This window comes from Sulfidibacter corallicola (assembly GCF_017498545.1).
GTDB classification, from domain to species: domain Bacteria; phylum Acidobacteriota; class Holophagae; order Acanthopleuribacterales; family Acanthopleuribacteraceae; genus Sulfidibacter; species Sulfidibacter corallicola.
Window position 1 is genome coordinate 7,522,130 of the sequence record NZ_CP071793.1, and the last position, 922,746, is coordinate 8,444,875.

General features: G+C 60.1%; 492 protein-coding genes and 6 pseudogenes (2 of these 498 only partly in view). 235 read left to right on the top strand and 263 right to left on the bottom strand.

Annotation, left to right across the window (positions count from 1 at the left end):
- The 15 genes from J3U87_RS23140 to J3U87_RS23210 form a co-directional block, all read left to right on the top strand.
- On the top strand, positions 1–1,485 hold the 3' portion of the coding sequence (locus J3U87_RS23140; RefSeq protein WP_237378147.1) for a universal stress protein. It extends 582 nt beyond the left edge of the window; the window shows 1,485 of its 2,067 coding nt (coding positions 583–2,067); its start codon lies beyond the left edge, outside the window; it ends in the stop codon at positions 1,483–1,485.
- 100 nt (positions 1,486–1,585) lie between these two features.
- Complete coding sequence (locus tag J3U87_RS23145; protein WP_237378148.1) at positions 1,586–4,096, top strand: cytochrome ubiquinol oxidase subunit I; 2,511 nt, start codon at positions 1,586–1,588, stop codon at positions 4,094–4,096.
- A gap of 3 nt (positions 4,097–4,099) precedes the next feature.
- A complete protein-coding gene (locus J3U87_RS23150) occupies positions 4,100–4,876 on the top strand; it encodes a c-type cytochrome (RefSeq protein ID WP_237378149.1) in 777 nt (258 codons plus the stop codon).
- A complete protein-coding gene (locus tag J3U87_RS23155) occupies positions 4,876–6,549 on the top strand; it encodes a c-type cytochrome (protein ID WP_237378150.1) in 1,674 nt (557 codons plus the stop codon). Before J3U87_RS23150 ends, J3U87_RS23155 begins: the two co-directional genes overlap by 1 nt.
- Positions 6,549–7,064: a hypothetical protein gene (locus J3U87_RS23160; RefSeq protein ID WP_237378151.1), complete on the top strand. Its 516-nt coding sequence runs from the start codon at positions 6,549–6,551 to the stop codon at positions 7,062–7,064. Before J3U87_RS23155 ends, J3U87_RS23160 begins: the two co-directional genes overlap by 1 nt.
- Before the next feature lie 133 nt (positions 7,065–7,197).
- Entirely contained in the window at positions 7,198–7,905 is a 708-nt protein-coding gene (locus J3U87_RS23165) for a carboxypeptidase regulatory-like domain-containing protein (RefSeq protein WP_237378152.1), read from the top strand.
- 100 nt (positions 7,906–8,005) lie between these two features.
- Complete coding sequence (locus tag J3U87_RS23170; RefSeq protein ID WP_237378153.1) at positions 8,006–9,769, top strand: cytochrome c oxidase subunit I; 1,764 nt, start codon at positions 8,006–8,008, stop codon at positions 9,767–9,769.
- Between the two features lie 2 nt (positions 9,770–9,771).
- Complete coding sequence (locus tag J3U87_RS23175; RefSeq protein WP_237378154.1) at positions 9,772–10,362, top strand: cytochrome c oxidase subunit 3; 591 nt, start codon at positions 9,772–9,774, stop codon at positions 10,360–10,362.
- Between the two features lie 9 nt (positions 10,363–10,371).
- Positions 10,372–10,677 carry a cytochrome C oxidase subunit IV family protein gene (locus tag J3U87_RS23180; RefSeq protein WP_237378155.1) on the top strand — a complete coding sequence of 102 codons (306 nt, stop codon included), beginning with the start codon at positions 10,372–10,374 and terminating at the stop codon, positions 10,675–10,677.
- Positions 10,677–10,892 carry a hypothetical protein gene (locus J3U87_RS23185; protein WP_237378156.1) on the top strand — a complete coding sequence of 72 codons (216 nt, stop codon included), beginning with the start codon at positions 10,677–10,679 and terminating at the stop codon, positions 10,890–10,892. Before J3U87_RS23180 ends, J3U87_RS23185 begins: the two co-directional genes overlap by 1 nt.
- Positions 10,889–11,143, top strand: a complete 255-nt coding sequence (locus J3U87_RS23190; protein WP_237378157.1) for a hypothetical protein — start codon at positions 10,889–10,891, stop codon at positions 11,141–11,143. Before J3U87_RS23185 ends, J3U87_RS23190 begins: the two co-directional genes overlap by 4 nt.
- A gap of 21 nt (positions 11,144–11,164) precedes the next feature.
- A complete protein-coding gene (locus tag J3U87_RS23195; RefSeq protein WP_237378158.1) occupies positions 11,165–11,941 on the top strand; it encodes a cytochrome c oxidase subunit II in 777 nt (258 codons plus the stop codon).
- Positions 11,942–11,981: 40 nt separating this feature from the next.
- On the top strand, positions 11,982–13,520 hold the full coding sequence (hemG, locus tag J3U87_RS23200) for a protoporphyrinogen oxidase (protein ID WP_237378159.1): 1,539 nt from the start codon (positions 11,982–11,984) through the stop codon (positions 13,518–13,520).
- A 4-nt stretch (positions 13,521–13,524) separates the two neighbouring features.
- Positions 13,525–14,874, top strand: coding sequence for a radical SAM/SPASM domain-containing protein (locus tag J3U87_RS23205; protein WP_237378160.1), 1,350 nt, complete (start codon positions 13,525–13,527; stop codon positions 14,872–14,874).
- Positions 14,875–15,288: 414 nt separating this feature from the next.
- Positions 15,289–16,140 carry a GNAT family N-acetyltransferase gene (locus J3U87_RS23210; RefSeq protein ID WP_237378161.1) on the top strand — a complete coding sequence of 284 codons (852 nt, stop codon included), beginning with the start codon at positions 15,289–15,291 and terminating at the stop codon, positions 16,138–16,140.
- 333 nt (positions 16,141–16,473) lie between these two features.
- Here J3U87_RS23210 and J3U87_RS23215 read toward each other — a convergent pair whose 3' ends face one another.
- The 5 genes from J3U87_RS23215 to J3U87_RS23235 form a co-directional block, all read right to left on the bottom strand.
- Entirely contained in the window at positions 16,474–17,082 is a 609-nt protein-coding gene (locus J3U87_RS23215) for a hypothetical protein (protein ID WP_237378162.1), read from the bottom strand.
- A gap of 266 nt (positions 17,083–17,348) precedes the next feature.
- On the bottom strand, positions 17,349–19,754 hold the full coding sequence (locus J3U87_RS23220; protein ID WP_237378163.1) for an efflux RND transporter permease subunit: 2,406 nt from the start codon (positions 19,752–19,754) through the stop codon (positions 17,349–17,351).
- A 114-nt stretch (positions 19,755–19,868) separates the two neighbouring features.
- Positions 19,869–21,113: a hypothetical protein gene (locus tag J3U87_RS23225; protein ID WP_237378164.1), complete on the bottom strand. Its 1,245-nt coding sequence runs from the start codon at positions 21,111–21,113 to the stop codon at positions 19,869–19,871.
- A gap of 375 nt (positions 21,114–21,488) precedes the next feature.
- Entirely contained in the window at positions 21,489–22,283 is a 795-nt protein-coding gene (locus J3U87_RS23230) for an outer membrane lipoprotein-sorting protein (protein ID WP_237378166.1), read from the bottom strand.
- A gap of 94 nt (positions 22,284–22,377) precedes the next feature.
- Positions 22,378–23,136 carry a TetR/AcrR family transcriptional regulator gene (locus J3U87_RS23235; RefSeq protein WP_237378169.1) on the bottom strand — a complete coding sequence of 253 codons (759 nt, stop codon included), beginning with the start codon at positions 23,134–23,136 and terminating at the stop codon, positions 22,378–22,380.
- Positions 23,137–23,576: 440 nt separating this feature from the next.
- Here J3U87_RS23235 and J3U87_RS23240 point away from each other — a divergent pair, with 440 nt between their 5' ends.
- The 4 genes from J3U87_RS23240 (at position 23,577) to J3U87_RS23255 (ending at position 28,124) form a co-directional block, all read left to right on the top strand.
- Positions 23,577–23,996 carry a universal stress protein gene (locus J3U87_RS23240; RefSeq protein WP_237378170.1) on the top strand — a complete coding sequence of 140 codons (420 nt, stop codon included), beginning with the start codon at positions 23,577–23,579 and terminating at the stop codon, positions 23,994–23,996.
- A gap of 153 nt (positions 23,997–24,149) precedes the next feature.
- On the top strand, positions 24,150–25,295 hold the full coding sequence (locus tag J3U87_RS23245; RefSeq protein ID WP_237378172.1) for a helix-turn-helix domain-containing protein: 1,146 nt from the start codon (positions 24,150–24,152) through the stop codon (positions 25,293–25,295).
- A gap of 254 nt (positions 25,296–25,549) precedes the next feature.
- Positions 25,550–27,235, top strand: a complete 1,686-nt coding sequence (locus tag J3U87_RS23250) for a DPP IV N-terminal domain-containing protein (protein WP_237378173.1) — start codon at positions 25,550–25,552, stop codon at positions 27,233–27,235.
- Positions 27,236–27,248: 13 nt separating this feature from the next.
- Positions 27,249–28,124, top strand: coding sequence for a TolB family protein (locus tag J3U87_RS23255; protein WP_237378174.1), 876 nt, complete (start codon positions 27,249–27,251; stop codon positions 28,122–28,124).
- Positions 28,125–28,158: 34 nt separating this feature from the next.
- On the opposite strand, the gene J3U87_RS23260 is transcribed toward J3U87_RS23255, so the two are convergent.
- The 8 genes from J3U87_RS23260 to J3U87_RS23295 all read right to left on the bottom strand — a co-directional run bounded on the left by J3U87_RS23260 (position 28,159) and on the right by J3U87_RS23295 (position 37,215).
- Entirely contained in the window at positions 28,159–28,641 is a 483-nt protein-coding gene (locus J3U87_RS23260) for an Lrp/AsnC family transcriptional regulator (protein WP_237378175.1), read from the bottom strand.
- 105 nt (positions 28,642–28,746) lie between these two features.
- Positions 28,747–29,796 carry an aspartate-semialdehyde dehydrogenase gene (asd, locus tag J3U87_RS23265; RefSeq protein WP_237378176.1) on the bottom strand — a complete coding sequence of 350 codons (1,050 nt, stop codon included), beginning with the start codon at positions 29,794–29,796 and terminating at the stop codon, positions 28,747–28,749.
- 140 nt (positions 29,797–29,936) lie between these two features.
- A complete protein-coding gene (locus tag J3U87_RS23270; protein ID WP_237378177.1) occupies positions 29,937–30,572 on the bottom strand; it encodes a nucleoside triphosphate pyrophosphatase in 636 nt (211 codons plus the stop codon).
- A 116-nt stretch (positions 30,573–30,688) separates the two neighbouring features.
- Positions 30,689–31,432 (bottom strand): pyridoxine 5'-phosphate synthase, encoded by a 744-nt coding sequence (locus tag J3U87_RS23275; RefSeq protein ID WP_237378178.1) that lies wholly within the window; start codon positions 31,430–31,432, stop codon positions 30,689–30,691.
- Entirely contained in the window at positions 31,429–32,730 is a 1,302-nt protein-coding gene (locus tag J3U87_RS23280) for a phosphohexomutase domain-containing protein (protein ID WP_237378179.1), read from the bottom strand. The genes J3U87_RS23275 and J3U87_RS23280 overlap by 4 nt, the downstream gene beginning before the upstream one ends.
- A gap of 58 nt (positions 32,731–32,788) precedes the next feature.
- A complete protein-coding gene (locus J3U87_RS23285) occupies positions 32,789–33,913 on the bottom strand; it encodes a CdaR family protein (RefSeq protein ID WP_237378180.1) in 1,125 nt (374 codons plus the stop codon).
- A gap of 188 nt (positions 33,914–34,101) precedes the next feature.
- Positions 34,102–35,238, bottom strand: coding sequence for a diadenylate cyclase CdaA (gene cdaA / locus J3U87_RS23290; protein WP_272932410.1), 1,137 nt, complete (start codon positions 35,236–35,238; stop codon positions 34,102–34,104).
- A 585-nt stretch (positions 35,239–35,823) separates the two neighbouring features.
- A complete protein-coding gene (locus tag J3U87_RS23295) occupies positions 35,824–37,215 on the bottom strand; it encodes a trypsin-like peptidase domain-containing protein (RefSeq protein WP_237378182.1) in 1,392 nt (463 codons plus the stop codon).
- A 733-nt stretch (positions 37,216–37,948) separates the two neighbouring features.
- Between J3U87_RS23295 and J3U87_RS23300 the strand changes: the two genes are divergently transcribed.
- The 3 genes from J3U87_RS23300 (at position 37,949) to J3U87_RS23310 (ending at position 63,922) form a co-directional block, all read left to right on the top strand.
- On the top strand, positions 37,949–59,332 hold the full coding sequence (locus J3U87_RS23300; protein WP_237378183.1) for an isopeptide-forming domain-containing fimbrial protein: 21,384 nt from the start codon (positions 37,949–37,951) through the stop codon (positions 59,330–59,332).
- 403 nt (positions 59,333–59,735) lie between these two features.
- A complete protein-coding gene (locus tag J3U87_RS23305; RefSeq protein WP_237378184.1) occupies positions 59,736–61,430 on the top strand; it encodes a hypothetical protein in 1,695 nt (564 codons plus the stop codon).
- A gap of 1,430 nt (positions 61,431–62,860) precedes the next feature.
- Positions 62,861–63,922 carry an IS110 family RNA-guided transposase gene (locus J3U87_RS23310; RefSeq protein ID WP_237377302.1) on the top strand — a complete coding sequence of 354 codons (1,062 nt, stop codon included), beginning with the start codon at positions 62,861–62,863 and terminating at the stop codon, positions 63,920–63,922.
- A gap of 334 nt (positions 63,923–64,256) precedes the next feature.
- Here J3U87_RS23310 and J3U87_RS23315 read toward each other — a convergent pair whose 3' ends face one another.
- Positions 64,257–65,231 carry an alpha/beta hydrolase family protein gene (locus tag J3U87_RS23315; protein ID WP_237378185.1) on the bottom strand — a complete coding sequence of 325 codons (975 nt, stop codon included), beginning with the start codon at positions 65,229–65,231 and terminating at the stop codon, positions 64,257–64,259.
- A gap of 334 nt (positions 65,232–65,565) precedes the next feature.
- Positions 65,566–67,602 carry a winged helix-turn-helix domain-containing protein gene (locus J3U87_RS23320; RefSeq protein WP_237378186.1) on the bottom strand — a complete coding sequence of 679 codons (2,037 nt, stop codon included), beginning with the start codon at positions 67,600–67,602 and terminating at the stop codon, positions 65,566–65,568.
- Positions 67,603–68,229: 627 nt separating this feature from the next.
- On the opposite strand from J3U87_RS23320, the gene J3U87_RS23325 reads away from it, so the two are divergent.
- Positions 68,230–70,581, top strand: coding sequence for a pre-peptidase C-terminal domain-containing protein (locus tag J3U87_RS23325; protein ID WP_237378187.1), 2,352 nt, complete (start codon positions 68,230–68,232; stop codon positions 70,579–70,581).
- A 169-nt stretch (positions 70,582–70,750) separates the two neighbouring features.
- Here the strand turns inward: J3U87_RS23325 and J3U87_RS23330 are convergent, their stop codons facing one another.
- The 4 genes from J3U87_RS23330 to asd (J3U87_RS23345) form a co-directional block, all read right to left on the bottom strand.
- Positions 70,751–72,298, bottom strand: coding sequence for a right-handed parallel beta-helix repeat-containing protein (locus J3U87_RS23330; protein WP_237378188.1), 1,548 nt, complete (start codon positions 72,296–72,298; stop codon positions 70,751–70,753).
- Between the two features lie 1,112 nt (positions 72,299–73,410).
- Complete coding sequence (locus J3U87_RS23335) at positions 73,411–75,117, bottom strand: aminotransferase class III-fold pyridoxal phosphate-dependent enzyme (RefSeq protein ID WP_237378189.1); 1,707 nt, start codon at positions 75,115–75,117, stop codon at positions 73,411–73,413.
- 684 nt (positions 75,118–75,801) lie between these two features.
- Positions 75,802–76,401 carry an Mpo1-like protein gene (locus J3U87_RS23340; RefSeq protein ID WP_237378190.1) on the bottom strand — a complete coding sequence of 200 codons (600 nt, stop codon included), beginning with the start codon at positions 76,399–76,401 and terminating at the stop codon, positions 75,802–75,804.
- Between the two features lie 264 nt (positions 76,402–76,665).
- Positions 76,666–77,526 (bottom strand): archaetidylserine decarboxylase, encoded by an 861-nt coding sequence (gene asd / locus J3U87_RS23345; protein WP_420038318.1) that lies wholly within the window; start codon positions 77,524–77,526, stop codon positions 76,666–76,668.
- Between the two features lie 233 nt (positions 77,527–77,759).
- Here asd (J3U87_RS23345) and J3U87_RS23350 point away from each other — a divergent pair, with 233 nt between their 5' ends.
- The 3 genes from J3U87_RS23350 to J3U87_RS23360 all read left to right on the top strand — a co-directional run bounded on the left by J3U87_RS23350 (position 77,760) and on the right by J3U87_RS23360 (position 82,819).
- Entirely contained in the window at positions 77,760–78,677 is a 918-nt protein-coding gene (locus tag J3U87_RS23350) for an ADP-ribosylglycohydrolase family protein (RefSeq protein ID WP_237378192.1), read from the top strand.
- A gap of 657 nt (positions 78,678–79,334) precedes the next feature.
- Positions 79,335–82,187, top strand: a complete 2,853-nt coding sequence (locus tag J3U87_RS23355) for a TonB-dependent receptor (RefSeq protein WP_237378193.1) — start codon at positions 79,335–79,337, stop codon at positions 82,185–82,187.
- 392 nt (positions 82,188–82,579) lie between these two features.
- The gene (locus tag J3U87_RS23360; protein WP_237378194.1) at positions 82,580–82,819 is read left to right on the top strand and encodes a hypothetical protein; all 240 of its coding nucleotides are present in this window, start codon (positions 82,580–82,582) and stop codon (positions 82,817–82,819) included.
- Positions 82,820–83,878: 1,059 nt separating this feature from the next.
- Here the strand turns inward: J3U87_RS23360 and J3U87_RS23365 are convergent.
- From J3U87_RS23365 to J3U87_RS23425, 13 genes are all read right to left on the bottom strand, one after another.
- Positions 83,879–87,331 carry a PKD domain-containing protein gene (locus tag J3U87_RS23365; RefSeq protein ID WP_237378195.1) on the bottom strand — a complete coding sequence of 1,151 codons (3,453 nt, stop codon included), beginning with the start codon at positions 87,329–87,331 and terminating at the stop codon, positions 83,879–83,881.
- Positions 87,332–87,971: 640 nt separating this feature from the next.
- Entirely contained in the window at positions 87,972–90,380 is a 2,409-nt protein-coding gene (locus tag J3U87_RS23370; protein ID WP_237378196.1) for a hypothetical protein, read from the bottom strand.
- A gap of 3 nt (positions 90,381–90,383) precedes the next feature.
- The gene (locus J3U87_RS23375) at positions 90,384–92,081 is read right to left on the bottom strand and encodes a hypothetical protein (protein WP_237378197.1); all 1,698 of its coding nucleotides are present in this window, start codon (positions 92,079–92,081) and stop codon (positions 90,384–90,386) included.
- A gap of 9 nt (positions 92,082–92,090) precedes the next feature.
- A complete protein-coding gene (locus J3U87_RS23380) occupies positions 92,091–93,062 on the bottom strand; it encodes a glycosyltransferase family 2 protein (RefSeq protein ID WP_237378198.1) in 972 nt (323 codons plus the stop codon).
- A 181-nt stretch (positions 93,063–93,243) separates the two neighbouring features.
- Positions 93,244–95,502 carry a hypothetical protein gene (locus tag J3U87_RS23385; protein WP_237378199.1) on the bottom strand — a complete coding sequence of 753 codons (2,259 nt, stop codon included), beginning with the start codon at positions 95,500–95,502 and terminating at the stop codon, positions 93,244–93,246.
- A gap of 15 nt (positions 95,503–95,517) precedes the next feature.
- A complete protein-coding gene (locus tag J3U87_RS23390; protein WP_237378200.1) occupies positions 95,518–96,546 on the bottom strand; it encodes an SLBB domain-containing protein in 1,029 nt (342 codons plus the stop codon).
- Positions 96,547–96,597: 51 nt separating this feature from the next.
- Entirely contained in the window at positions 96,598–96,906 is a 309-nt protein-coding gene (locus tag J3U87_RS23395; RefSeq protein WP_237378201.1) for an STAS domain-containing protein, read from the bottom strand.
- A gap of 152 nt (positions 96,907–97,058) precedes the next feature.
- Complete coding sequence (locus J3U87_RS23400; RefSeq protein ID WP_237378202.1) at positions 97,059–98,537, bottom strand: sugar transferase; 1,479 nt, start codon at positions 98,535–98,537, stop codon at positions 97,059–97,061.
- On the bottom strand, positions 98,538–99,275 hold the full coding sequence (locus tag J3U87_RS23405) for a sugar transferase (protein ID WP_237378203.1): 738 nt from the start codon (positions 99,273–99,275) through the stop codon (positions 98,538–98,540).
- A gap of 190 nt (positions 99,276–99,465) precedes the next feature.
- Entirely contained in the window at positions 99,466–100,845 is a 1,380-nt protein-coding gene (locus J3U87_RS23410; protein WP_237378204.1) for a WecB/TagA/CpsF family glycosyltransferase, read from the bottom strand.
- 168 nt (positions 100,846–101,013) lie between these two features.
- Positions 101,014–101,682, bottom strand: coding sequence for a class I SAM-dependent methyltransferase (locus tag J3U87_RS23415; protein WP_237378205.1), 669 nt, complete (start codon positions 101,680–101,682; stop codon positions 101,014–101,016).
- A 1,006-nt stretch (positions 101,683–102,688) separates the two neighbouring features.
- Positions 102,689–104,107, bottom strand: a complete 1,419-nt coding sequence (locus tag J3U87_RS23420; protein ID WP_237377403.1) for an IS1182 family transposase — start codon at positions 104,105–104,107, stop codon at positions 102,689–102,691.
- A gap of 797 nt (positions 104,108–104,904) precedes the next feature.
- Positions 104,905–106,470 (bottom strand): response regulator, encoded by a 1,566-nt coding sequence (locus J3U87_RS23425; RefSeq protein ID WP_237378206.1) that lies wholly within the window; start codon positions 106,468–106,470, stop codon positions 104,905–104,907.
- A 291-nt stretch (positions 106,471–106,761) separates the two neighbouring features.
- On the opposite strand from J3U87_RS23425, the gene J3U87_RS23430 reads away from it, so the two are divergent.
- The 3 genes from J3U87_RS23430 to J3U87_RS23440 all read left to right on the top strand — a co-directional run bounded on the left by J3U87_RS23430 (position 106,762) and on the right by J3U87_RS23440 (position 110,513).
- Complete coding sequence (locus tag J3U87_RS23430; RefSeq protein WP_237378207.1) at positions 106,762–107,589, top strand: class I SAM-dependent methyltransferase; 828 nt, start codon at positions 106,762–106,764, stop codon at positions 107,587–107,589.
- Positions 107,590–108,421: 832 nt separating this feature from the next.
- Positions 108,422–108,898 carry a GNAT family N-acetyltransferase gene (locus tag J3U87_RS23435; protein WP_237378208.1) on the top strand — a complete coding sequence of 159 codons (477 nt, stop codon included), beginning with the start codon at positions 108,422–108,424 and terminating at the stop codon, positions 108,896–108,898.
- 430 nt (positions 108,899–109,328) lie between these two features.
- Entirely contained in the window at positions 109,329–110,513 is a 1,185-nt protein-coding gene (locus tag J3U87_RS23440; protein WP_237378209.1) for a hypothetical protein, read from the top strand.
- A gap of 657 nt (positions 110,514–111,170) precedes the next feature.
- On the opposite strand, the gene J3U87_RS23445 is transcribed toward J3U87_RS23440, so the two are convergent.
- Entirely contained in the window at positions 111,171–114,848 is a 3,678-nt protein-coding gene (locus tag J3U87_RS23445; RefSeq protein WP_237378210.1) for a serine/threonine-protein kinase, read from the bottom strand.
- A 1,274-nt stretch (positions 114,849–116,122) separates the two neighbouring features.
- Between J3U87_RS23445 and J3U87_RS23450 the strand changes: the two genes are divergently transcribed.
- Positions 116,123–116,638: an RDD family protein gene (locus tag J3U87_RS23450; RefSeq protein WP_237378211.1), complete on the top strand. Its 516-nt coding sequence runs from the start codon at positions 116,123–116,125 to the stop codon at positions 116,636–116,638.
- Positions 116,639–117,690: 1,052 nt separating this feature from the next.
- Here J3U87_RS23450 and J3U87_RS23455 read toward each other — a convergent pair.
- On the bottom strand, positions 117,691–121,305 hold the full coding sequence (locus J3U87_RS23455; protein WP_237378212.1) for a serine/threonine-protein kinase: 3,615 nt from the start codon (positions 121,303–121,305) through the stop codon (positions 117,691–117,693).
- A 1,148-nt stretch (positions 121,306–122,453) separates the two neighbouring features.
- Between J3U87_RS23455 and J3U87_RS23460 the strand changes: the two genes are divergently transcribed.
- Positions 122,454–123,140 carry a tyrosine-type recombinase/integrase gene (locus J3U87_RS23460; protein ID WP_237378213.1) on the top strand — a complete coding sequence of 229 codons (687 nt, stop codon included), beginning with the start codon at positions 122,454–122,456 and terminating at the stop codon, positions 123,138–123,140.
- Positions 123,141–123,456: 316 nt separating this feature from the next.
- Here the strand turns inward: J3U87_RS23460 and J3U87_RS23465 are convergent, their stop codons facing one another.
- Positions 123,457–124,749 (bottom strand): helix-turn-helix domain-containing protein, encoded by a 1,293-nt coding sequence (locus J3U87_RS23465; protein WP_237378214.1) that lies wholly within the window; start codon positions 124,747–124,749, stop codon positions 123,457–123,459.
- Positions 124,750–126,352: 1,603 nt separating this feature from the next.
- On the opposite strand from J3U87_RS23465, the gene J3U87_RS23470 reads away from it, so the two are divergent.
- From J3U87_RS23470 to J3U87_RS35345, 6 genes are all read left to right on the top strand, one after another.
- Complete coding sequence (locus J3U87_RS23470; RefSeq protein WP_237378215.1) at positions 126,353–127,348, top strand: hypothetical protein; 996 nt, start codon at positions 126,353–126,355, stop codon at positions 127,346–127,348.
- Positions 127,349–128,110: 762 nt separating this feature from the next.
- Positions 128,111–128,467: an IS66 family insertion sequence element accessory protein TnpA gene (gene tnpA, locus J3U87_RS23475; RefSeq protein WP_237378216.1), complete on the top strand. Its 357-nt coding sequence runs from the start codon at positions 128,111–128,113 to the stop codon at positions 128,465–128,467.
- Position 128,468: 1 nt separating this feature from the next.
- The gene (gene tnpB / locus J3U87_RS23480) at positions 128,469–128,816 is read left to right on the top strand and encodes an IS66 family insertion sequence element accessory protein TnpB (RefSeq protein WP_237378217.1); all 348 of its coding nucleotides are present in this window, start codon (positions 128,469–128,471) and stop codon (positions 128,814–128,816) included.
- A gap of 36 nt (positions 128,817–128,852) precedes the next feature.
- The gene (tnpC, locus tag J3U87_RS23485; RefSeq protein WP_237378218.1) at positions 128,853–129,950 is read left to right on the top strand and encodes an IS66 family transposase; all 1,098 of its coding nucleotides are present in this window, start codon (positions 128,853–128,855) and stop codon (positions 129,948–129,950) included.
- 283 nt (positions 129,951–130,233) lie between these two features.
- Positions 130,234–131,353, top strand: a protein-coding gene (locus J3U87_RS23490; protein WP_420038222.1) for an IS3 family transposase whose coding sequence is annotated in 2 segments (ribosomal slippage) — positions 130,234–130,523 and positions 130,522–131,353 — 1,122 coding nt in all. Because the reading frame shifts where the segments join, the coding sequence is not laid out codon by codon here.
- 47 nt (positions 131,354–131,400) lie between these two features.
- Complete coding sequence (locus tag J3U87_RS35345) at positions 131,401–131,676, top strand: IS66 family transposase (RefSeq protein WP_420038319.1); 276 nt, start codon at positions 131,401–131,403, stop codon at positions 131,674–131,676.
- A gap of 475 nt (positions 131,677–132,151) precedes the next feature.
- Here the strand turns inward: J3U87_RS35345 and J3U87_RS23500 are convergent, their stop codons facing one another.
- Positions 132,152–134,014, bottom strand: coding sequence for an ATP-binding protein (locus J3U87_RS23500; protein WP_237378220.1), 1,863 nt, complete (start codon positions 134,012–134,014; stop codon positions 132,152–132,154).
- A 1,320-nt stretch (positions 134,015–135,334) separates the two neighbouring features.
- Between J3U87_RS23500 and J3U87_RS23505 the strand changes: the two genes are divergently transcribed.
- From J3U87_RS23505 to J3U87_RS23560, 14 genes are all read left to right on the top strand, one after another.
- Positions 135,335–135,682 (top strand): hypothetical protein, encoded by a 348-nt coding sequence (locus tag J3U87_RS23505; protein WP_237378221.1) that lies wholly within the window; start codon positions 135,335–135,337, stop codon positions 135,680–135,682.
- Between the two features lie 671 nt (positions 135,683–136,353).
- A complete protein-coding gene (locus J3U87_RS23510; RefSeq protein WP_237378222.1) occupies positions 136,354–137,958 on the top strand; it encodes a hypothetical protein in 1,605 nt (534 codons plus the stop codon).
- Positions 137,959–138,151: 193 nt separating this feature from the next.
- Complete coding sequence (locus J3U87_RS23515) at positions 138,152–138,721, top strand: hypothetical protein (protein ID WP_237378223.1); 570 nt, start codon at positions 138,152–138,154, stop codon at positions 138,719–138,721.
- A 780-nt stretch (positions 138,722–139,501) separates the two neighbouring features.
- A complete protein-coding gene (locus J3U87_RS23520) occupies positions 139,502–140,062 on the top strand; it encodes a recombinase family protein (RefSeq protein ID WP_237378224.1) in 561 nt (186 codons plus the stop codon).
- Positions 140,063–140,133: 71 nt separating this feature from the next.
- Positions 140,134–140,412 carry an antitoxin of toxin-antitoxin stability system gene (locus tag J3U87_RS23525; protein ID WP_237378225.1) on the top strand — a complete coding sequence of 93 codons (279 nt, stop codon included), beginning with the start codon at positions 140,134–140,136 and terminating at the stop codon, positions 140,410–140,412.
- A complete protein-coding gene (locus tag J3U87_RS35350; protein WP_420038223.1) occupies positions 140,409–140,690 on the top strand; it encodes a type II toxin-antitoxin system RelE/ParE family toxin in 282 nt (93 codons plus the stop codon). The genes J3U87_RS23525 and J3U87_RS35350 overlap by 4 nt, the downstream gene beginning before the upstream one ends.
- Before the next feature lie 566 nt (positions 140,691–141,256).
- Complete coding sequence (locus J3U87_RS23530) at positions 141,257–141,592, top strand: trypco2 family protein (RefSeq protein ID WP_237378226.1); 336 nt, start codon at positions 141,257–141,259, stop codon at positions 141,590–141,592.
- A 6-nt stretch (positions 141,593–141,598) separates the two neighbouring features.
- The gene (locus tag J3U87_RS23535; protein ID WP_237378227.1) at positions 141,599–143,362 is read left to right on the top strand and encodes a S1 family peptidase; all 1,764 of its coding nucleotides are present in this window, start codon (positions 141,599–141,601) and stop codon (positions 143,360–143,362) included.
- 23 nt (positions 143,363–143,385) lie between these two features.
- Positions 143,386–144,507, top strand: coding sequence for an AAA family ATPase (locus tag J3U87_RS23540; RefSeq protein WP_237378228.1), 1,122 nt, complete (start codon positions 143,386–143,388; stop codon positions 144,505–144,507).
- Positions 144,504–147,443, top strand: a complete 2,940-nt coding sequence (locus tag J3U87_RS23545; RefSeq protein WP_237378229.1) for a formylglycine-generating enzyme family protein — start codon at positions 144,504–144,506, stop codon at positions 147,441–147,443. The genes J3U87_RS23540 and J3U87_RS23545 overlap by 4 nt, the downstream gene beginning before the upstream one ends.
- Positions 147,440–147,955, top strand: coding sequence for an HRDC domain-containing protein (locus tag J3U87_RS23550; RefSeq protein ID WP_237378230.1), 516 nt, complete (start codon positions 147,440–147,442; stop codon positions 147,953–147,955). Before J3U87_RS23545 ends, J3U87_RS23550 begins: the two co-directional genes overlap by 4 nt.
- A gap of 82 nt (positions 147,956–148,037) precedes the next feature.
- A complete protein-coding gene (locus J3U87_RS23555; protein ID WP_237378231.1) occupies positions 148,038–148,934 on the top strand; it encodes an RNA-directed DNA polymerase in 897 nt (298 codons plus the stop codon).
- 34 nt (positions 148,935–148,968) lie between these two features.
- Positions 148,969–149,106, top strand: coding sequence for a hypothetical protein (locus tag J3U87_RS35355; RefSeq protein WP_420038224.1), 138 nt, complete (start codon positions 148,969–148,971; stop codon positions 149,104–149,106).
- A gap of 149 nt (positions 149,107–149,255) precedes the next feature.
- The gene (locus tag J3U87_RS23560) at positions 149,256–150,173 is read left to right on the top strand and encodes a formylglycine-generating enzyme family protein (RefSeq protein ID WP_272932518.1); all 918 of its coding nucleotides are present in this window, start codon (positions 149,256–149,258) and stop codon (positions 150,171–150,173) included.
- Positions 150,174–150,972: 799 nt separating this feature from the next.
- On the opposite strand, the gene J3U87_RS35040 is transcribed toward J3U87_RS23560, so the two are convergent.
- Positions 150,973–152,709: a tetratricopeptide repeat protein gene (locus J3U87_RS35040; protein ID WP_337249542.1), complete on the bottom strand. Its 1,737-nt coding sequence runs from the start codon at positions 152,707–152,709 to the stop codon at positions 150,973–150,975.
- A gap of 63 nt (positions 152,710–152,772) precedes the next feature.
- Entirely contained in the window at positions 152,773–153,573 is an 801-nt protein-coding gene (locus J3U87_RS23570; protein WP_237378233.1) for a carboxypeptidase-like regulatory domain-containing protein, read from the bottom strand.
- 1,212 nt (positions 153,574–154,785) lie between these two features.
- On the opposite strand from J3U87_RS23570, the gene J3U87_RS23575 reads away from it, so the two are divergent.
- Entirely contained in the window at positions 154,786–157,605 is a 2,820-nt protein-coding gene (locus J3U87_RS23575; RefSeq protein WP_237378234.1) for a tetratricopeptide repeat protein, read from the top strand.
- A 278-nt stretch (positions 157,606–157,883) separates the two neighbouring features.
- Here the strand turns inward: J3U87_RS23575 and J3U87_RS23580 are convergent, their stop codons facing one another.
- The 3 genes from J3U87_RS23580 to J3U87_RS23590 all read right to left on the bottom strand — a co-directional run bounded on the left by J3U87_RS23580 (position 157,884) and on the right by J3U87_RS23590 (position 162,666).
- The gene (locus J3U87_RS23580; protein ID WP_237378235.1) at positions 157,884–158,549 is read right to left on the bottom strand and encodes a phage tail protein; all 666 of its coding nucleotides are present in this window, start codon (positions 158,547–158,549) and stop codon (positions 157,884–157,886) included.
- Between the two features lie 132 nt (positions 158,550–158,681).
- Positions 158,682–161,084: a hypothetical protein gene (locus J3U87_RS23585; RefSeq protein ID WP_237378236.1), complete on the bottom strand. Its 2,403-nt coding sequence runs from the start codon at positions 161,082–161,084 to the stop codon at positions 158,682–158,684.
- A gap of 598 nt (positions 161,085–161,682) precedes the next feature.
- The gene (locus J3U87_RS23590; protein WP_237378237.1) at positions 161,683–162,666 is read right to left on the bottom strand and encodes a tyrosine-type recombinase/integrase; all 984 of its coding nucleotides are present in this window, start codon (positions 162,664–162,666) and stop codon (positions 161,683–161,685) included.
- Between the two features lie 242 nt (positions 162,667–162,908).
- Here J3U87_RS23590 and J3U87_RS23595 point away from each other — a divergent pair, with 242 nt between their 5' ends.
- Positions 162,909–165,569 (top strand): tetratricopeptide repeat protein, encoded by a 2,661-nt coding sequence (locus tag J3U87_RS23595; RefSeq protein ID WP_237378238.1) that lies wholly within the window; start codon positions 162,909–162,911, stop codon positions 165,567–165,569.
- Positions 165,570–166,109: 540 nt separating this feature from the next.
- Here the strand turns inward: J3U87_RS23595 and J3U87_RS23600 are convergent.
- A complete protein-coding gene (locus J3U87_RS23600; protein WP_237378239.1) occupies positions 166,110–166,325 on the bottom strand; it encodes a hypothetical protein in 216 nt (71 codons plus the stop codon).
- A gap of 299 nt (positions 166,326–166,624) precedes the next feature.
- Here J3U87_RS23600 and J3U87_RS23605 point away from each other — a divergent pair, with 299 nt between their 5' ends.
- A complete protein-coding gene (locus J3U87_RS23605) occupies positions 166,625–166,765 on the top strand; it encodes a hypothetical protein (RefSeq protein WP_237378240.1) in 141 nt (46 codons plus the stop codon).
- Positions 166,766–167,193: 428 nt separating this feature from the next.
- Here J3U87_RS23605 and J3U87_RS23610 read toward each other — a convergent pair whose 3' ends face one another.
- Complete coding sequence (locus J3U87_RS23610; protein ID WP_237378241.1) at positions 167,194–167,814, bottom strand: hypothetical protein; 621 nt, start codon at positions 167,812–167,814, stop codon at positions 167,194–167,196.
- A gap of 594 nt (positions 167,815–168,408) precedes the next feature.
- Here J3U87_RS23610 and J3U87_RS23615 point away from each other — a divergent pair.
- The 4 genes from J3U87_RS23615 (at position 168,409) to J3U87_RS23625 (ending at position 172,057) form a co-directional block, all read left to right on the top strand.
- Positions 168,409–169,965 (top strand): transposase, encoded by a 1,557-nt coding sequence (locus tag J3U87_RS23615; protein ID WP_237378242.1) that lies wholly within the window; start codon positions 168,409–168,411, stop codon positions 169,963–169,965.
- Between the two features lie 260 nt (positions 169,966–170,225).
- On the top strand, positions 170,226–170,615 hold the full coding sequence (locus J3U87_RS35360) for a transposase family protein (RefSeq protein WP_420038320.1): 390 nt from the start codon (positions 170,226–170,228) through the stop codon (positions 170,613–170,615).
- 7 nt (positions 170,616–170,622) lie between these two features.
- The gene (locus tag J3U87_RS23620; RefSeq protein WP_237378243.1) at positions 170,623–170,916 is read left to right on the top strand and encodes a hypothetical protein; all 294 of its coding nucleotides are present in this window, start codon (positions 170,623–170,625) and stop codon (positions 170,914–170,916) included.
- 307 nt (positions 170,917–171,223) lie between these two features.
- Positions 171,224–172,057, top strand: coding sequence for a DDE-type integrase/transposase/recombinase (locus tag J3U87_RS23625; RefSeq protein ID WP_237378244.1), 834 nt, complete (start codon positions 171,224–171,226; stop codon positions 172,055–172,057).
- A 230-nt stretch (positions 172,058–172,287) separates the two neighbouring features.
- Here J3U87_RS23625 and J3U87_RS23630 read toward each other — a convergent pair whose 3' ends face one another.
- Positions 172,288–172,530, bottom strand: a complete 243-nt coding sequence (locus J3U87_RS23630) for a hypothetical protein (protein ID WP_237378245.1) — start codon at positions 172,528–172,530, stop codon at positions 172,288–172,290.
- 171 nt (positions 172,531–172,701) lie between these two features.
- Between J3U87_RS23630 and istB the strand changes: the two genes are divergently transcribed.
- Entirely contained in the window at positions 172,702–173,469 is a 768-nt protein-coding gene (istB, locus tag J3U87_RS23635; RefSeq protein WP_237378246.1) for an IS21-like element helper ATPase IstB, read from the top strand.
- Positions 173,462–173,611, top strand: a complete 150-nt coding sequence (locus J3U87_RS23640) for a hypothetical protein (protein WP_237378247.1) — start codon at positions 173,462–173,464, stop codon at positions 173,609–173,611. Before istB ends, J3U87_RS23640 begins: the two co-directional genes overlap by 8 nt.
- 342 nt (positions 173,612–173,953) lie before the next feature.
- Here the strand turns inward: J3U87_RS23640 and J3U87_RS23645 are convergent, their stop codons facing one another.
- Together J3U87_RS23645 and J3U87_RS23650 are read right to left on the bottom strand one after the other, a co-directional pair.
- Positions 173,954–174,700, bottom strand: coding sequence for a hypothetical protein (locus J3U87_RS23645; protein WP_237378248.1), 747 nt, complete (start codon positions 174,698–174,700; stop codon positions 173,954–173,956).
- Between the two features lie 150 nt (positions 174,701–174,850).
- On the bottom strand, positions 174,851–175,213 hold the full coding sequence (locus J3U87_RS23650; protein WP_237378249.1) for a helix-turn-helix transcriptional regulator: 363 nt from the start codon (positions 175,211–175,213) through the stop codon (positions 174,851–174,853).
- Positions 175,214–175,717: 504 nt separating this feature from the next.
- Here J3U87_RS23650 and J3U87_RS23655 point away from each other — a divergent pair.
- Positions 175,718–176,101, top strand: a complete 384-nt coding sequence (locus J3U87_RS23655; protein WP_237378250.1) for a hypothetical protein — start codon at positions 175,718–175,720, stop codon at positions 176,099–176,101.
- Positions 176,102–176,205: 104 nt separating this feature from the next.
- Positions 176,206–176,493, top strand: coding sequence for a hypothetical protein (locus J3U87_RS23660; RefSeq protein WP_237378251.1), 288 nt, complete (start codon positions 176,206–176,208; stop codon positions 176,491–176,493).
- A 227-nt stretch (positions 176,494–176,720) separates the two neighbouring features.
- Here J3U87_RS23660 and J3U87_RS23665 read toward each other — a convergent pair whose 3' ends face one another.
- Positions 176,721–176,927 (bottom strand): hypothetical protein, encoded by a 207-nt coding sequence (locus J3U87_RS23665; RefSeq protein ID WP_237378252.1) that lies wholly within the window; start codon positions 176,925–176,927, stop codon positions 176,721–176,723.
- A gap of 274 nt (positions 176,928–177,201) precedes the next feature.
- Here J3U87_RS23665 and J3U87_RS23670 point away from each other — a divergent pair, with 274 nt between their 5' ends.
- The 9 genes from J3U87_RS23670 to J3U87_RS23710 all read left to right on the top strand — a co-directional run bounded on the left by J3U87_RS23670 (position 177,202) and on the right by J3U87_RS23710 (position 186,166).
- Positions 177,202–177,552, top strand: coding sequence for a hypothetical protein (locus J3U87_RS23670; protein ID WP_237378253.1), 351 nt, complete (start codon positions 177,202–177,204; stop codon positions 177,550–177,552).
- Positions 177,553–177,696: 144 nt separating this feature from the next.
- On the top strand, positions 177,697–178,176 hold the full coding sequence (locus tag J3U87_RS23675) for a hypothetical protein (RefSeq protein ID WP_237378254.1): 480 nt from the start codon (positions 177,697–177,699) through the stop codon (positions 178,174–178,176).
- Between the two features lie 478 nt (positions 178,177–178,654).
- Positions 178,655–178,855, top strand: a complete 201-nt coding sequence (locus tag J3U87_RS23680; RefSeq protein WP_237378255.1) for a hypothetical protein — start codon at positions 178,655–178,657, stop codon at positions 178,853–178,855.
- An 803-nt stretch (positions 178,856–179,658) separates the two neighbouring features.
- On the top strand, positions 179,659–180,204 hold the full coding sequence (locus tag J3U87_RS23685; protein ID WP_237378256.1) for a hypothetical protein: 546 nt from the start codon (positions 179,659–179,661) through the stop codon (positions 180,202–180,204).
- A 65-nt stretch (positions 180,205–180,269) separates the two neighbouring features.
- Positions 180,270–180,680: a hypothetical protein gene (locus tag J3U87_RS23690; protein ID WP_237378257.1), complete on the top strand. Its 411-nt coding sequence runs from the start codon at positions 180,270–180,272 to the stop codon at positions 180,678–180,680.
- A 194-nt stretch (positions 180,681–180,874) separates the two neighbouring features.
- The gene (locus tag J3U87_RS23695; RefSeq protein ID WP_237378258.1) at positions 180,875–183,271 is read left to right on the top strand and encodes a hypothetical protein; all 2,397 of its coding nucleotides are present in this window, start codon (positions 180,875–180,877) and stop codon (positions 183,269–183,271) included.
- A gap of 61 nt (positions 183,272–183,332) precedes the next feature.
- Positions 183,333–183,710 (top strand): hypothetical protein, encoded by a 378-nt coding sequence (locus J3U87_RS23700; protein WP_237378259.1) that lies wholly within the window; start codon positions 183,333–183,335, stop codon positions 183,708–183,710.
- A complete protein-coding gene (locus tag J3U87_RS23705) occupies positions 183,707–185,608 on the top strand; it encodes a hypothetical protein (protein WP_237378260.1) in 1,902 nt (633 codons plus the stop codon). The genes J3U87_RS23700 and J3U87_RS23705 overlap by 4 nt, the downstream gene beginning before the upstream one ends.
- A gap of 111 nt (positions 185,609–185,719) precedes the next feature.
- On the top strand, positions 185,720–186,166 hold the full coding sequence (locus J3U87_RS23710) for a hypothetical protein (protein WP_237378261.1): 447 nt from the start codon (positions 185,720–185,722) through the stop codon (positions 186,164–186,166).
- A gap of 198 nt (positions 186,167–186,364) precedes the next feature.
- Here the strand turns inward: J3U87_RS23710 and J3U87_RS23715 are convergent, their stop codons facing one another.
- The 4 genes from J3U87_RS23715 to J3U87_RS23730 all read right to left on the bottom strand — a co-directional run bounded on the left by J3U87_RS23715 (position 186,365) and on the right by J3U87_RS23730 (position 201,832).
- A complete protein-coding gene (locus J3U87_RS23715) occupies positions 186,365–186,643 on the bottom strand; it encodes a DUF2235 domain-containing protein (RefSeq protein WP_237378262.1) in 279 nt (92 codons plus the stop codon).
- 185 nt (positions 186,644–186,828) lie between these two features.
- A complete protein-coding gene (locus J3U87_RS23720) occupies positions 186,829–187,305 on the bottom strand; it encodes a hypothetical protein (protein WP_237378263.1) in 477 nt (158 codons plus the stop codon).
- A 293-nt stretch (positions 187,306–187,598) separates the two neighbouring features.
- Positions 187,599–188,282 (bottom strand): hypothetical protein, encoded by a 684-nt coding sequence (locus J3U87_RS23725; protein ID WP_237378264.1) that lies wholly within the window; start codon positions 188,280–188,282, stop codon positions 187,599–187,601.
- Positions 188,282–201,832: a phospholipase effector Tle1 domain-containing protein gene (locus tag J3U87_RS23730; protein WP_237378265.1), complete on the bottom strand. Its 13,551-nt coding sequence runs from the start codon at positions 201,830–201,832 to the stop codon at positions 188,282–188,284. The genes J3U87_RS23725 and J3U87_RS23730 overlap by 1 nt, the downstream gene beginning before the upstream one ends.
- 944 nt (positions 201,833–202,776) lie before the next feature.
- Here J3U87_RS23730 and J3U87_RS23735 point away from each other — a divergent pair.
- Entirely contained in the window at positions 202,777–203,952 is a 1,176-nt protein-coding gene (locus J3U87_RS23735; protein WP_237378266.1) for a hypothetical protein, read from the top strand.
- 255 nt (positions 203,953–204,207) lie between these two features.
- Here the strand turns inward: J3U87_RS23735 and J3U87_RS23740 are convergent, their stop codons facing one another.
- On the bottom strand, positions 204,208–205,236 hold the full coding sequence (locus tag J3U87_RS23740) for a tetratricopeptide repeat protein (protein WP_237378267.1): 1,029 nt from the start codon (positions 205,234–205,236) through the stop codon (positions 204,208–204,210).
- 1,457 nt (positions 205,237–206,693) lie between these two features.
- Between J3U87_RS23740 and J3U87_RS23745 the strand changes: the two genes are divergently transcribed.
- From J3U87_RS23745 to J3U87_RS23875, 27 genes are all read left to right on the top strand, one after another.
- Positions 206,694–207,560: a PP2C family protein-serine/threonine phosphatase gene (locus J3U87_RS23745; RefSeq protein WP_237378268.1), complete on the top strand. Its 867-nt coding sequence runs from the start codon at positions 206,694–206,696 to the stop codon at positions 207,558–207,560.
- 415 nt (positions 207,561–207,975) lie between these two features.
- Positions 207,976–211,056, top strand: a complete 3,081-nt coding sequence (locus tag J3U87_RS23750) for a hypothetical protein (protein ID WP_237378269.1) — start codon at positions 207,976–207,978, stop codon at positions 211,054–211,056.
- Positions 211,053–212,234 (top strand): hypothetical protein, encoded by a 1,182-nt coding sequence (locus tag J3U87_RS23755; RefSeq protein ID WP_237378270.1) that lies wholly within the window; start codon positions 211,053–211,055, stop codon positions 212,232–212,234. The genes J3U87_RS23750 and J3U87_RS23755 overlap by 4 nt, the downstream gene beginning before the upstream one ends.
- On the top strand, positions 212,231–217,372 hold the full coding sequence (locus J3U87_RS23760; RefSeq protein ID WP_237378271.1) for an RHS repeat-associated core domain-containing protein: 5,142 nt from the start codon (positions 212,231–212,233) through the stop codon (positions 217,370–217,372). Before J3U87_RS23755 ends, J3U87_RS23760 begins: the two co-directional genes overlap by 4 nt.
- A 153-nt stretch (positions 217,373–217,525) precedes the next feature.
- The gene (locus tag J3U87_RS23765; protein WP_237378272.1) at positions 217,526–218,119 is read left to right on the top strand and encodes a DUF4465 domain-containing protein; all 594 of its coding nucleotides are present in this window, start codon (positions 217,526–217,528) and stop codon (positions 218,117–218,119) included.
- Between the two features lie 534 nt (positions 218,120–218,653).
- Positions 218,654–223,273, top strand: a complete 4,620-nt coding sequence (locus J3U87_RS23770; protein ID WP_237378273.1) for an SNF2-related protein — start codon at positions 218,654–218,656, stop codon at positions 223,271–223,273.
- 195 nt (positions 223,274–223,468) lie between these two features.
- Positions 223,469–224,161: a hypothetical protein gene (locus tag J3U87_RS23775; RefSeq protein WP_237378274.1), complete on the top strand. Its 693-nt coding sequence runs from the start codon at positions 223,469–223,471 to the stop codon at positions 224,159–224,161.
- Between the two features lie 252 nt (positions 224,162–224,413).
- On the top strand, positions 224,414–224,605 hold the full coding sequence (locus J3U87_RS23780) for a hypothetical protein (protein WP_237378275.1): 192 nt from the start codon (positions 224,414–224,416) through the stop codon (positions 224,603–224,605).
- 14 nt (positions 224,606–224,619) lie between these two features.
- Positions 224,620–225,015, top strand: a complete 396-nt coding sequence (locus J3U87_RS23785) for a hypothetical protein (RefSeq protein ID WP_237378276.1) — start codon at positions 224,620–224,622, stop codon at positions 225,013–225,015.
- Positions 225,002–227,743, top strand: coding sequence for a hypothetical protein (locus J3U87_RS23790; protein WP_237378277.1), 2,742 nt, complete (start codon positions 225,002–225,004; stop codon positions 227,741–227,743). Before J3U87_RS23785 ends, J3U87_RS23790 begins: the two co-directional genes overlap by 14 nt.
- A gap of 48 nt (positions 227,744–227,791) precedes the next feature.
- Positions 227,792–228,295: a hypothetical protein gene (locus J3U87_RS23795; protein ID WP_237378278.1), complete on the top strand. Its 504-nt coding sequence runs from the start codon at positions 227,792–227,794 to the stop codon at positions 228,293–228,295.
- Positions 228,292–228,888: a hypothetical protein gene (locus J3U87_RS23800; RefSeq protein ID WP_237378279.1), complete on the top strand. Its 597-nt coding sequence runs from the start codon at positions 228,292–228,294 to the stop codon at positions 228,886–228,888. The genes J3U87_RS23795 and J3U87_RS23800 overlap by 4 nt, the downstream gene beginning before the upstream one ends.
- A complete protein-coding gene (locus tag J3U87_RS23805; protein WP_237378280.1) occupies positions 228,885–229,856 on the top strand; it encodes a hypothetical protein in 972 nt (323 codons plus the stop codon). The genes J3U87_RS23800 and J3U87_RS23805 overlap by 4 nt, the downstream gene beginning before the upstream one ends.
- A 3-nt stretch (positions 229,857–229,859) precedes the next feature.
- The gene (locus J3U87_RS23810) at positions 229,860–231,176 is read left to right on the top strand and encodes a hypothetical protein (RefSeq protein ID WP_237378281.1); all 1,317 of its coding nucleotides are present in this window, start codon (positions 229,860–229,862) and stop codon (positions 231,174–231,176) included.
- Positions 231,176–232,759, top strand: a complete 1,584-nt coding sequence (locus J3U87_RS23815; protein ID WP_237378282.1) for a hypothetical protein — start codon at positions 231,176–231,178, stop codon at positions 232,757–232,759. The genes J3U87_RS23810 and J3U87_RS23815 overlap by 1 nt, the downstream gene beginning before the upstream one ends.
- Positions 232,760–232,901: 142 nt before the next feature.
- Entirely contained in the window at positions 232,902–233,813 is a 912-nt protein-coding gene (locus J3U87_RS23820; protein ID WP_237378283.1) for a hypothetical protein, read from the top strand.
- A gap of 148 nt (positions 233,814–233,961) precedes the next feature.
- Positions 233,962–234,192 (top strand): hypothetical protein, encoded by a 231-nt coding sequence (locus tag J3U87_RS23825; protein WP_237378284.1) that lies wholly within the window; start codon positions 233,962–233,964, stop codon positions 234,190–234,192.
- An 8-nt stretch (positions 234,193–234,200) separates the two neighbouring features.
- Positions 234,201–234,431, top strand: a complete 231-nt coding sequence (locus J3U87_RS23830; RefSeq protein ID WP_237378285.1) for a hypothetical protein — start codon at positions 234,201–234,203, stop codon at positions 234,429–234,431.
- Between the two features lie 86 nt (positions 234,432–234,517).
- Positions 234,518–234,880: a hypothetical protein gene (locus tag J3U87_RS23835; RefSeq protein WP_237378286.1), complete on the top strand. Its 363-nt coding sequence runs from the start codon at positions 234,518–234,520 to the stop codon at positions 234,878–234,880.
- On the top strand, positions 234,873–236,204 hold the full coding sequence (locus tag J3U87_RS23840; protein ID WP_237378287.1) for a hypothetical protein: 1,332 nt from the start codon (positions 234,873–234,875) through the stop codon (positions 236,202–236,204). Before J3U87_RS23835 ends, J3U87_RS23840 begins: the two co-directional genes overlap by 8 nt.
- Positions 236,205–236,217: 13 nt before the next feature.
- The gene (locus J3U87_RS23845; protein ID WP_237378288.1) at positions 236,218–237,336 is read left to right on the top strand and encodes a hypothetical protein; all 1,119 of its coding nucleotides are present in this window, start codon (positions 236,218–236,220) and stop codon (positions 237,334–237,336) included.
- A gap of 32 nt (positions 237,337–237,368) precedes the next feature.
- Positions 237,369–237,983, top strand: coding sequence for a hypothetical protein (locus J3U87_RS23850; protein ID WP_237378289.1), 615 nt, complete (start codon positions 237,369–237,371; stop codon positions 237,981–237,983).
- A gap of 380 nt (positions 237,984–238,363) precedes the next feature.
- Positions 238,364–239,725 (top strand): type IV secretory system conjugative DNA transfer family protein, encoded by a 1,362-nt coding sequence (locus J3U87_RS23855; RefSeq protein WP_237378290.1) that lies wholly within the window; start codon positions 238,364–238,366, stop codon positions 239,723–239,725.
- Positions 239,722–240,795: a GGDEF domain-containing protein gene (locus J3U87_RS23860; RefSeq protein WP_237378291.1), complete on the top strand. Its 1,074-nt coding sequence runs from the start codon at positions 239,722–239,724 to the stop codon at positions 240,793–240,795. The genes J3U87_RS23855 and J3U87_RS23860 overlap by 4 nt, the downstream gene beginning before the upstream one ends.
- Positions 240,796–240,948: 153 nt before the next feature.
- On the top strand, positions 240,949–242,004 hold the full coding sequence (locus J3U87_RS23865; RefSeq protein WP_237378292.1) for a PriCT-2 domain-containing protein: 1,056 nt from the start codon (positions 240,949–240,951) through the stop codon (positions 242,002–242,004).
- Positions 242,005–242,243: 239 nt separating this feature from the next.
- Positions 242,244–242,582: a hypothetical protein gene (locus tag J3U87_RS23870; RefSeq protein ID WP_237378293.1), complete on the top strand. Its 339-nt coding sequence runs from the start codon at positions 242,244–242,246 to the stop codon at positions 242,580–242,582.
- 52 nt (positions 242,583–242,634) lie between these two features.
- Positions 242,635–244,143 carry a tyrosine-type recombinase/integrase gene (locus J3U87_RS23875; RefSeq protein ID WP_237378294.1) on the top strand — a complete coding sequence of 503 codons (1,509 nt, stop codon included), beginning with the start codon at positions 242,635–242,637 and terminating at the stop codon, positions 244,141–244,143.
- A 987-nt stretch (positions 244,144–245,130) separates the two neighbouring features.
- Here J3U87_RS23875 and cysC read toward each other — a convergent pair.
- From cysC to J3U87_RS23890, 3 genes are all read right to left on the bottom strand, one after another.
- Positions 245,131–245,889 carry an adenylyl-sulfate kinase gene (gene cysC, locus J3U87_RS23880; RefSeq protein ID WP_237378295.1) on the bottom strand — a complete coding sequence of 253 codons (759 nt, stop codon included), beginning with the start codon at positions 245,887–245,889 and terminating at the stop codon, positions 245,131–245,133.
- A 78-nt stretch (positions 245,890–245,967) separates the two neighbouring features.
- Positions 245,968–247,368 (bottom strand): FAD-binding oxidoreductase, encoded by a 1,401-nt coding sequence (locus tag J3U87_RS23885; RefSeq protein WP_237378296.1) that lies wholly within the window; start codon positions 247,366–247,368, stop codon positions 245,968–245,970.
- 76 nt (positions 247,369–247,444) lie between these two features.
- A complete protein-coding gene (locus tag J3U87_RS23890) occupies positions 247,445–248,764 on the bottom strand; it encodes an aminotransferase-like domain-containing protein (protein ID WP_237378297.1) in 1,320 nt (439 codons plus the stop codon).
- A 339-nt stretch (positions 248,765–249,103) separates the two neighbouring features.
- Between J3U87_RS23890 and J3U87_RS35365 the strand changes: the two are divergent.
- Both J3U87_RS35365 and J3U87_RS23895 read left to right on the top strand, forming a co-directional pair.
- Positions 249,104–249,589: pseudogene (locus J3U87_RS35365) on the top strand (ligand-binding sensor domain-containing protein); the annotation flags it as partial.
- Positions 249,590–250,429: 840 nt separating this feature from the next.
- Positions 250,430–254,248 carry an ATP-binding protein gene (locus J3U87_RS23895; RefSeq protein ID WP_420038321.1) on the top strand — a complete coding sequence of 1,273 codons (3,819 nt, stop codon included), beginning with the start codon at positions 250,430–250,432 and terminating at the stop codon, positions 254,246–254,248.
- 74 nt (positions 254,249–254,322) lie between these two features.
- On the opposite strand, the gene J3U87_RS23900 is transcribed toward J3U87_RS23895, so the two are convergent.
- Complete coding sequence (locus J3U87_RS23900; RefSeq protein WP_237378299.1) at positions 254,323–255,105, bottom strand: SDR family NAD(P)-dependent oxidoreductase; 783 nt, start codon at positions 255,103–255,105, stop codon at positions 254,323–254,325.
- Positions 255,106–255,248: 143 nt separating this feature from the next.
- Between J3U87_RS23900 and J3U87_RS23905 the strand changes: the two genes are divergently transcribed.
- Positions 255,249–255,614 (top strand): winged helix-turn-helix transcriptional regulator, encoded by a 366-nt coding sequence (locus J3U87_RS23905; protein WP_237378300.1) that lies wholly within the window; start codon positions 255,249–255,251, stop codon positions 255,612–255,614.
- 942 nt (positions 255,615–256,556) lie between these two features.
- Here the strand turns inward: J3U87_RS23905 and norR are convergent.
- Positions 256,557–258,077: a nitric oxide reductase transcriptional regulator NorR gene (gene norR / locus J3U87_RS23910; RefSeq protein WP_237378301.1), complete on the bottom strand. Its 1,521-nt coding sequence runs from the start codon at positions 258,075–258,077 to the stop codon at positions 256,557–256,559.
- 251 nt (positions 258,078–258,328) lie between these two features.
- On the opposite strand from norR, the gene J3U87_RS23915 reads away from it, so the two are divergent.
- Positions 258,329–260,614: a nitric-oxide reductase large subunit gene (locus J3U87_RS23915; protein WP_237378302.1), complete on the top strand. Its 2,286-nt coding sequence runs from the start codon at positions 258,329–258,331 to the stop codon at positions 260,612–260,614.
- A gap of 423 nt (positions 260,615–261,037) precedes the next feature.
- Here the strand turns inward: J3U87_RS23915 and J3U87_RS23920 are convergent, their stop codons facing one another.
- On the bottom strand, positions 261,038–263,356 hold the full coding sequence (locus J3U87_RS23920) for a beta propeller repeat protein (RefSeq protein ID WP_237384551.1): 2,319 nt from the start codon (positions 263,354–263,356) through the stop codon (positions 261,038–261,040).
- 231 nt (positions 263,357–263,587) lie between these two features.
- Positions 263,588–264,529 (bottom strand): outer membrane protein assembly factor BamB family protein, encoded by a 942-nt coding sequence (locus tag J3U87_RS23925; protein ID WP_237378303.1) that lies wholly within the window; start codon positions 264,527–264,529, stop codon positions 263,588–263,590.
- A gap of 433 nt (positions 264,530–264,962) precedes the next feature.
- On the opposite strand from J3U87_RS23925, the gene J3U87_RS23930 reads away from it, so the two are divergent.
- The 4 genes from J3U87_RS23930 to ftsH all read left to right on the top strand — a co-directional run bounded on the left by J3U87_RS23930 (position 264,963) and on the right by ftsH (position 270,401).
- Positions 264,963–266,120: a hypothetical protein gene (locus tag J3U87_RS23930; RefSeq protein WP_237378304.1), complete on the top strand. Its 1,158-nt coding sequence runs from the start codon at positions 264,963–264,965 to the stop codon at positions 266,118–266,120.
- 227 nt (positions 266,121–266,347) lie between these two features.
- On the top strand, positions 266,348–266,983 hold the full coding sequence (locus J3U87_RS23935; RefSeq protein WP_237378305.1) for a sigma-70 family RNA polymerase sigma factor: 636 nt from the start codon (positions 266,348–266,350) through the stop codon (positions 266,981–266,983).
- A gap of 87 nt (positions 266,984–267,070) precedes the next feature.
- On the top strand, positions 267,071–268,360 hold the full coding sequence (gene tilS / locus J3U87_RS23940) for a tRNA lysidine(34) synthetase TilS (protein ID WP_237378306.1): 1,290 nt from the start codon (positions 267,071–267,073) through the stop codon (positions 268,358–268,360).
- Positions 268,361–268,463: 103 nt separating this feature from the next.
- Positions 268,464–270,401 (top strand): ATP-dependent zinc metalloprotease FtsH, encoded by a 1,938-nt coding sequence (gene ftsH / locus J3U87_RS23945; protein WP_237378307.1) that lies wholly within the window; start codon positions 268,464–268,466, stop codon positions 270,399–270,401.
- A 674-nt stretch (positions 270,402–271,075) separates the two neighbouring features.
- On the opposite strand, the gene J3U87_RS23950 is transcribed toward ftsH, so the two are convergent.
- Both J3U87_RS23950 and J3U87_RS23955 read right to left on the bottom strand, forming a co-directional pair.
- The gene (locus J3U87_RS23950; RefSeq protein WP_237378308.1) at positions 271,076–271,939 is read right to left on the bottom strand and encodes an alpha/beta hydrolase; all 864 of its coding nucleotides are present in this window, start codon (positions 271,937–271,939) and stop codon (positions 271,076–271,078) included.
- Positions 271,940–272,106: 167 nt separating this feature from the next.
- Positions 272,107–274,269, bottom strand: coding sequence for an ATP-binding cassette domain-containing protein (locus J3U87_RS23955; protein WP_237378309.1), 2,163 nt, complete (start codon positions 274,267–274,269; stop codon positions 272,107–272,109).
- A gap of 315 nt (positions 274,270–274,584) precedes the next feature.
- Between J3U87_RS23955 and J3U87_RS23960 the strand changes: the two genes are divergently transcribed.
- Entirely contained in the window at positions 274,585–276,102 is a 1,518-nt protein-coding gene (locus J3U87_RS23960) for an ankyrin repeat domain-containing protein (RefSeq protein WP_237378310.1), read from the top strand.
- 246 nt (positions 276,103–276,348) lie between these two features.
- On the opposite strand, the gene J3U87_RS23965 is transcribed toward J3U87_RS23960, so the two are convergent.
- On the bottom strand, positions 276,349–277,479 hold the full coding sequence (locus J3U87_RS23965; protein ID WP_237378311.1) for a serine hydrolase domain-containing protein: 1,131 nt from the start codon (positions 277,477–277,479) through the stop codon (positions 276,349–276,351).
- Between the two features lie 780 nt (positions 277,480–278,259).
- On the opposite strand from J3U87_RS23965, the gene J3U87_RS23970 reads away from it, so the two are divergent.
- The 7 genes from J3U87_RS23970 (at position 278,260) to J3U87_RS24000 (ending at position 288,367) form a co-directional block, all read left to right on the top strand.
- Positions 278,260–279,774, top strand: a complete 1,515-nt coding sequence (locus J3U87_RS23970; protein ID WP_237378312.1) for an SLC13 family permease — start codon at positions 278,260–278,262, stop codon at positions 279,772–279,774.
- A gap of 9 nt (positions 279,775–279,783) precedes the next feature.
- Positions 279,784–280,149, top strand: a complete 366-nt coding sequence (locus J3U87_RS23975; protein ID WP_237378313.1) for a hypothetical protein — start codon at positions 279,784–279,786, stop codon at positions 280,147–280,149.
- A 390-nt stretch (positions 280,150–280,539) separates the two neighbouring features.
- Entirely contained in the window at positions 280,540–281,721 is a 1,182-nt protein-coding gene (locus tag J3U87_RS23980) for an efflux RND transporter periplasmic adaptor subunit (RefSeq protein WP_237378314.1), read from the top strand.
- Positions 281,721–284,855 carry an efflux RND transporter permease subunit gene (locus J3U87_RS23985; protein ID WP_237384533.1) on the top strand — a complete coding sequence of 1,045 codons (3,135 nt, stop codon included), beginning with the start codon at positions 281,721–281,723 and terminating at the stop codon, positions 284,853–284,855. Before J3U87_RS23980 ends, J3U87_RS23985 begins: the two co-directional genes overlap by 1 nt.
- Positions 284,852–286,315 carry an efflux transporter outer membrane subunit gene (locus J3U87_RS23990; RefSeq protein WP_237378315.1) on the top strand — a complete coding sequence of 488 codons (1,464 nt, stop codon included), beginning with the start codon at positions 284,852–284,854 and terminating at the stop codon, positions 286,313–286,315. The genes J3U87_RS23985 and J3U87_RS23990 overlap by 4 nt, the downstream gene beginning before the upstream one ends.
- Entirely contained in the window at positions 286,312–287,124 is an 813-nt protein-coding gene (locus tag J3U87_RS23995; RefSeq protein WP_237378316.1) for a MipA/OmpV family protein, read from the top strand. Before J3U87_RS23990 ends, J3U87_RS23995 begins: the two co-directional genes overlap by 4 nt.
- 514 nt (positions 287,125–287,638) lie before the next feature.
- On the top strand, positions 287,639–288,367 hold the full coding sequence (locus J3U87_RS24000) for a TetR/AcrR family transcriptional regulator (protein ID WP_237378317.1): 729 nt from the start codon (positions 287,639–287,641) through the stop codon (positions 288,365–288,367).
- A gap of 155 nt (positions 288,368–288,522) precedes the next feature.
- Here J3U87_RS24000 and J3U87_RS24005 read toward each other — a convergent pair whose 3' ends face one another.
- The 10 genes from J3U87_RS24005 to J3U87_RS24050 form a co-directional block, all read right to left on the bottom strand.
- Positions 288,523–289,230: a LytR/AlgR family response regulator transcription factor gene (locus J3U87_RS24005; protein ID WP_237378318.1), complete on the bottom strand. Its 708-nt coding sequence runs from the start codon at positions 289,228–289,230 to the stop codon at positions 288,523–288,525.
- A gap of 1 nt (position 289,231) precedes the next feature.
- Entirely contained in the window at positions 289,232–290,968 is a 1,737-nt protein-coding gene (locus tag J3U87_RS24010) for a histidine kinase (protein ID WP_237378319.1), read from the bottom strand.
- 489 nt (positions 290,969–291,457) lie between these two features.
- On the bottom strand, positions 291,458–292,135 hold the full coding sequence (locus J3U87_RS24015) for a DJ-1/PfpI family protein (protein ID WP_237378320.1): 678 nt from the start codon (positions 292,133–292,135) through the stop codon (positions 291,458–291,460).
- Positions 292,136–292,327: 192 nt separating this feature from the next.
- Positions 292,328–292,741, bottom strand: a complete 414-nt coding sequence (locus J3U87_RS24020) for a hypothetical protein (protein ID WP_237378321.1) — start codon at positions 292,739–292,741, stop codon at positions 292,328–292,330.
- A 16-nt stretch (positions 292,742–292,757) separates the two neighbouring features.
- Positions 292,758–293,144 (bottom strand): VOC family protein, encoded by a 387-nt coding sequence (locus J3U87_RS24025; protein WP_237378322.1) that lies wholly within the window; start codon positions 293,142–293,144, stop codon positions 292,758–292,760.
- 547 nt (positions 293,145–293,691) lie between these two features.
- A complete protein-coding gene (locus J3U87_RS24030) occupies positions 293,692–294,732 on the bottom strand; it encodes a hypothetical protein (RefSeq protein ID WP_237378323.1) in 1,041 nt (346 codons plus the stop codon).
- A gap of 318 nt (positions 294,733–295,050) precedes the next feature.
- A complete protein-coding gene (locus J3U87_RS24035; RefSeq protein ID WP_237378324.1) occupies positions 295,051–296,304 on the bottom strand; it encodes an RNA polymerase sigma factor in 1,254 nt (417 codons plus the stop codon).
- Positions 296,273–296,665 carry a YciI family protein gene (locus J3U87_RS24040; protein ID WP_237378325.1) on the bottom strand — a complete coding sequence of 131 codons (393 nt, stop codon included), beginning with the start codon at positions 296,663–296,665 and terminating at the stop codon, positions 296,273–296,275. Before J3U87_RS24040 ends, J3U87_RS24035 begins: the two co-directional genes overlap by 32 nt.
- Before the next feature lie 115 nt (positions 296,666–296,780).
- Positions 296,781–298,808 (bottom strand): TRAP transporter permease, encoded by a 2,028-nt coding sequence (locus tag J3U87_RS24045; RefSeq protein ID WP_237378326.1) that lies wholly within the window; start codon positions 298,806–298,808, stop codon positions 296,781–296,783.
- A gap of 8 nt (positions 298,809–298,816) precedes the next feature.
- Positions 298,817–299,806, bottom strand: a complete 990-nt coding sequence (locus J3U87_RS24050) for a TAXI family TRAP transporter solute-binding subunit (protein WP_237378327.1) — start codon at positions 299,804–299,806, stop codon at positions 298,817–298,819.
- A gap of 551 nt (positions 299,807–300,357) precedes the next feature.
- Between J3U87_RS24050 and J3U87_RS24055 the strand changes: the two genes are divergently transcribed.
- On the top strand, positions 300,358–304,605 hold the full coding sequence (locus J3U87_RS24055; RefSeq protein ID WP_237378328.1) for a DEAD/DEAH box helicase: 4,248 nt from the start codon (positions 300,358–300,360) through the stop codon (positions 304,603–304,605).
- A gap of 126 nt (positions 304,606–304,731) precedes the next feature.
- Here J3U87_RS24055 and J3U87_RS24060 read toward each other — a convergent pair whose 3' ends face one another.
- The 7 genes from J3U87_RS24060 to J3U87_RS24090 form a co-directional block, all read right to left on the bottom strand.
- Positions 304,732–307,551 carry a hypothetical protein gene (locus J3U87_RS24060; RefSeq protein ID WP_237378329.1) on the bottom strand — a complete coding sequence of 940 codons (2,820 nt, stop codon included), beginning with the start codon at positions 307,549–307,551 and terminating at the stop codon, positions 304,732–304,734.
- 84 nt (positions 307,552–307,635) lie between these two features.
- Complete coding sequence (locus J3U87_RS24065) at positions 307,636–308,118, bottom strand: CesT family type III secretion system chaperone (protein WP_237378330.1); 483 nt, start codon at positions 308,116–308,118, stop codon at positions 307,636–307,638.
- 53 nt (positions 308,119–308,171) lie between these two features.
- Positions 308,172–310,007, bottom strand: a complete 1,836-nt coding sequence (locus tag J3U87_RS24070) for an SET domain-containing protein (protein WP_237378331.1) — start codon at positions 310,005–310,007, stop codon at positions 308,172–308,174.
- 736 nt (positions 310,008–310,743) lie between these two features.
- On the bottom strand, positions 310,744–311,178 hold the full coding sequence (locus J3U87_RS24075) for a hypothetical protein (protein WP_237378332.1): 435 nt from the start codon (positions 311,176–311,178) through the stop codon (positions 310,744–310,746).
- Between the two features lie 126 nt (positions 311,179–311,304).
- The gene (locus J3U87_RS24080; RefSeq protein WP_237378333.1) at positions 311,305–319,272 is read right to left on the bottom strand and encodes an RHS repeat domain-containing protein; all 7,968 of its coding nucleotides are present in this window, start codon (positions 319,270–319,272) and stop codon (positions 311,305–311,307) included.
- A 34-nt stretch (positions 319,273–319,306) separates the two neighbouring features.
- Positions 319,307–319,600 (bottom strand): hypothetical protein, encoded by a 294-nt coding sequence (locus J3U87_RS24085; RefSeq protein ID WP_237378334.1) that lies wholly within the window; start codon positions 319,598–319,600, stop codon positions 319,307–319,309.
- Between the two features lie 551 nt (positions 319,601–320,151).
- Positions 320,152–322,623 carry a serine/threonine-protein kinase gene (locus J3U87_RS24090; RefSeq protein ID WP_237378335.1) on the bottom strand — a complete coding sequence of 824 codons (2,472 nt, stop codon included), beginning with the start codon at positions 322,621–322,623 and terminating at the stop codon, positions 320,152–320,154.
- A 311-nt stretch (positions 322,624–322,934) separates the two neighbouring features.
- Here J3U87_RS24090 and J3U87_RS24095 point away from each other — a divergent pair, with 311 nt between their 5' ends.
- Together J3U87_RS24095 and J3U87_RS24100 are read left to right on the top strand one after the other, a co-directional pair.
- The gene (locus tag J3U87_RS24095; RefSeq protein ID WP_237378336.1) at positions 322,935–324,482 is read left to right on the top strand and encodes a sigma-54-dependent Fis family transcriptional regulator; all 1,548 of its coding nucleotides are present in this window, start codon (positions 322,935–322,937) and stop codon (positions 324,480–324,482) included.
- An 18-nt stretch (positions 324,483–324,500) separates the two neighbouring features.
- Positions 324,501–325,088 (top strand): hypothetical protein, encoded by a 588-nt coding sequence (locus J3U87_RS24100; protein WP_237378337.1) that lies wholly within the window; start codon positions 324,501–324,503, stop codon positions 325,086–325,088.
- Between the two features lie 222 nt (positions 325,089–325,310).
- On the opposite strand, the gene J3U87_RS24105 is transcribed toward J3U87_RS24100, so the two are convergent.
- A complete protein-coding gene (locus J3U87_RS24105) occupies positions 325,311–325,949 on the bottom strand; it encodes a class I SAM-dependent methyltransferase (protein WP_237378338.1) in 639 nt (212 codons plus the stop codon).
- A 201-nt stretch (positions 325,950–326,150) separates the two neighbouring features.
- Here J3U87_RS24105 and J3U87_RS24110 point away from each other — a divergent pair, with 201 nt between their 5' ends.
- Complete coding sequence (locus J3U87_RS24110) at positions 326,151–327,032, top strand: LysR family transcriptional regulator (protein WP_237378339.1); 882 nt, start codon at positions 326,151–326,153, stop codon at positions 327,030–327,032.
- Between the two features lie 873 nt (positions 327,033–327,905).
- On the opposite strand, the gene J3U87_RS24115 is transcribed toward J3U87_RS24110, so the two are convergent.
- The 3 genes from J3U87_RS24115 to J3U87_RS24125 form a co-directional block, all read right to left on the bottom strand.
- Complete coding sequence (locus tag J3U87_RS24115; RefSeq protein WP_237378340.1) at positions 327,906–330,137, bottom strand: bifunctional alpha,alpha-trehalose-phosphate synthase (UDP-forming)/trehalose-phosphatase; 2,232 nt, start codon at positions 330,135–330,137, stop codon at positions 327,906–327,908.
- A gap of 278 nt (positions 330,138–330,415) precedes the next feature.
- On the bottom strand, positions 330,416–332,215 hold the full coding sequence (locus J3U87_RS24120; RefSeq protein ID WP_237378341.1) for a glycoside hydrolase family 15 protein: 1,800 nt from the start codon (positions 332,213–332,215) through the stop codon (positions 330,416–330,418).
- 240 nt (positions 332,216–332,455) lie between these two features.
- Entirely contained in the window at positions 332,456–333,931 is a 1,476-nt protein-coding gene (locus tag J3U87_RS24125) for an aminotransferase-like domain-containing protein (protein WP_237378342.1), read from the bottom strand.
- A gap of 246 nt (positions 333,932–334,177) precedes the next feature.
- On the opposite strand from J3U87_RS24125, the gene J3U87_RS24130 reads away from it, so the two are divergent.
- Entirely contained in the window at positions 334,178–334,975 is a 798-nt protein-coding gene (locus J3U87_RS24130) for a PhzF family phenazine biosynthesis protein (protein ID WP_237378343.1), read from the top strand.
- 21 nt (positions 334,976–334,996) lie between these two features.
- Here J3U87_RS24130 and J3U87_RS24135 read toward each other — a convergent pair whose 3' ends face one another.
- Positions 334,997–336,187 carry a DUF6348 family protein gene (locus J3U87_RS24135; RefSeq protein ID WP_237378344.1) on the bottom strand — a complete coding sequence of 397 codons (1,191 nt, stop codon included), beginning with the start codon at positions 336,185–336,187 and terminating at the stop codon, positions 334,997–334,999.
- A 598-nt stretch (positions 336,188–336,785) separates the two neighbouring features.
- Here J3U87_RS24135 and J3U87_RS24140 point away from each other — a divergent pair.
- Entirely contained in the window at positions 336,786–337,319 is a 534-nt protein-coding gene (locus tag J3U87_RS24140) for a hypothetical protein (RefSeq protein ID WP_237378345.1), read from the top strand.
- Positions 337,320–338,258: 939 nt separating this feature from the next.
- Here J3U87_RS24140 and J3U87_RS24145 read toward each other — a convergent pair.
- The 7 genes from J3U87_RS24145 to J3U87_RS24175 form a co-directional block, all read right to left on the bottom strand.
- Entirely contained in the window at positions 338,259–338,834 is a 576-nt protein-coding gene (locus J3U87_RS24145) for an HD domain-containing protein (protein WP_237378346.1), read from the bottom strand.
- 298 nt (positions 338,835–339,132) lie between these two features.
- The gene (gene purD / locus J3U87_RS24150; RefSeq protein WP_237378347.1) at positions 339,133–340,389 is read right to left on the bottom strand and encodes a phosphoribosylamine--glycine ligase; all 1,257 of its coding nucleotides are present in this window, start codon (positions 340,387–340,389) and stop codon (positions 339,133–339,135) included.
- Between the two features lie 127 nt (positions 340,390–340,516).
- Positions 340,517–341,701 (bottom strand): acetyl-CoA C-acetyltransferase, encoded by a 1,185-nt coding sequence (locus J3U87_RS24155; protein ID WP_237378348.1) that lies wholly within the window; start codon positions 341,699–341,701, stop codon positions 340,517–340,519.
- Between the two features lie 158 nt (positions 341,702–341,859).
- On the bottom strand, positions 341,860–343,134 hold the full coding sequence (serS, locus tag J3U87_RS24160; protein ID WP_237384534.1) for a serine--tRNA ligase: 1,275 nt from the start codon (positions 343,132–343,134) through the stop codon (positions 341,860–341,862).
- Positions 343,135–343,364: 230 nt separating this feature from the next.
- Positions 343,365–344,474, bottom strand: coding sequence for an AmmeMemoRadiSam system radical SAM enzyme (gene amrS, locus J3U87_RS24165; protein WP_237378349.1), 1,110 nt, complete (start codon positions 344,472–344,474; stop codon positions 343,365–343,367).
- Complete coding sequence (gene amrA / locus J3U87_RS24170; RefSeq protein ID WP_237378350.1) at positions 344,471–345,007, bottom strand: AmmeMemoRadiSam system protein A; 537 nt, start codon at positions 345,005–345,007, stop codon at positions 344,471–344,473. The genes amrS and amrA overlap by 4 nt, the downstream gene beginning before the upstream one ends.
- On the bottom strand, positions 345,004–345,804 hold the full coding sequence (locus J3U87_RS24175) for a class III extradiol dioxygenase subunit B-like domain-containing protein (RefSeq protein WP_237378351.1): 801 nt from the start codon (positions 345,802–345,804) through the stop codon (positions 345,004–345,006). Before J3U87_RS24175 ends, amrA begins: the two co-directional genes overlap by 4 nt.
- A 539-nt stretch (positions 345,805–346,343) precedes the next feature.
- On the opposite strand from J3U87_RS24175, the gene J3U87_RS24180 reads away from it, so the two are divergent.
- The 7 genes from J3U87_RS24180 (at position 346,344) to J3U87_RS24210 (ending at position 355,760) form a co-directional block, all read left to right on the top strand.
- Complete coding sequence (locus tag J3U87_RS24180; protein ID WP_237378352.1) at positions 346,344–347,885, top strand: DUF4301 family protein; 1,542 nt, start codon at positions 346,344–346,346, stop codon at positions 347,883–347,885.
- Between the two features lie 275 nt (positions 347,886–348,160).
- Complete coding sequence (locus J3U87_RS24185) at positions 348,161–348,841, top strand: hypothetical protein (protein ID WP_237378353.1); 681 nt, start codon at positions 348,161–348,163, stop codon at positions 348,839–348,841.
- A gap of 1,297 nt (positions 348,842–350,138) precedes the next feature.
- The gene (locus tag J3U87_RS24190) at positions 350,139–352,220 is read left to right on the top strand and encodes an ATP-binding protein (protein WP_237378354.1); all 2,082 of its coding nucleotides are present in this window, start codon (positions 350,139–350,141) and stop codon (positions 352,218–352,220) included.
- Positions 352,221–352,814: 594 nt separating this feature from the next.
- Positions 352,815–353,195: a hypothetical protein gene (locus J3U87_RS24195; protein WP_237378355.1), complete on the top strand. Its 381-nt coding sequence runs from the start codon at positions 352,815–352,817 to the stop codon at positions 353,193–353,195.
- On the top strand, positions 353,192–353,683 hold the full coding sequence (locus tag J3U87_RS24200) for a hypothetical protein (RefSeq protein ID WP_237378356.1): 492 nt from the start codon (positions 353,192–353,194) through the stop codon (positions 353,681–353,683). The genes J3U87_RS24195 and J3U87_RS24200 overlap by 4 nt, the downstream gene beginning before the upstream one ends.
- A gap of 61 nt (positions 353,684–353,744) precedes the next feature.
- Positions 353,745–355,010 (top strand): 6-bladed beta-propeller, encoded by a 1,266-nt coding sequence (locus tag J3U87_RS24205; protein ID WP_237378357.1) that lies wholly within the window; start codon positions 353,745–353,747, stop codon positions 355,008–355,010.
- A gap of 537 nt (positions 355,011–355,547) precedes the next feature.
- Positions 355,548–355,760 (top strand): hypothetical protein, encoded by a 213-nt coding sequence (locus tag J3U87_RS24210; RefSeq protein ID WP_237378358.1) that lies wholly within the window; start codon positions 355,548–355,550, stop codon positions 355,758–355,760.
- A gap of 243 nt (positions 355,761–356,003) precedes the next feature.
- Here the strand turns inward: J3U87_RS24210 and J3U87_RS24215 are convergent, their stop codons facing one another.
- The 3 genes from J3U87_RS24215 to J3U87_RS24225 all read right to left on the bottom strand — a co-directional run bounded on the left by J3U87_RS24215 (position 356,004) and on the right by J3U87_RS24225 (position 363,635).
- On the bottom strand, positions 356,004–360,005 hold the full coding sequence (locus J3U87_RS24215; protein ID WP_237378359.1) for a sensor histidine kinase: 4,002 nt from the start codon (positions 360,003–360,005) through the stop codon (positions 356,004–356,006).
- Positions 360,006–360,152: 147 nt separating this feature from the next.
- Positions 360,153–362,780, bottom strand: coding sequence for a hypothetical protein (locus J3U87_RS24220; RefSeq protein ID WP_237378360.1), 2,628 nt, complete (start codon positions 362,778–362,780; stop codon positions 360,153–360,155).
- Positions 362,781–362,960: 180 nt separating this feature from the next.
- Positions 362,961–363,635: a response regulator gene (locus tag J3U87_RS24225; RefSeq protein ID WP_237378361.1), complete on the bottom strand. Its 675-nt coding sequence runs from the start codon at positions 363,633–363,635 to the stop codon at positions 362,961–362,963.
- Between the two features lie 452 nt (positions 363,636–364,087).
- Here J3U87_RS24225 and J3U87_RS24230 point away from each other — a divergent pair, with 452 nt between their 5' ends.
- Entirely contained in the window at positions 364,088–366,058 is a 1,971-nt protein-coding gene (locus tag J3U87_RS24230) for a hypothetical protein (RefSeq protein WP_237378362.1), read from the top strand.
- A gap of 1,034 nt (positions 366,059–367,092) precedes the next feature.
- Here J3U87_RS24230 and J3U87_RS24235 read toward each other — a convergent pair.
- The 4 genes from J3U87_RS24235 to J3U87_RS24250 all read right to left on the bottom strand — a co-directional run bounded on the left by J3U87_RS24235 (position 367,093) and on the right by J3U87_RS24250 (position 376,568).
- The gene (locus tag J3U87_RS24235) at positions 367,093–368,481 is read right to left on the bottom strand and encodes a SulP family inorganic anion transporter (protein WP_237378363.1); all 1,389 of its coding nucleotides are present in this window, start codon (positions 368,479–368,481) and stop codon (positions 367,093–367,095) included.
- 870 nt (positions 368,482–369,351) lie between these two features.
- Positions 369,352–370,539: a 6-bladed beta-propeller gene (locus J3U87_RS24240; RefSeq protein WP_237378364.1), complete on the bottom strand. Its 1,188-nt coding sequence runs from the start codon at positions 370,537–370,539 to the stop codon at positions 369,352–369,354.
- Between the two features lie 1,558 nt (positions 370,540–372,097).
- Positions 372,098–372,523 (bottom strand): hypothetical protein, encoded by a 426-nt coding sequence (locus tag J3U87_RS24245; RefSeq protein WP_420038322.1) that lies wholly within the window; start codon positions 372,521–372,523, stop codon positions 372,098–372,100.
- Between the two features lie 859 nt (positions 372,524–373,382).
- Complete coding sequence (locus J3U87_RS24250) at positions 373,383–376,568, bottom strand: right-handed parallel beta-helix repeat-containing protein (protein WP_237378366.1); 3,186 nt, start codon at positions 376,566–376,568, stop codon at positions 373,383–373,385.
- Positions 376,569–377,055: 487 nt separating this feature from the next.
- Here J3U87_RS24250 and J3U87_RS24255 point away from each other — a divergent pair, with 487 nt between their 5' ends.
- Positions 377,056–377,463 (top strand): MerR family transcriptional regulator, encoded by a 408-nt coding sequence (locus J3U87_RS24255; protein ID WP_237378367.1) that lies wholly within the window; start codon positions 377,056–377,058, stop codon positions 377,461–377,463.
- Between the two features lie 54 nt (positions 377,464–377,517).
- On the opposite strand, the gene J3U87_RS24260 is transcribed toward J3U87_RS24255, so the two are convergent.
- Genes J3U87_RS24260 through J3U87_RS24285 form a run of 6 tightly spaced genes read right to left on the bottom strand, consistent with a single transcriptional unit; the run spans position 377,518 to position 381,922 of the window.
- A complete protein-coding gene (locus J3U87_RS24260; protein WP_237378368.1) occupies positions 377,518–378,042 on the bottom strand; it encodes a hypothetical protein in 525 nt (174 codons plus the stop codon).
- The gene (locus J3U87_RS24265) at positions 378,020–378,811 is read right to left on the bottom strand and encodes a ParA family protein (RefSeq protein WP_237378369.1); all 792 of its coding nucleotides are present in this window, start codon (positions 378,809–378,811) and stop codon (positions 378,020–378,022) included. The genes J3U87_RS24260 and J3U87_RS24265 overlap by 23 nt, the downstream gene beginning before the upstream one ends.
- Positions 378,808–379,701, bottom strand: a complete 894-nt coding sequence (locus J3U87_RS24270) for a response regulator (RefSeq protein ID WP_237378370.1) — start codon at positions 379,699–379,701, stop codon at positions 378,808–378,810. The genes J3U87_RS24265 and J3U87_RS24270 overlap by 4 nt, the downstream gene beginning before the upstream one ends.
- Complete coding sequence (locus tag J3U87_RS24275) at positions 379,698–380,462, bottom strand: oxygen-binding di-iron domain-containing protein (RefSeq protein ID WP_237378371.1); 765 nt, start codon at positions 380,460–380,462, stop codon at positions 379,698–379,700. The genes J3U87_RS24270 and J3U87_RS24275 overlap by 4 nt, the downstream gene beginning before the upstream one ends.
- A 57-nt stretch (positions 380,463–380,519) precedes the next feature.
- Positions 380,520–380,885, bottom strand: coding sequence for a roadblock/LC7 domain-containing protein (locus tag J3U87_RS24280; protein WP_237378372.1), 366 nt, complete (start codon positions 380,883–380,885; stop codon positions 380,520–380,522).
- Positions 380,882–381,922, bottom strand: coding sequence for a two-component system sensor histidine kinase NtrB (locus tag J3U87_RS24285; protein WP_237378373.1), 1,041 nt, complete (start codon positions 381,920–381,922; stop codon positions 380,882–380,884). The genes J3U87_RS24280 and J3U87_RS24285 overlap by 4 nt, the downstream gene beginning before the upstream one ends.
- A 651-nt stretch (positions 381,923–382,573) precedes the next feature.
- Here J3U87_RS24285 and J3U87_RS24290 point away from each other — a divergent pair.
- From J3U87_RS24290 to J3U87_RS24300, 3 genes are all read left to right on the top strand, one after another.
- On the top strand, positions 382,574–383,605 hold the full coding sequence (locus J3U87_RS24290) for a tetratricopeptide repeat protein (protein ID WP_237378374.1): 1,032 nt from the start codon (positions 382,574–382,576) through the stop codon (positions 383,603–383,605).
- 24 nt (positions 383,606–383,629) lie between these two features.
- The gene (locus J3U87_RS24295) at positions 383,630–383,863 is read left to right on the top strand and encodes a hypothetical protein (RefSeq protein ID WP_237378375.1); all 234 of its coding nucleotides are present in this window, start codon (positions 383,630–383,632) and stop codon (positions 383,861–383,863) included.
- Positions 383,864–384,129: 266 nt separating this feature from the next.
- Positions 384,130–384,480 (top strand): DUF2200 domain-containing protein, encoded by a 351-nt coding sequence (locus tag J3U87_RS24300; RefSeq protein WP_237378376.1) that lies wholly within the window; start codon positions 384,130–384,132, stop codon positions 384,478–384,480.
- 720 nt (positions 384,481–385,200) lie between these two features.
- Here J3U87_RS24300 and J3U87_RS24305 read toward each other — a convergent pair.
- The 6 genes from J3U87_RS24305 to J3U87_RS24330 all read right to left on the bottom strand — a co-directional run bounded on the left by J3U87_RS24305 (position 385,201) and on the right by J3U87_RS24330 (position 395,913).
- Positions 385,201–388,509 carry a serine/threonine-protein kinase gene (locus J3U87_RS24305; protein ID WP_237378377.1) on the bottom strand — a complete coding sequence of 1,103 codons (3,309 nt, stop codon included), beginning with the start codon at positions 388,507–388,509 and terminating at the stop codon, positions 385,201–385,203.
- A 303-nt stretch (positions 388,510–388,812) separates the two neighbouring features.
- A complete protein-coding gene (locus J3U87_RS24310) occupies positions 388,813–390,045 on the bottom strand; it encodes a sensor histidine kinase (protein ID WP_237378378.1) in 1,233 nt (410 codons plus the stop codon).
- Entirely contained in the window at positions 390,035–390,763 is a 729-nt protein-coding gene (locus tag J3U87_RS24315) for a response regulator transcription factor (RefSeq protein WP_237378379.1), read from the bottom strand. Before J3U87_RS24315 ends, J3U87_RS24310 begins: the two co-directional genes overlap by 11 nt.
- 574 nt (positions 390,764–391,337) lie before the next feature.
- Entirely contained in the window at positions 391,338–392,660 is a 1,323-nt protein-coding gene (locus J3U87_RS24320; protein ID WP_237378380.1) for a trypsin-like serine peptidase, read from the bottom strand.
- 10 nt (positions 392,661–392,670) lie between these two features.
- The gene (locus J3U87_RS24325; protein ID WP_237378381.1) at positions 392,671–394,350 is read right to left on the bottom strand and encodes a dockerin type I repeat-containing protein; all 1,680 of its coding nucleotides are present in this window, start codon (positions 394,348–394,350) and stop codon (positions 392,671–392,673) included.
- A gap of 621 nt (positions 394,351–394,971) precedes the next feature.
- The gene (locus J3U87_RS24330; protein ID WP_237378382.1) at positions 394,972–395,913 is read right to left on the bottom strand and encodes a DMT family transporter; all 942 of its coding nucleotides are present in this window, start codon (positions 395,911–395,913) and stop codon (positions 394,972–394,974) included.
- Between the two features lie 280 nt (positions 395,914–396,193).
- On the opposite strand from J3U87_RS24330, the gene J3U87_RS24335 reads away from it, so the two are divergent.
- Positions 396,194–397,648, top strand: coding sequence for an aminotransferase-like domain-containing protein (locus J3U87_RS24335; RefSeq protein WP_237384535.1), 1,455 nt, complete (start codon positions 396,194–396,196; stop codon positions 397,646–397,648).
- A 548-nt stretch (positions 397,649–398,196) separates the two neighbouring features.
- On the opposite strand, the gene J3U87_RS24340 is transcribed toward J3U87_RS24335, so the two are convergent.
- The 3 genes from J3U87_RS24340 to J3U87_RS24350 all read right to left on the bottom strand — a co-directional run bounded on the left by J3U87_RS24340 (position 398,197) and on the right by J3U87_RS24350 (position 405,568).
- A complete protein-coding gene (locus tag J3U87_RS24340) occupies positions 398,197–398,430 on the bottom strand; it encodes a tautomerase family protein (RefSeq protein WP_237378383.1) in 234 nt (77 codons plus the stop codon).
- A 96-nt stretch (positions 398,431–398,526) separates the two neighbouring features.
- Positions 398,527–403,284, bottom strand: coding sequence for an AAA family ATPase (locus tag J3U87_RS24345; RefSeq protein ID WP_237378384.1), 4,758 nt, complete (start codon positions 403,282–403,284; stop codon positions 398,527–398,529).
- Between the two features lie 520 nt (positions 403,285–403,804).
- Positions 403,805–405,568 (bottom strand): right-handed parallel beta-helix repeat-containing protein, encoded by a 1,764-nt coding sequence (locus J3U87_RS24350; RefSeq protein WP_237378385.1) that lies wholly within the window; start codon positions 405,566–405,568, stop codon positions 403,805–403,807.
- A gap of 936 nt (positions 405,569–406,504) precedes the next feature.
- Here J3U87_RS24350 and J3U87_RS24355 point away from each other — a divergent pair.
- Positions 406,505–408,253 (top strand): AMP-dependent synthetase/ligase, encoded by a 1,749-nt coding sequence (locus tag J3U87_RS24355; protein ID WP_237378386.1) that lies wholly within the window; start codon positions 406,505–406,507, stop codon positions 408,251–408,253.
- Between the two features lie 159 nt (positions 408,254–408,412).
- Here the strand turns inward: J3U87_RS24355 and J3U87_RS24360 are convergent, their stop codons facing one another.
- Together J3U87_RS24360 and J3U87_RS24365 are read right to left on the bottom strand one after the other, a co-directional pair.
- Positions 408,413–409,816, bottom strand: coding sequence for an MATE family efflux transporter (locus tag J3U87_RS24360; protein WP_237378387.1), 1,404 nt, complete (start codon positions 409,814–409,816; stop codon positions 408,413–408,415).
- Between the two features lie 272 nt (positions 409,817–410,088).
- Positions 410,089–410,463: a translation initiation factor gene (locus tag J3U87_RS24365; protein ID WP_237378388.1), complete on the bottom strand. Its 375-nt coding sequence runs from the start codon at positions 410,461–410,463 to the stop codon at positions 410,089–410,091.
- Between the two features lie 520 nt (positions 410,464–410,983).
- Here J3U87_RS24365 and J3U87_RS24370 point away from each other — a divergent pair.
- On the top strand, positions 410,984–411,286 hold the full coding sequence (locus tag J3U87_RS24370) for a hypothetical protein (protein ID WP_237378389.1): 303 nt from the start codon (positions 410,984–410,986) through the stop codon (positions 411,284–411,286).
- Positions 411,287–411,713: 427 nt separating this feature from the next.
- Here J3U87_RS24370 and J3U87_RS24375 read toward each other — a convergent pair whose 3' ends face one another.
- The 3 genes from J3U87_RS24375 to hisS form a co-directional block, all read right to left on the bottom strand.
- Complete coding sequence (locus J3U87_RS24375) at positions 411,714–412,637, bottom strand: TolB family protein (RefSeq protein WP_237378390.1); 924 nt, start codon at positions 412,635–412,637, stop codon at positions 411,714–411,716.
- A gap of 415 nt (positions 412,638–413,052) precedes the next feature.
- Entirely contained in the window at positions 413,053–414,306 is a 1,254-nt protein-coding gene (locus J3U87_RS24380) for a tetratricopeptide repeat protein (RefSeq protein WP_237378391.1), read from the bottom strand.
- 699 nt (positions 414,307–415,005) lie between these two features.
- Entirely contained in the window at positions 415,006–416,370 is a 1,365-nt protein-coding gene (gene hisS, locus J3U87_RS24385) for a histidine--tRNA ligase (protein WP_237378392.1), read from the bottom strand.
- A 458-nt stretch (positions 416,371–416,828) separates the two neighbouring features.
- Here hisS and J3U87_RS24390 point away from each other — a divergent pair, with 458 nt between their 5' ends.
- Positions 416,829–417,521, top strand: a complete 693-nt coding sequence (locus J3U87_RS24390) for an ABC transporter ATP-binding protein (protein WP_237378393.1) — start codon at positions 416,829–416,831, stop codon at positions 417,519–417,521.
- 15 nt (positions 417,522–417,536) lie between these two features.
- On the opposite strand, the gene J3U87_RS24395 is transcribed toward J3U87_RS24390, so the two are convergent.
- The 3 genes from J3U87_RS24395 to J3U87_RS24405 all read right to left on the bottom strand — a co-directional run bounded on the left by J3U87_RS24395 (position 417,537) and on the right by J3U87_RS24405 (position 420,287).
- On the bottom strand, positions 417,537–418,607 hold the full coding sequence (locus tag J3U87_RS24395; RefSeq protein WP_237378394.1) for a transporter: 1,071 nt from the start codon (positions 418,605–418,607) through the stop codon (positions 417,537–417,539).
- A gap of 111 nt (positions 418,608–418,718) precedes the next feature.
- Positions 418,719–419,174: a hypothetical protein gene (locus J3U87_RS24400; protein WP_237378395.1), complete on the bottom strand. Its 456-nt coding sequence runs from the start codon at positions 419,172–419,174 to the stop codon at positions 418,719–418,721.
- 60 nt (positions 419,175–419,234) lie between these two features.
- On the bottom strand, positions 419,235–420,287 hold the full coding sequence (locus tag J3U87_RS24405; protein WP_237378396.1) for a zinc-dependent peptidase: 1,053 nt from the start codon (positions 420,285–420,287) through the stop codon (positions 419,235–419,237).
- A 500-nt stretch (positions 420,288–420,787) separates the two neighbouring features.
- Here J3U87_RS24405 and J3U87_RS24410 point away from each other — a divergent pair, with 500 nt between their 5' ends.
- The 3 genes from J3U87_RS24410 to J3U87_RS24420 all read left to right on the top strand — a co-directional run bounded on the left by J3U87_RS24410 (position 420,788) and on the right by J3U87_RS24420 (position 427,119).
- Complete coding sequence (locus J3U87_RS24410; protein WP_237378397.1) at positions 420,788–422,533, top strand: FG-GAP repeat domain-containing protein; 1,746 nt, start codon at positions 420,788–420,790, stop codon at positions 422,531–422,533.
- Positions 422,534–422,713: 180 nt separating this feature from the next.
- Entirely contained in the window at positions 422,714–426,229 is a 3,516-nt protein-coding gene (locus tag J3U87_RS24415; RefSeq protein ID WP_237378398.1) for a hybrid sensor histidine kinase/response regulator, read from the top strand.
- 122 nt (positions 426,230–426,351) lie between these two features.
- Positions 426,352–427,119 carry a response regulator transcription factor gene (locus J3U87_RS24420; protein WP_237378399.1) on the top strand — a complete coding sequence of 256 codons (768 nt, stop codon included), beginning with the start codon at positions 426,352–426,354 and terminating at the stop codon, positions 427,117–427,119.
- Positions 427,120–427,168: 49 nt separating this feature from the next.
- Here the strand turns inward: J3U87_RS24420 and J3U87_RS24425 are convergent, their stop codons facing one another.
- The 3 genes from J3U87_RS24425 to ehuR form a co-directional block, all read right to left on the bottom strand.
- Positions 427,169–428,581: a right-handed parallel beta-helix repeat-containing protein gene (locus tag J3U87_RS24425; RefSeq protein ID WP_237378400.1), complete on the bottom strand. Its 1,413-nt coding sequence runs from the start codon at positions 428,579–428,581 to the stop codon at positions 427,169–427,171.
- A 1,258-nt stretch (positions 428,582–429,839) separates the two neighbouring features.
- Positions 429,840–432,863, bottom strand: coding sequence for a penicillin acylase family protein (locus tag J3U87_RS24430; protein WP_237378401.1), 3,024 nt, complete (start codon positions 432,861–432,863; stop codon positions 429,840–429,842).
- A 117-nt stretch (positions 432,864–432,980) separates the two neighbouring features.
- Positions 432,981–434,354 carry a MocR-like ectoine utilization transcription factor EhuR gene (gene ehuR, locus J3U87_RS24435; RefSeq protein ID WP_237378402.1) on the bottom strand — a complete coding sequence of 458 codons (1,374 nt, stop codon included), beginning with the start codon at positions 434,352–434,354 and terminating at the stop codon, positions 432,981–432,983.
- 117 nt (positions 434,355–434,471) lie between these two features.
- On the opposite strand from ehuR, the gene J3U87_RS24440 reads away from it, so the two are divergent.
- From J3U87_RS24440 to J3U87_RS24450, 3 genes are all read left to right on the top strand, one after another.
- Positions 434,472–435,986, top strand: a complete 1,515-nt coding sequence (locus tag J3U87_RS24440; RefSeq protein ID WP_237378403.1) for a pyridoxal phosphate-dependent decarboxylase family protein — start codon at positions 434,472–434,474, stop codon at positions 435,984–435,986.
- Positions 435,987–437,191: 1,205 nt separating this feature from the next.
- The gene (locus J3U87_RS24445) at positions 437,192–437,728 is read left to right on the top strand and encodes a PadR family transcriptional regulator (protein ID WP_237378404.1); all 537 of its coding nucleotides are present in this window, start codon (positions 437,192–437,194) and stop codon (positions 437,726–437,728) included.
- Positions 437,729–437,744: 16 nt separating this feature from the next.
- Entirely contained in the window at positions 437,745–438,359 is a 615-nt protein-coding gene (locus J3U87_RS24450; protein ID WP_237378405.1) for a GyrI-like domain-containing protein, read from the top strand.
- Positions 438,360–438,598: 239 nt separating this feature from the next.
- Here J3U87_RS24450 and J3U87_RS24455 read toward each other — a convergent pair whose 3' ends face one another.
- From J3U87_RS24455 to J3U87_RS24510, 13 genes and pseudogenes are all read right to left on the bottom strand, one after another.
- Positions 438,599–439,066 carry a GyrI-like domain-containing protein gene (locus J3U87_RS24455; protein WP_237378406.1) on the bottom strand — a complete coding sequence of 156 codons (468 nt, stop codon included), beginning with the start codon at positions 439,064–439,066 and terminating at the stop codon, positions 438,599–438,601.
- A 150-nt stretch (positions 439,067–439,216) separates the two neighbouring features.
- Positions 439,217–439,564: pseudogene (locus tag J3U87_RS35370) on the bottom strand (helix-turn-helix transcriptional regulator); the annotation flags it as partial.
- A 213-nt stretch (positions 439,565–439,777) separates the two neighbouring features.
- Complete coding sequence (locus J3U87_RS24460; protein ID WP_237378407.1) at positions 439,778–439,963, bottom strand: hypothetical protein; 186 nt, start codon at positions 439,961–439,963, stop codon at positions 439,778–439,780.
- 24 nt (positions 439,964–439,987) lie between these two features.
- Positions 439,988–440,518: a YcjF family protein gene (locus J3U87_RS24465; protein ID WP_237378408.1), complete on the bottom strand. Its 531-nt coding sequence runs from the start codon at positions 440,516–440,518 to the stop codon at positions 439,988–439,990.
- Positions 440,519–441,079: 561 nt separating this feature from the next.
- Positions 441,080–441,643 (bottom strand): ATP-binding protein, encoded by a 564-nt coding sequence (locus J3U87_RS24470; RefSeq protein ID WP_237378409.1) that lies wholly within the window; start codon positions 441,641–441,643, stop codon positions 441,080–441,082.
- Positions 441,644–441,733: 90 nt separating this feature from the next.
- Complete coding sequence (locus J3U87_RS24475; RefSeq protein ID WP_237378410.1) at positions 441,734–442,867, bottom strand: fused response regulator/phosphatase; 1,134 nt, start codon at positions 442,865–442,867, stop codon at positions 441,734–441,736.
- Positions 442,864–444,492, bottom strand: coding sequence for a response regulator (locus J3U87_RS24480; protein ID WP_237378411.1), 1,629 nt, complete (start codon positions 444,490–444,492; stop codon positions 442,864–442,866). Before J3U87_RS24480 ends, J3U87_RS24475 begins: the two co-directional genes overlap by 4 nt.
- A gap of 196 nt (positions 444,493–444,688) precedes the next feature.
- Positions 444,689–445,567: a CheR family methyltransferase gene (locus tag J3U87_RS24485; RefSeq protein WP_237378412.1), complete on the bottom strand. Its 879-nt coding sequence runs from the start codon at positions 445,565–445,567 to the stop codon at positions 444,689–444,691.
- Between the two features lie 9 nt (positions 445,568–445,576).
- Positions 445,577–446,635, bottom strand: coding sequence for a chemotaxis-specific protein-glutamate methyltransferase CheB (gene cheB, locus J3U87_RS24490; RefSeq protein ID WP_237378413.1), 1,059 nt, complete (start codon positions 446,633–446,635; stop codon positions 445,577–445,579).
- A gap of 56 nt (positions 446,636–446,691) precedes the next feature.
- A complete protein-coding gene (locus J3U87_RS24495; RefSeq protein ID WP_237378414.1) occupies positions 446,692–447,153 on the bottom strand; it encodes a chemotaxis protein CheW in 462 nt (153 codons plus the stop codon).
- A 72-nt stretch (positions 447,154–447,225) separates the two neighbouring features.
- Positions 447,226–449,271 (bottom strand): methyl-accepting chemotaxis protein, encoded by a 2,046-nt coding sequence (locus J3U87_RS24500; protein WP_237378415.1) that lies wholly within the window; start codon positions 449,269–449,271, stop codon positions 447,226–447,228.
- A gap of 56 nt (positions 449,272–449,327) precedes the next feature.
- Positions 449,328–452,585, bottom strand: a complete 3,258-nt coding sequence (locus J3U87_RS24505; RefSeq protein ID WP_237378416.1) for a chemotaxis protein CheW — start codon at positions 452,583–452,585, stop codon at positions 449,328–449,330.
- Positions 452,586–452,685: 100 nt separating this feature from the next.
- The gene (locus tag J3U87_RS24510; RefSeq protein ID WP_237378417.1) at positions 452,686–452,988 is read right to left on the bottom strand and encodes an STAS domain-containing protein; all 303 of its coding nucleotides are present in this window, start codon (positions 452,986–452,988) and stop codon (positions 452,686–452,688) included.
- 680 nt (positions 452,989–453,668) lie between these two features.
- Here J3U87_RS24510 and pckA point away from each other — a divergent pair.
- The 6 genes from pckA to J3U87_RS24540 all read left to right on the top strand — a co-directional run bounded on the left by pckA (position 453,669) and on the right by J3U87_RS24540 (position 464,249).
- On the top strand, positions 453,669–455,249 hold the full coding sequence (gene pckA / locus J3U87_RS24515; protein ID WP_237378418.1) for a phosphoenolpyruvate carboxykinase (ATP): 1,581 nt from the start codon (positions 453,669–453,671) through the stop codon (positions 455,247–455,249).
- A gap of 241 nt (positions 455,250–455,490) precedes the next feature.
- Positions 455,491–456,354, top strand: a complete 864-nt coding sequence (locus J3U87_RS24520) for a tetratricopeptide repeat protein (protein WP_237378419.1) — start codon at positions 455,491–455,493, stop codon at positions 456,352–456,354.
- A complete protein-coding gene (locus tag J3U87_RS24525; protein ID WP_237378420.1) occupies positions 456,354–457,133 on the top strand; it encodes a tetratricopeptide repeat protein in 780 nt (259 codons plus the stop codon). The genes J3U87_RS24520 and J3U87_RS24525 overlap by 1 nt, the downstream gene beginning before the upstream one ends.
- Before the next feature lie 124 nt (positions 457,134–457,257).
- A complete protein-coding gene (locus J3U87_RS24530; protein WP_237378421.1) occupies positions 457,258–458,112 on the top strand; it encodes a tetratricopeptide repeat protein in 855 nt (284 codons plus the stop codon).
- A 132-nt stretch (positions 458,113–458,244) separates the two neighbouring features.
- A complete protein-coding gene (locus J3U87_RS24535; RefSeq protein WP_237378422.1) occupies positions 458,245–458,496 on the top strand; it encodes a hypothetical protein in 252 nt (83 codons plus the stop codon).
- Positions 458,497–458,975: 479 nt separating this feature from the next.
- Positions 458,976–464,249 (top strand): AAA family ATPase, encoded by a 5,274-nt coding sequence (locus J3U87_RS24540; RefSeq protein WP_272932415.1) that lies wholly within the window; start codon positions 458,976–458,978, stop codon positions 464,247–464,249.
- Positions 464,250–464,955: 706 nt separating this feature from the next.
- Here the strand turns inward: J3U87_RS24540 and J3U87_RS24545 are convergent.
- The 3 genes from J3U87_RS24545 to J3U87_RS24555 form a co-directional block, all read right to left on the bottom strand.
- Complete coding sequence (locus J3U87_RS24545) at positions 464,956–465,369, bottom strand: hypothetical protein (protein ID WP_237378424.1); 414 nt, start codon at positions 465,367–465,369, stop codon at positions 464,956–464,958.
- A 303-nt stretch (positions 465,370–465,672) separates the two neighbouring features.
- Positions 465,673–467,199 carry a Vgb family protein gene (locus tag J3U87_RS24550; RefSeq protein ID WP_237378425.1) on the bottom strand — a complete coding sequence of 509 codons (1,527 nt, stop codon included), beginning with the start codon at positions 467,197–467,199 and terminating at the stop codon, positions 465,673–465,675.
- Complete coding sequence (locus J3U87_RS24555) at positions 467,196–467,714, bottom strand: hypothetical protein (protein WP_237378426.1); 519 nt, start codon at positions 467,712–467,714, stop codon at positions 467,196–467,198. Before J3U87_RS24555 ends, J3U87_RS24550 begins: the two co-directional genes overlap by 4 nt.
- A gap of 185 nt (positions 467,715–467,899) precedes the next feature.
- Here J3U87_RS24555 and J3U87_RS24560 point away from each other — a divergent pair, with 185 nt between their 5' ends.
- Together J3U87_RS24560 and J3U87_RS24565 are read left to right on the top strand one after the other, a co-directional pair.
- A complete protein-coding gene (locus J3U87_RS24560; protein WP_237378427.1) occupies positions 467,900–469,471 on the top strand; it encodes a sensor histidine kinase in 1,572 nt (523 codons plus the stop codon).
- Positions 469,468–470,166, top strand: coding sequence for a response regulator transcription factor (locus tag J3U87_RS24565; protein ID WP_237378428.1), 699 nt, complete (start codon positions 469,468–469,470; stop codon positions 470,164–470,166). The genes J3U87_RS24560 and J3U87_RS24565 overlap by 4 nt, the downstream gene beginning before the upstream one ends.
- Positions 470,167–470,297: 131 nt before the next feature.
- On the opposite strand, the gene J3U87_RS24570 is transcribed toward J3U87_RS24565, so the two are convergent.
- Positions 470,298–471,233 (bottom strand): AraC family transcriptional regulator, encoded by a 936-nt coding sequence (locus tag J3U87_RS24570; RefSeq protein ID WP_237378429.1) that lies wholly within the window; start codon positions 471,231–471,233, stop codon positions 470,298–470,300.
- A gap of 204 nt (positions 471,234–471,437) precedes the next feature.
- Between J3U87_RS24570 and J3U87_RS24575 the strand changes: the two genes are divergently transcribed.
- On the top strand, positions 471,438–471,911 hold the full coding sequence (locus tag J3U87_RS24575; RefSeq protein ID WP_237378430.1) for a YHS domain-containing (seleno)protein: 474 nt from the start codon (positions 471,438–471,440) through the stop codon (positions 471,909–471,911).
- A 188-nt stretch (positions 471,912–472,099) separates the two neighbouring features.
- Here J3U87_RS24575 and J3U87_RS24580 read toward each other — a convergent pair whose 3' ends face one another.
- The 14 genes from J3U87_RS24580 to J3U87_RS24640 all read right to left on the bottom strand — a co-directional run bounded on the left by J3U87_RS24580 (position 472,100) and on the right by J3U87_RS24640 (position 490,128).
- Complete coding sequence (locus J3U87_RS24580; protein ID WP_237378431.1) at positions 472,100–472,537, bottom strand: nucleotidyltransferase; 438 nt, start codon at positions 472,535–472,537, stop codon at positions 472,100–472,102.
- A 532-nt stretch (positions 472,538–473,069) separates the two neighbouring features.
- The gene (locus tag J3U87_RS35045; protein WP_272932416.1) at positions 473,070–473,204 is read right to left on the bottom strand and encodes a hypothetical protein; all 135 of its coding nucleotides are present in this window, start codon (positions 473,202–473,204) and stop codon (positions 473,070–473,072) included.
- A 31-nt stretch (positions 473,205–473,235) separates the two neighbouring features.
- Positions 473,236–473,661 carry a gamma-glutamylcyclotransferase family protein gene (locus tag J3U87_RS24585; RefSeq protein WP_237378432.1) on the bottom strand — a complete coding sequence of 142 codons (426 nt, stop codon included), beginning with the start codon at positions 473,659–473,661 and terminating at the stop codon, positions 473,236–473,238.
- A 307-nt stretch (positions 473,662–473,968) separates the two neighbouring features.
- Positions 473,969–477,697, bottom strand: a complete 3,729-nt coding sequence (locus J3U87_RS24590) for a carboxypeptidase regulatory-like domain-containing protein (RefSeq protein WP_237378433.1) — start codon at positions 477,695–477,697, stop codon at positions 473,969–473,971.
- A 227-nt stretch (positions 477,698–477,924) separates the two neighbouring features.
- The gene (locus tag J3U87_RS24595) at positions 477,925–479,307 is read right to left on the bottom strand and encodes a hypothetical protein (protein ID WP_237378434.1); all 1,383 of its coding nucleotides are present in this window, start codon (positions 479,305–479,307) and stop codon (positions 477,925–477,927) included.
- A 111-nt stretch (positions 479,308–479,418) separates the two neighbouring features.
- The gene (locus J3U87_RS24600) at positions 479,419–480,210 is read right to left on the bottom strand and encodes a hypothetical protein (RefSeq protein WP_237378435.1); all 792 of its coding nucleotides are present in this window, start codon (positions 480,208–480,210) and stop codon (positions 479,419–479,421) included.
- A 7-nt stretch (positions 480,211–480,217) separates the two neighbouring features.
- Positions 480,218–481,249, bottom strand: coding sequence for a type VI immunity family protein (locus J3U87_RS24605; protein ID WP_237378436.1), 1,032 nt, complete (start codon positions 481,247–481,249; stop codon positions 480,218–480,220).
- A gap of 66 nt (positions 481,250–481,315) precedes the next feature.
- Positions 481,316–481,933: a hypothetical protein gene (locus tag J3U87_RS24610; RefSeq protein WP_237378437.1), complete on the bottom strand. Its 618-nt coding sequence runs from the start codon at positions 481,931–481,933 to the stop codon at positions 481,316–481,318.
- A 72-nt stretch (positions 481,934–482,005) separates the two neighbouring features.
- Positions 482,006–482,536 carry a DUF4150 domain-containing protein gene (locus J3U87_RS24615; RefSeq protein ID WP_237378438.1) on the bottom strand — a complete coding sequence of 177 codons (531 nt, stop codon included), beginning with the start codon at positions 482,534–482,536 and terminating at the stop codon, positions 482,006–482,008.
- A gap of 91 nt (positions 482,537–482,627) precedes the next feature.
- Positions 482,628–483,734 carry a hypothetical protein gene (locus J3U87_RS24620; RefSeq protein WP_237378439.1) on the bottom strand — a complete coding sequence of 369 codons (1,107 nt, stop codon included), beginning with the start codon at positions 483,732–483,734 and terminating at the stop codon, positions 482,628–482,630.
- A 97-nt stretch (positions 483,735–483,831) separates the two neighbouring features.
- Positions 483,832–484,842 (bottom strand): DUF2169 family type VI secretion system accessory protein, encoded by a 1,011-nt coding sequence (locus tag J3U87_RS24625; protein ID WP_237378440.1) that lies wholly within the window; start codon positions 484,840–484,842, stop codon positions 483,832–483,834.
- 83 nt (positions 484,843–484,925) lie between these two features.
- The gene (locus J3U87_RS24630; protein ID WP_237378441.1) at positions 484,926–486,791 is read right to left on the bottom strand and encodes a type VI secretion system Vgr family protein; all 1,866 of its coding nucleotides are present in this window, start codon (positions 486,789–486,791) and stop codon (positions 484,926–484,928) included.
- Between the two features lie 931 nt (positions 486,792–487,722).
- The gene (locus tag J3U87_RS24635; RefSeq protein WP_237378442.1) at positions 487,723–488,163 is read right to left on the bottom strand and encodes a hypothetical protein; all 441 of its coding nucleotides are present in this window, start codon (positions 488,161–488,163) and stop codon (positions 487,723–487,725) included.
- 297 nt (positions 488,164–488,460) lie between these two features.
- A complete protein-coding gene (locus tag J3U87_RS24640; protein ID WP_237378443.1) occupies positions 488,461–490,128 on the bottom strand; it encodes a thrombospondin type 3 repeat-containing protein in 1,668 nt (555 codons plus the stop codon).
- 991 nt (positions 490,129–491,119) lie between these two features.
- On the opposite strand from J3U87_RS24640, the gene J3U87_RS24645 reads away from it, so the two are divergent.
- The 4 genes from J3U87_RS24645 to J3U87_RS24660 all read left to right on the top strand — a co-directional run bounded on the left by J3U87_RS24645 (position 491,120) and on the right by J3U87_RS24660 (position 494,519).
- The gene (locus J3U87_RS24645) at positions 491,120–492,628 is read left to right on the top strand and encodes a DUF418 domain-containing protein (protein WP_237378444.1); all 1,509 of its coding nucleotides are present in this window, start codon (positions 491,120–491,122) and stop codon (positions 492,626–492,628) included.
- A gap of 73 nt (positions 492,629–492,701) precedes the next feature.
- A complete protein-coding gene (locus J3U87_RS24650; RefSeq protein WP_237378445.1) occupies positions 492,702–493,109 on the top strand; it encodes a GntR family transcriptional regulator in 408 nt (135 codons plus the stop codon).
- A complete protein-coding gene (locus J3U87_RS24655) occupies positions 493,102–493,788 on the top strand; it encodes an ATP-binding cassette domain-containing protein (RefSeq protein WP_237378446.1) in 687 nt (228 codons plus the stop codon). The genes J3U87_RS24650 and J3U87_RS24655 overlap by 8 nt, the downstream gene beginning before the upstream one ends.
- A complete protein-coding gene (locus J3U87_RS24660; RefSeq protein WP_237378447.1) occupies positions 493,788–494,519 on the top strand; it encodes a hypothetical protein in 732 nt (243 codons plus the stop codon). Before J3U87_RS24655 ends, J3U87_RS24660 begins: the two co-directional genes overlap by 1 nt.
- Before the next feature lie 256 nt (positions 494,520–494,775).
- Here the strand turns inward: J3U87_RS24660 and J3U87_RS24665 are convergent, their stop codons facing one another.
- The 11 genes from J3U87_RS24665 to J3U87_RS24715 all read right to left on the bottom strand — a co-directional run bounded on the left by J3U87_RS24665 (position 494,776) and on the right by J3U87_RS24715 (position 560,573).
- Complete coding sequence (locus J3U87_RS24665; protein WP_237378448.1) at positions 494,776–496,272, bottom strand: transposase; 1,497 nt, start codon at positions 496,270–496,272, stop codon at positions 494,776–494,778.
- A 1,016-nt stretch (positions 496,273–497,288) separates the two neighbouring features.
- On the bottom strand, positions 497,289–501,950 hold the full coding sequence (locus J3U87_RS24670) for a non-ribosomal peptide synthetase (RefSeq protein WP_237378449.1): 4,662 nt from the start codon (positions 501,948–501,950) through the stop codon (positions 497,289–497,291).
- Between the two features lie 340 nt (positions 501,951–502,290).
- A complete protein-coding gene (locus J3U87_RS24675) occupies positions 502,291–508,917 on the bottom strand; it encodes a non-ribosomal peptide synthetase (protein WP_237378450.1) in 6,627 nt (2,208 codons plus the stop codon).
- Positions 508,914–515,696, bottom strand: coding sequence for a non-ribosomal peptide synthetase (locus J3U87_RS24680; RefSeq protein ID WP_237378451.1), 6,783 nt, complete (start codon positions 515,694–515,696; stop codon positions 508,914–508,916). The genes J3U87_RS24675 and J3U87_RS24680 overlap by 4 nt, the downstream gene beginning before the upstream one ends.
- Entirely contained in the window at positions 515,693–519,061 is a 3,369-nt protein-coding gene (locus J3U87_RS24685) for a non-ribosomal peptide synthetase (RefSeq protein ID WP_237378452.1), read from the bottom strand. Before J3U87_RS24685 ends, J3U87_RS24680 begins: the two co-directional genes overlap by 4 nt.
- Positions 519,058–523,716: a type I polyketide synthase gene (locus J3U87_RS24690; protein ID WP_237378453.1), complete on the bottom strand. Its 4,659-nt coding sequence runs from the start codon at positions 523,714–523,716 to the stop codon at positions 519,058–519,060. The genes J3U87_RS24685 and J3U87_RS24690 overlap by 4 nt, the downstream gene beginning before the upstream one ends.
- Positions 523,713–530,192, bottom strand: a complete 6,480-nt coding sequence (locus tag J3U87_RS24695) for a non-ribosomal peptide synthetase (protein WP_237378454.1) — start codon at positions 530,190–530,192, stop codon at positions 523,713–523,715. Before J3U87_RS24695 ends, J3U87_RS24690 begins: the two co-directional genes overlap by 4 nt.
- A 72-nt stretch (positions 530,193–530,264) precedes the next feature.
- Complete coding sequence (locus J3U87_RS24700) at positions 530,265–544,055, bottom strand: non-ribosomal peptide synthetase (protein WP_237378455.1); 13,791 nt, start codon at positions 544,053–544,055, stop codon at positions 530,265–530,267.
- A gap of 4 nt (positions 544,056–544,059) precedes the next feature.
- Entirely contained in the window at positions 544,060–557,139 is a 13,080-nt protein-coding gene (locus J3U87_RS24705) for a non-ribosomal peptide synthetase/type I polyketide synthase (protein ID WP_237378456.1), read from the bottom strand.
- On the bottom strand, positions 557,136–559,364 hold the full coding sequence (locus J3U87_RS24710; RefSeq protein WP_237378457.1) for an AMP-binding protein: 2,229 nt from the start codon (positions 559,362–559,364) through the stop codon (positions 557,136–557,138). The genes J3U87_RS24705 and J3U87_RS24710 overlap by 4 nt, the downstream gene beginning before the upstream one ends.
- Positions 559,365–559,646: 282 nt before the next feature.
- Positions 559,647–560,573 carry a TauD/TfdA family dioxygenase gene (locus tag J3U87_RS24715; RefSeq protein ID WP_237378458.1) on the bottom strand — a complete coding sequence of 309 codons (927 nt, stop codon included), beginning with the start codon at positions 560,571–560,573 and terminating at the stop codon, positions 559,647–559,649.
- Between the two features lie 976 nt (positions 560,574–561,549).
- Here J3U87_RS24715 and J3U87_RS24720 point away from each other — a divergent pair.
- Positions 561,550–563,211: a cyclic peptide export ABC transporter gene (locus J3U87_RS24720; protein WP_237378459.1), complete on the top strand. Its 1,662-nt coding sequence runs from the start codon at positions 561,550–561,552 to the stop codon at positions 563,209–563,211.
- 81 nt (positions 563,212–563,292) lie between these two features.
- Here J3U87_RS24720 and J3U87_RS24725 read toward each other — a convergent pair whose 3' ends face one another.
- From J3U87_RS24725 to J3U87_RS24750, 6 genes are all read right to left on the bottom strand, one after another.
- Complete coding sequence (locus J3U87_RS24725; protein ID WP_237378460.1) at positions 563,293–564,987, bottom strand: two-component system response regulator; 1,695 nt, start codon at positions 564,985–564,987, stop codon at positions 563,293–563,295.
- A complete protein-coding gene (locus J3U87_RS24730; protein ID WP_237378461.1) occupies positions 564,984–565,439 on the bottom strand; it encodes a response regulator in 456 nt (151 codons plus the stop codon). The genes J3U87_RS24725 and J3U87_RS24730 overlap by 4 nt, the downstream gene beginning before the upstream one ends.
- Before the next feature lie 2 nt (positions 565,440–565,441).
- Positions 565,442–568,000, bottom strand: coding sequence for a CHASE domain-containing protein (locus J3U87_RS24735; protein WP_237378462.1), 2,559 nt, complete (start codon positions 567,998–568,000; stop codon positions 565,442–565,444).
- 614 nt (positions 568,001–568,614) lie between these two features.
- Entirely contained in the window at positions 568,615–569,712 is a 1,098-nt protein-coding gene (locus tag J3U87_RS24740) for a 6-bladed beta-propeller (RefSeq protein WP_237378463.1), read from the bottom strand.
- Between the two features lie 585 nt (positions 569,713–570,297).
- Positions 570,298–572,490: a hypothetical protein gene (locus J3U87_RS24745; RefSeq protein ID WP_237378464.1), complete on the bottom strand. Its 2,193-nt coding sequence runs from the start codon at positions 572,488–572,490 to the stop codon at positions 570,298–570,300.
- 363 nt (positions 572,491–572,853) lie between these two features.
- Positions 572,854–573,411 (bottom strand): CesT family type III secretion system chaperone, encoded by a 558-nt coding sequence (locus J3U87_RS24750; RefSeq protein ID WP_237378465.1) that lies wholly within the window; start codon positions 573,409–573,411, stop codon positions 572,854–572,856.
- Positions 573,412–574,906: 1,495 nt separating this feature from the next.
- Here J3U87_RS24750 and J3U87_RS24755 point away from each other — a divergent pair.
- From J3U87_RS24755 to J3U87_RS24770, 4 genes are all read left to right on the top strand, one after another.
- On the top strand, positions 574,907–576,358 hold the full coding sequence (locus J3U87_RS24755; RefSeq protein WP_237378466.1) for a VWA domain-containing protein: 1,452 nt from the start codon (positions 574,907–574,909) through the stop codon (positions 576,356–576,358).
- 165 nt (positions 576,359–576,523) lie between these two features.
- Positions 576,524–578,227, top strand: coding sequence for a sensor histidine kinase (locus J3U87_RS24760; protein WP_237378467.1), 1,704 nt, complete (start codon positions 576,524–576,526; stop codon positions 578,225–578,227).
- Positions 578,224–578,925, top strand: coding sequence for a response regulator transcription factor (locus J3U87_RS24765; RefSeq protein WP_237378468.1), 702 nt, complete (start codon positions 578,224–578,226; stop codon positions 578,923–578,925). The genes J3U87_RS24760 and J3U87_RS24765 overlap by 4 nt, the downstream gene beginning before the upstream one ends.
- A 227-nt stretch (positions 578,926–579,152) precedes the next feature.
- Positions 579,153–579,707 (top strand): CesT family type III secretion system chaperone, encoded by a 555-nt coding sequence (locus J3U87_RS24770; protein ID WP_237378469.1) that lies wholly within the window; start codon positions 579,153–579,155, stop codon positions 579,705–579,707.
- A gap of 86 nt (positions 579,708–579,793) precedes the next feature.
- Here J3U87_RS24770 and J3U87_RS24775 read toward each other — a convergent pair whose 3' ends face one another.
- The 3 genes from J3U87_RS24775 to J3U87_RS24785 all read right to left on the bottom strand — a co-directional run bounded on the left by J3U87_RS24775 (position 579,794) and on the right by J3U87_RS24785 (position 589,019).
- Complete coding sequence (locus tag J3U87_RS24775; protein ID WP_237378470.1) at positions 579,794–586,141, bottom strand: nSTAND1 domain-containing NTPase; 6,348 nt, start codon at positions 586,139–586,141, stop codon at positions 579,794–579,796.
- A 123-nt stretch (positions 586,142–586,264) separates the two neighbouring features.
- Positions 586,265–586,843: an ECF-type sigma factor gene (locus J3U87_RS24780; protein WP_237378471.1), complete on the bottom strand. Its 579-nt coding sequence runs from the start codon at positions 586,841–586,843 to the stop codon at positions 586,265–586,267.
- A gap of 349 nt (positions 586,844–587,192) precedes the next feature.
- The gene (locus J3U87_RS24785; protein ID WP_237378472.1) at positions 587,193–589,019 is read right to left on the bottom strand and encodes a cytochrome-c peroxidase; all 1,827 of its coding nucleotides are present in this window, start codon (positions 589,017–589,019) and stop codon (positions 587,193–587,195) included.
- A gap of 1,216 nt (positions 589,020–590,235) precedes the next feature.
- Here J3U87_RS24785 and J3U87_RS24790 point away from each other — a divergent pair.
- Complete coding sequence (locus tag J3U87_RS24790) at positions 590,236–590,829, top strand: lysozyme family protein (RefSeq protein ID WP_237378473.1); 594 nt, start codon at positions 590,236–590,238, stop codon at positions 590,827–590,829.
- Positions 590,830–591,695: 866 nt separating this feature from the next.
- Entirely contained in the window at positions 591,696–592,856 is a 1,161-nt protein-coding gene (locus J3U87_RS24795; RefSeq protein WP_237378474.1) for a trans-sulfuration enzyme family protein, read from the top strand.
- Positions 592,857–593,622: 766 nt separating this feature from the next.
- Here J3U87_RS24795 and J3U87_RS24800 read toward each other — a convergent pair.
- Positions 593,623–594,468, bottom strand: a complete 846-nt coding sequence (locus J3U87_RS24800; RefSeq protein ID WP_237378475.1) for an alpha/beta hydrolase — start codon at positions 594,466–594,468, stop codon at positions 593,623–593,625.
- A 486-nt stretch (positions 594,469–594,954) separates the two neighbouring features.
- On the opposite strand from J3U87_RS24800, the gene J3U87_RS24805 reads away from it, so the two are divergent.
- Positions 594,955–595,758, top strand: coding sequence for a M43 family zinc metalloprotease (locus J3U87_RS24805; RefSeq protein WP_237378476.1), 804 nt, complete (start codon positions 594,955–594,957; stop codon positions 595,756–595,758).
- A gap of 1,758 nt (positions 595,759–597,516) precedes the next feature.
- Here the strand turns inward: J3U87_RS24805 and J3U87_RS24810 are convergent.
- Both J3U87_RS24810 and J3U87_RS24815 read right to left on the bottom strand, forming a co-directional pair.
- On the bottom strand, positions 597,517–598,935 hold the full coding sequence (locus J3U87_RS24810; protein ID WP_237377403.1) for an IS1182 family transposase: 1,419 nt from the start codon (positions 598,933–598,935) through the stop codon (positions 597,517–597,519).
- Positions 598,936–599,460: 525 nt separating this feature from the next.
- Positions 599,461–603,153: a VPS10 domain-containing protein gene (locus J3U87_RS24815; RefSeq protein ID WP_237378477.1), complete on the bottom strand. Its 3,693-nt coding sequence runs from the start codon at positions 603,151–603,153 to the stop codon at positions 599,461–599,463.
- A gap of 1,363 nt (positions 603,154–604,516) precedes the next feature.
- Here J3U87_RS24815 and J3U87_RS24820 point away from each other — a divergent pair.
- From J3U87_RS24820 to J3U87_RS24830, 3 genes are all read left to right on the top strand, one after another.
- Entirely contained in the window at positions 604,517–605,881 is a 1,365-nt protein-coding gene (locus tag J3U87_RS24820; protein WP_237378478.1) for an AlkA N-terminal domain-containing protein, read from the top strand.
- A complete protein-coding gene (locus J3U87_RS24825) occupies positions 605,878–606,402 on the top strand; it encodes a methylated-DNA--[protein]-cysteine S-methyltransferase (protein ID WP_237378479.1) in 525 nt (174 codons plus the stop codon). The genes J3U87_RS24820 and J3U87_RS24825 overlap by 4 nt, the downstream gene beginning before the upstream one ends.
- A 213-nt stretch (positions 606,403–606,615) precedes the next feature.
- Positions 606,616–607,410 carry an isocitrate lyase/PEP mutase family protein gene (locus J3U87_RS24830; RefSeq protein WP_237378480.1) on the top strand — a complete coding sequence of 265 codons (795 nt, stop codon included), beginning with the start codon at positions 606,616–606,618 and terminating at the stop codon, positions 607,408–607,410.
- A 275-nt stretch (positions 607,411–607,685) separates the two neighbouring features.
- Here J3U87_RS24830 and J3U87_RS24835 read toward each other — a convergent pair whose 3' ends face one another.
- Genes J3U87_RS24835 through J3U87_RS24845 form a run of 3 tightly spaced genes read right to left on the bottom strand, consistent with a single transcriptional unit; the run spans position 607,686 to position 610,389 of the window.
- The gene (locus tag J3U87_RS24835; RefSeq protein WP_237378481.1) at positions 607,686–609,230 is read right to left on the bottom strand and encodes an MFS transporter; all 1,545 of its coding nucleotides are present in this window, start codon (positions 609,228–609,230) and stop codon (positions 607,686–607,688) included.
- Positions 609,231–609,233: 3 nt separating this feature from the next.
- On the bottom strand, positions 609,234–609,692 hold the full coding sequence (locus tag J3U87_RS24840; protein WP_237378482.1) for a VOC family protein: 459 nt from the start codon (positions 609,690–609,692) through the stop codon (positions 609,234–609,236).
- A gap of 22 nt (positions 609,693–609,714) precedes the next feature.
- Complete coding sequence (locus J3U87_RS24845) at positions 609,715–610,389, bottom strand: isochorismatase family protein (protein WP_237378483.1); 675 nt, start codon at positions 610,387–610,389, stop codon at positions 609,715–609,717.
- A 196-nt stretch (positions 610,390–610,585) separates the two neighbouring features.
- Here J3U87_RS24845 and J3U87_RS24850 point away from each other — a divergent pair, with 196 nt between their 5' ends.
- The gene (locus J3U87_RS24850; RefSeq protein ID WP_237378484.1) at positions 610,586–611,473 is read left to right on the top strand and encodes a LysR family transcriptional regulator; all 888 of its coding nucleotides are present in this window, start codon (positions 610,586–610,588) and stop codon (positions 611,471–611,473) included.
- Positions 611,474–611,978: 505 nt separating this feature from the next.
- Here J3U87_RS24850 and J3U87_RS24855 read toward each other — a convergent pair.
- Positions 611,979–612,575, bottom strand: a complete 597-nt coding sequence (locus J3U87_RS24855; RefSeq protein ID WP_237378485.1) for a pentapeptide repeat-containing protein — start codon at positions 612,573–612,575, stop codon at positions 611,979–611,981.
- 332 nt (positions 612,576–612,907) lie between these two features.
- On the opposite strand from J3U87_RS24855, the gene J3U87_RS24860 reads away from it, so the two are divergent.
- The gene (locus J3U87_RS24860) at positions 612,908–613,069 is read left to right on the top strand and encodes a Uma2 family endonuclease (RefSeq protein WP_237378486.1); all 162 of its coding nucleotides are present in this window, start codon (positions 612,908–612,910) and stop codon (positions 613,067–613,069) included.
- A 115-nt stretch (positions 613,070–613,184) separates the two neighbouring features.
- Here J3U87_RS24860 and J3U87_RS24865 read toward each other — a convergent pair whose 3' ends face one another.
- Together J3U87_RS24865 and J3U87_RS24870 are read right to left on the bottom strand one after the other, a co-directional pair.
- Positions 613,185–614,525: a lipase family protein gene (locus J3U87_RS24865; protein WP_237378487.1), complete on the bottom strand. Its 1,341-nt coding sequence runs from the start codon at positions 614,523–614,525 to the stop codon at positions 613,185–613,187.
- 365 nt (positions 614,526–614,890) lie between these two features.
- Positions 614,891–615,601 (bottom strand): hypothetical protein, encoded by a 711-nt coding sequence (locus tag J3U87_RS24870; RefSeq protein ID WP_237378488.1) that lies wholly within the window; start codon positions 615,599–615,601, stop codon positions 614,891–614,893.
- A gap of 517 nt (positions 615,602–616,118) precedes the next feature.
- On the opposite strand from J3U87_RS24870, the gene J3U87_RS24875 reads away from it, so the two are divergent.
- Positions 616,119–616,760, top strand: a complete 642-nt coding sequence (locus J3U87_RS24875; protein ID WP_237378489.1) for an ECF-type sigma factor — start codon at positions 616,119–616,121, stop codon at positions 616,758–616,760.
- A 20-nt stretch (positions 616,761–616,780) separates the two neighbouring features.
- Positions 616,781–619,534, top strand: coding sequence for a serine/threonine-protein kinase (locus J3U87_RS24880; protein WP_237378490.1), 2,754 nt, complete (start codon positions 616,781–616,783; stop codon positions 619,532–619,534).
- Positions 619,535–619,573: 39 nt separating this feature from the next.
- Here J3U87_RS24880 and J3U87_RS24885 read toward each other — a convergent pair whose 3' ends face one another.
- From J3U87_RS24885 to J3U87_RS24905, 5 genes are all read right to left on the bottom strand, one after another.
- Positions 619,574–620,920 carry an ATP-binding protein gene (locus J3U87_RS24885; RefSeq protein ID WP_237378491.1) on the bottom strand — a complete coding sequence of 449 codons (1,347 nt, stop codon included), beginning with the start codon at positions 620,918–620,920 and terminating at the stop codon, positions 619,574–619,576.
- A complete protein-coding gene (locus J3U87_RS24890; RefSeq protein WP_237378492.1) occupies positions 620,913–621,620 on the bottom strand; it encodes a response regulator in 708 nt (235 codons plus the stop codon). Before J3U87_RS24890 ends, J3U87_RS24885 begins: the two co-directional genes overlap by 8 nt.
- Positions 621,621–622,577: 957 nt before the next feature.
- Positions 622,578–624,659 (bottom strand): flavin monoamine oxidase family protein, encoded by a 2,082-nt coding sequence (locus tag J3U87_RS24895; protein WP_237378493.1) that lies wholly within the window; start codon positions 624,657–624,659, stop codon positions 622,578–622,580.
- A 549-nt stretch (positions 624,660–625,208) separates the two neighbouring features.
- Entirely contained in the window at positions 625,209–626,747 is a 1,539-nt protein-coding gene (locus tag J3U87_RS24900; protein WP_237378494.1) for a hypothetical protein, read from the bottom strand.
- A 9-nt stretch (positions 626,748–626,756) separates the two neighbouring features.
- Complete coding sequence (locus J3U87_RS24905) at positions 626,757–628,733, bottom strand: leucine-rich repeat domain-containing protein (protein WP_237378495.1); 1,977 nt, start codon at positions 628,731–628,733, stop codon at positions 626,757–626,759.
- 663 nt (positions 628,734–629,396) lie between these two features.
- On the opposite strand from J3U87_RS24905, the gene J3U87_RS24910 reads away from it, so the two are divergent.
- Positions 629,397–630,341 (top strand): formylglycine-generating enzyme family protein, encoded by a 945-nt coding sequence (locus tag J3U87_RS24910; protein ID WP_237378496.1) that lies wholly within the window; start codon positions 629,397–629,399, stop codon positions 630,339–630,341.
- Positions 630,342–630,615: 274 nt separating this feature from the next.
- Here the strand turns inward: J3U87_RS24910 and J3U87_RS24915 are convergent, their stop codons facing one another.
- The 4 genes from J3U87_RS24915 to J3U87_RS24930 form a co-directional block, all read right to left on the bottom strand.
- Complete coding sequence (locus J3U87_RS24915) at positions 630,616–631,077, bottom strand: GNAT family N-acetyltransferase (protein ID WP_237378497.1); 462 nt, start codon at positions 631,075–631,077, stop codon at positions 630,616–630,618.
- A 374-nt stretch (positions 631,078–631,451) separates the two neighbouring features.
- Complete coding sequence (locus J3U87_RS24920) at positions 631,452–632,078, bottom strand: carbonic anhydrase (RefSeq protein ID WP_237378498.1); 627 nt, start codon at positions 632,076–632,078, stop codon at positions 631,452–631,454.
- Positions 632,079–632,341: 263 nt separating this feature from the next.
- On the bottom strand, positions 632,342–633,640 hold the full coding sequence (locus J3U87_RS24925; protein WP_237378499.1) for a hydroxymethylglutaryl-CoA synthase family protein: 1,299 nt from the start codon (positions 633,638–633,640) through the stop codon (positions 632,342–632,344).
- Positions 633,641–633,664: 24 nt separating this feature from the next.
- Positions 633,665–633,913, bottom strand: a complete 249-nt coding sequence (locus J3U87_RS24930) for an acyl carrier protein (protein WP_237378500.1) — start codon at positions 633,911–633,913, stop codon at positions 633,665–633,667.
- Positions 633,914–634,470: 557 nt separating this feature from the next.
- Here J3U87_RS24930 and J3U87_RS24935 point away from each other — a divergent pair.
- From J3U87_RS24935 to J3U87_RS24950, 4 genes are all read left to right on the top strand, one after another.
- The gene (locus J3U87_RS24935; protein WP_237378501.1) at positions 634,471–637,305 is read left to right on the top strand and encodes a serine/threonine-protein kinase; all 2,835 of its coding nucleotides are present in this window, start codon (positions 634,471–634,473) and stop codon (positions 637,303–637,305) included.
- A 298-nt stretch (positions 637,306–637,603) separates the two neighbouring features.
- A complete protein-coding gene (locus J3U87_RS24940; RefSeq protein ID WP_237378502.1) occupies positions 637,604–638,341 on the top strand; it encodes a hypothetical protein in 738 nt (245 codons plus the stop codon).
- Positions 638,342–638,579: 238 nt separating this feature from the next.
- On the top strand, positions 638,580–639,302 hold the full coding sequence (locus J3U87_RS24945; RefSeq protein WP_237378503.1) for a hypothetical protein: 723 nt from the start codon (positions 638,580–638,582) through the stop codon (positions 639,300–639,302).
- Positions 639,303–639,521: 219 nt separating this feature from the next.
- The gene (locus tag J3U87_RS24950; RefSeq protein WP_237378504.1) at positions 639,522–640,118 is read left to right on the top strand and encodes a sigma-70 family RNA polymerase sigma factor; all 597 of its coding nucleotides are present in this window, start codon (positions 639,522–639,524) and stop codon (positions 640,116–640,118) included.
- Positions 640,119–640,883: 765 nt separating this feature from the next.
- Here the strand turns inward: J3U87_RS24950 and J3U87_RS24955 are convergent.
- A complete protein-coding gene (locus tag J3U87_RS24955) occupies positions 640,884–641,459 on the bottom strand; it encodes an ECF-type sigma factor (protein WP_237378505.1) in 576 nt (191 codons plus the stop codon).
- A 661-nt stretch (positions 641,460–642,120) separates the two neighbouring features.
- Between J3U87_RS24955 and J3U87_RS24960 the strand changes: the two genes are divergently transcribed.
- The 4 genes from J3U87_RS24960 (at position 642,121) to J3U87_RS24975 (ending at position 646,847) form a co-directional block, all read left to right on the top strand.
- Positions 642,121–642,648 carry an RNA polymerase sigma factor gene (locus J3U87_RS24960; RefSeq protein WP_237378506.1) on the top strand — a complete coding sequence of 176 codons (528 nt, stop codon included), beginning with the start codon at positions 642,121–642,123 and terminating at the stop codon, positions 642,646–642,648.
- Positions 642,645–643,469, top strand: a complete 825-nt coding sequence (locus J3U87_RS24965) for an anti-sigma factor (RefSeq protein ID WP_237378507.1) — start codon at positions 642,645–642,647, stop codon at positions 643,467–643,469. Before J3U87_RS24960 ends, J3U87_RS24965 begins: the two co-directional genes overlap by 4 nt.
- A gap of 24 nt (positions 643,470–643,493) precedes the next feature.
- Positions 643,494–646,598: a CHAT domain-containing protein gene (locus J3U87_RS24970; protein WP_237378508.1), complete on the top strand. Its 3,105-nt coding sequence runs from the start codon at positions 643,494–643,496 to the stop codon at positions 646,596–646,598.
- A 78-nt stretch (positions 646,599–646,676) separates the two neighbouring features.
- Complete coding sequence (locus J3U87_RS24975; RefSeq protein WP_237378509.1) at positions 646,677–646,847, top strand: hypothetical protein; 171 nt, start codon at positions 646,677–646,679, stop codon at positions 646,845–646,847.
- Positions 646,848–647,196: 349 nt separating this feature from the next.
- Here the strand turns inward: J3U87_RS24975 and J3U87_RS24980 are convergent, their stop codons facing one another.
- The 3 genes from J3U87_RS24980 to J3U87_RS24990 all read right to left on the bottom strand — a co-directional run bounded on the left by J3U87_RS24980 (position 647,197) and on the right by J3U87_RS24990 (position 652,956).
- Entirely contained in the window at positions 647,197–649,707 is a 2,511-nt protein-coding gene (locus J3U87_RS24980; protein WP_237378510.1) for a M4 family metallopeptidase, read from the bottom strand.
- 1,409 nt (positions 649,708–651,116) lie between these two features.
- Positions 651,117–651,950 (bottom strand): LytR/AlgR family response regulator transcription factor, encoded by an 834-nt coding sequence (locus tag J3U87_RS24985; RefSeq protein WP_237378511.1) that lies wholly within the window; start codon positions 651,948–651,950, stop codon positions 651,117–651,119.
- Entirely contained in the window at positions 651,922–652,956 is a 1,035-nt protein-coding gene (locus tag J3U87_RS24990; RefSeq protein ID WP_237378512.1) for a sensor histidine kinase, read from the bottom strand. The genes J3U87_RS24985 and J3U87_RS24990 overlap by 29 nt, the downstream gene beginning before the upstream one ends.
- Positions 652,957–653,159: 203 nt before the next feature.
- On the opposite strand from J3U87_RS24990, the gene J3U87_RS24995 reads away from it, so the two are divergent.
- Entirely contained in the window at positions 653,160–654,413 is a 1,254-nt protein-coding gene (locus tag J3U87_RS24995; RefSeq protein WP_237378513.1) for a hypothetical protein, read from the top strand.
- A 120-nt stretch (positions 654,414–654,533) separates the two neighbouring features.
- On the opposite strand, the gene J3U87_RS25000 is transcribed toward J3U87_RS24995, so the two are convergent.
- Together J3U87_RS25000 and J3U87_RS25005 are read right to left on the bottom strand one after the other, a co-directional pair.
- Positions 654,534–655,970 carry a C25 family cysteine peptidase gene (locus J3U87_RS25000; RefSeq protein WP_237378514.1) on the bottom strand — a complete coding sequence of 479 codons (1,437 nt, stop codon included), beginning with the start codon at positions 655,968–655,970 and terminating at the stop codon, positions 654,534–654,536.
- Between the two features lie 2,155 nt (positions 655,971–658,125).
- Positions 658,126–660,405: a S9 family peptidase gene (locus J3U87_RS25005; protein ID WP_237378515.1), complete on the bottom strand. Its 2,280-nt coding sequence runs from the start codon at positions 660,403–660,405 to the stop codon at positions 658,126–658,128.
- Between the two features lie 312 nt (positions 660,406–660,717).
- On the opposite strand from J3U87_RS25005, the gene ggt reads away from it, so the two are divergent.
- Positions 660,718–662,415, top strand: coding sequence for a gamma-glutamyltransferase (gene ggt / locus J3U87_RS25010; RefSeq protein WP_237378516.1), 1,698 nt, complete (start codon positions 660,718–660,720; stop codon positions 662,413–662,415).
- A gap of 72 nt (positions 662,416–662,487) precedes the next feature.
- Here the strand turns inward: ggt and J3U87_RS25015 are convergent, their stop codons facing one another.
- The 4 genes from J3U87_RS25015 to J3U87_RS25030 form a co-directional block, all read right to left on the bottom strand.
- Positions 662,488–662,688, bottom strand: a complete 201-nt coding sequence (locus J3U87_RS25015; protein ID WP_237378517.1) for a hypothetical protein — start codon at positions 662,686–662,688, stop codon at positions 662,488–662,490.
- 34 nt (positions 662,689–662,722) lie between these two features.
- On the bottom strand, positions 662,723–662,938 hold the full coding sequence (locus J3U87_RS25020) for a helix-turn-helix transcriptional regulator (RefSeq protein ID WP_237378518.1): 216 nt from the start codon (positions 662,936–662,938) through the stop codon (positions 662,723–662,725).
- Entirely contained in the window at positions 662,931–663,413 is a 483-nt protein-coding gene (locus tag J3U87_RS25025) for a hypothetical protein (protein WP_237378519.1), read from the bottom strand. Before J3U87_RS25025 ends, J3U87_RS25020 begins: the two co-directional genes overlap by 8 nt.
- 368 nt (positions 663,414–663,781) lie before the next feature.
- Positions 663,782–668,122 (bottom strand): two-component regulator propeller domain-containing protein, encoded by a 4,341-nt coding sequence (locus tag J3U87_RS25030; RefSeq protein ID WP_237378520.1) that lies wholly within the window; start codon positions 668,120–668,122, stop codon positions 663,782–663,784.
- Between the two features lie 617 nt (positions 668,123–668,739).
- Here J3U87_RS25030 and J3U87_RS25035 point away from each other — a divergent pair.
- Positions 668,740–669,258: a hypothetical protein gene (locus J3U87_RS25035; RefSeq protein ID WP_237378521.1), complete on the top strand. Its 519-nt coding sequence runs from the start codon at positions 668,740–668,742 to the stop codon at positions 669,256–669,258.
- Positions 669,259–669,427: 169 nt separating this feature from the next.
- Positions 669,428–672,124, top strand: coding sequence for a serine/threonine-protein kinase (locus J3U87_RS25040; RefSeq protein WP_237378522.1), 2,697 nt, complete (start codon positions 669,428–669,430; stop codon positions 672,122–672,124).
- 14 nt (positions 672,125–672,138) lie between these two features.
- Here the strand turns inward: J3U87_RS25040 and J3U87_RS25045 are convergent, their stop codons facing one another.
- Positions 672,139–672,726 (bottom strand): ECF-type sigma factor, encoded by a 588-nt coding sequence (locus J3U87_RS25045; protein WP_237378523.1) that lies wholly within the window; start codon positions 672,724–672,726, stop codon positions 672,139–672,141.
- 741 nt (positions 672,727–673,467) lie between these two features.
- Here J3U87_RS25045 and J3U87_RS25050 point away from each other — a divergent pair.
- A complete protein-coding gene (locus J3U87_RS25050) occupies positions 673,468–684,117 on the top strand; it encodes a Tc toxin subunit A-related protein (protein ID WP_237378524.1) in 10,650 nt (3,549 codons plus the stop codon).
- A gap of 91 nt (positions 684,118–684,208) precedes the next feature.
- Entirely contained in the window at positions 684,209–692,467 is an 8,259-nt protein-coding gene (locus tag J3U87_RS25055; RefSeq protein WP_237378525.1) for a SpvB/TcaC N-terminal domain-containing protein, read from the top strand.
- On the opposite strand, the gene J3U87_RS25060 is transcribed toward J3U87_RS25055, so the two are convergent.
- Complete coding sequence (locus J3U87_RS25060; RefSeq protein WP_237378526.1) at positions 692,461–692,751, bottom strand: hypothetical protein; 291 nt, start codon at positions 692,749–692,751, stop codon at positions 692,461–692,463. The two genes, J3U87_RS25055 and J3U87_RS25060, sit on opposite strands and share 7 nt — an antisense overlap.
- A gap of 577 nt (positions 692,752–693,328) precedes the next feature.
- Between J3U87_RS25060 and J3U87_RS25065 the strand changes: the two genes are divergently transcribed.
- From J3U87_RS25065 to J3U87_RS25075, 3 genes are all read left to right on the top strand, one after another.
- The gene (locus tag J3U87_RS25065) at positions 693,329–695,335 is read left to right on the top strand and encodes a hypothetical protein (protein ID WP_237378527.1); all 2,007 of its coding nucleotides are present in this window, start codon (positions 693,329–693,331) and stop codon (positions 695,333–695,335) included.
- On the top strand, positions 695,335–697,266 hold the full coding sequence (locus tag J3U87_RS25070) for a DUF3857 domain-containing protein (protein WP_237378528.1): 1,932 nt from the start codon (positions 695,335–695,337) through the stop codon (positions 697,264–697,266). The genes J3U87_RS25065 and J3U87_RS25070 overlap by 1 nt, the downstream gene beginning before the upstream one ends.
- Positions 697,267–698,253: 987 nt before the next feature.
- Positions 698,254–700,263 carry a trypsin-like peptidase domain-containing protein gene (locus tag J3U87_RS25075; RefSeq protein WP_237378529.1) on the top strand — a complete coding sequence of 670 codons (2,010 nt, stop codon included), beginning with the start codon at positions 698,254–698,256 and terminating at the stop codon, positions 700,261–700,263.
- 268 nt (positions 700,264–700,531) lie between these two features.
- Here the strand turns inward: J3U87_RS25075 and J3U87_RS25080 are convergent, their stop codons facing one another.
- Both J3U87_RS25080 and J3U87_RS25085 read right to left on the bottom strand, forming a co-directional pair.
- Entirely contained in the window at positions 700,532–701,137 is a 606-nt protein-coding gene (locus J3U87_RS25080) for a sigma-70 family RNA polymerase sigma factor (protein ID WP_237378530.1), read from the bottom strand.
- A gap of 92 nt (positions 701,138–701,229) precedes the next feature.
- Positions 701,230–701,709 carry an ArsI/CadI family heavy metal resistance metalloenzyme gene (locus J3U87_RS25085; protein WP_237378531.1) on the bottom strand — a complete coding sequence of 160 codons (480 nt, stop codon included), beginning with the start codon at positions 701,707–701,709 and terminating at the stop codon, positions 701,230–701,232.
- 133 nt (positions 701,710–701,842) lie between these two features.
- Here J3U87_RS25085 and J3U87_RS25090 point away from each other — a divergent pair, with 133 nt between their 5' ends.
- Complete coding sequence (locus tag J3U87_RS25090) at positions 701,843–702,289, top strand: TerB family tellurite resistance protein (protein WP_237378532.1); 447 nt, start codon at positions 701,843–701,845, stop codon at positions 702,287–702,289.
- A 132-nt stretch (positions 702,290–702,421) separates the two neighbouring features.
- Positions 702,422–702,631 carry a hypothetical protein gene (locus J3U87_RS25095; protein WP_237378533.1) on the top strand — a complete coding sequence of 70 codons (210 nt, stop codon included), beginning with the start codon at positions 702,422–702,424 and terminating at the stop codon, positions 702,629–702,631.
- Between the two features lie 1,053 nt (positions 702,632–703,684).
- Here the strand turns inward: J3U87_RS25095 and J3U87_RS35375 are convergent.
- The 4 genes and pseudogenes from J3U87_RS35375 to J3U87_RS25110 all read right to left on the bottom strand — a co-directional run.
- Positions 703,685–703,980: pseudogene (locus tag J3U87_RS35375) on the bottom strand (hypothetical protein); the annotation flags it as partial.
- 626 nt (positions 703,981–704,606) lie between these two features.
- Complete coding sequence (locus J3U87_RS25100) at positions 704,607–706,358, bottom strand: sigma 54-interacting transcriptional regulator (RefSeq protein ID WP_237378534.1); 1,752 nt, start codon at positions 706,356–706,358, stop codon at positions 704,607–704,609.
- A gap of 93 nt (positions 706,359–706,451) precedes the next feature.
- Positions 706,452–713,816: a non-ribosomal peptide synthetase gene (locus tag J3U87_RS25105; protein ID WP_237378535.1), complete on the bottom strand. Its 7,365-nt coding sequence runs from the start codon at positions 713,814–713,816 to the stop codon at positions 706,452–706,454.
- Between the two features lie 326 nt (positions 713,817–714,142).
- Positions 714,143–714,715: an ECF-type sigma factor gene (locus tag J3U87_RS25110; protein WP_237378536.1), complete on the bottom strand. Its 573-nt coding sequence runs from the start codon at positions 714,713–714,715 to the stop codon at positions 714,143–714,145.
- Positions 714,716–714,854: 139 nt separating this feature from the next.
- Here J3U87_RS25110 and J3U87_RS25115 point away from each other — a divergent pair, with 139 nt between their 5' ends.
- The 5 genes from J3U87_RS25115 (at position 714,855) to J3U87_RS25135 (ending at position 722,530) form a co-directional block, all read left to right on the top strand.
- Positions 714,855–717,551: a serine/threonine-protein kinase gene (locus tag J3U87_RS25115; RefSeq protein ID WP_237378537.1), complete on the top strand. Its 2,697-nt coding sequence runs from the start codon at positions 714,855–714,857 to the stop codon at positions 717,549–717,551.
- A 538-nt stretch (positions 717,552–718,089) separates the two neighbouring features.
- Positions 718,090–720,855 (top strand): hypothetical protein, encoded by a 2,766-nt coding sequence (locus J3U87_RS25120; RefSeq protein ID WP_237378538.1) that lies wholly within the window; start codon positions 718,090–718,092, stop codon positions 720,853–720,855.
- 16 nt (positions 720,856–720,871) lie between these two features.
- Complete coding sequence (locus J3U87_RS25125; RefSeq protein ID WP_237378539.1) at positions 720,872–721,393, top strand: hypothetical protein; 522 nt, start codon at positions 720,872–720,874, stop codon at positions 721,391–721,393.
- Positions 721,386–721,871, top strand: a complete 486-nt coding sequence (locus J3U87_RS25130; protein WP_237378540.1) for a CesT family type III secretion system chaperone — start codon at positions 721,386–721,388, stop codon at positions 721,869–721,871. Before J3U87_RS25125 ends, J3U87_RS25130 begins: the two co-directional genes overlap by 8 nt.
- 176 nt (positions 721,872–722,047) lie before the next feature.
- On the top strand, positions 722,048–722,530 hold the full coding sequence (locus J3U87_RS25135; RefSeq protein WP_237378541.1) for a CesT family type III secretion system chaperone: 483 nt from the start codon (positions 722,048–722,050) through the stop codon (positions 722,528–722,530).
- Positions 722,531–722,794: 264 nt separating this feature from the next.
- Here J3U87_RS25135 and J3U87_RS25140 read toward each other — a convergent pair whose 3' ends face one another.
- Positions 722,795–723,226 carry a hypothetical protein gene (locus tag J3U87_RS25140; protein ID WP_237378542.1) on the bottom strand — a complete coding sequence of 144 codons (432 nt, stop codon included), beginning with the start codon at positions 723,224–723,226 and terminating at the stop codon, positions 722,795–722,797.
- Positions 723,227–723,239: 13 nt separating this feature from the next.
- Positions 723,240–728,534 (bottom strand): RHS repeat-associated core domain-containing protein, encoded by a 5,295-nt coding sequence (locus tag J3U87_RS25145; RefSeq protein WP_237378543.1) that lies wholly within the window; start codon positions 728,532–728,534, stop codon positions 723,240–723,242.
- Between the two features lie 715 nt (positions 728,535–729,249).
- On the opposite strand from J3U87_RS25145, the gene J3U87_RS25150 reads away from it, so the two are divergent.
- Entirely contained in the window at positions 729,250–734,505 is a 5,256-nt protein-coding gene (locus tag J3U87_RS25150; RefSeq protein WP_237378544.1) for a two-component regulator propeller domain-containing protein, read from the top strand.
- A gap of 7 nt (positions 734,506–734,512) precedes the next feature.
- Here J3U87_RS25150 and J3U87_RS25155 read toward each other — a convergent pair whose 3' ends face one another.
- Together J3U87_RS25155 and J3U87_RS25160 are read right to left on the bottom strand one after the other, a co-directional pair.
- A complete protein-coding gene (locus J3U87_RS25155; protein WP_237378545.1) occupies positions 734,513–738,604 on the bottom strand; it encodes a protein kinase domain-containing protein in 4,092 nt (1,363 codons plus the stop codon).
- A gap of 7 nt (positions 738,605–738,611) precedes the next feature.
- Positions 738,612–740,426, bottom strand: a complete 1,815-nt coding sequence (locus tag J3U87_RS25160) for a protein kinase domain-containing protein (protein ID WP_237378546.1) — start codon at positions 740,424–740,426, stop codon at positions 738,612–738,614.
- A gap of 1,164 nt (positions 740,427–741,590) precedes the next feature.
- Here J3U87_RS25160 and J3U87_RS25165 point away from each other — a divergent pair.
- A complete protein-coding gene (locus tag J3U87_RS25165) occupies positions 741,591–742,652 on the top strand; it encodes an IS110 family RNA-guided transposase (RefSeq protein WP_237377302.1) in 1,062 nt (353 codons plus the stop codon).
- A 325-nt stretch (positions 742,653–742,977) separates the two neighbouring features.
- Here the strand turns inward: J3U87_RS25165 and J3U87_RS25170 are convergent, their stop codons facing one another.
- The 4 genes from J3U87_RS25170 to ltrA form a co-directional block, all read right to left on the bottom strand.
- Positions 742,978–743,265, bottom strand: coding sequence for a DUF3349 domain-containing protein (locus J3U87_RS25170; RefSeq protein WP_237378547.1), 288 nt, complete (start codon positions 743,263–743,265; stop codon positions 742,978–742,980).
- A 1-nt stretch (position 743,266) separates the two neighbouring features.
- Positions 743,267–747,862, bottom strand: coding sequence for an RHS repeat-associated core domain-containing protein (locus tag J3U87_RS25175; protein WP_237378548.1), 4,596 nt, complete (start codon positions 747,860–747,862; stop codon positions 743,267–743,269).
- Between the two features lie 476 nt (positions 747,863–748,338).
- A complete protein-coding gene (locus tag J3U87_RS25180; protein ID WP_237378549.1) occupies positions 748,339–748,617 on the bottom strand; it encodes a hypothetical protein in 279 nt (92 codons plus the stop codon).
- Between the two features lie 210 nt (positions 748,618–748,827).
- Entirely contained in the window at positions 748,828–750,135 is a 1,308-nt protein-coding gene (gene ltrA, locus J3U87_RS25185; RefSeq protein WP_237378013.1) for a group II intron reverse transcriptase/maturase, read from the bottom strand.
- A 1,469-nt stretch (positions 750,136–751,604) separates the two neighbouring features.
- Here ltrA and J3U87_RS25190 point away from each other — a divergent pair.
- Positions 751,605–752,090: a CesT family type III secretion system chaperone gene (locus tag J3U87_RS25190; RefSeq protein WP_272932418.1), complete on the top strand. Its 486-nt coding sequence runs from the start codon at positions 751,605–751,607 to the stop codon at positions 752,088–752,090.
- A 460-nt stretch (positions 752,091–752,550) separates the two neighbouring features.
- Positions 752,551–753,711 carry a hypothetical protein gene (locus J3U87_RS25195; RefSeq protein ID WP_237378551.1) on the top strand — a complete coding sequence of 387 codons (1,161 nt, stop codon included), beginning with the start codon at positions 752,551–752,553 and terminating at the stop codon, positions 753,709–753,711.
- Between the two features lie 238 nt (positions 753,712–753,949).
- Here J3U87_RS25195 and J3U87_RS25200 read toward each other — a convergent pair whose 3' ends face one another.
- Complete coding sequence (locus J3U87_RS25200; RefSeq protein ID WP_237378552.1) at positions 753,950–754,837, bottom strand: LysR family transcriptional regulator; 888 nt, start codon at positions 754,835–754,837, stop codon at positions 753,950–753,952.
- Between the two features lie 104 nt (positions 754,838–754,941).
- Here J3U87_RS25200 and J3U87_RS25205 point away from each other — a divergent pair, with 104 nt between their 5' ends.
- The gene (locus tag J3U87_RS25205; protein ID WP_237378553.1) at positions 754,942–755,625 is read left to right on the top strand and encodes a type 1 glutamine amidotransferase domain-containing protein; all 684 of its coding nucleotides are present in this window, start codon (positions 754,942–754,944) and stop codon (positions 755,623–755,625) included.
- Positions 755,626–756,053: 428 nt separating this feature from the next.
- Positions 756,054–756,791, top strand: a complete 738-nt coding sequence (locus J3U87_RS25210; protein ID WP_237378554.1) for a GNAT family N-acetyltransferase — start codon at positions 756,054–756,056, stop codon at positions 756,789–756,791.
- Positions 756,792–757,093: 302 nt separating this feature from the next.
- Here J3U87_RS25210 and J3U87_RS25215 read toward each other — a convergent pair whose 3' ends face one another.
- Positions 757,094–758,260 (bottom strand): hypothetical protein, encoded by a 1,167-nt coding sequence (locus J3U87_RS25215; RefSeq protein ID WP_237378555.1) that lies wholly within the window; start codon positions 758,258–758,260, stop codon positions 757,094–757,096.
- A gap of 332 nt (positions 758,261–758,592) precedes the next feature.
- On the opposite strand from J3U87_RS25215, the gene J3U87_RS25220 reads away from it, so the two are divergent.
- Positions 758,593–771,714 (top strand): Ig-like domain-containing protein, encoded by a 13,122-nt coding sequence (locus J3U87_RS25220; RefSeq protein ID WP_237378556.1) that lies wholly within the window; start codon positions 758,593–758,595, stop codon positions 771,712–771,714.
- A gap of 5 nt (positions 771,715–771,719) precedes the next feature.
- Positions 771,720–771,878, top strand: a complete 159-nt coding sequence (locus J3U87_RS25225; protein WP_237378557.1) for a hypothetical protein — start codon at positions 771,720–771,722, stop codon at positions 771,876–771,878.
- Positions 771,879–771,984: 106 nt separating this feature from the next.
- On the opposite strand, the gene J3U87_RS35380 is transcribed toward J3U87_RS25225, so the two are convergent.
- Entirely contained in the window at positions 771,985–772,125 is a 141-nt protein-coding gene (locus J3U87_RS35380; RefSeq protein ID WP_420038324.1) for a hypothetical protein, read from the bottom strand.
- Here J3U87_RS35380 and J3U87_RS25230 point away from each other — a divergent pair.
- The 3 genes from J3U87_RS25230 to J3U87_RS25240 all read left to right on the top strand — a co-directional run bounded on the left by J3U87_RS25230 (position 772,078) and on the right by J3U87_RS25240 (position 776,451).
- Positions 772,078–772,662, top strand: a complete 585-nt coding sequence (locus J3U87_RS25230) for a hypothetical protein (protein ID WP_237378558.1) — start codon at positions 772,078–772,080, stop codon at positions 772,660–772,662. The genes J3U87_RS35380 and J3U87_RS25230 overlap by 48 nt on opposite strands.
- A gap of 631 nt (positions 772,663–773,293) precedes the next feature.
- The gene (locus J3U87_RS25235) at positions 773,294–776,221 is read left to right on the top strand and encodes an RHS repeat domain-containing protein (protein ID WP_237378559.1); all 2,928 of its coding nucleotides are present in this window, start codon (positions 773,294–773,296) and stop codon (positions 776,219–776,221) included.
- 20 nt (positions 776,222–776,241) lie between these two features.
- Positions 776,242–776,451 (top strand): hypothetical protein, encoded by a 210-nt coding sequence (locus J3U87_RS25240; RefSeq protein ID WP_237378560.1) that lies wholly within the window; start codon positions 776,242–776,244, stop codon positions 776,449–776,451.
- A gap of 139 nt (positions 776,452–776,590) precedes the next feature.
- On the opposite strand, the gene J3U87_RS25245 is transcribed toward J3U87_RS25240, so the two are convergent.
- From J3U87_RS25245 to J3U87_RS25295, 11 genes are all read right to left on the bottom strand, one after another.
- Positions 776,591–776,995, bottom strand: coding sequence for a HEAT repeat domain-containing protein (locus J3U87_RS25245; RefSeq protein ID WP_237378561.1), 405 nt, complete (start codon positions 776,993–776,995; stop codon positions 776,591–776,593).
- A 611-nt stretch (positions 776,996–777,606) separates the two neighbouring features.
- Positions 777,607–779,361, bottom strand: coding sequence for an ATP-binding cassette domain-containing protein (locus J3U87_RS25250; protein ID WP_237378562.1), 1,755 nt, complete (start codon positions 779,359–779,361; stop codon positions 777,607–777,609).
- Positions 779,358–795,929 (bottom strand): non-ribosomal peptide synthetase, encoded by a 16,572-nt coding sequence (locus J3U87_RS25255; protein WP_237378563.1) that lies wholly within the window; start codon positions 795,927–795,929, stop codon positions 779,358–779,360. The genes J3U87_RS25250 and J3U87_RS25255 overlap by 4 nt, the downstream gene beginning before the upstream one ends.
- A gap of 51 nt (positions 795,930–795,980) precedes the next feature.
- A complete protein-coding gene (locus tag J3U87_RS25260) occupies positions 795,981–813,779 on the bottom strand; it encodes an amino acid adenylation domain-containing protein (protein WP_237378564.1) in 17,799 nt (5,932 codons plus the stop codon).
- An 8-nt stretch (positions 813,780–813,787) separates the two neighbouring features.
- Positions 813,788–821,374, bottom strand: a complete 7,587-nt coding sequence (locus tag J3U87_RS25265; protein WP_237378565.1) for a non-ribosomal peptide synthetase — start codon at positions 821,372–821,374, stop codon at positions 813,788–813,790.
- Between the two features lie 67 nt (positions 821,375–821,441).
- Entirely contained in the window at positions 821,442–822,572 is a 1,131-nt protein-coding gene (gene hppD / locus J3U87_RS25270; protein WP_237378566.1) for a 4-hydroxyphenylpyruvate dioxygenase, read from the bottom strand.
- 149 nt (positions 822,573–822,721) lie between these two features.
- Positions 822,722–824,257: a 4-hydroxyphenylacetate 3-hydroxylase family protein gene (locus J3U87_RS25275; protein WP_237378567.1), complete on the bottom strand. Its 1,536-nt coding sequence runs from the start codon at positions 824,255–824,257 to the stop codon at positions 822,722–822,724.
- Positions 824,258–824,460: 203 nt separating this feature from the next.
- A complete protein-coding gene (locus J3U87_RS25280; RefSeq protein ID WP_237378568.1) occupies positions 824,461–826,008 on the bottom strand; it encodes a PepSY-associated TM helix domain-containing protein in 1,548 nt (515 codons plus the stop codon).
- A 175-nt stretch (positions 826,009–826,183) separates the two neighbouring features.
- Positions 826,184–826,474 carry a hypothetical protein gene (locus J3U87_RS25285; RefSeq protein WP_237378569.1) on the bottom strand — a complete coding sequence of 97 codons (291 nt, stop codon included), beginning with the start codon at positions 826,472–826,474 and terminating at the stop codon, positions 826,184–826,186.
- Positions 826,458–826,790: a hypothetical protein gene (locus tag J3U87_RS25290; RefSeq protein WP_237378570.1), complete on the bottom strand. Its 333-nt coding sequence runs from the start codon at positions 826,788–826,790 to the stop codon at positions 826,458–826,460. Before J3U87_RS25290 ends, J3U87_RS25285 begins: the two co-directional genes overlap by 17 nt.
- A gap of 25 nt (positions 826,791–826,815) precedes the next feature.
- Positions 826,816–829,245 (bottom strand): TonB-dependent receptor, encoded by a 2,430-nt coding sequence (locus tag J3U87_RS25295; RefSeq protein ID WP_237378571.1) that lies wholly within the window; start codon positions 829,243–829,245, stop codon positions 826,816–826,818.
- Positions 829,246–829,600: 355 nt separating this feature from the next.
- On the opposite strand from J3U87_RS25295, the gene J3U87_RS25300 reads away from it, so the two are divergent.
- The 7 genes and pseudogenes from J3U87_RS25300 to J3U87_RS35385 form a co-directional block, all read left to right on the top strand.
- Positions 829,601–830,890 (top strand): radical SAM protein, encoded by a 1,290-nt coding sequence (locus J3U87_RS25300; RefSeq protein ID WP_237378572.1) that lies wholly within the window; start codon positions 829,601–829,603, stop codon positions 830,888–830,890.
- The gene (locus J3U87_RS25305; protein WP_237378573.1) at positions 830,887–832,521 is read left to right on the top strand and encodes an alpha-keto acid decarboxylase family protein; all 1,635 of its coding nucleotides are present in this window, start codon (positions 830,887–830,889) and stop codon (positions 832,519–832,521) included. Before J3U87_RS25300 ends, J3U87_RS25305 begins: the two co-directional genes overlap by 4 nt.
- Positions 832,522–833,193: 672 nt before the next feature.
- Positions 833,194–835,215 (top strand): TonB-dependent receptor, encoded by a 2,022-nt coding sequence (locus J3U87_RS25310; RefSeq protein WP_272932420.1) that lies wholly within the window; start codon positions 833,194–833,196, stop codon positions 835,213–835,215.
- 33 nt (positions 835,216–835,248) lie between these two features.
- Positions 835,249–835,509 (top strand): hypothetical protein, encoded by a 261-nt coding sequence (locus J3U87_RS25315; RefSeq protein ID WP_237378575.1) that lies wholly within the window; start codon positions 835,249–835,251, stop codon positions 835,507–835,509.
- Between the two features lie 351 nt (positions 835,510–835,860).
- Entirely contained in the window at positions 835,861–838,098 is a 2,238-nt protein-coding gene (locus tag J3U87_RS25320) for a TOMM precursor leader peptide-binding protein (protein ID WP_237378576.1), read from the top strand.
- Positions 838,076–838,786: a phytanoyl-CoA dioxygenase family protein gene (locus J3U87_RS25325; protein WP_237378577.1), complete on the top strand. Its 711-nt coding sequence runs from the start codon at positions 838,076–838,078 to the stop codon at positions 838,784–838,786. The genes J3U87_RS25320 and J3U87_RS25325 overlap by 23 nt, the downstream gene beginning before the upstream one ends.
- 609 nt (positions 838,787–839,395) lie before the next feature.
- Positions 839,396–840,772: pseudogene (locus J3U87_RS35385) on the top strand (AAA family ATPase); the annotation flags it as partial.
- 282 nt (positions 840,773–841,054) lie between these two features.
- Here the strand turns inward: J3U87_RS35385 and J3U87_RS25335 are convergent.
- Positions 841,055–841,315, bottom strand: coding sequence for a hypothetical protein (locus J3U87_RS25335; RefSeq protein WP_237378579.1), 261 nt, complete (start codon positions 841,313–841,315; stop codon positions 841,055–841,057).
- Positions 841,316–841,372: 57 nt separating this feature from the next.
- Here J3U87_RS25335 and J3U87_RS25340 point away from each other — a divergent pair, with 57 nt between their 5' ends.
- Entirely contained in the window at positions 841,373–844,624 is a 3,252-nt protein-coding gene (locus tag J3U87_RS25340; protein WP_237384536.1) for a GAF domain-containing SpoIIE family protein phosphatase, read from the top strand.
- A gap of 70 nt (positions 844,625–844,694) precedes the next feature.
- On the opposite strand, the gene J3U87_RS25345 is transcribed toward J3U87_RS25340, so the two are convergent.
- The 3 genes from J3U87_RS25345 to J3U87_RS25355 all read right to left on the bottom strand — a co-directional run bounded on the left by J3U87_RS25345 (position 844,695) and on the right by J3U87_RS25355 (position 850,065).
- Positions 844,695–847,193, bottom strand: a complete 2,499-nt coding sequence (locus J3U87_RS25345; protein WP_237378580.1) for a methyl-accepting chemotaxis protein — start codon at positions 847,191–847,193, stop codon at positions 844,695–844,697.
- Between the two features lie 196 nt (positions 847,194–847,389).
- A complete protein-coding gene (locus J3U87_RS25350; RefSeq protein ID WP_237378581.1) occupies positions 847,390–848,010 on the bottom strand; it encodes a TorF family putative porin in 621 nt (206 codons plus the stop codon).
- Positions 848,011–848,739: 729 nt separating this feature from the next.
- Positions 848,740–850,065: a tetratricopeptide repeat protein gene (locus J3U87_RS25355; RefSeq protein ID WP_237378582.1), complete on the bottom strand. Its 1,326-nt coding sequence runs from the start codon at positions 850,063–850,065 to the stop codon at positions 848,740–848,742.
- Positions 850,066–851,149: 1,084 nt separating this feature from the next.
- Here J3U87_RS25355 and J3U87_RS25360 point away from each other — a divergent pair.
- Positions 851,150–851,995: a hypothetical protein gene (locus J3U87_RS25360; RefSeq protein WP_237378583.1), complete on the top strand. Its 846-nt coding sequence runs from the start codon at positions 851,150–851,152 to the stop codon at positions 851,993–851,995.
- Between the two features lie 21 nt (positions 851,996–852,016).
- Positions 852,017–853,021 carry an MAC/perforin domain-containing protein gene (locus J3U87_RS25365; RefSeq protein WP_237378584.1) on the top strand — a complete coding sequence of 335 codons (1,005 nt, stop codon included), beginning with the start codon at positions 852,017–852,019 and terminating at the stop codon, positions 853,019–853,021.
- A gap of 327 nt (positions 853,022–853,348) precedes the next feature.
- Here J3U87_RS25365 and J3U87_RS25370 read toward each other — a convergent pair.
- Both J3U87_RS25370 and J3U87_RS35520 read right to left on the bottom strand, forming a co-directional pair.
- Positions 853,349–854,517, bottom strand: a pseudogene (locus J3U87_RS25370) (IS3 family transposase).
- A gap of 392 nt (positions 854,518–854,909) precedes the next feature.
- Positions 854,910–855,137: pseudogene (locus tag J3U87_RS35520) on the bottom strand (IS1634 family transposase); the annotation flags it as partial.
- A gap of 309 nt (positions 855,138–855,446) precedes the next feature.
- Here J3U87_RS35520 and J3U87_RS25380 point away from each other — a divergent pair.
- Complete coding sequence (locus J3U87_RS25380) at positions 855,447–855,860, top strand: hypothetical protein (RefSeq protein WP_237378587.1); 414 nt, start codon at positions 855,447–855,449, stop codon at positions 855,858–855,860.
- Between the two features lie 138 nt (positions 855,861–855,998).
- On the opposite strand, the gene J3U87_RS25385 is transcribed toward J3U87_RS25380, so the two are convergent.
- Together J3U87_RS25385 and J3U87_RS25390 are read right to left on the bottom strand one after the other, a co-directional pair.
- Positions 855,999–856,814 carry an arylamine N-acetyltransferase family protein gene (locus tag J3U87_RS25385; protein ID WP_237378588.1) on the bottom strand — a complete coding sequence of 272 codons (816 nt, stop codon included), beginning with the start codon at positions 856,812–856,814 and terminating at the stop codon, positions 855,999–856,001.
- Between the two features lie 63 nt (positions 856,815–856,877).
- Positions 856,878–857,576 (bottom strand): ArsR/SmtB family transcription factor, encoded by a 699-nt coding sequence (locus tag J3U87_RS25390; protein ID WP_237378589.1) that lies wholly within the window; start codon positions 857,574–857,576, stop codon positions 856,878–856,880.
- Positions 857,577–857,741: 165 nt separating this feature from the next.
- Here J3U87_RS25390 and J3U87_RS25395 point away from each other — a divergent pair, with 165 nt between their 5' ends.
- Positions 857,742–858,239, top strand: coding sequence for a DUF2938 domain-containing protein (locus tag J3U87_RS25395; RefSeq protein ID WP_237378590.1), 498 nt, complete (start codon positions 857,742–857,744; stop codon positions 858,237–858,239).
- A gap of 815 nt (positions 858,240–859,054) precedes the next feature.
- Here the strand turns inward: J3U87_RS25395 and J3U87_RS25400 are convergent.
- Positions 859,055–859,948 carry a GNAT family N-acetyltransferase gene (locus tag J3U87_RS25400; RefSeq protein WP_237378591.1) on the bottom strand — a complete coding sequence of 298 codons (894 nt, stop codon included), beginning with the start codon at positions 859,946–859,948 and terminating at the stop codon, positions 859,055–859,057.
- Positions 859,949–860,299: 351 nt separating this feature from the next.
- Here J3U87_RS25400 and J3U87_RS25405 point away from each other — a divergent pair, with 351 nt between their 5' ends.
- Together J3U87_RS25405 and J3U87_RS25410 are read left to right on the top strand one after the other, a co-directional pair.
- Positions 860,300–861,673, top strand: a complete 1,374-nt coding sequence (locus J3U87_RS25405; RefSeq protein WP_237378592.1) for a metal-dependent hydrolase family protein — start codon at positions 860,300–860,302, stop codon at positions 861,671–861,673.
- Between the two features lie 195 nt (positions 861,674–861,868).
- On the top strand, positions 861,869–862,852 hold the full coding sequence (locus J3U87_RS25410) for a glutathione S-transferase family protein (RefSeq protein ID WP_237378593.1): 984 nt from the start codon (positions 861,869–861,871) through the stop codon (positions 862,850–862,852).
- 64 nt (positions 862,853–862,916) lie between these two features.
- Here J3U87_RS25410 and J3U87_RS25415 read toward each other — a convergent pair whose 3' ends face one another.
- A complete protein-coding gene (locus J3U87_RS25415) occupies positions 862,917–868,082 on the bottom strand; it encodes a non-ribosomal peptide synthetase (RefSeq protein ID WP_237378594.1) in 5,166 nt (1,721 codons plus the stop codon).
- Between the two features lie 653 nt (positions 868,083–868,735).
- Between J3U87_RS25415 and J3U87_RS25420 the strand changes: the two genes are divergently transcribed.
- Positions 868,736–870,214 carry a VWA domain-containing protein gene (locus tag J3U87_RS25420; RefSeq protein ID WP_237378595.1) on the top strand — a complete coding sequence of 493 codons (1,479 nt, stop codon included), beginning with the start codon at positions 868,736–868,738 and terminating at the stop codon, positions 870,212–870,214.
- A gap of 627 nt (positions 870,215–870,841) precedes the next feature.
- Here the strand turns inward: J3U87_RS25420 and J3U87_RS25425 are convergent.
- The 4 genes from J3U87_RS25425 to J3U87_RS25440 form a co-directional block, all read right to left on the bottom strand.
- On the bottom strand, positions 870,842–871,594 hold the full coding sequence (locus tag J3U87_RS25425; RefSeq protein WP_237378596.1) for a YqjF family protein: 753 nt from the start codon (positions 871,592–871,594) through the stop codon (positions 870,842–870,844).
- Between the two features lie 11 nt (positions 871,595–871,605).
- Complete coding sequence (locus J3U87_RS25430) at positions 871,606–873,843, bottom strand: TolB family protein (RefSeq protein ID WP_237378597.1); 2,238 nt, start codon at positions 873,841–873,843, stop codon at positions 871,606–871,608.
- 351 nt (positions 873,844–874,194) lie between these two features.
- Positions 874,195–875,178, bottom strand: a complete 984-nt coding sequence (locus tag J3U87_RS25435; RefSeq protein WP_237378598.1) for a cobalamin-binding protein — start codon at positions 875,176–875,178, stop codon at positions 874,195–874,197.
- 469 nt (positions 875,179–875,647) lie between these two features.
- On the bottom strand, positions 875,648–875,833 hold the full coding sequence (locus J3U87_RS25440) for a hypothetical protein (protein WP_237378599.1): 186 nt from the start codon (positions 875,831–875,833) through the stop codon (positions 875,648–875,650).
- 283 nt (positions 875,834–876,116) lie between these two features.
- On the opposite strand from J3U87_RS25440, the gene J3U87_RS25445 reads away from it, so the two are divergent.
- The 3 genes from J3U87_RS25445 to J3U87_RS25455 all read left to right on the top strand — a co-directional run bounded on the left by J3U87_RS25445 (position 876,117) and on the right by J3U87_RS25455 (position 882,478).
- Positions 876,117–877,472 carry an OmpP1/FadL family transporter gene (locus J3U87_RS25445; RefSeq protein ID WP_237378600.1) on the top strand — a complete coding sequence of 452 codons (1,356 nt, stop codon included), beginning with the start codon at positions 876,117–876,119 and terminating at the stop codon, positions 877,470–877,472.
- A gap of 459 nt (positions 877,473–877,931) precedes the next feature.
- Entirely contained in the window at positions 877,932–878,351 is a 420-nt protein-coding gene (locus J3U87_RS25450; RefSeq protein ID WP_237378601.1) for a hypothetical protein, read from the top strand.
- A gap of 14 nt (positions 878,352–878,365) precedes the next feature.
- Entirely contained in the window at positions 878,366–882,478 is a 4,113-nt protein-coding gene (locus J3U87_RS25455; protein WP_237378602.1) for a sensor histidine kinase, read from the top strand.
- A gap of 107 nt (positions 882,479–882,585) precedes the next feature.
- Here the strand turns inward: J3U87_RS25455 and J3U87_RS25460 are convergent, their stop codons facing one another.
- Positions 882,586–884,307 (bottom strand): diguanylate cyclase, encoded by a 1,722-nt coding sequence (locus J3U87_RS25460; RefSeq protein WP_237378603.1) that lies wholly within the window; start codon positions 884,305–884,307, stop codon positions 882,586–882,588.
- Between the two features lie 286 nt (positions 884,308–884,593).
- Positions 884,594–886,099, bottom strand: coding sequence for a DUF922 domain-containing protein (locus tag J3U87_RS25465; protein ID WP_237378604.1), 1,506 nt, complete (start codon positions 886,097–886,099; stop codon positions 884,594–884,596).
- A 910-nt stretch (positions 886,100–887,009) separates the two neighbouring features.
- On the opposite strand from J3U87_RS25465, the gene J3U87_RS25470 reads away from it, so the two are divergent.
- Positions 887,010–888,602, top strand: a complete 1,593-nt coding sequence (locus tag J3U87_RS25470; RefSeq protein ID WP_237378605.1) for a methyl-accepting chemotaxis protein — start codon at positions 887,010–887,012, stop codon at positions 888,600–888,602.
- A gap of 133 nt (positions 888,603–888,735) precedes the next feature.
- Here the strand turns inward: J3U87_RS25470 and J3U87_RS25475 are convergent, their stop codons facing one another.
- The gene (locus tag J3U87_RS25475) at positions 888,736–889,068 is read right to left on the bottom strand and encodes a hypothetical protein (RefSeq protein ID WP_237378606.1); all 333 of its coding nucleotides are present in this window, start codon (positions 889,066–889,068) and stop codon (positions 888,736–888,738) included.
- Positions 889,069–889,735: 667 nt separating this feature from the next.
- On the opposite strand from J3U87_RS25475, the gene J3U87_RS25480 reads away from it, so the two are divergent.
- From J3U87_RS25480 to J3U87_RS25490, 3 genes are all read left to right on the top strand, one after another.
- The gene (locus tag J3U87_RS25480) at positions 889,736–890,500 is read left to right on the top strand and encodes a ParA family protein (RefSeq protein ID WP_237378607.1); all 765 of its coding nucleotides are present in this window, start codon (positions 889,736–889,738) and stop codon (positions 890,498–890,500) included.
- A 413-nt stretch (positions 890,501–890,913) separates the two neighbouring features.
- Positions 890,914–892,956, top strand: a complete 2,043-nt coding sequence (locus J3U87_RS25485) for a carboxypeptidase-like regulatory domain-containing protein (RefSeq protein WP_237378608.1) — start codon at positions 890,914–890,916, stop codon at positions 892,954–892,956.
- A 138-nt stretch (positions 892,957–893,094) separates the two neighbouring features.
- On the top strand, positions 893,095–893,541 hold the full coding sequence (locus J3U87_RS25490) for a hypothetical protein (RefSeq protein ID WP_237378609.1): 447 nt from the start codon (positions 893,095–893,097) through the stop codon (positions 893,539–893,541).
- Positions 893,542–893,811: 270 nt separating this feature from the next.
- Here J3U87_RS25490 and J3U87_RS25495 read toward each other — a convergent pair whose 3' ends face one another.
- From J3U87_RS25495 to J3U87_RS25505, 3 genes are all read right to left on the bottom strand, one after another.
- Positions 893,812–895,797, bottom strand: a complete 1,986-nt coding sequence (locus J3U87_RS25495) for a hypothetical protein (protein ID WP_237378610.1) — start codon at positions 895,795–895,797, stop codon at positions 893,812–893,814.
- Positions 895,798–895,901: 104 nt separating this feature from the next.
- On the bottom strand, positions 895,902–897,659 hold the full coding sequence (locus J3U87_RS25500) for a serine/threonine-protein kinase (protein ID WP_237378611.1): 1,758 nt from the start codon (positions 897,657–897,659) through the stop codon (positions 895,902–895,904).
- Between the two features lie 68 nt (positions 897,660–897,727).
- Complete coding sequence (locus J3U87_RS25505; protein ID WP_237378612.1) at positions 897,728–898,345, bottom strand: ECF-type sigma factor; 618 nt, start codon at positions 898,343–898,345, stop codon at positions 897,728–897,730.
- Between the two features lie 320 nt (positions 898,346–898,665).
- Between J3U87_RS25505 and J3U87_RS25510 the strand changes: the two genes are divergently transcribed.
- Positions 898,666–900,189: an amidase gene (locus J3U87_RS25510; protein WP_237378613.1), complete on the top strand. Its 1,524-nt coding sequence runs from the start codon at positions 898,666–898,668 to the stop codon at positions 900,187–900,189.
- A 956-nt stretch (positions 900,190–901,145) separates the two neighbouring features.
- On the opposite strand, the gene J3U87_RS25515 is transcribed toward J3U87_RS25510, so the two are convergent.
- The 4 genes from J3U87_RS25515 to J3U87_RS25530 all read right to left on the bottom strand — a co-directional run bounded on the left by J3U87_RS25515 (position 901,146) and on the right by J3U87_RS25530 (position 907,941).
- The gene (locus J3U87_RS25515; protein WP_237378614.1) at positions 901,146–901,679 is read right to left on the bottom strand and encodes a CesT family type III secretion system chaperone; all 534 of its coding nucleotides are present in this window, start codon (positions 901,677–901,679) and stop codon (positions 901,146–901,148) included.
- 434 nt (positions 901,680–902,113) lie between these two features.
- Positions 902,114–903,364: a hypothetical protein gene (locus J3U87_RS25520; protein ID WP_237378615.1), complete on the bottom strand. Its 1,251-nt coding sequence runs from the start codon at positions 903,362–903,364 to the stop codon at positions 902,114–902,116.
- Between the two features lie 731 nt (positions 903,365–904,095).
- Entirely contained in the window at positions 904,096–906,117 is a 2,022-nt protein-coding gene (locus J3U87_RS25525) for a TonB-dependent receptor plug domain-containing protein (protein ID WP_237378616.1), read from the bottom strand.
- Positions 906,118–906,366: 249 nt separating this feature from the next.
- Entirely contained in the window at positions 906,367–907,941 is a 1,575-nt protein-coding gene (locus J3U87_RS25530; protein WP_237378617.1) for an FAD/NAD(P)-binding protein, read from the bottom strand.
- A 755-nt stretch (positions 907,942–908,696) separates the two neighbouring features.
- Between J3U87_RS25530 and J3U87_RS25535 the strand changes: the two genes are divergently transcribed.
- Positions 908,697–911,621, top strand: a complete 2,925-nt coding sequence (locus tag J3U87_RS25535; protein WP_237378618.1) for a serine/threonine-protein kinase — start codon at positions 908,697–908,699, stop codon at positions 911,619–911,621.
- Between the two features lie 215 nt (positions 911,622–911,836).
- The gene (locus J3U87_RS25540; protein WP_237378619.1) at positions 911,837–912,781 is read left to right on the top strand and encodes a TolB family protein; all 945 of its coding nucleotides are present in this window, start codon (positions 911,837–911,839) and stop codon (positions 912,779–912,781) included.
- A gap of 13 nt (positions 912,782–912,794) precedes the next feature.
- On the opposite strand, the gene J3U87_RS25545 is transcribed toward J3U87_RS25540, so the two are convergent.
- From J3U87_RS25545 to J3U87_RS25560, 4 genes are all read right to left on the bottom strand, one after another.
- On the bottom strand, positions 912,795–913,232 hold the full coding sequence (locus J3U87_RS25545; RefSeq protein WP_237378620.1) for a potassium channel family protein: 438 nt from the start codon (positions 913,230–913,232) through the stop codon (positions 912,795–912,797).
- 333 nt (positions 913,233–913,565) lie between these two features.
- Complete coding sequence (locus J3U87_RS25550) at positions 913,566–914,663, bottom strand: type 1 glutamine amidotransferase domain-containing protein (protein ID WP_237378621.1); 1,098 nt, start codon at positions 914,661–914,663, stop codon at positions 913,566–913,568.
- Positions 914,664–914,803: 140 nt separating this feature from the next.
- The gene (locus J3U87_RS25555; RefSeq protein WP_237378622.1) at positions 914,804–916,489 is read right to left on the bottom strand and encodes a hypothetical protein; all 1,686 of its coding nucleotides are present in this window, start codon (positions 916,487–916,489) and stop codon (positions 914,804–914,806) included.
- A 1,009-nt stretch (positions 916,490–917,498) separates the two neighbouring features.
- Positions 917,499–918,368: an NAD(P)-dependent oxidoreductase gene (locus tag J3U87_RS25560; RefSeq protein WP_237378623.1), complete on the bottom strand. Its 870-nt coding sequence runs from the start codon at positions 918,366–918,368 to the stop codon at positions 917,499–917,501.
- 124 nt (positions 918,369–918,492) lie between these two features.
- Between J3U87_RS25560 and J3U87_RS25565 the strand changes: the two genes are divergently transcribed.
- Complete coding sequence (locus J3U87_RS25565; protein ID WP_237378624.1) at positions 918,493–919,398, top strand: LysR family transcriptional regulator; 906 nt, start codon at positions 918,493–918,495, stop codon at positions 919,396–919,398.
- Between the two features lie 97 nt (positions 919,399–919,495).
- Here the strand turns inward: J3U87_RS25565 and J3U87_RS25570 are convergent, their stop codons facing one another.
- Together J3U87_RS25570 and J3U87_RS25575 are read right to left on the bottom strand one after the other, a co-directional pair.
- Positions 919,496–919,930, bottom strand: a complete 435-nt coding sequence (locus J3U87_RS25570; RefSeq protein WP_237378625.1) for a hypothetical protein — start codon at positions 919,928–919,930, stop codon at positions 919,496–919,498.
- A 152-nt stretch (positions 919,931–920,082) separates the two neighbouring features.
- Positions 920,083–920,493, bottom strand: a complete 411-nt coding sequence (locus J3U87_RS25575; protein WP_237378626.1) for a hypothetical protein — start codon at positions 920,491–920,493, stop codon at positions 920,083–920,085.
- 782 nt (positions 920,494–921,275) lie between these two features.
- Here J3U87_RS25575 and J3U87_RS25580 point away from each other — a divergent pair.
- On the top strand, positions 921,276–921,713 hold the full coding sequence (locus tag J3U87_RS25580; RefSeq protein WP_237378627.1) for a TerB family tellurite resistance protein: 438 nt from the start codon (positions 921,276–921,278) through the stop codon (positions 921,711–921,713).
- Positions 921,714–921,715: 2 nt separating this feature from the next.
- Positions 921,716–922,746: the 5' portion of a hypothetical protein gene (locus J3U87_RS25585; RefSeq protein WP_237378628.1), read on the top strand. The gene runs 658 nt beyond the window's last position; the window shows 1,031 of its 1,689 coding nt (coding positions 1–1,031); its start codon is at positions 921,716–921,718; the stop codon falls past the right edge of the window.

A 922,746-nucleotide genomic window follows, 5' to 3' on the forward strand; every position in this document is an offset into this window, starting at 1 on the left:
GCGCGGACACTCGACAAGAAGGTCGAACTGATCTCGGTCTACGATCCCTATCTCCATTACTCGGTGTTCAACGGCATCGTCGGCGTGCTCTCCCAAAAAGCCAAAAAAGTGTTTCGTTTCGAAGAGCAGAACCAGCTTCACGAAGAGATCATCGACACCGGCCTGGCCCAGATCTACCAATCGCACCTGAACGTGGCCGAATCCATCGCCGAGAACCACGGCGTCCCGGTGACCAAGACCCTGCTCGACGGAAAGGCCTTCCAGAAAATTCTCGATCACGTGCGCAAGACCGAGCCCTACCTGCTGATGCTGGGCCGGCTGGGTGTGCACAGCGAATCCGGCACGCCAGGACTGGGCAACGTCACCGACAACCTGCTGCGGCTCTGCCCCTGCGACGTGTACCTGTGCTCGCGGGTCGAGGTGCCCAAGTTGGATCAAAAGGCCGAGGAATCGATCGTGTGGACGCCCGAAGCCAAGGAACGCATGAACCGGGTGCCCTCCTTCGTGCGCGGCATCGCCCGAACCGGAATCCTGCGCATGGCGCTGGAACAGGGTCACAGCGTGATCACCTCCGACCTGATCACGGAGGCCATGGAACGCTACATGCCCAAGTACACCCGCCGGGTCACCGAGGATCTGGCCGAGAAATTGGCCATCGACTACGCCCAGGAGAACCGGGTCTCGGTGTGCCGCGCATGTGGCGTGGTCGCCAAGGTCGCCGATCCCGTCCAGTGTTCGGTGTGTGGCGCCACCGATTTCGACGTGGTCAGCGAGGAGATGGTGGCCCGCATCGCCGCGATGGAGGGCGGGGTCGAACCGGAAGACACCTACGACGGCCGCAAACTGAAGTGGAGCAAGGAGGCGCGCCTCGAATTGCGCGCCATCGAAGACAAGTACCAGATGCGCCGCGTCAAGGCGCGCGTCGAGAAGTCGGCGCGAATCAAACGCATCGACACGATCACCCTGGAACAGGTACGCACGATCATCGCCGAGGAACTGGGCAGCCTTCCGATCACGGTGTCGTCGGCGCGGAACTTGGCAGCGCACGCCGAAGCCCCAACGGAACCGGCCTCCGCCAATCGCGAGATTGGTCGCGACGACAGCGGCAACGCGCTCCTGTCCCGTCTCGACTGGGACGCGCAGGCCTTGGCTCGTTTGTTCCGCGTACCGGCCGGCTTCATGCGCGATCGGACCCAACTGAGGATCGAAGGCATCGCCGATCGCGATCGGGCCGAAACCATCACCCTCGCCATGGTGGAAGCGGGTCTGGAAGAAGGCCGCCAAATGATGGACGAGCTGCTCAGTGGCGGCGGAGATGCGGCCCTCGACGAAGTCATCGCCCAAATCAAATCCAGCGAACCCGCGACCTCGGCCGACATCCCCAAGGCCGTGTGTCCCTTCCATGCCGCACAGAAGCAAGCTGAAGAAAAAAAGGAAACTCCCGTCCTCAACGAGGTGGACAGTCTGCGGTACCCCACACCCTAAGCCGGACTGTCCGACTCATTCGCGCCGGATAGACCCTGTATCGATCGAGGAGCATGGGCGCATGAAAAGAACGGACTCTACCAGACGATGGATTTCATTTTTGGTCCTGGCACTCGTGATGTTGAGTGCGTGCGCGGTCTTTGCCCAGGTTCCGGAGGCCGGCGGCGAATACCGTCAGGTGGGCAAGTTTTCTTCGCGCAACATCGTGTGGATCGTGGCGCAGGTCAAACTGATGTTCGCCGCCTTCATTCTCGGTGTGCCCATGTTCGCCCTGATCATCGAGCTGATCGGGTTCCTCACCAAGGAGGAACGGTACGACCGCCTGGCCCGGGAATTCATCAAGCTCTCGTTGATCGGCTTCTCGGCCACCGCCGCCTTGGGCGGGCTGCTGCTGTTTCTGATCATCACCTTCTACCCGCGGTTCTGGAACTACATGGCCGGCGTCTTCAAACCCACCATGTGGATCTACCCGATCCTGTTCTTCTGTGAATCGTTCACGCTTTACCTGTACTGGTATGGCTGGGATTGGTTGAAGAGCGGCGGCCGCAAGGTGGTGCACCTGTTTTTGGGCCTGTTGCTGAACCTCTGGGGCACGGCATTGGTGTTCATGACCAACGCCTGGGCCACCTTCATGATGACGCCCAACGGCCTGGATCCCGAAACCGGGGTCGTGATCAGCGTCTGGGAGGCGATCAACAACGCCACCTGGCACCCCCTCAACATTCACCGCCTGATCGCCAACGCCGTGTTCGGCGGCGCCATCGCCGGCGCCTACGCCGCCTACAAGTTCCTGGTCGCCGAAAAGGACGAGGACCGCGCCTACTACGACTGGATGGGCTACGTGGGCAACATGGTCGCCGTCTCGGTCTTTCTGGTGCTGCCCTTCGCCGGCTACTGGCTGGGCAAGGAGATCTACGACCACAACCAGCAGATGGGCATCACGCTCATGGGCGGATTCCTGTCCTGGCTGTGGATCATTCAGGCGATCATGATCGGGATCCTGTTCCTCTCCGCCAATTTCTACCTATGGACCGGCATGGAGCGCATCGACGGTGCGGAGCGCTACAGCAAGTACATCAAGTACATGCTGTTCGTGCTCCTGGTGTGCGTCCTGGTCTGGTCGACCCCCCACTCGTTGGTCGCCAGCCTGGAAGAGGCGCGGCGCATGGGCGGCACCCACCACCCTCTACTCGGGGTGTTGGGCGTGATGTCGGCGAAGAACACCGCGGTCAACATCATGATCCTCACCACCTTCCTGAGCTTCATGCTGTATCGTCGCGGGAACAAAGAGGCGACGGTGAGCTGGCAGACCGCCGGCCTGACGATTCAGTGGGTCATCCTGGGGCTCGCCTCGGCCTGGGTCATCTACCTGGGCGTGCGCGGCTACTTCGTGGATGCGGCCACCCGCATCGGCTTCGCCCCGCAACAGGTGCTGGCCGTGCTGCTGGCGATCATCGCCTACACCGCCATCGATTTCCCGCTGTTCAAGAACGCCAAGCCGATGGGCTCGATCCATTGGGGTAAGATCCCGGAGCGTTCCCAGTACGCCCTGTTCCTGTTGGCCCTGACCTTCTGCTGGCTGATGGGCCTGATGGGCTACGCCCGCTCCGCGCTGCGCCAACACTGGCACGTGTACGGCGTCTATCGCGACACGTCCGCCGATGCCTTCCTGCCGACCCTGGGCCAGGCCTCGCTGCGGATCTCGCTGTCCGTGATCATCTTCGTGGTCATGATCAGTTTCATCTTCTGGCTGGGCGGTCTGGGCTCGATCAAGGAAGGTTTTTCGGGCATATCGCGGCGCGGGATCGCGGTCTTCGCCAAGATGGGTGCCTTCTGCATGGTGGTCATCGGCGGCTTTGTCTACTTCGCCAACTCGATTCCCCAGGTGGAACACCAGCCGCCGGTGGAGATCGGGGCCGACCAGGACGTCTGGTCCCTCGATCAGGCGACCGTGTCGGCCATGGGTGAAAAGCTGTTCTTCGGAAAGGGAACCTGCGGGCTCTGCCACGGTGTGGGCACCGCCGGACCGCGGGCGCCGGACCTCAAGGACGTGGCCAAGATCGCGGGCGAGCGGGTCGAGGGCGTGTCCGCCAACAAATACCTGGTCGATGCCCTGGTGGACCCCGGTGTCTTCCTGGTCGAGGGCTACGGCAACATCATGCCGCGCGTCGACAAGCCGCCGATCAACCTCACCCCCCAGGAACTGTACCTGGTGCTGGGGTACCTGCAGGGGCTCGGTGGCGGCGAGATCACGATCACCAAGGACGACATCCCCGGGTCGGACCAGGCCGCCGAGCCGAGCGACGAAGCGCCCAGCGGCGTGGTGATGCTGGGCAACGCCGAGCAGGGGCGGGACCTGTTCTTCGGGGCCGGTACCTGTTACGCCTGTCACCAGGTGGACGGCGAAGGCCAGGCGGTGGGACCGGACCTGTCCGAAATCGCGCGAATCAACACGGCGGCCTACATCTACGAATCCATCCTGGATCCCAACAAGGTGGTGGTTGGCGGCTATCCGCCGATCATGCCCGTGGGTTTCGGCGAAGCATTGGGAGGCAAGGATCTCAACGATCTGATGGCCTACCTCATGACCCTCGACGGATCGGGGAGGTGACCCATGCTGAAGCACCCGTTGTTCCAATTTTTCGTGTTGTTGATCGCTTCCTACCTGTTTTACACGCTCGGCATCCAAGTCCTCAGCAAGCCGATTCCCGCCACGCTCGTGAGCCAGTACATGGCGATCACGCTGGGCGTCCTGCTGCTGTACATGGCCACCGAAACCGAGCGCTGGGAGCGGTTCAAGTCACCGATCTACGAAGCCTTGATCGGGGCGACCGGCGTACATCGGATGCTGCGCAACGTCCTGTTCGTGCTCATCCCCCTGTTTGCGGGTTTCCAGACCTATCAGGCGGTCAAACCGCAGACGACGCCGCCGCCGCCGTTCCGCACGGTGCACCCGGCCAACCCGGAGTCGATCACGTTTCGCGGCGAGAGCTACGACCTGACCACGCTGACCAATCCCTTGCGCGCGGAGCCCGCAAAGTTCGACGAGCACCTGGAGGTGGGCAAGAAGGTCTACTACGAACGCTGCTTCTACTGTCATGGCGATACCTGGGCCGGCGACGGCCATTTCGCCAAGGGGTTCGTGCCGGCGCCGGCCAAGTTCACCGGCGACGCCACCTTGGCGATCCTGACCGAATCCTACGTGTTCTGGCGCATCGCCAAGGGCGGGCCCGGACTGCCGCGCGAGGCCACGCCGTGGAATTCGGCGATGCCCGCCTGGGAGGACCGGCTGACCGCCGACGAGATCTGGGCGGTGACCATGTACCTCTACGACGCCGTCGAAAAAGAACCGCGGACGGTCCTCAGCCAGACCGAATCGGGAGGGCACTGATGAACGGACCAACCCGAGTGCGACCCTTCGTGAGCTCCGCCCAGGCCGGAAAGGCCCGGCGAGGCCCGTTCCGGTCGATCTGTCGGCTCTCATGCGCCTTGATCCTGTTATTGGTGTCGGGGTGGACGTCGTCCCTGTTCGCCGCCGACGGCAAGGTCGTCTACGACAAGTACTGCACCCAGTGCCACGGCGACCAGGGCGACGGCCGGGGATACGCCGCCGATTTCGTGATCCCCAAGCCGCGCGACTTCACCACCGGTGTGTTCAAGTTCCGCAGTACCGGCTCCGAATACCTGCCCACCCGCGAGGATCTGGTCCGCGTGGTGCGCGACGGCATTCCCGGCACCAGCATGCCGGCCTTCTCCCACATCGGCCAGGCCGAAATCGACGCGGTGGTCGACTACCTGCCCAGCTTCTACCAGGACCGGCTCGAGCGCGACAAGGAAGACGGCTTCTGGCCGCCGAAGGTGATCGAGATGGGCGCACCGCCCAAGGTGACCGACGCGCTGATCGCCGAGGGCATGCAGGTCTACCTGTCCAGCGGTTGCGGCGACTGCCACGGTCACGACGGCCGGGCGGACGGTCCCTCCGCACCGGGTCTCGAGGACGATCTCGGCGATCCCATCAAGGCGGCCAATTTGGCTCAGTCCTGGCGGTTTCGCTCCGGCAACAGCCTGTCCGACATCTACAAGGCCTTTACCACCGGTATTTCGGGAACGCCGATGGCGTCCTTCGCCGATTCGCTGAAACCCGACCAGCGCTGGGCCCTGGCCGCCTACGTTCAAAGCCTGTCGACCCTGGCGGAGCCCGAACCCTCCTCGATTCTGATCGCCGGACGTGTCGAGGGCGACCTGCCCGAGTCACTCGACGATCCCCGTTGGGCCGATGCCCAAACCGCCTATTTTCCCCTGACGGCCCAAGTCATGTGGGAACCGATCAACATCAATCCGACCGTGTTGGGTGTGCACGTGCGCGGCCTGCACAACGACAGCGAGCTCACCCTGCTGTTGGAATGGGACGATCCCAGTTACAGCCTGGCCACCGAAGAGGAAGAAGAATCGGAAGAGGACGACTTTTTCGACGACGAGGAAGAGACGGTCGTGGCTCTCGACGACGGCTTCGCCATCCAGTTCCCGGCCGGTGAGGTCCAGTCCAACCAACGGCCCTATTTCGTGATGGGCGAAAGCGCTTCGCCGGCCAACCTATGGCGCTGGCGCAACCACGACGGCATCGCCCGTTCCGACGAAAAGAGCCCGCGCGAGGGCGACTGGCAAAATTACTTCGTGGCCTACGAGGGGTCACCTCTTCTCGCCAATCAACTGGCCAAGGGCCGTGAACAAACCTCGGAGATCACCGAAAGCGGGTTGTCGGGCACGATCCGGTATCGCAACGGCACCTACACGCTGCTGATCTCGCGGGATCTCAAGACCACCTCCGGCGACGTGATGCTCGATGTGGGGACCTTCATCCCCATCGCGTTCTGGGCCTGGGACGGTCACAACGAGGAAGAAGGCGCCAAGGGTTCGCTCAGTGCCTGGTATTACCTCCAATTGGAAGAGCCGCCCGACAGTTCGGTCTACCTCAAGTCCGCCGGCGCCGCGCTGCTCCTCGTCGTGCTGCAATTCATGGCGATGATCAGTGCCCGCAAGAAGCACCGAGGAGGCCTGTCCTGATGATGACCCTCGTCTGCTTTCTGTTGTTGCCCGCGTTCATGGGGGGCGACGCCGAACCCTTCCTCGAGAAGGGCGATACCCTGTGGGTCGGCCGCGGCATGGCCGAGGGATATCGGCTGACGTTTCTCAAACCCTTGACCGTCAAGAGCGTGCGCGTGCTCTTCATGAAAGAGGCGCGTGTCCGATTTCACGAAATCCCGGGTCGTCGTTTCTACCTGCGCACCGATTTCGGCGATGACTACGCCTTTCGGACCAATCCCCGCGACACCTATCCGTTCACCCCCGACCAATGGTCGGCCATCCAAGCGGGACGCATCCGGTTGGGCATGAGCAAATCGATGTTTCTCTGCATCATGCCCAAATCCGAGGAAATCCACGTGCAGCGGGACGCCGAAGGCCCCGTGGAACAGTGGATTTATCGCAAGGAACCGGTGCAGCTCTTTGGTGCCGGCCAGCAGAACCCACCCGTGGCCGTGTACTTTTTCCGCAACGAAGTACTGGTTTCCAAACTGTAGGCGCGGTAGTTTTGTAGGTGATATAATGCCTGAAATCAAAAGTTTAAATGGAAAGTTAACTTCAGTCGGTTGTTTTGTGGGGGCTGCCGGGGTCTCGCCACCACGAGGAACCGGCCTATCAAGGAGGTTCTCCGTGGCTAAGCAGATGATCAGTCTCGTAGTCCTATCGGTCCTGTTGGCGGCGCCGCTCGCGGCGGGTGAGGTCAGCGGCACGATCAAGTGGGAAGGCAAGGTTCCCAAGATGAAAGCGCTGCGTATGGATGCCGATCCGGTTTGCGCCAATCATCACCAGGAAGAACCGGCGCGTTCCGAAGTGCTGGTCTTGGGCGAAGGTCAAACGATGGCGAACGTGTTGGTTCGCGTGAAAAGCGGTCTCCCCGACAAGAAATGGGATCCGCCCAAGGAAGCCGCCGTGATGGATCAGAAAGGCTGCACCTACGTGCCCCACGTTTTGGCGGTCATGGTGAACCAGGACATCAAGATCCTGAATTCCGACGGTATTTTGCACAACGTCAACGTGCAGGCCAAGGTCAACCGGGGCTTCAACCTCGGCATGCCCAAGGGAACCACCGAAGCCGTCCGGAAATTTTCCCGCGCCGAGGACAAGATCGTTCTCAAGTGCAATGTCCATCCCTGGATGAAAGCCTATTTGGTCGTGCTGGATCATCCCTTCTTCTCGGTAACCGGCAAGGACGGTGCCTTCAAGATCGCCGATTTGGCGCCAGGCACCTATGAAATCGAAGCCTGGCACGAGAAGCTCGGTACCCAAACGGCCAAAGTGACCATCGGTTCCGACGGCGATTCCCAGACCGCGGACTTCACCTTCTCGCGGAACAAATGAGACGCCGTTTCGTTCGTGGGCCCGCGTCGCACCGTCGATGCGCGGCCCGAGACACTCGGCATCTCCGTTTCCGTGCTCCCCCCATCCTTTCGAGGTAGCCATGAATGATGTACATGCCCCCACGCACGATCACGATCCCGACCATGACCACGAATTAGGGTTCTGGCGCAAATATGTTTTCTCCGTAGACCACAAGGTGATCGGCATCCAATACGGGATCACCGCCCTGGTCTTCCTGTTCACCGGATTCTGCCTGGCGATGCTGATGCGTTGGCAATTGGCCTATCCCGGTGAGCCGCTTCCCATCATCGGCGGCCTGTTCAGCGAGGCGACCATGCCCAACGGGGTCATGTTGCCCGAGTTCTACAATTCACTGGGGGCGATGCACGGCACCATCATGGTGTTCTTGGGTATCGTTCCGCTGGCCGTCGGCGCCTTCGGCAACTACGTTCTGCCGCTTCAGATCGGGGCGCCGGACATGGCCTTCCCCAAGTTGAACATGGCCAGTTACTGGTGCTTCCTTGCGGGCGGGATCGTGATGTTGTGCAGCTTTCTGGCCCCCGGCGGCGCCGCCAATTCCGGGTGGACCGCCTACCCGCCGCTGGCCGACATCGCCACCACGGGCCAGACCGTCTGGCTGATCGCGATGGTGTTCCTGATTACCTCGTCGCTGCTGGGCTCGATCAATTTCATCGTGACCACGATCCAGCTTCGTGCCGAGGGATTGACCTTCTTCCGCATGCCCTTCTTCGTGTGGGCCCAGTTGGTGACGGCGTTCCTGCTGCTGTTGGCCTTTCCGCCGTTGGAAGCGGCCGCGGTGCTTCAGCTCATGGACCGCCTGGCCGACACCAGCTTCTTCCTGCCGTCCGGACTGGTGGTCGACGGCCAGCCGCTCGAGGTGGCCGGGGGCGGCAGTCCCTTGCTGTGGCAACACCTGTTCTGGTTCCTGGCCCACCCCGAGGTCTACGTCCTGATCCTGCCGGCGATGGGCATCGTGGCCGAGGTCATCGCCAACAACACCCGCAAACCCCTGTTCGGTTACCGCGGCATGGTGTACGCCACCTTGTTCCTGGGCTTCATGAGCTTCATGGTGTGGGCGCACCACATGTTCCTCACCGGGATGGGCACGTCCATCAGCGCCTTCTTCCAGGCGACGACCATGATCATCTCCATACCCTCGGTGATCATTCTGTCCAACCTGTTCATTTCCCTGTGGGGTGGATCCATTCGGTTTTCCATTCCGATGCTGTTCGCGCTCGGGTTCCTGCCGATGTTCGGTATCGGCGGCCTGACGGGCCTGCCGCTGGGCCTCACGGCGACCGACATTCCGCTGCACGACACCTACTACGTGATCGGCCACTTCCACTACGTGGTGGCGCCGGGCACCATCATGGCGCTGTTCGCGGGCATCTACTTCTGGTACCCCAAGATCACCGGACGCCACATGAACAAGACCTTGGGGCACATTCACTTTTGGGGAACCCTGGTTTGCATGAACGGCATTTTCTTCCCCATGCTCATTCAGGGCCTCAACGGGGTTTCTCGGCGCTTGTACGACGGCGGCGCCTCCTACGAATTCGCCGAACCCGTGCTCTACCTCAACAAGATCATGTCCCATTCGTCGTGGACGCTGGGCCTGTTCCAGTTCTTCTTCATCGTCAACTTCTTCATGTCCCTGCGCACGGGGGAACGCGCCGAAGAGAACCCCTGGCAGGCGACCACCCTCGACTGGCAGACCCCCACGCCGCCGCCCCACGGCAACTTCACCCAAACGCCCGTGGTTCATCACGGCCCCTACGAATACAGCCATCCCGATCTGAAACAAGGTGATTACCTGCCCCAAAACCTCGAGTTGGAGGCCTGAAGATGCAGATTCCCTACACCGTCGAGACCCGGCCCGATACCGGGCTGCACAATTCCAAGCTGGGCATTTGGCTGTTTCTCGCCTCCGAGGTCATGTTGTTCGGCGCCCTGTTCTCCTCCTACATTCTGCTGCGCATCAACAGTCCCGACTGGCCGGCCGGCCACGAGGTGCTCAACGTGCCCATCGCCGCGTTCAACACGGTGGTCCTGATTTCGTCCAGCATCACCGTGCTGCTGGCCTGGGGGGCGGTCAAGTTCAACGAATTCAAAAAGTTCCGACTCTACCTCGGGCTGACCATCCTGTTGGCGTTCGTCTTCATGATCGCCAAAGCCTACGAATACAACGCGAAGTTCAGCCACGGCCTCTATCCCAGTACCGACAATTTCCTGGGCATCTATTTCACGCTTACCGGGTTGCACGGGCTCCACGTCGTCGGTGGGCTGGTGGTCATGATCTACTTCTGGGGGCCGGGCAGCGGCATGTTCCACTCCGAGCCCAAACACTTTGCCGATCGCATCGAAGTGGCCGGCATCTACTGGCACTTCGTCGATCTCGTCTGGATCTTTCTCTTTCCGGTGCTGTACCTGCTTTAGGAGGTTTCCATGGAACACGGCAGCGTTGAAGACGTCAAACAACATCTCAGAAAGTGCATTATGGTTTTCGTGGGCCTGTTGGTCCTCACCGTGGTGACCGTCGCCGTCAGCTACGTGGATATCGGGACGAGCGGGAACATCGTGTTGGCCCTGATCATCGCCTCGGCCAAGGCGTCCCTGGTGGGCGCCTACTTCATGCACCTCATCTCGGAAAAGAAACTCATCTACAGCCTGTTGGTGTTGGCGGCCCTCTTTTTCATCTTCCTGATCGGTCTGCCGCTCTTCCACGATGCCGATCCGATCGAGGTGTCCTGATGTCCTTGAAAGCCTTTCACGTGTTCTTCATTCTCATTTCGATCCTCATGACCACCCTGGTGGTCGGCTGGAGCGTGCGCGCCTTCAAGATGACCAACGACATGTCGCACCTGGGTTTCGGGTGCCTGTTCTTCATCCTCGGCCTGGGCTTGACGGGCTATGCCGTCAAGATCCTCAAGGACGTGGGGCGCAACGGAACCGGGGGTGAGTCGTGAGCGGGAACGGCCGCGCCTGCCTGAAGTGGTTGGGGGTCGCGACCGCGATCGCGCTGTTCCAACCCGGCTCCTTGGCCTGCGAGGTGTGCTTCGGCAATCCCGAGGATCCACAGACCAAGGGAATGGCCTCCGCCATTCTGTTCATGCTGGTCGTCACCTACCTGTTGCTCGCCGGAATTCTGGCCTTTTTCATCTACCAGCTCAAATCGAGGAAAAACCGAATTCAAAACACGAAAACGTCACACTCCTAAACGGTTTAAGGAGCGATTGCCATGGTTGATTGGTTGGGCATGACCGAGAACGCCTCGGCCCACGGTGGCCGAATCGATGACTTGATGGTCATCATCCACATCTTGATGTTCGTCCTGTTGGTGGGGTGGGGGCTGTTTTTTGTCATCGCTCTTTTGAAGTTTCGCAGCTCCAAGCAGAAATCCGCGGATTACAAGGGGGTCAAGAGCAAGGCTTCCAAGTATCTCGAAATCGCCGTCGCCGCTTTCGAAGGCGTGTTGCTGATCGGCTTTTCGATCCCCATCTGGAGCGAGCGGGTCGACGCCTTTCCCAGCACCACCGAAGCCATCACCGTGCGCGTGGTTGCGGAACAGTTCGCCTGGAACATGCACTACCCGGGTGCGGACAACGTGTTCGGCAAGACCAGCGTGGAGTTGATCAACGCCGAGACCAATCCCTTGGGCCTGGATCGCGACGATCCCGACGCCAAGGACGACATCGTCACCGTCAACCAGCTCCACCTGCCGGTGAACAAGCCGGCGATCATCTACCTCTCTTCCAAGGACGTCATTCACTGCCTGAACCTGCCCGAGATGCGCGTCAAGCAGGATGCCATTCCCGGCATGGTGATTCCGGTGTGGTTCACGCCGATCAAGACCGTCAAGTCGGAGATCGCCTGTGCGCAGCTCTGCGGATTGGGTCATTACCGCATGAAAGGCTTCTACACCGTGGAAACCCAGGCCGAGTTCGACGCCTGGATGCAGAAGCAGATCGAGCTTTTGCAAGAGGAAGAGGAATCGGACGACTTCTGGGACGAATGAGCCGTCTCGAACCACCGCGCGACGAACAGGGGGGATTCGCGTGAGCGCCCAACCGATTTACGAACGAAACCGAATCGAAGCCGAACGGGGACCCCACCGCCGCATCGTGGTGATCGGTGGTGGGATCAGCGGGTTGAGCAGTGCCTGGTTCGTTCAGGAGAAGGCGCGCGAAAGGGGGATGCCGATCTCCCTGACCCTGCTGGAGGGGTCGCCGCGGTTGGGTGGTGTCATTTGCGCGGAGCGCCGCGACGGCTGCCTGCTGGAATGCGGACCGGACTCGATCGTGACCCAGAAGCCGGCCGGATTGGATTTGTGCCATCGGCTGGGCCTCGAGGACCAATTGTATTTTCCCGAAACCAACGGCGGCCTTCAGATATTGCGCGGAGGAGCACCCTATCCCTTGCCCGAAGGATTGCGTTTCGGCGTGGCGACCAAGATCCGGCCGCTGCTGGCCTCGCCCCTGTTCAGCATGCCAGGCAAGGTGCGGATGCTGTGTGAACCCTGGATCGGTACCCGCAAGGGCGGGGAAGAGGAGAGCGTCGCGCAGTTGATCCGGCGGCGCCTCGGTCACGAGGTGCTGGAACGGGTGATCGAGCCGATCATGGCCGGTATTTTCCTCACCGACGCCGAGTCGTTGAGCGCAAGGCGCGTGGCACCTCAACTGGTGGCCCTGGAAACGCGGTACGGCAGCCTGGTTCGTGGCTTGACGGAAGCGGGCAGGGAAGGGCCGCCCCGACCCGGTACGGGCAAACCGCCCGCGCCGATGGTGGCCGCGCTGCGCGGTGGTTCCGGCACCTTGGTCCGCCGCCTGAGCGATCGATTGGAGGGTCGGGTTTGCTGCAACACGCCCGTCGTGGAACTCGCTTTCGATTCGGTCGCGGCCCGCTGGCGGGTGGCGACCGCGGCGGGACATCACCACGAAGCGGATGCGGTCCTGATCGCGGGTCCGGCCCACCGCGCCGCCGCATGGTTTCCACGCGAGGATCCGCTGGCGGCCCAACTGCGCGGCATCCGCTATGCCAGTTGCACGACGCTGAACCTGATCTACCGCCGCGACCAATTGGCGAACGTCGCCCCGATCAACGGGTTTTTCGTACCGGCCTCGGAAGGGTTGTCCTTCTTCGCCTGCACCTATGTGCACCACAAATTTCCCTTTCGGGTACCCGCGGACAAGGCCGTGTTCCGGGTCTTTCTGCGCAATGGGCTCGCGGGGGCGCCGCGCTTGGATTTGGGGGAGTGGGTCGATCGAGTGCACGGCGATTTGGCGCCCATCCTCCAGGCTCGCGGCATGCCGCTGGATGCCTGCATCACCCGATTCCCGTGGGCCATGCCGCGTCAGGAAGTGGGCTTGACCGCCAGGTTGGCCCAGGTCCAGGCACTGGCGAACCAGAGGCCGGGCCTGTTCCTGGCGGGCGGCTGTGCCGGTGTGGTGGGTCTGCCGGACTGCATCACCTCCGGGGAACGCGCGGCCGCGGGTGCCCTCGATTTCCTGGCCGCCAAGGCGGAGGCCGCGGATCGCGGTTTCGCGGCGGCCGGTTCCGCCCTGGCCGCAAATCGAACCGAAATCGAAGCGAGGTGATCCGATGACGGCGTCCTCTGGTTCGAAACCCACTACTGCCGCCCTTTCGGTCGCCGGCGAGGCACCGCGTTCCGGCCTGGTCCAGACCCATGTGATCTCCTGGAACCTGACCCGGCGGTGCAACCTGCAATGCGAACACTGCTACATCGAGGGTGCCCCGCTCAAGAAGTCCCTGCTGAAGGGCGAGCTGTCCACCGAAGCGTGTTTTGCGGTCGTGGATCAAATCTGTGAGATCAACCCCAACGCGCTCGTGATCATGACCGGCGGCGAGCCCCTGTTGCGGCCCGACGTGTTCGAGATCGCCGACTACGCGTCGCGCAAGGGACTGTGGTGCGTGATGGGCACCAACGGCGTGCTGATCAGCGAGCGCCTGGTGGTGCGGATGAAGGAGGCCGGCATCAAAGGCGTGGGTCTTTCGCTCGATGCCTTGGACGAAGAGGTCCACGATCGTTTTCGCCGGGTCCGCGGAGCCTGGCGCAATACGGTCGAGGGCTCGCGCATCCTCGCGGAACACGACATGCCGTTCATCGTGCAGACCACGGTGGGCACCCACAATCGAAGCGAGGTCGCCGACATCGCGGCGTTCGCCCATCGATTGGGTGCGCGGGTCTTCAACCTCTATTTCCTGGTTCCCACCGGTCGCGGAACCTGGGTGACGGACATCGGCCAGGATGAATACGAGGCGGTGCTGCAAGAGCTGATGGACATTCAGAAATCTTTCGACGGCAAGATGTTGATCAACGCCAAATGCGCGCCCCACTACCAGCGCCTGTTGTACGAAAAGGATCCCGAGTCGCCGTTTCTCAAGGCCTTTTCGGCCGGCGCGGGCGGCTGTCCCGCGGGCACCCATTACTGCGGCATTCGGCCCGACGGCAACGTCACCCCGTGCCCTTACCTGCCCAGCTACGCGGGCAACCTGCGGGAGACCACGTTCAAACAGATTTGGGAGGAATCGGATCTGTTTCGCACCATCCGCGCCCGCAACCAAATGGCCGACCGCTGCGGCGCCTGCGAGTTCAGCCGCGTGTGCGGTGGCTGCCGCGCCCGGGCCTTCGCCGAGAGCGGCAATGTCATGGGCCAGGACCCCTTGTGCGAATACCAGCCGGGCCGGCACGGCACGGAACCGATCCAGTTCCGCTCGGGCAGTGCCTACGGCGAGGATGCGGTTCGGGAAGTCCGCTGGCATCCGGCGGCGCGGGCGCGTTTGGATCGCATTCCCTCCTTCGTGCGTGGGATGGTGGTCAAGCGGGTGGAGGCCTACGCCGCCGATCGGGGTTTGGACGAGATCGACGAGGCGCTGATGGACGAAATTCGCGCGCGGATGCCGGTCCGTTTCGGGAAGGGGCCTCGGTGAGACGTGGACAAAGATTCATGGGGACATGGGGGCTGGCCCGACGAAATCATCGGGTTGGGAGAAGGACTTCTGTCCACGGATCACACGGATGACACGAATGAATCTCATCCCCTGATGCGCTCAGGACTGGTATTTATTGGAGTGGAGCTTAACGTCAAAAAAATAAACACGTTACAGGTAGCTGCCCTCGGGGACTATAGGTTGGGACTTAACATAAATACATTCAATAGCTTCCAGGTGGCCGTCGCCGGCGAGCTCTCGGGACTGAGTAGTCCCCGGTTCTCAAATTCGTGTGGATTCGTGTGATTCGTGGACAGGCTTTTTAGCCAAAGATGACCCGGAAAGGAGTGGCTTCTTGGACGCTCAAAGAGAAAACGGATTTCGTTGATGACCCGATCTCATGGAGGTTGACGTTTGGTTTCCTATCGATTTTGCCGTCCCGACGACTTGCCGCTGTTGGTCGAGGCGATCAATCACTGCTGCTTGGTGCCCGAGGGGAAGGAGCCATCCTTGACCCTGGCCGAACTCAAGTCCCGCATCCAGGACCGGAATCTGTGGGCCAGCAGTTGCATGATCGCCATGGAGCGGGAGGTTCCGATCGCCGTGTTGGTGGGGGCCAAGCGGGCATCCCGTTCCCTGGTGATGAAGGTCGGCGTCGTACCGGAGCATCGAGGTCAGGGTCATGGCACGCATTTGGTTCAATCGCTCACCGCCAAACTGGCCATTCTGGGACCGCCGGACCTGATTTGCGAATTGCCCGTGGACCGGCCTCGATTGGCCGGTTTTTTTGCGCGGTGCGGCTTTCGCCGGACGTCCGAGTTGGTGGATTTCGAGCGGTCGGCGGCGGCGCCGCAGCCTGAAGACCAAGCTGCGATTCAGGAGGCGGCTCTCGGTGATCTGTTACCCTATGCGGACCTTTGGGGTCATCAGCCCCAGGCCTGGGATCGGGATCGCGAGGCCCTGATCAACCGCAAGGAATCCCTGCGGAGTTTGGCGGTGGTGTCCGAAACGCGGGTGGAGGCTTTTGTGGTGTACCAGCGAACGGAAGATGCCTGCCACATTCATCGATTCGGCTGGGGGGAACCGGATCCGGGCCTGCGCTACCTCGACCGGTTGATTCGCAGCCTCGCGGGGCGAGTAGCGGTGCCCCTGCAGGTGGCGCGGTTGGATCGCGGCGAGCTCCCGTTCGAGTTTTTGCAGGTAATGGGCTTTCGGGAGCGTGCGCGGGCCTGGCAATTCGCCATCGAAGCCGGCGCCACCGATTGAGGGCGTCCCTTCCTCGATGGGAGCCAAAATGGCGTGGCCGAATCTACAGAGAGACGTGGTGCCTGCCCCATCCATCGAAGTGATTCAAGCGAGGAGTGCCCGCAATTCTAGAGGGTCGGCACTGCAGTAGGTTGGTCAGGGGCGGTAAGCCCGCTGGGCCGACATTTCGGAGTCGTTCCTCTCGGAGTTCCCGCATCTCCGAGAGAGCCGTCGTGCCCGGTAGGTTCAGCGGCCCGCTGAACTTGTCGGAGTTACCTAGTCAAAGGTTCCCGCATCTTCGAGAGAGCCGTCGTCGCAGTAGGTTGGCCCGCTGGGCCGACAATTCGAAGCAACTCAAGCAACAATAAAACCATAGCCAAAGAGCGAAGCCCCAAGTTTCGCCGTCACACCACCCGCGAAGTTACCAATTTTCACAGTTCCCGCATTGAGAGGGAGTCGAGGTGCCTGTAGGTGGGGCAGGGGCGGTAAGCCAGCTTGCCCCACCAATCGAAGCGACGGCAGCTTCGAGCTGATATCGAGTAAAAGAGCGAAGCGCGCCTCCAGCGAGCAGGCCAAAGGGAAAAAACCAAACTCTCTCGAACGTAGCGTCGCGACGAAAGCAAGTCGCTTCGAATGGTTGAGCAGGCTGCTCAACCTACAGGCCTGGAACCACTTACGGAAAAACGGGAACTGCATGCTTTCGTCCGACCAGGCTGGCCAACACATCGGCGTGGTTCGGTAGGCAGTTCCCGCGTTGAGAGGGAGTCGAGGTGCCTGTAGGTGGGGCAGGGGCGGTAAGCCAGCTTGCCCCACCAATCGAAGCGACGGCAGCTTCGAGCTGAAATCGAGCAAAAGAGCGAAGCGCGCCTCCAGCGAGCAGGCCAAAGGGAAAAAACCAAACTCTCTTGAACGTAGCGTCGCGACGAAAGCAAGTCGCTTCGAATAGTTGAGCAGGCTGCTCAACCTACAGGCCTTACGTCCCCCTGACGGTGCGGGGACTGTGGACTGTGCGACTTCGTTGGTGCGCCGTGAGGGAAATGATCGGCTTCGCTCTTTAGCTAGGGTCTTGCTGCTGCTTGGGATACTTCGTTGAGTCGGCCCAGCGGGCCAACCTACAGACCTGGAACCACTTACGAACATGCGGGAACTGCTGTGAGCGATTCGCACCCTTAAAAAAACCGCCGGACCTGGCGATCCGGCGGTTGCTTGCGAACGATGTCAATCGAGGGTTACACGGTCGCTTCGATCACCTGGCTGCTGGGTTCTCCGGTCTCCTGCTCCTGGCTCTGCGGACCGATGATCAGCGCGGGCAGCAGGGTCGCGTCGGTGACCAGCGCCGTGGTCAGAACGATCGCCGTCAGGATCCCGAAGTTGATGTTCGGCACGAACGAGGCGAAAGCGAAGGTCCCAAATCCGGCCACCAGAATCAGGGTCGTCACGGCCAAGGCCGGTCCCGTGTGGGTGAACACGTGGGCCACCGCCACGTCGCGACTGACACCCGCCCGTCGCCAACGCAGGTAGTTGGACAGAAAGTGAACCGTGTCGTCGACGGCGATACCCAGGCAGGTACTGGCCACCAACACCGTGCCGATGTCGAGCGGTTTGCCCAGCATGGTCATGAACATGCCGCCGAAGATCAAGGGAACGGTGTTGGGAATCATCGAGAGCAGGCCGATCTTCCAGGAACGGAACACGAAGATCATCAGGATCGCCACCAGGCCGACGGCCAACAGGATCGACCGGATGAAGGTGTTGACCACGTACCCGTTCATGCGGTGGTACAGCGGCATCTTGCCGGTGAGCGTGGCGCTCAGGCCCAGCTCGCTCGCCTTGTCGATGATGGTCTGGAACTCCTTGGTGGATTCCTTGGTTTTGTGCAGGGTCGTCATGATCGACAGGCGCAGGCGGCGGTTGTCCAGCGTCATGCGATTGTTCAGATCCATGCCCTGCGGCAGGCTCATGGTGTAGAGGAACAGTTCCTGGGCCACCAGCTCCTTGTTGTCGGGAATCAGGTAGGCGGCCTGGTCCTCGTTGTTCAACGTGCGGTTGGTTTGCTTGATGATGTCGGTGATGGCGACCGTCTTGGTCACGTGATGGCGCTGCTCGACCCAGACCTGCAGTTCCTCGACCTTTTTCAGGAAGGCCGGGTCCTTGATGCCGTCCGGTTCCCCGCTGTCGATCGAGAGTTCCACCGCGGCGATACCGCCTACGTGGTCTTCCGTGAAGAAATTGGCGACGCGGGTGTGGATATTGGGTGCGAAGTACTTGAACACGTCGGAGTTGATTTCGTTGCGCAGGGCGACGAAGGTCGCGAAGATCGCCAACAGCGAGAAGCCGGCGATGACCGCCTTGCGGTTGCGCTGCAACCAATGGGTGTAGCGCAGGGCCAGCGGGTGGGCGTCGCTGACGGTGTGGGTGTCGGACGCCTTCTTGACCTTGATCGGCAGCAGCGAGAGCAGGGGGCACAGGATCAGGACCGTGATGAGCCAGGCGAACATGGTGCCCACGCCGGCCAACACGCCCATGCCGATGATCGGGACCAATTCCGCCGTGGCGAAGCTGAAGAAACCGATCATGGTGGACAAGCTGGTCAGGAAGGTGGGCTGCAGGTTCTTGACCAAGGTTTTCTGGACGCCTTCCTTGACGTCGTAACCCAGGCGCCGGAATTGGAAGTAGGTCACCAGGATGTGGACTGAATCGGCGATACCGATGGCGATCAGGATGTGCGGCACCGTCGAGGTGAGGTTGTTGAACTCGAACCCGGTCCAGCCCGCGAATCCCAAGGCCATCAACAGGCTCGGGAAGATGACCACGAAGGGCAGAATCAACCCGGAAACCCGCCGGAAGGAAAAGAGCAGGAAGATCAGGATGGCGCCCAACAGGATCGGGACCATGGTCTGCAGGTCGTGTTGGGTCACGTCTTTGAAGGTCTGGCTCACCGCCGCCGTACCGCTGAGGTAGATCGTGTGATCGCCGACGCTTTGGTAATAGGGCAGATACATGTCGTCGATGAACTGTTCGGGAAGTTCCTGATCCACCGTATACTTGCGCAGCATTTTACGCGTCCCGAAAACCACCTTCTCGAAATCGGGGGATCCGCCGATGGCGGGCTGCAGGACGCCGAAAATCAGTGCCGTTTTGCCGTCTTTGGAAACCAGGTACCCGGGAATCACCTCGTGGTTGAGCGCCACCTCGCGCCGTGCCGCCAGCAGCTCGGGCGTCAGTTCCTCGTCGTCCGGAATCAGGGGATCGACGAACATCTCGTCGTCCTCCGCGTGGACCCAGTTGTAGTTGGTCAGCGAATCGACGCGAATCACTTCCGGAATCTGCCACATTTCGTCGGTGAGGTTGATCAGCAATTCGGCCGATTCCTTGTCGAAGATGCCCGAGGGCGAGTGAATGGCGAGGACCACCTGTTCGTCGTTGCCGAACTGGCGCTCGAACTCGTCGAACGCCTTCAGCAGCGGATCGGACTCGCGGAACCACATGCGGTAACTGAAGTCGGCACCCAGGCGGGGCAGGCCCGCGGCGAGAATCGCGAACAACGCCACACCGATCGTCATGGATAGGAAGGGCCGGTTTACGAGGAAACTGGCGAGCTTGTAACTTAAGGTCTTTTGATCGAGGGAAGACATGGGAACGCTCCTTGGTTGAACCAGGTTGGCAGAGGCTGACGGGCAGAAGATAGGGGAGTGGTACCGCGAACGTGTGAGACAGGCGGCGAAGTCGAGGTGGGCGTGTGTGGATACCTACAGAAACTTGGACAATGTCAGGAAGACCTGATTGCTTTCGTCGAGGACCTCGAGACCGATCGGGTCTTCTTCCTTTTGGGGGGCGTCCACGTAGCGGGCGCCCGCGGTGATTTTCCAGGTGTCGCTCAGCCGTTGGGAGTACCGGGCGTTCACCAGGTATTCCTGGCTGCGTTCGACGTCGATGATGGTCGTGACCAGCAGTTGGCGGTCCATGCGGTCGTTCCAGGCGTGGCTGTATCCCACCAGCATGTCGCGCTGAAACGCGGTCAACTGGGCGCGGCGTTCTTCGGATGGACCGAACACGTTTTGCCCTTCGAAGATCAGAACCGCATCGGCCCCGCCCGGACCCGTCCAGCCGTACTCGATGCCGAACGCCGCCTGGGTGTGGTCGGGCAGCAGCGGAATGACGTTGAACCCTTCGGGCTTCACGAAATTCTTGTGGCTCAGCTCGAGTTTGAAGATCCAGGCTCCGGCCACCTGCAGGTAGGTGCCGCCCGAGTCGATCACCCGTTGGTAGATCGGCGTCAGTTCGGTGCCGTCCGGATCGGGAAACTGGTCCGCGTCCAGAGGCAGGACGCGCGGCTGGTTGCGCTCGATGTGGTCCACGTAATGGAAACTGAAATCGATGTCGCCGATGGTCTGGGTGAAGCGACCACCCCACTGGGTGACGTCGAAATCGTCGGTCAACTCGGCGTTGTCGTTGTCCTGCAGCAAGGCGTCGGTCAGGGTGAAGCCACTCGGCATCAGTTTCAGGCGCGACCGGACACCCGGCAGGTTGGGTTCTTCGAAGCGCGGCATGTAGTAGAGGGTCAACCCGCCGCGGCCCAACCGGTGGCTGACCGAAAGCATCAGTTCACCCAACTTCTCGGCGTTTTCGATGTTGCTGTCGAAGTTGCGACTGTTGATCATGTCGGCCGGGTGGAAGGCCTCGGTGGCCGTCCAGTTCAGCATCTGGTAGCCGGCGCGAATTTCCAGGCCCCGTTGGCGCCAGCCCAGCCAGGCCTCTTCGATGGCGTAGATCTCGCGATCCTCGTCCTCCACGTCATAGCGGCCGAATCCGCGAACCGCGCCACGCCATCCGCGGTGGCGCAGGCTGGCTTCCAGGCGGGTGAACAGGGCCACGCCCGCGTCGTGGGTGACCGCATCGTCGTCGTCCGTGAATTGACGTACTTCCAGCGCGGTCTCGCTCTTGAAGCTCCAGGTCGCGGCCTGAAGCGGCGCCGCAGCCATCACCAAAGCCATACATATCAATAACCCGGTTGCACGCGACCCGGCGGTGGGCTCGGCCGGCGTGGATCGCTCGGTGGATATACGAAAATGTACCAACAAAATGGTTCCTCCCCTTGTTCCGTCAGCTTGGATTCCCCGTATCTATGCCCGACGATCTGTCGGCAAAAACACGTCATACCTCGAAAAGAGCGATTGTAACAATAATCGACGGGGCTTCGCCGAAAGACCTTGAACGAAATACCTTCCTGAAATCAGGTCGTTCGGCGTCCGGCACCCGTGTCGCCCGCTTGCCGACGGAGGGTGTGTCGTCTCGGTCAGTGAATGGATCGGGCGGTCCCGGGGTTCGACGCACGTTCGGCATCGAGACCCCGCGAGGCGATGGCCGACTCAGTTCACCAGGCTGTCGCTCTCGAAATCGTATTCGCTGTATTTCTTGCCGATTTCGCGAGTGCTCCAGGTGATGATCGAGCGTTTTTTGGTTTGCACGTTGTCCATATCGATTTCGTGGACGCGCCAGAAGTCGCCCATTTCGCGATAGTCGCGGAACGTGGCGATCTTCATCAAGTCGCCCTTGCGGTCGAAATACTCGATCCGCAGCGGCTGGTGGTACTCTTTGTCCACATAGGTGATTTGCTTGCTGTAACCACTCTTCTTACTGGTGGGTACGCGTTCCATTTTCCAGATCTCGCGGCCGTCGAGGGTCGTTTCCTCGATAAATTTGTGGTGGTACTTTTCGACTTCCTGGCTGCCCAGATCTTCGTAGGCGAATTCGCTGCCCATGAAGGCGCCCGACTTGTTGCGCGAGCTGATGCGCTTGACCCGCTTGAGGGCCGGCATGTAGAGCCACTGGTCGTCGTCGTCGTCCTTGTGCGTCCAGGTCAGCATTTTGGTGCCCTTGACGTCGGCCGGCCACAGGAACACGGAAATACTTTGGTCGCCGTCGTCATTGGTTTCGCGCGTTTTGGTGGTCATTTTGCGCTCGACCTTGTCGCCGTGTGCGTTGATCAGCACCATGACCATTTCGGCATATTCGCCCTTGAACCCGTCGTTCTTCGACTCGTTGAGTTGGGCGATGCGCAGGCCTTTTTCTTCGGGGGTTTCGGCCAAGAGGGGCAGACCCTGCAGCAGGGTCAGAAAGAGAACCAGAGACAGAAGTGGAATCGAGAAACCGCGAAAGTTCATGTGTGATACTCCCATGTGAGACAGGTTTGTGAGTACATACTTAGTCGTGTTGAAAAGGTTTATGATTTCTTGGGTCCCGGAGCCGATCGATCCATCACGACTGCTCCTCGGCCGCCGGTCCGTGCGGCTTGGCGAACAGTCTTTGGGTAAACCATTGCAGCATCTCGGGGTTGTGATGGGCTTGGATGACTTCGTCCTTGAGCCCGAATCCGCGCAGGGCGAAGCGCACCGCGTGATTCAGCAACGCTTCGCGGTTCAGGCCTTCGTAATCGACCACGGGTGGGGTCGGCAGGTGAATGATTTTCAGGGCCATGGCGATGTGGTGGGTGAACCACCAACTGCAGATCGACGGAACGCCGGTGTCGACCATGTCGCCGGAAGCGCGCGAGGCCTCCACGCAGGCTTCCCATTTGGGGGCCCAGAGCGCCACGTGGGTTTCGTAGAAACTGCGCGCGAAGCGGCCGTCCTCGATGAAACTGTGCATCAGGAGGCGTGCGATGTAGTGGTTGGGATTGGGATCCGGAAGGGAGCCTTCCGGTTCGCCGATGAACACCACGGAGATGAGGAAGTGAACGCTGTTGACCAGGGTCGAGGTGGAGGGCTCCAGGGTTTCGACGATTTCCGAATATTTGTGGGACTTGGTGCAAAGCAGGCCCTGCAATTCGGAATACAAACTTTCTTTGCTGGGGAAGTGGCGGTAGAGGAGGGCTTCGGAAATGTTGGCTGCGGAGGCGATCTGCTTGGTGGTCGTGCCTTTGAACCCCTGCTGTGCGAAAAGGGGCATCGCCGCGGCGAGAATGGAAAGCCGCCGCTCGTCGGCACTCAATCGAGATCCTCGGGAACCTTTCGGCATGCAAACCTCCTTGCTCTCCATGCTAAGTAAGTGGTCACTCATCGTCAATGTTTAATCTTGCAAATATGGTCGTGCATATTTGTGGATACTCAGTGAAGTGCCTGCGTTGGTGCCCTGATCGGTGCAACCCATGATCGAGATGCTTGCTCCGCGCTTCCCCGCGGGGAATAATGAGTCATTCGAAACCCTGGTTTCCGGTTTCCCCCCCTGCCCGTCGGGTCGGGGTTTCCGCTATGTGTCTCCGGTCACGGCGCTTCGTCGCTTCGCGCGCTCGAAAGCGCGCCGGCGGAGCCCACGGGAAACCGAGGCTTGCCGGTCGTGCGCGAGCGCCGGTTCGAGGCACCCTGCCCGCGCTTGTTCCGGCACCTGATGTCATGAGCCTATTCTTCGCGTTACCTGTTGTACTTAAATCATTTCCGAGATGTACATTGGAGGTTCGAGTGTTCAAACACCTGCTGATTCCCACCGATTTTTCGGACGTCGCCGAAAAAGGCCTGAACATGGCCCTGCGCTTTTCGGAGCCGGGCCACACCCAAATCACCCTGTTGCACGTGATCGAAAGCATCGCCCACCTGTCGGAAGAGGAGAATCGCGAGTTCTACGACAAGTTGGAGGACCGATCTCGGACGAAGATGGGTGAGATCGCCCAAGCGTTGTCGGAAAAAGGCTACGAAGTGGTTTGCCGACAGGTGATCGGCAAACGTATCGAACAGATCGTCGGTATCGCCGCGGAACTGCAGGTGGACGGCGTCGTGATGGGTTCGCGAACGATGGATCTGGAACGACCGACGCTGGGACTTCACAGTATCAGTCACATGGTGGCGAGCCTGGCTCAGTGCACCGTGATTCTGGCTCGGTAGTGGGTGCCCATCCGGAAACGAAATCGATTCCATTACCCAAACGATCCGGCTGGATGGGCGCGGTATCTGGTGTCCGGCCGCTGCAAGATGTCTATCAATCAGTGACTCGCTGTTGGTGGCGCGGCCGTCGATCGGCTCCGGGATGGCAAGGCTATGGGTGTGATCTCATTGATATGTGCGCTCGCAGCGGGTCATGGCCTCTTCCTGGCGGTGACCATGGAAGTGAAAACCCGCTTCCGCATGGTGTCGGTCCATTTCTTCGCCATGCTGCTGGCGGCTCTGGCCTTCAAGATGCTGCACGATCTCGTCGTGTTCAGCGGGTTGATCGACCGTATGCCGCACTTTCTCTACACCGGGTCCCTGTTCACCTTTTTCTTTGGTCCGCTGGTCTACTTCCTGGTTGTCTCTCTCACGGACAAGGCGTTCAAACCCAGGTGGATTCACCTGCTGCATTTCGCCCCGTTCCTGGTTTTCAACCTATGGCGCCTGCCTCGCTACGCCCAGTCGGGGGCCGAAAAGTTGGCCGTCCTGCGCGCCTACGAGGCGGCCGTCGCCCATGGCGCGACCACCTCGGCGTCGTGGCCCGACATCATGCAGCACCTCGTCTCGTGGTACCTGCACCCCGCGCTCTATTTCGGTGCCGCCCTGGGGCTCACCCGTCGTTGGTACGCCCAGCGTCCCAAAAAGGCCGAACGCCCTTGGTTCCCCCTGCTCGTCGGCGGGTTTCTGGGCATCTTGGCCATTGATTTGGTTCAATACTGTATTTCCCAATGGATCTTCGACATCCGGGTCTTTTACTTCCCCATTTCCGGATTGTTCAAAACGCTGTTGGTCTTCGTCCTGGCCTTCAAAACCATCGGCGACATCGCCTGGCCCGATTTCGCGTCGCGCAAATCGAGTGTGGAACCCGAACTTTCCGACGCCCAAATCCAAGACATTCTCGCGCGGTTGGAACGGACGATGCGGGAAAAAGCCCCGCACCGAATACCCGATCTCACGGTCGCCCACCTGGCGGAAACGGTCGGTGTTTCGGAGCGCGTGTTGTCGCGTGTGCTCAATCAGGCCAAGGGTGTGAATTTCTACGAGTACGTGGGTGGCTGGCGCGTCGAGGAAGCCAAATCGATGCTGCTCGATTCGGGGAACGATCACCTCACCATCGACGCCATCGCCAGAGAGGCCGGATTCGGTTCGAAAACCGTGTTCTATCGAACCTTCAAGCGGGCCTGTCGCATGACGCCCACCGATTTTCGCAAGAGCCACCTGGAGGAGCGCGCTTCCACGGAGTCCCACGGCGGCTGAAGGGACGTGGTTCATTCTCGGGTGGCCGCGGCAGTGATGTCGATTCCCGTGTTTTTTGTACCGCTGCGCGCAACGGGAGAACTACAAGGCAACTGAAATCAGGGATTCGCGAAAAGATCTCGATAGACGGCTCGCGAACGCTTCGAGACCGGCCCAGATCCCCTGACGGGGTGGCGCTCTCGAGGCTCCGGAGCTTCCCGGTCCGGCGCTCGCGCTCGATCGGGGCGAGCTGACAAGCTGTTGGGAGGTTTTTTGTGTATCGTTCAAAACTGTTGTCGGCACTTTGGGGCCTGTCGCTCCTGATGCCCTTGCAAGCGTCCGAATACAACCGGTTTCAGAGCAGCGCCGACTTTCGGCCCGTGTTCTCGCCGGACGGTTCCTGGATCTACTTTTATTCCTATCGCCACGGCACGCCGGAGATCTACCGCATATCGCCCAGCGGCGGAAACGAAACGCGGGTGACGCGCGACGCCCACTTTTACGCCGGGGTGGAGATGTCGCCGTCCGGAACCCTGGGCGCGACCCTGTTCGATATGCCGGGCTGGCGTGCGAAGCCGGTCGCCTTGTCTGACGAGAAGGGCGGTGTCCAGCCGTTTGTCGGCCCCGACGAGCAATTCTTTCTGGGACGCTGGTCTCCCGACGGGCGCTGGGTGGCGCTGACCCAAAAGGCGAAGGGCGGCAACCTCTTTGTGGTGGACACCCGGTCCAACCAACGCCAGACGCTGGTGACCAGTCCCGAAACCGAATTCTTCTGTGCCTGGTCGCCCGACGGCGCCTGGTTCCTGTTCAGTCGCCAAACGGAGAAGGGCAGCGCCCTGTTCAAGGCGGAACGGTCGAGCGGCCGGGAAATGCGACTCACCTCCGGTGAACACCGCGACGGCAGTGCCGACTGGTCTCCGGATGGACGATGGATTGTCTTTCAATCGAATCGGAACGGCCAGGAAGGGATTTTCAAGATGTCGGCCGAGGGAGGGCCCGCCACACCGATCACCCGCGTGGGCGGCAACAGCTCGCCGCGCTGGTCGCCCGACGGTCGTTCGATCGCTTTCGATTCGACCCGGTTCGGCGGGTCCGAGATCATGATCATGAGTGCCGACGGTAGCGATGTGCGCCGCCTGACCCACGGATCGACGAGATTGACCGCCCCCCACGCATCGGGAGGCAAGCTGGTGCACGTGGGCAGGCAGCGGGGGAACTCGGATATCTGGCTGCGGGAGTTGAAGACCGGCCGCGCGCACGCGCTGACCGAGGGTGGGGAAGAGGATCTCTTTCCGAGTCTCAGCGCCGAGGGAACCCGAGTGGCCTGGGTTCGCGTGCACGAGGGCAATCCGGACATCATGATCCGGACCATGCCGGACGGGCGAGCCGAAAACCTCACGCCCTGGCCCAGCCAGGAGGTGGCGCCGGCCTTTTCGCCGGACGGCCGGAACATTGCCTTCGCCTCCGATCGCGATGGTTCGCTTTCCCTGTACACCATGGACCTGAAGCGTCGTGAGGTGCGGCGCTTGACGGACGGCACCACGACGGTCAATTCGCCGGCCTGGTCCCCGGACGGCGAGCGGCTGGCCTTCGAGGGTACCCGCGACGGCCAAACCAACCTGTACCTGATCGACCTGAAGGACGGGAGCTCGACCGCCCTGACCGAAGGGGCCGAGGGGGCCTTCGAGCCGTGCTGGTCGCCGGACGGCAAAACCGTGGCCTTCTGCAGCAAAAAGGACGGGAACTACGGCTTGTACACCCTGCTCCTGGATACCCGCGAAGTCCGGCGCGTGACCGACCATCCCGCGCACGAGTCACATCCCGCCTGGAGTGCCGACGGCGCCTTTCTCTACTTCGAATCCAACCGGGGTTTGAACTACCATATCTGGCGGGTACACCTCGAAACCGGCAAAACCGAACGCGTCACCGAGCTCCAAACGGGTGGGCGCCATGGCTTCTGAACGAGGAGGCACCATGAGACCGGTGATGGCCTTCGTGCTTCTGGGGGTGAGCGCCTCCCTTGCTTGGGCGGTTCCCCCTCTCCAGAGTTCCGAACCGCACATTGTTTTCCAATCGCGTCGCGACGGTTTTCGAGACCTCTACGCGATCGGGGTCGATGGTCGCGACATACGTCGCCTGACGCGGCACCGGGCCCATGACGGACATCCCAAGTATTCGGCCGACGGGCGGAAGTTGGTGTTCAATTCGGAACGTCGAGGTCCCTGGTCGATCTTCACGATGAACGCCGACGGGAGCGGCGTGCGCATCCTGCTGCGTGCCCGCCAATGGGATGCCTATCCCTGTTGGTCGCCCGACGGCAAGCATATCTACTTTGCGGGTAAGCGCTCGCGCAACGTGGAGATCTACCGCATGGATGCCGGGGGCGGCAGCCTGCGCAACCTGACCGAGCACGAGGCGGACGAGACCCATCCCGCGATCTCTCCCGACGGCACCAAGCTGGCCTTCAGTTCCAATCGCGACGGCCCGCTGTGGGTGTTCCTCAAAGATTTGGCGACGGGGTCCGAGGTCAAGCTGGTGGAAGGATCCCTGCCGAGCTGGTCGCCCGACGGGCGTCGCCTGGCTTTCACCTCCAGCCGCGACGGGGACAGGGAAATCTTCACGGTGGGCCGGGACGGGACGGGTTTGGCCCAGGAAACCCGGAACCGGGTGGCCGACGATTGGGCGAGCTGGTCGCCGGACGGCCGGTTTCTGGCGTTCGCATCCGAACGCGACGGGAACTGGGAGATCTACATCCGCGATTTGGGGTCGGGCACGGATCGGCGGCTGACGAACCATCCCTCGATGGACATCACGCCGAGTTGGCGACCTTACGCGGACGGCTCACGGTGACGCCGGCGGTGTCACCGCGGTCGCGCGGGGACCCTCAGAGCGGCAGGCGGGTCTCCGACTTGATTTCGTTGAGCACCATGCTGGTGTAGATGCGGCCGACCCCCGGCGTCGGTGTCAGTTGACCGATGAAGCGGGAAAGGTGTTGGCGGTTGCGCACCAACACCTTGAGCAGGTAGTCGTATTCGCCGGTCACGTGATGGCACTCCAGGATTTCCGGTAACTCGTTGAACCGGCTCAGAACGCCACGCACCTGGTCGGCCTGGTGATGCTGGAGACTCACGTGCACGAAGCACAGCATGTCGAAACCGGCCTTTTCGCGGTCGAGCAGCGTCACGAAACGGACGATCAAGCCCAGGTCCCGCAATCGCCGAATGCGTGCGTGAACCGCGGGCGGAGACAGGTGGACGCGGCGCGCCAGATCCGCGTTACTGATGCGGGCATCCTCCTGTAGGTACTCCAGGATCTTGCGGTCGATTTCGTCGACCTCGACGGGCGGCGCCGGCTGAGCGTCGTTCATGATGTTCCCTTCTCTCGGGTCCCGCGGGAGTCCCGGCCTCGCTGTGGTTCGCGCGGTGACCGAGTTCCCGGTGCGCCAACCGACGTTTTCGTTGGGACTCGGTACTTACAGATAGCCTTGGTGCAACAGCAGTTCCGCGTTGAGCAGGGCTGCGCCGGCCGCCCCGCGAACGGTGTTGTGCGACAGGATTACCATTTTCAGGTCGAAAATGGGACAGGGGCGGACCCGACCCACGGACACGCTCATGCCGTTGCCTTCCCACAAATCCAGCTTGGGTTGCGGCCGGTCGTCCTCGCTACGAACCACGACGGGCCGTTCGGGTGCACTGTGCAGGCCCATGCGCTGGGGTTCCCCGCGGAATTCGCCGAGAACGCGACAGATCTCTTCGATGGGTGCCGGCCGGGACAAATTGATGTTGAGCGCTTCGGTGTGGCCGTCGATGACGTCGACGCGGTGGCACTGGGCCGAAATCGCCATGTCGTGATGGCGAATGCCGTCTTCCTCGAACAGGCCCAGAATCTTCTGGGGCTCGCTCTCGATCTTGTCCTCCTCGCCGCGAATGAGGGGGAGCACGTTGTCACCGATGATTTCGGGGGCCGGGCCGGGGTAGCCCGCGCCGGATTTGGCCTGCAGGGTCACGACGTTGACTTGGCGCAGGCCGAACGCATCGTCGAGGGCTTTCAGGGGAAGGGCCAGGCCGAGGGTCGAGCAGTTGGGGTTGGTGACGATGTAGCCTTTCCAACCGCGACGGCGACGTTGAACCTCGATCAGCTTGGTGTGATCGGGATTGATTTCGGGAATGAGCAGCGGGATGTCTTCACCCATGCGGTAGGCGCTCGCGTTGGAAACCACCGGGATGCCGGCTGCGGCGAATGCCGGTTCCACTTCCTTGGCGCGGTCGCTGGGCAACGCCGAAAAGGCGATGTCGGCTTCGAAGTCGGGTTCGCATTTGCGCAGGACCAAATCGTCGACGTAGTGGGGCTGCTTGCCGGGCACCTGCCAGTTGACGGCATCGCCGTAGCGTTTGCCGGCGTTGCGATCGGAGGCGCAGAGGTGGGTGATCTCGAACTGAGGATGGCCTTCCAGCAATTGTACGAATCGTTGGCCGACGGCTCCGGTTGCGCCCAAAATGGCGGCTTTTTTCTTGGCGGTCATCAATACCCTCCAGCTCCGAATTTAAATTCGGCATTATAAAGGAACGGATGGGAATTGGAAGCCCTTTTGGGAGGAGGGATGTTTTTCTGGGATAGGGGTGGAAATGAACGATTTTTCACCGCTTGGGGGAAAATGGTCACTCAGTTCGCGAGCAACTTCGTCAGGGCCGCTTCCAACGCCTCCATCGGCAAACCGATGACGTTGGTCTCGCTACCGATCAGGCTCGACACGATCCATTCCGAATCCTGGTAGCCGTAAGCGCCCGCCTTGTCCAACGGGTTGACCAGTTCGAATACCTTTTGGATCTCGGCGGTTTCCATCTTGCGCAGCATGACCCGCGTCGCGTCCACCAATTGCGCTTCGCGGTCGCAGTTGAAATGGTACAGGTACACGCCCGTGTAGACGCGGTGGTAACGCCCGCCCAAGGTGCTGAGGAAGTGGTGGGCTTCGTCCAGGTCGCGGGGCTTGGGATAGACCTTGCCCTTCATGGCGACCAGGGTGTCGGCCGCCACCAGGACCGTCGGGGTCTCGGCTCCGGCGAATCCCGAGCGGATTCGGGCGACCACGTCGCGCCCCTTGATGGCGGCGTTCTCCATGACCACTTCCTCGACGGTGTGGAATTCGGCCTCTTTCTCCTCCGCTTGGCTGGGGATGGTTTCGAAGGTGTAACCGGCCTGTTGCAAGAGGTTGGCGCGGCGTGGCGACTGGGACGCGAGGATGAGACGAAGGCTTTCCCGATCGAAGGGCTTGGAGGCCGGTGAAGATGGTGACGTCATACGAACTCCCGAGTGATTGCAACGTGATTGAAAGGACATGGCTCTCGAGGAACCAGGGAACCGCGAGGTCGGCTTTTTGCGTCGCGGAGAGCGCGGACCACCCGCGACATCCCGGATCAGGCCTCCGGTGCCTGGCGCGCCAGGTGGTCGCGGAACCAGGCGACGGCGGGCCCGACGCCGACCTGAAGTGCGTGGGCGACCAGGGGATGGCCCACGTGGATGCCCGAAACGCCCTGGACGCGCAGGAGGTAGGGGATCCACGGCGCTTGGATGCCGTTGATCAGGTGCGCTTCCATGCCGTATTTGCGGCACAGCCGGACGCCGTCGCGCAGGGTCTCGAACTTCTTCTGGAAGACCACGGATTGAGGGTCCACCATCAGGTCACGGACGTTCAACGCCAAACCGTGAACCTTCAGCTTGGCGGCCGCCTTGATCTGATCCAGGTGCGGCTCCACCAACAGAAAGACCTTGGTCTGGTTCATATCGATGTTGCGCAGGATGCCGTTCAATTCGCGCGAGAGCAGGGCCACGTCGAGCCCCGTCTCGGTGGCTTTCTCTTCGCGACGTTCCGGTGCCAGGATCGCGTTGTGCGGGCGCACGCCGTTGACCAGGTGAATGATGTCCTGGTGTGGCGAGACCTGGAGGTAGAACTGGGTCTTGACCAGGCGGTTGAGCAGCTCCACGTCCTCTTCGACGATGTGGCGCCGGTCGATGCGGAGGTGGGCACGAATCCCTTCCGCTCCGGCGAACTCGGCCTGTAGCGCGAAATGGATCGGATCGGGGTCGCGTCCGTTGCGGGAGGCCCGCAGCAGGGCCACCTGATCGACAGAGACAATCAGTTTACAGGGGCCTGCGTTCATGCCAGCTCCTCGGCGATGGCGGATTCGAGTTGGGCGAGGCCCGCCTTGAACGGGGCCAGGTCCGGTGCTTCCAGGAAGACCCGCAATTTCGGCTCCGTACCCGAATAGCGCACGATCAGGCGACCCTGATCGGCCAACGCCGCGTCCAGCCGTTCCATGGCGGACCAGGTCTTGGGCTGGGTGAGCAGTTTCGGTTTATGGCGCACGGGATAGGCATTTTCGAATACCGGGTACATGGGCACTTCGGCGCGTGCTCTCGCCAGGAGGTCGGGTGTGCGGGTCAGGGCGCGCAACAGGCGCAAGGCGCCCAGCACGCCGTCGCCGGCGGGGAACAGATCGCATTGGAGCAGGTGACCGCTGGGTTCGCCGCCCAGCAGCAGATCGTCTTCGATCAGTTTCGCCAGCACGTTCTGGTCGCCGACGGGCGTGCGTTTCAGCGCGACGCCCTGGGATGCCCAACTCTGCTCCAACCCCTTGCCGCACATGATGGTGCCGACCACCGTGTCGATGTCGGCGCCCTCGGCCACCATGACCTTGCGAAGCGCGTACAGCACCAGATCGCCGTGGAGCGGCCCGTCGCGATCGACCACGATCAGGCGATCGCCGTCACCGTCCAGCGCGAAGCCGGCGAGATAGCCTGAAGCGACCACCGTGCGGTGCAGGGTTTCCGGGTGTAGCGCGCCGATGCCGGCGTTGATGTTGTCGCCGTCGGGGGTGGCACCGAGGATCTGCGCCTTGATGCCCAGCGCCTTGAGCAGCGGGGGGACCAGCTCCGAACCGGCGCCGTTGGCCAAATCGAACGCAACCGGGGTTTGGCTGAAATCGGTGTCGCCGAAGGTTTCTTCCAAGAAGGAGCGGTAATGGGTCGGTTGAGTGCGCACCAGGTCCGCCGATCCTTCGCATTGGCGGGGGTCCAGCGCCAACACGGCATCGCTCCAGGCCTTGGCCTGGTCGTAGCGAATCTTGAGACCTTCGCCGTCGAAGAATTTGAGTCCGTTGTCGTGGGCCGGGTTGTGGGAGGCCGTAATCATGATACCCAATTGCGCGCCGCGGGCCCGGGTCTCGAAGGCGACCGCGGGGGTGGGTACCAGGCCCAGGTCCCATACGCGAAGGCCGTCCATGGCGCTGGTGATCCAATCGCGGATGGTGGCGCAGGAACGGCGCGAGTCATGTCCCAGCACCACTTCGGCTCCGTCCGGCAGCCACGCTTTCAACACCTGGCTCAGTTTCTCGATGATTTCACGCGTGAGCGGGTAGCTGTCCATGCGCGCACGCAGACCGTCTGTTCCGAATATCATGGGCTCCTTTTCCTCCGTATTCATGCATTCATAACGCGAGCATACCGCAGGGCGAGAGTCATTCTCCTTTTTCTTTGGGCGCGCTCTCGTCCGGTTTGACTTCCTGGGGCGCTTTGTTGATCGCCACCTCTTCCGGCGTCCAGGTCAAGCGAAGTCGCGACACGCGATTCAGCCAATCCGGCGTGTCCGCCTTGATCTCGTCCGGAAGATTCCAACGGTGGGTGATCTGCAGCATCGTGCGGTCGGGCTCCGCCGGGGGCGACGATGCCTCGCCCTCGGTCGGTATCGCTTCGTCCACGGCCTCGTCGACGTCGTCGTCGGCGTCGTTCCCGTTCAGAAACGGGGGAATGGTCACTTCCGGAATGACCCATGCCGGATTGAACCAATGGAGCGCGCTCACCGGTCCCGTGATTTGGAGTTTGACCGTATCCGGCTCGGCGCGATAGCCCTCGCCGCCGATGACCTGGATCGGATAGTCCTCCTCGGGTTTGCTCTCTTCGGTGCGTTCCTTGATCACCACGCGATAATTGTAGTTGCTCAAATCCTGGGTGATGGTGTCCTTGGGAAGCACGTCCAACTGGATCTGGCCACGCAGCGTGCGGATGGCGCCGGTGACATCGATCGGTTTGATGGTGAGAAAAGCCAGGCGTTCCAACTGTTTGGGCGGACCTTCCAAGGTGATGGTCGAAGGGTTCAGCTCGATGTCTTCGATGAAGAAGTCGGGATGTACCTTCCCGGTCACATTCTCGATCAGGCTCAGTTCCTTCTGCATGATCTCGGTGAAGGTCACTTCCACGAAGTTGGGAATGATGCTGTCGACCTTCAGCGAGTCGAACCGTTTCGGGATTTTCACCGATTCGGGCGAGAGGGCGATGATTTGTTTCCCCTCCGCCGCGCGCCCGGCCAGGTTCAACTCCACCAGCAGGTCCTTGGGGCTGATCTTGTCCAACTCCTGCTGCTGGCCGCGCAGCGTGATGTTGAGCTGGTAGTTGTCGACGCGGGTGCGCATGTTGTCCGGCGAATTGGACGTGTTGAGCAGCACCTGGGAAAAGACCTGCGTCGTCTCCAATGCGGCTTCGTCCATACGGCCGGACATGCTGACCCACATGACCAGCGCCAGCAGCAGGGCCATCAATTTCTGAATGTTCTTCGAGTAGTTGGAAGAGTTCCGGGCGGTCGTCATGGTGTGCCGGCTCGTTTCGATGCTTCAGGTAGGGTTCGGTGGTATCGATGGATGGCGCTCCGGTCGGCGGGACCGAAGATCCGCTGGCGAGTTCTCGTGGGTGACGTTGGTGGGGTTCGAAAAGGGTGGGGGTTGGCACTGCCGAACCGGGTCGCGCCGTGTGGGCGCCGAGCGGAAGCGGGCAGGGTTTATTTCAAGGTTTCGGTCCCCGGGGCCGGGGCTTGAGTGGCTACCGAATCGGCCGCCGGTTTCGATGGAGAAGACGCGGTATTCTGGCGTTGGCGTTTCTTGCGACCTCGACGACGGGAGCTGGACGCCTTGGTCTCCGAATCGGAAGGCACCGACGACACCTCCGGGGCTTCGGGGGTCTCGTCCGCGGTATCGGAGGTCTCCGCAATCGCTTCTACCGGTTCGCGAGGGGGCTTGGCCTGGCCGGGCTTGCGAAAGCCGCGGCGACTCCAGCCTTTCTGCTTTTCTCCGTTCTTGTCTTTCGGCTCGCCTTCGCCGGACTTGGGCAGCTTGATCTTCGAGAGCGAGGCCAACAGTTCCGATTTCTCCTCGCTTTCCGGCATCATCAGGCTCTTGTACACCTGGTAGAGCTGGGAGAGCGAGTTCTCGCTGAGCCGGTGGATTTCACCGCCTTGCGCGAACGAAATGCGTCCCGTTTCCTCGCTGACGATCAAGGCCAGGCAATCGGCTTCTTCGGTGATGCCGATGCCGGCCCGGTGGCGGGTGCCGAAGGTGCGCGGCAGGGCCGGGTTGGAACTGAGCGGCAAGACGCAGCCGGCGCTGGCGAGCCGCGAGTTGGACACGATCACCGCGCCGTCGTGCAGGCGACTCTTGGGTTCGAAGATGTCGAGTAGTAGCTCGAAGCTGGGAATCGCGTCCAGTTGGGTGCCGCTGTCCATGTAGTTCCGCAGACCCTCGGTGCCCTCGAACACGATGAGCGCGCCGGTGCGATTTTGCGAGAAGTGGTGGACCGCTTGAAAAATGCGGTCGAGATAGGTGGACTCGGTGCTGTTGACGCGCGACCAGGGGGTGCTGCCGATGGAGGCCAAAACCTTGCGCGCCTCGTCCTGGAACAACACGATGATGGCGATCGGAATGATGCTGAACAGGCTTCCGATGGTCTTGCTGACGACAACCAGTTGGAACTGCTGGGCGAGAATTTGGGCGATGAAGAGGGCGAGCAGACCGAAGGCCATCTGCAGGGCCCGACTGCCCCGGATGAACCGGAACAAATAATAGAGCACCAGCCAAATAATCAGGATGTCGAAAACATCCGATAGCCCTATGGATTTAATTTTAAAAAATTCGAAAAGCATGTTCGAAAAACACGGTCGTAATGTGAATTTACCGGGCGGTGAGTCCCTTCGGCTTTCGGACCGAAACCGGATCTACCGGTTTCCGGAGTTCCCATCATAGATGAAAAACAGATCCTTCGCTCGGGAATCGGCGGCTCCGGAATTCGCGCCGGTGGACTTGCTGCCGCAGCGCTCTTCCACCCTTGCGATTCCTTTGCGCACAACGCTGGCAAACCTGGACTCATCTTAGCATTTGAAGCCCGTTCGGCGCCTCTATTTCCTATGAGAAATTCATGATTTTGGCGGGTCCAATCGCCACTTGGCGACCTGTGTCACGCCCCCGGGCAGAAACGGACCCTGTCATGGATGAAAATGTTCTGTTTCGGGTAACGAATTGAATTGCGATTCACGATGTTCGCTGGGTTTGTCGCGAATTTTTCGCGATCGATCACCGGTCACTGGGTTTCAAGTGGGTAACGAATTGAAGCCAGTCTCGCTGAGACCTGAGACCTGAGACCTGAGACCTGAGACCTGACACCTGGCACCGCGCCCATCCAGCCAAAGCAATTTGGGAGTCACGATCTTTTTCTGGATGGGCACAAACGGTCATTTCTTGCGCAGGAACACCGTTCGTTCGGTGCGTGAAACGCGGTAGTTGGTACGCAGCACCTGAACCACGCGTACTGGTACCAAGCCGCCCGACCGAACGTCACCCAGGACTTTTTTGAACTGGTCGACCGAAGTGATCGGTTGGCGGTTCAGGTGGGTGATTACCGTGCCCGGTGTGAGCTGTTTGGACTCGGCCAGGCTGCCGGGTGCCACACCCTCGATGAGCACGCCCTCGATCGGTTCCTCCAGGCCCATTTCCTCGAGCCGCTCTTCCGAAAGGGGAAGCAGCGAGAGGCCGATGCTCTCGAAGCCGGTTTCCTCGCGCGCCGGTTCGTCCGGAGCATCGGAGAAGAAGTTCGAGTCGGGATCCGTCAATCGGCGGCGATCGGTCAACTTGATCGTTTTGCGGGTCTTGCTGCCGTCCGACAGCAGTTCCAGATCCACGACCGATCCGGGCGGACGGTTGCCGATCAGGGCGATCACATCTTGGGAGTTCCGGACCTTTTGGCCGTCGACCGCGATGATCACGTCGTCCTTGCGGATACCGGCCTTGGCGGCGGGGAACCCGTTCGCCACGTTCTGGATCAGGGCACCGCCCTGGATGCCGTAATATTCGCGTGCTTCGTCGTCGAGGCTGGCCAGGGTGACGCCCAGTGCGCCGCGCCGCACCTCGCCGTGACGCTTCAACTGGTCGATGCTGTGTTTGAACAGTGCGCTGGGGATCGCGAATCCGTAGGTTTCGCCGCGCGATACGATCATGGTGTTGATTCCCACGACGTCACCGCGGTTGTTGACCAGGGGACCCCCGGAGTTGCCGAAGGTGATGTCCGCATCCGTTTGGATGTACGTGGCCAGATCCACCTGGCCCGCATTCATGTTGCGACCGATGCCGCTGATGATCCCGCTGGTGACCGAAAATCCCAGGTAGAGCGGGTAACCCAGTGCCAGAACCGTGTCGCCCACACGCATTTTGTCGCTGTTGCCGAGGCGCAGAAAGGGCAGGTTGCCCGCATCGATCTTCAACAGCGCGATGTCCATGCTGTCGTCGCTGCCGATCAATTTGGCCAGATAGCGTTTTTCGTCGTGGAGAATGACGGAGATTTCGTCGGCCCGTTCGACGACGTGGCGATTGGTGACCACGTACCCGTCAGAAGAAATCAGGAAACCCGAACCCGCTGAGTTGGTGTCCTGGCCGCGTGGCGTCTGCGGCTGGAAGAAGAAGTCGTAGGGGCTGTTTTGGCGGCGGTTGACCTGTTGGGTGGTGGATTGGATGTGAACAACGCTGGATCGAGTCTTTTCGACCAGGTCCGCAAAGCCCTCCAGGGGCTGTGCGATGGCAGTGGTGCTGACGATGATCAAACTCAGCGACAAGATCGAGAAAAGTTTCATGGCGACTCCTTTCTGCGTCCTTACTCGTGATGCCCTATGGGTTTTCTTATCGTGAAAACATTCTGGAAAGTTCGTTATTTCCTCGGGAAAACCACGGTGAATCCCACAGGGCAGGGAAGTGGTGGATTAAGTACTCGAGAGGCCGCTTGAGCAAATACGGGGCCAAGCGGGCGTGAAAGGGACGCGTTGATGAGACTGTTCCGTAATCGTTTGCAAATAATGGGAATATTGTGTGCCGTGTGATGAGAGGCTCCCTTGAAACATCGTTCCCGGTTTCCCCGTATGGCGCCGGTCTTCGACCGGCCTCGATCCCGGTGTCGTGGCCAAATTGTCGTTCGGGAACGGTAAAGAACCCCATTTTTTCACTTATAGGGAACAAAACACGATGAACCTTGGAAGTCTGCATGCAGAGTCGAGTGATCAAAAAAACAGTAAAACCGTCCGATAAAGCTTGCATTATGATCGAAATCACGGAAAAAATATGGCTTCTATCGGTTTCGCTGATGGGTTTTCCCTCGCACAGGTATTGGATCTAAAGCGGTAATTTTATTTTTTTCACATCTGAGCGTTGTTTCGCTTGGTTTTTGTGTTAATGCCGCTGTGATTGAATTCATGCGCTTTTTTAAATGGCAAGAATGTGTTTCGTTTCTTGAGGTGGCCCTTGTTTCGTTCTTTTTCATACTATTGCTCTGTCCTTTCTGTGCGCGCATTTACTTCTGTTTTGTTCTGTTTTTTGTTGACGTTGCCGGCCGCGGCTCAGACGCCCAATGTGGTCAACGGCACGCCTGCCGAAAATTTCGTCGGTGAGTCCTTTTGCTTCGACGTCCCTTGGACCAACACCGGCAACCCGGGATTCGGCCCCTACCTGCGTCTGGTCCTGCCGCCGGACATCACCGTCGACAGCGCCTCCTTCCTGGGAGCCGGGCTGACGGTCACGCCGCTCGGCACCTTTCCGGCTTCGCCCGGCAACCAGCTCACCGATCCCCTCAGCAACTCCTCGGTCACGGGACCGGATGGGGCCTCGCTGTTTTTGATCGTATTGCCGGTCGGATCGGTCGTCACGGGGGGTCCGGATCTCGTGACCCAGATTTGTGGCACCATTTCCACCATGGCGACCGTGGGTACGCCGCTGACCGTGACGGTTCAACCCGTCTACCGATTCGGCGATACCGCCACCGGCACCAACGGCCCGATCATCGGGACCGCCCAAGACGCGAACGTCACGCCCACGCTCTTCCGGCTCACCAAGAGCAACGACGCACCGGAGGGTGAACGCACGCCCGGCCCGGATTTCCCCATCACCTACACGCTCGCCGTCGACGTGGCCAACGGCCAGACGATCCAAAATCTCGATCTCAACGACGTGTTGCCGGCCAACCTCCAGTATACCGGCGGCCTTTCCATTACCGGCGGAACCGGCTGCTCGGCCGATACGGAGCCCAGTCTCGTCACGCCAGGCGGGACCCTGCGGGTGCTCTGCACTTCCGTGACGGGCACCACGGGCGCCAACGAGCTGACCGTCGAATATACCGCCCACGTGACCGACACCCTGGACGAAACCAATTGTGCCACCGCCAACGTGACCAACAACGCGACCCTGGACGCCGAAGACAATCTCGGTACGCCCCTGACCCAGGCTGCCGAGCAAAGCATGGTGACCGCCAAACACCTGGCCATCCAAAAGGGAGCCAGCCCCGGCACGGCCCAGCCCGGCGATACCATTACCTATACATTGAATATCCAGGTATCGGATTTCGCGACGGCCTCCGACCTGGTCGTCGTCGACGTGATGCCGGACGGCCTGACTTTCGCCGCCCATACCGGCATGACGGTCGGCGGTGTGCCGACCGCGATCACCCCCGCGACGTTGATCCTGGGCAACGACGACACCCAGATTACCTACGACATCCACGCGGTGACGGGCGACCTGCCCGCGGGAACCGTGGTGACGGTGACCTACACCGCCACCCTCAACCAGTTTTTCGTGTCGCCGCCCGACCAGATCCTGGCCGCGGACGACCTGACCAACACCGTCGCGATGACCTACGATCTCACCGCCGGTGCGGCCGCGTGTAACGACGGTTCTTCGGCCACGGTTTCGGTGGCGCCGATTCAGATCAGCAAATCGATCGTCAATCCCCTGGCCGAGTATGTGCCCGGGGACATCGTGACGTTCCGGCTCTCGATGTCGGTGCCCTCCGGCGACACCGACGGCATCATCTTCGAAGATTTTCTGCCCCTGCCGGTGTTCGACGCCACCAGTGTCAGCACCACCTTCGGCGTCGACATCACCCACGCCCCGGCGGATACCCTCGGCCTGACGCCCACTTCGATCACGCCCATTGCCGGCACCAACTCGGTGCGCGTCGAGTGGCCCGAAATCAACTCGATGACGCCCCAGACCCTCGCCATCGACCTGGCCGTGACGGTTCTGGACGATCCCTTTGCCGACGATCTCTTCCTGACCAACCTGTTCCAGGCCACCACGGTCAATACCGACTTGGAGCAGGCCTCCGATCTGACCCCGGTCCAGTTGCGGGTTCGGGCGCCTTCGCTGGTGTTGACCAAGGGGATTTCCGCCAGCACCAACCCCACCGCCGACGCCACGATTACGCCCGCACCGTCCAGCTTGCCGGTCGATGGCGACATTTCCGCGTCCGACGCCGGCGACACCCTGACCTACGTCATCACGGTCGAGAACATCGGTGGCGCCCAGGCGCACGAGGTGACGATCACCGACACGGTTCCCGCCGGGCTGACGAGCTGCGCGGTCACCACCGTGGAGGACGGGCTCGGCACGTCGCTGGCCAACAGCGGCGACCTGTTCGGGGCCGGTCTCGTGTTGACCAATCCGCTCGCGGCCAACGACGACAATCCCAGTGGCGGCGGCGCGCCGTTCAACACCGATACGGCCCTGGTGACCTGCACCTGCGAGGTGGACACGACCGTCAACCCGCGCGAGACGATCACGAACACCGCCTCGGTGACCTGGACCTCGCTTTCCGGTGCCGTGGCCTTCGAGGCGGTAGACGATTCGGCTTCGGTGACGATCGCCGATCCCAGCATCTCGAAATCGGTCGACGGCATCGCGCCCGGCGCTGCCGGTGGCGGCAATGCGACCTCGGGTGACGTGGTCACCTACCGCTTGACCGTGACCCTGCCCGAAGGCACCACGAACACGCTGACCTTGACCGACAGCCTGCCGGCCGGGTTCGAATTCCAGAGCGCAAATGTGGATACCACTGGCTTCGGCGGCACCGTGGATACCTCGCCGACCGTCAATACCAGCGGCACGGTCGACGCCGGACAAACCGTCACGATCACCTTCGACAGCCCCGCCGCGACCACGGTCACGAACGACAACAACGGCGCCAACAACAGTTTCTCCGTGACGCTCGGTGCCCGCGTCAACGGGACCAGTGCGTCCAATGACGGGCTGCCGACGGTCCAGGCCAAGTCGAACGGCGTTTCGCTCACCTACACCGGCTTCAGTGGTTCGGCGATCCAGGATTCGGTCAGTGTCGATTTCGCCGAACCGGAACTTGCGATCACCAAGACGATGACCCCGGACACCGGGCTCGATGCCGGTGATACGGTGACGATCACGCTGTTCGTGGAAAACACGGGCACGGCCCCGGCCTACGACATTTCGGTGACCGACACCCTCAACGACGACGGCGTGCTTTTCGATTTGACCACGATCGCGGAGCAGACCACGCCGGCGGGTTTCTCGTTCGGTTACGCCAACCCCACCGTGACCTGGACCCAGACCAGCGGGTCGCTCGCCGCCGGCGCGAACCGCACCTTCACCTTCACGGCCGCGGTTTCGGGATCGGTCATTTCCGGCTCGACCTTCAACAACACCGCGGCGGTGTCCGGCGACAGCCAGGACGGCGTCGTCACCGAGGAACGCACCAGCAACGACACAGGCAACGACAGTGCCGCAACCGCGACGGTCACCAACACCAAGTCGCTGGTTTCCGGGTCCGAAACCTGGACCAGCGACACCGTGCCGATCGAGTACGCCGTCGGCGAGGTGTTGACCTTCCGGGTCGTATTCGACATTCCCGAAGGCGTGACCCAGGAAGACGGTACCGATGCACTCATCGTCGACACCCTGCCGGCCGGGTTCAGCTTCCTCGCCGGGACCGCGACCATCCGCGGCGTGTTCGACACCTCGATGACCGGCAGTGTGTTCGGTGCGATCGGGACCGTCGCCGGAGCCATCGTGCCCAACGTCAACGGCCAGGATCTGGAGTTCGACATCGGCGACCTCACCAACGCCGACGACGATGCCGGAACCGAACAGGTGATCGTCGAATACGACGTCCTGGTGCGCAACACCACCGATACCAACCGTACCGACAGCAAGACCAACAGCGTCGACCTGAATTACCTGAACCGCGACGGCAACCCCCAATCGCAGAACAGCACCGTGACCGGCAACATCGCCGAACCGAACCTGAGCGTGACCAAAACGGCGTTGCCCGCCAGTGTCGTGGGCGGCGCCACGGTGACCTTCACCGTGACCATCACCAACACCGCCGGCACCAACGTAACCCGCGCCTGGGAAGTGACGGGTGTCGACGTGTTGCCGGCCCGGTTCAACTCGCCCTCGGTGACCAGTGCCACGCTGAGCCGCGGTGCCACCGACGTGACGGCCTGCGCCAACTTCACCGGCAACCAGTTGGACTTCGACATGACCTGTGTGGTGGCCGGCGAACGTTACCTGGCGGCGGGTGAATCGATCACCATCGTCTATACGGCCACCGTCGATCCCAGCATCCAGTTCGAAGAATCGGTCACCAACACCTTCGACGCGGCCGCCACCAGCCTGCCGGGCGGCAACGGCACCGGAGCCGCGACCCCGGGCGCACCCGACTCGAGCACGGGTGAGCGTACCGGTTCCGGAACCAACAACGAGCTGGCCCAGGCGGTCAACGATTTGGCGGCCATGGATTCCGGTACCGTCACGGCTGCCGCACCAAGTCTCACCAAGACCGGCGACGCCACCTTGCGGATCGGCCAGACCACCAACATGACGATCTCCGTGGACGTTTCGCCGGGCACGACCGACAACTTCGTGGTGACCGACAACCTGCCAACCGGATTGCGGTACACCGGCTCGGCGATTTCCATCACGTTGCCACCGTCCAATTTCACCAACAGCAACAATCCGTCGACCACGCCGGGCGCGGGCACCGACCCCCTGGTCTTCGATTTCGGCACCATTACCAACAGTGCGGCGGGCGCCCAGTCGATCACCATCGTGTATGAGGTGGAAGTCGAGAACGTACTCGGCAACCAGGCTTCCAGCACCCTGGTCAACACGGCGACCGCGACCTACCTGAACGTCAGCACGCCGCCCAGCGATACCGCGACCATCACCGTGGCCGAGGCGAACCTGGAGATCACCAAATCGATCACGGCCGGCGCCACGGGCAGCGATGCCGGCGACACGATTTCCTATCAGGTGGTGGTGAACAACACCAACGCCACGGCGACGGCGTTCCGGGTCGACCTGGAAGACGTCCTGCCTGCCGACCTGTTGGGTGCGAACGGCGGCTCCTCGCCCTTTTTCACCAGCATCGGGATCACCAACCCCGGCAACGCGGTGGTGTTGAACGGGACCGCCACCCCGCTCGCCGTCGGCGATGCGGCTTTCGCGACCACGACGAATACCGACGACACGCTCACCTGGCCCTTGTTCGAGCTGCCGCCGCTCACCAGCCTCACGATCACCTACGACGTGGTGGTGATCGATACCGCCGCCGTCGGGGCCATGCTGACCAACGACGTGACCGCGACCTACGACAGTCTTCAGGCCGGTGGTGGCCGCGACGGTTCCACCGCCAATAGCGACGACGACAACGACGCCGACCTGAACAACTACAACGAGTCCGATTCGGCGACCCTGACCCTCGATGCCTCCCTGGCGATCCAAAAGACGTTGAACGCCATTCACCCGAACAATGACTTCACGATCGGCGACCTGGTGGAGTTCGACCTGCGCTTGGACGTGCTCGAGGGCCTCACGAGTAACGTGACGGTCACGGACGTTCTGCCGGCCGGTCTGGACTTCATCACCCTGGTCTCGATCGTCGCCTCGCCGAACATATCGTTCAACGGCGCCGGGACCGCCGTCGAAGCGCCCGCGGGCACGATCACCGTGGACCTCGGCGACGTCACCAATACCGCCGATGCCAACAACGCCAACGACTTCCTGATCGTGCGGCTGCGCGCCCAGGTCGAGGACGTCGTGGGCAACAGTGCCGGCACCATGCTGACGAACAGCACCTCGGCCACCAGCGACGCGGGTCCTGCGGGGCCGGACACCCAGGTGATCGACATCGTCGAGCCGAACCTGGTCCTGACCAAGGTGCCCGACGACGCGACGCCTTCGCTGGGCGACGAGGTCACCTTCACCGTGACCGTCCGACACGATACCAGTACCGCCGATGCCTTCGAGGTCGTGCTGACCGACGTCATCCCCGCGGGATTGACCTACGTCCTGGGCTCCACGGCGGGCGCCGCCGCCGTCGACGAGACCGATCCGGCGGCCCCTGAATTCGATTTGGGCACCATCACCCTGGCCGAGGTGTCCAAGGTCTTCAGTTTCCGCGCCCGCGTCGATCTCGATGCGGTCGTGGGCACCGAAATCACCAACACCATCACGGGCGTCTACAGCTCCCAGTCGGGAACCCCGGCCGTGGAGCGGAATTACAACTTCAACGGCAGTGGCGGTGTGACGCCTTCGACGCCGACCTTCATCGACGCCGTCAAGACCGTGGCGATCGCGATCGATGGCGGCACGGCCGGCGTGGCCGATCCCGGCGATACCCTCGAGTACACCATCACCCTGACCAACGAAGGCACCTCCGCCGACAACGTGCGCTTCACCGACACGGTGCCTGACGAGACCACCTACGTGGCCGCCAGCCTGACCAGCTCCGTGGGCGGTGGCAACGACGCCGGCGCGCCCGACCTGGTCGTCGACGTGGGCACCATGGCCAACGCGGCCGTCGTGACCATCACCTTCCGCGTGACCGTGGACGCCGGCACCCCGGCGGGCACCGTGATCAGCAACCAGGGTTCGGTGGACAGCGACCAAACCGTACCCGAACCCACCGATGTGGACGGCGTCGACGAGAACGGCGACCAGCCGACCCTGATCACCGTGGGCGGCCCGAGCGGGGAAAATAACGCGCTCGAAGCCCAGAAGGTCGTCGACTGGTTCACCGATGCCGACGTGAGCGGCGACATCACCGCCGGTGACCGGATGCGCTACAGCATCGTGCTGACCAACGTGGGCGATACGGACCTCACCAACGTGAGCCTGACCGACACGATTCCCACCGGCCTGACCTACGTGGCCGCGACGGCGGTGATCAGCGGTGTGGGCAATTCGGTCAACGTGGTGGGTACGGCACTGAGTGCCTCCGTGCCCAGCCTGCCGGTCAAGAGCCAGGTCACCGTCAGTTTCGACGTCACCATCGACGGGCCCCTGTTCGACTCCGATGCGGATCCCACCCGCGAGGTGTTCAGCAACCAGGGCCAGGTGGACAGCGATCAGACCGATCCCTTCGCCACCGATGCCAACGGCAATCCCGCCGACGGGCGCCAGCCCACGGTGTTCGTCGCCGTGGATGGGGTCGCCTCGGCACCGGCCATCGACGTGGAGAAGCGCTGGGCGCTCGCGGTCGACTTCGACGGCGACGGCCTGGTCGATCCTGGCGATGTGCTGGAGTACTCGCTCAGCCTGACCAACACCGGGTCGGGCACGGCCGAAAACGTTCGCCTGAGTGACACCATTCCCGTAAACACCTCTATTGTTGTCGGTTCCGGGTTCACCAGCCAGGGTGTGGTGATCACCGAGGATCCCTTCCTGGTCAATATCGGTCAGGTCGATCCGGGCGGTTTGGTGACCCTGCGGTTTCGGGTCTCGATCGACGGCGGTACGCCGGACGGCACCATCATCGCCAACCAGGCCGTGACCACCGGCGACAATTTCGCCAACGAGAACAGCGACGACAACGGCGATGATTCGGACGGCAAGAACCCGACCCTGACACCCGTCGACACGGGCGGCGGCAGCAACGCCGGTTCGCCTACCGGACTCGTCAAGATCGTGCAATCGGACAGCGAGGCCGGTTCCGCCGCCGGCCAGGCGCTGATCGGCGAAGTGTTGACCTTCCGCGTGACCATCGCTGTGCCGGCCGGCCTGCTGGAAGAAACCACGATCACCGACACCCTGCCGACCGGTTTGACCTACATCGCGGGGACCGCACGACTGGCGCGCGCGTTCGACACGGGCCTGACCGCCTCCGAAAACCCCGGCGGTGTCAACGGTGCGGCGACCGGCACCTTCGTCAACCTCGCCGACGGTTCCGACATCGACATCGCCGGTCAGACGCTCAGCCTCTTCCTGGGCGATCTGATCAATTCCGACCAGGACGTCGACGCCGAAACCTACACGCTCGAAATCCAGGCGGTGGTCGCCAACATCGCCGCCAACCAGGCCGGCTCGCTGTTGACCAACTCGGCCGGTTTCTCCTACTTCAACGGGCTCGGCCAGATCGCCAACCTGACGCCGGCCACCACCGCGGTCACCGTGCTCGAGCCCAGCGTGGCCGTCACCAAGTCCGGTTCGCCGGCGGCGATGCTGGTGGAAGGCGGCGACGTGACCTTCACCGTCACCGTGACCAATCCCAGCGGCGGCAACGTGGCCACGGCCTACGACCTCAACCTGGTCGACAACCTGCCTGGCGATTGGGACAGCCTGGTGGTGGACAGCATCACGCCCAGCGGCGGGGTCAGTGGCGTCACCGACAACAGCGCCGCAACCACCGTGGACATCCAGGTGGACCAGTTCCCGCCCGACGGCCAACTGATCGTCGTCTACACCGCGACCGCCGGCGGCCCGCTGACCCCGGGTCCGCTCAGCAACACCGCCACCGCCACCTGGACCAGTTTACCGGGGGCGCAGGGCACCGGTTCGGCGACCCCGGGCGACAGCGGCGACGCCGACGGGGAGCGCAACGGCAGCGGCAGCGGTGCCAACGACTACAGCACCAACGACAGCTTCGACGTCACGGTCGGTGCACTGAACCTCACCAAATCGATCATCGGTCCCCAATCGCGCTACGCGGTGGGCGACACGCTGGACTATCGGGTCCTGATCGCGGTCCCCGACGATTTGACCTTCGACGACGGGGTGGTCACCGACGTACTTCCGGAAGGCCTCGCCTACGTGCCCGGCACCCTGAGCCAGGTCCCCGATCCCGGCCTGACCACGACCAACAACCCGGCTGATTTCGGCGTGTCCGCCGATACCCCGGCGGCCGGACAGACCACCCTGACCCTGAACTACGGCACCTTCACCAACAGCGACAGCGCCGTGCGCAACCTGACCCTCACCTACACCGTGATCGTCGAGAACCTGTTGGCCGTTCAGGACAACGCCTCCTTGACCAACGACGTCACCCTGGACCTGACCAATCCGGCCGGCGGCGGCGCCGAGCAATTCTCCGACGACACGAGCCTGACGGTGGGTGAACCGCACCTGACGCTCGCCAAGACGATCACCAGCGGGGCGGCGGGCCTGGATGCCGGTGACTCGGTATCCTTCCAGATCGTGGTCGGCAACGACGGCACGACCACCGCCTTCGAGGTCGTCGTGGCCGATGTCCTGCCCACCGGTCTCGATAACGCCACCAACCTGGTGGTGAGCGGAACGACGGGCGGCGCCGAAACGCCGACCTTCACCAACAACGGCAGCGATTGGACCACATCGGCCTTCGACGTACCGGTCGGCGGGACCGTGACCATCACCTTCGACGTGACCCTTACCAATGGCGTCATTCCCGGGCAAACCATTCAGAACGAGGCAACCGCCACGTTCACCAGTCGTGACGGCAGCGATGCCAACGAGCGCGACGGCAGCGATGCGAACTCCGATCAGGACAACGACGCCGACCTGGACAACTACAACGAATCGGCGCTTTCACCGACCATCACCGTCGCCGATCCCGTCCAGATCGACAAGGCCTTCCACAGCGATCCCACCGATACCGATTACACCATCGGCGAAACCGTGGGTTACCGACTCACCCTATCCCTCATCGAGGGCACCAAGAACGACATGGTCGTCACCGACACCCTGCCGGCGGGCCTGCGCTTCCTGAACGCGATCGTCGGGGTGGGCAACCTGGGGATCAGCCACAACTACACCGATCCTCCGGGTCAGGCCGGCCAGGTGCTGACCTTCGATTTCGGGACCGTCGTCAATCCCGGCAACGGCAACACGACCGACGATTTCATCACCGTCGACATCACGGCGGTGGTCGAGGAGGTCGTCGGCAACGTGGACGGTACCGTGTTGGGCAACCATGCGGACGTGACTTTCACCGGTCCTTCGGGTTCGGTGACCCGCGATTTCGACGACGATGCGGGCACGGCGGGAATCCAGCCGCTCGACCTGACCGTGGTCGAGCCGGTGTTGACCCTGACCAAAACCGCATCGCGTGCGACGGTGCCCCAGGGCGATGTGGTGACCTACACCGTCCTGCTCGACCACACCGTGGCCAGCAACGCCGACGCGTTCGACCTCCAGGTGATCGACACCCTGCCGGCGGGCCTGAGTTACGTGACCGGTTCGGCGACCATACCGGTCGCGGTCAACGGGCAAATGCTGACGTTCGACATCGCGGCACTGACCCTGGTCGACGACCAGACCAGCTTCACCTATCAGGTCCGCGTCGACAACGACCAGATGTTGGGCACGGTGTTGACCAACGACGCCGACCTGACCTACACCTCGCGGCCCGGTGCCAACGCCGACGAGCGATCCTACACCGATGGCGACGACGCGTCGATCACCGTTGCGACGAACACCATCATCGACGCCGTCAAGACGGTGGCGATCGCCATCGACGGCGGTACCCCCGGTCAGTTGGATCCCGGCGACACGCTGGAATACACCGTGACCCTGATCAACAGCGGCGCGATCGCCACCAACACCGTCTTCCTCGACGCGATTCCCGAAAACACCACCTACGTAGGCGGCTCCCTGATCTCCAGCGTCGGTGGTGGGGACGACAGCGGCGATCCGCTGCGCGTCGCGGTGGGCACCATGGCCGACACCGCAAGCGTGACCATCACCTTCCGGGTCACGGTCGATGCGGGTACGCCCGCCGGCACCGTGATCAGCAACCAGGGTTCGGTGGACAGCGACCAGACCGTGCCCGAACCCACCGACGTCGACGGCGTCGACGCCAACGGCGATCAGCCGACCCTGATCACGGTTTCGGGACCCAGCGGCCAGACCAATGCCCTGGAGGCCCAGAAGGTGGTCGACTGGTTCGACGATGCCGACGCCAGCGGTGACATCACCAGCGGCGATCGCATGCGGTACACCGTGATACTCACCAACGTGGGCGATGCGGACTTGACCAACGTAAGCCTGACCGACACGATTCCCACCGGTTTGACCTACGTGGCCGCATCCGCCGTGATCAGCGGCGTCGGCAACGCGGTCAACGTCGTCGGGTCCGCGTTGAGCGCAACGGTGCCCAGCCTGCCGGTCAAGAACCAGGTCTCGGTGAGCTTCGATGTCACCATCGATGGTCCCTTGTTCGACTCGGATGCCGATCACACCCGCGAAGTCTTCACCAACCAGGGCCAGGTGGACAGCGACCAGACCGAGCCGTTCGCCACGGACGCCAACGGCAATCCGGACGACGGTCGCCAGCCGACCGTGTTCGTCGCGGTCGACGGTGCCGCCGCCGCGCCGGCCCTGGATCTTGAAAAACGCTGGCTGTTGGCCGTCGACTTCGACGGCGACGGCCTGGTGGATCCGGGCGATATCTTGGAGTACTCGCTCTCGCTGATCAACACCGGCTCGGGCCCGGCGACCAACGCCATGCTCAACGACCCGATCCCCGCAAACACCTCGATCGTCACGGGTTCAGGGTTTACCAGCCAAGGATTGCTGGTCACCGAGGATCCCCTCCAGGTGAACATCGGCCAGGTGGATCCCGGTGGCGTGGTGACCCTGCGGTTCCGGGTCACGGTCGACGGCGGTACACCCGACGGCACCATCATCCCCAACCAGGCGACCGTCAGCGGCGACAATTTCGTCGATGAACCCAGCGACGACAACGGCGACGACGGCGACGGCAAGAACCCGACGCTCACGCCGGTGGACACCGGCGGCGGTAGCGGTGCCGGAACGCCGTCGGGCCTCGTCAAGATCGTGCAGGCCGACAGCGAGATCGGCTCGGGCGCCGGCCAGGTCCTCATCGGAGAGGTCCTGACCTATCGGATCACCGTTTCCGTGCCGGCCGGCCAATTGGACGAAGCGACGCTGAACGACACCTTACCCACCGGCCTGACCTACATCGCCGGAACCGCTCGACTGGCGCGGGCCTTCGATACGGGTCTGACCGCCTCGGAAGACCCCGGCGGCATCAACGGCACCGCGTCCGGTGTCTTCGTCAACTTGGCCGACGGCTCCGACATCGCCGTGGCCGGGCAGACGCTCAGTCTGTTCCTGGGCGACCTGATCAATTCCGATCAGGACGTCGATGCCGAAACCTACACGCTCGAGATTCAGGTCGTGGTCGCCAACATCGCCGCCAACCAGGCCGGCACACTGCTGACCAATTCGGCCGGATTCTCCTACTTCGACGGCCTCGGCCAGGCCACCAACCTGACCCCGGCCACCCATGCAGTCACCGTGCTCGAGCCCAATGTCGTGGTCGCCAAGTCCGGCGATCCCGCGGCGATGCTGGTCGAAGGCGGCGACGTGACCTTCACCGTCACGGTCACCAACCCCAGCGGCGGCAACGTTGCCACGGCCTACGACCTGAACCTCGTCGACAACCTGCCCGGCGCATGGAACAGCCTGGTCGTCGACAGCGTCACGCCCATCGGCGGGGTCAGCGGCGTCACGGACAACAGCAGCGGTACCAGCGTGGACATTCAGGTCGACGTGTTCCCGCCGGCCGGCCAACTGGTCGTGGTGTACACCGCCACCGCCAACGGACCGCTCACACCGGGCCAGCTCAGCAACACCGCCGCGGCCACCTGGACCAGTTTGCCCGGTACGCGCGGCACCGGCTCGGCCACGCCGGGCGACAGCGGCGATGCCGACGGTGAGCGCAACGGCAGCGGCGTCGGCGCCAACGACTACCGTACCGACGACACGTTCGACGTGACGGTGGGCGCCCTGAACGTCACCAAATCGATTCTCAACCCGCAGACCCGATACGCCGTGGGCGACGTCGTGAATTTCCAGGTCGTGATCGCGGTGCCGGCCGACCTGGTCTTCGACGACGGCGTGGTGACCGACGTGTTGGACGAAGGCCTGGCCTATGTGACCGGTACCTTGAGCGCGGTACCCGACGCCGGCCTGGCGACCTCCAGCACGCCGGCCGACTTCTCGGTGACGCCCGATACACCCGTGGCCGGGCAAACCAGCCTGGGACTGAACTTCGGTACCTTCACCAACAGCGACAGCGCGGTCCGCAACCTGACGCTGACCTACGACGTGGTGGTCGAGAACATCCTGGCGATTCAGGACAACGCCACCTTGACCAACAGCGTGACCCTGGATTTGACCAACCCGGCCGGCGGCGGTTCCGAGCAGTTCGGCGACACGACCAGCCTGACGGTCGGCGAGCCTAACCTGACCCTGGCCAAGACCATCACCAGCAACACGGCGGGACTGGATTCCGGCGATTCGGTGTCCTTCCAGATCGTCGTGGGCAATACCGGCACCACCACCGCCTTCGACGTGGTGGTCACGGACGTGCTCCCCACCGGCCTGGAGAATGCCACCAGCCTGGTGGTGAGCGGCACCACCGGCGGTGCCGAGACGCCGACCTTCGTCAACAACGGCGGGGACTGGAGCTCCTCGGCCTTCGACGTGCCGGTCGGCGCGACGGTGACCATCACCTTCGACGCCACCTTGAGCAATAGCGTGGTGCCCGGCCAAACCATCCAGAATCGGGCCGACTCCACCTTTACCAGCCGCGACGGCAGCGACGCCGGCGAGCGCGACGGCAGCGATCCGGGCTCCAACCAGGGTGACGACAGCGACCTGAACAACTACAACGAGTCGGACAGTGCGCCGACCATCACCGTGGCCGATCCGGTTCAAATCGACAAGGCCTTTTACAGCGATCCCACCGATTCCGACTACACCATCGGTGAAACCGTCGGTTACCGCTTGACCCTGTCCATACTCGAAGGAACCCTCAACGATCTGGTCGTCACGGACACCTTGCCCGACGGGCTGCGGTTCGCCAATGCCTCCGTCGGCGTGGGGAACATGGGCATCAGCCACAACTACGGTGGCGCCCCCGGCCAGGTCGGCCAAGTCCTGACCTTCGACTTCGGCGACTTGATCAACCCGGCCAACGGCAGCGACGCCGACGATTTCGTCACCGTCGACATCAACGCCATCGTCGAGAACGTGGTCGCCAACCTCGACGGCACCGTGCTGGGCAACCACGCCAGCCTGACCTACACCGGCCCCTCCGGCTCGGTCACTCGGGATTTCGATGCGGATTCGGGAACGCCCGGCATTCAGCCGCTGGATCTGACCTTGGTCGAGCCGGTGGTGACCATTGGCAAGTCGGCCTCGCGGACGACCGTGCCCCAAGGCGACGTGGTGACCTTCACCGTGCTTCTGGATCACGACGTGACCAGCAACACCGACGCTTTCGACCTCCAAGTGATCGACACCCTGCCCGTGGGCCTGACCTACGTGCCTGGTTCGGCGACGATTCCGGTCGCGGTCAACGGACAGGTCCTGACGTTCGACATCGCGGCCCTGACCCTGGCGGACGACCAGACCAGCTTCAGCTACCAGGTTCGCGTCGACAACGACCAATTGTCGGGAACCCTGCTGACCAACGATGCCGACCTGACCTACACCACCCAACCGGGCGCCAACGCCGACGAGCGATCCTACTCGGACGGCGACGACGCCTCGGTCACCGTCGCGGCGGACACCGTCATCGATGCCGTCAAGACGGTGGCCATCGCCATCGACGGCGGCACACCCGGGCAAGTGGATCCCGGCGACACCCTGGCCTACACCATCACCGCCACCAACACCGGAGCCACGGCCACCAACGTGGTGTTCCTGGATCCGGTCCCGGCCAATACCACCTACGTGGGCGGCTCGCTCAATTCCAGTGTGGGTGGCGAGGACGACAGCTCCGATCCCTTGCGCGTCGATGTGGGAACCATGGCCGACGGCGCCAGCGTGACCATTCAGTTCCAGGTCACGGTCGATGCGGGCACGCCCCCTGGCACCGTGATCAGTAACCAAGGCACCTTCGACAGCGATCAAACCGTTGCCGAACCCACCGATGCCGACGGCGTGGACGCCAACGGCGACCAGCCGACCGACATCCCGGTCGGTGGTGCGGCCGACGAAGCCCTACTCTACGTGCAGAAACTGGTCGGCTTCACGACGGATGCGGACCTGTCCGGTGACATCACGCCGGGCGACACCATGACCTACACGCTGTTGGTCCAGAACCTGGGCGCGACGACCCTGACCAACGTGACCGCGAGCGATACGATCCCCACCGGGTTGACCTACGTGGCGGCCTCCGCCGCGATCGACGGGGCCGGCAACACCATCGACGTGGTGGGCGACGCGGTTTCGCTGGCGATTCCCAGTTTGGATGTGGGTGCCACCGTCACGGCCACCTTCGCCATCACGATCGACGGCCCGCCGCTGTTCGACAGCGACGCGACGCCCACCAGCGAGACCTTCGTCAACCAGGGCACCGCCCAGGCGGACCAGGTCGGCCCGGTCGAGACCGACAGCAACGGCGACCCCGGTGACGGCAATCAGGACACGCGTTTCACGGCGGTCGACGGCATCGCCGGCAGTCCCGCGCTGGACCTGGAGAAACGCTGGGCGTTGGCCGTGGACATCGACGGCGATGGCCTGGTCGATCCCAACGATACGCTTCTGTACACCTTGGTGCTGCGCAATGACGGCGCGGCCACGGCCGAAAACGTGATGCTGCTGGATCCGATCCCGACCCACACCACCGTGGTGCCCGGATCCGCCGCGACCAGTGCCGGCATCGTGGTGACCGAGGACCCGCTCGACGTCAACTTGGGCGATCTGGCGCCTGGCGGATTCGTGACCATCGAGTTCCAGGTCACGGTCGACGGCGGCACGCCCGATGGAACCGTGATCGCCAACCAGGCGACCGCATCCGGCGACAATTTCCCGGATGAACCCAGTGACGACAATGGCGAGGACGGCGACGGCAAGAATCCCACCCTGACGCCGGTGGACACCGGTGGCGGCAGTGCCGCGGGCCAGCCCGGGCCGATGTCCAAAGCCGTGTTCGCCACCAGCGAGGCGGCCAGCACCGGCACCGATGTGTTGGTCGGGGAAGTGGTGACCTTCCGCGTGACCGTGCCCGTTCCCGCCGGCACGCTGCGATCCGCGACCGTCGTCGACACCTTGCCCGCCGGCCTGACCTACCTTCCCGGTAGCGTGCGCCTCGCCCGCAACTTCGGCACCGGCCTGACCGCGTCGCTGAATCCGGGTGGTGTGAACGGCGCCGCCTCCGGCACCTTCGTCGCCCTGAGCGACGGTGCCGAAGTCGACATCGCCGGCCAGATCCTGACCATCGCGTTGGGCGATCTCATCAATTCCGACAACGACCTCGACGAAGAGAGCTACGTAGTCGAGCTGCAGGCGGTCGTGGCCAACACCGGCGCCAACCAGGCCGGTGTGGACCTCACCAACAGTGCCCGCCTCGATTACCGCAACGCACTCAACCAAGATCAAAGCCTGACACCGGCCAGCGCGACAGTGGCCATCCACGAGGCCGCCGTCGCCGTGGACAAGAGCACTTCTCCGGCCGCATTGCTGCCCTCCGGCGGCGATATGGTCTTCACGGTGGTCGTGACCAATCCCGCCGGTGTCGATGGCGCCACCGCCTTCGATGTCCGCTTGACCGACGCCCTCGGCCCGGCCTTTTCCGCACTTTCCGTCGACAGTGTGGTGCCTTCCGGCGTGATCGGCGTGACGGACAACAGCGCGGGCACGACACTCGACATCACCGTCGACGTATTCCCGGCCGACGCCTCCCTGACGGTGGTCTACACGGCGACCGCGCCCGGCCCCTTGGCCGCGGCCACCCTCAGCAATACCGCCAACGTGGCCTGGACCAGCCTGCCAGGCGCCCAGGGGACCGGTTCCAGCACTCCGGGTGGCAGCGGCGATGCTGACGGGGAGCGCAACGGTTCGGGTGGCGTCAACGACCTGACCACGGCCGACACGGCCGAGGTCGCCATCGGCTCGCTGAACCTCGTCAAGACCGTCGAGGCGCCCCAGGGTCGCTATGCGATCGGCGACGAGGTGGCCTATCGCATCGAGGTCTCGTTGCCGGGTCTCGTCTCCGTGGACGACACCGGCCTGGTCGACGTGCTCGCCGAGGGGCTCAGCTACCGAAGCGGCTCCCTCCAGATCGCACGCGATGCCTCTGTCGCGACGACGCTCGACCCGGCGGACTTCATTCGGACGGACGATACTCCCGCGGCCGGCCAGGAATCCCTGTCGCTCGACCTCGGAACCCTGTCCAACAGCTCCGACCAATCGGCGACCCTGACCCTGACCTATCGCGCCGTCGTCGACAATCTGCTGGTCAACCAGGAGAACCACAGCTTGATCAACGCCGTGACCCTGACGTTCGACGATCCGGGCGGCGGGCCCGTGGTCGAACTCACGGACGGCACCGCCATCACGGTGGGCGAGCCCCACTTGACGTTGGCCAAGTCGGTGACCAGCCCGGTCCTGAACCTGGAGGCCGGCGACCAAATCGACTACGAAGTGGTGGTCGGCAACGACGGCACCACGACCGCGTTCGAGGTGGTACTCGGCGACACCTTGCCCGCCGGGTTGGAAAACCTCACGGCCCTTGCCGTGACCGCGGTCACGGGCGGCGCCGAAACGCCGGTGTTCCTCAGCGATTCCCTGAGCTGGCAAACACAACCGTTCGATTTGCCGCAGGGTGCGAGCGTGACCATCACCTTCACGGCTGACCTGGCCGACAGCGTGATTCCCGGCCAGCAATTGCAGAACCGGGTGGACGCGACCTTCGAGAGTCGTGACGACGGCACCGGCCGCACCGGTGCGACCCCCGATTCCAACCAAGACGACGACAGCGATCTCGACAACTACAACGTGTCGGCTCCGGCCGCTGCCGTGACCGTGCGCGACGTGATCGCACTCGACAAGGTCTTCCATCCCGATCCGACGGCCGACCGCTACACCATCGGCGACGAGGTCGGCTACCGCCTCACGGTCTCCCTGATCGAGGGCCGGACCAACGACCTGCTCGTGATCGACCGCTTGCCGGATGGCATGCGGTTCCTCGATGCCGTGATCGGCTCCGGTCACGCCGGGATCTCCTTCGACCCGGTGGTACCGAATCAGGTATCCGACGAGTGGCAATTCGATTTCGGCGATGTGCTCAATCCGGCCAACGGTTCCATGGACGACGACTTCGTGACCATCGACCTGCGTGCCGTGGTCGAGAACGTCGCCGGCAACCAGGCCGATGTGGCGTTGGGCAACCACGCCTCGCTCAGCTTCAGCGGGCCTGGCGGAACCGAAGAACGCTTCTTCGACGCCGACACGGTCACGCCCGGCATCCAACCGCTGGAACTGACGCTGGTCGAACCCGAACTGACGATCGCCAAGGCCACCAAGAACACGGTGGTCTCGCCCGGCGACGAACTGACCTTCACCATCACCTTGGATCACAGTGCCGACAGCGGCGCCGATGCCTTCGATATCGTGGTCATCGATCGCCTGCCCGCAGGCCTGACCTACGTGCCGGGCTCGGGTGTGCCGGAGCCTGGTTTGGACGCCGGCAACCTGATCTGGAACGTGGCCGTCCTGAGCCTGGCCCAGGATCAGACGACCTTCACCTACCGCGCTCGGGTCGCACCCGACGTGGTGCCCGGTGTGCTCTTGGAGAACCGCGTCAGCGCGGTGTTCAGCGGTCAGGCCGGCGACAACGACGACGAGCGCGACGGCGAAGGTGGGATCGACGACTACGTCACCAACGAAGCCATGGTGTCGTTGATCCCCACGGTGCCCGTGCTCGTCGCCGAGAAGATCGCGACCCTCGCCGTCGACGCCGACAACAACGGGTTCCCCGGTCCGGGCGACACGCTGACCTATACTGTCGCGATTCGCAACGACGGCAATGCCGTCGCCACCTCGGTAGTGTTCACCGATACGCCCGACGCCCATACCGCCCTCGTGACGGGTAGCGTGCAGACCACCCAGGGCAACGTGCTCGGCGGCAACGATGGGAACCCGCCCGTCCAGGTGGACTTGGGCAGCCTCGCGCCGAGCGCGGTGGCGACCGTCAGTTTCCGGGTGCTCATCGCGCCGGATCTGCCCGCCGAAGTCACCCAGGTCGTGAACCAGGGCATCGTGAGCGGCGACGACATCGTCGACGTGCCGACCGACGATCCCGACGAGCCCGGTGAGGACGATCCCACCATCACGCCGGTGGTGGTGATGCCCGCGGTGGACGCCGAGAAGACGGTCGTCCTACAGGTGGACGGCGACAACGACGGCGCCGTCAGCCCCGGCGACGTACTCCGTTACCAGGTGGACCTGCGCAACACGGGCAACGGCCCCGCGACCCAGCTCGTGTTCCTAGACACCCCCGACACCGCGACGCAACTGGTTCCGGGCAGTGTGAGCACGACCTTGGGCAGCGTCGTGGCCGGCAATGATGGGAACCCGCCGATTCGCGTCGAGATCGATACGTTGCCGGCCCTGACGGGTCAGGCCGTCATCGTCTTCGACGTGCAGGTCGTCGATCCGCTGCCCGCGGGTGTGACCCATATCGCCAACCAGGGTACGGTGGACTTCGACGAGGAGCCCGATCCGGTCCTCACCGACGATCCCGATACCGAAGAACCGGACGATCCCACGGTAGTACCGGTGGCCAGTGGGCCCGCACTCCAGGTGACCAAAGACGACGAACTGTTCGACGACGCGGACACCAGCGGCAACGTCAGTGCCGGCGACCTGCTGCGCTACACCCTGGAAATCGCCAATGTCGGCAACGCCACCGCGACCGACGTGGTCCTGAACGATGACTTGGAACCCAACCTCGAACTGGTGGTCGGCACCGTCACGACTTCGGTCGGTTCGGTCACCATCGGCAACGGTCCGGGCGATACCGCGATCCAGGTCGACCTGGGTGACTTGGCCCAGGGCGCCACGGTCACCGTGACCTACCAGGCACGCATCGTCGATCCGTTGCCTGCCGGTGTCGTACAGGTCGTGAACCAGGCCGTGGTCACTTCGCCGGACGTGCCGGATACGCCGAGCGACGACCCCGACCAACCGGGTGACGACGATCCCACCGTCACCCCGGTGGGCGATGTCGCGCTGCTGAACGCCACCAAAACCGACACCTTGCTGGTGGATGCCAACGGCGACGGCGTGGTCTCGCCCGCCGACGTGGTGCGCTACCGAGTTCGGGTGGTGAACAACGGCAACATCGAGGCCACCGGCGTGATCTTCACGGATACTCCGGACGCCCTGACCGCGATCGTGCCGGACAGCGTGACGACCAGCCAGGGCGTCGTGCTCACGGGCCGCGACGGGCTGGAGCCGCTGTTCGTGTCCCTGGGCTCGCTCGCCCCGAACGGTGGTTTCGCGACGATCACCTTCGACGTGCGCATCGCGCTGCCGTTCCCCGTGAACCTGGCCCAGGTGGGCAACCAGGGCGTTTTCGTCTCCAATGAAACCGATCCCGTCTCGACCGACGATCCCGAGACCGCGGCCGATGACGACATCACCTTGACGCCCGTCTTCCAAGCCGATCTGGCGGTGCTCAAGACCGGCCCCGGCGTTCCGGTCGTGGCCGGCACACAGTTCGACTACGGGATTGAAGTCTCCAACCTCGGTCCCAACGACGCCACCCAGGTCGTCATGACCGATGCGCTGCCCGCGGCCCTGGAATTCGTGACCGCCTCGACGGATCGGGGCGACTTCACCTTCGAGCCGGGTACCAACACCGTGACCTGGCAGGTGGGCTCGCTGGCCGTCGGTGAATCGGTGACCATGACCCTCACCGTGGGGCTGCTCAGCCAGGGCGAGGTGGTGAACCAGGCCCGGGTCGACGCGGTTCAAATCGATCCCAACGAGGCCAACAACGTCGAACCCGAAACCGTGGACGGCCTGCCGGGCATCGATCTGTCCCTGACGAAGACCGTCGATCCCGCCGACGTGGACTTCGGCGACGAGGTCACCTACACCTTGGTGGTCGCCAATGCCGGACCCGACGATGCGACCGGTGTGGTGGTCCAGGACCTGTTGCCCGACGGTTTGACCTTCGTGTCTTCGTCGACGGGAGCGGGCAGTTACGATGCCGGCACGGGACTGTGGAACCTGGGGTCCTTGGCGGTTGGTGCCCAGGCGACCCTGACCATCGTGGCCGAAGTCACCGGGTTGGGCTCGCTGACCAACATGGCGCAGGTCGTCGCGGCCGATCAGGACGACGTCGACAGCACGCCGGACAACGGCGATGCCGACGAGGACGACCAAGATTCGGTGACCCTCGTGGTCGATACGCTGGTCGACCTGGTGTTGTCCAAGGAAGTCGTGGATCACATCGTGTCGCCGGGCGACGAATTGGTCTACCTGCTCACCCTGTCCAACTTGGGGCCGAGCGACGCCACCGGCGTCGTCGTGACCGACATCCTGCCCGAGGGGGTCGTGTTCCAAGGGGCGACGGTGGATCAAGGCAGCTTCGAACCGGATACCGGTGAATGGCTCGTCGGCGACCTGCCGGTCGACCAGACGGTCTCGCTCACCCTGGTGACCCGTATCGATGGCAACCACCTCGGCGGTGAATTGGTGAACTTCGCGGTGGCTTCCGCCAACGAACCCGAGGACACGCCGGAGGACAACGAGGACGCCGTTTCGGTTCGGGTCACGGCACCCGTGCCCACGCTGGGTCCGGGCGGCCTGGCGGCCATGATTCTGGGCTTGATGCTCGCGGTCCTCTACCTGAGACGCCGCCGTGAGATGACTTGAGGTCCGGGAATCGGCGCCTGTTTCGGGTGCCGGTTCCCCCTCCGAATGTGCGCCACGACAACCCACGTTCTCTTTTTTGGGAAAAAATCGATCGAGCTGCATCCGTACCCAGGATGGTCGCGAAGAGGAAACATGTAACCGGTCGGAAATGACGAAAGTAAGGCCCTTGTCACCAAGCAACATCCTATGCAATTCAAGTTGCTTGGCTTTACGCTATCGAAAGTTTGGCGAAATTTAAGAAGTTCTGGAAAATTTGCCATGATCGATGACGCCTTCGCTTGTTTCCCCTCTGCCTTCCGAGTCTTCCGCTTCGGCCACCATCTGAGCGTGCCGGATCCTTCGCTGCATCGTGCACCCGCACGGCGCCAGGGGAGCGGTGCGCCCAAAAATAAAGGAGATTCACATGACGGACACAGTGATCGATGTAAACGGGACCTCGACCGATTTCTCGACGGAGTGGCCCGGCGTGGCGCCCGCATTCGACTTCTTGCGCCGGGTCGCCGGCCGTGCCGATGCGGTGGGCATCGCGTCCCAGCTCTTGGAGCAGCCTGGCGTGCGCAACGTCGACGAGGGCCTGCTCCGGAAAATGTTCGAAGAACTCAACAGCGAGGCGCCGCCCCGGAACCTCGCCGAACTGAAGCACAGGGTGGACGGGCTCGGCGACACGCTGGGCGATCGGCTCACGACGGCGCTCGCGTTCAACGGCGTGTTGAGGTGGTCCGATGGTCGGTTGCGGCCCGGTTTCGTCGAGGCGCTCGCCGACGAAGGCGTCGATCCCATTTGCGCCTGCCCGCAGCCCGAGACGGCGCTGGTTCCGCTGGATCTGGATCGGGTCTGTGAGCCGTTCTACCTGGACAAGGTGGGCGTGATCCAAAACCCGGGTTTCGGCAACACCGGCTTGGACGCCCTGATCCAGGCTTCGGCGTCGTTTGGGCTGGCCCGGTTGGCGCGGGCCCGAGTAGAGGACGATCCCGTGTTCGTGCCTTTGCTCGACGAGTTGGAAGAGGTCGGTTACCGGCTGCTGTGCCGTCGTCCCGAGATCGCGCAACCGCGTGCGGCGATACGGGCCCACATCGATGTCGCGTTGGAGCGATTGGCCCGGGGCAAGGCCTCGCGCAATGCCGACCAGCGCCTGGACGATGCCGTCATGCTGGCGTTCAGTGAGTTGTTGGTGGCTTCGCCCGGCCGCATCGTTCAGTTCCCGCCGGCCTGGAAGGACCGCTTGGAACCGATCGAGATACCGGACGGCGACGACGGCTTCATCGAGGGACCCGTACTGATCGGTCAGGACAAGGCGTACGAACTGGCGATCAACCTCAACCGCGTGCGCTGCGAAGTGGAGACGACGCCGAAAGCGGGCGAGGACGAATTCCGGATCCAAACCAAATCGACCGTTCAAAGCAAGAACGTGCTCTCGAAGAATTACGGTCACGATTTCGACGAAGCCGAGGAGGACATTCCCAATCTGGAAATCCTCAAGTTCGCGGTTCCCAAAAAGGCGGGAAGCACCCAAACCTTCAGGACCTATTTCCAGCCCTACGAAAGCGACGAGCTGACGGCCGGCGACATCACGAGGTTCCTGAACGTGCTGGCCAAAATCGTGGAGGCCATCGCCAAGGTGGCCGAGGCGGCGTCCAAGAAGAAGGCGGCCAAAACGGCCGAAAAGGCCGGGACCGGTGCGAGCGAAGCCCAATTGAAAAAGGTCAAGTCGGTGAAGGAGACGCTTGAAAAGCTTCCCGACAAGAAAGCCATCCAAAAGGCCGTCGAAGGTCTGGGAGAAGCGGGCGCCTTCGGGTTCTTGAGCTTCCTCAACGGGAACGATGCCTTCACGACGGTGACCATCTCCGGTTCGGTCACCAGCAATGGCCCTCAACTGGCGCCCGACTGGAGTTTCCAGGTGACCGGCGGCACCTTGAGTGCGAACCAGAAGCGCAAGGTGATGGTGAAAGCCAAGACGGGTGCGCGCAACATCAAACGGTTACAGGTCCACGAACTCAACGCCAAAGGCATCGGCCTGGCGCCGGGCAAGGATCCGGAAATCGGCGCCTACCTGCTCGATTTGGCCGTGGTCGTGCGTGAGAAACCGAAGACCACCTGATCGTGCGCTGGCCGTTCGCGGGAGTGTTCCCGCGAACGGCCATGTCCTAACGGGCATACCCAGTTCGTTTCCGAGAGAGAACAAGCCGATTCGAAGAGCCCGCATGAGCGTAAGCGACGTAAGGCCTGTAGGTTGAGCAGCTTGCTCAACCAATCGAAGCAAATCCCGCAGCGACATAACACCGTGCAAAAGAGCGGAGCGAACCCTTTTTGGTGAGGAGCATGCAAGGCGTGAATGTGCTTTGTTGTGAATTGTAATATACTGATATATAGCGGGTTGTGTTGGTGGGCCCGCCATGGGGCGGTAGCAAACTGATGAACCTACATGCCCGGCGGCTCTCATGGACTATCGGGCTCTGTCGGAATGCGTTTCTAGTGGTGGGGCGCTTCGCGTTTGTGCGTGAGTCTTTTTTGCCACATGGGTCGCTTCGACTGGTTGAGCAGGGCCGGTAAGGCAGGCTGCTCAACCTACAGGCCTTACGCCCCTCTCGTGATGCGAACTTCTCGCAGATTGGGGCTTCGATGAACGCGCGACTGCCAACACAAAACGCTTCGCTCTTAAAGAATTCGAAAAGTTGGAGTTACATCGCTTCGATTGGTTGAGCAGGGCCGGTAAGGCAGGCTGCTCAACCTACAGGCCTTACGACCCTCTCAAGATGCGGGTACTTTGGACTTCACGGCTTTCGATTGGGGTCGTGAGGGAAATGATCGGCTTCGCTCTTTGGCTCAATTGATTGTTGTTGCTTGGGTTGCTTCGACGCGTCGGCCCAGCGGGCCAACCTACAGGCCTTACGACCCCCTCAAGATGCGGGTACTTTGGACTTCACGGCTTTCGATTGGGGTCGTGAGGGAAATGATCGGCTTCGCTCTTTGGCTCAATTGATTGTTGTTGCTTGGGTTGCTTCGACGCGTCGGCCCAGCGGGCCAACCTACAGGCCTTACGACCCCCTCAAGATGCGGGTACTTTGGACTTCACGGCTTTCGATTGGGGTCGTGAGGGAAATGATCGGCTTCGCTCTTTGGCTCAATTGATTGTTGTTGCTTGGGTTGCTTCGACGCGTCGGCCCAGCGGGCCAACCTGTACCATAGAGTTCAAGCTCTATGGTTAATATTCAGTTCGTCACAGCCGTAGCCTTTTTCTTTTTTTGCTTCTTTTTTTCTTTTTGTGGAAACTGTGAATCTTGTGGAAAACTTTTTAGGTAGACGGTTAGGCGACTCCGGCCGGCCGACCAGAGTCGCCGGGTGAGATGAAGCCTTCGACCAACCTGAGCGCCCTGGTGGGTAGCTCGTCTGTAGGATTTTGCTCATCTCACCCTTTCCACACCGTTGAAAACCGCAGACTATCTGGGATTCTTCAAGTCCGTGTTTTTGCAGGTTTGGCTTTTGCGGTGTGTACCGTCCTTCACCTCTTCGGCATTGTGGAGGCTCTTCATGACCAAGACCCTAACCGCCTGGACCGGCATTGACGTTAGCAAAAACACCTTCGATATCGCTTATGTTTCCACCGAGAAAGGCGTCCCATTCGAGAAAGACATCCCATTTCACCGCATTCCCGCTCGTAAATTCCCAAGGACTCTCACAGGGGCAGAAGATGCCTTGACCTGGCTTGATGAGGCTCTTGGGTTTCCCGAACCTTTCAAAGAGCATGTCTGGGTCGTGATGGAGGACTGTGGAAGATACGCCGAGGAATTACGTTTGTGGCTGTCGATGAACAAGGGGCCATCCATCTGTATGATCACCCCCTCGCTCACGGCCGCTTACGCAAAAAGCCGAGGTCTTCGAAATAAAACCGATCGGGTGGATGCTCGATTGCTTGCCCTTTTCGGTCAAGAACGCAAACCTAAAATTCAAACGATTCCGAGTCGGACCTATCAGATTCTCAAGGACTTGTGGCGATGCAGGCAGGAGTATGTCGAACTCCAGGTAGCCGAGGGGAATCGGGCAGGTCAGCCGCTGCAAATCGAAGCGGTTCAGAAGATTCGAAAAAAACATCTCAAGGAGCTACAAGACCATATCGATCGGGTCGAGAAGGAAATCAAAAAGCTTCTCAACCGGACCCCAAAACTCAAGAAGGATGTGGACTTGTTATGCACGATAAAAGGGATCGGTTTCCTCACTGCTGTAATGGTCATCGCTGAAATGGGAGATCTCCGAAGATTTGCGCGAAGCCGCCAAGTCGGTGCATTTGCAGGGTTAAACCCGTCAAAGTTCGAATCGGGGACCTCGGTGAAAAAAACGACGATTATAAGTCGCAAAGGCTCAGCGGTACTGCGAGCGGGGCTTTACATGCCTGCGCTGACAGCCTGCCGTTTTAACGAACAAATGAAAACATTCTACGAGCGGTTGATACGCAAAGGAAAGTCGAAAAAGGCCGCTGTCGTGGCGGTCATGCGCAAATTGTTGGTGCTCATGCGGGCAATTCTAAAAACAGGAGTTCCGTACCAGGAGGATTTTCAAAAGTGTGCGTCTGCGGAAAAGATGTGCAAAACCTGACAAGATTTCCGCATTCCTCCCCCAATTTTAGGGTTGACACACAACAGACTATCCTACAGGCCTTACGCCACTTTCACGATGCGGGGGGCTGTGGACCTTGCGGCTTCGGACGCTCTGTCAGGGGAGAAAACGGCTTCGCTCTTTTCCCGCTCGATACTGCGCAGCCTTGATCCCTCGAAAAGTCGGGCTAGCGGCCATACCGGCCGTGCCCAACCTACTGCCGCGCCGACCCTCAAAGCATGCGGGAACTCCTCGCACGGGTCGCTTCGAAAAGTACATCCGGCGGATGTACCGACTGGGCACGACGAATCTCTCGGCATTCCAAACCAACTTGTCACGGCGCACTTTTGCCGCGTTCGATGCGCAGCAGCACCAGCTCGCTCAGGTCGGCGATGATGCTGGCCCGCGCGGCGTCGATGTGCCCCGTTTCGGTCCAGATCAATTCCTTTGGATCCCCCGCGGACGCATGCAGTTTCTCGGCCGACCACTGGGGGATGCGCACGTCGTGGCGGGCGTTGATCTGTACGAAGGGCCGCGGGCTGATGTGCTGAACGTGCTGGTACGGCTCCAGCCGCGTCAGCAGCACCTGGCCCAGCTTGACCAGGCACGCGCGCAGGGGCCTGAAACGGATCTTGGGCTTCATGGTGTGCTCCAAGAGCCCGGGAATGTCGGCGCCGCCCTGGAGGCTCCATATCCGGGTGAATCTTGGGTCGGCGGCACCGGCCACGATGGTGAAGAAGGAGCCCAGGCTGATGCCCACCAATTCGACCTGGCCGCCGTCCACATTCGGCAGCGTCAGCAGGTAATCCAGGGCCAGCAGGATCGCGGCGGGCGTGTCGTGCAGCCCGGCCCGCAGCTCGCGCAGGGCGATCAGGTACTCGACCCCGCTCATCCGCGTTTTGCCGCGGTAGGGATACGACAGGGCGACCACCACCATGTGCAGGTCTTCCTCCAGTAGCTTGATGGCGCGATGACCTCGATCGAAGCCACCGATCAGGATCACCACCGGCAGCTTTTCCGGTTGGGGCCCGAGCGGACGGCGCACTGCCATGCGAAAGTGCATGCCACTGCTGGAGGTGAGCTCCAGGTACTCGATTTCCGAGGATCGCCACGTTTCTGTCGCGGCGAAGGACGTCACGGAACTCAGGCTGCCGCGTCGTTCCTGGATGTAGTCGTCCAGGGGGCCGCTGTAGGCCAGGCCGTTGGGCCGCAGCCACAGCCAGGCGGCGACCATCAGGGCGATCGTGCACGGGGTTCCGATGAGGAGGGACCATTTGATCAGGCAGAATAGGCGACGCGTCGGCTTCACGGGAGACTCCTGGTCAGGTGACGGAGGATCGGCGGTAGTGTCGTGATCTTGAGCCGGGAAGAGGGGGGTTGCGCGGTTTTTGGGGAAATTTCCGGTGAAATGTCGGCGGATGCGGCGGTTGATCGGCCTGGCTGGGAACCCTATTTTCAATGTGTACAGATAATCTACATTATTTCGGGTATATAGGTCGATAGTTCAAAGCACATCCGTTCGAATCGCGAACAGATGCGCGGTTGGATCGCTTGGCAGGACGGAATTTTGGCCAAAAGCCCGAGCGTTTTCGGGCCGCCCCGAATCCCCTGGAATGAGCGGTGATCACCATCGGGGAAACCCGTTAGACGGATACCACCGCTTCGATCGCCGTCTCGGTGCCGAACCGGGCGTCCGGCCGATGCTCCGGGCACGCGGAGCCCGCGCCCTCGGCCTCGCAGCCTTTTTGGAGGGCGGCGATTCGGGCCTCGCTGGTGCGGTCCTGGAGTGCCGCGGCCAGCGATTGCGCTTCCTCCAGCAACAGGCGCGCTCGCGACCGATCTCGCTGCCTGATCGCCGATTGGGCTGACGCGATGGACAGGGCGAGCTCGGCGGCCCGGTCATGGAGCCGCGCGACCAGCGAACGGGTCTCGCGATAGATCGATGCCGCCTCGTCAACCTGGCCGATCCGGTCCAGGGTTTCCGCCAAGCCGATGTGGGAGGCCACGCATCGCGCGTCCTCGGGCCATCGGTGCCAGGCGTCGATGGCCAGGCGCCAACAGGCGACGGCTTCCGTCGCGTCCTGCCGCGCCGACGCGACGCGCGCCATGCGATCGTAAAGCAAGGCTTGGCCCACCAGGTCGCCGCACTGGGTGGCGAGCCCCATCGCTTCGCGCCATCGCGCTCCGGCTTTGGCCGAGAAGCCCAACGCACTCCAAGCTTCGACCAGTTCGGCGGAGAGGGCGGCGATCATGTTGGGATCGCCGAGGGATTGCCATTTCGCCAGGCTTTGCTCGTAACGGGTTGCGCGGGTCGCCTGGTCGCCTTGGATGCCCGCGATGTCGCCCTGAAGCCGCAGCAGGTTGGCCGCCAGTGCCTGATCGCCTCGCGTGAGGGACCGTTCCAGGACCGCGACACACCGGTCGGCTGCCCGCTCGGCCAGCCCGGTTTGCATCAGGCACCGGGCCAAGTGGTATTCGGCCCACAGAAAATCGGGCTCGCGCAGGATACATCCCTCGAGGAAAATCGCTGCCTTGGCGGCTTCGCCCCGCTCCAGCCAATGAAGTCCCTGGGCGAAGGATTCGTTGGCAAACGGGTTTTCCGTCAAGACCTCGTAGCGCAAGGTCCCCACGCCCGGCTGCACCAATCCCGCCAGTTGGTTCTGGAGTCGATCGGCGAGTTTTTTGATGGACGTGGTGCGAATCATCGATTCGCGAATGCCGAAGGTCGGACTGATGGCGCGGTAGGCGAGAAAGTAGTGATCCTCCTGGCTGTCGATTTCCCCCGAAACGACCCACTCGGCGCGGAGTTCCCGACTCAGGACGGTCAATTGGGCGATGGAGAGATCGGCCCCGATGTGCGTACCGTGGGCGCCCAGGGCACCGAGCACCTCGTCGGCGGGAATGGCCAGGCCGGGGGCGGTCAGGTGGAACCAGCGCGAGACCATATCCATCAAACCCAACTCGATCCACTGCAAATCCGGGTCTCCGCCGGCATTGAAAAACGGCAGGAAGGCGATGCGGGGTGCGCCGGTCTCGCGATGTTTGGCGTTGGGATGGGCGTAGATCGTCGGCATGGGTGCCAGGTCCAGTGCGAGCAGGGTGGAAGCCACCGGCAAGGCCTGGGTACCCAATCGCCGGAACAGGTCCCGTTGGGTCATGCCGCCTTCGACTCTCGGTCGTGGGGCGCGAGGGGGGTTTTCGGCGCAGCGAGAGGGGATCGAGGCAGGACGCGTGACCTCCTGCGCGGTGTCTTCCGCGCGACTTGGAGCCCTGGGGGACGGCGTTTCCAGTTCGGGTCGCCGCCATTCGGCGAGTGCCGACCGATGCGCCTCGGTGGCCTGCGGCGTCGATTTCGATTCGGCAGGGGTGGGGCGAACCGGGGCAATCCATTGGTAACCCTTGCGGGGTAGCGTTTTCAGGTATTTCGGGGCCTTCGGATCGTCGCCCAAGACATTGCGCAATTGGTTGATGCCTTGAAACACCGTTTGGTCGTTGACGTAGGCCCCGTCCCAAATGTCGCGCACCAGGTCTTCGCGGCTGACCACCTCGCCCTTGCGTTGGATGAGGAGCGCCAACAGGCGGCACGTTTGCGGACGAATTTTGATGGAGGAACCGTTTTTGATCAGTCGATCCGATTCAGTGAGGAACACGAAGTCGTCGAATGCATATGCGGGCATCATCGAGATCTCCCATTCATGTGATTGAAAGATGAGGAAGGAAAGCGGGATGTCGCGCCTTTCGCCAGCCGGCCCGTCGTCTGCGGGGTGGGTGCCTGATGCCGGTGTGGTGCGCATCCTTGCTTTCAAGACGCTGTCGCGTTTTCGGATCATCGAGCTTTGACCCGGAGAAACAACGTCGACAGGGGCAGTTACGGCCCATGGTTGTCGATCCCCCTATCGGAGGGGGCTTCGGTGACCGATTTTTCACGAATTGGTGACCTGTCATACGTGAGACAGCCGTGCGACGTGGGTGTTCGAGTCGTGTGTCTGACGTGATTTTGTGTCGCCGATCACCAGATACATGGCGTACGTATGACCCATCACCATCCTGAAAAAATAAGTAAGATGTATAAGTATAATGAAAAGAGTGCGTTGGGGTGGTTGTCCACATCTGAGTTTATCTAAGATCTTCTGAGGAGTTTTTTTGGGTGGCCTCGTTCATACTTCGTCCCACGAAGTTACATGCTTCGGATGAACCATCCTTGGAGGAAAATTATGAAATGTTTATCGGTTGATAGATTCCGATTCCCCATTCAAACCGTTAAAAGATTCCTGACCTTGAAAAGCCTGGATCTTCCGAAAATCGTGATGAAGCCTCTGTTGGCATCCTGCATTGCCATGGGGGCCGCCTCGGCCGCATTCGGCGCGGACCTGCCCGCGAACCGTTTCCACAACGACCACCGCGAGGGCGTTCAGAAAGTCGTGTTCGTCGCGCCCCAGGCAGCCAAAGCCGGGATCGAAGGCGAACAGGCGGCTTGGCACTATCTGCAAAACCACATTCGCCAATTCGGGCTCGCCGGCACCGACCAACTGGAACTGGTGCGCCGGAAGGAGAGTTTGTTGGGCGGTCACTACCACTTCAATCAGGTGATCGACGGCGTCTCGGTGCACCGCGGTGAGGTCGTCGTCTCCGTGTCGTTGGAGGACGGCCAGGTCTACCGCGTCTACAACAACCTCTACCCGGCCGGCGCGGCAAAGAACCTGCGCACCGAAGCGCAGCTCGACCTCGACGACGCTTACGACATCGCCTGGGAGCAATTGCGTGTCCACGGCGACATGACCTTGCGTCCGGATGCACGGCTGGTCTTGCAGCCGATCGGCGCCTCGTTGCGCCTGGTGTACCTGGTCGACCTCTCGGTGGAAGCGCCCTACGGCGATTGGCGCCACACCATCGACGCCCAGACCGGTGAGGTTTTGGAGGTCGAACGTCGCGGCGTATCGAGCAGACCGGAAGATGTGGATCCGGACGACTACGATGGACCGATTCTGGATCGGAGTGAGGCCTTCGCTCGCTTCGAAGCCCGCAAAAGTGCACGCAAGGCAAAGGGCGTGGCTGCCAAGGCGACGGTGGACGGTACCGGCGTGGTCTTTTTGAACGACCCGCGTACCGCGCTGATGACGGACGCACTCGAAGACACCTCGCCCGCGGCCGATTTCGATGGTGCCTACGTAACCCGCACCTTGCGGGACATCACGCTCGAGAGTGGTGAGTACCGCCTCGAGGGGCCCTACGTGCGCATCGTCGATTTCGAAGCCCCACCCACGCCGCCCAGCACCACTACCGACGGTAATTGGGACGCGCGGCGCGGCGACAACGCCTTCAACGAGGCCAATGCCTATTTCCACATCGATCAGAGCCAGCGCTACCTGCAATCGCTGGGGTTCTCCGGTGCCAAGGGCATTCAGGACGCCGGGATTCGGCTGGATACCGACGCGGTGAACGGCGACGACAACTCCTTTTACGTTCATGGTCCCAACGTCATCAAGATGGGTCGTGGATGTGTGGATGATTCCGAAGAGGCGTTCACGCTGCTGCACGAGTACGGGCACGCGATCCATTTCGACATCAACGACAATTGGAGCGGCGGCGACACCGGCGCCATGGGCGAGGGCTTCGGCGACTACTGGGCCGGTTCCTATCGCTACAGCACGCCCAACGGCAGGGCCTGGAATCCCAACTGGGCGTTTCCCTGGGTGGGTCACAACCCCTGCTGGGAAGGTCGGGTGCTGGACAATACCGTGGCCCAGTACGATCCCAGCGAGACCTACGACGCGCACGTCGACGTCCATGGTCACCTTTCCGACGAGCTGTGGTCGACCCCGCTGTTCCAGTCCATGAGAACCCTGATCGATCGCGGTGTGCCCCGCGAGGAAGTGGACACCTTGCTGGTGGAATCCCTGTTCGGCACCAGTGCCGACATGACGATGCGCGACATGGCGACCCTGATCGTCGACACCGCCGAACGACTGTACCCCGCCGGCCCCCACGCCGAAGTCTTTACCGAGAAGTTCCGCGACCAGAACATCCTCGAGGCCAACGACGGTCAGCTTCAGTCGGGTGTGGCCGTGACCGTCTCGGGTGATCGGAACAGCACCGAGCAATTCACCATCGAGGTTCCGGCGAATGCCCGAAAGCTCACCATCGAAACCAAGGGCGGCAGCGGCGACGCCGATCTCTACGTCAAGTTCGGGGCCGAGCCGGGCCTCTCCGATTTCGATCGCGCCTCCCTGGCCATCGGGAACGGGGAAGATCTGACGTTCCGACGTCCCAAGGAAGGCACCTACCACATCATGCTGCACGGCTACAGTGCCTACAGTGATTTGGAACTGGTGGCCACCGTCGAGGACGGCGGTTCCGGTCCGCGCGGTGGCTGGGTCTCGTCGCAGTCGTTCGCCTCGATTCTCCGTGGCGGCAGCCATCGTGATTACACCATCGACGTGGCGGGCGACTCCCTCTCGCTGGAGTTGGAATGGGGCGGTTCGGTCGATTTCGATCTGGTGCTCCTGGATGCCTCGGGCAACGAGGTCGGGCGCAGCGTGACCGGGAATCCCGAGACCCTCCAGCTCGACACGACCGGAAAGCACGGTGCCTACACGGCGCGCGTGATTAACAACGGCGGCAGCTACGCGTCCTTCTCGCTCAAGGCCACCCAACGCTGAGACATCGCTTCGAAGCCGGCCGGGCCCAGCGCCCGGCCTTTTTTGCGACGCCGGCGTGCCCCACGCATCACGCGACGAATCATTGAGTGTCCTGGCGCGGAGTGCGTCGAAATGCGGCGTGTCGTTCCGGCCGTTCCGGATCCGAAACGGCCGGGTTCAAGGTTACCGATTAAAAGTGGCAGGCTTCCTCGGCGCTACCGACCATGTTCATGGAACCCTGATCGACGACCCACCAGGCCTGATCCAGGTTACAGAAATCATTGTTGGCGATCGAAAAGCCGGATGTCGTCGGTTTCATCGAGATTCCCGCGGGCCATGCATAGGACGTCGGGATGGTGCTGCCGATCCGATTGTTGCTGATGTTGCCGAAGCTGGAGTGGGCGACATAGATGGCCAGGTTGCCCGAACTGATTTGGTTGTTCAGGATATCGGTGCCGTTGGCGTAGGCGCACTTGATCGAGAGCGCTTCGGGATCGCTGCCCCAAAACCCGTTGTTTACCAAATCGATACCGACCATTCTCAACCCCGGCTCGCCTTCGAGCACGATGCCCCCGTAGGTGTACCCGCGAAGCGTATTGCCGGTGACGGTGATATTGGAGACCGCGTTGGTCGAAAGGCTGTTGGCGATTCTGATCGCCGCGCCTTGGTAGGGGCTGCCCAGGTTCACGGTGTTGTTGGAGACGGTGGTGTTGGTGATGTCCCCTTCACGTGCGATCAGGCTGATGCCCGAGGAGGTACCGTTGATGGTGTTGCCGTCGATGATACTGTTGGTCAGCGTCGCGCCCTTGATGCCGTTGGTGGTCGCGCCGTCACCATCACCTTGGCTGGATCCGCCGCCGTACAGGGTGTTGTTGCGAACTTGGATGGCGTCGCCGTTCGCGCGGATGCAGTCGATGTTGACGCCGCTGACGTGATTGTAGGCGATGGCGATGTTCGAGACACTGCCCGGAGCGTCGGGTTGGGTGCGGATACCGTTGTCGGCGATATCGGTGAGGGTGTTCTGTTGAATGTCGATGTAGGAGCTGTACCCATTCTGCGAGCTCACGAAAATGCCGATCTGCCAGACTTTGGTGATGGTGTTGCTGCTCGCGGAACCGTTGTGGACGTTCTGAAAGATAATGGCGGACCCGATGTGGTTTCCGGCGAGGGTTCGGTGGTCGGCGCCGATGTTCCAAAAAGTATTGCCGTTGGCCCAGGCGTTTTCCAGGTTCCAGAGGACCAAACCCGATTGACTGGCGTTGATGAAGGTGTTGCCCGTAATTTGGGCTTGGTGCAGGTCCCTGATCACCAGGTTGTTGTAGGCACCGTCGGTGCCGAGGCCGCGGACTCCGTCGAACGTCATTTGGTAGATGTTGCAGCGCGTGGCGCTGTTGCCGGCTTCAAAGTTCAGCTTGAACGTCTTGGCGGAAAACGTCGGATTCCCGGTTCCCCGAATATGGACGTAGCGCAGGCCGGACATATCCAGGTCGTCGATGTTGTAAGTGGAAGTTTGGGAGGCATCGACCATCAGGGTGTAGTCCTGGCCGAATTGCTCGGTCAGGTTCTGTACATCCAGGATCGCGGTTTCCAGGGCCAGGCTCCAGTCTCCATTCGAGACCAGGTGCTGGTAATCGTGAAGATAGACGTAGGTTCCTTGAACGGATTTATCGTGGGTCTCGGCGGCTACGGGGACGAGCGCCATCGCGACGATGGCCAAAAGGATGGAATGGATTTTCATGAAAGACATGCTCCGTGTTGCATCTTTTTTCACACCTCCTGGCAAACGAGAGTTACCCAGGTGTGTCAACCCATGAAGTCCTTTTTCCGGTAAAAGTCCGCCAGTCAACTTTCGCTTTTTTTGAAAATCCCATGTGTTGTCTCGACGTGGATTCGGTGCTGCGCTCGAGTATTCAGCCCGGCAGGCGTTTTTTCGAGGTTACCCAGCCACGAACCCCTACATAGCGATGGATTCGGGAACTTCGGCCAGCGACCTTACCGGGCCTGCCCAACCCAGCCGAGCTTTCCGCGACGACACCACGCTTTTGGTACAAACCTGCTCGGAGTGCCCGAATGCCGAGAGATTCGTCGTGTTCGGTAGGGGCATCAGGGGCGGTAAGCCAGCCGAATGAACGCGCCGAAGTGATTCATACGAGGAGTTCCCGCATTTAATGAGAGTCGGCATGGCAGTAGGTTGGCCGGCCCGGCCGACACTTCGAAGCGATCCACGTTTCGCAAGATCGAGCGGGAAAAGAGCGAAGCGGATAAGTCGATCCTCTAGATATCTCGAAGGCATATCGGCCCAGCGCCCTGGATGGGCAGGGCCGGTAAGGCCCTGCACTCACCGCGACGACGGCTATCTCTGGATGCGGGAACTGCGAGGTTGAGTCGTTTCGAGGCGTCGGCCCAGCGGGCATACCGCCCGTGACCAACCTATCGCGACGACGGCTCTCTCGAAGATGCGGGAACCTTGTACTATGTAACTCCGACAAGTTCAGCGGGCCGCTGAACCTACCGGGCACGACGCCCCTCTCGTGCCTGCGGGAACTCCGAGAGGAACGACTCCGAAATGTCGGCCCAGCGGGCCAACCTACTGCGACGACGGCTCTCTCTGAATGCGGGAAATGCCGGCTTGTGTGTTTCGGTGAGCGGACACAACGTCTCTCTCTGGATGCGGGAACTGCGAGGCTGAATCGTTTCGAGGCGTCGGCCCAGCGGGCATACCGCCCGTGACCAACCTATCGCGACGACGGCTCTCTCTGGATACTGGAACTGCGAGGCTTGTGTGTTTCGGTGAGCGGACACAACGGCTCTCTCTGGATGCGGGAACTGCCGGGGGCGTGCTTCGGTGCGTCAGCGGGCGCGCTCGGGATCCAGGCCCAAGGGTTCCCGGCGCGGGGACTTTTTGCCGAAGCCGAAACGCTTGCCCAGCATTTCGCGGAAAAAGGCCTTTTTGATTGCCTTGTTGGTCAGGTTCGCCGGCGCATACCACCAGCCGTCCGTCGCCATCTCCTCGGCCGCGGCGACGAAGCGCGTCATCACCGCCTCGAAATCTTCGTCGCGGTAGTTGTGGCTGAAGATGAAACGACCCGTACCCGTCCAGGCCAGGGCCAAACCATGGGCGCGCAGGTAGTACTGGAACATCCAGTTGTAGCGACCGGGTTTGGTGTAGGTCACGGTCCAGATCGACACGAGGTTGACGACCCGGACGGGTAGATCCCGTTCCTCGAGGCGCCCGTTCAACGCTGCGGCGCGGTCGTTCCACAGCGTATCCAGGCCCTCGTAGGTGGCGCGGATCGCCGGCGTTTCGATGCGTCGCAGGAATTCGTTCATCGCGCCCATCACGTAGGGGTGCGAGTTGAAGGTACCTCGCGCGAAACACACCTGGGTGGGGCGATCCTCCCTGTAGCGTTTCATCAGGCGGCGCTTGCCGCATACCACGCCCACCGGCAGGCCGCCGCCCAGGGTCTTGCCGTAGGTCACCAGGTCGGCCTTGACCCCGAAGTACTCCTGGGCGCCGCCGTAGGCCAGACGGAACCCGACGAAGATTTCGTCGAAAATCAGGACGATGCCGCGCAGGCTGCAGATGGTGCGCAGTTCGCGCAACCAATCCGCATAGGCACGCCGGTCGAAACGGGCCTGGCGGTCGCTGGCGATCAGCATCGCGTCGCCGGGTGCGTTGGCGTTGGGGTGCAGCGCCTGCAGCGGGTTGACCAGGACGCAGGCGATATCCTTGCGGGTGGCCAACACCGCCAGCGTATCGCCATCCATGTCCTTCAGCGTGTAGACGTCGCGGTTGCTGCGCTGATTGCCGACGCCGGGCTGCACGCCGTCCCACCAGCCGTGATATGCCCCGCAGAAGCGGACCAGTTTCGGTTTGCCGGTGTGGTAGCGCGCCAGGCGCACGGCCTGCATCACCGCTTCGGTGCCGGACATGTGAAACGACACCTCGTCCAAACCGGAAATCTGCTTCAGTTTCTCCACGTTCTCGGCGATCAACGGGTGGTAACGGCCGAGCACGGGACCCAGATCGCGGACCCGCTCGATCCCGCGGTCCATACACTCCTTGTAGAAGTCGTAGCCGAAGACGTTGACGCCGTAGGATCCGCCCAAGTCGTAGGCCCAGTGATCGTCCAGGTCGCGGACCCGAACGCCGGCCGATTCCTCCAACACGGCGCCCACCTTGAAATGGGTGCTGACGAAGTTGCGAAAGGGGAAGGGGACGCGGTAGGCGTTGATGAAGGGCACGTCGGAAATGCCGTCCTCGAGGGCTTCGCTGAAGGCGATCGATTGGGGCGATTGGGTCGAAAAGTGCCGTTTCAATCGTTCGAAGCCGGCCCGACGTTGGGCCACGACGGATTCCGGTGCGCCGTCACAGGAAAACACGCGGGCCTCGTCGTACGCGAAGAAGGGAACCAGCTTCGCCATGTGGCGCGACATATTCGAGTGGCCGCGCAGCGAAGGATGTTTGGCTTTCGAGAGCCGCAACCGAAAGTAGGCTTTGCGGATCAGGTAGAGACCCGCCGCGGCAAACAGCACGTAGAGAAAATCGTGACCCACTGGGACATCCTTCCGGTTGCCCGGAACCCTTGCGAGGGCGGGCTCCGCGGCGACGAGGCGTTGTCATGCAGGCCGCGATTCTAGCACCGCTCCCGGGATGGAATTGTGAGCGGACGGTCGAACTTCGGTGAGATTTCGACGCGAGTTCTCTCCCGAAGCGATTCAACCCAGGGAGAGCCCGCATTCAGAGAGTGTCGTCGTGCCCGGTAGGTACATCCGCCGGATGTACCCGCCGAAGCGATCCAGCGAGGGTGTGCCCGGATCCAAAGAGTGTGGTCGTGCCCGGCGGGTACATCCGCCGGATGTACCCGCCGAAGCGATCGAGCCGGGGCGTGCTTGCATGTCGAGAACATCCGCCGGATGTACCCGCCGGAGTGATCCAGCCCCGGTAACCTCGTCTCTCGAGAGAGACGTCGCCCCGGCCACCCGCACACCGTTCGACACAGGCGGGAGGTGCCACCCTCCGGTCGCACCTCGCCCTCGGTCATGTGGTTCCTGGCTTATGAACCCAAAGTGTGCGATTCGGGTGGATGCAATCGTGCAAGATGCCGAAGCGAAACGCGTCGAGAAAAGCACGGGCGTACCAGTGAAGCACGTTGAGCATTTTCACGATGCGTTGCAGCTCGGCAGATGGTGCGAGTGCGCCGCCAAGGATCGCTCAATTTGGGTTTGACCCGAATGGTTCTAAAAACGGTTCACCATCGGATCGAACAACTCGCCTTTCAGCAACTGAATGGGCGACTTGTGGTAGATCTTGACGTCGTGGAAGGGATCCGTAAGGATTTTTGCGGCCCAGACGATTCCGGTCATCATGTCATACAACCAGAACAAGTGAATCGTTCGGAAGAGGATGGCTGCGGGAGCCAAGGCCAGCCACATGATGCTGACGTTGTTCAACCAGCCAAGTACGTCGTGGTGTGGGCGAAGCAGGCCGAACAGGCTCGGCTCGATGAGCAACACCAAGGGGGACAGCAACCACAGCGACAGCAATATGCGCTTCCGCTTCAGGTTGTACCCGATCTTGATATCTTCCTTGTGCTCGTGGGTCGCTTCGTTCACATCGTCGTACCCCTTGGGTTCGAAGAAGAAATGTCCGATTTGACGCAGGACCATGGCGACGATCCAACCAATCAGGGTCGCGGCCACCGGACTGACGAACAGAAGCACGTAGGAACACAGGAAACTAATCGCACTCAGAAAGTGAAGCGATTGATTGATTCGACTGTGGTGGTAATAGCGGTGATCATCCCACCGTTGTTCGCGAAGGTTCTCCAGAAATGTCATAGGTTTCATTCCCGTGGAGTCGATCTCGAATCACAAACCGAATGAAGGTTCGCGGGAAGAAAGATCTTCCGTTGGTTCGCCGGATTCGCTCCATTCGTATCGTTGGAACATCTTGCCAAAGTACCTCTCATGAAAACCGTTGTCGTGGAGAGGGACAATTCCTGAACTATACAAAAGGCGCCCGGCTCGATGGGTTAGGAAAGCGTTAGCTTTTTCATGGAAGCGGGATGATTTCGTCCGGCCGTGCGGTGGATGGAGCCGAAATCAGGGCAGCCGCAGCAGGGGTTGACCCATGCGGATCCTGTCTCCGAACGCGACGGCTTCGTGAAGCTGGTAGTCTTTGTGGGCGAGCACGACGATCGTGGAACCGTGCTGGAAATAGCCCATTTCCTCGCCCTTGGTGAAGGCGGCGTCGCACGCAATGCGGTTGGGGCCCTTGTAGCGCAGTTCGAGGTTCTGTTCGAGAAAGTGGAGCCGCAGGCTGGCGACCAGGATGGCGGCGATGGGGACCAGGGTCAGCGGCGGACGGGACTCGCTGACCTCGAGATCGATGACCGCCCGCTCGTTTTTACAGAAGAGGCGCTCGACGCGCTCCAGTGCGATCGGGTTGACGTTCCAGGTATCGCCGGAAATGTAGTTCACCTCGCGCACGGCACAGTCGTAGGGCGCGTGGAAGCGGTGGTACATGGTGGATTTGAGCCGAAGTGTGACGTAGGTGCCGTCGCGGAAACGTGCCACCCGCTCGGGGTCGCCCAGCAGGTCGAGGGCCTCGTAGGGAAAACCCTTGGCCTGAAAAAGCGTGTCGTTCTCGATGCGGCCGTGGGCGCCGACGACCGCGTCACAAGGGCTGACCATCACTTGGGGATCGGCGTCGATCGGCCGGGCGCCCTCCTTCAATTCGCGAATGAAACACTCGTGCAGGCTCTTGAACCGCGTCTGCTTGGACTCGTGCAGGTCGAGGTCGTCGGCGAACAGCTTCCACGCGGCGAGCGACACCTTGCAGAGCAATGGATTCTCGATGCGCGAAAACCAACCGAAAAATAGCGTGGCCCAACGTCGGGGGATGCGGTTGGTCAGCAGAAAATTGATGCGTTCTTGTTGGGTTAGCTGTTTGAGGGGAGAAATCGCGGCCTCTTCCTGTTTACGAATGACCCAATCCGGTGTGGAAACACCCCCATTCTACTCGGCTACCGGGTCGAATCAACCGCAAATGCGCGAACCGTACGGCCCCCGACAGGCCGTACCGGAAGGAATTTGAAAAATCCCCCCGAAAGGTCGACAGAGCAGCCATCAAAGGGGGCCGCTCGTGGCATAATCGGGGTACTCCATGAAAACAACCGGTGCAAAGGGAGCTGACCATGACTCAAGCGGACCCTCGTTATCTGGCAGCACGTGATGCGTTGAACGGCCTTTCGGTCGGCGACGCCTTCGGACAGACCTTTTTCCACACCAACGATCGAGCCGTCTGGTTTCGCGACCGAGCCTTGGCCAAGCCCCCCTGGCGCTGGACGGACGACACGGCGATGGCCCTGTCCATCGTCGAGATTTTGGGTGCTTCGGGCGAAATCGACCAAGACGCGCTCGCCGATCGCTTCGCCACCAAATACCGCGAGGAACCGACCCGCGGCTACGGTGGCGGGGCCCACGACATCCTGGCCCAAATCGGCAGCTTCACCCCCTGGCCGCAAGCTTCCTCCTCCGCGTTCGGCGGCACGGGCTCCATGGGTAACGGCGCCGCGATGCGGGTCGCCCCGCTCGGCGCCTTCTTCGCACCGGATCTGGATCAGGCCGTGGTTCAGGCCGAGGCGTCCGCCGAGGTCACTCACTTCCACACCGAAGGAAAAGCGGGCGCCGTGGCCGTGGCGGTCGCCGCCGCGTTGGCGTGCCGTGCGCGAACGGAGCGGATCGAACGCGGTGCGGCCTTCATCGACGCGGTGGCGGAACATCTTCCCGAGTGCCACGTTCGCGAAGGACTCGCCGAAGCGGCGCGGTTGGCACCGGATACACCGATCGCGGCAGTCGCCGAGAAGCTCGGCAACGGCAGCCGCGTGCTGGCTCAAGACACCGTGCCCCTGGTGATCTGGGTGGCCGCCCATCACCTGGACGATTACGAAGAGGCCCTGTGGTTGGCCGTTTCCGCGGAGGGCGACATGGATACCACCGCCGCCATGGTCGGCGGCATCGTCGCCTCCAAGGTGGGGACCGAGGGGATCCCGGCCGCCTGGCTGGAAGCGCGCGAAGCGCTTCCGCCTACCGCCCTCGACGAAGGCTTCTGATTCCCTAATTCTTCGTCCGTTATTGCGTTCCTGAACGTTAACCAATAGAACCCGACCTGAAGTTGGAAGAGGGCCCGGACGGATTGCAGAGACTGACTTTGAAGGACCCCAAAGGGATTCGCTTTGCCATTCCCCTCGAATGAATGGGCGCTCGCGACCCGGCCGACCGGTGCCCGTTCCGCATGATCCCATTGGCCCGGGGGTCGGGAGAAGTGGGTGAATACCCGCTTTTTGGATAAATATTTTGCGACCCATAACTTGTGCCCCTTCGGAAGCGGAGATGCCGGCACCTGATCATCCCGCGATTTTTCGGGCAATCCGCTGCCCTCGAGATGGGGACCCGGATCGACCGATGTGACGAGCCCCATCGGCGTCGCGCGATTGGGTACCTGCGATCGAGGTCCGCCGACATCCTGGCCGAAGCCACCTCGGGCAAGATTTAGTGGCGGTGTTTTTTGCAAAATGGCGAAAGAGTCGAGTGTAGCGGAAATCACGTAATTGCTTGACAGCGGGGAATGCAGCACTTAGTTTAATGGTAACGCTAACATAAACATCATGACGCCATCATGAAGCAATAGCGCTTGCCCTAAGCATTTTTCCGTCCTGGAGAATTGCTTCGGTGTGTTAGCGTTACCGTTCACATCCGAGAGGGTCATCATGAAACGTGCATTCATTTTTTTTGGCTTGTTCTCTCTTGCTTTGGCTTTCGGTCTTGTTCCGTTGGCTTTTGCCCAAGAGTCCGACCAAGCCGCCTCCCCGCAGCAAGGCTCGCCCGAGGAGGAAGAGGAGATAAAAATCGACGAACAGATGGAGGTTGTCGGCATCCGTCGTTCGTTGACTACCGCGGCTGAGATCAAAAAAGTCGAGGTCGGTGTGGTAGACGCCATCACGTCCGAGGGCATCGGCCGTTTTCCCGATACCAACCTCGCCGAATCGATGCAGCGCATTCCCGGCGTGTCCATCGACCGGCGCAACAACGAGGGCAACCAGGTTTCCGTCAGGGGATTTGGCCCCAGTTTCAACCTGGTCACGCTCAACGGCCGCCAAATGCCGGCGGCCGCGACCCAGAAACAAGAAGGGGACAGCACGGCCGAACAGAGCCGGGCGTTCAACTTCGCCGAAATTTCACCCGACTCGATCGCCGGGGTCAAAGTCTACAAGAGTTCGCGGGCCGATGTGACCACGGGCGGCATCGGTGCCACCGTCGACATCAACACGGCCAGGCCCTTCGACCTGGGTGAACGCACCCTGGTGGGTTCGATCAAGGGGTTGGCGGACACTTCCAATGCCGAGGGCGAGGATTTCACGCCGGAAGCGTCGTTCCTGGTCAGTGACATCTTCCTCGGCGGCCGTTTCGGCGCGCTGCTCACCGGGTCCTACTCGGTGCGCGACAGCCGCGAGAGTTTTGTGGGCACCGATGGCTGGTTGCGGGTGGGCAACGCCAACATCGACGACAGCGCCATCGATCGCAGCCTCAACCCGACCGGCCAGGTTTGGCTGCCGCGCAATCTGGTCGTCGACCAGAGCGACCACGAACGCAGCCGTTTCAACGGCCAGGCCGTGTTCCAGTTCGTGCCCAACAGCCGATTCAAGGCGACCATCGATTACACGGTGTCGGAGTACGAGGACACCATCGAGCGCAGCCAGACCGGGATTTGGTTCGAAAGCCCCAACCCTTCGGGTGCCACCGATGCCAACGGTACGGTCATCAATCCGACCATCAACTCGAATCCGGCCACCAACGTGGGCGCACTGGATTTCCAAGGGTACAGCGATGTCGTCAAGACCGAAAACGATTCGGTGGGCATCAACCTGGATTTTCAGTTGGCGGACAATCTCAACTTCACCCTCGATGTCCACGATTCCACGTCGGAAGCCCAGCCGGATGGCATCAGCAGCGACTTTCTGGTGATTCTCTCGGGCCCGTTGGGGGTGTCCACCACGGTCAACTACGATGGCGGCGACATCCCGAGCACTAGCATCAACGATTCGGATGTCCCGATCGTCAATCCCCACCTGTCCGGTGGTTACGACGATGCCCACGGTCTGCGACCCAATATCGACCTACTGCGCAACAAGGGCGTCAAAAACCAGGTCCAGCAGGCCCAGTTCGCTGGTCAATGGGCCAATCTCAGTGGCGGCGCCCTGCGATCGATCCATTTCGGTGCCGCGGTCACGGATTATGAAATCGATACCTCCTGGATCTTCGACCTGGGTGTCCAGGGCCAGCCGGCCTGTGCCACCTGCAACGACCTGGTCACCCTGTCGGAAACGGAATTTACCGAAGTGTTCCCCACGACCTTGATCTTCAATGCGCGCAGTGTGTTCGACGAATTCGTGGGTGGCCTGCCGTCGGTCTTCGATTTGACCAACGCCAACAAGCACAGGGTCAGCGAAGAAACCACCTCCGCCTACGTGCAATTCGACTGGGAGGCCGAAATCAGCGGCATGCCCTTCAAAGCGTTGGGCGGCATCCGCTACGAGAAGACCGACGTCACCGGGACCACCATCCAGAACAACCCCGAGGCCATGGTCTACATCAGCCCCACCGAATTCCGCGCTCAGTTTTCGGATGAAGAGACGGCCTACTCCCTGGCCGACGAATACGACGTATTTTTGCCGAGTCTGAGCACCAGCCTGGAATTGCGCCAAAACCTGATCACCCGTTTCTCCTACGGTCGATCCCTGGCCAGGCCCGACCTGAACAGCATGAAACCCGCTCTTTTAATTGGAGATGCACGGCCAGGAGGTCCCTATAACGCCTCGCAGGGCAACCCCGGGCTGAAGCCGTACATTTCCGACAATATCGACCTTTCGATCGAGTGGTATTACCAAAACGGCAGCTATGCGGCCCTGACCTACTTCCGCAAGTGGGTGGACAACTACATCGTCAGCGTCATCAACCAAGGCACCATCGTCGGTGATTTGGGCTTCGAGCTCACCGATCCCAATCCCCAGGACGATCCCAACTTCCCGGCGAACACGGCCGGCGGTCCCGATGACGAGGTCATCGTTTGGGACATCCTCTCCTTCGAAAACGGCGAGTCGGCTTCGGTCGACGGTTGGGAACTCGCCCTGCAGCACATGTTCCAGGGCACCGGTTTCGGTGGCCAGCTCAACTTCACCATGGTGGACGGCGACGTGGAGTACGATGTTCGCGCCTTGGACCAGTCCGTGGCCCTGACCGGGCTTAGCGATTCGGCCAACCTGGTGGTCTTCTATGAAACCTCCCGCATCAAAATCCGCACGGCCTACAACTGGCGCGACGAGTTCTTGCTGTCGGCCAACCAGTTGCGGCAGATGAACGAACCGGTCTTCATCGAAGCGTACGGCCAGTGGGATATCCGCCTGGGTTACGATTTGTTGATGAGAGGCGGGATGACCATCTATGTCGAAGGCCTCAACGTCACGGGCGAGCCCATGAAGGCCCACGGTCGATTCGACAACCAGTTCCTGCTGTATGCCGAGCAGGAGCCGCGTTACAACGTGGGGCTCCGCTCCCGATTCTGAGTTTGATTGGTCGCGGCCCGATGCTTACGTCTCGTGGGCATCGGGTTGCGGTGGTGACTGCTGTTTTTTTACCACGGAGGTCACAGAGGAATGTGAATTGAGCGTCTTTTTTTGAATGAGGCTATATTGTAATCTATAATGTTGTTTTGGTTGAAATGATTTCGTGTCATTGCTCGAAACTATGGTTGACAAATTATCTCGTAATTTGAAATTTTTTTAAGCAATAGTAATGTAATTTGTCTGAGATGGGTCTAGTCTCCGGTAAAACTATATAATCAAACAAGGAAGAAATGAAACCAAGGAGAGCATGGCCGTGGTGTGTCGCCAAATGCCTACCTTTCCTGGCTTTCGATGTTCATGGGTTCCTGCTTCATTTTTGGGAAGATGAACTCATGGCCCCCGATGTGGTGTATCTTTCTTCGAATCGAGCTGGATTCCTGATCCATTTTTCTGAAGCTCTCCTGAAACAAAATGGCACCTTTAATCTGAGCTGGGTCTTACCGTCGTCAAATCTTGATCAGGTAGACAGGAATGATCGAAAACAGGAAAAGCAGAACCATGACGTGTCACCAAATACCGATCCTTTCCTGGCTTCCAACCTTCCTGGTTTCCTGTTTTATTTTCTGGGTTGAATGACCTATGACCCATGACCCTACGCCAGAAACCGGGTATGTTGCTTCTTGCTCGAAATCGAGCTGGATATGCCCGCTGGCCCGGGGATCTTGTGAAGAAATGTATCAGGCTCAACTATGAAGTTGACATGGTGATTGGGTGTGTAAATCGAGCATTCAGTCAAACGATGTTGGCTCAGCGTTCTGGGCGAGCCTGGCGCCATTGGGACGGCGCCTCCCCCCAACATGTGGGGACATTCGTGCGCTTCACTCCGATTCATCTCCGACTCTGTGTTTTTCTGGGCAAAAGCTGGCGTGTATCATGGCTCGGGATGCTCTGTTCCCTCCGCCACCACGGGGGGACTTTGTGATCTCTGCGAACTCTCTTGAAACAAAGTCGCTCGGAGTTCCCGGATGCCGAGAGATCCGTCGTGCCAGGTAGGTTCATCCGCCGGATGAACTTGTCGAAGCGATCCATGATCAGAGTTCCCGCATGCTTTGAGGATCGGCGCGGCAGTAGGTTGGCCGGCCCGGCCGACACTTCGAAGCGATCCACACTCCGCAGATGCGAGACGCCAAAGAGCGAAGCACCAATAGAAGCAGGAGCTTTGGAATGTGCGACCAGCGGTCGCACCTACCTGGCATGACAACCCTCTCAGGCAGCCGGGACCACCATTCTAGCTCACTTCGCCTTGTTTCATTCTCGAAATCGAGCGGGTTAGCCCGCTGGTGCGTGGCTCTTATGTAACAAACTCTGTAAAGCTCGAAGATAAAGATAAAAACCTAAAAAGGCGGATGTGCAGGGAGTTCGTCGAAAAACGTCGGCCCGGCGGGCCAACTTACTGCAACGACGCCCCTCTCACAAATGCGGGAACTCCCAAACGATTCGCTTCGATTAGTTACCCACCTGAAACCCGGGCCCCCGGCCTGGGCGGCGACTCCGTGGTAAAAAATGCGTTCTCGAGCGCATCACTCCAGAAACTCACCGCCTCGAAAAAAAGGGCCGGCTCGTCGTGAACCGACCCCCCTTCGTGGTGTGTCGTATCGCGGGATGGTTCCCCAATCCCATCCGTTGCCGAATTATTGCAGGCCGACGTCCTGGTTGATCGTCGGACTACCGTTCAGCCACACCGAGCTGTCGCTCAGTTCGTCGATCCAGTTGTTGAGAATGACCGAATTGGCTTCGACCCGCGTGTCGCCCCAATAGCCTTCCGGATAGGGCGGACCCCAGGACCCCTGCGAATCCCAATCGGCATTGATGTAACTCACGGCCTTGATCACATCGCGGTTGTCGTGGATGTAGTCGAAGAGGGGAACGAACCAGGCGTTCCAGAGCCCGCCGGCGCTCAGGTTCTGTTGATTGCCACCCGCTTGCCCGTCCCAGACCGGGCTGATGTTGCGATTGGTCAGGACATTGATGTCGTAACCCTGGGCCGTCGATTCGGCGATCATCACCGCTTTCTGGTGGCTGCGTGCGAAATCGAGCACATCGTCGGCCAGTTGGCGCTGGGTGGCCGGACTGCCACCCACCGGCGGCAGTTCCTCGGGAAGCAGGAACCACGACATGCCCACCCAGTCCACGTAGTCGTCACCGGGATACCAGTCTCCGATGTTCTCGAAGGTGCCCTCGATGACGTCGTCGATCGGCGATGCGGAGGACTGCCAGACATAGGCCACGTTGTTCACGCCGCGCGCGCGCAACCCGTCGACGATGCGGCGGTAGGCCGCGATGTAGACGGACCTGTTTTCGTAGCCGTTGTTCCACAAGCCGTCGAACTCGTAACCGATGCGCAAATACACGGCGACGTTGGGAATCGCCTGGAAGAAGTCCGCCAGTTGGTCGATTTCGGCCTGACGTTGGCCGTTCGCCAATTGGTTCAGGCAGCCGCCACACCAAATGTTGCCGTTGTTGCCCTCGGCGATGTTCAATCCGATCTGGAGGGTGGATTGCGGCCAGCCTACGGCGGCGTTGTAGGCATTCAAGGGGCCGCCACCCCAATCGACGTCCACGTTGTTGGGTTGATCTTGCGTGTTGAAGCCAAGCGCGCCGTTGACCACGCCGTTGGCGCCGGAATCGTTGAGAATCTCATAAAAGGCCACGTAGGTCGTGATGCCGCCAGGCGTGGGCGTGCCCGACGCGTTGGCGTATTGCGACACGCTCAGCAGGTCCTGGCCCAGGATCATCAGGGTTCGTCCGTCGACCGGGGCCAGGTAGGTTCCGGTTCCCGGAGAAGTCGATACGGTGGCGGTGGTCTGGTCGCTGGAGGTCGCGCCCTGATTGTCGGTGACCTTCAGGGTCACGGTATAGGTTCCCGCCGAAGCGTAGGCATGGCTGGGGTTGGCCGAAGAACTGCCCTGGCCGTCGCCGAAGTTCCATTGGTAGGACGCGATGGTTCCGTCGGGGTCGTTGGAACCGTTGCTCGAGAAGGAGATACCCTGACCCGGCTGGCCTTGGTAGGGGCCGTTCGCCTGGGCGACGGGGGGCTGGTTACCTCCCGACGTGGTGAAACTCGCCACCAGGGAGACTCCCGAAAAACTCCGGTAGGCTCTGATGAACACGTACCACCGACCGCTGTTGGGGCTGGAGACGGAACAGGTCTCGTTGTTGCCGTTGAGGTACGGCCGGCAATCGTACGAGCCGGTCGTGGGTTCCTGCTGGAAGCGGGTATAGAGATCGGCATCGCCGCTACCGCCGGAGATGGAAACCTGGAAGTCGCTGGCGTCGCCGGGAAGGTCGATGTAGTACTGTAGCCAATCTCCCTGACCCGCGGCCAGGCCGCTGACGGGCACCCCGTTTTGGAGGGCGAGCGGACCGCCGGTGCCCGTGACGGTGACCGTGGCGGTATCGCTGGCCGATGCGTTTTGGTTGTCGGTCACGGTGAGGGTTACCGTATAGGTTCCTTCCGCCGAATAGACGTGGGAGGGATTGGCGCCGCTCCCCGTATTGCCGTCGCCGAAGTTCCACTGATACGAAGTGATGTTGCCGTCGGGGTCGTTGGAGCCGGCGCTGCTGAAGGCAATCGCGTTGCCGACCTGCCCACCGTAGGGACCGTTCGCTTCGGCAACGGGCGGCGTGTTGGACGACCCGCCGTCGAAGGACGCGACCAGCCGCACGCCCGAAAAGCTGCGGTAGGCCCGCAGGCTCACGTACCAGCGGCCCGCACTGGGGTTGGGTTCCGTGCAGGTTTCCTGGTTGCCGCTGGCGTAGGGCCGACAGGCGTAGGTATCGGTGGTCGGTTTCTGGTCGAAACGCGTGTAGAGATCGGCGTCACCACTGCCACCGCTCATGGCCACCACGAAATTCGTGGCGCCCGCCGGGATGTCGATGTAGAAATCCAGGGTCTCGCCCTGATTGGCGGATAGGTTCTCGACCGTCACGCCATTGTGCAATTCGGTGTCGGTCACCGGTGGTCCGCTTCCACCGTGGAGATAGCGGCTGTTCTCCCCATAGTTGTTCAGCCAATGGTTCAACACGCCGCCGCGCACTTCCACGCGAGAGTCGCCCCATTCCGGGCCCCACCCGTGGGCCGGCCAGTTGGAATTGATGTAGGCGAGCACGCGGACATCGTAGGTGTCGATGAAGTTGTCGAGCTTGTCGAGATATTCGATAAAGCCGGATTCGGTGTCGCTGAAAGGGGCTTGTACCGCCGCCTCGGCAACCATCAGGGGTTTGCCGCGACCTTGGGCGAATTGAATGGCTTGTGCGAGGTTGGGATCCACGTCCTGACCCTGGCAATTGAAGGTGCCGTTGACCTCGAGACAGATATCGTTGTTGAACACCGAGAACGCGACCCAGTCCACGAAGGAATCGCCCGGATACAGCCAGCGCGTGTCGTTGAATCCCCGAACGGGGTGATACACGAAATCCACATTGCCGACACCATTGACGTTGCGGAGGCGATTGGCCACGTAGTTGTAGGCGTCGATGTAGGCCTGGCGATCCAGCTCCGCGATGGCATCGGGGTTCTCGAACACGTTGATCCCGCTGTTCGCCATCTGGTTGACCCAGTCGACGACGAACTGCTGGCCGCGATAGGCGAACAACATCAGGCTGACCTCGTAACCGATGCGCAGGAAGAACTTGGTGTTGGGGCGGGCTTTCATCAGGTCGGCGAAGTCGTCGATCTGTGCATCCCACTGGCCCGAATTGATGTCGCTCATGGCTTCCCAAATGGCGTCGGGGTTGAATCCGGCGCCATTGTCGTCCACCATCTGTCCGTAACCGCCGGCCGCGGTATTGTCCTTGAAGCTCAAGGCGACGAGGGCGTGGTCGCCGTGTCCGTTCTGAATCACCCAGTCAAGGAAGGCGGCATTCGGGTTGTCGTCGCCCTGCTCGATGACCCCGAGGTAAAAGGTCGCGTAATGGGATGAGCCCTGGGGGGTGAGGCCAGTCCCATTGAGGTAGCCGGAGTACTCGCTTTGAAAGGTCTGTCCGACGAGGACCCGGGTCTTTCCGGGACCCGGGTCGAATTGGGCGGCGTAGCCGGCGACATAGGCCACCAGCAGACACCAAAAAATCGAAGCATTTTTCATCTGGTTCTCCTCAGTAATTTTCTGAAATGAAAGAAGGCGAATACTCGCCAAAACGAAACAAAAAAACGAAGACTTGTCTGAAACGAGAACGAAAGCAGGTAAAAAGACGATTTTTAGGCGATCGGGAACGATCGAGACATAAGTCAGGCCACAGAGATCGGAACCCAAAAACAAGGAGTGTAAATCGGGTGTAAAAATATTGTAAATGTTAGCGCTAACGGAAAGTCAAACATGCAGATCACATTTTGTCAATCGTTTTCGCCGGTTTTGTGTTAGCGCTATGATTCTCGCTTGTCAGCTTTTCCCTTTTGGCCAAATTCCGGCTTGTCTTTCATGACCCCGGGTGGGGATTTTTTCAAGCTTGCATGCGGGGAAATCCCGTGAAAACGCGCGCCATGGGCACAACCTCCCGAGTGTGGCCCGAAATCGATTGTTCGAAACGTAACTCGGGTTACGCCGAGGCCGGCTGTTCCTCCATCGTAGGTGGTCGTCACGAAGCTATGGAGGTTCGCCATCTTCGGCCAAGGGAAGGACGTCCTCACCCACGTGGCGCGGCACACGCGGCATCGCGAAGTTGTCACGACCGAACGCGTCGGGCAGGAGATTTCGCGTCACGGTACCCGATTCGTGTCCTGGTCGCTCACCACACCCAGACGTTGATGCTGGCCGGGCCCAGCGGCGTTTGGTACCCGTGCCCGAATTCCGGGACCTCGAAATCGGCGATGCGCACCTTTTCGTCGGTCTCGTTGTTGTCCGTCAGGTCGAGGTAGCTGAGCTGGTAGTATGTGGCCGGAAAGGCCGCGCCCTCCGGAAAGTTCAAACGGATCGGGATCGGCTCGTCCAGGTTGAGGTTGAACATCACCAGGGCGCCGCCGCTTTCGCCGCGAAAGGCGTAGGAGGCGAGATCCCGACCGTTCTCGAAGGCACCATTCTCCCAAACCACCCCGGGCCACTCCGGCAGGCGGCCGCGGTGGCGGGTCACCAACATGTCGCCCTGCAAGGCCATGTTACAGAGCTGTAGCGCCAGGAAGGTCGGGCGATCCAGCCGTGGTTCGCTGAAATTGCGCACGGCGCCCCACAGCAACACGGATTTTTGGTCGGCGCGACGGAAGCTGTATTGGCCCAGGTTGTAGAAGCATTGATCGCGGATGTCCAATTCCGCCAACAGGTTGAGCATGTGGAACGCCATACCGATGCCGGCCCCGGCCGAGGGGGTCAGGCGGTCCAGCCACGCCTGGGTGATCTCGCCCTCGGTGGTGTGCAGGTTGGTCTCGTAGACGCAAAGCGGAACGGGGTGCCCCGAGCCGTGCAGCATGTCGTGATTGGCGCGCATCATGCCGTCGCGGGTTTGGGTGCGTACCTCCTCGAACAGCTCCGCGAAAAATTCGCGCGCGCTGTCCGGCTCGTCCTCGTCGAAAGCGAGGTAGGGCGCGAGGGTGAAGGCGTCGTGCGCCGCGCTCTGCGCCTGGATGGTACGGTTTCTTTCGCCCGTGATGGGCTGGCCGCCGAGAATCACCTGATAGCGATCGGCCCGGTAGTGGGGTGACTGCCGGGCCCGGGTGAACAGCCGCAGGCCCCGTTGCCCGTAGGCTGCCGGATCTTCGAAGGTTCCGCCCCGGAAGGTGGGGTTCCAGGCCTCGTTGCCCAGTTCGAGGTGAATCTTCGGGAATGTCTCGATCCAGGGTTGCCTGAAGCCTTGGCGGCGGCGCAGGGAACCCATCGCGGTGTCGTCGGCACCGCCGAGATAGGCCAACAAGCGGGTGATCTCGTCCTCGGAGAAGGTGATCGGCAGGATGATCCAGGGCTCGGCTTCGATCTCGCCGCAAAGCGCCAGAAAATGGTGGAGCGGGTAGCTGATCGGATCGGGCTCCGGCGACCAATAGCTGTAACCGTGCATGCGGCGGCCGAAGGGTTCGGCCAGGAGGTTGTCCAGGGTGTCGCCCATATGGCCGATGTGGTAGCGAAGGATGCCCGGTCTCAGGTCGTGCAGGGCCGCGACCACTTCTTTCCGGAACGCGGTCGGGTTGGGCGGGTCTTCGGCGCGCGGCAGGCGGACGAGCGACACGTCGTCGAGCAGCACGTCGCCGGTCTCGACTTCGAAACTCAATTCGAGACTGCCGGATCGACTGTCGCGTGCGATGGTGAACGGCAGGTGAAACCGCTGCCAGGTTTCGCCGACCTCGGTTTTTCGTTCCAGCCAGGGTCGCAGCGGTTCGACCAACCGCTGAAAGGTGACGCCCAGTTCGGCCGGACCGGAATGCGATCGCGCCGAAAACGAGAGCCGGTAGTTGCCGCGCAGGCCCAGGAAGGGTCGATCGCCCGCTTTCAGGGTATCGGCCATGGCGCGCACCACCGCTTTGCCCGGTGGTCCCGGCGATCGCAGGCGCAGCGACTGGCGACCGGGTGAGTCCGGCCGGGCCTCACCGGTTTCCGTGGTGATGCGGCCGCCGTTCTCCGCTTCCGCCCACCAACCGCGATGACCGTCGCCGTCGCGACTCATGCCCAAGATCAGGTGATCGCCTGGCGCGAGGATCAAGTCTCTGGTGGACAAGGTGAAACGGCCGGGACGTCGGTCCTTGCCCGCTTTGAAATGGGCGATGGTCCCGGTTTTGCCGAGGGCCGCCCCGTGAATGACTTCGAAGGAGGCGCCGTCCCAAAAGTTCTCCGGCCAACCGGAAGCCGGCGGACTGGTCGAGAACCAGCCGGCCCCGCTCGCCGCCACATCCACCACGGATCGAAATTGCCACCCCTCGAAGCCTGGATTCAGGGAGACCAGGTTCCGCAGCACCTGTTCGGGTCCCCAATAGGGTTGGCCGGTCATGTTGATGCCGAAGCGCTTGACCTTCGCGACCCGCACCTCGTCCGTGATGTGGATGTCGATGGCGTCCTGTTCGGGTTCGAGATGCGCGGTGGTCGGTTCGCTGCCGAATTGGCAGCTCGCGCAGAGCACCAGCGCCAAGATCGGCATCGGGCAACGGCGAAGGCCGGAGCCGCGCGATTGGCGACGCCGGCGTGCTTTGCGTTGGAAAGGGAAGGAGACCAGAAACATGATTCAACTCCGGCGCGAGAACCTGCCGGTCAGCTTGGCGGACATCGAGCGAATGCGGCCACGTTCTTCCTCGTTGAAAAAGAACCAGGAAGCGAAACCGCTCAGCAGGCAGTAGGAGATACCCGCCGGGATCAGCAGGCCGAGCGTGATCCAGCGGTTGTCCAGGTAGGGTGCCATCAGCGGTCGGAACGGCAGAAAGACCAGGCCGCCGATCAGGTAGGGCACCAGGCCCGGAATCATGGCCTCCTTGAAATGCTGCCATTGGGAGATGTGGAAGCGCAGGTTGGCGTAGACGAGGTAGATGATCGAGGCCAGCAGTTGCGAGCCGCTGACGACGATGGCGAGGGTCACCGCCGACCAGCCCGACTCCAGGTAGAAGGCGGCCGGCAACATGACCGCCAGGACCACTGCGTGAATCAGCGGGAACAGCAATTCGCGCTGGGGCTGGCCGATGCCCTTGAACATCGAGCCGGCGGGGCCCGTCAGCGTGTGGAGGTGGACCGGCAGCGGGAAGAGACTCATCAGCAACACGGCCAGTTCGAATTTAGGATCGTTGCCGACCCAGGCGGCCATCACCGCGAACGAAAACCACACCATGAAACCCATGATGATGCCGGTGATCAGGCTGGTGTAGCGCGATCCGTCGAGGTAGAGCCGACTCAGGTCGCTCGGATCGCCGCCCTGTTCCAAATGGGTGGCGGCCGGGAACAGCGCGTGGTTGATGGCGGCGGGAATCGCGGTGGCCATGCGCGGAAATTTCTCGCCCAGGTCGAACAGCGCCACGGTTTCCACGTGGAGTTGGAGTCCGGCGATCAGGCGCTGAACGGAACCCAGGAACATCGAGAGCAGGCCGGTGAGCTGGACGATGCCGCCGAACCGCACGAAATAGTTCACGAACGAGCGGTCGATGTAGCCGAAGCCGATACGGAACCCGGGCAGGGCGCGATAGGTCAGCCAGGCGTAGGTGACGGTCGTGAAGATGTAGCGCGCGGCGAAGGCGTAGAGCAGGGCGTAGACACCGAAATCGAGCAGGAACAGCGCGATCACCAGGACCCATTCCAGCATGAAGGAGGCGATGTAGACGCTGCGTTCCGCCACCAGTCGATTGAGCCCGGTGAGCACGTACTGAAAGGCGCCGAAGGTCAGATCGAGCATGAAGACGGCCATGGTTCCGAAAAACAGGATGAAGGCCGTCTCGTGGAGCTCGGGCGCCACTTCCAGTTCCCGAATCAGGTAGGGCATGCCGAACCAGAGGCCGACCAGGGACACCGCGGCGCCGGTGCAGGTGATCGCCAGGCCGGTGGAGATCAGGCGGTTGATGCTCGTGATGTCGTCTCGTTTGAAAAACACGCCGACAAAGCGGATGTAGGCGTTGGAAATGCCGAAGGCGCCCATGCCGAAGTAACCGATCAGCATGAAGCACATGCCCCAGATCCCCAGGGTTTCCAAAGAGATGAACACCAACGAAATCGGGGGGATGAAAATTCGCGTCACCAGGTACAGCGCGTTGGCGACCATCGAGATCATCACGTTCTTGGAGAGCGAATCGCCGGACGGTGCCGCATCGGCGGCGGGCGGTGCGTCTTCCGGTTCGGGTGGTTCGGGGTGGGGAATGTCGTCGGATGCGAGGACCTGTTCCTGGAATTCGGGGTGAGAGGCGCTGCTCTCGTCGGCATTCAAATCACGAGGATCGCCGGCCATAAAGCCCTCTCATTTATACTCGATAATCTTGCCGCCGCGATTGCGCATGCGGTTTAGGTGGTACTGGATCTGGCCGCACATCACGGGCATCCACACCAGGTGGGCGTGCATGCCGTAGAGCAGGAGGGTGCCGAAGGGCAATTTGCGCCAGCGGTTCTTGGTGATGTTGCGCGCCACCAGCACCGCGTAGCCCAGGGCGATGGGGATCAGGGCCCAGAGCTTCAGCAGGGCCAGCAGGGCGATGGCGGCACCCATATAGACCAGTGACTGGACCCAGTTGTGCTTGCTCTCGCGGCCGAAGGTCTCGCCGGCGGTGAGCTTGGCGACCTCGGCGTAGGCGTGGCCGGCGCGGTAACACCGCTTCCAGTAGCCGGCGAACTTGGAGATGTTCAGGTCGTGCCCGGTCATCATGGCTTCGATGGTGTAGATCTTCCAACCGTTGCTGCGGATGCGATGGCACAGTTCGGGTTCCTCGCCGGCGATCAGATCTTCCTTGTACCCGCCGGCCTGTTCCAGGGCTTCCTTGCGCATCACCGTGTCCCCGCCGCAGTACTGGCTGTAACCCGGATGGTGGAGCCACTCCAGGTCCAGAATGCGGTTGTAGATCGAGGCTTCCGGGTGAATCTCCTTGCGGAACCCGGAGACCGCCGCCACGTCGTCGTGTTCTTCGAGGAACGCGGCCGCCTGGCTCAAAAACGAGGGCTCGACGATGGTGTCGCCATCGAGGAAAAAGAGCAGTGGCGCCTGGGCCGCACCACAGCCGGCGTTGCGCCCCTTGGCCGCGGTGGGCTTGTCCGTGTCCAGCTCGATCACGCGGGCGCCCAGTTTTTGCGCCTGGTCCACGCTGGCGTCGGTCGAGCCGCTGTCCACGTAGATGATTTCGTATTGCTCGGGATCGAAGTCCATGTCCTTGACGGACGTGATACAGCGAATGAGGCGTTCGCCTTCATTGCGGCCGATGATAATCACCGAAACCTGCACAATTCACCACCTTTGGCTTGGCCGCAAACGCGGCTCCCATGATATCGAGGATCGAAGATACCCCACGGTGGGGTGCCACACGCTACCGCCGGGGTCCGGCGCGTACCGGCGCCTTGACGGCATCGTCGTGCGCGGTGCGATCCGTGCGGGCCGGGCACCGCGGTCGGGGTGGGCGTGCCGTTCACTTTGCGACGTTCCCGCTGACCGCGGTCTTGGCGCCGGCGGTCTCGCTCTTCCCCAGAAGGCGTTTCAGGTCGGCGCGCAGGTCGAGCGCATCGCGCAGGGCGTTGACGACTTGACGGGCCAGGTGGAAGCGGGGGTTGCCGCCCTCGTACTCCACGATCGCCTTGGAAATGTAGCCGCCCGCGAACAGCGGCAGGTCGTTGGCGATGATGGCGCACTTCTTGACGCCCAAGCCGCGCAGAATGGTCATGCCCTTCTTCAATTCGCCCGGGTTGTTGTTGGGGGAGACGACCAGGATCACCACGTCCGAAAGTTTGCACAGCAGTTCCGCTTCCGAGTCCTTCAGCAACGGCGGGGCGTCGACGACCAGCAGGCCGGTTCGCTCGCGTAACTCGACCAGCAGGCGCCGCAGTAGCTGCTCGTTGGAGACCGAATCCTTGAGGTGGTGCTTGGCGAAATGCAGGAACTCGTTGCCCTGGGGCGAAACCCGGAGTTTGAGTCCGAAGAGTTGTTCCAGTTCGGGATCCAGATCCAGTTCCTTGGCCTTGAGTCCCCATCCCTCGGTGCGGTCCTGGAGTTCCTCGCCGCTGCCCGAGATCTCGATCAACGAACCGGGCCGGCTCATCCGCTCGAGGTGGGTCATGCAGTTCAGGGCGATCGAAGTGACGCCGCACCCGTGTGAGAGCGACACGACCGTCAGGATGTCGCGCCGGTCATCGGAACTCTTGGGGGTGAAGATCTTGGGGAAGAAGCGGCGGAACTGGTCGGCGTGGTAGCGTTCCGGCGCGTCGCGCAGCAGTTGGCCCGTGTCGTCGAGGTGCTCGACGTGGGGCAGGACCCCGGTAACCGGCGAGCCCACGATCTGGGCGATGTGGCGCGGATCCACGATGTTCGGTTTGAGGAAATCCAGGGCGAAGGCCAGGAACAGGCCGGCCGCGAAACTCAAGCCGCAGACCGCGATCAGCAGCAGCTTGCGCTTGTCCTTCTGGGGGCCGAGCGGCGAGGTCGCCCGCGAATTCTGGCGAATGCGGCTGGGTGCGTTGGATTCCAGCGAGAGATCGTCGATGCGAGACTGGATGACCTGGATCCGTTCCTCCAGGTTGGCCAGCTCGACCTTGGTCTTGGCGGCACGCAGGAAGTCGGTGGTCGTACCGATCAGCAACTGTTTTTCCGATTCCATGCGGGTCTCGAGTTCGCGTTCGGTGTTGCGGCGGGTGATCAACGAGGCTTCGGCCTCGGCCAGTTCGACCTGCTGCTCGATATCCATCCGGCCGCCGTAGATGTTCTGTGCCTCTTCACGCGAGGTTTGCTCGGCGTTTTCCAGGCGTATGCGGGCCAATTCCAGGCGTTCCACCATGCGCACGTATTCCGGGTGATCCGGCTTGTAGACCGTCTGTCCCTCGCGAACCGCGGTCTCCAGCTCCCGCAACGATTCGCGAATGCTGCTGATGCTGCCGTCTTCCTGCACGTACTGGCGGATCATCGGATCGATGCCGAGTTCCCGTTCCTTGGCGCCGGAAAAGGCCAGAGCCTCGTACTGGTTCTCGGCTTCGAGGCGGTTGATGTAGGCTCCGTTGAGGGCGTCGCGCAGGAAGGCGATGTTCAGGTCGTGGGGGTTGGCCTCTTCCGCGAAATTGTAGGTCCCCAGGTTGCGGGTGTACTGGGCCAGGCGCTCGTAGGTCTGCTGCAGTTCCCGTTGGCGCAGGTCCAATTCTTTTTTCAGGAACTCGATCCGGTTCAGGTTCTGGCCCCGCTCGCGGGCCTTGTGGCGTTCCAGGTAGGCGTCGGTGACCGCGTTGACCACCACGTCCAGGTCGCGCTGGACCGTACTCTCGGCCCGAATCGTCACCAGGTGGGAATCGCGAACCGGGGCGACGTTGAGCATGCCGCGCAGCAGGCGCAGGGTGTCGCCTTCCTTTTCACCGGGCGTCAACTGGGCGTTGGGCAGATCCATCTTCTCGATGGCGTAGGTCAGGGTTTCGTCGTTGACGATGTAACTGAGCTGGGTGTTCACGTAATCCGTGTAGGCCACCCGCGATGCGAACCGCTGTTCTTCCTGGAACACCAGGATCCGCGATTGGGTTTCGCCGATTTCGATCACCGCCTCGGCCTGGAAACTGGGTTTGACCTTCAACATCACGGCCATGCCCAACAGGAAGGTGCCGGCGATGCCGCACAGCACGATCAGCCGCAGGTGGCCCAGGACCGTGGCGATCGGGTGGATCGGTTTGAGTTGGAATCCTTGTTCGTCCGCCATAGCGTCGCCGTATCCTTAACGTTTCCCGGAGGTGCCGCCACCGTCGTCGGCAATCGCCTCGCGGATGACCAGCAGGCTGGTGAAGGGGCTGATGGCGCTCAACAGGTACTCGAGCCGGGCCAGGTTCTTGCGCCGCACGTAGAGGATGTCGCCATCCCGGAGGAGGAAATTCTTGCTGTAGTCGCCGCGGTAGAAGGCGCCCATGTTGATTTTGGTGACCTGGGCCTGACCATCCACCTGACGGATCAGGGCCACGTTGCGCTTCTTGCCGTCCTCGGTCAGGCCACCGGCCTGCATCAGCGCGTCGAGGAACGACATGTCGGCCGTGATTCGGTAGACCCCGGGATCGCGAACCTCGCCCATGACGTAGACCAGCGGGTCGCGTACGTCGGGGATGTACACCACGTCGCTGTTGGTGAGCGCCAGGTTGAGCGACATGTTGCCGCCGACCAACAACTCGTTGAGGTCGACCCAGATGATCTGGTCGCTGCCGCGAATCACGGCGCAGCGTTGCAAATGGTTTTCGCGATCGCCGGCGGGAATGGCTCCGGCCAGGGACAGGGCCTCCAGCAGGTTGGGGCGTCCGCGAAAGTTGATCATGCCGGGGTTGCCCACCCGGCCGAGCACGAACACCCGGTTGTTGTGGTATTCGCGAATGCCGAAATGGACCAGCGGGTTCACGTACCGTTCCGCGAAGGCCTCTTCCAGGATGAGTTGCGCTTCCCTGCGGGTTTTTCCGGCCAGCTCGAGCTCGCCCAGGATCGGAATCGCGATGTGACCGGTGGGATCGATCAGGTGTTCTCCCGAGACCCGTTCGTCGCTCCACATCCGCACTTCCACCAGGTCGCCCGGGCCCATGCGGTAGGCTTCGGAAACCGAGGCGTTCAGGCTCTCGATGGTCATTTGGTCGGCGAATTTGGTGAAGGCCGGGCGCACCGCCTTTTTGAACGAACCGTCGTCGTTTTCGTCCCCGAATCCAAAACAGGGGATCGCGGCACACAGGACCGTGATGACCGCCAACATACGAATGAGGCGTGATGACATGGTGGGTTGCATAATCATACCGGGGGCGCGGGCAGGAAGGTCGACAAAGACCTAGGCCTTCGCGCTTTCCATGGAATCGTGAATGTCGCAGATCCGGTCGAAACGCGTGATTTGCAGCAGCAGCCGGACTTCCTGGCCCACGTGCACGAGACGCAGTTTCTTGTTGGCCTTGCTGCTCATCTTCAAGGCGGACACGATCACGGAAAGACCTAGAGAGTCCATGAAGTCGCATGCCTGGAAGTCCAGAATGATCAGGTCCGTACCGGAATCGAACGCTTCGTTGACTTTCTTGCGCATTCCGGACAGGGCGGCACCATCCATTCGCTTGGGCATTTCGATAATCACTGGTTCATTGGCCATAATTGGGATCGTCCTTTCACCCGGGGCATGTGCATGCCCTAAATTCTGAGTTCTCGGGTTGCATGATTGAGAATGCCTAATACTAGATCGAAAACGGGATGGGAATCAACCAAGGGAAAGCCGGGATTCGACCTTTCTGTCGGCGCCCGGATTTAGGGGCGAAAGCGGTGTGCTCCGGGGATCAGGGCCTTGAAAAGCAGCCGCAGATCTTCCTTGAAGGATCGTGTCGCATTGTAAAAAATGGCGGTGGCGAGAATTTCGTCGCGGCCGTTGTTTTCCTTGCCGAGCTGTTGCACCATGCCGGTGCAACCGACCTTGCCCTTGAGCAGGTCCTCGCGCCATTCTTCTTCGAGCCCTTCCAGGTCTTCCCTGCGAAGCGGCGGATTGCCCACGAAACCCAAATGGCCCCTGGCGATGTCCAGCAGCGACGGCAGCACGTCCAAGGCGAACAGGCCGAAGTTGAAGCGGTGCCAGCGGCGCCACTGGAAGTCGTATTCGCCGCGCAGGTTCTGTTTGACCGGGTGGCGCAGGATCGTTTCGGTCACCGTCCAGCTTCCCCGGACCAGGCGATGCAGCACCGACAGCAGCAGGATCGGCACGAACATCAGGATGGCCAGCAGAATGGCGAGCGTGCGTTCCAGGCCCATGCCCCAGGGGGTCGGTCGGGTCAGGTCGCCGAGGATCGAGGGATCGTCCATGATCAACGAAGACTTGTTCTCCAGGTCCAGCACGAAGTTGCGGCACACGTACTTGCCTTCGAAGCTGGTGTTCTCGCCGATGTAGGTGCCTGGCGCCACCACCGAATTGGCGATGTGGGCACCGCTCTCGATGAACGAGGCGTCGCCGATGAAGGCGCCCGGGCCGATGTGGGCCGAGCCCTTGATGAAGGCACCGTCGCCCACCAGGGCCGGAGCTTCCAGGATCGCCCGGGACGAAATGTGGCAACGCCGGCCGACGCGCACGCCCTCGTGCAGCTCGGCGCCCTTGATTTGGAGGTAATCCGGGTGTTCCTGCAGGACGCGGTTCATTTCTTTATAGTCTTCCACCGACGAAATGCGTTGGTTGAACGCCTCGACCGTGACGCGCTCGATGTGCGGCAGGTGTGCCAACGCGGCTTCACACAGGTCTTCCATGAAGGCCGCCTCGGTTTTTTCCAGCAGCCTGTCCAAGTCCTCGAGCGTCAACAGGATGACCGGCAACTGCCGCGCCTCTTGGCCGTCCTCCCGCTTGCGGAAAAAGGCGGTGGAGGTGTCGATCTCGGCCGGGAAGTCGAATCGCATGACCGTGGCACCGTCCACGAGCAGGATGCGATCGCCCATGCCCGCCAGGTTCTTGCGGATCAGCGACGGCAGATCCAGGAAGTCGGGATCCAGCGAGACGGAGACGTCCGTGCCCCAGCGCGCGCCGCTGCCCACCAGTTGCTCGGTTTCGCGGGGGCGGTCGCCCAGGCTCAGGCGAATCGACTTGAAGCCGCTGTCGCTCAGCCACTCCAACTGGTGTTCCACCAGGTAGCGGTTGCCGACGCACAGCAGCGGCAGCGGCAGCATTTTGGTCAGGCTTTGGGCCGTGCGTTCGGCACGGTCGTGGATGAGTAAGCTCGAAACCCCGCGATCCGTGATTTCCAGGGGCATTTAAGAGGCTCCTTTTCCGAGAATTACCGCGGGAATCGTCTTGAGCAACAGCTTGATGTCGTTCCACAGAGACTCGTTTTGAATGTACTCCACGTCCAGTTTGACCTGGTCGTCGAAGGGGATGTCGCTGCGGCCGCTGACCTGCCAGATGCAGGTGATGCCCTGCTCGGCTTCCAGTCGGCGTCGCTCTTCGGAGGTGTAGAGGGCGACCTCGCGGGGCAGGGGCGGACGCGGGCCGACCAGGCTCATGTCCCCGCGCAGGACGTTCCACAATTGCGGCAGCTCGTCGATGCTCAGTTTGCGAATGATGCGGCCCACCGACGTGATGCGGGGGTCGTTTTTCATCTTGAAGATCACGCCGCCGGTGCTTTCGTTTTGCTGCATCAGTTGATCTTTCATCTTGTCGGCGTTGACGACCATCGAGCGGAATTTCCAGAACTTGAATTCGCGTCCGTGGCGGCCGATGCGGATCTGGCTGTAGAAGGCCGGGCCGCCGTCGCGTTTGATGATCAGGATCAGGAAGATGAACAGGGGCGAGAGGCACAGCAGCAGGAAGGAGGAGGCGAAGATGTCGAAGATCCGTTTGAGCCAGTAGAAGGACCCGGTTCGCATCTTCAATATATACTTGCGCCACATCACCTTCAGGACCATCAGGGCCGAGGTTCGATTGCCGTAGGTTTTGGTCAGGGTCCGCAACAGGCGATCGTGTTCTTCGGGTTCTGGTCGCGCGTCTTTCATGGTGTCAACCTCAGATCGTCGGCGCTTGCACCCGCTAGGCGGGTGGGGGTACGGTGGTTGCCGGTGAAACGCGGGGCGCGGTCCCGTTTCGGCCCGGCCGCGGCGGTACGGTGCGATGTACCGGAGTGGGCCGATGGCGATGGGGACGAATCATGGAGCCGAAGGCTGGACCTGGGTTTCACGGGATCACTCACTGATCGATTTTGGCTTTCGCATGCGGCAGCTTTTCCGGGTGCTTGCCAAAACGCATGACGTGCCATAAGAAGACGAAATTTCCGATGACGTATCTTTTCCACAGTCGGCCGGGCTCTTGAATTAGACGGAATAACCACTCCAGGCCAAGCTCGCGCATCCATATCGGCGCTCTGGGTATTCTACCCGAAACAAAATCGAAAAGCCCACCCACGCCCATGGCCAAATTGACGGTCAAGTTGGGCCAGTGGGTGTCGATCCACCGCTCCTGACGGGGAACGCCCATGGCCACCAGCAGGATGTGTGCACCGGAGGCGTTGATTTCCTCCACCACGGCGGGCATGTTCTCCGGTTCCACGAAGCCGTGGCGGTAGCCGCAGATGCGCAGGTCGGTATAGGCGGCGTTCAGGTTTTCCACCATGGCGTCCACCACGCCCGGCTGCGCGCCGAACAGGTAGATCCCGATTTCCGTGCCCTGGATCCGTTCGCACAGGGCGGGGAAGAGGTCGGTACCATTGAGGTTGTCCTTCATCTGGGTGCGCAGCAGCTTGCAGGCGACCTGCAGCCCGATGCCGTCCGGGAAGATGTAGTCGCTGCGTTCGAGGATTTCGCGGTAATCGGCCTCGCGGATGGAGATGTTGATGCAGTCGGGATTGACGAAGGCGATGCGCTCGTGCTTCCCGACGCGGCAGTGATCGATGATCTGGTCCAGGGCTTCCGGCAGGGTTTTGTTGGTCATCTGCAGGCCGAACATGTCCAGGGTATCCGGCGCCTCGACCTTGTCTTCCGGCGCGGTGCCCAACAGGGCCGCGGGCACGGCGCGGGCGGCCTTGCCCATCTGGGTCTTGAGATCCGCCCGTTCGGTATCCTCGACGGCCAGCTCGGCCTCGCTGGCGAAGGCGATGTTGGTCCGGGACTTGATGAAATAGGAATGGACCAGGCCCGGCCTGGCGTCGAGCCGGCGCAGGAAGCGCGTCGGCAGTTGGCGCGCCTGACCGGGTTCCAGCGGCGCGGGCCCCACCAGGCTCATGTCGCCGCGCCAGACGGCCCACAGATGGGGCGATTTGGCGACGATCGGGCTGTTGAACAATCGGACCAGCAACCCCCCGGGAAGTTGGGTGGCCTCGGCCAGTTTGAAGGTCCGGGCGCCGCGACCCATGACCTCGCGCCATACCAGCCAGTCGTGCCCCTTCAGCTTGGCGAGCAGGTAGTGGGCCAGCCAGAGCGGCCACAACAACAGCAGCAGCAGCAGGCTCACGACCCAATCCACCACGCGGGACAGCAGGCCGACCGTTCGAAAACGCAAGCGGGAAACAACGACTCTGAATTTATTGAAAGATGCGCCCATGATCTCACTTTGGGAGGCGAACTGAACCATGTGGAACTCTTTTTCAGGGAAAAAAAGAGGGGGTGTGGGAACTCTGGAAAAGGACGAACATTTGGAATCGCGACAACCTGAATAAACCACGTTTCTTTCCATGGCGTCAAGCCGTCGCCTCACCGGTTTTGCACCCGTCCCGCGCGAGGCCGTCGGGAGGGTGTCCCGTCAGCGACGCGGCCGGGCGCGCACCGCGTACTGAAGGTAGAGGGTATCGCTTAACCAGCCCAGGGTCATGAGGTTACACAGGCGTTCGAAACGGCTGGTGGACTTGTTGATGCCTTCGATGACTTCGATGTCGTAGTCCTGTTCGTCGAACATTTCGAGAATGCTGCTGTGGGTGAAGAAGCGCAGGTGGGTGCGGTCCAAAATGCCGGCATCCTCGTAGCGCCATTGTTTCTTGACGACCAGTTTCCACATGGTTTCGAAATGGCGCACGTTGGGAATGGAGGCGGTGATCACGCCTACCGGGGAGAGCTTCGATTTGATGAAGCGAAGGACTTCGTAGGGGTCGACGAGGTGTTCCAGGACATCGTTGAAAATGATGCAGTCGAAGTGGCCGTCAGGCAGGTCGTACAGCGAGTCGGGGGCGCCGCCCACCTTGACGTTGTCCAGTCGGGTGCGGGCGATTTCGGCGGCCTCGGGGTCCAGCTCGATGCCCCAGTATTCACAATCGTATTTGTCCTTGACCTGTTTGCCGAAGGTTCCCGCGCCGCAGCCCACATCGAGGAAGGTCTTGGCTTTGGCGGGCAGGAAGTCGAGCATTTCGGTGCGCGGATGTTCGAAGTACATTTCCGGTTTGTCGGAAATTTGTTGAGGGATTGCCTCTTGGCTCATGGGTGAAGCCTCCGTTGGGTTCCGGTCAGATGCGTCGTCCTGGCGACGGCGCACGCCTCGACCGGATGGCGACGTGGCGGTCGCATCGAGCCGAATCGAAGCGGATGTTTTTCCGGATGGCCAAGATTATAGCAGGGGCCATGAACCGTCTCTACACGATTATCCCGAGCGCTCGAATTGGGGGTGGCGGAGGGATAAATTTCCACCACGGAGGGCGCGGAGGACCCGGAGGCCATGGGGTTCGGATGCGGGCCGATCGCCTGCGGTATCCGACGAATCGGTCCGGAGTACGCAGTGGCGGCTCCTCCTGGTTTTTGGCGATTGGGCGCCAAGGGGGTAACCAACCGAAGCAAAAAGCTAGGGCGTTCCCGCATTTGAGAGGGCGGCGCCATCACGGTAGATGCCGGGCCCGCCCAGGGCGCTGCGCCGACTCTTCGAAGTAACCAATCTCCAAAGTCCCCGCATCACGAGAGGGGGCGAAAGGCCTGTAGGTTGGCCCGCTGGGCCGACACATCGAAGTAACGTATTCAACGGTAGTAGGTTACGCCAAAGAGCGAAGCGTTTCGTGTTTGCAGTCACGCGTTCATCGAAGCCCGAACCCGCGAGAAGCCCGCATCACGAGAGGGGTGCAAGGCCTGTAGGTGGAGCAGCTTGCTCCACCAATCGAAGCAAAGTAACTCCATATTTTCAAACTCTTTAAGAGCGAAGCGCTTCGAGCTAACAGTCACGCGTTCATCAAAGCCCGAACCCGCGAGAAGCCCGCATCACGAGAGGGGCGAAAGGCCTGTAGGTGGAGCAGCTTGAGGCTGTGTGAAAACCCTGAATTCCCTCGTTTCGGCCTGCACCGGTTCTTTTTCTTCACCGGCCGTTCCGGCCGTTCCGCAACTTAATCCTTATCTTGTTGGCTTTGGGGTGATGGTTTCTGTCTCCTTTTTCTGGTGAGGTAGCACCTGATCTTTTAATTAGCTTGGTTAAAACAACTTACAACTCAGTCGCGGTATTATTCTTACAGAGCTTCCATCAGTCTTTCTTGTCCCATGATGTTGAAGAACCTCTTCATGTTGTAGGCCAGGGCCGCCAAGTTCATTTCTGTCCTCACGTTCTCCATTCCTTTCGTTAAGAAACTCCCATACTGGAAGCTCGCCTTTAGCACCCCAAACGGATGTTCCACCAGCCCTTTTCGGGCCTTTTGCAGGAAGCCCTTTTTCTTGCTCTCCCGCTCTAACTCCTCGATTTGATCTTCATATGCGCTTCTCTCGATCTGTCGACCGCTTTTTGCGGTGGTGCATTGATCTCTGAGCGGGCATCCTTTGCAAGCCTTCGTTTTATAGATGGTTTTCGCTTGTTCTGAGCTCTTCTTTTTCAAGGGCTCCAACACCTCTCCGTTCGGGCACGTGTAGGTGTTCGCGTCCCTGTCGTAAACGAATGCCTCTTTCGTGAATCGACCCGATGTCTGCTGCCGGGTTCTACAGGGAGGCACCCTCGGTGTAATCCCTTCATCCAAACACTTCGCCATTTCCTGATGGCTGTAATATCCTTTGTCCGCTACAACCTCGCACTTTTCGATCCCCAGATTTTCCTTTGATTTTAGGCTGATCCCACTCAACTGGTCTTTATCGTTTCGCGCTTGGTTGACATCCACCGCCGCCACCAGCTTGTGCTTGTGATCCACTCCGATTTGCACGTTGTAACCCACTGTCTTCCCATGCCTTCCCCTCATTGCACGGGCGTCCTCATCTGTAAGAGATACCTGACTATCTTGGCTCTCCTTCAACCGAGTTTCGGCCTCCTTCAATTCCTCCTTTTGCTCCGTCAACTTGCGGATTTTTTCTCTCAGCTCTTTCTTGGTCGCCTTTTGAACCTTTGCCTCTTTCTCGTCCTGCTTGGTCAGCTTTTCCAGGTAGTCTTCGATGCGTTCTTCGATCTGGCTTATCACCTTCGCCAAACGCGAGGCATTGAAGTTCCGTGCCTGGCTGTTGACTGCTTTGAACTTGCTGCCGTCAATACCGAGCAATTCACAGCCGAACAATTGGTTCTTTTTGCAGAGTAGGGTGAACTGGCGAAATACCCCAGCGATCCCCTTTTTGTTGTTCTTGCGAAAATCGGCAATCGTTTTGAAGTCGGGTTTCAGACCACGCATCAGCCACATCAGCTCTACGTTCCGATGGGTTTCCTTTTCGAGGCCTCGACTGGAACGTATCTTGTTGAGATATCCGTAGATATAGAGCTTGATCAGGTCCTTGGGATCGTAGCCAGGGCGCCCGGTTTTTTTAGGTTCGGAACGTACGAATTTAAGTTCTTCCATGTCGAGCGAGTCGACAAAAGCATCAATAAACCGAACCGGATTCTCCTCAGCAACAAAGTCGTCCATGAGGGGAGGAAACATCTGGGTTTGATCACGAGGAGTGCCTGAAATGTATCTCATAAAACACGGATACCTCACTTGTTTTAAAAGACTTATAGCACAAAATTGCGCAAAAATAAACGTAAAATACTGATAAATATACATGTTATGAGTTTTCACACAGCCTCAGCTTGCTCCACCAATCGAAGCAAAGTAACTCCATATTTTCAAACTCTTTAAGAGCGAAGCGCTTCGAGCCAACAGTCACGCGTTCATCAAAGCCCGAACCCGCGAGAAGCCCGCATCACGAGAGGGGCGAAAGGCCTGTAGATTGGCCCGCTGGGCCGACACATCGAAGTAACATCTTCAGCAGTAGCAGGTTACGCCAAAAAGCGAAGCGCACTCTTTCCCCGATCGTACCAAAGCGGAGTGACCTGCTAGCGGAGTCCCCGCATACGGACAGAGACGTCGTGCCTGCAGGTGGAGCAGCTTGCCTCACCGGCCCTGCTCCACCAGTCGAACCGACCAAACCCAAATCGAAATCAATCATCGGCAGATCCAGGGGCCCCACTTGCCCGCTTCGCTCTTTTCGCACTCTATCTCGGGAAGCCTGGGCTGCTACGAAGTGTCGGCCGGGCCGGCCAAGGTACCCCGCCGACTCTCAAAGAATGCGGGAACTCCGGGGTACCTTCCTGGTTTCCTTCGTTCCTGGCTTCCGGCCTGGCTTCCGGATTTTATCGTTGGCGTGCGACGCGCCTTCGGGTTGGAAGCGACATTCACTCGTGCAGGGAATGGACGTCATGCATCACCACCGATTCCATGCCGATGCTCCTGGCTCCGGTTTTCGGCTCGGATTCCGGCAGGTGGCATCGTCTTTCCTATTCCAGCAACCCTTCCAACGCGAAGGCCAGGTCGGCTGCCGACTGGAACCGTTTCCCCGGCGAACGGGCCAGGCAGCGGGTCAGAATGCGGGCGAGCGGGCGCGGTAACTCGGGCGTATCTTTCCCGCTCGTCTCGAAGTCCGGCGGATCGTCGCGCAGCAGGGCAACCAGCGTTTCGGCCGGCGTCGTGCGGGCGAAGGGCGCGCGACCGGTCAGCATCTGGGCGAACACGCAGCCGAACGAGAACAGGTCGGCGCGGGCGTCGCCGTCCTCGCCGTCGAGCACTTCCGGGGCGCGGTAACCCCCGGCCAGGGAGCTGAGACGCAGGGCGGTCAGCCCGCGCCGCCAGGGTTCCTCTTCGCGAGCGACCCATTGGCGCCGCAACAGGCCGGGTCCGAAACCCGTCAACCGCAGGCCCTCGCCGGTCAGCAGAATCCAGCGCGGGCGTAAGTCGAGATGGTAGAGATCGATCTCGGCCAAATTGCCGAGGATCTCCACCAGGGCCAGTCCCATGGTGATCGCCTGCTTCATGTCCAGCGGGCCCTGGGCGAGCCGGCGGTCCAGCGGGTGGCCGTCGGGTTTGCGCGCGACCAGGTAGTGGTCGTCGTGGGCGTTGTGTTCCAGATGGGGCAGCACCAGGCCGTCCGGACTCAGGGCGGTACATTTCTGTAGATCCTGGATCAGGCGCTCCCGGATCGTCTCCTCCAGGTTGGGCAGGGGCGAAAGCAGCACCTCCTGGCCATCCGCGTCGTGCGCCAGGAAGGTGGACGGTTCGCCGCCGTCGTCGATGCGTCGTTCCAATCGGAAGGGACCCCACTGGTGGCCCACCGCGGCGCGGGGCCGGCCGCGATCGGATGGCGCATCGGGTTCGGTCGGTTCGTCCGGAATCTCGAAGCGGTACCCGATGTCGCGAATCGTTTGGATGAAGGTCGGGTGGGGTGGATCGGGTTCCACCTTCTGGCGCAGGGTGTTGATACAGCGGTCGACGCTGCGCGAGGTCACCACCAGGTCGGTACCCCAGACGTGGTCCATGATCGTGTCGCGGGTCAGGGCGCGGCCGATGTTGCCTGCGAAAAACTTCAGCAGGTTGAATTCCTTGGGGGTCAGCGGTGTTTCCGTGCCGCCGCGATACAGTTTATGGCTCGAGAGGTTCAATTCGTTGTCGCCGAAGCGCACGATCTCCGGGATCTTTTCGCGCCGCCGTTTCAGGATGCCCTCGGCGCGGGCCAGCAATTCGCGGATGCTGAACGGCTTGGTCAGGTAGTCGTTGGCGCCCAGGTTCAGGCCGCGCACGATGTCGTTTTCCGTGCCCTTGGCGGTCAGGATGATGATCGGCATGTCCAGGCCGGCCTCGCGAATGCGCTTGCAGACCTCGTATCCGTTGAGGATGGGCAGCATGATATCCAGGACGATCAGGTCGGGTCGTTCGCGGAGGGCGGTTTCCAGCCCGCTCTGCCCGTCCGAGGCCGTTTCCACGCGGTAGCGCTTGAAACGGAAGTTGTCCTTGAGTCCGCGGAGCATGGTGGGGTCGTCTTCGATGATGAGAATCCTCTGTTCCGTCATGCAGGTCCTCTTCGAGTGGGGTGCCGGCCCACGTTACCATGATCCGAACGATGGTTGGAATGCCCATCGCCGGTTCGTCGTTGCTCCGATGAATCACTTGATTCCCTGTCGCCCCTGTTTTAGCGTTGGGGCGAGTTTCTGTATCGTTCATGCACCGCGATCCACCGCACGGTTCGGCGTCGCCTCGGCCGAGGTCCCGCTTTGTGTTTCGTGCATCGACCGGTTCGAGCCGACGCCTGTCGCGGCCGATTGCGAGCCTGTTTCCATTCCCCTAACCATTGGAGTGATTTTATGTTTCGTCTACCCGTTCTTCTCGGCGTGGCGCTGATGTCCCTGAGCCTGTTCGACGGTGGCGCGGCCATCGCCGGTGACGAGGACGTCGCCGCCAAGCTCGAGGCCCTGGCCAAGGGCGACCACCGTTCCGAAGACAACAAGGCGCGCAACGCCCATCGCCATCCCGTCGAGACCCTTTCCTTCTTCGGCGTGCGACCCGACATGACCGTGGTCGAAGTGTCACCGGGCGCGGGCGGCTGGTACCTGGAAATTCTGGCCCCGTTCCTCAAGGAAGAGGGCGCCTACTACGCGGCCTCCTACAACCAGGACGACGACAACGAGCGCCTGGTGAAGGCCCGCAAGCGACTCGACGACAAGTTGGCCGCCCATCCCGACCACTATGGCAAGGTGATCCTGACCGAGTTCGCGCCGCCGGCCAAATACGGCCTGGCCCCTTCCGGCACCGCCGACATGGTGCTCACCTTCCGCAACACCCACGGCTGGATGCGCCGCGGTGCGGCTTCCAAGGCGTTCGCGGCCTTTTACGACGCCCTCAAGCCAGGCGGCGTTTTGGGTGTGGTGCAGCACCGCGCCGATGCCGGTTCCGAGGCGCATCCCAAGGCGCCCAAGGGTTACGTGAAAGAGGACTACGTCATCAAGTTGGCCGAGCACGCCGGTTTCATCCTGGTCGGCAAGTCCGAGGTCAACGCCAATCCCAAGGACACCAAGGACTACGAGAACGGTGTCTGGCAGCTTCCGCCGGTGTTGGCGGGCGAGGGCGACAAGGCCAAGTACGAGGCGATCGGCGAGAGCGACCGCATGACGCTCAAGTTCGTCAAGCCCTGACCGGGTGTTGTCGGAGGCGATCGGTCGCCTGTTCGGCCGATCGTCTTGGAGGGTCTGAGGTTTTTTTCACCACAAAGGTCACGGAGGGCCCGGAGAAAAAACAAAACGGCCAAAAGCCGAGGTCGCCCGGAGTGCCCGTATTTGCAAAAGGGGCACCGTGCCAGGTAGGTTGGCCCGCTGGGCCGACACGTCGAAGGCGCTTGACCTCGACATGCGCGAAATGCGACAGGGCGAAGCTTCCAAGCATGCCCCGCAGACCCTCCCCGAAGCGAGCAACCTCGAAGAGCCCGCGAAACGAGAGAGCGCCCAAGCCTGTAGGTTCATCAGCTTGATGAACCCTTCGAAGCAACGGAAGCCACAAAACACCCCAACCGAAAAGAGCGAAGCACCCAAGCTCGCCCCACAAAACATCCCCGAAGCGAGCAACCTCGAAGATCCCGCGAGTCGAGAGAGCGCGGAAGCCAGTAGATATGTCCGCTCGGCCGTGAGCGCATCTTGGCAGGACCCGCATTCCGAAAAGCATCTAAACGCTTGGCGGTGGAGCGGGGGCGGTAAGCCAACTTGTTGCCAATCCAAGCACGTCTTCCAGGAATTTCCCGATCTCGGAGAATGGTGCCCTGCAGTGGGTGCCGGGCCCGCCCAGGGGGCTGGTCCGTGCTTTCGAAGTCGTAACGCCGAGCGTTCCGGCAGGTAACCAAGTGCCGTACCGTGTGGGTCAACGGGGGGCAGAAAGCCCACCAGAGGTACTTCCCTCGGCCCCCGATCGGTTAAGATGTTCCCATGAACCGACGCCCGGGCCACGGGCAATGCAAGGTCACGCAGGATGAACACCATGAACACGCCGCCGACGATTCGAGCCGCCAGACCGGAAGAGGCCCAGGTGCTGACCGAGTTGGCGCTGCGCTCCAAAGCATACTGGGGATATGATCCCGAGTTTATGGAAGCCTGCCGCGAAGAGTTGACGATCGGGCCCGACAAAATCCGCGACGACGTCTTCCACCACTACCTGGCCCAGCGGGACACGGACATCCTCGGCTTTTACGCGCTGGAAAAGCTGGCGCCCGAGGGAACCTTCGAGCTGGACGCCCTGTTCGTAGCACCGGAGCACATCGGCCAAGGCGTCGGTCGCGCCTTGATCGAGCACGCCAAGCAGGTCGCGGCACGAGTGGGCGGGCGGCGCTTGATCATTCAAGGCGATCCGAATGCGGAAGCGTTCTACCGCGCCGCCGGTGGCGAAATCACTGGACAGCGGGAGTCCGGCAGCGTTCCTGGCCGGTTCCTGCCGATTTTTACGATCGCCCTGGGCTAGCGCCCATCCATCGTGCGAGCGTTTCTTTCGCTTTTGACTCCTGTTTTCCCGCTTTCCCGATGTCGTGCGGAAAATTGGAACCAATGCCAAGCGATGCGTGTCACGTGCGTTCCATCCATTCCCTGACGGAATTCAAAACGCCTTCGTCGTCTCCTACTTGGCATTTGATTGGTTCTGCTGGAGTGTGATGTACGTCACGAAATTGGGCGCGGTTCGATCAATGCTCGAGACCTCGACGTGCATATCCATGAAGCTCGCAACAACTTATGGGCAAGGCAGCGAGGCTGCCGGACATTCGTGTCCCGGTCACCCGGCACTGGGGAGAAACACCCAGCGGTCCCGGCACATGGTTTCCCCGACCATGGGCTGCCGGCCTCCAACGCAGGAAGCGACACTTATCTATATCGTTATTGTAAAAGGAGTATGCTCTATGGATCGGATCAGGGGCGGCAATCCCGTTCAACATGCACAGGGTGGTCTGCAACAGCACCAACCGCAGATCAATCTTCACGTACCGGGCGCGATCTCGCAGCGCTTCGGTTTGGGGGACATCCAGGCCGAAACGCCTCGGGCGTTCGCGGAGGCCCTGAGAGACGCCTTGCAGGGGCAGAACCTGCCTGTTTTCGGCGACGATACAGCCCCAGCGCCCCAGTCCAAGGAAAACATGGATAATGCGTACATGAATCCCGTGGACTTTTTGGCCGGTCCGGAACACGACATGGCGTTCGTCATCACGACCGACCAAGACGAGAACATCGCCGTGCATTACCTGCGTCAACCGAACGGTGCGGCCAACGCCGAGATCTGGAACGGTGAGGCGTTCGAGGCGATCACCACCGAGCAGTTCGACGAGCGGTTCGCCGACTACGAGTACACGATCATTGCGGCCTCCCAGCGGTCCCACCTCGATTTGGATGCCGAGACCCATCAAGCCCACGGTCAGGACCTGGAGTTCTACCACTATCGCGCGGCCAACGACAACAGTCCCGACGGGACCGCGCCGTTCCACCACGAACGCCAGCAGGGCGCCGCATCGGGGTTGTGTGGCTTGCACGCGCTCAACGCCTTCGTGGGGAAGAACCAATTTTCGGCCGAAAATGTGGGGGAGCGCCTGAAGGGCATCATTGCGGAGGACCAGGGCATCGAGGCGGAGGAGGCCCTCGACCAGGTCTACCCCCGCAGTGTGGGCAACCTGGACGAGCACGACACCACCAACCTGGTGGGCATCAACCCACCCGACATGAAAACCCTGCTCACGCAATTGGGGAACGAAGGCACGATTCCGGCGAACCTGGCCAATATCGAAGTGACCGAGGTGCGCGAGGTGTACAAGGACAACGCCGATTTGGGACCGGTGACCGACCAGATCGGCGACCACGTGGACCGTTTCATGGTGGGCTACAGTGGGTTGTCGAAGCACTACGTCACGTTCCGCAAGGACGACGATGGCAAGTGGTGGATCATCGACCCCCAACGGAGTCGGCAGGATTCGTTTCCCGACCTGGAAAGTGCGCTGAACCGCGTCAAGCACGACATGAGCGGGGAGGAAGGCAGCAGCGCGCTGTTCTTCATCCCGCAGCGGGTGCAGCAGCCCCCGCCGAACCAAATGGTCTGAGTGGCACGGCCGGCGGGTCCAAGGTGGTGTTTCTTGGGGCAACATTGATCAGGAAGTCAGGAACGAAGGAAACCTGGAAGGATTTGCTGGTGCTCCGGGGTGGGTGCTTGATCCTGTCCTGGTTTCCGTTCTTCCAGGGTTCCTGATGATTTGCTCGGAGTCAGAGATGCGCAAAACGCGAAGCGCTTTTTGTTCTGAGTCGGTCAAACGGAGTTGGAAGGTGGTGCTGTCGGCCAAGTGGTGCGTTTTAGGTCCAAATTGATCAGGAAGTCAGGAATCAAGGAAACCCGGAAGGATTTGCTGGTGCTCCGGGGTGGGTGCTTGATCCTGTCCTGGTTTCCGTTCTTCCTGAGTTCCTGATGATTTGCTCGGAGTTAGAGATCCGCAAAATGCGAAGCGCTTTGGGTTTTGAGTTGGTCAAACGGAGTTGGAAGGTGGTGCTGTCGACCAAGTGGTGCGTTTTGGGTCAAAATTGATCAGGAAGTCAGGAATCAAGGAAACCTGGAAGGATTTGCTGGTGCTCCGGGGTGGGTGCTTGATCCTGTCCTGGTTTCCGTTCTTCCAGGGTTCCTGATGATTTGCTCGGAGTCAGAGATGCGCAAAACGCGAAGCGCTTTGAGCCCCGAGTTGGCAGGAAAGTGCCAGAATCGGGGGGAGTCAATCGGTTTGGCGTCGTTCGAGACGTTTCTTGGCGTCCAGGGTGAGGTAGTGATCTTCGCCCATGCGATCGGCCAGAGCCTGGTGTGCGGCGCGAAGCAGGCTCTGGGCTTGGTCCTGTTGACCGAGACCGTGGAGGATGTGTCCCTTGATGGAGTTGGCGACCTGATGGAATTCGTGCTCCGGCGGCAGGCAGTCGGCATAGATGGTGGCCGCTTCCTCGATCATCGGGAGCGCTTCCTCGGATTGGCCCATGTCGGCCAGCAAATCAGAGAGATCGATCAGCGTATCGGCGATCAGCGGGTGCTTGGGGCGAAGGATCTCCCGGCGTTTGGTGAGGACGTCACGATATCGATTTTCTGCTTCTTGAAGTTGTTTTTGCTTGATAAGCAATCGAGCCTTCACGTGGTAGACTTCCTGTATGAGCAAGGGGTTTTGAGGTTGGGTAATTTGGGCCTCTATTTTCCTAATGGTAGATTTTGCTTTACTTATTTGACTGCTTTGAGAAAGTAAATTTGCGAGTGCTGCTTGGACGGATATTAATTCTATGTTTCGGTTTTTTGGAAGTAATAAACCATGCTTGAGAGCTTGGCGAAAATGATATTCTGCGCGGGTAAGATTGTTTGTGGAATGATAGAGCCTCCCTAGGAACTTATTGCACAGTATGAGTTTTTTGTGATTTGCTCCTAAGGTTTTTTGGTATGTATTGACTGCTGAGTTTAGTAATGATTTAGATTGTTGGTAATTACCTAGATAATAATTCAAAATACCTAAATCTCTTAAGCAGTTAGCTATTCTTGGGTGATTGCTTTTGAATAAATTTTGACGTATTGATAGCGACTGGTAGTAGAGCGTCTCTGCTTTTTTGTAGTTGCCGTTATAAAGATAGGTTTTGGCAAAGTTTCCTAATGTCGTTGCATAATGTGGATGCGTATCGTGAAAAGCTATTTTCATTGCCAATACTGAATCAGCAAACAGCTTCTCAGCGTTAACATAATCGCCTCGATCTCTAACCATAGCCGCTAAGTTATGAAGTGTAACGGCTGTATCAGGATGGTATTCTCCGAGCGTTTCTCTGAAGATTTCTAAAGAGTGGCGGAACATAGTTTCTGCCTTATCGTACTCCCCCATTTCATGTAGGAGCCCCGCAAAAGCATCCATTCTGTTGGCTGTATATGGATGCCGCTTTCCAAAGGTTTGATAATCGATGGATAGGGCTTGATGAAAAAGCGACTCAGCGACTAAGTATTCACCTTTTTCTTGATGCAATTTTGCTAATTCTTTTAGAGCTTCTGCTACTTTTTTATGAGTTTCCCCATATAAATCTCTGTACATTCTTAAAGATTCGCGTCTCAGTGCCTCTGACGAATTGATATCCCCTAGGTATTTGTATAATCCTGATAATTCGGCGATATTGTTAGCTATCAAGGGGTGTTTGGAACCAAACACTTCTCGGGCTTTTTCTAAAGCAATTTGAGCTTCAGACTTAGCCGCCGAATAATTACCAGTTTCTCGAAAGAGAACTGCTCGTTCGGTTTGGATATTGATCAGGTACGGGTGTTGATTTTCAAATAAGTGATTAATAACAAGTTCCGCAAGATTGAAACTATCGATTGCTCTTTCATGATCACCAAGCTGTGTATACTGAGTACCTAAAAGTGCATACGTTACTGCCACTTCAAGATGATGTTTCCCATATAGTTCTTGTTTTATTTTGAGCAGTGCTATTAAATCATTTACCGATTTTTGATAATTCCCAAAAGCTGATTCCAGTTCTGCTCTTTCTTGACGAAAGGTAAGCTGCTCTTCGATGGGTAGCTTGGTTAGGTGTTCTGGTGGGATGTCATAGGCGGCTTTGGATTTGATGTAATTGCCTCGGAGAAACCAAAGCCTGCCCTGTGCCTGATTTATTCGCATTAGGGTGATTGAATTGGGTGTTTTTGCCCAACGTTGCTCCAAAACATCGAGACGCGTGCTGGCTGTTTTGTAATTGCCTCGAAGTTGTAGCGTTCGAATCAACTCTAACTCTATGAGTAAAGATTGCTCGGCCTCCAGAATAGATTTCTCCACTGCGCTCTCGAACAACGCTTGCGATTGTTCCAGGTGGCCAAGCGCGCGGTACACCTTGCCCATTGTGGCCATGAGGCGGACTTTGACCTCGGGTTCGTCAATCAGGCCCGTTTCGAGCTGGCGGCGGCCGTTCTCCATCACCTCGAAGGCGCTCACTTCGCGGTTCTTCGACAGGTTCGGATCGGTCTGCTCGAACATCGAGACCAGGAAGTCGGTGACGTGCTCCGCCGTGCGCTTCTCGCGGGAGATCACCCTTTGCTGGTGCGCGGCGTACACGGAAAACACCACCAGGAACAGCACCAAACCACTGGCCAAGGACAACGGCCAAGGGTTGCGCAGGACGAACTTGCGGAAGCGGTAGAGGGTGGTGGCCGGGCGGGCCTCGATCGGGAGGCCGCGCAGGTAGGCCCGCACGTCGGCGGCGAAGGCCTCGACGCTGGCGTAGCGCCGCTTCAGATCTCTCTCCAGGGCCTTGAGTGCGATGGTGTCCAGGTCGCCGCGCAACTGGCGGGTGAAGCGGCCGGTGGCCTCGCCCTCCTTGCCGCGGACCCGGCTGGGCCTGGTGATCGGTGCCTCGTTGACGGCGTGCATCACCCTGGCCAGGTTGCGCGGGTTCATGCGGTAGGGGCGCTGGCCCGTGAGCATTTCGTAGAACAGGACACCCAGGCTGTACACGTCCGATGCCGCGCTCAGGCGCTGGCCGTTGACCTGCTCCGGCGAGGCGTACTCCGGCGTCATCATCGGGGTGGAGAGTGCGGTGACGGTCTGTTGCTCGCCCGTGTCGGGGTTGAGCACGGCGGCGATGTCGAAGTCCAACAGCTTGGGCTCGCCCTCGGGGCCGACCATGATGTTGCGGGGCTTGAGGTCGCGGTGGATGACCATGTGCTGGTGGGCGTGGCTGAGCGCGTCGCAGATCTTCAGGAAGAGCTGGAGCCGGTCCTTCAGGTCGAGGTCGTGCTTGGCAAGGTAGACGTCGAGGGTCTGGCCGGCCACGTACTCCATCGCCAACCAAGGCTGGCCGGAAGGCAGCACGCCGGCGTCGATCAGGTGGGCGATGTTGGTGTGCTGGAGGCCCGAGAGGATTTTGCATTCCTTGCGGAAGAGCGACATCATCTTGGGGTTCCAAGTGTTCAGGGTCTTCAGTGCGACCTGGAGGTCGAGATCGTCGGCGCGGGTGGCCAGGTAGACGTTGCCCATGCCGCCGCGGCCCAGCTTCCTCTCGATGTGGAAGGGCCCGCACGGCGAGCCGGGCCCCAGCTCCATCTGACTGCTGAAAACCTCGTCCGACGCGGCCTCACCTGGTGGCACCTTGTTTACCGCCTCCTGGCTATTCGCCTGTTCGGAGTTTCTGGCCTGCTCGCTCTCTGGCAATTCGGTGCGATCCGGTGCGTCGCGCATCTCGTCGGAGGAAGTGCCGGCACCGACGTCGCCCTCGGCGCTGTAGGCCTGCACCCAACGCTTCAGAGCCTCGGGATCCCTGGCCTGGACGAAGCGAAAGAGTTGATCGGCGCGGCTCTCGTCGGTTGGTGTATCGTGGTCCGACATTTCGTGGTCCGACACTTCGGTGCCCGGGTCCTGATGGGCGACGTTACGAGGTCTGTCGGTCATCGTGGCGCTCACTGCTCGATTCGAGAAAGTTCGTTCTCTGATTTCCGGGCTTGGCGTTCTCGCGTTTGAAGGGACGGCCTTTTCGTCGATTCGTCACTCAAAGAGGGAGCAGCAGGTGAATACGTTCAAACGCGGCGGGATCTAGGTGGTTTTGTGGACTGGGGTTCTGGACGTTTGTCGAGTAAGACGTCGTTGATGTGGTGAATAGTCTGTGGAAGACGTCGTTTGTACGATATTTTACATGAAAAATGACAGCCGGTATCTGTGAAATGTGCGAGTAGCAGGTCGTATTGTTCCCAGGTCAGAACTTTATCGAAGCGAGCCGCATTGGCGTCCTTGCATTCCCGAGAGGGGTGCCGCGACAGTAGGTGTCGGGCCCGTTCAGGTCGCTGGGCCGAGCTTCATTGATGATATTTCCAACCGCCGTCGTAGATCGCGTTTTCAACTATTTATTCGAACGTCACGCACTTTCATTCCAGAGTCGCCGCCCAGACCGGGGCCCGGGTTTCAGGTCAGCAACTAATCGAAGCGAATCGCATAGGTGTTCCCGCATTCACGAAAGGGGTGTGGTGCAGGGCCGGTAAGGCCCGGTAGGTGCGCCGGCCCGCCGCACATTTTGAAGCCGACTGTTTTAATCGCGCCGACCCTCGAAAATATGTTGGAACTCCTCGCCTGGATTACTTCGACTAGTTCATCCGGCGGGCTTACCGCCCCTGATGCCCCTACCTGGCACGACGAATCTCTCGACTTTAGGGCACTCCAGACGGATTTGTTTCAAGAGAGAGCTCTGCACTAAAGAGGCGGGTGGCCAGCTCAATTTTGAGATTGGAATAGGTCGAAGCCCGCAGTAGCTGTTCCCGACATCCGAAGAGGTTCATCGTGCTGGGTCGGTAAGACTGGTTCGTGCTCATCCAGAAACAGGGTTTTTTTGAAAAGGTACCTCCGCATCGGTCGGGCTCCAAGCCCAACCTGGTGTGAGCAGTCATGTATCCATCTTGAATCATAGAGGCTACGATGGCGAAAAGCAGAGCTAACGTGTTCGTGGGGTGCTATCGCATGGATAGGAACCCTTCGAGATGAGTTGCTGTTTTGACTTTGATGAAGTTGTTTATGGGGTCTTTGTGACGAAATAATGTGTCAAAAAGATTGATTTTATCTTGAAATTAACCCTGATTGATGGTTTTTTAGATGTGAGATCCATTGCTTGCCTGCTTCTGTCCCTAAGAAAGCTGGCTTGCCCCGAGTGAGTTTTCATGGTGCACGATTCGTGTAGCGTGAACTACCCGAGAAAAGGAGTCTGTGAGGTGAACTTGCAAAATCCCTATGAAGTGACCACCGTGACCTCTGTCGACGTTCAAACCGACCTGGGTTTGACAAATCTCGAGTCGGCGACATTGGGGAAACGGCTTGCCAACCATATCCTCGATTTGATCGTGATCCAGCTATTCTTGTTTGGGTTGTTCGTCATTCTGGGAGTTCTGGAAATATGGATCCATGGGCAACCGGAATCCACAGAGTCGACCTTGGATGCCTTGGCCACACCGATCAGTCTGGGTTTCTATTATCTCTACTACACTGGTTTTGAATATTATTTGGGGCGGACCCCCGGAAAATTCGTCACTGGCACGCGCGTGATCGATGAGTCTGGCGAATCGCTAACCCTGGCCCAGACGGCGATTCGATCCCTATGTCGTTTCATCCCCTTCGATCCGCTTTCGATTTTCTTTTCGGATGAAGATAAGTGTTGGCACGATTCGTTGCCCAAGGCCATCGTGGTCTCCACCCGCTAAATGGTCCAAAAGGTGACTTCGCATGGATCGAGGATCGGGAGATGACCTTTCGTCGGGTTGCCTTATGTGGGACCAGACGGAACTGATTGTCTCTGGTGTGGATCAAAGACTTTTCGGAGAACCTTTCTTCATGCCGCGTGCCTAAATACTCCAGTATTGCGACTCCTGCCGGGGGTGCCATCGTCAACGGAGCTCTATGGAATATCTCGATTTCGGGGAGGGCGCTTCCGGTTGGTGCGATCACCGATCTCGAGGGATTTCTTCAAAAACACCCTCGCCACGAACACAAAGCGACGATCGAAGGATTGATTGCGAAGCTGAAAACGTTCGTCGACCCCTGAATTCCGGTCGTTGCCTCTCTCTGGGCGATACTTCTCTCAAGCAATTCTCAAGCGCTAAATAGTTTAAAGTAGGCGTGTTGTGCATTTTGTGGGAGGAAAATATCAGGAAGTCAGGAACCAAGGAAGCCAGGATGGATTGGGTCGTTCTCCAGTGTGGCCGCTTTTTCCTTTCCTGGTTTCCGTTCTTCCTGAGTTCCTGATGATTTGCTCGGAGTTAGAGATGCGCAAAACGCGAAGCGCTTTGGGTTTTGAGTTGATCAAACGGAGTTGGAAGGTGGTGCTGTCGACCAAGTGGTGCGTTTTGGGTCAAAATTGATCAGGAAGTCAGGAATCAAGGAAACCTGGAAGGATTTGCTGGTGCTCCGGGGTGGGTGCTTGATCCTGTCCTGGTTTCCGTTCTTCCAGGGTTCCTGATGATTTGCTCGGAGTCAGAAATCCGCAAAACGCGAAGCGCTTTTTGTTCTGAGTCGGTCAAACGGAGTTGGAAGGTGGTGCTGTCGGCCAAGTGGTGCGTTTTGGGTCAAAATTGATCAGGAAGTCAGGAATCAAGGAAACCCGGAAGGATTTGCTCGTGCTCCGGGGTGGGTGCTTGATCCTTTCCTGGTTTCCGTTCTTCCAGGGTTCCTGATGAATTGCTCGGAGTCAGAAATCCGCAAAACGCGAAGCGCTTTGAGCCCCGAGTTGGCAGGAAAGTGCCAGAATCGGAGGTAGTCAATCGGTTTGGCGTCGTTCGAGACGTTTCTTGGCGTCCAGGGTGAGGTAGTGGTCCTCGCCCATGCGATCGGCCAGGGCCTGCTGCGCGGCGCGAAGCAGGCTCTGGGCTTGGTCCTGTTGACCGAGACCGTGGAGGATGTGTCCCTTGATGGAGTTGGCGACCTGATGGAATTCGTGCTCCGGCGGCAGGCAGTCGGCATAGATGGTGGCCGCTTCCTCTATCATCGGGAGCGCTTCCTCGTGCTGGCCCATGTCGGCCAGCAAATCCGAGAGATCGATCAGCGTATTGGCGATCAGCGGGTGCTTGGGGCGAAGGATTTCGCGGCGTTTGGTGAGGACGTCATGAAATAGGCTTGCTGCGTTTTTTTGATCCCCTTTAAGACATAACAAGCGGGCTTGCTGGTGGTTGATTTCTGGGAGAAGAAGTGGATCTTGGGAGTCCTTTGCGTTGGCATATACTTTTTTTAGGTGAGACTCAGGCTCGAGAATTTGCCCCCTTATAATTAACACAGTGGCTAAGTTTAATTGGATAGACATCACTTGGTGGTCGTTGTGTTGTAGGATGTCTTGAGCTAGGAGAAATGATTTTTGAAAATGAAATTCTGCTTTATTAAGTTTGCCAAGAAAATGTGCTGATTTCCCTAGTGATCTTTGAATGCGAAAGGCGCTAATGGGATCCTGATTGTCAGAGTCTCTTATTGTTTGGGCTGCTTTGGTTATGCGGAGCCTTGCTTTGTGATAACTGCCTGCCGCATTTAAAATGTCCGATAGAATCAATGAGTTATATATGAAATGGGGATGATGACTTTTTTGAGTTTGTTGCCGTGTGTGGAGAGCTTTGAGAATCCATTCTTTGGACTCATTGTAATAACCGTTTGAGAATAGAACTTTTGCAATATTAGCCTGGACTGTCGCTACGTGTGGGTGATGCTCTCCGAAATGTTTCTTGAACTCAGTTAGTGTCTGCCTGAAGAGTATGCTAGATGTTTGGTAGTTTCGTTTTTGTTTGTATAGATATGCCAAATCATTTCTTTTGGAAGATATGTAGTAATTATTGCTTTCGAATATTTTTTCTGATAACGCTAGTGATTTTTTTAGAAGTGGTTCCGCTGAAGCAAAGTCCATTTTGTCTAAAAATAACTTTCCAAGATTGTTGAGCCTGTTTGCAAAGTGGATATGATGTTCTCCATATAATTTTTTATCGATGTTTAATGCTTGGTGATAGTAGACTTGGGCTTTATTGTATTCTCCTTGCCTTCGAGCTATTTGCGCCAGGGCATCAAGGTTATTGGCAATGCCTATGTGAAAATCTCCGTAAATGTTTCGATACATTGTTAGAGATTGAGCGTGGAGGTCTTTGGCTTTCTGATAATTACCGCGATATTTTGCAAGTGTTCCCATGCCGCTGAGAACTTTGGCTGTGTAGTGATTCTCTTCACTTAAGTGATTTTCTGTTAGTGACTTTGTTTTTAGGAGCATGTTTTCGGCGGCTGCATAGTCTCCTCTGAAGATGTGTAAGTAACTGTATTGAAAATATGCTTCGATTTGGTGTGGGTTCTGTTCGCCAAAAAGATGCTGGTTGATTTCTATGGACGCTAATAAATCTGTCTCTGCCTGGTTGTAATTGCCTAGCCAAATTGAGAATGTTCCTCTAGAACAATATGCGGTTGCAGTGTAAGAGTGATGGTCACCATATATTTCCGTCAATGTATCGATTAGTCTTGAAAGCTCATGCACTGCCTTGTGATATTGGCCAAGGTTGGCAAGAACATCGGCGTAAGCTTGGCGAATAAGGCATTGTTCTCTTGTTGGTAATTCTACAATGTGGGGAGAGAGTTTTTCAAAAACCTCTGCGGCTTCTATTGGTTTTCCTGTTAAAAACAACTGGTGGGCTCTCATGAGTGCTAGACGCGTGCGGGAGAACTTATTTAGGTTTTTAACTTGTCTGTCGACCCAAGTTTTTAGGCGTTTCTCGGAAGCAGAATAATCACCATGTAACTGGAGTTTTCGAATCAGTTCCGATTCGATAAAAAACGCTTCCTCTGTATCGGACTTCACTTGTTGCGAAGCTTCTTCCAGCAACTCAATCCCTTGATCTTGATGCCCTAAAGCGAAATACACCTTGCCCATGGTGGCCATGAGGCGGACTTTGACCTCGGGTTCGTCGATCAGGCCCGTTTCGAGCTGGCGGCGGCCGTTCTCCATCACCTCGAAGGCGCTCACTTCGCGGTTCTTCGACAGGTTCGGATCGGTCTGCTCGAACATCGAGACCAGGAAGTCGGTGACGTGCTCCGCCGTGCGCTTCTCGCGGGAGATCATCCTCTGCTGGTGTGCGGCGTACACGGAAAACACCACCAGGAACAGCACCAAACCACTGGCCAGGGACAACGGCCAAGGGTTGCGCAGGACGAACTTGCGGAAGCGGTAGAGGGTGGTGGCCGGACGGGCCTCGATCGGTAAGCCGCGCAGGTAGGCCCGCACGTCGGCGGCGAAGGCCTCGACACTGGCGTAGCGTCGCTTCAGGTCCCGCTCCAGGGCCTTGAGCGCGATGGTGTCCAGATCGCCGCGCAACTGGCGGGTGAAGCGGCCGGTGGTCTCGCCCTCCTTGCCGCGGACCCGGCTGGGCCTGGTGATCGGCGACTCGTTGACGGCGCGCATCACCCTGGCCAGGTTGCGCGGGTTCATGCGGTAGGGGCGCTGGCCCGTGAGCATTTCGTAGAACAGGACACCCAGGCTGTACACGTCCGATGCCGCGCTCAGGCGCTGGCCGTTGACCTGCTCCGGCGAGGCGTACTCCGGCGTCATCATCGGTGTGGAGAGCGCGGTGACGGTCTGCTGCTCGCCCGTGTCGGGGTTGAGCACGGCGGCGATGCCGAAGTCCAACAGCTTGGGCTCGCCCTCGGGGCTGACCATGATGTTGCGGGGCTTGAGGTCGCGGTGGATGACCATGTGCTGGTGGGCGTGGCTGAGCGCGTCGCAGATCTTCAGGAAGAGCTGGAGCCGGTCCTTCAGGTCGAGGTCGTGCTTGGCCAGGTAGACGTCGAGGGTCTGGCCGGCCACGTACTCCATCGCCAGCCAAGGCTGGCCGGAAGGCAGCACGCCGGCGTCGATCAGGTGGGCGATGTTGGTGTGCTGGAGCCCCGAGAGGATTTTGCATTCCTTGCGGAAGAGCGACATCATCTTGGGGTTCCAAGTGTTCAGGGTCTTCAGCGCGACCTGGAGGTCGAGATCGTCGGCGCGGGTGGCCAGGTAGACGTTGCCCATGCCGCCGCGGCCCAGCTTCCTCTCGATGCGGAAGGGCCCGCACGGCGAGCCGGGCCCCAGCTCCATCTGACTGCTGAAGACCTCGCCCGGCGCGGCCCCACCTGGTGGCACCTCGTTTTCCGGGGTCGGGTCTTTCGCCTGCTTGCTGCTCTTGGCCTGGTCGTCTTCTGTTGATTCGATGGGATTCGCTGTGTCGTTCGTCTCGTCGGAGGAAGTGCCTGCATCGACGCGGCCCTCGGCGGTGTAGGCCTGCATCCAACGCTTCAGAACTTCGGGATCCCTGGCCTCAACGAAGCGAAAGAGCTGATCGGCGCGGCTCTCGTCGGTTGGTACATCGTTGTCCGACATTTCGTGGTCCGGTATACCGTTGTCTGACACTTCGTGGTCCGACCTTTCGGGGTCCGACCTTTCGGTGTTCGGTATTCCGTGATCCGACACCTCGGGGTCAGCGGGGTCCGGATCCGGATGGGCGACGTTACGAGGTCTGTCGGTCATCGTGGCGCTCACTTCTCGATTCGAGAGCGTTCTTTCTCTGAGTTCCGGGCTTGGCGTTCTGGCGTTTGAAGGGACGGCCTTTACGTCGATTCGTCACTCAAAAAGGGAGCGGCAGGTGAATAGGTTCAAACGCGGCAGGATCCGGTGGTTTTTGTGGGCTGGGGTTTTGGGCGTTTGTCGAGTGAGACGTCGTTTGTACGATATTTTACATGAAAAATAATGAGTTTTGCCGATGAAATGTGCTTGGGTCGGGTCTGGTTTGCCCGCGAAGGATACAACCGCTCCCGGTGAAGATCATGATCCAGGGGGATTCGACACCAGCCAGGGGAGAGCCAGGATTTTTACCACAGAGTCGCCGTCCAGGCCGGGGGCCCGGGTTTCAGGTGGGTAACTAATCGAAGCGAATCGTTTGGGAGTTCCCGCATTTGTGAGAGGGGCGTCGTTGCAGTAAGTTGGCCCGCCGGGCCGACATTTTTCGACGAACTCCCTGCACATCCGCCTTTTTAGGTTTTTATCTTTATCTTCGAGCTTTACAGAGTTTGTTACATAAGAGCCCCGGACCAGCGGGCAAACCCGCTCGATTTCGAGAATGAAACAAGGCGAAGTGAGCTAGCATGGTGGTCCCGGCTGCCTGAGAGGGTTGTCATGCCAGGTAGGTGCGACCGCTGGTCGCACATTCCAAAGCTCCTGCTTCTATTGGTGCTTCGCTCTTTGGCGTCTCGCATCTGCGGAGTGTGGATCGCTTCGAAGAGCAATCTGAGCCGGTAAACCTATTGCATGGGCTCAATAGGGTGTATTGTACAAGCCATTTATATCAAGATACTTGAGCTTGATGGCGACATCCTGGCTGACTTGTGTTATTTCCGTAATTAGCTTCGTTTGTCATCTTTATCTCAGGGACTTCGCGAGACCAAACACGAGACTTACAAAAATGCCCTCACCTGCCAAAATCATAACTGAGGCACAGCTTTTCTCTTGGGCCAGGTAATTCCTCGTTCACCATGGGCCAACTCTGCGGGCTGTGCAGAAAAAAGGAGGAACCGATACCAGATTGTTCAAGTGTTGAGCCGATTGAGAAAGGACAGATCAACGGAAAACCTAACCCCAATCATCCAAAAAAAGGCTCTTCAATCAAAGTTTCACCAATCAAAGACAAGACGGCTATCAAGGCAATAAAGGACTTTCTCGCAGGTCGCCCCCGTGACTTGTGTTTTTTTACCTTGGGGATAAATACGGCATTCCGGGCGAATGAGCTTCTGTCAATCAAAATTTATCAGGTTCGGAGATTGAGACCTGGTGATGATTTCGAATTGAAACTCCCGAAAACGAAGACTTATCGTAGGGTAACAGCGAATAGGGCCGTAGTGAATGCGATTCAGAATCTACTTAAGTCAGGCCACTTTGAGGATGAGGATTGGTTGTTCAAAAGCAAAACAACAAATGAACCGCTAAAGGTGTCCACGGTTTCAAAGTATGTAAAAAATTGGTGCCAAAAAGCTGGACTCGCGGGCAACTATGCTAGCCATTCGTTGCGAAAGACTTGGGGCTATTGGCAACGTGTCGGAAAAGATGTTCCCATTCCACTTTTGATGGTCGCATTTGGCCACTCCAATCAGTCGCAAACACTTCAATACCTGTGTATTCAGAGCGAGGAAATTGCTGGAATCTATATGGGTCTAGAACTTTAGGAATTTTTGGGGCCATATTAATGGCCCTCAATTTAAATTGTCAACCTTCTCCATTGAGGACATTTTGAAATCCCTAAGCGTGAGGAGAGTACCCTTTTCCCGGGGAATTAGCCAAGCACCCAACTTTTCCGTGAAACTTAGCAAGCGAAAATCCGTGCTTTAACTCCTATCCTCGAACTACTAGTTGGTACCTTTACTCAGAATTTCTAGGAGTTTTTGATGACTCTACCGCATAGTTTGATCCCTAACTTAGAGCAAATATCTGGAGTTATTTTGAAATCTAAAGTAATTGACCCATGGATAAATTCGAGTTTATTCATTCCTGAGTATTTGAAATGTGTTTATGATAATGAACTAATCTTGCTTTAGGAGTTACGAGAATCGTTTTCTTTCTTTTGTCAGAATCATCTTGGAGACTGGTAACTAGTCCACAATCTTCAAGGTCTTTAATGCTTGGCCTCATGGCTGGATAGGACCTAAAGCCGAATTCCGCAAAAGAACCTGGAGAAGTTTCACCTCCCAATTCGATAAGTTTATCAAATACCGACCAGGCGCGCGGCCTAAGAAAACTCGATACAGAACTAAAGATTTTCGAACTCTCAAAATCTAGCCACTCTTGGAAATATTCTTCTTTTTCTTCCTTGGTTTGAGGTTGATCATTATCACTTACCCATGTGCAATAGTTATCAGAGTAGCTAAGGACTGATCTAGTGTTTCCGTTTAAGATTTCGTATAGTAATCTAAAAGAATCGATAGTCAAAGGCATATATGGCTCGCTGATTACGGCGTAGTATTCGATTCGAGATTTCCAAAGTTCCTCAATGCATTCATCATCTATTTTTTTAATGTTTATCGGATCATGTAAAATACCCTCAATTCTTGGAGAAGAGAGAACGCTATATGTTACCCCTAGCGCACCGCAAACAACCCATCTCAAACCTGGAGATAATAAAATTTCGTCACGAAGTTGTTCAACAAACTCTCGTGCCTTGTTTGATGTCATCAGTAATTCAAGGTTATCAACAACACATAGAACACCGCCTGACGAATGTGAAGGAAAAAGTTCGCTTAACCAATCAAGAACTATCTTCTTAAAGCCGCTTCTTGAAAACCCAGATGAAGTATTGATCGCGTTTATTTTTCCTCCGCCAAAAAGCCCACTTATCGATGCTGAATAAGAATGGATCTGAGGAGAATTTAACCAGCTATTAAGATGTCTTGTATCAAGATTACCTGTAATTTTCTTTAATTGGGATTGATGTTCGATGAGTGCTTGAGCTACTTCCATCAATACGTCGTTAACAAATTCTTCAACGAATGAACTGGGATTAAGTTGAAAATTTTTATTCAAAGGTATTATAACAGGACTATTTCCTGATTCCAAAAAGCTCTTGAAGCATTTGTACGCAGCTACATTTATTAGGCTTGTTTTACCTATACCATTTGCCCCTTCAATTGAGGTTATTTTAGGTGGATTGTGTAGCCTTCTCTGGATTTTAATAATCTCAGAATTTCTACCAACTAGAAGTGCTTCCCCTTTTTCATCGGCTTCCAGCGCTTTAGTTTGAAAGGGTGACTCTGTAAAACCCCACTCTTGGTAAATATTCAAGGATAACTCCTCGGCTCATCGAGAGAGAATTTTCGACTTTCTCCATTCTAGATTTCATTTTGTTTTTAATCAAATCGAATTATTTTGAATGAAAAGCCGACACCTTTCGCAACAGGGTCGGTAAAGCCAATTATTGACTGTAGATTCCTCTAGATGTTTGCTTTTTCCGGGAAGAAGCTTGGAATGCAGACTGTTGATGATCAAGTGAGAGGCGAATCGCTCGCTCTTTAAACTCTGGTGAATAGCGCTTTGTACTTTTCATAACTCCATCCTAATCAAGAAATGGAGTCTCCGGCAATCCCGGGGCGATTCATATCCACTCCGTAGGTTTTACCCATCGCCGAAGAGAGCGCCGCGATCCCTATTCGCGAGGTCGTTGATCGCTTCCTGAACACAAAAACCTCGTGGGAGAAACAACGTGCCTACCGTCGCGAGGTGACAGGGCTCCTCAATCAACTGGGTCTCGACGGTGACAAAACTTTTGCCGATCTGATCAGTCTTGGAATTGGCTGATCGTTACAACAGTATTTATTTGTACTTGAGCGACTATCTTCGAATTGATCCACACACGAACCGAGTATGTAATGTACGAACTTATAACCGTCGATGAAACACGCTTCCATCATTTTTTGGATTTCTGGTCAAGCTCTACGAATTCCGTATTAATCCAATAATATATATGGAGACGCTTGATGTATCCAAGCGCAGCAATACTCATGACCTCACCGAAGATAAGGCTTTGGTAATCCTACACCACATGAAACAACGCGCCTCCCAGAGCGAGACCAGAGCTCGCGACTTTCTATTCGTTCTAGGACTTTTTTGGCCGCCCTCCGCCGTCGCGAAATCGCCGATTTGCGATGGGGCCAGATAGATTTTATCAATAAGTTGGCATGACTTACTCAAAAGGGAAACAAAGAGAAACTGATTCCGGTTCCTTCTGGATACCTAACTCTTCTCAATGAGTTTCGAGCTAAATAGGGCCAATCTTGTGACTTTATCTTCTATCCATTCCAAAACCACAGGTTCCGCGAAACATTAAAGCCTATTTCGGTCAATTATATCAACAATATCGTAAAACGAACTGCGACTATTCTTGTGCCAGGTAGAAACATATCGCCAAACTCTTTCCGCACAAACTTTGTAGCTCTTGGTCTCAAACGGAAAGCCGATATCAAAGCTACACAGAGCGGTACCGCTCATGGGTCAACGTAAATCGTTTCATACTACGATTAAAGGAATCCCCTTGAAGTCAATTTAATCCATCTACTTGGAGAATTTTTGTATAGATTTGAAATAGTCTGAACAACTGTAGCCGTTACGAATTGATTAGTTACCAATATAACTCAGGTTTAGTTTTACCAAACTATCTCATTTAGGCTCCTTTTGTATCGCCCCAAATGACTCCGATTCGACTACGAACAGATTTTTGCTAATGCACCCAATCATAAACCTCTGCCATCATGAAACTTGGGAATCTAGCACTGCGTTGGTCAAGATCTCTGAGATTTGACAATACCGGTCTTTTATGGGATAGTCGGAGATCTGCAAGCTTTTTCAGTTGAATTTTCTGCATAAACATTGTCGTGGGGAAGTGCTGGAAATGAGACAGGAAACTAATGGTGAGGTTTATTTGAGTTGGATTGAGAGAATAATCAAATTTCTTCCTCACCTTAAAACTCGTATACAATTAACCGGTCTTGTTGTGGCGATCAGTGCTGGGTTAATCCTTCAGCTTGTCGCTCCTGGAAATATACCAGCCTTAATTTGTGCAACTTCAGGAGGAGTTGCAATCATTATTTTTGGGCAGGTATTCCAGTTCATCCACCATTTTCCTGAAAACCAGCGAGCGTTCTTAGTTCTCGGTCTCTTTTTCTTTTTCACTTTACTAGAAGTCTCGTTGGCGATACTTCTCGTCTCATTAATTGTAGAGAAAGATCTTAACCTAATTAGCCCTGAAAATGGCCAGTCTGTCTATCAAGAATTTGAAGTAAATTGGGACCCACCACACTCAGCCTTGGTGACAATACTTCGTGGCGGTAAAGTAGTCGAAAGTACGAACAATTACGTGTCCCCCCCTACAAATTTTAATATTCCTCCTAGCGATCAATACGATATTCAAGTCAGAACTCGTTTCGCTGGCTCAGCTATTGGCTCCTTTTCTGTTGTGCCAGACCCAAAGCAACGAGCACTCGAAAGTATTTACTTGCCGGAGAAAAATGAAAGCGAGGCCTATATTGAGGGAACTCTTGAAATTCCAGAAGGGTACGGGATCGATGCCATCCTTGTTTTGGACACCACACCCCCAATCAGGGTCCGTATTTTTGGACGAGGAGATTCAAGAACCCGAAGTAGAACACAAAAAGTCTATGCTGGTGCAACTCGAAGATCGGAGATTTGTGTTTATGACTTTATGCAAATCCCTCACAACACTCGACAGGCAGTCACAATGAAATTGAGTGGTGTAATAATAGATCGATTAAATCAGAGACATCATTTTCAGATCGAACTTACGGTTGACTTTCGAAATGAACTGTCAAGTGTTAGCCTGATTGTCGGTTTCGACGGCACGGTTTTTTTCCATGAGGTACCTGGTTAGGGGGCAAATAAGAACATGTCAGGTCGCCAATTTATAAACGTTCACTTAAACACTAGGTTCTGGAATTCCCATCGGCCAAGCCATGCAACACAATGCCTCCCGAGGTTCCCGCTTCGATCTCTGCAGTCTCTGCAGTCTCTGCAGTCTCTGCGGTTTGAAATAAAGATATCAGAATAACAATTAATTGGAAATGATGGTACTCATATCATCAAATTATTTACGATGCTTTCTTAACAAAAAATACTAAACTAGATCGATTCATCAGATGATTTTCATATTCAAAAACTACCAATTGATCATCTTTCGAAATTTGTGTCAATTTGAATCTGGTAATGGTGATTCAAATTACCGTTACCGGTGTATTTTTTCCTTTTGGCCATATAAGCTTTTTTTGAACCTCTCATAGAGTGATCTCCCCATTCCTATCAGTGGAGGCTTTGTTTGTGTGGAAATAATGTCGGCCTGTTATTTTTTACTGAATTTATTTTTGCCCAAACTAACACAAATCTTTTTGCTATTCATTTTCCCTTCATGGCCATAAAAACTTTGCTTGCTGAAGATGACTTTCAGATCCAAGCCAAAGGTAAGAGCCAAGCGAACCGCATCTGGTCACGAAAAGAGCTCTAGCCTACACTTAGACCCAGTCACGAGGACCTGCTTTTCAGGCAGGCCAGGCCCCGGAAAGTTTAGGAAGACGTAAGGTAAGCACATCTGGAAAGAGATCACCACCTGGGCAAAAATGCTGACCAGGAGGTGAAAACCATGGAAGAAAGGCAACAAACGAGTGCTCGTGCTTTCAAAGCCGCCACTTGGGAAGCCCATATTCGTGCGTGGGAAATGTCGGGACTGTCCCAAGTTGAGTTCTGCCGCCAAAACGGCTTGAAGCACGCGACCTTCATGTATAGGCGCCAAAAGTTCCCCGGCAACCCAAGGCCGGATCAGGGTTTGAGGCTGGTCCCACTGCAAGAGAGCGCCTTGATGGATAAGGCGCCCCGCCAGCGTGATGGGCATGCATCTCGAGGCATCACGCTGATCGTTCGAGGGGTGCGCATCTCTGGCGATGAAGACTTCGACGAAGCGACGCTGGTACGGATCGTTCAAGCTTTGAAAGGAGTTTGACATGTGGCACATCGCCAAACGGGCCCGCGTGTTCCTCGGGCTCGATCCGGTAGACATGAGGAAGTCGTATGACGGCCTGGCGGCTTGGGTGGTGGCCCAACTGGATCGCCAACCGACCTCGGGCGATTTGTTCGTGTTTACCAACCGTCGCCGCAACATGGTAAAGGTGTTTTACTATGACCGAAACGGATTTTGTGTTTGGGGAAAACGATTTATCAAGCATCGGTTTACCTGGCCGAAAACCGAGTCGGCGGTGCGTGAATTGCGGAGGAATGAACTGGTGTGGCTGTTGGACGGACTGGACATCCGCCAGGCTCACGAAAAGTTGGATTACGATACCGTATATTAGTATGTAAACCCAGCGAGATACGCTATACTCGGAGGCATGAAACAGACCCGTAGTGATGTCGCCAAAGTGGCTGACTTGGAGATTGAAAACAAGCTTTTACGGGAAGAAAACCGCCTTCTGAAAGCGAAGTTGTTCGGCCGTTCGAGTGAATCGAAGAAAACGCTGTCCCAAGATTCGCAACCCAGTCTGTTCTGCGTCGCAGAGCTGGAAGCCGACGAACCGGACGAGGCATCCTCCGAAGAAACGGTGACCTACACGCGACGGAAACCCCGCGGGAAGCGCAAGCCGATCCCCGACCATTTCCCACGCCGCGAAGTCCTGCACGATGTCGCCGAAGAAGACAAAGTGTGCGCTTGTGGGGCAGAGCGAACACGCATCGGAGAAGAAACCAGCGAGCAGCTCGATCTCATCCCGGCCAAGGTCGAAGTGATTCGCCACGTGCGACCCAAATACGCCTGCCGGAGCTGCGAAGGCTTGGAAAGCACAGATGGGACGGTCGTGATCGCGCCGGCCCCGGAGAGCATGATCCCCAAGAGTTTGGCGGGGCCGGGCTTGTTGGCCGACGTGATCACCGCAAAATTTGCCGACGCGATTCCGTTTTACCGCCACGAAAAGCGCCTCGCCCGCCTGGGCATCGAGCTGTCGAGAACGGTGATGTTCCAATGGGCTGAAAAAGTGGCGAATCGCTGCCGGCCCTTGGTCGCGCTCATGAAACGAACCGCGCTTTCCTTGCCTTATCTCCAAATCGATGAGACACCGGTCCGCGTTCATGGCGAGGAAGACAAAGCCAACACCACGCAATCGTACATGTGGGAGATTCGCGGGGCACCACCTGATGGTCCACAGATCATGCTTGATTTCTATAGCCCCACGCGAAGCGCCGATTTCGCCAAAACGTTTTTGTCCGAATATCAAGGGCTCGTCCATTCCGACGCGTACAGCGGTTATGGCTTTCTGGAAAAGGTGCCCGGTATCGTGCATCTGGGCTGCTGGGCGCACGCCAGGCGGAAGTTCTCAGAGACAATATTGGCGACCAAGAAAGGCAAGGGCGGCAAGAAGCAGTCGAAAGCGCATCGAGTGCTGAGCTATATCGGCAAGCTGTATCAACACGAAAAGAAAGCGGATGCTGTATAATGGACCCCATAATCGAGACCAGGAGCTAAGCTTCAAAAGCGTTAAGGTGGGACCTCGGGTAAACAGCGGGGCAGAGAGCCAAGGGGGAGCATAAAGCGGGCGCTCCACCATAGTGTTGGGGCCCACCCCTCGTACCCCAGGGGACACCTTGACGGCCCAGCAAGCTGCGCCATCAAGATGTCCATGGTGCGCCAGGGGTCCACCCTAACACCATGGTCGTTCGTCCGTTTATATCCCCCTCGGCCAACAGCTACTGCGGAGCCGGAGAGAGGTAAACCGAGTTTTGGCTAGGAAGCGCAACAATCACGATCCCAAGTTCAAGTCCCGGGTGGCTTTGGAAGCGATCCGCGGCATCAAAACGGTCTCGGAACTGTCAGCCCAGTACGGGATCCACCCGACCCTGATCAACCGCTGGAAAAAGCAGGTGATCGAGTCCCTGCCGGAGATATTCGAGAGCGGGAAGGTTCCTCGAAAACCCGCCGGCGAATCACCGGAAATCGGCAAGCTTTACGAACAAATCGGTCGTCTCCAGGTGGAGCTCGACTGGCTCAAAAAAAAATCTGAATCCCTGCATTGAGGAGAAACGGCTGTGTATCGAACCCCATCACCGCCGGTTGAGCATTCGCCGGCAGTGCGCCTTGCTTGGGTTATCGCGAGCCTCGTACTACTACGAGCCGCGACCCGAGAGGCCCGAAAACCTGGCCTTGATGTCGGAGATCGATCGTATTTACCTGGATTTCCCCTACTTCGGCAGCCGACGCATGGCCGCCTTCCTACGAGATCGAGGGTATGCGGTCAACCGGAAACGGATTCAACGGCTAATGCGGTTGATGGCCCTGGAGGCCGTGTATCCCAAGCCCCGCACCAGCGCGGCCAACCCGGCCCATCGCGTGTATCCTTACTTGCTGCGGGACCTGACCATCACCCATCCCAACCACGTTTGGAGCACCGACATCACCTATGTGCCGATGCGGCGAGGCTACATGTACCTGACGGCGATCATCGACTGGTACAGCCGGTACGTGGTGGCTTGGGAAATCTCCAACACGCTGGATGGAGCCTTTTGCCGCGAGGTTCTGAGACGCGCGCTGCAAAACAAGAAACCTTCGATATTCAACACCGATCAAGGCGCGCAATTCACGAGCCCGAAATTCACCGAAATCCTTCAGGAGGCAGAGGTTCAGATCAGCATGGACGGCAAGGGACGCGCACTGGACAACGTGTTTGTCGAACGATTGTGGCGTTCGGTGAAATACGAGCACATCTACCTGCACAGTTACGAAAACGGCCTGGAACTGTACCATGGGCTTCACAGGTACTTTGAACACTACAACAACGAGCGGCCACACCAATCGCTCGGCAACCAGAAACCTTCCGAGGTGTACCACGCCACCGAAGCTTAAGATTGGCACTTTTTGGTCTAGACAACGGGGTCCACTATACTGCCGGCTTGCAGGGCGAGGCTCGTGCAGCGTTCCGTCGGGAAAAATCGGAACCCATGGCGCAAGCCTTGAAAGCGGAACTGGATGAGCTTCATCCCAAGGTGCCGCCAAACAGCAAATTAGGCAAAGCCATCGGTTACACGCTGAACCAGTGGCCCAAGCTGATGCGGTGCCTGGAACACGGTGAGGCGAGACTGGATACGAACCTCGTTGAAAACGCGATTCGGCCGTTGGTCCTTGGGAGAAAAAAATTGGCTACACTCCGGAAGCCCGAAAGGGGCTGAATCAAGCGCGATTCTGTTTTCAATGATCGAAACGGCAAAGGTAAACGGCTGGGAACCCTATGCCTAATTGCGGTTTCTGTTTGACCGCCTGCCGAACACCAGGCCAGGTCAATACAAGAGCCTCCTTCCATTCATCGCCAAGCCGTCTTCCTAAATTTTCCGGGGCCTGGCCTGCCTGAAAAGCAGGTCCTCGTAACTGGGTCTCAGTGTAGGCTAGAGTTCTTTTCGCGACCAGATGTGGTTCGCTTGGCTCTTACCCTAAGCTGAATCAGGATTTGAGACTGGTTCCGCTGCAAGAGAACACAGTGAGGCATGAGGCTCCCAGCAGACGTGATGGCATGCGTTTCGAGGCATCACGCTGATCATTCGAGAGATGCGCATCTATGCCAGCGATAACTATCCTGACACATAGGGAGAATACTGGGGGTTGCCCCATCAAGATATTGATACAAAGTTTAACCAGAATATACCTAGCTTAATGCTGGGCGAACTCTCCGAAACCAGATTTTAATATTTCCAAGAATGTTTTATTCCTTGCTTCAGCGTCGTGGATAAACGCTTGATAATCCATTACAAATATTCCTGTGGGAACAGTATGTGTACGATTTTGAAGAGAGGGCATTATTGGAAACTCTTTGTAAAAAAGATTCCCTGAGGAGTACAGTTCAATAAATTGGTCTTCCAGCAGAGATCTTTTGAACTCGTCATCGAAATCTACGATCCCGTAAAACCACATTCGTTGAATTTTTCCTGGGTAATGCAAGACAAGTTTCCTTGCTCTTTGACGCAACTGACTGACAACCTCTTCTTTTTTGGCCAAAGATAGCCCGAGCTTTTTCAACTCAACTACTACCACGTCCACCTTTGGAGATGAATCAATGTCAGATGAAAAAATAATTGTAATATCAGGTCGTTTTTCAGTTTTAAACTCATTATCTACAATCTCTAATTCGCCGGCGAGTCTTTTCAGATCACAATCGCTTAATATGGTACGAAAATTCATGTACTTATCATCTAATAGCCAGGCGTTGTTGAAAAAAATATGTTCGCTTATTCGTTCATTCTGAAGAACTTTTTTCATTGGGACAATAGTGTTGTGAATTTCGGCTTCCGAGTTAGTGTCGTCAAACTCTTTGAGCTTGTTGATTATTAGGGTCCTGTAAAGAATATACTCAGTCAATAAGCGAGAGGAAATTTCGATAGACTTTTCGTACCGTTCCTGGTTGATCGAATCTGCTTCAAGTATCTCCCGTTGTGCCGCAAAAAATTTTTTCTGAGCATCCTCGATCACTCGGCTCTTTTCTATCAGCCCAATAGAGTTCCTGTCAAAATATCCACTCAAGTGGGGGTAATGCTCTAGAAAGAAACTAACCGTTTTTTCGTTGTGGATTTGTATTTCTGGGATTTCTTCCACCAATATTTTGGAAAGCTTTTCAACAAGGATGGATTTTAAAGTCCTCGTCTCATAATCACTCATCTCCAAGTGTTGCCTTGAAAAATTTGATCTACCTGTAAAAAAATCAGAGTAAACCACAAAAATCAACTCGTAACCAGAAGGCAATTGCGATTTATTAATGAGAGAGAGCTGTATTGCTCTTCCGTCTGAGCAAATAGATGTAATGATACTTGTGTCATTCTTGACTTTTTTAATAGAATATAATATCTCTAGCGTATTAAGCAGATCAAGACCAGTGGCAGGGAACTCTGCTTTTTTCAAGTCATCTAAGGATGCTACGTCTAGTTGTTCTTCTTCAACATTTAATATTTTACCATCAGGCTCAACTCGTTTCTGAGAAAATGATATTTTGAGGTCCTGCCTTTTTATTTTTTTCTCATATAGAATTGGAAAGAAATGCCGCAATATTGAAACCCTCAAACTTGCTGGGGAAATCGTCTCATAGGATTTAATTCTACCTCTGTTATAGTTGAAAAAACGAAGAGAAGTATTAGAGCTTTCATTCTCTGCTTCGGAGAGCAGGCACTCATCCTTGAAATCTTTGTTGAAACGAAATTCGCGCTTGCCCCCCGAAAAAACACTAACAATGTCAACATCATCAAAATATTTTAAAAAAACTAGCCGTCCGAAACCATTATGATCTTCTGATTCTACCTCTAACAAGTTTGAAAATTTCTGGAAATTTTTATCATTAAATCCAAGTCCATTATCAGAAATCTCAACTTCTATAGACTTAGAACCCTTGCTAGGGTCAATAACATTTTCAATAAATATCTCTGTTGCTCCAGCATCAATCGAGTTTGCAATTGCCTCGAAATAGACCAGCTCAAATTTGGGGTTTGGAAAAAAAAGATTGGCAGCATTCAACGTTTTAATTTGCATGCTCATTCTCCAAGCAACTGATCTGCATTTCTCTATAACCAGCACACACCATGGAGGGGTGAAAAACTCAGCCTTATAAGCGATTCTAGCAACCCACACCAATTCGAGAAAGAAAAAATTTTTAGTTCTAGGAGGAACTCGTGGATAGACTCCTTAACTACCTGTCGTCATACAGCAGTACCAGATATTGAAAGGACACCTATAGTCAAAGACCCAACTTTCTCTCAGAAGTTGGGAATGAAACCACGGATTCGAAACCAGCCTGTGAATGTAGTGGGCGTTCACCCGCTATCGAGTATTGTGACGGCACGCGGTGAGTTAAAATCCTGAGGTCGCACCGAGCTCCGGTCGCGGTGTAGCCGCAGATGATGCAACGCCGGAGCTTGTGTGCGACGCCGACAATGAATTTCGTGAACGGCCCACACACTACGAGCAACCCGACCACCGTCCACGACTAAGTAGTGGTGTTACAGGCGATGTTGGCGGCCGGGTGGTATCATCCGAAGTTCACGAAATGGTTCTCTTGACGGCGATCAGGCCGTGCCTTGGAGAAGGCCTGAGGCGGAGGACGAGGTCCTCGTCCTCCGGTTGGCATCAGCGACTGTGGAGAACGATCTGATCAGTCTCGTGGCCGATCCGATTCAGAGATGAGAACCAAGCGGGGACGATCGAGTAGAGACCTCGCGTTCGTGAACCTGGAGGGCGGAGGGCGAGGGCCTCGTCCTCCAGGTGGAGTTTGTGGTCGTGGTGGGCATGGAAGAAACCGCCGCTGCACTGCGGCATGTCCAATCAAACGTTCGCTTTTTTACCTCAACACAACGCGACCGCGGGTTCGTAGAAAAGGATTAGGATGGGTAAACCATTCCCGTTTAGGTTTTCAAAGTAAAACCAGTAAACGATGGGAAATGTACCCGCTACCCGAGACCGAAACGAATTCGATCCTTCCGATGGTTGTGAACCACGCTAGGTCCTTTAACCAACTGAGTATCCTGGCCAGGCAGTTTGTGAACCCAAGCCCTGGCGGGGCCCCCATGGAGAAACCTTTCGAGATTGGGCAATAGAGGCCCTTGCTGATAGACTGGGGAACTTCTGAGGGCTTCTGAATGTACAGCTGAATTGGCCCAGTGCGCCGGCAGACTCTATGTAGAATTGTAAAATGAAACGGCTTTGAGTCAAAACTCCCCGAAGTAAAGGAAAAGGAGCGTTGCCGTGTGGTTCAAGCGCAATACAGGAATCGGAATGAATCACCCCGGGATTGCCTGTTCAGCTAAACGACCTTTTATGGGTAGGAAATGCGCCCGATAACCATGAGGTGCGACGATGACCAAGAGAACCTACCGCCAGATTATAGTTGGCAACCAACAATACCGGTACTCTATCGGAACCCCCAGTTTGGGTGCAGGCTATTTTCGTCTGAGGATTTGGATCTGGGAAAAGACGAGAACGGGCGCCGAACTGAAGGTGGAAGGCTCGTGGATTCGAGATTTTTGGCTGGATGCTCCCGGTGAGATCAAAAGGGACCGCTTCTGGTACAAACATCCAGCCATTCAGCCTCGACATATTGCGCGGATGATCCAACGGGCTTTGTACTTGGGATGGAAACCGATGGTCAAGGGATCACCCTTTATATTGGTCACGGAAGACGATCCATATTTTGAAAATCGTTGATGGTTGGCCGTTCCCCGCTTGAATAGACAGGAAATGGAGTAAAGGAAAAGGAGCGTTCACTGGTATCGTGGGCCAGTGAAGAGGGAGATTGTCAAGTGCTAAGGATGGATAGAAATCGAATTCACCCCGTTTCCACTTTTTTGGCCTTCGTTATTCTGTCGGTGTTGACTTATCAATTCCCTTATAGGCCGGATTGTTTTTACGGATTTGAGATGTTCCCATTAGTTTCGATGCCATGGCTTTTGCCCGTATGCATTTTGGGTGGATTGCCTAAGTCTTGGGCTCCGCCTCTTTCATTGGCCCTTCTTCAAGCGTCATATTTTCTTCTCTTCACGCTTTGGGCTTGGAGGGGCACCTTCAGGTTGGTGAAGACGTGCGTGTTGGTGGTTCAATGCTTTCTTTATTGGCTCTTCTTTGTTGCGTTGAGGATGACCTTCGTGCCGGTCAATTAGTGTATTAAGAACCCATTAGAATTTGGTATGTTGTCTACCACGATGACCGATGATCGATCGTCGAATTTGACCCAGACTGTAAGTGAAGTTGAACCTCGACTTTGGCAAATCACGCCTATTGAGGTAGGGGCTCGGCCCAGTTACCACCGACCGGGAACGGTCGCCACCACACGATGCTGCGCGTCGAGTCTCATCCGAAATAAAGGAAAAGGAGGGTCCGTGGGCACGACTCGTTTCGAGCAAATCGACGGTGACGTAACCGTTCTGCTGAAGATCTCGAAGCCAAACTTCGCAAAAGCCAGATTTAGGACCGAAACCAAAATGATATCTCCAACCGCTTTCTATTTCCTTTCCTTGCTATTTTTTGGCCCGTCAGCCTTCACCAATGCCAAGTCCCAGGCGGCTATTCCGGAGCATCTAGAGGTGTACGGCCTTCGCGAGATTGAAAAGTGGCCTACCCAACCCAGTGAAGGGCAATGGTTGTATCGGTTAAGCCCTGATGGAATGAGGCCTCTTTTCGCCTGGGAAGAAGACGACCAGGGACTTCAATCCTTCTTCAAGACGATTGAAAATTTGGTTCAAAACCCAAATGATGGGCGACTGGCATTTATTGGGCGCCACTGGATACTCAACGGACAAAGGCCCACTCTTTTTTTACTGTACCCTGACGGGCGTTTGACACTCGGAGTACACTATGCCGATGATGTAACCCCAAATTCGGATGGGCCCTTTGAAAGGGCGTTAGTTGCCCATGCAAAGCAAGTTCACCACGACAGTATTGGTATCACCCGACTCCCTTTTTCCAAGTCCGCTGAGATCTCCCGCCACTTCCGACGCGCAACGAGCGCCCTGTACAAACGGCTGACCTGGAACAACGACAAGAAAGGCCTGACGTTGATCGCACGAAACACGATCTTTACTATTGACCTTGCCAGCAAGGCTGTAAAAGTAGGGGGCGCGAAGTCCTACACCTACGAATTCGACGATCGAGCGGTGCCCAAGTGGTTGCTCAAAGGATCTGACCGATTCAAGTCACGCCTGAATACATTCCTGATTACCAGTAGGTCTTCACATTTTGGTGAACCGATCCACCTCTTACGGGGAAACGAGATTTTTCTCATAGATTGGAAGCGCCAGGCTGAACCTCTCTTCAAGATCAAAAAACAGAAAAAACAAATGGATTTGTTCGATACGCGAAAAATGAAGTTGGGCTCGGTTAGTGGATTTGATCTTCGAAACCGATATCTATATGCTCAGTTTAGTGGGAGAAATGGTGGTTTCTATAGTTTTCATTCGGGAAGATACTTGTTCATCAAAGATCGGATACTCTCCAATTCCGGGGACTTAGTCGCCGTAGTCGACCCAGAACATACCTTAGTGGATATGGCAAAGGAAGTACCAATTCTTGCAGCGTTTCACCAAAAAGAACAACGCTTGCTCGTCATGAATCTAAACCAGCGCCAAAAATTGGATGACCAACCCTTAGAGCACTTTGTCGTAGGCCTCAGTATTGCGCCCAACGGCGAAACCCTTTGCCTGGTCACCCAAACGCCTGATGGCGCCCCCGCTCTGTCGAACCCCACCCGAGACCTCCTCGTGTTCGACGTGACGCAATCGGGATTGTCACAACCGCGGGAAATACAAAATATTCAGTACGGCTCTGCCCTGGAAAAGGGATTCGTTTATGGCTCCGAGACTAAATTGGGTATTTATGTTTCTAACCAAATGATCGAGCCTCTTGAGTTCGATTGGCCTAAAGGTCTTACGCCGCACATCTTTTCGCGTGGACGGACCGTTTTTCCTTTTTCTCCGTTCGTTTGGTGACCTTTGACGGGACTCTCGAGTTGGAGAAGCGTTGGATGATTTAAAAAAATTCTCTGGCCGTTCCCTGCTTGAATAGACAGGAACGGAGTAAAGGAAAAAGAGGGGGATTGTCCTTGTTGGTGCTCAATGGTTGGGTGATCATTTTATACGGCCTGGGCGGTGAAGACAGTGTAGCGAGGGGAGTGAATGAGAAATGGATAATGAAGAAACTAATAACCTAAAGGGACGGGTTGATTTCAGTAAAGCGGCTCAATTGTCCGCAACTTTCTCGGTTACCATATTCATGTCCTTGTGCATACTTGTTAATAATGCACCAAAAAGTTGGAATCATATTCTAATACTACTTTGGGTTGCTTCAGGTCTTTTCGGTGCGGCTGCAATGAAGTTTGTCGATGAGTTATTCGATAGAGTCACCGATGACAACATTGATGCTAAAGAGAAAGGAGAGAGTAAGGAAAGTAAGGAAAGTAAGGAAAGTAAGGAAAGTAAGTATTTAAAACCTTATGGAAAACCTATTAATGGGATGTACTTCGTATGCTTCGATGAGAGGTTTTATGATATTGGCTTCACCTTATACTTTTCTTCATGGTTGATTTTCTTGGCTGCCTTTTACTCTGTTGGTTTTTTTATATATTCTGGCACCTGTTGTTTTCAAAATATGTTATGGGGCGTAGTCACATGGGACTTGTTTTTTCTTGTGGCTGTCGCCCATATCTATGGGACTGGATCTGCCGCAACTTATCATTTTTTGTGGACAAAATAACCCATATGACCCTGCTCGTTTTGTGTGGACAGGGTAGGAAGTAAAGAGAAAGGAGCCATGACCTCGGTGAATTACGCCTTTAGGGTAGGGGCTCGGACCAGTTACCGCCGGCCTGGAACGGTCGCTACATGTAGCGTTTGGGCAACCCCAAAGGCAGTTGAGTTCAATGACTATCGATTGTGGTCTAGACCTGGCCGATGTCGACATGGTAAGCCCAAATCTGCAGACAGGCTAAGATCAGAAAAATCGCACAAAACCCTATGTAATCAACTGGTTTTAGTCCTGGTAGAAGGTCGTACACCTCAAAACTGGGGTTGACCATGAGCTTGAAACCATATCTTAGGGACCAAGGGCCAATCCAAAAGTAAAAATTAAGCGCAGCCACGATCCCGAGAAGGGGTCCGAAAAAAAGCGTAGCCACAAAGGTGAAGATTACGCAAGGCAAGGAATAGAATAGAAAAACTGCAAATAATTAGTAGAGAATTCCTTTGTTGAAACCTTTGGATTTTGAGGAAAACCAGAAGAATGCTAGCGAATTAAAAACAAGGAAAAGCATCTCGAGCCCCTTTCGTTTAATGTGGTGATATTTTTTTATTGAACTATTTTATCCGAAATAAGAAAAAAAGGGAACGACCGGTGGTGTCAGGTTGACCTATACCCTAATCTGACGTCAGGATGGTCCCTTAAGAAGTGTCAGGAAAGAATCTGTTTTGCAATTTCTTGCCACACTCTCTTTAAGGTCATAGACTTCAACTTGACACTTTACGTTGGGGAGGCACTTTGAAGGGGCATCGTATTGGTTATGTCCGGGTCAGTAGTTTCGACCAGAATCCGGAACGGCAGCTGGAAGGCTCCGAGGTGGACAAGGTGTTCACGGAAAGCGCGTCCGGAAAGGACACCCAGCGGCCCCAGCTCGATGAGCTTCTCTCCTTTGTCCGGGAAGGGGATACCGTCGTTGTTCATAGTATGGATCGTCTTGCCCGGAACCTTGATGACCTCCGTAGGCTTGTGCAGCAGTTAACGGAGTCCGGCGTGCGTATTGAGTTCGTCAAGGAAAATTTGACTTTCACTGGAGAGGAATCACCGATGGCGAATCTAATGCTTTCGGTGATGGGCGCGTTTGCCGAGTTTGAGCGTGCTTTGATTCGGGAACGGCAACGCGAAGGCATCGCGCTCGCCAAACAGCGTGGTGCCTACCGGGGCCGCAAAAAGGCGCTTGCGCCGGAGCGAGCGTCCGAGCTGCGCCGGCGGGCGTTAGCTGGGGAAAAGAAGGCGCAGCTTGCCCGCGAGTACGGCATAAGCCGCGAAACCCTTTACCAGTACCTGAAAAATGAAGCCTGACCCAGCGCTGTGTTTGCTTTTCGCGTGATGAAAAGGTGTATACTTCATCATTACATCATGGGGAGGTCCTCTTGGGGAAAGAAGCTGTCTTCACAATGAAACTGGAACCTGATTTACGGGCTGAGTTCATGGCGGAGGCTGAGGCTGCTCACCGACCAGCATCCCAGATCGTACGGGAATTGATGCGTGAGTTTGTCCAACGCCAGCGTGAGGCCCGAGAGTACAACGACTTCCTGCGCCGGAAGGTCGAAGTCGCCAGGACATCGGTGCGCGCAGGCTTGGGCCAATCGAACGATGACGTGGAACTCGAATTCGCGGCACAGCGGGCTAAGGCGGCGACCGAGGCGTGAAGGTCATCTGGACACCCCAGGCACAGAAGGACCGTGCCGATATTTGGAACCACATTGTTAAGGACAAACCAGGAGCCGCGATCCGTTTGGACGAGCTGTTCGGGGATGCGGCAAGTAGCCTGTCGCATTCACCAACGCTTGGTCGAGTTGGGGGTGTCCCTTGTACCCGGGAACTCATCCCTCACCAAAGGTATCGACTGGTCTACGAAATCCACGAAGGGTCTGTGTGGATTCTAGCCTTAGTGCATACGTCCCGAATGTGGCCACCGCCTCAGTGATGTTATTTAGGGCCATAGCTGTAGCGGACCGCGATCAGTAGCGGCGGTTTTTTGCGACAAAAAGCTGAGACCCCCCAGAATTTAGCACTCTCCGAGTAGAGGAAAGGAAAATGACCAGGTCCGCGACAAGCCCTGTCGTCAGGGTCGGGAAGGGGTATGCCATGCAATGGGATCACTGGCCATCGGCCCTGGCACTGTTGACGTCGATGCCATGCTGATGGCCAGGTGTGACCGAACCACCATATTTGTGGATGACAAGCACGATCCGGCCCAACATTGAGACACCTTTGAATTATAGAAACTGAAGACCCCTGCTGCTTGGTGTTGGATTAATGGGGATATCCAAAATTTTCAGTTGGGAATTTCAACTTGAGAAAACTGTAGTTTTTGGGTCAGAATGATATCAACGAAATATTGGTGAATATCAATTGGACCTAGTGAACCAGGCGGCATGATCTGAGCGTGGATCGTTTGGCTTTATCTCGTCACGGTATGCCCCAAGCGCTTTAACTGCCAGTTAGGCATGTCTTTCGCTGGTCTCATTCATCGTGAAAAAGGGGCGATAAATGGAGAACTCTTCGGAAACCGAAACCGCCATCCCGCTTTCCAACATGGTCCAAGCTCTAAGAAGTGAATTGGAAAAAGCCATTGAAAAAGGAGCGAACCAGAACATTCGCTTTGGCATCCGAACCATCGAATTGGAATTGAAAGTCGCCGTCACCCATGACACGAAGGCCAAAGGTGGTTTCAAGTTCTTGGTGGTCGATGCCGGCGCCGACTACAACTATAAAAAAGAAACCATCCAAACCATCAAGCTCGTGCTCGAGCCACCCGTCGACACCGAGTCCGCGTCCGGGAGGGTCTTGCTCAATGATACCAAGTCCGGTGATGGACCCTTTTGATCGCGCATGGAAAAGAAAGCTCAGGTCGTTGAACGAACCGGATTGGTCATTGTGTGTTGGCCGCAGGAGCCAAAGAACTGGGCGATTTGCACCGGATACGCCGTGAGTTCGGCAATGGTCCTGACCTGTAAACACGTATTAGAGAGGGAGGGAGCTGGCGACCCTGGAGAAATCTATGCCAGCTTTCTTTTCGAGGGGAAAACCAAGCGGATTCCCCTTCCCCTCGAAATAGCTTGGAAGTCTCCCACGTATGATGTGGCCCTGCTTCGCTTCACCGAAGCAGTGCCCTTTGGGGTTCCAACCCCTATGCGATGGGGACTCTTGGACCACAGCCATGATTATCATGTCCCTTTTACCGCGCTCGGTTACCCGAAATGGAAAGAGGGAATGATCCCCCGTGATGGGGATAGCATCGAATTGCGCGAAGAACCCGTGCGTGACACGGATTCCGTGGGCGGGACCATCAAAACGGGATCAGGATCGTGTACCGCCGAATACAGCATGGACACGGACACGCGGTTCACGTTTGATCAATGGAAGGGATTTTCAGGAGCGCCCTGCTTCCATGAGGGTCATCTAATTGCGATCTTCAAAGGGGTGGATCGAGGCATCGGGGAAGGTAACAGCCATGCCGAAAAGGAAGCTTTTCACAAAAAGAAGATGAACATCCAGGCCCTCATAGAAGAAGGTCTCTTGAATAAGAATCACATCCTGGTTTCCTGTAAGTCATTCCTTGAAAACCCTAATTTCGTCAAGACAATGGGTCGAACCCTCCATTCCATCGAGCAATCGAATCAAGCCTACCGAGGGTACCAAAGCAGCTTTTTCCAAGCACTACCTCAGTCCCAAGAGAATCGGAAAAACCTGGTCGTGCTTCTGCGAAGTTTTACCAATACGGTACTCACCCAAATCAAAGAAAAACTTGGAATCCAATTACCTGGAACGGAGATCGCAGGCGACCCCGAGAACATCGCAAACGCCTTGCTCGATCAGGAACCAGACCAGGCGATTAATTTTCTCAAGAGGGTCATGGTTGGGGAAAAACAGAGCCTGGGTGACAACCTCGATAATCAAAATTGTGTTCAAGAATTTCGCGAACGCTGGCTTCGCTTACTCCAACATTTACTGATCAACGACTTTGGAGACGATTGGCAGCACCTTTACAAGGGTATGGCTGCTCAAGGCCCGCAGGAATCCGGTTCCGGCAACCACGTCAGAATTTCAAATTCACAAGGCCAGATTTTTCAACTCAAGCCGGCGATCCTTCATACGGCAGTAAGTCAAGCCCGGCTAAGTTTGGCATTTGAGGAATCCAGTGGAAAAATTCTCGCGGAAAACGGTTTTTTTACCTCGCATTCTCCCATTCCGCCAATGGGGCTGACCGAACTCGCGACCGAAGAAGAGCGGGCGATCAACCACGTACTGTGTTGGCTTTACAAGTTGAAAAATTGTGACTGGGCGGGGCCAGAAAAGCCGTTGTACAGCGACCATTTCGAAGACGTTCAGAAGAAGAGCCTGAAAAAACAGTTTAAAAGAGTACTCGAGGCCCTCAGCGAAGAAGAGAAAGCATTGATTCCCTTCGTCCTTTTCGACTTTTCTTCAGAAGGAACCGCTGGCTACAATGCCAACGCGCTTGCCGTCCTCAAACAGTACTTGCCAGATCTTTTCATCTACCAAAACCATGGTCGCCTTTGGACCACTGAAATATTCAAAACGGATCATGGCGATCTGATCGAAGACTTAATCGATTTCTTGAAAAGTCTACCCTGATCTTCTTTCTCGAGGACCACGCGATGCTAAATCATATACAACCCGGTGACGAACTCGATCTTGACCCGATGGGAACCTGGCGGGGGACCCGCCATATTTTCGAAAAAAAAGCGATATGGGCGATCCGCGCAGCCTGTGCCGCCCGGCGCCCCCTCCTGATTCAAGGGGAACCTGGTTGTGGTAAGAGCCAACTGGCTCGCGCCGTCGCCCAGGCCATGAAATGGCCCTTTATTTCCACCGTCATCCACCATCGCAGTGAATGCACTGATTTGCAATGGCATTTCGATGCGGTGGCCCGCCTCGGGCAGGCCCAACTGCTGAGTCAGCCGGGCGTGACAGTATTTTCGCGGAATGAGGGTCGGAGCACAACCGACGACGACGGTCACATCCGAGAGGTGCACTCGGAAAACGAGCCTCCGATTCGTGAGAAACGGCTCGCGGCAGAGCACTTCTTGGCGCCGGGCCCGCTGTGGTGGGCAGTCAATTGGGCTTCGGCGAGAGCGCAATTCCGTGCGTGTGACTTTGGGATCCAAAGTCAACCCCCTCATGTGCGTCACTGCCTAGATAAGAAACTGAAGGAAGAAGCGATTCAAAACCTCTCCGACGAACCGTATGCCATGCATGATCGCATTAACCCGACCGGCCGTGTGCTCCTCATTGATGAAATTGACAAGGCCAACGCGGACTTGCCCAATGGCCTCCTGGAAGTCCTCGATAACGGAGGCTTCTCGATTCCCTACCTTTCCAAGGGTCTGGTCACGCCAGATAAAGGCCGCCCGCTGGTGATTGTCACCACCAATCGCGAGCGCACCCTTCCGCCAGCATTCATGCGCCGCTGCTTCGTGTACACCATCAAAATGGACGAAGATCCGGAAGCCTTCAAATCTTGGCTGGTAGCGCGCGGGCGAGTTCACTTCGGCAAGTATGCTCATTGTCACGAGGAGGTTTTGCGCGAATGTGCCCATCAACTTTGGAAGTTTCGCAAAGAGGCCATTTCTCAGGGCCAAGGCAAGCCCGGCCAGGGTGAATACCTGGACTTGGTTCGGGCCCTTATGGAAATCGAGACTGATAAGGAGCAGCAGCGCAAACGTCTGAAGGACCTCGTCGAATTCGCCTTCGACAAAAGCCAACAGGTGGACTTGTGACGAAAACCCTTCCTCGTTCCCTTCTTCCGCCCTCCCATTCGGTGGGTCTGGGTGATTTGGTGCGCCTTTTTGATGCGTTCGGGAAGGAGGTCGGCAGAGAAATGGCGGAGTTCCTGGGGTTCGAACCTCAAGGTTCTCACAACCCATTCAAGAAAGAGGAGCAGGAACAGACGCCCTCCCCCCCTACAGGAGGGTCACCAACCCCATTCGAAGAAGAGGAGCCTGAACCGGTCGAACAAGTCACGGTTATCGATCTACCGATGTGGATCCTGAAGCACCGCGAGCGCATCGCCGAACCTTCCATGATTAGATCGGATGCCGCGGACTCCCAAAAACGGCAACCACAACGCGATCGAGCCAAGGTTGATGGTATTGCGATTCAGGATAACCATCCGCCTCTTTTTCCCTGGCGTGCCGTTGGGAAGGGGCTTCATCGGGTCTTGGGGGACATTCAATCCTCGCGGGCGATCGACGAAGCGCGGGCCGTGGCAGCGATCGCTCGGCTCGAACCGCTGTTAAAGGTGCCACGTCGCAAACATCATGATTGGCCGAACGATGTCATGGTCATCTTGGACGGCAGCTCTCACTTGACGCCCTATGCCAAGGATTATCTAGGGCTCGGCCAGGCCCTCGTGCGGTTGCTGGGGCAATCCGGTCAGACTCTGTGGTGGGTCGACATGGCGGGGATGGCCATTTTCTATCAAGGGACGTCCAAAGGGTTTCGCGAGGCGCCTGTTCCCATGCCTCGCCAGGACATGGTGGTTCTCGCACTTTCCGATTTAGGAACGCTGGCCCCGGGACAACGCCTGGCGACGCGCTGGCATCGAATCGGGCGATGGTACGCCAAGCATGGTGCGAGAACCTTCGCGCTACTGCCGGGAGAGCCACGTGCGCGAACTCCGAGGAGTTCGTGGACACGGTTGATCGGCTCGCTTCATACAGGTGTGGAACGCTATCGTATCCCATCCGAGGATGTCGTCCACGACGCCAAAAACCGTCGTCGCGAATGGGGCGTCGAGGTGTTGCTCACGTTGATGGCGGCCACCATTCGCGTGGAACTCGATTTATTACGTGCCTTGATGTTGTTACTGCCTTCCGATCTGTGGGGATTGGGTTTGGAATGCTTGGTCTGGCAACATGCGGATCTCGTCGGATCCCCTGAAATCAAGTGGCTTGACCCTGAGCGAAGACCGCACTATCGCAAGCGTTTCACCGACGAAGCCCTTTTCCGCGATCTTCCGGAGATCCGCGGCCAGGCCTTTGCACTCATCCGCCACTATCATCGGAACTTGGATGAGGCGATCGGGGAAGAGGAGCGGGTCGTCTTCCAAAGCGCAATAGGTGACGTCGAGAACGTCGATTTGGTCTTTTTCGAGGCGCTCGAAAGGCGGATGGTCGAACTTGCTGATCTCCGGGTTGCACGCTATATCCGTCGATTTACCCTGCGTCATTTCCACGACCCAGGACTCTGGGCATCAAGCGTCATCTTTCCCAGGTTGCTGGCGCTGCAGCGCCAACTCCTTGATACCCCCACCGACCCCATCCCTCCGGGCTGTGAACCCTATTTCCTGGACGAGGAAATAGCAGGAGTGATGCCGAAAACTGAATGGCGGATCATGTATTTCGGAGGGTCCTTGCAGCTCGTGCCTTCGGACTTGTCTTTGGTATCGCCAGACGTGGTGGCCCGGCGGACCCTTGCGACCTTCGAAACCGCGCGCGCCAGCCTGGTATGTGGCCCCCATTGGAACCGTCTCGAATCGAGAGCTTTGGATGGGGGCCAGCCGAGTTCGTTAGCCGATGGTCGAGGAGATCGCTTCTTCATTCGCACTGAGCGCGAGCGCATGAGTCTGACAAGACTCCGTCTGCCTGAGCCGGCGGTGGCCATGGGCGAGGACGAGCGCGGTGTTTGGATCCACCTGAACCAGACCCATAGTGGGCGGGATTTGTATTGGTTGGAGCCCCGCCGCTGGAGGTTGTCGTCCGGTCAATCCTTTTTTTGGAGGACCGGTGCGTGGGTCGACGCGGCGGTACACGCGATACTCGACAAGGAGTCGTTTCCCATTCCGCGCTGGGCCCAGCGGTCGGGTACCGACGAATACGGTCTTTTCGCCGATGTGATGATTGCGGGTGTTTCCCAGCGCTTCCGTTGGATCGGCCCTGGTGCCTTTAAGATGGGATCCACGGAAGCTGAAGATGGCGATGATGACGAACGGCCCCGGCATCCCGTCTGGATCACCAAACCGTTTTGGATGGCAGATACCGCCTGCAGTCAACGCTTCTGGACGGCGGTCATGGAAACCGAGCCCAGTCACTTCACGGGCAATGATCTGCCGGTTGATAGTGTTTCATGGAATGATGTGCGAACATTCCTCGATCGCCTCACCGAAACGTTGCCGGGAGCCGAATTTCGCCTACCTTACGAGGCCGAGTGGGAGTATGCCTGTCGGGCGGGAACCGCCACGCCTTTTGCCTTTGGCCATGCGATCACGACCGAACAGGTTAACTTCAATGGTCGGGCACACTTGGGCGGGGAAGTGCAGGGACAGAGCCGGGAGGGGACCACACCCGTGACGTCGTTTCCCCCAAACGACTGGGGTTTATTCCAAATGCATGGCAATGTTTGGGAATGGTGTCGCGATTGGGACGGGGCCTACACGGACGGGTTGGCCATTGACCCTCAGGGGCCCGATACGGGCCATGAGCGCGTGCTTCGCGGCGGTGGCTGGATCCGCTACGCCAGGCTCTGCCGGTCGGCGGCCCGGGACGCGGGCGGGCCTGGCGTCGGCTGGCTCGACTACGGCTTCCGCTTGGTCTCAGGTCATGGTGATTCAGAGGAAAAAGCGAAGCGTCCGGGAGTGCACCCAAGCAGCGATGACGGACAGGTGGCGGGGACCGACACCGGTCAGGCATCGCGGAAGAAGCGGGGGGCGTCATGAAATATCGATTCTTCCAGATTCCTGCTCAAAACAGCGAGGCGGAAGCCGAGCGCCTCAATGCCTTTTTGTCCAGTCATCGGGTGGTTCATGTGGATCGCCACTTTGTGGCGGATGGTGCCAACAGCTACTGGGCCCTTGCGGTGAGCTGGTTGGACGGTGCCGCCGCACCGAATCGGCCCGGAAAAGAACCGCGTGTCGATTATCGGCAAGTGCTGGATGACGCAGATTTCCAGGTATATGCCCGGCTCCGCGAAATCCGCAAGCAATTGGCAGAAGAGAAAGGCCTTCCGGCCTATGCCTTGTTTACCAACCAGCAATTGGCCTCGCTGGTATTAAAGCGGGTGACTTCCGCACGCCAGATGTTGGCGATTGAAGGGATTGGCAAGGGGAAGTGCGAGCAATTTGGCCCCGCTTTCTTGACGGTACTAAAAGAAGTATTCGCGTTGAACAATGGCACTAACCAGGGTGTAGGGGAGTCCCATGGGAAAACCGAGCGCCATTCGAATGAATGACATTGCGGCGTGGGATAACCTCACTCACGCTGCTTGGCGCGCCGCGAAGGGGAAGAGACATCGCCGGGAGGTATGGGCCTTCATGAGCGTTCTCGAAAAGAGTTTGCATCGCTTGCAAGTCGATCTTTTTTCAGGGCATGCGCCCTACGGCCGCGAACACCGGTTTGTGATTCACGATCCCAAGCGCCGAGTGATTCACGCGCCTTGCTTTGCGGATCGAGTGCTTCATCACGCCATGATGAACTGTGTCGGCCCGGTTCTGGATCGGGCTTTGGTGGACTCGACCTTTGCGTGCCGAAAGGGAAAGGGTGCCTTTGCCGCAGCCAACGCGGTGCTTGCCGGGGTGCGTCGGTTTCCCTGGTATGTTCGCATCGATATCTGCGCTTATTTCGACTCAATCGTCCACGAGATCCTTTTGCGATTGTTGCGGAAGAGGCTGAAGGGTAGGGGCTTTTTTCGGTTGGTCGAGAGGATTTTTTCGTTCCACGGCGGTGCAACCGGGGTGGGTTTGCCGATCGGGACCCTTACCTCCCAACATTTTGCCAATTTCTACCTGAACGGATTGGATCGTTTTCTGCTCGAAAAGCAGAAGGTGGCCTGGCATGTGCGATATATGGACGACAGTATTTGGTGGTGTGCGAATAAGGCTCAGGCACGGGAAACCTTGGCCGCCGCGCGGACTTGGCTGAGGGAGGAACTGAGCCTTCAAATCAAGGGGAAAGGCTGTGTGGGGAGATCTGCGCATGGCGTCGGCTTTTGTGGTTTTCGTATGGTCCGATCCGGTCTACGTCTGAGCCGAAGACGATGCCGTCGTTACCTTCAGGGGCGACAACGATTGGAGCGGGCCTATCGAGAAGACGCCTTGACGTCGGGCCAGTTGCAACAAGGTTTTTCCGCTGTCCTGGCGATTACAGCAGGTGTCGATGCGGTGGGTTGGCGTATCGCTGGTCATCACTTTTTTCAGGAACTCGATGTATGATCGGGTTGGGTTCCGGTCTTAAGGCCATAAGCGCGTGCTTCGCGGCGGTAGCTGGATCAACAACGCCAGGAACTGCCGGTCGGCGTACCGGAACGCGAACGAGCCTGGCAACGACTGGCACGACTACGGCTTCCGCTTGGTCTCAGCTCAGCTGCCCCAGTGTGGCGACTGACCCGACCTGGATCCAGTCCAGGGAGCGCGATGCGCTACCTTGGCAAAAACCCATTGGGCCCCGATCTGCGAGTAGGCGTGGGCGACAAAATCGCCTTAGGACACTGAAAGCTGGTCGGGCGCTCCCCTTACCGGTGGTGATTCTTGCGTTTGATCCAGCCATGTGTCCTGCGTCCGCCTAGCGACTTTCCTTATCGCTGGACGGCTGCCTATGGTCAAGACGTCTATGGGATTTGGCAAACGATCGTATTTCGCGATGTACCCCAATCCTACCGATGGATCCCCCCGGGGACCTTTACCATGGGTTCGCCCGAGGAAGAGCACTGCCGAGGGAATTATGAAGCACAGCGCCGGGTAACCCTGAGTCAGGGGTTTTGGATGGCGGACACCGCATGTACGCAAGCCTTATGGTCGGCGGTCATGGCGGAAAACCCAAGCCACTTTAAGGGCGAAATGTTACCGGTTGAATCGGTCACTTTCGATAGGGTCACCGCTTTTCTGGAGAAGTGGCGCGACATGTGTCCCGAGGTGCCCTTGCGTTTGCCTACGGAGGCTGAGTGGGAGTATGCATGCAGGGCGAACACGCAAACGCCCTTTTGCTTTGGGGAAACGATCTCCACCGACCAAGTCAATTTCGATGGCCGTTACCCCTATCGGTCCAGTGATGCCAAAGGCGCTTTCCGGGAAAAAACGATTCCCGTAAAAGAAGTGCCCCCGAATGGTTGGGGGCTTTATCAAATGCACGGCAATGTGTGGGAATGGTGTGCCGATTGGTACGGGCCCTACGACGAGGAGAGCATGCTTGACCCAACGGGTCCTGATAGCGGCCATGAGCGCGTGTTTCGCGGCGGTGGCTGGATCAGCGACGCCAGGTACTGCCGGTCGGCGTCCCGGATCGCGTACGGGCCTGGCTTCGTCTGGCTCGACAGCGGCTTCCGCTTGGTCTCAGGTCATGGTGATTTAGAGGAAAAAGCGGAGCGTCCGGGCGAGCACCCACGTAGCGGTGGCGGACAGGTGGCGGGGACCGACACCGGTCAGGCATCGCGGAGGGCGCGGAGGCAGCGGTGAGGGAGAGTGCTAAATACCGGGGGGTCTCAGCACTCTTGTCGCAAAAAAACGGTCGTTTGATGAGCGGGTTTTCGAAGGCCGCCGAAATCGCTGGGAACCCGTCCAAAATGCTCTCATTTTGCCTTCTCAACAATCAACCTATATGTACCCGCTCGATGTCCCTATGTGTCAGGATAGTTGTAGCGACCTGCAATCATAAACGGCCGGGACCGCAAACAAGAGATGTTTCGGGACCACATTAACTGATTCTATCCACCTGGCCGGGCCCACATTAAATGAGAATGGGACCACATTATTTGCAACTGGGCCCGCAATCATCTGATCGGGACCACATTATTTGCAACTGGGCCCATTATTTTCTTTCGCTCAAACGAATCTCGACGGATTCACCGGCCGGCAAGTAGCCGCTCCAACGAAGTTTGCCACGCTCTGCTGTGACGCGTACTTCCTCTCCGGGAGCAGCATGGGCTTTCAGCTTGTAATGGCCTTGATCGTCGGTCCGAATCCCATCCGGTTCATGGCCGAGGACGCTGACGGTTACCTGTAGCGACCCGCGAACATATTTGGCCGGGACCGCAATCAAAGGGTCTTTTGGGCTCACATTAATTGATTCTATCCGGCATGCTGGGCCCACATTTTTTGCAACTGGGCCCGCAATCATCCGATTGGGACCACAATATTTGCGAATTGGACCAGGTTGGTTCAGCGACAAATGCTTAACGTGCGTTAGACTGGGTGAGCAGGCCCAAATACAGGAGGCACCTTTGCGCCTTTTGGCCACAGAGGTGGCATATCGAAATTATTGAGCCTCTTCAGGCTCTCGTTCACCCTCGTTCTGAATCTCTTCTAAGAGTTGTTTGAGATGATTCCGAATGGTGCGGAGATCTGCGGATAGCTCTTTGTCCTCGGCGTCGAGGAGCCACATCAGAGTGGGAATCTTTTTCATGAACTCATCGGTTCTACCCGCCGTCCTATAAGTCAACAAAAGGCTCCAGTGGCTGATCATCGTGTCAGGATGCCTTTCCCCCAAGGTGCGTTGCCTGATCTCCAGGACCTTCTCTTCCAGGATGCGGGCCCCGGGCAAATCCCCTTGGGCTTTGAGGGTTCCGGCCAAGTTGTTCATGCAGATCAAGGTATCGGGATGCGCGTCCCCCAAGGTGCGTCGCCTGATCTCCAGGACCTTCTCGAGAAGAACGCGGGCCCCGGACAAATCCCCTTGGGCGTAGAGGGATTGGGCCAAGTTGTTCATGCTCGTCAAGGTATGGGGATGCTTGTCCCCCAAGGTGCGTCGGCTGATCTCCAGGACCTTCTCGAGAAGAACGCGGGCCCCGGCCCAATCGCCTTGGGCTTTGAGGGATTGGGCCAAGTTGTTCATGCACCTCAAGGTCTGGGGATGCTCGTCCCCCAAGGTGCGTCGGCTGATCTCCAGGACCCTCTCGAGAAGAACGCGGGCCCCGGGCAAATCCCCTTGGGCTTTGAGGGTTCCGCCCAAGTTGTTCATGCACCTCAAGGTCTGGGGATGCTCGTCCCCCAAGGTGCGTCGGCTGATCTCCAGGACCTTCTCGTGGAGAACGCGGGCCCCGGCCCAATCGCCTTGGGCGTAGAGGGATTGGGCCAAGTTGTTCATGCTCGCCAAGGTCTGGGGATGCTCGTCTCCCGAGGTGCTTATTCGCTCATCCAAAAGTTTCGAAAAAAGGGCTCTGGCTTTTTTATAGAGCCCCATATTTACCAGAGCGACCCCCAACCCATTTGAATAGGTATGGCGATGCGGTTGCAGATTGACGGCTTCTTGGTATTTAGCAAGTGCCTCCCGATATTTTCCTACACCGTTTAGGGCCTGCCCCAGAAAAAAGGCTCGTTCTGCGAGCGTCTCGCGCTCATCCTCAAGAGCCTTTTCCTTCTTCTTAAGGCGCTCTTTTGACCTGTTGTAGGATTGCACCAGCGGCGGTATGGCCTCGGGGAACCTTCTTTCATACAACGCTGCCAACCCCTCATCAAAGAGATCCCCGGTTTGGTTCCTCCAGACCCGAATCGCTTGGTCGATTTCTTCTGGGGGCAAGCCCAGGTTCTCAGCCACGGACGCCAAGGCGAGTCTTTGCCGTTCCGCGTCACCAACTTGAGATGTGACGTCGAAGTGGGCCCCGATCAAGGTGAGCAAGTTCCTTACGATTTCCCGCTTGGCCGCCGCGGAGGCCAAGATATCCCGGTCCCCCTTTTTGACCAAGACCACGGTCACCGGTTTTTCCCGAGGGTTGGGGCAGTTGATCCTGAAATGGGGCGTGAGAAACACCCAAACTGAATCACCTTCTACTTTGAGTTCGACTTCCTCACCCGGATGCAGCTCTCCAGTAATCAAAAGGACCGTTCTGCCATCGTCTCCGGTCGGGGCCTCGGCTTGACCGGGCTTGGAGAAGATAGAAACGCCGGGGATGGGGTTCCCATGCAGATCTTCTACATAGAGGTTGACACGGGAAACCTGGGCCCAAGCCAAGGTGGGCATGAGAAGGATCATCCAACCTTTCATCGGGTCCTCCATGGCGTCGCAAAAACGATCGTTTTTGGGGCATGGATCACCGCGCAGAAGTACTCTGCAGTGGGATCACTCATTTCTTTCATTCAAGCGAATCTCGACGGATCCACCAGCAGGTATGTAGCCGCTCCAACTGAGGTTGTCACTCTCTGCGGTTACTCGTACTTCTTCCCCAGGAGCCGCATGGGTCTTCAGTTTAAAATGACCTTGATCGTCGGTCCGAATTCCGTCCGGTTCATGACCCAAGACACTGACGAAAACCCCTGAAAGGGGATGCCCTCGCTGGTCGGTGACTCTTCCGGAGATGATGCCGTCTGTTCTTTTCTTTAAAGTGATCGAAATGCGATATTCCTTGTCACCACCAAGAACCACCGACTCTTTTCCCTGAGTGAAGCCGAAGGCGGCATAAATATTTACCGTATCACCTGCTTTTCGATCTCTAACCACCAACTCCCATGCATTGTCCAATTTGCGGATTTGTTCAGCTGTATCCGTCGTAATTTTTGCATTTGAAACGGGTAAGCCTTCTTGGTTGAGAACCGTGATGAACAAACGATATGGTTTTGAACCCGTTGGCATGCCTGCCGGAGCATAGAAGTAGACGATGACAAATACTGCAATAGCTCCGCCTGCTCTAATGATCTTTCTAATTTCCACATTAATCAAGCCGGGGATGAAGGTCGCAACTCCTGCAGCCGCAAGGGAAAGCACGATACGAAATACAGTATATTGAAAGGGAGTAGGGTCGGGAACAAAGATAATGAGACCCAGAAAAACAAACACAAGGATGACCCCAAAAACAAAAACTGCGGTCCGTTCCTTGTTGGAAGGGTTTGGTGCCAATTCCTGTGATTTGCGTTCTTCAGACATACCACCCACCAAATCTTCGTTAGAGACCTACCATCCAGTATTTTAATGGTATCAAAAGCAAGGAATGCTCTCAAGTTTTGCGAAAATGATAATGTTACGGGAAAGGTGAGCCGAATCTATATTGAAAGTGGGTGTGATACTGCGGGGTGGTCCATGCCCCAAAAACGATCGTTTTTGTGACGCCATGGTGACTTTATGGTCAAAGCATTAGGGCTTCTCTTGTTCCTGAGCACGCTTCCCCTCCTTCATGAAAAAGCCAAGGTGATGATCCTTTTAAAAGATACTGGGGGCCGCGCGGTCACGAATGTCCGAGTAGTCGGTGCGAAAAACGTCACGGGCGACGATGGAAAGTTTGTACTCCTCTTAGAGGGGGATTTCCAACCAGGTCGCCAGATTGAGATCACGCTGGAATCTCAGTCTGAATGGGTCTTCCCGACACCGCGGTATTTCATTCGCCTCCCAGCCAATCCGAATGAATGGGTGACTGTGGTTTTATTCCGGCCAGGAGAGATCGGGGACCTCCACGACCCAGATGTTAAAAGGCAGATCATCGATGAACTGGCGGCGCAGCGATCGTCACTCGCGGAACTGGCTGAAAACCTCGACTTGAAAATGGAGGATCTCAAGAGGTTTCTCGAAAACTCTTCTCCACAGACCGTAGAAACGAAAATCGAACCTTTTGACCGAAAGCCGGGTGGCTATTACATCCTGATTCTTCCTTTTTCGCCGGACAGGACCTGTCGAGATTCGGATGTTTACGTTGCGAAAAATGTAAAAAAGGGCCTGAAGAAATGGAGTGCCCAACTGGATTTGGGCCTGGAAGTTCGTTTGGTAGAAGGGGCCGGCTGTCCGGATACCTATGAAGAAGGAAGGGAAATCGGGAAAGCCCATAATGCCGACTTGGTGATTTGGGGCAACTATGCAGATGTATGCTCCTCCAAGATCGAAGCCTGTCTGGAATATGCGCTCATCGAAACCGCCCCTTTAGGGGCCCAGATGCAGGGCCAAACAACCGAGAAAAAGGTCGGGCTTTCAGATATTCGCCAGGGAAAACTCCATAAAGATATCGACTTTCTCGTCCTTTGGACCTTGGGATTAGCAGCTTACGAGAAGGATGACTACGAACGTGCTATTTCCTTTTTTGAAAAGTCGACACACGTCAAAAACAAGTGGCGCGATTTTTATTTAGGCTATGCACACCAAGAGGTTGGAATGGCTGGGAACGCCCTGAAATTCTATTCGAATGCCATCAACGAAGGCTTGAACCACCCTGCCGTGTTTAGCAACCGCGGCTCGGTGTACGTAACTATGGGGAATTTGGTGAAAGCAGAGTCGGATTTCACTCTTGCCCTCGCCATTCGAGAGAAGTTGGCGGAGGCCGATCCCACCAATGCCGGGTGGCAACGCGACCTTTCCGCCAGCCAGGCAAATGTTGGAGACGTGCTCCAGGCCCAGGGAGATGGTGCCGGCGCCTTGGCAAGCTACCGAGCCAGCCTCGCCATTCGAGAGAAGTTGGCGGAGGCCGATCCCACCAATGCCGGGTGGCAACGCGACCTTTCCGTCAGCCAGGCAAATGTTGGAGACGTGCTCCAGGCCCAGGGCGATGGTGCCGGCGCCTTGGCAAGCTACCGAGCCAGCCTCGCCATACAAGAGAAGTTGGCGGAGGCCGATCCCACCAATGCCGGGTGGCAACGCGACCTTTCCGTCAGCTTCAATAAGATCGGAGACGTGCTCCAGGCCCAGGGCGATGGTGCCGGCGCCTTGGCAAGCTACCGAGCCAGCCTCGCCATTCGAGAGAAGTTGGCGGAGGCCGATCCCACCAATGCCGGGTGGCAACGCGACCTTTCCGTCAGCCAGGCAAATGTTGGAGACGTGCTCCAGGCCCAGGGCGATGGTGCCGGCGCCTTGGCAAGCTACCGAGCCAGCCTCGCCATTCGAGAGAAGTTGGCGGAGGCCGATCCCACCAATGCCGGGTGGCAACGCGACCTTTCCGTCAGCTTCAATAAGATCGGAGACGTGCTCCAGGCCCAGGGCGATGGTGCCGGCGCCTTGGCAAGCTACCGAGCCAGCCTCGCCATACAAGAGAAGTTGGCGGAGGCCGATCCCACCAATGCCCGGTGGCAACGCGACCTCTCCGTCAGCCAGGATAGGATCGGAGACGTGCTCCAGGCCCAGGGCGATGGTGCCGGCGCCTTGGCAAGCTACCGAGCCAGCCTCGCCATTCGAGAGAAGTTGGCGGAGGCCGATCCCACCAATGCCGGGTGGCAACGCGACCTTTCCGTCAGCTTCAATAAGATCGGAGACGTGCTCCAGGCCCAGGGCGATGGTGCCGGCGCCTTGGCAAGCTACCGAGCCAGCCTCGCCATTGCCCAGAAGTTGGCGGAGGCCGATCCCACCAATGCCGGGTGGCAACGCGACCTTTCCGTCAGCTTCAATAAGATCGGAGACGTGCTCCAGGCCCAGGGCGATGGTGCCGGCGCCTTGGCAAGCTACCGAGCCAGCCTCGCCATTGCCCAGAAGTTGGCGGAGGCCGATCCCACCAATGCCGGGTGGCAACGCGACCTCTCCGTCAGCCAGGATAGGATCGGAGACGTGCTCCAGGCCCAGGGCGATGGTGCCGGCGCCTTGGCAAGCTACCGAGCCAGCCTCGCCATTCGAGAGAAGTTGGCGGAGGCCGATCCCACCAATGCCGGGTGGCAACGCGACCTCTCCGTCAGCCAGGATAGGATCGGAGACGTGCTCCAGGCCCAGGGCGATGGTGCCGGCGCCTTGGCAAGCTACCGAGCCAGCCTCGCCATTCGAGAGAAGTTGGCGGAGGCCGATCCCACCAATGCCGGGTGGCAACGCGACCTTTCCGTCAGCCAGGCAAATGTTGGAGACGTGCTCCAGGCCCAGGGCGATGGTGCCGGCGCCTTGGCAAGCTACCGAGCCAGCCTCGCCATTCGAGAGAAGTTGGCGGAGGCCGATCCCACCAATGCCCGGTGGCAACGCGACCTTTCCGTCAGCCAGGATAAGATCGGAGACGTGCTCCAGGCCCAGGGCGATGGTGCCGGCGCCTTGGCAAGCTACCGAGCCAGCCTCGCCATTGCCCAGAAGTTGGCGGAGGCCGATCCCACCAATGCCGGGTGGCAACGCGACCTTTCCGTCAGCCAGGCAAATGTTGGAGACGTGCTCCAGGCTCAGGGCGATGGTGCCGGCGCCTTGGCAAGCTACCGAGCCAGCCTCGCCATACAAGAGAAGTTGGCGGAGGCCGATCCCACCAATGCCGGGTGGCAACGCGACCTTTCCGTCAGCTTCAATAAGATCGGAGACGTGCTCCAGGCCCAGGGCGATGGTGCCGGCGCCTTGGCAAGCTACCGAGCCAGCCTCGCCATTCGAGAGAAGTTGGCGGAGGCCGATCCCACCAATGCCGGGTGGCAACGCGACCTTTCCGTCAGCTTCAATAAGATCGGAGACGTGCTCCAGGCCCAGGGCGATGGTGCCGGCGCCTTGGCAAGCTACCGAGCCAGCCTCGCCATTCGAGAGAAGTTGGCGGAGGCCGATCCCACCAATGCCGGGTGGCAACGCGACCTTTCCGTCAGCTTCAATAAGATCGGAGACGTGCTCCAGGCCCAAGGCGATGGTGCCGGCGCCTTGGCAAGCTACCGAGCCAGCCTCGCCATTGCCCAGAAGTTGGCGGAGGCCGATCCCACCAATGCCGGGTGGCAACGCGACCTTTCCGTCAGCTTCAATAAGATCGGAGACGTGCTCAAGGCCCAGGGCGATGGTGCCGGCGCCTTGGCAAGCTACCGAGCCAGCCTCGCCATTGCCCAGAAGTTGGCGGAGGCCGATCCCACCAATGCCGGGTGGCAACGCGACCTTTCCGTCAGTCTCATTAAAATGGCTCTTCACTATTCGGGCTCGGAAAAGTCTAAAGCCAAGGAATACATCTCTATGTGCCAAATGCAGATTCAAGTGTGTAAGGAGAAGAACGTTCCTGTGGACCCTCGAATCGAATCGTTTCTGAATCAATTCCTTGAGAATCTGGAATAAGACACACTCGCCTTCAGAAGGACAAGGCGAATCCCCAATTCATTTGCATTTAAAGTGGTCCGAGCGGGATGATTGCGGGCCCAGTTGCAGTTAGAGTGGGCCCATTCTCACTTAATCTGGTCCCGATTGGGTGGATAGAATCACTTAATCTGGTCCCAAGCTGTTGTTTGTTTGCGGTCCGGGCTGTTTATGTTTACAGGTCGCTACAATTAACCGCCACTGGGCCCACATTAAGTGCCACTGGACCCGCACACAAGGGACCAGACCCACATAAACCGTCACTTCGCTTTAATGATGAAGTTGACAGCCAACGACGGTTGCATGTTGTTGTGTGGCACACTTTCCCCCCACGCCAATTCCGAATGTCCACCACCTTCACCGGTCAAATCATTATCTGTACCCGTTCCGCCCCAGATGTATCTTCTACCCTTTTCCCCAGGGAAATGCCCCATGCTCTCCGGTTGTTTGGCCGAGTGTCGGTGCCTTGGCATTTCATTCTTGATGAGCATGTGTTTCTCTGCGCCAAGGGCTTCTCCAAGTAGCCGATCCGATAGGGGCTTTCCTTGACCGTCTGTTCCTTCACCTTTTCCAGCGCCAATGGGTCCCCGACCTCGGAAATCTGGAATCCGCGCTTCACCGCCGAACCGACTTCTAAGAATCGATTCAAGCTCTTTATAACCACTGGCTGGGAGGGTCCGTCCATCACACAACATCCACCCTTCCTCTGTGGGAACATCTTCCTTACTACCCGCAAAGGCAACAATAGTCCCAATTGGTACCCTAATACCTTTTACGGCGTTTTCTGCCTCATTTTTAGCTTTGGTTGTATCATCTTTAGCTTTGGTTACTTCCATTGCTCCCCAGACACTTACTCCAGCAGCGAGAACGGCAAAAACACCAGAAATGATAGGTGGAGCTAAGACGGCAAACTTATTAGGTGGCATGTTACCTCCTTTTCCTTTTTGAATTCTTGGACCGGTTTCCGAATTTTTGAATTCATGGGGGTTTTTCGTGCGAGCACCCCCTAAACCGGAACTCAGGGGGCGCCCGAAATCATGAGCAAAACAAGCGGTTCATCAGAAATCGAAAGTCGGGCTGTCGCCGCGCTTAAATTCGGCATGGATCTTTAGGTGGGTTGGCCCCACCAGAGCAACCAGCATGAGGTATTTTGCGCCTATCGGTTTGGTGCCTGCGGAGCCAACGGGTTTCCGCAACTTTGCGGCGAAGTAGCTCAGCTTCCGGTTTAACCTTTTCGGAGGGACGGAACGCGCTAGGGCTTTCCTGGCGCCGATGTAGCTGTCAATGAACTCTTTGAGTGTGTTCATATGGGACCAAAAACTCAATCTCTGGCTTGTGGGGATGCTCAACCTTGGACCTACAATCGCTTGTCTAAAATTGTGAGGGAAACGCATGATGTGGTCGATATTAGGCTGCAGGATTAAGGCAGAAAAGGGGTAAACCTTTGTGCCGCCACCGGAGATCTCCAGATCCGAGGCCCGAAGGCTCTCTCGGATCTTGGCCCAGCAAATGCGTGTCACGTCCTTATCCGAAAGAGCGGCCATGGGACCCAATAAGAACAGACTCTCCATCGTGTTTTTGGGAAAACCAATGCTTAGTCGATAATGATAATCTCCATTCTTTTTCTCGAGAAGTTCCAGCAGCTCATCAGCCTGCGCTTGATCCATAAGGCCCAGATAGTCACTGGCTGCCTGGATCTGAATGGGCATGATTTTCTCGATGGCTCGATCCTTTGTGAGGATGACCTCGTACTGTAAATCTGCCGTGATTGTGTCTGGGGTCAACGCCGAAAGGCCTTCTGGGGCTGCAACGGGTACGGCGAGATCCATCACAAAGGCCAGCGAGGTTTGGCGTCGCTTGGTCGATGCCTGAAGCGCTGCACCGGCCTGGCCAAAGATGGACATCGTTCCGTCGACCCCATCGGTTCGGTACTCGATTTGGTCGAACCGCTTTAGATCTCGGTTGAGTTTGAACCCGAAGAAATTGAGCTTGAGGCTTTGATGACGATCGATGCGGGTCGTTTTGGTCAAGCTCCCGCCCCGAATCCACACACTTTGTCCGGTTCGATGTGCATCAATCGCAGCCGCGACATCGCCGCGAACCACCCGCTGGTAGACATCCGCAGCCGCGGGTAGTTCGAAATCGATATCGAGCAGGGCTTCGGAGGTGCTTGTGCGATTGATACTCGCCCTGAGTTCGGCGGAGATCCCTTGCTCTGCTCGTTCGACAATCTGTTTTTTGATGCGGGCCTTCATCTCTTCGTAGCCGTCGAGCCACTTTTGAATTTTCTGTTGCACGCGATCGATGGGTTTGGCGATGGTTTCGAGGGTGTCGGTGAAGAAATCATCGACGGTTTCGGTGAGTTCTTGACGTTCTTCCTCGAGGGTGTCGACCACTGCCTCGACCCGATTGGAGAAGGGCGCCAGAACCTGTTGCACCTCAGCGGGCAGCTCATCGAGGCGGTCTAAAGCGTTTTGAATGTCATCAAGGCCCAATTCATCGAAGGCTTTATCAAACCATTCAGACAATGTGTCTTTGACCTCACCCGAGAGATTGTTCAAGTCGTTCTGAAGCGCGTCGAGATCCTGACTGGCGGCACGGATTTTGTCCAAGAACTCATCGGGATATTTGAGCGCTTTCGCGAGGGTCTTGTCGATGAGGTGGTCGACATTCGACACCGTGAAACCAACGTTTAACCCAAAGCCAGCACCGAGAAAGCCCGATTTTTTTTTGAACAACTGGACACGTACCATCGAGTGTTGGGGCGTTTCCGGCGGTGTTGAACTTGGTTCCACCAAGAATTTGAATTGGCCTTCGAGCCCGGCACGGAGTGCCACTTGGGCGGCGATCGCAGCTTCAAATCCCACCGCTTCAGTGAGGTCTAGGTCCTCTGAAAGATCAAATTCTTTGGTGATGCCATACTGCCAGGAGGCGACCGCGGAGAGGGAAACGCCGCCGCTGAAATTGACCTGTAGCACTTCTGAGGGGGCTAACTGGCGGACGAGCGGGGCGCCGAAGGGATGCTTGAGTTCCTGCAAAAAGGTTCTCAAGGCCTCAATGCCGTTTTCGCTCTGGGGGAACCGACGATGGAAGGCGATCTGTACCTGGGCGTTGGCCTTCGCGCCGATTTGTGTGTCCACCGATCCGAGGGGAATCGAAGCGGCCAGACCAGCTCCGGCTTTGCCTTCAAGCAGCAGCGAGGCATAAGCGAAGGAATGTTCGTCGGCTTCTGCTTCGAACACCTCGATTGGTGCTTCATCGGTTTTGGTCAGATGGAGGGAGACTTTGTACGCGCCGCTGTACTGAAACGAACCCATCTCTAAATCTGCATTCCCATCCATCGAGTTGGAGATTTCTTTTTGGTAATTATGACTGCTGATCACATCTGAAATGGGTCGGTTAAGTTCATCGATTTGATCCAGAATTTCCTGACTCTCCTGAATGAGTTCTTGCAACTCCACTGAGTTCCTCCTTTTTGTAGAACTTGATGAGCCCTAGCTGCGTTCAGTAACGGGGCAGGGTAGGAAGCCTGAAAACGGAATCGAGAGAGATCGAGAACGCAAGAAGCTTTACCTTGTTATGGCGTATCGCTACACGCTTTACAGGAAAGCACCAGTCAGGCATGACTGCCTTTCAAGTCCATTGCGTGAAGATGACCTCGATACTTTAAAGGCCTGAAACATGTGACTTTGTTTGAAGTAGCTGCATGAAAACATCGACGTAGGTGGAACTTCGTCGTCTGCTAGAACACAAAAAGAGACGGGATGCCAACAGCATCACCACATCAAGGTTGTTCTAGATGAAGAGAAGCATGAAGGCATAGATGGATGACCGGGATTTCGGGGTGAGTTATCCTAGCATCCATAAAACATGTGGACTAGATTTTTTATTCTAGTGACTGATAGAATTGGACTTACATCAGTTATATAGTTATCTAAAGTGAGACCCGAAGTATATACAATTTCACTATCTATTGTGATCTACGTCGAAAACATGCCTCACCGTAAAAGTGTCTCTTCGCGGAGAAAAAATGCGATGGACAGGGCTGATTCAGGTGCTCTAGATGTGCACGCGCTCAATATCCCCGCGCTTGATGTGGCGGTCGGTGCGGTCATACAGTCGCGTGGTCTTCGTGGAGGCGTGCCCGGCAATATCGGCGGCAATATCCAGGCTGCCGCCATTCTCCAAAAACACAGTAATGCCCGAACCACGGAGGCTGTGGTTACAGATCTCCGGATCGAGACCGGTTTGGCGCACGCGGCGCTTGATCATGTCCCAAGCCCGGCGCCGATTCAAGGGCCGCTCGGTGAAGCGTGCGTGGTGGCGGGATCCTTCGATAGCTCGGAACAGCCAACTGTCGGCCTCGTCGGCGATCCCCGAGGCCTCGAGATAGGCATCCATGTATTCCTGGGCGAGATGATGGACCGGTACCTCTTTTTGTTTGCCGCCTTTTTCAGAAAAACGGAACACCGGTTGTCGACCGTTGACGCGATAGTGTTTGACCTTCATGCCCACGACGGCAGAGATCCGCCCAAAGCTATACAGCAAGACTCCAAGCAATGCTCGGTCACGAAGACCGGCGCAGGTGGTGGTGTCGATGCAGGCAAACAACAGCCGTAATTCATCGACCTCCAAGATCGGTGTTTTCCCCCCGCGGACCTGGTGCTTGGGGCCGCGCACCGAAGCCGCCGGGTTGAACGACATCACCTGCCCCGTGACGAGGTAGTCGAACAGGCCTTTGATGGCGGCAAGATGTTGTTTGACTGAGGCCGGCTGGAGTTCCCGCGTCAACTGTTCGATGTAGGCGGCGACCATCAGGGGACGGATCGCAATCAGGTCGGTCTCGTGAATCTGAACCCATTGCAAAAACCGTTCGACCGCGCGGGAGTAGGCGGCTCGGGTATTCGGGTTTCGAATGGTGGCGGCGAAATATTCTAAAAAGCGCTCTTTGGCGTGAGTCCCTACGCGCTCGATAATCGCAGGCACGGCGACGGTCGAGAGGTACGGTACGGGCGATCGCAGTGGGGGAAGCAGCTCGGTCATGGTGACTCCGGAGTAAAAGCGGACATAACGTCCTTTATGTCCCCCTTTAACCTATCCTCTACTTCCGATTTAGGCAAAGGGTTGTCGTTAAAAAGCAATGAGACTACAGCTTAAGGAAGTCCTTGCCGATGGGGAAATATTGAAGCGTCCGTCAATTATTCCTTCTCGAACTTAATCGAAAAAGATCTCTGAGAGTCTATTATCATAAGGTAGACTCTGTGTCTGGCGGCAAGGAGAGAGGGATGCCCGAAGCTGGGATTCTAGGTTTGATCGTCAAACTTCTCGTAAAGGCCTTCTCCTTTATACGATTGAATCCGACCACCAAGGCTGCTCGCTATTTGGCGTTGGTGATCGGTCATCGCGATACAAAGGAAAAATTTCTTCACGTCACAACTGAGGCTGTGGAAGAGGTGGCCGCGACCTTCCAAGATGAAGATTGGGTGGTCGATACCCTCACTTCTGATCTGGTGTACCGATTTTGGTTTCAATTCAGCCAAGGTCAACCTTATGATGCTGCGTTCCAGAGAGAAATCGTTGCTTTCTGTCAGCGCCCACTCGGACCTGATGCGGCTCAGGAGAGCTTGGCACAAAGATCCGAATTTGCAATAACCCTAATGAAGGCGTTCGAATCCAACCTCCTGAATAAGTTTCCAGAGGGAGCTTGTTGGATGCAAGGAAACGATTGCCTGGCCCTGATGGAGAGGGTAGGCACTTCGATTTTGGAGCGCCTCCAATTCAGTCCACCTTACAAAATTCCGGCCCCGGTCTCCGAAGGGGATCTCAATTGGTTACTCTATCGGAATCCCTTGACGGAATTGATTGGTCGTGATGCTGAAATGGAAGATCTGGTTTCCTTTCGCGATGATCCCCAACCCTTTTTGTGGTGGTCATTTTACGGTTCGGGCGGGACAGGCAAGTCTCGACTGGGCTTAGAGTGGCTACGAGAATGTGAAAAAGCGGGGTGGCTTCCTGTTTTTTTAGACAGCCACAGTGCATGGTCAGGCCATCTACAGTGGATTCCAACCCATCCTACAGCCATCGTGGTGGATTATGCTTCATCCTTTGAAGATCTAGAACGTTGGATTGATCATTTAATCGGTCACGCGAAAGATGGTGCGGAAGTCCGCGTCCTATTTTTGGATCGTGGCGTACATCGGCCGTGGTGGATCGAGTTGCTTACCAAAACGGGCCACAAAACCGATGCGATACGGAAGGGTCAGGCCGGTCATCAATTTCGCAAACCCCAAAGGTTACAGAATGTACAGGAGCCTGAGCGGTTATTCGATGCTGCGGTGGAGAACCTAGAAGGCCCTCCGTGTGATCAGGCCGAGGACCGTGCGGCGCTTCAAAACTTTTTAACGAACTCTAAAGAACCGCTCTTCATCCTTGGTGCTGCAGGAATTTGGGCGAAAGGTGTAGATCGGAATCAGGCCTTCAGTTTGAACGATGAGGAAATCTTGGATCGTTGTTTGAAGCGAGAGGTCGAGCGTTGGTGTGATCTGATTCCAAATCCCCATGATATTGCCTGGATTAAAAAAGCGGTGGCCTTTGTGACACTGTGCCGAGGCTGCACTCTCGCGCACCTGAAACGGTGGTCTCTCATCCATAGTGGGAGTGAGACCGATGCGAATCGGCTGGAACAACTGGGGAGAATCCTTTTAAGTGTTAAGCACAAGGACGGGGAGGTGTTTATCTACCCTCTTGAGCCTGATCGAATGGGAGAACGTTATCTTGTGGTTGGGGAACCGGACCGCATGAATGGCAGTCCCCTGGTCGAGCCGGAATTTGATGTCCGCGATTGGTTGGGTTTAGCGACCGAGGTCCGGATCAAAGGGCTAGGTGAAACGCTCTTCCAGGTCTCGGAAGCCACGGCGAAGAACTGGCTCGCAATCATTTGGTGTGATTGCTTACCACCCTCTGGAGAGGATGAGCAAGACTGGTGGCTGGAGGCCAAAGGGTTGCTCCGCCTGTATTATCGATATCCCGATGTTCCAGGGGGTGAGCCTTTTATAATTCAGTATCAACAAAAGGCTCGAAAAATAGGAGCTTTGGCTTTGCAATTGGGAATAGTTAACCATTTTCCAGGAGAAGGATGGAGCGCCGATTTGGATACAGCCCGTTTTTGGTATTTGGAAGCCGCGAATGCGGATTTTCCCGATGCCAAGCTTCTTCTTGGGACGATGTTGCTCGAAGGAACTGGGGGGGAAGAAGACTTGGTGCAGGCTCGACATTTGTTTCAACAGGCTGCTGAGGCCAAAATCCCCGAGGCAATGACCAATCTAGGGGGAATGTTGAGGGAAGGTATCGGGGGGGGGCAAGATTTGAAGAAAGCTCGCTACTGGTTTCGTCAAGCCGCGCTGGCCAGTATCCCTGAAGCGATGTTTCATCTCGCGGACATGCTGCTCAAGGGTGAAGGCGGAGGACGAGATCTGGTAACTGCTCGCCACTGGTCCCGTCAAGCCGCTCAGGCCAATATCCCCGAAGCGATGTTCCTTCTGGGGAGGATGCTAAGCGAGGGGATGGCTGGTAAGCAAGACTTGGGGGGCGCTCGTTACTGGCTCTTGCGAGCTGCAAGTCTTGGTGATGTCAATGCGTTTATTCTCCTCGGCCGCTTAGCTGTCCATACGAGGGACTTCGACGAAGCCATTTCCTTGTTGCAGCAAGCAGTGCGTCACGGTGCTTGCGCCAAAGATTTCGAGAATGATTCCGAGTGGGAATCGCTTCGGGAGCGACCTGAATTTAAGGCCTTAAGTGAAGGAGCTCCGCAAGAAAGGGAATCCTCGGAGCTGAGCTCTGAGCAAACACCAATCATTTCACCAGAAGATATTGTGTTCCGCATTGGAGAGGTTTTGGTTCGCGAAACAATGGACGTGAATTTAGAACGTTATCTGAGAAACGGTTAGCAGACCGCTTGGAAACGGCCGTAAGTTGCTTCCGTAACCGGTCTCATTCGAACCCTTCCTGAGAGCATGTTCGGTTTTGTTTGCGACAGACAAACCAATGCCTGATCGAGCGTTGTCTCCCCTTTATGGAGCATGGCTTCAGTATTGGTGATGGCGTAGCTCTACACCATACCGCTTAATTAAACCAGCAGTTTACCTGATTTTCATCTGTCGATGTGAGGTTCAAAAAGGTTCCTGTGTTCCCACAGGGAACGAAAACCCGTTCCCATGAGGGTTTTTTATTTACTCATTCTTTTTGGCTGATCGGCCAAGAGCAAAGAAGGGCGCATGTTGCTTCTTTTCTTCGATATTCTTTTTCAATTATTTCTGGTGTGTTTGTGGCAATTCCGAAAAACTTCTTGTTTCGACTCTTGCCAACCTTAACTGAGTGGATTAACTTTAATTAGTTGCTTCGGGTGACTTTTTTATGGAAGGATTCGGTTTTTGTTGTGATGACCCTCTTGAGCCGGTTGGTGTCATGGCTCAGGTTGCCAGGAAATCTCAGATTAATCGGAGACGTTCGACATTCTTCCCGGAAGTGTCTGAGGTAAGAAGGATTCTTTTGTTATCAAACTGTTCTTCGAGTAAATAGGCGTAGAAAGCAAGAGCCCTTTTTACCGCCATGGCTGTTGTTGGGCATTCTGCGTGTTTCTTGACGATAGCAAGGCGCTCAAGGTCTTTTCCTGCAAAGGTGATACTAGTGGTTGATTTAGACATGTCGCTTCCCCTCAGAATGAAATTTTCGGTACATCTTTGGGACCTGATTCCGAGGATACGTGCGTGGGTACTGTCTGATCCTTGCTATTTTAAATCAGGGGGGCATCGCAAAAATGCACACGAAGGCTATTGTATTATAGTTTTTTTCACGCTTGTATTACATTTTTTTCGCATGTTTTTTTTGTATTTGTTATGCGGATCACAAATAAATCCTTGCGATTCCTGGTGGATGAGTATGTTTGTGTTGACTGCTGACAAGCCGTTTTATGGGGTCTAGAGGTCCGTGGAAAGGAGGACTCTTGAGTGATAAAGAAGAAACAGTTGTGGTGGTGGAGGATCCTGACGCGAAGGATCAACCAGATGAGGTTGAAGATAAGGATGTTGTGCGACGAGACCCAGTATCCCCAGAGGTCATAAGGCATCTCAATGGTTTCCGTTGACATCGATACTCTTTTCGTCGAGGTCAGGCCTGACTCAACTTCCCTTTCTGGAGGAATGTGAGGTAAGTGCTGAGCCTGGAGTTCCTACCCCTTTGCTGAAAGAGGAAAGGTCTGGGGAAGTTCGGGAAATGATTTGCTCGTCAAAGGACGATGCACTGGTTTTATCCATGATGCCGAGCATAGGAAAGCCTACTGCGGCGATGAAATGTTTTTCGTAGAGCGGCTCTAGGAGGTCCCTGGTGCTGCCATCACACTAACCAGTCGGAGGCTGGCATTCTCTAGAAGTCGTAAAACCGAGGGTCGAATGTGCGCAAAAAAAACCCCTCTCCTTCAGCAGGGGAAAGGGGCGTTTTACTTAAATGTAGAGCCCGAGACCATCATTCGCTGAATCCTAGTGCTGTACCTGCCTGGATGCCCGCTAATGCCGCTCAGGTTGCCTGGGGATATAAACCTCCTTCTTGCTGAATGGGAGTGTGTATCACGGAATCCGCACGAGAACTCCCGTGAACAACAGTTTCGACATGTACCACGCCTTGCGGATTGAGGACCACCAGGCCGTCTAGATGGTCCCTAGGTAAGGGAAGAACGTGAGGGTCGTGGACCCAGAGGAAAGAGACTCCTTCGTGGAGTGCTCTTCCCGAAAGGGAGGATGCGACATGATCAACGCCGTGTGGTGAAAGGGTCACGTGTTCCACTACGTGGTCCCTGAGGTGAACACCTCTGGTGTGCACTCCATCAACACTGGGAGGAGCCACTTGTTCAACGGAGTAGGCTCCTGGGAGGACTGGCGCAATGTGGGCGACATCGCCCATTTTGAGAGCCACCACTTCAACTGAGTGACTCTCGTGGTGGGTGCCCGGGGTGTAGACACCGAAGGTCGTGGGAATGACCTCCGCTTGTGCTGCAATGACCGCGTTGTGAATTGAAACAGGGTTTTCTACGCTGTCAGAAACGACAGAAAAGTGAGTGATGTGGCTGACTTCCGCTGCGGCGAGTGCGATACCAGAAAGAGCCAAGAGTGCCAGGAGCTTAGAGATGTTGCGTTGCATGTGAGCCTCCGTAATTAGTAATTTTGTAAGAGGTGTTCCTACCCTCTCTTTGCATCTAATGTATGCTTATAAAGATGCAAAGTCAATCTTTTTGGCATCAAAACCATGCAAAAAAAATATTTTTTATGTCTTTCAACCATGCAGAATTCCTGTAGGGCCATTAAAATTAGGCATTAAGGGGATGATGGAAACTGTGCGGACTCCGTGCGAAGATTGCGGGGTACAGTGAATGGTGCGAGGAAATAGCCTCTAGCCATGCAAAACGACCGATTGTCGCCGTTTCGACCAATACAAGCTGATAAAGGGGTCGAATTTTTTGGGAAAACATAGCAAAAGTTCTGGTTTACTTTCGATTCGGTCCATCGCCCGCACATCTGAATCGCTTCAGGGTTCGTGCGGTGTTAGGCGACACCGTAAAATGGGTCTTCCGCAATTTTGGTGAATGGAAGGTAGATGATTCGCCTTCAGCACTTTGGCGCGACTTATGCCTCTATCTAGACGCCAGCCCGAAAGGCTGGCGTCTTCCGATGTACGTATTTTGTTATTTTTTTAAATGTTCGGATGTGAGCCTGTTTTCGAGAACAATGTCGCGAGATGAGGTATTCTCTTCGGATCAACATCAATGTTTGCAGGATGCTATATTTCATGGACCCTATGACGCCTTTTCCATGCCAGCTCGAATTGATCGCCTTTCCCGATTCCGATTTTGCCTACGTGATTGACGAACTCCTCCATCTTCTCCATTCCTTTCCGGAGATCCTCGAACGGCTCGAAGCAGATCTCGACCGCCATGCATTGGTCTTGAAACAAGCGCGCCTCAACCACCGTCGTGCTTGCGCTGGAACCCCTCATCTTCCCGGTCTCGACGATCCCGACCCCGTCGAAGCCATAGCTCCCAGCGAACTAAAGCTAGGCATCGGCCGACGCCCAATGCCTGCTCAAGACGTCCTCTTCTGCTTGGTCTGCCGTTACTTTCTCGATGGCGTCAAATCCGTTTCGGCACGGAGTTTTTTTGCCGAATCTCGCACCGTTGCTCGCTATTTCTCGATGCAGGGACGTTCATGTCCGGCGGGATCGACCATCACCCACAACGTCAACCTCGTCAGTCAGGCCACGCTGGATCTGGTTTTGGACCGGATCATCACGACGATTCAATCTCGGAACCTCGATGATTTCGCCGAGGTCACCCTCGATAGCACCGCCGTTCGGGGCAACACGGCCTGGCCGGCTGATTCCGAGCTGATCGCCAAAATCGCTCGGCGCCTTCACCGAGGCCTCTGCCAGCCGATCCTGGAAGGCGTCGCCACTTCGGTGGCGTCCCGAATTGGCGCCCGGTGCGAGGACATCGAGGCAGCCCGCCAATCAATTGGTTTGGCTTCGGGAAAGGGGGCGAAAGAGGTACGCCAACACCACTACAGGCTCATGATCGATGCGGCCGAATACGTGCCCCAGGAGATGGGCGAGATCCTTGACCACCTCGCCACCTGGGAGCACGGTCATCGACCTGGCAGCCGGGGCTATCAGCGTTGGATGGAATTGCAAGCGCGGATGACCGAAGATGTGTCCCAGCTCGATTCACTGATTCACACGACCTGTCGTCGGGTGATCGTAGGAGAACATGTCGGGACAGCCGAACGGGTTCTCAGCGTGGCCGATCCGTCCGTTGCGTGGATCGAGAAAGGGGGACGCGAGCCCGAAGTGGGTTACCGAGTCCAGGTGGCCAAAAGCGCCCGTCAATTTGTGGTGGCAGTCTCGGTACCCGAGGGCAATCAGGCGGATGCCAGCATGTTCCAGCAGACGTGCCGAGATGCCTTCGAGCGGATAGGGACCACGCCCGCGACCTGCAGTGCAGACGATGGCTATGCTTCCAAGGCGAACCAGCAGTGGCAGGCGCAGCAAGGCGTACAGACGAAGTCGTTCAGCGGTGCCAAGGGAAAGAAGATCGCAGGCGAGGAAGCGTGGGAGAGCAAACCCTACCGCGAAGCGCGGCGGATGCGATCGGCAGTGGAGGGGCTGATCGGCCAATTGAAAGCGCTGTTTGGTTTTGGGCGGGTATGGCGGAGAGGGCTGGAAGCGGTGAAGGCGGAGCTGACAGGCAAAGCGATCGTCTACAACCTCTACCGGTTACAGCAACGGGTTCACACCTGTTGACCCTGCCAAGACGATAGCCCAACGGAAAAAGAGGAGGTGGTGGCCTTCGGCTGCTCAAATTTAAGGTGAAGGACGAAATATCGTGTCAAAAGCAACATGAAATCCAGGCGGGGCTGGAAAATAAATCTGCGAGCCAAGAAATCACGAAAAACATAAGTTTAACTCAAGAATTCGGCATAAGACGCGCCCCCTTTCGGGCGCGCGTCTATCTACTTTGTTTCTGAATGACATACAGGTACTTTTGGAAGGTGGTCGTCATGATGCCCTTCCCCATTTTACACACTGGAACCGATATTCGAGTGCTTTGTCTCTCCTATAGTGTTCGCGGTATCGAGATCCACTGCGGAAGCCCATGCACCGGCGACGCCTGCCCACGCTGCGGACGAGTTTCCCGTCGAATTCACAGTCGCTATGAGCGACTCGTTTGGGATGGTGCCAGGCAAGCCGTGGCAGTGGCGCTCGTCCTCAAGGTTCGAAATTTCTTTTGCGACAATCCCAGGTGCCCACGAACGGTCTTCTCTGATTCTTTTCCCGAAACTGCTCCGCCCTACTGTCGGCGAACTCAAAGGTTAACCTCGCAGCCCCTCGACCCCCTATGTGCCAATATGCGTGAGACACATGGTGTAACATTTACCGAGGGCACCATTTGAGGATCTCATGAGCAAGGAAAACAAGAACATCGACAACATCCACGCCAAACCGAAACGCCGCACGTTCACCACCGAATACAAACTGAGGATTCTGGAAGAGGTCGATAGCGCCGATCAAAAGGGGCAGATTGGCGGAAATGGCGAGAACAGCTTTCCTCTTCAGGTGAGGAGCCTCGTCCCAAGAATCAAGCCTCCAAACTCAAACGTGAAAACGAACGCCTCCTGCGCCAAAATCGACGGCTCCAAGAAAAGCTTTACCAAGCCAATCTCATCATTGACCTCCAAAAAAAACTCGAACTGAATCTGGCGATGATGGAGAGGCTCAACGACGACGAGCATGCGCCATGAGCCTGGTTGAAGAACACGCCAAACCGGGCTCTGTCAAAGCACTCTGTCAATCGCTGGGTGTCAGCCGTGCTACCTACTACCGCCGCAAGAAGGAGCCGTCTAACCCAAAACGACGCCCGCCCAATCAACGCCGCCTTTCCGAGACTGAGCGCCAGATCATTCTCGAAGTACTTTGTTCAGAGTAGTTTGCCGATCTGTCTCCCTGTCAGGTCCATGCAGCTTTACTCCAGCGCGGCACCTATCTGTGCTCGATTCGAACCATGTACCGCATTCTTCAAGAGACCGGGGCCGCCAAAGAACGCCGCGCGCAACGACGCCATCCGGCCTACATCAAACCTCAGCTCATCGCCGAGGCCCCCAACCAAATCTGGACCTGGGACATATCCAAGCTACCCGGCCACTGCAAAGGGATAATCTTCTGCCTCTATGTGTTGCTTGACAAGTTCAGTCGCTATGTGGTCGGTTGGACGATTGAAGAGACCGAATCCACGACCGCGGCCAAGCGACTCGTCAAGCATGCCGTCGACCACCAAGGCGTTGACCCCGATCAACTCACCATCCATGCGGATCGCGGTGCGCCGATGACCAGCAAGGGCCCCTACGCACTCTTTGATAGCCTCGGGGTTCGGGGCGCTCATAGCCGTCCTCGTGTCAGTAACGACAATCCCTATAGCGAGGCTCATTTCAAGACGGTCAAGTATCATCCTCTCTATCCCAAGCGCTTCACCGGCTTGGCTGAAGCGAGGCACTATTTCGATCGTTGGTTTGGCTGGTATAACCGTCAACATCATCACATCAACCTGGGCCTTTTTACGCCCGCTCAGGTTCATGACGGCTCTTACCGGGAGATCCAAGCCACTCGGCAGCAAGCGCTTGATGAGGCCTATCGACAGCACCCCGAGCGCTTTGTGAAAGGGCCACCTCGAGCGCCAACCGTTCCGCGACGCGTCGCGATCAACCCCGACAGCCACGACGAGGCCGCTAACCCGACACCGCGCTCACAGGATCATCACAATGCCCCGATGAACCGAGAACTCCGCAAAGCCCAGGATGCCACAGAGGCCCACCCCACCAGGCAAGGGGAAAAAAGTTGAACCGGCCGTTCGTGGCGCCAAAACGTCCCCAACTTTTTTCTCCGACCCTTGACACGTGGGGTGCCGCGCTACGATGGGGACAGCCGGCGGGGCGATTTTTCGCCCTAACCCAGTCTACCGCGTCGGCCCTGGTCTTCACCGCGCGGCGGGGCCCCGCTTGTGAAGGAATGGCGGCACACGCGACCCCTGCTTACTAGCCACCGTGTCTCATTTTCATTGACATATTCCGATTAGAGGTACATCGTACCCTCACCGATCTTAGGGTCTACTTTCGCGGCGAACTCGTCGCCGAACATCGTCTCTGTGAGAAGCCCAATCAGCGAATCACCTTGGATGCCCATCGCCGACGGCGCTTGCGCCTGGAACAGCGCCACGGGGGCTTGGCTCAAGAGAACCTGTTGCGCGGTCGCAATCCACTCCTCGACGCCTACCTGGACCAGTTGAAAACGCGCGTACCCGGATGCGGCGTTCACGCCATGAAGCGCTTGCTACACCCGATTCGGACCTACCCTGAGGACGCATTTTTCACCGCACTCCACCAAGTCTCACCACTACGGGCTCTTCGACCTGCATCGGGTCGAGAAGTTGATTCTCGAGCAAGTGGCCGGCGACTACTTTCAACTCGCGGGCGAGGAGGATTTCCAATGAGGTTGAAGCTCAAAACGATCTTGGATGATCTCAAGTTCCGGGGGATGGCAGAAGTGTTGGATCGCGAACTCGACCGTGCTCAGGTCGAAGGCCTGGCACAAGAGGACGTGCTGTACCATTTACTGTCCGAGGAGTCGCGTTATCGCGCCGAGCGGACCATGGCCTACCGGATCCGCCAGGCCAAGCTTCCTCGGGAATGGGCCCTGGAGAGTTTCCCGTTCGACCAGCAGCCGGGAGTCGATCGCGCGCGCATTTATTCCTTGGCGACCCTGGACTTCATCAAGCGGGCGCAGAATGTCGTGTTCATCGGCACGCCGGGGGAGGGCAAGACCGGCCTGGCGACCGGTTTGGCGCGCAAAGCCTTGCTCGACGGATATCGGGTTCGCTTTTACAACGCCCAGGACATGCTCGACGATTTGTTCGCTTCGCTGGTGGATCGTAGTACGTCGCGGATCTTAAAGTCGATGGCTTCCTTTGACCTGTTGATCATCGACGAATTAGGCTATCTCTCACTCAAACCCGAACAGGTCAACGCCTTCTTCAAGTTGACCGAAATGCGTTACGGCAATAAGGCCACGATCATCACTACCAATCTAGATTACGAGGAGTGGTACCAGTTATTCAAGTGCAAGCCCTTGGTGGATGCCTTGTTGGATCGACTTCGTCACCATTGCATCACGATCAAAATGGATGGACCCTCGTTGCGGACCCCTCAGCATTCCCACCGAATCGGATCAGCTGAGAAGGGAGAAGATCATGACTGATCGTTTCAAACCAGAATCATCAGAATCGATTTGGATGATCTGGAACATCCTCGAACAGTTGGAGGAAATCCACCGCTTGATCTGGGAAATGTACGAGGAATCCTTAGTTGAGCTGTTAACCCTCCCCGAAGATCCCACCTAATTCATCGAATCACATCACGACAACCCGATTTGAAACGCAGGCCCCCGCCAATGGGGGTCTTTTTTTGTGCCCAGGGTCCGGCCTCCCGTCAACCCAAACGCGTAACAAGTACGCATTGACCGGGTCTCGTCCTCTGAGGCAAAGGTGGGTTCTTTGCCGTTGGCGTCAACAGGCTTAGACATTCGCGCCGCAGGCGTTCATCAACGGCTGTGCGATTTGAAACTATGACTACCTCATCGTCCCTCGACGGCTGCGCGGATCCCATGCTTCCGACGACCTGTAAATCTCGATCTTGCAGTCACCTACGCCTAACGATATCAAAACCCAAGATGGGCGTTGCAATCATGGCGTCTTTTCAAGCGCCTTTTGCCATGTTCTCCCAAACCAGGCCGGGTATTGGGCGCGAGATCTCTCGCCTGCAGGAAAAAAACCCTCTGGCTCTTTGGGAAGATGCTTCGATACAAAATGAGCCAATGAGGAACGCGCATTCCTCATGGCATCCCTTTTCTCATGCTCCAAGAGTCGTTTTTCGGGATCGTCAAAGCTGAAGTCGAACAGCCCCTTTTCATTACAAAAAGCGATCACTCTTGCCGTGTGATAAAGCGCATCGGCATCGAGGGCACGGATAAGTTTGTCGTATTTCCAGGGGCGAGCCATGCGGAAATCCCCAAGGGCGCGCAGTTTTAGGGTTGTTCGCACCTCCGAATAAGGGTATCGTGAAATACGTTGTTCGCTCATGCGAACAACGTAGTAAAAATATTGGAGGAAGCTATGGGTCGACACATGAAGTACAGTGGCTTTTTGGAGATCTTGGAAGACGAAACCATTTATTCTCCAGCCACGATCGTTGCCGCGGGAGAAGCCATGGGGCTCTTGAACAATGATCCCGATTCCGAAGAACTCAAAAAGCAAAAAATAAAAATCCGCCATTCGCTCGGCCACTTCAGCAAAAACCACAACTTCCCACGTGAAGGTGACGGAATGATACCTGAACAACTGAAGGGCCAATCTCCTCAGCGTGGTTGGTACGGTCGCCGCTGGAAGGAACCACTTCAAAAAAAGCAACAACATCGACAGGATGCTGAGCAAGAGCACCCTCCTGCTTCACATCCCCTGGAAACTCCAAGCCACAGCCAATCCAATTAGTATCAGTGAGTTCATTTGAGAGAAAATGCCGAGTTCACCAGCGGCCAGTTGACATTCAATGCCAATGAACCGCTGGTGTCGCAAGCTAGGGAATCAACCAACTTGGTCTTCGGTTTCGATTCGGCATTTGGCCAAATAGATTTCGATATCCAGGCGCTTGTAGACGACTCGGCCGTTTCGGCTCCGGCTCAACTTGTGGTACGCCGGCCCGCGGCCTTCGTGTCGGAGTTGCTGGAGGGTCTTGACCCCAAGTGGGTATTGAGCGGCGACTTGACTTTCGCTTAACCACTCGGGTGGGACAGCGGCCTGATCGATGTCCTCTTCGATTTGGGCGATGATGCTCCTGACCGTTTCAGGATCATTGCGGACTTGGGAAAGCAGGGCGGCGAATCGCCACAAACATCCTTTGATCGTGCTGCGCTTCAAGACTTGATATTGTTTCTTTTTGTTGCTCATTTTCTTTCTCCGTGAGTCAAATGAGCGTCCTTTTTACCTCCATGCCGTGATTAGTATACGTGAATACAATTGAGAAAGGCGAAAAAATTTCCAATTTTTCCTCACGGCCCTTTCTTTCACAACCGCCACTCAGTTTAAACCTCTCTTTTCCTAAGGATGCGAATCCCGTTTTGGAATCATCGCTGACCATCAAGTTGATCATTCGGGGATTCTGGCTGGTGAGGTCCTTTTGCAGTCTCAACAGAACTCGCTATCGCTTGTGAATACATCGCTCTCGGTGCCGAATCTATGACCTTTTCCAGAAAGACCTTCCCGCACGCCGATGCGTTGCGCCTTCTACGTTCGACACTTCCTCGGTGCGCACCCCGGAACCGGCCCGATGTTGGCGAGTCAGCTAAAGCCGTCAAGACCGCGGCTCGCAGGCTCCCCGAATCTTGACGGCTCCGCCCGACCCGCCTTTTGGGCCGCCAATTCCGGGGGGCACCCCGCTTCAGGAGGTCGAACATGCAGCGTACATTCACTATCGTTGGGCAGATCGTCAGTTGGAAATCCGTCAAAAACGGCCTAATCATCACCGTCCGTGAGCGTCGTGCAAACGCCTTAAGCCATTCGAATTACGAACATCTCGCCATTTGGGGGCCGAAGGCCAAAGCCATTGAAGTCAAGCTTGAAAAGCGAGCCAGGTTCGAGTTTCGCGGAAGTCTGGATCGCGTTCGCCGCAACGGGAGAACCTATTGGAATCACACCGTCCAGCAATGGATACGGCTTCCAAACAACCAGTCCAATTACCGTCAACCTCGTGAGGAGATCTCCGAGGATTGGTTCGTTCCCGGGGTTCGCCAACGGGATTCTCGTGCGCAACGGCTCGAAGAAGGGTTTCAAGCTTGATGGATCTTTCGAGGCCAGGTGACTCTAAATCGCCTGGCCTTTTCTCGATGGTCGGTCAGACACAGGAACCATGATCGAAAAAAAACGATTGAAGGAGAAAAGTCATGAAGACCCCATGGAAACCGATCGCTGAAGCGCCAATCGGCCACGTCATTCTGGTCGCCGTCTGGGCGGATGACCATTTTTCCATTACCGAGGTACGGCAAATAGAAAAAAACGAATTCTTCGAATACCAATACCCAAACGACCGCGTCACCGGTGCCTATGCCTGGATGGAAATCCCACTTGTTCCTGACCCGCCGCTGCCTTCTTCTGAGTTTCCGATTCTCCCATCAAAGCCTTGTGAGCCGGCACCAGAGACCGACTTTTTCGACGAAGACATCCCGTTTTGAATGACAAGAAGGGAGTGGATCTTTGGGAGTCCAGGCTCAGCTCGTTGTGACATGAAGCCCAATTGACCGGGAAGGTTGGACATCTCTCGCATCGCGGTGTCTTGATGGTTGATGCCATTTGGGTCTTTGCATGGGTTCGATCCTCCATCTTTTTTTCGAAAGGGCCTTTCTGGACGAGAACCGACCTCGAAGAACCTTTCCTCAATCACGGAGCCGATCATCTCGAACTATCGCATCCCGCTGGCCGGTCCACGCAACATGGGTTTGCCTTTGACATCTCGTTGACTCCGTCGCGGATCTTCCTTACCACCATCGCCGTCTTCGATGCCGGAATATCCCGACCTGCCGGTGCCCCCCGATTCCCACGTGATGTTCCAGGTCACCACATCACTCGCAAGCATCTGGTTGTGGCAGCCACTTTGCGCGACTTGCATTCGGAGCTTCCACGGCCCTCGTTCATCGGCTTTCGGTACCTTTCCAGCTCGGTCCGGTGCGCGAATGCCAACATGGATGACTCCCCCTTGGATGACGGGCGCTTCGCCCTGTTGTTCCTGCGACGCTGACGAACAGAACCCACCCGGTCCACAAAAAAAGACACGGTTCCGCTTCGCTCCGCCGCATCGTTTTTTATGGACCGCGCGGAACCTGCCCGCCTCTTGGGTCGCAACAACAGGGGAAAACCCCCTGACACATCCAAGGAGGCACACCATGACTGTCAAATTCGCAACCACCGGAACCGTAGCTTGGAAAGGCGACCTGAAAACCGACAAGAACAAGGCACCTTACATCTCTGTCCTGATCAAGACCGACGCGAGAGGGGGCGCCCAAAGCCTGGATTGCTTCGTAGGATTCCGCGGCAACCTTGCCGAAGCCATCGAGACCGAAATCGAGGAAGGCGACACCATCAAAGTGGTCGGAACGCTCGGCCAATCGAAGAGGATCAAAGGCGCAAAAGGCAAAGAAGATCGACCCGAACGAATCTACTTCAACGGCGCCCAATTCAAACTGGAAGCTCACAACGAAGTGAATGTGTTCGACGAGCTGGCGGCAGCGGTTTAGCGCGAAAGCCCCTCGCAACCCGGGGGGCTCTTTCTTTTTGCCACGGGTCACTATGGCACCAAAGAAATGAGGCCATATATGCCCGGGTTGACCGCGACGACTGGCAGAAAAAAAGTAAGCCCACATCGAATAGGAAGGTGAAAAATGAATCGTAAGGAGCTGTTCGTCCAGACGCTTAAAATGTTTCCTTCAATCCGTGATCATTTCGAAATTCAACATGGTGTTTCCTACAAGCACTTGAAGACGATGCCTTTGGAATATTTTGGCCCAACGATGCCTGGCTATGGGGACATCGACACGAAATGGACCAGGCAACTGGCTTACCGCGACACCGAAAACATGGGGGACGGGGTGCCAATGCTTCTCGCACCAGACAAGCATTGTTTAAAGAAAGAAGTCTATCGTTTCTTGGCAAGCATCGACGAATTACAACCGTCTGAATCCGAGACCTACATGGACACCGCAATTCGATTGAGAAGGGAGACGCTACGCTTCCTCCACTGCACCAAAGGAATCGCGGTCTGGATTGGACAGGCCTACTTCCAAGCCGGAGGAAATATGCTAAAAGCCGTTGTAAGGTCGTGGGAAATCGATGATGACCAGGAAACGGCAATCTTCTTCTAAACGCTTGAGAGCGCTACTAGTTCAGAAAGAACCCTCGATAGCAATCCAACCAATCATCTAAAAATCGAACACCGCCACATGGCGAATGGTCCCCAGGGAACCATTCGCCATTTTTTGTGGTGAGAGAGAATCCCTATCGGAACATGAAGAGGCACTTCGTGCCGGTAGCGTTGCCCACCCCCAGTCCAAAGGCTCTGCCTGCAGGCATCCGGATCGGGCCTTTTTGAGCCTCCCCGAAACCAGAGTCACCCAACTTTAGGAAACGGCCCGGCTCTCATTTTTCCCGATTCACCCTTCTGGATTCCTTTGGTTTCAAGGCTGCCGGTGAATATTTTTGTTGATGGAACCAGCGGTTGTCCTTTGCGTATTCGGAGGGAGGTGCGGTCTTCTTTTCGCTGATGTTGCCCTCAAACTGAAGGCGCCACCGGCGTAAACTTGGCCACATCACCGACGCAACATGACGCATCGAGGAGGACATTTGACGTACGCCACCAAGCTGCTTACTCCGCCGCATCAACTCTCCGATCTTTCCGAAACCTTGACCCTGATTTACGAACCTTCCACCCGGGGTCTGGACCAAATTGCCCTCGCGGCCGTTGTCCAGTTCAAATCCATCAACAAATCGCGCCGGGCCAAATTCATGGAAGATCTCACCGCACTTTTGGAACGCTATTCTTGAGGATGATGGTCCCGGTCGAGAGTTCGACCAAGGTTGTTTCGTGCAAGGGCGGATCACACCCCGAGCTAACAAGGTCACCCTCTGCAATCAGTTTGAAACACAATTGAACGCGTTCAAATCGACTATCAACCCTCGAATCGAATCCAAACTAGCTCTTTTTTCGAGCCTCACCCCGGGTTTTTCGACCCGATTCACACCATCATCCCAATTTCAACTCAATACTTCAGCACCATCAACTAGCAGGAGCCGTTTTTGTTTTTGGTATTTTGCCTCCCCCTGATTGCCCAGGTTGTTCGGTACATATATGTCACCAATAAGTTTTTGGTGACATGTTTTCAGATAGTTAGGACAACGAGGGGGAGATGTACCCACAGATGATTGGCGCCCACTCAGCGTACTCGCCCTAACGGGCTGCGTCGCTTCCGGGCGCCAATCACGATCCATCACCTCATGCCCACAAATGACCCTTGGATTGAATGACCGAAGTTACCGTCATACCCCAATCCAAATGTTGCCACCTGTGGGCCTGAACTCGAAATAAATACAACTGATGTACCAATGACTCGTGCGGGCTTGTAGGTGCCATCATGATGTCCCGCCCTACATCAATCAGCCCGCATTCAACCGACCGAATATCCCGCACACCTCGCTGGGACTGGCTCCCGATCGGCGTCCATCGTGGTGCCGGCAACCCGACAGGTCAAGGCCTCCGTTCGCACGCTCCCTCCCGGCCTTGACCTGCCCGAACGCCGTCACCTCCGCCGCCTCAAATCGGGGCCAGTCCCCATATCGCGAGGTGTACCATGTTCAAAACCTATCTCAACTATGCCTGTTCCGAGTGTTCCCCCTGCTTTTACTGCGGGCCTTGTTCTCAACGCATCGACGACCTTCTGTGGGTGCACATTGAGCAGTTGCTCGCCAAGGGTGAAATCTCGGTCGACGAAATCGTTTTCGAGGTTCTCGGTGACCGTTTGACGCGAACCCATGCACGGGTAGCCCATCGTGTCGAACACATCCTCAGCCGCATGGAAAACCTGGGTACCGTCCGTTGCCAATCGAAACCCAATGGTGATTTCTGGGGCCTCCTAAATGAATACTTCCACCCCAATTTTCGAACCAGCCGCAAAGGGGTTCTCCTTCAAATACTCCCAGGCCATTTCGGTCGCTATCGGGTTGTCAACGCCGAGGGGAAAACGCGCGATCTGACGATCAACCTTTTTCTCCAATTGAGACAAAACGGACGCATTGTCCCCATCAACCCGAGCCTGGAAGAAGCACCGAAAAACCATCCCTACCACGAGCCCGATCTCTCCGCCACCGTCACCCTCGTTCGCCAGGGGGTGGCCTGATGGATTACCGCCAACGCTGCCCCAAATGCACTGAAAAAGCCCTTTGCGAAGCCTGTACGAAAACCATGACGGATCAACTCGATCCCATCGTGCTCGACTACCTCCAAAAACACCACGCCGCAACCGTCATCCGCCTGGTCATTTTTCTTCTCGGTGACCAATGGACCCTGGCCCACGAACGTATCGCCCATCTGCTGCAAAAGCGCCTGATCCAATTTGAACAAGGCGGAGTCGTGCGCACCATCGCCAGGTTCCAACACGCCAGGGTTTATCGATTCATTCCCGTCTTGGAACGCGCTGAAGAGCATCAACCGCAGGAGGTGGATTCAGACCTGTTCGATGACGAGGACTTCGACCTTGATGGAGATGGTTACAACCCGGATCTCGCCCCTCAAAAGAACGACGGCCTGCTTCACGACTGGTTCGATGAAGGAGCTGACATTCTCGAATTCAAACCACCGCGCAAACCCAAGTGAAAGGAGGTGAACGATGGACGCACTGGTCAAAATCTTCTGGCTGTTTTCGGTGCTCTTCGACCGTGATCTCTAAACCCTAAACCTGCAATCTCAGCCGCGGCTCATTGATTTGGGTCGCGGCAGTTCGCAAGGAGGTGTCTTCCTACTTTTCCTACCAACCGTGAAACGTGTTTCGCCCAACTCAGGAGGTGTGCATGCCGGAACTGGCCACTGTCCGAACGGAAATGCCAGAGAAACCAACCGACCACCGAACCAACCGATCCCAAGGCGAATTCACCTACCGATGGCAGGACCCCCAGCCGGATTCATTTCGAGATACGAGCATGGCGTCCCGCGATTCATTAACCTCTCAAAAAGCGCCTAATCCACTCCAAGCCGCCAAGGAACTTGTCCCCACTGAGCGCCATCGAACTCTTCGCGAAGGCCTGACGGAATACGAGCAAGACGTGCTCTTCGCCGTCGCCGCGCAACGCGAGGCGGCGCTTGGAAACCGCGTTGACTTGCGCCGCGACCTCCGCCGAAAGGGTCGCACCCTTCACGACGACGACACCGCGATTCGCTACCTGTACCTTCACTCAGGCCGCGAAAAAACCCTGAACGATTTTCTCCAGCGGGAACCTTGGACACGCCGGGTGCAGGTTGAGAAAATCGGTGACCAAATCCGTGCCTCCCTCAAGCATCCGCAGCGTGGTGACCAAACCCAGTTTTACCTTCAGAAGGGAACTACGGTGTTCCTGTCTGCCGGCGCCGGAGGCGATCGCGTCCGCCTCGAAAACCCAAAGAGCGATCAGCGTGTGGCACGCACCGGGGAGACCCGAATTCCTGCATCCATTTATGCGAGTTGGAAAGTCGACGGGGAAGCGCGTCGCATTCCGCTTTCTGACTATGTGGACCGCATGACCATGAGGCTTTCCAAAAACGAAGATCGGATTCACCATCACGTATCCTACACCGCTAAATCCTTGCTGAAACCCGCGCGAACATTTGACCTTGACCGCCATTTCAGCTTTTACACCGTGAATCGTACCGGCGAAATGGGTAGGGCCATGCTCAATCCCATGGACCAGACCTGGACCCGGGATGCACTTCGCATCCTACAAAAAAAAGGATTGGTTGGGTTCTCCGATCCCAAGCGAGCCTCCTTGCCCGAAACCCGACTCACACCGCTTGGACGAGAACTCGCGCTATTGATCCAGCGGGGTAAATTCGAGCCATCAAAACGACCCGAGAAACCCTTGACCAAATGGTCAGATCTGAATCGCGTCGAAAAGCAAATCCTTCAAAAAATGTCAGGCCAATTGACGGAGATTCTCACCGCGCAACGTGTCACCAAATCGGCCGAGACCCTATCCCCAGAGCACGCCATCCGGTATTTAACACTGCGGCGTGACAAGAATGAGTCCTACATGGATTTCCTTCGCCGAAGTCCTGACAACCGCCTGGACATCGTGAACGACGGCTTGTTCGTTCGGGCCGAGGCCCGAAATGGTGTCCACATCCCCCACCTCAAAGACAAATCGGCATCCATCCACGCCAACCACACCTATTACTGGGACCGGGAATCCGGAAAAGTCGAGGCCATCGATCCGCGACCAGAAATCAAAGGGCGATCCCTACACCCCTCGGCCGTGGTGGCCTATCAAGTGTTGCACGGTTCCAAAGGAGAGAGTCGGCAGGGTCCGATGCCACAGGAATTGAGTGAATTCGATCGTTACTTTCGCTTCAAACTCGAAACCGCGACCCGGCACAATCGGACCCATTTTCGCGAAAACATCGAAGGTCGAGTACCTTCGACTCGCAATTTCGACAGTTTCTATCTCGACAAATCCTTCCAAATCAAAACCCGCAAAATCCCCCCTGCCGGTATCAAAGAACTGGAAGCCGCTTTCCAGAATCTTTATCAAAAGGGCCTCGTTGCAGGGAAAACACCGGACGATGCCAAGCTTACGTCGCTTGGACGTCAACTGGTGTTTGAGCAAGAGAGATCCGAGCGGAAGATTTTCGCTCAAGAGCAACGCCATCTTGCCACCATGTTGCGACAATTCGGGATCCTACCAAAAAACGCTGCCACCCAGCGGCAAAGCCCAGCCTATGCGGCCTTCGAAAAAACGCTGTTGACCGAATCCCGCACTGCGACCATGGCCGATGGCCGCCAACTCCAGTTTTACCTTCCAGATCCGAGCATGGCTGAATTCAAAAACCTATCACGAGCGCCCGAAATGGGTCCTCGCTTCGAAGAAAAGTGGCTGCTTGCCTCGACCTACCACGAAATATCGAGCAGCCTTCGGAGCCGGGGCGTGGCCCAAATGGAGTTCTGGGACAGAGCCCGACTTATCGAGAAACGCCCTGAACTCGCCGAAAGGCCTGACCGCCTTCCCGACGGAATCCTTCTATATAAAACCCCCAAAGGTCAAAGCCGCGCCATCTCGCTTGTCGTCGATGGCAGAGAGCGGCAACGCGACCAACAATCATTCAAACAAGTATCGGCCTGGGCCAGTGAGCATGGCATGCCGACGATCATCGCGACTTCCAACTGGAAACGCGCACCTGAACTCGCCAAGGACCATCACCGCGTGTTGGTCCTCGACTAAACCATGACCGTGATCGGGTCGCGCGAAAGCGCGGCCCCTTTTTGACAGTGGAGGCGTCATCGTGAAAAAACATGCCAAGCCCGCCGCCGCCATCGATCGGTGGATGGCAGTGCGCGCCCTGTGCAGCCTCTTGATCCTCGTGCCCAATGGGTTCTTCATACTTCAACCAATTCTCGCGTTTTTGCAGGAATACGCGGTTCTTCACGGTTGGCTCATGGCCCTTTATGAGGGACTTCCCAGCTATTTCCAAGTAGTACACCGCCACATGGGGTCACGACTGTGGCTATCAGGCGCTCAATTGGTCCTGGCCTTCTTGCTGGGGCTGGCAGCGGCAAAATCGCTTCAAACACTTGTTTTCAAACTTTTTATTTTCCTTGGCGTAGGTATCCAGGCTCATGGTGGAAGCCACTTGCTCCACCCAAATAGGGAGGCAAAATGACACTGCGTGATGTCTTGAAATCAGGAATGGACGAGCGGACCACGGACTGGAAAGACAATCCCGAGGAGAACTCGCGCCGACCTCGTCGCTGTGGGGTCTATTCCTTACCAGCACCCATAAAGGGTAAAGTCAGAGCTCAGGACTCGCAAAGTTCGAGCACTTCTGGCCACCTCGGGTCAACAATATTGACCCGAAAGGAAGGCAAAAGACCAAAACGCCTATCTGAGCTGGAGCGCACAGTTTTGGCAGCGATCATGAGTAACTGCCACACTGTAATCCGGCCGCATGCCTCGGAAAAACGTCGTTTCAAAAAAGAAAATCCCCGCATTCGATTCATTTCCAACCGCATAGCCGCCATGTATTTGTTCCTGGGAAAAAATGGCGAGGCTTTTGTCGAATTTGAGAAGCGGTTACCAAATCGAGTAAGGATCACACCGATGGGTCGCGATTTCCTTGCGAACTTCACGCTTGGGGACGGTTCCGAGAGGGTGTTCAACTCTCAAGGGATCTCTAGCGTGATCATTGGCAAGCATGGCGAGGTACGAGTCTCCTCAAATGGGGATCGAACCAAGCAGGATGAGACGTGGGTGCCCACCTACACTTATGCAGCATGGAAGGTTGACGGTGAGCATCGAGGAATTGATTTGGCCGAATATAGTTCCATGAAGACCTTTAAGCTCAGACAAGAACGGACTGGGGAGGGAGCCCGGAGATTGACGCGAGTCCTTCCAGATGGTAGCCACGATGTTTTGACTTTTCCGAAACACGTCGCCTTTTATCTCGATACCAAAGGGGAAATCCGGTACATCCAAGAACAGCCCTACTTGGATGCCCATATCGCCGAGGCCTGTCGTCAGCTAATCGAAAGGGGTCTCGTCGTCAAAAAGGGCCGCAGCCCGGTCACCTTGACCAACTTAAAGCTGACGTCTGCTGGAGAAGCGGTCTACCTGGAGAACCCACGAAGGAAAAATGTTCCTAAGCGGCATCCTGCTTCGACCATCCCAGAGGCACGATTGAGCCCGCTCGACTGGCAACTGTTGTGGCGAGCTGTTGGCGAGGATCATACCCCCCTCCTCAGTCCCGAAAACCACATTGGGCAACCAGCGAGCAAGGTAAAGTCCCCTGCCACCAAAACGGAAATCGAAACTGCCCTAATCAATCTCAAAACCAGAGATTTGATTGTGACCCCCCAATTGCGTAGCCTGAAATTAACGGCCAAAGGCCGCCTTCTTCTAAACAGGCCGACCGATAAAGATCGGACCATTATCGATAAGCGAGAGAAACAGTTACATACCGTCTTAACCGCAGTGGGGTTTGTCCCGGAGCTGGCTCCGATGGATCCACATTCCAAGGAGGCATTGGAACAATTGAAGGGAAGCGCGAGTCTAAAGCGCATTCGAGAATACACCCATTCAGGCGTGCCCGTGAATTTGTGGGTTCCCAAATCGAAGGCGCAAGGAAACGCCCCTGCATACAAACGGAGGGAACTGGGTCACGACCTCATCCTGGCTGAAGGAATACGACAAATCATGTTGAAACTAGAAGCGGAAGGAGCCGAGGCGGTGGGTTTCCGATCCGAGCGGGACTTGAGAAGCGAACAAACCCGAATCAATCAAGGTACTCTTTCCCCGAACTCACCTGACCACTACAACGTTGGTTTGCCCGATGGAGTGATCACCTATCGCACAGCTTTCGCGGAAGAAAAGTCCCTGGGCATAGAGGCCGACGCCGGCCATAGCCCTCTGTCGAACTCCCGCGGATACCAGCGAGACGCCATTGCTGCGAAGGCAGGGTGGGCTAAATCTCGAAATATGCAGCTCGTATTCGTAGTCGACCATCCGGCAAGAGCCGCGAATCTTAGGAGGGATGGAAGAACCGTACATTTGTTGGTTCGATAGTCAGTTCTCAGAATCCGCTGCTTCTCGCCCACTGTGATACGTATAGGGGGATTTCTAGAGAATGTGGTAAAGTCAGGATCAAAAAGTGCCATTTGTGACCATGAGGGAGTCATGAACACAAAAACGAGGAACTATATTTTTTTGTTACCTTTTGTACTTTTAAGCTGTTCTAGTGAAAGGCTTCCAGAAGACAGGATTGTTATATCTCCAAAGAATAGCAAAACAGAAATAAGAAAGCATGCTTTGCAACACATCTCCTTGGGTTCTGATGTTGAGCTGGTAAAGGATTTTTTAAATAACAGGTTGTTTAGGAAGATTTACCGCGAGAACAAAAGTAAGCCGCGCTCTCTAGTTGAATACAAAAATGAAAAGCGATATCACAGCTTCTGTTACGAGAAGGAGTGGTGGCCAAAAGAAATACAAGCTGGCGGTTACATCTATGCTGAATTAGGATATTTTGGTTCCTTCCCTGCAAAGGTTGTAGGGATGTGGTGGTACTTCGATGAAAAAGATCGTTTAATTGAGCTCGAAATTTCTGTTTCAAGGGGAGCCCCTTGAATAACCAATAACCCTTCAGTCAAACAGTAACCATTTGTGGAAGTTTTTAAATTTGGAATAGCGCCTCATTTCAAGATTCATTGGATAAAGTAAAGTTTTTGGGACAAGCTCATCTCCAATGTATTTTCGAACACCTGAATATGCTCGATCAACAGACCATCGTGAGTCATGCATGCGTTTAAGCTGCATTTCCTCTGTTCATTCTGGGAGTTGAAGATACTCTGTTAATTCCTGAAGATGTAGGCCAATTTCCTTACCTTCTGAATGAACCCACTCAAGAGCAAAATGAGATAGCTCAGAATTGTCACTATATTCTATTTCAATATTAGAATGAAATCCAATAAAACTCTTTTCAAGTGCATCATTTAAATTGAAATCGTGCTTTTCAAAAATGTTAGCCAAAGGAAAGCCTAACCGACGTTCGTGTTCGGCAACCCCATGTCTCGTGGTTACCTTCGGATAAGTCTTGCCTGGCAAGCCACTATATTCATAGATAAGGAGAATAAGTCACCCTAAATGGCGGCCTAATATCTCATTTTGTCAAGCTTCTGTGTTCTTCGGCAAAGAACGAGATTCATTTTAAAAATTAGAACAGTAAGGCGCCACTGTAGTTTCCGGTGAGTCCCTCTGTGCTTACCCTAAATAAAAAGAAAAGGCAGAAACTAAGAGGTGTAATTTTTCACGGGCCTTAAGTCGTTTTCGTTTAAATAATATAGCTCTCCATCTCGCCAAGACAGGCATTCGAACTCAACGTCGCTATCCATAAGACTGAGAGCATTTGATGCCTTATAATCACTTGTGATAATAATCATTAATGCAGATTTATTTATCGGCTCTCGAGGATGGGAAAATACTCTTGAATTCAAGTAATACTTTATGCAGCCCTCATCGAATTCAACATTTACTATATCGCTTAGCTCGATTGAATCTATGATGGTTGATGACTTTCCAGGGCCTACATAACCCAATTTGAACTCTGAGTTATTTATTGATATTTTAACGTTTGACAGAAGTGTGTTTGTTCTGGTTGAAAATTTAAGCGCTGGATAGTATAGACGATAATCTCCTTGAGTACAAGACAGCGAGGCGAGCAAAAGAATCGCTTTGATTTTTAAAAGCATTGAGAATATAACTTTCACAGTGCACTCCTTGTGATTAATGAAACAGATCAGCTAGTTTCCCACAGATGGGATGGCACATAACACTGATATCAATTTCACAATCCGTTCTCCCCACTCTCCTGGAATATACCCAAATCGATCACCCTGCAAGAGCCGCGAATCTTCGAAGGGATGGGAGAACAGTACAGTTGTTTAATCGATAATTAGTTCTCATAATCCGTTGCTACTCACCCACTGTGACACATACGTAGATGTTTAGTATCAAATTTTTTAGAGGATTGTCGACAACTATCCTGACACGTCGGGACCCGTCAATGTTCTTTTATAATTAGAAAACGTATCTGAGTTTTTCTGCCAAGACACGATTCTTTGAACTCAGTTGTACTGTGAGGGATAGAGTCTGGCTTTCTCCAATCAGACCAACCTGATTTTTGAAGTTCTTTGACGTCAAAAGTAAATGCCATTTCTCCGGATTTGTAAAATATCGTCACTTCTCCGGTGTCTAAAACATCCATCTCTGAAGAAAATGTAAACTCTTGAGATAGAGAACGAGCTAATTCATCTTGTGAATAGGTTGTTCCCGAGAATCCATTGTACTCATCAATAGAGTAAACCTCTTCTAGTGGACAGTTGGAAGCAAAGCGGATTTCATACCTTACTCGATCCAAATTTCTGTTTTTTTTCAGCCCGAAATACAAAAAAATTGAAAAAATTAAAACAACAAACACTGAAAACCATGTTTTACTTTTACTTTCAATGTTAAGAAAACCATAAACAATGAACCCCGCCACTAAAGAGCCGATCAGTAATAGGAAGCAAGTAACAACCATAAACTCAGAAAAAGCTAACTTTCCGTCCCTGGATATTGCGGTTGTAATCTCCAGAGCATGATCTGTAAGAGATATTATTAAAGCAATCAGCAAGAGAGCGATCATGCTGAACGTAAAAGCGCCCAACATCCCCCAAAATATTCTGATCAAAGGTGCTTGAGACATTATTGCTCCCTAATCATTTTCATCAACCTGTTCAAATTACTGTCGCCAACATTTGGATCAAACGGGACTTCTTGGTTTTTCCAGCGCTCAAAGTTCGGGTAATGAATTTTTCTTTTTGACTTTTGGTAGGGTGAAAAAGATTCAAAAAATAATTCCAATCGATCTTCGATATATTTCCAATTGTACCCTATTGAATCATTAATATGATTCGCTTCATCCAATTTTGCTACTAAGATGCTATCATCTTTGTCTAGCTCAACTAGCTTTACGCCTGCTATTTGAGCTTGTCCTCTCATCCAGCTCAATGTTACGTTTGCAAGTAAACCTGGTTTATAGCCACCGCCTACATCTGAGTGAGCACCAGAAAACCACTGCTCCAAAATCCTAGGCTGTCCAGCTACTTCGTATATATCCACTTGGCCTTCATACTCTAAGACACTTTGAAGAGGAAAGTTTTTTCGATACTCATGTTTTGCTACAGCGTGTCTTGCATAGCGCACATTAGGAGGTATTGATAAATCAATATGTTTTGGAGTGAACTGGTATACATCTTTCCAAAGCCAAGTCATTGGTATACCTATCGATTGAACAGTATCATATACCCCTAAAAGTCTTATGCTTGGAGTAAAATGATAACTCCTTCCATCAATTTCAAACTCTACCCCTCTTTGATGGATCATATTGGCGAATGTTCTGGCAAGTACGCTACCCCTGCTAAAGCCGTATATCTCTAACTCTAAGTCGGCCTCCTCACCGGCTATTGCATTAGCAATTTGTTGCACATAATACTTTTCAAACCTTTGATACATCTCTTCTAGTCTCTCTTTTAATCCGTAGCCAGTGGCTCCTCCTATTGCTTTTCCATTTAATGTTTGTTCGACCCAATCGGCATCTGTAGCAATGGCTCCCGTTCCAGGTCCTCGGATGTATTCGGCATGAATTCGTGACTTTTTATAGAGATGCCAAAGCTTTACCACGTTGGTCTCCTGTTCGTCGATTGAAATATCTTTTTTGTTGTTCCATGTGCCATCGAAAAACCATCCAGAAAGCCCATTAGGGTCAATAAAGGAAAGCGGATTGCCAAACGCATAAGCATAAGGCTCTTTTGTTGAACTTGGGTCATACAAATCCGGCAAGCGATAGTCCGGGTTCAGAAAATGACCCAACCGCGGCGAGTAAAAGCGGTGATGCATGGAAATCAAGCCACTGGTGTGGTCGATGATATGCCCACTGAAGCCGAGGGGGCTGGTCTGAAAAACCCCATCAGGAGGAATTGAAAACCCTCGATTGGGAATTTGACCTCCCCACACTCCCAGATTCGATTTGGATGGGGGCTGTCCCCCATTGTCCGACTTAGTTGCCAACAGGTGCCCCCAGGGGCTGTACGGTGTGAAGAAAACGTCGCCACTTTCCGGATCCTTGTAAGCATAAGGAGTACCGAGATGATCAGTAAAGATGTAGTAACTGGGTCCCTTCTTTAGATTCTTCAAGATCACAGGGCCGAAGGGGCCATGTCCGATCGAATGAGTCCATTCAATGCGTGGATTTTCTCGAGAACCCCGTTGCAAGCCGATCGCAATCACCCGGCTACCGTGCCATGCGTACACGACCGGCACTTCTTGACCGGGCAATGCTGCACGCACCCTGCGGTGCTGTAAATCGTATTCGAACCGGTAAAGTGGACCCCCGATGTTCTCGATCTCGATGAGTCGGCGGAAGCCGTCCCAGCGATAAATCCTGGTATCATCTGAGCTTGTCTTTGCTTGAGTCAGGTGACCCAAATTTGGATTATAAGTGTACTTGTCTACCTCTAGAGTCGGAGATGGGGTTCCACCGCCCTCTTCATTTGTCGTACCGCAAATACCGTTACGGCGAATTTCGCTTACCCGCCGATTGTCGGCGCTGCTGTCTAAGCAGAACGCTTCATCCACCAGGGTTGCGCCGTTGAGGATTCGAGTCAGCCCAGCCAGGAGTTGGTTCTGAACTCCTCCGCTACCCGCTTGGTCATACCGTTCTTCGATCACGTCAGTGCCAAGGTCGCTGACGCGCTCGATATTTACTCCTGTAAGGGTCAAATCGGGGCTGTAGCTCGGTGTCCACACTTCTTCCAAGCCCGGGCCGCGTCGCCTTATCTGGGTAATCACCCGGTCAGGCGGGCCCCCAGTACCAGGCGCAGGGCACGTCTCATTCAAACCCCGGGTCTCCCAATCCAAGTCCAGGAGGTAAGCGCCTCCTTCCGATTGAATACTCTCCAGGTTGCCCTCAGTTGTACGGCTGATCGTGAACTCTGTGCCGTCACCCCAAATCATCCGGCCGAAAATTCCCTGCGACCAGCCTTCAAATGCCACACTCATATCACCGACGGTGACCCGCGTTTGGTTCCCCTGCTCGTTCCACAAAAAGCTAAAGCTCAAGGGATGATCTCCTCCCGGCGTGGAAAGTTCGAGTTTGTTCACATAACCATAAGGGTCATATCCATAAGTGGTTGTAATGCCGTTGGGGTCCGTCTTGCTGTGGATGCGGAAGGGATCTACCAGCGGATTTCCCCCCCCATCTCCTGCTTCTCCATTTGATCCGCTCCCGTTGTCGCCGCTTCCCGAACCACCCTGTCCGTTAGCATTGGATTCGCCATCATTACCACTTTCAGCCACATAGGTCCATTCTTGCCATGTTGCATTTCCACGGTTTACCGACTTGAGGCGACAGTCGACACCACTCGGGTAAACAAAGGACCACGTCTCACTCAGGTATTCATCCGTAATGCTATCGATTTTTACTCCCTGGTAATCATAGTGCCGAAGCCTCTGCCCCCCAACCAGAACATTTTTCACCCGACTGTTGGCATCATAAGTGTAGGTTTTGACCTGTAAGCCTGGGTGATGAACCTCGCTGAGACGGCCCTGTTCGTCCACTTGGACTTGCACCGCGCCAGGCAGGTTCAACAGCTCTCCTCCTTTCTGGAAAACCTGCAGTGTTGGACCAGCCCCTACCTGTAGCGTTTCCACCGCCCCCCATTCGTTATAGGTGTAGTGGCTTGCTGGTTGATTTCCCTGCTTCAAACACACCAAATCACCCTGGGGATTGAACTTCAGTTCGGTGGGTAAACCGCTTTTGGGTCGGTAGTTAACATTGGCGGGTTCTCCTCCTTTGTGGTAAGTGGCGTCGATAATCAAACGCCCCTGGCCCACGTCGATCCGCCTCGGTCTCCCCAGGTTCCAATCGCTGAAGGAAACCGGCTCGGCTCCCCCGGCGATGCTTTCCAATAGGTCGTTAGTTTTGTTGTAATTCATGGTCAACGAGCGGTCAGACGTTTCGAATCGAGCGACTCTACCAGTACCGTCGCGTGTGATCCGTTGCACGGGTTTCTCGTTGCGCTGAATCTGTGTCGGTTTTCCATAAGCGTCGAAGAGCACCGTGTGATCTTCGCAATTCGGTTTTTGGATGTTGACTTGACTACCGTATGATTCCCAATTAATTGCGTAGCGGTTGTATAGGTAGTCCTGCACTTCAGTCACTTCACTTTTGAGCGGATCCTCAGTGACTGTGGTACGGAAGCCCTTGCGGGTAGTCGCCGTCGTTCCGGTGGTCGCATCCCAAGAGATATTGGTTTGGGTTCGATCTCCCATCCAGGACCCGAATTGTGTGTTCAGCACAGAGGAGTTGCCGTCTCTTTGGAACAAAGTAGGAGTCCCGTCTTCACCACGGTAGGGCGCCCCAATCGACTGGATGTCTGCCACCAAGTTGGTTTGGTCATCATAACCATAGGACAACACCAGGCCGCGTGTATCCGTCATTGACGCCATCCGACTCTTGTTATCGTAGCTCGCGTTCCAGCTTAGGTTGTCCAGCGAGGTTCCACCTTCGATCCGACCCAAACTGTCGAACTGAAAACTTTGAGTGCCCACCTCGACAGAGCTCCCTTCGCTATAATCAAACAGTTTCACAATCTCGGGCGCACCAGTGAAGTGATAACTGTCAACCTTTATGCCCGCTATGCCTACATCCGCGGCGGCAAGGTTGCCATAGCCGTCGACCGAATACCGATCGATTAAAGTTCGGTTTTGATCCTTTTGCTCGATCATTAGTCGGTTTTCAAGCAGCGAGACTCGGCGAGAAAATGCTATGGGCTCGGCTAAGCCCCCTTCGTTTTCAGTGAAGGAGTAAGAGAGCCCGGCAGTGTCTGAATAGGCCAAGGTGCTTTTAGTCCCGCGAAAACCGTCAGCCGCCGTTACCTTCTTATTTGCGGCTTCATAAGAAAACACGATGGCCGGCTTCTGATTGTCATCCTCCGCCTTCCGTTTCGCGCCACTCGTACCAGTGCCATCGCCTCCGTCGCCACCATCCGTGCCACCGCCCTCCGCTTCAGCGATCTGGGTGACCCTGCCGAAGGGGTCGTAACTCAGTTTCACCTTGCCCACGTGGGGCATGGTGGTCTCCTCCACTCGGCCCAGGACGTCGGTCTTCAGGTGGATCGGAGGGCCAGGTTGGCCTTGCAGGGTGACCGTGGCACCCGCGACCGCGATGCCTTTGCCGTCCACGGGCGCGACCTCGTACTCTGTCCGACGGATCCGGTCGTCGACCGTGAGGATGTGATCCGTGTCGCCGTAGTACGTGTAGCTCACCAGCTCGCCGAATTCGTCGTGAATCGAACGCAACCGGCTCAGCGCATCGTAGTTGAAGGAACGCTGTTCCTCATCCACCCCCGGTGCGGTTCGGGTCTGCGAAACGATTCGGCCCATGGTGTCCAGCAGGGTCGTGGTTTTGATGTCGGTCCCCGCTTCCGTGATCACCATTTGGCGATGGTTTCCCACCACGCCGTAATCGTAGGTGACCTTGTGACCGAGGTCCGCGCGCTCGATTTGGGTGGGTCGCCCCAAGGCGTCCCGGAAGATGGTCGTGTGTTTGCCGAGGCGGTTGGTCGATTGCGTTTCGCCGAACGCATTGACCTTGGTGGTCGTCAGGTCCTGATCGGTTCCTGGCAACCGAAGCGTCAATGTGCTTGGCGACTTGAAGTGTACATCGCCGTTGATCGGTCGGTAGTGATGGGACCCCGTCGATCCGGAAACCAAACCGAGCAGGCCCGTCGTCTGGAGCGGGACGCCACTTTCGCTGATCTGGGTCACCACCGAGGCGGTCCCGTCCGCATCCCTGAGTGTCACCGTTTTGGGGACGACCTCGCGTACCAAGGCCTCGCCCAGCGGGTTGGTTTGGCTTGCGATGTCCCGCGCAAATTCAGGGGCCGTGTGCCACGTCCACTGCCAGGTTCCGCCGTCGATTTCGTGGTGGGTCTTGCGGCCCTGGGCATCGTAGTCAAAGGTCTGGTCCCGCATGCTGTTGCCCGTGAGGAACCAATCGAAACCCGCAACGGCCCCCGCCAATCCTTCCAGCGGGGTGAGGGCCCGGCGCGCCCAGGTGAGCGAGAAACTCCGGCTCTCCTCACCTTGAAAACTGTAACCGCTGCTAAGCCAAACACCTTCGGTCTCGCCGAAGGTCACGGTGTAGGCCGGAACCGCATCGATTTGCGCCAAGGTGGCCGACGTCACGCGGCCTGCGGCGTCCAGCGCCCGCGTGATCTGACGGCGGGCCGCCCCATCGCCGACCTCGCTCACCGTCAGGCTGTCCGCTTGACCATAGACCGCTTCGAACACCACCGGGTCCGCCACGCCCGACGCCTCGATGCGTTCCAGCCGTTTCAAGGCGAACCGGCCCACCTGCGCCAAGGGCGGGCTCCAGGTGAGCTGCACATTTCGGGGCTCGGGGTTGCCGTCCTCTTTCAACGAAACCTGGGTCAGGTAGCCCGAGCCGTCATAACCGTAGACCGCCGTCGCCGACAGGCTGGGCACCCGCTGGGTGGCGATCCGTGTCCCGGCCCCGTCGGAGAGGTAGGTTCGCGTCACGCGGCGTTCGCCACCGCCGTCGTTGGGCAAGTCGTGGAGCGTTTCGGGATACCGTTCCTTCGCGGTGGCCCACATCCGGTTGCGCCAGGGCCGGTCCTGCCGGGACTCGAGCAAGGTCTCGGTGAACAGCGGGGCCGGCGCCTCGCCCAGGAAGCCGGGTCGCATCAGCGGCAGACGCAATCCGTTGCCCTGTTCGTCGTCTTCCCGGAATCCCGTGTTGAGGTCGGCCAACACATGCTTGTACTCCGGCCAATCGAACCGGCTAAACAAGGTGAACGCGAGATTGCCGTCGTGGATCAGGACCCAGGGATCTTCTGCCTTTGGCCGGCGCAGACTGCTGAGGGGGTCGTGCCGCAGCCGCGCGGTCTTTCCTTCATCCGTGACGTCGGCTTCCAACTGGAACCGACCTGGCTGCTCCAGAATCAGGCGGGCGTGGACGTCGGCCTGAGCCAGCGCGGCCTGGTTTTGCGGCAACGTGCCGGGCCGCCACCAAGCCGGCATGGCCTGGTAGAGTCGGGTGCCGTCGAGCATGCCGACCCCGTACGCCCCCGGGCTGAACGCGTAGTCGCGGGCGTGGACCCGGGTCAGCGACAGGTCCACCCGCGGGTCCCGGGCGCTGAGCGCCAGATCCTGCTTGAACAGGTCCGGCGCGCCGGCCACCAGGTCGAGCCCCGCTTCGGTCCGGTAGGGGTCGCGGTATCGCGTGGCCGGCGGCCGCCAAGCGATCAGGAAGGCCGTCGATTTCTGGGCGCGAATCTGACCATTGCGGTTGACTTTCCAGTGGACCTTCCCCGCAAGGAAGCCGCGCTCACGTAGGGCCCGCGCCTGGGTCTGCAGGTACTCGGCCAAGGCTCCCGTGTGGAAGCCGACCATGCGGTTGGTTTCAATTTGGGCGCTGGTGAAAGTCTTCGACCATCCCGCGCCGCCTTCCACCTCGAAGGTCAATTCCAGGGTTTCCTTGGGGAAGAGCTCCACTTCGTAGCTGCCCACCTCGGTCGTGAAGGTCAGTTGCGGCGTGCCGCCGCCCTCACTGAGGTCGAGGTCGGTGGCGTACAGGACCGCATAGGGTTGGTGGGTCAGGAAGAAGCGCGGCTGGTTGCGCCGGTTGCCGCTGTCGTCTCTGAGCACTTCGCCGCTCTGCCATTGGGCCAGGTCGTAGGCCAGCCAGCCGAAACTGCGATAGTCGACCACCCGAAGGGGCAGGCGCTGCAGGCTTTGATCGCTGCTGCTGTAAAACAGGGCGCCATCATGCAGGAACAGGTTGTTGGCGATCGGCGCCCCGCCTCCCTGGCCAACAATGGTGGCCAAAAACAGCGCGTCCTCGGCAGGATCGGTAACCACGTGCTGTTCCGCGCCGGTTTCGAGGATGTGCTGGAACACGACTCGCAGATCGCAGACCGCGATCACCTGACCGCTGCCGTTCTTGGTGGTCACGGCAAGCAGACCGTGGTCGCGGTCCACTGCCAGATCGATCATCCCCTGGGGAAAGACCAGGGTAAAACGGGGCTTGGTGACTTCGTCGAGCAGCGGCGTTTCGGGCAGGTCGTAGAGATAGACGAACCCGCCCCGCGTGGCGCTGTGCTCGCCGTAGACCGCAATGTCGCGGTTCCGCGCGGCCAGCCCCGACTCGGTGCGTTCGATGAAGGCAACGTTCTCGGCCACGCCGACCCGCATTCGGCCCAATGCCCGGCGGCCCGGTGCTCCGTTCGGCGTGACCACATCTTGAACCGGCGGGAAGACCGTGCGCAGCAGCGCACGCGGGTCCCAGTGCTGGGCGACTGGGACCACCAAATCGTTGGCCTGGGTGTCGATCCGGTGGGCACCGGGATAGGCGTAGGCCACGGTGGCGAAGGCCAGTTCGAAGCCCTCGCGGGCGCGGTGGCGGAACCCGGCGACCTCACCGATGCCCGACGGGTTCAGGTAGCGCGCCACCGGTTGGTTTTGGTCCCAGAGATACTGGAACCGGTCCGGCGCCACCCCTTGTGGCGAGAGGGCCGCCTCGGCAGCGACCTGGGCCAGGAAGGGCCGGAGATCGCGCACTTCGGTGAATCCCAAGGGACCGGCAGCCTGGATATCCAACCACCCGGTGATCAAGTACGGCCCGATGGCATCCACGGCGCCTTCCTTGATCCACTGGCGCGCTCGCACCTGACCGAGCTTGACCAGTTTCCCGCCCTGAACCTTCAGCAGGTGGAGCAGCGAGGTCACCTGAAACGGCGAGTTGAACTTGACCAGGATCAGGGTCCCGCTCGGGAGGCGTTTGAGCCGCTCGCGGTTGCCGCGTTCGACGCCCAACACCTCTTGCCCCGTTTGGGCTTCCAACGACTGGGGTGCGAACAGGGCCACGTCGGCGAAGTGGAATCCCGGCGCGCGAAACGTGGCCGAGCTGATCAGCGCGGTTTGCCCGCTGGTTTCGTCATCCGCCCCCGTCGCACCGATGCCGTGGGTGTTGATTAAGTCCACGCGGTACTGGCTGGCCTCCGCGCCCGGGGCCGGGTAAGCATGGACCACGATGTTGCGGTAGGCCGTGTAGGCGTGGTCGGCGGTGGTCCGGCTGGTCACCTGGTCGCTGCGGGCATCCAAGGTGCGGAACCGAGCGCGGAAAAAGGGCTGCGCCTCGCCGCGAAGGTCATACTGGGTCAACCGGTCGCCGTCGCGGTCGACCAACCCGCTCACGTCCAGTTGGTACCCGGTCGCGAATTTCAGGCTTCCGGCCGGGTACATGACCAGCTCGGTGAGGAAATCGTCCGCCTCGATCGGGATCCCACGGCCGTCGGTGAACACCAGCGTGACCGGGTCGCCCCCCTGCGGTGTGACGACCACGGTTTCGGCGCTGATCCCCGAGACGGGTTCGCTGAACTCGAGGTACATCGGTTCGGCGACCAGGATGTCGGTTTCCCCGTCGTAGGGTTGGCTGGAAAGGACCATCGGCGCGACGTTGGCGATCGAGGCGCCGGCCTCCCCGCGTTTGAGAAACAGGTGGTGGACGAAGTCCTGACCCTCAGCGGAGGCTTGGTCGAACACGCGCAAGGCCGCCTTGAGATGGAGGTTGCCGGCCAGGTCGGCGGGGCCGATGGTGACCGGGATCTGGATGGGGAACTCGGTCGGCTTGAATTCGGTGGTGGAGGTCCGGTTCTCCAGTCGCAATTCGACGCGATCCAGCGGGCGGTCGGCCTTGACGATGGCGCGCAGGTGACGGGTGGGCGTGGGGTTTTCGGCACCTCCGAGGTGCAAGGCACCCGTGCGCTGAAAGATCTGGGTCTCGCGGTCAGCCACCACGAGGTTCCCCTCGTCATCTTCCTCCACGACCTGCCAGTCGATGCGCACGCGGGCCTGGCTGCGGGTGTCGCCTTCCTCCGGCCAAGGTAAAAGCCCCTCGTGGACCGAGAAGATCCCGGCGCCGGAAAGGCGCATGGGTGAGAACTGACCGGTCGCTGGGTCGAGGGCGTAGAGGGCGGGCAGCCGAACGCCGACCTCCGTAGCCAGGACGGCACTGCCATCGGTGCCGGTGACACCCAGGTAATCGAAGTAACGCGCGTCGCCCTGCGTACGAAGGCGATACACGTAGGCGCCTTGAATGGGGTAGAAGGCGGTGTCGCCGTCCATGAAGCGTTCGCGTTGGTACCAGTCCGGTGTATCTTCGACCCAAAACAGGTTGCCGTAGTTTTCTTGGGTGGCTTCCCGCACATCCTGGCGCAGGGACCGGGTGGTGACCGGCTGGAGCGGGCCGCCGGCATAGAGGGCGAAGGCCATGCGGGTGGCCCCCGACAATCCCAAACCAAAGGTCAGGATCAAGCCGCTGAACCGCTTGGCTTCGAGTTTCCGCTTGGCTGCGGAGACGGTTTGGCCGCGCTCGAAAGTGCCGCCGACGATCGCACCCCAATCCATTACGGCCATGGTCGGCCGCGTTTCCCGAAGCGCCGGTTGGTGGGGATCGAGGGGCACGGCGAGTTCGGGGCCCACGGCGAGCAGGGCCAGGTTGGGATCGGCCAAGGCTTCGGGGCCCAGGGTGAAGGAGAGCCTGCCGTTCAGGCGGGGCAAGGGGCCGCCATCCACCGTTTCCACTTCCAGCGCCTGAGCCACGGTGCCATTGGCTACCGCATTGGGGATCGGGAGGCTGGTGAGGCGGTTCAGAAGAGTTGCCGGGTCCGCGGCGCGAAACGCCACCTCGCGCCCGATGCCGTGCACGACGGCGTCGATGTGCACCCGGATCTGGGCGTTCAAGTCGAACTGAAACGGTTGCGCACCGAGGAGGTACTGGTTGGGCCCGGTCTGGACGGTGTCCAATTCAAGACGGGCGACCTTGCCGTCAGGCGTGGTGGCGACCAACTGGAAGCGATCGCCCAGGTCCCCCTGAAGGCCGCGTTGATAGCCGCCGGCGGTCAAGATTTCGGTAAGGGACCACGCCGATTCGAGGTTGACCAGCCGCAGTTCCGTGCCGGCCGGGTAGGCGTCGGCCGGCGCCTGAAGCGAGAGCTGGTCGCCGTCGGCCACGAGGGTGAAGCGCTGCAGGGAAAGCGAGCCCGCAACCGCCCGGTTCGCGGTTCGGAACGAGAAGCTGGTGGCTTGACGGAGGTGGACATCTTGTCGGTTGCGAAGCTGCGTGCTGATCTCGAGTCGGTACTCGGTGTCGTCGGCGAGCGGGGACCGGGGTCTCAGGGTCACCGACAGAAAGTCCTCGCTTTCGCGGACATGGAGCGGGACGGGCTCGTCGTTGGGTGCGCGGAGCACGATGACGCCAGGCCACTGGGCGTCCCCGTAGCGCAGGGGGTGGGAGAAGGTCAGGGAGATGGTGGCATCGCGGGCCACATGGGCTTGGTTGTGGGCCGGGCTATGAGATACGAGCCGGAAATCGGGGGGACCGAGGGTGAGTTGCACATCCGTGCGGAGGTCCTCGGCGCTGGTATCGTCGAACGCGGCTTCGGCGAGGCGGCCCGTGGCGGGATCGGTCGCGGTGACGGTCTGGGCATGGGGCCACTGCGGCAGGAAGAAGCGAAAACTGCCGGGGGCCGCGTCGGGTGCTGCTGCAAAAAAGGCGACTTTGGGCGTCGGTTTCCCTGCCCCGCCGAAGCCGGGATGCTCGGGTGCGTACTTGGAGAAGCCATAGGTCCTGAAGGGGTTGGGGGCCTTGGCCCGCGGTTTCTGGGTGGGTTGACGCTTCGGGTCGTTGGCGGTGCCCGCGGCCGTGACGGAGAGACCGACCCAAGGGTGGCGATCCGTGCGCACGACCACGTCGCCCACCGTCGCTCCCCCATCGGAAACGTGGCCGCGCAGCTCGGTGATCGGGAAATCGAGGGCAACCAGCGCGAAACTGCCACTATCGTGGAGGTCGGTCTGGGCGGGGTCGTTGACCCAAAGCCTGTCCTCCTGCCGGAGCCGACCCGCGTAGACCCACGTCTGGGCGTCTCGCCGCCGCAGGAGGATCAGGGACACGGCATCAGGCCCGGAAAATCGGAGCCGGGGCGCCGATGCAAGCGCCTGACTGGTGTGAAGCGTGAACCCCAGGGCATGGGCTGATCCGCCGACCAGGGGCGGGATCAGGCGTTCATCGAGTTGGACTTGGATGGCTCGGGGTGCCTCGGGGGTCGGCCCGAAATCAAGAACCAACCGCCCCAAATCGTGAACCGAGGCGTAGCTGAAGCTGGGCCGCTCCGAGGTAACGGGGAGCGGATTCATGAAAATGGAGGCGGAGGTGGTGTGGCCCCGCTCGATGGAGCTGTGGGCCCGTAGGCGCAGGGAGCCGGTGACCACGGGTTGGCCGTCGTCGAAATGGCCGTAGTGGTAGGCCAACAGGTCGAGGTCGTAGTCTGGCAGAATGGACTCGCCGCCGATGAAACGGTGCACTTCCCGGCAGCGAATCACGCCCAGGGCCGAGCCCGTCGGGACGCCGGAGGAGTGGAAGGTGACGCGGGTTTGGGGTTCGTCGAGGATCGAGACCCTTTTGGGGGAAAGGGAAAGGTCCAACCCCTCGCGGAAGGTGATGTATTCGGTGGTGTCCCAGATCAAGGGGTCACCGATCGCCGGTACGGGCTCGCCCAGACGAGGATCGCGGTAGACGGCCAGGTAGAGTCCGGGGCCGGCTTGGGTCCAGACGGCGTCGAGCCGGGACCCTTGCGTGGCCAGCCGAGCGGTGGTGGTCCAAGCGGGGCTGGGCGGCGGCGCTGCTTTGAAACGTTGCTCCAGGTTGTAGGCGGGATGGATTCGGGCAGCGATTCTTTGCTGTTTGGGGGCAAGGGCCGCGGAGCCTTGTTTGGGGTGTGGTGCGAAGGCTTTGGCCTGGGGAAGGTTGAACTGGGTTGGGTCGAGTTTGAGCAACCAAACGTCACTGTTGGGCGGCAGCGCGCTGGGCAAATGGGAGAAGCGGGCTTGAAGCGTGCCTCGGCCGGTGACGTCGGTCAGTTCGAAGCCGCCCAACGGCGCGTAGCCCAGCGGCAACAGGGCCGGCAGCGCCTGGGCCTCGAAGGGGGTGATGCGCGCCGTGCCGCTGAAGCCGGACAGCGTCAGAAGGAGCCCGGCGTCTTCGAAGGGCTGCTGGGTGGAGACCGGTTCGTTCCGGCGGGTCACGCGCAAGTCAAAGAAACGGGTGCCTTGGCCTGGCTCGGAAAAGCGGACCCGGGCGAGCGGCAACCACTCGGGGGCATTGACGCGGGCTAGGATCGGCGAGCCGGAGAGAAACGCTTGAAAGCGACCAAGGGCGTCGGTGGTGACGGTGACGGACGAACCGCCGGAGCCCGTCATCAACTGGACGGGCAGGTCGGGGACGGGGTAACTGGTGGCGTCGTCTAGGACCGTGCCGAAGACGTACTGCGGATGGGCCACCGCAAGGGTGCCTTCGAATTGGGCGCGGTTGCCGAACCGGTCGCGGACCGTCAAGCGGATCAAATGGCTTTCTCGGCTGCCATCATCTTCGAAGTCGGCGGAGAAGGCGGTGTCGTCCTGGCCTTGGTGGACCAGTGCCTCGTCGAGATAAAGGTCCCACCCGACGACCTGGTCGGCGGGGTCGAAGGCCAAGGCGACGGAGAAGGAACCGCGGGCGGCCACCGCGTCCGGAAGGCTTAGGGAGGCGTCCGGCGGGATGGTCTTGTGGTGAACAGCCAGGGTGTGGCTGATCGCGTTGCCGGCCTCGTCGATGGCGACATAGGTGAAGGATTGGGTTCCTGGCGTGAGTGGCAGGTCGCGGTCGATGAAGACCCCGTGCTGATGGGGAACGGGGGTGCCATCGCGGGTGAGGGCCAGGGATTCGGCCAGGAGATCGATGGCGCGGCCGGAGACGGTGATCGTGGGGGCGTTGGTGTAGGTTTCGGGGAGCGGGGCGGAAATCGAGATGTTGGGAGGTTGGGTGTCGCGGAACAGGACGAGCTGCTGCCGGACGGGTTCCTGGTCGGGCGCGGTCGCGGTGAGGTCGAAGGTGTTGCGCCCTTCGAAGAGGGTGACCGGCAGGCTGAAGCGGCCGTCGTGATCGAGGGTGAGGGCGGTGCCGTTAAGCGAAAGCGTGGCGTCGACGGGGGTGACCGTGCCGGAAATCGTGGCCTCGGCCTCGGCCCGGAAGCGGGCGATCTCGTCGAGCGCGATGGCAAGCGTTTCCTGAGCAAACGCCGAAAAACAGAGTCCGAACAGGAGGACCGGAAACAGGATCAATCGCTTGATGCACATGGGACATACCTCACAAGAAAATCATACAAAAGCTGCAGGGGTTTCAGGCGATCATAAGGTGGTTTTTCACGCAGAGCAATCAGACGGTTTTTAAAGGTATCCGGTGAAGCTGATTGATTTTTTTCATGAAAAGGTATCCAAGGTTGCTGGTTGAGGCTGCACTCCGTTGAGTTAGTACCCAGGCCTATTTATGTTGTCCCGCTAGGTTACCGGCTCATTTGGCGTTTAGTTTTTTTGGGTGGCATCTCTTCAGTTTAGATGATTCAGAGCTTCTTGGCCCCTACAGTTTGAACTATTCGGAGGTTTGGCCCACAGGATTTAGGTGTCAACCCATTTCGTCGTGTTCGGCCTTTTCCCCAAAAGGAAAAGTCGGTGGCTTTGGGGAATGGGGATGATCTCTCCCTATCGAGTTGCCCCTCTTACCCTTCTTGAGCCAGAAGCCGCGTTTGATACACGGGTCGGCGTTCACGGGACTTGGCCAACCGCGAAGCTACTGGGGGAGCATCTGATTTGGCCGATTTGGTCAGGAATCAACCGGAGGTTTTCTGGGAGTTTTGGTGGCAGGGTCGAAGGAGGGGATTCGGTTAAGACCACGTTGCTGGCGTGATGGTCGGCAAGCGAAACAGCTCTCCGAGTGGGCTCGTGTTCATCCTCGGTCAGTGCGCCGCTGAATCGACAGAGCGAATTGAGGTGAAAAGCAAGGCGACCGGCATCACCAAACCGCACGTTGTCGTGCAACGCACATCCTTCCTTTGGACTATCAGCATGAGGCCCTGTCAACCCACCGAGTGAACCAAACCCCGGTTACCATTTCACATGATGCATTTGGACCTGAATAAACCCCGCTTGTCGAAATGCCTTCTTGAGAAACCATGCTTGCTTATGGAAGAATGAAAACTTGCGCTTCGTTCAGTAAAAAATACAACCTCGAAAAATAAGACTCCATGGCTAAACAGCAGCTCCCATCAACCCTTCTTTTCTTGACTCTCGATCCTAGGTCTTTTTATACCCCGGCATCAATAGCCGATCTTGCGGCAGGAAATCGAGATCGGATCAGGCGATTGCTGTGTAACTTTTCGCAAAAAAACAATTTTCCGGGGTTTGAAATCAGAAAAGGCAGATCACCAGAAGATTATCGAAGAGAGCAGCGGTCATCCTACGGAAAGATTGGCGATTTCATTGATACACAGAAAATTTTGTATCGAGGTCGCGAGTTCTTGGGCTACTCAGGGGCTGTTTGGTGGGTTCAGTCGGGCCACGACGCTCTGAAGTGTGCTCTTTTTTGTTGTCTTGCAATCGATTACTGCGATTCGAATAGAGATTACGCTGCTGATGAGCTCTTGAACCTATTACCTTGCAACCCTTTTAAACCAAAAGAGTTAATGGCTTTAACCAAACAGCTCGGCAATTTTTTGAAGTTCCATGGCTATGTTGAAACATCGGTCTCAGGTCAGGGCTGGAAATCCATGGTGGGCCAAATGCCCATCAAAATTGCCAAAGAATGGGCTTTAGGAACAGCGGATCTGTGTTCTTTCGTTCCTCCACCAACGGAGCTTCAGCAAGCCTTACGAAACAGCATCATTCAGCAAGCGCCGCTGGATGTCCCTTTGGTTTCTGATTCTCCATCCACCGCACAAGTCGAGGGAGGCAAACCTGATCACCAGTTTGACCAGGGCCTTCCATGTTCACAGACTTTTAAAGTGCTAAATAAAAAGCATTCTGGGATTCCTTCTGAAAGTCGACAAGAGACGATCATAGGTCGCCGAGATCTACGAAAATGGAAAAAGGTCACTCTATGGTGTCTAGCTATCTTTAAGCCTACCAAGGGGCCTCAAAGCAATAGAAAGCGGGTCAGATCGGCATCCTTCATCGCCTTGCTTCTCATAATCAACCTGTTTCCTCAACTGACCGAAACAGAAAAACATACCCACTCAAGCAATGCAGGTGGTGATATGGTGTCGAACAGCCCCTTTTTCGAGATCGATCAAGTGAAAATTCCGCCTTCTTCGATTCCTCGCCGGGGAGCAGATCACCAAGAAAACCCAGAAACACCCAATGCAGACGAATATTCCTGGGTTGATTTGTGCGTCAACAAAGAGCTTTCAAACCCTACGCTTTAGTGGTCGTTTTATGGGAATTCGATAGGTGGATCTACGGGGGGGTCTAGTGGATTTTTCGGGTTGTTCGACTCGAGGGTACCGTTTTCTTGAGCCAATTTGATTGCTTCAGGACTAATGGTCGCAGAATCTAGATCAGAAAAACGAGTCTGATTTGCTGAAAACTCGGCGATGTTATCTGGTTGAGTTTTGGAAAGAGCATTTATTCCAAAACTGTTTCCTAAACCTTGTATTTGCAAAGAGTTCCTCCGGCAGCGGTCAATATTTTGGTTCTACGCAATCCCAATTCAGGGCTTCTTCAAGATTAGATAATACGTAGATCAAGCCGGTTTTTTCAATATGCTCCCTCACGCGATCTTCATGAGTGCTGAAATCTGTCCCCTTGCATTTTTTGATGTAAATCCAGTTTATTTCCTGAATGATATGCTTTCCGTCTAGCCCCAAAGTTGACGCAATCTTTTGCGCTTCTAGATTCAACCGTTCCGCTTCACCAATTTGACCAAGGTGGATTTTGTAATAGGCTAGGGTTAAAAGAGATACTGCTAGGTTTTCCGCCTTGGCTTCCCCGGCTTCTCTGAAGTGTTGAATTTCCTTTTGGCAAAATGCGATGGCTGCCTTGATATTGCCTTGAGCATAACTAACACGAGCTTTGAAGTGAAAGAAATCACCCTCATTCGGAATTGCGTCGCCCGCTAGAGCGTCTATCGCGAGGTCCAAAAAGCGCTCCGCATCTCTCGGTTGCCGGTCATGCAAGTACGCTGAACAGAGAAGCAGGTAACACCGATGGGCCATTGGCCTATATCCCAGAATGACGTAAACATCGGCTGCGGAGTGAAGCATTTCCTTGGATTTCTCAAGGTCACCTTGCTTCAGGTGTACTCTTCCCAAGAGGTTGAGTGTAGTTGCGCGCAAAAATTGATTTTCCGGATACGAATCCAAAATGTATTCACATTTTTGGATTGGTGAGTCGGATTTTCCCTGGCTGTGTTCCGCCCAAGCGATGCCAAGTAGGTAAAAATGACTCCCTGTCTCGCGAAGGAGCTTACGAAATTTTTCCTCGGCAGCTTCAAATCCAATGGTGTTCGCATCTTGAATGATCTTAAGGAATATCTGCTCGGAATTGGTAGGAGGCTCCATGCGGGGAGGTGACGGAAGTTCGGATTCGAAAACCCCTGCCGAAATAGGTTGTTGGATTTCCTCTCGTAAATTCCTGTTGTCAATGTACAGCAAGGTTGTCATTGCAGAAAGAATTACCAGCAATACTCCCAATACGATGTGGCTCTTCATTTCCCCAAGCTCCTGCTTGATACAAAAAAGAATTGGATATTCATACCCTATCAAGAGTGCTTTTTCAAGGATTCGCCAGTTTTCATCGCAGGTGATGCGCTTTCTAAAGAGAGTTTTATGCCAAGTTCGTCACACAGTTAGTATTGACCTCCATTTTTGCTCGGTGACCTCCATTCTTCCACTTGACATCCATATCTAACCGAAGATTGCCCTCTATCAAAACCTTGGCAAGGAGGCCCACCCGAGGTTTACTCACACTCACCTTGTCGGCGGCGCGGTAAGTTCCGAAAACGGCTCAATCGGTTACCGAACCTAAGACGGGGCTTCTTCAACCGCCTCGTGTCCCGAATGGACCGTTCCCAAAGGACACCCCATTTGGGGCATGAGGCACCCAGGTTCAACCAGAAAAATGAGTGTCCAATATCATTTACCCATAATCAATTCGGTTTCGAAAACTTGCCGGCACCCTGGCCGCAAAAACTCCTCCATGCCAACGCGTCCTTTACCGATGCGGCCTAAGGGTTCGGCCCTAACCCTCGTAAACCCAATTCACTATGGGTAAGATCAAGGAGTCAAAACTGATCTTCCCCATGCATCAATTTTCCGAAATGGTATTGCCACCTTTTTGTGGTCTCTTCTCCTCAGATTGAAGCGAGTCGTGGTTGCTGATACATCGTGGTTGGCAACAGCTCCCATGGGTCCACCATGTGCCGGGAGGGCAGTCTGAACCTTCAATGCCTTTTCCAGCCAGCGATCATGGCTCGTTTCCTTTCCACCAGCCTATTCTGGTGGTGTCATTCAGCCCTCTCGACCTTTTCCCTCCACAGTTGTCGACGACCTTGACCAGCCGAGAAAATGCCCGGCACACCCTACGGTATCTCGGTTTGGCTTCGGCAAACGGGATGGATGCGGTTTCTCGGACCCGTTGTTAGCAATCAGTTTGCTTCGTCCACCACAACGAATCAGGAATAAAACCGATTGCGTGACTCTTGGCCTTTGCGGCAGCCGTTTGACTGTGTCCATCCCACCTCTCACCGTATTGCCGCGGTGATGCCCTGTCCTCTCAGATTCTCGGTAGAGAAATGACCCCCGTCCCATGAACAGTGAGGTTCCTTTTGTCAGGCCTCGGTTGAGCAATGGACCCGGGACATCGCTACCGCGAATACCCTCTCACGCCATTGAGTAGAGACTTGGAGCTTTTACCGTCGAGGTCCCGAGCAGGTGCCATTCCTGAGCGGTTTTGGGGTGAATTCCATCGTTTGCCTGCTCAATGGCGGCGAGCTGCGTTCGGAATCCACGATAGCTGATTCTCACCTCAGGGGAGGTTTTGTCACGGTAGGGGATGACTCACTTGGTTCTTCGAACCGGGCTGGGTCACGACCCTCATGCCTGGAGTCAAGGGGCCCGAGCCGTCCCCTCCGTGACCCTTTTTCATCATTTTCGATTGGAATGGATTTATGACTCTATTCAAAAAATGGTTCGCTGGCGTACCCGATGCACTCCGATCCGCAATCCGACGGATCGGCGGACTGCCTTTCGCTTCCGCACCACTGAACGTGGACATTGCGGGGGACTCCCACATCGGCAAGCGCCGGAAATCCAACCAAGACGCCTTTTGGCACGACCCCATCCTTCGAGCCTTCGCTGTTGCCGACGGCATGGGTGGTGAAAACGCTGGCGAGGTGGCCAGTGCCCAAGCCATCCAGCATGTTGCCAGGCTTCTAGGCCAAGCCTTTCGGGAGGAAGGATGGATTTGGCCCGAAACCTGGCCCAAGGCTTCGTCTGATCCAAACCAAGGCCCGGAATCTACCCTTCTGAGGTATGTCACGCTTCTAGCCCATGAAGCGATTCTCCGAGCTTCCCGAGAAACCCGTGCTTGGCGCGGTATGGGAACGACGCTAACGATCGGAATCATCAGCGGCACTTCTCTTTTTCTGAGCCACGCCGGAGACTCTCGGGTGTACCTGCTTCGACGAGGGCAGTGGCGCCAACTTACCCGAGACCAGACTCGTGCCCAGCAGCTCATGGATGCTCGAATCGTGACCGTAGAGGTGGATCCTCGCCACCCGACCCACAGTCAGCTCGTCTCCTGCGTGGGAGGCACGAACTTAGAGATCCAAAGCCACCAAGAGTCGGTCGAACGCGGTGATCGCATCCTGTTTTGCACGGACGGCGTCTATCGGCCGATCCCGGCCGAGCGTCTGCCTCAGACTGTGGGCCAGCAAGATTTTCCGCTCGACAAAATCGTGGCTCAAATGATTGATGATGCCAATTCCCGAGGCGGACCCGATAACATCACCGCCTTGCTGGTGGAGGTGTTGTGATGAAGCCGAAAAAACCTGAGCTCAAAGCCAGTCGACCATATTTCTGCCGCAAGACAGGGGCTGTCCTTGCGGCCTGTTAGGATGCCTAGCACTCCTGGTCAACATGGGGCAAGGTTAATCCCCGTAAATCCTTTGTAACAGGTGATAGGAGCCCGCTTCAATCAACGCCTACCGAATATAGACCTTCCTGATTGATACCCGTTCTTCTGCCCTCAACTTCCTTCGCTCACCAGGCATAAGGCACTCGTTGCCCAGTATCACACAAGGACCCGATGACCCAACCGTCAACCCATCTCGGACGGCTTGGTCGGCGTGTGCCTCGGTATGCCAACATCCCGCCCTTCCCGCCAACACGCTCGAAATACGGCCCTTAACTCCTTCATCCATTTCATGAATTTCTCTGGAGTTTGACATCATGTCTGCAATTCCGATTCATCGACCCCAGCAACCCGGCTTTGCATGGCTGCTCGCCCTGCCGGTGCTGGTCGCCCTTTTGGCATTTCCCACACAAGCCCAAACACCGCCCGTCGACGCAGAACCCGGGTCGGCTCATTTCCTGGTCAGCGACGGTCGCGGTCTCTTCAGCGCCTTCGACCAGGAAGCTCTTCAGTACCAGACGCGGGACCTCCGCCTACATCCCACCGAAACGACCATTCCGCGTGCCATGGCGATCTCGCCCGATGGCCGCCACCTCGCGGTTGTCAGCGGATTCAGGCACTACCTGACCATTATCGACCGCGAATCCTGGCAGGTGACCAAACGGTTTCTTCTCGATCAGGAAGGCCTCGCGGTGGGCTGGTCCGCTGACAGTCAGCGGGTGTTCGCCACCACCGATGACGCCTGGCGCGTCAAAGCCAAGCTCTACCACTACCGCCTCAGCGACACCTACCCGCGCAAGCTCGATTTGGACCTGGATCAACCCAGCCGCATGGTCAGCTCACCAGATAATCGGACCCTCGCGATCATTGACGGCGCCTCCAATGGCAAGGTGACCCTGTTCGATCTGGAAAGCGATACGGTTTCGGCGACGGTCAATGTGGGGCACCATCCCCGTTCGCCGGTGTTCTCGCTGGACGGGAGCCGTCTGTATATCGCCAACCACGGCTCCAGCACCCAACCGGACACTACGATTTCGGTTATCGAGGTGACCGACACGCCAACCGTGGCGGCCGAAATCGAAGTCGGCGACAACCCGACCAGCCTGGCGCTGTCCCCCGACGGACGGTGGCTGGCCCTGGGCGTATACAAGCCGTGGAGCTCCGCGTCGAAACGTCGACTTCTGGCCTTCGTGGATACCCAAACCCACACACTGCTGCCCGATCACCATCAGATTTCCTCCGCCCCCAACACCCTCGCATGGACCAAGGGCAGGCTGGGCCTGTGGGCCGCCTTCGACGGCGATGTACGCCGTTTCGACCTTGAGTTGCTGGATCAGGACGATGAACCTCGAATGGTCGTCCAGTCCTATGACGCGATGCTCGGCCGCAATGGCCTCGCCCTTTATCGCGACCAGTTGCAAACACCCGACGCCCAGTACAGCGCGGTCATGGCGCCTGGCAAGGACAAGGTCTTCGCGTTCGACATCGCCAACCTGAACACCGAGCGCGCCCTGAACGTCGGCAACAAGCCTGTGGCCATGGTGCCCGGCCCCGATAGCCGATTCGTCTACGTCGCCGTGGCCAACACCAACGACGAAGCACAGAACTACATCCGCGAAATCGACTTGGCGTTCATGCGCGACATCCAGGAACGCGGTTTCGAGCGCGCCGAAGGCGATCCGGCTTGGATGCCCGACGGCGACACGGTGTGGTTTACCGACAGCAACCGCGGCATTTGGTCGACCAAGGCCAGCAACCTGTGTGTGACGGACGTGATCCCCAGCGCGACCCAATTCCAAGACATCGCCATCAGCCCAGACGGGACAACTCTCGCTGCTGTGCGCATGGGTTCGTCGCGGGTCAGCCTCTACGACCTCGACACCAAGGCCAAAATCACCGACATCACGGCGGGTTCGCAGTTGTCGGACGTGGCGTACACCGAGGACGGTTCGCGGTTGATCGCCACGAGCTACGCTTTCAATCGCGTGTACCAGATTGACACCACCACCAACCGCGTCGTCCTGACCGCCACGGTGGGCCGCAACCCCGACTCGGTGGTGGTCCACCAGGGCTTCGCCTACACCACCAACTATCGCGGCAACTCGGTCAGCGCCGTCGAGTTGGGTACGCGGAACCGGCCGATCACCATCGATCTCGGCAACCGGCCGGCCACTCTCCACCTGAACGAAGCGACCCAGCAACTCTTCGTGCTGCACGCCAACCGCACCCAAATCAGCGTGATCGACCTGACCCGTCACGAGTTGGTGACGACCTTGCGCCTGTCGCGCTTTTCGCCCAAGGTGGCGTTCAGTGCCGATGGATCGCTGTTGGCCGTCCCGGTGACGAGCCCCTACCAGGTCGCGGTATTCGACACCGCCAGCCTGACCCAGGTCGCCACGATCTCCGTGCCAAACTCACCGACCGCCGTGTGCTTTTCTCTCGATGGCGAACAGGTCCAAGTCCTGTCGAGCACAGCCAGGACACTTATGTCGTTCGACTTGGCCGACGGCTCGCAGGTCGGGAGTATTCCCGTTCAGGCGGGTGCCCGAAACCTGGTGGTTCGGCCTCGCCTCAAGCGCCAACCGCGACTTGCGTTCCCCGATCCGGGTTTCAAAGCCTACCTGGTGGCCCATTTCGACACGGACTGTGACGGCGAGTTGGACCAAAGCGAGGCCGAGGCGGTACGCGTGATCCGCTTGCCCGGCTCGATCGAAGAGCCTGGAACCGTGGCCGCTCTGACCGGCATCGAGGCGTTCAGCAACCTAGTGGCCCTGGACTGCCGAAACCAGGCCCTGACCACCTTGCCGACGCTGCCTCAAAACCTCCGCGAGTTGTGGTGCGATGGCAATCAGATCACCACCTTGCCGAATCTGCCCGAGGGGCTGCAACTGCTGTCAGCCAACCAGAACGACCTGGCCGAGTTGCCGGAACTCCCCAACGGCCTGCTGGCCTTGATGGCAACCCATAACCGTCTGGAGACACTGCCGCTCGAAACTGGCTTGGCGAGACTCCACATCCTCGATCTCGGCCACAACCCGCAACTGGATCTGACCGGATTGGTCTATCCCGAGCTTTGGTGGCTGGGGCTGAACGGGATGGAACTCGGCGCGTTCCCGGATCTCTCCGGCGTGCCTGAGTTGCGGTACCTCGACCTGGCGGACAACGTCATCGAAGCCTTGCCGTCTGTGGACGAGTTGCCTGCGGAGTTGTTGATCGTGCTCGACCGGAACCCGGTCGCGGGGACGCTGTGCGACAGCGGCGACGACGTCGTCGTGGCCACCAACCAAGGCGCCTACTTGCCGAGCTGCGGGTTTTCCAAAGTGATCGGTCGCCTGGAACCTGCTGACCTCGCCCAGTTCCTGATCGGATCGGAACTCAAGAAAGGGGAAGACCAATGAGCCTCTATCGATATGTACTTTATGCTTTATGTGTGTGGCTTCCCGTGGGAGTCCATGCCGCCAATGACTTGACCCTTCGCATCAAGCCAGGCACCACCGGCTTGGATACGGCAACCGGCATCCTGCACACCGACCAACTGCCGCCAGGAAGCGAATTCAGGGTCCAGGTCCTGCCCGATGACATCTCGCGACCCGTCAGTGCGATCCAGTTCAGCCTGCGCTACCCGGCCCATTTGATTCTGGTGGACACCGGCCGCGAAGCCGTGGGCGACCCGCCGGCGATCCTCGGCGCCGATGTCCCGACGGAACATGTGACATTGCTTCCGAAATCTCGCGATGGCCGCTTCTCGTCGGAAGGCATCGACAACGATCAAGGGACATGGACCTCGGCCTTGGTGATCGCCGATTTCGACAGCTTCCTCGAGCCATCGAGCCAGGTCCGGATTATCGCCGAGCTGCGGTTCAAGCTGGGCAACGGCGAGACACCGACTTGCGCCACCGAGGAAACTGAAATCGAACTCGTCACCTGCGATCCGGGTGAACGCATGGATTGCAGCCTGGTTGTCGACGGGCAGGGCCGGTTCATGTACAGCACCACATCGGCGGCAAAGCGAACTGTGACACTCCGCCATCAGGGTGCCGCGCAGAAGGGGAACTTAACGCGCTACCTGCCAGGCGGCGATGACCGTGTGGTCGACGCCGACGATTTCGCTGTCTTGCTGCGCTGTGTGCTGACGGGTCAGAACCGCTGTGGCCTGGCCGATCTGGACGAGACCACTTACGCTCAGGTTACCGACCTGAACTGTTCGGGCACCACCGACTTGGCTGACGTTTCCGCCTTGCTCGATCTCCTCTCGAAAACCGCGACGACTGCTGGAAAGAGAGCCACCGATGTTGGCCATGTCGCGGTATTCGTGTTGCCCGATGGCGGCCCAAGTGAACCTCTCGACCTGCTGGATGAAGCGGCTCGCGCGGCGGGTTGGCGGGTGGCCACCCCTCCCGGCCCCCAGGGACCGCCACGGTTGATCGTGTTTCAGGCGGATGGTCTCGACCTGAGGTTCCCCGCTCTTTCGTGGGGCGAAGCCGAGCCTGACCGCGTGATCTTCCTCGGGTCGGCCTCGCCTTCAATCCGAAATGACCTGCCGGCACTGCCTTCCCAAGAGGAGGTGAAGCGATGAAGACCCCGATGTTGGAGTTTAAAAAAATGCGTTTATCCCTGCTTACCTGGTTCAGTCTGTGTGTGTCTCTTTCATTGCCGGTGATGGCCCAAATCAAATCGGTCGGGCTTCCGGGTAAGGCGCCCGTCATCGCTCCCTTCGTGGAAGTGGATGCGTCCGAGTACGCCAAGCGGCTGACTAAATCCGACACCATCGTGACCGATCTGGACAAGCCAGACTTCGATCCCAACCACGCGTTCGATGCCGCCGCACCCAACGCCTCGATCGACCTGTACTCGGGCGCCTTGGTGATTCAGGAAACCGACCTGTTCTTTCCCGGCCCCTACGGCCTAAACCTGGAAGTCAACCGCGACTACCACGGTAAGATCTACGCGCCGCGCACCGAGGATCAGCGCCTGTTGAAGCCCGACACCTGGATCGGCGTCGGCTGGGAGATGAACTGGGGCATTCTCGAAGTGAAGAGCGACGAGGTGCTCACCTTCCGCCTTTCGGGCCATGCAACCCAAAACCTGTTCCTGGCCACCGACGGCACCGGCACTGATCCGGCCGGTCAACCGACACACAACTACACCTTTACCTCACCGATCAACGGTGAGCAAGTGGTGCCCTACATGTCGCCGAGCCTGTGGCGCGCCTGGAAGCACGCACCGTCTGATGACGGCGATGGTACGGACGGTTCTGATGACGGCGGTAGCGACTCCGATGGAGACGAGGACGACTCTGGGGACGGCAACGGGCCCAACGGGGAAGAAACTGATGCCATCTGGTACGTTCAAGACCCCTCCGGCAAGATCTATCAGATTCACTATGTGCTCGACAACATCCTGGGCCGCTGGCTGACCACCCGCATCTTCCATCCCAAGACGCAGGCTCAGATCACGTTTGACTATCAGCCCACCCAAATTCGCATCCTCCAAGACACTGGCACGCGCCTCAACGAGGTGTTCGTGCGCATCACCGATGGCGCCCTCGTTTCCGTGCAGGGTGGCGGCCGCACCATTCGTTACCGCGTCGAACCCTGCTTCCGCAGCCAGGATGACCCGCGCCTCTGCCTGCTCGAAGTCACCGATGCCGAAGGTCTCACCACGCGGTACAGCTACGGGACCACTGGCCTTAGCTGGCCCGGCGAGTTAACCGAGATTCACACCCCGCTCGGCGCCCGCTACACCTATCACTACGGCGAGGAAACGTTCTACCACCAGCTCAGCTCCACCGGGCAATTCACCACCCGTGTGGTTAAGCGCTGGGAGCGCGGGACCCAAACCTGGACCTACACCTACGACCACCCCATGCCGCTGGAAAAAGACGAAACCCACGCGTTTTTCCCCTCGGACCAGGCGTACCTCACCACGACGGTCGAGGGCCCCGAGAACGTGCGACGCGACCACGTCTTTTACACCTACGCGGGCATGATCGCCAACGACACCACCTACACCATCATCCCCGCTGCCATCGGCCACGAAGTCCTCAGCGTGACCTACCACCACGAGCACCTGGACGGCGAAGGCCAATGGGGCGGCCAGGTGGCATCGCACGGCTTGACCAATCAGGACGGTGCCTTCGAACTCCTGTACTTCACTCATTATAAAGACCCCGTCATTGGGGAGGGACCGAGCATTCCCTTGCCGTCGATTCAATCCAAAATGGCCATGCGGGGACAGCGCCTTGATTTCAATACTGGCGGATACCGCAACATGCAGGTCTTCTCCACCAGGCAGACGACCTACGGGACCGGCCCGACGACGGGCGATCCCGGCGTAAGCAAGTTCACCTGGATCCGCACCCCGTTTCCCAATCCCGAAAGGGTGACCACGCTGACCTGGGACTCCTATGCCGAGGACGACCAACACCAGGTTGAGGAGACCTTGACCTACCTGCGTACCGGCGAGCAGCTCATGCACAACCAGGTTGGCTTGGTGGCCCAGCGCGTCATCCGCCACAACCGGGCCGATGCCGACACGGGCCTCGATGGCAAGCGCGGTATGGCGAATGCGGTCACCTACACCTATCGCTACAACGCATTTGGGGACCTGACTCAAAGGACTACCCACGACCACGTGACCGGGCAAAGTGCCCAGACGCTCATCCTACGCGACTATGGCGGTCAGACCTACACCGCGATCCGACCCAACCGCGATCCTGTCACGGTGCATATGGATGCCAGTCTGATCGTTCGGATCATCGTGGACGGCACCACCCTGCGCTCGGCAACCTACGATCCATTCGGCAACATGCGCACCTTCACCAACAGTCTGGACCAAACCACCGAGTTGTTCTACGACGATGCCGACCGTATCGAGCGAATCGTCCCGCCCATGGGGCCGACCACGGAACATCATTACACCGTCGGTGTAGGTGCGACCGTGACCAGCCGGACCGGCAGCGGCCCGGCTGAAACCCTCACGTTTGATCCTTATGGTCGCAAGACGGGCCACACCCATGACTTAATCCCCGATGCACAGTTTCAATACGGGTATGACGCCCTGGATCGGCTCGCGTCCGTCACGCATCCACGCGGAGGCGTTACCACCTGGACCTACGACGAACTCGGCCGTACCCGAACCATGACCCGTCACCGGGATGGTGTGGCTGAAGTGCTGACTCGGGAGTACCACGACTTTCACGGCACGCGGACGGTGGATCCCAAAGGGAATGCGACCACCCTGTGGTACAACGGCCAAGGCGCACCCTACCGCCACATCGACGCATTGGGCATTCCCAGCGACTACCAACACGACGCGCTCGGACGCTTGATCCAAATCGACCGAGGCCGGATCACGCGGAACCTGAGCTACAGCGGCACAGGCCTTTTGTTGTCGGAGTCCCACCCAGAGAACGGCTATCGCAAATTCCACTACAACGATGCGGGCGATTTGATCACGACCCGGTTTTTCGGCGATGTGCCCAACGGTCAAAACGACCCTTTCCGAGTGGTAGGTCTGACCTACGACGGTCGCGGTCGGACCATCGAGGAGCGGGTGATGCCTTCGGGCCCCTCGATCAACTACACTTTCGACAGCGAGAACCTGACCCACATCGAGAACGAGCACAGCCGGTTCCACTTCGAGTACGACGGTGCCAATCGGCTGTCGGCCCGCCACGTGCTGTGGAAGGACGCGAACCAGGAACTGACGACCCGTTTCGACTACGACGAAGGAACTGGTCTCGTGTCTTCGATCGAGTACCCATCAGGGACGCGCGTTGCGTACCACATCGAAGAGGGGGCTGTACGCGGGGTCGAAGTGTCCGGCAATGGTGGCGCCAACGAGCTGGTGTCGCGCATCGACTACACGGCGGGCATGGGGAGCAGCCCAAACCCGATGGTCAAGAGCTTTGGCTTGGGCAACGGTCTGAACGAAACCCGCCTGCTGGACGACTACGCCCGCCACGCCGGAGCTGAAGTCACCGGCCAGGCGGGAACCCTGTTCCGCCGCGAGTTGGCCTTCGATCCGAACGGCATGGTCACCGGCCGCGCGACTTGGCTCGATGGCGACACGCAGCGCGAACCGGACGTCGCTGCCAGCTATCGGTACGATCCCTTGGGTCGGGTCACGTATGCCGATTACCGCAGGGCTGAATGGACGGATCCGGGTCACTCGAAATTCCAATTCGAAGACTTTTACTACGACATCCACGGCAATCTGCTCGCGCGCGGCGGAAACATCGAGCGAGCCCCACTACGCTACCTCAGCACGCCGGACCGCAACGGTGACGGCGACATGAACGTGCGCGACCTGTGGGGCATTCAGCTCGGCGAAGTGGATGGCGGCGAAGCGAGCGCGAGCGACGATCTGGACGGTGACGGCGTTGTGGACATCGGCGACTTAGCTCGGCAAGCACTGAACTTGGCGCCGTTCGTGAAGAAGCAGGACGCCAACCCGACGCGCCTGCCGGGCTGGGAATACAACGACGACGGCAGTGTGACCACCACGCCGGATGGCGAATCCTATAGCTATAACGATTGGAATCAACTGGTTGGCTACGGTGATGGCCGACGATTGAACTACGACGCCGAAGGACGCCGGCTGGCCGAGTGGAGCGAGGGTGAGCCCACGCGCAAGCTCACGCTGTTCAACGCGGGTGGCAAACCGATCGCCGAATACGAGCACGACGCCGAAAACCTGGTTTTGTTGCGGGAGATGTACCACTTCGAGGGCGCTCCGATCGCAGCCGACATCTACAGCCGGGATAGCGAGGCCTGCCCCGAGCGGGTGTACTACCACCGCGATTACCTGGGTAGCCCGGTCCACTACAGCGATGAGAACGGCGATCTGGTGGGTGGACAAGGTTTTACAGCGTTTGGGAGCACCTGGAACAAGGATTTGGATTGCGTGCCGGTGCAAGACGGCTTCACCGGGCATCAAAGCTTGTCGGGCGCCGAGTTGACCTGGATGCAGGCGCGGACCTACAACCCAAAATACGGCAGGTTTCTGCAAACAGATCCCGTGACGGTGACCAGTGAACGACTGTTCGATCCGGAGCAGTTGAACTTGTACGGATATGTCCGTAACAGTCCTGTTTCGGCAGTTGACCCTACAGGCGAGATTGCGTGGGCAGTTGCTGGCGCTCTCATTGGTGGAGGTGCTGACTTAACTTGGCAGCTCATTCAAAACGGAGGTGACTTCGGTAAGGTCGACTACATGAGTGTTGCTGTAAGCGCAGGAACAGGGGCCTTTGGTGGCGCAGGTCTCAAGGTTGCTGCGAAAGTCGGCGGTTCTGTGGTAAAAACCTTCGGAAAACAATTCGGGAAAGAATTCCTCGATAACGCAATCCCAATTCCGAGCACCAAAGAGCTAAGAGAGGCCGGGCTGCCAAAGATTGTGGGTAGCCAAAAAGGCCTGCGCGACCCAGGGTATGTGGATGTGCTTAAAGCAGATATGAAAAATGGTGACTTTGATTACAAATCATTGGACGGGAGGATTGGTATTAATACCGACCATTCTGGTACCGTCCAGATCAACGGAGGACATCACCGGATGACTGCTGCATTAGAGCACATGAAAGAAACCGGAGATTCGAAACCTGTAAAAGAGCTTCTAGATAACGCACGCCCTACCGAGGTCCCTAAGTTGACAAGTCAAGAAAGTCTTGGAAGAACAAAAAATCAAGCATCTTCTGCTAATCCGGAGAAAAAATAATCCTATAAAGTGTTGTGGCACGCGGTGCTTCGCGTGTCACAACAATAAAACGAACCTGCGCCTTTCTTAGGTTAAGCCCTTCTCTTTAAAGGAATGATTGCACATGCACAGTTTCTCTCAGTTTTTTTCAAGATCGCCAAAAAAGGAGAAATTATGAGCGTATTGATTCATTCAAACGGGTTCGAATTCTACAATAAATTCATCCCTCCGTTTCAATTAAGGGGTGGAGATAATATTCTGTTAAATATCAATATCCCTCTCTCTGGAAGAACAGGAAGGGGGTTGTCATCAATTTTAACGGGACAAAAGAGAGAACCACACCTGCATGTTTCTGGGAGGGGTTCTGTTGCACAAGTCCCTCTGTGTCAGTTTGACATCAAAAGACATTCTCTTAAGCACCCTCTTGATAAAAACATTATGGATGAGTTTAGACTATCTGACCAGGCTGTCCTTCGAAACATACAAAAGAACTGGCAGAAAGTTGACCTGAGAACGCTGGGATTCCTTGACAAGATAGTGTTTTCAATATCTTCTCTTCCGAACTGTGATTTTGTCGTTTTTTCTCAATCATGCTTAGATCCAAAAAATCGAAATAGCATTATGCGTGCAGTAAAGAAAAACGAGCGCTTTTCAGCTTCAATAGCCATTGATTTTAGCTCTACTTTCTCAGATTCGGAAGAAGGGTGGACCGAACTACATGCCGAACCTATACCCGATTTTCCCAAAAAACTATTTTATTTTTTTTAATATCACCCTCAAAAAACGATCGTCTATTTCTGTCAAACCATTGTGCATACTATGGTTTCGGCATCGGCCTCCCTGCTGAGTATTGCCCTAGTTATTGGTTTTCTTAACGAGGCCAGAACAACAACTCATGCGTTGTAGCTTGATTAGCCAACAGTTACGAGGGCTCCTGCAGGATCGTTGATGACGTATCTCGGCACCACCCCCAAGTCCGGACCCTACGATCGCGAACGAGCTGAAAGGTCGCTCCGGCTGCTCCATTGGTTTCAGGGGCTGCCCAAATCCTAATACCGAATTGTACCCGGTCAACTCTGACCGCGCTATCCGTGGCCAACAGCGGGTTTACGAGAAGCATGGATAAATAAAATCATCCGTCGCGCGGGCCCCGCCTGATTGGGCTCGATCCTGGGTGCGGAACCCGAGGCTGGGCCAGCCTCGCTTCGCTGTTCCGGCTTGCCCCACCTCGAAACCCGCCCCCGTGTTCCGCCCAAATCAGGGAGGCCCGCGCTTAGCTGCCTCCCGCAACGGGAGGAACACGTGACCGTTCAGTTCTATCCAACCAAGCCCATCGTCGCCTACCACCTGGGTGACCTTTTTTTCAGGCAATGCACCTCGTCCCTCGAATCGTTTGCCGATCTTGGCGCCGGTACCGGCAATCTCACCCGCGGTATTCTCAGCAAATACCCCCAAGCATGGGGTCAACCCACAGCCCACCTGGTCGAACCGGTTCGTCGTACCGACGGCAAAGGCCACTTTGAATTGCAATCCTTTGTGGATCAGTCGGACGCCCGACTCTACCAAACCACGGCCGAAGAATTCGCGGTGACCTATGCGACACCGGATATGGTCGACGCAGTGATCTGCAATCCACCCTTCGGTAAACGGATCGGAACCACGTCACTCGACGAGCTGGTCACCGACATCCACCTGCCGCAACTCTTCTGTTTCGAAAGCTATTTCCTGTTCCTCGCCAGCCAGATCGCCAAAACCTGGATGATGTTCATTCTGCCCGACAGTTTCGCCAATCAAGCGGAGAATCAATTCATGCTCAGGCGGCTGGCGAACATGGGTTGGAACCTGCAAGACCTTCGTCGCCTTCCGCTCGACGCCTGCGATAACTCATTGGTCCACATGAGCCTTTGGCTTTTCAAACGAGTGGGACCCACAGAAACGGTCTTCGACTGGGTTGACCGAGCGATTGCCACCGCCCAAGCTCACAATGGGTCACCTCTTTACCGACAGGTCACCGAGGAAACCGTCACCAACCGCCACGGCCCACTGCAGGGCTATCTGTTGCCGGAAACACCCCTCATCTCCTCTAGTCAGGCATTCAAGACCACCAAGGTTTGGGCACCCGATCTGACCGTTCCGGCAATCCACTGGACACCCGAGCCCCAACCGATTGGAACTCTTTGGGAACGCCAAGGATGTATGTATGCCTTGACGGATTCAGGCTGGGCACCCGCCAACGAGGGTGGCTACGCCGAGGGGCTACCCGTATCGAAACCCTTTCAGAGGGCTCGACGTGCCCATGCCTTATTCCGTGCGGGCTTGGCTTATACGGCGTACACCCTGCTGGAATGCCTTGATCTCGCCGCGCTTCGGAAAGAATACGGTACTTTCGGCTTTGGCAGCTTTCTGGCCGGTTTGGAAAAGGGCCCTTCGGTTCCAGATCCCATCGCCCGAGATCTGGCCAATCTGCGCCTGGTCAACATTGCGGCGGATCTTTTAACCGGGTTTGAACAGCCGGTGCACCTGGCCCGCATTGGCGATGCCTTGTTTGATCCTGATTCTCTAGATGTCCCGCAAATCGCGAGTTTGGCCGTGCGTTTTGGTGAAGACCGATTGCTTCCGCAGAATCGAAAAACCTTGGACGAAGCCCTGCAAAGCCATCAGATTCCACTGAGCCAGTTGAAGCTTCGGGCGGCCTGGATTCCTAGGCCGATGATCGAAACACTGTTCGGGCTCGCAACCGGCCGTGATGGGTTCTACTACTCGCCCCGAAGAAAAGCACCGATGCTGACGGCGTTGTACTCGGGTGTGGTGGCCTATTTGAACTACGGCCGTGGCGGCAAACGCATCAGGGAAGGTGATCCAGACATCTATGAATTGGCGTGCCGAGAGTTCGCAAGTTGGGCCAATGGTTGGGCACGCCCGGAAGCGCCTCACCTTCGCCGTCAACTTCACCTCCACTACTTGGCCACGAAAACGGAAAGCACGAATGTATTGGCCTGCCTTGGTTCCTTACAACCGAGCGTCCCCCCGCATTGGTACCAGAAGGAAGACGTCCCGTTCATGCTCTCAGGCGGACTGCTGGCTTGGGATGTGGGCCTCGGCAAGACCTTTGGTGCCATCCTCGCGGCCGTGTCACACGGAAGTAAAGCGGTGATCGTGGTGCCCTTGGCGGTCCTCTCGAAATGGGCGAAAGAAGTGCGCATTTTCTTCCCCGAGTTACCGTTTCGTGTGCTCGGATTTCGTAAGAGCAGGCGCGATTCGACGAAGTACGTACGCAGTACCGCCGACATGGAACAACAGGTGCGCGATTCGTTTTTCAACCCAACGATCCGAATCATCTTGACCACCTATGAGCGTTGGGCGGCGCTGACCTTGGACCCCCAAGAGCGGATCCGAGCCGACAAAGAGGAGGCCTTGGACCGCTACGGTTCAAGCGACAATGAGACGATCAAGAAACAGCGAGCGGCCTTCGTGCAATATGCAGCGGAACGGAACTACCACTTCGGTGGCCTGTTCAAATTCACCGATCTGCCCCTGAAAAACCTGCTCTTGATCGTCGACGAGGCCCACAACTACAAAAGCCTGTATGCGATGCCGACCGGTGGCTGGGGCGACTCGCTGGTCATGGCGGGCGGCTGCGGCGAATCGAAACGGGCCCGCGACTTGAGGATGAAGGCCGACCTGATTCGCGAAGCGGGCGGTAAGGTTTTGGGCTTGACGGCCACCCCGGTCACGAATTCGGTCGCGGAAGCCTTCAACATGCTGCGGCTGTTCTACCCAGACGCCTTGGCGAAACGAGGCATTTACTCGGTGCAGGCCTTCATCGACAGCTTCTGCACCATTGAGCCGATCTGCACGGTCAAGTTGAGCGGGCAGGCGGTGATCGGAAACACGATCACGGGCTTCACGAATCTGAACGAACTGAAATCGATCTGGCAGGAGGCCATGATCGCGCGCACGGCCAAAGATGCCAAGCTGAAGCTCCCCGAAGTAGAAGAAACCGTGATCCGCATCGAGCCCAAAGGCGACCTGGCCCTGTATATCGACGACCAGAAGGAGCAGCTCGCCGAGAGCCTCAGTCAAAATCCAAGTGACTCCGATACCAAGGTGCCCCACCTGTTTACCGTCATGGCCCGGTTGAACGCGGTGGCGGAGTACCCTGGTCTCTGTGATGTGGAGAGCAATCCGAAAATGACACGCATGGTCGACCAACTGATGCAGTTGTATCGCGAGACGACAGGTGGCCAAATCGTGTTCTCGGACATGACAGAGGCGCAACAGGCCATCAAGCGAAAGCTCGTCGAAGGAGGCATCCCAGAAGCCGAACTGGCGATCATTAACAGCAAGACCTGTAAAACGTTGGCGCAACGTCAGAAGATTCAGGACGATTTCAACAGTGGCCACACACGGGTCGTCATCGGCGGCGTGGTCGCGAGTGAAGGCCTGGACTTACAGAAAAACGCCGTGGCGATCCACTTCAACACGATTTGCTGGAACGCGCAGGCGATGCACCAGCGAACGGGTCGGGCGGTCCGGCAAGGGAATCCCCACCCACGGGTGCACCTCTTCTATTACTTGCTGGACGGGACCCTGGTTGTATACCGGTTCGCGACCTGTCAAAACAAAAGCCACTGGTGGGAAATGCTACGCAAAGCACAAACCGACAATATCCAGGAGTCGGTGTTCAGTGAGGGGATCTCAGATGAGATGATCGCGTCGCTGGCACCCGATCCGGTCGTGGCCCTGCTTGAATTGAAAAACCTACGCCGAGAGAAAGAACTGGCCAAGCAGATGAAGGACTTCAGGAAGCTGTTGCTTCAGATGTTGGAGTTTATGGGACCGATTCACCAAGGGGGTGGTGCGCCGGTCTTGAGCCAGTTGGAAGAACGGATTCGGACCTTGGAATGGATTCCAGAGCGTATCGTCCAAGAAGGTCTGCGACGGGTTTGGACCTACCACCATTTTGGGCGTGCCATCGTTCCTCCGAAAGTCGCGAACAAGGCCGAGCGATGGACACGGACCATCACCAACGCACTCAAGGATTACCAACACAGATTGGATCTTTGGGGGGATTCGATTCTGGGAACCGTGTTCGGATTGACGGTAGAAGAGGGCGAGGTCGTGTTCCGTTGTACCGTCGAATCCCTGGTCCCGGAGACCTTTCGGGATCGAATTCCGGAATGCCCGGAAACCTTCATCCTGCCACAGGAAACGAAGACATCGATCAGGGATAGATTTTTGGCGCAAGGTCGTCGCATGATCGTGCTGGGAGAGTTGGGTTCCACCACATCGGACATCAAACCAGAGACGGTTATAGATGTGTCTGCCCATGCCGAAGCGGAGGAACACTCTGATCAGAGGACTGCCCAACCTGCGGTCCAACCATCGGAGAAGTCCACATCACCACACCAGGTGCCCGCAGAAGTCGAGGAGCACGCCACGGCTGCGGCAATCCCAAAGGCATCGGATTCCGACGTGAAGGTTTCTCATCTTGAACCCGAACCTGTGAGTGCGTCAGCCGGATCCGAACTGGCGAAAATGCCTACGGTTGAAGACCCTGAACCGAACACCTCTGAACCTCTGGTTGTTTGTGCTGTCTCTGTGAAACCCGAGCCTCAGGCCGTGAGCCAGATCAAAGCCGAGCCGTCCGTCACAGCGCCGAAGGCTGGTTCCAAACCCCCACCGACGACAAAAACGACGCGGCCGAAAACGCGAAACCCCAGAGTCGCCAGCAAAAAGACCAAAACAGAACGCATCTCGATGGCTAAAAAACCAGCGCAGCCCAAGCGCAAGACCAAGGTCCCCCAGGGGCAGATGCTCTTGCCAGGCATGGACGCGTACCTGAAGGGTGTCGAACCCAAAGTGGCCGAGGTCAAACCGATGCCGAACCAAATGGAACTACCCTTGGCGAAGGCAAGTTGATCTTCAGCAGGGAGCGCATTCAAGGATGCGTTCCCGTTCTTCCTCTCTCCGCAGGCTTCCCGATGGGGCGCCAAGATCGGTGCTGAACCCGACACGGGCCAGCCACGCTTCGCTGTTCCGGCTTGCCCGACTCGGAACCTGCACCGGGATGCCGCCCAAATCGGGAAGCCGCGCGCTTCCCTTGGGAGGAAGACGATGTTCCACACAGTTCGCATCCATCATCAGACCTACATAACCTGCCGCTATCTGTGCCATGGTGATTACACCGGAAGTAGCATCGAAGCTGCCAACATCCGCTATTTGGAAGAACTCAAGTTTCTCAACCCGGTTCCAAGAACCTCTTCAGATCCGAGATTTGAGAAATACTGGCACCCCACCGACATTTCGGAACAACGGTTAATCAGGTTCAAAAAAGGGAGTGCGGCCGTTCCCGACATCGAAGCCATTCGCAAACCTTTGTTCAAAACCTACTTGGATCCCTGTACCTTCCAAGTTTGGATGGCCGAGGGCCTAGCCGCCAAGTACCGGATCGCGTCCCGCCTCGAACAATACCCCATCCTATGTGAGGACTTGGTTACAGAAGTCGAAATGGCCTGGGAAGCCGAGGACTTTTCCCTGTGGATCGATGGCGATATCGGTCGCCTTCTGGAGGATGGCATGGAAGGCGTGAATCCAGCGCTCGCCAAGGTGTGGGCCAACCTGTCCGAAGATGCCCGCTTCGCGTTGTATCACACCACCAAAGAGTCGATGGGCATCGATTACCTCGCGAGTCCAGGCGGGGAGCGCGGTCTTTCAACGGGGTTATCTTGCCTGATTCCCCGCATCGCAACCTCTCTGAGCCAACACACCCTAAACACCACGAGCCAAAAGAGTGACTTTCGCCAATGATGCCTTAAGCAGTCCGCACTCTCAGAATCAGCGTTCTCGTCGTTCAGGCGACCTGAACGCTTTTTTTCAGAAAATCGGCAACTTTAAAGATCTCCGGCCGCTGCCAACAAGTGACCTCCAAGTTTTCCTTTTTTTCCTCTCTGCTACCACTCGTTTCGTTTAAACCGTTTAATATCAATAAATTAAACCATATTTCTGCACTTTCGTCTACATTGGTGTTGCGCGCCACACACCACTTCAGCGAGGTGCCCCATGGATCTTCCCTACACCGACAACGACCTGCTCTCCTTCCAACCGCTCACCCCCGAACAAATCGCCCTCCACGATGCGGATCGTATCCAAACCCTTTTTGATCCTGTGGTCGATCCCACTACCTGGTCGGTGATTCCCCGCTCCACCCGTCTTCTGTTGGAACACCCCGGCACCCACATGATCGTGGCATAAGCGGGAGACGGACGATGCTGCCGCGTTATGTACTGATCGGCAAACAACTCACGATGATCAAAGGCAAAGTGACCGTCTTGGGTGGCCTGCTCTACGTGTTTACTTTTTTCGGTTGGTCGGCCTTACTGCTCACCTTCGCCAGTGAGTTCCACCTTCTCGCCGACTGGGCGCTTTGGCAAATCGGGCTCTTGATTCTGGCTGCCACCTGGATCACCACGCGCTTGATCGCACGTGTCCTGTTCCACCCGATGCCGCCCGCGCCCATGCCCCGCAACACGCCGAACAGGGTCGAACCCGGCATCCTGCTCCGCCTGTTGGCGTCACGACGCTACCGAACCTTGGGCCGTCTGACACCGGGTCAGCCCTTGGCACCCGTCATCTTCGAGGGAGTTCACCATGAATTTAATTAAGGAATATGGTCGCTTCTGCCTGCTCTTTGGCGCTGCGACCATCGGTGGTGGCATGATCATGGGCGAGCTGTTCCTGCTCATGCGCATCCACTTCAACCCGATTCCCATCCTCATCGCCTGTGCGCTGATCGGCTTGGCCGCGGGCTACCTGGTCCTGTTTCAACACTACGGACCCTTTGTGGCCACCTGGCTGGCCCAGGTCTCCGACACATCGCTGTCCCGATTCACGGCAGACTTCGAGGAGCGACGGACCCCCAAAGGGACGCCCTACCTGGTCACGCCGTCAGGGCCCCGTTTCTTTTTCCGGTTGGTCCTCGATCCGGTCGAGTTCGACAAAACCCGGGAAGCGCCGCCCCGCTTAGCTGGCCTACTGGAGACGCTCAACCACTTCGAGTCGGTCAGCTTGCTTTACAAAAAGGTCGCCATCCGCCACACAGGCTATGCCTGCCATCAGACCGGGTTTCTAACTGAGTTGGTGCAGCAAGTGAACGAGACGTTGCCCACCCCACGCGAGGCGTTGGTGATCGATGTCGCCGTCTCCGCTGAGCCGGACCAAATCGACAACATGAATCTATTTGGGCTACCGTTAAAACCCTTCAAACCCGCGACGATGTACCACACCGCCACCCCCTTGCCCATGCAGGACTACCTGGGTGGGTTGGGACTGACCCACGGCGTCCGCCTCGTGACCAAACCGGATACCGTGCCTTTTGTGCGGTGCATGGACGGCCGTCTTTGGACCGTGCTCGAATGTGCCGGGTTCCACGCGGCCGGTCACGGTGACACCGGTTCGTTCGATCGACTGCAAAAGGCCTTGGATGCAGAGTTGGTGCTCTTCACCCACTATGCCGTGCCGTCCCCGGACGAAGTGCGCCGCGCCTCGGCGGTCAGCTCGTTGACCCAAATCGCGGCGGGTTGGTTCTTCCGTCACACCGCCAAAGATTTTGAACCGGCTTCCTTGGAACGCGCCTTAAGTGACTATCGCGACCGCGTGCAAAGCGCGCCCACCCATTGCCCACGCCAATTACGCGGCCTGGTCCTCATTGGGCGCGAAGTCCCCTGGCAGAGCGTGGAAGGGATCCGCTATCAGTGCCGCGACAAGGTGGGCCTGGACGTGACGCCTCTTCCCGAAGGCGAAACCACGCGGGCGCTCTTGACCCTGATTCCCGGTTGGGAAGGCGCTGCGGCCGGCTTGGGCCGTCACAGCCTCGGTTTCAACGCCTGCCCTTCGGAAATCGTCGCGTGGTTGAGCCAGGTCACGGGTTCGTGGGTTGGCGACCTCGGTCATCCCGCCTACCTGGTCATCGAAACACCCGACGGTGATTCGTTCTCCTGGAGTCCGTGGCAGGACACCGCCTACAATTCGGTCGTGGTGGGGGAGACGGGTTCAGGCAAGAGTTTTTTGCTGAACATGAAGATTTTTGCCCACGTGGCTTCATCCCCGATGGCGCGCACGCTGTTGCTGGACTACGGCGAATCCTTTCTGAATCTGACCCGCCTGTGCGGTGGCCAGGTGATCGACAAACACCAACGCGACCCTGTCACCGGAGAGGCTTACCGGTTTGCGCCGCTGGCCTGCCTCGGCGAGGATGCGGCCGACCTGCCAGCCGCATCGCTGGACAGCCTATTGGAGGACGCGGCCATTTTGACGATGGATTTGTGGCTGTACCGAGTGAACTTGGCCAATTTCGCGCCACCGACCGACGAGGGTGGGTTGCGCAATCTCTTTGACGGTCATTTCAAAGAGATGATCAAGATCGCGGTTCGGGCGTTCTCGTTCGATGGCGAGACTTACGGACACTGTCTCAACCACTGCGCGGCTTACCTCGACGCCCAAGACGCTCGGCTGCGTCACGAGACCACGTCCGACGCCGCCAACGAACGCGAAGCTGTGATCCACCTGCGCCGCACCCTGAATGCCGTTCGTGCCTTGCGGCGCACCTACCTGACCGAGTCGGCAACGGCCTTGCGGTTCGCGGACCCTGGATCTTTCACCTATATCAACCTCGACGGATACCCAGACGCCGAGATCGCGGAACTGCTGCCGATCATGTTGATCAACGCGACCCAGCTCACCACGCGGACGGTGGGTGTTCCGACCCTGTTCCTCATCGACGAGTACAAGAAACTATGCGGATTCCAAGGTGGCGACCTGGTCGGCGACTTCGTGGAAGCCTACTTGAACATCGTCCGTAAGTACCACGTCGCCATGACGTTGTCGTCCCAGCGGGTGGCGCACTTCTCACCCGGTATCCTGGAGGCGACCCAAACCCACCTGGCACTGATTCAGGACATGACGGCCGCCCCGAGTGCGTGGCGGATCAAGGACCCGACCCTGGTCCGCCTGGCGCGCGACGCGAGTCCTGCCTCAGACGTAGGGTATTCCACGGTCACCCTGGCCAAAAAGACCGGCAGTGGGTCGGCGGTGCAGATCGGCGGCCGTCTCCGTGTGCCGCCCATCCTGGTGGAGCTGTTCGAATCCAACAAAAACCTGAAACGCCTGGCTGGCATCGTTGGCGAACGGTTGGGTGTCGCAACCCACCAGCTCGCGCTCGCAGCTCAAAAAGGCGATGCCTATCGACCCATCGCGTCTCCGGCCTGGTACAGAGCGTTGGCTGAAGCGTTCCCCGAGCAGGGCACCTGGTTACAGGAAGCCGCGCAGGTTCTTACCCCCGAAGGCATGCAGACGGGCAAAGCCCAGGGCTTTTTGGCGCGTACCCCTAGCTGATCCTCCGATCCCCGAACCCATACCTCTGAATAGAATAGGAGCCCTCTCATGAAATTGACGGTTGCAGCGGGATTCGTGTGCCTGCTTTCCACCCTCCACTTGGCCCTGACGCTTTTCGCGCTCGTGCAGTATGCTCCCCAAACCGAATCGATGAGTGTGCTGGACCCGGCCCGCCATGTCGCCAACCAGGCTGCGCACCTACCCGACGCGCCGCAGGCCCGCGATTTGGCGTTGAAAGAAGCACTCCGCCGCCATTTCCGCTGGGGTCGGTATCGATCCCAACCACCTGAATTCGTGAATGCCCGAGCATCGGCCTACTGGATTCAGGCGGTCATGGACGAGGCCTGCAAGCCGCTGGTCGGCAGTCAGGTGACGGTGACCCGCGTCGTATGGGGCGCCAATTATGCCAAGGTTGCCTTCCGCGATCACCCGCAATGGCTGCAACTCAACTTTTGGGCGATCGAGCAAGGTCCTCAGTCTTCAGAGAACCCGACCGGTTGGCGGTTCAGCGCTCGGATCAGTCTGATCGACGCGCGCGGGGTGACCCTATGAGTTCTCTGCGCCATGAGCGCTTCCAACTGGGTCTCATGGGCTTCGCGGCAGCGGTGATCCTGGGCGCGGCGCTGGTCCAAGTTCAGGCGATCCGCAATTTGCCGGTGCTTCTTCTCGACGAAGCCCGAGACCTTCCCATCCTAGCCGAGGCCGAGACCGGCATCGATGCCCAGTACACCCGCTGCAAAGCGGTTCTGGTGGCCTTGGGTGGTGTGCTCGCCGCGGTCGCGCCTTACGAGGACCCCACTCGGGCGGAGGCCGCCCTATCCGCCTGGACCCACAACGAGACGTTGATGCGTCGGCTCCAAGGCTACCGCCACAAGCTTTCGGCCGCGCTCCCCGACGAACCGCGCCGGGTGCTGATGCGCACCGACCCCAAGCAACACATCCAAATCTTCCGCACGCACGAGAGTGGGTTCACCGCCAACGTGACCTTCACCGTCGTGCGCGAATCCGATCACCGCGAGTGGTTCACCTGCCACTTTGAAGTCCGCTTGGACCGCGCCGACGTGACCCTCGCCAACCCGATGGGCTTCGCGCTCACCTACGTGAAACCGCTCGATCATTTCAGCTTTTGGGAGGAAACCCCATGACCACCTCGACATTACTTTGCTTACTGACTCTGGCTTTCAGCCCCAACGTCACCGTCACCGACTCGGCCCACACGGTCGAGGTCAATCCCGTGAAGCAGCGCGCGGCGGTTCACTTCAAAGTCCACCCGGATCGACCGACCCTCGTGACGTTCAGCCGTCTACCCGATCCACGGCTGATCGCAGGAAACGAGAGTCACTGGTACGTCACAACCCCGGCTCAGGGCCTTCCGAAAAACATGGTCCACCTCAAGCCCAAACTGCGAGAGGGCGGCCTGCTCAACAACATCCACGTGATGTTCAAGGGCTACCCGGTCGAGCTGGTGTTCGAATCCACACTCGACCCCAAGCAGGCCTCCAGCCAGGTCCAGGTGGTCATCGTCGGCGTGGAATCCCGCGAGGAGGTGGCCTTCGAGGAGCACCAACCGGAAATCGTCTCGTTGCAGGAGCCCGAGGAGTTGCCCGAGACGAGATCGTCCACACCGGCCCTGACCGATCTTTTTCCAGCACTTAGCCTCGAAAAGACATCGTCCACGGCTTCAACCGAGAACGCACCGACCCAACCCATTGGACCTCAGCGGACCCGTCACACGGTTGAAGACGACGAAACCAAGGATGCCGAGCAGAGCGACCCGCAAGCCAAGCCCATCAAGTGGCGTCAAAAAGAGACGCGCTACGGCACAGTTCGCTGGACGGTCAAGGGGACCACGCCCGCAGTCACGTTCCAAGCGCGACCGGACATGGCCGAGCTTTACAGCCTGGAAGTGGTCCGAGGCAAAAAAACCTTCCTGACCCGGCACATGCGCTACGCCGAACCTTTGGCGGTCCACCCCGAGCCCTACGTTGGCCAAAACCATGCCCTGACTTTTAAACGTGTCCATCTCGCGCCGCGAGAGGGCTACTACCTGAGGCTGTTCTTCGCCGGGTCCCGCGACCCCGTGTACATCAAATTGCGTGGGGTCAGGGGGTAAGGATTGAACACCATCAAGAAATGGATGCAAACCTTTCAGACCAAATCATGGGACCGGCGGCTCATCGCGCTGGTGGCGATCGTGCTGTTGCTGATGGCGGCCTTGTACGCCGCGTTCAAGCCACCCCACCGGATGCCCATCCAGGAACCCGCCGTCAGCACGGTGGGCGAACCCGAAACGGTCTTGCCCGTGCGACCCGGATTGCCGACTTCACCGGTTCGGCCTGCACAACCTGTCGATTTGATCCCGCCGAATCTCATCGCTGCCGACCGGCCGGTTCAGGTCGTAGACGCCTCTGGCTCCGGTTCGCATCGCGAACAGCCAGGGGCCGTAGCGACCCAACTTCCCAAGGAGAAAGATTTGAAACAACAAGCTTTGGCAACGCTGGCAGCACGCAAAGAAGCGCCGGCCGTCTTGACCCCTTCCGAATTGAACGAGGCCATCGCCGAGCTTGCCCGTCGCAACGGTGCCGAGCCCAACGAGGTCGAGGTGGATATCGAAGGCTATGAAGCGTCGAACCCCGACCTCTTTTCCTCGGCAGAGGGAAACGATCCCGTCGCGAAGACTGCCAAACGCGTGGAACCCAAAATGACCAAAGCGCCGGTGTTCGGCTGGGTCGGTCCAAAGGAGACGAGTCGCTTTCATTTTGGCCAAAGTTTACCGGCGCGTCTGCTCTCGGATGTGGTCGCGACGGAGGGCGTCACCCATGCCATCGCGCAGGTGTTCGACCCGCTGACGTTCCAACCGCTGGGCTTGACGCTCCTTCGCGTGACCAAGGCCACCGATGCGGCCCGGATTGGGTTGGAGGGCACCCGAATCGTCGAGGGCCGGGGGCACGAGATTCGCGGCCGCTTCGCCGCCTTCCGCGAGGACGGTGCCGAAGGCCTGATCGGTCGCACCAAAATTCACGTGGCGCGTCATCTCGGCCTGCGCCTCTACCGAACCGCGCTTGGCGTCCTTCCTCTGCGCGCAGCATCCGATGACAGCCTGGCCTCGGTCATTGCCACGGAGTCAGGGACCTCCATTCTCGACGACCTGGCCGGTGAGATCGGCGATGAGGGCCTGCCACGTACGGTCTTCCTGCCTCGTGGCACCCGCTTCCGCTTGGTGTTCCTCGGCGCAGCCTCGGTGGACGAGACCCTTGCTGGAACGACTGGATCGGCCTTGCCGTTTCCGGGCTTGGGCGCCACGCCTGAACCCGAAGCGCGAGAAAAAGCGCTCGGCGCCTACATGCGTCGATTGGCGACTTCACCCAAGGGTAAGGCCCCTTCGTTGGAGGCATTCTTGTCGGACCCCGGGTACCTCCAGGAGCTGAACTGATGGGACTGTTTCTACTTTTCTGGTGGCTGCAAGTCAAGTCACCGGCCCCCTGGGATGACGCGCGCGTGCTTCAGGTGCTCTGGCAACAAAAGGGCGCCGAGGCCGAATGGATGCGAGCCTATCTCACGGGACAATGGTCGCTCCATGATCTGCGTGCTGCTGCGGTTCGTCGCTCAGTCCCAGAGCGGAGTCTTCCCAAACGCGGCGACGGCGGCCTACCCGATGTGGCCATTCCCGAAGGGAGTGCGATGGGGTTCTATGGCGGCGACGCCCTGTGCGACGGTCCCGGTGTCCCCATGGCTCACCCGTTCCTCATTCCGAGCTACATCACCATCCTCTACCAGCGCCTGGCCTACGACCCCGGTGTGGCGGCTTGGACCGACGAGCGCCACGGTGTCGACGGGGATGTAGGTGTGGTGTATCGTGGCTACGTCCAACGCATATGGGGTCATGGCTTTTTCATCGAGATGGAGACCGATCCGTTGAATGGGGTCCACCAACGGATCGACCTGATTCATTTCCGTGAGGAGGATTGCCATCCCGATCCGCTCATCGAGATCCCCTGTATTCGTGACAAATCCTTGTATTCCTTTACCTGGGCGGTACGCGACGGCACCTACCAAATCCGCCGAGCCAAACCAGGTTGGCGCGACGTGCCCCAGTTGGCCGATTTCTACGTACCCGCACAGCACGTCCAGGTGGCGGGCACCCCCTGCATTGAGATGCGGGCCGTCCAAGGCATTGATGCTGGGTTTTTCGAAGGATCAAACTCCATCTGGACTACGGCACCGGATTTTCCTTACACCCCCTGTGGCGACTTCCCGTTCGACCTATTCCACCTGATCACTCAGCGACGGTGGAACCCCTGGCCCGGTTCGGGCATGCCGCTGCTCAGTTTCACTGCGGCCAACCCGACCGACAAACAGAGGGACCGTACCATGGCCGACTTCGAAGCGGCCCGGGCGCAACCGACCGCCTTGGACGAGGAGGCCGGATTCGATCCCGAACTGCTCGGTGCCGACCGACACACCCAACTCTTGGAGACGGACGACTACGCCCAGCGGGCCACCCGAGAGGCACGGGCCCGGCTGGCCCAACTGGAGGCCGAACTCATCCAACTCGGCGAAGCCTTTCCTGACTCCCCTTTGGCCGGATTCGCCAGGTTCGCAAGCCGGAATGTGGATCCCGACCATGTGCTGTACCTCTACGATCTGGCCGACGCCGATCAACTCACGACGTTGCGCGAGATGTTCCCCGCCTGGGTCGGAGAAACCATCCTGGGCAAACCCGATCGGGGGTTTACCCACGAAGTCGCGGTGTGGTTCGACATCGATTGGCGCCCGCCCTGGGAGTCGGAGCAGTACGAAGTCGCCTTCAACCATCCCAACGAGATCATTCCGTACCTGGACAACCTCGATGCGGAGCTGGTCGCGCAGGGAGCGCAAACCAAAGCGATCGTGACCACGACGAATCTGGTCGATCGTTACGACGATACCCATCGCGCCTCGGGTTGGCCTCAGTGGGGGTGGCCCGACATTGAGAACCCCGACACCTACTGGACGATCTACCTCACCTGGCGGTAGCGCTACCGCTACCGTCTGCCATCCCGCTAACCGTCCATCCGCCTGTCGACCAGTTCATCTGGTCGCATGGGGACCGGTGCGCTTGGTGCCCAGCCCCATTCATCGTTGACAACGAAAGTTAGAGGAGGACCCTATTTCGAATGTGATTGAACACCTGTTTCAACCTGCCGGATCCCTGTTGCTACTCACCACCGTGGCTACAGGATTGGCCTGGTACCGCAACGCTCTGGACATGCGCAGGGCGTGGCTCTGGACGATGTTTGTGAGCCTGTTCGCCTTCAACTGGCATGTCTGGTTGGTTTTCATGGAACCCCCGACCGTGCTCCAGAATCCCTTCCAGTTCATTCAAAACACCCAAGCCAACCCGATCGCCCGTTACCTCTGGTTGTGGATCAAATACATCTGCTACACCCTGGGCGGTGCGGCCGGATCGACGGGCGCCATTTTCGGGATTGGCGGGTTCTGGATCGGCCGCCAAGACCTCATGAAGCAAGGGGTCATCAGCGCCATTGCGGGGTTTGCGTTCATCCTCGTCATCCCCTTCGTGCGCATGGTGTTCGGCTCGTGGATCACCTTTGCCGAGCAGCAGCCTTATCTGCCGGAGGTGCAAGCACGCATGCCGGTGGTCGCAGAGCCGGTTTCGGAATCGTGGGTGTCGGATCTCGAATGGATGGTCGCAAAACGACGCGACGCCGGGAACCATAAGGACCCTCGTAAGCCCGGTGGACCTCGCCTTGCCATGGGCCGCAACAGCGGGAACCACAAGGACCCCCGCAAACCCGGTGGACCTCGCCTCGCCATGGGCCGCAACAGCGGGAACCACAAGGACCCCCGCAAACCCGGTGGACCTCGCCTCGCCATGGGCCGCAACAGCGGGAACCACAAGGACCCCCGCAAGCCCGGTGGACCTCGCCTCACCATGGGCCGCAACAGCGGAGACCACAAAGATCCACGAAAACCCAGTGACTATCGCGCCACTGCATGCCGTAAGCACGGTGGCTGCATCACAAATCCCTTTGACCGAGCAGGTAGGCCCCATGCCTTCGGTGTCTAACCGGCCACGATCCCCTTCGCGTGACCGCGGCCCGCGAGCGATCGATCGCTGGAAGCCGCAACACCAAGAATCGGGGAAGGAAGCTGATACCAAGCCAAAGCCACCCGCTGGGCTTGCCCACTTCGAGTTCCTTTTGGAACAGGGCCGATTGCCACCCTATCTCCAGCTCATCGAAGACCTTCCCCAAGCCTGCGATGCCCCTCCAACCCCCTGGGCGGTACAGGCCCGCCGTGAATGGCCCAAAGTCGCCAAACGGCTCTCACTCCCGGTCGGCAAGCACGCAGCCAACACCGAACGGGGCATCATCATCCGCATCCAACACCACCTGATCGCCTTTGACCTCGATGCCCTTTGGCGTCACCTCAACCTCTTTTATTAGGAGTCCCCATGTTCCAAGCCATTCGTGACTGGATCGAGCGCGAACCCACTCTCGCACAGCGGGAAATGCTTGCCCGTGATCTCCAAAACCCCTGGTTCCGCGCGGCCTGGACGATCGTCGACCTACCGCGTCGATACTTCATGCCCATCCTGTACACCTGCTTCGGCTTGTTCGTGTTCCTCGCCTTCCTGGGAACCGGCGTCCTTGATCCACTGCTTGATCTCATCTACTACCGCTAAAGCTTGAACCGGGCGCGGGTTCCCATTCCGGGGCCCCGCCCCTTTTTCTCCCGTCCCTTCCCAATAGGGCGGGCCAAGGAGGCTATGTGCAACAAACTCTCTACATCCAACGCGTCATCATCTGTGTTTTGGCCGTGACCAGCTTGGTCGGGATTGTTTTCTCCATCAAGGCGGGTCGCGACCTCGACGCTTACTGGTGGCAACTCCATTGGACTCAACGCGTCATGGCCCAAGCCGATCAGGAACGCCAAATCCAGAGTCAGGTCAATGCCAAGATCCGTGAACTCTTCCAGGGTCTGGAACACTGCAAGTGCAGCGGTGATCCCGTGGACCGCAACCGCCTCTGGCGCGAGTTTTTGGAACTGTTGACCATGGAGGAGGAGATCCGGTCCGGAGGGGATCGCCTGTTCCAAGAGTGGGAGAACCGGCTGGAGTTCGAGCATGAATGACTACAGCGTCTTCAACTCCGCCGAATCCATCCTCGACGTCAACGCCACCTTGATTCAGTGGCTCGGCGTGGGTTACTGGCTCAGTCTCTTTGCGGTCGGTGTGGCGATCTGGTGCATTCGCTACCTCAAAACCCATCTCTTCGCGCCACTTGAATCCAAGCCTGCCCTGAAAAACCGGGCCCTACTCAACGTCATCATGGGTGGGGTCATGTGCGCCATGGTCGTAGTGCCGGTTGGTCAGGTGCCGTATCTCAACCAAATGATCGATGTGGAAGATGGACAGCTTGTCACCCCGGCGGCCGCGTTCACCAAAGTGGTGTTGGCCGACGGTTCCGACTACCTCACCCTCGTGATCCTCATCAGCGCACTGGGCCTACCTCACGATTTGGCCCACAACAGCGAGTACCACGAGGTCACCGCCAACGAGCACGCCGAAAGCTGGTTCGGTGCGCGCACAGACTGGCTCCAAACCCTGATCACCTATGAAGTCACTGGCTACGAGGACGCTGAAGCCCTGGCATTTCGCGCCGGACAAACCATTGAGGAAACCGAAGACGATGAAGGCGGTATTGTCCGTGGCGTTAAAAATGCTGTCGGTGCCGCAAAGGTCGCCTACGATGCCGCTCAATCGGCGTTCACGATCTTTCTGGCGATGTTGGCCTCACCCTACACCGCCATCACCTACATCGTGGGTCTTTTCATCCTGGCGGTCGTAGCGTTGTGGATCAACCTTATCGCCTACGCGTTCCCCCTGTTGTTCGCGGCGGTGCTGTTCCTGCTCCCCATTGCCTACCTGTTTGATGGGTACGGTCGGTTGATGCCATTGATTAAGTTCTTGGTGGCGTTTGCCTTGGCCAAACCCTTGGCGATGCTGTTCGTGGCGTTGCCCTTCTCCATCATTGACGGCTATTTGCTCAACCTCTATCACACCTCCGGCATCGCGGGACCGCCACTCGATTCGGTGTTTACCGCTAGCTATTGGGAGGTCGTCACCACCACCCACGCCAATATGGATTACAGCCTACCGCTCATCTTGGGTCTCGGTTCGGCTGGAGCCTTGATGGCCCTGATCGCACCGATGGTGGCTTTTCTGATTCTTGGCGCCGAGGGCGGCACCCTCGCAGGGTTCGTCTCCAGCATGTACCTGACCGCTGCCAACGCTGCCGCCAAAGTGGCGGGTCGCGCTGCACCGCTTGTGGGTGGCCCCATGTCTGCGGCAACGAGCGCGACTCAGGCCGCCGGTGCTGCCGCGAGCACCATGCCCATCAATAGCCCCGGATCCCTCACCCCGGCCACACAACCAACCTCGTCCAAACCGACCTGACGAAGGAGGCAACATGACCCACGCGTCACCGCCAACCCCCGATGTGGCCGGACTGCTCGGCCCATTCGCGTTGCTGGGCATGGCCATCGAAAAACCCGTTGCATGGATGCACGCCCGTGTGGCCTCACGTGGCACCCGGACCTTGGTGGTCTGGTACCTCGTTCTGGCATGGTTCATCGCCATGCCGCTGCGCGCTGATTTCCTGGGATTCGATCTCATCCCCCTCGCCGGTATGCTCCTCGCCAATATTCGCGAGTTCTACATGGAGTACCAGAAACAAATCATTCTGCTCAAGAAAACGGCTCAGGCCTACTACTACGCCCGCGCCATCGACGTCGACCAACTCAAGCGAGACGTCGGCGAACTGGTCGCTCTCGAAACCGTCGACGGGTTCCGCGTGCTGCTCAACCGTACGGCGAGCGACTACGCCGAAGCCATGATCTACGACGGCCAGCAGCGCGAGGAGGGGCCAGCTCAACCTGCCAGCCATGATGGCCAGGCCCAAGTCGGGCTGCGCTTTCGGGTGACCTCTTCCGACGGCGAGGCCACCTACAAAACCAACTCCGAAATCTGGAACGCGCTGTTCAATCCCTACGATCCCGAGTGGGATCCGGCCATGACCCACGAGACCTTCCTCGTCTTGAAAATGCGCTATCGCTGGCTCAGTCGCGAGCTGGGCAAGTACCGGAGAGCCGTTCGGACCTACAAACAGTTGGCCGCACACTGGAAGAACCTCTTCCTCCAAGACATCGAGCAGGCCAGCATTCAGAGCGCCATTCGGTACGCCGTCTCGTCCTCCCTGCAAATGGACAGTTTGGCGGCCAAACTCAAATCCATCCGCGAGGGGCCAATCCAAGAATTTTTCCAGGGCCGCATCGAGTATTGGACCACCCGCTACAACGACGTCCATCAGGAACTGATCCGCATCGATTGGGCCATCGCCCAGATGCAGGAGGACATGACCTGGATGGAACGGCGTGCTTTGAACCAGGTTGCGGCCCGAATCCGACTCAAGAGCCTCAAGCGGTGGAACTATCTGTTGCCCGTGGGCAAGCGCAAAGCACCCGCGTCTCGACTCAAACCCGTCCCGCACCTGCATTGGAGCGCCTTTCCCAAGGGATGGGCCGCATGAGTGAGGTGAAACCAACAAACCAAGGAGGTTCTGTGATCAAAACGGTGAAAGGATGGCACATCCGCCTACTGCGCGAACAGGGGGTGATTGCCTCCGCCCTGTATCAAACCCTGACCCGGAACGCCTTCCCGTCTCATCGGTTTCCCGTGGACCGTCGGTTTCTCTATGGCGTGTCGCCGACCCGGCCGTACACGTTTTGGACAGCGACCGATCATGCCCGGTCCGTGATTGCCCGGGAAACAACCGCCTGGTGTCAAATCGGCATGGCCATCAGCCTGACCTGTTTGAAAGGGACGCATTGGGCGGCGTTGGCGGAAGCCGAGGGACGTTGGCTGCGCATGCCCTTTCCCAATAGTGCGATTCAGATGGGAAACCTGTTCATTGCCTGGGCCTACAAGTACCAGAACCAGACCTGGCCTCAGCTTCAACGTCAAATCCTCCAGCAACGGGAGGCGATGGCCAAAGAGGGGATGACCTCTCGGTGGATTCTACCCGCGACCCAAATGGAGCCCTTACCTCCAGACCTCGGTTTCAAGATGGCCGATCACACCACGCTCCCCTTCGTGCTGGATCCCCGCGTCCGCGATCCCATCATCGGGCTCGACATCGATGACATCACCCTCCAAAACCGCAAGGCACGTCCATGATTGGCCTTGCATGTTGGATGATCGTCTGGGGTGTGGGGTCATGGTTCTATCATCGGTACCTGTGGCCTTGCGTTTGGGCCCCGGTGCCGGTGGGCGGACCACGCCTCGTCTTCGACATTGCCCTATGCGGCCTCGTCACGCTGCAAGCCGAATCCCTTTGGCGCAAGCGTTCGGTTCGCCGCAATCCGCGTGCCCTATGGGGAAGCGTGTTTCGGGAACCCGAGTTTCGGCGTTGCGAGAAAAACGTGAAGGCGTTTCTTCAAAAGGAAGCCCAGGCCAACTGCACGCATTGCGGCGGGACGGGAAAGGTTTCCCAAGAAGACACCGAATGTCAAACTGCATGCTCCGCATGCGGCGGGACGGGATTTCCCGGTGGCCGCGTGCGGCCGCCTTTTTCCATTCGCTACCGCGATCGAAACAGTGTGTTCATTGGTTTCGATGCCCTCACCAAAGAACCTGTATTCCTTGCAAGCGAGGCCACCTATCGAGCAACCCATGTCTACGGCATTCAGGGAACCGGCAAAACCAAACGCATCGGTCGATTGGTCTTGAATCAACTGTTCGCCGATTCGCTGAGCAGCATCCTCTATTTCTCACTCAAAACCGAAGATGCGCGCGAAATGGCCAGGCTGGCCCGCGCTTCCGGCTGGCGCGTTCACGTCATGAAGGGTGTCTGTCTTCTGAATTCCTTCAGCCATTGGGGTCAGTTTGAGGCCGGGGTTCGCAAAGGCATGACGGCCGCAGGCTATCAGGCACGGGAATCATTTTGGTTCGACCGCACCATGCAGCTTCTCGGCGAGGCCTACCGCCACAGTCTCGCAACCCAAAAGGTCGCCCGCCTCGGCCCCACCATCCAGAAGGTATTGGCGACCCTGCGGGCAGAGGCGGCTGCAGGGAACAACGTCAAGGCGGACCAAATCGCCGTGTCGGACGTTGCCAGCTATCTTCTCGAATTCGACGATCCACTATCGCCGGTGCGTTGGGTCTACGATGCCCAGCCCGGTGACTTCGTGCCCGGTTGTACGCCAGGCGAGGTCCAGGCGTCGCAGTTCGCGGACTGGTCGCTCATGGCCCAGCCGCGAACGATGGTCATCGTCCCCCCGACGGGGACCAGCCGAGCCGGACTGGTCGCAGCGACCGCCCTGAAATACGCCTATCTCCTTTGGTTCGAGGACAACAAAGACACCTGGCAGGTATCCAGCCCCGATACCCGCCACCGCAAGGTCGTCTTCCAAGACGAGGGCGACAACTTTCTCATCATCAGCCCCCGCAAGGACTTCGACGACATTTACGCTACCAAGACTTGGCGCGAGTTTGGTCACTCTAGCTGGGTGTTCACCCAATCCAAGGAGGCGGTACGTTCTGCGGCGGGCAAAGACCGCGCCCAAACCTACCTCAGCGTGGTGGGCAATCAACTGACCTTCGCAATTCCAGACGAAGAGGTCGCCAAGTGGATCAAGGAACTCCCGGAATACGAGTACCAAACCCGAACCGTCAACCTCAACCGATCCGCGGAAGGCTATGAGGACGACGCCGACATGCTGCGCGGCAACCTCCAGGTCTCCCGTGGTGAATCGTTGCAAACAGCACGCGGGCCGTGGATCACGGGCGAGTGGTTCCAACGCCTGCCAAAGGGCTGCGCAGTCTTTCAACAAGCGGGTCAAACACCACGGGTCCTTTGGATTCCGTTTCATGGCCATGTTGCCATCGATGGGGCACCCCAGAACGAGGAGGAAGCATGAGTTCTGTTCGAGTTGAAACCAAACGTGGCGCGACGGTCGTCTCCGTCGCCGGGTCTCTGGATCCGGGAAGCCAACCCCAACTGGATCGCGTATTCCGCCACCTGTCCCGCGTGCGCCAATATAACATCCTCCTCCAGGCGAAGGCTGTGGATCGGGTCTGTGGTACCGCTATCACCAAACTACAAGCATGGTCGCAGACGCTACAAGACCGAGGTGGCTTTTTGTGGGTCGTAGAGCCTTCACCAAGCGCACGCCGCGATTTGGCGCTGCATACGCGGGGATCCATGGTGGCCTTTCCCTCCGAGCGAATGGCCTGGCATTTGGTGGAGCACATCCTGAACGCCAAGCTCATTCGCGAAATGTGCCGGGAAACCCATACTGACGCCAAGACAGGTTTACTGAATCAAACCTATGTACATACATGCTGGGCCCCGACCCATCCCCGACTCGGCGAGGATGAACACGGCCCGGTGCTTTTGGGCCTCATCGAAGCCCATGGGCTCGATTTCAGGAATGAGCACTACCGGGATCGAATCATGGTCGAGGCAGCGAAGCGCCTGTCTGTCCTGTGCGGACGCCGCGACCTCTTGATCCGCTGGGGGGCTTCTTCATTCCTAGTCATCGCGCGAATACAAAATTCGGATGCGATCCCTTTTGCAGGAAGGGTCATGTCCGCATTGCGTCACCCCGTGAAGACGACGTTTGAAGCAACCAGAACCGTTGTCTGGTCGTTTGGTCTGGTCCAGTGCCCGCTGCTGGTCGATCGGTCATTGACGTGTGCAGAAGGTCTCCGTTTGGTTGTGGAAGCGATGGCGCGAGCCAAAACGGAAGGAGGAGATCGCTGGATCGCGGCGACAAGTACCAAACGGCCTTACCCCTTTCTGAGCGGCCAGCTTCCCGACCTCTCCGTATTGGCTACCGCCGGATTGATCGAGATCCATCGAGAGGTGCCTCTCGAGGAACCGGAAACCCACCCCGCCGTGTCAAAACCCAAGACCTGGGTAAAGACCGGCAATTCCCAGCGAATCCGTACCCGAAGGACGCGTCTGAAACTCCTTCGCCGTCTGTGAGCGAAGCCACCCATCATCACGATCGCGTCGCTTGGGGCGCCAACCTATCGCGGCTGCGAGTCCGGTCAAGCCTGGCGGCTTGACAGGGCCCCGCGAGCCGCGAGGGTTCCGCCCGTGAGCGACGCCATCTCCATGATGAAGCAAGGAGGGTTCATGCGATTTGGACAGCACTGGTACCGACATAAGGATGAGTGGCGACCTGGCCCCTGGTTGCCCTTCCCGAATCTGGACCAAGCCTTGGACGCCGAATGTGATTTTGTCAGCGTTCTGGAACTCTACACCACGGTCGACGCATACCGCACTTGGCAGCAACACCATCGCGATCACGGCCGTAAACCCAGCGAGCAATCCCTATCCGTCCCGTTCAGAGGCCCGTTTTACGCCGATTTCGATAGTGCGGACCAGCCCGAGATCTTAAGAATGGAATTACACCGCGCTCTTGACCGATTGCGCCAACAATCCGGGATCGATCCACGTGCGTTTAGGTTGTGGTTCAGCGGCGGCAAGGGCTTTCACCTGGTCATCCCCGCGAGCTGTTTTGGTCTCGAAGGGTTCCAGCATCGGAAATTGCCCACCCTGTATCGGTATCTCACCAAAGAGTTGGGCTTGGGGGAGATCTGCGATCCAGCCGTGTACAGTGAAGGGCGAGGACGGTTGTGGCGCGTCTCGTGGAAGCGGCGCCCGAACGGCATGCGCAAGATCCCCATCACCTGGCAGGACCTCGCCCAAAGCACCTTCGACGATATGTGCCAATGGTCCGCAGGCAACACCACATGGGTTCCAGAGCACATGCACGCCAACGAACCCAATCCCTACTTGCGCCATGCGGTCAAACGGGAATGGGATCAATGGCGTCAAGATCGAAAAAACAGAAATGCCCACATTCAGCCAAACCCCGATCGCAACCTTGATCCGTTGAGGTGGACGACGGAACGCCACCAACACCAAGATCGACTCATTTCCGAGGCACTACAAAGCCTGCCCAGCACCTACGCAGACGACTACCAAACCTGGTTGACCGTCGGCATGGCGCTGCACCAAGCCTATCGTGGTTCCGACGAGGGGCTAAAGCTGTGGCGTGACTGGTCGGTGCAGTCTCCCAAATACGATGCTCGCGTGCTTTCAAGAAAATGGCGCTCTTTCAAGGTTGGGGGTCGCGACCGCATCACCCTGGGCACCCTGTTCTATTTGGCCAAAAAAGCCGGCTGATCCACATGGCTCCTCGTGGGGCTCGAAGGGCGCAATGTGGCACACGAACCCCGGGCGGGCAAGCTGCTCCTTCGTCGCTGTACGCTTGCCCGCCCGAGAACCGTGCGCCTCCGCGCACCCATCGAACCACCACTGAGGAGGCCTTCATGGATTCAACCTTTGTTCATTCGGATGTTCCAGGTTCTCGAAGTGACATCCATATCCAAAGACCCCAAGAGTTGTTCATCGGAGGTAATGAGATGGCGGTTCAAAAACCCAGTGAGTTGATTTTTCAAGAGTTGTCCAGCTTCGCCAAAAAACACAACCTCAATCTGTCGGTCAAAGAACTCAGCACTTGGGCGGAGCGGATGTTCGCGCGGCTCAACGGCCAACTCGTCACCCACAAGGAGGCCGCGGCCATGTTGGGGGTCAGCCCCGAGATGATGCACCACTACCGCAAGGACGCATTGATCGAAGGCATCCCCAAGAACCCGCACGCGGCCAAACCCCACTGGTTATACCAACTGTGCGACGTCCTCCAGCTCAAGAGCTACCGCGCTAGTCTCAGGGCCAAACGGCAGGCATCGGCACGGGTCTGAAGGCGAATGGCAACTCGGGAAATCCAATCAACAGGAATGGAAGGAGATAAATATGGCCAAAAAAGGAAAACGATATGTCGACCACTATTTAATGAAGGAGCGAGCCAAAGGAAGACGATTTTCCCAAGAACAGGAAAAACAGCTCGAGCGCCAATTCGAAGGGGTCTACCTGCACTCCGATGGGAGGCGTTTCATTGCGGTGGCCAACGTGCCCTACATCGACGCCAAAGGCCGGAAGCGTTACAAGCGACCGGAAAAGACCTTCAAGACGGTGACGGACGCGCGCAATTGGCTGGAAGAGAAGCGGGTCGAATCGCGCAAGGGAGTCGAGGCCGCCGAGACAGCCGACCCCACCTTGGCACAGATTATGGAGATCGCCCAACCCAAAAAGGAAATACTCCCCACGTGGAACCGAGTTCAGCGGTGGTGGCGGACCATCAATGAATATTTTGGATCGACGCGAAAGGTCTGCACCATCAAGGATCGCGACATCATCGCCTACCAGGCATGGTTGCTGACAAGACCCAATGGCAAGCTCTGTCGGAGCGAAGAGGGGGATGCGACCTGCCCGACCATCCAACCCATCACGGTGAATGCTTATTGCGGGGAGCTGTTATGGCTCATCCGAGAGGCCCATCGTCTCGGGTTGATCAAGGTCATGCCCCAGTACACACCCATCGCGACATTCAGTCATCGTCCATTGAATATCACGCTCCAAGATTTCCTAAAAGTGGTGGATGTCTTCCCGCAACATCGTGCACTTTTGCTGCTTGCCCTCAATACCGGGGCACGAAAAGGCGATATCTTTCGGCTGACCCTGGATCGAATTGCCAAGCGCGAAGTCTTGCAGGACGGAAAACGACTGATGAAGACGGTGGTCACGGTACGCTCGACCAAGACCAACAAAGAGAACATCCAGGTCCCGATGCTCCGCAAAGTGGAGGCGGCCTACGAGGCTCACATCCAGCAGCAGAGCGCCTGGTTGCAAAAGTTCTACAACGACATTGCCGATCCGAAGGCTCCCAATCACAGAAGGAGGGTCGCGTGGTACCAGCGGTGCAGGGCCGCCTTGCATCACAAGGTGCAGAAACAAAACCAGAGCAAGTGCCCCATCAAAGAAACGCTACCTGATCTCAAACCATTGGCAGAGTTACGAGGGCCCGGGGACTTGAATCCCATGGGTCTGGTATTTGTCAGCAAGCAAACGCTTCGGCCGTACAAATCCATTGGGTGGGCCCTGGATAGCGCCATCAAAAGAGCGGGTGTGGCCGAGTTCTCCATGCACTCGGTACGCCATTTGGCCACAACGGTTCTGCTCGATATCACAGGTGGAGATGTAGACCAGGTCCAGCGCATCATCGGTTGGTCGAGTACAGCCATGTTGCAGATCTACGGGCACATTGCGCACCGACACCTCAAAACCTTCGAGAAGTTCGACGAGTTGTTGGGCGATGCCGAAGAATGGGCCCAGGAAGATCAGACCGAATCCTCCCACCTCAAAGCCAAAAAGTGGAAGTGGAAAAAGAAAGCATTAGCGAAGAGCATGAACCGCGTGGCGTAGACCGAAAAAGGCTCCAGAATTGGACGCCAACCCATGAACCCGATTGAATCAAATTCTTGATATTCGGTATTTAGTAGGAAAAAAGTTGAAAGCATGTCACGAGACCAAGGTAAGACCTCAAAAAAATGGCACGTCGTCACTCATCATAACCTATATAAATTAAGCTATTTGAAGCGCCTTGGAAAATTCATATTTCTCCTTGGATCGCTTCGAAGTGTCGGCCGGGCCGGCCAACCTACTGCCGCGCCGATCCTCAAAGCATGCGGGAACTCTGATCATGGATCGCTTCGACAAGTTCATCCGGCGGATGAACCTACCTGGCACGACGGATCTCTCGGCATCCGGGAACTCCGAGCGACTTTGTTTCAAGAGAGGTCGCGGAGGAAACGGAGTCGGTGGGTGGTGCTATCGGCCAAGTGGTGCGTTTTAGGGCAAAAATGATCAGGAAGTCAGGAATCAAGGAAACCTGGAAGGATTTACTCGCGCCCCGGGGTGGGTGCTTGATCCTTTCCTGGTTTCGGATGTTCATGGGTTCCTGCAAAATTTTTCGGATGAATGACCCATGGCCCTTCGCGAGAAACCAGGTGGTCGTTTTCTTTCTTGAAATCGAACTGGCTATGCCCGCTGGTTCGCGGCTCTTTTTAAAAAACTCTGTAAAGTTGGAAGATAAAGTTTAAAATCCTTGGTGAAGCAAGTTCCGTTCGGCGCGCCCGAATGTCGAGAGATTTGTCGTGCCCGGTAGGGGCATCAGGGGCGGTAAGCCCGTCGGATGAACTTGTCGAAGTAATCCACGCGAGGAGTTTCAACCTAATTAATGTGCGGCGGGCACGGCCGGTATGGCACGGCCGGTAAGGCCGGCGCACCTACCGGACCATCGGCAATCCATGGTTCGGCATTCCGTGGTCCGGCACTCCGGCCCCCGGGCTGGGCGGCGACTCTGTGGTTTTAAGAAGTTTATGGATGAAGGGCTCTGCTGCTGCGAAGGAATTATCCTCCTCCCGACACCTTCGCCAGAATCTGGGCACAGGCCTCCGCCACCGTGACTTCGCTAGTGTCGATCCGCACCGCCGGCGCCTCCGGCTCCTCGTAGGGATCGTCGATGCCGGTGAAATGCTGGATCTCGCCCGCACGCGCCTTGGCGTACAGGCCCTTCACGTCGCGCGCCTCGCAGGTCGACAACGGCGTGTTCAGGTGGACCTCCACGAAGTGCCGGCACATGGCGCCCACCTTGGCCCGCGTCTCGCGGTACGGCGAAATGTACGAGGCCACCACCGTGATCCCGTGCGTTTCCAGGGTCCTGGCGATGAACCCGGTCTTCAGCACGTTGGCGTCGCGATCCGCCTTGGTGAAGCCAAGCTTGGGCAGGATGCCGCGCGTGATGTCGCCGTCCAGCCAGGCGACCCGGTGCCCCTCGCGCTCCAACAAGGGAATCAGCGCCTGGGCGATCGTGGATTTGCCGGCGCCCGACAGGCCCGTCAGCCAGATGACCACCGGTTGAACCGCCCGCTCACCGACCTCGGCGGCTGGTGCCTTCGCCCGCGTCAAACGGGCCAGAACGGCGTGGACCCCGAGTTCGAGCAGCGCGATGGCCAGGGTGAGGTCCCAGCGACGGGTTGTCAGCCAGACGGCCAGGGGCACGGGCGCCGCCAACAGCCATCGCCAATGTCGCGACGCGCCTCGTTCGGGTCGGTGGGCGGCCGGGCTTGGGTCCGCCTTGGGGGAATGGTGTTCCGGCATCGTTGCCATGTTCCGCACTTTCTCGCTCGAGGCCCCGATGCGCACTCGTGGTTACGGGCCGCTCCAGTCGACATGGATTCGGTTCGCTCAGATGGGCGTCTCGACGATTTTACCCGGATTCAGGATTCCCTGTGGATCAAACACCTCTTTAATGCCCGCCATCAGCACCAGCCGCGTCGAGCCCAGCGCCTCCTCGAGATAGGGCGTCAGGGTGCAGCCCACGCCGTGCTCGCCGGAGAGGGTGCCGCCCATGGCGCAAACCCGCCGATAGATGTCGGCGATCCCCTCGCGCACCGGCCCCTGCCAGGCCGCCTCGTCCAAGGCGTCGCGCAGCACGTTGACGTGGAGATTGCCGTCGCCCGCGTGGCCGAAAACCGCGGTTCGGAAGCCGTATCGACGGCCCACTTCCTTGACCATGTGGACGACATCGGCCAGCGCCGCGCGGGGGAAGCTGAGGTCCACGTCGCGGAAGGGGGTGGTCTCGATGACGGCGGGGCCGATGCGGTGGCGGTAGGTCCACAGGCGCCGGACCTGGTCGGGATCCGAAGCGAACAGCAGGTCCGCGCAGCCGATCGATTCGGCTAGGTCGGCCGCGCGCTCGGCGTCCGCCATGAGGAAGTCGGCCTCGCGGCCGTCGAAACCGATCCAGAGATAGGCCGCCAGGTCGGGATCGGCCGGAGCGTTGCACAGGGGTTGTGCCAGGGCGATGGCGTCGCGGTCGACGATTTCGACCTCGCTCGGTGTCAGGCCGCTGGTGAAGACACGGCAGATCATGTCGGTGGCCGCCTCCAGGGTGGTGAAGCCCATGCGCAGCAGGACCGACTCGGGCGCTGTCGGCACGAGCCGGAAGACGGCCTTCGTGATCACCCCCAGGGTGCCTTCGCTGCCCAGTATCAGGTGGGTCAGGTTGTAGCCGCAGGCGAACTTGCGCACGTCGGCCCCCGTCCAGATCACGCGGCCGTCGGCGAGCACCACCTCCAAGTTGAGCACGTAGTCGCGGAAGGCGCCGTACTTGACCGATTTGGGGCCCGCGGCGGCTTCGGCCAAGTTCCCGCCGACCTGGCACCAGTCGCGGGATCCGGGATCCGGCGGCAAGCGCAGGCCTTTTTCGGCCAGGCGGTCCTGCAGCGTGCCGGTCACCATGCCGGCCTCGACCGTGACGGTCATGTTCCGCGCGTCCAAGACGACGATCCGATTCAAGTGGCGCAGGCTCAGCACCAATCCGCCGTGAATCGCGGCGGCGCCACCGCTGACGCCGCTGCCGCCGCCCCGTGGCACGACCGGGATGCAGTGTTCGCTGCAGACCCGCAGCACCGCGGAGACCTGCGCGACCGAACGCGGGAAGGCGGCCGCCTCGGGGAGGTGGTGCAGGTCGCGCGTTTCGTCCCCGGAGAAGCTCGCCAAGCGATCTGGATCGGTGATCAAGTCGTTTGGATTCAGGGTCTGGCGCAATGACTCGAGCCAGGCTCGTTGGGTCGTTTGGTACATGCGAGGGCTCCTGGTTGCGATTGGGAAAGGACCGAATCGACGGGCACGATGCGCGCAATGATTCGTTTCGGTGGGCTCAGGCGATGCGGCGACGGATGAACTCGGCCAAGCGCGCGACGCCCCGATCGATCTCGGAAGGGGTGTTGGCGCAGAACGACAGGCGGATCTGGTTCGCGCGGCCCGGCGTCAGCGCGAAGTAGGACATGGGCACCACGATCACGCCGGCCTGGGCGGCACAGGCTTCCAGACAGGCGTCGTCGAAGGGGAACGGCAGCGTCATCGTCAGGAAAAAGCCACCGTTCGGACGGTTCCAGGTCACGCTTGCGCGCAGCGGGTCGCCTGCCGGGAAGGCTCCTTCGAGGGCGTCCAGCATGGCGTCGCGATTGGTACGGTAATGATCGCGGACCGGCGCGACGTGGCGTCTCAGCGAGTAGTCGGCATCGATGAGCACACCGCCCACCATGGCTTGAAGCAGGGCGCTGGTGTTCACCGTGGTCAGGCTCTTGATGGGCGAAAGCATCTCCGTCAAGCGCCGAGACGCGCCGTGCTCGTCCCGCACCCGGATGTCCGTAACCAGGAACCCGAGCCGCAGTGAAGGGAACAGGGTCTTGGAAAAAGTGCCCAGGTAGATCACCCGCCCGTGGCGGTCGAGCGATTTGAGGGTGGCGCGCGCCACGTCGTCGTAGCCGAACATGCCGTAGGGGTTGTCCTCCACGATCAGGAAATCCAGCTTGTCGGCCAGTGCGAGCAGGGCTTCGCGGCGATCGTGCGGCATGTCGCAGCCGAGGGGATTGTTGAAATCGGGAATCGCGTAAACCGCCCTGGGATTTTTGCCGGCAGCGCGGACCTTCGCCACCTGGCGGGCAAGGTCGTGCAGGTCGATGCCGTGCGCGCCGCAGGCCACGGGTACCACCTCGATGCCCAGCAGCCGCGCCAGACCCGTCATGCCGATGTAGGTGGGATCGGCGGTCAGCAACACGTCGTCCCTTCTCCTGAGCAACCCGATCAAAACCAGGGCCATAGCTTCCTGGCAACCGCTCGTGACGACGATGTCCTCGGGGTCGACCCGAATGTGCTCGTCGATCGCGAGGTGACGAGCGAGGTGGGGGCCGATGATGCCGTTGGTGCGCCCGTACTGGCCGATCGAACCCAGAATCGCGGCCTCGTCCAGCCCCGTCCGCCGGCATTCTTCTTCCAGAAAGCGGTCCATCTTGGCCGTGACCTCGCGGACGTGGAAGAAATCCTCGGCGGGCCTTCCGGCGGAGAAACTGATGGCCTGGGGATAGTGGATCTTGACCTCGTTGAGGAAGTTCATGACGGAAAGCTGGGGCTCGCCAAGTGCGGCATTCAGATCGCGAGGGGAGAGGGAGACGGCGACGAGGGGGGCGGTCTTCATGGAGACTCCGGAGGCGCAAGGAGATTTGATGATTGAGAATAAATCTCAATATCTACTAATGGCTCCGAAATCATACGTCATTTGGTCGGGTCGCGCGAGCACTTCCTGACCTTCCATCGATGCCGTCGACTCCGCGTTTTCGCGCCCGTCATCCTCCGAACATGCGCATCTCCTGTCCCGGTTTGGATTCCACCGGACTTCGGCCGCGCCAAATCGCGACCCGCAAGTCGCCTGCGGCCAGGATCATATGCCCAAAGAATCCAACAATGGCGAAAAAAAGTTACTGGGATCCCGCGAATTGGCGATACGTATTGTAGCTTATGTAAGGTGCTAGAAATGATGGCCTTGTCTTTGGTGTTCGACCGCTTTTTCGCGAGGCTTGGATTTATTGGAAGACTGTTTTTTCTGGTTGGGTCGCTGGGTTTTACGGGGCTCGCGGCTCAAGAAAAAACTCTCCATTTTACCCGCTATGACGAAAATCACGGGCTATCTCAGAACTCTGGCAACTGTTTGTTTCAAGATGCCTATGGCTACATTTGGATCGGTACCTGGGACGGGTTGAACGTCTTCGACGGGCTCTCCTTCAAGGTCTACCGCCAAGATCTCGACGACCCCACCAGCATTTCCGACAATTCCATCAACGTCATCGCCGGGAGCCGCAACGGGGATCTCTGGGTTGGCACGCGCAGTGGCGGGTTGAATCGCTTTCACCAACAATCGAAGCGTTTCACGCGGTTCGAGCCGAATTCCGAAGATCCCAGGTCCCTGCCGGACGAGTCCGTTTTCGCGGTGCTCGAAGATTCGCAGGGCCGCGTCTGGGTGGGTACCGAACAGGCCGGCTTGTACCGCCTCCTGCCCAGCGGCGACGGATTCGAAGCCATTCACGCCACGCCGCCGGGTGGTCCGGACCTCAGTCGGGCCTATATCAACGAATTGCTGGAGGACAGCCGCGGCCGTATCTGGGTGGGTTCCAACGAGGGGTTGCTGTATTTCGAACCTGGCAGGGAACGCTTGGTTCCGTTCCAGGCGCAGGTCCCCCTGCCGAGACGGCGCGTCGAGGGCTTGATCGAGGATCGTGACCAAAAAATTTGGTTTGGGACCTGTCGCAACGGACTGATGCGAATCGATCCGCAGACCGGGGCGCTCGACCGGTTTCTGCTGGACGAATCCGATCCGGACTACGTGGAAGGCAATTGCGTACGGGAAATCCTGCAAACGCGCGACGGCGACATTTGGGCGGCCACCAGGGGTGGCATCAATCGGCTCATCCTCGACGACCTGCGTTTGGTTTCCTACCGCTTCGATGCCCGCATTCCCGAATCCATTTCCTCCAACCAGGGCTCGTCGATCCTGGAAGACGAGACGGGCATCATCTGGTACGGGAGCCTGGATCGCGGCATCAACAAATTCAATCCCAGAACCGAGGTTTTCGGCCATTTCAAATCGGGTACCGATACCCGCCATTCGCTAGGCGGCGATCAGGTGCGCAGTATTTTTTTAGACCGGAGCGATCGTCTATGGGTCGGACTCGGCGGCGACGGGCTCGACCGTATCGATCGGCGAACCGGCGTCGTGCACCATTACCGGCACGATCCCGAGAACCCCAAAACCTTGAGTTCGGATCTCGTCGAAGTGGTCTACGGGACCCGGGACGGCAAGATCTGGGTGGGCACCCAGGACGGTCTCAATCGACTGGACCCCGAAACGGAAGAGATCAAGCGGTACATTTCTTTTCTCAATGACCGCTCCACCTTGGGGATTCCCTTCGTGGTGGCGCTGCTGGAAGATGCGGCGGGTCGATTGTGGGTGGGAACCTACGGAAAGGGACTGGACCTGCTGGATCGCGAAACGGATCGTTTCACCCACTACTGGCACGACCCACAGGATTCGACCACCATTGTGGGGCAGTTGGTGACGGATCTTCGCGAGCAGGACGATCGATATCTGTGGGTGGGTACCGGCCAGGGACTGAGCCGCATGGATCGCGATCACGGGACATTCGAAAATTGGCGGCACGAAGCCGGCAATCCCCGTTCACTGAGCCACAATTTCGTGATGGCGCTTTGCCAGACACGTCACGGCATCCTGTGGGTCGGCACCAATCGAGGCTTGAATCGCTACCATCCCGAGAGCGATGATTTCACGGTCTACAACGAGCGCTCGGGCATGGTCAACAGCTCGGTCTACGGAATCCTGGAAGACCTGCAGGGCATGCTGTGGATGAGCACCAACAAGGGTCTGGCGCGTTTGGACCCCCGCTCGAACACCTTTTCGACCTACACCTACGAGCACGGCCTGCAAGCCAACGAGTTCCACATGGGATCCTTTTACGGGGCCTCGGACGGGGAACTGTTCTTCGGCGGAATCAACGGGTTCACGGCTTTTTATCCCCATCGCATTCAAGATGATCGCGAGCCGCCGCGCGTGGCGCTCTCGGAATTCACCTTGGCCAATCGGGACGTGCCGCTGTCTCGACCCGCGAACCCCACGCCGCTGGATGTACCCATCGGCTTCGCCAAATCGATTACCCTGACCCACCGCGACAACGTGATCGGTTTCGGGTTCAGTGCACTCCACTTCGCCGACCCCAAGAAGAACCGGTTTCGCTACAAGCTGGACGGGTTCGACGCGGATTGGGTGACGACCAGTGGCCAGCGTCCCTTCGCCACCTACACGAACCTGGATTCGGGCAAGTACCTGTTCCGATTGAAGGCCGCCAATCTGGACGGTTACTGGAGCGAGGAAGAACACCAACTACGTCTGGTGGTGCGGCCACCACCCTGGCGAAGTTGGTGGGCCTACACGCTTTATGTCCTGGCTGGCAGTGCCGCGCTGGGGGCCGTCCTTCAAGCCCAACGTCACAAGCTGCGGTTGGAACGGCGGGTGGTGGAACGGCTCAAGCAGGTGGACGCGCTCAAGGACGAGTTCCTGGCCAACACTTCCCACGAATTGCGCACCCCGCTCAACGGCATCATCGGCCTCGCCGAATCCCTGCGCGACGGCATTGCCGGGCCCATGACCAAGGAGGCCGATTACAATCTGGGCATGATCGTCGCCAGCGGCCGGCGCCTGGCCAGCCTGGTCAACGACATCCTGGATTTCGCCAAACTGCGCAACCGCACCCTGGAATTGAACCTGACCCGGGTCGACCTGCACACGCTCTGCGACGTGGTGATCCACCTGTCGCGACCCTTGGTGGAGGGTCGCGAGCTGGTGTTGGAGAACCGGGTCGATCAGAGCCTGTTCGCCCTGGCCGACGAGAATCGCGTGTTGCAGATCCTGCACAATCTGGTGGGCAACGGCGTCAAGTTCACCGAGTCGGGACGCGTCTGGCTCGACGCCGACGTGCGGGACGACATGGTCTGTGTGGAGGTGGGTGACACCGGCATCGGCATCGCGCCCGAGAAATACGGAAAGATCTTCAACTCGTTCGAGCAACTGGATGCCACCACCGCGCGGGCCTACGGTGGGACGGGGCTGGGCCTCACCGTTTCCAAGGAATTGGTCACGATCCACAAGGGCGATATCTGGGTGGAATCGGAACCGGGCAAGGGGTCGCGCTTCTTTTTCACCTTGCCCCTGTGGCGTGAAGGTGAGGTCTCCGCGGCCAGATCCAAGATTTCCAAGGTACTCGAAGGTCCGCTGCCTACCAATCCCGAGAAGGCGACGCGTCGATCGACCGGTTCCAAACACCGCGCCCATATCCTGATCGTGGATGACGAGGTCGTGAATCGACGTGTGCTGTCCAACCACCTCTCCTTGCGGGGTTTCGTGTTGGACGAGGCCGGTGGGGGCCTAGAGGCGCTGCGCATGATCGAGGAAATCGGCACCTTCGATTTGGTGCTGCTGGACGTGATGATGCCGCGCATGAGCGGCTACAAGGTGTGTGAAGAGATCCGCAAGACCCGCGGACCCCACCAGCTCCCGGTCATCTTCTTGACCGCCAAGAACCGTGTCGGCGATCTGATGAGCGGTTTCGCCAGCGGTGGCAACGACTACCTCACGAAACCGATCCTCAAGCAGGAACTCTTGGCTCGGGTGGAGACCCAACTGGATTTGCGACACTTCAATCGGTCGCTCGAGGAAAAGGTCGCGATGCGCACCGCCGAGCTACGGGTCGCCAACGAGGAGCTGGAGACACTGGACAAGATCGTGCGCACCGTGAATCGCCAGGTGCACGTGCGCGACCTGTCGCAATCGCTGCTGGAGCAGGCCATCGACCTCATCGATCCGGCCGATCAGGGGTTCATCCTGGTGCTGGAGGAGGAGGCCAAACAGTTTCGCTGTGAAGCCGCGCACGGCTGCGAACTCACGGGCCGGTACGTGGCGGGTGAGGACATCGAACGGCTGCTGTTGCCCTGGATCGGCGGAAGCGACCGGAACGGCGACATCATTCATCTGGGCGGCGAGGTACTCACCCAACAGAATCTCGTGTTTCCCGCGGCCCGCTCCCGGCTGGTCATGGCGATGCCCTACGGCGGGCCGATGGGCGCCTTCCTGATTTTGGACAACCCCAGTCGCGAAGATGCGTTCCGCGATACCGACATCCACATGCTCTCCCGTTTTCGCGAGCACGTGATTTCGGCGATGACCAAGGCCAAGATGATTCGGGACCTGGCCGAGAGCCGTCGCAAATTGGTGGATGCGGCCCACATGGCCGGCATGGCCGAGATCGCGGTCAACGTGGTCCACAACGTGGGCAATTCGCTGAACAGCGTGTCGACCTCGGCCCAGATGCTCTCGGAACTGGTGGGGCAGGATCGTTATCTGGGCATTCTCCAAAGGGTGGTGGCCCTACTGGAGGAGGCGGAAGGGGACTGGAACCATTTCTTCGAGCAGGATGCCAAGGGCAAGATGGTGCCGGAGGCCCTGGGGCTCGTGGATCGCGGGCTTCGGGAGTATCGCGAGAAGCTGGAACAGGAAGTGACCCTGCTGACCCGTCACATCAAGGACATCCAGGGGTTTCTGAACGATCAGCAGCGCTACGCCAAGCCGGATTTGCCCTATGCCGAAACGGCCCATTTGGAAGATCTCATCGCGGAAGCGCTGGCCGGAGAGTTCTACCTGTTCCGCGAATTGGGACTCGAAATCGAGCGCGATCTGGAGCGCCTGCCGCCGATCCGCCTGAACCCCTCCAAGATGCGACGGGTCCTGCTGTGCCTGCTGCGCAATGCCTGGGAGGCGTTGGCCGTGGTCGATCACGACCGCAAGTGGATTCGGGTGCGATCCGCGCGGGAAGGGGATGCCGTGCGGATTTCCATTCGCGACAACGGGGTCGGGGTGGCGGCCGAGCACCAGGATCGGGTGTTCGGCCAGGGATACACCACCAAGCCGGAGGGCATGGGTTTCGGTTTGCACTATTGCGCCAACGCGGTTGCCGAGATGTCGGGTACCATCGAGCTGCGCAGTGACGGTGCGGGATGCGGCACGGAGGTGTCGATCCTGCTGCCGTTGGAGCCGGACGGTGTCGTGGAGCCGGGTTGAGGAAGCGGGTCCGCCCGCGTGGGTCGCCCACCGAACGAGGCGCCCACGCGGACGTTTTGGCCGGCGGCGTTCGATCAGGCCTGACGGCCCGCGGTGACGCCGCCGTCCACGGCGAGTACCGTGCCGGTGACCCAGTCCGCCTCCAGACCGGCGAGGTAGAGAATCGCCTTGGCCACGTCGTCGGGGCGGCCGTTGCGACCCAGGGGGTGGAAGCCGTGGAAAGTCGGCAGCACCTCGCGGACCTGCTCCGGGCTCATGAAGGTCTCGTAGACCGGCGTTTCCACGACGGCGGGCGCCACCGCGTTGACGCGAATGCCCTTGTCGGCGAACTCGATGGCCAGGTTGCGGGTGAGCGCGTGTACGCCGGCCTTGGCGGCCGAGTAGGCGGACGAGGGCGTGGCGCCGATGGCCTGCTCGGCCCACATCGAGCCCACATTGACTATGGAACCACCACCGGTTTTCGTCATTTCGCGAATCGCTGCCTGGGAGACCAGGAAGGTTCCCTTGAGGATGATGTCGCTGTAGCGATCGAAATCCTCGACGCGGTGGTCCAGGAACGGTGTCGGTTTGAATACGCCGGCGTTGTTGACCACCAGGTCCAGGCCGCCGAATTCGGTGACGGCCGTGGACGCCAACTCGCGGGCGACCTGCTCGTCGGCCACCGAGCCGGCCACCCAGCGGACCCGCCGGCCGTCGGGATCCAGTTCACGGGCCGTTTCGCGGAGTACCGCCTCGCGTCTTCCGTTGATCACGACGCGGGCGCCTTCCGCCAGCAACAGGGCGGCAGTGGCCTTGCCGATGCCGGTCCCGCCTCCGGTGATGATGGCAACCCGGTTTTCGAATCGTTGTTCGCTCATGTGTTCCTCCAAATTGGTCGGCGGTCCGCTTTTCGGTTAGAATGAAACCGCGACCTCGTTCATCGTTGCCTTAGAATCTAAGCAAGACCTTTGTTTTGAACCAGTAAGCACTTTCGGGTGTCCTAGGTACTTTTGGGTGTCAAATGGCGTCATCCACCGAAAAAAAAATTGAAAAAAATTACGAGCGAATGGTGCCGCCCCCGCACGTACGCGAGATCGTCGAGACGATTCTGGGCTGCAAATGGTCGCTCACGCTGCTGACGATGATGCGCGAGGGCATTCATCGACCGGGCAAGATGCACCGTTCGGTCGAGGGCTTGACGCCCAAGGTCATGAACCACTGCTTGGGCAAGATGTTGACGTTCGGCCTGATCGAAAAAACGGTGTTTCCCGAGGTGCCGGCGCGAGTGGAGTACCGAATCACGTCATTCGGCCAGAAATTCATGCGGGTGTTCGAGGTGATCGACGAGCTGGATCGCGAGTTGGCGCGCGATGCCACCTCGCGGTAGGTTCCGCAGGGGGCGGTGAACCCGCGCGCCCGAATGTTCGAACCAACCCGGAGCGAGTTCCATCGAAGAACCCGCATATTGAGAGTGACGTTGTGCCTGTAGGTTGGCCCGCTGGGCCGACGCGTCGAAGCAACCCAAGCAATTACAACCAATTGGGCCGAAGAGCGAAGCACAGAATCTCCCTTGCGAGCCCAATCCGAAGCCCAAAAGTCCAAAGGTCCCGCATTGTGAGAGGTGCGTCAGGCCTGTAGGTGGAGCAGGGCCGGTAAGGCAGCTTGCTCCACCAATCGAAACAACCCTAACAGCGAGAGCAACCAACGCAAAAAAGCGGAGCCCGGAATTCTCCCCATACGCCTATACCGAAGTGATCCGACCATGCCGTCCCCCCGTCGAAAGAGATTCGTCGTCGCTGTGCCTGGGCTGCCAGAGGCTGTGTAAAAACCTCGATGCGGCTTCGATTTGGGGGCTGCGAGGGAGATTCTGTGCTTCGCTCTTTGGCCTAATTAATTGTGGTTGTTTGGGTTGTTCCGTTTTGTCGGCCCAGCGGGCCAACCTACAGGTCTTACGCCACTTTCACGATGCGGGGACTTTGGGCTTTGGATTGGGCTCGCAAGGGAAATTTAGAGCTTCGCTCTTTGGCCTAATTGGTTGTAATTGCCTGGGTTGCTTCGATTGGTGGAGCAAGCTGCTCCACCTACATGCCTGACGCCCCTCTCACGATGGAGGGACTTTGGACTTCACGGCTTTCGATTGGGGTGGCGAGGAGAATGATCGGCTACGCTCTTTGGTGCAATTAATTGCTGTTGCTTGGGTTACTTCGGCGCGTCGGCCCAGCGGGCCAACCTACAGGCACAACGGATCTCTCGGCATGCGGGCACTTCGCTCGTGATCCCTTCGGGGATGGTCTGATAAGCGAGTTTATGGGTTCCGCCCTTGCCCGGGCTACTTCAACCCCAGGCGCTTGGCGAGGTGGTGCAGGTTGGAGCGATGCACGCCCAGGCGCTGCGCCGCCTTGGCCCAGTTCCCGTCCGCCCGCGCCACCGCTTGCCGGATGAGCTGGCGCTGAAATCCCTCCGTGGCATCGCGCAGGTTCAGCGATGGCTCCTTCTCGGGTTCCAATGTCGCGCCGGCCACCGGATCCAATCGCACGTGTCGGGGCTCGAGGACCGGGCTGCCCGGTCGCTCGCGGACGGCGCGCAGCAGTCCGCGCATCACCGCGTTGCGCAGTTCGCGCACGTTTCCCGGCCAACTCGCCCGCTTCAAGGCTTCGATCAGCTCGTCCTTGATCGTCACCTCGCGAATGCCCATCTGGCGTTTGTCCTGGGCCACGAATCGCGGCACCAATTCACCGATGTCCTCGCAATGGTCGCGGAGTGCCGGCACCGGGATCGGGTACACGTTCAGTCGGTGGAACAGGTCGCTGCGGAACCGACCCGCCTCGACCTCGGTCACCAGGTCGCGGTTGGTGGCCGCAATGATCCGCACGTCGACCGTCACCGACGTATCCGAGCCGACCCGTTGGATTTCACCCTCCTGCAGGGCCCGCAACAACTTGGGTTGGGTCGCCAGGGGCAGTTCGCCCACCTCGTCGAGAAACAGGGTGCCCTTGTGGGCCAGTTCGAACTTGCCCATGCGGTCGTTGTCCGCGCCGGTGAACGCACCCTTGCGGTGTCCGAACAGTTCCGATTCCACCAGGGATTCCGGCAGCGCCGCACAATTGACGTAAATCATGGGCTGGCGCCCGCGCAGCGATTGGGCGTGGATGGCCCGCGCCACCAGCTCCTTGCCGACCCCGGTCTCGCCGGTCACCAATACCGCCAGGTCGGTGTTGGCGACCCACTCGATCTCCTGTCGCAGCTTCTGCATGGGCGGACTGTCGCCCACCAACAGTCCACCCGAACGGCGCTGATCCGTGCGCCACAGCTCGTGGGCCAGGTCGGTTTGATGGCGGTGCTTTTCTTCGAGCTGTTCCATCAAGTGGGCCGTCTGCAGCACCGAGCCCGCCAGGGCTCCCAGCAGGGCCAGCAGGTGCCGGTCCAGGTCGTCGAACCGCCCGGGTTCCAAGGCGTCGGCCGTCAGCACGCCGACCACTTCGCCGTCAAGCGTCAACGGACAGCCCAGGCAGGAGTGCACGTCGCCGGGCGAATGGCCTTCGTCGCCGATCAGGTGGTCGAACGGGTCGGGCAGGGGACTGTCGGCCGCGAACAGAACCGGGTCCGCCGCCTGGCTGATGATGGCCAGCCGTGGGTGATCCCCGATTTCGTAGCGACGCGCCAGCGCTTTGGCGTGCAGGCCGATGGCGGCTCGCGGTCTCAACTGGCGGCCGTGCAGGGTCAAGAGGCAGGCGGCATCGTAGGGGATCAGCGCGGCGATGGCCTCCAAAAGGGCGCGGTAACGGTCGGTGGCGCGCATGGAGCGATTGAGATCGAGCGCGATGGTGAGCAGGACGTCGATTTGGTTCATGTTGTGAATTCTATAACGCAGTTGTGAATCAAACAACGGACGATGTTGTAAAAAACGCAACGTTGTCAGTTAAGTGTAATGAAATGAATTAGTTAAAAGGTGGCATGCTCCTTGGAATCTCACGCCATTGCCTGTGGTGCCCCTATGGGGCGTCCATGGGCCACACGCGATCTCGAGGCCGTGCCCATCCCTCCTCCTCTCCCGAGATCCGCTGAATCAATGGATGGGCGCCAGTTTTCAAGGAGCCTTACATGACACATAAATCGGGTTGGTTGATTTTGGCTTCCGTCTTGGTGGTGACCTTCGCCATTCTCGGCTTTTTCGGACGGGAGATTTACCGCCAGGCGCCGCCGATTCCGGCGGCCTACGTCGACGACACGGGCACACCGCTCTTCACCAGGGACGAAATCCTGGAGGGCCAGCGTGTCTGGCAATCCATCGGCGGCCAGCAGCTCGGGTCGGTTTGGGGACACGGAGCCTACCAGGCCCCGGACTGGACCGCGGACTGGTTGCACCGCGAGCTGGTCTGGGTGTTGAAGCAATGGTCGGAGCAGCGACACGGACAACTCTTCGAATCGTTGAGCACGGGCCAGCGCGCCGCCTTGGAGGCCGAGCTGACCGAGCTTTACCGCACCAACACCTACGACGCCGAAACCGAGCAGGTCCTGTTGGCGGGCATTCGCGTCGAGGCCGCACACGCCATTTCCGAATATTATCAAGGACTGTTCGGGGGCAACCCCCACCAGCGCGAATTGCGCGAGGCCTACGCCATCCACGAAAAGGTTTTGCCGGATCCGGAGCGGCGCCGCTTGATGACGGCCTTCTTCTATTGGAGTGCCTGGTCGGCCGCCACCGAACGCCCGGACCAGGCGATCACCTATACCAACAACTGGCCTCACGAACCCCTGATCGGGAACCGGCCCTCCACCGCCAACCTGTTCTGGTCGATCGTCAGCATCGTGTTGCTGCTGGCGGCGGTTGGCGCCCTGGTCTGGTACGAGTCGTTCAAACGCCACGAGAGCGAGGACGCGAGCGACCTGCCGAAACGCGATCCACTGGACGGTTTCGCGTTGACGCCGTCGATGCGGGCTTTGGGCAAGTACGTGGCCGTGGTGGTGCTGTTGTTCGGCCTGCAGGTGTTGTTGGGCGCACTCGTGGCCCATTACACGGTCGAAGGCCAACACTTTTTCGGGATTCCGATCGCGGAAATCCTGCCCTACAGCCTCGCCCGAACCTGGCACATCCAGCTCGCCCTGTTCTGGATCGCGACCTCCTTTCTCACGGCCGGCCTGTTTCTGGCTCCGATCATCAACGGTGGCAAGGACCCCGCCCATCAAAAGCTGGGCGTACAGGTGCTCTTCGGCGCCCTGCTGGTCGTGGTCGGCGGCAGCCTCGTGGGCGAATTCCTGGCGATTCACCAGAAATTGGACCTGGATTGGAGTTTCTGGATCGGCATTCAGGGGTACGAGTACACGGATCTCGGCCGCATCTGGCAAATCGCATTGCTGATCGGCCTGGGCCTTTGGCTGGTTTTGATGTTGCGGGGCATCCTGCCCAAACTCAAACAGCAGAAGAAAGGCCGCGACCTGTTGCTGATGTTCACCGGCGCCAGCGTGGCGATCGGGCTCTTCTACACCGCGGGGCTGTTCTACGGCGCCAAGACCCACCTTTCCATCATGGAGTATTGGCGGTGGTGGGTGGTGCACCTGTGGGTCGAAGGCTTTTTCGAAGTCTTCGCGACCACCGCGCTGGCGTTCATTTTCGCCAACCTCGGCCTGGTCCGTCAGGAGGCGGCCACGCGCGCGGTCCTGCTCTCGACCAGCATTTTCCTGGTGGGCGGCATTCCCGGTACCTTCCACCATATCTACTTTAGCGGCACGCCGGTATCGATCACCGCCATCGGCGCCTGTTTCAGCGCGTTGGAGGTCGTGCCCCTGGTGCTGATCGGCAAGGAGGCGTGGGACACCTATCGCAAACACCGCCTGACATCGTGGATGGAGGCCTATCGCTGGCCGATCATGTTCTTCGTCGGCGTGGCCTTTTGGAACCTGGTCGGTGCGGGCGTCTTCGGCTTCCTGATCAATCCGCCGATCGCGCTGTTCTACATGCAGGGTCTCAACACCACCGCGGTGCACGCCCACGGCGCGACCTTCGGCGTGTACGGCCTGCTCTCCCTGGGCTTGATCCTGTTCGTGGCCAGACGGATGACGGCGGGTCGTGCCTGGAACACGCGTTGGTTGGCGTTCAGTTTCTGGGCGCTCAACATCGGGCTGGGCTTGATGATCGCCCTGAGTCTGCTGCCGATCGGCCTGATTCAGACCTGGGCCAGCGTGGAGCACGGCCTGTGGTACGCCCGCAGTGCGGACCTGCTGCAGACCGAACTGCTGGAAACCCTGCGCTGGATGCGGATCATCGGCGATACGGTCTTTTTGATGGGCGTGGGTAGCCTGGCCTGGTTCATGGCCGGTTTGCGCGGCGGCTGGAGCTATGTGGAGGAGGAGCGGCCCGCGGCGACGCTGATCCCCGAACCCTCCTGAACGGAACGTCGCCCGACGACCCAGCCAACGGGGGCGAAAGAGATCGGGCATCAGGAATCGGGCATCAGCTAATCGCCTGTGAACAAGTGTCTTGCTGAGGCCTGAGACCGTGCCCATCCAGGCGAACCAACTTGGCCGTTCCGGTCTTTCCGAAGTCTGGATGGGTACAGGCGGGATCTCATTGATTCCGCCGAGTCCCCTCGTGCGAACTGTCATCGGCAGACGGGATCAGGTTTCAGCTAATTGCCTATGAACAAGTATCTTGCGGAGACCTGAGACCGTGCCCATCCAGGCGAACCAACTAGACCGTTCCGGTCTTTCCGAATCTGGATGGGTACAAGCGAGACCCCATCGAATCGTCCGGGTTCATCTCCGGTACCGTTCGATGGGGTTTGCTGGTTGCGGGATCCCGATCAGGCGGAATCAGTCGCAGTTGCCGTAGTTGTTGAAGATGAAGATCAGGTCGCGGATGTCGACGCTGCCGTTTTCGTCGATGTCGTAGGTAGTGCCGCGCCAATCCGCGAGGATGACCCGGAAATCGTTCTGGTCGATGACCTGGTCGCCGGTGAGATCGAGCCGGCATTCGGGGATCGGCAGGGTCCAGGCGCCGCGGCCCATCAAACCCGCCGTCAGGATGCCGTCGGCCGGGTCGTAATCCAGATCCATGGCCGGTGCGTTGGGCAGACCGGTACCGGCCACTCTCCAGACACTGAACCCGTCGCTGGCCCTGGCCTGGAAGACGCCGCGATCGGTGCCGGCGTAGAGGATGTCGCCCTCTTCGTGGGCGCGATAGGCCAGGGAGCGGTGGAAACCGGGATCGAAACTGGTGAGGTTGCCCGTGATTTCGACCCAGGACGCGCCGGCGTTGTCGGTGTGGAAGATGCCGATGCCGGTCAAGGCGAAGGCCGTGTTGCCGGCGTCCGGATCCAGGACGATGTCGCGCACGCTGAAGCCGACGCCCGTGCCCGGGAACGAGGTGGACTGGGTGAGGCCGGATCCCGGTGGGCCGGTACGCACGTGCAGGGTGTCGCTGTTGCCCACGTAGAGAATGTTCTCGTTGTCGGCCGCGCCGTAGGAGATCGGGTCGCTGCCCAAGGTGGCGGCGCTGGACACGGTGGTGCTGATCTGGGTCAGGGTGTCGCCTTGATCGAAGGATTCGAAGGTGCCGTTGTTGGCAAGAATGATCATGCGTGTCTGATCGACGCCGTGAAGCTCGATCGGCGTGAGGAAGGCCGGCTGGATCTGCTGGCCGGAGACCACGTTCAAACCGATGAACACGCTCGATTGAAACTCGTTGTTGGCGTTCCAGGTTTCGCGGCGGAACTGGCCCAGACCCTGGAAGCTCGTGTAGCGTACCGAAAGTCCCGGCGTGGTGGTGTCGTCGACCGCCACGTCGCCGCCGTCGGCCGTCTGGACACTGACCCAGCGTTGACTGCCCGTGGCGTCCTGGGCGCTGGAACCGGTATCCTGGGCGCCGCCCACGACCACGTTGGCGTTGGAATCATAGGCGATGTTGTGGAATTCGGTACTGGCCAGGGTGCCGTTGAGCGAAATCCAGTCGCCCTGGTCGCTGCGGGGATCGGTGCGTTTGTAGATGCCGCCGTCGTCGGTTTCGATCAGGTTACCGGCGGCGTCGAACGTCATCTCCCGCGAGTCGGCATGGGGCGAAGAGTTGGAGGCGGTGCCGCCGCCTTCCGGACCGCGACTGTTGTCGTGGGTCAGGTGGGCGCATTGACTGCCGCCCGCCGCCGATGCGTCGCAGCGGTAGAGGTTCCCGGAGAAATCGATGGCACCGATGCTGTTGGGAAAGGGGTTGTCTTGGCGATCGCCGCCGATGTAGACGATTTGGTCGTTGGTGGGATCGGCCGCGATCGAGAGGTGGATCGATGCCTGGCCGCCGGGGTGAATGGTCGGGTTCGGCAGATCCATTTGGGTCCAGTTGTCCCCGCCGTCGCCGGATCGGAACAGGCCCGAGAGTCGACCGTTGGTGCAGATGGCGGCGAACACGTTGTTGTTCTGACCGACGGCCATTTCGATGTTGGATGCGCCGGCCGCGATCAGCGATTCGATGGCCGCGTTGGAGACCCGGGTCCAGGTGGCGCCCGTATCGTCACTGCGGTAGATGCCGTTGACACCGCCATCGTTGTCCGAAAGACGCGAGGCGGTGAACAGCCGCGCCGAGTTCAGGGGATCGCCCACGAGGTCCATCATTTGCCCGCCCGGCAGGCCGGTGGTTCCGCCGTCGCCCAGCGATACCTGACTGAAGGTGGCGCCCGTGTCGGTGCTGCGGAACACCCCGAAGGTATTCGAGAGATTGCTCGCGGAACCGTTCGCCGAAATCACGATGATGTTGCCGCGGGCCGCGATCCCCGAGATGTTGGGTTCCTGTAAACCCGTTCCGGTCAACTGGGTCCAGGTCGTTCCCCCGTCGGTGGTGCGCAGCACGCCGATCCGGTCGCCACCGGTCGAGGCGAAGCTCGAAAAGCGACCGGTGCCGGCAACCAGGGTTTGGTGGCCGGTGTCGGAGGGGTCTAGGCTCATGGCGCCGAACGACAGCGATCGAAGGGACCCGCTCTCGGAATCCGTTTGCGAAACCCAGGTCGGCGCCGGCGAGGTGGCGTTTTCGGTTTTCCAGATGCCGCCATTCACGGCGCAGACCCACAGGACATCCGCGTTGGTGGGATGGGCCACGACCACGTGCACCGCACCGACCACCTCGTCGTCGGGTTCGACGTTCTCCACCTGGCCCTGGGTGTTGGGTGCCGGACCCTCGGGTTCCCAGGCAGGCCCCTGCGCCCATAGGCTACAGAAACCCGAGAATAGAATGAGACCGATCGTTTTCAGAGAGATACGTACATCGAGAGGGCCTCGGTTCGCCACGGCCCCTGAACGCTTTCTGTTCCATCCAAGCAAGTACAATGTCTTTCTCCTTGGCTTATATCTCGTAGTGATGGCACTTCGAAAATCCCTCTTCTAGGGAGGGAAGGGGCCGCGATACTCGGTATCGCGAAGGGCGCGTTCCCAGAGAAGGCGACCGCTGTCCAAATCGATGGCCCGCAGTCTCAGCGGGTCTTCCCGAAATTGGTCGCCATCTCGCCAGAAGTAGGGTCGCGCCACATAGACCAGGGTCTTGCCGGCCACGAAGAATGCGTCGACGGACCGGTCGGCGTCGAATCGTCCGAGCGGGTCGCCGGTGGCGCGGTCGTATAGCGTCCAGCGGTATTTGTTGCGGATGCGGTCGTCGCCGATGCGATTGCTGATCAGGACGGCACCCCCGTCGATCGAAAGGAACTGCCTGCCCTGCAGGTTCGGCAGGCGATCGGCCTCGTTCAACATCGTGAACCGCAGGCTCGGGGACAGGGGGGCGGTCCGGCTGACGGCGGTGGCCTGCCCGTTCTGGGCGTCGATCGCGAGACCGCCGAAGGCGATGTCGTCGTCGGTCGCGTCGCCGGGTCCCGGTGGGCGGGCCCGCACCGTTCGGGATTCCGATTGCCAGAGCAGGTCGGCACCGCGATCGGTGGTCTTCATGCTCAGGGTCAGGGATCGACCCAAGCCGTCGTCCACCCGAGTCCATGCGGTTTCCGGAAGGGAGAGCGACGCCGCGGTCCAAGGTCCCTCGCGACCGGTCTCGGGATCCAGGAACACGATCTTCGTGCCCGCCTCGCGATAGACGGCCAAATGGCCGTTCAAGAGCCCGACGGGTTTGGCGGCGTCGTCGCTTTGCCATTGCCGCGATCCGTCGGTTAGATTCAGGGCCACGATCCCGCCATCGGGAACCATGGTGTAGATTCGGGCGGCTGCGCCGTCGACCAGCGTGCCGGGTTCCAGCTCGAAAACGGATGGGTTCGCCGTTTGAGCCAATAGGGGTACAGGGGCCGACGCCAAACACAGCGCGGCCAGAAAAACGATTCTCAAGGCATCCTCCTGATGCGCGTACTGAACTGGGATCTTGCCGATTCATGAAGGGGTAGGTATGGAGATAACCTTATCAAGGCTGCAAAGAATCGTGGAGAAAAAAGTCAAGACAAATGAAAATAACCGGGAGGCGGAGAAACTCGCATATGGACGGGCGCCGTTCGAATGGCAGGCCCCGTCGAGGGAGGGTTCGTCGCGCAGGTGTCTCTCGGGTTGTCGCTGACCCTGGGGGCCGGTCCGGTCGCTGTCCCGGATAACCGAGATTCGTTTTTCATTTGTCCTGGCTGACTTGTAGTGGGAAACGACCGAACGCCGTGACGCTCCGTGATAAAACATGGCGCAATGGACGCACTTGTCTATAATTGCCCTATTCTTTCGCGACGAATCGGCCGCCCTTCGCGAGCCTGATTCCAAGGCATTCGGAGGGTAAGGCATGCAGCATTTGTCCAGGGCTCTGGGCTTCATCGGGTTGACGATTCTCTGTTGGGGCATGTACGGCCCGACGATGCACGCCGGCCAGGGTGCCATGGAGGGGGCCAGTCTCAGACCCTTCATTTGTGTCGGATTCGCTTATTTTCTCATCGCCGTGGTCGTGCCCATGGCCATTCTCAAGACGCGCGACGACGGTGGGCGCTGGACACGGGCCGGGGTTACCTGGTCCCTTTTTGCGGGCGCCCTCGGTGCGATGGGCGCCTTGGGCATCATCATGGCCTTCAAGTTTCGCGGCAATCCGGTCTTCGTCATGCCGCTCGTGTTCGGGTTGGCGCCCGTCGTCAACACCTTCGTCACCATGTTCCTGAGCAAGACCTACAAGGATGCGGGCCCGCTGTTCTTCCTTGGATTGGTGTTGGTGGCGATCGGTGCCGCCGGGGTCCTGTTCTTCAAACCGGCCGCCAAGAACGTGCGCATCGACGAACACGAGAACGGTGCCATCGTGGTCACCTTGACCGAAGTGCACGGCGGAGCCCGGGAGACCCACTCCTGGGAGGCGCGCAACCTTCGGGATCTGCGCGAGAACCCCGAGCTGTCGCGGGCCTACGCCCTCTACAATCGCAAAAAGCCGTTGGACTTCAGTGAGTTCCTGATGATTCTGTTGTCGGTCGCCATGACGGCCCTCTGCTGGGGCAGCTACGGTCCGACGCTCCACAAGGGGCAGGCCCATAGCGGGGGCAGTCGCCTGCGTCCCTTCGTCTGCGTGGGCATGGCCTATTTCGCCATGGCGGTGGTCATACCCCTCCTCGTGTTGGGGGCCTGGAACGAACCCGGCAGTTGGACGCCATCCGGCATCTTCTGGTCGCTGGGGGCCGGGGCCGTCGGCGCCATTGGCGCGCTGGGCGTCATCATGGCCTTCAACAGCGGTGGCAAACCGATCTTCGTCATGCCCTTCGTGTTCGGCGGCGCTCCGGTCATGAACACCTTCGTGACGATCGTCGGCGAGGGTACCTTCAGCCAGATCACGCCTTCCTTCCTGTTCGCCCTGGCGATGGTCATCGCGGGCGCGGTCACGGCCCTCGTGTTCGTACCCAAGGGGCCGCCGCCCGGTACGCCCGTCCCGCCTACAGGCGCCGAAGCCACCGCAAAAGCGGCATAAACGGCACTGTTCGGGAGCATTTTTGAACAATTTGGTTCAGAATAGGGTCTGATGCGATGATAGGGGCTTGGCTGACGGGTCGGTGTGTTGGATATCTTCGAACGCACCGTGGATTTCTCGGGCCGGAACTCGCGCGATTCGCCCGATTTCGGTTGGCCGCTCGCCGATCGTTCGAGCGCCGCCGATGCCCATTGCCGGTTCATACATATATCTAAGGAGGACGAAACATGTCGGAATCGGAAAAAGCACCTTCGGAGGTGACCCGCCTGATTCGGGCTTGGAGCGACGGGGACAAGGGCGCGCTCGAGAACCTGATGCCGATCGTGTTCGATGAACTGCATCGCCTGGCGCGCATTCGCTTTTTGGACGAGCGAAAGTCACACACCCTGCAACCCACCGCGCTGGTGAGTGAACTGTACCTGCGGTTCGTGGGTGAAACGAACATCAACCTTCAAGACCGCGCGCACTTTTTCGGGGTCGCCGCGCGTCGTATGCGCCAGATCCTCGTGGATCACGCCCGCAAGACGCGCGCCCAGAAGCGTGGTCACGGCAAGACGACCCTTTCGCTCGAGGTATTTGGGGAAATGGGCGACGGGTCCAGCAAAAAAGTGGTCGACCTGATCGCCCTGGATCAGGCGCTGGCCAAATTGAGCGAGATCGATCCGCGTAAATGCCGGCTGGTGGAGCTGCGCTTTTTTGCCGGGCTGACCATCCAGGAGGCCTCCGACATGATCGGCGTCTCGCTGCGCACCGCCAAACGCGAATGGACCATCGCCAAGGCCTGGTTGTTCAACGAACTCAAACACATCGACGACCCGCGCGAGGAACCGCCGGGCCGTGCGGGCGGCTCCACGGATGAATGATGGCCGGTCGAGGTGGCGGCGTGGTCCGCACCTCCGGCCGCGAAACGCCCGAGCCGAACCGAAGCTGACCGAACGACGGATCCGATCGTGAAGACACGCTTGATGAAAACCATGACGGCCACCTTGCGCCAGGCGCCGTATTTCGGCGCGTCGGGGCTGGTGGTTTCCGTTTCGGGCGGCGTCGACTCGATGGTCCTGCTGGATGTCCTGGTTCGCATGGCGCACGTGCATCGCGCCCCGATTCGCGTGTGCCACGTCCATCACGGGACCGGCCGGTTCGCCGACGTATCCGAAAAGGTGGTACGGCGCTTTTGCACGGAGCGCGAGCTGGCTGTGGCGGTTCATCGCTTCGAGGAGCCGGCCGGCGCCAACTTCGAGTATCGAGCCGCGGCCTTTCGGCGGCGGGTCCTGGAGGAAACGCGTCGCGAAGGGGAGTGGCTCCTGTTGGCCCATCATCGCGAGGATCAAGTGGAAACCCTGGTCATGGCCTTGACGCGCGGTGCGGGCATCGCCTCGCCGATCGCCATGCGGGCGGCGCGGGACTTTCGCGCCAGGCCCTTTTTGACGTTGGACCGCGAACTCGTGCTTGAGCACGCCAGGCTGGCTGGTGTCCCCCATGTCCTGGACCCTTCCAATTACCGAACGGACCATTTTCGCAATCGCCTGCGCCACCGCGTGCTCCCCGAAATCGCGACGGTACACCAGCGACCCTGGTCGCGTTGGGGGGCCTGGCTCGAGGATTTCGAACGGGTTCAGGATGGTTTGGCCGCGGAGGCCTGGCGCCGGCTGGACGCCTTCCTCGAGGGGTCCCTGCTGGCTCGCGCCGCCTTCGAGGAGGCGCCGCCCTACCGCTGGGACTTCCTGCTGCGCGCCTTCTGGACGCGTTTGGCGCTGCCCATGCCCCCGCGGGCCCGGCACCTGGCCCTGCGCCGGTGGATCGAGGAGAAGCGAACCGGATCCTTCCGTCACCATGGCGGAACCTGCTTCTACGACATCGACGGACTGACCTGGCACGACTGGCATTGGCCGGCTCGCCTGACCCTGGACCGCGGCGTTCCGGTGACCTGGGGACCCTTGCGCTTCGTATTTCACACAATGCCGCAAATTGCCCTGGAAAAGCGAGATTTATCACCAAAAACCATCTTTTTGGCTTGCCCCGCGCGCCTGGATCGGTATGTTGAAGGTAAGAAACGTGTAAAAGAAACCATGCGGCGTGCTCGGGTACCACTGAGGATCCGGCAAATGCTTCCGCTCGTGGAAATCGGCGAAGTACTGATACATTTTGACGAATTCTTGACCTTGTTACCCAATGATCGTGATTTCGAGTGGCTCGACGGAAGCGAGAACCTCATCAGGCCCTTTTTCGAACATAGCTGATACCAACTTAAAGGTATTCGAGACCCCCTGGTCGGGAAGTAGCTTTCTCGGGCGGATTGGGCTAGAATGCTATTTTTGTACAGACGAATTGGAGGACGCGCATTTGAACAACACTCTCAGGACCCTGACCCTGTGGCTCGTGATTCCTCTGACGGTAATCATGATCGTGGTTCAACTCCGCAAGTCGGGTGGATCCGTTGAAGAAGTCAATTTCAGTGACGTGGTCAAGTACGGCCAAAACGGTTTGATCCAATCCCTGACGATTTCACCGACCAAGATCGAAGGTGAATTCAAAAAAGCTGAGATTATCAACGACCATGAGGTCAAGCGGTTTTCCGCCTCCATCATTTTTTATGACGATTTGGTGACCCAATCGCTCGGTTGGGCTGAAGAGTCGGTGAAAACCGAGAACAGCAGTACCGGCGATTTGGTGCTCAATATATTTACCTGGGTCGTGCCTTTCGCCTTTTTCCTAATCCTATGGTTCTTTTTCATACGCCAGATGCAGGCTGGCGGCAACAAGGCGATGATGTTCGGCAAGAGTAAAGCCAAGCTCCTGACAGGCAGCCAAAAGAAGATCACGTTTGTGGATGTGGCGGGCTGCGACGAAGCCAAGGAAGAACTCCAGGAAATCATCGAATTCTTGAAGGAACCCCAGAAGTTCCAACGCCTGGGCGGCAAGATTCCCAAAGGAGTCCTGCTGATGGGCCCGCCGGGAACCGGTAAGACCTTGCTGGCGAGGGCCACCGCGGGCGAGGCCAACGTGCCGTTCTTCTCGATTTCGGGTTCGGATTTCGTGGAAATGTTTGTCGGGGTCGGTGCCTCTCGCGTGCGCGACCTGTTCGACCAGGGCAAGAAAAACGCGCCTTGCATCATTTTCATCGACGAGATCGATGCCGTCGGTCGCCATCGCGGTGCCGGCATGGGCGGCGGTCACGACGAGCGCGAACAGACCCTCAACCAGTTACTCGTGGAAATGGACGGTTTCGAGAGCAACGACGGTGTGATCCTGGTGGCCGCCACCAACCGCCCCGACGTGCTCGATCCGGCGCTGCTGCGTCCGGGCCGTTTCGACCGTCGGGTCGTCGTGGACCTGCCGGATGTCAAGGGCCGCGAAGCGATCCTCAAGGTACACACCGGACGGGTTCCGCTTTCCAACGATGTGGATCTGCCCATGGTCGCCCGTGGCGCACCCGGCTTCTCCGGTGCCGATCTGGCCAACATGGTCAACGAAGCGGCCCTGCTGGCCGCCCGCAAGGGCAAAAAAATGGTGTTCCGCACCGATTTCGAAGACGCCAAGGACAAGATCATGATGGGTGCCGAGCGCCGCAGCATGATTCTTTCCGAGGACGAGAAGCGCAATACCGCCATTCACGAATCGGGACACGCGGTCGTGGCCGCCATGATCGGCGAGGCCGATCCGGTTCACAAGGTCACCATCATCCCGCGTGGTCGCGCACTCGGGGTCACCCAGCAGCTTCCCCTGGACGATCGCCACAGCTACAACGCCACCTATCTCGAGAATCGCTTGGCGATTCTGATGGGCGGCCGTATCGCCGAGGAATTGTTCCTGAACCAAACCACTTCCGGCGCCCGCAACGACATCGAGGTGGCGACCAACATCGCCAAGCAGATGGTGTGCGAATTGGGCATGAGCAAGGCGGTCGGGCCGATTTCGCTGCGTGACAGCGGCGATCAGCCGTTCCTGGGACGCGATTACAACCGTCCCCACAGCACGTCCGAAAAAACCGCGCAACTGATCGATGCCGAGGTCAAGCGCCTGATCGAAGACGCCGATCGTCGCGCGCGCAAGATTCTCAGCGATCATCGCGACATCGTTCAGTCCATGGCCGACAAGCTGTTGGAGATCGAAACCATCAGCGATTGGCAGGTCCAGCAGATCCTTCAGGGTCAACCGGTCACCTTGCAGAATCCCAAGTTGGATCCGCAGAGTTCGCCGAACCCACGCGACAAGGAAGAGGGCAAGCCCACCACCGGATTGGGTGTCTTGCCGGATCCGCCGCCACTGGCACAGACCTGAGCGAACCAAAAAAACCCGCGTTTCGACGCGGGTTTTTTTATGCCCAATCGCAGGCCCTACTCGGCATCGAAGCGGGCGGGAGTCGTTGAATTTGTCGAAGCGATCCGTGCGGGGAGTTCCCGCAGGCTTTGATAGTCGGATCTGCAGTAGGTTGGGCTGCCAGCCCGACATTTCGGAGCGACGCATCCAAGGAGTTCCCAAACGTTGAAAAGGGGTACCATGCCAGATAGATACATCAGGGGCGGTAAGCCCGCTGGATGTACTTTTCGAAGCCACCAATGCACGCAGTTCCCGCATTTGCGAGAGCGGCGTCGTCGCGGTAGGTTGGGCTGCCAGCCCGACATTTCGAAGCAGTCACCTTCCCAAGATTGAGTGGAAAGGAGCGAAGCCGAAAAGTCGGGCCTCTAGAACTCTCGATGTTCGAATTCGATCTTTGCCCGGTTCCTTCGATTCGGTTTTGTCCTGAAACTCAGTGGTCGGAATGCCGAATCATCGGCAAAACGGCTCTTGGCCTGAGCAGCGACTCAGAGGTTGGATGGCTTCACTCTTTGGGCTAGGCTACCTGCGCGGCGTGAGTCGCTTCGATTTGTCGGCCCAGCGGGCCAACCTACAGCAAGGCCACCTCTCGTTAGAATGCGGGAACTGCCGGCTAACCGGCTTAGATCGGGGGGCGCTCACGGCGCCGTTTCGGCCTTCTTCCCCGCGAACATGATCCGCACCGCATCCAATGCGGCCGGGTGGAAGGTCGTGGCGTGGGTCTCCTCGGTCATCGGCACGAAGGTCCAGGTCATCTCCTTCGGCGCATGGGCCTTCAGGGCCGCCACCAACATGTCCACACCTGCCCGCATGGTGCCGCCCTCGTCGGCGATCGTCAGGTACAGGCGGCGATCCTTGGGAAACGCGGGTGCCTGGAGCGATTGTGCCGAAGCCTTGGCCAGCGCCTGATCGTTCCACCACAGGCTGGGACTGATCGCGATGTAGCCGCCGAACAGCTCGGGCTGGCGCAGCAGGGTCTCGGTCACGAAGAGACCGGCCGCCGATTCACCGATCAGTACCGATTCGTCCGTCAGCCTGAAGTGGCTCGACACATAGGGCACCAATTCTTTTTCCAAAAAGGCGCGAAACTTGGCCGAACCACCGCTGGTGGGCAGTTGTTTGCGGTCCTGGGCGACCTCGCTGGGCGGCGTCAGGTCGTGATAGCGATCGATGCCCTCGATACCCACCAGGATGAATTCTCGGATGTTGCGATAGTCGGCGGCCAACGAGGCGATGCCGGCGATGTGGAAAAAATCTTCCTTGGTACCGCCGTCCAGCAGGTAGAGGACCGGATAGCGACGATCGCCCGTTTCATAACCGGGTGGCACGTAGACGTTGATGCGGCGTTGCTGTTCGAGGATCTTGGAGGGCAGGGTATAGGATCGGGCGAGGACGACCGGTTGACCTTCCGTGGCTTTTTCGCCGGGTGAAGGTGCAGCCGTTCCCAGCAACGCCACGAGACAAGACAGGGTGCAGGCGGTCAGTCGATGCGAGATGTTCATGTTGGTTCCTTTTGCCGATGAATGAGGTAGGTTCTTCGATTCTAGTGAATTGCCATCCTGGAACAACCATTTTTCGATCGGGGCGCCAACCCGATTAGCCGCCCGGGGATGCCGCTTACGTACTCTGGCCGTCAGGGTGGGGAATCGTGCAGGTGTTCCGGGTGGGCTCAACTGGAAAGGGCGCGACGGACCTTGGCCTTGCGTTCCAGTTTGGCTCGGATGTCGGGCGAACGCGCCAGGAGCTGATCGAACCGGGTGCGGCCCAGCCGCAGGAACAGGGTCGGCCTGAGCGTTTTCACGGAGGCGCTTCTGGGTTTGTTGTCCAGCAGGGAAAGCTCGCCCAGAAAATCGCCGTTTTCCAACAGCAGTTTGCGGTATTTCGTCGTTTTCTCGTCGTACGGCATGACCTCGACCATGCCGTCCACCACGATGTAGAACGCTTCGCCAGGATCGCCTTTCGAGAACAGCAGCGTGTCTTGAGGCTGGTATCTGGACTCCATCAGGTCGGAGATTTCTTCCAAAAGATCCAGGTCCACCTCGGAAAAGAGGGGAATCTTCTGCAGGCGTTCGGGTTTGATGGCGGCATCCTGGCCGTCGGCGCTGACCTCGAAGCCCTGCTGTTTGTCCCAAAGTTCGCGGTAGAGACCCTCGGCCGCCAGCAATTCGGCGTGGGTGCCCCGCTCCACCACTTTTCCGTGGTCCATCACCAGGATCTGTTCGTAGCCCGAAACGGTGTGAAGCCGGTGTGTCACCGAAATCAGGGCACAATCCTTTCCGATGCGGTCAAAGGTGCCACATATGTCGCGTTCCGTGGCCGGATCGAGGGCCGAGGTGGCTTCGTCCAACACGAGGAACGCCGGTTTGCGCAGGATCGCGCGGGCGATCGCGATGCGTTGGCGTTGCCCGCCCGACAGATTGCTGCCGCGCTCTCGGACGATCGTGTCGTAGCGTTCGGGAAGCCCCATGATGAAGTCGTGAATCCCGGCGGCCCAGGCCGCGGCCTCGACCTCCTGATCGCTCGCCGAGAGCTTGCCCAGGCGGATGTTCTCGCGCAGGCTGGTCTGGAACAGGAACGACTCCTGGGGGACCAGGCCCAGGTGGTTGCGCCAGGCCTCCAGGCTGAAGTTCGTGACTTTGCCGCCATCCACCTCGAGGTGCCCCTTCAGGGGCTTCTCGAACCGCATAATCAGTTTCAGCAGCGTGCTCTTACCCGAGCCGCTGGGGCCGACGATGGCGCTCCGCGTGCCCAGCGGGCAGGTCAGGTCGACCCCGCACAGGGCTTCCACATGATCCTCGTATTCGAAGTGCAGATCGTGGCAGCTCAGGCCCGATTGCGGGCGGGGCATCGATTCGGCGCCGTTTCGGTCGCGCCAGTCCGGTTCCGAATGCAGGAACTCCTCGATGCGTTGCAGGCTGCCCGAGCCCTTGACCAACTGCGCGGTCGCCCCGGATCCGTGACTGATCGCCGCGACCAGGTTCTGCAACAGGGCCGAGAAGCCGACCAAGGTGCCGATGGTCAGCGAGCCGCCGATCACCAAATAGGCGCCGGTCCCCAGAATGACGACCTGAAGGTATGCCGCACTTTGGCTGCCGAGGCGGGAGACCATCGAATCGGCTCGATAGGCGATCATCGCGCGCCGGTCGAACGCCGCGACCTGATCGTCGAAATGACTGCGTTGCAGCGGACGCAGGTTGAAGGATCGCACCAGGTCCTGGGCCTGGATGTGTTCCTGAATGGTGCTGATGAGTTGACCCTCCTGGCCTTTGCGGCGGTAGTTGGCGCGTTTGGCGCGCTCGGAGGCCAGTTTCGGAAGGAGCAGGCTGATCAGCATCCCGCCCAGCGCGACACCGGCCAGGCGCCAATCCATGATGAACAGCAGGATCAAGCTGAGCGTGAGGTTCAGCATCGAAAAGACGAACACGTAGAAATGCTGGACCAAGGCCTGTTCCACGTTGGCCAAATCGTTGGAAAAGCGCGAAAGCAAATCCCCGCTGCTCTGGTTTTGAAGGCGTCCGGCCGACAGAAAATTGATCAGGTCGTACATGCGGGCCCGGATCTGGTTGATGATGTGGAGTCCGGCGCGGGCCGATGCCAGGTCTTGAACCACGCTGAAAATGGTTTGGATGATCCAGAGGCCGGTGACCACGCCGATAATGAGCATGAGACGCCGCAAATCACCCGGCGCGATGGCCTGGTCGAACACCGCCTGGAAGGCGAGCGGGACGGAAAGCCGAAAGCCCATCTGAATGGTGATCGCCAATAGGACCAGCAGGCTGAGCAGCCACTGGCGCATGAGGAATCCCGCGAGGGATCGTATGAAATACCCCATCCATGTTCTCCACTGGGTCCGAATCACGGGGCCTCGAAACCACGCGAATGGCCTCGCTGGTGACCGCGGTGTCCGGGTAGGATTCAAGTGGGCTTCAAGATAACACAAACCACCAAAACGAGGGCGACGCGGTGCCGTTCCCCCCGCGGCGGGATGGAATCCATTGGGGCGCGGGAGCGCAACCCATGTTACCGCTCACTTGTGAGGGAGCATGGTTTTTTTGTATGCTTGGGGACGACTCTCGCCTGGGGGAGACGAGAGTTCACACAAAATTGATTTGGCGAAGGCGCTTTCCCGGCTGGGAGAGATGGGGGCATGCTCATGCGAAGTAATTTCCGGACCTGTATGGTATGGGTCTACCTGATGGGAGGTGTGGTGCCTGGCGCGTTTGCCGCACCCCTGCAAACGAGTGATACCGGTGCCGCCACGGCCGATACCCAAGCGGCAGCGGCCGCCCTTCATGGTGCCGTGTTCATCGGTGACCTGGATGCGGTCGCGGAACAGTTGCGAATGGGCACCGATCCCAATCTCACCTTGTCCAACAGGGACACACCCTTGATCGCCGCGGCGGAAAACGGCCATATGGCGATTCTGACCGCGCTGATCCAGGCGGGTGCCCGCCTGAACCTCCAAGGGGAGGGCGGCCAGACCGCGCTCAACCGCGCCGTCATGAACGGCCGCCTGGAGGTCGTGCGGTCTCTCTTGGCGCGCGGCGCCTTCGCCCACGTGGCCGACGACCACGGCCAGACCCCTCTGATGAAGGCCGTCCAGCACCGCGATTACGCCCTCATCCGGCTGTTGGTGCCCAAAACGCCTCAGATCGACCATGCCGACCTGCGCGGACAGTCGGCCCTGATGCTCGCCGTCAAGGCCGGTGACCTGCGTGCCACGGGCATGCTCCTCGCAGGCGGCGCCTCGGCGACCACCTCGGACCAATGGGGCAACGTACCGGTCGAATACGCCCGGTTGCTGGGCAACAAGCGGCTCGAGGAGCTAGTCGCCGGCCGCAGGGCCTTGGTTCCCCTGGCGCCGGTCTACCAGGCGCTTTTCGAGAACGACACCGCCGCGGTCGCGCAGATGCTGGCCGACGGCACCGCCTCCAAAACCGCCGATCCCTACGGCCGCACCCTGTTGACCTTTGCCGCCGAGGCCTGTTCGCCGGAGACCATGGTGTTCCTGTTGGAGAAGGGCGCCTACATCAACGGGCCCGATCGCGAGATGGTCACCCCGTTGATGATGGCCGTGATGAAGAAACGGGTCTCGATGGTCAGGGTGTTGCTCGAGCGTGGTGCTCGCCCCAATTACGCCAATCGTGCCGGCCTGACTGCGCTTTCCTTCGCGATCGACAGCCGCGACGAGACCGTGACCCGGCTGCTCATGGGTGCGGGCGCGAACCGCCTGGGTCTGCCTGGCAACCATCCGCCCTTGGAGTTGACGAGCAACCGCATCGATTTCGCGCGCCTGCGTGCCAACCTGGTGAAGGTCGACCTGGACGACGACATTGCCAAGTGTCGTTACCGCATCGACCAGACCGAGAATCGGTCCGGCCAGGTGGAGTACCCCAGGATCACGAGAAAGAATCCCGACGTGCCGGCTCTGGCGGTGGGACGAAATTTCGAGGGCACCGTGATCGTGGCCGCGACCCTGGGCAAGAAGAAGGGTACCTTCCGCGATATCGAGGTGGTTCGCGGTGTGGGTGAATGGCTGTACGATTTCGAGCACCAGGCCGTGCTGGCGCTCAAAAAGTGGACCTACAAGCCCGGGCGCATCGACGGCAAGAAGGCCGATGTGCGCATGCTGTTGAAGGTGGAGTTCAAGCAGCCGGGAAGTTGACGCCGGCTGTGGTTCGAAACCAGTGTCCATTCAGAAGCAGGGTTTTCTGAAAAGGCGCCTCTGAATCGGCAGGGTTGCCGACACCAACTGGTATCAGGTATCAGGTATCAGGTATCAGGGATAGGTGTCAGTCAATCGCCTATGAACGCGTATCTTGCTGAGAGCTGACGCCTGATACCTGATCGCGTGCCCATCCAGCCGGACCACTTGGGGTGTAGAAATGATTTCGTTTCTGGATGGGCATAACTACGGGTCGCTGACCAATGCGGCCTGGATCCGCTCCACGAGGGCCGGAATCCGCCAGGTCGCATCGACGGCGAAGTTGGAGGCCGTCGTGACGATCACCATGTCGCGGGTTTCGTCGAAGAAGATGTGTTGGCTGCCCCAGCCGTGGGCGTAGGGGAGCAGGCCGACCGGGTCGCCCGTTTGCGGTTGGGCCAGCAGCCACCACTGATAGCCGTATCCGCCGCCGTTTTGAAAGCGCGAGTGGGCCTGGATGGATTGGTCGAGCCAATTGGCGCTGACTACTCGAGTACCGCGCCAATCGCCATTGTCGAGGCACAACTGGCCGATTTTGGCCATGTCCTCGGGCTGCATGTCCAGGCCCCAGCCCGTGTTGCTCAGTCCCCGGGGGGTGGTGGTCCAATCGTAGTAGAGGATACCCAGTGGCTGGAACAGGTGTTGGTTTGCGTACCGTTCGACGGTCATGCCGGTGGCCTTTTCCAGAATGCCCGAGAGCAGCATGGTGACGCCGCTGTTGTAGACGAAGGTTTCGCCGGGCTGTGCATCCATCGGTTGATCCAGCATGAACTTCATCCAATCCGGGCTGGCGGTGAGTGCCTGGGTGGGGTTGGCCGCATCGTTGTAGCTTGCAGAGAGCTCGTCCCACAGGTAGCCGGCCCGCATTTGCAGGAGGTGTTCGACCGTCATTTGCTCTTTCCAAGGGTGCGGATTCGCCAGGGATGTGTACTCTGGAAAGAAGGAGAGCACGGGGGATTGCAGGCTGTCCAGGTCGCCGCGATCGAGGGCGATGCCCACCAGCAGCGACGTCACGCTCTTGGTGACCGAGTAGATGGGGTGGATGCGCGTGCCGCCGCTCGGGTAGTTCTCGTAGACCAGCTTCTCGTTGCGGGCGATCAACACCGAATCCATGGGGCCGAACTCACCTTGGCGAATATCGTCGGTGATGGCGTCCAGCGCGGCCTCGTCGAAACCGACGGAACTGGGCGTGGCCCGTTCCCAAGCATCGGCGGGCTGGGGAATCGTGATGTTGTCCGGCACGAAATCGCTGCTGCTGCAGGCCGCCAGGATCAGGGCCAGAGAGAGCGAGAGGATGTGAAAGCTCGAGAAGCGGTGGGGAGGAAAAAAGTTCTTCAAGGGTACCTCGCTTTGGGTTTTTCTGGGAAAACCCAAAGCGAGGTTGCGAACATCCTACGGCTGAACGACGCCTGGGTCGGAACAATTGACGCTAACTTAATTCTAAACGCATAACTCCCTTTCTGCACTGGCTGTTGGAGGGCGGTCTATCCCGAAGCAAATCGATGTCGCGTCTGTATGGCCCACCCCAATGTGAAGCGAGATGCGATTGCAGGCCATGGCATCGCGGCTCAGGCCGGATTGCCGGACCACGAAATGTCGAACCACCGGCACACCGGCCACTGGGTTTCAGGTGGGTAACTAATATGAGAGCGGCTCTGAAGACTAAGTCTCCCCAGACAAAAGAAGAAACACTTGATTGGTTTGTTGGAAGAGGTAGCGTCGGCCGAACGCAAAGCTCGCCTTGCGCGCGCCAACGGCGACGACTCGTACGCATCGCGTCGCGTTTTTAAAGTTAGCCCGTTCACGTATCGAGAAATGTCATTCAGGCGGCGAAAGCTGATGGAATCACGGCATTTGCGGTTCCCGTCCGGTGGGGGCGCAGCGACTCGTGTTGCGAGTGCCCGAACACGGGAATCTGCTTCCTGCCATGCTGTCAACATGGCGGCATCTTCTTTCAATGATCCGGTACGGTATCGGTTTTTCGGGTAGCGATTGGGTAAATCTTGGTCACTCCCCAAAACTTGGGTGAGGTTTTTCTGAATAAAACCGGGAAATGTTCGATAGGTAGGGTAATGTCTCATCGAACAACTTTCAATTTCGCCTCCTACGTGGAATGCCATGTCTAGCGGTTTCGCCAAGTCCACTGTCTTTCGTTGGTTGGGTCTCGGTATGTGTATCTTCGGGATCGTGGGGTTCCTCATGCCTCTCCCCGAATCGATGCTCGACAACGCACGCGACATCTACATGGCCATGGACGAGGAGGCCCGCGCGCAAACCTCGGTGTACGATACCGCCCGCCGCATGCAATTGACCCTGGCGCTGCTGGCCATGTGCGTGATCTTTTTCGCCACCGAGGCCGTACCGCTCCCGGCCGTCGCCCTGATCATCGGTCTGGTGCAGCTCTTTTTCGGCATCACGCCACCGTCGCGCATCGTGGCCAGCTATGCCCACGACGCGGTCTGGTTCATCGCCGGATCGCTGGCCCTGAGCGGGACCTTCATCAAGTACGGCCTCGACAAGCGGATCGGCATGCTGGTCGTGCGCTTCTCGGGTACCCACGTCAAGGGCATGGTGTTCGGCATCCTGATCGGGACCTCGATTCCCTCGGCCTTCATCGGCGGCCACGCGGTCGCCGGCATGTTCCTGCCCATCATCATGGCGCTCTACACCCTGACCAACAAAACGGTTCCCGCGCCGAAGCTGGGCAAGCTGCTGGCCCTGTGCGTCGCCTACGGCTGCATGATGGGTGGGCCCATGGCGCCCACCGGCGGCGCCCGCAACGCCATCATGATCGGGTTTCTCACCGATTTCGGCATCGAAATCTCGTTTCTGCAATGGCTGCTCATGGGGTTCCTCTTCACCCTCGTGATGGCCGGCATCCTGGCCATGATCATGCCGCTCATCTTCAGGCCGGAGGTGCGCCGGCTGGATGTGGCCGCCCAACAACTGCGCAAGGATCTGGAGAAACACGGCAAGATGACGCGCAAGCAGTACCTGGTGGGCGGGGTGATGCTGTTCGTCATTTTCCTGTGGATGACCGACAAGACGCTGATTCGCGGCGTGTTGGGCTTTTCACTGGGGATGGGCGGCATCGCCATCACCGGCGCGGTCATCTACATCCTGATGGGCCTCACCACCTGGAAGGACTACGAGGAGGGCATCAACTGGGGCGTGGTAGTGCTCTACGCCGGCGCGATCTCGCTGGGCTCGGCCTTCAAGGCCACCGGCACCTCGATTTGGGTGGCGGACATGATTCGCGTCGTGATCGGCCCGCTGGGCATGGATTCCGGCATCCCGCTGCTCATGCTGGTCGTGTTGCTGGGGGCCGTCTTCACCAATCTCGTCAGCGCCGGGGCCACGGTCGCCATCATCGGGCCCCTGGTGTTGGGCATGGCCGAGCAGTCCGGCACCAGCCCCTTGATGGTGGGCCTGACGCTGGCGCTTTCCACCGCCACCGCCTTCTGGCTGGTCATCGGGACACCCGCCAGTTCGATCGCCTACAGCAGCGGCCTGTTGACCTCCAAGGACTACATTCGCGGTGGCATGTTCATCTGGCCGCTCGCGGTCGTGGTCATCATCGGCGTCATCTTGTTGTTCTGGATCCCCGTGCTGGGCCTTCCGGTGTTCGAGTAGGAGGCGGAGATGTGGTGGCTTTTCGCGCTCGCGGTCCTGGCCTTGTTGATCGTGGTGTTCGTCCTCGCCAAACGCGAATTGGTGACGGAGGCCGACAGCGAACGTGACGAGGTACTGCGCGAGAAAGAGAACTGGAATCGCCACAAGTACATGTCGGCCGGCGATGTGACGCGCGAGACGGAACGCCTGTTGAAGGCCGTCGACGCGCGCTTCGCCGACGATGCGTCCCTACGTGAAAGCCTGACCGAGGTCATCGAAGAGTGGTCGGAAGTGCGCATTCAGGCCTTCCAGGATCGGCGATCCTGGGTGCGCCGCCTCGACGAGAACGGGAAAGATTCGAATCCCCCGCCCGAATCCGGCGAGCATTTCTCATAGTGCTTTCTGATCATGTCGCCATACCGAAAACCTTCGAGAAAGCAACCACGCGACACGAGCCTGTCCGAAGAGCCCGCACGCGCATAAGGGGCGTAAAGCTTGTGGGTTGAGCACGGCCTTGCCCGCACCGGATTTCAAAGCCGCTGCCTCTATTGGTGCGTCACTTTTTGATGCTTCGTATCTTCGCAGCCTCGATCGCTTCGACACGTCGGGCTGGCTGCCTAACCTAACGCGATTCCGCACCTAGAGGATTGCGGGACCGCCTTACATGGGTCACTTCGGCGAGTTCCGCCATGACGATTCGCGAATTTCTTTTATTAAACTCTTGCGTTCACTAATTCCGTCGATTAGATTAGTGAACTGCAGAGTTTAGTAATTGAGATGGGTGGAATGAAACACAGATCCAGCAATAAAGGCAGAAGTTACACATCCAACGTCATCATCTACGGCGCGGCCTTCGCAGCTTTGATTGGGCTGCTCCTGCTGGCCAGCGCGGAAACGCCCTTTGGCGCGGATGCGCACGAAGGCACCATCGCGACAGCGCAGGTCGTGGCGACGCGGGCAGCGCATCATCAAGATCGATACACCTTGCAGCACGACTTCATCGGGCAGGTGGAAGCGAAACAAACCAGTTACTTGGGCTTCGAATTGTCCGGCGTCATCGATGGTTTGGCCGTGGAGGAAGGCGATCGCGTCAAAGGCGGCGATGTGCTCGCCAGTCTGGATACCACCCGATTGACAGCCCAGCGGGACGAGGTGAGCGCCCGATTGGCCCGTGCCGTTTCGGATCTCGCGCTCGCGGAATCGACATACGATCGCACGTTTGCCGCGTACGAAGTGAACGCCGTGTCCGCCCATGAAAAGGATGGGGCACATCAAGCGAAAGCGGCGCTCGCCGCAGAACTGGAAACGGTGAAGGCGCAATTGGAGCGCGTCCGAATCGATATTCACAAGTCGCGGCTGAAAGCACCCTTCGATGGTGTGATCATCGCCCGCGAGATCGATGAGGGTACGGTCGTTTCACCCGGGCAAACGGTTCTCACCATGCAACAGGAGGCCGGCTTGAATGTGCGCGTGGGTGTGACCCCCGGCATGTTGGATCAGTTGCGCATCGGTCAGACAAAAACGATCCACGTCGGCAGCCGGACGCTTCGAGCTCGGGTCCAGGCGATCGTGCCCGCGGTGAGTCGATTGCGCACCGTCGATGTGCTTTTCTCCATCGAAGAGGGCCTCGGCACCGTTCGTCCCGGAGACATGGTCCGCCTGCCTCTCGAACGAACGGTTCGGGAAAAAGGCTTTTGGGTTCCCATGCAGGCTCTGCGTGAAGGCCGGCGGGGCTTGTGGTCACTCTATGTGGTGGCGCCTCTCGAAACGGAAGACCGAAAAACGGGACCAAGCGAAGCGACACACCGGGTTTCGCGACGCAATGTGGTGGTCCTGAATCACAAGGGCGACATGGCCTACGTGAACGGCAGTGTCAACGAGAGCGAACGTTTCGCCACGCTCGGTGCCCACAAACTCGTACCGGGTCAACCCATCAGGCTCGCGCCGGAAAACGGGGGGTCGAAATGATGAAGACCCCTACGGAAAAAGGGCATGTGGCTTCTCTTTATTACCGCAATACCCATTTGCAGGTAGTAACGATTGTCGTGTTGCTGGTGGCGGGTATTTCGGCAATCAAAAATTTGCCCCGTCTCGAAGATCCCCGCATCACGCAGCGTAACGCAACGATCCTCACCTTCCTTCCCGGTGCCTCCGCATCACGCGTCGAAGCGTTGATCAACGAGAAGATCGAAGTAGCGCTGGAGGAAATCTCCGAGATCAAAGACATCGAATCGACTGCGCGCAGCGGTGTCTCCAGCATCCAGGTCAGTTTGGAAGACGACATCACGCGCCATACGAACGAAGCCGTTTTTTCCAAAATCCGCAGTCGGCTGCAAAACGTGCAAAGCGAGTTGCCGGAAGGGGCCACCATCCCTTTTCTCGACGATGAACGGGGAGCGGTCTCCTATTCCCTGTTGATCGGACTTCAGTGGCAAGGTGACGGCGATGGGCAACTGAACTTGCTTCAGCGCATTGCGCTGGATGTGAAAGACCACATGCGCAGGGTGCCGAACACCGAGTTGGTGCGCATTTTTGGCGATGTCCACGAAGAAATCATCGTGACCCCCGACCAGGCGGAGCTTGCGGAACTCGGCTTGGCAGTGGAAGACATCGCCCACATCGTGAAACAGGCCGACAGCAAGGTTTCCGCGGGGCAAATTCGCGGTGATCACCATGATTTGCCTATCGAGGTGGCCGGGGCCCTGGACAGCCTCGAGCGTGTCGGCGCCATTCCGGTGAAGGCGAATACTTCCGGCTCCACCTTGCGATTGGGCGACATCGCCGATATCCGACACGGATATCGCAACCCGCCCGACCAGATTGGATTGAAAGACCAAAAGCGCACGATTTACGTGGCGGTGAGGGCCGAAGAAAAGGTTCGCCTGGATACCTGGAACGACCACGCGACACGGGTCCTGGATCAATTGCGGAAGGAATACAGCGGCCGAATTCACATGGAGCCCATTTTTGTTCAGAGCACCTATACGGAGGCTCGGCTCACGGACCTGTCCAACAACCTCGTCGCCGGGGCATGTATCGTCATCTTGGTGGTGTTCCTCACCATGGGTTGGAAATCCAGTCTGATCGTCGGTTCGGCTCTTCCGCTTTCGGCGGCGGGCGCCCTTTTTTCGCTGAGCTTTTTTGATCAGGGCATTCACCAAATGTCCATTTTCGGAATGATCATCGCTCTCGGTTTGCTGATCGACAGCGCCATCGTGATGACCGATGAAGTGCGCAAACGGATCCGATCGGGCGCCTCCCGGCTCGACGCGATGGAAAGCTCGGTGCGACATTTGTTCGTTCCGTTGCTCGCGTCCACGTTCACCACGGTATTGGGATTCATGCCCATTTTTTTGCTGCCGGGCAATGCCGGTGATTTTGTCAGCCCCATTGCCATTAGCGTCGTGATGGCACTCTGTATCTCCTTCTTTCTGGCCGTGACCGTCATTCCGGCTCTCGCCGCGAAATTCACCAATCCCCATGACGACAAGCGAGCCTTGCCATGGTGGCGGATCGGCCTGCCGAAGCCCAAGTTCGTCGATGATTTCCACGCGTTTTCGGTGGCGGCGATAAAAAAGCCATACCTCTTTGCCGCATTGAGCCTCGTTCCCACTGTGCTCGGGTTTGCCTTGATGCCGACGATGTCCATGGAATTTTTTCCGGCCGGAGATCGCAACATGTTCGAAATCCAACTGTGGACCTCGAGCGAGAACGCCATTGACCGTACCGAAAAGATCATCGCCGAGATTGACGACGAGATCCGTGAACTCGACGGAGTCACCAAGAGTTACTGGCTTGCGGGAGCATCGGTTCCCGCCGTTTACTACAATCAAGTTCCCTCCCAGGACAAAAACAGCGCTTATGCCCAGGCGGTGGTGGTAACGGACAGCCCTCGACGTGCCGTCCAGCTCATAGCGGAAGCCCAAAATCTCATAAACGACCGATTCCCCGAAGTAAAAGCCGTCGTCAAGAGTTTCTCCCAGGGTCCGCCTGCAGCCGCACCGGTGGCCTACCGCATCATGGGACCCGATTTGCACCAGTTGAGAATCCTTGGAGAACAGGTGCGCGCGGTCATGCACGAATCGCCCGACATCGTTCATACCCGCGCGAGTATCGAAGGTGGTGAAGGCAAATTGTGGCTGAACGCGAACGAAACGGAGGCGGCCCTGGTCGGGCTGGACCTGCGCGATATCGCCACCCAGTTCCAGGCGAATTTAGAGGGCTTCACCGGCGGTTCCATCTTGGAAGACGTCGAAGAACTACCGATTCGGGTGCGGTTACCACGGGAACAGCGCCAAACCATCAGTCAAGCATTGGACCTTCCCCTGAAACTTTCTTCCTCGGCCGGCTGGGTACCGGCCAATGCACTCGGCTCTTTGACGCTACGTCCGGAATCGGGAACCGTTACGCGATTCAACGGACAGCGTGTGAACACCATCTATGGTTATATCGTTCCGGATGCCAAGGCGGTTAGTGTTTCAAGTCGAATCATGAAACAGATTCGGATGCATGTTTCCATTCCGGAAGGCTACATGATCGACGTGGCAGGGGATAGTGAGGAACAGGAAGAGGCCGTCGGAAATTTGGCGATATTCGCACCCATATTGTTTGTCATGATGGCGGCGACCCTGATCTTGGCTTTCAGAAGTGCCGCCCTTGCATCCATCGTGGGTTTGGTGGGGCTCAGCTCGGTTGGGCTGGGCATGCTCTCACTCAAAATTGCCGGTTATCCCCTGGGATTCAATCCGCTCATCGGCAGTATCGGGCTTGCCGGGGTTGCGATCAACGATACCATCGTCGTGCTGGCCGCGATCATTAGTAACGAAAAAGCCAAGTTCGGTCATGGAGCCGCGATTATCGAAGAAACCTATGGCTGTGGACGGCATGTATTGTCGACCACCGCCACGACCATCGGTGGGCTGATTCCCTTATTGTTACTATCCGGAGGCTCCTTTTGGCCGCCACTTGCGGTAGTCATCGCGGGAGGCATTGGTTTCTCCCTGATTCTGGCCATGTTTTTCACACCGCTCTGTTATCAGATCTATGCGAACTGGCGCTACGGAACCCGTTCAAGGGGCGCTCGGGTGGAGGTGCCCGCATGAAGAAATCGATCGCCGTGGCGGCCTCCATCTGTTTCATGATTTCTGCCTGCGTCGTTGGGCCCGACTATAAGAAACCCACGCTCGAAGTCGAGGGTTGGATCCATGCCGCAAACGAGGAACCCGTGGACCTCGCCTGGTGGACCTTGTTCGAGGATCCCATCCTGAACGGGCTGGTCGAGGAGGTCGCCAGTTCAAACCTGGATATCCAAATGGCGCAAAGCCGGTTGCGGGAAGCGCGCGCGTTACAGGGGATCGCGAAGGCGTCCCGATACCCGGTCATTAGCGGTAACGGCGGATTCACGGATCAGCAGCAAAGCCTCAATGGTCCTGGCGCGGCGCCGGCCCTGATCGAAAGCGGCCAGGCCGACCGGCGCTCCAGCCTGTATGAAGCTGGATTTGATGTGGCCTGGGAGTTGGATCTCTTCGGCGGCAAGCGACGCGCCCGTGAAGCGGCAGCGGCGCGGGTGGGTGTGGCGGTTGCCGGGAAACGCGATGTTGCGATCACGATGATTGGGGAATTGGCGCGCAATTACATCGAACTCCGAGGAAACCAGAAGCGCCTTCGTTTGCTGTCGAAGCACGTTGAGACGCAAGAAGAGACCCTTCGTTTGATCCGGCAAAAAGTAAAGTTCGGCTTGGCTCGGGAGGTGGATGAAACCAGGGCCAAAGCGCAGTTGGAACACACACGGGCGCAACTCCCCAATCTGGAAGCGGCCATCAGCAGCGCCAGTTACCGGATCGACATTTTGACCGGCAGGCAGCCAGGGGCTCTGTACCAAACCCTGGCGACGTCCATTCCCTTGCCGGCCCCACCGGAAGTGGTGCCCATGGGCCTCAAATCCGACTTGTTGCGCCGCCGTCCGGATATTCAACAGGCGGAGCGGGAACTGGCTGAAAGCACGGCCAATATCGGCGTGAAGGTGGCCGAACTCTATCCGTCCTTCAGTCTTACCGGAAGTGCCGGCTACCAGGCGGTGAACTCGCTCGGTGATTTGTTCAAGGGAGCCAGCGGGCTCTGGCTGCTCAGGCCGTCGATCGACATGCCCATCTTCGCAGGGGGTCGGCTCCGTGCCGATGTGGAAGCGGCGGAGGCACGGGAACGTCATGCGGCGCTCAGCTATGAGCGAACCGTCTTGAACGCCTTGCGGGAAACCGAATCGGCCCTCGTCAGCTACGCCAAGGAACAGGAAACGCGGATCGCCTACATGGAGAGCGTCCAAGCGAGTTCCCGTTCGGTCGAATTGACGAGCCGGCTTTATCGACAGGGCCTCATCGATTTTTTTGAAGTGCTTTCGGCGCAGCAATCGCTGCTCACCGTACAGGATCAACTTGCACAGTCGGAAACGCGCGCACTCAGTCATTTGATCGCGTTGTACAAATCTCTTGGCGGAGGCTGGGAGGTTATTGAGGAATCTATGCACATCAACCAAAACAAAGAGATAAAGGACGAAGAATCATGACTTTTAGATCTACTTTTCAAGGGGTTGTCTTAGTATGTGTCGTGGCCTTCGTGCCCCTGGCTACCTTTGCAGGGGACGGGGAAGATAAAAAATCGGTCAAGGGTTACCTGGCTTTGGGCGCGGCGGCCGTTCCGGATTTCGAGGGATCCGAAGACTATGAGGCGGTGCCCTTTGTCGCGGCGAAAGTGGATTTCGGCAAGTTATACATCGAAACTCGGGGTCTCGGTGCGCGAGCCAACCTGTCGCCGTTTGACCAGATCGAGTTCGGCCCGGCCCTTTCGTTTCGGAACAGTCGGGACGACGATGTCGAAAACGAATTGGTCGCCGGCTTGAGGGAAGTGGATTCGGCATTCGAGGCAGGTGCCTTCGTGAAGGTGCCGTTCAACGGGCTGCTTTCCAAAAGAGATCAACTGGCGTTCGATCTGGAAGTCGTCACGGACGTTTCGGACACCCACGACGGCACGCTGGCCACTCTTGGCGTGTCCTACAGCTATGCACCCACCATGAAGTTCAGGCTGAGCGGCTCACTCCAGGCTACCTATGCGGACGATAGTTATATGGAAACTTATTTCGCGATCGATGCGGACAACGCCTCGCGGTCGGGTTGGTCCATCTATGAGGCGGAAGGCGGGGTCAAGGACCTGGGTTTCTCCTTGGCGGCGAACTATCAGTTCAATGCCAAGTGGGGCCTGGTTGGTATCGCGGGTTACAAAAAACTGCTGGACGATGCCGCCGATAGTCCCATTGTCCTCGAAGCAGGTGACGAAAATCAGTATACCTTCGGGCTGGGACTATCCTACCGTTTTTAGTGGTGATGCTCATTCCTGATGGAATGTTTGGACTTCTGTCGGATTTCGCCGACATGCCTAAATCATCGAATTGTTTAGCGGGGTCACTACTCGGATGTGATGGTATGGTCAATCACCTCATTTCAACACAATGGTTGACATTTACATACTACTAAATCGAAAAAAAAATTGAAGGCGATTCTGAATCGAACGCTGGAGGATTTTGGCCAGTTACCTAGGGTTCTGGAGTAGGTGGCTGAAGTCGTCGCCCCTGTTTTTGACAAGGCGAACCATGAAAGTATCGTCGGGTTTCCAACCATTAGGAAACAGGAAGCGAGGAGGCATACCCTGGAAGCGAACGGCAATGCGCTTGACCCAAATCGATTGGCGATTTTGGCCGAGTGCATTGCCGACGCACTTTATCCGCACGACAGCAGGCCGATCTTTTCACCCAAGCCGAGTGCGCCCTTCGCTTGACTACGCCAGGTGAAAATTCGAGGAGGTAGGCCAGTGGTCTTCTGTTTAGAAAGCTGTTGTGATTAATGGTTTTAGCTGTATAATTGAGTGGCTTCGTACAAAGCATCCGGTACTTGAAAGCGTGATCGTTATGCAGAAAACTGGCGAAAAAGAAACAGTGAAAACAAAGAGCGGCGCCGGGCGTCCAAAAGACTTGGCAAAAAAGCAAGCCATCATGGACGCTGCAGGACAGCTATTCGTCAGATACGGCTTGAATGGAACCACCATGGATCATATCGCCAAAGAGGCTGGTGTCTCGAAGCTTACCGTGTACAATCATTTTGGTACCAAGGCCAACCTGTTCACCGAGGCCATCGTTGGAAAGTGCGAAAGCCATATGAGCCCTTCTCTTTTTGAACAAATGGACGGTGAAAACCTCGAAGAAGACCTATTCCAGATGGGTAACGCCTTCATGGATATCGTTTACTCCGAGGAGGCAATGGGAATTTATAGAATAGTGGTGCAGGAGAGCCAACACGATAAAAAAATCGCGCAACTTTATCATGATTCGGCACTGACCAGCGTGGCCACCTATCTCATAGAATATCTTGGGAAATTAGAGAAAAAAAAGAATATAAAGTTCGAGGACAAGGCTCGAACGGCAGGTATCTTCATATCCTTTTTCAAAGGCCGGAGGTATCTCATGACTCTATTGGGATTACAGCCGAGGCCATCAAGAGAAGAACAGGACCGTATGTGCAGAAATAGTCTGAAGCTGTTTATGAAACTATTCGATCTCAATGAGTAACGGATGGCGTGATCTCATCCGGTCGAAAATTAGGGTGTCGCCCGCTTTGCGCAGGCATTCCACGCCGCCTGAATTCGAAGCCTGACCGGACGAGACCCATCGCCACGCGGGCCTAGGCTCTACCGCCGTGCCTACCCCCGTGCCTACCGCCGTGCCTACCCCCGTGCTTCCAGCTCGGCGCGCAACGCCTTGTAGCGCATGCGGCTCACGGGTAGGCGTTCTTCGTTGGCCAGAATCAGCTCGTGTTTGCCGCCGGAGGCCGAGCGCAGGCCGCGCATCAGGGCCCGTATCGCCAGGTAGGACTTGTGGACACGGACCGCGCGATCGCCCAGGAGCTGTTCCAACAGGGCCAGCGTCTTTTCGCAGTACACCACGCGGCCGTCGCGCAGGTGGAGTTCCGAGTAGACGTCGGCTCCCTTGGCGTAACACAGCTCGTCCACCGGGACCAAGGTCACCCCCGAACCTTCGCGAACCGCCAGGAACCGCAGCTCGTGGCTTTGCACCATGCGGGGATCGTCCAATCGGATCAGGGCTTTGCGAAGGCGGTCCTCGCTGTAGGGTTTGGCCACGAAGTCCAGTACCCCGTATTCGAAGGCCTCCAGGGCGCGGTCGGTGTTGGCCGAAACGACGATGGTGTGGAACGAATGGGCCACCGCTTCCTTCAGCAGGTCGAATCCGTTGCGGCCGTGTAGGTTCAGGTCCAACAGCAGCAGGTCCACCGGCTTCTCCGCCAGGCTGTCCAAGCCGGCGCCCAGCGTGGTTTCGATGCGAATCGAAGTCAGCCGAGGGCCCACGATTCGGCTGACGAGCAGGCGTAGATCTTCCGCGATGGGCGGTTCGTCCTCCACGATCAGGATGCGCACGTCACGATCTCCGCGTCAGGGGGCTGGGTGCGCCCAGTTCCAGGGCGGCCGGTGCGGGATCGCGGTAGATCTCGAACGTGGTCTCCCAACCATCTTGGCCCGGTCCCGACACCAGGTTCCAATTCTCCCCGTAGGATTCCCGCAGCCGGGCGCGCACGTACTTCATCCCCGTGCCGCTGCCGGCGCGGGTGGCCTCGACGTCGCCGTCGTTGAACAGGCGATAGCGCATGCCGCGCGCCGTGGTTTCCAGCTCGAAGCGGAACCGACCCTCGCGGCGATGCTCGTAACCGTGGGTCAAACCGTTCTCCACCAGCGTGTGGAGAACCAGGGGCGGAATGTCCTCGCAGGCGGGGACTTCGGGCGCCTCCAAGCGGAACACGGCGTCCTTGCGCAGACTCATGATTTGGAGATGGCTTCGGCAGAGCTCCAATTCCTGGGCGAGCGGAATCGTCTTGCGATCGGCGATCTCCGAGATGGTTCGGTACTCGTCGGCCAGTGCCTGTACCAGATCGGCGGCCGTTTCCGGGTCGCGCCGCATCCAGGCCACGATCGAGGTCAGCGCGTTCATCAGGAAGTGCGGCTTGATCGAGCTCTTCAGGAGTTGGTTTTCCAGGCGGGCCGACCGCAACAGGGCGTCCTGCCGCTCCCGTTCCTTGTCGGCGAAGCGTTTGGCCAGTGCGTAGTTGAAGCCGAGCACGATCCAACTGCCGAGCCACGAGAGGGGATCGATGCCGGCCCGAATCGGCAGAAGTAAGGTGGCGATGCCCAGTGCCAGAACGGCCGCAAGGACGATCGCGCCGCTTTTGCGAAGGGCCCAGGCGCGTCCGCACATGGCGAACCCGGCCACGCCCAAATAGGCGGCTGCATCGCCCGGTGGTCTGAACGCGTAGAGGCTGCCGAAGAGGACGAACAGCGCGAGGGCACCCCAGCGCGACATCTGGAAATGGAACAGCAGCAAGGTGGCGACGGCGTAACCGGCCAGGAAGGTGGCGTGCTGCCGCCAGGCATTCTGGACGTCGTAGTAGGTCGTGTCCAACGTATCGAAGACCCAGATGTTTTCGAGAAGCAGGCGCCCGGCGAGGATGGTGCACACCAGCCCCACGAACAGGTAGACGCGCTCGTGCCGGGAATGGAAGAACAACCAGGTGTTGAGGATCAGGGTGACGAACAACAGGCCGACCAGGAAGTAGACCCGGACCTGCCAGATCCCGATCCCTTTCATCAGGTCGTCGTAGCGGCCGAACATGATTTGCGCGTCGTTCCAGAAATGGCGGTTGTGGTGGTTGGAAATGTGGATGGCGACGGTATGCGAGCCCGGTTTCACGAGGGCGGGATCGATCGGCACCGGTTCGTAAAACCGGCCCACCCGTTCGGCCGTCCGCTCGGCGCCGACCGTGCCGTTGCTGGAAAGAAGGTGACCGTCCCAGTAGACCTCGGTGGCGGAGGCCAGTCCTTCGGGACAGAGCGAGAGAATGCGGTTGCCGGCGAGGCGATCGTCCAGTTCGAGACGGGTTTGCAGCCACCAAACGCCCTGACCCCGATGGGGGGCCGCCAGGTAGGTCTCCAGCGGGATCCACTGATCTTCGGGTACCTGATCGGGATGCGCGAAACCCGCATCCTCGCAGATGTACCAACCGGTCAGGAGCGCCTGGCCGTCCAAGGCGTTGAAGAATCGGTTGGGTGTTTGGTCGGGAGTCGGCGCGACAAACCCGAAGAAGATGGCGAAAAAGAAAACCATGGCAACCGTCACTGATGGGTCGAAGCGTGGTTATTGTAGCACTGGGGTGCCCATCCAGCGGGAGGGGGGACCCGCATCGCGGGCATTCGCGCTGGATGGGCAGGGTATCAGGTATCAGGTCAGGTATCAGGGATCAGGTATGGGCGGAGACCCATGTGCCTGGATGAGGATCTGATACCTGAAAGCCGAAAGCTGAACGCGTGCCCATCCAGCCGGCCGACCCTGCCAAGGGTCGGAGTGTCTGCATCTGGATGGGCACCCATGGGCACCCAACTAGTGTCCATCCAGAAACAGGGTATTTCTGAAAATGCCCCTCTGAATCGGCAGGGTTGCCAACACCATCTGGTATCGGCAGTCAGGTATCAGGTGTCAGCTAATTACCTATGAACACGTATCTTGCTGAGACCTGACGCCTGATACCTGATCGCGTGCCCATCCAGCCGGACCGCTTGGGTTGTAGATATGATTTCGTTTCTGGATGGGCACTGACTAGTGGAGGTGGACCGCGTTCGCCTTGTTCAGGCGCGAAAGGTAGATGCGACCGTTCACGTAATCGGCGTGGGCGTCGCCGGCCAGTTGGCGCACCACCCACAGGCTGGCCTCGTAGCTCACGAGCGCGCCCTTGGAGGTGACCAGGTTGCCATCGACCACGAAATTGATCTCCTGACCCTGGACTTTCGCTTTTGGAAATTGTTGCTGTAACAATTTCTCACCGGTCAGGTAGGTGGTGGCACGGCGCCCGTCGAGCAGACCCGCGTTGCCCAGCACGAAGGCACCGGCGCAATGGCTGGTTACGTAAGCCACTTTTTTCGAGTGCTTTTGGAGAAAGGCGTGGACGCGCGGGTTCTTTTCGCCGACGGAGGCGTCCATGGAGCCCGGCACCACCAGCACGTCCAGTGGCGGGCAGGTGTCGAAGGTTACCTCCGGGAAGAAGCGCAAGCCTTCGTGGCTCTTCACCGGTTTCTTGGTGGCGCCGATCAGGACGACCTCGAACGGGCGTTCGCCGTTGGGGCCGGCCATGCCGTAGACTTCGAGCGGCGCGGTGATCTCGCTGATGGTCAGGTCGTCGTAGACCAGGACGCCGACTTTGAGCGGCGCCGCGGCCACGTGGGCCTGAATCAGGAACAACAAAGCCAGGGACGGAATCAAAAGGCGGGGAAACGTCATGTGCATCCTCCGGGATCGCTTGGTTCGGCCTCGAGGACCGTGTCGCCATGCTAGTCCCGATCGGGTGCTCGGTGCGCGTTTCGTTCGTCAACGGCATGCCGGCGTCGCGAACGGCATCCCTGCCCAAAAAAAGGGCGCGACATCGCTGGGCGTGTCGCGCCCCGAAAGGGAAGAGCCAACGGCGGTGGGCCGTCAGGTCTCGGTCGATTTGTTGTAGGCCATCGCCATGAGCGGGCCCGCCAAGCCGTAATGCACGATGTTGTAACCCGTTTCGATCAGTACGAAACCGGGGACCGAGGTCATGGAGAACTTGGCGGCGACGGCCAACGTGGAGTAGGTCCACCCGAACAAACCGGCGAGCAACCCGAACTTCAAGCCGTTTCGCAAGGCGCAGCCCGAGGGGAAAATCCGGGGATAGAGGTAGGCGAGCACCACCCCCTGGACCAGGATCGCCGCGAATCCGAAGGGGATGATCTTGTCATCTCGGTAGATCTCCAGCGTTCGGTAGTATCCGTCGAACACCACCAGGTGCCAGCCAAGGGCGGTCACGAAGGTGTAGACGACGAAAATGGCCGTGGCCGCGATGAAGGAGCGATGTTTGTTCATCACCGGTTCCTTTCGCTCACTTCATTTGCGATTCGTAGGTGATCAGCGCGAAGGAGGCGCCGAAGGGATCCTGCAACGTGGCCATGCGACCGACGCCCTCCACGGTTCTGGCGGGCTCGACGACCTTGGCGCCCCGCGTCTCGGCGGTTTTCACGCGCGCATCCACGTCGTCGACGGTGATGTAGGGCAGCCACTGGGCCGGGGTCTCGGTCACGGGAGGCAGGCCGCCCACCATTTGCTCACCGTTCTTGATCACGGTATAGGTGGCCCCGTTCGCCATCGTCTGATCGACCAGCTCCCAACCGATCAACGTGCGGTAGAAATCGGTGACCTCGCTGCGGTCGCCGCCGATGTGGCTCATCCAACTGAAGTTACCGTGGATCAAATTCGGATCTTGAGACATGTTGTCCTCCTGAATGGGTGTTCGAAGATCAATCTCGCGATTGATCACCCAGAGGACGTGGGTCGCGCGGCGATTCCGACATCGACCTCCGATTTTTTTTGAAAAAATATCGAAAGGCCTTTGTTTTGGAAGGTAACTTGTTTAAAAAGAGCTGCGAACAAACGGCGCGGGCGCCTAGCTCGATTTCGGGAAAGAAACAACGCGAAGCGAGCCGGCATGCTGTTCCTGGCTGCCAGAGAGGGTCGTCGTGCAGGGCCGGTATGGCCAGGTAGGTGCGACCGCTGGTCGCACATTCCGAAGCCGAATGCTTCAATGCTCTCCCAATGGGCAGTACTTCTTTCTTTCAAGTCTCGAACCTGCAATGCGCCGATCGCTTCGACAAGTTCAGCCGGCGGGCTTACCGCCCCTGCTGAACCTATTGGGCACGACGAATCTCTCGAAGTAAGGGCACGCCAGACGGATTCGTTTCAAGAGGGTAGGGTCAAACGAAAACGGCGCGGCTCCTCGAGGGGTGCCGCGCCGTCATTGATCAGGTCAATGGGCGGAATCAACGACCTTGCAGGTAACCCCAAGAGACGATCGGGTAGCGGTTGCCGTCGTTGGCCGAAACCTCGACGAAGACCATCTTGTCGATGCGACCGTTGATGTAGACGGGCAGCAACAGGGTTTTGTGGCCGTTGGCTTCTTCTTCGGGATCGTAGCAGTAGGGTCCGTAATCGGAGGTGGCGTTGCAGGTGGGGCCGCCACTGTCGTAGATGTGGCTGGTCAGGTAGCTCATCAAACTGGGCCAGTTGGCGTGTTGGTTGACCAGGAAGGAATGGGCGACCCAGGCGGAACGGCAGTTTTTAGAGTCGTAACCGTTGTAGAGCCCGCCGTAATTGCCGGGGGTTTGCAAATAGGCACCCTGGGTGTAGGCCAACAGGCCGTAGTCCGGATGGAAATTGAAGGGGATCGAGTGGCTGCCGTACTGATCGAGCGGGCCCAAGTCGAAATTGCCGTCGAAATCGTTGTCCTGGTTCAAGTACATGTCATAGGTGTCTGCCAGCTTGGTATAGTGCAGGTAACCGGCGCGTTCCGATTCGAAACCGATACTGACGATCTCGCTGCCCTGGGTTCCACTCGTCGACGAGACGAAGTTGAGCAGGCGCCACTGGTCGCCCAGCCTTTGCCAATAGTACTCGGTGTTGGAGACCTCGACGGTCAAATCGGCCGTATGGCCGGCGTTGTAGGTATAGGTGCCGACGACTTCCTGCATGCCGGAAGTGCGGGGGCGGGTGATTTCACCGGTTTCGCAAGGTTCGAAACGCCAATCTTCGTAATTTTCGCCATATCGCTCCACCAGGCGGTTGCGCAGGTCGGTGGGATTCTCGGAGGTGCCTTCGAAAACCGGCAGGTCGGTCAGGTTTTGGACGAAGTGGGGATTGTAGAGCCATCTCTGGCCGGTGCGTTCTTCGACCGCGCTGCGAGAGGTCGTGCCGGGGTTGATGTCGATGTATTTGTAAACGACTTCGCTGGCGCTCGTGAAATGGTATTGACCCAGGACGACGTGGGTCGTGGAGCCGGTCTTGTGAATTGTGGAAAAAACCATGTATTTACCGGTAAGATCGTCACCTGCCAAAACAGATATGGTACCGAATGCAAGAATAAGAAACGTGGTCAGTGCGAATGAAAATGAGAATCTCATGAGGGCTCACCTTATGTAAAAACGATGGAACACTGAAGCGCTTTGTCCGAGCTTCAATTAGAACAGGCCCTTTTAGAAAAGCTTCCCGCCAAGAAAATTACATTTTTCGAAACACCCCCGAATCAACTGCAACAGTGTGTTCCGGTGAATGCCGTCGTTTTCCCGGAATTTGCCGATAACATGCTCCGACCCGGTCGTGTAGCCGATCTCCTATGGGTTTTTCTATGCCGGTGGAGGGATGACCGGGTTGGCGCCCAGTTCCTCGATTTTTTGGCGGATGTGCGTCGTTTCCGCGGCCGTGCCGCCGTGGGTCAGCGCCAGCCGGAAGGCCGCGAGCGCCTCTTCGCGTCGCCCCAAATCGGCCAACAAGGCCCCGCGCACGCCGTGGTAATGGAAGTACCCGGACAGTTTCGCCTCCAGCGGTTCCAGGAGGGACAGGGCGGCCGCGGGGCCATCGACCTTGGCCACCGCGACGGCACGGTTGAGCACCACGACGGGGGAGGGGTGGACGCGTTCCAGCAGCGCGTAGAGCCGAACGATTTCCGCCCAGTCCGTCTGCTCCGCCGTGCGGGCCTGGGCGTGAACCGAGGCGATCGCGGCTTGGATCTGGAAGGGGCCCGGCTGCCGCTTGCGCAGCGCTTTTTCCAGCAGGACCGAGCCTTCCGCGATCAATCCGCGATCCCAGTGACCGCGGTCCTGGTGCTCGAGCAGCACGATGTCGCCGGACGCATCGAGGCGGGCTCGGTGGCGGCTGTGTTGGATCAGGCACAACGAAAGGAGCCCCATGATTTCGGCTTCGGTGGGGAAGAGGCGCAACAGCAGTCGGGCCAGGCGAATGGCTTCCTCGCAGATCGACACGCGGATGTGGGCCTCGCCTGCCGCGGCGGAATAGCCCTCGTTGAACAACAGGTAGATCGCGGTGCTCACCGCCTTCAACCGCTCGTCGCGCTCGGCCGAGCTGGGTGGGTCGTGGGAGATACGGGCCTGGCCCAGGGCGCGTTTGGCGCGCGTGATGCGCTGCTCCATCGTCTTGACCCGCACGAGAAAGGCCTTGGCGATCTCTTCGACGCGCAGGCCGGCGATGACCTTGAGCGCCAGGGCGACCTGTTGCGGTTTCGGCAGGGTCGGGTGGCAACAGGTGAACAGCAGCCGCAGCATGTCGTCTCGATAATCCTGGGCGTCCAGTTGGGCCACGTACTCCGTCTCGGGATCCGAGGCGACGGGCTCGGTCTCCTCGGAGGCCACGTAACGCGATTGCTTGCGGTAGCGGTCCAGGCCGATATTGCGGCCGACCTTGATCAGCCAGGAGATCCCGTCGTCCGGCACCCCGCGCTCGCCCCATGCGCGAAGGGCACGCAGCGAGGCCTCCTGAAAGCAATCCTCGGCCTCGTCCAGGTCGCGAAAGTAGCGGAACAGGGCCGCCACGACGCGCGGACGCGCGGCACTAAGGGTCGCTGATAACCAGTGGGGATCCATTCTTGAAGTTTCCGCCTTCAAAATAGGCTACGGGCCTGATTTCGACGGCCCCGGTCTCCAACGGCAGCTTCTTGACCTGCTGCACCGCGGCTTCCAGCGAAGGGCATTCGATCAGGTAGAACCCCAGCAACTGTTCCTTGGTTTCGGCGAAAGGGCCGTCCAGTACGGTGTCCTCGATGGGTCCGCCGCGCAGGGTGACGGCGGTGGTGGTCGGCATCAGTTTGACCACGGCGCCCAGCTCCTGTTGGTCGCGCGGATCGTCCTGAAAGTGGAGATGCCGGTCGAGACGCGCCTTGTGTTCCTCTTCGGAAAGGGCGTCGATCACCGACTCGGTGTCGTAGATGAGCACGGAATAAAGCATGGCCGAACTGCTCCGAAAAGTGGGAATTGGGTGTGTTTCAGCAAATCACGAGGGGCGCGGCGAAGTCAATAGGGCAGGGAAAACCGGTGGTGGGGAACGCATATCGCGTCCCCCGTCAGGCGACCGACTGTGTCGGTGTGGCGATCCGGGTGCGCCACAGGCCCAGACCGAGGGCCGCCAGCGCGGGTAACGCGGCCCACACGAGCGGGCCCAGCGTGCCGTTTTGCGGCGCCAGCAGCAGCAAGGCCAGGACGAACAACAGGCCGCGCACCCAGAGGGAAAGCGGGCGGAACCAATAGCCCGAAAGCGATGCGGCGAGCGCCAGGACCGCGCCCAACGCGAATATCAACCCAAGCACGACCGCACTCCAGGCGGCCGGTTCGTGGGTGGATCCCGGGGCCAGCATCAGCAGCTCGGGCCGGAAGATGAAGGCGTAGGGCAGCGTGAAGCCGGCGAAGCTGAAGCGGAAGGCCGCCCAGCCCGTGGGCATGACGTGACTGTCGGCGATCGAGGCCGCAGTGTAGGCCGCCAGCGCCACCGGTGGCGTGACCATCGAGAGCAGGCCGAAGTAGAAGATAAAGAAGTGGGCGGCCAGCGGCACGACGCCCAGGTCGGTGAGGACCGGGCCCATCAGCGAAGCGAGCAGGAGATAGCAAACGGCCGAGGGCAGGCCCATGCCCAGGATCAACGCGGCGACCATCATCAGTATCAGGGCCAGGACCAAATGCTTCTCGGCGAGCGGAATCAATTCCGCCGGGAATTTGATGCCGAGGCCGGTTAGGGTCACCACGCCGATGACGATGCCGACGCAGGCCGCCGCGACGACCAACGGGATCGCCTGGGAGGCCGCGCCGCGAAACACGGCCAGCAGCTCCCGCCACCCCAGTCGGGTTTCGGGTTTCAACCAACTCAGGACGAGAATGGCCGGAATCGTCATGGTTACCGAGCGAAAGGGACTGAAACCCCACAATAGCAATGCCACCAACACGGCAAACGCCGATGTGAAGATGAACACCTTGTGACGTTCGCCGGTGGATTCGGGCTCGGAGGATTCGTCGGCGGGGGCTGTCGGTGTGCCGGGGCTGGCGTCCTCCGTCGAGGCCGGCACCTCGGATGCCGCGGGAACCGATTCCGTCGAGGCGCCGCCCTCCGCAGCGAATCGGGCCGCCAGAAAGTGGACCAACAACAGCAGGGCCAGATAGTAGAGCAGGGCCGGGAAGACCGCGGCGCGCATGATTTGGAGGAAGGTCACCTGGGGCATGACCAACTCCAGCATCATGTAGGCACCGGCGCCCATGACCGGAGGCACCAGGGCCCCGCCGGAACTGGCCGCGGCCTCGATGGCCGCCGCGAAGGTTTTGGGGAAACCGGAGCTGCGCATGAGCGGAATGGTGAAGGTTCCGGTGGTGGCGGTATTGGCGACGGCGCTGCCCGAGAGCGAGCCCATCAACCCGCTGGCCACGACCGCGACCTTGGCCGAGCCGCCCTGGCTGCGGCGAAACAGGCGCTGGGCCAGGCGAATCAACGCCTTGGTCGCGCCGGTCCGCTCCAGGAAGGCCCCGAACAGGACGAACAGGAACACGAAGGTGAACATCACTTTGAGGGCGGGTCCGAACACGCCCTGGCTGTGCAGGAACGACTGGCTGACGAGCCGTTCCCAATCGTAACCGCGATGAGGAAACAGCCAGGACGGCATGGCGCGACCCTGCCAGCCATAGAGCAGAAAGGCGCTCGAAAGCAGCGGCAAGGTCCAGCCGATGGCGCGCCGCGTCGCTTCCAGGATGAGCAACAGACCCACGGCGCCCGCCAGGATGTCCCACCGGGTTTCGATTCCCGCGCGGTTGCCCAGCGGCAGGTCGTTCAACCACAAGGCGGCACACCAGGGTTCGGTCTGGACGACCAGGAACCCCAGCGACAGGATGCTGAGCCCCACCAGCCCGAAATCCAGGATTTGGGCCCAGGTGTGATCGGCCAGGGCCGGGTGGAGCGGGCGTTTCAGGAAACACAGGACCAGGCCGAACATGGCGAACAGCGCCAGTTGCGATTGGGGCTGCATCTGCGGGTAGTTGACCTCCGCCAGGACGAACAGGCAGAGGGCCACACCGGCCCCGATTTCAAGGCCGCTTTTCAGGCGCGCCAACATGCGTGCGCCTATTCGGAGGCTTCGGCGGGCGACGGCGTTTCCGGCCAGATGCCCGACTCGGTGTAGAACCGAATGGCGCCGGGATGGAAGGACAGGCCCGTCGAACGCGGTGCGTTTTTAGGGTTGATGGCCTTGCCGGCCGGGTGACGTCGCACCACTTCGTCGCGGTGCTCGTAGATTCGCTTCGTGAACTGGTAGACCAGTTCCTCGGGCGTCTCGGACGCGGTCACCAGGATCATCGAACCCACGTTCAGGCCCTTGAATTCCGTGTCCATGCCTTTGTAGGTGCCCGCGGGAATCGTGGCCCCCACGAAGAAGGGATAATCGGCGATCAATTTTTGACGGGCCTCTTCGTCGAAGGGGATGAAGTGGATGTCTTGGCCGGCACAGGCCTGGGTGATCGAGGCCGTGGGCACCGCGCCGCCGAGAAAGGCCGCGGCGGCGGATCCGTCCGCCAGCATGTCCACGGCACCGCTCTGGGTGGCGTAGACCGGGGTGAAGTCCTCGTAGGTCACCCCGTGAGCCTGGAGGATCGGGCGAATGAAGAATTCGAAGCCCGCACCGGCCGGGCCGACGACCACCCGTTTGCCTTTCAGGTCGGCGATGGTTTTGACGCCGGAAGAAGCGGGCGTCACGAACAAGGCGACGTTGGGGGCCAGGGTCATGACGGAGCGAATGGGATAGCTCTTGTCCCAACCGTCCTCACCGCGCACCGCGAAATAGGCGATGGCCGCGTTGGCGAGGGCCATGTCCAGTTCGCCCTTGTCCAGGCGGCGGATGTTTTCCTGCGTGCCCTTGGTGGCTTCCGCGCTGACTTCCCAATTCAGGTCGTCCTGGAAATCGCTGGCCGTTTGGGCGATGGCGCCGCCCACGACGAAAAAGGCGCCACCGGGCGGTGCGGTCCCGATGCTGAGAAAGGTGCGTTCGGGCGCGGATTTTTCCGAGGTTTGGGCCGTAGGGGTTTGATTACAGGCCACAAGGGTGATCAACGAACTCATGACCAGTAGGCGACCAAGGATAGTGGAAACATGAACGGAAAGATGTGTCTGCAATGGTTGATCCTCTAATTTGAACATTCGCACGTTCCCCTCGTCATTTCTCGTTCGGGACAGGTTCCGGCTGGGGGGGGTCGAAACGCGAAAAGGCGATTTGGGAGCGTACCGCAGGGGGGGTGAAACAAAGCCCCTGATCATCAATAAATGCTGGAAAACCACGGGGGAACCTGTTTAGAGTGAAGCTTTCATGTTAGAACCAAATGGTGTTTACGTCAATGCGGTGACAAGGGTTCCCAACACCGCATCAACAGAGCGATGAGCGCCGTTTCCGCTGAATTGCCAGACACTTCTCCGCCTTGGATGCCAAGGCGTGTCACGCGCGCTTGCGTTTTTTGAGAATTTCGTCAGAATTTGCGCTGAATCGGCCCTTTCCCCCTCGAAGCCCACCGCCGCGATGCCCCCCCGGCGGTGTTCCGATGAGTCGCGATTCGATCGTGTCCGGGTCATGGACACCGACATCGCGTTTCGCCACGGGTCGGTCCCGAAGAGCTGCCATGAATACCTCCGATACACCCTCCAAATTGGAGTCTTCCTATCAAGATCTCGAGGAACTCGACCGCCACGTGGTCCGCCTGCTGGTTCTCATGCAGCACGGCTTCACGTCGAATCAGGCCGTCAAGGTCCTGAACCGGCTCAAGATCTTCGGCCCGGATGGCGTCTATTTTTCCGTCTACACTTTCGACAAATACCTGAACGCGCTCTGCAGGCGCCAACCGGTTTTCGAGGAGCATCTTCGCCGAGCGCTGAACGGAAATCCCGCGCAGGGACGAAAAAAACGTGGATTTCGGGAGGCGTTACCGGACATTTTCGATGTACCGCTGCACACCCTGGTGATGTGGGACCTGGTTTCCCAGGGGATGTACGGTGCGTTCGCGGAGACCATTTGTCAGGTTTGTTTCGACCCCCATCGGTACCGGCGTCTTGACAGTGACATGCAGCGGCGGGAAATGATGCTCACGCTCTGGCTACCCGAACGCGAGCGCTTCGAGCCCTATTTTCACGAACTGAGGGCTATCGCCGCCAATCCCCACGTAGGTCGGTCGGTAAGCGAAGGACTGATCCGTTTGTTTCGGTCCTTTTCACCCGATTTGGTTCCCCTGATGAACCCGCACATCCAAGTGGATTATTTGAGTTTTTTCTTTCGGTACGCTTTGGATCGAGGGATGGACAGCGCCCCTTACCTGGGTCATGCCCACACGTTGTTGCACAGTGATTTTGCGCTGGACCGGAGAAAGGCCTTCGTACTGACCCAGCAGGTGTTGACCATCCAATTCCTCGAAGGGCAACTGTTCGAGCAATCTCCTTCATGGGAGGACCTGGATGCCCAAACCGGTCACTTTTGGCAGTGCTGCGTGGCGATGGCGCAGGGCCGCTTCGACGAGGCCCTGGACCATTTCGAACGATCGATGGCCGCGCCCGCTCCCGTGTCCCGGACCACCTGGTGCAGCCACAAGGGCCTGTTTGCCCTGCTGCCCATGCTACTTTGTATCTGCCGAAGCGATCGCGAAGGTGTGTTTCGGTTGGAACCCTTGCTGGAGGAGGCACTGAATCCCTTCCCCAGCCTTTTGGACGATTACTTCAGGGGTTTCCTGGCCTGGATGGCATCGGGCGGGAACGCTACGGTGATGTTTCCGTTGATGCGGCCCAGGCTCTCGGGGCCCGCCGTCGTCGACAGGATGCTGATCGATTGGATGTGCAACCTGATCCAAACCTGGACCGCCCCTTCCGCGAAAGCGCAACTGCAGGAGCGAACCTTGACCCGGGTCCAACAATTGGCGGAAGCGGAGACCTACCCGTGGCTCGTGATGGAAATGCAGGCGATCATCGGCGATCAGGGCCTGGCACTGACATCCGATGTCGTGGATGTGGCGGCGCAGATTCGCGATTTCGCGGAGCGAACCGGCACCCAACCCCTGCTCGGTCTGATGCGGGTGGTTCCCCGCTGGGAACGGTGCCTTTCCGTGCTCGAACGAATGAACGTGAGTGGCGCGGATGGGCCCGATGTGCACGATCGGCGCCTGATCTGGTGCATCGACCTCGACAAGCACGCCTACAACCAGGTTTACCCGCGCGTGCAGAAGCTCAATGCCAAGCGCGGTACCTGGAGCCGAGGGCGCGAGATGCGGCCCGAACGCATCGTCCTGGATCTGTGGGAGGAACCCTTTCTCAGCAATCAGGACCGCCACGTCATCAACCTGCTGGAAGCACTTCGCGGTTACGACGCGCGCCACGAGGGCATCACCGTGGGCCACCTGTTGCACGAATTGGCGGGCCATCCGCTGGTGTTCGAAGAAGTCAAGAAGCTGGTGCCCGTCGAACTGGTGCGCGGCGAGCCGCAGCTCAGCTTGGCCGAGGGCCCCGACGGCTATCGCGTGACGATGTCGCCCGCACCGGAGGAGTTGCGCGAGGAGAGATATGTCCTCGAGCGACAAGGGCAGTCGCGCCTGATCGTGACCCTGTTCGACGAGAAACATCTCCAGTTGGCTCAGGTGTTGAACGCGGGACTGACGGTGCCCAAAACCGAGCGATCCCGCTTGGAAAAGGTCGTCGCCAACTTCGCGCCGGTCATGACGGTGCACTCCGACATCGAAAGCGCGGAATTGCGGCAAGTGGAGGGCGACCCGACGCCGCACCTGCGTCTGGTGCCCCGTGGCGAGGGCCTCGAAGTGCTGGTGGTGGTCAAACCGCTCGGCGATCGGGGTCCGCACATGAATCCCGGCACCGGCAGGTCTTCGGTCATCGTGGAAGTCGACGGCGAACGGGTCTGCGCCATGCGCGATTTGGGCGCGGAGCAGAGGCTTCTGGACGAAGTGGTTCAGGCCTGCCCGCACCTGGCGCCCTTTGCGGACGACACGCCGCCGTGGTTCCTATCCGAGCTGGAAGAGTGCCTGGAGCTCCTTTTGGAACTTCACGAACTCGGTGACCGGATCCTGTTGGAATGGCCCGAGGGCGAGGCCTTCCGCGTGGTGGGCCGAGTGTCTTCCGGTGATATGAAGATCCAGGTGGGCTCGGCCCGCGATTGGTTCGCCATCAAGGGCAAAGTGGTGGTCGACGAGGATCGGGTGCTGGGGATTCGCGAATTGATTCGCATGTCTCTGGAGGGCGAGGGCCGATTCGTGGTTCTGGACGAGGGGCGGTTTTTGGCCTTGACCCAAGATTTCCGCAAACGCCTGGAGGAACTGGATGCCTTCTCCGAGCCCAACGGCAAGGAGGACCTGCGCGTGCATCCGCTGGCCAGCTTCGCCCTGGAAGACGTGCTCGCCGATGCGGGCGAAGTGACGACCGACGGCGCCTGGCGCCAGTTTCGCGAGCGGATCGCCGAGGGCGAAGTCCTCGAAGCCGAGGTGCCCTCCACCCTGACGGCGGAGCTGCGCGACTACCAGGTGGAGGGGTTCCGGTGGTTGGCGCGCCTGGCGCATTGGGGGATGGGTGCCTGCCTTTCCGACGACATGGGTCTCGGTAAGACGATCCAGGCCTTGTCGCTCATGCTGACTCGCGCGCCGCAGGGGGCGGCCCTGGTGGTCGCGCCGACCTCCGTCTGCCTCAACTGGGAGATCGAGATTCACCGATTCGCCCCCACACTCAGGCCGCGCATCCTGGCCCAGGCTTCGGATCGCGCCGAAACGATCGCGACCGCCGGTCCCTTCGACGTGCTGATCTGCAGCTACGGCCTCCTGGTGAGCGAGGCCGAGGCACTGACGTCGCGCACCTGGCATACGAGCGTGCTGGACGAGGCCCAGGCCATCAAGAACCCCGCGACGCGGCGCTCCAAGGCGGCGATGAAGCTCGTCGCCGATTTCAAGATGATCACCACCGGCACGCCGATCGAGAATCATTTGGGCGAGCTTTGGAACCTGTTCCGCTTCATCAATCCCGGACTGCTCGGGTCCCGCGATCGGTTCAACACCGATTTCGCGGCGCCGATCGAAAAGCTGGGCGACCGCCGCGCACGCATGCGGCTTCAGAAATTGCTGCGGCCCTTCATCCTGCGGCGCATGAAGCACGAGGTCTTGGAAGAGCTGCCGCCGCGCACGGACATCGTGTTGCACGTGGAGTTGAGCGAGGCCGAGCGCGACCAGTACGAAGCCCTGCGACGGGACGCGCTCGATCAACTGGCCGAGCCGACCACCAAAGGCCAGGGCGCCCGCCACCTGGAAATCCTCTCGCACATCATGCGCTTGCGCCGAGGATGCTGTCATCCCCGCCTGGCTTTGCGCGAGAGCCGGCTGGACTCGGCCAAGCTGAAGGTTTTCGGCGAGGTATTGGACGAGTTGCTGGTGAACCGCCACAAGGCACTGGTCTTCAGCCAGTTCGTCGATTACCTGCACATCATTCGCGACGATTTGAACGGGCGCGGCGTGGCGTACCAGTACTTGGACGGCAGCACCCCCCAGGTCGAGCGCCAGAAGCGAGTCAACGCCTTCCAGGCGGGCCAGGGCGAAGTGTTCCTGATCAGCCTGAAGGCGGGCGGCACCGGCTTGAATCTGACCGCCGCGGACTACGTCATTCACATGGATCCCTGGTGGAATCCGGCGGTCGAGGATCAGGCCAGCGATCGCGCCCACCGCATCGGGCAGCAGCGGCCGGTGACGGTGTACCGGCTGGTGGCCAAGGACACCATCGAGGAGAAGATCGTGGACCTGCACCGCCACAAGCGCGATTTGGCCGAGAGCCTGTTGGACGGCGCCGATGCCGGCACCCGCCTCAGCGCCGACGAGTTGCTGGCCCTGCTCCGCCAATGAGCGAGCGGTGGAACCTATTCGGTTTGGTCTCTCTCCAGGTCCAGATAAACGGCCAAATTGAAAAGAAAACGGGCAGCCGCCCCGCTCTTGCGGGACCGGCTGCCCATGGTTGCCCATCGAGTAGGGTTACTCCTGGGTTTTGGGTTCGAATATCGTTTTTATCTCTTCTTTCAGGTCTTCCTGTGATGCTTTGGCCGCGAGATTGGGCTTTTGTTTGGGGTTGGCAGTGGCTTCGGTTTTCGAATACTTCGGGATGGGAACCGTTTTGAGTTCCTCGCTACTGTCGTAGTCGGTATCCGAGTCGTTGGAAGGATCAGGCACGTAGGATGCCGACGGATATACATCGGTGGTGCTGAACTGGCGAATGGTCGGGTGATACATTTCCCGGAATGTCCGTTCATGAACACTGAGTTGCCCGTCGTTCAAGGTGACGGTGCGGCGCAATGCCTCATTGGCCTTTTGGGTATCCTTACCGATCCGGACATGGGAATAGTTGGTCCCTTTGGTCGACTCGTTGGTGCCTCGATTGCCATCGACTTCGACGGTCTGACTCGCCCCCTTGTAGTTGGCCTGTCCCGTTCGCAAGCCGCCTGAAACCAAAAGGTGAAGGTCTATAGGTTTTTTGGGGTCGTGTTTCAACCGTTGTTCCAGAACCCCATAGGAGGCATCGAGACAGATTTCGATCCCCATGTTCAAGTTATGATCGAATACCGGGGTAGGGGTGTTCTCGAGCACTTTGTCGATGTCTTTTTGCTCCGCTGCCATGGTGAGCCCGTTGACGCCGTTCACCACCCGCTGGAGGTTCATTTGGCCGGCATTTTTGAGCGCGTAAGAGTCGGGACAATCCGCGGTGGAAATAGATACCTTGGGAATGATCTGCGATTTTGCGTCTTTACCTTTTCCGCCTTCGACGGTCAGGCACTCGTTGGAGACACGCTTCCAGATATAGGCGTTTCGATCGGGAAGGGCCTGATCGTTCTTAACCAACTCCCCATTCTTTTTGAGGCGACTGTTAAACGAATCCGTCTCTTTTTGCAAATCAATCAATCTCTTGTTGAGGGTTTTAATATAGCGTTGATGGGTTTCAATTTTCCCCTTGTTTGCGATGAGTGTCTTGACCGCGGGGCTTTTGCTCCTGAGTTTACTCAGTTCGCTTTCCATAGTCTTGATGTCCGCTCGAAGCGCTTTGATGTTTTTCGAGTGATCGTTTGAACTCGATTTCTTAGTAGTATTCAATGATTTTTGGCGCAGCCGTTCTCTCAGGCTCATCTTGTTCCGGTTGTTGTTCGACTTCTTTGCGCCACTTTCCTGCTTGGCTTCCTGCAAAAGAACATTCAGCTTCGTTTTCGATTCAGCCACTCTGGAAAGGAGGGATTTTGCGGTTTTAAACTCGTCGCCGCCCTTGAGATCCTGGATTTCATTTTGAAGTGCCAGGATATTGGCTTTGCGGTTCTGTATCGAGGTTTTGGCATTCTCTATTTGATCGTTGTTCTCTTTGACTCTGTCGTTCCATTCTTGACTGCGTGTATTGAACGCCGAAATCTTATCGTTTTTCCATTTCATCTCGGGATAGGTCATGGTCGAGGGAAGGACGAAGTCATAGGCAAAATCGATGAGCGCTCGTGACGACTTGTCACCGCTGGTGACGAGTTTCAGCGTTTCGAGCACCTGGGTCGCCAGTTCACGCCTTGCCTTGTTGTGTTCCGCCGCGGAGGTCAGGTGAAGATAATTTGCGTTGAAACTCGATATTTTTTTACCAATGCCGCTTTTGGCGTGCCTCATCAGGCCGAGCAAGGCGTCGATCGCTTTCTCTCGGTTGGCAGGTGATGACTCGTCCGCGAAGAGCTCGAGAATTTGTTGGGTGTCTTTATCGCTCGTCAAATCCTTCGCCAAATCATCGAACCCGTCGGGCCCACCACTGTAATGATCGAAAAACCTCAGTCCTTTTTCGATGCCCACCGCTTTGATGGAGTTGGCCACCACCTCTTTGCTCAGTGACCCGATGCCCTGTCGGTCTTGAGGGGCATCGTTCTGCTCCTTGGACTCCGCAGGACCCTGATCCTGAGCTTTTGACCTCGCGATGCTCAGGTGAAGGCCAATCGTGTTCAACAATGCTCGCCCACTGGAAATATCGCCCTTGAACGTTTCGTGCTCGGGCCCGTGCATATGTTCGTAGGCCGCCTCCAACTCTTCCGTGGACACATTCAGGCCGCCCACTTCATCCACGGCTTGGGAAAGCTCCTTGAGGTCGTCGGCCTTGATGCATTCGGCAGCTTTGGGGGGCGCGATGCTGACCATGGTTCCGAACACGAAGATGACGTTTTTGAAATCTTCGGATTGACTGCCTTCCATGAGTAGGTTGTACACCAAATCCCTCTCGGACTTGGTGAGGGGTCCTCCGTCCGGGGCCATCCAAGTGAATTCTGGCTGAGCAAAAATCCGCGTGGTGCCATCTCGATGGGAAATCCCGGTCAGGTTCGCGTTCTTGGAATCCAGCAATACGCGCACGTTGTCAAAGTAACTTTTCACCTGATCCCTGAGCTTCTGCTCTCGCTGATCCTTGGTCAACCGTTTCTCGGGAGCCGCGAATTCCACATTTTGAGTCGTGGTATTCGCCGACATGACGACCTGAAATCTCTTTTTTCCCGATAGATCGTTTGCTTTATTGGAGATCAGTACCTGTTGGTTACTATGACCTTTGGTTTCCTTGAATTTGAAGGATTCTGTCGGGCCGCTCATCTTTGAGGGGGATTGAAGCGCAAGATTCTGATTCGAAGAATCTTCGAGACGGCTCGTCGCGGTCGGATCCGGTTTCGATTTTGAAGCGCTTGGGTTCCCACTCATGAAGCCGATTTGGTTGAGATTGTTGAGTGGTCTCATGACGATTCTATGGTTGTTATTGCCAATAGGCTGATAAGTTTTCATCATGGGGATTTTGTTTGCCATGCTATCCTCTGCTCTTTGAATAGTATTTTCGTGATACTAGGTTTATATTCGGTGCCCACCCTGAAAAGGGTCTTGTGAATCCCTTTAGGCGAAGTTCATGAAATTGACCAATTGGTGGTTTTCCCAGGGGGCGTCCCCCGCCGATGGAGACGGATCGGAAACTTCCTCGACCTTCAGCTCCCGCCGCATGTGTGAAGCCGTCTGGAACAGGTTGGAGACGATATTTTGAAACATCGTGGCATCGGTCTCCGAAACCGCTTTGGAAAAACAGAGCATCAAGCTTTCGTCGTTCGGATCGATCGCCACCGAAGCACCGCGCGTTTCCTGTTGGAACAAATTCAAGGTCAATGCTTGATAGAAGACTTGTTCCCGATTGGTATGCGGCAGGGCCAGGATTTTGGCGTTGAGGAAAAAGCAATCGCTGGTGGGCACCGCATGGACTTCCATTTCGGTTTCATCCGCGTCCACCAACGGGCAACAGCCGTGTTCATCCAAGGTCAAAGTGGCGCCACTTTCTGCGCCTAACTCACTCAGCCAAGTGTTGATTTGGTTCATGGTCTCGTTCATTTCATTACTCCTTGGTCGTGCCTATGATTTTTTCGTTGAGCGAATTCCGTGGATCATTGGGAGGCAAGGCACAGGGCCATTTCCCAATGGGTGGACTCCTGGATGGGCGCATGCCTGAGCCGGAATCCCCGGGATAGGTAGAGGTCGACCCGTTCCAGCCGTTCACGTGGGACGCGCGCGACCACGGAGCAGTCAGGCTGAAGTTGGGTCAGCGCTGCGAGAAATTTGTGCAGGACGATCTCCACGACGTCCTGTTGCGGTTGGGTGAGGTCAATGTGAATACCACCGAGTTGAATCGTTTCATCGGTTTCGATCTTGTAGGTCATCCAGCCAATGATGTGGGCGTCACGGAATATCGCCACGTTGTTCACCCTGCCGTCGGAAAAACAGGCAGCGGCCATGTGATGTTCGGGATGGTCCGTTGGTTGGTGGCCCGCGGATGACGTCCGCAACCGGTAGATTGAGGGCCACATCGCGGGTGTCACCGCGCTCAAAACCACCTGGGGGGAGATCGACTCATCGCGCACAGATGGGGTTCGCGGTGTTTTGTGGTGTTCGAATCTCGGGAACCGTTCTTTTCGCCAGCGGTCGAACCACGTTCGTTGGGTGTCGATTTCAAAGATTCGGGAAACTCGTGCCGCGAGGACCGAGGAGATCCCTCCGGCGGTGACGTCTCGTGCAAAGCCGGCTACCCCGTGGCAGAAATCTCGAACCGAGTGAAGCACCCGTTGCTCTGCGACGACCATGCGAAGCACCCGCAGGTCGCGATCGTCGTGGATCGCGTGACCTTCGGCATGCTTCAGTCGCGCTTCGTTTTCCGATAGCTCTCGAGTGAAGGACGCCAACTTGTCGTCGCAGAGAGCGGCCGTGATGTGCAGGGCCATGCGCTCGTGATCGATGTTCGTGAACTTTCTACCGAGTAGGGCATCGTACTCGCGCTCGGTTTTCGGGTTGGCCAGGGTCACGTGGATCGCGTCAAGCGTTTCGGCCAGGCCGTCGAAGTTCTTCGAGGAAAGTGTGAAAGTTCGCGTTTCTTCGCCTTGGAACAGGCCCCGCTTCGTGAAGTAGTGAGGATCGACGAGCGGCAGGGAGACCGTGATGCGTGTCTGGTCTTCCTCGATACCGTCGGGAATGAATCCATATCCCGCAAAGAATCGCGCTTTCGATTTCGCGCCGTAGTGTAAATAGAGCTGCTGGCCTGCGCGGACGGCATCCGTCACGTTCAACACCATGGCCGCCCGATCCTCTTGGTAAACCCACCGGGTCACGGCAGTTTCCGAATGGTTGCCCATGTCCAGAAACGGGATCATCGCGGGCACGACGCCGCCGCGGCGGGAAGGGACCGCAAAGGCGCGGGTATTGATGGCGGTCATGGCCCAGGAAAACTCGGCCAGGCTGAACACGAATCGGGGAACCGATGTTTTGAGCAGGGCGTGGTCCTGCTCGATGGCATCCCGTCGGGTTTGCACCCAATCCAAAATGTAGGATCCATTCAGGTCTGCGAGCCTTTCTTTGTCGAAGAAGAGCGGGACTTCGTCGAAGCTTTTGGGCAAGGTCGCCAGGTAGGGCGCCCAAAAGGAATCGGGCCGATGCAACTCCACCAGAATGAACGCCGCGAGTGTCGATTGTTTCAAGGCCGGCGTGATCCCGGATTTGACGATTTCCTGGCCGATCGGCGATTGGGAGGCCCTGTCACCGCACATCATGAACCGGCGTCGGATTTCGAGGACCTGATTGCCTTTCCGTACATCGCTTCGACAATAGAGGCCGCGATGTTCACCAGCGCTTGTTTTGATTTCCACCTCGGGGAACCGGCAGCCTCCCCGTTTCAACCATTGCTGCATGCGGGACATGGCGTCGGTTTTGGGTGGCATGATCGCGTGGCTCATGATGTCTCTCCTCACGTTGGTTTATGCGCGTCGTGCGACATCCCATCGATCCTGTCCCGCGGTTCCAAGGACGCCATCGAGGCACAGCGGTGCCGTTGAGGCGCCGGACCCATGGGTCGCGGCCTCCTGGGGTTTCGATGCTGCCTCATCCGGAACGGTGCGCTATCGCGCGGGCCGGTGAGTGCGTCGATCGAGGTCGATGTCGCCGGGGGGGCGGCTGTTTCCGCTTTCCTCGCCCCGTCATTTGGTAAGACCGGAAGGAGCCTGGGAAACTGCGCATTTTTTTTCAATAAAATTGGAAATTTTACAACTAGCTCAAATATAAGTGGTTATATCTGTGGGATGTCTTTCGTGGGATACGGATTCGGAGAACGTGCGCCAACGGCGGGGCGCAGTTGCAGAAATGATTCCCCGGCTGGGATCCCGAGGGGCTTCAACGGATAGGGCGAGTGCCTCGGGAGGTTCCGCCCAACATGTGGCGACCGCGAGCCCGTTTCTCTTGGATAGCTTCGTTGGGGCCGGTTTGAAAAGTAGGTGCTCGTTACTGGATCTCAGTGTAAGCCAGAGCTCTTTCCGCGACCAGATGCGGTTCGCTCGGCTCTTGGACCAGTTCGAATAGAGGGCGGGTGCGAAACGCGAACGCGACCCGATCCTCGTTGCCGGGGATCGGGTCGCGTGAACCGTCATGGCTCCGGAGCCAACGCGACGCCGGGTTGCCGATTGGAAAAAGGGGTGACTAGTTCCCCTCTAAGTTCTGGCCGTACCAGACGCAAAGATGGGCCTTGCCATCCTTGCGGTTGGTGAAGCCCACGTGGCATGAGAGCGCCTGGTCGTTGTCCAGGCCATTGATCGTGTCGAGCCCGAACCGATAAAGCTGGATGTAATCCTTATCGGAGTACTCGTCGGCATCCGTCCAGTTGGTCAGGAAGGCGGAGATATTGGAAATGTCGCCATTGGAGACGTAGTAGACGATGCCGCGAGCATTGCCGTCTTTTTTGTCGCAAATGGCAACCTTCGCCTTGCTTGCTTGGGCTGGGGATAGCTTGAGAAGGAAGTTGGTGACTTCCTTGATGACCTCTGAAATGTGATCGTGGCTGAAGTCCTTGTAGGCCCAGGTCAATTTGGTCATGCTGTCTTCCGAAGTGGTTTGAACTGAAGTCGTGGTCGTCATGCTTTATCTCCTTAGGATTCATCGTGGTAGTTGGTCGAGGTCTTTTGACCGGGGTGAACGATTGACAGGTATGAGGAAGCGGAACGGGATCAGGGGGTTTGGAAAACGTCGCTCGAGCCTCGAACTTTATGGCTCTCCCTTTTTCTTGTGGGCATTCCAGAGGGTGCCGGCTTCGCCTTTGCCGAGTTCATAGAGTCGGTTGCCGACGGGCTTGAGGATGTCCGTGCTGCTGCTGGGGGTTTTGCCCTTGAAGCCCCAGACCATGGGTTTTGACGGGGACTTGACCTCGCCGAGGGCCTTGTCCACCTTGCCGAAAGTAAGTTTGTCGATGACCGGGTTGAGCGCCTTGTTCGCCTCGACTTCGAAGGCGTTGTACATGCCGCTGCCGGTGTTGTAGGCCAAGTCAAAAGCGGTGGAGAGGGAGAAGGTCGCGTTGAGCGCGGCCCCGAAGTCCACCTGGCCGGTGGTGACCTCCTGGGTGATGACGTTGTTGACAAAACCGCTGGTTGCGGAGCCCGCGGTTTTGATCAGGCCTTCGGCACCCGCGGCCAGCAGCTTTCCGGTGGTTCCTTCGATGCTGGAGGTGATGCCCTGAACGGCAAGGTCCGCACCATAGGTTGCGACGGCGCCAATTCCGGCGGTGATGGCCCCGGTCGTGGCACCCAGGGCGTCTTGAATGGCCCATTCCTTGAGGGAGAATTCGCCATTCTGCATACCGATCATTTGCACGGTGACGTCGGTGAGTCCGGCAATGCCGGCACCGGAGAGCGCACCGCCGACACCTTCGGCAAGGGCACCGGCAGAGAGAATGTCCACAGTGATGCCCGCGACGAGTTCGGCGGTACTGACGGTGCCGGCGATCTCCATGCCCGCATAGCTCTTCCAGTTGAAGTCATCGCCCGCACGAAGGGTGTAGCCCATGCCAAAGGCACCGGCGACGGTGAGCACCTCAAAGCCGGGAATGGCCAGACCTACCATGAGTTCTGCCCCGGAAACCAGGAAACCGCCAAGGGAAAAGGCCCCGTTGGGGTCGACGAGGGAGAGGGGATTGCCGCTCACGTAGACGTAGGGGCTGGGATACTGCCCAGCGGGATCGGGCGTGAGGAAGCGCCGCGAGGCGGGGCTGTAGAGGCGCAGACCGTCAAGGTAGAGCTGGGTGGTCCGGTCGAATTCCATATTGGCGAAGCGGTAGCGAAAACGGTCGGCATTGGGGTCCGCGCTTCCCATGAGCATGCCATAGGGCTGGTAGTCGAAGGAACACGAACTCTCGCCGCTCCGGCCGTTGACCACCTGGCGCAGGCTGCCCAAATGGTCGTAGACGAGAAAGTTGGTGCCCTGTTCATCGATCATGGCGACGGGGCCGCCCACCCCCCAGACGGTATAACGGGTCTGGCAGTCGAAGGGCGTGGCTTCCCGTTCGGCGAGCAGGCGACCGTTGGCCCCCGCGATGTAACGGCGGTCGAGTACTTGGGCATCGCCGACACGCTTGGTCTTGCGCAACCATTGCTGGCCGGTGCCGTAGCGGTAGGCGATGGTGGTCCGCTCGGCGTCGTTGGCGCGCATGTGGCGCAGGCGACCGGTAAAGGGATCGTAGTCGAAATCACTGGCGACGGGGGCGTTTTGGGTCTTGCCGCCTGGCGTGTAGTCGAACCGCCAGGATTCACCGTTGGAGAGAACCGCCTCGTCGAGACGGTCGGTTTGGTGTTGAGGGGCGAATTTGGCTTCGAGGACCTGGTTTTGCGTGGCCTGGCTGAGGCTCAAAATGTTGCCGTTGGGATCGTAGCTGATGGGTGAGGGGTTGCCCACCTCGTAGCGGCCACCGGGCTCGAAGTTGGCAGTGGCGAGACGGCCGTTCGGGTCGTAGCCGTAGTGTCGGCTGAAGCTTCGATCGGGTCGCCGTATCCGCTCGCCGGTGATGAGCCCGCTAAAACGTGCGTACTCGGGCGCGTTGTCTTCATAGTTCAAGGTCTGGCTGAAGAGGGGCGATTCGAGGGATCGAGCCCATTCGGGGCTGTTGTAGGTGTAGCGGGTTTCCAGGAGGATTTCCTCGATGGAACCGAAGGCCTTCCATTCGAGGCTGCCTGCGGCGTTCCAACGGTAGCGGGCAATGGGGGTCTCTTTTTCGCCGTCCAGGCGATTGATGGCGTGTACCCTTCCGGTGGCGTCATAGTCGTAACCAATGCCGAAGGGCGAAGAGCCCTCCCCGGAGGCGTCGGGGTATTGGATCCGGGTGACGGCACCGAGATGGTTGTAGCGGTAGCCGGAGGTGTAGGTTCCGAGGTAGTCGAGGTTCTTGGCGATGACATTTCCCGCCACGTCGTAGCGAAGCGTTTCGGTGGCGACCTGACCGTCGGCATCACGGCTGTGGGTCTTCCAGAGCCTGCCCCGTGCATGGGGGCTGTCCTGATCGCCGTCATATTCGTAGCGGAAGGTCCAATTGGCGTTGGCGGGCGGTGTGCCGCCGTCTTCGGCCTGGGCCTGCAGTTCGGCACGGTCCCAGGTACCCGGGAAGGTGCCTTGTTCCACTTTGCGCCCCAGCGGGTCGTAGCAGGTGTACTTCATGCGATCCTCGCCGTCCAGGATGCCGCGACCGTCGGCGTCGAGCTGGAAACGCAAGCGGCCATTGATGTCGAAGACGGAGGTGAGCAGACCCGTGTCGGTAGCGGCTTCGGTTCCGTTCATGCTGCTGAGCAGACGACCGAAGGCATCGTAGTGGTTCACCACGGCGAAGGGGGCCGCTCCTCTGGTGGGTGGCCAGTCGGCGTTGGGCAGGTTGATCCGAACTTCGTAGTTGCGGGCGTCGAAGTGGCTGAAGGTAGCCATGGCTTCGTCCAGCGGCAGACCATTGGGGCCCTTGACCGTGCCGAGCTTGTTGCCGGTCTGGTCGAGCAGGGTGAGGGTCTGGTTGCCATCCGGGTTGGTTTTGAGCGTGACGGGGTACCGGCCCTGGGGCAGGGTGTCGTCCAAGAAGCCGCCGGTGCCGTTGACGCCGTATTCAAGGCGCGTGGTGTGCGGGTTTCCCGGACGAATGGCGAAGGCTTCACCGGGCAGGCCCAATTCGAGCAGGCGGGCACTTTCGTCGAGCTGAATCCGCTGGCGGTAATAGGGATAGCCCCCATCGTCGGAGCGTCCGTACTGGCCCTGGTAATAGTTGGTGGCATCACCGTTCATGAGGCCGGTCTCCCAATCGAAGCCGCTGATGAGATGCTTGCGAAAGCCTGGGAGGAGACTGTCGTAGGTGATCCACTTGGTGGCCACGACACCGCGCCCCAATTGGTCGTAGAGAATGCCCCGGGCGGCAAGGTCGTGATCCTGGAGCTGCTGTACCTGCAGCTTCTGGGCGTTGCCATTGAAGAGGGTGAAGGTCATGGCGGGGTTGATGGCGATCGCGAGGTTTCCCATGGCACTCTGGCTACCGTAGAAGGTGAGGTCCAGCGTGGCGGCGCCGTTATCGTTCCGGAGCTGTCGTGCCTCGAGGATCTGAAGGCCGTTGACGAAGAGCATGCTGCTGCCCTGGTGAATGGTCCAAAGCAGGTCCTGGCGTTGGATGATGTGGGTCTCGAGAGGGCCCGTGGCGACGGTTTCGGTGCCGTCCCAAAGTTCCCAACGGCTTAGGGCGCCATCCCAGCGCAGGCTGAGCTCGCCCAGGGAAACGGCCAGGTCATACTTGGGGTCGGCGAGGTCGAGACTGAAGCCGAGGGCCAGGCTTTCGAGGTCGAGCGGCTGTTTGAAGCGAACCGATTGAGGGCCGTCACCCACGAGCGTCAGGGCATGGTCTCGAACGACCCAATCATTGACCGAGCCGGTGACGAGTTGCCACCGCTCCTGCCAATCGGCATTGCGGAAGTCGTCGAAGGGGCCACCGTCGCGGGCTTTGATGAGGGCCTGCCAGTTGGGGCGATCCTTGTCGTAGTCCCCGTCGATGCTGCGGGAGAAACCGACGGCATTTAGCTGGCCGCTCTGTTCGTCGGGGCCCACCATGGCCTGCAGGCCGCCGCTGCCATTGTAGAATAGGCGCAGGGTTTCGCCGTTATTGCCAAGGGCGGCCCTGGAACGCCAGGTATCTGGGGCGAGCACGGTGGCGCTGAAATTCCCGGCCATGGGACCGTAGAAGAAGTTGTCCAGGAACAGGGCCTCGGATCCCAGGTTCGCGATGCTGCAGGTGAGGTCCCGATCGACGCTGGGGTCATCGAGGTCGAGGACGCACGTCTGGTAGGTCCAGGTTTCGCTGAGGGAAAGGTTCCGGCTCTGGCTGGCGAATCCCGCCTGGAGGGTGATGTTGAGCTTGTCCCGCACGTAGCCCTTGGGGCAGCGGGCCCAGCAACTGAAGATCACCCTTTCGATTCCGGCCCGCACCTTGAACTGGTTTTGGATGCAGGCTTGACCGTCGAGGAAGACGGCTTGCGTCCCGGTATGGCAATCCCGGCTGGTTCGAGCGGGGTCACCGCCGTCCGGGGTTTGCCAGCCCTGATCGAGTTCGTAGCTTTCGAAGCCGGTGTAGGAGACTTCCCGTCGAGAAAGGTCGCCATTGTCGAAGCGAGCCAGCAGGCGGCGCCCGCTGGTGTCGTAGAGCATGGAGGCGTCGGGTGCACCCTGCTCTCGCGTGAGCACGGGATAGCCCTGGGCATTGCGGCCTGCGACTTCGTTGGCGCGAATCCAGTTGGGACCGCCCGGGTCGTCGAAGTCGAAGTCGGGTCGGCCCTCACCATCCCACATCCAGGTGTCCTTCTCGTCCCATATGCCTTCGGCGTTCCATGCCTGGAACGTGGTCACGCTGCACTGCCGGGGTATGTCGTCGACGGAGCTTTGGGTTCGGACGATGGGGTTGAGGAAGTTGGCCTCACGCATCGCCTGATATTTCTCGTAGGCATAGGTGAAGTCGGTGACGAGAATCTGCGGCCGGCCGTTGGCGTCGTAATTCCAGGTCTGCCACCGGCGTGCGTAGCCGGTGGCATTGTCGTAGGTGACGATCTGGCTGATTGGAAGGTCGAGGTGTGTCTCGGAAATGCCACCGCCAAAAGAGAGGGTCGGTTGGTCGAGCAGGGTTGCGGTGGTTTTTTCGGGTTGGATTTGGACCACCCGGGCGAGGGGCGTGAAACCGCCTTCCCGGGCGGTTTGCAGGGTCACGGGTGTGTAGGTGTGGCGGCTGCTGCTAAATTCTTTGTCGTCAGCGTCTTTGAGTACTTCACAGAATTTCATGCCGTTGAGCAGGCTGTAATGGTCGCGCGGGTGTTCGGGGTCTTCGACACCAAGCCCGTTGAAAAAGAAGTTCTCCTTGGTGTTGTAAACCTGGTCACCGTCGGCGGAAGTGGCCCTGGCCGTGACGTGGGGGAACTGGACAATGGTCCCCGTTGAGTCGAACACGGCCCGTTCCAGGTCGTAGGTGTATTCGGTACGACGTCGCGAAGTATCCTGGTGGTCCATGCTGTCGATGGTGACACTGGTCACGACGGTGACCTCTTGAACCGCATCGGCGTTTTGATTTTGGATCCGGTAAAGCTGAAACACCGAGGTTTTGTCAAAACTGCTTTCGGCGGGGTAGGTGGCAAAGGCGGTGCGGCCCGTAAGGTTGAGGCCCGCGGCGTAACGTTCGTTCTGGATGCGCACGTTGCCCAGGTCTCGCGTGCCGACGACGGCGCCATTGTGAAGCAGCAGCAGGGTCGTGCGGGTGTCCTCGGGCAGTTGTGTAGGATTCTGGTACAGGATGTACTCGGGGCCTCGGTTGACGACGGATGCGGCGTCAGCGCCGCTCATGGCATTGGCGACCTCGATCCATTCTGCGTTGGGATCGCGGTGGTAGAGGGAAGTGTTCCAGGTCAGGTAGTTGGCGCTGATTTGGGGCGCACCGATACCCGGTTCGGGTTGTGCCTGGGGGAACGAATGGTGGCTCCAGGCTTCGCTTTCGTCGGCTGTGAAGGCGTTGTATGAAAAGAGCCGACTGTCCAGAATGTGACCCTCGGTATGGGTTTCGAGTACGGTGTCCTGGGCGAGGGCGTGCAGGGTCTCCTCACCAGTGCCACTCCGGGTCTGAACCCAGGTTTGGCCGTCGTAGCGGTAATAGAAGCCGCCCGAGGCCACCAGGGAGGGCCCGGCTTGGGTCAGTTGGTTGCCGCCATCGAGGTGTTGGACCCTGGCCTCCTCCAACAAGACATCCCAGCGGAGAACGCGCAACGCCGTGAGCTTCTCGTTTTCCGGGAGATAGGTGCCCACGGCGAAGCCGTCGCCAACCGACCAGTAGAGTTGGCTGTATGCAGCATCCCATTGAAAGGATTGACTGCGCGCCTGGAGCATCTCCAGGTTCCGCCACCCTCCCCAGGGCAGCAGGGCATAGGCTGCGTCGATGATTGTCTGGTCGCTGTCGTCGTAAAAGCCGGCAAGGAGCATGTTACCCGCGGCGGCAATGGGTATGTGCACGCCGTTGCCGTTGAAGGCCAACTGCTTCGCGTCAGACCAGGCCCAGTCCACGGGACTGTAGTCGAAGGTGAATAGGCTTTTGCTGCCACCCAGGTGGATCGCGATGAAATGGTCGCCCGAGACCAACTGGGTTTCTTCGGGGATGGCCTCCACCACATGGGGTTCGAAGGGCAGTTTGTGTTCATGCCAGGTGCCGAAGGCGAAGGGGTCCTTGTGGAAACTGTGGACAAATGCCTCGCCGTCACCCCTGTCCCCCAGGTAGAGCGCAAAGAAGTCGGGGGCCAGGGTGGCACGCAGGTGGTCCAAGTCGACCCCGACAAAGGCGAGATCCGTCTCCCAGGGTTCCGACCAACGGCCACCGTACTGGTAGACACAGAGACGCAGGGCGGGAGAGATGACCGCGTGCCAGAGCACCACTACATAATCGTCGCCGAACCAGATGCGGGGCACGGCATGGGTGAATTCGCTACTCTGGGGGCGTTCGGCCTGGAAGTTGAGGCCGAAGACGCCCTCGTTTCCCAGGGGCAGGGTGTCGTAGCACCAATGCACACTGCCGCCGCTGGGATAGGTGAGCCGCGTCAAGCAACCAAAGCTGTCGTCATCGCCGTCAAAGTTGTAATCGAAGACCATGGGCGGCACCGGGCAACCGGAAGCGTAGGTCTGCTGGGCACGAATCAGGTAGCGTTTCAAAAAACCATTTTTGGCCACGCAGCGCCAACCAAAGTCGATGGCGTAGTTCAGTTTTTGGGCACCCTGGGTACCGTCCGGGTTCATGATCGGCGCATTGAAGACTTCGACCTTGTCCAGGTAACAGGTCTCGTAGCGGTTCTGGTAGGCCACGCCGGGAGCACCTTCGGGAACGGCGTTCGGGTTGACGTATTCGGCGGCCTCCTTCTGCAGATAGCTGTAACGCACGCTGCGACCAAGGCTGTCGGTGACCGTTTTGGGGTATGCAGCGCGGGTATATTCGAGATCGCCGGCACCGATCGGTTCCTCGTCGCGATCATAGTCATAGCTCAGGCTTTCACCCCACTGGGTTGTGATGCGTTGAAGGTTCCAGCCGCTAACGAAGGTGTGGGGTGTACCACCGGGCGCTTTGTCGTTGACACTGCCGCCGACCCAGTTGCCCCAGCGCACGCTCTTCCAGAGCAGGTTTCGTTCATCATCCGGGCCGCCGAAGACGGCCGTAGAGCCGTCGTCGCGGCGAATGATCCAGGTCTCACGGCCGATCTGGTAGGTGATCTGCCAGAGTGGGAATTCTCGGGATGCAAAGCGCATGGTGTCCCCGTCTTTTTCGAGGGCAATCAACTTGGACGGGTTGCCGCCGCTTTGCAGGTTGAAGGTGTTGCCGAGCATGCTTGCCTGGGAAGTGACCTCCATTTGAATGCTGTCGTAGGGAAGGGACCAGCCAAGGCCGAGCACGCCGGTGGGCGCGATGAGATTGTCGCCGTCTACCTGCCGGGCCACGTTGCTGGCATAGCTCGCGGTGACCTTGATGCCCAGGTGTGGGGCACCGGGTAAGTTGACAAAATCCAGGGGGAAGTTGATGTTGCCGCGAAAGAGGTTCACGGACTCTGACAGGTTCCCGGTTGCACCGCTATCTAGTTGAAAAGCCCGCACTTTGGGAGCCTGGCTTTTGCCTGCGTCGTTGCGTGTCGATCCGTTGGCCGTGTTGGTCATGGGTGTCCTTCCATTGTGTTCCGGTTTGCCTGGCTTACTGTTTAGGGGTTCCCGTCACGACCACGCTGAACCTGGCGTCGATCGGGGTGCCATTGCGGTCGACGATCTGAAGCGTCGCATGCGTGGTGGCCAGACTTTTGGTGATGCAGGTGAGGTTGCTGTTGTGTTCGAAAATGGCGGTGGCGGTGACGGCGGGGTCGCTCAGGAAGAGATTGCCGAACTGGAGTAGATAGGTGCCGGAAGAGGTGCGTTCCGAGGTGATGCCGTTACCACTTTCGGATTTGCCCTCCAGATTGATCACGGCCCATAACTGCTGTTGATTGCTCACGTGACTTGCTCCTTGTAGGTCCAGATTTTGGACAAAGACACCCTGTGCCACGGTAGGTGGCAGACTGACATGTCAAGCCGTCGCTTGACGTGCTGCGTTCTTCTCGCCGGTGATGTCACCGGTAAGGGGCAGGACTCGTGCCAGTTTTGTTTCTTCTCTCGGGTCGTGTTTAAGTTGCTGAGAAAAAAACGTTTAGCAACCATTGTCCCTGTTGAGGGAGAGGCTGGTGGATGGCCCGCCTGTCTGTGGGCGACGAAGGCCTTTTTAGGGCGCCGGGGGGCTGGAGAAGGCGTGATCGTGTGGTCGCAAGGGGTCGGCCGCCAAAGGGTGGATGTCATTCGATCGACAGACTGTCAGTGGATGACCGACACCCGCGCAAATCGCGAGTTGCCTACCCGACACCGTTCGCGTGAATTCCAGGCGGAACACGACCGCAGTGGAACCTGATCTCCATGCTGAGGCAGGATTTCCACTGAATCGCCGTTTCCGTTTTTACGCCCGATGCGGCGAGCGCCGAAAACCAGTACGCCAAGAGTGCTTTCGGTTGAGCCCTAACCCGACTTTTGAAAGCTTTCAGAGAGCGCGATGTAGCGGGGGTCTTCTCGGAGGGCGTCCCATTCGGGTTCGGCCTGTACTTCGAAAAAGGGATAGCCGCCGTCAAGGGCCTGCTCCAGCAGCGGGAAAGCCTTGTCGGTTTCGCCGAGGATTGCGTATGCGAGGGCTTGTAGGTAGGTGAACAGGGGGCCACCGTTCCGGGGCAGGCGGGTCATTTCATCGCGGGCGCGGTCGGCCTGATTTGTTTTGGCCAGGTAGAGAATGAGATCGAGGCGCATCTCGTGTTGCTCGGGGTTGACGGCAAGTTCGGCATCGACCCGTTCGATGGCGCGCTCGTATGCCTGCCGGCTCGCGGCGTGATCCCCGGCCAGACGTAGGGCGTCGCCGAGGTTGCCCTGGTACATGTATTTGGTGTCTTTTAGTTCTACGGCTTTGGTAAAGCTCTGCGCGGCGGCTTGATAGTCTTTGAGGTAAAAGGCGATCGTGCCTTGGGTGGAGTACAAAAAGGCGTTTGGTTTGATCTCGATGGCGCGGTTGACGGCCTGCAGGCCCAACCGGGGGTTTCCTGAATAATAAAGGCTGACCCCAAGATTCCCTTGAGCGAATGCGTTTTCTGGAGCGAGTCGAACGAGGTTCTGGAAGATGGGAACGGCTTTTTCGAACTGGCCGCTGATGAAGAAGAAGCGACCGAATTCAGTCTGGCCAACCCAGTCGAAAGGAGCCAGTCGCGTGGCCTCGTTGTACGCCGCCTCGGCTTTGGCGGGGTTTCGGAGTTGGGTATGGACGCGCCCAAGACCATAGAAGGCCGCTGGGTTTTGGGGGTCGTACTCCTTTGCTTTGGTAAAAGCGTTCAGGGCTTTCTCGTAGGCACCTTGGGCCACGAGTATGTCTCCGTGAGTTGCGTGAACCAGGGAGAGGTCATTGCGAATTTGCAGGGCCCGCTCGATTTGGAGAGTTGCCGATGTGATGGCTTCCACATGTTCATTGAGGGCCCAATCAAGGCGATAGGCCTGGGCCAGGGCGAGATGTGCATTGATGAACTGTGGGCGCGCTGCGAGAACGGCTTCGAACCCGTCGATGGCACGCTGAAGATTGCCAGGACGGTCATGACGGTAGAGATAACCCTGAGCCTGCAAATATTGACGCCAAAAGACATCTCCACCGGCCAGGTAGTCAAGCTCGGTGTTTTCGTGTGGCCACACGAGTAGGTCTTGGATGCTCTCCAACAGTGCGAGCGGTTGCCCGATTAGCTGAACGTCTGTCAGGTCGAGGATTTGTTCCACCGATGCACGTGGGTTCTGGAGGTTCAGCCGGGTCAGTGTGATGCGGTAATGGTCCTGGTGGTAGTGGATGCTGCCGCTGATGACGGTATCGATACCGAAGTTGTCCGCCAGGTAGCGTGGTGTGGGCGGATCCTTGCCGTAGATTTGGGCGGCCGGCAATACCCAGTTCCCATTTTCCCGTGCCTGGGCCTGCAGGTGGCTGGTCAGTTCGGTGAAGGTGCCGGCGATGAGGACGTCCAAGGAAGAATCTCCGGTGAGATTCTTTAGGGGAAGCAGGGCGACGCTGTGCAAGGGCGCGACGTCCGGGGGCAGGGGTTTCTGCCAGTAGGCCAGGGCGAGGAGCACGATGGCCAGCGCGAGGCCGCCGCCGAGATAGAGCGCGCGAGGTTTGTTTTGCAAACGACGCGTTTGCAGGGTTTTGAGCTCACCGGCGATGGTGTTCATGTCGGGGCGTTGCCGAGGGTCCTTGTGGAGGCATGCCATGATCAGCCTGTCCAGGTCTTTGGATAGCCGCGGATTCACTTTTCTGGGCTCTTTTGGGCTTTCTTCGCCAATGGCTTTGAGGGTTTCCTCCAAAGTGTCCTTGGCGAAGGCTTTGGTTCCGGTGACCATTTCGTAGAACAGGAGTCCGAGGGAGAACACATCGCTGGCTTTGGACGCGCCTTGATGGACCAATTGTTCCGGTGCCATGGCGGTAGGGGTGCCTTGAAGCGGCCGAGGGCTTTCTGTGGGTTGCCGATGGTGATGGGCCAAGCCGAAGTCCAGCAGCTTGACGGTGCCTTGCCGGTCGATCATGACGTTGGAAGCTTTGATGTCGCCGTGGACGATACCCTTTTCGTGCGCCGCCTTGAGACCGTTGGCAAGGCCCAACATGTAATCGTAGATTTGGTTCGACCGGGGAGAAGGCAGGTGTTCGCCAAGGGTTTGGCCGTCCACCCACTCCATGGCGATGGCCATTCGCTCTTGTAGGGGATAGACTTCGTAAATGGTGACGAGATTGTGGTGATTGACCTTGGAGATCGCCCGTGCTTCTTTGAGGATGCGCGCCTCGTCCCGTTCACGGCCCACGGGAAAGGTCAGGCATTTGAGTGCGAGGTGGCGCATGAGACGCGTATCCCGGGCCTTGTAGACCACCCCCATGCCGCCGCGTCCGATCTCTTGGACATCCGTGAGATGCGCCGGCAATTGGAGGTCACCCTCGTTCGAGTTTGCCGCCGATGGGACTTGCCGTCGCATGGGTCGCGTAGGGTCCTCGAAAAAAACCGAGCTGTGCAGAGGACTGTTACAGGCATGGCAGTGAATGTTAAACTCTGAATTTTCGGTGGAACAGTTGGGACACGCAGGCATTTGGGGATTCCGAAAATAAGGATGAACTCAGGTCAGACATTATGACTGAAACAGCACTGTTTTGGGATGGAAATGGCCCGGTCTCCTCGCCTTGAAAAAAACGACTCGAGCGCGTTTGTGACCAAAGAAATATTTGGATGAGGATATTTTTGGATTACATTGCATCTTTCCTCAAGGTCCTGAGCATCATGCAGTCCGGCGTCGCGCAGCAGGAGCTGGCCAAACCGCTGCTGGAATGCGTGGTTGCCATGGTCGGTGCCGATCGCGGCTATATCGTGGTGCGCGATGGGGCTTCCTACGAAATGAAACATCGAATGAACATTGACGAGCGCGATACCGGAGCACGGTATTCCTTTAGCCGTAGCCTGGTTCGGGAAGCGATTCGGCGTGGGGACATGACCTTTTCGGAGAATTTGGGTCGAGACGTGCGTTTCCAAGACGCGCAGAGCGTCAATCCCCTGGATCGGCAGAGCGTGATTGCGGCGCCTCTGAAGATTGTGGAGGCGGTCTTTGCCGTGATCTACCTGGAACGCGACGAGCACAATCCCCCTTTTCTCGAAGAGGATTTGAATAAAGTGAAGTCGTTTTTGAATTCGGCTGGACTGAGTTTGAAGCGGGCCTTGCGCCTGGATGAGTTGGAGCGTTTTAAAAGGGAGTTCGAGGCGAAATTTGGCCAAGCCGACCTGTTTGGCGGCATTGTGTGTGTCTCGTCGGCGATGGGTGATTTATTGCGAACGGTGGCGCAGGTGGCACCCACGAATGCCACGGTGCTCATTCACGGTGAAACCGGAAGTGGCAAGGAACTGATTGCGAGGGCCATTTACCAACACGGTAGACGCAGGGAGAAACCTTTCGAGACCTTGCACTGCGGGGCTTTGCCGGAGACCCTGTTCGAGGCGGAACTCTTCGGTCACAAGCGCGGGGCTTTCACGGGAGCGGATCGAGATCGCCCGGGTCGCATTGCACAGGCCAGTGGTGGGACCCTGTTCATCGATGAAGTGGCTGAAATCCCCATGGCCTCCCAAGCGAAGCTGTTGCGCTTTTTCCAATTCGGCGAATTTCAGCGGGTAGGCTCGGATCGGGTCGAGCGGGTGGACGTGCGCATTGTCGCCGCGACCCACCGAGATTTGAAGGAGATGGTGCAGCAGGGCACCTTTCGAGAAGATCTTTATTATCGTCTCAACGTGATCGAGCTGCGAATTCCTCCTTTGCGGGAGCGGCGCATGGATATCCTTCCGCTCTTTCAACATTTCTTGAAGCGACACTGGCGTCTCGAAGAGCCCGCCGTGTTGAGTCCGGCTCTGGCCAATGTACTCGAAACGTATGACTACCCGGGCAATGTGCGGGAGTTGGAACACGCGGTTGAACGCCTGTGTGTGATGGCCACCGATGGGAACCCGGGTATTCAGTGTCTACCGCCCGCACTTCAGGAGCACAGCCGTAAGACCTTGGTCGCAACCACCGAATCAGAGGGGACCATGGTGTTCGGCTCCTACGACAGTGAGACCTTGAAACTCATGCGAAAGCGCCACTCCCGAGAAGCGGTGAACCGCGTGGAACGCGAATTTTTGAAGGGCCTTTTGGCTCAGGCGGAACAGAACGTGAGTGGCGCGGCGCGCATCAGTGGTTTGAATCGAACCTACCTGTACCAGTTATTGAATAAACACCGAGAGTCCATAGGATTTCGGGATACCTGAAGATGAAAGGAGCTCGTCGTGTCTGATACTATTTACACGGTCGACATCGATATTCAGCCTGTCAAAACGGTGGACCAGCAGAAGGCCGTGGTTCCACTACCAGACCTCAATGAACGCGTGGATACCCATAACCTGGTCAATTTCTTTTGCTATAGCAAATTCTTGAATACCGTGGATATGAAAGACTTCACTTTACGTCCCGGAGACGGCTTCGAGATAAGGGTCAACTTGGAGAAATCATATTTCGATACAGCACCCGATTCAGTGAAATTATTAAGCTTATTGGCAGTGTTCCTGAAGCCAAAATCAGGCATCGCTGTAAGCTGGATGCCCTTTGATCACGATAAGAGCGGTAATGTGGGAAAGGTATCCGGGATCTACGATCTCACCCATGATCAGAATCCCCCCATAGAACTCGACGACTACAGCTACACATCGGTTCCTCTATACATTGACACGAAGCTGCAACACATCGAGGGTATCAAGAAATTTGCGGTCGACCTGCAGATTTACGGAACCCTGGCGTTGAATTTCTCCAAGTTGGACGTGGCGTTTTTACTCCCCTTCTCGCACGATCCACGGATGACGATTTCTTGGGGAGATTAGGGCATTGTTTGTGAATCGCCCCGGGATTGCCGAACATGCCATTACTTGGCGGGGATGGCGTCACGAAACACAAACGGTCGTCCGTCGCATGTGAAGCGATGGCTTGGAAAGAAATCGAGGGGCCTGGAAGGCCCCGCCCAACCCGCAGCGACGGCGTCACTCGTGAGATGAGGGAACCGTGCGTTCGCAGCGCTTCGATTGGAAGCAGGCTGGCCTTCTGGTTTAGGAACGCTTCTTGGCGATCACGAACCAGGTCATGCCGCTTTTGTTGAGTGACTGGCTCATGGCGATCTCGAAGCCGGCACGGGTCATGGCGCCGGTGAGGTAATCGTTGTCGAAGATTTGCACCCGCGGAATCAGGCCCAAATTGCCGCCGATCGGGAGCAACCACTTCAGGAACAGGTTCGCGCGGGCAATGCACGAGGTGCTGGAGATGAAGACCCCGCCCGGCTTCAGCAACTCGTGACAGCGGGCGATGGTGGCCTCGATGTCGGCCACCAAATGGATGACGTTCAGGCCCAGGACCACGTCGAACGATGCCGCTTGGTGGGGAAGGTCGAACACCGTCGCCTGGCTGAAAGCGACATTGGTGACGCCTTTCGCCTGTGCCTTGGTCTGGGCGATCTCGATCATCCGGAGGGACGTGTCGATGGCGATGATGTGCTTGACCCGCGCGGCGTGGGTCAGCGCCGTGGAGCCCGTACCACATCCGAATTCGAGGACGGCGGACTCCGGCGTCAGGTATTCGCGGGTAATCGCGAGCTTTTTTTCGTACGCGTCGGGATCGTCGATGGCTTTTTTGGCATAGGAGTCGGCGTGGCGGTCCCAGAAACGCACGGATTTGTCGAATCTGTTCTTCATGGCGTGGCTCTTCATGGCATCGGACCTCTCGTGTGGGATGACGCGACCCGTATCCAAGCGCACCTTGTGCCTGAGGGGCTGGCGGGCTGGGGGGCCAAGCCCAGTTTAGGCAAGTGAAGTGGCAAACGACAGAGACAATTGTGTTCGATTGTGGTACGTTTTTTTACCACCCACCCGTAACTCATCCAGGAGTGCGCGGCCATGACCACCCTTCCCGACCTCAATTGGGATCACCTGCGCGTGTTTCTCGCCGTGATGCGCTCGAACAGCCTGCGTCAGGCCGCCCAACAATTGGGCACCAGTCATCCGACGATCCGCCGGCGCTTGGCCGCGCTCGAGGCCCAGGTGGGTATTCGCCTCTTCGATCGCCGCTCCGACAGCTTGCACGTCACGCCGGAGGCCGCCGCGCTTCTGGAAAAGGCCGAACAGGTCGAGGCATCGATTCACGCCTTCGAACGCTGTGCGAGCAGTGCCGATCCGTCTCTCCAGGGCACGATTCACGTCACCGCACCGGATCTCGTGATGAGTGACTTGTTGGCGCCGGACCTGGCCGCCTTCGCGGCCCGTTGGCCGCAAATCACGCTTCGCATCGAAACCAGCTACGAACTTGCCGATTTGGGGAGGCGCGAGGCCGACATCGCTTTCCGGTTGGTGTCCCCCGAGACCGTGCTCAACCACGAGTTGGCCGGGCGCAAGGCCGCCACCACCTACGCGGCGGTGTATGGCCGTGGCCGTCAGTGGATCGGATGGCCGGACCGGGAGCGCCAGCTTCAGTGGATTCGCAAGACGCCGTTCCGCGACTACCCCATCCACTGCGTGCTCAGCAACGTCTACCTGATGCGGGCCGCCTGTATCGCGGGGATGGGGTTGGCGATCTTGCCCTGTTTCATGGCCGAGCCCTATCTGGAACGGCGCACGCAGCCCGAGCCCGGTGGCGACCTGTGGGTGTTGGTGCACCCCGATCTGCGTCGCAATGCGCGCCTGCGCCTGTTTCGCGACCAAATGTTCGAAGCCATCAAGCGGCGCGAACCTCAATTGAAGGGCACCGCGAGCAATGAGCCTGAAGTCTGCGAGGGTTCCTAAGCCGCTCTCCATTCGTACTCCCTCGAAACCAATCCGCCTGGTGTTCCCGAATGCCGAGAGATTCGTCGTGCCTGGTAGGTTGGCCGGCCCGGCCGACATTTATTGACGAACTCCCCGAACATTCGCCTGTTTTGATTTTTAGCTTTACCTTCGAGCTTTACAGAGTTTGTTTCATAAGAGCCACGAACAAACGGGGCGTGCGCCTAGCTTGATTTCGAGAAAGAAACAACGCGAAGCGAACCAGCATGGTGATCCCGGATGCCTGAGAGGGTCGTCGTGCCAGGTAGGTGCGACCGCCGGTCGCACATTCCGAAGCCGAATGCTTCAATGCTCTCGCAATGGGCTGTATTTCTCTCTCTCAAGTCTCGAACCTACGATGCGCGGATCGCTTCGAAAAGTTCAGCCGGCGGCTGAACCTACCGGGCACAACGAATCTCTCGGCATTCGGGCACTCCGAGCAACTTTGTTTCAAGAGAGTTCACGGAGATCACAGAGCGGCACACCGGCCACTGGGTTTCAGGTCAGAAACGAATCGAAGCGAAACGCTAGGGAGTTCCCGCATTTGTGAGAGGGGCGTCGTGCCTGGCAGGTTGGCCCGCTGGGCCGACACTTCGAAGCGATCCGTGCTTCGCAAGATCGAGTGGTAAAAGAGCGAAGCGGATAAATCGGGCCTAAAAATCTCTCGATGATCGATTTTGAACCCTTCTAGATCGCTTCGATTGGTTGAGCAGGGCTTTACGTCGCTTATGCGAATGCGGGTTCTCCATTCTGATTCGCTTCGCGTCGTTTCTTTCTCGAAATCGAGCTGGGTGTGCCCGCTGCGGAGGGCCCGGCACGGAGCAAGGAACCGACCTGGCGGCCGGTTCCTTGCGCTCAGTGAGACAGGCGGTCGCGGATCTGGGCCAGGAACGAGGCCGTGTCCGTCGGCGATTCCAGGTAGTAGCGGGCGTAGGTGTTGGGCTTGCCCACGTGGATCGAGAGGTTGTGGTCCGGAAACACCTTGTACATGGATTCGTCCGTGGTGTCGTCGCCCAGCGTCAGGAACACGTCGGTACCCTGCTGGAATCCGTGTCGATCCAGGATGGTTTCGGTCGCCTGGCCCTTGTCCGCCACGATCGGCCGCACCTCCACCGTCTTCTTGCCGTGGAAGACCGAGAGCGCCGTCTTCCCCAACAATTGTTGTAGCGACTCGATCAGGACCTTGGCCTGCGATTCGGCGAACAACGGCTCCGCCTGGCGGTAGTGGAGCACCAGGCAGGCCTGCTTCTCCTCGATGTGCGAACCCGGCACGAAGCGCGTGAACATCTCGAACAGGTGGCGCACCTCGTCCTTCGTGTCCGAATGGTCTTCCACGTCGATCAGGTACTCCCAATCCACCTCGCCGCGCGACTGGATGAAGATGCCGTGCTCCGACACGATGTTGATCGGCAGGCTGGGGAAGTACTGTTCGCAATACTCCTTGGGTCGTCCGGTGACCAGGGTGACGTGCAGGCGTCCGAACTGGCCGAACTGGCGCAGGATGTCGAGCACGTGGTTCGGCGGAATCGCCAACTCGGGCCGCTTGGCGATCGGCGTGATGGTGCCGTCGTTGTCGAGGAACACGAAGATGCGACCGGCGCGGTCCAGTTGGCCGAGCACCTCCTCGCGCATCGACTCGACCAGCTTGACCGAGCGCTCGACGCGGTTTTCGTAACACTTGCGCCAGCTCTCCATGAAGGTCGAGCACCAGGAGTCGTTGTCGAACGCGACGATCCGCTTGCGCAGGCCGCGCATCCGGTGGCGTCGCTCCTCGCGCGGCATGACCGCGGCACGCAGCAACGTGGCGGCCATCTCCTCCACGTCGTAGGGATTGACCGACAACGCTTCGCCCATTTCCGCCGCCGCTCCGGCCAGTTCGCTCAGGACCACGACGCCGTCCTCGTCGTCGTGGGCGGCCACGAATTCCTTGCAGACCAGGTTGAGACCGTCGCGCAGCGGTGTGACCAACGCGATCTGGGCCTTGCGGTACAGCGCGATCACCTCGCGATGGCCGAGCGACCGGTACATGTAGTGGATCGGCGTGTAGCCGGGCCGGCCGAACTCGCCGTTGAGCTGGCCCACCAGCCGTTCCACCCGGGCCCGCAGGTCGCCGTAGCTTGGGATCTTTTGGCGTGAAGGCACGCATAACTGGACCAGCACCGCCTTGCCGACGTACTCGGGATTGTGGCGCAGGAAGCTGCCGAAGGCCTCCAGTCGCTCGGGAATCCCTTTGGTGTAGTCCAACCGGTCGATGCCCAGCATGACCAGTTCCGCATCCAACTCGGGGAACAGCTCCTGCTCCGGAGCCAGGGTGTCCAACTCCTTGCAGGTGTCCACGATCGAAGCCACGTCCACCCCGAGCGGGAAGGCCCCGATCTTGATCAGGCGGTCGCCGTGATTGACCTCGTCCATGTAGCTGTCGCACCCCAACAGCCGGACGGCGCTGGATACGAAATGTCGCACGTAGTCGTAGGTGTGAAAACCGATGAGGTCCGCCCCGAGCAACCCTTTCAGCAGGAGGTCGCGATTCGGCAGGGTCCGAAAGATTTCGGACGAGGGGAAGGGGATGTGGTGGAAATAGGCGATGCGCAGATCCGGCGCGGCCTCGCGCAACATGGCGGGCACCAGCATGAGCTGGTAGTCCTGCACCCAAACCCAATCACCCGGTTTGGCGAGTTCCAGGATGGTGTCGGCGAAAGCTCGGTTCGCCTGTGTGTATGCCCGCCAATCCTGGACCTGGTAGTGCATGGAAGCGGGAAAATAATGGAACAGCGGCCAAATCGCGTTGTTGGCCATGCCCTGGTAATAGCCTTCGTAGGTTTCGCGCTCGATGGGAACCGGCAGCAGGCGGTCCGGTTCCAGCTTGGCCTTCAGTTTGGCATATCCTTCCGCGTCGAACACGCCGCCGTGGCCGACCCACCAGGTGAGTGAACGTTCGTGAATGCCGCGCAGGCCGGCCACCAGGCCGCCCGCACTGCGCTGAATGTGAAAGCCTCCGTCGGTCGTCTTGACCGTGATGGGTAGTCGATTGGAAACAATGATGATCGGGTGCTTTTCTTCAGGGTTGGGGGAGTTCGTGTCATGCATCTGCAGTTTCCTTTGTCTCGAAATGGAGGAGGGTCCTCCGCCTGGACCGATGACGTGAGGGACGCTCGGACCCGGTGCCGGTTCTTGGTGGGGAAATGATGGGTCGACATCGATGGATGGGGGAATCGAACGTCGCATCGTCGCGTTCATCGCGCTTGGCGGGATTGACGGGTGCCGTGCCCGTGGCCCGACTGCCAGCACGTCGGCCCGAGGCATGGATGGGGGAAAGAGGGGGTTGTTGGGGAGTGCGCCCGCGTCGGGAAGAGGGTGGGGGCCCCTCAGTGGCGGAATCGCGACGGGTGGAAGAACCCGAGACCGGAGTCTTTGCGGGCGAGCGCAAAGGCCGCGTTGATCAGGCCCACATGTGAATAGGTCTGCGGGAAATTGCCCCACAGTTTGCCGGTGGCGGGGTCCAGATCCTCACTGTACAGACCCAGCGGATTGCCCAGGCTCAACAGTTTGCGGAACAGGGCCTCGCCTTCCTCGCGGCGACCGAGCCGTGCATAGGCTTCGGCCAGCCAGAACGAGCAGATCAGGAAGGCGTTTTCGGTGGATCCGAAGTCGTCGACCATCGTGTAGCGATGGATCAGCCCGTCTCCGGCCGAGAGCCCGGAGGCGATCGCGTCCAGATGGAGATTGGCGCGCGGGTCGTCGGCGCCGAGGTAGCCGAGATTGATCATCATCAGCAGCGACGCGTCCAGCGCTTCCACGTCCGCGGCGATGGTGAAGGCCTGGATGCGGTCGTTCCAGCACCGCGTATCGATGAGTTCCCGCGCCTGGCGGTGGAGCCGGGTGGCGCGTTCGTGGAGTTCGTCGAGCCGGTGGGCCTCCGCGATCTGGCAGGCCATGATCGCACCCGCCCAATGCATCAGCAACGTGAAGGTATGCAGTTGGGCGATGCCGCGAAATTCCCAGAGCCCCGCATCCTTGGCCTCGAGATAGGTCTCGATGCGATCCACCAGATGCGTCAACAGGCTGTGCGGCACGTTGTCGTCGCCGTCCATGAAGCGCTGGTCCAGGAAGAGCTGGCTGATGGCCAGCACCAATTCGCCGTACACGTCGTGCTGCAGGTGTTCGAACGCCTGGTTGCCGATGCGCACCGGTTTGTGGTTCTGGTAGCCGCTCAGGTGGCCGAGGATCCGTTCGGTGAGTTGCGCTTCGCCCGAGATGCCGTAGACCGGTTGCAGGCGTTCCCGGTACCGCTGCGAGGTTTCGGTCAAATTGCGCAGGTACAACACGAACCCTTCCAGCTCTTCGAACTGGGTCAACCGTTGCAGCGCCATTAGCGAGAACATCGCGTCGCGCATCCAGCAGAACCGGTAATCCCAGTTGCGCTCCGTCCCTTGCGCTTCGGGGATGCTGGTCGTCGTGCTGGCGATGATGGCGCCGGTGTCTTCGAATTGGTGGATTTTCAGGACCAGTGCCGAGCGAATCACCGATTCCTGGTACTCCAGCGGCAGGTAGCAGTGTTTGACCCAGGTTCGCCAATAGGCGCAGGTCCGCTCGAAGAACTCCTTGCTCGTGTGGATCAGGTTGGCCTCGAGCGGTTCGCCATAGGAGAGCACGAAGTACAGCGGTTGGCGCAGGACCATCGGCCGTCGTTCCGAAATCATGTTGAGCGAGGCGTTGGTGGTGAGCCGAAGCTCCAGGGGCAGGTCCTTGAAGCTGATGTGGTTGGAGCCGAACACCGGCTTCGGGGTGATTCGGCCGTAGTCGTAGGTGGGCGACAGGTCCACCTTGACGACCGGTTCGCCCGTCAGGGGACGCACGATGCGGAACAACTTGGTGGGTTTGTGATAGCGCTCGAACAGAATGAAGCGCGGCGCGAAGTCGATCACCTCGAAGCTGCCCTTGTCCGTCTCGAAGACCGTGCGCAACACGTTGGTGTTGGCCAGGTAGTTCTGTTTGCCACGCGTTCCGTCACCCGGGCTGATGCGGAAACGGCCACCCTTCATCGGGTCCAGCAGACCACCGAACGCGAAGCTCGAATCGAGTCGCGGCCAACAGAGCCAGACCACGTCTCCGTAAGTGTCGATCAGCGCGTTGTATTGGCAATTTCCGATAATCCCGTAATCCATCGAGAGCCCCTTTCGCGTCGATCGGACGGGAGGCGATCCCGCCCATGAGTGAGGTCGTTCAGTAGGTCGTGGACCCCATTCTAGAAAAAATGCCGCAGGAGGGCTAGGGCGGATGACGCAGGGCGGCAAGAGTTGGCAGTTCTTGAGAGTGGAAAAGTATATGCTTTTCCAATGATTTAAGGCATTCTTTTGCGATTTGGCCGTGAATCGGATGTCACTGCCTGACGATACGCGTCGAAGTCAGTTGGCCACGAGCAGGTCTTCGGACGGCGGGTTCGCCAACTCGTGCGTCAGGTGCCCGAGCGTCTTGAACGCGTTCTCCACCCGGGTATCCCAATGCACCCCGCAGTTGAGGCGGATGTGGTTGTTGTATTGATCGTCGGCCGAGAACAGTCGGCCGGGGGCGATGCTGACGCCGCGGTCCAGCGCTTCGCGGTACAAGCACATCGCGTTGACTTCCGCGGGAAGTTCGACCCACAGCACGAAGCCGCCGAGGGGGCGGGTGGCCTTGGTTTCGGGCGGGAACCATTCACCGATGGCCTGGATTGCCCGGCTCAGCGACGCGCAGAAGACGCGGCGCATGCGGCGAATGGCGTGATCGTAGCCGCCCTTGCGCATGAACTCGGCGATCGCCTGCTGTTGCGGGATGGCCGTGGCCAGCGAGTGGCCCAATTTGGCGCGCTGCACCTGGCGGAAGAACCGACCCGGCGCCACCCAGCCGATGCGGAGCTCGGGGGTCAGGGTCTTGGAGAAGGACGAACAGGTCAGCACCCAACCATCCCTGTCGTGTTTCTTCAGCAAATCGGGCGGGGGCGCCTCGAAGCTCAATTCCCCGTAGAGGTCGTCCTCGATGATGGGTACCTGGTGTCGGGTGCAGAGCGCGACCAGGTCGGCGCGGTCCGCTTCGGGCATGACGCAGCCTAGTGGGTTGTGAAACGAAGGCTGGACGAGCACCGCCTTGATGTCGTTGTGCTGCATGATGCGCTCGAGCGATGTGACCTGAATGCCTTCCGTGGGGCAGGTGGGGATCTCCAGCGCGCGCATGCCCAGGCACTCGATGATTTGCAGTGTGCCGAAATAGGTCGGCGACTCCACCGCGATCACATCGCCCGCTTTCGCCACCGCGCTGAGACAGAGCGTGATCGCTTCCGTGGCGCCGCAGGTGATCATGATGTCGTCGTCGGTCAGGTTGACCCCGCGGGGATAGACGCGGCGGGCGATCTGGTGACGCAGGGCGCGAATGCCGCGGGGGCACACGTAGTGTTTCGGATCCACGGCTTTGGAGCGCGCCGCGGCGGCCAGGAAACCGTAGATCTTTTCTCGCGGCAACAGGTCGCCGGCCGGGATGGCGGCGCCCAGCGGCACGATCGAGGAGCACGAGACCGAATCGAAGAATTCCAGCAGGAAATCCGAGATGTCCACTTCGCAGGGGTTGGACCGCGGCTCCGTCAGGCGCGGCCGGTTGGGCTGCATGAAAATCTGGGGGCGCACGTAGAAACCCGATTGGGGTTTGGCTTCCACCAGACCCTGATCTTCCAGCAGGCGATAGGCCTGTAAAATGGTGGTCGCGCTGATTTTCTTCTGCTGTTTGAGCTTGCGCACCGAGGGCAGCCGCTCTCCTGGCGCGAAGGTGCCCGCGCGAATCAGGCCGGAAAGTTCGCACACCAGTTGTTCGTAACGGAATCGCGCGGGGTCGTCGGAGGATTTGGGAGGCATCTCGGACTTCTCCTTCGAGAACTGTTATGGTGGAAAATGGATTCGACTGAATCTGTTCCCTTTTCCTTTCTTTACTTATATTAGAGAGATCCTAGAAGCGCAAGTTCGATATGCGGCCCGCGATCTCCCTCCGGGCCGGATTTTTTCTGGTCGCCCGCAGCCGCCGTCGGGTGGCCTGTCCCGAAAAGCGTTCCGGTGGGAAGACCTTTTGGCGCTCCAAATTAAAAATTCGAACGAGGTTGAGACATGCAACTGAAGCTCTTTCAAGTAGACGCCTTTACCAGTGAGCTGTTCGGCGGCAATCCCGCAGCGGTCGTGCCCTTGACCCAGTGGTTGCCGGACGAGTTGATGGTCCGCATCGCCATGGAAAACAATCTGTCCGAAACCGTCTTTTTCGTTCCCGAAGCCCACGCTTCGGCTGGTGACTTCCGGTTCCGCTGGTTCACGCCGAGTGCGGAGGTCGACCTGTGCGGGCACGCCTCGCTGGCTGCCGCGCACGTGCTTTGGCGGCACCTGGACTTTCCCGGCCAGGAAATTCGGATTCAGAGCATGTCGGGTCCCTTGTCCGTCACGCGCGAGGGGGACGGCATCAGTTTGGACTTTCCGGCCCGTCCGGGCGAACCGGTGGCTCTCGATCCGCGTTGGGGTGCGGCCATGGGTGCGATGCCGGTCGCGGCGATCTCCGACCGGAAGTTGATGCTGGTCTACGAGTCGCGCGAGCAGGTGGCCGCATTGACGCCGGACATGGCGGCCCTGAGCGAGTTCGATCACCTCGGCGTCATCGCCACGGCGCCGGCGGAGGAAGCGGGCTTCGATTTCGTCAGCCGGTTCTTCGCGCCCAAGATCGGCATCCCGGAGGATCCGGCCACGGGCGCCGCGCACTGCACCCTGATTCCCTATTGGGCGGAGCGGCTGGGCACGCAGACGTTGGCCGCGCGCCAGATATCGCCGCGCGGCGCCGTGTTGCGCTGCGTGAATCGCGGCGACCGGGTGACCATCACGGGTCAGGCCGTCACCTATCTGGAAGGCAAGATCTACCTCTGATTCATCCGGTGGACGCCGACGTCAGCGATACACGATACTTTCACCGAATTCGAAATCTTCAATTCGGTCGAGAGAATGTCCCTGGTGTGCCGCCTCGTTGAGGGCCTGCATGTAACCTGACATGGAGGCAACTGCGAAGACGCCTCTACGCCTGTCGGGATCCCGGGCCCAGCGATGACCGAGAAGCCTGGCTATGGCGTAGGTCGGCTCGGCGGATAGCCGGTACTGGCCCACGATCGATTCTCCATCGTGGAGTTGGTAGGTTTCCGGGATGGTGACTTGGGGAAAGCTCGCTTCGAAAAAGGCGATTGGCGCGAAAAGGGTCAACCGTTCGGCCATCTCGGAATCGTAGCCCTGGGCGATCAGTGCTTCGGCAACATCCTGGGGGAGATCTTCGTCGGCGCTCATCACCGCCAAAGCTTCGGCCATCGTGGCGATCTCGGGATGTTGGGTCTTCTGCTTCGGCTGCTTGTGAAGTACCGCGAAATGTCGTACGGAATAAGGCGTTTGTCGCCGTTGCCAGGCCAGTTCGCTCAAAGCGTTCTGGCCATCCGGACAGATGACGTTGTCGATGAGGAATTCCTCGATCGAAGGCGAATCCGATCCCCGTTCACAATGAAAACAGCGAACCCAATGGGTTTCGCCATGAGTGGGCTGGTGGTCTCTCAACGTCTGGCGAATCGTGCCGAGCAGGTCATCGGGAACGTCGGGAGATGGGTTGGCGCCACCGCCGTAGTCCCGAAAACCCAAGGGGCCCAGATGCCATTCCCAGGTTCCTGTTTCCGTCTCCATGCGCTCGATCTCCACCTGACCCTCTTCGGTCGTGCCGTAAAACGCCGAAAGCAACACGTGCAGGGAATTGGCCTGGAAGTTGACGAACGCATCGTGCAAGCGATCCTGGCCGGAGCTGCCCAGGCCTGCGAATCCTTCGATCAGCATTCCGGAACCGGGAACGAAGAGCGAGATCTCCAGCAGGCTCGCGGCATTGGGACCTTGATCGTGAAAGTGGGCTTGGATGGCCGGGAAATCCGGCCCGAGAACGACCCAATCGCCGCGTACGGAGGCCTTTAGACCGTGCGCCTCGAAGGCTTGGGCCAACAAGTCGGTGGCGCTGAATTGCTTCTGGTGGTCGCGAGAGGCATGATCGGCGATGTGCCGGTCGGGAACATCGGTCTTTTTGTTCTTTTTCTTTTTGAACCACTTGAAAACCATCGATCCTCCAGAAAGTCGTGAATCCCATTTCAACCGTCCTGTCCCTATGAGCAGGAGAGCGGCTGCAGATAGCCAAGGACTCTTTACCTGAAGGGCGGCAGTTCTCGACAAATGGTTCACGGGGCCTTGTAAGCGCATTGTATCAAAGTTCTTGCAGGTGACTGTCCCCAAGGGCCCTTGCACCAAGGGCCCTCGAAAAGTCTATGAGCAAGAAGTGCCCGATAGAATCCTGAAAGTGGGTGGTCCCGCGGCATCAAAAGAGGCTCTTCTAAATGTGCTGCATGATATCCGTGTGGAGTTGCTCCCAGGGGCTCTTCGACTCAATAAGTGGTGATCTGTTGAAAAGGGCATGCACTTTTCAACTTAAAGATAGTGCGCATCTTTACACTAAAAAGACCTCATTTAGACTAGCCGTCTTGGCGGCTAGGAACATGCGGTGTTTTTGATCGAAGCTTCGCTGTCCGTGCCATCAAGCTCAATTCCGCGATTCCCTAGTGTATTGGCTTGATGGTGACCGAGGTGTGGGGGATAATTTGCACTGCCAATCCCGGAAGATTCAAGGGTCGATTCCTGATCAGGAAATTGTAAGGAGATTTTGATGACTATATATCATTGGTATAGTGGAGAAAAATACGCTGGTTATGAATGTGCAGATGAAGAGTACGGGGATAAACTCCTTTTTCGAAAGGTTGAACTGGATATTAATTCCTGGATTCCTCCACGTTTGAAAATGGGCCCGGGCCCCCGAAAAAAAGGTGATTGTCATATTTATCCCGGCCTTATTCCCCCATGGATTATTTTGAGTCAACGCGCCACTCTGGAGTTGGAACCGTTTTTAAAAAATGCCGGTGATTTGTTGCCCGTCATCTTGGAAGATCGTCCCGATGAGCCTTTTTTTGTCTTTATCTGCCGAACAGTTATCGATTGTTTAGACACGGAGAAAACCACCGATGTTCTCACAAAGCCGATATTCCAAGATGATATCAAACTGGAAAGCCAGGTCTTTAGTATCCCTCAGGCCCACATGAGAAACTATGTCTCTAACCTATTTGTTGAAAAAGTTGTTGAGGCAAAGCTCAGGGGTTTTTCATTTACTCGAGAATATATGGATCCTAATGGGATTGTGACCTAAAAAGACGCCTTTCGCTGTGATCTCCTGCGAAAATGGAACCTCTTAATTCACCTGGTTGGATTCTCGATGGGTACCATCGCGGTCAACCGAATGCTCGATTGTTCACCGTTCGCGGCCAATCCTGAAAGGATGGCCGGCCGTATGTTTGGACCACAACCTGATTAAAACGCGGACCGGAGGTCCGCCACCAGCGGGCGTCCTGAAGGGACGACACAGTACAGCGAAGGCGGTCCGGCGATCCGGTTAAGGAGGCAGCGCCGACGCAACCCTGATTGTTGGGGGTTCCCGAACCCCAGCCCCAACGGGGCGGAACGATGCGGGCCGTCGCGGAGTTGACGTCACCTTCGAGGAGCCCTTCGCGGAGCCGCCCCTTCAGGGCTGGAGTTCGGGCTCCTCGAACAACCAGGGTTGCGTCGTCGTCCCGACTCCTTAACCCTTCGCTGCCATGTATGACCCTTACAGGGTCCCTGCTGGTGGCGGGCCGTTGGCCCGCGTTTTAAATAAGTTGTGGTCCAGAGGGACGTCCGGTCGCACCTTCAGCGCGACCCGGAACAGGTGCCCATCCCGAGAGACGTCCGGTCGCACCTTCAGCGCGACCCGGAGCAGGTGCCCATCCCAATCTTGCGGTATGCTGGGATGGGTACCATCGCGGTCAACCGAATGCTCGATTGTTCACCGTTCGCGGCCAATCCTGAAGGGATGGCCGGCCGTATGTTTGGACCACCATTCATAAAAACGCGTGCCGTCGGCACGCCACCAGCGGGCGTCCTGAAGGGACGACACAGTACAGCGAAGGGTTAAGGAGGCAGCGCCGACGCAACCCTGGTTGTTGGGAGTTCCCGAGCCCCAGCCCTGGAGGGGCGGGACTACGAAGCACCTCACCGGAATTCACGCCAACTCCGGGAGCCCTTCGCGGAACCGTGTCAGCGAGGCCCGAAATTACCGCCCCACCAGGTCCTCCGCGAAATGGTCGAGGAACTGGTGGTACACCCTGTCGAATACCCGTTCCAGGCCCGCGTTGGTGCCCCGCATCTGGTTGACCACGCCGGCCGCCCACTCGAAATAGTTGCGGCAGCGCCCCGGTGTCCATCTCACCGGTGTGCTGCGTGCGATGTCGCGCAGGTTGCTGATCTTGTCGCCGAGCTTGATCAGCTTGGCGCCGTGACTGATCTCGGCGGCCTTGGCCAGTTGGGCCGCTTTGCGCTCGTGACGGGAGAGGCTGGTATCGTCGGTGACCTCTTCCACGTACCGCGCCACCGCATGCCCGAACGCCAGCTTGATCTCGTCCATCGTCGTGTCGGTGTCCTCCACCGTGTCGTGCAGGATGGCGGCGGTCAACACGTCGATGTCGTGAACCTCGCCCTCGAACCACAGGATGTGGGCCACGTCGAGGGGATGGTTGATGTACGGGGTGCCACGGGGGTCCTTGCGGCGCTGATCGCGATGCTTGTGTGCGGCAAAGTGCATCGCTTGCAGTAATTTGCCCGAAATCATGATGTCTGCGGCGGTGTGCATAGCTGTTTCCTGTCCGGTTGGAATCGTTGCCGTGTGGGGACGGATATGACCAAAAAGGCCGGAAGGCGGGATCTAAGAGAATCAGGCCGGGAAACGCTCTGCCTGTTCGCGCAGGATCAGGGAAGATCGGGTTGGGACACCGTCGACGCCCAGGGGAGGGGCGACGATGGATCTCGCGACGCTTTCTTTAGAACACCTATCGGACCTCGTTCCCCATTTCCCAAGAAATAATTTGGGGGGAACGCGCGCCGGTGTGGGCGCGATCACCCACGCCGGCGACACGCTGGAACCGAGGTGGTCAGCGTGCACTGCCACCGATGTCACGGCGATAATGCTTGCCGTCGAACTTGACTTCCTCGACCTGGCGATAGGCCTTGGTGCGCGCGGTTTCCAGATCTTCGCCCCAGGCCGTGACACCCATGACGCGACCGCCCGCGGTTTCCAGGGTACCGTCCTGGCAGCGCTTGGTTCCGGCGTGGAAGATCTTGGTGTCCATGGCGGGGGCCAGCCCCGAGATGGTGTCGCCCTTGCGCGGTGACACCGGGTAACCCTCGGCCGCCAGGACCACACAGGCCGCCGAATCGTCGCGCCAGCCGTGCGGCCGGCTGGTGTCCAGTTTGCCGCGGGCCGCCTCGTGGAGTACCGGCAACAGGTCGAAATCCAGCAGCGGCATGATCACCTGGGTTTCGGGGTCGCCGAAGCGGACGTTGAATTCCAGCACCTTGGGCCCGTTCCAGGTCAACATCAAGCCGGCGAAGAGCACGCCCCGGAACGGGTGACCCTGGTCGCGCAGGTAGTTCAGGACGGGGATGCACACGTCGTTCTGAATGGTGTCGGCCAGCTCCGGCGTGACCAACGGGCTGGGGGCATAGGTGCCCATGCCGCCCGTGTTGGGGCCTTTGCCGTCCTCGTAGAGGGTTTTGTGATCCTGGGCGGAAATGAGCGGCAGGAAGCGTTCGCCGTCGCTGATCAGGTGGAAGGACACTTCGGTGCCGGTCAGGAACTCTTCGATGACGACCGAGTCGCCGGCCTTGCCGAATCGCTTGTCGGCCATGGCTTCCTGCAGGGCCGCCTGGGTTTGCGCCAGGTCCTGACAGATGGTGACGCCCTTGCCGCCGGCCAGGCCGTCGGCCTTGACCACCAGCGGATGGGGCTGCGATTCCGCGTAGGCGAGGGCCTCTTCCAAATCCTCGAAGGCGCGGTAGGTGGCGGTGGGCACCCCGGTCGCCTCCATGACTTCCTTGGCGAAGGTCTTGGAGCCCTCCAGACGGGCGGCGGCCTGATCGGGTCCGAAACAGGGGACGCCGATCGAATTGAGCTTGTCGGCCAAGCCATCGACCAAGGGCTGCTCGGGGCCGACGATCACCAAATGGATGCCTTCTTCGGCGGCGAACGCGGTGATCTCGGCGTGATTGGAAAGCTTGAGGTTGGTACCCAGTTCGGCGGTGCCGGGGTTACCTGGCGCGAAGTAGAGACGCGGAAGGGTGGGAGACTGTGAGAGTTTCCAGCCGAGTGCATGCTCGCGACCGCCGGAACCGATAATCAAAACCTTCATGTGAACCCTCTGGTTAGCTGTATCGCGACCGAGACCGCCTGTGTCGACCCCGGTCGCCAATTCGTGTTTCGATGAAGTGTGCCGGAACCGGGCCCGGCCCAGAGCCGGACCGCGGGACTCGTGCGCGTCAGGTCAATTCGATGCCCATGGCCAGCCCGTTGCCGCCGCCCATGCAGAGCGACGCCACGCCGCGCTCGAGGTCGTGCTGCTTGAGGGCGTAGATCAGGGTGGTCAGGATGCGCGCGCCGGATGCACCGATCGGGTGACCCAACGCCACGGCGCCGCCGTGCACGTTCACCTTGGCCTGGTCCACCTTCAATTCCTTGGTGACCGCGCAGGCCTGAACGGCGAAGGCCTCGTTGAACTCGAAGAGATCCACGTCCTCGGGGGTCCAGCCGGTCTTTTCGAAGAGCTTGGAGGTGGCGGGCACCGGCGTCATCATGACCCATTCGGGGGCCAGGCCGGCGGTGGTGTAGGCGGCGATGCGGGCCAGGGGCTTCAGGCCCAGTTCCTGTGCCTTTTCGGCCGACATGACGACCACGGCGCTGGCGCCGTCGTTGATGCTGGAGGCGTTGCCTGCCGTGACGCTGCCGCCCTTCTTGAACGCCGCGCGCATTTTGGCAAGGCCTTCATAGCTGCTCTTGGGTCGCGGCGATTCGTCCTGGTCGACCACGATCGGATCGCCTTTGCGTTGGGGCACTTCCACCGGTACGATCTCTTCCTTGAAGCGACCGGCCTCCATCGCCGCCACGGCCTTCTGCTGCGAGGCCAACGCGTATTCGTCCATCTGCTCGCGGCTGACCTCGTACTTGTCGGCGACCAGCTCGCCGGTCATGCCCATGTGGAAATCGTTGTAGATGTCCCAAAGCCCGTCGTTGATCATCGAATCGACCACCTGCTGGTGACCCATGCGCATGCCGGCACGCGCTTTGGGCAACAGGTAGGGCGCGTTGGTCATGGATTCCATGCCGCCGGCGACGGCCACGTCGTAGTCGCCGGCCTTGATGGCCTGGGCGGCCAGCATGATGGCCTTGAGGCCCGAACCACAGACCTTGTTGATCGTGAACGCGCCCACGGACTCGGGGATGCCGGCGTGGATCAGCACCTGGCGGGCGGGGTTCTGGCCCAGTCCCGCGGGCAGCACGTTGCCCATGATGACTTCTTCCACGACTTCCGGCTTGATGCCGGCGCGTTCCATGGCGGCCTTGACGGCGACCGTGCCCAACTGCACGGCGCTCAACCCGCTGAAGGCGCCTTGAAAGGAACCGATCGGGGTGCGTACGGCACTGACGATAACGACTTCTCTGGTCATGACAAACTCCTGGTAATCGACTTGGTAGTAATGGGGTTCTCGAAACTTCGCAAAAGGGCGTTGGCCGGCGCCGCGCGATGAGGGCGCGGTTTCGGCGAGGTCGGCACCGGTCGCGCAGGGGACCGAGCCCGTGGCCCGCCCGCCTGGCGGGGCGAACCTCAGCGCACTTGTTTTTCGATGGTGGCTTGATCGTTGAGGTAGGGACGCAGCGCGTCGGGCACGCGAATGCGTCCGTCCGCCATTTGGTAGTTCTCCAGAATGGCAACCAGCGTGCGGCCCACCGCAAGCCCGCTGCCGTTGAGGGTATGGACGAAGCCCTTGCCCGATGCGCCCTTGTAGCGAATCTTGGCGCGCCGGGCTTGGAAATCTTTGAAGTTGCTACAGCTCGAGATTTCGCGGTACTTGCCCTGGCCGGGCAGCCACACCTCCAGGTCGTAGCACTTGGACGCCGCGAAACTGATGTCGCCCGAGCACAGCGCCATGACCCGGTAGGGCAGTGCCAAACGGCGCAGGATTTCCTCGGCGTCGTCGCGCAGGCCCTCCAGCTCGGCGTCGCTGCGGTCCGGGTGGACGAACTTGACCATTTCGACCTTGTTGAACTGGTGCTGGCGGATCAGGCCGCGGGTATCCTTCCCGTAGGAGCCGGCCTCGGATCGGAAGCACGGCGTAAACGCCTGGTAGTGAAAAGGTAATTCTTCTTCTTTGAGCATTTCGTCGCGGTGCAGGTTGGTCACCGGAACTTCCGCCGTGGGAATCAAGTAATAGTGGGTCCCGGCCAACTGAAAGACGTCCTCTTTCATCTTGGGGAATTGACCCGTGCCGAACATGCTGTCGTCGTTGACGATGAAGGGGGGCATCACTTCGAAGTAGCCCTGCTCGGCGTGGACGTCGCACATGAAATTGATGAGGGCGCGTTCCAGGCGGGCGCCGTCGCCGCGGAGGACGGTGAAGCGCGCACCGGTCACCTTGGTGGCGCGCTCGAAATCCAGGATACCCAGGGCGGTACCCAGGTCCACGTGATCCTTGGGTTCGAAATCGAAGCGGGTGGGTTCCCCGTGTTGGGAGATCTCGACGTTGTCGTCCTCGCCGGCACCGATCGGGGTCTGGGGATCGAGCATGTTGGGAATGCGGGCGAGCAGGGCGTTCAGCTCCTCGACGACCTCGGCCAGTTCCGCATCCATCTCCTTGATGCGCTCGCCGATGCGGCCGACTTCTTCCTTGATCGGACCCGGATCCTCGCCGGCCTTCATCATGCGGCCGATGTCCTTGGACTTGTTCTTGCGGTCGGCCTTGAGTTGATCGGCTTCGGTGATCAGGTCGCGGCGTTTCTGATCCAACGCATTGAATGCGGAGAGATCCAGCTCGTTGTGGCGCGCCTCGAGCATAGCCTGAACGGCTTCAAAGTCATCGCGCAGCAATTTGACGTCGAGCATGTATTTGGTCCTCTGGTTCCTAGATTTACGGCGATCGAAGCGGCAACTTCGGCGCGTCGCACCCGTGCGGTGCGGCTCCCGCGTCGCGGAGGTGCCGGCCTGAATCGCGGGGACGTACCCCGGTTTGCCCATAGCATAGCCTTCCCGCGCGTGCATTCCAAGCGGTTGCTGGCCGGGTTTTCGGGGGCGGGGTTTTCCCGCGGGTTTTTTGCCGCGATGTGCGGCGACGCTCACATCAGGACCCGTTGGCGCTGGCCTTGCCAATTGCCCTTGCTGGTGCGGAAACAGCCGGCGATGGCGTGGCCGCACAGGCCGCAGGTACCGCCGTCGCCGATGCGGTAGACGCCGAGCTGATACCAGTCGCGTTCGATGACCACCTCGCCGCAACCGGGACAGTAGGTACTGCCGGCGCGCCAGTTGTGGACGTTGCCCACATAGGCGTAGTGGATGCCTTTCGACAACGCGATGTCGCGAGCGCGCAACAGGGTTTCGGCCGGGGTGCGCGACTTGTCGAGCATGCGGAAGTCGGGGTGGAAGGCGGTGAAGTGCAGCGGGACGTCGAGGCCCAGGTTCTCGACGACCCACTCGCTCAACTTGTGGAGTTCCTCGTCGCTGTCGTTCTCGCCGGGGATCAGCAGGGTGGTGATTTCGAACCAGACGTCGGTTTCGTGTTTCAGGTATTTCAGCGTTTCCAGCACCGGTTCCAGCGCGCCGAAACAGATCTTCTTGTAGAACTGCTGGCTGAAGGCCTTGAGGTCGATGTTGGCCGCATCGATGTAGCGATAGAAATCGGTGCGGGCGGCTTCGGTAATGTACCCGGCGCTGACGACCACCGTCTTGACACCGGCCTCGCGACAGGCCTGGGCGGTGTCGATGGCGTATTCGGCGAAAATGACGGGATCGTTGTAGGTGAAGGCCACCGATTCGCAACCGGCGTCGAGTGCGGCCTCGGCGATGCCGCGCGGGGTGGCGCGGCTGGCCAGTTTATCCATCGACCTGGATTTACTGATGTCCCAGTTCTGGCAGAATTTGCAACCGAGATTGCAGCCGGCGGTCCCGAACGAGAGGATCGAGGTGCCGGGATAGAAGTGGTTGAGCGGCTTCTTTTCGATGGGATCGGCGCAAAAGCCGCTGCTGCGGCCGTAGGTCGTCAGGACCATGGCGCCATCGACGTTCTTGCGCACGTAGCAGAAACCCCGTTGACCCGGTTTGATGCGGCAATACCGTGGACATAGGTCGCATTGGATGCGACCGTCGTTCAGGGTCGACCAGTAGCGTCCCGGGAACAGGCTGTCACCCTGCGCGTCGACGGGAATGGGGGGTTGGTCGCGATGGGTCATGGTCCCTCCCGAGTCGACACGCCGAGGTCCTCTCCTTCAATGTATTTGTCCACGACGAACTTCTCGATTTCGATCGGTTCGTCGGGACCGATCCGGGCCTTGCGGCGCGTGATCGCCAGTTGGTAGGCGACGGTGTCCACGCCTTCGATGTCGGGCAGCAACACGCCGCGCCGCGCGCCGCTGCGCACCACCACGCCGTAGCGTCGTGGATCCAGCTCCTCCAGGCTCTGCACCGGTTGGGGCGGTTGCAGGACACTGACCTCGATGGTCAGTTCGGCCAGTTCGGGGGCGGTCACCGCCGGGAAGCGCGGGTCCTTGGTGCCGGCCGAAATGGCGTTGGAGACGATTTCGTCGCCCAAGTCGAAATAACGCGGCTCGATGGTGCCGATGCAGCCGCGTAGTTCGCCGTGCGCGTCGTGCAGGGTCACGAAACAACCGGCCTGGAAACCCGCCTTGTGATGCGGTTCGATGCGGTTGCCGTCGCTCAGGTACTCGGTGAGCGCCTGGCGGGCCAAGGTACAGAATTCACTCATGTCATCCGCTCCACCGTGGCTGGGCCGCTGAATCTCATCACGGAATAGCCCACCCCGAAGGGACCCTCATACGAGTAGAAATGGTGGTTGTTGGCGTCGTAACCGGTGGCGGCCCAGGCGATCATGCAGGACTCGAGCACGTCCTGTTTGGCCTCGATCTGGAGATTGACGTGAATGTCGCGCGCCTTTCGGTAATCCGCATCCTTGATGGCGGCCACGAAGGCGTCGTCGAATTCCTGGCCGTGTTTGCTGTAGCCACAGGGCGCGTCCGGCTTGAGGCAGTGGCTCATGTCCCCGCTGGCGACCAGGGCCGTGCGCCTGTCGTCCGTGCAGGCGGCTGCGATCGCCTTGCCGATGCGGTCCAATTCGCCGTTGGCGCTCCAAGGCAGGCTGATCACCGCGGTGGGGCCGTTCCAGCCGGCTTCCACCAAAAAGTGGAGCGGAACCAGGGCGCCGTGGTCGAGAGGTTCCATTTCCAGATCGGTGATGTCGTGATAGTGGCCGCGGAAGGCCTTCATCCAGGTCACGTCGTTGTGGAGGCGGACCCGGCATCCGGCTGCGCTGAAGCGGCTGAAATCGCCGTCGATCTGGGAACCGAACCAGGAGGAGATCCCGTTGTGGGGACGGGGCGTATGGGGGGAGATGACGACGATGCGATCGGGTGTGGCGGCCAGGCAATCGGCGCTCCAACGACGCATGCTGTCGATGGTGGGGGCCACTTCTTCACAGCGCCATTTGCCGACTGCATCGACGATCACCGGGGGATGGGGTGCGAGTCCGCACCAAACAATGGCCATGGCAACTCCTTTGCGATAGCCGGGGCGGCACGGACTGCGCCGTGGGCCGACCTCGGAACGCAGACGATGATAGAAAAGATGCTACATCCAACCTAGCAGGAAAGCGGAGCCGAGGCAATTGGTGCTTGGTGGGCCGACCTGTGAGGAATCGATCAAATGTCGATGGGCCGTCCTCGCAGTGTTTGGCAACTTCGCCCGCATGTGTGACAATGACTTTTTCGTGTAAGCGATAGGTTTTTGCGCCTGGAGCCGGTGTTCGGACGACGAACTGCCCGCGCGAATCAGGGTTGTCTCGCCGGACCGCGTTCCGCAGGGTCCGCCTCGCGACGTGCCCGCTTCCGCGTGTCGTCCGTGCCGTTTGGTCGGCTCGAGGATCCTGGTCGAGGCCGGGCCGATCCGCGACCGACCCCGCGCCGGGATGGGTCGCGGTTGTACCTCTTACCGGCCCGCTGGCATGCCCGTCGATCGATCCGAACGGGAGCCGGGCTCCGGCCCGGATGTCGAACCCCGAATTCATGAACAAATGTCGAGAGGTCGTTGTGAACCATACCCAGTTTTCCCAAGAAGATTTCGCTCAGATCGAGAAAAAAGGCCACAAGTTCGAATTGATTCGCCAGCAACTCGCGATGTTCGAGAAAGGCGTCCCTTTTCTTCAATTGAATCGCGCCTGCACCGTGGGTGACGGCATCGTTCAGGTTCCCCCAGCCCAGCACGCGGCGTTGTCCGCCCTGGCCGACGAGGCCCAAAGCGCCGGACGGGCCACCAAGTTCGTGCCCGCTTCCGGTGCCGCATCGCGCATGTTCAAGGCGTTGCACGCGGCCAAGGAGGCCCTGGAGGCCGGCAACCCGGTCGAGGACGGCGCGTTCGGCACCTTCATCGACAATCTCCACCGTTTCGCCTTCTATCCCGAACTGTCCGAGCGGCTCGCCGAACGCGGCGTGACCTTGGCCCAGCCGGTGGCAGCGGCGCACCACCTGCCCGTCCTGCAAACCCTGCTGGACGGCGACGCGATGAATTACGGGAACCTGCCCAAGGGCCTGCTTCAGTTCCACAAGGAAGGGGACCGGGTGCGCACCTCCGTCGAGGAGCATTTCGTCGAGGCCGGCGCCTATGGTGTCGACGCCGAGGGGATCGCGCGGCTGCACTTCACCGTGTCGCCGGAGCATTTCGAGGCGTTCCAGGACCTGGTCGACGAGAAGCGCGACGATTACGAGCGAGAGGGCCTCAAGCTGGAGATCGGGTACAGTTTCCAGAAGCCGGCGACCGACACGATCGCCGTGGACCTGGAGAACATCCCGTTTCGCGAGGAATCCGGCCAGCTCCTGTTCCGGCCCGGGGGCCACGGTGCGTTGATCGAGAACCTCAACGACCTGGATGGCGACATCCTCTTCGTCAAGAACATCGACAACGTGGTGCCCGACCGTCTCAAGGACACGACGATTCTCTACAAGAAGATATTGGCCGGGCACCTGATGCGGGTGCAGCGGGCCCTGTTCGCCCACCTGAACTGGTTGGACGAAAACGAGTTGAACCCACAGAAGCGCGACGAACTGTTCGACTTCGCGGCCGTGGAGTTGGGCTACATCGCACCCGAGGCGGCGCGCGGTTTGGACGACAAGGAAGCGCACGACTACCTTCATCGCCTGCTGAACCGACCGCTGCGCGTGTGCGGCATGGTCAAGAACGAGGGCGAGCCGGGCGGCGGACCCTTTTGGGTAACCGGCAAGGACGGTGCCCAGAGCGTGCAAATCGTGGAGTCGTCGCAGATCGACCGCCACGACGCCGCACAGGCGGGCATCCTCGCCTCCAGCACCCACTTCAATCCCGTCGATTTGGTGTGCGCGGTTCGCGACTATCGCGGCAACCGTTTCAACCTGCCGGACTACGTGGACGACGAGGCGTGTTTTATCTCCGAAAAGTCGAAAAGCGGTAAATCACTCAAAGCTTTGGAGTTGCCAGGACTTTGGAACGGCGCCATGGCCAACTGGAACACCGTGTTCGTGGAAGTGCCGTTGATCACGTTCAACCCGGTCAAGACCGTCAACGATCTGTTGCGGGACGCCCATCAGCCCGGCAACTGAGGGATCCGATTTCAACCGAAGGGCGGGTGGGGCTTCGAGGCGAAGCCTGCGCGCCCTTCGCGCGACGCGCAACGGGATCGACCGCTTACGATAAAACGGTGTTCACGCCGTGATTTCGATGGAAAACACCCGCGGTCCCCGCTGATCGGGATAGAATACGACCCATTGGTGCATGTCTAGATGGCGCCCTAGAGGACGGACCACTTCGGTCGCCTCGATTTTTCCGTTTCCGGATGGGCACGAGATCCAAATCCCATCTCTGGAGTCGACCCGCATTGACATCCATCGCATTGCCCGACGACAAGGAAGCGAGTCTGTGGCTGGAGCAGATCGCCAAGAAACTGGGGGCGGGCCTGCCCCGCAAGTTCCCCCTGTTCCAGCGAATCAACAATCATCTGCACGCCCCGGCCTGGCTGGGTCAGGGCAGTGACGACCCGCTGACGCTGATCTACCATCACCAGGTCGATGTGTTCGAGCGGGGCCGTCTGGTTTGGGGCAACCTGGTACAGGCCCACAGTTTGTTGTTCAGCCCGGGCGGCGGCAATCATCCGATGGTGGTGGTGTACCAACTGGATCCGCCGGTGTTGCAGACGTTCGCGCGCGGGTTGCGGGTGGCCGAGACCTTGTTCGAGTTGCGCCGCCGCCAGGTGGATCATCCGGCCGGAGCGAGGCTTGCCGACATGCTGAACGACGAGCATCGGCATTATTTCCAGGTGACCGTGCCGGCCTCGGTGTTGCCGAGCCCGGATGCGGGCCGCCAATTCGCCTGTTCCACCCTCGTGTTGCACCGCGAGCACCTGCCGGTCGGGTATTTGGTGGTCAATTGGTTCCCGTTGTTGATCCAGACCCATCGACCCTTCGCGGGGGTCGTCGTCCCGCACTGGTATTGGCCGGACGCGATGGTCGAGCGGTGGTACCAAACCGACGAGGCCCATTTCCACGAAGCGGACGCTTGACCCTCCGAACCAACCCCGCCCGGAGTGCCCGAAAGCCGAGAGATTCGTCGTGCCCGGTAGGTTCATCAGGGGCGGTAAGCCCGCCGGCTGAACTCGCCGAAGTGACTCAGCCGAGGAGTTCCCGCATGCTTTGAGAGTCGGCGCGGCAGTAGGTTGGTCAGGGGCGGTAAGCCGGCCCGGCCGACATTTCGAAGCGACTCAGGCTTCGCAAGATCAAGTGGTAAAAGAGCGAAAGATTCGTCGTGCCCGGTAGGTTCATCAGGGGCGGTAAGCCCGCCGGCTGAACTTTTCGAAGCGACTTAGCCGAGGAGTTCCCGCATGCTTTGAGAGTCGGCGCGGCAGTAGGTTGGCCGGCCCGGCCGACATTTCGAAGCGACTCAGGCTTCGCAAGATCAAGTGGTAAAAGAGCGAAGCGGATAAGTCGGTCGTCGAGATCTCTCGATGTTCGATTTTGATCTTTGCCAAGTTACTTCGATTGGTTGAGCAAGCTGCCATACCGGCCGTGCTCAACCTACAGGCTTTACGTCTCTTACGCGCATGCGGGCTCTCCGATTTGGCTCGCTTCGCGTTGTATCTTTCTCGAAATCGAGCGGGTTTGCCCGCCGGCGTGCGGCTCTTACTGATACAAACTATGTAAAATTCAAAGATAAAGATAAAAACCTAAAAAGGCGGATGTGCGGGGAGTTCGTCGAAAAGTGTCGGCCCGGCGCCCTGGGTGGGTACGGCCGGTATGGCCCGGCACCTACTGCCACGGCGCCCCTCTCGTGAATGCGGGAACTCCCTAGCGATTCGTTGGTGGCCGGTGTGCCGCTCCGTGATCTCCGCGAACTCTAATATGTAACAAGCTCTGTAAAGCTCGAAGGTAACGCTAAAAACATCTGTTGGAACAAGCTGCGTTTGGAGCGCCCGAATGCGGAGAGATTCGTCGTGCCAGGTAGGTTCATCCGCCGGATGAACTAGTCGAAGTAATCCAGGTGAGGAGTTCCAACCTATTTTCGAGGGTCGGCGCGATCCTAAGTCGGCTTCAAAATGTGCGCCGGGCCGGCGCACCTACCGGGCACGACGCCCCTTTCGTAGATGCGGGCACACCTATGCGATTCGCTTCGATTAGTTTCTGACCTGAAACCCGGGCCCCCGGCCTGGGCGGCGACTTTGTGGTGAAATTCCCACCCGCCCGCTGCGCCCCTGATTTTCAAGTTTACCCACCCGCCTTCACACCAAAAATATGCCCTTTCCGCTCGGAGTCTGGTTACCATGGAACCACAGGTTCTTTTCAAGGTTTCGGTTCGAGGTGCTTTTGAACCAGAGTGAGTCGTCCGCGGGTTGGCCTCGCGGCATCGGATACGTACGGAAAGTGCTGCTGCTTGCCGTCCTGTACTTTTCGGTCTCCTGGCTGGGCTTCCAATTCAGCTTCGCCCAGAACCGGGTCGTCCTGGTCTGGCCTGCCTGCGGCGTGGCGCTCGCCGGCCTGTACGGATTCGGGCGCGGCCTTTGGCCAGGTATCTGGATCGGCACCTTTGCCGCGGCCATGGTTCAGAGCGGGGCGCCCCTGTTCGCCGTGCTGGCCGGCGCCGGCAACAGCCTGGGCGCCGCGATCGGCGCGAGCTGGCTGCGCAGTCGACCCTTCCAACCCGAACTGGGCCGCGTGCGCGACGTGGTCTGCCTGTTCCTCGTGAGCCTGGTCAATGCAGCGGTCAACGGGATCTGTGGCAGCTTGTCGCTGTGGGGTTCGGGCATCATTGCCCGCGAAGGAGTGACCACCGCCCTGGGCGTCTGGTGGCTCGGCGATGCGATGGGCATCCTGATGACCGCGCCGGTGCTGCTGGTTTGGTGTTTTCAGCCGCTGCCGCCCTTCTCCTGGCGAAAGGCGGGGGAGGCCTTCCTGTTGGCCCTGTCCCTGGCCACCGCCGGCTGGTTGGTCTTTGGCGACGCGCGCTCCTGGTTGGTGACCCACACGCTCACCTACGCCATTTTTCCCTTTATCGTGTGGGCCGCGCTGCGCTTCGGCCAACGCGGCGTGGTGGTCGGCATGCTTTTCGGGATTTCCTTCGCCATCGACGGAACCGCTCGGGGTCTGGGACCTTTCGCCATGGATTCCATCCACCAGAGCATGATCCAGTTGGATGTCTATATTTTCGTGGTCTGTTTTATTTCCATGGTTTTGGCGGCTTTCCTGGCGGAGCACGAGCGCTTGGAGGACGAGATGCGCCTCGCGCTGCACCGGGCCGAACAGGCGACCCTCACCAAGAGCCGTTTCCTGGCCAATATGAGTCACGAGATCCGTACCCCGATCAACGGCATCCAGGGCATGGCCGAGCTTCTGTTGGGTTCCAACCTCAGCGCCAAGGCCGAGGACTACGTTCACACCATCGTGCGCTCCAGCCGCGAGCTGTTGACGGTGATCAACGACATTCTGGACTTCTCGAAAATGGAGGCCGGCAAGCTTGAATTCCAGCGGAAACCCTTTCTCGTCCCGCAATTGACCCAGGATCTGGTGCGGCTTTTGGAGTGGAAGGCGCGCGAAAAGGAAATCGAATTGATCACCCGGGTCGACGATGAGGTGCCGGAGGTCATCGTCGGTGATCCCGCCCGCCTGCGTCAGGCCCTGCTGAACCTGTTGAGCAACGCCGTCAAATTCACGGACCGCGGTTCGGTGCACTTCGAGGTGAGCCGGCTCGAGGCGTCCCCGGAACAGGCAGAACCAACGGCCAACCTATGCTTCCGCGTGAAGGATACGGGCATCGGCATCGCCGAAGAAAAACTGGAAAGCGTGTTCGATCCCTTCAGTCAGGGCGATCCCTCCATGTCCCGCAAGTACGGCGGCACCGGCCTGGGCCTGGTCATCACGCGCGAAATCGTCGAGCAGATGGGCGGGCAGATCGAGGTGGAGAGCGCGTTGGGGGTGGGATCGACATTCACTTTCGAGGTGCCGTTCGCGCTGCCTACCGAATCGGAAGCCCGCGATGCCAGGCCTGCTTCGGCAACCCGCAAAAAGCGAAGAGCCGTCGAACCGCGCGGCGTCCACGTGCTGTTGGTGGAGGACAATGCGATCAACCGCAGGGTGGCTGGTGAATTTTTGAGAATGGGCGGATTTTCATGGGACGAGGCGAGGAATGGAAAGGAAGCGGTGATGCGCTTCGGTCAGGCGAAATACGACCTGATTCTGATGGATTGCCAAATGCCGGAGATGGATGGGTTCGAGGCGACGAAGCAGATCCGCGCGATGGAGCAGGGCCGTTCCCATATTCCGATCGTGGCGTTGACGGCGAATGCGATGCCCGAAGATCGGGCGCAGTGCCTCGCTTCGGGGATGGATGACTTTTTGGCGAAACCGGTTCGCAGCGGCCAACTCTGGGAAATGATCGAAGCGCATCTCTGATGGGTGGAGGGGGATTTTCATAGAGACGGGGTGTTTGGGTTGGGTTCTTTTTCTACCACAGAGTCGCCGCCCAGGCCGGGGGCCCGGGTTTCAGGTGGGTAACTAATCGAAGCGAATCGTTTGGGAGTTCCCGCATTTGTGAGAGGGGCGTCGTTGCAGTAAGTTGGCCCGCCGGGCCGACATTTTTCGACGAACTCCCCGCACATCCGCCTTTTTAGGTTTTTATCTTTACCTTCGAGCTTTACAGAGTTTGTTACATAAAAGTCCACGGAGAGCGCAGAGAGAGAAAACGGATTTTCGTCCTGAGGCCGTTCCTCTTCCAGGCCGCGCGCCGAGTCCAAGATGAGACCGGAACATCGCGTAAGGTGACATTTGGAACCATCCCTATCCAATTTTCATCCAGAGATCATTTCTATTTGATCGATATAAAAACTATTTGTTTTCAGGTTGTTGTGCTTGGTATGTGGTTTGGCTAAAAACTACAGGAGCCATCTATCGGGGCGTTGTTTTCTCTGCGTTCTCTGTGACCTCTGGGGTGAATAAAAAAACGAAATTTTGATGACTATATGTCTGTGTTTGGATCGATGTTTGTAGTTGCTCGTTCGTGTTTTTTTTGAGCGGTTTGGGTCTTTTTTGTGGTGTTTGGTTTGTGAAGCGGGTGATGAGGTGGTCTTGGATTGGCGCTCATGGCTTGGTCAAGCCGGTGGCGGTGTGCCGGTGGGTCGAATCTCGGTAGAAGAAACGCCTTCCGTTGACCGATATTGGGAAAAGTTCCGGTTGATGAATTGGAAATGGAGTCAAGGAGTCAATTTTCCCATTGACACTCTTTGTGAATTGACGCTAGGATTCAAATTAACCTCAATATTTTTTGTTTCTTATTTACTAGATGGTTGCTTATCTCGTCTCTTTTCTGTTGTTAAAGGGGATTTATGCGTTGTCGCCCAGGTATTTTATTGGGTTTGGCTATATTTATGAGTGTTTGTACAACTGAAACCGAGGACGGCTCCGCGGCCTCCTCGGTTTCAGCTACCAACCTCGCTTATGCCTTTGACTTTAACGCACTTGAAACGTTGACACCCTTCACCGCGTTCGATCCCCTAATCCATTGCCAGTCTGAATTTACCGTCATTCTGTATTTTTCAGAACTTAGCTGCACGACCTGCACCGACGAGTCGCTCGTCTATCTTGCCGAGTGGCATGAGGCTTTGGCCGACAAGGTCGATTTTCTGCTGGTAGTCCAAGGGCAAGATCCACTTTATTTGAACAATCTCAGACGTTTGGGGCGTGTGAAGTATCCCATTCTGCTGGAATCGGAGCCCGGTATGCTGGGCCTGCCCGAAACGGCGGTGTTGTTGGTTCGCAAAGGTGCTTCCGAGCCGGTATGGGGGTTTCACCCGGTGCCTGGTGGCGAGAACCAACGCCATGCCGAGCGGTTCCTCGCGAGATTGCACGAATTGATTTAATTCCGGATCTTTTGGGTTTTCGGCGCCGAACCCGTCGCGTGCCTGTAGAAATGAGGAAAACATGTCTCTATTCCCATGCCTCCGCACGGTATGTGTGGTGCTGGCGGCCGTGTTGTCGATCGCTTGTGGGAACGGCGATCCCGTGGCCGCCCTGGTTCAGAACGTGCCCACCCGACCTTCCGCCGATGTACCCCGGGTACCCGGAACCAAGGTGTTCGAAGCGGTGCGGGCGGTCCCGGATGTGGATCCCGGCATCGATCATTTTATGGAAGTTGCCGGGGTGGTTCCCCTGGAAGTCACCGAAGAAGCGATCGTGGGCGAAGTCACCAGCCTGGTTTGGCTCGACGGTCATTGGTACCTCACCGACAAATTGCAGCAGAAAGTGTTTTGCTTCCGTCAGGACGGCCGTTTCGTCCGTGCCTTCGGCGGTTTGGGTCAGGGCCCGGGCGAGTTTCAATCGGTGCGCACCATTCGGGTCGCCTTCGACGACCACCTCGCCATTGCCGATCTCCAATTCGGCGCGATCCATTTGTTCCGACCCGACGGGACCTTCGTCCGTCGCGTCCAACCCCATATCGACGGCAAGGTATTCCTGAGCCGCATTCAGTTCGAATGGCCACGTGAGGACCTGTTGATCATGGCCCGGTTCGCGAGTGCCGACCCTGTCGCGCCGCTCCACGTGGCCCTCGATCCGGATGCGTCGTCGCCGCGAGTGCTGTTCGGGTTCGGCAGGCGCAATCCGGCCGCGACCGAAGCGCTGGCACGTGGCGTGGGCCTGAAGGCGTTCACGGCCTTCGCTCGGGTGGGCGACACCATCTGGTCCGGTTCGCCCTACGAGACCGTGGTTTCGGTTTTCGATCTGGACGGCTATTTTCACGCCGATTTGGGGACCGACATCGCGCGCAATCCCGAAACCATGCTCCAAGCCGAGGATGTGGAGGGGCTGGCCGACGTCACCGATCCCCGCGGCGAAACGGTGCGCAACCTGGTGCAAAAGGGTGCCAACCATATGATCCTGCCGGTGGACGATCGCGTTCTGGTCTGGCTGGGCGAGGCGTTCGATCTCTACGATCGAGCCGGTAACCTGATTCACGGCAATTTGAAAACCCACCGGATGATCCCCGTCGGGACCGGCGACGGTTTGCTCGTCACGCGGGTGCCGCCAGGGCTCACGATCGACGAAGCCGTTCGCCACTATGGCGGGGAAGCGATACGCAATCATCTGGAGACACATGAATATCCCGGCTACGACAATCCCTTTCTGGTGTTGTATCGGTTCCGGGAAGAGGCCTTCACCCAAACCCGGGAATCACTGGACCTGAACTAGTGCCCTCCCAGAAGTGGAAAGATCGTGACAGCCGTGTTGGTTCGTCTGGGTGGGCCCGGTATCGGCTCTCAGCCGTCAGGCCTCGGCAAGGTGCTTGTTTGTAGGTGGTTCGCTGGCACTTGATACCCGAAAGCCGATACCAGTCGTACTTGGGGACCCGTTGATTCGGAGGAGTCATTTCAAAATCCACAGTTCCTGGATGGGCAATGAACCAGGTCCGGGAATTCTTCCGCCATGTGCGGGAGGGAAGGGGTTTCCGACGATCGGACCTAGACTCGTGAGGGCCAGGAGGTCATCGGGCCGCCTGCCCCCGCGCTGCAACCCCAACCCCGGCGATCGCCCTACTTTCGAGTCGTCCCGTTGGGGCGCGGAGGGCCCCGGTCTCCTGCCGACCGATGGCGCCCGACCGAACTCGCAGATTTTCGCGTTTTGCGGAAAACCGGGATGTGCCGCGAGGTGTGTCTCGGGTCTCGAGGGAGCGCGTGCTCGTTCCCTCCCTCGTCCTGATCTCATCTACATTTCATTAGGAGAAAACACATGAAAAAGCTGATGATAGGTGCCCTCGTTCTCATGAGTGCCGGTATTCTGGCGTTCAGCGCCAATGTCCAGGCCAATCAAGAGGAAGCTCGGGCCGTTCGGAATACGCCGATTTACGAGCCTTGCTACAACCCCAATCGCATGGTCGTGCTGTTCTGCGCGCCGGGCGGCACGCGTTCCTGTTTCCGCGAAACCTGCTACCTCTGGCCATGAGGGCGGAGGGCTCGGTGGGTGATTCGATGAGTCGGGTGCCTGTCCGACCATCGGGTCCGTAGCCGAGACCACCATCGTGAGCCACCGATTCGAACGGGAACCCTTCTGCATGTGCGGCAAGGGTTCCCGTTTTCGTTTCGATTTCCCGGGTCGTCGCCTTCGGCCTGAAAGGGCCTTTTTCATGGATTGAAGAAACCGGGGTTCTGCGAAGGGCGAAGCCGGCGGGCCTCGGTCCCGCTTCCGCTACGCGATCGCCTCTCGATTGTCGGACTGGGCGATGGCGACGCTGACCCGCGTTCCGCTGCCCGGCGTCGATTGAATCTCCAATTCCCCGCCGATGGCGCGCGCGCGCTCGGCGATGCCCATCAACCCGTAGTGGCCCGACTGCGACCACTCGTAGTAATCGCGTTGCTGGAAGCCCACGCCGTCGTCGCGGACTTCCAACCTCAGACGCTCGCTGTCCCACTCGAACAAGACGTGGACGGTTTCGCAGGCGGCGTGTTGGATGGCGTTGTTCAACGCCTCCTGGCAGATTCGGAAGAGCGCCAACCGCGTTTCCTGGCCCAGCGATTGGCCGTCGTTCATCAAGCGTAACTGGATGGCCTGCTTGGGGTGCTTTTGCTTCAACGCCTCCACGTGCGATCGAATCGCCACGCTCAGGCCGAACTGGGTGATCGCCGGCGGCCGCAGCTCGCCGCACAGCCAGCGCAACTGCTGGATCACTCTTCGTAAATAGGTGTCGGTTTCGCGGTGAACGCCGGAAGGCGTCAGCGAGAGCCGAAGCTGGATCGCGTGCAGGTCTTGAATGGGACCGTCGTGAAGATCCCGCGCGATGCGCAAACGCTCGTTTTCGCGGGCTTCGCTCTGGCCCCGGTTCATGGTCGCTTCGCGCTCGGCGCGCGTTTCCCACATCCGCACCTTGCGCAGCGACCACAGGTAGATCAGCCCGCCGGTGGACAACAGGGTGAGAACGAAACATCCGACGATGAAGCCCGTGCGTTTCCAGAACGGCGGCACCACGGTGATCGCGATCTGGGCCTCGTGGGCACTCCACTGCCCGTCGCTGTTGGTGGCCCGCACGCGGAACCGGTAATCGCCGCCGTCGAGGTTGGTGTAACCGGCAAACCGTCGCGAACCCGAGTCGATCCAGTCGCGGTCGAAACCCTCCATCTTGTAGGCGTACCCGTTTTGATCCGGGAAACTGAATTCCAAGGCGGCGAATTCGAAGGAAAAGTAGTTTTGGTCGTGTCGGAGGGTCAGGTGTTCGGTCCGGTGCAGGTCGCTTTCCAAGGATACGCGGCGATTGAAGATCCGAAAGTCGGTCAGCACGACCGGCGGCTCGTATCGATTGGGTTCGAGCCAGCTCGGATCGAAGTAGTCGAAGCCCTTGGCCCCGCCGAACATCATCAAGCCCTGATCGCCGGCGTCGAAGGCGCCGGCGACATACTCGTATTGAAGCCCTTGGGACGGGCCGTAGATGCGGCTTTCGTCCGTTTCGGGATGCAGCCGGGTGATGCCGCGATTGGTACCGATCCACAGGGCGCCTTCCCGGTCGAACAGGATGCCGTTGATGGTGTCGCTGGACAGACCTCGGTGACGGCTCCAGCGTTCGAATCGATCCTGCGCCTCGTGGTAGCGGTAGAGTCCGTCGCCATCGGTGCCGACCCACAGGCCGCCCGCCGCATCGGCCGCGAGGACCGTGATGCGTCGGCCCGGCACGGGGGATTCCGAGGCTGGGTCGGGCGTCCAGTGGCGGAATGCGGCCCGCTCGGCATCCAAACGATTCAAACCGCCGCCGACGGTCCCCACCCACAGTCGCCGGCGGTCGTCCAACAGCAGGGTCATCAACATGTCGTGGTTGAGTGCTTCGGGATTGTCGGGATCGGCCCTGAACCGCGTGAATTCGGCGCTGTCGCGATCGAAGGCGACCAGGCCACTGCCGTAGGTGGCCAGCCACAGGCGCGATCCTTCGGGAATGATGCGCACGATCGAGTAGGCCGGTCGTTCACCGGGGTCGGCCGGCCACTTGAACGACTGGATATCGCCGCTTTGTGGATCGAAGCGCAGCAGCCCTTGGCGCCAGGCGCCGAGCCAGAGGATGCCCTCGGTGTCGCGGTACAAATGAGTGATCAGTTGCGGGGTGGCCTCGGCTCGGTCACCCGCTGCGAAGGCGGTCGTCAGGCGTTCGGTCTCGAGATCGAACTGCAGGAGGCCCTGCCCCCAAGTGCCCACCCAAAATCGGTGGTCGCTGTCGGCCAGGACGCTCGTCACCACCAGGTCGTCTTTTTCCGCTGCGCCGGCCATGCGGGCCACGTGACGGAAGGGAGTTCGATTCGGCACGGCCTTGAGCAAGCCCTTGCCCGCGGTGCCGATCCAAATGATGCCCGCCGCATCTTCGTACAGCGACCAGATGCGGTCGCGGGTCTTCAACACGGCGGGTTGCCGGCTTTCCTGGAGTCGATAGAAGCGTTCGGATGAAGGATCGAGAATTTGCAAACCCTGGTTCATGGTGCCGATCAGCAATTGCCCGGAACGCGTAAAACCCAGGCACCACAGCCGATTGCCCGCCAGCCCCGTTTCGTCGGACGGGTCGTGTCGCCAGTGGCGAATCGTGCCCTGGCCGGGGTCGTAGCGGAACAGGCCTTGCCCGATGGTCGCCAGCCACAGCGCACCGTCGGGGCCGATGACCCCGTCGGCCACCTGAAGCACCGCTTCGGGGTCATCCGACAGCGGCACCGCTTCGGGCGTGGCGTTGGGTTGGGTCGAATCGTAGCGGAACAGGCCTTGTTCCGTGCCCAACCAGAGCGTGCCGTCCGCGCCACCCATCAGGCAGTGAACGTGGTTGGCGGCCGCCGTGGCCTCGTTCGGGGCACCGGGCCAGATCGGGCCGTTCACCTGGAGCGCGGCGTCCAGGGACAACAGGCCGGCACCGAGGGTGGCGACCCAGACGGTGCCGTCGGGGGCCTGCCAGAAGTCGCCGATCGCTTCGAAGGAGGGTGTGTCCGGCGCGCCCGGTTCCAGGCGGAACGCGACGTCGTTGGTGGTACCGTCCCAAATCGAGATGCCGCCGTCGCGGGTGCCGATCCATAGCCGGTCGTCCCGATCGATCATCAACGCCTGCATGACATTGCCCGAGAGGTGGATGTCGGCGGGGACCTCGGGGTCCTGCTTGCCGAAGACCCGAAAGGCGTAGCCGTCGTAGCGGTTGAGCCCGTTTTGGCTGCCGAACCAAAGGAAGCCGAAACGATCCTGCACGGTCGCGAGGACGCCGCTTTGGGAAAGGCCGTCCGCGACCCCGATCTCGCTGACGATCCACTGGGCTTCGGGCGGGTCCGACGGGGAGGGATCGGCGGTCTGGCCCCAGGCGGGCGCCATCGCGATCGCGAGCGTCATCAGGAGCGGCAGCGCCCAACGGCCCCACCGAAACGGAAAAAGCTCGAAGAACCCGGCAGGAGAAAGGGACGAGGTGCCAGGTAGGTTCATCCGCCGGATGAACGCATCGAAGCGATTCAGGCGGGGAGGCAGGTCCCGGCGACAGGGCGAAGCGTGGGTGCGCTCACGACGAAGGGACGCAAGCAGGGAGAGCCCGTACATGAAAAGGGACGAGGTGCCAGGTAGGTTCATCCGCCGGATGAACCCGTCGAAGCGATTCAGGCGGGGAGGCAGGTCCCGGCGAAAGGGCGAAGCGTGAGTGCACCATCGCCGAAGGGACCCAAACCCGAAGAACCCGGAAGGAGAAAGGGACGTGGTGCCAGGTAGGTTCATCCGCCGGATGAACGCACCGAAGCGATTCAGGCGGGGAGGCAGGTCCCGGCGAAAGGGCGAAGCGTGGGTGCGCTCACGACGAAGGGACGCAAGCAGGGAGAGCCCGTACGTGAAAAGGGACGAGGTGCCAGGTAGGTTCATCCGCCGGATGAACCCGTCGAAGCGATTCAGGCGGGGAGGCAGGTCCCGGCGACAGGGCGAAGCGTGATTGCGCTCACGACGAAGGGACGGAAGCAGGGAGAGCCCGTACGTGAAAAGGGACGAGGTGCCAGGTAGGTTCATCCGCCGGATGAACCCGTCGAAGCGATTCAGGCCGGGATGCTTGCGGTGGCGAAAGAGCGAAGCCGTTCCCTTCCCGCAATGATCGGCGGGGGAGAGGATGGGCCGGCTTCGTGGCATTGGAGCCAGAACGTTGCCTGATCGCATGAGCGAGTTCAGCAGGCTGCTGAACCTACCGGGCACGACGTCAATTGGTTTCATGCGGGAACTCCCGGGTGTGGGGTTTCGGTCGAGGGCCGTTCGGGTATGCCGGGGCCACGGCGCACGCCGACGAAAAATGGAATCCGGGCGGACGTGTGTCGCGGTCTCGCGAGTTCCGGGGCCGGCCTGTCACCGGTCCCGGATCCTTCATTCGATGCGAATCCGCAGCATGTCCAGTACGGATTGTTCCTCCGGCCAGGAGGGCAGCGTCAGGTGAAGGTCTCGGATATCGTTGACACCGTCTTCGTTGAGATCCACGCCGTCGGGGTTCACCAACAGGATGCCGGTCACGGTCGTCGAGCGCCCGCGGCGGTCCCGCACCGTCAAGCGGTAGATGCGGTCACGGGGTGGGATCGGATCCCAGATGATGGTGCGTTGCAGGCCGATGAGGGCGCCGGTCTCCATATCCTCCCAGCGGAAGGAAACGGGGTCAATGTCTTGGGCGATGCGCGCGGTGATTTCCACGGGCTCGATCCCCTGGACCGCCACCTCGGGCGAGATCGCGCCCAACAGGCCCTGGGCCACTTCCGGGAAGCCGAAGAACCGCATCGTTTGCTGCGCGCCGCGAACGATGTCGTCCTCGCTGGGCGCGGTCTCCACGCCGACACTGCCGAAATACGCCAACGGGTCGGTGGAGAGCAGGCCGTCCCAATTGGAACGGCGGGTGTCCATGCTGGCTTCGAGCAGGTCGACGGTGATGCGGGTGTCGGCCGGTACGTCGATGCCGGGCGGAATGCGCGTATTGGCCGCGAGGTTGGCCCAGCCGTTGATGTAGTCGTTCTCGTTCTGTAACAGGGACGTGTCGCCGGCGAATCCGAACGACCAAGTCACCGGTGTATCCGGCGTAGGGGCCAGCGGTTCGTCGGCATTGCCGAGGATCCAGTTCGAGCTGGACTGCGTCACGCGCAACCAGATGGCGCGTTCGCCGGCGACCCAGCGCACGACCGACAGGGCGTCGGATGCCGCGTTCAGGCGCAGGCCCAGCCGTTCGCCGCGCAGCCGCATGGCCAGATGGATGGGTTCCGATACGCCCGGCATCACCAACGAGTCGCAGAGCACGGCGTCACTTCCCAGCGCCAACCGCAGGTAGATGGGGGTGACGGTCGAGGCCTGGGGAAACAGGTCGTCGTTGACTTCCATCGTGTAGTTGCCGGTTTCCTCGCAGCGTCCGGTTTCGTCGACCTGCTGGATGAGACTGGTCACCAGCACGCCGCGGGTGGGTTCCTCGCCGTTGTCGTTCACGGTGGCGACGGGGCCGGTCGCGGTCAGACCGAGGAAGAAGCCCGGGTCGATGATGTCGTTGGGACCGTCTTCGACGCCCAGGCTGAGATGCCAGCCCTGGACCTGCACGTAGAGGTCCGGCAGAACCGAGGACAGGCTGCTCTCGCGCAGGTCCACTTGAAGCAATGAATCGGTGGGGGTATGGATTTCGGGATCGTTGGTGTTGGCGGGCAGGTTGGCCCGGTTTTGCTGAAAGAGAGGTTGCATCCGCGCCAAGGAGTCGCTGCCGCTCAGGCCCAACTGGGCGAAGAAGCGGACCTGGTCGCGGCCCACGGGTTTCCCTTCGGGAACATGAACCCAGTCGAACGGCGGCCTGCGAATCGCGACCCAGATCGCCGACTCGCCTTCCTTCCAGCGCACGATCGACATGTCGTCGGGCTGGCTGGTCATGAAGGCGTTGTCCGGCGCGCGGTCCAAACCGACAGCCAGGTGGATCGGATGACTTTCGGGGTTCAGCGGATCCACCAGCGTTTCGCACAAAAGGGCGCCGGACTCCAAGTTGATCCGCAGGTACACGGGTTCCTCGGGCGTGGCTTCGAAGAAGGCGATCCGGTCGAAGTTGATGTCGACCGAACCGGCCTGGCCGCAGGCGGTGCCCTTCTCGAGAACCGTGCTGGTGGTTTGGATGAAGAGTGGTTCCTGTTCCTGGCTGGGTTCCGAAAGCACCACGGCCAAGGGGACCGGCTCGATGAACACGTCCTCGACCTCGCTGCCTTCGTCGATATCGCCCGGCTTGGGCTCGGTCTCGACACCCTCGCTGTCGCGAAGCAGATCGACGTCGAGAAACAGGAGCTCACCTTCCTCGCCGCTGAATTGACTGAGGTCCAACACCAAGGGGGTCGGCGTTTCGCGCGAGAGGTCCTCACCGGCGGCGCGCACGTCGCGGGTGTTGAAGGGCAGGTTGGCCCAGCCGTTTTGGAAGAAAGGGAAGGTCATTTCATAAGATTCCAGTTCTTCCAGACCGAGACCGAGACTGAAGGCCAGGCTGTTGCCCGTCGGAGGTTCGCCATCGGGAATCTCGACCCAGAGATCGGAGGACACGCTGAAGCGCACCCAGATGGCGCGTTCACCGGCGATCCAGCGCACGATCATGGCACTTTCGGTGGGGGCGATCATGCGCAGATCGGGGAAGATGGGACCGAACACGCTCAGCGCCAGCCTGACCGGATCTTGACCGGGCGCCACCAGCGTTTCCTTCAAAAACACCTGGTCGGGCAATTGAAAGCGCAGGTACAGCGGAGATTCCTCGGAGGCCTGGCCGAGTTCGGGGCCGTCGATGAAGAGGTTGATGGATGGACCCGTGAATTCGGTTTCTCCCAACAGGATTTCCGCCGGTTCGGGAAAGATCTGGATCCCGCTCCACAGGTGTGCCGGCAGGAGCCACAGCGCGCAGAGCAGGAGGCGGCACGCTCTTCGGTCGCGGTGTTCGGCGTTTTGCCCGCTATGCGCAGCGTTCGTGGTCGTTCTCTGCTTCTGCTCACGGTGCGTCAACATCAACCTCCTCCATGCCAGACCCGACCCGAGCGAATATCGTGACCTAGGTCCCTGACCCTATCAAAGGATGGATGGGGGGTGGGCTCAATAGTACAAATGTCACAAATGTCGATAATGAGACCCGGTCCGGACCCCGATGGGCCCCAACTCATCCCGGAAACGGAACCCGAAGAGTGGCGTTCAGCCGTTGGTCTCCTTGATCAGGCCGAAGTCCCAGACCCAAGCCACCAGTTCCGCGCGGGTGTGGAACCCCAATTTGTTGTAGATGCTGGAGGCGTGATTGCGCACCGTGCGCTCGGAAATGTTCAGCACTTCGGAGATGGTCAGGTTGTCGTAGCCCTGGCCGATCAGCTTCAGGATTTCCAGCTCGCGTTCGGACAGCTTCGTCAACGGGTCGCCCGACTCCGTGAGATACAGCGCGCGCCGTTCCTGGACCCGCTCGCTGAGCCATCCCTTCTTGCCGCCGGCCACGCCGCGCACGGCCTCGATGATGGTCTCCGGCATCTCTTCCTTGATCAAATAGCCGTAGGCGCCCGCTTCCAAGGTACTTTGAATGAAGTGAATCGAGTCGTAGGCGCTCAGGGCGAGCACGCGAACCGGGCTCTTTTCGGCGTGAAGCCGTGCCGCGACCTGCACACCGTGGGTGCCGGGCATCTCCATGTCCAGCAACAACACGTCCGGCTGGAGTTCCCGGGCCAACGTATAGGCCTCGTCGCCGTTGGAGGCCTCGCCGACCACGGAAATGTCGGCGACGCGGTTGAGGTGATCGCGAATGCCGGCGCGAACGATGGGGTGATCGTCGGACAACACCACCCGGATGACGGGCGATACGGACGAAGCAGACGGTTCGGGCATCGGGGAAGCCTCCGCAAGGGGGGATCGGGGTCGAGATCCGTTCATCAAACCAGTCGTCAAGAGCAGGGTCAACAGAAGATCGACCTTTTCGACGACATTTTGACCTGGGTTACCAAAAAGAGGTTTTGTAGGCATTTTCACTTGATGAAATTTTAGCGGGAAAGGCGACCGGTTTGGAACCTGAAGATGCCCTGTGATCCATGTCAAGTGCATTTCGATTTGGTACTCGTGTCCTATTCCCGGCCTCGCGAGCAGGCCCTAGACTGAGATGCAAGCCAGGGAAGTTTGCCGTGGCGTTCAATACTCTCATAAGGATAAAGGCTATGGTTCATCGATTAGTGCGTGACGCAACGTCACCAGATTACTCAACCGCCCTCGATCGCTATCCTCGTTCCGGAAGATCCACGTCGTTCTCAAGGGTACTGTTCCCGTTCCTGCTTTTGGTTGGATCCTTGGTTCCGGCCTTTGCGCAACCCTTTGAATTGGTCGTGGAACCGCGAAGCGTGGTTCAGGGCGATCAACCCATGACGCTGACCGCTCAGGCGGCCGACAGTCGCGAACTCGTTTCGATTCAGTGGATGGATTCGTTCACTGGCGAAGTCCTCGGCGACGAGGCGACCATCACGCTGCAACCCGATTTCGAAATGACGACCCTGCTCCTGGTCGAGGCGCAAGACGCCAACGACAATCTCGGTCAGGGCATTGCCGTGATCGAAGTCGAGAATCCCAACGGGCCGGGATTGACGTTGTTCGTCGATCCACCCTACGTACTCCAGGGTGACGAGCCCATGACCTTCAAGGCCGTGGTCATGCCCGAAGACGCCGAAGTCTCGTACGAATGGGTTCGCGACGACACCGGTGCGGTCGTGGGGAACGAGGCGGAAGTGACCCTCCAGCCCGAGTTCACCGAATGCACCACGGTCACGGTGACCGTGAGCGATGGCGAGGGGATCACCCTGTCCAGCTCGGCGTTCATCGACATCGAGGGCCACAACGACATGTTGGAAGTCATGGTCGAACCGCCCTTCGTCGTGCAAGGTGACGAACCGATCGTGTTCGAAGCCGTGGCCCAGAGCGATGCGGCCATCGAGAGCTACAAGTGGGTTCGCGAAGACACCGGCGATGTGGTGGGCGAGACCGCACGTATCGAACTCCAGCCCGACTTCCGATTTCCCACCGGGATCAGCGTCGAGGTCAAGGACGCCGAAGGGCGCACCGGTTACGGTTTCGGCTTCGTCGAGGTCATGCCGCCCACGGACTTCATCGACGTCCACATCGATCCGCCGATGGTGGTGCAGGGCGAGGAAGACATGGTCTTCACCGCCGTCGTCAACCATGAGAAACCGATCGCGAGTTACGAATGGCGCCGCGACGACACGGGCGACGTCATCGGGGACGGCGAACAGGTCACGCTCGCTCCGGAATTCGAACGACCCACCGGCATCTCCCTGCTCGTCCGCGACGAGGACGGCGTCGAAGGCATGGCCTTCAGCACCATCTTCCTCGAAGATCCGGGTGGTTTCATCGATGTCTGGATCGATCCGCCCTTCGTGGTTCAATCCGACGAAACGATTCGTTTTACCGCGGTGGTGAACGACCGCGACGAAGAAGAACTCACCTACACTTGGACCAACGATTTGACCGGTGATGTGCTGGGCGACGAGGAGACCCTCGAGCTGGACCCCAATTTCACCGAACCCACCCCGATTTCGCTGCAGGTCGAAAACGAGAGTGGCGACAGGGGATTCGCGATCGCCTTCATCGAACTCGAGGGCAATCCCAACGGCAATGCCCCCGTATTCATCGATCCGCCGGTACAGTTGCAGGGCGAAGAGACCATGCGTTTCGCCGCCGTGACCGCGCCCGCGATCGAAGTCGTGAGCTACACCTGGGAAGACCTGACCAACCGCGAAGTCCTGGGTGACGGTGCCACGCTGGAGCTGGCGCCCGAATTCGAATTCGACACCATCATCGGTCTGACGGTGGTCACTTCCGACGATCAGACCTACACCGCCGAAGCCCTGATTCTGGTCGATCCCGAGTTTCCTGGCGAACTGCCGGTATTCGTCGATCCGCCCGTCGTGCTTCAGGGCGTGGACGCCTTGAGCCTGACGGCGGTGGTCTTCGAGGAAACCGAAATCGCCGAGTACCGCTGGATCAACGAACTGACCGATGAGACCGTCGGCACCGAGCGGGTTCTGTCCTTCGACGAGCCCCTGGCCGAAACCACGCCGTTTCGCGTCGAAGTGCGCGCCGAGGACGGCCGCAGCGGCGAGAGCTTCGCGTTGGTGTTGGTCTACGAAGGCGGGCACGACCCCAATGGCGACGGACACAACGACATGGACGACCTCTTGACCCAGTTACCCCAATGGAGCATCCAGGCGGCCGATGTCCTGGACCTGCTCACCATCCGTACCCGTTGACTCTTTCCACAAAGCAATCGCAAGCAAGCAGACGGTGTAAAGCCCGAGGTGCGTGTTCCAGCCGAATCGCTCGCCTCGGGTAGAAGCCGAAGCAGCTCCAACAGACGGGGCTCGGGGACGTCGTAGCAAGCCGGCCTCTTCGACCCGGATGTTATTCCCACCAACGGCCGGCGTGGCGACACGCCGGCCATTTTTTTGCGTCCGCATATCTCGTTAGATGTCGTCGCGAGAGGCTGAAAGCCTCTGTCCATTCAAGGCTTGCCTCCGAGAAAAACCGGAGGTGTACCGGGATGCTACGTCGAGGATGTCGACGGGTGGGCCCGGTCAGGGCAAACGTCGTCGCGGCGCTGGTCGTCATCTTCGTAACGGGAAATTCACGAGAAACGCGAGTTGGCACCCATCCAGAAAGAGTGGTTTTTTGAAAGGGATGTGCGGCGGGTCGCCGCACCTACCTGGTCATACCGGCCGTGCACGAGGCCCCACTTTCACTGCCGGGCTCCCTGGCTGGCTCGCTTCTGGTCGTTTCTCGTTAGAAGTCAAGCTGGGCGCCCGCTCCGTTTGTTCGTGGCTCTCTCGAAACAAAGTGGTGCTATCGACTGGAGATTGGTCTTGCCGGCGTCAAAACAAAATCAAAAAACCAGGAAAAGAACCTCGCAGTTTGCAGCCCGCAGATGCTTCTTTCCTGGCTTCCAATATTCATGGGTTCCTGGTTCGTTCTTCCGACAAATGACCCATGACCCTTCGCTGAAATCGGTTAAGTGTTTCTCTCTCGAAATCAAGCTGGGCGCCCGCCCCGTTTGTCCGGGGCTCACGTGAAATCCAGTGGTCGGTGTGCCGGTGGTTCGGCCTTCCGACCACCGGCAATCCATGGCTGGGCAATCCGTGGTCCGACATACCGGCGCTCGGCCCTAGCGACGACTTTGTACTCATCACAAGCACCCTGCCGCGACTTGAGGCCCGATACCCGATAAGGCACCCATCCAGGCGAACTGACAGGGCCCGTTTCCCTGTGTCCGGTCCTGGATGGGCACGAATCAGTCTTCGGCGCCCATCGCTCCGGTTTCTTCCACCGGTTTGAGGTCGCGGATGTGCCAGAACCGCTTGCCGATCATGAACAGGACCGAGAAGCCGATGACCGCGGCGTTCAGGTTGTAGACCACCGTCACCAGGGTGGTGCCGATGATGAAGGCCATCTCCAGGTGCGTGACGTGGATCGGATCCTGGTAACGCGTCTTGATGTAGGTGTGCAGTCCTTCGTGGCGCTTCTTGGCGCGTTCACGGGCATACAACCATACCGGCAGCCAATCGAACACGTCGTAGCCGACCTTGATCAGCAGGCCTGCGAACACCGCCTGGGGGATCAGCTTGACGTAGTTCTGGAACAACATCATTTCGATCAGCACGAACACGCCGACCATGATGCCCGCCAGGCGCAGGGTGGCGTTCTCCTTGAGGATCAGGACCGAGCGAATCGTGGCCTGGGCACCGGGGATGCCGGCCAGGAAACCCGTGACCAAGTTGGCCGCGCCCTGCGCCACCAATTCTTTGTTTTGTCCGGTCTGCTCGTCCGTCATCTTGTCGATGACCAGCGATGTCAGCAGGCTGTCGAGGTAGGCCAACAGCGCCAATTGCAAGGCGAACGGCATGACCGCCATCAGCAGGTCCGGCGCCCAGGAGGTGGGGAATTGGGCGGCCAGCAGGTCCTTGAAGTCGCCGAAGGACGAGAGTGTCGCCTCCAGGTGGACGCGTTCGATGTCCCATCCGGCCAGGTGAACCAACGCGCTCATGCCCACGATCGTGATCAGGGTCGCCGGGAAAAAACGGTGCTTGTCGCCCAACCAGCGGCGCAGCTTGATGGGCAGGATGAACAACAGCAGCAGGGTGCATATTGCGACGACGGTGTTCAGCAGGACGGGACCTTCGTAGGCCTTGGCGCCGCCGATACCGAAAATCTTGCGGATTTGGTCCATCCAAATCAGGATGGCGATGCCGTTCATGAATCCCGAGATCACGACTTTCGGGACCAGGGCGATGAACCGACCCAACCGGACGATCCCGGCGACGATCAGGATCAAGCCGGTCATGATGATGGCGAGGTTGATGAAGTGGTCGGCCGTGACGCCGGGCCACCGTGAGTAATCTTGTTGGCTCGCGGCTGTGACCACGATCAGGGTTACCGCGGTCATCGGGGCCGTGGGCCCCGAACACTGGATGCGTGTGCCGCCGAGCAGTGCCGTAATGAAGGCGATGACCCCCGCCGAGATGATGCCCGCGTAGGCTCCACGCCCGGAAAGGACACCGAACGCCGCCCCGAGACTAATGGCGACGAAGCTGACCGTTAATCCGGCCACCACGTTTTGAACGATTTCGGCTCCGTTGAAACCGGGCTTTTCGAGCTGGGTTCTTCCATTGTTCTGTGTCATATGAATGCATTCCCTCCGAGGGTTGAAAAAAACCCAAGATTTATATCACGGAGCCCAGCCCCGAACGGAAGGGGGAAATGCAAGTATTTACAGATAATTCACAAAAAATCTTGTGGTTTTGCGTGGTTTGTGTTAGCGGTTTTTGGAGTGGTTTGGTCAAAGGGGGTCCGCTGCTCCGTTTTCAAGATGGGTAATCTAGCGTGTTACGGTTTTCTGTCGGTCCGTTTTGGGTCGTCATCGATCCATCTCTCGTAAGAAGGGCACCGAAGCGTTTCTCGCCGAATCTACGCCTCCGCCACCCGAGACCCCGATTCGACGCGATCTTCGCCTTCGCCAGCGTTCGAATCACGGGTAACTCGCGTCGGGGTCGGGAAACCTCGAAATCTTGTCCAGGACAAGCGGCGCCGGTGTTTTGACTGTGTTCATTTCAAACAAAAGAGCTCGGAGTGCCCGAATGCCGAAAGATGCGTCGTGCACGGCCGGTATGGCCCGGTAGGTTCAGCAGGGGCGGTAAGCCCGCCGGCTGAACATTTCGAAGTGATCCATGCGAGGAGTTCCCGCAGGCATTGAAGGCCGGGATTGCAGTAGGTTGGCCGGCCCGGCCGACTTCTCGAAGCGGCCCAGGCTTCGAAAGATCGAGTGGTAAAAGAGCGAAGCAGATAAGTCGATCCTCTAGATCTCTCGATAATCAATTTCGACCTGTGCTAGGTCGCTTCGATTGGTCGAGCAGGGCCGGTAAGGCAGGGCCGGTAAGGCAGGGCCGGTAAGGCTTTACGTCTCTTACGCGCATGCGGGCTCCTGAGCTGGCTCACTTCGTGTTGTTTCTTTCCCGAAATCAAGCTGAGCACCCGCCCCGTTTGTTCGTGGCTTTCAAGCACCACCTGAAGATGTGTCGGTGACCAAGTCGGGATTGAGGGTGATTTCCAGGAAAAGCAGTACGATGCCTTCGGGTGGTGCCTGGAACCCCGGAAGTTCTTTGTTCAGATGCGCAATCAGATCCGGATTGGCCACGAATCCAATCAGCCGATCCTTTGTTTGGCCACAGAGCCCTTCCACGATCAACGGCTGGTGGGGATCCGGTTTTGATCCGAGTAGCTTGAATTCCGGAAGTTGAACCATCGTTTTACTTTCGGGCAGGATGACTCCTGGCACGAACCTGCGCTGTGCCATATCGGATTGATAGAAAAACGTCTTCCCCTCGAAAGCGAAGATCATCTCGAACCGATTCATTTTTTGAATCTCTGCTTCGAATTCCTTTCGATCTCGATGGGGGTGTTTGCCAGCCAGAGCGTCGAAATCGATGGCCGATTCTCGGAACGTCAGCGTCTCTTGTGGGGTTCCGTCCCGCGTATAGGTGGTGAGTTCCAGACCGAAAGGGCTGGCGAGATAAAGTCGGTCGTGGTGGCTGGTCATCATGCGCTTTGGATAAAAACCCAGTATCTCCAGGCGAGAGTCGAAGGGGTGGAACCTATTTTGTACTTCGAGGTCCGGGTTGAGAGCGACGACACCCTCGCTTGTCCGACGTGATGAGGAGTAGATGTAGATGGAATCCTTGTGCGCATGGATTTGGTAGCAGTTTCGGCGCTCGTCCGGGGCCAGGAATAATTTCGATGCGCGAAAGGTGCCGTTGGGATCGTAGGCGTGGATGCCAGCGACATCCAGGATGTAGATGTTTCCTTGGCCGTCGAGAGCTACATCGCGGGCATCGACGTATTCACCAGGTCCGTTCCCATCTCTACCTACGGACCCAAGGAAGGATCCGTCCGCAGTGTACCGATACACTTTTTTGGCGATACTGAAGTCGCCAACGACCAGGCTCCCATCGAGGGGGGAGACGTGAATTTGGTCCACGGTGGCCAGGCCGTCGGGCACTTCGTCAAGGAACACGGCGTGGGTAAGACGAATCACCTCATCTTGTGTTGCAGGGGTGGACAGGATGCGTGTTCCGGTAGTGTTGGTTTTGCCGATCCGTTGGTAGTTCGGACCAGTTGAATTACAGGCGATTATTCCGAATAGAGAGAACGCAAGGAGGATGATGTGGGTGATCTGGCTATTCATTGGTTCCTCGGAGACCCCTCTCACGGGGGAGAGGGGTTGGTTGGGTTCTAGCAACGTGAGGGATTACAGTCGTCATAGTCGAATTCGATATTGAGTCGGCATTCGATTCGGTAACTCATGTCATCTGGATAGTTACACCACTCCCATACAGGCTCCAGCCCCATACATATGGGGGCAGGCCAGAAGGGCGGGCAACGCAGTGCCATTACTGGCGCACCGATGAGCGTGAGGCCCAAACCAAGGACTAGAATACATTTTTTCATAGCTGTTCCTTTCGCGGTCGAAACGGAAAGACGCATCGACCTGCACATTAGCGGGCCCTCGAGAAAGGGCCGTTATGTCTTGAATGGCGGGAACGAAAATGAAAATGAATCAAGAATTTGGTGAAATTTGCCTGGTGGTGTGAGCCTCCTTCGGCAATCGTACGAAGGGCGGGTTCGGAGAACGTGCCTCGGCCGAGCACCCGAATCGCCACGATGACACCCACCAGCGATTTCGCCGTGGTTTCGGGATTCAGTGCAGTGGGAAAATCGCCGCGCGCCTGACCGACCTCCACGCAGCGACGCAGAAATGCCTGCTTGGGAGTGAAGCGGCGATCTCTCTTGAAACGAAGTGGTGCATTCAACCTGAGATGGGTCTTGCCGTCGTCAAATCTTGATCAGGAAGACAAGAACGATGGAAACCAGGAAAAGCAGAACCATGATTTGACACCAAAGCGGATCCTTTCCTGGTTTCCGATGTTCATGGGTTCCTGCTAAATTTTTTGGATGAACGACCCATGGCCCTTCGCCTGAAACCAGATGTGCCATTGGTGGCCGGCATTCCGTGGTCCGGCACACCGGCCACCGGCCTGGGCGGCGACTGTGTGCCACAAGAATCCCTTGATAATGTTGTTCAGGGATCAATGGATTGGCCCGAGTGGCGAGGCGTATGGCGTTACCGGCCACGTATGGCACCTTTCTCGGGAGGTGGATGTCCTACGGCTCCTGACTGGTGGGCAATCGTCGAATACGACCTCGACTGTTTTAATTGAGCCGCGATCGAGGCGAATTGCGCTTATTGGAGTAGGGGCTCGACCCAGTGACCACTGGCCGGGGACGGTCACCACCACAGGAGGCTGCGCGTCGGGTCCCTTTCAAGTAGGGGAAAGGAAGTGATATTGACAAACCCATATGAGCCTCCGGCCCTTCCGGAGGTACAGGAATCGAGATCGATATCGGATTGGATCAAAGACTCGATTCTGGTGCTGGAAGCGATTACGCTTCTGGTTTTGCTTCTCTGTTTAGCCGTGATTGATTTTGATGATGGGGTAACACTTTCTACGAGTGACTTCTTGATTCTTGTGCCAAGCGTAATTCTAGGTCTTTTCGTTTTGCAAGCGGTTTGGATCAAGTCGCCGTGGTCTAATCGGCAGCTCGCTCTGGATAAGGAGGTCTGTCTTCCTCATGAGGTAACAGCGAATGGGGGATTCTCCGGCTGCCTTGATCGACGAAGGAAAAGGGGCGTTTGATGAAGCTTCCTGCTGATAAGCACGATATTCAGGGGGTTAAGGATTCCGTTACGACGCGCTAGGTCGCGTTTTGTCGGCAAGGATGGCGCCGAGGTAACTCATGGGGATATACGCCACGAGAAGATCGACCACTTTGAACCACAGCGGGCCTCCGAACATGATGACCGCCGCAATGCCGCCCATCAAGAAAAATACGCCAATTCCGAGTGCAAAAGACATGTGGTGGCTCCCGGTAAACCTCGCGGCGATGAAGGCGGCAACCAGCGTTCCGAGCGCGTGAGCCAGAAAGGGGAATAGAAAATTCACGGGTGTGAACAGCTTCATGCTCTCTTGGAGGCTTTCCATCGTGGAAACGTCGGCACCCTCTGGAAGTGGGACCACTGAATAGCCAACGTTGACGAGTGACATGTTGACGATACTGCCGACAACCACACCGGCAATGATTACCAAGATATTCTTTACGACCGATTTCAGTTCCATGGTGTTCATCCTCGAGATACAGATGGGAATAGCGTGTTATATGGAGATTCCTGCGACGAAGAATCGAGTGCTCCCTTCGGTCATAGGTTCTCCCGTGGGATGACCCATCGCCGGAAACACCATTAATTAAGTACATTGGGAATCTTGAGATCGAGTGTCATTGGCAGCGTAACACTGGTCGTGTTGCGGTTCAATAGACAGGAGAGCAAGTAAAAAAACAAAAGTCGGGAAAGAATAGGCGTTTGCCTGCACACCATGGCCATGCTTTTCCTGGTTTCGATCATTCCTGGCTTCCTGATGCAGATTCGACGATGGCAAGATCCATCTCAGGTTGAATGCACGGCATTTTTCCGGAGAGCCACGACCCATCGGGCGATGGCCCCGCTCGATTTGGGGAAAGAAACAACCCGAAGCGAGCCAATTCGGAGAGCCCGAATGCGTGTAAGCGACGTAAAGCCTGTAGGTGGAGCAGCTTGCTCCACCAATCGAAGCGACTGAGCAAAGATCGAAATCGAACATTGAGAGATCTGGAGACCCGACTTTTCTGCTTCGCTCTTTTATCACTCGATATCGCGAAGCGTGGATCGCTTCGAAATGTTCATCCGGCGGGCTTACCGCCCCTGATGCCCCTACCTGGCACGACGAATCTCTCGACTTTAGGGCACTCCAGACGGATTTGTTTCACGAGAGTTCAACCTGGCGCGGTTTGCGAGCACGCACGAAAAAGGGCGTGAAGCCGGGTTGCGGCGCCACGCCTGAACATGCCTGGTGGACCACCGGCATTCACCTCCCGGTGTCCGCCCGGTGGTCGTGGTTGGGTGTTTTCACGTCCCGGCGGGATGCCGGACGCGGTTTAGAGCTCGTAGGCGCCGATGTCCCACGACCCGTCGATCGGACGGGCTTTGCCGTCCAAATCGACATCGATGTACGGGATCGGTGCGCCGGCGTTCACGGCCGGGCTGGCGCCGGTCGGCCGGTAGTTGCCAGGCGAACCGTCGAGTTGCGGATTGGCCAGGATCGAACTGGTGGCGGGCGTGTAGTTGTTCAGGGTGCCGGAGTACAGATTGTTGCCGGCGATCAGCCAGTCCAATTCACCGGAGACCCGAAAATCGAAGATGCCGTGGTTCGCGAACAGGTTGTTGCGCAAGCGCAGGTAGACCGGATCGTCCACCGCTGCGCCGTAATCGTCGCTGTCGGCGATCGTGGCGTTCTCCATCACGAGCCACGCGTTGGGGCCGGTGGTCAGCCCGTAGGCGCGGTTGCCGGTGTTCACCAACCCGTAGACGAGGTTGTTGATGAAGAACATGCTCCCTCCGCTGGAGATCGATACCCCGATCTGGGTGTCGAACACCACCGAATTACGGATGTGGCTGCCGTTGCCGCCCAACAGGATCCCGTTGCGGCTGGCACCGGAAACGGAAACGCCCGAGAACTGGAGGTTGTCGTTGCCCGAACTGGACAGGCTGATGCCGCGGTCGCCGCACTCCGCGATCGTGACCTCGTGGAAGTGGGCGTTTCTCATCGTGCCGAGGCTGACGCCCCGGTCGTCGATGTTGCGAATGGCCACGTGCTCCACCCGCAGGTCGCGGATCGAGCCGCCGTAGAGGCCCTGGTCACTGTCGTCGATGGTGGTGTTGAGGATTTGGATGTTATGGTGCGTGCCGCGGAAGTACAGGGCCTCGCCCTCGTTGCGAATGGTGAGGCCGTCGATCACGAGGTGCGACGCGTTGCTGTTGAAATTGAATGCCTCGGGACTGGAGAAACCGGCGCCGTCGAAGATGACTTCCTGGCCGGGCCCGGCCGCGATGACGATCGGGTTCTGCGCGGTTCCGGAAGCATCCATGCGGTGCGGGCCCGCGTACACGCCCGCGGAAAGTTGGATCAGATCGCCTGGCTGGGCGGCATCCAGTGCCGCGTTCAGCTCGGCGTTGGTCGCAACCGGCACGACGCGCAACGGGGGCGACGGCGAACCCGGCTGCTCTGGCAGGACCTGGACTTCGATGGTCTCTTCGGTCACCAGTCCGGTCGAAGTGGTTTCGGTGAAGGTGACCGTCACCTGGTGCACGGCTTCAGCGTCGACCAAGCCTTGGATCTCACCCGTTTCGGGATCGAGCGTAAGTCCGGCCGGCAGGCCCGTGGCCGCGAACGCGATGGGGTCTCCGTCCGGATCGATCGCATTCAGGAGGTACATGAACGGCCGGTTCTGGATCAGGCTGTAGCGGTCCTGACCGTTGTACCGGGGCGCGCGGTTGACGTTGTTGACGGTCACGGTGATCTCGACGGTGTCCAGCGGACTCGTGATGAAGGCATCGGCCACGGCCAGCGTCCATACATATGTAATGGAGGGCGACGCGCTGTCACCGCCCTGCTCGAAGTCGGGCGTGAATACCAAGGTCCCGGTTTCCGGATGCAGTGAAGCGTTTTCGGGCAATGCGGTTTCGGGCAGGAAAGAGAAGGCGTCGCCGTCGGCATCGGTCGCCGTCAGGGTCAGCTCCAGGGTTTCGCCCTCGTCGATGGTGAACTCGGTTACCGCCGGTGGGTCCAGTTGCGCGGGTCGATTGCCCGGCGGTACGGGCAGCTTCTCGGCGTAACCGAGATCCACGCCGTCGAGTTGGGGACGGGAGACACCGAAGAAGTCGGTAGCCGCATCGGCGTGATTCAGCTCGAGACCGGCGTCGATGGCCGGGCTTCCTTCCCGCAACCGGAAATCGCCGCCGCCCTGGGCGACGAACAACGGGTCCTGGTTCACGATCGAGGATGCCGCGGCCGCGAAGCCGTTGGTGTGGCCGCCGCGGTTCTGGTAGTAGAGGTTGTGGCTTTCCTCGAGCAAGTTGCCGCTGCGGAGGTCGACACCGAGACCGCCGTTGTCGACGATCATCGAGTTGACGATCTCCGAGGTCACCGGATCGTCCAGATCCGTGCCGCGGAAGGCGACACCTTCTTCGCCGTTGCCGTGAACGACGGAGTGGAACAGGTGGAGCTCGGCACCTTCGGTGATCTTGATGCCCGCTTCACCGGCGTTGCGGATCTTGCCGTTGATGATGGTGACGGTTTTGGGGGCGAAGCCGTCCTGCTCGCGGCGCCACAGTTTCACGTTGGCGGCCGAGTGACCCTCGGCGACGATGTTGACCAGCAGGGCGTTGGCGTTGAGATCGAAGCCGTCCTCGGAGTTGTTGCGTGCGACGCAGTCGATGAAGCGCACGTCGTCGCCGCCGATGGTGTGAAAGCCGTCGCCATCGCCGCTGGCCCCGCGCCCGTCGTCGTTGTAGCTCGATTCGACGCGGATGAAGGTGAGATTGGCGCCGTTGCGAATCGAAATCCCGGCCTCGTAGCAATGGTGGATGTAGCAATCGCGCATGACCAGATTGGTGATCTCGCGGAGGCGCAATCCGGTGGTGCGGGTTTGGGAGAATTCACATTGCTCGATGATGATGTCGGTCTTGGGGGCGAACCCTTCGGCGGCCTGATCGAAATTGCGAATCACGAAGCCGAAGAAGTGGTGGTAGGAAGCGTCGTTCAGGGCGATGCCGTCGCCGGAGCCATCGCCCTGCAGGATGACGGTATGACCGGGGAAATTGCGGAAGACGATGGGCTGTTCGGCCGTGCCCGGCGTTTGGATATCGAAACCGTTCACGCCGGAGCGGTCGTAGATGGCGTCGGCCGAATCGGGGTCTTCACTGCCCTTGACATAGACGAAATCACCGGGGCGGACCGAGGCGAAGGCCTTGTCCAGCGTGCGCCAGGGGGCGTTTTCGCTGGTGCCCGGATTGGCGTCGTCGGCGTTGGGGTGGTTGCGGTCGACGAAATAGGTGGGGGCGCCGTTGGGAACCAGGTCGATGAGGTCGACCAGGGTACCGATGTCGCGGACGTCGATCCAACCGCCGTCCAGGTTCAGGTCGAGATCGGGCACGTCGGCGGTGGACTGCATCCAGTTGGGGAGGGCGTAGTGCAGATCCGCGAAGTCGACGTAGCCGTCTTGGTTGAAGTCGCCGCGCGCGATTCCGGAATTCGCGAGCGAGGTTGGTGTGAGCGCTAACACGAGTGTGCAAAAAAGGGCATGGGTAGAGCGTCTGTCCGAAAGCAGTGGACATATCATAATCAAATCACCTCTAGTGAATCAGTGTTCATTGAATCGGAGTGTGCCGAGGAGCCGGAACCAAGTATCTATTCATCGAGTTCAAGGCGCTCGAGCCATTATGGCATCGGGGTTATGTTATTAAGATCACCAAACGACGTTTCGTGAGATGCAAATCGCCTTTTTCATGCGGTCCCGCTTCCTGGTTCGCAAGTCGTGCTACATTGAATGAGCACTTGCCTTTCCACGGATGGCCGTTTCATCGATAGGAATCGCCTTTCTGAATTACCGGGATGGACCGAATTTTCAGGTCGGGCGATCCAGCGGATCTCACCCACTCGGAAGCGTTGCCCCTGCTTCCTCACGGGTGGCCATGATCCATGGCAGATCCTGCGAACTCTTCAGCTCCCCGTCATCATAAGGTACGTACCCTAGTACGGAGTCAAGCGCTATGTCTGAAAAAGTTACTATTGGTGAGTTCGCGAAAAGATTCCATGTTTCTGTCGAAACTGTTCGGTTTTATCACCGAAAAGGACTATTACCTCTACCTACTGAAAAAGTTGGCGCCTTTCGGGTGTATGGACCGCATGAAAGGATGGTTTTTCAATTTATTTTAATGGGCAAGAAATCGGGTTTCACGCTCGAGGAAATCAAGGCCCTGATGGATTTGGAACCCCGAGCCGGAAAGCGTTTCTTACGCCAGTTGATCGCCCGCAAGATGGACGAGATCAACGCCACGATCGCGGGCCTGCTGGCCCAGGGAGAAGCGCTCAGGGGCCTTCTGGAAGGCTGCCGGCAGGATGGATCCGACGAACTCGCTTCGACGATGGATATCCTGATCCAGGCCGCCGAAGGCTGAGGCAAACGAAGCGCGTCCGTCGTGGGCCTCGCTTCGCTCGCCTCCGGTGACGGCTCAGCCGCTCAAGCGGGTGATCATCAGATCGCGCAGGTGGGTCAGTGCCGGCGGCGAGATCATTTCTTCCGAGACCAGGCCCAGCACCAGCGGCTCGCCTGCCAACAGCAGGTGGGCCGCGCCCAGCCACCAGTCTCCCGAGCGCCAGACCAGGATGTCCGGAGGCGTGCCTTCTTCGCGGCAGCGCGCCAAGACCTCGAAGCCTTCGGAAAGCTGGCAGGCCAGTCGATCCATGTGCCAATCGCCGGCCTCGCCCCGTTCGGCCACGACCAGGCCGCGCGTATCGGCCAGGAAGGCGCGGGCCATGCCCTTGGTGGTCAGGCTCCAATCCAAGAGATCGTTCAACACGTCCTGGCGATAGACGTTGGGGTCGTCGATGTGACGGTCGGGAACCGGACTGGACGGCAGCGACATGCGCGGATCCATCGGCGCCGGCCCCTCCATCTCCGATTGGCGGAATCGGCGTTGTAAATCCTCGGCCAGGCGCTTGGCCTTGGCGCGATCATACGAGCTGTCGAATTTCATGTGAGACCTCTCTTCCACCCACGCGTTCCAAAATTTCCTCGGCCAATTGTCGGAACCTGCGGGCTTCGGGCGAGGGCCCCATCAGCACCACGGGAAGTTTTTTGTCCTGAGCCACTTCGAAGAGTTCCGAGTGAGGCAGTACGGTATCCAGCACCAGTGGGATGTCGCACCACAGTTTGGTCACCACGCGTTGGTGGGCGTTTCGCTTTTTGTCGAACATATTGAGTATGAAACCGAGGAATTGGAGATTGGGGTTTTCCTCGGCCTGAATATAGGCGAGCGTTTCCATCAGTTGATTCATGCTTCGCAAGTTGAGGTGATCGGGGCGAAAGGGGGTCAGGACGTGGGTACCGGCACGCAGGGCGGCGCGGGTGATCATGCCCATGCCGGCCGGCGTGTCGAAGATGACGATCGAATCCTTCAGGCAAGGTGTCTCGATGATCTTCTCGGGAATGCGATCGTGGTAGAGGCGCAGCTCGAAGGCCGGCACGGCGTGAATCGCCAGGCGGCCCTTGGGCAGCAGGCGCAGGCGTGGATGGTTGGTGGGCAGCAGTGTTTCTTCGACAGTGACCTGGCCCATGATCACCTGGGCCAGCCCTTGAAATTGGGACTCGCCTTTGCCCAGGTTCAAGTTGACGGCCGATTGGGGATCGGTGTCCACCAGGACCGTGTCGTAGCCGATTTCGGCCAGGGTGAGGGCGAGGTTCAGGGCGACCGTCGATTTGCCGACGCCGCCTTTCTGACTGGCGATAACGAGTCCAAGTGTCATGGCAACTCCGTTTCTGGTTTGTTCTTGGCGTGTTGAATCAATTGAGCCAAACGATCCAAATTGGTGCGTACCAGGCGGTGCTCGGTGTCGATGCGGTGCGCCTGGGAAAAGGCGTCGTAGGCGGCCTGGTACTGTTTGGCGAGCATCAGCTCGACCCCGCGTTCGTAGAGCCGTTCGAAATCGGACGTATCGTCGAAGATTTCGGGCTGGTCGCGTTCGGTCTCGTCCACCTCGCGTACGGCGTCCAACAGCAGGCCGTCGAGCGAGCCGGAGAGGGTGGGTTCGTCGGAATCGGCGGCATCGAGATAGGTACAGGTAATCTTGACGGGGCTCGACCCGGTTTCACAATTGGCGACGATGCGTTTGAAGGCGTCGAGGCCTTCGCCCTCGGCGTCCTCGGCATGCCAGGGATGGCCCTCGAACACCTCGATCGTGCCCACGTCCGCGCAGTTCACCCGCACCGAGTGGCGTCCCATCGCAGCGATTTGGAGATAGTCGGAGAGTTTGAAAAAGAACTCTCCGGTCGTTTGGGGTTCGGCCAGTTTCTCTTGGGCGATATCGCGCAGGCGTTTGAGTGACAGGGGCTTCTCCAGAATCGTGATGTTTTGTCGGTCGGGGATGCGGTTGCGGTGCTCTTCCGCATAGGCGGAAATGAACACCAGCGGTACGGCCAAATTCAGCGACACCAATTCGTCCACCAGGCGGAGGCCGGAGCCGTCCGGCAGGCGAATGTCGGAAAAGATCAGATCGGGCGGATGTTCGCGCAGCCCCTTGCATGCGGTTTTCAGGTTGCTGTACCCGTAGACGCGCACGTCCGGGAGGCCGCGCAGATACTTGGTCATCGAGTCGAGGAGAAAGAACTCGTCTTCAAGTACCAGAATCCGTTTCATGGGGAGCCCACTTTACCGGCATTCTCGAACAGCACGTTGAGCAGGTCGATGCCGCAGTCAAGCGACTCGCACCACTCGATGAAGCGATGCACCATCTCCTTTCCGCGAAATGCCGCGCCATGCTGCGGTGCGATGATCTCGATGTCCAACCGTCTCGCCATGCGGGCCCAGGCTCGCATGGCCTTGTTGCACGCCATGTAGCGTTGGTGGAACGGCTCCATGTAGGCGCGGTGCGCCTCGAAGTCGCTGACGAAGGAATAGTCGGCGCCCAGGGAGGCCCCCAAATCGCCGGTGTAGAGAATCCGCGAGATGGGATCGTACACCTGGAAGTTCCCGGCGGAGTGGAGGAAGTGGGCCGGCAACAGGTGCAGTCTGGCGTCGCCCAGTTCCAGCATCATGCCTTCGTCGGGAATCGAATGCAGGCGGTGCTCCAGGTATTTGTCCAACCCGAAGTGGGGCACGAACCGCACCCACAGCTTGGAACAGTAGGCTTCGGCATCGGTGGCGAGCATCCAGCCGTTGAGGGCCGCCACGATATCGGGATCCTGGTGGGAGAGGAAGAGGTAGCGCAGGTCGGCGGTTCGCATCAGTCCACTGAGTTGGGCAAGTGTTGGCTTGAAAGCCTTGTGACCACCCGGGTCCAAGATCATGCCCACGCCGTCGTGGAGAATCAGGTGTTGATTGGCCTGAACCGCCAGGCCGTGGCCGAAATCGTCCAACCACACGTTGCGGTGAGTGTCGTTTTCAAACAAGATGTCCATGTCAGCCTCGGTTTCAAATGAATCGATGTGGAGAGAACCCTCGTCGAGCTCGGTGAATCAGAGAAGTCTTCCCAGTTGTTCGGCGGCTCGGCACATGTCGAGGAACACCAGGCCCAGTTTGGCGCGGGCATTGGTCAATGCCACCAGCACGGTGCCTTCGGAGGCGTTCATGGCAATCACGTAGCCGTCGCGCCCCTTGACGAACACCTGTTCCAGGTCGCCCCGATCCAGTTCCTGAGCGGTGCGGGTTCCCAGACTCAGCAGCGTGGACGTCATGCCGGCCACGCGGCCGTCGTCGTAGGCTGCGGGAAAGGCCGAGGCGATCATCAGACCGTCCTCGCTTACCACGGCACACCCTTCCACATCCGGGGTGCCCCCCTGCATGTAGCGCAGTATTTCGTTGATTTGTTCGATGCGGCTCATCGGGCCGTACTCCTTTCATGGGATCGCTGAATGGGAATCTCCGCCGAGACCCGGGTCCCTTTCCCCGGTTCGGATTCGATGCCCAACTTCCCGTCGAGTTTTGAGAGCGCGGTTCGGCATAACGCCATGCCGATGCCGCTGCCCATGGGTTTGGTGGTGAAAAACAGGTCCGTGCAATGGGCGGCCACCTCGGGCGGCATGCCCACGCCGGTGTCGGTGACCGAAAACCGGAAGACGTTTCCGGATTCGTTCATGCCGGCTTCGACGGTCACGCGGTCGCCCGCTTTACAGGCCTGTTTGGCGTTGGTCAACAGGTTGAACAGGATGCCGCGGATGCCACCCACCTGCAGCGGCAAGGGGGGCAGGGGTGCGACATCCACTTGGAAATCGATACTCAATCGTTCGAACAGCGGTTGAAAAATGCCGCAGGCCTCCATGAGCGCCAGGCCGATGTGGTGTTCCGTGCTGCAACTGAGGTTGCGCGACAGATTGCCCAGTCCTTCGAACGCGAGCTTCATGCGACGGGTCTCGTGAAGAATGCCTTCCATCGCCTCGCGGTTCGCACCGGCGGGAAGTTCTTCCAACATGAGCTCGGCGATCGCCATGACCGAGGCCAGCGGGTTTTTCAATTCGTGAAGGAAGGTCGGAAGGATGTCGTTCAGGGTGGCCATCTCCATCAGACGGTCGCGCTCCTGGTGAAGTTTGGAGAGCGCGCCTTCGTCTCGGAAATGCACCAACCAGGCTGAATCGATGCGATCTTGCAGTGCGGGCAAAGGTTTGATCCGAAAGGAGTAGATGGATGCTTCGCGGTTAGGGAATTGAAGGTCGCGGGTAAGCGAGAAAGGACGGCGTTGTTCGAGGGCGGAATCCTCCAGGGGAAAGAACAAGTCCGCGAACGGGGCGCCTTCCATGTCGGAAATCGAGATGCCGGTCACCGATTCGGAGGCTCGATTGACACGACGAATGCGTTGGTTGCCGTCCAGGAGCAACAATGCCTCGTCCAATGATTCGAATAGCAGGCGAAACCCTGTTTCCAATCGATCCTCCGCAAGGTGGGCCGAGGCCTCCGCATGGCTCGGCAGCGAGCGGTTGCGGGTTTTCTGAAGTGGCCCATTTTTCATTTCGGCTCAAAGAGCAACAGCTATGCCTGTTTGGAAAATCCTTGTGCCCCAAAGGATGGCTGCACGAGAGGGCATTCGAGGGCGAGGATGTGACCGCGCGCATTGCGAAAAATCTCCCAATCCGCTTCCGCGGTTGTGCAAAAAGACACAATTTAGCCCATTCGAAGCTGAGTCGATTCCCAGTAGTCGAGGTCGCACAGTCGGATCAGCCTACATGTTGGGGTTCCCGATGCGGGAATGTCCCGCCTACGGGACAAAATCCGTCCCCGAATCAGGCGCTGGCGTCCATGGGAAAAAAACCGTTCCATGAATCAGGTGACCGCTCCCAAGAGACATGCTTGCGTTTTGCTTTCAACCTTTTTTTGAATTAACGTGCGATTCTGTGCTTTCGGCATGTAGCATGGTCGCATGAGGCTGTGGTAGGATCCACAGTCAATAATTGCCGTTGCCGCGCGAAATGCCCGGCAGTCGCCTGCGCATTGCTTTGCTCGCTCTATGTGATTCCTGCCGGGTACCTGTTGCGAAAATTTCCCTGCCCTTGCTCATTTCATTTATGCCGGGGAGCCTATGAGACTCATCACTCTATATTTGTTTGTCATCGCCATCGGCCTCAACTGTTTCGCTTGGGATGACGAGACCGCCACCAAAGCGCTTGCCGTCCTGCAGGAACAAGGCGCGCCTGCCGCCATCGCGTTTGCCGACAAACACGAGATTTCGCCCTACAGCCTGGGCAACCGATTGCTGCGATCGGGCGATATTGCCGGGGCCAAACACTGGTTCGAAAGCTTGGCCGACCAAACCGACGAGGCCCAATATCGATACGGCCTCGCCTATGCCCAGTGGGTCAGCGGCAACCACGCCGTCGCATTGAAGGACGCACACTTCTTATTGGCCAGCGAGCCGCCCCCGAAAATCCGGGCGCGCACCTATTACCTCACCAGCCAAATCCACTTGGCTGCCTACGATCTGGAGGCCGCCGAGCAGGACAGCCTCTCCAGCTTGGCGATTTACCAATCCTTGGACGGCATGGCGGGCGGCGAATACCTGAATCACATGATCCTGGCCAATGTCCGTCTCAATCGGGGTGAATACGACGCCGCCCAGTCGCATCTCGACGCGGCCATCGAGGCCAACGGTCGCCTGCAGGCATTGGGCAAAAAGCCCTATTCGCTCGGCGCCTACTACGATCTGCTCGGCTCGCTCAATCTCGCCCAAGGCAACTATTTTCAAGCTCTTACCATGACCCGCCAAAGCTATGATGCCTTCGTCAACAACGGCAATCGCCTCTTGGCGGAACAGGCCGAGGCCAAAACCGCCCTACTGTTCCTGCTTGCCGGCAACCCCGAAAAAGCGTACAAGATGGCCCATACCATCTGGGAGCGCACCAGTCACGACGACCACCGCGCCTACGTTCGTGCACTCAACGACATCACCCTGATGAAGCTCTCCCAATGCAATAATCACGAGGCGGACGCGACTTCGCGCAAGCGGGCCACGCTCGCCTGGGCGAACGCCAATCCCGGCGGCCGCATGCTGAAAAAACTGTTGCAAACGATTGAAAACACCCCCTGTCCCGATCTCACCGCGCATCACCATTGATGTACTTTGTAAGGAGCAACCACCGTGTTAGACCCCGTCGACCTGTCCCTGACGCCCCTTGCCAGCCAAGCCACGCCCGTGGCAGTTACACCGAGCCAGGAGCCACAACCTGACACGGCCCTTTTTTCAGAAGACGATCAAGTGGAGCTTTCCGCCGGTCAGGAAAGCCCGACCTTCGCGACCTATACCGACACCGGCAATCTGGAATCATCCATTCCGCCGGTCAACGATCTGCCCGACGACGACAACGGCTCCTAAATTCCCGCTCGCGATCCTCATCCAGGCCTCGTCCCAACTCGGCATTTTTTCTTCTGCGCCCATGACCGGCGAACGGTCTCCGTGTATCCAGATTTTGGTGGGCAAAATTCGGGGTTCGTTAAATAATCGATCCACAGGAAAACACCGGTCCTTCCGGCTGTTGGCCGGCCAAGATCGTGGCCAAGGTTCAGGCATGTTTCTCGATGGGTTTCCCTCGCCGGGGAGGGACCCTGAGATCGGGAAGAGATTTGAATCAGGAAGGTGTCATGAAAAAACATCGGATTTATACGATGAGCTTCGCAAGTGTCTATCCCCATTACGTTGCAAAGGCGGAGAAAAAAGGACGAACGAAAACGGAAGTGGACCAAATCATTCGTTGGTTGACAGGGTATGAGCAGGAAGCGTTGGAGGCCCTGCTGGAGGCAAAGACCAATTTTGAGACCTTCTTTGCGGAAGCGCCGCAACTGAATCCTTCGCGAGAGTTGATCAAGGGCGTGGTTTGCGGTGTCCGAGTGGAAAACATCGAAGAGCCGACCATGCGGGAAATTCGCTACCTGGATAAGTTGATCGATGAGCTGGCCAGGGGGAAAGCGATGGAGAAAATATTACGAAAGTGAGCGGGCAGCCCCAATGTATCGGACAGTGAGCGAGGCAACCCGCGCGAACATGCAGATCTCTTTACATTCAAAGGCTGTGATTTCCCAACTGGAACGGGACAATATGGTCCACGAATCACTCGACTTACACGAATCAAAACATTTCCACGGAATGGTATCTCGCAGTACCGCCGGTCCTTCAAAAAATCAGGAATACAGGATTCGAGGATGGTTTTTTCATTCGTGTCAATCTGTGTGATTCGTGGACAGACTTTAAAGCAATATCAGGAAGCCAGAAAAAATCGAAATCAGGTAAAGCATGGCCGTGGTGTGCCGCCAAATGCTTGTCCTTTCCTGGCTTCCGATCTTCAAGGATTCCTGTTTCATTCCCAGGATAGGGTAAAGAGAGCCTGCTCCGCTACTTCGCACCCGCCTCCGCGATCTCCGAGAACTCTTATGTAACAAACTCTGTAAACCTCGAAGATAAAGATAAAAACCTAAAAAGGCGGATGTGCAGGGAGTTCGTCGAAAAATGTCGGCCCGGCGGGCCAACTTACTGCAACGACGCCCCTCTCACAAATGCGGGAACTCCCAAACGATTCGCTTCGATTAGTTACCCACCTGAAACCCGGGCCCCCGGCCTGGGCGGCGACTCTGTGGTAAAAAAGGACTTATGTATAAGGACCCCTGCCCCTACGAAGCATCCCCCTTACCCGAAACCACCTGCGCTTGTTTCCCGATTCAAGGAGATTTTTGCGAGCCGAGATCCCTCTTCTGAAAGGCGATCGCCTCCGCGATCGGTTGCGTCAGTGCGCTTTCCGGGGTGGCCACGGAGGCCAGGTGCTCGAACATGAACAGGGCGTCCGGGTCCGAAATGGAATGTCTGTGGAAGTAAGCCGCCGCGCGCTCGATCCGATTCGCCACTTCGCCCTGACCGCCCACCAGTTGGCACCAGGCCCCAATCAGATCCGCGTAGGCGATCAGGCCCGTCCAGCTCTTGCGGGCCAGATCCAACTTGAGGAGATGCAATCGTTTGGACGCCTCTTTCGGGTTGATGCGAGCGACCGCGTTCAGGGCGAGGTTCAGGCGCGGGTACAGTGCCTCTGCCGAGTCGATCGTGGTCAGGGTCGTCAGCGACGCCACGTAGAGCCGTTCCGCCAAATCGAAATCACCGTTCAGGCGCGCCAGATCGCCTCGGGCGTTTTGGGTTCGCGCCACCCCATAGCGGTTTCCTCGGGCACCGAAGATTGCTTCCGCTTCGCTGTAGGCGGCGCCGGCTCGATCCCACTCGCGGCGTTGTCGGGCCACATCGCCGCGACCCACCCAGACGTCGGCGACCCCGTGATCGTCGCCGATGGTGCGGTAGAGCCGGAGGCTGTCTTCCAAGAGTTCCAAGGCACGGGCGAAGTGACCCTGTTGGCGGAGCACGTCGCCCAGCCCCCAGCTCCCGGCGGCCAAGGCGTGGGGATCGGCCGCCTCCTTCAGGACCGTGACCGATTCGTACAATTCCGCCGCTCGGGAGAGATCGCCGCGTCGGCGGGCAGCATCGCCCAGGAGCCGCAGTGCCTCGACGCGCTCTTTGCGGTCCTGGGCACCCTCGTGTCGTCGGCAGGCGTCGACCACGCGCACGGCCCAGCTACTGGCCTCGTCGACCAGGCCCTGGTGAAGACAGATGCGCGAGCGCAGGATCCATCCCGGGAAGTGGGCCGGCTGCGCCAGTTCCTGGCGTTCGATGATGGCCTCGCGCGCATTCAGCAGGGCGTGACCGCGTTGGTAATCGCTGGATTCGCGCATCTCGTTGGCGCCGCAGAGCAAAGGCTCCAGTGCGTCCAAGGGCTCCTCCGTTTCGGCCAGGTAGAGGCCCAGCCGAGCGGCCGTGCCGCGTTCGCCGCGCTCGTAGGCGGGTTGCAGCACGGCGGCGCAAATGCGGTTGAAATGAGACCAACGCCCCTGTTCGCGGGCGATGCGTTCCAGGCTCTCGCGCAGCATGCCGTGAACGAAAGACCAGCCGTTCTCCTCGCGCACGGCCAAGTGGACGCGGGTCAGCTCCGTCCAGAGATCCTCGCGAGGGGTCAGGCCGGCGAGTCGGCAGGCCGTGTCCCATTCCGTGGCGAAGACCGTCTGGCCCAGGACCGCCGCCAACTCCAGGGCGATCTGGTCGTTGCCCATGGGTTCGAGAATCGCCGTCACCCGTTCGCGCCAGACCTGGTGCAGATCCTCGGGGAGGGAAGCGGCCTCGTGGGCGCCCTCGACCAGTTCGAACCCGTGACGCCCGGTGCGCAGCAGGTTGCGGTCGATCCAGTCGGCGATGAGCTGGGTGGCGAAGAGCGGATTGCCGGCGGTGCGGGTTTCCACTTGGGCGGCGAGCTGCGGGGCTAGGCCCAGGATGCGCCGGATCAGGGTCGCGCGGTCGGCCTGCGGCAGCGGGCCGACCTGGAGCCCGGTCACTCGGGGCGACCTGTTCAGGGCCTGTAGGGCCGCGAATTCCGGACTCTCCGCGGGCAGGGCCTCGTCGCGAGCCGTCAGGACGACCAGTACCGGCGCGTGCACGCGCTCCAAAATCTGGTGGGTGACCGTCAGGGCTTCCAGACCCCATTGCACGTCGTCCAGCCAGAGCACGACCGGTCGCTGGGCGGCCACGCCCTCGATCAGTCGAATCACGATTTGGTGACGCTCCGATGGGGAAAGCGGTACTTCGACGTCGAAAAAACGCTGCAAATCGCGGCTCAACGCCTCGTTCATCCAGGGACGCATGATCTTGAAATGATTCAGGTTTTGGATTACCGAGGCGTGGTCCAGGCCGATCGCCCGGCATTTGCGCCGCACCATCGATTCCATGCCGTGATAGGCGCCCGAACGTCCCGGATGGTGGGTGGCCCGAAAGACCGAGGCGCCCAGGGTTTCGTGGGCCTGCTCGCCGAGGGTGCGGGCGAGCCTGCTCTTGCCCGTGCCGGCCGGTCCGTGCAGGACAACCGCTCGTGGTTGGCGGTGCTCGATGGCGAGGCGCAGTGCATCCCAAAGGGCGCGGCGCTCGTCGACGCGGCCGACCAGGGGCACTTCCCGGTAGCTGAAGACACCGAGCCCGGTGGTGTCGGTGTCGGCGGTGAAGGTGGTCTCCTCCAGCCGTGGCGGGCTTACCGGAATCGGGGGCGTGAGCGGGGGAAGAAAGGCACCTCGCTCCGGAGGGGAGTCGGCCGCTGCGTGACCATCCAGGCATTGGAGGGCGTAGCCGGCTTCGGCGGCGCTTTGAAAACGTCGGCCGATGCCTTTGGCGAGGGTCGCCTGCAGCCATTGCGCGAGGCCGTCGGGTACCGGGAAGCGCGGCACCAGGGGCGGCGGGTCCTTGTGGAGATGGGCATAGGTGTAGGCGATGGGCGACACCTCCTTGAAGGGCGGTGCCCCGGAGACCCATTCGAAGACCAGGCATCCCAGGGCGTAGAGGTCCGTCCAGGGTCCGAAATCGCGCCATTCGCCCAAAAACTGTTCGGGAGCCATGTAGGTCGGCGTGCCCCAGGAAAGTACATCGCCGGCGATCTGGGTGTTCTCGATGGCGTGGGCGATGCCGAAATCGGCCAACTTGAGCGTCGGCCCGGCTTCGTGTAACTGGATCAACAGGTTGGCGGGTTTCAAATCGCGATGAATCAGCCCGCGGGCGTGGGCGTGCCCCAGGGCCGAGAGCAGGGCGGTCAGGTAATCGCGTACGGTCGGCCAATCGACGGGTGGGGTTCGTTCGTGCAGGGCGCCGCCTTGGGCCCACTCGCTGAGCAGGTAGGGCGTGTCGGCCGGGAGATCGAGCGAGGACAGCGCGGGGTGGTCGGCCGAAAGGCGACCGTAGTCGAGAACCCGCAGCACGTTGGGGTGATTGAGGGCGGCGGTGGCCTGGACCTCGTCGATCAGGGCCTGGCGGAAGAGGGGATCGCGCGCATTGTGCGCGGTGAGGAATTTGATCGCGATGGGATTGCCGTTCCGGTGCCGGCCACGCCACACGGAGGCCATCGTGCCCCTGGCCACGAGGCTGTCCAGGCGAAAGAGGTCGCGGTCAGATTCCATAGACGCATTCCGGTGGAGAGCTTTCGACAACCGAAAACGGGCATCGAAGTTGTGGGGTTTCGGCTGGGATGTGGGGATGGGCCGCTTCAAATCGGAGGGGGTGACACGGGAGGGACCCGCGGAGTGAAGGACGACGGCCGTGGCCACGGTGCGGCATCCACGCCGTGGCGAAGGGAAAGATGAATGGAACATCTAATATGTAGCACAAACGCCGTGAAGCGCCTAGTGTTGCGGGCTCCGGACGGGCGTCGCTCACCGCGGGCAGCGCGGCGGTGCGGGAACGGATCGTCGCTACCGTCGTGTCTATGTCTGCCGGTCAGGGAACTCCAGGTGGGCCGTGAATTCGGTCTCGGTTCGGCTGAAATGCAGCACGCCGTCGTGTGCCTCCGCGATTTGCTGGACCAGCCACAGGCCGAGCCCCGTACTGGCCATCCGTTGCGCCAAATTGGGGAAACTGCCCGTCGTGAACGGTGCGGTCATTCGGGATAGGTGTTGGGGGTCGAAACCCGGTCCGGGATCGATCACTTCCATAATCACGCGGCCTCGATCGCGACGCGCATGGATCTGAATTTTCCCGGGTTTCGCGTACTTGACCGAATTGGTGATCAAATTGGTCAGGGCCTGCTCCAGCTTGAGTCGATCCCCGTGGAAGACCAGGTCTTCGGCGGGGTCCCATGTCAGTTCACGCTGGTGGTGTTGCAACAGCACTTCGAGCCGGACCGAGAGATTCTCGATGAGGTCGGTCGCGTGGATTTGATCGAGGTTGAGGCGGTCGCTGCCGATGTCGAAGCGCGCCCGTTGCAGCAGGTCGTCGCTCAAATGGGACAGGCGCATGGCGTCCAGGTAGATCTTCTCCAATTCGCGACGTTCCCGAGAATCGCCTATCTTGGAAAGAACCAATTCCAGTCGCGACATCAAGCTGGTGAGCGGGGTGCCCAGCTCGTGGAACACCGATGCGAAAAAAGCCTCCTTGGCGCGGTCGAGCTCGTGGTAGAAGCGAATTTCACGCGTCACGGGATCGAGCAGGAACAGCAAGCCGCTGCGACGGTGCCAGATCATCACCATCACCAGCGAAGCCAGGACCCCGTAGGAAAGGAAGGTGAACCACAGCTTGTCGTTGCGGCGGCTGACGGCGAGCAGGCGTTCCTCGTGACGGGCGAGCCACAACAGCTTCCAATCACCGGCCAACAGGGCGATGGTCCAAGTCTGTTCCCCGTCTTCGAGACGGCCGTGCCAGGTGCTGAGGCGCTCCCTGAGTTTCGGTGTCGGCTTCACCCCCGAATCGTGAAGAAATTGTTCGTGGTCCCAGATCAATTGATGAAAAGTGTAGGTGCGGTTCAAATGGTCCAGAACGATGTCGTGCGCTTCGTCCTGAACCAGGATCAGCGTGGCCATCGCGGTGCGCAGATCGGCGATGACCAGCCGCCGCAGCACCACCAAAAACACCGCGGCCAAGGCCAGACAGGCAATCAGGCCGGTGAGCAACAGCAGGGCCGTGTGGCGCCGTTGCAGCTCGCGATGGGCATCAACTCTCAAGACGCCACCCGTAGCCCATGCCGTGTTTGGTGAATATGAACGGACGCCCGAACGACTTTTTGAGTTTTTTGCGAATGCGGGCGACCATGGCGTCGACCACGCGATCGGTCACGTGGATATCTTCCTCCCAACAGGCTTCGATGATGCGATCCCGGCTGAATATGCGGCCCGGGTGACGCACGAGCCACGAAAGGACCCGCAACTCCTGAGCGGTCAACGGGATGGTGGTGCCGTCGAATGAAACGGTGCAGGTGCCCTTGTCGAGCGAGAAATTGCCGCGCTCCCAGCGGTCTTCGGGCTCGGCGGTCTCCGCGGTGGTGGGTCGCGCGGTGTGGCGTCGCAGGATGGCCCGCATCCGGGTCTCCAACTCGCGGAGGGAGTACGGTTTCACCATGTAGTCGTCGGCGCCCACCTCCAGGCCGATGATGCGATCCATCTCCTCCTTGCGGGCGGTGAGCATGACCACGAAGGCTTGGGGAAAGCGGGCCTTGAGTTGCGGACACAGCGAAACCCCGTCGGCATCGGGCAGGTTGAGGTCGAGCAAAACGAAATCGGGCGGATCGCCGGAATCCTCGGTCGACAGCGCCTGCGCGCCGGTAAAGGCCTGCGAGACCCGATAGTTGCGGCTCGTGAGAAAGTCGGTCAACAAGGCCGACTGTTCGCGGTCGTCCTCGACCAGCAAGACCTGTTTTCCCAGGGGTTCCGATGTGGACGGCACTCGATGCCTCCGATGCCCGCGGCGCCGGGTGAGAACGATGCGTCCGTGCCGCGGAAGCGTTCATTGCGTGAGATTGTGACGTGTGTCGCTGCTTCCTACGTTTCACCATGCGGCAAGGCAGATGTCAAGCCTAGACGGCATGGAGACGCGCGACCTGGTAGGACGGCCGGCGGTGATGTGGCCAAGATCGGGGCTGGTCGAAGAAATTTGTCCACGAAGCAAAAGGACTGAAAAGGATTCCGGGAAGTCCCACAGATAACCGTGGGATTGATCGAGCGCTGGGGGGAATTGCGGGTTTGCGGGGGGGTTTGCGGGGACAGTCAAGTGGAAGCGTTTGATTTAAATAGCCTTAAGCTGGATTGTGAACCAAGAGGGGACAATCGTGGGAAATCGTGGATGGGTGCATATTCGTGTCATCCGTGTGATTCGTGGAAAAAATTTTTGCTCGATCAAACGGCCGTGAGACAGGGTGAAGAAGTTTGCCCACGGATCACACGGATTCACACGGATTTTCGAAGACGCTCCGGGAAAAGGACCGCCCCGGCAAGGGCGGCCCGAATGGTGGCAACGGGGATCAGTCGAGAATCACCGTGCCGTGGATGGGTTCCAGGACGATACCCTCACCGCGCAGCACGTCGGTCTGGTACGTTCCTGGCGCGATGAGCAGCCGGGTCCCGTCGGGGGCGAGGTCCACCCCGTCCTGCACGTCCGCGTAGGGGCCCAACAGGCTGCCGTTTCCGGGGACCGGATGCGCTCCGTCCACGTAGCGTTCGCCGCTGGTGGTTCTGGCGAGCGCCGCCTGCCACCCCAGGTTGCGCAGCGAGGTGCCGTGGTTGCGCAGGAAAATGTTCGAGTCGCATCCCCCGTTGGTGTGGATCGCGATCGAAACCTGCGTTTCACCGATGCGCTCGTAGAGCGGACTGCCCGAACTGCCCGATTCGGTATCGATGCGGTGTGTGACCGTCGTACCGGCGATTTCGAGCAACTCGCCCTCACCGGTCTGCATCGCCTTGTGGCGTTGCCGATGCCCGGAGGGTTGACCCTGGGTGGTGCCGAACCCGCTGTTGAACAACTCGTTCGACATGTCCTTCAGGTGGTCGCCCTGATCGCTGACCCGGAAGAAGGCCTGTTGCGCCTCGAGCGGCATCAGGCCCGTGTTGGGGTTGGGATAGACCCGGAAAATCATCCAATCGTCGCCGATTTCCCATTTAGGAACCCGTTCGATTCCGGCCGGGTCGAAGGCGTATTGGTGATCCGGGTGGGGATGGTTGATGTGTGCCGTGTTCGCATTCGTGGCGGGCACCTGGAATTCGAGGATCTCGAGATTGTCGAAGCAGTGTCCCGCACTGACCAGGTCGCCGCTGCCGATCAGCCAGGCGGTACAGGGACCCAGGCCGACGAAGCGGGCCACGGCCCGTTGCGCGCAGGTGTCATCGTCCGGATCGGCGCAGAGCTGGCGATCGTCCTGGCCGCAGAGATCGCGTTTGAGGCTGGTCAACTCGGCCTGCGGCAGGTAGACTTCCGCCTCGGCAAATGCCGCGGCGCCGGCGACGGCGTAAACCTGAACCTGCACCTCGGGTCCGCGAAGGAAGGCCGAACGATTCTGCCACTGTGCGGCGCTGACCGCGTCCAGGCGCTGGTAGTTCTCGGGATCGGTCACCGATCGAAGGATGACGAAGCTGTCGCCGCCCAGATCGAGCTGGGTGAAGCGAACGCGCAGCCAGTCCAGTTGCAGCGGATCGACGAGGGTGAAGCAACAGACGAGGGTACCTTCCGAGGGGTCGATGCCCAGGTCGACGCATTCGTTGGGGGTGTCGCAGCTCCCGTTCGACTGGGCCCAGGCGACGGGTACGAGGGTCAAGACCGCGAGACAGGTCGTGAAGAGTGTTCGCATCATCGTGGCCTCCTCACTGAAGTCCCACGAGCAGCAACACGGTCCCCTTGCCCTGATCCAGGCCCGTCATGGCCTTGCCGAGAATGGCGCCTTGGGCCAAGGCGTGATCGCGGACCGCCATGGCATATCCGGGGGTGGGGGAGGTGGTCAGCAAATCGCCGGGCCGAACGGCGCCGTGGGCGGCATCGACCTTGACGTAGACGCGACCGGTCAGGGCCACCGGCCATTCACCGTCGGCGACCGTGCCCGTCTGGCGCAGCAGCAGGCCCGTGTCGATGCCGTTGGCGCCGCTGATGACGCCGGCGACCGTACGATCGTAGGGCGTTTGGGTCAGGCGCATCTGGCCCGCGTTCTCCGGATCGATGGCGACCACGAACCCGGGCTCGACGGGGGTTTCGCCCGTGACGTGGAACGGCTCGGCCAGGTCGGCACCACCCACCAATTCCAGCGTGTGCACGCGGGCGCGACCGTTGACATCCAGCTTGGCTTGGGGTGCCGCGGTGCCGATGCCCACATTGCCGGTGTTGGTGTTGTAGACGTGGTTGCCGGTTTCAGCCCAGTTGGGATCGCCACCGCCGGAGCCATCGCCCACCGGTTCGCAATGGACCGAGCCGTCCCAAAGGATGGCGCGGATCGCGTAACCTTCGCCGCAGTCCTGGTAGACCCGTTTCTGGGTGTTGTCCCAGTCCATGGCCAGAATTACGTCGCCGCTGTCGCCGCCGCCGACGAAGATGCCCGAATTGCTGTTGGTCTGAATGCTGGTGATGTCGCCCTGAGCCCACTCCGTCACGCAATCGCCGCCGATGCAGAATTCGTCGGCGCGAACCGTGCCGTCGACGTCGAGCGCCGTACCCGGCGAAGCCAGGCCGATGCCCAGGCGGCCGGTGATGTTGGCATTGCCGAACACGCTGAGGCGGTTGCTGGGCGCAGTGCCACCGATGGCGACGTTGCCGGCCGTGTAATACAGGCTCGAACCGCTGCCTTGGCTCCAGAGCCCTTCGCCGATGCTCGTCTCGGAACCGTTCAGGGCGTGGCGGTAGTACAGTCGGCCGTCGTTCTTGACGTACAGTTTGCCGAAACTGCCGGTGTGGTTGGGCGATGTCGACTGCATTTGGAGACTCATGGCCCCGCTGACCGTGAGTCGCTCGTTGGGTTCCAGTCCGAGTCCCACCTTGACGTCGTTGTGGACGTAGAACGTGCTCTTGGACTTCATACCGTAACCCCGTTCGACATTGCGAATAGCTTCTTCGCGGGATCTACCGAAGGCGAGTTCGAGCATGATCCCGAAATCGTCCCAACTGAGGCGACCGTCGCCATTGATGTCCATGCGCGCGTATTCGGCCGGCGTAACGGCGATCTGGCCGTCGACGGCGCGGAGAAACGGCAGGATGTCGACCGTATTGACCAGCCCGTCGCCATTGGCGTCGCCGGTGCCGCCTTGAATGTAGGCCCCGCCGCGCACGTCGAGCTGGGCCTCCGGTTGGGTGGTGTTGATGCCGGTCCTGCCGTCGTTGTCGACCCAAACCGCGTTGGCCGGATTGCCGTCGGCGGCATCCAGGTGGTTGTTCTGTGCCAGCAGGCTCGGTGCGGCCACGCTGGAAAGAACGAAAAACCCGAGCACCGCCAGGGTGTTCAGGGTAGGAATGTTGGGTTTTGGTTTTGTCGCGGGGGAAATCCATGGAAGAGATGTCACGAAAACCTCCAGAAAAAGATATGACCTTAAAAAGTCAGAATGACGAATTTGAGACGTTTATGTGATCGATCACTGTATAGATAGCGTGAATTATTCTGAGAATGGTCCAACAATTTCTGGAGAAAAGTTGATTTGTGTGGCGTGTAAAAATGTAAGTAATTGAGATCAATATTATTACATTTCGTGAAAAAGTCGTCTTATGCGCGTGGTCTCGACAGGCGCCTGGAGAACACCCGTGGTGGGATTCTAGGCAGGGTCCTTCCATAAACAGCGAATTTTGAAAGGGTTCCTCTGGATCGACCCGGTTTCCAATGTAAGCTGCTTTCAGCGGGCAGGTATCAGATCAGCACATTTCCCATGGCCATGTATCATGCTGACATCCGACGCCTGAAACCTGATACCGTGCCCATCCAGCCAACCCACGTTGGGCGTCACGATCTTTCCGTTTCTGGATGGGCACGAGGTACCTTCGCAGCCCAAACGGGAAACGGCCCCGAGGAGCGGGGCCGTCCCATGGTCGAAACCGGGGCGTCCGTCATCAGGGCCGTGTTAGCGATGTCCGGCCGGCGTTCATTCAGAACGATCGGCGTGGCAGCCGTACCCTTTCTGGATGGGCGCGCGTTACCAGCCTCCGGCCAAGCGACGCTGCCGTGCGGCGTGGCGCCGCCGCGCGATGAAGCCATGGCCATCGTTGGCGAAAAACACGCCGGTGAGAATGACCGCCGTGCCTGGCAGGGTGGTGTTGCCGATCGGTTCATGCAGCACCAGGGCGCCGGCCAGAACCGCGATCACCGGCGAGATGTAGAGCCAGGTAGCGGCGAAGAGCGGGCTGATTCGCTGCATCAACCAAAAGTAGATCGAGGCCGCGACGACGGTTCCGAGCAGGGTCAGGTAGGCGAGGGAGGCCAGAGCGGGAAGACCGATGTCAAACGCGTCGACCGTCCAGCTCGCGGGTTCGAAGACGAGCGACAACAGGATTAGGATCACGCCGCCGAACAGCGATTGCCAGGCGTTGACGGAGAGGGGATCGATACCGCTGTCGCGAATCAGGCGCGCGCCCTGAACCGAACCGCTGGAGTAGAACAGCTCGCCGATCACCAGGACGACCAAGGCCAGCACGACCATGGTCGAGGCATTGAGATCCAGGGTCGGCCACACGACCATTAGAACACCGAGCATGGCCAGACCGAAGCCCAAACCTTGACCAACTGTTATACGTTTTCCTTGGCTGGCGTTATACAGTACTGCTATGGCCAGAGGCGATGCGGCCGAAACCAGTGCAGCCAATCCCGAAGAGACGTACTGTTCCCCCCAGTAGACCGCGGCGAAGCAGAGCGTGGTGGTGTAGGCGCCGATCTTGACCAGGTCCCACCACTGCCGGCCGGTTTTGGGGATGTGAAGTTTTTTGGTTAAATGCAACAAAAAAAGCATGATGAGGGCTGCCGCGAAAAAGCGGACACCCGAAGAGAACAGCGGTGCGAGACCGTGATTCAATCCTACTTTGATCGCCAGGAACGTCGTTCCGTAGATGGCGCACATCAGTGCGAACAGGGCATAAGCCATCTTTTCACCTCCACCCCAATTGGGTGTACTGTACTGGTGAGTGTTATATATCTCTCGTTGGAGGTGGTCAAGCGTCGCGGGCCGGTTTGGCCCTTTTTTGCTGGATTTTCTTGGAACTTTTACTTAAGGTTGGTTAAGTGTTCTAGTTGAGTTCCCAAAGCGGTGGAACAGATGGTGTGTCAACCGGACGCATCGGGTCGACTCCGGTCGCCATGTTCCCGCGTGGCGGGTCGCCGCGGCGCCCGGGTCGCGTAATTTCCAGGAGGTAACCTTGGACGCCATGGTGCTCGATCGCGACAACCCCGCGACCCTCACGGAGCAGATCGTTCGCGGCCTGCGCGAACGCATTCAGAGCGGAGGTCTCGCGGCAGGTTCGCGGCTCCCGTCGATTCGCAGCCTCGCCAAGGACATTCAGGTCAGCCCCATGACGGTCGTCAAGGCCTACGATCAGTTGGAATCCGCGGGCTGGATCTCGCGCGAACACGGCCGGGGCACCTTCGTGAAGGAACGGGTCAAGGGCCGGCGCGATCGCGGCGCCACGGATTGGCAGTTGGGTTTGATCGACGGGTTGCCGGAAGTGCCGGAAGTGGCGATGAACCCGGTGGCGCGCGGGCGGGTCAAGGTGGATCTGTCCAACGCGGTCATCGGCGAGGAAATGTTGCCCATGAGCGGCCTCGCCAAGGTTCTGGAATCGTTCGCCCGCCGGCCTGGCCGGTTGCTGGGGCATTACAGTCCCACGATCGGCGATCCCGAGGTACTGGCGGCGATGGGCGCCTACCTGAACCTGGATCCTGCCGAGCTGCTGGTGACCTCGGGTGCCCAGGAAGCCACCTATCTCGCGGGGCGGGCCTTCGTTCGCGCCGGGGAAGCGGTGGTGGTGGAGGCCCCGACCTACGTGGGGGCCATCGAGTGTTTCCGCGCCTTGGGTGTGCGGCTGTTACAGATCCCGGTCGACGAGGAAGGCCTGCGCACCGACCTGCTCGCCGCTGCCTGCGAAAACTATCCGGTGCGGTTGGTGTACACCATGCCGTCCTATCACAACCCCACCGGCGCGGTGATGAGCCGTCGCCGACGCGAGCACCTGCTGCAATTGGCGCAGGACCACCGGCTGGTCATTCTCGAGGACGATATCTGGAGCGATCTCTACTTCGACGGGCCGCCGCCGGAGTCGCTGTACCAGCTCGACCGGTTCGGGCACGTCATCTACACCAAGAGTTTCAGCAAGATCGTGTCGCCGGGCTGCCGCATCGCCGCGGTGGCGGCACGCGGTCCCTTTCACAAACGGCTGTTGCTTCACAAATCGGCCCTGGACCTGGGATCGCCCCAGGTAACCCAGATCCTGGTCGCCTCGTTTCTGCAGTCCGGGAAGTTGGAACCGGTGGTCGCGGGGCTGCGCACGCGGCTTCGCGAGCGCTATCAAATATGTGTCGAAGAGCTCAACCGCCACGCGCCCGACGGGTTGTTGTGGTTTTCGGTGGAGGGCGGCCTGACGCTCTGGATGCGGCTGCCCGATGGCGTGCGTGCGACGGAAACCGTACGCGAGCTGAGTTATCAGGGTCTCAACGTGCTGAGCGGCGATCTCTGTTATGCGACCGAGGTGCTGGGCCCCCACGTTCGCATCACGTTCAGCCATCCCGACAAGGACGAATTGGCGGCGTCGGTCCGCCTGTTGTGCGAGACCGTGGCGCGGTTGAGCCAGCGCGAGCGAAGCGCGAGCCCGATGCCGACGCTTTGAGGAGAGAGCTTCGCAGGTGCAGGGCAATGACTGCATTGGTTATTTTTTACCACGGAGTCGCCGCCCAGGCCGGGGGCCCGGGTTTCAGGTGGGTAACTAATCGAAGCGTATCGTTTGGGAGTTCCCGCATTTGTGAGAGGGGCGTCGTTGCAGTAAGTTGGCCCGCCGGGCCGACATTTTTCGACGAACTCCCTGCACATCCGCCTTTTTAGGTTTTTATCTTTATCTTCGAGCTTTACAGAGTTTGTTACATAAGAGCACACTGAGTACGCTGAGAGAGGTACGGAAAAATCGAGAAGGCAACGTGCTTGAATCACAAGGTTTAAGCTCGACCATCCTTTTTGGATCAATGACAGATCTTTGGATTACCTTCGCGTGCAGTATCCGAGATCGGGTTCACGATTCGTGAAAACAAGTGTGGTTCTTGGCGACCTCAGTCATTCTTCCCAAAAAATGGTGAACAGCGTCTCCTCCGGCGCTTCGCCGTCGCCTCCGTTACCTCTGCGAACTCAGTGGTAAAAAAAGACTTACACCTAAAATCCCCGCGCCTACGGAGAAACCCCTTCGCGGAACGCTTTTTCTCGTTCGGCCAAGGCCGGTTCGAGATCGGTGAGCAGTTTCCCGCCCACGGCGACGTTGTCGTAACTGTGCTCTTCGAAATGGATCACCAGGTGTTCGGCCGAGATGCCGGTCGTTCGTTCGAAGGCATGGGTGAGTTCCCGAGCGCAGGATACCTTCTTTTCTCGGGTCAGGCGTGGGCTGTAGACGACGATGTGGGGCATGGTTTCGATCTCCTTGCATGGATGGGATGGGGCGACCGTCCGAGTGTATCGCTTTCCCGCCGGATTTGCGCGTGCGAAACGCCGCCCGATGCGCGCTCAAGACGGATGGCGCCTCAACTTGTTCATCAGGTAGCTGGTCAGGTTTTGATTTCGGTTCAATTGAAGCTTCTTGCGGATGCGGCGCCGATGGGTTTCGATGGTGAAGGGCGAGACGTTCATCTTTTCGGCCACTTCTTTGGAAGACAGGTTGTTTTTGAGGTGATTGCAAACCGCGACTTCCGTGGGTGACAGCGACGGAAAAAGAACGCCAGCGTGTAGGAAGGGCGCGTTGGCCGCGTTTTCTTCCCGAGTGCTCTCGTCCGGCACTCGGTTCAAGGTCTCTTTCACAAGGCAATACACCCGTCGCGATAAGCTGTCGCGCCCATCGAACCGATCTTCATCACGCAGCAGGTCGAAAATCGCCCGCAGGCACCGCTGATAATCCCGAGGGCTGGATGGACGACTCAAAACGGGGCCGAGACCCTCTGGAAATGCACGGTGTCCGTGGTCGCCGTCCTCGGATGGGCTGGCGAGCCGAAACGCGTCGACCCCGTAGAGTTGCAGGATGAGTTGGCAAACCAAACGATTGAAGGGCCTGGTGTTCGGAGGCTCGGCGCCTTGGGGTCGTTCGATATAGAGGAAGCCCCGCGTACCACGGTGGTTTTGCGCGTGAACGAGCTCCAGGTGCATGGGCTCGACTTGGGCGAAATAGGGATCGCTCAGGCAATGCGGGGATTGTCGGCTATCCGCCACGATCAGGTCGTGGTTGAAAAAAGAAGCCTCCTGAAGGAAGGTCCACGGGACCTCCTTCCTCGATGGTCCCGCCCGAAACACCCGCGATTGGCCACCGGACGGATTGAACCGCGTCCTGCCGGCATCTCGGTACATCGCCAAAAGCAGTCTGGACGCCGGCTGCGATGAAGCCGCGGCCTGTAATAGATACTCGATGCGCTCGCCGACGCCGAGGTTTTCCAGGGACAGAATATCCACCCATGCTTGGAAAGGGGGCCGCGGGAGCGGGATCGTTGCCGTTTGCGGCTCCTCCGGCGGGGCCTCGGTCGATTTCCCCGTCTGCCGGATCACCTCGCCACCACCCCACACGGCGAGAACCTGTTGGGCCCGTTGGTCGAAAAATGCGTGGTTCCGGGTCTGGTCCTGTCGTTGAAAGGCAGTGGCCAGCATACGGCTGCACAGGCTTTCTACATAGGTCAGGCCCTGCAGGCCGGCCTGCCGCAGACATTCGAACAGGGTATCGAACGGCGGTGGTTGCCGGTCGAGTCCGGCTTGCAAGGCGGTCAACAAAAGGCACATGCAATGGCATTCCGCGACGCCGCCATTTTTCCAACGTTCGAGGGTGTGTCGGGCGGTTTGCAGGAAGGCATGGGCCTGGCGATCCCGGCAATCTTCGGCGACGAGGCAGTAGGCCGCGAATACATAATAGATGGGTTCCAAAATGGTTCCGTGCAGAAAACGCTCGTAGCTTTTCACCTCTTCGAAAAGGGTGATCGCTTGTCCGGTTCGGCCCAAGAGGACATGGACCACGAACCCGCGGAGCAGGAGCCAGCCGACCAATCCGCGGTACCCTTTTTCCCGCAGGTCATCGATCGACGTTTGCCACGTGGGCTCGCTGTCGATTGCCGGTGGGTGATCGGCACACAGGGACCACAGGTGTTTGGACACTCGGCCCGCCGAGGCGAGGTCGTGGTTTCTGGTTTTCTCGGCGAACTCGATTTGCTCGGTGGCCAGGTCCAGGAGGGTGTTCAGGGGGTCACCGCGAAGAAACGCCAGCGAGGCATGCCATTCCAGGATGAAGTTACAAAAGGCCCAATCACGCCCCTCGTGGGCTTGCCGGTACGCGGATTTCAGGAGCACCGCCACACCCGGCAACCCCTGGTCGAAGGCATACCATTGAATGGCGGCCGCGAATTTCACTTGATGGGAGAAACGGGCTTCGCCGCGTTCCTCTTCGCGCTTCAGCATCTGTAGGCTCGTTTTCCCCAATCGGATCGCCGTCGGAATGTCGCCGCGGATGCCGAACCGCCAGGCGGTCAGGGAACAGACGTAGGCCTTCGAGCCAATTTTTTCTGCAATGTGTTGGGTGTGAAAGAGTTGGAGAATCAAGTATTCCCACAGATCCGAATCGGCATTGAAGACCTGTGGGAACATTTCCAGAATGACCAACTCGCGGATCGGAAGCGTGTCCGGGCCGATTCGCACTTGGCCGGCGCGCGTGTCTTCCGATGCCAACCACGACTCGATCTCCCTTTCCAGACGCCGAATGGCTCGAGCCATCCGCTCGGGATCTTCGAGGATCTCGAACCCGTGAAACTTGAGCACTTTTAGGCCAAAAGTCACCGCTTCGCTCAATTCGCCACACTGGTGGTAGAGCCGGAACCGTCGGAGGAGGATCCGGGCGCGGTGGGCCGGGCTGGGTGCCTGGCGTTCCAAGCGCTCGAACAAGCGGCGACTCGGGCCTCGTTCGTTCTTGAGGTAGAGAATGACACCGAGTTCGGCGCCGAGTTCGAAACGGATGTCCCGGTGCTCGCGATCCGTCTCCTCCGAGAGGTTCAACGCCAATTCCAGACAAGCTTCGGCCTGGTCGAAGGCCATGAGGTCGAGGTGATGACAGGCGGCCTCGCGCAATACCCGAGCCGTGTTCAACGCCATCAACCGAGGATGTTTCCGCCGGTGTTTGCGCGCATCGCCCAAAAGCAGATGCTTGGCGATGGTTTCCGCGGGGCAAGCTTCGACGCGTGCCTCATGGAGCAGTCTCAGGGCGATGTGCAAGTGGATCTCGGCGGTGGCCACGTGCTTCAGGTTCATCACCCCGGCCCGGGTTTGGGGGTCGATGAACTGCCACAATTCGCCGGTTCCCAGGCTGCCGTAGAGGTCGATGGGTTCGCGGATGCCGACGAGCGATAGGGGACGCTCGTCGGATTCCAGCGATCCGATGAGACCGACGGTTTCCAACCAGTTCACGTGATGCGCGACGATGTCGTCGTCCTCACGACCCAAAAGGAGAAGTTCCACGGTGAACAGATCACCCAAACACGCGGCGACGACGAGCGTGCGCAGCACGTCCTCGGGCACGAGGGCGAGCTCGGCAAGGGCCGTTCCAAACCGTTGCCGGGAAGGGGCTTCGGGGGGCGTCCAACCCTTGTCCCATAACCAGGCCGAATGGTCTCCGGCCAGTTGCAGTGCGTGGTCTCGGTACATGTGCCTCAAGATATCCAGCACGGCGCCGGGTGTGCGGTGACCCCAGCGGTGGAACTGGGCGGTGAACGGATCCGCATCGGCCAAGGGCTTTTCGAGAACCCGGGCGATGAAATGCGCCGTTTCGTTTCGGGTGAGCGGCTTCAAGGAGAACCGATGCGTGCGTTTCGACCTGTCGAGCAAGGGGCTGGCTGCTTCCTGGGACCCGCGGCTGCAGGCGAGATACCAACCGGGCAGGTCGTCCTGAAGGTCGATCAGGCATTGAAGGGAGCCGCTGTCTACGCGCTGGGGGCTGTCCACCACGATCAGGGCGGGCGGCAAATGCGTGACCACCGCTTCCAACAGGTTTCGGAACACCGTGTGAAGCTGGTCCTCGCCGAACGAGGATTCACCGACGCTTGGCTGGGAACCGTCGTTGAGCAGGTCGAGCCCGGGAATCCGATCGATCAACCGATTCCAAAAATACCCCGCTTCCTGGCTGATTCGGTTCCGGATTCGATCCCAATCACCATGGTTCGAAGCACTTAGCAGTACCAGGCCCTCTTCGATCAAGAGCGAGACCAGCTCCATGGGACGCGGCGGACTGACCACATCCGTTCGAAAATCGAGCACGCGCAGATGGCGGTCGCGAGCCGAGCTCTGCAAATGCCTGAGGAGGGCCGTTTTTCCCGATCCAGGTTGGCCGGAAACCTCCAAAATGGTCAAACCGCTCGGTCGCCGCCGAAACAGCTTCGCGATCAAGCGGCGGAGTCGCGGCCGAGCCAGGGATAGATCCACATGCCGCCAGCGCTCGACTTCCACGTCCGCGGGAACCACCAAAGCCGCGCCGGACCGTTGCCGGAGAAGGCCCATCGTTCGTTTTACATCCAACAAGAAGTCGAAACCGCTTCGATACCCGAACCGATCTCCCGCGGAGACCAGTTTGCGCAGGATTTCCGCGAGCGCGGATTCATCGGGGAACCGTTCGGAGAGCATCGGCGCCAGGGCTTCGGGCGAGATCTTCACCTCTGATGTCGAAAGGGTCGGTCCTTGACCCTTGACCATCTCACGGATCAGGCGTAACCCGAGAAGACGCAGGTCGCCCAGGCCGTCAGCCAGGGTGGGGTTGTTCGCCTGGCGAAGTTCGGGGTCGTCGGCCTGATCGAGCACCCGGTATTCCAAACCGTCGACCAGGACGGTTCGGTGTTGCGGATCGAACCAGATCCGAGCTTGCAGCCAGTGGTGGTGGAACACGTCGTGTCGATGGCAGTCGTAGACCATGTCGGCAAGCGCCGCCACCACATCCATGAAGGCCCTGTCGTCAGCCAGGAGTCGTTCGGAAAGGGGGCGGTGTCCGCTGGTGCGTTCACGGCGCACGGCGGTGTAGACCGAGGAACGGGCCTGCATCACGGCTTCGGGCATCAGCCAGAACCGCGCATGGCTCAAGTGCTCCGCCAAATACGCAACTCGATCGACCAGGGCATTCAGGGAAAGGGGTCGCTGGAATGACTTCACCCAGTAACGGGACCCCGAGGGAACGTGGTAAGCCACATTGACGCGCACGAAGTGGTCCTCGTAGACAGCCTCCTCGAACAAAAATTGAGCAAGTGGAAGTAGCTCCATGGTCGCTCCTCATCGGGTCAAGGCGGGTGTGGGCTTGTCGAAAACGGGACGGTCGGGATGGTTTGGGGAAGGCCGGCCAACCAATGGGGAAGAGCATCCAGGCAGGGAAACCAACCTGAATGCTCGCGTGAAACCCAAAATGGGGGATCGGTTCGATGTGATGATTGCCGCCGTGAAGGGCCAAAGGTTCGGCGATGGTGGTCACGACCCATCGCTTTGATTTTGTCGGTGTTCCGTCGCCAACCATTAACTCGTATCCATCCAGCGTTGGACGGATTCCAGCATCCCCTGGGGTTCGACTGGATGGGCACGATCTCGGGTCTCGACTGGGCGGTCTCGGCAACGCGTTTATCTACAATTCATTAAATCATTAAATCATTAAATCATTGACGGATACGCGTCGCATGGCGCGCCTGGCCGGTTCAGTGGAAAAACGCGATACACCGCTGGTTGGGATGGGCACGGGTCGTGGTTTGTCGGTACGAGTCCTCCGGATCGCACTGGCCTTCATCGCATCGGGTCAGGGCCCCGTGCTTACCGGAACCCAATTGGTGCCGTCCCAGAGGTACGCCTCATCCAAGTCGCTGTCCCAAACCAGCGTTCCCGCATTCAGCTCGGCCGTGTTCAGGTCGTTGCGATCCGCGGTCGTGTAGGCCTTGAGCCCGACCGGACCGATCAGGTCCAAGCCGTTGGCGGGAGGATCGGGATGTGTCGCCGAGAACAGCGTCAGGTTGGTGAGGCTGTTGTTTTTGTAGACCATGACTTGACCGGAACCGGACTCGTCCTCGATCGCGCGGCCCGTGCCCGGTTGATCGATGAACTTGTTGTTGGAGATGCGGTTGCTCTCCCAGGAAACACCGAGGGACGTGCCGTTGGCGGTACTGTGGTAGATCTGGATGGAATAGGGTCCGCCCTGGAAGAAGGTGTTGCCGTCGATGACGTGCCCGCCGAAGTCGCTGGCCTCCAAGCGAATCCCCACGTTGCAGTTGGTGAAGGTATTGTTGAGAATGCACTGGCGTTGGGAAATCGCACCGCGAATCCCGCAAACCAGTTGGCCTTCGTAGGTCAGGAACCGGTTGTTGGTGATTTGGGTCATCCAGCCCAGGGTCTCCACCTTCGCGTCTTCACCCATGGACAGGAAGAAGGCGGGAGCGGGGTCGCCCTGCCCGTTCAGGAAAGGGTTGGCGTTGCCCACGAACATGTTGTTCTCGATGACCAGGCCTTCCCAATAACCGTAGACGTAGTAACAGTTCTCGAACAGGTTGTTGGAAACGATCGCCGGGCCGGCGAGGTGAAGCCGTTGGTTCTTGAAGCGGTTGTCGAAGATGGAAACGCGTTTGCTGTCGCCGTGAAGGATCAGCGCGGATGGCTGGTACTGGATCTCTTCGTCATGAGTGTAGGGGTTTCCGTGGAAGCGGTTCCGGGTCACGGTGACGTTGTCGACCGGATCGCCCAGGTAAATCGCGAAAGAGGTATGCCGATGGGGGTTGCCGATGTTCTCGAAAAGAGAATCGGCGATGCGAATGTTGGCGATGGTACCCGTGCCCACGCCGTGCACATAAAAACCGTAGGGCGTGGAGCCGACCGGTTCGAAGCCGCCCGGTTGAAAATCGTAGAAGCGGGTGATGTCGTGGATCCACAGGTTCCTCAAGGTGATGTTGTCGTTGTCGATCGTACTCGCCGTCGAGAACACCCGGATGCCGAAGTTGTGGAACCACTTGACCTCCACATCTTCCACGAGAAGGTTCGGGCAGCCGTCGCCGATGAAGATGCCGGTTGCCGCCACATCGGTGATGTCTTCGATCACGGTCTGGCCCGTGCCCGGCGGATTGTAGTCCGGATGCAGTTCGGGCAGCACTTCCACGTCGCCGCGGACCGTGAGGTCGCGAATGGTGACGCCGCTGGAGTTGGTGATGTTGAAACCGGTTGCGGTGCCCACCGCCTCGACGCCGGCACTGTCCATGTGATCGACGATGATGGTGCTGGCGCCCACGCCGTCGCCGCGAATGGTGAGGTTGTCCAGGTCGTCGATGCTCAGGGCCGCGCCGGTCACGCCGTCGAAGTTGAAACGGTAGGAACCGGCGGGGAAGTAGAGGGTGTCCCCGGCGCTCATCTGTTGGACGATGCTTCGCAAGGCCGGTAGATCGTCGGTGGTGCCGTCACCGGTTGCGGCGCAGGGTGCACACCCCGAATGCCCGTTTTTGACGTTTATTTCTTCCGCAAGGGCGGTGCCTTCGAGAAAAAAGAACCCTAGCAACATCGTTTGTAGAAAAAGTTTGGTCATGGAACGCTCCTTGGCGAAACGGCGACTGCCGAATGCGCTTTCTTCCGAAAAGGCTCCGTCATGCGGTATCTCGCCATTTTCAAGCGATTCGAGACTGACGAGCCGTTCGGTGCTCCATTTCTATGACGAGGCCGGAATTTTTCGAACCATTAAAAAATGAGTAATCTGATCGGGACACCCACGAATCTCGGGGATCGGCGAAGAAGTTCGTCCACGACTCGCACGGAGGCACACGAAGACATGTTCGTGCTCTGGGAGAAACCGCCCTGCTTTGCATGGCTGCGGGTGTGGCTCCTCCCCGCCCGTGCACCCGAGGTGGCGTTTTTTTGTGTAATATATTTGTATTAAATGTTTAATGTTTCGTGGTCTTCATTGAAAAAGCAGGACACCCGAGTCGTCTGGTGAGCGGGATCTGATGATGATGTCCAACTTCGGGTCATCTGTGTGATCCGCGGACACGTGGTTCCCGTGTGATGGGATATCCCCGAGCATCCCGTGGTTCAAGGGTCATTTTTCCTAAACCAGCCGCGATCGTGTACGCACTTTTCGCCATCGTGAAGTGTGTGAATCCGGGATAACCCGGCGAGGGCGAAAATTTGGTTGCCGACAAGTTGCGGCATGGCGAGGGATTTGTGTGGTGCGGCGAGGCTTGGTTTTGGTAAGATTTTTCCTGAAAACATTCAGGATAGACGTCTGATCCCGCAATCACCGTGGCACCGATCACGCCTTTTCATTTCGGCGACGATCCGGCTGCATCCGGAGACGCGGTGGATACGCTGTCACCATTCTTTCATTTCACCTCGATTGATTATGTCTGTTGCCGCTGCAGATACCAACGTGGAACCGAGTCCTCCCGCATGGCCATTGAATTCGGATTCAGTTCCAGCCGCGCAGGCAAGTTCTGGAGTACGTATGAAACCTGGAAATATTGCTCAAATGTTTTTTGAAACCTGTGAAAAGTATAAAAAACCCGATGCCGTCATGGTCAAGCGGGACGGTGCCTTTCAGCCCGTGTCCCACAAAGCCTGGCGCGATCGGGTGATTCATTTCGGTCGCGGCCTCATGACCCTCGGTGTGCAGGCCAAGGACCACGTGGCGATCTTGGCCGAATCTTCCTTCGATTGGACCGTCGCCGATCTGGGGATCATCAGTTCCGGTGCCGTGGATGTGCCGATCTATCCGACCCTCACCGGTGAACAAGCCGCCTGGATCCTGAACAATTCCGATTCGATCGGCCTGATCGTGTCGAATCGGGCCCAAGCCGAAAAAATCAATGTGGTACGCGGCCACCTGCCCATGATTCGCTTCATCATCGTCATGGATGGCGATTGCCCCGAGGGCACCATGTCCATGGCCGAAGTCGAGGAAAAGGGGCGTACCGCCGACAACGAAGTGGACTACAACAAGCGCTGGACCCACATCCAATCCGATCAATTGCTCACGATCGTCTATACCTCGGGTACGACCGGCAACCCCAAGGGCGTGATGCTGTCCCACGACAACCTCATTTCCAACATCATGAGCTGCATCCAGATCTGCCCGTTCGGGGCCGAAGACATTCACCTCTCCCACTTGCCGCTGAGCCACGTGCTGGAGCGCATGGGCGGCTATTACCTGACCCTGTACGCCGGCACCACCATCGCTTTCGCCGAAAGCATCGAGACCCTTTCCGACGACATGCGCGATGTGCGCCCCACGGTGCTGTTCTCGGTACCGCGCCTGTTCGAAAAAATCTATACCCGCGTGATCACCGGCGCGCGCGATGCCGGACTGCCCAAGCGCATGATCTTCCGTTGGGCGATGGGGGTCGGCAAGAAGGCGGTGCCGAAACTGACGCAGGGTCAACAACCCGAGGGCTTCCTGGCCAAACGTTGGAAGCTGGCCGACAAGCTGGTCTACGAGAAAATCCGCGAACGCACCGGCGGTCGCCTCAAGTACATGATCGCCGGTGGCGCCAAGCTCTCGGCCGAAATCGCCGAAATGTTCATCGGCATGGGCATGACCATCGTGGAAGGCTACGGTCTGACCGAAACCTCGCCCGTGCTGACGATCAACCTGCCGGAACACAACAAGCCCGGTTCGGTGGGCCCGCCGGTGCCCGACGTGGAGTTGGTGATCGCCGGTGACGGCGAAATCCTGGCGCGCGGCCCCAACGTCATGATGGGCTACTACAAGAATCCCGAAGCCACCCAGGAAGCCATTCGCGACGGTTGGATCTATACCGGCGATATCGGCCACATGGACGAGGAAGGGTTCATCACGGTGACGGATCGCAAGAAGGATCTGATCATCACGTCCGGCGGCAAGAACATCGCCCCACAGCCGCTGGAAAACGCGCTCAAGCTGAGCCCCTTCATCGAGCAGGCGGTGATCGTGGGCAACGACCGCAACTTCATCGCGGCCCTGATCGTGCCACCGTGGGAAACCATTCAGGACTGGGCCCGAAGTTTCGGGTGGTCGACGGAGCCGGAAAAGCTGGTCGGGGAAGAGGAGTTCCGCGACTTTCTGGCCAACGAGATCACCGACAAGATGAAGCACTTCGCCAAGTACGAGCAGGTCAAGAAATTCGAGATCCTGACCCGGCCGTTCACCTTGGAGACCGGGGAACTGACGCCCAGCATGAAGGTCAAGCGCAAGGTGGTCGCGGAAAAGTTCAAGAAGGAAATCGAGGGCCTCTACGTCTGACGGCTCTCGGGTTCCGAGCCGTGCGGCGGCGATGCGCTCCTGGATCGCCCCGCACGACCTCTCCCGCGATTTCCGGCGCGTGGCCGGATCGTACGAAGAGGTTTGCCCCCGAATCTCACGACCACACGCGAATTCCGGAGGCGAACGTTTCCGGCCTCGTCAACTGGCTTGGATCGAGGCGTTTTCCGCTTCGAGGGTGGCGGTTTGGGCCATGCGCCGTTCGCGGCATTGGGTCACGAACCGGTGGATGAGCACCCAGGCGAAGATGCCCACCGCGACGTTGGCCACCGAGGTCGCCGCGAAGATGCCGCGTTCGCCGAAAAATCGCGAACCCAGATAGGCCGCCGGGATGTACACCACCACCATGCGCAGGACCGAGATCAGGGTCGCCGGCAAGGGCCGCCCCATGCCGTTGAAGGCCGCATTGGCGTTCATGATCACCCCGTGCATGCCGTAGCTCAGCGGCACCAACCACAGGTAGGCGGCCACCATCTTGATGACCTCGCCCGAATCGGTGAAGCGGGCCGCGATCCAATTGCCGCCGAATCCCAGGACGACGGCCAACAGCGTGCCGTAGCTCAGGCAGAACAGAAAACTGACCGTAATCGACTCGCGGATGCGCTCGTGCTTGTTGGCGCCCAGGTTCTGTCCCACGAAGGGACCGATGATGGCCGACATCGAGTAGAAAATGATCAGGGCCATGGACTCCACACGTGAAGCCACCCCGAACGCGGCCACCGCATCGTTGCCGAACGAGGCCAGCAGGCGGTAGACGACCGCGGTACAGGCCGGGATGATCATGTTGGTCGCCGCGGCCGGCAAGCCCACGTGGAGGATGTCGCGCCAGGATTTTTTCAGGCCCGCCCAGGTGGGTCGCTCGAAGGTCAGCATGTGCTCCCGGAAGTGCAGCAGGTACATGGGCCAGAAAAACGTCAGCACGCGTACGGTGACCGAGGCCAGCGCCGCACCCTGCAATTCCATGCGGGGAATGGGCCCGAGCCCGAAAATGAAGATCGGGTCGAGAATGATGTTGCCCAGCGCGCCGACACCCATGATGAGGCTGGGCGTCCGGGCGTCGCCGGTGGCGCGGAGCGCGCTGCCGGCGACCATCGGCACGATCATGAACACCAGGCCCAGGTACCAGATCTCCATGTAGTCGCTGATCATGGGAAGCAGCGTATCGTCCGCGCCCAGCAATCGGAAGACGGGTTCGATCGTGAAGAAGCCGACGATGGCGATCAGGATCGAAAGCCCGGCGGACAGCAACAGGCTGTCGGTGACCAGGTGGCGAACCCGGCTTTGGTTGCGTTCGCCGATGGCGCGCGCGATGACCGAGGAGGTGCCGGCGCTGAGCCCGATGGCCAGCGAGATCAACAGCATGATGACCGGGAACGTGAAACTGACCGCCGCCAGTTGGGTGGGACCCAGTTGCCCCACGAAGTAGGTGTCGGCGAGATTGAAGGCCATCGTGGCGAAGAGGGCGCCGACCATGGGCGCCGTCATGGAAACAAGGTGCCGGGAAACCGGTCCTTCGGTCAATTTCGATTCCATGGTTCGACCCATGCTTCATCCTTGCATTGAAAAAAATGGAGATGCGCGCGACGTCCGTACCGGTCGTTCGGCCTCTATATCGATTCCTAGTTCTTACCCTTCGAAGCGGTCAATGGTTGCTTCGGACGGACAAAAGATCGTTTTGTCGTGCGCAGCGGGGCGTGGCGCCGACCAGGTGGGACCCGATTCGATAGCTTCGGGTGAGGCGCCATGACGAATACCGATACCTTTACCTTCAGGTTCGAACACCGTCCCCCCTTGCGCTCATTCCGGAAATGCGACAACTAACGAACTTTAAAGCCTTCGGCCCGGAAAAAGTCCTTGATCGGTTCACAATGATCGCCGCGCAGTTCCATGACGTCGTCCTGGATGGTGCCGCCCGTGCCGAATCGGGTTTTCAGTTTTTTCAGGTAGGAATGGGGGTCGAGGAGGTGGTACACGCAGGTGACCACCTTGCCCTTGGCCCGTTTTTCCTTGCGAATCAGGAGTGCGGGTTGCGGCTTGTGGGTCGCCGAGGATGAGTTGACGTTGGGCTCGTCTCCGGCAGGCGCGGCATTCGCGGGGGCGACCCCCAGTGACTGGGCCAGGTCCGCGAAGGGGTTTTGGCGCAATTCACCCATTTGGCTGAAGTCCAGGCGTTCTTTTTTCTTTCTTGCCATGTTCTTCCTCGCTCGGCTCATCCCGATCGAAACCGGTGCCCAAGCCCTTATCATAAACGGACTTTTCTTTCCGGACCACGCCTCTCTGGAGGGAAACCCCAACTGTCGCCTTTTACCCGCGAAAACAGCAGCAACACTTCTCCCGGAAATGCGGGAACGCCAATTTGGTTAAAAAAAGTCTGTCCACGAATCACACCGATTGACACGGATTTTAAAATCATCCTCCTAACTCGTATTCCCGATTCTTTGAAGGACCCGCGGTGCTGCGGGAGCCGTTCCGTGGCCGAGAGATTCGTCGTGCAGGGCCGGTAAGGACAGGTAGGTTCAGCAGGGGCGGTAAACCCGCTGGCTGAACTCGCCGAAGTGATCCATGCGAAGCGTTCCCGCATGCTGCGAGGGTCGGCGGGGCAGTAAGTTGGTCAGGGGCGGTAAGCCGGCCCGGCCGACACTTCGAAGTGATCAGGGCTGCGAAAATTCAGAACGCCAAAGAGCGAAGCTCCAATCAAAGCAGGGCTTCGGAATGTGCGACCAGCGGTCGCACCTACCTGGCACGACGACCATCTCAGGCAGCCGGGAACAGCATGCTGGCTCGCTTCGCGTTGTTTCTTTCTCGGGATCGAAAGGGTATGCCCGCGGGTGCGCGGCTCTTATGAAACCAAGTGGTGCATTCAACCAGAGCTGGGTTTTGCCGTCGTCAAATCTTGATCAGGAAGGCAGGAATAATGGAAACCAGGAAAAGCAGGACCATGATGTGTCACCCAATGCCGATCCTTTCCTGGTTTCTAATTTTCCTGAATTCCTGCTTAATTTTTCGGATGAATGACCCATGGCCCTTCGCCAGAAAAAGGTATGCTGTTTCTTTCTCGAAATCGAAAGGGTGTGCCCGCCGGTGCGCGGCTCTTAATGAAACAAATCACGTAAAGTCAGAAGGTAAAGATAAAAACCCGAGATGATCATTGTTCGGGACATTCGCCGAAAAATGTCGGCCCGACGCCCTGGGCGGCGACCCTGTCGGCGACGACGTCGACGAGACCAGCCCAGTGTGTATCGTTTAAGCATGGAGGCGTTCGACATATGGCACAGCGCCAAACGGGCTCGCGTGTTTCTCGAACTCGATCCGGTAGCCCCGGGGAAGTGTTAGACGGCCTGGCCGTTTGGGCGGTGGTCCAACTGGAAGACACAACCCAAGCAAAGCCAGCCGCAACGGCTGACTATGTCGGGTTCGTGCCACACTTTTGGGTGGGGGGACGTTAATTGTGGTTGATCGGGGACTGGCCTTTGGGCCTGAGCGTCTCGATGATCTGGGCATCGACCCACATAATGTTCATATTTCCCTTTCCTTCGCCTTGGTTTCTGTGAAAGAAAAGAAACTTGCCGTCGGGCGTGACGCTGGCTGAGATTTCCCCGACTTCCGTGTTTACCGTGCCGCCCATGTTGATCGCATCACCCCATGAGCCGTCTGGCTGTCGATAGCTGATATAGAGGTCGGAATGGCCATAGCCGCTCTCCCGCCTGCCGTCAAAGATCAAATAGGACTCATCCGGTGCGATGAACGGGTGGGCATTGAATTTTCCGGTGTTGATTTCCTTGCCGAACGGTTTGGGTTCTTCGCGTTTGCCGTCTATCAAGCGTGAATAACGAATCACACCATCCCCATCATCGGAACCGATCTCGTCAAAGACGTAGGTTCCTTTCAACGAGGCCGTCAGGCGCATGATTTCGAGGGCTAGGAAAGACGGGCCGAGTTTTTTAATATCTGACCATCCTGTTTCGGTGCGCTCCTTATAGCGCACACCCAGGTGCATGGTCTTTCCGTCGGGAGCGATGAAGGGTTGGCCCACTCGGCGAGATATATATGACTCGATCCAACGTTTGTTTTGATATTGAAAAACAAAAAAATCGTCCTCTTTGATGAAGTAGAACTCTTTCATGTCCGGCGTGAAGACGCCGCTATATTCAAACAGCTCTGTCGAAACAATACCGGGAGCGAACGCTTCAGGATTGGAGCCCGGCGGTTTTTGCCCGATATAGGGGCCCTTGATCGCTGGAAGGTCATCTTGGCCGAAACCTTGGCTGCCAATGACAGCAAGCGCCATCGTCGTGAGAATAAAAATACGTTTCGTGAACGGCATGAAAGACACAAAGCATAACGTGACAACATGTTTCAGGTTCAACAGGCTCTCCCTTTACAACACTAGCTTTTTTGACGTTCGTTACGTCAATGAACGAAACGAGGTGATTGTAACGGCCCGAACTTGAAAACACCTGAAGTCGTGCTGATTTCTTGCTGACTTCCTACTGGCGGTTTGGAAGTGGCTTGTTTGTCAGTTGTTTACGAAACCGAATGCGACTGGGATCAGAGCTGCTGCGTTGGGTAAACGATCGAAGTGCCCTGGGGCGGTTCCCGGCTAGGATGAGGCAAAGCAGGGGCGATCGAAAGGGAGATGGCACCGCCAAGTTTCGTTCGAAGCCGGACCATGGGAGGATTGGCGGTTTCGCGGAACGGAGTTCCATGGACACCGCATTGAAGGCCTCCTGGGTCAATGCAAAGATGAACTTTCCGCCCCAGGTTCGTTTTGGGCGCTCGGTCTATCGCGAAACCCAGGGGCGGCTTTCCAACCACTGGCGGTAGTAGGCGGACATCATCAGCGAGGTGAAGTGGCGGGTGTGGGTGAAACGCTCGATGTTGTGACCGAATCGATCCATCAAGACTTCCAGCCAGGGGAGCGCCTGGCGGTGATCACCCGTCATCAAGCTGAGTTCCAGCAGGCGCCAGTAACAGGCCTGACATTGGGGGACCTGTGAAGCGGCCTTCTGGAGAAGACTCTTGGCCTGGTGCATATCGCCGTGAGCGATGTGGACCTCCGCGCGGACCAGGTCCAGCAGGGGATCGCCGCCGACCAGTTGATCGATGCGGTTGATCAGCTCCTCGCTGGCGAACAGTTCCATGCGGTGCAGGGCCACCGAGAGCAGCAGCAGGTGGTAGGCGGGCTCCTCGGGCCATTTACAGTAGAACACCTCTTCCGCTTCGGTGAGCGCCTGGTCGTCCAGGTTCAATGCGATGCGCACCAGGTCCAGCATCACGTCCTTGCGGTAGCGGACCGGTCGCGGCAGGTTGGACCAAATGCGTCGCGCCGCCATCCACTGTCCGTTCTGCATCAAATCGCGCATCAGCGGATGTCCGCATTGGGTCAGATCGATCTCGGGTGCCGTCGGCGCCTCGGAAATATCGGGAATGGATGCGGGCTGGTTGGGATTTCGCGCCTCGCGATGTCGCTTCGCCAGGCGGTGGTGGTAGCGTTCCGAGAGGCTTTGGCCCAGGCCCAGGAAGTGGATGTCCGACCAGGTCCAGCCACCGCGAAAATTTTTGTCGACCACGATCTTCATGTAGGAGAGCGCGGGCGTGTGGTTTTCGGATTCGCCGTGAACGCGTTCGGCGCTGAGGTCGAGTTGGCGGAAGACCGCCACCGTGTCGTCCTCGTGCTGGAGGAAGCGCAGGAACTGGACCGGGGTTTCCATGGCCGGCCAAAGTGCCTCGCGCAGGGAAGGATCTTGGGTCATGGATATGTGGGGACGTGTCGGGGGTTCCGTGGGCTTGGGCTCGAGATCTGCCGTTGCATGGATTTGGAGAAACGCGGAAAACCCTGGTTTGTTGAGCAGGCTCATCACCTGTTCCAGGTCGCCGCGATTGAGGCAGAATTCGAGGTGCTCCACGAAAGCCCGCGCACTGCGGGGCTTGTGGGTGTGGTTTCTCAATGCCAGGTAGGCCACCAAGGCGAGGAGCGCCACGATCGGTCCGACAAACCACAATCCCTCCACCCAAGTGAGGAGTGGGAGGTTCATGAAGGCTCCAGAAAAGTATGGATCGAGAGTTTACGAGTTCATGATTTCAATGAATCGGTTTTGAAGACAAGCCTAATGGGGGATTCGATGGATGGGAGGGAGAGGTGCCCGCCTTTGCGCGCCGTCGTTGCCGATGTAGCGATACCGATGCACCCTTTGGGCGTGCCGGCGAATCGTTTCCGACGGGTTTCGCGGCCCGGCTGCGCGTCGTGACGCGAAAAGGACGCCGGAAGAAACTTTAGGTCGGATACATGTGAGGAGTTGCGGAAAACAGTGGCTGCACATGAGGAAGGCTGTCTAGGTCAGACCCCCGGGACCAGGTAAACCCCATTCTAAAAGAAAAACAATCCGATAACCGATCAAAAAACTGTAAAAGTCGACATATGCGTCACGGTGACGCCTGACGATAGACGAAGTGTGGTGGAAATGCGGGCGAAAAGTCGAAAATGGCGGCGGGATTCATTCGGGGGTTTGAAATGTCCCCAGATCACAGCTCCCTTCCTAAGCTTGAAATCGAACCTGATCAGCCAAAAAGGAGAGCCGTAAATGCTGGGTTACATCTGAATGAGTGCGTAATTGGCCGCGAAAACTTCTGAAATCTGAAACTCGAAACCCCAACAGGTGCCCATCCAGCCGAAAACTCGGTGTGTGTAGCGCCGGTCCTCTTTTGAATGGGCCGCACCGGGTGGGCCCGGTCTTTTAGTTGGAAGATTGGATCCGTTCGAGAATCGCCGCCGCGGCCCGATCGCGGGGTACTTGGAATTGATCGCTGGCGATCAGGTCCTTGACGGTGACCAGGTTTTGGTCGAGTTCGTCGCGGCCCATGATGACGGCGAAGCGGATCCCGGCGCGGTCCGCGTAGCGCAACTGCTTGCCGAATTTGCCCTTCTCCGCGTAGAGAATGGTGTTGACCCCGCCCTGGCGCAGTTCGGCGGTGAGGTTCAGGTATTCCTTGGAAAGGTCCGCATCCATTTGGGTGACCAGGGCCTGAATGGTGCTCTTGCCGGCTTGGATGATGCCGGCCGCGCACAGTTGGTAGAACAGACGGGTGGCGCCGATGGAGATCCCCACTCCCGGCAGTTTCGAGGAGGTGTAGTAACCGGCCAGGTTCTCGTAACGCCCACCGGAGCAGACGCTGCCGATCTTCAGGTGGTCGTCGAGAAAGGTCTCGTAGACCGTGCCGGTGTAGTAGTCCAGCCCGCGGGCGATCGAGAGGTTCAGTTTGAGGTGGCTTTCCGGCACACCCAAGGCCTCGATGGTTTCCACCACCTGGGACAGTTCCTCCAGGCCGGTCTGGAACAGGGGGTGGTCGATGCCCAGTGCGGCCACTCGATCCAGCACGGCGCGGTTGCTCTCCGCCTCCATCGCGATGAAATCCATGATGCGATGGACCTTGTCCGCTTCCATGCCGAAGTGCTCGCCGGTCAGGGTTTCCACCACGTAATCGCGGCCACGCTTGTCGATCTTGTCCACCTCGCGCATGATCAGCGTCTGGCGCTCGGGATCCTCGACGCCCAGTGCGGCGAAGAAGCCGCTCAGCAACTTGCGGTTGTTGATGTGGATGGTGAACTTGCCGACGTTCAACTCGGAAAACACGTGGTAGATGACCGAAGGGATCTCCGCATCGTAGTGGAGGCTCAGCTTGTCCTTGCCGATGACGTCCACGTCGCACTGGTAGAACTCGCGAAAGCGGCCGCGCTGGGCGGTTTCACCGCGATAGACGCGTTGGATCTGGTAGCGCCGGAAGGGGAACACCAGTTTGCGTTCGTGCTCGGCCACGAAACGGGCGGTCGGTACCGTGAGATCGAAGCGCATGGCCAATTCGGGATCGCGGCCCTGCTTCAGGCTGCCGCTGGATTGAACGAAATACACCTGACGCTCGGTCTCACCGCCGCTTTTGGTCAGCAGGATGTTGCTGTATTCCATGACGGGCGTCTCCAGCGGCAGGAAGCCGAATCGCTCGTAGCCGCGGCGAATGACGTCCAGCATGTTTTGAAACGCGATTTGCTCGTTGGGAAGGAGTTCCATGACTCCGGGCATGGTTTTGGGCTTGATCAGTTCCATAAGTCGCTTCATCCCCACTGTTTTTTTCCAAGTCCTCCGAACTATAGACCGGGTGGGGCACCCAATTCAAGAGCGCGAACCGGCCGGTTCGGCTACCGATCCGGTGGGGCGGTGGGCGGGCCGTCGCAAGGTCCCGATGGCAGGTGTCACTTCGGTGCACCCGATGGTTCCTCCGGAGTTGGCGATTGTCTCCGTTTCGGAGCGGTACTAGAATAGGGCCCATCCAGAAACGGAAAGATCGTCGCAGCCCAGGCGGTTCGCCTGGATGGGTACGGAATCGGGTTTCAGGTGTCGGGTTCCGGCAAGAAAATGAATCGCAGAAGATGAGCTGAACCCCGCGCGTTACGGCTGGGCCCGGCTCCCATTTGGGAGTCCCCGATTCCGAAGGATCGTTTCCAAAAAATCCCCGTTTCTGGATGGGCACTTGAATCTCTCTCATTCAGAAATGGACGGTTGTTGTGACGGAACACATTTTGGTCGCTCGAGATCTGTTCAAGTCTTTTGAAAATCCACCGGTGACGGTATTGCAGGGGATCTCACTGTCGTGGTCGCGCGGTGAGTCCATTGCGGTGGTGGGTCCCTCCGGCTGCGGCAAGAGTACGCTGCTCCACCTTTTGGGTACGTTGGACCGCCCCGACAGCGGCGAGTTGTCGATCGACGGCTGCAACCCGTTGGACATGGACGAGGTCGATCTGGCGCGGTTCCGCAACAACCTGATCGGATTCGTGTTTCAGGACCATCATTTGTTGCCGCAGTACTCGGTCATCGAAAACGTGTTGTTGCCGATCATGGCCTTCGATCGCATTGGCGACGAGCATTTGGTTCGCGCGCGCAGCCTGCTCGACCGAATGGGGCTGGGGCACCGGCTGGACCATCGGCCCGAACAGCTTTCGGGCGGTGAGCGCCAACGCACGGCGCTGGCCCGTGCGTTGATCAAGAACCCCGCGGTGCTCCTCTGCGACGAGCCCACGGGCAGCCTGGACGGCGAGAGCGCGCGCAACGCGGCCGATCTGCTGCTGGAGCTGCATCGCGAGGAACACACCTGCCTGGTGGTGGTGACCCACAGTCCGGACCTGGCCCGGCGCATGGATCGCGAGATGACGTTGCGCGGCGGCCAATTGCAGGAGGCCGCCGCGGCGGTGGACCCGTAATCGGGCCCGGAATCGTTACCAGGACTTTTGCCACCCCAACGTGGCGGCCAGATCGGTTTCCAATTGCGGGCCGTCCAGGTCTTGCGACACGGGCAGGGTGAAGTCCAAGGCCAGGCGATGGCCGCCCGGGAGTTTCACGTTCAGGCCGATGCCGCCGTCGAGGCGGGAACCGGCGCGCAGGTCGGTGCGAGCGGTGGGCACCATCATCGGGTTCAGGGCCGTATCGGCGCCGTCGTAGTCCTGCCAATCGGCGTAATCCAGCGAGAGCGACACGCTGGTGGACTGCCCCAGCGGCAGTGCACCCCAAATGAAGGATTCCAAGCGATCGCCGCGGGTGTAATCGCGATCGTTCTCACCCAGGTGGATCCTGTTCTTGAGCTGGACCCCCCAGGACAGTTTGTCGGTTTGGCCGAGCCAGGTGATGCCCGGGGTGACGTCGTAGGTGCCCGAACCGGTCTGCATGGGGTAGGGGAGTTGGGCGACCGCGGCCATCGGGGTGGCGTCGGTATGGTCGATGCTGCCGGTGGGCAGGCTCACACCGAAGTTGAAATGGGCCCGCATGCGGTTGTCGTCGAAGAATTTGTACAGGCCGGTCAGCGACATGTCGCCGATGTGGCTCGAGGAGGTGGTGAATTGGGCGCCCATGCGCGTCCGATGCGCCATGTCCATATCCAGGAAGGGCGCCATCAGCATCAAGGTGAGCTGATCGGTCGGGGCGTACATGGCGCCGAGCATGTGCATGTCCATGGTCATGTCGAGCGGCGTCACCATGAAGTTTTGCAGCACCTGTTCGGGAGTGAGGCTGTCCGTGCCGGCGCGGTTCCCGTCCATGTCCATGCGCATGAAGCGGTAGGAAACCATCCATTCGCCGCGGTTGTGGGTGTGATCGCCCATCACGTGGATCGGGGCGTGGCTGTCGGGACGGGAAGCGTCCCAGGAATTGGCCGACGGGTTGGTTTCGCCGTCGTGAGCGAAAAGCGGAAAGAGGCTGACCGCAAGCAGGATCAGTCCATGGAAGAGGCTGCGATGAAACGAGATCGTCGCGGGCAGACGATGCCCCTGCGAGGAGAGAGACTTGGTATTCACGTGATACTCCTGATATTTGATTGCAAAAAAATCCCGTTCGCGGAACCGTCGAGAGAAGGTCCGCGCAAAGGAGCCGGCCCCACCGTGGGCCGGAGATGTGGGTGGGAGGCATCAGGAGGCGATGGGGATTTTGTCCCTGGGTTCCGGTTCCCAAACCGAATGGCCGGGAAGAAAGAGTTTGGGGCTTGGATTGGGTCCGGTAAAGACGAAATGAACCGGGGTGCCGGGAACGTGCGGCGGCAGGGCGGTACCGGAGCGTTCGGGTGTGTTCCAACCGTCCGGCGCACATTGGGTCAGGGAGGGTCCGTCCGTTTCGGGGACCTTGACCACGTCGCCCTCGTGGGTGCCGGGACAGGCGTCGCCACACCGGCAGGCCACTTTACAGCAGCAGGCGACGGCCGCCGGGGCCTCGAGCGTTTCTGTAAGGTTCCGGAAGTCCAGCCAGGATGGTTGGAACCCCGTGCTGGCCAGCAGGTACGCGAGACACAGGCACAACCCGGCCGTGGCGCGGAGCGCTTTTCGGACCCGGAGCGTGGTCGATGCTGAGCGTCCTGGTATGCGAAACATGAGGTTGTTGTCCCTATGATGCTTGGTGCGAGACCGGAGCCGGCGCATTCTAACACAGTGTCAGTGTTTGCGACGCAGGCAGCAGCGCTTGTACTTCCGGCCACTGTGACAAGGACAAGGATCGTTTCGACCCAGCCGTTTCCGCGTTAGGAGATGATATTCCTCCGCGAAAATTTGAGCTGTATCTTGATTATAGATCCGGCTGAGCATCTCGTAGACCTTCGGATGCGCTTTTGCCAGTTTTTGGGGACTTTCGAAAAAGTATTCGGTGGTGACCGCCAGGAATTCCTGCTCGTTGGTTTTGCCGTAGGGGTCGATGGCGCCTTTCCCGCCTTTGCACACCTCGCGCATTTTCTCTTCCATCAGGTTCCGCCAGGGGGCGATCAGGTCGGGTGGCAGGGCCGCGGCGACGCCGTCGATCGAGCCGTCCCGCTTGTCCACCATGTGCGCGAACTCGTGGATCCCCACGTTGCGTTTGTCGTGGGGGTTGGCGAAGCCGGCGACCAGGGCCGGTTCGGAGAGAATCACCACGCCGTTGTTCAGCGAGCCGTGGACCATGCCCAGGATGCGTTGGTCCTCGCCCGAGCCCACATCGTAGTTCTTGTCGAAGTTGGCGGGATAGAGCAGGACCTCGCTGAGGTATTCGTACTCCCAGTGGGGGAAACCCATGACGGGGATGACGGCGCTGGCGGCGACTAGGATGCGGTGGTGGTCGGTCACCTCCAGATCGATGCCGGAGATCGGCGTTTCGGCCAGGAACACCTGCACGAGGCGCAGAAAGCGCGCCTGGCAATCGGGCTCCAGCGCATTGTAATAGGCCACGTGTTGCTTCAGCAGCGGCTCGTAGGCTTCGGGCACCGGCTGGGCCAGGATGTTCCAGCGACGGCGCACCTTGGCCGTGAACAAACGGTAACCGACCAAGGCGCAGACGCCCGCGAGGACGAGGAGGAGGATCGCGGCGGTGCGGTCGCGGTGTAGGTAGCCGGCCATCAACAGGATGGGCAGCGCGATCAGCGCCGACAATTTGAGCGAATTCAGTCGGTTGCGTTTTAAGGTTTGGGCGTCGACCAGCAATGGTGCCTCCGGGTTTCGGGCCAAAGATCGGCCTATCATATCAATTTGTATCCTTGCTTGATCGTGGGTTGGCACGTTCCTCTGTTTTTTTACCACCGATTCGACCGAGTTCCCGGAGTTGAGAGGATAGATACCAAAGCGGATCTCGAGGGATTTTGGAGATATAGGTATGTTAGTGAGTCTTGGGGGAGAAAATCACGAGATTATAGTTTTTTTGATGTGGTGTTTTATATCATGAGATTTATTGAGATACATCTGTCCAGTCGACACAACCTGATGGATGATGAGTATAATGAAAATGTGTCTCTCTCAGTGTTCTCTGTGAACTCAGTGGTGAATAACAAAAACCATGGAGCCCGCTGCACCACGATACCCGAATGGGCGCCGATCACGATGCAATTCAGGAAGGTGGCTCAAATGTGACAGTAAATGTCCAGCAGCGAACATTGTCACACGCCTCGTAGATCTAAAATGAATTTAGCGGATGAGCTGACTCATTGGACATCTCGTTCCTAACTATGCTTCGAGGTGTACCTTTTATGCGAATGTGGTTCCTCTTTCTTCTTTCCTTCAGTATCTTCCCACCCTGTTCCGGTCAAGTGAATATCACCGTTCCCGAATACAAGATCACTTCGCCATCCGGCCTGACGAACGAAAAATTCGGGCATATCATTAAAAAAGGGCACTTCAACGACGATGAATACGCCGATCTGCTGATCGTGGAGGCGGACTATCGAGAACGGCATGGGGAAAAGGTAGGACGGGTTTGCCTGTATTACGGTCGGGAAGGCGATTTCCCTTCTGCGCCCGACCTGTGGATCGAAGGAACCCACGTCATCCCCTTTGCCAACAAAAGGGGCATCCACCGCATCGCTGTCGGCGATCTCGATCAAGACGGATACGATGATTTGGTCGTGGCGAATCCCACTTATGGCTCGGACGATCACGTCAAGAAACGGGGTTATTTTTCCGTTTACCTCTCCCGTTCCGACGGATCGGGTCTTCAGGCGGAGGAACCCTTTTTCACCATGGAGGGCGAGGACGAACCGCGCAGCCTGGCCCAGCGCCTGGACATCGGCGACATCAATGGCGATGGTGCCGATGACTTGGTGGTGACGGGTCCCTATGGCTTGGTCGATGGACGTTCGTACTATGGAAAAATCTACATTTGGTTTGGCGGCAACGGCATCGATGCACCGCATACCTTCGATGAGACGGCGGATTTCGTGTTCGGCGGCAGCGTCGATGACGACAATCTCGGCTTGTACCTGGTGTTGGGCGATGTCGACGGGGACGGCGTTCGAGACGTCGTCACGACCTGGGGCGACCAGCTCGGTCGCAAGATCTATATCTATCCCGGCGGACCCGAATTCCTCTCGCAACCGACCTATCGCAGCAACAACTGGCACGACCTCCGCCTTCGATTGTGCGCGGATTTCAACGGCGACGGCCGGGATGACGTGATCTTCGAAGCGCGGAATGGTAACCGTTGGGAAATGTGGCTCTTGCCTGGCGGCGACACCATTGATTTCGATGCCGCGGTTCGTCTCGAATCGTTGAACGGGTTTTTGGCGACCCATGCCGAAGACGTCGATGGCGATGGGCTTCACGATATGTTTGTCAACGAAAGGACGGGCAACCGGCATTACGTCAATGCCTATCGCGGTCACCCCGATGCCTTCCTCGATCTGGCCAACCCCCACTTCGTGATTCAAGATCACGATGCCAGCAGGGGAGAGCTGGTGAACAATGTGGTGCCCGTGGTTCGCGATGCCTGCCGGATCGACCTGGTGGGCATGAGCAAAGCCGATCCCGACGGACAATTGGTTCACGTCTATCGCAGCGAGAAACGCCCGTTCTCGATTGACTCGGGGTGGATCGCCCAGGGGTTGGTACCCATCGAAGTCACCCTCATGCCCGGTTGTGTCGACTTGACGGATACCGAGATTCACTGGCGCGTCGACCCCGAGATCGCACACACCGCACAAGGGCCGACGATGACCTTTCTCTCGAATCCCGATCCCGGTGTCACGCATTGCGAAGCCACCATTACGGAGCCGGACGGCGGACAGGAACATTCGCTCGCGTTCCAGGTGATGGTGGCCGAAGACCCGGCCTATTTCGATTACAACGGCGATGGCTGTAACAGTCGAGCCGACATCCTGGCCTTCGTCGCCGACCGTTGGGGTTGGGATGAGGCCGACGCTGACGATCCCAACGGCGATGGACGTGTCGACATTCGCGATCTCTTCTATCTACCGATCCACGGACGGCCTTGCCCCTGAACTTGGGTGCGCGATGTGACCGGGCGCTTCATTCGACCCGGCTGTCGCGCCCGTTACACTTGGCGCAGGTGTGCTCGTGAACGAATCGCCGGCCTGTCCGTGCCGGGAAATTCCCTGGCGTTTTTCGAAGCCACTGGCTAATGTTTTGGTATCCGTTCCAACAATTGAGGACGAAACATCATGTTTCCGATCCACACCCTTCTTCTCTACCTGTGCTTTTCAGGCATTACTGTCGAGCGTCCGGGTCGGTATTTCCTCAAACACTACCTTCCGGAGCATATGTATCCCCAAACATGGGGCACCACCCAGGATGACCTGGGCAATGTCATCGTCGCGGCAAGCAACGGCGTCTTCGTGTTCAACGGCATCGAATGGCGGCATCTTTCCATCGAGAGCGATGGGCCCTATGCGCTTTCCATTCACAGGGCGGAAGACGGAAGGATCTATGTCGGTGGTTACAACGGGTTGGGTTATCTGGTGCGCGATGGGTTCCGTTACAGGTACCGATCCCTGACGGAAAGCCTGTCGCTGCCCGAACGGCCCACCTTCCGACAAATCGCCTCGACCGAAGAGGGCGTCTACTTCATCGGCGCCAAGATCCTGTGCCTGGTGAAACGGGAGCTTGCCGTGGAAAGCATCGTGCCGGCTTCGCCGATCGTCTTTGCCACACCGTGGCGAGGGGGGCTCCTGGTCCAGGAGAAGTCGCGCTCACCGTATCTCCTCGGGGTGGACGATCCGGACATCCTCGCGGCGCTGAAGCGGATCGGTGGAGAAGATCTCACCTGCGCCTTTCCCCTCGACGATCGAGGGCACGTTTTCGGAAAGGCGAATCGCCTCTACGTGTATCGTTCCGGACGCATGGAACCCTTCGCCGTCGACCACGCGCCTCTCCTGGCCCGGTCCGGACTCTATCGCGGGTGCGCACTTCCCAATGGCGACCTGGCCCTGGCCACCCGCAGCGAGGGTGTTCTCGTCTTTACCCGTGCAGGTCGGCTGCTGTCCAAAATCGATCGAGATGGTGGGCTTGCCAACGCGATCACCAACCTGTTCGTCGATGGGACCGGAGGCCTTTGGGCCTGCGCCAACAGCCAGGGACTGTTCCGAATCGAAGTGAATCGCCCGGTGACCTACTTCGACGAGCGCAGCTACGGCGGCGCGCATTTCTTCCGAAAGATGGCCACCTTTGGGGGAGACCACTACTTTGCGGCCATGGACGGGCTCTATCGTGCCGCTTCGATGAATGCCCATCCGACCATCGATCTGGCGCCTCAGCCGGGGATGCCGCCTGGAGAGGACTGCCGCTACCTCGTACCCACGGCCGGAGGACTGCTGGTGGCCAGCCGAAGTGGTTTTTGGCGGGTGAATGAAAGTGGCGTCGAAAAGGTGGTGGATGCCTCGTTCGGCCGGCGAATCATCGCTTCCAGAGACCGAGCGAACATTTACTTCGCCATTTCCTCCGAGACGCTACACGTTCTGAACGTTACCGAAACGGATGTGCGTGAGATCCAACGACTGGCGTTGCCCATCGATCCGGTGGTGTTGGGGGAAGATACAACGGGCGACCTGTGGCTCGCCACCGATGCACGGGGCGTGGTCCGTGTCGACTTCGCCGATCCCGTAGCTCCGCGTGTGGTAGACGTGACCGATCCGATTTTAGGGAGTCGCGAGAATTGTGAAATATTCTCCCCACAACGGGATTTGTGGCTACAGTGTGCCGACACCCCGGTCATCGCCGTCGGCGACCGTGGTTTACATCCGCTGGCATGGTCGAACCCCGACGCCGCTCCCGAATGGGCCACCTTGATGACGCTGGATGTGGATGCCGACGGCGTGTATTGGTTCAATGCCTTGACCGAAGATGGCCAACAAATTGTCGGGACCATCGACACCGAGCGATCCGCATTTTCCTCCGAGATCCTGCTGCGATTCGGTTCCCACAAGCTCCGGAATGTCCAGTTCTTTCAAGATCCCCGCGACCGATCCATGTGGATCACTTCCTCCTTCGGTCTGCACCGCTACCAACCCAACGGGTTCCCCGAGCGGCAACGAACCCGGACCCAAATCACCCAGATCCAGGTGGAAGCGGATTGGGCCCGCTTGTCGGCCATTCCCTTTCGACACAATTCCCTCAAGTTCTCGTTCACCAACCCGGAATACGAGGGGGAGGGCCCGCTTTTCTTTCGATATCGGTTGCTCGGTTCCCACAAGTCATCGCTGCGGGAATATTCCCCCTGGCAACCCGTAAAATATAAAGAATACAGCCATTTACCGATGGGCGACTACGTGTTCGAAGTTCAGGGGCGAAATCGTTGGGAACTACCGGCCCACCCTACCCGCGTGCCGTTCACCATCTTGAAACCCTGGTACCGGACATGGTGGGCCTATTCCGCCTATGTCGCGGCGCTCGCCCTTCTGTTCTGGTCGCTGCTGTCCTGGCGCACCGCCAAGACTCGCCGGTACAACCGACAGTTGCAGCACGAGGTCATGCTCAAGACCCAGGCATTGGAGGCCAACCAGCGAACCCTCGAGGTCAAGAACCGCGAACTCGTTGCGCTGCACCAGGTAAAAGAGAAATTTTTCGCCAATATCACCCACGAATTCAGGACACCGCTCACGTTGTGTCTGGGGCCGCTGGAAGAGGTCTTGGAAGACGGGCGCATGAACCCGGAACGGCGCCGTAAAAAGCTTGATCTGGCCTTTCGCAATGCGAACCGCTTGCTGCGTTTGGTCAACCAAATATTGGACCTCTCCAAAATCCAGGTAGATGGTTTGGCACTGGCCTTCCAGCCCGTGGAGATGCGTGCCTTTCTCACCGCGAGAATCGCGTTACTGGTCGAGGCCTCGAAAAAGCACGGTGTCTCCATCCATCTGAGCGGTGAGGAGCTTGTGCTTCCCATCAGTGAAGACAAGATGGGGATCGCCGTGGACAATCTTCTGTTCAATGCACTTAAATTCACGCCGCCGGGTGGCCGCATCGAGGTTGACATGGAACGCCGGCGCGATTCGGTCGCCATCCTTTTCCGAGACACGGGGATCGGGATCGTCGCGGAGGATTTGCCCCACGTGTTTTCTCGATTCTATCAGGGCTCGCAAAAGGCCCTGCGAGGGGTGGGTACCGGCATCGGATTGGCCTTTACCAAAGAGATCATCGAACTTCATCGGGGCACTGTGGAACTCTCTTCCCCCGAGGGCGGCGGCACCCTGGTGGAGATAAGGCTGCCCCTGCCGGAAGCGGCGAGCGGTCAACCCGTCCGGACGGATGGGCATCGGATGTCGTCAGAAGCTTCCTCCAATCTATCCCGTGGGCCGTCGGCAAGAGACATGGTGCTCGTCATCGACGACGAACCTGATTTCATCGATTACCTCACCGGCATCCTCGAGCCCCACTACCGGGTGGTGGTCGCGGCTTCGGGAAAACAGGGGTTGGCTCGATTCGAAGCGCATCGCCCCGTCTTGACGTTGGCCGATGTCATGCTCCCGGATGTTTCCGGTGACGAAATCTGCCGTATCATCAAGCGAAGGCCCGGAACCCAGCATCACTCGGTCGTGCTGACTTCCGCCCGAGGAGAACGCGACTTGGCAGCCCTGGCCGATCGTTGCCGTGCCGACGCCTATATCGCCAAACCTTTCAGGCCCGCCGAATTGTTGCATCTGCTCGCCACCATCCTCGACAAAGCGAACAACCGTCGCTCCTGAGACGTGCACGGCGAGGCCGCATCGCGAGTTGGCCTCTGCGAGCGTCATTCCGAAAGGGCCGATTTCGGGAGAATGTGTCGTAAACTTCGGATCATGCATTGGATTCTCGAAGGGTGTGCGTCATGAACCCGGAAAAAAACGTGCTGGTCATCGAAGACGACCTCGAATTGCTCGACTACATTGCCGAAGTGCTGGAAGACGATTTTTTCGTCGTCAAGGCCGAGTCCGGTGAGCGGGGCGTGGTCCTGGCCAACGAACTCATGCCGGACTTGATCATGGTCGATCTTTCGCTTCCCGGCATCAGTGGTCACGAGGTGTGCCGGCAATTGAAACGGAATGAAGCCACCAACCATATCCCACTGGTGGTCTTGACGGCGCTCTCCGACGAGAACAACCTCATGGAGGGCCTGGGTACCGGCGTCGTGGAGTATTTGACCAAGCCTTTCTCACCCAAGGAGTTGCGTGCTCGGCTGGTCAATTTGCACGCCAACATGTGCCGAATCAAGGAACGGTTCGGTGTGACGGCCCTATCCGGGGCGGCATCCGCGGACCCCCGTTCGGAGTCGAGCCGGTTTCTCCAGAAGGTGGTAGCTATCATCAAACGCAACATCGACAATCCCGCTTTCGACGTGAACTTCCTCGCAAGGGAAGTGGGTTTCAGTCGACGCCAGCTCCAGAGGAAGTTGAAGACCATCAACGACCAGACGCCCAACGAGCTCATCAAGGACATCAGGCTGGAAACGGCGGCCTCTCTGTTGAAAGGCCGCCAGAACAATGTCGCGGATGTGTGTTTCAGCGTGGGATTCGAGAACCCCAGCTATTTTTCGAAGAGTTTTCGGGAGAAATACAAGATGAGCCCCAGGGAGTTCATGGCCAAGCACCGCTCGTGATGCCCTTTTTGCGCGTGGCTCGCAAGGGGCTCGCATCGTGGGAAGTGGTTTAGCGTTTGGTATTTGGGGTATGTTCGAAGGCGCCGACATCGTGCTGGGCACCCTGCGGCCTGGGTTGGTAGTCGAAATCGAAGGAAACGCCGTAGGGTGTGGTGTCGATGCCTTGATCGATGGCCGGGGAACAGGGCGAGAGGTGGAGGTCATCCGCTTGAACATCGGTGAACAGGCAGGGAGGAGGCGTGTCGTACACCTGGTTCGCCTGAACGTCCACCTGGCCCTGTCCTTTGATTTTGATCACGTCGTAGTTGTTGTCTTGAATGATGAGGTTATTCGCGACCAGATGGGCGTCGCCACTTTCGGTGCGCAGTTTGATCGCATTTTTTGTCGGTGAAACGATGGTGTTGTTGAGAATGAACATTCCCGCTTCGTCGCCAGGAACGTTGTGATTCACCTCGATCCCCTGACGGGGACTGCCGCTACCGCTGCCGGGACGAATGATCGTGTTGTTAAATACTATAGAACCATTCGCGTTATAGTATAGAAATATGCCTTTTCCCTTACCATCCGTGATTCGGTTGTTGAACACTTCACAATTGCAGCCAGGCCCCAACGCAATGCCGCCATTTTGGGAATTGTTGTCTCGGAGACTGTCGCCTGTTACCCGGTTGCCCATGATCTGGCACGCCGCGACGGCCGACTTGACGTTGATGCCTTCGTAGCCGGTATTCTCGATGACGTTGTCATAGACCGCAATGTGCTCGGTCACCGGGCCGTTCAATGCGATGGGGCCTCCCTGACAGTTGTGAACATGGCCTTCGAGGTAGTAAGGGAGTCCCAGATACATGCCCTCGGTCAGGGTGTCGTGAATGTAGAGGTCGTGAAACACACCGTGGGATTGGGTGAAATTTTCACGAGAAACCACGTCGTTCAGGTCGCCGACGTCCTCGCCGTCGCCGTCGTAGTCGTAGGCGTAGGTGGTGTCGGAGCCGTCGGGGCAGGTGGCGTGGGTGTTCCAAACCAAGCCGATACCGTGGGAATCCGGATCCAGCCCGATGTTGGCGATCTCCACATGATCCACCTCGATGTGTGAGGTCTTGCGATTGAGTTGCATGCCTTTCTTACCGGCACCATCGATGCGGATTCCATAGAATTCACCTTCATCCCCGGTGCCCGAGATTTGGATGTACCGGCTGTTGACGACATGTAACCCGACATCGCCGTCGGTGCTGATCACGACTTGTCCGCCGACGTTGACGAATCGGATCGGGTCGGCCTCTTCTCCGTGGAAGTTCATGATTTTCAAGCGGCCGCGAAGCCCGCCGAGAATACACAGGGTATCTCCAGGTTGAACGAAGGAAAACTCGTCACGAAAATCGACGATTTGATCGGATGGATTTATATAACAGTCACATGAATCACCGACACCATAAAACAGTAATACGAAAAATGTGAACGTGGTCATACACTAGCTCCCTAACATCATTGTGGTGGCGCTTTCGATAAAAGCTCCTGCCGCTAGGAATTGTAGTGGGTGCCACGCCGGAACCGATAACAACGCCTGGCCAAAAAATAATACTTTTCGGCCAAATCCTCCTGCGATTGTGCCCATACCGGCGAATGCGGTTCCGTAACCACGCGAACGGCCGCTGAGCAGGTGGAACCGGCCGGCGCAGCCAAACAGCCGGCCATGGTGCCTCAACGGCTTCATCCCATCCGGATGCGGAGCCGTTGCAACAACCAGGTTAGTTCGCCGGCAGGGGTACGCGGTGATCGAAACGCCGGCGGTCGGTTAGCCGGTATCCGACACCCGGACCTCGGAAACCAGGACCTCGGCCTGAGCGGTGACTCACTCGAAACGAATGCGTTTGAGTTCCCTAATGCCGAGAGATCCGTCGTTGATCGGGGGCGGGAAACACTTCGAAGTGATCAGGGTTTCGAAAATTCAGAACGCCAATATGCGAAGCTCCAATAAGAGCGGGAGCTTCGGAATGTGCGACCAGCGGTCGCACCTACCTGGCCTTACCGGCCCTGATCGACCCCTTGATCAGGCAGCCGATACCACCCTGCCGGCTCGCTTCGCGTTGTTTCTTTCTCGAAATCGAGCTGGGTGTGCCCGCTGGTTCGGGGCTCTTGCGTAACAAATTCTGTAAAGTTCGAAGATAAAGCTATCAACCTAAACAGGCGGATGTTCGAGGCGTTCGTCAAAAAAGTCGGCTCAGTGGGCCTACCTACAGGCCTGATTCTCCTCTCACGATGGGGGGACCTGGACTTCACGGCTTTCGATTGGGGTCGTGAGGGAAAATGGCGGCTTCGCTCTTTGACGCAATTGATTGCTGTTGCTTGGGTTGCTTCGATTGGTTCACCAAGCTGGTGAACCTACAGGCCTGATTCTCCTCTCACGATGGGGGGACCTGGACTTCACGGCTTTCGATTGGGGTGGCGAGGGGAATGATCGGCTACGCTCTTTGGCGTAATTGATTGCTGTTGCTTGGGTTACTTCGATGCGTCGGCCCAGCGGGCCAACCTACCTGGCACCACGCCCCTCTCGTGAATGCGGGAACCCCCTAGCGATTCGCTTCGATTAGTTACCCACTTGAGACCCACCGGCCTGAGCGGGGATTCTGTGGTTTTAAACATCCTCCTACGCCAATCCCCTGGGACCGGGAACCGCCTCCAAGAGCTTCACGAGCTCGACGAGCCGGCTCCCGATACCAAATGGGTCATTGCTGCTTCGCGGGCGTGAACAGCGGGAAGGATCGATGGGAGAAATCGTCGAAAAACGGCGTCATGCTCAGAAAGTGGGTGTCCAGCTCGAAGGTCAGGCCCTCACCGTAGATGTTGCCCGATTCGCCGAGAGGGAACATGCTGTCGATCCGTACCGGTCCCGTTTCGCCCACCTCGATGCAGTGCGCGTAGGTGGACCGGTTGCTGAACGGGACCTGGTGCAGGGGCGCGCCCGTGAGCAGGGACAACAGCGGGTGATCGAATTGGAGGGTACCGCGCAGACCCTGACCCCAGGGTTGCTCGCCCAGTGCGGCCAGCGCATCGTCCAAGGCTTGGACGATCACGGCATTTCGCGTCTGGGGCGCGTTCGGGTCGGCGTTGGTGAACCAGTCGTAGCTGTTCTGGAGAGCCGTGCCCGTATCCAATCCGTGGATGAGCACATTCATATAGACCGGGTTGTCTATGTTGTTCACCTCCTCGAACGTCAGGTTCAGCACGCCGCGTATCCAGGAGTCCAACAACATCCAAGCGTCGGCCCGGTCGGCGCCGAGCGCCCAGGATGACGGTCCACCCTCGACGAAGTAGCCGTCCCAGGCGTTCAAGAGATCGATGGCGTCGTTGCGTGCGTCGCTGGGCTCTGCCGCAACGGCTGCGGTGAAGGCATCGCGAATCAGCGGCCAGGGATTGCCGCCGTCGCCGCCCGGTCCCAAGGGCGTCTCGGCGTTGAAGGGCACGGCCAGGCTCGGTGCCACGTGCTGTTCGGTGCTGGCGATGGCGAGCGCCACGCCGCGCACTTCCTCGAATTGGACGTCGCCTCGGTTCACCAGCTCGCGGAGGTGGTTTTCCACTTCGATTGCCCGGTGGTAAGGCCCGTAGTAACGACCGCCGTCCACGTTGCTGTTCGGCACGTCCTGGCGCGCCTTGTTGTTCCAGCCGCCGTAGAAACCCTGGGCGGTATTGCGATCGTGGACGAGCGGGTGGGTGACCGCGCTGTCGTACTCGAGCACGGGAACGCCGGCCAGGGCGCCCTGGGGCAGGCGATAGTCGCCCTCGGGGCGGACGGGATTGCGCCCGCTCATCCAATAGGCGATGTTCCCCTCGCGGTCGGCGTAACAAAAGTGCTGGCTGACGCCGACGCGTTCGAGCGCCGCGCCGAACGCATCCATGTTCTGGGCCGTGGCCATGTCGAAGAAGGCCTGAATGGTGCGGAACTCGAAATCCCAATGAGCGTATTTCCACGCGACCGCCGGCTCGAGGCTGATCAAGGGGCCGTGTTCGGTGCGGTAGATGTTCAGCGTTTCTTCTTCACCGTTGGGGCCGATGAAAGTTTCGGTCCGGTGCAGCTCGTTCTCCGTCGGTGTTTCCTCCATGTAGAGGTCCATGCTGTTGGCGTGCCCGACCTGCATCGACCAACTGTGGTGGGGCGTACGGCCGATGAGGATGCCGGGAATGCCGGGTACGGTTCCGCCGGAAATCTGGAGACCACCGCCGTTGATGGAACCTTCGATCACGATCGAAGGTGTCATGAATCCCATCTGCGGGCCCGAGTAGAGGATCGGGTTGCCCGACTCGGTTCGATCGCCGGCCACCACCCAGGCATAGCTGCCCATCTTGATTTTGGCATTCAGTGATTTCTGGACCTGCTCTCGAGACACATGGCGGTCCTCCAAGTAGTGGTGGAGTGCGACGAAATCCACGTCGGAACGGAGACGTCCGGCCGGTGCCGTCGAAAGCGGCGTCGTCATCTTGGCCGGCGAATCGGCTGGAATCATGGTGGGCGCGTCGGGGTCGTTGAACCAGCGCAGGTCCGCGAACATGTCACCGGCCTGGTCGGGAAACTGCGTCTGAAGTTGTTGCAGCAGCGCGGCGTTTTCCATTTGCCCGCTGCCGTAGTCTTGTTGGTCGAACGAGCGCAGCATGGCGATGATGATCGAGAGTACGTCGATTTCGCGCCAGGGTTCCACCGCCAGGCCAAGCGCCTTGAACTCGATCGGCATCAGGTTCGGGTCGGCCATGGCTTCGGCCCTCCGGCGATTGACGCCCTCGGTATAGGCCCTGACCATGGTTTTGGCTTCGGGTTCCAAATCTTCGAAGGCCTGCCAGTATTCTGCTTCGGAATAGCCGACCATGCGGGTGAATTTGTCTTGAGCCAGGGTCTCCTCGTTGGAGATCAGCGGAAGTTCCGAAAGGCGACCCAGCCCGAGTCGCCGGAAGGTTTCCATCTGCCAGAGCCGGTCGCTGGCGACGTTGTAACCCATCATCTCGATGACGTCGTACAACGATCCGTTTTCGATGAACCAGACGCCCTGGCCGTCGCGCGTACTCTCGGCGGTGCCGATCCCTCGGGTTTGGTTGGCCCACAGGTAAGTGGCGCCGGGAAGATTGCCGCGCAAAGCCGTCACGGCCAAGGGAACGGTCGCGTAGACTTCGTAGACGAAGCCGGCATCGGCGTCGAATTCGGAGCCATCGGGGCTGCCCAGCACATACAGCGCCTTGGCCATGGGCGCCAGCTCGGTCGCGATGCGCAGGGATTGGGTGATGGTCCCGTCGGATGCCTTCTGGGCGACCCAGACATCGGCCGCCTCCGCGCCCGTATTGACCACCGCGAAGCCGTCGAACACGGTCGACCAGTCGCCCGAGAAAAAGCGATGGCGGGTCGCGTGATCACTCGTTTCCGTGACGTGGGCCGGACTGCCGTCGCCCGTGGCGATCACGTAGGCCACCGAAACGGTGAGGTCCTCGCCCGTGATGGTGGCGTGAGAAGCCGTGGCGCCGAGCAGCTCGGCTGCGGACATCGAGGTGGTGGCGCGTCCGGCGAGGGTGCCGGTCACGGGATCCAAGGCACTGCCGGCGGCATCGTAGGGTGTCAACCGCCATTCCCGGTCATCGGCGGACTGGTTTTCTAAAATGACGGTGGTCTCGAAACCCCCGTCGGCGGAGGTCAGGTGAGGAATGATCCGCACTTGGGCGGCAAGCGGGGACATGAGGATACACAGATACAACAATCCGGTTAGGCGCATGGGGATACTCCAAGTCGTATGGTGGGTGTATCCCCGAGTATAACGCCATTGCCGGTTTTCTGACGCCCCCGTTCACGTAAATTTGGCCAAACGGGTATATGAGAATTCGGTGAAGACTCAATACAAAGGAGGCGCCTGGGCCCTGAGGATGTCGTCGAGGACCTTTAGGCCGCGTTCCAGGGCCGGCCGCGATGGCACGCCGATCGACAACCGAACGGCGTGGGGCACGTGGCGGCGGCTGACGGAGAAGGCTCCGGCGCCGATCACGATGACGCTTCGCTTGCGGGCCTGGGTGACGAATTCGTCGGTGTGCCAGGGCTCGGGCAGCTCCAGCCAAATCTGATAACCCAAAGGATGGCAGCGGTGTGCGTGCCGCGCCAAAATCTGTTGGGCAAGCTGTTGGCGCCGTTCCGTCTCCGCCCGCTTGGCGGCGATCAGGCGGTCGGCCGTGCCGTCGACGAACCAGCGGGTGGTCACTTCCACCATCAAGGGCGGTGGCATCCACATGGTGGTGTGAATGCCGGTGAGCAGGCGGGCGCGCAGGGCCGGCGGCGCCACGATGAACCCGGTACGCAAGCCTGGCGCCAGGCATTTGGCGACACTGGAGAGGTAGAGGGTGCGTTCGGGGGCGTAGGTCGCGATCGGCGCCGGCAGGTCGGGCAGCAAAAAGGCGTGGACGTCGTCCTCGACGATCCAGAGGTCGTGCTTTTCGGCGATGCGCCCCAGGGCTCGCCGGCGGGCTTCGGAGAGGATGCCACTGGTGGGGTTTTGAAGGGTCGGCACCAGGTAGAGCCCGGCGGGCTTCGGCTCCATGCGACAGGCCCGCTCGACGGCATCCGGACAGATGCCTTGATCGTCGAGTGCCACCCCGCGCAGCCGAACGCCATGAGTCCGGGCCTGGCTCTTGATCGAGGGGTAGGTGAGTTCGCCGGTGAGCACCACCTGGCCCGGTGCGAACAGGGTCGAGAGGGCCACGGTCAGTCCGTGTTGGGACCCGGCCGTGACCAGGATGTCGTCGGCGCCGGTATTCAGCCCCAATCGACCGAGCCACTTCGCCGCGGCAGCGCGCTGGCGGCAGTCGGCGGACTCGGGATGGTAGGCGAGCAGCTCTCCGATGCGGGCATCGCCGGCAATCTGGCGCAGTGTTTCGGCCAACGCCGTGGCCTCTTCGGGGATCGAGACCGGCAGGCTGAGGGTGAGATCGACGATCTCCGATTCGGTGGGCTGTTCCGGCCACGGGTCCAGGGACGTAGCGCCGCGCACGTAGGTGCCCCGACCCACCTCGCCGGTCGTCAGGCCGCGGCGCTCGGCCTCGGCGTACCCGCGGCTGACCGTGCCGACCGTGACGCCCAGGGCATGGGCCAGTTCGCGGTGGGTCGGCAGGCGGTCGCCCGGTTGGAGGCGGCCCTCGGCCACGTCGCTGGCAATGGCGTCCGCGATGGCTCGATAGCGGGGAGTGTCGTCTTCAAGTGTGGGTATCCATATTGTCATGGTGACAATATAACAATTGACTCAAATTGTTTCAAGACATATAACCAAAAAACAACACATTGAACCCCTTTTGTCTTTATTGTGCTGATGTATTCGAAGGGGACATTAGGAGGCATCATGGTTCATCTCGGTACCACGCAATCACCCATCGACACGGAAGACAACTTGACCCTCGATCCCGAAAATTGGTCCGCGCTCAGGGAGGTCGCCCATCGCGCGCTCGACGAGGCGCTCGATTTCCAGATGTCGGTTCGCGACAAACCCGTCTGGCGCCCGGTTCCCGAGCAGACCGAGGCGTTGCTGTCCTCGCCGGCGCCGAGTGCCGGTCAGGACGCGGAGACGGTCGTGGAAGACATGTTGCGCCACATCGTGTCCTATCCGGCCGGACACGCGCATCCTCGCTTCTGGGGTTGGGTGTGCGGGACCGGTACCCCGATCGGGATGTTGGCCGATATGTTGGCGGCGGGCGTCAACGCCAGCTCGGGCACCTTCAACGATGCGCCGAGTCGGGTCGAAGCGCAGGTGCTGCGGTGGATGCGGGATCTCTTCGATTTCCCCGAGGGTGCCAGTGGGATCGTCACGAGCGGCGCTTCCGTGGCCAACATCATCGGGATGGCGGTCGGTCGCGATGCCGTGTTGACGGAAGACGTGCGCGGCCAGGGTTTAGGATCCGTGGCCGGGACGCCGACGGTGTACGCCTCCGAGCAGGTGCACTCGTCCGTCGACAAGGCCATGCAACTGCTGGGTCTCGGCCTGAAAAACCTGCGCAAGGTACCGGTGGACGAGGCCTATCGCATGCGGGTGGACGTGTTGGCGACCATGATCGCCGAGGATCGGGAGGCGGGTTGCCGGCCGATCGTGGTGATCGGCAACGCGGGCACGGTCAACACCGGGGCCATCGACGACTTGGAAGCGATCGCGGCCCTCGCCCGCCGAGAGGCGTTGTGGTTTCACGTGGACGGCGCAATCGGCGCCCTGGCCGCGATCTCGCCGCGATTGCGGCCGCGCCTGCGCGGGCTGTCCCAGGCCGACTCCATCGCTTTCGACTTCCATAAATGGCTCTACGTGCCCTACGAAGCGGGCTGCGTCCTGATCCGGGACGGCGAGCAGCACCGGCGCAGTTTCTCGGCCGCGGCCAGTTACCTGGAAACCCCGGCCAGGGGCATCGCGGCATTGGCCGACTCCAGCAATACGCGCGGGCCCCAGCTTTCGCGCGGGTTCAAGGCGCTGAAGGTGTGGGCCCAGATTCGCGAGTTCGGCTTCGATCGGCTGGGGCGCCTGCACGACCAGAACGTGGCCCATGTCCAGCATTTGGCTCGCTTGGTGGACGCGGCGCCGGGCCTGGAGTTGATGGCACCGGCACCGCTGAACATCCTGTGCTTTCGCTATGTGCCGTCGTCTCTGCCGGAAACGGCGTGGGACGCGGTCAACCAGGAGTTGTTGATGCGATTGCAGGAAGACGGCATCGCGGCACCATCGAGCACCCGGCTGCGCGGGCACTTCGTGCTGCGGGTGGCCAACACCAATCACCGAAGTCGACGCGAAGATTTCGACCTGTTGGTCCGCGAAACCCTGCGCCTTGGCGGTGAGATCGAAGCGGCCTGGGCGGCGGGAGAAGTACCGGCTAGGTAAATGACGCAGTGGCGGGCCTCGGTCCGCCACGCTTTCTGGTGTCGAAGTCATCCACGAGAGCCACAGGCGAACGGGTGTGGACGCCCAGCTTCATATCGAGAAAGAAACAACGCGAGGTGAGCCGGCGCGTGGAGCCCGCATGTGCGTAAGAGACGTAAACCCTGTAGGTGCCGGGCGTTACCGGCCCTGCCCGCCTAGGGCGCCGGGCCGACGTGTCGAAGTACCTAATCACAAAGTTCCCGCATCTTGAGAGGGGCGTAAGGCCTGTAGGTTCACCAGCTTGGTGAACCAATCGAAGCAACCCAAGCAACAGCAATCAATTGCGTCAAAGAGCGAAGCCGCCATTTTCCCTCACGACCCCCATCGAAAGCCGTAAGGTCCAAAGTCCCCGCATCGTGAGAGGGGCGTAAAGTCTGTAGGTTGGCCCGCCGGGCCGACAAATCGAAGCAACGCGTGGACCAGAAGTGGGTTACGCCAAAGAGCGAAGCCGATGATTTCCCTCGCTGCGTGCCAACGAAGTCGCAAAGTCCAAAGTCCCCGCATCGTGAGAGCGACGTAAGGCCTGTGGGTTGGGCTGCCAGCCCGACAAATCGAAGCAACGCGTGGACCAGAAGTAGGCTACGCCAAAGAGCGAAGCCGATGATTTCCCTCGCGGCGTGCCAACGAAGTCGCCAAGTCCAAAATCGCCGCATCTTGAGAGGGGAGTAAGGCCTGTGGGTTGGCCCGCCGGGCCGACAAATCGAAGCAACGCGTGGACCAGAAGTGGGTTACGCCAAAGAGCGAAGCCGATGATTTCCCTCGCGGCGTGCCAACGAAGTCGCCAAGTCCAAAATCGCCGCATCTTGAGAGCGACGTAAGGCCTGTGGGTGAGCCGGGCCGCGCAGGCAGCTTGCCTTACCGGCCCTGCTCCACCAATCGAAGCGACCTGACACAGATCGAAATCGATCATCGAGAGATCTGGAGGCTCGACTTATCTGCTTCGCTCTTTTACCACTTGATCTTGCGAAGCCTGAGTCGCTTCGAAGTGTCGGGCCAGCGGCCCAACCTACTGCCGCGCCGACCCTCAATGCTTGAGGGAACTCCTCGCCTTGATCGCTTCGAAAAGTTCAGCCGGCGGGCTTACCGCCCCTGCTGAACCTGCCGGGCACGACGACTCTCTCGTAGAAACATTAGACAAAATCGGCTTATTATTCTACCCTTAGAATATGAAAGGTAAAAAGCTGACAGACAGTGAGTTATTGGTTCTTGGGCTCGTTTCGGAAATGCCTCGGCACGGCTACGAACTGGAGCAGGTGATCGATGGTCGCGGCATGCGTGAATGGACCCAAATCGGTTTTTCTTCGATCTATTTCGTATTGGGCAAGCTGGAAAAAGCCGGCTTCGTATCGGCTGAAAAACCGGCGGGGCGCAAGGCGAAAAAAGTCTTTTCCATTACCCGTTCGGGCCAGGATGCCTTGGCTGCGCAGACCGCCGAGGCGCTCGGCCATTACCGGCCCACCTTTTCCTCCGTGTTACTCGGCATGATTCACTGGGAAGTCCTGTCACGCGAAGCCTCGCTTGCCGCTCTCGATGCGCGAAGGACCGCCGTCGCTCGCGAGCTGGAGCGACTGGAGCGTATTCGATTTGAAAGTCAGCCGTTGCCAGACTTCATTGAAGCGCTGTTCGATTTTTCGGAGGGCCAGTTGCAAGCGGAGAAACAATGGATCGAAACAACCTCTGCGTACATGGAAGCCAAGCCTTGAAAGGAGTTGAATCGTTATGAGAGTCAAAATTGATCGCGCAAAACTAGTAGAGCTTTATCTACCCGGCACGGAGGGGTTCACCCTCGTGGACGTGCCCGAAATGCCGTTCGCCATGATCGACGGAGAAGGATCGCCCGACCACGGCGCCAGCGCCAAGGCGATCAAAACGCTGTTCACGGCCATCTACCCGATCCGGCGAGAAGCCCGAAAACGCATGGGGAAAAACTTCGTGGAAGCCCCGTTGGAGATGCTCTATTGGGCTGACGACATGCACGACTTGGCAGCGGGCAACAAGGAGAACTGGAAGTGGAAAGTGATGGTCGTGCTTCCCGACTGGGTCGATGATGAAATGTTTTCGCAGGCCGTCGCGGAAGCGAGGGGCCAGATGGACGAAGTCCCGGAATCGTTGCGGTTGGAAAAGTTTGCGGAAGGTCGATGCGCCCAGATCATGCATTTCGGACGGCAGCAAGAAGTCCCAGCAACGCTTGAACGGCTCTACACGGAATTCCTGCCACAGAACGAACTGGATCCGGCCGGTCCCTATCACGAAATCTACCTGAACGATTGGAGTCGGGTGCCGCCGGAGAAACGAAAGATCGTTCTGCGCCAGCCCGTACGCGCGGCCGACTAGATATGTTCTCTTGAAACGAATGGGTGGATCCAACCTGAAATGGGTCTTGCCGTCGTCGAATCTGTATCAGAAAACCAGGAAATATCAGAACGAGGAAAGCAAGCCCACGGTGTGCCACCAAATGCCTGCTCCTTCCTGGTTCCCGGTCTTCCCGGCTTCCTGCTTTTCTTGAGGAGAACGACTCATGGCCCTTCGCCTGTCGGCCGAGCGGGTTGGACGGGCCTTGCTCCCAGAGCCGATCAGGCTTTTTTCAGTGGGTACGTGATCTCGGTCAACCACTCGGAGGGGTCCGGTACTTCGCCCGGGTCGGTCAAGTATGACTCCCATGGTGCGCCGTCCGCCTGCTCGTTGTGTTCCGCGATCCAAACCTGAATCGCTTCGTGAGCCAGGTTGAGGCTGTCATAGGGACCCTTGTGGATGGTGGTGACCACGTCGCCGCCAAAGAGCGAACCGGAAGTGATGTCACCTTCAGCGTCGGCCTGCCCCGCGATGGGCATGCCGGCCTCGATCGTGACCAGGCCCGGCCCGTAACTGACGTATCGAGCTGTTGGGGGTCCGGCGAACGGGATGCCTCGAGAAGTGGCGAACTGAAACACGGGAACGAACATGCTCGCAAGCGCTTCGGCAATGGCCTCCGGCTTCGTTTGTTTCTTCATGAAAAGAAACGGGGTCGCGGTGATGACCTTTTTTTCGACCTGGTAGCTCATGGGTGTTCCTCCGGGAATCGCGGGTTTTGATTGACGGACCATCGAAATACGATACAGGCCGACACAGGGGGCAGCTCGCTTTGCCGTATCCAGATGATCGGGATGGTGCGGACTGCATGGGTTGGCTTGTCCGAATACCTCGCGGTATCTGCGAGGTGAGGTATCGAACATCGCTCGAAAGGCCCGGGTGAAACCCTCGTGGCTTTCGAACCCGGCTTCCAATGCCACTTCGAGTACGCTTTTCCGTGAACTCAAAAGGGTGGCCGCAGCTCGTTGCAGGCGAACGCGGCGGCTGTATCGAAGCGGACTCTCGCCCACTTCAGCGCTGAACACCCGCTGAAGGTGGCAAGGGGACCGGCCGTCCTCCCGGGCCAAGTCGGCAAGACTGACGACCTCGCCGTCGTTTCGGCCCAATCGAACGAGCAGTGGGAGTATTTCTGCAATCCGAGTCATCATGAGGGAAATCTTATCAGTCGGGCTTTCGCTTTTCTTGACCATTCTTGCGATTTGGCAAAATCGCCCAACCCTGTTCCCAATGTCGACAACGCGGAAGTCGAATCGATGAGGTGCGGATCACGGCATCTCGTTCGCGCTGATAGCTCGACCTATCCCTGGATGCGGGAACCCCGTGGCTTGGGTTACACGTGAAAACGGCCGCGATGTAACCGCGGCCGTTTTCCGAATTCGTCGTGTCGATACCTAGGGTGGTAACTATTCGGTCAGTTCTTCCTCTTTGGGACGCTTGGGTCCCGACAGGATTAGGATCACTAAGACCAACAGCGGGGATATCAGGAGCGACAAGACCAACGAGCCGAGAAAACCCAGCTTGCGGTCCATGCCGTAAAGCGCTGTGATCAAGCAAATCAGGATATAGACGAGGAGGGGCAAAAAGGCCATGTTTCAGTCCTTGGCGGTGATCTGTCAGGACGCTTGCGGCTGCTCTTCGGCGCTTTCGTCCTGAATGGATTCCGCCACCTTCTTACCTTCTTCGTACATCTCGCGGTAGTATTCGCGAACCGCCGCGGGATCGAATGACAGGAAGGTGCCGCCCGAGGCGAAGTGTTGAATGAATACCTTGCCGACGGCGTACGTGGAAGCGCCGCCGAAAATCGGCATCGCGGTAAAGGTGGTGATCGTTCCCACGACGGGGATGGTTTTCAAGAAACTGCCCATGACGCGCCAAGCGACCTGCTGGGCGCCGACCCCGCCGATGATGGCGGAGATCAGGGACTTGGCACGGTGCTCGGAAAACGGGACGTTGTACAGTTTGGCCAATTCGGAAAGCATCTTGATCTGGATGCCGGTGACCGCCACGATGTCGAGCAGTGGGATGGGGATCAAGCCGAGACCCATGGACCAGTAGACATTGCGGCGAATGACCTGGTTACCAAGCTCGTCGGTCGTGGGCACGTGAGATGTTGCGGCCGCGGTTTCTTCGTGCGTTTGTTCCATGATTCGTTTCCTCCATTAAACAATGTACAGAAGGGCGAGAGTGACGATGGATTCGGGTCAAACCGGGTCGAGCGGGCGATGCCTTCCACGCGCCACGATATCGCCGAAAAACCGAAAGGACCGAGGGCTTTGGTCTTGGCCCGACAGGAACGGTTTCGAGACAAAAACCGGCAAAGACCGCAGCGACTTGAGTAAAAGGGGGGCGGACTCATTATACCCGACGGCAACCCGATGACCAGGAAAAACCATTCATTTCAAACGAATTTGACGAGAATCGAACGACACGCTCGCACTCGTTGGGTTTCGAGGTCGCATCCAGGCCTCGCGGTCGAGGACGGTCCGGAATTATCCCGTACCCATCCCGTGGCCGATGGATCCTCACGACCACGTCGGTTTACTTGGAAAGGCACGGAATCGGCGCCCAGGTGTCGGATCTCGGCAGGACTCGTTTTCCGAGATCATCCGCTGCAACCCGATTGCTGACGGTGGATACCCGTGGGCACGATGGACCCGGCCGATCCCGAGGCACCGATTCAAAAGGTTCCTGGATCTGGATGGGTGCTATTCGCTGGTTTTCGATCCCATTAGCGTGCGATCCGCGGTTTCTTCGGCCGCTTCGGATGGCGAACTCGCCAGCGGTTTGGTCAGTTCCAGCTCGTTTCCCGCCTCGTTGTGTCGCATCCCAAACCCGTAGGCCTTCATGATCAGGAGCCCCCGGCCGCAGGTCTGATCCGGGGGAACCGAGCCTTGATCCATTTTGGTGCGCCAGTCGAAGCCCGGACCCTCGTCCGCGACGAACATGGTCAACCGGTCCGCCGTGACCCGACAATCGAAGCGCACCATCCGCTCGGGATGCTCTCCATTGCCGTGTCGCACGGCGTTGACGAGCGCTTCGCGCGCCACCACCTCCACTTCGAACAAGGCGATGCGGTCTTCGGCCTCGCCTGCAAGATAAGCCTTGAGAGAAAGGATCGCGCGATCCACCAGGTCGAATCGGGAACCGAAGTGCAAATGCAACCCCAGGCGATCGATCTTCTCGTTCACACCGGCCCCGGGGCAGGGTGCCTCGTTTGGGTCGGTCTTCGGTTCCTGGGGCACGGCCTGCGGCCTTTCTTCGGAACCCATGTCTCCATCGTTCGTTTCGATGTGCATCATGCGGTGGGGCGCCTGACTGGTCGCGAACGATCGGTGGTGCTAGGGGACCCGCTGGGTCGATTACACCTGAACGCCCAGGACGATGAGGTCGTCGTCCACGGGGCCGAACCGTTCTTTCGCCTTGGTTGAAAGGTTGTCACAAGCATCCTGGATAGGGTAGTCGGCCAGCCGGGCGATCATCTCGACAATGTGTGAAATGGTGGCGGTCCAAACCGTTCGTGCCCCGATGCGTTCGAGCAATCCGTCGCTGAACATGAAGAAGCGGTCACCGGGCTCGACCTGGAGCGAAACCGACTCGAACGTGACTTCCCCGAAGGCGCCGAGCACATCGCCACGAATTTCGATCAACCGTGGCCGTTGGTCCACGGGCTGATAGATGACCGGCGGGTGGGCCATGTTGACGATGGTGGCCGTGCCGGTCTGGCGGTTGAGAAGCAGGTATGCGGCGGTGAGGTACTTTCCCGAGGGCAGAATCTCGAGGAGCACCCGATTGATCATGCGCATGCTCTCGGCGGGTTGGTAGAGGGGCGTGCAGTTTTGTTTGAGCAGCACCTTGAGTGCGGCGGTCAGGAAGCCGGTCGCGATGTCGTGACCCGCCACATCGGCCAGGAAGTAACTGTAGATGCGATCGCCGATCGGCACCACCTCGTAGAAATCGCCGCCCGCCTCCAGCAGGGATTCGAAGACGGCCCCGAACCGGGCGTCGGGATGGTCGGCGGGTTGGGTGAGCAGCGACGTCTGGGCCTCGCGAATCTGCTTGAGCTTCTGGGCCTGGCTGGCGAGCATGGCGTGGGTGGCGATGGCCAGGCGCAGGTGCAGCCGGACCCGCGCCTTGACTTCGTCGAGGTGGAACGGTTTGGTGATGTAGTCCACCGCGCCCGCGTCCAACCCGGACACCTTGGTCTCTACCTGGTCGTCACCCGATATGAAGATCACCGGAATGTCCTGGGTCGCCGGATTCGATTTGAGCTGTCGAAGCGTTTCGAACCCGTTTTCCTCGGGCATGACGATGTCGAGCAGAATCAGGTCGGGCATGTGTTTCGCCGCCAAATACCTCGCTTCGCGGCCATTGTAGGCGACAAGGGTTTGGTAGCCCTCGCACATCAAGGCGCGTTGCAGGACGCGCACGTTGAGAGGCGTGTCGTCCACGATCAGCACGTTGAAGATCGGTCGTTCCAGATCGCCTTCGTTCATGAACACAGTTCCTCGATGACTTTTTGAAGCATGTCGGCACTGAAGGGCTTGAGGATGATTTTGTTGATACCCGCCTGACTGGCGTCGCGGTGATCGGCCTCCTCGTCCTGGGTGGTGACCAACACCATCGGCAAGCGGTCGGGGCCCTGTTGTTCCCGCACGGTGCGCGCCAGTTCGATACCCGTGGTTTCGGGCATGTTCAGGTCGGTGAAGATCAGATCGGGGGTCAGGTCCCGCATGGCGTCCAGCATTTTGGCCGCGCGATCGAACACTTTCAGGCGGATGCCCAGTTCGTGGAGATAGCGGCGATAGATGCCGAGGATCACCGGTGAATCGTCGACGACGAAGACCAGCGGGCCGGTTTCGGTTTCGCGAGCTTGCGGGCGGATGGCGGCCACCAAGTCGGTTTCGCCGCGTTGGCGAAGCAGCTCGAGGAAGCGGGTCCGCGTCTCGGGGTGGGCCTTGGTCGCCAGGAAGGACGTGGCGAAGCGACGGAAAATGGGATCCGCGATCAGTTGTCCGAACAGGTTGTCACAGTCGGACGCGATCAGGAGCCGCATCAGTTGCAGGGTCTCCTTGGTGTAGGTGGAGAGGATGTTCCGGATTCCTTCCAGGAGTCGTTCGTCGAGGTGCCGGTCGATGGCGCGCAGCGCGGCCACGCGTACGCTCTCGTCGGCATCCTCCAACCCGGCGGCCAAGGCGTGTGCCTGACTTTTGAACGGCAGGTTCGCGATGGCCTCGTAGGCGGCGAAACGCACGTTGGGATCGGTCGGATCGGCGTACAGCAGCTCGCGGATGGGACCCAGCGCATCGCCCGCACCGATTTCGCCCAGAAGGTTCAGGGTGTGGACTTGCAGGTCGGGCCGGTCCTGCCGGCGGAGATTGCGGAACAGGGCGGTCAGGACCTCTCGATCGCCCCGGGCTCGCAATCGGTCCTTGGCGCCGACGCGCAACTCGGCCCGCTTGGAGTCCAGCAGGCGGTTGAGGTTCTCCACCGACATGCGGTCGAGCGCGTGACGCAGGTGCAGGTGAACCTGCTCGTCGGATCGGGAGTCGCGGCCCAGTGCGTCGCACAGGCGATCCAGCGAGGCCTCGGTGCCCATGTCGCGCAATGCCCGTTGGGCGGCCTCGCGCAGGACCGGGTGGTTTTGCGCGAGGCAGGGCTCCAGTACCGCGATGGCTTCGCGATTGGGAACGGCGGCCAAGGATTCGATCATCGCCAATTTGCCGCTGAGATCCCGGTTGCCGGGCAGTTCCTTCTGGATCACGTCCACGAAGGCGAGTCCGGTAACCTGGTGCAGGTGGGAAAGCGTGATCAATTTTTCGTCATGGCTTTGCGTGGTCAGGGCCCGCGACAGGTCCAGCGTCTCGCGGCGGAGGTGGTTCTCCAGCACGGTGCCGGCGTGGAGGTCGCCCACCAGCAATTGCGGAAAGCCGCGAATCAAATGGGCCAACAGCGGGATCGCCACCGCCGAGGGGGCCTCCAGGAGCTGTCTGAGGATCCAGTGACGCACGCCGTCGGAATGGTCGGCGAATTCCGCCAGAAGCGCCTTGGCCTTCATCAGATCGCCTGAATCGATGTTGACTTTCAATTCGGAAAGGAACGTTCCTTGGATGTCGCTCATACGGTGTCCTATTCATTTCGTTCTTGGTTGCACACCCGCGGGATGGTGCGGGCGATTCGGGCCGATGCCGCGGCGCGCGCGGCAGCCGTGAAGAATCTCGATCGGCTGCCGGGTGCCGTTCGGTGCGATGCGAGCGCGCCGGCAACGCCCCGGGGCCTGTCGCCCAAAGATGCAGAAGGACAGGTGTTTGGAGAGGTCATCTGGTACTCCACGTGGTGGCTCGCGAGGCTTCGGATTTGGGTCCGGCGACCCGATAGTAGCTTTTTCCCTGGAATTCCAGCCGCGCGTAGCGGTCGCTCACACCGATCAGGTTTTCCGTGGCGCCGATGACCAGAAAGCCGGGATCGTTGAGACGGCCACTGATTTGATCGAAGAGCCTGCGGCGGTTTTCCTGGGAGAAGTACACCGCCACATTGCGGCAAAAAATGATGTCGAAGCTGCCCAGGCGTTGAAGCGAGTGATGGAGGTTGATGCGCTCGAAGCGGCACAGTTGGGTCAACTCCGGTTTGACGCGGTAACCGTCCTCGGTCTGATCGAAGTGGCGGCGCAACCGATCGAGCGTCATGCCCCGCGACAGTTCGAACTTGGAGTACACGGCCCTGCGCGCCCTGGCCAGCGCGAAGGGCGAGATGTCGGTGCCCAGAATGGCGATCCGGTAGCCGCTCAAATCCCGTAGCAGTTCCTTGCAGATCATGGCGATACTGTAGGCCTCCTGCCCGTAGGACGATGCCGCGCTCCAAATGCGGAGCTGCACCGGACCCTGTTTCCTTCTGCGTTTCTGGGCGTCGATGACGTCCGGGATCAGTTTGTGGAACGCGAGTTCGAAGGGTGAGCCATCGCGGAAAAAATACGATTCCTCGGTGGTCATGGCGTCGATGATCGCGTCTTCCACCTCGCGTTCGCCACGCCCGCGGAGCAGCAGCTCGGTGAAGGTGTCGCAGGCATAATGACGCAACAGGGGAAGCAATCTGGATTCGAAGAGATAGGCCTTGGTTTCGTCCAGCTCGATGCCCGTGAGCTGGTTCACGTATGCACGGAACTCTTGGAGTTCGTTTGGGCCGATCCGAATGCGCATGGGCGGGACCTAGCCGAAATACCGGTTGAGCACGTTGGGAATTTCCTCCAGTGAGAGAATTTCGCTGGCGACCCCCTGGCGAATCACCTCGCGCGGCATGCCGAAGACCACGCAGCTCGCTTCGTCCTGGGCGATGACGTGGCCGCCGCGGCGCTTGATCAACTGCGCGCCGCGGTTGCCGTCGTTGCCCATGCCGGTCATGACCAGGGCCATGACCCGGCCATCGTAGATGCGGGCCATGGAGCGAAACAGGTAATCCGCCGAGGGTTTGCAAAACACTTCGGGGGGATCGTCGGTGATGCGGATGATCTCGCCGTTGTCGCCGGCGTCGACGCACATCTGCGCGCCGCCCGGTGCCACGTAGACCCTGCCGGCCCTGACGGTCTGGCCGGATTTGGCCTCGACGACCTCGAGCTTGGATTGCCGATCGAGGCTTTCGGCGAGCGCCTGCGTGAAGAGCGGCGGCATGTGCTGCACGACCAGAATGGGCCGCGAAAAGTTGGGGTTGAGTTTGGCCAGGAGCCGGGCCAGGGCCGAGGGGCCGCCGGTGGAGATCCCGATCCCGACCGCCCGAATCATGCGGATATCCATGGGCATGGGCGCGACCGAGACTGGCGGGGGCGGCGGACTCCTTTGCGTGGAGCGCTCCGGCTGCGGCGTTCGGGTCTGCAACATGGGTTGGATCATGGCGGTGAGGCGATGCCCCAGTTTGGCCTGGGAGGTCTCCAAATCCTCGAAATCCGGTTTGGTCAGGAAATCGAAGGCGCCGGCTTCCAGGGCGCGCATCGTCACTTCCGCCCCGCTGCGGCTGTAGGCACTGACGATGATGACCTTGGCGTTTGGGTGTCGCGCGCGGATTTGCGGCAGGGTTGCCAGGCCGTCCAGGATCGGCATCTCCAGATCCAGGGTCACCAGGTCCACCGGTTTTTCGGCCATGCGGGCCAGCGCGTCTTTTCCGTTGATGGCGCGGGTGACCGAGTCGATGCCGTCCATGGCCGAAAACAGGTCGGCCAGGATTTTTCGATACAGTGCGGAATCATCTACGACGAGTACGGAAAGTCCAACCATGTTGCGTCCTGGGGAGAATCGGGTCACGGGCCGTGGCGGCGGCCGGTCGTTTCGTTCTAGTCGCTGTCGAGGCAGAGCAATTTCTCGATGTCGAGAATCGCCGCGAGTTGTCCCTCCATCTTGTAGATGCCGGAGAGGTAGGCTCCCGACTTCTGGCCTACGTGGGCTGGAGGTGGTTCGATATCCTTGGTCGACGCGGGAATGATGTCGTCGATCAAGCCGACGCTCAAGCCCAGGTTCTCCCCCTTGTAGTGCACGATGATGAAATTGTTGGGGCCCTCGTTGCCCGCGACGTCCTGCTCCATTTTCGCGCACAGGTCGATGATGGTCACGATGTCGCCGCGCAGGTTGATCACCCCGATCACGTAGGGCGGGGCGTGATAGACCGGTGTCACCTTTTGGCCCTTGAGAATTTCGCGGACGTTGAGGGCGGGCAGCCCGCACAGAATGTCGCCTGCGTAGAAAATGACCAGTTCCATCGAGGTGGCGCTGTCGGGTGTCTGGGTGTCGGTGGTCATGGATGGGTCCTCCGGAAGGGTTGTCGTCGCATGGGGAACCGGGACGCCGGCGGAAAGGGCGGGTCAGGTCCCTCAGTGGGCGTGGCGCGTCGATCCCTGAAAGGTGTTCACCTGTTGGGTGAGGGTTTCGCTGATCTGGTTCAGGTTGGTCGCGCTTTCCTGGACCTCGGCGCTGTCGGATCGAAGTACCTTGGTGTTTTGGTTGACGGTGGCGATGCTGGCGGCGATCTCCTTGGATACCTGGGCCATCTGCGACAGGTTGCGGGCGATATCCTGGTAACCGAGATTGGTGTCCGAAATGTTGTCCGAGATGGTCTTGGAGGTGACCGCCTGTTCTTCGACCGCGGCGGCGATGGTGGAAACGATTTGGTCGACTTGTTCGATGACCTTGGAAACCGAGCGAATGTTGGAGACGCTGTCTTTGGTGGATCCACTCATGGTATTCACCTTGCGGCGTATTTCGTCCGTGGCGGTATTGGTTTGTTTGGCGAGATCCTTGACCTCGGTGGCCACGACCGCGAAGCCGCGACCGGCCTCTCCGGCCCTGGCCGCCTCGATGGTCGCGTTGAGAGCCAGCAGTTTGGTTTGTTCGGCGATCGCCAGGATGATGTCGATGATCGAATGGATTTCCGTGCTGGCCTTGGCCAGTTCACCGATGCGGTTGGTGGCCTCCTGCACGCTTTGCACCGCTTCCCGCGAGATCTCGCGGGCGTCGGCCGAGCTGCGCGCGATCTCCTCGATGGTCGACTGCATGTCTTGGGAGTTGGCCGCCACGGTGTCCAGGTTGCCCTGGGCCTGGGCCGACGAACTGCTGATCGCCTGCATCGTGACGCTCATTTCCTCCGCCGAGCTGGCCACGATGCCGGCCTGCTCGTTCAGGCTGTTGGAGCCCGTGTTCATGCGGCCGGACACGGCATCGAGCTTGTGGGCCGTCTCGCCCATGACCTCGCTTGCGCGGTGCATTTCGCCGAGCGCTTTCTCCAGGTGGTCGAGGAACTGGTTGAGCGCGTAACCCACCTGGCCGATCTCGTCCCCGCTGTCCAGCGTGAAACGGCGGGTCAAGTCCCGCTGGTGGGCCAGAGCCTGTAGTAGGTCCACCAGGTGATCCAGCACCTGCATGATGGACCGCACGATGAGGTAGGAGAGCAGCAGGGTTCCGCCGATCACGAGGGCCAGCAGGATGAAGGTGCGGAACATGTCGGCCCGGGCCGCGGCGCGGATGGCGACAGCTTCGGTTTCCAACGATTGGGTGATCATTTGCTCCAGTTGAAAAACCAATTCGATCTTGCGCGTCTGGGTTTCGAACCATTGGGCGCTGTCCAACTGGAATTCTCCATCCAGGCCCTGGTCCAACATGACCTGGCGGATTCTGGCCGCGCGTGCGAATTGTTCGGAGGAACTGGCTTGGTCGTAGAACTCCCTCAATTCCTTGGAGGTGCGCGAGAGGAAAATGTCGAGATAGGTGTCTTCGGCGGCGATGATCTCCAGAAACTGGTGAAAGTGCTTCGCGTCGAAGCGCCCCCGGCCGATGGCGTAACTCACGGCCGCGCGTTCTCGGCCGGCCATTTCCTTGGCCCAGGCCAGATAGGTGAGCTGGCGTACCTGTCGTTTCAGGTTCGGCTGGATCACGATATCGGTCATGTCGTCGAAGGTGCGCAGGCATTTTTCGATTCCCTGGGTGTAGAACGTCACCACTTCATCGCGATTGACCGTGGCCGCGTCCACGCGCGCCCGAAAACCGGTGCGGGCCTCGAAGTGGGCGAGGGCCGTTTTGGTGTCGGCGATCAAGGTCCGGTTCGGTTCGGTCTCGTCGGGAAAAGATTCCAATAAGGCCTGCAAGGCCTGATAATATTCGTCCGCATTTCGGCGTTGACTCGCCAATTTCCGCTCGAAGGCCGCGGCGTTGGCCAGAAATCCCACCGAGAGGCCGCGTTCCTCCTGGAGGGCGTTGGTCAATTCGCTGACGTTCTCGATGATTGCGGTCGCGGAGCTGGCGAAACTCGCGTCTCTGATCATTGCCAGGTCCTTTCGAATCTGGCCTGTGGCGAAAAACATGATGACGAGAAGGGGTGCGATGATCAGCAGGATGACTTTCATGCGGATGCCCATGTTTTTCATACAATCGACTCCTTGAGGTCAATGAGGCGAGACTGGGAGAACCTCGGACAAAGGGATCAAAAGGCTTTTTGGGCGATGGTTCGGCCGTGTTTCATGAATTCGTGGGTGCGCTGAAGGATGATTTCGCGGTCCAGCTTGATCAGGTAATCGTCCATACCCGCCATTCTTCCTTTTTCGATGGCGTCCGTGGTGGCCATCGAGGTGATGGCTACCACGGGAATGTGCTTGAGGCGCGCGTCGCCGCGAATCGCCTCGGTCAGTTCGTAGCCGTTCATGTGGGGCATCTCGATGTCGGTGAGCACGAGGCGGATGTCTCCCGCGTGTTGGACCAGGAGCTCGAGCGCCATACGGCCGTCGTCGGCGGTGATCGCCTCGTAACCGGCCTCGGTGACGAAGGACTGGACCTGCTCCTTGAAGAACTCCGAATCCTCGACCACCAGCACCCGGTTGGCCTGGCCCTGGTCGTTGCGGTAGGCCCGCTCGAAATCCTCGATCCATTCCGGCACCTGGGCCCGCACCAGGCCGTGCAGATCCACGATCAGGGTGATCCGGTCGTTGATGATCGTCGATCCGAAAATACCGGATTGCTTGTGGGTGACCATGTCGATTTCGGTGTCGGTTTGAATGATGTCGAGAATGTCGGTCACACAGAGGCCGACCTCGCGCCCCGCGATCTTGAAAATGATGACCTTGAAGATGATGTCCTCGGCGCCGGGTTCGATCCGTAGATTGTCGTCCAAGGTGAACAACGCCAGGCTCTTGCCGCGATGTTTCAGGGCCAGGCGACCACCGGCGCGCTCTACCTGGCCACAGTTGGCGGTTTCGATGCGCAGCACCAGTTCCATCGGCACGCCGAAAATGTCCTCGTCGTTGCCGCTGACCAGCAAAAACCCCTGGATGTCGCTCACGGAATCATCTGCGGCCGCCTGATGGGTGGTTTTGGTGCGAATCGCCACTTCACGCAGTTTCATGTGGTGACAGATACCGTCCACATCGAGAATGCAGGCGACGTTGCCGGTTCCCAGAATGGTGGCGCCGGCATAGATCTGCGATTCTTTCAGGTGGCGCCCCAGCGGTTTGACCACGATTTCGGCCGAATCGAGAAGGTGATCCACGATCAGCCCGTAGCGCAGGTTGTTCGCGCTCACGACCGCGATGTTGAGCGCGCCGTCGGGGTGATGGCGACGATCGCGCTCTTCCTTCGAACGATTGCTGTCGGGCGGGCGAATCACATTTTCCACGGGTCCGCGGCGATCCACGATATTGTGGCGGCGATCCTTTTTGACGACGCCGGTCTCGGGATCGCGATAGGTGCCTTCGATGCCCAGGACGTCGCGCAACCGAACCAGCGGCAGCAGTTCGCCGCGCAGTCGAATGACCGGGGCGCCGCCCACCTGTTCCAGTCGATTGCGGACCTCGGCCTGGGGAATGCGCACCAGTTCCTGGAGATTGACCTGGGGGACGCAGAACTGCTGGTCTTCCACCTGGACGAGCAGGCTGGGAATGATGGCCAGCGTCAGCGGGAGTTTGATGCGGAACGTCGTGCCGCGACCGAGTGTGGAGTCGATGTCGATCGTGCCGCCGAGCCGGGTGAGATTGGTGTGGACCACGTCCATGCCCACGCCGCGACCGGAGAGTTCGGTGACCTCGGAGGCGGTGGAGAAGCCCGGCGCGAAGATCAACCGAATCACTTCCTTGTCGGGCATGGACTCCAGCTCGGCCTTGGTGTGCAGGCCGAGGCTCAGCGCTTTGGCGCGAATGCGGTCGGGCGGAATGCCACCGCCGTCGTCGGCGATTTCGATCACCACCATGCCCGCCTCGTGGTAGGCGCTCAGGCTCAGGGTGCCCGCCAGGGCCTTGCCGACGCTGCGTCGTTTCTCCACCGGTTCGATGCCGTGATCGCAGGCGTTGCGCACCAGGTGGGTCAAGGGATCGCCGATCGCCTCGATGATGGTCTTGTCCAACTCGACGTGTTCGCCTTCCAGCTTCAGGTTGATTTCCTTGCCCAGGCCGCGCGACAGTTCGCGCACGATGCGGTGGAACTTGGTGAAGATGATGCCGATCGACTGCATGCGCGTGCCCATGATCGCTTCCTGCAGCTCGGACGTGATGATGTTGACCTTTTGCGCCGTGCGATCCACCAGTTCCCAATTGCGGGAGTCGGTGTTCAGGATCAGTTCGTTGCGGGTGAGCACCAGTTCTCCGGCCAGGTTCATCAGGCGGTCCAGCAGGTGAATGTTGACCCGGATGTTGGCATCCACCTTCTTTGCCGACGAGGCACTCTTGCGTTCCGCTTTCGGGCGCTTGGGCGGTTGTGGACCGGAATCGGTCGCCGCCGGCGCGGTCGCCTCGGGTTGGGTGAGGGGTTCGACGCTGGGCCGCGGGGCCTGGGCCGGCTCGGCGGGGCGAGGGCTCGGCTCGGCTGGCGGCATCCACTCGGCAACCGGAGATTCCCGCGGCTTCTCGACGGGCGCCGGTGACGGGCTCGTCGGCTCCGCGCCTTGGTTTAGCAGGGTGCGCGGGTCCAGTCCCAATTCCTTTTCACCTAGTTCCATGACCTTGTTCGGTTCCAAATCGAGGAAGTGGGCGATCAGGTCGTGTTCCATCACCGAGGCCAGCAGCACGTAGAACGGCAGTTCGAAGGTCTCCAGGTCGTCGTGCAGGGTGCCGATCGCGCCGATATCCAGCGTGCTGTCGATGAAAAAGGCGAGTTCCTGGAGTTCGTTGATCACCTCCAGCGCATTTTTGCCTTTGCGTTCCACGTCGTAATAGAGATCGTATTTGACCAGGTAGAAGTGTTCGCCGCCCTTGTTGTCGCGTATGCCCTCCTCGAGGTCCAGCGGCGTCAGGGTCAGCAATACGTTGCCGTCCGATCGGCGAATCGGGATTTCCTGCGACAGGTTTACCTGGTTGTCGCCAGGCAGCGATTGCGATACGCAGTTGGCGATGGAGGCCACCAGGTCGGCGATGTCGGTGTCGTTCGAGGTGTCCGGTGCGTTGATCATCTGGGTCAGCACGTCGGCGCCGTCGAGCAGGACGCTGATGATTTGCGAATTGGGGACGACCAATTTCTTGCGAATCTGGTCCAGCAGGTGCTCCATCACGTGCGACAGGTCCTTGATGTTGTGCAGGCCGAAGAAACCGGACGCGCCCTTGATGGTGTGGATCGCCCGGAACACGTGATTCACCAGTTCCGAATCCATGTTGGGGCCCTGCCGCTCGATTTCCAACAGATCGGTCTCGATATCCTCCAGGTGTTCGCGCGATTCGACCAGGAAGAGTTGCAGGATTTCGTCGTCACCGCTGCGGCTCATGGGTGCTCCTTGGTTCGGTTCCGCCGAGACGGTCCTTCACCGGCCGGGTGGTGGGGTTCCCGGATGAAGCGACTCTGTGAAAGGATCGGGCTGGGCGGGATCACGAGGATATTTCGAAATGCTTGTCCAGGCGCATGATCTTCAACATGTTCTTGATGTGGGCGCTCACGTTGGTGAGCTGCAACCGGTTCTGGTAGGTGGCAAGGGTGTTCTGGGTGGCGATCAGCACACCCAAACCCGAGGAATCGATCGCTTGAACCCGGCTGAAATCGATGGTGAGGGCGTGTTCGCCGCGTTCGATCATCGCCAGGAGATCGGTTTTGAGCTTCTTGGCTTCCGAAGCGACAAGATCTTTGGTGAATTTCAGGACCAGACGATCGCCGACTCGCTCTTCTTCGTACATAGCAAAACCTTTCCATCGCAAACTGGATTTTTTGGGATCTCATATTTGCTACGGCAATAAAGAGAGAATACTTGAGTTGGCGAATTTTCGACAATATGATTTTAGTAGAGGTGTTGACTTTCAAGGTTGTTGATACCTTTGTGGGCTTCATCAATTTGTCCCGGGATTCTAAAATAAACACGTCTACCCGACGGGGAAAGAGAATCTGGGCGCGCGTTGCCAGGGAGCGCCCATTGCCATGTGGGGTGGAGTGGTTCGAGTTGCTGAGGGCATCGGCCAGCCGGCCGAAAAGCTTTTGTTTTTACCCCGACCGCGCTTGCAATCTCCGGATTCGACGGGATTTTCATCGCGTGCCCCCCCCGACGATGGGTCGCCTTTTGTCGAGGGCCCGGGTGCGTGCCGGGTGTGAATGTGCCGCACATTATTTAAATGGTCGGAGGGGAACTTCGTGGCGAGGTGCGGTGGTCGAGCCCGATTTCCAGGAAGCGCGCGAGCCGCTGGATGGCCGGAGTCCGCGCCAGGAGCCCGTCGGCAACCTATCCACCCGAATCGCATTCTTTGGGGTATAATCCCGGTGTTTGTTTTCAAGGGGCCCAGTCCGGGGGGGAAACGGCAGGACCGTTTACGACACTAAGTCGCTGAGTCACCGAAACATCAACAAAGAAACAAAAGGGGATTCCATGTCTGAGACCTATGGGTTGGACCAACTGGGCCTGAATCCGGCCGAAGTTCACCGCAATCTGCCGGTCGAGAAGCTGGTTGAGCACACCGTGATCAACCAAGAAGGTGTCATGGGCATGCAAGGTGCCACAATGTGTAAGACCGGAAAATTCACCGGTCGTTCACCCAAGGACAAATACATTGTCGACGAGGGTGAGGCTTCCCAAAACGTGTGGTGGGGTCCGGTTAACCAAAAGATCTCCGAAGAAGTGTTCGACAAGTTGCTGGCGAAAGTCCAGGGCCATTACGACGGTCAGGACTGCTACGTGTTCGACGGCCACTGTGGCGCCTCCGAGCGCTTCAGCCTGCCCATTCGCATCGTGACGCGCAAAGCCTGGCACGCGCATTTCGTCAACAACATGTTCATCCGTCCCAACCGCGAGCAGCTCGCGAATCACAAGCCCGAATTCACCATCATCAACGCCTGCGACATTACCGCCGAAGACTATGCCGAACTCGGCCTGCGCAGCGAAGTGTTCGTCGTCTTCCACCTGTCGCGCGGTCTCGCGCTGATCGGCGGCACCATGTACGCCGGCGAAATGAAGAAAGGTATCTTCAGCGTCATGAACTACCGCCTGCCGTTGGCGGGCACCATGAGCATGCACTGCTCGGCCAACATGGGCGACGACGGCGATACCGCCCTGTTCTTCGGCCTTTCGGGTACCGGCAAGACCACCTTGAGCGCCGATCCCAACCGCCACCTGATCGGCGATGACGAGCACGGCTGGTCGGACGACGGCATCTTCAACTTCGAAGGTGGCTGTTACGCCAAGTGTATCGACCTTTCCGAAGAAAAAGAGCCGGACATCTGGCGAGCGATCCGATTCGGGGCCCTGCTCGAAAACGTCGTCTACGACCAGGAAAGCCGCCAGGTGGATTTCAAGAACAGTTCCGTCACCGAGAACACCCGCGTTTCCTATCCCATCCACCATATCGACAATGCGGTCGAGCCCTCCTTGGGCGGCCATCCCAAGACCATCATCTTCCTGACCTGCGATGCCTTCGGCGTGCTTCCTCCGGTGGCCAAGCTCACGCCCGGCCAGGCCATGTACCACTTCATCTCCGGTTACACGGCCAAGGTGGCCGGTACCGAGCGCGGCGTGACCGAGCCCCAGGCGACCTTTTCCAGTTGCTTCGGCGAGCCCTTCCTGCCGCTGCACCCCACCAGATACGCGGCGCTGCTGGGCGAGAAGATGGAGAAACACGGCGCCAAGGCCTACCTGGTCAACACCGGCTGGACCGGCGGTGCCTACGGCACGGGCCACCGTATCGACCTGCCCCAGACGCGGGCGATCATTACGGCCATCCTGACCGGATCCATCGAAGACGTCGCCTGTACGACGGACAAATACTACGGTTTCGAGGTACCCACGGAATTGTCGGGTGTCGACAGCGGTCTGCTGAATCCCGTGAAGACCTGGGAGGACGAAGAGAAATTTCACGCGACCGCGCGCAAGCTGGTGCAGTTGTTCCAGAAGAACTTCGACAAGTTCGACGGCACGTCCCACGAGTACGCGCAGTTCGGACCCAAACTGGACTGACGCCGCGCCGTAACGCGAATCAGCCGAACGAAGCGACCGCCCGCGGGGAAACCCCGGGCGGTTTTTTTATATCCTGCGACGAGCTCCTGCGGCCAACATCAGCATTTCGTGGCAATTCCGACGATTTTGGGGTTTGGCATCCTTCGACGACCCCTGGTATAATGCGCCCATCTTTACCTTAACCCAAAGAATTCGAGACGTTTCTGATGTAGAGGCGGCTCGTCGTGGGGAGTGTGGTCGCATGTCCCGAACCGATTCAGAAAACGATGACCAAAGTCCGCGCGGCCTGGCGCATCACGGTGAAGCCCTGTTTCGCGCCGGTCGGTTGCCGGAAGCGCTGGTCTTTTTCGATCGCGCCCTGGCCGCCGCACCGAATTACGCTTGGGCCCTGGCCCACCGCGCCGACCTGTACCGCGAGATGAAGCGCTTCGGCGAGGCGCTCGACGACTTCGATCGCGCGCTCTCCCTGGAGCGGGATTACCCCTGGGCTCGCGCCCACCGCGGCGCGGTGCTGTACCACATGCGGCGTTATCCCGCGGCGCTGGCCGACCTGGATCACGTGATCGAGGGTGCGCCCGACTACGTGTGGGCCCTGGCCTATCGACCCCACATCTACATCGCCCTCAAGCGCTACGAAGCGGCCCTGGCCGACGTGGATGCCTTTCTCGCGCTGGACAAGTCGCTGTTGCCGTCCTGGCAAGGTGAGCGCGGCATGATTCTCAACTACCTGGGTCGCTTCGAGGAATCGATCGCGGGTTGCGAGGACGCGCTGGCCGACGATCCCCGGGACTACATCGCGGTCTACACCCGGGCGGTGGCCCTGGCCTGCGGCGCGACCGCATCCATGGCCTACGTGCCGGCCTGTCGCGACCTGCTGGTGCGGTTCGAACGCGAAGGCCTCGGCGAACCGGGTTTGGTGGCCTACCGATTGGGTGCGCTCGCCGCCCTGGAAGGCGATGTCGATACCGCGTTCAGCCGGCTCGAACAGGCGATTTCCCTGCATCACGAACCCATCGAGACCGCCCGTCACGATCCCGCCTGGCGCGGTTGCCACGACGCACCGCGCTATCGCGAGTTGATCGCCCCGGCCGAGGTCTCCTTTTGATGTCCGCAGAAGCCGTCGTCGCGACGCGCCGGCGCGCGCACGAACTCGCCCATCGCGGAGAACGGGCCCGCTTGCAGGGCGACCTGGCCGGCTCCCTGACGCTGTTCGACGAGGCCTTGGCCCTGTGCCCCGAGTACCCCTGGGCCCTGGCCCATCGCGGCGCCACCTACCGCCTGCTGGGCGCCGAGCGCTACCGAGCCGCCATGGACGATTTCAACCGGGCCCTGGCGCTCAAACCCGATTACGTGTGGGCCATCGCCTTCCGGGCCCGACTCCACGAGCTGTTCCGCGACTACGCCGCGGCCCTCGAGGACTTCGACCGTGCCATTGCCCGCGACGAACGGATCATCGGTCACTGGCGGGCCGAACGGGCCATGTTGCTGGGTTTCCTGGGGCGTTTCGAGGAAGCCGTGGCCCAGAGCGACGAGGCCTTGGCGGTGGAGCCCCGCGATCATTTCGCCGCCTACGCCCGGGCGGTGCATCTCTACCTCTGGCGTGGACCGGATGCGGCCGCCGAAGCTGTCGCCGCCGTGCGCGCCATGCTTCGACCCCTGGCGGCCGGTGGTCCCGAGCAGGGCATCGCCCTCTATCGACTGGCCGGCCTGGACGCCCTGCAGGGCCGACGCGCGTCCGCCCTCCACCTTTTCACCCAAGCCAAGCCTTTGGAAGCCGAAGCCATCCTGTTCGCCCGCCACGATCTGGCTTGGCTCGACTTCCGGCATGAATCCGCCTTTCAGGAAATGGTTCGCGACGTCACCGGCGATTTGACAATCGGATGATCCGGTGAGTCGACCTTTTCGGTCAATCCACAACCAAGCCAATACACGAATTAAAAATTGAGTTATAATCGAAAAACGATTTTCCCCGTGATTCATAACTGAGACCTGATTATTGGAGGAACTCATGAGTGGAATCCAAGAGCGGACTGCCGCCGGCTGGGCAAAACAGGGTGACATCTATCGCGAGATGCTCGCCCAAAACGAACTACTAACCGAAGATGAACGAGATCAAACCGCCCATCTCGGGCTTGCGGCGTTTGCCAAAGCACTCCAGCACTACCAACACGAAGTCCCGCAGAATCCGCATTTCGTGGCTTGGGTCGAAGCTCACAAGGGCGCACTGCTCACCCAGCGCAAAAGATTCACGGAGGCCATGGCGGCCTTCGACAAGGCCGTGAAGCTCAGTCCCAAATACGCCTGGGGTTGGGCGCACCGCGGGGATTGTCTGAGATTGCTCGGCGTCCAGAAAATGGCGGCCGGCCTGCTGCCGGATGCCCAGTGCACGTTCGAAGATGCGATCAAGAGCTTCCAGAACGCCGTCGACAACGAGCCCGGTTACGCCTGGGCCCATGCCCATATGGGTGCCGTTTTCCGCTTCAAGGGCGTCACGCCCGACGAGCGGTTCAAAAACAACAGCGAAGCCGTTCGTTGTTTCGAAAAGGCTCAGTTGCTCAGCGACGACTATACCTGGGCCAAGGTCTATGCCACCGTCTCCATGAAGGTGCTCGCCAAGCGCGAACCCCATTGGTGGCGTCCGGCCTACTTGGAACTGGCTCACGCGGCCAAGACCTATCCCGATATTTTCAAAGGGGCGTTGCACGATCAGTGCATCGATGCACTCTCCGAGCGGGTTTCCGACATGGAAGAATCCGACAACCCGGTCGAAGCGTTCTTCCGCGCCGGGATGCGGATGATCAAAAAAGAGCTGGATCCCGACGACGAGGATCTGAAGCTGGCCGAAGAAGCCTTGCTGTTCTAGTGTGCCGTTTTTGCGACCTCGGGCCCTCGTCCGAGTTCGCGCCGTTCCACGTGATCGAATGAACCGTGGTGTCGGGTGTCGATGTGATCTCTGCCGGCACCACGGGCGTTGACCCACCGAAAGGAGTTTGATTTGTCTACCGTGATCGACTTCATGACTGATTTGGTGCACGACCCCGCCGTGGTCGAGCGTTTCGAACAGAACCCGACCGCCGTGCTCGATGCCGCCGGATTGGACGCCGAAAAGCGCTACGCCTCGAGCGAGGCGCAACTTTGGACCCGCGATTTCGTGGCCGCGAACGGAAGCCTGACGCTTTCCGACCCCGGCCCGGATCCCTTGCCCGATCCCGATCCCTTTCCCGATAACCCCCTGGTTCATGCTTGAGGGGTCCATGTGACTCGGGGCGGTCCCTGCTTGCCGGGTACGCCACATCCGAATGTGAGGAGGCGCGTCGACATGTGTCGGTCGCGTCTCCTCTTTCTATTTTCCGGGAACTTTTTTGCGTGCGTCGTCCGCGAGATTCGTGAAAAGGGAAGATCGCGTCGAAGCGTGGTTCGCTCCGAGGAATTTGATCGTTGAAAATGACTCACGGAAGGGTTTTCTCGTTATCCAACTCCTTTAACGGGGGTATACTAGACCATCTGGAGCTTTCTCAACCGGAAGGAGTTTGAAGTGTCGGGCGTTGTCTTGGTGTCGCCTTGTCGCCCAAATACGGTCAACCCCTGAAGGAGGTCACCAAGTATTTGGGCTTACATGCCTTGTCGCTTCAATGGTTCCATGGATGGCTGTCGATGTCGGCCGAAGCGGGCGAAGGGAAAACGATAATTGCTGGATGAGATGGTTCTGATGAGGTGAGTCGTTCAATGTTGTCCTTGGATGGTTATGACATATCGGAAAGGGTTCACGAAGGAGCCCATTTCCTTGTGTACCGGGGTAGGCGCCTCCGCGATCACGTCCCCATCATTTGTAAGGTGCTGCGCGATCCCAATCCCAATCAAGGACAGATCGCCGCGTTTCGACGCGAATATGAACGCACGCGTGATCTAGGTTTCGAAGGGGTTCCCAACGCGCTCGAATTCCTGCATGCCGCCGACACTTGGGCGATGATGCTCGAGGATGTGGGTGCCAAGTCGTTGAGTCAATTGAACCTCGCCGGCAAGCTGTCGATCGAGACCTTTTTGGAAATGGCGATTCGGCTCACCGAAGTCCTGTTCAAGATCCACCAGAAATTTCTGATCCACAAGGATTTGAACCCCGTCAACATCGTGTTGAATCCCGAAACCGATCAGCTTCAGATCATCGATTTCGGCATCGCCACGGAGCTTTCTCGCGAGAACACGAGTTTTCGCGATCCGGAACTGCTCGAGGGCACCTTGCTCTACATGTCGCCGGAGCAGACCGGGCGCATGAACCGCAGCATGGATTACCGCTCCGATTTTTATTCTTTGGGTGCCACTTTCTACGAGCTGTTGACGGGTCATCCGCCGTTTCGCGCCAACGATCCCCTGGAATTGGTCCATTGCCACATCGCCATGACCCCGGTGCCGCCCCTGCGTCACGACTCGGAAATTCCCCGCCCGGTCTCCGATATCGTGCTCAAGCTGCTCGCCAAGGAAGCGGAGGACCGCTACCAGAGTGCCCAGGGCCTGGCCGAGGATTTGGGCGTCTGCCTGCGGCAATGGCGCGAATACGGCGCCATTCAGCCCTTCGATCTCGGATTGAACGACCACTCCGATCGTTTCCAGTTACCCCAGAAGATGTACGGCCGCGAAGAAGAGGTCGCCGAGCTGATTCAGGCCTTCGAACGGACGGCGCGCGGCAAGGAAGAAGTCATGATGGTGTCGGGTTTTTCCGGCATCGGCAAATCGACCCTGATTCAGGAAATCCATCGCCCGATCACCGCCCGCCGCGGCTTCTTCGTTTCCGGAAAATTCGACAAATTGAAGCGCGAGGTGCCCTATGCCTCGCTGTTCCCGCCGTTTCGGCTGCTGGTGCGCCAGCTCCTGACCCGTGAGGAGCGGGACCGCGAACGCTGGCGCCAAATCCTGCGCGAGGCCTTGGGCAACAATGCCGGCCTGCTGCTGGAAGTCATTCCCGAATTGGTCCATTTGATCGGGCGCCAGGCCTCGCCGCCCTCGTTGCCGCCGGCCGAGGCCCAGAACCGTTTCCAGTTGGTGTTCCAGGATTTCATTCGCGCCTTCTCCGGTTTCGACAATCCGCTGGTGCTGTTCTTGGACGATCTGCAGTGGGCCGATACCGCCACGCTCGATCTGCTCTGTTCCCTCATGAACGGCCGCTGCGACGATTGCCTGTTCCTGATCGGGGCTTTTCGCGCGGAGGAAGTGGACGGCGGCCATCCACTCCAGAACATGATCGACAAGATCCGCAACGCCGGCGTGCCGGTGCGCCATTTGTTGTTGAAGCCGTTGTCCGAGGAAGACGTGGCCCAGGAAATCGCCGATACCCTGCACCAGGATATCGATTCGGTCTTCCCGCTGGCGCGGCTGGTGCACGGCAAGACGGGCGGCAATCCCTTTTTCGTGGGGCAGTTCCTCAACTCGCTGTATTTCAAGGAATGTATTCGCTACGACCACGGCTCTCGTTGTTGGCAGTGGAACCTGGATGGCGTCAAGAGTCTCGACATTACCGATAACCTGGTCCACCTGCTGGTGGAAAACCTGGGCAACCTGCCGCGCGAGACCCTCGACAATCTGAAAATTGCCGCCTGCATCGGCGATCGTTTCGATCTGAGCACGCTCGCGCCGGTGACGGGCAAGGCTCCGCGTACCTTGGGTGTGGCGCTCTGGCAGGCCCTGATCGATGGGTTCCTCGTACCGCTGGATTCCGGCTATCGGTCGGTGACGGCCGAGATCAACGGCTCCGGCGACGGTGTCTCGGTGTCCTACCGCTTCGTTCACGACCGTATCCGCCAGGCCGCCTACGCCCTGCTGCCCCAGTCCGAGCGCGATCGCGTGCACCTCACGGTCGGGCGTCAGTTCCTCACCCGCCGGTACAGCGAGGAGGACCTGTTCGACATCGTCAACCACCTCAACCGCGGGCGGCACCTCATCGAGGACGACACCGAAAAGGTGCGCCTCTCGCAGTTGAACATGGCCGCCGCGCGCAAGGCCAAGCTGTCCACGGCGTGGGAACCCGCCTACCTGTACCTGCGCCACGGGATCGAGATCCTGGAGTCCAGCGCCGACGATCAGGACAAGCTGTGGCTCAGCCATTACGACCTGTTTTTGGAGCTCCACCTGCACGCCGCCGAAATGGCTTGTCTGCTGGGTGATTACGACCATCAGGAGCGGCTGACCGCCCTGGTGTTGACCCACGCGCGCGACATTCGGGTCAAGGTCTGGATCCAAGAGGGCATCATGAACGCCCACTATGCGCGCGGCAATTATTTCGAGTGCTTCGACATCGGGCTCAGTGTCCTGGCGATGCTCGACCTCGATCTGCCCAGGGATCCCGGGGCCGAGGACATTTACGCCGCCATGGCCAAGACCGAAAAGTTGGTGGCCGCGCAGAACCTCGACGAGCTGACCAATCGGCCCGCCTCCGAGGACGCGTTGGCCCTGGTCGCCATTCGCATTCTCAACAACCTGATCGGGGTCACCTGGAAGATCAAGAACCACATGTTCCCGTTGCTGGTCTGCCGCTTGGTGGAACACTGCCTGCGCTACGGCAACGCGCCGTCCTCGCCCTTCATCTTCGCCAATTACGGCGTGGTGGCCGGGTTGAACGGCGATCTACAGAAAAGCGTGCGCTTCGGACACGTGTCGCTGGACATGTTGCAGCATTACGCCAGTCCCGAGCTCAAGGCCAAGACCTACATGATGGTCTACTTCTGCCTGCTCCACTGGGAAAAACCGCTGCGCGACTTGTTGCCCTACTTCATCGACGCCTACCAGGCCGGCTTGGAGGCCGGCGATCTGGAGTGGGGCTCCTACGCCCTGGCCAACTACGTGCTCTTGATGGAGACCTCCGGCTGGAATCTCGTCGAGTTGGAACGCGAACTGGTTCGCTACCAGCACGCGATCGAGCGCATGCGCCAGGAGTCGGCCATCGGCTGGTACCAGATCCTGCACCAGGCCGTGTTCAATTTGACCAACAACGTCGAGGACCCCTGCCTGTTGGTGGGCGACATGTACGACGAACGCGACCGCCTGGGCCGCCACAAGGAAATCCAGGACAACGGATCGCTATATGCGTTCTATCGCATCAAACTCATGTTGCTGCTTCAATTCGGTCGCTACGACGAGGCCGCCGAGCACCTGCCCGGCCTGGAGGCCTCCTGGGCGGTGGGCATGGGTACCGCCTTCGAGGTTCAGTCCACCTTCTTCGCGGCGCTGGTGCGAATTTACCGTGCGGAGCACCTGGTCGGGGCCGAGCGCCAGGAAGAGATCGCCTTGGTGGAGTCCTACCGCGACCGAATCGCCGAGCGGGGCATCGTGTCGGAAGCCAACGTGTTGCATCGCCTGTTGCTGGTCAACGCCGAGTTGGCGCGCCTCAACGGGCATCACGGCAACGCCCGCGAGCTGTACGATCAGGCCATCGACCAGGCTCGTCGTCAGAGTTACCTCAACGATGCGACCATGGCCTGCGAAATGGCCGGGCGTTATTACCTTTCCCGCGACAACCGCCGGTTGGGTCGCTATTACATCGAAGACGCGCGCGCCATCTGCCGCGATTGGGGCAACACCGCCAAGATGCGCGATTTGGAGCGGCGCTACCCGCACGTGCTCTCCCACATGGAGTACATCCTGCCCGGGACCAATCCGCGCGGCACCATTCGGCAAACCGCGGCCAACCTGGACCTGACCAGTGTGCTCCAGGCATCGCAGGCGATTTCCGGTGAGATTCGCCTGGACCAGTTGGGTTCGCGCCTGATCAAGATCCTGATCCAGAGTGCCGGTGCCCAGCGCGGCGTCCTGTTGCTCAAGGAGCGCGAGCACTGGTTGGTGGAAGTCGAGGGCCGGATCGAGCAGAGCGGGGTCACCGTGCGGCGGGTCGGCCTGCATCTCGAAGATTACGAGCGGGTTCCCTTGTCCCTGATCAACTACCTGATCATGACCAAGGAAACCGTCATGTTGAACGAGGGGCCAGGGGAGCTGTTTCGCGAGGATCCCTACTTCCATACCATCGAGCCGCGTTCCATGCTGTGTATGCCGATCATCAAGCAGGGCAACCTGCGCGGTCTGTTGTACCTCGAGCACGCCGACAGCTCGGAAGTCTTCACCAACGACCGCATGGAGGTGCTGCACCTGCTCTCCGCGCAGACCGCCATTTCGGTGGAGAACGCCGAGCTGTACGCGAACCTGGAGCATCTGGTTCAGGAGCGCACGCTGCAGTTGAACAAGAAGTCCTCGGACCTCATGAGCAGCTTGCGCTACGCGGTGCGGATCCAGCAGGCGATGCTGCCGGTCGCCGGATCGCTGAAGCAGGCCTTCGACGAACACGTCCTCTTTTTCTCGCCACGCGACGTCGTCAGTGGCGACTTTTACTGGTTCCACGGCGTGGGTGACCGCGTCTTTCTCGCCGTGGTCGACTGCACGGGCCACGGCATTCCCGGCGCCTTCATGTCGATGATCGGCTACACCTTGCTCAACAAGATCGTACGCGAGACAGGCATCACCGATCCCGGCGAAATCCTGGCCGAGCTGCACGTGGGCGTGCGTCAGGCCCTGCGCCAGGAAGTGGAGAAGAACAACCTCAACGACGGCATGGAGGTCTGCTTCTGCCGCATCGACCGCGACACCAAGCGGCTCGTATTCGCCGGTGCCGGCCGACCGCTCTACATGGTGCGCAGCAAGGCCGAGCAGAACGAATTCGTATCGATCAAGGGTTCGCGCAAGCTGATCGGCGGTCGCCAGAAGGAGAAGCGCCGCACCTTCGAGACCCACGAGCTCGAATTCGGCAAGGGGGACATGCTGTACATGGTCACCGACGGCTTCATGGACCAGGGCGACGCGGCCGGCAAGAAATACGGATCGCGGCGTTTCAAGGGCCTGTTGCAGGAGATGGCGCGGTTGCGGGCAGGGGAGCAGAAGCGCATGCTCCAGGTGGAGCTGAACGAGCACCAGGGCGCGCAAAGCCAACGCGACGACATGACAATCCTCGGCGTGCGGCTGTAGCGGCTGTTCCACAAATGGCCGACGAGCTGGACGACGGCCGGGAAGGAACTTTTTGATCCCGATTCGCGGTGACTGCGGATTTTCACCACCGAGTCGCCGCCCAGGCCGGGGCCCGGATTGCCGATGGTCGGAATGCCGAACCACCGGCACACCGGCCACCGGGTTTCAAGTGGGTAACTAATCGAAGCGAATCGTTTGGGAGTTCCCGCATTTGTGAGAGGGGCGTCGTTGCAGTAGGTGCCGGGCCATACCGGCCGTACCCGCCCAGGGCGCCGGGCCGACATTTTTCGACGAACTCCCCGCATATCCGCCTTTTTAGGTTTTTATCTTTATCTTCGAGCTTTACAGAGTTCGTTACACAAGAGCCGCGAACCAGCGGGCATACCCAGCTCGATTTCGAGAAAGAAACAGCACGCCTGGTTTCTGGCGAAGGGCCATGGGTCGTTCATCCGAAAAATTTAGCAGGAACGCATGAACATCGGAAACCAGGAAAGGATCGGCATTTGGTGTCACATCACAGTCCTGCTTTTCCTGGTTTCGATCATTCCTGCATTCCTGATCGAGATTTGACGACGGCAAGACCCACCTCAGGTTGAATGCACCACTTTGTTTCAAGAGAGCCCACAGGGAAAACGGAGTTAAGTCAACCTTGCCAAGTTGACTTAGATGTTCAGGGTATGGGTGAAGCGAGGGTGATCGTGCCGGATCACGAGAGGAAACGACGCTGACCGAGCCATTGCTCGAGGGGAAGGTTTTCCCGCTTGTGAAATTCGGGTTGAGGCGCTGCCGGGAGAAGCGTTTCGACGGAAAGACCTTTTGGTAGGTCAGCCAAATTGACATGTTTCAAGAAGGCGGCAACCGCCCGTTTTTCGATGATGATGGTTCCATTTCCAAATGTGTGGCGGTTGGTTCCTCGCTTCTTGACACCGGACACCCAATACGCGTTGCCCGAAAGAAGGTCCCAGTAATTGGCTCTGTAGCCATCGGCCCCTCGTTTAAGCGCCATACCATTGAAGTACAGGGTTTTTCCGGATTTCGAACTTTTCGCAAATCCAATCCAAGCCGGACCATTGTGGAAATAGCCCGTCATGAGTTCGGCGTATATCAATTTTTCGGACATGGATGCCTCTTGTTTGTTAAAAAATACAGGGCTCCCTGTAGCAAGAATTAAAAAAAAGATGCCATCAAAAGAGTCTTTTGGATTGGAATAATGACTCTTGGGGATAACTATCGTGACATATAAAACACCGTTTATGTCGGGTTCACACGCGTGAACATTTGATGTGGCTTCCCTGGCCGGCGATGCGGGTTATTTTGGGGGGCAATCGCTGTACCGCGACTTGCGGTCGACAAGGCAGCTCGATGATCTTTGCCTTGCCGACCGGACTTTCTGCCAACGCCGACAGAGGTTCCCGCGGAAATGTCAGTCCAGGCGCACGTGGCGCACGATGGCGCTGGCGCTTGCGACGTTGTCGCGATAGGCGGTAACGTAAATGTCTCTGTTGTCTTCAGAAACCGCCAAGCCCCAGGTGCCGGCGAAGCTCGCTTGCAATAACTGGCCATCGCTGTCGTTTGCCGCGCCCGTGCCGGCGACGATTTCCCAGGCACCCGTTTCCTTGTGCACCCGATATAACACGTTATGGGTGTGCGAGCTGATGTATAGGTATGCACCCACGACGCGCACATAGCCCAACAGGGTGTTTGGAATGGTGGCCAACACACTTACTTGCCCGTTGCTGTCGATTTTGTTGACGACACCGTCTTCGAAGTTCGTGCTGTACATCATTCCAGCGTCATCGAAGGCAATGCCGATCGGTGTGCGGATCGAACCGCCTTCCGCGAAGGTGCTCACTTCGCCGTCTGGTGTGACTCGGTCGATCTGACGGCCCGATCCGTTCACACCGTAGTAGGTCACGTAGTAGTTGCCGTCCGGTCCCACCGCCACACCGTTCGGGCCGGAGAGAATGAAGGCCAGGCGCTCGACCGTGCCGTCGGGCGCAACCCGCGCCAGGGATCCCACGGTTTCGGTGACGATCATGTTGCCGAACCGATCGAAAGCCATGTCGATCGGCCCGCGCAAGCCGGAGGCATAGGTTTCCACCACGCCCTCGAGGCTGATGCGGAACACGCGGTTCCCCGCCCAACCCTCAGCGGCGTACATCATGCCGTCGGGCCCCATGGTAAAGCCGTCGATGCGCAAATCGGAGTCCATCGTGACGGTGGTGACGCTGCCCGCGACTTGGTCCACTAATTCTTCGGGCCCCTGGGCAACCACGAGCGCCTCGCTGACCGAGGGCTCCAGCAGTTCGTTGAAGGCGAAGCTCGTACCTGCCAAGGGCTGATCCGCTTGGACATGCAGGTAGATCGGCCCGCTTAGATCGGGAAACAAATCGCTGCTTACGGCGGCAAACGGCTCACCCACCGCCAGGGTGTGCTCGCGTTGGCCGAGGATGGCGCTGTCTTGATAGGCGGTCATGACTAAATTGGCGGTGTCCGTACCCAGGTTCACGACGACCGGTGCCGAAATCTGGGAGGCGGGGTCGGGCAAAAAGGGAAAGATCAGGTGTCGACCGGCCGTGCTCTGCAACTGGATGTTGCCTTGAGCGGGTGAAGAACCCGACGCACTTTGGGTGCCCACCACCATGTAGGAACCCAACAGCGCATCGCTTTCGCTGTTCATGTACAGTGCGAAACCCGCCCCTTCTTCGAGCTGGGGGAACAATTCGTTCACGGCGGCCACCCGTTGTGCCAATGGGTCCAGGGTCACTTGTGCTTCGAATGTTTCGCCGCCGTTGCGTTTGGCGACCAGATTCAAGACAAGCGCCTCGGCTGTGGGGTTGGTCCATATGATGTCGCTCTTGAATTGGCCGTTATGAGTGATCCAGGGGACGACCCAGTCGCCCGCGAACGCCATGGGGCACAGTAACAAACTCAAAAACCATACTCTCACTTCGTGTCCTCCTCGATACGCGTGTAGGTGATCTCGCCGATCAGGAAATCCCGATCCAGGCCCTCATAACGGCGCACCATCTTCCACCGGAACTGTCGTTGGGTAATGTGGTGAAAGCTGAGGTGGTCGCGGTATTTGCCGTGTTGGTCCTGGCCGTCGATCACGCCGGAGAACCCCGCCTCGTTCGCTGCCAGAAAGAAATCTTTTCCCAATACCCGCTTGCCGCCGTCATACCAGCGGCAAATCCAACGCCGGTTTTCACCATCGAAGATGCGCATTGCCGAGCCGAAATAGGTCTCGCGGCCTTCCTCCGGTTTGAAGTTGTCATCCTGAATGCCGTGCCCCTGCAGGATCTTGTAGACATGCGCCCGGTTGGTGAACGCGTTGTAAGTCATGTCCTCCTGCAACCAACGTTGGCTCGCCTGCCAATCTCCCAAGAAGAAGTCGAAGCCGTTCGGCCCCTCGAATGATTGGGTCGGTTGCAACAGTGTCAACACTAGGTAGATCCATTGCATGGTGTCACCTCGTCATGAAATGTGCCGCTGTCGATCAGCGACGTGTTTCACTCTAGGAAATCACCGCCGCGTTAGTCCTTAAGAGCCTGCTAAAGGGTTGTTAAAAATGTAAAATCGGCCCCTGCCCACCCCAGAAAGCGGAAGCGGCCACGTACAATGGAAGCTCGTCGAAGGGAGGAACGCTCATGCTCAAGTGGTGGTGGGTCGCCGGTCCGGCTGCGATTTTGATGGCGATGGCGGCGCTGCAGGCCTATTGGTTGCGGCAACTCCATGCTTCGAAAGCCCAAGAACGCGAGAGTTACCTGCAACGGGCCACCTTTCTGTTCGCCGCCGAATTGGACCACCGCTTGTCTTTGGTCGAAGCGCAGTTTCAGGAAGCGGGCGCCGACCCTCGACGCCTGCAAGGCACATGGCACGGTCTGAAGACGCCCGAACTGGTTGAAGCGATCTGGTTGGTCGACCCCGCCAACCGCGACACGGCCACCAAGCTCTCCGTGGATTCCCTGGTGACCCTGCCGCTGGATCGCGACCTACGAGCCTGGCTTTACGGCGCGGGGGCGTTGCGCGGGTTCCCGCCGTTGCTGCTCGGCAGCGGGACAATGGAGGAAACCATCGTTGCCGTGGTTTGGAATCGCGAATATTTCGGCCAAACCTTTCTGCCCTGGTGTTTCTCTCGGGCGCTGCCCAGGCCCACGGACTTTCACTACAACCTGATCAATGCAGCTTCCGGTGAGTCCCTGCTGGGTGAGGCCGACCTGGTTGCCGACGGCAGCAGCCATTTTTATCCTCAAACCCGCTTCGCCTCCCCGTGGCGAATCAACGATCCGGAGACCTGGGACAATCCTCGGTTCGCCCCCGACACGGCCGCGCTTCATTTTGAAAGCAATGGGGCGTTGCGTTTGGAGACACGGCTGGCCGCCGGCAGCTTGGGTGCCATCGAACGACGGCAACGCTTGCGCGATGGCCTTCCGGCGCTGCTGAGCCTGGTGTTTCTCGCGCTGGCCTTTGCCGCCTTTTACACCTACCTACGCCGGGCCAAGGCGCTGTCCCAGCAGCAGGCCGCGATGATGGCCGCTTTCAGCCACGAATTGCGCACGCCCCTCGCTACGATTGGCATGGCCGGTGAAAACCTGGCCGATGCCACGATCAAGGACGAAGACAAGGTACGCGCCTATGGCCGCTTGATCACCCAGGAAAGCGGCCGCCTGGGCACGATGGTGATGCAGGTGTTGCAGTACAGCAAACTTTTCGGCAAGGGGATTCAGGCGCACCACGCACATGCGGATGTGGCCGCCAGTCTTGCGCAGGTGGAACGGGAACTCACCCTGCTCTTGGAAGGCAAGCGCTGCAAATTGCGCATCGAATGTCGGGACACCCCTCCCAGCGTCGCCATCGAACCGGAAGCCCTGCATACGATTTTGCGCAACCTGATCAGCAACGCGATCAAGTTCGGACCAAGCGAGCGCACGGTCGAGATTGCGGTAGTGCCTGGAGTGCAACAACGGCGGGAGGGACTCAATATCCACGTGACGGACCATGGCTTTGGCATCCCCAAGCGCGAACGCCGCCGTGTTTATGAGCAGTTCTATCGCGGGGATCGCGCAAGGAAGGATCAGATTCAGGGTACGGGCTTGGGTTTGAGTCTGGTGCGTAAATTGGTGCAGAACGCCCGCGGCCGCATTCACCATCAAAGCGATGAACATCGCGGCACCACGTTCACGGTATGGCTGCCCCAGCCCCAGGATCCAATCTCATGAACGAGCACATTTTGTTGATCGAAGACGAACCCGGTCTCGCCCTGACGCTGGGTGACCGCCTCCAAGCGGAAGGCTATCGGGTCACCCACAAGGCCGATGGGATCAGCGGCGAACAGGCTGCCCACCACGACGGTCCCTTCGACTTGGTTCTGCTCGACCTGATGCTGCCAGGAAAAAGCGGGTTCGAAGTATGCCGCGACTTGCGTGCGGCAAAGGCAGACATCCCCATCTTGATGTTGACCGCACGGGATCAGTTGACCGACAAGGTCGTGGGCCTCAAACTCGGAGCGGACGACTACCTTACGAAACCTTTCGAGACCCCCGAATTGCTGGCGCGTATGGAAGCGCTCATCAGGCGACACAAGCGCGGGTCGGGCGGCACGACGGTGGGGGCACGGGTCGATCGCTTCGGTGACATTGAGGTGGACCGCCGTCAGGTCTTGATTCGCAAGGCGGGCGAAGAGGTGGAGCTGAGCGCGCGCTTGTATCAATTACTGCTGTACTTTCTCGACCACCCCAAGGAACTCCTGACCCGCGAGCGCCTGTTGGATGCGGTGTGGGGCTTCGATGCAGAGGTTGCCACGCGGACGATCGACGTGCACTTGGCCTGGCTGCGGCGCAAGCTGGAAACCGATCCGCAGCGTCCGCGACATTTCATTACCGTCTATGGGATCGGCTATAAGTTCGTGCCGTGAACGGTCGCCACCGGATCGCTCAGGCCAGGTTGGTCTTCTCAAATCCCAAGGATCGCCTGGCGACCCCAAGCCCGTACGCCGTGAGGCGGGATCCCCCGTTACTTTCATGCCAAGCTCGCTCAGGCGTGCACTTATTCGTCACGGTATTGCCGCCGAAACTTGCCCGGACCGAGGCCTACCGTTTTTTTGAACACCCGGCAAAACGCAGCGGGCGAATCGTAGCCCACCATTTCGGCGATCGACTCCACCGCCTCGCTTCCATCCGCCAGCAGACGCTTGGCCCGCTGCATGCGCCAATCGGTCAAATACTGCATGGGCGTTACGCCCAGGCAACTTCGAAATCGTTCGGCAAAACTGGAGCGGGACAACCCGGCCTCGCGGGCCAAACCCTGCAAATTCCAGCGCTTGGCGACCTGGCTGTGCATCGCCTGGAGGCTTCTCCCAATGCCCTCGTCCTGTAGGGCGGCCAGGAATCCCCGATTCAATCGAGTTTCTTCTTGCCAGACGCGCATCGCATGGACGAACAACACCTCCGTCAGTTTCTTGGCGAGCACGGCATGGCCAGGACGCCTGCTCTGGGCCTCGTAGGCCATCAGTCGCGCCGCCTGGTGGAACCAGGCGAACTCCAAGGCCTGTGTGCCCTTGACCGCGATGTAACTCGGCAATTCTCCCATCAATGGATGATCGAACCGAGTGTCGTACTCCAAATGTCCGCAGACCAATCGCGTTTGGTCCCTTCCTTCGTCGCTTCCATAGGTGAACACGCCGTTCTGGACACCTTGACTTTCGACCATGGCATGCTCCAAGTCTTGGATCGGTGCGTCGAGGGAGTTGCTGAGGATGTGCGGGGCGCCGTGGGGCACGATGATCATATCTCCGGGTGACAGCTTTTCGGGTTCCGTGGCGCCGTCGACCCGCACCCAACAATCGCCGCTCATGGTCACGTGAAACCTGGCAACCTTACTGAATTGAGGTACCTGGATGCCCCAAACACCTTGGAAGAGGGTGGTGTAGTAGACACACCCCTTGAATCTGAGCAGGTCCAGAATGTCGCTGAGCACGTCCATTGGCCACCTCCGCTGAGATTGATTTTAATCGATCGTAGCTGGAATTGAGCTGGTTTGGACGATCGGGCAAGAAACATGGACGAGAGGGCATGGATCGGATTTTCTCCTGTACCTAAGATGAATACCAAGTTAACGGGGCACGCTTCGGCTTTCGGAGCCGAATCGTCATCGCCCATCGAACCTCGATTATCAAGGAGTATGGACATGAACGTCATTTCTCGAACGATGTGGTTGCTCGTCTTTTGCTGCGTGGCCTTTGCCGCCAACGATACCAATACCACGAGCGGGCTCACCTCGAAGGGGCCTGGCCTTGCGCTTCACGGATACGACGCGGTGGCCTTCTTTACGGAGCATCGTGCGGTCGAAGGTACCGCCCGCCATGCCGTGGTCTACAACGAGGCGACCTATCGTTTTTCCAGTGAGGAGAACCGTGCGGCGTTCGCGCGGAATCCCGAAAAATACGTACCGCAATTTGGCGGCTTCTGCGCCTACGGTGTCTCCGTCGGTGCCAAATTCGACGGCGACCCGCGTTATTGGAAAATCGTCGGCGGCAAGCTGTATGTGAACCTCAACGGCGATATTCAACAAACCTGGCTCAAAGACGTGTCCGGCAACATTCACAAAGCCGAGAAGGCCTGGGGAAAAATCGCCGCGAAACCTGCGGCCGCCTTGAAATAGACGCGCTTCCCCGCGGCTGAGACCAAGGGAGGGACCCATTCGGTGGTGGCTTGCCGCCATAATGGGTCCCGTCTTTTTTGGGATCTCTCGGGAATGGGGGCTGGAAAAACCGAAACAAGCTGAAGCATGGCCATGGGGTGCTACCAACTGGCTGTTCTTTCCTGGTTTCCGGTCGGGGTGGGCACTTGCTAAAGAAGTTTTTCGATGTCGGCGAGGTCTTGCAGACGGTTCGACGCTCGCTTGTTCTTTATCAGGGCTTCTTTTCCGATGAACTGCACCGGGATGTCGTCGTAAAAGCCCTCGGTCAAATCCGGTTCAGCTTCGTTGAAGGAAACGCCGTCGATTTCGTTGAGGAGATCAATCCTCACAGGCTCCAGACCCATTTTGACGATATTTCCCGGTAGGAACAAATGGGGTCCAAGGTCTTCCTCGGGAAAACCAAACTGGACCAATGTCATTTTGAGACGAGCCACATTTTCAGCGTCCGGGTGGTAAAAAATGTCGAGGTCTTTGGTGAAGCGAGGGTGACCGTACCACGCAACGGCATATCCGCCGACGATCATGTAGCGCACGTTATTTTCTTTCAATAACTTCAATAACTCTTTGAAATCGGGCTGGATATTCATAAAGAAAGCACCCCGCTTGCAATCGCAGTTGTTCAACCATTTCGAGACGTTCTTCCGGTGATTTCGATAGCCAATAGGCTTTATCTTCCCGTTCAGACTGTTCGTGCGTGGTGACCGACAAAATCTTTTTTTTCATAAGCACCTTTGTCCTGCTGGTTTCCAATGATCCAAACCCAAGGGGGCGACCCAGGTCGAACTCGATCCGATTCAATCCATTTTTGCCTGGATGTCATCGCGAGTCGCCCCGAGCAATGTCGGGCCAAACTCAGTTAGTCAGCTTTGGCGCCATCCAGCGGTACGCGACCGCTCCTGCGGAAATTACCGGACCACGAGTCTTGAAAAACCTCGGTTGGCCGGTTCCTCCCCGCGGGCGCGGGGAACACAGACGGCGCTTGTTTGATCTGGTCAAACGAAGCGGTTCCTCCCCGCGGGCGCGGGGAACACGACCATAATGTTACTACATCTTCAAAAATAAACGATTCCTCCCCGCGGGTTCGGGGAGCAGGACTCGAAAAAACCGACCTAGGGGGCCTTATTTAAATGTTTGGAAGTGAATCAGCTCCATCCAGACGTTTTCTTCGCCGCTTTCCTTGTTTATGGACGTGCGCTTGATCAGGTAGGGTGGTTCCTTGATGACATAGCTCTGTTTCACCCATGGCGTATTCATCTCCGTCACACTTTCCAAAACCCACACCTTATCATTTTGTCACCCGCCCATACCGTGCGATCTCGTCGGCATATGCTGGTGGAAAACCCAATTCGAGAACCAGTTTCGAGAGCCGCATCGCATATTCAGCGTTGGTGCCTGTTCCCGCCGAATCGGGAGCTAGGTTGTAACACATCGCGTCAATGGTTTCGGAACCCTCGATGAGTTGGGCAAGTACGGGTTCAGGCTGGTAGTCGCGGACGCTGGCCTCGGAATACAGCGATCTGGCCTCTTCGGCGGAAAGCGCCATGACGACGCCGTACGAAACGGATCCCGCGCATGGGACAAGCGTCGCCCTGTTTCCTATCTGGATCCGGAAGTCAGGTAGTTTGGCCGACCCGACCCGACGCGGATGAAGACCCTTTTTCTCCAGGAGTTTCGCGTCCATGAAGAGACCGTAAAAGAAAATCGCGTTCATCAGGTGCCTCCTCCGACCATCGAGCGCCGGTTGGTTCGGGAAGAATCGTGTCGGCTCTGCGGGAAACAGAGGCCTGGTTCAATCAGCCGAGAGAATCAAGCGTAGGGGAGTGGCCTTGGGTTCACTTGGCCCGAGGCCCCAGGCGACCCCTCCGGCGTGGTTGGGATCGCCACCGGTCACGCGATGCCGGACCTGCTGGGCTTCGCTCGCCGGCATGTGCACGGCGTCACATAGTGTACCGCGCGGTTCGACATGCGGCAAAAGGCGGATCGGGGATCTTGCCCCCGATCCGACGCTTGATTGCGGGTCAACTACCCTTGGGCGAGCGTTCGACGGCGGGAATCTCCACGTCCAGCACCTCCCTCAGCTCGTCGGCGTGCTCGAGGCGGATCGTCTGCGTCTCGCGGCGTTCGGTGGCGCGACCGAAATCGCGGACGACGGTGACGGTACAGGTGGCATGCCCCGTCAATGCCGTGTTGTTGCTGCCGTAGTATTGGACGAACACCTTGTACGTGCCCGGCATCGCCCGGAAAAGGACGTAGCCTTCGGGGCCCAGGCCCTCCGTCAGGTCCGCGGTCATCAAACCGCCGATCCGCGTTTCCTCATTTTCCCAATTGGCCAGCTCACCGCTGGCTTCCACGACCCAGAGGTCCATGTCCGCGGTGGGGTCGTCCCAATGGAGCAAGACCATCAGGTCACCTTCCGCTCGGCCTTGGAGTCCGGTCGCCAGCTTGGCGAAGGGTTCCAGCGAGGTGGCCGATCCGAGCGCCCGGGACGCGGCCTGACGGATACCTTGGTATTCCAACGCCGCCAGGGTCGAAAACCCTTCGAAGCGCTCGTCTTCGAGGTAGAGCAGCGCCATGTGGTCGGGCACGTCGCCCCAAGGTGTCCAAATCGCTTCGCCCATCGCCTGTAGGGCCAGGCGGAAATGACGCTGGGCCATAGCCCGTTCGCCGCGTTCGAGGGCTTGATCGGCCATGGAGGCGTGCACCAGTGCGTATTCCCGCTTGACCTGGGGCCACTCGGGCCGCAACTCGATCAGGCGCAGGTAGAGACCTTCCGCATCCTCCAGCAGGCCCTGCTCCACCAGCACACCGGCCGTGACCCGCATCGATTGGGCGTCTTCCAGTCCCAGTTCCAGCAGGTTCGAGAGAATGCGGCGTCCCAACACCGGCTCGCCCTCCCGGAAAAACGACCGGGCGCAATCGAGAAAGAACGCCGGTGAGCGGCCATGCTTTTGCCGCAAAGCCAAGTAGCCGGCGTAACGGCGATCCGGGGTCAGCGCGGCGAGCTCGGCTACGTAGGAGACCTTGGCGTCCCAAGGGACCAGGGTCACCGTCGAACCGCCTTCGTCGCCCGACTCGTTCGATACGATGGTCTCCACGACGGCTTGCATCAATTGGTCGCTTCCGGAGACTGCCGCCATTGCTTCTAGGTGCAGGGTCCAATCCATGATGATCTTGATGGTCGACTCATCGGAATAGTCGATGCTGGTTGGAATGGCTCCCGGAAATGATCGGTGATCGACCTCGATGTGGTAGGTTTTGGCGGATGACCCCGAAAAGCGAAACCGTCCGTCGGCATCCGAAGATATGGTGCGCGTTGCGGTGCCCGGATCCTGGCCTTTTTCGGTGATTTTCAACTGGGCGCCTGGCAGCGTGGTGCCGTCTTTGGCCAGAACCGTGCCGGTGATCTCGACATGTTCCTTCGTTTCGAACGTCATTTTTATCTGTTCGTAGTAAGGGATTTTCCACATATGCGCATCGCAGCGAAACGTTCGGTCACCCACCAAGGTGAATGGTTGCTTGGAGGCGTTGTGGTACTCCTCTTTCTCGAACGACAGGGTGTAGCGCCCGAGAGCCAGTCCCGTCGCCTCGTAGGCACCCTGCTCATCGGTGGTCAATGTCACGGGTTTGCCCTGGCTTTCTCCGGAAACGGGCGTCACGGTGACCTGGACCCCCGCAACCGGTTGGCCCCTTGCATCGCGAAGGGTTCCCCGGACGCTTGGCTTGTCGGACGGGACCATGGCCACCACGGGAAAGGTATCGGCCGATTTGCGGCTGCCGGGGGAGGGAGTCGAGGATGGGCTTTCGGCATCTTCGGTGTCCCCAACCTCTTCGTCGCCGGCGTCGATAAAGGCCTGAGCCGCTTCCAATGCGGCCCGCCAGTCGAATCGCTTTTCGGGCTTCAGCGTTTCCAGCGGGTACTCGTCGGAGCGGTGCTCCTGCACGTACTCATATGAATCGAACACATCTTCGCGGTACTCCGCCACCTGCTCGTCGAATTCATGTTTCGTTTCTTTCAGGCTGGCCCGGTATTGAGCGCGCATGTCGGCCAACATCGCGGGCGGCTCCACCTGGTATTCGAGATATTGCGAGAGATCTTCGAAGACCATCGCCGTCGTGAAGGGAGAAACCTGGCCAAATCGTTGGGAAAGCGCCACGATTTTTTCGCGGTTGCGGTCGGGGAAGACCATCCATTCGCGCATCTGGCGTTGCGCCCAGATCTGGCCGGCAAAGCCGTCTTGGGTGGCCGTTTCCGGCTTCAAATCCAACTCGATCTGGCGCTCGGCGGAGGTACCGAAGCCATAGCGCAACACCAGCCGGGTCGGGTGGGATCCCGTCAGGGTGCCCGTCACCAGGGCCCGGTTTTCCAAACCATCGGTGGGTACGGGCAGCACTTCCCCGATGCGTCCATCCGGCAATTCGGCTTTGACCAACCGAAACGGCCTCCGCTTCATTTGCGCCAGGGCCGCTTCCGTTTTGGTCGCGCTCAGGTCGATGAAGGCGCCGCCCGATTCCTCGGCCAAATACCGCATCGTTTCGTTCTGACCCAATCTTTCGGTCTTGAGTGCGTACAGGGGATGGTCGAAAAGCGGCTGACCCGGGCCGTTGAGCGTGTCGCGACCGTCACTCACCAGGAGCCCGAGATCCGCTTCGGGAACCGGGGTCAACCCGAAGAAATCCGTCCCGCCGTCCTGCTCGATCCGCTTCAGTGCCGCGAACAGATCGGCGAAACCGCGATGCCCGCGGCGCCGGAAGGAACGCACGGGCTCGTGGACATCGCGAAACACCACCAGGTCGACCTGTTCGACCGTGGGCATCCCGCGCATGAACGCCTCGAGGAACGCCTGCGCCCGGGCCTGTCCGGCTTCGGTCACGCTCAGGGACCCGTCCCAATAGATGGCGACCCGCTTGGGGGCGAGGTCGATGGTGCGCGCTGAGGTGAGCCCGGGACTGACGGCAGCCGCGAACGCGTACTCGTTCGGGCCGATCTCGGCGAGTGAAATCAGGGGATCCGATCCCACCGGGCAACCCACGACCAGTTCTTTTTTCGGCTGGAACCGCTCGAACACCTTGTGAATCCGGTACCCCTTGCCATCAGCCAGCGCTTGAAGGTGCAACCCGTCAAACGGATCTCGGGTCAGCGTGGGCTTCGCGGGAAATCCTTCGATCGAGAGGTCGAGCGCGAAGCGGCCGAGCCGGGGATAGCCCTCCAGCGGCAGGCGATAATAGAGCCGCTGTTCCTTCAGGTAAAGTGGGTGAACGTAGCGAAGGCGAATGGTGCGGGTCCCGAACTCGGGAATCGGATAGACGCGGGTACGAAACACGTTGCCGTCCACCCATTCCGCGATGCCGGGATCCACCTTGCGGCGCGACTCCCGCTCGAAGGCGATGCGGGCCTGGTGTTTTTCCACCATCACGCCGTCCACCAGTTGGCCGTTGACGTCGAGGGCGTAGCCCGACACGGTTGCGCCTTCCGGCAGCGGGACCAGGAATTCGCCTTCAATCTCGAGGTCTCGTTCATTGAAAAAGGTACAGGTTAGCGTCGTTTCGGCCAGGAATCCGTGGATGCGGGCGGAAATATCCAAGTCCAAGAGTCGTGCGGCGGTGGTGGTTCCCTCATCGTGGGAAACCAACCGTGGACCCGGTCCGGTATCGACCGCCTGAATTTGGGCCAAGAGCGTGAATCCCGAAAGGAGCCACGCCAACGAAAGGAAGGGGAGCACGAATCGAGCGATGCCATGTACCTTCATATCTAACCTCCTGAGCGAAAGTTCGCTAACGAGAGTGCAAGCTGAAGGCCAGGTTTTTGCCGCTGTTCATAATCTTGTAACACGTAAATTTGACAAGTGTTTGCCGATAGGACGAGCCGTGATCTAACGAGAAAATCCAATTTTTTGAATCGAAAACTGGCTTTTTTCGGTTTTTTCTGAATCCTGGCTCATGCCTTGGCGAAGAGGCAAATCGCCGGCTCGGTCCGTCATGTTTGGTCGCAGGCCACCTGATTGCCATGGCGATACCAGGCACCCGGTTCGAAGTCTTTGATCTTCGCTTCGCCCCATTGCCGCAGCGCTTCGATCGCCGTGCATTGATCGTCGACGTACATGGTGGTTTCGAACGGGATTTCGGCGCCGTAACGAATGACCAGTTCTTCGTAGAACAGCGCTCGGAGCTGTTTGGGCAAAATCTCGTTCGCCAGATTGGCCACCAGGTCGCGGGGTTGCAAGAGCGCGCCGCACCGGTACCGGCGCCCCGCGGTGAACGAATCCTCGTGTTCCCGCCACCAGGCGCGCCACAGGTTGCCGTCCTGGGAAATTCTTCGAAAACTGCTCCTGTGGCGGGCCAGGCCCTCGACTTCGCCGCCTTGGTGCAGTTTGGCCCGCTCGTCATCGAAAAGTTCGTCCTCGTCGAACGGTTCCGGCACCCCGACATCTTCGAACAAGGGTGCACCAGCGATTAAATAGAGCGCGAGCGAAGCCGCTTCGGCCACCGGGTCGCTGCTCGTGGCGTCCAGCAGATCCAGCATCTGGGGAATCGCGACCGGATCGCCGAGCAGACCCAGCGCCAAGACCGAATCGGGATCGACGCGTTGGGCGAACGCGATGCGTCGAAGCAGGGTGCCGTCCGAGGCGTCACCGGCCAGACCCAGGGCCAGGGCCGGCCAGGGTTCCGTGCCGATGCGGTTTCGGCACCAGGTCAGCACCGCGGCGTCGCCCAACCGCAACAGGCTGAGCGCCAGCAGGGCGGAACCCGCGGGCTCGCCACACGCCGCCAAATGCGCCCTGAGCGCCGGACAGGCCTCTTTTCGACCCAGGCGGCCCAGGGCCCAGGCCTTCCAAAGCGGCGCCACCTCCTGGTTTGGCGAGGCATCCGCCGAAAGGGGTACCGCGCAAGAAGCGCGACGAAATCCGATGATCTGTGCGGCCGCGGCCACCTGTGTGCCGTCGCGTCCTTTCACGGTGTGTTCCAGCCAACCCGTTGCGGAACGCGGCATGAAGCGACAGAGCGCTTCCACCGCGGCCTGCCGCGATTCGTCGTCCATGGCGGCGGCCATCACTTCTTTCAGGCGGGCGTGATCGTCCAGGCCGCACCAGACGGCGACGGCCGCGAACACCTCGCCGGGTTCGCCCTGCTGGAAGGCGGCCGTCAACACATCGTCGATGAGCGTCGCACCCGGCAGGAGCGCCCGGAGGTGGGCCATCAGGCGAATTTCGATGTCGCGGGGGTCCCGCCACGAATGGCCGGGGTCGTTCAGCGACACCTGGCGCTGGTGATACAGGAAGGCCGCCTCTTCGAGATGCTCGGCGTAGAGGTCGTGGGCGAAAGCGCGTTCCGCGGCGGTGTAGGTATTCGGATCGGACATGGAAAAGGGCTCCTGGCATGCATGTCATCGAGATGGGGTGGTACGGCCGATACCGGCTATCGGCGATCGCCGCTGCCGACACGGAAGGTGGCCGAGTGCATCGTCGGTCACCTAGTACACGAGTACCCGTGCGACTTCGTGGCCCTGCCGATGAAGCCGATGGGCGTAGTGGACCAATGCCCACAGGGCCGCATCGTGGCTGGCGAAGATCGGGCACTCGATCCCCACCGACCAGGCATCGGGCTGAATCGGATGGTCGGGGAAGCCACCGGCCTGTCGCGGATGCGCGCCGACCCGTGGAAACCCGCCCAGAAGGAACAGGTGGGTCCAATGGCGCAGGTCCTCGAACAGGGTCTCGACGAAATCCGGCTCGGGATGGGCGGCGAACACGATTTCCACCCCACGGTCGCGCCCGCTGTGATCCGGTTCCTCGATCTCGCCTTCGAAACCCGGATTTTTTGGCAATCGGGGGTAATCGCGGTTATCGGGCGCTCGGAGCGGCGTCTCCGGGGGAATGCTCGTCCCAATGGTGCGGATGATGAGCGCTCTCGGGAGACGCGCCTGAAGCAAATGGATCAGGATCGTAAAGGCATCCGGATTCAGGTGGGTTGTCGTCATTGCCCAGGTTTGCCGGTGGTGTTCGGGCTCGAACGTCTTGCGATCCACCAGCACCGATGTCTCGTGGGCATTCCCGCTCGCCCCGAACATACCCCGATTGGCACATCGCGCGAAGACCTCGACCGGATCGGGCATGACCGCGTCGGGGTCCGCGGGCTCGCCGCGCACATTTTCCTCGAAAAGGTGTGTTTCATCCGCGACCAGGGCGATGGCCAACTGCTGGGAAGCGGCGTTGCGAATCTCGAGATCCAGGCGGGGATGGGGCGCGTCTGGAGAAACAGCCATGGAAACCTCAGTCATAATCCCGGTCGAAACCGTTCAGCCACTCGTCCTGGGCTTCGACGCCGAAGGCCTTTCCGGCGCCACCGAACGAATCGACGCGTATGGGACGAAGCACGCGGGCCACCGCGCGGTAGGCGGGCAGGAAGTCGCGACGACTCACATCGCCGATGGCCGGCGCGGGACCCGCCTGGAGGATCATGCCCGTATCGAGCGGGTGACAGGTCACCTTCGGCGCATCGGTCAGGGCCGATTGAACTGAATCCCGTCCCCCCAAGGCGGCCAGTTGCAGCGGCCCCAGCAGATTGAGCCAGTTGGCGCGCTTGACCAGGGGCGTGAAGAACTGGTGTTGGTCCATGAACGCCGGATCGAAACGCAGCAACCGTTCGGTTCCGGAAACCGGAATGTCGAATCCGGGATGGCGCAAGCAAAAGGCGCTCACCTTGTGCCAGACTTCGGATTGCAAGGGGCCCGATCCCGCCCAATGGTAGGCGTTCAGGGCGAAGCCGGCGAAGCCCGTGAGAAAGGGCAGCGCGCGAACCACCTCGAGATCGCGGATCCAAGCGGCGAACGCGTCGCCTTCGGCAAGGGAGTGATCCACCGGGAGGGTGATTTTCACCCAGGACAGGGGGGGCGTGATGCGCGCGCCTTGTTTTCCATAGAGCATGTTCCAGGTGGCCGCTCGCTGGGTGCGTTGCGCCTCGGGCATGGCACCTTCCTCGCGGCGCTTGACGCGCAGGGTCAGGGTCGCCGCCGAAGCCCCCTCTTTTTCACTGGTCAACTGAAAGTAAAAGTCCTGGTTGGCCTTGGGATTTTCCAGCCAGGTGGGCACCGTCGAAGTCGCCCGCCCCTTGAATGCCGCAGGGCGTTTGCCCTTGTTGTAGAAGGCCACGTGACCGTCCAGCAGCTCCAAACCCTTTTGGTAAAAGTCCATCAAGGGCCCGGCCGCGGTTTCCCAAAGGTACAGCTCGAACGTCAGACAGGGCTGCACCAGGTGCCCCGCTTCCGAGTTCACTTCGAAATCTTGCCAATTTGGAACACTCATGTCGCGAACTTCCTTCGTTTTCGTCTCATCGATCGATGCTCGGCCCTTCCGGCACCCCATCCGTGATCAGGGGAAGACCGGGATCATGGGTGGTGCGAAAGACGGCACCCCCAGGGCGCCTGGGGCGGGGAATGGCATGAAAAAGAGTTGTCCGGTCGGATCCATCATGGGATTCGGCACCATGACCGGAACTTCGACCGGATCCCCTTTGCCGTCACATCGGCAGGTCTCCGGATCGAGCTTTACGTCTTCCGGCGCATCTCCATCGGGATTCATCTGGCTGTTGATGTCGTTGTAATCTTCTTGTTGCAGGTTGCCGTTGCCTGCGCCGGGCCGGGTTCCCCAGTCGTCCACGGTACCGTTCGCACGGGTGAATTTGGTGTCGACAACCACCGTTCGGGACCCGCTACGGATGGTGACGTCCGGACGCCGAATCTGGATGGGGTAGTCGCTTCCCGGCGGACGGGGGGGCCGGTTACCGGCGATGATGTCCCAAGTCTTGCGGACGCTGTTGACCATGCTCCACCAGGTTTCGTTGCCGGTCGGGCTCCAGGTTCCGTCGATATCCTGGACCCACCCTTCCTGGAAATTGGCATCGATGGGATCGCGTGAACCACTTTGTTCGGCAACTTCGTTGTATTTTTCGAGCGCTTCCTGAAAGCATTTTTCCTTGTCTGAAGTCATGTCTGTTCCTTTCGATACCCCATCGGAGTGACCTTTGGGGAAGGGTACCGCTCTTTGACCGGTCGGCCGGAATCAGGCGCGTAAGGGCATCATGACCGGGCGGGTCTTGGCGAAATCGCCACCGTCACCGCCGTTGTCGCACCAGCAGAAGGCACGGCACAGGATGTCGGCGGCGTCCTCGCCGACCACGTTCTTCAAACCCTGCAATTCGGGGCCGGCGGTATTGGGCGCGTTGCCGTTCATGGTCATCATGTCGCTGAGCCGCGCCACGTTGTTGCCTTCGATCTTGACGTCCATGCTGTAGTTGACGAACTTGGCCTTGCCCTTGATGACACCGGAGATGATGCCGCCGCCGGCGGTGCCGCCCTCGTCGCCCGTGCTGGTGCAGAACTCGGAACGTTTGAGCGCGATCGAGGCGCCGTCGGCGCTGACCGTGCGGCTCCCGTTGACCAGGTCCTTGGAGTAGGCGAAGTTGGGGTAGGGGATCGGGATTTTGGGATTGGGACCGGGCGTCCAACAGACGTCCGGTGCCGAGTTGGTCGCCACCCCGTCGCTCTTTTTGTGAACGATGCTCAAATCGTTGACGTTGACGGTAGGTATCATGGTGAAAACTCCTGGAAGGGAAGGGAAGGGAAGGGAAGGGAAGGGGATCCGGGGAGAGGAATCCCACGTTCGAAAAATTGGGCGGGTGTAATCAGGCGGCGGCATCCTCCACCCATTTACCCAGGACGCAGGCCGCCCGGTAGGGGCTCTGGGCCGAGGCGCACCAAACCAGGCTGGATGCCGCGGGATGGGGATCGTGGTGGAGTTGGTAGGCCGCCAGCGCGGCGAGCGTGGCACCGGATGCGGCACCCAGGTCGCCCCAGCAATCGGCGGGGTGGAGAAGGTTCATGGGTTCGGGGTGGTGGGTCACCGAGCGCAGGTAGGTGTAGCTCCACTCCTCGGCGCGCCAGGCTTCGCCGTTCAAATCGGACCACACGCTGGTCACGGCCAGGTTCTCCGTTTCCGGTTCGGCGAATGCCGCCTGAACGGCTTGGGTCAGGCCCTCCGCCATATGGGCCTGGCCCGAATACCAGGGATGGGGTTCGCTACCGTGACCCACGGCCAGAAGCCGTGCCAGGGGTTGCCAGCCCCGTTCGCGGGCCAGGTCCGCTCGGCACAGGAGCAGAAAGCCGGCGCCTTCGCCGGGGGTGATGCCGTTCGGCCTACCTGGCCGTTTGAGGCGTTCGGTGCCGTCGATCCATTGCAGCGTGTCGATGTCCTTGTAGGATTCGACCCCGCCCACCAACACCGCCGGCACCTTCGAATCGCGAAGCAGTTGGGCGGCTTGGGCCAGGGCACCGATGGCGGCTTCCGCGCCGGTTCCTTGCAGGCCGCACCGACCGCGATCCAGGTGGATTCCCAAGCCCTGCATGACGGATTTCGCCAGAGCCGTCATGTCCGCGTCGGAGAAACCGGGACGTTTGGGCGGCACCGAGAGCAGGACCGGAATGGCCATCTGCCCATCCGCACGGACCGCGTCCCCGAGCGGGGCCAGGGCTTCGCGCGCCGCACTCCGGGCGAGTTGTTCCATGCGGGCCACGGCGAAAGTGTCTTCGGACAAACTGGTCAGCAGACTCATGACGATCGGGTGCCCGTCCGTACGGTCCCGCAAATAGGAAACCTCGCGAAACCGTTTCAATCCCGCCGCGACCGAATCGGCCGTCATGCGCATGTCCAGCCCAATGGCCGTTCGAGCCCCCACGCCCACCACGACCACGTCGTCATGCGCGGCCGCTGTCGTTTTCCGTTCGCTGGTCATTTGCGCCCTCCGGGAATGTCGGCTCGACGCCCGCTCGGGCGCCCGTCGGATCGGTGCCCGGCGAGGAGGTGTGGTGCCGCACCGTACCTATGGCCCTTCATCGTATCGATTCCTTGGTATATATAAGTGTATGGCTGACGTTCCGCGCGTGGGCGCCGCAATCCATACGGCCGCACCAGACCATGACCAGCTTGCGCCGGTCGGGCTCGATGATGACGCGCTCCAACTTGGTTTTTTGGCGGATTTTGCGACCGGCATTCACGGTTTCGAAGATCACGTGAACCCGGGGCAACCGAAACGTCCAGGGGGAGTGCGGGGTCAGGCCCTCCAGGTGGACCGGCTCGCCGCCGCGCAACGGCCTGGCGCTGTGCAATCCGAGCGGTGCCGTCACGAAGTGGCGCTCGTCGAAGTCGGCGGGCCACAAGGGCGCGCGCGAACGCTGCCAGTCCTGGTCGAAGGTCCCGCCGTAATCTCGGCGCGGGGCCCAATCGGGGGCGATCGCGCCCAAACCCACCGGAGGCGGCGGTTCTTCGCCCGCCACGATCGGCTTGGCGGGATCTTCGATGTTGGGCACCGGGGATTCCGCCAAGGTATCGGGATCCGTGCTGAAACCCTGGCCGATGGGGTTCTCGGCGACCTGCGCCACCTGACCGTCCTCGATCTCGGTTCCCCCATAGGCGCGTTCCCAGACGATCGGCATCTGGCGGAACGGGGTGGGATCCGAGATTTCCAGGCGATCGTCCTCGCGGATCCAGGTCCGGTCGCCGAAGACCTGCAGTTCGCGACGCAGCCGACCCACGCGAACCGATACCGTCATGCTGGCGATCGGCGCTTCGCCGGGCGCCTGGGCCACCGCGTTCAGGGTGACGTCCGTACCCGGATGGGTCGCCACCAACTCCGTGTCGCGCAACAGGCTGGAGCGGCCCGGCTCGCCGTAGTATTGGGGGGACAGGGTGACCGGTTCCTGCTCGGCGGCCAGGGTCACTTCGCCGGATTCCGCCAGATCGTAGGTGCCCTTGGCGGCCACCACCCAGATCTGGTGGCCGCGCGCGTCGGTCAGCACCGCGCGATCGCTGGCAAACGCCGTATGGTTTTTGATTCGCCACATATGTCACCCGTCGAATAGGTCGAAACCGCCGAGGCACACCGTGCCGCGGCGGCCCGTGAAGGCGCTGGTGCCGGTGCCGGCGATCAGTTCAGGGCGATGCCGCCCGCCACGACCTTGACGCTGCTGCGCGTCATGATCAACTTGCTGCTGCCGCACTTGACCACCACTTTCGGCGACTCGACCAGGACACCGCCCTTGGGGACCTTGACCACGTAGTTGCCGTCGGTCACCGTGTGCACGTTGTCGCCCTTGACCGTGATGGTCCGATGGCCGCCCACGCTTTCGGCTCGGTGCTGTCCGACCGCCACCTGTTCGGTGAGGGCGGTGGTGCGCATATAGGCGCCGCCGGTGGCGATCGCCTGGTTGGCGCCCACCGTGATCGTATAGCCGACGCCCACCTGGAGCAGTTGGTTGTTGCCGGTGCGGGTCGTTTTGTCGTGACCGATGGTCGCATTCGAATCGTTGACCACTTCCAGCTTCAGGTCCTTTTGGGAGCGGATGTCCATCAGCTCCTTGCCGTCGCTGTCGTCCATGATGATGTGGTGGTCTTTGATGGTTTTGATGGCGTTTTGGTACTTTTCCGTGGGGCCCAGGGGCGCCGTCATGTTGTCGTTGTAGACGCGGCCCACCACGATCGGATGGTCGGGATTGCCCTTGAGGTATTCCACCAGCACCTCGTGCCCCACGCGAGGAATGAACTGAATGCCGTAGTCCTTGCCCGCGTAGTTGTTGGAGACGCGAACCCACATGGACGACCGGTCGTTCATCTCGCCTTCCCGGTCCCAGTGGAACTGCAGTTTGCAGCGACCCAACTGATCCAGGTAGACCTTGCTGCCGGGGGGTCCCGTCACCACCGCCGTCTGCAACCCGAACACGCGCGGCTCCGGTGTCTCGAGCTTGGGGCGGTACACGCGCTGGGTGGTCACCGCGCGGTAGGTGCAGTGGAAATGCCCCTGCTCCACCGTGACGGCGAGGCCGCTGATCAGCCAGGAATCGTTGAGCTCTTCCAGGTAATGGCCGCGCATGTGGAAAATCGAACCGACGGCGAACGAGCGGCAGTTGGCGGTGCCGGTCAGTTCGGTGAGATTGGCCGCGATCGCCTCGGTCCGGCGTTTGGCCAGGCTTTGACCCAGATCGCCGGTGGTGTGAAGCGTGTTGTGGTCGTACACTTCGCCGACGCCGCCTGGCAGGTGGACCTTGTTCTGGCCCGCCAAATTCAATCGAGAGGTTTCGTGATTGTAGTCGTGGGTCATGACCGCACCGGTGCCCATCGAGACCGCGAACTCGGCCGACTGAACCACTTCGTCGTCCTTCTCCTTGATCTGATCCACTTCGTCGTACAGGGCCTCGGCGGTGGGACGGCAGGGTTTGTGGGCGCCCATGCTGTCGGCGATCACGACCGCATCGGCCACGTGATCCTGAAAATAGTACATGCCCTCGGCTTCGAGCAGTCGGGTCACGAAGTTCAGGTCACTTTCTTCGTACTGCACGCAGTACTCTCGTTCGGTTCCGGAAGCGGCGCGCCACGAAAAGGAAATGCCCGCTTCGCCGAGTACGGCGCTGACGATGGCTTGAACCGTCATTTTCTGGTAGACCCGCGAGCGTTGGGTGTGGGTCAGGACCCAAATGGGCGCGCGCAATTCGAATTCGTACAGGTAACTCTTCTCCGAAGCTTCTTCAATGTGCGCGTGCCCCGTGCGCAATTGGCGCGCTTTGGCCACGATCCCTCGAAAGGGGCGGGTCTCGGTCAGGTTCTCGCCGGCGGCGATCGTCACGCCGGCCGTCGCGCCCACCAATCCATAGGGGCTGAGGCAATCCGAAGTACGAACCACTGCGGTCATCGACGAGGGCTTGGAGAAGGATTCCTCGGTCGTGAAGGTCACCACGCTCGCATGAGCGCCTGGCCCCTGCCACAGGATGTCGCGGACGCGATGCGTCAAAGCTGTCATTGCGATCCTCCCTCTTGCGAACCGCGCCAAACGGGGAAAGCGCCGGTTGCGCATCTCCAGTTGGACCGTTCGGTTTTAGAGGTTTCAAAAAAATTCAGAACCGTGATCGTGAAGGCTCCTTCCCAAAAAGATCCCGCATCTTTTCGCGAAGAGGGCGCGCGGATTGTGGAATGAAGAACCGAAAGGGCCGAAAAGAGTGCCAATTCAGATTCGAGGAGGTTCGATCCCAATCCCATGTCCCGGGTGAGCCGAGGCCGGTGCGTGGTCCCATACCAAGGGGGAAGCCTTTTGCGTGTTCGAGACCACCGACCCTGTCCCGTGGGGATCGATTCGGTGCATTTCTATAACGACCGTGAAAACACCGAACAACCGGATAGGGGATGCACGGCGGCCAGCAATAAACGAAGTGAAACCATATTCTAAAGAAAACTCATACGTCGGCGATTCTAACCAGGGGTCTTTGGGGCAGTCAAGCACCTAATTTTCGCCTTTCTTGAATTGTGATATTTTATGCGCCCTGTTCAAATTTGTGACATTTGCATATTTGTAATTGTGCATTGTGTTCTGTTTTTATCGCGATCTTGCGGCCATTGCCACCACCAGGCGGCAGATACTAGCCAAATGGCTCATGGGGTTTTCGAAAACCGAACCCTGGTTACCAATTATCACCCATATTTCGACAAAGGAGTCTGTGCTTACCAGGTGTGCTTAAAATATCCATGCCCTCGATTTGACAAGATCAAGCAATTTTTGATGATTTAACACGTGGTTTGAATTTTCTTGTGGCTGTTTTAATCCACGTTCGGATTTTTCCAAAAACGGTCCTGTCCCCTGGGTCTCGAGAAGCCTCCCAAAACGCGCGATCCCGTGTCGAGGCTGTTTCCCGGCGTTTCCGGGACAACGATTTGGCGAAGGGGGAGCGCAAAGTCGGTCAATCCGAAGGGTGCCTGGCGCTCCGCCGGAGGATCAGGCTTCGCAGCCAAACGACAAGGGCGACGATCGCCAGGCAAGCCCAAACCCCCTGCAGGGGTGTCAGGCTCTCGATACCGTGGGCGAAGGTCCTGCCGGTCAACAGGAATAGGAACAGGCCGGCCGGCAGGGCGAAGACCGCGGACCAGCCCAACTTGGCCGAACGAATGACCACGGGAATGAAAAACAGACACCAAAATATTCCGGAACTTACGAAGAGAACCGCGTTCAAGGGATCCGGTAACTGAACCATGGCCAAGACGGGGATGGCGCCCAGGAACAATTCGATGGCCAGGATCAGATCGCGCAGGCGGTCCAGCGAGCTGCGGTCACGAAGTCGGGTCGGGGATTCGCCGAGTTCGCTTTCGGGCGGTGCGAAGGGGTTGTGGTCGCGGGGTGTCACCGTCTGTTCTCCATGGCGAGATTCATAAACCTACCATGGATGGTGGTGGTCGGGGCATGGCGTCGGCCCGGGAAATAAGATCAGGAAGCCCGGAAGGGTGGAAACCAGGAAAAGGAGATTGGGATCGTCGCGATCTGGTTGTGTTTGTCAGGATTGGGACGCACCTCGCGTGAATTTCGATCCCGTTGCCTGGGGCGGTCTTCCCTCTACCCCCTCGGTATTCAGGGGCGGGGAAGAACCGCCAGGAACGGGTTGAAGATAGGCGTGGTGATTCCAATCAGGAAGGCGTTCTCGCGATCATTCCGTGGAAATCGGAAATTCCGAGAAGCCCGCCTCGTCGAGGGAAAGCCACTCGCTCTTTTCGCTGAGGCCATCGCCATTGTGATCCACCCAAAGGTAGAGGCGGTACCAGGCCCAATCGCTCGGGGTCAGCATCCCGTCGCCATCACCCCAGTTCTCGGGCCGGTCCAACTCCCGCAGTACGAAATCGGGATCTACCGGGTACAGCGTTTTGCCGATCGTCCAGCTCGTCAGGAACTCGAATGATTCGGAAGCGAAACCGTTTTCATCGTAATCGTAGACGAGCGTTCCCATATGACCGAGATCCAAGGTTCCGAACAATGAGGCATTCGCGGGATGGTGTTCGGTCTTGCACGACTCCCATTCCAGGCAGACCGGAATAGTGTGGATGATCCCCCAGCGTGCACAACAGCCGGGGCCTCCGCCCGTGACGGGCAGGACACAGTGTCCGTCGTAAGTGCAGATCATGGGCGGAACACAGCCGCCGGTTCTATTGCAATTCTGGCTGCCGCCACCGGTGCCGCCATCGTTCGGTCTATCGTCGTGGGGATCGGTTAAGCAACAGCCGCCACCGCCACTGCCACCGCCACCGCCACCGGTGTCCGTCTCGCCGTTCGGATTGGCATCGCAGACATTGCCGACGCCGTCCATATCGTTGTCGGCCTGTTCCGGATTGGATTGTAAAGGGCAATTGTCACAGACGTCGCCATAGCCATCTCCGTCGCTGTCGAGTTGGTCGGTGTTGGGTGTATTCGGGCAATTGTCGCGATTGTCGGGGATCGTGTCGTGATCGGTGTCCATAGCTCTACTGCAGAGCTGTTGTTTCACATCGGTACTGAAATTTCGGCTGCTGGCGGCCGTTCCCGTTGGGCAGATATTCAGGACCGCGCCCACACCAGCCGGTGCCACATGAACTTGGGTACAGGCCAACAACTCGGATCTTTTAATTTCTTTCACCTGTCCGTTACTCGCGGATGTGGCCCAACCGTCCCAGTCAGGGCCGGCATTCTGGTTTAGCGTCTCACTGACGTTCGTCACTGCGTAGAAGTCGTGATTTTGATAGGAAACGAGGGTGGGAATCCGAATGCCACTGGCACTTTGGATCGTGATCCCGAGGGCGATCGCGACATCCATTTTTGTGTCAAAAACCGTGGCTTCGGGGTTGTTCCGCACCCATCCCGCCGAATAGACTCCGAGTTCGTAATACTCAAAAGAACCGGTGGTTCGCCACTCGCATTTGTGAAAGCGATGCCCCTGAAACGCGTATCTAAACCCGGCTTTGTTGAGATGAGTCGAGATACCGGTCGCGATGTTCTGGGTGAAATACCGAAGGAGTCGCGATTCGGTTCCCGAGGGAAGGTGGGCCCGAAATCCTTCCATCCATTCTCTTTCTACCTCTTCCCGATAGGCATGCCAACCTTGAAGGAACGCCTCGCGATATGCTGCGCGGGCATCCGGATCCTTGGGTAGATCGTCTTGGGAACGGCTGCGTACCTTGACGAGGAATTGTTCCAGGCGAGGCACGACATACTCTTGATAAGTCGGAAAGCCGGAAAGGTAGTCTTGTAGTTCCAGTTGTTGCGGGTTGTCGTCAAAGCCGGCCCTGGAAAGGAACTGGGGTGCAAGATTGCCCAATTCGTCCGCTTCGAAGGAGCGATAGTTCATGAGAAACCCGTTCAGGGTATCGATGCTGGAAATGAAGTGCGGGGCTTTCGACCCGTCGACGACGAGAGTATCTCCCTCGAGGCGAACCCCGGGCGCGATCTTGGTGACCTGGTTCTTTGCCAGCTCATCAAGGTTTGGTTGGTCTAGGAATTCGGTCTTTAGTGCCGCGATTTCACGCTGTTTTTGAAGACTCCAAAAGTGGTCGACAGGGGCAGTTTCTTCGCGAGATTCGATGCTTGGCCCAGATTCTTCCAAGACGTCCAAGTGACTCGGATTCCAGGCGGCCATGGCCAAAACAGTTGATGAAACAACGAATAATAGCGAAAGGCGCCACAATCGTTTTGTCGAAAGAATGGGTGCCATCCTTGCCTGATGGGATCGAGGGCTTCTCATGATGAGCTCCTTTTTTGAATGGGTTTGAGTATGGTGGGATGAACTCTTTTTTGAATTTTGGAAACGCTGATGGTTGGTTCGGCCCCGATCTGGGACGCACAGGGATCCTCTGTCCCGAACGATGCCGGTTCGAGATTCTGGATTTCTCGTGAATGGGGTGACCCGAACGGAAGCGGCACGCGATGGCCATGCCTCGGCCCGACAGCCGCACCGTTCTGCTGACTTTTCTTTTTTTGGAGGTCAGCTTTACGTCATTCCGCCGTGTGGGGGCGAGGTTGGGTTTGAGTGGGGTTCTTCCGACCTCGGGATCGGCCTCAATATTCAAGAGCGAGGGCCACAAACAAATACCAACACGATAGGTAGAAAAATTTTTTCAGACCCGAATAACGGCCCATTTTCATGGGTTCCTTCGTTCCTGGCTTCTCCATGAACCCACCATGCGAGACCGGGCTTGGATGGGGGGCCCTCAAAAAGCCTTCGATCTCTCGGGTTTGACGAAGAAAGGCGAACGTCGTTCAAGAGGGATAAACTTTATGATCGCTGTACTAGTTAAATAGTACAGTGGTTAAATTGACTCACCTTCCCGGGAGGCTTCTTCATGCAGCGGTTCACACCCGTAGGTAAGCGGGCCAGAATTGAGGGCCTGGATCTCTTGCGCGGCATCGCGCTACTCGGCATCGCCGTCGTCAACGTTCAACAAATTTTTCAACCTATGCCTCTTGCCGGTCTACCCATCGGTCTGGTTCCTGGCGAACGCGGCATTTGGGCGACCTGGGCAGTGACCCATACTCTATTCGATACCAAGTTTTTTACCCTGTTCGCCTTCTTGTTCGGGCTTGGGTTCTCCGTTCAACACGAGCGCTCTCGAGGAACGGATTCGAACTTCAGGTCGTTTTATTTGAGACGTTTAGGTTTTTTGGCCATCCTTGGGGTCTTCCATGGATTGTTACTCTATGCCGCGGATGTGCTCATTATTTACGCCCTTTCCGGAGGGTTGCTGCTCTGCTGCCGCAAATGGTCCGCACCAAAAATGATGCAGGTCGGCCTCGGCATGCTTCTCACGACCTTGGTCCTCTACCAAGGTTTGGTCGGTCCCACATTCGTGGTGTCCTTTACCTTCAAGTTGATGGTTCTGACGGTCTTGACGCTCTTCCTGATGCGTCGGCTTTCACCGAAATTCTATCTCTCCGGCACTGCAGGGTTGATGGCTTTGGTGTTCTCCGCTCAATTCATCTATTCCTCGGCTCTTGTGGGGCCATCCGAATGGAGCGATCCGTTACTTTGGCAACGAGAAGCGAGTGCCAAGGTCCACACGATGCTGGCCACGGGTCGATCGCCAGGGACGATCTCATGGGATGGTGCGGCGTTCCAAGCACTGTTCCTCGGAAACAAGGCGTCCGTTCCGTTGGAGACCATTGCCTATGGGCAGGGTCCCTATGCGTTGACGCTCATGGCGCGAACAGCAACTTTTCTGTCGTTTCTCGGCAAGACCCTGTTCTATTTTTTGTGGCGCACCTGGGGATTGTTCCTGTTGGCGGCCGGTTTGGCAAAATGGGGTTATCTGCAAATCCACCGCAAACCATACTGGCGCATGGCGGCCATATGGGGCTTCGGCATCGGATTGACGATGGCCGTATGCGCCACCGCTCTGAGAGGATTGGGGTTCACGGGCGTGGCGGTACCGGTTGGTTTGGCTCCCATGCTTCACGATCTCGCTGCCTATGCGATCGTCGCCGGATTGACCGGTTCTTTTTTGCTTTTCTCTCACACCGATAAGCTGCCCAAAATCAGGCGCGTCCTGGCCGCTGTCGGGCGGACGGCACTTAGCAACTATCTGGGACAGTCGCTGGTATTGGGCACTTTGGCCGCCTGGTATGGTTTCGGGCTCTACGGCCAAATGAGCCGCTTGATGCAGTTCCTGTTGGCCTTGGCCGTCTTTCTGGTTCTGGCCGGTTCGAGCGTCGCATGGCTGAAACGTTTTCGAATGGGTCCGCTCGAGTGGCTCTGGCGTTGTGTAACCTACCGCACCCATTTCCCGTTGCGGCACGAACCGACGGTGGCCCTGGGGCCACCTGGACCACCACTGAAAGGTGGTGTGGGTTCTTGAATCGCGCCGTGACCGCTGAAGTTATGTCACACTATGGGGAACCCGAAACTCAAAGTCGAGGGCTAAGCGCATCGTGCACGAAACATTCGACAACCATCGGCCCATCTACTTGCAAATCATCGAAGCGATCAAGAGGCGGGCTGTCCGCGGCGATTTCGGCCCGGGCGACCCCCTACCTTCGGTGCGGGAGATGGCGCGCAACATGAAAGTCAACCCCAATACCATGGCCCGAGCCTACATGGAACTCGAGCGCGAGGGTTTTACCCTCACGCAGCGCGGCACCGGCTCGTTCATTACCAAGGACGCCACGCGCATCGAAGATGAACGAGAGCGCTTCATCGCCATGGCGGTCGACAGGTTCTTGGATGAAATCGGCATGTTGGGGCTTGAAGAACCTCAAATCGAGGCCATCTTGGAGACCCTGATCGCCAAGATAAAAGATCCCACGACGCAGACCAGAGAGGAATCTTGCCATGATTGAAACCCGGAGCCTGGGTAAATGCTACGGCAAGCGTCAGATCCTGGAAGACGTGACCTTATCGATTCCCACCGGATCTTTTTGTTTGGTGCTCGGCCAGAACGGTAGTGGCAAAAGTACGTTGTTGCGGCTGTTGGCGGGCGTCACCGAACCAACCAGCGGGGCGGTTTTTCTGGATCGCCGGCCGATGACCGTGGCCACGAAGCAAACGGTTGCCTGGTGCCCGGATGTGGACCCCTTTGCTCCTGAAATGACGATCGACGAACTACTGGCTTTTCTGGCTCCTTTTTTTCCCGGTTGGCGAGAAGAAAAGTGTCAGTCATTGTTGAGCTTACTGGGGCTGGAACGGGAACGGTCCATTGCCGAGTTATCCGAAGGCGAGAAAGCGCGGTTGAAATTGGTGATCGTGTTTGCGAGGCCGAGTAAATTGGTGCTTTTGGACGATCCTTTCAAGGGTATTGACCGCGAATCTCGAAAGATCATTTTGGATACGTTGTTCGATGAGTTTCCTGGCGAAGGTCAGACGCTCGTCGTTTCGACCCATTTGATCAAGGAAATCGAGCATCTCGCCGACGAGGTCATCCTGTTGGGAGGCGGTCGCCTCTTGCTTCACGAGCAGGCTGAAAAAATTCGTTCGGAGCGTGGGTTGTCCCTGACCGAATTGTACGACGAGATGATTTGATGCATACCTGGATTCCCTTCTTCAAAAAGGAATGGCGGCGTTATCGCCGTATCTTTTTCTCGTTTTTCGCAGCCATGGCGGCGTTCGGGTTCGTTGGCTTGATCAAGTCGGGAACGATGGCCGCCACAGCGATGATGATGGCTGTTCCCCTTTACGTGGCCGTGGCGGTGTTGCCCTGGTTGTTTTCGCATTCGTTGAGTCGGGATTGGCAGACCCATCATCAATATCTTCTGATGTCCCTGCCTGTTCCCAAAATCCGCGTATTTCTCTGCAAATACTTGGTGTTCTTGGCGTTCATTCTCGTGATGTTCGCATTATATTCCACGATCGTGTTGGTGCTTCCGGTGGGCGAGGCCACGCGTGCCTCGGGCATGGGGTGGTCGGCCAAGATGACGATCTGGTGGCTTTTTTCAGGCTATACACCCAGTTTCGCCTTTGCGTTGTTGGGCGTAGCCGGCGTTTTTCATGGTGTTCACTTGGCATGTCGTCATTGGGCGGTCAAGCTTTCCAAGCCCATCGGCTTCGTGGGTTTGGCCGTTTTTGTTGCCTTGACCGTTCCGGTTGTCGCTCTGAGCGATGAATTTTGGTTATTCGAACTCAGGGCCGAATCGAACGCAATCGAAATCACTGATTACTATTTCCATCTCGGCTTTTGGATCTATGGCTGGCTGTTTGGTCTCGCGACCATTTGGGTGGCGACTCGAATGTATCGCAAATTTGCCGATATTTAGGCCACGGCAGGGTCGTCGGTCGCTCACGATTCCCGGCCGTTCGCTCGCTAGACGCGCGCCCGAAAGGGGGCGCGTCTTATGGCACATGCCCGAGTTAAACCTGAATTTCGCGTGATTTCCTGCATTGGAGGTTTATTTTCAACCCCTCTCTGGTCTTTAGGGGGGTTCTGTACGATTTTCCATCGTTCGCTTCAATTTTGAGCAGCCGAAGGCCACCGCTTCCTGTGTTCTCGGTTGGTTCATCGTTTTGGCTTCGTTAACAGGTCTGAACCAGTTGCTGTAACCGGTAGAGGTTGTAGACGATCGCTTTGCCTGTCAGCTCCGCCTTCACCGCTTCCAACCCTCTCCGCCATACCCGCCCGAATCCAAACAGCGCTTTCAATTGGCCGATTAACCCTTCCACCGAAGATCGCATTCGCCGCGCTTCGCGATAGGGTTTGCTTTCCCACGCTTCCTCTCCTGCGATCTTCTTTCCCTTGGCACCACTGAACGACTTCGTTTGCACCCCTTGCCGCGCCAGCCACTGCTGGTTCGCCTTGGAAGCATATCCGTCGTCTGCGCTACAGGTCGCGGGCGTGGTCCCTATCCGTTCGAATGCTTTTCGGCACGTCTGCTGGAACATACTGGCATCCATTGGGTTACCCTCGGGCACCGAGACCGCCACCACGAATTGGCGGGCACTTTTGGCGATCTGGACTCGGTAACCGACTTCGGGCTCGCGTCCCCCTTTCTCGATCCACGCAATCGACGGATCGGCCACACTGAGAACCCGTTCGGCAGTCCCGACTTTTTCTTGCTCGATCACCCGACGACACGTCGTGTGAATCAACGAATCGAGCTGGGACACATCTTTGGTCATCCGCGCTTGCCATTCCATCCAACGCTGATAGCCCCGGCTGCCAGGCCGGTGGCCGTGCTCCCAGGTGGCAAGGTGGTCAAGGATCCCGCCCATCTCTTGGGACAGATACTCGGCTGCATCGATCATGAGCCCGTAGTGGTGTTGGCGAACCGCCTTCGCGCCCTTGCCCGAAGCCAAGCCAATCGATCGACGGGCTGCTTCGATGTCTTCGCACCAGACGTCGATTCGTGATGCCATCGAAGTCGCGACGTCCTCCAGGATCGGCTGGCAGAGGCCTCTGTGAAGGCTTCGGGCGATCTGGGCGATCAGCTCGGAATCGGCTGGCCAGGCCGTGTTGCCCCGAACGGCAGTACTATCGAGGGTGACCTCGGCGAAGTCATCGAGGTTCCGAGATCGAATGGTCGTGATGATCCGGTCCAAAACCAGATCCAACGTGGCCTGGCTGACAAGATTGACGTTATGTGTGATGGTCGATCCCGCTGGACAGGGACGCCCCTGCTGCGAGAAATAGCGCGCAACGGTGCGGGATTCGGCAAAGAAACCTCGGGCCGAAACAGATTTGACGCCATCGAGAAAATAACGGCAGATCAAGCAGAACAAGACGTCTTGAGCAGACATGCGGCGCCGTCCGATGCCCAACTTCAGTTCGCTGGGTGTCATGGCCTCGAGGGGATCGGGATCGTCGAGGCCGGGAAGATGAGGGGTTCCAGCGCAAGCGCGACGGTGATTGAGGCGCGCTTGTTTCAAGACCAGTGCATGGCGGTCGAGGTCAGCTTCGAGCCGTTCGAGGATCTCAGGGAAAGTATTGAGAAGATTGAGGAGTTCGTCAATCGCGTAGGCGAAGTCGGAATCGGGAAAGGCGATCAATTCGAGTTGGTATGGGAATGGAGTCATAGGGTCCATGAGAGATAGCAACCTGCAAACATTGATGTTGACCCGAAGAGAATACCTCATCTCGCGGTGTTGTTACTCGGAAATATGCTCCCATCCGAACATTTAAGAAAATCACGAAATACGTTCGCAGGAAGACGCCAGCCTTTCGGGCTGGCGTCTCGCTAGTGGCTTGCTGAAACCTGTGATTGAATTTAATCGCATTGTCTCTCTCTTGAAACGAAGTGGTTTATTCAACCTGAGCTGGGTCTTGCCCTCGTCAAATCTCGATCAGGAATGCAGGAACATCGGAAACCAGGAAAAGCAGGACCATGATGTGACACCGAATGCGGATCCTTTCCTGGTTTCCGATGTTCCTGGGTTCCTGCTTAATTTTTCGGATGAACGACCCATGGCTCTTCGTGAGAAACCAGGTGGTCTGTTTCTTTCTCGAAATCGAGCTGGGTATGCCCGCTGGTTTGCGGCTCTTATGAAACAAACTTGCTCGGAATACCCGAATGCCGAGAGATTTGTCGTGCCCGGTAGGTTCATCAGGGGCGGTAAGCCCGCCGGCTGAACTTATCGAAGTAATCCATGCGAGGAGTTCCAACCTAATAAATGTGCGGCGGGCAGGGCCGGTATGGCAGGGCCGGTATGGCAGGGCCGGTATGGTAGGGACGGTATAGCAGCTTGCCTTACCGGACCTACTCAACCAATCGAAGCAACCTAGCATTAATCGAAATCGGACATCGAGAGATTTTGAGGTCCGGCTTATCCGCTTCGCTCTTTTACCATTCGATCTTGCGGAGCGCGGATCGCTTCGAAGTGTCGGCCCAGCGGGCCAACCAACCGGGCACGACGCCCCTCTGGTGAATGCGGTAACTCCCGACCAATTCGGCTCGACTAGTTACCCACTTGAAACCCAGTGGCCGGTGTGCCGGACCACCGGCATACCGGCCCACGGCCTGGGCGGCGACTCGATGGTAAAAAAAAGCGATCCCCGGTTCGGAGTGACCGGATCTCTCACGGCCCAAGTTACCTCAACCAAGCCGCGCCAGGCCTCGCTCGTAATCCGCCAGCAACTTCGCCACCTGCGCAGCCGTGAAGCGCTGCGGATCGTAGTGGGCCGTCAGCGTCACCCGGCCGTTGCCGGGGTTCACCGCCACCAACAGGCACAGCGGGTGGTGGAAGCGATCGAACTGGCGCACCGCCAACAAGCGGAAGTCGTCGCGTGCGTCGACGGCCGCGCCCTCCTCCGTCTGGCGCTGGTTGTGAAAGTGCACGAAGTTGAACGTGGAAAAGTACGGCGGCGCCTGGCTGGCCGCGGTCACCGGGAAGCGGACGTGCGGCTCCATCTCGACGATGGTTCGCTCGACCCGATTCGCGCGTTCGGCCGCCGACGCCTGCGCCAGATCCAGGCAAAACGGAACCAAGTTCCAGAACAAACCAAAGGCGGTCAGGGGGTTGCTCAGGCGCTCGGAGCGCCCGTTGGCCACCAGGCCCACCGACACCCGGTCTTCCCCAGCGATGCGGGCCACCAGCGGCAGCCACGCCGACAGGCACAGAGCCCGCAGCGAGACACCCAACCCGCGCGCGCGCCGCTGAAGGCGCGGTCCCAAATCCCCATCGGTGGCGTGGTCCAGCCAAGGCACCACCTCGTTCGAATCGCGCTGCGACGGCGCGGGTAGTGCGGCGGGCGCGAACCCCGCCGTGTGGGTGCGCCAAAACGCGGCGCTCTCTTCCGAAGCCGCGATCTCCCGCTCCAGCGCGATGAACTCTCGGTAACTGGGGCAGGGGACCGGATCCGCCAACACCGCGCCACCTTTGACCTTGCGGTACAAGTCGATCATGTCGTTCAGCAGGGCCACGTTGCCCCAGCCGTCTTCGAGCGCGTGGGGCATGGCCATGAACAACGACCATCGATCCGCGCCGTGATCGAACAGCCGGAACCGAACCAACGGTGACGCGATCTGCCGCACATCGAACAGGTCGCCCCGGTCCGCCGCCAAAAATTCGTCGATACGCGTTTCCTGGTCCGCGGCGTCCAGGTGGGCGAGGGAGGTGACCGGCAGCTCCGGCGAGAACGGACGCCGCACGAGTTGCAGCGGAGCGGCCTCTCCATCACCCGCGAAGACCGTTCGAAGGGTGGGGTGCTTCGCGATCAGGTGCGTGAGAACCGACACCAACAGTTCGGGCCGGAACGCCGGGTCGCTGAAAGTGAAACACTGCTGCGTGTGGTAGCTGCCCCATGGGTTGGGTCGATCGGCGTAGTGGTGCAGCATGGTGCGCTGCATGGCCGACTGGGGGTAGGCGTCCACGAAGGCCGGGCCCCAACGGTGGGCGATCTCCTCTGAGCTGGGCGCATCCGTCAGGTCCGGCGCCGTGGCGATCTCGCGCGGTCTCTCGGCGATCGCCGTGGCCAGGCCCGCCACGGTCGGGTGGGCGAACAGGTCGCGCACGCTGACCGCCATGCCCGCTTTGGTCGCCTCGAAGGCCAGTTGCACGGCGCGCAGCGAATCGCCACCCAAGGCGAAGTAGTTTTCGTGGATGCCCACCGGGCGCACGTCCAGGATTCGCTCGAACAGGGCCACCAACCGCGCTTCGTTCGCATTGCGCGGGGCGGTCCTGTTTGCCGGTCGTGGAACGCCGTCCAGTGGGATATCCGCCAGCACGCGGTAGTCGATCTTGCCGTTGGCGGTCAGGGGCAGCGCGTCCAGCACGCCGAATCGGGCGGGGACCATGTAGGCCGGCAGTGTCTCGGCCAGGTCGGCGCGCACCTGAACCGGGTCCAGAGTGCCGGACTCGGCCTCCAACACGGCGACCAGAAGCTGGTGGCCCGAGCCGTCCCGGCGCGTGGCGACCGCGGCATCGCGCACGGCCGGATGAGCCCGCAAGGCGGCCTCGATCTCGCCCAGCTCGATGCGGAATCCGCGGATCTTGACCTGGCGATCGATGCGCCCCAAATATTCGAGGCTGCCGTCGTTGCGGAAGCGGGCCAGGTCGCCGGTGCGGTAGAGGCGGTCGCCGCCGGCCGAAGAGAAGGGATCGGGTACGAACCGATCCGCCGTGAGGCCCGCCCGACCCAGGTACCCGCGCGCCAAACCCGCGCCGGCCACGAACAGCTCGCCCGCCGCCCCGTCCGGCACCGGGTTCAGGTGCCCGTCCAGCAGGTACAGTTGCAGATCCGGCAAGGCCTGACCGATCACGCTGGCCTCGCGCTCCAGATCCACCGGCCCGACGCGGTGGAAGGTCACGTGCACGGTGGTTTCCGTGATGCCGTACATGTTGACGAGCTCGGGGCCGTGGAAGCCGTATCGCTCGATCCAGGGTTTCAGCGCGCCGACGTGCAGCGCCTCGCCGCCGAACACCACGTAGCGCAGGGCCAGGCGCGCGGCGCCGGTGCGGCGATCGGCTTCGATCAGGGACTTGAAGGCCGAAGGCGTCTGGCTGAGCACCGTCACCCGCTCCTCTTCCAGCAGGCAACGGAAATCCTCGGGCGAGCGGCTCAGTGCGTAGGGCACGATCAGGCAACGGCCGCCCGAGAGCAGCGGTCCCCAGAGTTCCCAAACCGAGAAGTCGAAGGCGAACGAATGGAACAGGGTCCAGGTGTCGTCGGGCCCGAAATCGAACAGCTCCCCGCAGCCGCGGAACAGGCGCAGCACGTTGCGGTGGGTGACCTGGACACCCTTGGGCGTCCCGGTCGTGCCGGAAGTGTAAATGACGTAGGCGCGCTGGTCCAGATGAACCGCCGGGAGCGACGGAGCGCCTGCGTCATGGGGTTCCTCGAACCGATGGCGATCCAGGCAGAGGGTTTCCACCTCCGGCGTGGCCAATCGGTCTATCATAGTACTTTCGGTGACCAGCAGACGCACCCCCGAATCGGCGAGGATGAAGGCGGCTCGCTCGGCCGGCGTGTCCGGTTCGAGTGGGACGTAGCCGGCGCCGCATTTCAGCACGGCGAGGAAGGCGATTGGAACGTCCAGGCACCGCGGTAGGCAGATTCCGACCAGGTCGCCCGGCACCACCCCGCGCGCGATCAGCTCTCGTGCCAGCAGGGTCGACCGGCGGTCGAGCTCCCTGTAGGAAAGGGTCGTGGCGCTGCCGGCCTCGTCCAGATCGGTCACGGCCGGCGCATTCGGCGTCGCTGCCGCCATGGCCGCGAAGCGGTGGTGCAACGGCGCGTCCACTTCGTAGTGCCGGTGTACCGCCGCTCGCCGGCGTGCAGCTTGTCGCATGGCTTGGGTTTCGAGTTCGAAGTCGCGCAGGCGTCGTTCCGGCTGGGCTGCGGCCTGGGTGGCGAGAAGGGTGTAGAGCTGGGCCAGACGCTCGATCGTGGCCGCCTCGTACAGCGCGGTATTGAACACGAAGGTGCCCTGGCACCCGCGTCCGGTGTCGCGCAGATGGAGCGACAGATCGTAGAGCGCCACCGCCTCCGTTTCCTCCGAGGCCATCGGCGCCATGGGGGCGTCGTCGGCGGCTGGCGCGGTACCGCGAGTGCCACGTGGGGCCGTGCCCTCGTCGGCGTTTTGGAGCACGAAATTGATTTGAAAAAACGGCGTCCGCGAGGGGTCTCGCTGGGGCCGCAACTGCTCGATCAGGTGGACGAAGGGCACCTGCTGGTGGGTCCAGGCGTCGAGGGTCCGGTCGCGCGTGCGACGCAGGAGTTCCGCAAATGTCGGGTTCCCGGAAAGGTCCGCCTGCAGCACCAGCAGGTTGGCAAAACAGCCGAGCAAGCCCTGGCTCTCGGGTCGGTCGCGATTGGCGACGGTGGTGCCCAGGCAGCCGTCGGTGCGGCCCGTGAAGCGCGCCAACAGGATCTGGAAGACCGAAAGCAGGCCCGCGAACAGGGTGGCGCCCTCGCGACGGCAGAGCAGCTTCAAGGCCTCGGTCGTGCCCGCGTCGAGCTGGAAATGGAGACTTTGACCACGGTGGCCGAGCTCGGCCGGGCGCGGCCGGTCGCCGGTGAGCTCGAACGGGACCGCGTCCGCCAGTTGGGTTTTCCACCAGGCAAGGTGTCGTTGCGCCGCGGGCTCACCCAGCCATTGGCGCTCCCAGAGCGCGAAGTCCGCGAATTGGATTGGCAGGGGCGCCAGATCGGCGGCCCGGCCGGTGCGATGGGCTTCGTACCGGTCCCGGCACTCGCGGAGCAGGATTTGAACCGACCAGCCGTCGGCGATGAGGTGGTGCAGCACCAGCGCCAGAACGCGGGAACCGTCCGCCCGTGTTGCCGTGACGCAGCGCCACAGGGGCGCTCGGGCCAGGTCGAAGGGTCGGGTGCAGGATTCGGCAAGAGCGGCCCGCTCGGCCGAGGGTTCCAGCGTGCCGAGATCCAGTGGCCGGGTGTCGATCGCCTCGGTGGGAACCACCACCTGAACCGGCTTGCCCTCGTGCTCTTCGATTCGGGTGCGCAGGGCTTCGTGTCGGGCCACTAAATCGCGCAGGGCGCGTGCGAAGCAATCGATGTCGAAATCCGAAGCCAATCGAAACAGGAGCGGAATGTGGTAGAGCGCCGGGCCGCGCCGCTCGCGACACTGGAACCAAAGCCCCTCTTGGGTGATCGAGAGCGGAACCGGGCCTGCTTGCGTCCGCGGCTGCGGTCCCCGTTCTTGCGGCGGATCCGCCTTGCGCTTCTTGCGCTGAAGCGCGGCCAGCAGGCGTTGCTTCTTGTCCGAGAGTTCGGCGGGGGCTTTGGTCTGGCTCATGGGCGATTCCTTGTCGGGAGGATGTGGACGCTCGGTTATGGCTGTGTGTTTTCTTATGTGATCAACTCTGTAAAATTCGAAGATAAGGTTAAAAACCTAAACAAGGGGTTGTTCGGGGCATGCGTCAAAAAATGTCGGCCCAGCGGGCCAACCTACAGGACACGACGCCCCTCTCATAAATGCGGGAACTCCCTGGCGATTCGCTTCAATTAGTTACCCACTTGAAACCCAGTGGTCGGAATGCCGATGGTCCGGCACACCGGCCACCGGCACACTAGCCACCGACACACCGGCACACTAGCCACCGGCCTGAGCGGGCACTGGGTGGTCGCGCTCGAACTCATGCGAATTGTTCCAACGACTCGAGGAACTCCTCGACGCGGTGCTCGGGCACCTCTTCCACCAGCGCCGGCAACTCGTCCTCGTCGCAGGCCAGCGCACGTGCCTTGAGCACCTCGAAGGCGAAGGCCTCCAGCACCGGCGACTCGAACAGCACCCGAATCGACAGCTCGATCCCGAAGCGCTGCTGCAACTGGGTGACGATTTGAACCGCGGGCAGCGAACTGCCGCCCAGCTCGAAGAAGTTCTGACCCCGGCCCACACGTGCCAGACCCAGCACGCGGCACCACACCGATGCCACCATGCGCTCGTTCGGCGCCTGGGGCTCCTCGATCGGGGTCGCCGCGGGCAGCTCGCCGGGATCGATGGCCCGCAACGCCTCGCGGTCGATCTTGCCGTTGGGCGTCAGCGGCATGGCCGCCAGCGGGACCAGGGTTCGCGGCACCAGGTACTCGGGCAGAGCTTGGCGCAACTGATGGCGCAGCACCGACGGTGAGGCATCCCCGCGGTCGGCGTAGTAACCGACCAGGTAGGGAATCCCGTCGTCCGGTCTCATCACCAGGACCGCGGCCTGCTCGACGCCCTCCAACCCGGTCAACGCCGCTTCGACCTCGCCCGGTTCCACCCGGAACCCGCGAATCTTGACTTGGTCGTCGCCGCGGCCCAGGAACTCGATCTGGCCGTCGGCCAGGCGGCGCGCGCGGTCGCCGGTGCGGTACATGCGCGCTCCGGGCTCCGCGCCGAGCGGCAGGGGTAACCAGCGTTCGGCGGTCAGGTCCGGTCGGTTGAGATAGCCGCGACCCAGACAGGCCCCGGAGATGTACAGATCGCCCGGGATGCCCACGGGCAAGGGTTGCAGATAGGGATCGAGGATGTGGAGGTCCACCTGGTCGATCGCTCGGCCGATGGGCACCCGCGATCGGATCCGTCGTTCCTTCTCGAAGGGCCAGATCGAAGCGATCACCGTCGTTTCGGTAGGGCCGTAGGTGTTGCACAGGGCCACGCGGTCCTCGGCCTTTCCGACCCAGCGCGACAGTGCGCCCTCGGTGCACTCCTCGCCGCCGATGACGACCATGCGCAGGTTGGCGGGCAAGGCGCCGGGATGGCGCATCCAAAACGACCAGTAGGCGGTCGGCAGGTTGGCCACCGTGATCGTGCGCTTGCGCAGCCAGGTCTCGAATGCCGAGGGGGTCATGTCGCCGTCGTCGGGGTAGGGAACCAGGCAGGCGCCCACCAGCAGCGTCGGCAGGACCTCTTCCACCGAGATGTCGAAACTGACCGAACTGAATTGCAGCACCCGATCGTTCGGCGTGAGGCCGTAGACGTCGATCGCGTTGCGGTTGTGGTTGATCAGCGCGCCGTGCTCGATTACGACGCCCTTGGGTTTGCCGGTCGATCCCGAGGTATAGATCAGGTAGGCCGGGTGCTGCGGCAGCGTGCGGCGATCGGGATCGTGGTCCGCCGCGGCTTCGAGCATGCCGGCATCGCTTTCGAGGCACAGGGCCGGGTACCCGGCGCCGCGGAAACGGGCCGTGTAGGGCGATTTGGTGAGCACCAGCGTAGGCCGGGCGTCGGAGAGCATCCACTCCAGGCGCTCGGGCGGGTAGTTGGGGTCCAGTGGCAGGTAACAGGCGCCGGCCTTGAGCACCGCCAGCATGGCCACCACCAGATGGGGGCCGCGCTCGAAACACAGGGCCACTCGAGATTCGGGTCCCACCCCGCGCTGCCGGAGCACGTGGGCCAGGCGGTTGGCGCGGCGGTTCAGTGCCGCGTAGCTCAGTGTTTGGGTGTCGAAATCGACCGCGATCGCCTCGGGCGAGCGCGCCACTTGGCTCTCGAAGAGATCCGGCCAGGTGGACGGCGACTCGGCGGGCGTCGACTCGATCGGTGAGACCGGCCGCGGCAACGCGTTCGCCGGTTCCGCGATCGGCAGGAATCCAATCGGCCGCCGCGGATCGGCGGTGATCGCTTCCAAAAGATGGTGGTAGTGGCGCAGCATGCGTTGAACCGTTTCGCGCTCGAACAGGTCCGTGTTGTACTCCATCGAGCCGTGCAGGCCCGCGTCCGATTCCAGCAGCGCGAAGGTCAGGTCGAACTTGGCCGAGGTGTTCTCGAAGCCCCAGGTACTCACGTCCAGGCCGGCCAACTCGCTGCCGCCGCCCTGGGCGTGCTGCACGTTGAACATCACCTGGAACCACAGCGAGTGGCTCAGGTGGCGCTCCGGTTGGAGCACGTCGGCCAGTTGCTCGAAGGGCAGGTCCTGGTGGGTGTAGGCCCCCAGGCAGACTTCCTTGACCTGGGCCAGGAGCTGGAAGAACGAGGGGTTGCCCGCCAGGTCGGCGCGCAGCACCAGTGTGTTGACGAAGAAGCCGATCAGGCCTTCCAGCTCGCGCCGGGTTCGGTTGGCGATGGGCGAGCCGATCGCGATATCGTGCTGGCCCGAATAGCGCGCCAGCAAAATGTAGAAAGCGGCGAGCAGGGTCATGAACAGGCTGACGCCCTGGTCGCGGCTGATGGCGCGCAGGCGCTCGGCCAGATCCGCCGAGATGCGGAATCCCTCGTTGGCACCGCGGTGGGTCTGAACCGGCGGTCGCGGATGGTCGGTGGGCAACTCCAGCGGTGCCAGATCTTTCAACTGTTCCGACCAGTAGGCCAAGTGACGGCGGACCACTTCGTCCTGAAGCACGTCGCGCTGCCAGAGTGCGAAATCGGCGTATTGTACCGCCAGCTCCGGCAGGGGCGAAGGACGATCCGCCGCGAATGCTTCGTAGAGCGTCGTGAACTCGTGGACCAACACGCCCAGGGACCAGCCGTCGGAGATGATGTGATGCATTGTCGCCAACAGCACGTGGTCTTCCGAATCGAGCTGGATCAGCATGACGCGGAACAGGGCGTCGCGGGAGAGGTCGAAGGGGCGCATGGCTTCCCGCTGCACCAAATGGGCCGCCTCGGCCTCGCGCGTCTCGACGGGTAGGTGGCGCAGATCGACGTTTTCGAGGTCCAGGCCACCGGGTTCCGCGATCACTTGGACCGGGCCCTCCGCATCCTCCGCGAAGTGGGTGCGCAGACTCTCGTGGCGGATCAAGATCGTTTCGATCGCGCGAATCAGGGCCTCGCGGTGGAGGTCGCCGCGCATGCGCAGCGCGGCCGGAATGTTGTAGGTGGCGCTGTGGCCTTCGAGCTTTTCCAGGAACCACAGGCGTTGCTGGGCGAAGGACAGCGGAATCCGCTCCGGCCGTGGTCGCGGCTCGATTCGCTCCGGTTCGGCCGTGGAGGTCGCGGGGCGCAGGCGACCGGCCATGGCGGCCACGGTCGGCGCCTCGAACAGGTCGCGGACGGCCACCGTGCGGCCCAGCCGCTCCTGGATCAGCGACACCGCCTGCGTCGCCAAAAGCGAATGACCGCCCAGGTGGAAGAAATCGTCGTGAATGCCCACCCGAGGAACGCGCAGCAACTGGCGCCAGATCTCGGCCAGCGCCTCTTCCTCCGCCGTGGTGGGCGCCACGTAGGTTTGGGCCGGCGCGGTGGGGCCCTCGGGAGCGGGCAACGCCTTGCGGTCGAGCTTGCCGTTGGCGGTCAGCGGCAGCGCCGCCAGGAGCACGAAATCGGCCGGTACCATGTAGTCCGGCAGGTGACGGCTCAGTTTGCGGCGCAGCGCGTCCGGGTCCAAGGATTCTTCGGGCCCCACCAGCCAGGCCACCAGGCGCGGATCACCGGGGCGATCCTCGCGGGCCAGCACGACCGCTTCGCGTACATCCGCCAGTTCCAGTAACCGGGCCTCGATCTCGCCGGGCTCGATGCGGAACCCGCGCAATTTGATCTGGTGATCGACCCGTCCCAGGAACTCGATGTTGCCGTCGCGCAGATAGCGGGCGCGGTCGCCGGTGCGGTACATTCGCGCTCCGGGTTGTGGCGCGAACGGATCGGGCACGAAGCGTTCGGCGGTCAGTCCGGGTCGGCCCACATACCCGCGCGCCAGGCCGATGCCGGCGATGTGCAGCTCGCCGTGTACGCCGCGCGGAACGGGGCGGCCACGGCCGTCGAGGATGTAGAGCCGGATGTTGGCGATCGGCCGGCCGATGGGCACCACGCCGTAGGGGCGCGACTGCTCGCAGGGCCAGGCGCTGACGTCGATCGCCGCCTCGGTGGGCCCGTAAAGGTTGTGCAGCGTCGCCTTCAGCCGCTGGCGGAAGCGGCGGCAGGTCTGGTCCGGCAGCGCTTCGCCGCTGGCGATCACGCGCACCAGCGAATCACAGTCCGAAACTCCTGGCGTTTCCAGGAAGGCGCGCAGCATCGAGGGCACGAAGTGCATGGTGGTGACGCCGTGGCGTTGGATGAGCGCGATCAGGCGCAGGTTGTCGCGATGGTCGCCGGGCGCAGCCAGCACCAGGCGCGCACCTTGGATCAAGGGCCACAGGAATTCCCAGATCGAAACGTCGAAGCTGAACGGCGTTTTCTGGAGCACCACGTCGTCCGCGGTCAGGCCATATTCGGCCTGCATCCATTGGAGGCGGTTGAGGAGTGCGCGATGGGGAATGCCGGCGCCCTTGGGCACGCCGGTCGATCCCGAGGTGAAAAGCACGTAGGCCAGGTTGGCTCCGTCGACGGCAACCCTCGGTGGCTGGTCCGGTGCTTCCGGAAGTGGCCGATCCAGAAGGATCGAGGCCACCGAGCCGGGCAGCAGATCCACATGGCGGGCGTGGCCCAGGACCACACGGGGTTGGCCGTCCGCCACCAATCGCGCCAGACGGGCGGTGGGGTACTCCGGGTCCAGCGGCAGCCAGGCCGCGCCGGCCTTGAGGATCGCCAGAATCGAGATCACCATGTCCGGGCAGCGTTCCAGGCAGATGCCCACCCGATCCTCGGGTCGCACGCCGCGCGCCATCAGCACGTGGGCCAGGCGGTTGGCGGCCCGATCCAGTTCCGCGTACGTCATCACCGCATCTTCGAACAGTAGGGCGGGCGCATCCGGGGTGCTGTGTGCCTGAGCCTCGAACAGCTCGTGCACCCAACCTTCGTGCGGGAAGTCCCGATCGGTGCGGTTCCAGGACCGGATCAGTTCGAGCCGTTCCGGCCGGGCCAGCAACGGGATGTCGCCGAGTCGCGAATCCGGGTCCGCGATCGCATGGGTCAGCACCCGCACCAACATCGCCTGCATGTTGGCGACGCTGTCCCCATCGAACAGTTCGGTACTGTACTCCAGGAAGCCGTGCAGGCCGCGATCGTCCTGCTTCAGCGAGAGCAGCAGGTCGAATTTGGCCGTCACCGTGGGGCGGAACAGGGGGCGCTTGGTCAGTCCCGCCAGATCGAATCGATCGCCCGGTTCCAGTTCGAGATTGAACATCACCTGGAACAGCGGAGCCACGCCCAGTTTCCGCTCCGGCGCGACGATCTGGACCAACTGTTCGAAGGGCACGGCGCGGTGTTCGTTGGCTTCCAGGGCCACTTCCGCCACCCGCTCGGTCAGCGTCGAGAAGGACTCGCCCAGATCCAGTTGCGCTCGCAGGACCAGCGTGTTGATGAACATGCCGATCAGGTCTGCGCATCGGGCCTCCGCGCGATCGCTCACCGGCACCCCGACCACCAGGTCCGTCTGGCCGGAGAGGCGGGCCAGCAGGAGATCGAAGGCCGCGAGCAACACCGAGAACGGCGTCGTGGCGCGCTGCCCGCAAAAGGCGCGAATCGCGGTCCACAACTCCGCATCGATGCGGAACTCGTGCACGGCGCCCTCGTGGCCGCGTCGAGCCGGGCGAGGGCGGTCGGTCGGCAACTCCAGCAGGGGCGGCAGGTCGGCCAACCGGCGTTTCCAGAAGTGTAGCGATTGGGCCAAGCGCGGGCCGCCCACCTGGTGGTGTTGCCAGTGGGCGAAGTCGGCGTACTGGATCGGCAGTTCGGGCAGCGCCGCAATGCGGTCACCCTGTAGCGAGCCGCTTCCGGAAGCGCCGTAGAAATGGGCCAGCTCCACGAAAAACAGCTCCAGGGAGAGACCGTCGGCGATGATGTGGTGAATCGTCAGCGCCACCACCCAATCGTCGTCGGCCAACCGGATCAGCGTCATGCGCCAGGGAGGAGCGGCTTCCAGGTCGAACGGCCGGCGCATGTCGGCATCCAACAATCGGCTCAGGTGGGTTTCACGGACGGACGCATCGTGGCTGCCGAGATCTTCGAAGATCAATGCCGCGCGGGGCTCCGGATCGATGACCTGGACCGGTCGTCCCTTGTGGCGTTCGAAGCGGGTGCGCAGCGCTTCGTGGCGCCGCGCCACCGCTCGGGCGGCGTCTTCCAGGTCGGGACGGGACAGCACGCCACCGAACCGCCAGGCGACGGGAATGTGGTAGGCCCCGGTCGCGCCTTCCAACTGTTCCAGGAACCACAGTCGTTGCTGGGCGAAGGACAGCGGCAACGGCTGATTCCGATCAACCGGGCGCGGTCCCTTGGGGGCGGCCTCGCGGTCGGGCGCCTGGCGGCCGAGGAAGGCGACGATATCGGCCTTGGTCGCGGCCAGATCCGCCCGCAACGCCGCGGTCATGGCACCCTTCGGCGCCGAGAAGCGGAGTTTCTCGCCCTCCAGCCAGAGGTTGATCCCGGCCCGACGCAGCCGCGACAGCAGATCTTGCACGTTGCTCATATCTCCCCCAGTTCCAGGTCGTCATCGGATTCGGTACCGTGCTCGGCGCCCACTGCGGCCAACCGGCTTTCGGCCAGCCACAGCCGGTTGGCGACCTGCTCGGCCAGATCTTCCAGCACGGGCGTGCGGAACAGGTCCCGCATGGCCAAGGTCACGCCGAACCGGCGCTGGATGTCCGCCACCATGCGGGCCGCCGAGAGCGAATGACCGCCCAGTTCGAAGAAATGGTCGGCCAGACCGATGCGGGGCGCCTCCAGCAAGCTTTCCCAAATCTCCGCCAGGCCGCGCGCCACGTCGTTGTTGGGCGCTTGGAACGGTGGCCGCGTTGGAGGCGTCGATTCGGGTGCGGGCAAGGCCGCCCGGTCGAGCTTGCCGTTGGCTGTCAGCGGCAGCCCTTCCAGCGCGAGGAAGTCGGCCGGCACCATGTAGTCCGGCAGTTGGTTGGCCAGGCCTTCGCGCAGGGTGGCGGTCGCCACGGGCTGCGCCTCGAAGGTCACGTAGGCCGTGAGGCGCGGATCGCCGGGGCGGTCTTCGCGCAGCGACACCACGGCCTCGCCGACGCCGGGCTGTGCCCGCAGGCAGGCCTCGATTTCGCCCAGCTCGATGCGGAAGCCGCGCAGCTTGATCTGGAAATCGGTGCGGCCGAGGAACAGAATGTCGCCGTCGGGCCGGAACGCGGCCAGGTCGCCGCTGCGGTAGAGCCGTGCACCCGATTCGCCGCTGAGGGGATCGGGCACGAAGCGTTCGGCGGTCAGGGCCGGTCGGCCGCGGTAGCCGTCGGCCAAGCCAATGCCGCCGATGTGTAGCTCGCCCGGAACCCCCACGGGAACCGGGTTGCCCAGCGGGTCCAGCAGGAAGATGCGGGTGTTGGCGATGGGGCGACCGATCGGTAGCGGACCCGTTTCGGGCGCTTGTGTGGCGGGCCAGCAGGTGACGTCGATGGCGGCCTCGGTGGGCCCGTAGAGGTTGAACAGCGCCGCGTTCATGGTGGCGTGGAAGGCCTCGCGGGTCGCTTCGGTCAGGGCCTCGCCGCTGACGATCACGCGTTTCAGGCCGGTACAAGTCGACGCGCCTGGTGTTTCCAGAAAGGCCTGGAGCATGGGCGGCACGAAGTGAAGCGTCGTGACCCCGTGCTTGCGGATCAGCTCGATCAGGCGCGGGTTGTCGCGGTGTTCGCCGGGACCCGCCAGCACCAATCCGGCGCCGGTCATCAGGGGCCACAGGAATTCCCAAACCGAGACGTCGAAGGAGAACGGCGTTTTCTGGAGGACGCGATCGGTGTCGGTGAGCCCGAACCGCGCCTGCATCCACTGGAGCCGGTTGGCCAGCGCGCGGTGCGACAGGCGCACGGCCTTGGGACGGCCGGTCGAGCCGGACGTGTAGATGGTGTAAGCGGGCGATTCCGGCCAGACCGGGGCCCGAACGGGTTCGCTGGAGGCCTGGGACCATTGGGCTTCCGGCCCGTCCAGCATCATTTTCTGCGCCGGGGCGTCGGGCAACCGCGCCGCAAACGCCTCCTGGCAGAGCACGATCTCCAGGCCGGCATCCTCCGTCATCAGTGCCAGGCGTGCCGGTGGCAGTTCCGGATCCAGCGGCAGCCAGCAACGCCCACTCTTGAGAATGGCGAGCATGGCGACGACCATTTCGAACGAACGCTCGGCGCACAACCCGATCGGGAGATCGGGCGCGGGGTTGCCGTGCAGGATATGGTGGGCCAGTTGGTTGGCACACGTTTCCAGCTCCCCGTAGCTCAGCGAGCGGTCGCCCATGACGAGCGCCGTCGCCTCCGGTCTCCGGCTGGCCTGCTCGCGGATCCAGTCGTGAACCAGGCCCGTTTGCGGGTACTTTGTCCGGGTGTCGTTCCAGGTGGTCAGCAGGGTTTCGCGCTCCTCGGCAGAGAGCATTGTCAGTGCCGACGCCTTCGCCCCCGGTTGGGCGCAGATCTCCGCCAGCAGGGTGCGATAGTGGCGAGCCATGCGCGCCACCGTCTCCCGCTCGAAGAGTTCGGCGTTGAAGGCCAAGGTCGCGGTCACCTGATTGGGGCGCTGTTCGATCGTCAGGTGCAGGTCGAATTGTGCCGCGGGCAATGGCAACCGCTCCGGGCGCACCTTCAACCGCGGCGGAAACTGCCGGAACGCGCGTGGCTGGTCCAGCGCGAACATCACTTGGACCAGTGGTCCGTGGCTCAGGCTACGGCGCGGGCGGACCGCCTCCACGATCTGCTCGAACGGCGCTTCCTGATGGGCGTAGGCGTCCATGGCGGTGCGTCGGACCGCGTCGAGGATGGCCGTGAAGGGTTGCTGCTCGTCGATCTCGGTGCGCATGACGAGCGTGTTGATGAAACACCCGAAAGCCGATTCGGCGCGCGACTCGTGGCGGTTGGCGACGGGTGTGCCGACGGCGATGTCGGAACGGCGGGCGTAGCGGGCCAGCAAGAGTTTGAAGGCCGCCAACAGCACCATGTAGGGCGTCGCCTCGGCCTCCCGCGCCAGGTCGCCGACCTTGCGCCACAGATCGTTGGCGAGGGGGAACTGGTGCCAGTCGCCGGCCTGGCCCAGCTCGGCCGGACGGGGCTGGTCGGTGGGCAGTTCCAGGAGCGGCGGCAGGTCGGCCAGGTGTTCGCGCCACCAGGCCAGTGCCTCGTCGTGGCGGGGCCGCTCCAGCGAGAAATCGGCGAATTGCGCCGTATCTTCGGCCTGGCGCGGCTCGGCGCCGATCTTGAGCGCGGTGTAGGCGGCCCACAAGTCGTTTTGGAAGAGGTCCATCGACCAGCCGTCGGCGATCATGTGGTGGAAATAAGCCAACAGGCACCAGGATTTATCGCCGCGCTGGAACAGGCAGGTGCGCATCAGGGGTCCCTCGGCCAGGTCGAAGGTCTCGACCACGACGGTGCGCGTCAGGTCGCGCAGGGCCTCGTCGTCCGATTCCGCACTGGTGCCGCGCACATCCACCTGACGCAGGGTCACCTTGCTCGCGGGCAGGATGCGCTGGTAGCCGCGCCCCTCCTCCTGGTAGAAGACGGTGCGCAGGGACTCGTGCTGATCCACCAGCGCGGTCAGGGCGCGCTCCAGGACGGGCACGTCCAGAACGCCCTGGAGGTGGAGCAACAGCGGAATGTGGTAGGCGGGGCCGGCCGCGTCCATTTGGTCCAGCAGCCAGAGCCGCAGTTGGCTGGAGGACATCGGCAGAGGCCGGCCGTGGTCGCGGTGTTCCGCCGACGTTGCGGCAACCGAGGTGCCTTTCGCGTCGGCCTCTTGGGTTGCCAGCCAGGCCGCCAGTTGGCGCGGGGTCGGATGGGCGAACAGCGCTTCCAGGGTCAGTTCGAACTTGAAGCGCTCGCGCACCCGCGATGCCAATTGCAAACCGGGCCGCGAGGCGCCGCCCGCCCGGAAGAAATCCGTGTCGGCGTCGGCCTCGGCGATGCCCAGCACGTCGACGAACATGGCGCACACCCGGTCTTCCACCGTTTGCGGGGAGCCCGCGTCGGCCGTCGCCTCGGGGGAATCCTCGGGTGAGGGCGCCAATTCGGGGAAGCGTTCCACCATGCGCGCCGCCAGCTTTTCGACCGTCAGCGTCTCGAACAGCAGGTTGACCGGCACGTCGACACGCAATTCGTCGAGCATCCGGAACACCAAACGGGTGGCCAGCAGCGAGTTGCCGCCCAGGTGGAAGAATTCGTCGGTGATGCCCACGCGCGGGACCTTCAGCACCTCGGCCCAAATGGTCGTGAGCCGTGTTTCCAACGCGGTGCGCGGCACCACGTGGCGGGCCTCGGTGGCTTGTGCCGGCTCGGGAACCGGCAGGGCCTTTCGGTCGATCTTGCCGTTGGGTGTCAGCGGGAAGGCGTCCAGGTTCACGAACTGGCTGGGCACCATGTAGTCGGGCAGGGCGGCCTTGGCCCAGTCGCGCAGTTCGATGGCGACCACCGGCCCCGGCTGACCCACCAACCAGGCGACGAGCCGCTTTTCGGCCTGGTCCTCGCCGCCGTCGATCACGGTCACCACCGTCTCCTTGACGGCGGGGTGTTCCAGCAGGCGCGCTTCGATCTCGCCCAGCTCGATGCGGAAGCCGCGCAACTTCACCTGGAAATCGACGCGGCCCACGAAGACCAGCCGCCCGCCTTTTTCGTAGCGGCAGCGGTCGCCGGTGCGGTACAGACGCGCCCCGGGCTCACCGCCGAAGGGGTCGGGGATGAAGCGCTCTGCCGTGTGGCCTGGCCGACCGCAGTACCCGCGCGCCACGCCCGGGCCGCCGATGAACAGCTCGCCGGGCGCTCCGGTCGGGATCGGATTCAGGTCGGCGTCCAGCAGGTAGAGCCGGTAGTTGGGCACGGGTTGGCCCAGCGGCAGCGGTACCTGGTCTTCCGAGGCGATGGCCGCCACGGAAGCCCAGATGGTGGTTTCCGTCGGGCCGTAGAGGTTGTAGAGACCCGCGGTCTTCTCGACGAGCCGGCGGGCGAGCGGTGCGTTCAGCGCCTCCCCGCCGCACAGCGCCTTGAGACGCGGCAACTCGCCGTCGCCCAGGCTGTCCATGAGCAGGCCCCAAAAAGGCGGGGTGGCCTGGATGACGGTTACGTCGTGTTCGCGAATCGTCGCCAACATCCGGCGGCCGTCGAGCGTGTCCTCGCGGTCGGCGATCACGATGCGGCCGCCCTGGATCAGGGTCAGGTAGAAGTCGAGGCCGGCGATGTCGAACGACACCGAGGCCACCGCGAGCAGCGTGTCCGCGGCGTCGATGGGAAGCTGGGTCCGGGCCGCGGTCATGAAATGGGCAAGGTTGGCGTGGCTGATCTGCACGCCCTTGGGACGTCCCGTCGAACCGGACGTGAAGATGGTGTAGGCCAGTTGGTTCGGGAGCGGCGCGTTCGCGGCGGGCTGAACCGATTCGGCCTCGTCAGCGAGCGGATCGTCGAGGCAAAGGTGCGGCAATCCCGAAGGTAAGGCGTCCGTCAGCGAGCGCTGGGTCAGTACCAGACGCGGAGCTGCGTCCTCCAGGATCGTCGCGATTCGTTGGGCGGGGTAGAAGGGATCGAGAGGGATATAGGTCCCGCCCGATTTGAGCACCGCCAGCAGCGCGACCAGCAGGTCGGGTCCGCGCTCCAGGAACACCGCCACCGGCGTTTCGGCCGCGATGCCGCGGGCCGCCAGCGTCACGGCGAGGCGATCGGCCGCGCGGTTCAGTTCGCCATAGCTCAGATTGCCCCTGGCGCTGATCAGCGCGGGCCGGTCCGGATGGCTTCGGGCCCGATCCTCGAACAGATGGTGGACGAAGAGGCCCTCGGGCACTTCGACCGGCTCGGAGGCCAGCCCCTTGGTGAGGAAGGCCACCTCTTCGGGCGCCATGTAATCCAGGGAGCCCAGGCGACGGTCGGGATCGGCCGCGATCGCGTGGAGCAGGCGGGTGAAGTGCGCCAGCACGCGTTCGATGGTGCGCTCGTGAAAGATATCGGTGTTGTATTCCATTTCGCCCCAGATGCCGTCGTCCAATTCGCTGAGCGAGAGCGACAGGTCGAACTTGGAATACTGCAAGCCGCGAAAATGGGGTTCCACCGCCACTCCTGGCAGGGACAGGTCCCCGCGCGGCGCGTTTTGGAGCACGAACATCATCTGGAACAGGGGCGCGTGGGCCAGACTGCGCTCCGGATTGAGGCGCTCCACCAATTGTTCGAAGGGCACGTCCTGATGGGCGTAGCCGTCCAAGGTGGTGCGGCGTACCTGGGCCAGGAACTGGTTGAACGTGAGGTGGCCGTGGGCCTCGGACCGCATCACCAGGGTGTTGGCGAAGAGGCCGATCAGGCCCTCCAACTCGTGCTGGGTGCGGTTGGCCAGGGGCGTGCCCACCGCGATGTCGCTTTCACCGGAGTAGCGGAACAGCAGCGTCTTGAACGCGGCCAGCAGGGTCATGAACAGGGTGGCGTCCTGGGCCCGGCTGAGTGCGCGCAGCCGCTCCAGCAGGTCCTTGGGCAGGCGGAAGGGCACCACGGCGCCGCGAAAGCTCTGGACCTTGGGGCGCGGGAAATCGGTGGGCACCCGCAACAGCGGCGGCAGGCCGCCGAGCTGCTTCAGCCAGTAGTCGATCTGGGCCTGGAAACCCTCGTCGGCCACGCGATCGCGCTGCCACTGGGAGAAATCGGCGTATTGGATGCGCAGCGGCGGCAGTTCGACGGTGCGCTTCTCGAGCGCGGCGCCGTAGTGGGTCACGAATTCGCCGATCAGGACGCCCGAGGACCAGCCGTCGGTGACGATGTGGTGCAGCGTGATCAGCACCAGGTGATCTTCGGCCTCCGTGCGCACGACACTGACGCGAATCGGCGGACCCACCTCCAGGTCGAAGGGCTGCTGGGCCTCCTCGTGGGCCAAACGATCGCGTTCGGCCTCGCGCTCGTCCGGGGAAAGGTCGCTCAGGTCCACCAGCGGGATGTCCAACCGGTGATCGGGCATGATCTGTTGGACGGGATCGCCGCCGCGCGACAGAAACCGCGTGCGCAACGGCTCGTGACGATCCACCAGGGCCTGGAAGGCCGAACGCAGGGCCGTCATGTCCAGCGCGCCCTTCGCGCGCCAGGCCATCGGGATGTTGTAGGCCGCCCGCGACGCTTCCATGCGATCCATGAACCAGAGCCGCTGCTGGGCGAACGACAGCGCGAAGTCCGACCGTTCGCGGCCGAGGCTCGGGATGCCCGTCGGCTGGGCCCGGTCCGGATTCTTTTCGAGGCGCTTCAACAGCAGCGCTCGCTTTTCGGGGCTCAGCGCCGCGAGTCGTTGGCTGAGGTCTTTCATTTGGACGTCCTTTCTACGCGGGGCCGGCGCACCAGTTGGCGGCGTTGTTTCATGGCCGCCGCGCGTTGGCGCTGGGCGCGGTCGAGCGCCAGGTTGCGGCCGGGTTCGGCGCCGCCCATGCCGGTCAGGTACTCGGCCAGGGCGCTGATGGTGGTGTAGCGGAACAGGTCCAACAGCGAGCAGGGCTTGGGAAACGCCTTGCGGATGGCGGCGTGCACGCGCGCCAGCAGCAGCGAGTGGCCGCCCAGATCGAAGAAGTTGTTGTGAATGCCGATGCGGTCCAGGCCCAGCACGTCCTGCCAGATCGCCACCAGTTTCTGCTCGGCCTCGGAACCCGGCGCCACGTAATCGACCGCCGGCGCGGCGGCCCGGTCCGGTTCGGGCAGGGCCTTGCGGTCCAGCTTGCCGTTGGGGGTCAGCGGCATTTCGGTGAGTGGAATGAAAGCGGTGGGCACCATGTACTCCGGCAGGCTCTCGGCCAGGAAGCGCTTCAGCTCGGCCGCATCCGGTTCGTCGCCGCCGGCTACCAGGTAGGCCACCAGGCGCTTGTCCGTCTCGCGCTCGCCGTTCTGGTGCACCACGACCGCCGCCTGAACCACCTGGTCGTGGGCTTCGAGCCGCGATTCGATCTCGCCCAGCTCGATGCGGAAGCCGCGAATCTTGACCTGGAAGTCGACGCGGCCCAGGAAGGCCAGGTTCCCGCTGGGCTCGGTGCGGCTGAGGTCGCCGGTCCAGTAGATGCGCGCGCCGGGGCGGTTCGAGAAGGGATCGGGCCGGAAGCGGTCGGCGGTCATCGCCGGTTGGCCGCGGTAACCGCGCGCCAGGCCGTCGCCGCCGATGAACAGCTCGCCCGGGGCACCCGCCGGCATCAGGTTCAGGTGCTTGTCCACGATGTAGAGCTGGGTGTTGGCGATGGCGCGGCCAATGGAGACGGTACCGCCGTCGCTTTGGACCACCGGATGACAGGCCGACCAGATCGTGGTCTCGGTGGGGCCGTAGAGGTTGAACAGGGAAAAGCCGTGGGCCAGCATCTCGCCTGCGAGCGCCCCTGGCAGCGCTTCGCCACCACACAAAGCCTTGAGGCCAGGAAGCTTGCGCTCGCCAAGACCTTCCAGAAGCAGGCGCCAGCCGCTGGGCGTGGCCTGCATCGCGGTGATGCGGTGGTTCTGGATCAGGCCCAGCATGCGCCCGCCGTCCAGCGTGTCTTCCTTGCGCGCCAGCACCAGGCCGGCCCCGAGCGACAGCGGCAGGAACAGTTCCAGCACCGCGATGTCGAAGCTCATCGAGGTGACCGCCAGCAGCGTGTCGGCCTCGTCGATCGGCAGCTCGCGCTGCATCGCGTGGAGGAAGTTGGCCAGGGCGCGGTGCGGAATCTGGACGCCCTTCGGCCTGCCGGTCGAGCCCGAGGTGTAGATGGTGTAGGCGAGCTGCTCGCCGTGGCAGGCACGGCGCGGCCGTGGTGCGGGTGTGCCTTCCCCGTCATGGTTGGGCGTGGCGTCGAGGCACAGGGCCGTCAATGCGGTGGGCACGGCGCCGCGCAGGCTCGTCTGGGTCAGCACCAGGGCCGGTTGGGCATCCTCCAGGACGTAGCGAATGCGCTGCTCCGGGTAGAAGGGATCGATCGGAATGTAGCAGCCGCCGGCCTTGAGCACCGCCAGCAGCGCGATCACCAGGTTGGGGCCGCGCTCCAGGTAGACCGCCACCGGCGTCTCGGTGGTGATGCCGCGCGCGGCGAGGTGGTCCGCCAGCGTTTCGGCCGCCGCGTTCAGCTCGCCGTAGCTCATGGTGCGGCCCGCGAACGTCAGCGCCGGGCGGTCGGGTGTTGCCGCCACGCGCTCCTCGAAGAGCTGGTGCACGAAGACGTCTTCGCGGTAGGCGCTGCGGGTTTCCGCCTGGCTGGCGAGGAGTTGGTCGCGCTCGTCCGCGGAGAGCAGCGGCAGATCGGCCACCCGCTGGTCGGGATCGGCCACGACCGCTTGCAGCAGCACCTCGAAGTGGGCCAGGAAGCGCTTGATCGAGGCCGCTTCCCACAGGTCCGTGCTGTATTCCAGCGAGCCGCGCAGGCCGTCGCTGGTTTCCGACATCGACAACGACATGTCGAACTTGGAGACCTTGTGCTCGCGCTTGGGAATCGAGAGCTTGAGGCCTTCCAGGTCGTCGGTCTCGTCGGGCGCGTTCTGCAGGATGAACATCACCTGGAACAGCGGCGTGTGGGCCGTGTTGCGCACCGGTTGGAGCACGTCCACCAACTGCTCGAAGGGCACGTCCTGGTGGTCGTGGGCCTCCATCACGTGTTGGCGCACCTGGCTCAGCAGGTCGCGGAAGCCCATGCAGTCCTCGAAGCGCGTGCGCAGCACCAGCGTGTTGACGAAGAGCCCGATCAGGTCTTCGACCTCGCGGCGGGTGCGGTTGGCGATGGGCGAACCGACGGCCACGTCGTTGGTGCGGGCATAGCGGCCCAACAGGATCTGGAAGACGGTGAGCAGGATGATGAAGAGGGTGGCGTCCTGCTCGCGGGCCAGGACCGCCAGGCGCTGGGTCAGCTCCTTGGAGAGGACCAGCGGTTCGCTGCTGCCGCGGTAGGTCTGAACGGCGGGGCGCGGGTGGTCGGTGGGCAGTTCCAGCAGCGCGGGCAGGTCGGCCAAGTTGCGCTTCCAGAAGTTGAGCTGGCGTTCGAGGCGCGGCCCGGCCAGGTGTTGGCGTTGCCAGGCCGCGAAGTCCGCGTACTGGATTGGCAGCGGCGCGAGCGGCGATGCCTGACCGCGCGAGTAGGCCTTGTAGAGCAACACGAAGTCGCGCATCAGCACGCCCAGGCTCCAGCCGTCGGAGACGATGTGGTGCATCGTCAGCAGGATCACGTGGTCCTCGGCGCCCAACGCCAGGACCTGGGCCCGCAGCAGCAGGTCGGCGCTGAGGTCGAAGGGACGGCGCGCCTCTTCCGCGGCCAGCCGCAGGACTTCCGTCTCGCGCTCGTCTTCGCCGACGTGGCGCAGGTCGACCTCGTCGATGCGCGCCCTGGCTTCCGTCACGTTCTGCACCGGCACGCCGTCCTTCTCGCGGAACACCGTGCGCAGGCTCTCGTGACGCGCGACGAGGGTTTCGATGCAGCGGCGGAAGATCGCCACGTCGAAGCGGCCCTCGAGCTGGAACGCCAGCGAGATGTGGTAGGCCTCGCCCGCGCCTTCGAGCTGTTGCAGGAACCACAGGCGTTGTTGCGAGAAGGAGAGGGGGAAGTCGCCGGCGCGGTCGGCGATGGCCGGAATCGTATCGGGATTCTGCGCTTTCTTGTCCATGCCGAGGCGTTTCAGCAGGAGGGCTCTCTTTTCCGGTGATAGACCCGCGATGCGTTGGCTGATGTCGTTCATGGGACTTCGATCTCCTCATTGGTTTGGTTCGCCTGCGACGCGGCTTGTGCCTCTTCCTCGGCCAGCAGGGCGGCCAGGTCGGCTTCGTCCATGCCCTCCAACTCGGCCAGCATCGCTTCCAGTTGGTCGGCGTTGGTGTCCTCGGCGCTCTTCTGCAACACGATCATCGCCAGGCCGGCGATCGTCGGTGCGCTGAACAGCTCGTGCAGCGGCACTTCCACCTGGAAGTGCTCGCGGATGCGCGAAATGAGCTGGGTGGCCAGCAGGGAGTGCCCGCCCAGGTCGGCGAAGTGGTCGTGGATACCGATGCGGTCGAAGCCCAGCAGGTCCTGCCAGATTTCGGCGAGCCCTTCTTCGATGCTGTCGCGCGGGGCCTCGTAATCGTTGTCGAGTTGGGGGCGCGCATGGCCGGCCGGCTTCTCGATCTCCTGGGCCGTTTCGTGCTGGGGCTCCTGCAGGATCCACTGCCGCAGGCGGGTGTCCAGGTCACCGGTGGAAACCACCAGGCGCGGCGGTGCGACCTCTTGGAGCACGCGGTCCAGGGCGGCCATGCCGTCCACGGCGCCGATGGCCAGCTTGGTGCCGGCGGGGCCGTCCAATTGCCAGGCGTCCCAGTCGACGCTGATCCAGGTGTGCTCGGTTTCCAGGTGTTGGGTGAAGGCGTCCATGAACGTGTTGCCCGAGGCGTAACCCAGGTAGCCCAGGCCGCCCAGGATCGACGAGATCGAGGACATCAGCAGGCAGAAATCCAGGGAGCGGCCGCGCAAGAGGGACTCCAGCACCAGCAGACCCTCGACCTTGGCCTGGAAGTGGGCGGCGCAGGTGTCGGACGTGGTTTCGCCCACCAGCGTGAAGGCCTTGGGGCCCAGCAGGCCGGCCGAGTGAATGACGCCGTTCAGGGCGCCGAACTCGGTCTCCGTGGCAGCCAGGATCTCTTCCATGCGTGCGCGGTCGGTGACGTCCGCGGCCCAAACCCGGACCTTGGCGCCTTCCGCCTCCATCGCGCGAATCGCTTCGATGCGGCGAACGGTGGTCTCATTCGCATCGGAAGATTCCAGGTAGGTCGACCACTGCTCGTGGTCGGGCAAGGGCGTGCGCGCCGTCAGGATCAGGTTGGCGCCGCGCGTGCGGGCCAGGTGCTCGGCCATCACCAGGCCGATGCCGCCCAGGCCGCCCGTGATCAGGTAGGTGCCGCCGTCTTTGAGCAGCGCGCCGCTGCCGTCTTCGGCCGGTGCCTCCAACGCGAAGGGCTCGAAGGTCTGGATCCAGCGATTGCGGCCGCGCAGGGCCACCATCGGCAGGCGCGTCTCGACCGTCAGCTCGGCGATCAGGCCCTCGGCGATGGCGTCGGCCGAACCTTCGTCGGGGACGGGCACGTCGATCGCGGTCACGCTGAAGTTGCTGTGCTCCTGGGGGATCACGCGGGCCGCGCTCATGAGCGTCGATTTCTCCGGCTCGATGGGTTCACCGCCAAGCACGTCCTGGAGGTGGGTGCCCGCCGCGGCGATGCGCACGGGGCGACTGCCCACCTGGCCGGTGAGTGCCTGGGTCAGGTAGAGCAAGCTGTAGAGACCGCGGCTCTGGGCGCCGGCGAAGGCCCCGGCCACGGTGGCCGATACCGCGCGCGGCGTCGTCGACCACAGGTGAATCACGTGGTCGGGCAGCAGGTCGGCCTCGCCAAGGGTTTTGGCCAGGGTGCGGTAGTCCTCGGCGCGCTCCGGGTTCACCGTGAACCGGTGTGCGTCCAACTGTGCGAAGGCGTCACCGGCCCGGACGCGAACCACCTTCTGGTTCTCGGCCTCCAGACGGGCGGCCACGGATCGGTCCAGAGGTTGATCGGTCTCGAAGAGCAGCCAGGTCGACGGCGATGCCTTCAGGTTGGGACGAGTGCGGCGACGCGTCTCGATGCGCTTCCAGGTGGGCTGGTAGAACCACTCGTCGATGGCGAGCTTGCCGTCCCGTTTTTTCGGCTTTTGGGCGGCCTGTTCTTCCGGCGGTTTGGCGTCGATCCAGTAGCGCTGGCGATCGAAGGCGTAGGTGGGCAGGTGCAGGCGGTGGCGTGTGTCGTCCCCGTGGTGGGCGCGCCAGTCGATGGCGGTCCCGGTCAGCCACAGGCGACCGAGTGCGTCGAGCAGCACGGCCTGATCGGCGTCGGTGGACGTGGGTTTGCGGCACGAGGGAATCGACACCAGATCGCGTCCGCCGATACGTTTGACCAGCGCCGTCAACACCTGGCCGGCGCCCACTTCCAGGTAGACGTGGTCGGGGTCCTGGGCCAAGTGGCGAATGCCGTCGGCGAAGCGCACGGTGCCGCGCAAGTGGTCGGCCCAGTAGGCGGGATCGACGGCCTGCTTGTCGGTCAGCGGTGCGCCGGTCAGGTTGGAGATGATCGGGATTTGTGGCGGCTGGAGCGCGACGGTGCCGACTCGTTCGGTGAACTGGCTCAGGATCGGGTCCATCATGGGCGAGTGGAACGCGTGCGAGGTGTGCAGGGCGCGGGCGGCGTGGCCCTCGGCCTTCAGTCGGGCTTCGAGGGCCTCGATCGCTTCGGCACGTCCGGAAACCACGCAGAGGCCCGGTGCGTTGACGGCGGCCAGCGAGCAGTGTTCGTCCAGGAGCGGGGCCAGGGTTTCGGGCTCGAGCGGGACCGCGATCATGCGGCCCGGCGGCAGTGACTGCATCAGGCCGGCCCGGGCGCAGACGAGAGCCAGCGCGTCATCGAGACCGAAGACTTCGGCCAGGCAGGCCGCCACGTATTCGCCGATGCTGTGGCCGATCATGGCCGCGGGGGTCAGGCCCCAGGACATCCAGAGCTTGGCCAGGGCGTAGGACACGCAGAACAGGGCTGGCTGGGTATAGGCCGTCTGGCCCAGTTTCTCGGCCGCGGCTTCGACGGCGTCCTCGTTCGGATAGAGCAGGTCGCGCAGGTCCAGGTCCAGCAGCGGCTTCAGGCGCTCGGCGCAGTCGTCCAGGTGGCGGCGGAACTCGGGCTCGTCGCGGTATAAACCGGCAGCCATGTGCACGTGCTGGGCGCCCTGGCCCGGGAACATGAAAACGACCTTGGTCGATTCGCCCGCCACCGCGGCCGGCATGCGGCGCGATTCGGCGGCGTGCAGTGCGGCGATCGCGTCGCCGTGGCCGTCACAGACCAGGAAACGGCGGCACGGGAAGGCCGTGCGACCCGCTTGAAGGGTCCAGGCCACGTCGGCCAGATTGGCGGTCGCGTCGCCCTCCAGCCATTGGGCCAGGTTGGCGACTGCCGCGTCGAGGGCCGTTTCCGTCTTGGCCGAGAGCGGCAGCAGTTGGAAACGGCGACCCGGTGAGCTGGGCGGCAAATGGGGCGCTTCCTCCAGGATCGCGTGGGCGTTGGTGCCGCCGATCCCGAAGCTGCTCACCCCGGCACGGCGCGGGTGCTCGCCTGCGGACCATTGCCGCGCTTCGGTGTTCACGAAAAACGGGCTGTTGTCGAAGTCGATCTGCGGGTTGGCCCGCTGGAAATGCAGGCTCGGCGGAATCATGGCGTGTTTCAACGACAGTGCGGTTTTCATCAAGCCGGTCACGCCGGCCGCGTTGTCAAGGTGGCCGATGTTCGTCTTCACCGAGCCCAACGCGCAGTAGCCGGTTTTGTCGGTGCCGAGCCGGAAGGCCTCGGTCAGGGCCTCCATCTCGATCGGGTCGCCCAGTTGGGTGCCGGTGCCGTGGGCCTCCACGTAGCCGATCGTGGCCGGGTCGACGTTTGCGAAGGCCTGGGCTTCCGCGATGACCTCGCTCTGGCCCGTCACGCTGGGCGCCGTGTAGCCGATCTTGGCCGAGCCGTCGTTGTTGATGGCGGAACCCTTGATGACGGCGTAGATCGCATCACCGTCGGCCACGGCATCCTCGAGCCGTTTCAAGACCACCATGCCCATACCGCAACCGAAGATGGTGCCGCCGGCGTCGGCGTCGAAGGCCCGGCAGTGGCCGTCGGGCGAGGAAATCCCGCCCTTCTCGTGCCAGTACCCCGATTTCTGGGGGATGCGCAGCTTGGCCCCGCCCGTCAGCACCATGTCGGCCTCGTAACTCAGCAGCGACTTGCAGGCCATGTGGACCGCCACCAGCGTCGTCGAGCAGGCCGTGTCCACGTTGATGCTGGGCCCGGTCAGGTTCAGCTTGTAGGAGATCAGCGTGGCCGCGTAACCCTTGTCGTTGGCGATCATGGTGCGGTGCCCGCCCATCGGGATCATCACGTCCGGGCGTTGCAGCAGGTTCTCCAGAAAGTAGTGGGGCAGGCCCACGCTGGCGAAGACCCCGATGCGCCCCTCGTAGGTTTCGGGGTCGTAGGCCGCGTCCTGCAAGGCCTGATAGGCCGTTTCCAGCAACAGCCGCTGTTGGGGATCGGTGATTTCGGCCTCGCGTGGGTTGAACCCGAAAAAGGCTGCATCGAACTGGTCGATGTCGTCGATACAGCCGCCGGCCTTCACGTAGGAGGGATTGGCCAGCAGCTCTTCGCTGAAGCCGAGCTCCAGCAACTCCTCGTCCGAAAAGAACGTGATCGCTTCGATGCCCTCGGCCAAATTGCGCCAGAACCGCGCGACGTCGGTGGCACCGGGGAACCGGCCCGCCATGCCCACGATGGCGATTCCGGGGATCTCCTCTTGTTCCATTTGCTGACTCATGCTTCCTCCATGTTCGTGTTGTGTTTGCCCGATCGCATGGCGGGCAAATCCGATGCGCGCGTCGTGGCGGTTGTGCCGGACGGCGCGCTGCCATCGTCGGCGGGTTGATCGTGATGGGTTGCGTTGGGGTTGGGGGGCTCGCCCGACTCCCGTTCCAGTTGGTCGAGCAACGCGTGCAGGGTCTGTTCGTCGGCATCGGCGACCGAGTGGGCCAGCAGGGTCTCCAGCAGGCCCGCCACGGTGGGACTGTCGTGGACGGCGCGCACCGGGAGCGCGATGCCGAAGTGCTCGCGAATGCGGGCGACGAGGCGGGCGGCCGTCAAGGCATGCCCGCCCATGTGGAAAAAGTGGTCGTGGAGGCCGATGGGCTCGATGCCCAGGACCTCGTGCCAGAGGGCGGCCATTTCCTGCTCGGGCTCGGAAGTGGGCGCCGCGTAAGGGGTGTCGACGGACTGTTGCGGCGGCGGCAGCAGCCGCTGGGCCACGGTCCCGCCCGCCGTCCGCGGCAGGGCGTCGAGAAACACGAACACGGCGGGAACCGCATCGCCTGGCAGCACCCGTTCGAGCGCGTCGCGCGGGAAACCCGGCTCCGGTGCGACGCCCAGTTCCAGGACCAGGTAGGCCACCAGCATCGGTTCGCCGGCGGCGCTTTCGGCCGTGCCGACCCAGGCGTCGCGAACGCCGTGCTGGGCCTTCAGGTGGCGTGTAATCTCGGCCGGGTGGATCGGCATGCCGCGCAGGGTGATGCGGTCGTCGATCCGGTCGCACAATTCCAGGCCCGCGTCGGTCATGCGACCGATGTCCCCGGTCAGGAACAGGCGCGCGCCCGGCTCCTCGGCGAACGGGTCGGGCAGGAAGCGCGCGGCGGTCAGTGCGGGACGGTTCAGGTACCCGGCGGCCAGCCCCTCGCCGGCGATGGCCAGGGCCCCGAAGGCCCCGTGAGGCGCGGGATGGAAGCCCGCGTCCAACACGTAGACCCGGGTGTTGGCCACCGGCAGGCCCGCGTGTGCACGGCCCTCCGTGGCGTCACCGGAAGCCTCGACGGGACCGAACGAACAAAACGGTTCGATGCCCAGGATTTGGCGGCAGCGGTCGATCAGATCGGGAGATGGGGTTTCGCCCACCACCCGCAGGCCGCGGAGGGAGGAAAGGCGATCGGGGCCACCCATCTCCAGCACGAGCTGCAGCATCGACGGCGCCAGGTGAAGCCGTGTGACGTCGTGGGCTTCGACTGCCGCGATGATTTGGGCCGGGTCGCGGTGCAGGTCGGCGTCGCCGAAAACCGCTGCGCCGCCCGCCGCCAGCGGCAGAAGTGCGTCGCAGATGGCCTGATCGCGGTCACAGCTCGCCGTGACCAGCACGCGATCGTCCGGCGCGATGCCGTCGTCGGCGATCGTGCGCCCGAGCCGGTTGGCCAGGCCGCGATGGGAGATCACCACGCCGGCGAGGTGGCCGTTCGGATCGACGGTGTAGGTGACGTAGGCCGGCTGGTCCGGCAACGGATTGGGGAAGGAAACCTCGATCGCTTCGTCGTCGGCCGGCTCCCGGCGGGACGCTGCATCGAGGCAAAGGGTAGGTACGGTGCCCGGCACCCGACAGGCCACCGCTTCGCTGGTCAAGATCAGCCCCGGTTCGGCGTCGGCCAGCATGGCTTCGATGCGCGCGGCCGGATATTCGGGATTCAGCGGCAGCCAGACGGCACCCGCGCGCAGGACGGCCAGCGTGGCGATCGCCAGCTCCGGTGCGGTGGTCAGGAAGCCGCCGACCCGGTGGCCTGGTCCGATTCCGCTCGCGACCAGCTCGCCGGCCAGGCGGTCGACTCGACTCTGCAGTTCCGCGTAGCGCCACTGGGTCGCGCCCTGGACGAGGGCGGTGGCTTGCGGTCGCTCCCGCGCCTGGCGCAGGAAGCCCGCGATCGCGTTTTCGGCCGGCAGTGCCAACTTCTTCTCGTTGTTCAAACGCGACACCTGGCGCCGCTCCGCTTCGGTCAGCGGTGACAGGCGATGCAGCGGCCGATCGGAGCCCGCGCCGATCTGGCTCAGCAGCGTTTGGAACTGGGCCAACAACCGTTCCACCGTGGCGCGATCCCACAGGTCGGTGCGGTATTCCAGGGTGCCGCGCAAGCCCGTCGCGGTTTCCACCATCGACAGGGTCAGGTCGAAGCGGGCGGTCCGGGTGCCGATGTCCATGGGCGTCAACTGAAGGTCGGGCAGCACCGATTCGGGCTCCGGCGTGTTTTGCAGCACGAACAGGACCTGGAACAGCGGGGTGTGGGCCAAGTCGCGGTTTGGCTGCAGCTCTTCGACCAACTGCTCGAAGGGCACGTCCTGGTTGGCGAAGGCCGCCAGCGTCGCCTCGCGCACGAGGGCCAGCAGGTCGCCGAAATCACCTCGCTCGGGGATTTGGGTGCGCAGGACCAGGGTGTTGACGAAGATCCCGATCAGCGGCTCCAGTTCGGGTCGGCCGCGGCCTGCGATCGGCGTGCCCACCACGATGTCGCGCTGATGGGCGTAGCGGCTCAGCAGCAGCTTGAACCCGCCCAGCAGGGTCATGAACAGCGTCGCGCCGGAAGCGCGGGCCACCCGCACCAATCGATCGCGCAAATCTCCTGGCAGGCTGAAGCGGATCTGGTCGCCGCCGAAGCGCTGCACCGCCGGGCGCGCGCGGTCCGTGGGCAGGCGAAGCATCGTCGGACAATCGGCCAGTTGGCCACGCCAGTAATCCCGCTGGCGCGCCAGCTCCGCACCTGCCGCCATACTCCGCTGCCAGTAGGCGAAATCCCCGTACTGGATCGAAGGCGTTTGCAGGCGGGGCGCACGGCCGGCGACGCGGGCCCGATAGGCCTCGGCCACCTCGCGAATCAGGATGCCCGTGGACCAGCCGTCGGACACGATGTGGTGCACCGTGACCAGCAGCACGTGGTCCCGTTCCGCCAGGCGGAGCAGGCGGGCCCGGATCAGGCGTTCGCCGCTCAGATCGAACCGGTGGGTCGCTTCCGTCTCCATCAAGGCGCGCATCTCGGATTCGGCCGCGTCGGGCGAGAGTGATGTCAGATCGGTCAGCGGCAAGTCGAACGCGCCGGGTGGGTCGATGTGCTGGCAGGGTCGCCCGCTGTCGGCGACGAAACGGGTGCGCAGGCTTTCGTGGCGCTCGATCAGGGCGCCGAGCGCCCAGCCGAGGGCGTCCGCATCCAGAGGGCCGGTCAGGCGCAGCGCGCCGGGGATGTTGTAGGCCGCCGGGTTCTCGGCGAACTGGTCCAGGAACCAGAGCCGCTGCTGCGCGAAAGAGAGCGGCAACGGCTTGTCGCGCGGTGCGGGCTCGATCGGCGTGGTTTGCAGGCCCTCCTCGGTCGAGGCCGCCGCCACGAGTTCGGCCAGCTCGGCGATGGTCGGCGCCTGGAACATGTGGCGCACCGAAAGGTTGACCTTGAAGGCGTCGCGGGCGCGGGCGATGACGCGGGTCGCCATCAGCGAGTGCCCGCCCAGGTCGAAGAAGTTCTGGTGCACGCCGACGCGGTCGCGGTCGAGCACGTCGGCCCAGATCATGGCCAGCGTCTCTTCGGTCGGATTGCGCGGCGCCACCTGAGCGCGCGCCTCCTCCTGGGGGCGGGGCAGGGCGGCACGATCGATCTTGCCGTTTCGGGTCAGCGGCATGCACTCGAGGACCACCAGGTGGACCGGCACCATGTATTCGGGCAGGGACGTGGCGAGTGTCTCGCGAATGCCGACCTTGTCGGGGGCTTCGCTGCCAACGGTCAGCCAGGCCGTGAGCTGGGGGGCGCCGTCCGGTTCTTCGATGACGTCGGCGATCGCCTCGCGTACGCCGGCCACCGTTCGCAGTACGGCCGCCACCTCGCCCAGCTCGATGCGGAACCCGCGCAGCTTGACCTGGTGGTCGCGGCGACCGACGAAGACGATCGAACCGTCGGGCTGGTAACGGGCCAAGTCGCCGGTGCGGTAGAGGCGGGCACCGGGACCTTCGAAAGGGTCGGGCACGAACGACGCGGCGGTCAAGCCCGGTCGGTGGTGGTAGCCTCGCGCCAGGCAGATGCCGCCGATGTAGAGTTCGCCGACGCGGCCGGCGGGGAGCGGCGCCAGGTGCTCGTCGAGAATGTGGAGCCGGGTTCGCGAGACGGGGTGCCCGATCGGGATCGGATCGTGGCGGTCGTCGGGGTGGCAGTCGAAATGGCAGACCGCGATCGAGGCCTCGGTGGGCCCGTAGGATTGGTGCAGGGCCACGTCGGGCATCGCCCGGTAGACCCGCTCGCGCAGTTGGGCCGTCAGCGCTTCGCCGCCCACGATCAGGCGTCGCAACGATGGCGGCGCGATCGGCTGTTCCAGGAAGAGGTCCAGCATCGGCGGCACGAAGTGGAGCGTGGTCACGCGGTGGCGGCGGATCTCCTCGGCGAGCAGGTGCGGGTCGCGGTGGGCGTCGGGATGGGCCATCACCAGGACCGCGCCGGTGGTCAGCGGCCAGAACAGTTCCCAGATCGAGACGTCGAAGCAGAACGGCGTCTTCTGGAGCACGCGATCTTCATGACCGAGGTTGTAGGTGCGCTGCATCCAGGCGATGCGGTTGGCGAGGCCTTCGTGCGTGTTGGCGACGCCTTTGGGCGTGCCGGTGGAACCGGAGGTGTAGATGCAGTAGGCCGTGTTCGCCGCTGCAATGGAGATGTCGAGATCGTCCTCGGAGCCCTGGCTGTGGACCTCGAAGGCGTTCAGGCACAGCGTGGTGACCGGCGCAGGATCGAGCGCGGTTTGGGTCGTCGCATGGGTCAGGCACAGTTCGGCCCCGGCGTCGGCCAGGGAGAAGGCCAGCCGTTGCTGCGGCGATTCCGGGTCCAACGGCAGCCAGGCCCCGCCGGCCTTGAGGACGCCCAGGATGGCGACGACCATGTCCAGCGAGCGGGTCATGCAGATGCCCACCAACCGTTCGGGCCCGATGCCGTGTTCGGCTCGAAGGTGATGGGCCAGGCGGTTGGCGCGGCGATCGAGTTCGGCGTAGCTCAGCGATTCGGTGTCGAAGACGACAGCCGTCGCGTCGGGACGGGCGGCGGCCTGGGCCTCGAATGCGCGGTGAACCGGTAGATCGCCAGCGGGAACCGATTCCGCCTCGGTGGGCAGCGCACCCGCGCGGTTGTAGGCAACCAGGATTTCGCGGCGCTCCTGCTCGGTGGGTCCGAACCAGGATGCCAGCGACGCTCGGGCGCGTTGTGGGACCTGTTCGAGCAGGTCCGTCACTCTGTCGGCCAGCCATAGCGCCGTCGCCGGGTCCATGCAGCTCGCGTTGAAGTGAAGCTTCAAGCCGAGTCGGTCGCTGCCGGATTCGCATTCCAGCATGGCCGCGAAGCGCTGGCGGTAGCCGGCGAACGAAACTAGATGGAGGCGCAGTCCCCCAACCTCGACGGCGTCACTCGCCACCACGGGTTCGAACGCCAAGGCGCAGCCGCCTCCTGGCCATTCGCTCTCGTAGCCGGGAAGCTCCCAGGTGAAGCTTTCGGCGGCCGTTGTGGCGCGGTCCAGCGCGGCTTCGATCTCGTCCAGGTACCGATCGAAACGCGTGCCCGAATCGGTCTGGACGGGGATCGGCAGTTGGTGGGCCACCCGACCCAGTGCGTCGCGGAGGTCGTCGAATTTGCGGCCGTGGAACTCGTAGCCGACGGTGGTTTGCGCGGGCCCGCCGTGCCGGGCGGCGAGCAGTGACCAGATGGCGAACACGACGTGCTCCGGCGTGCGTTCGTGCGCGGCACACCAGGCTTGAAATTCAGCCGCGACGGCGGGCGCCAAGTGCGTCGTCAGGCATCGGGGTTGGAACGGGCCCTCGCCGCGCTCGATCTGCCACGGCAGGTGCGTGGCTAGCGGTTCGTCGCCTTCGCGGCGCTGCCAGAGGTCGCGCCCCGAGGCGTTTTCCTCGCCGTGCAGCATGTCCGTCAGCCAGCCGGCGAGATCGACGTACTGCAGCGGTTCCAGGGCCTCGTCGTCCTGGTAGCCGGCCAGGGCGACCGCGAGCTCGCGCACCATGATTTCGGTAGCTGCACGATCGCCGAGCAGGGACGAGAAGCAGAGCAGCAGCAGATGGCGGTCGTAGCCCGCGCGAATCAGCCGAAAGCGCAAGGGCGGGGCGGCGGCCAGGTCCCGGATGGTTTCGGCCATGTCCTCCAGCGATGCGGTGACCCGTGCGTCGCGTTCGGCAGCATCGAGATGGGCGAGATCCTCGAACGGCAGGGCCGGCGCCACCTCCTCTTCGATGACCTGAAGCGGGAAGTCCATGCCGGGAAAGCGTTCGAACCGGGTGCGCAGGATCTCGTGACGGTCGACCAGGTCGACCAAGGCGGCTTCCAAGGTGGTTGGATCCAGCGGACCCTCGATGCCGATCACCGCACGACAGGCGAAGGCGTCCGGGTTCAGGGCGCGGGCACGGTGCAGGACCCGTTGCTGGGGCGAGAGTTGGTAACCATTGATGTTCTGTGTGTGCATAGGCGTTCCGAAATGGGTGAGTTGCGATGAACGGTTGGGGGACGGTAAATGGGCGGGGTCGAGCCGCCGGAATCAGGTGGAAACCGGTTGAGGGACCTCCACCGGACGGGACGGTTGGGCCATGCCCACGACGATCTTACGGGGACCGGCAAACGGGTCTCGTCCGTGGGCGGTCAGCATGTTGTCGAGCATCAGCACTTCGCCCTTCCGCCAGGGAAAAGATTTCTTTTCAGAGAGATACGCGGATCGGACGGCGGCCAGGACTTCGTCTTCGAGGGGCGAGCCGTCGCCGTAAAACACGTGGCGCGGCAGCTCGTCCTCGCGCATCTCGGCGAGCAGGGCCGTGCGCACCGCTGCCGGCAGGGCCGACACGTGGAACAGGTGGGCTTGGTTGAACCAGACCGCTTCGCCGGTGCGCGGGTGCTGCGCGACCGCTTCGCAGATCTGGCGCGTGTGCAGGCGGTGGTCGTCCAGCCAGCGGTGTTCGATGCCGTTGCGGGCGCACCAGGCATCGACCTCGGCGCGGTCGTCGGTCTGGAAGGCGTCGCGCCAGGGCACGGCCAGCTCGCTGAAATTGCGCACGTACATCAGCTTTTTCGAGGCCACCCGCTCGCGCACCTCGGCCGGGATGCGGCGATAGACGGCGCGGCTGTCGACCAGCGGCGTGGCGCCGCCCTCGGCCGGTGCGATCATGCAGTGGAAGAAAATCTTCATCGGCCAGAGGTTGGTGTAGGCGTTCTCGTTGTGGAGCGGGATCTCCTGGTCGGGCGGGTAGTCGGTCGAGGTGTAGATGCGGCCGTGCAGGCGGCTGCGCGGCGTGGTGCCGAAGGGGTAGTCCATCGGATCCGAACCCGATGCGGCGCGGATGAAGCGCTCCAGGCCCACTTCGCCGTCGAGGTCGAAACCGCGGAACAGGATGGCGCCGTGGCGGGCCAGGTGTTCCTCGAGTTCGGTGCGGCGATCCTCCAGCCAGGAGGTCAGGTGGAAGTCCGGCATGCTGGGCGTAACCAGCAACGGCGACCATCCCTCGGTTGCCAACGGCCGCATCTCCACCAGGCTTCCCCGTTGAACCTGAATCGCCTGGCGGCGTCGGCCGCGCGGACCGGAAAGCGGTGAAGCCGTGCGGGGTTTGGGTTCGTTGGTCGCCTGCTTTGCCGGATTCGCCTGGGGAGGCGACGTTGCCGGGATCGCGGTGCGTGCCGCGGGTTCGCGACGGGTGCCGGGTCGGCGCGTGCGGCGCAGGCTGCGCAGCGAATCCGCCTTGCGGTTCTCCTCGCGCGCCAGACGGCGACGGCTGCGGGCCGCCAACACAGCGAAGAGATCGTCGATCGAGGCTTCCGGGTGCGCGGCCAGGTGGACGACCAACGTCTCGAAACCTTCCAGCATCGACTGAATGGTGGCCGCGTCGAACAAGGCCGTCCGGTAGACCAGGGCCACGTCCAGGCCGGTTTCGCCCGAACTGGTGTGCATCGCCAGATCGAAGCGCGAACGGGTCGTCTCCTGTTTGATCGGCGTCATGGCCAGCCCGTCCAGATCTGTCTCCGGCTCGGCCATGTCGTGGGTGTTGAACTGGACCTGGGTCAAGGGAGTCACGCCCCATTGGCGCCGCACGCCCAGCAGTTCGACCAGCATCTCGAACGGCAATCCGTGGTTCTGGGCTTCCAGGACCGTGGTGCGTTCCCGCTGGAGCAGGTCGCCGAAGCGCTCGTCACCGCGCAGCTCCGTGCGCAGGACCTGCTGGTTGACAAAAAACCCGATCAGGCCTTCCAGTTCCTGGGTGACGCGGCCCGCGTCGGGGGCCCCGATGGCGAAATCCGTCGTGTCCGAGCGGTGGGCCAGCAGCACGCGGAACAGCGCCAGCAGCGTCATGAACTGCGTGGTGCCGTGGTTCCGGCCGAACTCCAGCAGGGCCTGCGCCGGTTCCGCACCGATGGTCAGCGATCGTTCGGCGCCGGCCGCGTCCGGCCGTTCGCCGCGTGGCCGATCGGTGGGCAGCGCGGGTTTTTCGGGCAGGCCGGTCAACTTGTCGAGCCAGTAGGCGCGACGCTGGTTCAGTTCGCCGCCGGTCAGCAGGCGCCGCTGCCAGGCCGCGTAGTCGGCGTATTGGATGGGCGAGGGCGCCGGGACCTCCGTCTCGCCGCGAACGAACGCGCGGTACAGTCGCGCCAGTTCCGAAGAGAAGACGCCCACCGACCAGCCGTCGAAAGCGATGTGGTGGAAGGTGATCAGGAAGACGTGAGCTTCGGCCCCGATTCGCAGCAGGCGCACGCGGAACAGCGGGCCCCGAGCCAGGTCGAAGGGTTCGTTCTTCTCGCGCTCGGCCGCCTCGCGAATCGCCGTCTCGCGCTGGGCTTCGTCCGTGGCTTCGAGCGACGTGACGGGCAAGGTCAGGGGCTGGGCGGCCGCGATCACCTGGACAGGCTCACCGGCGACCTCCGCCACATGGGTTCGCAGAATTTCGTGGCGCGCGACCATGGCCGAGAGCGCGCGCTCCAGAGCTGCCGCATCGCAAACGCCGTCGAGTCGCAGGGTGAAGCCGATGTTGTAGGCCGCGTCGGCACCGTCGAGTCGGTCCACGAACCACAGGCGGCGTTGCCCGAAGGAAAGCGGCAGCGGCTGGGTGCGATCGACGGGGACCAGCGCGGGTCCCTCGCCGGCGGGGTCATTCTCGCGGATGCGCCGGATCAGCTCGCGCGGGGTCGGGTGGTCGAACAGGGCGCGAATCGGCAGGGCGATGTGGAAGCGGTTGCGTACCCGAGCGACGAGCTGTGCCGCGGCAAGCGAGTGGCCGCCCAGCTCGAAGAAGTGGTCGTCCAGCCCGGCGTTTTCGGTTCCCAGCACCTCGGCCCACAGCGCGCATAAGAGCTGCTCGTCGTCGTTTTGCGGCGTCGCGTCCCGAGTGGCCGTCGCCGCCGGTTTGGGCAGCGCGCGGCGATCCAGCTTGCCGCTGGCGGTCAGCGGGATGCGGGCGATCTCGACGATTTGCGCCGGCACCATGTAGCCGGGCAACGACTCACCCAGGTGGCTACGCAGCGTTTCTTCGTCGAAGGCCGCGCTCGGATCGGGCTGCACGTAGGCCACCAGGAAGGCGCGACCGGCGGCATCGCGGAAGGGGGTCACGGCGGCGGCCGTCACCGAGGCGTGGCGGCACAGGGCCGATTCCACATCGCCGGGTTCGACGCGGTAGCCGCGGATCTTGACCTGACGATCGACGCGGTCGAGGAAGTGCAATTCGCCCGATTCGTCGAAACGCACGCGGTCGCCGGTTCGGTACAGTCGCCCGCCTGGCTCGATCGCGAACGGGTCGGGCACGAAGCGCGCGGCAGTGCGGGCCGGGTCGTTCCAGTAGCCGCGGGCCAGGGGCACGCCGCCCAGGAACAACTCGCCGGGCACCCCGGCGGGCATCGGGCTCGAGGCCGCGTCGAGGACGTAGACCCGGGCGTTGTCGATGGGGCGGCCGATGGGCGGTTCGGTGGGCCAAACCGCGGGGTCGGCGACCAGCTCGTGGTGGGTCACCACGTGGGTTTCGCTGGGCCCGTAGTGGTTCGCCAAGGCGACGTGGGGCATGTGGGTGGCGAGGGTTTCACGGACCTCGACCGGCAGGCGCAACTGCTCGCCGGCGGTGATCACCTGGCGCAGCGCCGGCAGCGTCGTCTCGGTCTCGCGCAGGGCGGTGGCCAGGTAGTGGAGCGCCACCACGGGCAGGTAGCAGCGGGCGACGGCGTGGCGGGCCAACAGGACGGCCAGGCGGCGGCTGTCGCGACGGGCACCCTCGTCCACCAGGACCAGGCTGCCGCCGGTGGCCCAGGTGGTGAACATCTCCTGGAAGGACACATCGAAGCTGAGCGAGGCGAACTGGGTGGTGGTGCGGGGTGCGGGATCGCGGCGGTACTGCCAGGCGATCAGGTTGCTCAGCGCCTCGTGGCCCATGGTCACACCCTTGGGCGTGCCGGTCGAGCCGGAGGTGTAGATGATGTAGGCCGCGTCGGCGGGATCCGGATCGCGTCGGGTGGCGGCCCGATCGGTCGGCATCTTCGATTGCGGGGTGCCCGAGCCATCCAGCTCGAGTACCTGGGCCGGGGAAGTGGCGCACGAAGCGGCGTGGGCGGGCTGGGTCAGGACGACCGCCGGTTCCGCGTCGGCCAGCACCACACCGATCCGGTCGCTCGGGAACATCGGATCCAGCGGTACGTAGGCGGCGCCGCTTCGCAGAACCGCCAGCACCGCGACCGCCATGGCGGGTCCCCGATCCAAGAGGATCGCGACCCGCTCGCCGGGCCCGGCGCCCAGCGCGGTCACGTGATCGGCGAGAGCGGCGGCGCGTTCGGCCAAATCACCGTAGGTCATCGTCTCGTCACCCTGGACCAGCGCCGCCGCGTCGGGTGATTTGCGGGCTTGGGTTTCGAACCAATGGTGGACCAGGCTCGGACCCTGGGGGGCGACGGTCGCGCCGACGCCCGCTTCGAGGACCTGGCGGCGTTCCGCCTCGTCGAGCAGGGGCAGCAGGTCCAGGCGCGGTTCCGACTCGAAGTGATCCAACAGGTGGATCAAGCGGGTGCCCATCCGGGCGATGAACGCCGGATCGAAGTCCGTGAGGCGGTAGTCGAAGCGCAGGTCGAGCCGTTCGCCTGGCTGAACCACCAGTGTCAGCGGGTAGTGGGTGCGGTCGTGGCTGTCGCTTTCGCGCAGCCGCAGCCCGCCTGGCAGTTCCGTGGCCCGGTCGGGGTAGTTCTCGAAGACCAACAGGGTCTCGAACAGCGGCGTGCCGGCTGGCACCTCGGCGCACGATTGGATGTCCGAAAGCGGCGTCGCTTCGAACTGGCGATCCTCCACGTTGCGGCGCTGGACCTCCTTCAGCCAGGTGCCCGGTGCGGCCGCGGCGGGGATGGGCAGGCGCAGCGGCAGGGTGTTGATGAAGACGCCCAACATCGTTTCCATGCCGTCCAGGTCCGCCGGGCGGCCGGCCACGGTGACGCCGAACAGGACTTCGGCCTCGCCGGTGTAGCGCCCGAGCAACAGCGCCCAAGCCGCCTGGAACAGCGTGTTGAGCGTGACGCCGTGGCGCCGGGCTCGCTCGTTCAGGGCCTGGGTTTGGGCTTCGCTCAGGTGGAGGTGGAGATCGCCGAAACCGGTGCCGGCGGCGACGTCGGTGCGTTTGGGCAGCAGGGTGGGGGCTTCGAAACCCGCCAGCCGGGCCCGCCAGTGGCGCATCGCCTCTTCGCGATCGCGGCCCGCCAGCCAAGCGATGAAGTCCCGGTAGGGGTGCGGCTTGGGAGCGTGCCAGGGCGTGCCGCTCAGTGCCGCGCGGTACCGCTGCAGCACTTCCTCGATCAGGAGACCGGAACACCAGCCGTCCAGCAGCAGATGGTGGCGGCTCCACACCAGCACGTGGGATTGGGGGCCCGTGCGGAACAGGGCCAACCGCATCAGCGGTGCCTGGGCGAGCACGAAGCCCTGCTCGCGGTCTCGGGCCAGGTAGCGCCGGCAGGCCGCTTCCTGCTGGTCACGGGTCAGGTGGGACCAGTCTTCGCGGTGGATGGGCATCTCGGCGTCGCGGTAGACGAGCTGGAGCGGTTCGCCTGCGGTGTCCCAGGCGAAGCCGGTGCGCAAGATGGCGTGGCGGGCGACCGCGGCCTGCCACGCCGCCGCGAAGGCCTTCCCGTCGAAGGGGCCCTCCAGCTCGCAGCGGAACTGGTTGTGGTAGGCGTCGTTGTCGGCGTCGGCCAGGGCGTGGTACAGCATGCCGCGCTGCATCGGCGCCACCGGATAGGCGTCTTCCACCGCGCGCCAACGGCTCGGAGCCAGTAGGCGGTCCAAGGCCGCCTGATCCAGATCGAGCAGCTCGAAATCGGCGGGGGTCGCGCCGCCTTGGGCGGGATCGGCGGTGTGTTCGATCAGGGCGGCCAGCTCGGCGCGGTAGGCGTCGGCCAGCGCCTGCACGGTCTCGGCGCGATGGTGGGCCGTGCTGTAGGTCCAGTCGCACCGCCATTGGCCGTCGGCGATCTCGGCGGTGAGGGTCAGCAGGTGGCGGCGTCGGTTGTTCGGATCCTGGTGGGCACCGTCGAAATCGCGAACCGGTGTGGCCAGCGCGAACGAGGCGGCGCCCGCTTCGGTTTGGCCCAGGTAGTTGAAGCTGATCCGGGGGGCGAGGAAGCGGTCGGGTGTGCCGTCCAGGTACTTGATGGCTCCGAATCCGGCGGAGGGCGGCAGTTCGCGCATCTGTTGCTTGACGGCCTTGATCAATGCGTCGATGCCGGCCTCACCGGGTGTCAGGGCGACCGGGTAGCGGCTGGTGAACCAACCCACGGTGCGGCTGGGGTCCAGGTCGTCGAACAGGCCGTCGCGGCCGTGGCCCTCCAGCTCCAAATGGATCGTGGGGCTTTGGATCCAGCGGGACAGGACCCGAGCGAGCGGCGCCAGCAACAACTCGTCGATGTGGGTCCGGTAGGCGGCGTTGCTGGTGCGCAGCAGCGTCTCGGTGGGTTTGCGATCGAGGGTGATCCGCAGGGTTTCGGACTGGCCGTGCAGGACGGGGCCGCCCTCGAAGTCCAGTGGCAGGGCCTGGGGCTCGCGGCCGGTTTGGCGTTGCCAGGTCTCGGCCCAGGCGCGGGCTCGATCGGCAGTGACCAAGGCTTGGAGCCGGTCGACCCAGGCGCGTTGCGAGGTGCCCGGATCGGCGGCGGGAAGTGCGGCGCCGTCGGCGTGGTGGCGGTAGAGGGCGGAGAGGTCCTGGAGCAGGATGCGCCAGGAAACGCCGTCCACGATCAGGTGGTGGAAGATCAGCAGCAGGTAGTCGGGCCGGTCGGCCGCGGTCTCGATCGAGACCATGCGCCACAGCGGGCCCTGTTCCAGGTTCAGGCTGGCCTGCATGCGGCGGTCCAGATCCACCAGCTCGTGGCGAAGGACGTCCGCGTCGTGGGCGGCCGTCAAGTCGATGTGTGCGAAGATTTCGGCCTGGTCCCGCGCCAGGATTTTTTGGCGCGGTCGGCTCTGGCTATCTCGGTCGAAACGCGCCCGCAGCGCCTCGTGTCTGGCGGCCAACTCGGCGGGGATCTTGGCGAGGATGGCCGGGTCGAGCGATTGGCGGGTCTCCAACAGCAGCGATTGGTTCCAGTGGTGGGGATTGGCGGGATCGGTCTCGAAGAACCAGTGCTGGATCGGCGTGAGCGGCACGTCCCCACTGGCCGCTGCGGCATCGGGGGTGGGTTTCTTGTCCGTATCGGCGGGGGCCTGCTTCACCTTGGCGATCCGGGCCAGGTCGGCGACGGTCTGGTTCTCGAACAACTGCTTGGGAGTGAAGAGAATGCCTTGCTGGCGCGCCTTGGCGGTCGCCTGCAGGTTGAGGATCGAGTCGCCGCCCATCTCGAAGAAGCCCTCGTGGGCGCCGATCCGCTCGCGGCCCAGCAGGGCACACCAGATCTCGGCCAAGGCTTGCTCGACCGGGCCGTCCGGGTCGCGATCTCGCGAGGCGGGAGTGGCCTGCTCCGGTTCGGGCAGTTGGGCTCGGTCCACCTTGCCGTTGAGGGTCAGCGGCAACGCTTCCAACTCGATCAGGTAGGAGGGGACCAGGTAGTCCGGCAGTTCTGCCGCCATGCGGGCTTGCAGGGCGTTTTGGTCGAACGGCGTCTCCGCGGGAACCAGGTAGGCGGCCAAGCGAACGCCCTGGGGCAGCGCCCAGGCGCGCACGGCCGCGTCGCGGATCTCCGGCTGGCTGCGCAGCCAGGCCTCCAATTCGCCGGGCTCGACGCGGTATCCGCGAATCTTGACCTGGTGGTCGACGCGGCCGAGGAATACCAGCGCACCTTCGGCGTTACGTTGGACGCGGTCGCCCGTGCGGTACATGCGCGCCCCTGGCGAACCCGAGAAGGGATCCGGCACGAAGCGCTCGGCGGTGAGTGCCGGTGCGCCGCGGTACCCGTGGGCCAGGCAGGCGCCGCCGATGAAGAGCTCTCCCGGCACGTTCGAGGGCACGGGGTTCAGGTGGCGGTCCAGGACCCAGGCCGCGCAGTTGGCCAGGGGGCGTCCGATGGGGACCGCGTCGCCCGAAACGGCGCTCGTCGCGGTGGCGTCGAAGGTGAGCATGCCCACGGTGGCCTCCGAGGGGCCGTAGTGGTTGACGATGCGGCACTGGGGCGCCAGGTCACGCAAGCGCGCGGCCAGGGCGGCGCTCAGCGCCTCGCCGCCGAGCACCAGGATGTGGCGCGGCAGCAGGCGGGCCGGCTCGCGCGCGGCCAGCAGGCCTTCCAGGTGCGAGGGCACGATCTTGAGCACGTCGGTGGGTTGGCGTTCCAGTGCGTCGGCAAGGGCTTCGGCGTCGAACGCCAGTTCCGGCGCAAGCAGGCGCAGCGGGCGTCCCGTGCATAGCGCGCCGAACAGGGCCGTGTGGCCCAGGTCGGCGGCCACGGTGGCCAGCGTCGTGAGTTCCGCCTGCTCGGGCAGGTTCAACCGGGCTTCCAGGGCCTGGGCGTAGTTGGCGATGGCGCGGTGGCTGACGGCCACGCCCTTGGGCCGACCGGTCGAACCGGACGTGTAGATGATGTAGGCCGGATCCTCGGGGTCGACGTCGGCCCAGGCTTCGTCCAGCGGTTCGGCCGGGCGCGCGTCGAGGGCGACGGTGAACCACGACGTTTCGGTATCGAGCCAGTCGGGTTTGGCGCCCGCCCCGATCACCCAGCGAACGGCCGCGTTTTCCGCCGTGAAGGCCAGGCGCTGGTGGGGCAGGCGCGGGTCCAGCGGAACCACCACCGCGCCGGTGCGCAGGACGGCGAGCAGGGCGACGGCCATCTCGGCCGTGCGCGGCAGGCACAGCCCGACCGCAACGCCGCGCCGGATGCCGGCCCCGCGCAGGCGGTGTGCCAAGGCTGCCGTCAGCCGGTCGGTCTCGGCATAGGTCCAGCGCCGGTCGCCGTGAATCAGGGCGGGCTGCTCGCCGCGGCGCGCGACCTGGGTCGCGAACAACGTGTTGACGGTTTGTTCGGGGAAGCACCGTCGCGGTTCGCCGGTTGAGGCGGCCGTCAGCGCGGCACGGTCGGCGCCGGCCACCAGGCCGATGCGGTTCACGTGTTGCTGCGGTTGGGCGCCCATGTTGGCCAGAACCGCGGCCAATTGGTGCAGCAGAGCCGCCGGTTGGTCCTCGGCGAACCGCTGTCTTTGATAGAACGCCTCGATCGTCATGCTCGCGCCGGGCTCGACGATGAGGCTGAGCGGGAACTGGTTGTGACCCTGGTGGGTTTCGCGGATGTCCAGCGCCAAATCGCGGCTCATGCCCTGCACCCGGTCGTTGGTGGGCAGGTTCTTGAACGAGATGATGCTTTCGAACAGGGCCTGTTCGCGGCGCACGCCGCTCCAGTCCAGCACATCCGCGAGGCGGCTGTAGGCGAAGCGGTCGAGGTCGAGGTTGTGGGCCTGGATGGCGCGTAGCCATTCGTCGAGCTGGCTCGCAGCGGGCGTGACCAGGCGAATCGGCAGGGTGTTGATGAACACGCCCTGCATGTCGTCGATGCCGGCGACGTCGGCCGAGCGGCCCGCCATGGTGACGCCGAAGACAGCCTCGTCGCCGCCGTTGATGCGGGTCAGCAGCAGGGCCCAGCCGGCCTGCACGACCGTGTTGAGTGTGACCTTGGCGGTGCGGGCCAATTCTCGAAGGGCCTCGGTTTGGTCGCGGGTGAAACGGTAGGTCGCCACATCCACGCCGGCCTCGCCCGAGGGCGCGGTGCTGCCGGGCAACGGCGTCGGCTGTTGGAACCCATTCAATTCCGCTTGCCAATAGGCCTTCGCGGCGTCGCGGTCTCGTTGATTCAACCAAGCGATGTAGTCGCGGTAGGGCGGCGAGGGCGGAAGATCGGCTTTCTCGCCGGCCAGCCGGGCCTGGTAGGTGGCCAGCAGCTCCTCCAACAGCTTCGGCAGGCTCCAGCCGTCGAGGATCGCGTGGTGGTGGCTCCACACGAGCTGGGAGGAACCGTCGGGGAGATGGACCGCGGTCAGGCGCAGCAGCGGTGCCGCGTCCAGGGCGAAGCCGCGTTCGCGATCCGCCGCCATCAGGGATTCCAGGCGGGTTGTGGCTTCTTCGGCCGGGAGCTCGCGTAGGTCGTGGCTTTCGAAAGGTGTCGCGACGGTGCGGTGCACCACCTGGTGCGGCACGGTGAGGTCTTCCCAGGCGAAGGAGGTGCGCAGGATGGCGTGGCGTGCCACCGCGGCGGCCAGCGCTTCGCGCAGCGCGGCGTCGTCCAGGCCTCGCGGGAAGCGGCAGGCGACCTGGTTGAAGTAGGCCTTGTGGGCCTCGTCGTAGAGGCTCTCGAACAACATGCCCTGCTGAATGGGGGCGGCGGGATAGACGTCTTCCAAATCGTGGACGCGTCGCAGCTCGGCCAGTTGGGCCTCGCCGAGATCCGCCAGCTCGAAAGGCTTGGCCGACGATGCCGGTGAGGTGGATTCCACGTCGCGTTCGGTACCGACCAACGCCTGGGCCAGTTCGGCCACGGTGGGATGGCGGAAGATCAGCCCGGGTGTCAGGTTCAGGCCCTGCTGGCGGGCCATCGCGACCCACTGGAGCGCCACGATCGAATCGCCGCCGGCCGCATAGAAATGGGCGTGGCGGTCGAGCTCGGGCTGGCTCAACAGCTCGCGCAGCCCACCCAGCAAGTGTTGCTCGGTTTCGCGGTGCGGCCCACCGATCACGGTCGCCATGCCGGCCACCGTCGGGTTCGCGAACACCTGGCGCGGGGTCAGGCTGTACCCGAGCTGCTTGAGCTGCGCCATCGCCTGGAGGCAGAGAATCGAGTCGGCACCGGCGGCGTAGACGTTGTCGTGAATGCCGATGCGCGGTTGGGAAAGCAGGTCGCGCCAGCACTGGGCCAGGAGGCGCTCCACGGCGTCGCGCGGCTCGGTGAAGCTGGGTTCGTCGGGGCTTTGGGTTTCTTCCGGTTGCGGCAGCGCGCGCCGGTCCAACTTGCCGTTGGCGGTCACGGGCAACTCGGCCAGCGTCACGAACGCGGCGGGGACCATGTAGTTCGGCAGGTCGGCTTCCAGGGCGCGGCGCAGTCGATCGTGCAGATCGGACGTGGCTTGCTCGGTGACGACGTAGGCCACCAGGCGCAACGACCCGGTTCCCGGCGTTTCGGACGCGACGACGGCCGCCTGGCGGATACCGGCCCGAGCGCTGATGCGGCGCGCGACCTCGGCCGGTTCGACGCGGTAGCCGCGAATCTTGACCTGATCGTCCACCCGGCCCAGGAACTCGATGGTGCCGTCGGCGAGCAGGCGGCCGCGGTCGCCGGTGCGGTAGAGGCGGCTGCCGGCCTTGCGCGCGAAGGGATTCGGCACGAACTTTTCGGCGCTCAGCGCGGCCCGACGGTGGTACCCGTCGGCGAGGCCGTCGCTCTCGATGTAGAGTTCGCCGGGGAAGCCGATCGGCTGGGGATGGCCGTGAGGGTCCAACACGTAGACATGGCTGTTGGCCAGCGGGTGGCCCAAGGTGATCAGCGGGTGTTCGGCATCGACCCCGCCCAGGTCGTGGGTCAAGACGCCGATGGTGGCTTCGGTGGGGCCGTAGTGATTCAAGACGCGACATGTGGGTGCCAGCGCCCGGACTTCCTCGATGAGTGCCACGTCGCTGGCCTCGCCGCCGAGGATCAGAGTCTTCCGGGGCAGCACGCGCGCGGGACGGTCCACGCTCAGCAGGCCTTGAAGGTGCGACGGTGTGATTTTGAGGTAATCGACGGGCGTGCGTTCCAGGGCCTCGGCCAACGCGACGGCGTCCAATGCCAGCTCGTGCGACAGGATGTGCAAAGCGTAGCCGCCGCAAAGCGCGCCGAAGAGCGCCGTGTAGCCCAGGTCGGCGGCCGGCGTGGCGAGGCTGGCGAAGGTCGCGTCCGGCTCGGGTTCGAGCCGATCGAGCAGGCCGACCGCGTAGTTGTGCACCGAGCGATGGCTTTGGCGCACGCCTTTGGGCCGGCCGGTGGTGCCGGAGGTGTACATCACGTAGGCCGTGGCGCTGCCGTCGACGGCGACCGGCAATGGTCGAGCCCGATCGTCGGCATTGGTGGAGATGTGCGCCATGTCCAGCCAGGATGTGCCTTCGGGGAGCGGGAACGCGGCGGAACCGAGGCCGAGCACCAGCCGGGCGCCGCTGTCTTCGACCATGTAGCGGGCGCGTTCTTCCGGAAACTGGGGATCGAGCGGGACGAAGGCGGCGCCGGCCTCGAGAATCGCCAGCATGGCCACGACCCAGCGCGGTTCCCTGGGCAGGTGGATGGCGGCGGTGTCACCGGGAATAAGCCCATGATTACGAATGACTTGGGCCAGGAGTCGGGCGGCGCGGTGTAGCTCGCGGTAGGACATGCCGCCATCGGCATGGATCAGCGCGGTGCGGTCCCCCTGCGTTTGCGCGAACCGGGCGACCAGCCCGTGAATCGTCTCGCTCCGATCGTAGCCACGTCCTACGGAACCGGAGGCCAGGTGGCCGCGCAGCTCCGCGCCGGAAAGCGCGGGCACCGAACTCGTGCGCCGGTCGAGTCCTTCGACCAACTGACCCATCAAGATGTGGAGCCGGTCGAGCAAAGCGCGGGCGCGGCCGTTGTCGAGAAAGCTTCGATCGTAGGCGGCGATCAGGCGAACGCGCGGTCCGGGCACGATGACCAGTGTCAGCGGGTAGTGATTGCGGCCGTGCGTGATCACCGCGCCTTCTTCCTCGCCGAACCCCTCGTAACGGGGCGCGATGGTCAGGCCCGAGTTCTCCTGGAGGGCCGCGTCGATGGGGTAGTTTTCGAAGACCACCAGGTGGTCGAACAGGGTGCCGGTGCTCTCGGCATCGCGGTCGGACCACCACTTCTGGATGTCCACCAGGGGCGTGTGGCTGTAGTGCTGCAGCGCCAGGTGGCGCTCCTGGATGCGGCGCAACAGATCGTGTACCAGGGGATCGCCGGAAAAATCGATGCGCGCCGGCAGGGTGTTGATGAACATGCCGACCATCGCGTCGCTGCCCGCCAGTTCGGGGGGACGACCGGCGACCGTGGCGCCGAACAGCACGTCGTCGCGTCCGGTGTAGCGGTTCAACAGCAAGCCCCAGGCGGCCAGCACCAGCGTGTTGAGCGTGAAGCCGCGGGACCGGGCGACCCGTTCGATACGGGCGGACTCGGTTCCGGAAAGATCGCGCACGCATTCGCGGTAGGGCAGCTCGTCGGTGGTGGTCGGTTGCGGCTTGGCGGGAATGCCGGGTGAGGTGAGCGCGTCGAAACCCTGGAGGTATTCACGCCAGAACGTTTCTTTTTCCAGGTCGTTGCGGCCTTTCAGCCAAGCGATGTAGGACTCGAAGGGACGAACGGCGGGGAGTTGTGGCGCTCGGCCGGTCTGGGCCGCGTGCACCTGCTCCAGTACCTCGCCCAGCACGATCGAGAGGCTCCAGCCGTCGAGGATCAAGTGGTGGGCGCTCAGCACGAACCACAGCGCGTCCGGGCCGGTGCGGGCGGTGAAAAGGCGGATCAACGGCGGTCGATTCAAGTGGAAACCGGCCGCGCGGTCCTGCTCCAGCAGCGCGTTCAGTTCCGCTTCCTGGGCTTCGGGAGCCAGGTGCGACCAGTCCAGGTGCTCGATGGCGAGGGTGGCGCGCTTGGCCACGATTTGGAGCGGCTGCTTGACCTGCTCCCAGAAGAAGGCGGATCGCAGGATCGGGTGGCGATCCAGGGTGGTCTGCCAGGCGCGGGCGAAGTGGTCCAGGTCCAGCGCGCCGGTGAGATGGAAGCAGTGCTGGGCGTGGTAGGGGTCGTGGCCGCGCGCCTCGATCGCGTGGTAGAGCAGACCGAGTTGGAGCGGCGAAAGATTGTAGATCGACTGGATATTGTCTTTGCTGAGTGGGCTTCGCGTCATGGCATCAACCTAAGATCGTGAGGAGTTGGTCCAGATCGTCCTGGCCGATGTCGGCGTTGGGGAAGTCACTGGGAGTGAATGCGGGTCCGTCGGCATGGCTGCCGTGGTCGATCAGGCGGGTCAGGCAATCGCGGTACAGGTCGGCGAGATCGCGCATCGGTTGACCGCGGTGACGCAGGTGGCTGTAGCTGATGGCGATCTCGAGGCGGTGGTTGACGACCTCGGCCGAGACGTCCAAATCGCGGGTGCGCCGCGTTTCGGGATGGCGGTCGCCGCCGGGCGATTCGGGCGCGGGCGCCAGCAGGGCGCCTTCGTCGAGCACCTGATCGAGCTGACCCAGGTAGTTGAAGCTCACCTGGGGCTCGGGCAGGGCCGCCATGCGCCGGCGTACCGCGCCGCTGGGGTGGCGGTAACGCAGCAGGCCGAATCCGATGCCGCCGCGAGGCACCGAGCGCAGCGACTCCTTGACGGATTTGAGGCAGCGGTCGTGGTCGGCACTGCCGCACAGCGCGAGCGGGTACTCGACCGTGAACCAGCCCAGCGTGCGGCTGAGGTCCAGGTCGTCGAAGAGGTCCTCGCGGCCGTGGCCTTCGACCTCGATCAGGACGGTCTCTTGCCCGCACCAGGCGGAAAGGGCCTGGGCCAGTCCCGCCAACAACACCTCGTGAATGCGCAGGCCGAGCGCCTGCGGCAACTCCGTCAGCAGTGCCGCCGATCGCGTTTCGTCCAAAGTGACCGTGACACGCGCCATGTCGCCCACGCGGTTGGGTGCCGTGGGATCGTCGATCGGGAGGCGCGCGTCGCACTTGGCCAGGCCTTGCCAATAGGCCATTTCCGAGGCCAGCGCGTCGGAGGCCGCATACGATTGGAGCCGGTCGGCCCATCGCTTCAGTGAGGTGGTTTTCGGCGGCAGCGTTGGTGCGCGTTTCTCCAGCAGTTGGTCGTAGCACTGCAGAAGATCTTCCAGCAGGACCCGCCAGGACATGCCGTCGATGACGAGGTGGTGGCATACCAGCAACAATCGGGAATCCTGGTCGGGACCCAGGTCCAGATGAGCCAGCTTCCAAATGGGTCCCCGTTCCAGGTCCAAGCTACCCTGGAGCGCGCCACAGGTCCGCTCGATCTCGGCGGCGAGATCATCCGTCGCGGCACGGCCTTGCGGGCGGAGGTCCACGACCTCGAAATGTGCTTCGTGGTCCTGTTCGGGCAGCCATTGGTGGATGGCGCCGGTTTCGTCGCGATCGCAGCGCAGGCGCAGCGCGTCGTGGTGTTCGGCCAGGACTGACACCGTGGTGCGCAACGTCTCCAGGCACAGCGGTTGGGTAACCCGGAACAACAAGGCTTGGTTGAAGTGATGCGGATGGGGTTGTTCGGTCTGGTAGAACCAGGTCTGAATCGGCGTGGGCCAAACGGGTCCGGTCACCGTACCCTGCTCGGCCACGGCCGTTGCGTCCGTTCCGTCGGTTTGGGTGATCGGTGTATCGCGGCGGGCCACCTGGGCCAGTTCGGCGATCGTCTGGTGTTCGAAGATGTCTCGCGCCGTGAGAAGCACGCCCTTGCGGCGCGCGGCGGCGATGATTTGGAGGCTGAGGATCGAGTCGCCGCCCAGCTCGAAGAAATTGTCGTGAATGCCGAAATCGCTGCTGGGCAAAAGGCCGGCCCAAACCTGCAAGAGTTCCGTTTCCAGGTCGTTGCGCGGAACTGTCGAATTCGATACGCCGGCGCCTGTGCTTTCAGGACCCTGATGGGCGGGTGTCGTTTCTGGAAGAGGCAGCGCGCGCCGGTCCACTTTGCCGTTGTGGGTCAGCGGCAGGTGATCCAGGAACACGAACACCGAGGGCACCATGTAATCCGGCTGGGTGAGGGCCAGCCAGTCGCGCAGCGTGTTCTGGTCAGCCTCGCCCACGACGTAGGCCACCAGGAACTTGTGGCCGTCCTGGCCATCGCGGGCGACGACGGCCGCCTCGCTCACGGCTGCGTGGGCCAGCAACCGCGCTTCGATTTCGGCGGTCTCGATGCGGAACCCGCGAATCTTGACCTGGTGATCATCGCGCCCGAGCAAGTCCAGGGCGCCGTCGTGGCGCAGGCGGGCGCGATCGCCGCTGCGATACAGGCGCGCACCGGGTTCTTCGCTGAAGGGATGCGGCACGAACCGCTCGGCGGTCTTGCGGGGGTCGCCGCCGTAGCCGCGGGCCAGGCCCGGTCCGCCGATAAACAGTTCACCCAGGATCCCGACCGGAACCGGGTTCAGATGGGCGTCGAGCACCAGGGCTTCGCTCGCCGGGAAAGGTTTGCCGATGGGCAGGGCCCCGCTGGCCGTGAATGCCGAGTCGGCGTCGGCCTCGTCGGGACGGCTCTCGAACCAGGTGCTGTCGATACTGGCTTCGGTGAGGCCGTAGCTGTTGACCAGCCGGACATGGGCACCGCTGACGCGGGCCAGGGCCTGGTGATCGCGGCCATACCAGAGGTCCGAACCCGTGATCACCATTTCCATGAAGTCCAGGCGTTCGCCGTGGTCCGCGAGCCACTGGACCAGTTGGCGCAGGACTGCGGGCACGAATTCGGCGTGGCTGATCGATTCGCGGTGCATCAATGCGTGCAGGGCGGCCGGGTCCAGCAGGTGGTCGGCGGGGCAAAGCACCAGCCAGGCGCCGGTGCAGAGCGCGCGGATCAGGTCACCGACGAAGACGTCGAACGAGAAGGCGGCCATCTGGAGATGGCGGTGTTTGGATTCCAGCCCGTATTCGCGAACCCAAGCGGCGCAAGTGGCCGCCAGGGCACCGTGGCTCACCACCACGCTTTTGGGCGTGCCGGTGGAACCGGAGGTGTAGATGGCGTAGGCCGCGTGGTCGGGATCCAACGGGATCTCCGGATCGTGGACGGGCGAGACGGCCAGGTCCGCCTGGACCCGGTCCAGGTTCAGGCCGTGAAGGCTGCCGCCGATCTCTTCGAGCTCGGCCAGTGTCTCGGCGGTGCGGTCGTCGACGATCACCCAGCAAATGCGGCTGTCGGACAGCATGTGGGCCAGCCGCCGGGTCGGGAGTTTGGGGTCCAACGGGACATAGGCGGCACCGGCCTTGAGCGCGGCCAAGATCGCCACGATGGTGGTCGCCGAGCGATTCAGGCAGATGCCGAGTCGCTGCTCGGGGCCGAGACCGCGATCGATCAGGAGGTGCGCCAGGCGGTTGGCGGCCACGTTCAGCTTGCCGTAGGTCGTCGCGTGGTCGCCGTCACGAATCGCGATGGCATCCGGTCGCAGCCGGGCCTGGGCTTCGAAGCGCTGGTGAATCAGGTAGGCTCGTTCGCCGCAGTCCACCGGCGAACCGAGCCCATGTGCCAAGATGGTCTGCGCTCGATCCGGGGCGAGCAGCGCGAGGTCTTGGATCGGACGCTCCGGGGCGGCCGCGATCTGCGCCAACAGTACCTGGTAGGCCTCCAGGAATTGACGGGCGAAGGCCGCGGTGAAGATGTCGGTGTTGTACTCCAGGTCGCCGACCAGGCCTTCTTCCGTCTCACGCAGCGAGAGGGTGAGATCGAATTCGGATCGGGCGGTGCGCTGGTCCAGCGCCGTCGCCTCCAGGCCGGGCAGGTGCAGGTCGTCGAGCGGTGCGTTGTTGAGGATGAACATGACCTGAAACAGCGGCGCGTGGCTGAGGTCGCGACGCGGTTGGATCAGGTCGACCAGGCGTTCGAAGGGCATGTCGCCGTGATCGAATGCCGCCAGGGTCCGCTGCACGACCCGGTCCAGCAGGTCGTGGAACGAGCGGGCTCCGTCCAAACGGGTACGCAGGACCAGGGTGTTCACGAAGAAGCCGATCAGGCTTTCCAACTCGCTGTGGTCGCGGTTGGCGATCGGCGTGCCCACGGCGATGTCGGACTGGCCGGAATAGCGGGCCAGCAGGAGTTTGAACGCCGCGATCAGGGTCATGAACGAGGTGGCGCCACGGGCGCGACCCAAGTTCGCGAGCCGCGTGGCGAGGTCGGCCGGGACCCGGAAGGGTTCCACCGCGCCGCGATAGCTCTGTGCCGGCGGGCGGGGGTGATCGGTCGGCAGTTCCAGCAGATCGGGCAAGTCGGCCAGGTAGTCTCGCCAGAACCGGCTTTGTTCGACGAGCCGTCCCTCGTCCAGCCAGCGGTGCTGCCACACCGCGAAATCCGCGTACTGGACCGGCAGGGGCGCCAGTTGGGGTTCGACGCCCTGGCTCAGGGCCGTGTAGGCCGTGGTGAATTCGCGCAGCAGCACGCCCATCGACCAGCCGTCGGAGACGATGTGGTGCATCGTCAGCAGCAGGACGTGGTCGCGTTCGTCGAGCACGACCAGTCCGGCGCGAATCAGCGGACCCTCGGTCAGGTGGAAGGGCGTGTCGATTTCGCGGCGCAACACGCGCGTCAACGCTCCTTCGCGGGTCGGTTCGGGCAGGTGGCTCAAGTCGATGGTGAACGGGGCCAGATCGAGGTCGGCCTCGATCCGTTGTACGGCCGAGCCGTTCTCGTCGCCCACCCGGCTGCGCAACACGTCGTGGCGCGCCACGATGCGGTTCAGCGCTTGGGCCAACGCGGCCTGATCCAAGTCACCCTGGAGGCGCAGCGCCAGCGGCATGTTGTGGGTCGCGCTGGGGCCGTCGAACTGGTCCAGGAACCAGAGCCGTTGCTGGGCCGCGGAAAGCGGAGGCGGCGCCTCGTGGGTCAAAGGTTCGAGCGGCAGGGAACGCACCTTGTCGGTGCGGTCCAGATGCCTGGCCAGATCACCGAGAACCGGGTGTCGGAACAGCAGGGCCAGCGGCAGATCCCGGTCGAATCGCTCGCGGAATCGGGTGCGAACCCGGTTGGCCAGCAGCGAATGGCCACCCAATTCGAAGAAGTGATCCTCGGCGCCGATCTCGTCGAGGCCCAGTACCTCGGACCAGATCTCGGCGAGCTGACGCTCGCGCGGCGTACGCGGTGGTACGGTTTCCGCGCGTGGCATGCCCTGCTCCGGGCGCGGCAAGGCCTTGCGGTCCAGCTTGCCGTTGGCGGTCAAGGGCAGCGCATCCAGAATGGTAAAGGCTGTCGGGATCATGTGCTCGGGGAGCCGATCGCCCAAGTCGCGCCGCAGGTTCTCGGCACTCGGGCCCGGCGAGGCATCGCATACCAAATAGGCCGCCAGCATGGCCGGTCCTTGGCCATCGTCGTGCAGCACGACCGCCGCCCGCGCGACGGCCGGGTTGCGGCACAGGGCCGCTTCGATCTCGCCCGGTTCGATTCGGAACCCGCGCCATTTGAGTTGGCGGTCGAGGCGTCCACCGAACTCCAGTCGACCGTCGGCCAGAAACCGGACGCGATCGCCGGTGCGGTAGAGCCGGGCGCCGGGCTGGTCGCCGAAGGGGTGGGGGACGAAACGCTCGGCGGTCAGTCCGGGGTGGCCGCCGTAGCCGCGCGCCAGGCCCGGACCGGCCAGGTACAGTTCGCCGAACATGCCGGGCGGCAGCGGTTGCCCGGAAGGGTCCAGCACGTAGGCGTTCATGCGATCGATGGGGCGACCGAGGGTCAGCGGTTGGCCGGCGATGTGGGCGCAGGAGCTGGCGGTCACGGCGGTTTCGGTGGGGCCGTAGGCGTTGAAGAAGAGGCGCAAGGGCGCCCAGCGGGCCACGGTTTCCTCCGGGCAGCGTTCGCCGCCGGTGACCAGGACCTGGAGATCGGGCAGTTCGGCGGGCGGCCACTGGGCCAGCACCGCGGCGGGAACCTGGAGGTGGGTGACGGCGTGCCGCTTCATCAGCGAGATCGCGCGATCGGGGTCGCGCAGGGCCTCGCGCGGCGACAGCACCAGACAGGCGCCGCTGGCGAGCGTGACGGCGATGTCGGCCACGGCGACATCGAAATGGAAGGCCACCAGGTGCAGCAGCCGCGCCTTTGGTTCCAGCCGGTAGCGCTTCATCAAGTCGTGGGTGGTGTTGGCCAGGGCGCGGTGGGTCAGGCAGACCGGTTTCGGCTGGCCCGTGCTCCCCGACGTGTGGATCACATAGGCCAGTTGATCCGAGCACTCGACCTGGCCTGCCGCGGTTCCACCGAAACCGGGCGCGGCCGAGTCGCTGGACGCGGTGCCGTCGCCTTCGCGAATCCAGGTGAAGTCCGCAAGCTCGGTCGCGGCTTCCGTTCCCGCTTGTCCGACGATGTATCGAACGCCGAGCTGGGTCAGCATGGCGCGCGTGCGGGCGGCGGGCTGGTCGATATCGAGCGGGACGAAGGCGCCGCCCGCTTTGAGCACCGCCAACAAGCCCGTGATGCGTTCGGGGCCGGGCGCGCAGTGGATGGCGACGCGTTCCTCGGTTCCGACGCCCTGGGCTCGGAGTGAGCGGGCCAGAGATTCGGCGCGGTGGTTCAAGGTGTCGTAACTGATGGTTCGACTATCGAAAAGTAGCGCGTCGGCTTCGGGGCACCGAACGACCTGACGCTCGAACAGGGTCAGGAATCCTTCCGGCTCGGGCAGGCCTGTTTGGCTGGGATTCCATTCCGCCAGGACTTGGCGCGATTCGGCGGGCGTGGCGAGGGGAATGCTCGTCAGGAGGCGGTCCGGTTCGGCCGTCACACATTCCAGCAGCCATTTGAAGCGCTGCAACAGGGCAGTGATGGTGGCGCCTTCGAACAGCGCCGTCTGGAAGTCGCATTCCAGAAGCAGCGTGCCGTCCACTTCGACGGCGTTCAGAATCAGGGGAAAGGCGCTGAAGGCGACGGATCGCGGCAACGGCCGCACTTCCAGATCCTTCATGGCCAGGTCACCCTGGGCCCGATCCAAATTGAAGAGGGTCTCGATGCGGGTGTTGGCGTCCGGCCGCTCGCTGAGGATCTGGAGGGTGCGCGAGAACGGGAAGTCGGCGTTTTCGAAGGCGTCCAGCATGGTGGTGCGGGTACGGTGCATGCGGGCGCTGAAGTCCTCGTTCAAACCTCCGAGCGAGGGCATCGGCAGGAGGTGGGTGCAGTAACCGATCAGGCAATGGCTCTTGGACCAGCCGCGCCCGGCGGTGGGGGTCGCCACCACCAGATCGTCCTGCCCGGTGACCCGGTGCAAAAGGTGGGTCCACGCCGCCAGCATGGTCATGAACAGACTGCACTTGTTTGTCGCGGAAAGGGTTTTGAGCGCTTGCAGGAGCGCCGGTTCGAGGCGAAGGCTCAGCCGGGCGCCGCGGGGATCGACCACGCCGGTGGGTTGGCGATCGAAAGGCAGGTCCAGGCTCGGAAACCCCTTGGGGAATTGGGCGAGCCAGTGGTGTTCCTGACTCTTCCAGGTATCGTTCGCCAGTTGCTCGCGCTGCCAAGCCACGTAGTCCCGATAGGGCGTCGCCGGTTCCGGTTGGTAGGGCGATCCGCCGCGGGCGGCCGAATAGAAACCGGCCAATTCATCCAGGCACAGCGCCATGGACCACCCGTCGAACAGGATGTGATGGGCGGCCAGGTAGAGGACGTGGTGCTCCGGGTCCAGCCTGAAAACCTTCAGGTAGAACAGGGGATCGCGAGCCATGTCGAAAGTCTTCCATTCCTCGGTGGACAGCCGCTCGGCAAGCGCTTGCTTGGGGCGCGCGTCCTGCGAAAGGTCGACCAACTCGAGCGGCAGCGGCGCGTCCGTGGCGGGGAGTTGCCGCAGGTGTTCGGCGTCGATGCGCGTCGCGAGGGCGGGGTGGCGTTGGCGCAGGCGCTCCAGCGCGGTTTCCAGGGCGGTGATCTCGAAGGGGCCGCGCAGGTCCAGGCTGACGGAAAGGCGGTAGGCCAGGTCCTCGGACTGGGAGCGCGCGGCGGCCAAAAGGAGCTGCTCCTGGGCCGGGGCGAGGGGATGGGCGTCGTCGTCGAGGCGTGCCTGGTTCTGGGCGCGCGCGCCGCCGCCGCTGGGGTCGGGCAGGAATCCGCCTTCCCGCAAGGCCAGAACGCTGGCTTTGACGGCTTCGATGATGCGGGCGATGTCGGCGTCGTCGTGGGCGGTGGAGAGGAAGCAGTTGCGTCCCTCCCAGATGTAAATGCCTTGATCCAGGAGGTGATAGAAGAACAGGTCCAGGTTCTGGCGGAAGTCGAAGCGGAACAGCGAGCCGAAGTGGCGGATGCGCAACGGCACCTCCTGGCTTTCGAACCAGGCGTTCAGGGTGTCGGCCAAGTACTGGGTGCGCTCGTTCAAGCGGTTCTGGAGGGCCGGACCGGCTTGCTCCATCTTGCGGAAGACCGCCAAGGAGGCGGCCATGGTGAGTGGGTGCTTGCAGAAGGTGCCGGCGAAGAAGGTGGTTTCCACGGCCGGGTAACTGGCGTCGCCGTACTGCCAGGCGCCGCCGTCCAGGCAGTCCATGTAGGCCGCGTCGCCCGCGATCAGGCCGATGGGCATGCCGCCGCCCGCGATCTTGCCGTAGGTGGCCAGGTCGGCGCGAACCTCGAACCAGGCTTGGGCACCGCCCGGGTGGATGCGGAAGCCGGTGATCATCTCGTCGAAGATCAGGGCGATGCCGTGGGACTGCGTAAGCGCCCGCAGTGCGTGGAGGAATTCGCGGGGTTGGTGTTCCGGGTGGCGGCTCTGCACCGGTTCCACCAAGACCGCGGCCAACTCGCCGGCGTGGTGTTCGATGGCCTGCAGGGCTTCGGTGTCGCCGTAATTCAGGACCAGGGTGTCGGCCACCGCGTGATCGCCCACGCCGGGCACCGCCGAAACCGTGGCCGGCCCCGAGTGCGGGTCGCCGGCGACGGCCAGGGTGCCGTCGGCGTGGCCGTGGTAGGAGCCCGCGAACATGGCGATTTTGGGGCGGCCCGTCTTGGCGCGGGCCAGACGACAGGCGGTCATGACCGCTTCGGTGCCCGAGTTCACGAAGGCCACGCGGTCGTGCCCGGTGAGGCGGCAGAAGCTGGCGGCGGTTTCGCCGGCGAGGTGAGATTGCGGGCCGATTTGCATGCCCTCGTGCAAGGTGCGTTGCATCGCCTCGATCACGAAATCCGGCTGGTGGCCGAACAGCGTGGAACCGAAGCCCATGCTGATATCCAGGAATTCGTTGCCGTCCAGGTCCCAGAAGCGAGCGCCCTTGGCCCGCACGCCGACGATGGGGTACAGCATTTCCTTGGTGGAAAAGCGGAAGCCGGCCGAGGCGCGGTTGTCGGTCAAGTGGGGCCGGTGCTCGTCGGTCCAGGCCTTGGAACCCGCGGTTCGGGCGGCGTAGCGCGCGATCAGGGCTTCGAGGTGTGCCTTCTGGCGGTCGGTCAGGCCGCGCGCCCTGATTTCCGCCACTTTCCAGGCCGGCAGCGATGACTGGGGTTGCCCGGTTTGCCGGGATGAGTTGCCGACCTGGGCTGGCGATGAGGTTGCGGCAGACGGGGTCGGCAGGGGAGTGGCGGGCGGTCGCTCGGTGACCGCTCTCGACGGTGCGGCGCCCGATCCCGCGCTGCTCTGTCCACTTTGCGTGCGCTGTTCCAGCCAGTCCATTTGACGGCGCATGATGTCCAGTTGCTGCTGGAACAGGGATTGGACTGCGTCTATCTGCGTGTTCCCCGAAATGGGAACTCCCGGTTGGGACGGTGGCAGGCTCGGGGCATGTTCGATCGCTTGGGCCGGTGCGGGTACCGGCGCGGGGGCGACCGCCGTGTGGATCGCGATGAATCCGGCCAGGTCGCGCAAGCTCTGCAATTCCTCGAAGAACTGGCGCATCTGGATGTCGACGCCGTACTTGCGCACGATTTTCGTGGCCGCTTCGCCCAGCATGATCGAGTCCGCGCCCATCTCCAGAACCGAGGCGTCGGGATCGATGCGAGCGGGATCCTCGTGCATCAACGCACCCAGGATGCCCCGCAAATCCTCCAGCACCGCTTCCCCAAAATCTCCCTCAGCGTGCGTCGGCTGGGCGTGCCCGCCATGCGAGAGGGGCGTCGCGTGTGTAGGTGGAGCAGCCTGCTCCACCCCCGAAAGGCCCATAACCCCGCCAAAGGAAGACGGCTGGGCGTGCCCGCCATGCGAGAGAGGCGTCGCGTGTGTAGGTGGAGCAGCCTGCTCCACCCCCGAAAGGCCCATAACCCCGCCAAAGGAAGACGGCTGGGCGTGCCCGCCATGCGAGAGGGGCGTCGCGTGTGTAGGTGGAGCAGCCTGCTCCACCCCCGAAAGGCCCATAACCCCGCCAAAGGAAGAGGGTTGAGCGTGCCCGCCATGCGCGGGCGAGGGCGCGCCTGCCGCAGCAGCCTGCTCCACCCCCGAAAGCCCGAAAGTAGCATCGGAGTGTGGCTGTCGGCGTTGCAACGAATCGGACGCATCCTCACCGATCAACGGAAAGTCACTTCGCTGGAAGGGATAATTGGGTGCTGTCACTTTCTGCCGCCTGTAATCTTGGTCGAAACGGGCCCAGTCGATCCGGGCGCCGCGGGTGTAGAGTCGGCTCAACGCGTCGAGAATGTGGTTCCAATCGCCGTGGTCGATCGGGGCTGTGTTCGCCGGTGCGTCTTCCGGTGCCGCGCTGTCGCGCTTCGCGGTGCGTTTGTCGAGGCTCGCCAGCCAGAGCCGATCGCTTTCGGGACTGCAGGCCCGACCCATGGCCAAGAGCACCGGTTTTGGGCCGATTTCCAGGCAGACCGCGACGGCCCTGTGGTTCAGTTCCTCCATGGACTTCTGGAACTGGACTGGCTCGCGAAGGTGCCGCACCCAGTATTCGGGGGTGCAGATCTCGTCGCCGACCGGCTGACCGGTGCGATTGCCGATCAGCGTCACTTGCGGGACCTGGAAGCGAATCTCGGCCGCGATGTGGCCGAAGGGTTCGAGGATCGGATCCATGAGGCTCGAGTGGAAGGCATGGGAAACGTTGAGCCGCCGAGTGCGGATCTCCCCTGATTCCAATTGGTCGGCGATTTCGCCGAGCGCCGGGATCGAGCCGGAGAGCACCATCTGGCGGGGGCCGTTGATCGCGGCGATGGAGAGCCTGTCACCCCATGGTGCCAGCAACGGTGCAATGCGCGCGACGTCGGCCTGTACCGCGAGCATGCCGCCTGGCTCGACGAGCTCGTCCATCAACCGCGCGCGGGCGGCGATCAGGCGCAGCCCGTCCTCCAGGCTGAAGACACCGGCGACGCAGGCCGCCACGTATTCGCCCACGCTGTGGCCCAGCACGACTTCCGGTGCCACGCCCCAGTGGCGCCAAAGCTCGGCCAAGGCGTATTCCAGGACGAAAAGCGCCGGCTGGGTGTAGCGCGTGCGGTCGAGGCTGGCGCGTTCGCCGGACTCGGGAAACAGCAGTGCCGTCAACGGCTCGTCCAGTTCCGGTTCGAGGATTTCGGCGCACCGGTCGATGACCCCTCGGAAAAAAGGTTGGGTGCGGTACAGTTGCGCGCCCATGTGGGCGTACTGGCTGCCCTGGCCGCTGAAGAGAAAAGCGATTTTGGGCGGGCGTCCGGAGGGTAGCTGACCTCGATGCCAGGCACCGGAACCCCGACGATTTGTGTTCGGGGCCGCATCCTTCGATTCGGCTGGAGGATCCATACTAATATGTATGAATCCCGCCAACGCGGTTTCCACATCGGCCGCGCTCTCGCCCAGGACGGCCAGGCGGTGGGCGTAGTGATCGCGGCCGGCGTTGGCGGTGTGACACAGATCGGCGAGATCGGGGGCCCGATCGCTCGCCAGCAGGCTCTGGTAGCGCGTGGCCACGTCTCGCAGGGCCGCATCGTCCTTGGCGGATAGGGCCAGGATGTGGCGCGGCCGTGCCATGTCGGGTTTCTCGGGCCGATCGACGGCCGGTGCCTGCTCCAGAATGACGTGCGCGTTGGTGCCGCTGATGCCGAAGCTGCTGACCGCCGCGCGACGCGGCCGCTCACGGTCGGGCCAGGCGGCACAGGCTTCGTTGATCTCGACCGGAATGCGATCCCAAGCGATGTGCGGGTTGGGTCGGGTCACATGCAGGTGGGGCGGCAACTCGCCGCGCTCCAGCGAAAGGACCAGCCGAATCAGGCCGGCGATACCGGCCGCGGCTTCCAGGTGACCGATCGAGGTCTTCACCGAACCGACCGACACCGGATGGGTCTTGCCGAACACCCGGCCGAGGACGCCCACTTCGATGGGATCGCCCAGCTCGGTGCCGGTGCCGTGTGCTTCCACGTAGTCGATGGCGTCGCCGTCGAGGTCGGCGGCTTCGAGCGCTTGGCGGATGACCGCTTCCTGGGAGGGGCCGTTGGGGACCGTGAGCCCGGCGCTGGTGCCGTCGTGGTTGACCGCCGATCCGCGAATCACGGCCAAAATGCGGTCGCCGTCGCGTTGGGCGTCGCGCAGCCGCTTGCAGATCACGACCCCGCAGCCCTCGCCGCGCACGTAACCGTCGGCGGATGCGTCGAAGGTCTTGCAGCGTCCCTGGGGCGACAACACGCCGGCGTCGGTGAGGCTGAGGCTCGGTTCGGGGGTCAGCAGCAGGTTGACACCCGCCGCGATCGCGATGCTGCATTGGGCGTCGCGGAGGCCGGCACATGCCTGGTGCACCGCGACGAGTGAAGAGGAGCAGGCCGTGTCGAGGACCATCGAGGGGCCGGTCAGGCCGAGGATGAACGAGATCCTGCCCGCGGCGACACTGAGCGAGGCGCCGGTGCCGGTGTAGGCGTCGTAGCGGTCGGCGGCCTGATGTTTGCCGAGGCGGATGGCGTGGTCGAGCGCGCCCATGCCGACGTAAACGCCGCCCTGCCGGCCCTTCAACGCATCCGGTGCGATGCCCGCGTGTTCCAGGGCCTCGTGACAGACTTCCAGCAACAGCCGCTGATGGGGATCCATGGCCGCCGCTTCCCGGCGGGAAATACCGAAAAAGCGGGCGTCGAAACCCGTGACGTCGTTCAGCAGTCCCGCGCTCAGGGCGAGGGGTTTTCCCTGACCATGACGGTCGGGATCGACATAGGTCCGATCCCAGCCGCGTCGGCCCAAGTCGCCGATCGCGTCGCGACCTTCCCGTTGCTGCCGCCAGAATGCTTCCGGGGTCTCGGCCCCGCCCGGGAAGCGACAGCCGATGCCGATCACGGCGATCGGTTCGCGCCGTGCCGCGCGGGTCGACGTCAATTCCCCGTTGAGACGGTTCAGTTCACGCAGGGCCTGTTGCAGCAGTTGGCGTGTGTCGCGCGATCCGCTCATGGACGGCCATCCCCGATTTGGTTCAGGGTTTGGGCCAGGCGCTCGGCCAGGTCCGCGTCGCTCAGCGCATCCAGGTCGTCCTCCTCGGACGCGCTGGTCCGGCTGTCGCTTTTCGGTACCGGGATGGAGGCCTGCTCCGGAAAGACGCGACCGTGGACGTGATCGATCAGGGCGTCGATGGTCGGGTAGTCGAACACGAGCGTGACCGGGAGTTCGCAGCCGAGATCGTCTTCGACGCGAGCTTTCAGCTCCAGGGCGGAAATGGAGTCGAGGCCCAACTCGAACAGCTTCTGGTCGCCGCGCAGCGATTCCGGCCGACCGCGATCGAGGGCTTCCGTGATCAGGATGCGAACGTGGTCGGCGAGCAGGTCGCGCCGTTCCAGCCGCGGTGCGGCCCACAGCCGTTTGGCGATCGGGGCGCCGGTCGGGGATTGGGGGGCATCGGTTTCGGCTTCCGACGAAGCGGTTTCGGCCGCATCGGACCGGTGCCACTCGGCCAGGGGCTTCAATTCACCGGAGGCCAGCCGTACCCGGGTCAGGCGACGCTGGATTTTTCCGCTGGAGGTCTTGGGCACGGTACCGGGTTCCACCAGCAACAACTGGCCGACCTGGATGTCGTGGTTCTCCAATATGTCGCGGCGAATGGTTTCCATGACGTCATCCGCATCCATCGAGGCGATGGCGCCGCGCGCCACCTCTTGGACCACGACCAGTTGCTCGGTACCGTCCTTCGATACGGCGAAGGCCGCGCCGCAATTGGGGCGCAGGCCCGGAGCGGCCCGCTGGACCGTCGTTTCGATATCGGTCGGGTAGTGGTTGCGGCCGTGAACGATGATGAGGTCCTTCAGCCGGCCGGTCACGAACAGCTCGTCGTGATCCACGTAGCCCAGGTCACCGGTACGCAGGAAGGGACCCTCGCCGTCTTCGGTGTAGGCGCGGAAATAGGTCTCGGTTATTTCCGGACGCTGCCAGTAGCCGGTCGCCACGCTGGCACCCTGAATCCAGATCTCGCCGACCCGATCCGATGCACAGGGCCGTGCGGTCTCGGGATCCACGATCAACACGCGTTGTTCGGGATTGAGCGGACCCGAACTGACCATGGGCTGGGTGTCGCGTCGGTCGTTGGGATTTTTGATGACCCGGTGAAGGGCCAAACCGGCGGCGGACAGGTCCTGGACCGTCGCCGGTTGGGCGGGCTCGTAGCCGCAAACGAAGAGGGTCCCTTCCGCCAGGCCGTAGCAGGGACTGGCCGCGGATGCGCGAAAACCACAGGAGGCGAACGTCTTGGCAAAGCGCCGCAGCGTGTCCGCGCGAATCGGTTCCGCCCCGTTGAAGGCAAGTTGCCAACTGCTTAGATCCAAGTCGGCCAAGACGTCGGGGCTGGCCCGCTTGACGCAGAGATCGTAGGCGAAATTCGGGGCGCCGCTGATGGTGCCGCGATGCTGGCTGATCGCCTGAAGCCAACGCATCGGACGCTGGATGAAGGACGCCGGCGAGAATTGGAAACAGGTGGCGCCCGCCGCCACCGGTCCCAGCATGCACCCGATCAAGCCCATGTCGTGGAAGAGCGGCAGCCAACTGACCATGCGCGACCGTTCGTCGATGTGAAAGACCTTGCTGAACAGGGCCGCGTTGTGGAGCAGGTTCCCGTGGGTGACCTGAACGCCCTTGGGGTTCCCGGTCGAACCCGAGGTGTACTGCAGGAAGGCGATGTCCTCGCGGGACAACGGTCGTTCGCGCCAAAGGCCGGCATCATCCAGGGGAATCTCGTCGATCGCCACGGTCGTGGCGCGCGACAGGCTGGGCAGTTGATCGAGGCCCGCAGCCATGCGCTGGATCAAGTTGCCGCTGCTCAACACCAACGTCACGCCGGCATCGTCGGCGATGCGTTCCAGGCGTTGCCAATGGGCCTCGCGCGATTGCGGGGGGTAGGCGGGGACGGGGATGACGCCCGCGTACAGGCAACCGAAAAAGGCCGAGATGAAATGCTCCGAGGATTTGAAGAGCAGCAGTGCACGCTGCCCGGGTTCCGACTGGGCCTGAAGTGTGGCGCCGATGGCGCGTCCGACGCGGTCCAACTTGGCGAAGCTCATCTGTTTCGCCTCGGTTGGTTTGGCCTCCAAAAACTCGAAGGCCGATTTGGCGCCGTGGCGTTCGGCACGCCGGCGCACCAGCTCTACCCAATTGGAACATTCCGTACTGACCTGTGTTTCGGCAAAAAACATGGCATCCCCTTCGTCGGCGAGCCCGTCGTTCCCGGGGTAAACCAGCGCGGCCCGGCCATTCGCGGCCCGATCCGCCCCCCACGAGGAACCGGCATCGATTGATGGTGTCGGGTTGAACCGGGATCACTGGCCGCGGGTCGCGAACGAGGCGATCCAATACGGCGGGGCGCCCGCTCGGTCACGATGGTTTCCCGACCTCTACCGAACGGCAACGACCGGCTCGAAGACGAACCGGCCTCCCCCAGGCAATCCCGGAGAACATAGATTTTTTAATTCTGGATGCTATCGGAGTTCGTGCTCGTCGAGCGCGCCCGCCATGGCCACCACGATGCGGCGGTCTCCCTTGTAGCTGTTGCGGCCATGGGCATAGAGCATGTTGTCGAGCATCAGGATGTCGCCTTGGCGCCATGGGAAGCGGAGGCTGTTGGCCTCGTAGACCGCACGGATGTGGTCCAGGTGGGCTTCGTCGATGGGCGTACCGTCGGCATGATAGACATTGCGTGGTAAATGCGCCTCGCCAACCGTGGATACCAACAATTGGCGGAGTTGCGGTGCCAGCGCGGATACATGGAACAGGTGGGCCTGATTGAACCAGACCCGGACCCCCGTTTTGGGGTGGCGCGCACTGACCTGGCAGGTCTGACGAGTTCTCAATGCGTCGTCGGCTCCCCATTCGCACTCGATGCCCTGGGCGTGGCAAAAGGCCTCGACCTCGGCTCGTTCGTCGGTGCGGAAAACGTCGCGCCAGGCCACATCCAGACCGTCGCTGTAATTGCGGACGTACATCAGGCCTTTTCGCTCGAAGGTTTCTCGAACCTCGGGATCGAGTTGCCGGTAGACGGCGCGACTGTCGGCGATGGGTGTCTCGCCGTCTTCTTGGGGAGGTGTTTCGCAATAGAACCACAGAATGGCCGGCCACTGGCGGGTATAGGCCTGTTCGTTGTGGAGCGGAATCCTTTGGTGTGCAGGATATTCAGTCGATGTATAGAGACCCTCGCCGAGATCTTGCCTGGGCGTGGAACCGTAATCGTAAGACAGCAGGGGCAAGCCGAACCATGAGGTGAACTCGCGAAATTCGCGACTCGAAGGAACTTCGAAACCGCGAATCAGGAGCGCACCGGATTCGCTGAGATGCCTTTGGACAAGAGTTTGAAGGTCGCGCTGAAAACCAGGGAGCGAAGAAGTGGGTGCCGATTGCAGGCAAACCATTGATTTTTCTTTAAAAGTGAAAACACCAATATCGCAGGCAGTAAGTACGGAGTGAGCTTGTGCCATAAGTTTCCGATCCCCAGAGGAAAAGAATAGGCATGGGTATGTGTGTCTTAAATGGCTGTCTGAAGTCAGTGAAAGGGGTAAAATTTAGCCCCGTAAAAAAGATGATCCGAAATTAATTGAAGGAAAAGGAAAGAGGAATGCCTTGGCCACTCATGGATTTTTCGGGAAGGATGCGGTCAAGGTTCTTTCGTGGGCAACACTACCATCGGGAATTGTCGCGACTCAACAAAAAAATGCGCGAGCGAGGGTGGAACCAGTCACAAAAGGGAAAAATCTGAGCCTCCGAATCGACAAAAACCCTATTGGAAGGTTCTGCCGGCGATGGTCACCCAATTGCTTAACTTACTATGAAAAAGCGAGTTGGTCGTCACGACCCCTTGTTGGGTACGGCCGGTTTCACGGCTCTCTTCGGGACTGATCTAAAACGATCGAGGTATCGAACTCCCCCAGAATCACTGGTGAAGTTACGGTTGAGAGTGAGAAAATCGGCTTTTCATTGAAAGCTTGTGTTTTCCATTGGGCTGTGATTGGTTATAGAGGTCCTTTCGTGGAGTATGTGTGCTGATCGAATCGTCTTTTTGCCGGAAAAGGATTGGTTGGAATTGAGGTGGATGATCGGATATGTCCGACTTTCGCCGCACGGATCGAGCTTGGGAAGGAGCTCGAGGTCGTGATTTCCCGTTTTGGGATCGACAAATCATGTTCGGTTCTTGGTTTTTTCGATGTTGTTTGGAAAATAGTTTTTTGGAGAAAATGTATTAATCGCCATTCGTGATCAAAATTACCTGATTCCATAAATTCCCTTTTCCCAGCCCGTGCCGGGCCTTACATTCAGCGCCAAGTCGGCCGATGGATTGCGGATCCGCTTTTCTTCCCGCATGCGTCGTGCCTTGGATTCGATCGAGGAAACATGTCGCTCATTCGTGCTCTCTATCAGCGATCCAAAGTGTTGATGATCGTGGCTTTGTTGGCCAACGTGCTCAGCGCCACCCTGGGGGTGGTCCTGATCGCCATGATCAATCAGTCCGTGGCATCGGGCGATTTTCATTTCACCGGCGGCATTCCGCTGTTCGTGGCCCTGGCCCTGGCGCTGTTCGTTTCGGGGATCGTGTCGCAGGATCTGCTCAACCGCCTCGGCGCCCATATCGTGCGCGAGCTGCGGCTGATGATGGTACGGCGGGTCCTGGCGACGCCCCTGGCGCGCATCGAGCGCATGGGCGGACACCGCATCTACACCCTGTTGACCAACGACATCGGCAACCTCTCCTGGGCCTTCGGCATGGTTCCGGTGATCGCCATGAACGCCATGATCGTGTTGATGGGATTTTTCTATCTCGGCTATTTATCGCCGATCTACCTGGCCGCGACCGTGACCCTGATCGTCGTCGGCGTCGGCGGGACCCAGCTCCTCCTGCGCCGCATGCGCGGCCTCTTCGAAGAGAACCGGCGCCGTTTCGACGAGCTGTATCGCCATTTCGGGGCCGTGGTTCACGGCGGCAAGGAATTGCGTATCAATGCCTTGCGCGAAAGGCACTTTCTCGACCGGATGTTGGGTCCGACCGCCGATCAATTGTTCCACACCGGTCTGCGTTCGGACCTGTTCGGCATCGTCAGCAACAACTGGAACAACCTGATGCTGTTCGGTATTTTGGGTACGGTCATTTTCTCGTCGCAGTGGATTTCCGGAATCGGCCTGGATGTGCTGGTGGGGTACGTGCTGACTTTGATCTACCTGCGCGGCCCGATCAGCTCCCTGGTCGGCGCCCTGCCCGCCTATACCCGTGGCCAGGTTGCCATGAAACAGTTCGAGGACCTGGATCTGATTCGCCTGGAGGATTGGCGCGAAGGGGATCAGGCCCCGCCCCAGGCCGACGAATCCAGTTGGTCGACCCTGTCGTTGCGCGACGTGACCTACCGCTACCCGGGCAACGACGACGAGTTCGCCTTCCGATTGGGTCCGCTCAGCCTGGACTTGGAACCGGGGGAACTGGTGTTCTTCATCGGGGGCAACGGCAGCGGCAAGTCCACCTTCGCCAAATTGGTGACGGGTCTGTACCAGCCGACCGGCGGAGAGATTCGCCTGGACGGGAACCCGATCGTCGAAGAGAACCGCAAGTGGTATCGCAATCATTTTACGGCCGTGTTTTCGGACTTTTATTTGTTTTCGCAAGTCCTGGCTTCTTCCGGGAGCCACGGCGAGGACGACCAGGTCGTCGCCTATCTGAAACGGCTCTGCCTGGACCACAAGGTGGAAGTGCAGGACGGCGCCTTGTCCACGACCGAGTTGTCCACCGGCCAACGCAAGCGGTTGGCCTTTTTGATGGCCTACATGGAGGACCGACCCATTTTCCTGTTCGACGAGTGGGCGGCCGACCAGGATCCCATTTTCCGCGAGATCTTCTACACCGAGCTGTTGCCGGAACTGCGGCGTCGCGGCAAGGCGGTTTTGGTGATCACGCACGACGACCGGTACTTCCACCTGGCCGATCGCCTGTTCAAGTTCGAAAACGGCCGCCCGACCCAGTTGGCGATGGGCGACCGTCCGGAGACGACCGAAATGGCGGCGGGCTAGGCGCGACAGGTGGGGCCCGACGTCGTGCGGCCGTAGGAACCCCATTCAGACGATGGGAACGCGATCGGCGGCGTGCCCGCCTCATCGGAACAGGCGGCTCTCGATGTCCCGGGCCGGCAGCGGTCGATAGTAGTAGAAGCCTTGGGCCCGATCCACGTTGAATTCCTTGCAGAGGCACTCGTGCTCCTCTGTCTCGATGCCCTCGATCACGATGTCCAGCTCCAGTGATTGGATCATGGAGATCAAACCGCGCAGCAACGAGAGCTCCTTGTGGCTCTGGTCCTTGCCGGGCATCAGCGATTTGTCGACCTTGACCACGTCGATGGGGAATTTTCGCAGATAGGAAATCGAGGAGTAACCCGTGCCGAAATCGTCGAGCGCGATGTGGCAACCCATGTCGGCGAGGTTCTGGATGGTTTGGACGTTTTGCGAACATTCGTCCAGCAAGGCGGTTTCGGTCAGTTCGAAATCCACCAGGTAGGGGTCGATGTTGTGGACCTCGAGGTGGCGTTGGATGAAGCTGGTGAGACCGACGTCCTTGAGCTGCATGGCCGAAAGGTTGATGGCCATGCGCAGCGGGTGGCCGTGGCGATCGTTCCAGCGCGCCAATTGGGCCAAAGCGTGCTCGATCACCCAGCGACCCATCTCGAGGATGAGTCCCGATTCCTCCGCCACCGGAATGAACTCCGCCGGGCTGCGGACGGCACCTTCGTAGTTCCAGCGGATCAGGGCTTCGAATCCGGAGAAGTGGCCGTCGTGCGGGTTGACGACCGGTTGGTAGTACAGTTCGAACAGGCCCTCTTCGAGCGATTGCCTCAGTTGGATTTCGGTTTGGTAGCGCTGCGAGAACTGAATCTGCATTTCGCCTTCGAAAAAACAGACCTGGTTGCGGCCCTGCTTCTTGGCGCGGTACATGGCGATATCGGCGAATTTGAACAGCTCCTCGGCGCGATCGCAATTGTCGGGACAGATCGCGATACCGATGCTGGCCCCGGTCACGATCGAGTGGTTGCCGATGATGAAGGGCTGTTTCAGGGCGGTGAGGATCCGTCGTGCCACGCGGTTCGCGTGGGAAGGGTGCTCGAGATTGGCCAAGGTGATGGCGAATTCGTCGCCGCCCAAACGGGCGAACAACTCGTTGTCGCGAAGGTACTTGCGGATGCGTTCCGTCAACGCCATCAAGAGCAGGTCGCCCACGTCGTGACCGTGGTTGTCGTTGACGTACTTGAAGTTGTCCAGGTCGATCAGGAGCAGGGCGACCTTGGAGTTGTGACGGCGGTTGTTGGCGACCGCCATTTTGAGGGACTCGTCGAAGAGGTAGCGGTTGGCGAGGCCGGTCAAAGGATCGCGTTCCGCCAGTTGCTTCACCTTTTGGTAACTCTGGAAGAGCTTGCGCTCCAATTCGAAGCGGGTTTGGGCGAACAGGATCGATCGGTGGAGGCGCGCCGGGGTGATGTCCATCTTCAACAGGAAGTCGTGAGCGCCCGCCCGCAGGCAATCCATGGCGAGGTCCTCGTCCTCGGAGGTGCTCATCATGACGATCGCCATGTAGGTGTCCTTGAATTCGTTGCGGAGCTCGAGCACCATTTCGATGCCGTCTCGTTTGGGCATTTTGTAGTCCAACAACACCACGTCGAACTGGTTCTGGCGCACCAGGTGCAGACCTTCGTCCACCGTCGGTGCCTCCATGGTGCTGCAGCCGCGGTGGTGTGCTTGAAGCGAGCGTTTGATGTGGGCTCGATCGATGGAATCGTCGTCGACGACCAAAACGTTCATGACGGTACTTCCTCCGGATCACTGGTTGCTTTGGGAAAGGGGAACTGGACGATTCTCCAGAAACCGTCCAATAGGTTGACGACATCGAGGAACCCTTTGCCCGTTTCACTCTTGATGAAGTACCCTGCGATATTGTGTTTGTAGCATTTGTTGATGTCCCGGTCGTTGTGGGAGGTGGTGAGCACGAAAACGATGCTGTCCTGGTAGGTGGGATCGTCGCGAAGCCATCGCAGGAATTCGTGGCCGTCCATGCGCGGCATCTTGATATCCATCATGATCAGGAAGGGAGCCGGAACCTGTCCCGTCGTCAGAAGTTCCTTGGCTTGTTGGCCGTCGATGGCGCGAATGATGGGATTGGCGATGCGGGCTTTGCGAAACCCGCGCTGAATGTCCATGGCGTCCACATCGTCGTCCTCGATGAGCAGCAAATGTACGTCGGCTGTTTTTTTCATATTCAACTCGCTTGTTCGGTAGGAATTGAGACGGTTCCTACTGGATTTTCATCCGCAATCTTCGGCCAGCGGACAATCATGCTGGTGCCGCGGACGCCGTCGGATTGGATGGTGATTTCACCTCCGTAGTGCCTGACGATCTTTTGGGTGATGGCCAGTCCCATGCCGCTGCCTTCCACCTGGTCGCGCGGCTTCAGGGTCTGGAACATTTCCAACGCTTTTTCCTGCAAGGCAGGCGGGATGCCTGGGCCGTCGTCGGCAACCGTGATCACGTGGTTACCGTCTTGGGATCGATACTGGACATCGATGCGACCCTGTTTTTTGTCGTGGTGTTTGATTGCATTGGAGATCAGGTTCCGCAGCATCAGCTCGAACGGCGTTCGCGGTAGGACCAGATCTACTTCGGGGGACCTGAGCGTGAAGGATTCGGAAACGCCCATCAGGTGGGCCAGATCTTCCACCATCTCGTGAAGGTTGAAGGACACCGTCGAGTAATTGGCGCGGCCGACACGGGAATACATCAGCAAATCGTCCAAGAGTTTCATCATTCTCTGAGAGCGGGACCGCAGCAGTCCCAAGTGCTCGGTCGAGTCTTCCGGAAGGATGCCGGCGCAATCCTCCTCGAGCCAGCCCACGATCTTGTGAATCGCGTTCAGGGGCGCCTTCAAGTCGTGGGAGGCGATATAGGCGAACTGATCCAGGTCTTCGTTGCTCTTCTTGAGATCGCGGTTGGTTTGCACCAATTCCTTGTTGCGGTGGCGCAACTCCTCTTGCAGTGCTTTCTCCACTTGAATATCCATGAAATGACACACCGCACAGAGCGTTTGGTCCTGTGAATCGCGGACTTGGGCCGCGGAGAGCAGGCCCCACACCAGATGACCGTCCTGACGCTTGAAGGGCGTTTCCTGAAGGAGGTTTTGGTTGTCGCCGACCAACAAACCCTCCATCTGGTGCATCAGGGTGTCCGATTTATCTCGCGGCAGGAATTGAGCAAAGTGCATCCCGATCAGGTCGTCGCGGGTGTAACCCAGCCATGAGGCCAGTGCCTCGTTGACCTCGATGAGCTGGCCGACCCGGTTCACCATCGCGAACCCCGAAGACGATGCGTGCACCGCCGCATCCAACAACGCCTGTTGTTGGGCCATCGTTTCCTCCGCGCGTGCCTTCTCGGAAAGGTCGCGGACCGTGCCGATGAAATAACGCTCGCCGTGGGAGGTCGCCTCGTTGACCGCCAGCTCGATGGGGAACACTTCTCCCGATTTTTTGGTGGCTTTGACGATGCGGCGTTTGCCGATCAGTTTCTTTTCGCCGGTGCGAAGGTAGCGCGCCACGTATTCGTCGTGCTCGCTTTTGAAGGGCTCGGGCATGAGCCGGTTGACCGTTTGTCCGATGACCTCGTCGGGCGTGTACTCGAAGATGCGCTCCGCGGTTTTGCTGAAACTGAGAACCGTGCCCCTGGGATTGATCGTGATCAGGCCTTCCATCATTTGGTCGATGGTGGTTTGGAGTTTGGTTTCGCTGTCCTTGAGGTCCTTGGTGATCGTTTCCGCCAGTCTGTCCGCTCTCTGGCCCGAATGACCGAGGATCAAGAAGAGGCAGACCAGCATGCCTTCGATCACGATGCCGCCCACCAGGATGAGGGTGGGCTGGAGGGTGCTGTAGCGCTGCCGAAAGAGTTCCGTGGTTTGAACCGCGAAGACCCAGGTACGGCCGTACATGGGGGTGGTGATCTGAGTCTGAAACAGCGGGTCGTCATCGAAATCGGCGGAATCGGAACTCAACTCGTCGTAAAGCAGATCGGCTTCGTCGAAGATGCGGATATTGACGAGGCGGTTGCGGTTTTCCAGGGTGCCTCTCATGAGCTTGTGCATGATGAACGGGGCGTAGACCATACCTTCGAACCGTTTGCGGCGCTCGGTTTCCGTGTGGATGTTGCCCTCGCGAAAGTACGGTGCATACAACAGGAATCCCGGTGTTTTCTCTTCGTCCTGGACCAATACGATCGGGGCGGTTGCCTGGACGCGACCGCTGTCACGGGCTTTCAGGGCGGCCTCGAACCGGTGGCTTTCATGGGCCATGTCCAGGCCCACTGCCTGGCGGTTGATTTCCACCGGCTCCACGTAGGCGATCGGCCAGAACGCATCCTGATCGTGGTCGGGATGGATGTGAAAATCCGGCCGATGTTCCCGTTCTTTTTCCAGGTATTTCTCCAGTTGATCGGGCGTCACCCGGTGCACCACACCGATGCCGTTGATCCCGGGAAAACGGTTTTCGATGGAGAGCGTCGTGCTGAATTCTTTCCAGACGTTGACGTCGATGTCGTGCCCGTGGGACTGGATCGCGGCGACTCCGGCCCAAAGCGCTTCTTCGTATTTTTCCATGCGCTCGATGGTGAGCGCGACAATTTGACTGGATTGGAATTCGAACTGAAGCCGCCGTCGTTCCTCGGCTTCCCGTGAGGAAATGTGCCAGGCGCCCAAGGTGAGAAGCAGGGAGGCGGTCACTACCAACCAGTGGATGGGGCCCAATTTGCCGAGATTCAGATAATCGGGAATCTTCATTTGGTCTTCGTTCCGCGCTTGTGGCGACTCTTTTCCGAGAGCCGCGCCTTGGTTCTGGCTGAGGTTGGGGTTGGCGATGGAGAGGAAGGATCTCTGAGGTAATGCGATTGCAGGGCGAAGGCGCACACGGGAGATCTGCCCATGCCGCGATTGGCCGGGTCGATTCTCATGGTCGCTGAAGGGCTTCCTCAAGTGGCTCGATTCAAATAGGGGGATTCCGTGCCATCGCGGATCCCATCGAAGAAAAGGAAAAAGCCCAAGGCTGAAGGATCTCGATGAAGTTTCGGTCGGCATCCAAGGAATGGGTGCTTTACCGAGGTGGCCCTTTTACCTAGAGTCGCTTCATCGCCTGACCACTGAGATTGGGTCTCGCCTTTGGTTTTGTGGTCCTAACGGCTGTTTGAAGCTTGTTCTTTAATTTTTTATTTTATTTTTTTATCTATAGTAACTGTCTTGACTCTTAAAAAAGAAATAACCAGGGATAGATGTGAAGAGTATGTTTTTGGATCTGGTAACTCTGGTGCGCTTACATGATTTGGCGAAAAATGTCGAATTTTCTCTTGTGAGGAGGGCTGGCTTCCCCTGGCGCGGGTACCGGCCCTCCCGGTTCTCGATTAATGATCGAAGCTCATGGTGCGACCCGTGGGGCCGTCGTATTCGACCGGATGGGCCGCGATCCAGGCATCCACCTTTCCGCGCGGCACCCGTGCCACGGCCGCTTCTTCGGCCTCCGTGTCCCAGTAGGTGACGTAGGCGAATTCACCGTGCACGCCCACCTGGCGTTTCAGTCGTTCTCCATTCCATTCCTTTTTCACGACCTCGCCCTTGGGGGTCAGGGTCAGGAACCAATTCGTGTCGTCCGGTTTGCCGCGCCAGCGATCGACGATCAGGTTGCCGTCGGGGGCCAGGGTGAGGGAACGAATCGCGGGGAACTGTTCGGGGTAGATCTTGGTCCACTTGGTGCTGGCGCTGTGGCGTCCCTCGGTGTTTTCCTTGAATTTCGCTTCGGCCCAGTCTTCGTCGAATGGGATTCGCTTCACTTTGTGCTGGATGGTCTGAACGATTTTCTTTTGGTCGAGGTCGATCACCTGGATTTTCAAATCGTGGACGTCGGTGAGGTAGATGCGGGTCCCATCGGTGCTCGGCACGATCCGCGGTCGGGTGCGAATGGGATTGTAGACGCCGATACTTTCAGTGCCGTTGTTGGTGACGGAAAAGCCTTGGTCGTTGCCGACATCCGCGACGGTACAGAGGGTGGTCACCGTTTCGAAGGTTTCATCGGCCCAGACCAGTTCGTTCTTCTCGACGGCCTCGCCGAAGTTCTGCCAGGTGCCGTAGACCCACCCGCTGCGGACCTTGATCAATTCCAGGCCTCGGTTGGGGGCCGACCAGCGTTTCACGAACTTGCCCTTCTCGTCGAAGAGGCTGATCTGGCCGTTGTTGACGTCGAACACGTAGAGTTGGCGATCCTGGACCCACATCTGGTCCGGATAGATGAATTCGCCGGGGCCTTCGCCCTTGCCGCCGATGGTTTTGCGAAGGGTGCCGTCGGGCCCGTAAAAGCGGATGGTCGCTTCGGGGAAGGCCAGCACGTACAGCGAGCCGTCTTCGGAAACGAGGGCTTCACTGAGGCGCAGGGGTTGGTAGACGCCGGTTTCGGTGAAATGGGTCGCATCGATGGCGAGCATGCCAACTAAGAGAATGAGGGTCATGTTGTTCTCCCGGGTCGAAATGGAAATGGGGTTCTAATGTAGATAGTCGTTCGCAACCCGGAAAAAGTGGTTCGCATCATCGAAAAAATTTAAAAACGGTGGATTGACCGCGACGCCAACCGGGATGTCGCCTGGCTGTTCAATCCCTGGGGGGTTTCTTGAAAAGAAGTGTTTTGTCCACGAATCACACGACAGGACACGAATAGGATACTCCCGGCCTCGATCTCCAGGTCATCAGAGACGTTTCTCGGGAACCGGGAAGTCCCTGTCCACTAAAAACACGAAAAAACACGAACAGGATACTCCGGAGATTGCCTCTGCAGTGAATCGATCGGTTTTTCGAGTAAGGGCTAAGTATACATCTTGTTACTTACCAGAATGTTATACCTGTAAGCCGAGGTTGGTCCATCAGCTCCCAGCAAACCAATCTGCCAGCCCGGGAACGCGAGGGTCGAAGAAGGGTTTTTCGTGTTTTTTCGTGTATTTAGTGGACAGCCTTTTTGATGTCCGAGACCTGACGCCTGATCGCTGAAACCGGGCCCATCCAGACGAGCCAACACGGCACCGTTTCTGGATGGGCACCGATTAGAAGAAAAGCGATTTCCGTTGTTCCTGTTTGACCAACTTGTTGTATCGCTTGGTGAGTGATTCGAGATTTCGCTCGAGAGGACCCATACCGTTGCAATTCAAGTCGTGGATTTTCTCGGTGATCTTGGATTTGGCGGTACTCGTATCGTGGTATTTCACGTCGCCATTGAGGGCCAGAACCTGTTCATCCTCGTTGAGCCGCTTGAGGATGTCGCTCTCGTTTAGGGTGATCGCTTTTTTAAATTTCTCCAAATGGTCCATTTGTTCCTTGACGGGCTTCATCTTATCTTGGATGTCTTTCATTTCCTTTTCGAGTTGGTCAATGAGGCCCTTGTTGGTGTCGTCGTCGAACGAGTCGATGTCCGATTCCTTGGATCGCGTCAGGTGTTGCGGCATGCCGATTTCGACGGAGTAATGCTCCATTTTGCCAATCGGGAGTTTCTGTCCCATGGTGTTCTGCTCCATCGTGTTCATGTCTTTCATCACGAAGCCATCCTTCTGGCGGTCCACCACCACGCTGAAGGGATCCAACAGGCCGCCGCCGTCCTTGTCTTTCGGTTTGTAGAAGGTGTCGCCGCTGTAGCCGTCGTTGACGCTCACGCCTTGAAGGCCCATACCGAACTTCGATTTCATCGACTCTTTTTTCACCCCGCCCGAGGAAACGGTCAGGAGGTCGGGCTTTTGTTCTTTGGACAGATTTTTGTCGACGAAATCGTGGTAAAACCCGGAGCTGTAGTCCAGACAGATGCCGACCCCGATCGTGACTTCGTTTTTTTGGGATTGAAACAGGTAGTCTTGGGGTTTGAGACCGGACTTTTTCGTTTTGTCCAAAACCTGCTTTTTGGAATCACTGGGATTGGTCTTGGTCTTCTGGGACTGGGCCAGGTGGTGGGGGAAGTCCTCCTTCAGTCTGCGATTGAATCTTTCCCCCTCGTGAGATTGGTCGTTGTAGATCTTCAAGTCGATTTCCGACATGGAGGCTTTGGGGACCAACTTCATTTTGCCCTCGGGCCCGCCTTCCAAGACGATGGCCTGGTTGCTGACGGTTTTGAAGGCGGTACTCTTGTCCCCGATACTCATTTTGATACTGGCCCGCTTGCAGGCTTTGAAATGAAACTGGCGAGCCTTGTCTTCCATGGAGAAGGGTGCCACGGTGGTGCGATAGAACTTCAACAGCGATTTGACGTTCTTCACCTTCTTGCCACCCTTCAGGAAGAGCTTCTTGAGACCCTCGAGGTCTTCGGTTTTCATGCCGTTGATTTGGTCGTTTGTCAGAAAGGGCTTCATGAACTTTTTCAGCTCTTTTTTCGCCTTTTGTTCGTCCGGTTCGTTCATGGCGCTGACAAAGGCCTCTAAATGGCTGTCCTTGACCTTGCACTTGCTACTCAGAAGGAACAGCGAGTTTTGAAATGCCTCTTCGTTCTGGAGGCACTCCTTGACGTCGGAAATGGCTTTTTGAAGCAGTACGCTTCGGTCGGTGTCCGAATTGTCGTTTTTCAGCAACTCTCCCAAGGCCTTACCTACGGAGGCCAAGAGCATGCGTTCCTTCGAGTCGGCCTTGTCGTAGTTCTCCTCCTTCAGACTGGTGGCCGCCTCGTAGGCCTTCTCGAGTGCTTTGTCTTCCAAGCCCAAGACGTCTTTGAATGCCTCCTGAATGGTTTCGATATCCGAGGACTCGAGCGGCTTGATCGATTCGGGCTGGTCCTGGGTCATGATGGTGCCCAGCAGGAACACCGTATTTTTGAACTTCTCGTCCTTGGCCTTCTCCTGGATGTATTGCAGGGTTTGGGTCTTCAGGTCTTCATCGCAGAAATCGCCGAACTTGCTCCAAAAGAATTCCGGCAGGGTGAAGATCTTCACCGTGCCCTTACGCTGGTCGACCATGTTGTTGTCCATCAGGTCGCCGTAGGCCTTGAATACTTTGTCCGCTTTGAGCTTCATGTTGTCGAGGTTGTTCTCGAGGTTGGGTTTTTCGACGGTATCGACGCGGAATTGAACGACCTGCATGCGTTTGGTCGTTTTGCGAATCTCGGTTTTGATCGTCGGTTTCTTGGGAGACTTCCTCTTTTTGGACTTTTTGCTGAGCTTGGGGGACTTGTCCTTCGAGACTTCCTTGCTGCCCGATTTCGATTTGCGCACCTTCTTCGATTTGGTCAGGTTCTTGTTCTCGAGAGAAGGGGTCTTGTCCACATTCTTTGACCTGATCTTTTTGGGTTTCGTTTTGTGGTCTTTTCTTTTGTTCCGGGTTCTGGAGCGGGTCTTGGAGGGGCGAGTGCTGATCGTTGGATCCTGGGAAGTCTGAACTTTTGAACGGGACGAAACGGGACTGGACATACGAAAACTCCTTTTAACCTAAAGTGTGCGATTCGGGTGGATGTTATCGTGCAAGATGTTGGAGCGAAACGTGTTGGGGCGAGCGGAACCGTACTTGGAAAGTACGTTGAGCATCGCCACAATACGTTGCAGCCCAGCAGGTTGTGCGGGGTTCGGCCATCCGATAACGCCGCCAAGAATCGCTCAATTTAGGTTTTGATCAATTCATCACGGGTTCGATTAGGCGAAGTGCATGATATTCACGAGCCGACCGGGTTCCGGTGAAGGGATTTCCCATGGCTGGGGATCCGGGTCTTGACCGGTCGTCTCGGCGTAGGCGGTCCCGTCCGCGTCGAATGCGTTGGACCCATCCGGGGCGGGCGTGTCGTCGAGGGCGTGAAGTTGGAGTTGCATTTTCAATTGGTTGGCGATACGACCGAACTCGGTGAGCAAGGTGTCGAACGATTCGAAGTCCTGGTTTTCCAATTCGATCGCATTGCCGTACTGGAGCTCGCCGGACTGGGGATCCAGGGAAATGGCGCCGCCCTTCATGTCGTCTTGAAACAGGTTGAGGGTCAGCGCGAACTCGAGCATGCGTTCCGGGAATTCCCCAGATGCGGGGATGAGCGGGATGCTGACGTACAGACTGTCGCCATCGGGCAACAGATCCAAGTCCAGATCCAAGTCGTCCTCCGTCGTAAAAGAGCAATTTCCTTCCGGATCCAAGTACAGGCCGCCAATGACTTCTTCACCGATTTGCGATAACCACTGGTTTACTTTATCTGTATAGTGTTGCATGGATAATGTACCTTTCCATAATGCTCGATCCTTTAAGCGAATCGAGGTTACCGACACCTTTTAGGGCTAGTATGGAAATCTGAAACTGATGCCGTGGGTTGAATATTGAGATAGCGATATAGATCTGTCAGGGCATTGGGAGGGATAGTGAAGAATAGGAGCAGGTCTCGTTGGTTCGCTGAGTAATGTCTAAAATCATTGTGAAGAAAAAATGGTGAAAAAATGCAGGCAATGAGGAAACTTTCGCCCGATACTCATTGAACCTGCCGGTTCAATCCGTTTTGGTATCCAATGATATAAACGATGGAATGTTGTAATGAGCTGTAAAATATAGGGTTCTTTTCAAATTTTTATTATTCGAATCAAGAGATGGATGAGTTCGTTTTGCGCATTTCAAACGAGGGAAAACCGTCTTCGTGAAGGGTGATGATGTATATTTGTGTAACATGGATCACAAAATAGTGGCGGCACCAGTTGTACTGGAACTTTGAGAACATATGACATGCAGTGGTCCATGATTCACGATCGGTGTTCGGAATTGGCGAGCTGGTTTTTTTCCACAGGCTTTTCAGGGATCAGGGATATGGCGCATCGGTATTCTGGTCATCATGACTTAGAAAAGAAAATCAGGAATACCCGAACCAAGGAAATCCGAAAAAAACAATAGGCCCTGACCAAGTGTTTTCCCAATCCTGGTTTCCTCGGTTCATGGTTTCCAGATTTGCATCGCGGAGGGATTCGCCTGTACCCGCTCGAGGATGTGCCACCGTTCCAACTTGGGCTGTGCACTTAGGTCCCACCAGGCTCTCTTCGCCTTGAAACAAAATGGTGTATTCAACCTGATGTGGGTCTTGCCGTCGTCAAATCTTGATCGGGAAGGCAGGAATGATCGAAACCATGAAAACCTGGGTCATGATGTGACACCAAATGACGATCCTTTCCTGGTTTCCGATTTTCCTGGGTTTCTGTTTTATTTTTCGGATGAATGACCCATGGCCCTTCGTCAGAAACCAGGTGTGTTGTTTCTTTCTCGAAATCGAGGGAGTTTGCCCGCTGGTGCGCGGCTCTTATGGAATTAACTCTGTAAAATTCGAAGATAAAGATAAAAACCTAAACAGGCGGATGTGCGGGGAGTTCGTCGAAAAATGTCGGCCCGGCGGGCCAACTTACTGCAACGACGCCCCTCTCACAAATGCGGGAACTCCCAAACGATTCGCTTCGATTAGTTACCCACCTGAAACCCGGGCCCCCGGCCTGGGCAACGACTCTGTGGTAAAAATACCTCCTCCACCCACGCCTCCGACTCCGCCACCGCATACATTTTTTTTACAACTCTCTGAGGCCGCGATGACAATCCCCGCGGTATCCGCGCCTATACTGGAACCAAGCCTGACAGGTCCATTCCCCGGGAAGCGAACGGAACCGGCGCGGTCGGCCGCGAATTCGACCGCGCATCAACCCAATCGCCTTGCGATTGACCACTAGGAGAAATTCCATGATGCCGTGCTTCAGTGCCCTGCTCCCGTATCTCTTCCAGGTAAGTCTCGTCTTTGGTGGTGCCGCCTGTTTCGGCTACATGCCCAATTCCGGAAACGACGACCTGGTGCTGCGCGTCGAAAGTGAATATGAAAAAGTGTTGGAGGGTCCGCGCAGCAAGGTGTTCATCAAGGTTGCCTTGGATGCGCCCGCCACCGCCACCATCCGGCAGCGTCCCGATGTCAATTTGGCCCTGGTCCTCGATCGATCCGGTTCGATGAAGGGTCGCAAATTGCGCGAAGCCAAGCAGGGCGCCGTCCAGGCCGTCTATAGGCTCAACCCTTCCGATGTCTTCGCGCTCGTCGCCTACGAATCCACCGCCCAAACCCTGGTGCCCGCGACCCGGCTGGACGACATGAACAGCGTGCTGCAGGCCATCGAAGGCATTCAGATCGGCCAATCCACGGCGATTTTTGCCGGTGTCAGTCTCGGTGCCGCCGAAGTTCGCAAGAACATCGGAATGAGCGCCGTCCACCGCATCGTGTTGCTATCGGACGGCATCGCCAACGTGGGTCCCTCTTCGCCGGAAGACATGGTGCGACTGGGTGTCGCGCTCGGCAAGGAAGGCATTTCGGTCAGCACGGTCGGCATCGGCGACGACTACAACGAAGATGTGATGACGGCCCTGTCCCAAACCAGCGAGGGCAACACCTACTACGTGAAAAACGTGGAGGAACTGGTCGGTATCTTTTCGCGCGAATTGGGAGACGTATTGAGCGTGTACGCCCGTGACATCAGCGTTCGGGTCCTGTTTCCCAAGGGGGTTCGGCCCCTGAGCATCGTCAACCACAAAGGCACGATCGCGGGCAACGAGGCGTTGGTGGCGATCAACCAGCTCTACGGCGGGCAAGAGAAATTCCTCCTCTTCGAATGCGAAGTGCTCAACGCCACCGCCGGTGAACGGCGCAGCATCGCGGAAGCGCGGGTATCGTACACCCACGCCGGCACCAAACGGAGCCACCACCTTACGAATAGCCTGGCCATTCGGGTCACCTCCTCGCAAAACGCGGTCCTGGCCTCCGCCAACACGGCCGTCATTCGCGACAACGCCGTTTTTCAAAACACCTACGTCGTCGATCAGGCCATTCAACTGGCCGACGAGGGCAAGGAAGCGCAGGCCGTCGACGAATTGATCAAAGGCAGCAAGGCCCTGGAACAGTTGGGCAAGATCAACAAGGATCCGGCCCTGTTGAAGAAGTCCAAGGAAATGGAGTCCTATGCCCAGTCCATCGAGCAGCGCGGTATGGACAAACGCACCCGCAAGGAACTGCGCACCACCAACGTGCAGGAGAAGACCCAGCAGAAGATACTCCCGAAATTGCCGCGCTCTTCCGTGCCGGATCAACCGGAGAAGAAAGATCTTCCAAAGAAACAGCAAACCCAAAACCAGACACCCGAGCGGAAGAAATGAAACCGGGGATGGGGTCCTGGGGGGATCGAGGTCGTCGGTCCCCGCCATTTCCGGAGACCGCTTCCGCGGCGAGTGTGCGATGATCGAAGCCGACCTCCTGCGACACCCGATGTCAGCAAACCAGCGAGCGGCCCTCGAGCCGTCTTCGTCTTGCGAGCCGTGCCGATGTCCAAAAAATCGTGGTTGATGTACATGACGATGCTGTTGGGACCCGCGTTGGCCATCGGCATCGGGGCCCTGGTCCTGCTGGATCGCGAGGCCGATCGGTGGGGCGACCAGCTTCGCCGGGACGCGGCGTTTCGGGCCGGCGTCATGGCCGAAGATCTTTCGGCCGCGCTTGCCGTCCAGCGCGAGCCCCTGTTGGATCATTTGCGCGGCCTGGCCGGCGCCGACCTGGGCAGCGAGCTGGCCCGCTGGGAAGCTCGGGAGCCACTGGTGCGCAACCTCTTCGTCTGGCAACGGAACAGCGGGTTGCTGTACCCGGCACCCGAGCCCTCCACCAAGACGCCGGGTTTCGCCGATTGGCGACCGGCCTCGCGCGAACAGCAGCGCTTCATGCAGCGGTACGACTCCCTGTTTTCCGGCATTCGCGATTGGGATGTGGTCGGTGGCGGCGAATCGCAGGGCCAAACCGGCGCCTCGCTGTTGCCCAGTCAGAACCTGAAATCCCTGGATGACGGGCAGGACCGGCGCGGTTGGAAGTTCTGGTACTGGGAGGATCGACCCTACCTGCTGGGATGGATCCAATTACCGCACAACGATCTGGTGCTGGGGGTCGAGGTGGAGTTCGTGTACCTCCTCTCGCGGGTGTTGCCGGCTTTCAAGTCGAGCGACTACGCCGGCCATGGATTCGCGCTGGTCGATGCCAGCGGCCAGATCGTCCACGCCGTCGGGAACCTCGGCGGGGACGTGGCGAAACCCGATGTGTTCGTGCCCGTCGGCGAGCAACTACCCAATTGGCAGGTGGGCGTCTTTCTGGAGCCCACCGGGTCGCAACCGGGTCGCGCCTTCTTCTGGACGGCGTTGGTCGTGGTCCTGCTGCTGGTGGGCGCCACGGTGACCGGCGGGCTGGCCCTGATCCGCCAGACCCAACGCGGCATGCTGGAAACCCGCCAAAAGAGCAACTTCGTGTCCAACGTCTCCCACGAACTGCGTTCACCGTTGACGACGATCCGCATGTACACCGAAATGCTGGCCGAGGGCCGGGTCACCAAGGAAGCGCGACGGCGCCACTACCTCGAGGTCGTCGTGGACGAGAGTCGGCGCCTTTCGCGGCTGGTGGACAACGTGCTGACGTTCAGCCGGCTGGAGCGGGGCAAACAACGCTACCAGACCCACCGGGTCGACATCGCCGAAACCCTCGAGCGACAGCTCGATACCCAACTTCCAAGGCTCGATCAGGCCGGCATTCCGGTCGCGTTCCACCTGGAGCCCTGCTGGGTGCGCGTCGACGTGGACGCCCTGGAACAGGTGTTCCTGAACCTGATCGACAACGCCGCCAAATACGGGCCGCTGCCCGAGCAGGAGCGCCAAAACCGCATCGACATCCGGCTGAAGAAGGATCGGGACAGGCTGGAAATCTGGGTGGAGGACCGGGGCCGCGGTATCGATCCCGGAAATCGCGAGAAAATCTTCGAAAATTATTTTCGCGGCGACGAGGCACTGACGGCCGACCAGAGCGGGTCGGGCATCGGCTTGAGTGTGGCCCGCGCCTTGATGCGCGCCATGGGCGGCGACGTGCGCTACGAGTCGCGTGCGGACGGAGGCAGCCGGTTCATCATGGTTCTGGCCTTGGCCTCCGAAGACATCGATCGCGCCGAGGCGGGCAACGCGACCCCGGTCGATCTCGAAAAGGAGCGGGCACCATGAGTCAGGTACGCATACTGATCGCCGAGGATGACGAGCACATCCGCGGCGGCCTTGCGGATATGATCGAAAGCGAGGGCTGGGACGCGGAAACGGCGGCGGACGGCACCGAAGCCCTGGCCAAGGCCCTTCAAGGCGGCTTCGACCTGGTGATGCTCGACGTGATGATGCCTGGCAAGAGTGGCTACGACGTCTGCCGCGAGCTGCGCGCCCAGGATCCCCACACGCCGATTTTGATGCTGACGGCCAAGGGGGCGGAGATCGACAAGGTCGTCGGCCTGCGACTGGGTGCCGACGACTACCTCACCAAACCTTTCGGTATCCACGAGTTGTTGGCGCGCATCCAGGCCCTGTTGCGCCGGGCGAAGTTGGCCGAATCGCCACGGGACTCGGATCGAGCCATCCCGTTTCGATTCGCCGACTTGGAAGTCGATCCCAGTTGCATGATCGGTCAGGGCCGCGAACTGGAAGTCCACTTCACCGAACGGGAGCTGCACCTGATGCGCTGTTTCGCCAGCGCACCCGGCCGCGTGTGGCGTCGCGACGAATTGCTGGAAGAAGTCTGGGGCATGGCCTACCAGGGGACCACCCGCACCTTGGACCAGCACATCGCCCAACTGCGCAAGAAGGTCGAGCCCCGTCCCTCGGCACCCCGTTTCATCACCACGGTCCACGGAGTGGGCTACCAGTACCACGAGTGAAATGCCGGTACGACTTTTTTGGTGGAGATAACTCTTTTGAAACAAGTGTGCTGAGTTCTTTTCTTTCAAAAACGCCTCGAATTGATACAGGTTTTTCCCGCCTTTTCGGTTTTCCATGGTGAAGAGGGAAGGGCAGCCTCGAGACGGCCGCCCGCCTCTACCAATCATGGTCGGTCGGGGTCGCTTCGACGATGCCGCCAGGGCCGAAACCGAAAGGAAGGAAGATCATGCGTGAGCATTGGAATACGGTCAATCAGTGGCTCTCCCAATTTGGCGGAGACGGAATGGCGGCATTGGCATTGGACGCCGACGGCAGTTGTGCGGTCGGTAGCGAGGGTTTCGAGGTACACCTGCACGCGCTCTCCAATGACGAGGAGCTGTACGTGCGGGTGAACCTGTTGGCGTGTCCCGCGGATGGACAGGAGCAGTTGTTCGAACACGCCCTGATCCTGAACAAGTATCAAGAGGAAATGGGCGGTCGCGCCATCGGCTTCGACGCCGACAGCGGCGATTTGACGCTGTGCTCGAACCTGACCGTCGGGGAACACGATTTCGAAGGGTTCGAAGCCCATCTCATGCACTCGATCGAAATCGCCGGGCGCCTCAAGCAGCAGTTGGAAGTCGAAGCGGTCAACCAGGACCATGGCGGTCGCGCGGTTGACACGGCGCATCGCATTTCCCATCAGGTGGGCTTGACCGCCGAAGATTCCGATGCCTCGTCGCGTGGTGGCGCTTCGGCTTTCCAGCATTCCCAAACGGGTCCGATGCTGAGCTTCGTGTAATCGCGGTGGGGTGCGTTTCCCGTGCGGTGCCGACCTACGTTCATCTTCGCCCTGGCGGTAGCCGCCTCGCGAAGATGATCGTGCCGCTACTCCCGCTCAGCCGGTCGTTGCAGGCCATCCGGCACGAGCCGGCGCAGCAGGTCCAGATCGAATCGTTTGGGCCGGGTGAGGTCCTGGTTCGGGGGAGGTTCGGCGAAGCGGAAGTCGCCGATCGGTTCCATTTCGTAATGCGGCGCCGGAACCAGGCCCACACCGTCGAGCCGATACCCGAAGTAGAAAAGCGAGCGGTGCAGCCATTGGTTCATGGTCTGCCTGCTCTCGCTCTGTTTCTGGTAGGTCTCGAGTTTCGTCAGGTCCAAGAACACCACGCTTCCATCTGGGTTGTTGGTGGCCAGAACCTTGTCACCAGGCATCAACGCGAAAAACGGGAATGTCGGAGTGCCTCGCTTGATTTCGGCCAATGCACGCCGAGTTGCCGGGTTCCACAACCGAAAGTAACCATCGAAGGAGTGCGTGATCAGTCTTTCTCCCTGCTGAATAAAGGAGACCCAGGCGTAGTTTTCGTCCTGTCCCGGAAGTATGGTTTTCACTTTTTGAGTGCCGATATCCCATAGTTTGACCAACCCATCGGAATTTCCGATCGCCACGATTCGGTCGTCCGGTGACAGGTCGGCGCCTTCGACCCCGCTTCTGACGTCCTGATAGGATGCGACCAGAGCTCGTTTCGCCACATCCCAGACAAAGACTTCGCCATAGGGCGTCCACGAGAGGAGAAAGTGGCCATCCGAGGAAAAGCCGATATCGATGATTTGGGTGTCGTGGCCGGGGAGCCTTCCCGTCTCAGTGCCCTCGCGTGGATCCCAGAGAATGATCTGCCCGTCCGCGGAACTACTGGCAAGGGTTCGACCGTCGGGTGTAAACGTTACGTCTTCGACGGTGTCGGCGTGACCCTCGAGCGAAAACAGTTCTCGACCCTGTTGGCGATCCCATATCTTGATGGTCCGGTCTGCGGATGCCGTGGCGAGCAGTGATCCATCTGGAGAGAACGACATCTGCATGATGGTCTTCCCTCCGTGCCCGGGAAGGATCTGGTGGGGACGACGTTCCTTCAGTGACCAAATCGTGACCCGCTGCGTCTCGTCGACGGTGGCGAGCCAATGGGCATCGGGCGAAAAGACCATATCGGTCAATTGGCCGAACGGTAGGTCGAGTGCATTTGGGATGGGTCGCTGTTCCAGGTCCCAGGTTTGGATGGAACCGCTCTCCGCAACGGCGATCAACGTGCTGGCGTCCGGAGAGAACAGGAGGTTGGAAATCGCACTGATTTTGCCGGCCATGACCATCTCGAGCCGCCAATTCGAAGTGGACCAGAGCCGAATGACATCGTCGTTTCCGACGGTAGCCAGCATGGTACCGTCCGGTGAGAACGTGGACAAATAGACCTGGGCCGAATAGGGGATCCTGTGAATGCGTTCCCCTTTGGCCACATCCCAAATCGTGAACGCCTTTTCATTGACCGCGTTGACCATCAGCGCGCCATTCGGCGACAAAGCGGTATGGTAAACCGTTCCCAAATTGTCATCAGCCTCGAGAAGGGGCGTACGATCACGCAGGTTCCAAACCGTCGTAAATCCGTGGAAAGAACTGGATGCCAGGTACCGCCCATCCGATGAAAACGCGATCTTCATGATGTCGGACTGGTGGGCCTGCAGCGTTTCGTAGGGCACCTTCGTCGGTTTGGTCGGCGTTTCGCCCGGTCGTTGGAAAGCTTCGAATATGGCTTGCATCGACCAAATCTGGAGGATGCCTCTGGACCCGCCCGCAATCAAATAGCGACCATCTGGAGAGATGAGCGCGTGGTTCAGGTTACCCGCCTCGAACGACAGGGTACCGAGTAACGCGCGCCTGTCCACGGACCAGAACTTGATGAATCCATCGAAGCATCCGGAGGCGAGAAAGCGATCGTCCGGTGAGAAACTCACGTTAAGGACTTCGCTCGGATGGCCGGAAAGCTGTCCTAGTTTTGTCCCGTTGGTTACATTCCAGAGATCCACCTGTCTCTCGCTGGTGCCCACCGCCAGCAAACGCCCGTCTTTGGAGAGCGCCGAGCTCATGTTCGAACCGGCGTGGCCGGCGAGCTTGGCCGCAGGTCGGCCTTGCGCGACATCCCATAGAGACCAATCGCCGCCGGTGACCGAAAGAAAGGTACCGTCGGGATGGACCGCCAACTGAAACCCCATGTCGAGATCCTTCAGCCGGGAGGGAATGTCGCCGTTCATTTCGTGGGCGGTAATGGAGAGAGGTTCGCCGCCCGCGAGTCGGGTGCGATGAGGGACATCCCAAATGGATAGGCCGCCGCTTGTGTCGAAGATCGCCAATCGCTTTCCGTCGGGAAACGGCGCGAGCGTTGCCGGTTGACCCGAGCGATGGAAATCGAGCCGTTCGCGCTTGCCGCCTGAATAATCCCACTGAAATAGAGAGCCGTCTTCGTGGGAGACGAACCAGGCATCGTTCATGGCGCAGACATCGGAAATGGGTCCATGGTCCCCGGAGGTGATCGTTTTGAAATCCGGCTCGGCGATCCCATCGATTTGCAGCGATCCTGCCGCGGAGGCCCAGGCGGCGAGGCTGCCGTCCTCCGAAATCGCCAGAGCGGTGGCTGGCCCGTTCGTCCGGGGTGGAACGATGCGGGGTTGTTCGGGTACGAAATGGTCTCCGTCGAATCGCCAAATGCGGAGGGTGCCGCTTTCGGCCAGCGAAACCAGAAAGCGTCCATCGGGGGACCAGGCGAGGTCCACGACCGGCTCTCCGTGATCCAAGTTGTGGATCGGATCTTGGGAATGTCCCGATCGGAAGGTAGGTCGCCAAAGGAGAAGGGATCGGTCATCGCCGGCAGAGGCCAACAGTTGTGGCGTGTTCTCTTCTTTGCCGGGCCTGAATGCCAGAGCGCGAATCGGTAACTGGTGACCCGTGAGTACGCCGGCCTGGCCTCCATGGTGCAAATCCATCAGGTGGATGTCGTGGTCGCCGCCGGCAAGGGCGAGGACGCGGCCATCGTCACCGAACGCGGCGCGACGCACGCCGTAATGCGCCGGCGAGGTCCACATCAGGCGCGCCGCATCGACCATGGCGGGATGGCTCAAGCGGCCGACGGCGGAGGGGAGGTTCGTCCCAGCGGGCACCTCCATCGAGAGTGCGGCCAGGGTGTAGAGCCAGGATTCGGTGGGGTTTTGCTGATCCAAGGCGGCCTGCGATTTCTGGTCGTACATGTGGGCCAGGCTCAGGTTGCTCTCGAGGCGCTCCCGTTCGGCGACTTGCTGTGCCGCTTCGGCCCGCTCCTTTGCGCGACTCGCCTGGAAAAAAGCGTTGAGGGCCAGCGCGGCGAGCAGCAACGCCAGGACGGTGGCCGCGAAGGCCTGGTTGCGACGTCTTTTCAAACGCGCGGCCGCGGCCTCCTTGGCGCGCGCCTCGCGCGCCGCCAGCTCGACCCCTTCGGCCACGTAGCTTTTTTCCAGCGTGCCCAAGTGGCGTTCCTCGCGATCGACCAACTCCTTCATCTGTTCCAGCGGGCCGCCCCGCAACAGGAGGTCCTCGCCGCGTCCGCCCTGGTCCCAGAGGTGTGCGTTCTGGCGCAGCCGATCCAGCAGGCGCGCGGTTTCGCGGTCCTCCGTCATCCAGGCCGCGATCGGCTGCCAGTTGCCGATCAGGGCTTCGTGGGCCACGTCGACCAGGTCTCGCCCGCGTTCGGTATCGCGATAGGCGGTCAGCAGGCGCGCATCGGTCCAGCGCTGAACCAGGGCCTCGGCATCGTTGGAGGACGGACCCACCGCCAGCAGTTCTTCCCGCGTGGCGCGGCGCCGCGTGTCCCTGGTGCCTTCTCCGGGTTGGATCAGGCACAGCACGAACATCTTGCGCAGGGTGGCGCGGGCGGTCTGGTCCAGGACCGCGTATTCGGCGTCCGCGCGTTTGGTGAGGGCACCCTGAATGCCGCCGATCTCGTCGTAGGCCGCCTGGGTCATGGTGCCGTCGCGCTGTCGTTCGTAGAGCTCCAACAGCGCGTGTTCCAAGAGGGGCAGGTCACTGGGGTGTTCGGCCACATCGTCGAGGATCCGATCCAGCAGGCCTTCTTCCAGGCGGAGGCCCGCCAGGCGGGTCGGCGCGGCGATGGCGCGTGCGTAGTCCTCGCGTTTCATGGGCGGGACCTGTAGCGAACTTTCCAGAAAATGGGTGTTGAGATCGGGGTAGGCCGCGCATTTCCCCAAAAAATCGGAGCGCATGGTGACCAGGATCTTGACCGCCGCCTCGGGGGCGTCGACCATGCGGCACAGCACCTCGATGAAGGCCGCCGTCTTGGCCTGGTTTTTGGCCAGCGAGAAGACCTCCTCGAACTGGTCGATCACCAGCACCAGTCCGCACCAAGGCCCCGCCGAGACCAGTTCGTGGCCGATGAAGCCGCCGGCCGCGGGGTCCTGTTCGATGCGCTCCTTCAGCGATGCCGCGGCGATGTCCATCCCGGCCTGGACGAACAGGCGTTGCAGGGCGAAGGTCAGCTCCTCGAGCGGGTTTTGGGTGGGCGTGATCAGCAGAATGGCCTGGTCGCGCCGGCGAAGGACCGGCAGCACACCGGCCTGCACGATGGACGATTTGCCGCTGCCGGATGGGCCCAACAGGGCGCAGAACCGTTCCTGCGCCATCTTCTGCAACAGGCGTTGGGTGATCGATTCGCGACCGAAAAAAATGGCCGCATCCTGTTCGCGAAAGACCTGAAGGCCGCGGAAGGGGCACACGCCGGTGGGCTCCGCGGGCGCCTCGGCCTCCAGGCGGGCTTCCCGAATGGTCGCCCGAAGGCGCTCGATGCCCCCGGCATGGAAACCCTCGGGGAAGGTGAACCAGGTGCGTTCCCGCAAAAAGGAGGGCAGCCGCGATTGTTTTTCCGGGAACGGCGCGCCTGGCAGCAGGATCGGCACGATGCGCAGGGACTGGGCGCGGAAGGCGAGCGCATCGCGAATCGCGGGCTCGTGCTTCCAGGGTTGGTCGTCCGTCGAGCCCAGGCAGACCAGGCAGGTGTGCGTTTCGTCCAGTGCGGCCAGCCTCGCGTGCAGCGGGTCGCCATCGGCCGGGACCCGTTCGCTCTCCTCCCAAACCTCGATCGAGCCCGTCTCGCGCAGCCGATCCACCAGGTCCCGGACCCGCATGCGCTCGGTCGGGTGATACCACATCAGCGCGTCGAAGGATCGCTCGGTGGCGGTGGCGCTTTTGGCGGCGTTCGGCAGGATGGCCAACACCCGGTCCAAATCGCGGATCATGGCTTCCGCATCGGGGTAGCGCTGCTCCGGATCCCATTCCGTCGCCGTGCGCAACACGTAACCCAGCGCTTCCGGCACCGTTTCGTGGGCCGGCTCGGTTTCGGCGGTGTGCGACGGGTCCGCTTCGTTTTCATTGTCGGGTTCACTGTCGGGTTCGCGTCGCCGGCCCTCCGACATCAGCCGCGAGATCATGTGCTGCGGCGATCGCCCCATGTGCGCTGGCGAGACGCCGCAGAGCAACTGCAGCAACACCAGGCCCAGTGCGTAGATATCGGCGGTTTGGTTGACCGGCCTACCCGCCTGCTGCTCGGGCGAGGCGTATTCCGGCGTCATGGGCGACAGGCCGCTCTGGCCTTCGAGTTCGTGGGAGAATGCGGCGATACCGAAGTCCAGCAGTTTGGGTTCCGGGTGCGTGTCGCTCGCGCCCTGGGTGACCATGAGGTTGCCCGGCTTGATGTCGCGGTGGACGATGCCGCTGGCGTGGGCGAATCCCACCGCGGAGAGCACCTTTCGAAACAGTTGGAGCAGGTCGGTGAGGGATGGCGACCGGGCTTTGCACCAGGCGTCGATGGTCTGGCCCTCGATGAACTCCATGATGAAGTAGGGAAACCCTTCGGTGACCGTGCCCGCGTCCAGCAACATGGCGATGTGTGGGTGCTTCAGGTCGGCCAGCACCTGGCGTTCGCGGCGGAACCGGGCGACCAGGTCGGGCGAGGCCATGCGGGCCTGAATCAGTTTGACCGCCACCGACATCGTCAGCTCGTCGTCGTCGCGGCGGCCCAGATAGACGGCGCCCATGCCGCCCCGGCCCAGTTCGCGTTCCAACACGTAGGGACCGATGCGGCTTCCCAGGTAGGTATGCTGGGCGACCTGGCCTTCCGTGGTCAACCGCGTCATGGGGGTGCTGGCCTCGGTGGCGGTAGCAGATCCCGCGCTGGCCGCGAACATGTCGTCCAGCGGATCCGTGTACCCGTCGACATCCATCAGATCCAGGTACTCTTTGACCTCGGCCACGATGTCCGAATCATCGCCGACCTGGGCGTGCAGCCAGGCGTTCAGGTTTTCGGGATCCACATTTTCGGCTTCGCGACACAATTCGATAATGCGCCGCTCGCGTTCCACATCCATGGGCTCATCCTCCAGCGTGGCCATTGATCTGGCCCGCGGATCGCGTCATGTCCAGGGCCGGTGCATCGCGGTTCCGGCATGCGATTCGGTCCGCATCCCGTTCGCGACCGGCATGTTCCACCCCTAGGCCTCGCTGTCGGCCCCGTCCTGGGTCCTGGCTTTCAACTTCTTGTAAATCCAAGTTTTGGCGATCTTCAGGTCCTTGTACACCTTGGCTTCGGAAATGTCCAACAACTCGGCGATCTCGGCTTTCTTGAAACCGGCGAAATAGCTCAGACCCAGAATCTTGGCGAGATGGGGATGTACCGTCTCCAATTGTTCCAGGACTTCGTTCAGGGCCGCGAAATCCGCTTCCATCGACGGCACGCTGTCCCATTCCTGGAAGGTCACTTTCCAGACGTCGCCGCCGCGCTTTTGGGCCTTGGCGGCCTGCGCGTAGTTCAAGATCACCTGGCGCATGGCCACGGCCGCGTAGGCCAGCAGGTTCTGGCGATCGACGAACTGGTACTCGCCCTTGAAGAGTTTCAAATAAGCCTCGTTCACGAGGGCGGTGGGGGAGAGGGTGCCGTTCCTACTGCGGACCTGGTTTCTCGCGATGCGGTGCAACTCGTTGTAAAGCAGCTCCAGCACCTGATCACGAGCCTGGTCGTCCCCTTGATTGCTCTTTTCCAACAATTGGGTGATGGGCGTTGCCTTGCTCAATATCGTGCTCCTGAATCCTTTCAATCGACCTGGTTTGGCGCAACGAACGCGAAATGTGAGGGGGGCATCCCGCTTGATCTCTCGTCTGGAAAAAAATCGTTTTTCGAAACGACGTACCTCGATGCCGGTCGCGAGGACCGGATCCGGGAAATGGCAATTTCTCCGTCTCTGGATGGTCACTCGCTACAGATCTTAATAAATAATTTCCCGCCTTTCTAATCGAAATCGCATGGGGGCGCAGTCAAACGTCTCCTGAGTTCGCGATGACGACCACCTGGACCCGAGCCCATCCGGGATCCGATTTTCCCTTGGGAAAACCGGCGTACCCGAGATGGGCCGATGGTTTTCATCACGGGCAACCCGACCAGGAAGAGACCGCCTGGGTGAGGTCGGCACCGTCGACCGCGCCGCTGGCATCGATGTCGCCGGCGCAGGGAACGGGGCAGGGACGGGTGTCGTTGACGATGAACGCCAGGTCCAACACGCTGGTGGTGCGGTCGCCGTCGAAATCGGTGCCGCACCAGCTTTCCGAGGCGGCCCGGAATACGCTGAACCGGAAAACAGGAGTGACCGCGACGCCGCCGTCCGCGCCGTTGTCGCGCACGTACCAGCGGCCGAAGAACTGCCCATCGGCAGGCGAACGCCCCCCGTCGATCTGCAGACTTACCGAACCGTAGCCCTGGCCGGTGCCGGAACCCTGTAGCGTGATTTCCCGATAGGCGAAGGTGCCGCTGGTGGGAATGTCGGCAGTCACGCCGGGATCCCGATCGTCGATGACGAGCACCGCGGAGGCGCCGCCGAGGCCGTCGGTGACGGCGACGGTGAAGCTGTCGTTGCCGGCGATCGGCGGTTCGAGCGCGATGGCGCGTGGTTCCAGGTTCCCCGAACCGGCGCGGCCGGTTCCTTCGATGACGGGTACCCGGCTGGAGTCGGCGTAGAGGGTGGGCGGATCGAACGGGGCGAGACCGGCTGCCACGCGGGGATCGGTCAAGGGTCGCCGCATGAAGGCCACCAGCGCCGCTTTCTGGTTGTCGTCGAGGTTGAGCGGGCGAATCTGATTGGCCAGGTTGTTCGCATCGAAATCGCCGCCGCGGTCGTAGAACTCGACCACTTCTTCCAATGAATCGAAGCGACCGTTGTGGAAGTAGGGCGCGCGCAGGGCGATGTTGCGCAGGCTGGCCGTGCGGAAGGCGCCCAGGTCCTCCGGATCGCCGGTTTCCGCGAAGCGCCCCTCGTCCTCGTCGTTGGGTCGCAACCCGATGTAGTGAAAGCGGTTGTCCGCCAGAAGCGGGCCGCCGTGACAGGCGTCGCAGTTGGTGGCCACGAAGACGGCCATGCCTTGTCGTTCCAATTCGGTGAGGGGTTCGCCGCCGCTCAGTGCTTCGTCGAGCGGGGTCTGGTCGGTGAACAGCACGCGCTCGTAGGTGGCGATGGCCATCGCGATGCGGGCCGCCGTGATGTCGCTGCTGCCGAACGCTTCTTGGAACAGGGCGGGGTAGCCGCGGTCGCCGATCCAGTTGGCCAGGGCGGTCGGCACCGATTCGGCCAGAGCCAGAGGTTGGGATGCGCCGATGCGGGCGACGACATCATCCCATTCGCGGTTGACGTGACCCATTTCCGCGTCGCTCAGGGGTGGCCCGAGCACCTGGTTTTCCAGGGCGCCGCCGTTGTTGAGGATCACGGCGCCGGTGTCGGGGTCCAGGAATTGGCGGCCGGCGCGACCGTCCCAAAACAATTCGGGCGGATAGGCGGCATTGAGGGCCGGCGGCGATTTGCGGCCGGTGACCTGGGGATCGAGGTTGAAATGCTGGTTCCAGGCGTAGGTGCCGTCGTCGAAGTGAAGCGGGACGCCGGGGGAACCGATGACGTCGTCTTCGTTGCCGTAAATGCCGTCGACGCCGGGATTGGCGCGGGCCGCGACGGCCGCGAGCGGCCGCGGATCGGAACCGCCGGCCCCTGGCTTGTGGCAGGTACCGCAAGCCGCGGTACCGGTGGAGGACATTTGTTCATCCCAAAAAAGGGCCTTGCCCAAGAAGGTTTTGGCGGGGGTGATCGGGTTGGCCTGGGGCGCCGGTGGTGGATTCAGCGGCACCAGGGGGGCACCGCCGCCTGGCTGTGCCAAAAGCAACGAAAAGCTGCCGGTGATAAGAATGCTCCAGAACACACTTCGGACCATGATGACGCTCCGTCTCAAAAAAAATCCGCGCATCGACCATTGCTGCTCGGTATGAAACAAGGCTAGCGACCAAATATGGTGGAAAGATGGAGATGTTTTATCGTCTGAAAAATGTCAAAAAGAGACGTGATTAAGATCAAACATACCCAAAAAAGATGTAAGATCGACTCTCGGAGCTCGGACGGGTTCCAACGAGGTCACTTGCTCGAGAGCGCCGCACAAACGGAGCGGGCGCCCGGCTCGATTTCGGAAAAGAAACAGCGCGAAGCGAACCGATTTGGATAACCCGTACGCGCGTAAAAGACGTAAAACCTGTAGGTTGAGCACGGCCGGTATGGCACGGCCGGTAAGGCAGGGCCGGTATGGCACGGCCGGTAAGGCAGGGGTGGTAAGCCTGCAAGCCCGACCAATCGAAGCGACGTCGGCCTCGGCTGATCTTTGGGCTCAAAAGCGAAGCGCGGTCGCTCGGCGTGACCCCGTCACCGGAGCATTTTTTCCCAGAGTTCTCGACTCAGGAGAGAGTCGTGGTGCCAGGTAGGTCCATCCGCCGGATGGACTCGCCGAGGCAGCGTTTCTATGGCCGAGAGAGATAATTAAAACCGCGACCAAAATTCGATCTGGCCGATCGCCCTATCTTGTTCGTGCAAATTGCATAGTGTAGTTTGCAGAGCTACACGTTCAACCCTAATAGGAACGAACCACCAACTACCAAGGCGAAGTTCCACTTGAGTTCATGCCAGTCCCGGTAATAAATATAGAGAGGAAAGAACGGGATGAAAATGGTGGCGGCAGTCATGAGCAACCCATCACTAATACGTGAACTTTCGATTATCTTGCCAAAACCTGCGACAAACACTACCACCGCTCATTTGGCGAAAGTGTGGGCTCTCTTGAAGCAACCTACAGCTTGCGACCCTGCATCGGTCTTGCCGTCGTCAAAACTAGATCAGGAACCCAGGAAAAACGAAAGCCAGGATAAGAATCGCAATGGTGTACACGCAAGCGGGTGTTCTTTCCTGGTTTTCGGCGTTCCTGGCTTCCTGATTTATTTTCATCACAAATGGTCTAGGTCGCTTTTTCAGAAGTCAGGTATGATGTTTCAAAATTCCTATTGACATCGACTGATCATAAATTTCACGAGCGTCGTTATTTTAGTCGCTCCTGAGAATCGGATATCTCTTGGACCCTCAGATCATTTCATTTTGGGAGGATTGACATGGCGATCACACGAGGCTTACTGACCTACGAAGCGGAAGGCATGGAAGGCGGACCCTACCATAGTCGAAAGCTCCACGTTCCTTCCGCGTCTTCGGGACTTACCATTGGTCGTGGGTATGATATGAAGGAGAAACAGAGTTCCAAAATCGAAGGCGACCTCATCGAAGCGAAGGTTCCCGAACCCATGGCACAAACCCTTGCCCGAGCATCGGGTCTGGCGGGGCAAAAGGCCAAAGATTTCATCGTGGGAAATCAATTGGAGGATTTCGAGATCAGCATGGAATCTCAAGAGATCTTGTTCAATCTCATTTACGACGAGCTATCCAAGGATGTCCAGCGAATTTGCAATAAGCCGGACTGTGTAGCGAAATACGGCCCGGTGGATTGGACGAACTTGCACCCCAAGATCAAAGACGTACTCGTGGATCTCAGATTTCGGGGAGATTACACTCCCAAAAGCCGCCTTCTCATTCAGAAAATCGTTTCAGATAATCATTTGGAACGATTTACGGCGTCGTTGACGGATCAGGAAGCGTGGCGGCAGGTGCCTCCCGATCGGTTTCAACGGCGAGTCGACTTCCTGAACAACTAACACGGCCGGCAATTGTCATCGCGCCGTGCGGCGTTCATGAACAGGCCGAACCCCTGATTCGGCGGCATGTAGGCACCAGGCGGAAGCGGATTCGGGAGCGGCCGGTTGGGCGCGGGAGTTGAGCACGACCATTTTGTCGGACACCACGACCAGGAAGCGCCTAAAAAAGCGCACGTCATGCGGTGGAAAAGAAAGTGGACGATACTGCGAAGGTGCGCCGCATGCGCCTTAGGTAAAAATTGAAATTGCCCTTTTTGAGAAAGGCGGCGATTGCCCGCTGGATCGGCACTGCCTTGGTCGGCGTCGTCACCACCTTCAAGTTGACGATTTGATGGAAACAGCGGGCCCTGTGAACCCAACCCACGCGCAGGTCGGACGCCAAAACCTTGGGAAGTGAGCCAGAGTGGATCGATCGAAGGTATGCGGTACTGAGCACATGAGGCGGCAAAGGTCCGCTTGTTTTCCTCCGGCATCAAGGCACCCAACGGGCTCCGGAAGCTGGGTCAACAATCGCGGTTTGACATAAAAGCCTGACCGGGATCGCGCTTCCACCAGGCCGCGATCCTCCAAAACGCGCTACACCTGCAAGGTGGTCGATGCGCTAAGCCGTTTCTGCTGTTTCAGTTGGCGTATCGATGGCAAACGCTCACCCGGCGTAAAAGTGCCATCGCCGATTCACTGCTCCAGTTCGGCAACGAGGGCTTCGTAGCGAAGAGGTTGTGGACGCATTTCCGTCATGTGAACAGTCTGGCGAAACACGAACTGTTACGGTGGCAATTAAATTCACCTGTATCTGTTCCCCAATATCCCACCTGGGCTAAAGTGGGTGCAGAAACCCATACTGCCATTCTTTCGAGGAGGCCCCCATGAGTCAGCAGGCCCACGATTTCGAGACCCAACTCATCCACGCCGGTGAACCGCGACCCGGCATTTTGGGCTCGGTCGCCATGCCCATCTTCCAGACCAGCACGTTCGAAGACCCCCATGAACATGATTACAACGCAATTCGTTATACGCGCTTGTCCAACAATCCCAACCAGTTGGCCCTCCACGACAAGTTGGCCGCACTGGCCGGCGCCGAAGCGGCGTTGGTCTCAGCCAGCGGCATGGCCACGATTTCGAATCTGCTCCTGAGTCTGTTGTCCCCTGGCGATCACCTCTTGATGCAAAACTGCGTGTACGGGGGCACCCACACCTTGATCACGCACGAACTGGCGCGTTTCGGGATCACCCATCAGTTCATCGATGCCGGCGATCCCGCATCCTGGCCCCAGCCCATCCCGCCAAAAACCCGCATGATCTATGTGGAATCCATGTCCAACCCCCTCCTGGAAATCCCCGACTTCGAAGCCGTCGTCGCCTATGCCCGGAAGCACGGCTTGCTCAGTGTCATCGACAACACCTTTGCCTCGCCCTACAACTTCCAACCGATTCCGCTGGGTTTCGACCTGGAGGTTCACTCCGCGACCAAATACCTCAATGGCCACAGCGATGTCATTGCCGGTGCGTGCATGGGTTCGGCACGCTTGATCGAGACCCTGCTCCATAAACAGAACCATTTCGGCGGCTCGTTAGATCCCCATGCAGCCTTTCTTTTGCTTCGCGGATTGAAAACTTTGGCAGTCCGGCTCACCCATCAGAATGCGACAGCATTGGAAGTCGCCGGTTACCTCGACGGGCATCCCGCGTTGGCATCGGTCAATTACCCCGGCTTGGAACACCATCCTCGACATCGCATGGCTGCACGTCATTTCCGAGGGTTCGGGGGCATTGTCAGCTTTGAGTTGAAAGCCGGAAGTGATGCCGCTCGCCGATTGATCGACTTGCTTGACCTGATCCTATTCGCCCCCAGCCTGGGCGGCACCGAATCGCTGATCGTCAAACCGGCAACGGTCGTCCAATCAGGCTTGGACGCAGCGGAACGAAATGCCGCGGGAGTGGGAGAAGGACTGTTGCGTTTCTCGACGGGACTGGAGTCAAGCGCTGACCTGATTGCCGACTTGAAACAGGCCTTGGAAAAAATCTAAGCCGACCTTTAGCCAGAACAAACTAACGAACCAAAAAGAACCGGCCGCGCCGGTAAATCGGAAGGCGTGCGCCCAGACGTTGTGGCTTTTGCAAGTTCGTTGTCGATTCCTCGTTGCCAGGTGTTGAATCTTCCGAGGACCTTCTTCTCGAGACCCTGACGCGGACCACCGTTGCGAGCCTGCGCTATAAGTTCGAGTTCGGGGATTTCTTCGATGTGACTTTAGCGTTACCATCGAGCTTTACAGAGTTTGTTACATAAGAGCCACGCACCAGCGGGCATATCCAGCTCGATTTCGAGAAAGAAACAGACGACCCGGTTTCTTGATTTTGTTTCGATGACGGCAAGACCGATCTCCGGTCGAAAGTACCACTTTGTTTTCAAGAGAGCCCCGAACAAACGAGACGGGCGCCCAGCTTGATTTCGAGAAAGAAACAAGGCGAAATGGGGCGTCGTGCCAGGTAGGTGCCGACCGCTGGTCGCACATTCCGGAGCCCTGCTTTGGTTGGAGCTTCGCTTTTTGGCGTTCCGTATTTTCGCAGCCTTGACCGCTCCGAAGTGTCGGCCGGGCCGGCCACCGTACTGCGGTGCCGACTCTCAAAGCATTCGGGAACTCTGATCATGAGTCACTTCGAAAAGTACATCCAGCGGATGTACCTACCGGGCACGACGAATCTCTCGGTATTCGGGCACTTCGGGCAGGTTTGTTTCAAGAGAGCGCTCGTCATGCGGGAACCGCAGGCGGTGGCTTTGCGCCGGGAGTCTTTTCAGGAACCCTCGCCCTCCTCGGGGCGGAGCGGGATACCCGCCGATTCCAGAAACGTCAGCAGTTGCGGCCAGGGACGGGGGCAGTCGTTGTGGCCGCAGGCGCCTTCGACGAACGTGGCGTGGGGGGCGGCTTCCTGCAGAAGGTGGGCGTGGGAGATGGGAATGAGATCGTCCCTGGCTCCGTGATAGAGGAACACGGGAATCTCCAACTTCTGCAAGACGGTCAGGTTGTCGAATCGGTCCCGCAGCAGAAAGCCGGGATATCCGTGTTCGTAGGCCAGCTTCACCAGGGTCGAGAAACTGGATTCCAGGGCGAGCGCCGCGAGGGGTCGCCGATCGGCCAAGAGGCCGACGGCGCCGCAACCGATCGATCGCCCGTAGGCGAAAATCTGGCTTGAATCCACGTCGGTTCGCGCCGCCATGGCGTCGTAGGCCGAGAGGGCTCCGTCGCGCAACGTGGCCAGCGAGGGACTGCCCGGGGCGCCGCCGTAACCCGCGTACTCCAAGATCAGAACCGAAATTCCGCGATCGATCAAGTCTTCGAACGCATCGATCCAGTAGTGAGCCAATTCGCCGTTGCCATGGGCGAAGATCATGACCGGCCTGCGGTCGTCGGCATGCCGCGCGGCGTTCATGAACAGGCCGAATCCCTGGTCCAGCGGTACGTGGGCCACGCCAGGCGGGAGCGGATCCGGTAGTCGCTGGTTGGGCGCTGGGAAGAGCAGCCTTCTCTGAAAAACGAACAGCAGGGCACAGTAGCCCAGCGCCGCGAGGGCCGCCACTCTGAAGATCGCCCACAAGATGTCCAAAACCGACCTCAGCGATTGGGGAAGGGTTTCCCGCATGAACCCTACCTCCCTGATTGGAGATATCGCCCCAGTGTAGGTCGAACCCGGCCCTCGAAGCAATCGAAGGATGGGTGATGTGGTACCAGGTACCTGGCCCCCGGCTCCGATGTCTCGATGGTCCAGGCTGGATGGTTGGTCGCGTGTTGTGAGGATTTCGCGAGACGGACATTTTTCTGCTGAGTGGCCAAACGGTTGGTATCAAAGGATTCGTGGATTTTTGGGTGAGGAGTTATTTAGGCGCTCAGATAATTTGGCGGAATTTCGTGATTGGCGGGAATTCAAGGTGTAGACCCCTTCTGATCTGACAGGGATTGAAGATTTTTTCATGTGTGAATGACCAGGAGTTGATTTTATGGAAAAACTCATTTTGACTATTTTGACGATTTTTACCTTGCTGGCGAGCAATACCTATTTCGCCCAGGGTCAGGTTTCAAAAGTATGGTTCCACAAAGCGATTCATCCTACTTTCGGCCAGGATTCGAGATGTGTGGGACCCCAACCCCCGATGACGTGGGGATGCGAGAATGGGCATTTCGGGAATTGGTCGCCCAAAACACCAACCTGAAAACCCTCCATCACTACAAGCTCGTCTGGAGCGTCCCCATCATCTGGCAGGTCATTTCGGATCACCAATTGACGATGATCGAACAAGGTCGGTTGCGCCGCCAGTTCAACGATCAGATTTCCATTATGAACGATGCGTTCGTCGACACCCCCTTCAGCTTCTACACTTCCGACATCGTGTACACCGTGAACGTGGATTGGTTCACGGGCATGGTCCATGACGATACGGCCGAAGAAGCCAAAGGAGCCCTTCATCGCGGGGACAATTGGGCGCTGAACATCTACCTGGCCGAAGTTTCGGATTTGTTTTATGGACGGGCGACCTTCCCCATGGATCTTGCGCGCGATGGCGTCGACCAGGACGGCATCACCCTCGACTACGGATCCCTTCCGGGGGGCGGTAACCCGAACGGTGGCGAGGGCGACGTTCTGGTCCACGAAGTCGGTCATTGGCTGGGTCTCTATCACACTTTCCAGGGTGGATGCCTTGACGACGACATTTTCCCGGAGGTCGGTGATGGCGTCGATGACACACCGGCTCACGACCTTTGGGTATCGGGCAGGGAATGCGCTCCTTCCCAATCGTGCGCGGGTCTCCTCGATGCGCCCATCCACAACCACATGAATTACACCCCGGATTCATGCCGCGACGAGTTCACCGAAGGGCAAATCGAGCGCATGATCCAACAGACGCAACTCTACCGCTGCATTAACTGCATGTAACGGTCTCGTGCCGGCGTAATGCCGCGCCAAACGTCTGGCAACTTGCGCTTCGTGAATGGGGGCGCCGATCCGTATCGGCGTCCCTCGAGGCTCGTAGGCACCCCCGAGCTGCCGAGCCCGCCTGATCGCAAGCGCGGTCAGGCTTGTAGGTTGAGCAGCTTGCTCAACCAATCGAAGCAACCCAAGCAACAGCAAGCAATTACGCCAAGGAGCGAAGCCCGGAGTTGCCCTCGCGGCCCCAATCCGAAGTAGCCAAGTCCAAAGTCCCCGCATCGTGAGAGGGGCGTAAGGCCTGTAGGTTGAGCAGCTTGCTCAACCAATCGAAGCAACTCAAGCAACAGCAAGCGATTACGTAATTGAGCGAAGCCCGGAATTTCCCTCGCGGCCCCAATCCGAAGTAGCCAAGTCCAAAGTCCCCGCATCGTGAGAGGGGCGCCAGGCCTATAGGTTTAGCAGCTTGCTCAACCAATCGAAGCAACCCAAGCAACAGCAACCAATTACGCCAAAAAGCGAAGTCCAAATTCTCGCGTGTGAGACCCGATCGGAGCGATAGGTTCCCAAATTCTCACATCCCAAAAAGAGCCGTCGTGCCTGTGGCTCAAGCACAGTCGGTATTGCAGGGCCGTGGCATACCGGGCGTGCCCAACCGATCGAGGCGAATGGGTTCAGAGTTGCCGGCGTGCTCGAGAATGCAGGATTCTTGGCATCTGTCCGCACGGGAGAATTCTTGGCTTCGCTCTTGGGACCAAAGATCAGCCGAGGCTGATGTCGCTTCGATTGGTCGGGCTGACAGCCATGCAGGGCGTGCCTAGCCTACAGGCTCGACGTCTCCCTCGTGGTGCGGGAACCGAGAACGATGGTGCTTCGACAAAGGGCGAGCTGGTGGAGACTAGGGCTGCGCTCGGTGATGTAACCCGTTGTCGATGAATGGGTTGCTTCGATTGGTTGAGCAAGCTGCTCAACCTACAGGCTCGACGCCGCTCTCGAGATGCGGGGAGTTTGGACTTTTCGGCTTTCGATTGGGGTCGTGTGGGAAATGATCGGCTTTGCTCAATTGCGTAATTGAATGCTGTTGCTTGGGTTGCTTCGATTTGTCGGCCCGGCGGGCCAACCTACAGGCTCGACGTCTCCCTCGTGATGCGGGAACCGGGAACGATGGTGCTTCGACAAAGGGCGAACTGGTGGAGACTAGGGCTGCGCTTGATGCTGTAACTCATTGTCGATGAATGGGTTGCTTTGATTGGTTGAGCAAGCTGCTCAACCTACAGGCTCGACGCCGCTCTCGAGATGCGGGGAGTTCGGACTTTTCGGCTTTCGATTGGGGTCGTGAGGGAAATGATCGGCTTCGCTCAATTGCGTAATTGAATGCTGTTGCTTGGGTTGCTTCGATTTGTCGGCCCGGCGGGCCAACCTACAGGCTCGACGTCTCCCTCGTGATGCGGGAACCGGGAACGATGGTGCTTCGACAAAGGGCGAGCTGGTGGAGACTAGGGCTGCGCTTGATGCTGTAACTCATTGTCGATGAATGGGTTGCTTCGATTGGTTGAGCAAGCTGAGGCTGTGTGAAAACCCTGAATTCCCTCGTTTCGGCCTGCACCGGTTCTTTTTCTTCACCGGCCGTTCCGGCCGTTCCGCAACTTAATCCTTATCTTGTTGGCTTTGGGGTGATGGTTTCTGTCTCCTTTTTCTGGTGAGGTAGCACCTGATCTTTTAATTAGCTTGGTTAAAACAACTTACAACTCAGTCGCGGTATTATTCTTACAGAGCTTCCATCAGTCTTTCTTGTCCCATGATGTTGAAGAACCTCTTCATGTTGTAGGCCAGGGCCGCCAAGTTCATTTCTGTCCTCACGTTCTCCATTCCTTTCGTTAAGAAACTCCCATACTGGAAGCTCGCCTTTAGCACCCCAAACGGATGTTCCACCAGCCCTTTTCGGGCCTTTTGCAGGAAGCCCTTTTTCTTGCTCTCCCGCTCTAACTCCTCGATTTGATCTTCATATGCGCTTCTCTCGATCTGTCGACCGCTTTTTGCGGTGGTGCATTGATCTCTGAGCGGGCATCCTTTGCAAGCCTTCGTTTTATAGATGGTTTTCGCTTGTTCTGAGCTCTTCTTTTTCAAGGGCTCCAACACCTCTCCGTTCGGGCACGTGTAGGTGTTCGCGTCCCTGTCGTAAACGAATGCCTCTTTCGTGAATCGACCCGATGTCTGCTGCCGGGTTCTACAGGGAGGCACCCTCGGTGTAATCCCTTCATCCAAACACTTCGCCATTTCCTGATGGCTGTAATATCCTTTGTCCGCTACAACCTCGCACTTTTCGATCCCCAGATTTTCCTTTGATTTTAGGCTGATCCCACTCAACTGGTCTTTATCGTTTCGCGCTTGGTTGACATCCACCGCCGCCACCAGCTTGTGCTTGTGATCCACTCCGATTTGCACGTTGTAACCCACTGTCTTCCCATGCCTTCCCCTCATTGCACGGGCGTCCTCATCTGTAAGAGATACCTGACTATCTTGGCTCTCCTTCAACCGAGTTTCGGCCTCCTTCAATTCCTCCTTTTGCTCCGTCAACTTGCGGATTTTTTCTCTCAGCTCTTTCTTGGTCGCCTTTTGAACCTTTGCCTCTTTCTCGTCCTGCTTGGTCAGCTTTTCCAGGTAGTCTTCGATGCGTTCTTCGATCTGGCTTATCACCTTCGCCAAACGCGAGGCATTGAAGTTCCGTGCCTGGCTGTTGACTGCTTTGAACTTGCTGCCGTCAATACCGAGCAATTCACAGCCGAACAATTGGTTCTTTTTGCAGAGTAGGGTGAACTGGCGAAATACCCCAGCGATCCCCTTTTTGTTGTTCTTGCGAAAATCGGCAATCGTTTTGAAGTCGGGTTTCAGACCACGCATCAGCCACATCAGCTCTACGTTCCGATGGGTTTCCTTTTCGAGGCCTCGACTGGAACGTATCTTGTTGAGATATCCGTAGATATAGAGCTTGATCAGGTCCTTGGGATCGTAGCCAGGGCGCCCGGTTTTTTTAGGTTCGGAACGTACGAATTTAAGTTCTTCCATGTCGAGCGAGTCGACAAAAGCATCAATAAACCGAACCGGATTCTCCTCAGCAACAAAGTCGTCCATGAGGGGAGGAAACATCTGGGTTTGATCACGAGGAGTGCCTGAAATGTATCTCATAAAACACGGATACCTCACTTGTTTTAAAAGACTTATAGCACAAAATTGCGCAAAAATAAACGTAAAATACTGATAAATATACATGTTATGAGTTTTCACACAGCCTCAAGCTGCTCAACCTACAGGCTCGACGCCGCTCTCGAGATGCGGGGAGTTTGGACTTTTCGGCATTCGATTGGGGTCGTTAGGGGAAATGATCGGCTTCGCTCAATTACGCAATTACTTGATGTTGCTTGGGTTGCTTCGATTTGTCGGCCCGGCGGGCCAACCTACAGGCCTGACGCCGCTCTCGAGATGCGGGAACTTTGGACCTCACGGCTTTCGATTGGGGTCGTGAGGGAAATGATCGGCTTCGCTCTTTGGCGCAATTGATTGCTGTTGCTTGGGTTGCTTCGATTGGTTGGCCCAGCGGCCATGCCGGCCGTGCCCTGGCTCCTGCAACGCCGACCCTCTTTGGAGGCGGGCGCTGCATGCTTTCGTTGCTTCGGATTTGGAGTTTGCTCCGCGGCAAACACCGATCGCCACCTACCGACCGATCGCCGAGATGCCCGCCAGGAAGCGGCGGTGGTCCGCGCCATCGTCGCCCCAAAGCTGGAACCCCGCCAGGACCGGGCGCGTGGCCTCGATTTCCACGTGACCCCCGTCGATCGGAGCTCCCGGGAAGAGGTCCCGCACCAGCCGCGTGATTTTCTGGCCGGCCTGCACCGTCCCCAAGGGATTGCGGGCCACCGTTTCGCCGGCACGGTTGTAGAGAACCGCTTCCGCCTCCACCGCGCGATCATCGGTGTTGACGGCCACCAGGCCGGTCCACTGGGTGGGGTCGCTGCGCAGGAAGGGGTAGATCAATCGCGCGGCCGCGGCGGTGTTGCCCTGCAAACCGGCGAACAGCTCGTTGCCGCTCGAGGTGGGCGCGCCTAACAGCTCGTAGCCGATCAGCGGTTGGTTGGCCCGAATGCGCATCCACGCCGTGCCGGCCCGAATGCGGGGGTCGCCGCTGCGAACCGTTTCCCCGTCGAACAGCAGGGTCTGCTTGGCGTGGGGCGTAACCGCCAGGGTGTGGCTGCCGATCAGGTTGCCGGCCGCGTCGAACGATTCCTCGACCACTTCGGCCCTGTCGTTCCCGGTGTTGATGTATACCAACCCGGTCCAGAACTGGCCGGTATCCGCGGCCACGTGCAGCAGGTTCAATTCGGTGCCGCGCACGCCGTGGAGACCCAGCGCGGCGGTTTCCCGGTGGCCCGGCAGGCGGGTGAAACGCGCCATGGCCGCGAGCGGGGTCGTTCCGGAAAGGCGGGCCCAGGAGATGTCGCTGAGATCGCCGTCGAAGAGCCGCGCCACGTCGCTGGACGCCCGCGTCAGGCCGAGACCCAGGCCGATGGGACGTGCACTGGCGCCGGCTGGAAAGGCCTGGACTTCGACGTCCACTTCGCCGGTGGCGGGGTTGACCGCGATCAGGTCGGTGCGGAACTGGGCGGTGTCGCGCGCCACGTGGGGCAGATAGGTCGTGGTGGTGGCGGGATTGGCCAGGTAGGCCGAGCGGGTTTCGCGATCGCTCAACTCCGCGAAGACGATCAATTCCGAATCGCTCTCCACCCGAAGCCAGTGGACCGCACTGGGCAACTCGGGGAACAGCTCGGCCACGGGGACCAGCACACTCTGGCCTGGCTCGAGGTGGGTGAGCGCCTCGCTCTGGCCCAGCGATCCACCCGACCCGGTGAACCCGGAGATGCGGACATCGGCGATTTCGATGGGGTTCGCGCCACCCGGATGCAGGATCCCAATCAGGGTGTGGGCATCGCCGCCTTCCCGGATGTCCGGCAACACCGCGCTGAAGGGCAGTACCGCGCCGACGCCCCCTGGCAACGGGTCCAGCAGCGAACGCGTGTACAGGCCGTTGCCGTGGCTGCCCAGGTTCAGGGTGCGTGTCGCCGGATCGATGACCAGGTCGCCTACCAGGATCGCCTCCGGCAGGCCGTCCATCAGCGTAGACCAGGCGTGCCCGCCGTCGAGGCTCACGAACACGCCCAGATCGTTGCCGAGGTAGAGGTGCTGCGGATGCTCGGGATCGATGGCGATGGCGGTGGTGGGCAGGTCGGGCAGGTTGCCGCGATCCAGGCTCTCCCAAGTGGTACCGCCGTCGCGGGTGCGGTAGAGGTGGTCGCTGCCGAAACCCGAAACCGCGGCGTACAGGATCCGATCGTCGCGGGGATCGATGGCCAGGTCGGGCACGTAGCGGTCGGGCAGGTCGCCGGTGATCTCGGTCCAGGTGTTGCCGCCGTCGGTGGTTTTGAACAGGTGCAGCCGGTCGTGGTTGGGCGCGGTGGCTACGTAGACCACGTCTTCGTCGGTGGGCGAGACGGCCATGGCCAGCACGGGATCTGCGCCCAAGGGGACCCCGTCGTTGCCGGCCTTCCAGGTCTGGCCGCCGTCGTCGCTGCGCCACACGACGTTGCGGCCGGCGTAGAGGACGTCCGGGTTGCTGGGCGCCATGAGCACGGGCGCGTTGAAAGTCGCGGTCTGGTCATGGGTCTCGATGCCGCAGCCTGGCTGGACCGCGGTGCAGAGCGGAATCGGGCTCGAGCTGCCGTCGATCGATTCCAGGAAGGTGAGGTAGGGGCCGCTGGCGCGGATGTAATCGGGTTGGCGCGGGTCCACGACCACGTAGCCGGCCTCGTGCCCGAAAAAGAACTGGTTCATGACGGGTTGGCCGTCGTCGTCTCTCAGCAGCGCCAGCACGCCGACGATGTCCTGGGCCGTGCCGATCACGGTGTTGGGCGCGTAGGACGAGACGGCCATGCCGTTGTAGTACTGCACGGTGTGGTAGCCCTGGTTGGCGGGGATCCAGTTCAGGCCGCCGTCCTTGCTGACGGCCATGCCTTGGTCGCCGGCGAGGTAGGCCAGGTCGGGATGGTGCGGCGAAAAGGCCATCGCGTGCATGTCGCCCAGGTAGCCGTTCTCCCAGATCAGGGGGTCTCGCTCGAAGATGGTGAACCCGCCGTTGACCGTGAAGTTCAGGTGGAGCCCGCCGAGAAAGACGTGGTCGGGGTTGCGCGGGTTGACGTAGGGGAAGTGGCAGTACCAGCCCTGGTACTGGGAAAAATCCTTGTCGTTGACTTGGGTCCAGGTGCGCCCGCCGTCCTCGGAGCGGCACAGCCAGGTGGCGTTGTCGCAGGGCCGATCGAGCTTCGAAGGCTGGCCGTTTTTGTTCTTGCAGACGATGTGGCCGTTGCCGATGGTGGCGTACACGGTGTCGGGATGGCTTTGCGACGCGTGCAGCATGGCCTTGCCGCCGAAGAGCTCGGGCAGTCCGCCCTGGCGCTTGTGCCAGGTGGCGCCGTGGTCCTCGCTCAGGTAGAGCCCGTGGCCCGGCGACGCGAAGCCGCCGCAGGCGACCAGCACCCGACCGGGACGGTTGGGGAACAGGACCAGGCTGGTGGCCATCGGCACCGCCTGCACCTGCGTCCAGGTCTTGCCGCGGTCGGGGGAGCGATAGACCCCCTCGCTGGTGGCGGCCCAAACCCGATCGGGATCGTGGGGGTCGAAGGCCAGATCCTGCATGCCGCTGTCCTGGCGGTTGCGCCAGTCGAGGCTCATGGACCAGGTGCGGCCGCCGTCCTCGCTCTTCAGGATGCCGATGCCGTAGCTGCCGCGGGTCTCGCGGCGGGCGTAACTGGGAAAAGTCTCTTCGAAGCCGTAGACTTCGCCGGTGCCGATCAGCATCAGGTCGGGGTTGTCGGGATGGATGGCGATGGCGGCCACGCCGTGGATCGGGAACCCGGTGGGGACGCGTTCCCAGTGGGGCTCGGTGGTCGCCTGATCGGTGCGCCAGAGGCCGCCGCTGGCGGAACCCGCGAACAGCGTGCCCGGGCGGGTGGGGTGGAACGCCAACGCCAGGGTGCGGCCGCTGATCACGGCGGGCACCGGCGTCCAGGGATCGCTGTCCTTATAGTGGGCTTCAGCCTTGGCCATGTGTTGGCCGGCCTGTTGGAAGCCTTGCGCCAGACCCTGTTTGGGCAAGGTGTGGTGGGGATAGGCGCGTTGCCGATGCCAGGCCGAAAGGCCGTTGTAGGAGCCCGGCGTACGGGCTCGTGGGCGATCGGGGCGCTGGAAGAGGGCGGCGTCGTCGACGGGGAACAGGACGTGGCTGACCAGGGAGATGGCGCCGAAAAAAACGACGAGGATCGGCAGGGACATGGGATGAAGGGGAGAGACACGCATCGCGATCACCTTTTCAATCGGGGGGTTCCATCGGGGAATCAAGAGCAGGGTCTTGTCGCTGCCGGCAGTGCGGTCGAACCCGATCGAACGGTGATGTATGCGTGGGTCATCGGGACATACATCGGTGGGCGTCGGCTGGGGCTGATCGAACGAATCGAGCCCGAGCCGCACCGCGCGACGTAGATCCCGTAGGGCACACACTGTGCCATAGGGTTACTGGTTGGAACGGAAGGAGTTATCTGGTGAGGATGCGCGAGGTTGTCAGATTTATCGGTCAGGGGTGTTTTGAAAATGCTGACAGGGCCCGGTAGACCTGTTCATCCTTCCGCGATCGGGAGGTGACGAACTTGGAATGCTTGCCGATAGGCGATCAGATCTCCCTGTTCTCTCTTGAAACAAAGTGGTGTATTCAACCTGAGCTGGGTTTTGCCGTCGTCAAATTTTAATCAAGAAGGCAGGAATAATGGAAACCAGGAAAAGCAGGGCTATGATTCGATAGCAAATGCGGATCCTTTCCTGGTTTCCGATGTTCATGGGTTCCCGCTAAATTTTTCGGATGAACGACCCATGGCCCTTCGCCAGAAACCAGGTGGTCTGTTTCTTTCTCGAAATCGAGCTGGGTATGCCCGCTGGTTCGCGGCTCTTATGTAGCAGACCCTGTAAAGCTCGAAGATAAGGTTCAAAGTCTTTGGTGGAGCAAGTTCCGTTCGGAGCGCTCGAATGCCGAGAGATTCGTCGTGCCAGGTAGGGGCATCAGGGGCGGTAAGCCCGCCGGATGAACTTGTCGAAGTAATCCATGCGAGGAGTTCCAACCTATATTAATGTGCGGCGGGCAGGGCCGGTATGGCACGGCCGGAATGGCACGACGCCTCTCTCGTGAATGCGGGAACTCCCTAGCGATTGGCTTCGATTAGTTACCCACTTGAAACCCGGTGGTCCGGCACACCGGCCACCGGCAATCCGTGGTCCGGCACACCGGCCACCGGCAATCCGTGGTCCGGCACACCGGCCACCGGCCTGGGCGGCGACTCCGTGAGTTCCAGACCGCCTTGGATCACTTCCGAAATCCCTGGATCTTTTTCGAAGGGTTCCGAGCATGGGTCGAGAAAGTCGTTACGGTGCGGGCGCGATGGTAGCTGCCGGTCTTTCGAACCGTTCGCATGTGGAAAAGGAACCATTCGGGATCATTAGAATGATAGAGAAGGAAGGGAAGTCCATGTCGACGCGATCTTCCTACCGGAGACGGGGAACGGGTCACCACCGAGCGGGTCCAGCGAGTGGATGAAGGGTTCGGTTCCGAATCTGGCTAGTCCCGCCCTCGCGAGGGAGTATAGTCTTATCGAACCCTGTGATTGGAGGGACCATGCTCAGCGCCGAAACCTGTCGAAAGGCGAGGAAATCCCGCGATCCGCGGTTCGATGGCAAGTTCTTCATCGCGGTGAAGACCACGGGGATCTATTGCCGCTCGATCTGCCCGGTCATGAGCCCCAAAGAGGAAAACGTACGTTACTATCCCTCGGCCGTGGAAGCCGCGCAGGCCGGCTTTCGACCCTGCCTGCGATGCCGTCCCGACAGCGCGCCGGGCTCGCCGGTCTGGAATGGGGTGAATACGACTTTGGAACGGGCGATTCGGATGATTCATTCGGGATCCTTGCAGGACCAACCCGTGCCCGCTGTGGCTGCGCGATTGGGGGTCAGCGATCGCTATTTGCGGCGTCTCTTCCAAAAACACCTGGGGGTGTCGCCCAAGACCTTTGCGCTCTATCACCAATGTCTGTTCGCCAAACAGCTCCTGCACCAAACCCATTTGCCCATCCACCAAATCGCCCTGGCCAGTGGATTCAACAGTGTCCGCCGCTTCAATGACTGCTTTCAGAACCAGCTTGCATTGACCCCGACGCAGGTGCGCAGATCCGGGGCGGTTCGATCCCAGGAGCTTCGGCTTCACCTGTCCTACCGCCCGCCCTATGACTGGACCCACATGCGGAACTTTCTGCAGGCGCGGGCGATTCCCGAAATGGAATGGCTCGATGAGCGATCTTACGGTCGGACCTTTTCCTGGTCGGGTTGCCATGGGCACTTCACCGCCGAATGGGCGCGAGCGGAACACAAATTTCTCGTGACCATCGAGTGCGATGACCTGTCTCATTTCAAGCCGATCGTGCTCAATATCCGGCGCCTGCTCGATCTGGACGTAGACATCCAGTCGGTGGAAGACGACCTGCAGCAGGTCTTCGGGGACTCCCAGCCGGTGCGCAAGGGGCTGCGCTTACCGGGCTGTTGGAACATGTTCGAAGCGGGGGTTTGCGCCATTCTGAGCCAGCAGGCGACCGTCCCGGCAGCCGCAAACCCGGTGGCGAATCTGGTCCGTGAGCTGGGCAGGTCGTTGGGCGACAGGCGTTGGTTTCCAGCGCCCGAAGCCATTGCCGAAAGCGATCTCGCCTTTTTGAGCATCCCGAACGCACGCAGACGGACGCTCCAGGATTTTGCGCGACACTTCCGAAACCACGCCAATCCGGACGATCCCCAAACCTGGTCGATCCTGCGCGGCATCGGGCCCGGGACGGTCAAGGTGGCGCAAATGCGGGGCACGAGCCATCCGGATGTGTTTTTGGACGGCGATCTCGGGGTGGCCAGGGGAATGGCGCAACTGGACCAGCCGCTCGAGCCCCACGCGGCCTCTCCATGGCAAAGCTACTTAACCCTTCAGTTGTGGAGTTTGCAATGATGCACCGAGAGTTTTTGGCGTCCCCGGTTGGGGTGATCACCATCGAGGCTTCCGAGCTGGGGGTCACCCGGATTTCCCTTGGAAAGCCGCCCACGGATGCCCCGATGCCCAGTGACATCACCGGAATGGGCAGGCAACAGTTAGAGGCTTATTTCGCGGGCGAACGAACGCGGTTCGACCTGCCCCTCGACCTGCACGGCACAACCTTCCAGAGAAAAGTCTGGTCCTGTCTGTGTGCCATCCCCTTTGGCGAGGTTCGTTCCTACGGTGACATCGCCGCGATGATCGACAATCCCAAGGCTGTGCGGGCAGTTGGTGCGGCCAACGGCAGAAATCCAGTGGCCATTGTCGTGCCGTGCCATCGGGTGATCGGCGGTGACGGCACGCTGACCGGGTTTGCCGCGGGTATCGAGCGCAAGTCCTGGCTGCTGGCCCACGAGGGCGTGGCGGTAAAGCCCGTGAGACGTCGTCGCGTTTTCGATGCGGCAGACCTGGGTCAGGGAAACCTGTTCGGCGATTGAACGGCAAAACCACACCTTAATCTTGATCGGCAAATCGACGCTGGCCTGGTCTGCCGCGGGGATCGGGTATTCGTCCTGACTGCCTCACCCTGTGGGCGCGGCGGAAAAGCCCCCGAGGTCTCGACGCATGACCCATGCGGTAGATCTGGGTCAGGGGAAGTCTGTCCGACGATTGAACGGTAAATCGACACTTACACGAAATAGGAGGATTTTATGAACCAGCGAGTTCGGTTCCAGCAATTGCATCAAAAGGACGAGGTTTTGTTCCTGCCCAACGCGTGGGACTTATTGTCGGCGATCGTCCTGGAACAAACGGGCTTTAAAGCGATCGGCACCACCAGTTGGGGGATGGCCAACGCCATGGGTTTCAAAGATGGCGAGCGGGTCGGCTTCGACGATCTGTTGTCTTCGGTCGCAAAAATGGTCGCCGCCGTCGCGGTGCCGGTGACCGTCGATATCGAATCGGGTTATGGCGACGACGTAGCTGAGGTCGTGGAGAACGTGCTGAAGGTCGCCGGGCTGGGGGCCGCGGGCATCAATATCGAGGATTCGTTCAAACGAACCACCGGCCTTCGCGATCGGCGCGAACACGGTACTTGGCTATCGCGCATTCGAAGCGAACTGGACAAGCGTGGGTTCGCTGACTTTTTCATCAATGCCCGCATCGATACCTATTTCCAACTGGACAACCCCTTGGAAGAAACTATCGAACGGGCGCGCGAGTATGCCGCAGGTGGGGCCGACGGGATCTTCGTGCCGGGTGTCAGTGCTTTGGACGATATTGGCGAGATCGTGAGATCGGTAGACAAACCCCTCAATGTGATGTCTCTCCCGAACATGACGGAGGTAGCCGCCTTGGAGCGGATTGGGGTCAAGCGATTCAGCATCGGGAACGCGTTGTCGGATGCGACGGTGTCGTTCGTGGAGCGGCGGGCCCGTGCCATTTTCGAAACCCGAAACACGGCGGATTTGTATCTCGAATCGCGGGTACAGACTGTGTTTCAATGACCGCGTCGTGAACGGGACCGGTCGGAGGACCTCACCTGAAATCCTCCGGCATGCTCTCCGGTCAGGCTGGAAGTACGCGGTGCAGGCGTGTACGCCGTCCTCATGTCATCCAAGCGACCCTTGCCGCTCATCTTTCGACGCTTCGTGTGAAACGGTGGGCGGGTTTCCCAAGCCCTGGCGAGAAGGGTTACGCGATGTCGATAGGGGTCGCTCTTTCGCCCCTATCGGAAGCGTCGTGTTTTCGGATCCCGCCGGGGGATAGGCCTTCACCATTGTCAGGAAATCGCTTCGTGCGTGCTGCACCGCTCTTCGAGGTCGGGACACCAGGGCAGGGCACAGTCCGGAGTCCAGGCGTCCGGTGCCGCCTCGGCGGCCTTCTCGGCCTCCACCATCGCTTTCGAGGGGAGGGGCCACACGAACGACACTGCCAGGATTGCCACGAAAACCAGCACGGCGAAGGCGTTGCTGTAGGCGATGGCCTGTCCGCTGTAGAGCGGGTTCCACGCGTTGGCGGCCGTGCTGTCGACGGCGATCAGCGACGAGAACAGCGCGGCGCCCAGACTGCCGCCGATGAAGAACACCATCGTGTTCATGCTGAGGGCGGAGGCCAGCGCGGTGGGCCGCACGATGATCGAAATGATGGCCGCGATCGGCGTGTTCAGGAGGGCGAAACCGGAACCCAGCAGGCCGGCTACCACGGCGATGGCCAAGGGCGAAGCTCCGGAAAGGAACGTCATGGCGACCATCGCGGCCAGCATGCTCAGGGCGCCCAACCGGGTGGGCAGACGCGGCCCGACGCGGTCGACCAGGCGCCCGGCGAGCACGCCGCATAGGGCGGTGCCCATCGCCTCGGGCAGCATCACCAATCCGATTGCGAAGGTGCCGAGGCCGTTCTGGCTCGCCAGCATGAGCGGGAAGCCGATCAGGGCGGCCAGGTTCACCAGCGCCGCCAGAAATCCCAGCGTGACGAGACGCAGGTAGCGCGCGTGGTAGACCAGCTCCCTCGGGATGAAGGGATCGGGTGCCGAACGTTGCCGCAGGACCAGCCCCGCCAGGCCCTGCACGCTGAAGAACACCGCGACCAGAACTTGGGGATCCGACGCGCCCGCCTGGTTGACACGAGAAACGGCGAACAACAGGCCGGTGATGAAGAGTGCCATGCACCCACCGCCGATCCAATCGAAGGGACCTTCGGTTCGCGTCTCGTCGCGAGGCAACAGGCGCCAGGCCACCGGGAACACCGTGATGACCAGGGCACTCATGCCGAAGAACGCGTTCCAGCGCAGCAGGTTGGAAAGGACGCCCGCGACCAGCGGACCCACCGCCGCGCCCAGCCCCAGGGTGGCGCTGGTGGCACCGAGCACCAGCCCGCGTTTTTCCGCGGGGAAGGCTCGACTGGCGAGGGTCATGCCCAGTCCGGGAAAGGCGGCACCTCCGGCGGCCTGAAGAATGCGCGCGGCCAACATCGAGGCGAAGTTGGGTGCGAATGCACAGGATACGGAGCCGATCGAGAACAGCAGGATGCCCGCGAGGAAGAGCGGCCGGGCGCCGAGCTTGTCCGACAACCGGCCGTAGAACGGGATCGCGATCCCGTAGGTCAGCAGATACCCGCTCATCACCCAACTGAGCGGTCCCGTGTCGATCGAGAACGCCTGGCTCATCGCCGGCAGGATGACGGTGACACCGGAAGAGTTGAGCACCCCGAAGAAGAGCGCCGCACTCACGACGAGCACGACGCCGAGATTGCCTTCTTCGGGGGCCGTGCCCTCGGACCGGTCGATGGGCCGTGCCTTCCGGGCGGCCGAAGGTTTGGTGTTCATGGCTCAGGGATGCGCGTGATAGGCGTCGATGTCGTCGCCGGGCGTCATCAGCCTGGATGCGGGATCGTCACCCGGGTACTCGTCGAACTCGATCACGTTGCGGTCGGGATCGCGCACGAACAGCGAGTTCATGTCCTTGAAGGAGAACCGGCCCGTGATCGCGATCTGGTGTTTGGCCAGGAAGGCCTCCAGGTCGGCGAGCGATTTGACCTTCAGCGCCATGTGCGTGTAGCCCGCGTACTTGGGTGACACGTCCATCAGGATGTTGGTCTCGCTCGGCACGGTGGCCGGGCCCAGCAGGTTGAGCACGATACCCGAGGGATGGCGCATCATGATGGGATGGCCTTTTTCGAAGCCGGTATCGACGATCAGTTCAAAGCCCAGCAGTTCGTAGAATGTCGTGGCCCGCGCCTTCTCTTTGACGCGGATGCCGATATGGTCGATTTTCTCGATGGCGATCATGTCCGTCACTCCTTGTCGCGGGTTACTGCCAACCCTTGTCCGGGTCCATTTTGAAGAGGTACTCGAGGAAGATGCGCGTCGTTTCCTTCTCCGTGTCCTTGCGGGCGTGGTCCCGTTGCAGCTCGGCCAGAACCACGTTCCAGGTGAGCGCCTTGACGCCGGCCTGGATCATGCGCCGCATGCCGTTGTCGTGAGCCATTTGGGAGATGCTGCCGATCGTGTCTTCCGGTACATGGACATCGTAGCCGTTCCGGGCGGCCTCGATCGCCGGATAGGCCAGGCACACGTCCGTCCAGAGCCCGCCCATGATCAGTTTTTTGCGACCGGTGGCCTCGACCGCCGCCACGAATTCCTTTTCTTCCCAGGCGTTGACGTTGGTGCGATCGACGATCACGGCGTCGGGTGCCAGCTTGGTGAGTTCTTCGAGGAACGGCTGGGCGCCGGTAAGGCCCACGCCCACGTGGGAAAAAATGATCGGCAGGCCGAAATGCACCGCCGATTTGACCAGGCCGGTGGCGTTGTTGACCAGCTCCTCGTGGTCGATGTTGCGCACGCCCATCATGATGTGCGCCTGGTAATCGATGAGCACCAATGCGGCATTGGTGGGTGAGATGAAAGGGTCCTCTACCGGGGCACGGTGTGGGGTACCGGAATAACCCTCGGGGTATTGGGCGATGCCGTTCACGGTCTTGATCATGGTGACTCCTCTTGCCTTGGTGGCGGTCGTTCTGCGGGGAGCTTCGCGAAGCGGTCACCGAGCGCGAGCCGCATCTCGGTTCGGTCTTCGCCGGGTCCACTCTCCCGGTCCGTTCTGTTTTGCCTATGATGCGTCGTTCCGAAACTGGTGACTAGTGTGTGAAAATGGAATACATTGTTCTATGAAAGGAACGGCTGTGAACGATCTCAACGACATGCTCATTTTTGCGAAGGTGGCCGAACTCAGCGGGATCTCGCCCGCCGCGCGGGCGCTACGGATGCCCAAATCCAAGGTCAGCCGGCGCATGGCCACCCTCGAGGAGGCCTTGGGGGTGCGTTTGCTCGAGCGCAGCACGCGCTCGGTGCACCTGACCGAAGCGGGTCAGATCTATTACCGGCACTGCAAGCGCATCGTGGAAGAGGCGAACAGCGCTCGGGAATCGCTGAGCCAATTGCTGGAGACGCCGCGCGGCCATTTGCGCATCAACGCTTCGGTGGCGATCGGGCAACATCTGCTCGGGCCACATCTGGGCGAATTCTTGGCGAAGTACCCGGAAATCGAGCTCGAGGTGCATTTGGAGAATCGGCGTGTCGACCTGATCGCCGAAGGATACGATGCGGTGGTGCGGCTTGGTGATTTGGGCGATTCGGCCTTGATCAACACGCGGTTGGGCGGGGATCGCGCCGCCTTGTTCGCCGCGCCCGCGTACCTGGCCCGTGCCGGCACCCCGCGAATCCTGGCCGACTTGGCGGGCCACCGCTTTCTGGTGATGGGCGATTCGCCCAAGTACAATCAGTGGGTGTTGGTGGATGGCGACGGGCGCCAGGAGACGGTCGAGGTGGTGCCGTTCGCGGTCTTGAACGACTTGACGATGATCCGCCAATTGGCCATCGACGGCGGCGGGATCGCCATGCTGCCGAGCTACCTCAGTCGTGAGCCGGTGCGTTCGGGCGACCTGGTGCGGATCCTGTCGCCCTGGTGTTCGCCGACCTTTTGGTTTTACGCGGTGTATCCCAGTCACCGTGGGGCGACCCTGAAGCTCAAGGCTTGGCTGGATTTCTATCGGGACAAGCTGATGGGGTGAAGGTGGGTGTGGGGCCGTGCATGGCTTGATTTCGTGACTGGGGAATTTTCACCACAAAGTTCACGGAGTTCGCGGAGGTAACACAAGAAATAAGATTTCGGAGATTTTGGTGCAAGCGTGTTCAGGCGTTTGAGTTATGGAGGGAGATCGTGTTGGGTTTGTATTGGTTGGGTTATATTCGCTTTTTCGAGTAATGGAGGTTATGGAACTTCAGGCAATTAAACGGGAACCTAAATGGGATCAAATATTCCATAAGTCTAGTCAGTTCCATCTTCGTGGCCTCTGTGAACTTTGTGGTAAAAAAATTCCCATCATACTATGAAGCACGAACCTCCATCCTCAGATTGGACTTGCCGGATTGGACCTAGAAAATATGCCGTTAGGATCTAAAAAACGGAAGGCTCACTAATAAAACGTCACAATGGTGTTATGAATTAACTCTCCATGAACTCTGTGGCCTTTGTGGTAAAAAAATCCCCCTCATACTATGAAGCACGAGCCTCCATCAATTGATGTCGATGCCCAGCATGTACAGCAACGACATGGCCTCCGGCATCGAAAAGTGCGCCTTCTTGATCTTGTTGCGGGTGACGTCGATGCGGTAATTCTTGGCATCGCGCAGATCGGCACCCGTCAAGTTGGTCTGGTCGAATTCACTGTCAGTGAAATCGGTGTGGGTCAAATCGGCCTCGCTCAGATCGGCCTCGCGAAAGTCGGCGTTCCTGGCCATGCACCCGTGGATGCGGGTCTGCTTGAGGTTCATGCCGAAAAACGAAGCGTAGTCGAGCATGCAGTTGCTGAACGTCACCGGGCAATAGAGCCGGATTTCGGGTGTGGAGACCGCCGACCAATTCACCCCGCGCAGCGATGATGCCTCGAAGTGGGTATTGGAGAAAGTGCAGCCGTCGAGCTTGATCATGCCCAGGGTGCAATCGTGGAAGCGGCAGTCGACGAACCCGCATTTGAAAAAGGTGGTTTCGGTGAAATTGCAATTCGTGAACAGGCACTCCACGAATCGCTTTTCGTTGAACTCTTCGTAGGAAAGGTCTTCGTTTTCAAACTGTTGACTCTCGAATTTTTCGAGCGAACGATCAAGCGTCATGGGTCGTGCTCCAGGTAGTGTTCCGGCCAGTGGGCACGCTGGCTGTGCTCCGCCGATACCATGGCCGGCCTCCATCATCGGTGTTGCGATCAGGCGTTGTCTTCGACCAGGGGAATGGCGCGCCCGAAACAGAAAGGGAGAGCTATCGTGCTCCGATCATAGACGTTCCTGGTGGGCTTGTCGATGGGATGCCCTGTGGCAAAGATCGAAGATGGGATAATATTTATTTTCGAGTAAAAATGATTTTTTGAAGAAAATAATAATTATATTAAATACTCACGACGCATGTGAAGGGTATATGCTGTAGATAACCAACATCTCTTGGGGAGGCCGTGCCTTCGTACTGGATCGTCGACCCCGATCTCGACCGTATCGAAACGTTTCACCTCGAGGGGGCCGGCTACCAATCCGCCGGGGTTTTTGCCGCGCCTGAAACGATGCGACCACCCGAATTCCCCGAGCTGGAACTTGCCTTGGACCGCATCTTCGCGTGATCGGCAGGCCCGTTGTCTTCAACCTGCGATCCAAATTCACCCGGTCGACGATTGCACCCATGGCTTCCGGTCGTAAAACCGGTGCGGGAAACGTGCATCGCGACCGGGCGAGCGCTCAGGATTCTTGTTCGATTTGGGTCATCCGTGCCACGAGCTCCTGAATGCCCAGACTATAGAAATAGACCGTCACATGCTGGTAGCCTGCTTGGCCCAAAAAGGAAAGCAAGCCGCTGAATTGCTGTTGAAGCCAGGCCAGGAAATCGTTGATGTTCGGGAAGCTGGTTTCGCCCACCCGTAAGCTACCCGCACCCAAGGTGCTCAAATCGGCCGCGGTGTTTTCCTGTTGCATGCGGGCGGTGATTTCCGATTGGGGGACGTCAAACGCCGCCTCGCCCCATTTCTGTTTCAGTTTGGCGATGACCGCTTTGACATAAGCCTCGGCGATATCCAGCGTGATGCCGGACAAATGTTTCTTCAGAATCCCGGTCACCGTATCCTGGACCAGGTCCAGCAGCAGCGAGGAAAGGGGTGTCGGTGCAAACACCATGTCCAGGTTGACCTGGCTGGGGAGCCCTGGCATTTCTGCGTTGATCTGGGTATAGCCGTTACCCGCCGCAGCGGACGAAGCCAAGGCGACGAACCCGTTGATGAGCAGGTTGGGCGCAAGAAACGGGCTGTAGAGATTCGAGGCCTGAGCCAACAGACTCAGGTTCCAGGCGTGCGGCACGATGTCCAACGAATTCCAAATGCGGTTGGTGCGCAGGCCGAGCTGCTGGGAATAGTAGGTGGCGAAATCGGCGTCGCCGAGGGTTGCGCCGGCCGAGGGAACGGCCGCAACCACGGCTTTGCCGTCGGGGTTCCAGGTGGCTTGGGTGTCGAACAGGGCGAGTGCTGTGCCCGCCGAGAGGGCGCCGCCCAGGCTGTGGCCGGTGACGGTCACGTTCATCGTGCCGCTGGCTTGCGCGACCTGTTGCTCGAGAAAATCCTGAACCGTCAGACCTTGGTCCTGCATGGTCCACAGGATGTTCACGCCGACGGCGGTGCCTTTGGAAATGCGCGGTTCAAGCCCTGCCGGTGCGGTGCCGTACGGCCAGGGCACCGTTTCGCGCACAGAAAAGTCTTCCACGAACCAGCCGAACCAGGAGATGGGGTTGGTGCCGGCGGTGGCCACCACGTAATCCTGGCTGTCGTTGCGTTGGGCGACGAACATCAGGTTGTCGACCACGACTTTTTTGTCGGGTTGCGAAGGATCGGCGCTGTTGGAGAAGATGACGGGACCCCAAACCAGGTCCCATTGACCGATCATGGCTTGAACGGTGTTGTCGGCGAGCGTATCACCGATGCGTTGTCGTGCGAGGGTTTGCAGGGCATCGTACGTGTCGATTACCGAGGACACGGCGTTGGAAAGAAAGTTCAGTGACATGACCTGTTGTAGGGTGTCGAAGGTAGGGTTCATGATCCGTCCTTTGATGAAAAATTTCAGAACAGGACGAGGGGTAGGTAAGTTTTAAATTTACCCGTGGCGATGAATTGACTTGGGATGGATTCATTATACGGGAAAATTTGGCTCGTCGCGGGAAATACCTCCGTTATTTTCAATGATGGAAAGGTGCTTCCCGTGACCGAAGGGCGTTGGCCAAATCTCTCGAAAACGTGAGTGCCTCGCTTTTGGGAAAGGCCACCTTCGGGTACGGAGCATGCGACAACGAGCGGTCGAAAAAAACGACCGCTCGTCCCTGTTTCGGGTTTCCCTTCTCCGCGTCGATCATTACCCTGGCAGGTCGTGCAGTGACGCGTTTCAAAGGGACTTCGTTTTGTGGATTACCAGCAGTTGTTCATGTAAGTTCTGGCGTTGTTGAAGTTGATCCAAGCGTCCATGGCGGGGTTGAGAACCGGTTGGGCCTCCTGGCAGTTATCGCGGTTCAAGGCGTTGTTGGCCGCGATCCAGCCTTTGTAGGCGTTGTTGTAGGCTTTGCCCAACTTATCCTTGGCATCGGCGACGTCGGGATTGGCCGCGCAGGCCGCATCGCGGGCCGGACCCGCGAAGATCTCCGCCACGGCCAGGTACAGATAGGCGTGATCCGCCTGAGAAGAGCTTCGGCAGGCGTTCCAGGCGCTGTAGGCCAAGCCTTTGGCCACGCCCGTGTTGGTGACGCCGTCTTGAGCTTCGGCACAGGCTTGTGCGTTGCAGCCGCTGATGGCTTGCAATACGCCGTTCGCCGTCAACCCGGCCTTCAACACGTCGAAATCCGGTTGAAGCGCGTTGATTTCCCGAGTGATCGCTTCTCTCAGCGCGACCAGCCCTTCTTGGAACTCCGGATCCAGGGTGTCGTAATCGGCCATGATGTCGAGGTACTCTTCGGCCATGTTTGTGGCGATCGCTTTTTGTTGGGCTTTCAGCGACGCGTATGTGCCTTCCAGATTTTCGACCGTATCGAAATCGGCGGCCATGGCGAAGCAGGTGAGACAAAGGACGGGAACGATTTTCATCAGCTTGTTGAACTTGTTGAGCTTGTTGAACTTGTCGAACATGGTGACTCCATTCATTTGTAAGTTTGGTTCCGAGCGGAGAAATCCCACGAAGTCCCTGCCCGAGCGCGATCGGATCGGTGGGCACAGGGATGCCGTGATCCAGGCGATCCTTGGATTCGCTTGCGGCAAGCCCCGCCGAGCCCTGCTCGAGGCATGAAAGGTTCGAAGACGTTCTCCGAAATTCAGGGAGATGATCGAGGAAAACCAGCACGAGAACAGGGGTCTCGTTTGGCCTTGCGACGATCGAAAAAGGCGTATTTATCTGACTAGCCAAGCCGCAAAACGAAATGCTACCCTTGTGTCGATCGATAAAGTTACGCGTCTGAGTTTTTTTTCGACTTCGATAGTCGCTTCCCCATGGCGACAGCACCAACGTTACGATCGAATTTTTGCGTTTGGATACTGTCTTCTTGCTTGATCAAGCGAAATTGACGAGGTCCAGCGGACAAGTTTTTCCGGCATTTGCTCAAAAAAAATGCCTGGATGGGTTAACTTCACCTTTTGGAGTCGGTTACGGATGGCCGTCAATTCGGAGGATGCCTTGAATGGTGTGGATGCGGGTGTCGCGCGGGAAGAGTGGCAGCAGTTCCAAGGTGAGATCACCCACTTGCTACGCACCTGGAGCGAAGGGGACCGCGAAGCACTGAACCAGTTGATGCCACTGGTTTATCGGGACTTGTGGTTGATCGCCAAATCCCGTTTGAGGCATGAGAACCCGGACCACACCTTGCAGCCGACAGCCCTGGTCAACGAGGTGTTCCTGCGCTTGACGGAGAGTCGGCATCTTGAATTTCACAATCGGGCCATGTTCTTCAAGTTCACGGGACGCATGATGCGCCATATTTTGGTGGATCACGCACGTCATCGCCGTTCCCATAAAAAGGGCGGCGCGTATCGGCACGTGGAGCTGACCCGAGATCTGGAAAACGGTCTCGAACAGGACACGCCATCCGACCCGAACATGCTGATTTCCCTGGATTCGGCGCTGCGACGCCTCGAGCAAGTCGATCCGCAGAAGTGTGCGATCGTCGAATTGCGTTTTTTCGTCGGCTTGGAGTTCAAGGAGATTGCCGAGCTCCTCGACGCATCGTCCAAAACGATTCAGCGCAAATGGCAGGCGGCGAGTATGTGGTTGGCCAAGGCTCTGTCGGGGAGTTGAGCCCGACGAGGAGGACTTCGGTGGAACTGTCTTTTCTGAAGCGGGTCGACGAATTGGTGGAAGCTGCGTTGGCCTTGGAGGCATCGGCGCGTCCCGCCTTTCTCGACGAGGCCTGTGGGGACGACGCCGCCCTGCGCCTGGAGGTCGAGGCGGTTCTGTCGGCCGACATGGATCGGGTCGATTTTCTGAAACGACCGATCCTTCGGGGGCTGAACCCGAGCAACGTCGGTGCGGGACAGTCGGTCGGCCCTTACCGATTGACGAGAAAATTGGGCGAAGGCGGTATGGGTGCGGTGTTCCTGGCGGAACAGACGAATGGCGTCTCGCGTCAGGTGGCCATCAAGTTCACCCACATGGTGTTCCAAGCCGAGCAGCGGTTGCGGTTCATGCTGGAACAGCGCGTGTTGGCGCGTTTGCAGCACAGTTACATCGCGCGCTACTACGACGGTGGTGTCACCGACGATCGCTATCCGTATTTCGTGATGGAGTACGTGGACGGCCTGCCGATCACCACCTATTGCGATCGAAACCGACTTTCCCTCGAAAAGCGAATACAACTCTTCGGAAAAGTGTGTGATGCGGTGAGTCACGCGCATCTCGAGGGCATCGTTCACCGCGATCTCAAACCTTCCAACATTCTGGTCACCGAGGAATCCGGCGATCCCATACCCAAGATCATCGATTTCGGCATCGCCAAAACGCTCGAGACGGATCACGAAATGACCCGCACGGGCGATGTGAAGGGCACCATTCGTTACATGAGTCCGGAGCAGGCGGGTCACGGCGAAAAGAGCGGCGTCGATCAGCGCGCCGACGTCTACGCCTTGGGTACGGTGTTTTATGAACTGCTCACCGGCCGGACGCCTCACGACTGGGCGGCCGCCGTGCCCGCGTCGCGCAGGTTGCAGGATCTCCGTGAGAAGGAACCCGGTCTTCCCAGTAATACGGTCGCCCATTTCGATGAGGATCGGCGGAACCGATGGGCGGCGGAGCGGTCGGGTTCGGCGACGAAACTGGTGAAGGCCATTCGGGGCGATTTGGACTGGATTTGTATGCGTGCCTTGGAGAAGGATCCGGAGCGCCGCTATCGTTCACCGGCCGACTTGGGCGAGGACCTGCTTTGCCATGCCCGCGACGAATCGGTGAGCGCCGGTCCGCCCTACTGGTCCTACCGGCTTTTCAAGTGGATCAGGCGCCATCGACCCGCGGTGGTCGTAGCCGGCCTGTTGGCCCTCGTGTTGTTTCTGTTGCCGCTGAGTTTCTACCTGGCCAAGGCCCAGGAGCAGCGCCAAACCGCACTGGAACGGGATCGGGCCGAGCGTGCCTTGTTCCGGGCGGAATCGATCAGTCAACTGCTGCTCAGGGTGTTTCAGATGTCGGATCGCTATCAGCCGGGCAAGCAGGAGCCTACGGTTCGCGACATGCTGGATCGGGCCATCGAGGGCATTCGGGTGGATATCGAGGATCCCGTCACCCAGGCGACGCTTTACATCTCGCTGGGCATGACCTACTCCAGTTTGGACGATCACGAAAAGGCCGAGGAGCTGTTGACCCAAAGTGTGACCCTGTTTCGCGAACAGGCGGATCGCGAACCGGAAAAACTGGCCCATGCCCTGACGGGCTTGGGATGGAGTCGGTTTTTGCGCGGCGAATACGAGGAAGCGAAGTGCCTGGCCGAGGAAGGCCGGGTGCTGCTCGACGGATTGCCCGACGCGAACAAGGCTTTACTTGAATTCAATCACGGCGCGATGACCGCGATATTGGTGCGAATGGGCGATTATCGTCGCGCCGAGGCCTACGCCCAAAGTGCGCTCCATCTGTGCTTGGCCGAAAAAGGGTCCCAGCACCCGGTCTACGGCTCGCGGCTCAACGATTTGGCGGTGACCACCCTACAGTTGGGCAAGTACGTCGAAGCCGACCCGATGATGCGCGAAGCCCTGGACGTGAATTACCAACGTCTGGGCCCGCAGCACCCGCTGGTGGCGGTGACCCACGCCAATCTAGGCACCATCTTTTTGAAGCGCGGCCTCTATCTGGCTGCCGCCGACCATTATGCCGAGGCGGTTGACATCGCACGTCAATCCTTCGGAAAACAGCATTACGCCATGGCCATCTATCTCAAATCGCTCGGGTTGTGTGTCGACAACCTGGGGCGCCCGGACGAGGCGGAGGCCCTGTATCGCAAAGCCATCGCGATCGGGGAGCAAAGCCTCGGGCTCGCCCACCCGGAACAAGGGGTGCTCGTCAACTGCCTGGCCGTTCTCTGTTACGCCCAAAAGCGTTACGAGGAAGCGGAACCGCTTTTCCGACAAACGCTGGAACTCTACCAAACGGGCGGCCATCTCGGCCATCCCGGATTCTCCAAGTCCCTGGACGGCTTGGGCATGGTCCTCCTAGAAACCGATCGACCGGAGCAGGCAAAAGCGTTTTTGGAGCGGGCCAAGAATCTGCGCATCGAAAAGCGCGGTGAGGATCATCCCTCGGTGGCGGTCAGTCTGCGGCATCTCGGCGCCTACTATTTGGAAGTGGCGCACATGACGGAGGCCGAGGACCATTTGCGGCGCGCTTTGGATATCGAGATGCGCGCCCTGCGCGAGGATCATCCCGCCATCGGCAAGACCCTGCTCGTGTTGGCGGAGTTCCATCGGGCCAAGGGCGACCTGGCGGAGAGCCGCAAATGTGCGGCTCGTGCTGCTCTCCTTTTCGAGAAAGCCTACGGGCCATCGCACCGACTCACCCGGGAAGCGCGGGACCTGGGGCAACCGAGGTCCTGATCCGCTCGCCTCGGGCGGTCTTTTCGCGGGCGATGTCTTCTATTTGGGCGGTTCGGGATGGACGCCGGATCTTTGTGGATCGGCATCTCCCTGATCGGGCCATGTCAAACGCAGGCCCGCACCGCCCAGCGGGCTGTCCAAAATACGGGCGTTGCCGCGATGGGCTTCCATGATCCGCTCGACGATGGCCATCCCGAGCCCGAACCCGCCGCTGGATCGGGAGCGGCTCTCGTCCACGCAGGCAAACGGGGCGAAGATCCGTTCGCGGTCGTCGACGGGAATGCCCGGACCGTCGTCGTTGACCTGGATGTGAACCTCACCGGCTTCGACCGCGGCGTGAATTGCGATGGTTTTGGCGCCGTACTTTTGGGCATTGCGGATCAGGTTGCTCAAGGCTCGTTGCAGCAGGCTCGGATTGCCGTGGCAGGGGAGCGGTGACGTCGGCGCGAATCCAATGGGAATGGCCGGCTCGATCTGTTGCAGGCGTTCCACGGTTTGTTGGATCGTGTCGCGCAAATCCATCGGCCCCAGGGGCACTTTTTCCCGTGAAAAGGTGAGCTTGGCCCAGCCCAGCATTTCGTTCGAAAGATGTTCCAGATCGTCCACGTCGCTCTGCATGTTGGCGACGAAGGTTTCCAGCAGTTCGGGAAGCTCCAGGTCTTCCGCCATGTCGAGGGTCAGCCGCAATCGGGCCAGGGGTGTGCGTACCTCGTGGGAGATGGCGTGGGTCATGACTTCCTGGTGGGTTCGGGCGCGCTGGAGTTGGTGAGCCATCGTGTTGAAGGCGTTGCCCAGTTCCGCGATGGCGGTGGGACCGCCCTTTTTCACCCGAGCGCCGAGGTCGCCCTCGCCGAAAATCCGTGCGGCCTCGGTGAGGTTTTGCAGTCGCAGGACAATCGGCCAAAGAAGGAAAAAGATCGCGATGGCCGTGCAGGTGAACAGGCTGCCCAGGACCGTGGCCTCGTAAGCGAGCTCCGGTTTGTCGTAGTAGTCGCCAAGCGTGAAGTGCACCACGTGGTTCGGGTCCAGGTCGTTTTGGTACATTTCCAGGGTGTCGTCCCAGAAGCCGATTTCCACGCGCCAGACCGGGTTCCCCGCAGCGAGGTCCCGCCGTTCTTCGGCACTCAGATCCAAGGAAGCCAGAGGTTTGAGGGATGCGTGGTACAGCAGTTCCGAACTCTCACGCTCCAAGGCCGCCTTGCGTTTCGCGAAATCGGGGATGGCCAGTTCTTCATGGAGTGCTCGCGCCGTGGTCTCGGTGAGCACCTTGTTCTCCCACTCCAGAAATTCGGTGTAGGGGCGATCCAGCAGCAGGTCGGCGATCCACGCCGCGAGCAAGATGGTCAAAATCATGGCCAGATAGAGGCGAACGAACAAATTAGCCATAGGGACCCGCACTGAAAAGGTACCCTTTGCCGCGCACCGTCTTGATGAAGCGGTAGGGCGCCGTCGCGTCGTCGAGTTTTTTGCGCAGCACCGAGATGCGCATGTCGATCGCGCGGTCGAAATTTTGGTAGTGGCCGCCTTTGAGCGCGGCGTAGATTTCGTCTCTGGGGATGACTTCACCGGCACGGCGTGCGAGCAGCCAGAGCAGTTCGAATTCGGCTTCGGTGAGCTGCAGGGGCGCGCCGTCGAGCAGTGCCTCGCGTTGGCCGACGGCCAGGCGCAAATCGCCGAAGACCAGGTCTGGCGGACCCTGTGCCGCGATTTGGGTGGTGGCCGGGGCCGAGGCGCGCCGAAGCAGGGCGCGGATGCGGGCCTCCAGGACCCTTTTGCGAAAGGGTTTGGTCAAGTAGTCGTCGATGCCCAGGTCGAGCGCGCTGATTTCGTTGACGTCCGCCTGGCTGGCGGTCAGCATGAGAATGGGACCGGCGTAGGTGGGACGAACTCGGCGGCACACTTCCATGCCGTCGTAGCCTGGCAGCATCAGGTCGAGAACGACCAGGTCCGGGGTGTGTTCGTGGATCGCCTGCAGGCCGGCGGGCCCATTTTTTTCCCAATGGACTTGGAACCCCTTTCCCTCGAGAAAGAATTTCAGCAAGCCGCCCATGCGTTCGTCGTCTTCGACCAGGACCAAATGCGTCAAGGAAGTCTCCGTGTTGTCGTCGGTGTTCGTTCTGGCGATCGAACAGGCCTCGATTGCGTTTTGTCGTGTGTGCCGCGTCGGGTATTGTACCCCGAGTTGACGGGGAGAGGCCTCCGGCGATCACCCGGGCCAGATCGGTTCAAAGGCCGCTGTGCGTGCCTTTTCCCAATGCCTTCAGCCATGGTCCACGCCATGTAGTTCCCGGAACGAGAGTGAGACGTCGGGCAGGGCCGGTAAGGCAGGGCCGGTAAGGCATGGCCGGTAAGGCAGGGCCGGTAAGGCCGCCGGCCCGACCAATCGAAACAACCCAAGCAACGACAATCAATTGCGCAAAAGAGCGAAGCCGATAACTTCCCTCGTCACGCCCAACGAAGGCGCAGGGCCCATAATCCCCGCATCATGAGAGGGGCGTCAGGCCTGTAGGTGGAGCAGCCTGCTCCACCAATCGAAGCAACCCCTTCATTGGTAACAGGTTACAGCATCGAGCGTAGCCCTAGTCTCCACTAGCTCTCCGTTTGTTGAAGTACCATCGTTCCCGGTTCCCGCATCACGAGGGAGACGTCGAGCCTGTAGGTTGGCCCGCTGGGCCGACGCGTCGAAGTAACTCAGGAAACAGAAGTGGGTTACGCCAAGGAGCGAAGCCGATAACTTCCCTCGTCACGCCGCAACGAAGTCGCATGGCCCATAATCCCCGCATCTCGAGAGCGACGTAAGGCCTGTAGGTGGAGCAGCCTGCTCCACCAATCGAAGCACGTGTCCTAAAACCAATCATTTGGCCTAACAGCGAAGCGGCTGACTTCCCAAGCCCGAAAAACAGGCTTCGCCTGCGCGTACTGCGCCCATGAAATGGCCTGCCCCAACCAAGCGAAACAGCCGAAACCCGACACATCAAAGCGAGCCCATCCAGGCGATCACCCGGCTTGGAACCAAACCGGGGCGATCCTGGCTGGGCACGCCTCAGGGTTGCTCGATGGGCAGCGCCTTGGCCATCGAGGGCTCGCCGAAGTTGTTGAACACGAATCCGGTTCCCGCGAGCATTTGGTTGTCGCTGGTGGCGACGATCGCCGCATCCTGGGGGATGGGCCCCTCGAAAATGTCGCTCAGGACCTTGGCGAAGGGGCGATTGTCGGTCAGTTCGATGGTCGCCGCGTCGTGGGCACCCTGCTCGTTGTGGAGCGACAAGGTCACCCGGGTCACGCCGCTCGCCTGCGGTGCGGTCAGCACGATGGCGGCGTTCTCGCTACCTGGCACGTACCCGAAAAGCAATTGTCGCGACAACTCTTCCGCGTTGACGGCCCCGGTTTGAGCGGGAGATCGGCCGCTGGCGGCGCCGCGGTTGAACGTCAGGAACGAGGCGTGTACGTCGGGGTCCGGAGAGGAGACCGCGAGGCTGTAACCGGTCAACTCGGCAAAGATGTCGCCACTCTCGGCGGCGTAAAGGCCGTTGGCGGGAACCTCGACGTCGATGGCGCGCGAGGTTTGGTCCTGATCTCGAGGCACCGCGGTCAACTGCACCGAAACGGGATGGTCGTTGTGGTTGAAAATGGCGACCCGACTGGTCCAATCCTCGTTGTTCACCACCCAGGGGATCACTTGGCGCAGGGTCTTGAGCGGCGGCAGGGCGCTGATGCGATCGGCTTCCCGAATACCCGACATGTAGGCTCCGTGCACGGTGGCGGAGTGGGTGCGGTGGGTCGCCTCGCCCGCGAAAAAGACCTTGTTCTCGAGCGGTGCGGCCAGTGTTTCGCGATCCTGGCTGCTGCTGCCGAGTCGATGATAGGAGTAGGAACCCAGGGTGTAGGGGTTCGAATCCCAACGGGTGACCAGGTAGCCGTCGGGTTCGGGGAACGCGGGATCGTAGCTTTCGCGAATGGTGGCCAGCACGCGGCCGACCATTTGCGCGTCGGTTTCGCTTTCGATACGGCGCGCGAAATCCGCATAGGTGAACGCGAGCAGGGTGTTGGTGCCGGTGATGTGGCGCATGTTGAGCAGCGCCAGTTCTTCGTTCTTTTCGGCGCTCATGTAGGCGACGTTCTCGGTGGTGAACGGCCAGGGGGTGGCCGCGTCGTAATGCAGCACGATTTTGTTGAGGACGCCCATGCCCAGGCGCTCCATGCTTTGCAGCTTGCTGGCCGGCAGCGCGGGCGTGAATTGGATGCCGCCGGATTTCAGGACACCCAGGGAAACGGTGACCACCGCGTAGTCCGCGTGAAAGGTGCCCTGGTTGGTGGTGACGGCAACGCCGGAGCCGGCGTAATCCACGGCGCTGACCCAATGACCGGTGCGAATGTCCAGGCCTTTGGCCAGCGGCTCGATCAGTTGATGATAGCCGCCGGGGAAGACGACTTCGTCGCCCGGGAACTGTTCTGCATCGCGATAGGCCAGAAGGGAGACGTCGTCGAGATTGGCGGCGATCCCGCCGGTGATGTTGCTGGCGACCAGGAAGTCGAAGATGCGTCGCTCGCGCGGTGTCAGATCTTCACCTTCGATCGCCATGTTGAACGCCTGCTGGATGGTCACGTCGTTTTCGAGTGTGAAGGCAAGCATGAAGACCCGCTCCAGGACCCCTTGGAACTCGCTTTCGAAACGCGCCAATTCTGCATCGGTGATCGGGGTGCCGTCGGCCTCGAAGGCGCGGGCGTCTTCATCATCGGTTGCGTGGCGCTGCACGCCATGGGTGTCGGCGAGTGCGGTGAGCGGGTTGCCGTCGATGCCGTGAATCCAGGAAGCGCCCAGATCCATGGGCACGCCGAGGTCGTTGTTGGTGTAGACGCGGCCACCGATGCGGTCGGAGCCTTCGAGCACGGTGACGGTGTAGCCGCGATCGTGTAGCGCATCGGCCGCGGAGAGGCCGGCCATGCCGGCGCCGATGACGATGACCCGTCCTTCGCGTTTGGCGTCTGGTTTGGGCTCGGCGCTGCTCGGCCGACCGCCGAAGAGGGCGAGAAACGATACGGACAGGAGAACCAGGGCAAAGGTGAAGGCGCCGCGCTTCCTCGCGTTGCGCCGTATCGGTGGAATGTCTGTTTGGGGTCGCATGATTACCTCCGGAACGAATTTCGGAGTCGGTAGGGTGTCTCTGAGTCGTGCTGGGAACCGCTCCGCGACCTGAAAAGTACGCCGCAACCCCAAATGTCTCAAGATGGCTTACAAACTCTTACGAACGGCGCTGTGCCACCACGCGCGCAGGGCCCTGCCGGTGATAGTCATGCACAAGGTATTTGGTTGTCGCTAGTTGTGTGTGTCTGTCTCGCGTCGGAGATCGAGGAAGCCAATTCGGGGTCGGTTCAACCCGAGCTGGATCTTGCCGTCGCCGAAATGAATCACGAAGCCAGGAAGAGAGGAAACCGGAAAGTGCCGCGCGAGGCGAACCGAGTGTGCATCCATTCCTGGTTTCCGTCGTTCCTGGGTTCCTGCTTGATTGCCCGGATGAGACGCCCGCTCCCATTGGAATCCTCATGGCGAGAAATCGTCGTGACAGGTGGGTGCAACGCGTTTTGTTTATGTGGCTTGTGGTTGACGCAAAAGCACTGATAATAGAAATGATTGTCCGGAAAAGGAACTCCCGGTTTCCTGGTTATCGGTGAATCAGGGAGGGCAGGCTTGAAACTGTCCCATATCCAGCTCTTGCCCAGAAGGAGTGTAAGTAACGTACCTTTCAGAGGGCTGACAAGCGATATTTTGGGTCGCGAGAGAAAAGCGTGTGTCCGAATCCTGAGTCGAGTCGCGGTTCGTGAGATATCCAGTGCAACTGAGAATGATGTCGGCGGCCTGCCCATTGGCTGGGTGGTTCAAAATAAAGCTGAAATGAATGTCGAATCCAACGGGGTGGCCGGCGCCGAGGTACATGACCTCGGCACCTTTTGCCAACCAGACACCCTCAACTTGGACTAAATCCGAAGTGTCGGTATAGGGCGCCGAAAACAGATCGTTGCCATCGACCTGGCCAGAAAAGGCACCCGCGACCAGGAGCACGGTTTCCGCACGACCGGAAATATGTGCTGCGCCAAGGGGTTCGCCTTGATCATCTACGGAGACCTGAAAACCCATATCATGGGTTGTGGGGATCCTTAGTCGGAAACGCGAGTATTTGTGTACCCCACGGCCTTGGCCACATATGGAATGGGCCACGAAGTTGCCGCCGGCAGTAACCCAGGGAGTGTCATCAGAGCAGGTCGATACATAAACCGGCTCTGCGTTCGATATGTGCGTATCACAGTCGAAGGAGAATCCGCGGCCGATAAAAATACCTTCCGGGAGAGGTGTCCCATTCCATCCGGACAACTGCAGGGGAAAGACTCTCCCTTGGGGAAACGTCGCGGGTGACGAGATTGTCTGTAGCTCATCCAAGGGCCCTCTCCAAGCGGTCGGATTCAAATTCAAACCGGACACACTCTGGGGCTCGGGTAAGGCGCGCAGTGTGGAATTACTCAGATTCGTGCAGAGCATCAGGCTCACTGCATCCGGATAATCATGTTCCATAACTTCCAGGTTCCGGGTGGCGAATGGAAGATTGGCGAGACCATCTGCAAATGCATCATGATGTCTTTCCCAGCCTTCACTTGCAGGAACTCCCAAGACCATTTCCACGGCATGTTCCGGGGATGGCGGTTTCAATGCATCACCGATGCGAAGCCACGTCGAAGAAGAGTGCGAAACGCGAAACCAAATGCTGTCTTCGCCGGCGACCCACCGAACCACACTCAACGTATCTCCAGGAGCGGCGACGGTCATCTCGGGTGACTGGCCCGAATATCGAAGCATCAAGGGTAGGTACACCTCAGCCAAATCCAAGCCGATCCGATCCGCTTCGGCTTGATTGACTTCCGTGCGGCACAACCGCGCCTTTTTCTGCAATTGGAATTTCAAATAGATGGGTGTTTCAGGGCTGGCCGAAGAAAAATCGTCAGCTTCGAAGGAGAAAAAGATGATTCCATTTTGTTCGCAGGAGCCAGCTATGAACACTGGGTTTACGGTTTGGCGCATTTTTATTCCTGCATGTATTCGACTTGGTTGACTCACCATCATGATGGCGCATATCCAGGTCAATATCCCCGATAGGGGAATTTTCGACATGTTGCCGATTCTGGCCTTCATCTTTGTCGACGATTTCGTCTCGAGTATCATGGTTTTTCCTCATTCACATTCAAGTGGGTATTGCGGCAACAGATGAGCGCCATCGCGCTGTAGCGATATCATGTCTAGAACCGAATACCCTCCTTGTTCCGCCCACCTGGCTATTGTGGTCACAAAGGGTCGATCGCCTTGCCGCTGGTAGTTCAATGTGGCGTTGAATTGGTCGGCTCTGGCCTGCAAGATACTCAGTTGCTCGCAGGCTCTCGAGTTCAAGTAGTTCTCTTCGAGTAGGATGCGGTCCTCGGACGAATCTCCCACGGCAGGATTGTCGGCCAATGGAACCAAGTCGCGGATGCGATTGCCGAACAGTTCCAACACCCTCAAATGCGGCAGCTCATCGAGATCTTCGAGGGACGTAATTTTGTTGTTCCCAGCCAGCAGTGTATGGAGATTCGAGAATTCGGCCAGACCTGTCAACTGGCGTACACCCTGGCCACTGACGTCGATAGCATCGACCAAAGGGGCCTCCTCGAAATCCAAAACTCCGTTTTGGTTTAAATCAAAATGAGAAAGCAAGTACGTACGCAGAGCCGAGTCTTGAATGACGACGCTCTGGCAACGTTCGAATCGGCCACGCTCGGGCCATGGGATTTGGGGGGATCTGAAGAACTGGGTGCCACACCATGCCGGTTGTTCCGATCCTTGGAAGTCCGGGTCCAAATCGGTCGTCGTTTCGCGCATTACCGGTCTTGCCTCCAATCGGAAATAGGGGGTATCGGAAAAGTCGAGGTGGGGAGTCCACATGACACAGGCGAGCGTGCCTTCCAGGGCTTCAGGTGAGTCTTGGCTGCGGTAGCGGACTTCCACGGACTTTGCCAGGTATTGTCCCTCGTCTCCGATGATGGGGCCCTCCGAATAGGGAGCGCTTATGTCCAACGAGCTGGTCAACGACTCAGGATCGACCAAAAAGGTCCCTTCGCGGCCGGAGGCACTGAAGCCGTCGATGAGGTTTTGGTTTTCATCGACGAGAACGCGAAATCCCGATTGTTCTGCGCTTCCCAAGGTCAACCTGAGGCGGGTTCCACTCTTGATGGGTCTGCTGGAAAGGTCCGTAACCCTGAATTGTGCGTCGTGTCGAAGGGAATAAAGCCCGAAATCATCTTGATTTTCGGGACACATTTCGACACTTTGAGAGCTTATGGCGGTCAATTCGAGTTCCGCACCGAGTGGAGAATCAATCAACTGGCCGAGCGAAGTATCTGGTCCACCATCAATCTCCAGCTCCGGACCCAGGTCGATATAGAAAGAGGTGGTGATGCCGATAGTCTGTTGGTCAAAAAAGGTAAAATTTGCAAATTCCAGTGACGCATCTGTCGAAGGACTCGTGGTGGACAAGGTACTGTCTTTCGGATTCACGCAGAGCAATGTAGATAGCGTGTCACCTTTTCCCATATGCTCCAGGTCGCGAACGGGTGCCGGAAGATTCGCGTTTTCCTCGCGGAAGTGGGGCTCGGTGATCAACCAATGGGTGGCGGCGGCCAGCCCGAGGTCGATCCGAACAGGATGTTCGGCTGTTGGGCTCTGTGGACCATTGGGGCCATTGATCCAACTTGTGGAGGACCATCGGATGGCCAGCCAGACTTCACTCTCGTTTTTTCGCCACCGAATGATGGAGACCGAATCGGCAGGAGCATGGATGCCATAACCGGCCCCGCGTGTTGCAAGCTGGATGGGCAGATAGATCGGGCGATGGATCAATGGCCACGAGGGTTGGTCGATATCCACAAGAGTGTGGTTCAATCTACTTCCCTTGGTGAAAGAAATACGGAGATAGATCGGCGCCTCGGGGGAGGCAGCGGCGAAGTCGTCACCAGAGATCTCGAAGATCATAGGTGAAACCGGATTGTGGCTGTGGTCCGAGAAAAAATTTGGAATTTGGGTGTGAACTCGGAATTCGGAATAGGCATCCAGGCCCCATGAAAGGAGACTCAGGGCAAAGAGGAGATGAAATTGAACGATTCGGGGAAAGGGTTTCATAAGAAACTACCTCGATACTCGGGAGTAGTTTTGTCGAAATGCCCAAAAGGCCTTTCGGTTGGGAGACCTTGGATAGGCAAGAGTGAACAAGCAAATGTCGCGATCGATTTGTCTGCAAGCCGTGGGTAATCCAACATTCCGAATTAAGATGAGGCCTGGCTGCAGGGGGAACCTCACTTCCAAGACGCTACCGTTGGATCCATTTCTGTGGACGCCTCGGTTATGCTGTGAATTATATGTCTTTTTGGTGTCTTTGTGGCGTCTTTCGTGTGTCTTTATGCGTTTTTTTATTCGTTGACCACTGGGTTCGTTGAAAGTTCAATGGCTTCAGATCTTTGAAGAAAGCGTACACAGCATGCTCGATTCAAGGATTTGTGAATACCTGCACCAGGTAGGGGATCGAGAGATTCGGGGTCGGTTCAACCCGGGCGGGGTCTTGCCGGCGCCGAAATGAATCACGAAGCCAGGAAGGGAGGAAGCCGGAAAGTGCCGCCCGAGGCGAACCGAATGCGCATCCATTCCTGGTTTCCGTCGTTCCTGGGTTCCTGCTTGATTGTCCGGATGAGGCGCCAACCTCCCATCCAATTGGAGATCTCCGGCATCAACAAGGGATGGCGAGTATGTTAGGTTAGGAAAGGGCACGATGTCAGCGAGGGTGAAAACATGATTGACTTCCATCCTATCTTCGACCCAAGCGATTTCTGGAGATTTTTAAGTCCTGGCGTCTTGACCATGGGTTGTGACAACAGTGCTTTCGAAGAGGAAAAACCGGCCCATACCGTGCGCATTACCGAAGGTTTTTGGATGGGGCGATACCCGGTTACAAACGCTGAGTTTCAACGATTTATTGACTCAGGCGGCTATGAGGAACAAGCATATTGGTCGGAAGAGGGTTGGCGATGGCTTCATTTGAAGCAAGATGATTTTCAGGAATGGCTCGGGCAAATCGTCGAAAAGCACGAGGATGCGTTCGGACACTTTTTCAAGACCTATGATTCCAAGTGGTTGCGGTCAGACGTCAGACCGAAGTTTCGCCGCAACAGCGACTATAACGGCGGCCTCCAGCCGGTCGTCGGGGTCAACTGGCTGGAGGCGAATGCGTTCTGCAAGTGGTTGTCCAGCAACCTGGATCACGGTTACAAGGCCGTCCTGCCAACGGAAGCACAATGGGAATGGGCCGCAAAAGGCGAGCAAAACCGAGCATTTCCCTGGGGCAACGAACCACTGGACATTGTCGAAATTGGCTGTGACGCGTATTCAAAGCCCTCCGAATTGGTGAACTGCAATCTCGAGGTAGGCAGGACGACACCGGTCGATCACTACCCTAAAGGGCAAACCCCTGAAGGAATCCAAGATCTGTTGGGAAACGTTTGGGAATGGTGCCTCGACTCAGGGTCCGAGGACGTTGATCAAGAGCGGCTCGAGGGTGTAGAAAACCCGCTCGAAGAAGCTGACACGGTCGGTCGACCCCTTCGCGGTGGGTCATGGGAGCTTGACGTAGATTACATAAGTATCACATCTCGAGACTACCTGCCGCGTTGGTTTAGTTACAGTAACATCGGATTTCGCTGTTGCGTCACACTCGAAAAACCAGACGAAAACGCTTAGAGATACTACCGCAATGATGTCTGGGCGACAGGCGGGCGCACCGCGTTTGCGTTTCGCGGGTTGTGTGCGGCACTCAAGTTTCGGAGATCAAGGCATTCGATTCGGGGTCGGTTCGACCCGGGTTGGGTCTTGCCGTCGTCAAAACGAATCACGAAGCCAGGAAGGGAGGAAGCCGGAAAGTGCCGCTTAAGGCGAACCCAATGTGTTTCCATTCCAGGTTTCCGTCATTCCTGGATTCCTGCTTGATTGCCCGGATGAAGCGTCACGCCAACTGTCACTCGTGGTCCATGTTTCGATCTTCCCGGGGCTGGTATACATCGGGTCGGTGGATTTCCATGTATATCTCGGGCTTCGCCAACGAAGCGAATCCGAACTGGTGGTACAAACCATGGGCGGTCGAGGTACACAGGACCACCCGACGCAAATCCTTGAACTCCGGATCGTTCATCACGGTTTCCATGAGCCACTTACTCAAGCCGCGGCCGCGATAGGCCTCCAGGATGTACACATCGCACAAATAGGCGAAGGTGGCGCGGTCCGTCACCATCCGGGCGAAGCCGATGGTTTGGTTCCCATCGAGGAGGCCGAAACAGACCGAGTTTTGCGCGGCTTTTTCCACGCGGTCCAGGGAGATACCCGGTGACCAGGCACTTCGTGTCAAATACGCGTGCACCGCCTGCAGATCGATGTCCCGCAGGTCGGTGGTGATGCGAATTCCGGATCGACTCCATTGCATCCTCAGTGAACTCCTCGGCCGAGTGTGCGGGTGCTGCGGGCGGGTGCTGCGGGGACAGGCACGTGCAACGTGTTACGTTTTAATATGTTGTAAGAGCTTCCCGCTAACCGTCAATCAAAGGGGCAGGGAATGGGGACCCAGGGAAAGGGGACATCTTGGGTTGGGTCCAGTTGGCGGCCTTCCAAGATGCGCGCTTTTTGGCTTCGCGGCTCATTGAACCGCAATCAAGCGTCAACTCGCGTCGACATGACCTCGGAACAGGCCTCTTGAATTCGTGCCCCGACACGGTGCCGTGTTCGCGCTCGGGCGACAGGCACGTGGTGGCCCCCGTAGGGCGGGCACCACGGTTTGGCGTTCCAAATGACGCAGGGTCGTTACTGGTCGTCGCAGCCGTCGAAGAAGTCCACCTCGCCGGTTTCCAACGAATATTCGGCACCGATGACCATCAGGCCGTCGTTCTCAATCAAATCTTCCAGGATTTCCGATCCTTGACGCAGATGATCTGCCGCCAAGCGGACGTTGGCTCGCACCGATTGACGAACCAGGGCTTCCTGGTCGTTTTTCAGGTCGGTTTCCAGCAGGCTCTCCACCGCGGGTCGCACGCTGTCCACGATCGACAGCAAGTTGGGCGACTTCGTCTCGGATTTTCCCTGAAGTTCCTGGATCGTGGCGCCCACCGCGCCACACTGGGTATGCCCCATGACGACCACGAGCCGTGTACCAAATTTCGCCGCGGCGAATTCCACGCTGCCAATGAGTGGCGGCGAGATCACGTTACCGGCGACCCGAATCACGAACAGATCGCCCAAATCCTGATCGAACACCGTTTCAACGGGGACGCGCGAATCGGAACAGCCGACGATGACGGCGTAGGGCGCCTGTCCTGCAACCAGTTGGTCTCGGCGAGACTGGTTCTGCAGTGGATCGACACTGCGAACCCCCGAAACGAACCGTTGGTTGCCTTCTTTCAATTGCACAAGTGCTTCACGAGCTGACTTCATAGCATCTAATTCCTTATTATTCGATTCCATCACTGGGGTGTCGTGTGGTGCGGATGCAGCGATGCGTGGACACCACCCATGCCGGCAAACGCACACCGTGAAACCCCACTGGGATTGCTTGGACCCAGAGACGAGGGTCACCTTGGTTCCAACCTCTAGTGGCCCGAATCATAACTTTGGCCTTCCCTCGAATCCAAGCGAAAACGGAACGGATCGGGCAGATCGCGGACGGGAAATCCGGTACCGCGAATTCGCCCTGGCCGTCAGGGATTCCGCGAGCCTTGGGCGGGAAGGGTTTCGTTCAGGAACCCATATTCGCGGTGATAGGCCGTGATACGGGTCAAGACGAGGCTCCCCTTGGCCGTGGCCACTTCGACCGCGCGCGGCACGATCGCCTGTACGTCCAGGACCGCATCGCGCGTACCGAATCGGACCTGACCGCTGTTGGCCAGAATCTGGTCGTATTCGGCCATCGACAACCGATAGCGCTGGTCCAGTCCCGTACCGATCGCCATGCGGCCCAGCGCCTCACGGCTGCCGGGGTTGACCACACCGCTGAAGAACTCGGAACAACAGCCGGACCCGTAGGAAAACACGCCGACGCGGACGGGAACCCGGTAGTCGGCCGCATCGATGGTACCGGCCAAGGCCAGGTACACCGTACCGCCCATGATGTTGCCCACGCGGCGGCAATAGGTCAGACCGGGCGCCACCCGTCGCTCGAAGTCCGCGTCGATTTCGTCCCGTTTGGCACGGGCGACTCGCCGCATCATGGTGCGATGCGCGCCCTTGACCATGCCGCCGAACGGCGTGTGAAAGGCCAGGTAGTCGAACGTGTCGCGGAAATTCGTTTGCGGGACCCGCTTGGCGTACTCGCCGAAGGCCTGCTCGCAGCAGTCCAGGTACGACAACAGGGACAGGTCGGCGTCGCCCATTTCGCTGTCGGGCGTCGGCCGGCAGGTGTCCATCACCTCGTAGCCGTAATAACCGTGGGCGCCGCGATCGGGGGTGAAGATGACCGGGTTCTCGCCGATCAGCATGGCCACGGCGCCCGAGCCCGAACTGGGTTCCGCATAGGCCCACTCCGCCTCCTGGGCCTCGGCCACGTCCACCGCCATGAAACGCGAAATGTCGGTGGCGATCACCAGCGCCTTCGCGCCGGGCGAGGACTGCGCGGCCACGAAATTGATGGCCGTCTGGAAGCCGGCCGTTCCCGCGTAGCACGCGTTCTTCACTTCGAACAAACGGCAATTGCGGTTGAGGCCCAAATAATGGTGGACGTAGGTGCTCAGCGACTTGCCGAAATCGATGCCCGACTCGGTACAGGTCACCAGCATTTCGATGCGGTCGCGCTCCGCGGGGGACAGGGCGTCGACGATCGGTTTGGCCGCGTTCACCGCGAAGGTGACCGGGTCCTCGTAGGGCAGGACCACCGATTTCTGCGCCATCAACAGGTTTTCAAAGCGTTTGGGATCCAGCTCGCGATGGGTCGCCAATTCGGCCACGTCGCAATAAGCCGTTCCGCCGAAGACGTTCAGCGCCTCCACTCCGGCGAGGGTCATGGGATTCTCCTTGTCGGCATCGAATCAGAGGGCGAGGGCCTTGGCGTGGAGCAAATCGGCCAATTCGCCGAGGTTCTTGGGCCCGAAGACCTGCACCGCCGGAATGTTCAGGTTCATGTTCTCGAGCGTCATGATCACGATCTCGGAGCGTTCCACCGAGTCGACGCCCAGCTCGACGAGGGAATCGGTCAGTTGAAAGTCGTGTCCGGCCAGGTCGGGTACGACCTCGGCGACGTTTTTGACGACCATATCGAAAATGGTATGGCGATCCAAGCAGCACCTCCACGGCAAACACAGCCGCACGTTTCGTGAAAATCGACCCCGCCGATGGGTTTCGGAAAGGGTTTTTTGAGGAAGCCCCGGAAGGGGAACCGGGCGATTGACGCCGTCCAAAAGGCGCCGCCCGAAAGGAATGGGGAAGATGGCGAAATCCTATCACGCTTTTGGGAATTTGTATGTGGAGAGAAAGTAGTGGGTGGTCCCGTGACTCCGAGAGGCCCCAACCCGCCAGCCTTTGTTACTTCGGCGGAAGAAGGACGCGTGATGAAAACACCCAAGGGATTCTTCCCGCAAACCGTCGGAGACCTTTTGGGAAAAGCGGGGAATGTACTGGAACCAGACTGCTTCGATATGTTATTTATCCCGGGTTCTGGGCCGTCTTCCGGTGGGATGCCGCTTTGTCGCGTTCCTTTTTGATGGGTTTCTGGAAATTTTACTTGCCAAAAGAGTTTTGGCGAGTAAGCTTGGGTAGACGATGATTTGACGTTAATATTTGTCTTGTCATTGTCACCTTGTCGAAAAAAGGCGTCTTCTCGCGATAAGGGGATGTGGTGGAATTCGATCGTTGGGAAAAGGCGGAAGCCGCATTCCTCGAGGCCCTCGAGATGGATCCGACCGACCGGTCGCGTTACCTCGACCGTCTTTCGGCCGAGGATTCCGAACTTCACCGTGAAGTCGTCGAGATGTTGAAGGTCGATGCCGCCGCTTCCAGCGAGAATTTTTTGGGCAACGCCCTGATCGACTGGAACGATCGCGGCTTGGAGCTCGCGGCGGGCGACCACATCGGGCCCTACGAAATTCGCGAGACCCTGGGCGAAGGCGGGATGGGCATCGTCTACCTCGCCGAGCAAAAAGAACCGATCCAGCGCCAGGTCGCGCTCAAGTTGATCAAAGTCGGCATGGACACCCGCCAAGTACTGACGCGTTTTCAATTGGAACAAAATACCCTGGCGCGGTTGAACCACCCCTACATCGCCCATGTCTACGACGCCGGCGCCACCGACCAGGGCCGGCCCTTCTTCGTGATGGAATACATCCGCGGCACGCCGCTGACCACCTGGTGCGACGAGCAGGGTTACGACCTCGGCCGTCGCCTCGAGCTTTTCATGCGCCTGTGCGAAGCGGTTCACTACGCCCACCGGCGCGGCTGCCTGCACCGCGATTTGAAACCGGCCAACGTGCTGGTCTGCGAAAAAGACGGCGTCGCCATTCCCAAGATCATCGATTTCGGCATCGCCAAGGCCACCGGCGGTGAAGTGAATCCCGGCGTGACCGTGGTCCGTTCGGCCGATCCCCAATCGTTGGGTCTCACCCAGGTCGGTGGGGCGCTTGGATCCTTGGGGTACATGAGCCCGGAACAGGCGCGGGTCGGCGATACCGACGTGGACGTCCGCACCGATGTCTACTCGCTGGGCGTGATGCTGTTCGAATTGTTGACCGGCGTGTTGCCACACGATGTGGCGCGCCTCAGCGAATCCGGCTGGGAACGGCTGCTGGAGGTGATCCGTGAGGAAGATGCCCCCAAACCCAGTTCCCTGCCGGGCCTGGCCTACGCGGAGGCGACGGCGATCGCCGCCAAGCGTGGCCTCAACGCACTTCAACTCACAAGGTCGCTACGGCGCGATCTGGACTGGGTGGTTCTCAAGGCCCTGGCCAAAAACCGCGATCGCCGTTACGATTCCGCCTCCGACCTGGCGCGCGACATCCAACGCCACCTCGCCGACGAACCGGTCGCCGCCGGTCCGCCCGACGTGTCCTACCGCATCGGCAAATTCATTCGTCGCAACCGCTACGTGGTCACGGCCGCGGTCCTGCTGATGGCGGGGCTGATCATGGGCGTCGTCGGCCTGAGTTTCGGCCTACTGCGCGCCAAGACCGCCGAGAAACTGGCGCGCGACGAGGCCGACCGGGCCTCGCGAACCCTGGCCATGATGGACGAATTCCTGTCTTCGGCCAACCCCGAGGAAAAGGGCAAGGACCTGCGTGTCGTGGACCTGCTCCACGGGTTCTCCGAGCGGCTGGACAGCGAAGGTGAAGCGCGACCCGACGTCGCCGGCCAGGTGCACCGCACCATCGGCAAGACCTACCTGGGCCTGGGTGTCTACGATCTCGCCGAACACCATTTCGAAGCGTCCCATCTATTAATGGAAAGGGCCTACGGACTCGATCACCTGGAAACCGCGGAGAGCGCCTATCAATGGGCCAAAGTCCTGCGCCTCAAGGGCGAGCTGGCTCGATGCCGGGAATTGGCGAACCGGGTCGTCGTGTCCCGTGAGCGTCAATTGGGACCGTCTCATGTCCTGACTCGAGCGGCACAGGCACTGCTGGGCCGTGTGCTGCGCATGGAGGGTCGCAACGACGAGGCCCTGCCGATTTTCGAGCGCCTGTACCGAAACGCTCGCCAAGAAGCCGGTCCCGAGGCCAGGGAAACCCTGAATGCCATGAGCGGCCTGGCCGCTGTGTATCTGCGCAAATCGCGCTTTGCGGAAGCCGAGGAAATCTACACCGAGATCCTTGAAATCCGGCGAATGCTTCTTGGAGAACGGCATCCCCGCACGCTGGTCGCCATGGTCAATGTGGTGGTCGCCAGTCACGAACAGGGGAAATGGACCGAATCGGAAGCGCTCTGTGAATCGGCGATGGAGGCCATGCGAGAGGTCCTCGGCGAAGACCATCCCCACACCTTGCTGATCACCTCCCTACGGGCCAACGTACACTCGCGGCTCGGCCGTTACGAGCAAGCCGAAGCGATCCTGCAGGCCATCGTGGAAAAGCTCGTCCTCAAGTTCGGGCCGCGTCACGAAAGATCGCTGCAGGCGCGCAACAACCTGGCCAATCTCTATCTTTTCTGGGGGCGCTATGAACGCGCCGCCGAACTCCATCAAGAAGTGTATCGCGAGGCGCTTGCGGCTTTCGGCCCCGAACATGCCACCACGCTGGAGGGTAAGGGCAACTACATTTTCGACTTGTACAAATTGAACCGCCTGGAAGAGGCCGAATCCATGGCTCGGGAAAGCCTGGTCGTGTTGCGAAGGGTTCTTGGCGACGGTAATGTACGCACGTTGATGATGCACAAGATTCTCGGCGGCATCCTGGTTGCGGCCGGCCGTCCCGCTGAGGCCGAACACCATTTGCGCGATGCCGAACCGTTGACGACGTTGTTGTCGGCCGAGAGTGAAGATGTGATCGAGCTGAAGCGTCTGCTGGTCGTCGCCCTGGATCGTCAGGGCCGCAATGCCGAGAGTCGTCTCCTTGCCGGAGATATCCTGCCCGCCGCTCGTCAAATCTGGGGTGAGGGTGATCCTAAAACTTTGGAACTGGCCAGGTTGGCGGAACTAGCCCGCGATGTGGGAAACAGCGCCAACAGTCCGGATCATTGGCCGTGATTTTTTTGGGAGACGTTTTGGTGGTTTTTCACGAACTTACTGCGAACCTAGATAGAGGGTCGTTTGAGTATGAAAAAGGCGGCTTTTTGAGTGAAAATTGCCGGATTTTAAACTCGTTTACGCATTGCATTGTGTACCAGATCCATGGGGTGGCCTCGTCGAGATGAGGGCGGCTTCCCATACCACGCGAATCGATGATGACCGGACTTGCGTCGCACCGTTCAAAGCGCGTGCGCGCCACCTGGAAGAACCGAATCTTGCCCACGGGCAATTGTTGAAAAAAGTTGGAGAAACACGGATGACCTTTTCTTTTTTGAATGCTACCAAAACCAGAATCCTCTTTGCGCTGCTGCTGGCGTCGCTGATGCCCGGTCTGGCTGGTGGTTTGGTCGGCGCTGGGCCCGACCCCACCTTCGAAATCGAAATCTTCGACGATCGCGGTGCGGGCGCCACGAACAGCCCCATCGATCCCGATCTCGAAGGTGGATTGCTTTTCGACCAGGATCGAATCGAAGAAGGCTTCACGCTGATCTTTACCGAGATTGCGACGGGCGAATACATCCGAATCACTGTCGATGGGAATTACATCCAAATCGACACCAAAGACTCTCTCGGTAATGGTACTTTGCCCTTCCTGGGCCTGCAGGCCTCCGGTGATGGAAGCCAGGTCGAAGCAGCCGGTTTCGAGTACTTCTCTTCCAATGACATTCTGCTGGACGAGGATGCGGTCGCCCTGACCGAGCCCCTCAGCGTCGTTGCCGATACCTTCGAAGACATTCCCGTCTACGCGGCTTCCATTCGTTCCGAGGCATTTTTCCAGGCGCTGAGCGATGCCGCGATTCAGGAAACCTACACCACCACCGGAATCGCCTTTACCAACTGCCACCGAACCGTGATCGACGGCATGCCTTTCCTGGTCGACTTCCTGTTCGAGGATGGCAGCGATCTGGATGTGGTGAACGCGTTGAACGACCTGTACCTGGCCATGGAAGATTACCAGAACGCCTGTGACACCCCGCCGCCTTTCGGCCGCTAATTCGACAACCGACGCCCAACCGGAATCGGCGGCCACTGGCAACCAGGGCCTCTGGATCGGTTGGGTAACCAATGGGACCTGGTCTCAGCCGTCGGGCATCGACTCATTGCATGGGGACAGAAACCTCGCTGAGACCAGCGCCCCGAGAACCGATACCGCGCCCAATCAGCCGGAAAAACACCGATTTTTCCGGTTCCGGATGGGCGCCCACCAGTTACTCGAGTTTGGAGAAACAAACATGACCTTTTCTTTTCTGCGCACCGTGAAAACCCGATTGCTTTTTGCGGGCCTGCTGATCTCTGTGCTTCCCGGCTTTGCCGGTGATTGGGCTTTTGCTCCTGCCGATCCGACCTTCACCATCACCGCCCAGGACACGGGCGGCGTTGGCGCGACGACCGGCCCCATCGACGATGATTACGGGGACGTGCCTCTGGATCCCGATCGCATCTCCAGAGCCAAACGTCTGCAATTCACGGAGGTCGCGACCGGTGTGACCCTGACCGTCGAGGTATTCGGGAATTACATCGGTGTCAGCGGAAGAAGCCCGCTCACCATGTTTCAATGGACCACCGTTGGTTTGCAGACCTACGGAAACAGGGTTCAGGTTTCCGATGCCGGGTTTCACTACAAGATCGAACGCGTGACGCAAGATGGCGGTGTCGTCAGCATGAGTCAGCCCATCGATGTGGTGGCCGATACGTTCGAGGACGTCCCGCACTATACCCGGAGCATCTACTCGATCGCCTGGTTCGACAATTTGCGAACGGCCATCGAAGAGGAAACCTACGAGTTCGTGGGCAGTGGATACAATCCCTGCTACCAGGAGATCATCGACAACATGATCCCGGTGATCGATTTCCTTTTCGAGACGGGAACCGATCTCGATGTCGTCAATGCCTTGAACGATCTCTACCTGGCCATGGAGCGCAACCAAGACACCTGTTCGAGCAACGCCTGGTAAGTACCGGACCGCGGAAATACGACCTGAACGACCCCAGTAGCGGAGTTCGCTGACCGACGGGATCGCCGCCCAGTGCGTGCGATCCCGTTTCCTTTTGATAGGGCTTGGCAGAAGCCCGAGGCTGTTCCAAAATGGGACGAGCACCTGGGGAGGTACCGGCGCCCGAAATCCGCGTCGTGCTCCATGCTGGCTCGATCACCGAAAAGGAGCGGCCGTTTCATGAGCGAACCCACGCCTCCCGACGCGTCCCCCGATGTCACGATCCTGCTCCAGGCCTGGCAGGACGGCGACAAAGACGCGCTGGACCAATTGGTGCCCGTCATCTACAAGGAACTCCACCGCATCTCCACCTCCTTCCTGCGACGCGAGCGGGTCGGCCACACCCTGCAGGCGACCGCGCTGGTCAACGAGGCCTATCTGAAGCTGGTGGGCCAAAACAAATCCACCTGGCAGAGCCGCGCCCACTTCCTCAGCGTGGCGGCCCAGATCATGCGCCGCATCCTCATCAATCACTGGAAGGAGCGGAACGCCCTGAAGCGCGGCGGCGACGTCATCAACATCACCCTCGACGAGGCCTTGGCCGGATTCGAGCAGGGCAAGTTCGATCCGCTCACGCTCAACGAGGCCCTGGAGAAATTGGCCGAACGCGACCCGCGCAAGTCGCGACTGGTGGAGTTGAAGTTTTTCGGCGGCTTGAAAGAGGAAGAACTCGCCGAGGTGCTCGAGGTATCGGTCGGGACGGTCCGGCGCGATTGGAAACTGGCACGCGTGTGGTTGTACCGCTTTTTGGGCACGGAGGACGATGTCTCCAGTTAGGTCTGGGAAGGGGGTTTCTCCGTAGGTGCAGAGATGTTTATGTGTAAGTTTATTATTACCACTGAGTTCGCAGAGATCTCGGAGGTCGACTGGCCTGGAACGGAATGGCGGTGTTCGAATTCGTGTGGATCTGTGTGATCCGTGGACAAGTCCTCAGAGTTCGCCTGTGACGCGTCACCACCCAGGAACCGAATCCGTGGGCCTTTTGGGCGACTACCTAGTTCTCAGATCTAACACACTGTCCACGAAAAACACGAAAAAACACGAAAAACCTCGAGCAGGCTCGGAAGGGATTGGTTTCTCCCCGCGGTGGATTGCGATCGACCCATTTTGTTTGTCCACGAATCACACCGATTGACACGAATCGACAGGACCCATGGATGGCACACAACGGGGGCTCCGAGAGGAACTCGAGCCTAAAATCAAAAATATCAATCGCTTATGCAGGGTTTTTCTGTCCTTTTGAAACATCTGGATTTGTATTCAGCTTAGGAGAAAGCAACACCGTTGGCCTCGAACGGAATGGCGGTGTTCGAATTCGTGTGGATCTGTGTGATCCGTGGACAAGTCCTCAAATGTCGCCCGAGACGCGTCGCCACGCAGGAATCGAATCCGTGGGCCTTTTGGGCGACTACCTAGTTCTCAGATCTAACACACAGAGAAACAACAGAATGGGTTCCCAAAACCCATCGAAGAAGCGATCGCATCACTGAGCAGGGAATGCCGGGAATTTCTTGTTCGTGTTTTTTCGTGTTTTTAGTGGGCTCAGTTCGGGGACCCCTCGTCGAGCAGTCGATGGAAACGGTCGCGGCCCGCCCGCCACAGGCGATTGACGCGAATCACCGGCATGTCCAGCGCCGAAGCCGTCTCCGCGATGGTGAATTGAGGAATCCCGCGCAATTGGAGCACCTTGTCCATGTCCGGGTTTTCCCGCCGGATTTCAGCCATGACCCCTGTCACGATCAATGGGGTGTTGGGGCAGCGGTCGTCGATGACATGCGACTCCTCCAGGTCCGTGGGGATCAACCCGCCCCAATTCTTGGTGGCTTTGCGGCGACGGATCAAGTCGGTCAGGTGCCATTCCATGACTTGGCGAACGACGTGCACGAAATGCGTCGGGCTCTCCATGGGGAAGGGCGGCTTGGCGCGCATCAGCAGGTAGCTTTGATTCACCAGTTCGTCCGTCTCCATGTCGAGGTCGCGGTAGTCATCGGCCAGAATGCCCGCTGCGACGCGGGTCAGTTGGGCGTGCTTGACCTCGAACAATACATCCAATCCATGGGGCTCGCCTTGCATCCACCGGCGCAATGCCGAAGCCACCGATTCGTCGGTCGGACTCATGAACGCCTCCGAGTTGCTTTCGATAGGTCTCGAAAGTCATGAGCCGGATCGCGGTTCGGGGTTCATTCTCGATCCCGTTTTTTATGCCTTTTCTGAAAAAACCAAAATATCTCGTTCGCGCGATTCATCGGTTGGCTCGAGACCCGCTGGCAAGGGAAAAGGAAGACCCGGGTGTGGTTCACCCCAAGGGCGACCCGATCGGAGCGGTGCGCATGTTTTTGAGTCATTGCGGCCCTCGTTTGCGCAACAGGAATAGGGGCACCGAAGATCTCGATCGCGTTCGCGCAAGGGATCCGGGAGATTCGGGATGTCCAAAATGCCACAAGATAATGATTCTCAAGCGGTTGACAAATACTGACATTGACCTCTCGCCATCGAATGGTATCGAGAAGTCAAGATCACCATGCGTACCTATAAAAAATTTCGGAATCTTCGGACGGCCAAACATTCGAAGGTTCACTAACATTCGTGTGCTCAATGATCGATAAAACTTCTTTTAAACCAGATCTTTCGTGGAAAAATAGACCGATTTACCTTAAGCTAGGAAATTAATACGAGAATGAATGAAAAGGTATGATAATCTTTGATATTCATTCAGTAACGATTTAAGGGATATATCGTGTCTTTCTCGAAGGATGACTTTGGTAGGGAAATAGAGAAATTGGAAACGCTCATTTGCTCTTATGGTCGCAGCCGTGGGTTGGACGAATCCGATATCGGTGATTTTTGCCAACAGGTCATGACGATCGCCTTGGAAAAGCTCGGTCACTTGCGAGATTCCCAGAAGTTCTCGAGTTGGGTGATGGCGATCGCCCGCAATTTGGTCTCGAGGCACTATCGCGACAAGATCAAGCAACCCCTTTCCTTGGAGGTGCTCGAAGAGGATAATGGGGGCGATCCTCCCGCGAGGGATGAGGATCCGGAATCGGTTCTGTTGGACGCGGAGCGACAACGCCAGATCGACGACGATGTGGGTTGGCTGCTGGACGAAGCGCGACGCTTGCCGCCGCGCCAACAGAGTTGCTTCACCTTGAGGTTCTTTCAGGATCGCGATCTCCAGAGCATCGCCAAGACCCTGATGATTTCCGTGGGAACCGTGAAGTCCACGCTTGCCACCGTTCGCGAAAAACTGCGCAAGAAACGGGACGAACGCGACGCCCATTCGAGTGTGAAAGGCGGTGTCAGTTGAAAAAGCGATCCTTGGACGACATGCTTGCCCATGCCACCCCCGAACACCTGGACCCGAAAGGCGATCACCTCTCACTGGACGAGCTGGCCTGCTACCTCGATGGGATCCTGCCCAAGGCCCGGCGCGAGGAGATCGTGCTGCACCTGGGCCATTGCCCGCGCTGCACCGACAGGCTGTTGGAGCTCGAAGCCTGTTCCGCCGAAGTGGACGCGCTGATGGAGGACGAACCTGCCGAAGAACCTCCCGCCGGTGAAGTTTTCCGGTTGGCGAAGTCGGCGCCGACTGGTTCTGGCGCACAGCCGGGCCCGAAAGCCTCGGTCAGGGAGCCGGTTGGCCAATCCAGTCCGAGCCACCGCCTGCTCCAAGCATGGGCACTGGTGGCGACGCTTGCCGCCTTCGCCGTCGGGATCGCATCTTGGCACCGATCGGTTACCGAAGATCCGCAAATTCGGTTGGATTACTCTCTCGAAGTTGATTTGGAATCACTGGATGGGGGCGGCATTCAAATGGGTGAGCCTGAGCCTGAGCAACATGATATTGAACTGGTGGATCCCAGGACGGGTTTGCTGACGCTAAATCTGAACAGCGATGCCGTCGAATCAAGCGGTACTTATGAGGCTAGGCTTTATGCGTCGCCGGATTCTGACGGAACCCGGCTTCTCGTGGGAGGAGTTCTGTACCACGAGGACGGTTATTTCCCCTTCAATGTGCCCACGCAAATATTACCAACAGATGGTGCCTACCTCGTCGAGCTATGGCGCACCGATCAACTGCCAGAGGAACTCTCCGCCCGATTTATCTTCTGGGTTCGACGGCCCTGAGCGGATTCGAATTTGAGGTGAGTCATGAGCGATCGCCAGCCGATTCGCCGGGTGTCCTGTGCCTGTACCAACCACGTTCGATGGCTGGGCCTAGCCTGGCTGTTTGCCCTTGCGCACCTGTGGGCGGAAACCCCCGAGCCGGTGGAGATCCCGGTCCGGCTGCAGGAAGACCGATACGCCGAATCCGGTACGCTGAAGCAGGGCGAACGGCGATCGTTGCGCGTTGCCGGCAACAAAGGCGACCTGTTCGAAGTGCGCATCACCCAGGAAGGTGTGGACCTGAAATTCACGCTTCTGGGCAGTGGGGGCGAGACGATTCTGTCCAGTGACAAGTCGCTGGTCGGTGAACACGGCGACGAGTGGTACTGCTTCCAGGCGGAGGGGGGCGGAAACCTGTCTCTGGTTCTCGAATGCAAAGCCAGGGTGGGTGGGTCGCCTCGATATCACCTGGAGCTATTGCGAAAGTTGGCACCGGAGCCGTCGGATCGCGCACGCGCCGAAATTTGCCGCACGCTGTTTGGGACCGGCACCGCCTCACCCGACAAGCAAGCGCTCAAAGGGGCGCGGGCTCGTGCGACCAAAATCAAAGATGATTATTTGCAAGGCGTCGCGGAGTGGATGATGAGCGATCTGGCCCGAAGGAATCAGCCGGAAAACGCCCTTCGCCATGCCGATAGGGCAGTCGCCGCCTTCGAGCGAGCGGGTTTCTTCGACCATGCCGTGGCCCTTGCGTCGAACGTGGGTCGCTGGCAACAATCTCGATGCCTTCCCAGCAACGCCGGACGATTTCACAAGTTGGCTCTTGAGCTCGCGGCCAAGGCCCATCCCTACCGAGCGGCCGTGGTTCAGAACAATTACGGCGTTTTTCTCCAGAGGGGGGGCGATCTGTCCGCCGCCATCGAGGCCTACCGAAAAGCGCTGGCGGCCTATGAGGCGCTTCCCATGCCGGAAGCGTCACAGCGCACCCTGCTGAACCTGGCGGGAACCCTGATGGCGGCCAAAAGGCCGGAAGACGCCCGCGACGCCCTCCATCATGCAGGGGAACACATGGAGGAGCCCCCGGTAACCCAACGTGCCCGCGACCTGAAGGCCGAGTGGTTCATGCTGTCCGGATGGGCCGACCTGCAAGATGGCAACCTCGAGGAAGCGGTTAAAAAAATACGGGAAGCTAGATCGATTGAGCCCCTGACGCCCTGGGTCCGTGCGCTCTGCGACGATCGTTTGGGCACCGCGCTCCGCATGTTCGGCCAATACGACGAGGCGCTGGAGGCCCATACACGCGCGCTGGACTATTACCGCTCGCAAGGTTTTCTCAAGGCGGTGGCCGCCATTCAGTTGAATCTGGCCTGGGTCCATATGTCTCGCGGTGATCACGGAAAAAGCGATACCCTGATCAAATCGGCTTTGGCCGTTCTCGAGCAGGGTTGTGACGCCAGCGATCAGGTGGACGGTTTCAAGCTGATGGCCCAGGTGCAAATGGCCAAGGCGGACCATGCCGCCGCCGAACCCTGGTTCGACCGCATGCTCGGGGCGATCGAGTCGGATCGGGTCTCTCTGTACAACCCCCGATTGGCGCGCACCCTGTCCGATGCCCGTCAGGAGTATTTCGAAACCTATGTCGATTACCTGATCGATCAGGCCGAACGCGACCCCAAACGGGCGGAAGCCTTGCGTATCAAGGCGATTCAGGTGTTGGACCGCAATCGCGCTCGCGCCCTGAACCAAAGCTACCGCCACCGCATGGGTTTGGGGCCGTGGCGCGATCAGGAATCCTCTGAAATGCGTACCTTGCAGAGAAAGGTCGAAGCCCTGGCAGAAGTGCCGTTGGAAGATTTACCCTTCGAGGAGAAGTCTGCGGTGGAACGCGAACGACGCGAGCTTCTGCTGCAAATCAACGAGTTGCGCGACGAGAAGGCCCAATCACAAAACCCCCTCGGCGAGCCGACGGTGACGCTCGAAGCCGTGCGGGCAAATCTGCTCGATCGCGAAACCGCTGTCTTGATCTACCAATTGGGCGATCGCCGGAGTCACGCCTGGGTCATCACCCACGACAACCTGTTTCATGTGGTGTTGCCGCCGCGTCAAAAAATCGAGCGTGCCGCCCAGCAGTGGTCCAAATTCCTGAACCAAAGGAATCTGGCCAGCCAACGCATCCGCAAAGCGCTCCGAGCCAAGACCTTGACGGAGCGGATCCTCCAACCTGTCTGGCCCTATCTGGCGAAAAAGCGTCGCGTGCTGTTGATGGCCGACGGCAGTCTTCACCTGGTGCCGTTCGCCGCTTTGCCGATTCCAGGTGACGGCCAGCATTCAGATGTCGATGAATCGGCGGTTACCCTGGAACGGCTGGCTTGGGTACGCATCCCCTCGCTGTCCTTCTCCTTGGTTCAGCACGAGGTGATGGCCCAGGGCGCTGGGACGGCAGCCGAGACCATCGCTATTTTCTGCGACCCCGTCAATTCTCCCCGCGATGAACGCTTGAAGCTCATGATTCCCCGCGAATCGAGACACGAATCGCGTTCCTCCCAAAATCTCGCGCGCCTCGTGCATTCCGCCGAGTTGTGTCGCCAAATGCGCGATTGGTTCCCCATGAAAGGGGTCGCCCTGTACCAGGGTTTCGATGCCAACCGGGAACAGTTCTTCAAGGCGAACCTGGCGCGATACCGGATGATCCATTTCTCCGCCCATGCCGTGCTTCACGATCGCGAACCCGAGCTGTCACATATCGAATTGTCGGGCTACGACGTCCAGGGACGGCCCCGTGACTCGGCGCTCCGGTTGGGCACCCTTTTCGATATGTACCTCCCTGGGAACGAGTTGACGGTGATTTCCAGTTGCAAGATGGCCAGCGGTGAGGTGTTTCGGGGTGAAGGCGTCTTTTCCTTGTGTTCCAGCCTGCTGGCCACGGGAAGCCGGCGCGTCATCGCGGGGCTTTGGAGTGTGGACAACGAGAGCAGCGAACGCCTGATGGCGCATTTCTACCAAAATCTCAGTACCGGGAAACTGTCCGCGGTCGAGGCCCTGCGCCTGGCTCAACTCGAAGTGCGCAAGGTACCCAAATGGCGGGATCCACACTATTGGTCAGGCTTTGTATTTACCGGAAGTACGAAATCTTTTTCCATAAATCGATGAACCTTGGTTGTGTGAATGGCACTTAAAGAAAGGGAATCGTCATTCCCGAAAAAAATCACCATAATCAGGAGAGATCTTATGTCGAAAGAAGAGAACAAGACTGCTCGCAAATTGGAAGAACAGAAAAACGATCCCAAGACCAAGGGCCAAGATGGCGTGGAGTCCGGTGGCCACGGCGGTCATGGCGGCAACGATCCCAAAACGGGACAGCTCGACAGCACTGCCGGCAAGAACTTCTTGGATGGGTAGCATCGGAGTAACACAGCCTAAAAACTTAGTATGATGAATCTATCGGGTGACGCCGGCCGGAATGGCTGGCGTCTTTCTATTTACGTATTCTCGTATGATTAATAATGTTCGAGTGGTAGTGGTATTGCCCGAAGGTAGTCAGGCGGATGCCACTACATTTCAGCGGATAGCACGGAAATCATCGAGCGGACGGGAATCCTTCCGACGATCGGTATTGCAGAATGAGGCCGGTTCGGTGAGGCGAACCGGCCCATCGACATTGCCTGGGTTGACGGTGGGCGGTATCGACCCGGTCAGGTCGGGACCTTGGAGGCCTGCCCTTGTCGATCCCGCCCGTTGTGCCGGTCGCCTACAGTCCCGACCACAGCGAAGGCGCGTTGGGCGGTTCCCAGCCGGGATACGCGTAGTGGGTGATCAGACATTGATAGTCGGTGTTTTGGTAGCTGACGATGTCGCCGGCATTGTACACGACGTAGGGTTCCCATTCTGGGGCGGTGCTGCCGCCGTCGATCGTGACCGACCGGCTCACCGAGTCCCTCAAGCCGTCGTCGTCGGTGACCGTCAGCTCCACCCGAAAGGTGCCGTCCTCGCGGTAGCTGTGCTGGGGATTGGCTGCGGAAGAAGTGTTGCCGTCGCCGAAATCCCAGGACCACGAGACGATGCGACCGTCGTCGCTGCTGTGGTCGCTGAATTGAACCGTGCGACCGTCGACTCGGGTCTCGAACGCCGCCTCGGGTGCGCTACCGGAAGAGCCGGAATCCCACGAGGCCGATAGCCGTAGGTCGTCGAAGGCCGACCAGGCGTGCAGGCCGATGTAGTACCAGCCGGAGCGGGGCGAGGGGATGGTCACCTCTTCGTTACTGTCCGGGCTGGTGGAGCGGCCGTCGCTGTCGTCGGCGCTGGGTCGACTGCCGTACTTGACGTAGATATCGGCATCGCCGTTGGTGCCGGAGGTGCTGACGATCAGGTTGTCGTCGGCAAGCGGGGAGAGATTGGGTTGCACGTCGACCTTGTACCAACGCCAAGTGTCGGTTTCGGAAGAGACCGTGACCGACTCGCCGTTGCGCAGTTCGATATTGTCACCGGGATCGTTGGACACCGTGACGGTTTTGCGGAGCGTATCGGTTTGGCCTTCGTCGTCCGTCACGGTGAGTTCGACCGTGTAGGAGCCGGCTGCGGCATAGGTGTGGGAGGGATTTTGGGCGCTGGATGAGCCTCGGTCGCCGAAGTCCCAGGCCCAGGAGACCACCCGACCGTCATCGGTGCTGGCGTCGCGGAAGGACACACTCAGCCCGTCGAGGGTGTAGTCGAAGGCGGCCGTCGGCGCGGAGCCGGACCCGCCGCAATCGGAGGGAGCGGTGACCGTGATGCACACCGCCCGAAACGCCGCGACCACGGCGTCGCAGTTGTAGCCCAGTTCCTTGGCGGCGTCGAGCGCTCCTTCGGCACCGCGTTGGAAGTTCGAGCTGGGGGTCCAGTAGGCCTGGTTCGCCTTGACGAAGATATCGAACGCCTTGCGCGCATCCCAGCCGGAGGTGTTGGCCAGGGTGTAGTAGGCCTTGTTGAACACCCCGCTGCTGTGATGGACGTCCATGCCGTCGTAGTAGTCGTCGGCGCAACCGATGGACACGCCGTCCCGCGTGGGGTCGTCCATGTAGCGCATGGCGCGGCCCTGCTGCTTGAAGATCCGCGAACCGATGTCCCAGTCGGTCCGACTGCCGTCGAAATGCTCGCAGGCCTTGCCGGCCATGTCGGAAAAGGCTTCGTTGATCCCGCCGGATTGACCGCTGTAGGTCAGGTTCGAGTGCTGTTGCGTGAAACCGTGGCTGACTTCGTGGCCGACCACGTCCAGGCTGACCAGGGGGTGAACCGTGTTGCCGCCATCGCCGAAGGTCATGGCCTGGCCGTCCCAGAAGGCGTTTTCGTAGTTTCGGCCGTAGTGCACCCGCAACTCCAGTGTCTGGGTCAGTGGCGGGGTACCGTACCATTCGTCGTACAACTGGAACACGATGCCGCCGCCGTAGTGGGCGTCGTTGAGCGGGGAATAAGCGCCGTTGATTTCTTTATAAGTGTTTTCGTTGCAGTTGAATGTGTGGATCGAGCCGCCGCTGGTGGCGTGGTTGAGGTCTTTGGTGACGTGGGTCGCGGTGCTCATGCGGCACTGGCCGCCCGACTGCGTCACCTCGAAGGCGTCGAAATCGGTGCCGTAGTAAATTCGGCCATAGCGTTGGTTGCCGCCCGGGCCAACGCCCTCCGCGGTCATCAGCCCTTCGAAAGAGAGTAGGACTTCCTTGGTTTTGGCGTCGAAGAGGTAGGTCGGCATCGTGGGGTCACCGGTTTGGTTGTCGGAAAAGAAGCTGACCGCATAGGCCAGATGGGGCTTGCCGTTTTCGCCGATATAGATCACGAGCTCGCTGCGTTCGTTGCGGTAAGAGCGGGCCGTCAGGCTTTGTGTGTGGTGGAGTTTCTTGGCGTGTGTCAGAGCCGCTTTGGCGTCGAATTCCGAAAGCGATGCGACGCGGCGCAGTTCGGTGGAGAGGCCCGTAACCATGCGGCCGTTGAGGGCGTAGATGCTGCCGTCCCGATTGGTGGCGACCAGGACCTGCTCGCCCCAGATGGGAACACCTTGAAAGGTTTGACGGTAACGGGTGTGGGTAATGCCGTTCGCGGTTCGATGACCGCGCAGATATTTCAATTGATTGCCTTGGGAGAGGCCCAGGCTTTGGGCGAGTTCACCCGCGGCGAGTTGGGTGCGGTTCACCCGAATTTCGGCGTTGCGCAAATTGACCAGTTCCGCAGCGAAGAGGCTGGTGCAAAGCAAAAACGTAAAAACTGCCATCGAGGTAGCGTGTTTCAACAAAACGATATCTCCTTCTGGTGTAGGTGCGCTTCGGTTCGCGAATGGGGTCGAGGGTCGAGCGCGGTTCGGCAAGGGCGGTGATTTCTTCGGATGGGTGGTCGTCTCGATCGCGGGTGTCAAAAACGGGGAACCGCAAGGTGATCGCTCCAGGGCCGGACGCTCATGGGCGTCCCGATCGCTCCGGTTCCGTTGCGTCGACGATGTTCCGCAGGTCGGACCGCCACCGTGGATCACCCCTTTGAAGGGTTGAATTCCCGGCGTATGGAAAGAGCCTGGAATGGGCATGGGGAATCGATGGGACGGTCTCGCGCGGTGCCGATGGAAACGGACACGCACGGATCCCGACCCGAAAAAACGGGGAATGAGCTTCGCCGGCGTGCGCAGAAAAGCGAACGCGGGGCGCCGCGTAAAACGATTCGAGTGTGGGGGTTGGAGGGAAAACGCACCCAAATGGCCGCGCGTCGGATCCAGCCAGCGCAGACCACGGACCGACATCACCCGTCCGGTGCATGAAATGATTACCGAGGCCTTGGGTCAGGTGCCGTCACGGACGGGGCCGAAACCAGGGTCGGTTGCACAGAGAGGGCGACTCGATTGAGGTGCAATAGGATCGGAATCGGTTGAAATCGCGGGTCGAACCAAGGTGAGAATGGTGCCGGCACCTGGCTCGACGGGTTCAGGAATCGAAGGAATAGGCTCGGTCAAGGTCCTGTTCGAAGGTGTCCGGCTGCACTGAAGCCCCATCTCCAGGTGGTGGACACACGGTCGTCAGGTTCCAGGGGCGCACCCGACGCGTCTTCATGGAGAAACGCGATGGTCGCGCCATATAAAAGGCTCGAAACAAAGTGGAAACATAAATATCGACGTCGCGATGTACATGATTGGCGACGCGAGGCGGCTATGGGTCCCGTTCGCGAGGAAAGGGTGCTCGATGTGTGCACCTTCGCCGGCAATCGAGACGCGTCGGCCTGCAAGACTTTCGATCCGGAGGAGGGGACACGGCGCCGCGATGACGACAGCGGTGACCGCAGGGGCGGGAAGAGGTCTCCGCAAACCCGATCGACCCGAGAGATCCAAGCGCCCCAACGTGCTTCGAATCCGAGTCGTTCGCCCACTGCGATTCCAGCAATCCAATTGTGCTGATGCGACAGTCCACAGTCCGTCCTCCAGAATGACCAGCACCGGCCGCAACTCCCTGGAGAGGATGCGGGGCCTGAGTCTTCGAGAAAGGGTGGAGCCTGTTTTTGAAGGGAGGGCGTCAGGAATCATCGACGCAAAATAAAATTAGGACATCAATTGGATATCAGGAATCATAATCGCCTGGTTTGGTGAAGGCAAGAAGTTTTGTAATGAAAAAGTAAACAATTTTAAAATTTATGTAATGTGATCCGCCTTGGTGCCTTGCCCCGCTACTTCGGCGCGTCGTCTGGCGCGATCTCTTCGACCTGGTGCCACCGTTCCCTCAACTGCTGCCGAACGGAAGCCCGGTAGCGTCGACTGACCGGATGCAGGTCGCCACTGCGATTGACGAGGATCCAGTGACCGTCCCGTCGTTGGGTCCGCGTCAGGTGGCGGAGGTTGACCAGGTGCGAGCGGTGACAGCGCAGAAACAGGTTTTCGTCGAGGAGGGATTGCATTTCTTTCATGGTGGATCGGTGGTAGTAGACCTGGTCCGCTGTTCGAATGCGGAGGTAGTCCTTGTCGGAAACGATCGATTCGATTTGCGCAGCGTTCACCATGACGGTTTCCTGCTGATGGGTCAGCGCGATCCGGGTCACGTGGGACGGGGTTGCCACGGGCCCGGTTGCCTGGCCGTCTCGCTGTTGCAGGTCGCGCAACAGGTTCGCCAGCCTTTCCCGCTCCTCGAGGGCCGTACGCTGGTTCACCCGTTGGATCGTCTTCCGGACGACCTCGCGAAACTGATCGTCGCGAATGGGTTTGACCAAATAGTCCAGCGCGTCGAGTCGGAACGCCTGAACGGCGTAGTGGTTGTATGCGGTCACGAACACGACGTGCACCTGCGGTTCCGAGATCAGGTGGCGTGCTACCGCCAGGCCATCGAGGCCTGGCATCTCGATGTCCAGAAACACGACGTCGGGCTGCCACTGACGGACCAGGACCAAGGCGTCCAATCCGTTGTCGGCTTCCCGGCACGCCGCGAATTCTGGATGGTTTTGGATGCGAAGGCGAACGGCTTCGCGCGCCAGCGGCTCGTCATCGACGATGAGCACCTTCAAGTTCATGGTTGGGGATCTCCAGCGTCACTCGAAATCGGTCGGGTCGTTCGGTAACCGAGAGGTTCGCCGCGCCCTCGTAGAAGGTAGCCAGGCGCTGGCGGGTATGGTTCAGGCCGGTTCCCAAACCCTTATTGGTCGGGTTCGGGGCCACGGGGTTGGTGATGGTCGTGTGGATGTGGGTGGTCTTGGTGGTCACCGCGATTTCGACGGTACCGCCCTCGACGCATTGGGAGATACCGTGGGTGATCGCGTTTTCGGCCAGGGGCAGCAGGATACCACTGGGGAGTGGGACCTTCGGAAGAGTTTCCGGCAGATGCCAAACCAGGTGCAAGCGCGGGCCGTACCGCATCGATTCGATGGCCAGGTAGGCACGAACCCGATCGATTTCCTGGTCGAACGGTGTCGTCGGGGCGGGTGCCGATGCCAGCGAGCCGCGCAGAAATTGGGTGAGGTGACCCAGAATCCGGCGTGCCTCCACCGCGTCGTTTTTCAGCAGCAGGGTGTCGAGGCTGCCGAGGGCATTGAACAGGAAATGGGGATCCACCTGAGATTGGAGCAATTTTAAGGTGGCGCTCTTGGCCTGGAGCTCCGCGGCTTGTGCCCGTTGCTGGTGGCGCAGGGCGCGGTGGTAGTGGTGAACCATCCAAAATCCGGTGCTCCATGCAACGAGTTGGATGACGGCCGATTTGCCGTTGTGGAAATAGCCCCAAAACCGAAACGCGTTGTTGGCGGATTCGAGGACGTGGTATTCGAGCGTATTGAAGCAGAGACGCCAAAGGAGTCCGAGCACCAGGGAGCCGAGCGACGCTGCGGCGACCTGAACCGCAAACGACCGCTCCACCAGTCGACGGAAGATCCAGGCGAGGATCATGGAGGCGCCGTAACCGAGCCCCATGTAGAGCGCGATCCAGGTCCAGGAAGGCGGCCGAGTGTCCAACCAGGTATGGCGGGTGAGTATCCCAAAGCCGATCCAAATCGATAACTGTGTGATATGGAACCATTTATCAGTCATGGCCGGCAAGGCTCCCGGACGGTCGGTTTGGAACGGCCTCCCTACCATAGCATCGAGAAACCCCACGACCTATGCGAGCGCCGACCGAAAATCGCAATTTGGCGACCGAACGTCGCAATGGGGGGACGGGCGGGTTGGGGGCGCCCGTAAGCGAGAACATGCCGACTCTGACCGAGCACGGACGAATGAAAGGAGGCGTTTCGATGCGCGCAAGACACGTCATGTTTTGGATCCTGGTCCACGCGACCGCATTTTCCGGGGAGGTGGTCCGAACCGAATACTACGGGCAATTGCCTTTTTGGGAGTCACCCGTTCAACCCATCAAGGGTTCCATGCCGCTGAGTGCGGAGGAGGCGGCCGATCGCATTCACGTCGCCATCGGTTTCGATCGCGCGAACCGGGTCGTGGACATCCAGCTTCGATTGGGGTCGGTGTACAAGGAAACCCAACCGTTTTTCGGGTCGATGTACGTTCACGGGGCGCACACCAAAATCGAGTATGTCGATGGTCGCGAAATCCATCGATTCTACGATCGCTTCGGCAACCGGATCGAGGGCTGGGGTGATGTATGGGAAAAAATATACGAGACCGATGCACTGGGTCGTTATCGCCTGATGCGGTTCGTGGACAAGGCCGGTGCCGCGATCGAGAACGGTTGGGGCATTTTGCGCTACGAATGGGACTACCTTCCCGACGGCAGCGTGGTCGAGACGCGCTTCGATGGGAAAGGAGACTGGGTCACACACCGTCCCGGGTTTGAGTTCAAGCGCATCCGCATGGTGTTCGCCGCTGACGGGCATCTGACGCTCATGCAGAACGTCGACGGCCGGAACCAGTTGACACCATCCGCATCCGGGGCCGCACAGTACCGCTATTTCTACGATCGACAGGGTCGGTTTCTGCGTTGGGAGGTCTATGACGAAAGCGGCGAGCCGGCGTTGGGGCCCACGGGGACCGCGGGTGAGGATTACGTTTTTGAGGAAGGCGGCCGAACCCGGATTCTTTTCTTCGATCGCGAAGGCAAGCCCTCCTTTCACGATTCGGGATCGGTGCAGTGGGACTGGGATTGCGACCGATTCGGCAACATCCGTCACTTGCGGTTCCGAGGTCTCGACGGCGAGCCGGTGGCGGGCCGTTCTGGTTGGGCGACCGTGGCCTTCGAATGGGATCCAACCGGACGCTGGCTGATGGGCAGGACCTACTTCGACGTTCGGGGTCGCATGGTCAATACCGTCGATGGGTTCGCGCAGATTCGGTACCGTCGCGATGGATACGGACTTCTGCGGGAACAGAGCTTTCACGACGTCGAAGGCAAGCCTGTGGTGAGTGCCTACGATCGAGCGGCAATCATCCGATACGAATACGACGAGCGGCATCGACGGATCCGGACCCTGAAGCTCGGTCTCGATGGAAAGCCGATCGCCTCGGATCAGGGCAGCGCCGAACCGGCCAAATAGCCGAGGCCGCTTAATTAGGAGACTTGGGAGCCTCCCGAATCATGCATGGGGAACCCCGATGACGGGCTCCACCTCATCCGACGTGTCGATACATGGCGCACCCGACCCGAAACCGACGCATCAGGAGCCTGGCAGGCGAACGGCCGGATCGCCCATGAGCAGGTAGGTCCGCGCGTCGTTTTGGAACATCCACATTTCCAGAATTTCCTTTTCGTCCAGGTCGTCGTCCCAATCGAATCGCTCGATCATGCCGTTCAGTTCGGCGGCCAGGCTGGCGTAGCGTTGGTTCATCAGTTCCATCGCGGCGCCGACCGGGTAGCCTTCGAGCAGAAGATGCACGAGGCTTTCGTAGATGTCGATGTGCGGCTTCTGGTTCGGCAATTCCCAGGAACTGGCCCAGGCGCCGTCCACGTGACCGATGACCGCCAGCGCCGTACCGTTGGGATGGCCCAACATTCGGCGAGGGAGCTGGGCGGTGAACGATTGAGAGGCCAATTCGATTCGGTCCCGACCCTGGTATTTGGAAAAATAATCGAACTGGGGGGTGCCGGCGGAGTAGCACGCCACGTGAAAGCCGATCATGCCGCGGAGATCGCACCGATCTTCGAGGGAGGGGGCGGCGACGACATGTCTTAGGAATACCTGATTGCCGGGGCCTGCCCAGTCCGAGCAGACCAGGGCACCCTGGTAGTCGCGCTGGCAGGCATGGGTTCGGCCGAAACTGAGACCGTGGGTGGCCGAAAACAGGAAGGCCGGCTTGTCGGGGCCGCCCATCAGGTGGAGCAGTCGCTCGTGGGTGGCCGCGTTACCCAGATGGCAGTGAATCGCACGGGTCGACTTCTCGTTTTGGCCCAAGGTGTCCTTCAACCTTTGGCTGAGCGGTTCCACGAAACGGTAGGCCGAGGACTGCGTGATGTCCTTTTCGTGGGCGGGCGCGAAAAAGGCCAGGTCGCGTGGTCCCTGCCATTGGGATCGCTCGATCTCCACCACCGTTTCCGCGTAGCGGCGATAGGCGTCCGGATCGGGGAGGTCCAGTAGCCCGACCCCGTACTGGAGGTCCAGCGCGTGAAGTTCCCGAAAGGAAAAATGCGAGGCCCTTCCCACGGCCATCAGGTAATAGGGCATCAGGTCGGGATTGACCACGCCGTGTAACGGCACCTGTTGGCGCCGCAAAAACTCGTTTTTCGTTTCCAGTCGACCCGGAAACGCTTGGGAAGGTGCCAAGTCGAAGGTGTGGAAGCGGGACCCCGCCTGTTCGCGACGCCAGGCCAACAGCGGCGCGAGCGCCTCCCTCAGGGCCTTGCCCTCCTCACCGGGCGGGAACAGCGCCGCCCAGCCCGTTTCTCCGAGCTTGCGGTAGTCGCATTTCGGATTGAGGCCGAGCGTGGTGGAACCGCGACCCGCCGGTCGCTTGTTGGTCTTGGCGATGCGGGTCGGGCTCAGGGTTGCGACCAGGTCGGCCCCGGAGATGCGGTCACCAGCGTACCGACCCGTTTCGAACTGGATCCCCAGTGGCAGGGCAAAGGGGCTTTGCCTCGTGATTCGCATCCCGGACATGTGATCCTCCGTCTTCGGCGATGGCAATCGGCGATTGGGCGCCCGAACGGCAGCCAAAAAGAGCGGTCCCTTCGGTGCCGGCCGGAGCTTGGCCGATTCGCGTGCTGTTGGGTGGTGTTTTCCCTACTATTCTTGCGAAATTCGGCCAGGTTTTCTATCGCCATGTGGCGGTAGGTATTGAATCCTTGGCTGGAACGGAGGCTATCGAGTTGTGTTCCATCGTGATGAGCGGTGACTGCTGTTTTTCACCACAAAGTCGTTGCCCAGGCCGGGGGCCCGGGTTTCAGGTAGGTAACTAATCGAAGCGAATCGTTTGGGAGTTCCCGCATTTGTGAGAGGGGCGTCGTTGCAGTAAGTTGGCCCGCCGGGCCGACATTTTTCGACGAACTCCCTGCACATCCGCCTTTTTAGGTTTTTATCTTTATCTTCGAGCTTTACAGAGTTTGTTACATAAACAGAGTTTGTTACATAAGAGGTCACAGAGGAAACGGAGTTAAGTCACTTTTACCGTAGGTTGTTTTGAGTTTTGAGTTTTGAGTTTTGAGTTCGTGGAGTTTTTTAGATTTTTATTCTTTTGTTGGTTTGAAAGCGTAAGAAATGGATCATTAAGTAAAAAATGAACGAGCGCCTATTCAAAAACAGATGTTTTGAAAGGGTTCCTCTGGATGGGCCGGGTTTCAAATGCTAACGGGTATCAGTCGTCCATGCAGTCGTGTTTCATCTGGTTTTTTGAAACGGGACAATTTTGTCCACGAATCACTCGAATTACACGAATCAAAGCATTACCACGGAATGATTCTCGGAGTGCAATCGGTCCTTTAAAAAATCGAGAGCACGGGATCCGAAGATGATTTTTTAATTCGTGTCAATCTGTGTGATTCGTGGACAGACTTTTTTAGCCAGAGATGAGCCACAAGTGGATGGTTTCACGGAAGGTCACAGAGATAACCCAACCAAGTCTCATTGCGGTAAGCTGTTTTAAAAATTAAGGTAGTAGAAATATTTCAGATAACTGCTCTTTTGTTGGTTTGAAAGCGTAAGAAATGGATCATTAAGTAAGAAATAAACGAGTGCCTATCCGGAAACAGATGTTTTGAAAGGGTTCCTCTGGATAGGGCGGGTTTCAAATGCTAACGGGTGTCAGTCGTCCACGCAGTCGTGTTTCATCTGGTTTCTTGAAACGGGACAATTTTGTCCACGAATCACTCGAATTACACGAATCAAAGGATTACCAGGGAATGATACTCGGAGTGCAATCGGTCCATTAAAAAATCGGGAGCACGGGATCCGAAGATAATTTTTTAATTCGTGTCAATCGGTGTGATTCGTGGACAGACATTTTTAGCCAGAGATGAGCCACAAGGAGATGGTTTCACGGAAGGTCCCAGAGATAACGCAACCAAGTCACATTGCGGTAAGCTGTATTGAAAATTGAGGTAGTAGAGATAGTTCAGATAACTGCTTGATGAGATATGATGCCGTACCTATCCAACATTTCGGTCCACGGCCCCGGACGAGCCCGGTACCTAGTTTGACAACGCCTTCTCCGTGACCGCGAGCGCTCCAAACCTCCTCGCCACAACGGATTCCCAAGAGGTGATCCAACCTCCGGAAACTCCGTGGACTCTCTTGAAACAAAGTGGTGTATTCAACCTGAGCTGGGTCTTGCCGTCGTCAAATCTTGATCAGGAAGGCAGGAATGATCGAAACCAGGAAAAGCAGGGCCATGATTCGACACCAAATGCGGATCCTTTCCTGGTTTCCGATGTTCATGGGTTCTCGCTAAATTTTTCGGATGAACGACCCATGGCCCTTCGCCAGAAACCAGGTGGTCTGTTTCTTTCTCGAAATCGAGCTGGGTATGCCCGCTGGTTCGCGGCTCTTATGTAACAAACTCTGTAAAGCTCGAAGATAAAGATAAAAACCTAAAAAGGCGGATGTGCAGGGAGTTCGTCGAAAAATGTCGGCCCGGCGGGCCAACTTACTGCAACGACGCCCCTCTCACAAATGCGGGAACTCCCAAACGATTCGCTTCGATTAGTTACCCACCTGAAACCCGGTGGTCCGGCAATCCGGCCCCCGGCCTGGGCGGCGACTCAGTGGTAAAAAAAAGCAGTCACGAACCCAACCCGCGAAGCACCCAACCTCCGCCCAATCAGAGGGACAACTCGATGCGGTAGCCCGCCGGCGGGGTCTTCCCCTGCAAATGGGTGACAAAGTAGTCCCAACGCTTGCGCAGAAAGTAGGGATCGTCGTTCAGAAGGTGGCGCTTGTTGGGGATCAACAACAGGTCGAAGTCCTTGTTGTGCTTGATCAGCTCTCCGGCCAGGCGCAGGGTTGCCGCCGGATTCACGTTGTTGTCCATGTCGCCGTGTACCAGCAACAGGCGGCCCTTCAGGCGATCCGCCAGGGTGAGGTTCGACTGTTCGTCGTAGTGTGAGCCCTGCTCGCCCATCCACAACTCCGGCCACCAGATCTTGGCCATGCGGTGATCGTGATTGCCGGCCGACGACACACCGACCTTGTAGAAATCGGGGTGCGTCAGCATCGCGCGCACCGTGTCGTACCCGCCGGCCGAGTGGCCGTAAATACCCACCCGATCCAGGTCCATCCATGGCCGGGTTTCGGCCAATTGACGCATCGCACCGATGTGGTCCGGCGCGCCCACGTCACCCAGGTTCTTGTAGGAAAAATCGTGGAAGACCTTGCCGCGGCCCGAGGTGCCCATGCCGTCCACGTTGATCACGATGAAACCCAGGTTCGCCAGGGCCTGCTCCTGGCGGTAGATCAACTCCACGAAGGATTTGGGTGTGTACACCGCGTGCGGGCCGGAGTAGGTGCCGTCGATGACGGGATACTTGTGGTTGGGGTCGAAGTCGGCCGGTTTGTAGAGCAGCCCGTACAAATCGGTCTTGCCGTCTCGGGCCTTGACGCGGAACGGCTCGGGCGGGACCCAACCCGCCGTCAACAGCGGCTGGATGTCGGCTTCCGCGAGCTTCTTCAGGGTCTTGCCGTCACGAGTGCGTCGCAGCAGGACGCTGGGGGTGCGGTGCACCTCCGAGAGGTTGTCGACGAAATAGCGGTGGTCAGGGGAGAACCGCATGTAGTGGTTTCCTGGCTCCGGGGTCAAGCACGTCAGGTCGTTGCCGTCCAGGCCGACCTTGTACAGGCGACGGTAGTAGGGATCCTGGTCCTTCTCCACGCCACTGGCCGTGAAGGTGACCCAGCCTTCCGCTTCGTCGATTTGGGCGATGCGATTCACCACCCATGCGCCTCGCGTCACAGCGTTCTTGATCGCGCCGGTCTTGCCGTCGATGCGGTAGATGTGCTGCCAACCCGAACGTTCGGAGAGCCAGAGGATGTCGCCGGATTCTTGAAGCAGGCGGAACTGGTGATTGTTCGTATCCACGAACGTCTCGCTGGTTTCCTCCAGCAGGACGCGGATCTTGCCGGTTTCCGCGTCGATTTCCACCAGGTCCACGCCGCGAAAGGCGCGCTTCCAGCGAGGCCACAACAACTTTTTGCCGTCCTTCGACCAGACCGGCAGACTCCATTCCAGGTAGGCGGGCTGCGGCACCATGTCGACCGGGGTGCGCGTTCCTTTTTTCAGGTCGAACAGCACGAACGATTGGGTAGATAACTGGTCGTCGACCGGCAGGGCGCGTTCGTAGCCCCAAACCTTGGCCCGGAACCCTTCCTCCGGCGTGGACTGGAACAGGTAGAGCTTTTTGGCCTTGCGTCGATCGAGATGGATGCTGATCATCTTGGTCCCGTCCGGGGACCAACTGGCGGAGATATCGCCTTCCGATTCGCCTTGGGTATCCGGTTCGCCCATGGGTTGCATGGCATACCAGGACGGCCGAAAACCGTAGCCGAATCGAGCCGCCCCGTCTTCGGTCAGGGCGCGTTCCTTGTCCTTGCGGTGATCGTGTACATATAAATTATGGTCCCGCACGAAGACGCGCCGATGCCCGTCCGGTGAGACGACGTGCCGCTGCTCGTCCTTCTCTTCGTCCATGACCAACTCATGGGTCTCGGTTTGCCAACGCCAGGAGGCCGCGCCAAGGGAAAACGAAATCGATTTACGATCTTCCGAAACCTCGATGTCGCGAAACGGCAGCGCTTGCGGGTCCACCTCGAGGTCGCCGGCCTTGGCCAGCGCCTTGGCCAGCTTCTCGTGATCGAAGGCCGGTGCATCGGTCGCACGCTTCACGTCGACCCAGCGAAAGGTCCGTTGCCCGAAGCGGTTGTCCAGATACCAAAAACCCGATTCGTCCTCGGCCCAATTGGGTGCGACATAGGCATGTGCCACCAATTTCAGGACATTGCCCGGTAGAAACCGCTCGGCACGGCGGTAGGCTTCGGTGAGGTCGGCATCTCGAGCGGTCGCAAATCCGGAACACAACAGCAGCAATGGGAGACAAAGGGATCGCATGGAACACCTCGCGGGGGATGAGAGACGTGGAAATCGGAAACCTCGGGCGACCGGAGTGGGGGAGAGACACCACGGCGCCGCGTGCAGGCCGGTGGGCGTCAGGCGGAAGGACGCGCCGGAGAAAATGGAGGAAAAGAGGGCGGAAGAAAACATGAAACCGATCCGATCACGAGCTTTAATGTGTATTTTAGTGATATATCAATCGTGCGTCAACTCGCTTCCCCTCCGCCATCCGGATCTCTTCCCACCTGTGCTAAGCTGGCGCCAACACAGAATCACAATCCGATTTTCCGGATGTTGGGAGTACTTCGCTTGAATATCGGTTCCACCTTCATGCGTCTTCTCGTTCTTTCTCTCCTTTTTCAACCGCTTTCCCTTTTGGCCGCCATTCCCGATCCCGTCGTCGGCGAACACGGCATGGTCGCTTCGCGTTCCATGATCGCTTCCCAGGTCGGGGTCGACATCATGAAGCAGGGTGGCAACGCCATCGATGCCGCCGTTGCGGTGGGCTTCGCGCTGGCCGTGACCTATCCCTCCGCCGGGAACCTCGGCGGTGGCGGCTTCATGGTCGTTCGCCTGGAAGATGGTAAGGTCGTCACGCTCGACTTTCGCGAGACCGCGCCCGCCGCCGCCAGCCGCGACATGTACCTCGACGAGCACGGCGACGTCATCAAGGGGCAGTCCACCAAGACCCGCAAGGCCAGCGGTGTGCCCGGCACGGTCGACGGATTGCTGCGTGTCTTGGAAAAGCACGGCACCCTGTCGCGCCAACAAGTGCTCGCGCCGGCCATCAAACTTGCGCGCGAGGGTTTTGTCCTGAACCGCGACCTGGCCGGCCAATTCAAGAACCAGCTTCGGTTCATGAAGGACTATCCGGCGTCCATGAAGTCCTTCAGCAAAAACGGCGAACCCTACCAGGCCGGTGATCTGTGGAAGCAGCCGGACCTGGCCAAAACCCTCGAACGCATCTCTAAAAAAGGTAGCGACGGTTTTTACAAAGGCGAGACCGCCAAACTGCTGGTCAGCGAAATGAAGCGCGGCCTGGGTCTGATTTCAAAGAAGGATTTGGCCAAATACGAAAGTAAGTGGCGCGATCCGATCAAGGGTACCTACCGCGGTTACGACATTTGGGGCATGGCGCCGCCCTCGTCCGGCGGGGTGCTGGTGGTGCAGATGCTCAACATGCTGGAGCCCCACGACGTGCGCGCCATGGGGTGGGGGAGTGCGGCCCTGATCCACCTCATGATCGAGGCCGAACGTCGGGCCTACGCCGATCGCGCCGAGCACCTGGGTGACTTGGACTTCGTCGAGGTGCCTCTGGCCAAGCTGACCGACAAGGAATACGCCCAGGAACGCATGGGCGACTACTCGGCGGACAAAGCCAGCGACAGTGAAAAGATCGGCGCGGGGAGCTGGCCGTTGGAAAGCCGCGAGACCACGCATTACTCGGTGGTCGACGGCAAGGGCAATGCGGTCGCGTGCACCACGACCCTGAACTGGGGCTACGGCAACAAGATCGTGGTCGAGGGTGCCGGGTTCCTGCTCAACAACGAAATGGACGACTTTTCCGTGAAGGCCAACGTGCCCAACACCTACGGGCTCCTGGGTCGGGTCGCCAACGAAATCCAGCCGGGCAAGCGCATGCTCAGCTCCATGTCGCCGACGATCGTGTCCCGAGACGACGAATTGGTGTTGGTGACCGGTTCGCCAGGTGGTTCCACGATCATCACCACGGTGTTGCAGGTCGTCGTCAACACCATCGACCACGAGATGGACATCAACGATGCCGTCGGTTTGCCGCGTTTCCACCACCAGTGGAAGCCGAACCGCATCATCTTCGAACCCTTCGCCTATTCGCCCGACACGCGGAAGCTGCTCGAGCAGCGGGGCCACGTGGATTTGATGAAGTCGCGCTGGCGGCTGGGCGATGCCAACTCGATCCTGGTCAAGGACGGTGAGCTGCGTGGGATGAGCGATCCGCGCAACGCGGGCGGTGCCGCGGGCTATTGATTCGCCGGGCGGGGTTCGGCGACCGACGCGTCGGCGAATCCCGCATGCGGCGTTTCCGTTCGTCGCGATTCATCATTCCCAACGATCTTGATCGTCCGGTCGGGGGCAGGCTCCATCCAAGCTTTTCAACATCAGCAGCGCCGAAGCGAAACATGCACCGCTTATGAGAACACCATCTCTCATTACCCATTCTTGCGAACCCATCGCCTGAAAAATAAGTATGATTGCGATACTCGCAAAGCCAATACTAAATAATCTTAAAGTGACTTTCATTTTTTATCCTTTTCTATTCATTCTCATCGGTTGGTCAGTCTTTTTGTGATTTGAGCCAGAATATTTTCTCGACCGCAACGCCAAAGTGGCGCGCTATTTTTAATGCGATAACCGTAGAGGGTGTAAATTTTCCAACCTCGATCGTACTGATGGTCTTTCGTGTCACACCAATGGCTTCAGCCAAATCGGTTTGGCTCATTCGATGTTCGGCGCGAAAGACGCGTATTTTGTTTTCGAGCTCGTCATGCATCGCTACCCTCCCGCGATCCGAGCCGATACTGAACCAAATATGAAATGCCATAGGATCCGGTCAATATGGCCGCAATCGTCAATAAACAGAAGTCGGCGGGTAGTGGTTCTGCAACGGGCCTGTTTGCAGAGATGCTATACATGAAGATGATGCTCACCAAAGTAGCTTGAAAAGAAATGGTCATCGCCTGGCTCATCACCATTTCCATGAATCCGTCCTCTTGAAATGGAAATCTCCTGCCAAAAATAAGAGTTGAAAGGCCCATGCGCTTGAGAAGCCGACCCTTCCAAAAGATGTAGATGAGCAAGAGGAACGCGCCCGGAACCGCAACCAAGAGGAGGGCGATGATTAACTTGTTTGAAAAGAAGGATAATGACGCCATTAAGGCACAAGCGATGCCCATCATGGTGAAAAACACACTGCTTAAATAATTGAGATGTTCCAGAAGCTCACTTTCCGATATTGAATTGTTCACCTTTGAATCCTTTGTGTGTCATTGTGGAACCTTTGATGGTCATGATGATACCTTAAGGTTTCATTTAGATCAAGCCACAACTTGAAGAGATCGGGTTCTCGGAGGGATCGAACAACCATCTCGAGGGTGGTAAGTTATGAATTCCAAGGCTTTTGGAATTGTTTGCGGAGGAAATTCGACCTGAAGAAGCGCCTTTTTGCGGTGCTTGCGCTTCTCGCGAGAGAGGTGTGTCGCTTCTCGATGTCCATGGGTCATGGTGCTTCGATTCCAGGCACGTGACCGACCCTACCCAAGGTGCAGCGACGAGGCCCTCTGGTGGGACGGGGAGGTGGGAGATGCTCGTTTCGGTGAGACCCACCGAGACCCGGTCAACCGGCGGTTTCTCTCGGCATCCTTTCGGCCAAGTAATCCTTGTACTTCGACGGCGCCACGCCGAACACCTGGGCGAAAAGCCGCGAGAAGTGCTCCGGATTCTTGAAGCCCGCTCGATAGGCCACTTCCGCGACCGTACCGGCCTCCTGTTCGAGCAGGTCCGCCGCGCGTTGCAACCGCATGGTTCGCAGAAACCCGGCAGGGGAGAGGCGCGTGATCTCGCGAAGCTTGCGTTGCAGTTGGCGCTGGCTGAGTCCGACTTCCTCCGCGAGCTGTGCCACGCCGAACGCCGACGCTTCCATATGGGTTTCGACCACCTGCTGGATTTGGCGCAGGAATGCTTCGTCGGCCGATTCGGCCAGAATCCGCTTGGGACCCAGGTTCATCTCCTTGCTGAACCGCCGGCGCAGCGTTCGCCGAATCTCGATGAGGTTCTCGATGCGAATCGAGAGTTCCGCCATGTTGAACGGTTTGGCGAGGTAGTCGTCGGCACCGATCTGCAGCCCCTCGATCTTGCTGTGGTCGGACGCCTTGGCCGTCAACAGAATCACCGGTACGTGCGCCAGCGACGCGTCGGCTCTGAGTTCGCGGCACAACGCGTAACCGTCCATCTCCGGCATCATGACGTCGCTGAGCACCAGATCGGGAGGCTCGCGTCGGGCCTCCTTGAGGGCGACCTCGCCGTTCTCGCAGCCGATGACCTTGTAGCGCTCGGCCAGCCGTTCGAGCAGGTATTGGCGGAACGAGGGATTGTCCTCCACCACCAGGATGGTCGGCGCGCCGGAGGTCGGCTCGTCGATCGCGCCCGTGTCGTCGGTAACCGCGGCCAAGTCGAGATCCATGTCGATCGAATCGACCGCCTGCACCCCTATGTCCTCCTGGACCACCGCATCCAGGATTTCACCGGGGGCAAACGCCTCCCTGGCCAAGGGAAGGTCGATGCAGAAGGTGCTGCCGAATCCCGGTTCCGAGGCGATGGCCACCCTGCCGTGGTGCAGCTCGGTCAGCTCGCGCACCAGGGAGAGCCCCAGCCCGGTCCCGCGCCGGCCTCCCTTTTCGCGACTGACCTGATAAAACCGATCGAAGACCCGTTGGATCTCGTCTTCGGGGATCCCTTCGCCCGTGTCCTTGACCTGGATCTGTACCCATTCGCCGTCTTCCCCGTCCTTCCAAGCGATGCTCAGTTTGATCTTGCCGCCTTCGGCGGTGTACTTGAAGGCGTTGGAGAGCAGGTTGTAGAAGACCTTCTCCAATTTGTCGGGGTCGAAAAAGGCGATGATCTCGTCCCGATTCGATTGGAATTGCAAGTCGATGTGGCGCCGCTCCCCCAGGGATCGATAGAGCGAGACGATCCGCTCCAGAAAGGACACCAGATTGCCGCGACGCGCCCGCAATTCCATGGCGCCGGCCTCCAGTTTGGCCAGTTCGAGCAATTGATTGATGAGGCGCAGCAAGCGGGTGCCTTCGTGGTGGGCGACCTTCAGCATGCGTTGAAGGTTCTGCTGGAGGGGTCCGAATCGGTGATCCAGCGCGTCCTGCAGGGGAGGAAGGATCAAGGCGAGCGGAGTGCGCAACTCATGGGAAATGTTGGCGAAAAACCGCGACTTCAACCTGTCGAGTTCCAGCAGTTTTTTGGCTTGGTGCTCCGTTTTCTCCCGCTCCAGGGTCAGCGCCGCGGTTTGCTTTTCCAATCTCGCGTTGATCTGTGCCAGTTCTCTGGCCTTCGCCAGCTCCAGATTCTTGCGGGCGTTTTCCTCGCGCAACGCTTCCGCCGATGCCGCGGCTGCCCTGGCCTGCAATTGGGCCGCCTCGATTTGCATTTGTTTTTCGCGCTGTTGGTGGACGGCCCGCTCTTTTCTCAGACAGTAATTCTGCTGGAATCGGAAGGCCCAAACCAGGAGCGCGAACGACCCGACGAAGAACAGGAACCGAGCCAGGGTCGTTCGCCACCACGGCGGCGTGATGGTGATGGGGAAGGTCAAGGGATCTGCGCTCCACACGCCGTCCGGGTTGGCGGCCTTGACCTTGAACACGTAGTGGCCGGGCGGCAGGCGGACGAATGCCGCCTGCATGCCGATGCCCGCCGGTCGCCAGCCGGGGTCGAAATTCTCGAGCATGTAGGCATAGCGGTTGGCGCTGGGATCGGCGTAGGTGAGTGCGGCGAACTGGATCAGGAAATCGGCCTCGTCATGGGGCAGGGTGATGCCCTGACGGAGAATGTCGGAAGATAGAAAGTCGAGTGTTTCCACGATGTCGCGATTGGGATTGGCACACTCGAAATGGGTGAGGATGACCGGCGGCCCGGCGCGCGGTTCTTCGATGGTGGCGGGATCGAAAAACAGGAAGCCGGGATAGCCTCCGAAGAAAAGTTGATCCTGCCGGCCTCGATGAACCGTGGAAAAGCCGTATCTGTGGGCTTGGAAGTCGACGTCGATCCGGAAATTCCGAAACGTCGTGTTTTCGGGATCGAACTGGGAGATCCCCTTTGGGGTGTGCAGCCACAAGGTTCCCGCGCGATCTTCCTGAATGCCCCAAATCAAATTGTGGACGAGTCCGAGGCTCGAGTCGAACCGGCTCACCTGACGCGTTTCGGGATCGTAGCGCAGTAGACCGTTGATGGCGGTGCCGATCCACAACTCGCCACGATGATCGAGGTGGAGCGCGTTGATCTGAGGTGGTTTTTTCTCCGCAGGGAACTCGAAGTGAAACTGTTGCGATCGAGTGTCGAAGCGCGTCGGCGGCTCGTTCTTGCGGTAGATCCACATTTGGCCGTCGTGAACGTTGGAGGCCACCCGCACGTAACCGATCGGCAGAAAGGTCTCGGGATAGTCGATTTGGGTGAGCTCGCCCGTTTCCAGGTGAAGGCGTTGCAAATCGTGGCTGGCAAAAATCCAGAGCTCCCCGTCCGAACCCTCCTGCATGAATTTGATGTGGCGATTCGGCGTTGTCACGGTTGGCTGCTCGTCCCCCAGGGGCACGATTCGATCGCTTTCCGGTTCGTATTCACCGAGCCCGCCGCCCCAGGTCCCGATGCGCACGCGGTCGCTGCCGTCCACGTGGATCGCGGTCAGCCACGAGGGTTTTCCCGTCTCGGGATCGGTCGGCAACTCGGCATAGTGATCGAATCGATTGGTTTCCGGGTCCCAGCGACTGAGTCCACCGTACAAGGTGCCCACCCAGACCCTGCCGGCGCTGTCGTCGCCGATGGTCCAAGTGTGGTTGCCGCGCAGGGAATTGGGTTCATGGGGAAGGGCCCGTACCGGGTGAAACTGCAACTGGTTGGTGTCGAGTTTGTAGATGCCGGTGCCGTGGGTGCCGATCCACAGCCAGCCGTCGCTGGCGACATAGAACGTCGCGAACGAGGTCCCCAGAAGGCTACGGACCTCGCTGCGATAGGGGTGGATATGGGTCAGCATCTCCCGCTGGGGATCGAGCAGGGACAGGCCGCCTCCCATGAGATTGGCGAGGCCCACCCAGATTCGTTCGCGACCGTCGCGGAACAAGGCGCCGATATTTCGTATTTCCAGTCGTTGAGGGCCCGGGTTTTCGATGATGTGTTTGAAATGGGTGCGATTTGCGTCGAGCTTGGCCAGCCCGCCGCCTTCGGGGGAGACATGGTTGGGTGCCGCGCCAACCCACAGGTTGTCGGCCGCGTCCAGTGTCAACGCGTAGATTCCGCCGGGTATCAAGCTGTTGGGCTGCGCGGGATCGTGAACGTAATTGGTGAAGCGTTCGGTGTCCGGATCGAAGCGACTCAAGCCGCCTTCCGTGCCCAACCACAGGTGGCCGCCCCGGTCTTGACGGATCACGTACACCTCGTTTTGAACCAGCGAGTTGGGATTGGTAGGATCGTGTCGGTACACCGTGAAGTCGTCTTGATCGGGATTGTGCCGTGCGAGGCCACCATCGGTCCCGACCCAAAGTACGTCGTCACGGTCGAAGAAGAGTGAGAGCACCGTCTGGTGGGGCAGGCTGTTTTGCCGCTCGGGATCGGGGCCGTAACGCTTTAAATGATGCTCGCGCACCCGATAGTGCCAGAGTCCGTCTTGGGAGCCGATCCAGATGCCGGATTTCGGGTCGCGCGCCAGGGCCATGATGGGCGATCGATCGAGGTTCGAGGAGATCGGACGTGTTCCGTCGAAACGCCGGAAGCGAAAGCCGTCGTAGGTCACCAGACCCCGGTCGGTGCCGAACCACATCAACCCGGATGGATCCTGAACGATCGAAAAGACCGAATTACTCTGGACCACTTCCCACAGGTTCAGGTGAACGAATTCCGAATCGGCGGCACCGAGGAAACAGTGAGAAAAGAGCAGAACGGCGGATAGGAGCTTCATACGGAACGGTCCTGTGACGACGGCAAGAGAAGTGTCGGGCGTGAAAACGAATCCCGAGCGGATGAAAGAGATAACCTAATTATTTCAGGTTTTCGAGGTTTGTTGGAGTCAACAAAAAATAAATTCGGAGCAACTTCTGGTTGCTGGCTCCCGAACCCGTGCGTTGTGCTGAATACGTTGCCGGAACATGAAACGAAGGCTCGAGCAGGAAAAGCTTGGTACGGTGAGATGTGCACCTGAAAGCTGTTGATTTTCAAAAGATTAGCGGTGATCTTTCGGGTCCGGCGACCACTTGCTGGCGAGCGGGATGGTCGATGGATCGAACGTCATGGGTCAAGGGTTGCCTCTTTTGCCGACTGAAAAAATCGGCTTCGCGCAGGGAACGGCCTATTCAGGTTTTTTGCTTGGATCGCCCGATGGTTATTTGCTAGGATGCGTCTGGTTGATACCCCCTTTCCCAAAGAAATCAATTTTTCAAAGCACCGAGTGAGCTTCCGTCGACTGCGATGAATGGCATCGCCAGGGCGGAGCCATGCGTGTCCTTCCGGAATGGCGATCTTGCTCGCCCATTCGAGCCGGTGGGACTTGAACGCGATTCCAGGTGTTCAGGAGCGAACATGGCGACCTACGAATATCAGATGAACTACGACGTCGTTCCCAACCCAGTCATCAAGATCGGTCCGGTCGACGCGAAAAACGGGGATGACTCCGTCTGGATCCAGTACGTCAAGGACCAAGGCAGTTACGTCGATGGCGCGATCAGTAAAAATGAAAACCTCATTCCCGATTGTTGGGTGTTCGAACCGTTCAGCACCGTGTCATTCACGCTCAACAACCTGGATTGGCGGTTCGATTTCCCCCAAATCTATTGGGAAACGCCCACCGAGCCGCCGATCGCCACGACCTATCCCGCATCCCACACCTACGCACATCACCTGGCCCAGGCCGGTAAAACGGGCGAAGCGGTCGTGAAAGAAGTGATCTGTGATTTAGATGCCCAGGGCCGCACCCTGGAATTGACGCTATCCGACGACACCACCGTCAGTGAAGTCGCATTCCGTTTCAGACCCAACGACGGGCTTTCGCAGGACCGGATCGTCGATCCCCAAATGAGATGTCGCTTTCGGCCCAAGTGATCCCCTGATTTCCGCGAACCGAAAACCCTGAATCGATTGTGGCAATCTCCGCCGATTCAGTGTTTCGCAAGGGGCGGATCCCGGTTTTTGGGGACGACCAGGTGTTGCCGAAGCGCTGAATCGAACGAGGATCGATTTCTGACGGAAACGAATTTTTAGAGGAAGTCTCATGGATCCGCAACGATGGCAACGAATCAAGGCCATCGCGCTGGAAGCTCAGCGCCGCAGTGACACCGACCGCCGCGGTTTTCTGGTCGACGCCTGTGGCGACGACAGCGACCTGTTGCGCGAAGTGGAAACCTATCTTCATACCGCCCCAGAGGACCTACCCGAATATGCTCCGGGACTCGAAGGCGATTTGGAGGGCACGAGGCTGGGCGACTACCGTTTGGTGGAGCGGCTGGGGGCCGGCGGCATGGGCGTCGTCTATCGCGCGATTCGGGAAGGCGATTTCGACCACGAGGTTGCCGTCAAATTGTTACGGCCGGGTCTCCACCAGGATCACGTGCAGCGTTTCGAGAAGGAACGCCGCATCCTGGCCCAACTGGAGCATCCCCATGTCGCGCGGCTGCTGGGTGGTGGCCAAACCGATCACGGGCATCCCTATTTCACGATGGAATTGGTGATCGGGACACCCGTGGACCGCTTCTGCAACCGCCATCGGTGGGATCTGACCCGGCGACTCCGTCTCTTCGCCAAAATATGCAGGGCCGTGAGTTATGCCCACCGCAACCTCATCATCCACCGCGATATCAAACCGAGCAACATCCTGGTCACCGAGGGCGGTGATCCGAAGTTGGTGGACTTCGGCATTGCCGGGCTCTTGGATGATTCGGGCCATCCCAGCGAGACGTTGACCCAACCGGGTGGGCGGCCCATGACGCCTGAGTACGCCAGCCCCGAGCAGGTGCGCGGCGAGCGCTTGACCACCGCCACCGACCTTTGGTCCCTGGGGGTCGTGCTCTACCGCCTGCTCACCGGTCGAGGCCCCTTTCAATTTCCCAGCCGGCAACCCGAGGTCGTGGGTGTCATCCTGCGCGAACAAAGGCCGACGAAACCCAGCCAGGTCGTCAAGATCTCGCCAACCCGCCAACGTGATGCGACCGAACCGGCCTTTCACATCGGTCCAACGAGTCCGAAGGAACTGAGTCGCCATCTGCGCGGTGATTTGGATTGCATTCTTCTCAAGGCACTGGCCTACGATCCCGCGGAACGTTACGAATCCTGCGAGCAGTTCGCCGAAGACATCGAACGTTACCTCGACGGCTATCCGGTGCGCGCCAGACAATGGGCGACCCTGTACCTGATGACGAAATTCCTGAGACGGTACCGCGTGCCGGTTGCGGTTTTGAGTCTCGCGGTGGGAGCGATCACGACCGCGGCCGTCGTGGCCTTCGACGCCGAAAAGCGAGCCGATTTTCGGCGCGGCCAGGCGGAAGCCCTCGTGGGGTTCATGCTCGGCGATCTCAAAGACAAGCTGGATACCGTGGGGCGCCTGGACCTGCTCGAAGATGTCACCGATCAGGCGCAGTCGTTTTTTGCGACCCTGCCTCATGATGTGAGCGGCGAAACCGCCGCCCAACAGGTTCGATCCCTGCTCGCCATTGGGGAAATTCGACTGAAACGAGGCAATCCCAAGGGGGCGCTCGAGAGCTTCGGCGAAGCGTTGTCACGTGCCGAAGTGGCCGTTTTGCATCATCCGAACGATCAAACCCACCAGACCCATCTGGCCCACAGTCATTATTGGCTCGGCGAAGTCCACTTTCTCGATGGCCGCCTGGACCTGGCCACCCACCATTTTCAAGGGTACCAAGAGGTGGCGGATGCCATGCGCGCCCGCCATCCGGACAGCGACTATTGGCGCTTGGAAGCTTCCTACGCCCACAACAACCTGGGCGCCATCCACCGCGAATCGGGTGATATCGCACGAGCCATGTCCGCATTCGCCCACTCGGTCCGGCTCAAGCGGGAACTGCTTCGCGGCGCTCCCGATGACGCTTCGCTTCAATTGGATTTGGCCGACAGCCTCACCTGGTACGCCGAAACGGCCTGGGAGCAATTTGCATTGGCTCGAGCACTCGATTTGCGTCGCGAAGCCAAGGCCATCTATGAACGCCTGGTCACAAACCAGCCCGAAAACATCCCCCTGGCGATTTATTTGGCGGAAAGCTGCCAATTCGTCGCGCGAAGCCTGGTGTTTCAGGGAAAAGCCGACGAAGCCGTGGTCCTCAGTCGGCGTGGCCTGGATCTGGCCGCGAACCTGGTCACCCATGACCCCGCCAATGCGGATTGGCGCGAGGCGCGAGCACTGGCGCAATTGAACCTGGCCACGACCCTGTTGGCGGGTGGTCACCTCGAGGAAGCCGATGCCCAGAGTCTCGGCGCTCTGGAAGCCATGCAAGACCTGGCTTCGAAGCACCCCGACTTTGCCCGGTGGTCCCTGCCGCTGGCCGCGGCGTACAACGGTCGCGCCAAGGTGTTGATGGCACTCGGCGCGTGGGATCGCGCCCTGTCGGCGGCCCGTGAGGCCGAACGACAGTTCCCGGATCCATCGCCACCCTCGGCGAGTGGGGTGGCGGCGGTTCTTCTACAGGCCCGCATCGCCAAACATCTCGGTAAGGAACAGGTGGCGCAACCCCTGTTGAAACGGGTGCTGGCGCTTACCGACGATCACTACCTTCAGCGTTTTCCATACGCCATGCTGCGGGCAAAGGCACTCGTGTTGATGGGGGATTCCGGCCAGGCGCAGCCCCTGTTGGACCGCTTGGCCGAAAGTGGTGTGAACCATCCCGATCTCCGCGACCTGGTCACCCACCACCTCTCGGAAACGCGACCGCCGGCAGGCGCCGTGACACCCGATCCCTAGCCCACGCGAGGTCCTCACCTCTTCCCGTAGATGCGCTTGACCAGGAATTTTTTGATCAGCTTCCACTCGCGTTTCACTTTGCTGATTTCCATGGACAGGTGGTTCGATATTTCTTCGAAGGACAGGCCCAGGATTCTCAGGTCGGCGATCGGGGCGGCCACGGGGTCCATTTGGCGGAATTGTTCCAAGGCTTCCCCGAGGGCCAGATAGTCGGCCAAATCGGAGTGGTCTTTGACGCCCAACTCCCGCAATGGGATATCCCCGATGGGATCGGAGGAACCATGAGCTTTGCGCTGCCGCGACCGTGCATGGTCGATCAAGAGCCGGTTCATGCTCAAGGCCGCCGAATTGAGGAAGTGGAGATAGTCCTTCCATGGAACGTTTTCCGTCTGAAACAGCTTGAGGTAGAGGTTGTTCACCAGGGCGTGGGTTTCGAGGGTGTGATCCACCCGTTCGCCGCGGAATTTCAAATGGGCGATGCGCGCCAGGTCCTGATGCAGCAACTCGATCAATTCGTTGTAGGCGCCTTTGTCGCCTTCATGCCAGGCGGACAGCAATCCATTGATGCGGTCCACGTCGGGGGGATTGGAGGTAGGAAGCATGAGCGGGCCTCTTCGGATAAACAAATTCATCGTGGACCGTTCCATCTGGCGGAACGATTTCAGCGGCCAGGGGTGCCGATGGTTCTTTCCGCCGCACGGTCCAAACATCGGAGCGCCTGGTTTTTTATAAAAAAATTGACCCAAACCTGTGTTTCTGATCGCTTCACTTATAACACCTGGAAACGAAGCAAATCCAGCGTCGTGTGCATCCAGAGACAGGGTTGCCGTGAAAATGTTCCTCTGAAGCGGCAGGGTTGGCAATGCAAACGGGTGCCATCAGTCAGGTATCAGGTGCCAGGTGTCAGCTAATTACCTGAAAAAAAGTACCTTACTGAGACCTGAGACCTGAGACCTGAGACCTGAGACCTGAGACCTGAGACCCGAGGCCTGAGACCTGAGACCTGAGACCGGGCCCATCCAAACGGGCCGGCGTGACGGGTACGATCTGTTCGTTTCCGGATGGGTGCCGGCCTAGGGATTACCGAACGGTTGGGGCAGGCAGAGTCCGTGTCACGAGCATGGTTCATGACGGCCGCAGCCCAACAGATATGGTGCAGGGCCGGAGCGAGAATCGCGCACCTCGGGCGAGAACACGGCCATCGAACCAAAGCGTGTTCGGTGCTTCCGCGCATGATCCAAGGGTCCGTCGAATCACAGACGGATCGAGGGAAGCGGTGCGCCTCGAGATGGAACGCGTTCGTCGATATTCGAAATTTGGGATTCCAAAATAGGAGAAGAAACATGGCAGTGAAGCAGTCGGATCCAAAAATCACCGAACATGGAAACGGGCAGGCGCATCATCGTCTGACACCTACCTATGAAACGCTGTTCGGCAGCACCGATTTCTATTCGGTGGAGGATTGGCGTTCGGTGTTTTCCCCAGCGGCCTACCTGGTCGCTTTGTTGAATACCCAACAGAAGTACATCGCGCCGTCTTCAGGCTCGGGATCGCTGTATCGACGCCGGCCCGACCTGTGGACCCTGCCGTTGGATGAGCGGCATACCGACGTCATGGTTTCCAAGCTGGAAATCGTGAACGAGGTATTGCAGAAACAGCTCAAAAACCCGGATTTGGCCAAGCGTTCCTATCCTTTCAATCTGCCCTACAATGCCCCCTTGGATCAGGTTGGGGCGAGTCTGGGTCAAGCGGGGTCCAGCTTGCCCCGCCTGCGCAGAGACTTGGCGATCCCGCATGTGGATATGGACCAGGTGGCGATGGCACGGGAGGCCCTGAATCTCTCGCCGCAGCAATGGGCGCTCGTCAGCACGCCGCTGGACGAAACCAATCCGGTGGATGTCCAAAAGCTCTATGGTTATTATGGATTACCGGTGCCCAATTCTCCCTCGCCCGGCGATTTGACTTCCAAACTGAGTCGACTGGGGACCTTTCTCCAGCAAACGGACCTCTCCCGAGATCAATTGCAGGCGCTACTGTTTCAAGACCTGAGCGATGCCGAACTGCATCCGAGCCGAGGCAAGCCTGAAAACGCTGGCTTTTTTATCAACCGGGGTTCGGGTGATCCCCTCGGATTGGGGCCGGGCAGCCTCTCGATCAAGGCCGTATCCGATACCTCGTCGGGCACCGCCGCCATTACGCTCGATGGGGAGCAAGTGTGTGGAGGAACGCAACACGGTATGTTTGTGGCGGTGATCGATCCTGCGAGCGGCGCCTTGCGGAGCACCCGCCGGTACGACCTCTACGATTACGCTTTCGACCACAACGACGGGCCTGACCTCTCGCATGTCATGGAGCTTTTGGTCAATGACATCGAAGCCCTGCCCCGCGGAACCGTGGTCGTGGTGACCCTGGGCGACTACGGCACCGAAAATGTGTTGTTCTTCAAGGAGAACGTCTCCGAAGTGATGGTGACGCTGGGAAGTACCCAGATCTTCAACTTGAAAAAAGGGGACTCATGGGCGCTCATCGGCGTCAAAGGCGGCAAAGCGCTCTACGAAACCGTTCCCAGTCAGCAGTTAGCCACCGCTTCGGCGAACCTGTCCTACGCAAACGGTGCCCTGACGCAGGTTACGTTCGAACGGTTGGATCGCATCCATCGATTTATCCGCCTGGCGCATGCGCTCGGGTGGTCATTCGCGGATTTGGATTGGGCACTTCGGACGGCGGGCCTGATCGTCAACGCGGATCAGACGGTAGACACGGGTGCTCCGGTCATCAGCGACGCGGCCCTGCCTTTTCTGGCCTGGCTTCGCGGCCTGCAACGAACTCGCGGATTGTCGATCGGTCAAGCTTGTGCCCTGATCGGCACGCTCAAAAATTTCGGCACCAAATCGGGTCCCGCCTTTTTCCAGCAGGTCTTCAATGGGCCGGATGTCAAAAACCCGCCCAAGTGGTCGGATGATCCAACCTGGACGGTACCACAGCCCGGCGGCGCCGATCCTTCGCCGGCGGATCGAGCCATTCAAAATGCCTTGGCGGCCGCATTGAAACTCAGCCAGGACGACCTGCTCGCCATTGCCCGGTTGCTGGCAGCCAAAGAACAGACAACCGCCTTGAAACTCGATCCCCAGACCCTCGCGATTTTCTATCGGCTCAGCCTGTTGTCCCAACTCACGAACCTCTCGCTCGAGGAGAGCCTCACCGGCGCCGTCCTGATGGGCGATCCGACGGCAGGGTTGATGGACTACCTCAATTTCAATGGGCAATCCTTGCAGGGCAGCCAACTCCGGATCGTCGATCCGGCCAACCCTACCCACATCCTGGTCGATGGAACCGTCATCCAAAGCAAGGTGGCCCCGAATCCCAAGAGCCAAACCGTGACGATCACCATCGCGACTTCGGATTCTCACCAACTGGGCTTGGTCGCGAAGCAGCAAAACAGAATGCTTGTCTTTGAGTCTCTCGCGATCGACAAAGAGAAGACGACGATCACCGGCCAGAATGTCAATCGGTTTTGCTCGATCGATCTTTCGGGAAGCGGTGGCGACCCATTGGCCTCGAAGAACGGCGCCGAGGCCATGTGGACGATGCAGGCCTTGACCGAGTTCGTCACCTGGCAGGCATCCACGCCCTTTTCGATGCCCCAACTGCAATTCATCCTTCGGGGGTACAGCGAGGATCCCACCGTGCAAAACGAGGTGTTGGGTGCGGATGCGGTCACCAATTTCAAGGCGGGGCTGACGGTTGCCATCGAAAAAACACTGCTGACGCCCAAGGCATTTTTTCATGCGGTGAAGAACGAGCTCCAGGAAGCGCTCTCCAGCGTGTTGCAAAACGAGACCCTCATCGGCAATTTGGTGGGCGACGCAGGCTTTAAAAAGGAAGTCATCGATGCATCGGGCGGCGCCTTGACCCCGGGTGCCTCCAATGCCCAGGTCATCGCATATGTCGCCGCACAGTTCCAGGGGGCCCTGCCCCATGCCACGTCCCAGGCCGAGTCGATGGCTGGCGACCTCTACGCACAGTTCCAAAAGGTGGGTCCGCCATTCATCGATGCCGACGCGATCGTGGCCTTCTCGGGCGAAAGCGGGAATCGGGACGCCGTCGAAGCGGCGATAGTGGCCGTGTTCACCCAAACCATGGCCGCTCTACTGGGGCTGTCGGGTTCATCTCCCGATCACCTGTCGTTCCGCACCTCGCTTTTCCTCTTTGCCGAGGTACAACGGCGCAACGAAAGGCCGCAAAAAGGCGATGACCTGACGACCGGCATCGTAGGGACCTTGAACCGTTACCAAGCCCTGCAACAAAAGACGTTTACCGAGCACTTGGCGGCACTGTACCATCTCGCCACGCCGATGGCGGCGGTTCTCCAGGATTGGGCCGACCTAAACCTGGAGAACATGGTGGATTGGCAGACCCATCCCAAACCGCCGGAGCCTTCATTGCTCGGGTTTTTGGTCGGTCTCGTGCGCGAAGCGGGCGCGACCGCGGATCCCCGGAAGCAGGCGGCATTGGGGACGACCGTTCTGGAAACGCTGCGCAAACTCCAACAGGCGGCGATGCTCGTGACCGGGCTCTCCCTCTCGCCGGCCGAAGCCCGATTCTTCAAACACGATTACCAGCCTACGGCCACGTACCCCATCTCGTTGGCTTCCGTCGAGACCATGCAGCAATTCGCCAACCTCGTCCACGACTTTCAGGACACCCAAAACAATCTGTTGGGCATTTTGGCGAACACGACGGACGTACCGGACATCGCGGCCTTGGCGACCCTTACCGGATGGTCTCCCGGCTGGATCGATACCCTGAACGACGTGCTGTTTTCACCCGCTGGGTCGCCACGGCACCAATACACCGTGGCCGAGATCGCGCTGATGCAACGTTATGTGACCACCGCACGCCAACTGGGCGTCGATCTCACCACGCTGGTGCAACTGAGGCAGACGGATTACGCGACCGCAACCCCGACCGCCGTGGGCGGCTTGGCCGATGCGCTCTGGGCCGGCCTCCAGAAGCGAGGGAGGGCCAATTCCGACGCCGTGGTGAAGGTCCAAAACCAACTGAACGAAGCGTTGCGTGACCGCCTGGTGCCCCTGGCCATGGCCCAAACGGGCGTCTCGACGCCTCGTGCCCTCTACGAATACCTGTTGCTGGACGTGGAAGTCAGCGGTGTGGTGGAAACCTCCTGTGTCAAAGAAGCGATTGGTGCGGTTCAGCTCTACATCTATCGGTGTTTGAACCATTTGGAACCGGGGGTGACGGTCGATCCCGGTTTGAACGAGCTTTGGGAATGGATGCACGCCTACCGCACCTGGCAGGCCAACCGCGAGGTCTTCTTCTACCCGGAAAATTACATTCAACCCGAGCTGCGCAAAGACAAGACGGCGCTGTTCACCAAGCTGGAACAGGACCTGCGCCAGGTGGACATGACCAACCCGGACAACGTGACCGCCGCCTTCCAGGAATACATGAACGGCTTCGCGGAGGTGGCCCAGCTCGATATCGTGGGTGCGGCGGCGCATTCGTCCGTGACGGACGGCATGGTGACCAAGCAACTGTGTCTGATCGGCCGAACGGCGAGCCAGCCGGAACACTATTACTATCGGGTGGCCACCTTCGAGCGAGCGCCGAATTCAGATCAATACAGCCCGGCGGATTGGGGCCAGTGGCAAAAAATGAATGTGCATTTGCAGCCGATCCTCCATCATTCGTCCCAAGCAGATAATATTAAGATATCCGGATTGACACCCATTTACGCGTTCGGAAAGTGGTACTTGTTTTGGGTGGAAAAACAGAAGTCCGGTCAGGATTCGCAAAAAAATTCGATCTACACCTACAAGATACAGTATTCCCATATGGACTTTCATCGGCGATGGGTTGCTGCCCAAACCCTGGAGAAACTCGAAGATTCGGACTTGGGAACCGGTTGGTCCGGTCGCGTCTTTCCCGTGTATTTCTACTCTGTGAAAACCTTATATGTATGCCTCACGGATTTCCAGAAGAACGGCAGTAATAAAATGTTCAGTATCTCCGAATCCGAGCTTTTCAGCGGTGGTATCGCCAGCAAGTACATGTGGCCTGCATACCCGAAATGGCTGGATTTGCCCGGCGAATTACAGGATTCAACCGCGACTCTATGGTGCAAAGGGTTATACGGTCACTCCTGGCCAAGTCCGACCCAATCCGTATCACAGTGGTTTTCGGTGGGTCCGACTCAGAAACCCACAACGCTTTGCGGTAACTTGTCCGTCCAAGCCGGGGTAGGTGTGTTCATTGACGGTACCTTAATGGAAAACACCAGCTTTCCGCCCTATTCATGTAACCATTTATGCCTCGTAAAGGACCAAGCATATTTCAATGGGTCGATGATTGGACGTGTAACCCCTGCAAAAACGAAAGGGGCTCCCATTCAGGTGCCGGGCATCTCGGAAGAGTTTGCGGGGCAAGTTCAAGAGCAGGTGGCCCAAAACGGTGCCTTGACCTTCGATCAAATTCAAGCGATTTATGAAAATGGTAAAGACAAGGTTGTCGCGGATTTCGGTCGCGGTGGCTTTGCCCTTGCGAATAAGCAGAAACCTGAGATTCAGATCTTCGGGCAGCCCAACTGGTCTTTGGCTGCGTTCAGTGGTTCGGAATACTTGTTTGTCCCTCGCCCATTACCGGGCCACGGTGTGGCGCTGCAAACCCATCGCCTGAACAGTACTGCCATCCGCACGCTGAGTGAACTGCTGCACCAACCCGACGGTCTCGATGCCCTGCTTTCCATTCGAGCCCAACGGGCGGCCGAGATACCTCTCGACCCCGCTTCGATCGATCCCAACAGCGTTCCCCAGGGAAGCTATCCTTCGAACCAAATCGATTTCACCCTCGACAGTGCCATGAGCAACTACTACTGGGAGCTGTTTTTCCACGTGCCTTTCCTGGTCGCGAACGAGCTCCATACCCACCAGCATTTCAGCGAGGCCAGGAATTGGTATCAATACATCTTCAATCCCACCGTGCCCCAGCCGGATTGGGATCTTGGGGATGAGGACGGCAATCCCAACGACCGGTACTGGCGCTTTTTAGGGCTGCGAAGCTGGCGCAACACCAGCTTGGAAACCGAGCTTTTCGAAGGACCGATTCAGGAGTTGCTCAAAGATTCGAGCGACCCCACCCAGTTGAATCAATCCGATATCGATCCCTACGATCCCCAGGACATCGCCAAATACCGACCCATCGCCTACCAGAAATCCGTGGTCATGCACTACGTCGACAACCTGCTGGCATGGGGAGACATGCTCTTTCGCGAGAATACCCGCGAGACCCTCGCCGAAGCCGAAATGTTGTACGTGGCGGCCTACGACCTGCTGGGCCGAAAGCCGCAAGACCTGGGGCCTCAACCAACACATCCGATCAGGGATCCGGGATCGGATTCAGCCATGCAGCAATATCTCGAGGGGAAAGCCGTCAACGCAGTCTTTCGCGATGGCGTGACCTTGGTCGTGGGCACGGGAATTGGGGATGCTGACAGACGCGGCCAAGGCTTGTGGATCTCGAAGGACGAGGGATCCACCTGGCGACAAGTCACCCGAGTGGCGCGCAATGCCACCCAAAATGTGGCCAAACCCGATCAAGCCCTGATCGGCTCGATCTTCGCCTTTGATGGAAACCTGTACGCGGCGACGACCGCCGCCAAACAGCCGGCGATTGCCAGCAAAGGTCTCTGGTGCAGTTCCGATGGCGGCGATAGCTGGGCCCAGGTCACCAAACTGAAGAACGGCGATGTCCTGTCCCATTTCGTGCATGACGGCACCCTGTTCATCGGTACCAAAAACAACGGACTTTGGTCACTGAACGGTGGATCCTGGAGCCAAGTCACCCGGGTCACCGGGGTAACCAATCCCAAACAGGCCGAAATCGACGTGATCCATCGAATAGGAGACGTGACCTTCGTCGGTACCCAAGGCGAGGGGCTTTGGGTTTCCTCGGACGACGGCGCCAGTTGGGGCGTGGTCCTCGAGGTCGAAGGTCATCCTCGAAATGCGGCCCATGAACCCTACGAGGCCCAGATCAATGTGATCTACGACGTGTCCAATCGGATTTATGTGGGGACCACCACCATGGGTCTTTGGCTTTCGACGGATATGGGCACCTCCTGGCGTCAGGTCGTTGGAACCGAAAACCTCCACATCACCGCCGTCTTCAGTTCGGGGTCCCACGACTTCGCGGGGACCTTGGGGGACGGCGTGCTGCGCTCCGGAGAGCAGGGCAAACCCTGGCAGGTGGTGATGCAGGCCAAGGGCACCGGTACCCAAAAGAGCGGGATCAGCAGTATCTATGGCATCGGCAATACCGTGCTCGTAGGTACCGATGGCTACCGTACCGGACTTTGGATCACCAAAAACGCCGGGGACACGTGGCAACGAGTTTCCGAGGTCGAGGATGTGGCAGCGCCGAAGGAAACCGACATCGACAGGCTGTATGCCGTCGGTTCCGCGATCTACGCCGCCACGAGTCAAGGGTTGTGGGAGTCCGACGACGGAGGCCAAACATGGATCGCCCTGGTCCCTAGGCAACAGGGGATGCAAGTGCGGACGTTCCTCGCCACCGAACATGCCCACTATTTTGGTACCGGAACGCGTGGGTTATGGATGAAACCGGCGCCGGGTGCGAACCAAGACCCAATTCATGACTTCAACTACGGAAGCATCGCACCCCAATGGTGGCAGTTCCCGATTCCGGGCGAGGATCCAATCGAAGCCGTTCTCGAAGTTGGCGAGACCCTGTTCGCAGGCCTGGGTAAGGATGCGCACGGTTCGACCGGGAATGGTCTCTGGATTTCGAAGGATCTTGGGCTTTCCTGGAATCAGGTTACGAAGGTTTCCGGACTGAACCTGCCTAAAGATGCATCTATTCGGAGCATGTACCTTTTTCTGAACATAGTATGGGTCGTTTCAGATATGGGTTTGTGGTTTTCGCGGGATTTTGGTGCAACGTGGTCCTGGGATTCAAAGTTTGAGGACAAGGTGATTCATTCGATCCATGGCAGCGGTACCACCCTGTTCGTGGGAACCGCTGCACATGGTCTTTGGTACATGAATCCGGGTGAGCAATTTAAACAAGTGACCAACGTGGCTCATGCCGGTGGTCCAGAAAACGCGATGGTCAGTAGAATCATTAGTTCCGGCAAAATAATGTGTGTCAGTTCGACCATCGGAGGATGGTGGATTTCCGTCGATCATGGTGCCACTTGGACATCGACCTCCTACCTCGAGCAAAATGTCGTGACATGTGCCATCGTAGGAGATACGGTCTTCGCGGGAACGGGCGAGGGGAATGCAAAGATCCTGAAGTCCACCGATGGTGGAAAGACTTGGAGCGTACCCTTTAACCCTTCTTCTGGAGCGTACAAATGGGTTATCGAGATTGAGGGTTTCGATGGCGGAATATTGGCCGCAATGGAAGATGGAACCGCCCTGATAAAGTCCGTCGATCAAGGAGAGACATGGAAAAAAGTGTGGCCGATAGGCGCTCCTTCGACCGTCGGGATGGTGAGCGCAATATTCAGCTCGAACAATACGCTTTACCTAGGCTTGTCCAGGTATCCCCACGGCCTCTATGTTTCCCACGACTTCGGTGAACATTGGGAGGAGGTCGATAACCCGAACTTGGGAAGCCAAAATATCGTCGATTTTCATGCCATTGGCAGCAGCGTCTTCGCCCAAACCGAGGCCGGTCTCTGGGTTACCAAGGACAACGGGGCCACATGGCAGAGTGTGTTCCCGCCCGAAGGCCGGAACTTCGACATTTCGACCCTGTTCGTTTCGGATGATTCGATTCTCGTCGGCACCGAGCAGCATGGCCTCTGGATACAAGATTACCTGGATCCGTTCGGCATCCCCCGCAACCAGCAATTCCTCGCCTATTGGGACACCGTCCAGCAACGGCTCTACAACCTGCGCCACGGCCTGGACATCGAAGGGCGCAAGGACGTCCTGCCGCTGTTCCAGCCACCCATCGACCCCATGGCGCTCGTGGCGGCGGGAGCCGCCGGCGAGGGCGTCGACCAGGTACTTTCCGCCCATAACGCCGTCATTCCCTTTTACCGGTTCACCGTCATGGCGGGTCAAGCCAAGGCGGTGGCCCAAACGGTCGTTTCGCTGGGACAGACGCTGCTCGGCGCTCTCGAGAAAAAAGACGCCGAAAAACTGGCGCGCCTCTACAACAGCAACCAACAGAATATCCTCGATTTGACCCAGGCGACCAAACAGGACCAGGTACAGGCCGCCGAACAAAACCTCCAGGCACTGCAAGCGGGCCTGCAGGGAGCTTTGGCGCGGCAGAGTCACTACCAGGAACTCATCGCCAAAGGCTACTCCGCCGGCGAGACCGCCCAGATCGCCCTGCAGGGCGTGTCGATCGCGCTGCTGACCGCCGGCCAGATTCCCAAGGGATTGGCCATCGCGGGTTATCTCATGCCCACGATCTTCGGGGTGGCCGATGGTGGCTTCAAACCCGGGGACGCCATCGCCTCGGCGGGCCAGGTGCTCGAGGGCGTCGGCAACGCCCTGGGTTCCGCCTCGGGCCTGGCCGGCACCATTTCCACTTTCCAACGTCGCGGCGAAGACTGGCAGCTCCAACTGAGTCTGGCGACCCACGACGTCCGTCAGATCAGCCTGCAGATCCTGGCCGCGCAATACCAAAAGCGGCTCGCCGAACAGGAGGTGGCCCTGCTCCAAAAGAACATCGAGCAAAACCAGAAGGTGGCCGAGTTCTACAAGGACAAGTTCACCAACGGCCAACTCTACCAATGGTACATCGGCAAAGTTGCCGGGCTGTATTTCCAGGCCTACCAACTGGCCCACGACATCGCGGTCCAAGCGGAAAATGCCTGGAAATTCGAGCACATCGGCCGTGTCGACAACCCCACCAGTGCCGGTTTCATCAAGCCCGGCTATTGGAACGGTCTCCACCAGGGCCTACTGGCAGGGGAGTCCCTGATGCTCGACCTGCAGCGCATGGAAAAGGCCTATAACGATCAACACGAACGCCGTCTGGAGATCTCCAAAACCATCTCTCTCGCCGCACTCGATCCCAAGGCGCTGTTGGATCTCGTCAACGGGGGATCCTGTGTGTTCGACCTGGCCGAGCTGGATTTCGATTTCGATTTCCCCGGACACTTCTCGCGGCAAATCAAGACACTTTCCATCTCGATCCCCGCTGTGCTGGGACCCTACCAGAACATCCATGCCACCCTCACCCAGCTCTCCAACCGGATTGTCACGGCCGACGATACGGATGGGGAGATCGCCGTCAAAAGCCTGTGGGGCGCCGGGTCCGGAACGACGGAGCCCAATCAGGCGCTCAAGGTGGACGTGCGGCCCAGCCAGCAGGTGGCGCTGACTCGGGGAATCGACGATTCGGGACTCTTCACGTTGAATTTCAACGACGAACGCTACCTGCCCTTTGAAGGCACCGGTGCGGTATCCAGTTGGCTCCTGGAAATGCCCAAACCGGAAAACCCCTTTGATTTCAGTCAGATCACCGATGTGGTCATTCAAGTGAAATACACCGCAATGGCCGGGAACCGGGCCTTCAAGGCCTTTGTTCGAAACAACAGGCCCGCGTTCAATGGGGCCTCGTTGTTCTCCTTGGCCCAATTGCCCGGATGGCGTGCCTTCATCCAACCGAAGGGCGCGAAGCCGCTCTCGATCACCGTCGACCCGAGTCGGTTTCGACCCAACATGACCTCATGCGAGATCAAGGGCCTCGCCCTGTGGCTCGACGGCAAGCCTTCGAAGTCCCTGTCGCTCACCCTCGATGCGGGCCAGACACCGCTCGACTTCTCCTTCAGTGCCGACCAGCGGTTGGTTACCAGAACGAAGCAGTCTCTTTCCGTCGCCAAACCTACCCAATGGACGTTGGCGGTGACCCCCGGTTCGGATCTCGAGCAGATCGAAAACATTCTGCTCGGCATCCAATTCACCGACACCTCCAAATCGACGACCTGACGGTGGCGGTTCGGCGGGGCTCCAAGCGCTGCGCCGAACCGATCTCCGAGCGGAACTGCCTACCGACGACGCCATGACTGAGGGAGAAACGATGCGTACCACACACACGACGACCGGCTCCGAGCACCCCATCAAGGTCATCGAACCCAAGCTGCCCAAAGGAGGCGGCGACCTGAAGGGCCTCGGCGAAACCTTCACGCCCCACGAGTTCAGCGGGACCGCGGGCCTCGCGATCCCGATCTCCGCCACTGAATGTCGCGGATTCACACCGAGCCTGGCGATCCAGTACAGCTCCGGGGGCGGCAACGGCCCCTTCGGGCTCGGTTGTGATCTGTCCCTGCCCGAGATATCCCGGCAAACTTCCAAACGGATTCCCACCTACGACGATCGAGATACCTTCCTCCATTCCGGCGCGGATTGCCTGGTGCCGGTGCTCGAAGAAGGTGTGCCGGTGCAATCCACCCAAACCGTGAACGGCGTGGCCTACCTCGTCGACCGTTTCCGGCCGCGAACCGATGGCGCCCACGACCGCATCGAGCGCTTCACGCACCCCGACGATGCGACGGAGGTTTTTTGGAAGGTGACCTCTCCATCCAATGTGGCCAGCGTTTTCGGGTTCAACCCCGCGGCAAGGGTGGCCGACTCGAAGGATCCCGGTCGGATCTACAAATGGCTGCTCGAGGAGATTTGGGACGACAAGGGCAACCATCAGATGTACACCTACCTGGCCGAGAATGGCCAAAACATTGTCGATTCGGCGCTGGCCGCCAACCGCGATACCGCCGCCCAGCGCTACCCGGGCCACGTCTTCTACGGCAATGATCAACCCTATGCCGGCTCGATCCTGCTTGCGGGCGTCGACCCGGCCACCCTCGACTGGCATTTCGAAATCGCGTTCGATTACGGTCAATACAGCCTACCGCCGGAAAATCACCAACCCTACGAGAGGCTCTCGGCAAGTGAGTGGGCATGCCGCCAGGATCCATTTTCCGATTACCGGGCCGGCTTCGAAATCCGCACCTACCGACTGTGTCGACGAGTCCTGTCGTTCCATCGCTTCCCAGAGGCCGAATTCGGGACCGCCGATCCCGTGCTGGTCAGCGCGTTGACGCTGGATTACGAGGCGTCGCCCACCTGTTCGCTCCTGGCGGGCGTCACCCACAGTGGGTTTCACTACGATGCCGTGTCCAAGACCTACGCCCGCAAGAGCCTGCCGCCGCTGGAGCTTGGCTACAGCGCGTTTCCACCGGCCGACCCCGAATATCGGTCCCACCCCTTTGCCGAAATGACTCGGGAAGATGGTGCGGCGCTCAGCGGGCTGACGCGGGCGCCTCATTACCGAATGGTGGACCTTTTCGGGGGCGGGATTTCCGGCCTTTTGTACGCCGATGGACAAACCGTGCGCTACCGGGAGCCGAAGACGGTCGCGGCGCAGGGCATCGCGTACGGTGCTTCGGATGACCTCGCGTTCCCACTCGGTCGTCGCGATCGGGGCGCCGATCACACGCTCGCGGATGTCACGGGTGACGGGCATTTGGATCTCCTCGTGAGCGACCCCACCCGGACCGGATTTTTCGAAATGGAACAGGACGAAACCTGGAGCGCTTGGCACACCTTCGACACCTTCCCCTCCGACTTCCACGATCCGCTCAATCAACAGGTGGACGTGACCGGAAACGGGCAGGCGGATCTCCTGCAAATCACCAAATCGGAAGTCCGCGTCTACCCCGCCGAGGGCGAAAGGGGTTACGGGGAGGCCTTGCGACGAACCCACGCGGCGGACCTGCCGCTGTCCTCCGAATCCGGCCGACAAACGCTGCTGACGTTTGCCGACATGTGCGGCTTGGGACCGGCCCAGCTCGTGCGGGTCCGCAACGGGCTGGTCGAGTGTTGGCCGAGCCTGGGATACGGCACCTTCGGAAAACGCGTGGTCATGGCCAACGCACCGGATTTTGGGCCGGGTTTCGACAAGAGCCGATTGCGCCTCGCGGATGTGGACGGCTCGGGCACCACGGACCTGGCCTACATCGGCGTGGACCACGTGGACATCTACCTCAATCAAAGCGGCAACGGCTTTGCGAACCACCCCATCCGCATTTCGTTGCCCGTTCGCTGGACTCCCTTGGATCACATCGAGTTCGCCGACGTGCGCGGCGGCGGCACCCAGTGCCTCGTGATGACGACCGCGCAACCCGCGCCGAAGCAGTGGTACTACGATTTCAGCCAAACCCAATGGATCGACGAGGCCGGCAACGCGCAGCTCGTCTCGCAAAAACCTTACTTGCTGACCGAAACGATCAACAACATGGGGGCCAAGACCAGGATTCGCTATGCCAGTTCCACCGAGTATTACCTCGAAGACAAGAAGGAGGGCCAGCCCTGGATCACCCGGCTGCCATTTCCGGTTCAGGTCATCCAGTCCATCACGCACCTGGATTTGATTTCGAATACGACCACGACCCGTTCATATCGGTACCACCACGGTTTCTACGACGGCTTCGCGCGTGAATTCCGCGGGTTCGGCCGGGTGGATCGCACGGATGCGCGCGATTTCTCCGCATTCGATCCCGAGGTGACACCCGAACAGGACGCGCCTAGCACCCCGCCGACCCTCACCAAAACGTGGTATCACACCGGTGCCTGGCTGGAAGCCGACGACTTGCTGCGTTACTACCGCGAGCATGAATATTGGAACCGCGATCTGCAGGCCGACCCGCTGGCGCATGTACTGCCCGCCACGCTGTTTCAATGGTTGGATATTGCCGCGCTTTGGACCTTGTTGCGGCATCGCGGACTCATCGACGCGGCCGGTCGCGTGCTCGACCTGCCGTCCGACGCCGACGCCTTGCCTCTGAATCCCATGTTCGCGGCATATCGGACCCAGATCTATTCGGTGTTCCAGGGGAAAACCAAGGGGCAAACGCTGGGTCGGGAGGCCTTTGCCGACGCACTGGACCTGCCGTTGGCGACCGATCCCGACGCCGATGATTGGCACGAGGCCTACCGCGTGCTGCATGGCTCCGTGCTCCATAGCGAGTTCTACGGCAACGACGGTACGCGTTGGGCCGATGTACCCTACACGATTTCCGACGCCCAATTCGCGGTGGCGCAAGTGCAACCCAAAGCCGGAAACCATTACGGTGTGTATGGCCTGCACCGTCGTCAAAGCATCCATTACGACTATGGCCGAAACGCCGCAGATCCCCGTGTCGAACACGACTTCTCGCTTGCGCGGGACCCATACGGCCAGGTGCTCAAAGCATGCAAGGTGCGCTACCCGCGTCGCAAAGCTCGGGTGCCCACGTCTCTGGATCCCCAGACCGCCGCCCAGCAAACCGAACTGAGGGTGGTGGTCAGCGAGCACAAGGTCATCAATACGCCGGAACTTCCCGCGGCGGATTTCTACATGCTGGGCATTCCCGAGCAGAGCAAAAGCCTGGAGATCACGGGCGGGCTGACACCAGATGCACCCAACGGCTACTTCACGTTCGACGGCATCGCCAGCCACCTCGACAGCGCGGATCATCAGTTGTGGCACTGGTCGCGGAGCTACTATTTCGACGCCGATACCCAAACGGAATTGGCACTGGGGCGGGTCGCCGCGCCAGTCCTGCTCCACCGCAGTGAGGCCGTGGCGTTCGACAAAACCCAACTGGCCAAGGACCTCGGCGGTACGCCGGCGGCGAAGGATCCGGTCGCGCTGCTCTCCGATGCCCAGGTCGGCTACGTGACGATGTCGGAAACGGATCCCGATGGGGGACCGGCTACTCGATATCTCTGGAATCCCGGGAGCGCGCAGACCTACCGGGGATACCGCGACTTCTACGTGCCGGAGGCCGTGTTCGATCCCCTGCAGTACCCACACGTGGTCCATGGTGCACCGCCACTACCGGCCGATGTACCGCGGACCAGCTATGCCCACGATCCTTATCGCCTCGTGGTCACGGAAGTCACCAACCCCGTGGGGCATCGCACCCAGATCACGAGAATCGACTACCAGCGCTTGGCACCGGTCCAAATGCTGGACATCGATGGCAACACTTCCGAGGTGCTTTTCGACCCACTGGGCATGGTGGTGGCCTCCTCCTTTTACGGCACCGAGACCGGCCGTCCTGTGGGCTTCGCACCCTTGCGTCATTACGAGGTCCCGGCCGAACCGAACCTGGCCGACATCATGGCGAAGCCGGAAGCCTTTCTTCAGCAAGCGGCCACATTTTTCTACTACGATCTCTTTTCCTGGGCCGGTGGGCCCGTGAGCCAGGCCCAATTGGCCGAAGTGATCGGTGTCGATACGGCGGCACTTCGGCAGTGCCTGGTTCGGCAGGGGTATCTCGATGTCCGAGGAATGCCCACCAAGGCATTTCGGCGGCTCGATTCCGGTCTTCAGCTCCTGTTACCCGAACTCTCCTTGACGGCGACCCAGAAACGACAGGTGTTCGATCGTTTGTCGGGGACACCGAATCACTTCGCCGCCTTGGTGGCGGAAGATTATCCCGTCGACGACGTGCAGAAGGGAACCATCCGAAAAGCGGTGACCTACAGCGATGGATTCGGTCGCCACCTCCAGAGCAAGGCCTTTTTGAACGGCCCGGAGACGGTGCGTTCCTGGGATATCGCAACCCAACGCGTGGCGGAGCGCCAGGCCACTTCCTGCTGGCTCACTTCGGGGGCGGTTCGCTACGACGACAAGGGTCGACCGATCCAAAAATTCGAACCGTTTTTTTCGCCCGATTACCTGTATGTGAACGAGAAAGCGCTCAATCGGGTGGGGTCGACGACGACCTTGTTCTATGGCGCCACGGGTCACGCCGAGCTGACCCTCAGTCCGCAAGGATTTTTGACCAAAACGCTGGCCGGTTCCTGGCTGGTGGGCACGCCCAACCCCAAGGACCAAGCGGGTTTTGTGGACCGGACCCTGTACGGAAGCCTGCCTTGGGCCTTTGGGCCTTCGGTCTGGCAGGGGCTTGATTTCGATGCCAACGATACCGTGGAAGACTCAGGCTGTTACCGGACCTACCTGAAAACGGGAACCTCGCCCTCCCAGGACGTGGACGGCGCCAGCCTCGACAAAGCCAGGCCCTGTTTCAATACGCCGGTCTCGACCCGTTTCGACAATATGGGTCGTGTGGTGGAAAGCCGGCAGGTCTTCCCGCCCAATTGGCAACCACCTCTTGGTGAAACCATGGAAAACCAGCAGAACGCCACATTCCGGCAATACGATCTGTTGGGCAACCTGCTCGCGACGAGCGATCAGCGCCTGCGCGCCGCAAACAAAGTCAATTCGCAAACGAGCTACAGCCTCGCCAAACAGGTCGTCAAACAGTTCTCCGCCGATGGTGGGACCACTTGGACGCTCGTCAACGCGGTGGGTCACCCCTTTTGGCACTATGACTCGCGGGGCACCACCACCCGGCGTCGGTTCGATGTCTTGCAGCGCCCGGTCACCGTTCACGTGTCCAATTCGGGTGATATCGATCCTGGCCTGCAGCTCGACCAGATCGTGGAACGAACCCTGTACAGCGATTCGCGGCTTTCGGGCACCACGCCGTTTCTTCCCGACGCCTTTGCGGGGTCCCGCAATGTGGTGGGCCGACCGGTGCTTCATTTCGATGGCTCCGGTTTGTCGTTGAATCCTTTTTTCAGCCTGCACGGTCAACCGCTCGCCGCGGGCAAAGTGCTCACGACCCGTTACCAGACGCATCCCGATTGGGACCTCACGGATGCGACGCTCACAGCCGTGGCCGCAGCCCTGCAAGACCGAGATCTCAGCCAACCGGATGAATTGAACCAACTGGATTTGGGCAAGATCATCGCGGCATTGGAAGCCACGACCTATGCCACCACATCGCGCTACGACGCGCTTGGTCGACCACGGGAAAGTTCGGATCCCGATGGGAATACCCTCACGCCGCAGTACGATTCATTGGGCCGGGTCATCTCGTCGGTGACGACGGCTGGAACCTTGGCCGGTAAAGGGGGAAGCCAGGCGGGGATCGAGGCCACGCCGCACATCGACCAAATCACCTACAATGCAAAGGGCCAGCCCCTGGTCACCACCTACGGCAATGGGGTGGAGACCCGATATCACTACGATCCTCACAACTTCCGCTTGGTGAATTTGACCAGCGTGGCCACCTCCGGTGAAAAGGTGTTCCAAGATCTCACCTACCACCACGATCCGGTGGGGAACGTGACCAGCATTACGGATGAGGCCATGCCCAGGGTCTTTTTCAAGAATGCCGCGGTCCAGGCGAAGGGTGAATACCGATACGATACGCTCTACCGCCTGCGCTCGGCGTCGGGCCGCGAACACACGAGTATGTGGCAAAATATGCAGCAGCACCAAAACCGCATCCAGGGCCTCCAGGACCTGCCCACCGCGGCGGATCCCGTCGCGAACGGCAAAGCCTTGCAGAACTACACCCAGACCTATCGCTACGATGCCGCGAACAACCTCATCTCGATGCGACATCGCGGAGCCAACGTTTCAGGCCCCGGCCGAACCATGACCATTGCCCCGGACAACAACCGGTTGCACGCCAGCACCTTTGGCCAACAACCGACCAAGACCTACAGCTACGATGCGCACGGGAACCAGCAAACCCTGCTCGGCCTGGACGGCATTCGATGGGATTACCGGAACCGGCTCGCCCGGGCGACGACCATCGCCCGCACGGGCGCGCCATCGGATACCGAATATTACGTCTATGATGCCGGGGGCAAGCGGGTGCGCAAGGTCACGGAAAAAGTCGCGGGAGGTGGGGTGGTCCACATATCCGAAGCGATCTATCTGGGCCCTTTCGAAATTCGACGGAAAAGCCAAACCTCGGCAAAGGGCGCCACCGTCACCGAGGAATGGCATTGGACCCAACTGGTGGCATCCTGCCGGTGGGGCTATCAGGTCCTGGGCAAGCCCAAACGAGGAGCGAAGCCCTATCAATTGCGCTACCAGCTCACCAACGATCTGGGTTCCAACTGCCTGACCTTGGATCACCGAGGCCAAGTCATGAATTATGAGGAGTACTACCCGTTCGGCGGTACCGCGATCGTGGCGGCCAAAAGTCAGGTGGAGGTGAAGCAACGATACTACCGTTATTCAGGGAAGGAGGAAGACGACACGACCGGACTTTATTACTACGGCATGCGCTATTACTGCCCCTGGCTGGGGCGCTGGATGCGCCCGGACCCGGCGGGCGCGGTCGATGGCCTGAACCTCTTCGCATTTGTGGGTGGAAACCCCGTCACCCACCGCGATATCGGCGGCATGATGATGAACTCCCTGAAACAAAAGTTCGGCGGAAGCGGAGGGAGGAGCCGTTCTTCGGGGAGGGTCGGCGCGAGGGTCAACACCGGACTCAAGGCCGGCCTGGTCGCAAAAAACACGGTGGCTGCGTCCGGCACCCCATTCCCATCGCCAGTTGCCGAAATGGCCGGCATTGCGGGTGATTTCGCCTTCGCGAGGCTCGACTCGAGAGTCGCACCCGTCGCGGGTGGCCATCGGGTGGCAAAAATGCTCGACTTGGGTGGCTTGGCCATACCCTTGGGGATCGGCTACGAGCTCTTTTCCGTCCTTACGGGGGTCGAGGAAAACATGACCGCTCACCGATCCAGAAAAGTCCGGGGTGGCCTGCTGGAATCCTTGCAGGAATTCGAAACGATTCCGGAGCTGGCCGAGGCCGCGAACCACATGCGCGCCATCTTACGTCACGGTCGTAATGCAGACTTGTCGCTCCACGCCAGTGGCACCGCCGATATCTTGGGTGGGGCCGCGGGTGCCGGCGCCTTGATCATGCCACCCCTCGCCTCCGCTTTGGGGCCGGCGGCGGTCGGGCTCTATGCCGCCGGAGGTACCATCAGGCTTGGCAAGATGTTGGGTTTCAAGGCCCACGATGTCATCAAAATTCTGCGTGGAAGAACCGAAGGGAGACACGACAGTGTCACGGCGACATTGACCAAAAATCTCTTGGGGGGAGATCCCAGTTTACGCCGGAACTCGATGGATTTTCTGACGGTCATTTCTCTTGGAAGGCTCGATCGTGACCAATTGGTGGAAGATCTTCGAGGTTCCGATTACTACCATGACGCCTTCAGCCGCCATGGTGATCCCAGGGATCGCACGTCGCGGGATGCCTACGAGCGAGCCGTCGAAAAGCGAATCGCCGGAGCGGTGGATACCATTCACAGTAGATTGCCGGTACCGGGAGCGGAGGTCGAACTTATTCCGGCGGTGGGTGATTGGCTCGAGCACGGCCAGGATGCTGTTCGCCATGTCAGGGATCGTACCCGAGAATTTGTCCAAGGGGAGGTCGACTATTTCCGGAACGGCTTCGATGCCTATCGCCGCTACTGAGCGTTATCGGCCGGCGAGATGCCCGTCCACCCGACCAGTTGTTTGGCGTCCATGAAAATTCGGGTGGTCACCATTTGCTCGACCAATTGGTGACCGCTCGTTGTTGGGCCATTTGTCGGGATGCACCTTGAACATTTCCTTAAGGCGTCCTTGTGGGTGTCCACGATGGTGACCTTGTCGCAAATCACCTCCATTTTGTCTCCATCGCGAAAATCGGCCTCTATCATTTCTTCGAGCGTGCAGCCGGGTGTCAAATCGGCAGTCTGGATTTTCTGATTCGTCATGAAACGATCTTTTTGGTAAATGCAGTGATGGCAAGGCGGTTTTGGCTTTCTCGACGAGATTGGTGTCTCTCGGGAAAAAAACGGTCAGTTTAAGTTTGGTAAGATTTCAAATATTCGTGTATATTCATTGAGGTTCGAGAGTGAACATTCACCACGTGCCCATCCCTGAATTTCCTTTTTTCGGTTCGGGAAATCTCGCGCCAGTGCGTGAACGGATGGAGCGTGCATTTTTTCTAAGCCTTTTATTGGGCAATTTACGCCCTTTGCTAATGAATGCTCACTTATTGCGAATGACCCCAATCCGGCTACATCACTTTTCTTGGAACGCGTTTCAGGGATGGGTCGAGCATGTCTGTGAAGTATTGATCACAGTCCGTTGTTTTCGGCCAATCATCTGTGGGCGCTTGCCTTATCGCGTTCTGTAGGGCGCCGTTCCGCTAGGAGATACCCTTCTTGCGAACGGGAAAACACGCTCGTATCAAAGAATGTGGAGTGCCTGGATTTTGTCTGAACCCGTGCGGGCGCTTTTCCCGCTTTTAGGAGTGATTGCTCATTTATCACGAGTAGGAGTTATCTGTTGATCAACCGTTCATTGGTACTTTGTTTATTTTGGATCGGTTCGGGGCTGGCCTCCGCCTTGACTGCCGGCTCGCTGCCGGATTACGGCAAAACCCTGCCCGATTCGGTGTGGCACATTGACGAGAACCCGGAGAAAGACATTCGCGACGCCGTGATCGTCAACGATTACTGGCAGCTCAACGACATTTATGTTCGTCGCTACCGCATGATTCGCATCCTTTCCGAACGCGGCAAGGCCGCGGCCGAGCTGATCGACGAGGAAGGCCTCGTGCGCTCGATCAAAGGGCGCGTCATCGATCGCGACGGCACCGTCGTGACCTTCGACAAAAAGGAAGATTTCGTCGAGGTTCTGGCCTACAAGACCCGCTACGAAAAAAAGAAGTCGCTCTTGTTGGTGCCGCCGGGCCTGACCAACGATTGCGTGGTGGAACTGGAGTGGACCTACGCCTCCGACGACGGCTTGCCACAGGGCAGCCAGTATCACCGCTACTTCGTTCAAGAGCCGTTCTACGCACTGAAAAAGACGATCGAAATTCCCGTCCTGCGGAACAGGGGCGAATACCTGATGACCCGTTACGTCTGGAGTTCCGCCGCCGAGCCGGTCAAGATGACGAAGATCGGTGGCGGCAAGACGCGGCCCACCATCCTCACCTACGAGAACGTGCCGCCGGCCAAATGGCACCCCTTCGGAAACGCCCATTACGATCCGCAAATGGCCTTCGTGCTCGGCTTCAAGACCTACCCCGATACCACCAAGGAAACCGAGAAATTCTGGAAGAACTTTTGCCGCGAGCGGGTCAAGTCCTTCATGAACGAAGGCAAGCTGGGCGACGATTACCGCCGCTGGCTGAGCAATGCCAAGTCCCACATGGAGTTCGAAGGCAAGCGTCCGAAAAATATGATTACCGCCGCCCAGACCCTGTTGGAGCGGCTTCACTCGCGCCTGGCCTGCACGCGTTTGATGAATGCCGAACAATTGGCGGCCTACCGCGCCACCAAGAAGCGCGACAACGACACCCTCGAAACCTGTTTCGAACGCGGCTGGGCCGATACCTTCGAAATGAGCATGATCTATTTTCGGGCGCTGGAGGACCTGAAGATCGACCACCGCATTCTGTTTGCGACCCAAACCGACGAGGCACCGTTCCGGCCCAATGAACGCAACCCGTTCGTTCTCGCCTTCGGAAGTCCCTTTTTCGAGGTTCACGACGGTCAGAACACGGCCGTCTTCTGTGCCTGGGCCACCGAATTCCCCGCCGGCTATTTACCCACCTCTTTCCAGGGCACGCGCGCCCTGGCCGTGAACCCCGCCGACAAATGGGCCCACGAGCAGGTGGGTGTGCCCCTGTTCGGACCCGAGAACAACCGCCTGGTGCGTCATTTCCAGATGAACCTCTCCCAAAAGCGCCGATTGGACGTGACCATGACCCGTCAGGGCTCGGGCGCCCACAACGCCTTGATCAAATACCGCTATTGGGACTTGCCCGAGGAAGAACGGGTTCACGAGGCCAGACGCCGCTGGCGCCGTCGCCTCGGTCACGACTACGAAATCGACAATCTCACCATCGAGAACAACGACACCACCAAGAGCATCGTCAAGCTGACCTTGCAGGCCCACAGCCAGTTGGACTCCGAGTATAGCTGGCTCACCTTCGATCCCTTTCCCGGCACTTATCTGCCGTTCCAAAACCCCACCATCTGGCCCAAGGATCGCAACCAGCCGATTTTGCTGGACTATCCCTGCGAGCTGACCGATGTGGCCGAAATCACGCTGCCGGCGGGTTGGGCCCTGCGCGGCGACCCCAGTTGGACCAAGAGCAACGGGATCGGCAGTGTCTCCTATGTGGTCCAGGGATCGGGCCAGGGCGTGGTGGTTCAACGCAAGATCATCCTGAAGAACAGCATTCTCGGTCCGCAGCAGGAGCGCGATCTCAAAATCTTTCTGGCCTGGGTCGAGGAAGCCATCTTCCAGACCATCGCCGTTGCCAAAGAAGGAGTGAATTGATGCGATACCTGCCTCGTTTAATGGTGATTCCTTTTGCCGCCCTCGTTCTGGTGGCCTCTCTACAACCCGCAAAGGCGCAGTTCCGCTCGCTTCCCGATTGGGCCGACGCCGCCCTCCGTGAAACCGCCAGCGCCCAACCTCCGGAAGACGCCGACATGTGGCGCCTGCTCGACGAGACCGTGATCGAGGAAACCCGCCGCGGACACCTGGTGATTCGACGCCGCATCGTGCAGCGCGTCCTGCGCGAACGCGCGGTGGATTACGCTTCGGTGTTCTGGATCGACGGCGACACGGAGAGCACCAAGGTCAAGCGCCTGCGCGGCTGGCACCGTGCCGCCAGCGGCAAGATCAACACCCTGGACAAGGGCAACGTCATCACCGTCGGCGTGGCCGACAGCGAATACCTCAGCAACGAAAATGTCACTTTGGCCATGCTGGAAAAGGTCGGGCCGGGCTCGATCGTGGTCTTCGAAAGTAAGGAAGAGCGCCGCAGCTTCTTCCCTCAGGACCTCGTGTTCCCGGTCAGCTCCTATCCCATCGCCAAGCGCGTCATTCACGCCAACATCGCGGGTGCCTCGCTCAGGCCGGTCGCCTTCGAAGAGTGGGGCCTTCAACACCGCATCGAGGGCAACCGCCTCATGATGAGCTCGGTGCCGGGCATCAAATCCGAGCCGCTGGCGCCTTCGCTCGGCGAGAGTCTGCCCCATGTGTTCATTCTCTTCCCGAGCGGCGACGGCCAGTCCGCGCCGATGGAGAGCTGGGATGCGTTCGCGGCCTGGTACCACCGTTCGTTCGGTGCGGCGGTTGGCGCCGGCCAGGCTGGCGAACCCATTGCCGACGAGGCCGCCCTGCGCAAGGTCCACGAGGAACTCGTCGAGCGGTTGACCTACAAGCAGCGCTACCTCAGCCTGTCCCGTTCGTGGATTCCCGCCGCGGGCAAGGATGTCGAACGCCGCGCATACGGCGATTGCAAGGACATGGTGGGCTGCCTGATGTACCGCGCCGGACTTTCCAAAATCCCGGTCCTGCCGGCCCTGGCCACCATCGAATCCGATCGTTATCCCAATGCCGGCTCCCTGGTCAGCCCCTTCCATTTCAACCACGTCATCGCCGCGATCCCGCTCCAGAAGAGCCTGGGTCTGGCTGCCGAGGTGGAGGCCGACGGCCAACGGTTCCTGTTGGTGGATCCCACCTCCAAGAACACCACCTTCGGGTTCCTGCCCGACGTCTTTCGCGGGCGCAACGTGATGGTGTGCCTGCCCGATCGCGCGCTCTGGTTGGCGGTCCCCGACACCGGTTTGGAGTCGGAGGGGTTGAAGGTTCAGTTGACGGGTTCGTTGGACGCCGAAATGACCCTGACCGGCAAGCTCCAGGTTTCCGAGAGTGGCGATGCGATCGGCCTGCGCCGCGCCTATCGTGCGGGCGCCCTGCGCGATTGCGAATGGGCGGTTCGCCAACATTTCGATTTGCCTGCGGTGGTCGACCTCGTCTTGTCCGAGCACAAGGCGTCGGGCGGTGCCGAGATCCAGCTCGTGTTCGAGGTGATGTGGCCCAGCTTCCTGCGCCGCGACGCTGACGGGTTCCGCCTGCCTTGGGCCGTCACGACCTCGACCCGTGGCCACCTGCACGAACCGGATCGCGAACGGGCGATGCCGATCTTGCTGCCAGGCATCATTCCTACCCAGTGGCAGGTGACCCTGGACAGTCAGGTCGCACTCCAGCCTGGCGTTCCCGATTGGGATTGGTCCAGCGATTACCACCAACTCGCCTGGAAAGCGGAGGGTGGCAACCGGCTTTCGATTTCCTTCCAGAAAGAAGGGCAGAAGAAGCTGTTCGCCAAAAACGACCTGAAACAGGGGCTCGACTATTGGGCGAACTATCGCGATTCGTTCAACCGATTCTGGGTCAACGGCATGTTGCTGCGGCCTTGATCGAAGGCTTCATTTCCTAGTGGCCGTGGTGGTTTGACGAGGGATTTTCTTCTACCACAGAAGACCTGGTTTCGATTTTTCCTGGCTTCTTGAAATAGATTTGACGATGCCCAGGGAGCGCCGCTGGGTATCTGCTTCAGGAAGGGTCGAACTCCACGATCTCTGTGACCTCGGTGGTAAAAAAAATCCTTTGGAGTCACATCCAAGCAGGGCCATACACGCCACGCCTAAAACCAACGCTGTGTCAAAAAATCAGGCCGGTTCTCCGCTTTGGCGGGGAATCGGCCTTTTTCCGTTTTGCTGAAAAAACGAGCTGCGGAACCATTCGGCGCGAGTTGAGGCCCTGGACGATGCACAGGAGCGAGCCAGTTAGTGCCCATCCAGAAACAGGGTGTTTTTGTTAGGGATCCTCTGGATCGGTCGGGTTTCCAATGCAAGCTGCTATCAGCCTTCAGGTATCAGGTTTCAGCTAATTACCTTCGAACAAGTATCTTGCTGAAACCTGACGCCTGATACCTGATCGCGTGCCCATCCAGCCAAACCACCCTGGGCGTGGCAGCCTTTCCGTTTCTGGATGGGCACTAGTTAATGAAAATGTAAATGAAATCGGTGATGTTTTGATGAAATAAATTACGTGTATCACGTCGAGAAAACAATTTTATGATGAAAGCTATTGGCACTCAGTGCTTTGGTGAGGTCTGTCACCCAGAAACCGGTTTGTTGATTTGTAAAAGATATGTAAACATGAGGTTGCTTGCTGCAATCGATTCACTTTACATTCTTCATTGTTTTCTTCCGCCCGGGGATTGATCGCTGAGGTGTTTTGGTGCTTCCTTCTCCTGCGCTCCGGGCACTTGTCCTTTGTGATGCCACCCACTTTCGGTCCGCTTTTCTCCCCGAGAGACGGCTAAGGGCCGCCAGTGATTCCAAAGGACGGGGAAGACGATTGCAGCGGGCACTTTTGATCATTTTCGAGGAGAGAACCATATGGACTTTCGATTCAAGAACTGGTTATCCAGTGTGCTGATTCTATTGCTCACCGCCACGCTGGCGGTGGCCCAACAGCCCGACGCGGTTTCGGTCAACCGCGCCACGGCCCGCAACAGCGGCGCGGTATCGCCCGCCGTCAACCTGAAATGGGGATCGCAGCTCAGTCGCAAACGGGCCGAGCGGTATCTCGCCAATCTCGGTGCCGAGATACGCACCGACTATTTCGACGGCATGAACGATCAATTGAAGGCGGTTGCCGAGTCCAACCAGATCGGCGAAGCCTTTCCTTTGAACGTGGCCGCCAGTGACCGCATGCCGCGCGTCGCCAAACGCGCCGGCGATCTATTCAGTTGGGCGCTACCGGTCTCGTCCACCGGCGCCGAAGGTATGCGCCTCCAACTGGATCTGTCCCTGTTGGAATCCGACGACAAGGTCTACCTGTTGGATGCCGAAACCCTGCACGCGTTCGGACCCTACACCGCCGAAAAGGGCCTCTTCTGGGGACCCCTGGTGGAGGGCGAGACGACCTTCGTGCTCCTGGTTTCCGACGACGCCAAACGCGGTGACTTTTCCATCGTCGAAGGGTCGCACATCTTCAAGCGCCGTCGCGCCGCCAAACAATGTGAAGACGACTTGAACTGCGAAAACGAGCAAATCCGCCAAATCGCCACCGCGGTCGGGCACTACAGCTTCGTTTCCGGCGGCGGTACCTACGTGTGTACCGGCACCCTGCTCAACGCCCAGGACGGATCCTTCAAGCCCTATTTCCTGACGGCCAACCACTGCGTGCCCTCGCAATCGGTCGCCAACACCGTGCACGTCTACTGGGACTACCGCTCCACTTCCTGCGACAGCGGCCGTGGTGTCGACAAGTCCTCGCTGCCCCAGAACCAGGGTTCCACCCTGCTGGCGACCAACAGCAACCTGGACGCCACGCTCCTGGAACTCGACGGCAGCGTGGGTAGCCGTCACTTCATGGGCTGGAACGCCACCGCGGTACCCGCCCGCAACAGCAACGTGACCTGCATTCACCACCCCGCCGGCGACTACATGCGCGTCTCGAAGGGGACCATCACCGGTACCGGCCAGCGTGCTTGCGGTTCCTACGACAACGAGATTCGCGTCGATTGGATCGACAGCCTCACCGAGGGCGGCTCTTCCGGTTCCGCCATCCTGAACGACAGCTTCGAAGTGGTCGGCGACGAGTCCGGCTGCGGCCCCGAGAACTGCAACGGCAACTCCGCACCGGGCAACTACGACTGGTACGGCAGCTTCTTCCACTTCTATCCCCAAATCGAGCAGTGGCTCGGCGATTCCACCGAACCCCCTGGCGGCGACTCGCTCGCCAACGGAGAATCCCAGTCCTTCGATTTGGCCCGCAACGCCACCCGTAGCTGGACCATCGCGGTGCCCGCCAATGCATCCGACCTGGTGGTCACCATTTCCGGCTCCGGCGACGCCGACCTCTACGTCAAACGCGCGACCATCAATTGGCCCGGCGATCAGGGCAGCCACAACGAGGCCGAGTTCAAGGCGCCCTATTCCAGCGGCTCCAACGAATCCGTCAGCTTTCCCAGCCCCGCGGCCGATACCTGGAACGTGCTGGTTCACGGGTACAACGCCTCTTCCGGCACCATTACCGCTTCCTGGACCGTCGGTGGCGGCTCCGGTTCCGGCGAGGTGGATTGGGTTCGCGAAACCCCGCACAAATACGCCAACAACCAAACCTACGAGTACACCTACAGCAAGGCCGGCGCGAGCCGCGTGGGTGTTCACTTCGAAAAGCTGAACAGCGAATCCGGCTACGACTACCTGAGCGTGATCGACGAGAACGGCAACACCGTCTACCGCGTTTCCGGCAACCTGATCTCCAACGGGTCGGGCAACGCCTTCGGCCGCAGCGACGGTTGGGCCTACGTCGACGGTGACAGCATCACGATTCGGCTCGAAACCGATTACAGCGTCACCCGCTACGGATTCAAGACCGACAAGGCCTCTTTCCAGTAACCATCATCCAGTGGCTTGGCGATCCCCGTGATTCGGGGGTCGCCGTCTGGATGGGTTGGTATCGGGTTTCGACGGTCAGGTCTCGCGCATACCTACGCTGGCGGATATGGGATCGAGATTCGGATCGCGAGGCTCGATACCGACCTTCCCCGGACGGTGCGCTTCGGCAGCGAACCGCCCAAGCACCGTTCCTGCGGGAACACCTTCTCCCAACGGCACCCACGCCACTTTTCCGATGAGTGGTCGAGGGCATGAGCCGGGACGGCATTCAGCATGCCGTCCCTTTTTTTTGTGCGGTGTTCTCGGGGCGGCAGCGGTTGGGTTGGCAGCCTTTTGGATGGTTCCGTTGCCAATCCGAGACGCGGCCCTCGCGGTCGAACTGGAAACGGCAGCAGTCGGTGAGGGCCTCCGCCAGCAGGCGACGTCCCCGTTGGACGCGCGACTTGGCGCCGGGCACGCTCAGGTCCAGTTCCTCGGCCACCTGCTTCATCGAGCGATTCTGGAAGTCGGCGAGGTCGACCGCGATCGCGTACTTCTCCGGAATCAGCGACAGCATCGGTTCCAGCCAGGAGGCCACGCGCTGCTCCGCCTCGGTGACCTCGGTCTGGTCCAGGGCCGGCAGCGATTCGGCCTCCAGGTTCTCGTGGCGATTGGCTTTGCGGTGATGGTCGTAGATCAGGTTGCGCACCACCGTGAAGAGCCATCCGGTGGGGTTGCGGTTCTGCGGTGGGCGTTCCATCCAGCGCACGAAGGCTTCCTGCAGGATGTCTTCGGCCTCGTGGGGATCGGCGATCCGTTTGAGGATGTAGCCCCGCAATCGCTGGTGGAACTCCAGCCAGATTCGTTCGGTTTGTTCGGTCATGGGTGTCGACAAGATGATGGGTCCTCGTTGGGTGGGGCGGTGCACCGCCTCGTGGGGCAGGGGACCGAAGCGCCGAGCCGGCGTGGCGCTCGATCCCGGTCAGGTCAGGTACAACAGCCGGCTGGTTGTGCGGCCTGAGCGGCGATGACGGCGGGATCTGCGGGAGAGTTGGCATCCGCCTCCAGCACCACGAAAAACTCGAGCTGGTTGCCGTCCGGATCGGCAACCCAGAATTTATCTTGAAGGGCGTAGCAGCACACGTGGTTTTCCTCGACCGACTTGACCAGGCCGGCCTCTTCGAGTCGGGCGTGGACGGCCGCCAATTGCTGGGTGTTCTTCAATTGTACGCCCAGATGGGAAAGGGTGCCGCCCGAAACCGGTTGCCCCTGGTTGAGGGTCAGGTTGAGCGAGGGTTCGCGAACCTCGTATTTGGCGTAACCGGGGCGAACTTTGGTCGGCGCCTGGTCGAGGATTCGGGAATAGAAGGCCATCGAGCGGTCGATGTCGGCCACGGACAGGGCCAGGTGAAAACGGGCGTTACCTTCGAAGGAAACGGCGCTTTGGCGAACGGGTTGGGAGTCCATGTGATCCTCCGTGTTTTTGGATACTTCGTCTGATTAACGGATGAGGTCCGGGTTGGATGCAAGATTTTCCCGATGGGGTCGAAATTGGGTAGAATAGAACCTCGACCAATCGAAATGAACACAGGAGATCGCCATGGTGAGAGGGAATCGCGCCCGGGCTCGGGCAGCCGCGGTCAAGGTCATGGCGAAGATGGCTTTGATGGACGAACGTTTTCGCGCTTCGGAACGCGCGTTTCTGAGGGACATGATGCCACCGCCGGCGGATGACGCGGCCATCGATCGGCTGCTGGAATCGGTGCGGCACGAATCCCTGGACAGCCTGACCTCCGAGATTCGCACCTACGAGGACCGCTTTTTCATCGCACTGCGGGCCTTCGCCATGGCACACGTCGATCGCGATTACGACAGCCGGGAAGAAAAGGCGTTTCTTCGCCTGGTGACCCTGTTGGGGATCAAGCCGGAGGATCGCAAACTGATCGAGGAGACCCAACAGCGCGATCGCCACGAAACCGATTTCGAACCCAATCCGCGGTTGGAGCAGCTCTTCGTGCGCAGTTCCTTCGCGCCGATGGCCAAGTGAGCGGGACCGTGGCCCCCATTCCGCTTCTCGCTGCGATCGAGGTTCGAGACCCACACCTCCTGGCTCGGCAGACCCATGGCTGAACCGCAGCCATCGCGGAAGGCGCTTCGGCGCGGGTGTGGCGCAGGGTGCTTGACGGGCAGCGGCGGCCTGATCGTCGTGTACGCGATCATCGCCTTGGCCGTATCGCCCGTGGGCGAGGGGCCCGAGGAGATGGAGCGGGCGATCGAGACAGGCGTTTCCATCGGTCAGGTGGGCTTTCCCCTGGTATGGATCGCCGCTTGCGCCATCGGCTGGCACGTTTATCGGCGGGCGAAGGAAAAAGTCGACGATGGAGGATGAGTTGCCATCCCCACCAGCCGTGACTTCGGATGAACACCACCCAGCGCCTGAGAAATCATCGCTCACCAGAATGCGACCCAAGGATCCAGTGGTTTCGCGGCGGCGGGTGCCCCTGTAAGCACGGGCATTTGGTAAACAACCGAGGCCGCATGGATGCACACGGCCGGAAACACCATGCCATGGATCGTGGGGACAAAAAAATAGGGGTCTACGAGAGACCCCATAAGGTGGCACACTTAATGGTTTGTGAAAGAGCCACTGAGGAAATCGGGAAAAAAAGGGGTCCGAGAAGGACCCCTCAAGGGTGGCACACTTGTGGTGTGTGAATGAGCCACTGAAGGAAACTTTTAATTTGGGAAAAAAATGGGCCTGGGTTCGCCAGGCCCAAGATGGCACACAATGATGTGCGAATGAGCCACTGAGTTAATCGTTACAAAAAGTTGTTACTTGTTCTCGTCGAAAATAATGGAGGTGCCTTTGTCTCTGCCCTCCTTATAGCGAGCCTCGTGCCAATTTGTATGAGTCAATACTTTCAAGGGTTTAGGGGATTTTCGTAGCAATCGGATGAAAATGGCCTCTTTTTGGAAGTGCGATGCACGAAAATGCAATGTTTTGTGCGGATGAATTTTTCAAATAAACCTATGATCTTGCATTTACTTATGAGTTTTAATTTTTGCATAGTTTTTTCTTGCGACCCTCGAACGCGGTTGGACGTCCTTTTGTCGGCGACTTGACGCCTGCATGGTCGTGAAATCTTTTCATGTTCCTTTCGCAGTGATTCGGCCCGGGCAAACCCGTATCGATGTCGCGGACACTTCATCCTGACCGCTGGGAGTGACGAGCGAGAAGCCCGACGGTACGGGTTTAGCTAGAGATAGATAACACTATTATTTTGTGACTGTTAAAAAGACATAGGGCGTAAACAGAATCGTTCCCGGGCGACCCGGATGGACCTGCAGGGAGGAGTCGAACCCAGCGGGGATCGCGTGATCCTGGCCAAATCGGGGTTGATGCACGGTCGAAGTGCGAAACGCGCCGATTGCACACCAAAATTCATTTGCACGATTTTGCAAGGTTGGGGAACCGAACACTTGTTCTGCACGATTTTGCAATGTTTTGAATGGCTCCCCAGTAAACGGTGTCGATGGGAAGCGAGCGCACGTGCTTGCCCGTGGCCGCGAAGATCGCGTTACAGACCGCGGGTGCGACCGGCGGCGTGCCGGGCTCACCGACGCCGGTGGGGGGCTGTCGGAGGCGACCATGTGCACTTCGATCGTCGGCATCGCGCTCATGCGCAGCGCACGACAGTTGTGGAAGTTGGATTCTCTGACCTTGCCGTTCTCCAACGAGGTAACGGAGGAGGAGTTGCTACTGCGGATGATGGACCAGAGTCAGGGAAGTCATATTTAAATGGTTGTGTACGAAAGGTTTAATGTGATGGGCTTCGCAGATTTTTTTACCACGGAGTCCACAGAGAAAACGGAGGAGGAGTTGCTTCTGCGGATGATGGATTGGCAATTTGAGGAATGGAAATGTTTATGGTAAGGTGTTGTAATTGAATACTTTAAACCTTAGGCGTATGTTGGTCGTAGTTGCGGCTAAATATTAGAAATGAACATAGGAAGATAGTTGATCAAAATCATCGGCTGAATCGACAAGGTATTGAAAGATATTAGTAGATTGAAAACCATAATAAAATAGAAATATCTCAATGTGTTGTGTTGTGTTGAATTTTATAACGTCACAATGTACTAATTCAAAAAAAATGAAAATCTTGTTGAGTGCCAATGATTCTCGCCTCCATCCTGCACTTGAAGGAAATCACCCAACTGAACTCTTTCCCATGTCGGGAAGTGCCGTCTCCTCCGCAACTCCGTGTGTGTTCTTCTCCGAGAACTTCGTGAACTCAGTGGTAGAAAAAAAACCAACGCATGGTCACCCAAATACCTACGAAGCACCCCCCTCCAAGCAAACCTCAATCGATACCGAACTTCTTCATCTTGCGGTACAGCGTCGAGGGATTGATCCCCAACTTGGCCGCGGCCAAGCCTTTGCGGAAGTTCACGCTTTCCAGCGTGCGCAGGATGTGGTCCTTTTCCGTATTCGCCGGTGGCCGCATCTGCACCCCGGAAGTCCGCGTCTGCATTTCCTTGGGCAGGTGCTCCAGGTGCAGCGTGCTGTCCGAGCACACCGCGAAACTGTACTCCAGCACGTTGACCAGCTCGCGCACGTTGCCCGGCCAGTTGTGCTCCATCAACCGTTGCAGCACGTCCGAGGACATGTACTTGACCTGGGTGTGGCGGCGTTTCTTGAACACTTCGATAAAGTAGTGGACCAGGTGCGGGACGTCTAGGATGCGCTCCCGCAGCGGCGGCAGATGAATCGGGATGACGGCCAGGCGGTAGTAGAGATCTTCGCGGAACCGGTTCTCCTGAACCAACTTCTTGAGATCTTTGTTGGTGGCGGCCACGATGCGCACGTCCACTTCGATGGTGCGGTTCCCGCCGACCCGCATGAACTTGCGTTCCTGCAACACGCGCAGCAATTTGCCCTGCATGCCGTAGGGCATCTCGCCGATTTCGTCCAGGAACAGGGTGCCGCCGTGAGCCATCTCGAAGCGCCCGATCTTGGTTTGGCCGGCGCCGGTGAAGCTGCCTTTTTCGTGGCCGAAGAACTCGCTTTCCAGCAGCTCGGCCGGAATCGCGGCGCAGTTCACGGCCAGGAAGGTGTGGCGCTTGCGGTTGCTTCGGTCGTGCAGCTCGCGGGCCACGAGTTCCTTGCCCGTGCCGCTCTCGCCGATGATCAGCACCGTCGCATGGGTATCGGCGACCTTGTCGATCAGGTCGAAGACCTCCTTCATCTTGAGATCGCCGCTGATCATGCGTCCGAACCGCTCCTTGTCGGAAAGGGCGAACAGTTTGTGCTCCTCCTGGCGCAGGTCGCGAAACAGGAGAATCCAGCCGGGCTGTTTGTCGTTGGGCGAGAAGCGGTTGATGGTCAGCGCGATGGGAATGGTGGTGCCCGGACTGCGCTCCACGTGGGTCTGGATGTTGGTCAGCTTCGAATCGGTGGCCACGCAGCGGTCCAGCGGGGCACCGGGCTCGGTGAACGCCTCGCCCAACACCTCGTTGACGCGCAGGCTCAGCACCGCCGATTTGGGCACGCCCAGGATGGTGCAGGCCTTGGCCGAGATCATGCGCACCCGCAGGTTGTGGTCGAGCACGATCACGCCCTCGGGAATGCTGTCGAAAACCGTGCGCAGCAGGCGCGAATGGCGCTCGGTGGTCTGGATCTGGCGGCGCAGGTCGCGGGCGTAACGATTCAGGGCCAAGGCGCGTTTCACCTGGCCCTTGAGGATCAGGTAGTTGACCGGTTTGACCATGAAGGCGTGCACACCCAGTTGGTAGCAATCGGAAATCACTTGCTGGTCGTCGGTCGAGGTCAGCATGATCACCGAGTGGGACTGGACCCCCTCCGACTCGACCTGGCGCAGAAAGTCGATGCCGTTCATGTGCGGCATGTGGTAGTCGAGCAGGATGAGCTGGGGCTGGTGGCGACGCAGCAGTTCCAGGCCTTCCTTGCCGTCTTCGGCCTGGTGGACCACCAGGTTTTCCTGTTCCAGTTGGTCGACGACCAGGTGGCGGGTGACCGAATCGTCGTCGACGACCAGAACCTGGGCGCTGCTGTGGTCGAGTGGCTCGTCTCGAGAATCCAAAAGGGAGTTCATGAAATGATCCGATGTGAGAATCCTGTGTGATTTAAGAATAGCAGGAACGGTCGGCGATTGGGAATCGCTGGAGCCGTCCTCTGCACTTTCACATCAAATCTCGAGCTCCTCGCGGTCGTCGTCCTCCTCGGGGGCGATCGGCGTCCGGGCCGCCAGTTCCAGGGCCGTCACGTGTTCGGTCAGGGCCGCCGCGGTCTGCCGGTCGTAGATGACCCGAACCGACAGGTCGATTCCGCGCGCCTCACCGATGCGTCGGGCCAGCCGGACGGCCGTCAGACTGTCGCCGCCAAGCGCGAACAGGCCGGTATGGCGGCCGAAATCCAGATCTCGTTGGAGCAGCTCGGCCATGAAGGTGGCGATGTTCATTTCCAGGCCGGGGCGCGGCGGTGCTTCCTCCGCCTCGCGGAGCACGGGGTTCTCCGGCGCGGGCAGGGCTTTGCGATCCACTTTTCCGTTGGCGGTGAGGGGCAGTCGATCGGCGAACATCCAATGGTTCGGTACCATGTAGGTCGGCAGGCGTTCGCCCAAATGGTCGCTCAACCGGGATGCCAGGTCGGTTGGGGTCGAGCCGGTGGATTCCACGGGTTCTTCGAGCTGTGCGGCGTCGGTGGCCTCCGCCAAATCACCCGATGCCGGTTGGGCCGGCAAGGCCCCGCCCAGCATCGCGTGAAGCGGCCGGTAGCGTTCGTCCAAGTCGAGCAGAATGCGGCTTTTCTCTTCGTCGAAACCACCGATGGGGCAGGTACCCAGGCCGACGTGTGCGGCCTGCTCCATGATCGATTGAACCATGGCGCCGCATTCCACCAGGCAGAGGTCGCGCCAGCCGGATCCGTAGATCTTGGCGACCACCTCGCGATCGGCGGCCAGCACCAGGGCGAAGGCCGCGCTTGCGAAGATCGGCGCGTTGGTGCCGGTGAACATCCGGCCGATCTGCGCTTCGCCATCGGCTTCGGTGGGGCGCCGCACCAGCCGGCCTTCGCGGGGATCGTGGACGTACCAGCCGGGGTCCAGTCCCGCGATGCGCGCCCCGCGCACCCACAGGTGGGCCCGCACGGCGTACAGGCTGCCTGCCGATGGGTACCGGTACTTCGGCAGCGCCCGCCAGGAGAAGGAGCGTTGGTCGAGGCAGGCCAACAGCTCGGCCATTCGGGAGACCGGCAGGGGTTCGGTTGCGAAGTGCCTGTGACTGGCCCGCTGCAGGTAGCGCGCGTCGTCCTCCGCCGGAACCAGGCTGCGAAGCGATACGGATGGCCAATCCGGTTCCCAGCCGGAAAGGCCCGGCTGGCCGAGTTTGTAGGCTGCAAGCTCGGCCTCGCGTTCGCTAGGTTCGGCGGTGTCGCCCGCTCGAATCGCTTCTACCGCTTCTTGGGGCACCACGTGGGCCACCAACGATTTGCCGTCGAAGCGATTTCCGCTGACCACGACCGCCGCGGATTTGACATCCGGGTGCGCCGTCAGCACGGTTTCGATTTCGCCCAACTCCACGCGGAACCCGTTGATCTTGACCTGGAAATCGGCTCGACCCAGGAACTCGAGGTTCCCGTCGGCGAAATAGCGGGCGAGGTCGCCGGTTCGATACAGGCGCTCGCCCGTCTCGGGATGGGTCAGGAAACTGGCCGCGGTTTTCTCGGGATCTTGCCAATACCCGTCGGCCAGGCCCACGCCCGCGATGTACAAATCACCGCCGACACCGTCCGGGCGTGCGGCCAGGTTCTGGTCGAACACATGGAAACGCTGATTTGCGAGGGGCTTACCATAGGGGATCGACGGTCTGCCGGCATCCTCCGCCGCAATCGGGTGGAAAATCGACCAAATCGAGGCTTCGGTCGCCCCGCCCAGGCTGATGGCCTGCAGATCCGGTTGGAAGCGTTGCAGGCGCGGCACCAGGTCCGGCGGGATCCAGTCGCCGCTGAACATGGCCAACCGTAGCGGGAGTCGGTCCGGTGCCGCCTGTTCTTCCTGGTATTCCACCAGGAGGCGACCCAATGCCGGTACCGAGTTCCAAATCGTGACGCCGTGACGTTCCAGGAGTGCCATCCATTGGGCCGGGTTCGGCTCCGTGCCGGGCAGGACGAGCTGGCCGCCGGTGCCCAGGACCCCGAAGATGTCCCAGACAGAGAGGTCGAAACTCAGCGAGGAAATGCCCAGCACGCGGTCGTCGCTGTCGATCTGGAAGCGGCGGTTGATGTCCATGACGGTGTTGATGGCGGCGCGGTGGCGGATCATGACGCCTTTGGGGTCGCCGGTGGAGCCCGAGGTGAAGATCACGTAGGCAAGATCCTCGGCGCCCGCGCGCGGCAGATCGACTTCCAGGGAAACGGCCGATTCGGCGCCCTGGTGCGCAACCGGATAGAGGCGCAGGCCCGCCGGCCAGGTGTGGTGATCGGCTTCCAGATCCGGTTGCACCAGCACTTGGCGGACGCGGCCGATCTCCAGCATGCGCGCGATGCGGTGTGGCGGAAGGGACGCGTCGATCGGCAGGTAGGCGGCATCGGCCAACAGCACGGCAAGCGCCGCGACCACCTGCTCCCATCCCTTGTGCATCACGATCGCGACCAACTGGTTGGGACAGGCACCATCGGCTTTCAGGCGATGTGCCAAGAGCCGGGCCCGGTGGAGCAATTGCCCGCGCGTCAGGCAGTGATCTCCGTCCAAGACGGCTGGCGCGTCGGGGTTTTCGAGCGCGCGGTGAATCAGGGGACCGTGCAGCGGCAGACCCGGTTCGGCGCGGGCCGTGTCGTTCGCTTGTTCGCGGCGGGCAGCCTGACGGCGCGGCAACGGGACCGATAGCGGTTCCCGCGTCCAGAGCGAGGCGTCGAGCGCCAGTCGATCCAGCAGGCGCGTGTAGGAGGCGAACATGTCGTCCACCATGTCCGGCGGGAACAGAGATTCCACTGCGTCCCAATTCAGACTCAGGTCACCGTGCTGTTCGGTCACTTGGTGGTCCAGCCAGACCTGCGGCGTTTGCGAAACCGAAAACACCTCGTCCAGCCACTCGGGGATCGCCTGCGTATCCTCCGCCTGGAGGCCCAAGGTGCTGGTGAACACCACCGGTAGGACCAGCGGGCGACCACCGTGTCGGCGCGACCATTCGCGCATGACGGTGATCGAACTGACCTGGCGGTGGTCCAGATCGGACCAGAGCTGCCGTTGCAGGCGCTGGGCGCCGGCGCCGAACGAAGGCTCGGCATAGGGTTCACAGGCCACCAGCACGCCGGTCGTGAAATCGCCCAGAACCCGATCGATCTCGGGGTGGTGCGGTGGCCGGTTGAACAGGGTCAGGTTGAGGGTGAAACGCGGTTGCTCGCTCCACATGGCCAACACGCGGGCGAATGCGGCCAACAACAGGCCGGAAGGGGATAGGTTGTAGCCGGCGCCCAGCGCTTTCAGGCGTTGCCAACGGGCGCGGGGCATGGTGTGGCGACGCGACACGAAGTGCGGCCGATCGATCGTGGCCGGATCCACGGCCAACGGGAGCGCCGGCGCCGCCGGCAAGTCCGCCAGGCGATCGCGCCAGTAGGCCAGCGAGGTGTCGTAGCTCGCGTTTCGCTTGGTCTCGGTTTCGGCCAGCACGCAGTCTCGAAAGGTCAGGGTCAAATCCGGCAGGTGCGAATCGGGGTTCTGGTAGAGCTGCGACAGTTCACGACCCAGGAGGATCATGCTGGCGGCGTCGGCGATAATCGCGTCGAAACTGAAATGAAGTCGCGTGCGACCACCGTCCAGCAGGCTGGCGCGGACTTCCATCAACGGCCAACGTTCGGGATCGAACACGTGATGCGACATGTGCTCGCGGATCTCGGCCAGGGCACTGGCCCTGTGCGCGTGTTTGCGTCCGCGAAGATCCGCTCGCTGAATGCGGAACGGCGGCACGCTGGGCAACACGCGCTGCTCACCCTCCGCGGTGACCACCGCGCGAAGCATGTCGTGTCGTGCCACCAGGCGTTGCATCGCGGCTTCCAGGCGATCCACGTCCAGGTCCTGGCCTTCCAGTTCCACATAGCCGTGAGGCGCGACATTGCCGAGCGTGAACGCCGATTTGCGGCCCATCCAGTAGGCCTGTTGCATTTCCGTCATCGGGAAGGGCTCGAAGCGGCGTTCGGGATCGGGGCGTAACGCCGGGATGTCGGCCGAATCGCCGGTAGGCATCGCACCGCGAGTTCGCAGGTGGCGGGCCATCTGCGCCAGGGTGGGTGTGACGAAGAATTGGCGCAGGGAGAGGGAGACGCCGAGTCGGCGCGACACCTCGTGAATCACCTGAAGACCCAGGAGCGAGTGCCCGCCGCGCTCGAAAAAATCGTCCTCGCGTGCGAGGGCCGTGCAGCCCAGCGCCTCGCACCAAATGTCCTGCAGGGCGAGTTCGATCGGATCGTTCGGCGGTTCGGTGCCTTTTGTCGTACGTTGGGGTTCCCATTGGGGTGGGGGCAGCAGGCGCGCGTCGACTTTGCCGCGGGTGTCGGTCGGTAGGGTTTCGATCGGGGTGAACACCGCGGGAATCATCGCCGGCGTGCAGCGCGACTTCAAAAAGTTTCGCAGACATTGGGGCCAATCGGCGCGGCCCTGGAACGCGGGCTCGAGCACCACGTAGGCCGCCAGGACCGGGACGTCGGGATCGCGTTCCAGCCGGATGACCAGCGCGTCGCGCACGCCGGTACAGGCGCGGCAGGCGGCCTCCACCTGGCCCGGCTCGATGCGGATGCCGCGGATCTTGACCTGACGGTCCAGTCGGCCCAGGTAGTGAAGCCGACCGCGTGAGTCCCGACGAACGCGGTCGCCGCTGCGGTAACACCGCGCCCCGGGCCGACCGCCGAAGGGGTCCGGCACGAAGGCTTCCGCCGTTTCGCGGGGTCGGTTGAGGTACCCGATGGCCAGGGTTCCCGCGAGAACCAGCTCGCCGGGTACGCCGGCGGGTTGGGGGGTACCGTACCGGTCCCAGACTTGGGCGGTGCGGCCGGGCAGTGTCGTGCCCAACGTGATCGGATCAGCGGCCCGCAGCGCTCCGCTCGACGCGGTGATCACCGCTTCGGTGGGACCGTAGGCGTTGATCAGCGCGATACCGGACCCGCACCAGGATTCCCAGAGCTCGGCGCTCTCGGGTGGCGGCGCTTCGCCACCCAGGATACAGAGCCGCAGGTCTTGGGGCGGTTGTTCCGCTTCCCTCGCGTGACGCATCCAGGCGTGCCAATAGGTAGGCGGCAGGTTCATCACGCTGATACGGTGGCGTTCCAGAAACTCCGAAAATCGCGGGATCGGAGTGGGGTCCGGGCCGCGCAGGACTACGGAGGCGCCCGAGGTCAGGGCGGCCCAAACCTGCTCCAGGGCCGGGTCGAAGCCGGCTCCGGTGAATTGCAGCACGCGGTCCGCGGCGACGATGTCGTAGCGACGCGCGGCGGCGCGGCAGTGTTCGACCAATGTGCCATGGGCGACCCACACTCCCTTGGAAGGGCCGCTGGATCCCGAAGTATAGATCAGATAGGCCGGCAACTCGGGTGCCGGTTGCGGCAGGGATCCTTCGTGTCGGGTGGATCTTGGCGAAGCTGGATCGAGCAGGGGCACCTCGGAGGGCATGCCCGCCGGGCGGCGATCGGCCAGCAGCAGTGCCGGTCGGCTGTCCGCCGCGATCTGTGCCACCTGTTCGGCCGGACGATCGGCTTCCAGCGGCACGTACACCGCCCCCGCTTTGAAAAGGGCGAGCATGGCGACCAGATCCAGGGGATCCCGTCGGCTGAGTACGATGACGAAGTCGCCGATGGACACGCCCGCCGCCCGGATATCCGCCGCGAGATCGCTGGCGGCTCGATCCAAGGCCGCGTAGGTCGTGCAGGCACCCGCTTCATCCACGACGGCGACGGCTTGCGGGGTACGCGCCACCGCGCGCCGCCAATCCTCCAGGACCGATGTGGCCGGTGACGAGGTGGGTTCGATCGAAGGTGGGCCGGACGGCGGGGCCAGCGGCATCCGCATCACCGGTCGTTGCGGATGGGCCAGCAGCTCCTTTAAAAGGAAGCGCAGTTGATCCGCCATGGTCGAGATGGTCGAGGCCTCGAAAAGATCGGTGGCGTACTCCAAGAATCCGCGGATCTCATCCTGTTCCGGCCAAGCCGTCAGGGTCAGGTCGAAACGCGCGAACCGCGAGGGGATCGGTATTTCCCGGGCCGTCAGCTCCGCCATGGGCGCGAACGAGAGCGATTCGTCGTGCCAACTGATCATGGCCTGGAACAGCGGCGAGCGGCTGAGATCGCGTTTGGGATTCAGCGCCTCGACGATGTGGTCGAAGGGCACCTCGCCGTGGCCGATGGCGCTGGTGATGCGATCTCGGGTGGTGCGAACCAGCGTGCGGAAGTCGGGGTCCGCGTCGAGGCTGGCGCGCAGGACCAGCGTATTGGCGAAGAACCCGATCAACTCGGCGGTTTCGGACCGAAGTCGATTGGATACCGGGAACCCCAGCAACACCTCGTCTTGGCCGCTGTAGCGCGACAGCAGGGTGGCGAAAGCCGCCGAGAGGATCGCGAAGGGCGTGACCGACCAGAGACGTGCGCCGGTTTCGATGGCCGAACGCAGCGAGGGATCCAGGGTGAGCGGCAGGCGATCGCCGCGAAAGCTCTGGGCCGCCGGACGGGGGACATCGGTGGGCAGGTCGAGGACGTGGGGCGCTCCGGAGAGGCTGCGCCGCCAGTAGTCCTGCTCGTCGGAGAGGTGTTCGGGCGTAAAACGGGCGCGTTGTTCGCGAGCAAAATCGGCGTACTGCAGGTGAAGTGGCGGAAGTGGTTCGACGTTTCCTTCCCGAAAGGCCTGGTAGTGGGTCCGCAGTTCTTCGTAGAAGATGGGCCAGCTCGTCGCGTCCGAAATCAGGTGATGGGTGTTCACCACGAGGACGGTGCGATCGTCCGCCATGGCGCAGACACCGATGCGCACGGACAGATCCGATTCACAGTCGAAGGGGAAGACGGCTTCCTTTTCCAGCAGTTCGGCGAGCGACCGATCCCGGTTGGATTGCGATTCCTGGCGCCAGTCGCGCCAGGTCAGGACGTCCGCGGCCCGTTCGGGCGAAAGCACTTCCTGAACGGGTTGGCCGTCGACGCAGGGGAAGCGGGTCCGCAGGATCTGGTGTCTTTGGATCAGGGCCGCAGCGGCGTGTTCGAAGGCCGCGCGATCGAAGGGGCCGCGCAGTTCCAGGGCGGAGAGTTCGTTGTAGAGGCCGGGCACGGGCTCGATGCGGTGAAGCAGCCAGAGTCGCTGCTGTGTCAGGGAGAGCGGCTCGAGCGGGGCGGCGGGCTGTTCGCGTAGGTGGGCGATCAGGGCTTCGCGCGCTTCGGCGATCCGTTCGCGGAGCTGGGTGTCGAGCGCGCCGCGCGGTGCGCGGAACCGCAGCCGATCGTCCTCCAACCAAAGATGGATCTGCTTTCGTTCCAGCAAGGACCAGAGTTCGGAGAGCGAGGCGTGGGCGCTTTCGGGCGTCATGTGGGGCTCCTGAAGGGATAAGAGGGGAGGCAGAAGATGGCGGGCAAGCAGGGGAGCGAACCGAAACCGAGGCGGCGAAAAGCAGCGACTCGGATTCACGGGTGAAAAAGAGGGAGGTGTATTTCCATTCTAGTGCATGTTTTCCCTTGGCGGGGGCGAAATCCCACGGAGGATCCGGTGCAGCGGTGCCGTGAGCGGCGATCCGCCGTGCCGGGAAAGCCGGATATCCGGAAGCCGAGCCCCTCGGAACTCGAACGACTCGGAACTCGGGCATCAGGGGTGGTTCACCGGCAGGCCGCGGCAACGTCCCCGCGCTCGAGCCTCGATCAGTGTGGTTCCGCTTCCAATTTTTCCCGTAATAACGCCAATGCAAAGCCGTATTTTCGGTTGACCGTGATGACTGGCACTTCCAGCAGCTCCGCGACCTCGCGGATCGTGAAACCCGCGAAGGTTCTCATCTTGACGATGCGCACGAGCAGCGGATCCTGGGTTTCCAAATCCGTTAATAAACGATCCAGTACCAACACCGAATCGACGTCGAGGTTCCACGGCTCGTGCCCTTCCTCGATACTCACCCGCACCCATTCGCCACCGTGTTTCTGGGTCTTGCGCCTGCGCGATTCGTCGACCAGCCATCGATAGCATGCCTGGGATGCCACGTTCAAAAAATGGCGGCGATTCCTCATTTCCACCGATTGCTTGCCCATCATCAGGATGCAGGCCTCGTTCAGCAACTCGGTGGTGTCCAGTCCGGAGCCGCGGAACTCTTTGGCCAAGTTGCGACGCGCGATCGTCTTCAAACTGTCGTAAACGCGTTCGATCAAGATGTCGAAGGCTTGACCATCGCCACATTGCCATTGCCGGATCAAATCGGTAGTCTCTAAATATTTTGTGGACAAAGGGTTCCTCGCAACGGGTTCATCTTGCACATATTAGCAGTTGCGCGTGTATTGTTAACCCCGATCGTGAGTCGTTTTGTGGTGCGATTTCGCAAGTATCTCCGTGAGGTACACGATTTCTATCGATCGGGAGGGTTTTATGGATCTGAAAACGCTCGAGTCATATTATTTGCAGCTCCTTGAAATGACAGAGGCCGAACGCAGCGCCTTTCTGGATGATTTGGGGAAAACGCACCCGGATTCGGTTGCGCGCCTGCGGCGTTTGCTGTCGCCGCCCTCGTCGAATGAAGATCTCTTGGAACCCATTCTACCTGCGCATCTTCAGCCATTGCGCCACTTGCACGTCTGGGCTTCGCTGGGCGAGGACGCTTCCCTGGTTCAGGTGGGACCCTATCAAATCACCGGACTGTTGGGATACGGCGGCATGGGGGTGGTGTATCGGGCGGAGCGCGATGATCAGTATAAAAAAATCGCTGCCGTAAAAGTTATCAAAGCGGAGAGAAACCAAGATTTTTTCTATGAATTATTCGAAAAAGAATGCCAAACGTTGGCGCTTATGGAGCATGAGCATATCGCCAGGTTTTACGATGCGGGTACGTCGGAACAAGGTTATCCTTGCTTGGCGATGGAGTTTGTCGACGGTATTTCCATCAGCGACTTTTGCAGTATGCACAAACTCTCCCTGTCTGCTCGGATTCGATTGTTTCAGCAAGTATGTGACGGCGTGGCGTATGCCCACACCCAGGGCGTCATTCACGGCGATCTCAAACCCTCCAACATCTTGGTGATCCAGCGAAAGGAAGGTGCCCGGGCGAAAATCATCGACTTCGGGATCGCCAAGGTTGCCGGCCACCTTCTCGAGCAACCGCCCAATATGCTGATTGGGTCGCCGGCATACATGAGTCCGCAGTGGGCCGATGTGGGATCGCCCCTCGACACCCGCAGCGACATTTACGCGCTTGGTGCGGTACTCTTCGAATTGATTGCCGGGACCCCGCCGATCGATGTCACGAAGCTGGATCGCGACAAGGATTTGAGGGCACAGATCCTCCGCGTGCCGCGGCTCGAGTTGGACGAGGTCGTCGACGACGCGCGTGCCGAAGCCTTGGGAGAGTCGCCATCGCGCCTGAAGCGCAAGATCGCGGAGGACCTGAACTGGATTTCGAAGAAGGCCCTGGCCCTCGATCCCAAGGCGCGCTACCAGGTGGTGGAGGAGCTGAAAGGCGATCTACACCGCTTCCTGGTAGGGCTGCCCGTCAGGGCCGCGCCCGAGCGCTGGATCTATATATTTCGCAAGTGGCGCCGACGTCACAGGGCCGTGGCCTGTGCCGCTTTCGTTTCGGGGTTGGGACTGGTCACGGCCTTCGTGGCCTTGGCCTTGGCACTTCATCTGGCGAAGGTCGGGCTCGATTCGAAACAGAAGGTCGTCGAGACCCACGATTTCTACAACCATATCGTGACCCATTCGCATCCCGACCAGAGGGGACCCAACCTGAGTTTTGCAGATGTCCTGGCCCACTGGGAACACCACCTGGACACCCAGGTCGAGCTGGACTCGGAGCAGGTCGCCCGCCTGCGCATGACCTTGGGCAACACTTGTTATGGATTGGGGTTGTATCGCCGAGCGGAGCATAACTACGCGGCGGCCCTGGATTGGCGCAAGGCGAATTTGGGCGGCGCGCATCCGGATACGCTGGCGAGTTTGGAACGTTTCGCCCTGGTCAAGAAACATTTGGGTCAAGTTGACGACGCCGGGCGCGAATTTCAACGATTACTCGAACTCTCGGAACCCGGTACGCGGCTACACCTCATTGCCGAGTGTTCCCTGGCCGAATTGGCGATCGCCCACGGCGGCGCCGAGGAAGTGGAAACGCATATCGTGCGCTTGAAAGCCAAGCTGGCCACCCTCGCTCCGGACGATTCGGGCCGATTCCTGATCCAATCGGTGCTCATCGCCTATTTCAAACAGAAGGACGAGCACCGAGAGGCGGAACGCATGCTGAGAACCATGCTGGACGAACAGGAGCGCTTCCCCGGACAGGATGACTTTCAGATCATGCTCACCAGGCACAACCTGGCCAACGAGGTTCGCGCGGCTGGCCGCCACGGGGAAGCGCTCGTGATGTTCCAAGAGCTGGCGCGGATTCGAGCGGAAAACTATGGCGAGAATCACCTCTACACCATCAAGGCGGGCCACGTGGTGTCGGTCTGTTTGAAAAACGTGGGCAAAACCCGAGAGGCGTTCGCACTGATCGAGGACCTGTACCAGCGGGCGAAGGTGGTTCTCGGCGCTGACCACCCGGCCACGCTGGAAATCCACAACACCTATGCCCACCTGATCACCGACATCGAGGGGCCGGCGGCCGGGGTCATTCACTACCGCAGTATGATCGACGTCTACGGACGGTTGCCCGAACCCAAGCCGGAAGGTTATTTTTCAGCGTTTAATAACTTGGCACATGTTCTCAACGAGGCGGGGGCGTACGAAGAGGCGCTCGAAACGATCGACCGGACGATCGAGGAAAAGTCGGCCAGAGATGCGACACCTCCCACGAGCGTGCTGAACTCGCGCGTGACGCGTGCGGAAATATTGGAGAACATGCAGCGGTTCGAGGAGGCGCGACGTGCCTATCGAGAAGTCGTGGAGGATGCGCGGGAGACCGACCTGCCGGCCCATCACCTCGGCAGGTACGAAGGTTATTTCGGTCTTCATTTGGCGAGGACCGGGTTCGAGGAAGAAGCCATCTCGATATTGGAATCGAGTTTTCAGAAGCTGGACGATTCGAGCCGGCTGAAGCAAAAGGTCTCCAAACGGTTGGTGATGTTATTACCGTGACCCCGGCACATACAGGATGCGGAAACTGCGAGTTGGACGACTTCGTACAGCCGCAAACGTGTTTTTCGCGAACCTTCCGCGATCGATGAACCGAGTCGGGTTGGCCTTCTCTTGAAGAGTCTCGATCTTGTGCTGGAACGCTCACAAGGTCCCCGAAGCGCTCGCTCTTTTTCCGCTGCCGATCGTCGTTCGGTGGGGTTTATCACGCCCTCCTCGTCCAGGGATGGCGTCTCCGGCAATCTCGGTGCGATTCAATCTTATTAAAGCAAGAGTTTTACAGAAAGGCCCTCGAAGAACGAGTCGATCGGAGGACTGGTTGTTGGTGTGGCTTTTTTTTGTTGGAGCTGTCAATTTGCGTTGGGTGTAAATCTATTGAATATGGCGGAAAAAATGAGATCTCCATTTTGTCTCCATATTCGGCTTCTAGATTTTGCAACCAATCGCGACCTGACCTTTTCTTCACTAAAAACGCCGCCGAAAACGATGGCGATCATTTTCACCGGTAAGCCTATTTTCAAGACGCTACAGGAGGTCCATCATGCCTGGCATCGATACTCAGGTGCGACCCAAATTCGTGACGGGCACTTTTGCCGCGGGTGCACGCGCCGTTCCTTCGGGCAACGGCTACGGCAGTTCTCTTTTACGCGGCTTGAGGGGTTCCCCGGCCCCCACTACCCGCCTGGCACTCTACGATCCCGCAGTCGGTCATCACGTGGGCACTTCGGCCACCCAAACCAAACTGAACAACCTGAATTTGGTCAACACCGTGAACCACGTTGGTTTTTACCGAAGCGAGGACGTCAACACGGCCACCGACATCTTGGAATCGTTGAATATCAACGTGGACACCTGGTCCAACAGCCAGAAGATTCGCGCAGCCCAACTCGTGGCCTCCGGCGATGTGGGCGTCGGTTGGCTACGGCTCCACATCCAGGATGTCCGTCAGAACGATGCGACGGCCATCGCCGTGGGCAAGTTGTTGCAGGAAGACTACGACCACGCGCTGGCCCAGAACAAATCGGGCTTGCAGGATGCTTCGGTTTCCTGGAACAGCCACTCCGCGGTGAAGATGGCGGAGAAGATCATCGGTCCCGGTGGGGCCATCGACCAGAATTTCGTGGCCGAATTCTCGGCTCAACTGCAGAACGATCCACTGCGCGCGGGACACGGCCGGGGCCCTCATCAGGCGCACCTGCTGAAGATCCTCAACCTCTTGGCCAACGATGCCGGCTTTCAAAACGATTTGGGGGCGGTCCGTTCGCCACGTGGCAACGGCAACCCCGCACGGAACCTGATTCGCGCCACCTTGGGCCTGCCCACGGGCACGGCCGTGACCCGGACTCATACGAAACGAGCGGTTCTGGCCGCCTTGCTGGCCGAGGTCCGTCAGGGTGCCGTGGGTTCCTGTTTTGCCACCAGTGTGGCGGTCATGGTCCATGACGAACAACCGCGCAAAATGCTGAACATGTTGTCCCAAATGGTTCGGAACGGGTGCTTTACCGGAACTTATCGACCCAACGCCAATCGCCGCGTCGATGTGGCCCTGCCGTTGAACACGACACTGAACCGAGACAACTACACCCAAACCATCCGCCTGACCAGCACCGGAGACCTCACCCGCGTGGGCCGGCGCAACCTGGCGGATGCCCAACCATTGCACGAATTGCCAGGGGTGAAGGAAGCTCTTTCGGCTGCCGGATTCCCCGCCATCAACCACGCCGCCTTGGTGAACGGGGCGATCGGTCGCTTGATTCCACCCGACAATCGTTCCTATTTTCAACAGTATCAGGGAGTTCCGCATACTTTCGATACCACCGTCGAAGCGATCGTCAACGACATCATCCAAAATGCCGGAGTGAACGTGCCGGCTCGGACCGCCGCCGCGGAGGCAGCCTTTCACGCCCAAATGGAGAACCCGCTGATGCGTGCCGCCGAGTACACGATGGCCGGCTTCGCGGAAACACAGCACACGTCCAATGAAATCAGGAGAATTGCCGGCGACGCGGTCGGTGCTTTCGCCAACAATTTATTCATGGAAACGGCGACCATCCGCGCCGGCATCCAAGGCCAGGATGCCAATGAAACGCAACGACTCCAAACCGCCTTCGACAACTTCGACCAACGTTGGCAGGAAAACGTCTTTTCGGTATTTGACCAGAACTTGATCGTGGAGTACAACTCGGACTTCAGCCAAAACCATGTGGCCGACGACGGCCACTCCACCAAAGGCGGGTTCGAACTTTCGTGGCGCGATCCGGTGACCCGTCAGGTCACCCCGATTCGCACCCCCAACGATTTGCATCGAGCCTGTCTCTCCGGCATCAAACACGGCCTTCGCCTGACCAATGCCACCATTCCCAACCGTTCTCCCATTCGTCGCCAGATGCGCGCCTTGACCCGAGCGGTGGGCGAATTGGCCGAGGGGGTGCGGGGACCGGGCATCGATGCCACGAACATGATCCAACGCATCCGCCACATGCAGGAAAACCCGTTGGGCTTTGCCAAGGGCTCCAATGGGACCCCCGCCATCATCGGCATGATTTACGGGAAACAGGCTTCGGCACGAGCGCGACTGCAAGCCGGAAATCATCACCGCGCCAGTGGCGATGCCAAAGATGTCCTGCGATTCGCGGTTCAGCAGATGCGCACGATGCACGCCCGCATCACCAATCACGGCAACCATTTCGTGCAGCAGGATTTGCGGCAGTTCAGCGTGCCGACTTCCAATGGCCCCCACGCCTTTCTGTTGAAACCGGGCATAGACCCGAACTTCGTTCAAGCCTGGCAAGGCCACGCCAACATCGACACCTGGATGGGGAACACCCTGAACCCGGTGGCCCTTCAAACCTTTTCTGCCCAGCAAATCACCCCCCACAATGTGGCCACCGCCGTTCTCCAACTCAACCGCTATCCGGGTTTCAACGTGAATGCGGCCTCGGTCCTCCGGCGCTTGGGCAATCTCGGCGGTAGAACCCCCGCCAATCTGAACACGGCTCTGGTTGCCGAGCTCGGCGGAAACCCGACTGCCAATCAGAAAAAAATCATGGGGAAGGTGTTGTTCGAGGTCCTGAATCCGCCCGTCACGCCGGTGGTGATCGCCGATAGCAATTGGGGCGGAGGCGACGAAGTCACCCTGTTCGGGGTTTTGCGAAACCCCTTCACGGGCGACGACGAGCTGTGGGAACTCAGTTGGGACGGAACCCAACCCGTGAACCCAACTCCGAAATACCCCCTCGACCAAGACAAATACGTGAATACCGAGTGGAGTCTACTGACCGAACCGAAGAAATTCGGGATCCGCTAAGGGAAGGAGAGTAAGCATGATGTGGACATTCGCCCTTTTTTCGGCGCACGTAGATGGCATCCCGATTCACGTGCGAAGCGTGGATGGCGAGGTGGTGATCCTCTGTGGGGACCGGGCCGTGGACAGCTTGGAAGCGCTGGTGCACGCGGTGCCCGGGCTGCGGCGTGAAGAACATCTGATCGCCTATTGCCGGCTGGCCAACTACCTGAACACTTCCACCATGTTCCGGATGATCATGGAACCCGAATCCTATCGCCGCGAGTACGACGCCCTGCACGACCACGACGACAGCCCGGCAACGGTTACGCGGAACTACGGTCCCTTCGACCTGACCGAACTCGCGGAACCGGCCCTGGTCGACGGCGTGCCGGTTTTTTACGCGGAAAGTGCCGCCGGGCGCGTGCCCTACCAGGTTCTTGCGCCGTACCCAAACGCCGGGGAAACGTCGGTGATGTCCTACGAGCCGCTGGCCTATGCCGGCGATGACGAGGACGAAGACGAACACGAAGACGAGGAAGTAGGAGGCGATCATGCGTGAACATGCGGAGGCGACCCGCTGGCTGGCCGCTCTTTCCGAAGAGGTAGGCACCGAGCTCACCTTGAACGAGGAAGGGGTTTGCGGCCTGGGCGGCCCCGGGGGACCGGTGATTTGCCTGGCTGCCGGCGACGAGCGGGCACCGATCCATGCATGGGTCGACCTGAAGGATTTTGCGGCCCTGGACAGCGATCGGCGCGCGGCCCTGATCCAGCGCGCCCTGGTCTTGGACCTGGCCGGCCGCAAGACGCGAGGGACCTGTATCTCGTTGGATCCGAGCGGCCGACGCCTGGTGCTCGGCTATCGGGTGCCCACCGGCACCAGCGACGAGGCCTTCGTCAACCTGCTGGGCTGTCTTCTGGAAACGGCGCTCGACCTCCTCCCCAAACTCGATCCCGACAAGGTGTCGGCCCCCTTGCCGGAAACGGCCTCCCTGCCGCCTGTCGCCTCGGCGGCGTCCTGGCACCTGACCCGTTGTTGACGAACCCGAGGCAGCCAAACACTTCGGGGCCCCTTCACCGGCGTGGCCACGTCGCTGGCGGTTGGCCTGGCACGAAGTCCCGGTGATTCGCCCGACATCCGAACTCGCTCCCCGAATACCACCACCAATCCGGCCATCCGGAGCATGCAGCCACCACCACGGAAAGGAGACACACCATGAAGGCGACAGAAAAATTGAATTCCTGGCTGATTTCGATCGGCACGGATGTGGGTCTCGCCCTGGCCCTGAACCAGAACGGGATCTGCGCGGTCAAACGAGAGGAGGGGCCACCGCTGATCTTGGAGGCTGACGACGACGATCCCAACCTTTCGATGATTTCGCCGCTCGTGGATCTCTCCCGCTATTCGCGCACCGAGCGTCGTCGCTTGTTGGAAACCAGCCTGCAAATGAACCATGTAGGCGGCCTGGCCGAAATCGGCATGTTGGCCCTGGACGAGGCCGAGGACCGCCTGCTGTTGACCTGGTCCATGCCGTTGGCGCTGCTGGACGAGCCGAAACTGGCGGAAACCATGGACGCCCTGCTGCGCCTGGCGCAAACCCTGAAGGCCGGGTACGAAAGCGACTTCACGGCGGAACGGGAGGCTTCGGCCCAGCACCCCCCTCCCGAATTTCCGCCCCTGCCCGGTATGTTTGCCTGACGCGACCGTGCCGGCTCCGGCTCGGCGCCGGCACGGGTGCGAACGACCGTTCTCCGCTTGGATGAAGTGTTCGCTGCCGACAGGGCTGCCCCCCACTATGATGGGCAAGAAGGAACCGAAGCCTTTGTTAAATAAGGTTTGGCTGGTGCCCGTTTGCGGGTCACTATGACATCCAGATCACCTCATCGTCCCAAACGATCGATCTCGGTGCCTCGTGAAAGTTGAAATCTTGGTCATCCATTGTGACGTGATTCATTTCATCATTCACGCACACCCTAAATATTGAGAAATTGTTTCATGGCTTCGAACAACTTTTTCAGAAATGAGCAGCGCTTCTTGAAAGAGCGGGTGGATGAGGGCACTTTGTCTGGATATCATTTCTCCTAAAAGATCGGAGTTTGGCCACGGCGAGCTTTCTGGGCCGATTGCAGAAAACGTGACGTCATCCCGGTCGTCAGTGATTTGAAAGCCAAAACAAGTTCGATCGCGAATTGTTGAACTCGAATCCCAGTCTCCCAAAGAAATGGCAAACGATACTTGTTTTACCTCGTGTTCAGGAGACCACGCGGCATAATATACCCCGTAAGCGTCATTGTCTTTATAAACAAAACCATGACCGTTGTAAGATATTCGTTTACAGCAGTGGCAGGTTGATTTTTCTTCATTCTCACCAATTTCCACACTATACTTTGTCATGTTTGTTCCTTGTTTATTGCCATTGAAATTCTTCCGTTGTTTTTGCACCCTTGCTCCGATTGCAACCTCGGCAAGTATTCTGTGCATTGTCCAAAGTGTTATTCCCATTCCTTGATTTAGGAATGGCGTGGTCAATTTCTGACCTCGTAGGGCCTGGGGTGTCCGAGGTTCGTGTTCCACAGAACACACATGAATCACCGCTCTCTTTCCTCGCTTGTTCTCTGACTTTATCCGGAAACCGCTTGCCGGCTCCTTTCCCACCTGCGGAACCTTTTTTGGGAGAAGTTTTGGGAGTGGTCTTCGCAGCGTTCGCCGCATCATCGACCTTGTCCAGGGCTTTGGCAGTATCCCCCGCATTATCCAATGTATTGGCCGCTTTGCGAAGGTCATTTGCCTTGTCGGCCTTTGTCGCGGCATTGACCACCATCTTCCCGGCCCGCGACACCTTGATCGCCGTTCCCGCGCCGCCAGGCACGACTGGAACCGCTGCCGCCAAGGTGTCGACCACCACACCGCCGGCATCGATCGTGGCGTCGAGCCAGTTGCCTTCGCGGGCATTGTGGACGAACGAGGCCACCCCGATGCCGATGTTGGCCACGTCCCATACGGTTTCCAGGGCTTGGCCGTCCGGGTCCACCGCGTTCGCCGGGTTTTGGTGGGTGTAGCTGTACAGGTTGTAACTGTTTGGCTGGTACGGATTGAAATCACGGCCCGGATCCGGTTGGGTGAAGCAGCCGGCCACCGGGTCGTAGAACCGGGCTTTCATGTAGATCAGCCCGTTCGGGTCTTCGTCGTGACCGGTGAAGCCGTGTGCGCCCTTGTGGCGGGCTTCGGCAATGAACGGTTGCCCGTAGGGTTCGTAGGCGGAGGTCGTGGCCTCGTTGGTTTCTCCATCCCAGGTCACGACCGGGTTGCCCAACCGATCGCGGAAAAAGTGAGTCTTTTCCTTGTTCACGAGAAGACCGTTTTCGAAGTCCTCTTTTTCGAGATAGATGGCCTTGCCCTGCAAGGTGATGTACTGGCGCCGTTGCTTCAGCGCGTCGTTCGTTCCAAGGGCGAAGTCTTCCTCGGTGATGATCCGGCCGTCGGCGTGGCGGATTGAATACGTCACCCTTTCGGTGTCCTGGCGGACGGCGGCAACGCGTTGGCCGAAGGCGTCATACAGGAAGAATTGCTCACCCGATCCCGAACGGTTCCCGTTGACGCGCCGACTTGCCGTGATCCGGGAAACCTGGCCGGCTCGGTTGTACTGGACCTGATGGTTCGGTGTGCCCGTCAACCGGCCTTGCACGTCGTAGGTGTAACCACCGTCTCGGTGAAACGGGTTCCCCTGGCTGTAACCGGCTGCATGGGCACCCACGGCCAGCGTCGCATTCCCGGTGTGATAGCTCAGCGCGGTTCGGTTGGTGAGGTTCCCGACTAGGTCGTAGCCGTAGGTGATCGACGCGTTCCCGACGGCGAACGACTGCAACTGGCCCAGCTCGGTGTAGCCGTGACGAACCTCCGTCGCGGAAGGGAACAACCGGTCGTTTCGGGTGTAGGACGCCATGAAGCCCCACTCGTTGTAGGTGGTGAAGACACATCGGTACAAGTGCCCCATGCTTCCGCGAAGCTCGCAGGTCGCCGAGCGACCCATGGTGTCCGGCCACCAGTAGTTGAACAGCGAGGGACCCGTCCCCATGGCTTCCGCGGCAGCGACCTCGAGCGCGCCCTCATCGATCAACTGGTCCTCGGCGAGCGGGGGCCTGCTTCGCTCCTCGGCCGTGACCGGCTCCGCCATCCGCGCGAGTGCCGGCGCGCAGCTCTCCGACTGGCAATCGCCCAGATCCCAAATTGCCGCCAAAAGCTGACCGTTATAGGGATTGTATTGGCCGTGATCGATCAGGTGTTCGAAGTCGGGGCCTTCGGGATGGTTGGGACCGAACCCATAGAACACGCCTCGTGGCGAACCGAAATAGTCGTAGGTGTAGGACTCGAAGGCCCCATGGGGATGCTGGAACCACCGTTCCCGGCCGATCTCGTCGTATGCCACATCGATTTCGTAAGCGCGAGTTCCCGAAAGCGCTTCAACTGAGAGGTCTCCGTTTTCCAGGCTAGAGCCATCCAACTGCGGCAAGGTGATCGTCATGCCCATAAGCCGATTAGCGCCGTCGAATGACTTGTACGTGTAGGTGACCGGTAACCCGCTGTCGGACACCTGAACCGCTTCGGTCAGGCGGTTGCGGGCATCGTAGGCGAAGGTCGACAGCAATGATTCGTTGGGTTCGTTTAGAAGGCGACCGTATGTCTCCCGCAAGCGACCCAAGCCGTCGTAGACGAACCTGGTGGCGGCAGTGGGGTTCGCCTCGTCGCCTTGATACCGGCGCGCCAAGAGCCCGCGATTGTCATAGGCGAATCGAACCGGCTCACCGATTTCGGGATGGGTTTCCTCGAGTACCTGACCGAGCCAGGTGCGGATCGTCGTGCGGGCCAGCGCGTTATCTCCGAGGGGAAGAACCGTCGCCTTCAGACCCTTTGGATGCGCGGCGTACTGAAAAAACGTGCTTGATCCATTGGTGCCCGCCATGGTGATCCGACCCAGGAAGTCGGTTTCCCGAACCCGTTCCAAGGTGCTGTCTGTGTCGTAGGCTGACACACGTTGGGATAGGATCGCGCCGCCATCGGCGGTTCGGCGATATCCGAACAGGGTGTCCTGCAGGATGCGGTTCGCTTCGGTCCAGGTGAAATAGATGCGGGTTGGCCGACCGAAGGCGTCGTATTCGTAGGACCAATGGCCACCGAGGCCACTGGTCTTGCGCGCCACCAGGCCCAACGGCGTGTAGGTGGTGTCCCGTTCAAAGGTGATTCGATCGAGCGTGGCAATGCTTTCGCGGGTTTCCCGACCCCACACGTCGAACTGCCGGAACAGGACCGGGATGGTGTAGCCCGACTTGGTCCGGGTCACCATCGGAAACGCCATCCCCGATCGTCCGTGCTCCGGCGCTTGGAGCCGGTAATAGCTCGTGATGTAGGGCGCGGAAGCCCCTGGCCGAGCGTATTCGGTCACCAGGTCGGCGGTGTCCGGCCGCTGGACCAGCTCGACGCGGCCGTCATCGTCGTAATGGTAGGTCGTGGTGACGCCGTCGACGTTTTCGGTGGCCACCGAGCCGTCGGGGTTGAGGGTCCGGGTGGTGTCCACACCTTCGGGGTGATCGATGCGTGTCGACACACCAAAGACGTAGTCGTGGAAGCGGGTCGGGGCTCCGCTTTCACCACGGGTTTCCTGGAACGGCAATCCGCGGTTCGCGCCGGTCTGATAATAGGTGAAGGTGTCGCGCTCGGATTCGGTCGCATGGCGCCAGCGCCGAACCTCCGTCGCGAAGGGAAAGGCCGCGTCTTGGTATCTGTAGGTGGTGCGGCCGATCGTTTCCGCCACCGCGCTTCGTTGGAAGGTCTCGCGCTCCTCGGTAACAAGGCCGAGCACGTAGGACGCGTCCAAGACGTGGTCGTGTTCGCCGAACTCCCGAACCACCCGATGCGTGTAGTCAAACTCCCGGAGCAACAGGTGAGACCCGTTGCGTGCTTTGCGCATGACAGCCGTCGGCTGCAGGAAATGTAGATCGAAGTTCTGACCGTTCAGGCCGTTTTCGTCAAACCAACTGTAGTGGTAGTTGGTGTCGATCCAAACGCCATCCTCCAACTGGCTGTGCTGCCGCAGGGCATGAACCTGGATCAGGTCGCCGCCGGCATGATCGCCGATGGTGAGTGGCGGCGTGTAGGTCCAGGCCTCCCGATAACTGGCATCGCCGAAGGTGACGGTGCGTTCGCGCGGACGGCCGACCACATGGGCCTGGTCCCACGTCTGGAAGTAGGTTTCGAAGATGGGCGTGTTGACGTAGCTGGTCACCCGCCGAAAGGTCTGGTCGCCGTTGTGTTCCGTGACCGTGACGTCGATCCGGCCTTCCTGCTGCGGGTTGGTACGTTCCTCGTTGGCCGTCCACTGGCGGTAGTCAAAGGTATAGCGACCACCGGCAAAGGTCATCTCGCTCAGGCGCACGTATGGGCGGGAAACGGTGTGGTAGACCTCGCAGCCGTCATCGCGCGGGGTGCGGCAATCACTGGTGTCTACCTCCAGGTGATGGAAGTCTTGGGAGGCGTAGTCATACTGGACCGTGCCACCGGCGGGCAAGGTCATCGCTGTGACATAGGGGAAGCGCTCGCCGATGTGCTCGGTCGTGAAAACGGTCTCGTAGCCTTCGGGCGTGGTGACCTTGTGAAGGACCGTGAAGGTCTGGTTTCCGATGTGAATGGACCGATACGCAAACGACTTCAGGAGCTTGGAGCCTTGGGACGATTCGAGCGTGACCCGAATCAGTCGGTCGCCCTCATAGTGAAACTGCAATGCCCGACCAAAGGAGTCGGTGACGCGGTCGACCAGCGCCGAATCGGGCAAGGTCCCGTCGGGATCGCGGCCGCCAACATACGAAATGGAGATCGTGCGCTGGTTCGGAAGGCGGATTTCCACGGGGAAGAACTTGACCGCAGTCGCGTTGTGCCACTCGGTGACGCGCTGAACGGCCTGGAACTCGGTGCGCTGGCCGTTGGGGTCGAGCAGGTAGTAACTGTTTTGGGAAAACCCTTCGAGGGAAGTTCCGTCCAGCGTTCGCGCTCGTGTGATGCGGCGCAATTGGTCGTCGACGAAGTGGATGTCGGCATGGCGGGGCATGCAGCCGTCGAAATCGCAAACGTCTTCGGGCCCACCGTTTTCGGGATCGGCCTGAAACAGGCTGTCGCGGCCGAACACCGTGACGTTGCCGGCGGTATCGACGAAGCGGACGCGTTCCCAATCGGCGGAGGCCGGACCGGTTCCGTTTCCGAACACAGCGTTGCGGGCCAGGATGTAACCAAAGTTGAAGCGCCACCCGAAGCCCAAACCCTGGCCGGTGGGCGCCTCGTTCATGGGACACAGGCGGAAACCGTTTTCGTCGTCGCAATACTTTTCCTGCGGCGACTTGTAGATGGGTTGCAGGTACATGCCCGGAACGCCGATGGGATCGAGTGCGATGTTGAGCTTGCCGGTAAACTCGTTGACGGTGGTGAAGGGCGCTGAAGTACCGAGGCCCAGACGATCGGAGTCCGAAGAAAGGGAGGCAACGCCATTTTGAGGCTCGGTCAAGGCAGGGTTGCGGCGGTTCGAGTCCTCGGCATCCGCGTCAGAGGCGGAAATCGACGTGCTCATTAGGAGGAGAAGCCCGCCAATGGCGCAGGCCAGCGTCAGGCGGCATGCACGCCGAAAGCGCTGACCTCGAAGAGAGGGATAGAAAGACATGGTGTCCAACTCCAGACAAAATTCAATTCGATGGATGAAGGAGTTAAGGTCCGTATTTCAAGATCGTTGACGAAGAGGTCATGGTTCAGGTGCGCCAAGGCATACTTCGATCGAACCGGCCGATACGCGTTGGCAGTCTGGTCGATGCCTCGCGGACACGCAAAGCTCCCAAAGGATGTTGTCAGCGAGGGTTTGGTGTCCAGGTGCTGTCGAGATCAGGGCCTTTGTGAACCTCAATACAAGGACGCCGCAGAGGATGGTGAACTGAGGGTGTTACATTGGTAGGCGGCAAGAACTCACACTTTGAAGTGCCCATTACAGAGGATTTACAAGACGACGATTTACCTAGGTATTCAATTCGGTACACCTCAAGACTCTACCGGTTCACGATGTCAGCCCTTGTCTTTGGCGGCACATTGGTCAGCCGGAATTCACTTCAGGGCGTTTCGGAGTGCTTCGACCGAGGATCGATGGTGCCGGGGATGGTTCGGGCTCCTGGCTCAAACGAGAGGTAGCCTGGCCGTACCCATGCCGCTCAGCATCGGGAACCCTGGGTTCGCCACCCCAGGGCAGGGTAGGGGTCTCGTCCCCTAGGTAGGTTTCGCGGTGGAGGCCGCGTCCGAGGCGCTCGATTTCAAGTTCGCTGCACGGAAAGGCACACTTTTTTGGGAAGTACCGATAAGATAAGGTACTCCTCTCTTGGAAACGTCCTTTCATGATCATCTACGCTTCTCTTTCCTTCTCCACCTCGGCGCGTGCCTTGGGTCGCCACTGCCTGTTCGCGCTGCTGAGCCTGGCGCTGCCGTTGGCGCGGGCCCAGCCCGACCTCTACCACTTCGAGCGCATCACTCCCTCCGATGGGTTGCCGCACAGTGTGGTCAACGACATCGCGCAGGACGATGTCGGTTTTCTGTGGTTCGGCACCCAGGAAGGCCTCAGTCGCTACGACGGCTTCGAGTTCCGCGTCTTCAAACACGATTCGAGTGACGCCACCTCGCTTTCGGACAACTACGTGCGTTGTGTGCTCGTCGACCGCCAGGGGCGACTTTGGGTCGGTACCTCCAATGGCCTCAACCGTTTGGAGCGGAACACCCAGTCTTTCGTGCGTTACCTGCCCGACCGGGACCGCAAGGGTGCGCTCAGCTCCCCCGCCGTGCGCCAGCTCTTTCAGGATCGGGACGACCGGTTGTGGGTGAGCACCCTCGGCGGTGGCCTCAACCGATTGGATCCCGAAACCGGTACCTTCGAGGTCTTTCGCCACGATCCCAACGACCCCACCAGCCTCAGCCACGATCAAGTGGAAACCGTCTACCAAACTCGCGACGGCACCATGTGGGCCGGCTGTGTCAACGGCATCAACCGCTTGCGCGGCGGACGCTTCACCCTTTTCGCCAACGGTTCCGAGCAGCCGGACTTCGTGGCCATGAACCAAATCAAACGCTTCCTGGAGGATGATCGGGGACGTCTCTGGGTCGGCTCCTTCAGCGGTACCCTGCAGATGCTCGATCGCGATACCGGCCAACTGACGCACTATCCGCTGCCGGACGGCAAGGGTACCAACGTCATCAGCGATCTGCTGCTGACCGATACCGGCTCCCTCTGGCTGGCCACCTACAGCGGCCTGTTCCTCTTCGATCCGGATCGCGGCTACCTCCGTCAACTCACCCACGATCCCGCCGATCCCATCAGCCTCTCCGGCAACCTGTTGCGTTCGCTCTTCCGCGACCAATCCGGGCTGTTCTGGGTGGGTACCTTCGAAGCCGGCGTCAACAAGGTCAACCTGGAACAGCGATCCTTCATCCACTATCGCTACGCCCCCAATTCGAAAAACGGCCTGGGCGACAGCAGCATCCGCGGATTCCATCCCGACGGTCGCGGCCACATGTGGATCGCCACGGGCAAAGGCGTGGAACGACTCGACCTGGAAACCGGCACCTTCGAGCACTTTCGGCACGATCCGAACGATCCTGGCTCGCTCAGCAGCGACGACATCCTGGAAGTCTTCGTGGACGCGCAAGGCACGCTGTGGGTGGGCGCCTTCGGCGGTGGGCTCCTGTCCTATGACGAAGCCAGGGGCGCCTTTCGCCACTACCGCCATCTGCCGGGCAATCCGCGCACCCCTTCCGGCGACTACATCTCTTCCATCAACCAAACCGAGCCCGGCGCCTTGTGGATCGGTACCTTCGGCGATGGCCTCGACCATTTCGACCGCTCCTCGGGCATCTTCACCCGTTTCACCCACGACCCCGGCGATCACCGCAGCCTGGCGGCCAACCGCATCTGGCGCATCCTTCCCCGCGATCATCGACTGCTGCTCGGCACCTACGGCGGCGGGCTCTCGATCATGGATCCCACCACGAACACCTTCACCAATTACGACCACGATCCGAACGATCCCACCAGCCTCTCCCACGACAACGTGTACTCGATCTACCACGACAGCGGAGGCCGCCTTTGGGTCGGGACGTCCTCCGGACTCGACCGGGCCGTGGGTGATCTGGACGCGCTCTCGTTCCACCCGGGTCCGTTGCTTGCCGGTGGGGCCGGCAACTCGATCTACGGTATCCTCGAAGACGATGCGGGACTCCTGTGGATCAGTACCAACGCCGGCATCTCGCGCCTGGATCCCGAGACGCACGTGGTACGAAATTTCGACGAGAGCCACGGGCTCCAGAGCCTGGAGTTCAAGGAAGGCGCCTGGGGAAAGAGCCCCGACGGCGATCTCTGGTTCGGGGGATCGAACGGTTTCAACCGCTTTCGACCGGAGAAGGTGTTCCCCGAACGTCCGCCGCCGCCCGTCGTCATCACCGAAATGGAGCGCATCAACCGCCAGTGGATGGGGGAAATCGCGGGTGATCGGCGCGACGCGATCGTGCTCGACCACCGCGACGCCGTCATCTCCTTCAGTTTCGCCGCGCTCGACTACGCGGCACCGAAAAAGAACCGCTACGCCTTCAAGCTGGAAGGCTTCGACGAAGCGTGGGTCTACTCCGGCAACCGCCACCGCGCCAGCTACACCAACCTGGATGCGGGCACCTATCGCTTTCGCGTGAAGGCCGCCAACAACGACGGTGTCTGGAACGAGACCGGTATCGGTGTGCCATTGCGGGTCCTGCCGCCGCCATGGCGGACCTGGTGGGCCTACGGGCTCTATCTGCTGGCCGGAATCGCCCTGCTCGCCGTCCTCTATCGCGCCAAAACCCGTGAGCAACGATTGACCCTGGTTTCCCAGCAGGCCCAACTGCAGGCCATGGAGAAACTGGACCGCCTCAAGGACGAGTTCCTCGCCAACACCTCGCACGAGTTGCGCACGCCGCTCAACGGCATCGTCGGCCTCGCCGAATCCCTGCTGGAAGGGGCCCGTGGCTCGCTGGAGATTCCCGTGTGCCACGACCTGGACATGATCGCCTCCAGCGGACGTCGACTCGCCGGCCTGGTGGACGACATTCTCGACTTCTCCAAGCTGCGCCAGGGTGCCCTGAAGCTTCGGCTGCGGCCCGTGCACCTGGCTACCATCGTCGAGACCGTCTTCGGCTTGTGTCAACCGTTGGTGGCGGGGAAACCGGTGACCCTGGCGCATCGGATGGACGCGTCACTGCCGGACGTGCTCGCGGACGAGAACCGCCTCTTCCAAATCATGCACAACCTGGTGGGCAACGCCATCAAGTTCACCGAGCAGGGTGCCGTGACCGTCACGGCCGAGCCCCTGGACGGGCGGCTGCGGATCAGCGTCAGCGATACCGGGATCGGCATCGCACCGGAAGCCCAGGAACGGGTGTTCGAGACCTTCGAGCAGGCCGACGGTTCCGTGTCCCGCACCCATGGCGGTACCGGCTTGGGCCTCGCGATCGTGCGCCAGCTCGTCACCCTGCACGGCAGCCGGATCACGCTGGATTCCACGCCGGGCGAGGGCTCTACCTTCCGTTTCGAACTCGCCATCGCGAATCAGGCCGCCCTACGGGAGGTCCCGGTGGACGACGCTTGGCCGGAGGTCCGCACCACGGTGGGTACCGCATCCGAATTGACCCGTTTCCAGGCGGCACCGCAGCCGGAAGGAACCTGGGAACCCCAAATGGAACTTGCCGTCGACGGCGATGGCGTCCACATCCTGGTCGTCGACGACGAACCGGTGAACATCCAGGTCTTGATCAATCATCTGGCGCCCTGCAGTTTTTCCGTCGACAAGGCACTCGACGGTGCGGAGGCGATCCGCCTTCTCGACGGCGAGAAACGCTTCGACCTGGTTCTGCTGGACATCATGATGCCGCGCATGTCGGGCTACGAGGTCTGTACGGAGATCCGGCGGCGCTATTCGGCCGACGAACTGCCGATCGTGCTCCTCACCGCCAAAAACCTGGTGGCCGATCTGGTGCGGGGCTTCGAATCGGGTGCCAACGACTACATTCTCAAACCGGTCTCGAAGGGCGAGCTGCTGGCGCGCATCGAGATTCACATCGAACTGGCCAACGTGCATCGCAAACTGAAAACCTACAGCCGGCGCCTGGAAGCGGAGGTGGCCGAGCGCACCCGGGCCCTGGAAGGCCGCAACAACGAATTGGAGCAGCTCAACGAGATCATCAAGTCGGTCAACCAGAAGGTCAAGATGGACGAACTGCTCGAAACCATTGTCGAGCGTGCCACCGACCTGTTTCCCAAGGCCGATATCGCCATGTTCCTCCAGGTGGATCGAAAAATGGAGTACCTGCAATTCCGCCATGTGCGCGGCGAGCACGCCGAGGCGTGGGTGGGCCGGCGGCTCCCGTACCGGATGCTGCGTGAATATTTCGAATCCGGCAACACGCGGTTGGAGCGCGGCATCTACCTGCTCGACGTGGAGGCCGCCGGTCGCATTGGCGATCTACCCTGGACCGAAGCCATCCTGGCAATGACGCTGGCGTTGCGCGAGGAGCCCGAAGGCTTCCTGGTGCTGGGTAGCCACGCGCGCGGCGACGCCTTCCTCGATTCGGATGTGGAGCGCTGCCGCCGCTTCCGCGAACACGCCCTGACGGCCTTCGCCAAAGCCCGCATGTTCGCGGAGCTGGAAGAAATGACCAAAACCCTGTTCGAGACACAGCAGGAGCTGGTGCGGGCGGCGCACGGTGCCGGCATGGCCGAAATCGCTACCGAGGTGCTCCACAATGTCGGCAACGAGTTGAACAGCATCAATGTCTCGATCGAGAGCATTTCCTCGATCCTCGAGGAGGACCCGCTGCGTGTCGTGGATCGCGTGTTCGCCCTGATCCGTACCAACAACGACCGCCTCGCCGCCTACCTGGCCGAAGATCCCCAGGGCCGGAAGATCACGTCCCTGGTTCCCGAACTCATCGACAACCTGCGCGACATCCACGAAAGCCTGCGAGACGATGCCAAATCCCTGCGCGCCCACGTGAAGAACATCCGCCTCTTCATGCGCAACCAGAACGAACTGGCCGAAGCCGAACACTTCCTGGAACAAGCCGACCTGAACAACATGTTGCACGCCGCGCTGACCTTCCGCGAAAAAGAGTTGAAAAGGCACGGGATCGTGGTGAATCGCGAGCTGACCGACCTGCCGGGCCTGCCGGTCAACAAACCCCGGCTCCAAAAGGTTCTGGACATCTTGATCGAAAATGCACGCGAGGCGATGGCCGGCTTGCCGTCGACCGCCAGGCGGGAACTGAGGGTCGCCACCGAGCTGCGCGACGACCGCATCCTGGTGGCGATCGGGGATTCGGGAACCGGCATCGAGCCAGGCCTGCAAGCGCGCATCTTCGCCCAGGGCTTTTCTACCAAGGGACCGCGCCGAGGTGGTTCGCTCCACTACGCCGCCAACACCCTCAAACAGTTGGGAGGGCACATCCGGCTGCGGGAGCAAGACCGCGGGACCACCCTGGTGCTGGAACTGCCGCTCCGGTTCGAGACCCGGGCGCTCGACGAACCAACCTCACCCGAAACCGCCGACAGCATCGGGCCCTCCGAGCGATCGCCGTGAGCCGATCTCAATCTTCGCTCAGCCGTCCTTCGAAGAGCGGAGCGCGTTCGAGGGCGTCCAATTCGATGAAGCTGAGCGTGCCGTTGGCCGAGGAAACCGCGATCGACCGGTGGAGCGGGAGCCAGACCGCCGCGGTCGCGTCGCCCAGCGCGGTACTCAGCGCCATGGAGATCTCGTAGCGGAGTTCGCCGTCCACCCGTTGAAAACGATAACGAACCAGGGTGTCTCGCCCCACCAAGATGGCCTGGCGGCCGTGCACGGCCACGCCGTTGACCAGGTGGTCGGCGACCTGCTGCAACTGCCAGGAACGGTCGCGCTCCGGATCGTAGGCCCAAATGTCGTTGGGGTCGACACCGAAGATCAGGACCAGGCCCACGTCCTCCAGCGGCAGGATGCGGCGCACGGCTTTGGCGTCGGTGGCTTCGGTGCGTATCTTGGTCCAGCCCGAATCCCGTTTTTTCAGAACCGACCAGCTACCCGCCAGATCGCCGGCGATCGCCAATCCGCGAGCCTCGTCCACCCAAATCGAAACGGGTTCCGCAAGGTTCATGGCGGCCGATGCACCGGTTACCGAACCGTCGGGCGTCCAGCTCGCGATGCCCTTGTCCGTCGAAGCGGTCCACAGCGTTTGGGAGGCGGCACTGAAGAAGGTGTCGTCGATGGGCAACGATGTGTCACCTCCGGGCGTGGTGTTGGCCAGCGTTTCGCCGTCCAGCCAGATCGGCGGCTGGCCTTCCGCGGTGAGGAACACCTTGCCGGCACCGAACTGGAGGGCCTGAATGGCTTGGCGATCCATGGCTTTGCCCACCAGCTCGTTGCCGTCGAAACGATAGCGCGCGAGATGCCCGCCGTTGGTGCCCGCGTAGATGGTGGAGTCCTCGGGGTTGGCCGTCAGGGTCGCGATCGGATCCTTGTCCACCTTGATTTGGCGGGCGATGTCCAGGTTGCCGTAGGCGAAGCTCATAATTTGGTGATTGCGTTGGTCCCAGGCCAACAAACCCTGTGAAGCCCATTGGATGACCTGCATCTCGGCACCGGCGCGTTGAAAGGTCTCGGGCGGCAGGCGTCGCGGCCACATCCAGATGTGGTTCACGCCACCGATGGCGAGCGTGGCGTCCGAGAGAAAGGCCAGGCCGTTGTCCAGGCGCTGTCCCGGCAGGTTGTGGGAGCGGTGATGTTCGCGATTGTTTTGGTAGACGACGATTTCCTCGCCGCTGGCGATGGCGATATGCTCGGTTTGATCGTCGATCGCCACGGCCACGGCGTCCTCTTCCCAAACCCGGCCTTGCCAGAGGGTTTCGCCGCTATACAGCGAAATCCAGGTCAGGCCGCGGTCCGAATCGGTCTTGTCCAGGTAGGCCAGGCTGAGATTGCTGAGCACCAGTTGGAAGCGCTCGGGTCGGGGAATGGCGCGCTTGAACCGGCGCATCGCGCGATTGCCCTCGATGCGGAAGATCCGCAGGCGGTTGTGGTCGGCCTCCGCGGCGAAACGGCCGTTGGGGCTGAGGGCGACCGTGCTGCCCTTGGCCAGGGGCATCTTGACCTCGATGCGAAAATCCTTTTCGCCCTGATCCGGCGACCGAAAGCGGAGCCCGTTGGCGGTGCGGAAGACGATATCGCCGTTCTCCAACAAACCGACGATCTGTTCGCCTTTGGCCAGGGGAATCGGCGTGGGCGGCGATTTCTCGTCCATGTCCATCAGGTAATAGTGTTCCGGGGCGCTGATCAGAATGCGACCGGGCACGGCGGTCTCGCCCCAGACGCGGTCCACCGGCCCGGGAAGGTCCAACGCCCGCGTCAGCGACAGCTCGTGATGAAGGTCGACGAATTTGGGATTGAGACTGGTGCCGCTTTCCTGGCCGGTGGTCAGGCTGTGGTGCGGACCCCGCAAATCGTGGAGCCGACGCTGGAAGGAATCGGCCTCGGCGAACAGGTCCTGGCGGCGGAACATGATGACCATCGCCTGGAGTGCGGGGACCAGATGGGGATCCTTGGGGCCGTGATGGTCCTCGATGAGGCGAATGGCGCGGGCGAGTAGGTCGTGGGCCTCGAAGTAGCGGCCCTGCAGCGTGCGCAGTTGACCCATGGCGACCAGCAGGTCGGCCAAGTCTTCGTCCTCTTCGCCGAGCACCTCTTTTTGAGATTCGAGGGTACCGCTCAACAGCGATTCGGCCTTGTCGTAGATGCCGAGGCGCATGTAGGCCTTGCCCAGGCTGGTCATCAAGCGGGCCCGCGTCGCCGGTTGATCGACCAGCTCCCGTTCGAGGCGGCCGGCGGCTTGATCCAGCAGTTCTCGTGCGGTGATGGTGCTGCCGCGCTCGGGGTCGTTTTCGGGCACCGAGAAGATGTCGATGAGCAGTTCGCTGACCTCGCGAGCGGTTGTGGCTTCGCGGTTGGCACGCTCCGCCTCGTGCGCGACGCGTCTCGATTGGAACAGCATGGCCAATGCGAAAAACAGCACGATCGCGAACGCCAGGCCGGTGCGGCGGCGACGGGCCTGAATCTTGGAAAGCGCGTCCTTGGCTCGCTCCGCCTCTTCGAGTTTGTCCCGCTCCTCCTGCTTCTGGGTGCGGCGCTGTTCCAGCGAGCGCAGGTTGTGGGCGACCTCGGCTGCGTTGCCGATGCGGCGCTCGGGCGAGCCGTCGGTCATCAGCGCGATATCCTCGCGAAGTAGCGGGTCCTCGATCGATCGCTCCCAGCCGGGTGCGAGCGGCTTTTGAAAATCACCGACGACAATTTGGAACAAAACCACGCCGAGTGCATAGATGTCGGCGTGGGTGCTGGAGGGTTTGCCTTCCAGCAACTCCGGCGCCACGTACATGTGCGAGCCGCGCTTGCGGGCCTCTTCCTCGCTCCACGTCTCGGTGAACCCCATGACCGTGAACGCGGCCTGTTCCAATCGCTTGCGGTCGGTGACCACACTGACGCCGAAATCGTTGAGCTGGGCGCACAGATGACCTTCCAGGTCTTGGGTCAGCAGGATGTTGGCGGGCTTCAGGTCCTTGTGCAGAACGCCCACCGAATGGGCCGCGGACAGGGCTTCCGCCGCCTGGGCGATAATTTCCAGTCGCTCTTCGAGCGGGACCTTTGCGAGACCGCCTTCGCTTTTGCCCAGGTTGACGAGACTGCCGCCGCGCGTGTATTCCGATTCGATGAAGAAGGGCGGTTCATCGAAACTCCAATCGAGGATGCGCGTGATGTCGCGCCGGTTGCCCAACGATTCGCGCAGGAGCCGGAACAGGGTGACCTCGCGCTGGAGGTTGTGGAGGTGGGTCTCTTCGAAGCAGAACTTGAAGACGCGGGGGTCGCGGGTGTTCTTGTGGTGACTCAGCCAGACTTCGCCGAACGTGCTGGAGCCGAGCCGTTCGGTCAGGCGCCAGTTGGGACGGCGCGGGATTTCCATGCCCGGCGCCGGCCGCCAGCCCTGAATGGTGTCGTCCGATTCGACGCGCTGGGCTTTGCGGGAACCCGGTGGGGGGATTAGGGGCGAAAGCTCGTCAATTCCCACCTCGTAGACCTCGATCGGCTCGCCCACGCCCTTGAAGCGGTAGAACCCGTGGGACATCCAACGGACTTCCCGCTCGGGCAGGGTGCGGTCGGCGAAGGCGCGTCGGGCCAGGTCGAAGGCCCCGCGCGTCATCAGCGTCTGGCCGGGCGTGGCCAGGGACATCAGGCGCGCCGCCATCGGCTTGGCCAGGCCTTCCACCTCCACCGGCTTGGCCCCGCGAGCCACGTCTTCGATGGGGTTCTCGATCAGGTAGACTTCGCCCAGGTGGATACCCAGGTGGCCCTGCGGCGAGACCGCGTCCGAGGAGTCCTTGGCGCCGTGGAATTCGCGCATGCGGTTGAGGCTGGCGTGGTAGTTGAGCGAGAAGGAGACGGCGTCGATCGGGCGCCGGAAGACCAGCAGAAAGCCGGCCGTCTTGTCGATCACCGTGCCGCCGAAATTGGGCAGCAGGTCGTGGACCAGGTCGTCGTGGCGTTCGAAATGCGTGCGTGCGCCGTTTTGGCCCAATCGATCGATCATTTCGGTGCGGTTGGCGATGTCCAGGATGATGAGGGTTTTGAGTTCGAGGGAGCGGGTTCCGATTTCCGTCATCGCGACCTCAGCGCGTCGGCGCGGCGTCGTCGACTCCGGGTGCCGCGGTGTCGCTGGTGCGCTGCTGCTCCAGTTGATTCTTCAGGCTGCCGCGGTCGACGAGTACCAGGCCCAGCCCCAGCAAGGAGAGCAGGAGCAGCGCCGCCAGGGCGAAGGCGAACCACTTGTACCGGTTGCCGCGACCCAGCGCGCGCTGCAGTTCCGACTCGGCCACCTGCTTGGCGCGGTCCTCGGCCAGTTGCGTTTCGTGCATTTCCAGGCGCCGGGCTTCGAGCGTTCTCAATTGGTCGGCGACCCACAGCGGCCGCGCCTGGCGTTTGGCGGGATTGGCGTCCACCAAATCCGAGATGAGGTTGCGCAGCAGCGGGTCGTCCATGTTTTCCTGCCAGTAACCGGTCACCGAGATTTCGAAACTGCCTACCGACAATTGGTACAACAGCACGCCCAGCGAGTAGATATCCGATTGCAGGGTGGCGGTGTGGCCCTTTTGCACTTCGGGCGCGAGGTAGAGGGCGAGGTCCGAAACGCCCAACTGGGCGTTGAACAGGGTGGGGATCTTCATTTGGGCGGTCGATACGCCGACATCCTTCAGTCGTTCCGGTCGCGAAATGGCACCGAACCCGAAATTCGTCAGGCGCGCATGGGGTTTGCCCTTGCGATCCACCTGGATTTGAATGCTTTTGGGGCTGAGGCACTTGTGCAGCACGCTGACCGAATGGGCCGCGTCGAGCGTTTCGGCGATCTGGGCCACCAGCTCCAGGCGCAGGTCCAGGGGAATCGCTTTCAGGCCGCCCTGGGATTCGGCCCATTCGTGCAGGTACCCGCTCTCGCTGTAGGCGATCTCGATGAAATAGGGCGGGCGCTCGAAGTTCCAGTCGTTGATCGGGTTGATGTCGGCGCGGTCGTCCAGTTCCTCCTTGAGCAACCGGTAGACGGCGACTTCCCGCTTGAGCAACTTGAGTTGATCCGTGTCGGAGGTCAATTTGAAGACGCGCCGATCGCCGGTTTTCTTGTGCACGGCGACCCATTCGCTCAGGGTCTTCGATTTGCGGAGCCTGTCGTGCAGCGCCCAGTTCTTGCGGCCGGGGATCTCGGCGCCTTCCTTCGGCTGCCAGGGCAGGGTGGTCACGCCCGTATCGCCCAGGCTCGATTTCTGTATCGGGGCGGTGAAGGGGGCGTGCTCCGTGTTGCCCAGCTCGCAGACTTCCAAGGGGGGAGTGTTGCGCGAGAGCAGGTAATCCCCGTGGGAAACCCACTGAAAGGGTTTGTCGCTGAATGGCGTTTCCCTGGCGCCCGCCAGGCCCAACTCCAGGACGGGACGCGTCAAAAGCGTTTGGCGCGCGCTCGCCATCTCCATCAGGTTTTCCGTCAGGCGAATGGCGCGGCCGACCGCTTCCAGCGGCTTTTGGCCTTGGGCGATGCGTTCCGGGCTGTTGCGGTGGAGTTCGATTTCACCCAGGTGCAGGCCGACTCGGGTGGTGACCGTTTCCTTATAGACTTCCGTCACTTGTTCCAGCGCGAGGTGGTAGCTCAGCGCAAAACCCAGTGCTTGGACGGGCCGCCGAAAAACGAGGAAGAAGCCGTCCGTTCGGTCGATTTCGAGACCTTCCCATCGCTTCATGAGATCGCGGGCCAATCGATCGTGATGGCTGAAAATTTCCGAGGCACGTGCGTCGCCGATGCGCTCGACCAGTTTGGTACTGTCGACCAGATCGGTAAACACCAATGTCCAGAGCGCCGGTTTCGTCCGCTTCGCGTAGGTATCTTCCGCGACGGAGGAGGACGCACCGCTCGCTTGCTTTATGGAATTGGAATGATTCATTTTGAGAGCGCTCATTTACCATTGAGGTGAAACTGGATGCATTATAGCAGAGTCGCGTTGAGGGGTTGCGATCGAGGGCACACCCCTCGCGTGGGGAGCGGCGGGATTCGATGGAGTTAGGACGAGGATTCCGTGGCGTGGTATCTCGTCTCCGCCGATTTATTGCAGAATCGCCTTGGTCTGCCAACGGCGATTCGCTGGCATTGTACAATGGAGCTTTCGTGAATGGCCACCTTTGACGTGGATTCCTAAATTTGCACGAGAATGACGAGCCTTCGCGAAAGGGCAGCTCGAGTGGGAATGGAGGGCGGGCGGTTGTCCCGATCGACCCCCTGCATTGCTCGAAAAAAGGGCCGAGACTCTCCGATATGTACCTTTGAAAACAAACTTGCCCGGAGTCCCCGAATGCCGAGAGATTCGTGATGCCTGGTAGGTTGGCCGGCCCGGCCGACCATTCGAAGTATCTAGTCTCAAAGTCCCCGCATCGTGAGAGAGGCGTAACGCCTGTAGGTGGAGCAGCTTGCTCCACCAATCGAAGCGACTCAAGCAACGACAATAAATTGAGCCAAAGAGCAAAGCCCGAAATCTCCCTCGCGACCCCAATCGAAAGCGGTGAAGTCCAAAGTCCCCGCCTCGTGAGAGAGGCGTAAGGCCTGTAGGTGGAGCAGCTTGCTCCACCAATCGAAGCGACCAAACACTGATCGAAATCGATCATCGAGAGATCTAGAGGCCCAACTTATCCGCTTCGCTCTTTTATCACTCTATCTTGCGAAGCCTGGGCCGCTTCGAAATGTCGGCCTAGCAGGCCAACCTGTACCATAGAGTTCAAGCTCTATGGTTAATATTCAGTTCGTCACAGCCGTAGCCTTTTTCTTTTTTTGCTTCTTTTTTTCTTTTTGTGGAAACTGTGAATCTTGTGGAAAACTTTTTAGGTAGACGGTTAGGCGACTCCGGCCGGCCGACCAGAGTCGCCGGGTGAGATGAAGCCTTCGACCAACCTGAGCGCCCTGGTGGGTAGCTCGTCTGTAGGATTTTGCTCATCTCACCCTTTCCACACCGTTGAAAACCGCAGACTATCTGGGATTCTTCAAGTCCGTGTTTTTGCAGGTTTGGCTTTTGCGGTGTGTACCGTCCTTCACCTCTTCGGCATTGTGGAGGCTCTTCATGACCAAGACCCTAACCGCCTGGACCGGCATTGACGTTAGCAAAAACACCTTCGATATCGCTTATGTTTCCACCGAGAAAGGCGTCCCATTCGAGAAAGACATCCCATTTCACCGCATTCCCGCTCGTAAATTCCCAAGGACTCTCACAGGGGCAGAAGATGCCTTGACCTGGCTTGATGAGGCTCTTGGGTTTCCCGAACCTTTCAAAGAGCATGTCTGGGTCGTGATGGAGGACTGTGGAAGATACGCCGAGGAATTACGTTTGTGGCTGTCGATGAACAAGGGGCCATCCATCTGTATGATCACCCCCTCGCTCACGGCCGCTTACGCAAAAAGCCGAGGTCTTCGAAATAAAACCGATCGGGTGGATGCTCGATTGCTTGCCCTTTTCGGTCAAGAACGCAAACCTAAAATTCAAACGATTCCGAGTCGGACCTATCAGATTCTCAAGGACTTGTGGCGATGCAGGCAGGAGTATGTCGAACTCCAGGTAGCCGAGGGGAATCGGGCAGGTCAGCCGCTGCAAATCGAAGCGGTTCAGAAGATTCGAAAAAAACATCTCAAGGAGCTACAAGACCATATCGATCGGGTCGAGAAGGAAATCAAAAAGCTTCTCAACCGGACCCCAAAACTCAAGAAGGATGTGGACTTGTTATGCACGATAAAAGGGATCGGTTTCCTCACTGCTGTAATGGTCATCGCTGAAATGGGAGATCTCCGAAGATTTGCGCGAAGCCGCCAAGTCGGTGCATTTGCAGGGTTAAACCCGTCAAAGTTCGAATCGGGGACCTCGGTGAAAAAAACGACGATTATAAGTCGCAAAGGCTCAGCGGTACTGCGAGCGGGGCTTTACATGCCTGCGCTGACAGCCTGCCGTTTTAACGAACAAATGAAAACATTCTACGAGCGGTTGATACGCAAAGGAAAGTCGAAAAAGGCCGCTGTCGTGGCGGTCATGCGCAAATTGTTGGTGCTCATGCGGGCAATTCTAAAAACAGGAGTTCCGTACCAGGAGGATTTTCAAAAGTGTGCGTCTGCGGAAAAGATGTGCAAAACCTGACAAGATTTCCGCATTCCTCCCCCAATTTTAGGGTTGACACACAACAGACTATCCTACAGGCCCGACGCTCCTCTTGCGATGCGGGACTTTGGACATTGCGGCTTCGGATTGGGGTCTCGGGGGAGATTCTGTGCTTCGCTCTTTGGCGCAAAGGATTGCCGTTGCTTTGGTTGCTTCGATTAGTCGGGCTGGCAGCCCAACCTACAGGCCTTACGCCTCTCTGAAGATGCGGGCTCTCCAGGCTGGCACGCTTCGGTTGTTTTTTCTCTCAAGTAGGGCGCTCGCTCCGATGGGAACGCGCACGGCCTGCAGGGCAACACAAATACTAGTCCTCGTCCAGCCAGGCTTCGAATCCGTGTTCGTAGAGCACGCTTCGTACTCGCTCCAGGTCGCGATCCGATTCTGGGATGCTCGCGCTCCGGTAAATGTCGTTGAGCGCGGTTGCCGGCTCCCTTCCCGTGGTCAAGGAAATGACATCCGCGAGGTTCCTGTCCGATAGATGATCGTAGAACAACCTTAAAACAAAGGCGTAATCTTCGTCGCTGATGCCGTCGGGAAAGGCCTTGCGGATGAGATCGATCGTGCTGCGCAGGTGGGAAAATTCGCCGGTCATGTCACAAGCCCTTGAGCGGAACCGGATCGTGAACGATCGCGTCGAAATCGACACCCTGTGCCGATGCGCCGCGTAAAAATTTGGCATCGCCCGTCATGGTGGGAATGGACAGTTGATCGCCGGTTCCGAATATCACTTTATCATTCGCGCCGACTTTCTTCGTGGTGTTCAGGTCCATCGCCCGTTTCGAGGGGTTGTCGGGAATGATATTGACGCGCTTCAAGAATCGCTGTGCGCGCGCGGTTTCTTCCGGGCCCGCCACACGCAGCATGCCCTGGAACTCGGCCGCGGCGGTCTCGGTCATCACCATCTGTCGATCGCCCAGTTGGGTCTTTAGCTGGTGGCGAATGGGAGAGTCCTGGGAAATGAAGGCGGAGGCGCTGCCCGTATCGATATTTACCGCGTTGCCGGCATCCAATTCCTTGCACATCAACCCATAGGGGTCGATCCAGCCGATGGGGTTCGGGGCGTATTGATAGTGGTGCTCGCCACCGAGCAGCCCGATGGGATCGGGGCTGGTGAAACGGCCTACATCGGGATCGTAGTAGCGATGGTAATTGTAGTGGAGCCCGGTTTCGCGGTCGAAGTACTGACCTTGGAACCGCAGCGGGTTGTCCACCTGTTCGCGATCGAATTCGGTGATCTTCCCGAACGCGGTGAACTGGGCGGACCAGGCCAGGCCGCCGCGGTCGTCGGTCATGATGTGGGGCGTGCCGAGGTGATCCAGGTGGTAGTGGAAGGTACCCTCTTCGCGGATCTGGGCGAGCGGGAGAAAGGTATTCGGTTGGTAGACGTAGGTCGTCGCCTGGTCGTCGCGCTCCTCGCGCAGCAGCACGTCGCCGTTCCAGAAGAACCGCGTTCGTTCCGACAGGGTCTGCTTGGCGATGCGCCGACCGAGGGCGTCGTAGCGGTAGGTCGTCGCCACGCCATGGCGCACACTGCGGATCATGCGGTTTTCGGCGTCGTAGGCGAACTCGGTGATGTCGCAGCCGGCATGGCCCTGGACCCGCTTGACCAGGTTGCCCACGTCGTCGTATTCGAATTTTTTGTCCTGGTACACCAACAGCCGATTGCCCTTGACGTACCCGCCCTCCAGCGGCCTGGCCGGTTCGGTGGGTGTGCCGCCGTCGATCAGGTTGCCGGCCGGGTCGAATGCGAACAGTTCGCGCAGGATGCCGTCGGCCTCGATCAACCGGTTGTTGTGGTCGTAGTGGTACCGAGTGACGTGACCCGTCGCCAACTCCTTGATCTGGCTGAGGTTGCCCGCATCGTCGTAATCGTAGTCGCGACCGAAGAAGAGTTGGTTGCCCAGGGCGCCGGGCAGCAGGGTCTTCTGGCGTTTCAGGCGTCCCATGGGATCGTAGCTGTGTTCGGCGGAAAGCCCGTTGCCGAAGCGTCGGGTGACCTGGCCGGCGGCATCGTCGTAGGCCACCTGGTGGATCATCTGGCGGTCGCCGGCCACGCCGGCAAAACGGCCCAGGGCGTCGAAGTCGTAGTCCAACACCTGGCTGTCGAATCGCGTCTGGGTGGGCCGACCCGCGTCGTCGAAACCGTGGGTCAGGATGTGGTCGTCCTGCCACTCTTCCACTAGGCGGTTCGCTGGATCGTAATAGAAACGCAAGTCGCGGTGAGGGTTGGTGGCCCGGACCAGGCGGCCCAGACCGTCGTAGTCCAGTTCGGTGGTTTCCCGTTTCCCCGTTCCGGCGTGGTGGGACACTTTTTGGATCATCTGGCCCATGGCGTCGTGCCGGTAATCGATGGTGCGGAACAGGCCGTCTTCGAGGCGCACCAGGTTGCCCACTGGGTCGTAGTGATAGCGTTGTTCGCGGCCGTCGAAGCCCACCTCGGCGATCAGCCGCTCGTTGGCGTCGTAGCTCAAGCTGTAGCGTTCGCCGCGCTGGTTGATCAGGGCGGTCAGGTTTTGTTCCCGATCGTATTCGTAGCGGAACCTGGTGCCGTCCGGGTCGATGCGCCGCACGACCGCGCTCAGGCCTGCATATTCGTAACGCGTCTCGCGGCCCGCGGCGTCCACGAAGCGTGTCATCATGCCGTTTTCGTTGTAGGCGCACGATACGGTTCGGCCGTCGGGGCGCTCCATGCGGACAATCCGGCCCATGGCGTCCAACTCGAAGCGGTGACGCCCATCGTCGTGGCCCGTGATGGCGACCAGGTTGCCCTCGGTGTCGTAGCTGTAGGTCGTGGTGCGGCCGACCGCATCGGTCTCGGCCAGCAGTTCGCCGCGCGCGTTCCACACCATGCGCTTGACCACGTTCCCGGATTGGGCGATCTCGGTGATCTGACCGCGCGCGTCACGTCTGTACCGGGTTTCGCGGCCCAGCGCATCGCGTACGGCCTCCAGCGATCCCTTGGCGTCGTAACTGCGCTGCCAGTGTTGGTTGGCTGCATCCAGTACGCCGGTGGGGCGGCCCTGCCCATCGTAGTGAAACCGGGTGCGGTTGCCCAGTTTGTTGCGCACTTCCACCAGCCGGTCGCGGGCGTCGTAGGTGTAGCGCATGCGGTGACCCAGCGGATCGATGGTTTCGCAGAGATTGTTGGACGCATCGAAACGGTAGTGCGTGCGGTGGCCCAGCGGATCGCGAATTTCGACGATGTTGCCGTGGGCGTCGAAGCGGTAGCGGGTCTCGCCGCCGTTGCTGTCGATGATCGTGCTTTGCCGTCGGTCCGGTTGCCAATCGAACCGGTAGTCGTACTTGCCGTCATCGCCCCAGTTGCGCGTGCAGCGGGCCTCCGTGTCGTAACGATCCCACTCGAAAAAGTACCGGAATCCCGTTTTCAGCGTGCGTTGGACGAGGATGTGGTTGCGATAGCCGTACTGTTCCGAGTGACCCAGACGGTCGACGGCTTCGATCATGTCGGCCTGCGCATCGTAGCGATAGACAGCCAGCGGTTCATCCCCGATTTTGCCTTGGACGTCGGCGGGGGCGATGTGCGAGATGTGCCCGTTTTGGTCCCAAACCAAGGCGACGGCCCGGCCCGAGCTGGTTTCGATGCGCGCCAACCGCCCGCCTTGCCCGCGATGGAAGCGAACGACATTGTCGTGCATGTCGCGGATCTCGCTGAGCGTAAACCCGTCGTCCACGGCTTTGAAGACCTTGGTCGGTTTTTGGTCCGCTTCGAGAACCAGGGTGTCGCGATCTTCGCGGCGGAGAAACAGCTTGTCGATGGCCTGGTAGACCGTCTCGCCGACCTCGGGTTCGGGGAAAAAGATCTGGCGACCCTCTTCGTCGCGCAAGACCGCTTCCTCGCCGTGCAAATCGATGCGTTCCACACCCGGGTAACTCCAGCCGTGGCCCATGCCGAAGTCCGCGTCGTGGCCCGTCCGGTAGGTTCGCTCCCATACGAAGGGGAGCGTGCCGCGAAGCACGAAGTCTTTGTGCTGCAACAGCTCTTCGCCGGTGACGACCGAGATCGGACAGCCGGCGGTGGTGCATTTCTTGACCGGCGGGGTGCCTGGCTTGCTGACCTTCTTGCCGACCTTGATGCCGTCGGCGAGCGTGTCCGCGGCGGCCAATCCCTTTTTCCCGAATTTGGCGGCGGTGGCCGCGGCCCCGGCGAAGGGAATCATGGCGGCGGCCGAGAGGGCGGCGTCGGTGTAGTTGCCTTCGGCCAGGTAGATGAGCGCGTTCAGGCCGTCGGCGACCTCGCCCAGTCCGGGCACCAGGCCGACTACGTCGAGGGTCGTGTGCACGATGTCGGAAAGCGACATGTTGGAGATCGCGGAGGTGAGGCCACCCCACCAGGACGATTCTTCTTCCGTTTCGGGCGCCACGGGCGGGTTGGTGTCGCCGACGATCTCGCCGTTCGGTCCCAGGCTCGGTGCGGCGGTTTGGTTGGCGACCGGAGGTGGCGCCGGAGCGGGTCGGGGCGCGGGCGGCGGTTGAGGCTTGGACTTGGCCTTGGGTTTCGCATGACTGGTCGTGCGGCCGGAAGAAACGGAAGCGCCCCCGTCGTCCGATTCCAGTAATTCCGAAGTGCCCGAAAAGAAGATGCCGTTGCGCATGTTCTCGATGACCTGGTGCAGGGTGCGGCCTGCCAGAACTCCGGTTTTCGGCACGGGATGCGCGTGGTCGGTCGGGATTTCGATGCCCAGCGAGCGCAGGCGGGTGAGGGTGCGCCACCAGTGTTCGGTGCCGATGAACCGGCTTTCCGGGAAGCGGCCCAGCCAGGTGTAGTGGAAGCCGGCCTGGACCACCAGGGCCTCCAGCCGGCGGCGGCCGAGCCGGCCGCGAATCAGTTGTTCCAGTAACTCGTGGTTGAGGGCGAGCGCGGTGGCCATCTGGGCGCCATATCGCAGGATGTGACCGGGATCCTGGCAGAGAAGGATCTCCATGCGCTGTATTTCCAAGTCCTTTTGGAGCTTGATGGCACTTTCGACATGGGCGCTTTCGGTCAAGCCAGACTGCAGGTTCGAGGGCTGGCCGAGCTGGACGCGGGGCGGCGGTTCGATCCCCGAGACCACCGAATGCTCATAAGAAAAAGTGGGGAAGAGGTCGGGGGGTTCGAATCTGAAATGGTTTTTATCGAGGTCGACAAACTCCCATTTGCGAAAGGGACTCATGCCTTTAAAAGACGTCATTGGTACACCGTGGCGAGGGCTGTTAGAAAACATGCAATACATGTAAAAGGGCGGAATATGTAAAAAAAAGATCCCCCGAAGCGATTATTTCACCCGAAGCGATGCAGGAGATGCAAGCCCGACGAGGCGAACTTTGGGTAGAAGGTCGTTCGAGTGTGACCCCAATCACCGGGAATCGGGTCGGCGTGGGTCGGCGACGTTGAAAGGGGATTCAGGTGGGTAACCAATCGAAGTGAATCGCTTGGGAGTTCCCGCATTTGTGAGAGGGGGTCGTGCCCGGTAGGTTGGTCACGGGCGGTATGCCCGCTGGGCCGACATTATTCGACCAACTCCCCGCACATCCGTCTGTTTAGGTTTTTATCCTTATCTTCGAGCTTTACAGGGTTTGTTACATTTTAGAGCCGCGCAAGAGCGGGCAAACCCGCTCGATTTCGAGAAAGAAACACTATATCTGGTTTCTGGCGAAGGGCTATGGGTCATTCATCCGAAAAAATCAGCAGGAACCCATGAACATCGGAAAGCAGGAAAGGACCGGTATTTGTAGACATCATGGTCTTTTTTTCCTGGTTTCCATCATTCCTGCCTTCCTGATCAAGATTTGACGACGGCAAGACCCAGCTCAGCTTGAATACACCACTCTGTTTCAAGAGAGTGGCTGAGAGGACTAAGTCTCCCTGAACAAGGAAGAAACACTTGATGGGTTTCCTGGAACAGGACACTTGATGGGTTTCTTGGAACAGGACGATTTTGTCCACGAATCACTCGACTCAAAGAATTTTCATGGTGTGAAGTTCTCGCAGTGCCTCCGGTCTTTCAAAAAATCGGGAACACGGGATTCGAGGACGATTTTTTAATTCGTGTCAAGTCGCGGTAGGACTGCCGGTTGCCCGACAGCCCCCGCACAGATCCCGGCGTGCGGAACTACCGCACCGGGCTCTTCGATCAGATTCGCTTCCGTACTCGGCTCAACGGAGGAATGGTAGCTTGAGCTGATTGTCCCTCTCTTCGGTGATCCTCGGCCTCAATAGGCCCAGCCGTTTGATCATCCCTTCGAAGGTTTCCCAGTTGAAGCTCCGTTTCTGACTTCTGCGATTCAGCCACTTGAACAAGAGTCTCGTGACGATTCTCGCAAATTCCTGAATGCCTCGGCTGTTCCCGATCACCCCGAAATACTCGTAGTGACCTCTCAGCTTCGTATTCACTCTCTCGATCAGCTTCGGCAGCTTCAGCGAGCGATGAGCTTTGATGAACTCTTTCATCTCTCGGGCTCCCTGCTCCAGCTTCTTTCGCGAGGTCTTCCGTCGCAAGTAGGGACGGCCCTTACGGTCCTTATCCCACCTTAGGGTAAATCCCAGGAAGTCGAAGGCTTGCGCCATCTTTCCCCAGCACCAACCACTCTTCAGAATCCTCGTCTTGTCTTCGGCTAACGACAGGTTGAACTTCGCCAGTCTCACCGGCAGTTCTTCGTAAAACCGTTCCGCATCCATTTTGGACACGAATGCGCATACGAAGTCGTCGGCATACCGCACGTACTTCACCCGCTCGTGACAGTGATTCCCAAACGGCTTCATCGCCCACAAGTCCAGCACGTAGTGCAGGTAGACGTTCGCCAGGATCGGTGAGATGATTCCCCCTTGCGGGGTTCCCGTTTTGGGGTGAATCGTCATGCCTTCCGGCTCCAGCACCCCCACGATCATCCATTTCTTGATCAGCCGCAGCAGGCTCTTGTCGTTGATCCGATGAGCCAGCATCTTCATCAGCAGATCGTGATCCAGATGATCGAAGAATCCCTTGATGTCCGCCTCTACCACGTACCGGTACCCACCGAATTGCAGTTCGTCCCGCAGTTCTTTCACACAACCTTTCGCACTCTTTCCTGGCCGGTAGCCATGGCTCACCGCCAGGAAATCCTGCTCGTAGATCGCTTCCAGAATCATCACCGTGGCACGCTGCACCAATCGGTCCTCAAGTACCGGGATTCCCAAAGGCCGCATCTTCCCGTTACTCTTCGGGATGTACTGCCTTCGAATCGGCGTCGCCCTGTAGCGTTTCTCTTTCAGCCGCTTCACCAGCTCCTCGATGTTCTTGTCCAGATCTCGGCCGTACTCCGCAGCCGTCACCTTGTCGATGCCCGCTGCCGCCCTTTTGTTCAGTTCCTTCCAAGCCATGTGGAGCGATTCTTCGTTCAGCAACCGATACAGATTCACAAATCGGTGCGACCCGTCCCGCTTCGCCTTGTTCGCTATTCCTTCCAATGCTGTTGACACACTCACGGCCGACCTCCTTCTCAGTGGTGTGGTCCCTTGAAAGCTCCATCTGATCGCGACCCCCTTCCCCCTGTGAGCGGCTCTCCCGCTCTCCGAGTACTATGAGGTCGTCCGACTCCCCATTCCCCATCAGCGGGCCTCCCGTATGGTTGGTGCCGCCTTACCTGTTTCTATTCCAGGGGGGGTGAGGCCTCCCAAGTTCCTGGTTCGCAACTCCCCATTCGTGCCAGGCCCTTTGACCCCGCTCGCCCCTCACAGCCCTCACCAACGCGGACTGCTTGTGTTGGTTTCGCGCCACAAAACACGCTCACCGACGAGATTCACAATGTTATCGAGGCTGATTTGGCTTCAGGAGGTACGGCCTCCCTCTGGCCCAAATGGTTCCCTGTGTACACTTCGCACGAGTTGTTCGACTTGCTCCCCGCTGTTTACCTCGGTACCCCCCGCTGACAATTACGTGGGCCTGGTTTCCCAAGGGGAGCCTTTCGTTGTCTGGTTTCCTCCTTTCTTTCCGGTCTCCTTCCCGTGCGCAACACTCGGTAGGAGCGGGTGGTTAACCCCTTACTCCACTGGGACTTGAACCCAGTCAGTTTGCGCCAAGCTTTTCTTGGCGTTGTCTTTGCGTGATTCGTGGGCAGACTTTTTAGTCAAAGAGGAGCCACAAGGGGGTGGTTTCTTGGAAGTTAACGGAGATCGTGGAGGTAGGCCCGGAGCACAAAAGATACGGAGACAATTCCGGAAAGGCCGCGAAGATTCAGGAAGGAAGAACGGGCTGTGCCTATATTCTATGCCGGTCGGATTTCCACAAGCAAATGCAAGTTCCAATTGCCTGGATTTTAAAGATATATCTTCTCGACGGCAGATCATGAGACCCGTTACCCTGCCACGGGAACCTGTAACGAATCGAACGACGGTTGCTTGGCGTGTCGGCAAGCCGAGAGGTTCGCGGACCCGATGTTCTCGTCGAAGTGATCCATTTGAGGCGTTCGCTGTTTTGGAGGGTGGGGGTTCCAGCCTTGGACCCAGAGTGGAACGATCCATTTTTAAGGCGCTTGGCGGTGAACGAAAAAAAATGTCCATTCCTGTAGAGGTTTGTCTGCTCGATTTGGTTATCCCAGTTAGAAGGCGATCGATCACCTCGCGATCCAGGGACCCGTCGTCACGGGATGCTGCGATGTCCTCGTTCCCCGATCCTGCAAACTTCCAACTTATCAGGCCAGAACCCCGATCACCGAGTCCCATGAAGCTCGGTCGATGCATCGGGCGCCTTGTCGGAATCCTATTTGCCCGGCGGATGCATGACGCAGGAACTCTCGAGGAGGGTTCCTCCATGAAAAGTGACGCCGTCTCGAGTGTCGAGTACCACTCGATCACGCGATGTAACCAGGCGTCTGGTCGCCCTGCGTCCGCGTGAGGGGTGGCGTGTCGTTCGGGTCAAATAGCGGTGTGAAAGAAGAAAATTAAAAGGAGATATCGTGGAGACACCTTTTCACCAAGTAAATGCTTGGCTTCGGGACCTGGGAAACCAGTACGGAATGCCTCTTTCACTGAACGAGGAAGGAAGCTGTGCGCTGATCGGCGATCAGGACTTCGAATTGGAGATCTTCGCCCAGGACGCCTGCGACCACTTTTTCATCAATATCAAGATCATGGACTTACCGCATGGCAATCGTGCGGACATCCTGTACCAAGCCATGACCCTCAACCTGTTCCAGCAAGAAACGTTGGGGGGCTCGCTGGCGGTGGATCCCAAGAATGAGAGCTTGATGTACTGTTATTCCCGAGAAATCGAACAGACGACCTTTTCTTGCTTCGCCAACATCGTAGGGAACCTGTTGGATACCGCCTCGAAGCTGAGAGACGGCTTGAGCCAAGTGGAGCCCACCAGCTTCGAAGGGGTTCCCGAAACCATGTCGCCCCACGATATGACCAACATGTATGCGGTGATCAACTACGCCTGAATCCCAGTGTTACAGGCTATTCATACATAAGTATTTTTACCACAGAGCTCTTGGAGTTCACTGAGATAGCAACAGAACGCCTGTGGAGACAAAGTCTACCATTGAGAACCGGAAACCTGGCGAGATTTCATGGAAGCACACAAAGTGTATCGGATGAAATCATCATTTTCGAATCCCGTATATCGGACTTTTTGAAGAAACTTCGACACTACGAGAACCATTTTGTGGAAATTCTTTTAATTCGTGTTATTCGAGTGATTCGTGGACAAAACTATCCTGTTCTAAGCAACCAATCGTGTGTTTCTTCCTTGCTTAGGGAGATCTAGTCTTCTTAGCCACTCTGTAGTGAAATCCCATGGTCACCGTTGACCGGGAGAGAAATTTATATCTTAGATCTATACCAAGTTTAAAGTTTTTTAAAAAAAGTCAATGCTGATAATGAAATCCAAGGAGAATGATCATGGCAACAAAACCGATTATTAATAATATTTCAAGCAAGTCGACCGCTCCCACTCAAACAATTACTCCCAATTCTAACAAGTTGAAGCTGAATCCAAATCCATCCAATTCTACCAAACCTAACTTTGTTGCGAATTCCACAGCCAATATCGCAAACAATAAAATGCTTCAACTCAGTATGCTCAGTCAAGCTTTTGGTACGGGGGCTATGAAAACCGAAGAAACCAAGGAGAGTGACACCGACTTCAATAATGCATTTGGGCTTGGATCTAAAATATCCAATAATGTAAATGAAAATATCAAAGTACTTCTCAACAGTGTGAAAGGCTGTGGATTCGAAGGACCCAATTGCTACAATACGGCGATGTTGGCCTATGGCAAAGAGTTTGCCCTGTATGACAACTCCATGGAACTCATCAATCATTTTGTCAATTGTTTCTGTGAGGACACCGGCAACAAAGGAAACGTGTCCGACATTAAGGGGAACGAGCCCTTGCCCGCACCCAACGACCTAGTGGTGATCTCCCGCGAAAGTAATGGAAGCAAGGAACATGTTGCCGTACATATCGCCAATGGTAAGTATTTTCAAAAGGCTGATCAAAATCCAGACAGTTATAAGGAATTGTCCCTGGCCAAACTGACCGAGCCTTACAAAAATAATGAAACCAATGATAAATATACCTATACCCATTACAGAATGAAACCCGGAAAAATAAATCCGAAAAGTGAGCAGGCGCAAAAAATAAACAATGAAATCAAACAGCTTGAAATGACTTTTGGCGACTGTGTGAGCAAGGGTTGGAAGCATTCGGAAGATTATAAAAATGCACATCCAAATGCAAAAATAAAAAATGAAATGTTTGTCCCTCATAAAGAGACCGTTAACTCACTAGTGAATCAGAAAAAGGAGATTAATGCATTTGTTCAAAAATGTGACTTGACCCTTAAGGATCAAAATTCAAAATTAGAAGAATCCGATAAGAAACACATTGAATTTGCGAAGCTGCGAGCAGAAAGCCTGCTTACCCAACTGGAACATGTGGCCAAATCGATGAAGAACTTCATTTCGGAATCAAAGGAAATGTTCCAAAACGATAAAAAGGAATTCAAGATTATCCGCAGGTCGTCTTCGACATTTATGCATATGTTCGACGCTAAATGAGCCCTCGAGAATGAAAGTGGCCATGGTTTGAGATGGTGCGGTGACAGTCTGGAGAGGCGAGCTACACCATCTAGGCTGGCCATATCAAGCGGCTTATCGGGACACCCTCCACGATCTATCCACTGCGGTCGATCTCATGGAGGGTGTCCTCCTTTTCTCTCTCCGTGTTCTCCGCGAGCTCGGTGGTAAAAAAATTCTCCGCCAAACGACCCCCTCCGCACGCAAACCAACGCCACAATCACACCGAGGTCAACCCGCCCAGCTCTCGTTTCAGGTGATCGATCAGCAGTCGTACCCGCGAAGGCAGGTTCTTGCGATCCGGATAGACCAGCCAGGTACCGATGTCTTCGCCCCAGTGGGGTTCCAGCAAGGGCACCAGCCGACCGTCCTCCAAATATTCCGCAACGTAATACCTCGGCGTGTAGATGATGCCCAGCCCGGCAAGCGCGGCGGCGGTCAGCGAATCCGCCGAATTCTTGGCACTGAAGCGCCCGCCCACTTTCAGGTTGCGGTGTCCGTCGGGGAAACGCAGCCGCCAGAAGTTCGTGTTGCCGGTCAGGCAATCGTGGTGCGCCAGTTCTTCGGCGCGGGTCGGCGTGCCTCGCGCAGCCAGGTAGGCGGGGGCTGCGGCCATGCACAACTGGCGCCCCACCAAGCGTTGCGCGGCCAGGGCGCTGTCTTGCATCACCCCGTAGCGCACGGCCAGGTCGTAACCTTCTTCCACCAGATCTACGTTTCGCGCACTCAAATCCAGGCGGATCGAGATGTGCGGATATTGCCGCATGAACGCCAGAATCTCCGGAACCACCACCTGCTCCGAGAAGCGACCTCCCATGGTCATGCGGATCTCGCCTTTTGGATCTCGCTCTTCACCGCGTACTTCGTCCATCGCTTCGTTCAGTCCTTCCGCAAGATCTCGACATCGTTTGGCGAACCGCAGGCCCGCGGCCGTGGGTCGGACTTTGCGCGTCGTGCGGTACAGCAACCGCATGCCCAACCGCGTTTCCAGACGGTCGATCTGCCTGCTTACATAGGAAGTGGACACGCCCAAGTGACGCGCCGCGGCCGAAAAGCCACCGAACTTCACGACCGCATTGAATTCATCGATACCATTCCAGGTGCTCATTATTGTTCCTCAGCAAAAGAGTTTGAACTTTTTAACCATTCTCTCTTCATCGGAAAGAATTTACATTGACTGAGTCACAAACACCAACCCTGGAGGATGCACCCATGACCGCTCAAAAGATTCTCGTCCTGTTGACCAACGTCGAGACCCTTGCCGGAGAACCCAACGGCACCTATTTCCCCGAACTGAGCCATGCGGCCCACGAGCTGGAGGCTGCCGGCCTGGAACTGGTCTTCGCCAGTTTGACCGGAGGTGCGGCGCCCTACTACGGTGCGGACCGTGCCGACGAGCTGAACGCCCGCTACCTGGACGACCAGGCATTCATGCGGGCCCTGAGCCGAACCCATCGCCTCGATCAGGTGGATATATCTGATTTCAAAGGCATTTATGTGCCAGGAGGTTATGGATTGCTGTTCGATCTGTGCCGTGACGATTCGGCGGCTGCGGCGATTGCCGCGATCTACGATGCAGGCGAGGTCGTCGGCGCCGTATGCCATGGCCCGGCCGCGCTTGCCGGGGTCCGACTGGCCAGCGGTGAGGCCTTGGTCGCCGGGCGGGAGATCACCGGGTTCACCCGCGAGGAAGAGGTGGCCTTCGGCACGTTGGACAAGGTGCCCTTCCTGCTGGAAGAAACCCTGGCCGAAGCCGGCGGGCAGTTCCACAAGGCTCCCGAATGGGAGGCGCACGTGCGGGTGGCGGGTCGCCTGGTCACGGGCCAGAACCCCGCCTCCGCGGCCGGCGTCGGTCGCGCGATCGCGGCGAAGGTGAAGAACCCCGCCGGCGTGTGACCTTTGGTTTTGATCGGGATCTGTGGCCGGCATCGCGAGGGGAACGGACCGACCAGGGCGCGTCGCCCTGGATACGCGAGGAATCGGGGGAGGACAGCGCCGCCAAAGGTTGTTGTGCTGCATACGACAACATCGTAAGGCGGCGGATGTCTCCCCGGACCGGCGAAGCCCGGCCTCACCCACGAAGGAATTGATGCACGGCGGGTGAAACGGGACGGTCGAACGCCGGCACGTTGGACCTGGCCTCGTGGTAATACATACCAGGCAGAAGTGGAGGGATATGGGCGTGGTCTTTGTCACGGAAAAGGCATGGCTCCCGATTCGGTCAAAAACACGATCATGCCAGCCCGCGCATGAGGAGGGACCAGCTATCTTTGAGGCGGGTGACGGATCGAGATATACTCCAAAAACGCCAGATAGGAGAGGATATGCAAAACCCCGCATTCTATTTCAGGGATCATCCATGTTTGAGAGCCGTGATCGATGCCTGTTTGGAAGGCAGGGCCGGCCACATCATGTCCACCGGTGAGCATCCCGTAGCATTGCGGCTCGACGTCGGGTGTTATTCGATTTTGGGGGGCGACCCGGATTCCGAAGATGCGCTGTCCTTGGTGAAGGGGAGTGGTCTGGCCCGGGAACTCGTGTATTCGGGCTCGACATGGAAACACCTCATTCAAGCCGTTTTTCCGAATGCCGAAGACCGGTCCATGATGACCTTCATTCCTGGCGACCATGCCCGCGAATGGGCAAGCAGGCACCGCGGAGATGTATCCCCAAATGTTCACATTGCGCCCTTGACACCGGAGAGTCCCGCCCACGGGAGCCTGACCCCCCATGGGTTTCAGGTCCATGAAACCCCAGAGGCCTTCTTTAGACATGGCTTTGGTTTTTTCATTGGTCATGAGGGGCGGATGGTCGCCCTGGCGACGACGTACACCGCGGCGCGAGACAAAGCGGAGATTTCGATTTCGACGGATCCTCGATACCGCAACCAGGGTTTTGCCACGAGTCTGGCCGGCACCATGGTTTTAGAATGTTTCCGGAGAGGGTTGACCCCGCACTGGAGTGCATCCAATCCCGTTTCGCAAAGGATTGCCCGCCGTGTTGGATTTGTCGAAAACGGCGTGTGTCATGTGCTGGAATCACGAGGACCGAATCACGGCTGAGTCTGTTTGAACGTTCAAGCAACCGGCTGTCGGGAAACGTTGCTGCGCACACCGACGCTTCGAACCCAGATCGGCATTACCGTTGTGAAAAGTAATCAGGAAGCCCGACAACTACGGAAGTCCGGAATGAACACAGGGTTCCCGCATCCATTCGATACCTATTCTGGCCTAGGTGTTCTTCGTGACTCCGTGGAGCGCGCGCATGGTGTGTTGCCCCGAAACAGCGAACCCCTGACTCAAAAAGGAGCCGAGTCAGGGGTGTTGCGGATGACGTCAAAGGCGCGAAGCCCCAAGATCGGTTATTAGTGACTGCCTTTGCCGTAGCCGATTCCGACCGTGGGAAAATATCCCACATAGAGCGAAACTTCCACCGAAACTACGTTTGAGATTTTGGACCCATCCCACGCACCCAAATGAATTTTGATGTGGCCTTGCGTCCAGCGCGTATCCGAATCCGTCCAACAGTGGCGAGAATCGAAGGCTTCCTGGGATTCGGCACCCCAGGGGCTCTTGGGGGCCGCGTGGAAAATGTGGCCCACGTTGTAGAAGAACATGGTGGGGTAAGCGGGATAGTAGTTGGTCAATATCGAGTTCTGGACCATGGCGCCCTTGGTGCCGTCGAAGGAAGGCCCCATATTATCTTTCGCGTCCTGTAGGTCCTCCACGTTCATCAGGTTGTAATACCAGATGTAGCTATAGGCGTTGGGTTCGGGATTGGAGCCCCAGGCGGGGACGTTGCTGTAGTCGATGCTTCTGAGTGTGAAGGCTCTGTCGGGATCATCGTCGGAATTGACCTTCTGGGTGAGCCAGGAGGAGGCGTCGGCGGTCCTGTGTTTTTCCCAAATCTCGCCAGTGTAGCCGATGGACGTGTCGCCAATCACACCGGGAATTACGTGATTCTTGAAGTCCAACTGGGCGGGACCGACACCTCTGGAGGAATACCCGTAGCCCTTGTAGTTCTGTAAGGAAATACTCGAGTTCGCAAAAAATTTATCGACGAGATCCCACCGGTTCGTGGAGGAGGTATACTGCCACACACTGGTCACGCCATTGATATCGATAGTGAGATACCCGTTGTCATAGTCGTAATCACCGGTAGTGATCAGATTCGTCGAAATTGGGGCTCGCATGTTGCCCATATCGGCCATGGTGCAGTCCTGATCGAGGTCGTGAGGTCGATAGGTGCCGTACAGGTCCCGGATGGGCACATTGACGTGTTTTGCACCGAGTTTTCCGTTCGTGTAGGCATCGGTCACATCCATGTGCAGGCGACTGAAGGTCACCCCACCATTGCCGTCAAACCGATAATGGCCAATCGATACTTCGAAGTACTGGGCTCCGTTGGTCAGTTGGATCACTTGTGCGTTCATCAGGTGGTCGCCGAAGTTTTGGGTCAATTCATCGGCCTTGACCAAGTCGTTCAACGAGATAAGGAACATCAATCCCAATGTAATATTAAAAAGTTTCATGGTGAATCAGCCTCACATTTTTAAGGATCGGACCACAATGGCCTCTTTTTTCCATTCCCATTGCAGTGAGGAAGCCGTCAACAAATTGCCAAAAAAACGTTGTCCATCCGGACAAGCCGGGAAATCGGATTTTCACCAAACGACCCCTCTGGGCACGGTCACCAACTCCGCGTAACAAAAGGGCGAAGAAACTAATTGATTGAATAAAAATGGTCTAAATGACTAAAAATATAGTCTATTTAAGGTGTTGTTGGTGTATGATAGGGGTCTAGTGAGGGTTCGAGCTGTTTGCCCAGCCCGTTCCGATACGATGCTTCTGTGAGGTCTGCTCCATGTTTGCCAAGCGATTGATTCCGGGTCTCCTGCTCCTCCTCGGCCCCGCCTGGGCCGCCTTCGCGCAGGAAACCATCACCATCGCGCTCGACGACACCGCCCGCTTCCGCGCCGCGGCCACCGCCACCCTTTCCGGCACCGTCACCCCCGTCGACGCCAGCCTTTCGCTCGACGGTGTCGCCTTGGCCGTCGACGGCAATGGCCGCTTCAGTCACGACGTCACCCTCACCGAAGGCCTCAACACCTTTTTCCTCATCGCCACCGTGGACGGCCTGCCCGAAGCCCGCCTCAAACGCGACCTCTTCCGCGACACCGTCGCGCCCCATCTCGCTATTTCCGAGCCGCTGCCCGACCTGCGCACCAACCGGACCAGCCTCCACATCATCGGCGAGGCCGGCGACGCCCTGTCGAAACCGGTCAGCCTCACCCGCGACGGCCAGCCCGTCACCGTCCTCGGCGGCCGTTTCTACGATCGCGACGTCCCCCTCCAGCCCGGCGCCAACACCTTCCACTACACCCTCACCGACGCCGCCGGAAACACCGCCGAGCAGTCGCTGACCGTGCACCACAAAACCGAGCCGCCCACGATCGACCTCACCGCGCCCGCTTCCGTCGACGCCCGCGGCAGTTTCGACATCGCCGTGTCCTTCGAGCCCGCCAGCGAGATCGTCTCGGTTCGGGTCTACCTGAACGCCGACCTGGTTCGCGAAGCCAGCGACGGCAGTGCCCTGCAGCAAACCTTTCAGGACGACGGCAGCCGCGTCGGCCACCAGCTCCGCATCGAGGTCCGCGACGTCTACGGCAACCAGGCCCAGCTCGAGCGCGACCTGCCCGTGGCCCACCCCAACTTCGTGCACGGCCTGGTCCTCGACAGCGAGACCAGCCACCCGCTGGCCGGTGTCACCGTCCAGCTCGCCAGCCCCGCGGCCGCGACCACCGCCGTCACCGACGCCGCCGGCCGCTACGTCGCCTACCTGGCCGGCTCGCCCATCACCGCCCGCGTCACCGACCCCATCTACGTCCCCATCACCCGGACCCTGGACGTCCCGCCCGCCGGTGGCGCCCGGCTCTTCGACCTGCGCCTCGCCCGCCGCGGCCCGCCCCACTCCACCGCCCAGGTCTTCGACGACCCCTTCCTGCGGCTGCAGTTTGTCTCCGGCTTCAGCGGCACCGCCCGTGTCACCCCGCTCCGCACCCAGGCCCTGCCCGTCCTGCTCCCGCTCGGCTACGCTCCGTTGCGCGCCTTCGAACTGGCCGACGCCACCGGGTCCGGCCCGCTCCAGGCCCAGCTCCGCCGACCGCCGCGCGAACTCCCGCCCGCCACCGAAGTCCTGCTCCTGCGCCAGGACGGCGACGGCTGGCGCGTCTCCGAGCGGCTGACCGCCGGCGGGACCCGCATCGATGCCACCTGGCCCACCGCCGGGAACGGGGTCTACGCCGCCGTGCTCCGCGACACTCGCTTCGTCGGCGAAGCGCCCGCCGTCGGCAGCCTCCTGATCCGCGAAGGCCACGCCTGGATCCCGGGCGCCGATACCGCGGACGCCGTCGCCTTCCCCAAGATGGTCTCGCTGCTCGACACGCCGCGCACCGAACTCCGCTTCCTGGCCCACGGCCACCAGCCCTCCGGCGCCTTCGCCCGCCTCCGCGCCCGCGAGCACCACACCACCTTCGACGGCCAGCACCTGTTCCCCGACTACCTGCTCGACGTGACCTGCTACCACTACGGCGACCAGCTCGACGGTCGCGCCAAGCTGGTGGGCCGCCTGCCCATCGAGGCCCGTGGCGACATCGCCCGCGGCCACACCCGGGCCGCCTCGATCAAGTTCTACCTGGAAGGCGGGTCCCCGCCGCTCGGCGGCTTCCGCTACGACGCCGTGCACGACCTCGGTCCACTCCAGCTCGATTTCGGACCTCAGCCCGTCAATCCCCGCGCCGTCCGCACCCGGCTCGCCGATATGTCCGACGTCCCGATGCCCGCCGGGGCGGAGCGTCTCGCCTCGTTCACGCTCACCGTCGGCCGCGAGCTGGAAACTTCGCCGAACATTCGCTTCCAGCACGGCGACCGCGAGGCGCTGGTCCTGCTGCGCCGTCAGGACGCGCAAACCTGGGTCTACGCCGGCCGGCTCCGCTTCGTCGATGGCGCCTGGCAGGCGGCACCCCAGGACGTCGATGTCACCACTACCGGCGCCTACGCCCTGGTGGCCCTGCCGTTCCCGATCACCGAACTGCGCGGCCAGATCACCTTTGCCGCGAGCCCTGTCGCCGAGGTCACCCTCCAGACCGAAGTCCACCCCTGGCGGGCGACCAGCGCCGCCGATGGCGGCTTCCGCTTCGCCGTCGCCCGCTGGAACCAGCCCCAGACCGTGGACGCCTACGACCCCGCCACCACCCGCAGCGCCCAGTTCCACCTGGCCGAGACCTCGACCGACGACCTGCGCGACGGCCTCGACCTCGCGCTCCAGGCGCCCGACTTCCGCCTCCTCGACCACCAGCCCGCCGCCAACCAGGTCCACGTCAGCCGCCACGAGATCCCCAGCCTGACTTTCTCCCACGCCCTCGGTGGCAGCGTCGACGACTGGACCCAGGCGATCACGCTCCAGGGCGGCGGCACCACCGTCCCGCTCCGCATCCAGCGCCAGGCCGACTACCGCACCCTGACCCTCAACCCCCAGGCCCCGCTCTCCGACGACACCGAATACACCGTCACCGTCGGCACCGGTCTGCTCAGCCAACACGGCCACCCGTTGGTTTCGGCCGCGTCGTTCAGCTACCGAACCGCCGACCGCAGTGCCGTCGGCACCCTCGACCTCAAGAAGTTCTACCTCACCGCCAGCGGGGACGACCTCGTCGTCCACGCGCCGGCCGACACCTACCCGGCCCGCAGCCAGATCCGCCTGATCAACCGCCACACCGCCGCCACCGTGACCGACACCATGCTGGGCGGCGACTACCAGCGGGGCATCGCGGGCGAGATCGGAGACCGGATCCAGGTGGCCGTCACCCGGCCCGACGGCCAAACCGCCTCGATCGAGCTGGACAGCGTCCACACGGGTCCCGGTCAGGTCATCCTGGGCGGCCAACCCTTCGTGCTCGACCTCGGCGACGGCACCACCCTCCACGTCGAGCGGGTGCTGGACGGCGTCGGCCGCGAGGTCCGCTTCGCCCTGGCCGAGGAGGCCGAGGTCCGCGCCGAACTGGCCAAGGTCCCGCGCCACGGCGACGACCCCTTCGGGACCTTCTACGGCGGGCTGCGCATCACGCCGCTCGACGGTGGGCCCGTGCCCCGCCTTGTCGGCCGGTTCCAACGCGACCTCGACCCCGCCACCATCGGGACCGCCATGCTCTCGTTCGTGGCGCTGCAGCCCGAGGTCCCGTTCCCGGCCAACCCGCTCGAACCGGAGACCCTGACGCCCCACACCTTCGCTACGCTGGCCGATGCCGTCGCCGTCCGCGACGGCCAGCTCGGCAGCTCGACCAAACGGACCCGCACCAAGCGGTTCGGCGGCCGCATCGCCGCCTCGCTGGGCCAGGCCTACGCCCACCTCTACGGCCTGTTCCACACCGACAGCACCAGCTTCATCTTCGGCCAGAGCTTGCGCCAGGACGTCCGAAAGGACGTCAGGGACGACTACGGCAACCTGATGTGGGTCGAGCCGCCGCCGAGCTGGTACAACCCAAGCCTCTATACCCGCGGGACCACACCTTTCTATCCCTGCCAGAACGTCTACTTCTACCAACGCTTCGGCGACGGCGAGAACGCCTTCTTCAAGCCCCTTGGCCTCACCGGCCCGCTGGCCGACGGCGACTTCCTCGCCGAGCCCGACCCCGGCCAGCCCACCATCCTGGCCATGGACCCGGTCACCCACCGGCTCACCTTGCTCGAACTGCGCCCTTCCAGTGCCTCGTACTTGCTGGCCGGTTCCCGCGCCTACCGAGCCACGGCTTGGCTGCGCTGGCCCAAGCAAGGCGGCGCCGGCAGCGACGCCGAGCTGGAACTCGACTGGCGGGTCGTGACCCTGGACGGCGACGAGCCCGTGATCCACGCCGGCCTGACCGAGACCTTCCGGCAGACCGGCAAGCTGCTGCTCGACCCCGGCCAAACCGAAGGCAAAACGCCCCAGATCCAGGTGACCATCAAGGCCGATCAGCCCCTGAAACACGCCTTGGCCAAAATCCCCGAGGTCGACTGGAACGAGACCATCACCCGCGACACCCGCCACGATGCGATCACCGTCCTGCTGCCCGCCACCGCCTACGGCACCGAGCGCAAGCTCGACGTCGCCCTGACCGTGGTGGACGGTTTCGGTCAGAGCCAGGATGTTTACAAGCGGGTCTGGCTGGTCCGACCCGACCAGGCGGCGGGCATCCCCAACGTCGCGCCGGCCGTGCTCGCCAGCGCGCCCCAGGACAGGGGCACCGATGTCCTGATCGCGGACCCACTCTACCTCGAATTCAGCGAGCCGGTCCGCGACGTGGACCCGGCCACCGTGACCCTGACCCCCGACGGCGGCGACCCGGTCACGCTGGCCTTCTCCGACGCCAACGGCCTGCCGGTCGAAGCCGCGACCGAGGTCCGCCTGCTCACGATTCAACCGACCGAAGCGCTCAAGCTCGACACGGTCTACACGCTCGACGTGCGCGGCGTCCGCGACCAGGAGAACCGCACCCTGCTGCAACCGGCCGACACCACGGCCTCGGGCACCGAGCCAGCCAAGGACCACTACCGCATCCAGTTCCGGACCCAGACCAGCAAGCCCCAGACGGTGGTGCCGGAGGCGGGCGACCTGCGTGCCTACGCCGGGCTCCGCAACCTGCTGGTGGGCCTGGACGGGATCACGAACCCGGACGGCATCGCCTCCGGCTTCAAGCTGCGCGTCTACGACACCGACACCCGCCACGCCGAGCCGCGCCTGCTCACCGAGTACCGCGAGGCGATTCGGGCCCCGGGCATGCTGGCCCCCAACCTGGTCCTGATCACCAAGGAGGCGCTGGCCGCGGCGCCCGGCGCCGAGGTCTTCGCCATCGAGCGCGACAACCGCGAGCGGTTGCGGGCCCTGCCCGCCGGGACCCTGCTGGTGGTGCAGTACTACTCGTTCGCCCAGCACAGCTACGTCCTGATGTTCCTGCACTACGACGGGGCCACCTTCGAGGAGAAGGGCCACTTCCGCGTGCCGACCTCGGGGACCCAGGGCGGGTTCGCCGCGATCGGGCCCTACCTGATCCTGGGTGACTTCGACCTGACCGAGGCCGGCCCGGTCGGCACGGCCACCGTCCACGACGTGCGCCAGTACCTGGAACGGCTCGCCAACATTGACCCCGCCACGCTTCAGGACAGCCTGGGCGGTGGCCGCCACCTCACCGCTTGGCAGCAAACCAAGCCGGTGGGTCACTACGCCAACCCGCGCGGGGTGGTCCGCCTCGCGCCCTTCCTCCACCAGACCGAGGGCGGGCTGGTCCCGGCCTTCGCCGCGGCCGCCTTCGGCTTCCCGGGCCTGAACGCGATCGTGCCCCAGGCATCCGACCTGCTGCCACCCGACCACCCACCCTACGACCGCCGCGCCCTGGCCAAAACCGTCTGGCCCCACCGCGCCGGCACCGAGGCCGCGCCAGGCGAGCCGGGCCGCTTCGGCGTCTCCCGCCTGCGCTGCGCCGTGGTCGAGGCCTTCCCGACCCAGACCGCCCTGGGCGAGACGCTGACCCGCGACATCGCGATCTTCGGCGAGCGCGGCCTCGACCAGGACGGTTCCCTCTATATATATGAAGTCCCCGAGAAGGCCGACCTCGACCAGGCCACCCAGCCGCGCTTCACCCTGCACCTGCCTGGCGGGTTCCTGGGCCTGGCCGCCGACCGCGCCCACGGTTTGGTTGCGGTGCGGACCCGAATCGGCAACGAAGAGGTGGGCGTCGGCGTGCTGGACCTGCGCGCGCTCTACGCACGCGGCCGGGCGCAAGGTGTCAGCCAATGGACCCTCGATCAGGCCTTCGCGGAAGAGATGTTCCTGACCTGGATCGACGGTGACGCGGACCAAGCGCCGGTGGGGCGCCAGTTGTTCATGCACGACGGCGCGCTTTACTGGAGCCTGTCGGACGAGCGCCTGCGTCGCCTGCCGCTGGCGAGCAACCCCTACCGGACCTTCGGCTGGCTGACCTACGACCTGGCCCGCTGGCAGGCCGGCACGGCGCGGCACGACACGAGCGGCCGGATCCGCGACCCACAGGGCATGCTGACCCACCAGCCCTACGGTGTGCTCTACGTCACCGACCTGGACGTCGAGGGCGAAGTGCCGGCTGGCGGAACGGGCGAGGCCCAGACCGAGTTGGCCTTCACGGTAGAGATGGGGACCTTCGAGGTCGAGGTCTTCGCCCAGGAGAGCCTGAAGCTGGTCTACCGCCTCGAAGGCGAGTCCGGCGCGGCCGAGGTGGTCCACGAGGTCAAGGACGCGAAGGCCCGCACGCTGGTGGGCTTCGACACCCGGAAGCTGAACGTCGTGATCCAGAACCAGGCCAAGGCCCTGCGCGAGCACGGGTTCCTGAAGGGCGAGGTGGCCTTGACCCTCACCCGCCAGGGCACCACCGTGATGCAGCGGACCCTGCCGTTCCTGGTGGCCTGGCACAGCGTGCCGACCCGCTACGTGGACGACCTCCGCTTCCACGGCGGCCTCGACCTGCTGACCGGCTCGCCCGAGCTGCACCAGACCGACCTCGCCGTGAGCGCCCGCGATGCCCGGCTCGACCTGAGCTGGCGCCGCAGTTTCCACCGCGACTACGCCTTCGGCAGCGGGCCGTACGGGGTCGGCATGCTCGACGGTGCTCGGCTGTACCAGGCCATGCCGGTCTGGTGGCGGCCGCAGGACGTGGCCGCGGTCGACGGCGCCGCCCCGGAGCCGGGTGAAGGCGGTACGGCCACCAAATCCGAAGGCTCCATCGCCCGCGACTTCACGGGGGCAAAGGTCCACCAGCGGCTGATCTTCGAGCAACCGGGCCAGTTCCAGATCCAGGCCGGCCTCGCCGAGGACGGGGACCAGGTCGGCGTGCGCAACGACGCCCTCAGCCAGGTGCGCCGCTTCCCGGACCGCGGCCCTTGGCACCTGATCCACCGCGGCAACATGGTCTACAAGCTCCGCAGCAAACTCCGCTGGCCCGAGTACCGCGACCTGCTGGGCCAAATCAACGAGAAGACCCGCGCGAGCGACGAAACCGACCGGCTCCGGTTCCCGCTGATGCGCTTCCCGGGCTCGATGCAGGCGCCGGGCGCGCTCTACGGCGAGGTCCAGTTGACCGAACGGGTCGACTACCCCTGGAAGAACCGGATGGCGGCGGAGGACGCGGCCCGCTTCCCCACCGAGCTGTGGGACGCGCCCAACGACCGCGGCGGCCGGCGCACCGTCGACCGGACCTGGAAGATGAACCCGGCCGGCACCGTGATCGAGACCCAGACGATGCAGACCCGCAGCGTCCAGGGCACCTACGCCTACACGGACGACGGCTACCTGGCCCGGGTGGAACTGAACCAGACAAGCAGCGGCGGGGGGACACCGCGCGGTTACACCCTGACCTGGAGCGAGCCGGTGGCCGAAGTGGGCCACCTCAAACTGCGGCGGTTGGTCAAGGTCGAGGCGTTGCACGCGGGCGACGACGACGTAGTCTTCGAAGCCCGGTACCCGGAGAACAGCCTGGCCGCGTCGCACTTGGGCGACGGCTACTGCCTCCAGAGCCTCGACGTCACCCGCGACGGGACGAGCGGCCGCGTCGTGTCGGTGGCTCTGCCCGGCTGCGGTGAGGTGCCGGAACTGGGCCGGACCTTCGCCACGGTGGGCGGGGCGCGGCTGTCCTCGGGCTACACCTTCGCAGGGGTCGACGCGACCCACACCTTCTCGCGGACTTGGGAGCGGCGCAAGCTGGAGGGGTTCCGCTTCGATCCCGATCAGGGCGGCGCGGCCGTGGCGATGGGGGGCTCAATCCTGCCCATCCACCAGTGGCTGCTCACGGGCGACAGCTTCGGCGACCAGACCTTCGACTACGACGGCTTGGGCCGCCTGACCGCCCACCAGATCCACGGCGCCAGCCAGCGCTGGACCTACCAGGCCGCGCCCTGGTGGATCGAGACGCCCGCCACCACGACCGACGCCGTGGGCGGCACCCTGCGCTACGACGTGACCCAGGCGTTCCTGCGGGTCTCCGACGCCACCGCCTCGGGCGAGGGCGGCACCAGCGCGACCCACACCACCTTCTTCAGCACCAGCGGCGTGCCCATCCTCACCGAGGACCTCGTGGGCCGAATCCAGGGTGGGACCGCTTCGGTCCACTACCGGCCCAGCGGCAAGGACCTGGACGCGGATTCCTTTAGCGTGCGGACCCTGAACCTGCCTGGCACCGGCAAGGCCATGACCGAGCGCCGCCTCAACCCGTTCGGCGACGTGACCGAGGAGACCCACCTCGACGTCACGAACCGGTTCACCTACGACGGCTTGGGCCGGCTCGACACCGCGACCGACGTCACACTGGGCCGCACGCTGAACCTCGACTACGAGGTCGTTGCGGGGCAGGGGCCGCGGGTGGCGGTCGTGGACCAAAGCACCGAGGTCACCACCGAGACCGACTACGACATCTGGGGCCGGGTCACGGCGGAACGTCGCACCGCGCCGGACCCCCGCAACCAGACCTATGCCTATGACGCGCTGGGCCGGTTGGCGCGCACCACCGACAGCCAAACCGGCCAGACCGAAACCTACGCGTACTTCGGGACCACGTCCCTGCCGACACGGATCGTCACCGGCCAGGGGGGCACCAGTGTCACGACCGCCTACAACGTCGTGCAGGGCGGGGAAGGTCCGATCATCCATGGGATGACGGTTCAAGCCGAGGGGGAATCCTACGCGGAGCACCTGGTGACCGATGCGCTCGGCCGCGTCGCCGAAACCCAGATGGCCGATGTCGGCAGGGTGCGCATCGCCTACGACGTCTTCGGGCGGGCCACCCGCGTCGAGAAACTCCCCGAGGACCCGGCCAAGGCCGACGAGGGCGAAGACGGCGCCGAGCCCGCCCTCGTGATCACCTATGAAAAGGGCAAGATCACCGTGGCGGACGGGTTCAAGGACGTCACGACCGTGACGCGCTGGTCCGACCCGGCCGGGCAGACGGTGACCACCACGGTGTCCGGCAGCGGCGTCGACAAGGCGCGCGAAACCGAATCCATCACCACGGTTGCCGGCAGCCCGCGACGGCTGCGCGTGGTAACCGAGGAGAAGAGCGAAGGCCACACCGTGACCACCACGGCCGAGGTCAACGGACGGGGCGCGGTGGTCAAGGCCGGCTCGGGCCCGATCGAAGTGACCGCCGACGCGTTCAACAGCGCGGGCATGCCGACCCAGATGACGGTCGCCTCGACGCTGGGCGGCGGCCAGGCGAAACGGGCCCAGGCGGCCACGTCCGTGGCCTTCACGTACGACCGCTACAACCGCGTCACGGGCGGGACCAACGCCCACGGGCTGGACTGGTCGGTCGACGGCTACGACGGGCGCTGGCGGCCCACGGGCACGACCGACACCCGCGGCCTCAGCACCCAGCGCAGCTACGACGACTGGCAGGACACCCTGCGCGCGGTGACCACCACCGAGCCCAACCGTTCCGGCAACGAGACGCTGACCCTGTTCAGCCGCGAACGGGAGGGCCAGGCGGGCATGTCGCTGCTGACCGAACGCGGCACCTCCTGGCTGGGGGCGACCACCGAGGTCACGCGACACATCGCCAACGCGTCGGCCGGGGTCGACGTCACCCGCGACGGCAAGACCATGCGGGTCCGGCGCGACGCCGAGACCGGCCAGGTCCGAACGGTCGACGATTTCGAGAGCAACCGCACCCAAGTCGATCCCGAGCGTTTCGGCCGCCGGGTCCGGGCGACGCTGCCCGACGGCGCGGAGTGCGAGCTGGAGCTGAACGGCTTCGGCCAGCCGCGGGCGTTTCGCGACAACGGCGTGACCACGCGCGAGTGGGTGCGGGACGCGCTGGGCCGGGTCGACGAGGTCCGCACCCCCGACCGGGTCTACGACTTCGCCTACAGCGAGGAGAGCCAGGGGCTGGCGTCGATCACGGGCGGCCGGCACGACCTGAACTTCAGCAACTGGAGCCCGTTGGGTCAGCCGCAGACCATCGAGATCGGCGACGTGGCGCGGATCGAGGTCCAATACCATCCGGGCGGCCGGCCGAGCTGCGCGACCCTGACCCGCAAGGGCGGACTGCCGACGCAGATGAACTACAACGCCCACGGCGACCTGGTGGGCCTCAAGCGGGGCAACCAACCGCTAACCGAGTACAGCTACAACCGCTGGGGCGCGGTGGCGAGCATGACGGTGGGCAACGGCCAGCCGCTGCAGGTCTTTGGCAGCGGCGACAGCGCGACCGTCAACCTGCCGGGCGGGGTCACGGCCGACGTCGACGCCGAGGGCCGGCTGTCACAGGTGACCTACCCGGGCCTGGCCACCAAGGATTACGGCTACGACGGCCTGGGCCGGATGACCCGGGTGACGATCGGCGGGGTCCTGCTGCGCAGTTACCAATACGGCCAGGGTCGGCTGGAACAGATCACGGCGGGCGAGCCGGGCAGCGAAGAAGTCTACGTCTACGGGTACGACGCCGAGGGCCGCCTGACGAGCCTGACACGCGACGGCGTCGCCTGGGGAAGCTGGACCTATCCCGACCTGGCGGACCTGCGCCAACAGGAGGGACTGGCCGATCCCAACCGGGTCCAAAGCTACACCGACCCCAACGGAGTGACCCAGTCGTACGGCTACGAGGACGGCCAGGTCACCCTGATCGACATCGCCCAGGGGCCCAGCTTCCAGATGGCCTACGATGCGGGCGGCAACCAGACCCAGATCCGCGCGATGGGCATGGAGGCGACCTTCACCGAGTGGGCCAACGGCATGCCGACCCGGATCGCCTGGGGTGACGGCACCACCTTCGATTTGAGCCAGGACGAAAAGGGCCAGCTCGACAGCATCGCGGAGAGCGGTGGGGTTTTCCTGTTGGACCTCGACTGGGCGGACGTGCCCCGCGAGGGCCTGTGCAGCGAAGCGGGCGAGGCGGGTCCGCCGGACAAGAAGATCAGCAAGGTGACGCGCAAGGCGCCGGGCCTCGAAGAGACCTGGGAGCCCGCGTACACCGAGGCGCAGCAACTCCAGTCGATCCAGATCACGCGCACGGGCGGCCAGGGTACGGACACCCTGACCGAAAACTACGACGAAGTGCGGAACCAGCTTCTGGGCGGCCTGACCCGGGTGCTCAACGGCACGGTGGTGCGCGACGATGTCTTCACCCACGACGCCACGGCCGACCACCGCCGGGTGGGCAGCGTGGCGGGCACGGGCGGGGTCGACGTCTATGCCTACGATCCGGTCCTGGGCAACCTGATGCGGATCGACACCCGCGACGGCCGGGTTCGAGAATTCGCGTGGGACGGCTTCCGTCGCCTGACCGAGATCCGCGAGGACGGCCAGGTTTTGGGTGCATACGCCTACGACCACCAGAACCGCCGGATCCGGGCGGCGACGCCGGCGAGCGATGTGCCGTTGGTGTTCGCATGGCACGGCTCGCGGGTGATCGCGATCGGGCAGCAGCGCGGCACGGCGGAGGCGCCGCGCATCGCGTGGACGCACGCCATCGGCCAGGGCCCGCTGGGCCCGGCCTTCCTGAAGGACCTGACGGGCGGCGGCCACGACTACTACATCGCGACGGACCATCTGGGCACGCCCTACGCGTACAAGCACGTGGCCAGCGGGGCGGTGTACCTCAGCCCGCTGACGCCCTGGGGCGAGCGGGTCCAAAGCCCATCACTGGGTGTACAGGCGGGCGTGGTGCCGGACAGCGTCTTCGCCAGCGCCCCACTGGGCCTGGGCGGCCACCTGATGGACTGGGAAACCGGCCTGACGCAGATGCACCACCGCTACTACGACCCGAGCCTGGGTCACTTCCTCAACCCCGACTTCCGCGAGCCGGACCTCTATGACCCCACCACGGTCAAGGAGCCCTACGCCTACGCCGCCGGCAATCCCATCCTCTATTGGGACCCGGATGGTCTCGCAGTCGAATACGTTGGAAATGGGCGTGTAAAGATCGAAGCACGCGACATCTACGGTGTTCTGCAAACTCTGTACATGCCGCAAGAGCACTGGATCAAGCTGGTCACAGGCCAATCGGTGGGTTATGGCCATTACACAGGTGAATACTTCAAACTCAAGGCCGGTGCCCCGGATCTAACGACGGATCAAGGACAAGCGCTCTATAAGGTAAGAGCAAATGCAGTCTTGGAACACTTTTTTGGACCTGGTACCGAGATTACGAAAAGCGCGGGTGAGATCACTGAAGGTATCGGAATCACCGTAGTTAGTGGCAGTTTGCTTGTTTTTGGCCTTGGAGCTGGAACCAGCAGCGGATTCGGCTTTGTTCGAGGTCTCAGCTACACGGCCGAAGCAGGGCTTTCAGGGTACGCGATTTATGACGGCTCCATCCGTACCTATGAAGGTATTCAAGAGAGAGACGCACTCAAAACAAGTCTTGGAGTTGGCGAAACACTACTTGGAGGGCTAGGACTCTATGGCTCAACCCGAGCCCTTACAGGTGAATTAATGGCCCTAAGAGGTAATCCAGACAGCTTCAATGTCAACTTATCGGGGTTGAATTCATCCAGCAGTTCTCATGGTTTCTCAACTGAATGGAAAAACCTTCCCGGTGGTGTTCGAGTGAAAAAACGTGGAAATTACTGGATTAAGGAGGTAAACCCCAGCTCATCACGATTTGCTCAGTGGTGGGGGCGTGGTTCTCTCAACGCTCAAGCAAGGGCTTTGAGTAAACTGGAGGATTTGGCTCCTAGTTTTTTGTATAAAAACGGTAAAATGATAACCCGTGATGTAGGGGCATACGCTCCTGGGAATTTTTGGAGTACTTGGATGAAGGGTTCAGTGAGACTTCGCACACCTTTTAACGATATTAGGCCGCGCAATATTGGAGGGCCTAAGAATTTAATTTTCGATCCAGCTAAGCATCCATTGCAAGAAGGGCTCGAATGGTTTACTGCTGGGCTATCTGGATATGCCATTTATATTCTCGCAACAGAGGAGGATTAGTGTAAATGAAATGGTTAGTGCTTGTTTTGGGATTTATTTGGTATTTATCGATTGAAATTCACCGAGGAAGATCAAGAAATGGCAAGATTGATTCAGTACTGCCGTTAAGTATTATTGGAATAGCAGGGTTAATTATTTCAATTATAATTGCCTTGGTTATCTAACTTGCGTGCTTTAATAAGTAATACCATAACCTTATAAGGTTACTCAAACTCGGATCATTAGCTGAGGCTTCTTCAATTATTAAAATTCAGAGATAGAATTATTTAATCAAAAGATCAAAGGTTTTTTCTTGATTAATTTCTGAAAATAGGCCGTAGTCGCCCGAAGATAGATAGTTGTGGTCTTTATTTCGGAATGCTCTTGCATTTTGGACAACGCATAAATGTCGCAACCACTTTCAAGCATCATGATGGCAAATGTGTGCCGGAGCTTGTGGGCAGAAAAATTGATGTCGGTGGACAAATGGCGCTGGAAAACCGAGGCCTGAGCGAGGTGAATTGGGAGCGCTCCGCCGTTTCGGGCTATACATCTCTCCTTGCGGTTGGCTTGATCCAAAAAGGTTGGACCAGTGGCCAAATCGTTAGCGCCCTGACCAAGACTGGCACGGCAGGTCTAGTAGGGTATGGTATGTACCAAGGCCGCATGATCGGGATCGAAGGATACGAAGAGGGTAAAACCGGGAAGGCCGTTTACGTCGGTACTATAGCCCTATTAAGTACTTTTGGTGTATATCGTTCCATTCAGGCCCTCAACACAAATATCGCTCCGGGTGGGGCGTCTCTTTGGGAGAGTCGTCCGCCAGGTGTTCAAGTGCGGAGGTTTGGTGATTGGTGGGTAAAACGGATCAACCCCAAATCAAATAGGCTGATGCAGTGGTGGGCTCGTCAATCAGTCAACGCACCTGCGAAAATATGCTGGGTGATATGGCTCCTCAGTTTCAAATGAGAGGTGGCAACCTATTTGTTAAAAACGTCGGGCCTACTTCCCCGATGGGTATCGTTTCATGAATTCCCGTGTGTTTCAGCTTTATCTCAAAGGAAGCTTGCGTTTAATGACATTCAATCTCGAAATGTGGGTTTGAACGGCCAGATATTCGATCCAGTCCACGACCCCGTCACCGAACGCTTATTCTTGGGTTCACTCGGTGTTGATGGTGTTGGGACCTGGTACTATTTCCAGTAAGGAGCACGAATGCTGTTTGTGATTGGAGTGTTGATTATTGTTCTAGGATTTTCGTTAGACAAGATTGAGCGATTTCGACATTCATGGGCTCTAGGCCCTGCGTTTCCATGTATTTGCTTGGCAAGTGGTCTTACAGCCATTCTCATTCATTTTCAGTTAAAAAATATCGCTCTGGGGATTGGAGTAATTGCGCTCACTTTTCTGGTTTTAAGTTTTTTTCGAAAATAACTCGGCCATCACAGGTCTTATCCTGAAGGCTCGATGTGCACATCCAGGGTTGCCACATGACTTTCTTGAAGCAAAGCGGTGACTTTACATGGATCGAGGTCCATTACCATCTGGCGGCCGGCCGAGCTGCGCGACCCTGACCCGCAAGGGCGGACTGCCGACCCAGATGAACTACAACGCCCACGGCGACCTGGTGGGCCTCAAGCGCGGCAACCAGCCGCTGACCGAGTACAGCTACAACCGCTGGGGCGCGGTGGCGAGCATGACGGTGGGCAACGGCCAGCCGCTGCAGGTCTTTGGCAGCGGCGACAGCGCGACCGTCAACCTCCCGGGTGGGGTCACGGCCGACGTCGACACCGAGGGTCGGCTGTCACAAGTGACCTACCCGGGCCTGGCCACCAAGGAATACGGCTTCGACGGCCTGGGCCGAACGACCCGCGTGACGATCGGCGGGGTGCTGCTGCGGCGTTACCAGTACGGCCAGGGTCGGCTGGAACAGATCACGGCGGGCGAGCCGGGCAGCGAGGAAGTCTACGTCTACGGATACGACGCCGAGGGTCGCCTGACGAGCCTGACACGCGACGGCGTTGCCTGGGGAAGCTGGACCTATCCCGATTTGGCGGACCTGCGCCAACAGGAGGGACTTGCCGATCCAAACCGGGTGCAGCGCTACACCGACCCCAATGGCGTGACCCAGTCGTACGGCTACGAGGACGGCCAGGTCACCCTGATCGACATCGCCCAGGGGCCGAGCTTCCAGATGGCCTACGACGCGGGCGGCAACCAGACCCAGATCCGCGCGATGGGCATGGAGGCGAGGTTCACCGAGTGGGTCAACGGCATGCCGACCCGGATCGCGTGGGGCGACGGCACCACCTTCGATTTGAGCCAGGACGACAAGGGCCAGCTCGACAGCATCGCGGAGAGCGGTGGGGTTTTCCTGCTGGACCTCGACTGGGAGGACGTGCCCCGCGAGGGCCTGTGCAGCGAAGCGGGCGAGGCGGGTCCACCGGACAAGAAGATCAGCAAGGTGACGCGCAAGGCGCCCGGCCTCGAAGAGACCTGGGAGCCCACGTACACCGAGGCGCAGCAACTCCAATCGATCCAGATCACGCGTACGGGCGGCCAGGACACCGACACCCTGACCGAGAGCTACGGCGAAGTGCGGAACCAGCTCTTGGGCGGCCTGACCCGGGTGCTCAACGGCACGGTGGTGCGCGACGATGCCTTAACCCACGACGCCACGGCCGACCACCGCCGGGTGGGCAGCGTGGCGGGAACTGGCGGAGTCGACGTCTATAGCTACGACCCGGTCCTGGGCAACCTGACGCGAATCGACGATCGAGACGGCCGCGTGCGGGAATTCGCATGGGACGGCTTTCGGCGCCTGACCGAGATCCGCGAGGACGGCCAGGTTTTGGGTGCGTACGCCTACGACCACCAGAACCGCCGGATCCGGGCGGCGATACCGGCGAGCGACGTGCCGTTGGCGTTCGCATGGCACGGCTCGCGGGTGATCGCGATCGGGCAGCAGCGTGGCACGGCGGAGGCGCCGCGCGTATCGTGGACGCACGCCATCGGCCAGGGCCCGCTGGGCCCGGCCTTCTTGAAGGACCTCACGGGTGGTGGCCACGACTACTACATCGCGACGGACCACCTGGGCACGCCCTACGCATACAAGCACGTGGCCAGCGGGACGGTGTACCTCAGCCCGCTGACGCCCTGGGGCGAGCGGGTCCAAAGCCCATCACTGGGTGCCCAGGCCGGCGTGGTGCCGGACAGCGTCTTCGCCAGCGCCCCACTGGGCCTGGGCGGTCACCTGATGGACTGGGAAACCGGCCTGACGCAGATGCACCACCGCTACTACGACGCAAAGCTGGGCCATTTCCTCAACCCCGACTTCCGCGAGCCGAACCTCTACGACCCCACCACGGTCAAGGAGCCCTACGCCTACGCCGCCGGCAACCCCATCCTTTTCTGGGACCCGGATGGTCTTGCCGAGGAACCGGGTCGTGGCCCCCAATCACCACCAGGTTCAAGGGATTTTTTACTATATTATTTGCGCTACGCTCTTTTCTGGAAAAGCTCACATTCAGAGCGCTTTTACGAAGCGAGGGAAAAAGCAACCCAAGCCATTGCAGCCGCTCAAACCGCCACTCTGACTAAAAAAGATCAAGTGATTGCCAGCTTGGAGGAAAACCAAATCGAGGGAATGGAGCCTGGTTTTGAGCGGCTTTCTGCAGCAACCGATTTCTATGGAGACAGAGCCTTGCTTTGGGTATTGGGAGCTGGGCATGGAGGCCTAAATTTTGGGGAAAATTCTGTTGCTACTGCCAGCATGGCTCATAACGCTCTACTCCTGGGTGTTGATCGATTTGGAATTGTAGATCCTTCCCTTTCCAGGCAAGCAAGTGATGAATTAGCACCAATCGTTAGCGTGTTCGAGGAAAAAGGCGCTATTCCTGTCATTGTTGAAGGGGCTGCGCAACCCGTTGTAAAATTTGGCTCGAACATGATTCTCGCTCAGGAAGGCGACTTCCAAGCTGAATTTGATTTAGTTGCTGGCGGGACAGAGTTAGGTTTGGCATTGGCTCCTATGGTTCTATTGGGGCCTGAAGCTAGTGGTGCAGGTGTTCTTCCAAGGAGTGCTAATCTTAGTTTACGTTCGGCTTTATTTAATGCTAAAACAGGTCGTTTTGTGTTGCATCAGGCAATTCGTGATGCCAAAGCGTTTAAGCTCACTCAAGGAAGAAAGTTTCGTCAGTGGATATTGCAAGGAATTGAAAACGATAAATACTACTGGAATCTTGGACGTGCAGAGCGGGGGTTCTACATGAGAGGCCAGAAAACTTTTAGCGGTAAATTTTGGCGTAAAAATGAAGCCAAACTGGATGGGTTCACTGTCGGAAAAAGTGGAGAATTATATGTTTTAGGTGTAGTAGAGAGAGGGAAGTGGCTCAAGGCAAACTACCCAGTGCGAAGTTCTTCGATTAACCTCATTGATTTCGCTGCAGGAATTCGTACAACCATAGGTACAGGTCCTGATCCAGCAAGTAGGCAGATTTTAATGTTCCTGTTTAGAGTAAAACCATAAATGATGTAGCTGGAGGGGAAATGACTTTATTAGAAATGTCAGGGTGTGTGGCTGCAATTCTAGGAATTTCAGCGGGTATATTGATTGGGGTAATTAAAGGGTTCAATTTGATATGGATCTTCGCCTTCGCCGCAATAGGCTTGGTTTTGGGTTGGATCACAGGCAGCCTTATTGCACGAATTGTGGATGATTTTTTGGCAAAAAAAAACAAATCAAATAAAACGGACTAGCCTAAGATCTGGCCACTCCATTTGAACTGTTCCGAAAAAAAACGCCTGTTGGTGTGCTTATTGATAATTTAAACGGCGTATTGCCATGCCAAAGAAAAACTCGGCACTTTTCTTGGACCCTAACGGCATTAATCCGTATTCAAGATTGCCCGGATTCTTCCTGCTCCGAGGGTTGGGCTTCCAACAAAGAAACGTGACCGACTTCGGGCGAGGGCTCGGTCATGGATACCCAACCGCGATCACCTACCTGTTCCTTGGCCTGAATCTTGGAAATCGCGCGATCGAGCGCCCTTCGGAAACCGAACCGAGCACGGTCCCACACCTTGGCCAACCGCTCGATGGTGGCAAAATCTCCGTACTCGCCCAATAGTTGGGCGGCCGTCATGCACTCCTCGTCGCGACCGTTCGAGAGCACCTCGAACAGGAAACCGAGGACCCGTTCATCGTCGGGGCGACCGATGTACTTGACAATCGTCGTCCGCAACCACGGCAGATGGTAATAGGCGATTTGGTGGGGGTCGAGATTGACTCTTGTATGTCGCACAGCGTCTTGAGCACGGTTTTGGCCAGGATATGATTTTCCAAGGAGGACAGCATCAACGGAACCCCGATTTCCGGCGCGAGGGATCTGGCGATTTGAACGTGAAGGTAGCCGGTCACCGCATCCGTCGATGTAAAACCCATGCGCATCGTCGAAGGCGGGAGGCACTGGCCGCCAAAGACGCGCAGCAAGACGGCTTTCGGGTTTGGCGACCCATCACCTGCGCTGAGATCGAGTTTGGCGATGGCTTCCGGTGCATCATGCCGTACGACTTCCTGCAAACACAGTTGGCGGAATCTGGGCAGGGGATCCCACTGGATGTTCTCGATCAACGGGGGCAACAGCGGCCCCGATGACCAGTCTTGGGCGAACAATCGCTCCGTTTTTTCGACCACGCTTTGGAAAATCCAACGAACCCCGCCCACACCATCAAGCCCAGCAAGAAAAGAAACAGGAACGCCACCCGACGCCCCCCGAAAACCGCGAGCCCATCATCGGAACAGTCGCCCATGAATGGAACAAAACCCAGGCTGCCTGGCTTTTGCCACGCGTTGATGCCTGGGTTTTCTGGCGGGGAACGGAAGGGAAAGGGGCATCCCCGACGAGCCTCCGACTCAGCGAGCCAAGCCGCCGGCCACCAGCGATGCGGCCGCGGTCGGCGTCTCCTCCTCCGCCTGGCCCTCGCGCATGTGCACCATGCGGTCGGCGTGTCCGAAATAGGCTTCGTCGTGGGTAATCGCCACCACCGTGCGGCCCTCCGCCTTCAATGCGGGCAGCAAGTCGCGGTAGAAGTGGGCGCGGAAGTGTGGGTCCTGGTCGGCCGCGAACTCGTCCATCACCAGGATCGGCGCCGGTTCCAACATGGCCTGCACGAGCCCCAACCGTTTGCGTTGGCCTTGCGAGAGGTCCAAGGTCGACCAGCGTCCGTCGATCACCTCCACCTTGTGATCGATCTCCAGCGCCTTCAACCGATCGCCGATCGAGGCCGGTCCGTTTTCCGGCCCGTACAGCCGGTCGAACAGGTGGAAATCGGCGAACAGCGGCGCGAACAGGTGCCGGTGCGCGGCGCTTCCCGGGGTCCACGTGCGATCGTCGACCGTCAGGCGACCCGACGTCGGTTGGTACAGGCCCAGCAGGAGCTTGAGCAACGTGGTCTTACCGGAGCCGTTCCCGCCCACGATGAACAGCGTCTCGCCGCGACGCACCTCCATGTCGATGGGCCCCACCTGAAAGGGTTCGGCCCCCTCTTCGGCCGGGTAGGCGAAGCACACCCGTTCCAACCGCAGGACACGCCAATCCGACGGCGGCAGGGTTCCCAAGGCGTCCACCTCATCGGCGCCACGCGCGTCGCCCTGGCCGACATCGCCGGCCTCGGTCGGTGGTGACGAGCTGTCGCGTGCCGGCGTCAGGTGACCCGACACCGCGGGTTCGGCCATCGATGGCGGTTGGGGCCGAGCCAGGTCGTCGCGCAGGCGCTGGATCTTGTTCAGTGCGATGCCGAACCGATCCAATGTGGGCAGCAGGTCGACCGTCTGCTGGATCGCCGGGGTCAAGTACAGCATGACCAGAATCGTGGCCGCGAACGGCTGCGCCTCCAGGCCCAGCCAACTCTGGCCGGTGAAGGCGAAGAAGCCCAGCACGCCGTAGATCAGCACGCCGCTCACGATCACCGCCTGGATGTACTTCTCGCCGCCGCGCACGTTCAGGTCGTAGCTCTGTCGGCAGCGACCCAGCAGGTCGTCTTCGAAAAAGGCCATCCGCTTGGCGTCGTTCATCTTCAGCTCCTTGAACCCGGATAGCAGGTGATCCACGAACCGGAAGAAGTCGTCCTGGGTCCGACGGGCCATCTCCCAATCGTGGGCGGCGCGGCCGGCGACCTTGGTGTACAGTCCGCCGCCCACCAGAATGCAGGCCAAGATCAGCAGGAAGGCGGCCGGCGACAACCAGCAGAGGTAGACGAAGCAGGCCAAGACGGTGAATCCCGCCGTGAGCAGGCTGCTCAGGATCTCCGGAGAACGCGCCACCTCCGTCGTGTCTTCGGTGATCGAGGTGTAGACGTACTGGTTGGGCACCTGCTCGAAGCGCGTCAGATCGCAGGCGAGCACGCGCCGCAGGATGTCGGCCCGCATTTCGAAGACCGCGCGCTGGGTGGCGCGCAGCAGGGCGCGGTTGAACACGCGCGAGGCCAGGAGGTAGATTGCGATCGCGGCAGTGAAGATGCCGATCCGCGTCGCGTTGATCCCGCCGTGAATGACGTCGTTGATGGTCTTGATCATCAGGGTGTTGCACACACCGGTCAGCAGACTCAACAGCGCGACGAGGTAGATGCGCCCGCCCAGTTGGCGGTGCAGAAAGCGAAGCATGGTCATGATCGGGCCTCCTCGGCCTGGGATTCGCGGTTGTCCTCACCGGTACCGGTTCGGGCATCGGTGGATTGTCGGTCGGGCATGTCGCCCAGCATGGCAGCCTGGTCACGCAGGCGGCTCGTTCGGAACCAGGTGTCGAAGGGCAGCACCGCCTCGAACCGCTGGCGCACCCGGTCATCCAAGGCCGCGATCTTGAGCGAGTGGCCGCCTCGCTCGAAGAAGTCGTCCTCGGCACCGATCTCCGCGACCGGGACCTCCAGGATCTCGGCCCAGATCTGCGCCAGCGCCAGTTCCGCGGCGCCCGCCAACGGTTGGAACGCCTCGCGTCGATCGCGCTCCAGCAGGCGCCAGATTTGGTCGCGGTCGACTTTGCCGTTGACGGTCAGCGGAAGCTCGGCCGCTACCGCCCACGCCGTGGGCATCATGTAGGTGGGAAGCCGGCGCCGGAGCAGGGCCCGCACCGCATCGAGATCCAACGCTTCGGGGGCCATACTCTCGCGGGGGACCAATACCGCACCCAGCCGATTGGCGTCGGCCACCACGGCGGCGGTCGCTACCTCGTCACTGGCACGAAGGGCCGCTTCCACTTCGCCCAGCTCGATTCGGAAGCCGCGCACCTTGACCTGGAAGTCGCGACGACCCAGGAAGGCGAAGTCACCGCTGGGCAAACGGACGGCCAAATCCCCCGTGCGGTAGAGGCGGCTCCGGTGGTCGCCGTCCGCAGCGAAGGGGTTGGGACCGAAGCGTGACGCGGTCAGTTCCGGCCGCGCCCAATACCCGAGCGCCAAGCCCTCGCCACCGACCCAAAGCTCCCCTGGCACGCCCTCGGGCATGGGGTTCCCGGCTTCGTCGCAGACGATCATCCACATGTTGGCCATGGGTTTGCCGATCGGGGTCTGGCCGTGCAGGGGCACTTCCTCCGGCGGCGCCTCATAGAAACTGGTGTCGATGGTGGCCTCGGTCAGGCCGTAGCTGTTGACGATGCGGACCTCGCCGGAAAGTCGCTGGCGCCAGGTGCGGTAGACCGAAGCCGGCCAGGCGTCCGACCCGACGATCAACAGGCGCAGGTGGTCCAGCGGCAGGTTGCGGCGATGGACGTGTTCCAGCAGTGGGACCACCACCCCGGGAGTGCTCTCGAAAAGGTGGATGCGGCGCCGTGTCAGCAATGCGTACAGCGCGGCAGGATCGAGCCGCACCTGGTTTGGACACAAGACCAAGGTGCCGCCGTTCAGCAGGGCCCGGCCCAGGTCGCCGCTGAACACGTCGAACCCGACCGCGGCCATTTGCAGCGAACGGGCCGGTCGCCGACCCAGGTCGTAGTCCTCGCGCCAGGCGGCGACGGCGTTCATGAACGAGCGGTTGCCGACCAGCACGCCCTTGGGCACGCCAGTCGACCCCGAGGTGTAGACCATATAGAGCGGGTCGTCCGCGCCCGCGCGGCGAGGGGGATTGTCCACGGGCAGATTGAACCAATCGATGTCCTCGAGTGCGATCGTTTCGACGCCGGACGATGCGATCCGGCAGCCAAAGCGTCGCTGCACCAGGGCCAGGCGAACCTCGGCGTCGCGCAACATGAAGTGGATGCGCTCTTCCGGGAGCTGCGGATCGACGGGTACGTAGGCCGCACCGGTCTTGGCGATCGCGATCGGGGCGACGATCATCCACGATTCGCGGGCGGCCACGAAGGGAATCCGGTCGCCGGGACCGACCCGGAGCCTGGCGATCAACAGATGCGCCAGGCGGTTGGCACACCGATTCAGCTCGCCGTAGGTCCAGTCGCCTTGCTCGGTTTCCAGCGCCACGCGGTCGGGATGGGCCGCGACCATGGCCTCGAACCGCTCCGCGACGGTGGCCTCGATGGTGAACGGCCGCGGAGCGGGCGGGGTCGTCAGGCGTCGCCATTCTTCCGGCGAGAGCATGGCCAGTTCCGAAAGGCGACGGTCCGGCCGGGCCACGGCGTCTTCGACGATGTGTTCGAGATGCTCGGCCATGCGGGCCATCCGCGATGCCGAGTACAGATCGCGGTTGTACTCCATCATGAGGGCCAGGCCCTCGTCCAGGTCGTGGAAGCTCAGGGTCAGGTCGAAGTGGGCGGTTTCCTTGTCGAAGTCCACCCCGCGCATCTGCAGCCCCGCGCCACCGGCGTCGAATGCGTCGCGGCGCTCGCGCTCGAAGCTGACCATGCAGTCGAAGAGGGCGTTGCGGCTGGGGTCGCGCGGCAGGTTCAGTTTGTCCACCAGGCGATCGAAAGGATAGTCGGCGTGCTGCTGGGCCGCCTGGAGCTGGTCGCGGACCCGGTCGATCACATCACCGAACGCGTCGTTTCCGGCGAAGCGAGTGCGCAGCGCCAGGGTGTTCAGGTAGAAACCGATCTGGTCTTCGGTCCCTGGCTGGTCGCGGTGGGCGACCGGCAGGCCCAGGGTCTGGTCGGTCTGGCCGGTGTAGCGGTAGAAGAGCGCCTTCACCGCGGCGAGCAGCACGGTCAAGGTACTGCAATCGTGCTTTTTGGCCAATTCGGCCAACTTGGCGCCGAGCTCCGGCGCCCACAGGCGTTGAAGCTGGGCACCGCGGTAGGTTTGGACCTCGGGACGCGGTGCATCGGCGGGCAGGTCGAGCGCGGGTGCCGGGTCGGCAAACTGCGCGCTCCACCAGGACTCGGCTTCGGCGAGGGCGTCGGAAGTCAATCGTTCGCGCTGCCACACGGCGTAATCGCGATACTGGAACGGCAAAGGCGTCAACGCCGCCTCCGTTCCCCGGCACCGAGCGATGTACAAGGAGAGCCACTCCCGCACCAGGACACCCATCGACCAGCCGTCGGCGAGGATGTGGTGTATGTTGAACGTCAGCACAAACCGTTCTTTTGCAATTCGGTACAGCCAAGCGCGCCATGGCGGTGCTTGCGCCAGGTCGAAGACTTCGGCGGCGTGGCTGGCGGCCGTTTCCTCGATCCAGTGGGCATCGACAGCTTCCTCCACCATCTCGCGGTAGCTCAGTTCGGGAGCCGCCTCGGCGCCCAGCACCACCTGGCGGGGCATGCCCGCGCGGCGCACGAAGACGGTGCGCAGGATCTCGTGGCGGTGCACGAGGTCGGTCAGGGCGGCGCGGAAGGCCGCCACGTCCAAGGCGCCCTCGATCTCGACCGCGGCCGGGATGTTGTAGGCACGCGCGCCCTGAGGGAAGCGACTCAGGAGCCACAGTCGCTCCTGACCGAAAGATGTGGGATAGTCGGGTTGCTGGGGTTGTACCGGGATCGCCGTGCTGGTGGTCCACGGTGCCAGATCGGCCAGTTCCGCTTCGGCCAGGCCCGCGATGGTGGGATGGGTGAACAGGGAGCGAATGCTGATTTTCCGCCCGAACACTTCCTGGATGCGCGCCGAGACCCGCGTCACCTCGAGACTGTGCCCGCCCACATCGGCGAAGTGATCGTCGATGCCGAAACGATCGTGGCCCAGCACCTCGCGCCAGATCCGGTGCAGGTGGGCTTCGGTTTCGGTGCGCGGTGCGCGATGGTCGTCGCGTGGGATGGTTTCGGTTTCGGCCCGGAGCTTCGCGAGCGCCTTGCGGTCGACCTTGCCGTTGCGGTTCAGCGGGAACACGGGCAGGGGGATCCACACTTCGGGAATCATGTATTCGGGCAAACGGTCGCGCAGGAAGGTGCGCAGGTCCTGCTCGCTGGGGGGCCTGTCGGTTTCGAGCCATGCGGTCAGGCGCGCGATGCCTTGCTCCTTACGCACCATCACGACCGCCTGGCGGATGGCCCGATGGCCAGTGAGGGCGTTGGTGATCTCGGCCGGTTCGACCCGGAAGCCGCGCACCTGGATTTGGTCGTCGGCGCGGCCGAGGAAGGCCAGGTTTCCGTCGGGTAGCCAGCGGGCGCGGTCGCCGGTGCGGTAGAACCGGTCACCGTCGTCGTCGAGGAAGGCGGTTTGGGTGGCTGCGGGGTTGCGCCAGTAGCCCTGGGCCACGCCGGGCCCGCCGATGACGATCTCGCCCTCCGCGCCCGGGGGCACCAGCCTGCCCTGGTTGTCGCGCAATTGGATCACCACGCCTGGCAGCGGGCGACCGATGCAGTTGCCGGTGTGGCTTGGGGTTTTGGGGCTTGCTGGTTGGAGGGTGGGCGTTGGTGGTCGCTTCGTCTTTGGGTTTGGGGTGGATTCTTGGGTTGACGGCTTCGAAGTGTCGGCCCGGCGGGCCAACCTACAGGCTTGGTCGCTCTCTTGATTTGCGGGATCTTCGAGGTTGATTGCTTCGGGGAGGATCTGTGGAGCTTCGCATTTTTCGGTTTGCTTCTGTCTTGGCATTAGCGGTCTCGTGGCGCTGAACTCGAGGGCCGTGCAGATGATCGTCGCTTCGGTGGGTCCGTAGAGTTCCACCACTCGCGTTTGCGGGAAGCGCTCGGCCATTCGGGCGAGAAGCGTCATGGGCACTCGATCGCCGCCGGTGAACAGGATGCGCGGCACCATGGATGCCGCCTCCGCTTCCGGCAGGGCCTCGATGTGGGACAGCAGGCGGTCCATGAGGTGCGGGACCGCGTGGCATGCCGTCGCGTCCTGGAGCGCCCGAGCCAGGCGCTCCAGGTCCAGGACCTCATCCCGGTCCAGCATCTCCACGATCCCGCCCGAACACAGCGGGACCAGCAACTCGAACAGGGAAATGTCGAAGGCTTGCGGCGCGATGAAGGGCATGCGGTCGTCCGCCGTGAAGTCGAAGTTTCGGCGCGCGTGGCCGATGGTGTGCGCCAACTGCCCGTGACCGACCAGAACGCCCTTGGGCTTGCCGGTGGAGCCGGAGGTGAAAATCAGGTAGGCGGGCTGCTCGGGCTTCAGGGGTCGAGGCCGCACGGACGAAGCGGTGGTCGTCGCCTCGGCCGTGGTCAGCACGCGGTAGCGGTGATCGCGAAGCGACTCGGCGTGATCGTCCGTGGTCAACACCGCGCGCGGCCGCGCTTCCGCCAGTAGGCGGCGCAGCCGGTCGAGCGGTTGGCCGGGATCGAGCGGCAGGTAGATCCCGCCCAGTTGCCAAACGGCCCACATGGCCGCCACCAGGTCGAAGTCGCGGTTCAAGGCGACGCCCACGACATCGCCGGCACGCACGCGACCCGCCTTTTTGAGGAGCGTTGCCAGCAGGCTTGCGCGTTGGTGCAGTTCGGCGTAGGTGAGGGTCCGGTCGCCGCGAATCAGGGCCGTCGCCTCGGGATTTCGACGTACCCGCTCTTGCAGGACGGCGACGACGTCGCCCTCGGGCACGCGTACCGCGGATTTCGGCAGCAGGCGTCGCCGCAACAGGTCCAAATCGGTGTCGTCGAGGAAGTCGACCAGGCCGGCCGGCTGTTCGGGAGACGTCAGCAGGCGCGTCGCCAACGAGATCAGGTGACGCCCGAAACGAGCGACCGTGGCGTGATCGTAGAGGTCGGTGTTGAACTCGATCACGCCGTGAAGGCGGCTTCCGGTCAGCAGGAAATCGAAACTCAGGTCCAGTTTGCTGGTGCGGAACTCGGGTTCGATCGGCGTGACGCGCAGGTCGCGCGCTTCTTCCCCTGGCGCGTCATCCTGCTGGACCATGGAGATCATGATGTCGAACAGGGCGGCGTGTCCTGGCTGATCGCGGCTCCCGTCCTGCGCGGCCAGATCGTAGACCAGGCGGTCGAAGGGGTAGGCCTGGTTGGCCAGAGCCTCCGTCACCGTGCGTTGGGTCTGGCTGGCGATGTCCTCGAAGGGGAGATTCGTCGAGACCCGGTTGCGCAGTGCCAAGGTGTTGATGAAGACACCGATCTGATCGGCCAGGTCGGCGTGGTCGCGGCCGGCCACCGGCGAACCGAGCACGATGTCTTCGCGGCCGGTGTAGCGGGCGATGAGCACGTCGAGTGAGGCCAGCAGGAGGCTGAAGGGGGTGAGGTCGCGCTCGGCGGCGAAGGCCGTCAGCGTCGCGCCGAAGGATTCGGGAACCTTGAGCATGAGCCGGTCACCGCGGTGCGACTTGAGAACGGGACGCGGGCGATCGGTGGGCAAGGTCACCGGCGCGGGGGCGTCGGCCAGGAGGTCGAGCCAGAACGCACGTTGTTCGGCGAGCTGGTCGCCACTGGAGCGGTCGACGAGCCAGGCGGCGATATCCTTGAATTGCAGGCGCTTCGGTTCCATGGGCGGCGGCGTATGTCCCTCGGCACGCTGGTGGTAACGGTCCAGGACCTCGCCGATCAGCAGCTCCATCGACCAGGCGTCGGCCAGCAAGTGGTGCAGGTTGAGGCCGAACACCCAGCGGTCCGGGCCTTCCTCCAGCAGGACCGCGCGCAGCAGGGGCAGTGCGGCGATATCGAAGGGCGATTCGGCCAGCCGGCGCAGGACGGCATCCCGATTCTCCCCGCCACCACGGTGGATTTGAAGGAACGATGTCCGTTCCAATTGGGGCTCGACAACCTGGGCCGGTTCGCCGTCGATCTCGGGGAATCGGGTGCGCAGGATCTCGTGGCGTTGGACCACGTCGCCGAAGGCCTGGGCGAGCGCTTCGGGTTGGAGCGGGCCCTCGATGTAGACTGCGGTGGGCATGTTGTAGGCGATGCCGGTTTCGTCCAGTCGGGCAAGGATCCAAATCCGCTTTTGAGCCGGGGACAAGGTGTAGTGCGGCGCCGGCGCAACGGGTTCGATCGATGCCGCCCGCGCCCGGTGATCCAGTTCGCGGCGCACCGTGTCGCTCAGGTCCGCCACCGTGGGTGCGGTGAAAACCGCCTGTAGCGGCAGGCGCACCTGGAACAGCTCCTGAATGCGGGCGTTGAGCCGGGCGGCGATCAGCGAATGGCCGCCCAACGCGAAGAACGAATCGTGGGGACCGACGGCAGGTCGTGAAAGCAGCTCGCACCACAGCGCGCTCATGCGGTCCTGGATGCTCGCGTCGAGGGCCTCGGCCGTTTCGGGCGAGGGCTCACGGTGAGACACCGCCGGCTTCGGATATTTGGGCTGGGGTGGAACCGGTTCCGGGAGCTGGTCGGTCCATTCGGCGCGCAGGGGCAGTTCGGTCAGGCTCGTGTCCGCCAGGTCGGCGATCGCCGCCAGCCAGGTGGTGAAGGCCTCGCCCAGTTGGGCCACGGCGGCAGGCTCGAAGCGGCCCCGGTTGAACTCCAGGCGGATGCTTCCCAACTCGCCGGGCACGATCACCAGCGAGAGGTCGTAGTGGTTCCATTCCTCCACGTCCAGGTCCTCGATGCGCAGCTCGGTCTGCTCGGCACCGATCTCCTCGGGCGTCGGGTAACTCTCGAAGACCACCAGGTGGCGAACCAGGTCCGGGCCCAGCGGCGACAGCGCCTGAATCTCGGCCAGGGGGAGATACTGGTGGGCGTCGCGGGTGGCCGCCAGGTCCTGGAGCTGCTCGGCGAGCCGGGCGATGGTGCTGGCGGCCCCGACGGGACAGTGAACCGGCAGGGTGTTCAGGAAGAGGCCGACCATCTCGTCGGCCCCGGGCAGGTCGCTGGGGCGCCCGGCCGTGACCGCACCGAAGGTGACGGCCGGCTGGTTGCCGAGCTTCGCCAGAAGGGCGCACCAAACGGCCGCGCAGAGGTTGTTGAGGGTCAAGCGGCGGGATCGGCAGAAATCCTCGGCGGCGGCCAGGAGGGTCGCACCCTCCCCGCTGACCCAGGCTTGGGGTTGCCAATCGGCGTTCGTCCGGGCACGCAACGGGAGGGCGGTGGGTCGATCGGCCGGGGCCAGGTGTTCGCGCCACCAGCGGCGTGCCGCCTCACGAGGGCGACCTTCCAACCAGAGCAGGTATTCGCGGTAGGCCGGTACCGGCGGCAGGGCCAGCAGATCGCCCGCGGCCAAGCGGGTATAGAGATGTACCAGGTCGGAGAGCACGTGGCCCACGGACCAGCCGTCCATCAGCAAGTGGTGGAAGGTCCAGAGCAGGGTGCCGCCGCCCTCGCCGGTGTCGATCCAGGACCAGCGGCTGAGCGGTCCGCGCAGGGGATCGCCGCAGCGCAGACTCTCCTCGTGGGCGAACTCGACCAGGGCTGCCTCTGGGGCGGCCAGTTCGCCCAAATCCAGGCGGCGGGTAGTCACCGGATCGGCGGCCTTCACCACCTGCCAGACGCGGGGGCCGGCATGAGTCACGAACAGGGTGCGCAGTACCGGATGGCGTTCGTGCAGAAGACTCAGCGACATGTTGAGCGTGGGGAGGTCCAGCTCGCGATTCAGGCGGAGCCGCAGTTGGCTCACGTAAGAGGCACCGCCGCCCTGGGTTTCGCGTTGGGTCAGTGCCTGGAAGAGCATGCCTTCCTGCATGGGCAAGGCGGGATAGAGGTCTACCGGGCGATGACGCTCCTGGATCAGTGCCAGGGAGGCCTCGTCGAGCCCGGTGAAGGGCAGATCGGCGAGCGTCCAACGTGCTTCCGACGCGTTCATGCACAGCGTGGCGGTGTCTGCCAACGCGGTGGCGAACGCGTCCAGCAGGCGGCTCGCCCGCTCGGGACGGATGCGTTCCGGATGGAAATCGAGGAACAGCATCAGGCGGTCGCCGTCTTCGGCGGGGGTTACCCCGGCGCCGAATGCCCATTCGAAGGGGCTGCGATCACCCGGATGCTGTTCCGGTCCGGCATCTTCGAAGACGCGCGTCCCCGCGCCGGCTTCGAAGCGGCCCAGGTAGTTGAACGACAGGCTCGGCAGGGCCGGTAGCTTTTCACCGCCCAGGTACCGCAGGATGCCATAGCCGATGCCCTTGCGCGGTACGGCTCGCAGCACCGATTTGACGGCCTGCAGTGCTTCGCCGCGATCCTCTTGGTTCGCCAGGTCCAGGACGACGGGGAACATGCTGGTGAACCAGCCGACCGTGCGGCTCAGGTCCAGGTCCTCGTCATCGCTTTCGCGGCCGTGGCCCTCCAGGGTTACGGCCAGTCGGGATCTGCCTTCCTCCTGTTGGAAGGCAGAGACCAGACCGAACAACAACAGGTCGTTGATTTCCGTGCGGAACGCCCTGTGGGCCGGGCCCATCAAGGTCGCGGTCAGTGCCGCGTCCAGGGGCTCGCTCAGGCGCTGCTGACCGCCCACATGGCGGACAGGGCCGTCGTTGTCCACTACCGGGTTCTGCCAGCGGGGGAGTGCTCGCCAATAGGCCAGCTCCTCCTCGCGACAGCGCGGCAGCATGTTTTCGCGGAGGTGCCGGGTCCAGTACCCGAAGCTGGTGGGTACGGGCTCCGGCTTCGCGGGCCGGCCCTCGGCCAGGGCCGCGATCGCCGCCTCCACGTCTTCGAGCAGAATGCGCCAGGACACGCCGTCGACCACCAGGTGATGCGCCACCAACAACAGGAAACGGGCCTCGGGGGTTTCGATGTGGACGGCGCGGAACAGCGGGCCCTGCTTCGTGGAAAGACCCGCCTGGATCGCCGCGGTCGTTTCTTCCAGTTTCGCAGCGTCATCCAGGATGATATCCGACCAAATCCCCTCGGTCTCGTGCACCGGGTGCAGACTGCGATCGGAGAGCCGCGTCAGCGGGAGACCGTGATGGCGCAGTACCGCTTCCCAGGCCGCACGCAGGATCTCCGGCGCGTCGTCCGGACCCAGCCGCCACATCAGCGATTGGTTGTAGTGTTCGGGATGCAGCCATTCCAGGCCCAGGAACCAGAACTGGACGGGTGTCAGGGCCACCTCGGCCTTGTCCACGCGGTGGGCGACCGTCTTGCGCCGGGAAAGCTGTGGCGCCAATCGTTCGATGGTACCGTCGCGGAACAGGGCCTTCATGTCCAGCGCGAAACCGGCCCCGTGGAGTCGGGACCGAATCTGCAGGGCCTTGATCGAATCGCCACCCAGCACGAAGAAGTCCTCGTCGACGGGAACCTGGTCGTGGCCAAGCACCTCCGACCAAATCCGCGCCAATAGCCGCTCTTGATCAGTAGTTGCCGCGCGCGTACCGCGTTGGGTGGTGGGTTCCGGCAGCGCGTCGCGGTCGACTTTTCCGTTGACGGTCAGCGGGAAGCGCCGTAGGAAGACCCAGGCCTCGGGGATCATGTACTTGGGCAGGTGCTGCGCCAACGCCAGGCGCAACTCGGCATTATCCAGGGCCGCCGCCGTGCGCAGGTAGGCCGTGAGACGCGGCCGCCCTTCTGCCTGGCGTACCATGACCAGGGCCTCGTCGATGCCGTCCTGGTCCACCAGGTGACGTTCCACTTCGGCCGCCTCGATGCGGTACCCACGCAGGCTCAACTGGTCGTCGATGCGGCCCAGGAAGTGGAAGGTGCCCGACGTGTCGCGCCGGACCAGGTCGCCGGTTCGATAGGCGCGACGGCCGTCGGCCAGCGCGATGAAGCGTTCGGCCGTCCAGTCGGGTCGTTGCCAGTAGCCCTGCGAGACGCCTGGCCCGCAGATCGCCAGCTCGCCCGGATCGTCGGTCTCCAGGGGGCGGCCCCAGCGGTCGAGTACCACGGCTCCCACGCCCTCCATCGGATGACCGATGGTGATCTCGTCACCGGTGATCTCGGCCACGATGCAACCCACGGTGGCTTCGGTGGGACCGTACTCGTTGAAAATTCGCATCGCGGGGTTCAGGGCGCGCAGGGTGCGAACCGCCTCCGGGCTCAGCGCTTCACCGCCCAGAATGACGCGCGTCACCGGGGTTGGCGCCAGGTCGGTGAGCAGCGCCGCGTGGGCCGGCGTCAGTTTGATCGCGCGGGCCGGGCTGTCCGGCGCGAAACTGGCCGCGAGTTGTTCGTCGAGGTGCTCGCCGCCGGGGATGAAGATCGCCGCGCCGCGGGTCAGCGGCGAGAACAGCGTGGTCACCGTCAGATCGAACGCGGTGGAGGTGAACAAGGCCATGTCCGCTTTGGGCGCGTCGGCGAAGTAGAGGTTTTCGGCGCGGGCCAGGTACCAGGCGAGATTGGCGCGACTCACCGCCACCCCTTTCGGCGTGCCCGTCGAACCCGAGGTGAAGATGATATAGGCGGTCGTATCGCCGGAAACCGCGGCCGGAGCGAAAGTCGGCTGGGTCAGGTACTGCGAACCGTTTGATTCGGTGCACTCGCTCGGATCGAAATGGGGCCAGTCGGTAAGACCTTTGTCCGACAGCATGTCGCTGCCGGTCACGATCAGGGCGACCTGCGCTTCCTCGAGAATGCGGCGCATGCGGCGGGGCGGCGAGGCGGGGTCCAAGGGGACGTAGGCCGCGCCGCAGTACAACACGGCGAGCAGGGATTGAATCAGCTCGGGCCCGTGCGGCAGCATCACCGCCACGCGGTCGCCGGGGTTCAGGTCGAAACGGGCGCGCAACAGCATGGCCTGCCGGGTCACGCCTTCGGCCAGGCTCGCGTAGGTGGTGATCCGGTCACCGTGGCGAAGGGCCGGCTCCCCGGGGCCGATCCTCAGATGCTGGGCGAAACGGACCAGGGGGTCCGGGTCGGGCGTCCAGGGCTGCGAACGTGTCTTTCGATCGACCTGCGCTTTCGGCGGCCAGTCGCATGGGCGAAGATCGGGATGGGCGAACCAGTCGTTGAACAGGGTTCGCATGTCTTCCAGCAGGCGCGTCACTTTAGCCGGTGGAATCCGTGAACCGTCGAAGTCGGCCCGGAACAGGAAACGGCTGTCGGGCACCACGACCAGGGTCAGGCCGTAGTGGGTTTGTTCGTGGCTGAGCACGCCTTCGAGTCGCAGCCCGTCTTCGCTGTCCAGGAGCGCGTCGCCCTCGGGGTAGTTCTCGAAGACCAGGATGTGGTCGAACAGCGGCGTGCCCTGCTGGATCTCGGCCAGCGGGAAGTACTGGTGCGGCTCGACGCGGGCGATCTCCTCGCGCCGGCGCCGCAGCACCTCGGTCAGTGGTTCCTCGGCCTGGAACCGAAGGCGCACGGGCAGGGTGTTGATGAAGAGACCGATCATTTGGTCGATGCCGGCGATTTCAGCCGGGCGACCGGAGACGACCGCCCCGAACAGCGCTTCCTCGGCGAAACCCTGACGGGCCAGAACCAGACCCCAGAGCACCTGCACCACCTGGTTGGCGGTTGCACGGTGGCTGGCCGCGAATTGGAGAAGCCGTTCGCTTTCGTGTTCGGTCCAATTCTGTTCGTAACTCCGGCGGTCGGGCTCGGTGTGGGTCACCGTCGCGATCGGGGTCTTCTCGTGATCGCTCAGGTAGTCACGCCAGAACGAGGCCGAGGCCTCGTGGTCCCGTTGGTTCAGCCAGCCGATGAAACGGCGGAAGGGCGGTACCGGCGTGGGGTGCAGATCCCTGCTGATGCGCAAGCCGCGATAGGTTTCGATCAGGGCACGGAACAGCAGGGGCAGGCACCAGCCGTCCATCAGGATGTGGTGAAAGCTCCAAATCAGCCAGGCTCGATCGGAATCCAGGCTCAGGAGCTGGACGCGCAACGGCGTGCCCGCTTCCAAGTCGAAGCCTTCTTCTCGGTCCCGGTCCATGAAGGCCCGTGCGGCCGCGGCGGGATCGGGCGCTTCGCCCAGCTCGACGAGCGTCAGCGCCACACCCGTGTGCCGCGTCAGACCTTGGAGCGGTCGATCGCCTGCGTCGGGGAAGAACAGGGTTCGGCCGATCTCGTGACTTTCCATTACGCGTTCGAGACTTTCGGCCAGCAGGTCCACATCCAGGTGACCCGTCAACACCTGGCCGATCTGCTCCACGTAGCTGCCGGACTCGGCCTCCAAAGCGTGGTGGAACAGCAAACCCTGTTGCATCGGCGAGAGCGGGTAGAGGTCGACCAACTCGCGATCGGCCTGCAGTGCTTCCAGAGCGGCTCGGTCCAGGCGAGCCAGATCCAGATCGGCGGGACTGAGCCAGGATCGCGGTTGTGCACCGATTTCGGTCAAAAGGGTGTCGAGGGCCGCGACGAAGCCGTTCATCAGGCGTTGCATGCGGGTCTCGGTGAAGCGCGAGCGGTCGTAGGCCAAGCCCATCGTCAGGCGACCCTCCCGGACCATGCCCGAAAAGAACCAATCGAATTCGGGCGGGTCCGCCGGGTCGTGTTCCGGTCCGATTTCCAGCGGACTGAACCGGAAGGCCGGGTGGTCGTCGGCGTTTTCCGGTTCCTCGAACTGGCCGAGGTAGTTGAAACCGATGGCGGATTGGGCGGTTTCCAGTTCACCCCCGCTCTGCAGCAGGGAGAAGCCCAGGCCGCGCGCGGGAATGGTATGGCGGCGCTCCTTGACCGCTTCGATGCGCGAACGAAGATCGCCCGCGCCAACCTCCAAACGGAACGGGAACCAGGTGGTGAACCAGCCCAGGGTGCGGCTGAGGTCGGGGGCGCCGGGCTCGGGATCGCGGCCGTGGGACTCCAGCGTCACGAGCACGCGATCGAGACCTTCTTCGCGGCTCAGTGCATCGGCCAGGGCGGTCAGCAGCAAGTCGTTGATTTCGGTGTGGAACGGTTCATGGGCGCCAGTGAGCAGGGTGGCGGTCGTGTGCGCATCCCACTCGTGGTGGACGTGGGCCAGGCGAGGCCCGTCGTCGCAGTTCAGCGCCTCCGCATCCAACGATTCGGGGGGATCGGGAACGGGCTGGGCGACGTCGCGAACCTGGTCTTGCCAGAAACGGCGTTCCCGGGCACGACGGGTTTCGTCGAAGGTCGCTTCGATCCAGGCCCCGTAGGCGTCGAGACCGGGTCCGCGCGGAGAGGTCTCCGGTTCCTGCCCCAGGCGATGACGCTGAAGGATGCGGTGCAGATCTTCCAACAGGATGCGCCAGGAAACACCGTCGACGACCAGGTGGTGGGCGGCGATCAACAACCGGTCCATGTCGTCGCAGCGGAAGTGGACGAAACGCACCAGCGGGCCCTCTTCCAAATTGAAATGGCTTTGTACGTCGGCGGACCAACGCTGCGCCCGTTCGCAGGCGTCGGTGCGGCCACTCAGGTTCACCCAGGTCACGTCGGCGGCGCCATCGGCAATCCATTGGGTGCCCTCTTCGGCAGCGTCCGCGAATATCGCGCGCAGGCCATCGTGGCGCCGTACCAGGGCCGTGCAGAGGTGGGCCAGGACGGGCTCCTCGAACCGATCCACCAACTCCAACAGCATGCTCTGGTTGTAGGCGGGGCGATGGCCCGCGAAGGTGCGCAGGAAATGCGTTTGGGCCGGCGTCATCGCCACAGCACCGGAGAGAGGCTCGAAGTGGACCTGATCGTCGTGCCGGACGAGGCCGGCGGCCAGAGCGCCGAGCAGGGGTTCGCGGAACAGGTTGCCCACTTCCAGGCGCCACCCGGCCTCGTTGACGCGGGCCGTGATCTGGAGGGCTTTGATGGAGTCGCCGCCGAGCGCGAAGAAGTCGCTGCGGCTGGTGATGGTTCGATTGGGGAAGATCGCGGCGAAGGCGTCGCACAGGACTCCTTCCGCCTCGGTGGCCGGTGCCGTTGGGTGCTCGGCCGAGACGACAGGTTGGGGATCCGGCAGGGCCGCACGATCGACCTTGCCGTTGGTGGTCAGCGGCAGGCGCGGCATCGACACGAAGAAGGCCGGCATCATGTACAGCGGCAGGATCGTGGCCAGGTGGGTGCGCAGGCGTCCCTCGTCGGAAGCACCGGCACCCGTGACGTAGGCCACCAGGACCGGGGTGCCGGTCGGGCCCGGGCGCGCCATGACGGCGGCTTCGTCGATACCCTCGAGCGAGGTGAGGGCGATTTCGATCTCGCCGGCCTCGATGCGGTAGCCGTTGACCTTGAGCTGGTGGTCGTTGCGGCCGTGGTAGTCCAGCCGGCCGTCGACGCGCCAAGAGGCCAGGTCACCGGTGCGGTAGAGTCGACCCGCGCCGAGGGGATGTGGGCGGAAACGGGCTTCGTTCAAATCCGGGCGGTTCAGGTAGCCTTCGGTCAACGCCACACCGCCCAGCCACAGTTCGCCGCGGAAGCCGGGCGGCAGGGGACAATCGGCGGCGTCGAGGATCCAGGCTTCGGCATGAGGTGCCGGGCGCCCGATGGTGATGTCCTCGGGATCCTCGATTTCGGCGAGGGTGCAGCCCACCGTCGCCTCGGTGGGGCCGTACTCGTTGAACACCCGGATCGCCGGATTGAGGGCCCGCAGCCGACGAACCTGCTCGGGCAACAACGCCTCGCCGCCGAGGATCACGCGGCTCACGTGGGTTTGTTCGAGATGGGGCAGTAGCGCCACGTGGGCGGGCGTCAACTTGACAAGGTCGACGCGCCGATCGGCGAAGATTTTGGTGAGCAGTTCGTCCGCCGTTTCGTCGCCGTAGACGACCACCCGGTCACCGCAAATCAAGGGCAGGAACAGGGTCGTCACCGTCAGGTCGAATGCGGGCGTGGTGAAGAGCGGCATGCTTGCCGGACGGTTGCCGCGATAGGTGGACTCGGCCCACTGAAGATACTGGGCCAGGGCGGCGTGGTGGATGGGCACCCCCTTGGGGCGGCCGGTCGAGCCGCTGGTGTAGATCACGTAAGCGGTCGCGTCGGGCGTGGGATCCTGGAGCGGGACGGCATCGATGGCGGCCGCCTCCAGGTCGGCGTGCGTCGGCCGCCGGATGTCCGTCCCCATGGAGAATACGCCTTTGGGCGGCGCACCCAGGAGCAGGTCGGCCTGGCTGTCCTCAAGCATGTAGGCGATGCGGTCTTCCGGATAGGTCGGATCGAGCGGAACATAGGCAGCCCCCGCTTTCAGCACGGCCCATATGTTGACCACCAGATCCAGGTCGCGGTGGCCCCAGATGGCGACCCGATTGCGGGGACCGATGTCGAAGCGGCCGCGCAGGGCTTCGGCCCGCCGCGTCGCGAGCCGATCGAGCTCGGCGTAACTCAGGCGTGTCTCCCCGTATTCGACTGCGACAGCCTCGGGCCGGAGTGCCACCTGATCGGCGAAACGGGCCAACACGGTGGTTTCGGGGTAGGGTTCGGCCTGGCCGGAGGCCTCGCGCAGTTCCTGGATTTCCCCGTCGCTCAGGAGGCACGCGGCCTTCGCGGTTTGGCTGCCGTCCCGCAGCAGATTGCCCAGCAGGATGCAGAAACGCTTGGCGATTTCGCGTGCCAGCGCCGCGCCGCCCAAATGATGGGCGACAGTCGCGCGCCATTGCCAGACCCCATCCTCCTGTGCCGCCTGAAAGGCAAACGGTGCCTGCCAGGAGGGTTCCTCCAGCAGACCCGCTTGACTGTAGGTCACGGTCAACACGCGTTCCGGTGCGCCGCGCTCGTTGGCGTGCCAACAGGCCGCGAATGCTTCGAGCGATTCGGGAATCAGGCCCATGGCGTGGTTCAGCGCCTGGCGTTGGGTGGCCACCAACGCGCGGAAGGCCCCGTCCGGTTCCACTTGGGAGCGAACGAGCAGCGGGCCCTCGCGGCCTTCGTCGCGTTGCGCATCCGGCGATGGTGAGGCGATGACCAGGTCGCGGTCGGCACCCAGGCGGAACAACAGCAGACGCAGGGTCGCCGTCAACAGGCTGTATGCGGCCCAGGGATTGGCCTTGGTGACGGCAACCAGGCGTTGATTCAGGTCGTTCGGCAGAGACATTCCGAACGATTCCGGCGAAGGCGCCTCTGCTACGGAGGGTTCGTCCGTAAGCGGAACCGGCGTGGTTCCCGCCCAGGCGAGCTCCCATTCGGGAAGGTTTCGCAGAGATTGAATCAGGGCCAATTCGACGCTTAGCAGTGCATCCATGACTTCACATCCTTCAAAAAACGAGCGGTGCTCGGCAGCGCGGAGCGCGCATTAAAAGTCCAGCTCGAAATCGAGCTCGTCCGAGATCGGCGACTGCACTCGCGCAACCTGGATCAGTTGGGTGACCGGCGCCTCGGGATCTTCGACGATCCGGCTCAGCAGTTCGAGGTGGGCGCGCATGAAACCCTCGGCCGTGGTTTCCGAGAACAGCGCGGTACGGTACTCCAGGTCCAACAACCAGCCGTCCGCCGCGGTTTCGAGCGTCCAGGTCAGGTCGAACTTGGCGCCGCCGGTCGGCAACTCGATCGGCTTGGCACGGACCTCCGATCGTTCCGGCATGGCGACCTGGCCGTCCTGGTTCTGGAAGACCAGCATCACGTCGAAAAAGGGCGAGCGGCCGGGCTCGGCGGTTTCCCCGCGATCTTCGACCATTTGATCGAAGGGGTAGAGCTGGTGATCGAGGGCGCCCAGGACGTCGCGGTGCACGCGACGGAGCAGGCCGGTCAGCGATTCCTCACCGTCGAGTGCGATGCGCAAGGGCAGGGTGTTGACAAAGAATCCGACCAGGTCCTCGAGGTCCAGCCGCGGGCGTCCGGCGACGGGTGCGCCCACGGAGATCCGCATCTGGCCGCTGAGGCGGGCCATTGTCAGCGCGAGCAGGGTCAGGTGGAAGGAGAAATCGGATACCCCCAGCGTGCGTGCGCGGGTCTGAAACGCTTCGATCCAAGCCGGATCCAGCGCGGCGCGCACGTGGCCGCCTGCGAAGTCGGGTTGAGCCGTCCGCGGTCGATCTTGCGGGAGCTGGAGTACCGGCCACGCTTCGTCCAGGTAGGCGTTCCAGAAGCGCCAGAGATCGGCCCGTGGCCCCTCTTTCGCGCGCAGCCAGTTCGCGTAGTCCTCGTAACGGAGTTGTTGCGTGGCGATAGGACTCTGCGAATCGCCACTTTCCCGCCCCAAGAGATACTTCCAGAAATCCCGTTGGAGTTGCTCCATCGACCATCCGTCGACCACCAGGTGGTGGGCGCACAGCCAGAGTGCCACGACGCGGTTTTCCTCGTGGAGGATCAAGGCGCGCAGCAGCGGTGCCCGCGTAAGCTGGAACGGCTCGGTGGCCCAAGACAGCGCGCGTTCGCGGCGCCACTGGGCACGATGGCCCAGCGTGATCGGCGCATCGACCCGGTCGACCACGTGGGCGCGCGGCAAACCCTTCCGGGTCACGAACCGGGTGCGCAGGGCGCGGTGGCGATCGACCAGGTGCTGGATGGCATCGGCGACCCATTCGGCGTCGAGCGTACCTTCGAGTTCGAAGGCGGCCGTGACGTGATAGGCCGCAACCAATTGCCGGGTCTGGCTCAGCAGCCAAAGCCGTTCCTGCTGTGGGCTCAGCGCGTAGTCGTCTTGGTCCGGGAGCCTGGGGATGGGCGCCTCGGTGGCGTTCTCATCCGTTGAAAGCGTTTCGACCAGGGCCGCGAAATCTTCCAGGGCCGGTGTCTCGAACAGGACGCGTGGCGTCACTGTCCGGGCGCAGCGCTGTTGGATGCGACGGCACACCCGCAGGGCGCTCAGCGAGTGCCCGCCCAGCTCGAAGAAATGGCTCTTCTGCCCAGGGACGTGGCGCAGGTTCAGGATCTCCCGCCAGATGGCCGCGATCTCGATCTCCATCGGCGTCTGGGGAGGCCGCTGCGCTTCGGTCGTCGCGAAGGGATCGGGCAGGGCGGCCCTGTCGATTTTTCCGCTGGGCGTTCGCGGGAACTGGGCCAGCCAGTGAATGCGGTTGGGAATCATGTAGCTGGGCAGGGTCTCTCGCAGAACCTGTCGGGGATCGGGACCTTCGTCGCGGCCGATCAGATAGGCGACCAGGGTGCCATTGCCGTGGGCGTCCTTCGCCACGAGGACCATGGCCTCCGACACGCCGTCGATAGTCAGTAGGGCCGCCTCGATCTCGCCGCACTCGATGCGGTAGCCGCGGACCTTGACCTGATGGTCCGCGCGGCCCAGGTAGATCAGGCGCCCGTCGTTGGCGCGCCGGGCCCGGTCGCCCGAGTGGTAGATGGTTACGTCTTCGCGCGCCGGGTGCGGGGTGAACCGCGTCATGCTCAGCTTGCGCTGGTTGAGGTAGCCACGCGCCACGCCCAGGCCGCTGACGCAGATCTCGCCCGCGGCGCCGTCCGGTACCCATTCGCCGTTCGGACCCAGCAGGGAAATGGCCAGGTGCGGAAGCGCGTTGCCGATGTCGCTGAGACCGGAGGCCAGGGCCGCCCCGTCCAGCTCGCGGAAGGTCACGTGCACGCAGGTTTCGGTGATGCCGTACATGTTGATCAGGCGGCAGTCGGGATGGTTCGCCGCGAAGCCCTGCAGCGTCACGGGGTTCAGGGCCTCGCCGCCGAAGATGACGGCGCGCAGATTCGGAAGGGTCTGTGAAAAAACCACTTCTTCCGCGCACAGGGCGGCGAAGGCGCTGGGGATCTGGTTCAGGATGGTCACGCGCTCCCGGCGAAGCAGCGCGGCGAATGCGCCTGCATCGCGGGCGGTTTCGGAGGGAACCACGACCAGGGTTCCTCCGTGCAAGAGGGCGCCGAAGATCTCCCAGACGGAGAAATCGAACGAAACGCTGTGGAACAGCGTCCAAACGTCTTGCGAACCGAATTGGAAATGGGGTTGGGCGTGATCCAGCAGGCTCGACACCTGGCTGTCGCGGATCGGCACGCCCTTGGGTTTCCCGGTCGAACCCGAGGTGTAGATGATGTAGGCCTCGCCATCTTGGCGTTCCGGCATCTCGTGGTCTTCGGGCACTTCCTCGATCGCTTCCGACCAAGCGAGGCGCGGCAGTTTGCCGAGCGCTTCGTTCTCGGAATCGTCACCGATCCAGGCGGTCAGTCGCGCGTCCTTGGCGAAGAAGGCCAACCGCTCGGCGGGGTAGTCCGGGTCCAGCGGTACGTAGGCGGCGCCGGCGCGCAAAATACCCAGCATGGCGATGACCATTTCGCCGCGACGCCTGAAATGAAGGCCGACGCGCGGCCCGGGCCGGCCGCACACGTGGTTGCAGACGCATTTGCGCCGACCGACGCCGCAGCGGGTGGACAGTTGGCTGGCGATGCGCCGGCTGAGCCGGTCGATGTCGCCGTAGGTCCAGCGGCGGTCCCCATCGACGAGGGCGACGTGGTCCCGGTTTCGGGAGGCGATGGATTCGAAACGGGCAATCAGCGTGTCTTTGGGCGGTTCGAGCTGGGCGACGCGCTGCAGATTGGCGAGTTCCTCGGCCTTGCGCGCCGGTGACAACATGTCGTAATCGGCGATCGTCCGCGATGGATCGGCCGCCACCTGTTCCAGCAGGGAGGCGAAGCGTCTCAGCCAGCGGGTCATCGTTTCGGCCTCGAACAGCGCGGTCGCGTACTCGACGCTCAACCTCAGACCGGAGGGGGTCGGGGAGAAGTGGAAGGCCAGGTCGAACTTGGCCTGGGCCGTATCCAGCTCCTCGGCTGCGACCTCGATGCCGTCCGGCCCCAAGGCCGCCCAACCCGGACCGGCTTCCGTGTTTTGCAGGACCATGACCACCTGAAGCGGGGGAAGCGCCACGGGCGAGGCGGACATTTCGGTTGGGGAGGCGTTCTGGTCTTCCATCTCCTGGCTAGGGGCCAGGTCGGCGTACTCGAACGCGTCCAACGCATGTGTTCGGACCGCGTCCAACAGTGCTGCAAACGATTGATCACCCTGGACTTGGGCACGAAGCGGCAGAGTCTGGACGAACATGCCGATCATGGACTCCCATTCCGGTCGGTTCCGGCCTGCGTGGACCGTGCCCATCATGAGATCGTCGTTCCCGGTGTAGCGATAGAGGAAGGCGAAGGTGGCGGCCAACAGTGTTTGGAACTGCGTCGTGCCCTGGGCGCGTCCGAGTTCCGTCAAACGGTGATGGAGTTCGGCACTCAACTCGATCTGGCAGGTGGCGCCGGTACGATCCGGGATCGCGTTGGCGGATGGATCGGGGTAGGGCCGATCGGTTGGTAAGTCGAGTTTATCGGGCGGATCGGCCAGCGTGTTTCGCCACCATGCCGCCGCATCGCGACCTGCGTCGCTCTGCCTGCGGGCGTGCTGGTGGGCGGCGTAGTCCCTGAAGCGCCATGCCGGGGGTGGCGCGGGACGTCCTCCCGAAGACAGGTCGCGGTAGGCGGCCAGCCAATCGCTCAGCAGCAGGTCCAGCGACCAGGCGTCGGCGATCAGGTGGTGCAGCGTGACCAGGAGCAGGTGGTCCGCCTCGTCCAGAATCAGGAGCCGGGCGCGGAACAGCGGGGCCTGTGTCAAATCGAAGGGTTTGCCCGCTTCCTCCTCTGAGATCGCACGGGCGCGCAACTCGGCATCGTCGGCATCGCGCAGGTCCTCGACGCGCCAGGGCAGGACGACCGAGGGGGCGACGACCATGGCCGCCTCACCATGCACGTCGACGAAGCCCGTCCGCAGCGATTCCTGGTTGGCGGCGACCCGCGCCAGTGCGGTCGCCAAGCGGTCCCCGTCCAGTGGGCCGCGGAGCCGGTAGGCGCCCGCGAGCAGGTAGGCGGTCGAAGGGTCCTGAAGCCGCTCGTGCTGCCAGATGGCCTGTTGCGAGGGCGTGGCCGGGTAGTGTGCCGCTTCGGCAACCCGTTCGATGGGGGTGACATCGATTGCCTGGGCGGCATCGATCAGGGCGGCCTGTTCGGCGAGGGTCGGGTTCAGGAAGAGATCGGCCAGGCTCGGTGCGGCGGCGAAGTGCTCGCGCAAGCGGCCCAACAGCCGCACCGCTTTCAGCGAGTTGCCGCCGCGCTCGAAGAAGTGCGCCTGCGGTGCCTGGGCATCGGGCACACCGACTTCGCCCCAAAGCGCCGCGAGCTCGTGTTCCCGATCGCTCAGGGTTGCCGCTTCGGCTTCCGGTTCGCTCGCCGGATTGGGTATGGCGGCCAGGGCGGCGCGGTCGATTTTCCCGCTGGTGTTGAGCGGCATTTCGGTGACGGCGACCCAGCGCTGCGGCACCATGTAACTGGGCAGCAGGCGAGTCAGTGGTTGACGCAGTTCGGCAGCCGAGTGGCGCTCGTAACCTTCGCTCAGCGCGATGTAGGCGGTCAACACGGTGTCGGGTGCCGTGCCCTGCAGCAAAACCGCGGCTTGCGCGACCTCTGCTTGGCTTGTGAGGATGGCTTCGATCTCGCCAGGCTCGATGCGGTGGCCCTTGTGTTTGATTTGGTGATCGCGGCGGCCCAAAACGACCAGGTTCCCGCCGCCATCGCGGTAGCCCAGGTCGCCGGTGCGGTAGAGGCGGCCCAGCTCGGGGATCTGGGGCGAAACCGCGAATGCCGTTTCGGTCAAATCGGGGCGGTCGTGGTAGCCCTCGGCGAGGCCGGCACCCCCGATTGCGATCTCACCGCGTATCCCGGCCGGTAGGCCGCGTCCGCGGTCGTCCAGCAGATGGATGTGGGTATGGTCGATCGGCCCACCCACGTGGATACGGGACTCTTCTCCAGTAATCCGGGTGCAGGCCGACCACACGGTCGTTTCCGTCGGACCGTACATGTTCCACAAGACTTTCACATGTCGCGCCAGGATCCGGGCCAACGGCATGGGCAGGGCTTCCCCGCCGCACAGGACACGTAAGCCATGATAACCGCGCCAACCCGCTTCCAACAGTAACGCCAGATTGGCCGGCGTGCTTTGGAGCAGCGTGACGCCGCGCATTTCGAGTATGGCGGGATCGGCCAGCAGCTCTTCCCGGGTCGTGATCTCGACACGGGCACCGACGAAGGCCGGCAGCCACCATTCAAGCACGGAAATGTCGAAGGAAACCGGCGTGACGGCCGCGACCAGGTCGGATTCCGCCAAGCCTGGCTGGTGGGCCATGGATTGCAGGAAGTTGAAGAGCGCCGCGTGGCCGATGCGCACGCCTTTGGGGCGGCCCGTCGAGCCGGAGGTGTGGATCAGGTAGGCGAGCGCTTCTGGATCGCGGGGGACTTGCGGCAGGGATACGCCTGCCTGGGCAGGCAGGTCCTCGTAGCTCAGGATCGCACAGGGTGCTTTGTCGGGTCGGGTCTCTTCGGTGCAGACCAGGAGGTCGGCGCCACTGTCGGCCAGCAATAGCTCGCGGCGGGCGTCCGGCAGGTCGGACGTCAAGGGTTGGTAGGCCGCACCGCAGCGCCAGATGGCCAGCATCACCACGGCGAGGCGTGCGTCGCGCGGCATGGCCACCGCGACGATGGGATCGGTCGCTTCGGCCAGCATGGGCGTCAGTCGGGTCGCCAAGCGTTCGGCCGCCGCGACCCAGTCGCCGTAACTCAGGGTTTGATCGCCGCGTTGCAGGGCGATGCGGTTCGGCTCACGGCCGGCCCGATCGAGAATGCGGGTGAGTGGCGTTTCGTGCCGTGGAAGCGAGCGAGCCGCTGCATCGGTTTGCGGGGCGGGCGGGGCGCAGGCGGGTGCATCGATCAGTGGCGGATCGACCAAATGGGCTTGGGGCGCGGCCAACCACGCTTCCATCAGTGCGGCCCAGCGGGCCGCAAAGGTTTCGACGGTCGCCTGATCGAACAGGTCCGCGTCGTATTCGAGGTACAGAACCCATCGATCCGTTTCCCGACCGAACTGGAAACTCAAATCGAATTGGCTGGTGCGGTAGTCGGCCGGCTCCATCGACCAACCGGGCGGCAGCTCGCCGTCCTTGCTGAACATCGAAACCAGCACGTCGAACAGCGGCGAGCGACTGGGGTCGCGCGGTGGATTGACCCGCTCCACCAACTCGGCGAACCCGACGCTACCGTGTGCCTGTGCACCCTCCAATTCCGCGGCCACGTGCTTGGCAAGTGCGGCGAAGCCGGCCTCCGGATCGATCTGGAGGCGCAGTGCCAGCGTGTTGACGAAAAGCCCCACGATGCCTTCCCACTCCTCGCGGTCGCGGCCGGAGACCGGCGAACCGAAGGTGATGTCCGTCTGGCCGCTGTGGCGATGGGCCCAGCCGTACACGCCGGCCATCAGTACCGCGAACGGGGTGACGGCCTGGGACTCGGCGAAATGGACGAGGGCTTTCCACAGGGCCGGCTCGATGGGGAACGCCAATTGGTCGCCGCGGTAGGCGCGCCGGTTCGGGCGGGGCCGGTCCGTGACCAGGGCCAACGGTGCGGGCGGGGCGGGGAAGCGTTCGAGCCACCAGGCCAGGTCGCGGTCGCGATTTCGGGTTCGGGCTTGGCTCGTGTGATGGGCGTAATCGGCGAATTGCCGGGTCAGCGGCGGCAAGGGCGCTTGTGCGCCGCACTCTGCCCGATAGAGGTACCACCAGTCGGCGAGTAGCACGCCCATCGACCAACCGTCCGCGATCGTATGGTGCAGGTTGAAACCGAGCACCCATTCACCGGCGGCCGCGCGGATCAACAAGACGCGCACAAGCGGGCCGGTGGTCAGATCGAAGGCTCCGTGCATCAGGTTTTGGATGATCTCGCCGGTTTTGGTCCCGACGTCCGGATCTTCACACAAATCTATTGTCTCGAGATGAATGGCCGTGCTCGCCGTTCGAACGTAGGGGCCGCTGTCCGTAGATTCGAAGCGCGAGCCCAACAGTGGATGGCGCTGGCAGAGGGTCTGGAAGGCGCGCTCGAATGCCGCCTCATCCAGATCGCCCCGGAAGCGATAGGTCGCCGGCAGGTGGTAGGCTCGCGAGGCTTCCTCGAATTGGCTGAGCACCCAAAGCCGCTCCTGGTCCGCGGTGGCCTTGAAGTAATCGGTGTTCGGTGCGGATTCCAGGGCCGGTTCCGCATCTTCTGCCGCGGTTGCCGGCAGCGCCGACTCGATCTGGGCGGCGAGGGTTTCGATGGTCGGGTAGGCGATCAGGGTGCGGATGCCCAATTTGCGGCCGAACACGCGCTGGATGCGCAGCGCCACCTGGGTCAGCTCCAGGCTGTGGCCGCCGACTTCGGTGAAGTGGTCGTCGACACCGATGTCCTCGCGCTGAAGCACCTCGCACCAGATGTCGCGCAGTTTCGTTTCCACATCGCTGGCAGGTTGCTTGACGGCGCCCGCCGTGGTGTTGGCGGGTTCGGGCTCCAATCGGTCCAATGCCTTGCGGTCCAACTTGCCGTTGGGATCGCGGGGCAGCTCGTCGAGGAAGAACCACAGGGTGGGCACCATCGCTTCGCTGACCTTGCGGCTCAGCCATCCGCGCAACTGGTCGGGGCGCACACCGGCGGATTCGGTGGAGCCCTCGTCCCTGCGAACCAGGTAGGCCGCCAGTTGGGTCTTGCCCTTGGCTTGGCGCGGGGCGACGGCGGCAGCTCGGATCTTCGGATGGCTCGTCAAGTGGGCTTCGATCTCGCCGGGCTCGATGCGGATGCCGCGAATCTTGACCTGGTGGTCGGCGCGGCCGTGGTAGATCAGCAGCTCGTTGGACAGGCAGCGGGCCAGATCGCCGGTGCGGTAACGGCGGTGGCCGGTCCCGTCGACGACGAACCGCTCGGCGGTCAATTGCGGCTTGCGCCAGTAGCCGGGGGTGACTCCGGGCCCGGCGATGTGGATCTCGCCCACGCAACCCTTGGGTACCACGTTGCCGTGTCGATCGCGCAGGCTGATTTCGACTCCTGGCAGCGGCCGCCCGATGCAGGATTCACCGATGCCTTCTGCGGCTTCCGCACGCACGTCGAGCGTAGTGCAGATGATGGTGGTTTCGGTGGGGCCGTAGAACTCCAGCACTCGGGCTCCCGGGAAGGCCTGTTCGGCGCGGTCCAGAAGCTCCGCGGGGACGCGGTCGCCCCCGGTGAACACCCAACGCAGATTGTCCAGGGTTCGGTCCGGTCCCAGGTGGTTCAGGATTTGGTCCAGCAGAACGGGCACCGCGTGGAAGGCCGTCATGCGTGCAAGGGCCGCGACCAGGTTGTCCAGGTCGAGCAGATCCTCACGGGTCAGGACTTCCAGGGCCGCACCGCGTGTCAGCGGCAGGAGCAGCTCGAACAACGAGATGTCGAACGCGTGGGAAGCCAACCACGCCATGCGCGGTTCCGGGCCGTTCTCGATGGTGAGCGCGGCGGTGGCCGCACCCAGGGTGTGCCCGAAGTTGGCGTGGCTGACGGCGACGCCCTTGGGGACGCCGGTCGAGCCGGAGGTGAACATCAGGTAGGCGGTGTTTTCGGGGTTCGGTTCGCGCCAGGGGAGCGGTTCCAGTGCGGCCGCGGCAGCCCACCAATCGTCGAGGCTGGTCACCCGGCGGCTGGGGCTCTGAACTCGGGGGAGCCAGGCGTCGTCTGCCAGCACGTGACGGGGCCCGGCCTCGCGCAGGAGCAGGCGAACCCGATCCTCGGGATAATCGGGATCGATGGGAAGGTAGATCGCGCCGCTGCGCAGGAGCGCCAGGATGGCGGCGGGCAGGCGGGCGTCGCGCGGGGCGAGCAGGGCCACCGGTTGGCCCGGTTTGAAGCGCGGAAGGCGGGTCAGGGCACGTGCCAAGCGCCCGGAAAATTGATCCAACTCGGCGTAACTCCAGCTTTCACGGCGGAAATGCAGCGCCGGGCGATCGGGGTACCGTTCGGCTGTCGCGATAAAGGCGCCGATCGGACTGACGGGCTCGTGCAAATCCTTCTCTCCGGCTTCCGAGAGGGGCGCGCGTAGGGTGGAGAGCTCTTCGGGGGGAGCCAGTGCCAAGGTCCGGTGGTCGGGCCGGTCGGCCGTGGCCATGTGGTCCAGAATGCGGATCAGGCGACCGCCGAACCGGTGCGCGGTTTCGGGATCGAACAGGTCGCTGTTGTACTCGATCGAGAACTGCCAGATGTCCCCGGCGCGAAGGAAGTCGAAGCTCAGGTCCAGTTTGGCCGTGTCGAAATCGGTCTCCACGGTGCCGACGGTCAGGTCTCCCAGTCGCTCGGACAGGTGGCGTTCCTGTTCGACCAGCGAGAGCATGACGTCGTAGAGCGGTGAGCGACTAGGGTCCGGTGCGTGAGCCAGGTCGGCGACCAGTTGATCGAAGGGATAGGCGCCGTGCTCGAAGGCCGCCAGCGCGGTCTGGCGAACGCTCGCCAACAGGTCGTCGAACGAGGTGTCGTCGTCGAACCGGGTGCGCAGGGCCAGGCTGTTGATGAACAGGCCGATGTGGTTGTCCAGGTCGGGATGGGGTCGCCCGGCGGCCGGCGTACCCACGACCAGGTCGGTCTGGCCGGTGAGCCGGTAGAGCAAGATCTTGAGCCCACAAAGCAAGCCGATGAACGGGGTGACGCGGCGGTCGCGACAGAAGCCTTCGAAGCGGTCCATCAGGTTGGCGGGCAGCGGAATGGCGACACTGCTACCGCGATAGGTTTTCAAGGGAGGCCTGGGTCGGTCGGTGGGCAGTTCCAGGCGGGCCGCCTCGTCCGCGAACTGGGTCTGCCAAAAGTCCCGTTGCCGCTGGCCGATGTCGCCCGACATGACCGCTTCGAACCACACCGCGAAATCGCGGTACTGGAAGGGCAGAGGCGGCAGGCCTACCTCGGTTCCCTGGCCGAGCGCGGTGTAGGCGGCGCCGATGTCGCGGAACAGGATGTCCATGGACCAGCCGTCGGCGATGATGTGGTGCAGCGTGAACAGCAGCAGGTGTTTTTGTTCGGCCAGCACCAGCAACGTCACGCGGAACAGCGGCGCCTGGCCGAGATCGAAGGCGCGGTTGGCTTCGGCGTAGGCGTGCTCGCGTGCGGCGGCCATGGGATCGGCCGCGTCGGAGAGATCGATTCGCGGCAGGTCGACGACGACCTGGGGGACCACCATCTGGCGGGGTGCGTCCGCGACCGTGACGATCCCGGTTCGCAGGCTTTCGTGGCGGGCGACGGTGGCGTTGATGGCGCCTTGGAGGCGCGCCACGTCCAGCGGGCCTTCGAGCGTAAAGGCGCCTGGCACGTTGTAGGCCTCCACCGCCTCCATTTGGTGAAGGATCCACAGGCGGCGTTGGCTGAACGAAACGGGATAGTGATCCGCCTCGGGCTGGGCCACGATGGGCGGTAACGCGGTCGAGACCTGGCGCTCGTCGAGCAGGTCGGCCAACGCCGCCACGCTGGAATGGGCGAAGAAGTCGCGCGGGCTGAGGTCGTAGGCCAGCTCCTGGCGGATGCGGCCCAGGCAGCGCAGCGCGAGCAGGGAGTGCCCGCCGGCCTGGAAGAAGTCGAGGTCGATGTCGTGCCGATCGGGATCGCGCTGGAGCAGGTCGGCGAAAATCGACCAGAGTGCGGCGTCCAAGTCGTGGCGCGGCCCGCGACCGCCGCCATCGGCCAGGGGCGCTTCATCCCTGAGTCGCAGCGCGGCTCGGTCGATCTTGCCGTTGACGGTCAGCGGCAATTGGTCGAGCCACTGGAATCGCGCCGGAATCATGTATTCGGGCAACTTCGCGGCCAGATGGTCGCGGAGCGCCTGCGTGTCTTGGTCTTCGGAAAGGTCCTCTCGGTTTGAGACCAGGTAGGCGCACAACCAGCTCTGGCCGGAGGCGTCGGGGCGGGCGATCACGGCCGCGGCACGTACGGTTTCGGCCGTCGACAGGGCCGCTTCGATCTCGCCGCATTCGATACGGTAGCCGCGTACCTTGACCTGGGCGTCGCCGCGGCCCAGGAAGACCACGTCTCCCGACGGCAGGACCCGGGCCAGGTCGCCGGTAGCATAGCTCCTTCCGAGTTCGGGGAGTTCGCGAAAACGCTGGGCCGTGAGATCGGCTCGCGACCAGTAGCCCTCGGCCACCGCGGCACCGCCGATGAAGAGTTCGCCGACGGCATCGGTCGGCAATGGGTTGGCTGCTCGATCCAGCACGAGCATGTGGTTGTTGGCGAGCGGGCGCCCGATGGGAACCTGGCCCGTCTCGGGCAGGTCGGCGAGGCTGCGAATCTCGAAAAAGCAGGTGTCGATGGTGGCTTCGGTGACGCCGTAGCTGTTGATTAGCCGGCACTCGGCCGGCAGCAGCTCGCGGGCGAAGCGGGCGTCGGCCGCGGACCAGGTATCGCTGCCCACGATCAACAGGCGGAATTGCGGAAGACCCAGCCGTTGTTCGGCCATCCAGTGCAGCAGCGGCATGACCAATCCGGGCGTGCCCTCGAAGAGCGTGACGCGGTGAGATGCCAGTAATTGGAAGAGGGCCGGCGGATCCAACCTCACCTGCTCGTCGCAAATCACCAGCGTACCGCCCACGGGCAGTGTGCGAGCGAGATCGCCGGTGAACACGTCGAAGGCGAATCCGGCCACCTGGAGCGCGACGGGTGGCGTGGCGTCCAGCTCGTAGGCGCTGCGCCAGGCCGCGATCTGGTTGGCGAGGGCGCCGTGGCCGACGCAGACCCCTTTGGGGCGACCGGTGGAACCCGAGGTGTAGACGAGATAGGCCGTGTCCTCGGGCTGGGTTGCGCGTGGCGGGGCCTTCTCGGAGGAATCCTCCAGGACCAAATCGTCCAAGTCGAGTTGGGTACCTTCATGGGCGAACGCCGTGGCGTTCTCGACCAGGCACAGAATCGCTTCGCAATCGGTCGCGATGAACCGAAGGCGTTCCTCGGGCGAGGCCGGGTCCAAGGGGACGTAGGCCGCGCCGGTCTTGGCCACGGCCAGCACGGCGAGCGGCATGCGCACGGTTCGGCGCACACAGATGGCCACGCGGTCTCGGGGCGTGACGCCCGCCGCCTCGATCAGGTAATGGGCGAGGCTGTTGGCGGCGCGATCCAGGGCGCCGTAGGTCCAATGATCGGCACCGTCGATGACCGCGATCGCCTCGGGTCGCTCGGCGACCTGGGTTTCGAACAGGTCGAGCAGGGAGCCTGCGTGGGCAACTCCGAGCAGGGGCCCTTCGAGGATCAGCGGCCTAGGGGTCAGGGCCAGGTCGTCAAGGCGAAGGCTGTCGTCGGCCAGGACTTGGTCGGCGAGGAAGGTCAACTGGTCGGCGATGGCGCTCACGGCGGCATTGTCGATGCGGTTGGCGTTGGTTTCGAAGACCAACTCCAGGTCTTCACCGGGGTGGAACGAGAGGTTGAAATCGTAGGGCGTTTGTTCGAAGCTCTCCCAGGAACCGAGTCGCAGACCCAGCCGATCCATCAGGGCGTCCATGCGCCGCGAGACCGGGTAATTCTCGAAGACCAGGATGTGGTCGAACAGGTTGCGACCCAAGGGATGGCGCGCGAGGATCTCGTGGAGCGGGACTTGCTGGTGGGGCGTGCCCGCGTTCATCTGCTCGGCGAGATCCGCCGCCAGATCGGCGAAGGACCGAGCGCCGTCGACCCTGACTCGAACAGGCACGGTGTTCATGAACAGGCCGACCATGCGAGCCATGGCGGGGACTTCCGCAGGGCGACCGGAGACCACGGTTCCGAACAGGACCTCTTCGGCGTGGTTGAACTTGGCGAGCCAGACCGACCAGAGTGCCTGGACGAGATTGAACAGACTGATGTCGTGATCCGCCGCCCAGGCGCTCAGCGCGGCAGTCCGCTCCTGGCCGAAGCGGCGACTGGTGCGGGACCAGGCGTACGCCTCCGTGGCCGGACCCCTGACGGGCGAAGTCTGCTGCGTCGCGCCGTCCAACAGGGCTCGCCAGTAGGCATGTGAGCTGTCGTGGTCGCGGCGTGCCAACCAGCGGAAGTAGGGGCGGATGGCGGGATCGGGCTGGAGCTGGGGGCGGTGGCCTTCGACCAGGGCCGCGTAGCGCTCGAAAAAGGTATGGGTCAGGATGCCCAGGCACCACCCGTCCATCAGGATGTGGTGGAAGCTCCAAATCAACCAGGCGCGGTTGTCGTCGAAGGTCAGCAGGGTCATGCGCATCAGCGCCCCCTCGCAGAGGTCGAAGCGATCGGCGCGATCGCGTGCCTTGTATGCTTCCACCGCTTCCGGATCGTAGGTGCCGAGATGGTGGTGGCGGAATGCCGGCCCACCTTCGGGCAACACCAGTGCGATGGGGACCCCCGTTTCGGGTTCCACGTAACGGGTTCGCGTGACCGGATGGTGCGCGCCCAGGAAGCGAACGGCGTCGGCGCAGTGCGTCACATCGACGGGACCCTCCAGCAGGTAGGCCGTCTGTTCGAAGTAGGTCGCATCCGTGGACCAGCGACTCTGGAAGTAGATGCCCTGTTGCATGGGTGTCAGCGGCAGGATGTCGACGGGCCGGTGCGCGTGGCAAAGCTCGGCCACCGTGGATCGCGGCAGGTCGGCATGGGTGAAGTCCGAAGGGGTGCGCACCGGCGTTTCGATCGAGGCACACTGGATTCGGATTCGTTCGAGGCAGGTTTCCAGGGCCGCGAGAGCGCCGCTAATGGCTTCTTCCCCGAAATCGCCCTCGTGCCAGGTCAGCTCCAGACGGCACTGGCCTTCGTGGATCCAGCCGATCAGGTCGAGGCGGTGCGGGCGCCGGGCTTCGTCGGCTTGGATGGGGCCGACCGGCTCCCGCACCAATCGGAACGGGCCGCTCTCGTCGCCGCCGTCGAACGAGCCCAGGAAATTGAAGGAAATTTGTGCCGGTTGCGGATCCTCGAGCGGGTCTTCTTCCAGCCAACGCAGGACACCGTAACCGAGGCCCTTGTCGGGGATGCGGCGCAGGGTCTCCTTGGTGGTGATCAGGTGCTCCGCGAGGTCGTCGGTGTCGGGTCTCTCCAGTACGACCGGATAGAGCGCGGTAAACCATCCCACGGTGCGGCTGGAATCGACGTGACCGCTTTCGTCGCGACCGTGCCCTTCCAGGTGGAGCTTGAACCGGGACCCGCCGGTGAGTTCGTGCAGCGCGTCGAGGAAGGCGGTCAACAGCAGGTCGTTGATGTCGGTGCCGTAGGCGCGGTGGATGTCGCCCATCAGCGCACGCGTCAGGACTTCGGGCAGGTTGCGCCCAAGGGTCCGTTGATGCGCCACGGTGGGCGCTTCGTCGTTCTCGAAGCGGTAGGCGGGCAGCGCCAGTTGGGTCTGCCAGTAGGTGCGGTCCAGGCGAAATGTGTCGAGCCGGTTGCGCAGAGCCCGGGTCCAGGTCGCGAAGCTCTGGGTTCTGGCGGGAGCGGCGGTGGGCAGGCCGCGGCGGTGGATGTGGTAGCGCGCCGCGAGGTCCTGGAGCAGGATGCGCCAAGAGACGCCGTCGACAACGAGGTGATGGGCCACGACGAGCAGGCGTTGCCGCTGCCCGTCCTCGAACAGATGCCAGCCGATCAGGGGACCCTTGGCGAGATCGAAGCGCGTCTGGCACTCGGTCAACAGGGTCGTGTCGAGATGGGTGGCGTCGCCGACCTGGTGGCGTGTCAGCGCCGGAGGGTCGTTCCGGTGACCCGAGATTTGCCGGAGTGGCTCGCCTTCGAAGCGGACCCGCAATTGATCGTGGTGGGCCCAGAGATCGTAGATCGCGGCCTGGAGCGCCGCCGTGTCGATCGGCTCGTGCGGGGCCACCATCACCGCCTGGTTGAAGTGGTGCAGCGGTTCTCGGCCGCTTTCGAAGAACCACCGCTGGATCGGCGAAAGCGAAATGGTGTCGCCGGTTTCCTCCGTTGCGTCGGCACTGTCGACGCGGCGCAAGCGCAACGCCAGTTCCCGAATGGTGGGCGCTTCGTAGAAGTCGCGCACCGTGAGCCGCAATCCGGATTCGTTGAGGCGGCCGGCCACCTGAAGGGCCTTGATCGAATCGCCACCGGCGTGGAAAAACGATTGGGCCACGCCGTTGGGGGCCTCGTCAAGCACTTCGCACCAGAGGTCGAACAGCCGTTGCTCCATTTCCGATGCAGGGTTTTGGGCGGGCTCGCGCGATTCCCGAAGCATGGCGTGCAAGCGGTCGTGGTCGATTTTTCCGTTGGGCGTCAAGGGCCATTGGGTTAGCAGCAGGACGCGCTGGGGCAGGGCGAAATCGGGGATGCGCTGCGCCAGGCGCCGGCGGATCTCGGCTTCGTCGCCGGTACCGAGGGCGAAGGCCCAGGCCTGGCCGTCGCGGGCCTGGATCAGGGCATCCGCATAGCCGAGGTCGTGCAGCGCCGCTTCCAGCTCACCGGTCTCGATGCGGATCCCGCGCAATTTGAGCTGGCGATCGCGGCGTCCGAGGAAGACCAGGCGCCCGTCGGGCAGGTACCGCCCCAGATCGCCGGTGAGGTAGACCCGCGCTCCCAGTTCCGGCTGGATGACGAAGGCCTTTTCGGTCGCTTCCGGCTGGCCGAAGTACTGCAGTGCGAGCCCGGGTCCGGAGATGGCCAATTCACCCGTTGCGCCGGGTGGGAGCAGGCGCCCGTCGGGGCCCAGGATCAATACGCGTGTATGGCGGACGGGCGTGCCCATCGGAATCGTCGACAGGTCGGCGTCCCGGGGCGAAAGGCGGCCCAAGGCCACACAGACCGAAGCCTCCGTGGGGCCGTAGGCGTTGATGTAGGTCAGCGACTGGCTGTAGTGCGCCACCTGGGCCGGTCGCGGCGCCTCGCCGGCGGTGATCAGCACGCGCAAATGAGGGAAGGGGCGGTTGTCGAGCGAGGCCAGGAAGGCGGGAGGCAGGGTGGCGACCGTGATTGCCGCATCGTCCATATAAGCGGAGAAGGCGGATGTGTCCATTTTGGTGGAATCGTCGATCAGGTGCAGCGCGGCGCCGGCATGCAGGGCCAGGAAGGTTTCGTAGAGCGAGGCGTCGAAGCCCAGGGGGGCGAAAGCCAGGCAGCGGTCCTCGGCCGTGATGGACAGCCGGGCGATTTGGTCCGCGACCATGTTGACGAAACCGCGATGGCTCAGCAGCACGCCTTTGGGGCGCCCCGTCGAGCCCGAGGTAAACAGCAAGTAGGCCGGGTCTTCGGGCGCGACTTTGGTCTCCAGCGATCGTACCGGGGGGTCGTCGGCATGCGTCGCGTACCATGTCGCGAACGGGCAGGTGGTGTACCCGGAAGGTTCCGTCCCGTCGCCGCACAGGACCAGCACGGGTTGGGCGTCCTCCAGGATCATGTCGCGACGTGCGGCCGGGTAGCGGGTGTCGACGGGTACATAGACCGCGCCCAAGCTGAAGATGGCCAGCATGGCCGTGACCGCTTCGGGCGAGCGCGGCATCAGGACCGCCACGTGATCGCCTTTGTCGACGCCGTAGCGGGTGCGCAGGTGTTGCGCCGCCCCATGCACTCGGGTCACCAACTGGCTGTAGGTCGCCGTTCGCCCGCCGTGGACCAGGGCGGGCTCGCTCCCATGGGCGATCGCGGTGTCGGCGAAAACCTGGTGAATGGCGGCCTCGATGAGGGGTTCATCGACGGGACCCGAACTCGTAGCCAGCAGTTCGGCCCGTGTCTCGTCCGTCAGCATGGACAGTTCGGCGATCGGCAGGTTCGGTTCCCCCAAAGCCGAGCACAGCAAGTTCCTGAAATGTTTGGCGAAGGCCTCGGCGGAGAAGCCCGGATCCCGTTGGAATCGGATCTCGATGCGCAAGGCATCCGCAGCGTGGGTGAAGCGAGCCGACCAGGCCGCTTGCAGCCTCGCTTCCGCCTGCGAGGAGCCGAACTCCAGGATCCCCGCCACCTGGGGATCGCGGTTCGCGCCCAGCAGGTCGCGAAGGCGATCCGGGTCGTAGTCGCGGTGCGCCAACGCCTGTTCCAGCTCCTTTTTTGTCTCGGGGAGCAGGTTCCGTAACGAGATCGACGTATCGCCGCCAAGTGCGATGAAGACCGGCTCGCCCGTTTCGGGGGCGTCCGGCGGTGCCATGGCCAGCATGTGATCGCCCGAAATGCCGTGACGGCGCCAGCAGGCGCGCCACACCGCGATCAGGATCATGCGCCGGGCGAGCGGATTGGCGCGGCTTCGCGCTTCGAGACGTTCCTGCAGATCGCCGTCGATGACCAGCGAAGTGGCGCGGTCGATCGGTGCGCCCGAAGGAAGGCGGGACTCCTGGAGACGATCGCACCAGAATTGGGTGTTGGCGTGTTGGAGCAAGTCGGTGGCGGTAGTCATGGCGGTTCCTAAAAATCGAAATCGACGTCGAGCACGACGGCTTGTTCCCGTTCCTCGGGTGTTTGGAAGGGCAGTTCGGCGATGGTGAGGTCCGGGTCGGCCACGGCCGCCGTGGCCAACGCGTGCCAGCGGCCCATGAACAGGGCGATATCTTCTGGATTGAAGCGGCGGCGGTCATATTCGACCTGGATCTCCAGGCCCTCGGCCCCTTCGCGCAGGTTGAAGCTGAGGTCGAGACGGCTGGTGCGCGGGAAGATGGGTTCCGGTGTGACTTCCATGCCGGGGACCAGGAAGCCTGGATCGTCCTGTTCCGCGGTGTTCTGGAGCACGAGCACGACCTGGATCGGTGCGGCCGCACGACCGCCGTCGGCGATGTGGCTGTCCTTCTCGTCCTGGTGCGCCAGGGATCGAACGAGAGATCCCCGGACCTGCGCCAGCAGCTCGGCGAATCGGTCCTGTGGTTCGAGCCGGGCACGGAGGGGCAGGGTCTTCACGAAGACGCCGATCATGTCGCGGGTGTCGGGATGGATTCGCGCGGCGCTTGGCATGCCCAGGCTCAAATCTTCGCGACCGGTCCAGTGGTGGAGCGCGGCGAAGAGGGTGCCGGCGAATGCCGCGTAGGGCGTGGCGTCGTGATGACGCGCCAGCCGGTATAGCTCGGCCAGGGTTGAAGGGGACCACTGGAACAGGTCGGTCTGGCCGGTGAACGGGTGATTCGCGTCCAGTTCCAGGGCCGGCTCGAACAAAGCCGGTACCGTCGGATTTGAGGTGGTGGTTCTATCACGATCCGTTCCCGTTTCCCCCGTCGCCCGGTGTCGCTCCCAGACCGCGAAGTCGGCGTAGTGGAGCGCGGCCGGCATCAACGGGTTGGGGTGGCCCAGGCAGCGGGCGTCGTAGCTGGTCAACCACTCGCGAACGAGCAGATCCAGGGACCAGCCGTCGGCGACCAGGTGGTGGATCACGAAGGCGAGCAGGTGGCAAGGCGCGTCCCGGGTCGATCGATGGTGATCGACGATCAGCGCCGCGCGCAACAGCGGGCCCCGTTCCAGATCGAACGGGATTTCCAGGAACGCCTGGACGTGCGTGGCGGGATCCTCCCCGGGTTTCGCGTCCAGCAGGGTCAATTCGGGCCGGAACGGTGGTGCGACCACCTGTGCCGGCTGGCCCTCCCGAGTGATGAACCGGGTTCGCAGGCCCTCGTGACGGACCACGAGATCCGCGAAGGACCGTTCGAAAGCTTCGCGGTTGAACGGACCGCGCAGGTGGAACACGGCGGGGATGTGGTAGGCCAGTGAGCGGGCCGGGTTCTGGCAGGCGAGCCAGATGTTCATCTGCGCGGAGGAGAGCGGTGCCGTGGGTTCCACCGGCCGCGGCGGAATCGGGGAGAAGGTGCCCGCTTCGCGGTGGAAATCGATATGCCGGGCCAGATCGCAGAGGCGCGGGTGATCGAAGATCCAGCGCAGTTCGATCTGGAGGCCGTGATCCCGTTCCAACGCCAGGGCCAGGCGGCCCGCACTGATGCTGTGGCCGCCCTGCGCGAAGAAATCGTCCTCGCGGGCGGGGGGCCGATCGCCGAGGTGCAGCGTGCGGCGCCACAAGTCGGCCAAGAGCCGTTCGGTAGCCGTATGCGGGCTCCGATTTTGGCGATCGGCGGAATCCTCATCTGTGGGTGCCGTCGCATCGGGCCCGTTGGCTCCCAGAGGCAGGGCATCGACTTTGCCGCCGGCCAGCGCGGCCCGATCCACCTTGCCGCTATGGGTCATCGGCAGTCGGGTGACGGCGAAGATGTGGGCGGGCACCATGTAACTCGGCAGCCGCGCGGCCAGATGCCCGCGCAGCGCATCCTCGTCGGGCACCGCCTCGCCGGTCAACCAGGCGGCCAACTCGCAATCCGCCTCGTTCACGACCACCACGGCGTCGCGCACCCCTGGCCAATCCGTCAGGTGGTGTTCGATTTCGCCGCATTCGACGCGGAACCCGCGAACCTTTACCTGGGTGTCGATGCGGCCGTGGAAGTGGTAGGCCCCGCTTTCGTCGCGGTGGACCAGGTCGCCGGTGCGATACCAGCGCGGGCCTTCCGCGAACTCCTCCGGCACGAAGCGTTCGGCCGTCAGGACGGGCCGGTTCCAGTAGCCGTCGGCGACGCCGGGCCCGCCGATCCACAGTTCGCCGGTGGCGCCGTCGGGGAGCGGCTGTCCGTGGGCGTCGCGAACCTCGGCCCTGGTTTGGGCGATCGGCGTACCGATCGGTGGCAGGGTGGGCAACTCGGCTGCGGAGGCACTCAGGGAAAATGCCGTGACCACGTGGGTTTCGGTGGGCCCGTAATGGTTGTGGAGCTGCAGCTTGGGGCGCCGCCGCAGGCACTGCTTGAGGCCATCCGTCAGGACCAGCGCTTCACCTGCCGTGATGAGGTGCTTGAGGCTGTGACCCCAGCCGTCGGGGGCGTTTTCGCAGAGGTGTCTGAGGGCGGTGTAGGGCAGGAAGGCGACCGAAACGGTGCGCTCGTCGATCAAACGGCGCAAGGCCGCAAGGTCGCCGCGCTGCGCGGGATCGGGAAGGAGCAACGTCGAGCCGCCGCAGAGCGCGAACAGCGTTTCCTGGAGGAAGACGTCGAAGGTGAAGGCGGCGAACTGCAGCACCCGGCCGCAGGTCGGCAGGGACGCCAGTTGCCAGTCGACGAGGTGGTCCAGGCAGCCGTGGGTTTGCAGCACGGCCTTGGGGCGGCCGGTGGAGCCGGAAGTGTAGAGCAGGTAGGCGGGGTGGCGCGGTGCGGCGGCGAAGGGCGGCGGCGCCGAGGTGGCCCGTTGGGCTCGGTGCCTGGGGAGCACGACCGCGGCGGATCCGGCCCAGTCCAGGTGACTGTCGGCCAGGATCAGGCGCGCGCCGCTGTCGTCCAGGCTGAAGCGGCGGCGCGGCTCGGGCCACTCGATGTCGATCGGCAGGAACACGGCGCCAAGGCGCAGCGACGCCAACAGCGCGATCACGCGCTCGCTGGGGCGGCGGGTGGCCACGGCCACCACGTCGCCGGGCACCACGGCGTGGGCACCCGCCAGGTGCTCGGCCAAGGCCTGGACTTCGTTGCCGAGGCGACCGTAGGTCCACACCTGGTCGGACGTTTCCAGGGCGATTCGATAGGGGTGTGTCGCGACCATGGTTTCGAAGCGATGCGCCGTGTTGGTGTAGGAACACGACGTCGGTGCGGCGGCTTCCGACTGGAGATGGCGGGTTCGCTGAAGGTCGCGAAGCGCGACGTCGCCGCGCCGGGGGAGGCGTTCGAGCAGGTTCAGATAATGGTCGGCCACGCTCTCTGCGCGAGCCCGGGTGTAGAGGTCCGTGTCGTACTCGAAGTCCAGGAACAGCTCCCCGCCTTGCTCGCGAAATGAAAAGAGCCAATCGCATTTGGCGTGGCGAACGGGCGCGGTCAGGCGCCGGGCTTCGATGCCGTTCAGGCCTTCGTGGTGGTCGCGCGTGTTCAGCAGGACCAGCATGACGTCGAAGAGTTGCGTTCGGCCCGTTTCGTGAGGCGGATTGAGCGCCTCCACCAGCAGGTCGAAGGGATAGGCGGCGTGGTCGAAAGCGGCGAGGTCTTCGCGTGCCAAACGCGAAAGGAACGCATCGGCCGTCTCGGCAGGATCCACTTGGGTGCGCAGGGCCAGGGTGTTGGCGAAGAAGCCGACGCTGTGCTCCAGTTGGGGTAGGTCGCGTCCCGCGATCGGGGACCCGATGGTGATGTCGCGGGCGCCGCCGCAGAAGTGGTGGAGCAACAGGGTCAGGCCGGCGTGAAGTGCCATGAACCGCGTGGCTTGGTGGCGTGCGGCCCAAGCATCCAGCCTGGTGACGAGCGCCGTATCGACGCGACGGGTCAGGAGCGCTGCCGGGCGAGGCGAAGTGCCGCGGCGACCCTGAATCGGCAAGTCCAGCGGACGGGGGAGATCTCGTGCCTTTTGCAACCAGAAATCGCGAGCGGCGGCATAGGCCGCGATGCCTTCCGGTGCGCGTTGCCAAGCCGCGAAGTGTCTGGCTTGAAAGGGCTCCGACAGGGCTTTCGATTGGCCACCGTAGTGGGAGACCACCTCTGCGAGTACCAGGTCCACCGACCAGGCGTCGACCGCGATATGGTGAAACACGAGCACCCAGATCCCGTGTTCGGGTCCCAATTGCCAAAGGGAGCTGCGCACAAGAGGGCCGCGACTCAAGTCGAACGGGGTCAGGACGTCTCGCCGCAGGGCCGCGTCCAGCTTGTGGGCGTCCAGGGGACCGCCGCCCAGCGAGAGCCGTAGATCGGTGGAAATCCGTTGCACGGGTTCGCCGTCCTGGCGCACGAATCGGGCGCGCGGCGAGTCGTGGCGATCGATCGCCCATTGCATTGCCGCTTCGAGCCGGTTGCGGTCCAGCGGCCCGCGCATGTCGAGCACAAGCGCGATGTGGTAGGCCGTGTCCTCCGGCGTCCGTGACTGCAGGAGCCAGAGGCGTTCCTGGGCGTGGGAGATCGGGTAGTGGTCGGCCTCGTCCTGTAGGGGAATCGTCAGCGACGTGCGCGGTTCGGCGCGGTCGATCAGGGCCGCCTGGTCGTGGAGATTCGGATTCCCGAACAGGTGGGCCAGAGGCATGGCGACGTTCCAGTGGCGTTCGATGGCGCGCGCCAGTCGGGTCGCCTTGAGGGAATGGCCGCCGGCCTGGAAAAAGTGGGTGCGACGGTTGTCGATCGGTTGGTCCAGGATCTGGCTCCAAATGTCGGCGAGATCCCGTTCGGTATCCGTGGCCGGGGGATCGACCTGGCGGGGAACGGAAGCTTCGGCGGTGGACCGCAATGCGCGAAAGTCGACCTTGCCCGCGGTGTTGCGCGGCAGGGTTGGGTAGTGGACGAACCGCCACGGGATCATGTACTCCGGCAGCGAAGCGGCGAGATGATCGCGCAGGGTTTCGGTTTCGGGATGGCGGTCGCCGGAGAGGTGGCCGACCAGGTGCGCGTCCCCGTCTCCGTCGACTTCGGCGACGACGGCCGCGGCGCGCACATCGGGATGGGCTTCCAAGGCGGCTTCGATTTCGCCCGGTTCGATGCGGTATCCGCGCAGTTTGAGCTGGCGGTCGGCGCGACCGGCGAAGTGCAGCCGTCCGGATTCGTCCCATTTGCCCAGGTCGCCGGTCAGGTACAGCACGCGATCGTGCTCACCCCGAGCCCAGGGATTGGGAACGAAGCGTTCCTCGGTGAGATCGGGCCGGCCCAAGTAGCCCCGGCTGACCCCGCGGCCGGCAACGGCGATTTCACCCGTGACCGTCACGGGTACCAGCCGGCGACGTGAGTCGACCAAGTACACCGACACGCCTGGCAGCGGCCGGCCCAGGCCGTGGCCGTCCCGCCCCAGGTCGGTGTAGGTGGCGCACACGGTGGTTTCGGTGGGCCCGTAGCTGTTGAGCACCCGCACCTTGCTGGTCAGGTTCGCATAGTGCTCCGGGTGCAGCGCGTCACCGCCGGAAATGAGGACCCGAAGCGAGGTCTGGTCGGGAGCCTGTTCATCGAGAAGGCCGACCACCCCCGGAGTGGTGGAGAGCAGCGTCAATTTTTCGCGCTCGATGGTTCCCCACAGCGCGGCGCCATCCAGCAATTCTTTTCGATCGAGGAAGAAAAGCGTGCCGCCCGCGAGCAGAACGGGCACGATTTCCTCCAGGCTGGTGTCGAAGGTCAGGGCCGCCTGTTGGCCGAACCGATCGGACGGCTCGAGATCGACGTAGCGGGAAAAGACATCGGTGTAATGGGCGAGCGCCGCGTGATGGTTGCGCACGGCCTTCGGCGTGCCGGTCGAGCCCGAAGTGAAGATCAGGTAGGCGTCGTCTTCGAGGGATCGCGGTTCGACGGGAACCTCGATCGGCTGGGCTTCGAGTTCGGCAGCCGCCAGGGTGGCCACGCCTTGGTTGATCGCGAGGTCCCCGCCGATCATCAGGCGTGGCTGGGCCTGCGCGACGATGGTTTCCAGGCGTTGGGCGGGAATGGCGGGGTCCAGCGGTAAATAGGTCGCGCGAACCAGCCAGATGCCCCAGATGGCGGCGACGGCCTCGGGGCCGGGCGGCAGGCGCAGGGCGATGCGGTCACCGGCGACGACGCCGCGCGCGGACATGGCATTGGCGAAACGGGCGGCCCGTGCGTGCAGTTCGGCATAGGACCAACTGCCGTCGGACCAGGCCAGGGCGGCGCGCGCGGCATGACGGTCGGTCGTTTCCAGGAACTGGTCGACCACGTGACGCGGGGCGGACTGGGCCGGTTCCGCGCCACGGGCGAAGGCCATCAGTTGGGCGCGCTCGCGTTCGGGCAAGGGAGCGTATTCGGTCAAGCAGGTTTGCGTCTCATCGAGGATCTGGTCGATGAGCGAGACCATGCGTTCCCAGATCAAGTCGATGTTGTCGAAGACGTCGGTGCTGTAATCCAGGCTGAACTGGATGCCGCCTTCCTGAAAGTCGTTGATGTTGAACGTCAACACGTGCTCTTCGGCCTCGGAGAAGTACCAGACCGGATCGTGTGCGAAATGGCCGAAATTGGCATCGTACAGTGAGTTCTGGTAGTTGAACTGAACCGGGAGAAGCTGTGCTTCGACCATGTCCAGTGCGGTCAGGATGCGGTGGATGGGATGCCGCTGGTGGCGGAAATCGCGTTTGCTGACGGCGCCGACCTGGGCGATCAGCTCGGGGAAGGTGGCGCTTTCGGTCAGGTCCAAGATCAGCGGGATGAAGTTGGAGAACATGCCCACGGCGCCCTTGTGGGCCTTGCGTGGCCGGTTGAGCACCGAAACCCCGAGCGCCAGGCGGTCCAAGCCGCTGATGTGGTGCAGGTGAAGCCCGATCAACGCCGCGAAGAAGGTGTAGACCGAGACCTTGTGCCGCTCGCAATAGGCGTAGATCGCCGGCGACTGGGTCAATCGCCGTTCCTCGCGGCGGGAGCTGAAGCCGCGCTTTGGGCGCGGGAAGGCGCGATCCAGGGGAAATGGTTCCAAACCCTCGATCTTTTCGCGCCAGTAGGTGCGATCGCTTTCGAAGCGCGGCGATTCGAGGTACTGGGCTTCGAAATCGATGTAGTCGAAAAAGGCCAGGTTCTCGGGTTCGGTGTAGTTGGGGTCGGTCGCCAATTCGCGGTAGAGGCGGCTGACCTCGTTGTAGATGACGGAGGTTCCCCAAGCATCGCAAATGAGGTGGTGCACGTGCAGAAACCAGGCGAATCGCTCGGGGCCCAGGCGGATCAGGCGGGTGCGGAACGGCATGTCGCGGTCGAGCCGGAATTCGTGACGGCGCGCTTCGTCCAAGAGCCCCGCCAGGTACCGTTCGGCGGTTTCGGCGTCCACCGAACCGAGGTCGATGTAGGCGTAATCGGGCTTCACCGCATCGCGAATGCGCTGGCGGGGCCCTTCATCCGTGTCTTCGATGGCCAGGCGCAGCGCGGGCTGGGTGTGGTGCACCAAGTCGATGGCGCGCGCCATCAGGGCCGGGTCGAGCGGACCCTCGATACGGGAAATTCCCAAAATATAGTAGATTTGGGGCTCGCCCTGCCACTGCAGGCCATAGTAGATACCGCGTTGCGGTTCGGTCAGTCGGTAGCGACGCGACATGCCGTTCTCCTCGTGAAACTTGGGTGGTGGGCCGCACCGGGCGGCCCGGATCTCGATGTGCTGGGGATCAGGTGCTCACCAGGCCGGCGCGACGGGCTTGGTCCTGTTCGATGGCTTCGAACAAAGCCCGGACGTTGTCCTGGCCGAAGCCTTCGTAGCTGAAGCGGCGCTGAATGATTTCGTAAAAGAAGGTCGGACGATCGCCAAACGGCTTGGTAAAAGTCTGGAAGAGAAGTGCTTTGCCTTGGCGATCGCACAGGATGTGGTGCTCTTCCAGGCGGTCGACCAGGTCGTGCGGGATGTGGCCACGCCGCCGTAAATTGGCGTAGTAGGTGTCGGGATACGAGACGAAGGACACCCCGTTGCGGCGCATCGTGGCCACCGTTTCGAAGATGTCGTCACATGCGAAGGCGATGTGTTGCACACCCGAGCCGTGGAACGCTTCCAGGTACTCTTGGACCTGCGATGGACGTTTGCTCTTGACCGGTTCGACGAAGACACCGGTGATGCCGTGATTGGCGGCGCGCCACACGGCCAGTCGCATGCCCGAGTACTCGGAGCCGACACCCTCGTCGTCGTCCCATTTCTGGATCAGGGTGCCGCCGAAGAGGTCGGTGATGTAGCTTGTCCAGCGCGACATTTCGTTGGGATAGATGCCGAAGGCGATGTGGTCGATGTTTGACAGGCTGGAACCGAACGTCGCTTCGGTCGGCTCATCGGATTCATCCATCGGTTGGAAACCGGGGGCGAAGAGGCCCTCGTACTCACTGCGATCGACGAGGCTCAGCTCGTTGCTGTCGAGGAACTTGAGTCGGGCCTGGCGCACCTCGCCGTTTTCGTCGCGAAGGGTCTCCGGTTCGCGAAGGGGAATGCCGCCGCGAGCGGTGGCTTCGGCGAAGGCGGCATCGACGTCGTCGACCTCGATGGCCAGATGTTTGACGCCGTTGCCGTGGCGATCCACGAACGAGAGGATGTCGAAGGCGCTTGGATGGGCGGCCGAGGTGATCACCAGCCGAATTCCGTTTTTCTCGACGAGGTAGGACACGCGGTCGTGCACACCCGTTTCGGGTCCGGCATAGGCGGCCAGGCGGAAGCCCAAGGCGCGGGTGTGCCAGAAGGTCACCATTTTCGCCATGCCCACGAAGAGCTCGACGTGGTCGATGCGCGGGCTGTCCAGCTCACTGTCTTCCCTGATCATGATCTGCTCCTGGGAAAGGGTGGTTGGGATAGGGGAGGCCTATCGGGATGGTTACCGGCGGGCGGAGTTCGGCCATGCCCGATCCGAGACGGACCGGGTGGCCATTCATCGATGCTATGGGGTTGTCGCTGGAGGGCGGGAAATGCGGGTTAGGTGGGCTGCTGCGCCGTTTCCGAAGCAAGCGTTTGTTGCGCGGCGGCATGGGCTTCGGCCAGGTCCGGAGCCGTCCAGCCGTTCAGGTCGTACTCGTCCATGCAGTCCTCGACCATGTCGACACAGTCGTTCAAGTCGCCGTTGCCAAGGCTCGAGAAGAAGGCGTCCAGTCTGACGAACTCGTGACTACCCAGGTAGTTGCGCTCGTAAAGCTCGTGGCGGCCACCGAATTCCGAACCGGTGGCGTCCCACAACAGCTTCATGACTTTCATGCGTTCTTCGGCGTCGGACTGCGAACCGCGGAAATAGCGATCCAGATCGGGACGCAGTTCCGGGTTTTGGAAATCGGCGGCCGAGGAGTTGACGTAGATCAGGCCGCTGGCCACGACCTGCTGCACCACTTCGCGGTAGCGGGAATAGGCCATGGTGGACATGACGCGGTAGGCCAGGGCGTAGCGGCTGTTGGGTAACACCGCGCCGTTGACCCAGGGCTCCGGGTTGCGGGCCATGGCGTCCGAAAGCGCCCACAGCGTGTTGCGCCAGGCCAGGACTTCGCCGATTTGGGCGCGCACGCCGCGGAAGTCCAGGCTGCCGGTGGCTTCGACCCCTTTGACCAACAGGCCCGTCAGGAAGTCCAGCTTCACGGCCAGACGGGTGCAGGCTTGGAAACAGGAGTTCGGGACGAAGCCCGAGCGGCCCATGAACGATTTGGTCTTGGCCGTGTCGCGATAGATGAACACGTCTTCCCAGGGTACGAAGACCTGGTCCAGCACCAGTACCGAGTCGTTTTCGTCGAAGCGGCTGGAGAGCGGATAGTCGAAGGGCGTGCCGTTTTTCAGGGCGGACATGGGGTAGGAGGGGCGGCAGATCAACTTCACCCCGGGCGCGTGGATCGGCACGATGAAGGTCAGCGCCAGGTCCTCGTTGGTGACCTGACTGGTTTGGCCGATGAAGTTGTAGTGGGTCAGGGCCGAGCCGGTGGCCACCGCCTTGGCGCCGCTGACGATGATGCCGCCGTCGGTTTCGCGATCGAGCGAGAGAAAGACGTCGCTCGATTCGTCGGGGCTCAGGTTGCGGTCGACCGGCGGGTTGATGATGGCGTGGTTGAAGAAGTACACCCGCTCTCGGGCCTTTTGGAACCAGGCTCGGGCGTTGTCGGCGTAGTCTCCGTAAAAGTCGGCGTTGACGCCGAGGGTGGCGAGCAGGCTGGCCTTGTACTCGGGCGAACGGCCCATCCAGCCGTAGGACATCTTGGCCCAGGCGGCGATGGCGTCGCGGGACTTGATCAGGTCTTCGGCGCTGGTGGCCGGATTGAAGAAGCGGTGGGTGAAGCCACCGCCGTCGAGTGGCGTGATGAGGTCGTCGCGAACGGCCGGGTCATGCAGGGCATCGTACATGCGGGCCATCATGCGCGCGGCGGTGGCGAATGCCGGGTGGGTGGTGACGTCCTCGATGCGTTCGCCGTAGATCCAGACCTCGCGGGCATCGCGAAGACTCTCCAGATATTCACTACCGGTAAAGGGCAAAACCATGGAAACCTCGATGATCGAAAAGTGGGGGGCAGGTCGTGGGGAGCTGCCGTGTGTGGTTGGTGGTTGTGGGAGGGGTAAGTTTGTAATTGAGACTCGATATCAATTTGTTCGAGGCCGAGCCTTTCGCGTCGATCCCGTTGGATCGGTCGCGGTCTGCTCGAGTGTCCGCGAAGCTGTCTCCGACAGGGCCGCCCCGAGTGGGATCAGCTCTCCTGGGGTTGGGTGATCGAGTCCGCCATCTCCGTTTTGGCTGCGGGTGCCGGGTGGAATCGCCGCGCGTACCAACATGCGCCGAGGCCGAGGAGCAGGAAGGTGGCGTCGACGCCGAACACGTAGAACCAGTTCATGCGCCAACTGTCCCAGAAGAAGTGCCCGGTGGTCAGACCGTTGAGGACGGGTACGGCCGCGGCCGCCAGTCCCGAGCCGAGCAGCAGCGGGCGGGCCAGCGCCTTTGGCGGCGGACCGAAGCAGGCGACCAGGGTGAGTGCCAGCCAAACCAGCCAGAAAACCAGAGGGGCGCCGACCAGGTCGTGGTCATCGGCCCGCGGGTACAGCCGGTGGACCCAGAACAGGGCGATCGTGGCCGCCGGAAGCCCGCCGCAAATACCCAGTGCCACTCGCGCGAATCGCTCGGTGCTCGCCGGTGCGGCGGCCTTGCGGCGCTGGTTGAGGCGTTTCTCCAACCAGATCATGGTTCCGGTGGCGGAGAGCAGCGTCATGCCCAGGCCCAGGAAGAAGTAGAGCCATTTCATGGCCGTACCGCCGAAACTGGCGAAATGGAGGGGCGTGACCATGCCGAAGAGGCGGCTCCAGAGCCCGCCGGCCAACCAATCGACCCGGTGCACTTCGGCGCCGCTGTGTAGGTTGTAGATGAAGGTGTTTTGGAAGGTGAGCGTGCCGCGGACCGGGCCGCTGAACTCCACATGAGCGCCTTGATCGCCGTACTCGCTGATTTCCACGTACTGGATCTGCAACTTCGGTTGCTCCTGCAACGCGCGATCGCGCAGCGCATCCAGCGACAACATCCGGCCTGGCTTGTCCTGCTTCTGGGCGGCGGGTCCCGTGAAGGCCGCGGTGGCCGCCGCAACGTCGCCATCGTAGGAGGCGAGGGCCATGAATCCACCCAGAAAACCGAGCAGGCCCAAGATCGCACCAGTGAACGCGATGACGGTGATGAACGGTAAGCTCCAGGTTCCTAGTAGCTTGTGGAGATCGGTCAGCCACATGCGGCGCGTTTTGGGGCGGCGGGTCAAAAATAGTTCCGCCCATCGTTTGCGGTGGATGACGATGCCGGTGACCATCAGCAGCAACAGGAAAATGCCGGAAAACCCGATCAGGTAGCGGCCGAACGGGTAGGGCAGGTGGAGATCGGTGTGCAGATGACCCAGAAATTCGGCGATCTCGGCGTGGGTTTTGGGAAGGACGGATCCGTCGTGAGGGTCGAGGCGCAGTTCGTAGTGCTCGCCGTCGCTGAAGTGCATCAAATGGAGATAGGGCCGGGCCGGGTTGGGCATGCGCACGAACAGGTTCGGGTAGTTGAAGCCCGCGGCGCGCGCATCCTGCAAGCGAGACTCGAGGCTGAACGGGGCTGGGTTCCAGGATCGACGCAGCTCGGGGTGTTCCCAAGTGGCCAGTTCACCGACGAACAGGGACACCGATCCCGAAAAACAGATGACGAAAAGAAAGATGCCCAGAATGAGTCCGGCCCAGGCGTGGGTCTCATACATGATTTTTCGGGTACGCTGCTGCATGTCAGCTCCGTGAGGTCAGGGCAACCGTGAGGGGGCACGGGATTGGAGATGCGAGTGAGGCACCCAGCCTGTTCACCATTGGTGGGCTGGGGGGGGGGATGGATTGGGCGCGAACAGGCGGACTGTATCGAAGTGATGGGTGTGGGTGTCGTGGCGAGTGGGGAAGGTTTCGGCGTCAGGCTGCTTGGTGGAGATAGAGGCCGAGCGCGTCAAACGCGGTGAACACCAGCGAGAGGATGCCGATCGTCAACCATGCCCGCTTGCCGCTGTCGGCCGTGAATGCATAGAGCATGGCGGCGATCCAGATCAAGGGGAAGAGCAGGGCGCCCAGGAACATGCGGTCGAAGGGCTCGGAGGGCCAGTAGATCGAAAAGGTGACCCCCACGGCGAGCGCCAGCAGCAGGCCGCCGACCAGGCCGGCGCTGATCTGTCCCCAGGGACGCGAAACCTTAGATGAAGACGACATGCATACCTCCGGCGAGAACACAGGCCAGGACCCAGGTGGGCATCCAGTCCGGCGCGACCTTGGCGGTGACGATCAGTGCGGTACCGATCAAGGATGTCGCCCAGAGCGCCGTCACCAATCCGGGTCCCAAACCCAACATGAGAACCCAGCCCGTCGCGGCCGCGATCGCCGCGAGGGACGCCGCGATCACGAGCGGGAGGTGGGCGCGAGGTGGTTCGCTGTCGATCGGCCAGAGGCCTCGGGCGCGGAACCAGAGGAGCATGGCGGCTGTGTGGATGGCCAAGGTCAACGGCCAACTGGTGATGGGTTCGATCATGATCGCCTCCTCACGCCGGCCGCGGTTACCAGTTCACCTGGAGGTTGGCGCCGACGGTACGCGGGTCGCCGAGGCTGAACAGGGCGCCTTCGCGCACCAGCCCCACGGTCACGTACTCCTCGTCCAGCAGGTTGCGGGCATAGACGAACAGGCCCCAGTGCTTGTGGTTGTACCCGATGCGGGTGTTGACCAGCGTGCGTGCGTCCTGGATGCCGATTTCGCCGTTGTCCGGGTTGCGGTAGCTGTCGCCCAGGTAGTTCACGTCGCCCTGGACCAGGAAGCCGGACGCGTGTTGGTAGGCGCTGCCGGCCGTGATCGTCCACTCGGCCGCGCCGGGGAAGCGATTACCGGTGTAATCGCGGCCGTCGGGCGTGACGAAGGACTCGAAGCGCGTGTTGGTGTAGCCCGCGCCGGCGTAGATGTCCCAGTTGCGGTCGATCTTGCCGCGCAATTCCAGCTCGGCGCCGTAGAGACGGGACTCGCCGGCGTTGATGACGGTCGTGTCGAAGTTGTTGGCGGACAGCGCCACCGTGATCTGCTGGTCGGTCCAGTCGGTGTAGAAGGTGTTGGCGCTCAGCAGGAGTTGGTTGTCGAGCAGGTTGGCGCGGAAGGAAGCCTCGTAGTTCCAGGTGTATTCCGGATCGTACGCGTCGGCGGTGGCGCGTACCGCGTTGACCGAAACGCCTCCGGCGCGGTAGCCCCGCTGTATGGTGAAAGCCGCGTTCCATCCGTTTTCGTTTCGATATTGAATGCCGAGTTTGGGCAGGAAGGCGTCGAAGTCGGTGTCACCGACACCCTCGCCGTTAGCCTGCGCGATTTGGCCGCTGACCAATGCGTTGACCTGGGCGATACCTTCGGCCAGACCGACCGGATAGGGCGGTGCCCCGAAGTCGGCGGGATTCGGCAGGGTGGAAATCAGGCCGGCGCTGTTGTTCAACTCCAGGTCGAACGTTTCGCGGTCGTAACGGAATCCACCGACCAAGGTCCACCGATCGTCGAAATCATGGCTGAAGTCGGTGTACACCGCGAAGTTGCGGGTCTCGGCCAGGTTGGTGTTGCCGGTGCTGGCCTGAATCAGCTCGGGGTAGAAGGGCAGCAGGAACTCGGGAATGCCCAGCGCGGCCGAAGGCAGCACGACCCGACCCTGGTAACCGTCGTCGTCGTCCAGCGAGGCGCCATATACCCCGATCAGGGCCTTGGTGCGGTCACCCTCGAAGTGGAAACGCAGGTCCTGGGTGATGTTGGTGGTTTCCAGCTCGCGAACGGTGGAGCCGAGGTCCTGGGCGCTCAGGTCGTTGTCGAACTGTGCTTCGTAGTTGCCTTGGTTGACCGAGGTGACCGAAGACAGGCGCCAGCGATCGGACCAGCCGTACCCGATTTCGAGGGTGGCGATGTCGGTACTGTAATCGTTGTAGGTTTCGATGTCGAAGGGGGCGATGCGGTCTTCGAAGGGATCCGCCACATCCGAGCGCTGGCTGTCCCAGCCCTTGTCGGCCTTACCGTGGGTCAGCGTCAGCAGGAAGTTGAGGTCGCGATCCGAATCGGGCACGAACAGCAGTTTGGCGCGGTAGGTGGCGGTTTCGTGGCTGTCGGCGTCGGTGTCGATCTGCGGGTTGGTCACGAAGCCTTCGGCCTCGCGCACGTCCGCCGAGACGCGATAGGCGAGGCGTCCATCGATCAGGGCGTCCCCGTGGGCGAAGGCCAACTGGTTCTGTCCCGCTTCGCCGCCGGCAACCTTCAGGGCTCCGTCCATTTGGAACTGGGGTTGTTTGGAGCGCAGGAAGATGCTGCCGGCCAGGGCGTTGCGACCCTGGGTCGTAGATTGCGGACCGCGGAAGACTTCCACCTGCTCCAGGTCCCAGGTGCTCAGGGTGCCGCCTTCGATGGTGCGGCGACCCAGGACGGAGCCGTCCACGTAGACCGAGGCCAGGCCGTTGAAGCCGCCGCCGGACACGTCGACCGCGTCGATACCGCGAATGGTGAACCCGTTGTCGCCGTAGCGGCTGGTGACGTTCGCGGTGCGGTTGAGGAGGGCGTACATGTCGCGAATGTCGGCTTTTTTCATCTCTTGGTCGGTGGCCACGCGCACGCTGGAAAGCGTTTCGGAGAGGGTGCGCTCGGTTTTTTCACCTTTGACCACGATCCGTTCCTGAATGGAGGGCTCGCTATCGGCCTGGGTCATGGGCGAGTCCTCGGAGGTGCCGCGCTCGTCTGCATCGACTTCAGCCTCCGCGGCCAGCCAGGCGACCAGTTCGGGGCGCGCGATGGATGCGGCCAGGGAGGCGGGCCAGAGGGCGGTGGCGCTGGTAGACTCGGTGACCGAGTCGGCTTTGGGTGCTTGGGCCGAAAGCGGCGTGAGGGCGCAAAATCCGCAAAGTGCGAGTGAAACGAGGCGTTGCCGGTAAGGGCGGAGTGAAAATTTTGAAAACTTACGCTCCAAGGGCAAGATAGACATGCAAAAACTCCAGAAAAAAGTGCAAAATAAAGATAAATTATCAATAGAGTGCACTTCGCCAATGAGGCGAAAAAAGTGGGCGTCACATTGCGACGGAGCTATTGTTATTGAGACGCCGTCTCAATGTCAACGAAAATGTATTTATTTCAGCTACAACCGTTGACCCTCTTGCGTTTTCGCGCGGTCACCCTATTTTTGGCGACGGCGCCACGGCCTCGATCTTCGTTCCTATTGCCGGGCTCGGCTCCTTCCGCTTGTCGTCTCCTCCGCCGATCTCTTCGCGGGCTCGCCTTTTTGGCCGATAAATTGCCGTTATCCTCTAGAACCGCATCACTCGATTCTGGAGGCCTGGTATATGGATCTGGATGCAGCGCGCGATTTTCCCCATAACCCCGCACTTTTGAAACTGGCTCTCTACTGCGAAGGCTTGCGCATCGATGAGGACGCCACTGCGGAATTACACGAATCTCGCGGAATTTTACGCACTCGAGCCGGCCTGGGCAGCGGATTGGAACTGGTCCTGCCCGGGAACCTTTGGACCAATGCACCCGTCGCCGAAGATTTTTGTGCCCAGTCACCTTTTCTGCTGACTTTTCGCAAGGGACGTTTTCAGGTTCGCCACGAAAACGGCCTGGCCACCGACGTGGAGATCGCCCCCAGGCCGACCTGGTACGACCTGCGCTGCTCCACCGGCAAGCAGATGTCGCGGGTCGGCACGCTTCAGGGCACCTACCTCGGGATTTATGCCGCCAACGTCTGTGAGTTCTGGACGCGCAAGAACCGCGAGATGTGCAAATTCTGTTCGGTCGGCCTGAACCTGGGAGCCGACGACGCCTCGGACAAGACCCAACGCGAGGTGCTGGAAGTGGTCAGGATGGCCAAACTTCAATCGGGCATCACCTACGTGGATTTCAACACCGGTCACCACGAGGACGAGGGTTACCTGGACGTGCTCGAACCCCTGGTCACGGCGGTCAAGCGCGAGACGGGCCTGCTGGTGGGGGTTCAGACGCCGCCGCACTCGGATTTGGAACGCTATCGGCGGCTGCGCGAGTTGGGCGTCAACCGGGTGTCCTTCTGCTTCGAACTCTACGACCGCGAACGGTTCGACGAGATCTGTCCCGGCAAAAGCGCGACGTACGGGCTTGATCGCTATCTGGAAACCATGGATTTCTGCGCCGCGCTCGGCAAAAAGGTCAACATGCACGAGCCCTGGGTGACCAACGGAGAGATCATCGCCGGGTTGGAGGATCCGCAAACCACGATTGCGGCGATCGACCGGATCACTTCGGTCGGCGCGGTCCCGACGGTCTGTGTGTTCCGGCCGTTGAAGGGAACCGCCCTGGCGCATTTGCCGCCGCCGAAAACCGAAGACATGGTTCCGGTCTTCCGCCACCTGTACGAGGCCTGCATGCGTCACAACCTACCCATCGGCTTGGCGCCCAACGTACACGTCAGCCTGGTGATGCTGCCCGAAGAATGTGCTTGGCTGAGTCCCCGGCGCTCCAGTTGGTCGTTTCGGACCAAGCAGTGGCGGTTGGAAGTGAAAAAACGGGTGTTTCATCACCTGTTCGATCGGAAGGTGCGCGGTATTTCGCAGGACCCGGCTCCGGTGGGGTCCGCCGTCGATGGAGGTGAGGGATGAGTTCGGAAACACTGGCTGGTTATCTATTCAATCGTCTGAAACAACACGGGGTGATCCACACGTTCGGCATTCCCGGCGACTTCGCCTTGCCGCTCTACCGCGCCCAACAGGATGCCGGCGTGGACACGGTGGTGTGCAGCCACGAGCCCAACGCCCTGTTCGCCGCCGACGCCTATGCGCGGCTGCGCGGGTTGGGGGTCGCCGTGGCCACCTATGGACCCGGCGCCTTGAACATGGTGAATCCGATGGCGATGGCCTACGCCGAACATTCGCCCGTGCTGCTGATCAGCGCGGCGCCAGGGGTCGGTCAGCGTCACATGGCCCAAATCCACCACCTGGTAAAGACCCACGAGAGCCAGTTGAAGATTCTGCGCGAAGTGACGGCGGCCGCGGCGGTCCTGGACAATCCGAGCACGGCCCGTGACGACATCGATCGCGTGCTGGGCACCATTTTGTCGGAACATCGTTCCGGCTACCTGGAAATCCCCAGCGACATGACCTTCGCACCGTTGCCGGAACGGCCGGCAACCCCGTCACCCGTGGTGCAGGCGGTGACCGGGCCCTCTGCGGCCGGTTTGAACGAGGCGGCCCGGGAAATCGTCGACCTGGTGCGCGCGGCCCGTTCCGCGGTGGTGATGGTCGGCGTCGGCTTGCGCCGTAGCCAGGTGGCGCGCGAGGTGATCCGCCTGGTCGAGGCCTGGCAGGTCCCGGTGGTGTCCTCGGTCATGGGAAAAAGTGTGTTCCCCGAGCGCCATCCCCTGTTCCGCGGGGTGTTCATGGGCGATCTGGGTGATCCCGAGGCGCGTCGCATCGTTGCCGATGCCGATTGTGTCGTGAAGATCGGCGTCATCGACAGCGATGTGAACAACGGCTTCGGGACGGCCGAAATCCCGCCCGAGTGCTGCATCTCGCTTTGCAAACACGGGGTCTGGGTGCGGCACCATCACTATCCCGAGCACTACATCGCCGATGTGATGGGGGCCTTGGTGTCCGAGTGTGCCGAGCGGGACGTGGCGCCGATCGCACCAGCGATCCAGGCCAAGCCGGTCAGGCCCGCCGGGGATGTCGCGACCCTGGCCAGCCTGGGCGAAGAACTGCAGGCGCTGCTGGACGGGGGGACCCAGGTCTTGGCCGACGTGGGTGAGTCCTGGTTCCTGGGCCTGGAGCTGAAGGTGGATACCTTCATGGCACCGGGTTTCTACGCCAGCATGGGCTTCGCGGTACCGGGCGCCCTGGGCGCGGGTCTGGCGGATCCGGACAAGCGGCCGGTGGTACTGACGGGTGACGGTTCCTTTCAGATGACCGGTAACGATTTGGCGGTGATGAAGGCTCGTGGACTGCGTCCGGTGATCATCGTGCTCAACAACAGCTACTACGAACTGTTGGAGGTCATCGACGGGCCGCGCGACTACTTCGCCCTACCCAGTTGGGACTACGTGGGCATCGCCGAGGCGCAGGGCTGCGCGGGCCAGCGCGTCGAACGGGTGGGCGAGCTGCGGGAAGCGCTGGCACGAGCCTGGGATGCGAGCGAGCCCTTCCTGATCGAGGTGGTCATCTCGCGCCAGGATCACGCGCCGATGATGGAACGCATCCGCCAGTTCTTCGAGGAAAAAGCCAAAAGCCAGGGTTGAATCGCATCCTTGCACGGTTTTGGGCCAAAAACCCACCGGCAATTTGCACCATCGCACCAACTCGGATCGCGCCCAAAGCTCACTGTCCGTTGGAGTTACCGGCATTGAGGCCAGTCTCGATGGTTGCCCGTAACAGGGGCTTCCAGCGAACTGGCCTTTCCATTCTTTTTTACGCTTATCTTCCGGTAAATTAATGACTATAGGCTCTCGTGTTATTCGCAGCTTGGCACGAAAACACAACAGTGTATTCATTATTATTTGTTTTGTTTTAACCGAAAAAACTGGCGTTCATGAATTCCCCTTTACAGAAAGTCGCCACTCCGTTAAGCTTTGAGCCAATAAGACTTCAACAAATTGAAATGGTCAATTCCAAGAGAAGAGATTCTTGGTGGCGTGATGGAACTCGCTGTTGGATTGCGACAAATCGCAGAAAGGCTCGCACCGTTCGCTCCAGAGCAGGCGAGTGTACTCGATCTTGTTTTACTTCAGCACCTTGCACAAAACATCATACTTGTTCGAATTACCTTTTCTTGGTAGTGAGGCTGCTGGTATGTACTTCATGCTTGGAGCGTAACTGTGGTTGTGCGTACGTTCTGGTTGCTGGCTTGTCTCGGTGGATGGGTCCTTGGCCAAAGTTCCGATTTGGAAAAGTTGCCCGCTTCCGTTGAAGAAATGATTGTGACCGCACAGAGGAAAGAGGAAAGCGCACAGAAAGCGGCTGTTTCCGTGAAAGTCATAACAGGCGCAGCTTTGGAGTCTTCGGGAACCGGCGACACTCGAGAATTACAGAACCTCGTTCCCAGCTTGGTGTTCAGCAGTAACAGCGCGTTCGGGCAGCCCTACCTGAGGGGGGTAGGCAATGACATTCTCGCCATCGGCGCCGATCCCACCCTGGCCGTCTACGTGGACGACGTGTATCACACCCGACCGGTCGCCTCGATTCAGGACCTGTTTGATGTAGCGCGTGTCGAAGTCCTGAAAGGACCCCAAGGCACCTTGTACGGTCGCAATGCCACGGCGGGCGCGTTGAAGATCGTCAACCGGCAGCCGGAGGCAGCGCGACACTTCGAGGTAGGTGTCGATTACGGGAATTTCGAGACCACGAGAATGCGTGCCCTGGCCAATTTCCCGCTCGTCAGGGATCGGGTCCTGGCCCGTCTCGTTCTACAGAAATGGCAACACGATGGGTTCACCGAAAATCTCGTTGGCGAGGACCTCGATGACAAGGACACCTGGGCGGGCCGATTGACGCTGCGGTTTCTGGCAGGTGCCCATTGGGACCTGACCTTGGCCGTCGATCACAGAAATGAAGACGACAGCCGCCTCTTGGGTGCCAAGGTGGACAGTAGGGCATTTTCGCCGGCGGTGGCCCTTGGCGCGGTCATTCCCGAAGATGGACGTCACGTCAAATTCGATCAGCTCATGAACAATGATCTGGCCCAATACGGACAATCTCTGCGCATCGAAAGGCGCCTGGAGCATTTGGAGATCACCTCACTTACCGGGTTTCGGGTCTCCGACTACGACAACCATCTCGATATCGATGCCACGGATATCGACTTTTCCAGAAATCGTGCCTTCGAACGGTCGGAAGCCTTTACCCAGGAGTTCCAAGTCAGCGGTGAAGGCCGCCGGTTCTCATGGCTTGCCGGTCTGTTCTCGCTCAAAGAGGACGCCTCCCAAAATTTCAATTTCCTCATCACGCAGCCGGCGGAAACGACACTTTCTCCCGCGGCCGACAGTGAAGTACAGGCACACGCCCTGTTCGGCAGCGTCACGGGTTCGTTTGGCGAACACTGGAAGGGGACCCTCGGCGCCCGTTATTCCCATGAAGAAAAAGAAATGGTGATCAACCACGTGATTGATGGCGGATCGATTGGCACATCGCGAGTCGAGGATGATTGGGATGCGATCATGCCCCGCCTTTCTCTCGAGTACCATTTTGCGGAGACCATGTATTATTTCAATATCGCGCGTGGCTTCAAGAGCGGAGGCTTCGATGCCAATGCCTTCTTTCCGCCCGTCGCGACTTTCGAGCCGGAAACCTTGTGGAGCTATGAGGTCGGCCTCAAGACCTCGCTTGCCGAGGGACGGATTACGCTCAGTGGCGCCGGCTTTTTTTATGATTACCGCGATCTTCAAGTCAACCAGTTCGAAGGTGCCGCCAATCTCGCCACGATCCGCAACGCTGCCGCCGCCGAAGTCAAGGGTCTCGAGTGGGAGGTACGGGCGCGGCTACAGGACTCGCTTTCGGTCCAGGTGGATGTCGCTTTCCTGGATGCGACCTATCAGGATTATGTCACCCAGGATCCCGACGGCACCGATCCCGTAACCCCGATCAATCTCGCGGGGAATTCTCTGCCGCGAGCACCGGAATTCTCGTCGGTAACCTCGCTGCTTTATCGGGATCCAAACAGGGGCGGAGTGGGTTTCAGGCTGGATCACCGCTACCAATCACGCATCTACTTCAATCAATTCGAAGCGGATTTTGTCGAACAGGAGGCCTTCCACCTATGGAGCGCCCAAATCTCCTATGAACCACGCAACGCCAAATGGAGATTGAGCCTTACTGGTCAAAACCTTAGTGATGAACTGTACCGTGAATCTGTCGTCAGGAGTACCGGCCTGATTGGAACGTTGCAGTTCTTTGGGCCGCCCCGAACCTACTATGGAGGGGTAACCTATCGGTGGTAATCTCCGGTGCTCTCGTGAAAGGATATGCGGCACATGGCGAACAAGCAGAAATACCTAACTCCAGTACAGTTGGGACGTTTTATCGCAGAGGCGTGGCTCGACCCACAATTGGCATCCGACTACGAAAAGGACCCGACGAACACGCTCAAGAATTGGGCATTAAACACCTTGAATGTCGACCTCGAGCGAGCCTCGAAACTTGTTGATCGCCCTAACGATTTGAAAAACAATGATCTACAAGATATAGCCAATGGGACCACACCCTATCACGTGTATCCAAATCGCTTTTGCTGACCCATAACGATCGGTGCCCTATCGAGTTTGGCACAGGCCCTCTCGGATGGAAGGCGAGCGAAATCCCTGGGTTTCGTTCGCCGTATTCCCGGCGGATGCGATGCGAACGAAGGCGATCGGGTCGACCCCGTCGCTGGCCGCTCTTTCGCAAGGTTTCGGCGCAATCCATCATGGGAGAAATCTCGGCTCCAGAGGAAGCGTACCTGAATCGCTTGGCGCCACCCATAGTTCGCGGTTTTGTGAGAATGATCCGGTGCAACCCATCGTCGGAGTCGGGGTGGCTTTGCGCGTCGCCTCGGCAGCTTGCAACCCGTCGTTCGATTTTCGGGCATACGTTTTGGAGACCGGCTCATGAGATACCCACGACTCAAACCCAAGTACCGCTATGCCGTTTGCTCCGGCAAAGGCGTGTTTTTATGCGATGAAGATCGGGCCCATTTGATATCGGGCTCACTATACGAAGACCTGATTCCTCTTTTGGATGGACGAATGGATGATGAATCGCTGGTCGGTGCCCTGGCCGCCGACTACTCTTCCGCCCAGGTTTTCTATGGAATCGGCCTTCTCCACAAGCAGGGTTTTTTAGATGAACGGTCCTGCACGGAAGACCTCGAAGCGCAGGCCTTTTGGCAGGAATTGGGTGAAGGCGTCCATCCGAATCGAAAAGGGCTCGACCGTTTCACGATCGGTGTCGAGGACCTCGTGACGCAGGACGGCGGTACTGCCGGGACCTTCACAGATCTCGGGCTGGAGATCGGCGGCGAGCCCGCGTTGGTGGTCGTTCGCACCTCCAATTACCTCGATCCTCGTTTGGAAGATTACAATCAAAAATTTCTCGAATCGAATCAGCCCTGGATGGTACTCAACACGGAGGGGACAAGGCCCTGGATCGGTCCGATTCTGGTGCAGGGCAAAACGTCTTGCTGGACTTGTTTGACCCATCGCTTGAGCAGAAACCGGCCGATCGAGAAGTATTTGCACGACCTGGGCCCCGCGGAGGTGGACCTTTCGACGCCCCGTGCGGCCCTGCCCAGTACGCGCGCCGCCGCCATGGCCCTGGCTGCCACCGAAATCGGGAAATGGGCTGCGGGACTGCCCTCCTTGGAAAACAAGATCGCGGTACTGGACACCCGCGTCTTCGACATCCAGCATCACCAGATCACCAAACGGCTGCAGTGCCCCGCTTGCGGCCGGCCGGAAGGTTATCCTATCGGAACCGGCGACAAGCCACGGTTGTCCGGTCAGGCCATCGGTGACATCACCTTGGCGGGTTATCGGCGCGAGCCTCCGCAGCGAACCTATGCCCGGTTGGCACACCTGGTTTCGCCCATTACAGGTATTGTTCGGCAAATCATCGAGGCCAACGATGCCGAGACCCGCCACCATGCACCCGTCTTTGTCAGTCGTCATCAAATGGGGCGGACCTACCAGAGCTTCGATGCCCTGATGCGGGAATTGGCCGGTCGATCGGAGGGTAAGGGTATTGATCGCGATCAGGCCAGGACCAGCGCTCTTTGTGAATCGATCGAGCGCTACGCCGGCAGTTTTCAAGGGGACGAGACGCGATTGAGGGGCCGCTTCGAAGACATGAAGCCCGATGCCATCCATCCCAATCGGGTCCAGTTATTCAGCGCTCGCCAATACGCCGAACGCGATCGGTGGAATCAGCGCGAAATCGAAGCCTGTCATATTCCCCAGCCCTTCGACACAAAGGCCGACATCGAATGGAGCCCGCTCCATTCGATGGTGTCCGGAAAGACCCGCTACTTGCCGACAGCCCTCTGTTATCAAGGATATGCGGGTCTCTCGGGCTCGGAATTCGGGACCGCAAATTTCAATGGCTGCGCGGCCGGTAGTTGTATGGATGAAGCGATCATCCAAGGGTTTTTGGAACTTGTGGAACGCGATCAGGTGGCCATTTGGTGGTACAACCGTCTCGCCTGCCCAAGTGTGGACCTCGCCACCTTTACAGAGCCCTTCTTCGCGCAAATTCAGGCTTTCTACCGTTCGCTCGGTCGAAATCTCCACCTGCTCTTCATCTCGACGGATTTGGGAATTCCCACCTTTGCGGCCATTTCCTACTTGGACAAGGGACCCCAGCGCGAAATGCTGCTCGGGTTTGGCGCCCATTTCGATGCGAACATCGCCATGGCCAGGGCGTTGACCGAAGTAAATCAAAAATTATCTCTCGTTCGTAACGGTGCGCTCGAGCACCTCGAAGCCGACCCGAGGCATGAAGCGGAATTGACGCGGCGATGGTATCGAGACGAAAATCTGGAAACTCAGCCCTTCCTTCGCCCGGCCGGCCTGGTTTCACGCGACGATCTACCCCGTCGAGAGTTCACGCATTTCGGGCAAGCCATCGACGCCTGCATCGCCCTTTCCGCGCGACGTGGTCTGGATCTCCTGGTACTCGACCAGACCAGACCGGATATCGACCTTGCCGTTGTCCGTGTGGTGGTCCCCGGATTGCGACATTTCTGGCCCAGATTCGCTGCGGGGCGATTGTTCGACGCCCCGGTCGAGGCGGAGCTGTTCAGTAAACCGATCGAGGAGGAGTTGTTCCATGACTACTTTCCCATCTTTTGAATTTGAAGGTCCTTGCAACCCTGAATTGAGTGCCGGTCAATTGACCCGGTTTTGGGAAATGGGTTACGGCAGCCATCCCTTGCTGCTCGAGGGAGGGGAATTGGAGGGTTTGAGAACGAAATTCGAGGACATCCTCGTCGATGCATTCGGACTCGACAGCCAGACCCTCGCCACGACCCTGACGATCGAGAAGTACGTGCTGGAAATGACCCTTTCGGCCAGTCACTCCGACTATTTGAGCGACTCCCAGATCTATGGAAAGATCGTCGGCATCGGGGCCCAATTGTTCGGGCTCGAACCCGAAGACGTCGTTGCCGGATGGCGTATCTTCTTGAAGAAGCCCGGTTTCAAGGAAACCCCGTTTCATCAGGATGCCCTTTTCAGGCCACCGCCCTACGATTCGATTTCGTTTTGGATTCCCCTCGATGGGGCGAGCGAACGAAACGGATGCCTCTACTACATCGATCGCAGCCACGAGCGCGGTCTGTTGCCGCATCGGGAAATCGACGGTCAGCAAACGATCGAAGCCATCGGCTTCGAAGAGGCCCGAGCCTGTCCGCTGCCTCCCGGCGCGGTTTCCTTCCACCACTGTATGACGATCCATGGCGCCGCACCAAACCGAGATACGAAAAGTCGCCGATGCTTCGGCATCGTTTGCTCACCGGGTCGATCGACCGGCACGGTATGAAGCAGGCCCTCGCGGATGTCGGTGGGCCTGCTTTCCCGATGCCGCTGCGCAGGAGCGATCGCTCCCTGCGGGGTCGGCGTCGATCCGATCGATGGAATCCGCAGGACGAATCGGTCATGTCAGCCTGTTTCCGCCTTTCCTTTGTGGAGGTTACCTGGGGATTGGCTGTTCCTGTCAAAGCCGCTCTGCCGGGTCCACCATCCGGAGCCGGCCTCGAGGATCCCTTCGAAATGGCGCGCGGCGACGATGGAAATGCACCCGGCAGGAAGGATTTGCTGAACATGAGGGCCCATTTGGCCGATGATTGATTCTGAGCCATGATGACACTCTTACCCTCCCGGACTTCAATGTCCCATGGACGGTATCAATCTGCAGCGGGAGTCTTGACAAAGGCATAGACGCTAGAGCTGACAATAGGTCTCCATTCATCTACACTTAATTGCTAAGAGGATTGATTTTAATGCCTTTATGCGAAAAATGCTCCGCCGGGAAGAAACCAGGGAACACGAGATCGAGACTGCCGTCCCAAAGGGCCGCAGTACCTGTGATCCCAAAATCAAAGGGTTTGGGAGGTTGGTCGCCAGCTCTCCACGGAAGGAACCGACGATGATGAAAGGATTGCCCGGCTTTAAGATCGTTTCAGTCGCCCACAAGGGAAGAACCACGGAAATATACCGGGGTTACCGAACTGGGGACCAAGTTCCCGTCTTCATAAAAACTTCCACCGATCTCATTTCCTCAGCTCGGCTGTCCCATGAGTTCCGGGTCCTGCGTCACTTGGAACCCGAAAATGTCGATTCGTTGCCCCTCCTGGTCGAAGCTGAGCTGAACACGCTCGTGATGAAGGATTTCGGCGGCCAATCACTGGATCGCCTCGAGGGCAAGGTGCCGGGTAGCCTGGCCGAGCGCTTGAAGTTGTTGATCGGGTTGGCCGGGGAACTCGAAGCCATCCACGAAGCGGGCATCATTCACAACAACATCAACCCTTCCAACCTCGTGTGGAATCCAGCACGCGGCAACGTGCAAATCATCGACTACGGGATCGCCACCAAACACAGTTGGGGTGGCTCGCTGCTCGGCGACGATGTCATCGAAGGCTCCCTGGCCTTCATCGCCCCGGAGCGAACCGGCCGCATGAACCGCTCTCCCGACTATCGATCGGATTACTACTCGCTCGGACTCACGTTCTACCAAATCCTGACGGGCGTGCACCCCTTTGTCGCCCATGACCTGAATAGCTGGATCTATCAGCACCTGGCCGCAAAGCCTTCCGCTCTGTTCGAGCATGATCCCGGCATTCCCCGCGTCCTTTCCGACATTGTCCTCACCCTGATCCAGAAGGAAGTGGAGAAGCGCTACCAAAGCCTTCGTGGATTGATCTTCGATCTCGAAAAATGCCTCGATGCCCTCGACTCCCAGAACGAGATCGAGCCCTTTTCCGTCGGTTCGACCGATACCTCGGGAATGTTCCGCCTGCCCCAGGGATGTATTGGCCGGGAATCGGAAAAAGAAACCTTGATCGAGGCCGTCGCTCAAGTCCGTGACGGTCAAGTCTGCATGGTTTGTGTTGCCGGACTCCCTGGCGTGGGAAAAACGACCCTCATCAGAGAGACCCACAAGCCGATCGTCATCGAAGGTGGCTACTTCATTTCGGGTAAATTTGAACAGTTCAACCGCGATATTCCTTATGCGGCTCTCGTTCATGCCTTCAAAGGCCTGGTCTCGAAGTGGCTCGGCGAATCGGCGACTGCCATGGAGAAGCGTCGCCAACGGCTTCAAAAAGCATTTGGGATGAGTGGGAAATTGATCACCAACCTGATCCCGGAAGTTGAACGGATCACGGGCAAACAGCCACCGATGGCCGACCTTTCGATGTCGGCCAACTCCAATCGGTTCGAGTTGGTTTTTTCCAACTTTCTGTCGGCCTGTGCCACTCCCGAGGAACCGCTGGTTATTTTCCTGGATGATTTGCAGTGGATCGACCTGCCCTCGCTGAAATTACTTCGTTCCCTGATCGGCCACTCCCAAATCAAGAACGTGCTCTTTTTGGGGGCGTACCGCGATTCCGAGGTCGAGGAAGATCACCCGTTGGCCACCGCCTTGGGCGACTTGCAACGCCTCACCCAAAACATCGAGATCCTCAGCCTGGCTCCGTTTACCTTCGAACAAACCCTGAATTATATTTCCAAATCGATTGGCCAGAACCCGGCCGACTGTCGCGAACCCGCCCGTGCCTGTTACCAGAAAACAAATGGAAACCCCTTTTATTTAAAGCAATTCCTTCAAAGCTTGGCTGATGAGGGCATTCTTCACCATGAAAGGAAGAGCAGTCGCTGGGTTTGGGATTTGGTACGGTTGAATTCCCAGAAGATGGCTGAAAATGTTGCCGAATTTCTTGCGGAAAAAGTCAAGAAATTGCCCAAACCGACGCAAGATTTGGTGTTGTTGGGTGCTTGTATCGGCAACACGTTCGATATAGAGACCCTGGCCATGATTTCCAAGCAACCCAAGAAAGAGGCGGCCCTTCATTTGGAAAAAGCCTTGGAAGATCGGTTGCTGGCGCCTTTGGACGGTTCCCATTTCTTGGTGGATGCCGATTCACCGGAACTCGTGGCCAAATACCGTTTCCTGCACGATCGCATTCAGCAAACCGCCTATGAGTTGATGGGCGACACAGGGAGAATGGCGACTCATCTGGAGTTGGGACGATTGCTGGTCCGCAACGCCGGGGTGACGGGACCGAAAACGCTCGAGGCATGGACCAAGGTGACGACGGTCTTCGAAATAGCCAATCACTTGAATAAAAGCGTGACCCACATTTCCGATCCCGAGGAACGGGAGCAATTGATGATCATCAATTGGATCGCGGCAAAAAAAGCGATCGCGTCGGTGGCCTACCAGGAGGCCTTCGCCTACCTTCGATTTTCGCTGACACTGTTGCCCCAGAACGCTTGGCGCCACGATTACCAGACCGCTCTGGTCATTCACAACGACGCCGCCACCGCTGCGTTTCTAAGCGGCAACGATGCCCAAATGGAACACTTGCTGGCTGAAATAGTGGATAACAGCAATACCGATACCGATGCCGGCAGTGCGTACGATGTCTTACTGAAGGCCAGGATCTCTCAAAACCGGCACGCGGACGCGCTCGAAGGGGCCTGTTCGGTGCTCGGCCGCCTGGGTGTGGACCTCCCAAGCGACTGTTCCAGTGAAGAAGTGAATCGGGAATTCGACCTGCTGATAGCCGAGATCGACCGGGTGGGAACGGATCGGATCAGCGCCCAATCCAAAATGGACGATTGCCAAGCGTTGCTTGCAATGCGCCTCTTACGCGGCATCGTCCCGATCACCGCCGCAATCGGGCCGAGCCTTCATCAGTTGGTCATTGTCAGAATGGTCAGCCTGACCTTGAAAAGGGGGCTGTGCGAGGATTCCGCCATGGGCTTCGTTTCCCTCGCCATGTTACTTTGCCGCCGCCGCGATGAAGACCGCATGACCCAGATGAGCGATATGGCCACCTGGCTGAGCAAACGCTATCCGTCAAAGGAACTCCAAGTTTATATTGACCACATCGCTTCGACCTTGTGGGCTTGGAAAAAACCGCTCTTGGATGTGGGTGACGAAGAGTTGGAGATATCTTATGCGGCGGTGGAGGCCGGCGAATTCGGAATTGCCGGTTTTGCTTTGCTTTTCTATCTCACCTATCTGAGTTTGGTGGGCAAGGACCTGGATCACGCCTGCAAAGAGTTCGAAAAGTGCCTTCAATTGACCCACAGGATCAAGCAACATTATGTGGCCCAGTTCCTCCAAATCTTCTTTCAGGCCTTGGAGAACGTTCGCGGAACCCAGGAAAACCCTCATGATCTGGCCGGTCCACATTATGACGAGTCGGTCATGCCGGCTCAGCATCTAAAAAACAAAGACGTGTACAGCACGATCTATTATCACTACAACAAAATGTTTCTTTGCTGTCTCTTCGGCCGCTACCAAGAAGCCGTGGATCAAATGCGACCGATCGAATCGTTGCTTCCGTTCATCCAAGATCATGTTCTGCTCTACCAAGTTCATTATTACTATGGATTAGCTTGCCTCGCGCTAAGTCATGACGTTGCACCGGCTAAACGCGACATACTATTTGACGCGGCCGATCAGTCCATAGAAAAAGTTGAGTGGGCTGCCCAATGGGGGCCGATGAACTTCAAACACAAACACCATTTTCTCGCGGCGGAACGCGCCTGGGCGCTGTCTGACCGGCCGGGCGCGCGCACGCATTTCAAAACCGCCGCCAGGCTGGCCACCGAAAACAACCACATTCTGGATGCCGGCCATGTTTGGGAGCGTCTCGGTTTGTTATGGCTCGCCGAGGACGAGCCCGAGGCCGCGGGAGTGTTTCTCAATCGAGCCCATGGCGCATACCGGGCATGCGGCGCCAAGGCCAAAATTCTCATGTTGGAAAAACAATTCAGCATTTCGCTGGCGACCAACCATTTTTCCACCACAAAAAACGCTGGCGTGCGGGTCGAAGCCATCGATTTGAATACCTTTCTCAAAGCCTCTCGCGCCATCATGGGTAACATGGTTTTGGACAACCTACTCGAGTCCATGATGGTGATCATCTGCGAGAATGTATGTGCGCGAAAGGGCTCGTTTTTGATGGATAAAGACGGGAAGTGGACGGTTTGCGTGCGCTATGCCCACGAGCGGGGTCCTGAGATCTGTTCGAGGGAACTGAGCGATTTCCAACCCGGCGAGCTGCCCAAATCGCTGATCGAATTCGTGATTAACAGCAAGGACCCGATGGTGTTGGAAAATGCCTCGGAAAGCGGCGGCTATCTTTTTGATCCTTACATCAAAAAGCGACGCTCCAAATCGGTCATGTGCGTCCCCGTCATCAACCAGGGCAAATTGCTCGGCGTCCTCTTTTTAGAGAACAGTCTCAACGTGGGCGTGTTCACGACCCAGCGCCTCGAAGTGTTGAAAATGCTGGCCTCGCTGGCGGCTATTTCGGTCGAGAATGCCACCTTATATAGCAGGTTGGAACAAAAAGTCGCCCAGCGCACTGCCGAAGTTCGCAAGAAGAATCTCCAGCTAGTGTCGAGTCTTACCTATGCGAAGCGAATTCAGGATGCCATTCTTCCGGAGCTCGAAAACGTTCGTCACGTGTTCCCCCATTCCTTCTGCCTATTCCGGCCTTGCGGCTTGGTTTCGGGAGACTTCTTTTGGTTCAACAGATACCGTTCATACGCATTTCTGGCCGTTTTCGACTGTACCGGTCACGGTGTGCCGGGGGCCTTCATGTCGATGATCGGAAACACGCTATTGCACCATATCATCAGCCTTGAAGGTATTTTTGACCCGGCCATGATCTTCGAGTATTTGAACACCGAAGTGCGGCGCGTGCTGAAACAGGAGACGGGACAGGCGACCGATGGCATGGACGGCGCGCTTTGCAGATATGATCTGGAAGCCAAGACCCTGGTGTTTTGTGGCGCCAGAAGACCCGTGTATCTGAACCTGCCCCACCAATCGGGAATCGTGGAAATCAAGGGGAGCCGCAAGTCCATCGGTGGCAGGCAAAGGCGATCTCCCAACCACTTTGTCAATCACGAAATCGATTTGGTCGATGGGTTGACGATGTACCTTTGTACCGATGGATTTGCGGACCAGCCGAACGTCGACGGAAAAAAAATCGGAACCCGCCGCTTTAAGCAACTGCTCAACTCGATGTCGGGAGTCTCGATGTTGGACCAGGAACGGGTTCTTTCTTCTCAACTTGATTTTTTCACCCAAGGGATCGAACAGCGCGACGACATCACCGTGTTGGGTGTTCGGTTCTGAGGCCCGGCCCGTTCACGGCCGGGTGCCGTCCGGGGTGAACCCGAGCCATCGTTTTTCCCGCGAGCCGCCCTCATAGCTGGAACTTGGACACGATCTCGTCCAACGACTGGGCCATCTCGCGCATCTCGCGGGCGGCCTGGTTGACTTCCCGAACGAACTCGTAGGTTTCCTTCGATTTGGTGTGGATCCCCATGACACCGCGATTGACCGCGGTGGCCTCGTCCACCAACCGCACCGCACTGTGGTTGATCGATCGGGCGTTCTCGCTGGCCGTCACCGAGATCTGGTTGATCTCGGCCAGGCCTTGGGAAATGCCGCCGATGCTTTGCTCGATTTCCTCGGTATCGACCGTGGTTCTCATCAGGTTCTTGGCGACCTCGTGAATCGTCCGCTCCTGCTCCTCGACCATGGTCGCCACCGACAGGTTGACCTGGTTCAGCTCCTCGATCGATTCGCTGACCTTGAGGATTCCATCCTGGGCCGACGCCGAATCCTCCTGCAGCGCACGCACTTGTTTGAAGATATTGCCGGTCGCTTCACGGGTCTTTTGGGCCAGTTCCTTGACTTCGGCGGCGACCACCGCGAAACCGGCGCCCGCCTTGCCGGCCGTGGCGGCCTCGATGGTGGCGTTGAGCGAGAGCAGGTTGGTTTGCTCGGCGATCGACTTGATGAGGGTGATGACCGCATCGATCTTGCCCGCCGAATCGGTCACGGTCTGGATCTGTTCGGTCACGTTGCCCACGCTTTCGTTGCCCACCGAACTGGTTTCGGCGGCCCGGGTGCAGGTGGTGCTGATTTCGGCCACCGTCGCGTTGATCTCCTCCACCGCCGCCGAGATTTGTCGTGAGTTGGCGCTGATTTCGCCCACGGTGTGGGTGATCTGAGTGGCTTCCGAGGCCAGCTTCTGCACGGTCACCGAGACCTGCATCGCCTCGTTCGCGGTGTGATCCGCCTGGCCGGCCACTTCGCCGAAGGTTTGCGTCATGCCTTGGGCCCGATCGCTGATTTCCTGGGTTTCGTGCATGGTGCGCTCGGCCGAGTCTTCCAGCAGATCGGCGCGGGTATCCAGTAACTGAGCCTTGTCGAGCACCAGACTGGCGCTTTCCGCAGCGGTGCGAATGGTGCGGTTCAGGTGGTCGACCATGTGGTTGATGGCCTCGCCCAAGGTGCCCAGCTCGTCCTGCCGTTGTAGGGGTAGTCGATCGCTCAGGTCGCCGGCGGCCACCTTTTCGGCGAACGTCACCATTTGCTTGATGGGCCCGACCACGGTGCGCACCGCCAAAATCGCGAGGAAGATCACGATGATCAGGGTGGGGATCAGGATCAAGATCGCGGTCGTCAACAGTTTCTCGCGATACTCGTTTCCGCTGGTCGCCAGTTGTTGGGCCCGTTGAAAGGCCTCCTCTTTCGAGAGGTTGACGGCGATCCCCCATTTGAAGGGACCCAGGTCCACCGGGGCGAAGGCCGTCACCACCTCGCGACCCAGATAGTCGGTCGTCTCCGAAATACCCGTCTGGTTCTGCTGAAAGACCTGGCGCATGATCGGGAAGTTCATCTTCCCCGCCTCGCCCTTGCGGTAGGCGCTGTCCACGGAAAAGCGTGCGGGATCCATATGCGAATCGGAACGCGGCAGCATGTCGGGACCGATCAGGATGGCCTCGCCGCTCTCGCCTAGGCCGGTGCGCTCGCGCATGATCAGGTCGATGCGGTCCAGCGGGATCTGAAAGGCCAGGACCCCGATTTTTTGGCCGTCCACGACGATGGGAGCGGCGAGGAAACTGGCGGGGGCCTCGTAGGAGGGCGTGTACTGGCTGTAGTCGACCAGGTGATAGGCGTCGTGGCTGTCGCGCGCCATGGCGCCGCGGTAGGCTTTGGCCAGGCCGGAATCGCGATAGGGACCCGCTGCCAGCGAGGTCGCGAAATCCGCTTCCTTGAACACCGAATAGACCACGTAGCCGGTCTCGGCCTCGATCAGGAAGATGTCGTAGTAGCCGAAGCGCTCCATATAGGCCCGCACGACCGGGTGAAATTGCGCGTGCAGCCGATCGTAACTCGAGCCGCGCTCGCTGCGATCGAGCTTGTCCTTTTCTCCGGGCGGGTGGAGCGATGTGGCGATCCAGTCGTGCTGAAAGACCAGGCTGGCCGTTGGGAGTTCGGCGTACAGCGCGTCGCCGGGTGCCTCCTGCTTCGGGTTATGTTCGCGGTACTTTTCGGCAAAGGTGGTGTCGTAGAATTCGGCGACCTTTTCCTTGTAGGCATCGAGTCGACGGGGATTTCGTTCGACGGTGGAGGCCACCTCGAAAAAGGCCTTGGTGAGGTCGGCCATGTGGCTCGTGATCATGGGGTTTTCCGCGAACGACAGGTTTTGCTTTTGGAGGAAGCCGAAGTAGTCCTGGACCTGATTCCTCCTGCTGGTACGCGCCGAATGGAGCGCGTTGAACACCTGATCCTTGGACATTTGGATGGTTTCTTCCGAAAAATTCGATACCGTTTCCTGGGATCGGGTCAGGGTAATCGCGGCAAAGAGTAAGAGGGGCAGTACGCTGATCGAGACTATGAAGACCAACACTTTGGTTCTCAGTCCTAATTTTCTGTCAAGAGCTCCGAGGTCCGGCATCGATTCGTCTCCTCTACGATTTAGGGGCACGGGTTTCCCGGACGCGGATGTTCGCCCGGGTGGGTGGTCGGGTCTCGATCCGGGGAATGACCGAGAGATGGAAGTGGGTTGGTTGGGATGGGGAGGCCACGTTGCACCAGCGGAGAACTTACCAGCTCTTGGAGAGCGAAAGCACGACGCGTGCATCGGCCACGGCGGGTGGATCGTCGATGTTGGTATCCATGTAGGCGAGTTCCACGTCGAACACCTTGAACGCGTGACCGAGCAGGAAGGCCCAGTCGGTGTAGTCCCCGGCCACATCGAAATCGTAGTGACCGGCCCGTGCGGAAGCGTGCCACCGCTTCCCGAACTCGTGAGTGTAACTGCTTTCGGAATAGGCGTTTTCGTGGTCCGGGTCGATGGAGTACTTGATCTCGAAGCCTTTGAAGTTCAGGCCGAGATACGCTTCGCCGAATTCCATGGCGGCCGAACCCTCGAAGGTGTAATAGACGTATCCGAGATCCCAGGAAAACCCGCTGTCGTAGGCGCGTTTGTATCCCAGCCAGAAGTCCACTTCGAAATCGGTCTCGTCGCCGAAGTCGACGTTGGAAGTCCAAATGCCCGTGTACACACCGGTCTGCGAATGCCAATCGAGCTCCAATTGCAGGGCTGGGTTCTCGTCGGTTTGGGATATGCCGCGCCAGTAGTAGTCCGAGGTGACGGTTGCGTTGGCGCCGAATTGTGCATAGGCGGAGGGAAACAGCAGCAAGACCAGCATGGCGACACGCATGAGCAGCCCTCCGAGATGATTTTTTTGAACGGGTTCCTTCATTGTTCCTTTCGGGCATCGTTCGAACAACTTGAGAAATCGACTGTCCCCAGAGGGATGGGCCTGCAGGGAATCGTGAGCCGGAGGTCGGGGCCGTCCATTCGGGCGCGACGGGTGGCGTGGTGGAAACGGTTGGGTGTTCGCAATTAATCCAGGACGCCATGGTGGAGCGAAGCCGGAAAGAACGCACGTGCGCAAGCGGATTTCGGCCTTTGAACCGAAAGCCGAACCCGTGAACGGAACACGGCCTCGACGGGTGCGGGTGAACCGCGACAGCCTGTGACTGAGGGGGGCTTGGCCTGACTTCGGCAAAAAAACCAAGAAGTCATGAAGTACGGAAGCCGGAAAAAACTCGTGAGCGAGAGAGGGTCGCCGCCTTCGAGCCGGAGGCCTCATCGCAAAATGAAAAACGCCAATCGCTTCCTGGCTTTTGAACTTCCGGGATTCCTGATTGAATAGCGGACTCTCGACCCATGCTCGGTAGCAGACGGACATTCGGAAGAAAAGCGACCTTCCGCACCGAACTCATTTGGAGGTGCCGTCGCCTTGAACCGGAGACCTCATAACCCGAAGAGAATCGTGCACTTCCTGGCGTTTGAATTTCCGGGATTCCTGATTGAATAGCGGACTCTCGACCCATGCTCGGTAGCAAGACGGACATTCGGAAAAAAGCGATCTTCCGCACCGAAGTCACTTGGTTTGCACGACCTCGACGCGGTATCCGGTGGCGTTCCCGGCCAGGGACACGACCGTGTGCACCGCCCGTTTTTCCCCTGGCTGTAACGGCGGATGCGAACTGGGCACCGCATAGAGGGAGCGGCGATTCAGGACGCTGCCCTCGGCATCCGTGAACACGATGTCGAGCCGCAGCAGGGAAAAGGGGCCCTTCCCGGCGTTCACGATGTCCAGCGAGAGTTGGATCGTTTCGCGATCGCTGCCGGGGTGCTCGCTATAGCTCCGCTGCCAGACTTCCAGTTCGGCGTATTCGGGTTTGAGGGTGGTCCAGGTCAGCTCGACCGGGGTGGGCTTGTGCAGGCGGGCGGAGGGTTCGCGATCGGCGACCTCGACCACCAGGCGCACTTCCGCCAGGTCCGGAGTCGCTTCGAGCGTGTGCCCGAAAGGGACGGCTTCGCCAGGATGGACCCGGGTTCCGGCCATTTCGCGGAACAGCGTCACCGACTGGGTTTTCAGGGTCAACCGATCCTTGTCGATCAGCTCCAGGCGGCCCGTCAGTTGGGTCAGGTCCGTATCGTCCTCGTTGCGGACCAGGCCGCGAACCTTGTAGTAGGCCTTTTCGGAGTAAACACTCAGACGAGAGCGGACTTGGGTCAGGGCCAGGTGATCGGCGCCGTGAAGGTTGAGCGGGATCTCCCGCTTGCCGTGGTGGGCGGGATCGGTTTCCGTGGGTTCGGCCGGTTCGGCGGGGCCGTCCTTGGGTTGTTCCGTATGCGGCGTGGACGTTTCCGGCGATTCGAAGCCCGGAACGGGGAAGTGGGCCGGTTTCTGACCGCCTGGCACCAGCAGGAGAAAGAGCATGACGCCGCCGAGCACGAGGAAGAGCCCGAGCCCGCCGGCCAGAAGGCGAGGGTGAGAGACGGTTCCCATGGCCGAGCCGGGGTGGGCGCCGTCCAGTTGGTTGAGGATCTCCACGGCGCCGGCGTGGCTGGGATCCAGCGAGAGGCAATGGCGGGCATAGCGCTCGGCTTCCTGGCGGTGGTTGAGTGCGGCGTGGGCCTGGGCTAGGTCCAGGAAGACCTCGACCGATTCCGGCAGCAGGGGGGCGGCGAGATTCAGTTCGTCGATCGCGTCGCCGTAACGGCGGTGGATGAGGTAGGTGCGAGCGCGGGTGAGGTGGTCGCGTGCGGTCTTCTCGGCCTGTTCCAAGTCCTTTTCGGTGAGTCCGAGATCCAGCGCGATGCGGCGCATTTCTTCCTGATTCAATTCGCGGGTATGGGAGGATCTCAGATCGATCAGACGGGAGATGTAGGCTTCTAGGGGATCTTTTTGGGCGGCCAACGGAGCCTCGCTCGAAGTGGGATGGAGGGGGGAGCATTCAAGCCACGCCTGCGGTTGGAGTGCCGTGAGTGGGATCGATTCGGACCGCGTCCGACATATCGTGATCGAAATATGTCCCATCCTACCATGGGTCGCGACCCCAGGGGACGCCCGCCGTGATCCGGGCGCCGAGCCGCCGGTTCGCCAACCGTCAAAAACCTGATCGAAGACGAGGAGGTGGGTATGCCAGTGTGGTCAAGGGGGGGAACTGCCCTACGAATCATGAGGTAAGGGGCGACCTTGTGCGGGCTCGATCCGATGACTCGGTTCATCGAATCGCAGCGAACAAACGACTGTTTCAGAACTCGCCCTGTTTACGTAAATGCAAAAACATAAACCCACCATATAGCGAGGGTAGGGCGGCTCGCGCGGGCCTTTGCGCGCGGCGGGTTCGCCATGGCGACCAGAACCATGTGGAACCCGTCACGGCATGTCGCCGATGTGCTGAGCGACGTCTATGAGGCGATTCGCCGCGACATCGAGTCCTGGCGTACGTACTTCATGCCAATCCCCGAAGCGAAACCCATTTTGGATGAACGCCACAAAAGGTGGGCCTGGAATACCGCCGCGGTGTGCAACGTGTTGTCGACAATGTACCAACGCGTTGGAACTGAGGCGCTTTGGCGACACCCACTTGTGTCGCGAGCTGCTGGGATTATGGAGGTGAATCTAATCTATTTGAAATAAACAGCTTGCCTTCTGTTTTCTTTTGTTCGCGAGAGCGCGGTTAACCAACCTTGTTTGGCATTCATGTTGCCCTTTTTATGGAAAAACATCCGGGCTGGGTTGATGGCCGGTCTTCTTGTTGGGAATGGAAGGCAGAGGCGCTGGAGGGGAGTCATCCATGCGGCTTGCCTTTGCAAACTTTTCGCAATCAGGAAAAGTGAAAAACAGTTCGAATTTTACAATATTAAAGGAGCGTGTTGTGGCGAATGCCATGAAAACATTAATTACAACAAAAATGTCCCGAAGCACTTTGTCAATTAAGCCCGTAACCGTTTCAATTCTTCACAAAAATACAATTACTTGATAAAGGAGTACAGAAATGAGTTCTCAAGGAATTGTTTCAGGATTAAAGCTGTCTTCTCTTCACGGTACATGGAATGATGGAAATCAGTTTGGCACAAAGATAAAATTATTCAACAATTCATCGAATTATACAGTTGACAATTACTCACTTCCTCTATATATGGGCGATACGAAGTATAACAACAGTAGCCAATCAGGTTTTACCTGGACTTGGTCAAATATTGCCATTTTACCTTACCAAGAATCGTTATCTATTGGGTTTGAGGTGTTCGGTACTTCAATCTTAGGTCATCTTATTTCTCTTTATTATGGACTTGATCAAACTAGAATAATATATGGTTGTCAATCCCGTTATCCTGATTTTTCAGCATATGATACTCCTTTTCAAGCTGAACCAGAAAAACTTGAAGATACATGGGAAAATTACACCAATGCTCCATACGCACGTTTTGATACCAACTCTTGGAGTGGATCCAAGCCACCCAAAAATGTTTATCTGCCATATTTTCAATCGGACCATTTTACATTGACAATGTCTAGAATAACCGCTATTCACACCAAAGAGCTGACCTATAGAATTCTACCTGACGGTCAACTTGTTGTTGAACCAACATATGGCAGTGCAGATGAAAAAACAACCTCGGATCATGCCATTTCAACCGATATAAGTATCCCTATTCACAAAATCAAACCAGTAGGTTTAAATCCCAATAGGGGAGGCTCAGGTGATCCATACGGCACACTTGACTTTACTTTTGAAACCGAAGATTCTCAATCTATTTCTTTTGGCATTTTTCAGATTGCCGAGAGTCAAACCAGTAATTATGACGTTATCGTAGATGACTCAAATCCATTTGGATAAAAAAATATGGAGATTGATAAAATGAGTATTGCTGATTTGAACAATAAAAACTATGCAGCTTGGACTGTCGATCAATGGGAAAGTGTTTTTTTGAACACAAACAGTTTTAAGGGGATATTCTTTCACGATTCTCCAACCAGTCCTCTTGAGCCTTTGAGCGAATTCTCGGCTTTGGAAATAAATCCAATTTCATCATTTACCCGCGATATGGTTCACCAAACATCCACGTTTAATTACTACTTCTCCAGTATTTCCGATTATTCCTCATATTCTTTGGCAATAAACGACTATTATGGGTATTTTTCAGGCTCGATCTCTGCGAGCGTACCCCTTATTGGTGGAGGGACAATAGGACGCACCCGAACCTCCTCGGGACATCAGTCCAATAGTCATCAAAAGGATTATTCAGTCGCATCATATTTTATTCCAAAATTTTCATACGCTATTACAAATAACCTCTTCAGAACCACCAATGAGTTCAATCAAGATGTACTTGAAATTCTTGACAACGACTCGTCCGCAGATGAAAAACTTAATGATTTCATGAATTTGCTTAAAACAAAATGGGGAGAGTATATCTCTACAAAAGTGCTGCTTGGAGGTAGTTTTTCACGAATCTACTCCTTTAATTCAACTAGTACAACTAATATGATGAATGCGCACGAAATGATCAGGGCCAATTTTGACACCATAGTTAAGTTTATGGAAATTAGTGCGAACATTGAACACACGGCAGAATCCAGTCAAACGCTCAAAAGCCAGGTTGCAGAAAGCATCTCCGGAGTGGCTGTTTATGGAGGAAACATTTCTTCGGCATACAGTTTTAAAGATTGGTCAAAGTCTCTTGGTAGCGCTCAGTACTGGGGGAACATTGGACGTTCCGACATGGCACCAATTATCAATTTTCTTCCAGATCACATCCTCTATAAAGTAGGGGAGCTCTACGTAAGAAATGATACAAATGGAGATTACGAGAATAAGGCAGTAAAATACTTCTATTCACAACAAAGTAATCCATTTGGATAATCAAGCCATCTAAATATATACCCCATCTGAGAATGAAGAAAACATCCGGAAATTTGTTTGTCACCCGGAGTGCTCGTTAAAAACCGAACACTCCTTTTTTGCTTCGGATTGGGCAATCATGTTGACGCTTTCCTAAACGAACCCGGGTTTTGCTCGGTACAGGACCCTGGGTCCGTCTGCTGAGCAGGGTGCTCAAAACCTGACCCGGCATCGGCGCAGTCAGGTCGAACATATGAAAATGCGTAAGCGCTTATTGCGTCGCGTCAGGCTGTGCAGGGCTCGTGTTGGGTTCTGGAGTGGACCTACCCCGAATTGGTGGACAATGAGTTAAGCAACCCACGTGCAGATGGATTGCGTTTGTTCGTATTCATTCGGGCTCTGGTATCCCAACGCGTTCTGCAGCCGCTCTGGATTGTAAAACCCCATGATGTACTCGGATATTGACCCCCTTGCCTCCTCTCGGCTTCGATATTTCTGCCCCACCACCTGTTCCGATTTCAGCGTTTTGAAGAAGCTTTCCATCGGCGCTTTGTCCCAGCAATCGCCTTTCCCACTCATGCTACTCAGCATCCCGTTCTCGATCAACGCGTTCTGGTAGGCCTCGCTCGCATACTGGCTTCCGCGATCCGAGTGATGGATCAATCCCGGTTCCGGCCGCCGCTGTTTCACCGCCATCTCCAGGGCACGGGTGACCAACTCCGTTCTCATGTGCGCCGCCATGTGCCAGCCCACCACCCGCCGGGAGTACAGGTCCAGGATGGCCGCCAGGTACAACCATCCTTCGTGGGTGCTGATGTAGGAGATATCCGCTACCCAAACCCGGTTCGGCGCCGTTGTTTCAAAATTGCGGTTCAGGAGGTTTTCCTTCACCGGTAGGTGATGTCTGGAGTCCGTGGTGACCTGGTACTTCCGTTTGGTTTTGGCCCGGATTCCCGCTTGCTGTATCAATCGAGCGACGCGGTTCTTCCCACAGAACACGCCTTGCTTCACCAATTCGGCATGGATCCGAGGGCTTCCGTAAACCTGCCGTTTGGCGTGGTGAATCGTTCGGATTTGCGCCACGAGCTTCTCGTTGTCCACGGCCCTCTGGGACGACTTTCTCCAGCGAGAGGCATAGTACCCACTCCGGGATACCCCCATCACCTTGCACAGCAGCGCCACTGGGTACTGCCCACTTTGCATGTGTATGAACGCATGTTTCACAGCACTTCCTTGGCAAAGTAGGCCGTCGCCTTTTTTAGGATTTCGTTCTCCATTCGGAGCTGGCGCACTTCTTCTCGGAGACGATCCACTTCCCCGGCTTCCTCGCTCCGCTTTCCCTTGCCGGGAAAGGCTTTCTCGCCTTTTTTCAGGTAGTTCGCCTTCCATCGTGACAGCATGCTCGTGGAGATCCCCAGTTTTCGACACGCCTCCGCCAGCGAATAGCCGTGTTCCGTCACCAATTGCACCGCTTCGATCTTGAATTCCTCGGTGTACGCTTTTCTCTTTCTTGCCATGGAAACCATTCCTCTCCAGTCCGGGCCAGCCGTCAGGCACTCGAGCCGGCATGGGGCCTCGGCCTTTGCGGGAAGGATAAATCGGGGAAGCTCCATGGATCCGTGGGTTGGCCCCTTCGGTATCCTCCGCCCTTTCGGGCGGGAGGGAAAGCCCCCGCAGGGGGTTTTTGCTCCCGACCGGCAGGCTCGGGGGTGGCCGGAGGGGCGGGGCCCCCGGTCTATGGAGGAGTCCACGCTTTATGTTCACGCCAAAGTCCGAGGTCCACAGGCCGAACGGGTCTTGACCCACCCAAGCCTGTGATCCATGCTCGCCTTGATCTGGCATTCTACCCTCATGACTGCTTTTCTGGTCTGTCCAGAAAACCGGGGGAAGTCCGCTCGTCGAAGTCGACATCCTCTTCATCGACACGGAAGGAGACCGCGGTGGTGTCGTAAAAGATGAGGTCGACTTTGAGGTTGAAGAGATCGGCGGTCTTGTGGAAAACAGCCTGTTCCACAGCCCTGGCGTGCTCGTAGAAGAAACCCATGGCCTGATACATCTGTTTGAGTTTCAGGTCGTTGCACGTGGGAAGGTAGACTTTGTCAAGCCATCGTTCCCAAATCCCGAGCTTGGAATCGGGTTTTCGATTAAGGGCCGGAGCCCCAGGAAATCGCCAGCCTCGAACTGCAGCAGACCTCAACGAAATTGATCCTAAGTCTTTGATTCGGTTTTAGTTGTGAAGAGGGGCCTCTGCGAACCCAATTCGGATATCTAAATGGGTTGATGCGTGTTCTGCCGATATCTCGCCTATTTATACGAGCTGACATTTCTTGTCCAGCGCCTCTTCAATTGGGAATGACCCCCAATAGCAACGCTTGCCCAAATCGTTTGAAACATCCCCTATTGGGGGAGCAGTGGCCTGCCCCCGCCAATGAAAAGGAGTTATTCATTGAAAAACAATATTTTGGCACTGGGTGCCTGTGCCATTCTTGCCCTAATCATCACTCTTCCATTGGAATGGGCAATCCTCCCAGGACAAAAGGTGACCGGTCTGTCCGGTTCTATTTCGTTTGAGTTGTTTACACTGTCCTTAAAAGTGCCTTTCTGGCTGGCGGTAGTTGCAGGGGTAGTCGGCGTGAGCCTTGATCTGCTCAATTTCATGAAGGTAACCAGGCTTTCAAGCCCGTATTCGATAATCCTTTTACTGTTTGCCGCGCTTTGCATTCTGGCTGCAATTATCGTAACCCTTTTTGCCGGCAATGCTAAGTTTGCCATCGGATTGTTCATTGCAATTTTCGGGGTTTGTTTGGGCTTTAAGTTTGCGTTCGATTGCCGAACCACGGCAACGGAGTTAATTGATTAACCCGTCCACCATGCCTGATTATCAAAACATTGTTTGTCGACGAAGTTGTCGCATATCCGTTACCCAAACCCGGTTCGGCGCCGTTTTTTCAAAATTGCGGTCCAGGAGGTTTTCCTTGACCGGTAAGTCCAGGGCTGATTACCAAGACAAGTTGGGAAAAGTCAGGGGGATATCCATGTCAAAACGCAGCCCGAAATGGCGAGCGAGAATCTGGAGAAGGTCCTCTTTCGAAGTGATTTTCTGCTTGTTCGCCACGCCCGCGGCGTTGCGCATGTTGAATATGTCGTTCTGTATGGTGACCCGCCCGCCTTCGGGCGTGGCACGCGCGACGAGCAGACGATCCCGAAAATGGGACTCCGGATGGGTCGACGTGTACCAGTTGGCCACCTCGCGATCAATCAGGGGCATCTGCTCGAGGGTGAAATCACAGACGTCCTTCCAGCCGTCGTCGAGGAGGACCTGGTGAAAATAAAGATCGCCCTCGCGAACGATGCGGCGCGGTTCATGAGAAGAAGACTGGGTGACATCCAGCACGAAGCGAATAGCGCTGGTGGGGGTGAGGCCACCGACCCCCACATCGGCGAACCAACTGGTTCCCTCGATCTCGACTCGGGCGAATAGATGGGTTCGCGGTGGAATATGATCTCGCTCGGAACCGATGCGCACTCGGGCGCTGATCGGCGCTACCTCGAAACCCAAGATCTCCAACACCGAGATCAAGAGGCCGTTTTGTTCGAAGCAATAGCCACCGCGGTTATTTTCGATCAGCTTTTTCCGCAAGGATGCGTTGTCCAGGGCAATCTCCCGGCCAAGTAGGACGTCCAAATTTTCGAAGGGAATGCACTGGGTGTGGGCTGCAATGATGCCGTTCAAGGTGGCCAAGGAGGGCACGAGCGGCCCATCGTAGCCGATTCGTTCAAGATAAGCGCTGAGGTCGAGTTGTGCGTGTGTCATGGGGTTCCTTTCCATTCAGGGGGTCATTTCGTGTTGAGCGAAGGTTGGCGGGCGAATGTTCGATCAATCGTCGCTCTCGTTCGCGTTTGGTTGGGGGGATATGTCGAGATCGAGGCCGGCGGCCTTCCAACCCGGAATGCCGCTCTCCAAATGTCGCGCCCGGAGGCCCCTGCCGCGCAATGCGGCAACCGCCTGTAACGAGAGCGCACAAAAGGGACCTCGGCAGTAGGCGACAATCTCCCGATGAGGTGGTAGCTCGGCGAGGCGCCGTTCGAGTTCATCGCATGGGATGTTGAGTGCGCCGGGTAGGTGGCCCGTGGCGTACTCGTGTTCCGGCCGCACGTCCAACAGGGTCACACTGCCCTCTTTCATTCGCTCCAGCAACACGTCGAGCGGCATGGTCTGCAAGTGGTCTTTCTGATGAATCACGTCGGTAACGACCTGGCGCATCTGGGCTTGATTGTGATCCGCACAATGCCTGAGCGCGGCCAACAAGGCCACGATGGGACCGTCTCCGAGGCGGTACAACACATACTTTCCCGCTCGCCGCGTCTGAACGAGCCCGACCCGCCTGAGCCGCTGTAAGTGTTGGGAGGCATTGGCAACCGAGAGCCCGGATCGCTCGGCCAATGTCTCGACGGCACATTCCTCCTGGGTGATGTGGTCCAAGAGGACGAGGCGGTGGGCATGGCCGAGGGTGCGGGCCAATTCGGCAATCTCATCATGGATCTGGGTTTGTGGGTTGTGTTGAGGGGTCGACATGGCTCTCTCTTTTTCAAAAACATCATTCAATTGTTCGATTGAATGATATACTGCCTGCTCTTCACGAGCCTGTCAAGACCGGCGGACTCGATCCCGTAATTTCCTCACCCCCCGATTGCAACCACGAGTTGGAGGTGGGTGGCCTGAAACATCTAGGAGGAACACATGGTTGGATTTCTGGAATTCGGAGTGCGTGCGGTGGCCATCGGCGTTGGTGCCACTTTTGTAATGGATCTTTGGGCGATCTTTTTGAAACGATGCTTCGGGACGCCGTCCCTGGACTACGCCATGGTGGGCCGTTGGCTTGGACATTTCCCCCAGGGACGATTCCGACACTCCAGCATTGCCCAGGCCGACCCCGTTCCGGGGGAACGTATTTTGGGTTGGTGTGCCCACTACGCGATCGGTATCACCTTTGCCGCCTTGCTGCTCGCGATTTGGGGGCTGGATTGGGCTCGCCACCCGACATTCTTTCCAGCCGTGTTCATCGGAGTCGTGACGGTGGTCGCACCGTTTTTCATCATGCAGCCGGGAATGGGCGCAGGCGTGGCGGCATCGAAGACGCCCCATCCCAACATCGCCCGCATCCGCAGCCTCGCAGCCCACACGGTCTATGGCTTGGGGTTGTATCTCTCGGCACTGTTCTGGGCATTGCTGACCTAATCGGCCCGACTCATGCGGCCGAGAGCCGTTCTCTGGTTCGATTCGAGGTGCATGGATCCTTCCGTGTTTCGCGCACCCTTCCCCAGTTCTAGGGAGATTTTGTCTCCTCGGCCGCTTTCTTGAAACAAAACCGTCTGGAATGCCTAAATGTCGAGAGATTCGTCGTGCCTGGTAGGTTCATCCGCCGGATGAACTAGTCGAAGTAATTCAGGCGAGGAGTTCCCGCATGCTGCGAGAGTTGGCGGGGCAGTAAGTTGGTCAGGGGCGGTAAGCCGGCCCGGCCGACACTCCGAAGTGATCAGTGCTGCGAAAATTCAGAATGCCAAAGAGCGAAGCTCCAATAAAAACAGGAGCTTGGGAATGTGCGACCAGCGGTCGCACCTACCTGGCCATACCGGCCGTGGCACACCGGCCGTGGCACACCGGCCGTGGCACACCGGCCGTGGCATACCGGCCGTGGCATACCTACCGGGCCTTACCTGCCCTGCACCACACCCCTTTCGTAGATGCGGGAACACCTAAGCGATTTGCTTCGATTAGTTACCCATCTGAAACCCGGTGGCCGGTGTGCCGGTGGTTCGGCATACCGACCACCGGCATTCCGGGCCCCTGGCCTGGACGGCGACTCTGTGATGAACATCGGCAGCCGCTGTTGATCGGGATGGAAAACTACAGCTCTAGCCCGGGTTTAGCCGGGTTCCATCGAACTCGGTTCATTCGGTGGGCACGATTTCGCCCAATCGGGTTCGATCCGTTAAAAATGCCGGCTGTTCCAGTAGAGTCTGCACAGAACCACGACATCGCGGGGAGACCTCCTATCCCTCCTCGATCTCGCCCGAAACGAAGCGGTAGCTGGTCATGTCGCAGACCGGTCGATAGCCGATCGCCGCGTAGATGCGGTTGGACGTGGGATTGGCCAGGTCGGTGAACAGCACGCAACGCTGCCAGCCCTCTTCGAACAGCTTGCGGCTCAGCGCGCGAGTCACGGCCGTGCCCCAACCCTTGCCGCGTTCCTCGGGGGGCGTGTAGACCAACGTGACCGCGCAGCAGGTCACGCCCGGGCGCGATTTGCAGATCATGGCCACGGGTCGATCCCGCTCCCAGAAAAAGAGATGGCCGTCGTCGAGGCGGTGTCCGGTTTCGACATCCACGTTCCGGTCCGCCTCGTTGGGCAGGGCTTCCCGTTGAAAGGCACGGGCCCATTGGATGGCGAGGTCGCGGTCGGCGGGGTCGGCGGGGTCGGCGGGGCGGAATCGGCCCGGCGCACGCGGCGGATCGGGGATGTGGTCCAGCGTGTGGATCCGCTGGCGCATGTCCACCAACGGTTGCGGCGCGTCGGCCTGGGTCTCCGTCGCGCGCCAGAGGTCCGCGAACAGGTCGGCCGTGGCGGCTTCGGCCAAGAACGAGGGGAAGGTTCGGCCTTGCCCGCGAAGCCAGGCGATCAGGTGGACAAGGCAGGTGCGCGATTCGGATGCGGGCACGAACAGGGAGAAATGGAGCGGGAAGGGGGGCGTGTGCATGACGGCCGCAATCGGTCGCCCACCTCGCACGATCGCGCCGAAAAGCATGTCGGGCGGCGTGCGCTCGGGGTGCCGGGCGAGCCTCAGCGAAACGCCCAACAACACCTGATTCTTGGCTTCCGCTTGGATCAGGGGGTCCTTGACGACCTCGAGGAATTGGGCGGCATCGGGAAATCGAACGAATCGCATGGGCGGCTCCTGGCTATGGCGGGGATCATAAGTAACAAAAAGAGAAGCGGTTTGTTCCCGATATCGCGGTCAGGCTGGGTATACTGTTTTCATCGCGAAGCCATCAAACCACATTCGGATGCTTCCTTCACATTTTAGGTGAGTTCCACCCCTCCCGGCCATGCCGCATGGGCAAGAAGTCGCTTTCCTCGACGTGGAGGCCCGAACGGTTGGCTGTTTCGGCTCCGAATCTCGCGTGGAGGAAGGGGCCGGGACGCGTTGGTTCTTCGCGGTGCGCAGGGATTTCCATGACGTTCGTCGTGGAACCGACCCCTTACTTGTCGAGATTACGTTTACCGAGGTGTGCCCATCATGGCGAAGACCGCTGTTTCGTCTCCCCGATACTCCGTTTCCTTCGCGGCGATCCGTTGCCGTTTCCCAACCAAAATCACTGTCTTGGGTCTGGTGCTGTCGATGTGGCTCCTGACGCCGCCATTATGGGCCCAAACCGTGATCTATGCGGGAACCCTGATCGACGGGACCTCCGACAAGCCGCGGAACAAGGTGACCATCGTCATCGAGGACGGCAAGATCACCGGGGTGTCCAAGGGGTATTTGGTCTTCAAGAAGGCCGATCGGATCATCGATCTCAAATCGGCCACCGTCATGCCCGGCCTGATCGACCTGCACACCCACCTCAGTTTCGAGTTGGGGCCCGAATCCTACACCGAAAAATTCACGCAGAGCACGGCCGAAGTTGCCTTGCGTTCCGGCGTCTTCGCCGAGCGGACCCTGATGGCGGGCTTCACCACGGTACGCGATTTGGGCGATCGCGACAACGTGACGGTCGTCCTGCGCGACAACATCCAGCAGGGCTGGGTGGTCGGCCCGCGCATTTTCACTTCGGGTAAGTCCCTGGCCACCACCGGTGGGCACGCCGACCCGACCAACGGTTACCGCCGCGACAAGGCCGGCGATCCCGGCCCCCGCGAGGGCGTCATCAATGGTGGGGATGACGCGCGCAAGGCGGTGCGCCATCGCTACAAGGACGGCGCCGACCTGATCAAGATCACGGCGACCGGCGGCGTGCTGAGCGTCGCCAAAAGCGGCCACAATCCCCAATTCACGGAAGCCGAGTTGGAAGCCGTCGTGGGAACGGCCAACGATTACGGCTTTCATGTGGCCGCTCACGCACACGGCACCGAGGGCATCGTTCGCGCGGTGCGGGCCGGGGTCCTCACCATCGAGCACGGAACCTTTCTCAACGAAGAAGCGATGGTGCTGATGAAAGAAAAGGGAGCCTATCTGGTACCCACGCTGCTGGCTGGAGACACGGTGGTCGCCATGGCCAAGCAGGGCGGGGCCCTGCCGCCGGTCGTGGCCCAAAAGGCGCTCGAAGTCGGCCGCCTGATGCGTGAAAATTTCGCCAAGGCCTATGAAATGGGTGTACCGATCGCGTTCGGCACCGATTCCGGGGTCAGCAAGCACGGTATGAACGCGCGCGAGTTCGGCTTGATGGTGAACGGTGGCATGCCGGCCATGACCGCGATCCAATCGGCGACGTCGGTGGCCGCGAAAGTGTTGGACGAACCGAATTTGGGAACGGTGGCCAAAGGTGCCCACGCGGACCTGATCGCGGTCGAGGGCAATCCCCTCGAGGATATCGCCGTTTTGGAGAAAGTGGCCTTCGTCATGAAAGCCGGCCAGGTTTATAAGGAAAACGGTGCGCCGGCTCGATCACCCTGATGGGACGGCACCTTCATTTTGATCGGGCTTTGGTGAGCCAAGTGCCCATCTTACGCGTTTTTCGAAGTTGAACTCGTTTGTTTGTAGTGGGTTGTGTTAGCGGATCAATTCGGCACGGATTCTGTAAACCCATGGGGCATCGAACGAGAGGCCCCCTGGGGCCGCCACCAATCGCACGAGCAGAGGAGTCGCAACATGGGTTTGTTAGTCGATGGAGAATGGCGCGACCAATGGTACGCCACCAAAAAAACCAAGGGGCGCTTTGTCCGCGAGAGCGCCCAATTCCGCAACTGGATCACGGCCGACGGTGCACCCGGCCCCTCGGGCGAGGGGGGATTCAATGCCGAGTCGGGCCGCTACCACCTGTATGTCTCGCTGGCCTGTCCTTGGGCCCATCGCACCCTCGTCTTTCGCAATTTAAAGGGATTGGAATCGCACATCACGGTGTCCGTCGTCCATCCCCACATGATGGAGCACGGCTGGGAGTACCGCACGGACGACGAGGATTTTCGCGACCACATCAACGGATTTCGCTATCACCACCAGGTGTATACCGCGGCCGATCCGCAATACACCGGTCGGGTGACGGTTCCGGTGCTCTGGGACAAGCAGCGCCGCACCATCGTCAATAACGAGTCCTCCGAGATCATTCGCATGTTCAACAGCGCATTCGACGAGGTGACCGGCAACCGATTGGATTTTTACCCCGAAGCACTGCGAACGGAGATCGACGAAATCAACGACTTGGTGTATCCCAACATCAACAACGGCGTTTATCGTTGCGGGTTCGCCACCACCCAGGAAGCCTACGAGGAGGCCTTCGATGACCTGTTCTCGGCTCTCGATCGGGTGGATGCCCGTTTGGCGAAGCATCGCTACCTGGTGGGGAATCGATTGACGGAAGCCGATTGGCGGTTGTTCACCACCCTGGTCCGGTTCGATGCGGTGTACGTCGGGCACTTCAAGACGAACTTGCGGCGAATTGCGGATTATCCCAATCTTGCGCCGTATTTGCGCGATTTGTACCAGCAATCCGGTGTGGCCGAGACCGTGGATTTTTGGCACATCAAGCAACACTATTACTACAGCCACGAAACCATCAATCCGACACGCGTCGTACCCAAGGGACCCGAGCTGAACTTGGACGCGCACCACGATCGCACCCGATTTGGTGATTGATCCCGATCGCGGCCGTTTCTCGAGAATCGGCCGCGAACTTCCCGGGGCGGTTTTCGGGGAATGTCTAGGGTTTCGTTCCCGAGGCCTGTAAGGCGGCTTCCCGCTTGGGGTCCTCGGGTACCAGTGCCAATTCGCCCAATTGGGTTTCGGGCGCGGCCAGAATGCGGTCGACGACGGCGATGCAGGTTTCCTTGAGCGATCGAATCAGCGACTCCGGCAGGCGGTTGCGGTCGTAGGCGAAACGCAACTCCATGGTGGGGCCGCTGGTCACGAAGACGGTCAAGGGAAACGGGGTGTGCTCGTAGCTGGCGAGCTCCAAGATCTCCAGGCGGGTGCCTTCCAGACGGGGCTCGCGCGCCGGGCGCCGCTCAAGCAATAGCAAGTGATCGAACAGAATGCGCCGCTTGGGCGCCACGCTGCGGATCTCGTCGAGGGTGAGCGGGGTGGTGCCTTCCGCGATCGCGGCATCGTGCTGGACGCGGCGCATGATGTCGAGAAACCGATCTTGCGGATCCAGCCGAACCCAGAGCGGCACCGCGAATTGAAACAGGCCAAGCATTTCGGCACAGCCGGACAAGGCCGCCGGTCGACCCGATACGTTCACGCCGAACACCGGCGTGCGGGTTTGACCCTGACGGGCCAAGACCAGGCTCCACAGCGCCTTGAACAGGCTGTTCAGCGTGACCTGTACGCTCACCGCCAAATCGCACAACCGCTTCAGGTCGCGTTCGGGAATGACGTGCGACATGTAGCCGGGATGGTAGGACGGGGTGAATTCGGGCATCGAGGGGATCAGCCGGAACGGCCGCACGCTTTTCTGGTAATCAGCCCAATAGCGTCGCGCCGGTTCGGGATCGCGGCTCTGCAGCCAGCGCGTGTAGTCGCGGAACGGCGGTCGATGGCTCAGAGCCGGTGTCTCGCCGGCACGTTTGGCGCGATAGGAGCTGAACCATTCGTCGATCAACTGCTGGAGGCTGTCGCCCTCCATGACCAGGTGGTGACAAGTGACCACCATTTCGTGCAGGTCGGCGTGATGGCGGATGATCAGTACCCGGAGGAGGGGCGTCGTGGACGGATCGAGGGGCTTGATGTGCTCTTCGCGGATCAGCTCGTCGCGGCGGAAGCGCGCGTCGGCACCGCTCATCCCTTCCAGGTCAACCGTGCGAAAGGGCAGGCGCCGCTTGCGCTGAACGATTTGGAAAGGGCGATCCAATCCCTTTGAAATGAACAGGGTGCGGGGCAACGGATGGCGGTGGGCCAAATAGTGCCAGGCCCGTTCGGCGATATCCAACTCCAGCGGGCCGGCCAACGTGTAGATCGATTGGCGCAAAAAGGCGCCGTCGTGTGGGTTCTCTTCCAAGTGGCGCAATATCGACAGTTGCAGCGGCGCCAGCGGCACCATGTCCGCCACTTCCGACGGGTTGAGCCCGTGTGAGGCCAGTGCCATGTCGAAGGCTTCGATATCGAACTGGGACAGCCCGAAGTCGCTGGGGCTCGGGTAGGTCGATTTTTGGGTGCAGCAGTGTTCGATCATGTCCTCGAGCACCACGCGGTAGCGTTGGAGGTAATGACGGATTCCGTTGCGCGGCATGTTGGTCGGCAGGTCGGCATCGATGATCAACTGGTTCTTGATGACCGAGAGCAGGTACCGCGGCGCTCTGGGCGCGCGAGCCTGGGGTCCGGATATGGTGCGCGGCGGTGTGGCCAGGCTGCCCAGTAGGTGTTGATCGGGCGGCTCCGCGTCCAGTTGGCCCAGGTAATAGAACTGCGGGAACGAGTCGTCGTTGACCATGGCCAGCAGGCGCGAGCTGCCGAATCCGTTGTGAGGCAAGCGACGCAGGGTTTCCTTGACGGTTCGGATCCAGTCGGAGATGCGGTTGCGTCGGTTGGGGGCGGTCAGGGTGACCACGAAGTGGCGTTCCAGCGAGGCCACGGTGTGCGAGAGATCGGGGCCGCGCGGCGGTTGGCGGTCCTGATCGCCGGCGGTGAGCTGCAGGCATTCCTCGTTGGTGAGCAGGACGTGGGTGTGCAGCATCGCGGCCAGCATGATGTCGAAGGGTTTGCAGCGGTAGGTCTTGCCGGCGCGAACGAGGAGCGCGCGCGTCTTGGCGGGGCTGAGGGTGACCTGGTATTGCGTGCGATCGGCCGCGAGACCCAGGCCCGCACCGTCGCGAGACCGGGCCGGTACCGCGGACGCCAGCGCCTGGTGGTTTTCGGCATAGGCCAGCAACTCGCCGGGGGTCACCGGTTTGTGAGGGAAACTGGCGACCTCGCCGACCAGGCTGGCGCGGTAGGCGGTTTCCAGGTTGCGGTGCAGGACGAGCAGGTCGGTTTCGTTGGCCAGCGCGCGATGCGCGATGAGCAGTAATTGGTTTGGATGCCACTCCGGAGCCAGGATCACGCGCCACAAAGGACCCGTGGCCAGGTCGAAGGTGACCTCGGCGCCCTCGATGAGATCGTGCAGGGTCGCTTCCTCCACCAATTGCAGATCGGGATTGGCGGCGTTGAAATGACGGACCCAGGAACCTTCGGGCGTTTGCACGAAAACCTGCGTCAGGTTGGGTTGGTGTTGTTGCACCTGCTCCATCGCCATGCGCAGGGCGTTGACCTGAATCGGGTCGGGTGCCTCCAATCGAAGTCGAACGCTGCATTGATCGGTGCCGCCGTTGGTGAAAAAGAATCCCTGCGAGGCCAGTAATGGGAGCGGCTCGGCGGAGGGCGCGGTTTCGTTGACCTCTTGGGTCGTCGATGGGGCGTTTCCTTTGCTCAATACCGCCAGTTCCGCGATGGTCGGGCTCTGGAAGAGATCTTGGAAGCTCAGGTGCAGCAGGTCTTCGGGCAGAATGGAGACCAGTCGAATCACGGCCAGCGAGTCGCCGCCCAGTTCGAAGAAGTTGTCGTGAATGCCCACGTGGGTCACGGCCAGGACCTTTTCCCAGAGCGAGACCAGGTGACGTTCGACTTCGGTTCGCGGTGCGCGGTAGGGCGTGGTGCCTCGGCGGGTGACCTCGGGCAGGGCCTTCTTGTCCACCTTGCCGCTGGTATTGCGCGGAAAGCGATCCAGCTCGATGAAATGTGCCGGGATCATGTGCCGGGGAAGGCACCTGGCCAGGCAGGCGCGCAACGAAGTCGGGGCCAACGGGTCCTGAGCCTCGTTTTGATCGGCGAAGCGATTGGTGTCCAGGCGGGTGAAGTAGGCGCTCAGCTCGCGCCGGCCGAATTCGCGCGTGGTCGCCAACACCACCGCTTCCTCGATGCCCACGTGGCGGTTGAGGTGGTACTGGATTTCGCCGAGTTCGACCCGGTACCCGTTGATTTTGACCTGGTCGTCGGCGCGACCCAGGAACACCAGTTCGCCGCGCAGGTTCCAGAAACCCATGTCACCCGTGCGATAGAGGCGTTCACCGGGGCAGAAGGGATTCTGGACGAAGGTCGCGTCGGTCAGCTCGGCCCGGTTGAGGTAGCCGCGCGCCACGCCCTTGCCGGCGATGCAGATTTCGCCTTCCATACCCAAGGGCAGCAGTTCCAGGTCCGGCGACACGATGTAGATCCCCAGGTCCGGCAAGGGGCGACCGATGGGGATGCGGCCCTCGCTGTCGGTTTTGGGATCGACCCGATAGAAGGAGGCACAGACGGCGGTTTCGGTGGGTCCGTAGGCGTTGATGTAGATCTTGTGTTTGGCGATGCGCCGGGCGTCTTCGCGAATCGGGGCCTCGCCGGCGGTGATGATGACGCGCAGGGGCTCGATGGCCTCATCGCTCAGGCTGTGCAGGTAGGCCGGCGGAAAGGTGGCGTGGGTGACCTCGAAGCGTTCGATCAGGGCGGCCAGTTTCTTTTGGTTGGCCACGGCTTCCGGAGAGGCGAGCACCAGCGCGGCGCCGCTGAGCAGGGCCATGAAAATTTCGGAGAGAGAGGCGTCGAAGGAGGGCGAGGCCATTTGAAGGACGCGGTCGCCGCGCTTGACCTCGAATCCGTGAATCTGTGCGTGGATCATGCTGTGGAAATGGCGATGCTCGACCTCGACACCCTTGGGGTTGCCGGTCGATCCCGAGGTGTAGATCACGTAGGCCAGGTCCTCCGGTTTGCCGTGATGGCGGCACGGAGAGGTATCGGCCTGCCAGACCAGGCGATCCAGTTGGACCAGGCGGGCGTCGCATTCGTGGATGATGGCCGGGGGGTGGCCGAAACAAATGACGACCTTGGGTTTCGCGTCTTCCAAGATGAACCGGGTGCGCTGTTCGGGAAAATCGGGATCGATGGGAAGGTAGGCACCGCCCGACTTGAGGATCGCGAGCAGGGTCAGCGGCAGGTAGGCGCGTCGATCGGGGATGACGGCGATCAGGTCGCCCTCGCGGACGTCCAGCTCACCCCGCAGCAACGTGGCGAGTTGGTCGGCCTGGGCGTTGAGCAGTGCGTAACTCCAGCAAAGGTCTTCGCTGAGCACGGCCATGTCGTCACCGTGTTGCCCGACCCTGGCTTCGAATTGTTCGTGAAGCGGTTGGGGATCGATGCCCATGCCGGACCGCGGGTTGAAGGTCTTCAGCAGCATGTGGCGTTCGCTCTCGGGCAGCAGTGCGGTCGGGTCCTGCCATTGCTCGGGCGGCACGGTCGCGGCGTGCGCCACATGTCGGGCGAGGCGTTCGGCGTAGCCCGCGCCCAGGCTGGCGGCCCAGGTCGAAATGCGAATTTCGAGAGACGACGCGCTTGGCGTGACCACCACCCGAATGGGGCAGGCCTCACCCGGTTCCGCCAATGGATCGACTTGGTCTTTCCCATCCGAGGTAGATCTCCAGGAGATGGCGACCGCCGGGGTCGAATCGGGCTGCGCCCCATGGTCGGATTTGTCCGTTACGGGTGTTTCGGCGAAAGCGGCCTTTAGGTGCTCGACCAGTGATTCGACCGATCGCGTTACCGGTGGTTCAAGTCGACGTAGGCCGTCGTCGTCGAACCATTGGAGCGGAACCATGCCGCCATTCCCAAATCGCTGCAGCACGCGGGATAACACGGCCGAAAAGGGGAGGGCCGGCGATCCGGCATCCATGGCCGTGAAAAAGGAGGCCGTCATCGGAATCGTGAGGTCGTGGTGTTCGACGGGATCGCCGGATGTGTCGGCGAACGCCGGAAAGGGGTGGGCCGACCATGTCGCCGTGTCCTCCGCCGGGGGCGCCGTGGGTTGGGCTGCCGCGCCCGTATCGGTGCGGGATGGGGAAGATGAGCGGTTCGTGGACATGGCTACCTCACGAAACTTGGTAGAGGGACAACGCCCCATTTTTAGCGGATTCGACCTGCGGGGTAAACGCCAAAGCGCCCATTTTTCGAAATTCCGCCTGAGACGAAAGTCAAGTGTCACTCGACTTTCACCAATGGGTCCGACTCCGCGCAGGGAATCGCCTCCTTTTCGGTGGTCCGTTGCGCGATCGCGGTTTCGCCCTCTTCCTTCAAAAGGCCCATTGTTCGGTTCAGGACAGGGGCACTGGAAATCCACGACTTCCTGTTGGATGAATGACCTCCAAAGGTCAACCCATGGGCATGCATGTCTCGTTGCGATGACGATCACCGATGCCCTGGAAACTCGGTGGTACCGATCCCTTTGAGGGTGATTCTGTGATGTGTGTCACGGAATGGTGGTAGGCCCTAGCCTCTTGTCACCTGTCTTACGCCTTGAAAACAACGATCGTTCGCTTCCTGATCTTCTTCCAAAAACGCTTGTCCAGCAATGATCCGCTGTTTCTACCATGCGGTGGTCCGGCGACGACGGCCGACGGGGGAGGAGGGTCGGGGTGGTCGATGACCTCGTTTGCGGACGAACCCGATGGCATCGGTCGTGCTGTCCCGGCTTGTGTGAACACATTCCCATAATCCCGTGAATCGTGGAGGATTACGATGATCAAGCGAACCCCCATTTGCCTCGTCGCCCTTTTGGCTGTGTCCCTCGGCAGCTACCTCTTTGCTCATGATGAGCGTACCGTCACCGAGGAAATGAAGGTCAACCTCGTGGAGCTCGAAGTCCGAGCCCATACACTCGGCGGCAAGTCACTGTACGGCCTGAACGCGACGGATTTCGTCGTGAAGGAGAACGGCCGGGTCCAAGCCATCGACTCTTTTGAAGAGGTCGACCTCAACGCGTTGAACGCCGCGGAGCGCGATGCCCGCCGCAAACGCACCATGATTCTTCTCGATTTCAAAAATACCCAGTACGAAGTGATGCGGACTTCCTTCGAGCATCTTCGCAACTACATCACGATGTACGATCACGGGAACAGTGATTTCGGTTTGGCCGTCAACGCCGACGGCATCATCGAGTTTTTACCGTTCACCGCCAATCGCGAGCACTTTCTCGAGGCGGTCGACATGGCCGAGTCATACTATCGCAAGTCCCGCTACAAATCGTACACGTCCATCCGCCAGGGCCGGAATTTCGGCCATGGGTACGGACCTTTCGGCGTGCCCGGTTTCGGGCCTTCCGGGCATTACCGTTCTTCCCATCACCTGACCCAGGATTATTACCGCCGCGAGTTGGAGATTCTCGGCCAGTTCGTCAACTATCTCGGTGTCTGGTCCGGTGAGAAGAACCTGGTTCTGGTTTCCAATCCCTGGGACCTGCACATCAGCGACGACAACGAGGGTTCCAGCAACGATCCCGCGGTTCTCTCCATGAAGGACATCCAGACGACGGCCCTCTACAACAAGGTGACCGTCAACGTCATCAGTCTCGATCGCCACGTGGACATGACTTCGGCACGCTACGTGGTGCGCCAGGCACCGCGTGTTTTGGATCGCACCGCGGAAGTCGCGTCCAGCACCGCGGGCAGCTTTTACCACGCCAACCGCGCCGGATTGGCCAAGGTCCTGGAGCAGACCGTCGACGAGCTGACCCATTACTACCGCATTCGGTATTACAGCAACCAGGCCGGCGATCGCTACCGCCGCATTCAGGTGGTGGCCAAGGGTGTGAACCGCGTGGCGACTCACTTTTCCGGTTATTACCCGAAGGGGACCGGCATCGTTCCGGCCAACGTGAACGGATCGGCGGAGATGGAGCAGGGTCAGTGGACGCTGAGCACCGGCACCGATTGGATGGCGTGGACCCATTCGGGTTGGAAGAAGAAGCGCGCCAACTATGCGATCAGCCATCGCGTCTACGGTGTTTCGGGCGAGTTGCTGGCCGAGCGGGTTCGTTCCGGCGAGTTGAAGGTGCGCAAGCGCAAGGGTTCCTACGACTACCCGCAGTTGCTGCAGGAGGTGCGGTTCGACCTGGGCGAGGGCCACGAGCCCGCTCGGATCGAGACCACGGTGGTGGACCTGACCTCGGGTGAGCGATTGGTGCTGTCCAAGGACCTCGACCGCGACAATCTCGGCTAGGGCTTAATCGATGTGAAGCGATGCGGCGGTGGCCTCCGGGCTGCCGCCTTTTTTGTCCACTAAATCCACGAAAAAACACGAAAAAAACCCCCTCCGCCATGGCTGGATGAACATCCCCACTTGGCGGTACTTGAATCTGGGTTCTCGGCCGCATGATTGATTTCACCTTTTTATCGGCTGCCTCCGAGCTGTGACCTCTATGGTTCTCTTAAAATCCCTTCGGCCATGGACGGATGATCATCCCCTCGTGGCGGTACTTGGTTTGGGTTTTTAGCTGCGGGAACCTGCTACCTTGGAAAAGAATGATATCGGGAATCTCCGGCCCAGGGATGCCTCCCGAAAGCGAAAGAAACCCGCAACTCCTACGGATAAATCGGTTGTATCCCACAATCGCGTAGGGGAAGGATCTCCCCTAGGCCTCCTTCACCCGAGCAGGCTCTGATTCACGTGCGTGCCAATTCGGGTGATTCCTGGGCGAACACATTCACCAAAGCCACGGCGGCACCGCAGGGAAGGCATTTTTAGGAATCAATCCCTTTCCAAGTCTCGAACCAAAGCGATGCAGGGTCGAAGGGCGAGGCGGGCAGAAGGGTGTTCGTGTTTTTTCGTGTTTTTCGTGGACAGTTTTTAGTGGACGGGGTGGGGGGGGCACACCACCACTTCCAGTCGCCGGGCGAAGGCCAGGTGTGGCTGTTGATCCGTCGGCGTCGCCAAATCGATGGTTCGCAACACCGTGTTCTCTTCCACCTCGACCCAGGCCTTCTTTAGCGGCCACCGCGCGTGATGCACCTCGGCTCGGTACACCTGCCCGCGCTTCGACTGCGCGTACAGGCAGTAACGCTCGGTCAACCAGTGGGTCAAACCGCCCGGCGGCGCCTCGAGCGGATCGAAACAGGGGCCGTATCCCGCGCGAAACCCGATCTGGCGAGAATCGTCCTTGCGCCGGCTGAAATAGCCGATGTCGGCATCGTCCGAGCGGGTGACCGCCATGAAGGCGTGGCGGTAGGGGAGGTGGAAGAACTTTCGCGCCGCCCACACCGCCATCGCTTGGCTCGCGTCCAGGCTGAAAAACCAAACCCCGGGCTTGTCGCCGAAGGTCACGTAGGTGCGCAGGTTCAGCTCGGGGAAGTTGGACACACCCGGCATGCCTGGCAGGCCGCGCCACATGACGTCTTCCATGCGAAAGGGCACGATGCCCACCCAGGCGTGTCCCGAAAAGGTGTCCAGCGTCAGCCCCGGCGGAATCAAGGGGCGGATCTGTTCGGGGTCGAAGTGGTAGTGCATGAACAACAGGTCGCACCACGTCTGGCGCCAGCGCCACTCGGTGGTGGGCATCGGCCAGGGGCGGTGATCGGTGTGGTTCAGCGATGGGTGGGTCATGGCTGCCTGCCTCAGTTTGCCGGTTCACACAGCATGGGCATGAGGGTCAGGACGGTGTTGGTTTCTTCACCGCGCCAAGCTGCGACGGCGAGCATGAAGCCGGGACGGACACCCTCCAAAAACACCCGCTGGCGCAGGTCCTGGTTGAAACTGTAGATCAACTGTTTGGCGTCGGCCCCCAGATCGATACCTTCGAAACGCGCTTGGGTGGCCTGGTTGTCCGCGAACTCGGTCACCTGTTCGAAGGTGCCCGAACCCATCTGGGTGATGAAGAACTCCTTGCCCAGGTCGCCGTTCGTCCCGACCGGATCGAAGCCGTCGGCCACGAAGCCCAGCAGCCCGCGATTGTTGATGGCGGCATCTTCCACCGTGGCGCTCGCGCTGGAAGTCACCTGCGTGATGGGCAAGCCGCGTTTGGCGGAGAGGAAGTCGACCACATACAGCTCGGCGTTCATTTCGGGATTGTTGTTGTCGATGTTGTCACTGGAAATGAAGCTAATGCGCCGGCCGTCGCGGGTCCCGTCGATGCGCGTGTGATGGCCGGTTCGGATCAAATTGCCCGTACCCACACCGCGGTGCCATTGGAACAGATCGGCCGGGTCACCGCGAAGATAGGTGGCGGCTTCGCCGTCGCGATGCACGATCAACTCACCCACGTCCTCGGTGGGTTCGTTGGCGGGTCCCACACTGACTTGGGTGAAGCTCTGGCCGGCGATATCGTAGAGGTAGGCCTCCCGACTGCCGTCGCCGTTGGCACCGTCGAGGTCGTCGGCCGAGAGCAGCGCGAGCGTGCCGCCATCTTCGGAGATGCCGGCCGCCAAGGCTCCGTTCACATCGGTGGTCTGCGTGATCTGGGTGAAGGTGCCCAGCTCGTAGAGAAACACTTCAACCCGTCCGGCCGCATTTTGGCCGGTGAGATCTGCATCGCTGGAGAATGTCAGGCGCAAACCGTCGCCGCTCAGGAACGGCCGTGAAAAAAAGCGATCCGCGGTGTTGGTGATCTGTTGCTGAAGGAGCGTGGTGGTGTCGAACAGGAAGATTTCGGTGCTACCGTCGCCGTTGGTGCCCAACGGGTCGGCGGTGGACAGGTAGGCGAGCCTGCCTGCGTTGGAAGAGGCCGAAGGCATGCTGGCGTCGGCGTCGACTGCGTTGTCGTGGCGGAAGATGTCGCAGAAATCGTCCAGGTTGCCGCCCGGCAGGTCGTCCAGGGTGAACGAGGCATACAACAGGTCGTCGGTCACGACCGCGAACGTCACCACGAAGGGGCCGCCCGGATCGATGAACGGGTCGTCCATGCCGACCACCCGCACCGTCTGCTCCTGATCCCAATTGTTCGTGTCGAAGCTGACCGTAGCGGTGACACCGAGTGGATCTTCACCCACGACCAGTTGCGCCTCGCCCGGTTGAAGGGACGTCATTTGAATGTTCACCGTTTCGGTCGGGATCCCGTCCAGAACCAGGGTGAAACTCGTTTCGCCGCCCGCCTCGCTCGTGGTCAGCAGCGCCGGCGCATTGCGCGTGATGCCCGGCGTGACGCGCGAGCCGCCGATTTCGAAGGCGAGATCGCGCTCCGGTACGGAAACGTCGTCCGGGTCGGTGATGGCGCAATCGGTCACGCGTGCCCCCCACTGGTTGACACAGGCGCCGTTGCCGAGAATGTCGAAGTTCTCCATCCAGGCGCTTTCGTTGCCGATGGTCATGCCGCTGTTGGGCGCCGACGCGCTTTCGGTCCAAAGCCATTGGCCGAACAGGCTGGAATCCATGATGGGCTGGACGCCTACGAAGTACCGACCGGCGTCGAGGATCAGCGGCGCATCGAGGGCGATCACGAAATCACCGAAATCGGCATCCGTGAAGGGGAGGCCCTCGCCCAAAAACAGCACGTTCGGGTCGGCGTCGTTGAAGATATCGATCGTGTCGGGTTGTGTCCCCGCACCATTGGACGCCAATACGAACAGGTTCATGCCCTGCGGGCTGCCATTGTCGGTGAAGTTACCGACGACGCGGACTTCTTCGATGATCCAACGTTCGCCTTCGGGGATGATGAAATCGTCCACGCCGATCGTGAAATAGCGATTCGCCTTGGGGCCTTGATCCGGGAAAAACTGTGAAGTGATCGAGTTGGGGGAGTTGGTGATGCCGGCCAGGGTCGAAAACAGGGTCTCCGTTTCACCGCGCGCGTGGGGGTTGAAAGGGTCGCCTGGACCCGCGAAGACCAGGTGATCGGTCGATTGTGCCAAAGCGGCCAAAGGCACGACCAGGAACAAGCAAAACGACAAAAGGGGGCGGGGCCAAACGGTTCGATGTTTCCCAGCAACCCTGAAGCGAGTATTCATGAAGGATCTCCCGTTGCGATCTCGAAATTCAGTGGTCCGATCGCCCGCACACACATGCTTCGAAACACCGCCTGTGGGGGGCACTGCAACCGACAGTCGTCGCTGCCGTTGTCATGCCGTGGCAAGCCGCACCGAACGCATCTGAAACCCGAGTCCGCGGACGTGGAAGAGACGTACCGTTGTCGGGTCCTGTCGTGTGAGGATGACCCTGGCAGCATAGCATTTTTGGGCAGAAACCCGATCGAAAAAGGTACTTCTACCGCCTCATGAACCGCTTTCGGGTTCGGGGGCCGGCGCCTCGCTTTTCGGCGCTTCCTCGACGGGCGCCGCCATTCGGCTCCAACCGGTCCCTTCGTGGCCGAACGAGAATTCGCCGGGGTGCAGGATCTCGGATAAAATCTCCAGCGAGTCCACGATGCGCGGGCCCGGTCGGTTGAAGTAGGTGTGGCCGTCGATGAGGTAGACGCGCCCCGCTTGGACCGCCTTCAATTTGGGCCAGTTCTCGGTGTCGACCAGGGTGGCGACCTCGCGTCGCGTGCGCTCGAGATCGAAACCGCAAGGGAAGATGACCAGGACATCCGGGTCGATTTCCAAAAGACGCGCCCAATCGAGGTCGGGTGCGTTTTTGCCGACCACGCCCAGGGGGTCGTGACCCCCGGCCAAACGCACCAACTCGGGGACCCAGTGCCCGCCCCCCATCATCGGATCCAGCCATTCGAGGCAGACCACCTTCGGAAAATCGTGGAGCTCGTGGGTTCTGGCGTAGATCGCGTTGATGCGGGCCTTGAGATCGGTGACCAGCACCTCTGCCTTGAACGGCACCTCCAGCGCCTGACCCACCTCGTGCATGCTGTCCAAAATCCCCTGGAGATCTCGTGGCTGGACACTCACCACCTGCGTATCGCGATTGCAGATGCTGGAAAGGGCGTCTTGGACCTCCTGGACGGAGACCGCGCACACCGCGCACTGATCCTGGGTGACCACGTGGGTCGGCCTCAATTGCTCCAATCGCTCGGCGTCGACTTCGTACACCGAGAGCGCGTTCTTCACCAGATCGCGCACCTGGAGATCCACCTCGCGCGACGGCTTGGCCGGATTGAGATTGGGCGTGCTGCAGATCGGCAGCGTGGCCACGTCGGCGGGGTAATCGCATTCGTGGGAACGGCCGACCAGGCGCTGGTGAAGCCCAAGGGCGCAAACGATTTCGGTGGCGCTGGGGATCAGGGAAACAATGCGGGGCTTTCTCAAGGTCACGTCCTTACTCTAGGCGCAACCTCCCGAACATTTCGCGCGCGCATATATCAACACCGACAATGGTTCGATGCGACGGATCCATTCTGATGGGAGCGCCTGATGGGTGGTGTGGTCTTACTTGATCTCCACTTTATACCCAAATGCCAAAAACCACAAAAGGGAATCTGATTTTCGGAGAGATACCCGCGCGTCGGTAGGTTCCCCCGTTCGGGATTTTTCTTTACCAAATATGCCGAGTGCGGAAAAAATCCAGGACGCTACGTAGATGACTTTGCGAAAGGCGGAGGCGAGAGCAGTCCCATCGTGGGATTACGGTGAACGGGGCGCCGGGCGGCGATGGCCGGATTTCCGGTGGAACGGCGCGTGGATTCAGGCGCTTTATAATAATGATTATGTGTTCACTTTTTTCTTGTGCTTTGGTTTCTTTAAACTTGTGTTTTGAGTCAAAAAACTGAACGAATCCTCAAAAAAAGCCCTGTTTCCACCAGAAAAAAATTCCAAGACCTTTCGTTCGGTGATACACTAGGCCCGGTTCGTCAAGCGATTGAAAATGATTTCCGCCGAATTTTCCACCGGTTGATGCCTTGATTTTGGTCTCGGTTTCCACGTTGGTTGCCGTTCGGCTCGGGTTCATCACACGTGGTCTCATGGGACCTGGCTCCCATTTGTCCTACGTTTGACGATTCTTTTTATGCTTTCCTGGGTAGGCATGTTTTCCTTATGAATTGTTTACATGGGTTGTCACCGGATTCATGTTTCCTCCCGTCTCCGAATCGGGTCGGACGGGTTGGGGTGCGCCTCGTGAGTTCCGCGATCCCTTCCAATCGCTTCAGACCGCCGCCTATCCGGTCGTCGTTACGCCGCTCAGGAAGCTGCAAGGTACGAATCCAGGAGTATGCCGTACCGTCACAAGTTACTTAGGAGACTGGATTATGTGGAGTTATCGTATTAGCCTGCGTCATGTGGTCGTCTTGGCGCTGTGCTTCGTCTGCTTTCAATCATCCCTGATGGCCGGCGGCTATCAGGTTTCCGAGCAATCCGCCCGCGGTCTTGCCCGCGCCTTTTCCGGTGTGACCACCGGTTTGGGTGACGGCAGTTCTGTTTGGTTCAACCCCGCGGCCATGAGTCGCGAAGGCGATGTGGCCAGTTTTGCGGCCAACGTTCTTTCCATCGACGCCGAGTTCCAGAACCAGGGCTCGACGGTTGCCGGCGCTTTTCCGACTACCGGTGGAAGTGGCGGCAACGGCCCGGAATCGGCCGTCGTTCCTTCCGCGTACATTGTCAAAAGCTTTGGTGACAAGATCCGGATCGGCGGCTCGATCAACGCGCCGTTCGGTCTGGCCACCGAATTCGATTCCGACTGGGTTGGTCGCTATCACGCCACCGAATCGGAGCTGCGAACCATCGCCGTGAACCTCGCCCTGAGCTACGAGTTCAATGATCGCGTCGCACTGGGCGTCGGCATCAACTACTACCAAATGGACGATGCCAAAATCGCCCAGCACATCGATTTCGGCACCATCGGGTTCTCGGTACTCGGTCCCGCCCAAGCCACCGCTCTCGGTTTGGCGCCCCAAATGAACGATGGTTCCGTCGAGATCACCGGTGATGACAAAAAGGTCAGCTTCAACGTGGGTGGCCTGTTCAATTTCACCGACCATACCCGTCTCGGTATCGGTTACCGTCACGAAGTCGAGGGCAGCCTCGACGGTCGTGCCGACTTCACCATCCCCGCCGGCTACGAAGCCGTATTTTCGCAGTTCGTCGACCCCAACGGCCGTCCGCTCTTCGCCGATTCCGGTGGCTTCGTCGACATCACCCTGCCGACTTTGGTTTTTGTCGGCCTGACCCACGAATTCGGCAACGTGTCGCTCGGCCTGGACGTCCAGTGGGCCGATTGGACCGTGTTTCCCGAATTGCGCGTGGTCTACTCCGAAACCGGCCGTGTGGATTCCGTGGTCGAAACCGAGTGGGACGAGGCGACTCGCATCTCGCTGGGCTTCGATTGGCAAGTGAACGAGGATTGGGTATGGCGAGCAGGTATCGCCGATGAAGAAACCCCGATTCCCGCTCCTGAAAACCGGACGCCGCGCATCCCCGATAACGATCGCCTGTGGCTGACCACCGGCTTCACCTACAACCACGGCCCCTGGGCTTTCGATTTCGCCTATGCGTACATCGATTCCGACAATGCCGGCGTCAGCTTGCCGAGCTCCACCGACTTTCTCAACGGTGAATTTGAGCTTGGCGGTGACATTTTCACCCTTGGCCTGGTTTACAACTTTTAAGTTCCAGGCGGCCGATCGCAGCCGCCTGTCAACGAACACGGAGGTCGGAGCCACGGTGCTCCGGCCTTTTTTCGTTTTGGGGCCGCCTCCGGACACCTTTTTTTGAAAAATGCGTGAACGGTCGGTCAGGTTTTGGGGAGTGTATCAACGGTAGAGCATTTTGAAGGGAGCTTGAAAACTCCATAACGCATCCGCGTTACACTGTCAGCCCTCACCGAGAACCCTTCGGGGTGACATTGGTGAGGGCCATTTTTTTTGGCTGACGCTCCCTCGCTCGCCCTCATGGCCACAAAAATGCCGCAGTTCGCCGGTCCCGTCCCAAACCAGTGCCTGAATATTGCATAATGAACCGAGAGACCGAACGATTCGAAATGATTTCCCGTCAGGTGCTTGGATGCACGTTCCCATTGGCGGCGGGATTGCGCGAGTCGAAGCCTCGATCGCGCACGAGGTGGTTGCATGACTGGTGTTTTGAGCTTATGTGTCCTCGGTTGGATGCTTGGCAGTTTCGGGGGTGAGGGACTGCCCCCCCTGGACGACATCTTTGCCAAGAACAGCGGCAGCCGGTTCGCACGGCTGCTGGCCGATCAGGGGCGCGTTCACGTGGATTTGCGGCCCCTGCTCCAGGATCACGGCAATCTGAGCCAGCAACAGGTCAACTTGGGCTTTCAAAAAATTCACGATCGGTTTCGCGTCTCCAAAGCCCAAATCATCAATTCCCAGGGCGACACCAATTTCGCCTGGTTGGAAGTTCATCTTCAGTTGACTTTGAGTGACCGCAAGAGTGGACGCGAACACCGGGCCGTTTTCGCGTTTCACTTCAAACAACGATCCTCCCAATTGGCCCTGCAACGTTGGGTACTTCAAGACCTGTATTGATGGAATCGCCGTACATGGGATTTTTCAGAGCCTACAATCTGGTTTGCGTCTTCCTCGCGATTCAGGTCTTCACCGTCTGTTTTCCCCATTCGTTTCTGTACATCGCCCAGGCGCTCGTGGGCGCGTTCGCCTTCGCGGCGGCCATGCGCGAATGGAAGGGTCGCAGTTCCGGCCTGATCCTGATCCTCGTCGCCGCGCCGCTGCTGTTGTGGATCCCCGCCGAGACGATCCCGCAACCGGGTGTTCCCCAAAATGCCGCGCTTCATTTGATGCGCGACTTTCACCTGGAATCCTGGCTCGAAGATCGCGAGATGCAGGGCTCACTGGCCCTCTTGCGCGGCAAGAATCCCCGCCTCGGCAACCCGGAATCGGGATCTCTTTTTCGCCATGCGGACTTGCCCGCACACGACTCGGTGACCCTGTTCAACCTCAACATGGAACCGTTGGTCTGGCAGGGGAACTATTTCAGCGAATCCTACGAGGGATTGACGCCGGGCGCCCCTGCGCTTGGCATGCGCGACGGCCGGCTCTTCCTGCAGGTCCTGGTACCGCTGCCCAGTGCCGAACAGGCGGAGGGTTTTCTGTGTTTGGAAACGCTGCTGGTGTCCAGTCACTTCGAGGAGCGGTCCCATACCTGGCTGGTCGCGCAGGATCCGGCCTTTCGTCATTATCAACCGCGCGTGGTCGAGCCCGGAAAGGGCCGGTTTCTGGTGGATCTGGCCGAAACCCTGACCGTGCCGGCATTGCCCTACGACCTCAGCTTCTTTCCCGATCACGACAGTTCGCTCTTGTTCGATGCGGCCGCGCTCGGTTGGGTCTTGGCCCTGGTCGCGGCCTTTTTCCTGTTGTTCGGCAAGACCCCGGTTCGTTTCCGGTTCGTCCCGCCTCTGCTCGCCCTGGTGGCTTTGGGCTCGTTCGCGCAAATCCCGCCGGACGATACCACCGTCCTGGCCTCCTACATCTTCGGGACCACCGTGCTCGGGGGCCTGCTGATCAGCCCGTTCCACCTTTTTCTTTCCAGCTCCCTGGCGTTTCTCGTGCTCCTGGGAGGGCGGGGCGCCCTGGCGCCCAAGCACCCGCTGTGGAGCCTCGCGTTCCTGGTGCTGGCCGCCGGATTCGTGATGTTCGGTGCGGATGCCCTGCAACAGGCCAATGTCTTTTCCTACATTCATCCGCTCGAGGCATTGGACTCGCCAGGCGCACTACTCAGCTACTTGGGTTTCCTCTCTTTGCTGGCCTGTCTCCTCCACTTGATGGATCGGGCCCGTTGGGAACGAGGGCTTCATTTGGCGATCGCCCTCGGGTTGGTGGTGGGGGTCTGCCTGTTTCTGCAACCTGAACGGTGGCAGGCGCTCGGATCGCTGGCCTTGTTGGCGCTGGCGGGTTTCGTGCGAGCTCCGGCCTCCGTTCGTGCGGCGGTCGGCGTGTTGTTCTTCTATCCCAACATGGTCTTCACCGAGCACCGCCAGGAACTCGACTTCGTCCGCAACCAGATTCTCGACGAGATCACGCTGCTCGGGGAGCGCAACCATTTTCGGATCGGTCGCCTGATCGGTCAACTGGAACCGCTCACCGATCAAATCGATCACGCGCCTCACGAGCACCTGATGGAGATGTTCGCCCAGCGTTGCGGTCTCCTGGAAGAGCAGATCGATTTCGCCATGCGCTTGTCCAGTCCCCAGGGGGAGGCGGTCAGCGAGGTCGATCAGCATATTTCACTGGATCGCATTCCCTATTACCACGTGCCGCTGAACCAGGTCGAATCGATCACCAGCCTGGACCGATCCGGTTCCGATCGTTCCGGTCCCGGCTGGCTCGTGTTTCGAACCTTGTTGTCATCGGTTCGCGGCGATTACGAGCTGGTGGTCGTGCTGGGCAACGATTACCAGAATCTGTCGTTGGTTCGCCAGTTGGGTCGACTACAGGGGAGTCGCTACCCCTTCCGTTCACGCGACGCCTTTCCCTATTTCGCCTATATCCTCGACGTCTACGACGGCAACGGCCGGTCGCTGTACAACCAGGGCGATCCGGTCGCCCTGACCTTGGACGAACGCGAGCGTCTCAAAGAAGAAGTGTATTTTTGGAAACCGGATCCCAAGTCGCCGCGCAACACCCTGTTCTTCTTCTCCGGCTCGCCCTTCCTGTATCGGATCACCCACAAGGCGACGCCGCTCAGGATGATCTTCGTGCGTTATTTGGCGCTGTTCCTGGCCGCCTGGTTGATCCTGCGACTGATCCGGCTGGGACTGGGCCCCACCCGCAGCCCGCTGGCCAATTGGCGCCGTTCCTTCGCACTCAAGATGGCCGGATTCATGTTCCTGAGCAGTGTCCTGCCCACCGCGACCCTCGGTTATCTGTTGATCAAGTCGATTCGCAAGAACCAGGTACGTGAAGTGGAGGCGATCGCGCGTTCGAACATCCTCGCGGCCAAGAACCTGTTCATCCAGTATCTCGAGCCCCAAAACGACGAATTGACCGGAGGGGGCGGCGACGCCGAAGTGGAACAGCGCACCCGTGAATTCGAGCGATCCAATCCACGAAACTTGCCGGTGCAGCGTTTTTCGCGGATTCTGAACGAAGATCTGAGCCTTTATCTGGACGGTCGCGTGTACAAGACCCACCAACCGGAGGTCTTTCGCGAGGGTATTCTCAACCGGCGGCTTTCCTTCGACCTGGTGCGTTCGCTGATCATCGAGAACAAACCCTACACCTTCCAACAGCGCAACCTGCCCGACGGCAGTTCGATTTGGGTCAGCTATTCGCCGCTTCGCCTCACCGACAAACACACCGCGGTGCTGTCGATGACGATGATTCCCTTCAACCGGCGGCAATCGCTGCGTTGGGAGGAGCAACTGGAATTCAGTGTCACGGTCCTGGCCGGGTTGTTCTTCCTGATGGCGGGCCTGACGCGGTTCCTGGCTCAGAGCTTCCTGCGGCCCGTATCGGCGATCACGCGTGGCGCGATGCGCATGGCCAAGGGGATTCAAAACCGCCCGATCATCGTGCATCGCCAGGACGAGTTGGAGCGCATGGTCAGTGCTTTCAACAGCATGCAGGAACGCATCCAGCTCAGTCAATCGCGCTTGAAAGAGCAGTTGGACGTGCTCGACGAGACGCTCAAGGCGACCAGCGGCGGCCTGGTCGGATTCGATCGCGAAGGTCGCGTGCTGCTACAGAACCAAATGGCTTGGGAGCTGCTGGACATGGATTCCATCCCCCAAACCTTCGACGAATTGCTGGCGCGTGAGCCGCAATTGGTGCCGTTGCGCGAGGCGGTCGACGCCGAATGGGAAGGGGAGTGCAACGTGGGGCTGTCGGGGTCCACCGGCCGGCGAGAACTGTTGGTGAAGGCCCGCGCGGTGCCCGGCACCACCGAGCGCGGCATCCGCCTCATCCTGGCGATCGAGGACATCACCCACGCCATGGAGGCCGGTCGTTTCAAGGCCTGGTCCGAAATGGCGCGGCGCGTGGCCCACGAAATCAAGAACCCGCTCACCCCGATCCAGCTCGAAATCGACTACCTGGTCAAGCTCTATCAGGACGAGCATCCCGAATTCGGGCCCGCCCTGCTGGAGACCAAAGAGGAGATTTCCCGCCAGGTGGAGATCCTGCGGCGCACGGCCACCGAGTTCAGCGACTACGCCCGGCCCGTGACGCTCGCGGTCGAACCCTTCGACCTCACGCACCTGGTACACGACCTGGTGTCGCCCTACGAGAAGGCCATGACCGATCTGGAACTGGTCGTGACCATGCCCGACCGCCTCGAGGTGGAGGGTGATGCACGCCTCCTGCGGCGCAGCCTGCACAATTTGATCGTCAACGCGGTACAGGCGATGGAACGTCGCGGTCGCCTGCGTATCGAGGTGCGCGCGGAGCCAGACGCCGCCCTCATCACGATCGAAGACACCGGGCCGGGAATTCCCTTGGAGGACCAGCCACGCGTGTTCGAGGCCTACTTCAGCACCAAGGACCAGGGAACCGGATTGGGGCTCGTCATCGCCAAGCGGTACGTGCAACTGCACGAGGGTTCGCTGCACATCGATCCCGATTATCGGGAAGGTACGCGTTTTCAGGTTCGCATTCCGCTGCGCCAACCCGAAGTGGCCTCGGAGACGACTTTTACCTGAATCGGAACTCCCTGCCCGGTTTTTGACCGGCCCACGAGGTTCTCGCCCGAATGTCTCGTCAACCGAATAGAGGAACCATTTCCAAGAAGCCGCGCCCTATCCTCGATTCACTCCGGCGGTTCCGCCAACGGTGGCGTGCCGACCGGTGGCGCCTTGACGATGCGGTTACGGCCTTGGTGCTTGCCGGCGTACAAGGCTTGATCGGCAGCCATACAGAGTTCTTCCAGGTCTTGGTGGTTGGGGAAACAGGCCAATCCGCAACTGAAGGTCACGTGAAACGAAACCCCATCGGCGTCGTGGTTGATGCGGGCGAAGTTGCGGCGTATTTCGTCCATCACGTGGAAAGCCCGCTCCGCATCGGTGTCCAGCAGGATCACCGCGAACTCTTCTCCGCCGTACCGACCGATGATGTCACTGCGACGAAGCCGTTGCCGCAGCAGGCATGCGAGGCTTTTGAGGACCCGATCGCCTACCGCGTGACCATAGGTGTCGTTGACCGTCTTGAAATGGTCCAGGTCGAGCATGGCGAAGGTCAGGGGTTTGTTGTTGCGGTCTGCGATTTTGAGGCTGGAGGCGAGGCGCTGCTTGACCGTGGAGTGGTTCAACAACCCCGTCAAGCTGTCGCTGGTCATCATGGCCCGCAGGGCTCTGGCCCGAATCAACCGGGCACGCAGCGAAATGACCAACTGCCGCGGCGAAATGGGCTTGGTAAGAAAGTCGTCCGCTCCGGCGATCAGGGCGTGGTAGTGACGTTCCAGGTTCTCCTCGGTGGAAAGGAACACGATCGGGATCGCCATGTAGCGCGATTGCTGGCGAATCACCTTGGCCAATTCCAGGCCGGTACATTGGGGTAGGTGGTAATCGAGAAGCACCAATTCCGGGTTGAATTCACCGATCTTGTCCTGCAGTTTGAAGGGATCGGTCACCGCACAAACGCGAAACCCGGCCGATTCCAAGATGTTGCTCAGGTGCTCCGCCGTGTGGATTTCGTCCTCGAGGATCAGAATCCGAAAGGGTTCGGTAGGCGTGACCGACAGCACGTTGTCGACCTCGTCGACCAGGTCGTTGATTTCGATCGGCTTGGTCAGGAACGCGCGGCCGCCCATGCGCACCGCTTCCAGTCGCACGGTCAGGTCGTCGCGGCTGGCGGTGAACATGACCGCGGTCTCCATGCTCAACTGGGCCATGAAGCGGCGTTGTTCGCTGTTGCCGGGATCGCGCATCTGTTCGTCCAGGTTCAGCAACATCAGGCCCACTTCTTCGGTCCCGTCCAACTTTCCCTGGCGCCACCGCGCCCGAAGTTGGTCGATTTGCTCGAAGGAATGGACCTGAAACCCGAAGAGGGTCAGTTGCAGTTCCCACTCGCCGCGATTACGCGGGTCTTCCTCGACCAGACAGATGTGGAGCGCGTTCCCCGCGTCCTGGGGCTTGGGGCTCTTCGTTTCGCTTTTGGGTAACGGATCGTTGATCAGCGTGGTCTGGCGGGTGGGGCTCGGCGACGCGGCCGCCTTTTCCAGCCGCGCCAGAAAGTGGTTGAGCTGCTGGATCTCGCGATCGTCGACCGGGACCTCGCGCTCTTGCCAATCGTTCAGCACCATTTCGCACTCGCGCGCGATCAGGTTCATCTCTCCGTAGCCGAAATAGACCGCAGAACCGGAAAACGAATGGATCCGACGGACGATTTCGTCGAAGACTGCCGTATCGGTCCGGTTTTTTTCCAACCGATCCACCAATTCGTGAAGCTTTTGAAATCGTTCCGGTAACTCTTTGGCATAGTCCCCACGGAGTGCGGCCAACTTTTTGAGAAAGCGCTCTTGTTTCTCTTCCATGCAGTCCCACCGTGATTCATTCTCGGGGCATCTGGTGAACCTATCGGAAGAATGCTCCAAAACCAGAATTTTTGATGGGGGTTCTCGGAGCCATTCCGAACCGCATGTCGTCCCGGCGCGCTGCCGCATTGCGGAATGCCGCGGCGAACACATGCTGTTACAGCAGGTTTCGTCGTGGCGGGTACCGCGAGCGGGGCCGGTGGGTCGATGGGCGGCGTGTTGGGAAAAGCGTAACCCGCGGAAGATAACTTTGTAAAGAAAAGGTAAAACAGGGGTTCGCCACCCGTCACTTGGCCGAGATTCGATCGGCCTGGGCCGTTTGACCGTTGGCGGCTTCGCGTTCCAGCCTGATCAAGGCCTTGCGGGCGTGGGGGTTGCCGTCGGCGGCGGCCGTGAACCACTTCACCGCCTTTTCCTTCGAGGGTTTCACCCCGTAGCCGTGAAGGTACATGACCCCGAGATTGAACTGAGCGTAGGGGCTGCCGGCCTTGGCGCCTCTGCGGAACAGCCGGAAGGCCTTTTTCTCGTTTTGCTTCACGCCGTGTCCGAACAGGTGCATGCGTGCCAGGTTGTTGGCGGCGGCCGCCGATTCGCCGACAACGGCCTTTCGATACCACTTGGCGGCCAGGGTCAACGATTGGTCCGAACCCTCGATACCCAGCTCGTAGAGTTGGGCTTTGTAGAAATGAGTGACCGGGTGGAGACTGCTTCTGGGCCATTTGGGTTTCCAGTAATGGAGGTTCAGTTTTTCCAGGGCATCCGCGACGCTTTCCGCCCATTTGCTTTGCAATTCCCTGGAGATGCCGTGTTGGGTTTCGTCGTCGTAACGGGTTTGGGTGCGGTTCATTTCGTCGACGATGCGTCGGTATGCTTCGTTGGCCTTGTCGATCTCGTGTGGGGGGATCTTGGCGAGCGAGGCGCGCAATTGACGGGCGAAGATCTCGCTGATGTCGAAATGAAGCTGTTCGTGGGCGAGTCCATAGTCATTGCGCATCCCTGGCCGGCACCAGGAGAGGTTGGGTTCCATGTAGGCGAAGGCCAGGAAGCTGTTCCTGCTCGACGACAGGTAGATTCCGCTAAGGATATAGGCACCGGCGAATGATTTTTCTTCGCTGACGTTCTGGTTGGCGAAGTCGTCCCAGGTCAGGGGATGGGCTCGGTCCCAGGCTTTCATCCGAACGGGAAAACCACCCTGTTCGAGCAGGGTTTCCACTTTGGCCAAGCGGTCGCCGCGTTCTTCGCGGGCGCGTGCATGGAACTCGTCCTTACGCATGATGGTGCCGTCGGAAAGTTGAATCCAGCCCGATTCCCCTGTCTTCCGGCGGACCGGGTCCGACTCGATCTGTTGCGGTTGAAGCGCGGGAGCCGATGGTTTTCGGCTGGATTGGGTGGCCGGGTCGGGATCCGAGGCGGCCTTGGCCAGAAGCGCTTCATCGCGCATGTCGATGATGGGCGTTTCGTCGCGCGGTTCTCTGGCCGGTCTCGGAGCGGGGTTGGCTTGCTTGGGTGAAGAACCGGGGCGACCGTTCGCTTGGTCGGTGTCCTGTGGCGGTGTGTCGAACTGGAAACCGTGATGTTCGACGTAGGCGGCCAACTTCTCGATCGCAGGATAGGTTTCGCGAAGTTCCTGACGCTTGTCGGAACCGATCACGCCCCAGGCATACCAACTCGCCAGCCCGGCGATGGGGGTGAGCAGGATCAGGGTAAAGAAGAGTCGGCCGAGGCGGCTCCAAATCGACTTCTTTAAATATTGTTCGATCAAAGGATGGTCGTTTTGATGGTTGTCGCTCAATGAAAACTCCGGAACGCGATGCTTTTGTCGGGAAAGGCGGGGCTGAGGAACTCATTACTATATGGCGCGAAATCCGCGAAAGTGTCCCCAAAGAAATTGAAATTTTGGGTGTTCGAGAAAATTTGTTGGCCAACGTGCCGGAGACGGAGCCGTTTCGCGTGCCTTTCGCCATCGAAAGGTACCCTGCCTTCCGTATCCGAGAGGGTCGCTTAAGGATGTCCACCAAAACCCGTGAGCCTACTCGATCAGGCATTTGATGAGGCGTTAAAAGTCCACGAATCAAACCGATCCGCACGAGTAAAAAGTGCTTCGATGTATCTACCGCCCCAGCTAGCTGCTGGAAGATCACGAACCTAAAGCCAATGTTTTTAAGCGATTACATTTGCCTGTCCCCACCGAACTCGCCAACCTCGGGACAACCCCCGGAGGTGCAGGGAATTCGTGTGGATCCGTGTGATCCGTGGAAAAAAATCCTGGCTTCCGCTATTCCTGGATTCCTGCTTCTCTTCGTGGAAGGCAACGTGCCTGCAAGGTCGAGCATGAGGAAAACTCGCCCCTTTTCCCGCGAGATTCGCGAGATGCCACCAACGAAAACCTAGAGAGTTGCGGAACTCCGCCGGATCGGCTCATTCTTTTTGGAAAAATGCCGAAAAGGCAGGGGAATCCGCGCAACGAAAGCCCAAGAGATCGACTCTCGGCGAGACCATGGTGGGACCAGGGGTTCCAGTTTCCGGTAACGGATGGGACATTCCCCGGCAATGCATCCATGAACCCCCACGATCCTCGCGTATCACGGCGTCACCGGAACCGGCGAGTTCCCATCGCGCCTCATCCCCCCGACGATTCGGATCATGGGATCCGTCCGGATCCCGGTACTTGGGTCACGCGCGGCATTCGGGAGGCACACTTCATGGAGTTAATTGAAAAGCTGACGGACGCGATCGATCGCATGCTGAATTGGTTCATCCCGAGCGCCCACATGAATGATGTGGAAACGAAGCGCCAAGCCCGAATCGTGATCATCTTCTGCATGGTCGGCCAGATCTTCTTCCTGGTGACCGCCATCAAATGGCTGAAGGTCCACGAAACGGTACTGGCCATCAACCTTTTGTTCACCATGGTGCTGATTGGCGGGGTCGCCATGTTGCTCAAGATGTCGGTCCCACTCAAAATTCTCGGCCACCTGGTCGCCTTGATTCTCTTTTGGTATTTCAGCTTCTACACCTACCGGACCGGCGGCATCGAATCCAGCGCGATTTACTGGTTTTTGGTCCTGCCGCTGTTCACCGTCATTCTGACCGGGCTTCGCGGAACCGTGATCTGGCTCGTGCTGGTCTTGGTCGAGATCCTCTGGTACGCCTACCTCCAAAAGCAGGGAGTCGATTTGTACGCCTTGAACCTTCCCGTCGAGGACCTGCCGCGGATGCGCGCGGAAAACATCGTGAAACAACTGGCGGCCGTGACGGTATCGGTCACCGTGTTGGAACAGATTCGGTTGAAGATCGGGACCGCCCAGAAAAAGGCGTTGGAGCACATGAACGAGGCGGTCGAGGCCAACGAACGAGCCAAAGAGGAGATCGAAAAGAAGGCGGCCGCACTGGAGGAAGCGAGTCTGGCCCACCAGGACGCGGTACGCGAGCAGGAAGCGGCCCGCCAGGAAGCGGAACGGCGCGGCAAGCGATTGCAGGAAGTGTTCGGGCAGATCCTGGCCCTGGCCGAACGCTTGAACGACGAATCGGAACATATGCGGCAAAGCGGTGCGACGCTGCAGAAACAGTTGGAAATCAATTTGACCCAAAGCAAGGAAGTGGCCGGTCGGAACGATGAGATCCACGATCACCTGCAACGCATGACTCAGGAAATTCACGAGACCTCCAGTGCCATGGCGCATGTGACCAGCTCGGCCGAAGAGGCTGAATCCATTGCGGCCCAGGCCATCAGCCAGGCCAACGAGGCCGGCCGGTTGACTTCGGGCCTCAAGGAGAGTTCGCAGCGGATCGGCCAAATCATCAAGGTCATTACCGGCATCTCCACCCAGACCAACCTCTTGGCGTTGAACGCCACGATCGAGGCCGCCCGGGCCGGAGAGGCCGGTAGGGGATTCACCGTGGTGGCCGACGAGATCAAGAAGCTGGCTTCCAAGACGGGAGAGTCCGCCGAAGAAATCACGCGCCAGATCACGGAGAACAACGACAAGGTCGATACCGTGGTCGAAACCAGCAACGCCTTTTCGGGCACGGTCACGCAAATCGGCCAATTACAGCAAAGCGTCGGAACGCTCGTCAGGGGCCAACAGAGCCGCGCCCAGGAAATCGCCGATCGCATCGCGGTCTCGGCGAATCACAGCACCACGATCGTCAAGGCCTGTGATGTGTTGGGCCAGGGAATGGAACAATCGAACGAAGCCATTGCCACCCTGCGACGAAGCGCGCGGGAACTGGCCGAAATTGCGGCCACGCTGCACGATACCTGTCGGAGCGAGACCCTCGGCGACAGTGGATGACGTAAGGCGAGCCCTGTGGACCTGGCGGTTGGCGGCGGAGAGGCATGTAGCTCCGATCCACATCGGAGCCCCTGCCTTCGGTTTCGCACAACGCCATAGGTTTCGCCCGCTGTGAGGTGCCGCGCCGAATTTGTCAGCCGGTCACCAACTTGAATAGGGACATCAGACCTGTCTTTTGGGGTTTGCCGGTTCGATGGAGACCCAGGGCCTTCTCGATTTCGCGGATGAGAAACTCGCGGGCGCCGTTCTCGTTGCGGTTGAGATTGTATTTGGGGGCGCGATCTTTGAGAAATTCCAGCAGCGTTTCAAAAGTTTGCTTGCTGTTCACATCCTTCTTCAGATCGGAAATCGCTTTGCATATCAACGTTTTGGTTTGAGGAGAGTGTTCCAGGCGAACGATAGCAAGTGGTTTGTTTGCAATAAGGTACTTGATTTCGTTGAGATTGAGGGTTTTCTTGTCAGACATATATTGCGACCTCCGTGTGGCATGAATGTGGCGACGTCCTTGTCACCGAATAACCAGTGGCTGGTTTGTGAATTCTATCGGATCGAATGCATCGAGGTTGAAGCGACTTTGTGGAAAAAGAAAATGCCCGGATTGCGGTGATGTGGGAAGTCCCGATTTTTCGGGAGTTTTTCCGTGAAGGGCGGTGCAAAAAAATGTGGCGCCGACGATGCAAAAATGTTCTGGTTTCAGTTTCGAAAGGCCGGGAAGAAGGGGATGACTTCGTGGTTTGTCTTTTTTGTCAATTGAGACGCAAAATCAAAGAAAACAAAAGGTTGGATATGCAGTTGCGCAATGCCGACCCGTACTCGGCAAGCGAGTCCGAACGTTGCGGAGGCGTATAGCTCCCTGAACGCGTTCTCTTCGACCTTCCTGAAAAAAAATTTCCAAGCTCGAACCGGGCAAATGGTTTCGAATCAGGGATTGCCGCAATGTGGCGAGGTCCTCGAACCCCGACGACGGCGAAAGGTGTTGCGGAATCGGGTTGCGCGAAGGTATGATAACTACTTTAATTTAAACAGTTTGATGTGAGTTCGGGATTCGGGCGGATGTTCTCGGTGGGCGTTTTTCACCATTGCCGCATCGCTGCTTACCTTTTGGTCGATTCCGAGGAAGCGAGGTGTTCATCATGCGACGTGTGATTTTCAATCAGAAAGGGGGAGTGGGGAAGTCCAGCATCGCCGCGAACCTTGCGGCCATCAGCGCCGCCAAGGGCAAACGAACCCTGGTGGTCGACCTGGATCAGCAGTGCAATGCCAGCCATTACCTGTTGGGGCGCGAGGCTTCCGAGAAGGGCGACAACGTGGCGGGCTTCTTCGAACAATTTCTCTCCTTTCGTCTCCTGCTCAAGAATCCCGAGGAATACGTCGTCGCGTCGCCATATGAAAACCTGTCGGTCATTCCGGCCTCCCCGGCGTTGGGCGAGCTTCAGAGCCGCTTGGAAGCCAAGCACAAAATCTTCAAATTGCGTGACGCATTGCGGCGGTTGAACGAGTCGTTCGACGCCATCTACATCGACACGCCGCCCGCTCTCAATTTCTACACCCTTTCCGCGCTGATCGCGGCCGAGTGTTGCCTGATCCCTTTCGACTGTGATCAGTTCAGTCGCGAGGCGTTGTACACCTTGATGGAAAACGTGGCCGAAATTCGGGAAGACCACAATCCGCGCCTGAAGGTCGAAGGGATCGTGGTCAATCAGTACCTGCCGCGTGCGAACCTGCCGCAACGGTTGGTCTCCCAGTTGGAAAGCGAGGATTTGCCGGTCTTGAAAACGCGACTCTCCAGTTCCATCAAAATGCGGGAAAGCCACGAGGCGGGTGTGCCGCTGGTCCATCTCGCCCCCAAGCATAAATTGACCCAGGAATTCGTGGCCCTTTACGGAGAGCTCCACTAAATCCGTGCTCATCCAGGAAGAGCGCCACGGGTGAGTGTCCCTCCACGAGTGGAATCACTGCGGTTACCCAAGCGAGGTGGCTGGATGGGCCTGGTGCGGGTCTTGGGCGCCAGGTCTCCAATCCTTCATCGCTGTAAGCCGAGTTTTTTCCGAACTCCAGAACATCGGTGGTGACTGCCGATCGGGATGGAACACGATCGTTTCGGCTCTCGCCCCATCAACCGACTCGCCCCGTTTCCGGGCGGGGTGGTTTCGGCACGGCTTCGACGACCGGTGTCGCGGTAGGTCCCCAAAGGGAGATCCGTGGCACGAACCTGGTTGGCGTGGTTGCGACATCCCAATCGGCGGTAGAATGACATCGATCCTGGTGTTGCCAGGGCGCTTTTGTCGCCTTTTCTTACGAAGGGGGACTTATGCACAAAGGCCAATTCGCGCTGTTGCTGATGTTGAATCTCGCGCTTTGGGGATTTTTCTTTTTCCGATTCGCTTCTGAATCGCCGGGTAGGGAAGTCGGATCGACCGACAAGCCCATGCACACCGAGGTCGTCAATTCCGAGGAACCCGACCTGGGTGCCGATGGTGATCATTTGGCTGCCAACGCGGTACCGCTCGAGACGGATTCCGGAGAACTGGCGGCTTCATCGACTGATACGACCCCATCGGCCAGAATCCTGGGACGGGTCGTGGGCGAGAGTGGCCAGCCCATCGAAGGTGCCGAAGTCCGCGTACGTCTCGAGTCCGAGGCACGTCAACACTACCTCATGGCCACCGATGACAAGGGCCGGGTGGACATTGCGTTGCCCGTATATCGCACGGTCAAGGTCTCGGTCACGGCCAGTGGTTATGCCGACACTTCCGAACGCATGGCCTGGCCGCAAACCGAATTCGAGGTGCGCCTGAATGCGTTGCCGGGTCTCCTGGCCGAAGATGGCTCTCGCGAGATTTCCGGAATCGTGGCCGATGAAGACGGGCGGCCGATTGCGGATGTTCGAATCTATTGCACGCGGTGCCTGGACATGGAGAAGCCGAACACGGACGCGGAGGGTCGCTATCGACTGACCAAAGTGTTCGAAGGAGCCGAGGTGGTATTCCGACACAAAGCCTATGAACCGGAATCCCTCTACCCCTTCCAGGGTCCCGAAACCGACGTGGTTCTGCACAGAAAGCCGGTTCTCGTGGGGCGGGTGATGAATCGGCAGACCGGGAAGCCTGTCGAATCCTTCAAACCACGACTGGTCCGCGAGAACGGGCCATATGGTGCGTTCGAGACTAAGGGGCGACACTTTCCCGACGGGATCTTTCGCATCGAGGGTATTCCGCGGGACGAAGATTTGGTGCTGCGATTGAGCATGGGCAAAAAAGAATATTACGAGTTTCGCTATCGTTTCCGCGCTGGTGATACTGGTGAAGTGCAGGATTTTTGGATAGATGCCTCTCTGGGTAGGATCCAAATCCTGTTGTTGGATCAAGATGGTAAGCCGGCTTCCGGTTGTGCGGTTTCGCTGAAAACATTGCGTGGATCGCGTGGTCACACGAGCGATAAACATGGATTTGTCACCTTCTACAATCTCCGCGTGAGCCAGCGTTACGACATCCAGACCAGCGGTGGTGGTTATGTATCCAAAAACCTGGTCGGCGTGGTTCCCGAGCCGATCGACAGCGATGCCGATCCGATCGTGTTGCGTTTGAATCGCGGTACCAAGGTAGAGGGCTCCATCGATCCTGAACAATACGTCCAGGCAATTCGACTCACGATTGTGGATGCACTGGGCAATGTCATCAGGGTTCGGGATTTCGATCCCGAACGATACGCGCATGACGGCCTACCGCTGGGACATACCCGCTTCGTGTTGCAAGGCCGGGATTACGAAGAGACCATCGAAGTCGACATCGTCGATCCCGAATACCAAAAAGTGGATCTTGGAGACGTTCGTTCCTTCGCCGTAACCGGATCGATTTTCCGGAATGGCGAAGCCGTCGGAAATCGACGAATCTATCTTTATGAACCCAGCGGCGATAGTCGTTCGGTGGTTGGTGACGAACAGGGCAACTTTTCCTTCCAGGAAGTGAAGTTGGGGACCTACTATCTGGGGTTGGATCATTCGAAAGCATCTGCTTATCTGTCGGCCGGTTACGATATGCCTGGCTTCACGCGAATTCAGGTCGAGGATCGAGATCTGCTGGATCTGGAGATTCACGTCGACGAGTGGCATTTCGTCAGTGGATGTTTCGAGTCGGCCTCGCTGGTGAAGATCACGGGCACCATGACCAACGGCGTCGCATTCAGTGAGCTGGTCAAGGCGTTTCAAAACCAATTCTTTTTCAGTAATGTGCCGTCCGGGGATTACGAAATCTATTTCTCGACCGAGGCACGGCCCGAGGTTTTCGAACTCGGGTATGGTGGCCTCCAATTACGACCGTCCAAACGGGAATATCAATTATGCGAGGAACCTTGATCTCGAAACGGACGGGGACGATGAATTCAAAAAAAATCGAAAAAGTGTGATGGGGTTTTCGGCCTGCTTTCGCTTGTAGGGACGAGCCGCATCGCGAGTCGCGATGCATCCGAATACAACGAAAAGCAGGAGATTCAGATGAAATTGAAAATGATTTCCATGGTAATGGTCCTCGGCATGATCATGGGTTCGTCCGCCATCGCCGGCGGCTGCGATACCAACGAGTTGTGCGATATTGCGGGCGAATTACGCTCGTTTCACATCCCCTACATTCGTGGAGCCGCCGATGACGTCAACTGCCCGGGCAGTTACGACGAAGGCGCCCGTGCCTTCCTCGAGGCCGCCGTCGCCCCCGTCAAACGAGCGGAAACCCTCTTGTGCGCCGCCACACCCGACCTCAGCGAAGCCCAGGACGAAGTCAAAACCGCGCGCGACCTGTTGCGCAGCACCTACATCTACTTCCGCCGTGCCATCACCATCGACGGATGCACCGATCCCGATGCCGCCGCCGCCCGTGATCGCGCCTACGACGCTTGGGCCGAGCTCAACTACATGTACACCGTGTTGAGATACGACTGCGACTGATCTGAACGCGAACCGGTACCATCCCGCGGGGAATTCCTTCGCGCATCGCGTCAAGGTCCCGCCGGATGGATACCGGTTCTTTTTCCGAGCATTGCGGTACCCGTGAATCGGCCTGGGCTCTCGGCTGAACGTCACGAAGGATGGTCAATGCCCAACCCGCCTGGGCGAAACTTCATTCGTATATGCGGAAACCCTGAAGCGGGTCGCTGCGGTTGGTTTTTCTCGAAACGACGACGGCGATGCCGAGTCCGCGCCGAGGTGTCCGGCGCCTCATGGCGAGAAATCGATGCGGGACACGTTTCCGATCGCGGGTTCGTTGCCCGCATTGAAGACGAAGGCCACCCCCGTCAGGGGTTGTCCGCTGGAGGAAGCCACCATGTAGATGTCGCCGGTGCCTTCCGGAACCAAATCGTTGGCCACGGCGGCAAAGGGGCGGAAGGGTTCGATCGCTGCCAGGGTCGAGGCATCCTCGGCCACCAACCTTCCGGCGGAGTCGTAGAAGCGCAGTGTCACGTCCGTCGTCGTGTCGCCCACGTTCACGATGACCGGTGCCGAGGTGAAGGTGTCGGTCAGCGGCAGGTAGCCGTACAGGACGTCGGTCCCGTGACGGGGCGAGTTTGTCGCGTTCAGGTCGATGCCCACGCCTTGGGCGGGCGACGACATCGATTCGGTGATCAGGTTGTTGGTGACCCACCGGCCGGCGATCTTGTTCGCGCTCGTCGTGATCTCCACGGTGTAGCCGAACCCGTTGCCGAGAGTGGGGAACAGGGTGCTGGCGAACTCTTCCAGGAACCCGTTCGCGGGTATGGTGCGCGTCACCGTTTCCGGGTCACCCGTGCGGCGGCGACCGGTGAGCGTGACCACTTCGTTGCGAGGGCTGAAATTGTTGACGACGATGATGCTTTCGAAATTGCCGCTGTTGTTGGAGATCCACGGCAACACCAGGTGGGTTCCGCTCTGGCTGGATCCGGTCGAAAGCCCAGTCACGTTCCCGATCGAGGGTTCCCGGCTGGCGTTGAACACGAAGCCGACACCCGTAATCGTGGCGCCACCGGAGGAACTGGCGATCATGGCGAGGTTGCCGCTGTCGGCGGGGACCAGGTTGTTGGCGACCGCGGCGAAGGGCCGGTAGGGGGCCAGGCTGCGCAGGGTTTGGTTGTCCGAGAGGATCAGGTTACCGGCTTCATTGTAGAAGTCCAGCGTCACGTCGGTATCGTCCGCGCCCATGTTGACCACGACCGGTGCGGAGAACGAGGTGCTCGAGACGGGCAGGTAGCCGTACATGATGCGCGTTCCGGCGCGGTCTTTCGCGGAAAGGGAGCGGTCCAGCAGGTTGATGGCCACCCCTTGGGAAGGTGAACTCTTGGAAGTGGCCGTCAAGTCGTTGGTGACCCATCGTCCGCGAACGGCCGGCGATTCGGACAGGACCCGCATGCTGAAACCGCCACCATTCCCCAATTCGGGGAAGAGTTCCGCGGGCGCGCCCTTCAAAAACCCACGCGCCGGGATCAGGGTCGGCCGGGTGTGGAACTCGCCCTCCTGGCGGACGGCGGAGAGCCAGACCAGGGCTTCCATATCGCCGAAGTTGTTGACGACGATGACGCTTTCGAATTGATCGTTTTTCGAGATCCAGGGATAGACCAGGTGGGTGGCCGGCGCCACCACTTCGAAGTTGGCCAGGTCAGCGTTGTTGGAGGTGTCGGGATCGAAAAGGTCGCTGGAGACCCGGCCGGTCAGCGCGTATTCGCCCGTGGCCGCCGCGTAGAATCGAACGGCCACGCCCTTTTGCGATCTGGCGGCCACCGTGCCCAGGTTGCAGCGCACTTCCCGATCGACCACCTCACAGGGGAGCGTGGCCAGGAGCGGGACCAATCCCTCGGGGTATTCGAGGACCACCGTGGTGCCTGGCGCATCGAAAGGACCACCGCCGGTCGTACTCGAATTGTCGACCTCGAACTGCACATCGACGAAGGTGCCCTGGATGACGTTGAAGCCATCGCCGCGCTTGGATCTGCGGATCGGTAAATCACAATTCTGGTTGGGAATTTCGTTGTCGTAATTGCGGGGCAGGTAGGAGCCGTCGATATCGGAGTCGTCGCCGATCAGCAGGTAGCCGTCCAGGTCGCCGTCGAAGATGTCTTGGAATTCGGGGGTGAAGCAACCGACGACGAACAGGGACATGCGGGCTTCCTCATCCGAGGCGAACAGGCCGCAGGCAAAGCAGAGACAACACACCAGCCGAAAGAATTTGGTCACGACGCCCTCCTCGACCTTCAGCGATGATGAGACAGGTTTTTTTCTTGGTGAACTTTTTTACAAAGTAGGTCAAAGTTCGGGTTTGGGCAACAGGGCGGTCCCGGCTATTCGGGGTCTCGCTCGATTTGGGTGCGCAAGGCTTCCAATCGTTCGACCTTTTCCAACGGCAGTGGATCCTGTTGCAGGAAAAGGGATTCGGCCTGAGTCAGGAAGGCGCGTGCGACCTCGCGTCGCTCCATGGCTAGGTGGCTGGCGGTCAGGTTCATCAACAGGTCGCCAAAGGCCTCCGGGTTCGCGGTTCGCTGGCTTTTCAAGACCGGTAAGGCTTTCCGATAGTAGGAAATCGCGGTGGCGTGGTCTCCACTTCTGCGATACCAGTGACCCACCTGGATCCGCATTTCCGCGATCTGCGGGTCCTCTTCCGGATCGAGACCCTCCGGCAAATATTTCTCGCGCAGGTTCAGCGAGTTGACCAGCAGCCTTCGGGCCTGGTCCATGCGGCCCCGCTGGAGAAAGGTCACACCGAGGAAATGGTAGATGTAGGCGGCGTCCAACGGCTCGCCAGCGAAAACCCGATCGATGTCTTTTTGGGCCTTGTCGAGAAAGCGATCGATCTCGGCCTGATCGCGGTGGGGCGAGAAAGGGTCCTGCAGGGCGAACAGGTCCATGGCGAACTCGGTGAGTTGCTGGGACCGACCCTGTGCCCGCAAGGTCTGGGCCTTGTGGTGGGCGATGCGCACGAGCCCGGCGGCCAGGAGGAAGATGGCCGCCGCCGCCACCGACGCGAGTCGCCAATGCCGCGTCAGGAACTTGCCGGTTGCGTACAGGAAGCGTCGCCGCCGGGCCTGAACGGGATAGCCCTTTTGATGGCGCTCGAGGTCTTGCTTCAAATCCAGAACCGAGGCGTAACGGTCACCGGGTTCGCGACAGAGCGCCTTGAGCACGATGCTGTCCAAGTCGCCCTGGAGCAGTCGCCCGTGGTGACGGCGATGGTTGGCGCCCTGCACGACGGGGTCTTCCACCTCGTGTGGAGATTGCGAGGGGCGGTCCTGTTTCCAGGCGGCACTGGGTTTGGGCGGCGCCTTTCGGCTCACGATCCGCAGCCACTCTTGAATGTTGTCGAACTCGCCGGCGAACGGAATCGAGCCCGTCAGCAATTCAAACAATACCACGCCCAGAGAGTAGACGTCGCTGGCTACCGAGACGCGTTCGCCGGCAACCCACTCGGGGCTGGCGTAGCCGGGCGTGAGCATGTGAAACGCGGGATGGGTCTGCGAGGCGGTGTCGCTCTCTTGGCCGGGTTGAAGCAGTTTGGCCAGCCCGAAATCCAACAGCTTGGGATCGCCGCCGGGCGTGATCAGGATGTTGCCGGGTTTGAGGTCCAGATGGACGATCAGGTTGCGGTGCGCGACCTGGACCGCCTCGCATACCTTGAGGAACAGCGAGATCCGCTGTGGGATCGAGAAGCGATGCCGGGCGCAGAATCGAGTCAGGGGGAGACCGTCGATGTACTCCATGACGAGGTAAGGCTGCAGTTCCCGGGTTTGCCCGCCTTCGCGCCAGGCGACGATGTAGGGATGGCGCAGATTGGCCAGAATCTGGCGTTCGCGCTCGAAGTGGCGAATCACCTTTTCCGAATCGAAACCCGGCTTCAACACCTTGACGGCTACGGGCTGGCCGCACTCATCGTCGCGGTGGACCGCCTTGTAGACCACGCCCATGCCGCCCCGTCCGGCTTCCTCCAGAACGCGATAATCGCCGATCACCTCTGGTTGCGAGGGGGTCCGGTTCTGCTCGGATGCGGCGCCAAGCTCCGTTTGGTTCCTATCGGGTGGGCATTTACCTCGAGCTTCTGTGTCCATCGCGGCCGCCTTCCGATCCAAACGTTGCGTGACTGCTTTGGTCACAAGGTTCCACTGCCATCCAGGGGCTAGCTTTTGGTCGACAATTCGCGCATGAACCACAAACGGGCGACACGCCACTCGCGCTGAATGGTCGCCTCGGATACCTCCAGCGCAGCGGCCACTTCACCGGTATTCAGGCCGGCAAAGAAACGCAACTCGATGATCCGTGCCTGGCGGGGATCCAACCTATCCAACTTCTCGAGGGCCTCGTCGACCGCGAGTACCGAATTGAGGTCGCCTTGCTTGTCACTGATGACGCCGGTGATATCGCTCAGGAAGACTTTTTCTCGATCGCCTCCTCGTTTGACGGCCGCACGAGAGCGAGCGTGTTCCACCAGGATCTGCCGCATGAGGCGACCGGCGAAGGCGAAGAATTGGGCGCGGTTTTGGAAGGAGAGCCGATCGTTGGCCTGTAACCTTAGATAGACCTCGTTGATCAAGGCGGTTGGTTGAAGTGTATGGCATGCACGCTCGCCGTTCAGATAGTGGATGGCGGCACCCTTCAAATCGCGGTACACCAAATGCAGCAGTCGGTTCAGTGCCTGCGGATCGCCTTTTCGCCATTGGCCCAGATAAGCGGTCAACGACGCTTGGTTTGGAATGTCCTCGATGGGGCTGTTATCGCTGGCGGAATGGGTTCCCATGACATGCTTCCTGCTTCAGACCTTCCCATTGTTCCATATTTTCCTCGGCTTGTCGTTCCCGAACGAAGTCGCGTGGTCAGGAGTCGGTCGAGGTGCCTCGAACCGAACGACGACCGTCCGGTCACTTCGAACCGGATTCGTCGAGTCGGCGCTCGGCCTTGCGTATAGAACCCGGTTCTGAGAGGATATGTGACAAATCCACAGTGAGTTAGTCTCCATCCGGAAGCCGTGGTCTTCGGAACGAACCTCGGCGGAACATGGACCATCGGGTAGATGATCCTCAATCGGCTCTCGGATGGGCACTCGTCAGGAGTCCCGTTTTGTTGGATTACGCCCAATACGATGCCCTCGGCCTCGCCGAGCTGGTTGCCCGCGGAGAAGTATCCCCTTCGGAATTGGTCGAGGCCGCGATCGCCCGAATCGAACGTCACAATCCCACCCTGAATGCAGTAGTGACCGACATGTTCGAAGAAGCGCGACGGGTTGCGGCCGGACCGCTTCCGGAAGGCCCGTTCAAGGGGGTCCCCTTTTTGTTGAAAGACCTCGAAACGGTGGTGAAGGGGGTGCCCATGAGCATGGGGAGCCGCGCCTGTGCGGGATATATTCCCGGTCAGGACAGCGAGATGGCGCTGCGTTTGCGCCGATCGGGCCTGGTGTTCGTCGGGAAGACCAATTGTCCTGAATTCGGGTTGATGGGCGTGACGGAGCCCGAGCTTTGGGGCCCGACCCGAAATCCTTGGAACCCGGAGCACACGCCGGGCGGGTCCAGCGGTGGTTCGGCGGCCGCGGTGGCGGCGCGGTTCGTTCCCTTCGCCTCGGCCGGTGACGGTGGCGGCAGCATTCGCATTCCCGCGTCGTGCTGCGGTTTGGTGGGGTTGAAGCCCACCCGCGGACGTGTACCCCTGGGCCCGTTCAACGGCGAGCTCTGGAGTGGCGCGGTGGTCAGTCACGCCTTGACGCGGACGGTTCGCGATTGTGCGGCGATGCTCGATGTGCTGGCCGGAGCCGACGTGGGCGCACCCTACGAGATTCCGCCGCCTGAGCGGCCTTTTTTGGAGGAGATCGGCCGCGAGCCGGGATCCCTCCGGATCGCGTACACCACCCAATCGCCGCTGGGGGCGCCGGTGAATGCGGCCTGCCGGGAAGCGGTGGAACAAACGGCGAAACTATTGGAGAGCCTGGGTCACGAGGTTGCGGAGGATGCGCCCGACTACGACGGCCACTTGTTGGCCGAGTGTTACGTGACCATGTACCAGGGCGAGGTGGACGCCAGCCTTCGCAAGTTGGAAAAGGTGTTGGGGCGGCGAATTCGACCGGGAGACGTGGAGCCGGCTACCTGGGCCCTGCGCGTCATGGGGCGAAAACTGACGGCGGGTGATTTCGCGTTCTACAAATCCCACTGGAACGAGCCCACCCGTGCCGTGGGGCGTTTTTTCGAGGAGTACGATCTCTTTCTGACACCGACCCTGGCCGCACCGCCGCTCCGCGTCGGTGAGCTGGCCATGCCCGGATTCGAGCGCGTGGGTTTGAAGATCATCAATCGACTCGGGCTCAGCGGGTTGCTCAAGCGCAAGATCAAGGTGGAGAGTCTCAAGAACCTGGCCAAAATGCCGTTTACGCAGTTGGCCAACCTGACCGGCGTGCCGGCCATTTCCTTACCGCTCCATCGGGTGGGCGACTTGCCGATCGGGGTGCAGTTCATGGCGCGCTTCGGCGCCGAGACGACCCTGCTCCGCCTGGCCGCGCAACTGGAAACCACCGACCGTTGGCAGAAGGGCGAACCTCGGATGGTGGCGGCGGAGGCCGGCGCAACCGCGGTTTCTGAGGAGAGGATTTCTTCGTAGGTGCAGGGCCGTTTACATGTAAGTTCCTTTTTACCAATGAGTCGCCGCCCAGGCCGGGGGCCGGATTGCCGGTGGTCCGGCACACCGGCCACCGAGTTTCAGGTGGGTAACTAATCGAAGCGAATCGTTTGGGAGTTCCCGCATTTGTGAGAGGGGCGTCGTTGCAGTAGGTGCCGGGCCCGCCCAGGGCGCCGGGCCGACATTTTTCGACGAACTCCCCGCACATCCGCCTTTTTAGGTTTTTATCTTTATCTTCGAGCTTTACAGAGTTTGTTACATAAGAGCCGCGAACCAGCGGGCAAACCCGCTCGATTTCGAGAAAGAAACAGCACACTTGGTTTCTGGCGAAGGGCCATGGGTCGTTCATCCGAAAAATTTAGCAGGAACGCATGAACATCGGAAACCAGGAAAGGATCGGCATTTGGTGTCACATTATGGTCCTGCTTTTCCTGGTTTCGATCATTCCTGCCTTCCTGATCAAGATTTGACGACGGCAAGACCCTGCTCAGGTTGAATGCACCACTTTGTTTCAAGAGAGTACGCAGAGATTACGGAGTTTGGCTCGGTGTGGCTTCAAGCCGTGCTTCTATCGTGAAGTAAAGCGTGAGTTATTTTTTACAATTTGCGTAAGTAAGGTAGAAAATGAGATTTTTTGACGGAGGCCCCTCAAAAGGCCGGCGATGTCCGGAGCCGTCTTGTGGGCTCCCAGCGGGGTCTCGGTGATCTCGGTGATTCCGATGCCTTGCGTTCCTCGAAGCCATGTTGGACTGCGCTCAGTTCCTCCGATTTCCGAGACGCGGCTTCGTGTTTTCCAAGCTTGGGCAGGCCGTGCCTCCGCAACCTTCGTGTCGATCTGAACATGTCACACCTCATGATATGTGTGGGGCCGAATCTACGGCCCCCCAAGGGTTCCATTCGTCCTTGCCACTGTCGTCCGCCGTGTGCGGCTGTGGCGATCAGGCCATGTTCATGAAATGAACCAGATGGTCGGGGGCGTGTCCGCTCATGGCGGGTGCCGGCGCGTAATCCGAAGCCTGGGGGGCGGGTGCCGCCGGTGCCGAGGGCTGGGGCGCGTTGGCCGCATCGCGGACCGTTTGTTCGAGTTGGGTTCGCAACGATTTGGTCGTCTCGATCAGGTTCTGGACGATGTTGTTGAAATGGTTCAGCTCGGTACCCTCGATGGCGTGGGTGTAACACAGGACCATTTCGTTGGACTGGGGGTCGATCGCCAGACTGGCGCCGCGGGTATCCTGCTGAAACAGGTTGAATGTCAACGCTTGGCGGTAGAACAGTTCCTGTCCGCTCTCCGGCAGATCGACGACCGACAGGTTGATGAAAAATTGATCGCTGGTGGGAGTGGTGGAAACGACGAGCTCGACATCGTCCGCAACGAGCGTGCAGCGGCCGTCTTCGTCCAGTGTCAGCGGTTCCGCCGAACCCTGACTCAGCTCGTTCAACCATTGATTGATCTGTTGTGCCTGGATGCTCATGAGGGTCTCCTTATACGGTTCACGAAAATCTTGGAAATACGCGAAGGGTCGACTGTCGCGGGGTAATGGATCTCGGGGACCCCTGCCCCTTGCAGCGCCCTGAAAAACGAAAAGGACGGTTCCGTGCCATTTTCCGGCTGGAGCCGCCGTGTCGAAAGCGCTCCGCCTCGATGCCTTGCACACATCCTATGACTCAAATGTGGAGAAAGTTTGTCGCAATTGAGGAATTTCACGGTTTGGGGGATTTGTGGGGCTCGCGTTCGGCCGCCGTGGACGATGGAGGCCACCGCGCTCGTCCCGAACGCCGGAATCCTCGACGACGCAAGGCATCGGGCCATGGCTCCGATCTCCTCGAGGGTGTCGCGTTCAGGCATTGGTTCCGGGGATCGCGATGACAGGGTTTGCACTGGTTCGCCTGAAAATTCTCTGCAATGTCAAGAACCTCCGGACGCGGACCAGAGGTGCATGTCGTCGATGTTGGCGTTGAACCCGCGTTCGAAGGTCTTCATGGCCGCCCGCAGGACCTTCAGGAATTGCTGAAGCTTCGATTCGTGATCGATGAACTTCCGGATCGTGTCCGCCACCATTTGGAAATGCCCGTCATCTCCGCCGTCGAATTGAATGTGAGAGGCCAGGAAGCGGCAGGCCTTTTTGGGTTGATCCACGCCCCAGTTCGCGATGGCGCGATGCAGGCCCTCCATGAACGAGGGCGGCAGGTTGGCGGTGATTCCTTCCGTGGCCATGGAGCAGGCCAGGAACAGAAGCGAATCGCGATGGAACCCGATGGTGCTTTCCTGGACCATCATGAACTCGTTCGTGGCCGAGTCCGGCAGCATTCGGTGCTTCACGTAGGCCACGTCTTCACCCAGGTGCTCCAAGTCGTGCTCGATGACCAGCTCGTGGTTGATTTCCCCGCGCATGTGGTTCATGAAATGATCGCGGATATCGTCCTGGGCGGCGTAGGCGATGGCGCGGGCGGCGAGGCGGGTGCTTTGGCGCACGTACTGGTGGAGGTTCTGCAGGGAGCGGACGTATTGCTCGCGGGAAATGGTACCGCCGGCGATGGCGCGGTACCAACTGCCTTGGTTGAAGCGTTCGAGCCAGCGTCGGTGGGTCTCGATGATTTCGTGGATGAAGTGCTTCTTCAAAGTGGCGCGGATCTTACCGTCACAGGTTTCGAAAGCGCGGAGCGTGGCGAGGTCCATCTTGGCGGCGAACGCCTCGAAGGTGGTGCCGTCGATTTTGACGGGCTTGAGGTGGGTGAGCGGGGCGAGATGCAGCACCGTGGCCAATTCATCTTCGTCGGGCGGCAACAGGACGACCACGTTCTTGAAACCCTCGATTCGGCCACGGCGCAGGGCCAGGTAGGCGAGACCCGCCAGCGTGTCGGGGGTGTCGTAGTCAGTGGCGATACAGATGCCGTTGAGAAACAGGGTCGGTGTGAGGGCCGCTTCGGGGAGGCGAATCAAGGCGTCGAAACGACCGTTGGCGGCAGGCGAAAGGATGGCGGTGCCGACCCAGGTGTCGCGATCGAAAAGGGAGATCGTGAATTGCCGCTCGTCGGGAATCGGAAGGAGCGGAGAAAAGGCCCAGCGTCCGTGATGTAGGGTCGACGGATTGACGTATGCCGATTCCTTGAGCGAAAAGTGTGGGGCCGGTGTCTGTGAGGTCATTGCAGTCGTCATGGTCGTGTGCCTCCTGGATGATGGTGACCTGATCGAGAGAATCCTGTTGAGGACTTGGCTGATCCCAAACGGGAATAGAGTATTGGGAAATGCAGGAATATTTACTGTAACTTTCTCTAAACAAAGATAATGAGAGTAGTGTGACCATGGCGGGACAGGCCCGTGGGGCCGAACTCGCTCATTTGATGGGTTTCCAGATGTCGGAAATGTCGTTTCCGCGTCGGGGCCTGTTCGGGCATGGTGTCCCGCGACCGGTTCCGCTGCTGGGACGGCTTTGGCGGAGGTTCCGTCTTGGCGGGTTCTTCGGTCGGTTCGTTGGTGGTGGCCCCGGATCGGTGCTGGTACGATCGCGGGCACAAAGGAGACCGAACCAGGATTTGGGGTAGGGGAATCGTGGCGGCGCGGATTCCATGAGTTGGGGGGCTCCGATGTGTTGATGGCAATCTAGGAGTCGAATGTGGAGAAAAAAAGGCGGAAATGAGGAAAAGAGATGGAACCTCGCCTCCTCCCCAACGATTCGGAAATCAAGTGCCATCGCGGGCTGGGAACCGTGGACGCAGATCGGTTTGACTCGCCCGCCCCGGTTTGGAAATCCGTTTCGGTAGCTCCACTGAATCCGTGCGGATCGTCACCGGCTCGCCGTTCGATGTGAGCGACATGCCCTCCCAACGGCGCATTCGTGACTCGATGCCCGGCTCCCGGGTTCCGGCGTCGCATGTTCCGGATCGCTGTCACGGATCGGAAAATCGGTACTGGACACCCACGAAAAACCAACGCCGGTGACGCGGCAGTTCGCGCACCACGTCTCCCTGGGGATTCGTGCCGAGTCCCACGCCGAGCGCCGGCGAGGCATACGCCTCGTCGAAGAGGTTGGTCACGGTCACGTCCAGGCTCAGTCGATCCGTCGCGCGCAATCCGAGCCGTGTATTGACCACCGCATACCCGTCCTGTCGTTCGAGGGCCTCCATGCTGCCCCGGTAATACCCGTTGAGGTTCCAATGGAGGTGATCCCATTGGCGGTGAAGGACCACACTGGCGTTGTTTCGCGCGATGAACGCTTCCGGCCGTTCGCTACCTGCGGCGGCCTCCATGTCGGTCTCCGTGTCGAAAAGGTGGGTGAAGTTCACTTTCAGCCGGGTGGTGTCGTCGACGAGCCATTGCGCGGAAAGTTCCAGGCCCTGGGTGTCCTGGGTTCCGGCATTGGCGAACAGGTTCGCCGGGGACCCGGGGGTGGCCTCGGGGTTGGGCACCAAGGTGATCACGTCGTGCATGTGCGCGGTGTAGAGGTGCGTGGCGAAGGTGAGCCGGCTGGAAATGAATTCGTACCCGAGTTCGTAGCTCTTCACGGTCGTCGATTGCAGATCGGGATTGCCTTGGGACACCAGGTTGTTTTGCTCGAAAAGATCGGCCAGGCCCGGTCCCCGGAACGCCTTCGCATAGATGAACCGCAGCACGTGGCGCTCGCTGGGTTTGTGGATGACCGACAGTCGCGGGCTCACGTGGTTTCCACCGTATCGGAAATCGTCCCATCGCAGGCCGACCAAGGCCTTGGTTCGCGTGCGAATCAGTCTGGAGAACTGGGCGAACAGGCCGGTGGTGCGCTGCTCCTGGTTGTCGATGAACCACTGTGATTCATCGAAAAAGGTGACGATCTCGCCGAGGTATTGGGGTGGGTCCGCGAGCAAGTCGTAGTTTCGCTGGGCCGTGGCCAGGGGATTCTCGGCCCTGGCCGTTTCCGCGCCGAACACCAGGTGCGAGGGCCCTTCCGGATCGTATTCCAATTCCAGCTTGGATTCGATGAGCCGGTACTCTTGGATCGGTCCCCCGAAAAAGTGATCCGCTTGGGCGAACGCCACGCCGCGCGGAAGTGGGGAGTGCAACCCTTCGCGTTCGGCCCATTGGCCGTCGAATCGGAGTTGTGCTTTCAGTGCCGCGTTAAAACGATGGGTGAAAGCCAGGCTGCCCAACCACGAATGCGTTTCGTCCCGATTGACGTTCGGCAGGATCCCCCCCGAATAGAGGTAGTAGTCTTCGAGTTCGCGATTCTGGTACTTGAGCGACGCATGGATTTTTTCTTGAAATTGAAGGTGCAGGTGCAGGTCCTGGCCGGTGCGGGGATCGCGGAAGGACGCCAGCTCGGGGTGCTGATCGGCGGCGATACCGTTGAAACTGGAGTGAGGATTGAAATCGACGAAGCGCTCGCCGTCGTCTTCGTGGAAGCTGTAGAACAGTCCCCAACTGAGGTCCGCGTCGGTCCGTGAATCGTGGTACCGAACCACGGCTTCACGCCGTTCGTGGCTCCCGGCCGAAACCTCCAGGGCCTTGCCCGTCTTGTGGGTGATCAGGTTGATGACACCGGCGATGGAGTTGGAGCCGTACAGGGACGAGGCCGGGCCGCGCATGATCTCGACCCGCGCCAAGTTGCGCACGTCGATGAAGCGCAAGAACAGCGATGCGGTGTTGTTGTGGAGGTTGTTGAGACGTTGCCCGTCCAACATCACCAGAAAATCGTTGCCGAACCCTGCCGAACCGCGCGCGATCGTGTAGTCGAGCTGTCCGTCGATGGTCGTGTTGATCTCGCTCTGCATGCCGGGCACGTAGTTGAACAACTCGCTCAGGTTCCGGATACCCATGGCGCGAATCTCGTCACCGGAAAACACCGTGATCGCACCGGTCGCCTCGGACAGTCGCGACGCCCTCTTTTCCGCGATGGTGATGACCAGACTGTCCATATACTCCTGAAAATCGGACAACGTGGTGATTTCCTGGGAGAACAACGTCGCGGTGAAGAAAAGAAGCGAAACCGGGATACGCCAGCAGGACATGGGTTAAGGCCTAAAGGTTTTTTCTATTTATCGGCGAGGAAAAGCCAGCTCTAAAATTTCGAGAGTCCGTGGCGGCGGTGGGTTTGCGGCCATCGGCGTCGATTCGTTCGCCCTGCCGGTCGCGGTACGCTCCGTCTTACCCCACGGATCTCCTGCCCTCCACGGCTTTGCGTTTCGTTACGAGTCCTCCGAAAACAGCTCGGCCAGCAGTTGTTCGACCACCCGCGCCATCGTGTAGGCCGAACTCGTGAAGATGCCGGGCCCCCAGAGCAGCATGCTGGCGATATAGATGCTGCGTGCGTCGCGCGAACGATAGGTCCGCATATCCACCGCGGCCCCTTTCATGGGCTGTCCTTCGCGTCGATAGGCGCCGATCAGGCCCTTGCGCACGAGGTTTCTGACCAGTGCGGGCTGGTCGTCGTGCACGACGTCGAGATTGACCGATCCCGTGGTGTTCACGAGAACCCGGGCCGTTTCCGTGCCGTGTTCGTGCTCGATTTCATATTGGCCGGTCGGGGTGGTCCCGATGGCGCGAACGCCTTTGACGAAGGAAAGTCGCCCGGCGCGATGGAGCGCCAGCAGCTTTTCCGCGGTCGGCACGGGGCACGGTGCGGCATAGGCCAGCACGGCGGTTTCGAGGCGATTGCGGAAGGTCCGTTCGTCGGCTGCCGTCAGAAGCTGTTCCCCGAAGCACTGCCACAGGTCGTCGCGCGCATCGTCGAAAAAATCCACGAGGAAGTTGAGACGGGAGGGGTCTGCCGCGTCGGCGATGGCCTCGTCGAGCAGGTCACCGGCTCGTTGGTCGACCTCGGCTGCCGTGCTGCAATCGGCATATGGGTCGCGCACCGCATCCCAATCGATGACCGCACCGTGGTGGTCGGCCTCCTTGCGAATCATCTCGGCCAGGGTCGGGAGGTCGAGCGCTCCGGCGCGGGCCTGTCGCCGCAGGCGGTCGGGGGTGACTTCGGTTCGTTCCAGGTCCCTTTCGTGCCGGCTTTGCATGGCCTTCAGGCGACCACTGCGGGAACAGAGCAGCACCCGCCGTTGGTTCGGGCCGGGTTCGAATTGCAGTGTGCCCCGTTCATCCCGGTGAAAGGCGCAGCCGGTGGACGGTGAAAACAAGCGGTTGACCACGTCGTAGGCACTGAGCGACGCGCCCAAAACGTGAACCTTCGCGTCCAGGGGCACCTCGTCCAGATCGGCGTTGCGGATATGGCTCGCGACGTAGGTGGCCCCCTCTGCCGGCGCAGGTGGAACCCTGTCCAGATCGGGACAGCGGCCCGTCGTCAGAATCGCTTTGTCCACCGTGGTGCGCCCGCCGTTCCAGTGGAGGGTGACCCTGCCTTGCGGGTCTTCGTCCATGTCGATCACTTCGTGGGGGACCAGGTTGACCCGAATGCCCTTGATCGCGGCGACGGTGCCGGTGCTCTCGAACACGTCCTTCAGGAAGCGCCCGAAAACCGATCGCGGCAAATGCCCCCTTTCGTCGAAATCGGGGGCCAGTTCGGGTTTTCCCTTCAGCCAGGTCACGAAGGCCCGGGTGTTGGATGGAACCAGGCACATCGTGTCCGTCGTGTTGTTGATCAGGTAATCCGGACAATCGTCGAGGCGATAGGGATAGCCGGGGCCGAATTCACCGCTCGCCTCGAAAATCGTGATTTCCTCGACGGGATATCCATCGACCAATTGGAAAAAGGCGCTGGTACCGGTGAAGCCGCAGCCGACCAGCGCGATGTGTGAGGGTGCCGTCATCGAACATCTCCCGCATTCCCAAGACTTGGCATCGGACACTGGAACTTGGTAACGATACCAGATTCAACGGCGAAGCGCCGAAGACGTTTCAGGGGGGAGCGGGGAGAAGGCTCCGGGCGTCGAGCGAGACACGGCTGTGCCCACTTGGACACCATTTGGCTGGTTTGTGCCCATCCATAAACCAGCGTTTTCATGAAAATACTCCTTCGAATCGGCAGGGTCGCCGACACCAGCCAGCCTCGGCAATCAGGCACCGGGAGTCAGCTAAATACCTTTGAACACGTATCTTGCCAATCCCTGACACCTGAGACCTGAAATTGTGCCCATTCAGTCAAATCACCTTGGGAGTCGTGAGCCAGTCGTTTCGGGATAGGTACTGGTTTGGAGGCCCGCGCTCGCTTGATTTGTGGTGCTGTCGTTTGTGATGGATGTCACTAAAATACAAGACCGAGCATTTCTAGATGATTGGATCCTTGAGTTGCCGAATGGCTCGGTGTTTAATGTGACTGAATTTTCGAATGAGTTTATTTTTTTGATTTTTAGATTAATTTCATAATTATCCATGCTTCCTTGGCGACGCGAATCTTGTATTCGTTAACGACGGTTCACCATACCCAGCCCTGGAGTCCGTTCGACGTGATGTCCCCGTTTGGTCTGCCACCGCGCACTTCTCGGGTCGGTCATACGAGCGAACCATGTCGGCCCTTCGTGTGGTCGGCGCTCCCTGGGATGCAGGGTTGCCAAGGGAGGCATGCATGCAGGAACCCACGCTTTCACGCCAGAAGCGGGTGCTCGAGATTTTGGAAGAGGTATTGGTCCTCGAACCCGATCGGCGTGAAACCTATCTTCGCCGCGTCTGCGCGAAGGATCCGGCGCTTCACGAACAAGTGAGGCAGTGTTTGAGCCGCACGGAATCGTCGTTTCCCGAGAAACCCTTCGAAGGTGGCCTGGCCGATGGCGATTTCCCGGGAGAATCTCCGGATCGCATCGGGCCCTTCCGCATCGTGCGCAAACTGGGCCAGGGCGGCATGGGCACGGTGTATCAGGCCGAACAGGAACATCCGGTGCGGCGCACGGTGGCCATCAAGGTCCTCGGCGCGTGGATGCAGCACGGTGAATTTCGGCGTCGGTTCCTGGCGGAATCACAAATGTTGGCAGGCCTGAATCACCCCAACATCGCGAAGTTGTTCGATGCAGGCACGACCGACCAGGGATTGCCCTATTTCGTGCTGGAGTATGTGGAAGGTGAACCCCTGGACCGTTACTGCGACCGACAGGGATTCGGGATTCACCAACGACTGAACCTGTTTCGCAAAATTTGTGATGCCGTCCATGAGGCCCATACGCACATGATCGTGCACCGCGACCTCAAGCCCGGAAACATTCTGGTGACGGCCAAGGGGGAACCCAAGCTCTTGGATTTCGGCATCGCCAAGATGTTGAACCCCTCCGATCAACCCGACGCCATGGCCGAAACGGCCTCGCACGTGCGCCTGATGACGCCGCGGTATGCCAGTCCGGAACAGATTCGCGGGGCGCCGGTTTCGCTGCGCAGCGACCTGTACGCGTTGGGGGTGGTCCTCTACGAATTGTTGACCGGTACCTGGCCGTATGCGCCCGTGAATGAGAGCTTGCGGGAATTGGAAAAGGCGGTGCTGAACCAGGAGCCCGTCCGCCCCAGTCAGGCCCTGTCCCTTACACGGCAAAAAGCGCCCAAAGACCCGGCAATCGAAGGTCCCGCCTTTGGCGAAGACAGCCGGCGGATTCGGCGCATCCTGAGCGGGGATCTGGACTTGATCGTGCTCAAGAACCTCAGCAAAAACCCGTCCTTTCGCTACGAAAGCGCGGCCGCCTTCGCCAAGGATATCGAAGCCCACCTTCAGGGCTTTCCCATTCAAGCGCGTAAACCCAGTTTGGTCTACACCACGGGTCGATTCTTTCGCCGCAACAAACTGCTGGCGGGTTTTCTGACTGTCCTGTTGCTCTTGCCTTCGACGTTCACGGTGGCGACTCTGTTGGAGAGCCGCAAGACCGAGGCCGCGCGGCACCGAGCCGAACTGGAGGCGGCCACCGCCGAATCGGTGGTGCAGTTCCTTTCGAACACCCTGGAAATGGCGGATCCGGTCGAGGCCAAGGGGGCCGAATTCACGGTCGTGGAGATGCTGGACCGCGCGCTGGCCGCATTGAAAAGGGGTGAATTGAGCGAGGAGCCGGAAGTTCGCTCGAGGCTCCTGAAAATCATGGCGAGGACTTACGCCAACATGGGATACCTCGAGAAGGCCGCTGGGCTGATGGCGGAAGTGCTGGAGCAGTGCCGCAGCCGAAACGATCCCTTTGCCACCACTTCGGCCCTTCTCGGTGTCGTCTCCACCGACTTGGTGCGTGGTGAGTACAAGCTCGGCCTCGAGCGCGTCCGAGAGGCGACTGCCATGGCCCGCCAGCTCCCGGAAGGGCGGAGGCGGACCGAGCTTCTGGCCCAGGCCCTGAATTGGTCCGGGCTCCTGTTGAAAGAGGAGGGCCAACTTCAGGAGGCGCGGGCGGCCTATACCGAAGCGCTGGACTTGCGCCAATCTCTCTACGGTCCCAACCACGCGGAAACGGCGGAAAGTATGAGCAATCTGGCCGCCATTCTGGGCGATTTGGAAGAATTTTCACGAGCGGAAGAGTTGTTCAAGCAGGCGTTGGCGGCGAGCGAAGGGAGTCAAAACGTGTTCACCCGTACCCGACCGGCCGCGATGGTGAGTTTGGGTAAAATGTTGCAGAGGTTGGGTCGCCTGGACGAAGCCCAAACCTATTTCGAGGAAGCCCTCTCTTTTAGCGAGCAAGTGTTCGGCCCGGATAGTCTGTACCTGGCCCCGGTCCTCAACAATTTGGGCGGTCTCTTCTACGCTCGTGGAGATATCGAGCGGGCTGACCACTACTTCAAAAGGGCCCTGACCATTCGGACTCGGGAATTGGGCGAGGACCACCCCCAAACCATTTTCAGCCTCAGTAATTACATGGCGATCCTCGCCATGCGGGAACGCTACGACGAAGCGCTCGGTTACGCGCACCGAGTGCTCGAGGCGCGGTTGAAGGAGTGGGGCACCGACCACCCGCTTACCGCACTCGCCTACGCCAATGTGGCTTCGATCTATTCTCGAACGAACCGAAATGGGTTGGCGCTGGAATACAATGCGCTGGTGCTGGGTCTTCGCCGCAAGGTCTTGGGAGAGCTACACCAGGGGACCGCGACCACCCTCTGGAAAATGGGGACCGATTTGGCGGAATTCGGTGAAATCGAGTTGGCCATGGATTACTTTCGCCAGGCGCACGCGATTCGCAGCCACAACCTGGGCCCGGAGAACCCCCGTACCGTGGCAACCCTGACCCAGTACGTGCGCCACCGCAACGAGCAGGGGCATCACCAGGAAGCGCTGGACATGGCGTGGCACCATCTCTGTCTGTTGGAAGCCTCATTACCGGAGGGCCAAGCCATGATCATCGAAGCCAAAGCCGTGTACGCCTCCTGTTTGGTGAGCGCATCGCGATTCGAGGAAGCGGTGCCCTACCTGGAAACCGCGCTGCGCGACAAGCAGACGTTTTTCGGTTCGGCGCGAGCTTGGGTGGTTGATCAATTGCGAACCTGCTACGTCCAATTGGGTCGAGAGCCGGAGGAAGGCCTGGAGCCCTTTCATTGAGAGGGTTCGGTCGGCATCGCCGAAAAGGTCGGCCCATGCGCGGCTGGCTTGACGGATTGAATCCGTTCGCGCACCTTGCGGGTCGCCCTATCCGACAGATTGGGATGCGCCTGGGGTCTCGAGAGGTAATTTTTTTCCAATACCGGTGCGATCCCGGTTCGATAGATTGGACTCCCGAAACAAAAGCCATTTCGTATGAATTCAGGGAGTCTTGCATGAGCGTGTTACGTCTTTTTATGATGATCATGGGCTGCGCCGCACTGGTGGTTGCCGGCGAATCCGCGCCGCCCCAATCGCTTCAGATCGCCTACAACGTCTTTGAGGACCCGGCCACCGACAATTACGAAATCTATGTCATGAACGCCGACGGAAGTGGAAAACGCAATATTTCCAACTGGAAAGGCGTCGATTGGGTGTATTTGGCGGTGGGCGACAAGCTTTACTTCGTTTCCGATCGCGACGCCAAGCACCGCGAGTTTCATCTGTACGAAATGCGCGCCGACGGCAGCGGTGTGCGCCGCATGACCGACTTTCTGGTGGTCGATTCGTGGCTGTCCTCGCGGCGCAACGGCACACAATTCGTGGTGTGTTCCGCCAAGGATGGAAAGGACCACGAACTCTACCTGATCGATGCCTCCGGTCGTGAGCTGAAACGCCTGACCGACAACGATCGCTACGAAAACGATCCGGTCTTTTCGCCGGACGGCAGCCAGATCGTCTACCGCTCCAAACGCTCCGGGAAGGACGAGTTGTGGATTCGCGCGACCGACGGCGGCCAGGAGCGCCAATTGACCTTTTACCCCGAATCGGACGATTCCTTGGCCGACGGCCGCGGCTTCCATGCCGGTCCGCCGTTCTGGGTGGCCCGTCGCAACCAGATCACCTTCGCTTCCAAACGGAACGGCAACTACAGTATCTTCGCCGTGCGTCCCGACGGTTCTCGAGAGCAGCAGCTCACCGACGACCGCGCCGACGAAATGTGGCACAGTTGGTCGCCGGACGGGCGCTGGCTCGCCTACGACCGCACCGAGGACGGCAAGTCCTGGCGCATCTACCTCCACGACATGAAAAGTGGAAAGGCGCGAGCCCTGACCGGCGATGGCCCCTTGGCGCTGGCCCCCGTGATCGTAGGGCGAACCCAAGCCACCCCGGGCAACTGATCGCGCACCGGACTCACGCCTCGGCTTTGCTCGGATCATCGAAAATGCGCCGCATCAGCTCGATCAGGAATGCGGTACTGGTGCTGAACAGGATCAGGCCGCCCACGGCTTCGAAGGTACTCAGGAGCCGTTTGCTCTCGCTCAGGGTCATGTCGCCGTAGCCCAGGGTCGTGGCCGTCACCATGGAGAAGTAGAGCGAGCTGGGGAAATCGGAGAATTCGCCGAAGGCGTAGTACACAAGCGCCCAACTGGCGGCTTCGGCGATGTGAATGCAAATGATGATCAGCACCGCATAGGTCAAATAAAAGAACATGCGGGCCAGGGATCGGGGATGGTCGGGATCGGGCTCGTGTCTTCTCAACTGTTTGACCAATAGCAACAGCATGCCCACGTGGAAGACCACGTTGCCGAGGATCATCGAGGTGCCGAGTATGAATTGTTTGGCCAGCAAGGTAGCTCCTCATTTGGATGCGCGCGTCGCACGACCATCGAATCGATCGCGATGGCCGTAGGGGAGAGGAGAAGCGGCCTTCACCTGCCGTGAAGGGGAAGCCTTGCGAAGTATCCTAGCCAGTCGTGGTCGGGATGAAAAGGCGGAAAGTGTCGCGGCCCGGGATGCCCCTTCGGTGGGCGGCACCTCGGGAAGGTCCGGGGTATGGAAGCTCGGGATGGACCAAGGGTCGGTGACTGTTCCTCGGCCATTCGTCCCTGGCGCGAAACATCGGTTCTCCGGACCCGGCCTTCGTTTGGGGAGCCGGGTTCGGAGGAACGGATGGATCGAGGATCAGATCGGGGCTGCTTCCCTTCGTTTTCTGATTACCGTGACGGTCTTGCGGAAGAGCATGCGTACCAGCAGAAAGGCGCCCACCGCCAGGGCGAGTGGTGTCAACACTGCGACGACCCAAACCCAGGTGTAGTCGCTCAGGCGAATCAGGTCGAGGGTTGTCGCGGCATCGCCGTCGATGATGGTGGCGACCGTGTATGAGGCCAGGAAGACGTGGTCGAACTTTTCGCTTCCCTGCTTGACTGAATGGGCGGCCTTCAGGTCGCGGCTACGCAGGGCGGCGATGGTTTCTACCGTGACCTCGTTGGCTGTGCGAATCCGCGGCACGGGTTCGTGGCCGAGCGCGCGAATCGTGTTTTCCGCTACCGCCCAGGTCGACCACGGGTTCTGGCCGGTGACCAGCCGGCCGTCCACCGAGCTGTTGTTGAGGAACAGGGGCGCCTGCTCGAATACCGCCCCTCGTTCGATCAGTCGATCCTCCAGCAGGAAAGGGTAGACCGCTTCGGCCTTTTTGTTCAGCAGCAGCTCCTCTTTGTTGGTGAAGCTCGAGATCTTCATGCCTTCGATCAAGTAGGAGTCGTCGGTCAGTTTGACGTTGACCAGTGCCGCCGGTCCGTGGCACACCGCGCTGACCACGCCGCCGTTTTCGTAAATATCGGCCACGGCCTTTTGGATGTGTGGGTCATCGGGAAAATCGAAGAAGGCACCCTTGCCGCCGACGAAGTAAATGGCGCGGTAATCACCGGGGTCAATTTGGTCCATGCGGTGGGTGTGGTCGAGTTTGGCCTTGACGGCCGGATCGGCGAGGAAGCCGTTGTCGAGGTCGGTCATGTCCTCGTCGTCCATGACCGCGGGGGCGGGCCCGCCTTTGGGACTGGCGACCTCGACCTCGTAGCCGTTGGCCTCGAAAAGGTACCAGGCGCGCGACAGTTCGGTCAGCTCGTAACCGATCGATTTGCCGCTGTTGGGGTTGACGCCGGTGCTGGATACGACGGCGAGGATTTTGCCGCGATACTCAGTGGCCGGTTCTGGGAATACGTCACGGGGGACCTGCCCGAAAAGGGCGGTGGCAAATAGGGCAAGGACACAGATTTTCAAGGTTCGTCGCTCCTGTTCCATCAATTTCGTCCACCCAAACGCCCTCGTCTCTCCAAAGGTTTACACCCTAGTTCGGCTCGATCTCGATACGCCGTCCGGATCGCTTCCCCGTGCGAAGGCCTCTGCCGTCACTCGACTCGTCATTCCCAGGTGTAGTCGTAGCCGTACTCCAGAGCCTTCGATTTGCCGGGCTCCAGGCGGAATTTCCACTCGAATTGGCCGATGCCGTTGAAGTGGTACCACCAGGCCGGCCAGGCGAAGCTGTACCACCAGCCGGATACACCGATGGCGGCCCCGCGGTTGCGCACATCCATCAGGGCCAGCATGTGCCAACGCCCGTCCTGGCCGACGCTTCGTCCCTGGCCCATGAACTCGCGAGTGACCCACAGCTCCACTTCCTTGCCGGTGTAGTTGGCGATGTCCAGCCTGCCCGTCATGTGGATCTCCGTGTACTGCTGATTGCGCCAGCGCCGTTGGTCGACGGTTCGGTTGGTTTCGCGCTCTTCGTTTTGCGACAGGATGGCCACGGCCTTCGTCAGTTCCAGGTTCACCGAACCTTGTTTTGGGGTGAAGGTCACCAGCGTCTGGGCCTGAATGGCACCGTCGAGATAGACCGTGGCCGGTGCGGTGGTCAGGGGAACGTCGCTGTCGTTGTGCAGGCGAATGTTGTGGGTCACGGCGGGTGCGACGGTACCCGTTGCCTCTCGACCGTTGTGACTGCGGTACCGCGATGCTTCCGGCGGCGGCTTGAGGGGCATGTCCAGGAGGTAGAGATCGCGGTAATTCAATTCCGTTTGGAAGATGTCGACCATCGCCCGGGCCCCTTTCTCCAGACTAAAATGCCGCAATTCGAAGACGTGCAAGTCCTCGCCGTCGTCGTTTCCGGGAACTGGTGAGGTCGCGCGCCCGCCGGAGGTATTCGAGGCCTGCGTACCGTGCCCGAGGCTGGCGTGCGCATGTACCTGGGTGACGAGGACATTGGAGAAGCGATTGACATTCGGGGCGGCCTGGGGGAGCACGCGGGCGATCTCCGCCCGCAGTTCGGGTGATGCCAACGGATCCACCATATCGGCGAACGGGAAGTCGGGCACCCCAACCACCAGGTTCAGATGTACGTCCCGCAAGGCCGGGCCCTCGTTCATCAAGGTCGCTCTCAGCCGGACTCGGGCCTTGCCCGTTCCGTCCAGATCGATGTGGTACGAGGGCGCCCAGCGCAAACCACGTCCCACGTACATCATGCCGGCCTTCACGCGCATCGGACCGCCGGTCCCTTCGAAGCGCCAGGTCATCAGTTCCTCGGATCGATCCACCGAATATTCGGTTTGGGCCTGGCCCTTGACCATGATCGATCGGATGGTCTCGATCGGAAGGATTTTGTCACCCAGTTCCGTGCGAAGAATCGCCACGTGCGGATCTTCCGGTTGGGGAACGCCGATCAACAGTGCCTCGTAGGAAGGCGGCGGGTGGGTTCCCTGATCCGACAGTTCCTCGTACACCGTGATTTCCGCTCCGATGTTGGCGATCATGAATTCGGCCAGACCGGCCGCGGGTACGGATTTCCGTAGGGTGCGCGGTGCGGTCGTCACTTGGCGAATCCTGACGTCCGGCGTCGCCGAGTAGGAAGAAAAGGTGCCGTAGATCGGTTCGGGTAAGGGGCCCACGGTGGCCAGGCCCTCGTCGTCAACGGCCACCGAGCCCTCGAAATGAAACAGCGAGAGTCCGTTTTTAAAGACCGTGACCTCGCGGATATCCAGAGAATCGGTCGCGGTCACAGGGGGCAGGGGAATCAAACTCAGGGCCAGGATCCACAGGGGAAGTCGGTTCATGATCGCCTCCGAGACAGGAATGGAATAGGCTCGGAAAAATCATAAGAAGCCAGGCGAATACAAACGTCATCAGGTTGTAAAAAACTCCTAAAAAGTTTCGTACCCCGGACGGCGAACCGCGTTGGACCCAATGCGGAACATGCGGGCCGAGCCGCGTTCGAAACCGCCTCGCCTTCATCATCGATGGCGGCGCGGAGCCGGTGCTGTTCTCACGAGAAACGAACCTGCATGGAGTTCCCGAATGCCGAGAGAGTCGTCGTGCCCGGTAGGTACATCCGCCGGATGTACTTTTCGAAGTGATCCAGGCTTCGCATGCTTGGGATTTGAAAGAGTGAAGGATTGCCTGTAGCGGGAGCATTGGAGTATTCGGCTTTGGAATGTGCGACGAGCCGCCGCACCTACCCGGCCTAACCGACCAAACCTGCCTGGAGTTCTGGAATGCCGAGAGAGTCGTGGTGCCCGGTAGGTACATCCGCCGGATGTACTTTTCGAAGCGATCGACGCTTCACATGCTTGGGAATGGAAAGAGTGAAGGATTGCCTGTAGCGGGAGCGTTGGAGTATTCGGCTTGGGAATGTGCGGCGAGCCGCTGCACCTACCTGGCCTAACCGACCAAACCTGCCTGGAGTTCCCGAATATCGAGAGAGTCGTCGTGCCCGGTAGGAACATCCGCCGGATGTACTTTTCGAAGTGATCCAGGCTTCGCATGCTTGGGAATGGAAAGAGTGAAGGATTGCCTGTAGCGGGAGCATTGGAGTATTCGGCTTTGGAATGTGCGGCGAGCCGCCGCACCTACCTGGCCTAACCGACCAAACCTGCCTGGAGTTCCCGAATGCCGAGAGAGTCGCCGTGCCCGGTAGGAACATCCGCCGGATGTACTTTTCGAAGTGATCCACGCGAGGAGTTCCCGCTTGCTTCGAGAGTCGGCACTGCAAGTCCTGCCGGGCGATTCGCGCGCCTCCAAAACGGGAGCCGGTGTCCCGCCCGACAGTCGTGGCTCTCTCCAAACTCAGTCCGCGGCGTAGAGTCGAACCAATCCCGTAATGTTGTCGCCACCAAAACCGGCTTGTTCCGCCTTGCGGTAGATCTCCCCGGCCGCCTGCGCCATGGGTACCGCAGCGCACTGTGCATGCGCCGTGGACGTCACGTAGTCGAAATCCTTGCGCACCAGTTCGATAGGGAATTGTGGCGAGAAATGACGGTCCAGCATCGATGCTGCCGCTATTTTGGCCGCCGGGCTGCACACCGGGGTCGAGGTCAACACCGCCAAACCCCGCTCGGGCTCGAGGCCCGCATGTGCCATGAACCCGATCAACTCGCCCATCGTGGCCAGTTGAATGCCGAACAAGGCGTTGACCGCCAATTTCACGATGGTCCCGCTGCCCACCGGGCCGACGTGGTGAACCGGTCCCCCCAAATGCGCCAAAACGGGCGCGGCCTTCTCAAAAGGCGTCATGGCACCGCCGACCAGGAAAATCAGCGAACGCGCTTCGGCTTGTTTGCGAGAACCGGCGACGGGCGCGTCCAGAAATCCGAGACCCCGATCCGCGAAGGCTTCGGCCAATTGGTGTGTCCATTCAAGGGTCAGAGTGCTGCATTCGATGGCGATCGCATCGTCGGGCATCGCCGCCAATGCACCGTCCTCGGGATCGAGCCAGATCCGCTTCGATGCGGTCACGTCGCGGACCATGCCGATGGCGAATTCGCAATCGCGAACCGCCCGTGCCGGCGAGAGTGCGATGGTCGCGCCTCGCTCACGTAGGGTTGCCAGAGGTTTGGGTGATCGGTTCCAAACCGTGACCCGGTGACCTCGATCGATGAGGGAACGCGCCATGCGCGAACCCATGGCGCCCATTCCCAAAACCGCGATATGTGACATGTGGAACCTCCAGATATGTTGCCGCTCCTACAGGGGGGCGGCCTCGTTGGTTCCCAAGGTTAGGCGGTTTCGGGCTAGGGAAAAATAACGCCACGCGCATCGGATTCTTGCGTAAAATGCAGGAATGGATACCAAACACCTGCAGCTTTTTGTAGAAGTCGTACGGCGGGGCAGTTTTGCGGCCGTGGCCCGGGATCACGCCTTGGATCCGTCCTCGGTGTCGCGGGCGATCACGAGCCTCGAAGAACAGATGGGTGTTCGCCTGATTCAGCGCACGACCCGCCAGTTGACCCTGACCGAGGCCGGCACCTGTTTTTTCGAGCGGGTGGAAGCGGTGATCGACGAGCTCGATCGCGCCCGAGAAGCGGCCATGTCCGTCGTGGAGGGGCCGACTGGAACACTCCGCCTGACGGCTTCGACTGCCTTCGGGCATCATTGCCTGGTGCCCCTGTTGCCTCGTTTCCGCGAAGCCTTTCCCCACCTGAAATGGGACCTGGCGTTTACCGATCGCAATCTGAATCTCGTCGAGGAGCGCATCGACCTGGCGATTCGTCTGGCTCCGCGCATCGAGGGCCATGTCGTGGCGGTTCAACTGTTTCCGACCCGTTACCGCGTTTGTGCCGCACCTGAATACCTGAAAAACCACCCGCCCATTTCGGAGCCCGCGAACCTCACCGATCATCGCTGTCTGCTTTTTCCCTTCAAACCGTACCGCAACCGTTGGGTGTTCCGAGAGGAAACCGGCAGGGAAATTCCCGTGGCCGTGGATGGCGACGTGGTCGTCTCCAATGCACTTTCGTTGCGGAGCTGTGCCTTGCGGGGAATGGGTCCGGTACTGTTGGCCAATTGGTTGATCGACGAGGACATTCGGCGCGGCGATCTCGTCGCATTGTTTCCCGAAATGCAGGTGGCGGCCACCGAATTCGAAACCGCGGCCTGGTTGGTCTACCCCAGCCGCACCTTCTTGCCTCACAAGGTTCGGCTCACCATCGATTTCCTCAAGGACGCCTTTGCCCGGTTTCGGCGTTGATCCCGATCTGCGATCAAGAACATGCCTTGCCGCCGCCAAGAAAAAGCCCGCGGACATGGCGCCGCGGACTTCGCTTTCTCAGAGAGGCGGAGAAATCTCATGGTGCATCGTTCGCGTTGCAAACAGGGCAGTCATAGTAACATCGACCACCTAAGAACGAGCAGATGAGGCAGTAGTTCCAAGGGTAATCGGGATGTACGATGGGAATATCGATGAGTGTGCCGTCGGATCCTATACAAATATAGGATCCATCATCACTGATCGATGGCTTGGATGCGCCCATATCGCTGAAAAGTTGTTGAATGCCTTCCGTGAAAGCTTCTCGATCGTTTTGAAACTCGTAGGTGAGAACCAAGAGGTATTCGGTGCTGCGATCGCTCAAATGATTGTGTTCTGAAAATTCAAGAATCAATTCGACTCGTTTCGAAAGGTTGACATTGAAGAATGTTTCGATCGCTGATTGTGATGTATGTTGATCATGGGCCAACCCGAGGCCGCCGAATATCATCAATACCATCAGTATTTTCTTCATGTGGTGCTCCTGTGATAGTTTGAAACCATACGTGAAACATGGAGAAGTGAATGATGAGCGAGGGAGAGCGGTGCGGTGGCCCGCGGAGCCTGGCTCCGCGGGCATCAGTGACTTTTCAAGGACCGACGACCAAACCGGGGGGTTCGGGAATCTTAAACGCCACAGACTTCCAGGCGACCCTGCCCGCCGGTAAGCCAGGCGCAGGCAATGGCCGCGGTCCAGTAGTCCAAGGTGGTGGGCAGGCCATTGGGCCAGCCAGGTACGCCGAAGCAAATGAAACTGCAGCGCTTGGAAGTGGGCGTGGGCACTTTGAGACCGCTCAAGATCTGGCCGACTCCGGCCTCGAAGGCTTCCCGGTCACCTTGGGTTTCGTAGGTGAGTACCAACAGGTCATCGGTGGCGCGATCACTCAACATGAACCGCTGCGAGAACTCCAGGATGAAGGTGACCCGATCCTTGAGATCGGCGTTCACGAAGGAATCGAGATTGGTTTGTTGGGTTTGAATTTCGTTGGCGAAACCGAAAGAACCGAGAAGCAGAAGCATCATCAGCAATTTTTTCATGATTTTCTCCTTGAGCTGAGCTATGTGACGTTTGTCGAGTTAGACATTAGAGATTGAATGGAACCCGCTTGGAATGATAATGACCACGCGAGAGCCCAAAACGACCAAAACGCATGGGGTGCTTTTGCGCAATGTGCGACATGTGTCTCTATAAAAGCCAATCTGAAAGCCATAGATATCAAGTAGGCCTCTTAATTACATTGTCGATTCTATGTAACTGACAAACTCCCAAATTGGGAATATGGCTTTAACGCGAGGACTCACTACCATATGGAAGTCCATGTAACCGGGTTCAATGGGTATAGCGATGTTTTTGGAGAAGCGGCTCAAGAATCTGAAAAAAGTAACTCGGAGTGCCTGAACGCCAAGAGTTTCGTCGTGCTCGGCAGGCCGGTCAGGGGCGGTAAGCCGGCTCGGCCGACTTTTCGGAGCAACCCGGGCTTCGCAGGATCAAGTGGAAAAAGAGCGAAGCAGATAAGTCGGGCCTCTAGACCTCTCGATGATCGATTTCGATCCGTTCCAGGTCGCCTCGACGGCGCACGGCGAGCCAAAGCATCTCTTCAAAGCTCGAAGATAAAGTGAAAAACCTGGAAAGCCGAGTGTTCGGGGCGTTGAGTGCCCTGATCTATTGCGTGGGCGCACCACGAAGCTGTAACATCACTGGGCCGTGTCTTCTGCCTCGGCATGAAAAACTTGATCTGATTTTGGCTCTTTTCCCGCCTATTTGATATGTGATTCCAAGTTCGCCAGTCCTAGGCACAACCCTCGGAGGAAATTGATCCATGGTACAAACCCCAAAACCCCTTATCGCCGCGCTCCGTCTATGGGCCAAGATGGCCGTCATCGACGGAAAAGTTCATCCGGACGAGCGAAGTCTGCTCGAATTCCTGATACAAGTCCACGCCCCCGATACCGATATCGATTACCTGCTCGGCTCGGTGCGCGACATTCACATGGACGACCTGATCGCGACCGTGACCACCTATGAAGACCGCTTTTTCATTGCCATGAACGCCTATGCGTTGGCCACCGTCGACGAGGACTACAGCGATCGGGAGCGGCGCTTCTTCGACCGTTTGAGCGCGTCGTTCTCCCTGAGCGAAGAGGATCTGGACCTGCTGAAGCAAACCGTGGCCAACGAACATTCCGAGGATCCCCAACCGCCGGATCCCCGCCTGGAGGATCTCTTCTCTCGTTCGAACTTCTGCGAGGCGGAATGAGCATGGCCGCACCGCGTATTCTGTTCTACGCCATCAACGGTACCGGTCTGGGGCATCTCAGCCGTTTGTTGGCCATTGCCCGCCAGGCCAAGAGGCTGCTCGATTGCCAGGGGCGGAGCTGCGATTTTCACGTGATGACCACTTCGGAAGCCTCCGAAGTCGCTTGGGATTTTCCCGTCTACAAACTGCCGTCCAAGACCGTGGCGGTCAACGACGCGGTTTCGGCCCGGCGTCATGCGGCGCGCTGCAAGATGTTGATTTCCAACCTCGTCGCCGGCATCAAACCCGACGTGCTGGTGATGGACACCCAGCCGGAGGGCGCATTCCACGAATTCGTGTTCTTGCGCGACTACGCCAAGGCCGCGCTGTTCATCGATCGCCGCAAACGACGGGAAGTCGCCGAAGGCAAGGTTCACCAAAGCCACCTGGGTCTCTACGAACGCATTCTGGTGCCCGATCATCCGGATAGTGCGGCTCACTATCCCATCGCGTCCGAGATCGCGACCCGGCGGCGCTTCATCGGACCGGTCCACGGCATTCGCGAAGAGGATTGGTTGTCACCAGAGCAGGTGCGCCGAACCTTTGGGGCACGGCCCGAACAGCGTCTCGTCTACGTGAGTGCCGGCGGGGGCGGTGACCGGGAGGCCGAGACGAACATTCATCAATTGGTGGACGAGGTGGTCGCCGATCCGCGCAACCTGTGTGTGGTGGGTTATGGGCCGCTCTACCGTGGCAAGCGGCGCTATGGGGCCAACGTGATCGCCTTGGGGGAAGCCGAGGCCTGGCGCTACTTTCGCGGCTTCGACTGCGCGTTCAGCGCGGGCGGGTACAACAGTTATCAGGAGCTTCTCGCGGCAGGGATACCCACCAGTTTCTTCGCGCAGCGGAAAGGCCTCGATCGCCAGGACGAACGCCTGGCCGAGGGCCGTCATCGAGGATGGCACCGGGTTCTGGCTGGATTCGACCCGATTCTGATTCGCGAAGAACTTACCGCCTTGCTCGACCCCGAGCGGGCCGATCGGCTGCGGGCGCG

Excerpts from the sequence above, each read along its gene's own strand:
- J3U87_RS24290 (WP_237378374.1), top strand. The coding sequence starts at position 382,574 with ATGAGACTCATCACTCTATATTTGTTTGTCATCGCCATCGGCCTCAAC.
- J3U87_RS23610 (WP_237378241.1), bottom strand. The coding sequence starts at position 167,814 with ATGCAACGCAACATCTCTAAGCTCCTGGCACTCTTGGCTCTTTCTGGT.
- J3U87_RS23225 (WP_237378164.1), bottom strand. The coding sequence starts at position 21,113 with ATGGCTTTGGTGATGGCTGCGGCGCCGCTTCAGGCCGCGACCTGGAGC.
- J3U87_RS23985 (WP_237384533.1), top strand. The coding sequence starts at position 281,721 with ATGAAGACCCCTACGGAAAAAGGGCATGTGGCTTCTCTTTATTACCGC.
- J3U87_RS23150 (WP_237378149.1), top strand. The coding sequence starts at position 4,100 with ATGCTGAAGCACCCGTTGTTCCAATTTTTCGTGTTGTTGATCGCTTCC.
- J3U87_RS25225 (WP_237378557.1), top strand. The coding sequence starts at position 771,720 with ATGAAATGGTTAGTGCTTGTTTTGGGATTTATTTGGTATTTATCGATT.
- J3U87_RS23440 (WP_237378209.1), top strand. The coding sequence starts at position 109,329 with ATGGATCGGATCAGGGGCGGCAATCCCGTTCAACATGCACAGGGTGGT.
- J3U87_RS24690 (WP_237378453.1), bottom strand. The coding sequence starts at position 523,716 with ATGAGTCAGCAAATGGAACAAGAGGAGATCCCCGGAATCGCCATCGTG.
- J3U87_RS25175 (WP_237378548.1), bottom strand. The coding sequence starts at position 747,862 with ATGACGTCTTTTAAAGGCATGAGTCCCTTTCGCAAATGGGAGTTTGTC.
- J3U87_RS23365 (WP_237378195.1), bottom strand. The coding sequence starts at position 87,331 with ATGAAAAATGCTTCGATTTTTTGGTGTCTGCTGGTGGCCTATGTCGCC.
- J3U87_RS24885 (WP_237378491.1), bottom strand. The coding sequence starts at position 620,920 with ATGGCTAATTTGTTCGTTCGCCTCTATCTGGCCATGATTTTGACCATC.
- J3U87_RS23815 (WP_237378282.1), top strand. The coding sequence starts at position 231,176 with ATGGGACTGTTTCTACTTTTCTGGTGGCTGCAAGTCAAGTCACCGGCC.
- J3U87_RS25335 (WP_237378579.1), bottom strand. The coding sequence starts at position 841,315 with ATGAAGGGCCGCCTCTTTCTTGGGTTGCTTGGAAATCATGGCCAGGGT.
- J3U87_RS25450 (WP_237378601.1), top strand. The coding sequence starts at position 877,932 with ATGACTGGTGTTTTGAGCTTATGTGTCCTCGGTTGGATGCTTGGCAGT.
- J3U87_RS23185 (WP_237378156.1), top strand. The coding sequence starts at position 10,677 with ATGTCCTTGAAAGCCTTTCACGTGTTCTTCATTCTCATTTCGATCCTC.
- J3U87_RS23410 (WP_237378204.1), bottom strand. The coding sequence starts at position 100,845 with ATGGTTCAGTTCGCCTCCCAAAGTGAGATCATGGGCGCATCTTTCAAT.
- J3U87_RS23220 (WP_237378163.1), bottom strand. The coding sequence starts at position 19,754 with ATGTCTTCCCTCGATCAAAAGACCTTAAGTTACAAGCTCGCCAGTTTC.
- J3U87_RS25325 (WP_237378577.1), top strand. The coding sequence starts at position 838,076 with ATGACTACTTTCCCATCTTTTGAATTTGAAGGTCCTTGCAACCCTGAA.
- hppD (WP_237378566.1), bottom strand. The coding sequence starts at position 822,572 with ATGATCAGGGAAGACAGTGAGCTGGACAGCCCGCGCATCGACCACGTC.
- J3U87_RS35045 (WP_272932416.1), bottom strand. The coding sequence starts at position 473,204 with ATGAATACGCCATGGGTGAAACAGAGCTATGTCATCAAGGAACCACCC.
- J3U87_RS25470 (WP_237378605.1), top strand. The coding sequence starts at position 887,010 with ATGGAGTTAATTGAAAAGCTGACGGACGCGATCGATCGCATGCTGAAT.
- J3U87_RS25005 (WP_237378515.1), bottom strand. The coding sequence starts at position 660,405 with ATGCGATCCCTTTGTCTCCCATTGCTGCTGTTGTGTTCCGGATTTGCG.
- J3U87_RS25390 (WP_237378589.1), bottom strand. The coding sequence starts at position 857,576 with ATGTCGACCCCTCAACACAACCCACAAACCCAGATCCATGATGAGATT.
- J3U87_RS23885 (WP_237378296.1), bottom strand. The coding sequence starts at position 247,368 with ATGTACCAAACGACCCAACGAGCCTGGCTCGAGTCATTGCGCCAGACC.
- J3U87_RS23310 (WP_237377302.1), top strand. The coding sequence starts at position 62,861 with ATGACCAAGACCCTAACCGCCTGGACCGGCATTGACGTTAGCAAAAAC.
- J3U87_RS25155 (WP_237378545.1), bottom strand. The coding sequence starts at position 738,604 with ATGACGGAAATCGGAACCCGCTCCCTCGAACTCAAAACCCTCATCATC.
- J3U87_RS23500 (WP_237378220.1), bottom strand. The coding sequence starts at position 134,014 with ATGCAAATTAAAACGTTGAATGCTGCCAATCTTTTTTTTCCAAACCCC.
- J3U87_RS23415 (WP_237378205.1), bottom strand. The coding sequence starts at position 101,682 with ATGAGCCAAGAGGCAATCCCTCAACAAATTTCCGACAAACCGGAAATG.
- J3U87_RS25480 (WP_237378607.1), top strand. The coding sequence starts at position 889,736 with ATGCGACGTGTGATTTTCAATCAGAAAGGGGGAGTGGGGAAGTCCAGC.
- J3U87_RS25535 (WP_237378618.1), top strand. The coding sequence starts at position 908,697 with ATGCAGGAACCCACGCTTTCACGCCAGAAGCGGGTGCTCGAGATTTTG.
- J3U87_RS25260 (WP_237378564.1), bottom strand. The coding sequence starts at position 813,779 with ATGACTACCGCCACCGACTTGCTCCAACACGCCAACACCCAATTCTGG.
- J3U87_RS25250 (WP_237378562.1), bottom strand. The coding sequence starts at position 779,361 with ATGACCATGCTTCGCTTTCTGCACCGCCAACTGGGCGGGCGCATCTAC.
- J3U87_RS24265 (WP_237378369.1), bottom strand. The coding sequence starts at position 378,811 with ATGACACTTGGACTCGTTATCGCCAGTCAGAAAGGCGGCGTCGGCAAA.
- J3U87_RS24575 (WP_237378430.1), top strand. The coding sequence starts at position 471,438 with ATGAACGTCATTTCTCGAACGATGTGGTTGCTCGTCTTTTGCTGCGTG.
- J3U87_RS24235 (WP_237378363.1), bottom strand. The coding sequence starts at position 368,481 with ATGACACAGAACAATGGAAGAACCCAGCTCGAAAAGCCCGGTTTCAAC.
- J3U87_RS35040 (WP_337249542.1), bottom strand. The coding sequence starts at position 152,709 with ATGGAGGACCCGATGAAAGGTTGGATGATCCTTCTCATGCCCACCTTG.
- J3U87_RS25090 (WP_237378532.1), top strand. The coding sequence starts at position 701,843 with ATGGTGAGAGGGAATCGCGCCCGGGCTCGGGCAGCCGCGGTCAAGGTC.
- J3U87_RS23845 (WP_237378288.1), top strand. The coding sequence starts at position 236,218 with ATGACCCACGCGTCACCGCCAACCCCCGATGTGGCCGGACTGCTCGGC.
- J3U87_RS25255 (WP_237378563.1), bottom strand. The coding sequence starts at position 795,929 with ATGGATGCACTGCTAAGCGTCGAATTGGCCCTGATTCAATCTCTGCGA.
- J3U87_RS24985 (WP_237378511.1), bottom strand. The coding sequence starts at position 651,950 with ATGAACTTGAAGGTGCTCATCGTCGATGACGAGCCGCTGGCGCGCGAA.
- J3U87_RS24215 (WP_237378359.1), bottom strand. The coding sequence starts at position 360,005 with ATGAAACCAATTGACGTCGTGCCCGGTAGGTTCAGCAGCCTGCTGAAC.
- J3U87_RS25275 (WP_237378567.1), bottom strand. The coding sequence starts at position 824,257 with ATGGTTTTGCCCTTTACCGGTAGTGAATATCTGGAGAGTCTTCGCGAT.
- J3U87_RS23280 (WP_237378179.1), bottom strand. The coding sequence starts at position 32,730 with ATGATATTCGGAACAGACGGTCTGCGTGCGCGCATGGACAGCTACCCG.
- J3U87_RS23180 (WP_237378155.1), top strand. The coding sequence starts at position 10,372 with ATGGAACACGGCAGCGTTGAAGACGTCAAACAACATCTCAGAAAGTGC.
- J3U87_RS23875 (WP_237378294.1), top strand. The coding sequence starts at position 242,635 with ATGGCCAAAAAAGGAAAACGATATGTCGACCACTATTTAATGAAGGAG.
- J3U87_RS23995 (WP_237378316.1), top strand. The coding sequence starts at position 286,312 with ATGACTTTTAGATCTACTTTTCAAGGGGTTGTCTTAGTATGTGTCGTG.
- J3U87_RS24955 (WP_237378505.1), bottom strand. The coding sequence starts at position 641,459 with ATGAGTCCGACCGACGAATCGGTGGCTTCGGCATTGCGCCGGTGGATG.
- J3U87_RS24420 (WP_237378399.1), top strand. The coding sequence starts at position 426,352 with ATGAACCCGGAAAAAAACGTGCTGGTCATCGAAGACGACCTCGAATTG.
- J3U87_RS24725 (WP_237378460.1), bottom strand. The coding sequence starts at position 564,987 with ATGAACGTTTTGGTCGTCGACGACGATTCCATCGATCGAGCCCACATC.
- J3U87_RS23800 (WP_237378279.1), top strand. The coding sequence starts at position 228,292 with ATGAGTTCTCTGCGCCATGAGCGCTTCCAACTGGGTCTCATGGGCTTC.
- J3U87_RS23780 (WP_237378275.1), top strand. The coding sequence starts at position 224,414 with ATGGATCTTCCCTACACCGACAACGACCTGCTCTCCTTCCAACCGCTC.
- J3U87_RS25205 (WP_237378553.1), top strand. The coding sequence starts at position 754,942 with ATGACCGCTCAAAAGATTCTCGTCCTGTTGACCAACGTCGAGACCCTT.
- J3U87_RS24035 (WP_237378324.1), bottom strand. The coding sequence starts at position 296,304 with ATGGATCCCCACTGGTTATCAGCGACCCTTAGTGCCGCGCGTCCGCGC.
- J3U87_RS24205 (WP_237378357.1), top strand. The coding sequence starts at position 353,745 with ATGTCTCTATTCCCATGCCTCCGCACGGTATGTGTGGTGCTGGCGGCC.
- J3U87_RS24270 (WP_237378370.1), bottom strand. The coding sequence starts at position 379,701 with ATGAAACGGATTCTGGTACTTGAAGACGAGTTCTTTCTCCTCGACTCG.
- J3U87_RS24840 (WP_237378482.1), bottom strand. The coding sequence starts at position 609,692 with ATGATCGCCATCGAGAAAATCGACCATATCGGCATCCGCGTCAAAGAG.
- J3U87_RS25420 (WP_237378595.1), top strand. The coding sequence starts at position 868,736 with ATGATCAAGCGAACCCCCATTTGCCTCGTCGCCCTTTTGGCTGTGTCC.
- J3U87_RS25555 (WP_237378622.1), bottom strand. The coding sequence starts at position 916,489 with ATGAACCGACTTCCCCTGTGGATCCTGGCCCTGAGTTTGATTCCCCTG.
- J3U87_RS23370 (WP_237378196.1), bottom strand. The coding sequence starts at position 90,380 with ATGTTTCTGGTCTCCTTCCCTTTCCAACGCAAAGCACGCCGGCGTCGC.
- J3U87_RS23990 (WP_237378315.1), top strand. The coding sequence starts at position 284,852 with ATGAAGAAATCGATCGCCGTGGCGGCCTCCATCTGTTTCATGATTTCT.
- J3U87_RS24380 (WP_237378391.1), bottom strand. The coding sequence starts at position 414,306 with ATGAACCTCCCACTCCTCACTTGGGTGGAGGGATTGTGGTTTGTCGGA.
- J3U87_RS24755 (WP_237378466.1), top strand. The coding sequence starts at position 574,907 with ATGATGCCGTGCTTCAGTGCCCTGCTCCCGTATCTCTTCCAGGTAAGT.
- J3U87_RS24640 (WP_237378443.1), bottom strand. The coding sequence starts at position 490,128 with ATGAACTATCGCTCCTTCGAAGCGGACGAATTGGGCAATCTTGCACCC.
- J3U87_RS35380 (WP_420038324.1), bottom strand. The coding sequence starts at position 772,125 with ATGATGCTTGAAAGTGGTTGCGACATTTATGCGTTGTCCAAAATGCAA.
- J3U87_RS24355 (WP_237378386.1), top strand. The coding sequence starts at position 406,505 with ATGTTTTTTGAAACCTGTGAAAAGTATAAAAAACCCGATGCCGTCATG.
- J3U87_RS23640 (WP_237378247.1), top strand. The coding sequence starts at position 173,462 with ATGACTGATCGTTTCAAACCAGAATCATCAGAATCGATTTGGATGATC.
- J3U87_RS23255 (WP_237378174.1), top strand. The coding sequence starts at position 27,249 with ATGAGACCGGTGATGGCCTTCGTGCTTCTGGGGGTGAGCGCCTCCCTT.
- J3U87_RS24695 (WP_237378454.1), bottom strand. The coding sequence starts at position 530,192 with ATGCACACACAGAACATCAATGGTTACCAACTCTCGCCCCAGCAACGG.
- J3U87_RS25295 (WP_237378571.1), bottom strand. The coding sequence starts at position 829,245 with ATGTCTATCTTGCCCTTGGAGCGTAAGTTTTCAAAATTTTCACTCCGC.
- J3U87_RS23930 (WP_237378304.1), top strand. The coding sequence starts at position 264,963 with ATGCAGCATTTGTCCAGGGCTCTGGGCTTCATCGGGTTGACGATTCTC.
- J3U87_RS24075 (WP_237378332.1), bottom strand. The coding sequence starts at position 311,178 with ATGACGACCACGACTTCAGTTCAAACCACTTCGGAAGACAGCATGACC.
- J3U87_RS24830 (WP_237378480.1), top strand. The coding sequence starts at position 606,616 with ATGAACCAGCGAGTTCGGTTCCAGCAATTGCATCAAAAGGACGAGGTT.
- J3U87_RS24210 (WP_237378358.1), top strand. The coding sequence starts at position 355,548 with ATGAAAAAGCTGATGATAGGTGCCCTCGTTCTCATGAGTGCCGGTATT.
- serS (WP_237384534.1), bottom strand. The coding sequence starts at position 343,134 with ATGCTCGACGTCAAATTGCTGCGCGATGACTTTGAAGCCGTTCAGGCT.
- J3U87_RS24350 (WP_237378385.1), bottom strand. The coding sequence starts at position 405,568 with ATGACCAAACTTTTTCTACAAACGATGTTGCTAGGGTTCTTTTTTCTC.
- amrA (WP_237378350.1), bottom strand. The coding sequence starts at position 345,007 with ATGAGTGAATTCTGTACCTTGGCCCGCCAGGCGCTCACCGAGTACCTG.
- J3U87_RS23950 (WP_237378308.1), bottom strand. The coding sequence starts at position 271,939 with ATGAACATCTCGCATCGACTGACCGCCTGCACCCTGTCTTGTCTCGTG.
- J3U87_RS24670 (WP_237378449.1), bottom strand. The coding sequence starts at position 501,950 with ATGAGCCAGACCAAAGCCCCCGCCGAACTCTCGGACAAGAAGCAACGC.
- J3U87_RS23350 (WP_237378192.1), top strand. The coding sequence starts at position 77,760 with ATGACTCAAGCGGACCCTCGTTATCTGGCAGCACGTGATGCGTTGAAC.
- J3U87_RS24505 (WP_237378416.1), bottom strand. The coding sequence starts at position 452,585 with ATGAGCCGCAGCGGTGACGACGAAATCCTGCAACTCTTCCTGGTCGAA.
- J3U87_RS24900 (WP_237378494.1), bottom strand. The coding sequence starts at position 626,747 with ATGATACTCGAGACGAAATCGTCGACAAAGATGAAGGCCAGAATCGGC.
- J3U87_RS23295 (WP_237378182.1), bottom strand. The coding sequence starts at position 37,215 with ATGAAACTTTTCTCGATCTTGTCGCTGAGTTTGATCATCGTCAGCACC.
- J3U87_RS23735 (WP_237378266.1), top strand. The coding sequence starts at position 202,777 with ATGGCTAAACAGCAGCTCCCATCAACCCTTCTTTTCTTGACTCTCGAT.
- J3U87_RS24410 (WP_237378397.1), top strand. The coding sequence starts at position 420,788 with ATGCGAATGTGGTTCCTCTTTCTTCTTTCCTTCAGTATCTTCCCACCC.
- J3U87_RS24460 (WP_237378407.1), bottom strand. The coding sequence starts at position 439,963 with ATGGCCTTTTTGCCCCTCCTCGTCTATATCCTGATTTGCTTGATCACA.
- J3U87_RS23745 (WP_237378268.1), top strand. The coding sequence starts at position 206,694 with ATGACTCTATTCAAAAAATGGTTCGCTGGCGTACCCGATGCACTCCGA.
- J3U87_RS24010 (WP_237378319.1), bottom strand. The coding sequence starts at position 290,968 with ATGGTTTTCTTTTTCGCCATCTTCTTCGGGTTTGTCGCGCCGACTCCC.
- J3U87_RS25500 (WP_237378611.1), bottom strand. The coding sequence starts at position 897,659 with ATGGACACAGAAGCTCGAGGTAAATGCCCACCCGATAGGAACCAAACG.
- J3U87_RS24610 (WP_237378437.1), bottom strand. The coding sequence starts at position 481,933 with ATGACTTCAGACAAGGAAAAATGCTTTCAGGAAGCGCTCGAAAAATAC.
- J3U87_RS24220 (WP_237378360.1), bottom strand. The coding sequence starts at position 362,780 with ATGTTGACGCACCGTGAGCAGAAGCAGAGAACGACCACGAACGCTGCG.
- J3U87_RS23170 (WP_237378153.1), top strand. The coding sequence starts at position 8,006 with ATGAATGATGTACATGCCCCCACGCACGATCACGATCCCGACCATGAC.
- J3U87_RS24020 (WP_237378321.1), bottom strand. The coding sequence starts at position 292,741 with ATGAACAAACATCGCTCCTTCATCGCGGCCACGGCCATTTTCGTCGTC.
- J3U87_RS24925 (WP_237378499.1), bottom strand. The coding sequence starts at position 633,640 with ATGACCCTCGCCGGAGTGGAGGCGCTGAACGTCTTCGGCGGAACGGCT.
- J3U87_RS23505 (WP_237378221.1), top strand. The coding sequence starts at position 135,335 with ATGACCAAGAGAACCTACCGCCAGATTATAGTTGGCAACCAACAATAC.
- J3U87_RS25170 (WP_237378547.1), bottom strand. The coding sequence starts at position 743,265 with ATGACCGGCGAATTTTCCCACCTGCGCAGCACGATCGATCTCATCCGC.
- J3U87_RS24105 (WP_237378338.1), bottom strand. The coding sequence starts at position 325,949 with ATGAAGAACAGATTCGACAAATCCGTGCGTTTCTGGGACCGCCACGCC.
- J3U87_RS24480 (WP_237378411.1), bottom strand. The coding sequence starts at position 444,492 with ATGAGCGACATCCAAGGAACGTTCCTTTCCGAATTGAAAGTCAACATC.
- J3U87_RS24715 (WP_237378458.1), bottom strand. The coding sequence starts at position 560,573 with ATGGTTTGCCTGCAATCGGCACCCACTTCTTCGCTCCCTGGTTTTCAG.
- J3U87_RS23155 (WP_237378150.1), top strand. The coding sequence starts at position 4,876 with ATGAACGGACCAACCCGAGTGCGACCCTTCGTGAGCTCCGCCCAGGCC.
- J3U87_RS23755 (WP_237378270.1), top strand. The coding sequence starts at position 211,053 with ATGAGCCTCTATCGATATGTACTTTATGCTTTATGTGTGTGGCTTCCC.
- J3U87_RS23785 (WP_237378276.1), top strand. The coding sequence starts at position 224,620 with ATGCTGCCGCGTTATGTACTGATCGGCAAACAACTCACGATGATCAAA.
- J3U87_RS24120 (WP_237378341.1), bottom strand. The coding sequence starts at position 332,215 with ATGGATTACGGGATTATCGGAAATTGCCAATACAACGCGCTGATCGAC.
- J3U87_RS23725 (WP_237378264.1), bottom strand. The coding sequence starts at position 188,282 with ATGTCTCAAGCACCTTTGATCAGAATATTTTGGGGGATGTTGGGCGCT.
- J3U87_RS24795 (WP_237378474.1), top strand. The coding sequence starts at position 591,696 with ATGAGTCAGCAGGCCCACGATTTCGAGACCCAACTCATCCACGCCGGT.
- J3U87_RS24030 (WP_237378323.1), bottom strand. The coding sequence starts at position 294,732 with ATGGTTTTTTCCACAATTCACAAGACCGGCTCCACGACCCACGTCGTC.
- J3U87_RS24500 (WP_237378415.1), bottom strand. The coding sequence starts at position 449,271 with ATGAAAAACATGGGCATCCGCATGAAAGTCATCCTGCTGATCATCGCA.
- J3U87_RS24200 (WP_237378356.1), top strand. The coding sequence starts at position 353,192 with ATGAGTGTTTGTACAACTGAAACCGAGGACGGCTCCGCGGCCTCCTCG.
- J3U87_RS24800 (WP_237378475.1), bottom strand. The coding sequence starts at position 594,468 with ATGCGGGAAACCCTTCCCCAATCGCTGAGGTCGGTTTTGGACATCTTG.
- J3U87_RS25580 (WP_237378627.1), top strand. The coding sequence starts at position 921,276 with ATGGTACAAACCCCAAAACCCCTTATCGCCGCGCTCCGTCTATGGGCC.
- J3U87_RS24425 (WP_237378400.1), bottom strand. The coding sequence starts at position 428,581 with ATGACCACGTTCACATTTTTCGTATTACTGTTTTATGGTGTCGGTGAT.
- J3U87_RS23760 (WP_237378271.1), top strand. The coding sequence starts at position 212,231 with ATGAAGACCCCGATGTTGGAGTTTAAAAAAATGCGTTTATCCCTGCTT.
- J3U87_RS24940 (WP_237378502.1), top strand. The coding sequence starts at position 637,604 with ATGACCTTTTCTTTTTTGAATGCTACCAAAACCAGAATCCTCTTTGCG.
- J3U87_RS25035 (WP_237378521.1), top strand. The coding sequence starts at position 668,740 with ATGGCGACCTACGAATATCAGATGAACTACGACGTCGTTCCCAACCCA.
- hisS (WP_237378392.1), bottom strand. The coding sequence starts at position 416,370 with ATGGAACTGATCAAGCCCAAAACCATGCCCGGAGTCATGGAACTCCTT.
- J3U87_RS24595 (WP_237378434.1), bottom strand. The coding sequence starts at position 479,307 with ATGTCCGATCCGAATACCTACACCGCCGCGGAACGCGCTTTCGCCCAC.
- J3U87_RS25030 (WP_237378520.1), bottom strand. The coding sequence starts at position 668,122 with ATGAAGCTCCTATCCGCCGTTCTGCTCTTTTCTCACTGTTTCCTCGGT.
- J3U87_RS23195 (WP_237378158.1), top strand. The coding sequence starts at position 11,165 with ATGGTTGATTGGTTGGGCATGACCGAGAACGCCTCGGCCCACGGTGGC.
- J3U87_RS24440 (WP_237378403.1), top strand. The coding sequence starts at position 434,472 with ATGGTTCATCTCGGTACCACGCAATCACCCATCGACACGGAAGACAAC.
- J3U87_RS23400 (WP_237378202.1), bottom strand. The coding sequence starts at position 98,537 with ATGCCCCTGGAAATCACGGATCGCGGGGTTTCGAGCTTACTCATCCAC.
- tnpA (WP_237378216.1), top strand. The coding sequence starts at position 128,111 with ATGGAAGAAAGGCAACAAACGAGTGCTCGTGCTTTCAAAGCCGCCACT.
- J3U87_RS25300 (WP_237378572.1), top strand. The coding sequence starts at position 829,601 with ATGGATCTGGATGCAGCGCGCGATTTTCCCCATAACCCCGCACTTTTG.
- norR (WP_237378301.1), bottom strand. The coding sequence starts at position 258,077 with ATGAACCAAATCGACGTCCTGCTCACCATCGCGCTCGATCTCAATCGC.
- J3U87_RS25215 (WP_237378555.1), bottom strand. The coding sequence starts at position 758,260 with ATGAAACTTTTTAATATTACATTGGGATTGATGTTCCTTATCTCGTTG.
- J3U87_RS25405 (WP_237378592.1), top strand. The coding sequence starts at position 860,300 with ATGGCGAAGACCGCTGTTTCGTCTCCCCGATACTCCGTTTCCTTCGCG.
- J3U87_RS25475 (WP_237378606.1), bottom strand. The coding sequence starts at position 889,068 with ATGTCTGACAAGAAAACCCTCAATCTCAACGAAATCAAGTACCTTATT.
- J3U87_RS23395 (WP_237378201.1), bottom strand. The coding sequence starts at position 96,906 with ATGGCCAATGAACCAGTGATTATCGAAATGCCCAAGCGAATGGATGGT.
- J3U87_RS25165 (WP_237377302.1), top strand. The coding sequence starts at position 741,591 with ATGACCAAGACCCTAACCGCCTGGACCGGCATTGACGTTAGCAAAAAC.
- J3U87_RS23275 (WP_237378178.1), bottom strand. The coding sequence starts at position 31,432 with ATGAACGCAGGCCCCTGTAAACTGATTGTCTCTGTCGATCAGGTGGCC.
- J3U87_RS24750 (WP_237378465.1), bottom strand. The coding sequence starts at position 573,411 with ATGCAACACTATACAGATAAAGTAAACCAGTGGTTATCGCAAATCGGT.
- J3U87_RS24600 (WP_237378435.1), bottom strand. The coding sequence starts at position 480,210 with ATGGCTGTTTCTCCAGACGCGCCCCATCCCCGCCTGGATCTCGAGATT.
- J3U87_RS24675 (WP_237378450.1), bottom strand. The coding sequence starts at position 508,917 with ATGAGCAACGTGCAAGATCTGCTGTCGCGGCTGCGTCGGGCCGGGATC.
- J3U87_RS23795 (WP_237378278.1), top strand. The coding sequence starts at position 227,792 with ATGAAATTGACGGTTGCAGCGGGATTCGTGTGCCTGCTTTCCACCCTC.
- J3U87_RS23355 (WP_237378193.1), top strand. The coding sequence starts at position 79,335 with ATGAAACGTGCATTCATTTTTTTTGGCTTGTTCTCTCTTGCTTTGGCT.
- J3U87_RS24910 (WP_237378496.1), top strand. The coding sequence starts at position 629,397 with ATGATTGACTTCCATCCTATCTTCGACCCAAGCGATTTCTGGAGATTT.
- J3U87_RS25285 (WP_237378569.1), bottom strand. The coding sequence starts at position 826,474 with ATGTCGTCTTCATCTAAGGTTTCGCGTCCCTGGGGACAGATCAGCGCC.
- J3U87_RS23955 (WP_237378309.1), bottom strand. The coding sequence starts at position 274,269 with ATGGGGTATTTCATACGATCCCTCGCGGGATTCCTCATGCGCCAGTGG.
- J3U87_RS25400 (WP_237378591.1), bottom strand. The coding sequence starts at position 859,948 with ATGCGATTCGTTCGATTTCCCGATGCCGCCCAATTCCTCGAGGTCGTC.
- J3U87_RS24705 (WP_237378456.1), bottom strand. The coding sequence starts at position 557,139 with ATGAGCGGATCGCGCGACACACGCCAACTGCTGCAACAGGCCCTGCGT.
- J3U87_RS24495 (WP_237378414.1), bottom strand. The coding sequence starts at position 447,153 with ATGACCACCGACACCCAGACACCCGACAGCGCCACCTCGATGGAACTG.
- J3U87_RS24530 (WP_237378421.1), top strand. The coding sequence starts at position 457,258 with ATGAGTGGAATCCAAGAGCGGACTGCCGCCGGCTGGGCAAAACAGGGT.
- J3U87_RS23420 (WP_237377403.1), bottom strand. The coding sequence starts at position 104,107 with ATGAGATACATTTCAGGCACTCCTCGTGATCAAACCCAGATGTTTCCT.
- J3U87_RS24430 (WP_237378401.1), bottom strand. The coding sequence starts at position 432,863 with ATGCGCCTAACCGGATTGTTGTATCTGTGTATCCTCATGTCCCCGCTT.
- J3U87_RS24805 (WP_237378476.1), top strand. The coding sequence starts at position 594,955 with ATGTGTGGGACCCCAACCCCCGATGACGTGGGGATGCGAGAATGGGCA.
- J3U87_RS25220 (WP_237378556.1), top strand. The coding sequence starts at position 758,593 with ATGTTTGCCAAGCGATTGATTCCGGGTCTCCTGCTCCTCCTCGGCCCC.
- J3U87_RS23655 (WP_237378250.1), top strand. The coding sequence starts at position 175,718 with ATGCAGCGTACATTCACTATCGTTGGGCAGATCGTCAGTTGGAAATCC.
- J3U87_RS23870 (WP_237378293.1), top strand. The coding sequence starts at position 242,244 with ATGGCGGTTCAAAAACCCAGTGAGTTGATTTTTCAAGAGTTGTCCAGC.
- J3U87_RS24510 (WP_237378417.1), bottom strand. The coding sequence starts at position 452,988 with ATGTACGAAGAAGAGCGAGTCGGCGATCGTCTGGTCCTGAAATTCACC.
- J3U87_RS24060 (WP_237378329.1), bottom strand. The coding sequence starts at position 307,551 with ATGGCAAACAAAATCCCCATGATGAAAACTTATCAGCCTATTGGCAAT.
- J3U87_RS25000 (WP_237378514.1), bottom strand. The coding sequence starts at position 655,970 with ATGTCCGGGATGCGAATCACGAGGCAAAGCCCCTTTGCCCTGCCACTG.
- J3U87_RS24370 (WP_237378389.1), top strand. The coding sequence starts at position 410,984 with ATGTGCGACCAGCGGTCGCACCTACCTGGCACGACGACCATCTCAGGC.
- J3U87_RS24540 (WP_272932415.1), top strand. The coding sequence starts at position 458,976 with ATGTTGTCCTTGGATGGTTATGACATATCGGAAAGGGTTCACGAAGGA.
- J3U87_RS24630 (WP_237378441.1), bottom strand. The coding sequence starts at position 486,791 with ATGACAGCTTTGACGCATCGCGTCCGCGACATCCTGTGGCAGGGGCCA.
- J3U87_RS23455 (WP_237378212.1), bottom strand. The coding sequence starts at position 121,305 with ATGTCGGACAACGATGTACCAACCGACGAGAGCCGCGCCGATCAGCTC.
- J3U87_RS23730 (WP_237378265.1), bottom strand. The coding sequence starts at position 201,832 with ATGTGCATCAAGCGATTGATCCTGTTTCCGGTCCTCCTGTTCGGACTC.
- J3U87_RS24920 (WP_237378498.1), bottom strand. The coding sequence starts at position 632,078 with ATGAAGTCAGCTCGTGAAGCACTTGTGCAATTGAAAGAAGGCAACCAA.
- purD (WP_237378347.1), bottom strand. The coding sequence starts at position 340,389 with ATGAAGGTTTTGATTATCGGTTCCGGCGGTCGCGAGCATGCACTCGGC.
- J3U87_RS24970 (WP_237378508.1), top strand. The coding sequence starts at position 643,494 with ATGAGCGATCGCCAGCCGATTCGCCGGGTGTCCTGTGCCTGTACCAAC.
- J3U87_RS24990 (WP_237378512.1), bottom strand. The coding sequence starts at position 652,956 with ATGACTGATAAATGGTTCCATATCACACAGTTATCGATTTGGATCGGC.
- J3U87_RS24740 (WP_237378463.1), bottom strand. The coding sequence starts at position 569,712 with ATGACCCTCATTCTCTTAGTTGGCATGCTCGCCATCGATGCGACCCAT.
- J3U87_RS25280 (WP_237378568.1), bottom strand. The coding sequence starts at position 826,008 with ATGCAGCAGCGTACCCGAAAAATCATGTATGAGACCCACGCCTGGGCC.
- J3U87_RS24225 (WP_237378361.1), bottom strand. The coding sequence starts at position 363,635 with ATGCCCGAACCGTCTGCTTCGTCCGTATCGCCCGTCATCCGGGTGGTG.
- J3U87_RS23530 (WP_237378226.1), top strand. The coding sequence starts at position 141,257 with ATGGAGAACTCTTCGGAAACCGAAACCGCCATCCCGCTTTCCAACATG.
- J3U87_RS25195 (WP_237378551.1), top strand. The coding sequence starts at position 752,551 with ATGGCAACAAAACCGATTATTAATAATATTTCAAGCAAGTCGACCGCT.
- J3U87_RS23260 (WP_237378175.1), bottom strand. The coding sequence starts at position 28,641 with ATGAACGACGCTCAGCCGGCGCCGCCCGTCGAGGTCGACGAAATCGAC.
- J3U87_RS23555 (WP_237378231.1), top strand. The coding sequence starts at position 148,038 with ATGAGCGTTCTCGAAAAGAGTTTGCATCGCTTGCAAGTCGATCTTTTT.
- J3U87_RS23425 (WP_237378206.1), bottom strand. The coding sequence starts at position 106,470 with ATGACGGAACAGAGGATTCTCATCATCGAAGACGACCCCACCATGCTC.
- J3U87_RS25360 (WP_237378583.1), top strand. The coding sequence starts at position 851,150 with ATGAGTTCTCAAGGAATTGTTTCAGGATTAAAGCTGTCTTCTCTTCAC.
- J3U87_RS24130 (WP_237378343.1), top strand. The coding sequence starts at position 334,178 with ATGCAACTGAAGCTCTTTCAAGTAGACGCCTTTACCAGTGAGCTGTTC.
- J3U87_RS23460 (WP_237378213.1), top strand. The coding sequence starts at position 122,454 with ATGGGCCAACTCTGCGGGCTGTGCAGAAAAAAGGAGGAACCGATACCA.
- J3U87_RS23205 (WP_237378160.1), top strand. The coding sequence starts at position 13,525 with ATGACGGCGTCCTCTGGTTCGAAACCCACTACTGCCGCCCTTTCGGTC.
- amrS (WP_237378349.1), bottom strand. The coding sequence starts at position 344,474 with ATGACCCATCGCGACCAACCCCCCATTCCCGTCGACGCGCAGGGTGAC.
- J3U87_RS24945 (WP_237378503.1), top strand. The coding sequence starts at position 638,580 with ATGACCTTTTCTTTTCTGCGCACCGTGAAAACCCGATTGCTTTTTGCG.
- J3U87_RS25265 (WP_237378565.1), bottom strand. The coding sequence starts at position 821,374 with ATGTCGCGTCGCTACCGACTGACCGAACCGCAACGCGGTATCTACTAT.
- J3U87_RS23325 (WP_237378187.1), top strand. The coding sequence starts at position 68,230 with ATGAAGCCTCTGTTGGCATCCTGCATTGCCATGGGGGCCGCCTCGGCC.
- J3U87_RS23975 (WP_237378313.1), top strand. The coding sequence starts at position 279,784 with ATGTGGTGGCTTTTCGCGCTCGCGGTCCTGGCCTTGTTGATCGTGGTG.
- J3U87_RS24775 (WP_237378470.1), bottom strand. The coding sequence starts at position 586,141 with ATGGATGTGGAACGCGAGCGGCGCATTATCGAATTGTGTCGCGAAGCC.
- J3U87_RS25490 (WP_237378609.1), top strand. The coding sequence starts at position 893,095 with ATGAAATTGAAAATGATTTCCATGGTAATGGTCCTCGGCATGATCATG.
- J3U87_RS25135 (WP_237378541.1), top strand. The coding sequence starts at position 722,048 with ATGAAGGCGACAGAAAAATTGAATTCCTGGCTGATTTCGATCGGCACG.
- J3U87_RS25455 (WP_237378602.1), top strand. The coding sequence starts at position 878,366 with ATGGGATTTTTCAGAGCCTACAATCTGGTTTGCGTCTTCCTCGCGATT.
- J3U87_RS23360 (WP_237378194.1), top strand. The coding sequence starts at position 82,580 with ATGGCCCCCGATGTGGTGTATCTTTCTTCGAATCGAGCTGGATTCCTG.
- J3U87_RS23860 (WP_237378291.1), top strand. The coding sequence starts at position 239,722 with ATGAGTTCTGTTCGAGTTGAAACCAAACGTGGCGCGACGGTCGTCTCC.
- J3U87_RS25100 (WP_237378534.1), bottom strand. The coding sequence starts at position 706,358 with ATGAACTCCCTTTTGGATTCTCGAGACGAGCCACTCGACCACAGCAGC.
- J3U87_RS24815 (WP_237378477.1), bottom strand. The coding sequence starts at position 603,153 with ATGCGTGTCTCTCCCCTTCATCCCATGTCCCTGCCGATCCTCGTCGTT.
- J3U87_RS23840 (WP_237378287.1), top strand. The coding sequence starts at position 234,873 with ATGAATGACTACAGCGTCTTCAACTCCGCCGAATCCATCCTCGACGTC.
- J3U87_RS24680 (WP_237378451.1), bottom strand. The coding sequence starts at position 515,696 with ATGAAAGACCTCAGCCAACGACTCGCGGCGCTGAGCCCCGAAAAGCGA.
- J3U87_RS25060 (WP_237378526.1), bottom strand. The coding sequence starts at position 692,751 with ATGACGAATCAGAAAATCCAGACTGCCGATTTGACACCCGGCTGCACG.
- cdaA (WP_272932410.1), bottom strand. The coding sequence starts at position 35,238 with ATGCTTTTCGAATTTTTTAAAATTAAATCCATAGGGCTATCGGATGTT.
- J3U87_RS24870 (WP_237378488.1), bottom strand. The coding sequence starts at position 615,601 with ATGTTCGACAAGTTCAACAAGCTCAACAAGTTCAACAAGCTGATGAAA.
- J3U87_RS24335 (WP_237384535.1), top strand. The coding sequence starts at position 396,194 with ATGGTGCTCGATCGCGACAACCCCGCGACCCTCACGGAGCAGATCGTT.
- J3U87_RS24545 (WP_237378424.1), bottom strand. The coding sequence starts at position 465,369 with ATGTCCGAAAAATTGATATACGCCGAACTCATGACGGGCTATTTCCAC.
- J3U87_RS24320 (WP_237378380.1), bottom strand. The coding sequence starts at position 392,660 with ATGATGCGAACACTCTTCACGACCTGTCTCGCGGTCTTGACCCTCGTA.
- J3U87_RS24845 (WP_237378483.1), bottom strand. The coding sequence starts at position 610,389 with ATGATCAAGACCGTGAACGGCATCGCCCAATACCCCGAGGGTTATTCC.
- J3U87_RS25130 (WP_237378540.1), top strand. The coding sequence starts at position 721,386 with ATGCGTGAACATGCGGAGGCGACCCGCTGGCTGGCCGCTCTTTCCGAA.
- J3U87_RS23285 (WP_237378180.1), bottom strand. The coding sequence starts at position 33,913 with ATGACGACCGCCCGGAACTCTTCCAACTACTCGAAGAACATTCAGAAA.
- J3U87_RS23540 (WP_237378228.1), top strand. The coding sequence starts at position 143,386 with ATGCTAAATCATATACAACCCGGTGACGAACTCGATCTTGACCCGATG.
- J3U87_RS25520 (WP_237378615.1), bottom strand. The coding sequence starts at position 903,364 with ATGACGACTGCAATGACCTCACAGACACCGGCCCCACACTTTTCGCTC.
- J3U87_RS24280 (WP_237378372.1), bottom strand. The coding sequence starts at position 380,885 with ATGAGCCGCATCGAACAAATCAACGAAATACTGCGCTACATGCAGGGG.
- J3U87_RS25565 (WP_237378624.1), top strand. The coding sequence starts at position 918,493 with ATGGATACCAAACACCTGCAGCTTTTTGTAGAAGTCGTACGGCGGGGC.
- J3U87_RS25200 (WP_237378552.1), bottom strand. The coding sequence starts at position 754,837 with ATGAGCACCTGGAATGGTATCGATGAATTCAATGCGGTCGTGAAGTTC.
- J3U87_RS24875 (WP_237378489.1), top strand. The coding sequence starts at position 616,119 with ATGGCCGTCAATTCGGAGGATGCCTTGAATGGTGTGGATGCGGGTGTC.
- J3U87_RS25015 (WP_237378517.1), bottom strand. The coding sequence starts at position 662,688 with ATGAAAGTCACTTTAAGATTATTTAGTATTGGCTTTGCGAGTATCGCA.
- J3U87_RS24735 (WP_237378462.1), bottom strand. The coding sequence starts at position 568,000 with ATGAAGATTCCCGATTATCTGAATCTCGGCAAATTGGGCCCCATCCAC.
- J3U87_RS24625 (WP_237378440.1), bottom strand. The coding sequence starts at position 484,842 with ATGTGGCGAATCAAAAACCATACGGCGTTTGCCAGCGATCGCGCGGTG.
- J3U87_RS24275 (WP_237378371.1), bottom strand. The coding sequence starts at position 380,462 with ATGGACATCTTGTTTGAAAACGACACTCACCGCAACGTGTGGTTGGAC.
- J3U87_RS23980 (WP_237378314.1), top strand. The coding sequence starts at position 280,540 with ATGAAACACAGATCCAGCAATAAAGGCAGAAGTTACACATCCAACGTC.
- J3U87_RS25050 (WP_237378524.1), top strand. The coding sequence starts at position 673,468 with ATGGCAGTGAAGCAGTCGGATCCAAAAATCACCGAACATGGAAACGGG.
- ehuR (WP_237378402.1), bottom strand. The coding sequence starts at position 434,354 with ATGACAATATGGATACCCACACTTGAAGACGACACTCCCCGCTATCGA.
- J3U87_RS23600 (WP_237378239.1), bottom strand. The coding sequence starts at position 166,325 with ATGTCTAAATCAACCACTAGTATCACCTTTGCAGGAAAAGACCTTGAG.
- J3U87_RS23435 (WP_237378208.1), top strand. The coding sequence starts at position 108,422 with ATGAACACGCCGCCGACGATTCGAGCCGCCAGACCGGAAGAGGCCCAG.
- J3U87_RS24445 (WP_237378404.1), top strand. The coding sequence starts at position 437,192 with ATGAAAGGTAAAAAGCTGACAGACAGTGAGTTATTGGTTCTTGGGCTC.
- J3U87_RS25235 (WP_237378559.1), top strand. The coding sequence starts at position 773,294 with ATGAACTACAACGCCCACGGCGACCTGGTGGGCCTCAAGCGCGGCAAC.
- J3U87_RS25055 (WP_237378525.1), top strand. The coding sequence starts at position 684,209 with ATGCGTACCACACACACGACGACCGGCTCCGAGCACCCCATCAAGGTC.
- J3U87_RS25140 (WP_237378542.1), bottom strand. The coding sequence starts at position 723,226 with ATGACAAAGTATAGTGTGGAAATTGGTGAGAATGAAGAAAAATCAACC.
- tnpB (WP_237378217.1), top strand. The coding sequence starts at position 128,469 with ATGTGGCACATCGCCAAACGGGCCCGCGTGTTCCTCGGGCTCGATCCG.
- J3U87_RS24255 (WP_237378367.1), top strand. The coding sequence starts at position 377,056 with ATGTCTGAAAAAGTTACTATTGGTGAGTTCGCGAAAAGATTCCATGTT.
- J3U87_RS24025 (WP_237378322.1), bottom strand. The coding sequence starts at position 293,144 with ATGTCTCAAGATCCGAATTTGATCCACGGTAACTTCAGTTGGATGAGC.
- J3U87_RS25210 (WP_237378554.1), top strand. The coding sequence starts at position 756,054 with ATGCAAAACCCCGCATTCTATTTCAGGGATCATCCATGTTTGAGAGCC.
- J3U87_RS23270 (WP_237378177.1), bottom strand. The coding sequence starts at position 30,572 with ATGACGTCACCATCTTCACCGGCCTCCAAGCCCTTCGATCGGGAAAGC.
- J3U87_RS25320 (WP_237378576.1), top strand. The coding sequence starts at position 835,861 with ATGAGATACCCACGACTCAAACCCAAGTACCGCTATGCCGTTTGCTCC.
- J3U87_RS25410 (WP_237378593.1), top strand. The coding sequence starts at position 861,869 with ATGGGTTTGTTAGTCGATGGAGAATGGCGCGACCAATGGTACGCCACC.
- J3U87_RS24475 (WP_237378410.1), bottom strand. The coding sequence starts at position 442,867 with ATGAACGAAGGCGATCTGGAACGACCGATCTTCAACGTGCTGATCGTG.
- J3U87_RS24015 (WP_237378320.1), bottom strand. The coding sequence starts at position 292,135 with ATGACGTTTCCCCGCCTTTTGATTCCGTCCCTGGCTTTGTTGTTCCTG.
- J3U87_RS24790 (WP_237378473.1), top strand. The coding sequence starts at position 590,236 with ATGGCGATCACACGAGGCTTACTGACCTACGAAGCGGAAGGCATGGAA.
- J3U87_RS24450 (WP_237378405.1), top strand. The coding sequence starts at position 437,745 with ATGAGAGTCAAAATTGATCGCGCAAAACTAGTAGAGCTTTATCTACCC.
- J3U87_RS25075 (WP_237378529.1), top strand. The coding sequence starts at position 698,254 with ATGGACTTTCGATTCAAGAACTGGTTATCCAGTGTGCTGATTCTATTG.
- J3U87_RS24415 (WP_237378398.1), top strand. The coding sequence starts at position 422,714 with ATGTTTCCGATCCACACCCTTCTTCTCTACCTGTGCTTTTCAGGCATT.
- J3U87_RS24950 (WP_237378504.1), top strand. The coding sequence starts at position 639,522 with ATGAGCGAACCCACGCCTCCCGACGCGTCCCCCGATGTCACGATCCTG.
- J3U87_RS24115 (WP_237378340.1), bottom strand. The coding sequence starts at position 330,137 with ATGCATGACACGAACTCCCCCAACCCTGAAGAAAAGCACCCGATCATC.
- asd (WP_237378176.1), bottom strand. The coding sequence starts at position 29,796 with ATGACCGCCAAGAAAAAAGCCGCCATTTTGGGCGCAACCGGAGCCGTC.
- J3U87_RS23905 (WP_237378300.1), top strand. The coding sequence starts at position 255,249 with ATGGCGTCATCCACCGAAAAAAAAATTGAAAAAAATTACGAGCGAATG.
- J3U87_RS23805 (WP_237378280.1), top strand. The coding sequence starts at position 228,885 with ATGACCACCTCGACATTACTTTGCTTACTGACTCTGGCTTTCAGCCCC.
- J3U87_RS24065 (WP_237378330.1), bottom strand. The coding sequence starts at position 308,118 with ATGAACGAGACCATGAACCAAATCAACACTTGGCTGAGTGAGTTAGGC.
- J3U87_RS24360 (WP_237378387.1), bottom strand. The coding sequence starts at position 409,816 with ATGGGTCGAACCATGGAATCGAAATTGACCGAAGGACCGGTTTCCCGG.
- J3U87_RS23340 (WP_237378190.1), bottom strand. The coding sequence starts at position 76,401 with ATGACATTTCTGGAGAACCTTCGCGAACAACGGTGGGATGATCACCGC.
- J3U87_RS24810 (WP_237377403.1), bottom strand. The coding sequence starts at position 598,935 with ATGAGATACATTTCAGGCACTCCTCGTGATCAAACCCAGATGTTTCCT.
- J3U87_RS24565 (WP_237378428.1), top strand. The coding sequence starts at position 469,468 with ATGAACGAGCACATTTTGTTGATCGAAGACGAACCCGGTCTCGCCCTG.
- J3U87_RS24345 (WP_237378384.1), bottom strand. The coding sequence starts at position 403,284 with ATGGAGCTACTTCCACTTGCTCAATTTTTGTTCGAGGAGGCTGTCTAC.
- J3U87_RS24660 (WP_237378447.1), top strand. The coding sequence starts at position 493,788 with ATGCATACCTGGATTCCCTTCTTCAAAAAGGAATGGCGGCGTTATCGC.
- J3U87_RS25305 (WP_237378573.1), top strand. The coding sequence starts at position 830,887 with ATGAGTTCGGAAACACTGGCTGGTTATCTATTCAATCGTCTGAAACAA.
- J3U87_RS25560 (WP_237378623.1), bottom strand. The coding sequence starts at position 918,368 with ATGTCACATATCGCGGTTTTGGGAATGGGCGCCATGGGTTCGCGCATG.
- J3U87_RS24400 (WP_237378395.1), bottom strand. The coding sequence starts at position 419,174 with ATGTTTCGCATACCAGGACGCTCAGCATCGACCACGCTCCGGGTCCGA.
- J3U87_RS35360 (WP_420038320.1), top strand. The coding sequence starts at position 170,226 with ATGCCCTTCCCCATTTTACACACTGGAACCGATATTCGAGTGCTTTGT.
- J3U87_RS23675 (WP_237378254.1), top strand. The coding sequence starts at position 177,697 with ATGAATCGTAAGGAGCTGTTCGTCCAGACGCTTAAAATGTTTCCTTCA.
- J3U87_RS24305 (WP_237378377.1), bottom strand. The coding sequence starts at position 388,509 with ATGGAATCTGACCGCGACCTCTTTCGCCTGGACAGCCTCGTGGCCAGG.
- J3U87_RS23750 (WP_237378269.1), top strand. The coding sequence starts at position 207,976 with ATGTCTGCAATTCCGATTCATCGACCCCAGCAACCCGGCTTTGCATGG.
- J3U87_RS24605 (WP_237378436.1), bottom strand. The coding sequence starts at position 481,249 with ATGAGTGTTCCAAATTGGCAAGATTTCGAAGTGAACTCGGAAGCGGGG.
- J3U87_RS23620 (WP_237378243.1), top strand. The coding sequence starts at position 170,623 with ATGAGCAAGGAAAACAAGAACATCGACAACATCCACGCCAAACCGAAA.
- J3U87_RS25115 (WP_237378537.1), top strand. The coding sequence starts at position 714,855 with ATGGATCTGAAAACGCTCGAGTCATATTATTTGCAGCTCCTTGAAATG.
- J3U87_RS24905 (WP_237378495.1), bottom strand. The coding sequence starts at position 628,733 with ATGAAACCCTTTCCCCGAATCGTTCAATTTCATCTCCTCTTTGCCCTG.
- J3U87_RS24455 (WP_237378406.1), bottom strand. The coding sequence starts at position 439,066 with ATGAGCTACCAGGTCGAAAAAAAGGTCATCACCGCGACCCCGTTTCTT.
- J3U87_RS23690 (WP_237378257.1), top strand. The coding sequence starts at position 180,270 with ATGACGGATCAACTCGATCCCATCGTGCTCGACTACCTCCAAAAACAC.
- J3U87_RS23235 (WP_237378169.1), bottom strand. The coding sequence starts at position 23,136 with ATGCCGAAAGGTTCCCGAGGATCTCGATTGAGTGCCGACGAGCGGCGG.
- J3U87_RS23590 (WP_237378237.1), bottom strand. The coding sequence starts at position 162,666 with ATGACCGAGCTGCTTCCCCCACTGCGATCGCCCGTACCGTACCTCTCG.
- J3U87_RS25290 (WP_237378570.1), bottom strand. The coding sequence starts at position 826,790 with ATGATCGAACCCATCACCAGTTGGCCGTTGACCTTGGCCATCCACACA.
- J3U87_RS23660 (WP_237378251.1), top strand. The coding sequence starts at position 176,206 with ATGAAGACCCCATGGAAACCGATCGCTGAAGCGCCAATCGGCCACGTC.
- J3U87_RS23890 (WP_237378297.1), bottom strand. The coding sequence starts at position 248,764 with ATGAAGACCGCCCCCCTCGTCGCCGTCTCCCTCTCCCCTCGCGATCTG.
- J3U87_RS24330 (WP_237378382.1), bottom strand. The coding sequence starts at position 395,913 with ATGGCTTATGCCCTGTTCGCACTGATGTGCGCCATCTACGGAACGACG.
- J3U87_RS23790 (WP_237378277.1), top strand. The coding sequence starts at position 225,002 with ATGAATTTAATTAAGGAATATGGTCGCTTCTGCCTGCTCTTTGGCGCT.
- J3U87_RS24915 (WP_237378497.1), bottom strand. The coding sequence starts at position 631,077 with ATGCAATGGAGTCGATCCGGAATTCGCATCACCACCGACCTGCGGGAC.
- J3U87_RS25570 (WP_237378625.1), bottom strand. The coding sequence starts at position 919,930 with ATGAAGAAAATACTGATGGTATTGATGATATTCGGCGGCCTCGGGTTG.
- J3U87_RS23430 (WP_237378207.1), top strand. The coding sequence starts at position 106,762 with ATGTTTCGTCTACCCGTTCTTCTCGGCGTGGCGCTGATGTCCCTGAGC.
- J3U87_RS23305 (WP_237378184.1), top strand. The coding sequence starts at position 59,736 with ATGACGGACACAGTGATCGATGTAAACGGGACCTCGACCGATTTCTCG.
- J3U87_RS23685 (WP_237378256.1), top strand. The coding sequence starts at position 179,659 with ATGTTCAAAACCTATCTCAACTATGCCTGTTCCGAGTGTTCCCCCTGC.
- J3U87_RS23830 (WP_237378285.1), top strand. The coding sequence starts at position 234,201 with ATGTTCCAAGCCATTCGTGACTGGATCGAGCGCGAACCCACTCTCGCA.
- J3U87_RS23160 (WP_237378151.1), top strand. The coding sequence starts at position 6,549 with ATGATGACCCTCGTCTGCTTTCTGTTGTTGCCCGCGTTCATGGGGGGC.
- J3U87_RS24140 (WP_237378345.1), top strand. The coding sequence starts at position 336,786 with ATGACTATATATCATTGGTATAGTGGAGAAAAATACGCTGGTTATGAA.
- J3U87_RS23515 (WP_237378223.1), top strand. The coding sequence starts at position 138,152 with ATGGATAATGAAGAAACTAATAACCTAAAGGGACGGGTTGATTTCAGT.
- J3U87_RS24720 (WP_237378459.1), top strand. The coding sequence starts at position 561,550 with ATGTCGCTCATTCGTGCTCTCTATCAGCGATCCAAAGTGTTGATGATC.
- J3U87_RS24570 (WP_237378429.1), bottom strand. The coding sequence starts at position 471,233 with ATGGACGTGCTCAGCGACATTCTGGACCTGCTCAGATTCAAGGGGTGT.
- J3U87_RS24645 (WP_237378444.1), top strand. The coding sequence starts at position 491,120 with ATGCAGCGGTTCACACCCGTAGGTAAGCGGGCCAGAATTGAGGGCCTG.
- J3U87_RS24260 (WP_237378368.1), bottom strand. The coding sequence starts at position 378,042 with ATGAAATTCGACAGCTCGTATGATCGCGCCAAGGCCAAGCGCCTGGCC.
- J3U87_RS25415 (WP_237378594.1), bottom strand. The coding sequence starts at position 868,082 with ATGTCCACGAACCGCTCATCTTCCCCATCCCGCACCGATACGGGCGCG.
- J3U87_RS25040 (WP_237378522.1), top strand. The coding sequence starts at position 669,428 with ATGGATCCGCAACGATGGCAACGAATCAAGGCCATCGCGCTGGAAGCT.
- J3U87_RS24820 (WP_237378478.1), top strand. The coding sequence starts at position 604,517 with ATGCTCAGCGCCGAAACCTGTCGAAAGGCGAGGAAATCCCGCGATCCG.
- J3U87_RS24135 (WP_237378344.1), bottom strand. The coding sequence starts at position 336,187 with ATGGTTTTCAAGTGGTTCAAAAAGAAAAAGAACAAAAAGACCGATGTT.
- J3U87_RS23580 (WP_237378235.1), bottom strand. The coding sequence starts at position 158,549 with ATGCCACCTAATAAGTTTGCCGTCTTAGCTCCACCTATCATTTCTGGT.
- tnpC (WP_237378218.1), top strand. The coding sequence starts at position 128,853 with ATGAAACAGACCCGTAGTGATGTCGCCAAAGTGGCTGACTTGGAGATT.
- J3U87_RS25575 (WP_237378626.1), bottom strand. The coding sequence starts at position 920,493 with ATGAAAAAATTGCTGATGATGCTTCTGCTTCTCGGTTCTTTCGGTTTC.
- J3U87_RS25350 (WP_237378581.1), bottom strand. The coding sequence starts at position 848,010 with ATGCGTGTCGCCATGCTGGTCTTGCTGCTGTTTCCCTCCGCCTATGCA.
- J3U87_RS25445 (WP_237378600.1), top strand. The coding sequence starts at position 876,117 with ATGTGGAGTTATCGTATTAGCCTGCGTCATGTGGTCGTCTTGGCGCTG.
- J3U87_RS23705 (WP_237378260.1), top strand. The coding sequence starts at position 183,707 with ATGACACTGCGTGATGTCTTGAAATCAGGAATGGACGAGCGGACCACG.
- J3U87_RS24485 (WP_237378412.1), bottom strand. The coding sequence starts at position 445,567 with ATGCGCATTCGGATCGGCCCAAACGAACTCCAAGAGTTCCGTGCATAC.
- J3U87_RS23865 (WP_237378292.1), top strand. The coding sequence starts at position 240,949 with ATGCGATTTGGACAGCACTGGTACCGACATAAGGATGAGTGGCGACCT.
- J3U87_RS24240 (WP_237378364.1), bottom strand. The coding sequence starts at position 370,539 with ATGAATAGCCAGATCACCCACATCATCCTCCTTGCGTTCTCTCTATTC.
- J3U87_RS23385 (WP_237378199.1), bottom strand. The coding sequence starts at position 95,502 with ATGGCGGACGAACAAGGATTCCAACTCAAACCGATCCACCCGATCGCC.
- J3U87_RS24470 (WP_237378409.1), bottom strand. The coding sequence starts at position 441,643 with ATGGGTTCCGAAGAAAGGCCGCAGGCCGTGCCCCAGGAACCGAAGACC.
- J3U87_RS24040 (WP_237378325.1), bottom strand. The coding sequence starts at position 296,665 with ATGCTTTATTCCGTGCTCATCTACGACACCGAGTCGGTGATCGACGCC.
- J3U87_RS25395 (WP_237378590.1), top strand. The coding sequence starts at position 857,742 with ATGGTTGGATTTCTGGAATTCGGAGTGCGTGCGGTGGCCATCGGCGTT.
- J3U87_RS24995 (WP_237378513.1), top strand. The coding sequence starts at position 653,160 with ATGCGCGCAAGACACGTCATGTTTTGGATCCTGGTCCACGCGACCGCA.
- J3U87_RS24520 (WP_237378419.1), top strand. The coding sequence starts at position 455,491 with ATGTCCCGAACCGATTCAGAAAACGATGACCAAAGTCCGCGCGGCCTG.
- J3U87_RS25070 (WP_237378528.1), top strand. The coding sequence starts at position 695,335 with ATGCGATACCTGCCTCGTTTAATGGTGATTCCTTTTGCCGCCCTCGTT.
- J3U87_RS24855 (WP_237378485.1), bottom strand. The coding sequence starts at position 612,575 with ATGACGCTTGATCGTTCGCTCGAAAAATTCGAGAGTCAACAGTTTGAA.
- J3U87_RS25505 (WP_237378612.1), bottom strand. The coding sequence starts at position 898,345 with ATGGGAACCCATTCCGCCAGCGATAACAGCCCCATCGAGGACATTCCA.
- J3U87_RS25125 (WP_237378539.1), top strand. The coding sequence starts at position 720,872 with ATGATGTGGACATTCGCCCTTTTTTCGGCGCACGTAGATGGCATCCCG.
- J3U87_RS24405 (WP_237378396.1), bottom strand. The coding sequence starts at position 420,287 with ATGATAGGCCGATCTTTGGCCCGAAACCCGGAGGCACCATTGCTGGTC.
- J3U87_RS24070 (WP_237378331.1), bottom strand. The coding sequence starts at position 310,007 with ATGAGCCACGCGATCATGCCACCCAAAACCGACGCCATGTCCCGCATG.
- J3U87_RS23625 (WP_237378244.1), top strand. The coding sequence starts at position 171,224 with ATGTACCGCATTCTTCAAGAGACCGGGGCCGCCAAAGAACGCCGCGCG.
- J3U87_RS24865 (WP_237378487.1), bottom strand. The coding sequence starts at position 614,525 with ATGAACCCTACCTTCGACACCCTACAACAGGTCATGTCACTGAACTTT.
- J3U87_RS24560 (WP_237378427.1), top strand. The coding sequence starts at position 467,900 with ATGCTCAAGTGGTGGTGGGTCGCCGGTCCGGCTGCGATTTTGATGGCG.
- J3U87_RS24110 (WP_237378339.1), top strand. The coding sequence starts at position 326,151 with ATGACCACCCTTCCCGACCTCAATTGGGATCACCTGCGCGTGTTTCTC.
- J3U87_RS25530 (WP_237378617.1), bottom strand. The coding sequence starts at position 907,941 with ATGACGGCACCCTCACACATCGCGCTGGTCGGCTGCGGCTTCACCGGT.
- J3U87_RS24465 (WP_237378408.1), bottom strand. The coding sequence starts at position 440,518 with ATGGAACAAACGCACGAAGAAACCGCGGCCGCAACATCTCACGTGCCC.
- J3U87_RS23915 (WP_237378302.1), top strand. The coding sequence starts at position 258,329 with ATGACACATAAATCGGGTTGGTTGATTTTGGCTTCCGTCTTGGTGGTG.
- J3U87_RS25440 (WP_237378599.1), bottom strand. The coding sequence starts at position 875,833 with ATGAGACCACGTGTGATGAACCCGAGCCGAACGGCAACCAACGTGGAA.
- J3U87_RS25240 (WP_237378560.1), top strand. The coding sequence starts at position 776,242 with ATGACTTTATTAGAAATGTCAGGGTGTGTGGCTGCAATTCTAGGAATT.
- J3U87_RS23405 (WP_237378203.1), bottom strand. The coding sequence starts at position 99,275 with ATGAAAGACGCGCGACCAGAACCCGAAGAACACGATCGCCTGTTGCGG.
- J3U87_RS23615 (WP_237378242.1), top strand. The coding sequence starts at position 168,409 with ATGAGGTATTCTCTTCGGATCAACATCAATGTTTGCAGGATGCTATAT.
- J3U87_RS25365 (WP_237378584.1), top strand. The coding sequence starts at position 852,017 with ATGAGTATTGCTGATTTGAACAATAAAAACTATGCAGCTTGGACTGTC.
- J3U87_RS23900 (WP_237378299.1), bottom strand. The coding sequence starts at position 255,105 with ATGAGCGAACAACGATTCGAAAACCGGGTTGCCATCATCACCGGAGGC.
- J3U87_RS23665 (WP_237378252.1), bottom strand. The coding sequence starts at position 176,927 with ATGCAAGTCGCGCAAAGTGGCTGCCACAACCAGATGCTTGCGAGTGAT.
- J3U87_RS24175 (WP_237378351.1), bottom strand. The coding sequence starts at position 345,804 with ATGGCCATTGTTTGGTGCGGACTCGCACCCCATCCCCCGGTGATCGTC.
- J3U87_RS23390 (WP_237378200.1), bottom strand. The coding sequence starts at position 96,546 with ATGTCATCACGCCTCATTCGTATGTTGGCGGTCATCACGGTCCTGTGT.
- J3U87_RS24655 (WP_237378446.1), top strand. The coding sequence starts at position 493,102 with ATGATTGAAACCCGGAGCCTGGGTAAATGCTACGGCAAGCGTCAGATC.
- J3U87_RS25425 (WP_237378596.1), bottom strand. The coding sequence starts at position 871,594 with ATGACCCACCCATCGCTGAACCACACCGATCACCGCCCCTGGCCGATG.
- J3U87_RS24050 (WP_237378327.1), bottom strand. The coding sequence starts at position 299,806 with ATGAGTTCGTTGATCACCCTTGTGGCCTGTAATCAAACCCCTACGGCC.
- J3U87_RS25515 (WP_237378614.1), bottom strand. The coding sequence starts at position 901,679 with ATGAGCATCCAGGCACAACAGATCAATCAATGGTTGAACGAGCTGAGT.
- J3U87_RS23470 (WP_237378215.1), top strand. The coding sequence starts at position 126,353 with ATGAGACAGGAAACTAATGGTGAGGTTTATTTGAGTTGGATTGAGAGA.
- J3U87_RS24525 (WP_237378420.1), top strand. The coding sequence starts at position 456,354 with ATGTCCGCAGAAGCCGTCGTCGCGACGCGCCGGCGCGCGCACGAACTC.
- J3U87_RS24825 (WP_237378479.1), top strand. The coding sequence starts at position 605,878 with ATGATGCACCGAGAGTTTTTGGCGTCCCCGGTTGGGGTGATCACCATC.
- J3U87_RS25150 (WP_237378544.1), top strand. The coding sequence starts at position 729,250 with ATGATCATCTACGCTTCTCTTTCCTTCTCCACCTCGGCGCGTGCCTTG.
- J3U87_RS24975 (WP_237378509.1), top strand. The coding sequence starts at position 646,677 with ATGTCGAAAGAAGAGAACAAGACTGCTCGCAAATTGGAAGAACAGAAA.
- J3U87_RS25385 (WP_237378588.1), bottom strand. The coding sequence starts at position 856,814 with ATGACACACGCACAACTCGACCTCAGCGCTTATCTTGAACGAATCGGC.
- J3U87_RS23670 (WP_237378253.1), top strand. The coding sequence starts at position 177,202 with ATGACTGTCAAATTCGCAACCACCGGAACCGTAGCTTGGAAAGGCGAC.
- J3U87_RS24555 (WP_237378426.1), bottom strand. The coding sequence starts at position 467,714 with ATGCAATGGATCTACCTAGTGTTGACACTGTTGCAACCGACCCAATCA.
- J3U87_RS24770 (WP_237378469.1), top strand. The coding sequence starts at position 579,153 with ATGCGTGAGCATTGGAATACGGTCAATCAGTGGCTCTCCCAATTTGGC.
- J3U87_RS24835 (WP_237378481.1), bottom strand. The coding sequence starts at position 609,230 with ATGAACACCAAACCTTCGGCCGCCCGGAAGGCACGGCCCATCGACCGG.
- J3U87_RS24125 (WP_237378342.1), bottom strand. The coding sequence starts at position 333,931 with ATGCCTCCCAAATCCTCCGACGACCCCGCGCGATTCCGTTACGAACAA.
- J3U87_RS25310 (WP_272932420.1), top strand. The coding sequence starts at position 833,194 with ATGATTGTGACCGCACAGAGGAAAGAGGAAAGCGCACAGAAAGCGGCT.
- J3U87_RS23570 (WP_237378233.1), bottom strand. The coding sequence starts at position 153,573 with ATGTCTGAAGAACGCAAATCACAGGAATTGGCACCAAACCCTTCCAAC.
- J3U87_RS23230 (WP_237378166.1), bottom strand. The coding sequence starts at position 22,283 with ATGAACTTTCGCGGTTTCTCGATTCCACTTCTGTCTCTGGTTCTCTTT.
- J3U87_RS23375 (WP_237378197.1), bottom strand. The coding sequence starts at position 92,081 with ATGGCCGGCGATCCTCGTGATTTGAATGCCGACGAGAGCAGCGCCTCT.
- istB (WP_237378246.1), top strand. The coding sequence starts at position 172,702 with ATGAGGTTGAAGCTCAAAACGATCTTGGATGATCTCAAGTTCCGGGGG.
- J3U87_RS23970 (WP_237378312.1), top strand. The coding sequence starts at position 278,260 with ATGTCTAGCGGTTTCGCCAAGTCCACTGTCTTTCGTTGGTTGGGTCTC.
- J3U87_RS25145 (WP_237378543.1), bottom strand. The coding sequence starts at position 728,534 with ATGTCTTTCTATCCCTCTCTTCGAGGTCAGCGCTTTCGGCGTGCATGC.
- J3U87_RS23330 (WP_237378188.1), bottom strand. The coding sequence starts at position 72,298 with ATGAAAATCCATTCCATCCTTTTGGCCATCGTCGCGATGGCGCTCGTC.
- J3U87_RS23765 (WP_237378272.1), top strand. The coding sequence starts at position 217,526 with ATGAGCGTATTGATTCATTCAAACGGGTTCGAATTCTACAATAAATTC.
- J3U87_RS23935 (WP_237378305.1), top strand. The coding sequence starts at position 266,348 with ATGTCGGAATCGGAAAAAGCACCTTCGGAGGTGACCCGCCTGATTCGG.
- J3U87_RS24615 (WP_237378438.1), bottom strand. The coding sequence starts at position 482,536 with ATGATACCTACCGTCAACGTCAACGATTTGAGCATCGTTCACAAAAAG.
- J3U87_RS25085 (WP_237378531.1), bottom strand. The coding sequence starts at position 701,709 with ATGGACTCCCAACCCGTTCGCCAAAGCGCCGTTTCCTTCGAAGGTAAC.
- J3U87_RS23710 (WP_237378261.1), top strand. The coding sequence starts at position 185,720 with ATGAACACAAAAACGAGGAACTATATTTTTTTGTTACCTTTTGTACTT.
- J3U87_RS24620 (WP_237378439.1), bottom strand. The coding sequence starts at position 483,734 with ATGACCAGCGAACGGAAAACGACAGCGGCCGCGCATGACGACGTGGTC.
- J3U87_RS23550 (WP_237378230.1), top strand. The coding sequence starts at position 147,440 with ATGAAATATCGATTCTTCCAGATTCCTGCTCAAAACAGCGAGGCGGAA.
- J3U87_RS25020 (WP_237378518.1), bottom strand. The coding sequence starts at position 662,938 with ATGCATGACGAGCTCGAAAACAAAATACGCGTCTTTCGCGCCGAACAT.
- J3U87_RS24685 (WP_237378452.1), bottom strand. The coding sequence starts at position 519,061 with ATGAACGACATCAGCCAACGCATCGCGGGTCTATCACCGGAAAAGAGA.
- J3U87_RS24895 (WP_237378493.1), bottom strand. The coding sequence starts at position 624,659 with ATGCGACCCCAAACAGACATTCCACCGATACGGCGCAACGCGAGGAAG.
- J3U87_RS23575 (WP_237378234.1), top strand. The coding sequence starts at position 154,786 with ATGGCTGGGAACGCCCTGAAATTCTATTCGAATGCCATCAACGAAGGC.
- J3U87_RS23175 (WP_237378154.1), top strand. The coding sequence starts at position 9,772 with ATGCAGATTCCCTACACCGTCGAGACCCGGCCCGATACCGGGCTGCAC.
- J3U87_RS23320 (WP_237378186.1), bottom strand. The coding sequence starts at position 67,602 with ATGATGCCCGCATATGCATTCGACGACTTCGTGTTCCTCACTGAATCG.
- J3U87_RS24665 (WP_237378448.1), bottom strand. The coding sequence starts at position 496,272 with ATGACTCCATTCCCATACCAACTCGAATTGATCGCCTTTCCCGATTCC.
- J3U87_RS25485 (WP_237378608.1), top strand. The coding sequence starts at position 890,914 with ATGCACAAAGGCCAATTCGCGCTGTTGCTGATGTTGAATCTCGCGCTT.
- J3U87_RS24155 (WP_237378348.1), bottom strand. The coding sequence starts at position 341,701 with ATGACCAGAGAAGTCGTTATCGTCAGTGCCGTACGCACCCCGATCGGT.
- J3U87_RS24580 (WP_237378431.1), bottom strand. The coding sequence starts at position 472,537 with ATGAATATCCAGCCCGATTTCAAAGAGTTATTGAAGTTATTGAAAGAA.
- J3U87_RS24585 (WP_237378432.1), bottom strand. The coding sequence starts at position 473,661 with ATGAACGCGATTTTCTTTTACGGTCTCTTCATGGACGCGAAACTCCTG.
- J3U87_RS23740 (WP_237378267.1), bottom strand. The coding sequence starts at position 205,236 with ATGAAGAGCCACATCGTATTGGGAGTATTGCTGGTAATTCTTTCTGCA.
- J3U87_RS23960 (WP_237378310.1), top strand. The coding sequence starts at position 274,585 with ATGCTCATGCGAAGTAATTTCCGGACCTGTATGGTATGGGTCTACCTG.
- J3U87_RS23695 (WP_237378258.1), top strand. The coding sequence starts at position 180,875 with ATGCCGGAACTGGCCACTGTCCGAACGGAAATGCCAGAGAAACCAACC.
- J3U87_RS24730 (WP_237378461.1), bottom strand. The coding sequence starts at position 565,439 with ATGAAAAAAACAGCCGACGTACATTTGCTGCTCATCGAGGACGACGAT.
- J3U87_RS25160 (WP_237378546.1), bottom strand. The coding sequence starts at position 740,426 with ATGAATCATTCCAATTCCATAAAGCAAGCGAGCGGTGCGTCCTCCTCC.
- J3U87_RS24700 (WP_237378455.1), bottom strand. The coding sequence starts at position 544,055 with ATGACGCGAAGCCCACTCAGCAAAGACAATATCCAGTCGATCTACAAT.
- J3U87_RS24710 (WP_237378457.1), bottom strand. The coding sequence starts at position 559,364 with ATGTTTTTTGCCGAAACACAGGTCAGTACGGAATGTTCCAATTGGGTA.
- J3U87_RS23650 (WP_237378249.1), bottom strand. The coding sequence starts at position 175,213 with ATGAGCAACAAAAAGAAACAATATCAAGTCTTGAAGCGCAGCACGATC.
- J3U87_RS24055 (WP_237378328.1), top strand. The coding sequence starts at position 300,358 with ATGAATACCTCCGATACACCCTCCAAATTGGAGTCTTCCTATCAAGAT.
- J3U87_RS24765 (WP_237378468.1), top strand. The coding sequence starts at position 578,224 with ATGAGTCAGGTACGCATACTGATCGCCGAGGATGACGAGCACATCCGC.
- pckA (WP_237378418.1), top strand. The coding sequence starts at position 453,669 with ATGTCTGAGACCTATGGGTTGGACCAACTGGGCCTGAATCCGGCCGAA.
- J3U87_RS25315 (WP_237378575.1), top strand. The coding sequence starts at position 835,249 with ATGGCGAACAAGCAGAAATACCTAACTCCAGTACAGTTGGGACGTTTT.
- J3U87_RS25120 (WP_237378538.1), top strand. The coding sequence starts at position 718,090 with ATGCCTGGCATCGATACTCAGGTGCGACCCAAATTCGTGACGGGCACT.
- J3U87_RS24080 (WP_237378333.1), bottom strand. The coding sequence starts at position 319,272 with ATGACCAACACGGCCAACGGATCGACACGCAACGACGCAGGCAAAAGC.
- J3U87_RS25105 (WP_237378535.1), bottom strand. The coding sequence starts at position 713,816 with ATGACGCCCGAAAGCGCCCACGCCTCGCTCTCCGAACTCTGGTCCTTG.
- J3U87_RS24760 (WP_237378467.1), top strand. The coding sequence starts at position 576,524 with ATGTCCAAAAAATCGTGGTTGATGTACATGACGATGCTGTTGGGACCC.
- J3U87_RS24785 (WP_237378472.1), bottom strand. The coding sequence starts at position 589,019 with ATGGTCCGAAGTGTGTTCTGGAGCATTCTTATCACCGGCAGCTTTTCG.
- J3U87_RS24300 (WP_237378376.1), top strand. The coding sequence starts at position 384,130 with ATGAAAAAACATCGGATTTATACGATGAGCTTCGCAAGTGTCTATCCC.
- J3U87_RS23245 (WP_237378172.1), top strand. The coding sequence starts at position 24,150 with ATGGGTGTGATCTCATTGATATGTGCGCTCGCAGCGGGTCATGGCCTC.
- J3U87_RS24590 (WP_237378433.1), bottom strand. The coding sequence starts at position 477,697 with ATGAAGGTACATGGCATCGCTCGATTCGTGCTCCCCTTCCTTTCGTTG.
- J3U87_RS24045 (WP_237378326.1), bottom strand. The coding sequence starts at position 298,808 with ATGTTGGCGCGCCTGAAAAGCGGCCTTGAAATCGGGGCCGGTGTGGCC.
- J3U87_RS23535 (WP_237378227.1), top strand. The coding sequence starts at position 141,599 with ATGGAAAAGAAAGCTCAGGTCGTTGAACGAACCGGATTGGTCATTGTG.
- J3U87_RS25045 (WP_237378523.1), bottom strand. The coding sequence starts at position 672,726 with ATGCTTCCTACCTCCAATCCCCCCGACGTGGACCGCATCAATGGATTG.
- cheB (WP_237378413.1), bottom strand. The coding sequence starts at position 446,635 with ATGGTTGGACTTTCCGTACTCGTCGTAGATGATTCCGCACTGTATCGA.
- J3U87_RS23775 (WP_237378274.1), top strand. The coding sequence starts at position 223,469 with ATGTTCCACACAGTTCGCATCCATCATCAGACCTACATAACCTGCCGC.
- J3U87_RS24340 (WP_237378383.1), bottom strand. The coding sequence starts at position 398,430 with ATGCCCCACATCGTCGTCTACAGCCCACGCCTGACCCGAGAAAAGAAG.
- J3U87_RS25460 (WP_237378603.1), bottom strand. The coding sequence starts at position 884,307 with ATGGAAGAGAAACAAGAGCGCTTTCTCAAAAAGTTGGCCGCACTCCGT.
- cysC (WP_237378295.1), bottom strand. The coding sequence starts at position 245,889 with ATGGCAACGATGCCGGAACACCATTCCCCCAAGGCGGACCCAAGCCCG.
- J3U87_RS24365 (WP_237378388.1), bottom strand. The coding sequence starts at position 410,463 with ATGGCAAGAAAGAAAAAAGAACGCCTGGACTTCAGCCAAATGGGTGAA.
- J3U87_RS24145 (WP_237378346.1), bottom strand. The coding sequence starts at position 338,834 with ATGCACACCGCCGCAGACATCATGATTTCGGGCAAATTACTGCAAGCG.
- J3U87_RS23595 (WP_237378238.1), top strand. The coding sequence starts at position 162,909 with ATGCCCGAAGCTGGGATTCTAGGTTTGATCGTCAAACTTCTCGTAAAG.
- J3U87_RS25540 (WP_237378619.1), top strand. The coding sequence starts at position 911,837 with ATGAGCGTGTTACGTCTTTTTATGATGATCATGGGCTGCGCCGCACTG.
- J3U87_RS23445 (WP_237378210.1), bottom strand. The coding sequence starts at position 114,848 with ATGACCGACAGACCTCGTAACGTCGCCCATCAGGACCCGGGCACCGAA.